The sequence below is a fragment of the Sphingosinicella microcystinivorans genome (assembly GCF_027941835.1).
Lineage (GTDB): Bacteria > Pseudomonadota > Alphaproteobacteria > Sphingomonadales > Sphingomonadaceae > Sphingosinicella.
Map to the genome: position 1 here is coordinate 2,467,065 of NZ_CP116005.1, position 906,247 is coordinate 3,373,311.

Here is a 906,247-nt window from a genome sequence, read left to right on the forward strand (position 1 = left end):
CGATGCCTCCGCCGCCGTTTCGCTGCGCGCGACGACACGCGTGAAGCCCGCGTCCTCGGCGACCTCGGCGGTGAGCGCCGCGGCATCCCCGGCAGGCACGTAGCGCGTCCACAGCAGCACGCCGGTCTGCGACGGCTCGCCGCTCGCGACATTGTGCGTGAAGCCCCGCCCGAGCGCCGCCGCCCAGGCGCGGCCCGGCAGCGCGGCGCCGAGACCTGCAAGGCCCGCGAAAAGGTCGCGGCGGCGGAGACGGATGCTCATGGTGGCCCTTCCCGATGGCGTTCGGCAAGCCTGTTAGGCCGGGAATGTGACAGTGAGATCACGCGCCCCGTACCCCGAAACCTGCCAGCTTTGCATCGCGCCGCCGCTGCGGCACACTGGGCGAGAGGCTGAACGATGCCGGGGAGAGAATCATGGCCACCGCGATCCAGATGCCGTCGGTGCAGAGCAAGGTCTCGGATGAGGAATGGAACGTCCGCGTCGATCTCGCGGCGGCGTACCGCCTCGTCGCGCTCTACGGGTGGGACGACCTCATCTTCACGCACCTCTCGGTGCGCGTTCCCGGCCCGGAGCATCATTTCCTGATCAACCCGTACAACCTGATGTTCGAGGAGATCACCGCGTCGAGCCTCGTGAAGATCGACGTGCACGGCAATGCCGTCGGCGAGACGCCCTACCTCACCAATCCGGCGGGTTTCACGATCCATTCCGCGATCCACATGGCGCGCGAGGACGCGAAGGCGGTGATCCACCTGCACACGCCCTACGGGCAGGCGGTCTCGGCGATGGATTTCGGCCTGCTGCCGCACACGCAGACCGCGATGATCGCGCAGCACGACGTCGCCTATCACGACTATGAAGGCATCGCGACCGACCTCGACGAGCGCGAGCGGCTGGTCGCGGACATGGGCACGAAGAACGCCATGATCCTGCGCAACCACGGCACGCTTACCGTGGGCGAGACCGTGGCGGACGCCTTCCTGCGCATCTATTTCCTCGAGCGCGCCTGCGAGGCGCAGGTGCACATGCTCGCCGCCGGGCGCGAGAACCTGAACACGCCGCCGCAGGGCACGCCCGAGAAGGTGAAGGACCAGTCGAGCGGGCAGGGCATGTCGCTCGTCAGCCGGATGCTGGCGTGGCCCGCCTTGCTCAGGAAGCTGGACCGGATCGACCCGTCGTTCCGGAACTGATGCGGTGTCGGCATTCCGCCCGGTCGAGGACCTCGGCACGCACGAGGTCCTGAACCAGCCGCCGCCCTTCGAGGACTACGACGCCTTCGCCTCCGACCGCGCGCTGACGGATGCCGTGGCGCGGGCGGGCGGCGCAGCGCATCGGGAGCGGCTGTCGCGTTTCGGACGTGAGGTCGGCTCGGCGGCGATGATCGAGGCGGGCGTGCTCGCCAACCGCCACGCGCCGGTGCTGGAGACGCACGACCGCTTCGGGCGGCGCATCGACGAGGTGCAGTTCCACCCGGCCTATCACCGGCTCATGGCGCTCGGCCTCGACAACGGCGTGGCGGGCGCGGCGTGGGACGGGACGGCGGCGGGCCATGTGCTGCACGCCGCGCTGGCGTTCACGCTCGGGCAGGTCGACGCCGGAACCGGTTGCCCGATGACGATGACCTACGCGGCCGTTCCGGCGCTGATGGCGGAGCCGGAGATCGCGGCGGCGTGGGTGCCGCGCATCACCGCGTCGCGTTACGACGCCTCCGTCCGTCCGGCGGCGGAGAAGGTGGGCGTCACCATCGGCATGGCGATGACCGAGAAGCAGGGCGGCTCGGACGTCCGCGCCAACACGACGCGCGCCGAGGCCGTGGACGCCGCACGCGACTGGTTCCGCCTCACCGGGCACAAGTGGTTCTGCTCGGCGCCGATGTGCGATGCGTTCCTGACGCTCGCCTACACCGAGCGGGGCCTCACCTGCTTCCTGCTGCCGCGCTGGCTGCCGGACGGGACGCGCAATGCGGGTTTCCGCGTGATGCGCCTCAAGGACAAGCTCGGCGACCGCTCCAACGCCTCCTCGGAGGTGGAATACGACGGCGCGCTCGCCGAGCGGCTGGGGCCGGAAGGACGCGGCGTCGCGACGATCATCCGCATGGTGCAGCACACGCGGCTCGACTGCGTGGTGGGGTCGGCGGCGAACATGCGCGCGGCGCTCGCGCAGGCGCTTTGGCACGCGGCGCACCGCTCGGCCTTCCAGAAGCGCCTCGTCGATCAGCCCGCGATGGCCACGGTGCTCGCCGACCTCGCCGTGGAGAGCGAGGCCGCGACCGCGCTCGCCTTCCGTCTCGCGCAGGCCTTCGACGCCGACGACCCGCTCACCCGCCTGCTGACGCCCATCGCGAAATACTGGGTCTGCAAGCGCGCGCCGGGCTTCGTCTACGAGGCGATGGAGGCGCACGGCGGCGCGGGATACGTGGAAACCGGCCCGATGCCGCGCCTGTTCCGCCAGTCGCCGCTGAACGCCATCTGGGAAGGCTCCGGCAACGTCATCGCGCTCGACGTGCTGCGCGCCATGAGCCGCGAGCCGGAAGGCGTGAACGCGCTGCGCGCCTTCCTCGAGGACGCGCGCGGCCGCCATGCCGCCTATGACGCCGCGCTCGACGGCATCGACTTCACCGCGCAGCCCGAGCACCGCGCCCGGCATTTCGTGGAGCGCGCCGCGATGCTGGCCGAGGCCGCGACGCTCATCGCGGGCGAGGCGCCCGCCGCCGAGGCCTTCGTTCGCCTGCGCTTCGAGGAGCCCGCGCAGGCCTACGGCGCGAGCAGCGCCGCCATCGACACGGCGGCGATCATTGAAAGGGCGATGCCGGCCCAATAAGGTGCGGCGAACATGGACAATCTCACGCACTCGCTCGCCGCATGGGCGCTCGGCGAAGCGGGCCTCAAGCGCAGGACGGGCCTTGCCGTGGCGACGCTCGTCATCGCCGCGAACCTGCCGGATGTCGATGCGATCGGCCTCGCGTTCGGGGAGAACCTCGCGTTCCGGCGCGGCATCACGCACGGGCCGCTGGCATGGGTCATCTTCATCCCCGGCCTCGCCATCGCCATGCGGGCGTTCGACCGCTGGCAGGCACGGCACGGAACGCGACCGGAAAGCCGCCCGCCCGTCCGTTTCGGCTGGCTGCTCGCGCTCTCCGCCATCGGTGTGCTGTCGCACCCGGCGCTCGATTTCCTGAACGTCTACGGCATCCGCTTCCTGATGCCGTTCACGGAGCGATGGTTCTACGGCGACACGCTGTTCATCATCGACGTGTGGGTGTGGATCGCGCTCGGCCTCGGCGTGTTCCTCTCGCGGCGCCGGAAACGCGAGGCTCCGGCACGGGCGGCGGTGGCCGCCGTCGCGCTCTACATCGGCCTGATGGGATACGGCAGCCATGTCGCTGAAGAGCGCGCGGCGGTGGCGGTGCGTGAGGCCGGGTACGGCCCGGCCCGGCAGGTGGTGGCAAGCCCGCCGCCGATCAATCCGTTCCGCCGGGAAATCATCTACGATGTCGGCGGACGCTACGGCTACGGCGATGCGAACCTGCTGCTGCCCAGACTTTCGATAGAGGCCCCCTTCGAGACGAACATGGACGATCCGGCGGTTGCCGCGGCGGCGCGCACCAGCAAGCAGGCCGCCGATTTCCTCTACTGGTCGCGCCTGCCGTTCGCCGAAGTGACGCGCGCGAACGGCGCGGCGCATGTCGCGCTCGGCGACGCGCGCTTCGTCGATCGTCCGGGAACGAACATGTTCCGTATCGCGGTGGACGTGCCGGAGGACGCGCGATGACCGAACTGCCGCCCGTCGTGCTCGGTCCGGTCGTGCTGTGGGCCGATCTTGCCGGCATCTTCGTCTCGGCGCTCGGCGGCGCGCTGCTCGCCGTGCGCCACAGGCTCGACGTGTTCGGCGTGTTCGTGCTCGCCATCGTCACGGGGCTCGCGGGCGGCATGGCGCGCGACGTGCTGATCGGCGCGACCCCGGTCGCGGCCCTTGCCAATCCCTTCTATCTGCCGTCGGCGCTGGCGGCGGCGGCGGTGGTTTTCTTCGGGCACCGCTTCTTCGAGCGGGCGAGCCGCCCGGTGATGCTGCTCGATGCGATGGCGCTCGCGTTCTTCGCCGTGGCGGGCGCGCGCAAGGCGCTGGCCTATGACATCGACCCGCTTCCCGCCGTGCTGCTCGGCGTGCTGACGGCGGTCGGCGGCGGCGCGATCCGCGACGTGCTGCTCGCGGAGGTGCCCCGCGTTCTCAAGGTCGGTGAGCTTTATGCGCTCGCGGCGATGCTCGGCGCGGTGATCGTCGTCGCGGGCGATGCGCTCGGCCTGCCGTCGGCGCTCGTCGGCATCGCGGGCGCGCTGGCAACGTTCGGGCTGCGCATGGTGAGCGTGCGCTTCGGGCTCAAGGCGCCTGTCGCGCCGGGGAGCAAATGACGATAGGGTCTGCGCTGTGGAGCGGATGCGGAGGCGCCTGTGCGCAACATTGATTTCAGCTCGTGGGAAAGCCTGCTCATCACCCTGTTTGGTCTCGCGCTGGTCACGCTGATCGGCGTCGGCATCCGGCTGCTGATGATGGTCACGATCCAGCAGCGCCGCGAGCGCATGAACCGCCAGATCAATGAGCGCCTGCGCACGCTGATCGCCGCCTACAAGGTCCTCGGCGGATCGTTCACCGGTACCCTGACCGTCAATCCCGCGCACCTGCGCGACCTCCGCCGCGAGGGCGCCGAAGCGGAAGCCGAGGCTTCGAAATCCTCTGCCGACGATGCTGCCGGGTCCGATCGCGCGCGGCGCATCCGCGATGCCGTGGAGGCGGCGCTGTCGGACATCATCCTGCTCGGCACCGAAGAGCAGGTCCGCCTTGCACGGCACGCCGCGGGCGAACTGCTCGCGGGCCGCACCGTCCACACGCACGACCTCGTCGTCTCGCTTCGGGACTTCATCCGCGAGGCGCTCGACCTCGATCCGGTTCCGGCGGACCTCGCGGTCCTGAGGCAGGGCCCTGCGCGGCCTTCGGGGTCCGGCGGGCGCGGTGGCAGGGAAGGCGGCGGGCAGGGCGGCGGACGCGGCGGTGGCGGCGGAGGGATGGGAATGGGCGGCGGCGGAGCCGGTCTCGGCGTCGGCGGATACGCCGACGACACGCCCGCATCGGGCGGTCACTCCCACATCTGAGCCGATGGAGCTAGGCCCGCGCGACGAACCCGTAGCGGCGGTTGGAGGGTGTCGCGCCCCTGCCGAGATAGTCCCGTTTGATCGCCGCGAACCGGTCGGCGTCGAGCGCGGCTTCGGTTGCCGCCTGGTTGATGCCGTAGAGCCGCGCGTTGTTGCCGCCGAAGATCGCGCTTTTCACCGGGCCGTCTGCCGCGCCCAGCGGCGCGAAGCCGTGCGCCTTCCGCATGTCTTCGGGGATTTCGAGACGGCGCAGCCCTTCGATCTGCCATTGCGGCGATCCGGTCCACACCGCATCCGTGCCCCAGCAGACGTGATCGGCGCCGAGCCCTTTCACGAGCTGCCCCATGATCGCCGCGCACAGGCGGGGCGCAGCGATCAGCGTCTGCGCGAAGATCTGGCCGAGGTCGGCATAGACGTTGGTGACGCCGTGCTTCTCCGGAATGTCCGCGAGGTCCGTCACCCAGTCGATGCGGCCCGTCTTCTCGAACGCGGCGAGCGCCCATTCCGGATCGTCGAGCCGGTAGGCGGCGTGGTAGATGACGAAGTTGAGCTGCGGCCAGTCCTTCGCCGCCTTCGCGACGTCGCGCACGTCCGCATGGGGCGCAAGGCGCGGGAAACGCGCATCGAGCTGCCGCCCCCATAGCCCCTTGTGCACGCAGATGTTGCGGATGCCCGCGGCGGAGGCCTTCTCGTAGCCGCGATAGGTTTCGTCGCTGTCCATGCGCCACGGATGGCGGGCGGTTTCCTTGTGCGTGTTGTCGCCGACCGTGTAGCCCTTCACCGAGTCCGGCTTCAGCGCGAGCGCGGCGTCGAGATCGTCGAGCCAGCCGGGCGCGCCGGGCGTGATGATCGCGTGCGTCATCATGCGCTTGCCGCCCGCCTTGCCGTTCACGCGCTCGCGCGCCTCGGCCATCTGCCGGTTGGTGAGGAACCAGTCCTCCGGAATGTCGGAGGGGGCGGAGGAGATGAGCGCGATCTTGGTGTCGCTGTCGAGGTAGACCTCCTTGAAGTAATTCTCGAATTTCAGGTCCTCGATGGTCTGCTCGCCCGCCTCGGAAAGCTGCGGGTTCCAGCCCTGCGCCGCGACCGACTGGCGCATCCGCACGAAGTTCGTGAGCCGCGTGTCGTCGCGCAGGAAATGCGTGTGCATGTCCATGATGAACTGGCCCGAAAGCGCGCGGGCGCGTTCCTCGGCAAGCTCCGGCGTCGCGGCCTCGGCGGCGCCGACCTCGAACAGGCGGCCGAAGGTGCCGTTCAGCGCCGCGAACGCCGCTGCCATGCCGGCCGAGGTCTGGAAGAAGCGGCGGCGGCTGAGGCCGAGCCGGGGCGCGATGCTGTCGGCCGCGGCATAGAGGCGGGCTTCCGCTTCGCGCTGCTTCCCGGTCTGCGGGACGGGCAGATACTCTTCGCTGGCGACCATGCGGACAGGCAGCGGCGTGCGCGGCTCGCACCGCTCCGCAGGGGTGAGAGCCCTCAGGTCATCGTCGGACAGCCAGCGCATCGCTCCCTCCACGGATCGGCGGGTGCCCCCTTGGAGGAGAATGGCCGTGCTCGCGGGCGGGCGCAACCCCTGCGGCGTCAGTCCGCGACCTTCACCACGGCCTTGCCGAAGTTCCTGCCCTCCAGAAGGCCGATGAACGCCTTGGGCGCGTTCTCCAGCCCTTCGGTCACGTCCTCGCGGTAGACGAAGGGCGCTTCGCCCTGCCAGCGCGCCATGTCGGCGGCGAACTTCGGCATGGTCTCGGCCCAGTAGTCGCTGACGATGAAGCCTTCGAGGTGGAGGCGCTTCACGAGCACGGCGCGCATCAGCTCGGCCATCAGGATGCTGCCGGAAAGCTCGTCGCGGCTCGCGGCGTTGTAGCCGGCGATGAGGCCGCAGACGGGGACGCGCGCGAAGTCGTTGAGGCGGGGCAGCACGGCTTCCCAGACCTTGCCGCCGACGTTCTCGAAATAGATGTCGATGCCCTTGGGGGCGGCCTCCTTGAGCGCGGTGCCGAGGCCGGCGTCATGGTGATCGAGGCAGGCGTCGAAGCCGAGTTCGTTCACGACGAAATCGCACTTCGCCTTGCCGCCCGCGATGCCGACGACGCGGCAGCCGACGCGCTTCGCGATCTGGCCGACCACCGCGCCCACCGCGCCCGAGGCGGCGGCGACGCACACCGTCTCGCCCGCTTTCGGCTGGCCGATACGCATCAGGCCCGTGTAGGCGGTGAGCCCCGGCATACCGAGGATGCCGAGATGGTAGGAGAGCGGGAACGGGCCTTTCGGCAGCGGGCGCAGCTCGGCGGCGGAGAGCACCCAGTGCGATTGCCAGCCCGAGCGGCCCGCGACGATGTCGCCGGGCTTGAAACGGCTGTCACGAGAGTCGATGACCTCGCCGACCGTCTCGCCCTCCATCACGCCGCCGACCGGCACGGGCGCGGCGTAGGACGCACCCTCCGACATGCGGCCGCGCATGTAGGGGTCCAGCGACATCCACAGCGTGCGGGCGAGTACCTGACCGTCGGCGGGCGCGGGAAGCTCCGTCTCCACCCACTTGAAGTTGTCCGCCGTGGGCGCGCCCTGCGGGCGGCTGGCAAGAGTCCACTGCTGCGAGATGGTCATGGCGCGTCTCCCCTCGATTCGAACGGAATGGAGGCTAGCGTGTTTCGGTGCGCGCTGCCGCTAGCGATTTTGACGCCTCAGGCGCGCAGCGCGTGCCAGATGAGGAGCGCCCAGCCGACGATCATCAGCACGCCGCCCATCGGCGTCACTGCACCCAGCCAGCGCGGCAGGCCGAGCGCCATCAGGTAGAGCGTGCCCGAAAAGACAAGCGCGCCGAGCGTCAGGCTCCACGCGGCGGCCGGCGCGCGCGTCATCACGGCGAGCGCCGCCGCGGCATGGGCGAGGCCGTAGAGCGAGCCCGTGGCGACCCACGCCTTCGCCTGCGGGTCCGTTATCGCGTGCGCGCCGAACGCGCCGACCGCAACGGCGAGGAGGCCGTTGAGGGCAGCGAGCGCGGCGAGCGGCGCCATCAGTTGGCGGCCCGCATCAGCTCGCGTGCGATGACGACGCGCATGATCTCGTTCGTGCCTTCGAGGATCTGGTGAACGCGGAGGTCACGATACAGCTTCTCGACCGGATAGTCCTGCAAATAGCCGTAGCCGCCGAACATCTGGAGCGCGCGGTCGACGACCGACATGCCGGTGTCGGTCGCAAGGCGCTTCGCCATCGCCGAGAACTTGGTCTTGTCGGGCGACTGCGCCGTCACCTTCGCGGCGGCGGCGTAGAGCAGGATGCGCGCGGCCTGAAGCTCCGTCTCCATGTCGGCGAGGCGGAACTGGGTGTTCTGGAAGTCGATGATCGCCTTGCCGAACTGGCTGCGCTGGCGCGTGTAGGCGAGCGCCTCGTCGATGGCGCGCTGCGCGCCGCCGAGGCTGCACGCGCCGATGTTGAGGCGGCCGCCGTCGAGCCCCGCCATCGCGATCTTGAAGCCGTCGCCCTCGGCGCCGACGAGGTTTTCCACCGGAACGCGCACGCCGTCGAAATTGACCTGCGCGGTCGGCTGCGCGCGCCAGCCCATCTTGCGCTCGTTGGCGCCGAAGCTGACGCCCGGCATGTCCTTCTCGATGACGAGGCAGGAGATGCCCTTCGGCCCCTCGCCGCCGGTACGGACCATGGTGACGTAGACCTCGTTCTCGCCGCCGCCGGAGATGAACGCCTTGGAGCCCGTGACGACATAGTGGTCGCCGTCAAGCACGGCCTTGGTCTTGAGCGCCGCGGCGTCCGATCCCGAGCCCGGCTCGGTGAGGCAGTAGCTCGCGATCCGGTCCATGGTGACGAGGCTCGGCAGGTACTTCGTCTTCACCGTCTCGGAGCCGAAGCTGTCGATCATCCACGAGGCCATGTTGTGGATCGAGATGAACGCGGAGACGGCAGGGCAGCCGTAGGCCATCGCCTCCATGATCAGCGCCGATTCGAGCCGCCCGAGCCCGATGCCGCCCGAGGCCTCCGACACGTAGATCGCCGCGAAGCCGAGCTCGGCGGCGGACTTGATCGTGTCGCGCGGGAAGACGTGCTTCTCGTCCCACTCCGCCGCGAAGGGCGTGATGGCGTCGGCGGTGAAGCGCTGCGCCATTTCCTGGATCGCGCGCTGGTCGTCGGTGAGGTCGAACTGGGTCATGGGTTGGTCCCTATAATGGCCTCGGCCTCGATTTCCACCTTCCATTCCGGGCGCAGCAGCGCGGCGATGACGACCATCGTGGCGGCGGGGCGGACATCGCGGAAGACGGCGCCGTGGGCGCGGCCGACAGCCCCGGCGTCGGCCGGGTCGGTGATGAACATGCGCGTGCGCACCACGTCCGCCGCGCTGCCGCCGAGCTGTTCGATGGCGGCGAGGATGATCGCGAAGCAGCGCCGGGCCTGCGTCTCGGCATCGCCCGGCGTCGAGCTTCCGTCTGGCTCGACCGGCGCGGTGCCGGAAACGATGATGCGGTCTCCCACGCGCATCGCGCGGGAGAAGCCGATTTCGGCCTCGTAGGGAGAGGCGGACCCGGTGCGCTGCCGCGTCACCGGCTTATCCCATCGTGGGGATGACGAAGGCGTTGCCGCCGTCGGCGGAGCCGTCCGGCCAGCGCTGGGTGATGGTCTTCACCTTGGTCCAGAACTTCACGCCCTCCATGCCGTGCTGGTTGGTGTCGCCGAACGCCGAGCGCTTCCAGCCGCCGAACGTGTGGTAGGCGACCGGCACCGGGATCGGCACGTTGATGCCGACCATGCCGACGTTGACGCGCGCGGCGAACTCGCGGGCGGCGTGGCCGTTGCGCGTGAAGATGGCGACGCCGTTGCCGTACTGGTGCTGCGTCGGAAGCTGGAGCGCCTCCTCGAAGCTGTCGGCGCGGACCATCTGGAGCACGGGGCCGAAGATCTCTTCCTGATAGGTGCGCATGTTCGTCTTCACGCGGTCGAACAGGCTCGGGCCGACGAAGAAGCCGTCCTCGTGGCCCTGCAGCGTGAAGCCGCGGCCGTCGACGACAAGCTCGGCGCCCTCGTCCACGCCCATCTGGATGTAGTTCTCGATCTTCGCCTTGTGCGCGGCGGTGACGACCGGGCCGTAATGCGCCTCGGCATCGGTGGAGACGCCGACGCGCAGCGCCGCGATCGCGGGCAGCAGCTTTTCGCGCAGGTTCGCGGCGGTCTTGTCGCCGACCGGCACCACCACGGGAAGCGCCATGCAGCGCTCGCCCGCCGAGCCGAAGGCCGCGCCCGCGAGGTCGTTCACGACCTGGTCGAGATCGGCGTCGGGCATGACGATGCCGTGGTTCTTGGCGCCGCCCATCGCCTGCACGCGCTTACCGGCCGCCGCGCCGCGCTGGTAGACGTAGTGCGCGATGTCGGACGAGCCGACGAAGCTCACGGCATGGATGTCGGGATGATCGAGGATCGCGTCCACCGCGCTCTTGTCGCCGTGGACGACGTTGAGCACGCCCGCCGGAAGGCCCGCCTCCATCATCAGCTTCGCAAGTTCGACCGGCACCGAAGGATCGCGCTCCGACGGCTTCAGGATGAAGGCATTGCCCACCGCGATGGCGACGCCGAACATCCACATCGGGATCATGGCCGGAAAGTTGAATGGCGTGATGCCCGCGACGACGCCGAGCGGCTGGCGCATCGAGTAGACGTCGATGCCGGGGCCCGCCCCTTGCGTGTACTCGCCCTTCTGCGCGTGCGGTATGCCGCAGGCGAACTCGACGACCTCGAGCCCGCGCTGGATGTCGCCCTTGGCGTCGGCGATCACCTTGCCGTGCTCGGACGAGAGCAGCTCGGCGAGCTTGTTCATGTCGCGTTCGATCAGGCGCTTGTATTCGAACATCACGCGCGCACGGCGCTGCGGGTTCGTGGCGGCCCAGCCGATCTGCGCGGCCTTCGCCACCTCGACCGCGCGGGCGATCTCGGCATCCGTCGCGAACTGGACGCGCGCCTGCACCTTGCCGGTGTTGGGGTTGAACACGTCGCCGAAGCGGCCGCTGGTGCCCTTGACGGTCTCGCCGCCGATGAAAAGGTCGATTTCGCGCAAGGTGCCGGTCATGCTCATTCCCCAAGGATAGGCCAAAGTGGCGTTGGCGCGCTTATCGGCCTTCGCACGTGCACGGGCAATTCCTCAGATTCGCATTACGCTGCTGCGATTTTGCAGTATGGAAGTACAGTGAACTGGGATGACCTGCGCATTTTCCTGTGCGTCGCGCGCACGCAGCGGCTGAACGCGGCGGCACGCGAACTCGGCGTCGATGCGACCACGATCGGCCGGCGATTGGCGCGGCTGGAGCGCGACGTCGATGCGACGCTCTTCGAGCAGGGGCCCGCGGGCTACGTGCTGACCGAGCGCGGGCGCGCGCTTGTCGAGCACGCCGAATCCGCCGAGCAGGCGGCGCTGCGCTTCGGCGGCGAGGTCTCCGGCGAGGCGGGGCCGGGCGGCACGGTGCGGGTCAGCGTCGTCGAGGGCTTCGGCACGTGGATCGTCGCGCGCGCGCTTCCCGATTTCCACCGCCGCCACCCGCGCATCGTCATCGACCTCGTCGCGGGCAGCGGCGTGCTCAGCCCGTCGCGGCGCGAGGCGGACATCGCCATCATGCTCGCGCGTCCGCAGCACGGCCCGCTCGTCGCGCGCAGGCTCACCGACTACCGCCTCGGCCTCTATGCGAGCCCGGCCTATCTGGAGAGCGCGGGGGAGCCGAAGGCGCGCGCCGATCTGCTGGACCACAGCATCGTCGGCTACGTGCCCGATCACATCTTCACGCCGGAACTCGACTATCTCGGCGAGGTGCTGCCCGGCCTCGAACCGGCGATCCGCAGCACCAGCATCAACGCGCAGTGGGAGATGGTCGCGGGCGGCGGCGGCATCGGCGTCCTGCCGCGCTTCATGGCGGCGCAAGATGCGCGCGTCGTGCCGGTGCTCGCGGGCGACGTCTCGCTCAGGCGCAGTTTCTGGCTGGTGATGCACCGCGACATGCGCCGCTTCGCGCGCATCGCCGCCTTCTCGCAATGGATCGACGAGGTGGTGGCCCGGCGTCGGGACGTGCTGCTGTAGCGCGGTCGGCGCAAGCTACGGATCGAGCCGCGTTACGAACTCCGCTCCGGCACGACCTCATCTTCGTCGACGGCCTGCGGAATTTCGGCGAGGCCTTCGTTCGCGGGCAGGGGATAGGTGCCGTAGGCGAGGTCGAGGCCCGCGCGCAGGTCGCCGCTCGCGATTTGGAGGGCGAGGCGCTCGCTGTCGCGTTCGCGATATTCGGCCTCGATCGCGTCGACGGTCGCCTCGTCGACGCCCGCCGCCTTCAGCGCGGCGCAGCCCATCGCCACCGCGCTCTCGTGCACCTCGCGCACCACCGCGTCGCAGTCTGCGTTGGCGAGCTGGATGACGTGGCGGCGGTCGAAGGCGCGGATCAGCACCTTGAGGCTCGGAAAGGCGCGGCGCACGGCGCCCAGCATCTCGTTCGTCACCTGCTGGCCGTCGTTGCAGTAGATGAGAAGCTGCGCCTCCTCCGCGCCCGCCATGCGCAGCACGTCGAGCCGGGTGCCGTCGCCGTAATAGACCTTCTGGCCGAACCGCCCCGAAAGCTCGATCTGGCCCGGCTTGCGGTCGATGAGCGTGACCGGGATGCCGCGCGCGGCGAGAAGCTGGTTCACGGTCTGGCCGAAGCGGCCGTAGCCGACGAGGATCGCGGGCGCGTTCTCGGCTTCTTCCGGCCCTTCGACATCGTGGTCCTCGCCCCCGTGCTCCACCAGCCGGTCGATCCCGGCGATGAGGAGCGGGGTGAGCGCCATCGAGACGGTGACGGCGGCGGCGAACAGGCTGGAGGCTTGGGAGGCGAGCAGGAGCCCGCTTTCGGCCGCCGTCAACACGACGAACGCGAACTCGCCGCCCTGCGCGAGGTGCACGCCGGTGAGCGCCGAATCGCGCCAGTTCGAGCCGAACAGGCGGGCGAGCACCGCGATGGTCACGAACTTCACGCCCAGCAGGATGGTGACGTAGAGCAGGATACGCGCCGGCTGTTGAAGAATGATCGAGAGGTCGAGCAACATGCCGACCGCCATGAAGAACAGGCCGAGCAGCAGCCCCCGGAACGGGTCGATGTCCGCCTCCACCTCGTGCCGGTAGGGGCTGTCCGCGAGCATCACGCCCGCGATGAACGCGCCGAGCGCCATCGAAAGCCCGAAGCTCGCCATCAGGAAGGCGGAGCCGACGACCATCAGCAGCGCGCCGATCACGAACACCTCGCGCGTGCCCGTCTGCGCGATCAGGCGGAACAGCGGGTTCACGAGGAAGCGCCCGGCAAGCACCAGCGCGCCGATCGCGACGAGGGACTTCCACACGAGCTCCCAGCCTTCGGGTGCCAGCGCGTCCGTCGTGCGCGACAGCGCCGTCGTCACGATCAGCAGCGGGACGATGGCGAGGTCCTGCATCAGGTGGATCGAGATGATGCGCTGGCCGAGCGGCGTGTTGATCTTGCCCTGATCGCGCAGGATCTGCACGTCGAGCGCGGTGGAGGAGAGCGCCAGCGCAAGCCCGATGACGAGCGCCGCCTGCCACGTGAAGCTCGTGGTGAGAAGCAGCGCGCCGGTGATGGCGAGGCCGCAGAGCACCACCTGCGCGCTGCCCAGCCCGAAGATGTCGTAGCGCAGGTCCCACAATCGCCGGGGGCGGAGTTCGAGGCCGATCACGAACAGCAGCAGCACGACGCCGAACTCGGCGAACGCCAGCGTCGCTTCGGGATCGGTGACGAGGCCGAGCAGATGCGGCCCGATGATCATGCCCGCGACGAGGTAGCCGAGCACTGCGCCGAGCTTCAGGCGGTGGAACAGCGGCACGATCGCGACCGCTGCCGCAAGATAGACGACTCCGTCGCGAAGCAGGGTCGAATCGCCGCCGACCGCCATCAGCCGCGTGTCTCCGTCCGCCGGTTTGCGGTGCGCGGATCGGGCTTGTAGAAACGGCGGGGAAACAGCGGAGGCATGGCTACCGGCAATGAAGATCGACGAGGACAGCCCACAGGTACGCTTCCCGCCTCCGTTCGTCTACGCTGGGATGCTGCTGCTGGGGCTCGGCATCGGGCGGCTTCTCGACGATCCGCCGATCGGCCTCGACATCAGGGCGGCGAGCATCGCGGGCATGGTCCTGGCCGTCGGGGGCCTCGGCCTCATCTTCGCAGCGCTGCTCCGTTTCCGGCAGGCGGGTACGAATCCCGAGCCGTGGCGGCAGACGACGGCGTTCGTCGCGAGCGGCGTCTACCGCTGGACGCGCAACCCCATGTACCTCGGCATGGCGCTGATCTTCGCGGGGCTCGCCCTCATCTTCGACAGCCTCGCGACGCTCCTGCTGCTGCCTTTCGTGGTGATCCTGATTGACCGGCAGGTGATCGCACGCGAGGAGCGCTATCTCGAAGCGAAGTTCGGGGACGACTACCGCGCCTACAAGGACAGGGTCAGGCGCTGGCTATGACGGCGGCGTCCTCGGCCGCGCTCGCCGCCGCGTCGAAGGCGAGCAGGATGGAAGGGTGGCGCGCCTTGTAGGCCTGCGCCGGGCGGAAGATTTCGAGGTCCGGCCAGCCGTCCGGCACGTCGCCGTCGCCCTTCAGGAACGCCGTAAGCGCGGCGTGCGCGGCGCGCAGTTCGGCGGCCGATCTGCCGATGACGCCGCCGCCGAGGATCGAGGCCGAGGCCTGCCCGAGTGCGCAGGCGCGCACCTCCTGCCCGAACAGCGCGACGCGGCCTTCACCGTCGAGACCGACGTCGGCGGTGACGCGGCTGCCGCAGATCGGCGAGACCTTGCGGCTCGTCGCCTGCGGCGCGGCAAGGCGCGTCTGGTGCGGGATCGCCGCGGCGAGGCGCAGGATCGCGGTGTTGTAGAGCGGTTCGGACATCGCGGCCGATATAGGGCGGCGGCGGGCGTCTAGCCAGCCTCGCCGTCGTCGGCGCGGCCGTGGACGAAGCGGTCGACGTAGTCGTTGCCGCTGTTCTCGAGGTCGGCGACCTTGCCTTCCCAGTGGATGCGCCCGTCCTTCAGCATGGCGACGCGGTCCGCGATGCGGCGCACGCTCGCCATGTCGTGCGTGATGGTGACGGCGGTGACGCCGAGGTCGGTGACGAGGCCGCGGATCAGCCGGTTGATCTGGTCGGCGCGGATCGGGTCGAGGCCCGTGGTGGGCTCGTCGAAGAAGATGATCTCGGGCTCCGCCGCGATGGCGCGGGCGAGCGCGACGCGCTTCTGCATCCCGCCCGAAAGCTCGGAGGGCTTCAGGTCCGCCACGGTTGCGTCGAGGCCGACCTTCGCAAGCAGTTCCACCGCCTTCGCGTGCATCGCCTTCGCGTTCGTGGCGCGGCCCCGCGTCAGCCCGAACGTGATGTTGCGCCACACGGGCAGCGAATCGAACAGCGCACCGCCCTGGAACAACATGCCGATGCGGTTCCGGAGTCCGGTGCGCTCGGTGCGCGAGGTGGCGGCGAGGTCGACGCCGTCGAGGCGGATCGTGCCGCCGTCGATGGGCATGATACCGAGCACGCACTTCAGCATCACGGATTTTCCGGTGCCCGATCCGCCGATCACGACCAGCGATTCGCCCGGCGCGACGCTGAGGTCGATGTGGTCGAGCACGACCTTCGGCCCGAACGTCTTGCGGACACCGACAAGCTCGATGCTGCCCCCGCGCGCGCCTGCCGTCATGTGCCGAACACCAGCACGGTGATGATGAGGTTGGCGAGCAGGATCAGCACGAAGGCGCTGACCACTGCGTTCGTCGTCGAGCGGCCGACGCCCGCCGCGCCGCCCATGCTGCGGAAGCCGTGGTAGCAGCCCATCATGGCGATGATGAAGCCGAACACCGCCGCCTTCACGAGGCTCGACGACACGTCGTCCCATTCGAGGTACTGCCGCGTCGTGGCGAGGTAGGAGGTGACGTTGAAGCCGAGCCGCTGCGTGCCGATCAGGAAGCCGCCCATCACGCCGAGCGCGTTCGAAACGAGCACGAGTAGCGGCAGCACGATCACCGCGGCGACGAGGCGCGGCGCGATCAGGTACTGGAAGGGATCGGTCCGGAGCGTCGTGAGCGCGTCGATCTGCTCGGTGACGCGCATCGTGCCGAGTTCGGCGGCCATCGCGGAGGAGACGCGGCCCGCCACCATCAGCCCGCCGAGCACGGGGCCGAGCTCGCGCACGATGGCGATGACGGTGACGGCGGGCACGGTGCTCTCGGCATTGAAGCGGCTGCCGCCCACGAAGATCTGCTGCGCGAGCGCCGCGCCGGTGAACACGGCGGTGAGGCCCACGACCGGCAGCGAGAACCAGCCGATGATCAGCATCTGCTCGACGAGGCGGCCGAAATAGTAAGGCGGGCGCACGGCGGCGGCGAGCGCGCGCAGCGTGAACAGCGCGACCCGGCCGATGCTGGCGAGCGCGGCGAGCGTGGCGCGGCCCGGGTGGGCGAAGAAGGCGACGAGTGCGTCTGTCATACGTAGACCCGCTCATAGCGGGCGCCGAGCCCGGTCAGCAACTCATACTCGGAAAGCCCGGACTGGGCCGCAGCTTCGGCAAGGTCGTAGGCGAGGTCCACCCGGTCGCCGGGCACGGGAACCGGCGTGTCGGTGACGTCGATGATGATCATGTCCATCGAAACGCGCCCGACGACGGGCGCGCGCCTGCCGTCCACCAGCGCCGCTCCCCGATTGGAGAAGGCGCGAAGGTATCCGTCCGCGTAGCCGACGTTGAGCACGGCGAGGCGGCTGTCGCGCCGCGCCGTCCATGTCGCGCCGTAGCCCGCGCAGTCGCCGGCGGGCACGTCGCGGCACTGGATGACGCGCGCCTGCGGGAACACCACCTGCCGCATTCCCATGCCGCCGTAGAGGCCGATGCCGGGACGGACGTGGCCGAACGCATAGTCGCACCCGAGCAGGATGCCCGCCGTGTTCGCGAGCGCACCGCGCGCGCCCAGTGCGGACGCTATGCCCGCGAACCGGTCGCGCTGCACGGCGTTCAGCGGATGCTCCGGCGTATCGGCGCAGGCGAGGTGGGAGTGAACGGTGTCCACATCGAGCCCCGCGAACATCTCGGTGCAGAAGCCGCGCCATTCGAAGCCGAGACGGTTCATGCCCGTGTCCACCATGACGTCGCAGCGCCGCCCGGCGCCGTGCGCGCGCCACAGCGCGACCTGCTCGGGGCTGACCAGCACGGGGTCCGCGTCGATGGAAAGCGCGGCGGGGAGGTCCGCGGCATCCACGCCGTGCAGCACCTTCACGCGGAGGTCCGGCGCGTGCCCGGCAAGCGCGGCGGCCTCCTGCCAGTTCGACACGTAGACCGTGCGGCAGCCTTCCGCGTGGAGCCGGTCCACGACGGCCTTCGCGCCGAGGCCGTAGCCGTTCGCCTTCACTGCCGCGCCCGCGTCCACGCCTGCCAGCGCGCGGAGCTGCCGCCAGTTCGCGGCAAGCGCGCCCATGTCGATGCGGAGGCGGAGAGGCGAGGGCGGGATCATGTGGAGGGACGGATAGCGGGGGAGGCCGCGATGCGCAAATCACGCTTTGCAAGGTCGCACCGCGCTCGCTATGTTCACACTCTGTTCTGGATCGTGGGTGGCGAATGGCGCGGCTGAAAACCCAGTATGTCTGTCAGGCGTGCGGCGCGGTGAGCCCGCGCTGGGCCGGGCAGTGCGGCGAATGCAAGGAGTGGAACAGCATCGTCGAGGACGCCGGCGCGGTCGTCACGCCCTTCTCGGCGAAGCAGTCGCTCTCGCGCGGCGGCACGGCGATCCGCCTGCAATCGCTGGACGAGGAAACGCCGCTCCCGGCGCGGCTTCCCACCGGCGTCGCCGAGCTTGACCGCACGCTCGGCGGCGGCGTGGTGCCGGGCAGTGCCATCCTGATCGGCGGCGATCCGGGCATCGGCAAGTCGACACTGCTGCTTCAGGTGGCGGGCAAGATGGCGATGGCGGGGAGGCGCATCGTCTACCTTTCGGGCGAGGAGGCGGCGGATCAGGTGCGCCTTCGCGCGCAGCGGCTCGGGCTCGGCAAGGCGGACGTGGCGCTCGCCAGCGTCACCTCCGTGCGCGACATATTGACGACGCTCGCCGAACGCACCGCGCCCGACCTCCTCGTCATCGATTCGATCCAGACCATGCACTCGGACATGCTTGAGGGCGCCCCCGGCACGGTGAGCCAGGTGCGCGCCGCCGCGCAGGAGCTCATCCGCTATGCGAAGTCCGAAGGCGCGGCGGTGGTGCTCGTCGGCCACGTCACCAAGGACGGGCAGATCGCCGGGCCGCGCGTGCTCGAGCACATGGTCGACACCGTGCTCTATTTCGAAGGCGAGCGCTCGCACCAGTACCGTATCCTGCGCGCCGTCAAGAACCGCTTCGGCGGCACCGACGAGATCGGCGTGTTCGCGATGGGCACGCTCGGCCTCGAGGAGGTCTCCAACCCCTCGTCGCTGTTCCTCACGCAGCGCGAGGCGCCGGTGCCGGGGTCGGTGGTGTTCCCCGCGATCGAGGGCACGCGCCCGGTGATGGTGGAGGTGCAGGCGCTCGTCGTGCGCCTGCCGTCCGGCGCGACGCCGCGCCGCGCGGTCGTCGGCTGGGATTCGGGGCGGCTCGCCATGATCCTCGCGGTGCTGGAGGCGCGCTGCGGGCTCAATTTCTCGACCTGCGAGGTCTACCTCAACATCGCGGGCGGCCTGCGCGTCTCGGACCCGGCGGCGGACCTCGCCGTCGCCGCCGCGCTCGCCTCGGCGATGGCGGAGCGGCCGATCCGGCTCGACACGGTGGTGCTCGGCGAGATCGCGCTTTCGGGCGAGATCCGCGCCGCGCCGCACCTCGGGCTCAGGCTCAAGGAAGCGCAGAAGCTGGGCTTCGAGCGCGCCTTCCTGCCGGGCGGCGCGACCGCGAAGGGAGACGGCGTGCCCAATGGCATGAAAGCCACAGGCTTCAAACATTTGTCGGGCCTTGTTGACCACCTCTGCGGCGCCGATTAGGGGCCGCAAAATATGGACATGACCGGGTTCGACATCGTCGTTCTGCTCATCGTTGGCGCGCTGGCCGTGCTCGGCGCCGTCCGCGGCTTCGTGACCGAGATCCTGACGCTGCTCGCGTGGGTCGCGGCAGTCGTCGCGCTGAAGCTGTTCTACCCGGCGGGCAAGCTGATCGCGGCCGGCATGGTCGGCAGCGAGGTGGCGGCGGCGGCCATCGCCTTCATCGTCATCTTCTTCGGCACCTTCTTCCTGTTCCGCCTCGTCGGGCGGCTGCTCGGCGATCGCACCAAGCGCTCGGTGATCGGGCCCGTCGACCGCGTGCTCGGGCTCGGCTTCGGCGCGGTGAAGGGCCTCATCGTCGTCAGCCTCGTCTTCCTCGTCGTCACGCGCGGCCATGCGCTCATCTGGGGCGGCAACGAGAAGCTGCCGGAGTGGCTGCTCGCCGCGAAGACCGAGCCGCTGCTCGACATCACCAGCCGCGCGATCATCGACTACGCTGAGGAGCGGCAGGGAGGCCTCGGCCTCGGCGACGACCGGCCGCGCGCGTCTCCCGAAGACCGGCACTACAGCGATACGAGCGGCGGCGAAGGCTACACGGACGAAGAGCGCGACGCGCTCGACGATCTGCTGGACGACGCCGGCTCCACCGAAATCTAGGACAGGTCCGGTTTCCTTCGCCGCGGATTCGCGGTAGGGGCGCGGCCATGACCGAAATCCGCCTCTACAACACGCTGACGCGCAAAAAAGACGTCTTCACGCCCGCCGATCCGGACCGGGTGACGATGTACGTGTGCGGCCCCACGGTCTACAACCGCGCGCACATCGGCAACGCCCGGCCCGCCGTGGTGTTCGACGTGCTGTTCCGCCTGCTGCGCCACACCTACGGCGAGAAGGCCGTCCACTATGCGCGGAACTTCACGGACATCGACGACAAGATCATGGCCGCTGCCGAAGCGGAAGGCGTGCCGATCGAGACGATCACGAAGCGCTACGAGGACTTCTACCGCGCCGACATGGGCGCGCTCGGCGTGCAGCGGCCCACGTATGAGCCGCGCGCGACAGAGCACGTCGCGCAGATGATCGCGATGATCGAGGCGCTCATCGAGAAGGGCGCGGCCTACGCCGCCGAGGGCCATGCGCTGTTCGACATTACGAAGGACGCCGACTACGGCACGCTCTCGCGCCGCGGACAAGATGAGATGATCACGGGCGCGCGCGTCGAGGTGGCTCCCTACAAGAAGAACCCCGGCGATTTCGTGCTCTGGAAGCCGAGCGCGGCGGACCAGCCGGGCTGGGACTCCCCGTGGGGCCGCGGCCGCCCCGGCTGGCACATCGAATGCTCGGCGATGATCGAGGCCCACCTCGGCACCACCATCGACATCCACGGCGGCGGCCTCGACCTCCAGTTCCCGCACCACGAGAACGAATGCGCGCAAAGCCGCTGCGCCCACGGCGGCGCGCCGCTCGCGCAGGTGTGGATGCACAACGGCTTCCTCTCGATGGACAAGGAGAAGATGTCGAAGTCGCTCGGCAACGTGGTGACGGTCGGCGAGCTTCTGGAGCAAGGCCACAAGGGCGAGACGCTGCGCCTCGCCCTGCTGATGGCGCACTACCGGCAACCGCTGGATTGGAACGATCGGTTGATCGGGCAGGCGAAGGCGATGCTCGACGGCTTCGCGAACGCGATCCGGTCGTCCGATGCGCCCTATGTGGAGGCGGAGGTTCCGGCGGCGGTGCTCGCTGCGCTGGCGGACGATCTCAACACGCCCGCCGTGCTCGCCGAGATGCAGAAGGTTCGCAAGGACCTGACCACGGCGGGCTCGGAGGCGGAGGCTTCGAAGGCGAAATCGGAGTTGCACGCGATTGGAAGGCTTCTCGGGTTGTCCTCGCTGCAAACTGTAGTTTTTGTGGAACCTGCTACTTTGCATCTTCCGGGCCAAAACATTGAGGTTGTGGTTTCGGATGAACGTATCACCCAGCATGTTGCCACTCGCGCTGCCGCCAAAGCTGCAAAGAACTGGGCCGAGGCCGACCGCATCCGTGATCAGCTGAAGGCGGAGGGCATCATCCTCGAGGACAAGCCCGATGGGACGACGGTCTGGCGGCGGGCGTAGTATGGTTCCCGGCCTGCGCCGGGGTGACGGGATAGCGCGCGCTTGAGGATGGCGCTCAGTAGAGCGCCGCGACCTCGCGGACGATCATGATGCCGAGCGCGACCCACGACAGGCCGAACAGCGCGAAGCGGACCATGACGCGGTTGAACGTCGCCTGCACCAGCGAATGCAGCGCGCGCAGGATCACGTAGGCCCATGCCGCGAGCACGTGCCACTGGTCGGCGTGGCCGAGCAGCACGATGGCGATGACCATCGCGTAGAAGATCGTCGGCGCCTCGAAGAGGTGGTTGTAGTTGTCGGCGACGCGGCGCGCCTCGCTCGGCAGCGTGTCGAGTGCGCCCGGATGCTGCGCCGACTGCGGGTCGATCTTGGCCTGGTTCATCGCGGGTATCCGCGTCGCGTACATCCACACGAACATCACCAGATTGAGCAGCCCCATCGCGACGATGGTCTGCAGCATCGAGATCACGTTGCTGTTCAAGGTCATGGGCGATCCTCCCCTGTTGTCTCCCGGCGCGGATGCTGCGCCTTCGCGCCGCCGGGCGCAACCCTCACGGTCGACAGGGCAAATCGAGGCCGATATGCTCCGCCCATGCGTGAGAAGGAGCTTCGGCTGGCGCTCGTCTGCTACGGCGGCATCAGCCTTGCCGTTTACATGCACGGCATCACGCAGGAGATCTGGAAGCTGCTGCGCGCGAGCCGCAGCTGGCACGACGCCGATCCGGACCCGCCCGGCGGCGATACCGAGCCCGTCTATCACGAGCTGCTCGACGCGATCGGCAAGCACGTCCGGCTGCGCGTGCTCGTCGATATCGTCGCGGGCGCGTCGGCGGGCGGCATCAACGGCATCTTCCTCGCGCAGGCGATCTCGTCCGGCCAGAGCCTCGCCCCGCTCGCCGACCTCTGGCTCGACAAGGCGGATGCCGACGAGCTCCTCGACCCCGCGGCGGTGCCGAAATCGCGCTGGAGCAAGTTCTACGCGCGGCCGCTGCTCTGGATGGCGCGCGGGCAGACCGATCCCCTGGACGAGATCGTCGAGAAGGGCGCGCGCGAGGAGCTGCGCATCAAGGTCTCGCGCTTCATCCGCTCGCGCTGGTTCGAGCCGCCGTTCTCGGGCGAGCATTTCACCGAGCTGCTGCTCGGCGCGTTCGAAGCGATGGCGGAGACGAAGGCGGCCTCGCCGCTGCTGCCGCCCGGCCAGCCGCTCGACCTGTTCGTCACCGTCACCGACTATCACGGCTACCCGGAGCGCCTGCGCCTGCACAGCCCCGAGGAGGTGATGGAGGTCGAGCACCGCAAGCTCATCACCTTCCGCGATTCGAGCGAGCGCGGCGCGGAGCGGAAGCTCGCCGACATCCCCTCCCTCACCTTCGCGGCGCGTGCCACCGCGTCCTTTCCGGGCGCCTTCCCGCCGTTCCAGCCGAGCGAGCTCGACCGCGTGCTGGCGAAGGGCGGCAAGCCGTGGCCGGAGCGGGCGTCGTTCCTGTCGCGCGTGTTCCCGCACCGCGCAACGGCGGGGCTCGATCCGGCGAACGCGGCGCTGCTCGACGGCAGCATCCTCAACAACGCGCCGTTCTCGCCCGCCATCGCCGCGCTCCGCCAGCGCCCGGCGCACCGCGAGATCGACCGCCGCTTCGTCTACATCGACCCCAAGCCCGGCATCCGCGCCATCGGCGCGCGCATCGACACCACGAAGCCGCCGGGCTTCTTCTCGACGATCCTGCGCTCGCTGTCCGACATCCCGCGCGAGCAGCCGATCCGCGACGATCTCGACCACCTCGCCGGGCTTTCGGCCCGCGTGCGGCGCCTCAGCCATGTCGTCGAGGGCGTGCGCGCCACGGTGGACGAGGCGATCGAGGACGCGATCGGCCGCCGCCAGCTTCGCGCGAAGGTGCTGCCCGCGAAGCTCCAGCAGTGGCGCGCGCAGGCGAACGCCGAGGCCGTGCTGCGCGCGGGCTTCACCTACCCGTCCTACGCGCACCTGAAGCTGAGCCAGATCGTCGAGGAGATGGCGCGGCTGTTCGCCGACCTCGGCGAGCATGAGCGCGACGCCGCGGAGCGCGTCCGCAAGGAGGTCTGGCGGCATATCCGCAAGAACGGCATCGACCGCGTGACCAAGACCACCCGCCCGAGAGACGCCGACACCGACGTCTTCGTGCAGTTCCTGCGCCGCTACGACCTCGGCTTCCGCATCCGGCGGCTGCGCTTCATCGTCCGGCGCGTCAACGAATGGGGCGATGCGGGCGGACCGGAGGAGCTTCAGAAGACCGAGGCGTTGAAGACCGCGCTCTACGACCTGCTCGCGCCCTATCTCGATCGCCGCCGGCTCGCCTTCTACGGCCCGTGGGTCCGCAATCCCGCCGAAACCGCGAACGCGGACCCCGTGCCGGTGATCGAGGCCTATGGCGAGGCGCTCGGGCTCACCGACTTCGACGCGCTCGGCGACGCGCGGCTCGCCGCCATCATCACGGACTGCACCACGCCGGACCTCCGCGCCCAGCTCCTGAAGGCCTATCTCGGCTTCCCCTTCTACGACATCGCCACCTTCCCGCTGTTGCAGGGCGAGGGTCTCGACGAGTTCGACGAGATCAAGGTCGACCGCATCTCGCCGGACGACGCGCGCGCGATCCGCGAGGGCGGCGCGCTCGCGACGCTGAAAGGCATAAAGTTCAACAGCTTCGGCGCGTTCTTCAGCCGCGCCTACCGCGAGAACGACTATCTCTGGGGCCGCCTCCACGGCGTCGACCGGGTGATCGACATCGTCGTCTCGGCGCTGCCCGAGGGCAAGCATCTGGAGCCGGGCTTCGTGGCCGCGATCAAGAAGCGCGCCTTCCATGCCATCCTCGACGCCGAGGCGCCGCGGCTCACGGCGGTGCCGGACCTCATCGAGGAGCTTCGCAAGGAGATCGGGTAAAAACGCTTATCCCCAGCATTTCCACAGAGCACGCCGTGGAAGACGATGTATAGTGCGCCCATGCTGACACCGCTTCGTGCCGTACCGGCGCCTGCCGACGACTCGCCGACTCTTCCGCACAACCTCGATGCGGAGGCGGCGCTGCTCGGCGCCATGATGATCGACAACCGGCTCGCCGAGGACGTGCAGCTGAAGCTGCGGCCCGAGCATTTCTTCGAACCCGTGCACGGCGAGATCTATGCCGCCATCCTGAAGCTCGTCGACCGCGCCATGCTGGCGACCCCGGTGACGCTGAGGCCGATGTTCGCCGAGCATCCGGCCCTCGCCGAGCTTGGCGGCCCCGCCTATCTCGCGCAGCTCACCGAGCAGTCCGCCGCGCTCATCGCCGCCAAGGACTTCGCCGCGCAGATCTACGACCTCGCCCTCCTGCGCGAGCTCGTGCGCGTCGGGCGCGAAATGGTGGTGAGCGCCTCGGACACGTCCGTGGACGTGAACCCGCACGAGCAGATCCAGCAGGCCGAGCTCGCGCTCTACAAGGTCGCCGAGGAAGGCGAGGTCTCGAACGCGGTGAAGAGCTTCGCCCAGTCCGCGACGCTCGCCGTGCAGATGGCGGAGCGCGCCAAGCAGTCGGGCGGGCACCTCTCGGGCATCACCACCGGCCTCAACGCGCTCAACACCAAGATCGGCGGGCTCCATCGCTCCGACCTCGTCATCCTCGCCGGGCGCCCGGCGATGGGCAAGACGGCGCTCGCCACCAACATCGCCTTCTCGGCCGCCGAACGCCTGATGAAGGACCGCGCCGACCAGATCGACAAGACGAGCGGCGCGGGCGTCGCCTTCTTCAGCCTCGAAATGTCGGCGGACCAGCTCGCGACGCGTATCCTTGCCGAGCAGGCGCGGATCAGCTCCGAGGACCTGCGCATGGGCAAGATCAACCAGGCGCAGTTCCGCGAGCTGGTGCGCGCGTCCGCCGCGCTTCAGGACCTGCCGCTCTACATCGACGATACGCCCGGCCTCACCATCGCCGCGCTGCGCTCGCGCGCGCGGCGCCTCAAGCGCCAGAAGGGCGTCGGCCTCATCGTCGTCGACTACCTCCAGCTTCTGCAAGGCAGCAGCCGGCAGGCGAACGACAACCGCGTCAACGAGATCTCGGAGATCACGCGCGGCCTGAAGACGCTCGCCAAGGAGCTGAACGTGCCGGTGATCGCGCTGTCGCAGCTCTCGCGCGCCGTCGAGCAGCGCGAGGACAAGCGGCCCCAGCTCGCCGACCTTCGCGAATCCGGCACCATCGAGCAGGACGCCGACATCGTGCTGTTCGTATACCGCGACGAATATTACCACGCCCAGAAGAAGCCCGAGGACGGCACCGAGAAGTTCGAGAAGTGGATCGAGCGCGGCAACGCGATCCGCGGCCGCGCCGAGGTGATCGTGGCGAAGCAGCGCCATGGCTCCACCGGCATCGTCGACCTGCATTTCGAAGCCGTGCACACGCGCTTCAGCGACCTCGCCGACGACGCGCACCTGCCCGAGCGGGCCTACGAATAGACGCTACTTCGCCTTCAGATACTGGGGCTTCACGAGCGCGCGGAGTGCGTCCGTCATCGGCACCTCGATCTCGAAATCGCCCTCCGCGTAGGGCCCCGCGACATAGGGCGCGAGCAGCACGCGGAAGCCGGAAATGTCCTGCCCCGGCCATGATGCCACCGCTACGGGCTGGTCGCTGAGCGGCGGGCAATCGTCGAACAGGCCGCTTTCGATCTTGCCGCGCCGCGACACGCGCTCGGCATCGAGCGCCGTGCAATAGGCTGGCGTCAGCAGTTTTTCGGCGGCGGCCCAGTCGGCGAACAGGTCGCTGAAGCCGATCTCCCGCCGCTCGGCCTTGTCCCAGTACTTGACCGCGAAGCCGTGGTTGGGGTGCGCGCCGCCCGTGTACATCGAGATGTCGGCGCGGACGTTGAACAGCGCGGGCGTATCGGCGGCGACCGTCCAGTCCTGCACGAAAAAGTGCGCCAGTTTCGGCGCGTCCGCGGGCCGCAGCTTCATGTCCTCCTCGGCCCCGGCCTGCATTTCCTCCGCGCTCGCCAGCGCCTGCACGCGGAGCGTCGAAAGCAGCGTCGGCGCCTCGGCGAGTTCCGGCGGCGCGCGCCACAGGAAATCGAGCTCGGGCGTCTCGCGCTTCACGAGCAGGTCGCTGGCCGGGATCGAGACATCGGTGCCGTCCGCCGTCTGCACCACCGTGCTTTCGCGGGCGGGCACAGCGTCGGTCCCGGTTTGCCCGGCCTCGCAGGCGGAGAGTGCGAACGCCGCCACCCCGATTGCAAGACAGTGCTTCATGTCAGCCTCTCCAGCGATGTCGCCGACAGCTTATCGGCTGCGGCCCCGGCCGACAATCGCGCCCCCGAGTGTCGCCGTTTTTTACAGGCGTATATCCGCGCAAGGTGAAAATGGCGAGGAACCGCCATTGGCACAGGCATTGCTTGCTTGTGGTCGACGAACATTCAAACGCACGGTTGGGGATCGCATGAAATCAGTTTCCGTTTTCGCCACGGCCTTCGTTCTGGCCGCGGGGAGCGCTGCGCAGGCCGCGCCCATTCTCGTAACGGCCGTCGGCCAGCTGGTGCAGGCGTCGCCGATTCCGGGCACGACGCTCCCGGATTTTGCCGCGCCCATCGCCGATTTTTCCGATTTCGCGGCGTATTGGGTCATTGATCCGGATGCCGGAACCAGGATAACGACGCCGCTGCCGGCGCCGTCGATCGGCGAGACCGTCTACTTCCGCGGTTCGGTCATCGAGTTCGGCGCGGTGATCTCCGGTTTCGGTTTCGATCCGCTGTTCCTCACCAACAGCCCGGCGAGCCTGCGGCAGGCCTTCCTGCTCGACAATGCCATCAGCGGCACCCGGATCACCGATCAGTTCAGCATCGCGGGCGGCGCGTTCCTGGACGGGTCGGGCCTCGTGCGCGAGATCGCTTTCGATCGCGACCTTGGCGAGGACGTCTTTATTTCACTGTTCCAGGTCAACCTGTCTGAAGGCACCTTCCTGCCGGAGGACCCGCCGAGCCTGCTCGACGGCGATTCCTTTCCCGATCTCGACCGCGTGATCGAGACCGCGCAGTTCCGGTCGCTCATTCTTCGCTTCAGCCACGGCACGCCGACCACGGCCGCCGAGATGCGGGCGTTGCCGCAGATGACCTTCAACGGCATCAACATGTTCATCGGCTACACCTATCTCGACGACGTGGAGACGCCGGAACCGGCCGCCATCGGCCTCTTCGGTTTCGGCCTCGCCGCACTTGCGCTGCGCCGCCGCCGCCGCGCGGGCTGATCACTCGGGCTGATCACTCGGCGGCTCTGGCCTCGTCCGGGGCCGCGTCGGCCTCCGCCTGCTGGCGGGCCCACATCTCGGCGTAGAGGCCGTCCTTCGCGAGCAGGTCGTCGTGGCGTCCGCGCTCGGCGATGCGGCCCTTGTCCATGACGAGGATTTCGTCGGCATCGACGATGGTGGAGAGACGGTGCGCGATGACGAGTGTCGTGCGCCGCGCCGAGACGTCGGAGAGCGCGTCCTGGATCGCCGCTTCGGTGCGGCTGTCGAGCGCGCTCGTCGCCTCGTCGAGGATCAGGATCGGCGGGTCCTTCAGGATCGTGCGCGCGATGGCGACGCGCTGCTTCTCGCCGCCGGAGAGCTTGAGGCCGCGCTCGCCGACCACCGTGTCGTAGCCCTGCGGCAGCGAGACGATGAAGTCGTGAATCTGCGCCTGCCGCGCGGCGGCCTCGATCTCCGCCTGCGCGGCGCCCGCGCGCCCGTAGCCGATGTTGTAGCCGATCGTGTCGTTGAACAGCACCGTGTCCTGCGGAACGATGCCGATGGCGGCGCGCACGCTCGCCTGCGTCACGGCGCGGATGTCCTGCCCATCGATGGTCACGCGGCCCGCCTGTATGTCGTAGAAGCGGTAGAGGATGCGGCTCAGCGTCGATTTGCCCGCGCCCGATCTGCCGACGACCGCGACGGTGTTCCCCGCCGGGATCGTGAAGCTGACGCCGTGCAGGATTTGGCGCTCGGGATCGTAGCCGAAATCGACATTCTCGAAGCGCACCGTGCCGGCGCTGACGGCGAGCGGCGGCGCGCCCGGGGCGTCGGCGATCTCGGGGACGGTGTCGAGCAGGCCGAACATCGCCTCCATGTCGATGAGGCCCTGCTTGATCTCGCGGTACACCCAGCCGAGCATGTCGAGCGGGCGGAACAGCTGCGCGAGCAGCGTGTTGACCAGCACCACGTCGCCGACCGTGAACCGGCCTTCGCTCCAGCCCCAGACCGTGTAGGCCATGGCGCCGCCCATCATGATGTTGGTGATGAACGACTGGCCGATGTTGAGCGCGGCGAGCGAGTTCTCGTTCCTGATCGCGGCGCCCGCGTAGGAGAGCAGCGACTGGCGGTAGCGGTCCCGCTCCAGCGTTTCCGCGCTGTAGTATTTCACCGTCTCGTAGTTGAGCAGCGAATCGACGGCGCGCTGCGTGGTGCGGTTGTCGGTGTCCACCATGCGGCGGCGAAGCTCGCTGCGCCATTCGGTGACGCGGCGCGTGAAGGCGATGTAGAGCGTCACCATGACGAGCGTCGCGGCGACGATCTCGAAGCCCATCTTGATCTGGAAGATCACGCAGACGGCGATCAGTTCGAGGATCGTCGGCGCGATGTTGAAGGCGAGGAAGTAGAGCATCGTGTCGACGCTCTTGGTGCCGCGCTCGATGATGCGGGTGAGCGCGCCGGTGCGGCGTTCGAGGTGGAAGCGCAGGCTGAGGTCGTGGATGCGCGCGAACACCTCGGTGGCGAGGTCGGCGGCGGCCGTCTGCCCGACGCGCTCGAAGATCACGTTGCGGACGTTGTCGAACAGCACGCCGCCGAAACGCGCCGCCGCATAGGCGAAGACGAGGCCGACGCCGAGCAGGACGCCCTCGCTCGCGGGCGTCGTCATCGAATCGATGGCGGCCTTGTACGCGAAAGGCATGATGAGCGTCGTCGCCTTGGCGACGAGCACGAGGACGAGCGCAGCCGCGACGCGCAGTTTCAGGCCCGGCTTGTCGGCGGGCCACAGATAGGGGAGGAAACGGCGCAGCGGATGCTGCTGCGGGACGGCGGTCATGCCCCCTAGATAGGCGCTCAGGCCGGCGCCTTCCAGCAGCCTTGCACGTGATCGTTCACGAGGCCGACGGCCTGCATGTAGGCATAGACGATCGTCGAGCCGACGAAGTTCATACCTGCCTTTTTCAGCGCCTTCGAAATGGCGTCGCTGAGCGGCGTCGCGGCGGGGACGTCGCCGAAGCCCTTCGGGCGGTTCACGATCGGCTGCCCGTCCACGAACGCCCAGAGCCATGCGTCGAAGCTGCCGTGCTGGCGCTGGAGTTCGAGGAAGACGGCGGCGTTTCGCCGCGCCGACCAGACCTTCAGACGGTTGCGGACGATGTTGCCGGTCGCCAGCACCTGCTCGAGTTCCGCGTCCGTCATCGCCGCGACGCGGGCGGGGTCGAAGCCATGGAACGCGGTGCGGTAGCCTTCGCGCTTTCTCAGCACGGTTTCCCAGCTGAGCCCCGCCTGCGCGCCTTCGAGGACCAGCATCTCGAACAGGTGGCGGTCGTCGTGGACGGGGATGCCCCACTCTTCGTCGTGGTACGCGGCGTAGAATTCTTTACCGGGACCGTTGCCGAAACAGCGGGTCTTGCCGTCCATCGGCCTAGTCGAACAGGCTGGAGACGGACGATCTGTCCGCGATGCGGCGGATCGCCTCGCCGAGCAGCGGCGCGATGGTGAGCTGGCGCAGCTTCTCGGCATCCGCGATCTCGGGGCGCGAGATGGAATCGGTGATGACAAGTTCCATCAGCTCCGAGCCCTCGACGCGCGCCACGGCGCCGCCCGAGAGCACGCCGTGCGTGCAGTAGGCGACCACGGCCTTGGCGCCCGCGGCCCGCAGCGCGGCGGCGGCGTTGCACAGCGTTCCGGCCGAATCGACGATGTCGTCGACGAGGATGCAGAACCGACTCTCGACGTCGCCGATAATATTCATAACTTCGGACTCGCCGGCGCGCTCGCGGCGCTTGTCGACGATGGCGAGCGGGGCGTTGTCGAGCCGCTTGGCGAGCGCACGGGCGCGCACCACGCCGCCGACGTCGGGTGAGACGACCATCATGTTCTCGGAGCCGTAGCGGGCAAGGATGTCCTCGCTCATCACCGGGGCGGCGTAGAGGTTGTCGGTGGGGATGTCGAAGAAGCCCTGGATCTGCCCGGCGTGGAGATCGACCGAGAGCACGCGGTTGGCGCCCGCGACGGTGATGAGGTTGGCGACGAGCTTCGCCGAAATCGGCGTGCGCGGCCCCGGCTTCCTGTCCTGCCGGGCGTAGCCGAAATAGGGCACGACAGCAGTGATGCGCTTGGCGCTCGCACGCTTCAGCGCGTCGATGCAGATCAGCAGCTCCATCAGGTTGTCGTTCGCCGGGAAGGCGGTCGACTGGATTACGAACACGTCCTCGCCGCGCACGTTCTCGTGAATCTCGACGAAGACCTCCTCGTCGGCGAAGCGGCGGACGCTTGCTTTCGTCAGCGGCATGTCGAGGTAACGGGCGATGTCGCCCGCGAGCTGAAGGTTGCTGTTGCCCGCAAGCAGCTTCATGGCGCGCGAATCCCTGTTTTGTGGCGGTGACGAGTCGGTCGGTTCACTAGCCGCCGGAGCCCTTGCGGGCAACGACTATGACACCCGTGTTGCAGCGCGGTTCAGGCCGTAAGGCCGATCAGCGCGATCTGCCGCCCGTAGTCGGCCTCACCGCGGTGCGTCGCGCGGCGGAAGCTGAAGTACGCCTCCGCGTTTGCGTAGGTGTCTTCCCCCAGAAGCTCGACGCGTCCGATGCCCGCCGCCGCAAGCCGCGCACCGACATAGGCTTCGAGGTCGAACTGGTGATGGCCGGCGCGGCCGTCGAGGAAGAAACGCTCGTTTTCGGGGTCCGCCTCGCAGAAACGGCGGAAGAAGGCTTCGTCCACCTCGTAGGAGACGCGGGCGATGCAGGGGCCGACGGCGGCGGCAATGCGGTCGCGCTGCGCGCCGAGCCTTTCCATCGCGGCGATGACGGAATCGGTGACGCCGCCGAGCGCACCCTTCCACCCGGCGTGCGTCGCGCCGACGACGCCCGCCTCGCGGTCGGCGAGCAGCACGGGCGCGCAGTCCGCCGTCAGGATGCCGAGCAGCAGGCCGGGCGTTGCCGTTGCGAGCGCATCGGCGTGCGGGCGCGCGTCGTCCGGGTAAGGTGCGGTCACGGCGATCGCATCCGGGCTGTGCACCTGATGCAGCGTGACGAGGCCCGCGCCGGGCAGCACGGCCTGCACGGCGCGGCGGCGGTTCTCGGCGATGGCGGCGCGGTCGTCCTGCGAGCCGAGGCCGACGTTGAGCCCAGCGACGATGCCTTCGGAAACGCCGCCCCGCCGCCCGAGGAAGCCGTGGGGGAGGCCGTCCAGCGCGGCCGTTTGGAGCACGGGGACGGTCATGGACGCAGCGCCTTGCGGTAGAGAAATTCGTGATCGGCATGATCGCCCACCATGAAATCGAACTCGCCGACCTTTTCGAAGCCGTACTTCGCATATACCGTCTGCGCCCGGTGGTTCTCCGACCAGACGCTGAGATACATGTCCTGCCAGCCGCCCGCGTGTGCCCATGCGAGCGCCCAGTCCATCATCGGCTGCGCGATGCCGCGCCCATGCCATGCCTTCAGGATGTAGAGCTGTCGAAGCTCGCATTTGCTGCGCCCGTCTTCCGGTGCGGGAAGGTAGGGCGGGCCGACCTTGCAGTAGGCGACCATCCGGCCGTCTGCCTCGGCGATGCGGAAGGCGTAGGCGGGATCGGCGAACTCCACCGGCAGTCCATCGGGGCCGAACACGGTTTCGAGGAAATGGTTGAGGTCCGCGGCGCTGTAGAGATGGCCGAAGGTTTCGATGAACGTGTCGCGGCCAAGCTGACAGAGCGCCGGAAGATCGGTGTCCCCCGGCGTGCGGAAAATGATATTGCTCATGCGCCGAACCCCGCGGGTTCGGGCCAATCCTTGTGCGTGAATACAAGCACCTTGAACAGGCTCCCCATCGCCTGCGGCAGGGTGAGCCGCCGCATGGCGCCCGCTATAGCATGGCGGGCTTCCGGGTCGAGGCCGTGCGACAGGCGTTCGGCACGCGCCGCGATGCCGAGCGCGAGCAGGAACGGGCCTTGCAGCGCGAGCGGTGAAACGCGCGTGCCCGCGCCCCGCGCGGCCTCGGCGAGCGCCGCGAAATCGACGTGCGCGGTGAGGTCGTGCTCTCCGGGCGCAGCGAGCGGGGCGGCAGCGGCATGAGCGGCGAGCGCCTGCAATGAGTCACCCTCGGCGGGGCCTTCGTAGCCGTAGTCGACGACCAGCGCCGCGCCGCCGTCCGCCGCGATCCGGGCGGCGAGGGTTGCGGCGTAATCCGCGCGCGCGGGCGAGGTTTCGCGGATGGCATCGCCTGCGGGCATAAAGGTGAGTGTGTCTCCCACGAGGCCGACTTGCCGCTCGCGCCATTCGCCGTCCACGCGGACCTCCTGCCGGACGGGGAGGGCATCGAAGAACTCGTTGGCGACGACGAACAGCGGTACTCCCCGTGGCACGGCTCCGAGATCGTCGTGCCAAGTGGCTCCGGGCACGCGTTCGGCCTGTGCCGCGCGCAGGGTAGGGCTCGTCTCCACGAAGTGGACGCGGATCGCCTCTGCGAAGGCGGGAAGCGCGCGTGCGGCGCGCAGCAGGTCCGCCATCAGCGTACCGCGACCCGGCCCAAGCTCGACGAGGTTGACGCGCTGCGGCCGGCCGGCACGGTCCCACAGGTCGGCTGTCCACAGGCCGATGATCTCACCGAACATCTGGCTGATTTCCGGCGCAGTGGTGAAGTCGCCGTCGCGCCCGAAGGGATCGCGCCCGGCGTAATAAGCCGCGACGCATTCCGCCATGTAGCGGTCCACGCTGATCGGGCCGTGTTCTGAAATCTCCGCGGCGAGCCTGCGCCCGAGCGGTGTCATTTCGCGATCGCGCGCCGCCCCGCCGTGGCGACGAAGTACGCCCCCGCAACGATCATCGCGCTCGACAGCGTCTGGCCCATCGTCAGGCCCCACGACAGCGTGCCGAGCTGCGCGTCGGGCTCGCGGAAATATTCGACGACGAAGCGGAACACGCCGTAGCCGAGCGTGAACGCGCCGACGAGGAGGCCGGGCTTGTAGCGCGCGTCCGTCTTCCAGAAGAGATACCAGAGGATGGCGAACAGCACGATGCCTTCAAGGCCGGCCTCGTAGAGCTGGCTCGGGTGGCGGAGTACATCGCCGCCGGTGGGGAACTTCATCGCCCACGGCACGTCGGTCTCGCGGCCCCACAGCTCGCCGTTGATGAAGTTGGCGATGCGGCCGAAGAACAGGCCGAAGGGGATCGTGCAGGCGATATAGTCGTGCACGCGCAGCCAGCTCAGCTTCTGCTTCCACGTGTAAAGGAACAGCGCGATCGAGACGCCCGCCGCGCCCCCGTGGAACGACATGCCGCCTTCCCAGAGCTTGAACACGTCGGAAATATGCCCTTCGGGGCCGAAGAATCGCTCGAAATCGTAGAACAGTACGTAGCCGATGCGCCCGCCGAGAATGATGCCGAGCGTCACCCACGTGACGAGGTCGTCGGCGTGGCGGCGCGCCATCGGCGCGCCGGGCTTCGCCAGCATTTTGAGCAGATACCACCACGCGACGACGATGCCGCTGATGTAGGCGAGGCTGTACCAGCGGATCGGCAGCTCGGCGTCCGTGAACGGCAAGGGAATCGAGAACCAGACCGGGTCGATATTCGGATAGGTGAGCGCGGCCTCGATTGCGAACATGCGACTGTCTGCCCTCAAAAACGACGGGATTGCCCCTGTGGACGCCGCGCACCATAGTGCCGAAGGAGCATAACGCAATCGGATGCGGGGAGGGTCTTGGCCGATGGCCGAGCCGTTGGAGGAGTTTCGCGACGAGACGCGCGCGTGGCTGGAGGCGAACTGCCCGGCGGAGATGCGCGAGCGGGTTCTGGAGGAGGCGGACGTCTGCTGGGGCGGGCGCAATGTCCGCTTCAAGAACGCGGCGCAGAAGCTGTGGCTGGAGCGTATGGCCGCGCGCGGCTGGACGGTGCCGACATGGCCGAAAGCGTATGGCGGCGGCGGACTCTCGGCCGATGAGGCGAAGGTGCTGGCGGAGGAGATGCGCCGCATCCACGCGCGGCCGCCGCTCAGCTCGTTCGGCATCTGGATGCTCGGGCCCGCACTGTTGAAATACGGCAATGAGGCGCAGAAGGCCGAGCATCTGCCGAAAATCGCGCGCGGCGAGATTCGCTGGTGCCAGGGCTATTCGGAGCCGGGCGCGGGCTCGGACCTCGCCTCGCTGAAGACGAAGGCGGAGGACAAGGGCGACCACTGGCTTGTGAACGGCTCGAAGATCTGGACGAGCTACGCCGATCAGGCCGACTGGATCTTCTGCCTCGTCCGCACCGAGCCCGACGCCTCGAAGCATGAAGGCATCAGCTTCCTGCTGTTCGACATGGCGTCCGAGGGTGTTTCGACCTCGCCGATCAAGCTCATCAGCGGCTATTCGCCGTTCTGCCAGACCTTCTTCGACAACGTGAAGGTGCCGAAGGAAAACCTTGTCGGCGAACGCGGCAAGGGCTGGACGATCGCCAAATACCTGCTGACGCACGAGCGCAGCTCGATCGGCGCCGACTTCGGCACCGGCGGGCGCGACACGGCGGCGCAGATCGCGAAAAAGCGCGTCGGCACGCGGGCGGACGGCGCGCTCGCGGACGAGGGGCTGCGCGTCGATCTCGCCCGGCACGACATCGACACGCTGTGCTTCGCGCTCACCATGGAGCGTGTGAAGGACGAGGCGAAGGCCGGGCAGGACATCGGCCACCTCTCCTCGATGCTGAAGCATGTCGGCTCGGAACTGAACAAGTCGCGGCAGGAACTGCTGATGAGCGTGTTCGGCAGCGACGGGCTGCTGTGGGAAGGCGATGGCGCGCACGACGGCGACATGGCGCGGGCATGGCTGCGCTCGCGCGCGAATTCCATCGAGGGCGGCACGGCGGAGGTGCAACTCGGCATCATCGCCAAGCGCGTGCTGGCGCTGCCCGATGCGTAGGGAGTGACGATGGCGCTGGTTCTTACCGACGAACAGGCGATGATCCGCGAGGCGGCGGACGGCTTCTTCGCGTCCGAAGCGCCGGTTTCGGAACTTCGCCGCCTGCGCGATGCGAAGGATGCGACCGGCTTTTCACGCGATCTCTGGAAGAAGATGGCGGAGATGGGCTTCGCGGGCGTGCTGGTGCCGGAAACGCATGGCGGCAGCGGGCTCGGGCTCGTCGCGGCGAACCTCATTCAGGAGGCGGCGGGGCGGAACCTGTCGCTGTCGCCGTTCCTCTCGACCGCCGTACTCGGGGCGACGGTGCTGGCGGGTGCGAACGACGAGCAGCAGGCGGCGCTGCTGCCGAAGCTCGCGGCGGGCGACCTGCTGCTCGCGCTCGCGAGCGACGAGGTTTCGCGCCACGCGCCGCACCTGATCCGCACCCGCGCCGAGGCGGCGGGCAACGGCTTTCGCATCACCGGCGCCAAGACCTTCGTGCTCGACGGGCACGTCGCCGACCGGCTGATCGTCGCGGCGCGGACCTCGGGTGAGGATGGCGACCGTGACGGCATCACCCTGTTCCTTGTCGATCCGAAGGCGGCGGGCGTGGACATCAAGCGCACGAGCATAGTCGACAGCCGCAATGCTGCCGACATCCGCTTCGACGGCGTGCAGGTGGACGGCGCGGACGTGATCGGCGCGGTGGGCGAGGGCGCTGCGATCCTCGACCGCGTGCTCGATGCCGGACGCACCTGCCTTGCCGCCGAGATGGTGGGCGTGTCGGCGCAGAGCTTCTCGATGACGGTGAGCTACCTCAAGGAACGCGAGCAGTTCGGCCGCAAGATCGGCAGTTTCCAGGCGCTCCAGCACCGGGCCGCGCAGCTTTTCTGCGAGATCGAGCTTGCGAAATCGGCGACGCTGAAGGCCGCGCAGGCGCTCGACGCGGGCGACACGGACGCGCCGCTCTACGCCAGCCTCGCCAAGGCAAAGGCGGGTGCGGTGGCGCGGCTCGTCACCAACGAGGGCGTGCAGATGCACGGCGGCATCGGCATGACCGACGAGTTCGACATCGGCTTCTACATGAAACGCGCCCGCGCGGCGGAAACTAGCTTCGGCGACCTGTCGTTTCATGGCGATCGCCTCGCGCGTATGCTAGGGTATTGAAATGCTGACCGAACTGGACAAGGCGCAGGACGCGGCCGTCGCGGCGATCACGGCGCCGGGCGGCCAGCTGGAGGTGGCCGAGGCGAAGATTCGCGGCGTCACGCTCAAGGTCTTCAAGGGCGCGCCGCCGACGATGCGCGAGTTCTTCCAGTATTTCTTCGCGCACAATGCCGCGCGCGAGTTCCTCGTTTACGGTGAGGAGCGCCTGACCTTCGCCGAGGTCTATGCGAAGGCGCTGCGCATCGCCGCGGCGATGCAGCACCGCTACGGTATCGCCAAGGGCGACCGCGTCGCCATCGCCATGCGCAACTACCCCGAATGGATCATGGCCTATGTCGGCCTCGTCCACCTCGGCGCGGTGGTCGTGCCGATGAATGCGTGGTGGCAGCCCGAGGAGCTTGCCTACGGCCTCTCCGACAGCGGCACGCGGCTGGTGATCGCGGACGAGGAGCGGCTGCGCAGGCTGGGAGCGATCGAAGAACTGTCTGTGCCGATCGTTGCCGTTCGCACCAGCCACGGCGTCGCGGCCGAGCACGGCGCGGACCTTCTCGACGATCTGCTCGAAAGCGGCCCGACGGATACGTGGTATCTGCCGCCGCTCGCTCCGGACGACGATATCAGCATTCTCTATACGTCGGGCTCGACCGGTTTTCCCAAGGGCGCGGTCTCGACACATCGCGGCGTCGTGCACGGCACGTTCTCGTATCTGGTGCAGGGGCTCGCGCTGCTCAAGCTCTCCGAGGCCGCGGGCGCGCATGTGCCGCCGCAGCAGATCATGCTGCTCACCGTGCCGTTGTTCCACGTCACCGGCCTTGTGCCGCTGATGCTGGTTTCGGTCGCTATCGGCCGCAAGTTCATCATGATGCACCGCTGGGACGCGGGCGAGGCGCTGCGGCTGATCGACAAGGAGAAGTGCACCTATTTCGTCGGCGTGCCGACGATGACGCACGAGATCATGTCGCACCCGGATCGCGACAAATACGACCTCTCCACCGTCACCGACTGGGCGGCGGGCGGCGCGCCGCGTCCGCCGGAGCATGTCGAGCGGCTGGCGAAAGCGATCCCGACGGGTAAGCCCGCCATCGGCTACGGCCTTACCGAGACGAACGGCGTCGGCGCCGGCATCCTCCGCGAATCCTACCTCGCGCGGCCGACCTCGACGGGCCGCGCTTCGAAACCCGTCGTCGAGATCGCGATCCTGGACGACGACGGCAACGAACTGCCGCCGACCGCGGTGGGCGAGATCTGCATCCGTTCGGCCGCCAACGTGCGCGGCTACTGGCGGCGGCCCAAGGAGACGGCGGAAGCCTTCGACAAGGCGGGGTGGTTCCACACCGGCGACGTCGGCTATCTCGACGAGGACGGGTTCCTGTTCATCGTCGATCGTAAGAAGGATATCATCATCCGCGGCGGCGAGAACGTCAGCTGCCACGAGGTGGAGGCCGCGATCTACGCGCATCCCGCCGTGATGGCCGCGAGCGTTTTCGGGCTTCCCGATGACAGGCTCGGCGAGATCGTGGGCGCGGTCGTCTATCTGAAGCCGGGCGAGAAGGCGGAGCCGGAAGCGATCATCGACTTCACGCGTCAGCATCTCGCAGGCTTCAAGGTTCCGGCACGACTGTGGATTTCGGCGGAGCCGCTGCCGCGGCTCGGTTCCGAGAAGATCGACAAGGTCGCGCTGCGCAAGACCTACCACGACATCCACCGCGCGGAGGCGGCGTAGACGGGCGGGAGAGGAGAATGGTCATGGCGACGAACCTTGAAACGCACGGGCAGGCCCGGTTCCGGCGGATGCAGGACGGCACGCTCGACGACTGGATGATCATCGCGCGCGAGCACATGGCGCACCAGAAGGCCGCCGCGCCGATGCAGATCATGGATACGCTCCGCAGGCTCGGCGACATGGTGCTGGGCTTCGCCGCCGACCAGCTCACCCATGCGCTGATGACCGGTACGCTCGCCCGCCGCGCGGGCGCGAACAACGAGGAGGTCGTCGCGGCGCTGTGTCATGATATCGGCAAGGTGATGTCGGTACCGAACCACGGCCCGATCGCAGCCGAGGTACTGAAGCCTTACGTGTCCGAAAGCGTCTATCACGCCGTCTACTGGCACCAGCATTTCCAGGGGCAATATTATTACAACCATCTCGGCAAGCCGACCGATCTTCGGATGCAGTTCAAGGACGCGCCGTGGTACGGCTTTGCCTGCCGTCTGGTCGACGAATGGGATGCGCCGGCGTTCGATCCGGATTTCGATGCCGACAGCCTCGAAAGCTTCGAGCCCGAGGTCGTGAAGGTCTTCGCGAACCCGCACACGGTGATCTGAGACGCCGCATCGACAGGCCATCCGGACCGCGATAAACCGCTCGGATGGACGACAAGACGCCGCCAGCCGCACAGCCGCTACCGACCCGCCGGAAACGGGAGCTTCCGAAGCTGCCGCAGATTTCGCGGCGGAAGCTGCTGATCGGCATCGGCGCGGGCGCGGGGCTTGCCATCGGCTATGCGGTGTGGCCGCGGCGCGTGCCGTTGAACCTCGCCGTGCGCGAGGACGAGACGCTGATCAACGCGTGGCTCAAGATCGGCACGGACGGGCGGGTCGTCGTCGCCGTGCCGCAGGCGGAGATGGGGCAGGGTGTCTATACGTCGCTGCCGCAGCTTCTGGCGCACGAACTCGGCGCCGACTGGACGATGGTGTCGGTGGAGCCTGCCCCGCTCCATCCCGTCTATGCCAATCGCGCGATCGCCGAAGGCATGGCGGCGGAGGCACCCGGTTTCCTGCAAGGGTTCGTGCGCTGGGCGGCGACCACGGTCATCGAGCGCTATTCGCTGCAGTTGACCGGTGGCTCGACCTCGGTCGCGGCGTACTGGGAGCCGCTGCGGACAGCGGGTGCCGCCGCCCGTGCGTTGCTGTGCGCGGCGGGCGCGAAGCGGCTCGGCGTCGATGCCGACGCCTGCGACACGGCAAACGGCTTCGTCGTCGCGCCGGGGGGCAAGAAAATCGCGTTCAAGGACCTGCTCGCCGACATCGACCCCGATGATGCTCCCGACGGGCCCGAATGGCGCGCCGACGGCAAGGGGCCTTTCCTCGGCCGGCCGATGCCGCGTCTCGATACGCCCGCGAAGGTGGACGGCAGCGCGCAGTTCGGCGCCGACATCCGTCTGCCCGGTATGATCTACGCAGCGGTGCGGGGCGCGCCCCACGGTGCGGCGGAACTGACCTCGGCGCAGCTTCCCAAGGATGCGCGAACGGGCGGCGTGATCGGGGTCGTCACGGGACCGCGCTGGTACGCGGTGACGGCGGACACGTGGTGGGCGGCGCGGCAGGCACTCGATCTCGTCGATGCCGATTTCGAACCGGGCGAGACGATGGCGGACAGCCTCGCCATCGAGGAGGCGCTCGATGCGGCGCTCCACGGCGACGACGGCACGATCTTCGCGTCGAAGGGCGACATCGACGACGGGCTCGGCACCGGCAAGCGGATCGAGGCGGACTATTCGGTGCCGTTTCTCGCCCACGCCTGCATGGAGCCGATGACGGCGACGGCGCGCTTCGAAGACGGCAAGGCCGAGCTGTGGGTGCCCACGCAGTCGGCGACGCTCGTCGTGTGGCGCGTCGCCGATGCGCTCGGCATCGCCGAACGCGACGTCACCGTGTTCCCGACGCTGCTCGGCGGCGGCTTCGGCCGCAAGGCGGAGGTGGATTCGGCCGTGCAGGCGGCGCTCATCGCGCGTGACGCTGGGCGCCCCGTGCAGCTCATCTGGCACCGCGAGGAGGACATGGCGCGCGACATGTACCGCCCGCCCGCCAAGGCGCGGCTGCGCGGCACGGTGAACGCCGACAAGAAGATCGGCGCGTTCGACATCAAGATCGCTGCGCCGAACCTCGGCGAGAGTTTCATGTCGCGCAACATCCCCGCGCTCGCGAGCGGCGGCGACAGCGCGGCGATGCTGGAGGGGGCGACGAAGCTGCCCTACGCCGTTCCCGCGTTCCGGGCCGCGCATGTCGATGTGCCGACGCCGGTTCCGCTCGGCTACTGGCGCTCGGTGGGGCACAGCTACACGGCGTTCTTCTGTGAGAGCTTCGTCGATGAGCTGGCGCATGCCGCCGGCATCGACCCCTTCGAGTTCCGCCTGCGCATGATGCAGGACGGGTCGCGCGAGGCCGAGGTGCTGAAGACCGCCGCGTCGCGTGCCGGCTTCTCGGCGGTGAGCGAGGATCACGTTGGGCGCGGCATTGCCGTCCACAAGAGCTTCGGTTCGATCGTCGCCGAGGTCGTCGAGGTCGAGGCGCCGAGCATCGAGCAGGTGACGGTGAAGCGCGTGACCTGCGTGATCGACTGCGGGCGCATCGTGAACCCGGACATCATCAAGGCGCAGATGGAAAGCGCGATCATCTTCGGCCTCACCGCCGCGCTGCACGGGCAGGTCCGTTTCGCCGACGGCGAGGCGGAGCAGCTCAACTTCGATTCCTACCCGCTGCTGCGGCTCGACGAGGCGCCGGAGATCGACGTGCATATCATGGCATCGGACGCGGCGCCCGGCGGCGTCGGCGAACCCGGCGTGCCGCCGCTCGCCCCCGCGCTCGTGAACGCGATCTTCGCGGCGACCGGCGAGCGCCTGCGCGACCTTCCGCTCTATCGCTACTGATGCAGCCGGAGGGGCATCCGCTGATCGTCGACGCGAAGGTCGGCGTGCTCATCGTCAACCTCGGGTCGCCGGATGCGCCGGAACCGGCGGCCGTGAAGCGCTACCTGAAGGAGTTCCTGTCGGACCCGCGCGTCGTCGAGATCCCGGCGCTCGTCTGGCAGCCGATCCTGCGCGGTATCATCCTCAACACGCGCCCGGCGAAGAGCGCCGCGCTCTACGCCTCGATCTGGGACCGCGCGCGGGGGGATTCGCCACTTCGCGTCATCACCGCCGATCAGGCGGCAGGGCTTCAGGCGGTGCTCCGTGACGTGACGGTCGATTTCGCGATGCGCTACGGCAATCCGTCAATCCCGGTCCGGCTCGACGCGCTCAGAGCCGCAGGCTGCACGCGCATCCTTGTGATGCCGCTCTATCCGCAATATTCGGCGGCGACGACCGCGACGGTCGTCGACAAGGTCGGCGCGAGCCTGAAGGCGATGCGTTGGCAGCCCGCCGTGCGTTTCCTGCCGCCCTACCACGACGATCCGCTCTACATTTCCGCGCTTGCCGAAGACGCGCGCACGGCGCTCGCCGCGCTCGATTTCGAGCCGGACGTGCTCGTCGCGTCGTTCCACGGTATGCCCGAGCGGACGCTCCGGCTCGGCGATCCCTATCATTGTCAGGCGCAGAAGACGGCGCGGCTGCTGCGCGAGGCGCTGGGGCGCGACGAGGCAGGATTCCGCACGGCGTTCCAGTCGCGTTTCGGCAAGGCGGAATGGCTGAAGCCCTATCTCGACAGGACCCTCGAAGCGCTGCCGGGCGAGGGCGTCCGCAAGGTGGCGGTGATCGCGCCGGGCTTCAGCGCCGACTGCATCGAAACGCTGGAAGAGATTGCGATCCGGGCGCGCGAGACGTTCCTTCACGCGGGTGGCACGCATTTCGCCTGTTTGCGCTGCCTCAATGCCGGGCCGGAGGGAATGCGGATGCTGACGGGACTTGCCCAGCGCGAACTTGCCGGTTGGCGCGAATCGGGTCATTGATTGCAACAGAGTTGAAAAAAGCGAGCAGTACCGGCCAATTGCACTTGGGAGGAGAGTCATCATGGATCGCGTAGCTATCGTCACCGGCGGTTCGCGGGGCATCGGCGAGGCGATCAGCCTCGAACTCCAGAAAATGGGCATGAAGGTCGCCGCAAACTACGCCGGCAACGACGAGAAGGCGCGTGAATTCACGGAGCGCACGGGCATCCCCACCTACAAGTGGGACGTCGGGGATTTCGACGCCTGTCAGGAGGGCGTGCGCAAGGTCGAGGCCGATCTCGGCCCGGTCGACGTTCTCGTCAACAACGCGGGCATCACGCGCGACGGCACGCTCACGAAGATGGACCGGAAGAGCTGGGACGAGGTGATCGACGTCAACCTCGGCGGCTGCTTCAACATGGCGAAGGCCGTGTTCGACGGCATGAAGTCGCGCGGCTACGGGCGCATCGTCAACATCGGCTCGATCAACGGGCAGGGCGGCCAGTACGGGCAGGTCAACTACGCCGCCGCCAAGTCCGGCATCCACGGTTTCACCAAGGCGCTGGCGCAGGAGGGCGCGCGCTTCGGCATCACCGTGAACGCGCTCGCGCCGGGCTATATCGACACGGACATGGTCGCGGCGGTGCCGGAGCCGGTGCTCGAGAAGATCGTCGCCAAGATCCCTGTCGGCCGGCTCGGCAAGGCGAGCGAGATCGCACGGGGCGTCGGCTTCCTCTGCGCCGAGGATGCGGGTTTCGTCACCGGCTCGACGCTGTCGATCAACGGCGGCCAGCACATGTATTGAGACAGCGTGTCGGGGCTCATCAAGCGCTCGGTGACGATCGCCGGGCATCGCACCTCGGTGAGCCTCGAACCCGTGTTCTGGGATGCGCTCGTCGCGGCGGCTGAGGCGGAGGGACGTTCGGTGAACGCGCTCGTCGCCGAGATCGACGAGGCGCGGACCACCAATCTTTCAAGCGCGATCCGCGTGTGGCTGTTCGAAAGGCTCAGTCCTCAAGCCAGGTGACGTGGCCCATCTTGCGGCCGGGCTTCACCTCGCTCTTGCCGTAGAGGTGCAGATGCGCGTGCGGGTCGGCGAGGATCGCGGCCCAGTCGTCCGCCTGCGCGCCGATCAGGTTCTGCATCCGCACCGCCGGCGCGCAGAGCCCGGTTTCGCCGAGGGGGAGCCCGCAGATGGCGCGGATGTGGTTCTCGAACTGGCTGGTGCGCGCGCCCTCGATCGTCCAGTGCCCGCTGTTGTGGACGCGCGGCGCCATCTCGTTGAACACCGGCCCGTCCGCGCAGGCGAAGAACTCGAGCGTCAGCAGGCCGACATAATCGAGGGCGTCCGCGACCTTGCGCGCCATCGCGGCGGCGTCCTCGATATGCCCGGCGAGCGCGACGGGGGCGGGGACTTCGGAGAGGGCGAGGATGCCGCTTTCGTGGGTGTTGCGCGGTGCGGGGTAGACGACGCTGCTGCCGTCTTCGGCGCGGGCGAGGAGGATGGAGAACTCGGCGTCGAAGTTGACGAAATATTCGTAGACGGACGGATTCTCGCCGATGTCGGCCCAGGCTTCGGCGAGGGACGTGCCGGCATCTATGCGAACTTGACCCTTGCCGTCGTAGCCGAAGCGGCGCGTCTTGAGGATGCCGGGGGTGCCGACCTCGTGCACCGCCGCTTCCAGATCGGCAAGCGAGGACACGGCGCGGTACGGCGCGGCGCGGCCGCCGAGGCCGGTGAAGAAATCCTTCTCGGCGAGCCGGTCCTGCGCGATCCGCAGCGCCCGCGCGCCGGGGCGCGTCGGCACGCGGGATTCGAGGAACTCGAGGCTCGCGGCGTCGACGTTCTCGAACTCGACGGTCGCGACATCGACCGCGGCGGCGAAGGCCGCGAGCGCGGCATGATCGGTGTAGGCGGCGCGGGTGACGGCGGCGGAGACGTCGCCGGCCGGAAGCTCGGCCTCGGGCGCGAAGATGTGGACGCGGTAGCCCATGCTCGCCGCCGCCATCGCGAGCATACGGCCGAGCTGGCCGCCGCCGAGGATGCCTATGGTGGAACCGGGCGGAATCATTCGGGTTTTTCGGCGACCGCCTCGGTCTGCTTCGCGCGCCACCGGACCAGCCGCTCGTGGACTTCGGCATCGTGCGTGCCGAGGATGGCGGCGGCGAGCAGCGCGGCGTTGATGGCGCCGGGCTTGCCGATGGCGAGCGTGCCGACCGGAATGCCGCCCGGCATCTGGACGATGGAGAGCAGGCTGTCCATGCCCTTGAGGGCCTTCGATTCGACGGGAACGCCGAGCACGGGCAGCGCGGTCATGGCGGCGGCCATACCCGGCAGGTGCGCCGCGCCGCCGGCACCCGCGATGATCACCCTGAGGCCGCGCGCCGCCGCGCCGTGCGCGTAGCCGTACAGCCGGTCCGGCGTCCTGTGCGCTGAAACGATGCGGGTTTCATGTGGGATTTCAAGCGCTTCCAGCGTCTCTGCGGCATGGCGCATGGTTTCCCAGTCGGACTGGCTGCCCATGATGATGCCGACCAGCGGCTGTGTCTCCGACATGCTTTCCCGCGCGTCCTTCCCCGAAAGCGGCGCAACCTACTTTCGGCTCGCCTCGCTGTCTATGTTCACCTTACGCACATTCTTTTATGGGCAGAATGCCGATTGGAACCGGAAACGAGCCGGGAGAACAGGATGACGCGGATCGATGAAGGCGGACGCGCCGCGCGTGCCTATGGGCGCGTGCAGACACGTGCCGCGCTTGCATCGGTGCCTGCGGCGGACGGGCCGACCGGACTTCCCGAAGCCGAACCCGCCGCCGCCATCGCGCAGGTCGCGGCCGCCGCGCTCCCCGAGCACCTGCGGGACGCTTTCATGGCGCTCCTCGCCGAAACGGAGGAGCTGCGCCGGACGCTCGCGGTCGCGCGCCGCCGCATCGAGGAGCTGGAAAGGCTGGTCGAATCCGACGAGCTGATGCCGGTCGCCAACCGGCGCGGGCTGATCCGCGACCTCGCCCGCACGCTGGCGGAGGTCGGGCGGCACGGCGTCCGCGCGGCGCTGATCTTCGTCGACGTCGACAGGCTGAAGACGATCAACGACGTCCACGGCCACCTCGCGGGCGACGCGGCGCTCGTCCACATCGGCGAGACGCTGCGCGCGAAGCTGCGCGAATCCGACACGGTGGCGCGTCTCGGCGGCGACGAGTTCGCCATCGTGCTCCGGCATGTCGACGGCGAGCAGGCGCAGGCGAAGATGGAGCAGATCGTCGCGGCCGTGGCGGCGGCGCCGGTGCGGCTGCGCGGCGAGAGCTTCACCGTCACGATCTCGGCGGGCCTCCACGTGCTGTCGCCCGGAGAAGCCGTGGAAGGCGCGCTGCGGTTCGCCGACAGCGCGATGTACGCGCACAAGGCGGACAAGCGCTGAGGACCGTTCGCCGTTCGGCCCAGGCCGGGCTGCAAACGGCGGCTTTCTGCGCTTGCCCGGACGTTCGATCAGACTGATCGGAAGTTTCCACTTTCATTATTGAGAATCAATTGCAATATAGAGCTCGTGAAAAGGAGCCTCGTGATGTCCCGCGATCTTGCCAAGACCGGCACCTATCTGGCGCTGCACCTGACGATCGGGTTTACGGTCGCCTACCTGCTGACCGGCTCGATCGCCATCGCCGGGGGCATCGCGCTCATCGAGCCGATGGTGAACGCCGTCGCCTTCTTTTTCCACGAGAAGGCGTGGGCCGCGGCACCCGCACGCGGCGGGCGATTCCGCGCCGCGATGACGGCCTGACGAACCCGCTGATGAAAAAGCGTCCGCATCGCCACGCGGACGGCGCCTTACGATGGAAATGTAACCCCCGCGCGCTATAAGCGGCGGCATGTCCGACGAGGTCGACGATAAGGATCATGGCCCGGCGCCCCGCGAGGCGCTGGAAGACAACCGGCTGACGGGCGCATTCGTCGACGAGGTGACGGAGGCGCTCGCGGCGGGCGATTCCGCGCGCGTGCAGGAACTCGCCGAGCCGCTGCACCCCGCCGACATCGCCGACCTCATCGAGCAGGTGGAGCCGGGCGAGCGCCAGCCGCTCGCCGCGGCGCTCGGCGACGTGCTCGACGCCGACGTGATCTCGGAAATGAACGACGTCGTGCGCGAGCAGCTCATCGACGTGCTCGATCCGGGGCAGGTCGCCGACGTCGTCACGCAGATGGAGACCGACGACGCGGTCGCCATCATCGAGGACATGGACGAGGAGGACCAGGCCGAGGTCCTCCGGTCGCTGCCCGCGAACGAGCGCGCCGCCATCGAGGAGGCGCTGGGCTATCCGGAGGAGTCCGCCGGACGCCTGATGCAGCGCGACCTGATCGCGGTGCCGGAATACTGGACGGTCGGGCAGGTCATCGACTTCCTGCGGCAGGCCGGCGACGACGTGACCAGCGACTTCTGGGAGATCTTCGTCGTCGATCCGTCGCACAAGCCCGTCGGCACGATGCGGCTGTCGCTGGTGCTGCGCTCGCCGCGCAACCTGCTCGTCAGCGACGTGATGCAGCGCGAGCAGACGCTGATCCCGGTCGACATGGACCAGGAAGAGGTGGCGCTGCGCTTCCAGAAATACGCGCTGATCTCGGCGGCGGTCGTCGATGCCTCCGGGCGCCTCGTCGGCGTCATCACCGTCGACGACGTCGTCCACATCATCCAGGAAGAGGCGGACGAGGACATCCTCCGCCTGTCGGGCGCCGGCGACGGCGACATCAACGACAGCGTGCGCGAGATCGTGTCCACGCGGCTGCGCTGGCTCGTCGTCAACCTCGGCACCGCGATCATCGCCTCCGTCGTCATCGGCTTCTTCGCGGGCACCATCGAGAAGATGGTCGCGCTCGCCATCCTGATGCCGATCGTCTCGGCGCTCGGCGGCAACGCCGCGACGCAGACGATGGCGGTGACGGTGCGCGCGCTCGCCACCGACCAGCTCACCGAGGCGAACACGCGGCGCACGATCCTGAAGGAGATTCGCGTCGCGCTGATCAACGGCGCGGCGATCGCGTTCCTCGTCGGGGTGGCGGCAGGGCTCTATTTCACCAACGTCCACCTCGGCCTCGTGATCGCCGCGGCGATGATCGGGAATATCCTCGTCGCGGGCCTTGCCGGCGTCATGGTGCCGCTGACGCTCGACCGGATGGAGGTCGATCCGGCGGTCTCCTCGCCCGTGTTCGTCACCATGACCACGGACGTGATGGGCTTCCTGTTCTTCCTCGGCCTCGCCGCGGCGACCGGCCTTACGGGCTAGGCCGGTGACGGCGGAGGTCATCCTCGTCGACGACGAACGGCTTGTCGCCAAACTCTACGGACGCGCGGTGGAAGCGTCGGGCTATCGAGCGACGCTGTTCGGCGACGCCGAATCCGCGTTCAAGCGCGTCGCCCAGCAGGAGCCGTCGCTGCTCGTCACCGATCTCAACATGCCCGGCCTTTCGGGCTACGCGCTCGCCGAGCGCATCATGGAGCGGGGCCTCAAGAGCTTTCCCATCATCCTGATGAGCGCCGACGACACCGCCGAACTGATCAAGGCGGGGGTCGCCTCGGGCGTGGACGATTTCCTCGTGAAGGGCGTGGGCTTCGACCGCTTCCGCGCGCGGCTCGATCACTGGATGAAGGGGCCGTTCGCCGGACTGCCGCCGCACGTGCGGGTCGCGGCGCGCGAAAGCCTTGCCCGGAGCGGCGCGCCGGAAACCCCGATCGCTTTCCTGCACGGCTCGCTCGACCGCATCACCGCGCGCGCGGCGGTGACGGTGGAGGACCTGCTCGACGCGGTGGGCGGCGAATACGGCCGCTCGGCGGCGGAGGCGCTGCGGCTGCTCGGCGTCATCGACGGGGTGCTCGCGCTCCTCGCCCGCTCGAACGGGTTGGCGCAGCTGCGGCGGCTGGAAGCGATGGTCGGCGTCGTCGACCGGCTCGGCGACCCGTGGCAGGCGCGCCTGCGCCCGCATATCGACCGCTTCGAAACCGTGGCGCGCGACGCCACGTTCCGGCACGCCGCGCAGTCGCTGAGGCTTCGTTAGGCCGCGATCGGTCCTGAGCCGTTCAGGCCCCGCAGCTGACCTTGCCGCTGCCGAGCGTCTTCACCTCGCACTGCGGCTTGCCGAGGATCCTGATGTCGCCGGAACCGGCGATGCTGAGCTTCGCGTTCTTGACGACCTCGGCGGTGATGTCGCCCGATCCGGCGATCTTGCCGGTCAGCGACTGGCACTTGAGGCCGGGCGCGTCGATGTCTCCCGATCCCGCGATGGAGATGGTCGCCGCGCCGCACGTGCCGGTCATCGCCATGTCGCCCGAGCCCGCGAGCGAGACGTCGAGGTTGTCCGCCGTCACCACCCCGACATTGAGATCGCCGGAACCCGCGAGCGAGAGCTTGACCTCCTGACCCTTCATGCGGTCGACGGCGACGTCGCCCGATCCGGCGAGGCGCGCGCTGCTGAGCGTATGCGTGGTGACGTAGATGGTCAGCATCTCGCCGTCCTTCCACGAGAACCACGTGTCCGTCTTCTTCTGGCGGATGCGCAGCGTGCCGCCCGCAACCTCGACCTCGAGGCGGTCGATCGACCTCTGGTCGCCGACGGCGCGCACGCCGGGCGGCTTGCCGGTGGCGACGATCACCTTGTGCGGGACGGCGACGGAGAGGCCTTCGAAGCCCGTGACCGTGAACTTCTGCTCGGCGGCAAGGGCGGGCGCGGCGAGCGCAAGCAGGGGAGCGGCGACGAGAAGGGCGCGTTTCATCGGGTACGATCTCCAAACTGTATTGTCTCAGCAATACAGCAGGTCCATGCGCGTGTCGACCCTCAATAGAGGAACATCGGCATCCCCTCGACGCTCTTCAGCTGCGCGCGGTACTGGTCGCGGTCGTAGAGCCGGCCCACGTCGACGTGCTTCGCGGCTTCGAGCACGCTGTTCGCCGGAACGTGGCAGTAGTTGCCGCTGGTGAGCGTCACCATGCGGCCGGTCTGCCGTCGCTCGATGAGCTGCACGGCGAGCGCGCCGAAGGCGAGGCCGACCATGCGGTCGAGCGCGTCCGGCTCGCCCGCGCGCATCAGGTAGGCAAGCTCCTGGAGCACGGTGCCGCCGCCGCCCGCCGCCTCGATGGCGCGGGCGATGCGGTGCCCGATGCCGATATCGTCGCGCGCCGTCGCCGAGCCGGACAGGTCGGCGGCGGCCCCGCCGACGAGAGTCGCACCTTCCGAGACCACGAGGACCGCGTAGTTCGCCGGGTTGGTCGCCTTGTCGCGCGCGAGCAGCGGCAGCAGCGCATCGAGATCGGCGGGAACCTCGGCGATCACCGTGCGGTCGACCTGCGCGAGGAAGCCGGAGAGGAGGGCGGTCTCGCCGGAGCGGCGGCCGAACAGCTCCACGACGGCGATGCGCTCATGGCTCTCGGTCGTGGTGCGCAGCGCGTTGATGGCGGCGACGGAGCGGGTTACGGCGGTCGAGAAGCCGATGCAGTAGTCGGTGCCGTTCACGTCGTTGTCCATCGTCTTGGGGATGGAGACGACCGGAACGCCGAGGCTGTCGAGGTGCGCGGAGAAGCGCAGCGTGCCGTCGCCGCCGAGCGTGATCATCACGTCGATGCCGAGGCGCTCCAGCACGCGCATCACGTGCGGCGTGCGGTCGCCGCCCTTCGCGGTGCGCGGATCGCAGCGGGAGGTGTGGAGGATGGTGCCGCCGAGCCGGTCGAGCCCGCGCACGCGCTCGCGGCCGAGCGCGATCGTGTTCGCGGCGACGGAGGCGGGGTCGTCGGGGTCGATGTCGAGCAGCCCCTGCCACCCCCGCCGGAAGCCGAGGACGTCCCAGCCGCGGTCGTCCGCGGAGAGCGCGACGGCGCGGATGCAGGGGTTGAGGCCGGGCACGTCGCCGCCGCCCGTCAGAATGCCGAGGCGCATGGTCGTCTCCTGTTGAGGTTCGTTCCTTAGAGAGAGAGAGGCCGTGCGTCACCCCCGGGGTGTCGGAATTTCTTACGTTTTCATGACGACATCGAAACCATTAACTTTTTACAAGATTGAAAATACATGACTTTCGGATTCTGGCATGGTTTCTGCCTTACAGGTCGGCAACGGTTTCATTGCGACAACCGGAATGTTGTGTAAGGGAGTGTAAGGGTATGAAAAAGCTTCTTGGAATAACGGCTGCGGTTGTCGCTTCTGTTGCGGCCACCAGCGCAGCGCAGGCTGCGGTCGTCACGATCGACGACTTCCTCGAGGGGACCCAGGAGGTCAGCGAGAGCGTTGGATACAACAGCTCGTATGACGATCTGGCCGACAGCGTGGACAACTACAAGTGGACGTACCGCAAGCTGGCGCTTGTGGATCTGACAGGGGAAGATGACGAGGACGCCAATCGTCCGCGTGCGCGGGTGAAGATCTCCGCGCCGAATTTCTTCGCTATCGACAACGATTCGTCGAACAACTCCGAGATCACGCTCAAGTACGAGGATCTCGGCATCGACTTCGTGACCTCGATCAGCCTCGCGTTCCGTCTGAACGACAACGGCGATGCGGCGGCGACCAGCGTTACGGCGATCATCAGCGACGGCGTCGATATCTTCGACCTCGGGACCATCAGCCTGAGCAATTCGCCTCTGGACGCGGACTACACGGAGACCTTCGGAGTCAATGCGGCCGCACGCGCGGCGTTGGCGGGCGGAGCGACGTTGTCCTTCGTTTTCAAGGGCTCGACCGGCTACGATCTCCAGCTGACGGGGATCACCGCGAACATTCCGGAGCCGGCGGCTCTGGCGCTGTTCGGCCTCGGCCTCGTCGGCCTCGGCATGGCGCGTCGTCGCCGCGTCGCCTGAACGACGGCAAGGTGAAAGACAGGCGCCGGCGGGCAACCGCCGGCGCTTTTCTTTTCTCATGCGCCAAGCGCCGGCAGGGGCGCGACCGTTGGTAAATTTTACACTTCTTCGATGAGCGGTTTCGGCAAGATTGGAAATGGTTAACGAAAGTAAATGGTTTTCAACCTCTTGATGGAAGAGCGGAGAATCTGGCACGTTGCTTGCATAGAGTTCGGCCGAAGGGTTCTTATCAGGAGGTCAATACAATGAAACCAGCGTTTCTCAGCAAAGCCCTGCCGGCTGCCGCGCTCGCCGCCGCCACGGTTTTCTCGACCTCGGCCCATGCCGCTGTCGTCAACGAATGGGGCTACGATGTCGCGGCCGAGTTCACCGCGGCGACACCGGATAGCGGAACCCCCGGCGGTTTCATCTCGGGTCCGCTCCAGATATCGTGGGGCCGCCCGTCCGGCACGGTCTCGGCCGGCGGCGGCCGCAGCGCGCTGACGATCGGCGACACGCCGGCGCTCGGCAACGTGTTCACGAACGGCGCCGATGCCGCCGCGAACAGCCTGACGCACTCGAACAACGTCATCAACAATCTGGCGGGTGAGAACTGGCAGCGTCTCGACACGGCTTCGCTGAAGATCGACATCGCGCTCACGTCGGTCGATCCGGCGCTCGGCGCCGCCGATCCGTTCGTGCTGTCGTTCGTCATCGACTTCCTCGAGACGCCGAACGCTCCTGTCGGCGGGATCTGCGCCGATGGCGTGGCCGCGGGCTCGCAGGGCACCGGCTGCCGCGACATCTTCGTCATCTCGGCGGGCAGCCTGACGCAGTACTTCACGTTCGAGGGCGAAACCTACAAGTTCTCGTTCTTCGACCTCGGCGGCGCGATCGGCACGCTCTCCGACAACGCTTGTGCGGCTGTCGATCAGGGCTCGGGCTGCGTCGGCTTCCTGACCTTCGAGGAGCAGCAGAACGTCGTGAACTTCGCGTTCAACATCACCCACGTGCCGGAGCCGGCTGCGCTCGCGCTCTTCGGCCTCGGCCTTGCCGGTCTCGGTCTGGCGCGTCGCCGCCGCACCGCCTGAACGGCGAAACCGAACAGGAAGGCGCTGATGGGAAACCATCGGCGCCTTTTCCTTTTGGGGAAAACGTGCCCCCGTCAGATCAGCGCGGCGATGTTCGGTTCCCCGGCCGACACGCGCAGCCGGTGCCCGATCACAGGCGTTTCCATCAGCGGCTCCAGCCCGGCGTGCATCCGGGCGAGGAAGCGCTCTCCGCTGTCGAGGCGTCCGATGACGATCGCGAACGCCGGGGTCCCCTTGTGATGCACGACCGTGAACGTCTCCAGCCGTCCTTCCCCGGCGGGGGTTTCCGTGAAGGGCGGTGAGGGCATGGCGTCGATCGCCGCCTGATACGATGCGGGATCGCTGCGCGCACCGTAGCCCGGCCGCGCCGAATAGACGCCGAAGCTGTGCTTCGTGAGGAAGCCGCCGTTGGCGAACACGAAGCCCCACGCGCCCGCGTCGTCGCGGCAATGCTCCACGACCTCCGCGACGGCGTGCACCGAATAGGCGTTGCCGGGTCCGCCGAAGTAGGGAAGGCCGCCGGTGCGCGTCAGCCGGGCCGGGTCCTCGGTCGGCAGGCCGATCATGGCGGCGGCGATCTCCACCGCCACCGGGAAGCAGCTGTAAAGGTCGATGCAGCCGAGGTCGTCGGGGACGATGCCCGCCTGCGCCAGCGCGTGCGCCGCACCGATGCGGATGGCGGGCGACGTGGCGTAGTCGATGCGCTCGCTCACCAGAATCTTCTCGTGCGTGTCCGCCGAGCCGTGCAGGTAGACGCGGCGGTCGACGGGAACGCCGAGCCGGTCGGCGGCCTCGGTCGACATCATCAGCACCGCCGCCGCCTGATCGACGAACATGTTCGCGCACAGGTGCTTGGTGTACGGATAGGCGATGATGCGGTTGTCGTCCGTGGGCTGCACCAGCGCCTCGGCCGTGTACGCCGTGCGAACCTGCGCGAACGGATTGTCGGCGGCGACCGCGCTGAACGGCGCCATCAGGTGCCCGATCTCGGCGCGGTGCTGGAGCGGCGACCAGCCCATCGCCGCGCCGAACGCATTTTCGAACAGCGGGTAAACGCTCGTCGGCAAGGCGATGCCGTGACCGATCTCGTGCGCGCTCGCATAGCGGGTTTCCTCGCCGCAGCACGCGGGGTCGGACGGCGCGTCCTCGCTCCAGTCGAGCTTCAAACCCGCCTTTTCCGCGCGCGCCTGCGTCCGCAGCGCCTCGCCGCCGACGATGAGCGCGACATCGCTTTCGCCGTTCGCGATGCGCTCGGCGAGCACGTTCACGAACATCTGCGGCGTGTTGCCGCCGACCGGCCCGTAGATGAGGTCGCGGGGATGCGCGCCAATCCGCCGGGCAACGGCATAAGGCAGGTTGCGATACGTGCCGAAGGGGGAGGGGAAGGCGCCCCCGGAATCGGCGAACAGCCGGATGGCGACGAGCGTGTCGATCGCCCCCGCCGCATCCGCGCCGCTGTCCGCAATCGCCCCGCGCGCCGCCTCGGCGAGCAGGTCCGCCGGCGACAGCCCCCGGGCCGGATCATCCTCCCGGCCCACATGCTGGGCGACGCCGACGAGGACGGGCGTGCGCGGACCCGCGGGCATCACCGCATACCCGGCACTTCGGTGCTCGGCGCCTCGCGGCCGGCGCTGTTGCCCGCGTACTTCTTGTATTCGAGCAGGGCGATGGTGCGGTTGTGCACCTCGTCGGGGCCGTCGGCGAGACGCAGCGTGCGGATGCCCGCGTAGGCGCTGGCGAGGCCGAAGTCCTGGCTGACGCCGCCGCCGCCGTGCGCCTGGATGGCGTCGTCGATGATCCTGAGGGCCATGCGCGGCGCCGCGACCTTGATCATGGCGATCTCGAGCCGCGCCGCCTTGTTGCCGACGCGGTCCATCATGTCCGCGGCCTTGAGGCAGAGCAGCCGGGTCATCTCGATGTCGGTCCGCGCCTCGGCGACGCGCTGCTCCCAGACGCTGTGCTCCGAGATGCGCTTGCCGAACGCCTCGCGCGTCAGCAGGCGCCGCGCCATGCGCTCCAGCGCGCGCTCGGCGGCGCCGATCGTGCGCATACAATGATGGATACGGCCCGGCCCGAGGCGGCCCTGCGCGATCTCGAAGCCCCGGCCTTCGCCGAGCAGGATGCTGTCCGCGGGCACGCGCACGTCGTCGAGCACGACCTCGGCATGGCCGTGCGGGGCATCGTCGTAGCCGAACACGTTCAGCATCCGCTCGACCTTGATGCCGGGCGCATTCATCGGCACGAGGATCTGCGACTGCTGGAGGTGCTTGGGCGCGGAGGTGTCGGTCTTGCCCATCACGATCGCGACCTTGCAGCGCGGATCGCCGACGCCCGAGGACCACCATTTGCGGCCGCTGACGACATAATGGTCGCCGTCGCGGCGGATGCGCGTCTCGATGTTGGTCGCGTCCGACGAGGCGACGGCCGGTTCGGTCATCAGGAAGGCGGAGCGGATTTCGCCGTTCATCAGCGGCCGCAGCCATTTTTCCTGCTGCGCGTGCGTGCCGTAGCGCATCAGCACTTCCATGTTGCCGGTATCGGGCGCGGAGCAGTTGAACACTTCCGACGACCAGCTCACGCGGCCCATCTCCTCGGCGAGCGGCGCGTATTCGAGGTTGGTGAGCGTCGTGCCCTCGAAAGCGAATTCGCTGACCGGCTTGCCGCCGTGGCTCGGCGGCATGAACATGTTCCAGAGGCCCGCGGCGCGCGCCTTTGGCTTCAGCTCCTCGATCACGGGAAGCACCTTCCAGCGCTCGCCGGATGCCAGCTCGTCGGCGTAGCGCGCTTCGTTCGGATAGACGTGCTCGTCCATGAATGCCCGGACGCGGCCGATCATCTCGCGGGTTTTCGCGGAATATTCGAAGTTCATCACCCTGTTCCTTCGCCTGTCGTTTTCGCCTGTCGTTTTCCGGTCTATCCATAAGCCCGGGGCGTCCGCTGTCACTTCCGAAGGATGATAGGCGGACCGTGCGTAAATGGGGATCACTCGACATGCACGGCTGCCTGCACTACCTATAGCGGCGTGGTCGCGCGTGGAGGGGTCGCCCGACGAACTGAAGACAAGGATACAATGAATCGAGTGCGCCTGGGCCTCACCGGCCTTGCTCTGGTGTTTTTGCTGGTCATGGCGGCCGCGATCCTGCTGCGCCCGCCCGCCGAGCCGGAGCCGAAAGCGAGGGAAGACACGCTCGCCACGCTGGGCGTGGCGCCGGGCGCGGACAAGAGCGCCGGGCCGGAGCCGGGACGGCCCCCGTCCGTGCTGGACACGCCGCCGCTCGACACGCCGGAAGCGCTCACCGACCCGCTCGTCATCGACGAAAGCAGGGATCTGACCGAGATCTGACGGCACCCTCCGCCGACCGACTCGCCGCCGAATTTCACACACCGACTTATCCACAGGCCTGTGCGCACGCGCGCATGGGCTTGCCGCGCATTGTTTCACCTGCGTAAACCCACGCGATTCAGCGAAAATCCACGTGGAAAATATCAAATCCCATAAATTCCCATTGAAACCCATGAAATACCCATGATACTCCGTTTTCCACAGGGGAGCGGGGATTCAGCCCTCGGTACTGGCCTAGCGCGTTAGCCTTCCCGGCTTTCGCGGCCGGGGATTGCATTGCCCGCCGATTGAGAGCCGCGCGTGAAACGGGAACTGTTCAAGGGGTTTGCGATCAACGCAGTCGACGCCAAGGGTCGGCTGTCGATCCCTGCCGGCTACCGTTCCACCATCGAAGCGCGCTCCGCCGTGAAGGAAGTGACCCTGTCCCTGCGGTTCGAGCCGAACCACATCCGCGCCTACGACGAGTTCTACAACGACTTCGTCTACCAGCAGATCGAGCGCCGGTTCGCGCCGGAGCAGGAGGCGGAACGCGCTGCCGCGCTGCAACGCGAGTTCAGCTTCGTCGAGCCGCTTCCCTACGACGCCAACGGGCGGATCATGCTCCCCGCCGCCACCCGCGAGGCCGCCGGAATCGACCGGCTCGCCTGCTTCATCGCGTTCGCCGACTATTTCGAGATCTGGGACCCGAAGGCGCTGCTCGCCTCCGACCGCGCCGACCCCGCCACGGTCTTCCATGTCCGCAATCTCCTGAAAGAGCGCGGGGAGGCCGCATGACGGCCGCGCCCCACATCCCCGTGCTTCTGGACGCCGTGCTTGCCGGGATTTCCCCGATCCCCGGCGCGCGCGTCGTCGACGGCACGTTCGGCGCCGGCGGCTACACGAAGGCGGTGCTCGCGGCGGGCGCGGCGCATGTCTATGCGTTCGACCGCGATCCGGCCGCTGTCGCGGGCGGCGCGGCGCTCGCGGTCGCCAATGCGGACCGGCTGACGCTGATCGGCGAACGCTTCTCGCTGATGGACCGCGCGCTCGCGGCGCGCGGCGTTTCGACCGTGGACGCCATCATGCTCGACATCGGCGTCTCGTCGATGCAGATCGACCAGGCGGCGCGGGGCTTCTCGTTCCAGGCCGACGGCCCGCTCGACATGCGCATGTCGGGCGAGGGGCCGAGTGCCGCGGACCTCGTGAACACGATGGACGAGGCGGCGCTTGCCGACATCCTCTACCGCTACGGCGAGGAGCCGCGCTCCCGCCGCGTCGCGGGCCACATCGTGGCGGCGCGGCCGATCGCGCGGACGGGCGAACTCGCCGCCGTCGTCCGCAAGGCGCTCGGGCACCGGCCGGGCGCGCCCAAGGACCCGGCGACGCGCACGTTCCAGGCGCTGCGCATCGCGGTGAACGACGAACTCGGCGAGCTCGACGCGGGCCTGCGCGCCGCCGAACGCCTGCTGCGGCCGGGCGGACGGCTCGCCGTAGTGAGTTTCCACAGTCTCGAGGACAGGGCGGTGAAGCGCTTCCTGCGCACGCGCAGCGGGGGAGACCCGCAGGGCTCGCGCCACCTGCCCGAGGCGCGGATCGGGGGGTCCGCGCCGACTTTCCGGGCGGCGAAGGCCGTCCGTCCCGACGCGGCGGAGATCGCCGCGAACCCGCGCGCCCGCTCGGCGACACTTCGCATCGGCACGCGCACCGATGCCCCCGCATGGAAGGATGACGCATGATCCGCTCGCTTGGCTCCGCCGGTCTCGCACTCGTGACGCTGGGCGCGGGCCTCGGCCTCTATCTCGTCAGCTACAGCGTGGGCGCCGAGCGCAGCGGCATCGCGAAGCTTGAACGGCGGATCGCCACCGACCGCCGCGACATCCGCGCGCTGGAGGCGGAGCTTCGCGTCCGCTCCAACCTGCCGCAGCTCGAGCGCTGGAACGCCTCGGCGCTGGCGCTCGGCGCGCCGAAGGCGGGGCAGATTCTCGAAAGCGAGGTGCAGCTCGCCAGCCTCGTGCGGCCGCACCAGCCGGACGCGATGCCGAAGGCGGACGTGCGGCTCGCCAGGGTCGAGCTGCCGGCGCCGGTGCCCGCCGCGGAGCGCGTGCAGGTCGCATCGGCGGACTCCGCGCCCCGGCCGAAGCTGCCGGTGCTGCGCGAGCGCGCGGAGCCGGGCCTGTTCTCGGCGGGCTTCGTGGCCGAGATCGACGCCGCAGCGGACGAAGAGCGCGCGTCGCTGACCCGCGTGGCGCTGCGGTGAGCCCAGCCGCGCAGCGCCAGCTTCGAATCCAGCTTGCCGGAAAGCGGCAGGCTCAGCTTGCGCGGTCGCGGCAACGGCTGATGATCGGCATCATGCTGTTCACCGCGCTGGTGGGCATCATCGGGCTCCGGCTCGCCGACCTTTCGCTCACGGGTTCGGGAAGCGCGGTCGCGGCGACGCGGCCGGTCGCGTTCGCGCCGCCGCGCGCCGACATCGTGGACCGCAACGGGGCCGACCTCGCCACCACCTTCGACGCCTTCGCGCTCGCGGTGCGGCCGCACGCGGTGGTGGGCGATCCCGAGGTGCTGGCGCGCCGGATCGCGAAGATTCTCGGCCGCCCGAGCGCGCTGCCGATCTACAAGGAAGTCACCCACCACGGCAAATACCGCTACATCCAGCGGCGCATCCTTCCCGCCGAGGCGAAGGCGATCAACGCCATCGGCGAGCCGGGGCTGGTGCTGGAGCGCGAGCAGGAGCGCATCTACCCCAACCAGTTCCTCGCCGCGCACGTCATCGGCTACACCAACGTCGACGGGATCGGGCAGGCGGGCATGGAGCGCGCCTATCAGGACCGGCTGACCGACCCCGGGATGCGCGACAAGCCGCTCGAACTCGCCATCGACGCGCGCGTGCAGCACGCGGTGGAAAGCGAGCTTCAGGCCGCGATGGCGAGGCACAGCGCCATCGGCGCGTCGGGCGTGGTGATGGACGTGCACACGGGCGAGGTGCTGGCGCTCGCCTCGCTTCCCGAGCTCAATCCGAACAAGGCGGGCGCCGTCACCCCCGAGGCGCTCTTCAACCGCGCGACGATGGGCGTCTACGAACTCGGATCGACGTTCAAGGCGATCACGATGGGCATGGCGCTCGATACCGGCGTCGTCACCTCGATGGCGCAGAAGTACGACGCGACGCACCCCTTGCAGATGGGGCGCTTCCGCATCCGCGACGACCATCCCAAGGCGCGCTGGATGACGATTCCCGAGATCTTCATGTACTCCTCGAACATCGGCACCGCGCAGATCGCGCAGCAGATCGGCTCCGCGCGGCAGCAGGAATTCCTGAAGGAACTGGGGTTCCTGGAACCCGCCGAGATCGAACTCAAGGAGCGTGGACGCACGCTCTATCCGGTACACTGGGGCGAACTTGCGACGATGACCGTCAGCTACGGCCACGGCATCGCGGTCACGCCCCTCCATCTTGCCAGTGCCTATGCGGCACTCGTCAACGGCGGCGTCTGGAGGCCCGCCACGCTTCTGAAGGTTCAAGGCGGAGGGGTCGGGAAGGGCCGCCGTGTCTTCAGCGAGGAAGCGTCGCGGACAATGCGGGCAATGCTGCGTCTCGTGGTGACGCATGGCACTGGCAAGCAGGCCGAAGCACCCGGTTATCGGGTGGGCGGCAAGACCGGCACGGCGGAGAAGCCGGACGGCGGCCGCTACAACCGCAACGCGATGGTGACGACCTTCGCCGGGGTGTTCCCGATGGACGACCCGAAGTATGTCGTCGTCGCCATGCTCGACGAGCCGAAGGGCACCAAGGAGACCTACGGTTTCCGCGGCGCGGGCTGGAACGCCGCGCCGGTCGTCTCGAAGGTCGTCAGCCGCATCGCGCCCGTGCTCGGCGTCGCGCCGAGCGACGTGCGCGACGTCGATCTCAACCCCCTCCTGGCGCATGTCCAGGGCAAGCAGCCGACCGGATAGGGAATGCGCCTCAAGGATTTCGCGGACAGCGGCAGCGATGCGATCGTCACGGGCTTCGCGATCGACCACAGGAAGGTCGCGCCCGGCACGATCTTCGGCGCGTTCCGCGGCACGCGCTTCAACGGCGAGGATTTCATCGCTGAGGCGGTGAAGTTCGGCGCGGTGGCGGTGGTCGCCCGGCCGGACGCGAAGGTCGAGGGCGCGCTCCACATCGCGGACGCCGAGCCGCGCCGCCGCTTCGCGGCGCTGGCGGCGAAGTTCTTCGCGCCGTTCCCGGCGACGACGGTCGCGGTGACGGGCACCAACGGCAAGACCTCGACGGCGGAGCTGACGCGCCAGCTCTGGCGCATGGCGGGGCATGTGTCGGCGTCGATCGGCACGCTCGGCGTCACCACGGCCGACGACCAGGTCTCCACCGGCCTCACCACGCCCGACGTGGTGACGTTCCTGTCGAACATGGCGGGGCTGGCGCGCGAGGGGGTGACGCACGCGAGCTTCGAGGCGTCGAGCCACGGCCTCGCGCAGTACCGCACGGAGGGCCTGCCGGTCCGCGCCGGGGCGTTCACGAACCTCAGCCGCGATCATCTCGACTACCACGAGACGATGGAGGCCTATCTCGAGGCGAAACTGCGGCTGTTCACCGAGGTCACGGACGGCGACGGGACTGCGGTGATCTGGGCCGACGACCCGGTTTCGGAGCGCGTGATCGGCGTGGCCCGGTCGCGCGGGCTCAAGGTGCTGACGGTCGGCACGAAGGGCGAGACGCTGCGCCTCGTCTCGCGCACGCCGAACCAGCTCGGCCAGACGCTGATGATCGAAGTGGACGGTACGACGCGGAAGGTCGAGCTGCCGCTGATCGGCGCCTATCAGGCGGCGAACGCGCTGGTCGCGGCGGGGCTGGTGATCGCGACCGGCGGCGACGCGGCAACGACGCTCGGGCATCTGTCGCGGCTGGTGCCCGTGAGAGGCCGGCTGGAGCGCGCGGCGCTGACGCGCGCGGGCGCGCCGATCTACGTCGACTACGCGCACACGCCGGACGCGATCCGCGCCGCGATCGAGGCGCTGCGCCCGCACGCGAAGGAGCGCCTGCATATCGTGTTCGGCGCGGGCGGCGACCGCGACAAGGGCAAGCGGCCGGAGATGGGCAGGGTCGCTACCGACCTCGCCGACGCCGTTTACGTGACCGACGACAATCCGCGCTCCGAGGACCCGGCGACGATCCGCGCCGAGATCATGGCGGCGGCGCCGGGCGCGACCGAGATCGGGGACAGGCGCAGCGCCATCGCGGCGGCGATCGCGGCGGCGGGCGCGGGCGACATCGTGCTCATCGCGGGCAAGGGGCATGAGCAGGGACAGATCGTCGGAGACCGCATCCTGCCGTTCGACGATGTCGCGGTCGCGCGCGAGTGCGCGGCATGAGCTTGTGGACGGCGGCCGAGATCGCGGACGCCACCGGCGGCACCACGCACGGCGACTTCTCCACCGAGGGGGTGACGTTCGATTCGCGCGAGGTCATCGGCGGCGAGCTGTTCGTCGCGATGAAGGGCGAGACGACGGACGGCCACCGCTTCGTTGAAAGCGCGCACGAGAAGGGCGCGGCCGGATTCCTCGTCAGCGAGGATTGCGCGTATCCGCATGTGCGCGTGGCCGACGGGTTCGCGGCGTTGCAGGCGCTCGGACGCGCGGGGCGCGAACGGGTGGGCGCCATGATCGTGGGCGTCACCGGCAGCGTCGGCAAGACGAGCGTGAAGGAAGCGCTGCGCCATGCGTTCCAGGAGATCGAGCCCGAGCACACGCACTGGTCGGTGAAGAGCTACAACAACCACACCGGCGTCCCGCTCAGCCTCGCGCGGATGCCGGGGGACACGCGGCTCGCCGTGTTCGAGATGGGCATGAACCACGCGGGCGAACTCGCGGCGCTCACGCGGCTGGTGCGGCCGCACGTCGCCGTGGTGACGTGGGTCACGTCCGCGCACCTCGCTTTCTTCGACAGCGAGGAGGCCATCGCCGACGCCAAGGGCGAGATCTTCGAAGGGCTGGAGCCGGGCGGGGTCGCCGTGCTGCCGTTCGACAGCGCCCACTACGCCCGTTTGCGCGCGAAGGCGGAGCGGCACGCGGCGCGCATCCTCAGCTTCGGCAGCGGCGCGGGCGCCGACGTGCGTGCGCTCCAGTCGGCGAGCGATGCGGATGGTTCGACGGTGATCGCCGATGTCGCGGGAAACCGGGTCGCGTACCGGGTGCCGCTTCCCGGCGCGCACTGGATCGCGAACAGCCTCGCCGTGCTCGCGGCGGCGCACGCGGCGGGCGTCGATCTCGCCGCCGCGGCGCTCGGCCTGTCGCAGATGCAGGGTTTGGAAGGGCGCGGCGCGCAGTACCGGATCGCCGCGAAGGGCGGCGAGGCGCTGCTGATCGACGAGAGCTACAACGCCAACCCGGCCTCGATGGCGGCCTCGCTCGCCGTGCTCGGCGCCGCGAAGGCTTCGCGCCGCATCGTCGTGCTCGGGCCGATGCGCGAACTCGGCGATGCGAGCGAACGGCTGCACGCGGGCCTCGCGCCGCACGTCAGCGCGGCGAAAGTCGACGTGGCGGTGCTGGTGGGCGACGAAACGATTCCTCTCGCCGATGCGCTCCCTCGCGAAATCGCGGTGGTTCGCGTAAGCGACGCCGCCGGTGCCCGCGCGGCGCTTTCGGACATCATCGCCGCCGGCGACGCCATCCTGCTCAAGGCTTCGAACAGCGTCGGGCTCGGGCGGGTCGCCGGTGCGCTGCGGGGGATCAACTGACATGCTCTATATTCTTGCAGAAGCGCTCGACTTCCCCGGCATCCTGAACCTGTTCCGCTACATCACGTTCCGGTCGGGCGCGGCGGTGATCACCGCGCTCGCGATCGGCCTCGTCATCGGGCCGCGCATGATCGACTGGCTGCGCGTGAAGCAGGGCAAGGGCCAGCCGATCCGCGAGGACGGGCCTGCGAGCCATCTCCTGACCAAGCGCGGCACGCCGACGATGGGCGGGCTGATGATCCTCATCTCGCTCACCGTCTCGACATTGCTGTGGATGAACCTCGAGAACCCGTTCGTGTGGGCCTGCCTGTTCGTGACGCTGGGTTTCGGCGTGATCGGGTTTTCGGACGATTATTCCAAGGTCTCCAAGGGCAGCCACAAGGGCGTTTCCGGGCGCACGCGGCTGCTGCTCGAATTCATCATCACGGGCATCGCCTGCTGGGCGATCACCGACGTGACGGACACGCGGCTGTTCTTCCCGTTCACGAACTTCGGCCTCAACCTCGGGCCGTTCTACATCCTGTTCGCGGCCTTCATCGTCACCGGCTTCGGCAACGCCGTGAACCTGACGGACGGCCTCGACGGCCTCGCGACCATGCCGGTCATCATCGCCGCGCTCACCTTCGCGCTCATCGCCTATCTCGTCGGCAACATCCGGTTTTCCGATTATCTCGGCATCGTTTTCGTGAACGGCGCGGGCGATCTCACCGTGTTCCTCGGCGCGCTGATCGGCGCCTGCCTCGCCTTCCTCTGGTACAACGCGCCGCCCGCCGCCGTGTTCATGGGCGACACCGGCAGCCTCGCGCTCGGCGGGGCGCTCGGGTCGGTCGCGGTCGTCACCAACCATGAAATCGTGCTGATCCTCGTCGGCGGGCTTTTCGTGCTGGAAACCGTCTCGGTGATCGTGCAGGTGGCGAGCTTCAAGCTCACCGGCAAACGCGTCTTCAAGATGGCTCCCATCCACCACCATTTCGAACAGCTCGGCTGGCCCGAATCGACCGTGGTCATCCGCTTCTGGATCGTCTCCATCGTGCTGGCGCTCGCCGGCCTTGCCACGCTGAAGCTCAGATGATCAGCGCGCGCGCCTTCGCCGACAAGCATTATGCCGTCTTCGGCCTCGCCCGCACCGGGCTCAGCGTCGTCGCGGCCTTGCGGGCGGCGGGCGCGGCGGTGACGGTGTGGGACGACGACGCGAGAAAGCGCGCCGCCATCGAGGACACGCAGGTGCACGTCGCCGATCTCAATACGGCGGACCTTTCCGCCTTCGACGGCATCGTCGTGTCGCCGGGCGTGCCGCTCAACACGCATCCGCTCGCCGCGCGCGCAGCGGCGGCGGGCGTGGCGGTGCTGGGCGACATCGAGCTGTTCGCGCACGCGCGCGCCGAGCTTCCGCCGCACAAGGTTGTCGGCATCACCGGCACCAACGGCAAGTCGACGACGACGGCGCTCATCCACCACATCCTTGCGCACGCGGGCGTGCCGACGACGATGGGCGGCAACATCGGCCTGCCGATCCTGTCGCAGGAGCCATTGCCGGAGGGCGGAGTCTACGTGCTGGAACTGTCCTCGTTCCAGATCGACCTGACGCAGAGCCTCGCCTGCGACGTGGCGATCCTCACCAACATCACGCCGGATCATCTCGACCGCTACGACGGCATGGCGGGCTATGCCGCGTCGAAGGAACGCCTGTTCGACATGCAGGCCGAGGGCGCGGCGGCGATCTTCCTCTCCGGCGACGACTACACGGCGGCGATCGCGAAGGGGCGCGGCGGCATTCCGGTGTCCTTCGATACGGTTCCGGCCGAGGGCGTCTCGCTGGTGGACGGTGCCGCGTACATCGACGGCAAGGCGCTCGGCAGCCAGGCGGACTGGCCCGCGCTCGCCGGGCCGCACAACGCTGAGAACGCGGTCGCGGCCATCGCGGCGGCACGTGTGCTCGGCCTCGATGCCGATGCGATCCGGGCGGGCCTCGAAACCTATCCGGGCCTGCCGCACCGCATGGAGCGCGTCGCGGAGATGGGCGGCGTGCTCTACGTGAACGACAGCAAGGCGACGAACCCGACCTCGACCGCGCCCGCGCTCGCCGCCTATCCCGCGATCCACTGGATCGTCGGCGGGCGGCGCAAGACCGACGAGCTCGACGCCTGCATGCCGTATCTCGGCCACGTGCGCGCCGCCTACGTGATCGGCGAGGCGGAGACGGTCTACGCGCACCTGCTCGGCGCGCACATTCCCGTGGTGCGGGCGGGCACGGTCGCGCGCGCGACGCAGCTTGCCGCGGGCGCCGCGAAGCCGGGCGAGGTGGTGCTGCTGTCTCCCGCCTGCGCGTCCTACGACCAGTTCCGGGATTTCGAACAGCGCGGCGACGCCTTCAAGGGCGCAGTGCAGGAGCTCGGCAAGGCATGAGCACGCCCCTCGGACGCGCGGACAAGACGCTTCTCGGTCGCTGGTTCTGGACCATCGACCGTCCGCTGCTCGCGCTCGTGCTCGTGCTGATCGGCATCGGGCTGATCGCCGTGGCGGCCGCGTCGCCCGCGGCGGCGCACCGCTATTCGGGCGGCAGCGTCCGGCTCGACGACATGTTCTATTTCAAGCGGCAGCTCTTCTGGGTGCTGCTCGGCGTGCCGGTGATGCTCGGCGTCTCGATGCTGACGGTGCCGTGGGCGAAACGCCTGTCGCTGATCGGCACGCTGGCATTCATCGCCGCGCTCGCCGCCGTGCCGTTCTTCGGCGTGGAGGCGAACGGCGCGGTGCGCTGGCTCAATCTCGGCGGCTTCCAGTTGCAGCCGTCCGAATTCCTGAAGCCGCTGTTCGCCGTGACGACGGCGTGGGTGCTCGCCTCGCGCTTCGACGACGGCGACGTGCCCGCGCTCAGCGTCTCGTGCGGGCTGCTCGTGCTCGTCGTCGCCTTCCTCGTCATGCAGCCCGACATCGGCCAGTCGGCGCTGTTCATCGGCGTCTGGCTGGTGCAGGCCGTGCTGGCGGGCATGAGCTTCGCGATCCTCGGCATCGTGATCGTGGCGGGCGTCGCGGCGCTCGTCGTCGCGTACCTGTTCGTGCCGCACGTCACCAGCCGCATCGACCGCTTCCTCACCGGCGACGGCGACACCTACCAGATCGACAAGGCGCTCGACGGCTTCCGCGCGGGCGGGCTGTTCGGCGCCGGGCCGGGCGAGGGACAGAACAAGTTCTCGCTGCCCGAGCCGCACACCGACTACATCTTCTCCGTGATCGGCGAGGAGTTCGGCGCCATCGCCTGCGCCGCCATCGCCGTGCTGTTCCTCGCCATGATCGTGCGCGTGCTGCTCCAGCTTCTGGAGGAGGACGACCCGTTCGTGTTCCTCGGCGCGGCGGGGCTCATCACGCAGATCGGCGGGCAGGCGATGATCAACATCGGCGTGAACCTGAACCTGCTGCCGTCCAAGGGCATGACGCTGCCGTTCATCAGCCACGGCGGCTCGTCGTTCCTCGCGCTGTCGATGGGCATGGGGCTGCTGCTGGCGCTCACGCGGCGCAACCGCTTCCTCAAGTCCTCGCCCTACGTGCCGCGGGGCCGCACGGCATGAGCGGGCGGCACTTCTACGTCGCGGCGGGCGGCACCGGCGGGCACATGATGCCCGCGCACGCGCTTGCCGAGGAACTGATCGCGCGCGGCCACACGGTGTCGCTGATCACCGACGCGCGCGGCGCGCGGTTGGAGGGGATTCTCACGAAGGGGCCGCGGCACGTCATCGAGGCGTCGACGCTGGGCAAGAATCCGCTGAAATGGCCGGGTGCGTGGATGAAGATCCGCGCCGGGCGGCGGGCGGTGGCGCGGCTCATCGAGGAGGATTCTCCCGCCGTGGTGATCGGCTTCGGCGGCTATCCCGTGCTCCCCGCGATGCTGGCCGCGCAGAAGGCGGGCGTGCCGACGATCATCCACGAGCAGAACGCCGTGCTCGGGCGCGTGAACCGGCTCGTCGCGGGCAAGGCGGACGTGATCGCGACCTCGTTCCCGGATACCGGGCGGGTGAAGCCGGACCATGCCGAGAAGGTCGCGCTCGTCGGCAACCCGGTGCGCGAGGCGATCGCGGAGATCGGCAGGCAGGCGTATCCCGCGCTGGAGACGGACGGCATCTTCCACGTGCTGGTGACGGGCGGCAGCCTCGGCGCGAGCGTCTTCGGCGAGGTGGTGCCCTCGGCGCTCGGCCAGCTCGACGCGAGCCTCCGCCACCGCCTGCAGGTGATGCAGCAGTGCCGCGCCGAGGACATCGAGCAGGTGCGCGCCGAATACCGCCGGCTCGAAATCCCCGCCGACCTTTCGACCTTCATCGACGACATGCCGTCCGCGATGGCGTGGGCGCATCTCGTCATCGCGCGCGCCGGGGCCTCGACGGTGAGCGAGCTTTGCGCGGCGGGGCGCCCGGCGATCCTCGTGCCGCTGCCCATCGCGACCGACGACCACCAGGCCGCGAACACGCGCGAGGTGGTCGCGGCGGGCGGCGCGCGCATGATGCGGCAAAGCGGCTTCAAGCCGGCGGAACTCGCCCGGCAGATCGAGGCGATGGCGCTGCAACCGGGCGCGCTCGCCAACGCGGCGCGGCGCGCCCTCTCCGTGGGCCGGCCGAACGCATCGCGGGCGCTCGCCGACCTTGCCCTGCGGCTCGCCGGTGTGCCATTGGCCCTCGAAACCCCTGAGACCGGAGCCAGCGCATGACGGGCATCGCCCGCGACATCGGAACGATTCACTTCGTCGGCATCGGCGGCATCGGCATGTCCGGCATCGCCGAGCTGATGCACAACCTCGGCTACAAGGTGCAGGGCAGCGACATCGCCGAATCCTATGTCGTGGAGGGGCTGCGGAAGAAGGGTATCGAGGTCCACATCGGGCACACGGCGGAGAACCTCGGCGATTCCGCCGTGGTGGTGACGTCGACGGCGATCCGGCGCGGCAACCCGGAGGTCGACCTCGCGCTCGAGAAGCGGATTCCGGTGGTGCGCCGCGCGGAGATGCTCGCGGAACTGATGCGGCTCAAGTCCACGGTCGCGGTCGCGGGCACGCACGGCAAGACGACGACGACCTCGATGGTCGCGGCGCTGCTCGACGCGGGCGGGCTCGACCCCACGGTGGTGAACGGCGGCATCATCAACAGTTACGGCTCCAACGCGCGCCTCGGCACCAGCGACTGGATGGTGGTGGAGGCCGACGAGAGCGACGGCAGCTTCCTGCGCCTGCCGCCGACGTTCGCGATCGTCACCAACATCGACCCCGAGCACCTCGACCACTACGGCAGCTTCGACCAGATCAAGCAGGCGTTCGTCGATTTCGTCGAGCACGTGCCGTTCTACGGCGCGGCGATCCTGTGCATCGACCACCCCGAGGTGCAGGCGATCCTGCCGCGCGTGCGCGACCGGCGCGTCGTCTCCTACGGCTTCTCGGCGCAGGCCGACGTGCGCGGCGAGAACGTGACGCCGGTGCCGGGCGGCAACCGCTTCGACGTGCTCATCACCGACCGCGACGGCAACCAGCGCCGCATCGAGGGGCTCGAACTGCCGATGCCGGGGCGGCACAACGTGCAGAACGCGCTCTCCGCCGTGGCGGTCGCGCTGGAACTGCGCATCGGCGACGCCGAGATCAAGGCGGGCTTCGCGGCGTTCGGCGGCGTCAAGCGGCGCTTCACCAAGGTCGGCGAGGTGGACGGCGCGGCCGTCATCGACGACTACGGGCACCATCCCGTGGAGATCAAGGCGGTGCTCGCCGCCGCGCGCGAGGGCGTGAAGGGACGGGTGATCGCGGTCGTGCAGCCGCACCGCTTCACGCGCCTGCGCGACCTGATGGCGGAATTCCAGACCGCGTTCAACGATGCCGACACGGTGTATGTCGCGCCCGTCTACGCGGCGGGCGAGGCGCCGATCGAGGGCGTGGACGCGGCGCACCTGCTCGCCGGATTGAAGCGCTCCGGCCACCGCGATGCCTACACCGTGGATGGCGCCGACGACCTTGCGGCGAAGCTGGCGGCGACGGTTCGCGACGGCGACATGGTCGTCTGCCTCGGCGCGGGCGACATCACCAAGTGGGCGGCGGGCCTCGCGGACGCGATCCGCCGCGAACGGGGAGCGGCGTGACGGCCGCTGCGGCCGCGCGCACGATCCCTGCCGCCGCGGGGCGGCTGACTCCGGACGCGCCGCTGGCGCCGCTCGTGTGGTTCAAGTCCGGCGGCAATGCCGAATGGCTGTTCGAACCGAAGGACGCGGACGACCTTTCGAACTTCCTTGCGACGCTTGAGCCGGAGGTGCCGGTGATGGCGCTCGGGCTCGGCTCCAACCTCATCGTGCGCGACGGCGGCGTGCCCGGCGTCGTCGTGCGTCTCGGCAAGGCGTTTGCGGTGGTGGAGCGCCTCGACGAGGTGACGCTGCGCTGCGGCGGCGGTGCGTCGGGCATCCTCGTGTCTTCGACGGCGCGCGATGCGGGAATCGGCGGGCTGGAATTCCTGCGGTCGATTCCCGGCACGGTCGGCGGATTCGTGCGCATGAACGGCGGCGCCTATGGCCGCGAGACGGCGGACATCCTCGTGGAGTGCGAAGTGGTGCTGCGTTCGGGCCAGCGCAAGATCCTGAGCCGCGACGATCTCGGCTACACCTATCGCCACAGCGCGCTCCCCGAAGGCGCGGTGGTGATCGCCGCCACGTTTCGCGGCACCCTGAGCGACCCTGCCGCCATCAGCGCCGAGATGGACCGCATCGCCGCCGCGCGCGAGGCCTCGCAGCCGCTGCGCACGCGGACCGGCGGCTCGACCTTCAAGAACCCGCCCGGCGACAAGGCGTGGCGGCTCGTCGACGCGGCGGGGTGCCGGGGCCTGACGCGCGGCGGCGCGCAGGTGAGCGAGAAGCACTGCAATTTCCTGATCAACACCGGCAGCGCCACCAGCGGCGACATCGAAGCGCTCGGCGAGGACGTGCGCCGCCGCGTGCGCGAGACGCAAGGTGTCGAGCTCGAGTGGGAAATCCAGCGCGTAGGAGTAGCGAAATGAAGGTTGCGGTGCTGATGGGCGGCTGGTCGAACGAGCGCGAGGTCTCGCTCACCAGCGGCAAGGGAATCGCCGACGCGCTGAAGCGTTTGGGTCACGATGTTTACGCTGTTGACATGGGGCGCGACGTTGCCGCAAAGCTGAGCGAAATCAAGCCTGACGTCGTGTTCAATGCCCTGCATGGAACGCCCGGGGAAGACGGCACGGTTCAAGGAATGCTCGACGTGTTGGGGGTGAAATATACGCATTCGGGTCTGGCGACGTCGGTCATCGCGATCGACAAGGAACTGACCAAGCGTATCCTCGTGCCCGCCGGAATCCGGATGCCCGAAGGCGTCATCGTCGAATCCGCGAGCGTCCACGAACGTGACCCGCTGCCGCGCCCCTACGTGCTGAAGCCGGTGAACGAGGGCTCTTCGGTCGGCGTCGCGATCGTCACCGACGAGAGCAACTACGGCACGCCCATCGCCGCCGACGCGCCCGGCCCGTGGACGCAGTTCGAGCGCCTGCTCGCCGAGCCGTTCATCCCTGGCCGCGAGCTTACCGTCGCCGTGCTCGACGACGAGCCGCTCGCCGTCACCGAACTGATCCCGACGCGCGGTTTCTACGATTACGACGCCAAGTACACGGACGGCCTCACCGTGCACCAGTGCCCGGCGGACATTCCCGAGGACGTCGCCGCCGAGGCGATGGCGCTGGCGTTGAAGGCGCACCGCGTGCTCGGCTGCAAGGGCGTCAGCCGCTCCGACTTCCGCTACGACGAGAGCCGCGGCCTTGCCGGTCTCTATCTTCTGGAGGTCAACACCCAGCCCGGCATGACGCCGCTCAGCCTCGTTCCCGAGCAGGCGAAGTATCGCGGCATCGACTACGACACGCTCGTCGCGCGCATCCTGAAGGACGCGGCATGAGGGCGCGCGGGGGCATCGTGGCGCGTCCCTCGACTTCGCTCGGGATGAAGCGCGCTTTTACTCCGTCCGTCATCCCGAGCGAAGTCGAGGGACGCACAAGGTCGTCCTGCGATGAGTGAGCGCATCACCCTGAAGCGCGGCAAGCGCCCGCCGCCGCAGAGGGTGAAACCGCCCGCGCCGCGCGCGCGGGCGAAGGGTCCGAAATCGGGTCGGCTGATGGCGCCGGCGGTGTCCCTGGGCGCTGCCGGCATCGCGCTGTTTGCGGCCTGGCTCTACCAGCTTCCCGACAAGCTGTGGATGGCCGCTGCCGTGGGCGTCGCCGACGCGGGCTTCGAGGTGCGCAACGTCGAGGTGACGGGCCTCAAGACGATGAACCGCCTGCCGGTCTACACCGCGGCGCTCGACGGGGCCTCGGATTCGATGCTGCTCGTCGATCTCGACGACGTGCGCGCGCGGCTGCTGATGCTGCCGTGGGTGAAGGACGCGAGCGTCGGCCGCAGGCTTCCCGACACGCTCGCGATCGAGATCGCCGAGCGGAGGCCCTACGCGATCTGGCAATATCGCGGCGAGCACCGGCTCGTCGATGCGGAAGGCGCGGTGCTGCCCACCGACGACATCGCCCGCTATGCGAAGCTGCCGATCGTGGTGGGCAAGGGCGCGAACACCGAGGCGGCGAACCTGATCGCGCTGCTCCATGACTACCCGGCGGCGGCGAAGCATGTCGCGGGCGCGGTCTGGATCGGCGAGCGGCGCTGGGACCTGAAGCTGAAGTCGGGCGAGACGCTGGCGCTGCCCGACGACTACGCCGAAGCGCGCAATGCGCTTGGGAATTTCGTGCGGATCGACCGCGATTCGGGGCTTGTCGACAAGGGGTTCACCCGTTTCGACATGCGCCTCGCCGACCGGCTGACCGTGCGCATCTCGCAAAACGACAAGAAACCCCCGGTCGCACGGAAAAACACCCAACCAGCTACAGGCGGGACGGAAATATGAGAGTGGGGCCGCTATGAGAGTCCGGGGCACCGGCAGCCGGGGCGAACGCACCATCGCGGCGCTCGACATCGGCTCGTCGAAGGTGGCGGCGCTGATCGCGGTGAGCGACGGCGAAGGCGCGCCGCGCGTGATCGGCACGGGGCAGCGCGCCTGCACGGGGCTGCGGCAGGGCCTTGTCGCCGACCTGGAGCGCACCGAAAGCGCGATCCGCGCCGCGATGGAGCAGGCCGAGCGCAACGCGGGCGTCACGGTGGAGAACGTCGTCGTCAGCGTCTCGGCGGGCGGGCTCGACAGCGAGATCGTTTCGGTCGAGGTCGACATCGGCGGCCAGCGCATCGAGCGCGGCGACATCGACCACGTGCTCTCCGAAGGCCGCGCGCAGCTCGACGCGGGCGGGCGCACGATCCTGCACGCGCAGCCGGCGCTCTACACGCTCGACGAGACGACGCGGGTGATGAACCCGCTCGGCCTCCACGCCGACCGGCTCGGCGTCGACATCCACATCATCACCGCCGACACGCCGCCGGTCAGGAACCTCGACCAGTGCGTGCGCACCGCCGACCTCGGCGTGCAGACGATCGTCGCCTCGCCGATCGCGGCGGGCCTCGCCTGCCTCGCGCCCGAGGAGCGCGACCTCGGCGCCGCGCTCGTCGAGATCGGCGCGGGCGTCACCAACGTCGCGGTGCACGTGCGCGGGATGCTGGTCGGTCTGTCGGTGATCCCGATGGGCTCGGAGGACATCACCGCCGACATCGCCTCCACCTTCTCGACCCGGCGCATCCACGCCGAGCGGCTGAAGACGCTGTACGGCTCGGCGACGACGAGCCCGCGCGACAACCACGACATGATCGAGATCCTCCCCATCTCGGAGGACGACGACATCGAGCCGACGCGCGTGCCGCGCGCGCAGATCGTCGGCGTGATTCGCGAGCGGCTCGACATGCTGTTCTCCGACGTGGGGGAACGGCTGAACGAAATGGGCTTCAAGGGGCCGCGCGGACGTCAGATGGTGCTGACGGGCGGCGGCGCGGAGCTCAAGTGCATCGCCGACTTCGCGCAGGGGCTGCTCGGGCGGCACTGCCGCGTCGGCCGCCCGCGCGGCCTCACGGGGCTTCCCGAGGCGCAGACGGGCAGCGCCTTCTCGACGCTCGCGGGCCTTGCGCTCTACGGCGCGGAGGAGCGCGAGGACCTGTGGGCGGGCAGCGTCCGCGACGGCGGGCAGATGCGCATGTCGCGCTCGCCGTGGGGGCGGATGATCGAAGTGCTGAGGTCCAGCCTGTGACGACCTACCAGATGTTGATTTTTTTTCGTCCGAGGGATTCACGCGGAATCCATCCTGTCGTAAAGTTTAACCAATGCGCTCTTGTGGGGGGCGCCGGCGCCGAAGGAGAGCACCATGAGTCTTGAGCTGCAACGTCCCGAACTCACCGAACTGAAGCCGCGGATCACCGTGATCGGCGTCGGCGGCGCGGGCGGCAACGCGGTCGCGAACATGATCTCGTCGGGCCTCGAAGGCGTCGATTTCGTGGTGGCGAACACCGACGCGCAGGCGCTTTCGGCGGCGACGGCGGAAACCCGGCTCCAGCTCGGTCTCAAGATCACGCAGGGTCTCGGCGCGGGGTCGCGTCCCGAGATCGGTCGCGCCGCCGCCGAGGAAACGCTCTCCGAGATCGAAGGCGCGCTCGACGGCTCCCACATGTGCTTCATCACCGCCGGCATGGGCGGCGGCACCGGCACCGGCGCGGCGCCCGTCGTCGCCAAGGCGGCGCGAGAGCGCGGCATCCTCACGGTCGGCGTCGTCACCAAGCCGTTCGCCTTCGAAGGCGCGCGCCGGATGCGCTCGGCGGAGGAAGGCATCGCCGAACTCCAGAAGCACGTCGACACGCTGATCATCATCCCGAACCAGAACCTGTTCCTGATCGCCAACGCCAACACGACGTTCAAGGACGCGTTCGCGATGGCCGACCAGGTGCTGCACCAGGGCGTGCGCGGCATCACCGACCTGATGATCATGCCCGGCCTCATCAACCTCGACTTCGCCGACATCCGCACCGTGATGAGCGAGATGGGCAAGGCGATGATGGGCACCGGCGAGGCCGAGGGCGAGAACCGCGCCATCGAGGCGGCGGAGAAGGCGATCGCCAATCCGCTGCTCGACGAGGTCTCGATGCGCGGCGCCAAGGGCGTCATCATCAACATCACCGGCGGCGAGGACCTGCGCCTGATGGAAGTGGACGAGGCCGCGAACCACATCCGCGAGATGGTCGACCCGGACGCCAACATCATCGTCGGCTCGGCGTTCAACTCGAACCTCGACGGCAAGATGCGCGTGTCGGTCGTCGCGACCGGCATCGACGCCAGCGCCAAGCCCGCCGAGCAGCCCGTGCGGTCTTCGGCGACCCTGAGCGGCTTCGGTTCGGTCGCGGGCAGCTTCGCCCCGGCGGCGCCGGTCGTCCGCCCGGTCGCGGCCGCCGCGCCAGCGTCGCAGCCCGCCGAGGAGAGGCAGATCGTGCTCGAACCGCCGGTCATGGCCGAGGAAGCGGCCCCCGCCGCCGAGACGGCGGCGACCGCCGAGGACGCGCAGCCGGGCTTTTCGGACAACGTGATGCCGCTGCGGATGCCGGAGCCGCTGCGCGAGGCCGCGCCGGAGCCGGTCGCCGAGGCCGCGCCCGCGCCGATCAACGAACCGGTGGAGCGTCCCTACGCGGCGCCGCGCGGCGCCCGCGAGGAACCGCGGCCGGGGCCGACGCTGTTCGAGCGCATGATGAATCTCAGCCGCGGCGCCGACAAGGCGCGGGCCGAGGAGCCCGAGCCGGCCGCCGAGGAGCCCGCGAGCCAGGACCCGCTGGAAATCCCGCGGTTCTTCCGCCGCCAGGTCAACGACTGATCCCGGGATCAGGCAGGGAAGGAGGGCCGGGCGGCAGACCCGGCCCTCACTGTTTCGTGACCTTGCGGACGCGAGCCGCTTGACCGCATCGACGGTGCGTCGCAAATCGACGGGAAGAAAGGGAGAGGCATGGCGGGACCGCTTTCGGGCGTTCGTATCATCGAAATGGCGGGACTCGGGCCGGGGCCGTTCGCGGGCATGATGCTCGCCGACCACGGTGCGGAGGTGATCCGCGTCGACAGGCCGGGCGGGGCGCCGGAGACGGTGCTCGGCCGCTCGCGCCGCTCGATCGTCGTCGACCTGAAATCGCCGGAGGGAAACGCGGTCATCCGCAAGCTGGCGAAGACCGCCGACGGCCTCATCGAAGGGCTGCGGCCGGGCGTGATGGAACGGCTGGGGCTCGGCCCGGACGTGCTGCTCGGCGACAATCCGCGCCTCGTCTACGGCCGCATGACGGGATGGGGGCAGACCGGCCCGCTCGCCCACGCCGCCGGACACGACATCAACTACATCGCGCTGGCAGGCGCGCTCCACGCCTACGGCCGCGCGGGCGATAAGCCGACGCCGCCGATCAACATGGTCGGCGACTTCGGCGGCGGCGGCATGATGCTCGCCTTCGGCATGGCCGCGGCGCTGCTCTCGGCGCAGAAGACCGGCAAGGGACAGGTGATCGACGCCGCCATGACCGACGGCGCGGCGGTGCTGATGAGCATGATCTGGGGCTTCTACGGCGAAGGCGCGTGGAAGGACGAGCGCGGCGTCAACATGCTCGATACCGGCACCCATTTCTACGACACCTACGCGTGCATGGGCGGCGGCTACATCTCGATCGGTTCGATCGAGCCGCAGTTCTACGCCGAGTTGCGCCGCCGCGCGGGGCTGGAGCACGACCCGGATTTCGACGCGCAGATGGACCCGTCGCGCTGGGGGCGCCTGAAGGACAAGCTGACCGTGCTGTTCCGCACGAAGACGCGCGAGGAATGGTGCGCGCTGATGGAAGGGACGGACGTGTGCTTCGCGCCGGTGCTGTCGCTCGCCGAGGCGCCGTCGCACCCGCACAACGCGGCGCGCGGCACGTTCATCGAGCTCGGCGGCATGACGCAGCCCGCGCCCGCGCCGCGCTATTCGGAAACCCGCAACGACACGCCGACCCCCACGCCGCGCGCCGGGGCGGACACGGCGGCGATCCTCGGCGAACTCGGCTATTCGGATGCGGAGATCGCCGCGCTTGCGGATGCAAGGGCCGTCGCCACATGATGCGCGCCGCCGCGGCCCTTCTGCTGCTTGCCGCGACGGCGGACCCGTCGCTCGCGCAGGCGCGCAAGGAGAAGGACGACGCGGCGGTCGCGGCGCTGAACAATCCGGCGCGGCTCGTCACCATCGGCGACCACGCCCGTGCCTCCAGCGACTTCATGCTGGCGCTGAGCTTCTACGAACGCGCGCTCGGGATCGATCCCGGCTTCGTGCCCGCGCTCAGGGCATCGACCGAAGTGGCGCTGGCGATGCGGATACCGCAGGCGCTGTCCTACGCCGAGCGCTGGGTGCGGACGACGCCGAAGGACGGGCTCGCCCACCTCGCGGTCGGGGCGGCGCTCGTGCAGCAGAACCGGCCCACGGAGGCGCAGAAGTCGTTCGCCCTCTCCGAAGCCGCCGGGGGGCCGCCCGCGGCGATCGCCATGCAGCGCGGGCTCGCCTTCGATCTGCTCGGGCAGAGCCGCAACGCGCAGATCGCCTATGCGGACGCGATGCAGCGCGTGCCGGGCGACCGTTCGGTCGTCGAGCACCTGGCGCTCAGCCTCGCGATCGGCGGCGACAACGAGGCGGCGATGCAGCTTTTGCAGCCCGAGGCCGATAAAGCCTCGGGCCAGCCGAGCTTCGAGCGGACGCTGGTGCTGGTCCATGCGCTCGGCGGGCGGCTCGATCTCGCGCGGCGCATCGCGAGCGCCAACCTCAGCCCGCAGGCGTCGGCGGCGGCGGGCGATGTGCTGGAACGGATCACCAGCCTGCCGACCCCGGCCGCGAAGGCCGCCGCCGTCCACCTCGGCATCCTGCCGGACGTGGGGCGGCCCGCCGCGCAGGCCCCGGCGACGGTGCAGGCGCCTGCTCCTGCGCCTGCGCCGCAGCAAACGGCCCCGCCGCCGCCTGAACCCGAGCCCGAACCCGAGACGGTGGCGCAGGCGCCCGTGATCGAAACCCCGCTGCCGCGCGCGCCTGAACCTGTACCCGCGAAGCCTGCGGCCGAGAAACCCGCTACCGGACCTGTTGCCGCGAGGCCGGCACCAAAGCCGGAACCGCTGCCCGCCGGTCTGCCGAAGCTCTCGGCGGCGCAGCTCAAGGCGGCGCATGTCTGGCTGCAACTGTCGAGCAGCCCGGACCGCGCGCTCGTCGCAAGCGACCTCGCGCGCTTCAAGCGCAAGGCGAGCGCGATCGGCAACTACAACGCCTATGTGCAGGACGCGGGTGGTACGCACCGCCTGCTGATCGGCCCGTTCCGCTCCGCCGACGACGCGCAGACGGTATCCCGGCGGCTGAAGGCGGCGGGCGTCGACTCCTACATCAACCGCGCTCCGGCCGGGTCCGCCATCGCGCCGCTGTGATGCTGGCGCCCTACGCCTCGAACCCCGCGGCTTCGCGGGGGCGGCTTCATCCCGAAAGCCCGAGCGCGCACCGTGACGCCTTTCAGCGCGACCGCGACCGCATCATCCATTCCACGGCCTTCCGCCGCCTCAAGCACAAGACGCAGGTGTTCGTGTCGCCCGACGGCGACCATTTCCGCACGCGCCTGACGCACAGCCTCGAAGTGGCGCAGATCGGCCGTGCCGTCGCGCGCACGCTGACGCTGAACGAGGACCTGACCGAAGCGCTCTGCCTCGCGCACGATCTCGGGCACCCGCCGTTCGGCCATGTCGGCGAGGACGTGCTCGCCGAGCGCATGGCGCCATGGGGCGGGTTCGACCACAACGGCCACACGATCCGGATGCTGACGACGATCGAGGCCCGCTACGCCGACTTCGACGGCCTCAACCTCTCGTGGGAGACGCTGGAGGGCCTCGCCAAGCACAACGGGCCGGTGACATCGCCGGGCTGGGCGCTCGCGGGCTATAACGCCGTCCACGATCTCGACCTCGCGACGCACGCGGGGCCCGAGGCGCAGCTCGCCGCGCTTGCCGACGACATCGCCTACGACAACCACGATCTCGACGACGGGCTGCGCGCGGGGCTGTTCTCGCTCGGCGAGGTCGCCGCGGCGGTGCCGCTCGTTGCCGAGTGTCTGGACGCCGTGCAGGCGCAGCATCCGGGCGCGCCCGACGACAGGCTCGCCGCCGAACTCGTGCGGTTCCAGATCGGCCGCATGGCCGACGACCTGATCGAGGAGACCTCCCGACGACTGGCCGCGCTCGCGCCGGGGGACGTGGACGCCGTCCGCGGCGCCGGTGCGCCCGTCGTGGGCTTTTCCGAAGCGATGCAGGCGGCGGAGCGCGATCTGAAGCGCTTCCTTTATGCGAACATGTATTTCCACGCGCGCAACCTCGCGATGCGGGACCCCGCCGCGGCGGTCACGGGCGCGCTGTTCGACATGCTGCACGGCGATCCGGCGCTGCTGCCCCCGGATTGGCGCGCGCGTCTTCCGGGAACCGAGCCGCAGCGCGCGCGTCACATCGCGGATTTCATCGCGGGCATGACGGACCGCTACGCGCTGAAGACCTTCGAGGCGCTGGGCGGGAGGATCGACTTCCCGCCCGGCGCGATCATCTGAGACGGTGCCGCCGCCTGCCCGCCTATCGGCAAGGCGGCGACGTCAGTCCCTTGGCGCGCGCGGGGAAAGCGGTGTAAGGCCCCGGGCAAACCTCAATCCTTGCAGATAGCGGGCCTGTTCGTGAGCACTGTCTTTGAAACCTATACGGCGGCGGTCCATGCCGCGCTCGATGCGCTGGAGGCGGCGGGAACGATCCCGGCCGGGCTCGACCGCAAGGCCGTGGCGCTGGAGCCGCCGCGCGACCCGTCGCACGGCGACCTCGCCACCAACGCCGCGATGGTGCTGGCGAAGCCCGCGGGCAAGGCGCCGCGCGCGATCGCCGGGCCGCTTGCCGCAGAGCTTGCCAAGGCGGCGGGCGTGGCGTCGGTGGACGTCGCGGGGCCGGGCTTCATCAACATCCGCCTCGACCCCGCCGTGTGGACCGGCGAGCTGAACGCCATCCTCGCCGCGGGCGGCGACTACGGCCGCACGGGCATGGGGAAGGGTGTGCACGTCAACGTCGAGTACGTCTCGGCGAATCCCACGGGGCCGATGCACATGGGCCATTGCCGGGGCGCCGTGGTCGGCGACGCGCTTGCCGCGCTGCTCGAATTCGCGGGCCACAAGGTGACGCGCGAATATTACGTGAACGACGCGGGCGGGCAGGTGGACGTGCTCGCGCGCTCGGCGCACCTGCGCTACCGCGAGGCGCTGGGCGAGGCGATCGGCGAGATCCCGGAAGGGCTCTACCCGGGCGACTATCTGAAGCCGGTGGGCGTGGCGCTCGCGGCGGAATTCGGCGATACCTACGTGGACAAGCCGGAGAGCGACTGGCTGGCGCTGTTCCGCACGCGCGCGGTGGACGCGATGCTCGCGCTCATCAAGGCGGACCTCGCGCTGCTCGGCATCCACCACGACCTGTTCTCGTCCGAAGCCGCCGTGCAGGCGGCGGGCGAGGCGGACCGCGCCGAGGCGGAGCTGCGCGCCAAGGGCTATGTCTACGAGGGCGTGCTCGAACCGCCGAAGGGCGAGCTTCCCGACGACTGGGAGCCTGTCGAGCTGACGCTGTTCCGCTCCACCGCGTTCGGGGACGACGTGGACCGGCCGCTCAAGAAATCCGACGGCTCGTGGACCTATTTCGGCGCGGACATGGCCTATCACCGGCTGAAGGCGGAGCGCAGCGACCAGCTGATCGACATCTGGGGCGCGGACCACGCGGGCACGGTGAAGCGCATACAGGCGGCGGTCGCGGCGCTCACCGGCGGCAAGCCGTTCGACGTGAAGCTGGTGCAGATGGTGCGTCTGTTCCGTGCGGGCGAGCCGGTGAAGATGTCGAAGCGCTCGGGCTCGTTCGTGACGCTGGCGGACGTGGTGCGCGAGGTCGGCAAGGACGTCGTGCGCTTCATGATGCTGACGCGCCGCGCCGACGCGCCGCTCGATTTCGACTTCGCGAAGGTCGTCGAGCAGTCGAAGGACAACCCGGTCTTCTACGTGCAGTACGCGCACGCCCGCATCCATTCGCTGGCGCGGCGCGCGGCGGAGGCGGGCATTGCCGTCGGCACGCCGACCGCGGACGATCTCGCCCGGCTCGATAGCACCGAACTCGATCTGGTCCGGCTCGCCGCGCAGTGGCCGCGGATCGTCGAGGCGGCGGCGAACGCGCACGAGCCGCACCGCATCGCCTTCTATCTCGGCGATCTCGCCGCCGCGTTCCACGCCAACTGGAACCGGGGCAACGACGACCCGTCGAAGCGCTACCTGATCGAGGGCGATGCCGGCATCACCAACGCGAGGCTGGCGCTGGCGCGCGGGCTGGGGCAGGTTATCGCCAACGGCCTCCATGTGATGGGCGTGATCCCGGTCGAGGAGATGCACTGAGATGGCGCGCGGCTATCGGGACGACGAGGACGACGAGGCGCTGCCGTGGCTGGAGCCCGCGGAGCCCGAGGACGAAGAGGAAGCGTCGTCGTTTCCCTATCGCGGCCTCATCATCGCGGGCGCCGCCATCGTCGCGATCGTCGCCGTGCTCTGGTTCGTCGCCGAATGGATCGGCGGCGGGCGCGGCCCCGATACCGTCGCCGCCATCGACGAGGTGCCGCTCATCCAGGCGCCGGAGGGTCCCTACAAGGTCCGCCCCGAGAATCCCGGCGGGCTCGACGTGGACGCCGACAGCCTGACGCACTCGGTTGCCGAGGGGCGGGACCCCGGCGGCGAACTGGCGCTCGACGTGATCCCCGAGGAACCGGTGCCGGTGATCACCACGCCGCCGGTGCGCAGCGCGCCGGTGCCGGAACCCGGCACGGCGGTGACGGCGCAGAAGGCGCCCGCCGAAAAGGCGCAGCCGAAACCGGCCGAGACGCCTCCCGCGAAGGAAACGCCGAAACCGGAGGCGCAGAAGCCTGTACCCAAGCCGGAACCGAAACAGGAAACGCCGAAGCCCGAGCCCGCGAAGCCGGCCCCTGCGCAGGCCGCGGGCAATGTCACCGTCCAGCTCGGCGCGTTCAACAGCGCGGCGAGCGCCGATCAGGTGTGGTCGAAGCTGTCGGGGCGTGTCGGCGCGCTCGGCGGCCTTCGGAGGTCGGTGCAGCCGGTCGAGACCGGCGGCAGGACGCTCTACCGGCTGCGCGCGGGCGGCATCGCCTCCGAAGCGCAGGCGGCGAGCGTCTGCGCGGCCGTGCAGGCGGCGGGCGAGCAGTGCGTGATCGTGCGCTGAGCCGCGCGTGACGCCGCTGCTGCTCGGCCTTTCGGGCCTGACGCTCACCGAAGACGAACGCGCGCTGTTCAAGGCGGCGGACCCGGCGGGCTATATCCTTTTCGGGCGCAACATCGGCGCGCCGGAGCAGGTGCGGGCGCTCACCGCCGAGCTGCGCGCGCTGGCGGGGCGGGACGACCTGCCGATCCTCATCGACCAGGAAGGCGGGCGCGTCGCGCGGCTCGGGCCGCCGCACTGGCCGCTGTTCCCGCCCGCGCGGCGTTTCGGCGAGGTGTTCGCCGTCGCGCCCGTCACCGCCATCGAGGCGGCGCGGATCAACGCCAGGGCGATCGCCGTCGTGCTCGCCGATCTCGGCATCAGCGTCGATTGCCTGCCGGTGCTCGACGTGCCGGTGCCGGGGGCGCACGACATCATCGGCGACCGCGCCTATGCGCTGGAGCCCGGCGTTGTCGCCTCGCTCGGCGACGCGACGCTGCGGGGGCTGCGCGAGGGCGGTGTCGTCGGCGTCGTCAAGCACATCCCGGGGCATGGGCGCGCGGCAACGGACAGTCACCTCGAACTGCCGGTGGTCACGGCGGACCGCGCTGTGCTCGAAGCCGATTTCGCACCGTTCCGCGCGCTTGCCGCCGCGCCGATGGCGATGACGGCGCACGTGCTCTACGAAGCGCTCGATCCTGATGCCTGCGCCTCGCAGTCGAGGGTGGTCGTCGAGCAGACGATTCGGGGCACGATCGGCTTCGACGGGCTGCTGATGGCCGACGACCTCGGCATGAGCGCGCTGGGCGGCACGCTCCCCGAGCGGCTGGCGGGCGTGCTCGCGGCGGACTGCGACCTTGCGCTCCATTGCAGCGGCGATTTCGCGGAGAACGCCGCGCTCTGCGAGGCCGCGCCGCCGATGACGGCGCAGGCGCTCGCGCGGCTGGCGCGCGCGATGGCGTGGGCGGTGGACGGGGCGAGCGCCGACGGCGAAACGGACGTCGCGGCGCTTGTCGCGAGGCGTGACGCGCTGTTAGTCTCCGCCGCATGACCGGGATCGTCTCGCTCGACTTCAACGGCAGCGAAAGCGAACGCCTGAACCTTGACATCGAGGGCTGGGAAGGGCCGCTCGACGTGCTCTTGCACCTCGCGCGGGCGCAGAAGGTCGATCTGGCGCGAATCTCGATCCTCGAACTCGTCGAGCAGTACCTCGCCTTCATCGCCGACGCGAAGACGCTGCGGCTGGAACTGGCCGCCGACTATCTGGTGATGGCGGCGTGGCTCGCCTACCTCAAGTCCTGCCTCCTGCTGCCGAAGGAGGAGCAGGAGGAGCCGAGCGCCGAGGAGCTGGCGCTGCGCCTGCAACTCCGCCTCCAGCGGCTCGACGCGATGCGCGAGGCGGGCGCGCGGCTGATGGCGCGCGACCAGATCGGGCGCGACGCCTTCATGCGCGGCGCGCCGGAGGGCGTGCGCGTGGTGAAGAACGCCGCGTGGGATTGCGAACTCTACGACCTTCTGAAGGCCTACGGCGCGATCAAAAGCCGGCAGGGACCGCGCGAGTACGCGGTGCGGCGGCGGCCGGTGTTCTCGCTCGAAGAGGCGCTGGAGCGGCTCGAATCGATGCTCGGCACCGCGCTCGACTGGACCGTGCTGTCGAGCTTCCTGCCCTCCGGCATCACCGACGACGACTTCCGCCGGTCGAGCGTCGCGAGCAGCTTCGTCGCCGCGCTCGAACTCACGCGGCTCGGCAAGACCGAGCTGTCGCAGGCGGACAGCTTCGCCCCCCTCTATCTCAGAAAGCGCCAATGAGCGACACGATTGACGACGATCTCCGGTTCCAGCGCATCATCGAGGCGACGCTGTTCGCCGCCGACAAGCCGCTGACGCGCGAGCAGATCGCCGAGTTCCTGCCCGAAGGCACGCCGGTGCAGCCGCTGCTCGACGCGCTCGCCGAAAGCTACGCGCCGCGCGGCGTCAACCTCGTGCAGCGCGGCGGCAAGTGGCATTTCCAGACGGCGGCGGACCTCGGCGACATATTGCGCCGCGAGGAGGAGCAGTCTCGCAAGCTCTCGCGCGCGGCGCTGGAGACGCTGGCGATCATCGCCTACCACGAGCCGGTGACACGCGCGCAGATCGAGGAAATCCGCGGCGTTTCCATCTCCAAGGGCACGCTCGACGTGCTGATGGAGGCGGGGTGGGTGCGCCCCGCGGGCCGCCGCGAGGTGCCGGGGCGGCCGCTGCTCTATGCGACGACGCAGGGCTTCCTCGTCCACTTCGGGCTGACCAGCCGCCGCGACCTGCCGGGCCTCGCCGAGCTGAAGGCGGCGGGGCTGCTCGAACCGATCGACGCGGCGCTCAACCAGCTCCAGTTCGAAAAGCCGCCCGAAAGCCCGGAAGCCGACGAGTCCGATGCCGAGGAGGAAATGGACGACGAGGCCCTCTAGGATTCGCATTTTTGCTTGCGGGGGACTAGACAGGGGCTGAGACGCTGCCGATATCGCGGGCGGCGGAAACGGAGTACGGACCATGGGTGGTTTCAGCATCTGGCATTGGCTGATCGTCGGCATCGTCGTCATCCTGCTGTTCGGCAAGGGCCGGATTTCGGACGTGATGGGCGACCTCGCCAAGGGCATCAAGAGCTTCAAGAAGGGCCTCGCCGAGGAGGAAACGCCCACCCCGCCCCGCCAGATCGGCCAGACCTCCGATCAGACGATCCGCAGCGAAACGCCGCAGGAAACGCCGCGTAGCTGATAGTCCTCCAGCCGGACGGTTAGATGTTCGACGTCGGCGCGCCCGAACTCCTGCTGATCGCGATCGTCGCGCTTCTCGTCGTGGGGCCGAAGGATTTGCCGCGCCTGCTGCGCACGGTCGGCAACTGGATGGGCAAGGCGCGTGCGACCGCGCGGCACTTCCGCACCGGTGTCGACGCCATGATCCGCGAGGCGGAGATGGAGGACATGCAGAAGCAGTGGGAAGCACAGAACGCCGCGATCATGAAGGCGCACCCCGCGGAGCCGGACACGCCTGTGTCGGCCGACGATAGCTCCGAGGCCGCCACGCCGCCCGCCGAAACGCCGCCCGATACCGGCAAGACGCAGCCATGAAAGACATCGACGACAGCAAGGCCCCGCTGCTCGATCACCTGATCGAGCTGCGCCAGCGCCTGCTCTACTGCGTCATTGCGCTCGTGGTCGCCTTCGCCGCCTGCTTCACCTTCGCCGACGAGATTTTCGCCTTCCTCGTCCAGCCGCTCGTGAAGGCGCAGGCCTCGCAGCTCATCTACACCAAGCTCTACGAAGCCTTTTTCGTGGAGATCAAGGTGGCGCTGTTCGCGGCCTTCCTGATCGCCTTCCCGATCATCGCGAACCAGCTCTGGCTGTTCATCGCGCCGGGACTGTATCGCTCGGAGAAGCGGGCATTCCTGCCGTTCCTGATCGCGACGCCGGTCCTGTTCGCGCTCGGCGCGGCGCTTGCCTACTACGTGGTGATGCCGACCGTCTTCAAGTTCCTGCTCAGCTTCCAGACGACGGAGGCCGGCATACCGCAGCAGGCGCTGCCCGCGATGGACGATTACCTGTCGTTCGTGATGGGGCTGATCTTCGCGTTCGGCTTCTGCTTCCTGCTGCCGGTGCTGCTGATGCTGCTGGCGCGTGCCGGGATCGTCAATGTCGCGCAACTCCGCGCGTTCCGCCGCTACGCGATCGTCGGGGCGTTCGTCGTGGCGGCGGTGCTGACGCCGCCGGACGTGATCTCCCAGCTGTTGCTGGCGATCCCGCTGATGTTTCTCTACGAGGCGGGCATCATCGGCATCGTGCTGACCGATCGGCGCGCCGCGAAGCTTTCGACCGCGGAGGAAGCCGGGGACGCAGCCGAGTAGCCGCGCCCCGTTTTTCCAAGTCCTTACGCTTACTTCGCTGCGTCCTCGACCGTTTCACCGGCCGACTGCACGTCCTTGCCGACGCCTTCGACCGTGTTGCAGGCCGCCGCGGCCAGCAAGGCCACGATCACGGCGAGTTTCGCACCCGTTTTCTTGCGCATGTTCTTTCTCCCAACAAATCGCTCATCGAAAACGGTCGGCACCTCAATAGGTTTCATTGGCCGTTCCGCCTGCGACACAAAAAAGAAAAGAGCCCGATGCCGGCGGGGGAGCAGGCAAACGGGCTCTGTTAGGACAGCGAGAGCGGGGGGCAGATTTCGCTGTCCGTCACGCATCAACGGCGAATCGCCGGCAGGGTTCCATCGCCTGAAAGAAATTTATCCCGCCCCGATCCGAACATTGATCAGGCTCTCGGCTTCAAGGGGAATTCGACGATGTAGCAGGGCACCCCGGCATCGAAGGTCATGCGGCCGCGAAGCTGGCGGACCATGCCGCTGACGATGCGCGCGGCGGCGCGGGTTTCCGTCGGTGCCAGCGGATCGTCCTTTCCGAACGCGTCGGAACAGATGCGAAGCTCGCCGCCGTTTTCCGTGCGGGTGACGTGGATGTCGATCACCAGCCTGTCCCGGCCCCCGGCGGCCGCGAGGCGGGAGGCGAAGGCGATGACCTCGGTGATGAGGAAGGCGAGCGGCACCGCGGCGTCCTGGCTGATGTGCAGGCGCTCGAGGTGCGTGTTGATGCGCGGCTCGACGAGCTTGGCGGTGGGGATGATCTGCTGGAGGCTGGCGCAGAGATCGTGGGCCAGCGCCGTGAAATCGACCCCGTGCGCGTCGCTTTCCTCGTAGAGCCAGCGATGCACGATCGAGAGCGCGCCGACGCGCATCTGGATGCTCGCGTAGGCGCGCGCGACATCGGCGCCGTCCGCCTCGCGGGCCTGGATGCTGATCAGGCTGGCGATGATCTGCAGGTTGTTCTTGACGCGGTGGTGGACCTCGCGCGTCAGGCGGCGCTGTTCGGTGAGCGCGGTGTCCACCTCCTGCCGCGCCTCGGCCATGTCCTTCGCCATCGCGTCGAACGTCTCGGCGAAGGCCTGCATCTCGTCGGTCTGCCCGGCGCGCCCGGACAGGCGCACGCGGTCGTCTCCGGCGCCGTAGGCGCGCACGCCGGTCGCCATGTGCTGCAACGGGTGCACGACGAACCGCCGCACGACCATCCAGCCGATGAGCAGCGCGGCGATCCACATCAGCGACGGGGCCGCGATCGCGAGAATGTCGGCGAGCGCAAGACGCGCGGCGGGGACGACGGTGGTGAGCGCGAACGGCGCGATCGACAGCGGCCCTGCCGCGACCACCTGGTCGCGCCCGCCGGCTTCGCGGACACGCCGCACCGTGAGCAGGCCGCCCGGCGCCGTGATGCCGCGCGGCGGATTGCCGACGATCGGCGTGTCGCCCAGCCAGACCGTGGCGGCGCCCTCCATCGCCGCGATCTCGCCGAGGCGGGCCTTCAGGCGCGAAACGGACGCGGTTGCAACGACGAGGCCGGGTTCTCCTGCCGTCGATTCTTCGCGGACCGCGAAGAACACGTGGTCGCCGCCCGGCCAGATCAGGTTCTCGCGCCCGCCTTCCGCCGCCAGCCGCGTGAGTTCCGCGGTGGAGGGCTTGGCATTGCCCCGGCTTTCGCAGATCGGGCGGCCGAGCGCGTCGGCCCAGATGATCGCGTCGAACGTCTCGGCGTCGTCGAGCGCATTTGCCGCCTCCGTGTTGCACGTCCGCCCGTCGTGAAGGCCGCTTTCGTTGCGGAGCAGGGCGCGCAGGACCAGGAAATCGACGCTGAGCAGGTCGTCGACGACGCGCGCCGTTGCGCGGAACTGGTTCTCGGCGCGCACCAGCTCGGCCTCGCGCGTGCTGCGGATGCCGTCGGCGGCGAGCACGGCGGCGAGAATGCCGATCGGCAGCAGGGCCAGCGTCAGCGCGACCGCGAGCTGAAACGACAGTGAACGTCTCGGCCCCGAACCTCGGGTTTCTGGTTTTTCCGGCATCGTCCCAAACGAACTTAAGTATGGGGCGAAACAAAAGAAAGCCTCGACCGTTCCACTGCTGGACGTCACTTTCGAGGGGCCGGGCACCGTTCGGGCGTGACCCGGGTTTTAGGAGGCAGAAGACAACATGACATTGGCTGCGAAGCTCGCGCCGCATCTCCCGCTGCTCCGCCGCTACGCGCGGGCGCTCACGGGAACGCAGCGCGACGGGGACACCTACGTGCGCGCGGCGCTGGAAGCGATCGTCGGGGCGCCGCAGGATTTCCCGCGCGACGTGGACGAGCGGCTGGCGCTCTACCGCACCTTCCACGTCATCTGGTCGTCGTCGAACATCGACGTGGACTCCGAGGAGCCGGCGGCGTCCGATTTCGAACGCGTCGCCCACGAGCGCCTCGCAGCGATCACGCCGCTGTCGCGGCAGGCGCTGCTGCTGACGGCGATGGAAGGCTTCTCGCACGAGGACGTCGGCTATCTGATCGACCTCGACCCGGACAGCGTCTCGGGCCTCGTCAAGGAAGCGATGGACGAGATCGGCCGCCAGACGCGGACGCGCGTGCTCATCATCGAGGACGAGCCGATCATCGGCATGGACCTCGACAGCATCGTCCGCGATCTCGGCCACGACGTCACCGGCATTGCCGTGACGCGCGACGAGGCGCTGGCGCTGGCGATCGAAACCGAGCCGGGGCTCGTGCTCGCCGACATCCAGCTCGCCGACGACAGCTCGGGCATCGACGCGGTGAAGGACATCCTCGGCCGCTTCTCGGTGCCCGTGATCTTCATCACCGCCTTTCCGGAACGCCTGCTCACCGGCGAGCGCCCGGAGCCGACCTTCCTCATCACCAAGCCGTTCCAGCGTTCCACCGTATCGGCGGCCATCGCGCAGGCGCTTTTCTTCAACAGCACGGCGGCGATGCGATGACGGTTCGCTCCCGCCGCCTTGTGAACGGGCGGCCGGGGGCATAGCGTTCACGACACAGGAGCCAATGGCCATGGAACAGGACCACGAAACACTGAGGACGAACCAGGCGAGGGCGGGGGAAACCCCGCATGTCGTCCGCTACGTCCTGATGTTCTCGGTCGCGATGGTGGTCGCGATCTTCGCGGCGATGCTGTTCTTCTGGTCGCGATGACGATGAGAGCGAGGGGGAGGGAATGATCGAGCAGAAGGTGGGCCGCCAGGGCGGCGCCAGTCCCGTGAGCGCCGACGTGATCGGCGGGTTTCTGCGTTCCGCCTACGCGGAAGCGGCGACGCAGCCGCTGCCGCAGGTGTTTCTGGACCTGCTCGCGCGGCTCGAGACGAGCCGCGAGGAAACAGGCAAGGATCGGCTTTCCGACAAGGCGTTCAAGGACGAGCTCTCCTCGGTCATCCCGCAGCTCCGCGCCTTCGGGCGGTCGCTTTCGGGGAACCGCGACATGGCGGACGATCTCGTGCAGGAAACGCTGCTGAAGGCGTGGGCCGCGCGCGACCGCTTCCAGGCCGGGACGAACATCCGCGCGTGGACCTTCATCATCCTCAGGAACCTGTTCCTCAGCCAGATGCGCCGCGCGCGCTTCAAGGGCGAGTGGGACGAGCTGGTCGCCGACCGTCTGCTCTCCGCGCCCGCCGGGCAGGACAAGCAGATCGAGCTTGCCGACCTGCAGCGCGGCCTCCTCGAACTGCCGCAGGCGCAGCGCGAGGCGCTGATCCTCGTCGGCGCGGGCGGCTTCGCCTACGAGGAGGCGGCGACGATCTGCAACTGCGCGGTCGGAACCATCAAGAGTCGCGTCGCCCGCGGCCGCGCGGCGCTCGAGTCGCTGATCGCGGAAGGCAGGCTGCCGTCGCGGCGCGGTTCCGACGCCTCCGGCACGACGGCGCTTGACGACATCATGGGACAGGTGGATCAGCTGGCGCGCGACTAACGAAAGGGTTCTCCTTGGCGGAGAAGACGCCAGCGCTGCCGGCCGAACTTGCACGTATCCTCGACGCGGGCATTGCCGCCGCGCCCGGGGATGTGGACGCCTGCGCGCGCGCATGGGCGCATTCGCCGTACCTGCGGGCGCTGATGCGCCGCGAGGAGGAGGTTCTTCTGCGCTACCTCGCGGAAGGCCCCGAACCGCTGATGGACACGGCGCTGGCGCTGCTCGATGCGCCGGACGCGGACGGCGGCACGATGCGCGAGGCGAAGCGGATCGCCGCCATCGCCATCGCGCTTGCCGACATTTCCGGCCGCTGGCCGCTCGAAACGGTGACGGCGGCACTGTCCGACCTCGCCGACCGCGCCATCGACCGCGCCATCCGCATCGCCGCCAGCGAACGCACGCCCGGCGCCGGGCCGGACGGCTTCACCGCCATCGCGCTCGGCAAGCTCGGCAGCCGCGAACTCAACTACTCGAGCGATGTCGACCTGATCCTGCTCTACGACCGCGACCGGCTCGCCGTGCGCGAGGGCGACGACCCGGACAACACCGCCGTCCGCCTCGCCCGCCGCATGGTCGAGTTGATGCAGACCCGCGATTCGGGCGGCTACGTGTTCCGCGTCGACCTTCGGCTGCGCCCGGCGTCCGAGGTGACGCCGATCGCCATGCCGATCCGGGGCGCGGAAACCTACTACCAGTCCGAGGCGCTGGCGTGGGAGCGGGCGGCGTTCATCCGCGCCCGCGCCGTGGGCGGGGACGTGAAGATGGGCGAGGACTTCCTCGCCGCGATCGAGCCGTTCGTCTGGCGCCGCTCGCTCGACTACACGGCGGTGCGCGACATCCAGGACATGTCGCTGATGATCCGCGACCACTACGACGAGCGGCAGGCGGTCGGTCCCGGCTACGACCTGAAGCGCGGGCGCGGCGGTATCCGCGAGGTCGAGTTCTTCGCGCAGATCCACCAGCTGATCTTCGGCGGGCGCGACTGGACGCTGCGCCAGCCCGCGACGCTCGATGCGCTCGCGGCGCTGGTCGCGGCGGAGCGCATCAAGCCGGCGGAAGCGGAAACGCTCGCCGCGGCCTACCGCGTGCTGCGCACCGCCGAGCACCGGCTCCAGATGCTGGAGGACGCGCAGACGCACCAGATCCCGACGCGCGCGCCGGAACGCAAGGACCTCGCCCTGCTCGCTGGCTATCGCGACTGGGCGGCGATGGAGCGGGAGATCAAGCGCCATGCGGCCGCCGTCGGCCGCATCTACGACGCGCTGATCGCCGAGGCGGAGGTGGACCGGTTGCCGCGCCAGCCCGCCCAGCTCAAGGCGGCGCTGAAGAAAGCCGGGATCGGCCCGCACGCCGATCTCGCCGACCTCATCGGCCGCTGGCGCGACCGCAGCTACCGCGCGCTTCGCAGCGACGCGGCGCAGCGCCAGCTCGAAACCGCGCTGCCCGGTCTGGTGAAGGCGTTCTCGGAAGCAGGGACGGGCCGGGAGGCGCTGCTGCGCTTCGACGATTTCCTCGGCGCGCTGCCGTCCTCGATCCAGTTCTTCGCGCTCATCGAGGCGAATCCGCGCGTCGCGCTGCTGCTCGCGCGCGTGCTGGAACTGGCGCCGGTGCTGGCAGGAAAGCTCGCGCGGCGGCCGGAGATCGTCGACATCATGCTGTCGAACGAGGCGTTCGCGCCGCTGCCGTGCGCCGAAGACCTCACCGACATGCTGCGCGCGCGCCTGCGCCGCCACGGCGCGCTCGAACTGAAACTCGACGAGGTGCGGCGCTTCGTTGCGGAGCGGCGCTTCCAGCTCGGCGTGCAGATCATCGAGGGCGGCGCGGACCCGATCCGCGTGGGGCGCGATCATGCCAAGCTCGCCGACGCCGCCATCACCGTGCTGGCGGACGCGGTGCAGGCCGAGTTCGCCGAAACGCACGGGCGCGTGCCCGGCGGGCGGCTGCTCGTGCTCGGCTTCGGGCGCTACGGCGGGTCGGTCCTCACGGAAAAATCCGATCTCGACCTCGTCTTCCTGTTCAGCGGCCATCACGAGGCCATGTCGGACGGCGCGAAGCCGCTCCCTGCGACGACATGGTTCAACCGGCTCGGCCAGCGGCTCACGGGCGCGCTCACGGTCAGCACGGCGGCGGGGCCGCTGTTCGAGGTGGACACGCGCCTGCGCCCTTCCGGCCAGCAGGGGCTGCTCGCGGTCAATATCGACACGTTCGCGCGCTACCAGCTTGAGGAGGCGTGGAGCTGGGAGCACATGGCGCTCACCCGCGCCCGCGTCGTCTACGGCGCGGACGAGGACCGTGCGGCGGTTTCGGCGGGCATCGCCGCGGCGCTCATGAAGCCGCGCGACACCGAGCGCTTCAAGGCCGAGGTGCTGGAGATGCGGGGCGACATGGTGAAGGCGCATCGCGACGGCGGCCTCTGGGACGTGAAGCACGCGGCGGGCGGGCTCATCGACCTCGAGTTCATCGTGCATTTCCTCCAGCTTTCCCGCCACGAGGGCTTCGATCCCGATCTCGGTGCGGCGACGGCGCACTTCGCGGCGGCGGGCGCGCTGCCGGAGGACGTGCCGGGCGCCCACGACCTGATGACGCGCCTGCTCGTCGTGCTGCGGCTGATCGAGGGCGACGAGCCGCCGAAGCAGCCCGCGGCAGCGAAGGCGATGATGGCCGCCGCGACCGGTTTTGCCGATTTCGACGCATTGAAAGCGGCGCTCGATGACGCCAAAAGGGCCGTGCTTGCCGCTTGGGAGGCGGTGTTCGAGGTCAAACGAAAGGCACGATGATGGCAAAGCCCGGTTCGAAAGCACCCGCCTTCACGCTCGACAGCGAGGACGGACCGCTGTCCCTGAAGGACTTCGCGGGGAAGAAGCTCGTCCTCTATTTCTATCCAAAGGACGACACCTCCGGCTGCACGCGCGAGGCGATCGACTTCACCGGCCTGCTCCCGGAATTCGAGAAGGCCGATACCGCCGTGCTCGGCGTTTCCAAGGACACGGTCGCGAAACACGGGAAGTTCCGCGCGAAGCACGGCCTCGGCGTGAAGCTCGGCTCCGATCCCGATGCGAAGACGATCGAGGCCTACGGCGTGTGGGTCGAAAAGACGCTGTACGGCCGCAAGTACATGGGCATCGAGCGCGCCACCTTCCTGATCGGCCGCGACGGCAAGATCGCCGAGGTGTGGCACAACGTGAAGGTGCCGGGCCATGCGGAAGCGGTTCTGAAGGCGGCGCAGGCGCTTGGCTGACACGATCGGCGCGGCGGCTGCCGCCGTCCTGCTGACGGCTGATTCGGCGGAGAAGGCCCGGCTTTCGCGGCACCACGCGGCGCGTTGGCGCGCAGGCGAGCTCGCCGCCGTCTACGACGTGCCGATGCCCGACCGCCCGTCCCGTCCGGCGCGGCCCGAACTGCTGCCGCCGTCGCGGATGCCGAAGCGCGGCCGGGCGGGGTCCGAGCGCAGCCGCATCGCGCTGCTGCACGCGCTCGCGCACATCGAGTTCAACGCCATCGACCTCGCGTGGGACGCGGCGGGCCGGTTCGGCGGGGCCATGCCGCGCGCCTTCACCGACGACTGGGTGGCGGTGGCGGACGACGAGGCGCGGCACTTCATGCTGCTCGCCGACCGGCTTGCGGACCTCGGCGCAGCCTACGGCGATCTCCCCGTGCACGACGGCCTGTGGGAGGCTGCGATGGCCACCGCCGACGACCTGCTCGCACGGCTCGCCGTGGTGCCGCAGGTGCTCGAAGCGCGCGGGCTCGACGTGACCCCCGCGACCGAATCCCGCCTGCGCGCGGCGGGCGACGACCTCAGTGCCGACATTCTGAACACGATATACCACGATGAAATCGTTCATGTTTCGGTAGGGAATCGCTGGTTCCGGCACCTCTGCGCAGAGCGGCGAATCGAACCCGTCCAAACGTTCCAGCACCTCGTCGGTTCCCGATTCAGGGGAACGTTGAAACGCCCCTTCAACGACTCGGCGCGAATCGAGGCCGGTCTGACGCCGGCGTTTTATGATTCACTTGCAAGCGGTTAGGCGGCTTGTCACCACACACTCCGGGCTCGGAGGGCATGGGGTCCAAACACGAGTTAGACGAGTCAATTGCGCGGAAAATCGCTTTCGCGCAGTGCGGGGGTCTTAATTTGGTGCTGGATATAAGCAAGGTCGCATCCGGGCTCCGGGACAAGGTCGCAAAGCGGCTGCCCGAGCGCGAATTCCTTCACTACAAGCGCGATGTCGGGATGCAGGTGTACCGCCTGACGACGCGCGCGCAGGTCCTGGGCCTCACCGGCCTTGCCGCGCTGCTCACCTACACGGCGGTGGCGACGAGCGCGATGATCGGCAGCAGCACGATCGAGGCAACGGCGGAGAACGAGGTTTCCGCCATGCGCGCCGAGCTTGCCGCGCTGCGCCAGGGCGTCGCGACGACGACGGCGCGCGTCGAGCAGCGCCAGCAGTTCCTCGCCCAGCTCGTTTCCGGCAAGGCGAACCCGTCGCAGCTCGCCGCACTGATGCCCGCGCTTGCGGCCCCTGCCGCCCTCGGCGGTTCGACGGTCCTGAAGCCGCTCGCCGAGCTCGACCGCGCCCAGCTTGCGCTTGCCGATCATGCCCGCACGGCTGCCGAGGCCCGCTTCGAGAAATCGAGCGCGCTCATTCGCCGTCTCGGTCTTCAGCCGGCGCGTTTCCTCAGGCAGTCGACCTTCGGCATGGGCGGGCCCGAGGAGAAGGCGGAGTCGCCGCTCGCGGGCGCCGAGCCGCAGTTCAAGGCGCTGTTCGTGAGCTGGCAGAAGCTCGACCTGCTCGAAAAGGGCATGAGCGCGATCCCTTCGCTGAAGCCGGTGAAGGCCTACACCTACACCTCGGGCTACGGCGTCCGCTATGATCCGTTCACGGGCGACACGGCGATGCACAAGGGCGTCGACCTCGCCGGGCCGGTCGGCGAGCCGATCCATGCGGCGGCGGACGGCGTTGTCGTCGACGCGCGCTATCATCCGGGCGGCTACGGCAAGTACGTCGAGATCGACCACGGCGCCGGAATCGTCACGCGCTACGGCCACATGTCGCGTATCGCCGTGAAGAAGGGCGACCGCATCGCCCGCGGCGAACAGATCGGCGGCATGGGCTCGACGGGCCGTTCCACGGGCAGCCACCTGCACTACGAGGTGCTGATCGACGGCCGTCAGGTGAACCCGATGCCGTTCCTCGAGGCCGGCGACAGGGTGCTCGCGGCGCAGCAGAGCGCCGGTGCCATCGCGGTCGGCGGACCGGTGGAGCCGGCAGGTCAGTAGTTGAACACCGCCCGCGCGCGCCCTATCTCTGGCGCATGAGCGGACTCCATCTCACTGAAGCTGCAGCGGCGCGTGTCGCTGCCATCGCCACCCGGCAGGGGGGCGTGCCTGCAATCCTGCGGCTTTCCGTCGAGGGCGGCGGCTGCGCGGGCTTCCAGTACCGCTTCGGCCTTGAAACCGAGATCGCGTCCGACGACCTCACGACCGAAACGGCAGGCGTGAAGCTCGTCGTCGATCCCGTGAGCCTCGATCTGCTCGAGGGCTCCGAGGTGGATTTCGTGGAAAGCCTTGGCGGCGCGTCGTTTCAGGTGCGCAATCCGAACGCCGCCTCCGGCTGCGGTTGCGGCACGTCCTTCTCGGTTTGACCGGGCGTGCGCGGGGCGCTAGCCCTGCGCCATGCGTATCGCCACCTTCAACGTCAACGGAATCGCCGCGCGCCTGCCGCGCCTTCTCGAATGGCTGGAAAGCCGGAAGCCCGATGTCGTCTGCCTGCAGGAGGTGAAGTGCATCGACGAGCGCTTCCCGGCGTCGGACATCGAGGCGCTCGGCTATCACGTGCTCGTCCACGGCCAGAAGAGCTTCAACGGCGTCGCCATCCTCAGCCGTGAGCCCGCGACCGAGGTGCAGCGCGGGCTTCCCGGCGATGATGCCGACGAGCAGGCACGCTATCTCGAAGCCGATGTGAACGGCGTTCGCATCGCCTCCATCTACCTGCCGAACGGCAATCCGCAGCCGGGCCCGAAGTTCGACTACAAGCTCGCGTGGATGAAACGGCTGGAGGCGCGCGCGGCAGTGCTGCTCGCCTCCGAAACGCCGACGGTGCTTGCAGGCGACTACAACGTGGCGCCCGAGGACCGCGACGTGTTCAGCATGCAGGCGATGGCGGACGACGCGCTCGTGCAGCCCGAATCCCGCGCCGCGCTGCGCCGGATCATCCACCAGGGCTGGACGGAGGCGCTGCGCGCCGTGCATCCGGCGGACGATCACCTCTATACGTTCTGGGACTATCAGGCGGGCTGCTGGCCCCGGAACGCGGGCCTCAGGATCGACCATTTCCTGCTCTGCCCGCGCGTCGCCGACCGGCTGACGAATGCCACCGTGGACCGCGAGGCGCGCGGGGCCGAGAAGGCCTCCGACCACGCGCCGGTGTGGATCGACATCGTCTAGAGGGCTTTTTCGTAGACGCGGTAGGTCTTGGTGATCTTCGATTCGATCACGTCGGCGATTGACTTCATCGGGCCGTTGTCGTCGAGGATCCAGCCGATCTCGCCCTGCGTCGCGCCGTAGCGCGCCACCGCCGCGCGGCGGATGTGCTCGATCATCAGGAACGCCATGAAACTCGCGAGGCGGCTGCCTTGCAGCGTCTTCCTCACGCCCATCAGCGGCACGCGCATCCGGCGCACCTTCGGCTTGCGGAGGCGCCAGAGCAGCTTCGCCCAGCCGAAGGGCAGAAGCTTGCCGTCGAGGTCGGCGGTCAGCTCGTTGACGTCGGGCAGGGTGATCATGAAGGCGACCGGCTCGCCGTCCACCTCGCAGATGCGGATCAGGTCCTCGAACACGATCGGCTTCAGCTTCTTGCCGACGTAGGCGACCTCGCTCGGCGTCAGCGGAACGAAACCCCAGTTGTCGGACCATGCGTCGTTGAGGATGTCGAGGATCAGCGCGGCTTCCGCGTCGAAGCGCGACTTGTTGACGTTCCGCATCCGGATGCGGCTCGATTTCTCGGCGGCCGCGACGATGCGGCCGACGGCGGGCGGGAAACCCGCCTCGATGGGAAGCTCGTAGGTGTGGAGGTCCTTCACGCCCGCATAGCCGCGCGCCTCGATCAGCGGCGCGCAGTAAGGGAGGTGGTGCCCCATCATCACGGTCGGCGGCAGGTCGAAGCCGTCGACGAGAAGCCCCGGCTCGTCCCAGATCGACAGGCTCAGCGGCCCGAGCGACCGGGTCATGCCCTTCGCCTTCAGCCAGGTTTCGGCCGTGTCGAGCAGCGCCTTCGCGACATCGGCGTCGTCGATGCACTCGAACATGCCGAACTGGCCGGTGCCCGCGCCCATGTGCTTCAGCACGAGCTGGTCGACCTGCGCGGAGATGCGCCCCACGGGCTTTCCATCCCTGCAGGCGAGCCAGAAGGCCGCCTCGGCGTGCTCGAACCACGGATTGCTCTTCACACCGCCGATGAGGCCGTGCACCTCGGATTTCAGAGGCGGCACCCAGTTCGGGTCATGCGCGTAGAGCGTCCACGGCAGGTCGACGAAGACCTTGCGGTCGGCGGGCGTCGCGACCGGCCGGATTTCGATGCTGCCCCCCATATGCGGGTTCAGGCGGCCTTTTTCATGCGCTGGCGCGGGTGCCCTTCGGCGACGCCGCCGGACAGCTTCGCCACCCACGGCCACTGCTCGGCGGCCTCGGGCGTGTAGCCGAGGTTGAACACCGTCTCGCTCTTCTCCGGCCGCTCGCCGCGCTGGTAGTAGGTGCCGAACAGCTTGTCCCACATGAAGTTGGTGATGCCGAAGTTGCCGTCCTCGTCGTGGAAATGATGCTCCATGTGGCGCGCCTTCATTTCCACCAGCCACGGCGACTTCGGCTTGTAGGCGAGGTGCTGGATGCAGTGGCAGAACTCGTAGAAGCAGGTGGTGAGCAGGCCCGCCGCGAAGCCCCACGCCGCGCCGCCGATGCCGCCGATGAGGTAGCCGACGGGAATCGTGACGATCGCGATCGTCGGCAGCGTCGTGTAGAGCGCGCCGAACAGCACCTCGAGGTGGTTCGGGTCCTGGTGGTGATCGTAGTGGATGCGCTTCCACGTCCGCGCCGTCAGCGGCGACTTGAACATCCAGCGGCTGTGCAGCACGTAGCGGTGCAGCAGGAACCACGCGAGCGGATAGGCGGCAACGGCGATGGCAACGGCCGCAGCGCCGCGCAGCAGCGTCGTCGGGTAGGCCCACGCCACGTAGAGAGAGACGGCCGTCAGCAGCAGATACGTCTGAATCGCATAGTACTGGAAATAGGCGACGACGAGCTCGCGGAATGTCATCTTCGACAGGTTGTGGCTCTTGCTCCACATGCCGAGCCGATAGCCCTTGAGCAGCTGCATGGTACGGGACCTTCTGAAAATCAGGCGGCATGGCCGCAAACTACGGGATGCTTAATCCCGCCCCAATGCGGCAACTTTACGACGACCGCGTGGCGGGAGCCAGACCGATGTGCGCGCCGAGGCTGCCGAGGGCGCTGCGATCCGAGCGGGCGAGCCCGAAACGCAGGCCGAGCCAGATCACGCCCAGCATCAGCGCGAACATCGCGGGCAGCTCGATATAGAAGCGGGCGTGCGCCAGCCCGAGGTCGGCGACCACGAGACTCGCCGCGCCCACGAGCCCGAGGCCGACGCAGAGCGCGAAGCGCCAGCCGAACGGCCGGAAGCCGTGCGCGATGGTCAGCTCGGCAAGCGGCAGGAGCGCGTTGGCGACGCTCGCCGCGGCCACCGCCCACGCCATGCCGACGGCGCCGTCCGCCGGCACCCGCCACCACGTGACCGCGGCCCAGACGCCGACGGTGAGCACGCCGTTGACCGTGGGCAGCAGGCGGTGGCCGATCATCTCGATCACCGGCCGGGCCGGGCCGATCGCGGTTTCGATGCCGCGGCCGATGACGAGCACGACGAGCACGGGCAGCGCCGCCACGGCATCCGGCGTGAACAGCCACAGGATGCGGTCGCCGATCAGGCACAGGAACGCGGCCATCGGCAGCACGACCACGGTCGAAAGCCGCGTCGCGAACGCATAGAGCGGCTCGATGGCGAGGCGGTTGACGGCGGCCTGCGCGGCGGTGAGCGGGGCCAGAACGTACTGGAACACCTGCTGTAAAAGCTGCGGGATGGTCGCCACCTTGCGGGCGATGCCGTAAAGGCCCGAGGCGACGGCGCCCGCGTTGCCGGGAATAAGCGCGTTGATGACGAGCGGCGGCAGGTCGATCAGCACGCGGTACACCACGTTGATCGGCAGCAGGCTGATGCCGGTGACGAAGACATGCCACGAAATGCGCCCGTCGAACGGCGTGTGCCACATAGCGCGGACGTCGTAGTAGCGGGCGAGCAGGCGGACGGCGAGGATCGCGGTGACGAACAGCGAGGCCGTGTGCGCCGTGACGAGCGCGAGCGTGTCCCACCCCGCGAGGAACAGCCCGAAGGCGAGCACGAGGCGCACGCACTGCTCCCAGAACAGCCGCAGTCGCACTTCGGGGCCGAACGCGCGGCGCGCGCGGGCCGCCGCCGTCACCAGTTCGATGAACGACCACAGCGGCAGGCCGGGCGCGAAGATGATGATGGCGAGCCGCATGTCCGCGGCCTCGCGCGGGCCCGCGTTGACGAGACCGGCAAGATCGCCCGCGAACATGATGGCGAGCGCGGCGACGGCGATGCTGGGCACCACGCCGAGGAGCAGCGCCGCCTTCAGCGCGGCGAGTACCTCGCGCTCGCTCCGCGACTGCGGGATCACCCGCTGGAGCGCGCGCGTGATCGCGAGGTCGGCGACGTTGGAAACGGTGTTCACCGCCGCCCACAGCACCGTGTAGACGCCGTAGACGGCGATGCCGAACATCCACACGTAGGCGGGCTGCGACACCACCTCGACGAGCGCGCCGAGGCGAGACAGCGCAACGACACCCGCGCCCTTGGCGACGTCCGACTTGGCAACGGGTGTGTTCATTCCTCGGTCCGGAACAGCACCGCTTCACCGACGAGGAAGAACAGCAGGAACGGCGCCCAGCCCGCCGCCCACGGCGGCACGGTGCCGAACTCACCCATCGCGACCATGAAATTGTCGGCGACGAAATAGGCGAAGCCGAGCACCATGCCGACGACGGCGCGCGCGAAGAGCCTGCCCGACCGTGCGAGGCCGAAGGCGGTCACGGCGCCGAGCAGCGGCATCAGTACGGCCGAAAGCGGCAGCGAGACCTTGTGGTAGAGCGCGACGCGCAAGGAATCCGTGCCGCGCCCCACCGCTTCGAGAAGGCGCGTCTGCCGCCAGAGGTCCACGATGTTGGTCCGATCGGGGTCGGGCACGCGCATGGTGAAGCGGTCGGACTCGACGCCCGTGCCGAGCCGGACCTGCGGCGCGTGCGAGAGGGCGCCGGTGCGCACGGTGAAGATGCGGACGTTCTCCAGCAGCCAAGCGTCGCCGTCCGGACGCCCGCTTTCGGCGTTGATAATCTGGCGCAGGCGGCTGCCGTCGCGGCGATCGACGCGCACGCCGTGAAGCCGCGTTTCCGCGCCATTTCCGGTCACGCTGTCGGCATGGATGATCTCGCGCCCCTCGCGCACCCACACGTCGGTGAGCGGGTTCGTGTCGATCTCCGTATCGCGCCGGTATTCGGCCTTCTCCCACGCGATAAGCTCGGCGTTCGTCCGCACCAGCACCAGCTCGTTGAACGCGAAGTGGACCAGCGAGACGCCGAGCGCCGCCGCCATCATCGGGTAGAGGATCTGGTGCGCGGAAAGCCCGGCGGCGCGGAAGATCGTCACCTCGCTGTTCTGGCTCAGCGTCGCCATCGTCACGAGCGCGCCGAGCAGCACGGAGAAGGGCAGGAACTGCGAGACGAGCTGCGGAATGCGAAGCTGCACGTAGCGCAGCAGCTCGGCGTTGCCGTTGCCGTCGATGGCAAGGATCTTGTTCGACTCGTTCAGCAGGTCGAGCGTCTGCAGGATCGCGACGAGGCCGATCGCGAAGGCGAGCGTCCGGATCATGAACATCCGCGCCGTGTAGGTCGCGATGGTCGGCGAGGGCCAAAGCGAAAGCGCGCTGCTCATGCCGCCTGCGTCCTCGCGAAGCGGCGGCGGATCAGGCGCCACAGGCTGACGACCCACTTGGTGGCAATGCCCGCGCCGCGCTCGATCATCGCGATCGGCTGGCCGCCCGGGACATTCGCGAGCACGTGGAAGAACCATGCGCAGAGCAGGCTGAACGCGACGAAGCTGCCCCACTGGCTGAGCGCGATGTCGGCCTTGCCCGCCGCGCCCGATCGCTCGGCGGCCTCCGAAATCTCGTTGTAGACGATGAGGATGGTGAGCGCCGCGAACACGCCGACCGCCGAGGTCGATCGCTTGGGCGGCACCGCGAGCGCCACGGCGAGCAGCGGGATCACCAGCACGGCGAACACCTGCACGAGCCGCCGGTGCAGGTTCGCGCGCACGGCTTCCCGATTCTTCTCGGTCGCGGTGCCCTGGCCGAGATAGCCGACGCGGTAGAGCTCAGGCAGCGTCAGCTCGTTGTCGTCGGCTTCGGCGCCGCGGATGCGGAACAGCTCGATCTGTGGCAGGTCGATCGGCAGGTCGTGCATCCGGAAGGTCAGCACGCGCGGCTGCCTGTAGCCCGGCGCGTCGTGGACGAGCGTGCCGTCGGTGAGCCTCAGCAGGATCACGTCGGGGTCGTCGGTGGCGAGGAAGGTGCCGCGCGCCGCCGTGACGGAGACGGTCTTGCCGTCGGCGCTCTGGCCGCTGACGAAGATGCCGCGCAGGTCGCGGCCGTGGTCGCGGCTCTCCTCGACGCGGAGCGTGGTGTTGCGCGCCACCTGCACGAACTCGCCGACGTCGATGGTCGCGCCGAGCGCGCCCGAGCGCAGCTCGAACTCAAGGCCTTCATAGGCATAGCGGCTGATCGGCTGGATGAAGCCGACGATGAGCAGCGTGAGGAGCCCGAGCAGCAGCGCGTACATGTAGGGCACGCGCAGCATCCGCATGTAGCTGATGCCGACCGCGCGCATGGCGTCGAGTTCGCTCGACAGCGCAAGATTGCGGAAGGCGAGCAGCACGCCGAGCAGCAGTCCCACGGGGATGCCGAGGCCGAGATATTGCGGGATGAGGTTGCCGAGCATCCTCCAGACGACCGACGCCGGCCCGCCTTCGTTGACCACGAAGTCGAACAGTTTCAGCATCTTCTCCAGCAATAGCAGCATGGCCGCGATCATCAGCGTCGCGAACAGCGGCACTGCGATCAGCCGCGCCATGTACCTGTCGAACCGGGCCAGCATCTCTTGGTTTTGTCGATCCTTGGTCAAATTTTGGCCGCAAGCGGACCCGATACCACGGTGAGACAGGGATGCATCAACAAATTGGTGATCTGAAAAGGGGGAAGATCGAGGAGGCTCATGGTGCTGAAGCGTTCAAATGCGTCTTTCCGGGGGCTGGTCCGTCCGCTCGTCGCGGCAACGGCGGTTCTCGGCGCATTCCCGGCGCCCGCGGCCGCCCAGGAGATCATCGGTCCCGAAGCCGCCGCCTGCGCGCCCGGCGCGCGCGGCCCGGCCGCACTGGTGCGCGTCTACGGCTTCAAGGACCGCGCCGGCAACCTCCGCGTCCAGCTCTACAGCGACAATCCCGACGAGTTCCTCGCCTCCGGCAAGAAGCTGAAGCGCATCGAGCTGCCGACGACGGCCTCCGGCGACATGAACGTGTGCATGGCGCTGCCGCGTTTCGGCGAGTTCTCGATGGCGGTGCTCCACGACCGCGACATGAACGGCAAGCTTTCCGTCTCGAAGGACGGCGTCGGCTTTTCGGGCAACCCGAAGCTCGGTCTGTCGAAGCCCGACTATGAGGACGCGATGTTCGTTGCGCGCGGCGGCGTGACGGTCGTGGACGTGATCCTCAACTACCGGCAGGGGCTGCTGTCCGTGAAGCCCCTTGTGGCACGGCGCGACTGACATGGCCTGCGTCGCGCTCCTTTCCAATCCGCGCTCGACCGGCAACAAGGCCGTTCTGCCGCGCATCCGGGAGTTCGTGGCGCAGCATCCGAACATCTTCCACTACGAGGTGGGAGACATTTCCGAAGTGCCCGACGCGCTCGCCATGATCGCGCGCGTGAAGCCCGCCGTGCTCGTCATCAACGGCGGCGACGGCACCGTGCAGGCGGCGCTGACCGAGATTTACAACGGCCATCATTTCAAGGATGCGGTGCCGCCGCTCGCGGTGCTGCCGAACGGCAAGACCAACCTCATCGCGCTCGATCTCGGCGCGGGCGCCAATCCGGTCGAGGCGCTGTCGAACATCCTCAAGATCGTCGAGACGGGCGTCGACCCGCACGTGGTCGCGCGCCAGCTCATCGCGCTCAGCGACGGCATCGCGGCGCGCCCCGTGTTCGGCATGTTCCTCGGCGGCGCGGGGCTCGCCGAGGCGATCCTGTTCTGCCGCAACAAGATCTATCCGCTCGGCCTGCCGAACTGGGTGAGCCACCTGATCGCCACCTTCGTGGTCATCGCGAGCGTGCTCGTCGGCGCGGGCGCGCGCTGGAACCCGGTGCGGCCGAGCCCGATGCGGGTGTCGCTGCAACGCGACGGCGTGCCGGTCGAAGGCAGCTTCCTCGTGCTGATGGTGACGACGCTCGAACGGCTGCTGCTCAATTTCGCCACGCCGTTCAGCGACCGCAGCGGCCCCCTGAAGCTGATGGCCATCGAGCAGCGGCGTACCACAGTGCTGAAGGCGCTGGTGTCCGCGCTCGCCGGCCGGCTCGGCAGCGCGCGCTTCAGCGGGCTGCACCTGCGCCGCGGCGACGAGATCCGCATCGAGGGCAAGCGCGCCAGCGTCATCCTCGACGGCGAGCTTTACGAGGCGGGCGAGGGCCATTCGATCGTCCTGACGCCGACCGCGCCGGTTTCCTTCCTCAGCCTCGCGGCATGACGGCGCTCGTGCCGCTCGTTGCGGCCGAGCTGGAAACGCCCGTCGCCGCCGAAGTCGCCGATTTCGCGAAGGCGATCGCCGAGCGCTGCGGCGGCGCGGCGCAGGCGGTACTGTTCTACGGATCGTGCCTCAGGAGCGAAGACCTCTCGGACTCGCTCCTCGATTTCTACCTGCTCGTCGATTCCTACGACCGCGCCTACACGCGCCGGTGGATGGCGACGGCAAACCGGCTGATTCCGCCCAACGTCTTTTACGCCGAACACGAAGGGCTGCGCGCCAAGTTCGCGGTGATGACGGTCGAAGACTTCGCGCACGCCTGCTCGCCGGGTTGCGACAACGTCTCGGTGTGGGCGCGGTTCGCGCAGCCCTCGCGGCTGGTGTGGGTGCGGGGGGATGCGGCGCGGGCGCGGGTGATCCGCGCGGTGGCCGCGGCGGCGCCGACGCTGCTCGGGACGGCGCGGCCGATGCTCGACGACGAGCTGAGTGTCGAGGCGCTCTGGACCGGCGCCTTCGCGCTCACCTACGCCGCCGAACTCCGGTCGGAGCGGACAGGGCGCGGCCAGTCGATCTTCGAGACCGATCCGGCGCGCTATGCGGCCTTCACCGCGCCCGCCATCGCCGACAGTGATCTCGCGGCGGAGGTGCGCGGCGGCATCGTCCACTTCCGCGCCGATGCCGATCGCGCGGCGGGCGAACGGGTGTGGGCGAAGCTCCGCCGCCGGGGCAAATGGCTCTCCGTGCTGCGGCTCGCGAAGGCCAGCTTCACGTTCAAGGGCGGCGTCGACTACATCGCGTGGAAGGTGAACCGACACTCCGGCGCGGGCATCGTCGTGAAGCCGTGGCACCGACGCTTTCCCATACTCGCGGGGCTCGTCCTGCTGCCCCGGCTCATCCGCAAGGGCGCGGTGCGCTAGATCAGGCTTCGAGCGGAATCCCGGCGATCTCCGCCGCCTTCACGAAGCGGTCGATGATGATGTCCACCTGCTCCGCACGGTGCTCGGCGCAGAGCGAGCAGCGCAGCAGGAACATGCCGGCGGGCGTCGCGGGCGGGCGCGCCATGTTGACGTAGACGCCGAGCTCGATGAGCGCGCTCCACATGCGCGCGCAGGCTTCCTGACCCGGCATCAGCACCGCGATGATGGCGCTTTCCGCCGTCTCGGTGGCGATCTTGAAACCCTTCGCCTTGAGGCCGGAATGCAGCTTGCGGCTGTTTTCCCACAGGTGCTGGCGCTTGTTGTGGGCGTGCTTCAGCTTGCGGATCGAGGTCGCCGCCGTGGCGACCACGCTCGGCGGCAGCGAGGCGGTGAACACGTAGGGGCGGCAGACGAGGCGCAGCACCTCGAACTTCGGGTGGTTGGAGACGACGAAGCCGCCGACCGTGCCGACCGATTTCGAGAAGGTGCCGACGACGAAATCCACGTCCGCCTCGACGCCCGCCGCCTCGTAGACGCCGCGCCCGTTCGGGCCGAAGAAGCCCATGCCGTGCGCTTCGTCGACGACGATCATGGCGCCGTGCTTCCTCGCGACCGCGACCATCTCCTTCAAGGGCGCGATGTCGCCGAGCATCGAATAGACGCCTTCGAGGACGACGAGCTTGCCCGCCTCCGCCGGAAGCCGCCCGAGGCGCTTGTCGAGGTCCTCGACGCTGTTGTGGCGGAAGCGCACGATGTCGGCGTTGCCCATCGCGCAGCCGTCGTAGATCGAGGCGTGGCTGTCCGCGTCGAGGATGATGTACTCGCCGCGTGCCGCCATCGTCGCCATCAGGCCGAGGTTCGCCTGATAGCCGGTGGAGAACACCATCGCATGGCTGGTGCCGTAGAAGTCCTTCAGCGCCTCCTCGACCTCGCGGTGGCCCTGATAGGTGCCGTTCAGCACGCGGCTGCCGGTCGTGCCCGCGCCGTACTCGTCGAGCGCCTGCTTGCCCGCCGCGATCACGTCCGGGTCGAAGGTCATGCCCATGTAGTTGTATGTGCCGACGAGGATGGTCTCGCGCCCGTTCACCGTGGCTTCGGTGGGGGAGTGGACCTTCTCCATGACGAGGTTGAACGGGTCGTTGACCCCCGTCGCCAGCAGCGCCGCCTTTTCGGCGATGATGGGATCGAACTTGTCGAAGAGGTCGCCCATCGTCCGCCTCAGCCGTTCACGATCTTGACGACGGCGTCGGCGAGCTGGCCGATCGTTTCCAGCTCGGGGAGCAGGTTCATCGGCAGGATGATGTCGTACTCGTCCTCGATGTTGGCGACGAGGTCCATCACGGTGAGCGAATCCAGCTCGAGGTCGCTTGCGAAGCTGGTGTTCTCGGCAAGCGCGATCCCCTTGCGGTTCACGGGCTCGATCAGCTCCATCAGCTTCGGAAGAACGGTGTCGCGTGTGTGCGCCATGCGTGTGTCCTGAAATGTCGTTGCGGCTCGATGCCAACAGATTGTGGCAGGGGATAGGCGGGGAAGCGGCCTAAATCCAGCCCGCATTCCTGTACCATTCCGCCGTGCGCGCGATGCCCTCGGCGGCGGGGACCTCGGGTGCCCAGATGCCGAGCCCCCTCAGCGCCGCGCTGTCCGCCACCCAGTCCGGATGCGCGAGGTAGCGGGCACGGTCGAAGCTGAGCGCGGGCAGGCGTCCGGCGAGCTTGGCGCCGAGCGTGTCGATGGCGGCGCCGAGCGTCAGGGCGGCGGGCGGCAGCGGCACGTAGGTCGGCGTCTTGCCGAGCGCGGCGGCGATGTACGCGGCCATCTCGCGGTGGCTGAGGCCGCCGGGGGTCGCGTCGTCGATCTCGAAAATGCCGCGCGGCGCCGGGTTCTCGGCGAGCGCGAGGAGGGCGCGGGCGAGGTCGGAGACCTCGACGATGGAGAAGCGGCCGCTGCCCGGCAGCAGCGCCCAGCCGCGCGCGACGAGCTTGTAGACGCTCGCCGTCTCGCGGTCGCCGGGGCCGTAGACGGCGGGCGGACGCACGATCGCGGCGTCGGGGCGCGCGGTTTCCACGAGCGCGTCGGCGGCGGCCTTGGTGTTGCCGTAGATGGAGAGCGCCGGTTCGCGCGCGGCGAGCGAGGAGACATGCACGAAGCGCGGCACATTGCGGCTCGCGTCCAGCATCGCCCGGGTGCCCTCGATGTTGCCCGCGGCGAACTCCAGCGGCGTGCGGGCGTTGATGACGCCCGCGACATGGATCACCGCATCGGTGCCTTCGACGAGGCGGGCGAGCGCATCGGTGTTCGCAAGGTCGCCCGCGACCCATTCGAGGCCGTCTCGCGCAGGCTGCGCGCAGCGGGCGAGGGCGCGGACCCTGTGGCCCTTCTCAAGCGCAAGGTCGATCAGCTTCGTGCCCACGAAGCCGGTTCCGCCGGTGATGGCGAGCGTCGTCACGGTTGCAGCGGCGTCAGGCCGCGATGTCGAACGGCTGGATCTGGCCGGAAACGTAGAGCGCGCGCGCCTTGGAGCGGCTGAGCTTGCCGGAGCTGGTGCGCGGCAGCGTGCGCGGCGGCACGAGCTCGACGATGCAGTTCATGCCGGTGATGGCGCGCACCTTGGCCTTGATCGTCTCGCGGAGGTCGGCGCGCTCGGCGGCGTCGGTGGTGCGGCACTGCACGAGCACGGCGGGCGCTTCCTCGCCGCTTGTCGTGGTGATCGAGAAGGCGGCGATGTCGCCCGCCTTGAAGCCCGGAAGCTGCTCGATCGCCCACTCGATGTCCTGCGGCCAGTGGTTCTTGCCGTTGATGATGATCATGTCCTTGGCGCGGCCGACGATGTAGAGCGCGCCGTCGAGCATGTAGCCCATGTCGCCGGTGTCGAGCCAGCGGCCCTGAAGCGCGGCGCGTGTCGAAATCTCGTCGCGGAAATAGCCGGTCATGATGCTGGGGCCGGCCACGAACACCTTGCCGATCTGGCGGTCGCCGAGACGGCGGCTGGCGTCGTCGCGGATTTCGATTTCCATACCCGGCAGCGCGACGCCGCAGTTGACGATCGCGCGCATCCGGCCCGAGGCTTGGCCCGCATCGTCGCGGTCGCCCGAAAGCAGCCGCTCGTCGACGAGATCGGTGACGATGCCGGTGCCGACGGGGGACATGGTGACGGCGAGCGTGGCTTCGGCAAGCCCGTAGCTCGGCAAAAAGGCGCCGCCCGAAAAGCCCGCGGGCGCGAACGCCTCGACGAAGGCGCCCATCACGTCCGGGCGGATCATGTCGGCGCCGTTGCCTGCCACGCGCCAGCGCGACAGGTCGAAGCGCTCGGCGACGTCGCTCTGGCTGGAGACGCGGCGCGCGCAGATATCGTAGCCGAAGGTCGGCGAGTAGGAGAGGCTGTGCCCCTCGTTGCGCGTGATGAGCGCGAGCCACGACAGCGGACGGCGCGCGAAATCCTCTGTGGCGAGGTAGTCGGCGGAGACCTGGTTGGCGATCGGCGCCATCAGGCAGCCGACGAGGCCCATGTCGTGGTAATAGGGCAGCCACGAGATGACGCGGTCGTCGCGGCGCAGGTTCACGCCCACGGCATGGCCGTTGAGGTTCGCGAGCAGCGCCTCGTGGGTGATCTCCACGCCGTGCGGGAAACGCGTCGAGCCGCTGGAATACTGGAGGTAGGCGATGTCGCCCTTGCGTGCCGACGGCAGCGCGGCGGGCCTTGCCTCGCGCGCCATGAAATCGAGCCAGTCGTGCGCGGTGCGGCAGCGCAGGCCGTGCGCGGCTTCCGCCACGATCGCGGCGAGGCCGGACGGCGCGAGCGCGATCTCGGGATCGCACGACATGAGTTGGCTGCGAATCTGCTCCACATAGCCCTCGCGCCCGCCGAACGAGGTCGGCAGCGGCAGCGGCACGGGCAGCGCGCCGGCGTATATGGCGCCGAAGAACAGGCTGACGAAATCGGCGCCCGTCTCGGCGATCAGCGCCACGCGGTCGCCGGGCTTGATGCCCGCCGCGATCAGGCGCCATGCGTTCGCGGTCGCATCGGTCTTGAGGTCGGCGAAGGTCAGGACGCGCGCGAGCCGCGCCCGCGCATCGAAGAAATTGAGACCGCGCCTCCCCTGCGCCGCATAGTCCAACGCCTCGCCGAGCGTGTTGAAATCCGCAAGGCGGCGCGGCAGATCGTCGAGCGTCGGCGTTGGCGCCAGCGCCGTCTCATCGGCGCCGGACAGCGCAAGCGCGCTCGAATCCGAAGTGCGATTCAGCAAGTCCCCGAACCTCCTCAGCTCTTCCCGGCGCGGCGGCGGTTTTCCTCACCGCTCATAAACCTCGCCAGATACACGACTCCTTGGCCACATGCAAAATAGGCCATCGTCAGCCTTTGCCGGAATGTGACGTTCAAAATTGGGTCCGACTATGGCAGGAACATGGCGTGCGCGGCGAAAAAACCCGAAAAACACCCCGGCCGCTCAGCGAGGAGACGCTCCGCGCGCTCGCGCTGCGCTATGTCGAACGCTATGCGACCTCGGAAGGCAAGCTTGCCGCCTATCTCGCGCGCAAGCTGCGTGAGCGCGGCTGGGCGGGGGAGCGCCCCGCCGATGTCGAGGGCATCGTCGCTGGCTTCGCGGCGCTTCGCTACGTCGACGACCGCGCGTTCGGGGAAGCGCGGGCGCGGGGCCTCGAGCGGCGCGGCTACGGCGCGCGGCGCATCGGGCAGGACCTGCGCGCGGCGGGCCTTGCCGAGGACCTCAGCGGTGAGATCACCGGCGCGGTCGATGCGCGGGGCGCTGCGATGGCCTATGCGCGGCGCAAGCGCTTCGGCCCGTTCGCGCGGGAAGCGCCGGACCGGGCGGCGCGGCAGAAGCAGTTCGCGGCGATGCTGCGCGCGGGTCACGATGCCCGCATCGCCGCCGAAATCCTCGATATGCGGGATGTCGAACCGGACTACTCGTAGCGCGCCCGCGCCGCCGCCAGCGCTTCCGGCGTATCGACATCCATGAAGATCGCGTCGCTTGCCACCGGGACCTCCACGATGTCGTCCGCGAACTCGGCGAGCAGCGCCTTGCCGCCCACGTCGCCTTCCAGCCCGCGCAGCCGCGCGAAATAGCGCCGGCCCCACGCCACGGGGTTGCCGCGCTTGCCGTCGTGCACCGGCACGGCGATGCGGCGCGCGCCCGCGGCGGCGGCGATGCTGCCGATATGGTCCGCGGTCACGCCCGGCATGTCGCCCAGCAGCACCAGCGCCGCCGACCAATCGTCGGGCACGGCGGCGATTCCCGCCGCGAGCGACCGGCTCAGCCCCTCCGCGTAGCGCGGGGCGTGGGCGGCCTGAAAGCCGAAGCGGTCGGCGATCTCGGCGATTTCGGCTTCCGCGTTGCCGGTGACGACGATCGCGGGCAGCCCCGCCGATTGCAGCGCACCGAGCACATGCGCGAGCACGGGCTTGCCGCCGAGGTCCGCGAGCAGCTTGTTCGCGCCCATGCGCACCGAGCGCCCGGCTGCAAGCACGACGGCGCCGACCGTCCCTCCGGCTTCGGGCTTGGGGCGCGGTTCGGGGCGGGGCACGTCGGCGAGCAGGCCGCCCGCGCCCATGCGGGCGATGTCGGTTCCGGTCACGTCGAGGCCGGCCCACAACCGTTCCAGCACCCAGTCGAAGCCGTTGCGGCGGGGGCTGCGCGCGCAGCCCGGAAGGCCGATCACCGGCCGCGCGCCGATGCGGGCGAGGCACAGGAGATTGCCGGGATCGACGGGCATTCCGAGCCTCAGTACGTCGCCGCCCGCCTGTTCGATCGCGGCCGGGATCACGTCGCGCCGGTCGCTGATCGCGGACGCGCCGCTGATGAGGACGATGTCGGCATCCGCCGTTTCCGCCAGTGCGCCCGCGAGCCCGTCCGCCGTGTGCGCGCAGCGCATCTCGCGCCACGCCGCAAGGCCGAGCGCGGCGCAGCGCGCCTCCGTCACCTCGGCGGTCTTCGCGAGCAGCTTGGCGGGCGTTCCGGGAAGCGTCGTCTGGATGAAGGCGGCGCGCAGCGTGCCGAAGCGCGCCAGACGCAGCACGCCCTTCGCGCTGTCGGCGGCGCTCCGGACGAGGGCTTCGGGAACCGCGAAGGGAATGATCTTCACCGTGGCGACGATCTCGCCCTTCGCGGCGGGCGCGAACGGTGCGAGCGTTCCCAGCGTCACGGCCTCGTCGTGTGTGTTCACGGCGTCGACGGCGGCGATGTCCGCCAACAGCAGCCCGGCGGCGTCCGCGACGATGTCGGCGCGGCCGTGCGCGGGCGGCCGGGCGGCGAGGCCGGGGCCCGCAGCGGCGGACGCGATCATGGCCGCCGCCGCGTCCTCGTGCAGATCGCCGCTTTCGAGCGCCGCCACGACGAGTTCGTTCAGGCCCGCCGCGCGGGCGTCGGCGATGTCCGCCGCGTCGAGGCGCTTGCCCTTGGCGATCCGCCGCGCGCCGACATGCACGGCATGGGCGAGATATGCGCCTTCCGCGCCATCGAGGGGAACCGGGCCGAACTTCACGCGCCGCGCCGGACTGCGATCATCTGGGCGGCGATCGAAAGCGCGATTTCGGCGGGGTTCGCCGCGCCGATGGCAAGGCCGGCGGGGCCGTGGATGCGCGCGAGCGCCGCTTTGTCGAACCCGGCGGCGGCGAGACGTTCGCGCCGGATCGCCTGGTTCTTCCGCGAACCAAGCGCGGCGATGTAGAAGGCGGGGGAGTTCAGCGCCGCGATCAGCGCAGGGTCGTCGAGCTTGGGATCGTGGGTCAGCGCCACGATCGCGGTCGCGCTGTCCGGCTTCCAGTCGGCGAGCGCCTCGTCGGGCCAGCGCGGATCGACGGCGATGTGGGCGAAACGCTCGGCGGCGGCGAAGCTGCCGCGCGGATCGACGACGAGCGGCGCGTAGCCGAGCAGTTCCGCCATCGGCACCAGCGCCTGCGCGATATGGACCGCGCCCATGATCATCAGGCGCCCCGCTGGTTCGTACAGGCGCGTGAAGCCTTCGCCTTCGCCCTCGCGGGAAACGCCGTCGGCGTCGGTGGTGACGCGGACGCTTTCGCCTCTGCCGAGTGCAGCATCGAGGCGTTCGACGAGGGCGGGGGAGAAGCCGGCTTCGGAAACCGGCTGCACCAGCACCGCGATCCGGCCGCCGCAGGCAAGGCCGACCTCCCATGCGCGGGCATCGGCGACGCCGTATTCGAGGCGCTGCGGCTTGGCCCCGGCGATCACGTCCGCCGCGGCGGCGATCACGTCGCCTTCCACGCAGCCGCCGCTCACCGAGCCTTCGAACAGGCCGTCATCCCGAATCACGAGGTGCGCGCCCGCGCGGCGCGGGGCTGAACCCCATGTCTCGATCACGGTGGCGATGGCGGCCTTGTGCCCGGCGGCGGTCCAGCCGCGAAGCGCGGCGATCAGCGCGGCGGTGTCGTCTCCGCTCACAGCACCAGCCAGAGCACCAGCGCGGCGACGAGCACGATGACGATGCCGCCCCACACGGCAGGGGACAGGCCCGGCGCCTCGTCCGTCCCCTCGGCGAGGTCGGTTTCAGGAAGGACGATGGGGGCGGGCTCCGCAGGCGGCTCATCACTTTCCACCCGAGTCTTGAAGGTGGCGAAGAAGGACTCGGCGTAAGCCTTTGCCGTGCCTTCGATCAGCCGCGCGCCGAGCTGGGCGAGCTTGCCGCCCACGGTCGAGCTTGCCTGCCACGTGAGTCGCGTGCCCGCGCCGCCCTCCACGGGCGCGTCTTCAAGCCTCACGGAGGCCTTGCCCTTCGCGAAACCGGCGACGCCGCCCTTGCCCTCGCCGGAGATCACATAGGCGTTCGGCGCGTCGATTTCCGAGAGTTCGACCGCGCCGGTGAACTTCGCGCGCACCGGCCCGACCTTCGCGTTCATCGTGCCCTCGAAGCGGTTTTCCCCTGCACGCTCAAGCCGTTCCACGCCCTCGATGCAGGCGGCGAGCACCTCCGGGTCGTTGAGCGCCGCCCAGACCCGTTCGCGCGGGGCCGCGATCAGGGTCTCACCGCTGAGGTCCATGGGCGTGCATCCTTCTTGTCTTGTCGCTTTGAAAATTAACTATATAGTTCGTCGTTACGGGGTTTTGTGGTAGCGTTCTTTCTCGGAAAATTAAATGTGCGTCGGAGGGGGTAATGGCCGAGCACGCGTTGCTGCCAGAGGGTGGGCACGTGTCCGACCTTGCCGAAGTCGCCGAGGAATTCCGGGTCGATGGCACTGTAAAGTGGTTCGATGCGGTACGGGGATATGGCTTCATCGTTCCCAGTGATGGGAGCGGCGATGTGTTGGTACACTTTTCCACGTTGCGCGAGGTTGGCCGCCGCACGCTGCCGGAAGGCGCGACGGTCGTCTGCATGGCGGTCGCGCGGGAGCGCGGGCGGCAGGCGCGGCGCATCATCGAACTCGACCTCACCACCGCTATCGGGCCGGACCCCGAACTCATTGTGCAGCGCGCCGCGACGCGGGTCGATCCGATGCAGCTGATCGACGATGCCGGCGATTACGAGCGCGTCGAAGTCAAATGGTTCAACCGTTTGAAAGGCTATGGTTTTCTCACCCGCGGCGAAGGTTCGCACGACATCTTCGTGCACATGGAAACCGTGCGCCGCGCCGGGCTCATCGAACTGATGCCGGGGCAGCATGTGATGGCGCGCATCGCGGAGGGCGACAAGGGCCCGCTCGCCGTTGCCATCACGGTCGGAGAGGCCTAGAGCGCCTTTTCATGAATTCCGTTCGTCATCGGCCGTTTCTCGCGGCCCTCATGCTCGTCGCCGTCGTCTCGGGCTGCGGCACCACGCCGTCCGCCGCGACGCGGGAGCCCGCAGCCGAATCCACGGTCCAGCGGCTCCCGGCCATTCCGCTCACCATTGTCACGAACGACGGCAGGCGGCACAGCTACACGGTGGAGGTCGCGCGCACGTCCGACGAGCAGGCGCAGGGACTCATGGACCGCCGGTCGATGCCGAGGGATGCAGGCATGATCTTCCCGTTCCCGGCGCCGCGCCCGGCGGCGTTCTGGATGCACAACACCTACATCCCGCTCGACATGCTGTTCCTGCTCGCCGACCGGCGCATCGAGAGCATCCTCGCCGACGTTCCGCCGCTCAACGAAGAGCAGCGCCGCTCGCTCGGCCCCGTCGCCGCCGTGCTCGAACTCAACGCCGGAGAGGCCGCGCGGATCGGTGCGACGCCCGGCGATCTCGTCGAATACGACCTTCGGGACTTGCAAGGCGGCGCGGAATAAGGCTCTAAGGCGCCAATTGAAGTCAGCGGAGCCGGCAATGGGTCTGTTCAAGTCGATTTTCGCCTGGTGGGACGGTCCGACGTGGGGCACGCGCTACATGACGCGCTTCCACGGCGAGGAGGTCGGCCAGGACGCGGAAGGCAACCGCTATTTCCGCAAGCCCGGCAAGCGCGGCGAGCGGCGCTGGGTGATCTACAACGGCCTCAACGAGGCGAGCCGGGTGCCGCCCGAGTGGCACGGCTGGCTGCACAAGTCGACCGATGTGCTGCCGGGCGAATCGAAGCTGCCGCGCAAGACATGGGAAAAGCCGCACCACGCGAATCCCACCGGCACCGCCGCGGCATGGCACCGGCCGGGCACGCTCGCCAGCGCCGCGCCGCGCGCCCGCGCGACCGGCGACTACGAGGCGTGGAGCCCCGAAGAGGCATGACGGCGCTGTTCCGGCAGAACCTGATCGAGGCGTTCGTCGGCGCCGTGGTCGTCGCGATCGCGGTCGCGTTCGTGCTGTTCTCGTATCAGCGCACGTCGGGGAGCGTAGGCGCGGACCGCTACCGTATCTCGGCGCTGTTCCCCAATGCCACGGGCGTCGCGGTCGGCACCGATGTCCGCGTCTCGGGCATCAAGGTCGGTTCGGTCGTTTCCCAGTCCCTCGACCCGGAGACGTTCCAGGCGCGGCTCGGCTTCTCGATCGACCAGCGTGTCAAGCTGCCGTTGGACAGCAGCGCTTCGATCACGTCCGAAGGCATCCTCGGCGGCAGCTACATCTCGCTGACGCCGGGCGGCGACAGCGAGACGATGCGCGAGGGCGACGAGATCATCGACACGCAGGGCTCGGTCGACCTGATGACGCTGATCGGCGGCTTCATCAACCAGACCGGCAAGTCGGACGACAAGGCGGGCGATTCCGCGCCTGCGGAGCCTGCCGTACCGTGATCCGCACGGCGGCCCGCGCCGCGCTCGGCATGGTGCTGCTTGCCGCGCCGGCGGCCGCGCAGCCTGCGCCTGAGCCGGCGGCACCTGCGCCCAAGGCGGCGCCCGCGAAGCTTCCGACCCCGAACGCGGAGCGCGTGCTCGTGATCGGCGTGCTCGACAAGGTGAGCAGCGAAACCCGCGACCTGACGCTGAAACCCGGCGAAACCGTGAATTTCGGCAAGATCCGCATCGCGGCGCGCACCTGCGAGGCGTCGCCGCCGTGGCAGCGCCCGCATACCGGCGCATTCCTCCAGATCGACGGGCCGGGCCGCGACAACAAGGTCCGGCGCCTGTTCTCGGGCTGGCTTTTCGCCGAAAGCCCGTCGCTCAACAGCTTCGACAACGCCCGCTACGACGTCTGGGTCAGAAGCTGCGCGATGCGTTTCCCGGAAACCGGCCCGCGCACGGTCGTGGTCGGCAAATCCGCCCCGCCTCCCTCGGCAGCAGCTACGCCCGCGCCGTCCGAAGCCACAGCAAACTGATCGTCACGTTTCCGAACCGATCCATAGAGGGTTGCTGGATCGGCAGAATTTCGCGCATATGCCTCGTGCGGACAGGAGGGGCTTATGAGCATCGAGATCGAGGATCGGGACCGGGTCAACGAGATTCCGAACCCTTATGTGATCGAGAACTGGGCGCTGCTCATCGTCGCGGCGGCGGCGTTCGCGGCCGGGCTCATGATCCTTCTCGACGGCCGCGCCCAGTGGCTTGCGGCCGGGGCGGGCGCATCGCTCGCGCCGATCCTGATCGGCGTCGCGCTGTGGGGCACCGCGTTCCGGCTCGCCGCCTCGGCGCTCTCGCAGCTTCGCTTCATCCTGCCGGTCGATTATCCGAAATCGCTGTGCCCGGTCGTTGCCGACAACGTGTCCGGCAGCAGCAATGCCGCGGAAAACCTGAAAGACCAGATCCGCAAGAACGCGCTTCTGTTCGTGCCGCCGCAGGATGCCGTCAGCAACCTGCTCTACACGCTGATCAAGGGCATCACGCGCGCGCCGATCCAGCTCCAGTATTTCGCACGGCATAATTTCGCCAATCTCTGCGCCGTCGCGCTTGCGCTCGCGAGCTATGTGTTCAGCCTGTTCCTGATGGGCACGACGCCGTTCGAAAACTGGCTCGGCGTCGCCTACGGCGTGGTCATGGTGTTCTGGCTGCTGCGGACGATCAATGCGAATGCGACCGCGGAGGTCTCGATGCGGCCGCTGATCGTCCTCACGGTTTTCGCGATCTTCTTTCCCGTCGCCTTCCTGCTGGTCGGGCAAAGCCTGCCGACGCTCGGCGAGATCGCAGTGAACTGGCATGTCGGCTTCATGCTGGTGGCGCTGCTCGTCGTTTACGGGCTTTTCCTCGCGGCGCTGAAAAGCCAGCTCGGATCGGGCGTCAACACACCGCCCGCGATGAAGCAGGCGGTGCTGTCGGTGAACTTCAATCCGTCGGAGCTCATCGGCGAGCTGGAACGGGTGGTGGCGCGATCGAATCCGACGCGGCTGCCGAACCGCCGCTACATCCGCATTCCGTTCCAGCTCGATGCGTCCCGCGAGGCGGGAGAGTTCCGCGCCGAGTTCCTGGAAGAGACGCAGCCGGTGAGCGCGGGGCGGCGGGAGACGGCGCAGGAAATGCTCGGGTCGCCGCGGCGGCTCTGGCTCGTCGTCCTCACGGTGCTGATGACGCTGGCGGGGGCGGCGTGCGTTTTCCTCGTCTATCGTTTCGCCGGCATGGCGTGGGAGGAAACCGGCACGCTGGAGACCGGGGCATGGGCGATCGTCGCCTATACGATCGCGCTGGCGGCCCGCCGCGCGGCGCACGTGCTCTGGGGCCGCTTCGATTTCCAGTCGCGGCTGGTCTGGATGGAGCTTACCGGCGTCTACAACACGGCTTCGGCGGCGGTGGGCAACCAGTTCACGGGGAACTACAGCACGCAGAAACGCGTCGTGAATGTCGAGAATCTCACGCTCACGCTCTGGGTGACGGACCTCGAAACGGTGACGTTCGGGAAGGACGGGGACCGGTCGATCTACGGCATGTCCGGCCCGCAGGAGGCGGCCGACGCGACAATCGGCGCGCTGGTCCGGTTCTCGGAAGGCCAGTCGATGATCGTCGCGCCGGGGACGGCGGCGGACCTCGAGCGCATGAGCGCGCTCAGCGCCTTCAATCAGGGCGCGGGCAACGCAGGCACGCCGACGCTTCCGGGAACGGAAAAGCGCACCGATCCCGAAGGCTGACGCGGTCAGTCGCCCTCGCGCAGGACCGCGGCGATGCGTGCCCCTGAAATCGCTGAGCTGCCGCCCGGATCGAGCGCGCCGAAATCAGCATCCGAGACGCCGGTCGCGGCGCCCAGCAACTGGAGATAGCGTTCGCGGCTGATCTCCACCGCGCCGAAGCGCGCGAGGTGCCCGGTCATGAACTGGCAGTCGAGCAGCCGGAAGCCGCCGACGCGCAGCCGCGCCACCAGATGCGCGAGCGCCGCCTTCGAGGCGTCGGTGCGGCGGCTGAACATGCTTTCGCCGAAGAACGCGCCGCCGATCCTGACGCCGTATAGGCCGCCGACGAGCGTCCCCGCCTCCCAGCACTCGACGCTGTGCGCGTGGCCGATGCGGTGGAGGAACGTGTAGGCTTCGCGGATCTGCCGGTTGATCCACGTGTCGGCGCGGTCCGGCGCGGGCTCGGCGCAGGCGTCGATCACCGCGTCGAAGGCGCGGTCGACGCTGTGGATGAAACGCTCCTGCTTCAGCGTTTTGGCAAGGCTCCGCGACAGGTGGAAGTCTTCGAGCGGCAGGATGGCGCGCTCACGCGGCTCCACCCAGAACACGTCCTCGGCGTCGCGGCTTTCCGCCATCGGGAAGATGCCGATCGAATAGGCCCGGAGCAGCAGCTCCGGGTCGAGCGCCGCGCCGCGCTTCTGCCGCGAGCTCACGCGAGCGCCACGCGCGCGCCGGCGTAGCGGACGAGCCGTCCGGCGAGTTCGAGTTCGAGAAGCACGGTCTGCACCACGGCGGGCGGCTCGCCCGACAGGCGCACGAGTTCGTCGATAGCGACCGGCGTCAGGCTGAGCAGGGCGGTCACGGCATCGCGCGCGCTGTCGTCGGCATCCGTGGGAGGAGGGGCCGTAAAGCGGCTGCCGCTTGTGCCCAGCCGTGCGGCACCGAACGGCGCGATCGTCTCGGCGATGTCGGCGGCGGATTGGACGAGCGTCGCACCATCGCGGATCAACTGGTTGCAGCCCTGCGCGCGCGGATCGAGCGGGAAGCCGGGTACGGCCATCACCTCGCGGCCCTGTTCGCCCGCGAAACGCGCGGTGATGAGCGAGCCGGAGCGCGGCGCCGCCTCGACGACGACGATGCCTGCCGAAAGCCCGGAGATCAGCCGGTTGCGGCGGGGGAAGTGGCGCGCCTGCGGCTCGGTGCCGAAAGGCTGTTCGGCGACCACGAGGCCGCGTTCGTAGAGCGCGGCGTAAAGCTCTCCGTTCTCGGGCGGGTACACGTTGTCGATGCCGCCCGCGATCACGCCGATCGTGCCGCCTGAAAGCGCGCCCGCGTGCGCCGCGGCGTCGATGCCGCGCGCGAGGCCCGAGACGACGACGATGTCCGCTGTGGCAAGATCGGCGGCAAGACCGCGCGCGAACCGGATCGCCGCCGCAGACGCATTGCGCGCGCCGACGATGCCCACGGTGCGGCGGTGCGCGAGCGCGATGTCGCCGCGCACGGTGAGCGCGGGCGGTGCGTCCTCGATCTCGGCGAGGCGCGGCGGATAATTGGCGTCGCCGAGGAACACGAGGCGCGCGCCTACCGCCTCGACGGCCTCCATCTCGCGCCGGACGGCGCCCGCTTCGGCGATCCGGACGTCACGGCGGCCGCCACGCCGCGCGAGGTCCGGCAGCACATCGAGCGCCGCCGACGCGCTGCCGTAGCGGGCGGTGAGCTGCCGATAGCTGATCGGCCCGACGTTCTCGCTGCGAATCAGCCGCAGCTTCGCGATGCGTTCGGTGTCGCTGCCCGGCCGGTCAGCCATTCGGATCGGGCGTGCTCGTGCGCCCGCCGATCTTGCCCTCGGTGCCTGCGCGCAGCCGCGCGATGTTCTCGTCGTGCTTCGCGATCACCAGCACCGCCATGCCCGCGAACAGCAGCGTGGCATCCCAGCGCCCGGCGAGCGCGGGCGCAAGCGGGGTGAGCGTTACCGCCATCAGCCCGGCGAGCGAGGAATAACGTGTCACGGCCGCCACCAGCAGCCAGACGGCGGCGAAGACAAGGCCCGCGGGCGGATGGATGGCGAGCGCGATGCCGAGCATCGTGGCGACGCCCTTGCCGCCGCGGAACAGCAGCCACACCGGGAACAGGTGGCCGATGAATGCGCCCATGCCGCCGAGGATGTCGCCGCCGTGCGCGAAGGTCTGCCCGAGCCAGACGGCGAGCGCGCCCTTGCCTGCATCGAGCAGCAGCGTCAGCGCCGCGAGGCTCTTGCCGCCGGTGCGCAGCACGTTGGTGGTGCCGATATTGCCCGATCCCAGACGGCGGATGTCGCCCATCCCGGCGAGCCGGGTGACGATGAGGCCGAAGGGAATCGCGCCCAGCAGATAGCCGACGGCGAACCAAGTCCACGGGTTTGCCAGAAGGGGCGTGTCGTCGAACATCGGCGCGGAACCTAGACCGAAGCCGCAGCGTTCGAAAGCCCCCTTCGTGAGGCCGCGCGAAGGCATCGCCAAAGCCGCTGCGACAGCCTAGAAGACCCCGCATGACCGACCGTCTCCAGATCGCTTTCGCGCAGCTCAACCAGACGATGGGCGACCTTCGCGGCAACGCCGACGCCATGCTCGCCGCGCGCGCGAAGCAGCCGGCGGACCTTGTCGTCACCTGCGAACTCTCGCTGATCGGCTATCCGCCCGAAGACCTCGTGCTGAAGCCCTCGCTGGTGCGCGCGGCGGAGGCGGAGCTTCAGCGCATGGCGGAAGCGACCGGAGACGGCGGCCCCGCCATGCTCGTCGGCAGCGTGCTTGCCGAGGACGGCAAGCTCCACAACGCGATGGCGCTGCTCGACGGCGGCAAGATCGCCGCATGGACGCGCAAGCACGAGCTTCCGAATTACGGCGTGTTCGACGAGAAGCGTGTGTTCGCGCCCGGCCCCTTGCCGGGGCCGCTGGCGTTTCGCGGCGTGCGGCTCGGCGTGCCGATCTGCGAGGACATCTGGTTCCCGGACGTGTGCGAGTGTCTCGCCGAAACGGGTGCCGAGATTCTGCTCGTTCCGAACGGCAGCCCTTATGAGCTGGACAAGGACGACAAGCGGCTGTCGCTCGCCGCGATGCGCGTCGCTGAAACCGGCCTGCCGCTCGCCTACCTCAACCGCGTCGGCGGGCAGGACGAGATCGTCTTCGACGGCGCCAGCTTCGTGATGAACGCCGACCGCCGCATCGCCGTGCAGCTCCCGGACTGGGAGGAGCGCGTCACGCTGACCACGTGGGTCCGCACCGCGCAGGGCTGGGTGTGCGAGGAAGGACACAAGCACCGCCTCGACCCGTACCCGGAGGACATCTACCACGCGATGCAGATCGGCCTTGCCGATTACGTGAACCGCAACCGCTTCCCCGGCGTCGTGCTCGGGCTTTCAGGTGGCATCGATTCGGCGCTGTCGGCGGCGGTGGCGGTGGATGCGCTGGGGGCCGACCGCGTGTGGTGCGTGATGATGTCATCGCGCTTCACGTCCGAGGACAGTCTCGACGATGCCGCCGAGTGCGCGCGGATGCTCGGCTGCCGCCTCGACACGATTCCCATCGAGCCTGCCGTCGAGGCCTTCGACGCGATGCTCGCGCCGGTGTTCGAAGGCAAGGCGCGCGACATCACCGAGGAGAACATCCAGTCGCGCATCCGCGGCCTCACGCTGATGGCGCTTTCCAACAAGTTCGGCCACATGCTGCTCACCACCGGCAACAAGTCGGAGATGTCGGTGGGCTACGCCACCATCTACGGTGACATGGCGGGCGGCTATTCGGTGCTGAAGGACGCCTACAAGACGACCGTGTTCGCGCTCTCGCGCTGGCGGAACGCGAATCGTCCCAAGCTCGCGCTCGGACCCGACGGCCCCGTGATGCCCGAGCGCGTCATCACCAAGCCGCCGACCGCCGAGCTTCGCGAGAACCAGAAGGACCAGGATCTGCTGCCGCCCTACGAGGTGCTCGATCCCATCCTCACCGGGCTCGTCGAGGAGGAGCTTTCGGTGGCGGAGATCGTCGCGCGCGGTTTCGACCGCGAGACTGTCGCCCGCATCGAGCGCCTGCTCTACGTCGCCGAATACAAGCGCCGCCAGTCGCCGCCGGGCGTCAAGATCGGCGTGCGCAACTTCGGGCGCGACCGCCGCTATCCGATCACCAACGCGTTCCGGACCTCATGACCGTCACGACCCGTTTCGCCCCGTCGCCGACAGGCTATCTCCATGTCGGCAATGTCCGCACCGCGCTCCACAACTGGCTGTTCGCGCGGAAGCACGGCGGGCGTTTCCTGCTGCGCCTCGACGACACGGACACAGAGCGCTCGCGCGCGGAATATGCCGACGCGATCCGCGCCGATCTCGCATGGCTCGGGCTCGTGCCCGATGCCGAATACCGCCAGTCCGACCGGCTTGCCCGCTACGATGAGCAGTTCGGAAAGCTGGTCGCGGACGGGCGCATCTACCCGTGCTTCGAGACCGCCGAGGAGCTTGAGGTGCGCCGTAAGATCCAGCTCTCGCGCGGCCTGCCGCCCGTCTACGACCGCGCGGCGCTGAAGCTGACGGCAGACGAGATCGCCGCGCGGCAGGCGGCGGGCGAGCGGCCGCACTGGCGATTCCGGCTGGAGACGGGCGCGCCCGTCCGGTGGCACGACCTGATCCGCGGCGAATCGCATATTGATCCGGCCTCGCTCAGCGATCCCGTCGTGCGCCGCGCCGACGGCTCCTACCTCTATATGCTGCCTTCGGTGATCGACGACATCGACATGGGCGTGACGCATGTCATCCGCGGCGAGGACCACGTCACCAATTCGGGCGTGCAGATCCAGATGTTCGAGGCGCTGGGCGCGAAGCCGCCGGCGTTCGCGCACGAGGCGCTGATCACCGGCACGGAAGGCGCGCTGTCGAAGCGGCTCGGCTCGGCGGGCATGGCGCATTTCCGCGAGGCGGGCATCGAGCCGGTCGCCATCGCCGCACTGCTCGCGCGTCTCGGCACGTCGGATTCGGTCGAGCTGGTGACAAGCCTCGACCCGCTCGTCGAACATTTCGATTTCGGGCACTTCGGCCGCTCCGCCGCGCGTTTCGACGAGGCGGACCTGCGCCAGCTGAACGCCCGCATCCTGCATCATCTCGCCTATCCCGCCGTGGCGGACCGCCTGCCGCCCGGCATGGACGCCGCAGCGTGGGAGGTGCTGCGCCCGAACCTCGAAACCGTCGCGGACGCCGCCGACTGGTGGCGTGTCGTCGAAGGCCCGGTGGCCGCCTCGTCCGAAGATGCCGACTATCTCGCGCTTGCGGCGGACACGCTCGAATCGCTGCCGTGGGAGCCGGGTGTCTGGTCGGCGCTCACCGCCGCGCTCAAGGCCGCGACCGGCCGCAAGGGCAAGGAGCTGTTCCTGCCGCTGCGCCGCGCGCTGACGGCCCGCGACCACGGCCCGGAAATGGCGGGACTGCTGCTGCTCATCGGTCGCGAGCGGGCGCTCGCACGCCTGCGGGCGCGCTGATGCACTGGCGCTTTTCCCCGTGCGTCCCTATCTGCTCTCCGGCATGAGCATCACCGGCATTTTCGGACGCATCCGCGCGCGGATCGCCGCCATCGAGCGGCGGCAGTGGGTCATCGGCGGCCTGTCCGTGCTGATGACCTTCATCGTCATGTTCACGTTCCTGATCGAGAACCGCTACGGCTATCTGAAGCCGGACCCGATCATCGCCTATTTCAAGAACTGGGAGGACGGCCGCTCGCGCGCCGATGCACTCGCCGAGCAGGAGGAAGAGGAGCGGCTGATGCAGGAGCAGGCGGACGCTGTCGCCGCGCAGCTCGACATCAACGCGGGCGAGGCTGCGCCTGTTGCCACGGAGCCGGGACCGGCAAGCGAATGAGCGAGGCGGCGCGGTTGATGGATGCCGCCATCCGCCTGTCGCGCCGCGGCCTCGGCCGCACTGCGCCCAATCCCAATGTCGGCTGCCTTGTCGTGCGCGACGGTATCGTCGTCGCGCGCGGCTGGACGCAGCCGGGCGGCCGCCCCCATGCCGAAGCGGCCGCGCTGGAGGCTGCGGGCGAGGGCGCGCGCGGCGCCGCGCTTTACGTCAGCCTCGAGCCCTGCGCGCATGTCAGCGCGCGCGGCCCGGCCTGCGCCGATCTCATTGCCGCTTCGGGCGTCGCGGCCGTTCATATCGCCGTGCCCGATCCCGATCCGCGCACGGCGGGGCAGGGCGCCGCGCGCCTGCGCGACGCGGGCATCGCCGTCACGGTCGGCACCGGCGAAGCGGCGGCGCGCGACGCGATGGCGGGGTTCTTCTCGCGCATGGAACGCGGCCGCCCGCGCATCACGCTGAAGCTCGCCATGTCGATCGACGGGCGCGTGTCGATGCCGGGCGGCGAGAGCCGGTGGATCACCGGGCCGGAGGCGCGCGCACACGTGCATCTCCAGCGCGCGCTTGCGGACGTGATCGTCGTCGGGCGCGGCACGCTGGAAGCGGACGATCCCTCGCTCGACGTGCGCCTGCCGGGGCTCGCGGATCGCAGCCCGCGCCCCGCCGTGCTCAGCGCGACGCTCGACGCGATTCCGTCATCCGCGAAATTCGCGGAGCGCGATCCGCTGCTGCTCGCATCGACCGACGAACTTTGCGAAGTTATCGTGAACGACGTGTTTGTCGAGGGCGGCCCGGCGACGGCAAGTACACTCCTTGCCGCCGATCTCGTCGACAGGATTCTCGTCTACCGCGCGCCGATCGTCATCGGCGACGGCGCGCCGGGCGCCGGGCGCATCGGGCTCGAACGGCTGGCGGACGCGCACGGCCGCTGGCGGATCACCGGTTCGCGCACGCTTGGCAACGACCGACTCGAAGTCTACGAGCGGACGCGTTAGAGGGAGCGCCATGTTCACGGGCATCATCACCGACATCGGCACCGTCACCAAAGTGGAAACGCGCGGCGACACGCGCCTCACCATCGCCTGCGGCTACGACATGGCGGGCGTCGACATGGGCGCCTCCATCGCCTGTTCGGGCGTCTGCCTCACCGTGGTGGACAAGGGCGCGGACTGGTTCGCCGTCGACGTTTCCGCCGAAACGCTCTCGAAGACCGCGGCGGCGCGCTGGCGGGACGGCGCGCGGCTCAACCTCGAACGTGCGCTCAAGGTGGGGGACGAACTCGGCGGGCACATCGTCACCGGCCATGTCGATGCCGTCGGCCGCATCGAATCGGTGGAGGCGGTCGGCGACAGCCACGTGTTCCGCATCCATGCGCCGAAGAGTGTCGCCGCGTATCTCGCGCCCAAGGGGTCCGTCGCGCTCGACGGCGTCTCGCTCACCGTCAACACGGTCGAGGACACGGCGGACGGCGTCGTCCTCGCGTTCAACCTCATCCCGCACAGCGCCGCGCACACCACGTTCGGCGGCGCGAAGGCGGGCGACGGCGTGAACATCGAGATCGACGTGCTGGCGCGCTACATCGGGCGGATGCGGGACCTCGCGGCCTGAACATCGCCCTGTGAAAATTCGCAATTGCGATCACATTAGGGTGTGATACGACATACGACATGAGCCAGCTTCTGATTGAAACGATTCGCGGCCTCGTCGGCAAGGGCGAACTCTCCCGCTCCGGGCTTGCGCGCGCCGCCGGCCTTCACGCCAACACGCTCCGCGACATCGATCTGCCGGACTGGAACCCGACCGCCGAGACGCTCCGCAAGCTGGAGCTGTACATGGCGTCGAACAGCGACCGCCCCGCGCTCGTCCCGATCGAGGAGATCATCGAGGAGGCGCGCAACGGCCGCATGTTCATCCTCGTCGACGACGAGGACCGCGAGAACGAAGGCGACCTCATCATCCCCGCGCAGATGGCGACGCCGGACGCGATCAACTTCATGGCGACGCACGGCCGCGGCCTCATCTGCCTTGCAATGACGAAGGCGCGCGTCGACCAGCTCGGCCTCGGCCTGATGAGCCGCCAGAACGGCACGCGGCACGAGACGGCGTTCACCGTCTCGATCGAGGCGAAGCAGGGCGTCACCACCGGCATCTCGGCCGCGGACCGTGCGCGCACGGTCGCCGTCGCCATCGATTCCGCGCGCGGCCCCGACGACATCGTGACGCCGGGCCACGTCTTCCCGCTCGTCGCGCGCGACGGCGGCGTGCTCGTGCGCACCGGCCATACCGAGGCGGCGGTCGACGTCGCGCGTCTCGCCGGGCTCAACCCCGCGGGCGTGATCTGCGAGATCATGAAGGACGACGGCACGATGGCGCGCATGGACGACCTCGTCCCCTTCGCGCGGCTGCACGGCCTCAAGATGGGCACGATCCGCGATCTCATCGCCTATCGCCGCCGCCACGATCATCTCGTCGAATGCGTCGCGCAGGCGCCGTTCACATCGGACTACGGCGGCGACTGGCGCGTGCTTTCCTACCGGAACAGGATCGACGGGTCGGTCAACGTCGTGCTCCAGAAGGGCAAGGTGGACCCGGACGAGCCGACGCTGGTGCGTATGCACGGGCTTTCGATCTTCTCCGACGTGCTCGGCCAGCCCGGCCCGCGCAAGCGCATCCTGCAGCGCTCGATGGAGGAGATCGGCCGCGCCGGCGCGGGCGTGATCGTTCTGCTGATCGCACCGGAAGCGAGCAGCCTGACGCGCGAGATCGCCGGGGAAAGCCACGAGATGGATCTTCGCGCCTACGGTATCGGCGCGCAGATTCTTGCCGATCTCGGCATCCACGACATGGTCCTGCTCACCAATTCGCACCGCAACATCGTCGCCATCGAAGGCTACGGCATCAACGTCGTCGGCGAACGGCCCATTCCCACCAACTGACATCACGGAAAGGCCGGCCATGGCACGCGTCCTCATCGTCGAAGCCCGTTTCTACGCGCACCTCAACGACATGCTGCTCGCGGGCACGCGCGCCGCGATCGAGGCGGCGGGGCACAGTCACGAGACGATCACCGTTCCCGGCGCGCTCGAGATTCCGGGCGCTATCGCGCTCGCGGCGGAATCGGGGCGCTATGACGCGTTCGTCGGCATCGGTGTCGTCATTCGCGGCGAGACCTACCATTTCGAGATCGTGGCGGGCGAAAGCGCGCGCGGCCTGATGGCGCTGACGATGGACGGGCTCGCCGTGGGCAACGGCATCCTCACCGTCGAGAACGAGGCGCAGGCGCTCGTCCGCGCCGATCCGAAGCAGAAGGACAAGGGCGGCGAGGCGGCCAAGGCCGCGCTCGCGCTCCTCGACCTCAAGAGCCGTTTCGGCTGACGCCTCTTTGGCGCTTGGGTTTCACGCGGCGCGGCTCTACATAGCGCGCCATGTCCTCCCCCAAGACGCCCTCCGCCAAGACGAAAACCGGGCGACCATCCCGCGCGACAGCGCGTCTCGCCGCCGTTCAGGCATTGTATCAGCGCGAAATGTCGGGCGATACGCTGCCCAAGCTGCTGCGCGAATTCCATGAACACCGCCTCGGCCGCACGATCGAAGGCGCAGACTTCGCGCCCGCCGACGCCGACTTCTTCGACGATCTCGTGTCGGGGGTCGCCATGCGCGAGGCGGAGATCGACGAACGCATCGCCGGCGCGCTCGCCGAAGGCTGGACGCTCGACCGCCTCGACCGGCCGATGCGCCAGATCCTGCGCTGCGGCGTCTACGAGCTCATCGCCCGCCTCGACGTGCCGCGCGCCGCCGCGATCAGCGAATATGTCGATGTCGCGAAGGCGTTCTACGAGGCGCGCGAGGCCGGTTTCGTGAACGGCCTGCTCGACCGCATCGCGAAGGACGTGCGCGAGTAGAGATGCCGTGCGTCCCTCGACTTCGAGGGACGCACCCGAAGCTGGAGCACCAATGCGCGAAGGCGAGATCATCGAGCGGCTGCTGCGTCCGATCGCGACGCACCCGGCCGCGCGCGGGCTTGCCGACGATGCCGCCGTCTGGTCGCCGCCGATGGGGCGGGAACTGGTGCTCACCCACGACGTGATCGCCGAAGGCGTCCACTATCTCGGCACGGACGATCCCTCCGACATCGCGTGGAAGCTTGTCGCGGTGAATCTCTCCGATCTTGCCGCCAAGGGCGCGGAACCCGCGGGCGTGCTGATCGGCCTCGGCCTCGCGCGCGCCGACGACGCCTGGCTCGAACGCTTCGCGGCGGGCCTCGCCCGCGTGCTTTCGGAGCATCGGACTGCGCTGTTCGGCGGCGACACCACGACCGGCGCGGCGTCCGCGGTTCTCGGTTGCACGGCGATCGGGCACGTGCCGCGCGGCCAGTCGCTTTCGCGCACGGGGGCGAGGCCGGGGGACGACCTGTACGTCACCGGCACCGTCGGCGATGCAGGGCTCGGCCTCGCCATCGCGCGCGGCAAAGCCCCTGCCGATGCCGCGCTGCTGCGCCGTTACCGCTTGCCCGTGCCGCGGCTTGCGGTGGGGCGCGGTCTCGCGGATGCGGGCGCGCACGCGGCGATGGACGTGTCGGACGGCCTACTCATCGACGCGGCGCGCATGGCGAAGGCGTCGGGCGTCCGCATCGAGGTCTCGCTTGCCGACGTGCCGCTTTCCGATGCCGCCGCCGCGCGCCTTGCGCCGGGCGATGCGGGCCGCCTCGCCGCCGCGACATCGGGCGACGACTACGAACTGCTGATCGCTGCGCCGCCGGAGCGCCGCGACGCGCTCTTAACGCTTTCAGAAGGCGCGCGGCTTAGGCTCACGCGCGTCGGCCGCGTGCAGGCGGGCGAGGGGTTTTCGGTGATCGGCGGGGACGGTGCGCCCGTGCCGGTGCCGCGTCTGGGGTATGAGCATGGGGCGTGAAGCGTGGCAGGTGAGGTGGGCGCTGCTTGCAGGTCTCGCCGGCGCGCTGCTCGGCGTGCTCGCCACCGCGACCGTGCTCGGCGGCGAGCGCTTTCGGCGGCAGACGGCGGAGGCGTCGGATGTCGCCTATGTTCCCGTCCAGCGCATGACGCTGCCGGTCATGGGTGCGGGCGGGCCGCAGGGCTATGTCGTCGTCGAGTTCGCGCTCGAGGTGCCGCGCGCCCGCCGCGCGTGGGTCCGCGAGCGGGTGCCGGAGGTCCGTCACGCGGTGAATGCGGCGGCGTGGCGATCGGGTCTTGCGGCGGCAAGCGACGACCGCTTCGACATCGACGGGATGCGCGCGGTGCTCCTCGTGGCGGCGCAGTCCGCGCTCGGCCCCGGAAACATCCGGCAGGTCCGCATCCTCACGGCGGTTCCCGTTTGATCCTCGGCGCTTGCCTGTTTGATTTCCATTTGCAATGCTCGCCCCCGACATAGAGTCAAACTTGGGGAAACACGCCTTCCTGCCCGGCAAGGGTGGGCAAGGCGAGCAGCAGGGGTTCGTTCATGGACGTTGTTGTCGTCGCCATTTTGTGCGGCCTCGCGGCCGTGCTTTACGGCATTGTCACCACGAAGAGCGTAACAAGCGCCTCGCCGGGCAATGCGAAAATGCAGGAGATCGCGGGCGCCATCCAGGAGGGTGCGGGCGCCTATCTCGGCCGCCAGTATCGCACCATCGCCGTCGTCGGCGTCGTCGTTGCGGCGCTCGTCGCCTATTTTCTCGGAATCACTTCGGCCATCGGCTTCGTGCTGGGTGCCGTGCTCTCGGGCCTCACCGGCTTCATCGGCATGAACATCTCGGTGCGCGCCAACGTGCGCACGGCGGAGGCTGCGCGCGCCGGGCTCCAGCAGGGCCTCACGATGGCGTTCCGCGCGGGCGCGGTGACGGGCCTTCTCGTCGCAGGCCTCGCGCTTCTCGCGATCGCGGGCTTCTTCTACTACCTCGTCACCATCGCCGGTAACGCGGCGGACAGCCGCCTCGTCATCGACGCGCTCGTGGCGCTCGCCTTCGGCGCCTCGCTGATCTCGATCTTCGCGCGTCTCGGCGGCGGCATCTTCACCAAGGCCGCGGACGTCGGCGCCGACCTCGTCGGCAAGGTCGAGGCGGGCATCCCCGAGGACGATCCCCGCAACCCGGCGGTGATCGCGGACAACGTCGGCGACAACGTCGGCGACTGCGCGGGCATGGCGGCCGACCTGTTCGAAACCTATGTCGTCACCGTCGGCGCCACGATGGTGCTGACGGCGCTGCTCGTCACCGGCATCACCGCGCCGCAGCTCTACGGCCTCATGGGCCTGCCGCTCATCATCGGCGGCGTGTGCATCATCACCTCGATCATCGGCACGTTCTTCGTCCGCCTCGGCAGCTCGCAGAACATCATGGGCGCGATGTACAAGGGCTTCGCGGTCTCCGCGATTCTTGCCATCCCGGCGCTCTGGTACGTCACCGGGCTTGCGCTCGGCGGCATGGAAACGGAGATCGGCGGCCTCACCGGGCGCGCGCTCTTCTACTGCATGCTGATCGGCCTTGCCGTCACCGGCCTCATCGTCTGGATCACCGAGTATTACACCGGCACCAACTACCGCCCGGTGCGCTCGATCGCGAAGGCGTCGGAAACCGGCCACGGCACCAACGTCATCCAGGGGCTTGCCATCAGCCTCGAGGCGACCGCGCTGCCCACGCTCGTCATCTGCGCGGGTATGCTCGGCAGCTTCGCGCTCGCCGGCTACATCGGCATCGCCTTTGCGGCGACGGCGATGCTGGCGCTCGCGGGCATGGTCGTGGCGCTCGACGCCTACGGTCCGGTCACCGACAACGCGGGCGGCATCGCCGAAATGGCCGGCCTCGAAAGCGACGTGCGCCACCGCACCGATGCGCTCGATGCGGTGGGCAACACCACCAAGGCGGTCACGAAGGGCTATGCCATCGGCTCGGCCGGCCTTGCCGCGCTGGTGCTGTTCGGCGCCTACACGGCCGATCTCGCCACCTTCTTCGGAGACGTGCAGGTCGATTTCGCCCTGTCCAACCCCTACGTGGTGGTCGGGCTTCTGCTCGGCGCGCTGCTGCCGTACCTGTTCGGCGCGATGGGCATGACCGCCGTCGGCCGCGCGGCGGGCGACGTGGTCAAGGACGTGCGCGACCAGTTCGCCACCAACAAGGGCATCATGGAGGGCACCAGCCGTCCGGACTATGCCCGCACGGTGGACCTCGTCACCAAGGCGGCGATCAAGGAGATGATCATCCCCTCGCTGCTGCCGGTGCTGGCGCCGATCGTCGTCTACTTCGTCATCACCGCCATCGCGGGTCAGGCGCAGGGCTTCGCGGCGCTCGGCGCGCTGCTCCTCGGCGTGATCGTGTCGGGCCTGTTCGTGGCGCTCTCGATGACCTCGGGCGGCGGCGCGTGGGACAACGCCAAGAAGTACATCGAGGACGGCCACCACGGCGGCAAGGGCTCCGAAGCCCACAAGGCCGCCGTGACCGGCGACACCGTGGGCGATCCGTACAAGGATACGGCGGGCCCGGCGGTGAACCCGATGATCAAGATCACCAACATCGTGGCGCTGCTCCTCCTCGCGAGTCTCGCCGCGCACTGATCCCGCGTCAGCGCGGAACGGAAAAACCCCGCCGGAGCGATCCGGCGGGGTTCTTTTTTGTGCCCTTGGACGGGAAGGAAGCCTTACTGGTCCCGGCTCGGTCCTGGGCTCACGGCGCCGACCGCGCCGATATTGCCGAAGATGTCCGAGAAGAATCCCGAGTCGCGGCCGTAGACCGGCGTCTTGTCGCCGGACGGCATCACCTGAACGATCTGGTCGAGCGTCTGGTCGCGATTGACGGCGGTGACGTTGCCGGCGCTGTCGAAGGTGATCTTCAGCATGTCCTGCGCGGTCGGCTTCGACGGCAGGAAGGCGAGCTGGCTCGTCGTGCGGGCGAGGTAGTACCAGCTGTTCTCGTCCCACTTGGAAACGAAGGTCGGGCGGCCGAGCGTCCTTTCGACGGAAGCGCGGTTGTCGACGCCCGGCGAGATCGCGGCGATCAGCTCCTGATCGGCGAGGAAACCCTGCCGGTCGGTGATCCGCGTGCACGCGCCCAGCGCGACGACGATCGCAAGCGTTCCGACAACCCGTTTCACCGACATGGACACTCCTGACCCTGGCCTGAACCTGATGCGCGGCGCGCATTGACCTCGCGGCCCCGCCACTCAATATGCGTGTTGCCGCGGCCCCGCAAGCTGGAGCCGCGCCTCTTTCGCTAGCGCGCACGGGATGAAACGGGACTGAACCATGCTGAAATGGCTGCAAAGGCGGAGCAGCGCGACGGATGGGGACGCGCGCGCGGCGGAACTCTACGACGAGGTCGTCAGGGTTGCGCGCCGCCCGGACTGGTACGTGGAAGGCGGCGTGCCGGACAGCATCGACGGCCGCTTCGACATGGTCGTGCTGGCGCTCTCGCTGCTGCTCGTCCGGCTCGAACGCGACGACGCCGATCCGCGCGCCCGCGCGCTCTTCAGCCTGCTCGTCGAGCGCTTCGCGGCCGACATGGACGGCAGCTTCCGCGAGATCGGCATCGGCGACATGGTGATCGGCAAGCACATGGGCCGCGCCATGCAGGCGCTCGGCGGACGGCTCGGCAGCTATCGCGACGCCCTTGCCGCGGATGCCGACCCGGCGTTGCTGCGCGCGGCGCTCGCCCGCAACGTGCTGCGCGGCGAGGACGTCGCCGGGGACCGGCTCGACCGGCTGGAACGGAGCGTGCGCGACGAATGGGCGCGCGCCGCCGCCCGGCCGCTCGCGGAGATCACGGGATGAGCGAGTTCGTGCGGATGCTGGCGCTCGACGAGATCGGCGCGGGTGTCGAACGCCGCATCGCGGCGAACGCGGAGGAGCGTGCGGCGCTCGCCGCACGCTTCGACCTCAGGGCGCTGGGTCGGCTGGAGGCGGTGCTGACGGCGACGCCGGCGCCCGGCGGCGTGCGCGTGGCGGGGCGGGTCGAGGCGGAGGCGGTGCAGGCCTGCGTCATCTCGGGCGAGGACGTTCCGGCGCGAATCGACGAGCCGGTCGACCTCCTGTTCCTGCACGACGTCGGACAGGGCGGCGAGGAGGTTGAACTTCACGAAGTTGACTGCGACGTGCTGCCCATCGAGGGGCGAAGTATAGACCTTGGCGAGGCTGCGGCGCAGAGCCTCGGCCTCGCGCTCGACCCGTATCCGCGCGCGGGCGCCGAGGCGCTCGCCGCGGCGCGCAGGCGGCTGCTCAGCGAAGAGGCGGCGGCCGAGCGCGAAGCCGCCGAAAAGGCGCGTGCGAACCCGTTCGCGGTGCTGAAGCGCAACGGCTGAAAAGGAGTGCAAGACCGGGAAGCTTCGGCTCCCCGGTCTTGCGTGAGATCAGAGACTGGGACTCTGGTGCGGGCGAGAGCCGTTGCCCGCATGGCCCGCATTGCAAGCCGCGTGCCAGCGGGGACCCCGCGCTCCTTCAGCGAACGCCGCCAACCCCTTGAATGGTTAATGAAAAAGGGCGCCCGAACGGACGCCCTTCAAACTGTAAGCCGTGCCGACACCCGCGCCGGATCAGAACGGCACGTCGTCGTCGAGATCGTCGTCGAAGCTCGGCCGGCTGCCCTGACGCGAGCCGCCGCTGCTGCCGCCACCGCCGCTGCCGCCGCCCGATCCGCCACCGCCGAAGTTGCCGCCGCCGCCACCGCCGCCGCCTTCACCGCGGCTGTCGAGCAGCGTCAGCTCGCCGCGGAAGCGCTGGAGCACGACCTCGGTCGTGTAGCGGTCCTGCCCGGACTGGTCCTGCCACTTGCGGGTCTGGAGCTGGCCCTCGACGTAGACCTTGCTGCCCTTCTTCAGATACTGCTCGGCGACGCGCGCGAGGTTCTCGTTGAAGATCACGACGTTGTGCCACTCGGTCTTCTCGCGGCGCTCGCCGCTCGCCTTGTCCGTCCAGTTCTCGGAGGTGGCGATGCGCATGTTCACGACCTTGCCGCCGCTGCCCATCGTGCGCACTTCCGGGTCGGCGCCGAGGTTGCCGATCAATATGACCTTGTTGACGCTGCCCGCCATGCTTTTCCCTTGTCGTGGGGATCAGCCGATGAGTGCCCGGCTGATCCAGTAAGTGATCCCAGCCATGACATAGGCAAGTGCGAACAGGTACGCAAACATGAACAGCGGCCACTTCCATCCGTTCGTTTCGCGCTTCACCACGGCGAGCGTGGAGATGCACTGCGGGGCGAACACCACCCACGCGAGGAAGGCGAGCGCGGTCGGCAGCGGCCATGCCGTGCGCAGCCGCTCGACGAGGCTTTCCTGCAAGGCATCCTCGTCGTCGGCCTGAAGGCTGTAGATGGTGCCGAGCGCCGCCACGGAAACCTCGCGCGCGGCGAGCGTCGGCAGCATGGTCATGCTGATCTCGTGGTTGAAGCCGATCGGCGAGAACACGACCTCGAGCGCGCTGCCGATGCGCCCGGCGATCGAATATTCGATCGGCGATTCGTCCGAGCCTTCGGGGGGCACCGGGTAGCTCGCGAACGCCCAGAGCAGGATCGTGGAGGCGAGGATGATGCCGCCCGCGCGCTTCATGAACACGAGGCCGCGCTGCCACAGGCCGATCAGAAGGTCGCGCAGGATCGGCCACTGGTACTTGGGCATCTCCATCATGAAGCCGCTGCCCGCGCCGCGCGTCACCGTGCGCCGCAGCACCAGCGCCGCCACCATCGCGCCGACGATGCCGAAGACGTAGAGGCCGAAGAGCACGAGGCCCTGAAGGTTCGCGAAGCCGACCTGCCGGTCCGGGATGAAGGCGGCGATCATCACGGCATAGACCGGGAGCCGCGCCGAGCACGTCATCAGCGGGGCGATGAGGATGGTCGTCAGCCGGTCCTTCGGATCGTCGATGCTGCGCGTCGCCATGATGCCGGGAATCGCGCAGGCGAAGGAGGAGAGCAGGGGGATGAAGGCGCGGCCGTTGAGGCCGACATAGGCCATCAGCCGGTCCATCAGGAACGCCGCGCGCGTCATGTAGCCCGATTGTTCGAGGGTGAGGATGAACGCGAACAGGATGAGGATCTGCGGCAGGAACACCACCACGCCGCCGACGCCCGCGAGCACGCCGTCCACGATCATCGAGCGGAACCAGCCTTCGGGAAGGGCCCCGCCCGCGATTTCCTGAAGCGCGGCGATGCCGTCCTCGATCCATGTCATCGGCGCTTCGGCCCACGCGAACACGGCCTGGAACATGATGAACAGCAGCGCCGCGAGGATCACGGGTCCGAAGACGGGATGGAGGGCGATGTTGTCGATGCGGCGCGTTGCGGCCCCGGCGCCGCCGGAGTGCGTCGTCACGCTGTCCGCGATGCGCTGCGCTTCGTGCTGGAGCGCGCGGATGTCTGCCCCCGGCCCGGCAGGCACCGCCTCGCGCATCAGCATCGAAAGCGTTTCCTGCCCCAGCTCGACAAGCCCGCGCCGCCGCACCGCGACCGTGGGCACGACCGGCACGCCGAGGAGCTGCGAAAGCCTCGCCACGTCGATCTTCGTGCCGTCGCGGTCGGCAAGGTCGATCATGTTGAGCGCGACGACCATCGGACGCCCGAGCCGCGCCAGCTCCAGCACGAAGCGCAGGTGGTTGCGCAGGTTCGTGGCGTCGACGACGCAGATGATCGCATCGGGCCCCCGCTCGATGCCGTGCTCGCCCATCAGCACGTCGCGCGTGACCTGCTCGTCGGGAGAGTGGGGGCTGAGGCTGTAGGTGCCGGGCAGATCGACGATCTCGATATGCGAGCCGTCGGGAAGCTGCATGGCGCCGACCTTGCGCTCCACGGTGACGCCCGGATAGTTGCCGACCTTCTGCCGGGCGCCGGTCAGCGCGTTGAACAGCGATGTCTTGCCGGCGTTCGGGTTGCCGACCAGCGCCACCCTCGGCGCAGCGGTCACTGCGTTCATTCGGCGGCCTCGGCCCGCACCCCGGTTGCCGGTATGGGAAAGACCTCGAGAAGCCGCGTCGCGGCCTTGCGCAGGGCGATGACATTGCTGCCGACGCGCAGCGCGATGGGGCAGCCGCCGATCAGGCCGCGGTGCAGCACCTCGATCTCGACGCCCTCGTCGAAGCCCATCTCGCGCAGACGCAGCGCCTCAGCCGCGTTTGTGCCGGTTTCCCTGATCTTCACGACGCTGGCGGTCTGCCCGGTCTTGAGGTCCTCGATCCGCATGAACACTCTGATCTGCCCGTACTTTTGCGAGCGATTATCATGTTCAAGGCGGCTTGACTAGGGAAAGCCGGCTTACGCGGCAGGATAACGCAGGCGGCCGAGGAAGCGGGACAGGCGCGGACGGTTGTTCGCGCGTTCCCGAAACCGCGCCTTGGTCTTTTCCACCTGCATGATCGTCTCGATGCGGCGGTCGAGGAACGCGAAGGTCTCCGCGTCGTCCCCGCTCTCGTCCTGAAGCCAGTAGAGCAGCGTCGCCGCATAGACGCCGCCGAGCGACAGGCGCTTCGTGTAATGGTTGAAATCGGTCGCCGTGTCGCCCGCGGCGCGCCACATCGCATCGGCGCTGCGCCACAATGTGCGCGCGGAAAGCACGGCATTCTGCGGCAGCGCGAGCACGGCGAGCGCGCGGCGCACGGCTTCCTTGTGCGGCCGCGCCTGTTCGATGCGGATGCGGACCGCGGTGGCGATGCGGTCGCGGATCTTCATGGCGGCGGCGCCGCGCCGCGCCATTTCGGCGGCCATGTCGCGGTCGGCCTTCAGTATCCACGCGTCGATCATGTCGGCCGCGCCGCCCGGGAACACCAGCCGCGCCCGGTCCGCGGGAATGCCCACGGCAGCGGCGGCGGCATCCAACGCCGCCTCGCCCCAGCCGTCGAAGGCGACGCTCGGCAGCAGGGCCTCCACCAGCACGGGGCGAAGCTCGTCGAGCGTCATGTCTGCGGGCGCGATGGTCTCGGTCATGGCCGCGTGATACACCAGCAGGCGCCGCGCGTCAGCCCTTGCCGCTGGCACGCGAATCTGCTAGATCGCGCGCTCTTTCCGCCGAGGCTTGCCTCCGGCGGCTCGTTTTATTGTGCCGGGCAGACGGCAAAACTGGATTGGAGTAGACGGCCGCATGCAAATCATCGTTCGCGACAACAATGTCGATCAGGCCCTTCGTGCGCTCAAGAAGAAGCTGCAGCGTGAAGGCGTCTACCGCGAGATGAAGCTGCGTCGCCACTACGAGAAGCCCTCCGAGAAGCGCGCCCGCGAGAAGGCGGCCGCCGTCCGCCGCGCCCGCAAGCTGGAGCGCAAGCGCGCCGAGCGCGACGGCGTCCGTTAAGCTGCTCTCCGGCCCCGTCCAAGGGGCCGTGGTCCGTTTCAAGTTTCAGGTCTGGAGTGTGCGCTGATGGCGACTGTTGCGACGCGCGGTAGCGGCCTTGGCCGTTGGGTTCTGCTCCTCGCGGTCCTGTTCGTCGGCATGGGCGCGCTCGCGTGGGCCGGAACGCAGAAATTCGCGGTGCCCGCCAACATGCAGACGACAGCCTCCGGCCTGATGTACGAGGTGATCCGCGAGGGCGACGGCGAGAAGCCGACCGCCGCCGACGTGGTGCTCGTCCACTACGAGGGCCGCCTGCTCGACGGCACCGTGTTCGATTCGAGCTACCAGCGCGGCCAGCCCGCCGCGTTCCCGCTGCAAGGGCTGATCCCCGGCTGGGAAGAGGGCATCCAACTGATGCCGAAGGGCTCCAAGTACCGCTTCCGCGTGCCGCCGCAGCTCGCCTACGGCGCGGAAGGCGCCGGCGGCGTCATCCCGCCGAACGCAACGTTGGAGTTCGACGTCGAGCTGCTCGAGATCGCGCCGCGCGAGGCCCTCGAGCAGGGTATGCCGCCGCAGGACCCGCAGCAGTAAGCCACGCCGTCCTCCTCTCCCTCGATGGGAGAGGCTAGGAAGACTTGCCGGCAGAGCCGGCTAGTCGCAGTCGGTGAGGGTGGTGGGCGCGACGATCGTGTCGATCATCCCGTCGAGCTTCTCGACCACCTCTGCATTCCGGAACCGCAGCACCCGATAGCCTTCGGCTTCCAGAAAGCGCGTTCGTGCAGCATCCGCTTCGATCCTGAACGCGTGGCCTTCGCCGTCGAGTTCGATGATGAGCCTTGCCCGATGGCTGGCGAAATCGGCGATGTAGGGCCCGAACGGCACTTGTCTGCGGAACTTCAATCCCGGCAGCCGCTCCCGAAGTGCAGACCATAGCTTGCGTTCGAACACCGTCGCCTCACGACGAAGCCGTCGTGCGCGTTGAACCGCTCCTGCCGTCGGATACCGTTTCACCCGGCCACCCTCACCCTCCCACCGCACGCGGCGGGCCCCTCCCTCTCCCATCGAGGGAGAGGGGTATGCGAACCTATGGCCTGCGCCGAAACCTCGCCGCTATTCCTCCCCGTCCCGCAGCGACAGCCATGCCCGTTCGCCGCGCAGCGCGGTGAACCAGCTCACCGGGTTCCAGAAGCGCTGGCTGCCGTCGAGCGAGAAGGTGGTGAACTCGGCGCGGCCGATGACGTTCTCGATCGGCAGCACGCCGAGCCCTTCCTCCTCGGGCGAGAAGCGGCTGTCGGCGGAGCGGTCGCGGTTGTCGCCCATCAGGAACACGTGGCCCTCGGGCACCGTCACCGGCGGCGTGTCGTCGGAATAGCTGAACGTCAGGTCGAGCACGGCGTAGCTGCGCCCGGGTCCCTGCTTTCCGGGCAGCGTCTCGATGAAGCGCGGATAGCGGCAGAAGCGTGTCCCGTCGGCCTCGACGACGCGGAACTCCGGCCGCGCGCAGGGCATGTTCTCGCTTTCCGGGATCATCGTGGGCGCGGCGGGGCGCTTCGGCACGGCGCTGTTGTTGAGGTAGAGCACGCCGCCCTGCATCTGCACCGTGTCGCCGGGAAGGCCGATCACGCGCTTGATCCAGTCCTTGTGGTCGCTCGGCGATTTCACCACCACGATGTCGCCGCGCGCGGGCAGCTTGCCCCAGACGCGGCCCTCCATCTTCGGCAGCACCGGCAGGAACGGCGACAGGTACGAATAGCCGTAGGGGTATTTGGTGACGACGAGCCGGTCCCCCACGAGCAACGTCGGCACCATGGATTCGGAAGGGATGTAGAAGGGCTTGGCGACGAACGACCAGATGCCCATCACGGCGACGCCGAGGAGGGCCGCGTAGCGCAGCTCCTTCTTCCAGTCGATGCGGGGTTTCTTCGCGTTCACAGCAGGCGCGCCGTGATGAGGACCATCGCCTGCGCCCACGGATGGTCGTCGGTGAGCGTCAGGTGGATGTCGAGCGCGTGGCCCGCGGGCGTGATCTCGGCGAGCCGCAGCGCCGCGCCGCCGGTCAGCGCCAGCGTCGGCTGGCCGGAGGGGAGGTTGACGACGCCCATGTCGCGCATGAACACGCCGCGCCGGAAACCGGTTCCGAGCGCCTTCGCGCAGGCCTCCTTGGCGGCGAAGCGCTTGGCGTAGGAGGCGGCGCGCGTCAGCACGCGCTTTTCGGAGCGCGCGATCTCGATTTCCGTGAAGACGCGGTTGATGAAGCGCGCGCCGAACCGGTCGAGGCTCGACTGGATCTGCTCGATGTTGCAGAGGTCAGAACCGAGGCCGACGACGTGTGGCAGGATCAGGCTCCCGCGGCAGCGGTCGCGGGCCGCGCCGCGTCCATCAGCCGCCGCATCTCGCGGATCGCGGCGTCGAGGCCGATGAACACCGCCTCGCCGACAAGGAAATGCCCGATGTTGAGCTCGGCGATCTCGGGGATCGCGGCGATGGCGGCAACATTGTCGAAGCGCAGGCCGTGCCCGGCGTGGACCTCAAGCCCGCGCTTCGCGGCGAGCGCCGCGCCTGCCTTCAGGCGTTCCAGCTCTTCCTCGAGCGAGATGCCTTCGGTCAGCGCGTAGCGGCCGGTGTGGAGCTCGACGACGGCGGCGCCGATCGCGGCGGAGGCCTCGATGTGCTCGGGGTCCGGCTCGATGAACAGGCTGACGCGGCAGCCGCGCGCCGAGAGGCGCTCGACGAACGTGCGCAGGTTCGGCTGGTTGCCGACGACGTCGAGCCCGCCCTCGGTCGTGCGCTCCTCGCGCCGCTCGGGCACGATGCAGACGGCGTGCGGCGCGTGGCGGAGCGCGATGTCGAGCATCTCCTCGGTCGCCGCCATCTCGAGGTTCAGCGGCAGGTCGATCTCGTTCGAGAGCCGCGCGATGTCGTCGTCGCTGATGTGACGCCGGTCCTCGCGCAGGTGCGCGGTGATGCCGTCCGCGCCCGCCGCGGCGGCGATGAGCGCGGCCTTCACGGGATCGGGATGCACGCCGCCGCGCGCGTTGCGGATGGTGGCGACGTGGTCGATGTTGACGCCGAGGCGCAGCGCGCTCACGCGGCGGCCCTCGATCCCGGCTTCACGGCGGGCAGCGCGGCGAGGTCCTGCGGCAACTTGTCGGCGCTGTAGGTGGGGACGTCGAGGCGGATCAGCGGATAGAGCGGCACGCCGATGTCGGCGTTGCCGTTCGAGCGGTCGACGAGGCAGCCGCCCGCGATCACCTTGCCACCCGCCGCCTCGATGGCCGCGATCGCCTCGCGCGAGGAGAGGCCGGTCGTCACCACGTCTTCCATCATCAGCACCTTCGTGCCCGGTTCCAGCCGGAAACCGCGCCTGAGCTCGAAGGTTCCCGCGGGGCGCTCGACGAACATCGATTCGACCCCGAGCGCGCGCGCGACCTCGTAGCCGATGATGAGGCCGCCCATCGCCGGCGCGACCACGGCCTCGATCCCGCCGCGCAGGTCGGCGGGGATCTTCGCGGCCAGCGCCTTCGCGAGCCGCTCGGCGCGCGCCGGGTCCATGAGCACGCGCGCGCATTGCAGGTATTTCGGCGAGCGGAGGCCCGAGGACAGGATGAAATGCCCTTCAAGCAGCGCCCCGGCGGCGCGGAATTCCCCGAGAACCTCTTCGTCTGTCATGCCTTCATGCGCTCCACGGATGTCACGGCGTCGGTCGCCCTTAACGCACCGATGATATTCGTGAGATGCGCCAGATTGTCCACCTCGACGTCGACGACGAAGGTGTGGAAGTCGCGGTCGCGGTGGTGCGTGCGCATGTTCACGATGTTTGCGCCCTGCTTCGCGAGCACGCCGGTCATGGTGGCGAGGCTGCCGGGCTCGTTGCGGAGCACCGCGGAAAGCCGCACGACGGCGCCTTCGGTGTCGTCGCCCCAGCCGAGATCGAGCCATTCGCGCGCGTCCGCGTCGGCGAGCGTCGAGCAGTCGATGGTGTGCACGTCGATGGCCCCGCTCTGGCGGCGGATGCCGACGATGCGATCTCCGGGAATCGGGCTGCAGCACTGCGCGAGGTGGACGGAGACGCCCGGCGTCAGCCCCTTGATCGAGAGCTTCGCCTTGGGGTTGCGCTTCGCGCGCCGCTTGGCGCGGGCGTTGAGGATGCGGCCGGGCAGCAGCGCGTCGATGACGGCATCGTCCTCGATCCGGTGCGCGGCGAGCGCCATCACGAGGTCATTGCGGTTCTGAAGGCCGAGGCGGCCAAGCGCGTCCTTGATCGCCGAATCGTTCAGCTTCACGTCGAGCCGCTTGATGATGTCGGCGAGCAGGCGTTCGCCGAGCGCGGCCTGCTCCTCGTGCTCCTTGTGGCGGATGAAGCGGCGGATCGCGGCGCGCGCCTTCGCGGTGACGACGAAGCTCTCCCACGTCGCGTCCGGCTGCTGCCGCGCCGAGCGCAGGATTTCGACCTGATCGCCGTTCGCAAGCGTGGTGCGCAGCGGCACGACGCGGCCGTTCACCTTGGCGCCCACGGTCGTCTCGCCGATCTTGGAATGGACGGCATAGGCGAAGTCCACCGGCGTCGCGCCGCGGGGAAGCTGTATGAGTTCGCCCTTCGGCGTGAAGCAGAACACCTGGTCCTGATAGAGGCCGAGCTTGGCGTTCTCCATCAGCTCCTCGGGGCTGCCCGCCTGATCGAGGATTTCGAGGAGGTCGGAGAGCCACGGATAACGCTCGGAGGCGCGGGCGTTCTCGTCCTGCTTGTAGGCCCAGTGCGCGGCGAGGCCCATCTCGGCCTGCTCGTGCATCGCGCGCGTGCGGATCTGGATCTCGACGCGCATGTGGTCGCCGTGGATGATCGTGGTGTGCAGCGAGCGGTAGCCGTTGCGCTTGGGCGTGGAGATGAAGTCCTTGAAGCGCCCCGGCACCATCGGCCAGCGCTGGTGGATGACGCCGAGCGCGCGGTAGCAGTCGTCGGGCCGCGCCACGATCACGCGGAACGCGATCACGTCCGAAAGCTGCTCGAACGGGATGTGCCGCTCCTGCATCTTGCGCCAGATCGAGAAGGGCCGCTTCTCGCGGCCCGCCACCTCGGCGTCGACGCCGTGGCTGCCGAGCACGTCCTTGATCTCCGCGCTGATCCGGGTGAGCTGGTCGCCGCCCGCCGCGCGCAGGCGTTCGAGCCGCGTCGTGATCGACTGGTACGCCTCCGGCTCCAGCTCGCGGAACGCGATCTGCTTCATCTCGTCCATGAACTCGTACATGCCGATCCGCTCGGCGAGCGGCGCGTAGATGTCCATCGTCTCGCGGGCGATGCGCTTGCGCTTCTCCGGGTCCTTGATGAAGTGCAGCGTGCGCATGTTGTGGAGCCGGTCGGCGAGCTTCACCAGCAGCACGCGGATGTCGTCCGACATCGCGAGCAGGAACTTGCGGAAATTCTCCGCCGCCCGCTCGCTCTCCGTCTGCGCCTCGATGCGCGACAGCTTGGTGACGCCGTCCACGAGCCGCGCGACGTTCTTGCCGAACAGCGCCTCGACCTGCTCCGTCGTCGCCACCGTGTCCTCGATCGTGTCGTGCAGGATCGCGGTCGCGATCGTCTCGTCGTCGAGCTTCAGGTCGGTGAGGATGCCCGCCACCTCGATGGGGTGCGAGAAATAGGGATCACCGCTGGCGCGAAGCTGGCTGCCGTGCGCCTTCACCGAAAACACATAGGCGCGGTTCAGCAGGTCCTCGTCCGCTCCCGGATCATAGGATTTCACCTTCTCGACGAGTTCGAACTGCCTGAGCACGTGTGCCTTTCCCGCAACCTTCTGTGGCTATTTGGGGTCATGGGGCGGTGCGGGGCAAGGGGAGAGTTGATCGTTTTATGCCGCCGCTGCTTCCGTCGGCGGGCACGTGTTACTTTGCGGCCTCAAGTCGTCGCACCGATTTTTCGCCCTTGAATTTGCGCTGTCCCGGTTCTTTTCTGTGCAGGCCGGTTCGCGATTGGGGGAGAGAGCAGCGTGCGGTTTCATTTCTCAAGAATAACGCCGGCGCTTTTCCTGTTCCTGCTCGCCGCACGACCCGTCGTCGCTGCCCCTCCCATCGACGTGTACGGACAGCTTCCGGGCTTCGAGATGGCGGCGATCTCGCCGTCCGGCGAACGCGTCGCGATCGTCGGCGTTGCCGCGGAAGCGCGCAGGCTGATCGTCGTCGACAAGAGCGACAAGGCCATCCTTGCGCTACCGGTCGGCGACCACAAGCTGCGGGACGTGAACTGGATCGGGGAAGACCGGCTCTTGCTCGAAACCCGCCATACCGTCGACCTCGGAGCGGAGTTCACGTCGTCGCAGGCCGAGCTTTCATCGGCAACCGTCGTGCCGCTGGACGGCGGCAACGTATGGAACGTCTTCCAGAAGACCCGTGAGATCACCGGCGGCGTTCGCGGCTATTACGGCGCGATCGAACGGCAGGGCCGCTGGTACGGCTATTTCGGCGGCATGACGTTGGACGGCAGCGCGATGGACGGGTATCGCATCGGAAACACGGCTCCCGAACTCTACGAAGTCGATCTCGAGACCGGCAAGCACAAGCGGATCGCGCGCCGTCTCGAAAGCGTGGAAACCTATCGGCGCTGGCTGCTCGACGAAAACGGCGCGGTGGCGGCGACGCTGGATTTCGGCAGCCGGGAGGGGAACTGGCAGATCAAGGGGGCCGACAACCGCCTCATCGCTTCGGGACGGGCGCCTTTCGGCAATGTCGGCTTCATCGGTCTCGGCAGGACACCCGGCACGCTCGTCTACTGGGTCGCGGACGAGGAAACGGGCGATCCGCGCTGGATCGAACAGCCGCTCGCGGGCGGGGCGGGCAAGGACCTCGCGATCGGCGGGCAGGCAGGGTGGCGGCTGATGGACCGCCGGACGCGCAGGATCATCGGCCATGTCGTCGAGGGCGACGTGCCCGAGGTGCGTTTCTACGACGCGCAGCGCGAAAAGGTGATGGCGGCGACGCGAAAGGCGTTTCCGGGCAAGCGCGTGGATCTCGTCGACTGGAACGACGCCTTCGATCGGCTGATCGTGCTGACCGACGGGACCGGCGAACCGCCGACGTGGTGGCTGGTCGACATCAGGAACCGTTCCGCGAAGGTGCTCGGCGTGTCCTACGCGCTGAGGCCCGAAGACGTCGGGCCGGTGCGGATGGTGCCCTACACGGCCGGCGACGGGCTCGCGATGGCGGGCGTGCTCACCCTGCCACCGGGGCGCGCGCCCAAGGCCCTGCCGGTCGTCGTGCTTCCGCACGGCGGACCCGCCTCGCGCGACTATCCGGTGTTCGACTGGTGGGCGCAGGCGTTCGCATCGCGCGGCTATGCGGTGTTCCAGCCGAACTTTCGCGGCTCGAGCGGTCTCGGCCCGGATTTCGAGCGGGCCGGGCATGGCGAATGGGGCCGCAAGATGCAGACCGACATTTCGGACGGTCTTGCCGAACTCGTGCGGCAGGGCATCGTGGACCCGAAACGCGCCTGCATCATGGGCGCAAGCTATGGCGGCTATGCGGCGCTGGCGGGCGTCACGCTTCAGCAGGGGCTGTATCGCTGCGCGGTATCGGTCGCCGGTGTCAGCGACGTGAAGCGGATGTATGCGACCGACGTGCGGGAAAGCGCCAATGACAAGACGCTGATCCGCTCGCTGAAGGCCGAGATCGGCTCGGGGCGCGACCTCGACGCCATCTCGCCCGCGCGTTTCGCGGAGCGGGCCGACGCCCCGGTCCTGCTGATCCACGGCAAGGACGACACGGTGGTGCTCCACGAGCAGAGCGCCGTGATGCACCGCGCGCTGCAGAAGGCGGGCAAGCCGGTGGACCTCGTCACGCTGAAGGGCGAGGACCACTGGCTGTCGAAAAGCGCGACGCGGCTCGCGATGCTGAGCGCCGCGGTCGCCTTCGTCGAGAAGCACAATCCCGCGGCGCCCTGATTTCTGCCCGGCGGCGGGGCCGGAGGTCAGGAGAACCGGAAGCCGGAGATCGCCGTTTCGAGCACGTGCTCGCGGTAGTCGCTTCGGCCCGGCGCATCCGATGCGCCGGCCGCGACCATCAACGGAATGAGGTGCTCCTCGCGCGGGTGGCTGGCGCGCGCGGCGGGCGCCTCCGCCCAGCGCACGAGGCGCGCGGCGCGCGTTTCGGCATCCGCTTCGACGGCGCGCGTCAGCCAGTCGTCGAACGCGTCCGAAGGCGCGGTGAAGCGCGGGTCGCCGTAGCCGCGCATGTTGTGGAAGCTCATGCCCGAGCCGAGGATGAGCACGCCTTCGTCGCGCAGCGGCGCGAGCGCGCGGCCGGCGGCGAGGTGCAGCGCGGGGTCGAGGCCGCGCTCCACCGACATTTCGACGACCGGGATGGCGGCATCGGGAAACGCGACCTTCAGGGGGATGAAGACGCCGTGGTCGAGTCCGCGCGCCGCGTCGACGGCGGCGGGCAGGCCGGCATCCCGCAGCAGGCCCGCCGCGCGTGCCGCCAGCGCCGGGTCGCCGGGGGCGTCGTAGCGCAGCTCGTAGGTGTGGGACGGGAAGTTGTAATAGTCGTAGACGAGAGGCGGCCGTTCCGCCCCCGTGAAGGCGAAGCCGTCCGTCTCCCAGTGGCCTGAAACGACGAGGATGGCGCGGGGGCGGGCAGGCAGGCTCGCCGCAATGCCGCCGAGGTAGGACGCCATGCCGCGCCAGATGCCGCGCGGGTCGTCCATGAAGAAGCACGGTCCGCCGCCGTGGGGGATGAAGAGCGCGGGCTGGGTGGCGTTTGTCATGGCCGTTATGTGGAAGCGATGCGCCGCGCTGAAAAGGGGCATGGCGGCGATCCCGCGGTTGCGGAAAATGCAACACCCGCACCGCGGCGTGTTCGTGCGTTAATTTCGAAACTATTTCGAAGATGTTTGAGCCTTCTTCGAAATCGTGCGAAAATTTCGAAATAACATTGACATGTGTCAGAGTCGGTAGGTCGGGGAGTATGAGCAGGAGCGCAGTATTGATCGGCGGTGCCGCGATGCTCTGGGCGGGCGCCGCATCCGCGCATGTCGTCACCATGCCCCGGTCGGCGGAAGCCGGGCGCCCGGTGGCGCTGGCGTTCTGGGTGCCCGAAGGCTGCGCGGGGGCGGCGACCACGGCGCTCAGCGTCGAGATTCCCGAGAGCATCGTTTTCGCAAAGCCGCAGCCGAAGGCGGGCTGGGACATCCGGCTCGAGCACGCGCCGCTTGCCGATCCGATCATCAACGAAGGCGTCGTGCAGCGCGAGCGCGTGACGCGGATCACGTGGTCGGGCGGGCCTGCTGTGCCGGATTCGCATTTCGAGCAGTTCACGGTGCTGCTGCGCCTGCCGGGCGCCCCCGGTCCGCTGCGTTTTCCGGCGGTCCAGACCTGCGTGGCGGGCGAGAAGCGGTGGACCGAGGTGCCGGACGCTTCCAACGCGCAGACCGGGCTGCGCTATCCCGCGCCGACGCTGACCGTCACCGGGTCCCGATGATCCCGCACGTGTTGAGGAGAATGACCATGCGTATGCCCCTGTTTCGCCTTGCCGCGGCGCTTGCCGCCGCCCTGCCCGCGGGCGCCGCGCTCGCGCACCCGTCCGTGCTGAAGGCCGCGCCCGCGCCCGATGCCGTGGTGGCCTCGCCGAAGGAGGTGCGGCTGGTGTTCAGCGAGGCGGTGATGCTGCCGCTGTCGGGCATCAAGGTGGTCGACGCCGCGGGCAAGGCCGTGCCGACGGGCAAGGCGAAGGCGGGGCAGGACGGCAAGGAACTGGTCGTGCCGCTCGCGGGGGCGCTTCCGGCGGGCAGCTATCATGTCCAGTGGCACGTGGTTTCCTCGGATACGCACCGCGTGGAGGGGCACTACGGGTTCGGCGTGCGCTGATGGAATGGGCGCTCTACGGCGCGCGCCTTGTCCATTACGTCGCGCTCGTCCCGCTGGCCGGGCTTCTCGCCTGGCGGCTCTACGGGACGGCGGGCGCGCCGACCGCGCAGGTGGTCGAGCTGCGGTTGCGGCCGGCGGCCGTGTGGCTCTCCGTCGCCGCGCTTGCGGGCGCGGTCGGCTGGGCGGCGGCGACCGTGCTCGCGATGGCCGGGTCGATCGAGGCGGCCGAGCCCGCGGTCGTTTCGTACATCATGACGGAAACCGGCTTCGGCAGGCTCTGGCTCGCCCGGCTGATGCTCCTGGCGATCCTTGCGGGCGCGCTGGCGGCGGGGCTGCGCACGCCGCGCTTCCGGGCCGTCCTCGCGCTCGCGCTCGTCGCCGCGCTGGCGGGCACGGGGCACACGCAGGTGAACGATCCGCCGCTCCGCTACTGGCACATGGCGGGCGATGCGCTGCACCTCGTCGCGGCCGCCTTCTGGATCGGCGGGCTGGCGCCGCTGTGGCTGTTCCTGCGGACGGAGACGGATTCCCGCCAGCTTGCCGCGGCGCTGCACCGCTTCTCCGCGATGGGCTACATCGCGGTCGCCGTGCTGGGCGTGACGGGGCTGTCGAACATGCTGCTGTCCGTCACGGATCTTTCCGCGACGCTCTCCACGGCATGGGGCCGGCTGCTGGCCGCGAAGCTCGCGGCGTTCGGGGCGATGCTGCTGCTTGCCGCGGCGAACCGCTTTCGCCTGCTCGCAGCGCTGGAGCGGCGGGGCAGCGACACGGCATCCCTGCGTCGCCGCCTGCAAGGCCATGTCGCGGCGGAATACGCGCTCGGGCTCCTCGTCCTCGCGCTGGTCGCGGCGCTCGGGATGAGCGCGCTGCCCTGAAGCGTACTGGCCTGAAGCGTACTGGCCTGAAATGAAAACGGCGGGGAAGGCCCCGCCGTTTTTCGTTCGCTGGTCCGCCCGGTCAGTCGTAGTCGGGGACGATCGGCGTCGGCTTCGGCGGCGCGGCGGCGGTGAGGCGCAGCGCCTCGGCGCTCTCGGCGAGGCTGCCGATCTCGTCCACCGTGTCCTCGTCGTCGACGATCACGCGCTGCATCCCCGAGACCAGCGCCTCGTTCAGCTGCACGGGCTTCACGGTCTCCTCGGCGATCTCGCGCAGCGCGACGACCGGATTCTTGTCGCGGTCGCGGTCGATGGTCAGCTCGGCACCGCTCGAAATCTGGCGGGCGCGCTGGCCCGCGAGCAGCACGAGTTCGAAACGGTTGGGAACCTTGTCCACACAATCTTCGACGGTGACGCGCGCCATCGGGCAAACTCCAGCAAAAAATCGGGAAATTCGTAAGGGCCGCGATGTAGGCGCGCGCGCAACAGGAGTCAAGGAAAAGCCCCGATCCCGACGTTTCGGCGCATTGCACGGGGCGCCCCGGATGCTATGCGGAAGACGGATGTCCGCCCTCGAAATCATCGCTGCACTGCTCGGCCTTGCCAACGTCGCGCTGCTCGTTCGCCGCAGCGTGTGGAACTACCCGTTCGGCATCGCGATGGTCAGCCTGTACGCCGTGGTGTTCTACGGAACGCAGCTCTACAGCGACGCGCTCTTGCAGATTTTCTTCCTTGTTCTCAATATCTACGGCTGGATCAGCTGGCGGCGCGTGCAGCAGCACCATACCGTGCCGGTGCGCTGGATGGGCCTGCGCGGCAACGCCGTCGTGCTCGCCGTCACGGCGGTGCTCTGGTTCCTGTGGTCGAGCGCGATGCACCGCTTCACGGACGCCGCGGCGCCGTATGTGGACGGCGCCGTCGCGTGCCTCAGCGTCACCGGCCAGCTCCTGATGGTGCGGCGTTTCGTCGAGAACTGGCTCTACTGGATCGTCGTCAACGTGCTCGCCGTCGGTCTGTTCTGGTGGCGCGATCTCCCGGTGACGTCGGCGCTCTATACCGTGTTCCTCGGCCTTGCGATCGCCGGGCTCATCCAGTGGCGCCGCGCCGCCGGGGCAGCGGCATGAAACGGCCCGCGAACGTCGTTCTCCACGGGCCCGAGAGCACGGGGAAGTCGACGCTCGGCGCCCGGCTCGCGGCGCACTACGGCACCGGGCTGGTCCCCGAATACGGACGCCTCTACTGCGAGGTGCACGGCAGCGAGACCGATGCGGACGATCTCGTCGCCATCATGCACGGCCACGTCGCGCTCACCGAGGCGGCGCGCGAGCAGGCGGCGGCGCGCGGCGCACCCCTCATCATCTCGGACACCGACCCGCTGATGACGGCGGCGTGGGCGGTGATGGGCCTCGGGCATCGCCTGCCCGCGCTCGACGCCTTCACCGACGTCGGCGATCTCTACCTGCTGACGGCGGACGACGTGCCGTGGACGGACGACGGCGTCCGCCTGCACCGCACGGCGGAGGAGAGGGCGCGCTTCATGGCGTTGTCGCGTGCCGAGCTGGAGCGGCGGGGCGTGCCGTGGGTGCCGATCTCGGGCGATGCCGAGCAGCGCTTCGCCGCGGCGGTCGCGGCGATCGCCTCCGCCGGGATCGCATGACGGCGCTGCCCGTCCTTCATATCGACGCGCACATGCTGGTGATCGACAAGCCGGCGGGGCTCGCCGTCCATGCCGGGCCGAAGACGCCCCGCAGCCTCGACGACCGGCTCGGCGAACTCGCCTTCGGGTTCCGCCGCTTGCCGCAGCCCGCGCACCGGCTCGACCGCGACACGTCGGGCTGCCTCGTGCTCGCGCGGCATCCGAAGGCCGCGAAACGGCTGGGCCAGCTGTTCGCGGCGGGCGCGGTGGCCAAGACGTATCTCGCCGTGCTGGACGGGATTCCGGCCGAGCCGGAAGGCCGCATCGCTGCGCCGCTCGCCAAGGTGTCGAGCGCGGAGGCGGGCTGGCGCATGGTCGTGGGCGAAGGCGGCAAACCCGCCGCCACGCGCTGGCGCCTGCTCGCCGCGCACGGAGGGCAGGCGCTCGTCGCCTTTTTCCCCGAAACCGGGCGCACGCACCAGATCCGCGTCCACGCCGCGCACGCGCTCGCGCCGATCGCGGGCGATCCGGTCTATGGGGGCGGCAAGGGCCCGATGCGGCTGCATTCGGCCGGCCTCGTCATTCCGTACCGGGAGGATGCGCCCGTATCCGTGAGCGCGGCGCTGCCGGCGGACTGGCCGCTTTGGGCGCGCGAGGCCGCCGCAAATGAGAAGGGGCCGCCCTTTCGGGCGACCCCTTCCGCGTGACGAGACTGTAAGGTTTCAGGCCTTGCGGCGGCGGCGGGCTGCCCCCAACCCGATGACGCCGAGCCCGAACAGCGCGAGCGCCGCCGGTTCCGGCACTTCGCCGATCGGCGTTCCGCCGACGCCCTTGAAGGCGAAGATGAACGTCGAGCCGTTGCCGCCAGTTTTGTCGAGCCAGCTCTGACCGAAGCTGTAGACCTCCGCGCCGACCGCGGCGAGCGCGGAGAACGCAGCGGCCTCGGTGAACGCCGCACCGTAGAAGATATCGAACTCGAAAGTTTCACCGATGGCGAGACTGCCGAACGCGAAATCGAAATTGGCGCCGATATCTCCGTAGCCGGCATCAACGAAATCGCCCGAAGCGAAGATCGGGGCGCAGCCGGCGTAAGGATTGCTGTCACAGAAGCCGTTGTCGTTGGAACCGATGACCGCACTCGCGCCCGCCGTGCCGCCGATCGTGCTGAATTCGGAGAACGCTGTCGGGTCGATGTCCCAGTCGAACGTGCGGCGATAGCGCAGGTCGTTGACGTCGCTGGCGCCGATGTTCTCGATGGTCACGTGCACCTGATAGAGATTGTCGGAGGCCGACGGTGTGAACGTGTGCGTCACGCGCAGGATATCCTGCATGTTGACGACCGAGGTCGCCGTGCTGCCGACGGACTCGGCGTCCGTGTGCGCCGTGCCGCCGGACGTGAAGCTTTGCACAGTCAGGTTGGCGGTTCCGACGGCATTGTTCGCATAGCCGGAGATGCCGTCCGCGCCGACGCCCCAGCCTTCGCAGAGGCAGCCGTTGGCGGTCGATTCCAGTTCACCCGCCGACGTCAGATGGCGCAGGCCAACCCACGTAATTCTTTCGCCGAGTGAAACGCTGCCGCCGTTGACATTGAGCTGTCCGCGATCGTCGACACCGAGCTGAATGCCGGTGCCATTGTCGATGATGGCTGAGGCCTGTGCGCCGGTCGCAATCGCGAGCGTGGCGCAGGCGGCCAGAATTGAGGTCGTGTAACGCATTGTCCTATCCCCTCTGTGTTTCTACGCACGTCTGGCGCAACGCTGCCGGGCGGACTGATCGTCGAAGGGGGTCAAGCATAAGCCGTGCCAAATCGGTGTGCCGGCTCGTAAGTTTTGGATTTCGACCATGTTTTTTCATTTCGAAAGCGGCACGTTCGTTTTGCGTAGTAGAGCTGTGTAAAAAACGGCGACACTGCCGCAGGCCCGCGCTTGCCCAAACCTGCGCGCGCCCCTAATTGGCCTCTCCCATGACCGATCTCGCGCACATCCGGAATTTCTCGATCATCGCCCACATCGACCACGGCAAGTCGACGCTGGCCGACCGCCTCATCCAGCGGACGGGCGGCCTCACCGACCGCGAGATGTCGGAGCAGGTGCTCGACAACATGGACATCGAGCGCGAGCGCGGCATCACCATCAAGGCGCAGACCGTGCGCCTCGACTACACGGCGAGGAACGGCGAGACATACACGCTGAACCTGATGGACACGCCGGGCCACGTCGACTTCGCCTACGAAGTCTCGCGCAGCCTCGCCGCGTGCGAGGGCGCGCTGCTCGTCGTCGACGCCGCGCAGGGCGTCGAGGCGCAGACGCTGGCGAACGTCTACCAGTCGATCGAGCACGACCACGAGATCGTGCCCGTCATCAACAAGATCGACCTGCCCGCCGCCGACCCCGACAAGGTGAAGGCCGAGATCGAGGACATCATCGGCCTCGACGCCTCCGAGGCGGTGCTCGCCAGTGCCAAGTCCGGCATCGGCATCGACGACGTGCTCGAGGCCGTGGTGCACAAGATCCCGCCGCCCAAGGGCGACCGCAATGCGCCGCTGGAGGCCATGCTGGTCGACAGCTGGTACGATCCGTACCTCGGCGTCGTCATCCTCGTGCGCGTCGTGAACGGCGTCATCCGCAAGGGGCTGAACATCAAGTTCATGGCGGGCGGCACCGAGCACCTGATCGACCGCGTCGGCTGTATGCGCCCCAAGATCGAGACGCTCGACGAGATCGCGGCGGGCGAGATCGGCTTCATCACCGCGCAGATCAAGGACATTTCCGAGACCCGCGTCGGCGACACCATCACCACGGTGAAGAACCCCGCGAAGGCGCCGCTGCCCGGCTTCAAGGAGGTGCAGCCGGTGGTGTTCTGCGGGCTGTTCCCGGTCGATGCGGCGGATTTCGAGAAGCTGCGCGACAGCATCTCCAAGCTGCGGCTGAACGATGCCTCGTTCAGCTTCGAGATGGAGACCTCCGCCGCACTCGGCTTCGGCTTCCGCTGCGGTTTCCTCGGCCTCCTGCACCTCGAGATCATCCAGGAACGGCTGACGCGCGAGTACGACCTCGACCTCATCACCACGGCGCCCTCGGTCGTCTACCGGATGCACATGACGGACGGGACGATGCAGGAGCTGCATAACCCGGCCGATTATCCGGACGTGGTGAAGATCGACTTCGTCGAGGAGCCGTGGATCGAGGCGGTGATCTACGTGCCCGACGAATATCTCGGCTCGATCCTGAAGCTCTGCCAGGACCGGCGCGGCATCCAGAAGAACCTCACCTACGTGGGCGGCCGCGCGCAGGTGACGTATGAGCTGCCCTTGAACGAGGTGGTGTTCGACTTCTACGACCGGCTGAAGTCGATCAGCCGCGGCTACGCGAGCTTCGACTATCACCAGATCGGCTACCGCGAGGGCGACCTCGTGAAGATGTCGATCCTCGTCAACAACGAGCCCGTCGACGCGCTCTCCATGATCGTGCACCGCGGCGCGGCCGAAGCGCGCGGCCGCCACATGTGCGAGCGGCTGAAGGACCTGATCCCCCGCCACCTGTTCAAGATTCCCATTCAGGCGGCGATCGGCGGCAAGGTGATCGCGCGCGAGACGATCGCGGCGCTGAGGAAGGACGTCACCGCCAAGTGCTACGGCGGCGACATCAGCCGCAAGCGCAAGCTCCTCGACAAGCAGAAGGAAGGCAAGAAGCGCATGCGCGAGTACGGCTCGGTCAGCATCCCGCAGGAGGCCTTCATCGCCGCCTTGAGAATGGGCGACGAGGGGTAGCGGTCCAATTTAGGACGGTTGACAAGTTTTTGTCCGGGACGGAGTATCCTGCCGTCTCTGGAGGGTGCGTCATGCGGAGAGTCCGCCCGTTTCTGCCTGCGCTCGGATTGATTGCGGCGTTTTCGTCCGCCGCCGTCGCGATGCCGAATCAGGCAGCGAACCAGACGCTGACGCCGCAGATCTATCGGCAGCGCTGCCTGTTCTGCCACAAGAGCGCCGCGCCGGAAGGGGTCGCGCCGGAAATCCTCGTCGGCCTGCACCCGCCGCCGGGCGTGAAGCCCGCCGACGTGATGCCCGACATCAAGTGCTGGCGGCGCTGCGAGAAGTGCTGGCCGGAGACGTCCGCCACACGGCGATGAGCGCTCAGCCCAGCAGCAAGGCCCAGAGCACCAGCACCAGCCCGGCGAGCGACACCAGCCACACCAGCGTCCGCACCTTGGGGATGCCCGCCGCATAGAGGGGCAGGTAGATGAGGCGCGCCCAGAGGTAGAGGTGCGCGCCGAGTTCGGTCTTCCAGCCGAGACGGTCGGCCGCGAGCGCGCCGAGCAGCACGGCGGCGAACAGCGGGAAGGTTTCGAAGAAATTCGCCTGCGCCCGCGCCAGCCGCCCGGCGAGCGGCTTCAGGGGCGGCATCTCCGCATCGCGCGCGCCCATGTTCCACTGGGTGCCGTACTGCGCGGTCTTCACGTTCACCGCCCACAGGATATGGACGAGGCCGAGCACCGCGGCGGTGCCCAGCAGATAGAGTTCGATCGGCATGGTCATCCCTCCCCCGTTGGAAGGGACCGACGATCCCTCATTCGGCCCCGCTTCGCAAGCGGGCGGAAAGGCGAGGGGTCAGGCGGCGGCCTGGCTGCGCGCGGCGAGGTCGACCTCGGCCTTGATGCTCTCGGCGAGCAGGAAGGCGAGCTCGAGGCTCTGCCCGGCGTTGAGGCGCGGGTCGCAGTGCGTGTGATAGCGGTCGGCGAGCGCCTCGTCGGTGATCGCCATCGCGCCGCCGGTGCACTCGGTGACGTTCTGGCCGGTCATCTCGGCGTGGATGCCGCCCGCGTGCGTGCCCTCGGCGCGGTGCACCGCGAAGAAGCCGCGCACCTCGGCGAGGATGCGGTCGAACGGGCGCGTCTTGTAGCCGCTGCCCGACTTGATCGTGTTGCCGTGCATCGGGTCGCACGACCAGATGACATGGCGCCCCTCGCGCTTCACGGCGCGGACGAGCGGCGGCAGGCCCGCCTCCACCTTGTCGTGCCCGAAGCGGCTGATGAGCGTGATGCGGCCCGGCACGTTCTCCGGATTGAGCGCGTCGATCAGGCGGATGAGCGTGTCCGGCTGGAGGCTCGGGCCGGCCTTCAGGCCGAGCGGGTTGCCGACGCCGCGCAGGAACTCGATGTGCGCCGAGCCTTCGAAGCGCGTGCGGTCGCCCACCCAGAGCATGTGCGCGCTGGTGTCGTACCAGCGGCCGGTGAGCGAATCCTGCCGCGTCATCGCCTGCTCGTAGCCGAGCAGCAGCGCCTCGTGGCTGGTGTAGAAGTCCGTGCCCTTCAGCTGCGGAACGGTTTCCGGGCTGATGCCGCACGCTTCCATGAAGGCGAGCGCCTCGCCGATGCGGTCGGCGACGTCCTTGTACTTCTCGGCCCACGGCGAGCGGCCGACGAAATCGAGGTTCCACTTGTGGACCTGATGCAGGTTCGCGAAGCCGCCCTGCGCGAACGCGCGCAGCAGGTTGAGCGTCGCGGCGGACTGCATGTAGGCGCGCAGCATACGCTGCGGGTTCGGCGCGCGCGCCGCGCTCTCGAAGTTGATGTCGTTGACGATGTCGCCGCGGTAGCTCGGCAGCGAGACGCCGTTCAGCTCTTCCATGTCCGCCGAGCGGGGCTTGGCGAACTGGCCGGCGAGGCGGCCCACCTTCACCACCGGCATCCGGCTCGCGAAGGTCAGCACCACCGCCATCTGGAGGAGCACGCGGAACGTGTCGCGGATGTGGTTCGGGTGGAACTCGGCGAAGCTCTCCGCGCAGTCGCCGCCCTGGAGCAGGAAAGCCTTGCCCGCCGCGACGTCGGCAAGCTGCGCTTCGAGCGCGCGCGCCTCGCCCGCGAAGACGAGCGGCGGATAGCTCGAAAGCTCGCCTTCCACGGCCGCAAGCGCTGCCGTGTCCGCATAGGCGGGTAGCTGCCGCGCTTCGAAATTGCGCCAGCTGGCCGGGGTCCAGGATCGCTCGGACGTCTTCATCGCGCGCCTTTTGGCGTGTCGCTTCAAGGAGCGCAAGCAATGCTTTCTTGGGGATCGGGAGCCCCCGGCGCGCCATTTGCCGCAGGCTTTTTGCGGGACTGGTTAACGCTCTTGTAACAATTCGTCGCAAAAGATCAGGCTAAGACAATGAATGCACTTGATATTAATCATTGATGCGTACATTGTTCACATGTTCCGGGGGACGGGGGTACTCGTGTCATGCTGAAACAGTCGCCGGTTTATGAGCGCAAGGCGCCCAACAGTTACCATCACGGCAATCTCCAGACGGCGCTGCTGAACGCCGGCCTGGAGCTTCTCGAGCGCCGCGGCTGCGCGGATCTCGCCCTGCGCGAGGTCGCCCGCGAGGTGGGGGTGAGCCCCGCTGCGGTGTATCGCCACTACGCCTCGAAGGAGGCGCTGCTGACCGCGATGGCCATCGAGGGCTTCCAGCGGCTGACCGCCGTGCAGGTCGAGCCGATCACGAACAGCGTGGTGACGCCGGTGCGCTTTGCCGACATGGGCCGCGCCTATGTCCGCTTCGCGGTCCGTAACCCGGCGCTGTTCCGCCTGATGTTCAGCGACCAGATCGATTCCAGCCGCGATGCCGCGCTGATGTTCGCGATCGAACCGCTCACCGGCAATATCGAGGACGCCGTCGCCCGCCTCGCGGGTCCGCGCTTCTCGTCCGCAATGCGGCGCAAGGCGGCGCTGCGCGCATGGTCGCTGGTGCACGGCCTGTCGATGCTGCTCATCGACGGCCAGCTCCGCATCGCGCACAGCGAGGTGGACCGCATGATCGAGGCGGTCGTCGACCCCAACCACGCGCTCGCGATCTAACGCATCAATACGAGTTCTTCCGCCATCGTCGGGTGGATGGCGACGGTCTCGTCGAGCTGGGCCTTGGTGAGTCCGGCTTTCACCGCGATGGCGAGCGGCTGCATGATCTCGGCGGCTTCCGGCCCGATGATGTGCGCCCCGAGGATGCGCCCCGACGCTTCGTCGACGACGAGCTTGTAGAGCGACCGCTCGCTCCGGTTCGCCAGCACGTTCTTCATCGGCCGGAAGTCGGACGCATAGACGCGCACCGAGCCGTAGGTGTTGCGCGCCTGCGCCTCGGTGAGGCCGACGGCGGCGATCGGCGGATGGCTGAACACGGCGGACGGGATGCAGCCGTGATCGACGCGCCACGGCTTGCCGCCGAACACGGTGTCGGCGAAGGCGTGGCCTTCGCGGATCGCGACCGGGGTCAACTGCACGCGGTCGGTCACGTCGCCGACGGCGTAGATGTTCCCGATATTGGTGCGGCTGTCGGCATCGACCTTGATCGCGCCGTTTTCCGCGAGGTCGACGCCGATCGCCTCGAGGCCCAGCCCCGCGCTGTTGGGCGGGCGGCCGATCGCGTAGACGAGCAGGTCCACCTCGATCGGGTCGTCCTTCCCGGCATGGATGAGGAGGCTGCCGTCCGCCTGCTTCTCCACCTTGCGGAACGGCGCGTTGAAGCGGAAGTCGATGCCCTTCGCGGTGCTGATCGCCTGCAGGCGCTCGGCGAGCTGCTGGTCGTATTCGCGCAGCAGGCGGTCGCCGCGCAGCAGGAGCGTCACCTTCACGCCGAACGCATTGAAGATGCCCGCGAATTCGTTGGCGATGTAGCCGCCGCCGGCGATCGCCACGCGCTTCGGCAGCGTTTCCAGATGGAACACCTCGTTCGAGGTGATGCCGTGTTCGGCGCCTTCGCAGTCCGGGATGCCGGGGTGCGCGCCGGTCGCGATCAGGACCTTGTCGGCGGTGACGGTCCTGTCGCCGATCCGCATCGTGTGCGCGTCCTCCAGCACGGCGCGGCCGTGGAGGATCGTCACCTTCTGGCTTTCGAGCGTCGAGATATAGGCCTTGTTGAGCCGGTCCACCTCCGAGAGCACGTTGTCCCGCAGCGTCGCCCAGTCGAAGCGCTTGCCCTCCACCGCCCAGCCGAAGTGGCGTGCGTCTTCAAGGTCTTCGGCGAAGTGCGCGCCGTAGACGAGCAGCTTCTTCGGCACGCAGCCGCGAATCACGCACGTTCCGCCGACGCGGTACTCCTCGGCAATGGCGACGCGCGCGCCGTAGCCTGCGGAAATCCGCGCCGCGCGCACGCCGCCGGAACCGGCGCCGATGACGAAGAGGTCATAGTCGTATGCGTTCATATTTGCGGTCGGGCCCTTTGTGGCGGTAGATTACGGCTGTGTAGCGGTTGCCGGACACATCCGGCAACGCGGGGAAGGTAGGGTGAGATGACAACGGTCGCAACGGCGCCCCAGGACATACCTGCCCGGCGCAAGGTCCTGCTGGTGGAAGACTCTCCGCTCGTCGCCATGTCGCTCGAAACGCTGTTCGAGGACATGGAGTGGGAGATGGAGGGACCGGCGGTCCGGCTCGACGAGGCGCTTGCGCTTGCCGAGGCCACGGACGCCGACATCGCGCTCCTCGATGTGAACCTCGACGGCGAGATGAGCTGGGCGGTCGCCGACCGGCTGAAGGCGCGCGGCATCCCGTTCGTGTTCGCGACGGGCTACGACGGCGACTCCGTGCTGCCGGAGGCGCACGGCGGTGCGCCGTTCGTGAGCAAGCCGTTCCAGATCGCCGAGCTGGAGCAGTTGCTCCGCGTCATGGTGGGCGACGAGGCCTAGAACAGCCGTCCGCCGTCCGGCACCTTTTGCGCCGGGGCGAGCAGGACGACCTCGCCGGTCTCGTCCGGGAACCCGAGCGTCAGCACTTCGGAGACGAACTTGCCGATCTGGCGCGGCGGGAAGTTGACGACCGCCGCGACCTGCCGCCCGACGAGGCTTTCCGGCGTGTAGTGCGCGGTGATCTGCGCCGACGATCTCTTGCGGCCGATCACCGGGCCGAAGTCGATCACCAGCTTGATCGAGGGCTTGCGCGCCTCGGGATAGGGCGCGGCTTCCGTTATGGTGCCGACGCGGATGTCGACGGCGAGGAACTGGTCGAAGCCGATGGTCTCGGCGATCGGTGCGGCGGGATCGTGGTTCAGGTGCATGACGGAAACTCAGAGAAAGCGGTGCATGACGAGCGCGTCGACCTCGCCTTCCGACGGGTGATCGAAGGCGCGGGGCAGGCGCCCGACGATGGAAAAGCCCATGCGCTGCCAAAGTGCAACCGCGCGCGTGTTGGTGCCGACCACGAAGTTGAACTGCATGGCGCGGAAACCGGCCTGACGCGCGGCCTCCAGCGAGTGTTCGCACATGCGCGCGGCGATGCCCCGGCCGGTGGCGCCGGCGGCGGTCATGTAGCCGCAGTTCGCGACATGCGCGCCGCCGCCCTGCTGGTTCGCGCGGAGGTAACAGGTGCCGAGCACCGTGCCCTCATCCTCGCAGACGAAGACGCTGTGCGCGGGCGAGAACCAGTAGGCGAGCGCCTGATCACGGCTCCAGTCCCGCGGTACGACATAGGTTTCCCCGGCGGCGAACACGGGGCCGATGATGGACCAGACGGCATCGTGGTCGTCGCTCCGCGCCGGGCGGATGACGAGGTCGGTCATCTCACTCGACCGTCACGGACTTCGCGAGGTTGCGGGGCTGGTCGACGTCCGTGCCCTTCGCCACGGCGACGTGGTAGGCGAGGAGCTGCACCGGCACGGCGTAGACGAGCGGCTGGATGAGCGGGTGGCAATCCGGCATCTCGATCGTGGCGATCGCGCCGTCTCCGGCCTTGGCGATGCCCGCCGCGTCGGAAATGAGCACGATGCGGCCGCCGCGCGCGGCGACTTCCTGCATGTTGCTGACGGTCTTTTCGAAGAGCGGCCCCGAGGGCGCGATGACGATGACGGGAACGCTGTCGTCGATGAGCGCGATGGGGCCGTGCTTCATCTCGCCTGCCGCATAGCCTTCGGCGTGAATGTAGCTGATCTCCTTCAGCTTGAGCGCGCCTTCGAGGGCCATCGGATAGTCCGGGCCGCGCCCGAGATAGAGCACGTCGCGCGCCGCCGCCACGAGCGGGGCCATCTTCTCGATCTCCTCGTCGTGCGCGAGCGCGGCGTTCAGCGCTGCCGGAGCCTCGGCGAGATGCTGGACGATGCCGCGTTCCTCCTCGGCGGTCATCTTGCCCTTGGCGCGCGCGAGGTTCGCCGCGAAGGCGGCGAGCACGGCGAGCTGGCAGGTGAACGCCTTCGTCGAGGCGACGCCGATCTCGGGGCCTGCGTTCGTCGGCAGCAGCAGGTCCGCCTCGCGCGCCATCGAGCTGGTCGGCACGTTGACGACGACGGCAATCTTCTGCCCCTCGGCGCGGCAGTGGCGGAGCGCGGCGAGCGTGTCCGCCGTCTCGCCCGACTGGCTGATGAAGAGCGCGAGCCCGCCCGGTTCCAGCACCGGCTCGCGGTATCGGAACTCGGAGGCGACGTCGATGTCCACGGGGACGCGCGCGAACTTCTCGAACCAGTACTTGGCGACGAGGCCCGCGTAGTAGCTGGTGCCGCAGGCGACGATGGTGACGCGGCGAACCTCGGCGAGATCGAACTCGGGGATGGGCAGCGCCACCTTGCCGTCGAGCGGCTTCAGGTAGGCTTGCAGCGTCTGCGCCACGACCACCGGCTGCTCGAAAATCTCCTTCTGCATGAAGTGGCGGTGGTTGCCCTTGTCGATCATCGCGCCGGAGACGCCGGACAGCGTGACCTCGCGCGTCACCGGCCGGTTGTCGCGGTCGAAGATCTCGATCCTCTCGCGGCTGAGCACGGCCCAGTCGCCCTCTTCGAGATAGGCGATCTTCTGCGTCATCGGCGCGAGCGCAAGCGCATCCGACCCGAGGTAGTTCTCGCCCTCGCCGAGCCCGACGACGAGCGGCGCGCCGAGACGGGCACCGACGAGCAAATTGTCATGGCCCTTGAACATCATGGCGAGCGCGAAGGCGCCGTGGAGGCGCGGCAGCACGGCCTTCACCGCCTCGATCGGGGCCTTGCCCTGTTCAAGCTCGCGCGCGACGAGGTGGGCGACGACCTCCGTGTCGGTCTGGCTGGCGAAGCTGCGGCCCTCGGCGGAAAGCTCGTCGCGCAGCTCCTTGAAGTTCTCGATGATGCCGTTGTGGACGAGCGTCACGTCGCCGACGATGTGCGGGTGGGCGTTGTCCTCGGTGGGCGCGCCGTGCGTCGCCCAGCGCGTGTGCGCGATGCCGGTGTGGCCGGGCAGGGGATCGAGCGCGAGTTTCTTCGCGAGGTTGTCGAGCTTGCCCTCGGCGCGGCGGCGCTGGAAGTGGCCGTCGACGATCGTGCAGACGCCCGCGGAGTCATAGCCGCGATACTCGAGCCGCCGGAGGCCCGCGACGAGTTGGTCGGTGACGTCGCTTTTGCCGAGAATGCCGATGATGCCGCACATTTACTTCGCCGCTTTCTTCTTGGCCGTCATCGCCTCGCGGAACCGCGCGGCCCAGCCGGGTTTGCTGTCCTGAACGCCGCGCGCCACTGCGAGCGCGTCGGCTTCCACGTCCTTCGTCATCACCGAGCCCGCGCCGACGATGGCGCCGTCGCCGATCTTCACCGGGGCGACGAGCGCGCTGTTGGAGCCGATGAAGGCCCCCGCGCCGATCTCCGTCCTGTACTTGAAGAAGCCGTCGTAGTTGCAGGTGATCGTGCCTGCGCCGATGTTGGCCTTCGCGCCGACGCTGGCGTCGCCGATGTAAGAGAGGTGATTGGCCTTCGCGCCTTCGGCGAACACGGCCTTCTTGGTTTCGACGAAGTTTCCGATCTTGACGTGGGCGGCGAGAGTCGTGCCGGGGCGGAGGCGGGCGTAGGGGCCGATTTCCGCCTTTTCGCCGATGTTTGCACCTTCGATGTGGGAGAAGGCGTGGATGCGCGTGCCCGCGCCCACGGAAACGCCGGGGCCGAACACGACATTGGGCGCGATGCTCACGTCCGCCGCGATTCTCGTGTCGAAGGCGAAGAACACGCTGCCGGGATCGGTGAGCGTGACGCCTTCCTTCATGAAGTGGCTGCGGCGCTCGTTCTGGAAACGGGCCTCGGCGACGGCGAGCTCGGCGCGGCTGTTGATGCCCATCACCTCGGCCTCGGCGGTCTCGACGACGCGCGAGGCGCGCCCGTCCGCCTTCGCCAGCATGACGATGTCGGGGAGGTAGTACTCGCCCGCCGCATTGTCGTTGCCGACGCGCTCGAGCAGCGGCCAGAGATCGGCGGAGCGGACCGCGAGCAGGCCGGAGTTGCAGAGGTCGATGGCGCGCTCGGCGGGCGAGGCGTCCTTGAACTCGACCATCTTGCGGATGAGGCCGTCGTCGGCGTCGATGCGGCCGTAGGCGCCGGGATCGGCGGCGCGGAAACCGAGCACGACGGCGGCGGGCGCATCCGCGCCGTTCAGCTTCGAAAGCATCAGCCGCATGGTGGCGCTCTCGATGAACGGCACGTCGCCGTAAAGGACGAGGATGTCGCCCTCGAAATCGGCGAGCGCGGCCTTCGCCTGAAGCACGGCGTGCGCGGTGCCGAGCTGCGGCTCCTGCGCCGCGACGACGGCTCCGGTGCCCGCGACGGCGGTTTCCACCTGCTCGCGGCGCGCGCCCACGACGACGACGGTGCGCGCGGGCGCGATCGCGTCCACGCTCGCCATCAGGTGCAGCAGCATCGGCCGCCCGCCGATCGGGTGCAGCACCTTGTGCGTTTCGGACTTCATCCGCGTGCCCATTCCGGCGGCGAGGATGATGGCGGCGACGGGCCGGGGGCTCATGAAACTCTCACAGACTCAATCAATTCCTTGGGCAATTCCTGCGGCCGCTGTGCCATATCGGGATTGCCATTTCCATAACGCCGGGCAAAAGGCTTGCATGAATCCGACAGCCCCCTCCATCGTTTTCGACCTCGACGGCACGCTCGTCGATACCGCGCCGGACCTCGCGGCGGCGATGAACCACGTCCTGGCGCATTTCGGACGCCCGGCGGTGGACCCCGAGGCCGTGCGCCACATGGTCGGCCACGGCGCGCGCCGCACCATCGAGCGCGGCCTCGCGCTCACCGGCGGCGGCGACGAGGCAATGCTCGACGCGGGTGTGCCGGTGTTCCTCGAATTCTACGGCGCCAACGTCTGCGTCGGGTCGCGCCCGTGGGAGGGGGTCGAGGCCTCGCTGTCCGCCCTCGCGGACGCGGGCGGCCGCCTCGCCATCTGCACCAACAAGCCCGAACGCCTCGCCGTCGACCTCATCGACGCGCTCGGCTGGGGCGATCTGTTCGGCGCCATCCTCGGCGGCGACAGCCTGCCGGTCAGGAAGCCGGACCCCGCGCACGTGCTCGAAACGCTGGCGCGGATGGGCGGCGATCCGGCGCGCGCCGCGTTCGTGGGGGATTCGCGGCCCGACGTGGAGGCGGCGCGCGCGGCGGGCCTGCCCGTGGTGCTCACCAGCTTCGGCTACAGCGACGTGCCGGCCGATACGCTCGGCGCCGACGCGATGATCGACCATTTCGACGCGCTGGTGCCGACGCTCAGACGGGTTGCACCCGCTCTTTTCGCCTGAGCGCCTTGCGCGCGAGGTGCCGCGCCAGCATCAGCGGCGGCATCCGCAGCCAGTGCCCGCGGATGTAGAGCAGCCGGTCGCTCAGCTTCGCGCCCTGATGCCCGAAACGATCGCGGCCGTGGAGCTTGCGGAGCGCGAGCCGGTCGACGAGGTCCATGCGGCCGACGAGCGCCTCCGGCACCGCCGTCCCGTAAAGCCGCTGCGCGAGCCGCAGCGCGCGCGACAGCGGCACGCGGAGCTGGTGCCGGTCGGCGGCCGCGGCGAGCCGGTCCCAGAACCCCTGTGTCCGCGCGAAATCCGTCGCGAGGCCGTGAATGTCCCACAGGTTGCGCGCGCCGCCCTCGAACTCGCCGTCGTAGGCGACGTGCGCGGCGCTGTGCAGCAGCATCGTCTCGGGGCCAAGCACGAACAGGCCGTTTCCGGCGGGCACGCGGCTTTCGATGAGCGCGTCCGCGTCCGGCTTCAGCCGCGCCGTGAGCGGCAGGATGGTGTGATGCACGTCGATGACGCCGCCGCGCTCCTTGTGCACCATCGGCGGCAGCTCGTGCATCCACGCGCGGTAATAATGATCGTCGTAGGCATTTTCCTTCGCCGGCACCCAGCCGTGCGCGAGCAGCGCGGCCTCGACGGCGGGGAGCGCGGGGCGCGGCACGAGGATGTCGAGATCGCCGATGCGGCGGCCCTCGGCGACGGCAAGCCCGGCGTGCAGGTAGGCGGACCCCTTCATCAGGATGACCGGGCAGCCGACGTTTTCGAGCGCCAGCGCGGCGCGGTCGATTTCCCAGCGGGCGGCGAGATGGTCGGCGCGGATCAGTTCGCGCTCCTCGGCAAGGCACGCCCGCGCGCCCTCGGGCAGCGCGTCCCACAGCGGCGCTGCGCGCGCGGCGACCGTGCCCAGCAGGCGCTCGGCGCGGCCGACGCGGATGAGGGCGTTCCATTCGTCCGCCGACAGCGCCCGCATCGAAGCGGGGTCCGCGAGCGCGCGGTGGAGGATCGCCGCGGGGGTCACGTCGTCACCTTGCGCCACAGCGTCTCGAACAGGTCCAGCGCGTCGTCGCTCGACCCGTAGACGATGTCGAAGGCGGGCGCGTGCGCGAGGCAGCGCCAGACCGCCTCGAATCCCGCCTCGCCCAGCAGCGCCTGATTGGTCGAGGAGGCGGCGAGGCGCACATAGGTCTCGGTGCGCGTCATCGGCCGCCACGCGGGGGCGGCGCCCTCTTCGAAGTGCGGGGCGACGACGAGCGCGATCTCGGCGGGCGTCCGCATCGCGTCGATCGCGGCGGCGGGCGGCAGCAGGTGCCGGATCGTGCCCTTCACCGTGCCTTCGAGCACCGGCCCGAAGCGGTCGGCGGGCGCACGCGCCTCCATCGCCGCGATCGAGGCGTTCTTGAGCGAGATCGGGCGGGGGAAGGGGTGCAGCAACGGCGCGTGGAGATCGAGCAGGGCGAACTCGTCGCCGAGATGCCGCCAGCCCTCGCGCCAGGCGAGCAGCGCCGACAGCGTGCTCTTGCCCGCGCCCGAATCGCCGATCAGCAGCGCGGCCTTGCCGCCGTTCGCGGACGAGGCGGCGTGCACCACGACATGACGGCGATAGCCGACCGCCATCTGGAGGTTCATGCCCATCTCGATGCCGAGCATCCCGAGCCGCCTCGGCAGGGGCAGCGTGTCGAACAGCTCGAAATCGCATTGCAGGCGCAGGTTCGGCTGTATCCAGCGCCTGAGCGGGCTCGTCGGCACGGCGCTGACGGCGTAGTCGTAGATGCCGTCCGGCGTTTCGCGCGGGTAGTCGCGGTAGAGGTCGTTCACCGCCTCCATGACGCTCGCGAACGGTGTGCGGAGATGGAAGGAGGCCGGGCCGATGCAAAGGGTGCGCGCCGGCCAGCGGTCAGCTTTCATGGAATCCTGTCGATCGCAATCCTGTCGACGAGGTCCATCGCGGCCATTTCCTCCAGCCGCGCTTCGACGACGGCGGCCACGTCGTCGCCGCTCCCGTCCAGATCATGTGCCGCCGCAAGATGTTCGCAGACCTCCCCGATGCCGAGCGTCCGCTCGTGTAGCAGGTCGAGGATGGCGACGACAGCCGGGGAGACGACATGGGTCGTTCCCGACGGGCGATGGTAGACGAGCGTCAGGTCATCGACCGGCCGCACGACGTAGGCGTCGCGGGGCGCGGCCCGGTAGGCGGTGATCCGTGCTCTCCGTCAGCCGATTCGCATCTTGATCGAGGCAAGGCAGGTGAAGCCCGGCTGGCCGCTCTTCAGATCGCGGATGTAGCTCATGTGCGCGTCGAATGCTTCATACGAGTCGGCATTGTCGAACGACATCGGGCTGCGCCCGGACGAATCGAGCGTAAGCTCGCTGCTGTCGTAATAGCCCTTGTGCGGCGGCCGGTAGCATTTCTTGCCGTCGTCGTGGCCTCCGCCGCCGTAGCCGTCGCCTTTCTTGCCGCCGCCCTTGCCGCCGCGCGACATGAGGCTCGCGTCGTCCGCTTCCGCGGAGGCCATCGCGAACATGTCGTCGTCCGACGCCAGCTCGTATTCGCTGCCGCCCATGAACGAGCGGCCGTCCTTCTTGCAGATCGGCCGCTCGATCGGGATCTGGCACGTCCCGGACGTGACCGCTCCGCCGCCGCCACCGCCGCCGTGATGACCGCCACCCGCCCACGCGGGACGCAGCGTGACGACCGCGGGCGCCGCCACCGCGCCGAGCCGCAGGAGCGCGCGGCGCGAGGCCTTGCCGCCGGCCAGCTCCATCTCGTCGGTTTTGCGTTCGTCTGTCATAAGTTTGTCCCGAAATCCGTCAAATACACGCTGGATACGCACTATACGCCGTCTTGCCCTCATGGGAAGCAAGGACCATACCATCGCTGCGTTTCTAATGGGTTGCAAAGTAAACGGCGGAAAAAAAGGCGAAAGTTGTAAAGCGTGCCGACACCTGCGGGCGATGCCCTCGACGCTGAAGGCGCCGGACGGAACCGGTGGATCGCGGTCGCCTCGGCGGTCGTGCTCGCGGCGGCGTCGGGCTATGCCTTCGCGTGGCACGAGATGCTCGGCGCGGCGGTGCTCGGGCTGCTCGCAGCGGCGGCGGCCGTGCTCGCCGCGCGCGCGCCGCGAAGGCTTTCCCGCCCCGCCGACGAGGGGATTGCGCGCCCCGCCGACACGCAGCCCTCGGTCACGCTCGACTCGCTCGAGAATGCGGCCGTGCTCGTCGACCGCAACTTCGGCATCCTCGCCATGAACGCCGAGGCGGTGGACGCCTTCGGCGCCCACGCGCTCGGCGAGGACATCCGCATCGCCATCCGGCATCCCGCGGTGATCGAGACGGTGACGACCGCGATGCGCCAGAACCGCGATTCGGTGCGCGAGATCGAGGGGATCGGGCGGCATTCCACGGTGTTCCGGCTGCGCGCCGGGCCTGCCGGGGACGCGCGGCTGCTGCTGTCGTTCGCGGACGTCTCGCCCGCGCGGCTCGCCGAGCGGATGCGGGCGGACTTCGTGGCGAACGCCAGCCACGAGCTGAGGACGCCGCTCGCGACGCTCGTCGGCTTCATCGAGACCTTGCAGGGGCCAGCCGCGAACGACCCGGCGGCGCGGGCGCGATTCCTCGACGTGATGGCGAACGAGGCCGCGCGCATGACGCGCCTCGTCGACGACCTGATGTCGCTGTCGCGCATCGAGCTCGACAAGAACATCCGCCCGCGCGAGATCATCGACCTCGCGCCGCTGTTCGAGAACGTCGCGACCACGACCGCGGTGGCGCTGGAGGCGGACAAGCGCCAGCTCGTGCTCGACATCGCGCCCGACCTGCCGCCGGTGATCGCCGACAAGGATCAGGTGCTCCAGGTGCTCCACAACCTGATGACCAACGCCATCAAGTACGGCCGCCCGGGCACGCCGATCACGGTTTCCGCCGAGCGGGCGAAGGCCTTGCAGGGGGAGGTGGTGCAGATCTCCATCGCCGACGTCGGCGACGGCATCGCCGCCGAGCACATCCCGCGCCTCACCGAGCGATTCTACCGCATCGACACGGGCCGCTCGCGCCGCCTCGGCGGCACCGGCCTCGGCCTCGCCATCGTCAAGCACATCGTCGAGCGGCATCGCGGAACGCTGGAAATCAGCAGCGAGCAGGGGGTCGGCACCACCGTCGGCTTCACTTTGCCCGCATCGGTGTCACAAATCTGAAAACATGACACCACACAAGCGCCCGGAACGTGGAACCGGGCAGATCAATCCGCCGCAAGGATGCGGCAGTGGGCGTATCAACGGGAAAGGATGAAGGCGTGCGTGCCGAAGCGTCGGCAGGATGCGCCGTTCGATCATGTCAGCAGCTGCCCTGATCCTTGCCCTGCTCGGCCTCGCCGTCGCGGCGTTTCTCGCCGCCCGCGCGCGCGCCGCCGCCTTCGCGGGCGGTCGGTCGTTCGCGAACGCCGCGGACCGCATCGCCTCCGTGCATTCGCGCCCCGCCCATCACGGCTGGTACGTCGCGCTCTGGGCGCTGGTGCCCGCGCTGATCCTCGTGCTGGCGTGGTCGGTCGTCGGGGAGAACATCGTCGCGGACCGGACGATCGCGTCGCTGCCGGTCGAAAGCCGGCCGGAGACGACGCTCGACCGGCAGGCGTTCCTCGCCGAGGTGCGCGGCGTCGTCTCGGGCCAGCTTGCCGGGGCGTTCAACCCGGCCGCCGACGCGGCGGTGCCGGTCTACCGCGCGATCAAGACGCAGTGGTCGCTGGTGATCGCGGGGATCGCGGCGCTGCTCGCGCTTTCCGGCGGCGGCTTCGCGTGGCTGCGCGTGCGCCCGAAGTTCCGGGCGCGGCCGCGCGTCGAGCGCTTCGTGATGGTGCTGCTGATCCTGTCGTCGCTGGTGGCGATCCTCACCACGTTCGGCATCGTGCTCTCGCTCATCTACGAAAGCGTCGAGTTCTTCCGGCGCGTGTCGCCGATCGAGTTCCTGTTCGGCACCAACTGGAGCCCGCAGACGGCGATCCGCGCCGATCAGGTCGGCTCGTCGGGCGCGTTCGGCGCGGTGCCGCTGTTCTGGGGCACGATCTTCATCGGCGCGATCATCGCCATGATTGTGGCGATCCCGCTCGGGCTCATGTCGGCGATCTACCTGACGCAGTACGCGAAGCCGCAGGCGCGCAAGGTCATGAAGCCGATGCTGGAGGTGCTCGCGGGCGTGCCGACGGTCGTCTACGGCTATTTCGCGGCGCTCACCGTGGCGCCCGCGGTGCGCGACTTCGCGCTCTCCATCGGCATCTCGAACGCCAGCTCGGAAAGCGCGCTCGCGGCGGGCGTGGTGATGGGCATCATGATCATCCCGTTCGTCTCCTCGATGGCGGACGATTCGATCACCGCCGTCCCCGCCGCGATGCGCGACGGCAGCCTCGCGATGGGCGCGACGACCTCCGAGACGATCAAGCGCGTGCTGATTCCGGCGGCGCTTCCCGGCATCGTCGGCGGCGTGCTGCTCGCCGTCAGCCGCGCGATCGGCGAGACGATGATCGTGGTGATGGCGGCGGGCCTCGCCGCCAACCTCACGGCCAACCCGTTCCAGTCGGTGACGACCGTCACCGCGCAGATCGTGCAGCTGCTCACCGGCGACCAGGAATTCGATTCGGCGAAGACGCTCTCCGCCTTCGCGCTCGGCCTCGTGCTGTTCGCGGTGACGCTGTGCCTCAACATCTACGCGCTCGCGGTCGTGAAGCGCTACCGGGAAGCGTATGAATAGCCCGCGCATACAGACCGACTGGGCGTCCCCCGTGATGCAGGCGCGCGTGCGCCGCCGCTACGTGAAGGAACGCCGCTTCCGCTTCATGGGCTTCGCCGCGCTGGCGCTGGCAGGGGCGTTCCTGCTGTTCCTGCTGGGGACGATCTTCCTGAACGGCTACACCGGCTTCCTGCGGACCGAGGTGAAGCTCGCGGTCGACTACGATCCGTTCACGCTCGGCATCGACCGCAGCGCCCTCGACGGACCGGGCGGCGAGAACGCGCTCAACACCGCGAATTTCCAGGGCGCGATGAACGCGGCCGCCTCGGCGCGCGCGCAGCCCCTCGGCATCGCCGCCAGGGACATCGTGAGCGACGGCGCGTGGCTCGCGCTGCGCGAGGCGGTGCGCGGCGACCCCGACCTCATCGGCAAGCGTGTCGACGTGTGGGTGCCCACGTCCGGCGATTTCGATCTGCTCGGCAAGGGCCTCATCGACCGCGACGCGGCCGAGGCGAACCGGCCGGTGTCGGACGCGGAGATCGCGGCGTTCGACCGGCTGAAATCCGAAGGCGCGGTGCGCACCACGCTCAACACCACCTTCCTCAGCATGGCGGATTCGACGAGCCCCGAGCTCGCGGGCATCTGGGGCGCGGCGAAGGGCTCGCTGCTGACGCTCCTCGTCACGCTGCTGCTCTGCTTCCCGATCGGCGTGATGACGGCGATCTACCTCGAGGAATACGCGCCGAAGAACCGCTTCACCGACATCATCGAGGTCAGCATCAACAACCTCGCGGCGGTGCCGTCGATCATCTTCGGCCTGCTCGGCCTCGCGGTGTTCCTCAACGTCTTCGGGATGCCGCGCTCGGCGCCCGTCGTCGGCGGGCTCACGCTCGCGCTGATGACGCTGCCGGTGATCGTGATCGCCGGGCGCATCGCCATCAAGTCGGTGCCGCCGTCGATCCGCGACGCCGCGCTCGGCGTCGGCGCCTCGCCCATCCAGGTGGTGTTCCACCACGTGCTGCCGCTGGCGCTGCCCGGCATCCTCACCGGCACGATCATCGGCATGGCGCGCGCGCTCGGCGAGACGGCGCCGCTGCTGATGATCGGTATGCGCGCCTTCGTCACCGACGTGCCGGGCGGCTTCACGACCCCTGCGACCGTGCTCCCCGTGCAGATCTTCCTCTGGTCCGACGAGGTCGCGCGCGGCTTCGTCGAGAAGACCTCCGCCGCGATCATCGTGCTTCTGGTTTTCCTGATGCTGATGAACGGCCTCGCGATCTACCTCCGCAACAAGTTCGAGAAACGCTGGTGAACGATATGATGGCGACCATGACGGCGAGTGCGGAGACGGCGGTGTCCGCGCCCAAGATGACGGCGCGCGACGTCAAGGTCTTCTACGGCGGGAAGCAGGCGCTGAACGGCGTGTCGATCGACGTGCACACCGATCTCGTCACCGCGTTCATCGGCCCGTCGGGCTGCGGCAAGTCCACCTTCCTGCGCTGCCTCAACCGCATGAACGACACCATCGAGGCCGCCCGCATCGAGGGGCGCATCGAGCTTGAAGGGCACGACATCTACGCGCCCGACATGGACGTGGTGCAGCTTCGCGCCCGCGTCGGCATGGTGTTCCAGAAGCCGAACCCGTTCCCGAAATCGATCTACGAGAATGTCGCCTACGGGCCGCGCATCCACGGCCTTGCCGCGGGCAAGGCGGAACTCGACGCCATCGTCGAGCGGAGCCTCGGGCGCGCCGGGCTCTGGGCGGAGGTGAAGGATCGCCTGCAGGAGAGCGGCACGGCGCTGTCCGGCGGCCAGCAGCAGCGCCTGTGCATCGCGCGCGCCATCGCCGTCGATCCCGAGGTGATCCTGATGGACGAGCCGTGCTCGGCGCTCGACCCCATCGCCACCGCGAAGATCGAGGAGCTGATCGACGAACTGCGCGGCCGCTACGCCATCGTCATCGTCACGCACAACATGCAGCAGGCGGCGCGCGTGAGCCAGCGCACCGCCTTCTTCCACCTTGGCACGCTCGTCGAATACGGCGACACCGCGGAAATCTTCACCAATCCGCGCGAGCAGCGTACCAAGGACTATATCACCGGCCGCTTCGGCTAGGAGGCAGGAACGCCATGAACACCACGCCCACCGCGCACACGGTCAAGTCCTTCGACGAGGACCTGCGGCAGCTGCGCCTGCTCATCGGCGAGATGGGCGGACTCGCCAAGGACCAGGTGGACCGTTCGGTCGCCGCCATCGTCGCGCGCGACGCCGACGCCGCGCAGGCGGTCGTGGAGGCCGACGCGCGCATCGACAGGATCGAGGCGGAGGTCGAGCAGCTCGCCATTTCCACGATCGCGCGCCGTGCGCCGCTCGCGGACGATCTTCGCGAGGTGATCGCCGCGCTCAAGATCTCCGCGGTGATCGAGCGCATCGGCGACTACGCCAAGAACAATGCCAAGCGCGTGAACTCGATCGCGCAGGATTCGCCGATCCGCCCGATGGTGATCGTGCCCGAGATGGCGCGCATCGTCTCGCAGATGGTGGACGACGCGCTCGACGCCTACGCGCGCCGCGACCCGGACCTCGCGCGCGACGTGTGGAAGCGCGACAACCATGTCGACGAATACTACAACAGCCTGTTCCGGGCGCTGCTGACGTTCATGATGGAAAACCCCCATCACATCACGCCCTCCACGCACATGCTGTTCATCGCCAAGAACCTCGAGCGCATCGGCGACCACGCCACCAACATCGCCGAGGTCGTCTATTATTCCGCCACGGGCGAGCATCTGACCGAACGGCAGAAGGCCGACGAGACCGTCTACACGGTGAGCGAGGACGTCGAAGGCGAACAGGAGCGGTAGCGACATGAAGCCGAAGATTCTGGTGGTCGAGGACGACGCGAACCTCGTCGAGCTGATCCGGTACAATCTGGAGCAGGAGGACTTCGCGGTCGTCAGCACCGAGGACGGCGAGGAGGCGCTGGTGCTCGCCGACGAGGAGAAGCCCGATCTCGTCCTCCTCGACTGGATGATCGTCAACCTCTCCGGCATCGAGGTCTGCCGCCGGATGCGCCGCGAGCCCGCGACGGCGAACCTGCCGATCATCATGCTGACGGCGCGCACCGAGGAGGCGGACCGAATCCGCGGCCTCGAGATCGGCGCCGACGACTACATCACCAAGCCGTTCTCCCCGCGCGAGCTCGTCGCGCGCATCCGCGCCGTGCTGCGCCGCCTGCGCCCGGCGCTCGCGGGCGGCAACCTCGAATACGCGGGCATCTTCATGGACACGACCGCGCACAAGGTGACGCGCGAAGGCCAGCCCGTGGCGCTCGGCCCCACGGAGTTCCGCCTGCTGAGGCACTTCCTCGAACATCCGGGCCGCGTCTTCTCGCGCGAGCAGCTTCTCGATTCGGTCTGGGGCCGCGACGTCTACGTGGAGCAGCGCACCGTGGACGTGCACATCCGCCGCCTCAGGAAGGCTATCAACCTCGACGGGCTGCCGGACGTGATCCGCACGGTGCGCTCGGCGGGCTATTCGCTCGATACGGACGGCCGCCGGGAAGCTGTCGCATAAGACGGGTTTTCGCGGGTCCGGCGCTTCGCTAGGCAATCCCCCGATTTCGTCTTCGGGGAGCAAGCCATGACCATTGATTTCAAGGACCGCGTCGCCATCGTCACCGGAGCGGGCGGCGGTCTCGGCCGCGAATACGCGCTGGAACTGGCGGCGCGCGGCGCGAAGGTCGTCGTCAACGATTTCGGCGGCGCGCGCGACGGCAGCGGCGGGTCGGCGACGGCAGCGGAGCAGGTTGTCGCGGAGATCGAGGGCAAGGGCGGCACGGCGGTTCCCAACCCGGCGAGCGTCACCGATTTTCCCGCTGTCGAGGCGATGGTGGCGGACACGCTCTCGCGCTGGGGACGGGTCGACGTCCTCATCAACAACGCGGGCGTGCTGCGCGACAAGAGCTTCGCGAAGATGACGCTCGACGACTTCCGTTTCGTGCTCGACGTGCACCTGATGGGCTCGGTGAACTGCACCAAGGCGGTGTGGGACGCGATGCGCGAGGCGGGCTACGGCCGCATCCTGATGACCTCGTCGTCGACCGGCCTCTACGGCAATTTCGGGCAGGCGAACTACGGCGCCGCCAAGCTCGGCCTCGTCGGCCTGATGAAGACGCTCGCCATCGAGGGCGCGAAGTCGAACATCCACGTCAATTCGATCTTTCCCGTGGCGGGCACGCGCATGACCGAGGACATCATGCCCGATGAGATGCTGAAGCTGCTGGCGCCGAAGAACGTGGTTCCGGCCGCGCTCTACCTCGTCAGCAACGCGGCGCCGACGAGCACGATCCTCGGCGCCGGGGCAGGCGGCTTCCACGCCGCGCACGTGACGCTGACGCACGGCATCATGGTGCCGGAGGCGGAGCGCACGGTGGAAACCGTGGCGGCAAGGATCGCCGAGATCACCGACCGGACGGGCGAGACGGTGCCGACGAACGGCGCCGAGCAGGGCGGGCTGGTGATGTCGCGGCTGGGCGAGCTGAAGGGGTAGGGCGCGGGACGCACGGCGTCCTTGTCCGGCTAAACCTCCACCAGCTTCAGCAGCTTGCGCTCCAGCGGCGCGAGCAGGGGCGGCAGCGCGTGGCTGCGGCGCAGCACCGCGCCCGCCTCGCCGAGCAGGATGTACTGGCCCTGCCGCGCGCGCAGCTCCGGGCGCTTCACCACGCGGATCTCGGGGCGTTCCGACGCGCGGCGGAAGGCGGAGAAGACGGCCTCGTCGCGGTTCATGTCCACCGCGTAGTCGCGCCACAGCCCGGCGGCGACCATGCGGCCGTAGAGGCCCATGATGTGGTTCAGCTCGTGGCGGTCGAAGGCAACCTGGGCGGGAGCGGGGGCACGCCCCCCGAAGAGAGGCGTGATGTTGTTCATGCCTTGCGGGCGGTCGCCCCCGGCTTGGCAGCGGGCTTGAGGTCGGCGGGGGTCAGCTCCGCCAGCCGCTTGCGCAGCGTCTCCACCTCGCAGCGCAGGATTTCGAGCTGCTGCGTCTGCGGATCGAACTTCTCGCTGCACGGCGTGCCGTAGGGCACGAAGTCCTGCGTTTCCTTCTTCACCTCGACGAGCGTCGAGCGCGCCGGGATGCCGACCATCGTCGCACCCTCCTGCACGTCCTTGGTGACGACGGCGTTCGCGCCGATGCGCGCGCCCGCGCCGACCGTGATCGGGCCGAGGATGGCGGCGCCGAGGCTGACGATGACGCCGTCGCCGATCGTCGGGTGCCGCTTGCCGCCGACGCCGTTCGTCGGGTTCGTGCCGCCCAGCGTCGAGCCCTGGTACATGGTCACGTCGTCGCCGATCTCCGCGGTCTCGCCGATCACGACGAAGCCGTGGTCGATGAACAGCCGCTTGCCGATCTTCGCGCCGGGGTGGATGTCGATCGCCGTCAGCGCGCGCGAAAGGTGGTTCACGAAGCGGGCAAGGAAGAACATCTCGCCGCGGTAAAGCCAGTGCGCCACGCGGTGCAGGCCGAGCGCGAGCACGCCCGGGTAAAGCAGCACTTCCCAGCGCGAACGCGGCGAGGGGTCGCGCGCCTTCACCGAATCGAGATAGGCGATGAGACTGTCGAACATGCTGGCGGACGCTTCCCCGGTTCCTTCCTGATCGCCGGAATCTAGGCGCTTCGGGCGCCGATTACCAGCCCCGGCGCAAGGGCGGGCTTGCCGGTGCGAAAGAAAAAGTCGTTTGCCGCAAGGCCTCCGTGTGCCATCTGCCGGGCACGGGCCGCCATACACGAGGATCACATCTTTCATGCCAACGGACGTTCTTGCGGACCTCTTGCCCTATATCGCGGTAGGTTTCGCGGCCCAGCTCGTCGACGGCGCGCTCGGCATGGCGTTCGGCGTGATTTCCTCCACCCTGCTCGTCAGCCTCGGCGTTCCGCCCGCGGCGGCCTCGGCGGGCGTGCACACCGTGGAGACGTTCACCACGGCGGTTTCGGGCATCAGCCACGCCATCCACCGCAACGTCGACTGGAAGCTGTTCGCGCGGCTCGTCATCCCCGGCGTGATCGGCGGCGTCATCGGCGCCTACCTGCTGACGCAGGTCTCGGCCGAGGCCGCACGCCCGATCGTGCTCGCCTATCTTTCGTGCATCGGCGTCCTGCTCATCTGGCGGAGCTGGCGCTATCCGCCCAAGATCAAGAACCCGCGCATCGTCGAGCCGCTGGGCCTCGCGGGCGGGTTTCTCGATGCGGCGGGCGGCGGCGGCTGGGGGCCGGTCGTCACCTCGAACCTGCTGATCCAGGGCGGATCGCCGCGCAAGACGATCGGCACGGTGAACACCGCCGAATTCTTTCTCACCCTGACGGTTTCGATCACCTTCCTGCTCAGCCTCGGTGTCGCGTTCTTCACGAAAGCGATGTTCGGGCTGCTTATCGGCGGGGTCATCGCCGCGCCGTTCGGCGCGTGGCTCGCGAAAAGGATTGCGCCGCGGCCCCTGCTGATGATCGTGGGCGTCGTGCTTACGCTCACCAGCGGCTTCGGTATCTGGCGCGCCTTCTTTTAGTTCCCTTCGATCCTTGAAACGAATGCGGCCCGCCGGGAGGGGGGAGAACCGGCGGGCCGCGGGGGGCTTCGATGGCTTGTCTATATCCGTTCGGCACATTATAGAGCCAATGGATAATTCTGGTCAGACTGATCGAAAACGCCGATGACTTTTTTGCCCACGCTCAAGCAGCTCCAGTATCTGGCGGCGCTTCACGAGCACCAGCACTTCGGCCGCGCCGCCGACGCCTGCTTCGTCACCCAGTCGACGCTGTCCTCGGGCATCCGCGAGCTCGAGACGCTGCTCGACGCCGCGCTCGTCGAGCGGACGCGCCGCGTCGTGCGCTTCACGCCGCTCGGCGAGAAGATCGCGCGCAAGGCGATCCTCGTGCTGCGCGAGGCCGAGGACCTCGCCGCGCTGGCGCAGGCCGAGGCGCGGCCGCTGACGGGCGAGATCCGCATGGGCGTGATCCCCACGATCGCGCCGTTCTTCCTGCCCAAGGCGCTGCCGCGCCTGCGCGCGTCCTACCCCGACCTCAAGCTCTACCTGCGCGAGGAGACGAGCGCCTCGGTGTGCGACGCGCTGGGGCGGGGACAAGTGGACTGCGTGCTGCTGGCGCTGCCGTTTCCCTGCGGCGACGTGGCGAGCGTGAAGCTGTTCCGCGACTATTTCCACATCGCCGCGCACAAGGAGGACATCCACGGCGCGGGCACGGTGATCCATCCCGAGGACATCGACACCGACCGGCTGCTGCTGCTGGAGGACGGGCACTGCCTGAAGGAGCACGCGCTCGCCGCCTGCGGCCGCCCGGAATACCGGGCCGAGACCTCGGTGGTCGGCACCTCGCTGCACACGCTCGTCCAGATGGTCGACAACCGCCTCGGCACCACGCTCGTGCCCGACATGGCGCTGAAGGCGGGCATCCTCAACGGCACGGATGTCGAGACGCGGCCGATCGACGGCGAGAAGCCGTTCCGCGAGGTCGCGCTCGTCTGGCGCAAGTCGAGCCCGCGTGAGGAGGAGTTCCGCCTGCTCGCTCAGGCCCTCATCGACGCCGCCAGCGTCTGACGCAGCGCGGGGCCGGGGATCGGCGGCGCGCCGGCTTCCGCGGCGCGCACCAGCTCGACCAGCTTCGCGTTGACCGGCGCCTTGCGGCCGTGCCGCGCGGCGAGCCGCACGACGGCGCCGTTCAGGTGATCGACCTCGGTGCGCCGTCCGCGCGCGAGGTCGTCCGCCATCGAGGAGCGGGCGTGCCGGTCCACCGTGGTCTTCTGCCGTGCGGCGATGCGCCGGTAGAGGAAATTCGGCAGCGACAGCAGGAACGGCATCCGCTCGACGGGCAGCGGCAGCACGCTCGCCGGGCGGATGCCCGCCGCCTTCACGAGGCCGAGCCCCTCCTGCATCGAAAGCGCCCACGCGCGCCGGTAGTCGCGATCGGCGAACTCCTGCGCCAGCGTCTTTCCCGAAAGCGCGTTGATCGCGTTGTTGAGGTTCACGAGCAGCTTGCCCCACAGCACGCCCGCCATGTCGGCGCTGCGCACGGGCGGAAGGCCGCCCGCCGCGAGCACCTCGGCGAGCCTGTCCAGCGCCGGGTCGGCGTCGATCTGCACGGGGCTCCCCATCGCCTGATGGAAATGCCCGGGACCGCGCCCGGCGACGCTGAACGGCACCATGCCCGCGAAGACGCGGGCCTCCGGCAGCGCGGCGGCGATGGCGGCCATGTTGTCCGCGCCGTTCTGGAACGAAAGCACGGGCGTTCCCGCGCCGAGGAACGGCGCGAGCGCCCGGGCCGCGTCCGCTGTCGCGTCGCTTTTCACCGTCACGAGCACGACGTCCGCCCCTGCCGCGGCTTCGGGAGTCTCCGCCAGCGCGAGGTCCGAAGCCGGGACGAACGCGTCGCGCCCGCCCGCGTCGGAGATACGGAGGCCATGCGCGCGGATGGCGTCCATGTAGGTCGGGCGGCCGATCAGCGCCACCCGCGCGCCGCCCGCGGCAAGCGCGCCGCCGATGTAGCAGCCGATGAGCCCGGCGCCCATCACCGCGACGGCGAGCCTATCTTTGTCGTGCATTGTCCCGATGCTTCATGCGGTTATTCTGACGGGCGAACGCCGAATGGCAACCTGCGGATTGTGAAAGGGACGAAGATTATGAAGGCGCTGCTTTGCGTGGAGCACGGGCCACCCGAAACGCTGGTCGTGCGCGATGTGCCGACGCCGGAGCCGGGCAAGGGCGAGGTCCGCATCAAGGTGGCGGCCGCGGGCGTCAACTTCCCGGACGTGCTCATCATCCAGAACCTCTACCAGTTCAAGCCGCCGCTGCCGTTCTCGCCGGGCGGCGAGGCGGCGGGCGTGGTCGATGCGGTGGGCGAGGGGGTGACGCACCTGAAGCCGGGCGACCGCGTGCTGGCGATGACGGGAACGGGCGGCTTTGCCGAGTATCTCGTCGCGGACGCCGCGAAGGCGGTACCGCTGCCGGAGTCGATGCCGCTCGACATCGCGGCGGGCTTCACCATGACCTACGGGACCTCGCACCACGCGCTGAAGCAGCGCGCGCGTATCCAGCCGGGCGAGACGCTGCTCGTGCTCGGCGCGGCGGGTGGCGTCGGGCTCGCGGCGGTGGAGCTCGGCAAGGTGATGGGCGCGAAGGTGGTGGCCGCCGCCTCGTCCGACGAGAAGCTGGCACTCTGCCGCGAATACGGCGCGGACGAGACGATCAACTATGCCTCCGAGGACCTGCGCGAGGGCATCAAGCGCACCTGCGGCGCGGGGCCGGACGTGATCTATGATCCCGTCGGCGACAGGTTCGCCGAGCCCGCGTTCCGCTCGATCGGCTGGAACGGGCGCTATCTCGTCGTGGGGTTCGCGGGCGGCGAGATCCCGAAGCTGCCGCTCAACCTCGCGCTCATCAAGGGCGCGTCGATCGTCGGCGTGTTCTGGGGGGCGTTCACGATGCGCGAGCCGAAGGTGCACGCCGCCAACATGGCGGAGCTGATCCAGTGGCTGGGCGAGGGCAAGCTGCACCCGCACATCTCCCGGCGTTTTTCGCTCGATGAAGGGGCTCAGGCGATCCGCTGGATGATGGACCGCAAGGCGATGGGGAAGGTGCTCGTCGAGATGTAATCAGGATGACCAAATCTTGGAGTTGTTCCGGTTTTGAAAGGATCGCCCTTCTTCTCCCCTCCCCTGAAGAGGAGGGGCTTCAGGGATTCAATCTAAACGGAATGATTCTAGCGCACGTAGCTCGCGCCGTTGATGTCGAGCGTCGCGCCGGTCATCGCGGCGGGGGCTTTCAGCGCGAGGTAGATGATCGCGTTCGCCACCTCGCCGGGGTCGGCGACGCGGCCGAGCGGGATGTCGGCGAGCAGTTGCCGGCCGCCGCGGCTCGCAAGATAATCCTCCGCCATGCCGGTCATCGTGAAGCCGGGGGCGACGGCGTAGGCGAGGATGCCTTCGTTCGCGTGGGCGCGCGCGATCGTCTTGGTCATGGCGATCATGCCCGCCTTCGCCGCCGCATAGTGCCAGTGCGCGGGCGAATCGCCGCGGTGCCCGGCGCGGCTCGCGACGTTGACGATGCGCCCGCCGCTGCCGCGCGCCTGCCAGTGCAGGATCGCGGCGCGCGACAGGTCCGCCGCCGCTTTCAGGTTGATGGCGAGGCCGCGCTCCCACTGCGCGTCCCAGTCGGCGTCGCTCGTGTCCAAGGGGTTCTCTTCGAACACGCCCGCGTTGTTGACGAGCACGTCGATGCGCCCGTCGAGGGCTTCCAGCGCCTTGTCCCAGAGTGCGCGGCCTGCGCCCGGCAGGCTGAGGTCGGCGCCGATCAGCCCGCCGCCGCTCGTCGTGGCGTGGCCGACGACGCGGGCGTCCTCCTCGCGGATGAGGGCCATGGTGGCCGCGCCGATGCCGCGCGAGGCGCCGGTGATGAAGATGTGGGGACGTGCCATGCGGGCGAGTCTAGCGAGTGGCGGAGCGGGCTGCCAGTTTCAAAGCCGACATCGGGGTGGGTGCGTCCCTCGACTGCGCTCGGGATGATGCACGTTTTTACAAGGTATAAGAGCCCTTCATTCCGAGCCCTTCGACGCCGCCTGCGGCGGCGCTCAGGATAAACTGCGTCGAGGGACGCGCGCCCGAACCTGCCGCGTCTATGCCGCGATGGCCGCCATGAACTCGCCGACGGCGCTCTGGAGCTGGGTGAGCTGCTCGTCCACCTCGGCGAAGACGACGCGCACCGTGTCCACCTCGCTCGCCACGCTTTCGGTGGTCTGGCGGATGCTGGCGATGGCGGCGGACATGGCGTCGGCGGAGAGCGCGGTTTCGTCGACCGAGCCGGTGATCATCGTCACGGTCGCGGCCTGATTGTCCATCGCGCCCTTGATGCGCTCGGCGGAGCGGCGGACGCCGTCCACCGTGTCGCGGATCGAGCCGTTCGCGGCGACGGTGCTCTGCGTCGCGGCCTGAATGGCGGCGATCTGCTTGGCGATGTCGTCGGTCGCGCGCGCGGTCTGCCCGGCGAGCGACTTCACCTCCTGCGCGACCACGGCGAAGCCGCGCCCGGCCTCGCCCGCGCGCGCCGCCTCGATCGTGGCGTTGAGCGCGAGGAGGTTGGTCTGCCCGGCGATGTCGCGGATCAGGCTGACGATCGACTCGATCGTCTCGCTGTGCCGGGCGAGCAGCGTGACCGAATCGACCGCATCGCCCGCCTGCGACGTGGCGCGGTCGGCGACGGTCGCGGCACCGTCCACCTCGGCGCGGGTTTCCTCGATGGTGCGGATCAGCCCGGCGGCCGTCTCCGCCGCCTGCCGCATCGCCATCGCCGACTGCTCGGCGGCGGCGGCGACCTCGGCGGATTTCGAAAGCATGTCGCGCGCCTTGATCGCGGCGGTCGCGGACTGGGCGCGCACGGCGGCGGAGCGCTGCGAGGTGCGCTCGACGGCGCTGGCGATCAGCGTGCGGAACTTCTCGCCGTAGGCGTGGATCTCGTCGGTGCGCTGCCTGTCGCGCAGCACCAGCACGCGCGTCAGCACGAGGTCGACCTCCAGCTCGCAAATCTTGGAGAGCACGCGCAGCATCTTGGCGAGCTTCGTGCGGTCCTCGATGACGTGCGGCAGGTGCTCGTAGGCGACGTCGTAGGCGCAGCTGAACGCGCCGACCGCCTCGTGGCTCTTGGCGCCTGCCGCGAACACGCCGTTGCCGTGCAGCGCCACGCGCTCCATCCACGCGGCGTCGAGCGGATCGGTGAGGTTCTGCCGCGTGTAGGCGACGCTGTTCTCGATCATGATGCGCTTGTGCTCGGGCGTCAGGTCGTCGCCCGCGCCCGCGGACGGCCCGAAGACTTCCCAGAACGCCTCGGCCATCTGCGGCGCGACCGGCTCCAGCGCCTGCCAGAGCTCGGGCATCAGGCGCTGGTCCTCGTCCGTGATGCGATAGGAGCGCAGCCGCTCCCGCCAGGAGACCGTCTCGTTGTCGATCATGCGTTTGGTTCTGTCGCCTGCTTTTCGCGCAAGTTGGGTGCCGAGTGCGGAACACCCTAGCCGATCGGGGTTAACGTCCCGTTAGATCACGCAGTTGCGGTGCCGCGAGGATGCGCTACCGTGTCCGGAATGGAACAGGACAGGACCGATACGGGGGCGGCGCGCGAACGCCTCGCCCGCGTGCTGGAGCGCGCGGTGCCCGGCCATGTGGATGTCGAGGCCGTGATCCCGCTGTCGGGCGGGGCGAATTCGCTCACCTATGCGGTGGACGCCGTGCGCGACGGCGAACGATGGCGGCTGATCCTGCAGGTCGCGCCGCCCGGCAAGGCGGAGGACGGCATGTCGCGGGCCGTGCAGGCGGCGCTGCAGACGCGCGCCGGCAACGCGGGCGTCCGCGTCGCGCCGGTGATCGCGGTGCTGACGCCGCAGGACGGGCTCGGCGAGGGCTTCGTCATGGCGTTCGTGGAGGGCGAGACGCTGGCGCCGCGCTGGCTGCGCGACGCGGGCCATGCGGACGCGCGTGCGGCCATGCTCGCGGACTGCGCGGAGGCGCTCGCCCGCATCCACGCGATCGGCGCGGAGGCGGTCGCCGACCTCCGGCTTCCGGTGCTGACGCCGCAGGCGCAGCTCCGCGAGATCCGCGACACCTACGACCGCTGCGAAGGGGCGGTTCCGGTGTTCGAATTGGCCTTCGCCGAGCTTGCCCGGAGGCTGCCCGAGGACGGCGACCTCGCGCTCGTGCACGGCGATTTCCGCTCTGGCAACTTCATCGTCGGGGATGCGGGCCTCGCGGCGGTCGTCGACTGGGAGCTCGCGCACATCGGCCATCCGCTGCTCGACATCGGCTGGCTTTCCACCAACACGTGGCGCTTCGGCCAGACGCAGATGCCCGTGGGCGGCTTCGCGGAGCGCGAGGCGTTCTACGCGGCCTACGAGGCGGCCGGCGGCAGGCGCGTGGACCGCGACCTCGCGCTCGCCTTCGAGATGCTCGGCTCGCTGCGCTGGGGCGTGATGTGCATGCAGATGGGCGCCGCGCACCTTTCGGGCGAGGTCGCCTCCGTCGAGCGCGCCGCCATCGCCCGCCGCGTCTCGGAAACCGAGGCCGATCTTCTCTACATGCTGAAGCACGGAGCGCTTTGAACGATGCGGTCGAACATCGAAGTCGCCGATCTCATCGAGGCCGTCGCCGCCTTCCTCAGGGACGCGGAAGGCGCGCTCGAGGGGCGCATGGCGTTCCACGCCAAGGTCGCCGCGAACGCGCTCGCCATTGCGCTGCGCGAACTGCGCGAGCGCCCGGCCGAGGCGGAGGCCGAAGCGCTCGGCGCATTGCTGCCCGATGTGCCCGCAGATGAACGCGTCGCGGCGGCGTGCGCGCGCATCCGCGCGGGCGAATGGACGGCGGAGACGCCGGGCCTGCTCGATGCGCTGGAGGCGGGCGTCATGGCGCGGCTCGGCGTCGACAACCCGCGCTTTCCGACGCTCGAACGGCTGCGCGGCGCCTGAATCGGCGTAGTTGCGAATCGTTTGCAAGCATAAGAGTTGCACGACTCGCCGCGCGGCCTAAAAGCACCCGTGAAAAAGGGCACTCAACTGGGGATAAAAGCGTGGCATCCGTGAACCGGCCGCTTTCACCGCACCTCGGCATCTGGCGCTGGCGCGTCCACATGCTGGTTTCGATCCTGCACCGCGTCACGGGCGACGGCCTCGCCATCGGCGGCACGCTGCTGTTCCTCTGGTGGCTGGTCGCCGCCGCCACGGGGCCCGAGGCCTACGAGACCTTCCTGTCGGTCGCCTCGGGCTGGTTCGGGATCACCATCCTCGTCGCGCTGACGTGGGCCGTCTACCAGCACATGATGTCGGGGCTGCGCCACCTCGCGATGGACACCGGCTGGGGCTACGACATCCCCACCTCGAAGCGCACCGCCCAGCTCACCATCCTCGCCTCGCTGACGCTCACCGCGATCACCTGGGCGATCATCCTGTACGTCTGAGGAGCTTGTCCGATGGGACGTGGAACCGAAATCGGCCGCGTGCGCGGCCTCGGCGCGGCGAAGAGCGGCGTGCATCACTGGTGGCTGCAGCGCGTCACCGCCGTCTCGAACCTGCTGCTCGTCGTCTGGTTCATCGTGTCGCTCGTGCGCCTGCCGGACCTCGGCCACCAGACGGTGACGGGCTGGATGGGCCAGCCGCTCGTCGCGGTGCCGCTGATCCTGTTCGTTGTCAGCGTTTTCTGGCACTTGCGGCTCGGTCTTCAGGTCCTGATCGAAGATTATCTGCATAGCGAGGGCAACAAGGTAGCGGCGCTGCTCGCGCTCAACGCCTTCGCGGTCGCCGGCGGCCTCGTCGGCGTCTTCTCCATTCTCAAGATCGCGCTCGGCGCCTGACGGACCCAAAACGCAATGACCAGCAGCTACCAGATCATCGACCACACCTATGACGCCGTCGTCGTCGGCGCGGGCGGCTCGGGGCTTCGCGCCACGATGGGCATCGCCGAGGCGGGCCTCAAGACCGCCTGCATCACCAAGGTGTTCCCCACGCGCTCGCACACCGTCGCGGCGCAGGGCGGCATCGCCGCCAGCCTCGGCAACATGGGGCCGGACCACTGGACATGGCACATGTACGACACCGTGAAGGGGTCGGACTGGCTCGGCGACCAGGACGCGATCGAGTATCTGTGCCGCGAGGCGCCCGCCGCCGTCTACGAGCTGGAGCACGCGGGCGTGCCGTTCAGCCGCACCGGCGAGGGCAAGATCTACCAGCGCCCGTTCGGCGGCATGATGCAGAACATGGGCGCCGGGCCGCCCGCGCAGCGCACCTGCGCCGCCGCCGACCGCACCGGCCACGCCATGCTGCACGCGCTCTACCAGCAGTCGCTGCGCTACAGCGCGGACTTCTTCATCGAATATTTCGCGCTCGACCTCATCATGGAGAACGGCGAGTGCCGGGGCGTCGTCGCGCTCTGCATGGAGGACGGCACCATCCACCGCTTCCGCTCGCACAGCGTCGTGCTGGCGACGGGCGGCTACGGCCGCGCCTATTTCTCCGCGACCTCGGCGCACACCTGCACGGGCGACGGCGGCGGCATGGTGCTGCGCGCCGGGCTCCCCTTGCAGGACATGGAGTTCGTGCAGTTCCACCCGACCGGCATCTACGGCGCGGGCGTGCTCATCACCGAGGGCGCGCGCGGCGAGGGCGGCTACCTCACCAACGCCGAGGGCGAGCGCTTCATGGAGCGCTACGCGCCGAGCGCGAAGGACCTCGCCAGCCGCGACGTCGTCTCGCGGTCGATGGCGATGGAAATCCGCGAGGGCCGGGGCGTCGGCAAGGAGAAGGACCACATCTACCTTCACCTCAACCACATCGACGCCAAGATCCTGCACGAGCGCCTGCCCGGCATCACCGAGACGGGCAAGATCTTCGCGGGCGTCGACCTGACGCGCCAGCCGCTCCCGGTGGTGCCGACCGTCCATTACAACATGGGCGGCATCCCCACGAACTATCACGGCGAGGTCGTGACGCTGAAGGACGGCAACCCGGACACGGTCGTCCCCGGCCTGTTCGCGGTGGGCGAGGCGGCGTGCGTCTCGGTGCACGGCGCGAACCGCCTCGGCTCCAACAGCCTCATCGACCTCGTGGTGTTCGGCCGCGCGACCGGCAAGCGCATCGCCGAGATCATCAAGCCCGGCACCGCGCACAAGCCGCTGCCGGCGGACGGGGCCGATCTGGCGCTCGGCCGCCTCGACCACTTCCGCAACGCGCAGGGCGGCTCGCCCACGGCGGACGTGCGGCTGGAGATGCAGAAGACCATGCAGGCGCACTGCGCGGTGTTCCGCACCGACGAGCTTCTGCAGGAAGGCATCGGCAAGCTCGCCAAGACCTACGAGCGCGTGCAGGACATCCGCGTCACCGACAAGGGCCTCGTCTGGAACACCGACCTCGTCGAGACGCTGGAACTCGACAATCTCATCGGGCAGGCGATGGTGACGATCCACGGCGCCGCGAACCGCAAGGAAAGCCGCGGCGCGCACATGCACGAGGACTATCCGAACCGCGACGACGAGAACTGGATGAAGCACACCGTCTCGTGGTTCGACGGCTGGGGCGGCAAGGGCGGCGGCGTCAAGCTCGATTCCCGCCCGGTGCACACCTACACACTCACCGACGAGATCGAGTATATCAAGCCGAAGGCGCGCGTTTACTGACGCTTTGGGAGCGGCGTATCCTACATCTCGTCATACCGGCGCAGGCCGGGGTGACGCTCTGGTCCTATCCCGCCGCCGTCAAACGGTTTAGCTGATCCGGCCGCAATTCCAGCGTCGCGGCCTTGATGAGGTCGGCGACCTGATCGGGCTTGCTGGCGCTGGCGATGGGCGCGGTGATGCCGGGTTGCTCGCGGAGCCATGCGAGCGCGATACTGGCGAGGCTGGCGCCGGTCTCGGCGGCGATGCTGTCCATCGCGGCGAGGACGGCGGGGCCTTTGCCTTCCATCCATTTTTTGACCGCACCGGCGCGCGTGCCGGTCAGGTCGGCGGGCGTCCGGTACTTGCCGGAGAGATAGCCGCTCGCGAGGCCGTAGTAGGGCACCACGCCGATCTTCTCGTCGATGGCGAGCCGTTGCAGCGCGCCTTCGTATTCGTCGCGCTTCAGCAGGTTGTATTCGGGTTGCAGCACGGTGAAGCGCGCCCAGCCGTTGCGGTCGCTGACCGCGAGCGCCTCGGCGAGCCGGGCCGGGCTGTAGTTGGAGGCGCCGATGGCGCGCACGCGGCCCGCCTTCACCAGCGCGTCCAAAGCGCCCAGCGTTTCCTCGAGCGGCGTGTCGGGATCGTCCCTGTGCGCGAAGTAAACGTCGATCACATCGGTTTGCAGGCGGTTGAGGGAGGCCTCGCACGCCGCCGCGATGCGGCCGGCCTTGAGGCCCTTGCCGCCTTCGCCATCCAGCAGCCCGACCTTGGTCGCGATCACCGTACTGTCGCGCCGCCCGCTCGCCTTCAGCCACTTGCCGATGATCGTCTCGGACTCGCCGCCGCTGTTGCCGGGTACCCATGCCGAATAGACGTCCGCCGTGTCGATGAAATTGCCGCCGCTCTCGGCGAAGGCGTCGAGCACGGCGAAGCTCGTCCTCTCGTCGGCGGTCCAGCCGAAGACGTTGCCGCCGAGCATGATGGGGGCGACCGAAAAGCCGCTGGCGCCGAGCGTGCGCTGTTTCATCCGAGTCTCCTGTCGTCAGGCGGCAAGCATCCTGCGTTGCGGGGCGCGCTGCAACCCTTCGCACCTGTCCCGATTCGGTACAGGCCATATGTCGTGTTATAGAAAAGCCGTGCCGGCGACTCGTTTCCGGTCCGTCCGGACCCCATGGTTCTTGTCGCGGCAGCAGGAGGATCATCATGTCGGCCAGGGAAACGCGCGAATACTTCCTGCGGCGTGAGAGCGAGTGCCGCGAAATGGCGGCGCGCGCCGATGCCCCGTCCGTGCGCAGGATCCATGAGTCGCTTGCCGCCCGGTTCGCCGCGCGGGCCGAGGCCGCGAAGGAGGAGGCCGCCTGAGCGCGGCCTAGACGATCCGGTAGACCTGCCCGCTGCCCGCATCGCGGACCATGTCGATGCGCGCGCCGTCCCAATGATAGTCGAGATGCCGCCCCTGCACGGGCGATGACGTGCGGTCCGGGTAGAACAGCCCCGCACAGGTGCCCCCTGCGCGCCGCACGCTCGGATAGACGACGCCCTCCGATCCCGCCGCCCGCAGCCGCGCGCCCAGCGCCTGACCGGGGGCGTAGTCGTCGGGGGAGAGCACGGCCCCGGCGCCCGCGCGAAGGTCGTGGAGCGACGCCGAGACGTCGAGCACGATCTCCCGGAACTGCGAGGTCCAGCCCGGCGGCTCGGCGGTCGCGGCCATGAAGCGAGCGTGGTGGTGCGCGGTCTCGAACAGCGCCGTCTCGAAGCCGTCGCCGATGTAGAGCACGCCGTAGCGCCCGTCGCTGAACCGGCTCGGCCGGTCTGTGCTGATATGCGTGAACGGGGCCATCAGCCAGCTTGCGCCCGGCCCGGCGACGCGGCGCTTCGGCGGCACGAGGTCGAGCGTGCCGATGCTGGCCATCAGCCGTGGGTTGGTCTTCTGCTCGGCCGCGATCAGCAGCGGCCAGTCGGCCGGGTCGGCGATGTCCTCGAACAGGTCGATGGGCGGCCACGCGCTGCGGATGATCCGCACCGCGCCCTTCCAGTCCACCTCGGCGACCGGGATCGCGTCATCGCTCACCAGCCGCCCCGCTCGGCGTCGAGGTAGCGGCGCACGCGCATGAGGTCGGTGAGCTCGCCGCCGAGCATCACGGCGAGCGCGCTCTGTCCTTCGAAGGCGGCGCTCGGCGCCTTCACCCACGCATAGCCGCGGTGCGGCTCTCGGAAGATGATGCGCAGCGCCTTGTGGATGCCCATCAGGTTGGAAAGCCGCGCCTTGCCGTCGCGGCCCATGCGGCCGGGGCCCTCCGCCTTCCAGCGCCGGTAGGTGCGCAGCGGCAGGTCGAGCAGCGTCGCGGCAGCCTCGTCGGTGATCTCCCACGCGTGGAACAGGTTCAGCGCCGCGCGGAACATCGCGGCGCCTTCCGCGTCGGTGATCGGCGCCGGGCGGAACGCGGGCGCCGATGTGTCGACAAGCTGGAGCGTAGGGGTCACGGTATCTCCTTTTGGCAACATATAATATATATGATGCCATTTGGCAACCGTAACGGCTCAGGGGTTGCGGCCCGTCACCACCCATGCCGCGCCGTCGATGACGACTCCGGTATCGGTCAGCCGCGCGGCAAGGGCCTCGCGCACCGCCGCAAGTCCCTTCGCGCGCACATCTTCGGGCTTGTCGGCGAGCAGGCGCGGGACGGGGCCGATCTGCTGCATGTAATCGAGCGCATCGTCGAGGGCGGCCTCGCGGCTGCTGCCGATGCCGTAGATGAGCGGCGCGTCGAAGGGCCGGACGGCGATGTCGGTGAAGCCCGCGTCCGCGAGGATGCCCTCCAGCCGCGCGCGGTCGCCGAAGGCGTAGGGGCCGGGCGCGGCGGAGTCGGCCTCCGGGATCGGCACGATGCCGCGCAACGCCGCGATCGGCAGCCGCGCCCAATCGTTTTCCGCCGCCGTGCGCCAGCAGATGAAGGCGAGGCGCCCGCCGGGCTTCAGCGCCGCGCGCATGTGCCGGAACGCGGCCGCGGGCGCATCGAAGAACATCACGCCGAAGCGCGAGAAGAGGAGGTCGAAGCTTGCGGCAGGCAAAGCCGCGCGGCTCGCGTCCTCCAGCCGGAACGCGATCGGCAGCGCCGCGGCCGCCGCGCGCTCGCGGGCGCGCGCGATCAGCGGCTCCGAGATGTCGACGCCCACGACACGGCCGCCGGGCTGCACGCTTGCGGCAAGCGCCAGCGTCGTGCCGCCGGTGCCGCAGCCGATGTCGAGCGCCGCCTCGCCCGGCCTCGCCGCGGCGGCTTCGAGCGCAGCTTCGCCGTAGGGGGCGAGGATGCGGTCGAGCCGTTCCTGATTGTCCGCCCAGCGCGCGCCCGTCGCGCCGTTCCAGTCGTCGATCTGCAATGCGTTCGTCATGACCCGGTATCTAATCTATTTGAGAATCGTTCTCAACAAGAAAGCGGGCAGCGGCGCCAATCGGCCTCCGAGTATTGATAGTGCTCGGAAAATCGGGTTCTGCGATGATGCGCGGACCCCAAACATGGGTCGCCGACTGGGCCGGGCGGTTCGCTCGGCCCGATTATTTAGCGGCGCTTGCCGGATCGGGGAGGGGATCATGCGAAAGAGCTTGGTCGCGCTTGTCCTGATTGCCGGAGCGTTCCTGCTGTTCCGCCATTTCCAGCCCGCAATCGGCGAACGGCTGTTCGCCCGCGCGGTTGCCGCGAATATCGGCCGCGACGCACGGGACGGCCTGCCCGACGGCCTCCACGTCGCGCTCTGCGGGGCGGGATCGCCGCTTGCCGATCCGCGTCGCGCCGGGCCCTGCACGGCGGTGATCGCGGGCAGGCGGCTGTTCATCGTCGACACGGGCGGCGGATCGGCGCGCAGGCTCGCCGCGATGGGCCTGCCGATCGGCGAGATCGAGGCGCTGCTGCTCACGCACTTCCATTCGGATCATATCGACGGACTCGGCGAGCTGATGACGCTGCGCTGGGCGAACGGCGGCAGCGTGGCGCCGCTGCCCGTGTTCGGGCCGCCGGGCGTCGATACGGTTGTTCAGGGCTTCAACGCGGCCTATGCGCTCGATCGCGGCTACCGCGTCGCGCACCACGGGGCGGATGTCGTGCCGCCCGCCGGGCACGGCGCCGCGCCGCGCGCCTTTGCCGCCGATCGCGCCGTGGCCGTGCTCGAAGGGGGCGGGCTCCGCGTCACGGCGTTCCCCGTGGGCCACGATCCCGTGCGGCCCGCGGTCGGCTACCGCTTCGACTATGCGGGGCGCTCGGTGGTGATCAGCGGCGACACGGCGCCCGGCGGCGGCGTCGCGGCGCAGGCGAGGGGCGCCGACCTCCTCGTGCACGAGGCGCTGAGCCCGGCGATGGTCGGCGTGATCGAAAAGGCGCTGCGGGGCGCCGGCAACGCGCGCGCGGCGAAGATCATGTCCGACATCCCGGACTATCACACCGCGCCGGAGGACGCGGCCCGGACCGCCGCGGCCGCGAAGGTGCGGATGCTGGTGCTGAACCACGTCGTGCCGCCGGTGCCGCTCCGGATTCTGGAGCCGTATTTCCTCGGCGGGGCGGGCGAACGCTATACAGGACCGATCGTCGTCGGCGCCGACGGCATGGTGTTCAGCCTGCCGCGCGGCACCGACGCGATCGAACGGAACGACCTGCTCTAGCTGGTCGCGGTTTCCGTCACCGGTACGAGCTTGATCTCGACGCGGCGGTTCTGGGCGCGTCCCGCCTCGCTGTCGTTGCCGGCGATCGGCTGGCTCTCGCCCATGCCCTGCGTCGCGATGCGTGCGCGCAGCACGCCGTTCGACGACAGATAGGTGGCGACGCTGTCCGCGCGGCGCTGCGACAGCGTCATGTTGTAGGCGTCGGAGCCCGTCGAATCGGTGTGGCCGATCACGTCGACGAAGGTCTTCTCGTACTGCGAGAGCACGCGCGCGACCTCGTTCAGTGTCGGCTGGAACTGCGGGCTGACGATCGCCGAATCGACGTCGAACGTCACCTTCGACGGCATGTTGAGCAGGATCTCGTCGCCCTGGCGGACGACGTCGATGCCGGTGCCCGCGGTCTTCTCGCGCAGCTCCTTCTCCTGCTTGTCCATGTAGGCGCCGACCGCCGCGCCCGCGAGCGCGCCTATGCCGGTGCCGACCAGCACCTCGGTGCGGTTGCGCTTGCCGCCGATGATGGCGCCGAGGCCCGCACCGCCGGCCGCGCCGACGGCCGCGCCGATCGCGGTCTTGGACAGCTTCTTCTCGCCCGTTTCCGGGTTGGTGACGCACGCCGTCGTCAGCAGCAGGGCCGTGGCCCCGGTCGCTGCAACCAGTTTCGCTCGGATAGACATAAGCCCCTGATCTCCATTTCTGTTCGCGGCGCTAGTACGCAGCGCGCCGCCCACTGGTTCCAACAGCAGTTCAGCTTAACGCGCGCTGAGCAGATCGTTCAGATGGAAAAAACGGCGCATCATCGCCGCCACCTGATCCATCACCTCGAACTGGAGCATGTGGCCCGATCCCGTGACCTGCGCGGTGGCGATGCGGCGGTTGAGCTTCGAGAGGTCGGAAAGGCGGTTCATCGTGCGCTCGACCGTGATGACGAGGGTCGGCACGGAAAGCGCCGCGAACGCGGCCGGGCCGTCCCAGCTCCAGATCGCGTCCCAGCCCGCGCGCGCCACCTCGGGATCGGCGGCGGCCTGCGTGTCGGCGAGTGCGCGCACGGCCTCCGCATCGGTCGGCGCGATCATCATGCCGCCTGAGAAGCGGCGCATCAGCGCGGGGAAATCGTCCGTCGTCGCAAGGTCGGCCTTCATGCGGTCGCGCCCGGCGAAGGCCGCTTCCATCGGCTGGATCGCGGCCGGATCGAGCAGCACGGCGGCCATCACGCGCTCCGGCGCGCGCGCCGCGGCTTCCACCACGATCTGCGCGCCCATCGAATGGCCCACCCAGATGGCGCGCTCGGGCATCGCGGCGAGCACGGCGCCCGTCTGCGCCGGGATCGCATAGTCGCCGGTTTCGGGGCTCGCGCCGTGGCCGGGGAGGTCGGGCATCACCGCCTTCTGCGCCGGGAACGCCTCCGCCACCGGCTGCATGGCCCGGTGGTCGCAGGTCCAGCCGTGGACGAGGGCGAGCGCCGGTTCCTTGCCGGCGCGGGTGACGACATTCAGCATTGCGGGTCCCTTCCTGACGTGCGGACTTCAAATGCCCCGTCCCGCCGTATAAGGAAAGCCGGTCATGCAGCCGTTTCCCTGGTCCGACCTCGGCATCATCCTGCTTCTCATCGCGTTGAACGGCGTGTTCGCCATGTCCGAAATGTCGGTGGTGTCGTCGCGCAGGGCGCGGCTACAGGCGATGGCGAACGCCGGCAAGCCCGGCGCGCGCATCGCGATGGCGCTGCACGAGGAGCCGTCGCGCTTCCTCTCCACGGTCCAGATCGGCATCACGCTCATCGGCATCGTCGCCGGTGCCTACTCCGGCGCCACGCTCGGCACGCCGGTGGCGGACCGGCTGGCCGCGCTCGGTGTGCCGGAACGGGCATCGGGCGAGATCGGCATCGTGCTCGTCGTTTCGGTCATCACCTATCTCTCGCTCACGGCGGGCGAACTCGTGCCGAAGCAGCTTGCGCTGAGGAACCCGGAACGCATCGCGTCGTTCATCGCGCCGCCCATGTCGGTGCTTTCGCGGATCACGGCGCCGCTGGTCTGGGTGCTCGATCGTTCGACGAAGGCCCTGCTTCGCCTGTTCGGGGCGGCAAAGGAGAACGCCGATCACGTCACCGCCGAGGAACTCCACCTCATCGTCTCCGAGGCGACCAGCGCCGGGGTCATCGAGGAGAGCGAGCGCCAGATGATCAGCGGCGTGATGCGTCTCGCCAACCGCTCGGTGCGCGCAGTGATGACGCCGCGCACCGAGATCGACTGGCTCGACATCGAGGCGGACGAGGCCGAGATCCGCGCCGAGCTGGTGGCGACGCCGCACACGCGCCTGCCGGTGGCGGAAGGCTCCATCGACCGCATCGTCGGCGTCGTGCAGGCGCGCGATGTCGTCGCCGCGATCCTCGATGGCCGCCCGCTCGATCTCAAGGCCCTGATCCGGCCGGCCCCCGTCGTTCCCGATGCGATGGATGCGGCGGACGCGCTGGAAATCCTGCGGCAGGCGGACGTGCCGATCGCGCTCGTCCACGACGAGTACGGCCACTTCGAGGGCATCCTGACCCCGGCCGACCTGCTCGCGGCGATCGCGGGCGCGTTCAAGTCCGATCTCGACGAGGGCAGCGAGCCCGACGCCGTGGAGCGCGGCGACGGCAGCTGGCTGCTGGCGGGCTCCATGCCCGCCGACGAGATGGCCGAAACGCTCGGCACAAGGCTTCCGGCCGACCGCGACTACCAGACCGTGGCAGGCTTCGCGCTCAGCGTGCTCACGCACCTTCCCGAGATTGGCGAGACCTTCGCCTACGACGGCTGGCGCTTCGAGGTCGTCGACATGGACGGCCGCAAGATCGACCGGCTGCTCGCGGCGCCCGCCGCGAATCCGGAACCCTAGGACCGATCGCCATTCAGGTGATGCCGGGCTGCAAACGGTGGCTTTCTGCGCTTCCGGTGCTCACGTACTATAAGTACGCTGCGCGCCGGTTCTCGAAATCCACCATTTTCGCCTCGGCCTGACCTGAATGGCGAACGGTCCTAACTGCGCGCCTTGAGCGCCGCCACCTCTGCCTCCAGCCGGTGCAGCGACTCGATCACCGCCATGTCGAGCTTTTCATGCAGGCGCAGGATTTCGAGCTCGGCGCGCAGGTTCACCTCATAGTCGAGCCGCGCGGCGAGCCTGTCCTTGTCGGCCTGCCGGTTCTGGCTCATCATGATGATCGGCGCCTGCACCGCGGCGAGCGTCGACAGCATCAGGTTCAGGAAGATGTAGGGGTAGGGGTCGAAGGTCAGCCCCAGCCGCGGCAGGATTCCGCCGTTCAGCAGCATCCAGCCGAGCAGCACCAGCGCGAAGGCGATGATGAAGCCCCACGACCCGCCCACCTCGGCCACCCGGTCCGAGAGCCGGTCCCCCAACGTGGCGTGCGCCTCGGCAAGAAGCCCCGCGTCGCGGCTGATCGGCGTCCTTTTCGAAACATGTTCGAGGACGCGCTTTTCGTGATGCCCGAGATCCTCCGGCGCGCTGCCGAGCAGGCGTTTCGAAACTTCCGCGATGTCGATGATCGGACGCATGGGACGGCCTCTTGCTGGTTCGGGCCGACATTAGGAAACGCCGCGGCGGCGATCCATCCCCAGTCGTATTCCGCGGCTCAGGCGGCGATCGTTGCCCAGCGGCCTTCCCAGCCCTCGAGGCCCCAGTCCTCGGGATTCTCGGACGAGACGATCGCGTCGCCGTCCGCTTCCACCAGAAGGTTCACGTCCTGCGGGGCGATCGCCGCGCGTTTCGGGATCGAGAAGAACATGCGGACGACCGGGCGGGTGAGATCGGCCGGGTTGATGTCGGTGACGACCGCGAGATGGTCCGAGCGCAGGCGCACCACGGTTCCTACGGGATAGATGCCGACGCTGCGGATGAACGCGGTGAGGATGTCGGAATCGAAATGGCCGCGCGAGCCGAACATCGTCTTCAGCGCCATGTTCGGCACCCACGCCTCCTTGTAGGGGCGGTTGGAGGTGAGCGCGTCATAGACGTCGCAGGCGGCCCCCATGCGCGCGAAAAGCGTGATCTGCCCGCCCTTCAGCCGCTTGGGATAGCCCGTGCCGTTGACCTTTTCATGGTGGTGCAGGCACACGTCGAGCGCCATCTCGGGCACGTCGCGGCTCCGCGTGAGCAGGCTGTGCCCGCGCTCCGGGTGCAGCTTCATGATCGTGTATTCGGCATGGGTGAGGTCGCCGGGCTTGCCCAGCACCTCGGGCGGCATCGCCATCTTGCCGATGTCGTGCAGCAGCCCGGCGACGCCGGCGTCGCGCAGCGTGTCCCGGTCGAAGCCGCCGATCTCGCGGCCGAGATTGATCATCAGCGCCGCGACCGCGACCGAGTGGACGTAAGTGTACTCGTCCTTGGATTTCAGCCTGAGGATGCTGGTGAGCGCCGACTGGTTGCGCGCGATGGACGCGGCGATCTCGTCGACGAGGGGCACGAGCGTGTCCGCCTCCACGATCCGGCCGAGCCGCGCCTGATCGTAAAGCTCGGTCATGACCAGCTTGGCGTTCTCGGCGATGCGGCTCGCCCTCCCGAACTCCTCGGCGAGGCTGCACGGTCCCTCGGCGGTTTCCGCCGCGGGTGGCGTCGGGCCGGGGGCATGGATCGGCACGGCTACGGCTTCGGGCGTCTCCGCGGCGTCTGCCACGGCCCGTTCCGGCTCCGGCGGGGCGGATTCGGGTGCGGCGGCATCCGTTTCGGCGGTCTCGCGGGCGGCTTGCGGCGGCGGCTCGACGTCGAGGCCGCGCGCCGTGTCGATCACCACCGCATCGGCGCGGCTCGTGCGCAGCGCGTCCACGTCATCGGCCTCGGTTAGCAGGAATCCGGCCTTCATGAAGGGATGGGAGAACCACGACCCTTCGATGGCATGGATGAACATGCCGGACCTGATCTGGTTGCGCCGAATTCGTTTGAACACCCGAAGTTCCTGTTTTTCTTGGGCGCATCCGCGCCTCGCCCCGCAAAGGCTTATGACACGCCAGCCTTGAACGAGACGCTGGCGGTTAGGGTTAATAACGGTGTAAACCATGTCATTTCTTCGTTCCGATCATGGACTTGCGCCTTCGAGGCGTCGGCTGGCATTGTCGGCGCAATTCAGGAAGGAGAATTCAGGAATGCGTGATGTTGGCTTTGCGGTGCTGCTGGCGGGTCTCCTCGGGACGGCGGCAGCGGAGGCGCGCCCCGTCGCCTTTGCCGATCGCGTGCCGGACGGCAGCGCGGCGATCGTCCTGCCGCTCGCCGCGAAGGATGATCTGGCGGTGCGCGCCGCATCGCTCGACACCGCGGCCCGCGATGCCGTGGGCCGGGCGCTCGATGCCGCCGCGTTCGACTACAAGGCGAATTCGACGCTCGTCCTGCGCGGCGTCGGCGCATGGCAGCAGATCGTCGTCATCGGCGCGAAGGGCGGGCTGACGCCCGCCGGGCTCCAGGACATCGGCGGCCTCGCCGCGCGGGAGACGGTGTCGGCGGACGGGCCGGTCGCGCTCCTTGCCTCGGGGCTTGCGCCGGGCGTCGCCGATGCCGCCGCCGATCTCGCCGTCGGCGCCGACCTCGGCGGCTACAGCTTCGATCGCTACAAGACGCCCCCGCAGACGCCGCGCGCGGTGGGCCGCGACGCGCCGCTCACCGTGGTCGGGGCCGCGGGCGCCCAGCGCTATGCCGCGCAGGGCAGGGCGCTCGTCGAGGGCGTCACGCTGGTGCGCGACCTCATCAGCGAACCCTCGAACGTGAAATACCCGGAGGTCATCGTCGAGCGCGTGCGCGAGGCGTTCAAGGGCGTCGCCAAGGTGCGGATCGAGGCGCTGGGCGTGCCGGAGATGGAAAAGCTCGGCATGGGCGCGATCCTCAGCGTCGGCAAGGGATCGACGCGGCCGCCGCGCATGTTGATCGTCGAGTACCGCGGCGGCGGCAGCGAGGCGCCGCTGGTGCTGGCGGGCAAGGGCATCACCTTCGATTCGGGCGGCATCTCGCTGAAGCCGGGCGCGGGCATGTGGCGGATGCGCACCGACATGGCGGGCGCGGCGACGGTGGTCGGCACCGTGCTGTCGCTTGCGAAAAGCGGCGCGCCCGTCAACGTGGTCGCCGTCGCCGCGCTGGCCGAGAACATGCCCGACGGCGGCGCGACACGCCCCGGCGACGTCGTGAAGGCGTACAACGGCAAGACGATCGAGGTGACGAACACCGATGCCGAGGGGCGGCTGGTGCTCGCCGATGCGGTCTCCTATGCGGAGGCGCGCTTCAACCCGGCGGCGATCGTCGACATCGCGACGCTGACCGGCGCCGTCGGCGGTGCGCTCGGCGACGACTACGCGGGGCTTTTCAGCCGCCACGATGCGCTCGCCGCGCAGCTGACGGCCGCGGGCAAGACCGCCGGCGAGCCGCTCTGGCAGCTGCCGCTCCATCCCGCCTATGCCGAGACGATGAGCTCGGGCGTCGCCGACATCCTGAACTCCGCCGAAAACGGCAGGCCCGGCGCGGGCCTCGGCGCGCACTTCATCGGCGCGTTCGTGAAGCCCGAAACGCCGTGGGCACATCTCGACGTCGCCTACACGGTCTGGACCGACAAGGCCCTGCCCACCGCCCCGAAGGGTGCGGTCGGCTATGGCGTGCGCCTGCTCGATGCCTTCGCGCGCAACTGGAAGCCCGTGCCGCGCGCGGCGGGCGAGGGCGGCCGCTAGCCGGCCTTCATCGCCTTTTCCGCCTGCGCCCACGCGAGTCTGGCGAGCGGGACCAGCCGCTCGCTCATCGCGGCGGCGTGGGCGTTGGCGGCGGTGCCCCTTATGTACCGGCCCTTGATGCCGTGGATGATGGCGGCGAGGCGGAACATGTTGAAGGCGATGTAGAAATCGAGGTTGGGGATGCCGCTGCGCCCGGTGCGGCGGCAATAGGCCTCGACGTATTCGGCCTCGCCCGGGATGCCGAGCGCCGTGAGGTCCTTGCCTGCGAGCCCCGCCGTTTCCTCGGGCGGCATCCGGTACATCATCAGGTGGTAGGTGAAGTCGGCGAGCGGATGGCCGAGCGTCGAGAGCTCCCAGTCCAGCACCGCGAGCACCCTCGGCTCGGTGGGGTGGAAGATCATGTTGTCGGCGCGGTAGTCGCCGTGCACGACGCTGGTCTCGTCGCCGGGCGGGATGTTGGCGGGCAGCCACTCGCACAGCCGGTCCATCTCCTCGAAATGGCCGGCCTGCTCGTCGTCCTTGTACTGGCCCGCCCAGCGGCCGATCTGGCGCGCGAAATAGTTGCCGGGCTTGCCGAAGTCGCCGAGGCCAATCGCCTCGGGGTCGAAGTTGTGGAGGTCGGCGATGGTCCTGTTCATCGCGTCGAAGTGCGCGGCGCGGCTTTCGGGGGATTCGCCGGGGAAGGACGTGTCCCACACCACGCGCCCGTCGACGCAGTCCATCACGTAGAACCACGTGCCGATCACGTCCTCGTCGGTGCAGAGGCCGTAGGCGCGCGCCACGGGGAAGCCCTGCGCGTGAAGCGCGCTGATCACGCGGTATTCGCGGTCGACGGCGTGCGCGGATTTCAGGAGCTGCCCCGGCGGCTTGCGGCGCATCACGTAGTTTTTCGCGGGCGTCAGCAGCTTGTAGGTCGGGTTCGACTGGCCGCCCTTGAACTGCTCGACCGTCAGCGGACCCGTGTAGCCCTCCACGTTGGCCTGCATCCAGTCCGCGAGGCGCGCCTCGTCGAAACGGTGCTGCTCGCGAACCGCCTGCGTTCCGGAGAACTGCTCCTGCTTGGTGGTCACGCCGTCTATCCCTCCCGTGCGATCGCCCTCCAGCCGATATCTGACCTGTAAAAGCCCTCCGGCCACCTGATCTTTTCGGCAGCGGCATAGGCGCGGTCCCGTGCTTCGCGGACGGTGCGTCCGGTGGCGGTGACATTGAGCACGCGGCCGCCGTTCGCGATCAGGCGTCCCTCGGCATCGCGCGCGGTGCCCGCATGAAAGATGACCACGCCTTCGCCCGCCGCCGTCTCGACGCCCTCGATCACCGTGCCCTTCCTTGGCGTGCCCGGATAGCCCTCCGCCGCCATCACCAGCGTGAGCGCGGGCGCGTCGTGCCACTGGATGCTGACGTATTCGAGCGCGCCGTCCACCGCCGCGAGCAGCAGGGGCACGATGTCGGACTTCATGCGCAGCATCAGCACCTGGCATTCGGGATCGCCGAAGCGCGCGTTGTACTCAATGAGCTGCGGGCCGGTTTCGGTCAGCATCAGCCCCGCGTAGAGCACGCCCACATAGGGGATACCGTCCGCCGCCATCGCGTCCACCGTGGGCTGCACGATCTCGCGCATCACCTGCGCCTCGAGCTCCGGCGTGAGGACCGGCGCGGGGGAATAAGCGCCCATGCCGCCGGTGTTGGGGCCGGTGTCGCCGTCGCCGACGCGCTTGTGGTCCTGCGCGGAGGCGAGGGGGAGGGCGGTCCTGCCGTCGACGAGCGCGAAGAAGCTGGCCTCCTCGCCGGTGAGGAAGTCCTCGATCACCACCTCGGCGCCCGCTGCGCCGAAGCTGCCGCTGAACATGTCGTCGATGGCAGCATTCGCGTCCGCGCGGGTCTCGGCGATGATGACGCCCTTGCCCGCCGCGAGCCCGTCCGCCTTGATGACGATGGGGAGGCCGCGCGTCGCCGCATAGGTTTTCGCCGCGCCCGCATCCGTGAAGCGCTCGTAGGCGGCGGTGGGAATGCCTGCGCGCTTGCACAGGTCCTTGGTGAAGCCCTTCGAGCCTTCGAGCTGCGCGGCCTTCGCGCTCGGCCCGAACGCCTTGATGCCCGCCGCCGTCAGCGCGTCCACCAGCCCCTCGACGAGCGGCTGCTCCGGCCCGACGACGACGAGGCCCACGGCCTTCTCGCGGCAGAAGGCGATGACCGCCGCATGGTCGGCGCTGTTCAGCGAGACGCGTTCGCAAACGTCCGCGATCCCCGCATTGCCGGGAGAGCACCAGAGCGTGTCGCACAGCGGTGACTGGACGATTTTCCAGGCGAGCGCATGTTCGCGGCCGCCGCTTCCGATCAGGAGGATGTTCATGGCCGGGCCTTGTAGAGCGTGCGCCGAGCGCTTAGCAACGCCTGATGGACGCCCCCGGCAACGCCCATGAATTCACCGTCTCCGAACTGTCCTCGGCGCTGAAGCGCAGTATCGAGGAGCAGTTCGGGAGCGTCCGCCTGCGCGGCGAGGTTTCGGGCTGGAAGGTGCCCGCCTCCGGCCACGCCTATTTCGCACTGAAGGACGATGCGGCGCTGATCGACGCGGTGATGTGGAAGGGGCAGCGCGCGCGCCTGAATTTCCGCCCCGAGGACGGCATGGAGGTGGTCGCCACCGGCCGCCTCACCACCTATCCGGGGCGCTCCAAGTACCAGATCGTCGTCGAATCGCTGGAGCTTGCAGGCGAGGGCGCGCTCCTCGCCATGATCGAGCGGCGCAAGGCGATGCTCGCCGCCGAGGGCCTGTTCGCGCCCGAGCGCAAGCGGCCGATCCCGTGGCTCCCCGAACTGATCGGCGTCGTCACCTCGCCCACGGGCGCGGTGATCCGCGACATATTGCACCGTCTCGGCGACCGCTTCCCGCGCGACGTGCTGGTCTGGCCGGTGAAGGTGCAGGGCGACGGCGCGGCGGAGGAGGTCGCGGCGGCGATCCGCGGCTTCAACGCGATGGCGCGGCGGCCGGACGTGCTCATCGTCGCGCGCGGCGGCGGCTCGATCGAGGACCTGATGGCGTTCAACGAGGAGATCGTCGTGCGCGCGGCGGCGGCGTCCGAAATCCCGCTCATCAGCGCGGTCGGCCACGAGACCGACACCACGCTCATCGACTTCGCCTCGGACCACCGCGCCCCGACGCCCACCGCCGCCGCCGAGCTTGCCGTGCCCGTCCGCACCGAACTGGTCGCGGGCGTCTCGTCGTTCGCGGCGCGGCTCGACCGCTGCATCGCGAAGGCGGCGGAGGGTCGCGCCGAACGCCTCCACCTCTGGGCCGCGCGCCTGCCGACGCCTGCGGCGATCCTCGGCATGAAGACGCAGCGTCTCGACGACGTGGGCGAGCGCCTGCCGCGCGCGCTGCGCGCCGCGCTCCAGCAGTGGCAGGGCCGCTATGCCCAGGCCGCCGAGCCGCTGCGCGCCGCGATGCGCGGCCGCATCGCCGATGCGCGGCACGACCTCGCGCAACCCGCGGCACGCCTGCGCCCGACGCTCCTCTCCGGCCTTGCCCGCCGCGCGTCGGAACGCGCTGCCGCCGCGGCACGCCTTCTCGAATCGCTCAGTCCGCTCGCCATCCTGTCGCGCGGCTATGCCGTGGTGACGCGGCCCGACGGCAGCCTCGTGAAGAGCGCGGGCGAGGCGCGGCGCGAGGTTCGCCTCGGGCTTCGTTTCGGCGACAGTCCGGAGCCCGTGGACGTCGCGGTCGGCGGGAAGCCCCGCAAATCCGCTCGCGAGAGCGATGCGCCCTTGCAGGCGAAGCTGCTGTAGGCGATCATTATGCCCGCTATGCTCAAACTCGGTGAAGGCCGCCCGGCGCGGCTCCAGTATCTTTCCGGCTCCTACCGCGTGCTCCAGCACGGTGATCACGTGACCTGCGCGGTCACCGGCACGCGCGTTCCGCTTCAGAACCTGCGCTACTGGAGCCACGAGCTTCAGGAGGCCTATGTCTCGGGTGAAGCCGCGGCGGCCCGCTATGCCGAAATGCGTGCGCTGGGCCGCCTCTAGCGCTGTCCTGCTGCTGGCGGCCTGTGCGTCGCGAACGGCCGAAAACCTGCCCGTGGAGCCTGTTGCCGCGTTCGCTCCGACTCCGGCCCCGGCCTTTGCGTTCGGCGCCATCGAAGGCGTGCCGGAGCAGGCCGGCTTTGCGCGCGGGCTGGCGCCGCCCGGAACGCTGCGCCTGACGCTGGACGGCAAGGACGTGCCGGTTGCGGCGGACGGGGCGTTCTTCGTCGCCTTCCCGCGCGAGGCGTCGTCGTCGGTGCTGCTGCGCGCGGAAGGCGGCGATGGTGTGGCCGCCGAACACCGCCTCGATCTCCGCCCGCGCGTGTTCCCCGAAGACCGGCTGCCCGCACGTCTTCAGCGCCATACCGCCGATCCCGGTTTCGCCGCCCGCCGCGCGGAAGAGCTTGCGCGCATCGGCGCGGCACGGGGCGCGCCGAGCGGCGAATCCGGCTGGCGCGGCGGGTTCGTCCTGCCGGCCTCGGGACGCGTCAGCGGCGTGTTCGGATCGCAGCGTTTCTACGGCGACGAGCCGCAAAGCCCCCATTCCGGCCTCGACATCGCGGCCCCGGTCGGCACGCCCGTGGTTGCGCCGGCGCCGGGCCGCGTCGTGCTCGCATCGCCGCCGCTCTTCAGCCTCGAAGGCAATCTCGTCATCCTCGACCACGGGCAGGGACTCACCTCGTCGTTCCTGCACCTCGACCGGGTCGACGTGGCCGCCGGACAGGCGCTGCAAACCGGTGAAATCATTGGCGCTGTCGGCGCCACCGGACGCGCGACGGGCGCGCATCTGCACTGGGGCGTCATGTGGCAGGGCGTACGTTTCGATCCTGCCACATTGTTGTCACAGGTCTTGCCGGCCTGTTGTTGAACAGTAATAAAATTACAATTTCTATGTCGATTTGGTTACCTCGCTGCACACACTGTTGCGGGATCATCACACCGCCAGTTTGAAGCGATCAGGTCCATTCTGACCAGCTTTACACTTCAGGAACATTTGAGGACAAACACGCTAGGTCCGCAATGGACTGCGCCAATACGTGTTTCGGCATCAGAAAGGGGCAGTGGTCGAAACAAGGCCAATCCTCACCGATGTAAAAATGCAACAGGTATCGGCGACAAAACTGGGATAAATTTTTAAAGGACTGGGACGTGAACAACGCGAAAATTTCGCTTTATCGTCGCGCGCTGTGTTCAAGCAGCGTGTTCGTCGCAGCGGCAATGATTGCCGCTCCGGCTCTTGCACAGGACGCGGCGTCTGCCGACGAAGCGGCAAGCGAAGAACTTATCATCGTCACCGGCTCGCGCATCGCATCGGCGAACGTGGGCACGGTCGCGCCTGTGCAGGTGGTGACCGAGGCGGCCATCGAGGCGACCGGTGCCGTGAACATCCAAGATGTGCTGCTCGACAATCCGGTTTTCGGTGCGCCGACGGTGTCGCGCACGAACTCGGCCTTCAACACCAGTTCGAGCGGTATGGCCACGGTTGACCTGCGCAATCTCGGCGTTGATCGTACGCTCATTCTCGTGAACGGCCGCCGCATGGTCTCCGGTATTCCGGGCAGCGCCGCCGTCGATCTGAATGCCATCCCGACGCCGATGATCGAGCGGGTCGAGGTTCTCACCAGCGGCAGTGCTTCGGCCATTTACGGCTCCGATGCTGTTGCGGGCGTGGTGAACTTCATCACGAAGCAGAACTTCGAGGGTCTGGAACTTTCCGCCCAGAGCGGAATCACCGAGGAAGGCGACAGTTTCACGCTCGATACCTCGGCGACACTCGGCAGCAACTTCGGCGATGGCCGGGGTAATTTCATGCTCCACTTCGGTTATTCGAAGCAGGGCGCGGCATGGAAGAAGAATCACCGCACCGAATGGGGTCCTTCGGACGTCGACAATATTTCGGCCGTGTTCTTCGGCGGTGATGCGTTCGACGCGGTTACGCCGTTTTTGTCGAGCTATTCGCCAACCGGCACCTACTTCACCGACAACTTCGCCTGGACATACGATGCAAGCGGTGCTTTGCGTCCGTGTACCTCGACGAATGGCGGCGTTGCGCCGCAGTCTTGCGGTGCGTTTGCCGGTCAGCCGATCGGGCCCGATGGCTTCAATCGTACCGGCTATCGCTATCTCGCGGTTCCGACCGAGCGTTACGTGATCGCGGCGAATGCGCACTACGAAATCAACGACAACATGACGGCCTTCTTCGAAGGCACGTTCACCAGCACCAATGCGAAGTCGATCATCGAGCCGTTCCCCTGGGATACGGACACGTCCGGCAAGCAGTATGCGAACGGCCAGATGCCGATCGAGACGCTGTACAACGGCACGATCTATCGCAACCCGTTCGTGCCCGACGCGATTTACAACGATGCCTCGGACACCGATGAGGACGGGCTTCGCGATATCTTCGTATCGAAGCGGCTTTTCGACTTCGGTAACCGCACTGCGGATGCGACGCGCCAGACGTTCCGTCTCGTCGGCGGCTTGCGCGGCGATATCAGCGACAGGTGGTCGTATGAGGCGTTCGCCAATTACGGGCAGACCGACATCAGGCAGTCCGGCAACGGCCAGATCAATGTCGTGAACTTCCGTCTGTCGCAGCAGATCATTCCGGACGGCAACGGCGGATACGTGTGCGCTGATCCCAATGCCGTGGCGAACGGGTGCGTGCCCGCGAACGTCTTCGGGCTCGGTTCGCTCGCGGATGCGGTGGACTATCTCGAAGCGCCGTCGCATTACATGGCCGTGCTGAAGCAGACGCAGGTCGGCGCCAACATTTCGGGACGTCTGTTCTCGATCTCCGGCGTGGACGACGTTGCCGTCACGGTCGGCGCCGAGTATCGCCGCGAAGCTTCGGCAAGCGAATGGGATGCGCTGCAAACGGCGGGTCTTAACGGCGGTAACGCGCTTCCGCCGACACGCGGCAAGTTCGACCTTTACGAGTTCTACGGCGAGACCCTGATACCGCTGGTCCAGCAGTCGTTCGTCCATGACCTCTCGGTTCGCGGTGCGGTTCGTTATTCGGACTACAGCTCCGTCGGCAAGACTTTCAGCTGGAATGCCGGTGCGGAATTCGCTCCGATTCAGGACATCCGTTTCCGCGTGATGTATGCGCAGACCGTGCGTGCGCCGAATATCGTGGAATTGTTCGAAGGTCTCAGCCAGGACTTTCCGGCGCTCAACGATCCCTGCGAAGGTATCGGGGCGACCGGCGGCGGCACCCTCGGCGACAACTGCCGCGCAGCGCCGGGCGTGCTCACGAACATTACGGCCAACGGCACGTTCACGGTATCGCAGGCCGACCGTCAGGGCGTCACCAGCTATGCCGGCGGCAACCCGAACCTTCAGGAAGAAAAGGGCAAGACGCTGACGGCAGGCGTGGTGATCAACCCGCGTTCGATCGATGCGCTGCGTAACCTGACGATCACCGCGGACTATTTCCGTGTCCGCGTCAAGGACGCCATCGTCGATACGCCGCTGCAATTCATCCTCGACCAGTGCTACCGTGAAAGCGTGTCGGACTATTGCGACTTCGTCGTTCGTCGTCCGGCCGCGCAGGGCCAGAACCTTGCCGGTTCGCTCGACGAGGTGAACACGGGACGTTCGAACAGCGGCGGTTACTACACGTCCGGTCTCGACTTCACGTTGAACTATCGCCAGAATCTGCGTGTCGGAGGCGCCGACCTGAACTGGATGTTCAATGCCGCCTATACGCACCTGCTGAAGGGTTATGTCATTCCGCTGCCGGGCAGCGCGAAGGACTCCTTCGCCGGCGAGGTTGGTGCGTCGCGTGACCGCTTCGTCATCAACACGAGCCTTGGCACGGAATCGACGAAGTTCAGCCTTACCGGTACGTATATCGGGGCGGCTTATTTCGACGACCAGTTCACCGGCGAAAAGGCCGGGAGCGCTGGCGCCAAGCCGTATCGCCTGCATCCGGAATTCTATCTGGACGCGCAGGCGCGCTTCAGCGTCACGGAGCGCGCCGAGTTTTACATCGGTGTCGACAACGTGCTGAACAACAACCCGATCTTCTTCGGCGGCACGCCCGATGCAACGGTGGGTCAGGACTCCGAGACCGGTGTCTACAATCCGCTCGGCCGCAGCTATTACGCGGGGATCAAGGTTAAACTCTAGGCTTCGGTCCTCGGGTAAAAACGTGGGGCGGTTCTTCGGAACCGCCCCTTTTTGCTACCCAACCCGAAACGCCAGCGCCCCGTCGCCTTCGTCCACTTCCACGGTCGCGCCGTCGCCGATCTCGCCGGAGAGGATCTTGTCGGCGAGCGGGTCTTGCAGGTACTTCTGCACGGCGCGTTTTAGCGGCCTTGCGCCGTAGACGGGATCGTAGCCGACGCGGCCGAGCCAGTCGCGGGCGGCGGGGGTGAGGTCGATGGCGATCTTGCGGTCGGCGAGCAGCTTCTGCACGCGCGCCACCTGAAGGTCGACGATCGGTCCCATGTGCGCCTGCGCGAGGCGGTGGAACAGGATGATCTCGTCGAGCCGGTTCAGGAACTCGGGGCGGAAGTGCCCGCGCACCACGGCCATCACCTCGTCCTCGACATCCTTCACCGTCTGGTCGTCGCGCAGCGACGACAGGTACTGCGAACCGAGGTTCGAGGTCAGGATGATGATGGTGTTGGTGAAGTCCACCGTGCGGCCCTGGCTGTCGGTCAGCCGCCCGTCGTCGAGCACTTGCAGCAGCACGTTGAACACGTCCGCGTGCGCCTTCTCCACCTCGTCGAACAGCACGACCTGATAGGGCCGCCGCCGCACCGCCTCGGTCAGCACGCCGCCCTCGTCGTAGCCGACGTAGCCCGGAGGCGCGCCGATCAGGCGCGAGACGCTGTGCTTCTCCATGAACTCGCTCATGTCGATGCGCACCATTGCGGATGCATCGTCGAACAGGAACTCGGCGAGCGCCTTCGTGAGCTCGGTCTTGCCGACGCCGGTGGGGCCGAGGAACAGGAAGCTGCCGAGCGGCCGGTTCGGATCCTGAAGCCCCGCGCGCGCGCGCCGAACGGCGGCGGAGACGGCCTTCACGGCGTCGTCCTGCCCGATCACGCGCTTGCCGATCAGAGCCTCCATGTGGAGCAGCTTCTCGCGCTCGCCCTCCAGCATCCGGTCGACCGGAATGCCTGTCCAGCGCGAGACGACGCCGGCGATGTCGTCGGCGGTCACTGTCTCGCGCAACATTGCGCCCTTCGGCGCCTGCGCCGCTTCGGCGAGCTGTTTTTCAAGGCCGGGGATAACACCATAGGAAAGCTCGCCGGCACGGGCGAGATTGCCAGAGCGTTGAGCTTGGTCCAACTCGCTGCGTGCGGCTTCTAGCCGGGCCTTGAGGTCAGTTTCGGACTGCATTTTTTCGCGCTCGGCCTGATACCGGGCCGTGAGCTCCTGCGCCTGCTCCTCCAGATTCATGAGTTCGCGCTCAAGGTTGGCCAACCTGTCCTTGGAGGCTTCATCCTTCTCCTTCTTCAGCGCCTCGCGTTCGATTTTGAGCTGGATGATGCGGCGGTCGAGGTTCTCGATCTCCTCGGGTTTCGATTCCACTTCCATGCGCAGGCGCGAGGCGGCCTCATCCATCAGGTCGATGGCCTTGTCCGGCAGGAAGCGGTCGGTGATGTAGCGGTGGGAAAGCGTCGCAGCTGCAACGAGTGCGCCATCGGCGATGCTTACACGGTGGTGAAGCTCGTACTTCTCCTTGAGGCCGCGCAGGATCGAGATCGTGTCCTCGACGGTCGGCTCGCCGACGAACACGGGCTGGAAGCGCCGCTGGAGGGCGGGATCCTTCTCCACGTGCTTGCGATACTCGTCGAGCGTGGTCGCGCCGATGCAGTGCAGCTCGCCGCGCGCCAGCGCGGGCTTCAGCAGGTTGGAGGCGTCCATCGCGCCCTCGGACTTGCCCGCGCCGATCAGCGTGTGCATCTCGTCGATGAACAGGATGATGTTGCCCTCGGCCGCCTTCACCTCGTCGAGCACGCCCTTCAGGCGTTCCTCGAACTCGCCGCGGTATTTCGCGCCCGCGATCAGCGCGCCCATGTCGAGCGCCATCACGGCGCGGTCCTTGATGCCGTCGGGCACGTCGCCGTTGGCGATGCGCAGCGCAAGGCCCTCCGCGATCGCGGTCTTGCCGACGCCCGGCTCGCCGATCAGCACGGGGTTGTTCTTGGTGCGCCGCGCCAGCACCTGAATCGTGCGGCGGATTTCCTCGTCGCGGCCGATCACCGGGTCGAGCTTGCCCTCGCGGGCGGCTTCGGTCAGGTCGCGCGCGAACTTCTTCAGCGCGTCATAACGGTCCTCGGCGCCCGCCGTGTCGGCGGTGCGGCCCTGACGCAGGGCTTCGATCGCGCTGTTCAGCCCCTGCGGCGTCACGCCCGCGGCGGCGAGCGCCTTGCCCGCGGCGGTGTCCTTGGCGAGCGTCAGCGCCAGCAGCAGCCGCTCGACGGTGACGAAGCTGTCGCCCGCCTTCTTCGCGACCTCCTCGGCCTGCGTCAGGACGCGAACGGTGTCGTTGTCCCACTGTACGCTCTGTGCACCGCCGCCGGAGACTTGCGCGTGCTTGGCGAGCGCCTGATCGACCTCGCGCACGGCCGCGCGCGCATCGCCGCTCGCCTTCTGGATAAGGCCGGCCGCCATGCCCTGATCGTCTTCCAGCAGCGCCTTCAGCAGATGCTCGGGCGCCACACGCTGGTGGTTCATGCGGATCGCGACGGTCTGCGCTGACTGCAGGAAACCCTTGGCGCGGTCGCTGAATTTCTCGATATTCATAGCGTTTACATCCCCCTGTGCGGGCAATCATGGAGTGAGCGCGATATGGTGTTGCAGTTTTGCAACGCAAGCGCCCGGCACAAGTTTTTTGCACCGGGCCTCGCACGCTTACCATGACTCCGATCAAACGGAGCGGATGCTCGTGTTCGTTGTCGCATCGCTTTTACGGAAAACCGGTTCCCACTTTTCCGAGCGATGCTTTAACGGCGCTTGCGGCCCTCCAGTTCCTCGAAGGTCTTGTTGCCGATGGGGTAGTCCCGCCAGTTGCCGTAGTCGAAGTGCCACCATTCTTCCGCGTACACGTCGAAGCCTTCGGCTTCCATCGCGCCGCGCAGCAGTTCGCGATACCAGCGCTGGCGGTCGGTGCCGCCGACGAAGTTGGAGTAGGAGCGGGGCGAGGTCTCGTCGTAGCGACCAGTCGTCTCGATCGGCTCGCCGGTGGCAAGGTCGAACATGGTGAGGTCGACGGCCGCGCCGCGGTTGTGGCGCGATCCCTCGGCGGGATTGGCGACGAACATGCGGTTCTCCGGCGCGGTCGCGTCCCAGAACATCCTGGTGACGAACCACGGGCGATAGCCGTCGTGGATCAGCAGGCCGTAGCCGCGCTTCCGCAGCGCCTGGTTGGCGCGCGCCACCGCCTCGGCGGCGGGCCGCTGCAGATAGGCGCGGGCGCTTTCATAGAGCGGAATGCCCATGAAGTTGTTGGTGCCCGCATAGCGGACGTCGAGGCGGATCGTCGGGTCGGCCTTCGCGATCGGGTAAAGGTCGCTCGGCTTCGCCGACGGCGCCTCCGCGGGGGGCGTGGCCGCAAGCGCGTCGGCGCGGAGTTTGGCTGCATTGGCGCTGACGCCCGCGCGCGTCTTCGCTTCCGCCTCCGCGCCGAAATCGCGGCGGGGGAAGCGGATGCCGCCGAGGCTCGCGGCCGTCACCTCGCCTGCCGCATCGCGCTCGAAGCTGAGCGATTCAAGCGGATAGAGGCCGCGATCCGTAGGGAAGGCGTAGCGGTCGGCAGCAATGCGCGTCAGCGGCGAATGTTCGGTCCATTCAACCCACGCGAACGGCTGTCCGTCCCGCTCGTAGATGCGGAGCACATTATGCTCCCAGCCGTAGTCGCCGATGAGCGCGGCGAGCTCGGCTTCGGGAAACGGCGGCTTGGGCATCTCGCCGCGCGTGTAGCGGACACCGCCGACCTCGATCCACGATGCGTCGTCGGCGATGGCGAGCCTGTCGAACCGGGTCTGCGCGTCCTCGACGATGAAGCCCGCGGCGGTGCGGCGGATGTCGCCGACCAGCTCCGGGGCGTCGATCACGAGGCGGCCGTTGTAGATGCGCGTGCTGACGCTCTGCCCGCCGTTCGTGAACCAGCCCGAAAGCCGCTTCGCCTCCGCGCCCGTGACGGGTTCAGCTTTTGCAAATACGGGGGGCTCTGCGCCTGCTTTCAGCGCCACCACCGTGCGCAGCGCGTAATCGGCAAGCTTGTTGGTGATCGGGTTCGAGGCATCGACCGTTGTGAATGCGACGACGCCGAGGCCCTCTTCCGGCATGACGAGCAACTGGGTGGAATGACCGTAGATCGCGCCGCCGTGCCCGACGACGCGCTTGCCGTCCATGTCGGCCACGACGAAGCCGAGGCCGAAGATGTGTGCGCTCGAATCCGGGTACTGGCGCTTCCACATCGTGTCGAGCGAGCCGGCTTTCAGCAGGCGGCCGTTCGGGATCGCGCCCTTGTTCAGCAGCGCCTGCGCGAAGCGCCCGAGGTCGCCGGCGGTCGTGAACAGGCTCCCGGCGGCGGGCATACCGAGTTCGATCGGCGGCGCGGCGACGCGCGGCCCGTCGAAGGCCGCCATCTCGCTGTAGGCGATACGCCCGGTGAACGGCGCGGCGGTGAGGCCGCTCGACGTCATGCCGAGCGGGTCCAGCACGAGGCTGTGCAGGGCTTTCTCGAAGGGAAGGCCGGTGACGCGCGCGACGACCTCGCCGACGACCGCGATCCCGGCGTTCGAATATTTGGTGACGGTGCCGGGCGCGGCGACGAGCGTCGTTCTGTTGAGGCTCAGGACGGTGTCGGCCTGTCCCTTGGGCGCGATGTCGAAATAGTTGCCGCGCGGGGATTCACGCACCAGCCCGCTGCGGTGCGTCATCAGCTGGCGCAGCGTGATCTCGCCGCCGAACGGGTTCCGGGGCCGGAAGTCCGGCAGGTAGGTACGGACCGGCGCATCGAGATCGAGCTTGCCCTGCTCGACGAGCTTCATCACCGCGACGTCGGTGAAAAGCTTGCTGACCGAACCCGCGCGATAGACCGTATCGGGTGTCGCGGCCACCTTGCCGTCCGCATCCGCCTTGCCCCATGCGCCCGACCAGCGCACGCCTTCCGGGCCGATGATCGCAACGGCGATCGAGGGGATCCGCTTCTCGCGGATTTCCCACTGCGCGGCGTCGGCGATCAGCGCGGCCGCGCGGTCGAGGGCAGGGTCCTGCGCCAGCGCGGCGCCGGGCGCCAGAAGCACGATCACCCATGCCAGCAGTCTCTTCATTGCAATCCCTCCATCCCCGCGAGCCTGTTCCGGCGGCTCAGAAATATGTCCTGACCGATCCCGTCACGACCAGCGCATCGTCGACGATATAGAGCAGCTTCCATTTGTCGAACGTCGTGCACGGATGCGAAATGCCGAGGCCGATCAGGTCGCCCGGCTGCAAGGGCGACTCCGCCGGAACGTCGAGGTAGGCGTGCTGGTCGTCGAGCCGCACGACGCGGTGCGTGTCGCCGAGCGGCAGCGTCGCCGCACCCGGTCCGGGCCGCGCCCACGCGAGCGGCGTGGGGCGGGCGACGTCCTCGCCGATGTCGCGCTTGCCGAGACCCGCGATCACCCGCGTCGGCTCGGGCCGCGAATGGACATAGGCCCACACCTCCAGCGCCGGGCGCAGGCCCTCGCCGAGGCTCGCCGCGATCGGCGAGCGGGCTTCGAGCTGGTCGACGAGCTGCCTGTAGAAATGGCTGTCGTGGACGAGGTAGCAGCCGCTGCGCAGCAGCACGAGAAACGGCCGCTCCTTCCGCGCCGCCCCGAACGTCCCGGCGACGCGGTCGAACAGCGCGGAGCCGCCCGCGGACAGCATCGGCTCGCCCGCGAAGAGGCCGGCGTCGTGGCAATGTTCGGCGAGGCGGACGATGCGTTCCAGCAGGGCATCGACCTTCGCGTCGCGTTCGGCGGCTTCGAGGCCCTGAACGATGCCCTCGAACGCCTCGATGCCGCGCAGGCACACATGCGGCGAGGCGGCGATCCGCTCGGCCGCCGCCAGCGCCTCGGCATCGTCGCGGAAGCCCGTGCGGCCGCCGGGGAGGCCGAGCTCGATCAGCACCTGAAGCCGCCTGCCGGGCAGCGTCGCCGCCAGCCCCGTTTCGAGCAGGTCGATCGCGCGCATCGAGTCGACGAGGCAGTAGAAATCGAAATCGGGATCGGCGCGCAGTTCGCCCGCGACGTAGGCGATGTTCTCGCGTCCGACGAGCTGGTTCGCCATGAAGATCCGGCCGATGCCGAAGGCGCGGTAGGCGCGCACGTGACCGGCGGTCGCGGCGGTGATCCCCCACGCGCCGTCCGCCATCTGCATGGCGAAGAGTTCGGGGCTCATGGTCGTCTTGCCGTGCGGCGCGATGTGCGTGCCGGTGCGTTCGGTGAAGCGCTGCATCCAGCGGCTGTTGTGCTGAAGCGCCGAGCGGCGCAGCACCGCCGCCGGCAGCATCAGGTCCTCGTTCAGCACCGAAAGCCCGGCCCCGGCGAGCGCCGCCGCATCGCCGCGCCACGCGGCGGGCAGGCCCTTGATCCGCCAATCGAGCTGTTCGGGCGGCAGGTTTATCGTCATTCTACGGCTCTTTCCCCCAAGGATTCTGCTGGTCAGTTGACGGTGAGGAAGTGGTCGTAGGCGACGCGGGCGATGTCCGCGATCACCTTGTCCTGCGTGGCGGTGCCCTTGGTGTCGCCCTTCACGAACACGGCGATGGCGAACTGGCGGCCGCCTGGAAGCGTGACGATGCCGACGTCGTTCGCGACCGACGACAGCGTGCCGGTCTTGTGCGCGACGACCGTGTCGGACGGCAGCAGCCCCTTCAGCCGCTTCTCGCCGGTGCGGCAGCGCTCCATGATCCCGATCAGCGTCCCGGTGCTCTTCGCGCTCATCGCCTTGCCGGAATGAATGCGGAGCAGCAGCTGCACCATGGCTTCCGGCGTGGAGGCGTCACGCGGATCGGCATTGAACGGCACGTTCGGGCCGCGGTCGCGCAGCGCCGGATCGGCCTTGTAGGCGGCCTCGACATTCTCCTTGAACGTGGGGAGGCTGGGGTTCTCGATACCCATGGCGCGGTAGATGAGGTGGGCGGTGTCGCTGTCGACCCGCTGTCCGCTGATGCCCTGCGCGCGCAGCCATGCGGTGACGGCGGCAGGGCCGCCCGCGAGCTGGACGAGCACGTCGGTCGAGGTGTTGTCGCTCTGGGTGAGCATGAACTCGAGGAGGTTGTAGACGGAAAGCGCGATGCCGGGGTGCGGGGTCTGGATCGCCATGCCGTAGGAGCCGACCAGCAGCTTGGGATCGACCGTCACCATCTGCTCGAGCGTCAGTTCGCCCTTGTCGATCCGCTCGAAGATCTTGCCGGCGACGGCGATCTTGAACGTGCTCGCCATCGGGAAGGTGGTGCCGGCGTTCAGCGTCGCCATCGCCTTGCCGTCCCCCGCCTGCACGGCGACGCCGACCGTGCCGTCGGTCTGCTCGGCGAAGAGCTTGAAGGCGTCCGAAAGGCGGCTTTCGGCGGTCGCCGCGGCGGGCGCGGCCAGAACCGGCGCTGCCACCGGGGCGGACGCCAGCAGGACGGCGGAGAAGAAGGCCACGAGGGAAGCGCGTCGCATGGGCAGTCCTTTCAGCGTTTACCGGTGGAGCCGAGATCGGCCGCGCCGCTATGACGTCGGTGATTTTCCAGTTTGTCAATTTTTGAAAAACCTGATGTAGCTGATCTCGTTTCGCCGCCATGACAGCCGGGCGCCGCTCTGCTAATTTGCGCCCTCAGGAGAGGAACAGAATGTCTACTGCACACCGCAGCGTCGCGCGCCCGACACCGGCGGCTTCGCCGGCGGACATTGATCCGGGCGAGGTCCTGCGCGGCATCCGCACCGAGCGCGGCCTGACGCTGGCGGAGGTCAGCAAGCGGACGGGTATGCCGATTTCGACATTGTCCAAGGTGGAAACGGGCAAGATCTCGCTCAGCTATGAAAAGCTGATACGCCTCAGCCGCGGACTCGACATCGACATCACGCGCCTGTTCGCGGCGCCGAAGGCGGCGTCCGGCCCCGGCCGGTCTCTTGCCACGGGGCGCCGGACGATCACCCGCGCCGGCGAAGGCCCCCGGATACGCACCGCAACTTACGATTATGTCTATCCCTCCGCGGACCTTCTCAACAAATCGCTCAATCCGATGATCATCGACGTCCGCGCGCGCTCGCTTGCCGAGTTCGGCGACATGATGCGGCATCCGGGCGAGGAGTATGCGCTGGTTCTGGAAGGCCAGTGCGAATTTCATTGCGATCTCTACGCTCCCACTCTGATGTCCACGGGGGACTCGGTCTATTTCGACGGCAGCATGGGCCATGCCTATGTCGCGGTCGGCGAAGCCCCCTGCCGCATCCTCTCCATCTGTTCGGCCACCGATGCCGATCTGAAATCGGCGCTCCATCCCCTCCCCAAAGACCCGGCCTGACGATATTGCGGGCGGCCCAGCTGGGACTCCGGACCGCCCGCGGCGTTCAGAACCGGGAACGAACGCCAAGATCGTGGACGCGGCCGACCTGCCGTAGCGGCTGCGCGCCGCTGCGCATCCGCCTGTCGCTGGAAAAGGGGCGTGAATTTATCCCTCGGAGCTAAAATTGCACTTTCTGAAATGATTCGCAATTTATGAAATTTTCTGGATGGCGCGCATGTTTGAATTGACAAATTTCTGTTTGGGACCATTTTGTCCTTATCAGGAGATTTGATGGTGTGCCCATCATCCCCGCGCGTCGATGTTCGCGGGGATGGGCAATGACAAGGGCTCGCATGGTGCAAAGGATGGGGGAGACCATGAGAGTCCGGAAACGTAGCGGGGCTCCCGATCATTTCGTTGAGGCCGTTTCTTCATTCCTTGCCGCGCCGGGCGCGCGGCGGAGCCGTTCATGAACGCGATTTCCAATGTTTCTCCGGATGCGGCCGCGCGTCTGCCGTATCCCTATCTCCTGTTCCTCGGCGACACCACCGAGCCGGGCTTCGCGAAGACGGCCTTCGGCGTCCGCGACTGGGCGGGTGACAAGTGCGTCGGAGAGTTCGCTGTCGGGGCCACCGTCACGACCGGGCTTCCCGTCATGACCCCGGCGGAGGCCCGGGCCGCGGGGGCGCGCGCCGTGCTGATCGGGGTGGCGAACCGCGGCGGCATCATCGGGCCTACGTGGATCGCGCCGCTGCTTGAGGCGCTGGAGGCGGGTCTCGACATCGTCAGCGGGATGCACGTGCGGCTCGGCGAGGTTCCGGAGCTTGCCGCGGCGGCGCAGAAGCATGGCCGCTGCCTGATCGACGTCCGCGTGCCGCCTGCGGGTCTTCCGGTGGGGACGGGGCGCAAGCGGACGGGCAAGCGCCTGCTGACGGTGGGGACGGACTGCGCGCTCGGCAAGAAGTACACGGCGCTGTCGCTGGCGGCGGCGTTCGCGGAGCGGGGCCTCGACGTCGATTTCCGTGCGACGGGCCAGACCGGGATCATGATCGCGGGCGGGGGCATTCCGATGGACGCGGTGGTGTCGGACTTCGAGGCGGGTGCGGCCGAGGTGCTGAGCCCGGACGCGGCGGCGGACCACTGGGACGTGATCGAGGGACAGGGCTCGCTGTTCCACCCGGCCTATGCGGCGGTGTCGCTGGGTCTTCTGCACGGCAGCCAGCCGGACGTGATCGTGGTGTGCCACCAGCCGGGGCGGGCGGAGGTCCTCGGCGCGCCGGGCTATGCGGTGCCGTCGATCGAAGAGACGATCGCGCTGAACCTGCGGCTCGGTGGCCGCACCAACCCGGCGATCCGGTGCGCGGGCGTGTCGCTCAACACGGCGGGTCTCGACGCGGACGCCGCCGAGCGGCTGTTCGCCGAGGAAAGCGCGCGCCTCGGTCTTCCCGTCGCCGACCCCATCCGCCGGGGCGCTGCGTTCGCGGCGCTGGTCGACAACTGCCTGAAATAAGCGCCCGGAAACAAGCACACGGGCGCGCAACAGAATGAACGAGGGAGAAAAGGGATGAGCTTCACAGCGTTCGGAACCCGCGCCGCGCTTCTTGCCGGGGCGGTCCTGCTGACGTCCGGCGCGGCATCGGCGCAGGCGGCGGCGGACTACGACATCGTGATCCGGGGCGGCCGCGTTCTCGACGGTGCGGGCAACCCGTGGGTGAACGCCGACGTCGCCATCAAGGACGGCCGGGTCGCGGCGGTCGGCACGGTCAAGGCGCGCGGCAAGCGCGAGATCGACGCACGCGGCCGCTACGTCGCGCCCGGCTTCATCGACATGATGGACCAGTCGGGGCGCGTGCTCCCGGTGAACGGCGCGGCGGAAAACAAGTTGCGGCAGGGCGTCACCACGGTGATCTCGGGCGAGGGCGGCACGCCCGTCGATGCGGCGGAGATCCCGGCGTATTTCTCGAAACTCGAAACACAGGGCATCGGGGTCAACTTCGGCACCTATTATTCCAGCTCGCAGGCGCGGGTGAAGGTGATGGGCGATGCGGCGGGCGCACCGACGAAGGCCCAGATGGACGCCATGAAGACGGAGGTCGCCGCCGCGATGAAAGCGGGCGTGTTCGGCGTGACCAGCGCGCTCATCTATCCGCCGAGCAGCTTCCAGACCACCGCCGACCTCATCGAGCTCGCCAAGGTCGCGGGCCAGTGCAACGGCTTCTACGCCACCCACATGCGCGACGAGAGCGCGAAGCTCGTTCCAGCCATCGAGGAAGCCATCGAGATCGGCGAGAAGGGCGGCGTGAAGGTGGAGATCTACCACCTGAAGAACGCTTACGCGCCGGCGTGGGGCACGGGCATGGCCAAGGCGGTCGCGGCCGTCGAGGCGGCGCGGGCGCGCGGCGTCGATGTCGCGGCGGACCTCTATCCCTATCCGGCGGGCGGCACCGGCGTCGAGATCACCGTGCCCAACTGGGTGTGGGCGGACGGGGTCGAGAAGGGCCTCGAACGGCTGAAGGACCCGGAAATCCGCAAGAAACTCAAGGAACAGGTCAAGGCGGGTTCGATGGAGGACTGGTCGAACCTCGTGGAAGCCTCGGGCGGCTGGGAGCGCGTCGTCCTCGCCAATGCGCACAGCGACAGGTACGCGCAGTTCCACGGCAAGAACTTCGTCGAGATCGGCAAGGCGCTCGGGCTCGATCCGGCCGACGCGGCGTGGGACATCGTGCTGAACGCGTACCCGAAGCGCTCGATGGCGCTCTATTTCATGATCGACGAGAAGGACATCGAGACGGCGCTCCGCCAGCCGTGGACGAGCATCGGCAGCGACGCGGGCGCGGCACTGAAGCCGGGCGAGATCGACGACCTCGGCCTGCCGCACCCGCGCTCCTACGGCACGTTTCCGCGCGTGATCGCGGAGTACGTGAAGCGCCGCCCGGTGCTGACGCTGGAGGACGCGGTCCGCAAGATGACCGGCTGGCCGGCGCAGCGCATGGGGCTCAGCGACCGCGGCCTCGTGCGGCAGGGGATGCGCGCGGACGTCGTCATCTTCGACTACGAGACGCTCGACGACGTGGCAAGCTGGACCAACCCGGTCGACTATCCGAAGGGCATCGAGACCGTCATCGTCAACGGCCGCGTCGCGCTCGACAAGGGCAAGCTGGAGGACGTGCGCGCGGGTGCCGTGCTCCGGCACAGCTGCAGCTAGTCGCATCTTGCGGCGCGGGCGTCGGCGCGCGAGAGTGGGCGCATGACCACGACCACGATCGACCCCGCGCAGGCCCGGCTTTTCGACAGCATCGCCCATGAATGGTGGGATGCAAGCGGGTCGTCCGCGCCGCTCCACAAGGTGAACCCGGTGCGCCTCGCGTTCATCCGCGAGCAGGCGCTGGCGCACTTCGGGCGGGATTCGCGGGACCGCGCGTGGCTCGCCGGGCTCGACGTCCTCGACATCGGCTGCGGCGGCGGCATCCTCGCCGAGCCGCTCGCCCGGCTCGGCGGACGCGTGACGGCGATCGACGCGGCGGCGGAGGCGATCGCGGTCGCCAAGGCGCACGCTGCGGAGGCGGGGCTCGAGATCGACTATCGCCAGTTTCCGGTCGAGACCCTCGTGGAAGAGGGGCGGCGCTTCGATCTCGTCACCTGCATGGAGGTGGTCGAGCACGTCGCGGACGTGCCGGTTTTCCTGCGGGGAATCGCGCGCTTGCTGAAGCCGGGCGGCCTGCTCGTCTTCTCGACGCCGAACCGCACGGCGCTGTCCTACGGCACGCTCATCGTCGGCGCCGAATGGGTGCTGCGCTTCATCCCGCGCGGCACGCACGACTGGAACAGGTTCCTGACGCCCGAGGAACTCACCGCGGCGCTGGCCTCGGCGGGGCTCCGCGTCACCGAAACGCGCGGCATCGGCTTCCGGCCGTCGCGCGGCTTCGAACTCTCGGACGACCGCCGCATCAACTACATCGGCGCCGCCGTTCACGCCTGACCGGCGTGCCGGAAGGTCACGAAGCTCGTGTAAACGGCCGAAAAATTTCCATGTGACTTTTCGATGGAAAGGCCGCGCAGAGGGGCTGCCGGTCGGGGCCGGGCGGCCTTGCCGAATAGGGATATGTGTGCGGTAACGCGCGGAGTCCCGGCCGTTCCGTGCCCGGATGCCAGCCGAAGTTGATGAAGTTGAGACATGCTCGCGCATGCTGGCGCACATGCGTGCGGCCGTATGCGTGCGCGATCACCGATGCGATCGGTCTTGCGCTTCGGGGCTGCTCCCGATTCTCGCATGGGCGGAATCCACGAGGCGAACATGTGTCGCGGTTCGCGGCAAGCCTTTCATGCGAAACCCTATTTGGGAAGGGCCGGGATGACGGACGTTCTTACGCGGAACAACGGTCCTTCATCCCAAGCCGCCGCGTGTTACAGGAACCGCGCCACCACGTCGCGGTAGCTGCGGCTGACCTTGACCTCGGCGCCGGAGCCGAGCTTCAGGAAGCACTCGCCGTTGGTGTGCGGCTTCACCTGCTTCACCTGATCGAGGTTGACGATGGTGGAGCGGTGCACGCGCTTGAAGATGCGCGGGTCGAGGCGCTTTTCGAGGTCCTTCATCGTCTCGCGCAGGATCAGCGTGTTGTCGCCGGTGTAGATGCACATGTAGTCGCCGGCGGCGTCGATGCGCTCGATGCTCTCCACGTCGACGCGGAAGATCTGGCCGCGGTCCTTGATGTTGATCATCCGCTCGAAGCGCGAGGATGCGGGCGCTTCCGCCGAAGGCTTGATGTCGGCGGCGGCGTTCGGGGCGACCTCCTCCAGAAGCTCGCGCAGCCGGTCCTTCTCGGCGCCCGCGTTCTTTTCGGCGAGCCGCTGCCGCACGCGCTCCATCGTCGCGGCGAGGCGCACCTCGTCCACGGGCTTCATCAGGTAGTCGACCGCGTGGGCGTCGAAGGCCTTGAGCGCGAACTCGTTGTAGGCGGTGACGAACACCACCAGCGGCGGCTCGATGTCGGCGAGCCCGCTGACGACGGAAAACCCGTCGAAACCGGGCATCTGGATGTCGAGGAACACGACATCGGGCTTGTGCGTCTTGATCGCGCGGATCGCCTCGCGTCCGTTGGCGCAGCGTTCGATGATCTCGACGTCATCGAAGGCTTCCAGCCGCATCTCAAGACCCTTGATGGCCAAAGGCTCATCATCGACCAATATGGTCCGGATCGTCATCAGGCGTTCTCCTTGAGCCGAACATTGGCCGGCTCGAACGGGATTTCAATGTTGGCGACGACCCCCTGCGGAACGTTGCTTATCATTTCGAACCGCTGGTCGTCGCCATAAGTCTGAAACAGTCTATCGCGAATATTGTTCAATCCGACCCCCGCGGACGGGACGAGCGCCGATCTTTCGGCGGTGAGGCCGGGGCCGTCGTCGCTGATCGAGATCAGCAGCCGGTCCCCCGAGACATGCGCGGCGACGACGATTTCGGCGCCTTCCTCCTGCGGCGTGACCGCGTACTTGATGGCGTTCTCGACGAGCGGCTGGAGAAGGAGCGAGGGCAGGCGGCCCTGCAGCGCGGCCTCCTCGATGTCGAAGCGCGTGCGCAGCCGGTCCTCGAAGCGCATCCTTTCGATCTCGAAATAGAGCTTCAGCGCCTCGATCTCCTGCGCGAGGCTCACGGTTTCCGTGGGGTCGCTGACGAGGCTGTAGCGCAGGAACGAGGACAGGCGGGAGAGCATGGTGTTGGCGCGCTCGGTCTCCTTCAGCAGCACGAGCGTCGAGATGCTGTTCAGCGTGTTGAACAGGAAGTGCGGATTGAGCTGGTAGCGCAGCATGGCGAGCTGCGCCGCGCTCGCCTGGCCCGAGAGGATCAGCACCCGCTCGGACTGCTCATCGAGCAGCAGGTAGTAGTTGATGCCGTAGTAGAGCCCCGTCCACGCCGCGAGCACCGAGAGATCGAGCAGGATCGCGCCGAAGAACTGTATGCCCTCGGGCTGGAAGTTGGGGTTGTAGAAGCGCGCGTGCGCCCACACCTCGATCACCGAGAAGACCGCGGCGGCGAGCGCGACGATGATGAGTGTGAGGCTCCATACGAACACCGCGCGCATCCGGATGATGCGCCGGTAGGCGGCGGACATGAGGAGCGTGAGCGAAAAGCCCGTCGCCGTCGCGATCAGGGTCGGCACCACGAAGGCGATGCCCATGGAATTGGCGAGGCCGCCGAGCGCGCGGAGCACGAGATAGGCCGACCAGCCGCCGATCTGGAGGATCCAGAAGGCGTGATTCTTGTCGGCGAAAAAGCCCTGTTTCGGAAGCGGACCGAGTTTCATCGCGCGAAGACTGCAACAATCGCCCGCAAAACGCGAGCGCGGAACTCAGGCCCCAAACCTCAATCCTCGGGCGCGATCGTGACCTTGAGGCCGTCGAGCGCGTCGCTCATCTCGATCTGGCAGGACAGCCGCGAACTGACCTGCTTGTGATCGGACGAATCGAGAAGGTCGTTCTCGTCCTCGCCGGGGCCGCCCACGCTGTCCGTCCACGCCTCGTCGACGAACACGTGGCAGGTCGCGCAGGAGCAGCAGCCGCCGCACAGCGCCAGAAGCTCGTCGAAGCCGTTGTCGCGAATGGCTTCCATCACGGAAAGGCCGTTTTCGGCTTCCACGGTCTTTTCCGACCCGTCACGCGACACGACAATCAGTTTCGGCATCTCTTCCCCGTTCCCTCGACCTTTGATTTCGGGGAGCCTAATAACGGCAAGACGGGCGTTGTCAAAAGGCATGAGCAGCGGATGGGTTTGAGTGCGGAGCGCCTTCGCGAAGGCATGGATGCGATCGCGGCGCTGGACGAGCATGTCGCGGCGGCGCTCGGACGGGCCGGCTATCCGGAGCCGCGCATCCGCGCGCAGGGCTATGAAACGCTGCTGCGGACGATCGTCGGCCAGCAGGTGAGCGTCGGCGCCGCGAACAGCATCTGGGGCAAGCTCGAAGCCGCGATCGGCGACATCGCCGATCCGCGGGCGCTGCTGGCGCGGTCCTTCGAGGACCTGCGCGGGGCGGGCCTCTCCCGGCAGAAAATCGGCTATGCGCAAAGCCTTGCGGAGCTTTCCGCCTCCGGCGCGATCGACTTCGCGAACCTGCCCGCCGACGACGAGGAGGCGATCGCGCTGCTGAGTGCGGTGAAGGGCATCGGGCGCTGGTCGGCGGAAATCTACCTGCTGTTCGCCGAGGAGCGGCCCGACATCTGGCCGGCGGGCGACCTCGCGGTGCAGGCCGAACTGGGCCGCATCAAGGGGCTGCCGAAACGGCCGACCGAGCGGGAGGCCCGGGAGATCGCCGAGCTGTGGCGGCCCCATAGGGGGGCGGCGGCGATCTTCATGTGGCATCACTACAAGACGTCGGTGCTGTAGCGGTGCCGGGCGTCACCGTCGCGGCCTATGCGGGCGCCGCGCTCGCCGAAATCGCGGGGTGCTTCGCGTTCTGGGCATGGCTGCGCCTCGGCAAGTCGCCGCTCTGGCTGGTGCCGGGCATCGTGTCGCTGTGCCTGTTCGCGTGGCTGCTGACGCTCGCGGAGACCGATCAGGCGGGGCGGGCCTACGCGGCCTACGGCGGCATCTACATCCTCTCGGCGCTCGGCTGGCTGTGGGCCGCCGAGGGCGTGCGGCCGGACCGGTGGGACGTGATCGGCGTAGGCGTCTGTCTCGTGGGAGCGGCGATCATCCTGTGGGGGCCGCGCACGGCCTGAGGTTCAGGCGGCGAGGGGGAAGCGGAGCAGGCGGTCCTTCGTGGGCACCAGCGCTGTCGCGGGGCGTCCGGCGGCATCGAGGATCGCGGGGTGGTCGGCGGCAAGGCCGCCGGTGAGCGCGCCGAACGCGGGCAGGATCAGCTTGCGTTCGGACAGCACGAAGCAGCGGCGGCTCACCATGCGGCCGCGCCCCTGAACGCGGATTTTCGGGTGGAAATGCCCGCTGATCTCGGGGCGTGCCGAACCCGGCTCGGCCTCGTGGCGCAGCACGATGCCGTCCACCTCGACCTCCGTGCGGACATGGCCGAGGCCGTCCGCCTTCAGGTCGTGGTTGCCGGTGATCCACACCCATGCGACGCGGCTTTGCAGCGTGTGCAGCAGGTCCAGCGCCTCGCCACTAAGCCGTCCGGGGCCGTCCGCGTCGTGGAAGCTGTCGCCGAGGCACCAGAGCGTCCGCGCGCCCGTCGCGGCGATCAGCGCGTCGAGGTCGGACAGCGTTTGCAGGCTGTCGTAGGGCGGCAGCATCTGGCCGAAGCGCGCGAACCAGCTCGCCTTCTCGAAGTGCAGGTCGGCGACGAGCAGCGCGTGGCGCGCGGGCCACCAGAGCGCGCCCGCGGCGAGCGGCACCATCTCGTGGCCTGCGAACGAAAGGGGAACCATGCCCCCGGCTATGCCCCGGCGCGCAGGTGCGATCAAGGCCTTGCGATCAAGGACTCGCGCTGGCGAGGCGCGCGGCGTCTTCGCGGCTGCTGTCGCCGGGCACCACGAAGCGCACCGTCTTCGTCGCGAAGTCCACCGCCACCTGATCGAAGGCGCGCAGCGTGTTCATGCCGAGCAGCATTGCGGGCCGCTTGTCGAGGCCGAGCTGGCGGAACACCGGGAGGTCGGCGAAGGCGATCGGCATACCGGTCAGCGTCACGCTGCCGAGCCGCATGTCGTTCACCACCGCGATCTCGGCGGGGACGGAGCCGCCCGCGACGTCGTGCAGCGTCGTCGGGATCAGCAGCGCCGCCTTGCCGCGCTTCACCGCGATGTTGCGCATGGCGAAATTGCCGACGCTGTGCTCGGCGCCGGTGTCGATCACCACCGCGATCCTGCGCTGGCCGATCGCGGCGTCGGCAAGGATCAGGCGGCCGAGGCGGCTGCGCGCGCGGATGACGATGGTGTCGTCGTCGCCGGCCTTGAGTGCGGGCGCGTCGCGTGCGGGCGTCACCACGATCTTCTGCTGCGCGAAGTCGATGAGGATCGCCTTCGATTGCAGGCTGTCGATGCCGAGCAGGCCTTCCGCGCCGAGATTGCCGCGCTTGAGGAGCGGCGCCTGCACGTTGCGCACCTGCGTGCTCGTCACCGACAGCGACGGCACCGTCACCGTCGCGAAGCGCTGGGCGCCGCTGATGCTGTGCACCTCGGCGCTGCCCGTGCGCCCGAGGCCCAGCGTGTTCGCCAGCTCCTCGGAAAGCACCGTGCGCTCCGCGCCCGTATCCACCACGAAATCGAACGGCCCGCGCTCGCCGATGTTGACCGGCACGGTCATGCGCAGCGACCTGTCGGCAACAGAATCGACGGCCTCGCCGACGGCGGGCGGCGGCGGTGCCGGTTCGGCGGTGCCAGCGGCAAGCAGAACGGCGATTGCCAAGGCGTTCATGTCGCGATCCTTCCCCGCTGCCGATTTTACGCCATATCGGGCCGTTCAACAACGACGCCCGTCGATGTGCATGGCCTCCTGGGCGAGCGCTTCCGCCTCGATGAGCAGCGCCTCGTCGGCAAGGCCCTGCGCGACGCTTTCGCGGCCGATCATCACCAGCACCGGCACGGCGAGCGGCGACACCCTGTCGAGATGCTTGTGGACGATGCTGCTGGCCGCCCGGTCGAGCAGGTTCGCGAGCCGCGCGACGTCCGTCAGCCGCAGCCGCGCGTCCTCCCACGCGGCGCGCAGCAGCATGTGGTCGGGCTCGTATTTCCGGAGCACGTCGTAGATGAGGTCGGTGGAGAACGTGACTTGCCTGCCGGTCTTGCGCTTGCCCGGATGCTGGCGCTCGATCAGCCCGCCGATCACGGCGACCTCGCGGAAGGCGCGCTTCAACAGGTGGGAGGTCTGGACCCACTCGACGAGTTCGTCTTCGAGGATGTCGGGCGAGAAAAGGGGCGCGGGGTCTTTCACCCGCTTGAGGCCATAGACGCCGAGCGCGTAATCGTTGGCGACGAAGCCGGTGGGCTCAAGCCCCAGCGTCTCCATGCGGCGGGTGAGCAGCATCCCGAGCGACTGGTGCGCGTTCCAGCCTTCGAAGCTGTAGACGATCATGTGGTGGAGGCCGTCGTGCGGGAAGGTCTCGACCAGAAGCTCGCCCGGTTTCGGCAGCACCGAGCGGATCTGCTGCACCTCCAGCCACTCCGCCACGTCCGCCGGGAAGCGTTTCCATTCCTCCGGGTCGGCAAGGAAGCCGCGCACGCGGTCGGCAAGGTGCGTGGAGAGCGGCAGGCGCGCGCCCATGTAGCTCGGGATCATCGCCGCGCGGCGCGTCGCGCTGACGACGAGGTCGGTGTCGACGATGCGCTCGACCTCCAGCGCCAGCCCGGCGAAGCGGAACGTGTCGCCGGGAGAGAGGGTGGAGGCGAAATACTCCTCGACGCGGCCGAGCATCCGCCCGTTGCCGAAACGCACGTCGAGCATCGGCGCCTCGACGATGATGCCCGCGTTCAGCCGGTGCTGCTTGGCGAGGTTCGGGTGGCTGACGCGCCAGCGCCCGTCCGGGTTCTGCGTCAGCCGCTTGTAGCGGTCGTAGGCGCGCAGGGCGTAGCCGCCGTCCGCCACGAAATGCAGGACGCGGTCGAACGCCTCGCGTGTGAGCGCCGCATAGGGCGCGGCGCGGCGTACCTCGTCGAACATCGTGTCGGCCGCGAAGGGTTCGGCGCAGGCGCACGCCATCAGGTGCTGGGCGAGCACGTCGAGCGCGCCCGGCCGCCACGGCTCGGTGTCCAGCTCGCCCGCGTCGATGGCGTCGAGCGCGGCGCGCGCTTCCAGATATTCGAAGCGGTTGCCGGGCACGACGATGGCCTCGCTCGCCTCGTCGAGCCGGTGGTTGGCGCGGCCGATGCGCTGGATGAGGCGCGACGAGCCCTTGGGCGCGCCCATCTGGACAACGAGATCGACGTCGCCCCAGTCGACGCCGAGGTCGAGGCTCGCGGTGCAGACGAGCGCACGCAGCCGCCCGTCCGCCATCGCGCCCTCCACCTTCTGCCGCGCCTCCTTCGACAGCGAGCCGTGGTGGAGGCCGATGGGCAGCGTCGCCTCGTTCACCGCCCAGAGGTCGTTGAACACCAGCTCGGCGAGGCTGCGCGTGTTGCAGAACACCAGCGTCAGCCTGTGCCGCTCGATCTCGCGGTAGACCTGTTCCGCCGCATAGCGCCCGGAATGACCGGACCACGGCACGCGGCCCTCGGGCGTCAGGATCGCGATATGCGCATTCGCGCCCGGCTCGCCTGCGACGAGCGCGACGCTTGCCGGGTCGTGGTCCGGCGCGAGCCAGCGGCGGTAATCCTCCGGGTCGCCGATGGTGGCGGAGAGCGCGACGCGGCGCATGTCCGGCACGATGGCTTGCAGGCGCGCCATCGCCAGCGCCAGCAGGTCGCCGCGCTTGCCGCTCGCGAAGGCGTGCACCTCGTCGATGACGATGGTCCTGAGCCCCGCGAACGTGCGGTCGCTGTCCGGGTAGGAGAGCAGCAGCGACAGCGATTCGGGCGTCGTCAGCAGGATGTGCGGCGGCGCGGCGCGCTGGCGGGCCTTGCGGTCGGACGGTGTGTCGCCGGTACGCGTCTCGACGCGGATGGAGAGGCCCATCTCCGCGATGGGCGTGAGCAGGTTGCGCTCGACGTCCGCCGCCAGCGCCTTCAGCGGCGAGACATAGAGCGTGTGCAGCCCTTCGGAAGGGTTTCGCACGAGGTCGGCGAGCGTCGGCAGGAATCCGGCGAGCGTCTTGCCCGCGCCCGTCGCGGCCACCAGCAGCGCGTGTTGGCGTTCGTTCGCCGCCGCGACCATCTCCGCCTGATGCCGCCGCACGCGCCAGCCGCGCGCGTCGAACCAGCGGGTGATGATGTCGGGGAGGAGCGGGGGCATCGGCGCGAATGATGCAGCGCCGGAGGCAGCGGTGCAATCGCGTGCCGCCTTCCCGCAGGGCACGGGAAAGCGGCACGCGCGCGATCAGCGGGCCTGTTCGAGCAGCACTTCCGCGACCTGCACGGCGTTGAGCGCCGCGCCCTTGCGGAGGTTGTCGCCGACGACGAACAGCGCGAGGCCGTGCGGGACGGTCGGGTCATTGCGGACGCGGCCGACGAACACCGGGTCCTTGCCCGTCGCTTCGAGCGGGTTCGGCACGTCCGTCACCACCACGCCGGGCGCGGCTTCGAGCAGCTTCAGTGCGTCGGCGACGGCGATCGGGCGCTCGAACGCGGCGTTGATCGAGAGGGCGTGGCCGGTGAACACGGGAACGCGCACGCAGGTGCCGGAGACGGTGAGGTCGGGGAGGTCGAGGATCTTGCGGCTCTCGTCGCGGAGCTTGGTTTCCTCCTCGGTGTAGCCGTCCTCGCCGAGCACGTAGTTGAGCGGCACCACGTTGAAGCCGATCGGCACCGCCCACTTGCGCGGCCGGCCGAGGTTCACGCCGCCGCCGTCGCGCGCCAGCGCATCGCTGCCTTCCGCACCGGCGACGACCTGCTCGTGCAGTTCCTCGACGCCCGCCATGCCGCCGCCGGAGACGGCCTGATAGGTGCTGGCGATCAGGCGCGTGAGCCCCGCCGCCGCGTGCAGCGGCTTCAGCACCGGCATGGCGGCCATCGTGGTGCAATTGGGGTTGGCGACGATGCCCTTGGGGATGTCGCGCAGCGCCTCCGGGTTCACCTCGGCGACGACGAGCGGCACCTCGGGATCGCTGCGCCATGCCGAGCTGTTGTCGATGACGACCGCGCCCGCCGCGGCGGCCTTCGGCGCCAGCGCGCGCGAGGTCGATCCGCCCGCCGAGAAGAACACGATGTCGAGGCCCGCGAAATCGGCGGTCTCCGCGTCCTCGACGACGACCTCCGCCCCGCGGAACGGCACGGTCTTGCCGCTCGACCGGGCGGAGGCGAACAGGCGGAGCGTGCCGAGCGGGAAATCGCGCTCGGCGAGGATTTCGAGCATCATGCCGCCGACGAGGCCGGTGGCGCCGATGATGCCGACATTGGGCCGGGCGGGGAGGGATCTGGTCATGTGAACTGCGTCTCCTGTTATGCTGCGGAGGCGCGGGGTGCGTGGCTTCGGAAGTTCCTTGCCGCCCCGCGCTTCGGCGGGGCTCTGTCCTGCTTGGCTTGCCGGTTAAACCGTCAGCACACACAGGACCGCCCCGCGAGCGCGGGTCGGCTTGGTGCTAATCGTTTTAATCGACTGCGTGGACATCGCGGCGGCGGATAGCAGCCTCGAATGGCCCCGTCTAGCTCTGTTCGAGACCGATCCATTTCTCGACCACGGGCAATTCCCACGCCTCCAGCGCGTCGATCAGCGCGTCCGGGGTTTCAGCCACCGCCAGCATTCCCCGGTGCTGCGGGCGGACGAACTTCTCGGCGGCCATGTGATCGAGGAAACCGGCGAGCTGGTCGTAGTAGCCCGTGACGTTGAGCAGGCCGCAGGGCTTCTCGAAGATGCCGAGTTGGCTCCATGTCCACACCTCGAACAGTTCCTCGAGCGTGCCGACGCCGCCCGGCAGCGCCGCGAAGGCGTCGGCGCGGCGAGCCATCTCGGCCTTCCGTTCGTGCATCGAGCCGGTGATGACGAGATCGGTGAGGCCGTGGTGCGCGACCTCGTGATCGACGAGCGCCTGCGGGATGACGCCCACGGCCTCGCCGCCCGCCGCGAGCACGGCATCGGCGAGCACGCCCATCAGGCCGATCGAGGCGCCGCCGTAGACGAGGCGGATGCCGCGCGCGGCCATCGCCGTGCCGAGCGCGTGCGCGGCGTCCGCATAGTCGGCGCGCGCGCCCCGGCTGGAGCCGAGGAACACGCACAGGCTGGAAATCCACCTCAGGCGAAGATCTCCTCGAGGAACAGCAGCGCCGCCTGCCACGAGCGGCGGTCGGCGATCTCGTTGTACTGCGCGCCCTCGGCCCGGTTGTTCATGCCCCTGGCGGTGAAGGCATGAACGGTGTCGCCGTAGGCGTTGAGCTGCCACGTCGCGCCCGCGTCGGTGAGTTCCTTCGCCAGCGCCAGCACGTCCTGCGGCGGGGCGAGCGGGTCCTCCCAGCCGTGGTGGAGCTGCACCTGCGCGTGGATCGGCGCCTGCGGGCCGAGGTTCGGCGGCGGGTAGACTCCGTGGAACGACACCACGCCCGCCACGTCCTTCGTGCCGCTGCGCGCCACGTCGAGCGCGCAGAGGCCGCCGAAGCAGAAGCCGATGACGGCGATGCGCGACGGGTCGACGAGCGGATGCGCCTTGGCGAAGTCGACTGCGGCCAGCAGGCGGTCGCGCAGCAGCGCGCGGTCGGCGAGCAGCGGATTCATGAGCGCGCTGTTGTCCTGCCCCATCGTGCCGCGCACGCCCTTGCCGTAGGTGTCGATGGCGATGCCGACGTAGCCCGCCTCGGCCAGCAGGTCGGCGCGGCCGCACTCGTGCGGGCACTGCCCGGCCCACTGGTGCGCGACGAGGACGGCCGGGCGCTTCTCCGTGCCGCCCGTGTGGGCGACGTAGGCCTCGAACGTCGTGCCCGCGTGCGAATAGTCGGCGTAACCGGTTTCAACCTTGCTCATCATTTCACCTCGATCGGCAGCCCAAGGGGTTTCAGTTGCGGTTCCACCTGCCGCCGGTCGCCGACGACGACCCACAGCAGCCGGTTCACGTCGATATTGGCCTTCGCAGCGGCGATCATCTGGTCGCGGGTAAGGGCGTTCAGCTTCGCCGCATACGTCACCTGATAGTCGTCCGGCCGCTTGAGGCGCGCGTTCGTCTCCAGCGCGTCGAGCACGGCGGCGGAGGACTCGTAGGCGCCCGGCAGGCGGCCGGTGAGGAACGCGAGCGTCGACGTCACCTCCTCGGGCGTGATCGGCCTGTCGGTGACGAAGGCGGTGATGTCCTTGCGAAGCTCGGCGAGCGCGGCGCCGGTCTTGTCGGTCTGCACGGGCGCGAACACGTAGAAGGGCATCTGCTCGCTGGTCTGCGAGATCGCGGTCGAGACGCCGTAGGACCAGCCCTTGTCCTCGCGCAGGTTCATGTTGAGCCGCGAGGTGAACACGCCGCCGAGCGGGGTGTTCACGGTGGTGAGCGCGAGGTTGTCGTCCGTGCCCCTGCGCGCCAGCGGATAGCCCGCGAGGATGAAGGACTGCGGCGAGCCGGGGCGGTCGATGAGGATGACCTTGCTCGCGGCGGGGGCGCTCGCGGTCGTGAAGGTCTTGGCGCCCTTCGGCGTGGACGGCGCCGGCCATGTGCCGACCGTCTTTTCGAGCAGCGGCACGAGTTCGCCGATGCTCGTCGCCCCGGAGGCGAAGATGGTGGCGTTGTCGGGCCGGAGCCATGTCTGGTGGAAGCTGACGAGATCGTCGCGCGTCACCGCCTTCACGCCCTCCACGGTGCCGGAGCCGGTGAGCGGCACGCCGTAAGGATGCGCCGTGCCGTAGATGAGCGGCGGCAGCAGGCGCAGCGCCAGCGTCTGCGGCTGGCTCTCCTCCTGCGCGATCCCGGCGATCTGGATGCCGCGCACGCGCTCGAGCTCTGCGGGGTCGAACTTCGGGTTGCGGATGATGTCCGCCCACAGGTCGAGCGAGGGGGCGAGGTTGGTGGAGAGCGCCGAGAGCGAGACCTCGGTGGTGTCGTTGCCCGCGCCCGCGCCGATGTTCGCGCCGAGGCGCTCCTCCTCCTCGGCGATCTGGATGGCGGTGCGCTTCGCCGTACCCTCGTCGAGCAGCGACAGCATCAGCGACTGCGTGCCGAGCTTCTCGCGCAGATCCGCGGCGTTGCCTGCGTCGAACACCATCGAGAGGTTCACGACAGGCACCGTGTCGCGTTTCGCGAACACCACCTCGATGCCGTTCGAGAGCTTCGCGCGCTCGACGGCCGGGAATTCGAGCGCGGGCGCGCCGTCCACCGGCGGCAGCTTCGAGCGGTCGACGCCCTTGCCCGCGACCTGCTGGAGCGTGCCGTAGGGATAGACGGTGAGCTGGTAGTCGCCCTTCGAAAGCCAGCGCTGCGCGGCGGCCTGCACGCTCGCAGGCGTCGCGTTCACATAGGCGGAAAGGTCCTTCTTGAACTGGTGCGGATCGCCCGAATAGAGCTCGCCCTCGGCCAGCGTCACCGCCTTGCCGCCGAAGCCGCCGACGGCTTCGAGGCCGCGGATGGTGCCGGAGACGGCGCGCATGGCGACACGGCCCACCTCGTCCTTCGTCGGCCCCTTGGCGAGGAAGTCGGCGAGAAGCTGGTCGAGCCGGGCGTTCACCGTCTCCGGGTTCACGCCCGGCTTCACGTCCACCTCGATCTGGAGCAGGCTCACCGCCTCGAACGCTTGCAGGTAGCCGGACACGCCGATGGCGAGCTGGCGATCGCGGACGAGGTCCTTGTAGAGCCGCGAGCTGTTGCCGCCGCCGAGCGTCGCGGCGGCGATGGAAAGGTTCTGCGCGTCCTTGTCGTTGAGGCCCGGCACGGCCCACACGCGGTAGAGGCGCGTGTTGGAGACCTGATCCTCCATCGTCTCGCGCACCGTCTCGCTGCGCTCCGGCACCCACGCCTTCAGGCGGCGCTCGACAGCGGGTCCGGCGGGAAGATCGCCGAAATACTTCTCGACGAGCGGCTTCGCGGTCGCCGCGTCGATGTCGCCTGCAAGCACCAGCACGGCGTTGTTGGGGCCGTACCACGTGCGGAACCACGTCTTCACGTCGTCGAGCGAGGCGTTGTCGAGGTCCTCCATCGAGCCGATCGTCGAGTGGCGATAGGGGTGGCCTTCGGGGAACAGGCCCTCGAGGATGCGGTACTCGGTCTTGCCGTAGGGCTGGTTGTCGCCCTGCCGCTTCTCGTTCTGCACGACGCCGATCTGGTTCGTCAGCTTGGTCTGGTCGATCGCGCCCAGAAGATGCCCCATGCGGTCGGATTCGAGGAACAGGATGCGTTCGAGGCCGGGCGTCGGCACGTTCTGGAAGTAGTTGGTTCGGTCGAACCACGTGGTGCCGTTGTAGCTCGTCGCGCCCATCTCCTGAAGCGCCACGAACCAGTCGTGGTTGTAGTTCTCGGTGCCGTTGAACATCAGGTGCTCGAACAGGTGCGCAAAGCCGGTCTTGCCCGCCGGCTCGTCCTTGGAGCCGACGTGGTACCAGATGCTGGTGGCGATGATCGGCGCCTTGCGGTCGGTGTGGACGATGACGCGAAGGCCGTTCGGCAGCGTGAAGCGCTCGTAGGGGATGTCGACGGCGGCAACGAGCGCGGGGTCGGGTCCCGCGCTCTTCGGGGCGGCGAGGGTCGGTGAGGCGGCCACCAGCGCGAGGGCGATGGCGGTGCCGAGGAAGCGTGGTTTCATGGTGCGGCAAAGCTCCGGATGCGGCCGAACGGCGGTCATGCCCGAACGCATAAGCCGTCGGCGGCGGTGCGGCAAGCCGAGGCGCTTGCGCTCCGGCAAGGCGGCTTCTATCAAGGCGCCGCTTTCGTACCGGCCGGTCCCGGCCGGGTGTTTTCGTGGACGTTGAAGAAGGAACAGGCGCCAGACCATGGCCCGGATCGTGATGAAGTTCGGCGGCACGTCGATGGCGGGCATCGAGCGTATCCGCAACGTCGCCCAGCGCGTGAAGCGCGAGGTCGATGCAGGCAACGAGGTCGCCGTGGTCGTCTCGGCGATGGCCGGGGAGACGGATCGGCTCGTCGGCTTCTGCCGCGAGGCGGCGGCGCTGCACGACACGGCGGAATACGACGTCGTCGTCGCCTCGGGCGAGCAGGTGACGTCCGGCCTTCTCGCGATCACGCTACAGGCGATCGGCGTGCCCGCGCGGAGCTGGCTCGGCTGGCAGCTTCCCATCCGCACGTCGGACGCGCATTCCACCGCCCGCATCGGCGACATCGACACCACCGCCGTCCTCGCCGACATGGCGACGGGCCGCGTCGCGGTCGTCCCCGGCTTTCAGGGCGTCACCGACGATGGCCGCGTCACCACGCTCGGCCGCGGCGGCTCGGACACCAGCGCGGTCGCGGTGGCGGCGGCGCTGAAGGCCGACCGCTGCGACATCTATACGGATGTGGATGGCGTTTACACCACCGATCCGCGTATCGTGCCGAAAGCGAGGAAGCTTCAGTCGGTCACGTTCGAGGAGATGCTGGAACTCGCAAGCGTCGGCGCGAAGGTGCTGCAGACCCGTTCGGTCGAGCTTGCGATGAAGGAAAAGGTTAGGGTGCAGGTGCTGTCGTCGTTCACCGACGCGCCCGGCACGTTCGTAGTCGACGAGGAAGAAGGCGTGGAACAGGAACTCATCACCGGCATCGCGTACAACCGCAACGAGGCGCAGGTCACGGTGACGCGCGTGCCCGACACGCCGGGCGTCGTCTCGCGCATCTTCGAGCCCCTGTCCGCCGCCAACATCAACGTCGACATGATCGTGCAGAACGTGGCGCGCGAAAGCGGCCACACCGACGTCACCTTCACCGTGCCGCGCACCGAGCTTGCCCGCGCGATGGACGAGCTGACGAAGGCGAAGGACGCGATCGGCTACGGTGCGCTCGAAGCCGTCGACAACGTCTGCAAGGTGTCGGTCGTCGGCGTCGGCATGAAGAGCCATGCGGGCGTCGCGCTCACCATGTTCAAGGCGCTCGGCGACCGCGGCATCAACATCAAGGCGATCACCACGTCCGAGATCAAGATCTCGGTGCTGATCGCCGAGGAATACACCGAGCTTGCGGTGCGCGTCCTCCACACCGCTTACGGCCTCGACGACGTGTCGGAGCCTGCCGGAGAACCTGCCGGGGCCACTGCGTGAGCGGCGGCCGTGATCGCCTCGATGCGCTGATGGCGCGCGGCTGTGCCTTCCTCGGCACGCGCTATGCGATCATGGCCGGTGCGATGACCTGGGTTTCGGAGCGCAGCCTCGTCTCCGCCATCTCGAACGCGGGCGGTTTCGGCATGATCGCGTGCGGCGCGATGGACCCGGCGCGGCTGCGCGAGGAGATCGTCGCGACGCGCGCGCTTACGGAAAAGCCGTTCGGCGTCAACCTCATCACCATGCACCCGGCGCTTCTGGACCTCATCCGGGTCTGCGCCGAGGAGAAGGTCGGCCACATCGCGCTCGCGGGCGGAATTCCGTCCGGCCCCGCGATCGAGGCGGTGAAGGCGGCGGGCGCGAAGCTCATCTGCTTCGCCCCGGCGCTGGCGTTCGCGAAGAAGCTGGTGCGCTCGGGCGTCGATGCGCTCGTCATCGAGGGCACGGAGGCGGGCGGCCACATCGGGCCGGTCTCGACCACGGTGCTGGCGCAGGAAATCCTGCCGCACATCACCGACGTGCCGGTGTTCATCGCGGGCGGCATCGGCCACGGCGAGGCGATCGCGGCATTCCTGGAGATGGGCGCGGCGGGCGTGCAGCTCGGCACGCGCTTCGTCTGCGCGACCGAAAGCGTCGCGCATCCGAAGTTCAAGCAGGCGTTCATCCGCGCCGCGGCGCGCGACGCGGTGGCGAGCGTGCAGATCGACCCGCGCCTGCCGGTGATTCCGGTGCGGGCGCTCAAGAACGCCGGGACCGAGGCGTTCACCGCCAAGCAGCGCGAGGTCGCCGGGCTTCTCGATACGGGCACGGTCGACATGGATGCCGCGCAGCTCCAGATCGAGCATTACTGGGCGGGCGCGCTGCGCCGCGCCGTGGTAGAGGGCGACATCGAGAACGGCTCGCTGATGGCGGGCCAGTCGGTGGGCATGGTGAAGCGCGAGGAGCCGGTGCAGGCGATCATCGACGAACTGGTCAGCGAGGCGGCGGCGGCCCTTGCGCGCCGCGGCGTTCAGGCTGCATGAACGCCGAGAGGAACGTCTCGGCAACCAGCGCCGCGCGCGAGATCCTGCGGCGGCTTCACGATGTCATGGCAACCAAGGCGGGCGCGCAGGCGAAGCTGAACCGCGTCGTCGACATCATCGCGGGCACGCTCTCCTCCGAAGTCTGCTCGATCTACCTGCTGCGCGACGGCGTGCTCGAGCTCTTCGCGACGCGCGGCCTCGCGCAGTCCGCCGTGCACGTCACGCGCCTCGCCGTGGGCGAGGGCCTCGTCGGCACCATCGCGAAGACGCGCGAGCCGCTGAACCTCGCCGAAGCCAAGGCGCACCCGGATTTCGCCTACAAGCCCGAAACCGGCGAGGAAAGCTTCCACAGCTTCGCGGGCGTGCCGATCATCCGGCAGGAGACCGCGATCGGCGTGCTCGCGGTGCAGCATGTCGATCCCCGCGAGTACGCGGACATCGAGATCGAGGCCTTGCAGACGACGGCGATGGTGCTCGCCGAGCTGATCGCGTCGGCGGGCCTCGTCGACGACCTGACCGTGCAGCAGGCGCGCGAACGGGAAAGCCGCCCGGCGCGCATGACCGGGCTCAAGCTCGTCGAGGGCGTGGGCCGGGGGCAGGCGGTGTTCCACCAGCCGCGCGTCATCGTCGAGCACACGGTCGCCGACGACATCGAGGCGGAGCGCGCGCGCGTCTACGCCGCCTTCCAGATGATGCGCGAGCAGATCGACAACATGATGGGCCAGGCCGAGTTCGCGGCGCCCGGCGATCATGACGAGATCCTCGAGACCTACAAGATGTTCGCCTACGACGAGGGCTGGTCGCGGCGGATCAACGAGGCGATCGACAGCGGCCTCACCGCCGAGGCGGCGATCGAGCGCGTGCAGATGAAGACGCGCACCCGGATGCGCGCCACGAAGGACCCGTTCTTCCAGGAACGCCTGCACGATCTCGACGACCTGTCGAACCGCCTGCTGCGGATCGTGTCCGGGCAGATGGACACGGCGGCGAAACGGGGCCTCCAGCAGGACATGATCCTGATCGCCCGCAACCTCGGGCCCGCCGAGCTTCTGGAATACGACAAGCGCTTCCTGCGCGGCGTGGTGCTGGAGGAAGGCTCGCTCACCGCGCACGTCACCATCATCGCCCGCGCGATGGGGATTCCGGTGCTCGGCCGCGTCAAGGACCTGCGCACGACGATCTTCGAAGGCGATCCGCTGCTGCTCGATGCGCAGCGCGGCGCGCTGTTCGTGCGGCCGAGCGAGCCCGTCGTCCACCAGTTCGAGGAGCAGGTGGCGCTGAAGGCGCGGCGTCAGGCCGAATATGCGAAGCTCCGCGATCTTCCCGCCGAAACCGTGGACGGCGCGCGCATCACGCTGATGATGAACGCGGGCCTGCGTTCAGACCTCGAAGCGCTCGACATCACGAACGCGGACGGCATCGGCCTGTTCCGCACCGAGTTCCAGTTCCTCGTCTCGGCGACGCTGCCGCGCCGCGAGCGGCAGACGCAGCTCTACAGGGCGGTGCTCGACGCGGCGGGCGACCGCCCGGTGACGTTCCGCACCGTCGACATCGGTGGCGACAAGGCGGTGCCCTACATGTCGGGCGACACGGTGGAGGAGAACCCGGCGCTCGGCTGGCGCGCGCTCCGCCTCGCGCTCGAACGCGACGGGCTCATGAAGGTGCAGGCGCGCGCGCTCATCGACGCGGCGGCCGGGCGCACGCTCCGCCTGATGTTCCCGATGGTCTCCGAGCCGTGGGAGTTCGACGAGGCGCGCGCGCTCGTCGAGGCGCAGCTGTCGCGCATGGTCGCGCGCGGCCACGCGGTGCCGAAGAAGATCGAGTTCGGCTGTATGCTGGAGGTGCCCGCGCTCGCGGAATCGCTCGATCTGCTGCTGCCGCGCATCGACTTCCTGTCGATCGGCACCAACGACCTCACGCAGTTCCTGTTCGCGGCGGACCGCGCCAACCCCAAGCTCGCCGACCGCTACGACTGGCTGTCGGTCTCGCTGCTGCGTTTCGTGAAGCGCGTGTCGGATCAGGCGCGGGCGGCGCGGCGTCCGGTCACGGTCTGCGGCGAGATGGGCGGGCGTCCGCTCGATGCGCTGGCGCTGCTCGGCATCGGCATCGAGCGGCTGTCGATCACGCCCGCCGGCATCGGCCCGATGAAGGCGATGATCCGGTCGCTCGCGCTCGCGCCGCTCCAGCACGAGATGGAGGGCTGGCTGCGGCGCGGTGTCGATGTGCGCGCGGCGCTCACGGAATACGCGTCGAGCCGCGGCATCGCCGTTGGCTGAGGCCCTGCCGCGATGAAGCGCGTTGACACCGGGGGAGCCGCGCGCGAACGTGGCGGCAGGGCAAGTTGGCGTCTGTTCGGAGGGTCTTGGTGAGCGACGAGCTGGAATCGCAGGAAGGCATTGAACTCGGCGGCTCGCGCCACATCGGCGAGGTGCTGAAGGCGCGGCGGCTGGAGCTGGGCCGGGAGCTGGCCGACATCGCGCACCAGACCCGCGTGCCGCAGCGGCACCTGACCGCCATCGAGGCGGGGCAGCACGACACGCTGCCCGCGCTGCCCTACACGATCGGCTTCGTGAAGTCCTACGCGCGCATCCTCGGCCTTGATGCGGATGCCAGTGCCGAGCAGTTCCGCCGCGAAACCACGAAGCCCGACCGCGTCGTTCCCACCATCGACCACGAGCCGATCGAGGATGTGCGCGTGCCGACGCGCGCCGCGGCGCTGCTCGGCATCGTGCTGCTCGGCGTCGTTGCGCTTGCCGTCGCCGCGTGGAGCCTCGGCTGGTTCGGCGGCGACGAGGAGCCGCCGCCTGCCGTGGCCGCCGCACCGGCGGGATCGGACGACGGCGCCACCGTCGCGATGGATACGCCGCCCGCGCCGCTGCCGGAACCCGTGACGGAAACGCCTCCCGCCGCCGGAACCGCCGATGCGGCGATCCCCGCGTCCGCCGCTGCACCGCCCGCTAGCGGCGCGATCGTGGTCACGGCGCGCGAGGACGCGTGGGTGAAGATCTACGAGGCCGGGTCCGGCCGTTCGGTGTTTCAGGGCGTGATGGCGGCGGGCGACCGCTACGACGTGCCGGGCGACCGGCAGGATTTGCTGCTGTGGACGGGCCGCGCCGGCGCGCTCGACGTCATGGTGGGCGGCACGGCGATCCCGCCGCTCGGCGCCGCGACGCAAACGGTCCGCGATGTACCGCTGACGGCGGCGGGTCTCGCTGCGCGCGCGCAGCCGCGCCCAGAGTGATGCGCTTCGAGGTGAGGCGCTTCAGTTTCAGGCAAGGGACGGGCCGCTAAGGTCCCGGCCTCACGTCTTCAATCGTCGGGAAAGTCATGATGAAACCCAGATTTCTGCTCCTTTTGACCCTGCCGCTGCTGCTCCCCGCGCTGCCGGCCGCCGCGCAGCAGACCGTGCAGCAGGTGGAAGGCCGGGTGAAGAAGCTCGAAAGCGAAATGCGCGCCGTGCAGCGCAAGGTGTTTCCGGGAGGCTCCAAGGAGTATTTCGAGGCCGAGATCCAGGCCCCGGCCGCGCCGGTGACGGCGCCGGGCGTGCCCGCGTCCAATCCGCTCAGCGACCTGTCGCGCCGCGTGGATTCGCTGGAAAACCAGCTCACCACGCTCACCGGGCAGATCGAGGAGAACAGCTTCAAGGTGCGCCAGCTCGAAGCCGCGCTCGAAAAGTTCAAGACCGACGCCGAGTTCCGCCTGACGACTCTCGAAGGCGGCGCGCCGCCAGCCCCGGCGAACCCGGAATTCCCGTTCGTGAATCCCGCCGGGCCGGGCGCTGCCACGCCCGCGGCTCCGCAGGCCGCGGCACCCGCAGCGGCCTTGACGCCGGAACAGGAGTATAACGCGGCCTACGGCCTCGTCACCGCCAAGAACTACCCGGCCGCCGAAAAGGCGCTCTCCGCCTTCATCACGAAATACCCGAAGCACGCCCGCGCCAGCAACGCGCAGTACTGGCTCGGGCGCACCTATTTCGCGCAGAACCAGCCGGTGCAGGCGGCGCGCACGCTGCTCGAAAACTACCAGAAGCGCCCCGAGGGCGAGCGCGCGCCGGAAAGCCTGCTCTGGCTCGGCAAGTCGCTGATGGCCTTCTCGCCGCCGAGCCCCGCAAAGGCGTGCGAGGCCTATGACCAGCTCGAGGAAAGCTACGGCAAGAAGCTCTCGCAATCGCTCCGCACGCAGCTCGTGGATGCCCGCTCGGCAGCGCGCTGCGGCTGATCCCCGCATTACGCCGGAGCGCTTCCGCGCGGCGGTCGCGGCGCTTGCGCCCGATCTCGGCGGCCGGGTCGCGCTCGCGGTCTCCGGCGGGCCGGACAGTCTCGCGCTGCTGCTCCTCGCGCACCGCGCCGGGTTCGACGTCGCCGCGCTCACCGTCGATCACGGGCTGAGGCCCGAGGCGGCGGCGGAGGCGCGCCATGTCGCCGCGATCTGCGCCGGGCTCGGCGTGCCGCACGTCACGCTCGCCGTCGATGTCCCGCGCACCGCGAGCGTGCAGGCAGCCGCCCGCGCCGCGCGCTATGCGGCGATGGCGGACTGGTGCGATTTTCACGGCGCCGCGTGGCTGATGACCGCACATCACGCCGACGATCAGGCCGAAACGCTGCTGATGCGCCTGTCGCGCGGCAGCGGCCTCGGCGGCATGGCGGGAATCCGTGCCCAGCGCGCCGTCGAGGGCCACGCCGTCACGCTGCTCCGCCCGCTGCTCGGCGCGCGCAAGGGCGATCTCGCCGCGCTGGTGGCGGAGGCGGGGCTCTCCGCCGTCGACGACCCGAGCAACCGCAGCGACGCCTACGACCGCACCGCCGTGCGCGCGCTGCTCGCGGGCGGCGGCATCGACGCGGCGGCCGCGGCCGCCACCGCCGCGCATCTCGCGGAGGCGGAGGCCGCGCTCGCGTGGGTGGCGGACGAGGCATGGGCGGGGCGCGCGAGCGTTTCCGGCGAAGCGGTCACGCTCGACGCGCGCGGGCTGCCCGCCGAGCTTGCCCGCCGCCTCGCGCTGCGTGCTTTCCGGCAGGTTTCGGGCGTAGAACCCGAAGGCCCGGCGCTCCGGCGCCTGCTCGCGGACCTCGCCGCCGGGCGCGGCGGCACGCTCGGCGGCGTGCTCGCGGAGGGCGGGGCGGTCTGGCGCTTCCGGCCTGAGCCGCCTCGCCGCGCGGCAAAACAGCCTGCGCCTGCCGAATAGCGGTTGTCGTTAACGCCTGCGCGCCTATCTTAGAGTGAACACTTTTCAGGATTGCTGACCCGATGGACGAGAACAAGAGACGACCGACCGGACCCTGGGGCAAGAGCCTCGCCATGTGGGCGGTCATCCTGCTCGCGGTCGTCGTGCTCGTTTCGGTCTACAACGCGCCGCAGTCGCAGGGCGCCGTCCAGCAGATCGCCTATTCGGAGTTCATCACCAAGGTGAACGAGGGCGCCGTCCGCGACGTCGAGATCCGCGGCCAGGACATCGCCGGGCATCTTTCGAACGGCGAGGTGTTCACCACCTATTCGCCGGGCGACCCCGGCCTCGTCGAGCGGCTCGAAGCCTCGGGCGTCAAGTTCAAGGCGCAGCCGGAGGAGAGCCGCTCGCTGCTCGCCGCCATCCTTATCAACATCCTGCCGTTCCTGCTGATCCTCGGCATCTGGATCTTCGTGATGCAGCGGATGCAGAACGGCGCGGGCAAGGGCGCGATGGGCTTCGGCAAGAGCCGCGCCAAGCTGCTCACCGAAAAGCAGGGCCGCGTCACCTTCGATGATGTCGCCGGCATCGACGAGGCGCGCGAGGAACTCGAGGAGATCGTCGACTTCCTGAAGGACCCGGGTCGCTTCTCGCGTCTCGGCGGCAAGATTCCGAAGGGCGCGCTGCTCGTGGGCAGCCCCGGCACCGGCAAGACGCTGCTCGCGCGCGCCATTGCGGGCGAGGCGAACGTGCCGTTCTTCACGATTTCCGGCTCCGATTTCGTCGAGATGTTCGTCGGCGTCGGCGCGTCGCGCGTGCGCGACATGTTCGAGCAGGCGAAGAAGTCCGCGCCCTGCATCATCTTCATCGACGAGATCGACGCGGTCGGCCGTCATCGCGGCGCCGGCCTCGGCGGCGGCAACGACGAGCGCGAGCAGACGCTGAACCAGCTTCTCGTCGAGATGGACGGCTTCGACGCCAACGAGGGCATCATCATCATCGCCGCGACGAACCGCCCGGACGTGCTCGATCCTGCTCTGCTCAGGCCGGGCCGCTTCGACCGGCAGGTCGTCGTGCCGCGCCCGGACATCGAGGGCCGCGAGAAGATCCTGCGCGTCCACATGCGGAAAGTTCCGCTGGCGCCGGACGTCGACGCCCGCACCATCGCGCGCGGCACGCCGGGCTTCTCGGGCGCCGACCTCGCCAACCTCGTCAACGAGGCGGCGCTGATGGCGGCGCGCAAGTCGAAGCGCCTCGTCGGCATGGCCGAATTCGAGGAGGCCAAGGACAAGGTCATGATGGGCAGCGAGCGCCGCTCGATGATCATGACCGAGGACGAGAAGAAGATGACCGCCTATCACGAGGCCGGTCACGCCATCGTCGCGCTGCACGAGGCGGCGTCGGACCCGATCCACAAGGCGACGATCATCCCGCGCGGCCGCGCGCTCGGCATGGTCATGCGCCTGCCGGAGCGGGACCAGTATTCCTACCACCGCGACAAGATGCACGCGAACCTTGCGGTCTCGATGGGCGGGCGCGTGGCGGAAGAAATCATCTTCGGCTACGACAAGGTCTCCTCGGGCGCGTCGTCGGACATCCAGTACGCGACCGACCTTGCGCGCAGCATGGTCACGCAGTGGGGCCTCTCAGACAAGCTCGGCCCGATGAAGCTCGCCGAGAACCAGGAAGAGGTCTTCCTCGGCCACAGCGTCACACGCACGCAGAACGTCTCGGAGCAGACGGCGCGGCTCATCGACGACGAGATCAAGGGCATCGTCATGCGCGGCTACGAGCGCGCGAAGACCCTGCTCAGCGACAATATCGAGGAACTGCACACGCTCGCCAGGGCGCTGCTCGAATACGAGACGCTCTCGGGCGATGAGATCAAGGCGCTGCTCGCCGGCGAAAGCGTGGACCGCGACCGCGGCGCCAAGGCGCGGCCGTCCGCGACCTCGACCGGCGTCAGCGCGATCCCGAAGACCGGCAAACGCGGCTTCGGCGGAGAGCCGAGCCCGCAGGGGGCGTAACCTTCCGGCGCGGTCCGGCCAACACACCGGCTCAGCTTGCGTTCATCCCGTTCGTCACATAGTCGAAACGATAGGATGGGATGAACCGGGAAGGGGGCCTATCATGCTGAAGCGCGCGCTGTTTTTCGCTCTGGTTCTGGCGGCGGGGCCTGCCGCCGCGCAGCTCGATGCGCCGCCCGAGGAGATCTACGGCCGCTACGCGCCGGGCGGCGACTGTTCGCGGCAGCCGCGCATCGAAGCGGGCAAGGGCGGCGTCTTCATCGACACCGCCGCCGGGCGACAGGGGCCTCTGCCGGTCAGCGTCTGCTATTCCTGCGCGGGCGGCGCGCAGTACGAGGGCATCCAGCGCTGGGTGTACGTGAAATACGGCAAGGACAAGTGGGGCGGGGACAACATGCCCGTCATCCTGATGTTCAATGCCGAGGAAAAGCGCGGTCTCGTCTCGGTCGAGCATGACGACACGCTGAAGACGCCGATCGGCGCGCCGATGACGCAGGTGGTGCGTGCGAAAACATTTCGCCAGTGCGGCGCGGCGGCGCCCGCGCCCGCCGCCGCGAAGGCTGCGCCCGCCGCCGTGCCGCCGAAGCCGGCCGCGCCTGCGAAGACGCCCGCGGACGGTTTCGCCGCCGTGCTCGGCGGGCTGCTGAAGCCGGGCGACTATCCGGAGAACAGCTTCTACGACTGGCGCCACATCGAAGCCGCGCCGCACGTCACATGGGCCGCGCTGCCGCCGGAGATGCTCGACAAGCCGATGTCGAACGGCGAGTATTTCCGCCGCGCAGGCATCGCCAGCGTCGCCGGGCAGCAGGTGCAGGTGCTCGCGGGCGGTGCGCGCGGCATGGTGTTCAACCTCTATTTCCGCAATCAGGGCAAGCCCATCGGCACGGGGCCGCTGCTCGCGGCGTTCAAGAGCGCCGGCTACACGGCCACGCTCGCGCGCTGCCTGAAGGTGAAGGGCGTGGCCGCGCCGGTGTGGTATCGCCTGTCCGCGCACGGCAAGCGCACGGCCTTCCTGTGGGTCGCGCCCGCGCGCCCGCCGCAGCAGACGTGGGAAGGCTTCCAGCTTTCGCTCGACGACACGCTGAAGCCGCTCACGCCGCGCGAGGCGACGGTCTACACGGACCGCTGCGCCTGAGAACCGGCGCTCGACCTGACGATTCCGCGCGGCTGGCCATGAAGGTTGCGCGGGGTTAAAGTCCCGCTCAAATCCATGCGGTTTGAGGGAGACGCGTTATGGCGACTGCGGCCGTTCTGCCGGGCGAGGCGAAATCCATTGAAGAGATGAAGGCGCTGCTGGCGCGGCAGCGCGCGGCGTTCATGGCGGAGCTTCCCGTCACGGCGGCCACGCGCAGGGACCGCCTGCGCCGCGCCGTCGACCTCGTGCTCACGCACAAGGGCCGGTTCGTGCAGGCGCTCTCGGAGGACTTCGGCCACCGGAGCGCCGAGCAGACGCTGATGACGGACATCATGGCCTCCGTGAAGCCGCTGAAGCACGCCATCAAGCATCTGGACGCGTGGATGCGCCCCGAGCGCCGCAAGCTCGATTTCCCGCTCGGCCTGCTCGGCGCGCGTGCGCGCATCGAGTATCAGCCGAAGGGCGTCGTCGGCATCATAAGCCCGTGGAACTTCCCGGTGAACCTCACCTTCGGGCCGCTCGCGGGCGTGTTCGCGGCCGGGAATCGCGCGATGGTGAAGCCGTCGGAGTTCACGCCCGTCACCTCCGCGCTGATGGCGACGCTCGCGGGCGAGTATTTCGACGAGACCGAACTCGGCTTCGTCATCGGAGGCCCGGAAGTGGGCAAGGCGTTCTCCGGCCTTGCCTTCGATCACCTGATCTTCACCGGCGCCACGGGGATCGCGAAGCACATCCTGCACGCGGCGGCGGAGAATCTCGTGCCCGTGACGCTGGAACTCGGCGGCAAGTCCCCCGTCATCGTCTCGCGCAGCGCCGACATCGCGCAGGCCACGGAGCGCGTCGCGCTCGGCAAGATGATGAACGCCGGGCAGATCTGCCTCGCGCCCGATTACCTGCTCGTGCCGGACGAGAAGGAAGGCGAGGTCGTCGAGGGGCTGAAGACGGCGGCCGCGAAGATGTATCCAACGCTGCTTGCCAACGACGACTATACGTCCGTGGTGAACGCCCGCCACCGCGATCGTTTGCAGGGGCTGCTGGACGATGCCGCCGCCAAGGGTGCCGAGATCGTCACCGTGAACCCGGCAGGCGAGGATTTCGCGAACACCAACTCGAACAAGATGCCGCTCAGCATCGTGCGGAACGTCTCGGACGACATGCGCGTGATGCAGGAGGAGATCTTCGGCCCCGTCCTTCCCGTGAAGACCTACCGCGAGACGGACGAGGCGGTGGCCTTCGTGAACGGCCGCGACCGGCCGCTCGGCCTCTATTACTTCGGGGCCGACGCGGCGGAGGAACGGCGCGTGCTCGACCGCACCGTCTCGGGCGGCGTCACCGTGAACGACGTGATCTTCCACGTGACGGCGGAGGACCTGCCGTTCGGCGGCATCGGCCCCTCCGGCATGGGCAGCTATCATGGGCTCGACGGCTTCCGCACGTTCAGCCACGCGAAGAGCGTCTACCGCCAGCCGAAGCTCGACCTCGCCGGCCTTGCGGGCTTGAAACCGCCATACGGGAAGAAGACCCATGCCACGCTCGCGAGGGAGCTGAAGCCATGATCCGCCGCCGCATCGAAGGCCGCCGCCGCGATCTGGGCGGGGGGTTCGTCGTGCGGCGCGTGCTTCCGGTGGCGGGGCAGCGCATGGTGGGGCCCTTCATCTTCTGGGATCACTTCGGCCCGGCCGACTACGCGCCTGGCGAGCGCTTCGACGTGCGCCCGCACCCGCACATCAACCTCGCCACCGTCACCTACTTGTTCGAAGGCGAGATTTTCCACCGCGACAGCCTCGGCAGCGCGCAGGCGATCCATCCCGGCGCGGTGAACTGGATGACGGCGGGGCGCGGCATCACTCATTCGGAGCGGACCTCGCCCGAAACGCAGGCGGCGGGCCAGCGCATGGAGGGCATTCAGGCGTGGGTCGCGCTCCCGAAAACGCACGAGGAGGCGGAGCCGAGCTTCGTCCACCACCCGGCGGACACGCTTCCCGCGATCAGCTTCGACAATGCCCGCCGCACGCTCATCGCCGGGAACGCCTTCGGCGCGGTCTCGCCCGTGGAGGTGTTCTGGCCGACCTTCTACGTCGACGTCGAGGCGAAGGCCGGCGCCAGCGTCTACCTGCCCGACGAGCATGAGGAGCGCGCCGTCTACGTGGCGAGCGGCCGCATCCGCATGGAGGACGGCGAGGTGGCGGAGGAGGGGACGATGCTCGTCCTCGAACCCGGCGGCCGGCCGCACTGGACGACCGACGGCGACGCCCGCGTGCTGATGCTCGGCGGCAAGGCGATGGACGGACCCCGCGAGATCTGGTGGAACTTCGTCTCCTCGCGCCCGGAGCGCATCAACCAGGCCATCGACGACTGGGACGCCGACCGCTTCGCGCACATCCCCGGGGACGACGAGGAGCGCATCCCGCTGCCGAACGACCCGCGGCCGAAGGGCTGACCGGCCCGCAAGCGGCTTGTCTTGAACGCAGGACCGACTTATCGCTCGGCCTCGCCGGAGTGAGAGCCGCCCGGTATCAGCCGGGATCGCTCGTGTGTTCCAGTCGGTCCGTCCTTTCGTCCGATCCCTGCCCGCGCGGCTTCGCGCGGGGTTCGGGCGGCGCGCGGTGGGCATCGTGTTCGCGCTGCTCGTGGAAGGGCTGCTCGCGCTCATCCTGCTCACGCTCGCGCCGTCGATCTCCGAGACGGTGGTGCCTATGGCCGTGTTCCGGCTCGACATGATCCGGGACGAGGAACCGGCAGAGGAGGAGCCCGCTCCGGAAACCCGGCAGGCGGACGCGGCGGCAAGGCCGGAGCGGACGCCGCCGCAGCCCGCCGAGCCGCCGCCCGTTCCGATCGAGCTCCCGGTGATCCAGCTTTCGCGCGAGGAGATGGCGACGACGGATGTGGAGGCCCTGCCGCCGCCGCCGTCCGCTGCGACGCCGCCCCGGCCGGTGATGGGGCCGCCCGTTCCGTCCTTTGCCGGCGATACGCCGCGCGTCGACGGCACGGGGCCGAACGGGGAGCCGCTCTATGCGGCGGCATGGTATCGGGAGCCGTATGACGATGAGCTACGCGGCTATCTTTCCACGGCGCGCGGGCCGGGATGGGGCCTCATCGCGTGCCGCACGGTGGCGGATTTCCGCGTCGAGGATTGCGTTGCGCTCGGCGAATATCCGCAAGGGTCGAACATCGCCCGCTCGGTGCTGGCGGCGGCGTGGCAGTTCCGGGTGCGCCCGCCGCAGGTGGGCGGCAGGGTGCTCGTCGGCGAATGGGTGCGCATCCGCATCGACTACGACCTGCGCCGCGGCCCGGAGCGGCGCTGACCGGAAGAAAGGCCCAAAGGAAAACGGCGGCCCTTTCGGGACCGCCGTCTCCTTTGCCGTTGAAGGCCGCGTTACTTCGCTTTGCGGCGGCGCGCGGCGCCGAGACCGGCGAGGCCGAGGCCGAACAGGGCCAGCGCGGCCGGTTCAGGCGTGTCGACGGGCGGCGGCGGCGGGATCAGGTCGCCGGTGATGAGGACGTTGTCGATCTTCACCCAGTCTTTCTCGTCCGTGAACTTCCGCTTCTCCTCCTTCGTGCAGTTGCCCCTCTTGTCCCACTTCACGCACTCCTTGTAGGAGTAGGAGTCGTCGCGCGAGGTGAGCTTGAAGATCAGGTCGAGGTCGGAGGCGTTGTCGGCGCCGGTCAGCGCGAACGACACGCTGTGCCAATCCTGAGCGCCGCCGAGCGAGACCGAGAACACGAGGCCGCCGAGGTTCGTGTACACTTCGAGTGTATCCAAGCTTTCGGCATAAAAGGGCTTGTACTCGAACGAGAGCACGATGTTCTCGTAGCCGGTGAGGTCGATGTTGTTCTGCGTCGCCGTCACCGTGTCATACGGGTTGCCGACGAGACGCATGACCTGGTCGCCGCTGCCGCGGGCGTAGAGATCGACCTCGCTGGTGCTGTTCTCGTCCCAGTTGTTGCCGACAGTCGATTTGACACCGCGGTTGAAGTTGTCCTGGAAAAGCGTGGCCGCATTCGCCGCGGTCGCACCGGCCAGCAGGCCGACGGTCAGTGCGGAACCGAGCAGGGTCCGGGTCATCGTTTTACGCATTGAAAATCCCCTATAACGCAAAAGTAACGAATTGCGATCTTGCAATGAATACCAAGCAGGAACCGTGCCACATGAGCATTTGCAATCGTTTTTGTGGTTAACACCGTTTCGATGTCGTAACTTTGTAATATTTCTCGACAGTCGGCGCGTCCGCCGGAGCGCATTGCGGATTCCGGTCTCGTGGCGCATTCGAAGGACGTTCCGGCCTCTTCGCGCGAGCGTGTGCGGAAGGGCGGCCCTATGACTTTGCTATCAATGGAGGACCGAACCGCATGGCGCTGAAGGCAACCCTGATCCGCTGGCACCGCCGTGCCGGGCTTGCGGCGGCGGCGTTCTGGCTGGTGCAGGCGCTGACCGGCGTACTCATCGTCTTTCACTGGGAGGCGAGGGATGCGCTCATCCCGGGCGCACACCGGGCGACCGACCTCGCGGCGATCGAGCGCACCGTCGAACGGCTGGCCCCGGAAGGGGCGGGCGTGCGGCTCGATTCGATCTGGACGGGCGCGGGCGCGGCCGACCGCTATGACGTGAGCATCGCGGGCGATACGCCGGAGGGGGATCGCAGCGTCCGCATCGACGGCGCCGGGCGGATTCTCGTCGACGGCGATTTCAGGGGACCGGCGGCATGGGCGACGCCCCTCGTGCTGATCCACCACAACCTGCTCGCCGGAGACGCGGGAAGCTGGATCGTCGGCATCAGCGGCGTCCTGCTCGTCACGAATATCTTCTCAGGCCTGTACATCGCGTGGCCGAGGCGCGGGCAGTGGACGCGCGCCCTGCGGCCGCAGCGCACGGGTCCGGCGGCGGCGCGGCGCTACGGCTGGCACCGGGCGCTCGGCCTCATCGTCGGCATCCCGGCGCTGGCGAGCGTGACGGCGGGCGTGCTGCTGACCTTCGCGGGCGGCGTGGAAAGCATCGTGCAGCCGGCGCCGATCGCAGCCCCGGCGGATGCACCGGCGGGGACGGCGAACGTCGGGCTTGCCGCCGCGGCGGGAGCCGCGCTCGCGGCCTATCCGGGATCGACGCTCGCGGCCGTCTATCCGCCGGACGGCGAACGGCCGGTGTGGCAGATCCGGGTGACGCAGCCCGACGAGGCGCGCCGCGCCTACGGCGCCACGCGGGTGTTCGTGAGCGCTGTCGACGGCAGCATCGTCGCCCGCTTCGATGCGCTGGACGCGCCGCCGGGCCGCGCGTTCGTCGACGGACTGTTCCCGTTCCACACGGGCGAGATGGGCGGGCTCGCCGGGCGCATCGCGGTCGCCGCGATCGGCGTGTGGCTGATCACGATGATCGTCCTCGGCGTGCTGCTCTGGTCGGTGCGGCGGCGGCCGAAGGCGCGATGAGCCGCGCGGCCCGGAAGGGATGACGCCCGGCCCGATCGCGTGAGCGGGCGGGCAGGCGCGGGGGTAAGCTGGCGCATCCTTGGGGGATTGAAGCCATGGCGCGTGCGCCGACCCGATACCTGATCCGCAAGCCGCTCGCCGACGTGCGCAGCGACATCGACCGCCACGGCCTCCACCGCGCGCTCGGCCCCGTGCATCTCGTCCTCATCGGCATCGGCTGCATCATCGGCGCGGGCGTCTACGTGATGACCGGCACGGCGGCGGCGAACTACGCGGGCCCGGCGGTGATGCTGTCGTTCGTGTTCGCCGGGCTCGCCTGCGCCTTCACCGGGCTTTGCTATGCCGAGCTCGCCTCGACGCTGCCGGTTTCGGGCGCGTCCTACAGCTATGCCTATGCCGCGCTCGGCGAGGCCTTCGCGTGGGGGCTCGGCTGGATGCTGATGCTCGAGCTCGGGCTTGCCGGGTCCGCGCTCGCGGTGGGCGTCTCCGGCTACCTCGTCAGCCTGCTCGGCGACTTCGGCATTCATATCCCCGCCGTTCTGGCGACGCCCTTCATCCGGCCCGCCGCTGGCGAGGCGGGAACCGCGTTCGTGACCGGCGGCGGCATCAACCTCGTCGCGACGGCGGCGGTGCTGCTGTTCGCCTTCATCCTCGTGCGCGGCGTCTCGCAGTCGGCGACGATCAACGCGGTCATGGTGGCGGTGAAGGTGGGCGTGCTGATTGCCTTCATCATCTTCGGCCTGCCGCACGTCGACCCGGCGAACTGGAAGCCGTTCATCCCCGAGAACGAGGGCGGCTTCACCTACGGCTGGGCGGGCGTGCTGCGCGGCGCCTCGATCCTGTTCTTCGCCTATCTGGGGTTCGAGGCGGTCGCGACCGCCGCGCTCGAGGCGAAGAAGCCGCAGCGCGACATCCCGATCGGCATCCTCGGTGCGCTCGCCATCGCCACGATCGTCTACATGGCGGTGGCGGCGGTGCTGACCGGCCTCGTCTCCTACAGGATGCTGAACGTGCCCGATCCGGTCGCCGTCGCCGTCTCGGCGATCGGGATGCCGGTGCTCAGCATCGTGATCAAGGTGGGCGCGCTCACCGGGCTCTGCTCGGTGCTGATGGTGAACACCTACGCGCATTCCCGCGTCTGCTACGCGATGTCGACGGACGGGCTGCTGCCGCCGCTGTTCAGCCGCGTGCACGCGCGCTTCCGCACGCCGCACCAGGGCACGTGGTTCGTCGCGCTGGCGGCGGGCATCGCCGCCGCGTTCCTGCCGATCTCGATGCTCGGCGATCTTGTCAGCCTCGGCACGGGCTGCGTGTTCATCACCGTGGCGATCAGCGTCATCTGGCTGCGCAGCACGCAGCCGGAGTTGCCGCGCCCGTTCCGCGTGCCGCTCGGCGGTATCCGTGTCGGCGGTCTCTGGCTCGGCGCCGTGCCGGTGCTGGCGCTCGTCTTCTGCGTGCTGATGATGGCGCCGGTGGTGCTCGACATCATCCGCAAGGCGATGGTCGGCGAATGGCTGCCCGCGACCATCCTCGGGCTCTACATCGCCTTCGGCATCGCCTTCTACCTCTTCTACGGCGTCGGCCATTCGCGCCTGCGCCGCTCACTCCCGGAAGCCTGACCTCATGAACCAGACGACAGCCGGGGTCGCCGACGACCTCGATCCCGACATTCGCCGTTTCCAGCGCGAGGTGGCCGCCGCCTACGGCCGCTACCCGGAATTCGACCGCCTGCCGCTCGCCGAGCGGCGGCGCATCGCGGAGGAGGTGCGCGCGCCGTGGGCGGCGGGCGGACCCGTGATGCACGGCACGGAAACGCTGAACGTCGGCCCGTCCGGCGTCCGTATCCGCATCCATCGGCCGGACGGGCGGAGGATGCTGCCCGTGCTGATCTATATCCACGGCGGCGGCTGGACGATGTTCAGCCTCGACACGCACGACCGGCTGATGCGCGAATATGCGGCGCGGGCCGGCATTGCCGTCGTCGGCGTCGATTACAGCCTGTCGCCCGAAGCGAAATTCCCGCGCGCGCTGGACGAGATCGTCTCGGTGATCCGCTGGCTGCGCGCCGAAGGCGAGGCGCACGGGCTCGATCCGCGGCGGATCGCGATCGGCGGCGACTCGGCGGGCGGCAACCTCGCGGTCGCCGCCAATCTGGCGCTGCTTCAGGCCGGGGATGCGCCGCTTTCCGCGATCCTCGTGAACTACGGCGCGTTCGACCGGAAATCGGCCTATCCGAGCTACGCGCGCTACGACGGCCCCGAATACAACCTCACGACCGCCGAGATGGCGGCGTTCTGGGCGAACTACCTGCGCGGGGCGCAGGATTTCGACGATCCGCTGGCCTGCCCGATGGGCGCGGACGTCGCGGGGCTTGCCCCGACGTTCTTCGCCGTCGCGGCGTGCGACGTGCTCGCGGACGAGAACAGGGTTATGGCGGCGCGGCTGGTCGAGGCCGGCGTGCCGGTCGTGTACCGCGAATATCCCGGCGCAGCGCACAGCTTTCTCGAAGCCGTGTCGATCTCCGCGCTCGCCGACCGCGCGCTTGCCGAGGCGTCGGCGTGGCTCGCGGCTCGGATTGGCCCAAATAATGATAATGACTCGCAATAATGGCCTGATCTCGATACAGTTAGACCCTGCGCCGAAACGCCGTTCGGCCCGATGCGCGGTAATCTGGGCGCCATAATCACCAAGAGGTTCGAAACTTCATGTCGTCAAAGGGGGAATGCAATGACCGTTCATGACAGGACGCTGAGAACGCTGCTGCTTGCCGGCGCCGCACTCACAGGATTCACCGCGCTTCCCGCCGCCGCGCAGGATGCGGCGCAGGGCGGGCCGTCGATCGAGACCACGCGCACCACGGTGGACGGGGAAGAGGCGATCATCGTCACCGCGCGCAACTACGTGCCCGAAGGCAGCGCGACGGCGAGCAAGACCGACATCCCGCTCATCGAGACGCCGCAGTCGATCTCTGTGGTGACGCGCGACCAGATCGACCTTCTGAACTTCATAGATGCACAGCAGGCGGTGCGGTACACGGCGGGCGTGTTCGGCGAGAACTACGGCCCCGACCTCCGCTTCGACTTCTTCACGGTGCGCGGCTTCACGCCGAAGCAGTACATCGACGGGCTCGCCGCGCCGATCTCGACCTCGATCTATTCGGTCGGCGTCGATCTCTACGCCTTCGACTCCTTCGACCTGCTGAAGGGCCCGGCCTCGGTGCTCTACGGCAACGCCCCTCCCGGCGGCATCTACAACCAGGTCAGCCGGCGCGCGCTCGGCACGCCGGGCGGCGAGATCAGCGCCAAGTACGGCGAGGACGACTACAAGCAGATCGCGGGGACCGTGACGGGCCCGATCGCCGAGTCGCTCGATGCGCGCCTGACCGCGCTGTACCGCGACCGCGATGCGGAACGCGACCACGTGTCCGCGCGCCGCTTCACCGTCGCGCCGACCTTCACGTGGCGTCTCGGCGAGCGCACGACGATCACCGGCCTCGGCTACTACCAGTACGACAAGGTGAAGGGCGACACGAACGGCTTCCTGCCCGTTTACGGCACGCTGCTCGACAACCCGGTCGGCAAGGTCAAGCGCAGCACCAACCTCGGCGATCCCAACAACGTGTACGAGCGCAAGCAGTTCGCGCTCGGCTGGGACGCCACGCACGAATTCTCCGACAGCCTGAAGTTCCGCTCGAACGTGAAGTGGAGCGACTACAAGGAGGATACGCCGGTCGGGATCTACGGCGGCGGCGGTCTCATCAACACCTCCGATTCCTCGGACCCGAGCTATTACCGAACGGTCCAGCAGTATAATTTCAGCTACAAGGAAAAGGTGACGAGCTTCGCGACCGACAACCGGATCGACGCGAAATTCGGAACCGGCGCCGCGGAGCACAAGCTGCTCGTCGGGCTCGATTACCGCAACGTCTACAACAAGGCGGATTTCGGCTTCATCTTCGCCAACACGATCGACCTGTTCGATCCGGTGTACGCGCCGCAGGCGACGTATGAGCCGGGCTATCCGTCGGCGTTCAACAACCAGCGCCTGAAGCAGACCGGCGTGTACGCGCAGGACCAGATCGGCTTCGGCAACTTCTACCTGACGCTCGGCGGACGCTACGACTGGGTGAAGGTGGCGAGCGCGCTGACGGCGGCGACCACGAAGCAGGACAAGTTCACGTGGCGCGTCGGCGCGAACTACGTGACCGACAGCGGCTTTGCGCCCTATGTCAGCTACGCGACCTCGTTCGAGCCCGTGCTCGGCGTCGACAGCGTCACCGGCGATGACTTCAAGCCTTCGACCGGCAAGCAGATCGAGGCGGGCATCAAATACGATGCGCGCGGTCTGCCGGACGACGTGAAGCTGTTCGTGACGGCGGCCGTGTTCGACATCAAGCAGAAGAACGTGGTGAGCACCTCGCCCTCGGTGACGCCGGTGTTCGGCACGCAGAGCGGCGAGGTCGAGGTGTGGGGCGGCGAGATCGAGCTCGTGGCGCGCATCCGCGAGCAGATCTCGATCAACGGCTCCTACAGCTACAACAACAGCGAGGTGAAGGAATCGAGCTTCGCGGGCGAGATCGGCGCACCGCTGCCGACGACGCCCAAGCACAAGCTGTCGCTGTTCGTCGACTACACGATCCAGCAGGGCTCGCTCGGCGGTCTCGGCTTCGGCCTCGGCGGGCGCTACAACAGCAAGAGCGCGGGCAGCCTGCCGGGTGCGTTCAACCCGGTGGTCTACTACGGTGAAAGCACGACGCTGTTCGACGCGATCATCCACTACGACACGCCGGAATGGCGTTTCGCGATCAACGGCTCGAACATCTTCGACAAGACCTATGTCGCGCGCTGTTCGGGTCCGGCCGGGTGCAATTTCGGCGCCGGCCGCCAGGTGATCGGAACGGTGACGCGCAAGTTCTGATCGCGTAAGTAACGAGGGGCGGAGCGGCGAATGGGGGGTGACATGAACAGGTGCGGAAAGCTCCGCCGTGTCGCCCTCGCGCTTGCCGCCGCCGCCCTCTTCGCGTCCCCGGTCGCTGCGAAGAAAAAGGAGGAGGAACGACAATCCTCCTCCGCGTCTCCGTCCGTGCCGGACCCGTGGCCGAGCACGTACCGGCCGCTGCCGCGCGCGGACATGCTGATCACCGGCGCCACGATCCTCGACGGCGCCGGCGGACGGCACGACGCGGCCGACGTGCTGGTGCGGGACGGGCGCGTGGTCGCCGTGGGCCGCAATCTCGATGCGGGCGGCGCGGCGGTCGTCGACGGCCGCGGCAAGTGGGTGACGCCCGGCATCATCGACGTGCACAGCCACAACGGCACCTTCGTCGTGCCGCTGACCTCGGTCGACGAGAACGGCTCCGACGTCACCGAGATCAGCGATCCCAACGCCGCCGAGACGTGGATCGAGCACGGGGTGAACGCACAAGACGTCGCCTTCGGCCGCGCGCTCGCGGGCGGCGTCACGACGATGCAGATCCTGCCCGGGTCGACGACGATCATCGGCGGGCGTTCGGTGGTCCTGAAGAACATTCCCGCCGTCACCATGCAGGGCATGAAGTTTCCGGGCGCGCCGCAGGGACTGAAGATCGCCTGCGGCGAGAATCCGAAACTCCATTACGGCGGCCGCGGCGGCGCGCCGAACAGCCGTCAGGGCGAGCTTGCGATGTTCCGCGCCGCGTTCTCCGCCGCCGAAGATCATCTCGAACGGTCGCGCGGCGAGCGGCCGGGCCGAGGAGGCGGTCCGCGGGGACAACGCAATCTCGAACTCGAAACGCTCGGCGGTGTGCTCGCCGGAGACATACGCGTGCACGCGCATTGCTACCGCGCCGACGACATGGCGATGATGCTGGGCCTCGCGCGCGAATTCGGTTTCCGCATCGCGGCGTTCCACCACGCGACGGAAGCCTACAAGATCCCGGCGATGCTGCGCGAGGCGGGAACGTGCGCGGCGGTCTGGTCCGACTGGTGGGGATTCAAGATGGAAGCGCAGGACGCCATCCGCGAGAACGCGGCGTTCGTCGAGGCGGCGGGCGGCTGCGCGATGATGCACTCGGATTCGCCGCAGGTCGGGCAGCGGCTCACCATCGAGGCCGCCAAGGCGGCAGGCGCCGGGCGCCGCGCGGGCCTCGCCCTGCCGCCCGAGGTTGTCATCCGCTGGGTGACGAGCAATCCCGCGCAGGCGATGGGCCTCGGCGACCGCGTCGGCACGCTGGCGCCCGGCTACAATGCCGACCTCGTGCTGTGGTCGGGCGACCCGTTCAGCATCTACAGCCACGCCGATCGCGTCTACATCGACGGCGCGCTCATCTACGACCGCGCGGACCCGGCCTATCGGCCGCGCAGCGATTTCGAGATCGGCCGCGCGGAGACCGCGCGATGAAGCGCGTGCTTGCCGTCCTTGCCATGCTCGCGGCCTTGCCGGCGCAGGCCGAAACCGTGGCGATCGTCAATGCGCGGGCGTGGACGATGACGGCGGCGACGCCGATCGAGAACGCGACGATCGTGGCGCTGGACGGGAAGATCGTCTCGGTCGCGGCGGCGGGCGCGGTTCCCGCCGGTGCGCGCGTCATCGACGCGGCGGGCCGGATCGTGACGCCGGGCCTCGTCAACGCCGCGACGCAGCTCGGGCTTTCCGAGGTGTCGGGCGCGCGCGAGACCAACGACCAGTCGGTCGCGAGCGGCGCGCTCGGTGCGGCATTCGACATCCAATACGCGCTCAACGCCAATTCGACGCTCGTCGCGCAGGCGCGGGCGGACGGCGTGACGGAGGCGATGGTGTTCCCCGGCGGCTCCGCCTCGGCGCCGTTTCAGGGGCGCGGCGCGCTCGTGCACCTGAAGCCGGACGGCGATATTCTGGACCGCGCGCAGGCGGCGCTGTTCGTGCGCGTCGGCAGCGGCACCTCCGACAAGGCGGGCGGATCGCGCGCGGCGCAGTGGCAGCTCATCCGCAACGCGCTCGACGAGGCGCGGGCGCCGCAGGGCATCGACCCGCGCGAGCGCCTGCTCGGCCGTCTCGACCGCGCCAGCCTCGCGCCCGTGCTCGACCGGCGCATCCCGCTCGTGATCGCCGCCGAGCGGGAATCGGATATCCGGCAGGCGATCGCGCTCGCGGGCGACTATGGAATCCGCGTCGTCATCCTCGGCGGCGCGGAGGCGTGGCGCGCGAGGGCGGACCTCGCCGCGAAGCGGATTCCGGTCGTCCTCGATCCGATGCTCAACCTGCCGTACAGCTTCGACCAGATCGGCGCGCGTCTCGACAACGCCGCGCTGCTTTCGGATGCGGGGGTGAAGATCGCGTTCACGGTGCCCGGCGCCGGCATCCACCTCAGCTACAACGCCGGATCGGCGCTGCGCGAAGGCGCAGGCATCGCCGCCGCGAACGGGCTCCCCTACGCCGCCGCCCTGCGCGCGATCACGCGCAGCGGCGCCGAGATCTGGGGCGCGGACGACCGTCAGGGCAGCATCGCGCCCGACAAGGCGGCCGATCTGGTGATCTGGGACGGCGATCCGCTCGAACCGTCGTCCGGCCCCGCCGTGGTGCTGATCGGCGGGCGCGAGGCGACGGATACCTCGCGGCAGTCGGCACTGCGCGACCGCTACCGGCCGGGTACCGAGAGCCCGCTGCCGCCCGCCTACCGATGAAACGCGGCATCCTCCTCGCCGCGCTGCTGGCATGGCCCGCGGCGGCGCACGATCCCGGCGAGCTCGGGCTGCCGATGCTGTCTCCGGCCGCGCAGACCGGAACGCCCGCCGCCGTGCCGCCGCCAACCCAGCCGCCGGGGCAGACGCTGCCGATGACGCCGTCGCGCCGCATCAGCTTCGAGACGAACGAGGCGAGCTGGGCGTCGCTGTCGCTTTCGCCCGACGGCAGGACGATCGCCTTCGATCTGCTCGGCGATCTCTACGTGATGCCGGTGTCGGGCGGGCGGGCGAAGCCGGTCGCGCAGGGCATGGCGTTCGAGACGCAGCCGGTGTTCTCGCCCGACGGCAAGTGGCTCGCCTTCGTCAGCGACCGTTCGGGATCGGAGAACCTGTGGGTGATGCGGCCGGACGGATCGGGCGCGCGGCAGATCAGTTTCCGCGACGACGATACGCCGCTGACGTCGCCCGCGTGGAGCGCGGACGGCGGCGCGATCTACGCGACGCGCTTCCTGCCTGACCGCAATGCCTACGAATTGTGGCGGCACACGCTCTCCGGCACCGCGGAACTGATCGTGCCGGTGCCGTCGGGCCCGGATCAGGGCGGCGGGGCAACCCGGCACGCGATCGGCGCGAACGCCTCGCGCGACGGCCGCTCTCTCTACTTCGCCGCGCTCGCCGGCAGCATCAATTTCGACGGCGTCCCCGAATGGACGCTCCGCCGCCGCGATCTCGCGACGGGCGAGGAAACCGTGATCCTGCCGGAGCCCGCGAACAGGCGCGGCGGCCCGGCTGGCGCGTTCTTCCGGCCCGTGGTCTCGCCGGACGGCAAGACCCTCGCCTACGCCGCGCGCCGCGACGGCGGCACCGCGCTTCACGTGCGCGACCTTGAAACCGGTTCGGATCGGAGGCTGGCGTTTCCCGTGCAGCGCGATCTCGCGGAAGCCTCGGCCTGGCAGGACCTGTTTCCCGGCTATGCCTTCACGCCGGACGGCAAGGCGCTGATCGTCGGCGGCCACGGCCGGATCGAACGGATCGACGTCGCATCGGGCACGCGGACGAACATCGCCTTTGCCGCGAAGGTCGACGCGGACCTCGGTGCCTTGCAGGCGCCCGATATCCGGCAGGAAACGGGGCCGGTTCGCGCGCGGCTGATCCAGACGCCGGAGCTGTCGCCGGACGGCAAATCCCTCGCTTTCTCCGCGCTCGGCCGGGTCTATGTGATGCCCGCCGACGGCAGCGCGAAACCGCACCGCCTGACCGGCGGCGGCGATCCGGAATTCCATCCGTCGTGGTCGCCCGACGGCAAGACCCTTGCCTTCATCACGTGGACCGCGAAGGGCGCAGGGCACGTGTGGGCGGCGCCGCTTGACGGCGCCGCGCCGCCGCGCCGCCTGACTGCTGCCGCCGACTATTACACGAGCCCCGCGTTCACGCCGGACGGCGCCGCCGTGCTCGCGCTGCGTTCGCCGCAGGCGGCGCGCCTGCTCACCTACATGGAGTTCGGCAACCAGCGACAGGCGACGCTCGTCTCGCTGCCGGTCGCGGGCGGCGCGGCACGCGACATCCTCACCGATACGATGGGCGGCAAGCCGCACTTCGCCGCAAGCCCCGGCGAGGTTTACCTGCAATTCGCGGACGGCCTCAACGCCGTCGATCTGGCGACCGGGAAACGGCGCCGCGTGGCTTCCATCGTCGGGCCGGGCTATTATTTCATCGAAGGCGCGGTGCCGGTCGATGACGTGCGCATCAGCCCGGACGGGACGCACGCCATCGCGATCATCGCGCAGCAATTGCATCTCGTCGATCTGCGCGGGACTCCGGACGGGTGCGTCGATCTGCTGAAACCCGGCTCCGCGCATCGCCAATTGTCCGATGCCGGCGCGGACTTCCTGGAATGGGCGGAGGGCGGGCGCACGATCACGTGGGCGGTCGGCTCGACGTTCTACCGTATGCCGCTGGAGGGCGCCGAACCGACGACGACGGAAATGGTCGTCGAGGTGCCGCGCGACACGCCGTCCGGCCGCCTGCTGCTGAGCGGCGCGCGCGCCATCACGATGAACGGCGACACGGTGATCGAGGACGCGGACATTCTCGTCGACGGCGACAGGATCGCCGCCGTGGGCGCGCGCGGGTCGTTTCCCGTGCCGCCGGACGCGACCGTCCGCGACGTGCGCGGCAAGACGATCGTGCCCGGCTTCATCGACACGCACGACCACGTCGCCGACGTGCGCCGCGACGTGCTCGACATGGCGCCGTGGGGTCCCGCCGAACGGCTCGCCTACGGGATAACGACGGCGTTCGATCCCTCGACGCTGACCATCGACGGGCTCGCCTACGAGGACCTGATCGACGCGGGGCTGGCGGTCGGAGCGCGTATGCCGTCCACGGGGCCGGCATTGTTCTCGTTCAACCGCTTCGAGTCGCTGGACGCGGTGCGCGCGGTGCTGCGCCGTTACCGCGACCACTACCGCACCTTCAACATCAAGCAGTATCGCGCGGGCAGCCGCCGTGTCCGCCAGTGGATCGCGATGGCGGCGCAGGAGCTCGGGATGCTCGCCACCACGGAAGGCGCGCTGTCGCTGAAGCTGGAGCTCAGCCAGATCATCGACGGCTACGGCGGCAGCGAGCACGCCTTTCCCGTGACGCCGCTCGGCCGCGACGTGGTGGAATTCGCGGCGCGAAGCGGCAGCGCCTACACGACGACGCTGATGATCACGCACGGCGGGCCGCCGGGGCAGGATTATTTCATCGCCCGCGACAATCAGCACGACGATCCGAAATACCGCCGCTTCACGCCGCATTTCGCCGCCGACGCGAAGATGCGCGCGCGGCCGTGGCGGATAGATTCGGACTACAGCTTTCCGGCCGTGGCTGCCGGCGCAGCGGCGATCCAGCGGGCGGGCGGCACGGTCGGCATCGGCGCGCACGGCGAACTGCCGGGCATCGGCTACCACTGGGAGATGGAAGCGCACGTGATGGGCGGCATGACGCCCGTCGAGGTGCTGCGCGCCGCCACGATCGGCGGCGCGAGGACGATCGGCCACGCGCGCGAGTTCGGCAGCATCGAGGCGGGCAAATACGCCGATCTCGTCATTCTCGATGCCGATCCGCGCACGGACATCCGGAACGCGCGGCGCGTCGCGCAGGTCATGAAGAACGGCCGCCTTCATGAGGGCGCGACTCTGGATGAACTCTGGCCGAGGGCGCGGCCGCACGCGGCGCCGTGGTTCGCCGAGGGGCGATAGATCGGCGCTTCAGCTGATGACGTACTGGCTCGGCGGCACGCCGAACGAGCGATGGAACATCGCCGTGAACGCGCTCGGGCTCTCGTATCCGACATCGTAGGCGACGTTGGTGACGGAGACGCCGGAGGCGAGAAGCGACAGCGCCTCCATCAGCCGCACCTGCTGCCGCCATGTCGCGAGGCCCATGCCCGTCTGCTGCTTGAACAGCCGCGTGAACGTGCGGCGGCCCATGCTCGCGAGGCGTGCCCAGTCGTCGATGTCGCGCGGGTCCGCTGGATCGTCGAGGATCGCCTGGCAGACCCGCAGCAGCCGGCTGTCCTCCGGCATGCGCGCCATCACCGGGATGTTCGGCATCCGCTGGATTTCCTCGAGCAGCAGCCGCACGATCCGCCCCTCGCGGCCTTCCTCGTCATAGGCGGGCTTGAAGCCGAACACCTCCTGGATGAGCGCGCGCACCAGCGGCGAGACTTCGAAGACGCGGCAGGCGTGCGGCAGGTATTCGATCTCGGGGTCGATGAAGACCGTGTGGATGTTCACGGGGCCGCGGCAGATCGCCTTGTGCCTGACGCCCGCGGGAAGCCAGATGGCGCGGCGGGGCGGCAGCACGAAGCTCGAATTGTCCGTGATGAACAGCATGACCCCGGAATTCGCATAGGAAAGCTGCGCGCGCTCGTGCGAATGGAAGGGGTCGACGAAACCGGCCGGATAATCGTCCTCGAAGCCCATCACGGGCCTGAGTTCCAAGGGATAGTCCGCGCTCCGCTTCATTGGCCTGTTTCCGATAAACGCGGAGATAGTATTGCGTTCCGGCCGCGCTCGCAAGGGCGCCGCGCCGATTGCGAAAGACGTGCGCCTATTCGGGGAAACCGGAAAGGAAGCGGGCGACATTGCCGCCGAGATCGCCGACGGCGTAACCGCCTTCCATGATGATCGCGGTCGGCAGGCCCATCGCGGCGATGCGCGCGCCGATCGCCGCGAAATCCTCCGTTTCGATCGCGAAGTGCGAGATCGGATCGCCGGAGAACGTGTCCGCCCCGAACGAGACGACGAGGAAGCGCGCGCCCCACGCCGTGATCCGCGCGGCGGCGGTGTCGAGCGCGGCGAGATAGGCGTCGATCCGCGTGCCGCGCGGCATCGGGATGTTCAGCGTCGCGCCCTTGCCCTCGCCGGTGCCGGTCTCGTCGGCATGGCCCCAGTAATACGGATAGTCGGTTGCCGGGTCGGCATGGAGCGAGGCGAAGAAAATGTCGCCGCGCGCCTCGAAGATGTCCTGCGTGCCGTTGCCGTGATGGTAATCGACATCGAGGATGGCGACCGGCCCCGCGCGCGCGTCGTGCGCGCGCTGCGCGGTGATCGCGGCATTGTTCAGATAGCAATAGCCGCCGAGATAGTCGGCCCCGGCATGGTGCCCCGGCGGGCGGCAGAGCGCGAAGGCCGTGGGCGCGCCCGCGAGCACGGTGTCGAGCGCGGTGAGCGCCGTTTGCGCCGACCAGTAGGCGCCTTCCCAGCTTCCCTCCGCGATCGGCGTCGAGGCGTCGAAGCTGTACCGGCCGAGCCGGGCGTCGATACGATCGAGCCGTAGTTTACGGCGATGGACGACGGGCCACGTGTAGCCGATCGCGTCGCCCTCGCGCCCGGCGGCGAGCCATGCCGCGTGCGCGCCCTTCAGGAAGGCGAGATAGTCCGCGTCGTGAACCGCCTCGATCGGGGCCATGCCGAAATCCCGCGCGGGCGCCGGAATGCCCAGCGCCTCGCGGATGCCCAGCGCCCGGTCGGCGCATTCGGCGTAAGGCGTCCATGCGCCGTTGTGCAGTTCGCGCAGCGGCGTGTGCCGGAGCTGTCGCTCGTCGAAGAAGAAGATCATGCCCCGGCGATAGCATTTTCACCCGCCTGCCGAAAAGCGGCGATCGCGAACGAACGGTGTGCGGGGCGGTCAGGAGTCGATCTCGTGATAGTCCCGGTGGATGAGGTCGATGATGCCGGCGCCCTGCGGCGACTTGATCGTCGAGGAGACCGGATAGCTCACATAGTCCATCTCGAAGCCGTCGCGCGACACCAGGTCCTCCATGATGCTCCGGTAATGGTCGATCGACCGGGCGGCCACCATCATCAGGTAGTCGACGCGGCCGAGCACGAAATGGCACTGGATGATGTCCGGAATGCTCTGGATGGTTCTCTGGAATATGTGGTGTTTGTTGAGCGAATATTCTTTCTTTATGTAAACCTCGACGATGTAGATCTCGTATCGGGCCAGTTTCTGATAATCTATATCGACATGGTAGCCGCGGATTATCTTTGATTTTTCGAGCTTTTTTATGCGCTCGTGGCACGGCGTCGCAGACAGGCCGACCTCCTCGCTCATGCGCGCCTTCGTCATTCGCGCATTGCGCGACAGGGCGCGCAGGATCTTGATGTCGAGGAAATCCAGCTTGGGAAGAAAACCCATCATGACCTCTGCTGTGCCCGTTTCCGGTCAAGCTTAAATGGCCGACGGCCTTGTCAGGCAAGCAAAAAGCGCGCGTCCGTCGGCTGGCCCGGGCGCGGCCCGATCGCGGGAAGCGCTGTGCGGGCCGGTTCGAAAATCAACGCCGCGGCCGGGCGCCCCATTCCGCACGGGGTTCGCCGGGCCTGTCCGCGGCCCGAAGGCCGGTCTGGTGTAAACGACCACCGCGCCCGGGCCGGAAAGAGGAAATCACCAGAAAGGCCGGTCGATACGCCGAAACTCGCAAGGGCCGCTGTGCGACGCTTCCCTTCGACAATACGCGGGAATCCGCGAAGGTCGCAACAAAGGAGGGGGTAATGGGAACGTTGATCGGATTGACAAGGCCGGTATGGACTGTGCTTGCCGCAAGCTTGCTCGGCAGCGCGGCCGGTTCGGCGCTTGCGCAGGAGGCGGGCACGAACGACAGGCCCGAGGAAGACATCATCGTGCTCGCCAAGCGGGGGATGATGGAGCTTTCGGTGGAGGGCGCCAAGCTGCCCATTCCCTTGAAGGAGGTGCCCCAGTCGATCGCCATCATCGACCGGGCGCTTCTCGACTCGCAGAACGTCGTCGAGCTGGAGGATGCGCTGCGCAACGCCGCCGGCGTGACGCCGGGAGGCTATTTCGAAGGGTTCGACTATTACCGCATCCGGGGGTTCGAGGCGCAGGGCAATACCTACATCGACGGGCTGCGCGCGGACCAGACCTTCTGGGTTCAGGAGGAGCTGTTCGGCATGGAAAGCGTCGAGGTGCTGAAGGGACCGCCCTCCGCGCTCTTCGGCCAGGCCCCCGCCGGCGGCCTCGTCAACCTCGTCTCGAAGCGCCCCGTGCAGGACGATTTCGTCTTCGCGCAATCGTCGATCGGGAGCTACGACTATTTCGACGCGGGGCTCGATGCCAACGTGCAGGTCGGCAGCCGCGTCGCCGTCCGCGTCAACGCGCTCTATCGCGAGCGCGGCAGCTTCGTGGACGACGTGGACGTTTCGCACCGCTATTTCATCGCGCCGACGGTTACGTTCTTTCTCGGCGACAGAACGCAGCTGACCTTGCTGTCCCAGTTCATCGACGAGAAGAACGGCGTCGCCCAGCCGCTGATCGCGGAAGGCACGGTCCTGCCGAATCCGAACGGGCGGCTTCGCCGCTCGCTTTCGATCGGCGAGCCCGATTTCGGAAGCGTGTCGAAGATCGACCGCCAGCAGGTCGGGTACGAGCTCAAGCACGAGTTTTCGGATGCGCTCTCGTTCCGCTCGATCGGGCGCGCCGGCTGGATCGACGTCGATTTCCATTCGATCTATGCGCTCGGCATAGACCGGAGCGGCGAGGGGGATTACCGCACGCTCGATCGCTTCGCCCGCAAGCAGAGCGTGGACGCGAAGTCGATCGCGGTCGACAACAACCTCATTGCCAAGTTCTCGACCGGCGGCATCAGGCACACGCTGATCCTCGGGCAGGAATACTACAGCTTCGATCAGCTTCAGGCGTTTGGGCCGTTCCGGGTCATCGCGCCGCTCGACCTGTTCGATCCCGTCTACGGGTCGCCGATCGCCGATTTCGATCTGCGCCCGCCGAGCAAGACCGAGGACAACCGCTTCGGTCTCTATGTTCAGGACCATCTGAAGATCACGGACCGGCTTTCCGTGCTGGTGGGCGGCCGCTACGACTGGGCGAAGGCGGACGGGGACAAGGAGACGCGCTTCACGCCCCGCGTCGGTCTCACCTATGAACTGACCGACGACCTGTCGGCCTTCCTCAGCTACGCGGAGTCGTTCACGCCCCAGCTGTCCTATCTCGACGCGCAGGACAATCCGCTGCCGCCCGAGCTCGGCGTCTCCTACGAGGCCGGCCTCAAGGCCGCGCTGTTCGGCGACCGGATCACCGGGACGGTCGCGATCTATGAACTGACGCGCCAGAACGTCGCGACCTCGGACGACGACTTCGGCCCCTTCTCGGGCATCTACCGCGCGACGGGCGAACAGCGCAGCCGCGGCTTCGAGATCGACGGCGTGTTCCGCATCACGCCGACATGGGAAGTGGTCGGCAGCTATTCCTATATCGACGCCGAGGTGACGAAGGACATCGACTATGTCATCGGGCAGCGCACCGCAAACGTGCCGAAGCACATGATCAACCTGTGGACCAAGTATATCGTGCCGTCCGGTCCGCTCGAAGGCTTCGGCGCCAATGCCGGCATCCGCTATCAGGGCAAGCAGTCGGGCGGACTCGTCGACGTGTTCGATCCCGATCTGGCCTTCGATCTGCCGTCCTTCACGATCGTGGATGCCGGCCTTTCCTACGAACGGGCCGGCTTCCGGCTCCACGCCAACGTGGCCAACCTGTTCGACAAGCGCTATTTCCCGGCATCGACGGGGCGGGACTATGTCATGCCGGGTATGCCGCGGACCTACCGCCTGACGGCAGGCTATCGCTTCTAGTCCGGGATCAGGCGCGGCGGGAGACGATCTCCCGCCGCGTCTTGCGCCGCGCAGACGTCAGGCCGTGTCCTGCGCGTGCCAGAGGCTGTGGGGCGGATGCCGCCCGATCCACGGACGCTCCGCCTCGAGTGCGCTCGCCATGCGGATCAGCGTCGCCTCGTCGCCGTACCTCGCGGTGAACATGACGCCGATCGGCAGCCCGTCCGCATTCCAGTGCAGCGGCACCGACATGGCGGGTACGCCGGTGACGTTGGCGAGCGGCGCGAAGGGCGAGAACCGCCAGAAGCGGCCCAGATAGTCGTCGAGATCGCCGCTGTCGGCGTCGAGCCAGCCGTGCGGGGGCGGGGGCAGGGCCAGCGTCGGCGTGAGCAGGAGGTCGCAGCCCGCGAAGAAGCGACCGAGCTCCCTGCCGAGCCTGCCGAAGCCGTAGAGGATGCGTTGCAGCTCGGTCGCCGGCAGCCGCGCGCCGCGCTCCGCCCACGCAAGGTTGCAGCGCTCCACGGTTTCCGGGCCGACGGCGCGCGCCGTGGCTTTCGAAAACGCCGGCAGATCGCTTGCAAGGCTGACGCCGATCAACGCCGTGACGTCGTCGAGGTGCTTGCCGTCCCACGTCGGCTGCGCCTCGCTGACGATGCAGCCGAGATCGTCGAGCAGCTCTGCCGCGGAGAGAACGGCGGCGCGGCAATCCTCCGAAACCGGAACGCCGTTCGGGGCGTCGAGGCAATAGTGCACGCGCAGGCCGTGCACCGGTTTGCCGAGCTCCGCCGCGAGCGGGCGCTGGAGCGGCGGCGCCGTGTAGGGCGCGCCGACATCGAGCCCGGCCGTCGCGTCCATCACGGCGGCGCAGTCGCGCACGGTCCGGGTCAGCACGTTGTGGCAGACGAGGCCGTGCCAGTAGTCGTTCTTGTCGGGGCCGGTCGGGATGCGCCCCCGGCTCGGCTTCAGGCCGAAGACGCCGCAGCAGGACGCCGGCACGCGGATCGAACCGGCGCCGTCGTTCGCGTAGGCGACGGGGACGAGGCCGGCGGCGACCGCGGCCGCCGCGCCGCCGCTCGATCCGCCGGTGGAATGGCCGAGCGCCCAGGGGTTGTGCGCCGGGCCGTGGAGAACGGGCTCGGTCGTCACGGACGACGACAGCTCGGGAACGTTGGTAAGGCCGAGAAGCTGGAAGCCGCTTTTCCGCAGGCGCGTGACGATCTCTCCCTCGCAGGCGGCGACGGTTCCGCTGGCAAGGCGGCTCCCGAAGGAGAATTCGGCGCCCTTCATGTCGGCGATGCAGTCCTTGAGCGCGATCGGCACGCCCCTGAAGGGGCCGTCGGGCAGCGTCTTGCCCGTGAAAATCTCTGTCGACACGAAGGCGTTGATGCGCGGGTTCAGAAGCGCGATCGCCCGCAGCGCGGTGTCCGCGATCTCTTCGCAGCCCAGTCTTCCCCGGCGGACCTCCCCGGCGAGAGCGGTTGCGTCCAGATCGGCATACGCGGTGAAATCGACCATCACTCTACATTCATGCTGGGGGCCAAGACCGTTCGCGCCTCGGCTCCGGCTGCCCGGACGATTTGCGTGGCGACGCTAGCGGGAGTGTGCAGGTCAAAAGCGAAGAACGGCACGGCGTCGCGGCAGAATCCTCCAAATGTGGATGGGATTTTGGTGATCGGGACCGCGGCAACGCGGGATGATGCGGATTTTACGGTACCCGGCTTCGTCTAGACATTCGGGGCAGGTGCCGGGCGACAGGGAGGGTGATGAGCGGGCGGCCGAAGGATATTCCGGGCATTGATACCCGCATTGCCCGGCGCGATTTCGTCGGCGGCGTGCTCGCCGCGTCCGGCATGGTCGGCGCGGCGCCCGTCCGCGCCGCGCCGGGCGCGGGCATCGACGGGCGCTGGTCCGGGCCGGGCGGCGTCGGCGACTATGCCGCCGCCAACGGCAACACGGCCGAGGTCGCCGCTGCCGCCCATCGCGTTCGGGACGGCGAGTTCGACGATGCGCTCCGGCACATCGCCGGGCGCGACGACGTCTACGATCTCGTCGTGGTGGGCGGTGGCGTCGCCGGGATGGCCGCCGCCTATGCGCTGCACACGCGTCGCGGCGCGGGCGGGCGCTGCCTGGTGCTGGAAAATCATCGCATGTTCGGCGGGGAATCGCGCGGCAACCAGATCGAGGTCGACGGCCGGATCGTCTCCGGCCCGCAGGGCGCGAACCAGACGGGTCCCTACACGACAGGGCTTCTCGGCGACATTCACCGCGCGCTCGGGCTTCCGATGGACTTCGCGTTCGCCGATGCCGCGCACGGGTCGCGGCCGCTGAAGATCGCCAACGATCACTTCGACTGGGTCTTCAAGCGGCGAAAGGTCGCCTCGGTCGGCTACTACTGCGGCAGCGGGCACGGCTGGATCGGCGACCCGTGGGACGACGGGCTCGCCGCGCTGCCGTGGCCTGCCGACGACAAGCGTAATCTCCTTGCATGGATGCAAAGCCCCGGCGGCCATTCGGCGCCGGGCATCGCGGGCACGACGAGCGATCCGCGCAATCTTTCGGAGGCCGACGACCCCGGCGCCGAGGATACGCCGCTTGCCCGCTGGCTCGACGGCATGAGCTATCACGCGTTCGTTCGCGATGTGATGAAGTGCGATCCCTCGGCCATCGCGAGGCTGGTCGATCCCTATCTTTCGAACACGCTGGGCGCGGGCATCGACTGCGTGTCGGCCTACGGCGCGCGCATCATGGCGATGCCGGGCGTGAGCGCGGCGGACTGGCGCAAGAGCCCCGACCGCGATTTCCTGTTCTCGTTTCCGATGGGCAACGCGATCTATCCGCGCGCGATGGTCCGCGCCATGATCCCGGCCGCCTACGCGGACGGCGGGCCGCGGACCCTCGTCTTCGGGAAAACCCGGCGGGAGGCGCTCGACCGGGCGGAGAATGCCACCCGCGTCCGGCTAGGGTCGACCGTGGTTCGTGTTGTTCACGACGGGCATCCGGACACGGCGGAGACCGTTTCGGTGATATACCTTCAGGACGGCCGACTTTACCGCGTGCGCGCGAAGGGAGTCGTGATGGCGTGCGGCGGCTGGATCGCCCGGCGGATCGTCGCCGACATGCCGGAGGACTACCGCGAGGCGTGGCAGGGGCTGCACTACGCGCCGATACTGGTTGCGAACGTCGCTGTCCGGCATTGGCGCTTCCTCGACAGGCTCGGCATATCGGCGGCGCGCTGGTTCGACGGCTTCGGCTACGCGACCAACATTCGCCGCCCGATGATGATCGACGGGCAGTCCGAACCGCTGTCTCCCGACGCGCCGACGATGCTCACCTTCTACGTGCCGTTCCTGAAGCCGGGCGATCCGGTGGCGGCGCAGACGGTCGATGCGCGTATGCGCCTGTTCGCGACGCCCTTTCACGACTTCGAGATGCAGATCCGGAGACAGATGCAGGAGATGTTCGGGGCGCACGGCTTCGATGCCCGCCGCGACATCGCGGGGATCGTGCTGAACCGGTGGGGGCACGCGTTCGTCGTGCCCGAGCCGGGCTTCTTCTTCGGTTCGCCCGGTCGCCCGCCGGCGCGCGCGTATGCGCGCAGGGGCTTCGGGCGGATCGCGTTCGGTGCAGCGGAATTGCAGGGGTATCAGACGTGGCTTGCAGCCTATCAGGAAGGGACGCGCGCGGCGCTTCAGCTGATCTGAGCGGGCGGGCGCCGGGGGGTTCAGCCCCAGAGCGCCGGTTCCGCCGGATGGACGAGGCCCTTTTCATAGCGCAGGCCGTGCGGCCGGTCGGCGGCGAGCAGCATCGGCCCGTCGAGATCGACGAACGCGGCGCGCTGCGCGACGAGCAGCGCCGGGGCCATCGCGAGCGACGTGCCGGTCATGCAGCCGACCATGATGCCGAGCCCCGCCGCCTCGGCGGCGTCCGCGAGCGCCAGCGCCTCGGTGAGGCCGCCGGTCTTGTCGAGCTTGATGTTGATATGGCTGTACCGGCCGATCACGCGCGGCAGCGAGGCGCGGTCGAGGCAGGCTTCGTCGGCGCAGAGCGGCACGGGGCTCCGGTAGCCGATGAGCGCTTCGTCGGCCTCCGGCGCGAGCGGCTGCTCGATGAGGCGGACGCCGAGCGACGCGAGCGCGGGCGCCATCCGCTCCAGAAGCTCCATCGACCAGCCGCCGTTCGCATCGACGATGAGGTCCGCGTCCGTGCGCGCGCGCCGCACCGCCTCGACGCGCGCGAGATCGCGCGCGGCTTCCACGCCGCCCAGCTTGATCTTGAAGCGGGTCCAGTCGGTCTTTTCGGCGGCCTTGCGCGCCATCGTCTCCGGGCTGTCGATGCCGAGCGTGTAGACGGTGGGGCAGGGCCTGAGCGGCGGCAGCCCGGCAAGCGCGGCCGCGCCGATGCCCGCCCGCTTCGCATCGAGGTCCCAGAGCGCGCAGTCCACGGCGTTGCGGACGGGGCCGCGCGGCAGGGCGGCGGGAAGTTCGTCGCGGGTGATGCCCTCGGCGAGGATCGGCGCGAGCGCCGTCGCCTCGGCGACGGCTTCGTCCAGCATCGCCTCGTCGGTTTCATGCGGCTCGCACTCGCCGCGCCCGGTGAAACCGCCGGCATGGAGTTCGACGACCATCATCAGGCTGTGGGTCGTCGTGCAGCGCGCGATGCGGAACGGTTCGCGCAGGGCGTGGCGCTCGGCGCGCGCGGTGATCGTGATCGGGGTCTTTTCCGGTTTCATGACGGAGCATCTTTCGTGAATAATGTTAGATATATAACAAACAGGAAAATCCGGCAACTTCGCGCATTCAGGACAATTTCGTCTCCCACGGGAAATATTGTTTCCAATCCCGGAGGCGACCTAATGCAATGATGCTATTGACATGGCAATAAAAACTTGTTGTCAGTTTTATTACATAATAGACTTGATGTCGAACGATGCGAGTCCGGCCGGAGCGGCCCGGCCATGCCAGAGGGGGAAGATATGGTGAATGCGCAGCGAAGGACCCGGAGGTTCGCGGTGCTGATGGCGTCCGCGGCGACGCTGCTGTCGGCTGCTGTCGTCGCGCCCGCGACCGCAGCGGCGGCGGAAATCGTGGAAAGCGGCGGCGAGGACGTCATCGTCGTCACGGCGACGCGCCGGAACGAGCGGCTGGAGGACGTGCCCTACAACATCCAGGCCGTGGTCGGCGAGGACCTCGCCCGCATCGGCGCCACCGCGATGGCGGACTACGTGCGCAACGTGCCGGGGCTCAGCTTCATAGATACCGGCCCCACCGACGGCGTCGACATCGTGCTGCGCGGTCTCCGCACCGGCGGCAACTCCGCCTACCGCACCACCGCGATCTACGTGGATGAGGTGGAAATCCCGACCAGCCTCGACCCCAGCATCCTCGACATCGAGCGCATCGAGGTGCTGCGCGGCCCGCAGGGCACGCTCTACGGCAGCGGCGCGATCGGCGGCGCCATCCGCTACATTTCCGCGAAGCCGGATTTCAGCCGCGTGGAAGGCGCGGCGGGCGGCGAGGTTTCCGCGACGCGCCACGGCGGCGTCAACTGGCTGGCGACGGGGATGCTGAACCTGCCGCTCGTCGCCGACAAGCTCGCGCTGCGCGTGAACGCAGGCTATTTCCGCAACGACGGCTATATCGACAACATCCTGCTCGGCCGCGACGACGTGAACACCGAGCGCACGTTCTCGACCCGCGTCGTGCTGGCGGCGAAGCCGAGCGAGACGCTCGATCTCGCGCTCACCTATTATGGCCAGCTCGCGAAATTCGGAGCCTCGTCGTCCGCCGACGAGGACCTCGGACCCTATGCGAATGCCGAGTATTTCCTCGGCTACACCAGGCGCGACCAGCACCTGTTCAGCCTCACCGCCTCCGTCGATCTGGGCGGCGCGCGGCTCACCTCCTCGACATCGTACCGCTACGCCAAGGGGCGCTCGCTCAACGACAACACCACCTATATCCGCGACGTGATCTTCGGCAGCTTCCTCCTGCCCGAGGAGCTGCCGCCGCTGAACGTCGCGACCGGCACGCGCGATAGCGGCAGGTACTGGACGCAGGAGGTGCGCCTCGTCTCCGACAGCGACGGCCCGCTCTCCTACATCCTCGGCGCCTTCTACGAGCGCTACCGCGAGCGCGACCGGCTCCAGGAAACCGTGCCGCTCGGCTTCGAAGGGCAGGAGGACTTCGAGGAGAACATCATCGGCGCCGAGCTGAACGACAACGACGAGTTCCTCTCCGTCTCGCGCCAGAAGTTCCGCCAGTGGGCCGTGTTCGGTGAAATCGGCTACGCGATCACCGAACGCTGGAAGGCGTCCATCGGCGGGCGCTATTTCGACTACCGGTCGAGCGAGACGCAGTACAACATCGACCAGTTCTTCGGGCTCGACGCGCGCAATCCGGACGGCACGGCGCGCACCGAGCCGTTCGAGGACGAGATCAGCGAAGGCCGCGCGAAGGACAGCGGCACGGTGTTCCGCTTCAACACCTCCTACGATCTCGGCGAAGGCGCGCTCGCCTACGTCACCATCGCGGAAGGCTATCGCCCCGGCGGATACAACACGGTGGGCGTCAACACCGGCGTCTCGCCCGACCAGTTCCAGTACAAGCCCGACAGCATCGTCAGCTACGAGCTGGGCGCCAAGGCGGCGCTTCTCGATCGCAAGCTCTATGTCAGCGGGTCGCTCTATTACATCGACTGGAAGGACATCCAGACGACGGTCTACACCGATCTCGGCTTCGTCGTGACCGGCAACGCCGGCAAGGCGCGCTCGAAGGGTTTCGAGCTCGAACTCAGCACGCGCAACCTGCTTGCCGATGGACTGTCCTTGGGCGCCACCTATTCGCTGACCGACGCCGAACTCAGGGAGACGATCGAAGGGCTCGGCTTCAAGGGCGAACGTATGCCCTACGTGCCGCGCCACGCCGCGTCGTTCACGGTCGATTACGAGGCCGATCTCGCCGCCGGGCTGGTCGCGGGCTTCAACGCCAACCTCACCTACACGGGCACGTCGTGGTCCGATTTCGGCACCGTGCGCCCCGGCGAGGAAGACCCCAATCCCGACTTCACGAAGCAGGACGATTATTGGCTGGCGGGCGCCTCGTTCCGCATCGGCCGCGATCCGTGGTCGGTGCGGCTCGGCATCGACAACATCTTCGATGTCCGCGCCGATCTCAGCCGCAGGCTGTTCAACACGACGTCGCCCTATCGCGATCCCTTCTACACGGGATCGGTGAACCGGCCGCGCACGATTTCGCTCGGCTTCGACGTGAAGTTCTGACCCAGGGGACGCGGTCGGATCCCTTCGGCCGGGCAGCGATGCCCGGCCGTTTTTTCAGTCGAGGAGCAGGTCCTCGTAGAAGGCGCCGAAGCGCCGCTCGGGATGCCGGATGTGCATCTCCAGCACCCAGAGCTGCGGCGCCGGGCTGAACGCGGCGTCCTTGAGCTCGCCGCGATGCACGAGCGCGTGCGGGAAATCGGCGAGGCGGTGCCCGCCGAGATCAAGGTTCAGCCGCCATCCCATCCGCTCGGCTTCCGCCGACGCATAGTCGTAGAGCGCCGTGCCGGCCGGGCGCTCCGCGCGCCACTTCGCGGCGACGCGATCGAACAGCACGCGCACGTCGCGCTTCGCGCGGTGCATCTCGGGGTCGCCGCCGGTGACGAACGTGTCGCCCGCGTCGCCTTCCCATTTCTTCCACACCGGGCCGATGTCGACGATGAAGATGTCGTCCTCGCCGAGCACGGCGCCCGGCTCCGAAGGCTCGCCGTAGAACTTCACCGTGTTCGGCCCGAAGCGCACGAAGATGCCGTGCCAGCCGCGCAGCAGCCCCGCGTCCTTGAGGACGCGCCGCGCGATCTTCCCGGCCTCCTCCTCGGCCATGCCGACGCGCATCTCGGCGGCGATCGCCCCGACGGCGGCGCGGGTGCGCGCGCGCGCCTCCATCATGCCGTCCCAGTCGTAGTTGGGGCCGAGCTGTTCTTCGGGCCGCATCATGCCTCGTTCCCCCGCGTGCGCGTCGGCCGCACGAAGCCGACGAAATCGTCGTAGAGCGCGCTGATCCGTTCCAGCCGCTCCTCGACGTCGCGGCCGCCGCCGTGGCCGACGACATCGTTCACGAGCAGGTTGATCAGCCCGACCATGGGCACCGAGCTCTGCCAGAACAGCGCGCCGTCGCTGTCCGCCGCGAGCACGTTGGTGGTGAGGCGCGGCGCCCAGTCGCAAAGCGTGTCGGTGATGATGACGAGCGGTATGCCCGTATCCGCCGCCTTTTCCGCGAGATGGCGGGACTTGCGCGAATAGCGGCGGACGTCGACGATGACGAGGCAGCGGTCGTTGCGGTCCTCGAGCAGCACGTCGGCGAAATGCCCGGAGGCGCTGTCGATGAGTTCGACGCCGGGGCGCACGTATTGCAGGTTGTGCGCGAGCAGCGCCGCGATGCCGCGCTCGGTCTGGAAGCCGACGATCTGCACGCGCCTGCTGCGCGCGATCAGCGCCACCGAATCCGCCCAGACCCTGTGCTGGCTGCGCTCGTAGACGGCGACGAGCAGCTCGATCTCGCGCTCCAGCGTCCGCCGCCTCTTGTCGCTGTCGGTGAAGTCGGAGAGGAAGTCCTGGAACGCCTGCCCGGCGAGCCACGGCAGATGCGCGGACATGCGCAGGTGCTCCTTCAGCTCGCGGAAATGCTTGAAGCCAAGCATACGGCAGAAACGGCCGACTGTTACCGCGCTGACATCGAGCCGCTGCGCGATCGACGCCGCCGTCTCGAACGGGATCATCTCGCGGTTGTTGAGCAGGAACAGCGCGATCTGGCGTTCTGCGGCCGTATAACTCGCATTCTCCGCCTCGAGCCGCGCGAACAGGTCGGTCATCTCATTCTCACTCTGCACATTGCGTCATCAATGTTACCAATATAACATTCATGACGGATTCGTCATCGTATTGATAGGCAAGGAGGGGAAAAGGTGAAAGCTCCAACACAGGCGGGCGTTTCGCGGCGCGGTGCGATCGGGCTCATGGGCATGTCGGCCACCGCCGTGCTGGCCCGCCCGGCCGCGGCCGCCGTTCCCGAAAGCGCGGTCGATGCGGCGGCGGAAGCCTACATGCGCGAACGCAATATCCCCGGCCTGCTCCTCGGCATCGTGCAGGACGGCCGCGCCGCGGTGCGCAAGGCCTACGGCTTTTCCGATCTCGAGCTTGGCGTGCCCGCGCGGCCCGAGCACATCTACCAGTCGGGCTCCACCGGCAAGATGTTCACGACGACCGCGATCATGCAGCTCGTCGCCGACGGGCGCGTGGCGCTCGATGCGCCGGTGGGGCGCTATCTGAAGACGGCGCCCGCGCTGTGGAATGCCATCACCGTCGAGCAATTGATGCGGCACCGCTCCGGCGTGCCGGACTACGACGGCGAGGAATTCAACGTCGCGCTGGAATGGACGCCGGAAGCCTTCATCGCGAAGGTCGGATCGTGGCCGCTCGATTTCGCGCCGGGCACGCGCTTCTCCTACAGCAATTCGGGGTACGTGCTGCTCGGCTTCATCATCGAGGCCGTCACCGGCAAGCCCTATGGCGCGCACCTCGCCGAGCGCGTGTTCGGACCGGCGGGGATGAAGACCGCGCGCGTCAACGACATCGACGCGATCATTCCCGGCCGCGCGCGCGGCTACCGCCCGGACAAGGACGGAGCGCTGATCCGCCCCGAGAACGTCTCGCGCACCGCCAACGCGTTCGCCGACGGCAGCCTGCTTTACAGCCTCGACGACCTCATCGCGTGGGAACATGCCGTCGCCGCGAACACCGTGCTGCCGCCGTCGGCGCAGGCGTTCATCGAAAGCGCGCCGCTGTTTCCGGACGGCACGAAACCCGTGGAGGGCTATGGCGCGGGCTGGACGACGCGGCGCGTGCGCGGGCACCGGGTGGTGTCGCACGGCGGGGTCTGGCAAGGTTTCTCGGCATGGGTCGGGCGCTGGCCGGAGAAGGGACTTGCCATGCTGATGCTGGCCAATCACGAGCGCGGCCATCCGGGCGGCCTCGCGCCGCGCCTTGCCGCGCTGTTCGATCCCGCGCTCGGCCCCTACCTGCCGGTGAAGGACGGCGATCCGCGGCGGACGGCGCGCGACCGCGCACGGCTGGCGGATTATCTCGCCGGAGCCGACACGCCCGGTGCATCGGCGCAGCAGCGGCGCGATGCGCTGATCGGTCCGCTGAAGGCCGCCGATACGTTCGCGCTCGTCGACGTGACCCGGGATGCGCGCGTCTACCGGTTCGGGGAAGCGCAGGGGCGTATGCTTGCTGTCTTCGACCGGCGGGGCGGCCTCGGCTTCGAGGTCGCCGAATGACATCGCCGCTGCTTCTCGCCGCCCTGCTGGCGGGAGGGGCCGCAGACCCGGCCGCCGTGCCGCCCGCGCTTCTCGCCGCGATCGATACGCCCGCGGAAGCGGACGCCTTCTGGCGGGACGCGCGGGGCCGGACGCCGTTCATCGAGCGGCTTCCCGGCAAGCCGGACCGGATGCGCGTGACGTTCGTGCTCCGCTCGCAGACGGATGCGGGGCTCTCCGCCGGTTTCCTGCTCTTGGAGAACAGGCGCGAGGTGCCGCTCCAACGCCTTGCCGGCACCGACATCCTCTGGCGCAGCGCCGAGCTGCCCGCCGATGCGCGCTTCGCCTATTATTTCACGAGGCCGGGCGGTGACACGCCGCACCCCGATGCGGTCTACCACGAGAGCGAGCGCGGAAAGACGCGCGACTATTTCGCCGATCCGCTGTCGGCGATGGCGTTCATGGAGCGCGGCGACGACGGCAAGGTCCGCCGCCTGTCCGCCGCGGCAGGACCGGACGCGCCGGACGATCCGGCGCTCGTCGCGGCCAAGGCGAAGGGGCGGCTTTTCGATTACACGGTGCCGAGCCGCGCGCTCGGCGAGGACCGGCCGGTGTCGGTCTACGTGCCCCCGGCGGCGGGGAAGGCGCCGGGCGTGCTGCTGATCTTCGACCGCGAGACCTATCTCGTCGCGGGCGAGCTCCCGGCCATGCTCGACGCCCTGATCGCCGGGGGCGCATCCCCCCGACGATCGCGGTGCTCGTCAGCCCGGTCGACGGTGAGCGCCGGAGCCGGGACCTGCCGCCGAACCCGGCCTTCCAGCGCTTCATCGCCGACGAGCTGATGCCGTTCGTGCGGGCGCGGCACGCGGTCGCGCGCGCGCCGGAACGCAATGTCGTCGCCGGATCGAGCTTCGGCGGGCTCGCGGCGATGTTCACCGGCCTGTCGCATCCCGAACTCTTCGGAAACGTCGTCTCGCAGTCGGGCTCGTTCTGGTGGCATCCGGCGTGCTGCGGCAAGGAAGAGGACGAGACCGACGAAGACCGCCCGCTGAACGCCGGTCCCGACGCGGACATGGGTTGGCTGATCGAGCAATATGCGCTCCGCCCGAAGGCGCCGCTCAACATCTTCATGAACGTCGGCCGCTGGGAGGGATCGCTGATGCTGATCCCGAACCGCATGATGCACCACGTGCTTCGCGCGAAGGGCTATGACGTCGCGTACCGCGAATACACCGGCGGCCACGACATCGTGCAATGGCGCGCGACGCTGCCCGGCGCGCTCGAGGCGACGATCGGCCAGTCTCGGGAATAGGCGCCTCAGGCGGCGGCGCGGGCCCTGCGCGGACGCGCGTCGAACAGGTAGATCGCCATGCCCGCGGCCATCCAGATGCCGAGGCGCAGCCACGTGTCGCCGGGAAGGCTGAGCATCAGGTAGGTGCTGCTCGCCATGCCGAGTACGGGCACGAACGGCGACCACGGCACGCGGAAGGCGCGGTGCGCGTCCGGCATCCGGCGGCGCAGCACGAGCACGCTCCAGCAGACGATGGCGAAGGCGAGCAGCGAGCCGATCGAGACGAGCTCGCCGAGCACGTCGATCGGGAACAGCCCCGCCGCGAGCGCGCAGGCGGCGCCGACGATGATCGTGCCCCACACCGGCGTGCGGAAGCGCGGGTGGATCCTTGCGAAGCGCGGCGGCACCATGCGGTCCTGCGCCATCACGTAGAGGATGCGCGTCTGCCCGTAGAGGCCCATCAGGATCGCCGAGGCGAGCCCGACGACGACGCCGACGTTGACGAGCGGAATGAGCCAGTCGAGCGCGCCGCCGGTGCCGCCGAGCGCGACCGTCACCGGGTTGGCGACGTTGAGCGTGCGGTAGTCGGCCATGCCGGTCATCACCGTCGCCATCGCGATGTAGAGCACGGTGCAGACCGCGAGCGCGCCCACGATGCCGAGGCCGATGTCGCGCTGCGGATTGCGGCTTTCCTGCGCCGAGGTGGAGACGCCGTCGAAGCCGATGAACGCGTAGAAGATGACGGCGGAGCCGCGGAACACGCCGCTCCACCCGAACTCGCCGTAGCTGCCCTGGTTTTCGGGAATGTACGGCGTCAGGTGATCGGCCTGCACGTAGAAGACGCCGCAGGCGACGACGAGCAGGATGATGCCGACCTTGATCACCACCATGGCGATGTTGGCGCGGTTGGTCTCCTTGATGCCGAGCACGAGGAGCACGGTGACGAGCCCGACGACGAGCGCGGCGGGCACGTTGAACAGCGCGCCCGTCGTCAGCATCTCGCCCGTTGGCGTGAAGCTGAGCGGTGCGTCCGCGAGGTGCGCGGGAATCCGGATGCCGATGCTTGCCATCAGGTCGGTGAAATAGCTCGACCAGCCGACCGCGACGGTCGAGCAGGCGACGAGATATTCGAGCACGAGGCACCAGCCGACGATCCAGCCGACCGTCGGCCCCGAGCTTGCGAGCGCATAGCTGTAGGCGCCGCCCGACTTCGGCAGCAGCCCGGCAAGCTCGCCGTAGCAGAGCGCCGTGCACAGGCAGACGACCGCGGCGATGATGAACGACACCGTGATCGCCGGCCCCGCGAACTGCGCGGCGGCCGTGCCGGTGATGACGAAGATGCCCGAGCCGATCGTCGCGCCGACGCCCGCCATGACGAGGTGCGTAAGCGTGAGGTGCGGGCGGAGCGTCGGGTCCGCGTCCGGCGCCTGCGTCACGCGAACACGTCCAGCAGGTGGTCGACGATCGGCGACGGCCCGAAGCGGATCGGATCGCACGCCGGAAGGCCGAGTTCCGCCTCGGCGGCGCGGATCGCGGCGCGCGCCTCTTCCTCGCCGAGGAGCGAGGTGTTGAGGCTGACGCCGATGCCACGCGCCTCGGGGTTGGTGAGCCGCGCCGCGGCGACGTGCACGGCGAGCGCGTCGGTGAGCGAAGGGCAGGGGTAGTCGCCCTCATAGCCTTGCAGCTCGCGCCGTCCCGCCTCGTGGCAGATGACGAGCGCGTCGGGCTGGCTGCCGTGGACGAGGCCGAGCGTCACGCCCGCATAGGCCGGGTGCAGCAGCGCGCCCTGTCCCTCGATCACGTGCCAGTGATCCGGCGCCGCTGCGGGCGACAGCCACTCCGCCGCGCCCGCGATGAAGTCGGCGACGACCGAATCGATGGCGATGCCGCGCCCGGTGATCATGATGCCGGTCTGCCCCGTGGGGCAGAAGGTCGAGGGCACGCCGCGCCGCCGAAGCTCGCGGTCGATGGCGAGCGCCGAGTATTTCTTGCCCACCGCGCAGTCGGTGCCGACCATCAGCAGGCGGCGGCCGCTGCGCTTCTTGCCCGTGCCGGTCCTGAACGTCTGCTGCGGGCGGCGGAGGTCGTGAAGCGTGCGCCCGTGCGCGCGGGCGGCTTCGGAAATCCCGGGATGATCGGCGAGCCGCTGGTGCAGCCCGGCCGCGACGTCCAGCCCCGCGCCGAGCGCCGCCGTGATGTGCGGTACCCATTCGGGCGCGATGAAGCCGCCGTCGTTGGCGATGCCGATCACCAGCGTCCGCACGCCCTTCGCCGCGGCCTCCGCGAAATCCATGTCCGGCAGGCCGAGATCGACCGCGCAGCCTTCCATGCGATACTGGCCGGCGCAGTCCTCCGCGCGCCATTCGGCGAGGCCCGACGCGGTCTTGGCCCAGCCGATGTCGGGGGCGGTGCCCAGAAAGAGCAGAAATGGCGGTTGCATGTGTTTCGGTTTCCGGTTGGAGGTTCAGTTGGCCCGGCGGATCACCCGGCCGGGCGTGGCGCCGGTCGGCTTGCCCGCCTCGACGACGGCGACGCCGTTCACCCAGACCGTGCGGATTCCCACGGGCAAGGCCGCGGGGTTTTCGATCGTCGCGCGGTCGGCGACGGTCGCGGGATCGAACAGCACGAGGTCGGCGGCCTGCCCCGCGGCGATGCGGCCGCGGTCGCGGATGCCCATGTGATCGGCGGCAAGCCCGCTCATCTTGTGCACGGCCTCCTCGAGCGTCAGCCGCCCGGTCTCGCGCACCATCCACGCGAGCACGCGCGGGAAGGCGCCCGCGCCGCGCGGGTGCGCGTCCTCGATGCCGCCGTCCGAGCTGATGTTGCTGTGCGGCCACGCGATGAGCGCGGCAACATCGTCCTCGGCCATCGAACGGCCGATCACGGTGTTGGAGAGGCCCTTCGCCTCGCTCTCGACGATGAGGTCGAGATAGGCGCGCGCCGGGGGCACGCCACGCAGCGCCGCGACCTCCGCGACGGTCTTGCCGACATAGGCCGGGTTCGCGGGATATTCGGTGAGGCGCAGGTCTTCCGGCCGCGCCATGTGCGCGAGCGCATACTCGGCGGCGGCGAGATCGGTGAAATCGCGGCCGGGCATCAGCACCTGAAGGTTCGACTGCCAGTAGGTGTAGGGATAGACGTCCGCCGTCACGTCGATGCCCTCGCGCCGCGCCGCGTCGAGCTTGGCGAGGATCGGCGCCGTGCCGCCCCAGCGGTCGACGATGGCGATCTTGAAGTGCGAGATCTGTACCGGAAGGCGCACGGTGCGGCCGATCTCCAGGATTTCGTCGATCGCGGCGTCGAGGCCGGTGTCCTCGCTCCTCATGTGGCTGATGTAGCGCCCGCCGTGGCGCGCCGCCGCGCGGGCGAGCGCCACGATCTCGGACGGCTCGGAATAGATGCCGGGATCGTACTCCAGCCCAGTCGACAGGCCGAGCGCGCCCGCGCGCATGTTCTCCTCGACGACCGCCGCCATCCGCTCCACCTCGGCGGGCGTCGCCGCGCGCTTGTAGTCCGCGCCCATCACGGCGCCGCGCACGCTGTTGTGGCCGATGTACGTCGCGACGTTCACGGCCGCCGGATGCGCCTCGCGCTTCGCGAACAGCTCGGCGACCGGCAGGGGGCCGCCGCCGTCCTGCCCGGCGACGATGGTGGTGATGCCCTGCGCCGCCGCCGCGAGCGCGTCCGGATGCGCGTCGAGGCCGCCGTCGTGGTGGCTGTGCGTGTCGATGAAGCCGGGCGCGAGGACGAGGCCGCTGCCGTCGACGATGCGGGTCGCCTTGCCGCGCGCGCCGGGGCCGACCGCGGCGATGCGGCCGTCCTCCACGCGGACGTCGGCCGTGCGCGCCGCAGCGCCGGTCCCGTCGACGACGGCCGCGCCGACGATGACGAAGCTCTCCGCGGCGGACGGCGCCCCCCAGAGCGCGACCGCCGACACGAGCGCCGCGCGCAGCACCGATCGAATCATGAATGCTCTCCCCTGCAAGCGATGTTCGGTTCATCGCCTGAATCCGGCTATTGTTATCTTTCTGACATAGCCGTCGGGATTGTGCAAGCCGCGATCGCGTCCATCTCGATGCAGGAGCCGAGCCGCAGTCCGCCGCCGCACGGCGCCACGATGCGCGCGGGCCGATGATCGCCGAACATCTCCGCGCAGATCGCGTCCACCTGCGGCCAGTCCGCGAGGTCGGCGACATGCACGCCGAGCTTCGCGACATGCTGGAGCGACGACCCGGCGGCGGCGAGGATGATGGCGATCTGCTCGAGGCAATAGCGCGCCTGCGCGGCGACGGGCGGCGGCGCTTCGCCGGGGCGGCCGGCGCCGTTGCCGAGGATGCCCGACACGTAGACCGTGCCCTGATGCACGACCGCGTGCGAATAATGGCCGTGCGGCGGCGTCGCGCCGGGCGCGATGATCGTGCGCGGGGTCATCTCACCAGCCCGAGAAGCGGGGCCAGCGCGCGGCGATCCTGCCGCTGCGGTCGGTGAGCAGATAGGCGGGGTGCTGCGCTGCCGTCGCGCAGGCGTGGTTGGGAAGCACGCGCAGCCGGGTGCCGATCGGATAGGCGGCGAGGTCGAGCGGCGTGCCGTCCCGGTGCCCGACGAGTCCGTGCTCCTGGTTGGCGCCGGTGACGACGAGATCGCCGATGATCGTGCCGTCCACGTCGCAGACGAGCCCGTAGCCCTGATCGACGCGCTGCCCCACCGTGCCGCGATCGCGCGACATCGCCATCCACCCGGCGTCGATGACGAGGCGGCCCTGCGCCTTCTGGTGGCCGATGACGGTCGCCAGCACCGAAAGCGCGATCTCGTCCGGGCGGCAGACGCCGATCCCGGCCATCACGAGGTCCTGGAAGATATAGACGCCCGCGCGCACCTCGGTGATCCCGTCCAGCGCCCGCGCGAACAGCGCCGTCGGCGTCGATCCCATGCTGATCACGGGGCACGGCAGCCCCGCCGCCCGCAGCCTCCCTGCCGCGCGCACCAGCCCGGAGCGTTCGAGTTCGGCATGGGCGGCGATCGCGTCCGCGCCCTCGCAGCCGTAGCTGTCGCCCGCGTGGGTCAGCACGCCGCCGAAGAGGCCCGCGTCCGCGAGCGTGCGCCCGATGACGAGCAGGTCGTCCGCGTCCGGCGCGACGCCGGAGCGGTGGCCGTCGCAGTCCACCTCGATCAGCACCGCGATGCCGCTCTGCCCGGCAAGCGCGTCGGCGACCTCGCGCGCGACGCCCGCGTCGTCGAGGATGATCTGCATACGGACGCCCGCATCCGCCAGCGCGCGGACGGCGTCCAGCTTCGCGGGAACGATGCCGACCGCGTAGAGGATGTCGTCGAAACCCGCCTCCGCGAACATGCGCGCTTCCAGCAGCGTCGACACGGTGATCGGCCCCGTGCCGTGCAGGACCGCGCGGAGGACATCCGGCGACTTGGCGGTCTTGACGTGCGGGCGGAAAGCGACGCCGAACGGCGCGAGATGCGCCTCCATCCGGCGGATGTTCGCGGCGAGGCGGGCCTCGTCGAGCACCAGCGCGGGCGTGGGCGCCTGAAGCAATGTTTCGGAAGCGGACGTCATATCGGCCTTGAATGTCATTTTTCTATCATAGATAGTCTGTTGTCACGCTGCAATCGCAAAGGAACGCCGTGATGATACGCCTTGCCCTGGCCTTTATGTTCCTCGCGGCGGTCCCTGTACATGCCGGAGCACGGGCCGAATCCACGCCGCTCACGGCGGCCGAGCTGCTGGAGGTGCCCGATGTCACCGACGTGCTCGTGGAGTCGGGGAAGCCCGTGGCGTGGGTCGAACGCACGGGCGGCGCGTACAACATCCTGCTGCGCGGGGACGCGGGCCCGACCGTCCGGCTCACGAGCAACAGTGCCGACGACGGCCAGCCGATTCGGCTGATCGCGTTCCTCACCGGGCCCGACCGCCTGCTCTTCGCATCGGGCGACGCGCAGAACCCCGCGAACCTCCCCGATCCGACGACCGCCCGCCTGCTGGCGGTTCCGCTCGCGGGCGGCGCGGCGCGCGATGCGGCCGCGCTGTTCGGCGGCAGCGTCGGCGATCCCGCCGTCAGCCCCGACGGCAGGCGCATCGCCTTCGTGCGGGGCAAGGACCTGTTGGTCGCGGACCGCGGCGGCGGCGTCCGGCGGCTGCTCACCGCGCGCAGCCGTCTCGCGGCGCCGGTGTGGTCGCCGGACGGGTCGCGCATCGCCTATGTCGTCGATCGCTCGGACGCCGACCGCGGCGTCTACAGCATGGTCGGCGTCGTCGATGTGGAAAGCCGGGAAACACGGTTCCTCAGCCCCGGCATCGGCGCCGACCACAACCCGGTGTGGTCGGCGGACGGCGCGCGGGTCGCCTTCATCCGCCTCGGTTATCAGCCGCGCACGTGGCGCTTCTCCGATCTCGGCGATCACGCCCCGTTCTCGGTTCTCGTGGCGGATGCGGCGACCGGCGAGGTGCGGTCCGAATGGCGCGCGCCGCACGCGCGCGGCAGCCACTTTTCCGGCTTCGCGGCGGGCGAGGACTACGACATCGGCGCGCGCGGCAACCTGTTCTGGTCCGCGAACGGCCGTCTGGTCTTCCCTTACGAGAAAACCGGCTTCCGGGCGCTCTACGCGCTGGTGCCCGGCGGCGAGCCCGTGATCCTGACGCCGCCGGACATCGAGGTGGACGGCGCCGTGCAGTCGCCCGACCGGCGGCGCATCCTCTACTGGTCGCCCGCGGCCGGGGACGGCGCCCGCCTCGATCTCTATCTCATCGACGGCAAGGCGGCGCCGCGGCGCCTTTCCGGCGGAGACCGGGCCGCGATCCGGTACGGCGCGCGGTTCGTGGACGACACGCGCATCGTCTGGCGCGAGGCGGGCGTGCGCATCCCCGAACGGCTCCGGACCGGCAGTCTGGACGACAGTCGGGGCGGCAAGGCCGAAACGCTCTCGACGCCCGCGCCCGCGCAGGCGCGTTTCGCCATGCTGCCCGGTGAGGCGGAGACGCTTACGCTCGCCGCGCCGGACGGCGGCGCCGTTCATGCCATCCTCTACCGGTCGCGGCAGGCGCCGGCGAACGGCCGCGCGCCGATCATCGTCCACGCGCACGGCGGCTCGCGCGACAAGGCCTATCCGGTGTGGCAGAGCTTCTTCGGTTCTCCGCCGGTGCTGCGCTATTTCCTTTCGCGCGGCTATCACGTCATGCAGGTCAACTACCGTTCCGGCACCGGCTACGGCCTCGAATTCCGGGAACCGGCGAGCTACGGCGCCAAGGGCAACGCCGACGTCGACGATTTCATCGCCGCCGCGCGCCACGCGGCCGCGCTGCCGTTCGTCGATCCCGCGCGCATGATCGCCTACGGCCACAGTTACGGCGGGCACATCGTCGCGGCGGCGCTGGCGCGTTCCGACGTCTTCGCGGCGGGCGTCGATTCCGCGGGCGTCGGCGACTGGGTCTACGAGATGGAAAGCGACAGCGGCGGGCCGCTGCCTTTACGGATTCCCGAGCGGCTGGAGATCGAACGCACGGCCTACGCGTCGTCCGCCGTCGCGCAGCTCGACAACTGGGGTGATGAACCCCTGCTGCTGTTGCACGGCGATGCGGACCGCTCGGCGGCGATGCAGCAGACGATCGAGCTCTACCAGCAGCTGGGTCGCCGCGGAAAGGCGGTCGACGCCGTGATCTTCCCCGGCGAGGCGCACGCGCTGCGCCTCCTCCGCAACCAGCGCCGCTACATCGGCGCCGTGGAGGCGTTCTTCCGCAAGCACGGGCTGACGCCGTGAGGCGTTCGGGGGTCAGACCTGGCTTGCCGGAAGGTTCACGACGAGGCCCTCGAGAGCCCCGGTCATCCTGATCTGGCACGACAGGCGGCTGCTCTCCCGGACGTCGATCGCGAATTCCAGCATGTCGGTTTCCGTCTCGTCGCGCTCGGGCAGGGCGGCGCGCCATTCGTCGCCGACGTAGACGTGGCAGGTCGCGCAGGTGCAGGCGCCGCCGCAATCGGCGAGGATGCCCGAAATGCCGTTCTTGACGGCGCCTTCCATCAGGCTCCAGCCTTCCGGGATGTCGACGACGGACTCGTCGCCCCGATGACTGACGAAACGGACCGAGGGCATCAGTCCTCCGCGACTTCGAGGGCGCGTTCCGGGCACGAGCGCGCGCCACGCTGCGCCAGCGTCTCCTGTCCCGCCGGAACGGCGATGTCGCCCGGCAGGATGTAGCCGGAATCGTCGAGCTGGAAGATGTCGGGCGCGAGCGAATAGCAGCGCGCGTGGCCCTGGCACATCCCGTGATGGACCTTGATCTTCATGGTGCGTCCCTCCTCAGTCCCACGCGAGATCGAGGTTCTCGATCCCGAACACGTAGCCGCCGTAGGTGATCGGCGAAGACCCTGCCTTCAGCCGGAAGGTAGGGATGCGCGCCAGGAACTCCTCGAGCCCGACGATCAGCTCGCGCCGCGCGAGGTGCGAGCCGAGGCAGCGGTGCGGCCCGTAGGCGAACGCGGTGTGGCGGTTGTTGTCGCGCGCGAGGTCGATCCTGTCCGGGTCCGGGAATTCGGCCGGATCGCGATTGGCGATCATGGTGGGGCAGGAGATGAGGTCGCCCGCCCTGATCGGAATGCCCTTGTACTCGAAATCGCAAACGGCCGTCCGCAGCATCTGGATCGTCGAGTAGGCGCGGAAAAGCTCCTCCACCGCGGGCTTGATCAGGTCCTTGTCGCCGCGCAGGCGTTGCTGGTCCTCGGGGTGCGTCGCGAGGTGATAGAGGTCGAAGCCGACCGCCGCCGCGACGGTGTCGAGGCCCGCCTCGAACAGCAGCACCGCGACGCCGAGGATCTCCTTGTCCGTCAGCGGGCGCCCCTCCACCTCGGCGGCGAGCAGGAAGCTCACGAAATCGTCGGCGGGTTCGCGCCTGCGAAGCGCGATCAGCGACTTCATGAAATCGACGACGGTGCGCATCGCATTCAGCCGCTGCTCAAGCGTGCCGTGGAACTGTTCGTTGGCCCAGCCGAGGAACTCGTCGCGCCGGTCGTCGGAAACGCCGAGGAACTGGAGGAAGACGCCGACTGCGAACGGAAAGGCGAAATCGTTCATCACCTCGCACGTGCCCTTGGCCTTGAAGCCCTCGATGAGGCGCACCGCCCGCTCGCGCGCGCCCGCCTCCATCGCATCGACGCGCCTGGGGGAGAGCAGGGGGTTGAGCAGCGCGCGGAACTTCATGTGGTCGGGCGGATCGACCTCGAGCGGGACCATTGGCAGGTCCTCGCCCAGCGCCGCCTTGAAGATGCCGCGGTTGCTGGAGAACACCTCGGTGTTGTTGAGGACGGCGCGCTGGTCCTCCGCCTTGGTGAACACCCACGTGCCGCGGCCGTCGTAGGTGTTGTTCGGCGCATAGAAGATCGCCGGGCCTTCGCGGTGCACGAAGCTGAGCGCCGCCTGCGGGTGGCCGCAGGGCGTCGGCTCCATCTCCGGCCCCCGGAAATAGCTGAAGTCCCGAACGAGCGACGGCGGCACGTGATCGGGAACGACTGCGCCTGCTGCCCTGGTTGCCATGATGCTGAACTCCCCTCCGTGCCGATGGCTGACTGCGTCTTGCGGCAGCCGGACATATCATAAAACGATTGTTGTACAACAGATGTTTTATGCCCTTCGGTGCAGATTTATACACAGGTCGGCGCAATCCTGAAAACCGCCCGGTGGTCCTACAGGCGCTTGCCGAGCTGGTAGCCCTGCTGCGTGGCGAAGACGATGCGGCGCGGTGCGTAGGCGTCGCCGAGGACATGAACCTCGAACGATTCGCCTTCGAGCGCGTCCTGAAGCGCCGTGTCCGGCACGCCGCCGCACGCGAGCACGACGCTGTCGAAGCCGCCGTGCACGCGCGCGCGCTGCGAATAGACGTGGCGCGTGCGGATGTCCGGCAGGGCGATCTGCGTCACCGCCTCCATGCAGACGATGGCGACCCCGGCCTCCGAGAGGCGGCCGAGCCACGTGCCGAGCGCGTAGCGGCTGACGATGGGGGCGGGGCTGTTCGTCTGAACGAACATCGTCACCGCATGGCCGCGGCGGGCGAGCGAATCGGCCATCGCCAGCGGCGCGACGTGATCGTCCTGCACGACGACCGCGACGGTCTTGCCGAGCGCGGCGTCGTCCCGCGCGACCGCCTCCATATCGTGGACGTTCGCGCCGTCCGCCCCCTCGATGCGCGGGCGGCGAGGCCGCGCGCCGACCGCGAGCGCCGCGACATCGGGCGCGAACGCGCGGATCGTCCCGGGCGTCGCCCGCGTGTTCAGGCAGACCGTGACGCCCGCGTCCGCGAGGCGGCGCTCCTGGTAGCGGACGTAGTCGAGGAAGCCCTGCTGGGTCGGCATCTTGGCGGCGAGCAGGATCTTGCCGCCGAGCGCGCCGCCGGCCTCGTGGAGCGTCACCCGATGCCCGCGCCCGGCGGCCGTGACGGCGAGTTCCATGCCTGCGGGTCCGCCGCCCACCACGAGCACGCGGCGGGGCGCGTCGGCGCGCGGCAAGGGCGCGCGGTCGTTCGCCGCCAGCGCCGGGTTCACCGTGCAGGCGAACGGCAGCCCCTCGGCGAGCGGGCGGCTGATGCAGTCGTTGCAGGCGAGGCAGGGCGCGATCGACCATGTCTTGCCCGACGCCGCCTTGTTCACGAAGGCGGGATCGGCAAGGTGCGCGCGCCCGACGCCCACCATGTCCGCGTATCCCGCCGCGAGGATCGCTTCCGCCGCTTCCGGGCTGTTCACCCGCCCCGCGTAGACGATCGGCAGGCCGAGCGCGCGGCGGAACTCCCCGGCCATGTCGGCCCACGCGCCGGGCGCGAAATGGTGCGTCTGGATATAGCTCGGGAAGCCCCAGCCCGTGCCCGTCACGAGATGCAGGTAATCGACCTTGGCCGTAGCCTCGATCCACTGCGCGATCTCGAGGCCCCCGGCCTTGCCGTATCCGCCGGGCTCCGCCTCTTCCATGTTGAGACGGACGCCGACGACGAGCGACTCGCCGACCGCCTGCCGGATTTCGTCGAGGATTTCCCCGAGGAAGCGCACGCGCCCTTCGAAGCCGCCGCCGTAATCGTCGCCGCGTTCGTTGGTCAGCGGCGAGAGGAACCATTCGATGAGGTCGTCGTGGTTGGCGTGAAGCTCGATCGAATCGAGACCGGCGCGCGCCGCCTGCACGGCGGAGAACGCGTATTCCTTGACGAACGTCCCGATCTCCCGCCGCGTCAGCGCGTGCGGCACGCTGTTGATGACGGGTCCGCTCAGCGTGGCGGAGGGGCCGTGCGGCATTCCGCCCTGCATGATGATCTGCGTGCCCGCCCGCGCGCCCGCCGCATGGACCTCCGCCGCGAGCCGCCCCATGCGGTCCACGAAGCGCGGGTCGCGGAACACGCCCTGCCTGCGCGCGCCGACGCCGGTGGGATCGAAGCCGGGCGGAAGCTGGTTTTCGAGGAAGCCGTTCAGCGCGATCAGCCAGCCGGTGCCGCCTTCGGCGAGGCTGCGCCAATAGTCGATGTAGCGGTCGGCTTCCGCCTCGGTGCCGAGCAGGTTGCCGAGCAGCGCGGCATGGGGCGGCGCCATGATGCGGTTGCGCACCTGCATCCCGCCGATGCGAATCGGCTTGAATATGCGCGAAAGTGCCGTCGTTTCCATGGCTTCCCACCCTTGATGCGATTGTTTCGCGGCCCTAGGGTCGGGCCGTCTTGCTATTTACAACATGTGTTGTAATACAAGTGTTGTAAATAGCCTCTGGGAACGGAACGGCGGAAATGCCCGTGGCGGTGGACAGTGACGAGCGGCGTGCGGCGGTGGTTTCCGCGGCGGCCGAGCTCATCGTCGAAGGCGGTCTGAACGCCGTGACGTTCCGCAATATCGCGGCGCGCCTCGGGTACAGCACCACCGTCATCAGCCACTACTTCCGCGACAAGACCGATGTGCTGCGCGCGACCTATCGGCATGTCGTGGCCGAGGCCGTGGCGCACCGCGAGCAGGTGCTGGCGGGGCAGGACGCCTCGCCCGCCCGCGTGCTGGAGGAGGTGCTGCCGGTCGCGGACACGCAGCGGCGCATCTGGACCGTATGGCTCTGCTTCTGGACGGCCGCGCTGTTCGACGAGGCGCTTCTGGAGGAGCACCGGCGCGGCCTTGCCGGCACGCGCGAGCGTCTGCGCCAGCACTTCCTCGCGGAAGGCGAGCCGGAGGCGCGGGCCGAGCAGGCCGCCGAGGATCTGGCGCAGGCGATCTTCGGCATCGCCATGCAGGCGCTGTTCGATCCCGCCTACTGGTCTCCGGAGCGCCAGCGCGCGGCCTATCGGCGTGCGGCCGCCCGGATCGCGGGCTGATCCTGCCGCGCGCGGCGCAAGGCCCCGCGGGCAGACTGCAACGCGCGGCTTGCGACGAACCCTAAAAATATACTACAGTGCAAAAAGTGCTTGCGAACGGATCGCCGTTTCGGGCAACCGGAGATGAAGCTGCGGACGATAATCAAAGCGGGACGCGTTGGGGATGGTCGAGACCGGATACGAGGGTGATGAGGCATTCCGGCAGGAAGTGCGCTCCTGGCTGCGGGACAATTTCCCGCAGTCGCTCGCATACTGCAACGCGCTCGTCTACCTGAACGACGCCCGGGTTGCCGCCGAGGATGAGGCGTTTCAGCTCTGGCGCCGGCGCGTCGCCGAAAAGGGCTGGGGCGTTCCGACATGGCCGAGGATTTACGGCGGCGCCGGGCTGACCGCGGCCGAGGCGCGCGTCATCACGCAGGAAATGGCCCGCATCGGCGCCTTCAATCCGATGCGCAGCAACGGCACGATGATGCTGGGTCCGACGCTTCTCGAATATGGCACCGAGGAGCAGAAACGACGTCACCTGCCGGGCATCGCCGATCACAGCGAGCGCTGGTGTCAGGGCTTTTCGGAGCCGGGTGCGGGCTCCGATCTCGCCTCGCTGCAAACCCGGTGCGTCGACATGGGCGATCACTTCCTCGTGAACGGCCAGAAGATCTGGACGTCCGGCGCCGATCACGCGGACTGGTGCTTCTGCCTCGTGCGCACCGACACGTCGAGCAAGCATCGCGGTATCAGCTTCCTGCTCATCGACATGAAGACGCCCGGCGTCGAGGTGCGCCCGATCGTGCTGATCAGCGGCGCGACGCACTTCTGCGAGGTGTTCCTGAACGACGTGAAGGTGCCGAAGGAGAATCTGGTCGGCGCGCTCAACGAAGGCTGGTCGGTCGCCAAGCGGCTGCTCCAGTTCGAACGCGACAGCCTGTCCGAAGGGCGCGGCGAGGCGCCCGGCCTGCTGCCGCTGGCGCAGGAGCATGTCGGCGTCGATGCGGAAGGGCGGATCGCCGATCCCGATCTTCGCGTCCGCCTGATCGCGAACGCGATGCGCTCGGATGCCTACACGCGCACGGTCCAGCGGATCGCCGCCGAGGCGAAGGCGGGCAACAGCGTTCAGGACGGTGTTTCCGCGCTCAAGAATCTCGGCTCGGGCGTCGCGCAGGTCCGCGCCGAGCTGCTGGTCGAGATTCTGGGCCACGGCGGCCTCGGCTGGTCCGGGGACGCCTACGCGCCGGATGCCTTGGAAGCGACGCGGGCGTGGCTGCACAGCAAGGCCTTCTCGATCTACGGCGGCAGCTATGAAGTGCAGAACAACATCACCGCCAAGCGGACGCTGGGCCTCCCCGGCTGAGCGATGATGACGGAAAGGATCGGGGGAGGAGCGTCATGGCGGTTTTGAGCGAAGACCAGGTCATGCTGAAGGACATGGCGGCGGCATGGGTCCGCGACCGCCTGCCCGTCTCCGCGCGCCGCGCCGTCTTCGAAGGTGATTTCGATCGCGGATACGATCCCGCCGTCTATGCCGAAATGGCGGAGATGGGGTGGACGGGCATCGTCGTGCCCGAGGCGTGGGGCGGTCTCGATTTCGGCTATCTCAGTCTCGGCCTCGTGATCGAGGAACTGGGGCGGAATCTCGTCGCCTCGCCGTTCGTCAGCGCGGCGCTCGCCGCCGCGAGCGCGCTCCGCCTCGGCGGCACGGACGCGCAGCGCGATCGCTGGCTCCGGGGCATCGCGGACGGATCGGTGATCGGCACGCTCGCCGTCGACGAGGGCGTGCGCCATGCGCCCGCCGCGCTCGGCGTCACGGCGGAAGCCGTTCCGGGCGGTTGGCGCATCCGGGGCGTGAAGCGCCCGGTGCCGGACGGAATGGCCGCCGATTTCGCGATCGTCGCCGCGTCCGCTTCCGGAGGGACGATGCTGTTCATCGTCGATCTCGCGGCGGACGGCGTGACGCGCAGCGCGCTCGACCAGATCGACGCGCGCCGTCCGGCGATGATCGCGTTCGACATCGTCGTCGGCGAGGACGCGGTGCTGGGCACGGCGGGCGAGGGGGAGGCGTTGCTCGACGCCGTCCTCGACCGCGTGCGCGCCGGGGTCGCCGCCGAGATGCTCGGCATGGCGACGCAGGCGTTCGAGACGACGCTCGAATACCTGAAGATGCGCGTGCAGTTCGGGCAGATCATCGGCTCGTTCCAGGCGCTCCAGCACCGGGCCGCCGAGATGTTCGCCGAATTGCAGCTCACGCGCTCCGCTGTCGAGGCCGCGCTCATCGCGATTGACGCGGACGATCCCGAGCTGCCGAAGCTCGCCTCGCTCGCGAAGGCGGTCGCAGGCGATACGCTGCACCGCATCTCGAACGAGATGGTGCAGATGCACGGCGGCATCGGCATGACGCACGAGCACGACGCGGGCCTGTACCTGAAGTCGGCGCGGGTCGCCGACCAGTCCTACGGCAACGCCGCGTATCACCGGGAACGCTGGGGACGGCTGAACGGCTACTAGGCGGAGGGTCGCATGGACGCGCGAGAGATACATCTGAAACGGCGGCCGGTCGGTATGCCGGTCGCGGACGATTTCGCCATGGTCGTCAACAGCTTGCCGGAACTCGCGGAGGGCGAGGTTCAGGTCCGCAACCTCTGGATGGCGGTCGATCCGGCGATGCGCGGGCGGATGAGCGACGCCAAGAGCTACGTGCCGCCGTTCGCGCTCGACGCGCCGATGGAGGGGCCCGCCGTCGGCACCGTCGTCGCCTCGCGTGACCCCGGCTTCGCGCCCGGCGACATCGTCTCCTCGCGGCTCGGCTGGCGCGAGGCGTTCAACGCGCCCGCGAGCGCGCTCAGGCTGCGGCCGGACACCGGGCTGCCGCCGCAGGCCTATCTCGGCTTCGCGGGCGTGACCGGCCTCACCGCCTACGCGGGCCTGCTGAAGATCGCGGCCTTGAGGCCCGGCGACGTGGTGTTCGTGTCCGGTGCGGCGGGCGGCGTCGGCTCGATCGTCTGCCAGATCGCCAGGCTCAAGGGCCACAAGGTGATCGCCGCGGCGGGCGGCGCGCAGAAGACCGCGTACCTCAGGGACACGCTCGGCGTCGATGCCGTCATCGACTACAAGGCCGAGCCGAACCTCACCAGGGCGCTCGCCCGCGAAGTGAAGGCGATCGGCGCGACCGGCATCGACGTCTATTTCGAGAACGTCGGCGGCGAGCACCTTCAGGCCGCGCTCGCGCTCGCCAATCCGTTCGCGCGTTTCGCCATCTGCGGGATGATCTCGCAGTACAACGTGACGGACGCGCCCACCGTGCCGCGCAACCTCACGCTCGTCATGGTGAAGAGCATCCGCATGGAGGGCTTCATCGCGCTCAACCACATGGACATCGAGCCGCATTTCCTCGCCGATGTGACCGCCTGGCACAAGGCGGGTTTGCTCACCGCCACCGAAACCGTGCATGAGGGCATCGACCATGCGCTGGACGCCTTCTTCGGGCTGTTCAGCGGTGCAGATCTCGGCCGTATGCTGGTGAAGCTCGGCTAGGCGGGAGGCAGGCAGTGTATGAACTTCTGAAGGGCGTGCGCGTCGTCGAGGGCGCGGCGTTCATCGCCGGGCCGTCGTGCGGCCTGCACATGGCGCAGATGGGCGCCGAGGTGATCCGTTTCGACCAGATCGGCGGCGGCCCGGACTTCCGCCGCTGGCCGCTCGCGCCGGACGGCTCCAGCCTCTACTGGGAGGGGCTCAACAAGGGCAAGAAGTCGGTCGCCATCGACCTCTCCCGCCCCGAGGGCCGCGAGCTCGCCGTCTCGCTCGCCACCGCGCCGGGCGAGAACGCGGGGCTCTTCCTCACCAACTACCCCGTGCGCGGCTTCCTCTCGCACGAGGCGCTGAAGGCGCGCCGCGCGGACATCGTCACCGGCCGCGTGATGGGCTGGGCGGACGGCTCGCCCGCGGTCGACTACACGGTGAACGCCGCTGTCGGCGTGCCGATGATGACGGGGCCTGCCGACGACGACCGCCCGGTCAACCACGTGCTCCCCGCGTGGGACCTGCTCGGCGGCGCCTACGCCGCGTTCGTGCTGGTCTCGGCGCTGCTCCGCCGCCGCGCGACCGGCGAGGGCGCCGAGATCCGCGTGCCGCTGTCCGACCTCGCCGCCACCAGCCTCGGCCATCTCGGGCAGGTCGCCGAGGTGCTGACCGGCGGCGACCGCCCTCGCATGGGCAACGACCTGTTCGGCGCTTTCGGCCGCGATTTCCTCTGCGCGGACGGCAAGCGCATCATCGTCGTGGCGATCACGCCGCGCCAGTGGAAGGGGCTGGTCGAGGTGCTCGGCCTCGCCGAGCCCGTCGCGGCGATCGAGGCCGAGCTCGGCGTGCGCTTCGCAGCGGACGAGGGCGCCCGCTTTCGCCACCGTGCCCGCCTGTTCCCGCTGTTCGAGGCGGCGATCGCGGCGCGCACGGTCGCGGACCTGCAACCGGCGTTCGACGCGGGCGGCGTCACGTGGGGCGGCTACCAGAGCCTCGCCGAGGCCGTGGCGAACGACGCGCGCCTGTTCGTCGGCAACCCGCAGTTCCAGACGCTCGATCACCCGAGCGGCCTCACCTACCCGGCGGCCGGTCCCGCCGCGACGCTGGCCGGGGAAGCGCGCGAGGCCCTGCGCCGCGCGCCCCGGCTCGGCGAGCACACCGACGAGGTGCTGACGGCGGTGCTCGGCCTCGACAGCGGCGCCATCGGCGCGCTGCACGACAAGGGGATCGTCGCATGAGCATAGACGTCTGGAAGGGCTGGATCGGCAGGACCGAGAGCCGCACCGAGGTGCTTGACCCCGGCAGCCTCCGCCGCTTCGCCGCCGCCGTCGGCGAGGACCTTGACGTCGAGCGCACGCAGCCCTCGCTCGCGCACTGGGCGTTCTTCCTGCCGGTCGCCCCCGCGGACGGCCTCGGCGAGGACGGCCACCCGAAGCGCGGCGGGTTCCTGCCGCCGGTGACGCTGCCGCGCCGCATGTTCGCCGCTGCCGACATGCGCTTCGACGGAACGCTCACGCTCGGCGCGCCCGCGACCCGCGTCTCGACCGTCACCGACGTCGCGCTGAAGTCCGGCAAGAGCGGCGACCTCGTGTTGGTGTCGGTCGAGCACCGCATCACGCAGGACGGTGCGGAGCGGGTCGCCGAGCGGCAGACCATCGTCTACCGCGACGCCGGGGCGCCGACGCCGCCCGTGGCCGCGTCCGATCCGCCGCCGCAGGGCGACGTGGTCTGGGTGCCGAACACCGTCGACCTGTTCCGTTTCTCGGCCGCCACGTCGAACAGCCACCGCATCCACTACGACCTGCCCTATGCCACGGCGGAAGAAGGCTACCCCGGCCTCGTCGTGCACGGCCCGTTCACGGCGGCGCGACTCTTCGGCCATGCCCGCCGCAAGGGCGCGCTTTCGGCGTTTTCCTTCCGCGCGATGGCGCCGATGTTCTGCGGCCGGCCGATCGTGCTGCGGGACACGGCGGAGGGCGTCGAGGCGGTGCGCTGCGACGGCGCAGTGGCGATGCAGGCAAAATATAGCCTATAGTGCAATATTCGAATTGACTCGGCGCGCGAACAGGGCAAGGACGCCGGGTCTGGAGGAGAGATCGCAATGGATGCAGAGACGTTCGGACTGTTCCGTTCGACCATTCGCCGTTTCGTCGACGAGCGCCTGATCCCGGCCGAGGACGCGGTCGAGGAGGCCGACACCGTTCCCGAGTCCATCGTGGACGAGATGCGGCAGATGGGCCTGTTCGGCATCTCCGTGCCGGAAGACTACGGCGGTCTCGGCTGCACCATGTCCGAGGAGGCGGCGATCATCCGCGAGTTGACGCGCGCCTCCGTGGTGTTCCGCTCGGTGATCGGCACCACCGTGGGCATCGGCAGCCAGGGCATCGTGATGGACGGCACCGAGGAGCAGAAGCAGGAATGGCTGCCGAAGTTCGCGACCGGCGAGGCCATCGCCAGCTTCGGCCTCACCGAGCCGGAAGCCGGCTCCGACGCCGCCTCGCTGCGCACCGTCGCCGTGCGCGACGGCGACACTTACCGCATCACCGGCACCAAGCGCTTCATCACCAACGCGCCGCGCGCCAGCGTCTTCACGCTGATGGCGCGCACGGAGGCGGACGTGAAGGGCGCGGGCGGCATCTCCGCGTTCATCCTGCCCGCGGATACGCCCGGCATCTCGTTCGGCAAGCCCGACAAGAAAATGGGCCAGAAGGGCTCGGTGACGACGGACGTGATCCTCGATGACGTGGTCGTGCCCGCCGCGAACATCATCGGCGGCGTGCCGGGGCGCGGCTTCAAGACCGCGATGAAGGTGCTGGACCGGGGCCGCATCCATATCGCCGCCGTCGCGCTCGGCATGTGCGAGCGGCTGATCGGCATGGCGCTGCAATATGCGATGGAGCGGAGGCAGTTCGGCGGGCGCATCGCGGACTTCCAGCTCGTGCAGGCGATGCTCGCCGACATGAAGGTGGACATGCTGACGACCGAGGCGCTGATGCAGTCGGTCGCCGCGAAGTTCGACGCTGGCGAGCCCGTCAGCCTCGAATGCTCGGCGCTCAAGCTCCATGCCTCCGAAGCGGTCGGCCGCATCGCCGACCGCGCGGTGCAGATCTACGGCGGCGCGGGCTACATGTCCGAATACAAGGTCGAGCGCTTCTACCGCGACGTGCGCCTGCTCCGCATCTACGAGGGCACCTCGCAGATTCAGCAGACCATCATCGCCAGGCAGATGATCCGGCAGGCCGAGGCCGCCGCCTGACCGCCTTTCTTTTTCGCGAAGGACCCGCCCATGCGCAGAGCCGCCATCGTCGCCCCCATCCGCACCGCCGTCGGCAAGTACGGCGGATCGCTGAAGTCCATGAGCGCCGGAGACCTCGGCGCGATCATCATAAGGGCGCTCGTAGAGCGCACGAAGATCGACCCGGAACGCATTGACGACGTTGTATTTTCGCAAGGGTACGGTAACGGCGAGGCGCCCTGCATCGGCCGCTGGTCGGCGCTGGCGGCGGGGCTGCCGGAATCGATCCCCGGCGTGCAGCTCGACCGGCGCTGCGGCTCCGGCCTGCAAGCCGTGATCGACGCGGCGATGCGGATCCAGACCGGCGCGGCGGACGTGGTGATCGCGGGCGGTGTCGAGAGCATGTCGAACGTCGAATATTATTCGATGGACCACCGCTGGGGCGCGCGCTCCGGCTCCACGACCTTCCACGACCGGCTGACGCGCGGCCGCGTCATGTCGCAGCCGATCGCGCGCTACGGCATCATCACCGGCATGATCGAGACGGCGAACAACCTCGCCAAGGACTACAACATTTCCCGCGAGGCGTGCGACGAGTACGCAGCCATGAGCCACCGGCGCGCCGCCGCGGCGTGGGCGGCGGGCAGGTTCGACGACGAGCTGGTGCCGGTGCCGGTGCCGCAGCGCAAGGGCGACCCGGTGATCTTCGCGATGGACGAGGGCATCCGCGCCGACGCGACGCCGGAATCGCTGGCGCAGCTCAAGCCCATCGAGAAGGACGGCGTGGTGACGGCGGGCAACGCCAGCCAGCAGAACGACGCGGCGGCCGCCTGCCTCGTCGTCGCGGAGGACAAGCTCGCCGAACTGGGCCTCGAGCCGATGGGCTACCTGCACAGCTGGGCGGCGGCGGGCTGCGACCCGTCGCGCATGGGCATCGGCCCGGTTCCCGCCGTCGAGCGCCTGTTCGCCCGCACCGGCCTCGGCTGGAACGACATCGACCTCGTCGAGCTGAACGAGGCGTTCGCGCCGCAGGTGCTCGCCTGCCTCAAGGGCTGGGGCTGGGACGACCGCGACCGGCTCAACGTCAACGGTTCGGGCATCTCGCTCGGGCACCCGATCGGCGCCACCGGCGGCCGCATTCTCGCGAACCTGCTGCGCGAGCTGGCGCGGCGCGACGGGCGCTACGGCCTTGAAACCATGTGCATCGGCGGCGGGCAGGGGCTCGCCGCGATCTTCGAGCGGGCGTGACGCCCTTGGAGGACACCATGTCGGCGGCTGACGCCTCAACACCGGCGGCGCTTGCCGGCATCAAGGTTCTCGATCTCTCGCGCGTGCTCGCCGGGCCGTGGTGCACGCAGATCCTCGCCGATTTCGGCGCGGACGTGCTGAAGGTGGAGGCGCCCGGCCGGGGCGACGACACCCGCCAGTGGGGACCGCCCTATCTCAAGGGGCCGGACGAGGAGGGGCGCGGCGAGAGCGCCTACTATCTCTCGTGCAATCGCAACAAGCGCTCGGTAGCCATTGATATTGCTTCCCCCGAAGGCGCGGCGCTCGTGCGGCGGCTCGCGGCCGACGCCGACATTCTCGTCGAGAATTTCAAGGTCGGCGGGCTCAGGAAATACGGCCTCGACTACGAGAGCCTGAAGGCGATCAATCCCCGCCTCGTCTATTGCTCGATCACCGGCTTCGGCCAGACCGGGCCGTATGCCTCGCGCGGCGGCTACGATTTCGTGGCGCAGGGCATGGGCGGGCTGATGACCATCACCGGCGAGAACGGCGGCGAGCCGCTGAAGGTCGGCGTCGCCATCACCGACGTCTCCACGGGCATGTACGCGACCGTCAGCATCCTGATGGCGCTGCGCCACGCCGAGCGCACGGGCGAGGGCCAGCACATCGACGTCTCGCTGCTCGACACGCAGATGGCGATGCTGGCGAACCAGGCGCTTAGCTGGCTCGTCGGGCGGCAGGAGCCGGGGCGTCTCGGCAACCGGCACCCGACCGTGGTGCCCTACAAGACGTTTCAGGCGAAGGACGGCAGCATCATCATCGCCGTGGGCAACGACGGCCAGTACCGCCAGATGTGCAAGGTGCTCGGCGTGCCGGAACTCGCCGCCGATCCGCGCTACGTGACCAACGCCGACCGCGTGGTCAACCGCGACGGGCTGGAGGCGCGCATCCAGGAGCTGGTCGCGGACGAGGAGGTGACGCCGCTCGTCGAGCGGCTGGTGGAGGCGGGCGTGCCCGCCGGGCCGGTGAACACGCTGGAGAAGGTCTTTTCCGATCCGTTCGTCGAAGCGCGCGGCGCCGTCCACGAATTCGAGCGCGAGGACGGCATGAAGGTGCCGAGCGTCGCCTATCCCGGCAAGCTCAGCGGAACCCCCGCCACCTTCCGCCGCCGCCCGCCGTTCGTCGGCGAGCACAGCCGCGAGGCGCTCGCCGACTGGCTGGGGCTTCCCGATGCGGAACTCGATGCGCTCGCCGGGGCTGCCGTGATCGCGCAGCGCGGCGAAGGCTGAACGGAAAGGACAAGGTCATGGAACTGAACGATACGGTCGCCGCGGTCGTCACCGGCGGCGCCTCCGGGCTCGGCGAGGCGACGGCGCGGGCGCTCGCGGCGAAGGGCGTGCGCGTGGCGCTGTTCGATCTCGACGAGGCGAAGGGCGCGGCGCTCGCCGCCGGGATCGGCGGGCTGTTCGTGAAGGTGGACGTCACCTCCGAGGCTTCCGTCGACGAAGGCTTCGCGGCGGCGCGCGCCGCGCACGGGCAGGAGCGTGTCCTCGTCAACTGCGCGGGCACCGGCAATGTCGTGAAGACCGCGAGCCGCGACAAGGCGACCGGGGAGACGAGGCATTTCCCGACCGACGCCTTCGAGCGCATCATCCAGATCAACCTGATCGGCACGTTCCGCTGCGCGGCGAAGGCCGCGAAGGGGATGCTCGACCTCGCCCCGCTGGAGGACGGCGCGCGCGGCGTCATCATCAACACGGCGAGCGTCGCCGCCGAGGACGGGCAGATCGGGCAGGCCGCCTACGCGGCCTCGAAGGGCGGCGTCGTCAGCCTCACGCTGCCGATGGCGCGCGACCTGATGAACGACGGCATCCGCGTCAACACCATCCTGCCCGGCATCTTCGACACGCCGCTGATGGCGCGCGCCGCCGACGCCGTGAAGCAGTCGCTCGCCGCCAGCGTGCCGTTCCCCAAGCGCTTCGGGCGTCCGGCGGAGTACGCGGCGCTCGCGCTCGCGATGATCGAAAACGACTATTTCAACGGCGAGGACGTCCGCCTCGACGGCGCGATCCGCATGGCGCCGCGTTGACCCCTTGTGATCGGATCAATTTTGTACCATAGTGCAGAAATCAATTCGACAAAGGGGAGCGCCCGGCCATGACGGCAGCGGACGAGATTGTGCCGGAATTCGTCACCTACGCGGTGAATGAAGGCGTCGCATGGGTGATGCTGAACCGCCCGCAATACAGCAACGCGCAGAACTACCGCCTGCTGAACCAGCTCGACGCGGCGTTCCGCCGCGCGGTGGAGGACGACGCCGTCAAGGTCATCGTGCTCGGCGGCGAGGGCAAGCACTTCTCCGCGGGCCACGACATCGGCACGCCCGAGAAGGATTCGAACCTGCCGCGCGAGCGCGTGCATCTGTGGTGGGACCACACCAACAAGGGCGGCGCCGAGCGGCAGTACGTGCTGGAGCAGGACGCCTACCTCGGCCTCTGCCGCCGCTGGCAGGACATCCCCAAGCCGATGATCGCGATGGTGCAGGGCGCCTGCGTCGCGGGCGGGCTGATGCTCGCGTGGGTGTGCGACCTCATCATTGCGAGCGAGGACGCCTTCTTCCAGGACCCGGTGGTGCGCATGGCGCAGCCCGGCGTCGAGTATTTCGCGCACGCCTTCGAGCTGCCGCCCCGCGTCGCGCGCGAGCTGCTCCTCCTCGGCGAGCGTATGCCCGCCGAGCGCGCCTACCAGTTCGGCATGGTGAACCGCATCTACCCGCGCGAGAGCCTGCGCGCCGAGGTGGCGCGGATCGCCGCCGAGATCGCGCAGCGCGACCGCTTCGGCCTCGCGCTCACCAAGCAGGCGATCAACTTCGTCGAGGACCTGCGCGGCAAGCGGCAGGCGATGGACGGCGTGTTCCACATGCACCACCTCGCCCACGCGCATAACCAGCTCATGACCGGCAACCTCGTCGGCGGTCTCGACGCCAAGGCGATGGCGCAGGCGAACAAGAAGCAGGCGGGCGAAGGCTGACATGGCGGCGGCGTTCGAGCAGGATCGGGCGCGCCTGATCCCCGATGCGTTGCCCGCCCTGCTGCGGCAGGCGGCGGACGCGGCGCAGGCGTTCGTGGCGGCGGCGCAGCCGCATGTCCGCGCGCGGCTTGCCGGCGCGGACGGCCGCATCGACCGGCGGCGCGCGGACGCCGAGCAGCACGTCGTCCACGGCTTCGGCTGGTACGCCGCCTACGCGGAGATGATGAGCGAGGTCGCCGCGTGGGCGATCCGGCTGGAGGGCGAAGGCCGTTTCGGCGAGATCGAGGCGCTGCTCGCGCTGCTGCTCTTCGCCGAATACGGCGCGCAGATGCGCGGCGGCATCCCGATGAACCAGGGCGAGACGATCCGCCCGTCCGACCTCGCGGACGACGCGGCGGCGCTCGCCGCCCTCGACGCCCCGGCGCTCGGCGCGCTGATCCGCGCCGGTGCGCGTCAGGACGTGAAGACCGCCATCGTCGGCCACCTCGCCGATACGCACGGCCGCGCCATCCTCGAGGACGCGGGCCTCGATTCCACCACGGACATGGTGCGCGACCAGTTCTTCGCCTTCGCGCAGGAGAAGGTGCAGCCCTTCGCGCACGAATGGCACCTCGCCGACGCGCTCATCCCGCTGCCGCTCGTCGAGGAGCTCGGCGCGCTCGGCGTGTTCGGCATGACGATCCCGGAAGGCTACGGCGGCCTCGGCATGGGCAAGACGGCGATGTGCGTCGTCTCCGAGGAGCTTTCGCGCGGCTGGATCGGCGTCGGCTCGCTCGCCACGCGCTCGGAGATCGCGGCGGAGCTCATCCTCTGCGGCGGCACCGAGGCGCAGAAGGCCGAGTGGCTGCCGAGGATCGCCAGCGCCGAAACCCTGCCGACGGCGGTATTCACCGAGCCGGACACCGGCTCCGACCTCGGCGCGCTGCGCACGCGCGCGGCGCTTTCGGGAGACGCATACGCCGTCCACGGCAACAAGACGTGGATCACCCACGCCGCCCGCGCCGACGTGATGACGCTCCTCGTCCGCACCGATCCGGCGACGAACAACTACAGCGGCCTCTCCATGCTGCTCGCGCCCAAGCCGCGCGGCACGGTGGAGGACCCGTTCCCGGCCGAGGGCATGAGCGGCGGCGAGATCGAGGTGATCGGCTATCGCGGCATGAAGGAATACGAGATCGGCTTCGACGGTTTCCGCGTTCCCGCCGCGAACCTGCTCGGCGGCGTCGAGGGGCAGGGCTTCAAGCAATTGATGGCGACCTTCGAAAGCGCCCGCATCCAGACGGCGGCGCGCGCCGTCGGCGTCGCGCAGGCGGCGCTCGACACGGGCCTCGCCTATGCGCTCGAACGGAGGCAGTTCGGCCGCGCCATCATCGAGTTCCCGCGCGTCGCCAACAAGCTCGCGATGATGGCGGCGGAGATCATGGGCGCGCGCCAGCTCACCTATTTCGCCGCGCGCCGCAAGGACGAGGGCAAGCGCTGCGATCTCGAGGCCGGCATGGCGAAGCTGATCGGCGCGCGCGTCGCGTGGGCGGCGGCGGACAATGCGCTCCAGATCCACGGCGGCAACGGCTTCGCGACCGAATATGTGGCAAGCCGCCTGCTCGCCGACGCGCGCATCCTCAACATCTTCGAAGGCGCGGGCGAGATTCAGGCGCAGGTGATCGCGCGGCGTCTCCTCGACGAAACCAACTAGGGAGAACCCGCGATGGCGGAAGGACCGCTTTCCGGCATCAGGATCGTGGAGTTCGCGGGCATCGGTCCGGGGCCGTTCTGCGGGATGCTGCTCGCCGATCTCGGCGCGGACATCGTCCGCATAGACCGCAAGGGCGCGACCACGGGCGGCGAGCCGACCAACACGACCTTCCGCGGCCGCCGCTCGATCGCGCTCGATCTCAAGAACCCGGAGGCCGTGGCGCTCTGCCTGTCGCTCATCGAGAAGGCCGACGCGCTGTTCGAGGGCTTCCGCCCCGGCGTCATGGAGCGGCTCGGCCTCGGCCCGGACGCCGCGCTCGCGCGCAATCCGCGCATCGTCTACGGCCGCATGACCGGCTGGGGCCAGACCGGCCCGCTCGCGCAGGCGGCGGGCCACGATCTCAACTACCTGTCGTTGAGCGGCGCGGCGCACGCCATCGGCCCGGCGGAAAAGCCGGTGCCGCCGCTCAACATCGTCGGCGATTTCGGCGGCGGCTCGCTCTATCTCGCGATGGGCCTGCTCGCCGGGATCATCAGCGCGCGCGCCACCGGGTGCGGGCAGGTGGTGGACGCCGCCATCGTCGAAGGCGCGGCCTCGCTGATGACGATGTTCTACGGCCTCCGCCCGACCGGGCGCTGGAAGGACGAACGCGCCGTGAACGTGCTCGACGGCGGCGCGCACTTCTACAACACCTATCGCTGCGCCGACGGCAAATGGATTTCGCTCGGGCCGATCGAGCCGCAATTCTACGCGCTGCTGCGCGAGAAGGCGGGCCTCGACGATCCCGCCTTCGACGCGCAGATGAAGCGCGAGGCGTGGCCGGACCTCACCGCGAAGCTCGCGGACGTGATCGCGGGAAAGACGCGCGAGGAATGGTGCGCGCTCCTTGAAGGCACGGACGTCTGCTTCGCGCCCGTGCTCGGCCTCGACGACGCGCCCCGGCACCCGCACAACATGGCGCGCGGCACGTTCGTCGAGGTGGCGGGCGTCGTGCAGCCTGCGCCTGCGCCGCGCTTCTCCGAGACGCCGGGCGCCATTCAGGGGCCGCCGCCGCAGATCGGCGCGCACAACCGGAGCGCGCCGCTCGACTGGGGCATCGACGCGGAGTGCGTTTCCGCGCTGGAAGCCGCGGGCGTGCTTTGAACGAAACCACGAGGGAGGGTCATCCGATGGAATCCAACGAACGCCGCAGCGCCCTTGCCATGCTGCTCGCCTTGCCCGTGGGCGCCGCCGCGCTTTCCGGCAGCGCCGCCGCCGCGCCGCGCAAGGCGAGCGCCGCCGACCGGCTCGACCGGCTGGTCTCGCATCAGGAGATCACCGACATCCTGAACCAGTACGCGCGCGGCTGGGACCGGCTCGACGAGGAGGCCCTGCGCGGCTGCTTCTGGCCGGAGGCGCAGCACCGGCACGGCGGCTTCAAGGGGCTGTCGCAGGACTTCATCACCCGGGCGTTCCCCGTGGTCGCGAAGGTGAAGGGTACGCGGCACAGCATCTCGAACATCTTCATCGAGATCGACGGCGACCGCGCCTTTGCCGAATGCTATTTCGCGGCGACGCACCGGCGCATGAACGCGGCCGGGACGGACGAGGAGGACTATTTTTCCTCGGGCCGCTATCTCGACCGTTTCGAACGGCGCGGCGGCGTCTGGAAGATCGCGCAGCGCCGCGGCCTCAACGAGTTCGAGCGCATCGAGCCGCGCGCCGACGCGACGCTCGCCAAGGCGGACCCGGAACAGCTCGGCCGCCGCAAGCCCGAAGACCCCTACTACACGATGCTCGCGGATTTCCGCGCCGGGAAGTGAACTTTCTCCCCTCCCCTTGAGGGGAGGGGCCGGGGGTGGGGCGCATCCGCAAGCCCGGCGCCGGGCAACGGAACCGCCCTCCTCAAACCCCTTCCGCTTGTTCAGCCCTACAACCGCTCGACGATCGTCACGTTCGCCATGCCGCCCGCCTCGCACATGGTCTGGAGGCCGTATCGGCCGCCGCGGTCGTGGAGTGCGCTCACCAGCGTCGTCATCAGCTTCGTGCCGGAGCCGCCGAGCGGGTGGCCGAGCGCGATGGCGCCGCCGTTGACGTTGAGCCTTCCCATGTCTGCGCCGAGCGCCTGCGCCCACGCGAGCGGCACGGGCGCGAAGGCCTCGTTCACTTCGTAGAGGTCGATGTCGGAAATCCCGAGGCCGCTGCGGGCGAGCGCCTTCTCCGTCGCCGGGATCGGCGCTTCGAGCATGATGACGGGATCGTGGCCGATCACCGTCATCTGGTGGACGCGGGCGAGCGGCGTCGCGCCGAGCGCTTTCAGGCCCGCGTCATTGACGACGAGCACGGCCGCCGCGCCGTCGCAGATCTGGCTGGCGTTCGCCGCCGAGATCACGCCGTCCTCCTGAAGCAGCTTCACGCTCGCGATCTTCTCGAGGCTCGCGTCGGCGCGGATGCCCTCGTCCGTGTCGTGGACGAGGGTTTCGCCTTCGGGCGTCGTCACGTCGATCGGCACGATCTCGCCCCTGAACTTGCCCGCCGCGGTGGCCGCCGCCGCGCGCCGGTGGCTTTCGAGCGCGTAGGCGTCGAGCGCGGCGCGGTCGAGGCCGTATTTGCGGGCGAGAAGCTCCGCGCCCTTGAACTGGCTGAACGGCGTGTTCGGGTAGCGCGCCTCGACGCCGGGGCTGCGGTGCGTGCCGTAGCCGTGCTGCGCGGGCAGCGTCCACGGCAGGCCCATCGGCACGCGCGTCATGCTCTCCACGCCCGCCGCGATCACCACGTCCATCGCGCCCGCCATCACCGTGGCGGCGGCGAAGTGCAGCGCCTGCTGCGAGGAGCCGCACTGCCGGTCGACGTGCGTGCCGGGGATCGATTCGGGGAGGCCCGCCGCCAGCACGGCGTTGCGGCCGATGTTCGCGCCCTGCTCGCCCGCCGGGCAGGCGCAGCCCATGATCACGTCCTCGACGAGCGCGGGGTCGGCGTCGGCGCGCGACATGAGATCGGCGAGCACGCGGCCCGCGAGGTCCGCCGGGTGCAGCCCGGCGAGGCGGCCGCCGCGTTTTCCGCCTGCGCTTCGCGCCACTGCAACGATATAGGCTTCGGCCATGATCCGGTCTCTTCCAAAATTTCACTTGCGAGCAAAATTCCATTGCGCACGCGTCTCGTCAAGTGCATTATCCAAATGAATTAGATAAGCTCCGCACGCTCACTTGGGAGGATGGCATGATCGCCGACATGCGCTTTGGCACCAACCTGTACCGGTTCCCCAGCTTCGGGCCGGAACTCCAGCCGCTTATCGAGTTCGTGAAGCTCTCCGAGGATTTCGGCTTCGAGCGGATTCGCCTGCCCGACCATGTCGTCGGCATCATCGCGGAGCGGCACGGCGGCATCGCCGAGACGCCCTACACCGACAAGAGCGTGATCCGCGAGGTGTTCACGCTGATGGCCTATCTCTCGGCGATCACCAGCAGGATCACCTTCGTGCCCGCCGTGATCGGCCTGCCGCAGCGGCAGACGGTGCTTGCCGCGAAGCAGGCGGCGGAGGTGGACATCCTCTCTGGCGGCCGCCTCGTTCTCGGCGTCGCCATCGGCTACAACGCGCTCGAATTCCGGGCGATGGGCTTCGAGTTCTCCGACCGCGCCAAGCGTTTCGAGGAACAGATCGACGTGATGCGTAGGCTCTGGACGAGCGCGGACGTCAGCTACGAGGGCGTCTATCACAATTTCGTCGACGTCAGCCTGTCGCCGCTGCCGATCCAGCGGCCGATCCCGCTCTATTTCGGGCTCGGCCGCCGCATCGCGCCGATCCCGCCCGACGCCGTTCTGAAGCGCATCGGCCGCCTCGCGGACGGCTGGTTCCCGATCTTCAAGCCGGATGCCGAGGGCCGGAAGGCGTTCGACACGATGCGCGCCGCCGCCGTCGAGGCCGGGCGCGACCCGGACAGGATCGTGATGGAGATGACGCTCGACACGACCGGCATGGATGCGGACCGGATTCGCGACGAGATCCTGAAGCGCCGCGATTTCGGCGTCGACGTGATCAATTTCAGCCTGCCGGGCGCGACGGCGGCCGAGCATATCGACGCGCTGAAGCGGCTCAAGGAAACGCTGGACTCGGCCGCGAACTGATCGGCGGGGGCGTGCGCGGCGGACGCGCACGCCCCCGCCGGCATCACTTGAAATACTGGTAGGATTCGTCGCTGCGGTCGTGCTTGCCCGCGACTTTCGCGAACGCCGGCCAGTCCTTCCAGTCGTAGCGGATTTGTCCGTAGATTTCGCCGACATAGCGGCGGTGCTGGATCGCCCAGCGGCCGTTCTTCAGCGTCCAGCGGTCGATGTAGCGGCCGCGATAGATGCTCTCCACGACCGTCCCGTCCTCGAGCGGATGATCGCGGATCACCGAATCGCCGTAGCCTTCCGAGACCGCGCGGTCGCCGTTCACCTCGATGTAGACGTTCACGATGCGGTGGTGCGTGTGCGCCTTCGAATCGACGAACGTCTGGCCGCTGTCGAGCGGCGCCGAATAGGGTCCGAGCGGGTTGTTCATGTACTGGGCGGTGGCGTCCGTGTGCCAGATCGTGTCCTGGAGTGCACGGTCGCTGCGGTCCATGGCGCGGCAGTAGCGTGCGAGGCCGTCGAGGATGGCGAGGCGGGCGGCCGCTTCATGCTGCATCTGCTTCGCGTCGATCCCGCGCGCCGCCGCGGGCGCGGCCTGCGCCTTCGCGGTGCCGGAAAGCGCCGCAAGGCCGAAGACGCCCGCCGCCAGCGCAAGGAAGCCCCGTCGCTCGGGCTGCGCGTCGGCAAGCCACGCGCGGTCGGTTTCGTCGATCATGCTCATCTCTTCTTTCTCCCCTCGGGTTTCAGCGGAACGCGGGCAGAACGTCGCGCGCGAAGGCCTCGATCTGCTCGATGTAGACGTCAACATTGGGCATCAGCAGCCCGAGCGCGACATGGTCCGCGCCGATAACTTCGTAAGCTTTGAGCTCCGCGATCGCCTCCGCCGCGCTCATCAGCGGCTTGCTCCCCGCCCGCGCGCTCGGCGTCGCCAGCCGGATGCGATTGGGCAGCGAAACCGCGACGCGCGGCAGTTCCGTCCGCCCCATCTCCTTCGCCGTCGCTTCCAGAAGCTCGATGCCTTTCGCAAGTCCCTCGGCATCGGCGGCATTGGGTAGCCAGCCGTCGCCGAGTTCGATGGCGCGGCGGATGGCGCGCGGTCCGTTCCCGCCCGTGTAGAACGGCGGGGCAGGCGACTGGACGGGGCGGATCAGCGTCCTCAGCGGCCCGAACGAGACGAACTCGCCCTCGAACGCCGCTTCCTCGGACGACAGGATCGTGCGGATGACGCGCAGGTACTCGTCGTGCATCCGCCCCCGTTTCGAGAAGTCGATGCCGAGCGCCTTCGATTCCGCCTCGACGTGCCCGGTGCCGGTGCCGATCATCAGGCGGCCGCCTGAAAGCTGGTCGATGGTACCGATCATCTTCGCCTGCACAATCGGGTTGCGGTAGGGCAGGGTGATGATGTCACTGGCAAGCGTGACGCGGCTGGTGACACCCGCGAGAAACGCCCAGACCGCGTAAGGGTCGAGCCACCAGTCGTCGCCCGCATAATACTGGAACAGCGACACCGGCTGCGCGGGTGCGGCGGCACTTTCTCCCGCTTTCAGGAAGTTACTGGTGCCGCCCACGGAGATTTCCTCCGGCGGACCAAGCGGCGCGACGAGATGGTCCTGCACCCAGAGCGAATCGAAGCCGAGGTCTTCCACGCATTCCGCGATGCGGCGCACCTCCGGCCCGCGGCACCACTTGCGATAGCAGGGAATACGGATGCCGATCTTCACTTGGCGGCGCCTTTCCGGGCTTCGAACACGAGAAGGACGTTGCCGGGCGCCTGCACGGCATAGCCGTAGCCCGAGGAGACGAAGAGCATACCGTCCTTCATCACCGGGCCGGAGCCGCCGCCGAATGCGCCGCCTTTCGCAGTTTCGCCGTTTACGGTGACGACGGGCTCGGTGGTGTCATACTGCCACAGTACCTTGCCGGTCTCGCCGTCGTGGATGCGCAGCAACCCGTCCATCGCGCCGTTCAGCACATAGCCCGGCCCCGCCGTGATCGAGCCGGACGTACCGGGATGGCAGAGCGGCTTGCCGCCGCAATTGTCGGGGACGGGATGCTCCCAGATGTAATTGCCGGTCGCCGCATCGAGCGCATAGATTCCGGGGCGCGGATCGCCTTCGTATTTCACCCCGACATTGGTGTCCGCGACCGGCACGTAGATGCGTCCGCCTTCCGCCGCCATGCTGAAATGGATGCCGCCGAGCAGGCCGCCGCGGGCGATCTTCTTCTTCCAGACGAGCTTGCCGTCGTCGGGGTTGATGCCGAACACCCAGCCGGATTTCTGGCCCGCAACGAGAATCTGCTTGCCGTCCTTCATCGTCGCGAGAATCGGCGGCGCGGCGAAATCGAAATCGGGGCCGGGTTTCTTCGGGCAGTTGGCGTCGTCGGCTGTGCCGCACGACATGTTCCAGGCATCGCCTTCAAGGCCCTGGAAATGCCACTTCTGCTTGCCGGTCTTGAGGTCGATGGCGATGATGGCATCGCTCGTCGTCGTGGCCGGATCGGAATAGTTCTCGCCGGTGCCGAAGTAGAGCAACCCGCGCTTTGCATCGACCGTGGGCGTGTTCCACACGGGTGCGCCGGAGGGACCGAAAATCTCCGTGCCCGCGCGGTTCGTCCCTTGCGAAACCGGCGTGTCCACCGTGTAGCTCTGCCAGAGCTTGCGGCCTGTGCGCGCCTCGTAGGCGGCGATCTGTCCCCGGAACGTGCAGCAGCCGTATGCGGAATTGCCTGCCGCCGCGATCTCGCCGCTCGAAACAGGGACATAGAAGATGCCGTTGTGATAGGTGGCCGCCGCGGTGATCTTCGCCGAGCTGTGCTCCTCGGGCCGGTCGCTCCACACGAGGCTGCCGTCGCGCGCGTCGACCGCATAGACCTTGCCGATACCGTCGCCGAAGATGGCGATCGGCTTCGCATTACGGTCGCCTTTCTTCCACGGCTGGACGACGATGCCGGTCTGCACCTCGCCCGCCGCGTCGAAGGTCCAGCGCACGCAGCCCGTTTCACGGTCGAGCGCATAGACGCGCCCGCTGTGACTGCCCATGATCGCTGCGCCGCCGACAAGTGCCGGCTGCGAGCGCACGCGGCTCGCATTCGGGAAGCCGAACGCCCACTTGAGCTTCAGATTGCCGACATCGGCCTTGGTGATGCCGCCACGCGAGGTAGGGACGAAACGGCTGTTGTCGGCTTCCTGTCCCCAGATCCAGCCGTCGCTGCCGTCATTGAAGTCGAACGTCTTGCGCGGTGCTTCGCACATCTTGAGTGAGGCGGCCTTCGCATCGCCGTACTTGCGCGGCGAGGTGAGATATTCGGCGACCTGAATGCGCTGTTCTTCCGTGATGGTCTCACCGATGTCGCGCATCACCCCGCTCGTCAGCGTCTGCACGATCGCCTCCGGCATCATCGCGCCCATCATGCGCGTGAGCGGCGCCTTCGGCACCGAGCCGTCGTGGCAGACGAGGCAGGTTTCGCGGAAGATCGCTGCGCCGGGCATCGATTCGCGTGCGCGCTCGGCAGCGAGGAAGGCTTCGTTAAGGGCCTTGCCGCCTTTTTCCTCAGGCTTCTGTTCCGGCGCGGCGGCGATTACGATTGCCGACAGGCCTACGAGTGCGGTGAGGGCGAGGGGGGACGTTTTCATGGTCGTGTCTCGTTCGTGTTCGTGGCCGCTCAGGCGGTGCGGAAGCGGATGGTTTTGGCGTAGCTGTATTCGTGCAGGCCCTCGATGCCGTACTCGCGCCCGAAGCCGGACCGCTTGATGCCGCCGAAGGGAGCGTGCACGCTGAAATTGCCCGGGCCGCCGTTGATGCTGACGCCGCCCGTCCGCACGGCGCGCGCGATCTCGAACGCGCGGCCCATGTTTCTCGACCACACGGTGCCGGCGAGGCCGAAATCCGAATCATTGGCGATGGCCACGGCCTCTTCGTCGCTGTCGACCCCGATGACGACGGCGATGGGGCCGAAGATTTCCTCACGCACCACGGCGCTCTCGTTGGAGAGGCCGTCGAACAGCGTCGGTTCATAGAAGAAGCCGTGGTCGAACCCTGCCGGCCGCCGGCCGCCGAAAACGAGGCGCCCTCCATCAGCGTGGGCCTTCGCGACATAGGATTCCACCTTGTCGCGCTGGCTCGCGCGGATCAGCGGACCCATCGTGACGCCGGGAGCGAGGCCATACCCGATCTTCACGCCGCGCACCATTTCGGTGAGGCGTTCGAGATAGTCGGCCTTGATGCTGTTGTGGACGATGTGGCGCGTGGTGAGGCCGCAGGCCTGCCCGGCGTGCATGGTCATGCTGCGGAGGCCTGCTGCGACGGCGAGGTCGAGATCGGCGTCCGGGCAGACGATCATTGCAGACTTGCCGCCGAGTTCGAGAACGAGCCGCTTCAGCGTCGGCGCTGCCTGCGCCTGGATCAGCGAACCCACGGCGTCGGACCCGGTGAAGCTCACCATGTCGACGCGCGGGTCCGAGGTGAGCAGAGAGCCGACATCGACACCGCCGGTAACGACATTGAAGACGCCCTGAGGAAGGCGTGCGGCTTCTGCTGCCTCTGCGAGGAGCAGCGATTCGAACGGCGTGAACGGGGAGGGCTTCAGGACCACGCTGTTGCCCATCACGAGCGCCTGCATGGATTTGACGACGCCCATCAGCAGCGGGAAATTATAGGGCGTGATGACGGAAACGACGCCGATCGGTTCGCGTACCACGACGCCCGCGCCGACATTGGCGGTGCCGTCCGGCAGCGGCACGGTTTCGAGCGGCAGGTTACGGTCGAGATCGGTGCGGGCGAGCGACAGGATCGCACGTCCGACCGCGACGGACGTGTCATAGCCGACCGCGCGCGCAATGCCCTGCGCCACACCGGTTTCGGTGACGATCAGCCGGACGATCGCATCGCCGCGTTCGGCGAGCCATGCGACGAACGGCTCCAGGCGCGCGGCGCGCTCGGCGGTTGAAAGACGCGGCCACGGTCCGTGATCGAAGGCATGGCGCGCTGCGGCGATCGCGGCGTCCACCTCGCGCACGCCGCCGACCGGCGCCCGCCCGAAAACCGACTCCGTTGCGGGATCAGGGATTTCGTCGAATGCGCCCGTGGACGGCGCCAGCCATTCGCCACCCACATACAGGCGATGATAGCTGCTGAACGGAATCTCGGCTGAAGCCACCGGCGTTCACCTCCCACGACCACAAACACGGCGATCTTCCGTCACCATTTTTGCATGGTGGTGCATATTCTTGAGAGGGTCAAGCGAAAGCGCGAAAATCCTCTTCGGTGTCGACGTCGCGTTGAAGGCCGGGGCGGCGCACGAAGGCGACCCAGAGGTGGGCTTCCTCGGCCGCTTGCCGGTGCGCGGAGGCGCTGTTTTCCCCGTAGAGATAAGGGATTGCCGCAGGCGGCGAGACGAGGAGGGCGTTGGTGCCGAGGTCTGCGTGATCGGGTGCGATCACGCAGACAGACGCGCCCTTTGCCGCATCGAGCATGGCCAGAACGTCGTCCGTTTCGAGCAGCGGCAAATCCGTGCTGAGCGACAACACTGCCGCTGCACCGCGTTCCCGCGCGTAAGCCGCAGCCTGCGCAAGCGCGGCGTTCAGCGTGTGGCCGTACTCCTCCAGGAATATCGCGCCCGCCGCCTTTGCCAGATCGCGGACCTCTGCCGCACGGCTGACGACGAGGATGCGCGCTGGGGGGACGACAGCGGTGGCGATGCCCAGAACATGGGCAAACATCCGTCGATTGAAGGCTTCGCGCTCCGCCGGGGGCAGCACGTCTGCGAGGCGGCTCTTGCCTTCGCCGAACGGGCGCACGGGGATGATGATCCACACCGACATGTCGCTATCGTGCGCTGAGGGTACGGGCGAAATCCAGCGTGATCTGTGCGAGGCGCTTGCGGTCTGCGGCGTCGCGCATCAGCGTGTCGTCGGCATGGATCGCGGGGCCGTTGCAGGGCAGGGCGGCGTCGGCGCGGTCGATGACGAGGCCGTCCAAAAAGTTGACATAGTAGTCGGCGAGGGCGGATGGCGTGGCTTCGAAGCCGCGCTCGTTCATGATCTTTGCAGCTGGCCCCTTCACCGCCTTGCCGCCGATGAAGGGCGATACGGCGACCACGGGCACGCGCCGGGCCTCCAGCGCCCGGCGGATGCCGGGGATGGCGAGGATCGGCCCGATGCTGAGGATCGGGTTCGACGGACAGATAATTATCGCCTGAAGTGCAGGATTGGAAAACGCGTCCGCGAGCGCCGGGGACGGGGCCGCCGCATCGGCGCCGCCGTAGCGGATCGACAGGAAGCGGGGTTCGCAGCGGCGGCGGACGAAATAGTCCTGAAACGCGAGCTCGCCCTCGTCCGTTTCGACGACGGAGCGGACGGGATCGTCGCTGACCGGCACGATGCGGTGACGGATGCCGAGCCGCTGCGCGAAGCGCGCGGTGATTTCGGACAGCGTGTGCGTTTTCAGGAGCTGCGTGCGGAGCACGTGCAGCGCCATGTCGCGGTCGCCGAGGTTGAACCAGTCCTCGCCGCCGAGGGTCCGGAGCATCGCCATGAAGTTCCACGTCTCGCCCTCGATGCCCCAGCCCTGCGCGCGGTTGGCGAGGCCCGCAAGCGTGTAGGTGACGGTGTCGAGGTCCGGGCAGACGGTGAGGCCGAGATGCTCGAAATCGTCGCCGACGTTGACGGCGATCAGAAGCTCTTCGGGCGGAAGCACGGCGGCGAGACCGGCGGCGAGCTTCGCGCCGCCGACGCCGCCCGCGAGCGCGACGATCATGGAAACAGGTCCAGCGCGCGCGGGCGCACCAGCTCCGCCGCATTGCCCTCGCGCCGCGCGTAGGAAACGCCGCGCACGATCGCGAGCGGGCGGCCCTCGCCCGCCTGACCCATCGCAAGCGAGGCGGCGGCGGCGATCTCGTCGGCAAGGCCGAGTTCGCTGGTTTCGAGGCGGCGGCCATAGATGTCGGGCGTGCCGCGCAGGTCGAGCAGCGCGGGGAGGCCCGCCGCGCCGATGGCGGTGCCGGTCGTGCCGTTCCGCCACGCGCGGCCGAGGCTGTCGATGATGAGCACGGCGACGTCGGCGCCGCTCGCGGCGCGGAGCGCATCGCGCAGCACCGCCGCGCTCGCGTCGGGGTCGCGCGGCAGCAGAAGCGCGGCGGGACGGCTATGGTCGATGTTCGACTGGTCGATCCCGGCGTTCGCCAGCACGATGCCGAGGCGGTGACGGACGATGAGCACGCCTTTCCGCACGCGCATCACCGTGTCGGTTTCCGAAAGTACGAGTTCGACGAGGCGCGGGTCCTTGTCGCACTGCGCGGCAAGCTCCACGGCGCGCGGGGAGGGCGTGACCGTGTCGAGGGGGACGAGACGGCCTTCGGCCTTCGAGACGATCTTCTGCGCGAGCACGACGATGTCGCCGTCTTCCGGCGTATGCGCCGCAAGGACGAGCGTCGCGAGGTCGTCGCCCGCGGCGACCTGCGGCACGCCATCCGGTGCGAACACCGTTATCGTTGCGCCGGAGCCTGTCATGAAATGCCGTTCGTCAGATGCCTGTGATGCGGATACCCGATCCCGGCACCTTGTACTTGCGGTTGAGCGCGATCAACACCGAAGTCAGCCCTTCGGCCACCACGGAATTCGCGAGCGGCCCCGCGTTCCACGCCTTGAGGCCGATCGCCTCGGCGAGCGCGACCACGGTGTCCGCCGTTTCGGGATCGTCGGCGCAGACGAGGACATCGCATTCGATTTCCTCGTCGAGCTTGGTCAGGTGGTGTGCGGAGATGTTCTGGAACGCCGAGACGACCTTCACGCCTTCGCCGAGCAGCTTCTGCACGGCTTCCACCGCCGAGCCGCCCTCGGGAAGCTGCACGCGGCTCACCTTCGGCGGCACCAGCGGCACGGTGACGTCGATGAGGATCTTGCCTTCAAGCTGCGTGCGAACCTCCTGCACGGTCGATTGCTGGGCGGCGTAGGGCACGGCGAGCACGACGATGTCGGCCTTCGCGGCGGCGTCAGCATTGGCGGCCCCGGTCACGGCCGCGCCGCCCAGCGTTTCGTTCATCGCGGCGGCGGCTTCGGCGGCGCGTTCCGCCGTGCGGCTGCCGACGATGACGGGATAGCCGCGATGCGCCCAGCGCAGCGCGAGGCCGCCGCCTTCCTTGCCCGTGCCGCCGAGGACCGCGATGGTCGGCTTCGCTTCACCCTGCATACTCGAACTCCTTGCCCAAGGTCTTGTCGCCGTCCTTGCGCGGCGGCGTGAGAATGATCGGCGCGAGGTCCGCGGCCTCGCGGCCCTTGCGGCGCGCGGCTTCGCTCACGTCGCCGTACAGCGTCGTGCGCTGACGCGGCGCGCGCCCGATCGAACGGATCAGCGCGTCCATCGCGGCGGGCGGCATCTCCTGCCCGTGCTGCGTGCCCGCCGCGCGCGAAATGCTCTCGTTCATCAGCGTGCCGCCGAGGTCGTTCGCGCCCGATGCGAGGCAGGCGGCGACGCCCGCCGGGCCGAGCTTGACCCAGCTCGTCTGGATGTTCGCAATCAGCGGATTGAGCGCGAGGCGGGCGACGGCGTGCATCAGCCGCACCTCGCGGAAGGTCGGCCCGCGCCGCGTCTCTCCGCGCACGCCCATCGGCGCTTCCATGTGCACGAACGGCAGCGGCACGAATTCGGTGAAGCCGCCGGTTTCGGCCTGGAGATCGCGGATAAGCAGCAGGTGGCGCGCCCAGTGCGCGTAGGTTTCGACATGGCCGAACATGATCGTCGCGGTGGTGCGGAAGCCGACCTTGTGGGCGGTGCCGACGACGTGCAGCCATTCCGCCGTGTTCAGCTTGTCCGGGCAGATGATGCGGCGCACCTCGTCGTCGAGGATTTCGGCGGCGGTGCCGGGGAGCGTGCCTAGGCCCGCGTCCTTCAGGCGGCAGAGGAAATCCTCGACCGACAGGCCGAGCGTTTCCGCGCCGTGGGACACTTCGAGCGGCGAGAAGGCGTGGAGGTGAATGTCCGGCACGGCGGTGCGGACGGTGCGCGCGAGCGTGAGATAGGTCTCGCCCGTGTAGCTCGGATGGATGCCGCCTTGCAGGCAGACCTCCGTGCCGCCGCGCGCCCACGCTTCTTCCGTGCGCCGCGCTACCTCGGCGAGATCGAGGTCGTAGGGCCGGCCGCGCAGCGCGTCCGACGTCTTGCCCTTGGAGAAGGCGCAGAAGCCGCACTTGTAGGCGCAGATGTTGGTGTAGTTGATGTTGCGGTTGACGACATAGGTGACAGTGTCGCCGTTCACCGCGCGCCGGAGCGCGTCCGCGCTTTCGCAGATGTGTTCGAGATCGACGTCGCGCGCCTCGAACAGCGCGGCGAGGGCGGCTTCGTCCGGACGCTCTCCGGCAAGCGCGCGGTTCACCGTCGCTGCGATGCCGCGATCGAGCGCGGCGAGGTACGGCGCTTCGGGCGGACGGTCGGGGAGGGCGAGACCGGGAGACCAGCCGTCGGCGCGCGCGAAGCCGGAGGTGTCGGCGGCGGCGCGCACGTGGCGCTGCATCGCCGCATCCTGCCAGCGCGCGTTTTCGGCGACGTAGGCGGGATAGACCGGGAGGCGGGGGACGAGGATGCGGTTCGCGCCAGCGGTGGCTGCGCGCAGTTGCTGCACGGCGGGCCACGGCGCTTCGGGGTTCACGTGATCGGGGGTGACGGGCGACACGCCGCCCCAGTCGTTGATGCCCGCGTCGATGAGGCGCGGGAAATCGTCCGCCGAGAGGTTCGGCGGCACCTGGATGTTCATGGCCGGGCCGAGCAGGATGCGCGCGGCGGCGGCGGTCCAGAGCAGGTCGTCCATGTCCGGCTCCGGCGCGTCCGCCATCACGGTGCGCGGCTTCGCCCGGAAGTTCTGGACGATGACCTCCTGGATATGGCCGTGGCGGGCATGGAGATCACGGATCGCGGCGAGCGCATCCAGCCGTTCGGCGCGCGTTTCGCCGATGCCGATGAGGATGCCGGTGGTGAAGGGGATCGCAAGCTCGCCCGCGATGCGGATGGTCTCGAGGCGGACCTCGGGATGCTTGTCCGGCGAGCGGTAATGCGCGCCGCCCTTTTCGCAGAGGCGGTCCGAAACCGATTCGAGCATCAGCCCCTGCGAGGCGGAGACGGGGCGCAGCATCGCCATCTCCTCGCGGGTCATCACGCCCGCGTTGATGTGCGGCAGCAGACCCGTCTCGTCGCGGACGGCGGCGGCGACCTCGGCGAGGTAGGAGAGGGTGGTCTCGTGCCCGAGCGCGGCGAGTTCGTCGCGCGCCGCCTTGAAGCGCAGTTCCGGCTTGTCGCCGAGCGTGAACAGCGCCTCGGTGCATCCGGCCGCCTTTCCGGCGCGCGCGATGTCCAGCACCTGTTCGCGGGTGAGGTAGCACGCCTCGCCCCGGCGCGGCGGCTGGGAGAAGGTGCAGTAGTGGCAGAGGTTGCGGCAAAGCTGCGTCAGCGGAATGAAGACCTTCGGCGACCAGCTCTGGATGCGGCCGTGGCCCGCCTCGCGCAGCGCCGAGGCGCGCGCCAGCATCTCGGGAAGCGGCATCGCCAGCAGCGATTCGGGCCTGATCTCCGCCATCTCAGCCGGCCCGGCCGTATTCGGCATCGTATTCGGGCGCGGCTTCGGCGGCGTGTGTTTCGGTGTCCGCAGGCGGCATTTCGATGATCGCGACGACGCTGCGCGCGAAATGGTCCAGCGTCTCTTCCGCGTCCCATGTCGGGTGGCGGCGGCTTTCGTCGGCAAGCGCGCGCTGGCGGGCCGAAAGCACGGCATTCAGATAGTTGCCGATGAAGATGAAGCGCTGGTTCTTGAGCGCGGGGGGCATGTCCGGCATCAGCCGCCGCAGGTGATCGAGGCAGCGCCGGTAGCCGATGTTGAGCCGGTCGGCGAGCGCATCCATCATCAGGTCGCGGTGGGTCATCGCCAGCATGGTGATGAAGCAGGTGTAGTCGCCTTCGCCGGGGTCCGCCGCCACCGCCGGGAAGATCAGCACGTCCACGACCTCGCGCACCGTGCGCGGGCCGCCGTCCTGCTCCAGCCGGTCGAGCGCGGCGTTGCGGCGGGCGTCGATCGCGGCGGCACCGTCCACGATGATCTCGCGAACGAGCGCCTCCTTCGATCCGAAATAGTAGCCGACCGCGCCGTGGTTCTTCTGCCCGGCCGCCGCCGCGATCTCGCGCACGGTGACGCCGTCCACGCCGCGCTCCGCGAACAGACGCTGCGCCACGGCCTTGATGTGCGCCGCGGAGACGTTGCGCGGCTGTTCGTCGCTGGAAATCTGGAGCCTGACCATGCCCGGCAGATTCTCATTGCAATGGCCTTCCGTCAAGTGCATTATCCAAATGAATTAAACAGCGGGATCAATTTTGCATCGGAGTACCCGTGGGAGGATTGCCGGACATCGAGGCGCTCTCGAAATGGATGGAAACCCAAGGGCTTGGGTCCGATTCCATCGAGGACGTGACGCCGCTCGCAGGGGGCACGCAGAACATCCTGCTGCGATTCCGCCGGGGCGGGCGCGACTATGTGCTGCGCCATCCGCCGGAGCATCCGCGCCCAAATTCGAGCGAGACCATGCGGCGCGAGGCGCAGCTCCTGGCGGCGATCGCGGATACGGACGTGCCGCATCCCCGCCTGATCGCCGCCTGCGGCGACGAATCGGTATTGGGCGCGGCCTTCTACCTGATGGAGCCGGTCGAGGGCTTCAATCCGGTCGCGGGTATGCCGGCGCTCCATGCGGGGTCCGCGGAGATCCAGCACGGCATGGGGCTTTCGCTGGTGGAGGGCATCGCCAAGCTCGGCGCGCTCGATTACCGCGCGCTCGGGCTTTCGGGCTTCGGCAAGCCGGACAATTATCTCGAACGGCAGGTCTTGCGCTGGCGCGCGCAGCTTGAAGGCTACGGCGAGTTCGCGGGCTGGGAAGGCCCGGCCGCGCTCGGCGACGTCGAGCGGATCGGCCGCTGGCTCGACGCCAACCGGCCCGCGACGTTCGAGCCGGGCATCCTCCACGGCGACTATCACATGGCGAACGTCATGTTCCGGAACGACGGGCCGGAACTCGCGGCCATCGTCGACTGGGAACTGGCGACGATCGGCGATCCGCTGCTCGACCTCGGCTGGGTGCTGGCGACATGGCCGGAGCCGGGCAAGGAAGGCGCGGTGAGCGTGAAGCCGTGGATCGGCTTCCCGACCGCCGAGGAGCTCGTCGCGCACTACGCGGCGCGTTCGTCCCGCGACCTTTCCGCGATCGGCTGGTACCGCGTGCTCGCCTGCTACAAGCTCGGCATCCTGCTGGAAGGCACGCACGCCCGCGCCTGCGCGGGCAAGGCGCCGCGCGACGTCGGCGACCGGCTCCATGCCCGCAGCGTCTGGCTGTTCGAGCGCGCCGCCGGGTGGACGCGATGACGGGCAGGACTTCAGGGACGATGACGACAGGGAGCGATATGAGTGTGAACGACACGGATTTCACCGGCCACAACGTGCTGGTGGTGGGCGGCTCCAGCGGGATCGGCAACGGCATCGCGCAGGCCTTCCGCGCGCGCGGCGCGAACGTCCACGTCTGGGGCACGCGCGCCAGCGCCGCCGACTACGCGGGCGACGAAGGCTCCGACCTGACGGGGATCGGCTACACGCAGGTCGATTGCGGCAGCGTCGAGTCGATCCTGTCCGCGCCCGCGCCGTTCGAGACGATCGACGTGCTCGTCCATTCGCAGGGCGCCGTCCTCTACAAGCGGCAGGAGTTCCAGCCCGAAGGCTGGGACAAGGTGATGGCGGTGAACGTGGGCAGCGTCATGCACATCTCGCAGCGTTTCCACGACGCGCTCGCCGCCGCGAAGGGCAACGTCATCGTCATCAGCTCGATCGGCGCGTTCCGCGCCACGATGGGGAATCCCGCCTACGCCGCATCGAAGGCGGCCGCCGTGAACCTCGTCCGCGCGCTCGCGCAGGCGTGGGCGGCGGACGGCATCCGCGTGAACGGCATCGCGCCGAGCCTCGTCGACACCAAGATGACCAAGGTGACGATGGACCACGAACACCGCCGCGAGCGCGCGCTCGCAAAGATTCCGCTGGGGCGCTTCGGCAGCGTCGAGGACATGGCGGGCGTCGCCGTGTTCCTCGCCTCGCCGCTCGCCGCCTACGTCTGCGGCCAGACGCTGGTCGTCGACGGCGGCATGACGCTCTGAACACCATAACGCGAGGAGACAGGACATGGACTTCGAATACTCGGACAAGGTGAAGACACTGCGCGAGAAGCTGACGGCGTTCATGGATGCCCACGTCTACCCGACGGAGCAGGACCGCATCGACTTCCAGCACGACCACGCCAACCTGTGGAAGCCGTGGCCGGGGATCGAGGACATCAAGGCGAAGGCGAAGGCGGAAGGACTCTGGAACCTGTTCATGCCGCACGAATACGGCGAATGGAGCCCCGGCCTCACCAACCTCGAATACGCGCCGCTCGCCGAGCTGATGGGCCGCGTGGTGGGGGCGTCGGAGTTCTTCAACTGCGCGGCGCCCGACACGGGCAACATGGAGGTGCTGGCGAAGTACGGCACGCCCGAGCAGCAGGAGAAGTGGCTGAAGCCGCTGCTCGCGGGCGAGATCCGCTCGGCCTACGTGATGACGGAGCCGGAGGTGGCGTCGTCCGACGCGACCAACATCGCCACCACGATCATCGCCGACGGCGACGACTATGTCATCAACGGCCGCAAGTGGTGGATCTCGGGCGTGATGGACCCGCGCTGCAAGGTCTATATCCTGTTCGGCCGCACGCCCAGCGACGGCCCGCGCCACCGCCAGCATTCGCAGATCATCATCCCGGCGGACACGCCCGGCATCGAGATCGTGCGCCCGCTCCCCGTGTTCGAATCGCTGCATTCGCCGGGTGGCCACTGCGAGATGCTGTTCAAGGACGTGCGCGTGCCGAAGGAGAATCTGATCCTCGGCGAAGGCCGCGGTTTCGAGATCGCGCAGGGACGTCTTGGGCCGGGCCGCATCCATCACTGCATGCGCCTCATCGGGCAGGCGCAGCGCGCGGTGGAATACATGGCGCGCCGCGTCGAGAACCGCGTCGCGTTCGGGCGCAAGCTCTCCGAGCAGTCAAGCATCCGGCAGGACATCGCGCGCTCGTTCTGCGAGATCGAGCAGGCGCGCCTGCTGACGCTGAAGGCCGCCGACGCGATGGACCGCCACGGTAACAAGGTCGCGAAGGACCTGATCGCCGCGATCAAGATCGTCGCGCCGCAGATGGCGCAGACGGTCGCCGACCGCGCGATCCAGGCGCACGGCGCGATGGGCCTCACGGGCGATACGCCGGTGGCGCAGATCTTCGTCTCGGGCCGCTTCCTGCGCATGGCGGACGGGCCGGACGAGGTGCATCTCTCGCAGCTCGGCAAGCTGAAGATCGCGGAATACAACGCGGCTCCCTTGCGCTGATAAAGGTCTGTTCGGGGAGGGTCGGAACATGGCGGCGCTGACGGAAACATCCGCACGAAAGCCGGGCGAGGCCGCCGCATGGTGGATGGTCGCCGTGCTGTTCCTGATCTACGTGCTCGCGTGGCTCGACCGGCTGGTGATCTCGATGCTGGTCGAGCCGATCAAGGCCGACATGGCGCTCAGCGATTTCCAGATGAGCATCATCCTCGGCCCGGCCTTCGCGATCTCCTATGCGGTGTTCGGACTTCCGCTCGGCTGGGCTGCGGACCGGTTCCCGCGCCGCACCGTGATCTTCTTCGGCGTGCTGACATGGGCGCTCGCAACCGTCGCCTGCGGCTTCGCGCGCACGTTCGAGACGCTGCTGCTCGCGCGCATCGTCGTGGGCGTGGGCGAGGCGGCGTTGCTGCCGTCCGCCTACTCGCTGATCTCCGACGGTTTCCCGCGCGAGAAGCTGACGCTCGCGACCTCGACGTTCCAGATGGCGGGCAAGGTCGGCTCGGCGACCGCGTTCGGCCTCGGCGGCATCGCGATCGCCTTCGCCGTCGGGCTGAAGGGCGTGGACCTGCCGATCCACGGCCCGGCCGAGCCGTGGCAGATCGTCATGATGCTCGTCGGCCTGCCGGGATTCCTGTTCGCGCTCCTGCTGTTCAGTTTCCGCGAACCGGCGCGCCGCGATCTCGGCGCCGCCGATCCGAAGGCGGGCTCGGTCGCCGCGACCGTCGCCTTCGTGCGCGCCAACTGGCAGCTCATCGGCCTGATGCTGATCGCCTTCTCGGCGCTCGCTGTCTGCGGCTACTCGATGACGGCGTGGGTGCCGACCTTCATCGGCCGCGAATACGGATGGGAGCCGGTCGCCTACGGACCGGCGCTCAGCCTGATGAACCTGCTCGCCGCCGCCTCGCTCGTCGTGAACGGCAAGATCGTCGACACGTTGTTCTCGCGCGGCATGAAGGACGCGCACCTGCGCTTCTACGGCTGGCTGATCCTCGCGCTCGCGCCTGCGATCCTCTACATGTTCTTCACGCCGAACCCGTGGGTGTTCCTCGCGCTCTACGGTGTCGTGCAGTTCGTCACCGTGCCGTTCATGGTCTACCTCTCGTCGGTGATCGCGCTGCTCGCACCGAACGCCGTGCGCGGCCAGATGATCGCCTTCTTCATGTTCGTGTTCACGATGCTCGGCATGGGCGCCGGGCCGGCCGTGGTCGGTGCGCTCACCGATTTCGTATTCGCGAGCGAGGACCGGCTGGGCGATTCGCTGGCGATCGTCGTTATCGCCGGGGCCGGCATCGCGCTTGTCGCGCTCAGGCTCTCACTCCGATACCTCGGCCCGGCGATTGCCCGGCGCGAGGCGCTCGCCGCGGACAGCGTTCATGGCTGAGCCTTCACCCGGTTTTGAAAGGGATGCACGATGTCTGTGACGGTAGAGGCGATTGATCCGGCGAACCGCGGCGCGCTGGCGCTGGCCGACGAGCGCGTCGAATACAGCTGGAACGATCTCGATCCGATCCTGAACCGTGCCGCGAATGCGCTCCACGCCGCCGTGGACGCGCGCCGCCGCGCGGCGGTGTTCGCGCCGAACAGCGCGGAGACGGCGCTCGCCTATGTCGCGTGCCTCGAGGCGGGCGTGTCGAGCGTGCCGGTGAACTTCCACCTGACCGTTCAGGAACTCGTCTACATCCTTCAGGACTCGAACGCCTCCGTGCTGTTCGTGGGGCCAGAAACGGCCGAGGTCGGCCTGGCGGCGGCGCGCGAGGCGGGCGTCACGCAGGTCGTCGGGTGGCGCTGCGAGGCCCGCGAAGGGCTCACGCTCTGGGAGGACTGGCTCGCCGCAGCCTCCGCCGGGGCGCTGCCCGCTGATCTGAAGCCGTTGCCGCACCTGCACTACACCTCCGGCACCACCGGCAAGCCGAAGGCGACCGAAACGCCGCCGAGCTATTTCCCGGCCGCGGACACCGTGCGGGCGTTCGCGGAAATCCTGCGACCAAAGGTCACGCCTTCTCCGGGTATCGCCGTGGGGCCGCTCTATCACACGGGCCCGCTCGGCATGGTGCGCAACCTGTTCGCGGGCATGTCGCTGGTGACGGTGCAGGCGTTCGATCCCGAAAAGGTGCTGGCGCTGATCGAGCGTTATCGCGTGGCGGGTTCGGTGATGGTGCCGACGCATTTCCAGCGGCTGCTTTCGCTGCCCGAGGAGGTGCGCGCACGCTATGACGTGTCCAGCATGAAGCGCCTCGCGCACACGGGCGCGGCCTGTCCGCGCGACGTGAAGAAGGCGATGATCGACTGGTTCGGGCCCGTGCTCGTCGAAGCCTACGGCGGCACCGAAGCGGGATCGACGACGTTCATCACGTCGCCCGAGTGGCTGGAGCGGCCGGGTTCGGTCGGGTGCGCGCTGCCGCCGTTCGAACTCGTCATCATCGGCGAGGACGGCAAGGAATGCCCCGCGGGTGAAGTCGGGCAGGTGTATTTCCGCGACACGACCGGGCGCGGCATCGTCTATCACGGCGACCCGGTGAAGACGGCGGAGGCGCACATCGCGCCCGGCGTCTTCACGCTCGGCGAGATGGGCTATGTCGACGCCGAGGGCTACCTGTTCATCACCGACCGCGTTTCCGACATGATCGTGAGCGGCGGCGTCAACATCTACCCGGCCGAAGCGGAGCATGTGCTGCTCTGCCATCCGGACGTCGCGGACGTAGCGGTGATCGGCGTGCCGAACGCGGAGATGGGGGAAGAGGTGAAGGCGCTGGTGATCCCGGCGGACCCCGCGAACCCGCCGTCGCCGGAAGCGCTGAACAGTTTCTGCCGGGAGACTCTTGCCGGCTACAAATGCCCGCGGTCCTACGATTTCGTCGACGACATCGGCCGCAATGCGATGGGCAAGGTCAACAAGCGCGCGCTGCGGCAGAACTATTGGCCTTCCGATCGCACGATCGGCGGATGAGGCCTTCCGCGTGCCCGGTGTGTCGCGAATGTCGCGCCGGGCATGATTTGAAACCTGCACAGCGGATTAATAATTGACATGGCCATAAAACTGCATTTAAGTGCAGAAATTGCAAGGAATCGTGTATTCCTTGCAATGTTGAGCGCCTGAAGGGCGTGCGACGGGCCGTCGGTAAGAACGGCAAGAGGGAAGATCGTCATGGGTGTCAGCAGCACTCCAGTCATGCCTCTTGGGTTCGATCCGCAGCCCGGCGCCCGGCGTCGGGAACGCTGTACGCAATGGAATTCTTCGTCAGCCGCAAGGTTTCGGCAGCCAACGTATTTTTCGGGGGAGGATATATGAAGACGATTCGAATGAAGCACCTGGGTCTTTCGACGGCGCTTTGCAGTGCGGGCGCCCTGCTCGTGGCGGCGCCTGCCGCGGCGCAGGAAGCGGCGCAGGCACCTGCCCAGGACAGCGTCACGGTCGGCGGTCTCGATGAAATCGTCGTGACGGCGCAGCGCCGCGCGCAGAACCTGCAGGACGTGCCGCTGTCGATCGTCGCGGTCGGCGCCGACACGCTGTCGCGCACGGGCGTGGCAACCATCGAGGCGCTGAACACGCTGATCCCCAACGCGGTCATCGAGCACGTCGGCCTGTTCCCCGGCGTCGCATCGCTGTCCATCCGCGGCGTCGGCGTCAGCGGCATCGAGAGCTTCGCCGACCCGCAGGTCGCGGTCTACATCAACGGCATCTTTCAGGCGCGCAACGTCAACGCGCTCTCCAGCACGGTCGACGTGTCGTCGATCGAGGTTCTGCGCGGGCCGCAGGGCACGCTTTACGGCCGCAACGCCTTCTCGGGCGCCATCTCGCTGCGCACCAACCGGCCGGACCTGAACGAGACCAGCGGTTCGGCGATGGCGACGATCGGCAACTACGGCAAGATCGACGTCGATGTCGTCGGCAACGTGCCGATCGTGGAAGGCAAGGTCGCGGCGCGTCTCGCCGTGCGGTCGCACAACTTCGACGGGTTCTGGAAGAACCACGGCATCGTTGCGCCAAGCGTTGTCGATTCGACGCTCGAGGGCAAGTCGATCGGCAAGGAGCAGAGCCTCTACGTGCGTCCGACCCTGCGCCTCACGCCCAATGACGCGTGGGACATCAACATCATCGGCGAAATCATGCGCGAGCGCAGCGAGGCGTATTCCGCCGGGCAGATCGTCCTGCCGGGCAGCACGCTTTCCAGCCTCGGCTTCCCCGGTTTCAATCCGTTCGGCGACAAGCGTTTCGGCATTTCGTCCGACGGCACCAACCCGCTGCGCGCGGGCACGAACTTCAGCGGCAAGCCGACCGACAACGACCAGTGGAACATCACCACGGATGCCGCCTACACGACCGATCTCGGCACGTTCCGCGCGCTTGTGAACTACAACCGCGCCACGTCCGAGATCTGGACCGACACGGACGGCACCAACATCAACTCCTATTCCACCGTCCGCTGGGAAACCTATCGCGCATTTTCCGGCGAGCTTCAGTTCGCTTCCGATTTCTCGGATTCGATCAACGTGGTCGCCGGCCTGTTCTATCTCTGGGATCACTACAATACGTCGCAGCTCAGCTTCACGGACTTCACGGCACCGTTCGTGTCGGAATTCTCGATTGCCGACACGACGCAGAACCCAGGCTATGTGAACAACACCGGCAAGCGCAAGACATGGTCGGCCTACGCGCAGGTGGAGTACAACTTCACGCCGGAACTCGCGCTCGTCCTCGGCGGCCGCTACAGCTACGAGAAGAAGTACGGCTATCGCGGCACGAACTCCACGTTCAACACCACCGGGCTCGCGCGCGACATTGACTTCAGCGATCACATCTGGCCGACCAACACGGCGATCATCTTCGGCCCGGCGAAGAAGGCCTGGGAAAGCTTCTCGCCGCGCGTCGGCGTGAACTACAAGGCGAACGACGACGTGATGCTGTTCGGCTTCTGGCAGCGCGCGTTCAAGTCGGGCGGCTTCAACGCCAACTCCTCCGACCAGACGGCGTTCATGACGCCTTATGGACAGGAGCGGGTCGACAACTACGAAGTCGGTATCAAGAGCGACTGGTTCGATCGCCGTCTGCGTCTCAACGTCAACGCCTTCTACAGCAAGTTTGACGGCCTGCAGCGCAGCCTCGTGACGCCGACCCCGTCCTCGCCGAACGGCGTGACCACGGTCAACCAGAACCTTGCGGACATGAAGAGCTACGGCATCGAGGCGGAAATCTCGGCGCGTCCGGTCGACCAGCTGACGCTCTATGCGAACATCGGCTGGAACAAGGCGTCGTACACCTCGTACTGCGCGGACCTCGATGGTGCGGAGACGACGACGACGCCCGCGAACGGCCGCGCGGTTTGCGGCCCGATCACCACGGTGACGTCGGGCGGCGTGGACCGCTACCTCGTGCCGACCGACTTCTCCGATCTGAAGCCGATGCGTGCGCCGCGCTGGGACCTCACGGCGGGCTTCACCAAGGACTTCACCGCGGGCTCGGGCACGATCTCGGTGAACGGCAGCGTCAACTATCGCAGCTCGGTGTTCGTGCAGCTGCTGAACGTGCCGTATTCGTACCGCCCGGCGATGACGCTGGTGGATGCCAGCATCAGGTGGACGCCGGATAGCGACGCCTACGAAGTCACGCTCTGGGGCAAGAACCTCACCAACCAGATCGAGATCCTGAACTACCTGCCGGTCGGCAACTTCTTCGCGGACTATCATGTTACCAATCCGCGGACGTATGGTGTTACGGTCGGCGTGAAGTTCTAGTCGGGAAGAGTGGAGGCGCGGGACATGCGGCTTGCCGTGTGTCCCGCGCCGGTTTCCGGTGCGATGGAGAGGTGGATGCGCGGCGTCGTGAAAGTCGTGAAAACGGACAGGTTGCCTGCCCTGCTGGTCTCGGCCGCGATGCTGATGACGCTCGGCTTTTCCGATAATGCCGCGGACGCGACGGGCGCCAAGCGTTCTCCTGCCTACGACGAGGCCGACGGCAGCAACTGGCAGGCCTTCGGCCGCACCTACAGCGAGACGCATTTCAGTCCGCTCAAAGAGATCAACGAAGCCAGCATCGGGCGGCTCGGACTCGTCTGGGCGCACGATCTGGAGCCGACGTTCAACAGCTTCTCGGCGCCGCTCGCGGTTGACGGCGTGCTCTATTTCGCGACCGGCTACAGCGTCATCCACGCGATGGACGCGCGCACCGGCGAGCTGCTCTGGAAATATGATCCCGAAGTCCACAAGCACGCCGGGCACAAGATGCGCGCCGGCTGGGGCATCCGCGGCATCGCCTTCGACAACGGCAAGGTGTTCACCGGCACGCTGGACGGGCGCCTGATCGCGCTCGACGCCAAGACCGGCACGCTGCTGTGGAGCGAACTCACGCTCGATCCGAAAGACGAAAGCTACATCACCGGGCCTCCCTGGGTCTTCAACGGCAAGGTGGTGATCGGCAGCGGCGGCTCGGACTACGGCCCCGTGCGCGGCTATGTGACCGCCTACGATCAGGCGACCGGCAAGCAGGCGTGGCGTTTCCACACCGTACCCGGAAACCCGGCGGACGGCTTCGAGAACAAGGCCATGGAAATGGCCGCGAAGACGTGGACGGGCGAGTGGTGGAAACACGGCGGCGGCGGCTCCGTCTGGCACGCCATGGCGTTCGATCCGAAATTCAACCGCATCTATCTCGGCGTCGGCAACGGTGCGCCGTGGAACCAGAAGATCCGCAGCCCGCAGGGCGGCGACAATTTGTTCCTCGCCTCCATCGTCGCGCTCGACGCCGACACGGGCGAGTACGTCTGGCACTATCAGGCGAATCCCGGCGAGACGTGGGACTACAACAACACGATGGACATCCAGCTCGCCGACCTGAAGATCGGCGGCAAGGTGCGCCCGGTGATCATCCACGCGCCGAAGAACGGTTTCTTCTACGTGATCGACCGCAAGACCGGGAAACTGGTCTCGGCGGAGAAATTCTCCAAGGTGACATGGGCCGAGCGGATCGACCTGAAGACCGGGCGGCCCGTGGAAACGCCGGACGCCCGCTATCCGGACGGCAAGGCGGTGATCATCTATCCGTTCCCGAACGGCGCGCACGGCGTTCAGGCGATGGCGTTCAGCCCGCAGACGGGCCTTGCCTACATACCGGCGAACGAGGGCGGACGCGTCTATGTGGACGCGCCGGGCGATTTCTCGAAATGGCAGCACCGGCCGGGCATGTACATCAACACGGGCCTCGGCGCCGCGCCGCCCGGAATGACCGTGCCGCCGCCGATCAGCTTCCTGCAGGCATGGGACCCCGTGAAGCAGAAGGAAGCGTGGCGCGTGCCCATGAAGGGCGCGTTCAGCGGCGGCGTGTTGACGACGGCGGGCAACCTCGTCGTGCAGGGCAACGCCGAGGGCAAGCTCGTCGCCTATGAGGCGAACAGCGGCAAGCCGCTGTGGTCCTTCGACGCGCAGAACGGCATCCTCTCGAACCCGATCACCTACACGGTGGACGGGCGCCAGTACCTGACGGTCATCACCGGCTGGCGGTCGAGCTACGGCACGGCGCCGACATGGGACTATTACGGCCAGAAGCGGCGCGTGCTGACGTTCGCGCTGGACGGCAAGGCCGCGCTTCCGGACGACGAGCCGGTGGAGATGCCCATTGCGGACGACGAGAGCTTCGTGGTCGATGCCGAAAAGGCGAAGCTGGGCAGCGCCATCTACAACACGGCCTGCATCGTCTGCCACGGCGTCGGCATGATGGCGGGCGGCGCGGCGCCGGACCTGCGCAAGGCGGGGGCGCCGATGGCGTTCGAATCGCTGGCCGCCGTGGTGCGGGACGGCGAACTGATGCAGAACGGTATGCCCCGCTTCGAGCAGCTGACCGATGCCGAGATCGAGGGGCTTCAGCATTTCATCCGGCAGCGCGCGCGCGAAGCGCTCGCGTCCGTGGAGGCAGCGCCGCAGGCGTCTCCCAAATGAGCGGCGTATCCTGCTGATGCGGAAAAGGGCAGGGCCGGTCTTCGCGGCGATTCTCGCGGGCGTGCTCCTCAGCGGATGCCTCGGCGATCCGCCCGCCGCCAGCGGGGCGGACTGGCCGGGCTACGGCGGGCCGGTCGATGAAGCGCACTACAGCCCGCTGAGGGAAATCAACGCGGGCAATGCCGCGAAGCTGGGGCTTGCCTGGTATCACGACATCGACGTCGGGCCGAGCAGCCTGTCCGCACCGGTGGCGGTTGACGGCGTGCTCTATTTCGCGGCCGGTTACAGCGTCGTCCACGCGATGGACGCCGCGACCGGCAAGGAATTGTGGCGGTACGATCCCGAAGCCCCGAAGGCGGCGGGGCGCAAGCTGCGCGCCGCATGGGGAAGCCGCGGCATCGCCCATGCGAACGGGCTGATCTTCACCGGCACCATCGACGGGCGGCTGATCGCCATCGACGCGAAGACCGGCAAGCCGCGCTGGAGCGCGATGACGATCGAACCCGACGACAGCCGCTACATCACCGGCGCGCCGTGGGTGTTCGGCGACAAGGTGGTGATCGGCCACGGCGGCGCGGATTTCGGCCCCGTGCGCGGCTACGTGACCGCCTATGACCAGAAGACCGGCAAGCAAGCGTGGCGTTTCCACACCGTGCCCGGCAACCCGGCGGAGGGCTTCGAGAACAAGGCCATGGAAATGGCCGCGAAGACGTGGACGGGCGAATGGTGGAAGTACGGCGGCGGCGGCACCGTGTGGAACGCCATGGCCTACGATCCGAAGCATAACCGCATCTATATCGGCGTTGGCAACGGCGCACCGTGGAACCAGAAGATCCGCAGCCCCGAAGGCGGCGACAACCTGTTCCTCTGTTCGATCGTGGCGCTCGACGCCGACACGGGCGAATATGTCTGGCACTACCAGACGAACCCCGGCGAGACGTGGGACTTCAATTCGGCGATGGACATCGAACTCGCCGAGCTGGAGATCGACGGCAGGAAACGCGAGGTGCTGCTGCACGCGCCGAAGAACGGTTTCTTCTACGTGCTCGACCGCGAGACGGGGAAGCTGATTTCCGCCGAGGCGATCGTGCCGGTGAACTGGGCCGAGCGCATCGACGTCGAGACCGGACGCCCGGTCGAGCGCCCGGAGGCGCGCTATCCGGCGGGCAAGACGGCGATCGTCTACCCGTCGCCCTACGGTGCGCACAACGTGGAGGCGATGTCGTTCAATCCGGGCACGGGCCTCATCTACATCCCGGTTCTCGATCAGGGGCGGGCGTATACCGACCCGAGCGGCCCCCTCGCAGAATGGAAGCATCTCGATGGCCAGCGGCTCAGCGTCGGCACGGGGACGCCGCCCGCCGATCTGAAGCTCCGGCCGGCGTCGAGCGCCCTGCTGGCGTGGGACCCGGCCCGTCAGCGCGAAGTCTGGCGGCAGTCCTATCCCGGGATGCGCGGCGGCGGCGGCACCGCGACGACGGCGGGCAACCTGCTGATGCAGGGCCGCGCGACGGGCGCGTTCGTCGTCATGGCGGCGGATACGGGCAAGACGCTCTGGTCGTTCGACGCGCAGACGGCGGTGATGGCGCAGCCGATCACCTATCTGGCGGGCGGGAAGCAGTACGTCACGGTGATCGCGGGATCGCGCTTTCAGGGCGCGGCGGGCCTCGAGCGCGAGTGGAACTATCACACGCAGCAATGGCGCGTGCTGACGTTCGCGCTGGGCGGCACCGCGAAGCTGCCGCCCGCCGAACCGGTGGACGTCCCGATCGCCGACGATCCGGCGTTCAAGGTGGTTCCGGCGCGCGCGTCGCTCGGCGAGACGGTCTACGGCCAGCGTTGCTCGATCTGTCACGGTCCGACGGCGCTTTCCGGCGGCGCGGCGCCTGACCTGCTGCGCTCGGCCATGCCTCTGGATTTCGACGCCATGAACACGGTATTGCGCGAGGGCGTGCTCCTCGAGCGCGGGATGCCGCGCTTCGAGGAACTGTCCGACGACGAGATCGCCGGGCTCCAGCACTTCATCCGTAAACGTGCGCGCGAGGTGCAGGCCGCCGATCCGCGCGCTTCGGTCAGCAGAGGTCACAATGAAGGTCAATGACGTCACCACCTACGAAGAGGACGGCCGGGTTGCGGTCGTCACCGTCGATTCGCCGCCGGTAAACGCGCTCTCGAACGCCGTGCGGCAGGGGATCGCCGCCGCGGTCGAAAAGGCGATGGCGGACGACGCGGTGGGCGCGGTCGTCCTGATCTGCGAGGGGCGCACTTTCTTCGCGGGCGCGGACATCACGGAGTTCGGCAAGCCGCAGGTGGAGCCGTCGCTTCGGAACCTCCAGAAGATCGTGGAGAACGCCACCAAGCCGATCGTGGCCGCGATCCACGGCACGGCGCTCGGCGGCGGGCTGGAGCTTGCGCTCGTCGCGCACTACCGCGTCGCGGTTCCCTCGGCGAAGTGCGGCCTTCCCGAAGTGAAGCTCGGCCTGCTGCCCGGCGCGGGCGGCACGCAGCGCCTGCCGCGCGTGGTGGGCGTGCAGAAGGCGCTCGAAATGGTGACGAGCGGCAACCCGATTTCAGCGAGGGAGGCGCTTTCGATGGGCCTTCTCGACGCGCTGGCGGAGGAGGGCGGGCTGCGTGCCGCCGCCGTCGCTTTCGCGAACAAGGTTCTCGACGAGGGGCTGCCGCTGCTGAAGGTGCGCGACCGCACCGAGAAACTGGAGGAGGCGCGTGCCAATCCCGGCATCTTCGACGAATTCCGCAAGGCGAACGCGCGCCAGTTCCGCGGCTTCCTCGCACCCGAGTACAATATCCGCTGCATCGAGACGGCGGTGAGCGACCTGCCGTTCGAGGACGCGCTGGTCCGCGAGCGCGCACTGTTCGACGAACTGATGAAGGACAGCCAGTCGGCGGCGCAGCGGCACGTGTTCTTCGCAGAGCGTCAGGCCGCGAAGGTGGACGACATTTCCGCCGACACGCCGACGCTGCCGATCGCGAAGGTCGGCGTGATCGGCGCGGGCACGATGGGCGGCGGCATCGCCATGAATTTCCTGAACGTCGGCATCCCCGTCACCATCGTGGAGACGGCGCAGGCGGGCCTCGACCGCGGCCTCGGCATCATCCGCAGCAATTACGAGACGACCGCGAAGAAGGGGCGCCTGAAGCCCGAGGACGTCGAGACGCGCATGGGCCTGCTCACCGGATCGCTCGATCTCGGCGACCTTGCCGACTGCGACCTCGTCATCGAGGCGGTGTTCGAGCAGATCGACGTGAAGACGGACGTGTTCGCGCGGCTGGATGCCGTTGCGAAGCCGGGCGCCATCCTTGCGACGAACACCAGCTATCTCGATGTCGATGAAATCGCCGCCGCAACGAAGCGTCCGGAAAGCGTGCTCGGGCTGCACTTCTTCTCGCCTGCCAACGTCATGAAGCTGCTGGAGATCGTCCGCACCAAGGACACGGCGCCGGAGGTGGTGGCGACGGCGGTGAAGCTCTCGAAGACCATCGGCAAGATCGGCGTGACGGTCGGCAACGGCTTCGGTTTCGTCGGCAACCGTATCCTCGCCGCGCGCAACACGCAGGCGGACGCGTTGATCCTTGAAGGCGCGACGCCACAGGACGTCGACCGCGTCCTCTACGATTTCGGCTTCCCGATGGGGCACTTCCAGATGCGCGATCTCGTCGGCCTCGACGTGGGCTGGGACCGCAATAAAACGAGTTCCTCCACCGTGCGCGAGATCCTGAACGAGATGGGGCGGCACGGCCAGAAGTCGAAGGCCGGTTATTACGACTACGACGAGAACCGCAAGCAGACGCCCTCGCCGGTGGCGGCGAAGGTGATCGAGGATTTCGCGGTGCGTCAGGGAATCGCGCGCCGCGCCGTCAGCGACGACGAGATCCGCGACCGCATCCTCTACGCGATGGTGAACGAAGGCGCGCGAATCCTCGACGAAGGCATCGCCGCGCGGTCCTCCGACGTCGATATCGTCTGGATCACCGGCTACGGCTGGCCGCGCTACCGCGGCGGCCCGATGTTCTGGGCCGACCTCGAAGGCCCGGCCAAGGTGCTGGAAACGCTGAACGCGCTTCGCGCCGCGCACGGCGACGATTTCACGCCGTCGCCGCTCATCGAACGGCTGGCGGCGGAGGGCAAGGCGTTCAAGGACGCGTGACGCGTCTCTTTTGCACTGGATCGGCGCGCCGGAAAAATATATACCTCGGTGCAGAATTTGGGTGAGGGTCCGATATGACAAGCGCCACCGCCGCGATCGCGGGCATAGGAGAAACGGCATTCGTGCGGGCGACGCCGCGCACGACGCTGGACATGACCGCGGAAGCGGCGCGCAGGGCGGTTGCGGACGCGGGGCTCGGCATCGCCGACATCGACGGCTTCGTGTCGTGCGGAAGCGCCGATCACGTCGACGAGCTGGTTTTCGCGCTGGGTGTCGCCGATCGGGGCTTCAGCGCCGCCACCTCCGTCGTTGCCGGAACGGCGACGGTGGGGAGCGGGCTTCAGCTCGCGCAGCTCGCGGTGCAGGCGGGCCTCGCGAGGCATGTGCTCGTCTACTACGCGATCAAGTGCTCGAAGCCCGGTGGCCCGCGCACCACGCACCTCGCCGAGCCGCTGAAGGTCGACCTCGAAATGCCGGTCGGCTATTTCGGCCAGCCCGCCTATTTCGCGGTACTCGCCAACCGCTATGCCCACGAATTCGGGCTTTCCGAGGAAGAGCTGGCCTCGGTGGCGCTCACCTACCGCAAATGGGCCGTGCTGAACCCGGACGCGCAGAAGCGCGAGCCGATGGACATGGAGGGCTACCGCAAGAGCCCGATGGTGGCGCGGCCGATGCGCGTCGCCGACTGCTGCCTGATGACGGACGGCGCGGGCGCCTATCTGGTGACGACGCTGGAGCGCGCGCGCGATCTCGCGAAGCCCCCGGCGGTGGTCGCGGGCATCGGCATCGCGTCGAACCCGGAGCCGATGTCGACCGTGCTGACGCAGCGCCGCGACCTGCTCGACCTGCCGGGGCGGCGGTCTGCTGCCGCGGCTTATGCGGCGGCGGGCATCACGGCGGCGGACGTGGACGTCGCGCAGGTGTACGACTGCTTCAGCATCTCCGCGATCCTGCAAACCGAAATGCTCGGCTTCTGCGAAAAGGGCGAGGGCGGGCGCTTCTATCACGCGGGCCATGCCGCGCCGGGCGGCAAGATGCCGGTCAACACGAGCGGCGGCCACATGTCGGGCGGCTATGTGCCGGGCATCAACCTCCTCATCGAAGGCGTGCGGCAGCTTCGCGGCGAGCGCGGCGCGGCGCAGGTCGAGGGCGCGGCCGTCTGCGCGGTCGCCGGGCTCGGCGGCAACACGCACGCGACCACCATACTCACCCGGGATCAGTGACCATGGGCGTTCCGAATTTTCCGCCGCGTTTCGATACCGACCTCTGCAAGCCCTTCTACGAGGGGCTCGCGGTGGGCGAGCTCAGGATCACGGCCTGCCCGGAATGCGGAACCTTCTACTGGTATCCGCCCGAGGTGCTGCCCTGCCACCCGGAAAGCCACGCGGTCTGGAAGCCGCTTTCGGGTGAGGGCACGATCTATTCGTTCACGAAAGTCGAGCGCAGCCTGCTGCCCGGCGCCGATCCGGCGAGCGTGCCGCACACCATCCTGCTCGTCGAGCCGGTGGAAGCGCCGCAGGCGCGGATCATTTCGCTGCTGGTCGGCGATGCGGAGCCCGCGTGCGGGATGCGCGTGAAATTGTCGCCCGTGCCGGCGGGAGAGCATGTGCTGCCGGGCTTCGCGCCGGCCTGAAGAAGACTCGGGAGATCAAGGAATGTCCGGACCGCTTGTTGGATTGAGGATTGTCGACGCCTCGCGCGTGATGGCGGGGTCGATCGCCGGCGTCCTGCTGGCCGACCACGGCGCGGAGGTCATCCGCATCGAGCCGAAGGGCGGCCTCGCCTTCTCGCACCTGCCGCTGCGCAAGGGCTGGGAACGCGGCAAGACGAGCGTGGAACTCGACATCGCGGCCGACAAGGACGCGTTGCTCGGCCTGCTGGCGACCGCGGACGTGTTCATCCACTCGCTGGAAGACGCCGAGGCGAAAAGGCTCGGTCTCGATGCCGAAACGCTCGGCGCGCAGTTCCCGGCGCTCATCGTCTGCGCGCTCACCGCCTACGGCGCAAACACGCCGTTCGCGGACCGTCCCTACGGCGAGTCGCTCGCCGCCGCGCGGCTCGGCGCGATGGTGGAGAAGGGCAATCCGCACCGGCCGGACACGCCCTTCTACCTCGGCCATCCGGGGCTGCACTACGGGCAGGCGTTCCTTGCCGCGATCGACATCCTCTCGGCGCTGCGCGCACGGCATGAAACCGGGCTGGGGCAGGGCGTCGAGGCGTCGCTGCTCGACAGTTTCCTCGCCCAGTCCTCGATGAACTGGTGGTATCACCCGGAGGGCAAGTCCTACATCGCGCGCGGCGGCAAGGCCTCCACGAAGGGCACGCCGTTCGGCTACACGCGCCTCATCACCGGCCTGTTCCAGTGCGGCGACGGCGAGTTCCTGCAAGTGCACAGCGGCGGCCCCGGCGCGTTCAAGGTGCTGACCGACCTGCTCGGTTTCGGCGACCGCGTGAAGGCCGTGAACGGCCCGGAAATGGCGATCCCGCTCGACGAGGAGGAATACAAGGCGGTGCGCGTCGACATCTACGACGCGTTCAGACAGAAGCCGCGCGCCGAATGGCTGGAGCTGTTCTACGCGAACGACATCGCGACGCTGCCGGTGCTGCGCCCAGCCGAGGCGCTGCTCGATCCGCAGGTGGAGCACATGGGCCAGCGCATCGAGATCGCCGATCCCGATCTCGGCACGGTGCATCAGGCGGGCCCGGCGATCCGCTATCGCAGCGCGGGCGCCGCGCGCATCGCCGCCGCGCCGAAGGTCGGCGCCGACAACGGCAGGCTCCCGGCGCTGCTCGCCGCGCCGAAGCGCACCGCCGCGCCCACCGGCAAGCGGCTTTCGCACGCGCTCGAAGGCGTCAGGGTGCTGGATTTCAGCTCGTTCTTCGCCTGCGGCTACGCGGGCAAGCTGATGGCGGACATGGGCGCGGACGTCATCAAGGTGGAAACCCCGACGGGCGACCAGATGCGGCCGCTTCCCGACCCGTTCGAGGCGTGCCAGCGCGGCAAGCGCGGCATCGCGCTCAACATCAAGTCGGCGGAAGGGCTGGAGATCGTCCGCAAGCTCGTGGAGACCGCCGACGTCGTCATGCACAACTGGCGGCCCGGAAAGGCCGAGAAAGCGGGCATCGGCTACGACGACCTCGTCAGGATCAAGCCGGACCTGATCTATGCCTACCTGCCGGGTTACGGCTCTTCGGGTCCGAAATCGAAGCTGAAGAGCTTCGCGCCGCTCATCTCCGGTTTCTGCGGCCTGCTCTACGAAGGCGGCGGCGAGGGCAACGACCCGGTGCCGAGCGTGTTCGGCAACGAGGACTACAACAACGGCTTCCTCGGCGCGGTCGGCGTTCTGATGGCGCTCGAGCGCCGCTACAGGACCGGCAAGGGCGATCAACTCGAATGTCCGCAGGTCCATTCCAGCCTGTTCACGACCTCCGAGCATTTCCTCGACAGCAAGCGCGACATCGTCTGGGGCCTGCGGCTCGACCAGCAGCAGATGGGCTTCAGCGCGCTCGACCGGCTGTTCCGCACGAAGGACGGCTGGCTGGCGATCGCCTGCGAGGACAATGAGCGCTTCGCGGCGCTGGCGGGCGCCATCGGCAAGCCGGAGCTCGTGGACGATGCGCGCTTCGCGAGCCCGCAGGCGCGCACCGAAAACCGCAAGGCGCTGGAAGCCGAGCTGGAGCCGGTCTTCGCCGGGCTGACGAGCGCGGAGGCGTTCGCGAAGCTGGACGCGGCGGGCGCGCCCTGCGAGATCGCGGTCGAGGACCCGTGGCTGCCGGGCTTCTTCCACGAAGGCTGGGCGGAGACGAGCGGACGCGTGTTCGATCAGGCGGATTCGATCCACGGACCGATCCGCGAGATCGGCCTCGTCACGCACCTCAAGGGCACGCCGGGGCTGAAACGACCGACCGCGCCGCGGCTCGGCGAGCACAGTCGGTCGCTGCTGGTGGAACTCGGCTATGCGTCCGACGCCATTGAAAAGCTGGTCGGTGAGAGGGTCGTGATCGCCGCCTGAGCCGCCGCGCGGTTGACGCAAGCGGCAAGAGCGGTCATGAATTTTCGTCTGACGCGCAGTTTATGCGCCTCATGGGGGATGTTTGAGGGATCGTGCGTTTGCTGAACGAAGTCACCGAGAGACCGCAGACCTATTCGAGCCCGGCCATTCGCGCGCGGCGAAGCCGTATTCTTGACGAAACCCGCAAGATGATCTCCGAGCAGGGCGTTTCGGCGCTCAGCATGAACGAGATCGGCAAGCGGGCCGGCGTTGCGAAGCGGACGCTCTACAACGCCTTCCAGACGCGCGAGCGGATGATCGCGGCCGCCATCCAGGAATATTTCGACGAGTATCTGGCGCGCATCCCCTACAACAGCGACCCCGGCACGCTGATGCACAACCTGGAGCGCATCGTCGCGGTGGTGCAGCGCAACCGCAAGATCCGTAACTACATCCGCGCCATCATGGGGCTGTATTTCAGCCCGGACACCGATCCCGACATCTGGACGGCGATGCAGTCCATGGGAACGCGGCCGAACCTCGGCTGGATCCGCAACCTGCAGACGCGCAAGCATCTCCAGCCGTGGGTGGACGTGGAGAAGCTGGCTGACGACATCGTCCGTTACGAATATGCGACGATCAACGACTGGGCGCGCGGCCGCATTGGCGACGACGAGATCGTGCCGCGACTGGTGCGCAGCTATCTGACCTTCATGAGCGGCGCGACACGCGGCGCGGCGCGCAAGGAGATCGAGGAACTGCTGGGGCGCATCGACGTGGAAGGGTTGTCGGCGATCCCGGTTTTCGCGACGCCGCGCAAGGCGTCGGCCGCTTAATTCTATCCCGCGATGCAAAATTTCTTGCACTTTCCCTGAGACGAGGGCTTTGTGCGGGAAAGGCTTGGGGAAGGATTGATCATGGCCGAATCGGACGCCGCAACTGAGCGGGAGCTGATTTTCGAGCGCAGGGACGACGATGTCGCCGTGCTGACGCTCAACCGCCCGAAAGCGCGCAACACGGTGTCGTTCGCGATGTGGGATCAGTTCTCGCAGGCGCTCGACACGCTGGAGGTCGATCTGCCGCGCGCGGTCGTGCTGTGCGGGGCCGGCGGCTATTTCAGCAGCGGCGGCGACGTGAAGACGCCGCCGTCACGCGGCGACGGGGCGCAGCGTCTCGCGGCGCGGCTCGAAATGGGGCAGCGCATCATCGCACGCGTGCGGGCGCTGCCGGTGCCGGTGATCGCCGCGGTGGAAGGCGGCGCGTTCGGCGTGTCGTGGAGCCTCGCCATGGCCTGCGACATGATCTTCGCGTCGAAGACCGCGCGCTTCGGCGCACCGTTCCTGTCCTTCGGGCTTGTGCCCGACGGCGGCGCGGCATGGTTCCTTTCGCGGCAGCTCGGGCGGCATCGCGCGGCCGAGATCATCTTTTCGGGCCGTTATCTCGATGCCGAGGAGGCGCTTGCGGCGGGCCTCGTCAGCCGGCTGGAGCCGGAAGGCACGGTGGTCGAGGCCGCGCTCGCCTTCGCGTCCGACATCGGCAGCGGCAACCGCCATGCGGTCGAGCTGACGAAACGCCTGCTCCAGACCTCGGACACGTCCGACCTCGCGGTGAGCCACGCGCTCGAGCTCTCCTATTGCCACACCTGTCAGGCGGGCGACGAAGTGGTGCGGGCGCGCGAGGCCTTCATCGCCCGGGCTGCCGCCGCGAAGGCGGGCAAACCCGCCGGCTGAAAGGGCGATCATGCAGTTCGACATGCGCAACCTGCCGATGCCGGTGAACTACAAGATCGTGAATTCCACGATCACGCCGCGCCCGATCGCGTGGACGACGACGCTGTCCGCCGACGGTGTGCTCAACGTCGCGCCCTACAGCTTCTTCAATTGCGTGGGCGTCGAACCGCCGCTGGTGGCGCTGGGGCTGCTGAAGGACGAGGCCTGCGCCCTCAAGGACACGGCGACGAACATCATCGCGACGGGCGAGTTCGTCGTGAACCTCGTGTCGGAAGACGACGCGGCGCGGATGAACGAGACCAGCGTGTCCGCACCGCCCGAGGTGAACGAAGCCATTTACGCGGGTGTCGAAACGCTGCCCTCGGTGTTCGTGAAGCCGCCGCGCATCGCGACCAGCCCCGTGAGCTTCGAATGCCGCAAGGTTGCCGCACTCGACATCGGCGTGCGGCAGACCATCGTGATCGGCGAGATCCTGATGGCGCATATCGGGGATGAATTCATCACGGACCCGGAGAAGCTCTACCTCGATACGCCTGCCATGAAGTTGATCGGCAGGACGCACGGTGCGGGCTGGTATGTGCGGAACTCGGACCAGTTCCAGATGAACCGCACCCCCTACGATTCCGAAAAGGCGAAGACGCTGGGCGCGATCTGACGCCCGGCCGGCTTGTCACCGCCGAAGATAGACATTGCATGTCCGGCGGCTCTCCGGCATAAATTGACCTGCGGTGCAATAATGAGTTTGGCGTCGAACGGCCTTCGCAGGCGCGCGCGGGACAGGCTCGACAGCGAAGGTTCGGGGAGGTCACCATGCCAGAGGACGCGTCACGGGGGGCGAATGTGCCGCAGGAGGCGGATTATCCGAAGCCCGCGACCGGCTGGCTGACGGTTTCCGTCCTGTTCCTGCTCTACATCCTGTCGCTGACCGACCGCTACATCATCGCGCTCCTCGTCGAGCCGATCAAGGCGGACCTCGGGCTTTCGGATTTCCAGATCAGCCTGCTGCAAGGCCCGGCCTTCGCGCTGCTGTTCTGCCTGTGCGCGATCCCCGTGGGTGTCGCGCTCGATCGCTACAGCCGCCGCTGGGTGCTGTTCGTCTCGATCACGGTGTGGAGCATCGCCGCAGCCGCCTGCGGCCTCGCGCGCAACTTCGGCGCGCTGTTCGTGGCGCGCGCGGCGGTGGGCGCGGGTGAATCCGGCTTCGGCACCGGCAGCTATTCGATCATCGGCGACAGCTTTCCGCCGCACAAGGTGTCGCTCGCCATGTCCGTGTTCGTGATGGGCGGCGTGATGGGGGCGGGCATCGTGTTCCTGCTCGGCGGGCCGATCGTTGCCGCCGTGATGAAGGCCGGGCCGGTCGAATGGCCCGTGCTCGGGATGCTGGAGCCGTGGCAGCAGGTGTTCATCATCACCGGCGCGCCGGGCATCGCGATGGCGTTCCTCGTCTTCCTGTTCCGCGAGCCGAAGCGCCGCGCCGCGCGCTCCGCACAGTCCGGCGCGGGATACGGCGAGGCGATTCAGTTCCTGAAGCAGCGCGCGCGCCTGTTCACGGCGATCTTCCTCGGCTTCGGCCTCACCTATTCGGTGACGATCGGGCTGCAACTCTGGACGCCGACCTATCTGGTGCGCGCGCACGGCTGGGAACCGGCGCGCATCGGCGTCGTGCTCGGCATCGCGCAGATTCTCTCCGCCGCGACGCTGCCGGTCCACGGCTGGATCGTCGACCGGCTGTTCAAGGGCGGACGCAGGGACGCGCACCTCTTCTGGTGCATGGCGACCGCATTCCTCGCGATTCCCTGCGGCGTCGCGGCGTTCCTGATGACGAACGCGTGGGCGACGGTCGTGCTCTACGGTCTCTACATGACCTTCATCCTCTCCACGGCGAGCATGGGACCGGCGGTGGTGCAGGTGGTGACGCCGCAGCGTCTGCGCGGGCGCGTGTCGGCGCTCTATGTGCTGAGCACGGGGCTCGTCGCGATGGCGGGCGGCCCGGCGGTCGTCGGGCTCATCACCGACATGATCCTCCGCGACGAGCAGAAGGTCGGCATCTCGCTGATCGCGACCGTGCTGTGCGTGCTGGTGCCCGCCACGCTGCTGTTCGCCTTCGGGCGGCGCGGAATGCGCGATGTGATGGAACCCGCCAATGCCGCATGAGACGATCCTCTGCGAGGTTTCGAACGGCGTCCAGCGGATCGTGCTGAACCGGCCCGACACGCTCAATGCCTTCAATGTGCGGATGCACGAGGACCTCGCCGATGCGATCGCGCGGGGCGCGGACGATCCCGATGTGCGCGTGCTGCTGCTGACCGGTGCAGGGCGGGCGTTTTGCGCGGGGCAGGACCTCGGCGACCGCAAGCCGGCGGCGGACGGCTCGCCGCCCGATCTCGGCCATTCGCTCGAAACGTACTACAATCCGCTGATCCGGCGGCTGACAGGCCTTCCGAAGCCGATCGTGTGCGCGGTGAACGGCGTCGCGGCGGGCGCGGGCGCGAACATCGCCTTCGCCTGCGACATCGTGGTCGCCGCGCGCAGCGCCCGCTTCATCCAGTCGTTCGCGAAGATCGGGCTCATTTCGGACAGCGGCGGCACGTGGATATTGCCGCGCCTCGTCGGGCAGGCGCGCGCGCTCGGCCTTGCGCTCACCGCCGAGCCGCTCTCGGCCGAACAGGCCGCCGACTGGGGGCTGATCTGGAAAACGGTCGACGATGACCGTCTCGCCGAGGTTGCCGGAGAGATCGCGGCGGGTCTCGCAGCGTCCGCGCCGCTCGGGCTCGCCGCAATGAAGCAGGTGATCCGGGGAGCGTGGTCGCGGACGCTGGGCGAGCAGCTCGATCATGAGCGTGATACCATGCGTGCGCTCGGCTGCACCGGGGATTACCGCGAAGGGGTCGCCGCGTTCAGGGAAAAGCGGCCGGCGCAATTTCACGGAAGGTAGGGATGATGACTGGAACGCCAACGATGCCGGCCTCTCTTTCCGGCGGCCCGAAGAAATTGCTGATCGGCGGCGAATGGGTCGACGCGCTTTCCGGCGAGACGTTTCCGACGCTGAACCCGTCGACGGGCGCGGTGCTCGCGCAGATCGCGATGGCGGACGAGGCCGACGTCGACCGCGCCGTCGCGGCGGCGCGCGCCGCCTTCGAGGGTCCGTGGAGCCGCTTCAAGCCCGCCGAGCGCCAGCGCATCCTGCTGCGCCTTGCCGATCTCGTCGAGCGCGACGGCGATGAACTCGCGATGCTCGACACGCTGGAGATGGGGCGGCCGATCACCGATTCCGTGCGCGTGGCGGGCATCGTCGCGCGCGGCCTCCGGCATTTCGCGGGCATGGCGACGGCGATCCACGGCGAGACGCTGGCGAATTCCCATCCGCTCGACGTGCTCTCCTACACGCTGAAGGAGCCGGTGGGCGTCGTCGGTGCGATCATCCCGTGGAACGGGCCGCTGTTCAGCGCGGCGTGGAAGATCGCGCCCGCGCTTGCGACGGGCTGCACCGTGGTGCTGAAAGCTGCGGAGGACGGATCGCTGACGCCGCTGCGCTTCGGCGCGCTCTGTCTCGAAGCGGGCGTTCCGCCCGGCGTCGTCAACGTGCTGACCGGCTTCGGCGCGGTCGGCGCGGCGCTCTCCCGCCACCCCGATGTCGACAAGATCACCTTCACGGGATCGGGCGAAACCGGGCGCAAGATCATCGAGGCCTCCGCCGCCACCGCCAAGCGCGTGACGATGGAACTCGGCGGCAAGTCGCCGAACATCGTGTTCGCAGATGCCGATCTCGACCTCGCGGTGCAGGGCGCGGCGATGGCGGTGTTCTCGAATTGCGGACAGGTGTGCGCTGCGGGCACGCGCCTGTTCGTCGAGCGTTCCATCCACGACGAATTCGTCGCCCGCGTCGCCGAGTTCGGGAAGACGCTGAAGATCGGCATCAGCAACGATCCCGAAACGCGGCTGGGGCCGATCGTTTCGTCGCGCCAGTTCGACCGGGTGACGTCCTATATGGCGCTCGGCCCGGAAGAAGGCGCGCGGGTGGTCTCGGGCGGCACGCGCGTCACCGAAGGCGAACTCGCGAACGGCTGGTTCGTCACGCCGACCGTGTTCTCCGAGGTGAAGGACGACATGCGTATCGCGCAGGAAGAGATTTTCGGTCCGGTGATCTGCGCGTTCCCGTTCGATGATTTCGACGAGGTGATCACGCGCGCCAACGCCACGCGCTTCGGTCTCGCGGGCGGCGTGTGGACGCGCGACATTACCAAGGCGCACGCGGCGATCCGGCGCATTCGGGCCGGGTCGATCTGGGTGAACCACTATATGGCGATGGACCCGGCGGTGCCCTTCGGCGGCTACAAGCTGAGCGGCTACGGCCGCGAAGGCGGCACCGAGCATATCGAGGCGTACCTCAACACCAAGGGCGTCTGGATCCGCACGGGTTGAGGATTATGCCGCGGCGTCCCGCGCCTTCGCCTCGGCGATCATGCCGCGCATCGGCGCCAGCGCGCGCGAAAGCACGAGAGCTGTGAGCGGCAACCCGGTGGCGAGGCAGATCAGGATGGCGCTGCCGACCCGCTTTGGATCACCGAAGCCGTAGTCCGTGATCAGCGCGACGACGAGCGGACCGAGGATGGTGCCGCCCATGCCGATGATAAGCAGCATGATCGACGATGCCTTGCCGCGCAGGTCGCTCGGCACGATCGCCTGAACCGCGACGATCGACAGGCCGCCGTAGGTCGAGATCACGAAGAACAGCAGGCCGATCAGCAGCACCGCGAGATAGGGATCGCCGACCATGAACGCGGTGACGCCGATCGGCCAGCCGATGACGGCCGAGATCGCTGTGTAGCGCAAATGGATGTCCGTGACGCCGCGCTGGAAGAAACGGTCGGCAAGGTAGCCGTGGAGCGGCATACCCGTGCATGTGCCGACGAGGAGCGCCGTGCCGAGCCAGAGGCCGATCCGGCTCTCCTCCCAATCGTGGGCGCGGCCGAGATAGGCGGGTGCCCATGTGATCACCGACAGCGCCGTCATGCCGTAGACGAGGATACCGAGATGGTGGCTGATGTAGAAGCGCAGATGCTGCCGCACGAATTCCAGATAGACGGCGAAGCCCGCGGGCTTGTCGTCGGTCTGGACGCTTTGCCGAGAGCGGCGCTTCGGTTCGGGAATCAGGAAGATCAGGAACGCCATCAGCATACCCGGCGCGCCGACGACGATGAAGATCAGGTGCCAGCCGCGCAGGTCCCCGATGAGCGGCAGCGTGTAGAGCTTGTCCGGCACGAACAGCGTGGTGAGCGCGCCGCCGATCAGCAGTGCGAGGCCTTGCCCGACCTTGATGCCGAGCGCCGAGACGGACATCGGCATCGCCATCTTCTCGCGCGGGAACAGATCGCCGATGATCGAGTGCGATCCGGGCACCAGAACCGCCTCGCCGGCGCCCACGACCGCGCGCGCCGCAAAGAGCGCGGCGTAGCTGCGCGCGAACCCGGTCATGAGCGTGGCGAAGCTCCACACGATCACGCCCCAGAAGATCACGACGCGGCGCTGGAACCTGTCGATCATCCAGCCCGAGGGCAGGCCCATCACCGCATAGAAGATCGCGAAGGCGAGGCCGTAGAGCAGGCTGAGCTGAACATCGGAAAGTCCGAGATCAGCCTTGATCGGTCCCACCAGAAGCGTGAGCAGGTTGCGATCGAGAACGGACAACACCGTGAACAGGAACAGCACCGCGACGGCGGTCCATCCGACGCGCACGGGAGGATAGTCGTGCCGCGGGGCGGCGGGCCGATTCTGCTCCATGATTGATCTTGCGGCCCTTGTTCACGAGCGTATAAATTCCATGAGTAGCCTTGTTCCGGCGCCTGTCAAATCGGCACTGACATGCGCGTAGAAATCTAGTCCTTCACCGGGTCCGGACGAGAGAATTCCTCGAGCGCTGTGCGATCGGCGATCCGGATGCGCGCGCCGTCGACGATGACGCCGTGCCGGGCGAGCGTGCCGAATGCGCGCGAGAGATTCTCGGGGGTCATTCCGAGCAGGGACGCCAGCAGGCGTTTCTCGGCGCGGAGCTGCACCTCGCCCGTCCGGCCCTGCCGGCGGTCCTGTTGCAGGATCAGATTCCCCAGCCGCTCCGCCGACTGGCGCAGCTTCATGTCGATGAGCGCGCGCACGAGGTCGCGGTAGCCCAGCGCCAGTTCGTGCATCGTCGCCTGCATCAGCGCGGTGTCCCGCTTGATCACTTCGCGCACCAGCGCCGCAGGCACCAGCAGGATGCGCGACGGTGCAAGGGTACGGGCCGACATCAGGTACGGCATGTCGGTCACGACCGCGGCAAGAATGAAGCTGCTGACCGGCTCGACGATCCGCATCGTCGTGTCGCGGCCCGCGCTGGTGGCGTAAAGCTCGGCGAGGCCATCCACGAGGACGTGGAGGAAGTCCGCGTGCTGGCCGGATTCGAACAGGACGAGCTGCGGCGGGAATGTTTGCAGGAAGGACCCGGAGAAGATCCGGTCCCGTTCCGCCTCGTTCATCTTCGAGAACAGCGGCAGACGCGCAATTTCAGGTCTTTCACCGGAACGCACCGAACCCGGACTCCTCCCACCCGCCAAGCCATTTGGCAGTGTGGTTGATATATGTCAATTGTAGGCTTGATCTGCAACTGGCTCGGAATGGGTTTGGATCAGGCCGTTTTTGTTTTCCCGAATAAGGCGGCGCCAGTTTGATCCCAATCAAGCTTGCGTGTATCAGACAAGGCATGTCGGTCTCCACCACGCCCGTAAGGCAGAGAGCACGTCATGCCGTTGCAGAAAGCCGTAAGTGAAGGTGAGCAGAACCGGGCCCTCGGGCTCAGCACGTTTGCCTTCACCATATGTTTCGCCGTCTGGACGATCTTCGCGATCATCGGGATCGAGATCAAGACGGAGCTGGGGCTGAACGAAACGCAGTTCGGCCTGCTGGTCGGAACGCCGATCCTGACCGGATCGCTGGTCCGCCTGTTCCTCGGCGTCTGGACCGATCAGTACGGCGGCCGGATCGTCTTTCCGCTGACCATGCTCGCATCGGCGGCCGCGACCTGGCTTCTCTCCTATGCCGACAGCTACGGGCTGCTGCTGCTTGCCGCGCTCGGGCTCGGGCTGGCGGGCGGCGGGTTCGCCGTGGGCGTCGCCTATGTCTCCAAGTGGTATCCGCAGCAGAAGCAGGGGGCCGCGCTCGGCTTTTTCGGCATGGGCAATGTCGGCGCCGCGGTTACCAAGTTCGTCGCGCCGTGGGTCATGGTCGCGTTCGGCTGGACGGCGGTCGCGCAGATCTGGGCGGCCGTGCTCGCCGTGGTCGCGGTGCTGTTCTTCCTGTTCGCCAAGGACGATCCCGAGCTTGCCGCGCGCAAGCTCAGCGGTGAAAAGCCCATGGGACTGATGGCGCAGCTGGAGCCGCTCAAGAGCGAGCAGGTCTGGCGCTTCTCGCTTTATTACTTCTTCGTGTTCGGCGCGTTCGTTGCGCTGGCGCTGTGGCTGCCGCAGTACCTGATCGGTGTTTACGGCGTGGACGTGAAGGTCGCCGGTATGCTGGCGGCAACCTTCTCGCTCTCGGCCAGCGTCTTCCGCGCTTACGGCGGCGTCCTTTCGGACAAGTACGGTGCGCGCAAGATCATGTACGCGACCTTCGGCGTTTCGATGATCTGCCTGTTCATGCTGTCGTATCCGGCAACCGACTACACGATCCACGGGATCGAGGGCGAGATCCGCTTCTCCACCTCGATGAGCCTCGTGCCCTTCGTGTTCACCGTGTTCGTCCTCGGGTTCTTCATGTCGCTGGGCAAGGCGGCGGTGTTCAAGCACATCCCCGTCTATTACCCCGACCACGTCGGTTCGGTCGGCGGCCTTGTCGGCCTGGTCGGCGGGCTCGGCGGTTTCGTGCTGCCGATCGTGTTCGGCGCGGTGAGCGATCTGACCGGCATCTGGACCAGCTGCTTCATGGTGCTGTTCGGCCTCGTGGCCGTCGCGCTCGGCTGGATGCACATCGCCATCCGCCAGATGGAGCAGAAGGCGAGCGGAATCGATCCGCGCGCGCTGCCGCAGTTCCCGGAAATGGCGGACCTGCACGACGAGGTCCGGCACGGGCACGTCCCGCCGGCCAAGGTCCTCACCGAGTGGCGGCCGGAGGACCCGGCGTTCTGGGAGGCGACGGGCCGGCGCGTCGCCCGGCGCAACCTGATGATCTCGATTCCGGCGCTGCTGCTCGCCTTCGCGGTCTGGATGGTCTGGTCCGTGGTGGTGGCGAAGCTTCCGCTCATCGGGTTCAACTACACGACGGACCAGCTGTTCTGGCTGGCGGCGCTGCCGGGCCTCTCCGGGGCGACGTTCCGGATCTTCTACAGTTTCATGGTGCCGATCTTCGGCGGGCGGCTCTGGACCACGCTCTCCACCTTCTCGTTGCTGATCCCGGCCTTCGGCATCGGCTATGCGGTGCAGACTCCGGGCACGCCCTACGTCATCTTCCTGGTGCTCGCGCTGCTTTGCGGCTTCGGCGGCGGCAACTTCGCCTCGTCGATGGCGAACATCGGCTTCTTCTTCCCCAAGGCGCAGAAGGGCAACGCGCTCGCGCTCAACGGCGGCCTCGGCAACCTCGGCGTTTCCGTCATGCAGTTCATCGTTCCGCTGGTGATCACCGCGGGCGTGTTCGGCGCGCTGGGCGGCGGTGCGCAGGTGGCGCAGGACGGCAGCGAGCTGTGGTTGCAGAATGCCGGGTTCATCTGGGTGCCGTTCATCCTCGCGTCGAGCCTGCTGGCGTGGTTCGGAATGAACGACATCGCCGATGCCAAGGCGAGCTTCGCGGAACAGGCGATCATCTTCCAGCGCAGGCACAACTGGCTGATGTGCTGGCTCTACACCGGCACCTTCGGCTCCTTCATCGGCTTTTCCGCCGGTCTGCCGCTGCTCGCCAAGTACGAGTTCCCCGAAGTCGACGTGCTCAAGTACGTCTTTCTTGCCCCGCTGGTCGGCGCGATCAGCCGGGCGGCCACCGGCTGGGTGTCCGACCGGTTTGGCGGCGCGCGCGTCACCTTCTGGGTGTTCGTGGGGATGATGATCGGCACGCTCGGCGTCGTCCACTTCATCGAGGCCGGCAACTTCGCGGGCTTCCTCGCGACGTTCGTCTTCATGTTCTTCGTCACGGGTGTCGGGAACGCCTCCACCTTCCAGATGATCCCGGTGATCATGCGCAGCGAGGTGCCGAGGCTGATGCCGGAACTCTCCGCGGCGGACGCGAACCGGCAGGCCGAGAAGGAATCGGCGGCCATCATCGGCTTCACCTCGGCGATCGCCGCCTACGGCGCGTTCTTCATCCCCAAGGCGTTCGGCAGCTCGATCACGCTGACCGGCGCGCCGATGGTGGCGCTGTGGGGCTTCTTCGTCTTCTACGCCAGCTGCGCGGCGCTCACATGGTTCGTCTACACGCGCAGGGGCGGGCTGCTGCACGACATCGAACGCGGCCGCGGCGCCCCGCCTTCCACTCCAGTCCCCGTTCCAGGAGCAACCGCATGAGCTATCTGCTCGACCGCCTGACGTTCTTTCGCCAGAAGACGGAAACCTTCTCCGACGGGCACGGCGTGACCACCGCCGAAGCCCGCAGCTGGGAAGACGGCTATCGCAAGCGCTGGCAGCACGACAAGATCGTGCGCTCCACCCACGGCGTGAACTGCACAGGGTCCTGCTCGTGGAAGATCTACGTCAAGGGCGGGATCATCACGTGGGAAACGCAGCAGACCGATTATCCGCGGACCCGGCCCGATCTCCCCAACCATGAACCGCGCGGCTGCCCGCGCGGGGCGAGCTACAGCTGGTACATCTATTCGGCGCAGCGCCTGAAGTACCCGCTCGTCCGCAAGCGGCTCATCAGGTTGTGGCGGGAGGCGCGGAAGGCGCTGCCGCCGGTCGCCGCCTGGGCCTCGATCCAGAACGACCCGGAAAAGCGCAGGAGCTACACGGCGATCCGCGGCCACGGCGGCTTCGTTCGTTCGACGTGGGACGAGGTGAACGAGATCATCGCTGCCGCCAACGCCTACACCGCCAAGACCTGGGGGCCGGACCGCGTGATCGGCTTCTCGCCGATCCCGGCGATGTCGATGGTCAGCTACGCCGCGGGGTCGCGCTATCTCTCGCTGCTCGGCGGCACGTGCATGTCGTTCTACGACTGGTATTGCGACCTGCCGCCCGCGAGCCCGATGACATGGGGCGAGCAAACCGACGTTCCCGAAAGCGCCGACTGGTACAACGCCGGTTTCCTGATGATGTGGGGATCGAACGTGCCGCAGACGCGCACGCCCGACGCCCACTTCATGACCGAGGCGCGCTATCGCGGGGCGAAGGTCGCGGTGGTCTCGCCCGATTATGCCGAGGCGACCAAGTTCGGCGACATCTGGCTCAACCCCAAGCAGGGCACTGACGCCGCCCTCGCGCTGGCGATGGGCCACGTGATCCTGCGCGAATTCCATCTCGACCGGCAGGTGCCCTATTTCGAAGACTATTGCCGCCGCTATTCGGACATGCCGATGCTGGTGCGGCTCGTCGAGAAGGACGGCGCCTTCGTGCCCGACCGCCTGCTGCGCGCTTCCGATTTCCCCGGCAACCTCGGCGAGACCAACAATCCCGAATGGAAGACCGTCGCCATCGACGACGCCGGCGGCGCGATCGTCGCCCCCGCCGGTTCGGTGGGCTTCCGCTGGGGAGAGCAGGGCAAGTGGAACCTCGAGGAGAAGGACGGCAGCGGCGCGGAGGTCAAGCTGCGCATGACTGCGATCCTCGACGGGGACCACGACGAGGTGGTGGACGTCGCCTTCCCCTATTTCGGCAATCGCGAGCATGATCATTTCGAGGGCACCGATCATCCCGACGTGCTGCTGAAGCGCGTGCCCGTGCGCGCCCTCGACCTTGCCGAGGGGCGCAGCTACGCCGCTTCCGTCTTCGATCTACTTTGCGCCAACTACGGCCTTGATCGCGGCCTCGGCGGCGAGCACGTCGCGCGCGATTATGCCGAGGCGAGCCCATACACCCCCGCCTGGGCCGAACGGATCACCGGCGTTCCGGCGGAACAGATCATCACCGTGGCGCGCGAGTTCGCCGACAACGCCGAGCAGACCGGCGGCAAGTCGATGGTCATCCTGGGGGCCGGACTCAACCACTGGTACCACATGGACATGAACTATCGCGGTATCATCAACCTGCTGGTGATGTGCGGTTGCATCGGCCAGTCGGGCGGCGGCTGGTCGCACTATGTCGGGCAGGAAAAGCTGCGTCCGCAGACGGGCTGGCTGCCGCTGGCGTTCGCGCTCGACTGGTCGCGTCCGCCGCGCCAGATGAACTCGACCAGTTTCTTCTACGCGCACACCGACCAGTGGCGTTACGAAACGGTGGGGGTGGACGAGATCCTGTCGCCCACGGCGCCGGACGGGGACTGGGATGCCTCGCTGATCGACTACAACGTGCGCGCCGAGCGCATGGGCTGGCTGCCTTCGGCGCCCCAGCTCAAGACGAATCCGCTGGAGGTGGGCAAGGCGGCGAAGGCCTCGGGCGTCGAAGCGAAGGACTATGTCGCCGGCGCGCTCAAGTCGGGCGAACTGGAGCTGTCGTGCCTCGATCCCGACGATCCGGCCAACTGGCCGCGCAACATGTTCGTCTGGCGGTCGAACCTGCTCGGTTCCTCGGGCAAGGGCCACGAATATTTCCTGAAGCACCTGCTCGGCACCGCGCACGGCGTGCAAGGGAAGGACCTCGGCGAGATGGGCCGCCAGAAGCCGCGGGAGGTGAAATGGCACGACGACGCGCCGAAGGGGAAGCTCGACCTGCTGGTCACGCTCGACTTCCGCATGTCGACGACCTGCGTCTATTCCGACATCGTCCTGCCCACCGCGAGCTGGTACGAAAAGGACGACCTCAACACGTCCGACATGCACCCGTTCATTCACCCGCTTTCGGCCGCGGTCGACCCCGTGTGGGAATCGAAGAGCGACTGGGAAATCTACAAGGGAATCGCGAAGGCGTTCTCTGAAGTCGCGCCGGAGGTGCTGGGCGTGGAGACCGATGTCGTCCTCACGCCGATCCTGCACGACACCGCGAACGAGATCGCGCAGCCGTTCGACGTCGCGGACTGGGGCAAGGGCGAAACCGCGCCGATCCCGGGCAGGACGATGGCGAGTGTCGCGCTCGTCGAGCGCGACTATCCCAACCTCTACAAGCGCTACACCGCGCTCGGCCCGCTGATGGACAAGCTCGGCAACGGCGGCAAGGGTATCACCTGGAAGACCGAGCACGAGGTGGAGAACCTGCGCAAGCTGAACGGCGTCGTGACCGGCGAGGGGCCGACGAAGGGCATGGCGCGCATTGAGACCGCGATTGATGCGGCCGAAGTGCTGCTGATGCTTGCGCCGGAAACCAACGGCGAGGTCGCGATCAAGGCGTGGGAGGCGCTGTCGAAGTTCACGGGACGCGACCACACTCATCTCGCGCTGCCCAAGGAAGACGAGAAGATCCGTTTCCGCGACATCCAGGCCCAGCCGCGCAAGATCATCTCCTCGCCCACGTGGTCGGGGCTGGAGAGCGAGCACGTCTGCTACAACGCGGGCTATACCAACGTGCACGAACTGATCCCGTGGCGCACGCTGACGGGGCGGCAGCAGCTCTATCAGGATCACAAGTGGATGCTTGCGTTCGGCGAAGGGCTCTGCGTGTACCGCCCGCCGATCGACACCAAGGCGGTGAAGCCCATGCTCGATCAGGCGGTGGGGGAGAAGCACGTGGTGCTGAACTTCATCACGCCGCACCAGAAATGGGGCATCCATTCCACCTACACCGACAATCAGCTGATGCTGACGCTGTCGCGCGGCGGGCCCATCGTCTGGATGTCCGAGGTGGACGCGGCAAAGGCCGGGCTCGTCGACAACGACTGGGTGGAAACCTTCAACACCAATGGCGCGCTGGTGGCCCGCGTGGTCGTTTCCCAGCGCATGAAGGAGGGGACGCTCTTCATGTATCACGCGCAGGAGAAGATCGTGAACGTGCCCGGTTCGCCGCTGACCGGACAGAGAGGCGGCATCCACAATTCCGTGACGCGCGCCATTCTGAAGCCGACCCACATGATCGGCGGCTACGTCCAGCAGAGCTACGGTTTCAACTACTACGGCACCGTCGGTTCCAACCGCGACGAATTCGTCATCGTCCGCAAGCTTGCAAAGGTCGACTGGCTCGAAGGAGCCCTCGCAGAAGGGGAGACGGCAGCATGAAGATCCGCGCGCAGATCGGCAAGGTCCTGAACCTCGACAAGTGCATCGGCTGCCACACCTGTTCGGTCACCTGCAAGAACGTGTGGACCAGCCGCGAAGGCGTGGAATACGCCTGGTTCAACAACGTCGAGACCAAACCCGGCATCGGCTATCCGAAGGACTGGGAAAACCAGCGCCGCTGGAACGGCGGCTGGGACCTGCGCCACGGGCGCCTGCAGCCGCGCATGGGCGGCAAGTGGCGGCTACTGGCGAAGATCTTCGCCAATCCCGACCTGCCCGAGATCGACGATTACTACGAGCCTTTCACGTTCGATTACGGTCACCTGCAATCGGCGGCGGAATCGAAGGCGTTTCCCACTGCGCGCCCGCGCAGCCTCGTTTCGGGCGAGCGCATGGAAAAGATCGAGTGGGGTCCGAACTGGGAGGAAATCCTGGGCGGCGAATTCTCGAAGCGGTCCGAGGATTACAATTTCGAAGGCGTGCAGAAAGACATCTACGGGCAGTTCGAAAACACGTTCATGATGTACCTGCCGCGGCTGTGCGAGCACTGCCTCAACCCGACCTGCGTCGCGGCGTGCCCGTCCGGCTCGATCTACAAGCGCGAGGAGGACGGGATCGTCCTCATCGACCAGGAAAAGTGCCGCGGCTGGCGCATGTGCGTCTCCGGCTGCCCTTACAAGAAAATCTACTACAACTGGAAAACCGGAAAGTCCGAGAAGTGCATCTTCTGCTATCCGCGCATCGAGGCGGGCGAGCCGACGGTGTGTTCGGAAACCTGCGTCGGGCGCATCCGCTACCTCGGCGTCATGCTCTACGACGCGGACCGCATCGAGGAAGCGGCTTCGACGGAGAAGGTGGAGGATCTCTATCAGGCGCAGCTCGACATCTTCCTTGACCCCAACGATCCGGCGGTCATCGCGCAGGCGCGCGCCGACGGTATTCCCGAGGCATGGCTGGAGGCCGCGAAGCGGTCGCCGGTATGGAAGATGGCGATGGAATGGAAGATCGCGTTCCCGCTGCATCCCGAATATCGCACGCTGCCGATGGTCTGGTACGTGCCGCCGCTCTCGCCGATCAGCGCGGCGGCGAACGCCGGGCGGATTTCCGCCAACAACGGTATGCCGGATGTCCGCTCGTTGCGCATTCCGCTCAAGTATCTCGCGAACCTGCTGACCGCGGGCGACGAGGAGCCGATCGCGGCCTGCCTCGAACGGATGCTCGCGATGCGCGGCTACATGCGCGCGAAGACCGTGCAGGGCGTGATCGCTGCGGACATCGCCGAGGCCGTGGGACTGACGCCCGCACAGGTCGAGGAGATGTACAGGGTGATGGCCATCGCCAACTACGAGGACCGCTTCGTCATACCCACCGGCCACCGCGAGGATGCCGAGGACATGTACGACGAGAAGGGCTCGTGCGGCTTCTCGTTCGGGAACGGCTGCTCGGGCGGTTCGACCGACACCAACCTTTTCGGCGCCCCCGCGCGCAAGAAGCTCCAGACCCCGACGGAGGTGTTCTGATGCGCCTGACCTTTCGCATATTGTCCGCCTTGCTGCGCTACCCGGACGAAGCCGTGCAGCGGGCCGCGCCCGAATTCGCCGCAGCGCTCGCCGAAGACGGATTGCTCTCCGCCGGCCAGCGTGCCGCGCTCCAGCCGCTGATCGGTGCGTTGGCATCCGAGGATTTGCTCGATCTTCAGGAACGCTATGTCGCGCTGTTCGACCGGGGGCGGGCGCTGTCGCTGCACCTGTTCGAGCACGTTCACGGCGAGAGCCGGGACCGGGGGCAGGCGATGGTGGACCTGCGCGACCGCTACGAGCGTGAGGGGCTTGAGATCACCGCGAAGGAATTGCCGGATTATCTGCCGCTGTTCCTTGAATATCTCTCGATCCTGCCGTCCGCGCAAGCGCGCGAGGAACTGGCGCAGCCGGGCGTGATCGTCGCGGCGCTGGCCCGGCGGCTGGACGAAAGGGCCAGCCCCTACGCGCCGGCGATGCAGGTTCTCGCGGAGCTTGCAGGGGTGGATGGCGAAGCGTTCGACATCGCGCCGCCCGACAACCCCGACGACCTCGCCGCGCTCGATGCCGCGTGGGAGGAGGAGCAGGTCCGCTTCGAGGCGCCCGCCGCGCCGACCGCGCCCGGCGCGGCCGCCTGTCCGCAGGCCGCCGCGCTCGTCGCCCGTTTCCAGTCCCCCGAACCCGTCAGGAACCCTGCTCATGGCTGACCTCGTCCACACCCTGGTTTTCGGGATTTATCCGTATATCGCGCTGGCCGTGCTCGCGGTGGGGTCCGTGATCCGCTACGACCGCGAACCCTACAGCTGGCGCGCCGGATCGAGCCAGCTTCTGCGCCGCAAGCAGCTGATGATCGGCTCGGTGCTGTTCCATGTCGGTGTGCTGGTGATCTTCTTCGGCCACCTCGGCGGCCTGCTTACGCCGATCTGGGTGTTCGATGCGCTGGGGATCAGCCACGGGGCGAAGCAGTTGTTGGCGATCATCGCGGGCGGCATCGCCGGCGTCATGGCGATCATCGGCGCGACGCTGCTCATTCACCGCCGTTTCTTCGATCCGCGCGTGCGGGCCGCGTCGACCTTCAGCGACAACATGATCATCGTGCTGCTCTGGGTGCAGCTCGCACTCGGGCTGGCGACGATTCCGCTTTCCGCCGCGCACCTCGACGGCGGCGAAATGGTCAAGTTCATGACCTGGGCGCAGGGCATCTTCACCTTCCGCGGCGATGCCGCCGGCCACATCACCGACGTGCACTGGATCTTCAAGCTGCACCTCGCGCTCGGCCTCACGATCCTGCTGTTGTTCCCCTTCACCCGGCTGGTGCACATGCTCTCGGCGCCGGTGCGCTACATCTGGCGGCCCGGATACCAGGTCGTCCGCTCGCGCAAGCTGGCGGCCCGCCGTGGCTGACCTGCCCGACAGCCCCCGCGTTGCGGTGAACGGGCGGGAAATCCCCGCATTGGACATCGCGGCGGAAACGCAGCACCATCCGGCGCCGGATGCCGCCTCCGCGTGGACGGCAGCGGCCGAGGCGCTGGTGATCCGCCAACTCCTGCTCGACGAGGCCGGTCGGCTGGGGGTGGACGGCGCGGGGTTTGCCGACAGCGAAGGGCGCCCGCTTTCGGATGACGAGGCGCGGATCGAGGCGCTGATCGCGGCGCAGGTGCGGACGCCCCGGGCCGACGAGCAAACCGCGCGTCGCTATTACGAGACCCACCTTGAGCGCTTCACCTCCCCCGTGCTCGTCGAGGCCGAGCATATCCTGTTCGCGGCCTCCCCCGACGACAGGTTCGCCTATGGCCTCGCCACCGGCGACGCGCGTCTCGTGATCGGCCGCCTGCAGGCCGATCCGACGGCCTTCGCCGATCTTGCCCGCAAGCATTCCGCCTGCCCGTCGAAGGCTGAGGGCGGCAATCTCGGCCAGATCGGGCCGGGCCAGACGGTGCGGGAGTTCGAGGAGGTGCTCTTTTCGCTGGGCGAGGGAGAGCTGCATCCCGAGCCGGTGAAGACCCGCTTCGGCGTTCACGTGATCCGCGCCGGACGGCGGGAGGAGGCGCGCCGGCTACCGTTCAAGCTGGTCCGCGAAAAGGTCGCGGATTATCTCGAGGAGGCGAGCTGGCGCCGCGCGATGGCGCAGTATGTCGCGATCCTCGCCGCGCAATCCACCGTCGAAGGGGTAGAGATCATGGCCGCCGAAGGGCCGCTGGTGCAATGACGGTGCCCGTGTTCCCCGCAGCGAGTCTTGCCGACGCGCACGGCCGCAGGTTCGAATACCTGCGCCTGTCGCTTACCGATGTCTGCAATTTCCGCTGCACCTATTGCCTGCCCGAAGGCTATCGCAAGATCGCCGGGATGCCGTCCGATCTCTCCGTGGCGGAGATCCGCAGACTGGTGGCCGGATTCGCGAGGCTCGGCCTCTGGAAGGTGCGGCTGACCGGCGGCGAGCCGAGCCTGCGACGCGAGCTGCTGGAAATCGCCGAAGCCGTCGCCGCCGTGCCCGGCATCCGGAGGCTGGCGATGACCACCAACGGGTATCGCCTTGCCGAGCGCGCGGGGGACTATGCCTCGGCCGGAATCGCCGCGCTCAATGTCAGCGTGGACTCGCTCGATCCGGCACGGTTCCGGACGATCACGGGACATGACCGGCTGGACGAGGTGCTCGACGGCGTCGGGGCCGCCCGTGCGGCCGGGATCGGCACGGTCAAGCTCAACAGCGTCCTGATGCGCGGCATCAACGACGATGAACTGGGCGGCTTCATGGCGTTCGTCAACCGTCATGACCTGACGCTGCGTTTCATCGAGGTGATGCGCACGAACGACAATGCTGCGTTCTTCGACAGGCACCACATGCCGGGTTCGGAAATCGCCTCCCGGCTCGAAACGCTGGGCTGGCGGCGCCTGCAGCGTGCCGCCGGGGCAGGGCCGGCCATCGAATACGAGCACCCGGCCGGGCGCGGCCGGATCGGCATCATCGCACCCTATGCCAAGGACTTCTGCACCACCTGCAACCGTCTGCGCGTATCCTCCAGAGGCAAGCTTCACCTGTGCCTGTTCGGAGATCACGGCATCGACCTGCGCGACCTGCTGCAATCCGATGACCAGATCGACGCGCTGATCGCCAGGATCACGGCGCTGACGGCGACCAAGGCGCCCGCGCACCGCCTGCACAGCGGCAACAGCGGTGCGACGCCGCATCTGGCGTCGATTGGCGGCTGAGATGTCGGCCGTAACCGGCGTGTTTTCCCTTATCCGCTGCGGCCTGAAATACTCTCAATCGGCCATCTGGCACGTGTAGTTCGCCGCGCGATCGCGGCCGCCCGTGCCGACATAGCGGGCGACCTTCGGATACGGGCAATAGGGGCGCGTTCTGAGCGTGTCGCTGTCGCTGCCGAAACCGATCACCGTTGCGCGCGGCGAATCCGCATCGGGGGCGATGCCGTGCTCCACCCAGTTCTCGACCGCCGTCAGCCAGGCCAGATCGTGGGTGTCGCGCATGCCGCCGACCGGACCGTCCCCGCAGTGCGCCATGCCCGGAATCATGAACAGGCGCGCGAAGCTGCGAAGCGAATCCCCGCCCATTTGCCTTTCGAGCGCGTGCCACTTGTTCGTCGAGAGATAGGGGGAAATCAGCGGGTCCGACCAGCCGTGGTACAGGATCAGCTTGCCGCCGCGGCGCGCGAAGGCGGAGAGGTCCGCGCTGTTCGCATCCATGATTGCGCCGAGCTTTCGCCGGCCGGCCTCGATGTCCTTTTCCGGGTCGAACTGTCCGAACGCCCAGTTCGGGTCGTTCTTGAGAAGCAGGCGATAGAAATCGTGATAGCTTCCGGAAATCGGGTCGAGCGAGTCGGTCCACGGCCAATATTGCTCGCTGCCGGGGACGAAGCCCGGCGCGTCGCCGCCGGATTGCGAGCCCGGAGACCCGCCATAGATCGCCCGCGTCGCTTCGACCTGCGCGGAGGTAAGGCACGCCGCCGGGTCGGCGCCCTCCCGTCCGCACTGCATCACCGCCGGATCGAAGCGGCAGGCGCGGGGGTCTTCGATCAGTCCGTCGGTCAGTCCGTCAAGCGCGTCGCACTCCGAGATGGCCCGGCGCGACACCGCCTGCGCAAGCGCCCTTGAAAGCGCACCCGCGCGGTTCTGGCGGGTCACGAGATAGGCCGCCCAAGCCTGCCCGCCGACCATGCCGGTCCAGTCGCCGCCGTGGGCGCCCGCGACGATGCCGTCATAATCGTCCGGATAGCGCTCCGCCTCCATCAGGCCGTGATGCCCGCCCTGGGAACAGGCGACATAATAGGCCCTTTGCGGCGCCTTGCGGTAATAGGCGTGGGCGACGGCCTTGGCGACGACCGTCGACACGTGCTGGGCGCGCGATGCGAAATCGACGAGAAGCTCTTGCTTCAGAGCGCCCTTTTTAGCGTCGAACGCCCAGTTCTGCTCATAGATGTTGGTGCTTTGGTGCCCGTTGTCGTGGGCCATCGCGGCAAAGCCGCCTTCGACCGGCGCCGAAAGCGCCGCATACTGGATCGCGCCCATGGACCCGCCCGACGCCGTGCCGAAGAACTTTCCGTTCCATGCGCCCGGCGCGGGCAGCCAGACCTCGAACCGGATCGACGATTGCGGAGTCGGGGTCGCGATCCCCTGAACGCGGCAGAAGGGCGACTTCACGACGGCCGGGCCGCGAAAGCCTCCCGGGCTCGACCACGGCCGGACCCCGGTGGCTGCAATCCAGGTCGCGCCTTCGATGCGGACGTTCCGGCCGAACGAATGCGTCTTCAGCGCTTCGCAGGTGCCCGGATCGGTCTTGCCGGTGCGATCGTCGCGCGGGCTGCCGGACGCGCCGACCAGCAAGGAGAGGCTTGCAGCGGCGATCACCAGAGGCTGGGTCATTCTCATGGTCCGAACTCCCTTCCATTGTTGCCGAATGCCGCGGTTCGCGCCTGAACCGCGGGCGCCCTCCATATGCGAGACTTACGTCAGGTGGCCGTGCGCGCGGGGTTCGCGCATACGCAGCGCGACGATGAAGGCGACGGCGCATACGCCCGATACGTACCAGGCAAAGACCTGCTCGTGTCCTATCTGCTTCATCAAAAGCGCGGCGTATTCCGCCGTTCCGCCGAAGATCGCCGAGGCGATCGCATGCCCCAGACCGACGCCGAGCGCCCGCACGCGCGCGGGGAAGAGCTCCGCCTTGAAGAGGCCGGAAACCGAGGTGTAGAAGCTCATGATCACAAGCGCGGCGAACACCAGCAGCCCCGCCGTCCACATCGTCTGCGCCTTGCCGATTGCGCCGAACAGAGGCACGGCGAACAGCGTCATGCCGCCGCTGAAGATGAGGAGATTGGTGCGCCGCCCGATCCGGTCGGAGAGCATTCCCAGCACGGGTTGCAGAAGCAGGAAGGCGAAGGTGACGACGAGCATCGTCCGGCTCGCCGCCGTCACGTCCATTCCGGCGGTATTAACGAGATATTTCTGCATATAGGTGGTGAAGGTATAAAGCGTGACCGCGCCCGCGGCGCTCAGCGTCATGACGATCAGCATTGCGCGCGGGTGCTTGACGAGTGTCTTCAGCGATCCCGCGTCCTCGGTCGTTCCGGCCGGTTCCGCGGTTTCGTGCATGAGGTTGCGGAACAGCAGGAAGAGGCCAGCGAGCACGGCGCCCAGGATGAAGGGAAGGCGCCAGCCCCATTCGCGGATCGCCTCATCGCTCATGACCGCCTGAAGCAGAAAGATCACCAGCAGCGCGAAGAGTTGTCCGCCGATCAGCGTGACGAACTGGAAGGACGCGAAGAAACCGCGTTTCCCGGGCTCGGCGATCTCGCTGAGATAAGTGGCGGCGGCACCGTATTGACCGCCAGTCGAAAAGCCCTGCATGAGGCGCGCGACGAGCAGCAGCGCGGGCGCGGCCGCACCGATCGTCGCATAGGTGGGCAGGATGCCGACGAGCAGCGAGCCCGCGCCCATCAACAGCACCGAAGCGATCATCGCCGCGCGGCGCCCGTGCCGGTCAGCATAGCGCCCGAAGAACCAGCCGCCCAGCGGGCGGATCAGGAAGCCCGCCGCATAGATGGCGGCGACGTTGAGCAGTTGTGCGGTGCGATCGCCCGCCGGAAAGAAAGCCGCGGCGAAATAGAGCGCGGTATAGGCGTAGGCGTAGAAATCGTACCATTCGATGAGGTTGCCCGCCGAACCGGCGATCGCCGCGCGGGCACGCATCCTGCGGTCGAGTTCGATCGGCACGGCGGGGCGCGTGTCGAGAGGTGCATCTCCTTCGGCGGGGACGCCGATCATGCTCGGAATCCGGGTCATGTCGTCACCTCCTGCGCCGACATCAGGCGCGGCGATGTCGTGATGCTGGACAACCCGCCGGCACATAAGGTCACGGGCGCCCGCGAGGCAATCGTCGAGCGCCGTGCCCAGATCTTCATGAATATTCTAATTGCGGACGGGCGACCTCCACATCTTTGTTTCGGTCGCCGCGTGCGCATGGAAATTCGGAAAGACCGACCGGCACTAGAAACGGTAGGTCAACGTGCCCTGGACCGTGCGCGGTTCGCCGTTCGCGCAAGAGCCGAAATGGGAGCAGGACGGGTAGTAGAGATCATCGAGGAGATTGATCGCGTTGAACTGCAACGTCCAGTTCTTGTACTCGAAGGCCGCCATAGCGTCGACAAGCGTATAGCTTGGCGTTACGACCCGAAAGACGGCGGGATTCCCGGACGTCATCCGACCCTGATAGCGCACGCCCGCACCAAGGCGCAGCGTTACATCGTCGCTGAGCGCCACGGTCTTGGTGCCGAACATGCTCGCGAGATATTTCGGAACGGCGTCCCGCTGGTAGTCCTGATCCGACAGCCTCGACGTGGCGTAGGAGAAGGCGGCAGTGATCGAAAGGTCATCCCTGACATTGTGATTGGCCTGGAATTCGACGCCTTCCGATTTTGTGCTGCCGATTTGAATCGATCTCAGCGGATTGCTCGGATCGACCCGGAGAGACTTGTCCTCCTTGAGGTCATAATAGGATACGCGAAGCAGCGTCGTCTGGAACGGCTGCCACTTGAGGCCGATTTCCTTCTGCTTGCCGAACAGCGGCTGATAGGTGTCGCCGAACTGGTTGAGCCCGGAGATCGGCAGGAAGGATTCTGAGTAGCTGACAAAGGGCGCCAGCGTCGGCGTGACATTGACGGTCAGGCCGGCGCGCTTGGTCGTTTTCTTGGTGACTTCCTTTGGCAAGCCCGCGTCTTGCTTCGTGTAGCGGTCGCGCCTGATGCCGACCACGAGCGAGGCCGTGTCGCCGAAATCGATCTGGTCTTGCGCGTAGAAGCCGGTCTGCTTCAATATCTGAGTGTTGAAGAAGGTATACACCGGCGGCGCCACCGTGCCGTAGACCGGGTTGTAGATGTCGATCGGGGCGACCCCACTAATAAACGCCTGTCCGGAAACCTGACGGAAGTGGGAATAGTCCACGCCGGCAAGGAACTGGTGGGAAATCGGCCCGGTATCGAACTTGACGCCGAGATTATTGTCGGTGTTGAAGATCTTGTATTTTATGCCAATGGCGAAAAGGTTGCGGGGAACCATCGTTTCACCCGGCTCGAAAATCCCGTTTCCATTCGTGTCGATAAAGGGATTGAGCGGATTCCCGGTCGCGGACGGATTGAGGTAAACCTCCGCCTGGTCCGTATCCGCTTTCGTGTAGCGGGTCGCGCTGCGGAAGCTGAACATGTCCGAGAACTCATGGCTCGCGAGCAAGGTGATCGACTTGTTTTCCTTGGTGCCCTTCATGATCGACGGTTCGCCGAGCATCCGCGAGTCGGGCACCCGCATCCCCGGAAGCGCATAAAGCGATGCGACGAGTGGCAGGACGTTATAGTTCGGGGGGTTCTTGTCGCGCTGGTAAAGGCCGATCGCGGTGATGTCGGTGCGATCGCTGGGCTTCCAGGTGATCGCCGGCTGCACCAGTATGCGATCGTTGGGAATATAGTCCATCCGGGAGTCGGAATCGCGCACGAGGCCGACCAGACGCACGGCGAGCGTGTCGCTGAGCGGGCCCGTGAGGTCGACCACGGCTTCCTTGCGGTCATGGGTTCCGTAACTCACGCTCGCAGTGCCGCCGAACTCGAACCGAGGACGCTTGCTCTGCATGTTGGTGAGGCCGCTCGCGCTGCCGGAACCGTAGAGCACCGATGCCGGCCCGACCAGGACCTCGATACGCTCCATCGAGTTGACGTCGACGCGGGGCAGGTAGACGAAGCCGTAGTTGCGCTTCAGCCCATCGACATACAGGACGGACTGAAAGCCGCGGATATTGTTGAAATCACCGCGCAGATCGTCCGAGGCGTTATAAACGCCCGCCGTGTATTTCAGCGCTTCGCGAATGCTGAGGGCGCCGAGATCCTGCACCTGCTCGAGGGTGACGACCTCGATCGACTGGGGGATGCGCAGTATCGGCGTGTCCGTTTTCGTGGCCGTCGTGGCACGCGCCGTGACAATGATGTCCGCGTCATCCGATTCGGTCGTTTGAGCCTGGGCCGACGATGCGAACGCCAACGCCAGCAGCGACGCTCCGAGCGATACACGCCCCATCGCCGCACGATTTTGATATGCGCTTTTCATGAAGTCCCCCTTTTGCATTTATTGAGCCGAAGCAAGCGAACTCTTGGTCATCATCTTGACTCTGTTTCGGGGAGGAATAATAGCTCGGCTGCTACGGCGAGGTAGGTCGGATTTGGGTAACAAGCCGGTTCCGTTGGGTAAGTCCGCGGTCGAGGCTGAGTTACTCGTGAAGTTGCTCCTTCTCGCCGCAAGGACGCGCATACGGGCAACGCTCCGGTCCGGATTCTACCGGAAACGCAAAAGAAGCACCCGGTTAGCCAAGCCGTCAGCCGCGATCATCGTTGCGGACGGTGGCTCCGGCATCGACGATGCGTGCGCGGCGAGGAACTGATGTGCGGCGGGCCGCCTCGACGGGGCGGGACCCGGCAACGGCGCTTCCGATCAGCAGCAGGATACAGGCATCCGGATCGACGGATTTTACCGCCAGCGGCAGCAGGTCGAGTCTCGTTCTCAGCAGAAGCGCGTCGGGGCGGCTGACGTTCGCCGCCACCAGCACGGGCGTGTCGGAGGCGAGGCCGTTCTCCGTCAGCCGCGCGGCGATCTCCGCCGCCGCGCCGCGTCCCATGTAGACGGCGAGCGTTGCGGCAGGATCGGCGAGGGTTTTCCAGTCGAGCGAAAGGGTTTCGCCTGCGCGCGCGTGCGCGGTCACGAACTGGAGGCGCCGCGCAACGCCGCGGAGCGTGAGTGAAATCCCGGCGCCTGCCGCGGCGGCGCTCGCGGCCGTGATGCCGGGGCAGATGCGCGCGGGGATGCCCGCAGCCGCCAGCGCGGCGAGTTCCTCGGCGGAGCGCCCGAACACGGAAGGGTCGCCGCCCTTCAATCGCACCACCCGCTCGCCGGCCAAAGCCGCCGAAACGAGAAGGCGATTGATCTCCTCCTGCGTCTTCGAATGCCTGCCCGATCGCTTTCCGACCGGGATGCAACGGGCATCCGCGGGCGCAAGCGCGAGGACCGCCGGGCTGACGAGTGCATCGTGGAAGATCACGCTCGCCGCGCCGATCAGCGCTTCCGCCTTGCGCGTCAGCAGTTCCGGGTCGCCCGGCCCGGCGCCGACGAGCCACACCTCGCCGGGGGTGATGCGCGTGTCAGCCATGCGCGCGCGCCTGAGCTTCGCCGATCAGCCTCCGGATCGCCGGGCGGCACGAACCGCAGTTCGTCCCGGCGGCGAGCGCGGCGCCGACAGCCTCCACGGAGGTCAGCGCCTGATCGGCGATGGCGGCGGCGATCGTCTTCAGGCCGACATCGAAACAGGCGCAAACGATCGCGCCGCGATCGGGCGGCGGCGTGGCAGGCCTTCCGGCGAGCAGCTCGACCGATGATGGTGCCTCGCCCGTACCCAACTGCGCGATCAGCCACGCGCGATCGGGAAGACCGCCGTCGCGCGCGGCGAAGAACGCGGCCATGAGCCTGCCGCCGTTCAGGATCGCGATCCTCGCGCTGCCGCGGGCGGCGTCGGTCACCTCGATGCGCTCGCCTCGCGGCAGCAGGCTCTTCGCGAATGCCATCACATCGCCCTCGCCGGCGAATTCCACGAGCCAGCCCTGCGGCAGGCGCACACGCGTCGCATAGAGAACATTGATGCCTTCGGGGACGGAGCGGGCGACAAGGAAGCCGCGCCACGCAGCGACGAGCCTTTCGACGCGCGCGGGGGTGGACTTGAACCCCGGCTGGCCGGAATGCGGATCGACGAGCGGGCGCGGCAGCAGGCCCGCGCGGCCGCCTGTCGATTGGCGGTCCGTCCAGTGTATGGGGACGAACGCCTCGCCGCGGCGCTGCGTGTCGACGCTCCGGACGCGGAAGACGCTTTCGCCCTGCGCCGTGGCGACGCGGGCGAGATCGCCGTCCGCGAGGCCGAGCGCGGCACAATCCGCCGGGTGGAGCTCCACGAGCGGTTCCTGCCGATGCTGCGCGAGCCGCGGCGACAGTCCCGTCCGCGTCATCGTGTGCCACTGGTCGCGGTAGCGGCCTGTGTTGAGCGTCATCGGCCACTTCGGCAGCGGCGGCTGAAGCTCTATCTGCGAGACCGCAATCATGCGCGCGCGGCCGTTCGGGGTCGGGAAGCGGCCGTCGGTGAATGGCGTTCCGCCCCAGCACCACGGCTCCATCTCGTCATAGGCATGGTTGCCGATCGCGGCGTGGCGGCCGATGTCGAAAAGGCGCGTGCCGCCGTTCTGGTACGTGGAGAGGCGCGCGTGCTCGCGGTAGATGTCCGCCGGGCGGGCATAACGGAATGTGCTCTTCCAGCCCATGCGCGCCGCCACCTCGGCAACGATCCACCAGTCCGGGCGCGCCTCGCCGGGGCAGGCGAAGAGGGCGCGCTGGCGGCTGATCCTCCGCTCCGAATTGGTGACGGTGCCGTCCTTCTCGCCCCAGCCGGCCGCCGGCAGGCGCACATGGGCGAAGGCACTCGTGTCGGTCTCGGCGATACAGTCCGAAACCACGACGAAAGGGCATGTTCCGAGCGCTTCGCGGACCGTACCCGCATCCGGCATACTCACCGCCGGGTTTGTCGCCATGATCCACAGCGCCTTGATGCGCCCGTCACGTACCGCCCGGAACAGGTCGACCGCTTTCAAACCCGGTTTCGCGGCGACCGTCTGCGTGCCCCAGAAGCGTGCGACGCGGGCGACATTCTCCGGCGAAAAATCCATGTGCGCCGCCAGCGTCGAGGCAAGCCCGCCGACCTCGCGGCCGCCCATCGCGTTCGGCTGGCCGGTGATCGAGAACGGCGCCGCGCCCGGCTTCCCGATGCGCCCCGTGGCGAGATGCACGTTCAGGATGGCGCTCACCTGATCGGTGCCGCGGATCGACTGGTTCACGCCCTGGCTGAACAGCGTCACCGTGCGGGGATGCGCGGCGAACAGCTCGAAGAAGCGCTTGAGATCGGCGGGCGCGACATCGCAGACCCTCGCTGTCGACCAGAGATCGCCGCCCTGCTCAAGCGCTTCCCAGAACCCCTCGGGCACGTCGACGCTCGCGGCGAGGAAGGCTTCGTCGACGAGTCCGGCGCGGCGGCAATGCGCCAGCAGCCCGTTCATCAGCGCCACGTCGCTGCCCGGCCGCAGCGCGAGATGAAGGTCGGCGTCCTCGCACGTCTCCGTGCGGCGCGGGTCGATCACCACCAGCTTCGTGCCGCGCGTGGCGCGCGCCGCCTGAATCCGCTGGTAGAGCACGGGATGACACCACGCGGCGTTGGAACCGACGAGGACGACGAGATCGGCCTGTTCGAGGTCCTCGTACTGCGCGGGCACCACGTCCTCGCCGAAGGCGCGGATATACCCGGCGACCGCGCTCGACATGCAGAGCCGGGAATTGGTGTCGATGTTCGCCGAGCCGATGAAGCCCTTCATCAGCTTGTTGGCGACATAATAGTCTTCTGTCAGCAACTGGCCCGACACGTAGAAGGCGACGCTGTCCGGACCATGCCGTGCGATTGCCTCCGAAAACCGCCGCGCGACGAGGCCGAGCGCCTTGTCCCAGCCGGCGCGCGCATTGCCGATCATCGGGTGCAGGAGCCGACCTTCGAGGCTGACCGTCTCGCCGAGATGCGTGCCTTTCGAGCACAGCCGCCCCCGGTTCGCGGGATGCGCGGCATCGCCCTTGATCTCGACGCTCCGGTCGCCGTTCGGCACGCCCGAAATTCCGCAGCCGACACCGCAATAGGCGCAGGTCGTGCGGATCGCCATCTCAGGCGGCCCTTTCCAGCACGGACGCCCGGCAGATAAGCACGCGTCCGCTGATCACCCGCACCGGGATCGTCGGCGTGCAGCCGACATCGGCGCCGATCGCCTCGCCGGTGGACAGCGAGATGATCCAGTTGTGCAGGGGGCAGGCGACGCTGTCGCCGTGAACGATGCCCTGACTGAGTGGGCCTTTCTTGTGCGGGCAGCGGTTGACAAGCGCATAGATGCGGTTCGATCCGGTGCGGAACACGGCGATCTCCTCGCCGTCCGCCACGGGGACCGTCCGCGCGCCGCGCAGCGGGATGTCGCTCGCCGCGCCGATATCGAGCCATTCGGGTGTCATGCGTCTACGCCTTCCATCGTCCTGATCGGCCGCACCTCGGCCAGCGGGCGGTGCAGCAGATCGCGCGCGCCGCCCGCCGCGCGTTCGGCCCAAGGGTCGTCCTGCATGAATTGCTGGCTGTGCCAAAAGCGTGCGGCGAGCGCGTCGCGGCCTTCGGCGTCCTCGACGACCCGCGCCTTCAGCCAGTCGAGCCCGACGCGCTCGATCCACGGCGCGGTGCGTTCCAGATAGCGCGCCTCCTCGCGGTAGAGCTGGACGAAGGCAGCGGCGTAGTGGATCGCCTCCGCCTCGGTCCCGACCTTCACCAGCAGGTCAGTCGCGCGCACCTTGATACCGCCGTTGCCGCCGACGTGCAGCTCGTAGCCGCTGTCGACACAGACCACGCCGAAATCCTTGATCGTCGCCTCGGCGCAGTTGCGCGGGCAGCCGCTCACCGCCATCTTGAACTTGTGCGGCATCCAGCTTCCCCAGAAGCCGCGTTCCAGCTTCACGCCGAGCCCCGTCGAATCCTGCGTGCCGAACCGGCACCATTCGGAGCCCACGCAGGTCTTCACCGTGCGCAGCGCCTTGCCGTAGGCGTGGCCGGACACCATGCCCGCCGCGCCCAGATCGGCCCACACGGCGGGGAGGTCCTCCTTGCGGATGCCGAAGATATCGAGCCGCTGGCCGCCGGTGACCTTCACCATCGGCGCATTGTATTTCTCCACGACATCGGCGATCGCGCGCAGTTCCTGCGGCGTGGTGAGGCCTCCCCACATGCGCGGCACGACGGAGTAAGTGCCATCCTTCTGGATGTTGGCGTGCATCCGCTCGTTGACGAAGCGGCTCTGCTGATCGTCCGCATACTCGCCCGGCCACGCGCAAAGCAGGTAATAGTTGAGCGCCGGGCGGCACGACGCGCAGCCGTCCGGCGTCGACCAGTGCAGTCTCTGCATCACTTCGGGAATGGACTTCATCGCCTGCAGGACGATCTCGCGGCGCACGTCGTCGTGGCCGAAGCTGGTGCATGTGCACATCGTCTTCGTCGTGCGCTCGCCCGCGTAGTCGTCGCCGAGCGCGAGCGCGAGCAGCATCTCGACGAGGCCCGTGCAGGAGCCGCACGAGGCCGATGCCTTGCACGTCGCCCGCACCGCGTCGAGCGTCTTCGCGCCGCCTTCGATGCAGGCGGCGACCTTGCTTTTGGAGACGCCGTTGCAGCCGCAGATTTCCGCATCGTCCGGAAGCGCCGCAACGGCCGCCTTAGGGTCCGCGCGTTCTCCCTGCGCGAAGGCCTGGCCGAAGATCAGCGCCTCGCGGATGGGCGTGATGCTTTCGGCTTTCCGCAGCAGGTCGAAGTACCAGTTGCCGTCTGTCCGCCGTCAGCACCAATGGCACAGATTTGAGGTTGTGAAGTAAGGAGGATTTGGGCTTCGTCGTAGTGACGAAGGAACGAAGATGAAGCCCAAATCCTCCTTGAAAAAATCGGCCAAGCCCCCTGCGGAACGGGTGGTGAAGGATATCCGGCGCGCGACACGCCGGCACTTCTCAGCAGAGGACAAGATCCGGATCGTACTGGAAGGGCTGCGCGGCGAGGACAGCATCGCCGAGCTGTGCCGCAAGGAAGGCATAGCGCAGAGCCTGTACTATACCTGGTCGAAGGAGTTCATGGAAGCGGGCAAGCGGCGCTTGGCGGGCGACACCGCCCGTGCCGCGACCACCGGCGAGGTGCATGACCTGCGCCGCGAAGCCCGTGCGCTGAAGGAATGCGTCGCCGATCTGACGCTGGAGAACCGTCTGCTCAAAAAAAGCATGATCGCGGATGGGGAAGGCGGCGAATGAGGTATCCCGCATCCGAGAAGCTGGAGATCCTCAGGATCGTCGAGCAATCGCACCTGCCGGCTAAACGCACGCTGGACCAGCTCGGTATCCCGCGCAGAACCTTCTACCGCTGGTACGACCGTTACCTCGAGGGCGGCCCGGAGGCACTGGAGGATCGGCCATCGGCTCCAAGCCGAGTGTGGAACCGCATCGGCGATGATATCCAGCAGCAAATCATCGACATGGCGTTGGATACAACCGATCTGTCACCCCGCGAGCTCGCGGTGCGCTTCACCGACGAGAAGCGCTACTTCGTGTCGGAAGCCACGGTCTACCGTCTGTTGAAGGCCCATGACCTGATCACCAGCCCGGCCTTCATCGTGATCAAGGCGGCCGATGCGTTCCACACGAAGACGACACGGCCGAACGAGATGTGGCAGACCGACTTCACCTACTTCAAGATCATCGGGTGGGGCTGGGTGTATCTGTCGACCGTGCTCGACGACTTCTCCCGTTACGTCATCGCTTGGAAGCTGTGCACCACCATGCGTGCCGAGGACGTCACCGACACGCTGGAGCTGGCGCTCGAAGCCTCGGGTTGTTCTTCGGCCAGGGTCGTGCAAAAACCGAAGCTGCTCAGCGATAATGGTCCCAGTTATATCGCTGAAGAGCTGGCCGAATGGATCGGCGCCAACGGCATGAGCCATGTCCGCGGTGCCCCGATGCATCCTCAGACCCAGGGCAAGATCGAACGCTGGCACCAGACCCTCAAGAACCGCATCCTGTTGGAAAATTACTTCCTGCCCGGCGATCTGGAGGCCCAGATCGAGGCCTTCATCGACCACTATAATCACCGCCGATACCATGAAAGCCTCGGCAACGTGACGCCAGCCGACGCCTACTTCGGCAGGGCACCTGCCATCATCAAACAGCGCGAAAGGATCAAACGACAGACCATCGAACATCGGCGCTTGCTGCACCGCAAGCTCGCCGCCTAATATCAGCCCCCAGACGAGGCCCGCGCTCCGCTAATTTACGCCGCGAGTTGCGCCAAATGTTCTGACGACGGACACAGACTCGTATCAAGCTATTGAAATTTCTGCATGTATCCGGTCCGCCTCTGTAGATCGGCGTCGCAGGACCGTGCCGGTATGGGGATGAGCGCAATAAGCAGCCAGTGCGGGCGTTCTCATGTCATCACCCCCCAAAGTCGATGATTTGGAGAATGCAACAGAACGATGTCAACTACGCTTGGGAGTGATCCGCGCTACCAGGATAAGGCATAAGTCCGCCCATAGACTGCGCTAGTCGCTCACTGAGCTCACGGTTTTCAATACGCTCCTGACCTGAATTCAAAAATTGGACCACTTTTGGGGAAAAGGCCAGATCTATGTCATTGATTTCCTTTTGTTCTGTAGCAAAATTACAGGATCAACGATCACGGTAACCTTCAGGCTCACCATCTGATACTACTCAATTTAATTTCGAACCAGATTCTTAAAGATGGTTTCAAACCTGCCCCTTGCCAAGCCGGGATGGCGAACTTCCCTTGCGGCTTCCAGATTGACGGGCTTGCCGACCACGACCAGCATGACCATTCCCATGGTGTAGTGAGGGGTACATTTGATGCCGTAGACACCCTCTTTGGTCAGCGTGACAGTAAAGTTCTCACTGGTCTTGCTCCTGAAGGCTCCTGCCCCCGCGGGAAGCATTCCCTTTATGGTCTCGGCATTGTGCGTCTTGTCCGTGGCAACGAAGTGGATCGTGTCGCCAGGAGCGGCCCGGACAAAGTCGGGTTCAAACACCATTGCACCTTTCTTTCCCTTATTGAGCATACGGACCTCGTGTTCGGCAGCCGTGGCCCCATAAGAGCCCACCATCAGCAGCGCGATGGCAGATGCAGCAAGGATCGACTTCATGCTTTTGTCCTTCTCTTTCTGACTTTGCTTTTTGTACGGTTGACATGCGCCCGTGCTGACGGCTTGAGGGCTAAGTTCGCCCAGCGCCAACATTGAGCCGCCGCGATTTGTACTTGGCCAAAACATGGTGCGCAGTCGTCTTCATCTCGCGCCACCTGGGGATGTGCTGCGCGCTATCTCTTGCACGGCCGAGATGCACTCGAGCATCTGCGCAGCGTAGACTTGGGCGCGTGCGCGCGCCGCTTCGGAAGATGCGTGATCACCCAGGTCGAGATAGCAATCGAGCAGCAATTCACATATCGGGCGCAGTCGGGCGGTCATCAGCCCTTGCACGTGGTTGAGCAGGGGCGTGTTACCGAGTGGCGTTTCACGGAGTTGACCGGCACGCGTGCGCGCCTCTGCAGCGCAACCGATGAGACTTTCCCTCATCTCGGAGCTCTCAAGTTCGGATACGACACCATCGACGAGGTTCGCGAACTGTTGCTCAAGCGAAGCAAGCGTCCAGTTGGTCGTTGCAAGAAGCGATGCACGCTGCCTGTGAAAAGCACGTCGCCGCTCCCGCCGCAGCGTTGCGACATGTTGAAGTTCCTCGCGTGCCATCTGTTCCGCCGCATCGCACAGCTCTCGCGAGGTGCTGCCGGCGGCGACATAAGTCCAGAACGCGAAAGCACGTTCTTCGTTATGTACGGCGGTTGATAAGGCTCGATAAGACGTAACAAGCTCGGGCGCCACAGTGGCAGCGTCATCGTCATCTTCGTCGTTACGCGCAGCGGCCGAGAAAGCCCGATAGAACGCAAAAAGCTCGGGCGCCACAGCGGCGGCACCTTTGTCGTCGAATGCCGGCGTCTTCCCGGTTATCTGTAGCGCCAGGTGCGAAACGTCGTTGAGGTGCCGGGTTTCCTCGGCGACGAGGTGCTCAAACGTCGCAGCCAGCTCCGGCTGGTTCTCGTCCCGCATATGCTGAGCAAGCTGCGAATAGCCGGCGATCGCCTCCCGCTCCATCGCCGCTGCGACCGCGAAAAGCTCCTCCATCGTTTCCACGGATCCGAAAGATCCGCCTTTGAGCTTTGGCACGCAACGATTTCCCATGGCCGACGTCGGTAGTCTTCCATCTGAAATCGCCGTTTGGTTTGCGGTAGATCAAATATGCATTTAAAATATTACTTATCGTCAGCGGTATTGAGCAACCCGCTTGCGAAAGACCGCTTCGTGATTGGCCGTCATTGCTCCCGACACCATCATCCAGGCGGAGGCAAGGCCGGGAGCATCCCGTTCGTCGGTGGACTTGCACGCCTTCCGGTCGCAATCCGCTGGTTCCTGCTCACTTCGCTCCTGGTGTTCCTGATCACACCACCGCTGGCCGGGCAAACTCTCAGCACGACCTCACGACTTGCAGAGTATCTTCCAAAGGTTCAGCCCAACGAGCTGTTCACCGGCGCAGACCGCTTTGGTAACCCGGTCGGAGAGCCAGCGATTGTCCCGGTTTGGCGCGGCAAGGAACTTGAGGGCTACGCCTATCTCAATTCCGATTTCACCAGCGCTATAGGCTACTCGGGCAAGCCGATACGGATCGTGGTTGGGATAGATACGCGGGGTGTGCTGCGCGGGCTCAAGATGGTCGAGCATCATGAGCCGATTGTTCTGATCGGTATTCCCGAGCAGCGCGTGATTGCGTCACTCAATACTCTCATCGACTGCGACATCGGCCGTGTCGCGGCTGGCGGCGAGCGACCGCCGCAGGTGGATATTGTAAGCGGCGCGACGGTGACCGTGCTCGTCATAGGTGACAGCGTGGTGCGTTCAGCAGTACGGTTGATCCGTAGCGGAAGACTTGGCGGCGTAACATCGGCAGAAGCTGCGCCTGCGCTCGCCGAGCGCCCCAAGCTCGACCTCTCAAAGAGAGAGCTTCGTAGCTGGGAAGAACTCATCGGCGACGGATCGATACGCAGTTTACAGATGACCGTCGGTGAGGTGACGAACGCCTTCCAGCGTGCCGGTAAAGCACTGGCGGCAGGGCGGTCTGAGAGCCAGAATCCCGACGATCGCTTCATCGAACTCTTCGTAGCGCCGGTCAGTGTGCCTGAAATCGGCATGAGCCTGCTCGGCAAGGAGGGGTTTGAACGTTTGCAGGCACGGCTCGGGCCTGACAGGCACGCGATCGTGGTTGCCGGCAGGGGAGCCTATTCCTTCAAGGGCTCCGGCTACGTCCGCGGCGGTATTTTTGACCGCATCGAGCTCATCCAGGACGGCCAGGGCGTGCGCTTTCGCGATCGGGAGCACACCCGTCTTGCGAGCTTCGTGGCGACGGGCGTGCCACAATTGAACGAGATTGCACTGTTCACCATACCGCAAGACTTCTCCTTTGATGTTACGGCACCGTGGGAGCTGCAGCTTCTTGTATTGCGTGGCTGGAGTGCGCGCGAGCGGGCGACGCTCGCCTTTGATCTCGGCTATTCGCTGCCGGCCCGTTACCTGACAGGCCAGCTTGCTTCCTCTGCCGCAACGCCAGCAGAGACGGCCGAACCTTCAGATGAGGCTGCGGAAGCCGAGCCGCTCTGGATGACGGTCTGGCGGATGAATGCAGTATCCATCGGCATTACGATCGTCGCACTGCTGGCGCTTACCGCGATCTTCTTCTTCCAGAATTCGCTGGTCCGGCGGCCGGTTCTCTTCACATGGACGCGCCGGGCCTATCTCTGCTTCGTCCTGATTTGGCTTGGCTGGTACGCAAATGCTCAGCTTTCGGTTGTCAACGTCCTGACCTTCACCAATGCCTTCATCACCGGCTTCCATTGGGAGTTCTTTCTCGCTGCACCTCTCATCTTCATCCTCTGGGCGGCGATCGCTGCAGGGCTCCTCTTCTGGGGAAGAGGTCCATTCTGCGGATGGCTGTGTCCGTTCGGGGCATTGCAGGAACTGACAAACAGCCTCGCCAGGTGGTTCAAAGTACCGCAGATCAAGGTACCCTTCGCGTTACACGAGCGGCTGTGGCCGATCAAATACATGATCTTTCTCGGTCTCTTCAGTCTTTCTCTGTACTCACTTGCGCTTGCCGAGGTGTTTGCCGAGGTTGAGCCCTTCAAAACCGCCATCATCCTCAACTTCGTTCGGGAATGGCCATTCGTCCTCTTCGCCGTAGGGCTGCTCGTCGTCGGCTTGTTTATCGAGCGCTTCTACTGCCGATATCTCTGTCCGCTGGGCGCTGCGCTCGCCATTCCCGGCCGCATCCGCATGTTCGAGTGGCTCAAGCGTTGGCCCGAGTGCGGATCACCCTGCCAACGCTGCGCCGTTGAGTGTCCGGTCCAGTCGATTCATCCGGAGGGGCAGATCAATGTCAACGAATGCATCTACTGCATGCACTGCCAGGAACTCTACAACGATGATTACCGCTGTCCGCACATGATCCAGGTGCGGCTCAAACGAGAGAAGTATGCGCGGTTGTCCTCGCCCTCGATGCGGAGCGACGGTCCGAAGTCTTCAGTCATCATGCATAAGAGCGTGCCCATCGCCAGATCGGACGCTGGCGGTAACCCCGCACCATTGCAAACAGAAGGAGAGAACGGTCATGTCTCAGAATGAAGACAACAAGGGTATCAATCGACGGAACGTACTCGGTACGACGGCAGTCGTCGCGGCCGCAGCAGGAGCCGCGGGGGCCGGTGCACTCACATTTGGTTATAGTGCGCTGAGACCAACGGCGTCGCAAACTGCACGCGGAGCCTTCGAGGTGAAGCCGGGGGAATTGGATGAGTATTACACTTTCTTCTCCAGCGGCCAGACGGGCGAGGTTCGCGTAGTCGGCCTGCCCTCAATGCGTGAACTGATGCGCATTCCGGTTTTCAACCGATGCAGCGCCACTGGCTGGGGGCAGACCAATGAAAGCCTCAAGATTCTGCGTGAAGGAATGCTGCCTGAGTACAGGGAATTGATGGCAGCGACGGGTGGCCTCTATCTGAATGGCGACCTGCACCACCCCCATCCCTCCTTCACGGACGGCACTTATGATGGCCGCTATCTGTTCGCGAACGACAAGGCAAATACGCGTGTGTGCAGAATTCGTCTTGATGTGATGAAATGCGACAAGATCATCCAGTTACCGAACCAGCATACTGTCCACGGTTTGCGCATTCAAAAGTATCCCAAGACCGGATACGTATTCTGTAACGGCGAGGACCGCGTGCCCGTTCCCAACGATGGCTCGGTACTCGACGATAAGGAGAAATACCACAGTATTTTCACCGCGGTGAACGGCGAGACGATGGAGATTGCCTGGCAAGTGATTGTCGATGGCAATTTGGATAACGTCGATGCGGACTACCAAGGCAAATATGCCTTCTCTACCTGCTACAATTCTGAGGAAGGGGTCACGCTTGCCGAAATGTCCATGAATGAGCAGGATTGGGTCGTCATCTTCAATCTCAAGCGTATCGAGGATGCCGTCGCCAAGGGGGATTATCGGGCCATCAATGGCGTCAAGGTCGTCGATGGGCGCAAAGGCTCGCCCTGCACGCGTTACGTTCCGGTCGCCAATAGCCCGCACGGCATGAACACCGCGCCCGATGGTATCTACATCGTGGCCAACGGCAAACTGTCGCCGACGGTTACCGTGATGGATGTCCGCAAGTTCGATGATCTGTTCGATGACAAAATCCAGCCGCGCGACGTTGTCGTCGCGGAGCCTGAGCTCGGTCTTGGGCCACTCCATACTGCGTTCGATGGCAAAGGCAATGCCTACACAACCTTGTTCATCGATAGTCAGATCTGCAAATGGAGCATTCAGGACGCCATTCGATCCTATCGTGGCGAGTCTGTTGATCCCATCCGCCAGAAGCTCGACGTTCACTATCAGCCTGGCCACAATCACACCTCCATGGGCCAGACCAAGGAGGCGGACGGAAAATGGCTATTGTCGCTTAACAAGTTCTCAAAGGATCGCTATCTCAATGTTGGGCCACTAAAGCCGGAGAACGATCAGCTCATTGATATTTCGGGCGACGAGATGGTCCTCGTACACGACAATCCGACCTTTGCTGAGCCGCATGATGCAACCATCGTGCACCATAGCAAGGTCAACCCGGTGCACATATGGAATCGTTCCGATCCCTTCTTCGCCGATGCCGTAAAGCAGGCGGCAGCCGACGGCGTGGACCTGATGGCCGACAGCAAGGTCATCCGCAATGGCAACAAGGTTCGAGTCTACATGACCTCGACCGCACCAGCCTTCGGTCTCGAGAGCTTCTCGGTCAAGCAGGGTGACGAGGTTACGGTATATATCACGAACATAGACGAGGTTGAGGACCTGACGCACGGCTTCAGCATCATCAACTACGGCCTCAACTTCGAGGTCGCCCCCCAAGCGACTGCCTCGGCTACGTTCATCGCCAACAAGCCGGGCGTCTACTGGTACTACTGCTCCTGGTTCTGCCATGCCATGCACATGGAGATGAAGGGCCGCATGTTTGTGGAGCCGAGGCCAGCTTGAGCGATGGCTTTTCCAGTCAGAACGGTGATTGTTATGGCAGCGGCTATTCTGGCCGCTGCCACAGGTCTTGCGGCCCGCGCAGAGACGAGAATCATCTCCGTGCGGGCCACCGTGAATCTGCAGGCTGTCATAGATGCAGCCTCCGCGGGCGACACCCTCCGGCTTGGTCGCGGAGAGTACAGCGGACCGATCGTCATTGCCAAGCCCCTGACGCTCGAAGGCGAACCCGGCACGATAATCGTCGGCTCGCGTGTCGGTAGCGTCATTACGCTCGAGGCCGTTGGCACGATTGTGCGCGGCCTTGAGGTCAGGGGCTCGGGGACAGACATCGGCGCCTTTGACTCCGGCATATACGTATCGAGGTCCGCGAAAGGTGCACTGATCGAGAACAACGCGATCCTGGACAATCTATACGGTGTCTATCTCCAGGGCGCCGACAACTCGATGGTACGCGCCAATCGTATCGTCGGCATTCGCGAAGGCCGGACAGCAGCGGCCGGTAACGGCGTCCATCTTTGGAATGCACCCGGCGCACAAATAGTCGGCAACGATATCAGCCACGGGCGTGACGGCATCTACACTAACATCAGCCGCAACAATGTCTTTTCAAGGAATCGCTTCTCGCACCTGCGTTTCGCGATCCACTACATGTACACCAACGATAGCGTTCTGAGCAGCAATATCTCCACCGGAAACTCGGCCGGCTATGCGATCATGTACTCAGACAGGCTGGTTATCACCGACAACATCTCGGATGGCGACCGCGACTACGGCCTTCTCCTCAACAGCGCGAACGGGTCGATGATCACCGGCAATGTGGTGCGCGGCCGCTTCCAGCCCGTGTCCCGCTGGATCAACGCCGGCCGCCGCGGCGGTCTGCACGGCACCTTCACGGAAGCTGCCACAAACCTGCCGATCACTGGGGCGCAGCGGCTCGGCCCGGAAAAGTGCGTCTTCATCTACAGCGCAAACCACAATCAGTTCTCGAACAACCGATTTGAGAATTGTGCGATCGGTATCCATTTTACGGCCGGCTCGGAGCGCAACCGCATGACAGGCAACGCCTTCGTTCGGAATCGTAACCAGGTGAAGTATGTCGGTACACGCCATCTCGATTGGTCAGCCGGAGGACGTGGAAACTACTGGAGCGACAACTCCGCCTTCGACCTCAATGGTGACGGCATAGCCGATATTCCGTACCGCCCCAATGGAATCGTCGATCACGTGCTGTGGATCGCTCCGCAAGCCAAGATTCTGATCAACAGCCCCGCAGTGCAAGTCATCCGCTGGGCGCAACGGCAGTTCCCGGCGCTCCTACCCGGCGGCATCGTAGATAGCCGGCCGCTGATGGCGCCACCACCGATTGGAGAACAGCCGCTATGAATGCCACCGTCGCACTTGATGGCGTCTCAAAATCCTTCGGCATCATCGAGGCTGTCAAATCCGTGACCCTGATGCTTGGTGAGGGCGAAACAGTGGCCATGGTCGGCCACAACGGTGCGGGGAAAACGACCCTTATCAAACTGATGCTTGGACTGATCCGGCCGACAGAAGGGACCGTGCGCGTGCTTGGCGAGAATCCCTTGACCGGCGACCCTGCCGTACGGGCGCGCCTTGGCTATTTGCCGGAGAACCTCGCCTTCAACCCCTCACTGACGGGGCGTGAAACCCTCGGTTTTTATGCCGCGCTCAAGCGAACGCCGCGCATGCAGATCGACCCGCTGCTGGAGCGTGTCGGAATTTCAGCGGCAGCGGACCGGGCTTTGCGCACCTACTCAAAAGGGATGCGCCAACGTCTTGGTCTGGCGCAGGCGCTACTCGGGGACCCTAAAGTCCTCTTGCTCGACGAGCCGACAACCGGCCTCGACCCGGCGCTGCGCTACGACTTCTATGCGTTCCTCGATGAATTACGTGCAAGCGGCGCGACAATTCTTCTGTGCTCACATGCGCTAAGCGAGCTTGAAGGTCGCGCCGACCGCGTCGTCATCATGGGGCGAGGCGCCATGATCGCCAATGGCACGCTTGATGAGCTGCGCCGCATAGCGCAATTGCCGACACGCATCCGCGTTAAACTCGGCGATGTATCACTGCGAAAGCCGAGCGGTACGGAAGGCTGGAGAGCCATCGACGACCGGACGTTTGAGACCTATGCCTTGCCGGAGCACAAGATACCCCTGCTACGCTCGGCTGTCAGTGCCGAGATTGCGGATATCGACGTCACGCCGCCGCCTCTCGACGAGCTCTATGCACATTTTCAGGGCCATGAGGAGCACTGTCGATGAGGATCGTACTGATCATCGCGCTCAAGGAGATCCGCGAAGGGCTTCGCAATCGCTGGGTGCTCGCCACAACCCTGCTGCTGGCCATTCTTGCTCTCACGCTCGCCTTCCTCGGCAGCGCACCTACAGGGAGTATTGGCGCCAGCCCCCTCCGCGTCGTCGTCGTCAGCCTGTCCAGCCTATCCGTGTTTCTTGTACCGCTTATCGCTCTCCTTCTCTCGCATGATGCAATCATCGGGGAAGCCGAGCGCGGAGCGATGCTCTTGCTGCTTAGCTATCCACTTGCCCGATGGCAGGTCATTGCAGGCAAGTTCGCCGGACATCTGGCGATTCTTGCATTCGCCACACTCATCGGATACGGCGCTGCTGCCGGTATGCTGACTGTTGTCGGTGAGGCCGTGGACCCGGCGAGCTGGGCGGCTTTCAGCGCACTTATCGGATCTTCGGTTATCCTGGGCGCGGGGTTCCTCGCAATAGGCTATCTCGTCAGTGCGCTTGTCCGGGAACGTGGTACAGCCGCCGGTATCTCCATCGGTATCTGGCTTGTATTCGTTCTCATATACGACATGGCGCTCCTCGGCCTGCTTATCGTCGACCAGGGTCACGCAATCACGCCGAGCATACTCAATGCGCTTCTCCTCCTCAATCCCACAGATGTGTACCGGCTACTGAATCTGGACGGCGGCGCTGTCGGCGCACTGTCCGGAATGGGCAATGTTGCCAATCACCCGTCACTCGGCCCCACTGCACTGATCGCGGCACTCATCATGTGGACTGCCGTGCCGCTCGTCGCTGCTATGCTGGTCTTTTCAAAAAGGGAGCTATGATGCGCATCCTTATAGGCCTTTCCTTCGCTGTCGCTATGGCGGCTTTCAGCGGATGTTCGTCGGAAGATGGTACTAAAATGCCAGCCCCCTTCTCACTTACCGAGGAGGCGGTGGGCCACTATTGCGGTATGGATATTCTGGAGCATGATGGCCCGAAGGGGCAGATCATCCTTACCGGCGCCATCGTGCCGATCTGGTTCTCATCGGTGCGCGACGCGGTTGCTTTCACCATGCTACCTGATGAGCCGAAGGACATCGCAGCCATTTATGTATCGGATATGGCTGCATCGCCAAGCTGGGAGCAACCGGGTGCCGATAATTGGATCGACGCCAAAAAGGCTTTCTTCGTCATTGGCAGTCAGAGGCGTGGTGGAATGGGTACGGCTGAAACAGTGCCATTCTCGACCGAGGCCGCCGCGCGCGATTTTGCCGGTACGCACGGCGGCAAGGTGGTCCGCTTTTCGGATATCCCCGCCGACTATGCACTCAGTGGTGAGAACGCGCCTGTTGATCCCGCCACATTGCCGCAAGATCATACGGGGCACTAAGCCATGGTTTCTACCTCCACGCGCCGCCGGTTTATCGGCATTTCTGCCGCCGCCGCAGGATTGGCGCTACTCCCTTTCGGACGGGTCGCCCAGCCTCATTCACAGACTGTCCGCTGGCATGGTCGTGCCTTCGGCGCTCCGACAGAGCTGATTCTGCATCATCGCGACCGCGCAGAGGCCGAGCGACTTGTCATGCAGGTCGCGGCAGAGATCGCGCGCCTGGAAAGCATATTCAGCCTCTATCAGCAGCACTCGGCTCTGAGCACACTCAATCGGCTCGGCGTGCTGATCACCCCGCCCCCGGAGCTCGTGACGTTACTTGAGAAAAGCCGCACGGTCTGGGATTTGACCGGCGGCCTGTTCGATCCGACAGTACAACCGCTTTGGCAGGCCTATGCCCAGTATTTCTCCATTGCCGCTTCGGACCCCGCTGGCCCTTCGCGCCAGAAAATCGAGTCTGCACTCGACCTGATCGGTTTCGACCGTGTCATCTTCAACCACGATCGCATTGCTTTCGCGCAGCGCGGCATGGCGCTCACGCTCAACGGCATCGCTCAGGGATACATAACTGACCGGATCGTCGATCTGCTGCGCGAGAATGGCATCACCAGCACCATTGTGAACATGGGCGAAGTTCGCGCCGTGGGTATGCGTAGCGATGGTACGCCATGGCGGGTCGGCATCAATGACCTGGATACCGGGCCCGTAGAAGGGTACCCGCTGGTGGACCGGGCCATTGCGACATCGAGCCCGAATGGCTTTCGCTTCGGGGGTCCCGGGTCACCCTCCCACCTGCTGCATCCGCGAAGTGGCGCATCCGAGAGCTTATATGGCAGCGTGAGTATAGTGGCTCCCGAAGCGGCGACTGCCGATGCACTTTCGACTGCCTTTGGCTTCCTCACGGTCGAACGTATTTCTGGGCTTCTCACTACCCTGCCGGATACAGAGGTGCATCTTGTTAGGCATGATGGCCGACACCTGCATCTTGCCTAGATGTTTGGCGCTGGGATTGGCCCGCAGCTTGTCTCGTAGCTGAAGGCTGGGTGAGCTTGACGCCGACGCGCGCAAGCTTGGCGTCAAGCTCGAAACTTTCCTTGGGGGGGCGTCTTGAGCGAAGGGAACCAAGTTGTTGTTCCTTCCAAAGTAGGCGGTGCACCCATATCACGCTAATCTGACAGATGGCGATCGGCCAAGCTGGTCGATCGCCAGCCGATGTGGCTTCGTCTGGATTCACCGAGGTGTCGATCAGGCCGGTTCGTGGCGCCAGACGGTACAGCAGCCTGTTGATGCGGGCCGTACTCTGGAGCTGATCGTCTATCCCGACGAATGCCACGTGAAATAGCAGCCCACACACCGTTTGGCCGTGTACGGACGCAACCTCGACTGGTTCGCCTTCTGGCTGCAAGGCTTGGAGGACGCCGATCCTCGGAAAAGCTCCCAATACGAGCGCTTGCGGGACATGGGGCAACGCGCGGGCTGAATGTCATTTCAGGTCGATTACACCAGCGGGACCGTTGGGGCCGCGCCCACCGCGTATGCGCGCCATGAACGCAGCCACGCTTCCACGTTTACCCAACAGTGCGCCGAAAAGAATGGCGCCGTGACGCCGAACACCCAGTCAGCCGCCGCGTCGGCCTTTCCGAGGTAGAACAGCAATGCCAGCGAATCGGACATGCACCGATCGACGCCCGACACCAGCGGCCGTGCGGCCGCAAAGCGTGCCGCCTTTTTCAGCAATCCGGCCTCGTCTCCTGCACGCCGGCTCCATCGCAATCGCTGTGCTCGCCGCCTCGCCATGATGGCTTTTAGCGGGTGGCGGGCGAGAGCTTGCTTTGCGAGAGCCTTGCAGGCGAGCACGCGCGGCAGATCCCAGAGCGGGCCGCGCAAGGCGGTCTGATCAATCGCAGTCGTCGCAGTCTGACACGTCGTCAGATGCGCCGCTGCCGACGAAAGCGGATCATCGGCAAGCAGCCCGGCGCGCCAAAGCTGAGCAGATGCCTTGCTGGTTCGGTACGACTCGTCCCGTTGCGGCGAAAACAGGAAATCCGCCTTGTCCCGCTTCATTGAGGATCAGCGTGCAATAGGCACCCCCTTCGTGGGGTGATCGGCGTGCAAAAAGGACCCCTTCATCCCGGGGATTTAGTCGGCCGACTGGTTTTGATCAGTTGGCGAGAACGGGATGTTGATCGTGGAGACAGTGGTTCGGATTCGGCGTGAGCATGCAGCGGGTAAGGCGATCAAGGCGATCGCTCGTGACCTTCGTTTGTCGCGGAAGGTCGTCCGCAAAGCGATCCGGTCGCCGGAGGCGGCGTTCAACTATCAGCGCAAAGTCCAGCCGCTGCCGCGGATCGGTCCTTATCAGGATCGTCTCGATGCGCTGCTTGAGGAGAACGAAGGTCGCGGCCGCCGCGATCGGCTACGGATGACGCGTATCCATGACCTGCTGGTGCGCGAGGGGTTCGATGGATCCTATGATGCGGTGCGCCGCTATGCGGCGCGCTGGCGTGCTGCGCGGCGGAAGGATGCTGGCGAAGGCGCACCGGCGTTCATCCCGATGACCTTCCAGCCGGGTGAGGCCTACCAGTTCGACTGGAGCCACGAGGATGTGGAGATCGCCGGCAAGCCGATGCGGGTGAAGGTGGCGCATATGCGTCTCTGCGACTCGCGCGCACCCTATGTCCGGGCCTATCCGCGCGAGGGCCAGGAGATGCTGTTCGATGCCCATGCCCGGGCGTTCGCGTTCTTCGGCGGTGTGCCGCGACGCGGTATCTACGATAATATGAAGACGGCGGTGACGGCCGTGTTCACCGGCAAGGAGCGTGTGTTCAACCGCCGCTTCCTGATCATGACCGATCATTACATGGTCGAGCCGACCGCCTGCTCGCCGGCGGCGGGATGGGAGAAGGGCCAGGTCGAGCAGCAGGTCCAGACGATCCGAGGCCGCTTCTTCCAGCCGCGACTCCGGTTCGCCAGCCTGGCCGAGCTCAACGGGTGGCTGGAGGCCGAGTGCCGGCGCTGGGCCGAGCATCATGCCCATCCCGAACGCGGGGATATTACCGTCGCCGAGGCGCTGGATATGGAGCGACCGGCCCTGCAGCCGATCCTGGCACCGTTCGACGGCTTCCATGAGAGCGAGCATGCCGTCACCGGCACTGATCTTCCCCCGGTTGCGCGGACACCGATGAAGGGCTCATTGGAGCCAGGAGGTGTAAGATGGCAAAGGTTGGGAAGCGATATTTCACGGACGAGTTCAAGCGCGAGGCGGTGACGCTATGGGAGACGAGCGGTCGGATGCAGGCCGACGTTGCGCGTGAGTTGGGTATCATGCCGACGATGTTGAGGCGCTGGCAACGGGCACTGGAGATCAAGGGGACAGTGCCTGCGGCGAAGCCGCTATCATCGTCGATGGCGTCGCCGGCGGATCAGGCGTCGGAGATTGCCAGGCTACGCCGCGAGCTCGATCGCACGCGCATGGAGCGCGACATTCTAAAAAAGCGGTCGGCATTTGCGCGGAGATGCCACGGTGAAGTTCCAGTTCATCCGCGCCCATGCTGGCCCCTGGCCGGTCAGCGTCATGTGCCGCATGCTCGGTGTGTCGCGCAGCGGCTATTACGATTGGCGCGATCGACCGCCGAGTATGCGCATGACGGAGAACGCCGTGTTGCTCGCCGATATCCGCCGGATCCAGGCGCGGCATTCCGGGCGATACGGCAGTCCCCGGATGCATGCCGCGCTGCGCGCGGAAGGGCGCGGCTGCAGCCGCGGTCGTGTCGAGCGGCTGATGCGCCGTCACGGCATTCGTGCGCTTGCCGGTCGCCGCTTTCGGCCCTCGACGACCGACAGCCGCCATTACCTGCCGATCGCGCCGAACCTGCTAGCGCAGCGCTTCGAAGCAACGGCGCCGAACCGCGTGTGGCTGGCCGATATCAGCTATATCCCGACCGGCGAAGGCTGGCTGTATCTGGCGGCCGTGCTCGATCTGGCGACGCGCAAGATCGTGGGCTGGGCGATGCGGGATCACATGCGCACCGAACTGACGCTCGCTGCGTTGATGATGGCCGCCCAACGGCAGCGACCAGCACGCGGACTCGTGCATCACTCCGATCGCGGATCGCAATATGCCGCCGGGGCTTATGTCGATCAACTCACCGCGATCGGCGCGACCGCGTCGATGAGCCGCACCGGAAACTGTTACGACAACGCGCCGATGGAGAGCTTCTTTCATACGCTGAAGGTCGAACTGGTCCATCAATGCCGCTGGGCAACGCACGTCGAAGCCCGGCAGGCTCTGTTCGGATATATCGAAGGCTATTATAATCGGCATCGCATGCACTCGGCGCTCGGGTATCTCACCCCCGAACAGGCCGAGCAACGCATGACGGGCTAACCCTAGTGTCCGCACAACCGGAGGAAGATCAGCACCTGCCTCATCAGCTTCGATCGCAACCGCTACTCGGTCATGTCGACGGCCGCACGCCGGACCGTTCAGGTGCGCTCCTATGCCGATCGCATCGTCATACGCTGCGGCGATGCGATCGTCGGGGAGCATGAGCGCCACTTCGGTCGGAACCGCACGATATACGATCCCTGGCATTATCTGCCGGTCCTCGCGCACAAGCCCGGCGCGCTGCGTAACGGCGCACCGTTCCAGGACTGGGATCTGCCGCCCGCCCTGCACCGATTACGGCGAAGGCTCGGCACCGGGGACGAGGCCGATCGCAGGTTCGTGCGGGTCCTCTCGGCGGTGCTCACCGATGGCCTGGAGCCGGTAGAGGCTGCCGTGCGCGAAGCGTTGGCGAACGGAACGGCCAGCGACGAGCTGATCCTCAACATCCTCTCCCGGCGCCGCGAGCCGGCGACACCCCACAGCATCGTCACTTCGGAAGACCGGATGCTGCAGCATCCTCCGCTCGCCGACTGTGCCCGCTATGATCTGCTGCGAGGCTATGATGCAGCGGCATGATATGATCGACACGATGCGCGGCCTCGGACTCAAGGGCATGGCGGCGGCGTTCGACGAGGCGGTCACCACCGGCCTCCAGCGCAAGCGCACCACCATGGAGATACTGACCGACCTGCTCCGTGCTGAGGCGACCCACCGGGATGCAGCCTCCATCCGCTATCGGATGACGGCTGCGAGGCTGCCCGTGGTGAAGGACCTGGAGCGGTTCAGCTTCGAGGGCACACCGATCAATGAGGAGATGATCCGCTCCCTTCACGATGGCTCCTTCCTCCCGCCTCGCCGCAATATCGTGCTGGTCGGCGGCACGGGGACAGGCAAGACCCACCTCGCCATCGCGATCACCGCCAATGTCGTGCGAAGGGGCGCTCGCGCCCGCTACTTCAACACCGTCGATCTGGTGACACGCCTCGAAGAGGAGACCCGGATCGGCAAAGGCGGGACCCTGGCGGCGCAGCTGTCGCGGCTCGACCTGATCGTGCTCGACGAGCTCGGTTATCTGCCGTTCGCCCGCTCGGGAGGGCAGTTGCTGTTCCACCTCATCAGCAAGCTTTATGAGCGGACCAGCGTCATCATCACCACGAACCTCGCCTTCGGCGAATGGCCGACCGTGTTCGGCGATCCCAAGATGACCACGGCGCTGCTCGACCGCGTCACCCACCACTGCGATATCGTCGAGACGGGCAACGACAGCTGGCGCTTCAAAAACCGCAGCTGACAGCCACCTTCGGCGCCTTCAAAAATCTATCTTGCGCTGCGCGCGCCTCCGGTCGGGCTACGCCCGCCCTCCGCCGCACGCAGCGCAAGGCCATCTTCAACAAACCAGCATCATATTATCCGAAAAGGGGGTCCCTCTTCGACGCCGATCGGGGGTCCCTTTTGAACGCCGTTTGACAGGCCTGTCTGCGGCAAGCACGCGGGGAAGCGTGCGCAGCTCGCCGATCAGCGCAAGCGCCAGTTTTCGTGCATGGTGCCTGCCGCTGACAAGTGTCAGCAAATGGGTCAGCAGGTCTCGATCCGCGGCCGCCCGGTCTATGCCGGGCCCGGCTCCGTCATGTGATTGCATCGTGTCCGCACCGGTCGGGTGTTGATCGGGCGGCCCCTCTTCGATTGACCGCTCAGGTCAGCCCCTCGATCCCTTCCGGTGTCGGCTTCGACGGTCCTTTTCACTATCCAGCATGCTTCTCTCCCGTTTTCTTGCGCGACCTTTTTTATGTGGGCGGTTCTATAATCAGAATCAAAAGCAAAAACGTTGATATGTATGGTAAAAAACCTGGGAGAATTTCGTGGCTGATCATGGCGAATGGCAGTGACGGAACCGCCTCGACCCTGGCTCAGAGGAACCCGAAACCGGGGAGAACCATTCAGGAACGACAGGGGCAACTGGAGAAAACATATGGCGAGCAAGATCATCAACTGCCTGTGGTTCGACCACGGCGAGGCGCGCAAGGCCGCGGAATTCTACGCGAACGTCTTTCCCGACAGCCATGTCGACAGGGTGGTAACCGCTCCCGCCGACTTCCCGTCGGGTAAGGAAGGCGACGAACTGACGGTGGAGTTCACGCTTCTCGGGAGGCCGTTCGTCGGTCTCAATGGTGGTCCCGCGTTCAAGCCCGATGAGGCCGTGTCGTTCATGATCGAGACGGAGGACCAGGCGGAGACCGACCGTTACTGGAACGCGATCGTCGATAACGGCGGTGCAGAAAGCGCTTGCGGCTGGTGCAAGGACCGCTGGGGGTTCTCCTGGCAGATCACGCCGCGCGTGCTCAGCGAAGGGTTCGCCGACCCGGACAGGAAGGTCGCAAGGCGTGTATTCGAGGCCATGATGACGATGCGGAAGATCGACGTCGCGAAGATTGAGGCAGCGAGGCGAGGTGAAGGCTGACGCGCAGACGATCAGCCGATCGAGGGCGTGCATGGCAACGGCGGCCTTCCGACGACTGCGAAGAATCTGTCGAGCGGGGCCGGCCTCCGGCCCATGCGGCAAAGCGCGGCCGGTCACGCCTTGACGGGAAAGCGCCACATGAGGCTTTGGGCGAACGGTGTCCAGATGCCGACGCGCACGCCTGCGTGTCTCAGCGTGGTGCCGGTCCATTCGTTCGATGTCCGGAAAAGGCTGTACCGGCCGCGAGCTTCGTAGAAACTGTCGGTGTCCTCGTAGCCCGGGAGCGGGACGAGCGCCCCTTCCGTCAGGCGGAAGCTCGTGAGAATGAAGCCGGCGATCCGCCGGTATTGGTCCTCGGTCACGAGCAGGGGCCGTTGGTCGGGCGCGGGGCGAGGTGCCCGAAGGTGATAGACGTGCATCAGCGTACCGCCTCGCCCGGCAAGGGCCCGCAGCGCCACACCGGCGCGCAGGTCCGACCATTCGGGCGTCGTCAGGTAGAACTCGCGCTGGCCCCAGGCGACGGCAAGATGATCGCCGGCAAGATCGGGGCGCTGCAGATGTGATGGATGAATCAGCTGCCCCCAATCGATACCCGCGGCGCGCACCGGCATCACGATGGCGGTGTGGACGCCGTTGCTGAGGATGTACAGTTGGACGCCGCGGGTCGGGGGCGACCAGCCGAGGTTGGCGGGGATCAGTGCCCCGGCAAGGGCGGCAAGCAGATAGATGAGCGGAAGCGTCGCAAGACAGAGCAGACCCCTTCGTATCCAACGCAACAACCGCAGTCTCCTCATTGGGTTCGCGAGTAATCGCGCCATTTATTTGCGGATGACGAACTTCTGCACCCTCCTGGTCACCAACTGATCGCTTGAAGCGGTGCTTCAGACGTCCTCAGGGTCGTCGCTATTCTCGCCGATATGGCGTTGAAGTTCCATTGCATCGTGGAGGATCCGGATCACGCCTACGGTTGCGTCATCGATGATGGAATAGAGAATCAGGTGCCGGGGCCTGCGGACCGGGCCGCCCGGTCCGCGTGCACGTTCACGGCTCTGTCGCAGGTGCCACGACCGGATGCCGCTACCGATTTCCGGCCGGGCCGCGCTCCCTGGCCGTTCGGGTCTTTCGGCGATGTCGCGCAGCGCCGTGGCCAGCAGCCGCTCGTAGCGCTGCCGCGCCGCAAGGCCGAAATCAGCTTCCGACTGCTCCAGTATATCGATGATGTCGGCTTCGGCCGCCGCAGCGAGCCGGATCGCCCGGCTCAAGCGCGGGCGCCCGCGCGTTTGCCCGCTTCGGCACCGAACTCTACAATGAGGGTGTCGATCCCGTCAGGTGCGACGTCACGGAATCGGCCCGCGGCGATGTCGGCAAGGCCGGTGCGTGCGGCTTCGCGCAGCGCCTCGAGCCTGAGCGCATCTTCGCGCTCACGCTGTTCTACAAGCCGGAGGCCCTCACGCAGCACTTCGCTGGCGTTCTGATAGCGGCCGGACTGCACCAGCGTTTCGATCACATCCTTCTGATGATCAGTCAGAACGACATTTCGGGTTGGCATCTGCAGTCTCTACTCGCTCGCTTCCGGGGCGTATATAGCATCATTAGCATATTATGCCAATGCCGACTTGGACGCCCCAATATGGCAGCGGACGGACACTGCGGCACGCGTAGACCCCTTTGATCGCTGAAATGTCGGCAGAAAGGCGGTCCGTGACGGCAGAGAGGCTCTAACGCTCGCGAGCCACCTGGTGCGAGTCTTGCCGGGTCAGAGCACCCCGTTCTTCCCGGAGCATTTTCGTGACCCCGACCAAGCTGCTTGTCGGCCAGATCCTTGTCGTGTTTGCCATCGTCATTCTCGGCGTATGGGCTGCGACGCAGTGGTGCGCCGCGCAGCTCGGCTATCAGCCGCAGCTGGGAGCCCCGTGGTTCACCTTCGCGGGCACGCCGGTTTACCGCCCCTGGGAGATTTTCCGGTGGTGGTATTCGTTCGAGGCCTATGCGCCGGACGTCTTCAACAAGGCGGGTGCGCTCGCCGGAGCGAGCGGCTTTCTCGGTTGCGCGGCGGCCATCACCGGTTCGCTGTGGCGCGCGCGACAGGCGCGGCATGTCACCACCTATGGCTCGGCGCGCTGGGCGACGAAGCGCGAGGTCGAACGCGCCGGGCTGCACCGTGACGCCGGTGTGTTCCTCGGTAAGCTGCGCGGCCGCTATCTGCGCCATGACGGCCCGGAGCATGTCATGGCCTTTGCCCCGACGCGGAGCGGCAAGGGTGTCGGCCTTGTCATCCCGACCTTGTTGAGCTGGACCGGTTCTGCCGTCATCCACGACATCAAGGGCGAGAACTGGAATCTCACCGCCGGCTGGCGGTCGCGATTCAGCCACGCATTGCTATTTAACCCGACCGATCCCGCATCCGCCAAGTACAACCCGCTGCTTGAAGTGCGCCGCGGCGAGAACGAGGTCCGCGACGTCCAGAACATTGCCGATATCCTCGTCGACCCCGAGGGCGCGCTCGAGCGCCGCAACCACTGGGAAAAGACCAGCCACAGCCTGCTTGTCGGCGTCATCCTCCACGTCCTTTACGCCGAGGAAGAAAAGACTTTAGCGCGGGTTGCGACCTTCCTTTCCGACCCGCAACGCTCGTTCACGACGACACTGCGCCGGATGATGACCACCAATCATCTCGGCACGGCGGACGTGCCGCAGGTCCATCCCGTCGTCGCGTCGGCGGCGCGCGAGGTGCTGAACAAGTCGGAGAACGAACGCTCGGGCGTCCTGTCCACGGCGATGTCGTTCCTGGGATTGTACCGCGACCCCACCGTCGCGGCGGTCACGTCACGCTGCGACTGGCGCATCGCCGACCTGGTCGAGGCCGATCACCCCGTCTCGCTCTACCTCGTCATCCCGCCATCCGACATCAGCCGCACCAAGCCGCTCGTGCGCCTGGTGCTCAACCAGATTGGCCGCCGGCTGACGGAGACGCTCGATGCCGCGTGAAGGTCACAAGCGTCAGCTTCTCATGATGCTGGACGAGTTCCCGGCATTGGGGCGGCTCGACTTCTTCGAGACGAGCCTTGCCTTCATGGCGGGGTACGGGGTGCGCGTCTACTTGGTGGCGCAGAGCCTCAACCAGATTGAAAAGGCCTACGGCGAGAACAACTCGCTTCTCGACAACTGCCATGTCCGGGTGAGCTTCGCGACCAACGACGAGCGCACGGCACGGCGGATTTCGGACGCGCTCGGCATCGCCACCGAACAGCGCGCGATGCGCAACTATGCCGGGCACCGCCTCGCGCCGTGGCTCGCGCACGTCATGGTCAGCCGACAGGAGACGGCGCGGCCGCTGCTGACCACCGGCGAGGTGATGCAGCTCCCACCCGCCGACGAGCTTGTCCTTGTATCGGGCATGGCGCCGATCAAGGCTAAAAAGCTGCGCTATTACGAAGACCCCAACTTCACCGGGCGCGTGTTGCTGCCGCCCGACCTCGCGCGAGGCGCCTATCGCGATCGTCCGCGGCCACGCCCCAACGACTGGAGCGGCCTTGTCCGCGCGCCCGACATGCGGCTCGTCAAGGCGGAGGACGAGGCGAAGCCCGAGGACGAGGGCGGCCTTCAGCAGCAGCGCCATCCGGGCCTTGAAGAAAAGGCCGCCAAGCCCGAACCGCCCAAGCAGCTGGAACTTCTCGATACAGACAAGGACGACGGCGACGCTGCTGCCGACAAGCGCGCCATGGACCGCGTGCGCGCCGTGCTCATGCGCGGTCATGCGATGAACCAGGGTCCGACCCAGGACCTCCTGCCGGGTCTGTAAGCGATGAAGGTCCGGCAGAACCTCTATATCGACCGCGAGCTCAGCGATGCGCTGGGCGCGCTGGTCATCCGGCGCGGCAGCAACAAGTCGCGCATCGTCAACGAAGCGCTCAAAAGCTGGCTTGCCCGCCGCGCGAGCAAGGAGGTCGACGACCTCCTGAAGGTCCGGCTCGACCGCATCTCGCGCGAGATCGGCGCGTGCCGCCGCGACATCGAGGTGGTGCTCGAAGCGCTGTCGCTGTTCGTGCGCTACCAGCTCACCGTCACCGCGCCGCTCCCCGAAGCCGACGCCGCCGCGCTCGCCACCGGCAACGCGCGGTTCGAGCGCTTTATTGCCCAGCTTGGTCGCCAGATCGCGACCGGCAAGCGCACGCTCGATACCGCCGACGCGGCGTAGGTGCGGAGATGAGCGATATCGTCTCCTTCGAGCGTCGCCGCGCGATGCTGAAAAGCGCGATGGGACCGACAATCGCCACTGCGCTCGCCGACCCGGCCGTGATCGAGATCATGGTGAATCCGGATGGTGCCTTGCGTCTCGACAGGCTTGGTGAAGGCCGCATTGACACCGGCACCCGTTATGATCCCGCGCAGGTCGAACGCATCATCCGGCTGGTAGCATCCCATGCCCGCACCGAAGTCCATGCGAACGCGCCGATCGTGTCGGCGGAGCTGCCGCCGCACGGGGACGGGGCAGGGGAGCGCTTCGAGGGCGTCCTGCCGCCGGTCAGTCTCGCGCCGTGCTTCTCGATCCGAAAGCCCGCCGCGAAGATCTACACGCTGCTCGACTACGTGACCGACGGTATCATGTCCGCCGAGACGGCGCGGGTGCTGTCGATGGCGGTCGTCGAGCGCAAGAATATCCTTGTCGCGGGCGGCACATCGTCAGGCAAGACGACGCTCGCCAACGCGCTTCTCGCCGAGATGGCGCATTTGGACGAGCGCGTCATCATCATCGAGGACACGCGCGAGCTGCAATGCGCCGCGAGCGATGTCGTCGCGCTCCGCACCCGTTCGATTGGCGCTGGCAGCATCGGCAGCATCACCATGGCCGATCTCGTGCGCTCGACGCTGCGCCTCCGTCCGGACCGCATCGTCGTCGGCGAGGTGCGCGGCCGCGAGGCGCTGGACCTGCTGAAGAGCTGGAACACGGGTCATCCGGGCGGCATCGCCACGGTCCACGCGAATAGCGCCATCTCCGCGCTCTACCGGCTCGAAAGCCTCGTGCAGGAGAGTGTCGTCACCGTGCCGAGGCGGCTGATCGCCGACGCTATCGACATGATCGTGTTCATCTCCGGGCGCGGCTTCGCGCGCCGGGTGGAGACGATCGCACGCGTCGCCGGCCTCGACCCCGACGGCGGTTACGCCGTGATCGACCTTACCCCTGACCGAACCCCCGAACCTCAAGGAGAATGACCAATGCGCCTGTCTTGCATTCCTGATCGCCAATCCATCGTCCTTGCCAGCATCGCCGTGATTGCGGGGCTCGCGCTTGCCGCCACCGCGCAGGCCGCGGGCTCGGGAATGCCGTGGGAAGAGCCGCTCCAGCAGGTGCTGGAATCGGTGCAAGGTCCGGTTGCCAAGATCGTCGCGGTGATCATCATCATCGTGACCGGCCTGACGCTGGCGTTCGGCGAGACGGCGGGAGGATTCCGGCGCCTGATCCAGATCGTGTTCGGCCTGTCGATCGCCTTTGCGGCATCGAGCTTCTTCCTGTCCTTCTTCAGCTTCGGCGGCGGGGCGCTGATCGCATGACGGCCAGTGCCCACATCGAGGGGTTCGAGGCGCCGATACACCGCGCGCTCGCCGAACCGATCCTGCTCGGCGGCGCGCCGCGCGCCATCGCGATCGTCAACGGTACGGTCGCTACGGCGCTCGGGCTCGGCCTCCAGCAATGGATTGCGGGCTTCGTGATGTGGGCGCTCGGGCACACGCTCGCCGTGTTCGCGGCGAAGCGCGATCCCGACTTCGCACCGGTGCTTGCCCGTCACCTCCGGCAACGTGGATACCTGTCATGCTAGCCTTGCGCGAATACCGGCAGAAGGCCGACCGGCTGCCGGACCATCTGCCGTGGGCGGCGCTGGTCGCCCCCGGCGTGGTGCTGAACAAGGACGGCAGTTTTCAGCGGACCTTGCGGTTTCGCGGGCCGGACCTTGAATCCGCCACCGAGGCCGAGCTGGTTTCGGCCTGCGCGCGGGCGAACAACGTGCTCAAGCGGTTCGGCTCGGGCTGGGCGCTACATGTCGAGGCCGAGCGGCGGGAGGCGCCGGGCTATCCGGTGAGCGATTTTCCCAATGCCGTGTCGTGGCTTGTCGACGAGGAACGTGCCGCCGCGTTCGAAAGCGCCGGGATGCACTTCGAGAGCCGCTACTATCTTACGCTCACTTTCCTACCGCCGCCCGACCAGGTTGACACGGCGGGCCGCGCATTGGTCGAGCGCAGCGACGACGTAAAGGGTCGCGACTGGCGGCAGGCGCTCGCCGGCTTCATTGCTGAAACGGATAGGGCGCTGGATCTGTTCTCTGGTTTCATGCCGGAGGTCCGGGCGCTCGACGACAGCGAGACGCTGACCTTCCTGCATGGCACCATATCGACCCGGCGCCATGCCGTCAGTGTTCCCGAGACGCCGATGTATCTGGACGCGATGCTCGTCGACACGCCGTTGACTGGCGGCCTTGAGCCGATGCTTGGGAATCAGCACCTTCGGACGTTGACGATCCTGGGATTCCCGGGCGCCAGCCGGCCCGGCATCCTCGACGCGCTCAACCACGAGGATTTCGGCTATCGCTGGGTGACACGCTTCCTTGCGCTCGACAAGACCGACGCGACCAAGGTGCTGACTAAGCTGCGCCGGCAATGGTTCAACAAGCGCAAGTCGATCACCGCGCTTCTGCGCGAGGTCATCTACAACCAGCCGGTCCAATTGCTCGACAGCGACGCCGACAACAAGGTGGTCGATGCCGATCTCGCGCTCCAGGCGCTTGGGCAGGATCACGTCGCGTTCGGCTATCTGACCACGACGATCACCGTTGCAGATGAGGATCGTGCGCGCGTCGAGGACAAGGTCCGCGCCGTCGAGCGGATCGTGAACGGTCTCGGCTTCACCTGCATTCGCGAGACCGTTAACGCCGTCGAGGCATGGCTGTCGAGCCTGCCGGGCCATGTCTATGCCAACGTCCGGCAGCCCATCATCCACACGCTCAATCTCGCACACTTGATGCCGCTGTCGTCGGTATGGGCAGGACCGGCAGCCAACACGCATCTGAACGGCCCGCCACTGCTCTACGCCGAAACCAGCGGCTCCACGCCGTTCCGCCTGTCGACCCACGTCGGCGATGTCGGGCATATGCTGATCGTCGGGCCGACAGGCGCGGGCAAGTCCGTCCTGCTCGCATTGCTGGCCTTGCAGTTTCGGCGCTATCCGGGCTCACAGGTCTATATCTTCGACATGGGTCGCTCGGCGCGCGCGGCGACGCTGGCGATGGGCGGCGCTCATCATGGCCTTGGTCTTGGCGGTGACGCCGGCGAGACGATCGCGTTCCAGCCCCTGCGCCACATCGACCAGCCCGACGAGCGGGCATGGGCCGCCGAGTGGATCGGGGCCTTGCTCGCCCACGAAAAGGTGCTGGTGACGCCGGAGGTCAAGGAATCGGTCTGGTCGGCGCTCACCAATCTCGCCACGGCCCCGGTCGAAGAGCGCACGCTGACCGGCCTGTCGCTGCTGCTGCAATCGGCGCAGTTACGTGTCGCATTGTCCCCGTACACCTTGGAAGGTCCGTTCGGCCGGCTATTCGATGCTGCCGAAGATGACCTCGCCATTGCCGACGTGCAGTGCTTCGAGACCGAAGCCTTGATGGGACATGCCGGGATCGTCGCTCCGGTGCTGACCTATCTGTTCCATCGGCTCGAGGAGCGCTTCACGGGCAAGCCGACGTTGCTGGTCCTCGACGAGGCCTGGGTGTTCCTCGACCACCCGCTGTTCGCCGCGCGCATCCGCGAATGGCTGAAAACGCTCCGCAAGAAGAACGTCGCGGTCGTGTTTGCAACGCAGTCGCTCGCCGACATTGCAGATTCCACCATTGCACCGGCGATCATCGAGAGCTGCCCGCAGCACATCCTGCTGCCCAACGACCGGGCGATCGAGCCGCAGTCCCGTGCCGCCTATGAACGGTTCGGACTCAATGCGCGTCAGATCGAACTGATCAGCCGCGCCGTCCCGAAGCGCCAGTATTACCTGCAGTCGGCGCGCGGCAACCGGCTGTTCGAGCTGAAGCTCGGTCCGATCGCGCGCACGCTGTGCGGTGCATCCGATCCTGAAACCCAAAAGCGCATCGACAGGATTCTCGCCGAACACGGCGCAGAGGGCTTCGCGGGCCGGTTCCTGAGCGGCGCCGGCCTCGAATGGGCGGCCGACGCAGCCGCCGGTTTTCCCGCTCCCCCGGTGCAACCATGAGGAGAAAAGACATGAAGACGTTCATCGTTGCCGGCCTGCTCGGCATTGGAGCCGTGGGCTCTGCAGCCCTCGTCGTTCCCGCGGCACAGGCGATGCCGGTGTTTGACAGCAACAACTATGCGCAGAACCTTCTCATCGCGGCGCGGACACTGAGCCAGATCAACAACCAGATCCGGTCGCTTCAGAACGAGGCGGAGGTGCTCGTCAATATGGCGAAGAACCTGTCGCGCATCGACTTCCCCCAGCTTTCCGAACTGCAGCGCAAGCTTCGCCAGATCGACCTGCTGATGAACCAGGCCCGGCTCATCGACTTCCGGCTCGACGAACTGGACGCGAAGTTCCGCGCGCTGTTCCCCGAGGAGTACGACCGGGCGCTCAGCACCGACCGGCGCGTCATCGAGGCCCGCAGGCGGCTCGATGCCGGCATGGAGGGGTTCCGTCACGCGATGGAGGTGCAGGCGCAGGTCGTCGGGAATGTCCGCGACGATGCTGAAGCGCTGTCCGCCATCGTTGCGTGTCAAACGGCGTTCAAAAGGGACCCCCGATCGGCGTCGAAGAGGGACCCCCTTTTCGGATAATATGATGCTGGTTTGTTGAAGATGGCCTTGCGCTGCGTGCGGCGGAGGGCGGGCGTAGCCCGACCGGAGGCGCGCGCAGCGCAAGATAGATTTTTGAAGGCGCCGAAGGTGGCTGTCAGCTGCGGTTTTTGAAGCGCCAGCTGTCGTTGCCCGTCTCGACGATATCGCAGTGGTGGGTGACGCGGTCGAGCAGCGCCGTGGTCATCTTGGGATCGCCGAACACGGTCGGCCATTCGCCGAAGGCGAGGTTCGTGGTGATGATGACGCTGGTCCGCTCATAAAGCTTGCTGATGAGGTGGAACAGCAACTGCCCTCCCGAGCGGGCGAACGGCAGATAACCGAGCTCGTCGAGCACGATCAGGTCGAGCCGCGACAGCTGCGCCGCCAGGGTCCCGCCTTTGCCGATCCGGGTCTCCTCTTCGAGGCGTGTCACCAGATCGACGGTGTTGAAGTAGCGGGCGCGAGCGCCCCTTCGCACGACATTGGCGGTGATCGCGATGGCGAGGTGGGTCTTGCCTGTCCCCGTGCCGCCGACCAGCACGATATTGCGGCGAGGCGGGAGGAAGGAGCCATCGTGAAGGGAGCGGATCATCTCCTCATTGATCGGTGTGCCCTCGAAGCTGAACCGCTCCAGGTCCTTCACCACGGGCAGCCTCGCAGCCGTCATCCGATAGCGGATGGAGGCTGCATCCCGGTGGGTCGCCTCAGCACGGAGCAGGTCGGTCAGTATCTCCATGGTGGTGCGCTTGCGCTGGAGGCCGGTGGTGACCGCCTCGTCGAACGCCGCCGCCATGCCCTTGAGTCCGAGGCCGCGCATCGTGTCGATCATATCATGCCGCTGCATCATAGCCTCGCAGCAGATCATAGCGGGCACAGTCGGCGAGCGGAGGATGCTGCAGCATCCGGTCTTCCGAAGTGACGATGCTGTGGGGTGTCGCCGGCTCGCGGCGCCGGGAGAGGATGTTGAGGATCAGCTCGTCGCTGGCCGTTCCGTTCGCCAACGCTTCGCGCACGGCAGCCTCTACCGGCTCCAGGCCATCGGTGAGCACCGCCGAGAGGACCCGCACGAACCTGCGATCGGCCTCGTCCCCGGTGCCGAGCCTTCGCCGTAATCGGTGCAGGGCGGGCGGCAGATCCCAGTCCTGGAACGGTGCGCCGTTACGCAGCGCGCCGGGCTTGTGCGCGAGGACCGGCAGATAATGCCAGGGATCGTATATCGTGCGGTTCCGACCGAAGTGGCGCTCATGCTCCCCGACGATCGCATCGCCGCAGCGTATGACGATGCGATCGGCATAGGAGCGCACCTGAACGGTCCGGCGTGCGGCCGTCGACATGACCGAGTAGCGGTTGCGATCGAAGCTGATGAGGCAGGTGCCGGTGACGGCATGCTCGCTCTCATGGAAGCCGTCGAACGGTGCCAGGATCGGCTGCAGGGCCGGTCGCTCCATATCCAGCGCCTCGGCGACGGTAATATCCCCGCGTTCGGGATGGGCATGATGCTCGGCCCAGCGCCGGCACTCGGCCTCCAGCCACCCGTTGAGCTCGGCCAGGCTGGCGAACCGGAGTCGCGGCTGGAAGAAGCGGCCTCGGATCGTCTGGACCTGCTGCTCGACCTGGCCCTTCTCCCATCCCGCCGCCGGCGAGCAGGCGGTCGGCTCGACCATGTAATGATCGGTCATGATCAGGAAGCGGCGGTTGAACACACGCTCCTTGCCGGTGAACACGGCCGTCACCGCCGTCTTCATATTATCGTAGATACCGCGTCGCGGCACACCGCCGAAGAACGCGAACGCCCGGGCATGGGCATCGAACAGCATCTCCTGGCCCTCGCGCGGATAGGCCCGGACATAGGGTGCGCGCGAGTCGCAGAGACGCATATGCGCCACCTTCACCCGCATCGGCTTGCCGGCGATCTCCACATCCTCGTGGCTCCAGTCGAACTGGTAGGCCTCACCCGGCTGGAAGGTCATCGGGATGAACGCCGGTGCGCCTTCGCCAGCATCCTTCCGCCGCGCAGCACGCCAGCGCGCCGCATAGCGGCGCACCGCATCATAGGATCCATCGAACCCCTCGCGCACCAGCAGGTCATGGATACGCGTCATCCGTAGCCGATCGCGGCGGCCGCGACCTTCGTTCTCCTCAAGCAGCGCATCGAGACGATCCTGATAAGGACCGATCCGCGGCAGCGGCTGGACTTTGCGCTGATAGTTGAACGCCGCCTCCGGCGACCGGATCGCTTTGCGGACGACCTTCCGCGACAAACGAAGGTCACGAGCGATCGCCTTGATCGCCTTACCCGCTGCATGCTCACGCCGAATCCGAACCACTGTCTCCACGATCAACATCCCGTTCTCGCCAACTGATCAAAACCAGTCGGCCGACTAAATCCCCGGGATGAAGGGGTCCTTTTTGCACGCCGATCACCCCACGAAGGGGGTGCCTATTGCACGCTGATCCTCAGGCTGGATGATGGACTTTCCGTCTGGGTGGCTCGCACGCGCGTTGCGCTCGGCGATGGCAGGCGGTCGTCTGCTGCCAGCCTGATTGTCGAGGCGTTCGGTGACGCCGTCCTGCCGCAGATTCCCGAAGCCATCGGCCGCGCCATCCTGCGCACCGAGGCGGCCCTCGATGCTGTGATTGGATGTGGCTTTCGGCGCAGCCAGAGGCGAGGGGAGGGAGAACGGTCATGAGAGCCCGCGTTCGATCCAGGTGTGAGGAAAATCCCAATAATATTCCCCAGACTCCGGTTCCGTCCTTGTCAAGGGATGCTTTCGATCCCCGGCTTCGCCCGTTGACTGTGCGGGTGCGCGTTGCGGCTTCGATGCTCGGCATCGGGCGGTCAAAACTCTATGAGTTGATCGCAGCCGGCGAGATCGAGACGATCAAGATCGGTAACGCAACACTTATTCCGGTGGAGTGCCTGGAATCCCTCATCAACAGCAGGCGAGCCCGGATCCGGCAATCCTGATTCCCTGATGTTGGTGAAGCTTGCGGCGGCACTCAACCCGCGCGGCCGAAGCTCCTGACAATGACCGTCCCGCCTGCGCGCAGTTCATCGAGGTGATCGGACCACCACTGCGCCATGCGCACACGTTCCGCCCAGTATGTGCTGCGGTGATACGCTGCGCGAACGGCATTGCGGTCGCGGTGCGCAAGCGCGCGCTCGATCGCGTCCGGGTTCCAAAGGCCTGATTCGTTGAGAAAGGTGCTGGCGATTGCCCGAAAACCGTGCGCCGTCATTTCGTCATTCGCGTAGCCGAGCCGTCGCAAGGCTTGGTTGAGTGTATTCTCACACATGTAGCGCTTGCTCGTGTGAAACGCCGGGAAAAGAAAGACGCCGTGATTGGCAATGGACCGCAGTTGCCTGACCAGTTCGAGTGATTGCTGTGACAGGGGCACCATGTGTGGCTGTGCCATCTTCATTTTCTCGCCGGGGATGCGCCAGACCGCCTGGTCGAGATCAAACTCGGACCATTCGGCCTTACGGAGTTCGCCAGGCCGAACGAACAGGTGAGGCGCGAGCTGCAGGGCAATGCGTGTTTCGGGCCGACCCTCATATCCGTCGATCGCACGCAGGAGCTCGCCGACCTTTCTCGGTTCGAGCACGGCGGCACGATGCGTGACTTTTGGGGCAGTAAGTGCGCCGCGGAGGATGTCGGCAGGACTTGCCGTCGCCCGCAACGTAACGATGGCATAGCGGAACACGCGATCGGCGAACGCGCGGAGCCGGTGCGCCGTCTCGCGATGGCCGCGGCGTTCGACGCGGCGGAGCGCATCGAGCAGTTCGTGCGGGGTGATCTCCGCGATCGGCCTGTGGCCGATGTCGGGCTCAAGCAGGTCGCGGAACCAGCGCATCTTGACCAGCGTGGAGTCGGCCTTGCCCTCACACGCCATCTTCTCGATGTATTCGTCGGCCACCACGCGGAACGTTGTTGCCTGACTCATCGCAGCTTCGAGCGCGGCCTGCTTTCGGGCAACAGCAGGATCGATACCGGAGGCAAGCAGGCGGCGGGCTTCATCCCGCCGTTCCCGCGCCTCCGCGAGTCCGATTTCCGGGTATTTTCCGAGGTTTAGCTTCTTTTCATAACCCCGAAAGCGATACTTCAGGCGCCAAAGACGGGCTCCGGAGGGCTGAATCAGGAGAAAAAGACCCCTTTCGTCAGCCATTTTATACGCATTTTTGCGTGGCTGTGAGGCGCGGATTTCTGCGGCTTTCAGAGACATTTGGGGGCCACCGATTTGGTTTCCGTTTCGTGGCCCCCACCGTGGCCCCCAAAATGCCCGGAAACGGGTGGATCGGGGTGGACACCGGCGGATGACCGATGGCATATTTTACTCTATTTTATAATGACTTGCGAGCAAATATGGACCGCTGCGGAAGGGCTCCTGGTGCCCCAAGCAGGACGAAAGCGATGAATATGAGTCGCCGCTTCTCCTACGCTAGGACCGCTTTTCTTCGCATCCTGCCGCCGAATGTTGCCGTCAGACACCTCGGAACACTACGATGTAGCGCCCGGTGGTGCTGGCGCAGCGATACGGACTCTGGTTCCCGTTTCCGCGTCAAGCTCGTCGACGATAGTTCCTGCGGCGGCCTTCGCAGCGTGGATAGCGATGATATTCCTCAGAACTCCATCAACAATGAATAGAATATTTCATCTCGTCTTAATATTAAAATATGATATTTTCGTAATAATTAATTTCATCAAAAATGAATTTTTATAACCCTAAATAATGTGGTTAATCGCGATGCAAGTGGCCATGCCAACGGCTAGATTCATCGGCACACCGAACTTCAGGAAATCCGAAAACCGGTAGTCGGCTGCTGCATAGACCATCGTATTCGTCTGATAGCCGATCGGGGTGGCAAAACTGGCCGACGCGGCGAACATGACAGTGACGATCATGGCTCGCGGGTCTTGGTTGGTCACCTGCGCCAGGGAAATGGCGATCGGGGTCATGATGACCGCTACCGCATTGTTGGTGACGGTCTCGGTAAGCAGCGACGTGAGAAAATAGAGCATCACGATCAACGCGAGAGGAGAAAGCCCCGTCAGCCATGGTGACACGGCGGCGACAACCAGGTTTATGGTCCCGATGGCTTCCAGCCCGCTGCCAATGGCGAGCATCGCGAAGATCAGCACCAGAACGCTGCCATCGATCGATTCCCAGGCCTCGGCGGGATCGATGCAGCCGGTGACGAGAACGATGCCCACACCGATAAGGGCAAGCGAGAGGATCGGTGCGACGGACGCCGCGGCGAGCACGATAACGCCCGCAAGCGTAAGGACCGCGATCGGCGCCCGATCGCGGCGGAAGCGCCGGACATGGCTCGTATCCTCGGCGATGAGATGCGTGTTGCCGTGCAGACCGGCGATAGCAGGCGCCTCTGCGGCCACGAGGAGGTTGTCGGCCGCACGCAAGCGCACGCTACCAAGATCCGGACCGGGCATGTGCCGCGCTCGCCCGATTCCGAGTATACGCGCCGGCAAGTTCGATAGAAAGGGAATATGGTCCAGCCGGCCACCGATCGCAGGGTGCGACGGCGCGATGGTGAGGCCGACCAGCCGAACGTCATCTGATCGTTCATCTTCGGCGAGCCGGATCGGTTGGCCGACATTCTGCAAGCCGACAACGACGGAATTGCTACGCGCCAGACTGTCCAATTCGTCCGCAGAGGCCGCAACGACAAACCGGTCGCCGCGCTCGATCAGCATATCAGGCGGCAACTCACGCAGCAACGCGCCACCGCGCCGAACCGCAATCAGCCGGACGGCATCTCGCTTCAGAAAGGACAGGTCAGCAATTGTCCGCATTTTGCCGGGCGATCGTTCGGACAGGCTCAGCTCGGTAAGATATTCCAGGCGGTGCCGGTCGGCGATATCGTTATCGGGACGAGCGGGCAGCAGGGGCGGACCAAGGACCAGCATCATGATAACACCCGCCGCCATGGCGACCGCCCCGACGGCGGTGATGTCGAAGATGCCGAAGCCGGGCTGGCCGTTCGCACGCGCGACGCCATCGACCAGCAGATTGGTCGACGTGCCGATCAGCGTCAGTGTGCCTCCCAGGATCGACAAATAGGATAAGGGGATCAGCAAACGGGTCGCCGGGATACCGACCGTGCGCGCCAGTCGGCGGACGATCGGGATAAGGACCATGACCACGGGTGTATTGTTGACGAAGGCGGGAACGATCCCGGCGCCAGCAAGCACGCCGGTGATGGTCCGGCGCGGCGCCTTCTGCGCTCGCCTCACAATGGCGCTCGCCAAGGCTTCGACAGCGCCAGTTCGGACCAGCGCACCCGACAGGATGAAGAATGCAGCGATCGTGATCGGCGCCGGATTGGCAAAAGCCGCGGTGACGAGAGCCGGGGTCAGCCAGCCGAACGCGATCATGGCGGTGGCGGCGACGACCGCGACGGTTACGGGCGGAAGCCTCTCGCTTGCGAAGACGGCAAACAGCACGACGACGAAGAGGAGACCCTGGAGGGCATGATCGTTCATAAGCGTCGTGACTATGTTTTCCATATGCTCCTTCGCGGGTCTTTGTGGTGGAAAAGGCCTGAGCCGGAATGATTGCTGGTCCCCGACGTGGGGGCAAGGACGGATCGGGATTTCCTATCGTCGGATCACGGCCGGCGATTATTGCGTCGTGCTTGCAATTATCCACGCCAGAAGCGCGGCAAGAAAAGGATGAGCACGGTGAACAGTTCAAGGCGCCCGAGCAGCATGCCGACCGACAACAACCATTTTGCGGCGTCGGGAAGCGAACCGAAATTGCCCGCCGGCCCGATAACATCACCGAGACCTGGTCCGACATTGGAAAGAGCTGTCGCGGCGCCGCTTGCTCCGGTCAGAAAATCGAGACCCACCCCCATCAGCGCGATCGTAAGGACCGCATAGCAGAGGAAGTAGACTGCAAAGAACGCCACGACCGAGCCGATGACTTCCTCCCCGATCGGCCTTTCGCCATAGGATCGCGGAAAGACGCCGCGTGGAAAGAGCAGCCGGCGAAAATGTGCTTTGAGCATGATCGCCATCACCTCGAAGCGGAAAATCTTGATCCCGCCTGAAGTCGAGCCGGTGCATCCTCCGACAAACATCAGGCCGAAGAACAATCCCACCAGCGCATTGCCCCACAAAGAATAATCGGCGCTTGCATAGCCCGTGGTCGTCACCACCGAAACGACATTGAAGGCCGCGTGCCGGAAAGCCGGCTCGAGCGCATATTGGCCAGAGACGGCAAGCCACGAGCCGACCAGCAGGATGACAATGGCCACGAAGGTCAGCATCGTTTTCACCTGCCGGTCCCAGATCGCCTTATGATCGCCCGCCAGAATGCGGACGTAGAGCACGAACGGAACGCTGCCCGAGAGCATGAACAGCGTGGCAAACCACTGAATGCCGTTCGCCTCCCACTTTCCGAACGAAGCGTCCGAGGTGGAGTAGCCGCCGGTCGCGATCGACGTCAGAGCATGGGCTAGCGCATCGAACGCGCGCATGCCGGTGAGCCAATAAGTGACCGTCGCAATCGCTGTCAGGCCGAGATAAACAGCACCGATGGCGCCCGCCATCTGCCGCACGCGCGGCATGACCTTTTCCGAGCGATCCGAGGATTCGGTGCGGAAGAGCTGCATGCCGCCGATGCCGAGCGCGGGAAGAATGGCGATCGCGGTGGCGATGATCCCGATGCCGCCCATCCATTGCAGGAGCGCGCGCCACAGCAGCATTCCCGGCGGCGCATTCTCAAGTCCCGTAATGACCGTGCCGCCGGTGGTCGTAATGCCCGACACGGCCTCGAAGAAGGCATCGGCCATGCTGCGGCTGACGATGCCGTACTCCGCAAAGTAGAATGGCATGGCACTGACAATGCTGACGCTGAGCCAGCAGAGCGGCGTCAGCAGGAAGGCCTGCCGAAGCGTCAGTCCCGACTGGAGCGACGCCCGTCCTATTCGCATAAAGGTCAGACCGATGGCAGCCGCCAATGCGGCGGCGCTGGCGAAAGATTGCCAGTCACAATTGTTGAGATAGATATCCGCCGCCATCGGGATCAGCATCATCCCGGCCGTCGACAGCAGAACCAGTCCGATCAGATAGAGAACCGGTTTCATGCCGTTTGCGAGCAGCGGCCCGCGCGCGAGTTTGCCGGCGGACCGGCCATTCATCCGAACGGTCTCCGCCGCGTGCCAAGCAGGGCTTCGGCAAAGCGCAGGTGGCTGTAGGTCACCAGGGCGACAACGTGATCGCCGACCTCAAGCTGTGTGGTATCGTCAGGCATGATGGCAACACCGTCCCGAACAACCGCACCGATCTTCATGCCCGCGGGCAAGCCGAGCTGACCCAGCGGACGACGCAAGAGCCGGGAGCCTTCGCTGATCTCGGCTTCGACCACTTCGCCAAAATCCTCACGCAAGGTGTAGAGCGCGAAAATCGTACCATGCCGGACATGCCGCAATACGGTCGAGATTGTGACCGCGCTCGGGCTCACCACCGCGTCGATCCCCAGCGTCGGGATCAGACTTTCGTAATTGGACTTGTTGACGAGCGTGATGGCGCGTTTGCAGCCGGCTTGTTTGGCGAGGACCGAAACGAAGATATTGGCTTCATCGTCATTGGTCACCGCCACGATCGTATCGGCGGAGCCGGCCTGCGCTTCGGCGAGCAATTCCCGGTCGAGCGCATCGCCGTTGAGAACGATTGCACTATCGCCGAACTCCCGCGCGGCTTCGCTTGCTCTCACCTGATCGCGTTCGATAAGCTTGACGTCGATCCCTGAAAATTCGCGCAGGATTTTCCGGGCGAGGTGGAGGCCAACATTGCCCCCGCCGACGATCACGACCTTGCGGGCTGCCTGCTTCTTATGGCCGAATGCGCGGACGACGGCATCGACCTGTTGGCTTAGCGCCAGCACATAAACATCGTCGCCAGCCGCCAACCGATCATCCGCATCGGGGACGAAGCAGCGCCCGTCGCGCATCACGGCCAGGACGGCCATCCGCGCATCCTCATCCTCTTCGGCAATCTCGAAAAACGGGCGTCCGATGACAGCGCAGTCCGTCCCGCTATGGATACCGAGAAGCTCGACAAGACCACCCGCCATCGGCACCCGGTCGAACGCACCAGGTGTTCGCAGCCGGCGGGCGATGCTGTCCGCGATCTCGATCTCAGGCGAGATAATGATGTCGATTGGAAGATGTTCGGCGGCATAGAGGCCGCTCTTGTCCTGCGCGAGATATCCCGCGTGGCGCAGCCGGGCTATCCGCCGTTTCACATTGAAGAGCGAATAGGCAACCTGGCAGGCTACCATGTTGACTTCATCCGAATGCGTAACCGCGATCAGCATATCGGCTTCGCGCGCGCCGGCTTCCTGAAGCGTGGCGGGATGCGAGGCATGTCCGACAAGGCCGCGCACATCATAGCTTTCATCGACCCGGCGAACCTGTTCGTGGTCGATGTCGATCACAGTGACGTTGATACCTTCCGTCGCGAGGTGCCGGGCAATCGTCGTTCCGACCTGACCGGCGCCACACACCACGACTCTCATAACCAGACTCCCATCACGGCTGTGTGGGGCCGGCTCTTAGCGTGATGGCCGGGCAAGGCCCAGCCGCCTTGGTGAAAGCAGACGGGTTGCGGCTTGCCCGCGAGCGTGGAACAATGACCATGTGCCCGTTCATCCATGATCTTGCGGAGACCTCGTCATGATCGAAGCGCTTCTGTTGGTCGAACGCGGCTCGATCCGGGATAAGTCGCAAGACTGGGGCGCTCATGCCTTTGTCGCGCTTCCCTCCCCTGGCGACAGGATCGTCGTGCCGCGCGACGGGGAAGCCCATTATCTCACGGTACTTTGCGCCCATCATCGGCCGGTGCCGATGGATGCGGTGGCGAACGGCACGGCAGAACCCGCGGCCGAGGTCGTCGCGAAATGGACGGGGTCGGAATAGCGAAGCCCCTGCCATCGTTCGAATCGAACATTCCGGGTACGTACAGACGCCGTTGATTGGTGCTCGCGTCGCCATTTTATTTGCATTCGCGGACCATCAGGACATCGACGTTGACGGCAGGCAAGAGTCCCTCGGCCTGGCTGCCGATAGTGGCATGGGCAAATCCGCTGCGGCCATGCGTGCCCAGCACCAGCAGGTCGGCGTCGGTCCTGCCAAGCTCCTGCACAACCACCGTTCCGGTCTCGCCTTCGACGAGCCGAACTTCGAGTTTCGCCCGGAAAGCCGGATCGAGGCCGGCGAGAAAAGCATCCAGCTCTTCCTGCGCCTCCGCCCGAATATCGGCTTTGACGTCATCGGATTTGATCCAGCCTTCGTATGGAACATGAAAGGCATGGATGAGCGTGATAGCGACTTCCGGGAACAAGTCGGCGGCGGCCAGCAGGGCGGCGCGTGAGCAGTCCGAAAGGTCGGTCGCGACAACGAGCCGCCGATAGGGGGCGACCGCTCGGCGACGCACGATGAGAACCGGCCTCTCGGCATTGCGGATGATGTGGTCGACGGCCGTGCCGAGAAAATAGTCGCCGATGCTGTTGTAGCGCGCGACACCGGTGACGATCAGGTCGCTGCCCCGTTCCGCCACAATGGCAGCCAATGTCTTTGGGGCCGAACCCGCGCGCACGACCAGTTCGGCGTTTGCCGCCCTTTCCGGCAGGTCGGCGCGCAACCGGGAGATGACATCCTCTTCATCGACCCTGGCGCCTTTTTCAAGGATATGGGCGATAATCAGAGTTCCATGTTTCTCGTCCACCAGCTGCATGGCGCGGTCCAGGGCGCGATCCGAGCGTGCGGTAAAGTCGCTCGCCAGCAGGACTTCGAATGGAGGCATGATTATTCCTTTCCGATCGGACCTTGCCTAGCGGGGCTCGGTTCTTCTGGGTTCGACATCGCCATCCCGCGCAATTTCCTTCGCCTGTGCGACTTCTTCGTCGGCATGTTCGGAATGAAGGGGGGCAAAGCGCAACAGCGCATATCCGACGAACGCGGCCAGCAACGACCCGCCGAGCGTGCCCAGCTTGGCCTCTTCGACAAGCAGCGGGTCGTTGAAAGCCAGCCCGCCGATGAACAGGCTCATCGTGAAACCGATGCCGCAGATGATGGCGACGGCATAGATTTGCAGCCAGGTGGCGCCGCGCGGCTTCGCGGCAAAACCCGCTTTCACCGCCAGCCAGACCGCCGCGAAGATGCCGAACTGCTTGCCCAGGAACAAGCCCGCCGCGATGCCGATCGGCATCGGCGACAAGATGTCGTCGAGCGTCAGACCACCAAACGCGACGCCGGCATTGGCAAAGCCGAACAGCGGGACGATGAAGAAAGCGACCGGCACGTCGAGTGCTTGTTCAAGCTTGTGGAGTGGTGAATAGGGAGAGTCCGGAGCGCCGGGTGTCCTGACGATCGGGATAGTGAACGCGGCCAGTACGCCGGCTATTGTCGCATGAACTCCGGAGAGCAGCACCGCGAACCAGAGCAACCCGAAGCCGATCAGATAGAGCGGCAGCGACCTGACGCCGAAGCGGTTGAGCGCGAACATCGCGGCGAGGATAACTACCGACGCGAGAAGTGCCGGAATGACGATGCCCGAGGTATAGAAGAGCGCGATGATCGCGACCGCGCCCATATCGTCAACGATCGCGACCGTCACGAGAAACAGCTTGAGAGACGTCGGCGCCCGTCGACCGAGAAGCGCGAGCACGCCGATCGCAAAGGCGATGTCCGTCGCGGCCGGAATGGCCCAGCCATTGACGAATGCCGGATCGCTGCCAGCTATCATGAGATAGACGGCCGCAGGAGCAGCCATACCGGCGAGCGCCGCCAGAACCGGTAAGCGTCGCTGGTCCCAGGTGGAGAGCCGTCCATCGACCAGCTCGCGCTTGATCTCGAGGCCCACGAACAGGAAGAAGATCGCCATCAGGCCATCGTTGATCCAGTGCAGGATCGAGAGACCGCCCACATAGTTGTGGAGCGTGTCGAAATAGGCTGCCGAGAAAGGAGAGTTCGCGATCATCATCGCCAGCAGCGCGGCGACCATCAGAACGATGCCGCCGGCGGACGCGCTTTCGATGAAGCGGCGAAGGACCGGTCCGAGCCCGGACCTGGAAGAAGAACGTGACGACGCCACGGAGAAAATACTCCCGGAAAAAGGTTTCAACCATTCTCCGTATTCGGGCATCGCACCCGGGCGCACGCAGCACACGCCAAGCCCGTCTGCCATAAGCATGTTGGTGCCGAACTTCAACGCCGCCGACACAACTACGTCGGGTTCTCGCTGCTATTCAGTCTGGATGTCGAGCCTCGGTTGACCACATTGATCGACAGGCATGCGCCATACCTGAGATTGAAAGGGGCGCGGATCCTGCAACCCGCGCCCTTCCATCGATGCTCTCCAACCTCAATCGGTGGATTGGCTGCGTCCTGTCTTGTTGGACTTGCTGGCCTCGTCCAGCTTTTCCAACTGGCGCGAAGCCCAATTGCGTCCGCCGAGACCGAAGGCCAAAGCGCCGGCGACCGCTCCCCCGATCACCAGTGCGCCGAAGGCGAGCCGGACGATGTCCTCGCCCACGCCCATGAACTGAAGGCCCATGAAGGTGAACAGGATGATCGCGGCCCATTTGACGATCGTGGCGGCCAGCGAAGATTCACCAGCGCCGCCGATCAGCCGCTCCAGCAGACGCGCGATCAGGAAGCCGACGATGATGACGACGGCGCCGAAGACGACTCGCCCGCCAAGTTCCAGCACACGGTCGAGGATTGCGGTGAGTTCGGGAAAGCCGAGCAATCGCGTCGCGGCGATCGCGAAAAAGAGAATGATCGCTACCTGCGCGATCCGAGCGACTATACCCGACACGGTTGCGCCTTCGGGCAGGATTCCGGCCGCGCCGACGGCGCGGTCAGCGCCGAGGCCCGGCAGGATTTCCGTCAGGATCTGCACGACGAACCGTGAGACCAGATAGCCTACGCCAAGCAGCAGCGCCGCGCCGACGATCCGTGGAATTGCCGCCAGGATCAGGCGAAGCATGTCGCTCGCCGGGGCCGATACGCTTGCCAAATCGAGGGCATCGAGTGCGAGGATGGCAACCGGGATAATGATCAGGACATAGACGATCACCCCGATCGTCTTGCTGATCTGGGAATTGCCCGTCAGCGCCTCGGCGCCGCCCCGATTGACCCATTTGTCAAAGGAAACGGTTTGAAGGGCGGTCACTACGATATCGCGAACGATCCTTGCCACCATCGCGCCGATGAAGAAGATCAGGCCTGCGCCGATCAGCTTGGGGACGAACGCCATGATGCTGTTGAGCAGGGTCTGGACCGGCGCCATGACGCCGCCCAGATCGAAGACTTGCAGGATCGCGAGCAGGCCGAACAGCCAGATCAGCAGCGAGACGATCTTGCCAAGGGAACTGCCGAAAGATTCGCCGGTGGAGGTGCTTCGTCGGAAAAGTTCGACCGTGTCTATGAGCTTTGCAAAAGCCCATTTGGCGGCCTTCGCGAGTATCCAGGTGATCACCAGGATAAGCAGCGCGATGGCAGCTTTCTCCAGGATAGCTAAGGCCAGATTCTGGTCGAACACGTAGTTTCCGACATGCAACAGTCTTCTCCCCTTGTTGAAACCAGGCGAAGCCTAACACAGGCACCATGGATTGTGAATTTCAGCAACCGGCAGCACCTCCTAGAGAGGTGCAGCTTCCACCGGCGCCGTCAGGAGGCTGAAGCTTTGCCCCGCTGCTGGAGCGGACATGGGGCGCACGCCTTGCTGCCTCAGCAATTCAGCAATGGTGAGCGCGCGTCGAGCCGAGAGCGGTGGATTGTTACTGGCGCTACCTTCAACAGGTAATCCGGGAACGCCAAGCGCCGGAATATTCCATCGCTTTGCAGCCCAGGCCGACAGGAGTACGGCTCGACGGGCCGCGTCATCGAGGTTGTCAGCGCCATTGGCGAAACCAATCTCAGGCAACGGCAAAAGCGGAGGCAAAATAGCGATTTGCCATCCTTCCGCATCGCCGGAGATACGCTGCTCCAGCGCATGGTAGGTCGCCAGATTGGCGCCAGGTAGCACTGCGGCCGTGGCGGTCGCACGCTGATGCTCCCGATCGAGCGTGACCTGTTCTGGAGAAACCCCTGCCGCGAGAGCTACCATACGGCCGATTGTGTTTTCCATTCTTATGGCAGCAGAAGCCGCTTCATTGGCCTGACGCAATTCGGCACGCTGCACATCAAGCGCGCCTGCTCCCGGATCGAGCAGGACCTGATCGACCTGAAGCTGGACCGGCCGTTGCAACCGCTCGGCCAGAGCTGTCTCCAGGGCGCCATTGTTCTTGGCCATGGACCTGGGGGCGATAACGACGGATCGGACCGTGATCGGTCTCCGGTCGAAATCGATATCGAGCTGCGTGACCCGCGCATTGGCGCCGAAGCGATCGGATAGGAAGGAGCGGATCTGGTTGGTCGTCACGGCTTCCCGGGCGATATGGCTAAGCGACAGACCGAGCGGCACCGCCATCACGATGAAGGCGAGCAGCAATAGCCAGGTCTGTGTCCAGCTTTGCTGGCTCGAGAGAAAATGACCGAAGCCATACAGGCGGGCCATGATCGTTGCGGCAAGAGCGATCGTGACGAAGTTGGTAACGAAGAGGGCCAGCGCGCCGCCGAGTACGGCCATATTCCAGGTTGCCAGTCCATAACCGACGACGGCGAGCGGCGGCATCAACGCTGTAGCGATCGCCACGCCCACGATCGTTTCGCCACGCCCACGGATGATCGCAAAGGTGCCCGCCAAGGCGGAGAACAAGGCTACCAGCAGATCGAACAGATTCGGCCGCGTTCTCGCGAGGATCTCTGCGGTCGGTGCTTTCAGCGGCGAGGCGAGCACGATCAACGCCGTAAACAGGATCGCCACACCCGCGCCTATGGCAAGCGCGATAAGAGAACGTCGCATCTCCGCGAAATCGAACAGGGCCAGACTGAATCCCAGCCCCAGGATCGGACTCATTAGCGGCGAGATCAACATGGCGCCGATGACGACAGCCGGCGAGGACAGCAGCAGCCCAAGCACCGCGATGCCGGCCGACATCATGGTCATGAAGGCGTAGCGTGGAGACCAGCCACTGTCCTCAGCGACCTGCGCGACAACCTTTTCGTGATCGATCGTTCCAACCACGGCTAATCGCCACCAGCGATAGAGCGGCATCCGATCCCAGCGATTGTCCGAAAAGGGATGATCAGACGCAGGGGTGAAATGTGGATTCACAGAGGGCTTGCTTCTTCTGATCGCTTGAGGAGCATGCTTTCTAGGCTGCGGCGTTCCAGACTAAAAGCGTCAAAAGCATGATGAATGGAGTAACAGCTGTTTGACCGCGCCCTATTCAAACCTGCCGTGTAGTGGACTGATTCCCTAACGAAGTTGGTTTCGGCGGCGTCTCGGGATAGGAAGTCTCGGATGAACAGCACCATGAACCCTCGCGTCTTTTGGGGTGCGACGCTTATTGTCCTGCTCTTGCTTGGTGGCGCATTTATCGCACCGGGCGCTTCCGACCTGATCTTCCGCCATGCCCAGGCCTGGGTGATCGACCGCTTCGGCTGGTTCTATGTCGCATCGGTCGCCGGCTTCCTAGCCATGATGGTCATCCTGGCGATTGGACCCGCCGGGCAGCTTAAGCTCGGTCCCGATGATGCCGAGCCCGATTTCCCATATGTTTCCTGGCTGGCGATGCTCTTTGCGGCGGGCATGGGCATTGGCCTGATGTATTTCGCCGTCGCCGAGCCGATCCAGCACTATAGTGCGCCACCAGAGGCTCAAGCGGGAACCATCGACGCGGCGCGCGAAGCGATGGTGATCACCTTCACCCATTGGGGCGTCCATGCCTGGGCCATCTACGCGACTGTCGGTCTCAGCCTCGCCTATTTCACCTATCGCAAGGGGTTGCCCCTGACCTTGCGGTCGGGCCTGCATCCGCTGCTGGGCAAGCGCATCAATGGATGGGCTGGCGACATGGTGGACATTTTCGCGATCTGCGGCACGCTGTTCGGTATCGCGACGTCGCTCGGTCTCGGCGTCTCGCAAATCGGCGCAGGCCTTGCCTATGTCTATGATTTTCCCAACGGCACGACCGCCCGAGCCATTTTGATTGTCGTCGTGATGGGCCTGGCGATGCTGTCGGTCCTGAGCGGCCTCGATCGTGGTGTGCGCCGGCTGTCGGAACTCAACCTCGTCCTTGCTGTGTTGCTGATGCTGTTCGTGCTCGCCACCGGACCGACTTTGTTCCTGCTGCGCGCTTTCGTTCAGAATTTCGGCCTCTACCTCGATCACTTTTTCGTTCGAACCTTCACGCTCTATGCCTACGAACCTCGCGGCTGGATGGCCGACTGGACGCTGTTCTACTGGGCATGGTGGATTGCCTGGTCGCCGTTCGTAGGAATGTTCATCGCACGCATCTCGCGCGGACGAACCGTTCGGGAATTCGTGGTCGGTGTGCTGTTGGTGCCGACCGCATTCACCTTCCTGTGGATGACCGTGTTTGGGAACACGGCCATCTCACTTGATCTAGGCACCGCCGCCGGAGCTATCGCGAATGCCGTGGATGCCGACCTTTCGACCGCGCTATTTCAATTCTTTCACTATCTGCCTGGCTTTACGATCACCTCAACGCTCACGATCCTGCTGGTCGGCGTGTTCTTCGTGACTTCGGCGGACTCGGGCTCACTGGTGATCGACACGCTGGCGTCTGGTGGCGCCGACGAAACGCCGCGCTGGCAGCGCATCTATTGGTGTATCATGCTGGGAGCTGCGGCGATGCTGCTGCTTCTTGTCGGCGGTCTTGGGGCGCTTCAGGCAGCGACTCTCGTCGCGGCGCTGCCGTTCTGCTTTATCATGATCCTGCTGGCCTTCGCCCTGGCGCGGCAAACCAGTGCGGACCTGGAAGGAACGACGATCCATACCGACGTGGCACCGATCCGCGGACGTCTCAAGCGCCTCTTCACATCGGCCAGCCGCAAGGAGATTGTCGAGCAGATGGTTCGCAACGGTTTACCTGCGCTGCAAACGGTTCGCGATGCGATGATCGCCGAAGGATGGTCGGAGTGCAGGATCGACCAGGAAGAAGGCACGATTACCTTGTCGATCGGCGCCCCGCCGGAGCGCCGCTTCATCTATCACCTCGTGGCGCGTTCGCGGCCGTTACGTAAGCGGTGGCGTCATCCCACGGCAGTCCAGGGCATGAGCTCGCCGACGCCATTTGCGGGGTGACCGTTGGCGAGCTTGCTCAGCGTCTCCGCCAGCCAAGCGTGCGGGTCGATGGCGCTGAGCTTGCAGTTCTCGATGAGCGTGGCGATCACGGCCCAGTTGTCGCCGCCTTCATCGGAACCGGCGAAGAGGGCATTCTTCCGGTTCAACGCGAGCGGCCGGATCGATCGCTCGACGGCGTTGTTATCGAGGTCGATGCGGCCATTGTCGAGGAAGCGCGTGAGGCCGTCCCAGCGGGTGAGCGTGTAGCGGATCGCCTCGCCGAGCTTGCTCTTGGCGCTGACCTGGCGGTTCCGAGCCTCAAGATACTGGCGAAGGTCATCGACGATGACGCGGCTGCGGTCATCACGGATGGCTCGGCGCTGCTCAGCCGGTGATCCTCGCACTTCGTCCTCGATGGCATAGAGTAAGGCGATGCGGCGCAGCACCTCGGTCGCGACCGGCGAGCTATCGGCGAGCTCGTAAAACTTACGTCGCGCGTGCGCCCAGCAGAAGGCGAGGCTCAAGCTCCGCTTACGCCGTTACCGGCCTTCACCGCGCTCGACGCGCCGGAGGCGCACCGCAGCCTGGTGTGGTGGCTTGCAGCGCAGGTCGAAGGCGGAGAGAAACCGCGTGATCTGACTGGCTTCACACAAGGCCAGATCACCGGCGATCTGCTGGAGCAACTCGAACGCTGGCGGCTCAGCTAACCCAGTTTGGTCACGCTCACACGGCGGGGCGCAATGGCAGGTCTGCAAGCGCCGCGATATCCACGCCTGACGGACGCTGGAACAAGCGCAGGCCGAACTCGGGCATGATGGCAATAAGATGGTCGAAGATATCGGCCTGTATGCCCTCGTAGTCGCCCCATGCCGTCGTGCTGGCAAACGCATAGATCTCCAGCGGCAGACCATGCTCGCTGGGCGCGAGCTGGCGCACAAGCAGCGTTTTGTCATCAGCAATATCGGGCCGTGACTTCAGATAGGCATGTACATAGGCACGGAAGGTGCCGATGTTGGTCAACCGCCGGCTGTCGAGCACCTGTTGTCCGGCATGGCCCGCGTTCCAGCGTTCCACTTCCTCCTGCTTGGCCTGGAGATAGTCGCGCAACAGGCCGAAGCGCGAAAGATCGGCGAGACTGCCATCATCGAGAAAATGGACACTGTTCTGGTCGATCATCAGCGAGCGCATGATCCGTCGACCGCCCGATTCCGACATGCCGCGCCAGTTGCGGAAACTTTCATTGATCAGCCGGTGAGTGGGGATGGTAGTGATGGTCTTATCGAAATTCTGCACTTTCACAGTATGCAGCGCAATGTCGATCACATCCCCGTCGGCGTTGAGCTGCGGCATTTCGATCCAGTCACCCAGCCGGATCATGTCATTGGAGCCGATCTGCACCGAGGCGACCAGCGAAAGGATGGTGTCCTTGAATACCAGCATGAGCACTGCGGCCATCGCTCCCAGACCGGAGAGCAGCAGCAAGGGCGAGCGGTTCATCAGCACGGCGATGATGAGGATGGTCGCAGCACCGTAAATGAGCATCTTGCCGACCTGGACATAACCCTTGATCGGGCGATCGGCGGCGTCAGGACGACGTTGATAGATGTCGTTCGCCAGTTCCAGCCCGCCGCACAGCGCAATCGCGATCGTCAGGATGATGAAGCCCGCGCACAGGCTCTGGACAAGACCGATCACACCCACCGGTATATGAGGCACCGCGACGATGCCGTTCTGGATCACGAGTGCCGGCACGATATTGGACAGACGCGCCACGATGGCGCCGATATGCCGGGCTTCGACCTGGAACGGGAAGCGGTCGAGCACACGCATGACGATCCTGTGCACGATCAGCTTCGCGACCCAATTGGTCAGCCAGGCGAACAGCAGGAGAAGAAGCAGGGATAAAGTTGCCTGCATCCAGGGCTCGGGCATCCAATCCTGTATCAGATGATCGACTTGGAATCGGGCGTTGAAAGGATCGGTCATCAATCTTGCTTCTTCTCGGAAAACGGATCGTGGTGGAGCGACCGGCCCGCCGTCTCCGGCATGAACCGCAGAGCGACAAGGCCAACGAGACAGGCAGCCATCATGTAGAAGGCAGGCATCAGTTCGTTGCCGGTCACGGTGATGAGCGCACTGCCCATGGCAGGCGCGGTGCCACCGAAGATGGAGGTGGAGATATTATAGGCGATGGCAAAACCGGCGAAACGCACCGAAGTGGGGAACAGTGCCGGGAATGTCGCGGAAATGGTCGCGAGCTGCGGCACGTAGAGCAGACCCAGCAGGATAAAGCCGACGATCGCTCCGGCAAAACCCGTCGCCATCAGCATATAGAGCGGTACTACGGCCACCAGCAGTCCGATCAGCGACACTCTCCACATGACGCGCCGCCCGACCCGGTCGGAGAGGCCGCCGGCGAGCGGCACGAACATCATCATGAACAGCATACCGATGATCGGCACGATCAGTGCCTCGTCGGGCGAAAGGCCGATGCGCCGCTGGAGATAAGTCGGCATGTAGCTAAGCAGCGTGTAGTTCACCACATTGAGGGCGACGACCAGGCCGCCCACGACGAGCATCGGCTGCCAGTGCCGCCGCATGAGCAGAGCCAGAGGCGGTGTCTCCGCTCGCTTGCCGGCATGGCCTGCCTCGCGGAAGATCGGCGTGTCCTCCATCCGCGAGCGCAGATACATGCCGATGAGGCCCATAGGCGCCGCAATGAGAAACGGGATGCGCCAGCCCCATTCGTGCATCGCCGCATCGCCCAGCAGCAGCGAGAAGGCCAGCATCAGGAAAGCACCCAGGGAAAAGCCCGCCAGCGTCCCGAATTCCAGGAAACTGCCGTAAAAGCCGCGCCGGTCGTCCGGCGCGTATTCGGCCATGAAAGTCGCCGCCCCGCCATATTCGCCGCCGGTCGAGAAACCCTGCACCATGCGCAGCAGGATCAGCAGCGTGGGCGCCCAGAAACCGATGTCGGCATAATCAGGGATCAGCCCGACGCAGAAGGTCGCACCGGCCATCAGCAATATTGTGAAGGCCAGCACTGACTTACGCCCCAGCCGGTCGCCCAATGGCCCCCAGAAGAGACCACCCAGCGGCCGGACGAGGAAGGAAATGGCGAACGTCGCCAGTGCGAACAGGACGGCCTCGTCCACATCGCCGGGAAACAGCGCCGCAGAGATATAAGTCACGCCATAGGCATAGATGCCATAGTCAAACCACTCGGTCGCGTTGCCCAACGCCGAGGCGGCAATGGCGCGTCGAAGCGTCGCCCGATCCGTCACTGGTTGCGGCGGGAGAGCATCGGGAAGATCAGAGGAAGCGCTCATAGCGATTGTCCTGTGGCCGGGGGTTCATCGTCGGCGGTATTGGGATCGAGGAGCGAAGCCACCGGCGTCGTGCGGGGCACGATCTGAAATTCCTGCTGCTCGGATACGGGCACCGCTTCCGTTGCGGCCTGCCGCCATATGCCGAAGAGCAGCGTTATCACCGCGCAGAGCGCGACGAAGAGGAACAGTCCGGTTGTCCCGGCCAACGTCATGACAATTGCAGCACCGACAGGGCCGAGCGCTGCGCCGATGGAATAGAGCAGCACCAGCCGGCTACTCGCCGCCACCCTTTCGGTGGCGAAGAGCCGATCGTTGCAATGCGCGACGCACAGCGGATAGAGCGCGAAGCTGAGACCACCGAACAGCCCACCGAGCGCCATCAGCAGCAATCCACCTGATGTTAGCAGCGCCAGCGCCACGCTAACAGCCAGAGTGGCGGCAAAACAGCCGATGATGACGCCCCGCCGGTCATAACGGTCGGACAGCCGCCCCAGCGGCCATTGGAGCGCAACACCACCCAGGATCACGATCATCATGAAATTGGCAGTCTGCGTCAGATCCAGTCCGAGCCTTCGGACATGGACCGCTCCCAGGCCATAGAAGGCGCCCAGCATCAGTCCTGTCGAGACCGCTCCCATCGCTCCCAATGGTGAAGCGGACCAGAGCGATCGGATCGAGAAGCCGCTCGGCTCGTCGGGCACAGGCGCAGTACTTCGCGTCAGACACAACGGGATAATTGCCAGCGAAATAAGGATCGAGGCGATCTGGAAAGGAATTGCGGGCAAGGCACCGCTCGCTCCCAGCAGCAATTGGCCGATGGCCTGTCCGGAATAGAGCGCCACCATATAGGCCGCGAGCACACTCCCTCGGGTCTGCTCATCCGCCCGATCGTTGAGCCAGCTTTCGAGGCAGATGAATACACCCGCCACGCACAGGCCGTCGATCAAGCGCAAGCACGCCCACATCAGCGGATCACCGAGCAGCACATAAGACAGAGTGCTCGCCGACAGCAGCGCGACGAAGGCGGCGAAAGCACGGATATGGCCTACGCGCCGAACGATTGCGCCCGCCCGGACCGCACCGATCACCAGGCCAACAAAATAGGCGGTCGCGACCACGCCGATCGCGATCGTGCCCGCGCCTGCGCGCTCTATCCTCAGGCTGATGAGCGTGGTGAGAAAACCGCTTCCCGCCATCAGCATGAAAATGGAGAGCAGCAGACTGCGAACGGGTTGGATGACGGCAAGCACGCGTACGAAGTCTAGGCCGCGCGCTGGGTTTCGACTTTGCCCCCGTCCGTCTCGACGAGCGCGCGATGCAGCGCCCTGATCGCACTCTCGAACTTGTCGACGTCGACGATGAACTGAACGTCGACATTGCGGATCTGATGCTGCATCGCGACGATATCGATTCCGGCTTGTGCCAAGGCGGCAAGTGCGTCGGACACCAATGCCAGGCGCGATATGTCGCTGCCGATCACCGACACCATGGCCACCGGATGCGCGGAGATCGACGCATCGGGATAGCGCTTCTGCAAATCGTCGATCACCTGGGAAATCGTCGCCGCGTCGGTCGACAGATAATGGGTGATCGTATTGGCGTTCGACGATTTGCTGACGATCCACGCTCCGTGCCGGGTAAGCGCCTCCAATATGGCGGCGTCGTAGCCCTTCACGCCGACCATATCCTGCTCGAAGAACTGGAGGGCCTGGGCATGGCGAATGCCCGTCACGATCTCGACGCGAGGCGTGTCGGAAACATAGTCGCCGCAGATCAGCGTGCCTTCATCCTCCCGGTCGAACGTGTTGCGCACGCGCAGCGGAATATCCGTTTGGCGCAGTCCGCGCCCGGCGCCGGGATGGATCGCCTCCATGCCGAGATTCGCGAGCTGATCGGCCACGTCGTAATTGGTTCTGCCGATCTTGCGGGCCTTGTCGGCGCCGACCAATTTGGGGTCTGCGCTCGACAGATGAAATTCCTTGTGAATGATGGCTTCCCGAGCGCCCGTCAGCACGGCGATGCGCGAAAAGGTCATTTCCGAATAACCTCGTGCATAGCGGCGCACCATGCCTTCGGCGCATTCGGCATAGCCCGTAATGATGGGCAACGTGGTGGCAAGATCGATGGGCTTCAGCGCCTCAACGATGCATTCGTCCAGATCGTGCATGTCCTGCTGATCCCAAAGCGTCAGGTCGACGAACCGCCCATTGACGCCGCGATCGCGAAGCAGCAGCGCGGTGCTGTGTGCGCTATGGGCTTCGCCCAATCCGGCAAGCAGTTCGCGCACCGTCACTAGTTGCTCCTTGAGGCAGAAGCGGCCGTGACTGCGCAGCCGCGCCAGATCGTCAAGGCAAGCGGAGACGGCATCGATCCGCATGTTGACAAAGGTATCGGCGTTTTTGAGGCTCTCGCCCCGAGCGAACATCTCCGCATTGCGTACATGCATGGCCCGGCGCACATCCGACATGGCGTCGCGCCAACCGTTGGCGCCGTCATCGGCGACAAAGCGCGCATAGACGCCCGGCTTGCCGCTCTTCTTGTGCTCAAGCAGCAGATCCGTCATCCCGGCATAGGCCGATACGACGAAAATGCGATTGTAGAGATCAGCCCCTTTGCGGCCGGCAATCAGCACATTGTCGAACAGTGTGGCCGTAGCCGCCATGGACGTGCCGCCGATCTTCTCGACGCTGTGCGCTCCCTTCATGCCGGCGCCTCCTCCACCAGCGAGCCGGAGACCGGCTGGACCATCTGCGGCACGCCGCGCGCGGCAATGAAATCGGGGCGCGGCTTTTCGACGCCAAAGGGCGCGGCCAACGCATTACTGACGGCGTTGTAGACCAGGAAGGCGTTCGCGCGCGGGAACGGAGTGATGTTGCCGTTGGACCCGTGCATGACATTGCAGTCGAAGATGACCACCGTGCCCGGCTTGCCCGTCGGTGCGACGATCCCATTCTTGTGCGCCAGTTCGGCAAGACTGTTCTCATCTGGAACGCCATATTCCTGACGTTTCAGCGACATCCGGTAGTGGTCCTCCGGTGTCTCTCCCACGCACGTCAGGAACGTGCGATGCGATTCCGGAATCAGCATCAGCGGGCCGTTATGCGGCGTATTTTCCGCCAGCAGGATCGACATCGAAAGCGCGCGCATGCGCGGCATTCCGTCCTCGACATGCCAGGTCTCGAAATCGCTGTGCCAGTAGAACTCCTTGCCCTGGAAGCCCGGCTTGTAGTTGAGCCGCGACTGATGGATGTAGACTTCGTCGCCCAACAGGAAGCGGGCGACACCGGCAAGGCGCTCGTCGGCGGCCAGGCGCGCGAGAACGCGGCTCTGGGCATGGATCTTGAAGATAGAGCGGATTTCCCGCCCACCCGGTTCGGTGATGACCGTTTCCTCTTCCAGCGCGTCGGGATCGGCCAGCAGCGTGCCCGCTTCCCTTTGCAGGAAAGCGATTTCGTCGTCCGAGAAAATGTTCTCCAGAACCAGAAAGCCATCACGATCGAACCAGGTGACCTGCTCGTGGCTCAGCGGTGCGCCCTCGAACCAGTCATTGTGGACCACGGGATCGAGGCGCGGCAAAAATTCCGCCACTTCGGCGTGACGGGACGGGTAGATGTCTTTCATGGGACTTCCCCCTTTCTATTTCATAGTCAGATTCAGTCGGTAAGTGCGGCTTCGGCGGGATAGGCGCCGTTCTCGTCATGCACCTCGCGGCCCGTGACCGGTGGATTGAACACGCAGGCGCACAAGATGTCGGTTTCCGGGCGCACGATATGCTTGTCATGTGCATTGAGCGCATACATCACGCCCGGCGCGAGCTCATGCGTTACGCCCGCACCCAGATCCTCGATCGTGCCGTTTCCCTTGAGCACCAGAACCGCCTCCAGGTGATTCTGGTAATGCATGTGCAGTTCCTCGCCCGCGAACATCGTGGTGACGTGGAACGAGAAGCCCATGCCGTCATCCTTCAGCAGCAGGCGCGCGCTTTCCCAGCCATTCGACTTCACGTTGCGGTCGGATTTACGAATGTCCTGGAGTTTGCGGACGATCATAGGTCATTCCTTTCCTTATTCCGCGGCCACGCCATAAGGGGCCGCCAGCACCGCGCGGATGCTTTCCTCAAGAATGTCGAGGCCAGCAGAGAGAGTTGCGTCGTCGATGACGAGCGGGGCAAGCACCTTGACGATTTCGTCATGGGCGCCGCTGGTCTCGATGATAAGGCCCCGCGCGAAGCAGGCGGTGGTGATGGCGGCGGCGACTTCGCCCGTCCCCACGTTGATCCCGCGCATCATGCCCCGGCCACAGACCGACAGGCCATGCTCCGCCGCCATGGCTTCCAGACGCCGTTCGAGCAGCGCGCCGCGCCGGGCGATATCCTGCTGGAAGGCGTCGTCGCTCCAGAAATGGCGCAGCGCGGCGGTCGCGGTCACGAAGGCATGGTTGTTACCCCGAAACGTACCGTTGTGTTCGCCGGGCGACCATTGGTCGAGTTCCGGGCGGAACAGCGTCAGCGCGAAGGGCAGGCCCATCCCGGACAGCGATTTCGCCAAAGTGACGATATCGGGTGTGAAGCCCATTCCCTCGAAGCTGAAGAAACCACCGGTACGGCCGCAGCCCGCCTGGATGTCGTCCACGATCATCAGGGCGCCGTGACGCCTCGCGATCTCCGCGATCTTGCGCAACCATTCGGACGACGCGGTGTTGAGGCCGCCTTCGCCCTGCACCGTTTCGACCAGGATGGCAGCAGGTGCATCGAGACCGCTTGACGGGTCCGACAAGCGGCGTTCCAGCAGATCGGCTGTATCGACCTCCGGCCCATGATAGCCGTCGTAGGGCTCGTGAGCGACATGGCTGAGTGGCACGCCCGCACCAGCCCGCTTGGACGCATTCCCGGTGCAGGCCAGAGCTCCCAGCGTCATTCCGTGGAACCCGTTGGTGAAAGCAATCACCAGTTCCCGCCCCATCACCTTGCGGGCCAGCTTGATTGCCGCTTCCACCGCATTGGTCCCGGTTGGCCCTGTGAACATCGCGCGGTAGTCCAGCCCGCGCGGCTTCAGGATGAGCATTTCCAGCGCGTCGAGAAAATCGGCCTTGGCGTCGGTGTGCAGGTCAAGGCCGTGCGCGATGCCGTCCGCGGCGATATAGTCCAGCAGCGCGGTCTTCAGCACGGGATGGTTGTGGCCGTAGTTCAGCGTCGAGCAGCCCGACAGGAAGTCCAGATAGCGGCCGCCCTGATTATCGTGCATCCACACGCCTTCGGCCGTCGTGAACTGGCGCGGCATGGCCCGCGCATAGCTGCGCACGGCGGATTCCCGTCGCTCATAGATCCGCGTGTCAGGAATGGCCGATGTCGGCTTGGGAAGGGTGATGGTCATGTCATCCATTCTCCTCGGAGGATGTGCCGCCCGTGGGCAACGGGCCGATGCGCGCCTGCCACTCGGTGGCGTGGGCGCCGGCAAAGTGCGCATCGCGTTCGAAGCGCGCGCTTTTGTGCAGGGAAACCCGCCATTTGCGCGCGAGGCCCTCGAACAGCGCCCAGGATGCCCGGTTATCGTCAGTGACGGTGGTGATGAGGTGCGCGACGCCCGCGTTCTCTGCCCGGGCCAGCAGCGCTTCGATCATGCGGCCGGCAAGGCCCTGACCACGCGCCGCCTCCGCGACCGCGACTTGCCAGACGAAGAAATCGTCGGGCGCGGATGGTGGACGGTAGCCCGATACCCAGCCCATCAATTGGCCGTCCCGTTCCGCGACAATGCAGAAGTCGGCGAAGTCGGTGCATTGCAGGAGGTTGCAATAGGCCGAATTCGCATCGAGCGGCGGGCAAGCCGCGATCAGTGCGGTGACAGCCGGCCCATCAGTTGCGGCCGGCTTGCGAAGTCTAAAGTCCTGCCCCTTGCTCCGACTGGAGCGTGCAGAAGCTCGTGGCGGCGTGGCAGCCGCCATAGCTTGGGATTTGAAGATTGTTCATCTCCCGAAGTTATTCTCAGATATGGAGAAGCGTGCCCGTCCCCGTTTCGCCGCGAAACATACTCATCTATGATATATTTTCAACCCCCGGCGCAGAAATTATATTTCGTAGAATGAAGGATATGATGGAGGAGTGGAGCCTAAAGCTCTCTTCCTGTTGGCGTCCTCTGTGCGTTCCGGCTATGTACCCGCGCATGGATTTCGAGATCGCCTCCCGGACCCTGCGCGCGCTGCGCCGCGCATTACGGGCGATCGAAATCGGTCGCCGCCAACTGGCGACCGCGACCGGGCTGACGCCCTCGCAACTGCTGGTCTTACGCGAGATCGATATGCGCGGGTCAGCAACTCCCGGCGCGATCGCCCAGGCATTGCAATTTAGTCAGGCGACAATCACCGCTATCGTTGATCGTCTCGAATCGCTGGACTTCCTCCAACGACAGCGCAGCGAGAGAGATAAGCGCCAGTACCATCTGAGCATCCTGCCAGCCGGTAAAACAGCACTGGCCGATGCGCCGGATCCGCTGCAGATGATTTTCACGGACCGTTTCGTCGCGCTGCCGCCATGGGAGCAGGCCATGATCCTGGCGGCGGTCGAGCGCCTCGCCACGCTGTTAGATGCACAGAACATCGACGCCGCGCCTTTGCTCGATAGCGGACTAATCGATCGCTCTACTCCCGTCTGATTGGGTGTGCTCACCGCACATCGCTTCACTCCGGATGCAGTGAAAATTACGGAAATCGGCGCGCGAACTACCGCATATTCAAAGCTGAAGACCAAGATGCGCGATCGGCAGGTCTCTCCAACATCCCCGTCGTTCGAAGTTACAGGCATGTCATCGATAGATGCTGCGAATTATCTCCCCACTTCCCGCCTTCCGAGCGGGCAGCCCCGGTCAAGAATTATGGCAGCTCCAATAATCAGCGACTGGCATTCTGAATAACGGTATCGAGGCGCTAAGGCATGGCAGGAGAGAGGCCCTGGCCCTACCCCAAAACAACGGCATACCGCCGGGAGGACTACGCTAATTCCGCACCATGCCGCCCACTGCCGCCGTACCTACGATTTTTGAGAATGGTGCCCCAAGGCGGACGAAAGCGATGAGTATGAATCGCCGCTTTTGCTACGCTAGGGCCGCATTTCTCCGCCTCGCACCGCCTATTGCCGCCGTCAAATACCTCAGGGTAATATGACGTAAGTGTAAGCCACACATCCACTGTCAGATTTGAAATCTAACGTTAATATACCTGCCATTCAGGGCTGCGTTCCTGATGGACAGATTACACCAACATCACCATCATTCGAGAGTTCAGTTGCGTTCCCCGAAAGCTGTCGTCCATTCCGTCGCCTAAAGTCCGACCCGACATGTCTCTACGGCGGCGTCCTGTGGTCGTCGTAGATCATGCGTCGTGTTAGGTAGATTTGATCCGCATGTATCGCAGGACCTCTGCGCAAACGGCGTGATCGCCGAGATCCGCGATCATTTCGTCGTCGACCTTATCCAACGTCCCGCCAAGTGCCCACTCCACAGCTTTGTGACCTGCAGGCAGCATCGCCGCGATCTCTTCGGCAATCCCGCGCTCGCGATCCGCAAGGGTCCAGACGGTAAGGAGCAACAACACGCGGCGCTTCGGATGGGACGCTATCGCTTCGGCCACCGAACGAATGGCATCGACTTCGCCTCGCCACCCCAGCAGCATGGCGAGTGCGGCCGCGACCGGCTCGTAGCGCGTTGCGATGAGTTGCGACGTGATGGCGTCGATAAGCCCTTGGTCCAGCTCAGAGCCTGCAGCAAGCAAGGCATAGGCCGCCGACTTGCGCACTCGGGCTCTGCCGGGCTCAACTGCCAGATCGAAAATCTGCGTTTGGATGGCAACGTTGGCGGTCTTCGCAAGCAGGTCCAGAATCGCGCCGCGAACATCGGGGTCCGAAGTATCGATGGCGATCGTATAGAGCGCCGCATCGTCGGCCGCTCCCAGCGGCGCGATTTCCGCGAGCGCCGCTATCGCCGTCTGCGCGATGGGGTAGTCGTCGCTGTCGCTGCCGTAAGTTTGCGAATGCCTCGACCACTGATCGCCGGCGAGTTTGACCAGAGTGGACTGGTGCACCGCAGACGGCTTTGACCTGAGGAGGTCGACCAAGGCGCGGCGCACCGGGCTGGCCCGGTGCGCGGCAAGGTCCAGCACGCGTTGGGGAAACGGCGTCTCCAATGGAGAGGCAAAAACAGTCAATGCGGCCGCCGCCACATGCGCGAAGCGGTGGCCGATCGCCGCTTCGATCTCGGAGCTCATGCCGTGCCGAATGGCGGCGTGGAGGCCGTCGATAGCCGTCGCGGGATCACTGGAGGAATTTAGTGCCCAGCGGACATCATCCTCGACGGGAAGCACGATGTAAGCATCGAGAGCAAGCCGGAATGCCCGGACATGGTCGGTGGGCTCCGAAAGACCCGTGAGAAAATCTTGCGCGGCAGCGGACAGAACCGGGTCTTCCTTGGTTCGCAAGGCGAGTGCGGCATCGCATATATCGCGGTATGGAGCGGGCAATTGCGCTGCCGCCGCTTCGGCAGCCTCGACATGCTTGTCGCCGTCGAGTGACTTGCCGCTGCGCAGATAGGCAAGGCTGCGTGCGATCTCGATCAGCCGGTTGTATGCCTGCTTCTGGGCGAGATCGGCAATGATCGCCGGCCACGATTCTGCCAGGTTCTCCACGGCGCACGCTAACGCGGCTTGTTCGGTAAGCTCCTGCGGCGAGCCTTCGACGACACGCGTGCCGAGCTGCGCCGCGTAGCGATCATCCCACCTCTTGGCGAGAATATACCAGATGTCGTCTTCGTCATCCGTGCCGAAGCCTGCCTGAAACGCCCCCGTTAGTTCCTCCGGATCGATCGCCGCATCGCGTGCCTGTTTGGCAAGTTCGCGCAGCCAAAAGGAACGAAGCCGCTCAGCGTGGCGATGCTGAGCGAGCCGCTGCCAGCCCTTCTCCTGTCGCACGCGCGAGACATAGGCTTCGAGAAACTCACCGGCCGTATGCCCGTCATCGTTTTCCGAAAGATGCTGGGCGTAGTCGTCGCTATAGACGTCGTTAGCGATGTCGAGGCGTAATTCCGCCGCGTCAGCCAGTTCCTTGGCCGAGGGCGTGAGTACCTTGATCGCGGTATCGACCACCGCCTCGAAGCCTTCAAGATCGTCGAGCGCGCCCGCAGCAATGGCATCGTCCGAGGAGATATAGCCATAATGGACGGCCTGTCCCGCCGCCGCGAGAAACGCAGGTGTCAATTCGCCAGAAAACCGCCTGAGGTCTGCCACGAAGCTCGCCGGATACATCGTGCGATCGCGAGGCAGAACGGTGCGGATGAAAGTCTCAAGAAGCGGCTTGGTCGAGAGATCGTCGGCGCGGGCCTGATACCATGCGCCGGGGTGATCTGGGCGTCCCCAACGGTCTAGGCCGGCAAAGCTGCGATCGGGACGGTGCAGTAGGAATCGGGCGAGTTCGGCCTGGTTGCTGGCGGGCGACCCCGCGCGCGCAGCAAGGTCAAGGTTGGCCTCGAAGTCCTTCCCACCTTCAGTAAGCCGCGCCTCGAGCCAAGCGTCGATGTGTGGCCATGCTGCCTCCCCCGGCCTCACGCCGAACTTGTCGCGCAGTCGTCCCAATATGCGCGCGGCGGCGCCCGCCCTCAGGCTGCGCCTGGACCTTCATCGGAGACCAGCAACTCAACCAAGTGACGAAGAATGCCGCGAACGTCCTGCCGATGCCCGCTCTTTTCGAGAGTGCGAAGGATTCCGGCTTCGACACGCGGATGATAGTAAGTGATGATGCCGCCATCACCTTGCCGAAGGTTTCGGGCGGCGACGAAGAAATCGACCAGCGGCGAGAGGCCGCGTTCGAGCGCAACGTTGCGATCGGCAAGGCCGTCCTCGATCTCGCGAAGCACCCCGCGCGTGACCTTGTCGCTGGCGATCAGAAGAGCATAGAGGATCGCGGCAGCACGGACGTCGCGCCGCTCCTCGATCTGGTCGATGACGGTCTGCTCAATCGAGTTCACGTGCGCAGCGTCGATCGCCCCTGCGACGAAGCCCGGAGGGTTCTTCAACCCCTCACGGTCTTGGGTCCGCATCGCGTCGAAGAACTTCTGGATCTCGTAGGGCGTCGCCAGCTTGTCGAGCACCTTGCGCTCGGCTCCCCGGGCCAGCGGCTGAAGCTCGCGCGACAGGCTGTCGATACGGGTGCGATAAAGCCGCTGCCGCTCGGCCTTGCCATAGTTTTCAGCTTCGAGGTTCACGATCCAGGGCTTGACGGTGTTGAGCGCCTTGGACTCCGACGCCACATCGAGCCTCGAGGTGGCGACGATCATCGCGTCAGGTCGCGCGTCTGCAAGGAAATCCGCAAGCTTGGTGTTCCACGGGCGGCTTCTGGGGTCAAAGTCGAAACGGCCCCACGGGTCTTCGATGTCGAACAACACCGGACGGGGAGTCATATCGTTGGCTAGCTGCGAGGGACCGAGGCTGATCGGCACGCGGGTCAGCCCCGGGTTCGCCGCATGCAGCTCTTCATAGAGTTTCTTCGTCGCCAGCGTCTTTCCGGTCCCCGACTGGCCGATGATGATGGCCGCCGACTGGTTCACCATTGCCGCACGCAGATCGTTCCAGTTGTTGGGATGGACGTAGTGCTCGAGTTCCGGTGCGCTCGCGAGATAGCCTTCGTGCTCGCGGACAACCGTCTCGATCTCCGCCCGCCGCCAGCGTCCTGCCCCGGCGCCCGCGATACGAGCGCGGGCATCTTCGCGCAGCCTGGTGCGGCAAGTCTCAAGCCGGGAATTGGGAACCCGGCACCCTTCGGTCAGGAGCCGGTCGATGTCGCCGCGCAACCGCTCATCGTCCTGATTGGCGATGACCGCGACACGCCCGGAAATGTCATGGGCGATACCATTGGCGATGACCTGCGGCATCGCTGCCGGTTTCGGCCATGAGCCCGGCTGCCGGCGTCTCAGTTTCCTAGCGTCCCCATTGAGGCCAGCGCTCGTAACCAGGAGGTAGCGCGCCGAAGCCATCTTCAGGCGTTCGGCGGCCGAGATCCGCGTATCGCTGCCATGTTTGAGGAGCGCCTTGAGCCTGGTCGGCGTCCACGCGTCACCCCCATACCGTTTCGCCTGCACGATCAATGTGTAGTCATCGATCGAGGCTCGGCTGACGACGCGGCCCGGTTCGATGTCGGCTACCGTCGCCTCGAGATCCTCCTGGCTGGCCGGCTCGAGGATCAGCGTGTCAGTCGTTCCCGTCACGAGAACGAGGTCAAGCGCCAACCAGACAGAGACGTCGATCTGGTATTCATATCCGGCTAAAGAGGCAGAACCTGCCCCCGATGCTTCGTCGCTTTCGTCAATGCCCTGCGACATTAATCATCTCTGTAACCTTGCTGACATTGTATGGTCTATCCTCACCATTCATAGCCGCACTTCAACAAGAGGGTAGCAAGAACTGCTCGAATAGCCCCCGGGGGCTATGCGGCAAGGACTGAGCGCGAGAAGTAAAAGATTATTCTTTTTAATTAGCAGCGCGTGCAGTCGTCGTCTCCGCAATCGAGGTAATATGCCTAAGTTTTGGAATGGCGAACTGAAGCAAAAAAGAGGCTCTCAGACGAGAAGAACGCGAAGATCCGGAACCGCCGGCGCAATCACTTGAATGAAATCCCGGTCGGACGTGACGACGACATAGTTTCGTTCAAGCGCCTGTGCCGCAATCCAGAGATCATTCTCATCGATCTGCAGAAGCTGGCCGCTCACACGATCGGTCCAGGCCTCGACCCAGCGTGGAATACGGCGCCTGATGTCAAGCCGCGCCAGCGCGACGCTCGACTTGACGATCGCGAAGGCATCTGCCGTGTGCCTTGTGACTTCGGCCAGCGGATGCGCCTCGGTGCTGAGGAGGCACGCTTCGATATGCGTGAGTGGCTGGCTTGCGGCGCGCGCGAGCGCCAACCCGAACCTGAGCTCGCCGACCGTCACTACCGATACAAGCTGCGCGGCTTGCGCCGGTAAGGCGGCGACTGCCTGGCGGACGGCGATATGATTGGGTCTCCGCGCGTCATAGAGCACGGACACAAGGTTCGTATCGAGCAGATAGGTGTCCATCCGCTACTGGACGTAAAGCCTGAGCCGCTCAATCTCGTGCTCAGGCGCCGGCGTGAAGACGTCGAGCGCCCAGGCGCCGGTGTTTTCGCGTAGCAGTGGGCCGATATATTCGTGCAGCGGGAGGTAGGCGGTAAAGTTTTCGGGGAACCAGCCCTTGAAGGGATGTGCGACACGTCGCTCAGCTTCGTGCCCGCGAAACGCCTCGAGCAATCGCCGTTCCAGACGAGGAGGCAGATCGAAGGCCTTCAAGAGCTGCGCATCGATATCGATCAGTAAGGCTTCCAGCCGCTCGTCGATCTCAGGCGTGCGCAGCGCATAGGCTGCGGCCGCACCAAGCGCCTCGCGGTAGCGCCACACCGCGGCGACCACATCGCCAAGCGCGCCTCGCTTTGGCAACGGCAACTGCTTCATGACTACGTTGGTGAGATGCTGGTTCGAGGCCCGCTCGAGGACGAAGGCGCTCGCCAGCGGGCTGTTGATCAGCGCTTCGATCGCTTCCACGGGCAAGTCCGACGTGGTTGGCCAGATGCCAAAAAACGCCTGCGACGGCACAAGCCCGCTCGTGTCGAGCGCCCCGTCCAGCCGCCAGGGGCCGCGCGACCGGCGCGCCACATTAACCAGTATTTTGGGTTTGTCCCAGGCGCGCGTGAGTGGACCGAGCCGATACGCGGATTCTTCGCGCATATCGACGAAACCGGTCGTGGTGATACCAAATTGAAGAAGCGAGTCCGCGGGCTTGAAAACACCTCTGGCAAAGCCCTCCCGAGGGACTGCGCTCCAGCCGGCGGATTGGCTGATCCACTGAAGGCCGCGATGAACTTCGGCCTGGCCACCAAGCACGGGATAGTCCGCTAGATATTCCCAGACCTCATCGAGCGCACCAATCCAAAGGTCACCCGAAGATACCAGCTTGGTGCGGCGGCGCTCGGTGGTGACCTTACCCGTCATGAGAAAATCCGGACGGCCTCGGTCGGTGACTTCGAGGGAGCGCAGCTGGCTCGGAAGACTCTTCCCATCAGCGTCGCGCTGGCCGGTCGCGATAATCACGGCCGCCTCCAGCCCGGCACGCTGAAAGATGCGGTCAGGAAGCGATGTCAGCTCGATCCGGTCATATGTGTCAGCGAGCAGTTGGCGCAGTTCACCATATTGCTTCTGGCGGAGAAAGCCTTGCGGCAAAACGAAACCCAGCGCTTGGGGCTTGGCTTCGATGAGCGTCCGTAGCACCGCCATCGGCTTCGAGAAGGACTTTGCCGCCATCTCGGGATAGCGCTGCCGCTCGTCGCTGTCGAAGTCCTCCCAGGGTGGGTTGCACAGGACGATGCGCTTGCCAGTGGCATCTGTCGCGAGCGTATCTTTCTCGAACAGGTCCTTGGGTGCGATCTTCCAGCCATTCGCGTTGGGATAATCAGCCAGGATCAGCGATAGCGTCGCGACTTCGCAGGCGAAGCTGTCGAGTTCCGCACCGCTGATCCGCTTGACGAGAAAAGCGTGCCGTTCCTCGCCGGTCAGCGTATCGGGAAGCTGATCGCGCAGATGCCGCAGCGCCGCGACGAGGAACATGCCCGCGCCGGCGAAGGGCTCGTAGATCGTGATGCCCTCAAGATCGAAGCGGCCCAGATCGAGTTGGCCAACGACATATTCGGCGACTTGCCTGGGGGTAGCGTGCGTGCCGAAGCGCTTACGCGTGTCTGCCGTCACCAACGTGTTTTCATAAACGAACGCCAAGCTGTCCGACGAAATGTTGCGGAAGGTGATGGCGCCACGAAGCGTCGTCCATGCAGTCTCCACGGCCGCCAACGGAAGGGTATCGACCGCAGGCCGCAGCATGTGATCGAGATGATAATAGGTCTCGATACCGGCGAGCACATCGCGCACAGGCGCGTCGATCCATGATGTCGCGTCAGGATGCTGGCGATCAATCAAAATCTTGGCAGCAAGGAGCCGGAAGGTCGTGCGGAAAACCGCTTCTTCGCGTTGCGGATCGTCAATCCCGGTCAGCAGTTGGGTAATGACCTCGCCGAGAAGCCGATCGAGCTTCACTTCGATCTCATGCTCAATCGCTGGCATCAGTCCCAGATCGACGAAGTCCAGCTGATAGGCTGCCTGGGTCTGGCCGAGCGACTTGGCGCGGTGGACGGCGTGCGGGTTCCAATTATTGGCATTACGCTGGAACAGCGCTTCGAGCTGGTCGAGCGGGACCCGTTCGCTCAGACGTGGCTTGCCTTCCGCGCCAACCCGCCAGACCCCAACATCTTCAGGGCCGATCGAGAACAGGATCGGCGCACCAAGCGCCCGGCGGCGCAGCACGGCGTCCGCGTCGTGCGCGCCGGTGATCACGCCGAAGGCGGCCGAGCGATAGGATTCGGGAACTTGCGTGAACGCTGCAAGCGCGACACATTGTTCCTCTCCCGCCTCCGACAGCACGTCAGCGAAGCTATAGTCGTGGATCAGCGATTCCGACCGATAGCCGATCGCACGTAGGCCAGCTTCGATTCTGGCGAGCGCGGTCACGCCGCGTCACCTTCGGCAGTGCGTAGCACGGTGCCGCCCTCTGCGTCAGCTGGCGCTTCGCTTCGGCGCAATCCCACCGCTGGGAAGAGCGGGAGCTGCGCGATCGGCTCGGAAACGCCGAAGCCCTGCGACAGCGCCTCAAGATGGGCGTTCAGCCGAAGCAGGATTGCATCCTGGTCGGTTGGCAACGGATCACTGCCACTGAGCAGCGCACAGCTCTCGAGCCCTAAGATGGCGAGCCGGTGGTTCCACAGGCCCGGGAAGGACCGGCCGTTCAACAGCTCGCGTGCGCGAAGCAGCAGGTCGCGATGAACTTGGAGCTCGATATGGAACCGGCTGCGCATAACGACGGCGAGACGGAGCAGCAGCACGGTCTGCCAGCCAAACTGAGCCTGCTGACCTTGGCGCGATGCCGGGATGTCAGGGTAAATGAGCCCGCGCCGCACGGTCCATTCGCGCAGCTGATCAGCCGAAAGGCCGGTCAGTTTCAAGACATCCCGGGATCCGATCAGGCGCACCATCTACCTCCGGTTCGGGTATGGCACCCGAACTCGGATCGGGTATCATACCCATTCTTATCGGTAAAGCACCTTGTTCTCGGTCCGTCCGCTCCACACGGCCTGTCCCATCGGCCCGCCCAATCGATCAACGTGCTGTCCGGCAGCTATCAAGATCAAGCAGGGCCGGGTTGTAACGATCAATAGGCGCACCGCTGCCTCCGCAGACAGCCGCAGCGGGAATGACAGCTATCACCGCCCTGCCGCCAAAATTGACCTGTCGGGATCGTCCGCGCCCCTGATCATTCAAGGGAGCGCAACCAGCCATTTCGCCCGAACGAGAATCGAACTGCCTGTCGTAACGCGCCGCCTAGCCTACGCTATTGAGCGATCTCACCAACGTAGGCCCGGCGATCAACGGCGGTGCACGGCGGCCTTAGCGTAGTGTGGCGTAGTAGCCACGGCGGTTTTGGTGCCCCAAGGCGGACGAAAGCGATGAATATGAATCGCGGCTTCTACTATGCTAGGGCCGCATTTTTCCGCATAGCCCGCAGAGTGTCGCCGTTGATGCCCTCAAAACGCTATGATGTAATTTGAGGCTGTATGCACACTGCCAGATTTGAAGTCGGCGGCTGCGAGATCTGTCGTTCAAAGCGACACTCAGGATAGGCGGGTCCTGCGAACAACGCTGACGTTCAGATATATCTCTACGCTATGGTTTCAGTGGCCACTGAGCATGCACGTATTTCGAGGGCTCGCTCCTCGTCCGGGTGGCGATCCGAGCGGTGCGTAATGCCGACCACTTTTCAGCGTCCTTTATGAAGGTGGAGAGGAATCAGTTTGTCTTACGGAGACAATTTCTTAGGCTTCATTCCATCCTTCCCCCTTACTATGTCGGTCAGGAACGGGCGCTCACCAGCCAGGCCTTCGCGCCCATACATACACCATCATCATCGCGATTGCGGTCGAACAGCTGGACAAGGCTCAAATATATAGCCTCATGCACTTCTGACCCGCTGGCTCGAACGAGATCGCCGATCTGCATTCCGTCGAGCACGAAGCTCGCAGCGCTCTCGGAATTGCTGCCGGGGCCGCCCACGCGCTGATCGCCGGTCCAGGCATCGAACTTGATGTCCGAGAAGCCCGCGCTTTGCAGAAGGTCGATCACATAGTCTTGCTCGCCCAGCGCAAACGGACCCGGTGCACGGGGTAGAGGCGCTGGCAAGTCGATGTGCCGCTTGATCACCGCCATAACTTCGCGCTGCCAGGGGTTTTCGGCGATGGGCGCCCAGACCGAGATGTCGAGCCGCCCGCCGTCGCGCAGCATCCGGCGCAGATTGGCAAAAGCGGGATAAGGCTCAGGGAAAAACATCGAGCCAAAGCGCGAGAACAGACGATCGAACGGGGCTTCCTTCGGCATCGCGGTGGCGGCATCGCCTCGCTCGAAGCGGATATTGGCAAGACCCGCGCGTCGTGCCCGTTCCTGAGCAGTCCCCACCAGATCGGGCGAGATGTCCAGGCCAAGCACAAATCCGGTATTCCCGACCGCCCCAGCGATCTGACGTGTCGTCCAGCCGCCGCCGCACCCGACATCGACTACCGTTTCGCTGGCGCTGTAGGCGGCCTGGTCCAGCAAGGCCTTGCCGATCGGCTCGATCATGCTCTCGAAACGGTCGAGCTGGGCAAGCCAGCGCTTGCCCGCTTCGCTCGCCCAATCATGCGCGGCCAGCCCTTCCATTCTATCGCCAGCGTCAGCCATCAAAATCCTCCCATTGCAGTTGTATAAGAAATCAATTCCAGATGGCGGCTGCGCTTTGCCACAGCATATAGGCGGCGACCGCGAAGATCAGCAGGGCGAAGATCGTATTGAGCGCGCCTTTGTGCGCAGACAGCCGGTGCGAGAGCGCGGCGCCGGCAATGCCTCCAATGATGCCACCGCCAATGAACACTGCGGCAAGCGCCCAGTCGACCAGCCCGGAAAAGGCGTAGTTGAGCGCCGCCGTCAGACCAAAAGCCGTCACCGCGACCAGCGATGATCCGACGGCGTTGCGCATGGGCATCCCTGTCGAAGCCATAAGCCCCGGCACGATCAGAAAGCCGCCGCCGATGCCGAAGAATCCAGAGAACAGGCCGGTCGCGCTGCCGTAGCCGATGACCTTGGGCGCGTTCTCGCGGCGGCACTGGACATCGGGATTGCCGGGATCGCCGCGGCTTTTGAGCATCAGCGCGCCGACGAGCACCATCAGCAGCGCGAACAGGAACAGCAGCTTCTGCCCGTCGAACGCCTTGCCGAGCGTCGATCCGGCATAGGCCCCCGCAACCCCGGCGGCGGCGAACATGCCCGCGCAGCGCCATTTGATCGTGCGCTGCCGGGCATGGGGAACGAGATTGGCGCCGGCATTGGCGGCCACGGCAAGCGCGCTGGTGCCGATCGCCACATGGGGCGATGCGACGCCCACCAGATAGACCATGAGCGGGACGGCGAGGATCGACCCGCCGCCCCCCACGAGGCCGAGCGTGAAGCCGACGAGCGAACCCGATCCGGCTCCGAGCAGATATTGGACAGGTTCGAGTGTCATGGCCTTACAGCGTGTTGACCGGGAGCTTGAGATAACTGGTGCCGTTGTCCTCCGGCTCCGGCATATGGCCGCCTCGCATGTTGACCTGAATGGACGGCAGAATCAGCCGGGGCATGTCGAGCGTCGCATCACGCGCCTCGCGCATGGCGACGAACTGGTCCTCGCTCACGCCATCGCGGACATGGACATTATGCTCACGCTCCTCGCCCACCGACGTCTCCCAAGCATAAGTGTCGCGCCCAGGGGCCTTGTAGTCGTGGCAAAGATGGAGGCCAGTATGATCCGGCAGCGAAAGCAGGCGCCGGATGGAGCGATAGAGCGTCCGCGCATCGCCACCGGGGAAATCGGCGCGTGCGGTGCCATAGTCGGGCATGAACAGCGTGTCGCCGATGAACGCCGCGTCGCCAATCACATAGGTCATGTCTGCGGGGGTGTGGCCGGGGACATGCAGCGCGATCGCCTCGATCGACCCGACCTTGAACCGGTCGCCATCATCGAACAGCCGGTCGAACTGCGAGCCGTCGCGGGCGAAGCGCGTGCCCTCGTTGAAGATCTTGCCGAAAACCTCCTGCACCGTGAGGATATGGCGGCCGATCGCCAGCGTGCCGCCCAGCTTTTCCTGAAGATAGGGCGCGGCCGACAGATGGTCGGCATGGGCGTGCGTCTCGAGCAGCCATTCGACCTCTAGGCCTTCGCTCTGGACATAGTCGATCACCTTGTCGGCCGACGCGAAGGACGTGCGCCCCGATGCCGGGTCGAAGTCGAGCACGCTGTCGATGATCGCGGCCTTGGCGGTCGCGGGATCGGAGATGACGTGGGTCACGGTGAAGGTGTCCTCGTCGAAGAAACTGCGGATGACCGCAGGCCGCGCATTGCTCGCGGCCTCGACGATGCGGGTGGCTTCACGGATCTGCGGGTCGGTCATGGTCTTGTCCTTTCATTCGATAACCGGGTGTGCCGGCTCCGCGCTGAGGGGAGAGGTGCGCGGAGCCGGCCCGACCGGCTCAGAGTGTCTTCTTGCTGAAATACCAGTCGGTGTAGTCGTAGCCTTCGTCCTTGCGGGCCTTGGCAGCCTCGGCGGTGGCGGGCGGCGGCACGATCACGGGTTCACCGGGCTGCCAGTTTTCCGGCGTCGCGATCTTGTTGGCGTCGGACGTCTGAAGCGCGGTGAGCAAGCGGACGAACTCGTCGACCGAGCGGCCGTTCGACATCGGGTAGTAGACCATCGCGCGGATGATCCCCTGCGGGTCGATGATGAAGGTAGCGCGAACCGCCGAAGTGTCCGAGGCGCCGGGATGGATCATGCCGAAGGCCTTCGCGACGTTCATCGACAGGTCGTCGATGATCGGGAACGGGATCTCGACGCCGAACTTCTCCTCGATGCTGCGCATCCAGGCGATGTGCGAATGCACGGAGTCGATGGAGAGACCCAGCAGCTCGCAGTTGAGCGCCTTGAAGCGGTCGGCCGCCTTGGCGAAGCCCATGAACTCGGTCGTGCAGACGGGCGTGAAGTCGGCGGGGTGGGAGAAGAGGACGAGCCACTTGCCCTTGTAATCGTCGAGCGAGCGTTCGCCGTGGGTGGTTTTGGCCTTAAAGGCGGGCGCCGGTTCGTTGATCCGAGGCATGGTGGGGGCGGCCAGGTCTGTCATTTGTCGTCTCCTGTCGTTGAGTGGCTGACAGACATTGAATACATAATTCATTTAATCGTGAAAACACGATAAACCTAATTCCTCTGATCGGATTTTTCAATCTTTTCCGTAAGCGGCGGCAAAGGCCGGATTTGCGGCGCGCGGAGGCGAGCGCGCAAACGCTTCAAAGCATCATTTAATCTAATTTATAGGGTGATCGTGGCCCGAATCAGGCAGCGGCGAGCGCCTGTCTTGCCCATGCGACGAGTCGCGCGCGGTCCATCGCGCCGGCCTGCCGGGCGATCTCGCGGCCGTCCTTGAAGAGTATCAGCGTCGGGATCGACTGGATGCGGTAGCGTCCCGATATGCCTTGCTCGGCCTCGGTATCGACCTTCAGCAGACGGACATGCGGTTCCAGTTCGGCGGCGGCCGCCTTGAACGCCGGGGCCATCGCGCGGCACGGCCCGCACCAGATCGTCCAGAAATCCACAAGAACAGGCAGACTTCCGCGCCCCACATGGCGGTCGAAGGCGGCGGCATCGACGTCGACAGGCTGGCCCTGGAACAGCGGCATCGAACATCGCCCGCAATTGGGCGCGGCGCCGATCTTCGCAGCCGGAACCCGATTGATGCTCGCACAGACCGGGCAAACCACAAGCTGGGACTCGGACATGCGGACATCTCCTATGGAACGCTATCGCTGCTTAATCGTTTACCCGCATGATGTAACCGTGTAAGAAAGGGGGTTCAAGACTTGCCTCCCTTCAGGAGTAGGAAATTTGAATCCCAGCGCAAATGAGAGTGGCGTGTGTTCGCCGGTCCAGATCGGCGACGCCGCGCCCAATTTTCAGGCGCGCACGACCATGGGCGAAATGAGCCTGTCCGACTATCGCGGCCGCTGGGTGTTGCTGTTCTCGCACCCTGCGGACTTCACGCCCGTCTGCACCAGTGAATTCGTCGCGCTCTCGCGCGCCGGGGAGCGGTTCAAAGCGCTCAACTGCGCGCTGGTCGCGATCTCGGTCGACAGCCTCTATTCGCACCTCGGATGGATACGGGCGATCCATGAGCATTTCGGTGTCACGGTTGGTTTTCCGATCGTCGAAGATCCCTCGATGGTCATCGGCCGCGCTTACGGAATGATCGCAGACGATGCGCCCGACGCAGCGACGCTCCGTGCGACCTTCTTCATCGACCCTGACGGCATTGTTCGCGCCAAGCTCTGCTATCCCGCCACCATCGGCCGCTCGGTGGAGGAACTGCTGCGGGTCGTCGCCGCCCTGCAGCGGGTCGACAGCGACAATGTGGTCACGCCCGAAGGCTGGCACCCCGGCGATGACGTGTTGCTGCCGCCCTATCAGGATCAGACCACGGCGCTCGATGCGGCGGGCGATGCCTGCTGGTTCCATCGAACGCGCCCCGATGCACATAGCGAGGCAGGCAAGTGACCACCTTCAGCGATACCGAACTCGATACGATTACCGATGTCCTCAAGGCGCTCGGCCATGAGGTGCGGCTGAAACTGATGCGGACACTGCTCGAAAGCGGGGAGAAGTCGGTCGGTGAACTCGAAACCATGACCGGCATCGGCCAACCGGGTCTGTCGCAACAGCTTGGCATTCTCCGCAAGGCCGAACTGGTGCAGACGCGCCGGGAAGCCAAGCTCGTCTTCTACAGCCTGGCGCCGGAGGCCCTCGAAAGCACTGCAACGCTGCTTTGCGCTTTGTCGGGCATTTCGTCTCAAGCAACGCCACCTGAAACCAGGAACGCGCATGCGCGCGCACGGGGATCGGCCGCGACCTTCGCCAGGATCTTGTGATCGCACCTTTGACGACGCTTCGGTGATGATCGCGCCCGCGTCGTTACGCGCGAAATTCGACGATGCGACCCTCGCCTCCTAGCGCCAGCAATGCCCGCCTGTGGCTCACGACCACGAGCCCGGTTCCCGTCTCGCGAAGCCAGGTGTCGAGTCGGCGTGCAAGCCGCGCTTCCGTCACCATATCGAGCCCTTCGCTCGGCTCGTCGAGCAGCAGCCAGGACTTCCCGGCCAGAACGGCACGCGCGATCGACAGCCGCTTGCGTTGCCCGCCCGACAAACGCGCGCCGCCATCGCCGACCCAGTGGTCCAGCCCATGTGGCATCGCACGGACGTCGATCGCGAGGCAGGCCACTTCCAATGCCGCCCAAAGCTGATCGTCGCTAAGGCCGGGGCGGGCGACGCGCAGGTTGTCGCGGACGGTTCCCGACAGGAGTTGGGCATCCTGGGGTGATAGCGCGAAAGCAGTTCGCACCGTCTCAGGCGGAAGCGCGCAAAGGGGCTGGCCATCGAAGCGAATGCCGCAATCGGAATCGGCAGGACGAATCCCGGCCAGCGTTTCGAGAAGGCTGGTCTTGCCGCTGCCGGACTGCCCCGCAATCCCCAAGCGCTCGCCCGCCTCGAGCCGGACATGCACGCCATTGCGATCCAGAGCGACGGTCCGCCCGACCGGCCCGGACGCGATTTCTACCGGGTCAAGCATCCGATGTCGGCCTGCCATGTCGTCCAAACGCGCGAGGGCGGCTGTGACGAGCGCGCCCCGTGATACGCCGCGCACATAGCCGGACAGGGCCTCGATCGCGCCCGCCGCCGACAGCACAGCGAGCACGGTCATGGGCAATGGGGCCCTGGAGATCGCGAGGACCGCGCCCATGCCGATGCCCCCACCCAGGGTCAGCCCCGCGTCGATGATCGCTTCACCTCGCGCGAAACAGCGCCGCGCCCTGTCCAGCTCGGCCGTCTCGATCGTAAGGCTCCGCTCGATCGCGGGAGCCAGGTCATAAGCCAGGATTTCAGGCGAGGCCGACGCATAGTCGATCATGCTCGCTTTTAGCCGCGCCAGTGCCACAGCGATGTCGGTGGCGGCGGTCGCAAGCATTCGGGGAGTCGCCAGATGCGCCCACGCGGCGAGGCCAACGAGCAGCGCCAGCAAGACGAGGCTGGCCCAGGGGCTTGCGAGCCCTACGAGGACAAGGCCGATGCCCGCGCCGGCAAGGGCAGCGGGGAGCGCGGGCTTGCGGACCAGGCTGTCCTCCAGCGCGCCGATGTCCTGAACGAGCCGGGTCACGGTATCGCCCGCCGATACGGCCCGCACGTCGCGAACCGACATGATGCGGTCGAACATTCGCGTGCGAACGGTGGCGAGCGCCATCAAGGCAGCGCGATGGCCATAGAGCCGCTCTCCATAGCGCGCCATCGTCCTGACGATCGCGAGCAGCCGGATCATCGCGCTCGGCACGAGATAATTGAAGCCCTGCGCGGCCAGCACGCCGCCAAGGCCAGCAAGTGCAGCGCCGGTGATGAACCATCCCGAGAGGCCCAGCAGCAGAACAGCGGCGATCGTCGCGGCGGCGGCAAGCAGTCCCGCGATACGGAAGGCAGGGCGCTCGGGGCCGATGGCCTCAGCCAACAGCCGGTTCATATCCGCGCTGCTCATGCCAGCACCATTTCGTTGTCGGCTATCGCGGCCAGTTCGGCGCTGTGCGTCACTATGAGGACTGTGCGCCCCTTCGCGGCCGACGCCAATATCCGGGCGATGTCGGCTGCTGACCCTGCATCGAGATCCGCCGTCGGCTCATCGAGCAGCCAGAGCGGTGCGTCTTTCAGGAGCACGCGCGCGATGCCGACGCGGCGCCGTTCGCCTCCCGACAGGCCCGATCCGCGATGGTCGAGCGGTAGCTCCAAGCCTTCCCCGCGCGCCGCGATCATCGGTCCAAGGCCGGCGGAACGTGCGGCGGCTTCAACCTCGGCGTCATCGGCTTCCGGGCGCGCAAGGCGGATGTTGTCGGCGAGCGTTCCGAGGATGAACGCGACCGATTGTCCTGCCCAGCCTATTTGGCCGGGAAGAGCGACCTCGGCCGCGTCTCGGCCGTCGACCATTATCCGTCCCCTGCCGATCGGCGCCAGTCCCAGCAGCGCGTGGAGCAGGCTGGACTTGCCGATGCCGGTGGCCCCGCGCAGCGCGAAAGTGGAACCCGCCGCGACGTCCAGAGTAAACGGGCCGATGGCCGTCTCCCCATAGTCGATGACCACGGCGTCGAAGCGCAGCGTGGGCGGAGCGGCGATCGCGCGACTGGAGGAAGACGAGGACGGGGGAGCAATGGCTTCCAGACGTTCGACCGCGGCCTCTCCGACCTGCTTGTCATGATAGGCCGCGGCGAGCCGACGCATGGGAAGGTAGAATTCCGGTGCGAGAATGAGCACGAACAGGGCTTGGCCTAGGGTCAGCTTCTCGGGCGCCGGGAATGGCAGGATACCGAGCAGGTTGAAACCGCAATAAAGTGCGACCAGGGCCACGGACAGCGCCGCAAAGAACTCGATGATAGCGCTCGACACGAAGGCGACCTTCAGCACGTCGATCGTGCGCGCCGCGACCTCTCGCGTGGCGTCGGCCAGATGCCGGCCGATGCGGTCCTGTGCGCCGAAACCGACGATGACTGGCAAGGCCCGCACGCGGTCGACGAACAGACCAGACAGGCGGCTCAATGCGTCGAGCTGGCGCGCGGCGGCACGAGCGGCTGCATTACCTGCAAGCGCCATGCCCAGGCCGAAGGGCAAGAGCGTCGCCAGCATGATCGCACCGGCGACCCAGCTCCCGAAGATGGCGGCAACCGCGATGACGAGGGGAGAGAAGACCGCCGCGCGGCGCAGAGGCTGGAAACGAGCGTGGAAGCCGCCCAGATCCTCGATGCGATCAACGGCATCGGCGACCGCTTCGCCCAGCATCAGGCGATCCCCTGGCGCCGCGACGAGGATGCGGGGATAGATGCGCTTTCGCCAGCTCGTCTTAGCGGCCACGGCCGCGGCCTCGCCGGCGTCGGTCGCACCGATCTGTATCCCGCCGCGAAGCAAGGTGGCGGCAATCAATCCGCCCACGGCAAGCAGCAGATTACCCTGATCACCCCGCGCGGCTGCCGCGACGCCAGCAGCAAGCGCGGCGGCCATGAGGATGGCCGCGCCGCTATCGGCGATCCAGAAAATCGCCCCGCCCTGTCTATCAAATCGGTTGCTCATATACTCGCTTACGAGTAATGAATAACCATAATCTTTTCAACCGACTCATGGCGACCACGCAAAGCCGGGCCGGAATGCAAGGAGTCTTGCCATGGACATGGCCGTGATCGAACTCTCCCGGCTGCAATTCGCGCTGACGGCACTCTACCACTTCCTCTTCGTTCCGTTGACCCTCGGCCTCTCCTTCATGCTGGTCATCATGGAGAGCATCTATGTGATGACGGGCCGCGAGATCTGGCGGACCGTCACGCGCTTCTGGGGCAAGCTGTTCGGCATCAATTTCGTGCTCGGCGTCGCCACCGGCATTACCATGGAATTCCAGTTCGGCACCAATTGGTCCTACTACTCCCATTATGTCGGCGACATCTTCGGCGCGCCGCTCGCCATCGAAGGGCTGATGGCATTCTTCCTTGAAGCAACCTTTGTTGGCCTCATGTTCTTCGGGTGGGACAAATTGTCCAGGGTCGGGCATTTGCTGACCACTTTCATGGTCGCGCTCGGCTCCAACCTCTCGGCGCTGTGGATTCTGGTCGCCAATGGCTGGATGCAGAATCCGGTCGGATCGCGCTTCAATCCCGCGACGATGCGGATGGAAGTCTCCGACTTCATGGCGGTGCTATTCAACCCCATCGCGCAAGCGAAGTTCGTCCATACGGTGAGCGCGGGCTATGTCTGCGCCTCGGTCTTCGTACTCGGCGTCTCGGCCTGGTATCTGCTCAAGGGCAAGTGGACGGCCGTGGCGAAGCGCAGCTTCACCGTGGCGGCTGCTTTCGGCCTTGCTTCCTCGCTGTCGGTCGTCGTGCTGGGCGACGAGAGCGGCTATGCACTGACCGATAACCAGAAGATGAAGCTCGCCTCACTCGAAGCCATGTGGCACACCGAGCCGGCCCCTGCAGGCATCGCCGTCATTGGCTTTCCGAGCGTCAAAGACCGCGAAACCTATTTCGAAGTCAAGATTCCCTATGTGCTCGGCCTGATCTCGACCCGCAGCCTGACGGGCGAAGTCTCCGGCATCTTCGAACTTGTCGCCAAGGCGCAGGACCGTATCGAACATGGCATTCAGGCCTATGACGCGGTGGAGCGGCTGAAGCTCAACCAGAACGACATGGCCGCGCGCGAGCAATTCGAACGAAGCAAGGCCGATCTCGGCTATGCCCTGCTGCTGAAGCGTTTTGTCGCCGACCCGCGACAGGCGACGCCCGAGCAGATCGAGAAGGCCGCATGGTCGACCGTGCCCAACGTGCCCGTCATGTTCTGGGTCTTCCGGGTGATGGCGGGCCTTGGCTTCTTCTTCATCGCCTTTTTCGGCGCGGCGTTCTGGATGGCATCGGTGCGGCGCTTCGGCTGCGACAACCGCTTTTGCCGCACCTTCCTGCGCGCTGCGGTCTGGATCATTCCCTTGCCGTGGATCGCGATCGAATTTGGCTGGATTCTCGCCGAAGTCGGCCGCCAGCCCTGGGCGATCGAAGGGGTCCTGCCGACCTTCCTTGCCGCATCGAGCCTGACCGTCGGGCAACTCTGGACGACGATCATCGGTTTCACATTACTCTACGGCGCGCTTGCGGTCATCGAAGTGCGCCTGATGCTGGCGGCGATCCGCAAGGGGCCTGACGAGCATCGCGCGACCGCGCCGACGCCGGCGAGCCCCAACGGCTACGCGCCCATTCCCGCCGAATAAGGAGATAAGGTCATGGCACCTCCCATCGACTATGAAATGCTCCGGCTGATCTGGTGGCTCCTGATGGGCGTCCTCCTGATCGGCTTCACCCTGACGGACGGCTTCGATCTCGGCACGGCCGCCCTCCTGCCTTTCGTCGCAAAGACCGATGCCGAACGCCGGATGGTCATCAACTCGATCGGGGCGACGTGGGAGGGGAACCAGGTCTGGTTCATCCTCGGCGGCGGCGCGATCTTCGCGGCCTGGCCGTTCGTCTATGCGGTCAGCTTCTCGGGTTTCTACCTCGCGATGTTCCTCGTCCTTGCCGCGCTCATCCTGCGGCCCGTGGGGTTCAAGTATCGCTCCAAGAAGCCCGATGCGGCATGGCGCTCACGCTGGGATTGGGCGCTGTTCGTTGGCGGCTTCGTGCCCGCGCTGGTGTTCGGCGTCGCCGTCGGCAACGTCCTCACCGGCATCCCCTTCCGTCTCGATAGCGATCTGCGCTCCTTCTATGAGGGCAGCCTGCTCGGCCTGTTCCATCCCTTCTCGCTGGTTGCCGGTCTGCTCTCGGTCGCGATGATCGTCCTGCACGGCGCGAGCTGGCTCGCGATCAAGATCGAACGCGGCGTGGTCCACGATCGCGCGCGCATGTTCGGCCAGGTCGCGGCGGGTGCCTCGATCCTGCTGTTCGCGCTCGGCGGCGTGATGATCGCCACCATGGGCTTTGGCTTCCGCCTGACCCACGGCGCCGATCCGCTCGGCCCCTCCAATCCGCTGCTGTCGGGAACGGTCGCAGCGCCGGGGGCCTGGCTCGACAATTATGGGCGATATCCCTGGATGCTGATCGCGCCGATCCTCGGCTTCGCGGGTCCGCTGCTGGCATGGATCGGCATCCGCAAGGGCCGCGAAGTGCTGGCGTTCGGCGGCTCGTCGATCGGGGCGGTGGGCATCATCGCCACCGTGGGCCTCTCGATGTTCCCGTTCATCCTGCCCAGCTCGATCGACCCGGCCTCCAGCCTGACCGTGTGGAACGCCTCGTCCAGCCATGTGACGCTGTTCATCATGCTGGCGGTGACGCTTATCTTCCTGCCGATCGTGCTCATCTACACGGCCTGGGTCTACAAGGTTCTGTTCGGCCGCATCACGCTGCGGGACGTCGATACCAACCCCGACTATTACTGAAAGGAACGACTGCGATGTGGTATTTCAGTTGGGTTCTGGGGGTCGGCCTCGCCGTGGGCTTCGGCATCCTCAACGGCATGTGGCACGAGTTCCACTCCGACCCCGATGACGACGCGGCTGCCTGAAGCCGATCTGATGATTAGCATCGGCCCCCTCGCGCTGGCGTTGGAGCGGCTGTTCGCGGTTCTCGGCATCATCGCATTCATGGCCGCGGCGAGCTGGATCGGCCGCCGTCACGGGAAGGACGTAGACAAAGCCGCATGGCGCGCTCTGCTCGTCGGCCTCGTCGCGGCGCGCCTGAGCTTCGTGGCACAGAACTGGCCCGCCTTCGCGGTCGAACCCCTGACCGTCCTCTACGTCTGGCAGGGAGGTTTCTCGCCGCTGATCGGCCTCGTGTCCGCCGCGGTCGCGCTGGCCGTATCGTTGCGGCGATCGCGGGCGCTACCGCCTCTGGGACTTGCGTTCATGGGTTGCGCCGGGGGTGCCCTCGCCGCCACCGCGTTGTTCCTTGCCGCTGCGCAGCGACCGCTGCCGCAGGGGATCGTTCTCCAATCGCTGAACGGCGGAACAAGCTCCCTCGACGATCGCATGGGCAAGCCGTTCGCCATCAATCTCTGGGCGACCTGGTGCCCGCCGTGCCAGCGTGAAATGCCGATGATGGTTACAGAAGCGGCGCGCTCGACCGTGCCGATCCTGCTCGTCAACCAGGGCGAGGACGCGGCCAGGGTGCGCGCATGGCTGGAGGGCAAACGGCTTGGGTCGGCAGACGTCCATCTAGACCCAAACCAGAACGCGGCGGCGATCGGGTCTGCAGGTCTCCCCGCGACGCTGTTCGTCGATAGCAAGGGCGTCATCCGGGAGCTGCATGTCGGCGAGATCTCGCGTGCAGCCCTGCTCGCGGGATTACGGAACCTGGAATAGAATTTCAATCAAGGAGAATACCATGACCAGACAAGTGAATATCGGGGTCGGCGAGGAGGATCGGATCGCGATCTGCGAAGGTCTGAGCCGCCTGCTGGCAGACACCTACACCCTCTATCTGACCTCGCACAATTTCCACTGGAACGTGACCGGGCCAATGTTCAACAGCTTGCACGCCATGTTCATGACGCAATATACCGAGCTGTGGAACGCGATCGACCCGATTGCCGAACGTATCCGCTCGCTCGGACAGCCCGCGCCCGGTTCCTATGCGCAGCTCGCCAGGCTCAGTTCATTGCCGGACGCGCCGGAAGTTCCGCCCAAGGCGCTTGAGATGGTGGACATCCTCGCAAAGGGCCATGAAGCGGCGGCCCGCACCGCACGCGCTCTCTTCCCGGTTGTCGAGAAGGCGAGCGACGAGCCGACCGCGGACCTGCTCACCCAGCGGATCGGCGTGCATGAGCAAACCGCCTGGATGCTGCGGGCCCTGCTCGAGGAATGAAGCAGAACGGGAGTGAGGGCCTCGCCGCGCAAATCATAGCGGCCACGGCCCGCTCTCCCGCAACGGGAAGGAGAAAAGCGGTATGACTCGGAATGAAGGCACCATCGATCGACTGCTAAGGATGGTCGTCGGTCTAATCCTGATCGCATTGGTATTCGTCGGGCCGCGCACTGCGTGGGGCTGGATCGGCGTTGTTCCCTTGCTGACCGGGCTGGTGGGCATGTGCCCGATATATTCGTTGCTCGGCATCAACACTTGTCCGCGGCGCTGACGAAAACAGCCGCCATGCGTTGACGATCCGCTCAGCGCGGGTCGTAGCCGTCGCCGCCGGTATCTTTTTGTCGTGCGCCGAATTGAAAACCCTGGCCGCCGCAATGCGAACGGCCAGGGTCGGTGGCAGCTTCAGGAAACCGGGGCGGCGTGTTGCTCGGAGCCTTCGCCCATTCCCTGCGCGGGCGCGGGAGCCGCACCAGCACGCACGCATTCCTCGATGCGGCGGCCCACATCGGGGTCGACGCTTTTCCAATAGTCGATGGCGCGTTCGAGCACGGGCGAGCGGACGCCGCCCAGCAAGCTGCCAGCGACCGTCTCCACGAGCCGATCGCGCTGCGCGTCATTGAAGACTTCGCGCACCAGGATGCCGGACTGCGTGAAATCGTCATCATCGGGCCGTAGCGTGTAGGCTTGCCGAACCATGTCGCCATCGGTTTCCCAGCCATCGGCGACGGGGCCGGTTTCATCGGCCCAGCTACGTCCGCCGCTATTGGGCGCATAGACCGGCGCATTGCCGCTATGCTGATAAGCCATCTGTCCATCGAACATATAGGTGTTCACCGGCACCTTGGGCTGATTGACGGGGAGTTGGTGGAAGTTCGTCCCGATGCGGTTGCGTTGCGCGTCATTGTAGGCGAACGCGCGGCCCAGCAGCATCTTGTCGGGCGAGAGGCCGATGCCCGGCACCGTGTTCCCCGGCGAAAAGGCCGCCTGCTCGATCTGAGCGAAGAAGTTTTCCGGATTTCGGTTCAGGGTCATCGTGCCGACCTTGATGAGCGGATAATCCTTGTGCGACCAGGTTTTCGTGAGATCGAACGGGTTGATCCGGTAGGTCTTCGCTTCGGCATAGGGCATGGCCTGCACGAACAGCGTCCAGCTCGGATGATCGCCGCGCGCGATTGCCTCGAACAGATCGCGGCGATGATAGTCGGCATCGGCGCCTGCCATCGTTGCCGCCTCGGCATTGGTGAACTCGGCCGGGCCCTGGTTGCTGATGAAGTGATATTTGACCCAGAATTTCTCGCCCTGGGCGTTGATCCACATATAGGTATGCGAGCCGTATCCATTCATGTTGCGCCAGGTGCGCGGCAGGCCGCGGTCGCCCATGAGATAGGTGACCTGGTGGGCCGATTCCGGGTTCAGCGTCCAGAAGTCCCATTGCATGTGATTGTCGCGCAGCCCGCAATCGGGAAGCCGCTTCTGGCTGCGGATGAAGTGCGGAAATTTCATCGTGTCGCGGATGAAGAAGACCGGCGTGTTGTTACCGACGAGATCGTAGTTGCCCTCGCTGGTATAGAATTTGAGGCTGAAGCCGCGCACGTCGCGCCAGGTGTCTGGGCTTCCCGCCTCGCCAGCGACGGTCGAGAAGCGCGCGAGCATTTCGGTCGAAGCGCCCTTCTGGAAGAGGGCCGCGCGCGTATAGGCGGAAACGTCTTCGGTCGTCTCGAACACCCCGAATGCGCCTGACCCCTTGGCGTGGGGCTGACGCTCGGGAACCTTCTCGCGGTTGAAGTGCGCCATCTGCTCGAGGAAATGGACGTCGTGCAGGAGGATCGGGCCATCGGCCCCGATGGTCAGCGAATTGCGGTCGCTTGGCGCCGGCGCGCCGCTACTCATCGTCAATCCGGAGGTATTCTTGGTATCTGTCATGGCTGCTCTCCCTTTCCAGCAGGGCCGCCGCCCGCCGACTCCCTGCGAACAGCCAACCATACGCTGAATCGGCAAAGCCTCAATACAAAGATATAATAAGTTTGTAATCATGTTAGACTGCCGGCCGAGTCACCAACCGCGAAAGGACAACGCGATGGCTTCGATAGAGCTGGCGAAGATCCTGCTCGATGCGCTCGACGACGAGTGGAAGGCGGAGGCGACCTATGCGGCCGTGATCGACAAGTTCGGCCCGGTCCGACCCTTCTCCAATATCATCGAAGCCGAACAGCGCCATGCCGCGGCGCTCGAACGCCAGCTACGGCGCCTGGGGCTGACCGTGCCGCCCAATCCCTGGGCCGGAAAGGTATCAGTTCCAGCGACGTTGGAAGAGGCGTGCGAAAGCGCAGTCGAGGGCGAGATTGAGAACATCGCGCTCTACGATCGGCTAATACCGATGATCGACGATCCTGCGGCACGACAGGTCATGGAAAATCTGCAAGCGGCCTCGCGCGAGCGTCACCTACCCGCCTTCAGGCGATGTCTCGAACGCGAACGAGGTAGCACTCACCGGTGAATAGGTAACACCAAGGCTCGTTGATCAGCACCTTTGAGCCCAGTTGCGAAGCCCAAGGGCATGACACGGCATGGCTGATCGACGAGACGGGTCACCCTCCTGCATTGAAGCGCCACTGCGACTTCATAACATCCGGGAGGGTGGCTAATCAATTACGCGGTGCCTCACTTCCCCGAGGACATCTGCTATTGAGCGAGTCTGTGGCTGAAGCCAGTATCCAATTGAGGTCGGAGGGGTTCCTCCCCATGTATGACACTAAAGGTTCACCGCAAATATGGGCGGACAACGATAGCACGAGAGCCCTCGTCAAGCGGTGGCAACAACGAGAATATCGCGGCTAGCGCTGTGCAATGCGCGCCTGGTCACGCTCCCGAGCAAGGCCCGCGAGGCAACATTGCGGCCGTGAGACCCCAATGCCAGCAAATCTCCCGTTTCCTCACGAGACAGTTCCGCCACTATGTCAGCCGGCGTGCCATCAACAAGGCGGACCCCGCCAGTAAGCCGTTCAAGTCCCATATCGGCGAGCAAGTCGTTCAATTTGCTCCCTGCGGCTTTCGCTTTGCTTCTGCGATATGCGTCGATTTCGTTCGCCGGCGTGCCTGCTTTCAGCATCGCTTGCTCAAAGGGAAGGGGCAGTTCAACGACATGGACGATCTCGAACATGGAGACCGGTGTCAATGCAACGGCCTTTTTCAGCGCCAGTTGTGAGGATGGTGAAAAATCCATCGCAATCGTAACGCGCCGGTATGGCTCATCGGATTGCGTTCTGACGACGAGTACCGGGACACGACCGTTGCGGGTCAATCTGTCGGCGGTCGAACCAAACAGTCTTTCGCGCAGCGTATTGGGATTACCGGGACCGATGACCAGTAGATCGGCCTGTTCAGCGCGTGCAGTCGCTTCGATGCTTTCATGCGCTCGTCCATGGTCGACGATGACATCGACATTTTGATAATCCCTATCCGCAAGCAGACGGCCGATATGCGCGCGGGCATTATCTTCGAGCGTTTGACGCAATGTGCCAAGCGTCGACCACGTTCCGATATCATCTTCCACCAGGATGAGGTTTTCCAGCACATGCACGAGCACCAGGCGTGCCTCATGCATTTGAGCCAATTGCAGAGCCCGCTCAAGGACGGGGTCCGTGTCGGTCTCCAATGCTACCCCGGCAACGATCGTCTTTATGGACATACAGAATATTTTCCAAGGCGATGAAAATGTTGGGTGGCTTTCTTTCCATCCCAGATTGTCGGTCGATATCTCGTTCGGCGTCGAACGCTGGCGTCAAATCGGTTGGCGCAGGATGGCAGCAAGCGTTGCACCCGATTGCAGATCTTCCTTCCGCACCGCGAGCACATGGGCTCCCGTTGCAAAGGCGCGGGTAACAATCTCGTCGACGATCCCATAGGCCCGGGCATCGTCTACCTCGACAAATTCCACGGTGCCGTTCTCGTCATCGACGAAGCCTGGGACGACAGCATCGAAATCGAACAGGATGGTGTCGATGCCGCCGAATGTCGCCGCACGCGCTGCATCCGCGATATCCGTGGTGCTGCGGCCTTCGTTTGATCGCTTCTCAAACAGCACGCGCGCCTGCGCGATTTGCCCTGCATAGGCCCGATCGAGGATTGGCCGCGCGAGATCGGCCAGTTCGGTCTCGGTAAGTCTATCGGGACTGTCTGCGATCGTCTCCGAAAGAAGGTGGGGGTAGGAGTTGACCTGCCGGAAAACCGACGCGAGCCGTCCGGTGGCAGCCAGAATGAGCGGTATTTCCCGGCCGGCAAGAACGCCTCGCAACGCTGCATCAACGTAGCGCGCATATTGTTGGAAGCGGACGTTCTGCCCTTCCGAGCCATGGATACGGCGACTGAACGAGCGATCGTTCAACGTTGATTTGCCGAGCGCGGACGCGGCGCTCTTGGGAAGATCGGGCACCTTGACAATCGTGGGCGGAAGATCGGGGTGAATCTCGACAAGGCGCACGGCGTTTTCGGAAAAAGCGAGGATAAGGGCGGAGTGCGGAAAGGTGATGGCCCGGAACAGTGGTTTGAGATGGGGGCGATCCGAAACCTGCACCATCGAAGTCAGATTGTTGGCGAGCCGATAGGTCCGCAGCGTGTCCGCGGTTGCAAATATCGCAAGGCTGTTGGCCTGATAGCGCCAGAAATCGTCATCGTCGATGAGATCGTGCAGCGGGTCCAGAAGTAACGCCAACTGCTTCTTGCTATGTCCATTTTCCTCCAATTGGCGCCCTGCCTCACGAAGCAGGTTGCCCAATTCGATGCGCGAAGCATCAGTATCCGGTGTCACGGGTGTCGTCTTGAGATAGATGGAAATACAAGCATCGGTCCGTAGCCCTGCCAGCAAGGAAAATTCTGCACGTGTGGGAAGGTCGATATACAGCATTCATCAAAATCCTTTTACGAACGAATTTATTAGCAGTCTGCATCCGTTTCGATCGTGCCCGACTATTTCATTTATCTCAAGCCATTGGGACGTGGGCTATGTACGGTTTGAAATGTTCGGCGTCGGTATCGTGGAACTTCCAAAGATGGCATGATGCTCACGCCGGGCAGCAAGCGATTTTCCCGCCGCGTCTTTTGGATTTACGCCGAGACAAGATCGAATGAAGCTGCCCGAGCGCGCTGCCAGTCTTCCCGATAGACTGCAGGTACGACGCCCCCCAGCAGTCCGCCTTGCGCAAGTTGGAGCGCGCGCGCTTCACCGCGCACGATCTGTCCGTCATCACCGCGAACGTGGATATGGTGTGGGCGCACGTCACCAGGGTGCTTAAGTCCTGCTGCCCCGAGTAACTCCGCCAGAGCGTGCATTGTGCTATGGTGAAAGGCCGCGACCCGCTCGGACTTCTCGACGACATCGATCGCCTTCTGCCGCAACGGGTCCTGCGTGGTGATGCCGGTGGGGCACCGATTGGTGTGGCAAAGCCGCGCCTGGATGCACCCGATCGAGAACATGAAAGCACGCGCGGCCATGACATAATCGGCGCCCAGCGCATGGAACCGGCACAAATCGAAGGCGCTGATGGCCTTGCCGCTTGCTCCCAGTTTCACCCGATCGCGCAGGTCCGCGCCGGTGAGGATCGCATGAACGAAGCTCAGGCCATCGGCCACGGGCATCCCGACATGATTGGTCAGTTCCACCGGCGCTGCCCCGGTCCCTCCCTCGCTGCCGTCGATTACGATAAAATCAGGCGTCACGCCGGTTTCGAGCATCTCCTTGACCATGGCCATGAATTCATGACGATAGCCGATGGCAAGCTTGAGGCCGACCGGCTTACCCCCCGACAATTCGCGTAGGCGCGACACAAAGGCCATCAACTCCAGTGGCGACGCGAAGGCTGAATGCCACGCGGGCGATATGCAGTCCTGCCCCAATGGCACACCACGCGTTTCGGCAATTTCGTGTGTGAGTTTGGCTTGGGGCAACACCCCGCCATGGCCCGGCTTGGCCCCCTGACTGAGCTTGATCTCGATCATGCGCACCTGAGGATCGGCAGCTTGCAGGCGAAAGCGCTCCGGGTCGAAAGCCCCCTCAGCCGTGCGGCACCCGAAATAGCCAGAAGCGACTTGCCAGATCAGATCGCCCCCATGGACGCGGTGATAGGGGCTGATCGACCCTTCGCCGGTATTATGGGCAAACCCTCCCAGCTTCGCTCCACGATTGAAAGCCATGATGGCCCGTGCGCCGAAGGATCCGAAGCTCGTCCCCGAAATATTCAGGACCGACGCCCGATAGGGCTGCCGGCAATCCGGACCGCCGATCGTGATCCGGAAATCCGGATCGGTGACTGTCGCTGGCTGCACCGCATGCGGCATCCACATATAGCCGGGCATGCCCACGTTATGAATGGTCCCGAAGGGCTGGGCATCGTTCACCTGCTTGGCGCGCCGATAGACAAGGGAGCGCTGTTCCAGACTGAAAGGGAGTTGGTCCTTTTCCCCTTCAATGAAATATTGCCTGATCTCGGCGCGAAAGGTTTCGAGCAGAAAGCGCATATGTCCGATGATCGGATAATTCCGCCAAATTGCATGCTGTCGCTGGATGAGATCATGCACCCCCAGCAGAACAAGAGGCAACAAGAGGACCAGTGGCCATCCCAATGCCGGATGGACGGCATAGGCGAGGATCGCGCTAACCAGCGAAAGCAGAACGACCAGAACCAGCACGAAATAGCGCGACAATTATACCTCCCCCGTCAATCCGTCTGCCAGATATCAAACCTCATCATATGCATGAGGCGCCGGGCTCGATGCGGGATAGACGACTTTCCCTTGTGTGGTTTTCTCCGCGCCCGGCGTGGGTGTGGCGTGCTCGCTATGACCCGGTCCCATCAAATGATCGACGGCATAGCCGTCCAGCAGGAGATGGTCGGCGATTATGCGACGGTGGCACCGCCACCAGACCGCTTCCGAGCACATCAAGGCCAGGCGGCGATTCCGGCCAAGGCGCTCCAGTCGGTCGAGTGCTGTGGCGAATTCATCGCTCAAGGCATAGTCGGCATAGTTGTGAAAGCTTTGCACCCGCCAGAGCGCATTGATCTGCTTGTCGACGCCTGACTGCCTTGGCCGCCGACCGCCCAAAGCGGTCCAGTGACGATAGCCGATCTGCATGCGCATAAGGGCTTCGGGCAACTGATCGATATTGTAAGCGGGATTGGTCCGCGATCGCGGGAACCGTCTGACGTCGATCACCTCGCCGACCTGGGCGGCGCGCAGCATATCAAGGAATTCGTCGAGACTTCGGTTGGAGTGGCCAATCGTGACGAATTGGGCCGTCATCATCCGATCCGGGTCAATGCGGCTTCCTTGTGGGCCGCGATGTGAGCCGTCTTATCGCTCTTGATCTCATACTGTGGGTCGCCCTTCGAAGCCCGGTGCCGATGCCCTTTATAATCGAAATCCGCATGATGAACTCGTATGATCCTGCCGGTCACATGGCCGGCTTCGGAATTCCAGCGCACATGATCGCCGACCGCATATTTTGCCAAGATGCTTGTCCTGTTTCGTGACGAGCAGATCAGCCGCGCCAGTAATCATTGGCGGCGGCCACCGTCTGGAAATGGATGGCAATGACCTGCGATGAAGCGATCAATTGCGCTGCATCCTGTTCATAGGCGGCACGGAGCTTGTCGCGCACATCCGCCGATGGTTGGGTCAGCTTCACGCCGACGCGGGCCAGTTTCGTGGCGAGTTCAAATCCCTCTTGCGGTGTTGTCGTCTTGAGGGATGGAAGCCAGGTTTCAGCCACTTCATCTTCCTTTTGTTCGTGATTCCAGTATTTCCCAATCTATCGCCCCGGAAACGCCTTGCAACCTTCGCAGGGGAAGCCGCTCCAGCATCATCAGGCGGGTTCCGCCAGAAGCCGCGAATGACAAGATCGGTCGGCTCGGTCGCAGTTGCCACCGGAAGGCCAATAGACGGGCAAGAACACCTGATCTCAGTGGACCGTTTCTCCGTTCCGGATCGACCGTGCCAGGGCCGCCTCATCCCAGCGGATCGAAAGGGCCCCGCGAAGCTGGCCGGGTGCGAAGCCCGTCGCTTGATCCTCGGGATAATTTGGACGGACCGCCGCCGTCACTTCGGGCGCGATGTTCGCGCCATGACAGGCAAGGCACATCGGCATGGTGAGGATGGCGCGCATATAGCGATATTGATCGCCTTCATGCACCGTCCAGCGCCGAGGTTTGCCGTCCTCGCCCAGCGGCGCGCTCGACCAGCCCCCCATGACTTGCTGCTCGGTTGCGTCAGCCTTTGCGGCCGGATTGCGGGTGCGCAGCGCCGTGCGCCTGACGCTCGCACCGCTTTCCTCCGAGAGTTGCGCCGCGAGCGCCGGGGCATGCTCAAACAGACGCCGATTGCCCCTTGCGGCCCTTCGGCCGTCATCGCGGCGTTAAGAGCGCTCAGCAACTCCTTCTGGAAACGATCGACCAGGATCTCGGAACGGGCCTGCGCTTCCTTGGCCATCATGGCCTGATCCGGGGCGGCCTTGTCCGACGCGCAGGCTCCGAGCGACAACGCGGCCAGAAGCGGAAAGGAAACGCGAGCGATCATAGGTTCAGGAGCCTCCACCGGCAGGCCCGAAACGATCGCACAACATGTCGATCAACTGGCGAACGCCATCGTCGGCCAGGCTGTAGTAGATTGTCGTGGCCTCGCGCCGGGTCTTGACCAGACCTCCTTCGCGCAGCTTACCGAGATGCTGGGACACGCTCGACTGCGACTGACCGCACAGTTCCACCATCGCGTTCACGGAGAACTCGCCCTGGGTCAGCCGACAAAGGATCAGCAGGCGCTGTTCATTGGCAAGCAGCTTCAACACGCTCGCGGCATGGGCGGCATGCTTGGCGAGTTCGGCAAGGGGGGCAGCGAGAGGGGTCATCTGGTCACGGGCTTCCCATCGTCTCGGAGCACAATGTAAATGGCAGGAATAACCAGCACGGTCAGCAGCGTCGAGGACGCAAGGCCGAACAGCAACGAGATCGCCAGACCCTGGAAGATCGGATCGGTCAAAATCACCGCCGCGCCGATCATCGCCGCGGCGGCCGTGAGGACGATCGGCTTGAATCGGATCGTGCCGGCCTCCAGCAGCACGTCGCGCAGCGATTTGTCCGGCGAGGCTGCGTGGCGGATGAAATCGACCAGCAGGATCGAGTTGCGCACGATGATGCCGGCGAGCGCGATGAAGCCGATCATCGAGGTCGCGGTGAACGGCGCGCGAAACAGCATGTGGCCGATGACGATGCCGACGAGCGTGAGCGGCACCGGGGTCAGGATCACCAGCGGCAGGCGGAAGCTGCGGAACTGCGCGACGACGAGGATGTAGATGCCCAGCAGGGCAACCATGAAGGCCCCGCCCATGTCGCGGAACGTGACCCAGGTGATCTCCCATTCGCCGTCCCAGAGCAGCGACGGCACGCTCTCATCCTCGGGCTGGCCATTGAGGCGGATCTCCGGCTTCTGGAGGCCCTTCGCCGCCCAATCATAATCGTCCACCGCGCGATTGACCGCCAGCATGCCGTAGATCGGCGCTTCATAGGCGCCGGCAAGCTCGGCCGTCACCATGTCGGCATAGCGGCCGTCGCGGCGGAAGATCGCCGGACTGCCTGCCTCGGTGCGCGCGTCGATCACGGCGCCCAGGTCGATAAGCTGCCCGCCCGGCGTGCGCGCGACGGGGGTGCTGGAGAGCGCCTGCGTCCAGCTTCGGTCCTTCTGCTCGAGCGCGATGGTGATCGGAAGCGGCGTGCGCCCATCGCCGCGCGGCGCATAGCCAACGGTCTGGCTGCCCATCAGCATCCCGATGCTATCCGCCACCTCGCGCTGCGAAAGGCCGTAATAGTCGATCCGGTCGCGCTGGAGGTCGAGCCGCAGCCTGGGCCGCGCCTCGCCGAAGCTGTTATCGACATCGACGATGAACGGGACGGACCGGAAGATCTTTTCCAGCTCCATGGCCGTTTTCTGGCGCGTGGCGGCGTCCGGCCCATAGACTTCGGCGAGCAGCGTCGCCAGCACCGGCGGCCCCGGCGGCGTCTCGACCACCTTGATCGACGCGCCATTGGGCAGCTTGAGCGCCTTCAGCCGCTCGCGCAGGTCGAGCGCGACGGCGTGGCTGGACCGGCTGCGCTCGCCCTTGGACAGCAGCGTCACCATCACGTCGCCCTGCTCGGGCTGCGCGCGCAGGAAATAATGGCGGACGAGGCCGTTGAAGTTGAACGGCGCCGATGTGCCGACATAGGCCTCCATCGCCCTCGCCTCCGGCAAGCCGCGCACGATGCCGGCAACATCCTCCAGCACGCGGCCCGTGCCTTCGAGCGCGGTGCCTTCCGGCATGTCGACCACCACCTGCACCTCCGACTTGTTGTCGAACGGGAGCAGCTTCACGGTCACGGCCTTGAAGTAGAACATCGAGCAGGCGACCAGCGTCGCCACGCCGACCCCGATCAGGAAGTTTCGGGCCGACTTGCGCGTGTCGATCACGCGATGCGCGACGCGCGCATAGAGCTGGCCGAGCTTGCCGCCGCTTTCGTCATGGCCATGTCCCTTTTCGAGCGTCTTGCGGGCAAAGCGGATCATCAGCCACGGAGCGATCACGACCGCGACGAAGAAGGAGAAGATCATCGCCGCCGAGGCATTGACCGGGATCGGCGCCATATACGGCCCCATCAATCCCGAGACGAACAGCATCGGCAGCAGCGCGGCGACCACGGTGAGCGTGGCGACGACGGTCGGGTTGCCGACTTCGGCCACGGCCTCGATCGCAGCCTGCGTGCGCGTCCGTTCGTCATCCATCGCCCAATGGCGGGCGATATTCTCGATCATGACGATCGCGTCGTCCACCAGGATGCCGATCGAGAAGATCAGCGCGAACAGACTGACCCGGTTGATCGTGTAGCCCATGAGGTTCGATGCGAACATGGTCAGCAGGATCGTCGTCGGGATGACCACCGCCGTCACGCCGGCCTCGCGCCACCCGATCGCAAAGCCGATCAAAACCACGATCGAAACGGTCGCCAGCGCGAGGTGGAACAGCAGCTCGTTCGCCTTTTCGTTCGCCGTCTCGCCATAGTTGCGCGTGACTGCGACCGTGACGTCATCGAGGATCAGCTTGCCTTTGAGGCTCTCGACGCGCTCGAGAATGGCGTCGGAGACGACCACCGCATTCGCTCCGGCGCGCTTGGCGAAGGCGATGCTGACGGCGGGGGCGCTATCCCACTTGCCGTTCTCCGCCCCATTGTCCGACTTTGCCCAGCGCCATGCGCGGGCCTGATCCTCGCGTGGCCCCTGCGTGACGCTCGCAACGTCGCGAAGATAGACGGGCGACCCGGTGGCCGACCGGACCGTCAATAGTCCGACTTCTTGCGCCGAAGACAGCGTGCGGCCCGCCGTCACACCGACTGTCTTGCCGTCCTCGCGGATATTGCCCAGCGGGAAGCTGCGGTTGGCCTGGCTCGCCGCCTCGATCACGCTGCCCAGCGGAACGCCATATTGGCGCAGCTTCGCCGGGTCCGGCGCGATGCGGATTTCCTCGGGGCGCCCGCCCACGAGGAAGCTGATGCCGACGTTATCGACCTTGGCGATCTCGGTACGCAATTTCGCGGCCAGCTCGTAGAGACTGGCGTCGTTCCACTGGCCCGCCGCTCCGGGGTTGGGGGTCAGGGTAAGGACCACAGCCGGCACATCGTTGATCCCGCGCACCGTCACCTTGGGATCGGGGATGCCGACCGGCTTCCTGTCCCAGTTGGCGCGCAACTTCTCCTCGATACGGATGGCAGCGTCCTCGGGGTTCGACCCGACGAGGAAGCGCGCTGTCACCATCACGCCGTCGTCCTGCGCCTGCGTATAGACGTGTTCCACGCCGTCGACGCTCTTGACGATGGTTTCGAGGGGGATGCCGACCAGCTCGGTCGCATCGGCGGCGGAAAGGCCCGGCGCCATGACCTGAATATCCACCATCGGCACGCTGATCTGCGGCTCCTCCTCGCGGGGAATCGCGAAAAGGGCCAGCAGGCCGACGGCGATCGCAGCGAGCAGGAACAGCGGCGTCAGGGGCGAGGCAATGGTGGCCTTGGTGAGGCGACCGGAAATGCCGAGGTTCATTGGCCCGTGGCCTTGGCGGGCGTGCGGGTCGCGAACAGCGTGTCGCCGGCGGACACGCCGCTCAGGATCTCGACCTTCGCGGGATCGGCTGTCGGTGCGATCTGGACCGGCACCGTGCTGAGCCGCTTGCTGTCGCTTACGATCTGAACCTGATCCATGCCGTAGCGCGTGATGACGAACGAGCGCGGGACGACCAGCGCATTGCGCATGCCGATCTCGACCGATGCGCTCACGCGGCGACCGATGAATTGGGTGGTGAGCCCAGGCAGCGTCGCATCGACGCGAACCTGGCCTCCGGTGATCGCGGGATAGACCTGCATCACCTGCCCGACGCGCGACCCGTCGGAAATATCATCGCTTGTGATCGTCACCCGCGCGCCGGGGCGGACCTGACCCGCGACCGATTCCGGCAGCATCAGGCGCAGGACCGGGGGACCGGCCGTGACGGTGGCGATCGACATGCCCGGCGCAACCGGAGCGCCTGCCGGGATGTCGGCCCGCAACACGCGCCCGCTCGCCGGTGCGATCACCGCGCCTTGCCCCGCGACGCTGGCGCTCGCCCCCTGCTGGGCACGGGCGGCGGCAACCTGCGCGTCGGCCGCGCGCGCACCGGCCACGGCCTGATCGAGCCGTGCCTTCGCATAGACGCCGTTGTTGTAGAGATCGCGGATGCGAGCGAGGTCCGCATTGGCGCGGGCGGCTTCGGCCTGGGCGGCGGCGACCTGCGCGCCATAGGCGCTGGTCTCATAGCCAATCCGCGAGTCGACGATCGTGCCGATCCGCTGACCCTTCTGCACCATGTCGCCCTCGGTAACCGACAGCGAGGTCAGGATGCCGGGAATGCGCGCCAGCACCTCGGCCTGGTCACGCGTGGCGATTTCCGCGCCGACCGCCTTCATGTCGGGGATTTCGGTCAGGGCGAGCCGCAGGGTATCCCCGGCGGGCAGCGTTGCGGCCGCAGAATCGCGCTCCGGCTGACTTCCGCATCCCGACAGCGCCAGCGCAGCGCCCGCCAACCAGAGCCACTTGCCCATCCTGCTCACCCCTTCTTGACCTGCTCTCAGCCGCCGACAACCGGCATGCCGGCATCCTTCCATGCGCCGATGCCGCCGGCGAGGTGGGTGTCGATCGCGCTCTGCGCCGCCGCGCATTGGTCGAGCGCCTTGCCCGAACGCTTGCCGCCCGCGCATTGCAGCACGACGGTCCGGCCCTCGGGATCAGGGATGTTACGAGGCGAAAAGCCCGACAGCGGCAGGTTTATTGCGCCGGGAATATGCCCCGACCTGAACTCATCGACTTCGCGCACATCGATCAGGAGCGCCTTGCCGTTCTTCAGCATGGCGTCGAGTTCGGCGGGGTCGATCTCGCGGTGCGCATCGCGTTTCTTGAATCCGAACATGGGAACCTCTTTCAGTTTGTAGGTTGCATATAACGTGTAATGATTATATTCGTCAACGGCATCGAGACAGGAAGGATCGCAGATGGGCAAGCCGTTGATCGTGGTGTTGGGTGCGGGACTGGGAGGCACCATCGCCTCCTATGAGATCAAGGACGCCGTAAAGGGCCGCGCCGAGGTGATGACCGTTTCCGACACGGACACCTACAGCTTCATCCCGTCAAATCCGTGGGTCGCCGTGCGTTGGCGCGAGCCGGAGGCGATCCAGGTCCATCTCCCCCCGGTGTTCGGGAAAAAGAAGATCGGTTTCACCTCGGTCGGCGCGAAGCGCCTCCATGCGAGCGAGAAGCGACTCGAACTCAATGACGGCACATCAATCACTTACGATTATCTCGTAATCGCCACTGGCCCCGATCTGGCGTTCGACGAGATCGAGGGTCTGGGTCCGCAAGGCCATACCGTCTCGGTCTGCCAGACGTCTCATGCCGCTGCAGCGGCCGATGCCTTCGACGCTTTCGTGCAAAACCCCGGCCCGATCGTCGTCGGTGCGGTCCAGGGTGCGTCCTGCTACGGCCCGGCCTACGAATTTGCCCTGATCCTCGATACTGAACTGCGCCGCCGCAAGATCCGCGACAGGGTGCCGATGACCTTCGTTACCGCCGAGCCCTATATCGGCCATCTCGGTCTCGACGGAGTCGGCGACACCAAATCGCTGCTCGAAAGCGAGCTGCGCGACCGGCATATCAAATGGATCACCAACGCCCGCGTCGCCAAGGTCGACGCCGGCCTCATGCACGTCGAGGAAGTGGGTGAGGACGGCGCGGTTAGGAAAACGCATGACCTGCCGTTCGGCTACTCGATGATGCTCCCGGCCTTTCGCGGCGTTCCGGCGGTCAGCAATATCGAAGGCCTCACCAATCCGCGCGGCTTCATCATCATCGACAAGCACCAGCGCAATTCGGCCTTTCCGGAGATTTTCGCGCTGGGCGTGTGCGTCGCCATTCCGCCGACGGGTCCGACCCCGGTGCCGGTGGGCGTGCCCAAGACCGGCTTCATGATCGAATCGATGGTGACGGCGATCGCCGCCAACCTCGCCTCGATCCTCGACGGCAAGGAGCCGAGCGCCGAAGCGACCTGGAACGCGGTCTGCCTCGCCGACTTCGGCGACGGCGGCGTGGCCTTCGTCGCCCAGCCCCAGATTCCGCCGCGCAACGTCAACTGGTCGTCCAGCGGAAAGTGGGTCCACCTGGCCAAGATCGGCTTCGAGAAATACTTCCTGCGCAAGGTCCGCAAGGGCGAAAGTGAGCCCTTCTACGAGAAGCTGGCGATGCACGTCATGGGCATCCGCAAGCTGCGTTTCTGACTGTCCTCAAGCGAAGGAGTGTAAAGATGACTCTCGATCGTGCTGTGATGACGTTCGCCGGATGTGTCGTGCTGCTGGGCGTCGTCCTGTCGCTCACCGTGCATCCCTGGTGGCTGGCACTGACCGCCTTTGCCGGTCTCAACATGATCCAGGCGAGCTTCACTGGCTTCTGCCCCGCTGCGATAGTGTTCAAGGCGCTGGGCGTCCGTCCGGGGACCGCCTTCAAATGAGGCGATCGGCGCCGATCGCCTTGCCCCTGATGGCCTGCCTCCTCGCGAGCGCCGCCGTGCCGGCGCACGCGACGACGCTGGACGAAGCGATCGCGGCTGCCATGATCCATGCGCCCGAAATCGAAGCCGCGCGCGCCGATGCCGACGCCGCCGATGCCCGGATCAAGGAAGCCAGGGGCCAGGGCCTCCCCAGCGCGACGCTGAGCGGGACGATCGGCTATGGCCGCCTCGATCCGCAGGACTTCTTCGGCCTTCCGGCGGCGAACGTCACCCCCCGCGCCGCGCAGCTCACCATCGAGCAACCGCTGTTCATGGGCGGCAGGGTCAGCGCTGGCATCGCGCAGGCACGCGCCGGGAGTGAAGCGGCGCACGCGGGCGAGAGCATGACCCGCAGCCAGATCCTGGTCGCGACGGTCCAGGCCTATGGCGATGTGCTGACCACGCACCGCATGGTGGCGCTCTACGAACAGATGGTCGACCAGATGGAGGAGATCCAGCGTCAGGCCCGGCTCCGCTTCAAAGCGGGGGAAAGTCCCAGTACCGACGTCGCGCAGGCGGCCGCCCGCCTCGCCGAAGCGCAGGCCGCTCTTGAAGGCGCTCGCGGCCTCGCTGTCTCGGCCGATGCACGGTTCACCAACCTGACCGGCCTTGCTCCGCAGGACCTCCAGCCTATTCCGGCAAGCCCGGCCGTGCCCGGTTCGCTGGACGAAGCACTCGACAGCGCGCGGGCCAACAATCCTGCGCTCGCCCAGGCGGAGGCTGCGCTGGATGCCGCGCGCGCCGGCGCCAGGGGAGCGCGGGCGGAGCGCTTGCCCACGGTCGGCGCGTTCGCCGAAGGGGCGACCGTGCGCGATCAGTTCTTTCCCGACTATCGTTCCGATGGCGCGACGGTCGGTTTGCGCGCCCGCTGGCAGATATTCGCTGGCGGGCGGGTCTCAGCGAAGATCACCGAGTCGGACAGCGCGGTAAGAGCCGCCAATGCCCGTGTGCGCGCGGCGCGCTCCGCCGTCGACGAACAGACTATCAGCGCCTTTTCAAGTGTTCGCTCGGCCGCGCTGGTCGAGGCGGCTGCCGCAAGCCAGGCCCTTGCCGCCGCGCAAGCACGCGACAGCGTGCGCCATGAGGTCCGCGTCGGCATGAAGCCCCAGCTCGATTTGCTCGACGCGGAGCGGGAGGCAACCGCCGCCGCCGTCAGTGAGGCCAGGGCACAGAGTAATCGCATCGTAGCCGCGTACCGGCTGCTCGCCCTCATCGGGCGCTGAGATTCAACAGGAGAGGGACACATGCACAAGGACTGGCCGAAAATGGCCGACGAATTGAACGTCGCCATCAAGGAAGTGCGGCTCGGGACGCCCGAGGTGATGAAGGCCTTTTCCGCGATGGCGGCCGCTGCGACCCAGGCGGGAACGCTCGACGCCAAGACCAAGGAACTGATCGCGCTCGCCATCTCGGTCGCGATCCGCTGCGACGGCTGCGTGGCCTTCCATGCCAAGGCGGCGGTCAAGCAGGGCGCGACGCGCGACGAGGTCATGGAGACGATGGGCATGGCCCTCTACATGGGCGCCGGTCCCAGCCTCATGTATGCCGCGCAGGCTGTCGAAGCCTTCGATCAATTCTCCGGTTAAGCGAAGCGATAAAACGCCCCGGCGCCACGGTTGCGAGAACCTCAACATAAATAACGTGGGATTCGACAAGGCCCGGTGGCTGATCAAACAGAAATACGGCCACAAGCTCTTCTGGGGATTTATGTCCTTCGACATCCGTCAACTTCGCTATGCCATCGCCGCGGCAGATCACGGCAGCTTCTACCGCGCCGCGCGGGCGCTGGACGTGGAGCAATCAACATTAAGCCGCGCCATCCTCAAGCTGGAACGCGCGATCGGGGACAGCATCTTCAACCGCTCGCGGGCCGGCGTCACCCTTACTATCGCCGGCGCTCAGTTCATTCGTAGTGCCCGGCCGATGGTCGCAAACGCGGACAAGATGGTCGGGACGATGCGGGCTGCGGGACAAGGCCGCGCCGGTGGCTTGATGATCGGGCACTATAATTCGGTGTCGGCTGGGAACCTGCGCGCGACCATGCTGGGGTGGCGCGATGCCCAACCCGATGTTGATCTGGATGGCGTGGAGGCCGCCCGGGGCGCGCTGTTCGCCGGACTCGATACCGGCGAGATCGATATCGCGATCCTACTAGGTGATGCCAGCCACGACGGATTCAGGCATGAGCCCTTCTGGAGCGAACGCATGATAATCGCATTGCCAGCCAGTCATCCTCTCGCTGATCGCGACCTGCTGCACTGGACCGATCTGCGACGCGAGCGGTTTCTGCTTACTGTCGCCGACCCCGGTCCAGAAATCCGCGATATGCTGCTCGGCCGACTGTCGGTGTCAGGGATACAGCCGGATATCAGGCTGCATCAGACCAGCCGGGAAAGCATTTTGAGCGTGCTGGGCAGCGGGCTCGGCCTCACGGTCATCTGCGAGGGCGGGACCGGCGCGCGCTATCCCGATGTCGTCTATCGACCTGTTCACGGAGAACAGGGACCGGCGCTCATCGAGTATTCGGGCTATTGGCGAAAGGACAATGGCAATCCGGCGTTGCGTCGTTTCCTCGCCTTCGTGCGCGACCGCTACTCGCTCGCCTTCGATATTCCCTGAACGAGTGCTGACATGCGACGTTAAGAAGCCGGATCGCAACGGCAAGGGCCGGCCTGAGTTGCCAACTGGAGAAAGGAGCCATCATGACGCAAGGCAAGACACCCATCATCGTGCTGGTCGCGCTCATCATCGGGTTCAGCGCAGGCTTCGTCTTGCGTCCGGTGATCGCGCCAGCCGAGCGAGCCGCCATCGTGGCGAGTCCGGCCCCCGTTACCCCTGCACCGGCCGAACCGCGCGGCAAGCCCTATTTCGCGGCGCATCTCGATGAAGCGCGCCAGATTCTCACGGGATGCGCGGAAGGCTCGGTTCGCGGCGAAGAATGCTTCAACGCCGAGATGGCCGTGACCGAGGCGGAAGGCAGCGCGCGGCACAAGAAATTCTTTGGCAATTGACCGCACGAGGGCGCTTTCATTCCCCTTGCGCGCGATGCCGCCGAAAGGCCCGATCGGTCGCCATGAACCGGGCGACCATGGGCGCAATCAGCTTCTCGGGCGGGGCTGGCGCGTCGCCAGTTTCGGCGGCAAGCGCGGCGGCATAGGCTTGCAAGTCGCGGTGGACGGCCGCCGGTAACTCAACGGCAAGTTTCACCGGCCGATCGTCGGCGAGCGGCCCCAGCTTCAGTTTGGTCATCGTGCGGCTCCGATGGGTTCGAGGATCAGATCGCGAGTAATGACCACACGCAAGGGATGCCCTGGCCGGATGGTGAGCGTCGGCTGCACATTCAATTGCCGCCGCACGATCTGCTGGCCGGTCTGGTTGATGGTGTCTTGCGAGCCGCGCCGCAGCGCGCGATTGAGGTCGTCCTCGCTGTCCGCGCCCAACTCGGCCCCGACGCCGAGCAGCGTCGAGACGGCGGCGGCTTTGAGCAGATTGCCCCAATGCTGATTCACGCGATCCTGTAGGCCAGCATATCCAGCCGCATCGGCGCCGGGCTGGCGTTCCAGCACGATCGAGCGGCCGTCCGGCAATATGAGACGATCCCATGCCAGCAGAACGCGGGTCTGCCCCGCCGCGACCTCGCTGTCATATTCGCCGATCAGCCGGGCGCCCTGCGGAATGAGCAGGATGCGCCCGGTAGGGCTGTCATAGACGTTCTGAGTCACCTGGGCGGTGATTTGGCCGGGAAGATCGGAACGGACGCCGGTAATGAGCGCGGCGGGGATGATGCTCCCGGCCTGCACGATGTTGGGCGAGGCCGGCGCGGTCAGCCGTTCCACGCTCACCGTGCGCTGGTTCGACGCCTGCGCCATGAAGGCCCGCTTCCCGGCCTGATCGCCCTGCGGTGTCTCGGCGGGCTGCGATGCGGCGGTGGGTTCCAGCGCGGCGCCGATCATCGGCAATGCAGCCGTGCTGCCTGTGCCGCCGCCACCAAGGAACAGACTGGCCGTGCGGGCAGCGTCACGTTCCTGTTGGGCGCGCTGGCGCGCGGCTTCTTCGGCCTGGACGCGGGGATCGGGCTGTCCGCCTCCCATCGGCGGGACAGGCACGTTCTCCCCGCGCTGCTGCGCCGAGAGGATCGGCCGCCCGAGATCGCCGGGGAGCGGCCCGCCGAGTTTCGGCACCTGACCATAGTCCTTTGGCCCCGAGGTGATGGTCTCGGCGGCCGTTCGACTCTCGGTGCCGTAGAGTTCCTTTCCCGACCTCTCCCCTTTGGGCGCGAGCGCGAACCAGAGCGAGCCGCCGATGCCGAGGCCCGCGACGACGCCGAGCGTTGCGAGCGCCTTCCTCGAGAGGCGCATTACGCGCGGTGTCGGCCCGCGAAGCTGAAAGGCAGCGGGATTGGCGGGCGCGGGTTGCGGGGTAGCCTGCGGCGCGGGCTGCTGCGGCGCCTGTGGAGCGGGCGTGCCGGCGGGATCGCTCACGGCCGCCGCTCCCGGCGCGTCTCCGCGCCGTCACGCAGGATACGGACGCGCTTCTCGCTGCGCTTGTCACCAAGGCGCAGTTCCGCGCTGGCGAACAGCCGGTCCACCACCATGTATCGGCCCTGGACGCGGTAATTGACCAGTTCGGCATCGCCGCGCGCGCCGGTCACGAACAGCGGCGGCATCTCGCCCTGCGAGATCTCGGCCGCGAACTCGATATAAACCTGCCGCCCATCGTCGAACGCGCGGGCCGGTCGCCAGGCCACGCGGTCGCCCTCGATACGGTAGCGGAAATTGAGAGCGGCGATGTCGAGGCCGGTGGCGATCGGCGCGGCGGCAGCCGCCGCCGCATTGCGTCCTTGCAACGCGATCAGCTCATCCTGCGGATAGGTCCACGATACCGACGCCATATAAGTCGAAGGCGTGGCGCGCAGTTCCAGATGATAGGTGCGCCGATCGGTGTTGATTACCAGATTGGTGCCGATGTCGGGGCGGGTTGGCTTGACCAGGATATGGACGCGCGACGTGGCGCCGTTGCCGCTCACCGTGTCGCCGATGATCCAGCGCACGGTATCGCCCGCCGCGACCGGCCCCGCGCCGACAAGCTGCTCGCCTTCCTGAAGCGCGATGTCGGTGACCTGTCCGGGCGCGGCATAGACCTGATAGAGCGCGCCTTCGGTCCACGGATATTGCTGGATGGCGTTCACATAGCCATCGCGCGTGGGCTGGACGCGGGCGGCGGCATTGGCCGCGCCGACGCGGCTGCGCGGATCGGCGGGTTCGGACGACCGTGCGCGCGCCGCGACCGGCTTTAACTGGCCGGGAAGCGGCAGGGGTTCGGGGATCGTCACAACTTCGATTTGGCGCGGCGGTTCGGGCGCTGGCGTTGCGGCGATCTCCACTGGTGCGGCGCGGATAGGCACTTTGGCCGATGTCGTCGTGCAACCCGCGAGCGCGGCGGCGGAAAGCAGCATGGCCGCGCTGGCGGCATGGCGGGCGGACGTGCGTGTCATTGCGACAGCTCCTTGCTCCAGTTGATGGCGTTGACGAACAGGCCGAGCGGGTTCTTGCGCAATGCGTCGGGCGTGCGCGGGGTCTGGACGACGATGGTGAGGATGGCCGACCAGCGGGTCGTCTCGGCGAGGCTGCCGTCCTGATAACGCCGCTCGGTCCAGGCGACGCGGAAGCTGTCGCCGGAGGCACGGATTACGCTCGACACGTCCACCGCGACTTGCACCTTGCCGACATGGGCGAACGGATCGTTCGACCTCGCATAATCATTGAGCGCCATGGCCCCCTTGTCGGTGGTGAAGTCGTAGGCGCGCAGCCAGTTCTGGCGCACAATGATCGGATCGGCGGGGATGCTCCTGACCTGCTCGATGAAGCGCGCCAGATGAAACGCGATCTGCGGATCGGTCGGCCGATAGCCCGCTTCGGCCGGGGCGACCGCCTGCGCCTCACCCAGCTTGTCCACCTGAACGACCCAGGGGACGATATGGCCGCGCGCCGATTGCCACACGAGGCCGGCGGCAAGCCCGCCCGAGAGCGCCAGCGCGCCGAAGAAGGCGAGCCGCCAGTTCTTCGCCTGCACGCGGGCCGAGCCGATCCGGTCATCCCAGGCTTGCGCCGCGCGCTGGTAAGGGGTGACAGGCTCGGGCGTCTGCCCGTAACGAATGGATGGGCGTCGGAACATTGCGGGATCAATCCTTTTCCTTGATGTCGGGACCGTTGCCGCCGCCGTGGCTGTCCCCGGCCTTCACCGTGTGGGCGAGGACGGTCGCGCCGTGGGCGGCCGACTGGCGGTTCTTCATGCCGGCGGTTCCCGTGGGTTGGGCAGCGACGGGCTGCGCGGCAGCAGGCGCGGCGCTCGCGGCCTGCGGCGGAGCGCCCAGCCCGGCGCGGGCGCCGGTGCGGAAATTGTCCTTCATGGACGCGCCGGCGTTTCCGGCTATCTTCCGCAGCGGTGAGAGCGCGGCGTTCGCGGCGCCACTGGCGGCCTTCTGTCCGACAACGGCCATGCCCCCCGCGACGGCGCCCGCGCCGCTCCTGCCGAACGAACCGACGCTGTAGGCGCCCGCCGCGCCGCCAGCCATGCGCGCGCCGCCGCGTGCGGCTGCCGCGCCCATCCGGCCGGTCGCGCCGATGGTCGAGGCGGCCGCCCCCATGCCGAGCTTCGCGGCGGCGGCGCCACCCACCAGCGCGCCGCCTGCCGCCAGCGCGGTTCCGGCTACGGCGCCCAGGCCAAGCTGCGGGCCGCCCGAGACGATGCCGTTGGCGATGCCGGGGCCGAAGATCGCAAGGCCGAGCAGCGACAGCGCGCCGAGCGCGATCGACAGCACTTCCCGCGCCGTGGGATCGGGGCCGACCGTCGCCGTGAACGTGCTGAACAGCGTGACGCCGATCCCGGTGATGACCGCGAGAACCAGCACTTTGATCCCGCTGGAGATGATATGGCCGAGCACCTTTTCGGCCATGAACGTGGTGCGGTTCCAGAAGGCGAATGGGAGCAGGACGAACCCGGCCAGCGTCACCAGCTTGAATTCCACCAATGTGATAAAGACCTGCCCGGCCATGAAGAAGAAGGCGAGGATGACGATCAGATAGGACAGCAGCAGCACGACGATGATCGCGAGATTGGCGAACACCGCCCAGAGGCTGTTGTAAACCTCGGCCGCATCGATCAGCGGTTGCGCCGCATCCAGCCCCTTGGCCGCGATGCTGCTCGGCTTCATGAACTCCGCGAGGCTGAGCGCGTCACCACTCGCCTTGAGGCCCAGCCCCGCGAAGCTTTCGAACAGGATTGTCGCCAGCGTCTGGAAATTGCCGATGATGAACGCGAAGGCGCCGATGTAGAGCGTCTTTTTGATCAGTCGCTGGATGACGTCCTCGTCGGCGCCCCAGGCCCAGAACAGCCCGGCGATGGTCACGTCGATCGCGATCAGCGTCGAGGAGAGGAAGCCGATCTCGCCGCCGAGCAGGCCGAAGCCGGAATCGATGTAGGTGCTGAAGGTGTCGAGAAAGGTATCGACAATGCCGGTGTCGCTCATGGCGCGGTGCTCGCGGCCTGATCGGCGGGAACGAACTCGCCCGGCAACTCCGGCCGGAGAGCCGCGTTCGCCCGGCCGCCGTCACTGCCCGCGCTATTATAGGGAGCGGGGAGCAAAGCATTCTCGCCGGGCGCGGGCGCATCGGCATCCTTGCCGAAGAAGCGGCGGCGGTTCGCGGCCCATGCCTGTTCGCACCCGGAGTCCGGCATGGTGAGCGTGGCGCAGCGTTCCAGTTCGCGGGTCAGCCGCTTCTGCTGCTCTCCCTGTTCAAGAGCGGGCAGGATGGAATCGAGCGGCGGCTCGTTCGGCTCGCGCAAGCCCGCGAGCGCGACGGCCAGCATGATCCCGGCGAGCGCCGCGACACCGGCGATCTTCGCGTTGCGCGACATGGGCGTCTCTCCCGTCAGTCGCGGCCGAAGAAGCGACGGAAGCGTTCGCGTCCCTCCGCCTCGATCGCGGCTTGCCGCGCCGCGTCGAGCGCCTGCGCCCGGCCCTGCGCGGCGACCGCGGCGGTGAGGTCGGCGAGTTGCTGCGATTGCAGGGCGAGAAGCTGGTTGCCTGCCTGCGCGGCCTGGAGCGCGCCGGTCGCCGACTGACTGGCCGAGACCAGGCTGTCCATCGTGGCGCGGGCGCCGTCGATATTACCGACCACACCGGCCTGGACCTTCAGCGCATCCTCGAACGCACCGACGCTGTCCTCCCAGCGCGCATTGGCGTTGGCTACCATCTGCGCGTTGGTGCCTGTAAGGTTCGCGCCCTTGTAGCGGCCATTGAACGCCTGCTGGATGTCCTGGACATTATAGGCGATGCGCTGGGCCTCCCCGAGAAGCTGCTGCGTCTGCCGGACTTGCTGCTGGAGCGTGTCTACCGTCGAGAGCGGCAGCGAGGCGAGATTGCGCGCCTCGTTGATCAGGCTCGTTGCCTGATTCTGAATCTGGGTGATCTGGTTGTTGATCTGCTGGAGCGCGCGGGCCGCCTGCAGGACGTTGGAGGCGTAGTTGGTAGGATCATAGACGATCCCGCCGAACTGCGCGTAGGCTGGCACGGCCAAGACCATCGGGACGATGGCCGCGCTGGTGAGGACGCCGGCCAGGATGGCGCGGCGAAGGGGAGGCAATTTCATAAGTCGATCTCCATGTCTGTCGTGAGGGGAAGCTGATGCTGGCGATCCGATGGCGGCTCCGGCAGCAACTCGACGGCCCAGGCGCAGCCGCGATGCCGCAGCCATTCGGCGGCGAAGGCGGCAGCCCCGTGGGTTTCGATGATGCCGGCGATGGCGAGCTGGTCGGTTTTCGACGACGCGGCGGCGAAGGTCAGCGCGACCTCGCCCAGCCCCAACTCGAACAGGCGATTGCCGCGTCGGCTCTGGCAGTAGTAGTCACGCTTCGGCGTCGCCCGGCTGAGGATTTCGATCTGGCGGGCGTTGAGTCCGAACCGCTCGTAGATCGCTGCGATCTGTGGTTCCGCCGCCCGCTCATTGGGTAGGAAGATGCGGGTCGGGCAGGACTCGATGATGGCCGGCGCGATGCTCGACGTTTCGATATCGGCAAGGCTCTGCGTGGCGAACACCACGCTGGCGTTCTTCTTACGCAAGGTTTTCAGCCACTCGCGAAGCTGTGCGGCGAAGTCCGGACTGTCGAGCACCAGCCAACCTTCGTCGATGATGATCAGCGTGGGACTTCCGTCGAGCCGATCCTCGATACGGTGAAACAGGTAGGACAGGACGGCGGCGGCCGATCCCGCGCCGACCAGCCCTTCGGTCTCGAACGCCTGAACCGATGCTTCGCCGAGCCGCTCGGCTTCGGCGTCGAGCAGCCGCCCCCATCGCCCGCCGATGCAATATGGGGCGAGCGCCTGCTTGAGAGTCTGCGATTGCAGCAGCACGGCGAGGCCGGTCAGCGTGCGTTCGGCGACCGGCGCGCTGGCGAGCGACCCCAGCGCCGACCAGATATGCTCTTTCGCCTGCGGATCGACCGCGACGCCTTCGCTGGCGAGGATCGCGGCGAGCCATTCGGCGGCCCATGCCCGCTCGGCCGGATCGTCGATGCGGGAGAGCGGCTGCAACTGGACGCCGCTCTCGTCGTCGGACAGCCCGCCACCCAAATCCTGCCAATCGCCGCCCATGCCGAGCGCGGCGGCGCGGATCGAGCCGCCGAAGTCGAAGGCGAACACTTGCGCGCCCTCGTAACGGCGGAACTGCATCGCCATCAGCGCGAGCAGAACCGACTTGCCCGCGCCGGTCGGGCCGACGATCAGCGTATGCCCGACATCGCCGACATGAAGGGAAAACCGGAACGGGGTGCTTCCCTCGGTCTTGCCATAGAGCAAGGGGGGCGAGCGCAAGTGCTCGTCCCGTTCCGGCCCCGCCCATACCGCTGACAGGGGGATCAGGTGGGCGAGATTGATGGTGGAGATCGGCGGTTGCCGGACATTGGCGTAGGTGTGGCCGGGGAGCGAGCCGAGCCATGCTTCTATGGCGTTCATCCCTTCGGGGATCACGGTGAAGTCGCTGCCCTGGATGATCTTCTCGGCCAGCCGCAGCTTTTCCGCCGCTATGGCCGGATCGCGGTCCCATACCGTGACGGTCGCCGTCACATAGGTCATGCCCGCATAGTCGGCGCCGAGTTCCTGCAAGGCCGCATCGGCGTCCGCAGCTTTATTGGAGGCGTCGCTGTCGAGCAGCGTGCTCGCCTCGTTGGTCATCACTTCCTTGAGGATCGCTGCGACCGACTTTCGCTTGGCGAACCATTGGCGCCGGATTTTGGTGAGCAGCCTGGTGGCGTCCGTCTTGTCCAGCATGATCGCACGCGTGGACCAGCGATAAGCGAACGCGAGGCGGTTCAACTCGTCGAGCAGGCCGGGAAAGGTGACGCTGGGGAAGCCGACAATGGTGAGCGTGCGGAGGTGATGGTCGCCGAGTTTCGGCTCCAGCCCGCCCGTCAGCGGCTCGTCGGCCAGCAGCGCGTCGAGGTGCATCGGCGTCTCGGGGACACGCACATGCTGGCGACGGGTCGAGATCGTCGAATGGAGGTAGGTCAGCGTCTCGCCGTCATCGAGCCAGCGGACCTCGGGGACGAAACCTTCGACCAGATTGAGAACCCGGTCGCTGCGATCCCTGAACCCGGCCAGCAATTCCCACGGATCGACGCCCGCGCCGGAACGGCCTTCATAGAGCCAGGTTTCGGCGCGGGCGGCGTCCTCGGCCGGGGGCATCCAGAGCAGCGTCAGATAATAGCCGCTCTCAAAATGCGCGCCCTCCTCGCGGAACTGTTCGCGGCGCTCCAGATCGACCAGCGCCGAGACGGGATCGGGAAACGCGGATTCCGGGTAGTCGAGCGCGGGCGTGCGCTGCGCCTCGACGAAGATCGCCCAGCCCGACCCCAAACGGCGCAGCGCGTTGTTCAGCCGCGCCGTGGTGGCGACCAGTTCGGCGGGCGTGGCGCTGTCGAGATCGGGACCGCGAAAGCGCGCCGTGCGCTGGAACGAGCCGTCCTTGTTGAGCACGACCCCTGCGCCGACCAGCGCGGCCCAGGGGAGGAAGTCGGCCAGATGCGCGGCCTTGCCGCGATATTCGCGCAAGGACATCATGGCCGCATCCACGTCGGAAAGCGCATGTGCCGCCGGGATACGTCGACGAACTGCGGATCGCGGCGCGCGGCCCATACCGACAGGGCGTGACCGATGGCCCAGATGGCGAGACCGGCGAGCCAGAGACGCAGGCCGAGACCGATCGCGCCCGCGAGCGTCCCGTTGACGATCGCAAGCGAGCGCGGGGCGCCGCCGAGCAATATCGGCTCGGTCAGCGCCCGATGGACCGGGGCATAGAAGCCGGGGATGGCGTCATGGTCGGCCATCAAACCAGCGCTCCGCCGCCAAACGAAAAGAACGACAGGAAGAAGCTGGAGGCCGCGAACGCGATCGACAGACCGAACACGATCTGGATCATGCGCCGCGCGCCGCCCGACGTGTCGCCGAACGCCAGCGTCAGGCCCGTCACGATGATGATCATCACCGCGATGATCTTGGCGACCGGCCCCTCGATGCTTTCGAGGATGGACTGAAGCGGGGCTTCCCAGGGCATCGACGATCCGCCCGCATGGGCGGGAGCCGAGATGCTGAGCGCGATCAGGCTGGCGGTGGCGGCAAGCATGGCGCGGTGAGCGCCATGCCGGATGGCATGGATCATGTGATGTCTCCCGATTGGGCGGTGGAATGCGGAGTGAGACGGTAGTCGCCGCTGGCAGGATCGAGTCCGTCGACGCGGGCCAGTTCGGCGAGACGTCGGCCGTGTCCGTCGCGGACCAGCACGACCACGAGGTCGATGGTCTCGGCCAGCAGCGCGCGCGGGACCGTGACGACGGCTTCCTGTATAAGCTGCTCCATGCGTCGCAGTGCCCCGAGCGCGGTCCCGGCATGGATGGTGCCGATGCCGCCGGGGTGACCGGTGCCCCAGGCTTTGAGGAGGTCGAGCGCCTCGGCGCCACGCACTTCACCGATGGGGATGCGGTCGGGACGCAAGCGCAAGGACGAGCGCACCAGGTCGGACAGCGAGACGACGCCATCCTTCGTCCGCATCGCGACCAGATTGGGCGCGGCGCACTGAAGTTCGCGCGTATCTTCGATCAGGACGATGCGGTCGGTGGTCTTGGCGACCTCGGCCAGCAGCGCATTGACCAGCGTGGTCTTGCCGCTGCCGGTCCCGCCCGCGACGAGGATGTTGGCGCGCGTCGCGACGCCCTGGCGGAGCATGTCCGCTTCGGCGGCCGACATGATTCCGGCTGCCACATAATCGCCCAGCGTGAACACCGCGACGGCGGGCTTGCGGATTGCGAAAGCCGGGGCCGCGACCACGGGTGGTAGCAGCCCCTCGAACCGCTCGCCGCCCTCGGGCAGTTCGGCCGAGACGCGCGGGGACCGGGCGTGAACCTCGACGCCGACATGGTGCGCGACCAGGCGGACGATGCGCTCGCCGTCTGCGGCGGCCAGCGTCATGCCGGTGTCGCTGATACCTTCGCGGAGCCGATCGACCCAGAGCCGGCCGTCCGGGTTCAGCATCACCTCGATCACGGCGGTATCGTCGAGCCAGGCCGTGATCGATGGCCCCAGCGCCGTGCGGAGCATGCGCGCGCCGCGCGTGAAACCTTCGGATCGGATCGGCTGGATGGACAAGAAACGGCCCCTGAATTGGGCCGGGCGAACCGCCGCCCGGCGTCAGGGACACATCAAGAGAGACAGGAAATCACGCGAGGCAACAACTATGTCAGGGCGTAGTAGTGACGGCGGCAGATAAGTGCGCGTTGCGGTCGGACACTTTCATCGCCGCTCTCCGTCCGCGCTATTCTCGCGAATATAGCTGGTCGAGTCGCGCATGGCCGCCCCCGGTTGGTTCGCTACACTGTCATGCGTCGGCGGAGCCGCCGTCACGACCTGCAATATCCTCCGATATTTCGTCGAGCAGGCTCTTGCCGCTGGCGTAGCGCCGGCCGAGCGTCTCGACAAAACCCTCATAGCGCTTGCGACCCTTGACCTGGGCCGCCGCCTGATCCTCGTCGGGCAGCGGCGGCGTGACCGCCAGCCAGAAGCGGACGAACAGCGCCAGCGCCTCGGTGGTAAGGCCGGTGTTGCGTTCGAGCCGCTGGACCTGGCGCGAGAGCCGGTCGAGCCGCCGCACGAAGGCCCCCTCCATCCGGTCGGCGCCGTCCGGCGACATCCAGGAGGTCACCGCGGCTTCCACGATCGCCGAGCGCGAGATGCGGCGGCGGATCGCCAGTTCGCTGACCTGGCGGGCCAGCTCGGGCGGAAAATAGACGTTGAGACGCACGCGCATGGGAACCTCCTACATTTCGATGCCGTCGTCGGGATCGAGCGACGCCTGCCGCGCAATGCCCTGCATCCGCCGCCGTGCTGCCGCCTGGCGCGCAGCATCCTCGGGTTCGTCCTCGACGATGGAAAATTCCTGCGCGGGCGGCGGGGGCGCCGTCTCCTTCACGATGGCGACATGATCGGGAAGCTCGGGCTCGCGGCGCAGCCCGCTGTTGGCGGCATCCTCCTGGCGCCGGATGATCGCCGCGATCTCGGCGGGATCGGCCGAAGCGGCGAGCCCCGTCCAGTCGTCGGGACGGACTTCCCGAGGTGGCGATGCGGCCGGATCGGGCGGCGGCATGATCCGCGCGGCGAGACGGGGATCGGCGTAGTAGGCTGCCTTCTTCGCGCGGATCGGCTGGACACCCGACACCATGACGATTTCCTCGTCGGGCGGCAGCTGCATGACCTCGCCCTGCGTCAGCAGCTGCCGGGCGGTCTCGGAACGCGACACCATCAGATGCCCCAGCCAGGGCGCGAGGCGGTGCCCGGCGTAGTTCTTCATCGCCTTCATTTCGGTCTTGGTGCCGAGCGCCTTCGACACGCGCTCCCCCGTCTTCTCGTTATTGGTCGCGAAGCTCACCCGGACATGGCAGTTGTCGAGTATCGCATTGTCCTGCCCATAGGCTTTTTCAATCTGATTGAGGCTCTGCGCGATGAGGAAACTCTTGATCCCATAGCCGGCCATGAACGCCAGCGCGGATTCGAAGAAATCGAGCCGGCCCAGCGCCGGAAACTCGTCGAGCATCAGCAGCAGGCGATGGCGCTGGCCGGCTGGGTTCAGTTCCTCGGTCAGCCGCCGCCCGATCTGGTTGAGCATCAGGCGAATGAGCGGCTTGGTCCGGCTGATATCGCTGGGCGGGATGACGAGGTAGAGCGTCGTCGGCCCCGCGACTAGGTCCATGATACGCCAGTGGCAGGCGCGCGTAACGGCGGCCACCACCGGATCGCGGTAAAGCCCAAGGAAGGACATGGCAGTGGACAGCACGCCCGAGCGCTCGTTGTCCGACTTGTTCAACAACTCCCGCGCGGCGCTGGCGACGACCGGATGTACGCCGGCCTCTCCCAAGTGCGGCGTCGCCATCATCGCGGCCAGCGTCTGTTCGATCGTCCGCGCCGGATCGGAGAGGAACGCGGCGACCCCGGCCAGCGTCTTGTCGGATTCGGCGTAGAGGACGTGCAGGATCGCGCCGACCAGCAGCGCATGGCTGGTCTTTTCCCAATGGTTGCGCTTTTCGAGGCTGCCTTCGGGATCGACCAGCACGTCGGCCACATTCTGCACGTCGCGGACCTCCCACTGGCCGCGGCGAACCTCCAGCAGCGGGTTGTAGGCGGCCGACGCCGCGTTGGTTGGGTCGAACAGCAGGACGCGGCCATGTTGCGCGCGAAAGCCCGCGGTCAGCGTCCAGTTCTCGCCCTTGATGTCGTGGACGATTGCCGATGCCGGCCAGGTCAGGAGCGAGGGCACAACGAGACCGACACCCTTGCCGCTGCGGGTCGGCGCATAGCAGAGCACATGCTCGGGGCCGTCGTGGCGCAGATAGGCGCGACCCAGCTTGCCGAGCACCACGCCATTGTCGCCGAGCAGTCCGGCCGCGCGCACCTCGTCTCCGGTCGCCCAGCGCGCCGAGCCATATGTCTCTGCGTTTTTCGCCTCGCGCGCGCGCCAGACCGACATCGCGATGGCGACGACAATCGACACGAACCCGCCCGACACGGCGATATATGCGCCGGTCTGGAAGATATCGGGCGCATAGGCGTCGAACGAAAACCACCACCAGAAAAAGGCGTAGGGCGGATAGACCGGCCAGCCGAGCGCCGTGAACCAGGGTTCGCCAAGCTCGGGCTGATACGCCAGCGCCGATGCCGTCCATTGCGTCGCGCTCCAGATCGCGGCGAGCACGATCAGGAAAACGACGCCAATCTGGCCCCACAGGATTTTAGTCGCAGGCATGGATCAGTCTCCTTCTTCAAATGCCGAGGCCGCGCTTGCGGCCCAATGACCAGCCGATGCCGCCGCCGTCGCGGGCGATGCCCGCGATCTGCCGGCCGAGCTGGCGTTCGAGGTCGTTCGACCAGGGGACGAGCCGGAACCCGAGGCCGTCGTCGATCATGGCGAAGCGGCCCGAGGAGAGCGCGAGGCGCTGGCGGCAGGTGCCGGCGATCCTGTCGCCGGGGTTGGTGGGCCGGTAGGCAAGCCCCGTCCGGCCCGCGATGTCGGCGCCCGTCTCGTCGAGTTCGCGGCGGCGCAGGGTATCGAGGAGACCCCGCTGGAAGACGACGCGCTCGCCGTAGCGCCGCGCCAGCCCCTCGCGCACGAGATGATCGGTGCGCTCGTCCATCGCCCGCTTCACCTCTGCGCCGAAGCCTCCGTCCGCGACGCCGGTCCCGCGCTCGATCAGCCGATGGTCGAGCCAGGTGGCGCCCGGAGCCTTCACCTGTGCGGCGAGGTCGAGATCGGAGCGTGTGACGAGGAACAGGGTGGGCTTGCACTCACCCGCCCGGCCGATCGCGCGCAGCTCGACGATGCCGCCGATGTCGGGGCTGCGCTCCAGCGCCTCGATCCCCGGCAGCCGGACATGATGGGTGCGCCCGTCCGTCCCGTCGATCACCGCATAGGCCGAGCCGTGGAGTTCGTCGTGCAGCCCCTTGTCGATCAACCGGCCGACGATGGGCTTTTCGGGCAGCTCGCTCACGATCGCATAGCTGTCCAGCGGGCGGTCCTGGCCGTGATCCTTCAACGCCTGACCGATGGTGCGGATGATGTCGCCGCGCGTTCCCAGCTCACGCAGCTTCGCCTGCGTCCCCTCGGCCATCACCCACTGGCCGGGTTCGGCCTGGGCGGCGAGCCCCATCGTCTCCAGATGCTGCAACCGGCCGATCATCAGGCGGCGCACGCGCGGATCGTCCGGGCCGCGCTGCTCGGGCCGCAGGTCGATGACGCCCAACTCGTCGGCCGAGCGGCTGATCTCAGCGTCCAGCTTCGTCCAGCGTTCGGCCATCACCTCGCGATCGAGTGCGCGCTGGATTTCATGTTCGGGCTTCGGCCCAAGCTCGGCGTAAGCCAGTTCCTCGGCGCGCGAGCGCAGGCCGTGGCTGATATAATCGCGATTGATGACAAGGTCGGCGCCCTGGTCGTCAACGCCGCGCACCAGCAGATGGACATGCGGGTTGTCCGTGTTCCAGTGATCGACCGCGATCCATTCAAGGCGCGTGTCGAGATCGGCTTCCATCTGGCGGACGAGATCGCGCGTATAGTCGCGCAGGTCCGTGAGGTCCGCCGCATCCTCGGGCGAGACGATGATCCTGAAATGATGCCGGTCGTCCTTGCACAGATCGGCAAAGGCCCGGTCGTCGGCGCCATCGCCGGTCGCATCGAACATCTGCGCGGACGAACCGTCGCGGGTGACGCCATCGCGTTTGAGATAGGCCATGTGCGCGGAGAGCGGCGCCCTCGACTGCCCGCCCCGGGTGAGCCGGGTGACGGGCACCATCTTGACCAGCACGCGCCGCCCCGATCCGAACAGGCGGCTGCGCGCGAAGGATGTGCGGCCCCGGCCGAAGTTCGATTGCCCGCGCCCGCGTGATCCGCTCCAGCCGCCCGGTCGCCGCCCGCCGCCGCCGCTGCGCGCGGCAACACGCAGAACCTGGGCGACGAGTCCTTGCGCCTTGCGCCCCTGGCCGGCGCCCCTGTTCCTGACCTTGCCCGGCCGGACGCGAAAATCCTCGTCCTCGCTCACGGCCGGGCCGCTTTCCGCCGAAAATGGCCTGTGGTGCCATTGCACGCTTTGAATTTGCTTGCTTTTTTCTTCCGAGCGGCACGCTTGCCGACCGACGCACCCGCGCCAAATTGTTGAAAGACATAGGCTTTCGGCGAATTTGGGGTGCGCTTTCTATCTTGCCGTCCCTTCCTTCGGCTTTTTCCTGCCCTCCCAGGCACTTGTTTCCTGACTCCAGGCAATCTGAAAACACGGCCGGTCATGGTGCGCGCCCCTCCCGCCGACCGGAGGACGACAGCGCGACGAACAGGCTGTTCGCGGCCGGTTCTACTGCGGCGCGCATGTCGACCGCGCGCTCGCCGGGTGGCGTTTCCGATGCGGCCGGATCGTCATTCGGTCGCGCCGCGAACAATGCGGCCCGGCGCCATGCGAAGGGATCGGATGGCGGCGCGGTGGCAAGCTGGCTGTCGCCCGCGCTGCCGGTGATCGACGCCATCTTCGCCAGATAGGCGCGCGTTTCGGCAGGCAGCGGGCGGCCGCGCGACAGATACTCGTCGGTGCGGCCCGGTCCCGCATTATAGGCGGCCAGCATCGCCGCCGTGTTGCCATAGCGATCGTGCATCGCGCGCAGATAGGCCGCGCCCGCCATGATGTTGTCGCGCACGTCATAGGGATCGCTTCCCAGCCCATGACGCGCGCGCAGGCTCGCCCAGGTCGCGGGCATGATCTGCATCAGGCCCATCGCCCCGGCGGGCGACATGGCGCGCGAGTTGCCCCGGCTCTCAACGTGCATGACCGCCCATATCCAGCGTTCAGGAATGCCGAAGTGACGCGCGGCGTCGGCGACATGACCGGCATAGGGATGGCTTGTGGCCGCCTGTTCGGCCGGCGCGGCCTGCGCCAATACGCCGACCGGCGCGAACGCCATCAGGATCGCGACCATGGCGGCCAACCCGCCCCCGCTCCGCCGCCAGCCTGCCAGCGTGCTTGCTGCGGTAAAGGGTGCGCGCGATGCGCCGGCCTTCGGCCGCCCTTGACCTTCGCTGCGCGCGCCGGCCGGCCTGCGACCGAGCGGGACGGATGGGGTGAGCGGTGACGGCGGCGAAGCTGCCGGCAAAATGCTCCGGGGGAGCATTTTGAACCGCGAACGCTTTTCCGCGAACAGAGGGATGATGATCGGGACAGGCACCGATCAGTTCCGATCGTCGCGCGGCTTGGGGCGTTTCCACGTCAGGCGGAACGTCCGCCCATCGTCGTCGGCACGGAACAGCACCGGCCGGAACGGCGCCGCAAAGAGCGGGCTGTCGATCTCCAATGCGATGTAGTTGCCCGCGCGTTCGCCGACCCGTTTCCACGCCCCGCCGACCTCCGGGCCGTCCTCGTCGTCGAGATGGACGCGGTAGTCCGGCGCATTCTCGGCGTCGCCCGGATCGATCGCGACCAGCACGATCTGCTCGTCGATACCGAAATAGCGAGCGCGGCCCGCATAGCCGTTGGCGGTGGATTCAAAGATATTGGTCGGCATGGCCGATCTCCTTGGCTTCGGGGGTTGAAGAGGGTGAGGACGTCGCGCGCAGATGCAGCGGCGTTGCGCGGCCGATCACGGCGGAGGCCGGAAGCGGGCCGAAATAGCGCCCGTCCAGACTGTCGGAATGGGCGGGATTGAGTAGCAGCAGTTCGCCCGCTCGCAGCGTGCGGCAACCCTGCCAGTCCGGCAGCGGACGGCCTTGGCCGTCACGCGCGCGGGCGCTGGCGACGGGCCGCGCATCGACGCTCACCACGGCGCCGATGCGGCACACACGCTGCCCGGCCTTGGCCGCGACCTGCTTCAGCAGCGGCACACTTTCGGGCAGATAGCCGCGCCCGGCCATCCAGCGCGACCACCGCGCGGGCGGTGCAACGGCGACCAGGGCGCCGTTGGCCGGATCGCGGTCGGGATGGATGCGATAAAGCCCGATCGGCGCGCTGGCGCTGGCGTTCCAGATGACGCGCGGGAGCGGATCGACGATGGCGACGGCGACGAACGAGGTCGCGAAGGCGGACGCGGCAATCGCCGTTGCGAGGACATAACGGCGGCGCGTCATCCCTCGATCTCCCGGCGCTTGAGCCAGGCGCGATGCCGCTCCATCGTGTAGGGGCGCGGCGAGTGTCCCGCGGCGATGCGGTTGTGAACGTGACGCCAATGGTCGGCCGCCGCGTCGCAGGGATCGACGCCCGCCGCCTCCACCGCGTCGATCGCGGCGAGCACTTGCTGGACTTTGGGCCAGCTTTCGGCGTGCAGGAGGATGTCGCCGCCCGGCCGCACGAACGGCAGCGTCGTATAGGGTTCGCCCGGCGCGACCGCGCGCACGATGTCGATGCGCGATGTGATCGTGCCATAGTCGTTGGCCGCCCATCGGACGAAGGCGAAGATCGCGGCGGGCCGAAAGCCGACCACGCGCGTCTTGCGCGTGAGGATGCGGTCCTGTGCGATCCGGCCGAAACGTATCCAGTGCTCCAGCCGCTGCTCGATCCAGGTCAGTTCCACCTCGGTCAACCGGGATCGGGAGGCGACGGCGGTCGGGACAGGCGGATCACGGCGGACCGCTTCCCGTTCCGCCGCCTGGCGGCGTAGCGCGGCTTCAAACCCGCTGAAGTCGATGCGCGCCGGGCGCGCGGGGTCGTTCATCGTTCGTCTCCTGGGATGTCGATGGGGGTTCGCCCGAGCGCGAGGTCGAGCGCGGCTTCGACGCGCAGGATCGCGCGGCCGATGGCTTCGGGGATTTGCGGAAGAACGGCGTCGCCGAACGCCTCGACGATCAGGCTGGCCGCAGCCGTCCCTTTGCGAGTGCCGAGCGCAATGCGCGTGTCAGCCACCCAGGCGGATAGCCCATCATCCAGCCGTAGGTGATGGGCAAGGCCGCCGTTCCAGTCAGCCCATGGCTCCGCAGCATCGCCGCCAGCGCGCGGGCCCCCGCCCATTTGTCCGGCGCCCGGTCGGTCATCGCCCCATCCAGAACCGCGTCCATCGTCGGCGATTTCCGGCGATCGTAGGCCGGACTCCATCCGTCCATGCGGCTGTCCCGTTTGGTCGGGGTGGGGAGGATTTCCGTCGTGGTCACGCGGATCATGTGCCGCGTCGAATGCGTCCGAAGCCCCGATCCGCTCTTGTTGCTGCCGTAGTCGCACGCCACCGGGGTCGGCAGCATCGTCTCCGCGTGACGGAGCAGGTTCGGCGTGTCGATCTGCGCCTTTGCGCCGTTTGCTCGCTTGCCCGTCTCGATCTCCTGTCGGCTCAATCTGCGGCCGCCGTTCGGTTTGACCGGCGTCGGCATCATCCCGGCATGACGGCTGGCATGGCCCTGCAACTGGCTGAGAACATCGCCCCGGCCGCCGCGATCCGCGTCCGACTTGCGCGGTGTCGCGAGGATCATGCGAAGCGGATATGTCGATCCCGCCCCGCCGCCCGCGCCATCCATCATCCCGTCCGATGCCATCGGCGTCGGCAGCGGGCGATTGCGGAACAGGTTGTAGAGGCCCGATTCCTTCATCGCCCGGCGCCCCCCCGAACCACCCTCCAGACGGATGCCGCCCTGCTGGGATTGCGATACCGGCGTAGGCAAGCTGGCGGGGGTCGTAGCCGATAAGCCAGGATCGCTTGCGAACATGGTTGGCGCCGACATTGTCAGCACCCACCACGCACGGTTCGCAGGCGTAGCCGATCGCTTCCAGTTCGCCGAGCAGCCGGTCAGCGCCGCGAGTTCGGAGATTAGCGCTGTTCTCAAAAGCGAACCAGCGAGGGCGGCAATCTGCGACCAGGCGGACGGCTTCGAGGTAGAGGCCCGACCGCTCGCCTTCGATGCCCCGGCCTTTGGTGTTGGCGCTGGAGATGTCCTGGCACGGCGGCGATCCGACGATGATGTCGGGGAGCATCCCAAGGTCTGAAAGAAGTCGAGCTGCCGTGAGGTCGCGCACGTCGGCGTAGAGGCGGACATGGGGATTATTCTCCGCATAGAGGATGCGCCGCCATTCGATGATCTCGCAGGCCGCGATGGTGACGAAACCGGCACGGTGGAGGCCGAGCGACCAGCCGCCCGCCGCCGCGCTGAACAGGTCGAGCGCGCGCATCATTCGCACAGCCCATATTCGCTGTCGCAGCGCAGGCCGTGCTCGTCGGCCTCGCGCTGCTCCAGATCGAGGAACAGGTCGTAATTGTGGCCGCCCCGGCCGGTGCGCGACCATGCGATCGCGCGGTCGATGGTCGCCCGGCCGTGGTCGGCGGGATCGCCGGGGACGGTCGGCGCGGGCAGCAGCGATGCCGGGGTGCCGGTGACGGCGGTGCGTCGGGACACGAGTCCGACCAGCCGCTCCCATTCGCGGACCCGGTCCACCTCGGCGGGGAAGCGCATGGCCCAGGCGCGCAGTTCGCGCTTCCTGACCATGATGCAGGTTGAGCAGCCGACGCGGCTCATCCCCATCGTGTAGAGCGGGTTATGGCGGAGGCCGTGGCGCTCGGAGATGGCGAAGGCGTCGGCGGCCGACCAGCGGAAGATGGGGCGATAGAGCACCTCGCGCGCTCCGGTCGGATGCCGTTTCGACTGGATGGGCGGCTTTTTCGCCCGCGCCGGACTTTCGTCGGCGCGCTCGCCGATCCAGTCGATGATCGACAGCCCCGCGTCGAGCAGCGGGCGCTTGCGGTGCATCATCGGGATCAGCTTCGTCTCGTCGGTGCAGAAGCGCGTTTTGGTCCCCGGAAACCGGCCGTGGAGCATGACCATGTCGAGGAACGGGATCCCGGTAGGATGCAGCAGCCCCAGCGCCTGCTCGATCAGAGGATCGGGGACCGGGGGCGAGACCAGCACCGAGCAATTGCATCCGGCGATCCACTCGACCCTGGTGATCGTGCCTGCCTGCCAGGCCGCGCGGCGCTGGTTGCAGGCGCCCTTGTGACGGGTCCGGCGCTTTTCCTTCGACCATTCCTCCCGCAGCATCGCGCGCTTGCGGGCGAAGGCCGACGCATCGGTGAGACCAGGCACGTCGTTCGCCGAGACGATTTCGATGCGGAGGCCGATGCGGCGGCAGAGCCAGTCGTCGAGATAGGCGATGTGATCGAGCGTGATCGGGTTTTCGTGGCCGTTGTCGGCCGAGAGGAAGCGCGGCGCGCGGTTGCCGAACGCGGCCAGCCCCTTGCGCTCGATCCGCTCGACCATCTTGCAGAGGACGGCCTGGCTGTCCTTGCCGCCCGAGATGCTGCCGAAGTGCTGGACGGCGATCATGGCCGCCCGTCCACAACGCGAATCCGCGTTAGCAAGAATCCGAAGGATTCTATTCTATTAGCATAGTTAGAGGGGAGCCGATTCCGCGAGGATTTCTGCGGGTTTGCGGGCCTGTCGGGTTTTTTATAGGCCGAGTCAGCGGTTTTTAATCGGCCGAGTCCGGCGGTTTTCAATAGGCCGAGTCTCATGGCTGGTTATCCACAACCTTGAGACCGACGCGGCGCATGGCGGCATCGAGAGGATCGACGGGCATCGGCACGAAGTTCAGCCGCTCGCGACCGAAGGCGTGCTCGATCGTGAGCGTGTATCCCGGCAGCGGCTGGCGGCGGACGATACCGCGCAGCTCGAACGCGAATTGCTTGAGCGGCGACAGCACGCCGGACTTGAGATGGAGATGGGCGAAGTCGAACGACCAGCCGCCCTTCTGGCGGCCGCCATGCTTGCGCACGATCCGGTAGAGCCAGCGTTCCAGCCCCCCGGTCAAACCGAAATAGGCGCGGTCGATCGTGAGGACGAACGTGCGATCGACCACCCCCGCATAGAACCAGTCGGGCAGAATCAACTCGATCCCGAGCGGCCGTCCCGCGCCGTCGAGCCGCTCCTGCCATTCGTTGATCCACGAAAAGCGATGACGGCGGCGCTGGTGCTGCTGGCGGATCGAAGTCGCGACCGTAGTCGATTGCAGGCGGTCGAGCGCCGCTTTCAGACGATCATAATGATCCTTGCCGGTGCCGCGCCCGGTGAAGGCCAGGATTTCGTGGGGTGTCGCGGCCATCAGGCGCGAGGTCGGCAGCCCGGCATCGCGCGCGGCGACGATCTGGCTTGCCGCCCATATCAGCACGTCGGCGTCCCATATGGTCGCCATCCCATGTTCGGGGATGGCCTCGACCGAGATCCATGTCTGCCCCATGCGGAAGTCGATCGGGGTCACGCGCCTGCGCTTGGCGAGGCTGAAGAACGGCCAGGCCATGAGGTCCTGGGCATCGCGCGGCGCGATATCGCCGCCGAGCGAGGGAAACAGCGCAAGCTGGGCGCGTTCGCCGGAACGGGATGCTGCGCGCGGTTTCATCGGCGGCTATGCGCCAGCGCCGAATCCCGCCGCGGCATGAGATCGTCCTGGCCCGGATCGGACGTCGAGTATTTGGTGCCGAGATCGGCCCAGGTGCGCAGGTCGTCCACCGAATAGACTACCCGCCCGCCAATGCGCCGATAGGCCGGGCCAGTGCCGAAATAGCGGTGCTTCTCCAGCGTGCGGCCGGAAAGGCCCAGGAAGCGCGCCGCCTCCGGCGTCCGCAAAAAACGCGGCGGCAGATTGACGGGCGAATTGGACAAGGTGTGTCTCCTGCGGATCGTGGCGGCAGGAGGCGAAACTGGCGAAGTATGCGCGGCCCGGTGGAGAACGAAGATCTGCAACCGCACCGATGTGCCACCCCCTTCGGGCGGACGGCCGGGCCGTCGAAATCAGCGGATTCGCAGCAGCTTGCGATAGTCGCCGTTCATCATCGCGGTGGCATCGCGCACCAGGCGATAGACGAAGGACCGGGCGGCCGAGCTTTTCCATTCGGTCGCCGACAGACGCGCGGCCTCGTCCCTGCCGAACGCAACAGCGATCTCGCGATAGGTAGCGCCAGCGAGGCGCATGTCGAGCGCGCGCAGCATCGCATCGAGGCGCGCGCGTCGGTAGGCGGTCAGCGGCCAGCCACGCGGCAACGGTCCGGTTCGTTTGCCGAACATCAGGCGATGGAAGCGGAGCAGGCTGGCGACGCGAGTGCCGAAGTCCCTGTCGAGGGGAACGATCGCCGCGAGCGGCCGACCGGGTGTCGGATCGCGCAGCCAAAGCCGATGCTCGCCTGCCGGGTCCGCGACGACGACATGGCGACCGTCGATTCCCGTCCGGTCGGCGAGCAGCGCGCCGAGCGCCAGCGGGTCGATCGCCTTCGCGCCAGCATATCCCTCCGGCGCGGCGTCGAGGATGACGGTGACGGCGGTCAGTTCCGGCCGCCAGATCACCGGCTCCGACAGCTCATCCGGCATATAGGCGAAAAGACAACCCCCATCGGCGGGCAAGCGCCATTCGTTCGTTCGCCGCAGTGTCACGGTTCTGCCGCACCTGGTCGGCGCGATACTGTCGATTGCGTTGCAGGAACGCGGCGGCGAACTCGGGGCGGCCCGGCGTGTCCGGCGCATCACCGGCACGCTGCGGGCGCCGTCGTGACGGTGTCGGCATGTGCATCCTCCCCAGCCGCTCATTGCGGGTTCTGGACCGCCAAGGATCGGGAAACGCATTCTGTCCTGACAGCGCGAAGGCCGCGCCCGGACATGCGGACGGCGCATCGAACCGAAGGACCGGAAAAATCCATTCCGGTCCTGAAGTTAATCTATTCCGTCGCGCGCGGGCCGAGCAGCCATGCGTAGCCGATCTCGGTCATCCAGCGGGCGCGGGCGAGATGGCTTTCGTGCATTGTCCGGGCGCGCTCCGGTTCGGCGGCCGGATCGATTCCGAAGATATGCGCGGCGATCTCGGGCCAGTCGACGCCCTCGTCGTCCGCATCGAGCAGCCGAATATAGTCGGCGAGATGATCTTCGTCATAGGCGGTGAGCCGCGGCGTGTCGGGCGCGCGATCCGCAAAATGCCTGGCGGTCATAACACCCCCGTTCTTCCAGCCCCCGTTAACCTTACTAGACTGAAACGGAGACGATTATACGCGCACGGCGGGCATGGTTCCGCGCACCCTCCGCAAGGCCGGTTTCAAGGCAGGAAGCGGTTTGTCTGCGGTGCGCCCCCGCAAACAGCTCCTGAACCCATGATCGGGGAGTGGTAAACCGCGTTTAGTCGGCCCTACGACCTTTAGCACCGGAGCGCCTGGACATACGTCGCAGGCTCCCCGACCGCATGGTCAAGGATTCGCGGTGCCGTCTCGGCCGACACCAAACCGCTAAACGTGGGGCTACCAACCCCAGACCGCCGCGTAGCGACCCGCGCCCTTCTTAGGGAGCGGCGATGGTTTTGGCTACCGTCTCATCCCGCGAGCCGGGCTGCGCCCGGCGAGCGCGATTTTACGGCCGCGCGGCCCTGTGGGACGCGCGGGCGTTAACGGGCATCGGTAAGCCCGGCCGCCCTCGCGAGCCGGGCTTTGCCCCTCGACAGCTTCATTCAAGCCAGAATTGCGTAGGACTGATTGCGTAAAGACGCCTGCTATCGTCGCTCGGACGAATCCAGTATTCGTAAGTCGTCCATCCAGGCTCGATCCCATGTTGCTGCGCCCCTTCGGTCGTCTCGCCGATATATCTGGTGCGGTAGTAGGTCACCCCTTCCGGTGTCGTGATGGTCTTGGGCATACGCTCGAGGCGGAAGGTTCTGATAATATCCGTCATGATTTTGCCTCCTGCTTGCAGGGGAAAGGGGCGGCCTATGCGGCCGCCCGGTGATGCTGCTATGCGGCAAGCCGCTTGCTGGCGGTGTGATAGTGGCCGTTATCCAGTTCGATGCCGGTCCAGTCGCGCCCGAGCTGCTGGGCTGCCGCCAATGTCGAACCGCTGCCGCTGAACGGGTCCAGCACCAGGTCGCCCGGCTGCGTGAAAGCCTCGATCAACGGCGCCAGTGCCTCAACCGGCTTTTGCGTGGGGTGCAAACGGTTGCCCGAATAGGGGAAGTCCAGCACATCGGGGATAGGCCGCGCGGGACGGGCCGGATTGCCCTTTGCAAGCAAATAAGCCTGTTCGTGCTGATACTGGAGAAAGCGGGCCGACGACGCATAGCGCTTGTGGAAAACGAGATGGCCGACGACGCGGAAGCCCGCCGCTTTCCATGCGTCCATGAAAAGGTCGATCTTGTTCCAACCATAGAAGGAAACGGCAAAGCCATCATCCTTCAAGACGCGGTGCATCTCGCGGAACGCCGGACGCAGCCAGCGGCCGTTATCGTCATTCGCCACCTTGCGCCCCTGGCGGTCCCGATAGCGGGTCACATAGGGCGGGTCTGTCAGGATAAAATCCACCGTGCCGGTATCGAAAGCCTGCATCACGTCGATGCAATCCCCGTTGAAGATCACATTGCGGGGAGCCTGTGCATTGCTGGTCATGTCTTAAATCCTTTGGGTCTGAAGTTCAGCGAAGCGGAACGCCGCGCCTGAACTTCTGCCCGTCGGCGAGACTGGGGTAGCAAGGCGCCAGACAAGTCTCGGGCACCGTGGAATAAATGGAGGGGACCCGTTTACGGGGAGCGGGCCGTTTATGCCGCGAAAGGGCCGAGAGTTTTCTTGCGGCGCGCGAGGGCTGGTCCTTAGCAACGATCGGCCCGCTTGCGGGGCGGAAAGAAAGGCAGCGAGCCCGCTCGCTTCGTCGCTATCCGGGTTGCTTCAAAACGCATTTTCGATTAATTTCTAATCATTCTGATTTGAGGTGATCTTCATGGCGACTGATACGAAAGTGCTGACCGCGCATGTGCCGCTCGGCCTTGCGGAAAAGGTGGATTCGATGGCCGCACGGCTCGAACGCTCGCGTGGCTGGGTGATGAAACAGGCGCTCGCCGCCTGGGTCGATCTGGAGGAAGAGCGCCACCGGATGACGCTTGAAGCCCTGGCCGATGTGGACGCCGGGCGCGTGATCGACCATCAGGCCATCCAGGCGTGGGCCGACAGCCTTGGAACGGACAAGCCGCTCCCGCCGCCCGTCAAATGAGAATCCAGTGGACCACCAAGGCGTCCTCGGACCTTGTGCGCCTGCACGATCATCTGAGTCCCGTCGCGCCCGACGCGGCGGCGCGCGTGGTCCAGCAGCTCGCCCATGCGCCCGACCGGCTGCTCGACTATCCCCGGATCGGTGAGAAGCTGGAAGCCTATGAGCCGCGCGAGGTTCGGCGGATCATCGTGGGCGACTACGAGCTGCGTTATGAGATCGCGTCCGCGACCATCTTCATCTTGCGCCTCTGGCATTGCCGCGAAAACCGCAGATTCGATTCGGAGGATTGAGGGGCGATGGCGCAGGCGGGCATGGTCGGCAATGATAGGCTGCACGGCACCGCCGTGAGCACTTATCTCTGCTACGCCACAATACGCTATTTGCGCCTCGCGCCGCCGCGAGCCACCGTTGGCGCATGGCTCTACCTCGCAAACGTCGCCGCCGTGCGCCCCGCCGATGGTCGGAAGGTCTCGAAGATCTGCACGACTATATGCAGCCCCAGCCGCAACGGCGCGCGGCGGCCCGATCCCGGACGTCCGACGATGGCCCGATCGTCGTCACCGATGACTGGCCCGAGCAGGTTCCCATCGGCGATGCCGAGCTTCGCGTCATCGAAGGCCATTTACGCAAGGAATTGGACGCGCTGTTCGGTCCCTTGCCATGAAGTAAGGAGCAAAACGTCATGACCAGCGCCGTCCGGCAACGACAAGAGGATGCAGCGCCCGTCGTGGCGACGGCCCGCGCCGCGCTCTACCTGCGCGTTTCCACGCCGCGCCAAGCGGACCATGATCTGTCGATCCCCGATCAACGCCGCCAGCTCGAGAGCTATTGCCTCTCGAATGGCTGGGAGGTCGCGGCCGAGTTCGTCGAACCGGGCGTCTCGGGAACGGACGATCGTCGGCCCGCTTTCCAGGACATGATCGATGCCGCGATGGAGAAGCCGCCTGCTTTCGACGTGGTGGTCGTCCATAGCTTCTCGCGCTTCTTCCGTGACCAGTTCCAGTTCGAGTTCTACGTCCGCAAGCTGGCGAAGAATGGCGTGCAGCTCGTCTCCATCACGCAGGTTCTCGGCGACGATCCGGCGAGCGAGATGATGCGGAGGATCATGACGCTGTTCGACGAATATCAGTCGAAGGAAACCGCCAAGCATACGCTTCGGGCGATGAACGAGAATGCGCGCCAGGGCTTCTGGAACGGCGCCCGCCCGCCGATCGGCTATCGCGTGGTCGACGCCGAGCAGCGCGGCACGAAGGTCAAGAAGAAGCTGGAGATCGACCCGATCCATGCAGAGACGGTGCGCCGGATGTTCCGTCTGGCACTGGAGGGTGCCGGTGGTTCCGGGCCGATGGGCGTCATGGCGATCACATGCTGGCTCAACGACAATAATATCCGCACGCGCTACGGCGGGCGCTGGGGCAAGGGCACGGTGCATCAGGTGCTCACGCGGACGACCTATATCGGTCAACATCGCTTCAACACCTATGACGTGAAGAAGAAGCGCCGGAAGCCCGAGGCCGAACACGCCATCATGGACGTGCCGCCCATCGTCTCGGTGGCGGAGTTCGAGGCCGTGCAGCGATCCCTGAAAGCACGCAGCCCGAAGATGATGCCGCCGCGTGCGGTCGGCGGATCGACACTGCTGACCGGCATCTGCTTCTGCGCCTGCTGCGGCGGGGCGATGACGCTGCGCACCGGCACCAGCCGGAGCGGCCGGGAATATCGCTATTACACCTGCGCGACCAAGGCCACGAAGGGGAAAACAGGCTGTTCCGGCATCTCGCTCCCGATGGATCGGCTGAACGAGGCGGTGATCGACCATCTGGAGAAGCGGCTGCTCGATCCCGCGCGGCTGGAGGTACTGATGGACCAGCTTATCGCGCGGCGGGAGGATTGGGTGACGGAACGCCGCCAGCACGTCGCCGAAATGGAACGACGGGCGACGGAGGCGGATACCAAACTCTCCCGGCTCTATGAGGCGATCGAGAACGGACTGGTCGATATGGGCGATTCATCGCTCAAGGCACGGATCGCGGAGCTGACCGCTCTCCGCGACCAGGCCAGAGGCGATGCCGAGCGCGCGGTCGCGCATATCGAGAAGATCAGCCCGGAAATCACGGTCGAGAGCCTCCACGCCTTTGCGTTGGCCGCCCAGCGCAAGCTCCGCCAGAACGACGGCTCCTATGCGCGCAACCATATTCGGGCCGTGGCGCAGCGAGTCGAGGTGTTCAGCAAGACCGATGTGCAGATCCGCGGCACCCGCACCGAACTGCTGCGAACCCTCACCGCCGCTTCCGGCGTAGAGGCGGCGGTGCTAGGGACTCGGGGTTTTGGACCGAAATGGTGCCGGGTGTCGGACTCGAACCGACGACCTACCGCTTACAAGGCGGTTGCTCTACCAGCTGAGCTAACCCGGCATGCTGCGTCCTATTGCGGCGGGTGGCGGTGCAAATCAAGGGTTTCAGCGTTCGGGGAGGGGTTCGCCGGGGGCGGCGGCGGCGATGGCGAGCGCGTGGATGCGGTCCATGAGGTCACCGAGCGCGGCGTAGACGGCGCGTTGCCGCTGCACGCGGTTCTTGCCTGCAAACGCTTCGGAGACGATGCGGACCGTGAAGTGGCTTTCGCCCGTGCCGTCGTGCCCGGCGTGACCGCGGTGGCGGTCGCTGTCATTGCGGACTTCGAGGTGGACGGGCTGAAGTGCCGCGAGGCGGCGTTCGATTTCGGCGCTGACGGTGGACATGCGGCCTCTATACAGCAAAGCGCCCGCGTGTCAGCGGCGTTTCGGGGGCCTTTTCAGGCGACTTCGGCGCGGCGTTTCCAGAACCAGACCGCGAAGATCAGGATCGCGAGGGGGACCGTGATGCCGAACTCCTCGATCACGTAAGGCGTCACCTCGCCGCGCGGTCCGGTGAGTGGGGTGAACACGCGCTGGATGAAGAGGTTGTGGCTGGCGTGCAGGATCGCGGCCGGCCACAGGCTGCCCGACTTCAGCCGCAGCCATGCCGCGATCAACGAGACGCCGAGCACGAGCACCATGAAGCAGGGGATGGCGACCCACCATTCGGTCTCGGCGTTGTAGCTGCCGAGCAGGATGAGCGGCATGTGCCATGCGCCCCAGATGAGGCCCACGATGAACACGCTCGGCATGAACCCGGCGAGCTGCGCCATCCGGGGCGCGAGGAAGCCGCGCCAGCCGATCTCCTCGCCGAGCGCGGTGGCGAGCGAGATCGCCATGCCCGCGGTCGCCATCAGGAGGGCGTAGCCGACGACGACGAGCGCCGGGCTCGCGTCCGTCCAGCCGAGGAACGTGCGCAGCCTGGCGACGTTCTCCGCGTCCGCGAAACCGCCGAGGCCGAAGAGCCACACCGCGAGATAGGCGAGCCCCGCGTAGCCGAGCGGCACGAGATAGGCGGTGAGGTTCCAGCGGTGTCCGCCCCAGCCCCAGCCGAGCGAGGCGAGATCGAGCCGCCGGATTCGCACGGTCAGGAGCGCGGCGATCGCGGGCGCCCACATCAGTCCGGTCACATAGGGCATGAACGCAGGGGAAGGCTTCAGTGTCACCAGTGGCACGTAGAAGATACAGCTGAGACCCAGTGTCAGCGCCAGGAACAGCGCGACGTCGCCGAAAAGCCTTCGTTTGTCCATTGGCTGCTCCCCAAGCCGATGTTCAAGCTTATGACGATCAAGTATTTTCTCAAGAGAAAATTTTCTCTGATTCAACACGTGCGTTCGGGGACTGCCAATACCGCCGCGCATTCTTATATAGGCGCAAAACCCATGTTCAGGACCGTTCCGATCACGACTGCCCGTAACCCCCGCGAACGCTTCCACGGCCGCGTTGCCGCGTCGGAGCCGCGCCTGTGCGCGGAGCCCGGTTGCGACCAGCCGGGAGAGTTCCGCGCGCCCGTTTCCAACCGCGCGAGGGCGGGTTGGAAGTACCTGTGCCTCGATCACGTGCGCGCGTTCAACGCCGCCTATTCCTATGAGGACGATGGCGTGCAGAATGCCGCGCCGGGCTGGGAGCGGCGCACGCAGGCCTTCGCCTCCAATGCCTATGCCGACGGCTTCGACGACCCGATCGGTGTGATGAAGGCGCGCATGGGTGGTTTCGCGCCGCCGAAGGTGCGCGACGGGCGCGTGCTGGACAAGGCCGACGTCGCGGCGCTCCGCACACTCGGCCTTGACGAAAAGGCGAGCTTCACGGACATCCGCGCCCGCTACAAGGAGAAGGTGCGGATGCTGCACCCGGACGCGAACGGCGGGGACCGTACCCATGAAGCCGAGTTGCGCCGCGTGATTGATGCCTATACGCACCTCAAGGCAAGCCCGGCCTTCGGGGCCGAACGGAAAAGCAGGAAGAGTTAAGTGGCGACGCAGCTGAAGGACAACGAGCACCACGGCACGCTGATGGACGCGCCCGATCTGGAGGTCGACGCGCGGCAGGTGTTCGGCATCGACGTGGACATGAAAATCCCGGCCTTTTCAAAGGCCGACGAGCGCGTGCCCGATCTCGACCCCGACTATGTGTTCGATCCGGACACCACGCTCGCGATCCTCGCGGGCTTCGCCTTCAACCGCCGCGTGATGATCCAGGGCTATCACGGCACCGGCAAGTCGACGCACATCGAGCAGGTGGCGGCGCGGCTCAACTGGCCGTGCATCCGCATCAACCTCGATTCGCACATCAGCCGCATCGACCTCATCGGCAAGGACGCCATCGTGCTGCGCGACGGCAAGCAGGTGACGGAGTTCCGCGAAGGCCTGCTGCCGTGGGCGCTGCAGACGCCGACCGCGCTCGTCTTCGACGAGTATGACGCGGGCCGCCCGGACGTGATGTTCGTGATCCAGCGCGTACTGGAGGTGGAGGGCAAGCTGACGCTGCTCGACCAGAACCGCGTGATCCGCCCGAACAAGTATTTCCGCCTGTTCGCCACCGCGAACACCGTGGGCCTCGGCGACACGACCGGTCTCTATCACGGCACGCAGCAGATCAATCAGGGCCAGATGGACCGCTGGAGCATCGTCACGACGCTCAACTACCTGCCGCCGGAGACGGAAAGCGCCATCGTCGCCGCGAAGGTGAAGGGCTTCGACCAGAAGACCATCGCCAACATGGTGAAGGTGGCCGACATGACCCGGCAGGGCTTCATCGGCGGCGATATCTCCACCGTGATGAGCCCGCGCACGGTGCTCACATGGGCGCAGAACGCGCAGATCTTCAACAACATCGGCTTCGGCTTCCGGGTGAGCTTCCTCAACAAGTGCGACGAGGCCGAGCGCGGCATCGTCGCCGAATACTACCAGCGCGTCTTCGGCGAGGAGCTGCCGGAGAGCATCGCGAAGAAGGCGTGAGCAAGCCCGAGAACAGGATCGAGGATTTCCGGCACGCGCTGGCGGCGACGCTGCGCGCGATGGCGCACACGCCGGAGTTCGACCTCACCTACACGGCGGACCGGCCGGGCGCCTCGGGCAATCAGGCGCGCGTGCCGCAGCCGGCGCGCGGACTTCCGGCCGACCAGGTCGCCGAGTGCCGCGGCTGGGCGGACAGCTTCGCGCTGCGCCGCCGTCACCACGATGCGAAACGCCACGCGGCGCTCCAGCCGCCGGCGGGCCTGCCGCGCGATGTGTTCAACGCCGTCGAGCAGGCGCGCGTCGAGGCGATCGGGGGACGCGACATGGCGGGCGTCGCGGTCAATCTTTCGCAGATGAACCTCGCCCGCGTGAAGGCGGACCCGCTGATCCGCGCGCGCAATCCGGATGAGGTGCCGCTGGCGAGCGCCGTCGGCATGATCGCGCGCGAACGGCTGACGGGCGAGCCGTCGCCCGCCATCGCGGATGCGGGCCTGTCGCATGTGCGCGACTGGATCGAGGAAAAGGCGGGGCGCCACCTCGACGACCTTGCCGCCAATCTCGACGACCAGAACGCCTTCGCGGCGCTCACGCGCCGGATTCTCGCTGATCTCGGCCTCGGCGATGACAAGGGCGACGAGCCCGAGCAGGACGATCAGGAAAGCGGCGAGGACGAGCAGCAGAACGAGGGCGACAGCGACGAGGGCGATGATGAAGGCGCCGCCGGGCAGGATTCGAGCATGGACACCCGTGCCGAGGAAAGCGAGAGCGGCGATCAGGAGACGAGCCAGACGGCGGAGATGGACAGCGATGCCATGTCCGACGCCGACATGGCGGAGGACGGCGACGAAGGCGTCGTGCCGTGGCGTCCCAACACGCCGACGACGGACCTGACGCCCGATTTCGACTATCACGCCTACACCGCGAAGTTCGACGAGGTGCTGACCGCCGAGGAGCTTTGCGACGCCGAGGAACTGACGCGGCTGCGTGGCTATCTCGACCAGCAGCTCGTGCACCTGCAAGGCGCGGTGACGAAACTCGCCAATCGCCTCCAGCGCCGCCTGATGGCGCAGCAGAACCGTGCGTGGGACTTCGATCAGGACGAAGGCCTGCTCGACCCGGCGCGGCTCACCCGCGTCGTCGTGAACCCCGAGCACGCGCTCAGCTACAAGGTGGAGCGCGACACCGATTTCCGCGACACGGTGGTGACGCTGCTCATCGACAATTCCGGCTCGATGCGTGGCCGCCCCATCTCGATCGCGGCGATTTGCGCGGACATCCTCGCGCGCACGCTCGAACGCTGTGCGGTAAAGGTCGAGATTCTCGGCTTCACGACGCGCGCGTGGAAGGGCGGGCAGAGCCGCGAGCAATGGCTCGCCGACGGGCGCCCGCCGAAGCCCGGCCGCCTCAACGACCTGCGCCACATCATCTACAAGACCGCCGATGCGCCGTGGCGCCGCGCGCGGAGGAACCTCGGCCTGATGATGCGCGAGGGGCTCCTCAAGGAGAACATCGACGGCGAAGCGCTGCTCTGGGCGCACAACCGCCTGATCGGGCGTCCCGAGGAGCGGCGCATCCTGATGATGATCTCGGACGGCGCGCCGGTGGACGATTCCACCCTGTCAGTGAATAGCGGCAACTATCTCGAGCGCCACCTGCGGCAGGTCATCAAGTGGATCGAGGCGCGCTCGCCCGTGGAGCTGATCGCCATCGGCATCGGCCACGACGTCACGCGCTACTACAACCGCGCCGTCACCATCCTGGACGCCGAGCAGCTCGGCGGCACGATCATCGAGCAGCTCGCGCAGCTTTTCGAGGAGGAAGGCGCAGGGAAGGGGCGGGGGCGCCGGGCGGCATAGCCCCACCGTCGAAATCAATCCCGTGCCTGTCGCCGGGCAACCCGTGTGAGTTCGGCGGCGAGGAAATCCATCACCACGCGCACGCGCGGCACGTGCCGGAGCCGTTCGTGCGTGACGAGCCACACGCCGCGCTCCACGTTGGGCGGCACCGGCATACAGCGCACGAGTTCAGGGTCGGCGTCCGCCACGAAGCAGGGCAGCACGGCGATGCCCGCGCCCGAACGGACCGCCGCGAAAACGCCCGTGAGCGAACCGTGCTGGATCATCACCGATGATTCCAGTCCGTGCTGGGCCAGCCAGTTCCTGTAGATGCGCCAGATGCCTTCGCCGCCGCCGCCGATCAGCGTATGCCGGCGGAACGCCTCCACGTTTTCCGGGATACCGTTCGCCGCCGCATAGCTTCGGCTGCAATAGGCGGTCCACGGCTCGTCGGCGACGCGGCGGCAGACGAGACCGCCGCCCGACGGCCTGCGGACCGAACGGAGCGCGATGTCCGCTTCGCCCGCGGCGAGGTCGCGCATCGCTTCCGATGTGTCGAGTTCGATGCGGATGGCCGGATGCGCCTGATGCAGATCGCGCAGGATCGGGGCAAGCACGGTGATCGCGTGGATCTCCTGCGCGGAAAGCCGAACCGTACCGCTCGCTTCCCGGTCCTGCTTCGCGGCCGCGTCGGCAAAGCCGCTCGCAGCGGCCTCGACCGCTTCCGCGTGCGCGCGCAAGGCCTCGCCGGCTGGTGTCAGCGCATAGCCGCTCTGCCGCCGCTCGAAGAGCGCGACGCCGAGCGCCTGTTCCAGCGCCGCGATGCGTCGCGCCGCCGTCGTCTGGCTGACCCGCAGCGCGTGTCCCGCTGCGAGCGTGCTGCCGGTGCGCGCGACAGCGAGGAAATGCCGGAGGTCGTTCCAGTCGAACATGGCGTATTCTGCACATTTGCAGAACGGGCTGGCAATATCGTTGTTCGGCGAGGGCGCCGAAAAGGCGTATTCAAGGGCCTGCGGCGCCGTGACCCCTCCCACACCGCATGGAGCTGAAACGATGAAAACCCTGCTTGCGCTCTCCGCGCTTGCCGGCGGCCTGTGGGCGCTGCCCGCAACCGCCGAGCCCGTCTCTCCCGAAGCAACGCGCGTCGTGTCCTACGGCGATCTCGACCTCGCCACCGCGGACGGGCGGCGCGCGCTCGACAGCCGCATCCGCATTGCCGTCCGCAGCGCGTGCGGCACGGCATCGGCCGCGGACCTCGTCGGCAAGCGCGAGGTGCGCCGCTGTCGGGAAACGGCGCGGGCCGACATCGCGCCGGTCAGCGAACGCATCCTGACCGCTGCCCTCGAAGGTGGCCCGACGCGTCCTCCCACGCGCTGAGCCGCTGCGGCCCGCCGCGGCATCACCTGCGGCGGGCCGTTCGTCGCACCTGTCCGAACCCTGACAGGAACATTCAGAAGCCGTTCAAGGGCCGAGTCGCAGTCTCTCCCACGTGGTCATCGGCGGCTTTCGTTCCCCTCCCGCCGATGACCGCGAACGACGAGTGGAGAGACGGATATGTTCAGGAAGATTCTGATGGCCGCTGCGGCGATGACCATGCTGACCGCCGCGCCGGCGATGGCCGACAACGACCGTTGGGATCGTGGCGGCAAGCATTGGCAGAAGGATCGCCATGATAACCGCAACGCCTATCGCAAGGGCTACCAGGACGGCCGCAAGTACGACCGCCGGGACGATCGCCGCGACAACCGCTACGCCTATCGTCAGGGCTATCGCGACGGACGCTTCTACGACGGCCGCCGCTATTACGACAATTACCGGCCGGTCTATTACCGGGGCGCCAGCGACTATCGCGGCGGCTGGTACGGCCGGGGCGGGCGCTACTATTCGAGCTATGACAGCTGCCGCAAGGACAGCAACATCGAAGGCACGCTGATCGGCGGCGTTCTCGGCGGCGTCATCGGCAACGAAGTGGCGCGCTACGGCGACAAGACGATCGGCACCGTGATCGGCGCGGGTCTCGGCGCCCTCATCGGCCACGAGATCGACGACAAGGGCGGCAAGCGCCGCTACTGCTACTAGAAGCCGCGCCGCCGGTTCGTATCGAACCCCATCGCGGCCGGCGGAACGGGCCGCCCAAACACGTGCCGGGCGGCTCTTTTCTTTCGCGGGAAAGCCGCTAACAAGCGGGCGAAAGAAACCGCAGGACACGAGCATGACCGAGACCGACAGCCCGCCCGACCGCCTGTGCGCGGACCCGGACAGCCCCTTCTTCAGCGAAGCCGTGATGGAACGCGGCGTCGGCATCCGCTTCAAGGGCCGCGAGCGGAACGACGTTGAGGAATACTGCATCAGCGAGGGCTGGATCCGCGCGGCGCTCGGCAAGAAGGTGGACCGGCGCGGCAAGCCCCTCACCATCACGCTGAAGGGCGATGTCGAGGCCTACTGGCGGAGCTGAGCCTGTGCTCGAAGGCGCGCAGAAGGTCCCGAGCCCGAAGCTCGACCTTTACATCCGCAAGCAATTTCTCTCGCCGGAGGAATGTGCGGAGATCGTGACGCGCATCGACGCGAGGCGACGACCCTCGGAGATCGCCGACGATCTCGGCTACGCCGCTTACCGCACCAGCGAGACCTGCGATCTCGACGGCAGCGATCCGGTGGTCGCTGCGCTCAACGACCGAATTTGCGCATACATGGGGATCGAACCGGCGTTCGGTGAGCCGATACAGGGCCAGCGCTATGCGGTGGGGCAGGAGTTCAAGCAGCACACCGACTATTTCGAGCCGGACGGGCCCGACTACGCGCGCTACTGCACCGTCTCGGGCCAGCGCACGTGGACGGCGATGATCTACCTGAACACGCCCGCCGCAGGCGGCGCGACGCGCTTCAAGGTGATCGACAAGATCGTGCAGCCGGAAAGCGGAAAGCTCGTCGCGTGGAACAACCGCCGCGCCGACGGCACGCCCAATCCCGCGACGCTGCACGCGGCAATGAAGGTGCGGGGCGGCGTCAAGTACGTCATTACCAAGTGGTTCCGTGAGCGGCCGTGGGGATGACGTGAAACGGAAAAGGGCCCCGCACGCGGCGAGGCCCTTTCCGTTTGACCCGGGTTTTCAGAACTTCGCGCTGAGGCCCAGCGAGAACGAGCGGCCGATGTCGTAGGTGTTCCGGTCGACGCGCGTGCCGTTGTAGGCTTGGTATTCTTCATAGTTCTCGCCCGTCAGGTTGCGCGCCTCGAACTTCACCTCGAGTTCGCGTCCGGCGACCGTGAAGCCCTGCCGCGCGACGAAATCCAGCCGCAGGCCGGGCTCCTCGATGAAGTCGATCGGCGTGCCCTGATAGGAGAAGCGGTTCGAGATGCGCTTGCTGGCGTAGGTCAGCATCAGCGTCTGCTGCGAGAGGCGTTCGCTGTCCTCGAAGCCGATCTGCAGGTTCACGATGTGGTCCGACTGGCCGGTGAGCTTCGCGCCGTCGTTGAAGACGAGCGACGCCGCGATCGGCACGCCTGCCGTGTCGGTGGGGATCGTCGTGTCCCCGGCGCCGACCTTGATCTTCGATTTCGTGTAGGTGTAGTTCGTTGCGATCAGCAGGTCCCGTGTCTCGAAGAATTTTCCGGGCAGCCAGTCCGACAGCGCGAAATACTTCTGCACTTCGAGTTCCGCGCCGTAAAGCTGCGCTTCCGGTGCGTTCGCGAAGGTCGTGAAGAAGGTCTGGCCCTGCTGCGTGGCGATCGCCTCGATGGGCTTGTCGATCTTCTTGTAGAAGCCCGCGAGCGAGAACCGCTCGTTGCGGCCCAGATACCATTCGTAGCGCGCCTCGAAGTTCAGAAGCTTGCTGTCGGTGAGGTAGTTGTTGCCGATGAACGTGCGGTCCGATTCCGTGTCGAAATACTGCTGCGGCGCCAGCTCGCGGAACTGCGGGCGGGCGATGGTCTTGGACGCGGCGAGCCGGAGCTGCATGTCCTCCGCGAAGTTCCACGTGATCGTCGCGGCGGGCAGGAAATAATCGTTGGCGAGGTGCGTCGAGAGCGCTGCGCTTCCGCCCGTACCGAACAGGTCGACGGCGTTCACGAACTGCTTAGCGTCCTCGTAGCGCACGCCGATCGTGGCGCGCAGGTAGTCCATCAGCTCGACCTCGGCCTGGAGATAGCCCGCGTGGACCTCGAGGCCCGCGTCGTACTTGGCGACGCCCGCCGCGCCGGAGCGGTCGGTAAGCACGATGTCGTATGTGTAGATGTTGTAGTCGGAGAGCAGGTAGTCGGGGCGCTCCTGCGCGACGGCGAGGCCGAGGCTCGCTTCCGGAAGGAAGGCGAAATCGCGCCGCGTCGAGGTCCGCGTCGTGTCCGTGTAGGCATAGCCCGCGGTGAGCGTGATGCTGCGCGCGGTCGGTAGCTTCCAGCTGACGTTCGCGGAGCCTGCCCACACGTCCTCCGAAAGGTCGGAGAACGAGATCGTCGCGCTCTGACCGCCCGTCCTGAGGTCGTTGAGGAAATCGCCCACGGTCTCGTCGTAGCGGTAGCTGAACGCCCGCTCGTAGGGCGCCTCGCGCTGCGTGTTCGCATAGGTGCCGCGCACGTCGAGCGCCACGTCGTCGAACTTGAACTCGCCGACGAACTGTGTGTCGATGAGCTGGCGCTCGAACCAGTTGGTGTAGCTCTTGTTCAGGCGGTCGGAGCCGACGTTGATCTCGTCGACGCCGTCCTGGATGCGCGCCTCCTTGGAGGTGTCGCGGATGTAGAGGTTGGTCCAGCGCAGCTTGTGCTCGCCGAACTCGTAGCCGAAGCCGAGCAGGCCGTGCACGACGACGCGGTTCTCGGTCGACAGGAAGCGGAAGTTGCTGTCCGGCCGGATGATGTCCTCGCCCGCGCTGTTCGCCGAAAGGCCGAGCGTCTGCTGCTGGAGCCCGCCGCGCGTTTCCCAGCTGTTGTCCCAGCCGAACGCGGCGATGATGCCGAAGCGGTCGCTACCGATGTCGAAGCTGAGCCCGCCGGTGATGTCGACGGAGCCGTTCAGCGGAATGTCGTCGTTGCGCTGGATCAGCGTCGTCGGCGCGTTGAGCAGGCTCGCGGTCAGGCCCTTCATCGTGTCGAGGCTGAAGTTCGGGCCGACGACCAGAAGATGCCCGCTGTTCATGGCGGCCTTGAGGTTCGCGGGGATATCGCGCGAGCCGTCGTCGAATCCGGTCCAGTCGCTGTCGCTGCCGAAATAGGTGTAGCCGCGCTGGAAGGTGGTCTCGCTGTCGCCGCTGAGGCTGCCGCCCACCTTGAGGAAGCTCTCCTCCGGGATTGCCGCTGTCGTCAGGTTGATGACGCCGCCGCCGAATTCGCCGGGGTAGTTCACCGAATAGCTCTTCTGCACCACCGAGCTTGCGATCACGTCGGTCGGGAAGATGTCGAGCGGCACGACGCGGCGCAGCGGCTCGGGCGAGGGGAGAGGCAGGCCGTTCAGCAGCGCCAGCGAATAGCGCTCGCCGAGGCCGCGCACATAGACGAAACGCCCGCCGACGAGGCTGAGGCCGGTGACGCGCTGGAGCGCGCCGGCGATGTCGCCTTCGCCGGTTCGCGCGATCTCCGCGGCGGAAAGGACGCTGATGACCTCCGGCGTCGCGCGGATCGCCTCGGGGATGTAGCGGCCCTGCACGACGACGACCTCGTCGCTGATGCTGACGCCCGGCGCGGAGATGTCGATCGACTCCTCGGGCTCGACGGGGCGCTCCTGCGCCCATGCGGACGGGGCCGCGAGCGCGCTTGAAAGCAGAAGCAGGGTTCCAAATGACGAGGTCCTGATCATGGCAGGCTTTCCGATCTTCCTGAACTGAAAGGGGACGGCGGCCGCCGACGCGTGCCGCCGCCCCGGACGTTTCATGGCCGGACTAGTTCGCCGGGTTGACGGTGCACGCCGGTCCGCTGCCGAGGCCGCAGGTCCAGCCCTGCCACCACGTGTCGGCGTCGTTCTTCACGGCGCCGATGTAGTCGACGTTGTGGAAGTAGCTGTTGAGCGTGGCGAGGTTGGTGACGGCCGGGACGGCATTTTCGTTGGGGCCGTTCACGAACACGCTGGTCAGCGTCGATGTGCCGGCGGGGGTGTTGTTGTTGCCGGCCACCTCGAACAGCGCCTGGATCTGCGCCGCCGTGACGTTGGTGTCGTCAACGTAGGGCGCGCCGCAGGCGAAGAACACCGACTTGAACACGGGCGGGCCGTTCTCGTCCGTGCCCGCGCCTGCCGCCTGGATGGTGGCGGCGCCGTCGATGTCGAGGCACTGCGAGGAGGCCGGGCCGGACACGACCCAGTTGGAGAGCTGGTAGTCGCCGCCGCCGCGCAGCAGGATCGCCGGTCCGGCGTTGGCGACGACCGTGACGTTGGCGAAGTGTGTGTCCTGGCGCACAGTTTCGTTGACGGAGCCGTCACCCGTGCCGGCTTCCCACACGTAGTCGCCGCCCGCCGCGCCTACGGCGGTGCGCTGCGTGACGATCACGAACTGGTTGACGCCGGTGTAGCCGTTGTCGGTGTCGATCGAGTCGTCGTCGTTGCCGGTGAGCACGAGGTAGCGGCCGTTCACGGTGCCGCCGAACCACTCGATGCCGTCGTCCGAGCTGTTGTTGACCTGCACGTACTCGATGGTGGTGCCGTTGCCGACGCCGGCGAGCGTGATGCCGTTCAGCTCGTTGCCGGGCGAGAGCGCGAAGCCGGAGTAGCGGATCTGGAAGTATTTGAGGCTGCCGCTGCTGTCGTTCGCGACGCCGCCGCCGTAATAGGCGTTGGTGACGCCTTCCACGGCCGCCTGGCAGCCCGGCGTGCCGGGCGTCGTGCCGCCTGCTGAGCAGGTGCCGATCGGCGCGCGGCCGAGGATGACGAGACCGCCCCACTGGCCGATGCTCTCGGAGGTCGCCGTGCCGACGATGTTGGCGCGGCTGGTGAAGATCACCGGATTGGTCGGCGTGCCTTCCGCGACGATGCGCGAGCCGCGATTGACGACGAGCGCGTCGGCGCCCGAGGAGCCGAACACGACGACGCCCGGATCGACCGTCAGGGTCGCGCTCGTGCCGCCCGGCGCGGTGCCGTCGGAGCCGACGTCGACGCCGACCTGAACGACGCCGGAGAGCGAATAGACGAGGCCGGCGATCTTCGGCAGCGCGAGGTTGCTCGTGATCGTGCCGGAGATCTGACAGTTCCGAAGATCGGCAACGGTGCCGACGTTGGTCGTGCCCGTGGGGCAATCGTCCGGGGTCGGCGTCGGCGTGGGTGTCGGCGTTGGGGTCGGTGTGGGAGTCGGCGTCGGTGTGGGGGTCGGAGTCGGCGTCACGATGACGCCCTCGCCCGGGGAGGCAACGTCGTCGGCGCCGCAGGCGACGAGCGCGAGCGCGGAACCGAGCATCAGGAAACTGCGAAGATGTGACATTGAGACACCCCTTTGTGGTCGTTGGCGGCGAGGGCAGACGCTGCGAATCTCGTTTCGCGTCTGCGTGTTCCGAGGGGGACGCCTAGGGGTGATTCATGATGGAAATATTACAGATTTCGCAATGTTTTACGAATGGTTATTATGACAAGTTGAAGTAATACTTTAACATAAATGACGCCGTTTCGTCATCGCTCTGTCACACTCCCGGTCAGTCTGTGAAATCGACTTCGGCTTCATGGGGCGCGTCCCCCCGCAGGTAGCTGATCGTCACGCGCTTGGATTGTGCAAGCTCGTCCGCCAGCTCGATGATCTTCTCTTCGCTGTGCAGTCCCGCGCCGTTGATGGCGGTGACGATGTCGCCGTCGCGCAGGCCCGCGCGCCGGAAGAATGCCATGTCGGCGATCTTGCGGACACGGAAGCCGCGCGTCACCTCGCCCACTGTCTCGCGGACGAGCCCAAGCTGGAAGGCCAGCGTCTGGCGGCGCGCGTTGTCGCCGCCGTAGGCCGCGCGCGAAAGCGTCGGGATTTCGGCGGTCGCCTTCGTCGGTGCCGGTGCCTCGCCGTCCGCCGCCACGGCGGTCGCGGGGGGCGGAGCGCCGTCGAAGGACAGCAGCGGGATGCGAAGCCGCGTCCCGCCGCGTGCGACGATGATGTGGTCGGGCGCCGCGCGTTCGAGCGTGATGCCGGGCAGAATCTGGCGGCCGGCTATGATGCGCTGCTGCGCCGCGCTGCCGATGGAAACGATAGCTGCGCTCCCGAGCGTGCCGTGGACGCGCACCTCCGCGACGTCTGCCGGGGTCAGCGATAGCGCCGCGGGGAGGGTGGACGGCGGTGCGGCCACGGGCTGCGGCGGAGGCATGGGCACGGAAACGGGCGTGGGCGCGCTCTCGCCGCCCGGCCACAGGGCAAGCGCGGCCGCGCCGCCCGCCAGAAGCAGCGCCAGCGAAACCGCCCTGGGGTTGAGCCTCGGGTCAATTGTGATAGCCACGAGGGAGCCGGTTAGGCCGGCTGCGTGACAGATTTGCGACACGGGACGTCGCGGAAAGGGCAGGAGCGGTGCTGTATTGCCGGTGAGCGGAACGGCCGGGGGGCTCATGCCGGGGCTGATGCTTGCGTGCGGGTTTCTGGCGGGAACCATCGCCGGCAGCTTCCTCGCGCTCGTCGCCGCGCGTCTGCCGCTCGGGCGGCCGGTCGTCGGCGGGCGCTCGCAGTGCGACGCGTGCGGGCGTGTGCTCGGACCACTGGAACTTGTGCCGCTGTTCTCGTTCATCGTGCTGCGCGGCCGCTGCAAGGGCTGCGGCGCGGTGATTCCGGGGTCCACGTGGATCATGGAACTGCTCGCGGGGCTTGTCGGGCTGCTCGCCGTCATGCTGGCACGGACACCGGCCGACCTTGTCTGGGCGGTGTTCGGGTGGCTGCTGTTGCTGCTCGCCGCGCTTGATCTCAGGCACCACTGGCTGCCGCTGCAGCTCACAGCATTGCTCGCGCTTTCGGGTGTCGCGGCATTGTTCGTCACGCGCGGCGACATGCTGGCATCGCTGGCGGGCGGAGCCGCCGGGTTCCTCGGCCTTGAAGCCGTGCGCGTCGGCTACCGCGTCCTGCGCGGGCGCGAGGGGATCGGCGGCGGCGACCCGTTGCTGCTCGGCGGAATCGGGCTCTGGATGGGCTGGCAGGCGCTGCCGTTCGTGGTGATCGTCGCCTCGCTGGTCGGATTCGGGCTGATCGCGCTCTGGAAGCTGCGCGGCGCCGAGGTCGGCCCCGCCACGCGGGTCCCGCTCGGCGCCTGCCTTGCAATTGCGGCCATCGGTGTCTGGATGGCGGCGGCGCGTGCTCCCATCGTTCCGCTTGCGTTGCTATAGGCTTGCCCAATGTCCCGATATGACACGTGATGACGCTCGCCGTCATCAAACTGACATGCTAACTCCCTAGCGGGGCGATTTCGTGAAGGCGGGCCGGACGGAATGGGGTTCACTGACAGGCAATGGCTGCAGCGCGTGAATGCGCGCAGCCTCGCGGCGGCGGCGCAGGTCTTGCTGGCGCTGCTGCTCGCGTTTGCCGCCGCGCGCCTCGTGTGGGCGCTGCTGGCGCCGGTCGGGCCGGTCGGCACGCCGCCGACGCTGACTCTTGCCGCAAGGTCCGACACCGCCGTGTTCGGCCGATTCGACCCGTTCTTCCAGATGCCCGGCGACGGCGGACCTGCCGTCGTCTCCGACCTCGCCATCGACCTCTACGGCACGCGCGTCGACAACGTCAGCGGCAGGGGCTCCGCGATCATCGGCGTCGACGGTACGCAGCGCAGCTTCCTCGTCGGCGAGGAGATCATGCCCGGCGTCACGCTGCACGGCGTGGCGTTCGACAGCGTGACGGTGAGCCGGGGCGGTTCGCTCGAGCAGCTGTTCCTCGATCAGTCCGTGCCGGCGCGCGCCGTGTCGCCCATGCCTGCTGCTGCCGCCGCCGACGCGACGACGGTGCAGGTCCCGCTGGAGCGCGTCGAACGCGAGATCACGGGCGAGCTGGTGCGCCGCGGCGGCGAGGTCGAGGGACTTGCGCTGAAGCCCGTGGGAAGTGGCGGATTGTTTAACGAAATCGGCTTAAAGGCAGGCGACGTGCTGCTTTCGGCGAACGGCGTCCGAATCGATTCAGAGACGCTGCCCGGAAGCATCGCGAACCTCATCGGCGACAACGATGTCGCGGTGCTGGAGATCAGGCGTGGGGCCGAGGTGCAGACTGTGACGTTCGAGATCGTTCGGTGAGGGCAGGCCGCTTCCTGATCGGCGCGGCGCTGGCGCTCGCCTTCGCGATGCCCGCGCCTGCGCAGCAAGTCATCAACCTGCGCGACGCCGATATTCGCGCCTATATAGAGGATGTCGCCCGCACCACGGGCCGCACCTTCATCATCGACCCCGCCGTGCAGGGCAAGGTGTCGGTCGTCGCCGACCGGCCGCTGTCGCGCACGCAGTATTTCGAGGTGTTCCTCTCGACGCTCCGCGCGAACGGCTTCATCGCGATCCCCACGGACGGCGGCGCCTTCCGCATCGCGCCCGCCGCGAATGCCGCGCAGCAGCCCTCGCGCGGCGGCAGCAGCAGCTTCGTCACGCAGGTCATCGACCTCAAGTCGATCGACACGCAATCCGCGATCGAGGCGGTGCGCCCGCTCGTCAGCGCGCAGGGCCAGATCACAGCGAGCAAGACCGGCAGCGCCGTCGTCATCGCCGACTATGCCGACAACCTCGCCCGCGTGCGCTCGGTGCTGAAGGATATCGACCGCGACCGCACCACCATGCGCCTCATCACGCTCGACAACGCCGGCGCGCGCGAAATCGCCGCGGCGATCGAATCGGTGTCGCGTGCGGCAGGCGCGGGCGGCGCCGGCGCGATCTCGGTGATCGCCGTCGACAGCTCCAACAGCGTTATCCTGCGCGGCGATCCCGATGCGGTGGCGCGCATGGCGGCGATCGTCTCCGATCTCGACAAGCGCGCCTCGGCAGGCACGGACATACAGGTCGTGTTCCTCCAGAACGCCGATGCGGGTGCGCTGCTTCCGGTGCTCCAGCAGCTCGCCGGGCAGCAGGTGCAGGTCACGGTGGTGAACAGCGCCCCGCAATCCGGCGAGGGCGGGCAGGCATCGGGTGCGGGCGCGACGGTGTCCACAACGCCCGCGGGCAGCGCGCCGCCGGGTCCGGGCCGCGCCGTCATTGCACGTTACGAAGGCGCGAACGCGCTCGTCATCTCGGCGCCGCCCGACGTGCAGCGCTCGCTCAGCGAGGTGATTCGCAAGCTCGACGTGCGGCAGGAGCAGGTGCTCGTCGAGGCGATCATCGTCGAGATTTCTGACAATGCGGCGAAGCAGCTCGGCGTCCAGTTCCTGCTTGCGGGCACGGGAAGCAACAGCGTGCCGTTCGCTGTCACGAATTATTCAAACAGCGCGCCCAATCTGCTCGCGATTGCAGGGGCCATCGGTGCGCGCGAACTCGACAGGACAACGACGACCACGAACGACGGCGGCACCACGACGGGCCGCACGGCCTCGGCGGCAGCGGACGCGCTCGAACAGGCGGCGGTCCAGTCGCTGCTCGGCGTGTCCGGCTCGCTGTTCGGCTTCGGCGGCGAGATCGGCAACGATGCGCTGTTCGGCGCCGTGATCAACGCCGTGAAGTCCGATACCGCCTCCAACGTGCTGTCGACGCCGTCGATCATGACGCTCGACAACCAGGAGGCGAAGATCCTCGTCGGCCAGGAAGTGCCGATCACCACGGGCGAGGCGCTGTCGCCCAATTTCGACAACGCCTTCCGCACCGTGCAGCGCCAGAACGTCGGCGTGCAGCTTGAGGTGAAACCGCAGATCAACGCGGGCGGCGCGATCAAGCTGTTCCTGCGGCAGGAGGTGTCGTCGATCGCTGGGCCGGTGGCGACGGGCTCGGCCGATCTTATCATCAACAAGCGCGAGATCGAGACGACGGTGACGGTGGACGACGGCGACATCATCGCGCTCGGCGGCCTCATCGACGAGAACGAGCGCCGCACCATCGAGAAGGTGCCGCTGCTCGGCGACATCCCGCTCGTCGGCGAGATCTTCAAGAGCCGGTCGCGCAGCCGCTCGAAGACCAACCTCATGATCTTCATCCGCCCCACCATCGTGCGCAGCCGGCAGGACGCGCAGGCGATCAGCGCGCGGCGCTACAATTACGCGCGCGAGATGCAGCGGGAGCGCTATCCGAAGCAGGAACCCTCGCTCGACGCGCTGGTGCGCGACTATATGGGCGCCGCACCGCCGGTTGCGCCTCCAGCCGCGCCGCCGCCCGCGCCGCCCCCCTCGGAGTAGGACCCATGACGGCCGGCGACGCCGCACCGCTGCCTTCCGAACGCTCGATCCAGATTCCCTATGCCTTCGCCAAGCGCTTCGGCGTCATCGTGCTTGACGACGAGGGCGCGGAGATCGGGGTCGGCCTTCGCGAAGGCGACGATCCGCGCGCGCTCACCGAGGTGCGGCGCATCCTCGGACGGCCCATCGTCGTGCGCTTCGTGCCGCGCCGCGAGTTCGAGCGGCTGCTTCAGGAGCGCTACGCGACAGACGGCCTCAGCGCCGAGCAGGTGTCGGACCGGCTCGGCGAGGTCGGCGATCTCGGCGCGCTTGCCGAGGACATTCCGGCGGCCGAAGACCTTCTCGACACGCAGGACGATGCCCCCGTCATCCGCCTCATCAACGGCGTCATCGCCGAAGCGGTGCGGCAGGGCGCGTCCGACATCCATGTCGAGCCCTACGAGAGTTCGCTGATCGTCCGCCTGCGCGTCGACGGCGTGCTGCGCGAGGCGCTGCGCCTGCCCGCGAAGGTGGCGCCGCTCGTCGTCAGCCGCATCAAGGTGATGGCGCGTCTCGACATCGCCGAGCGCCGCCTGCCGCAGGACGGCCGCATCGGGCTTTCTCTGGGCGGCCGCGCACTCGACGTGCGCGTCTCGACGCTGCCCTCGCGCCACGGCGAGCGAGTCGTGCTGCGTATCCTCGACAAGGAGCAGGCCGAACTGGGTCTCGAAGACCTCGGAATGCCCGCCGACCTGCTCCGCATCGTCACCGATGCGCTGAAGGAGCCGCACGGCATCATCCTCGTCACCGGCCCCACCGGTTCGGGCAAGACGACGACGCTCTATTCGGGCCTCCGCCTTTTGAACGACGGCACGCGCAACATCCTCACCGTCGAGGACCCGATCGAGTACGCCATCGAGGGCGTCGGGCAGACGCAGGTGAACACCAAGGTCGGCATGACCTTCGCGGGCGGCCTCCGCGCCATCCTGCGGCAGGACCCGGACGTGGTGATGGTCGGCGAAATCCGCGATTCCGAGACGGCGGACATCGCCGTGCAGGCCTCGCTCACCGGCCACCTCGTGCTCTCCACGGTCCACACCAACGATGCCGTCGGCGCGATCACGCGCCTCAAGGACCTCGGCGTCGAGACGTTCCTGCTCGCCTCGTCGCTGCGTCTCGTCGTCGCGCAGCGACTGGTGCGGCGGCTCTGCAACGTGTGCTCGCAGCCGGTGCAGGCGAGCGCCGCCGACGCCGCGCCATTGGGCCTCGATGCGGGCGTCGTCATCCGCCACGCGGCGGGCTGTCCGTCCTGCGCCAACACCGGCTTCCGGGGCCGCATCGGCGTCTACGAGGCGGTCCGCATCGACGAGGATATCCGCCAGCTTATCCTGTCCGGTGCGGACGAGGCCGTGATCGCGCGGCAGGCGTTCGGGCGCGCACCGAACCTCGCGGCGGCGGTGCGGCGTCTCGTCGTCGACGGCAAGACCACGGTTGAAGAGGCGGTGCGGATCATGCGCCGGGATTCGGCGGTCGATGCCGACCTTTGATTATCTCGCGCTCGACACGGCGGGCCGCGAGCGCACGGGAACGCTGACCGCCGCGAGCGAAAGCGACGCACGCGCGTTGCTCGAACGCCGCAAGCTGCTTCCGGTGCGACTCGGTGCGGCGGCGGAAACCCGCACGGCACCGGCTCCAGCGCTCAGCGCCGGTTTCGGCCGCCGCAAGCTGTCGTCCAAGGCGCTCACCCTGTTCACGCGCCAGCTCGCGACTCTGATTTCCGTCTCGCCGCTGGAAGAATCGCTGCGCTCGATCGCCATGCAGGCGGAGCAGAAGAAGGTCGCCGATGTCGTCTGGCGCGTGCATGGCGGCGTCGTCGAAGGCCGCCGCCTTGCCGACGCGATGGCGCTCGAAGCCGCGAGCTTTCCGCCGCTCTACCGCGCGATGGTCGCTGCCGGAGAAGGCTCGGGCGGCATGACCGAAATCCTCGAACGCCTCGCCGATCTCCACGAGCGGCAGGCGGAGGTGCGCGGCAAGATCCTCACCACGCTCGCTTACCCCGCGATGCTGGCGCTCGTCGCACTGCTCATCGTCATCGGTATGATGACCTACGTGATTCCGAAGGTCGTCGAGCAGTTCAACGACATGGGGCAGGAGCTGCCGCTGCTCACCCGCATCGTCATCGGCATCTCGGATTTCATGACGAGCTACGGCCTCATCGTGCTCGCACTCATCGGCGTCGGCGTGCTCGTCTTCACGCGCATGATGCAGCGCGAGGATTTCCACCTGAGGGTGGACCGCGCCTTGCTCCGCATCCCGCTCACCGGGCGGCTGCTGCGCGATCTCCACGCCGCGCGCCTCGCGCGCACGCTTTCCACGATGGTCGAGAACGGGATGCCGCTTCTCGACGGCCTCGCCGCCACCTCGCGCACCATCCGCAACCGCGTGCTGCGCGGCGCGACCGAGGATATGGTGGAATCGATCCGCGAGGGCGGCAGCCTGTCGGGCTCGATGCGCCGCACCGGCATCTTCCCGCCGCTTCTCGTCCACATGACGGCGTCGGGCGAATCGAGCGGCAAGCTCGCGCCGATGCTTGGCCGCGCCGCCGACTACATGGAGCGCGAATTCGACGCTTTCACGAAAAGCGCGCTCAGCCTGCTCGAACCGCTCATCATCGTCATCATGGGCGGTGTCATTGCGACAATCGTGCTATCCATCCTGCTGCCGATCCTGCAGCTCGACACCATTGCCATCCAGTGAGGTTCCAAGTGCCGAAGCCCGTGGAAAAGAAGAAACGCGAAGACGGATTCACGCTGGTGGAGCTGATGGTCGTGCTCGCCATCATCGGTCTGCTCACCACGTTCGTCGTCATCAACGTGCTGCCGAGCCAGGACCGCGCGATGGTGGAAAAGGCGCGCGCCGACGTCGCGCTCATCGGGCAGGCGATGGAGATGTACCGCATCGACAACATGACCTATCCGCGCACCGAGGACGGCCTCCAGGCGCTCGTTTCCCCGCCCGCGACGCTGGCCCGGCCGGACCGCTATCGCAGCGGCGGCTACCTGCAACGCCTGCCCGCCGATCCGTGGGGCAACCCCTATCAGTATGCGTTCCCCGGCACCCACGGCCGCTACGACATCTTTTCGTTCGGCGCCGACGGAAAGCCGGGCGGGGAGGGGGACGATGCCGATATCGGCAACTGGCAGAACTAGGGCCGAAAGCGGCTTCACCCTCGTCGAGACGATGGTCGTGCTGGCAATCGTCGGCCTGATGGCGGCGGTCGTCGCTGTGAGCCTGCCCTCGTCGGAAGCCACGCTGGTGCGCGAAAGTGAACGGCTTGCGGCGCGCTTGCTCGCGGCGCGCGACCACGCCATCCTTGCGAACCGCGAGACATCCGCCATTCTCGACACGCGCGGCTACCGCTTCGTGATGCGCGACGGCAAAGCGTGGAAGCCGATGGACGATGCGCCGCTTGCCGACGCCGCGTGGCGCGGCGGCACGGTGCCGGTGCTTCCTGAAAACGGAGAGATCCGCGTCAGCTTCGACAGCGTCGGCATGAGCGAGGCGCAGACGCTGACGCTCATCAACGACGAGCGCCGCGCCGTCGTGCGCGTGCTCGGCTCGGGCGAGGTGAGGGTCGATGCGGGGGCGTGAGCAAGGCTTCACGCTGATCGAGGTGATGGTCGCGATGGCCGTGCTCGGCCTCGCCGTGCTCGCGCTGATCCGGCTCGGCGCCGCCAACGCCGCGACGGCGGGCCGCGTCGAGGACGTGCTGCTCGCCGACATCGTTGCCGAGAACGCCGTCGTCGACGCGCTCACCCAGCCCGCGCCGCCGGCGCTCGGCGAAACCACGGGCACGGTGGTGAATGCCGGCGTGAACTGGACGGTGACGCGGCAGGTCGCGCGCACGGAGAACCCGCGCCTTGTCCGCATCTCGGTCGCCGTGCGCGGTCCCGGCGGCGCGGCGGGCGATCTCACCGCCTTCCGGGGCGTCGCTGCGCCGTGAGGAACGGCTTCACCCTCGTCGAGACGCTGGTCGCGCTGTTCGTCTTCTCGCTGCTCGCGGCGGCGGCGGTCGTCGTGCTCGGCAACTCCGCCGACGCGCAGCTTCGCCTGTCCAACGTGTCTGCCTCGGTGCAGGATTTCCAGCGCCTGCGCGCCGCGCTCCGTGCCGATCTCGCTCAGGCCGCTGAGCGCCTGCCGCGCGGCGAGGCCGGGGAGGTGCGCCCGGCCTTCGAGAGCAGCGACGGCAGTGGGCGGCTGTTCGCCTTCGTCCGCCGCGGCTGGGAGAACCCCGGCGCCGCGCCGCGCGCCTCGGTGCAATATGTCGAGTACCGGCTTGAGAACGGTGCCATCGTGCGCCGCGCCCGCCCAATGGTGGACGGTGCGGCGTTCGGCGAGCCTGCCGTGCTGGCGAAGGGTGTCGCGTCCGTCGAGGTCGCATACCGCGCCGCGCCGGACCCGGCGTCAGATGCTGTTTCCACTGCCGACTGGCGCCCGGCGTGGGACCCCTTGCAGCCAACGATCCTCCCCGCCGCCGTCCGCATCGACGCCACGACCGCGCGCTTCGGCATCGTCCGCCAGCTCTTCCTCACGCAGGTGCCGCTGTGAAGCGCGCTCTGAAGCACCGGGGGCGCGAACGCGGCATGGCGCTGCTCACCGTGCTGATGCTCGTCGCGGTGATGGGGGCGCTGACGGCGACGGCGCTCGAAACCATCAACCGCTCGGTGCGCATGGCGGGCAACAGCCGCGTCGCCGCGCAGGCGCGCTACTACGTGCTCGGTGCCGAGGTGATGGCGCTCGAACGCATCGCGACACTCGTCGGCAGGGCCGGCGACACGCTGACATCGGCGGGCGGCTGGAACGGCCGCGAGTTCGTGTTCCCCACGCCGGACAACGCGGGAACCATCCGCGCCCGCGTGTCCGACGGCGGCAACTGCTTCAATCTCAACAGCGTCACGGACGGCGGCAGCCCCACCACGCTGCGCGCCCGCCCGCGCGGTATCGCGCAGTTCACCGCGCTGATGACGACACTCGGCATTTCCGATGCCGAGGCGCGCCGCGCCGCCTTCACCCTCGCGGACTGGATCGACGCGGATTCGTTGCCGCTCCCCCTCGGCGGGGAGGACGAGGCCTACACGCGGCTGTCGCCCGCCTATCGCACGGGAAACACGCTGCTGGCGGAGGTGAGCGAACTGCGCGCGGTTGCGGGGATCACGCCGGAAATCTATGACGTTGTCAGACCTTGGGTATGCGCCTTGCCGACAACTGAACTTTCGCCGATCAACGTCAACACGCTCGAAGCCGCGCAGGCGCCGCTGCTGACGATGATCATGCCGGGGCGGCTCACGCCCGAGGCGGCCCGCCAGGTGATGGCGAGCCGCCCTGCGGGCGGCTGGACCAATGCCCTCGACTTCTGGGAGGCGCCCGCGATCGCAGCGCTGACGCCGTCGAGCGAGGAACTCGATCAGGTGAAGCTCACGTCGCGCTGGTTCGCGCTCGAGATCGACGTGGACGTCTCGGGCTACACGCTCACCGAGACCGCGCTGCTCGATGTGTCGCGCGACCGCGCGCGCGTCGTGGAACGCCGCTGGACGGTCGAGGAATGAGCCGCCGCCTTTTCGTCCTGCTGCCTGCGTCGGGGACCGCGCTGCGCTGGCGCACACAGGGCGAGGACGGGCGCACGCTGGCGTCCGGGCTTCTCGTCGACGACGCCGAGGCACAGATCGACGAGGACACGCGCGTCACCGCCATCGTGCCGGGAAGTGCCGTGTCGCTGCACTGGGTGGAGCTTGCCGCAGCCTCCGCCGCGCAGGCCGCCGCCGCGGCGCGCCACCTCGCCGCCGATTTCGTCGCCGCGCCGATCGCCGATCAGCACGTCGCGGCGGCAGCGGTGGCAGACGCCGATGGGCGTCGCCTTATCGGCATCGTCGACAAGGGCGTGATGGCGGGCTGGCTCGCCACACTCGTGCATCACGGCCTCGATCCGGACGAGATGGTGCCCGCGCCGCTCATGCTGCCTGTGGCCGAGGACGCCGTCAGCACGCTCCGTTCCGGCGACACACTGCTCGTGCGTGCGTCGGACCTCGCGCTGGAAACCGAACCGGCGCTTGCCGAGATGCTGATCGGCGGCCGCGCGTTGCGCCCGATCCTGCGCGACATCCTCGATCTCCCGGCCTATCCCGACGCGCCGCTCAACCTCCGGCAGGGCGAATTCCGCAAGGCGCGGCCGCGCGCTGTCGGCCGCGCCGACATCCGGCGCATGGCCCTGCTCGCGGCGGGCGTCGTCGCAGCGTGGCTCGGCGCCGATCTTGCGCTCGCGCTGCGTCACCACTTCGCGGCGAACGCGATGGAGGCGGAGATGCAGGCACTCGCGGCGAAGGCGCTGCCGGGCGTGGTGATCACCGATCCGGCGCTTCAACTCCAGCAGCGCTACGCCGCCTCGGCATCGAGCGGCGGCTTCACCGGCATGGCGGCGTCGCTGTTCGGCGCGCTTCAGGCGAGCGGCACCATCCGGCTCGAATCGCTGCGCTACGAGCCCACGGGCGCGATGCGCGCCACGCTGATCGCCCCCGTGGGCGCGTCCGCCGAGCCCGTGAAGCAGCGCATGGTGGCGGATGGACTGAACCTCGTCGAGGGCGCCTCGCGCAGCGGCGACAACGGCCAGCGGATCGACATCGAGGTGACGCGCCTGTGATACAAACAGCGTTAACATGGTGGCAGGGGCGTGATGCGCGCGAGCAGCGGCTGCTTGCCGTACTCGGCGTGCTGCTCGCGGCGATGCTTGTCTGGCTGGCGATCCTGCGCCCGCTCGCGGCGTTTCGGGAAAGCGCCGCCGAACGGCACGCGCGCGTCGCCGCGCTGATGCCGTCCGTGCGCGACGCCGCTATCGGGATCGCGGCGGAAGAGGGTACGCCCGCGCGCGGCGACGGCCGCGCGGTGCGCGACATCGTCGCTGCTTCGGCAAATGCGGCGGGTCTCGAATTCACCTCTTCGCAGCCGGAGGACGGCGGCGTCCTCGTCAGTATCGCGGCGGTGAAGCCGACCTTCCTGTTCGGCTGGATCGCCGGGCTCGAACGGAACGGAGGCATCGTCGCGGACCGCGTGCTCGTGCAGCGTAACGACGATTCCACGGTCTCCGCGCAGATCGGCTTTTCGGACGGTCCGGCATGACGGCGCTGCCGACGCGTCGGCTGGCGCTGGTGTTCGCCGCGGCTTTCGCGCTGTGCCTGTTGCTGCTGTTCCCGCTGGCGCTCGCGCTGTCGCTGTCGCCGCTTCCCGCGCAGGGGTTTCACGCGCGCGCCGTTTCGGGGTCGATCTGGGCCGGGCGCGCCGAGGGCGCGGGCTTTGGCGGGGTACCGCTCGGCGATCTCCGTGTGTCGCTCTCGCCGTTCGCGCTCGCCACCGGCAAGGCGCGCTTCCGCTTCGCGCCGGAAACCGGCACGGCGGGGCCTGCGGGCGCTTTGATAGCCGCAAGGGGCGCCTTCGCTGCGGAAGGTGTCACGGCCGTCGTTCCGATGCCGCCGTTCGTGCCGGGTCTCGGCGCGACGCTTTCGCTTCAGGATTTCGGCGTTTCGTTCGCGGGCAACGCTTGTCGCGCGGCCTCCGGCGCGGTCACGGCCGACGTGCGCATGGAAACCGCAAATCTGTCGCTTGCCGGCACCGCGACCTGCGCGGACGGGCTTCTGCTGCTGCCGCTCACCGGGCGCACGCCCGCGGGCGACGCCAGCCTGTTCGTCCACATCGCGGGCAATGCCGGCTACACCTATGAGATCAGGGTCGCGAGTGCGCCCGAGACCGATGCCGGCTTCCTCGCCGCGGGTTTTGTCCGCGAAGGCGGCAATCTCGTGCTGCGCGGGGAGGGACGGCTGTAATGAGGCGTTTTGCGATCCTGCTCGGCGCGCTCGCCGCTTCGGCGTGCGGCGGCACGCGCGGCCCGGCGCCGCGCCCGCTGGCGACCAGCATTTCCGCCGAACGCCCGCTCGCCGAGCTGCCGCAGCAGGAGCTTCAACAGGGCCAGTGCGGCATGGCGCTCTGGCAGCGTACCGAGCCCGCGCGCCGCATCGCCTATATTCTGGATGAGCCGCCGAGCGCCCGCATCGTCGACGGCGGCAAGGTCATCGTGCTCGCGCGCACCGCGTCGGAGGGCGACCCCGTCGTCCGCCACGCACCCGTGCAGCGCTTCGCGGGCGCCGGGCACAGCATCGCCATCGACGTCCGCATCGAGCAGCGCGAGGGCCTGCTTGCGGGCGCGGTCATCCCTGAAGGCACGCTGACCTGGCAGTCGGCGCGCGGCTCGGTGGTGCTTCCGGTGTTCGGCCTGATCGGCTGCCGTTAGTTGCGCGCGGCGGTTGCCGTTGTTTGCAATGCCGACTTCGCAACATCGTGCGCGGAAACGACGCGTCCGTCCGAAAGCACGAGCTGCATGTCGTCTTCCTCCAGCACCTTCGCGTAGAGGTCCCGCGCCGCGAGGTCGCGGTCGGTTACGCGGTAGATCTGCGCGAGATTGAGCAGGCGCGCGGGATCGTCGGCATCCGTGCGCATCAGCTGCGATTCCGCCTTCTCCCAATTGCCCTTCATCATCGCGGCATAGCCGAGCGAACCAGGCGCGTAGCCGATCTCGGCCTGCTGGGTGGGCGACGTGGTGCAGCCCGCGAGGAACGCGGCGGCGGCAACGGCAGCGAACGCAAGTTTCATGGCAGACACTCCCTCGACTCAGGAACCTCATTTGCTCGAACATTACAATTTTATGACAGTCCCGTAAATGAAATATTACAGTTTTGTGACAGTGCCATGTATGTGCGGAAAACCGGGCTATGCAGCGCCCAAGACTTTGTACTTTGTTCGGCAAGCGCCGTTCGCGCATAGAGCGCAGCCATGAAGCGCCTCACCCATCTCGACCGCCTTGAATCCGAAAGCCTTCACATCTTCCGCGAGGTCGTCGCGGAGTGCGAGAAGCCGGTGATGCTGTATTCGATCGGCAAGGATTCCGCCGTGATGCTGCATCTGGCGAAGAAGGCCTTCTATCCGGCGCCGCCGCCGTTCCCGCTGCTGCACGTCGATACCACGTGGAAGTTCCGCGCCATGTACGACCTGCGCGAGAAGTCCGCGGCGGACGCGGGCATGGAGCTTCTCGTCTGGCACAATCCGGAGGCGAAGGAGCGGGGCATCAACCCGTTCGAGCACGGCTCGGCGCTCCACACCGACCTCTGGAAGACTGAGGGGCTGAAGCAGGCGCTCGACCACTACGGCTTCGACGCGGCCTTCGGCGGCGCGCGCCGCGACGAGGAGGCGAGCCGCGCCAAGGAGCGGATCATGAGCTTCCGCACCGCCACGCACCGCTGGGACCCGAAGAACCAGCGCCCGGAGCTGTGGAACCTCTACAACGTCCGCAAGAACAAGGGCGAGAGCATCCGCGTGTTCCCGCTGTCGAACTGGACCGAACTCGACATCTGGCAATACATCCACCGCGAGAGCATCCCGATCGTGCCGCTCTACTTCTCGGAGGAACGACCCACGGTGCGCCGCGGCGACCTGCTGCTGATGGTGGACGATGACCGCTTCCCGCTCGCCGAGGGCGAGACGCCGGAGATGCGCTCGATCCGCTTCCGCACGCTCGGCTGCTATCCGCTGACGGGCGCGGTCGAAAGCCGCGCGGCGACGCTGCCCGAGATCATCCAGGAGATGCTGCTCACCACGACGTCGGAACGGCAGGGCAGGGCCATCGACCACGATCAGGCCGCCTCGATGGAGAAGAAGAAGCAGGAGGGGTATTTCTGATGGCCCTCGAAGTCTACGGCTCCTCCGCGCTCATCGAGAGCGACATCGAGGCGTACCTCGAAAGCCACGAGAACAAGTCGCTGCTGCGTTTCATCACCTGCGGCAGCGTCGACGACGGCAAGTCGACGCTGATCGGCCGGCTTCTCTACGATTCCAAGATGATCTTCGAGGATCAGCTCGCGAAGCTCGCGGCGGATTCGAAGACAGTCGGCACGCAGGGCGGCGCCCTCGATTTCGCGCTGCTCGTCGACGGCCTCGCCGCCGAGCGCGAGCAGGGCATCACCATCGACGTCGCCTACCGCTTTTTCGCGACCGACAAGCGCAAGTTCATCGTCGCCGACACCCCCGGCCACGAGCAGTATACGCGCAACATGGTGACGGGCGCCTCCACGGCGGACCTCGCCGTCATCCTCATCGACGCGCGCAAGGGCGTGCTCACGCAGACGCGCCGCCACACCTACCTCGCGCACCTGCTCGGCATCCGCAACCTCGTGCTCGCGGTCAACAAGATGGACCTCGTCGGCTACGACCGCGCCGTCTTCGACCGCATCGTGATGAACTACCGGGCGTTCGCCTCGGAAATCGGGATCGCGCGGTTCACCGCCATCCCGATCTCGGGCCTTGCCGGGGACAACATCGGCAGCCGCAGCGCGAACACGCCGTGGTACGAAGGCCCGAGCCTCGTCGAGCACTTGGAGACCGTCGAGGTGGACGGCACCGCCCGGCAGGCGGGCCCCTTGCGGATGCCCGTGCAGTGGGTGAACCGCCCGGACCTCGATTTCCGCGGTTTCGCGGGGCAGATCGCGGCCGGTAGCGTGAAGCCGGGCGACGCGGTGCGCGTCGTGCCCTCGGGCAAGACCTCGAACGTCGCGCGCATCGTCACGGCGGGCGGCGACCTCGACGAGGCGGTGGCGGGCCAGTCGATCACGCTGACGCTCGCCGACGAGATCGACTGCTCGCGCGGCGACGTGATCGTCTCGGCGGATTCGCCCTTGGAAGTCGCCGACCAGTTCGAGGCGACCGTCGTCTGGATGGCGGACGCAAAGATGCTGCCCGGCCGCCCCTATTGGCTGAAGCTCGGCACCACCACCGTCTCGGCGACAATCACCGAGCCGAAGTACGAGGTGAACGTCAACACGCTCGAGAAGCTCGCGGCGAAGACGCTTGACCTCAACGCCATCGGCGTCGTCAACATCGCGCTCGGCAAGCCGATCCCGTTCGCGCCCTATGCGGAAAGCCGTGAGCTCGGCGGCTTCATCCTCATCGACCGGATGACGAACGCTACCGTTGGCGCGGGCCTCATCCACTTCGCGCTGCGCCGTTCGCAGAACATCCACTGGCAGGCGGCGGACGTTACGCGCGAGGCGCACGCTGCGCAGAAGGGCCAGCAGCCGAAGCTGCTGTGGTTCACCGGCCTCTCCGGCGCTGGCAAGTCCACGATCGCCAACCTCGTCGAGAAGAAGCTGCACGCCCTCGGCAAGCACACCTTCCTGCTCGACGGCGACAACGTCCGCCACGGGCTCAACAAGGACCTCGGCTTCACCGAGGCCGACCGCGTGGAGAACATCCGCCGCGTCGGCGAGGTCGCCAAGCTGATGACGGACGCGGGCCTCATCGTGCTCACCGCCTTCATCTCGCCGTTCCGTGCCGAGCGGCAGATGGTGCGCGCGATGCTGCCCGAGGGCGACTTCATCGAGGTGTTCGTCGACACGCCGCTCGCCGAGGCCGAGAAGCGTGACGTCAAGGGCCTCTACAAGAAGGCCCGCGCCGGCCAGCTCCGCAACTTCACCGGCATCGACAGCCCCTACGAAGCGCCCGAAGCACCGGAAATCCGCATCGACACCACGCGAATGTCGCCGGAGGACGCCGCGGACGCCATCGTGGAACGGCTGCTGAAGGCCTGATCTTCAGGGCCACCCTCCCGGAATGAAGGGCGGACCCGGCGGCTTCGACCTGCCATGTCTCGCCGGGTTTCACAGTCGAGGGACGACACACGCATGAAGGACGATCCGCGCCGCCGCCACGTCGCCGCTTATCCGTTTCGGATCGAACTGGTGCCGCGCTTCGGCGACATGGACCTCAACCGCCATCTCAACAACGTTGCGGTCGCGCGCTTCTACGAGGAGGCGCGCGTCCGCTTCCATTTCAGCCTGCATGAGCGGCCGGGTCTTGAACGCTTCCGCGTGTTCATCGCGCATATCGCCATCGACTATCTCGCCGAGGGCAACTGGCCCGATCCGTTGGAGGTCGGCGTCGGCGTCGTCCATGTCGGCGGGTCCTCCTACCGGCTCGGCCTCGGCATGTTCCAGCGCGGCGGCTGCATCGGGCTTTGCGATTCGGTGCTCGTGCACCTCGGCGAGGGCGGCAGCGCGTCTTTGCCGCCGCTGCTACGCTCAGCCCTTGAAGGTTTGCGCCTCCGCGCGGAGTGAGCGGCGCGACAGCCACCAGAAGCGGGTGAGCAGGAAGCCCGCCGAGACCACGCTGGCGATCACCACGGCCCAGACGAGGCCGATCAGGCCCATGCCGAGCGGCAATGCCAGCGCGTAGCCGAGTGGCAGCATCACGGCCGCGTAGCTGATCGTGTGCGTGAGTGTCGGCAGCCACACGTCGTCGCGGGCCCGGAGCGCGTTCGCGGCGACGACCTGCAATCCGTCCACGACGAAGAACAGTGTCGAAAGCGTCATGGCGGGCACGGCCAGCACGGCGAGCGCCGGATCGGCCGTGTAGGCGCTCACGATCGTCTCCGGCAGCAGCGCCACGATCGCCGCGATCACGACGAGCACGGACCCGGTCGCCGCGAGCCCCGTCATGCCCGACCGGCGCACGGCGCGGGCCGAGCGTTCGCCGTAGCCGCGCCCGACGAGCACCGCCGTTGCCGAGGCGAAGCCGAGCGGCACCATGAAGACGACCGCGGCGACGTTGAACACCACGGCCCATGCCGCCGCCTCGAGCCCGCCGATCAGGCCCGCGACGGCGTTCATGCCCGCAAAGGCGCTGGTTTCGACGAACAGCGACGCGGCCGAGGCGCCGCCGATCCAGATCAGCGGCTTCCAGCCCGGCGCACCGGGCGCCGCGGCGGAAAGACCGTATTCGCGCCGTACCGCGGGCCACATGGCGATGTAGGCGGCAAACGCCGCGACGAGCGCGGCGCGCGCGATCAAGGTGGCGGCTGCCGAAGCCACCGCGCCTTCCACCGGGAACGGCGAGGTGCCGGGCACCAGCCAGAGGTTCGCGGCGAGGTTGACGATGTTCGCGGCCCACATCAGCGCCGCCGCCGGGCCGGGTTTTCCGAGCGCCTCCAGCCAGAACGTGACGGCGATGGCAATGAGGTAGAACGGCATGGAAAGCGCGAAGGTCCGCGCGACCGCCGCCGCGCCGTCCGCGAGCGCGGGTTCGAGGCCGATGGCGTGCATCACGGGCGCGGCCCCGAGCCACAGCACCACACCGAAGACCACGCCGACGGCCGCGGCAAAGACAAGGCCGCGCCGCAGCACCGCGCCCGCATCCTCGGGGCGGCCCTCGCCGATGCGCTGCGCCGTCAGCACCTGCACGCCGGTGAGCAGGCCGACGCCCGTCGTCAGCGCGACCATCGTCGGCGCCCAGCCGAGCGCATGGTAGCCGAGCTCGGCCGAGCTGTGGTGCCCGACGACGATGGCGTCCGTCAGCCCCATCATCATGATGCCGAGGCGCGACAGGATCACCGGCGAGGCGAGCGCCAGCAGTTCGGAGAGGCTTCCGCGCGCGGCGGCGGGGGATGTCGTGTGCATTCTCTGGAACCGGAACCAAAACAGCCGGCCCGGATACGCGAAACCGATGACATTGGCGAGTGCATCCGTGTACGATGCCGTCGTACAAGGCGCTGAGGCGTGAAGGAGGCCCCGTTGGTGCTGAAGGTGGGTCAGGGACATGGCATGTCGCCCGCGCGTCTCGCGCGGATCGACGACTTCCTGGAGCAGAAGTACGTGGCTTCGGGCAAGCTGCCGGGCACGCTCACGCTCGTCGCGCGCCGGGGCGAGATCGCCCACGTCGGCGTGCGCGGCCTTGCCGATCGCGAACGCGGCGTGCCGGTCGCCGAAGATACCATCTTCCGCATCTATTCGATGACGAAGCCGATCACGTCGGTGGCGTTCATGATGCTGGTGGAGGAGGGGCGCGTCGCGCTCGACGATCCCGTCCACCTTTATATCCCCGGATGGAAGGGCCTGCGCGTCTACGCGGGCGGCATCGACAAGCTGGGGTTCCAGATGACGGCACCCGCCCGACCGATGCTGGTGATCGACCTGCTGCGCCACACCGCGGGCCTCACCTACGGTTTCCAGAACCGCACCAATGTCGACGCCGCCTACCGCGCGCGCGGCATCGGCGAGATCGAGAAGGGCACGATCACGCTGGATCAGATGATCGCGGGCCTTGCCGAGCTGCCGCTCGAGTTCTCGCCCGGCGAGAAGTGGAACTATTCGGTGGCGACCGACGTGCTCGGCTATCTGATCGAGCGCATCACCGGGCAGCGTTTCGAGGACTTCCTGCGCGAACGCCTGCTGACGCCGCTCGGGATGGTCGACACCGACTTTCAGGTCCGTGCGGGTGAGGAGGCGCGTCTTGCAGCCTGCTACGCGCTCACTCCGAACGGCCGTACCATCCTTCAGGACGATCCCGCGCTTTCCGGCTTCCGGGGGCCGCCCGCGTTCGTCTCGGGCGGCGGCGGCCTCGTCGGCACCGCGCACGATTACCTGAGGTTCGCGCAGATGCTACTGAACGGCGGCGAGGCGGACGGCCATCGCCACATCAGCCGCAAGACGCTGGAACTGATGACCGCGAACCACCTGCCGGGCGGCGTCGACCTGCCGGCGCTGTCGGTCTCGCTGTTCTCGGAGGCGAACTACAACGGCATCGGCTTCGGCCTCGGCTTCGCGACGACGATGGACCCGGCGAAGACAATGATCGCAGGCTCGGCGGGCGACTATTTCTGGGGCGGCGCCGCCTCCACCGCCTTCTGGATCGACCCGGCCGAAGACCTGATCTGCATCTTCATGACGCAGCTCATCCCCTCGTCGTCCTACCCGGTCCGCCGCGAACTCAAGACGATGGTTTACGCCGCGATCGAGGATTGAGCCGCAAAAAGCCCCTCCTCTTCAGGGGAGAAGCGGTCAGAGTTCGCGCGCGGCGAACGTGTCGCACTGGTTCGGATCGCCGGTTTCGTAGCCACGCTTGAACCAGTTCATGCGCTGCGCGGACGTGCCGTGCGTGAAGCTGTCGGGCACTACGTAGCCCTGCGACTGGCGTTGCAGCCGGTCGTCGCCGATGGCGTTGGCGGCGGTGAGCGCTTCCTCGATGTCGCCGGCTTCGAGGTGCTGCTGGTTGGAGCGCGCCCAGAGGCCCGCGTAGCAATCGGCCTGAAGCTCCATGCGGACCTGGAGCGCGTTCGCCTGTGTCTTGCCGACGCGTGCCTGCTCGCGGCGGAGCTGCTCGGAAAGGCCGGTGACGGTCTGCACGTGGTGGCCGACCTCGTGCGCGATGACGTAGGCCTGCGCGAAGTCGCCGCCCGCGCCGAGCTGCTGTTCGAGCTGGTCGAAGAAGCTGGTGTCGATGTAGATTTTCCGGTCCGCCGGGCAATAGAAGGGGCCGGTCGCGGACTGCGCCGCGCCGCAGCCGGACTGGCCGAGGCCCGCGTAGAAGACGAGCGTGGGCTCCGGGTAATTTTGTCCGGACTGCTGGAAGATGGTGTTCCACGTGTCCTCGGTATCGGCGAGGACGGTGCAGGAGAAACGATGGAGGTCGCTGCGCTCGCAGCCCGCGCCTTCGCCGGGTACGGCGGAGGGCGCCTGCTGCTGCGGCACGGCGACGCCGCCCTGCTGCGACAGGCCGCCGAGAAGCTGCATCGGATCGACGCCGAACACCAGCGCCAGCACGACGACGATAACGAGACCGCCCACCCCAAGCCGCCCTTGCCGCCGACGGGTAGCCGGCCGCCGCCCATCGGGAAGCCCATGCCGCCGCGCCCGGTCTGGTCCTCGACGTTGTCGCTCATTCTGCGGCCGCGCCAGCGCATGGATGGTCTCCCCTGATTGTCCGCAGGCAAGGTTACCGGCTTGGCCGGCGGGCGTAAACTACTCCGCGATCGCCTCTTCGATGACGTCGTAGATGCGGGAGAGGTCGGCGTCGTCGGTGCAGTAGGGCGGCATCAGGTAGACGGTGTTGCCGAGCGGGCGGAGCAGCACGTCGCGTTCGCGGAACGCGGCGAGCAGGCGCGGGCCGAGCGCGGAGAGGTAGTTGCCGGTCGTGTCCTCGACCTCCACGGCGGTGATAGTGCCGATCCGGCGGGCGTTGCGGATGCGGGGGTTCGTCGCAAGCTTCCCAAGCTTCTGCTCCTGCCGCCGCGCAAGGTCGGCGATGCGGTCCAGCACCGGCTCCTCGCGCCAGATCGCGACGTTGGCGACGGCGGCGGCGCAGGAGAGCGGGTTCGCCGTGAAGCTGGACGAATGATAGAACAGCTTTGCGCGGTCCTTCGACAGGTGCGCCTCGAAGATCGGCGGCGTCGCGAGCGTGACGGCGAGCGGTACAGCGCCGCCGGTGAGGCCCTTGGCGAGGCAGAGGATGTCCGGCACGATCCCGGCCTGCCCGCAGGCGAGCAGCGTGCCGGTGCGGCCCCAGCCGGTCATCACCTCGTCGGCGATGAAGAGCACGCCGTGGCGGCGGCAGATCGCGTGCATCTCGCGGAGCGTGTCCACGCCGTACATCATCATGCCGCCCGCGCCGAGGACCAGCGGCTCGACGATGAAGGCGGCGGGGCTTTCGGTGCGGCAGAGATGTTCGAGGGCGTCCAGCGTCTCCTGCTCGCGCCAGGCGGCGGGGAAGGGGACGGTGCCGACATCGAACAACAGTGGTTCGTAGGCGGCATTGTAGACGCCGCGTTCGCCCACCGACATCGTGCCGATGGTGTCGCCGTGATAGCTGTGCTCCATCACGAGGATGCGGTGGCGTGCGCCGCGATCCCGCCAGTAGCCGAGCGCCATCTTGAGCGCGACCTCGACGGCGGTCGAACCGCTGTCCGAAAAGAAGACGTGCGCGAGCGGGGCGGGCAGCATCTCCACGAGCGCGGCGGCGAGCGTTTCGGCGGGCTCGTGCGTCCAGCCCGCGAAGATCATCTGGTCGAGGCGCGTCGCCTGATCGGCGATGGCGGCCATGATGCGCGGGTGGCAGTGACCGTGCGTCGTCACCCACCACGAGGAGATGGCGTCGATGACGCGGCGGCCGTCGTCCGTGTAGAGCGCGCAGCCTTCGGCGCGGACGACGCGCGGGATCGGCTCGCCGAGGCCGTGCTGCGTGAACGGGTGCCAGACGGGCGAGATCATCGGAAATCCTCCAGCCGGAAGGCGGATGCGAAGGCGGACGACAGAGACGGCGCGGCGAGCGGGACGCGGGGGAGGCGACCGAGACGCCTTACTTTGCCGATCGCCGCGATTGTGGCTTCGCTGTCTTCGTTGGTGTCGCCGGAGAAGGCGATGCCGAGCACGGGGACGCCGCGCGCGCGCAGCGCCTCGATGGTGAGCAGGCTGTGGTTGATCGTGCCGAGCCCGGTGCGGGCGACGACGACGACGGGAAGGCCCCAGCGGGCGAACAGGTCGGCATGGAGCAGCTCCCGCGTCACGGGGACGAGCGCGCCGCCCGCGCCCTCGACGACGAGCGGGTCGTGCGCGGGAAGCGCGAGGCGGGCGGGGTCGATCTCGATGCCGTCGAGTTCGGCGGCGCGGTGCGGCGAGCAGGGCGTCGTCAGCCGGTAGGCCTCGGGGAGGATGCGATCCGCGGGGAGGCCGGAGAGTGCGGCAACGCTTTCGGCGTCGCTGCCGTCCTCGAGGCCCGCCTGCACCGGCTTCCAGTAGTGCGCGCGGAGCGCGCCGGCGAGCGCGGCGGCGAAGACGGTCTTGCCGACGCCGGTATCAGTGCCGGTGACGACGATGCGGCTCATGAAAGCGCGTCTTCGAGGACGGCGGCGAGCGCCGACACGTCGTCTTGGGTGGCGTTCAGCGTCAGCGAGATGCGCAGGCGCGAGGTGCCCGCGGGGACCGTCGGCGGGCGGATGCCGCGCACGTCGAACCCGGCGGCCTGGACGGTGGCGGCGGCGCGCATGGTGCGCGCGTCGTCGCCGAGGATCACGGGCATGACCTGCGAGCCGGAACAGAGCGCGCCGTGCGGTCCCAATACGCGCTCCGCATGGGCGATGAGCGCGGCGAGCCTCGCGCGGCGGTCGTCGGCGCCCTCGATGATGCGAAGCGCCGCGCGCACCGCCGCCGCCATCAGCGGTGAGGGCGCGGTCGAGAAGATGAAGCCGCGGCCGCGGTTGACGAGGAAATCGGTGACGACGGCGGGCCCGCAGACGAGCGCGCCCTCGCAGCCGAGCGCCTTGCCGCAGGTGTGCAGCGTGATGATGTTCTCGCGGCCTTCGAGCGCCGCTGCGAGGCCACGTCCGCCCGCACCGAACACGCCGGTCGCGTGCGCCTCGTCGATGACGAGCACGGCGTCGTTCGCCTCGGCGAGCGCCGCGAGGTCGGCGAGCGGGGCGTGGTCGCCGTCCATGCTGTAGAGGCTTTCGACCGCGATCCAGACGCGGCCCGCGCCGCCGCGCCCGCGCCATGCGGCGATCGCGTCCGCGAAGGCGTCCACGTCGTTATGGGGCGCGGCGGCGGTTTCGGTGCGCGTGAGGCGTAGCCCCTCGTGGACGCTCGCATGGATGAGGTCGTCGTAGACGACGAGGTCGCCGCGCTGCGGCAGCGTCGAGACGATCGCTGAATTCGCGGCATAGCCCGTGCTGAACCAGAGCGCGCTTTCGGCGCCGAAGAAGCGTGCGGCCTCCGCTTCCAGCGCTTCGTGCTCGGGATGGTTGCCGCGCAGCAGGCGCGAGCCGCCCGATCCGGCGGGGACGCCGCGCGCGATCGCCTCCGCGACCGCCGCCGCGAGCGCGGGATCGCCCGCCAGCGCCAGATAGTCGTTCGACGAGAAGTCCGTGCCCGCGCGCGGCATCAGCCGCCTGCGGCGCGACGCGGCGTCGAGCCGCTGGAGATCGCTGGCGAGGGCCTCGAAAACCGGCATGGCCCGCTGCCTAGACCAAGACGCCGCCAAGGAACATGTCTTTTTGATGCTTGCAGGATTGCGATTTTGACCCCATCTTTCTGCCTGAGTTCAATGAGCGAGAAAGGAGGTGACCGATGTCTCATGGTTCAGCGATGGGGTCGGTTCAGCTCGTTCGGGGGTATCGCGCCTGAGGCTTCGGCCTGAGGAATAGACGGGTTCCCGGGCCGGACTGCCGGCCGCTGACCCATGTTGAAAGGCCGCTGCCGGAGCCATCCGGGGCGGCCTTTCTCCTTGTATGGCGCTGCAATGCAGCATTTTCGGACGAATCGAGCTTGCGCCGGGACGGGGCGTGCTCCGCGGCCGTTTCCTGCGGAACCTTCGGGCTATGCTGCGGTTGCCAAACCGTGGGGCGTACCCGCGTCAGGTGTTTCGAGAGGGAGAAGGATGAACAACCCGAAGATGTTTCTGAAGATTGCAGCCGTTGCCGTGATGTTCGCAGCGCCCGTGAGCGCGCAGGTCGCCGAGCCCGCCCCGTCGGATTCCGCCGCCGTAGCCCCGGCGGACGCTGCGCCGCCGGCGGAAACGGCCGTCGCCGTCGATCCGAATTCCGTGGTGGGCAACGTGCTCGCCACGCCGGAACTCAGCACGCTCGCTGAGGCGGTGAAGGCGGCCGAGCTCGTCGACGATCTTTCGCAGCCGGGGCCGTTCACGGTCTTCGCGCCCAACAACGATGCCTTCGCGCGGCTCGGCGCGGGCACGATGGAGCAGCTGCTGCAACCGGCCGCGAAAGAGCAACTTTCGGGACTGATCAGCTATTTCGTGGTGCCCGGCAAGCTGACGCAGGCCGACGTCGTTGCCGCCATCGAGGCGGGCGGCGGCAAGGCCGAGGTGAAGACCGTGCAGGGCGACACGCTGACGGCGACGCTGGACGAAGGCCTCGTGAAGCTGACCGACGGCCAGGGCAATGCGTCGTACATCACCAAGTCCGACGTTCAGGCCTCGAACGGCGTCGTGCACGTCGTCAACGGCATCATGGTTCCGGCGCAGGGCTGAGCATACCGCGCCCGACAATCGCGTTGCGTTCAAGGCTTTACAGGAACGCCCCGCGCCCCTATGCGGCGTGGGACGTTTCCATTCTGGGTGAATCCGCCCCTTTTATCCCCGATATCCCCGTTATCCACAGACGGCCGAGGCTATTTTTCGCTTTGGCGACTCACTGATTCGTGAGACCTTCGGATCGTGGTCGGAAGGCGGTTGAAGCCCGGAAACGGACGGAAATCCCTGGAAAACCACCAGGGTCACGGTTCCATTCTGTATGCGGCGCGAGAGCGAAGCCCACAGGAAACGCCGATGGTCCTCGATACCGGAAACCCCGGCCCGCAACGCCCGCAGGTGCGAAGCACAGGCGACGCAAGCGGACCCCGGCGAACGGCATCGAAATGCGAAACCGGTCGATCCCCCCGGGACCGCCGGAGACGCAAGCCCCGACGCCTGAACGTCAGCCGCATGGCTGAACGGCACAGGACCAACGGAGCGAGTGGGGGCTGGCCGAAAGGTCAGCCCCCGTTTGCTTTGAACCGGGTCGAAAATCCGCCCATGCCGGGCTGCAAAGCGCGGCTTTCTGCGCGCGCCTTGGCTCACGTACCTTTAGTACGCTCCGCTCCGGTTCCATAAAGCACCATCATTATAATTTGCGAATCGAACTTTAGATTGGCGCTTGGTCGAGTGGGCAAATCGACACGTTGATCGGAATTCCCTCTCAAGGGACGGTTCAGTTCCCTATCCGGCAGGCGCTCTAAAGCAGCCGTCCGGAGGAAAAGTCCTCTTCAATCAAGCGGTTTGTTTCGAGTGGCAGCTTCGTCCTTCCTTGTCAAACGGCGTTCAAAAGGGACCCCCGATCGGCGTCGAAGAGGGACCCCCTTTTCGGATAATATGATGCTGGTTTGTTGAAGATGGCCTTGCGCTGCGTGCGGCGGAGGGCGGGCGTAGCCCGACCGGAGGCGCGCGCAGCGCAAGATAGATTTTTGAAGGCGCCGAAGGTGGCTGTCAGCTGCGGTTTTTGAAGCGCCAGCTGTCGTTGCCCGTCTCGACGATATCGCAGTGGTGGGTGACGCGGTCGAGCAGCGCCGTGGTCATCTTGGGATCGCCGAACACGGTCGGCCATTCGCCGAAGGCGAGGTTCGTGGTGATGATGACGCTGGTCCGCTCATAAAGCTTGCTGATGAGGTGGAACAGCAACTGCCCTCCCGAGCGGGCGAACGGCAGATAACCGAGCTCGTCGAGCACGATCAGGTCGAGCCGCGACAGCTGCGCCGCCAGGGTCCCGCCTTTGCCGATCCGGGTCTCCTCTTCGAGGCGTGTCACCAGATCGACGGTGTTGAAGTAGCGGGCGCGAGCGCCCCTTCGCACGACATTGGCGGTGATCGCGATGGCGAGGTGGGTCTTGCCTGTCCCCGTGCCGCCGACCAGCACGATATTGCGGCGAGGCGGGAGGAAGGAGCCATCGTGAAGGGAGCGGATCATCTCCTCATTGATCGGTGTGCCCTCGAAGCTGAACCGCTCCAGGTCCTTCACCACGGGCAGCCTCGCAGCCGTCATCCGATAGCGGATGGAGGCTGCATCCCGGTGGGTCGCCTCAGCACGGAGCAGGTCGGTCAGTATCTCCATGGTGGTGCGCTTGCGCTGGAGGCCGGTGGTGACCGCCTCGTCGAACGCCGCCGCCATGCCCTTGAGTCCGAGGCCGCGCATCGTGTCGATCATATCATGCCGCTGCATCATAGCCTCGCAGCAGATCATAGCGGGCACAGTCGGCGAGCGGAGGATGCTGCAGCATCCGGTCTTCCGAAGTGACGATGCTGTGGGGTGTCGCCGGCTCGCGGCGCCGGGAGAGGATGTTGAGGATCAGCTCGTCGCTGGCCGTTCCGTTCGCCAACGCTTCGCGCACGGCAGCCTCTACCGGCTCCAGGCCATCGGTGAGCACCGCCGAGAGGACCCGCACGAACCTGCGATCGGCCTCGTCCCCGGTGCCGAGCCTTCGCCGTAATCGGTGCAGGGCGGGCGGCAGATCCCAGTCCTGGAACGGTGCGCCGTTACGCAGCGCGCCGGGCTTGTGCGCGAGGACCGGCAGATAATGCCAGGGATCGTATATCGTGCGGTTCCGACCGAAGTGGCGCTCATGCTCCCCGACGATCGCATCGCCGCAGCGTATGACGATGCGATCGGCATAGGAGCGCACCTGAACGGTCCGGCGTGCGGCCGTCGACATGACCGAGTAGCGGTTGCGATCGAAGCTGATGAGGCAGGTGCCGGTGACGGCATGCTCGCTCTCATGGAAGCCGTCGAACGGTGCCAGGATCGGCTGCAGGGCCGGTCGCTCCATATCCAGCGCCTCGGCGACGGTAATATCCCCGCGTTCGGGATGGGCATGATGCTCGGCCCAGCGCCGGCACTCGGCCTCCAGCCACCCGTTGAGCTCGGCCAGGCTGGCGAACCGGAGTCGCGGCTGGAAGAAGCGGCCTCGGATCGTCTGGACCTGCTGCTCGACCTGGCCCTTCTCCCATCCCGCCGCCGGCGAGCAGGCGGTCGGCTCGACCATGTAATGATCGGTCATGATCAGGAAGCGGCGGTTGAACACACGCTCCTTGCCGGTGAACACGGCCGTCACCGCCGTCTTCATATTATCGTAGATACCGCGTCGCGGCACACCGCCGAAGAACGCGAACGCCCGGGCATGGGCATCGAACAGCATCTCCTGGCCCTCGCGCGGATAGGCTCGGACATAGGGTGCGCGCGAGTCGCAGAGACGCATATGCGCCACCTTCACCCGCATCGGCTTGCCGGCGATCTCCACATCCTCGTGGCTCCAGTCGAACTGGTAGGCCTCACCCGGCTGGAAGGTCATCGGGATGAACGCCGGTGCGCCTTCGCCAGCATCCTTCCGCCGCGCAGCACGCCAGCGCGCCGCATAGCGGCGCACCGCATCATAGGATCCATCGAACCCCTCGCGCACCAGCAGGTCATGGATACGCGTCATCCGTAGCCGATCGCGGCGGCCGCGACCTTCGTTCTCCTCAAGCAGCGCATCGAGACGATCCTGATAAGGACCGATCCGCGGCAGCGGCTGGACTTTGCGCTGATAGTTGAACGCCGCCTCCGGCGACCGGATCGCTTTGCGGACGACCTTCCGCGACAAACGAAGGTCACGAGCGATCGCCTTGATCGCCTTACCCGCTGCATGCTCACGCCGAATCCGAACCACTGTCTCCACGATCAACATCCCGTTCTCGCCAACTGATCAAAACCAGTCGGCCGACTAAATCCCCGGGATGAAGGGGTCCTTTTTGCACGCCGATCACCCCACGAAGGGGGTGCCTATTGCACGCTGATCCTCATCATTGGCACACATTCCGGCGCCAGAGCTCATCGGTAAGCGAACATTGCAGTGGGCCGACTTCCCGCAGTCTCTTCAGGACGAAATCGTTGTCTACGGCAAGCGCGCTTTGGAACAGGGGCAGTTCAATGACGATCATCGCCCGATCAAACCCGTCACACTGGGCAATTATTTGACCCGGCTGCGGGTGCTGCTTTCAGCATTGGTAGAGGACGGGGTGTCCGCCAGCCATTTCACGTCGCTTCAGAAGGTCATCGACCCCGATATGCTCAGGCGCGGGCTCGAAGCGCGGCTGGGAAAAAGAATGCTCGATGACCGGGCGCGCAAGGACATGCACGGCATGGTGGTCGCCGCGCTCAGCATTGCCCGCTACCTGAAGGCCGACGATGACCAGCGCAACCGCCTCCGCAAGCTGGAAAAGAAGGTCCGGTTCACAGCCGCCGGCATGTGCGAGAAGAACAAGAAACGGCTGGTGCCATTGCTCGATCCGAGGATCCGGAGACGGCTGCTCAATCTGCCCTATGTGGTGGCCGGCGAGTTGGGTGGAATCCGGGAGCCCACTGTCAGGCAAGCGCAGCGGATGCAGATGGCGGCCGGGCTGGGAGTTCTCCTTCAGGTTCCGATGCGCGTCCGCAATCTCGCGGAGCTCGATTTCGGCAAGGACATCCAGCCACCCATCGCCGGAAAGATCGGCAAATGGCGCATCGCGGTCGCCGCCGATGACGTGAAGAACAACGTCGCCATCGATGCCGAGCTTGATGACGGTCTTGGCAGGCTGCTCGATCGCTATGTAAATGTCTTCCGTCCGGTGCTCCTGAACGGCAATGCCACCACCAGACTATTCGTTGGCCAGTCGGGCACGCCCAAGGGGTCATCCGCCCTGTCGAAGCAACTGGCAAGATTTGTCCGGCGCGAGGTCGGCGTCACCATCCATGCGCACCTGCTTCGGCATCTCGCCGCGCATCTCTGGCTCATGGCGCATCCGGGCGACTACGAGACCGCGCGCCGCCTGCTGGGCCACAAGAATATCCAGACGACCATCAACTTCTACCACGGCCTCGAGAACGACAACGCGTTCGCCCGCTATGATGCTCTCCTCGATCGCATGCGGAAGGACGATGGTGTCGAGCCCCCCCATCGGGAGGACAGGCTGTGACCAGGCAGGCATTTCCTTCGCTCAAGGTCGAACAATGGCCCGAGTGCGACCGCAGGCTTTGGCAGAAAGCTCATCAGGCGAGTGGTCCGTTCGATGACGATGGACTGGCCGCAGGCTGGCGCCCGACCACGCTCAGGGGCTGTGAGCGGGCCTATGGCGTCTGGCTTCGCTGGCTTGAGGACGACGGGAAGCTCGACCTACCGCTGCACCCTTGCGACCGTATCTCCCGGGAGCGGATCAAGGCATTCCTTGACGCGTACGAGGTTGGCCGGGCCGAACTGACGGTTGCCGGAACGCTGCGCGATATCGCCTATGTGCTGCGGGCCTGCGCGCCGCCGGATGGTGTCGCCTGGCTCACGAAACTCGCCCACAGGATGGTGAACAGGGCAAGGCCGAGCCGCCCCAAGCTGCCCCGCATAGCCAGGGCGAGAGACATTATCGCCCTTTCCGGCAGTCTGATGGAGGAAGGGCTGGAGAAACTCCGCAAGGGACAACGCGGCGGCGCACAGCTTTACCGCGACGGCCTGATCATCGGCCTGCTGATCAGCCGTCCCTTGCGACGGTGCAATCTCGCCGGTCTCCGGCTCGGCCGCAACATGTTCATCGACGATCTCGGGGTGCGAGTCGCCATCCCCAAGGAGGAGACGAAGAAAGGCATTCCGGTCGACGGCTATATGCCGAAATGGCTTGAACCGGCGCTGTTCACCTACCTGGATCGGGTTCGTCCCGTCCTCCTGAAAGGCGCCGCAGACGATGACGGCTGGCTGTGGATCAGCCGTAGAGGCGGGCGTCTGTCGGCCGACGATATCTCTGTCCGCGTAACCCGTACCACGCGCAAGCACCTCGGCCGGGATCTCTCGCTGCACCTGTTCCGCGACTGCGCTGCCACCGAAGTCGCGCTTGAAGACCCGGCGCATATCGGCATCAACAAGGCCATACTCGGACATGCGACGCTCGCCTCCAGCCAGAGATACTACAATCAGGCGACCAGCTTCACTGCCTTCTCCCGTTACCAGGACGTCGTTCGGAGGCTTAGGGATGAGGATGCATGATTTGCAATTAATTGCACAAGATAGGGCTCGCAGCCCGATAGGTCCGTTCCGGCCCGGTCTATCGGACGTACCGGGTCCACACGACCCCGCTGGTTGCGGATTTCCAGCGCGCATAGACACTTGGGGATGGACGCCAGGCGCACATCCCGCACCAGCCCCCACGGCAGCATGGCGCTGCGGCGGGATGGTGTGTGTCGCATTCATGAGGCGTGCCCTACGAATGATGACGCCCAGCTTGTCATCGAAGCCCATGAGGGCGACGCTGCTCTTCTCCGTATCGCCGAGGTGGTCGGACGCCAGATCGCCCGCGAGCATATCCGTGCACGACGCGCGCAGGAATAGCACAAACGCCGGTCATCGTCGCGTCCGTGTCGCCTGGACAGGTTCTGCGCCCACAGCATTGCCGGCCGGTGCCCGGGACGGCGTGGGGAGATCGTTATCGTGATTCGTGTCGCCCTCTATGCCCGCTACTCGTCGGACCAGCAGAGCGCCGCTTCCATCGAGGACCAGCTTCGCATCTGCCGAGAGCGCGCAGAGCGCGAAGGCTGGGCCTCGGTGCAGACCTATGAGGATGCCGCGATCTCGGGCTCCAGCATCACGCTGCGCCCGGGCATCCGTGCGCTGCTGCGGGATGCCGAGCGTGGGGCGTTCGATGTCGTGCTCGCAGAAGCGCTCGACCGCGTGTCGCGCGACCAGGCCGATGTCGCAACGCTCTACAAGCACCTCCAGTTCGCAGGCGTGACGCTGGTTACCCTCTCTGAGGGCGAGATCAGCGAGCTTCATGTCGGGCTCAAGGGCACGATGAACGCGCTGTTCCTGAAAGACCTCGCGAAGAAGACGCATCGCGGCCTGCGCGGGCGCATTGAGAAGGGGCTAGCGGCAAGCCGCGCCGCCTACGGCTACAAGATCTTACGGCGTCTGACGGCGGACGGCGAGCTCGTGCGCGGCGAGCGTGCCGTCGATCCGGTCGAGGCCGAGGTCGTACGCCGCATCTTCCGGGCATTTGCCTGCGGCACCAGCCCACGCGCGATTGCCCGCGACCTCAATGCGGAGGGCATCCCCGGTCCGGGTGGCCGAACATGGCGGGACACGACGATCCGCGGCCATGCCGCGTGCGGGACCGGCATCCTTAACAACGCGCTGTATGCGGGCGTGCTCTCGTGGAACCACAAGCGCTACCTCAAGGACCCGGTCACGGGTCGGAAGGTCTCACGGCCCAATCCCGAATCGGAGTGGGTGCAGGTCGAGGTGCCGCACCTTCGCATCGTCGACGATGCGCTCTGGCAGGCGGTGCAGGCGCAGAAAGCGGTTCTGACCAAGCGGTTCGAGGCGGCCACCGCGGGCATGCGTGCGGCGCGAGCCTACAAGCTGGGTGAACTGCGCCGTCCGGTTTATCTGCTCTCGGGGCTGCTGGAATGTGGGGTGTGCGGCGGCGTCTACGGGATCGTGGTCAAGGACCGCTACGGCTGCATCAACCGTCACCGCCACGGCACCTGCGGCAATCCCCGCACGATCCGCCGGGCAGCTCTGGAGGCGCGGGCGCTGGCCGGTATCCGGGACAGGCTCGTCTCGCCTGAGAAGGTCGAGGCGGCGGTCCGCGCCTATGCCGCGCAGATCAACGACGCGAATCGCGAACGCCGTGCGCAGGTCGAGGCCGACCGGCAGGCGCTCGGCAAGGTCGAGCGGGCCATCGCCGGGATCATGGCGGCGATCGAGGACGGCATGTACCAGCCCGCCATGAAGGCGCGCATGGTGGAGCTTGAAAGGCAGAAGGCCGAGATCACGGCGCGGCTGTCAGAAGCCCCGGCGAGCATCCCCGATATCCACCCCGGCATCGCCGATGCCTATCGGCGCAAGGTCGCAGGCCTGGTCGAAACGCTCGAAGATCCAGAGACGCGCGCCGAAGCCGCTGCCGACATCCGTGCGCTCGTTGGCAAAATCGTCCTCATGCCGGGCGACAAGCGCGGAGAGGTTCATGCCACTCTCCACGGCGAACTCATGGGCATCCTCGACTTCGTCGGAAACGATGGCCCCAATGGGACGCCCGCACGCAAAGTTATAACGAAAGCGCCATACAGTTCTCGAAATCCACACTTTTCGCTCCGGCCTGAACGAAATCCCTTCGTCCAAAGTGTGTCTTCAGGTCATTCCGCTTCGCGCTTCAGCACTTCCTGCCGCACGCGCACCGAGCGGGTGGCGATTCCGGTCTCGACGAGGAAGATGATGAGGCCGGCGACGATGAGCGCCATCGCCCCGACGAACAGCACCGCGACGATGGTGCCCACGGCCGCGTCGGCAAGATCGCCGACGAACAGCACGCCGATGACGAGACAGATCGCGAGCGCGCTCGCCACGCAGGCGTAGATCGCCCAGTGCACCAGCACCATGCGGCGGTCGAGGATGGCGAGCTCGGCGAGTGCGCGCTCGCGCGCGGCCTCGTCGTAGCCGATGATGTCCCGCTCGATCACGCGCGCCCGGTCGATGACCCGCCCCAGCCGGTTCGCCATCACGTTCAGCAGCGCACCGATCCCTGCGATGAGGAACACGGGCGCGATCGCGAGCTGAACGGCATGGCCGATGTCGGCGATCTGCACGCCGGTGAAGGGCGAGGGGTCCATGCGCCGTACCCTTGCCATGCCGCGCGGGCCAGTCAATCCATGCGCTTTCACGCCGTACCAGAAAAGGCTATTTCGAGCTTTCAACAGGGTTTGCGAGAGGTTCGGGGGGTGATGGCGAGAGAGAACAGGTTCTTGACCGCACGGTCGATTTTGGCCGCCGGCGGATTGTTGCTGGCACAGCCGGTCCATGCCGCTTCGCAATATTATACGGTGATCTGGACGGTCGATCCCATCGCGGCTTCTCTGGAGGAAAAGACAGTCAAACCGGGCGATGTGATTACGGAAGCGCGCCTGCTGCCCTTGAGTCTCCTGACGATCGCTCATGACGCTGTCGGTATCGAGAACAAGATCATTGCGCCGGGCGGTATGCAGATGATGGAGCTGCAGGCGAATTTGCGATCCGCCTGCAGCTTCACGTTTCCGCGCGCTGACCTTTTGGAACGCTTATGGAGCGGCAATCAGAAATTCACCTGCCTCGTCGACGAGGATGATGATGGCCGCTTCGAATCTGCGTTCACCGTGATGAGCTCGCACATTGGCATTCCATCATCTTCGGGCAAGATTCCGAATAGGCGAACCGCGATAAACCCGGTCTCCTATCGGCGGATACCCTTGTCCGAGGGGGAGAATTTCCCGCGACTGCTTTTCAAATACTCGCATCAGGACAAAATTACGGGTCATGCCTATTTCGGCATATGCATAGCGAATTCGACAACACGGAAGGAACCCTGTTTTGACGGCTATTCCGGCGTCCGCAGTGACAAGCTTCCGAAAGAGATCGGCGCAGCAGGAAACTTGGCGATTGCGACCGCCAAGCAGGGCGCTCTGGTCACGCTCACCGTGAAAAACGGCTTTGTGCCTATGCCGTTCAAGGCCGCTGAATATGTCCGTTGGGTCTTTTATTGATAGCGTTTCCGTCGTTTCTTTCTCCAGAAACACGATCTATCCGCAAAAGATCACACGGATAACCGAGGGCGCGCTCAAGGAAGGACGAAACCGGCATCTTGAGCCTCACAGGTGTCGATCGTTGTCCGCCATCGCACACCCTGCCGGAAAGCAGCTCAGATCAGCCCGTGGCTGCCCGCCGTGGCGCTGAGAACGGTGACGACCGCGATCGCCAGCAGCAGCCGGTGCATACGGATCATCCGGTCGAACAGGGCCTCCGGATCGGGCGCGGCCCTGAAGTGGCGGTGCAGGAACAGGGGCTCGATGACGAACAGCATCGCCATGAACACCGCCCACAGCCCCACCATCGCGTGCATCCACCAGAAGCCGGGATCGACGAAACGGTCCCAGAGCCCCGCGCGGTGCGTCATCCAGAAACCGCTCACCCCGGCGAGCAGCACCCACAGCCGCGCCTGCGGGGCGAAGCCCCTTTCGATGCGATGAAACGCGGCCAGCCGTTCGCCGGGCGGATGCTCGCGAAGGATCGCCGGCATCACCACCAGCGTGACGAAGGCGACGCCGCCGATCCAGAACAGGACGGCGAGGACATGGACGGCGCGCGCGGCGGCAATGTCGTCCATGCTACACCGGCGGCGCGTCGTAGAAATCGACGCGCATCCTTATCGGCCCGAGCGGCTCGACGAAATGATCCTGCTGCGGCCGCAGCAGGCCGGACCCGCCCTGTTCCACCACGATTTCCGACGGCGGATCGAGATAGGTGAGCCTCAGGCGGCCCTCGAACACCCGGATGATGCCCCAGACGCCCGCCTTCGTGTTGTGCCGGCTCCGCAGCGCCGCGGGCAGGGTGTGCTCGTCGAACACCGGCGTGGAACGGTAGGGGGCGGACATGTCAGGCGACCTGCGGCACGCCGCTGCCCGGCCGGTGGAACATCGCGTACTGGAGGCTTTCGCTGATGCGGTGCGCCTTCGCCTGCAACGCAGCCGCCGCGGCGGGGCTCATCACCTCGCCCGCCGTGCGTGCCCAGAGCGCGAGCCAGCGATCGAACAGCGCTGGGGTGATGCGGCGGACATGCTTCAGGTGCGCAATCATCGGATTGCCCTTGTAGCGCCCGCTCGTCAGCATCACCGACGACCAGAAGGCGGCGAGCTTTTCGAGGTGCTCCGGCCAGTCCGCGATGGCGTCGTTGAAGACGGGTCCAAGCTCCGGGTCCGCGCGCACGCGCGCATAGAACAGGTCCACCAGCGCCTTCAGCTGTTCCTCGTCGATGTCCTGCACGTCCATCAGGGGGCTCCGACTCGTTTTCCGCACATCGGCAATCATGGGCTTTGAAAGATGTATTTCAAATACATATAATGGGCGTGCGACGAAATGGCAGGGGATGAAGGCGTGCGGCTGACGCGGTATACGGACTACGCGGTGCGGGTGCTGATGCACCTCGCCGTGCACCCGGAGCGGCTGTGCTCGATCGGCGAGATCGCGGACGCCTACGCCGTTTCGCGCAATCACCTGATGAAGATCGTGAACGACCTCGTGAACGCCGGCTATGTCGCCAGCGAACGCGGGCGTCTGGGCGGCATACGGCTTTCGCGGCCCGCCGCCGAGATCCGCATCGGCGAGCTCGTGCGCCATACGGAGGGCGAGGCCGGGCTTGCCGAGTGCGGCGCCTGCATCGCCGCCCCGGCCTGCGGCCTCGCGGGCGCTCTCGGCGAGGCGCTAGGCGCCTTCATGGCCGTGCTCGACGGCTACACGCTTGCCGACATCACGCGGCGGCGCGCGGCGCTCGGCGCGCTGCTCGGCACGGCGGCCTGACCGCTATTCGGCGGCCTCGCCTTCGAGCGCGAGTTCTGAGGCTTTCGGCTTCCGCTTGCCCTTCGGCTTCGGCAGACTCATCGGGGCGGCGGCGGGCCTCTTTTCGAGCAGCGGCTTCAGGTAGCGCGCGGTGTAGCTCGCTGCGACGTTCGCGACGGTTTCCGGCGTGCCTTCCGCGACGACCTTGCCGCCCGCATTGCCGCCTTCGGGGCCGAGGTCGATGATCCAGTCAGCGGTCTTGATGACCTCGAGGTTGTGCTCGATGACGACGATGCTGTTGCCCTGCTCGACGAGCGCGTGGAGCACTTCGAGGAGCTTGCGGACGTCCTCGAAGTGGAGCCCGGTGGTGGGCTCGTCGAGGATGTAGAGCGTCTTGCCCGTCGAGCGGCGCGAGAGCTCCTTGGCGAGCTTGACGCGCTGCGCCTCGCCGCCCGACAGCGTCGTCGCCTGCTGGCCGACGTGGATGTAGCCGAGGCCGACCTCGACGAGCATGTTCATCTTGTCGCGGATGGCGGGGACGGCCTTGAAGAACGCGGCGGCGTCCTCGACCGTCATGTCGAGCACATCGGCGATCGACTTGCCCTTGAACTTCACCTCCAGCGTCTCGCGGTTGTAGCGCTTGCCCTTGCAGACGTCGCAGGTGACGTAGACGTCGGGCAGGAAGTGCATCTCGATCTTCAGCATCCCGTCGCCCTTGCACGCCTCGCAGCGGCCGCCCTTGACGTTGAAGCTGAAGCGGCCGGGCTTGTAGCCGCGCGCCTTCGACTCGGGCAGCTCGGCAAACCAGTCGCGGATGTTGGTGAAGGCGCCCGTGTACGTCGCGGGGTTGGAGCGCGGGGTGCGCCCGATCGGTGACTGGTCGATGTCGATCACCTTGTCGAGATGTTCGAGACCCTTGATGTCGTCGACCTGCGCGGAGACGACGCGCGCGCCGTTCAGCGCCCGAGCGGCGGCGGCGTAAAGCGTGTCGATGGTGAAGGTCGATTTGCCCGAGCCCGAGACGCCGGTGATGCAGGTGAAGGTGCCGAGCGGGATCGAGACGTCAATGTCCTTGAGGTTGTTGGCGCGCGCACCCTTCACGGTGAGCTTCTTGCCGTTGCCCTTGCGGCGCGCCTCCGGCACCGGCACGGCGCGGCGGCCGGAGAGATAGTCGCCGGTGAGGCTGTTGGGGCTCGCGAGGATGTCGGCGAGCGTGCCTTCCGCGACGACCTGACCGCCGTGCGCGCCCGCGCCGGGGCCCATGTCGATGACGTAATCGGCGGTGCGGATCGCGTCCTCGTCGTGCTCGACGACGAGCACGGTGTTGCCGAGATCGCGCAGGCGCTTCAGCGTTTCGAGCAGGCGGTCGTTGTCGCGCTGGTGGAGGCCGATCGAGGGCTCGTCGAGGACGTAGAGCACGCCCGAGAGGCCGCTGCCGATCTGGCTGGCAAGCCGGATGCGCTGCGATTCGCCGCCGGAGAGCGTGCCGGACTTGCGGTCGAGGTTCAGATATTCGAGGCCGACGTTGTCGAGGAAGCCGAGGCGCTCGACGATCTCTTTCAGGATGCGTTCGGCGATCTGCTTCTGCTGGGTGTTGAGCTGGGCGGGGAGAGCCTTCGCCCAGCGGAAGGCGTCGCCGACCGGGCGGCGCACGGCGTCGGCGATGGTCTCGCCGGCGATCTTCACGGCGAGCGCCTCTGGCTTCAGGCGCGCGCCGTTGCAGGTCTCGCACGGCGCGGCGGACTGGAAGCGCGAAAGCTCGTCGCGCACCCACTGGCTGTCCGTCTCGCGCCAGCGGCGGTCGAGATTGTTGACGACGCCCTCAAACGGCTTCTTCACCTCGTAGGTCTTGCGGCCGTCCTCGAAGCGCAGCGTGATCGGCACGCCGCCGGTGCCGTTCAGCACGACGTCGCGGACCTCCTCCGGAAGCTCGTTCCACGGCGTGCGCAGCGAGAAATCGTAGGCCCGCGCGACCGAGCGCAGCACCTGCATATAATAAGGCGAGGGCGGGTACGATTTCGCCCACGGCACCACCGCGCCCTGCTCGATGCTGAGGGTCTGGTTCGGCACGACGAGCTCGGGATCGAAATAGAGCTTCTCGCCGAGACCGTCGCAGGCCGGGCAGGCGCCGTGCGGCGAGTTGAACGAGAACAGGCGCGGCTCGATCTCGGGAATCGTGAAGCCGGAGACGGGGCAGGCGAACTTCTGCGAGAACAGGATGCGCTCGCCCCCAGAATCACCGCTCCCCACGAGTTCCACCACGGCCAGCCCTTCGGCGAGGCCGAGCGCGGTTTCGAAGCTGTCGGCGAGGCGGGTTTCGAGGCCTTCCTTCACGACGAGGCGATCCACGACCACGTCGATGTCGTGCTTGTACTTCTTGTCGAGCGCGGGGGCTTCCTCGATGGGATAGACCGTGCCGTCGATCTTCACGCGCTGGAAGCCGGTGCGCTGCCACTCGGCGATCTCCTTGCGGTATTCGCCCTTGCGGCCGCGCACGACAGGGGCGAGCAGCATCAGGCGCGTGCCCTCGGGCATCGCCATCACGCGGTCCACCATCTGGCTCACCTGCTGCGCGGCGATCGGCTCGCCGGTGACGGGCGAGTAGGGGATGCCGACGCGCGCCCACAGGAGCCGCATGTAGTCGTAGATCTCGGTGACGGTCGCCACGGTCGAGCGCGGGTTCTTCGAGGTGGTCTTCTGCTCGATGGAGATGGCCGGGGATAGTCCCTCGATATGGTCGATGTCGGGCTTCTGCATCAGCTCGAGGAACTGCCGCGCGTAGGCGGAAAGCGACTCGACGTAGCGGCGCTGGCCCTCCGCGTAGATGGTGTCGAAGGCGAGGCTCGACTTGCCGGAGCCGGACAGGCCCGTGACGACCGTCAGCGTTTCGCGCGGTATATCGAGGCTGATGTTCTTGAGGTTATGCTCGCGCGCGCCGCGGATCGAGATGTGGGTCAGCATGGGGAGGGCTGTCGTTTCCTGTTTGTTCCGGTCGGACACTAGCCGCAAAACGGCGCCGGGGGAAGACAGGAGATGGGGACAGCGGACGCGCTTGGCAAGAACGGGAAGCGGCGGACCGGGCACATGCGGCAGTCCGCCGCTCCCTCGCGGGAAGATCAGGCGGTCCCGCGGCGGCGGAGGCCGACGGCGGCCGCGCCGAGCCCGAACAGCGCCAGCATGGCGGGCTCGGGAACGTCGGTGCCGTAGGGCTCGACGGTCAGGCTGTCGAAGTTGAAGTTGAAGCTGACGGCGCCCGCGGGAGGCGCGCCGGTGCCGCGGTTCACGAACAGCGAGAAATTCTTCTGGCCGGTGAAGATCGCGGGGTCGAACACGCCGGGCAGGTCCGAGGTCGACAGCGCGGAGAAGGGGCCGGAAAGCCCGATCGTCACCTCGAAGCGGACGGTGCCCGCAGGCTCGCCCGTAATCGCATCCGGCGTGAGGTAGATGTTGTTGAACGACAGGCGGTCCTGCCCAACCGTGAACTGGTCGGAGACCTGCATCGACCCGAGGTCGCCGCTCGCGGTGCCGCCGATGCCGCTGCCGAGATCGAAGCCGATCTCCTTGATGGCGCCCGCGTAGTTGTAGGCCGAGCGCGTGGCGTTGACGACGAAGGGCGTGCCGGTGGCGGCATCGTCGTAGATCACGTAGCCGCTGATCGTGGGCACCGGCGTGCCGAACACGTTGGGCGCGGCGGGACTGGAATTGACGCCGGTGAAGCTGACCTTGACGAGACCGGCCTCGGCCCCGGTGGAAACGAGCATCGCCAGCGCGGCGACGGAAAGGAAGTGACGCATCGCAAATGTCCCTGTTGCGGCCGACATGCCGGATGGCGGTCGACGGTTGCCGATGGTTCTTCGTTAACCATCGTGCGCGTCCGGGGGATGACGGGGTGATAATGGTTGGGTGACGGTCGGGCGGCAGGATCGTGATGGGCTGCGATGGGGTGGAAAGCAGACATTGACGCTATCGGCGCGGTGGTGAACAAGCCTGCACAAATGAGGCGCATTTATCCATTACTTCTCATCGTTGCCTGCGTAGTGCTGCTCGTTCTGGGACTATTCTGGAAAATCATCAGTGCTGACAATTGCATGGACCATGACGGCATGGTTGTCGCGCCTATGACCCGCAGCCAGCATTGTTTAGGTCGATAGCGTTGATTCGCCGAATGTCCGGCTTTGGGTCGTAACCAGACAGAACGTCATACCGGCGAAGGCCGGTATCCATGACCACGGTCGTATGGATACCGGCCTTCGCCGGTATGACGAGCGTGTAGGGTGGGATTGTCGGTGCGATATCGTGAGCGTCCGCCCTAAACCGCACCATAGCTCGCGTAGTGCGACCAGAAGTCGTTGTCCCGCGCGAAGTTCGTGAAGCTCATGCCGATCGTCACGTCCAGCCCTTCGACATGGTGCCACCAGCCGACGGGGAGGAACAGCGCTTCGCCGGGGCCGATGTCGGCGATCATCGCGGGCGGGCGGATGCCGTCGCCGGGGCCGGGTTCGAGCGGTTCGGCGCCCCAGTCGCTGAAGCAGTGGCGGCTGTTCCGCATCAGCGGGGTGTGATGGCTGGAGACGAGGCGCACGCGCTTGCGGCCCGCGATCTGGAGCAGAAGATTGTTGGTGAGATCGTGGTGCCATGGCGTGACCGTGCCCCTGGGGCCGATCCAGAGGAAACCGCCGGGACCGCCGGGCTCGGCGAGGTAGCCGGGGATGGAGCCGGTGTCCGCATAGAGCGGTGCAAGCGCATCGCGGTTGTGCGTGTGGTTGTTCGCGGTGACATAGAAATCGTTTGTCGGTGCGGCCTCGCTGGCGCGCAGGCGGGCGATGATCTCGCGGAACGGGCGGACGGCGCCGTGCGCATCCGAATTGCGTTCGTAGTCCTTGTCGGCCTCGCGATCCCATTGCACGCGGACCTCGGCATTGCCGACGCGCGCTTCGAAATCGTCCAGCGACCAGCGCTTCAGCGCAGGCCAATGATCGACGAGACCGGTGACGACGACGGGACGATGCGCGGCATAGAAATCGGAGAAGAAGGTTTCGGCGGAGAGCGCATGGACGCGCGGCACATCGCCCGATGCAGGCGCGGCGAGCTTCGCGTAGTTGGCGAGGAACCAGTCGCGCTTCGCGAGCCGCTGACGCAATCGCTCCCCGGCGGCAAGATAGGGGCTCTTCCGGGCACGCTCGATTTCCGACACGGCGAGCGCATGGCCGATGCCACGGCTCGCAATCCGCTGCGCGAGGCGCGCGGGGTCATCGCCGCCGAGCAGCGCTTCGGCGATCTCGCGGCGCAGGTCGTCGTTCACTGCGGCGACAGCGCCGCCGGCCTTCCTCGTCTTGCTCATGCCTGCCCGATCTTCATGTTCACGGGGCCGTCTATGGGCGGCCGATGTTTCACCGATTTGACACATAGCGACTTTCGTCAGCAGCCGTCAGCCGTTCGTCGGCGGCAATGATCGTTCGTCGAGCGGCCTTCGCGGGCAATCGAAGCCGTGCGGCGGAGACGAACGGCGCGCGGTAACTACAGGATGCGGATCGGGAGCGACGGACCCCACAGTCCCAGCAGTCCGGACGTTCCCGGTTCGCAGCCTGAAATTCCCCGCCTCCCACAGGCGACACTGGAAGGACCGTTGTGATGACCCTCGTGAAGATCAGCGCGATTGCGTTCGCCGCCGCAATGACCACCGCTGCTTTCGCTCCTGCGGCGCACGCCATGGAAGAAACCGTCATCGAAGCGAACACGGCGCGCCCGGTCGCCTACGTGAAATACGGCGATCTGAACCTTGCCACCGATGCGGGCGTGAAGACGCTGCACGATCGCGTGCGCCGCGCCGCCACCGCGATGTGCGTCGAGCGCGGTATCCGTGACCTGCGCCGGGAGATGGCGGGCATCGCCTGCCGCAACGCCGCGATCAGCAGCGCCGCGCCCCAGATCACTGCCGCGATCAACAATGCCGGAACGCAGGTGGCGTCTAACGCGCCCGCGATCACGATCGCGATGCCGTAACGCGCGGCGATCCCATACGCCGCCAAAGGGCGGGCACCGTGTCCCAGTGTGCCCGCCCTTCTTTTTGGCGATTGTATCGCTTGCAAACAGCAGGTCTGAAAGCCTGCGATGGACGGGGAAACGGACATAGTCCCATCGTCATACCGGCGCAGGCCGGTATCCATACCACGGTCGCATGGATACCGGCCTGCGCCGGTATGACGGGTGTGTGGGTCGGCGGGAGCCGTCAACCATGCAGCGTGTTTGCAAGCGGCATTATCGCCTTCTTTTTTGGGGGAGTGCCGATCGCGCTCCCCTTTTCTATTTGCCGGTGATGCGCTTCACGTCGGAGAGATAGGTGCGGCCGATGCGGTGATCGCCGCCGTCGCCGAGATCGACCGACCACACGCCGTAGCCGAGATGGACGAGACCCCTGATGCGGTCGCGCCGGATGATCTTGGAACGGTGGATGCGGATGAAGCGATCCGGGTCCAGCCGCCGTTCGAGTTCCTTGATCGTCTGGTGAAGCAGGAACGAGCGGTCCGCGGTGTGCAGGCGCATGTAGTCGCGCTCGGCCTCGATCATCTCGATGGCCTCGACATCGACGCGGACGATCTCCGAGCGGTGTGGAACCCAGAACTCCCTGACGTAGCCGTCGTCCTCCGCAGGGCTCGCCGGTGCGTTCGCGCGCAGCTCCCGCACGCGCGCCAGCGCCTTGCCGAGGCGGTCGGGATCCACCGGCTTCAGCAGATAGTCGGCGGCGGCGACATCGAACGCAGTGACGGCGTATTGATCGAAGGCGGTGACGAACACCACGGCGGGGCGCTGCGGCAGGCGCTGGACCGCCTGCGCGACGCCGATGCCGTCGAGCCCCGGCATCGAGATGTCGAGCAGCAGGAGATCGGGCGCGAGCGCCTCGATCAGGCGCAGCGCCTGCCCGCCGGTGCTCGCCGTGCCGACGAGGTTGACGCCCTCGAACCGCGACAGCAGCACCTGCATACGTTCGATCGCCATCGCTTCGTCATCGACGACGAGCGTGCGGAGCGGGCTGTCAGGCATGGGAGATCACCGGGCTTGGCATGGGGCGCTTCACGGGAATTGCGATGTCGACGCGGAAGCCGCCGCCCGGCCACGGACCCGCCTTGAACGCGGCGGCATCGCCGAAGCGCGCGCGCAGCCGGTTGCGAACGTTGTTGAGGCCGGTGCCGGTGCCGTCCACCTGCGCCTGCGGCGCCGCGAACGCGCCGTCGTCCTCCACGACGATATGCAGCATTGCGTCGTGCAGACTCGCCTTCACGCGGATGCACACCGGCGCGTTCGAAGGCGACACCGCATATTTTACGGCGTTCTCGACCAGCGGCTGGAGGATCAGGCTCGGCACCCGTTGCCGTGCGGCTTCAGGGTCGATGTCGAAGGCGAATTCGAGACGGTCGCCGAAGCGGGCGCGCTCCACTTCGAGATAGAGGCGCTGCTGTTCGAGTTCGTCGGCGAGCGGAATGTCCTCGGTCGGATCGCTGGTGAGGCTCGCACGGAAGAACGTCGAGAGGTTCAGGATCATCTTCTCCGCTTCCTCGTTGCGGTTGCGCAGCACGAGCGACGACAGCGAGTTGAGCGTGTTGAACAGGAAATGCGGGTTGATCTGATAGCGCAGCGCGCGCAGCTGCGCGGCCTGTGCCTCCTCGCGGAAGGCGGCGGCGCGGCGCTCGGCGTTCGCGGCATCGGCGGCATAGCCGAGCGCAAGGTGGAACGCCGCCCACGCCGCGAAGAAGAAGAACCACGTCACCGTGCCTTCGAAGATGATCGCCAGCAGCATGGCGAGCGAACGCTCCTTGTGCGCGAAATCCTCGGCGACGGAGGGCAGCGGCTCGTAGACGTAGAAGGCATAGAAGTTGAACGTGGTGAACAGCGCCGCGGCGGGCACGCAGAGCAGGAACATCATCAGCGCGCGCCTGCGCAGGGGCGCCTTCTCGAGCGGGGCCAGCGCCAGGTAGAGCGCCCAGCTGATCGCCATGCCGATGATCGTGACCACGGCGCGGCGCCCTGCCATCGGGAGCAGTTCTTCGAAGCCGAGCGCGAACGCGCGCAGGGTGACGATGAGGAAATAGAAAAGCCAGAAGCCGAAGATCGACTGGATGGCTGTGCGTGCCGAATCGTTGGCGAGCACGCCCTGGAGCAACGACCTGTTCATTGACCCCCATGATAGCGCATCCCCGCGAGGATTGCGCGGGGGCGGGAGCGCCCTTCGTCGAAGCGCATGGCCGCTTCGCAGGAAATAGGCCGGTAAAAGTCCCCGGGGCAAAAGAAAAGCCCGGCGCGTCGTGGATACGAAACGCGCCGGGCCATTCTCTTTTTAACGCTTACTTCTTCGGCGCGGGCCGCGACGACGGACGCGGTCCGCGGCGGCGCGGCGTCAGCCCCGCAGGGGCCGCCGGCTTCGCGGGCGCCGCCTTCGGCTTCGGACCCGGTTTCGCCTTCGCCGCGGCCGGAGCAGCGGCGCCGTTCACCGCAGGCTTCGGTGCGGCGGCAGCGGCTTTCGGCTTCGGACCCGGCTTGCCCTTGGGCTTGGCGGGCGCCTTCACGGCCGGCTTCGGTGCAGCGGCCTTCGGCTTGGGACCGGGCTTGCCCTTCGGCTTCGCGGGGGCCGACACCGACGGCGCGGCAGGCGCGGCCGCCGGCTTCGCGGGCGCAGCGGCCTTCGGAGCCGGCTTCGCTTTCGGCTTCGCCGCAGCCTTTGCCGGGGCCTTTACCGCGGCCTTCGCGGCAGGCTTGGCGGCCGCCTTGGCAACAGGCTTCGCCTTCGGCTTGGGACCGGGCTTGCCCTTCGCCTTTGCAGGCGCAGCCGCCGGTTTCGCAGCAGCGGCTTTCGGCTTCGGACCCGGTTTGCCCTTCGGCTTGGCGGGCACCTTCACGGCCGTCTTCGCGGCGGCGGCCTTCGGCTTCGGGCCGGGCTTGCCCTTGGGCTTCGCAGGCGCGGCGACCACGGGCTTGGCGGCGGCGGGCTTTGCGGCAGCGGCCTTCGGCTTGGGACCGGGTTTGCCCTTCGGCTTCGGACCCGGCTTCGCCTTCGGGGCGACCCTTGCACCGATTGCCGTCGAAGCCGCGAACTTCGTGATCTCGTTCGCGACCGTGCTTGCGAGTTCCTTGGCGACCTTTTCGAAACCGGCGCGCGAGTCCGCCTTCTGAAGTTTCTTGCCGGCCGTCTTGATGTCGTCGACCAGAGTCTGCACGCCGCTCTTGCGGAGCGTCAGCGACGCCTGATCGAGCCACTGCGCGAACACGGCCTCGGCCCGCGCCTGCAACTGGGCACCGGCCGCGGCGAGGTGTTCGCCGAAATCCGTATTGGAACCGGTCGAGGGCTTTTTCGCTGCCGGTTTGGCAGGGCTCGCCTTCTTCGGTTTCTTTGCCTTCGCTGCGGTATCTTTCTTCTTCGCCATCATGATCTCCCATTGACGGATGGAGGACGCTAACATGTCCGTAAATTTTGGAAACTACCAAAGCGCCGATAATGCGTAATAATTGCCATATTCTTGATGGAATTAGTCATGGCAAAACGCAAGACAGGATTTCTGAAGGTGTATCCAACGATCCCGAGGACCCTGACGTGAAGCTTGATATAGAACTCGACGAAAGTTTTCCGGCAAGCGATCCGCCCTCGTGGACGCAACCGGAACATGACTGACGGAAGGCGCTGAAAACGATGACGGTCACCATGCTGATAACACGCCGCATCGCGAAACCCTGGGGCAGGCGACATCTCTCACCGTTCTTTGAAGACGTGCCCGAGGACGATGAAAAGATTGGCGAGATCTGGTTCGAGACTCCCGACGGACGCGATCCGGAATTGCTGATCAAGTACCTGTTCACGAGCGAGCGCCTGTCCGTTCAGGTGCACCCCGACGACGATGCTGCACGCGCCGCGGGCTATTCGCGCGGCAAGGACGAAGCGTGGCTGGTGCTTGCCGCCGAACCGCACGGCACGGTCGGGCTCGGCACGGTCCGCCCGCTGTCGCCGGAGGAATTGCGCGACGCCGCGATCGACGGTTCGATCGAGCAATTGATCGACTGGAAGCCGGTGAAGGCGGGTGACTTCATCTATTCGCCGGCCGGCACGGTCCACGCGATCGGCGCCGGAGTCACCATCATCGAGATCCAGCAGAACGTCGATCTCACCTACCGGCTCTACGACTACGGGCGTCCGCGCGAGCTGCATCTGGAGGAGGGTGTCGCGGCCTCGAACGCGCATCCGTTCTTTGTTTCGGACGAGCGGCACGATCTGAGCCGCGGCCGCACGCTGCTGTCGGCGGGCGGCAAATTCGTCGTCGAGCGCTGGCGCACCGGCGCGCGTCTGCATTTGCGGCCGCCGCGCGGCCGTCCCGTGTGGATCACCGTGATCGACGGGCGTGCAGGCACCGCGAAGTCGGGCGAGACGCTGCTCGTGGAAGGCGATGCCGATCTGGAAGCCGTGCCCGGCAGCGATCTCCTCGTCGCCTATCCCGGCAGCGAGGTCGCGACGATCCTGGAATTCTGAATCGGGGTCACGCGCGGCGCGCGGTCTCCAGCGGTTCGCGCGTCACCGGGTAGCCGATGCCTTCCGGGATGCAGAGATGGGGGCCGTCGTCGCACATGCGGACCTCGGGCTGCACTGTGACCACCGGCGTTTCGGCCGCGTGGCCGATGAGCGCCTCGATGCTGCCGAACTGCGCGAGGCGTTCGAGGTTCCGGCGCGTCGGGAACATCACCTCCGCCTCCTTGCGATCGGCGCGCGCGATGGCTTCGGCGGGCGTGATCCACCACGACGTGGTCGCCTCGTTGCCGTCGTGTCCCGCGCTCGCGCCCTCAGGCAGGCGCGCGAGATAGAAGCGGGTGTCGTAGCGCTTGCCGTGAAGACCGGGCGGCGGCACCCAGCGCGCGAACGGGACTAGCACGTCGAGATCGATCTGCTGATCGTGGCGTGTGAGAAAGTCGGAGAAGGCGAGCGCGCGCGCGGCGATCGCGGGCTGCGCTTCGATGAAATCGCGCTCGGCGATCCCCGGCCCGCGCGTAAGCAGAACGCCCGCTTCCTCGAAGCTCTCCCGAACGGCGGCGACGCGCGCGGCGACCTCCGCGAGATCGAGATCGTGGCGGCTTGCAACCAGCCGCGAGGCGGCGAGGTCCATGTCGCGCGCGTCCACCTTGCCGCCCGGGAAGGCGATCATCCCCGCCGCGAAGCCCATCGTCTGCGCGCGGGTCTGCATGAAGATTTCGGGCGCACTGTATCCTTCGCGCAGAAGGATCAGCGTCGCGGCGGGCATGACATCGGCGTTCGGTGTAGACATGCCGCGTATGTGGACCCGCAATGCGCGCTTGCCAAGCGGGGCGATGCCTATCATTTTCTCGCGCCATGGGCCCGATCGAACTGCTCGGTGTCGCCGCCAGCCTCAGTCTGCTCGCGGGATGGAGGCTCTATGCGACGGTGTTCGCGGCGGGGCTCGCGATGCGTTCCGGCCTCCTTGACCTGCCGCAGCATCTTCAAAGCCTCGATGTCTTCGCCAGCCCGTGGGTGATCGGCATCGCCGCGATCGGTCTCGTCGCCGAGTTCTTCGCCGACAAGATCGCGTGGCTCGACAGCATCTGGGATGCGATCCACACGGCGATCCGGCCGCTCGGCGGCGCGCTCATCGCGCTCGCCGTCGTCGATGCCGGCGATCCGGCATGGCAGGTGGCGGCGTTCCTGCTCGGCGGCGGCGCGGCGTTCGTCAGCCACAGCGCGAAGGCGAGCGGCCGCGCGGTCGTGAACGCAAGCCCGGAGCCGTTCTCGAACGTGATCGTTTCGGGCGTGGAGGACGTGCTCGCCATCGGGGGATTGACGCTCACGCTCGTCGATCCGGTGCTCGCCGGGATCGTCGCCGTGTCGCTTCTCGCGGTGACCTTACTCCTTCTTTACGTGAGCTGGCGTATCCTGAAACGCATCGACGTGGTGCTGCGGAAACTCTGAAATGATGCTCATCGAGGATTATGCGCGGGACGGTTACGCGATCGTCCGGCGGTTCTTTCCGCCTGCCGAGATCGCGCGGATCGGCGCGGCGATCGACAAAGTGCACGCCGAAGCCGTCGCGCACGGGCGCAGCTTCCGGCACGGCAATCTCTTCTACAAGGTCGCGGACGGCGAGGTGCGCATGGCGCAGTGGCCGTCGTGGCGCAGCGACGTGCTGAGCGACGTGCGCACCGACCCGCGTTTCGCATCGCTGCTTCGGGACATGATCGGCGACGACATCAAGCAGATCATCAACCAGATCCACTGGAAGCGGCCGGGCGGGAAGGGCGATTTCGCCTTTCATCAGGACTCGCGCTTCCGGCGGCCGCCGGACGCCTACCGCAATCTCGGCGCCAGCTATGTGCAGACGGGGCTTGCGGTCGATCCGCACAATGCCCGCTCGGGCGGGATGCGGATCCTGCCGGGCAGCCACCGGCTCGGCGCGCTCGACATGGAAGTGGCGGGCGCCGTGATGGACAATGCCGCCGCCGAAGAGGCGCTCGTCGCGCTCGGCCTCGATCCGGAAGGGCTCATCGACCTCGACCTCGAACCCGGCGACCTTGCGATCTGGAGTCCCTATCTGGTGCACGGCTCGGGCACGAACCGGGCCGGTCACTACCGGCGCTTCTATATCAACGGCTACGTGCGCGCGGCGGATTGTGACCGGGGCGAGTGGGCGTTCCGGGGCGGCGAGCCGGTCCCGCTCGGTCCCGAACCGGCGCTCGTCCACTACGAACAGCTTCACAAGCGGTCTGAGCCGCACTATCTAGACTGATGGGAATAAAGGAAAATCCGGATTGGTGGAGCTGAGGGGAATCGAACCCCTGACCTCTGCAGTGCGATTGCAGCGCTCTCCCATCTGAGCTACAGCCCCGCTCCGGACGGCGCTCTATAGCGATGCCTCCCCGCCGATGCAACGGGGTTTGCGCGGCCCGCGAAAAACCGCTTCAGGCCTGTTGCTTCTTGATGCGCTCGTGGTGGCGGATCACCTCGTCGATGATGAAGCGCAGGAACTTTTCGGCGAGTTCCTCGTCGAGCCTTGCATCGGCGGCGAGCTTGCGGAGACGCGCGATCTGGCGGGCTTCGCGTTCGGGGTCGGCGGGCGGGAGCCCGGCGGCGGCCTTGTATTCGCCCACCGCCTGCGTGATCTTGAAGCGCTCGGCGAGCATGTGGATCAGCGCCGCGTCGATGTTGTCGATGCTGCTGCGGTAGGCGGCGAGGCGATCGGCGCGGTCATCGGTGCGGTCGTCGGTCATCAGGCTCCCCAAATGGTCGGCGCGTCGAAGTGGCGCGGTGACAAGACGCCGTGGATGTAGCATGGACGCATGAACGCGGGGTAGCCCGCAAACGCGAGGAAACAGGTCAGAGTCGTGAGCGCTACCATCCACAGGTTGAACCCGGCGGAGCCCGCGCCGTCCATCGACGGGCTGATGCAGCTCGTGGCGCCCGAAATGAACGCGGTCAACCAGATCATCCTCGACCGGATGCAGAGCCCGGTGGCGGTGATCCCGGCGCTTGCGGGGCACCTGATCTCCGGCGGCGGCAAGCGGCTGCGCCCGATGCTGACGCTCGCGAGCGCGCGGCTGCTCGGCTACTCCGGCGAGCGGCACCACAAGCTCGCGGCGAGCGTCGAGTTCATCCACACCGCGACGCTGCTCCATGACGACGTGGTGGACGGCTCGGACCTCCGGCGCGGCAAGAAGGCCGCGAACCTCATCTGGGGCAATCAGGCGACCGTGCTGGTCGGCGACTTCCTGTTCAGCCGGGCCTTCGAGCTGATGGTCGAGGACGGCTCCCTGCGCGTGCTCAAGATCCTGTCGAACGCCTCGGCGGTGATCGCGCAGGGCGAGGTCGACCAGTTGATGGTCGCGCGGCAGATCGAGACGAGCGAGGAAAAATATCTTCAGGTCATCACCGCGAAGACGGCGGTGCTGTTCGCCGCCGCCTGCCAGATCGCGGCCGTGGTGGCGGAGCGCGACGAGGCTTGCGAGGCGGCGCTCGAAAGCTATGGCCGCAATCTCGGCATCGCCTTCCAGCTCGTCGACGACGCCATCGACTACATGTCCGACGCCGAAACCATGGGCAAGGGGCAGGGCGACGACTTCCGCGAAGGCAAATTGACGCTGCCGGTGATCCTCGCCTACCGGCGCGGCGGCGACGAGGAACGGCAGTTCTGGCGCGACGCGATGGAAGGGCGGCGCAAGTCCGACGCCGATCTCGCCGAGGCGATCGAGCGGCTGAAGACCTCCGGCTCGATCGCCGATACGCTGGCGCGTGCGCGGCACTACGGCGAACTCGCCATCGACGCGATCGCCGACATGCCCGCGAGCAGCGCGAAGACGGCGCTCACCGAAACCGTCCGCTTCGCGATCGCCCGCGCATTCTGACGGCTTGACGCACGGCACGCGGCTGCGCCATTGGCGGCGCAAGCCAAGGTTTCGGAAGGACGAGGACGGATGGCAGCCCGGATCTACCAGCGCCCCAAGAACGCGATGCAGAGCGGCAAGGCGCACACCGAGGAGTGGGTGCTGGAGTTCGAGCGCGCGGACCCGCAGCGCCCCGATCCGCTCACCGGCTGGGCGGGCTCGGCCGACACGCGCCGCCAGCTGAGGCTGCGTTTCGACAGCGCGGACGCGGCCAGGGCCTATGCGGAGCGGGAAGGCCTCGCCTACACCGTGCTGCCGCCGCGCACGCACCGCCTGAAAATCCAGGCCTACGCCGACAATTTCAAATAGCGCGCATTTGCGCTAAGGCGCGTGCGTGCGCCCGTAGCTCAGCCGGATAGAGCACGAGCCTTCTAAGCTTGGGGTCGCAGGTTCGAATCCTGCCGGGCGCGCCATATTTTCAGACACTTAGCAGTTTCCTAAATTGACCATGTGGCTTTCAGGTAACGCATAGGTAACAAAACGCCCGGCACTGAGGCCAGGCGCTGTGTTCGGGTGGTGGGTTAGGTATTCAGGCGTCATTCTTGATGACAGCCTCGACTTCGCGGCGCAGGTCTCCAGATATGGCATACCGGGCATCGATGCCGTTGGCGGCAAGAAGCAGGCCGTCAATAAGTGCCCGCAATTCCTCCCGTGAATCCTCCATGCGCGGGTCTTCATGAACGCAGTCCAGTAGATCATTCTCCAAGGCAAGGCCGAGAACACCCACAGCGCACCGGTGGAAGCGTCCGAGCGCTTCAGCGGTCGCGATGTGGTCCAGGATTGTTGGGCGGGTCATTGTCCGGCCTCCCGCACTTCATCGTGGAAACGCAGCAGGCAGAGAAGTATCTGCACCCCGTCGATCACGTCGGCGGCATCGTCGACATCGGGCTTTCCACCATCGGCAAGGTAGCTCGTCAGAACACTAAGAATCCCGCTGGCGGGGCAGACAATCCTCTCGACGAAGCCAGCACCTCCAAAGCTTGCGAAAGGCCGATAGTTGTTGATGCCTATGGAGCGGATACGCCCTTCGGTGAGACGGGCCACGAGTTCGTCGCGGGTCAGGCGCCCCTCCTGATAGGCTTCTAGCAGCTTGTATTCGCTGGAGATGTCGTCATTGGTATTGGTTCGGGCGCACGCCGCCCGTATGCTGGAATCAGCCATTATCGCATCCTTTCATGCGGTTTCGGTCAGAGCCGGGTGGAAGGTGGTGCTTTCGCTCGGCTCGATTTTCTAGTACGTGATATTTATGCCTGACGCAATATCTCGTACCGGAAAAAGGGGGCGCCCATCGACTGGCGCGATTTCTGTTCATCTGCGCGCCGAGCCTTCATTGATCGAGGCCGTAGACGCATGGCGCGAGGATCAGCCGGACAAGCCTACGCGGCCGGAAGCTATCCGCAGGCTGGTGGAGAAGGGGCTATCGGGCAAATAGCCTGTAAGCACTGCCATCAGCCGAGATACTTCCGGTTGCGGCGGAGGCCGTTGCGGACGGTGGCGACAGAACCTTGAACGATTGCCGGAGCGGCCCGTGCGACAGTCTGCCCCGAAATCTGCTGCACGCGGGCATCGAAGTATTGCGACGGCACGATCTCAACGCGGGTCAGGCCGCCGCCCACGTCATTGGCGGGCGTGACCATGCCGCCGACGTTCGGCGTGAAGTATTCCGGTCCACGCTCGCCGACGAGATAGGTTGTCCCTGCGTCGACTGAACCGCCGAAGGCGCGACCGCCGCCGAAGATTGAGCCGATTGAGGAGACGATTGTATTGAACAGACCCCCAAGGCCCGTGCCGCCACTGCCCGAAGCGCTCAACGCCTCCATCTTGGCACGCATCCTGTCGAGGATAGGTTCGATCACCAGCATCCGCACGGCAAGACGGGCAAACCATTTCCCGATGTCGTCGAGGTTCTTACCGGCACTGAACGTCAGGTCTTCAAGCGCATCGCCGAGCGCGCCGACTGCCTGCTCCCGCATGTACTCCATGCGTTCGCCCGCGCGTTGCAGGGAGTCGATGAGGGGCTGAAAGTTCGCGGCATTCGCGGCGTCGATCTCTGCCACGATGTCGGACAGCGGGCGCCCCATTCGCTCCAGCGTGGCGGTGGCGCGCTTTGCGCTTGCGTCCAGATCGGCCAGATAGCCGTCAATGTCTCCAACCGCGAAGTCGTCGAAGATGCCTTTGGCGGCCCTCACGCCTGTTGAGCGCGTGGGATTCGGGTCTTTGGGGTCGAGCCTGACCCGGGTGCGACCGCTGATCCAGTCGAGGCCGGTAAGGTTCACGGATGCAAGCCTCGCCGCCGTCCGCTTCTGGTCGGCTTCGATCTGGTCAAGCATCTTTCGGTGTTGCCGAATCAGCTCGTCCTGCGCGCCTTGCAGGGTTTTGTCGTCATAGAGCCAGGAATTGTTCAGAACGAAATTCGCCTGCGCAGCCCAGTATTTGTCCCAGAGCTTTCCGGCAGCGTTCCCGATCGCCTCGAAAGCCGTGATCGCATCGGCGGCGAGGATGACGGACTTGGTCTGGATGGCCTCGACGAGCAGATCCCACTTTTCATTGGCATCGGCGAGCTTCGCGACCATCTCGGTGTCGATGACCTTGCCCGCGCTTCGAAAGTCCGTTTCGGCCTGCTTCAACGCCTTGCCGCCATCGCCGAGCGCCGCCGCGAGCTGGGTGCCGAACTTCGCGGAAACGAGGTCAGCCGCGATTGATGCTCGCTTGGCCGGGCTATCAATATCGCCGAGAGACTGCGCCAAGGCGTCGATCGTCTGGTCTGTCGTCACGATCTCGCCCGACAGAATTTTCGCGCTGATTCCGAGCTTGTCTAGCGCCTTGGTCGCGGCGTTCTCCGCGCCGGACGCCACGTCGCCTTGGGCCGTGATCAACTTTTGGAGGATCTTCTCGTAGGTCGTCGCATCGACTTCGAGACTGCGGAACGCACCCTTGAGTGTCTGGAACCGCTCGACCGAAATGTTCGCCTGATCCGCTGCCGTTGCGAGGTCATCGGCGAAGTCCAGAATCGCCTTGGCGCCGCCCTGTAGAAGCCCAACGCCGATGCCTGCTGCGAAACCCGCGAGGGTGTTCGTCATCACGGTTGCGGCACTGCCGATCTTTTTGAACGCGCCCTCGACACGCCCACCGATCGTGCGCGCATCCTTGTCGAAACGCGAAAGCGTCCGGTTCGCCTTCGCGAGGTCGGCTTCCAGCTTTGTGACCTTCGCCTCAATGTCGATGACAACAGAGCCAATTTTTGTTGCCATCAGTGGCCCCTTCCTTGACCGAGGTCGATGCCATCCGCCATCTGGCGCAGGAATGCAGCTACGTCCGTTGCCCGGTACTGGCGAAGTGCGATGGTCGCTCCAGACGCCACGGCGACAAGCGAGATTGTCGGGCCTGCCTCAGACAGCAGATTCCGCACGGCGAGCGCCATAGCGACGCTGCTCAGTTCGTATCGCGGGTCCGCGACCATCTGCTCGTGCAGGTTCATGCGACGCGCTCCGTCGTGTGCGTGGCCGCTTCCAGATCGTTCGCCATCTGGCGCAGCGTCTCGATGACTTCGATGCGCTCGTAATGCGGCAAGGCCCGCATGGCACTCGCACAGATGGCGAACAGCGCAGCCTTCCGGCCGTGCTGACGAACCGCCGCGTCGATCGTGTCGATCATGGTCCGCATCAGCGGCTCGTCGCCTTTGAACATGCTTATCGCGTGCATCGCGCTTCCTCAGAAAGTTGGGCGGCGACAGAGGAGCAAGCCGCCACCGCCCGGATGAGCAGTCCGCCCATCATTTCTTCGCCTGTTTCGATTCGATCCCGGAGAGTCGTTTCTCGATATCGGCAAGGCGGGCCATGCGCTCGATTTCCTTCTCCAGCGCGTCGATCCGCGCAGTGAGCGGGGCAATCGCCTCACGAATAACGGTGGCCGTCGACTCCGCGATAGCAGTCAGGTCAAGCATGTCGGCCTCCCTTCGCTTCCACGGCGCTCACCAGCTCGCCCCCGTCACATGCGCGACGGCGCCAGCACGACGCGGGGCGAACGCGACGTCGACGAGAAGCCGGAGCGCAACCGCGTCGGTCTGCCAGAGCGAGCGTACCGGGTCGGCGGTTGCCGGGCCGGTAGAGCTGACGATTTCCAGCGGGGTTTCGTCCTCCATGTGAAGGACCGCCTCGAGGCTCGCGTCGAGGTCGAAGTCGTCGCCGAACGCGTGCAGGATCGAAGACGGATCGGCCGCGATGATCGTGGTGTCAGCAACCGCCAGCGACGGAAGGACGGTCAGGGACCGGGCAAGATCGGGTGCGACAATGTAAAGCCGGGCCGCGCGCTTGGGGGACGTGATGAACATGACCTGGCCTGAGCCGCCATCCGCAACGGCATCGGAGAGCGCCGCGAAGTCGGACTCGATGGCGAAGCGGTCGCCGCCGGGATAGCCGTCAATCGGCGCAACGCCGTTCAGCAGGCCGGCGTGCACGGTGTCCGTGCCGGCGTCGGTGCTGAAATAGGCCGCATCGAGGCTGGCCGCCGCATCCTCGCGGATGAGACGACGAACGACACGCTCGCCGGATGCGCGCCTTGCGGCCTCGCGTGAGAGCGCGGCGATAAACCCGAACTTGCGGGGGCTGATCTCGCAATCGTCGTTCAGCGCGTAGCTGCGGACGGGAATGGGCTGGCCCTCGCCGATCCAGTGAACGTCGGTCGACGGCGCTCCGGTGCGCTGCGGAAACTTCTGCTCCTTCGCAGCGCCGAGCGGCACGGAAAGGCCAGCCGCGATCAGTGCTGCCGCGGCCGAATGCGGGGCAAGCGATTCGAGGAAATCACCGACGAGGCTTTGCGAAATCTCGGCGGCGAAACCGCTGTCGGCGGTCGTGCCGAGCGGTGCGGTAGCGCGTGTGACGACGGCCGCGACCGCCTTGTCTTTCTGGAAAACGTCGAGCGCGCGTTCGGCAAGCGAACGGCCGTCGTTTTTCGACGCACCGACGACGAGCGCGACGAGCGCGGATTCGAGGGTGCGGCTGCGGGTACGTGAGGGGATTGCTGCGAGCATGAGAGATCCTTTCGGCAGCGATTCTACCGCGCCGCCCGGGCAGGAGAGAGTAACGGCGTTACGGTTTTTTCATCCACGATCTGAAGATCGCCAATCATGCGCTCCAGCCCTGCGGTGAGGGCATCGGGATCGTCGGTCTCGGAAAGATACCCGGCGGCGATGAGCAGCGCGAACGTCCGGTGCTCGTCGACTTCGACGCGTATAGAGCGCAGGCCGTAACGCTGGCGCTTGCGGAACCGGCGCTGGCGATCTGCGGCAGATGCGCGGGCGCCACTCATGAAATCCTACGCCCGCACCGGGGAAACCGGCGGGGAACCTTTCTTGCCCTAATCGCCCTGAGAAAAGTTTTCTCATACACGCACGCGCGCGCGCGCGATGCCAAAATTCCTGTGTTAGCGATGAAAGGATGGGTCCTCGCCGGTTTCCCGCATCGAGGCCGCAGATTTTGAGGCCGCGCCCCCCGCGGGCCAATCTTGCATATTGGACATCTCAGAACGTCAATTTGCAAACGCGCACTGCGAAACCACATTGAGCATTTCAGGATTTTAATTTGGCTTTGCGAAAGATTCTGGCCCGCGTCGGTTTCCCCGGTGCGCGGCTGATATTTCCCGGCCGTGCCCCCAGCGCTGATGTCACGGCCGATGCTGCCAATGTTACGATTTATGCCTCGCGCAGGTCCGCGTCGGTTTCCCGATCGGTGCAGCCGGGTTTCCCCGATACCCCCGAGGGGGGCGCTTCCGGAAATCCCGGCGACGCGTTCGCGTAAACCGGGTGGGAAGGTCTTTTTTTGCGCAGGCGAATTAAATTTGCAAACCGAATGGATTTTCAACTTGCGGTTGTGCGGCCGGTTATTTGCCCCACCTTGCGGCCGTGAAGTGAGGCGGCGCCTCACCACTTTGCCCCGCCCACCTATAGAGGTGGGGCGAGGCACGTTCTTTAGTGGGATTTGCCCCACTTTGCCCCGCCTCACGTTTGAAAGTGGGGCACCCATCACGCGGCTCTCTGAACGGCGCTGTCGATCATGGTGCCGACGCGCACAAACTTACGCACGTTCCGCTTCTCGTCCTTGCCTTCCACCTCGCGCAGCACGTCCGACTTGATCCAGCCTTTGATGAGTTCCTTGACGCGCGTCTTATCGTTCGGGATTTCGAGGTCAGCGCCGATCACGTCGGCGACGGCGATGCCTACCCACTCGTCCGACTGCACGCTCGCCCGCCACTGGCCATCTGCAACCTTCGCCTGAACAGCGCGTAGTGTGTGGTGGTCGATGCCCTCGAAAGCATCGGGCGGCGTCCACGGCACGGCCACGGCCACGCTGTCTCCGCCTTCGAGGCCGCCGTTGCCCAGATGCACGCCTACGGCCCTGATCCAGTCCGCCTTGGCGGGCGGTGCCCGGTTCAGTTTGTCATTGAGGACATTGACGTACAGGCGGCGCTCGGCATCGTCGGTGATACCGAAACGCTCACCTTCCTCTTTCGTCATTCGGTTGAACACCAGCACCGTGCGCGCGGTATTGATGAGCGCGACGGCACCGCGTCCAGCCTCTGCGGTCACTGTCTGGCCGGCCAGCTTGCGGGTGTGGTGGACGAGGACGATCGCGCATCCGCATTCCGTCGCCAGCTTCGCCCAGCGCTTCGAAACCGCGTCGATCTTGTTGTTGTCGTTCTCCGACACCTGATGCGAGGATACGAACGGATCGACGATCAGCACGTCTATGCTGCGCCGCTTCAGCTCGGCGGCGAGGGCTTCATATACCGGCTCGATGATACGGAAGCCGGTCGCATCCTCGACCGCGGTGCAAAGCCCTTGGCCGGTCAGGCCGCTATCCACGAACAGGCGGTCGCCGCAGTTGTCCCGGCTGATGCCGTAATGGATTGCGCCGGCCACGAACATGCGGTCGAGTTCGTCCATCGGATCTTCGAGGTTCCAGAACCACACGCGCTGGGGGCCGCCCCAAACGGTTTTCCCGAGCAGAGCGCGGCCCGTGACCAGCGAAAGCGCCGTCGTCACCATGTACGTGCTCTTGAGGCTCCCGCCGCCTGCGATGACGCCTGTGATCGTCCCGCGCAGAAGTTCTCTGCCCAGAATCCATGGACGCAGGGGAATGCCCGCCGGGTCGGGCCAGCCGAAGGGCGTGGCGGTGATTTCAATCGCGGCAGATTGCCGTGATTGAAGGCTTGCCGTCGAGGCGAGCTGCCTCAGTTCCTCGGCAGTGCCGCCTGCCGCCTTCCAATCCACAACATCGCCCTTGGGCGGTAGGCCGGGAAGCTCCACAAAGAACGCCTTGCCGCCGTGGCTTTCAATCGAGGCCCGGACCTTCTCCGCGAAGCCTCGGCCGGGATCGTCATTGTCGGGGAGGATCGCGACCGGGCGACCGTTGAAATAGGCGCCGAAAGCATCCTTCCATCCGCCGTTGGCGCCGAACGCGACGGCCGTCGCCGTGAAGCCCCACGCCGCCAGCGTATCCGCCTTGCGCTCGCCCTCGACGACATAGACGACGGTATCGAGCGGCGTGGCGAGAAGCTCGGGCAGGCGGTACGGGATGCGCTCGATGCCTTTGATGCCCGCGGTCCATCCGCCTTTGCCGTCCGGTCGCTGGGCTATGAAGTCCTTGCCGCCGGGTTTGTCCACGCGCACGGTGCGATAGAGAACGGTCCCGTCACTGTCGACGTACTCATAGTGCCCGGATTCCCGGCTACGGGGCGCGTCACGGTTCAGGGGCGGCAAGATGCCCCGATCGCGCAGATCGTCCTTCACGGCCTGCCAGTCGGCCCCATTGAAGCTGTTTATGAGGATGTCCTGCCCGTCGTCCGTGTTCCGGATCGAAAGCCCGCGATCATCCTTGCCGTGGCCGGGTGACGGCGCCGTGCCATAATCGCCGTGCCAGTCGCCGCCGAGGGCTATCGTGGCTTTGCGCGCGAGGCTCATAGATACCCCACGATCGGCAATCCGCCGTAGTGGGCACTCGCGATGTCGGCTGAAACCTGAGCTTGCTCGAATGTCTCCACGCGCGCCCACGCCCCATAAGAACCGCCGCCCGGCCCCTCATGTTCAATGAAATATTGCCCGTCATCTTCCTTGCGGATGAGGATCTGACCACGATCACGGGCAGGGAACAGGACGAGTTCACCCATGCCGCACCCCGATTCCCCGCTCGCTCGCCTCGACGGCGGCGCGCTCGTTCGCCTCGTCGGTGTCCAGTCCGGCGGCGATCGTGATAATGTGCCCAAGCGCTTCCCCGAACAGGGCAACGGCGTGGCCGTCCTCGCGCTTCAGGACGCGGATATGGAGGCGGGGACCTTGCGGGTTCTGGTGAAATGGGGTATCAGGGTGTTCGCGAGAGCATCCCTGAGCGCCTGCCACCCCCCCGGCAGGCGTTCGTCGTTTCGGGGGCCTTCTCATGCCGCCTCCGACGCCGCGATCTTGCTGGCAATCCACTGGCGCACGTCGCTTTCGCGGTAAGCCTTGCGGTGCGGCATGATCTGGATCGCACGCGGGAAGTCGCCTTCGCTTTCCAGCCTCCAGATGGTGGTGCGGCTCAGGCTCGTAAGGTCACAAGCGCGAGCAACCGTAATCAGTCTGTCGTCCACTTTGACGCCTCCAATGTTTCAGGGCGTCATGGACATTAGCGTTCAACTCACGGTTGAAAACAAGCTAGATGGGGGACGATTTTCGCGAACGGGAATCCGTCCCCCGCTATCCGCCGAGTAGATACTCCCATGCCTGCCAGCGGTTCAGGCCAGCGGGTTCGACGAACTTCAGGGCGTCCCGCACTGTGGTGCGATCAGGATCAGCCCTCCCAATGGATTCTGCCAAGGTTCCGACGATGCGGACGACTTGGCCGGTTGACCGCGCATCGACTACGCCCCCCGCGCCCATGACGGCATAGCCCACATCCACAATCAATGTGGACAGCGTCGAAAGGTCTTTTCGATGGTCGCGATCTTGACGTTCGGCAAGCGACGCGGCGAGTGCGGCCAATTTGTCCAGATGATCGGGAAGGCGACCATATGCACCGCGCCCGAGCGTGCGCCGCAGCAGCTCCGATTCGAGGGTGTAGCCATCAATCTTTGCCATTGCCGCCCGCAGCTTCACCGCCGCGTCGAGAGCATCGATCATCGCTTTGTTACGTTCGCGTAGCGGGGGCCCCTTCGGATGGTTAGGCTCCTTCCGCCATGTCCAGAGACTGGTGTTCACGGATCGCAGACGGATGTCGGGACATATCTTTTCGATTTTGGCCACGGTCGCGTCGTCGATGCTCGAATACTGGCTATACCTCCGCATTCGCCAGCCTCCCGACTTCCACCGCCCACGCATCCAGCGCCGCGCGCTTTTCCGGCTCATAGCTGTGCAGGGCATAGACCCGCGCCGTCACGCCGACGCTGGCATGATTCAGCACGCGGCCGACGACCGTTTCGAGCACGCCCAGCCGGACCATATGGGTTGCGACCGATCGGCGGATATCGTGGAAGCGCCAAGGGGGCAGGGGAGGCCCACCAGCCGCGAGGAAGGCGTCGAGACGGGTCTTGGCCTTGGCGTATCCAGATATGTGGCTGGAGCCGTCCGACGTCCAAACATGGTCGCCCATTCGCGGCGTGGCTTCGAGCAGCGCGACAGCGGCGGCTGACAGCGGCACAAGATGCGAGCGCGCGGACTTCGTGGCAGGCGCGGGCAAGACCCACGTTCCCGCTTTCAAGTCGATGTCATCCCATCGCATCGAGGCGACTTCCGTCCGCCGTTGGCCCGTCAACACCATCAACTTGACGAAACCCGCGAGCGGATAGCCGAGAAGGTCGGCGGCGGCGTATACGCGCCTGATCTCGTCCATATCGAGCACGCGGTCGCGGGGGGCCTCGTCCTTCGGCTTTGTGATCGCTTCGGCCGGGCTGGCCTCCAGCCAGTCGCGCGACATGGCGTAACGAAACAGGGTCCGCACCAGCGTCAACACGCGGTTCGGGTTTACGTCGCCCTCGATGCCCTCAACCAGTTCGCGCACGTCGGCGCGGCGGATGCCGTCTAGCTGGCGATCCCGCCATGAAGGCAGCACATGGATTTCGAGGCGGCGTTTCTGGAGCGTCCAAGACTTGTTCTTGTCCTTCGCCACGTTGTCGATCCAGTGATCCACGAGTTCGCCAAAGGTACGCCGAGCGCGGGGCTGGCCCTCCTTGGCGAGCGTGATCAGGAAATTGCGGGCGCTGTCGCGGGCACTGGCGAGCGATAGCGTCGGATAAGGCCCAAGTCCCTTGTTCACGACCTTGCCGCCTGCACGGGCACGCACGATCCATGCTTTGCGGCCACCTGCGCCGACGCGAAGGCGAAGGCCCTGTACCAGATCGTCAGCGTGTTCCTCTTGCCCGGTGGCGGGCGGCTTGATCGCGGCCACCCTCGCGTCGGTCAGTCTTGCCACGTCCTGTTACCTATTCTGCCTTAGGTAACGGATTAGGTAACAGGACGTGCAACTACATGCAACAGAGTGAACAACATGAACGGCTGAATTGCTTGCCTTCAAACGATATGCAACACCATGCAACGCCGTCTGACACGCCTTCTAAGCTTGGGGTCGCAGGTTCGAATCCTGCCGGGCGCGCCAATTCCACCGAGGTCTATTCCGGTCCGCTGAGGTTCCGTCCGGCGCACGTTCTATGTATGTTGGCAGTGCCCAGCCGACCGGCGGAGGCTCGGAATGCACCTGCTTCAGAGTCTGAGACGGACCAGCCCGTCAAGGAGAAAAGCCATGAGATTCGGAACACTGCACGGCGTCGCGATTGCCCTTCTGGCTCTGACCGACGCCAATCCACTACACGCGCAGGCGCAGCAGACACCACCCGCCCCGCGGATTACGCTCGAGGAGGCCCGCGTCGCGATGGACGCCGCCGAGGCCGAGGCTCGCAGCAACAGATGGAATCTCGCTTTCGTGATCACGGATGCCGAGGCCACTCCGATCTATGTACGGCGTATGGACGAGGTGCCTACGCGGAACTACGAGATCGCGATGAACAAGGTCCAGACGGCGATCACGTCCGGAATGCACACGGCCGAGTATGCCGCTGCGGTTAAGGCGCAGCGGATACAGCCCATCGAGGGGGCGCTCACGTTCGATGGGGGGCTGCTGCTGCGAAGAGGCGGCCAGGTCGTGGGGGCGTTCAGTGCGAGCGGCGCCCGCGGTGCGGAAGATGCTCAGGCCGTGCGTGCCGGGATGGCGGCCATCGGCATCGAGCCGTAGTCCGGAGTCGTTAGCCGCGGCTGGTGGTACGGAGTGGCTGCTTGGCTTAGGCTTGGCGCATCAGCTGCCGCTCACCGGGATCCGCTGGTGCGAATCCGAGCAAGCCGTTTAAGTGCTATCCCATTCGGTCAGGGTTGCGAATAACGCGTTTGCCGAAGGGCAAACGCGACGTGAAAAGTTCGCCGCGGCAGTGTCGTCCGTGATCGAGAATATTGACATGATTCCCGGCCGGTGCTCTAGATGTAGTGGTCGTGGTCCTTTGAATCGCAAGATCAAGGGTTAAAAGGGAAGCCGGTGCGCCTTCGGGCAAGGCCGGTGCTGTCCCCGCAACTGTAAGCGGCGAGCCGCTGTCGATCGTGTCACTGACGCAGGTTCAAGCGTCGGGAAGGCCAGACAGCCGCTGTGACCCGCGAGCCAGGAGACCTGCCGCGACACCATGAACGTCCTCGGGCGGGGTGTCCCGGTGGTCGCTTGCTGGTGGCCGGCTGCTTGAGCCGACCCGTTTTCCCGCAGGCGTCTGCCCCGGCCTTGCCCCAACCCAGTGGGGTGCCGATGTCTGAACTGTCCGATCTGTCTCAAGGCAATTCCCTGCGCGCCGCATTGCCGCGGGCGATCGTCAAGCGCGGCGGCGAGACGACCGTCTTCGATGCCGGCAGGATCTGCTCCGCGATCGCGCGTGCCGGTCAGGCCAGCGGCGGGTTCGGCGGCGAGGAAGCCGATCGACTCACGCATGAGGCGGTCAAGGTGATCGCGCACCGCTTCGCCGGCTCGACGCCGCACATCGAGGACGTGCAGGACATCGTCGAGCAGGTGTTGATCGCGGCCGACCATGTCGCGACCGCGCGCGCCTATGTCGTCTATCGCGAGAAGCGCGGACAGGCGCGGCAGGACCGGAAGACGGTGGTCGACGTCGCCGTCTCCATCAATGAATATCTCGACCGCACCGACTGGCGCGTCAACGCCAACGCCAACCAGGGCTATTCGCTGGGCGGGCTCATCCTCAACCTTTCCGGCAAGGTCGTCGCCAACTACTGGCTGTCGCACATCTATCCGCCGGAAGTCGGCCGCGCCCATCGCGAGGGCGACATCCACATTCACGACCTCGACATGCTGGCCGGCTACTGCGCCGGCTGGTCGCTGCGCATGTTGTTGACCGAAGGGCTGAACGGCGTGCCCGGCAAGATCGAGGCGGGTCCGCCGAAGCACCTGTCGAGCGCGGTCGGGCAGATCGTCAATTTCCTCGGTACGCTGCAAAACGAATGGGCGGGCGCGCAGGCGTTCAGCTCGTTCGATACCTACATGGCGCCGTTCATCCGCAAGGACCGGCTCGGCTACGGCGAGGTGCTGCAATCAATTCAGGAACTGATCTACAACCTCAACGTCCCCTCGCGCTGGGGCACGCAGACGCCTTTCACAAATCTCACCTTCGACTGGATCTGTCCGGAGGACCTGCGCGACCAGGTGCCGATCGTCGGCGGCGAGGAGATGGATTTCACCTATGGCGACCTTCAGTCCGAAATGGACATGATCAACCGCGCCTACATGGAGGTGATGACCAAAGGCGACGCCAAGGGGCGCGTCTTCACGTTCCCGATCCCGACCTACAACATCACGCCGGATTTCCCGTGGGACAGCGAGAACGCCGACCACCTGTTCGAGATGACGGCGAAGTACGGCCTGCCCTATTTCCAGAACTTCATCAATTCCGAGCTGAAGCCGAACATGATCCGCTCGATGTGCTGCCGGCTCCAACTCGACCTCACCGAGTTGCTGAAGCGCGGCAACGGCCTGTTCGGCAGCGCCGAGCAGACCGGCTCGATCGGCGTGGTCACCGTCAATTGCGCGCGGCTCGGCCATCTCTGTCGCGGCAACGAGGCGGGCCTGTTCCAGCGCCTCGACACGCTGCTTGAGACCGGCCGCAACAGCCTCGAGATCAAGCGCAAGGTGGTGCAGCACTATATGGACAGCGGGCTGTTCCCTTACAGCAAGCGCTATCTCGGCACGCTTCGCAACCACTTCGCGACGCTCGGCGTCAACGGCATCAACGAGATGATCCGCAACTTCACTGCCGACTGCGAGACCATCGCCACGCCCTGGGGCCATGCCTTCGCCGTGCGCCTGCTCGACCACGTGCGGTCGCGCATCCGGGAATTCCAGGAGGAAACCGGCAGCCTGTTCAATCTGGAGGCGACGCCGGCGGAAGGCACCACCTACCGCTTCGCCAAGGAAGACCGCAAGCGCTACCCCGGCATCCTGCAGGCCGGCACCGACGAGAACCCCTATTACACCAATTCGAGCCAGCTTCCGGTCGGCTTCACCGACGATCCGTTCGAGGCGCTCGAGCGTCAGGACGAATTGCAGCGTAAATATACCGGCGGCACCGTGCTGCATCTCTATATGGGCGCGCGCCTGTCGTCCGGCGCGGCGTGCAAGAAGCTGGTGCGTCGTGCCCTCACCAACTTCCACCTGCCGTACATCACGGTGACGCCGACATTCTCGATCTGTCCGACCCACGGCTATCTCGAAGGCGAGCACGCCTTCTGTCCGAAATGCGATGCCGAACGACTCGCAGCCAAGCGGCAGGCCGCCGCACGTTGAAGGAAGGAGACCCGATATGACCGAATGCAACGACCCCGGCGAAACCGGAATCACGCTGCGCGACGACGAGCGTCAGCCCTGCGAGGTCTGGACCCGCGTGATGGGCTATCACCGCCCGGTGTCCTCGTTCAACCGGGGCAAGAAAGGCGAGCACAATGAGCGCCGGTTCTTCAGCGAAGCGCGCACCGCGCTCCGCTGAACTGCGTGTCGGCGGACTTGCCCGGCTGTCCACATGCGACTGGCCGGGCGAGCTCGTCGCCACGATCTTCTGCCAGGGCTGCCCGTGGGCCTGCGGCTATTGCCATAACCCGCACCTCATTCCGCCAGATGCCGAGACGGACATGGCGTGGACCGACGTGCTGTCGTTCCTCGAGTCTCGTCGCGGCCTGCTCGACGGCGTGGTGTTCTCGGGCGGCGAGCCGACCTTGCAGGCCGCGCTGCCGGAAGCGATGCGCGCGGCGCGCGCGCTCGGCTTCCGCATCGGCCTGCACACCGCCGGGCCCTATCCGGCACGGCTTGCCGAGGTGCTGCCGCTGACCGACTGGATCGGTTTCGACGTCAAGGCCGCCTTCGACGATTACGGGCGGATCACCGCTGTCGCCGGCAGCGGTATCAAGGCGAAAGCGAGCCTCGCCCGGGTGCTCGCCAGCGGTGTCGCCTGCGATATCCGCACGCCGGTGCACGATGCGTTGCTGGATCGCGCCGCCTTGACGCGTCTCGCGTCAGACCTCGCCGCGCTGGGCGTCCGCAACCACCGCCTTCAGCCGTTCCGCGCGACCGGGTGTACGAACGCGGCATTGCTTGAGAGAAAATGATGGAGTCGTTCTTGCTTTCGGGTATGCCGCGGTTCCAACGGGTTAGCATGTGTGGAGGTCTTTCGAATGAACCACAAGCGCGGAAGGCCGAGGAACAGGCGCGCCGGGTGCAAGATGTGCAAACCGTGGAAGGTCAACGGCTTTCGCACCGCGCGCCGGGACGGCGAGAAGTTCAGCGACCACAGGCGCCGCATCGCGGCCGGAGACGACCTGCGGCGGCGTCTATTTTGCGGCCCAGCGGCGTAGTCCGGCGCCGGCCTGCGCGAGCGCCATGGCCGGAAGCGCGAGGAACGCCAGAACGATGAGGCCGAGCGGCAGCATCGAAAGGTCGGACGCCGAAGCGGCGAGCACGACGATCTGGCTGACGATCATCAAGGCGCCCCAGCGCCACGGGCGGTCGGGGAAGGCGAAACCGAGCAGCCCCGAGAGCGCCAGCGCCAGCGGATAGGCGGCGGACCAGTAGAGCTCGGAATCCCAAGGTTCCTGCCGCCCGCCCAAACAGGCGGTCGCAGACCAGAGAAATATGCCGCCGATCGCGGCAAGACCGGCGGCCTTGAGGCCATGCGTATCCGTCATGTCGGTCACGCGGGTTTTCTACCGGAACGGGCTTAACGGCGCGTTGCCCCGCCCGCTCCCGGCGGCTGAATCAGGCTCTAGCGCCGCCTTTCCCGTGCGCGGTCATCGGAATCGTGCCGTCTGCGATCGTTCCGATCGCGGTCCGGCCGCGCATAGTTCGGGCGGCGATCCCGGTCGTTGTTCCAGCGCGGGCCGTCCCTGTCCCGATCCCGCCAGCGATTGCGGTCCCGGTCCCGGCGGTCCCGGTCGTATGAGGGCTTCCGGTCGTGGCCCCGGTTCGCCCAGTAGTCGCGCTGGCGGGCCGTCCAGCGGTGGCGCTTTCCGTGGCGGTCGAAGACGTAATAGCCCGAACCGGGGTAATAATATCCATCGTACCAGCCGTATCCGTAGCCGGAATAATAGGGGTAATCGTATCCGTAACGATCATAGTGGCCGTGGCCGACCGAAACGCCGGCCCTGCCGTATCCGTCGGACATGCAGCCGCCGAGCGCGAGCGCGGACAGCAGAAGAGCGATGCCGGCGGTTGCCTTTCGAATGGGTTTCATAGCCTTCTCCTGCCTTCGAGGAGACCATAAGACGCCTGAACCGCGGGTGAAGCCGCGCATCACCCGCGGTTCAGGCGCCGGAGCGCCGGTTTCGCGCCTACCCTAAAAAAGACGCCGGGCCCACTTCGGGAGACCGGCGTCCAGGTGATGCATTGGGGTCAATGCACTGAACCTGAACGCTTATCGGACGAAATGTTTCCCTCGCCTCAGACGGTGAGGCAGAGGTACTTCATCTCGACATACTCCTCGATGCCATAGCGCGAGCCTTCGCGCCCCAAGCCGGACTGCTTAACGCCGCCGAAGGGCGCGACCTCGGTGGAGAGGATGCCGGAGTTGATGCACACCATGCCCGCCTCGATCGCCTCTGCGACGCGCCAGACGCGCGAGAGGTTGTTCGAATAGAAATAGGCCGCGAGGCCGAACTCGGTGTCGTTGGCCATGGCGACGGCCTTTTCCTCGGTGCCGAAGCGGATGACGGGCGCGAGCGGCCCGAACGTCTCCTCGTGCGCGACGAGCATGTCCTGCGTGACGTTCGCGAGCACGGTCGGCTCGAAGAAGGTGCCGCCTAGCGCATGGCGCTTGCCGCCGGTGACGATACGCGCGCCCTTGGCGGTTGCATCGGCGATGTGCTCCTCCACCTTTTCAACGGCCGCGGCATTGATCAGCGGGCCCTGCTCGGTGCCCGCGTCGAGGCCGCTGCCGACCTTGAGGTTCGCGGCGGCCTTGGCGAGCTTTTCGACGAATTCGTCATAGACGCCGTCCTGCACGTAGAGCCGGTTCGAGCAGACGCAGGTCTGGCCGGAGTTGCGGTACTTGGAGGCAAGCGCACCGGCGACGGCGGCGTCCACGTCCGCGTCGTCGAAGACGATGAAGGGCGCATTGCCGCCGAGTTCGAGGCTGAGCTTCTTGATGGTGTCCGCCGACTGGCGCATCAGCAGGCGGCCGATCTCCGTGGAGCCGGTAAACGACAGCTTGCGGACGATGGGGTTCGAGGTGAGTTCGCCGCCGATCGCCGAGGCCTTGCCGGTCAGCACGTTGAAGATGCCCTTGGGGATACCGGCTTCCTCGGCGAGCACGGCGAGCGCGAAGGCCGAGAAAGGCGTCTCGGCGGCGGGCTTCAGCACCATCGGGCACCCGGCCGCGAGCGCGGGCGCGGCCTTGCGCGTGATCATGGCGTTCGGGAAGTTCCACGGCGTGATCGCGGCGGCGACGCCGATCGGCTGCCTGAGCACGACGATGCGCTTGTCCGCCATGTGGCCGGGGATGACGTCGCCGTAGAGGCGCTTGCCTTCCTCGGCGTACCATTCGATGAACGAGGCACCGTAGGCGATCTCGCCGCGCGCCTCGGCGAGGCTCTTGCCCTGCTCCAGCGTCAGCAGGCGGGCGAGGTCCTCCTGATTGGCCATGACGAGGTCGTACCAGCGGCGCAAGGTTGCGGCGCGCTCCTTCGCGGTCTTCGCGCGCCATGCGGGCCACGCGCGATTCGCGGCCTCGACGGCACGCTTCGTTTCGGCCGCGCCGCAGTTCGGCACGGTGCCGAGCACTTCGCCGGTGGCCGGATTCGTGACCGGAATCGTCTCGCCGCTGTCGGCCTTCACCCATTCGCCGTCGATGTAGCAGGCTTCGCGAAGCAGCGGCGAACGGGTCATGGGGCTCTCCTCTAAAGGGCTTTCAGTTTCGGCATGGCCGAATCCAGCGAACGGCGGATGATGTCAACCAGATCGTCGATCTCTCCGCGCGAAATGACGAGCGGCGGCGACATGACGATGGTGTCGCGGATGCCGCGCACCATCAGGCCGTTCTCGATGCAGAAGTCGCGCACGACCGGTCCGGCGTTGCCTTCCTTGCCGCCGAAACGCGCGGCGGTCGCCTTGTCGGCGACGATCTCGACCGCGCCGAGCAGGCCGATGGAGCGCGTCTCGCCGACGAGCGGGTGGTCGTCGAGACGCTTCAGGGCGTCCCGAAGGTAAGGCCCCACATCCTCGCGGACGCGGCCGACGAGGTTCTCGCGCTCGATGATCTCGATGTTGCGCAGCGCGACCGCGGCGCAGACCGGGTGGCCGGAATAGGTGAAGCCGTGCACGAAGTCGCCGCCGGTCTTGAGCACGTCCACGATGCCCGAAGATACGGCGACTGCCGAGATGGGCAGGTAGCCGGACGACAGCCCCTTCGCCATCGGCACGAGGTCGGGCGTGAAGCCGTAGGTCTGGTGGCCGAACCATTCGCCCGTGCGTCCGAAGCCGCAGATCACCTCGTCGGCGACGAGGAGGATGCCGTACTTGCGGCAGATGCGCTCCACCTCCTGCCAATAGCCGTCCGGCGGGATGATGACGCCGCCCGCGCCCTGCACGGGCTCGCCGATGAAGGCGGCGACGTTCTCGGGGCCGACTTCGAGGATGCGGTCCTCGATGGCCTGCGCGCAGAGCTTGCCGAACGCGCGCGGCTCCATGTCGCGGCCCTCGCCGAACCAGTAGGGCTGGCGGACGTGCTCGATGCCGGGGATGGGGAGGTCGCCCTGTTCGTGCATCGCCTTCATGCCGCCGAGGCTGACGCCCGCGACCGTGGAGCCGTGATAGGCGTTCCAGCGGCTGATGAAGACCTTGCGCTTCGGCTCGCCCTTCAGCTTCCAGTAGTGGCGCACCATGCGGAACACCGTGTCGTTCGCCTCGGAACCCGACGTGTTGAAGAACACGTGGCTCAGCTTGCCGCCGGTGAGGCCCGCGATCTTCGCGGCGAGTTCCACCGCGGGCGGCGTCGCCGTCTTGAAGAAGGTGTTGTAGAAGGGAAGCTCGCGCATCTGCGCGGCGGCGACCTCGGCAAGCTCGTCGCGGCCGTAGCCGATGTTGACGCACCAGAGGCCCGCCATGCCGTCGAGGAGGCGGTTGCCGTCGCCGTCGGTGATGTAGCAGCCCTCCGCGTGCGTCACGATCCGGCTGCCGCCCATGTCCTCGATCAGCTTGTAGTCCTGCTGCGCGGGGAGGTGGTGCGCGACGTCGAGACGGCGCAGCGCCGGAATGTCGTAGTTCTTGCGGACGGCGGTCATGCTGTTCCCCTGAGTGTCTGGCCAAGCAGTTTGAAGAAGGTCCGGCTGTCCGGGTTCGATTCCGGATGCCATTCGGGATGCCACTGGACGGCGACGACGGGCGCGGCGCCGATCTTCGCCGAATAGGCCTCGACGAGCCCGTCCGGCGCGGTCGCCTCGACGGTCAGGCCGTCGGCGAGGCGGTCGATGCCCTGATAGTGCACCGAGTTCACCTCGAGCGCGGGCTTGTCGTAGGTGCGCGCGAGCACGCCGCCGGGCACCAGATCGACGCGGTGCCGGTGATCGAACATGGCGTCGAAAGAGACATCCGGCGGCGCGTGGTGGCGGATGAGATCGTCGTTCGCCGAGGTGTCGCGGCGCAGGCTGCCGCCCAGCGCGACGTTGATCTCCTGGAAGCCGCGGCAGATGCCGAATACGGGCCGCCCGCGCCCGATCATCGCGTCCACCATCGACAGCGCGATCTCGTCGCGGCCGGGATCGAACGGGCCTTCGCCGCCGTCGTCGGCATAGCGGCTGCCCTCGATGTTGGAGGGGCTGCCGGTGAGCAGCACGCCGTCGAGACGCGGGGCGACCTCGGCGGCGGTCATCAGGTCGGGGAGCGACGGGATGAGCAGCGCCGCGACATCGGCATAGCGCATCGCCGCGCGCACGTAGCGCTCGATGACGGTTTGCGCGGGCTCGGTGCCCACGGTGCGCTGACAGCAGATGATACCGAGAACGGGACGGGCAGGGCTCATGCTCAGTGCTTTATCATGACATGCCGCGTCGCGAGATAGTGTTCGAGGCTGTAGACGGAAAGGTCGGAGCCGTAGCCCGAGGCCTTGACGCCGCCGTGCGGCATTTCCGTGGCGTTCACCGAGTGCGTGTTGATCCACGTGACGCCGTATTGCAGGCGCGCGGCGAACGCGGCGGCCTTGCCGACGTCGCGCGTCCACACCGACGAGGCGAGGCCGTATTCGCTGTCGTTCGCCCAGTCGAGCGCCTGGGCGTCCTCGTCGAAGCGCGTGACCGAGACAACGGGGCCGAACACTTCCTTCTGGACGATCTCGTCGCTGTTCCGCGCGCCCGCGATCAGCGTCGGCTCGTAGAAGAAGCCGGGGCCGTCCGGTGCTTTGCCGCCGGTGACGACCTCCGCGTCCGTATCGGCGGCGGCGCGGGCGACGAAGCCGTCCACGCGGTCGCGCTGGCGGGCCGTGATGAGCGGGCCGAGCGCGGTGCCGGGCGCGGCGGGATCGCCCATCGGGATCGCCTCGACGGCGCCTTGAAGCGCGGCGACCAGCCGGTCGTAGACGTCGGCGTGGGCATAGACGCGGCAGGCCGCGGTGCAGTCCTGCCCGGCATTGTAGTAGCCGCCCTCGGCGATCGCCTCGACGGCGGCGGCGATGTCGGCGTCCGCCAGCACGATGACCGGGGCCTTGCCGCCAAGCTCGAAATGTGTGCGCTTGATGGTGGGGGCGACCGCTTCCATGATCTTGCGCCCCGTCGCCACGTCGCCGGTCAGCGACACCATGCGCACGCGCGGATGCGCGACGAGACGCGCGCCGACGTTCGGCCCGTTGCCGGTGACGACGTTGACGACGCCCGCAGGCAGGAACTCGGCGCACACCTCGGCCAGCCGCAGCGCGGTGAGCGGCGTGTGCTCGGAAGGCTTCAGGACCACCGTGTTGCCCGCGGCGATGGCGGGCGCGATCTTCCACGACGCCATCATCAGCGGGTAGTTCCACGGCGCGATGCCGACGACGACGCCGATCGGATCGCGCCGGATCATCGAGGTGTAGCCCGCGCCGCGGTACTCGCCCGCCGCCTGCCCCGGGATCGTGCGCGCAGCGCCCGCGTAGAAGCGGAACACGTCGATGGTGTTGCCCACGTCCACGCTGCGCGCCGTGCCGAGCGGCTTGCCGCAGTTGTGCATCTCGATCCCGGCGAATTCGTCCGCCAGCGTCTCGATACGGTCGGCGATGCGGAGCATCCGGAGCGAGCGCTCTTTCGGCGACATTGCCGACCAGACCGCAAAACCACGCTCGGCGGCGGCGATTGCGGCGTCTACCTGCGCACGGGTGGCGGAGGCGAGCGTCGCGATGGTCTCGCCGGTCGCCGGGTTGAACACGGGTTCCGGCGCGTCCTCGCCGCGGATCGCGTTTCCGTCGATGAACTGGCCAGTGTGGTCGGTCCCAGAGCGGTCGGTCATGGTCTTTTCGGATTCCCATGTTGGAAGAATGGGCGCGAGGATAGGGACGCGGCTTCGGCATCGGAAATACGAAATGGGGAGCGAGAGCTATCGCTTTTGCCGATGGGTGCGACGTGTTGCGCATCCGGCTGAGATGAACTATATTCAGACTTAATTTAGTCCGATAAGGTGTCTATGAAGTATTCCGCGCAAGTCAAACCCATCAGTTTCCTGAAAGCGAAGGCAGCGGAGGTTCTGCTCGATCTCGCCGAACGCCGCGAGCCGATGGTCATCACGCAGAACGGGGAAGCGAAGGCGGTTCTACAGGATATCGCCTCCTATGAGCAGACGCAGGACACGCTCGCACTTCTGAAGCTGCTTACGCTCGGCAATCGGGATATCGAGGCCGGACGCACCCGGCCGGTACGGGCGGTGATTGCGCGGCTGAAGGCGAAAGCTTCCCGCGACTGATGTCGGCGCCCAAATACGATGTTGCGCTGACAGAAGGCGCCGAAGCGGACCTCGAGGCACTTTACGACTACATGGCGGAGAATCGTTCGCCGGAGCAGGCCGATGCGCTGCTTGATGATATTCTCGCCGCGGTCGAATCGCTGGAGGCGTGGCCTGAACGCGGCGCGTTGCCGAAAGAACTCGATGCGCTGGGCATCCGCGAGTTCCGGCAGATTCTGGTTTCGCCGTATCGGTTGATCTATCACACGATCGGAACGACGGTCTTTGTTTCCGTGATCGCGGACGGACGGCGCGACATGCAGGCATTGCTGGAACAGCGCCTGCTCGGGCGGTGAGTTGACGGCGTCAGGACTGCAACACCACCGGGCTCGATCCGTGCCAGGTGAGCCAGACCTTGTCCTCCCACGTGAAATCCTCCTGGTCGTAGCGCGACAGGTTGGGGCGGGAGACGCGGATGACGCGGCCGGAATCGAGCTTCACCTCGTAGATGGTGATGTCGCCGAGGTAGGACATGCCGCGGATCTGGCCGTGGGCGATGTTGTCGCCTTCGGGGCATTCGGGCGCGTTCGGCTTGCCCTTCGCTTCCGGGATCATGGCGATCTTCTCGGGGCGGAGCGCGACGTGGACGTTCGCGTCGTGCGGCCCCGTGACGCCGTGGTTCAGGTAGATGCGGCCGATCTCCGGGCAGTCGACGACCGCCTTGTCGGGCTCGTCCGTCACCAGCCTGCCGTCGAACAGGTTCACCGATCCGATGAAGTCCGCGACGAAGCGGTTGGCCGGGAATTCGTAGAGGTCGGAGGGCGAGGCAAGCTGCGCGACGAGACCCTTGTTGATGACGGCGATGCGGCCCGCCATCGACAGCGCCTCGTCCTGATCGTGCGTCACCGTCACGAAGGTGATGCCGACCTGCTCCTGAAGGTCGGCAAGCTCGAACTGCATGGCGGCGCGGAGCTTGGCGTCGAGCGCGGAGAGCGGCTCGTCGAGCAGCAGCACCTTGGGGCGCATCACGAGCGAGCGGGCGAGCGCGACGCGCTGGCGCTGGCCGCCCGAGAGCTGGTCGGGGCGGCGGTCGCCGAGGCCGTCGAGCTTGACGAGGGCGAGTGCTTCCGCGACGCGCGACCTGATCTCCGACGCGGCGACGCGCGCGATGCGCAGGCCATAGCCGACGTTCTCCGTCACCGTCATGTGCGGGAATACCGCGTAGGACTGGAACACCATGTTCACGGGGCGCCGGTTCGGCGGCACGTGCGCCATGTCCTGCCCGTCGATGATGATCTGGCCTTCGGTCGGCACCTCGAAGCCCGCGATCATGCGGAGCAGCGTGGTCTTGCCGCAGCCCGAGGGGCCGAGGAGGACGAAGAACTCGCCCGGCATGATGTCGAGCGAGATGTTGTCCACCGCGGCCATCGCGCCGAAGCGCTTGGTGACGTTCCGGATGCTGATGATCGGCTGTTTCGCTGCTGTCGCCATGAGATCAGTGGCCTTGCGGGGTTCCGCCCATGCGGCTTTGCACCTTCAGGGCTATGGTCGTGAGGATGACGGTGATGAGGATCAGCAGCGCCGAGGCCGCGTTCACCTCCGGCGTCACCGAGAAGCGGACCATCGAATAGACCTTCACCGGGAAGGTGATGGTGTTGGGGCCGCTGGTGAAGAAGGTGATGACGAAATCGTCGAGGCTGAGCGTGAAGGCGAGGAGGGCGCCCGCGATGAGGCCGGGCTTCATGTGCGGCAGCAGCACGTCGCGGAACGCCTGCCACTCGCTGGCGCCGAGGTCCTTGGCGGCTTCTTCTTCCTCGCGGTTGAAGCTGGTGAGGCGCGAGCGCACCACCATCGTCACGAACGGGAAGCAGAAGGTGATGTGCGCGATGATGATCGCGCCGAGGCTGAACGGCCACGGCAGGTCGGTCGGGAAGCCGATCTTCGCGAAGAACACCAGCATGGCGACGCCCATGCAGATTTCCGGCACCACGATGGGCAGCGCCATCGCGCCCTCGGTCGCGGTCTTGCCGGGGAAACGGAAGCGCCAGAGCATGACGGCGGCGAGCGCGCCGATGACGACGCTGACGATCGTGCTGATGAAGGCGATGGTGAGCGAGTTGCCCATCGCGATCATCAGCGAGTCGTTGTCGAGCGCCTTCTCGTAATATTTGAGCGTGAAGCCGCGCCAGACGATGTTGCGGCGGCTGTCGTTGAAGCTGAACGCGATGAGCGTGATGAGCGGCGCGTAGAGGAAGAACAGCACGAGGCCGACCCACGCGCGCATCCACAGGCGCTTCGTGTATTCGAGCGGGGCGAGCGGGATGCGACTTTTGAAGAAGCTCATTGGCGGCGCTCCGCCTGCCGCGATTTCATGGCCTGGAAGGCGATGGCGATGAAGGTCGCGTACATGAGAAGGAACGAGAGCGCGGCGCCGAACGGCCAGTCGTTGGCGCGCTTGAACTGCCGCTCGATGACGTTGGCGATCATCTGGCTGTCGGTGCCGCCGAGCAGGTCGGGCGTGAGGTAGGCGCCGAGCGCGGGCACGAAGGTGATGATGATGCCGGAGATGATACCCGGCGCTGCGAGCGGCGCGACGATGCTGAGCAGCGTGCGGAGATGCCCGGCGCCGAGATCGAGGCTCGCCTCGATGAGTGATTTGTCGAGCCGGTCGAGCGCGGCGTAGAGCGGCAGCACCATGAACGGCAGGTGCACGTAGACGAGGCCGAGCACGACCGCGAAGTTGTTGTAAAGGAGCGGCAGCGGCTCGAAGGTCCCGAGCGGCTGGAGACCGGCGAAGGTCATGAGGCCGCTCCACCTGTCCCACATCCAGCCGATGGTCTGGTTCGCGTAGCCTTCGGTGCGCAGCACCGCCATCAGCGCGTAGGTGCGGATGAGGAGGTTCGTCCAGAACGGCAGCATGATCGCGAGCAGCAGCCACGGCCGCCATTTCGGCGTCGCGAAGACGATGGCGAGCGCGACCGGAAAGCCGACGACGAGGCAGATCGCCGTGGTGAGCGCGGCGACGCCGACCGACTTCACGAAGATGCCGAGATAGAGCGGCTCAAGCGCCCGCGCATAGTTCGCGAACGTGCCGCTGATGTCGATTTCGGTGAGGCCGACGTTGCGGCCGAAGCTGTAGAGCCAGACGAGGGCGAGGGGGACGATGAAGAACAGGACCAGCCAGAGGATGGGCGCGCCCGCGATTGCCGCGAACAGCGCCCGGTTCAGCTTCCAGTCCTGCATCTCGCGCGCCCCTCGCGTGCCTCTGGGCCGCTACGCCGCGCGGACGCGGGTGAAGGCTTCCTCGAACACCGGCTGCATCTTGCCGTCGTAGGCCGCGTACTCGCACTTGGCGAGTTCCTCGGCGGTCGGGAAGATCACCGTGTTGTCGCGGTAGTCCGCGGGCATCAGCGCCTTGGCCGCTTCGTTCGGCGTCGGGAACAGGATGTATTCGGCGATCTTCTTGCCGGCTTCCGCGTCGAGCAGGTAATTGATGAAGGCGTGCGCGTTCAGCGGGTGCGGCGCGCCCTTGGGGATCGCCAGCGTATCGGAGTTGAGCTGGCTGCCTTCCTTCGGCAGCACGAAGCCGATGTCGTCGTCCTCCGCCATGATCTGCGCAATGTCGCCGTTGTATTCGAGCACGAGGTCGACCTCGCCCGAAAGCAGCAGGTCCTGGCCGTTGTCCTCGTGGAAGGCCTTGATGAAGGGCTTCTGCTTGATGAGCATCGCCTCGATCTGCTTCACGAGATCGGGCGTGATGCCGTTCACCGAATGGCCGAGATACTTGGCGCTGATGCGGAACATGTCGCCCGCTTCCGACAGTACCGAGATGCGGCCCTTGTACTTGTCCGAATCGAGCAGCCACTTCCAGCTGTCCGGCACGCCGTCCACCTTCGATTTGCGGTAGCCGATGCCGAGCGTCAGCCACGTGTAGGGCATCGAGAACTTGCGGCCGGGATCGTAGGCGACGTCCTTGAACGCGTCGCCGACGTTGGCGAAGTTCGGGATCTTGGAATGGTCGAGCGGCTCCAGCATGTCCGCCTGCACCATGCGCTCGACGAAGTCGTTGGAGGGGACGATCACGTCGAAGCCGGGGTTACCCGCACGCAGCTTCGCGAACAGCTCGTCGTTGGTGGCGAAGAGGCTCATGTTGACTTCGATGCCCGACGCGTCCTTGAAATCGTCGAGCGTGGTTTCGCCGATGTAGGTGTCCCAGTTGTAGAAGTTGAGCTTGCCTTCCTCGCCGGTAGAGGCCTTGCCGGCTTCCTTCTTCTCGCACCCGGCGAGCGCGCCCGTGAAGGTGATGCCGATGGCGGCGGCGCCCAATCCCTGAAGAAGCGAGCGTCGGCCGATGCGTTTGCGGATGCTGTCAAAGCTGTTCATGGTCCCTGTCTCCCAATCGTCGCCCGCCAGCGATCATCCCCGGACTTCAACGCTCTGACGGCGCTCAGCGGATGCTAACGCAGCCGTGGATGGCCGCAAGCCCCTCAGTCTCCCGGGCGGTATCAAATCGCGCTACCGCTGCACGCGCAAATCCATTATGCAATCCGTGAGGTATCGAATAATCCGATGGCTGAGATGAACATCACGTTCCGGCAAATCCGCTATTTCATTGCCGTGGCCGAGGCGCGCTCCGTCTCCGGCGGGTCGAGCGCGGTCGGCATCTCGCAGTCGGCGGTAACGGACGCGATCCGCACGCTGGAGGCGGAAACGGGCGTGATGCTGTTCCACCGCCACGCCAAGGGCGTGACGCTGACGCGCGAGGGGCACCAGTTCCTGCGCCATGCCCGCTCGATCATCGACGCCATCGCCGACATGCAGGGCGGGGTGGGGCGCGAGCAGGACCTGACCGCCGGCAGCGTCCGCGTCGGCGTGACGCCGGTCGTCACCGGCTATTTCCTGTCGGATCTGCTCTCCCGTTTCAGGCGTATGTTTCCGCGCATCGAGGTGCAGCTCGTCGAGGAACGCCGCGACTACATTGAACACTTGATCATCAACGGCGAGCTCGACCTCGCCGTGCTGATGGTGAGCAACCTCGAGGAGCGCAGCGCCATCGACCACGAGGTGCTGCTCCGCTCCGAATGCCGCGCGTGGGTGGCGCCCTCGCACCCGCTCTCCGACGTCGACGGCCTCAGCCTTTCCGACCTCGAGAACGAGCCGGTGATCGCGCTCTCGCTCGACGAGCTCGAAGGACTCATCGACGGCATCTGGTCCAAGTTCGACCACCCGCCGCGCGTCGCCTACCGCACCTCGTCGATGGAGGGGGTGCGCAGCCTCGTCGGCACCGGCGCGGGGATCACACTGCTCCCCGATCTCGTCTACCGGCCGTGGAGCCTCGAAGGCGACCGCATCATCGCCAAGCGCACGCGCGAAAGCCTGCCCACCGTAGACATCGGCATCGCGTGGCGGCGCCTCACCCGGCACAGCGAGGCGGCGACGCTGTTCATGGAGACGGTGCACGAGCACCGGCGGTAGGTTCAGGCGTTCCGCAAGTACCAGTCGTAGTCGAGCTGCGTCACCTCGCCGTAGAAGCGGGCCATCTCGGTGCGCTTGACGATGGTGTAGTTCTTCACGAAGCGCGCGCCCAGATAGTCGTTCATCAGCGGCGAGGCTTCGAAGGCGTCGTTCGCGGCGAACCAGTTGTTGGGGAGCTTCACGCCCGCGCTCGCCTCGTCCTCGTAGCCGTTGCCGACGACGGCGGGGCCGGGGTCGATGCGGTTTGCGATGCCGTGGTGCATCGCGGCGAGCACGGCGGCGACAGCGAGGTAGGGGTTCGCGTCCGCGCCGCAGACGCGGTGCTCGACATGGCGCGAGGCCGGGGAGCCCGCCGGGATGCGCAAGGACACCGTGCGGTTGTTGACGCCCCATGTCGGCGCGACGGGCGCGTAGCTGTTCGCCTTGAAGCGGCGGTAGCTGTTCGCGTTGGGCGCGAAGATCGCCATCGATTCGCCGAGCGCGGCCTTCATGCCGCCGATGGCGTGGCGCAGCATCGGTGCGCCTTCGGGGTCTTCGCTGGCGAAGGCATTGTTGCCGCTTTCGTCCGCCATCGAGATATGGAGGTGCATACCGTTCCCGGCCTCGTGCACGAACGGCTTCGCCATGAAGGTGGCTTCGAGGCCGTGCTTCACGGCGACGCCCTTCACCAGCCGCTTGTACATGACGGCATCGTCGGCGGCGCGGAGCGCATCGGGCTTGTGGCGCAGCGTCAGCTCGAACTGGCCGGGGGCGTATTCCGAAATCGCCGATTCGAGAGGAACGCCTTGCGCATCGCACCCGGCATAAAGGTCGTCGAAGAACGGCTTGAAATCCTCGAGCTCGCGCAGGCCGTAGACCTGGTTGTCGCCGGAGCGGTGCGGCGTCAGCAGGCCCTTCGCGGGGGCAGGCTTGCCGCCGGAGAGATCGACGAGGAAGAATTCCAGCTCGACCGCCACAACGGGCGTCAGGCCGTCCGCCGCCAGCCGGTCGATGACGCCGCCGAGGACGTGGCGCGGATCGAGGTCGCTCGGCGTGCCGTCGAGCTCGTAGAAGCTGGTGAGGAACTGGCCGGCGTTCGGCCCGAGCCACGGCGCGCGGACGAGCGTGCCCGGCACCGGCTTCACATAGCGGTCGGCGTCGCCGTCCTCCCAGACGAGGCCGGTCTCCTCGGTGTCGCGCCCCGTGATGTCCACGACGACGACGGAGCCGGGCAGGAAGCGGCCGGATTCGTAGACGGCGATCACCTCGTGGCGGCGCAGGCGCTTGCCGCGCGGCACGCCGCACATGTTGGTGAAGATGATGTCGACCGCGTCGATGTCGGGGTTGGCCGCGAAGAAGGCGTGGGCTTCCGAAACGTCGGCGATGCGGTTGGAGGCGTGGGGCGGCTTGGTCATGCGTTCATTCCATAAGGCGTGAAAGGCGTTCGCCCAAGACATTGCCGGCGGATCACAGGCGATCTCTCAGCGCGTACCAGAGCATCCCGGCGACATAGAGCGGGTGGCGGAGCAGGCGCCCGCCGGGGAAGGGCTTCACCGGAAGCGAGGCGAACAGGTCGAAGCGCTCCGCCGTGCCGCGCATCGCCTCGGTGATGAGTTCGCCCACGAGCGTCGAGAGCAGCACGCCGTGGCCCGAGTAGCCATGCGCGTAGAAGATATTGCCCTTGCGGCCGAAGTGCGGCAGCCGGTTCATGGTGACGCCGACGAGGCCGCCCCACGCATAGTCGATGTTGATGCCGGAAAGCTGCGGGAAAGCAGCCTCCATGTAAGGGCGCACGAACCCGGCGACGTCGCGCGGCGGGCGCGGCGTGTACTTCTCGCCGCCGCCGAAGATCAGGCGGTGGTCGGCGGAAAGGCGATAGTAGTTGAGGACGAAGCGGCTCTCGGAGACCGCCGCGCCGGACGGGATGAGCGCGCGGGCGCGGTCCTCGCCGAGCGGCGCCGTCGCGATGTTGTAGTTCGCGACCGGCATCGTGTAGCGGCCGAGATCGGCGTCGATCTCGGCCATGAAGGCGTCGCAGGCGAGCACGACGTAGCGTGCGGATACGCTGCCCTGCGCGGTGGTGACGCCGGGACGGTCGCCGCCCGCGATGCGGACCACGGGCAGATCTTCGTAGAGCCGGACACCCGCCGCGCGCGCCGCTTCGGCAAGGCCGAGCGCATAGTTGAGCGGATGCAGGTGGCCGCCCGCGGAGTCGTAGATGCCGCCGTGATAGCCCTTCGCCGAGACGATCCCGGCGGTCTCTTCCGGCAGCACGATCCGGGCTGCGTCATAGCCCATCACGTGGCCGAGGCATTCGAGCTCGCGCTTCATGGCGTCGAGGTCGGCGGGCTTGCAGGCGGCGGTGAAATGGCCGTGGCGGAGATCGCAGGCGATGCCGTGCCGCGCGATGCGGTCGTGGACGCGCGCCCGCGCCGTGTCGGCCACGCTGAACAGGCGCCGTGCCGTCTCCCGCCCGAAGCGCTGCACCAGATCGCCCGCCGACCAGCGCATACCGGGGATCATCTGGCCGCCGTTTCGCCCTGACGCGCCCCAGCCGATGCGGTGCGCCTCGACGAGCGCCACCGCATAGCCCGCCTCGGCCGCCGAGAGTGCCGCGGACAGGCCCGTATAGCCCCCGCCCACGACGCAGACATCGACGGCGATGCTGCCTTCGAGCGGCGGCTGGGCCGGGAAGGGGTTTGCGGTCGCCGCGTAAAGGGACGGCGCGTGCGGCTCGGCCAAGATCAGACCCTCAGCAGGAGGTGTTCGCGCTCCCAGGAACTGATCACCGACTGGTACGCGAACAGTTCCGATTCCTTGATCGCGTAGAACACGTCGAAGAAGTCCTCGCCGAGGTGATTGCGGACCGCCTTGCAGTGGCTGAACCGATCGAGCGCGCTTTCGAGCGTGCGCGGCAAGGTGCGCGCGCGGTTGTAGGCGCTGCCTTGCAGGCTCTTGGGCGGCTGCATCCGCTCCGTCATGCCGACATAGCCGCAGATGAGCGAGGCGGCGATCGCGAGATACGGGTTCGAATCCGCGCCGGGGAGGCGGTTTTCGATGCGGCGGTTCTTCGCGTCCGACACCGGGATGCGAAGCCCGCAGGAGCGGTTGTCGCTGCCCCACTGCACGTTGATCGGCGCGTCGCTGTCCGGCCGCATCCGGCGGAACGAGTTGACGTTGGGTGCGAACATCGGCGTGATCTGCGGCAGCAGGCGGACGAGGCCCGCGATATAGCTGCGGAACAGTGCGCTGTCGCGGCCGTTGGGCGTCGTGAACAGGTTGCGGGCCGTATCCGCGTCCAGCAGCGACTGGTGGATGTGCATCGAGCTGCCGGGCTGGTCCGACATCGGCTTGGCAAGGAAGGTCGCGTAGACGCCGTGCTCCAGCGCGACCTGCCGGACGATGCGCTTGAACAGCAGCACCTGATCGGCGAGCGCGAGCGGATCGCCGTGCACGAAGTTGATCTCGAGCTGCGCGGCGCCGGACTCGTGGATCATCGTGTCGATGTTGAGCTCGGCCTTCTCGCAGAAGTCGTAGATGTGCTCGATGATGTCCTCGAACTCGCCGAGCGCTTCGAGGCCGTAGGGCTGGCTCGCGGTTTCGGAGCGGCCGGAACGGCCCACGGGGGGCGTCAGCGGGAAGTCGGAATCGAGGTTCTTGGAGACGAGGTAGAATTCGAGTTCCGGCGCGATCACCGGCTTCCAGCCGCGGCGCTCGAAAAGGTGCAGCACCTTCTTCAGGATCATGCGCGGCGCGATGGCGAGCGGCTTGCCGTCTCGCGTGAAGGCATCGGCGATCACGTAGGCCGTCGGCGTCCTGAAACCCGGCGCCTCGCGGATCGTCGCCGGATCGGGCACCAGCACCATGTCCGGGTCGTAATCCGGAATGATGTTATTGATATCGTCCGGATACTCGCCCGTGACGGTGACGGTGAAGACGCTGCCCGGAATGCGGAGCGTCTGGTCGGTGAGCGACTTCAGGAACTTGCCGGCGGGCAACACCTTGCCGCGCTGGATGCCGTTCATGTCGGGGACGATGCACTCGACCTCGCTGATCCCGCGCTCACTGATCCAATTGGCAATCTCGGCTGACATGATCGGAAAAACCCCCATACCGCGCTCATACTGCGCGTGGGGCGGGCACTTGACCAGTGAGATTTGCTGGAGCGGGGGGTATCGGTTTTTCCGATGGGTCGGCGCGGCCTGTATCCGTCTGGCGTTCGCATGGGGCGCCCGCTATCGTTCCGGCAATTCATTCATCGTGGAGCCGACATGCGCGAACCCAATGATCTGTCTGCGTTCTGGATGCCGTTCACCAACAATCGCGCCTTCAAGCAGACGCCGCGCCTGCTCGCGGCAGCGGAGGGTATGCACTACACATCGTCGGACGGCCGCAGCATCCTCGATGCGACGGCGGGCCTCTGGTGCGTGAACGCCGGGCATTGCCGCACCGAGATCGTCGAGGCGATTCGGGACACGGCGGCGCGCTTCGATTTCGGGCCGACCTTCCAGCTCGGCCACCCGCTGGCGTTCGAGCTCGCCTCGAAGCTCGGGATGATCATGCCGGAGGGGCTCGACCGCATCTTCTTCACGAACTCGGGCTCGGAGTCGGTGGACACGGCGCTCAAGATCGCCCTCGCCTACCAGCGGGCGCGCGGGCAGGGCAGCCGCACGCGCTTCATTGGGCGGGAGCGCGCCTATCACGGCGTCGGCTTCGGCGGCATTTCGGTGGGCGGCATCGTCGGCAACCGCAGGCAGTACGGCACGATGCTGGGCGGGGTCGATCACCTGCGCCACACGCACGACCTTGCCCGCAACGCGTTCAGCCGGGGACAGCCGGCGCACGGTGTGGAGCTTGCCGACGACATCGAGCGGCTCGTCGCGCTGCACGGCGCGGACACGATCGCTGCGGTGATCGTCGAGCCGGTGGCGGGCTCCACCGGCGTGCTGGTGCCGCCGGTCGGCTACCTCGAACGCGTGCGCGAACTTTGCACCAAACACGACATCCTGCTGATCTTCGACGAGGTGATCACCGCGTTCGGGCGCGTCGGCAAGGCGACGGCGTCCGAGCGCTTCGGCGTGACGCCGGACATCATCACGATGGCGAAGGGCCTCACCAACGCCGCCGTACCGATGGGCGCCGTGGCGGCGGGCCGCCACGTCTACGACACGGTGGTGGAGAACGCGCCGGAAGGCATCGAGCTGTTCCACGGCTATACCTATTCGGGCCATCCGCTCGCCGCCGCCGCGGGCCTCGCCACGCTTGCCATCTATGAAGAGGAGCGGCTGTTCGAGAAGGCGATCGCGCTCGAGGCGTATTGGGGCGATGCCGTCCACGCGATGAAGGGCCTGCCGCACGTCATCGACTGCCGGAACATCGGTCTCGTCGCCGGAATCGAGCTGGAGGCCCGCCCGGGCGCGCCGACGAAGCGCGCGATGGAGGCGTTCCACCGTGCCTTCGACAGCGGTCTCCTCATTCGCGTGACGGGCGACATCATCGCGCTGTCGCCGCCGCTGATCCTCGAGAAGGCGGACATCGACGAGATATTCGGCCGTCTCGCGGACATATTGAAGACCATCGACTGACGGCTTGACCGGAAACGCCGGGCTCAGCAGGTTCGCGCGCATGTCGACGGCACCGAACCCGGCCGAGCGCGCCGAACGCGCCCGCACCTTCCTGAAGACGCACCCCGGCAATGCCGATGCGCTGCGCGCGCTCGGCGCCGCGCTGCGCGGCATGGGCGAGGACGCGGCGGCCGAGGAAGCCGAACTGGACGCGATCCGGGCCTCGACGCGCGACCCGGTGCTGATCGAGGCGGCCGCCGCGCTCCTCGACAACGACATCCCGGTCGCCGAGCGCATCCTCCGCGCGCGGTTGAAGGAAAAGCCGACCGATGTTGCAGCGATCCGCATGATGGCGGAGATCGCTGGGCGGCTCGGGCGCTATGGAGACGCCGAGACGCTGCTGCGGCGCGCGCTTGCGCTTGCGCCCGCGTTCGTGGCGGCGCGCGCCAACCTCGCGACCGTGCTCCACCGCCAGAACCGTTCCGCGGAGGCCATCGCGGAACTCGACCGGCTGCTGGAAGGCGATCCCGAAAACGCCGCGCACCGCAACCTGAAGGCCGCCGCGCTCGGACGCATCGGCGGCTATGAGGAGGCGATCGCGCTCTACGAGTCGGTGCTGGCCAGCCATCCTGCGCAGCCGCGTGTGTGGATGAGCTACGGCCACGTGCTGAAAACCGTGGGCCGGCAGGCGGACTCCATCGCGGCGTATCGCAAGGCGCTCGAACACGCGCCGGGTCTCGGCGAGGTCTGGTGGAGCCTCGCCAACCTCAAGACCGTACGCTTCGCGGATGCCGACATCGCGGCGATGCAGGCCGCGCTGGACGGCGGCGGCATCAGCGACGACGACCGCTTCCACCTGCACTTCGCGCTCGGCAAGGCGCTGGAGGACGCGAAGGAGGACGCGAAGGACGCCGAGCGGTCGTTCGGCCACTATCTGAAGGGCAATGCGCTGCGCAAGGCGATGCTCGACTATGACGCCGGCGAGGTCAGCCGCCTCGTCCGCAGCGCGGCGGCGCTGATGAGCGAGGTGTTCTTCGCTGAGCGGCAGGGCGCAGGCTGCCCGGCGCCTGATCCGATTTTCATCCTCGGTATGCCGCGCGCGGGCTCGACGCTGATCGAGCAGATCCTCTCCTCGCATCCGATGATCGAGGGGACGCAGGAACTGCCCGACATCGCGGCGATGGCGCGGCAGCTCGGCGGCCGCAAGACGCGCGATGCGGACTCCGCCTATCCCGCCTGCCTCGTGGACCTGTCGGCGCACGCGCTTGCCGAACTCGGCGCCGAGTATCTCGAACGCACGCGCATCCACCGCAAGACCGGCCGGCCGGTGTTCATAGACAAGATGCCGAACAACTGGGCGCATACCGGGTTCATTCACCTGATCCTGCCGAATGCGAAGATCATCGACGCGCGCAGGCATCCGCTCGGCTGCTGCTTTTCCAATTTCAAGCAGCATTTCGCGCGCGGGCAGGCCTTCAGCTACGATCTCGGCGATGTCGGCCGCTACTACCGCGACTACGTGACGATGATGGCGGTGATCGACGGCGCGCTGCCCGGCCGGGTGCACCGCGTGTTCTACGAGGACATGGTCAGATCGACCGAAACCGAGGTGCGGCGCCTGCTCGACTATGTCGGCGTGCCCTTCGATCCCGCCTGCCTGCGTTTCTTCGAGAACGACCGCGCGGTGCGCACTGCAAGCTCGGAGCAGGTGCGGCAGCCGATCAACCGCGAGGGCATGGCGCAATGGCAGGCGTTCGAGCCGTGGCTGGAGCCGTTGAAGACAGAACTCGGCCCCGTGCTCGCGGCGTATCCGGAAGTGCCGCCGCCCGCTTCGCTGTTGCAATAATGTGACGCCGGGCTGGTAATATGACAGCTGTATAATAAAGCCCGCCAGACCCGAATTGACCGCCGTTCTCCGTGGGTTCACTCTTCCGCCCGGGACAGCATAACGCTGAGAGGGGGATAAGGGTGTATCTGCGAAATCATGTGACATTCACGGCTGCGGCCGCCGCCGGCGCGCTGCTCGGTTCCACCATGCTGACGGCGCCGGCGCTTGCGCAGGAGGCGCAGGAAAATCTCGGCGACGTCATCATCGTCACCGCGCAGAAGCGCGAGGAGAACCTCCAGGACGTGCCGATCGCGGTCGTCGCGCTCGGCACGCAGAAGCTCCAGCAACTCCAGGTGCAGGACTTCGACGACTACGCGCGCTTCCTGCCGAGCCTTTCCTACCAGTCGTTCGGCCCCGGCACCTCGACCATCTATTTCCGCGGTGTCGCATCGGGCGAGAACGCCAACCATTCGGCCTCGCTGCCGTCGGTCGGCGTCTATCTCGACGAACAGCCCGTCACGACGATTCAGGGCAATCTCGACATCCACGTCTACGACATCGCGCGCGTGGAGGCGCTCGCGGGTCCGCAGGGCACGCTCTACGGCGCGTCGAGCCAGGCGGGAACCGTCAAGATCGTCACCAACCGTCCGGACACGAGCGGCTTCTACGGCGCGGTCGATGCCGAGGTGAACACCGTCGCGCACGGCGATCCCGGCTATGTGCTGGAAGGGTTTATCAACGCGCCGCTTTCCGGCAATGCCGCGATCCGCGTCGTCGGCTGGTACGACAAGGACGGCGGCTATATCGACAATGTTCCGGGCACGATCACCTTCCCGATCAACCAGTATGACGAGGAAGGCGACATCGTAGATCTGCCCGGCGACGACATCAGCTTCTCCAACGCCGCGTTCGTCGAGGACAACTACAACGAGGTCGAGACCTACGGCGCCCGCGTGGCGCTCCAGATTGATCTCGACGAGAACTGGACGGTCCTGCCGTCGATCATGGGCCAGAAGCAGAAGTCCCGCGGCTCGTTCTGGCAGGAATCGGGCCTTGGCGATCTCCAGGTCCAGCAATACAATCCGGAACGGATGAACGACCGCTGGTTCCAGGCGGCGCTGACCATCGAAGGCAAGATCGGCAACTGGGACCTGACCTATGCGGGCGCCTACATGAAGCGCAAGGTCAACACCGAGTCCGATTACGTCGATTACGCCTATTTCTACGATGCGCTGGCCGGCTACGCCCAGTATTTTACCGACAACGACGGCAATCAGGTCAATCCGAACCAGTATATTCAGGGCATCGACCGCTTCACGAAGCAGAGCCACGAACTGCGCATCGCCTCGCCGAGCAACCTGCCGCTGCGGTTCATCGGCGGCGTGTTCTACCAGCGGCAGTCGCACAACATCGAGCAGAACTACATCATCGACAACATCGCCGATGCGATCACCGTTCCGGGCACCGACAGCGACATCTGGCTGACGAAGCAGCTCCGCATCGACCGCGACTATGCGGCGTTCGGCGAACTTTCCTACGATGTGACCGAGAAGCTGACCCTGACCGGCGGTATCCGTGTCTACAAGTACAAGAACTCGCTCGAGGGTTTCTTCGGGTACAGCGACGGGTTCAGCAGCCGCACCGGCGTGGCGGCGTGTTTCAGGGACGAAGACGACAACCTGCTGCCGCCGACGGTCAAGGGCAGCCCCTGCACCAACCTCGACAAGACGACGTCTGACACGGACTTCATCCACAAGCTGAACGCGACCTACAAGCTGACGGACGACGCGCTCGTCTACGCCACGTGGTCGCGCGGGTTCCGGCCCGGCGGCATCAACCGGCGCGGCACGCTGCCGCCCTATGGCGCCGATACGCTCGACAACTATGAGCTCGGCTGGAAGACGACATGGGCGGGCGGGCTGTTCCGCTGGAACGGCGCCGTCTATTACGAGACGTGGAAGGACATCCAGCTCTCGTTCCTCGGCGCCAACGGCCTCACCGAAATCCGCAACGCGGGCGATGCCCGCATCTGGGGTATCGAGAGCGATATCTTCATCCGGGCCTCGGACGGCCTGACCTTCAACGCGGGTTTCAGCTACAACGACGCGCAGAGCACGAAGGATTTCTGCAAGTTCGCCAACACGTCGTTCGATTGCACGATTCCCGGACCGGACGGGGACGACAACGAGCTGCTGGCGCCTTCGGGCACGCGTCTGCCGGTGTCGGCGAAGTTCAAGGGCAATGCGTTCGCGCGCTACGAGTTCCCTGTCGGTTCGCTGAACGCGCATCTTCAGGGCGGCCTCGTCTACGAAGGCAAGCGCACCAGCGACCTTCGCCTCCTGGAACGCGCCATCGTCGGCTCGCTTCCCTCCTACACGACGGTGGACGTGAGCGCCGGCGTGGCGTTCGAGAGATGGTCGATCGAGCTTTACGCCCGCAACCTGTTCGATTCGCGCGGGCAGGTGACGCGGACGGTGCAGTGCGGCGAAACCATCTGCGGCGATCCGGACGGCGTCACCGCGATGGGCGGCAAGTTCTACACGGTGGTGACGACGCCGCGGACGATCGGTCTCAAGGTCGGCACCAAGTTCTGATCCGGCGCGGCGGGGACCGCTGATGCAAGACAGGGGTTCCGTCGCCCGTCCGCTGGGTTTCTGGATGGCGCTCGCGCTGGTCATGGGCAACATGATCGGCTCGGGCGTCTTCATGCTGCCCGCGAGCCTCGCGCCCTTCGGCTGGAATGCCGTCTACGGATGGGTGCTGACCATCGCGGGATCGCTTTGCCTCGCCTACGTGTTCGCATCGCTGGCGCGGGAGATGCCGCACGCGGGCGGTCCGCACGGTTTCGTCGAGGCCGCGTTCGGACATCTGCCCGCGTTCATGATCAGCTGGTCCTACATCGTTTCCATTCTGGTCGCGGTGGCGGCGCTGGCGACGGCGGGCGTCAGCTACCTCAGCGCCTTCGCGCCCGGCATCGCCGCGACCTCCGGCGCTCCCGCGGCGCTCGCCGTGTCGCTGCTGTGGGCGATCATCCTGCTGAACCTGCGCGGTGCGGGCGCGGCAGGGCGCTTCCAGCTCCTGACGCTCGGCCTCAAGCTGCTGCCGCTCGTCGCCATCGTGGTGATCGCGGCGATGGTGTTCGCGGAAGGGACGCCGCCCGCGACGCCCTATGCGGCGGAGACGATCTCGATGGGCGCGATCAATGCCACCGCGACGCTGACGCTGTGGGCGATGCTCGGTTTCGAATCCGCCTGCGTGCCGCAGGACAAGGTGGACCGCCCGCACATCACGATCCCGCGCGCGACGATGGCGGGCACGCTCATCGTGGGCGTCATCTATCTGGTGGTCTGCACCGCGGTGATCATGCTGATGCCGGCCGCGACCGTGGCGCAATCGAACGCGCCGTTCGCAGACGTGATCGCCGGCTACTGGGGCGAGGGCGCCGCGCTCACCGTGGCGCTGTTCGCGGTGGTGAGCGCGATCGGCGCGCTCAACGGCTGGATTCTTCTCGCCGGGGAATACCCGCTCACCATGGCGCGCAAGGGCGACTTCCCGCGCCCGTTCGGGGTGGCGAACGCGCGAGGCACGCCCGTGTTGGGCATCCTGATCAGCGGCGTGTTCATCACGGCGCTGGTGCTTTCGAACTACACGCGCACCATGTCCGGCCTGTTCACGTTCATGGCGCTGCTGTCCACCTCGGCGACGCTGGTGCTCTATTTCGCGTGCGCTGCGGCGGCGATCCGGCTGATGCTCCTGCGGCGGCTGACGACGACGCCCACGCTCGCGGTGCTGACGCCGCTCGGGCTCATCTACGCGGTGTGGACGTTCCACGGTGCGGGCGCCGAAGCGAACGGCTGGGCGCTCGTTCTGCTCGTCGCCGGACTTCCGGTTTATCTGCTCGTGCGCCGTCAAAAAGCAATGCGCGGAACATAACGGGGCGCGACAGATCGTTGACGCGCCGATATAGAATCCTCGCAGCTTTGGGAGGATGAGCTTGGCGCGCGCGCAGTTTCAACGTCTCGATCCGGACCTTCGGAGACAGAGCCTGATCAATGCGACCGCGCGCTGTCTTGCCCGCTATGGTGTCGGCGGTTCCTCGGTCCGCGTGATCTGCGCCGAGGCGGGTGTTTCGGCAGGGCTGCTGCGCCATTATTTCGCCGGTATCGACGAGCTGATCGCCGAGACCTACGCCGATGTGGGCGAGCGCCTCGTCGCCACGATGGCGGCGGCGGCGGACAATGCGGGCCCAGATCCGCGCGACCAGCTTCGTGCGTTCGTGATGGCAAGCTTCAAGCCGCCGATCGCCGATCCGGACATGCTGGCGACGTGGCTCGCCTTCTGGAGCCTGATCAAGACGGATGCGCGCATCCGCGAACTGCATACCAGGAACTATGCAAGCCACCGGATTCCCGTGGAGAAGATGGTCGCAAAAATCCTGGGACCGGAGGCGAGCCGTGTCGACGTGCGCCTGACCGCGGTGGGCGTGACGGCGCTGGTCGACGGGCTCTGGCTCGAGCTTTGCCTCGATTCGTCGAGCTTTACGCCGGAAGAGGCGGTGCGCATCGCCGACAAATGGCTGAACGCGCTGGTCGGCGACCCGCTGAAAGTGCTTGCGGACTGAGGGACGGATTTCTTACACCCGTATAACAGGTGGGAGAATGCCGATGTTCAGATCCGTGAAGCCGCTGTTCGCAGCGACGTTGCTCGTTTCCATGCCGGCTGCTGCCGCAACCCCGGCGCAGGTCGATGGCGCGAAGGCCATGCTCGGCCGGTCCATCGCCTTTCCGACCGTCGCAGGGCGCGGACAAGTGCCGGAATATGCGGCGTATCTCGCCGGTGAATTGAAGACCGCGGGCTTCACCGACAGCGAGATCAGCATCGAGCCGCTCGGCGAGACCGCGTCGCTGATCCTGACGTGGAAGGGCGCAGGCAAGAAGAAGCCGATCGTGCTCAACGCGCACATGGACGTGGTCGAGGCGAAGCGCGAGGACTGGGAGCGCGACCCGTTCGTGATGGCGGAAGAGGGCGGCTACCTCTTCGGGCGCGGTATCAGCGACAACAAGTTCGACGTGGTGATGCTCGTGCAGACGCTGATGAGCCTGAAGCGCGAGGGCTTCAAACCCTCCCGCGACATCGTGCTGTTCCTGACCGGCGACGAGGAAACCGCGCAGAAGACCGTGGCGGCGATCGCTCCCCGCTACAAGGACGCGGCGATGGTGCTGAACGGCGACGGCGGCGGCGGAACGCTCGGCGCGGACGGGAGGCCGCTCTATTACACGATGCAGACGGCGGAGAAGACCTACGCCGACTACAAGCTGACCGTGACCGATCCCGGCGGCCATTCGAGCGCGCCGCGCGCCGAGAATGCGATCCTGGAGCTGGGCGCGGCGCTGAAGCGGATCGCCGATGCGCCGTTCCCGCCCGAAACCAGCGAGACGACGCGCGCCTATTTCGCCGAATCGGCGAAGCGGACGCCGGGCGAGGCCGGCGAGGCGATGGCGCGCTTCGCCGCCGATCCGAACGATACGGCCGCCGCTGACGTCCTCGCGAAATATCCCGAGCATATCGGGACGACGCGTACGACCTGCGTGCCGACCATGATCGAGGGCGGCCACGCCGAAAATGCGCTGCCGCAGCGCGCGGTCGCCAACATCAACTGCCGTATCTTCCCCGGCACCGCGCCGGAGGCGGTGCGCCAGCGGCTCCAGCAGCTCGCGGGCAGCAAGGTGGCGGTGACGCTGCCGGAACCGTTCCCGCAAAGCTCGACCTCACCGCTGCTTCCCGAGCTGAATGCCGCGCTCCGCAAGGCGGTGGACGGGCGCGCGAAGGGGCTTTCGATCATCCCCAGCATGTCGGCGGGCACGACGGACAGCCTGTTCTTCCGCGCGTCCGGTATCCCGAGCTACGGCGTGTCCGGCCTGTTCATGAAGCCGGACGACGAGTTCGCCCACGGCCTCAACGAACGTGTGCCGGCGGATGCCATCGGTCCGGCGCTCGACCACTATCGAACACTGCTGACCACGCTCGCGCGGTAGGCTATGGAAGCACGGATGGTTCCCGTGCTTTCCATTTCCGGTCTTTCGAAAACCTACGCAGGCGGCTTTACTGCGCTGAAGTCCGTCGATCTCGAAATCCGCAAGGGCGAGATTTTCGCGCTGCTCGGGCCGAATGGTGCGGGCAAGACGACGCTGATCTCCATCGTCTGCGGAATCGTGACGCCGACGACCGGTACGGTGATCGCCGACGGGCACCACATCCAGCGCGACTACCGCGCCGCGCGGATGAAGATCGGGCTGGTGCCGCAGGAGCTTCATACCGACGCCTTCGAGACCGTGTGGGCGACGGTGAGCCTCAGCCGGGGCATGTTCGGCCGCGCGCCCAACCCGGCGCTCATCGAGCAGATCCTGAGGGACCTGTCGCTGTGGGAAAAGCGCAATTCGAAGATCATGGAGCTGTCGGGCGGCATGAAGCGGCGCGTGATGATCGCGAAGGCGCTGAGCCACGAGCCGGAAATCCTGTTCCTCGACGAGCCGACCGCGGGCGTCGACGTCGAGCTGCGCCGCGACATGTGGACCCTCGTGCGCGGCCTTCGCGAACGCGGCGTCACCATCATCCTCACCACGCACTACATCGAGGAGGCCGAGGAGATGGCCGACCGCGTTGGCGTGATCAACAAGGGCGAGCTGATCCTTGTCGATGAAAAGGCCGCGCTGATGAAGAAGCTCGGCCGCAAGACGCTGACGCTGAACCTCGCCGAGCCGCTCGCCGCGCTTCCCCCCGAACTCGGCGAATGGAACCTGAAGCTGAAGGCGGACGGCAACGAGATCGAGTACGAGTTCGACGCGAACGCCGAGCGTACCGGTGTGCCTTCGCTGCTCCGGCGCATGAGCGACATCGGCCTCGGCTTCAGGGACCTCAACACGGAGCAAAGCTCTCTCGAAGACATTTTCGTCGGCCTTGTCAGTGAGCGGCAGGAGGCACGGCCGTGATCTTCAACCGCCATGCCGTCTGGGCGATCTACAGGTTCGAGCTGGCGCGCTTCCGGCGGACGGTCTGGACGAGCCTCATCACGCCCGTCATCACGACGACGCTCTACTTCATCGTGTTCGGCTCGGCGATCGGTTCCCGGATGCAGGAGGTCGGCAGCGTGCCCTACGGCGCGTTCATCGTGCCGGGACTGATGCTGCTGACGATGATGACCGAAAGCATCTCCAACGCCTCGTTCGGCATCTACATGCCGAAATGGGTCGGGACGATCTACGAGTTGCTCTCCGCGCCGATCTCGGCGTTCGAGATCGTGCTCGCCTACGTGGGCGCGGCGGCGACGAAATCGGTGATCCTGGGTCTCGTGATTCTGGCCACGGCGAACCTGTTCGTCGACATCGACATCGTGCACCCGCTCTGGATGATCCTGTTCATGGTGCTGATGGCGGTGACGTTCTGCCTGTTCGGCTTCATCATCGGCATCTGGGCGAAGAACTTCGAGCAGCTCCAGATCATTCCGCTGCTCGTGGTGATGCCGCTCACCTTCCTTGGCGGCGCCTTCTATTCGATCGACATGCTGCCCGCCGCGTGGCGCACGGCAACGCTGTTCAACCCGATCGTCTACCTGATGAGCGGCTTCCGCTGGAGCTTCTTCGGCAAGGGCGACGTCAGCATCGAACTCAGCCTCGCGGCGATGTTCGGCTTCCTCACCCTCTGCCTCGCCATCGTCTGGTGGATATTCAGGACGGGATACCGGCTGAAGAGCTGACCGCAGGCGCGTCTTCGTCCTCGCGCTTCCGCACGATCAGCAGGTACATGACCGGCGTCACGATGCGGCTGAGCAGCGTCGAGGAGATGAGCCCGCCGATGATCACCCATGCGAGCGGCGAGTAGAGCGCCGAGCCGCCGAGCGCGAGCGGCATCAGGCCGCCGATCGCCGTCACCGAGGTGAGGAGCACGGGGAGGAAGCGGATTTCGCCGGCCTGCTCGATGGCTTCGCGCAGACCGAGCCCGCGCTCGCGTAGCTGCGTGGTGAAATCGACGAGCAGGATCGAGTTCTTGATCTCGATGCCGATCAGCGCGACGAAGCCGATGATGCCCATGTAGCTCATCGGATAGCCGGTGAGCAGCAAGGCGATGATGCCGCCGAACATGCCGAGCGGGATGACGCCCGCGACCACCGCGACCTCGCGGAAGCGGCCGAACTCCGCGACGAGCACCGCCATGATGCTGAACAGCGCGAGCAGCAGGATGCTGCCGATGCCGTCGAAGCTCTGCGCGCTCGCCTCGGCCTCGCCGCCGACGCCGAGCTTGTATCCGGCCGGAAGCTGCAATTTCTGCAGGCGCGCGACGACGTCCGTGTTGACGCGGGACGTGAGGTAGCCGGCCTGTGTCCACGCCGTGACGGTGGCGGTGCGCTCGAGCTGGAAGCGGTCGATGCGCGGCGGCACGCTCTTCAGCCGCGGCTCGGCGATCTCGGCGATCGGAATGGCGCCGCCGCCGGACGAGGCGACATAGACCGACTGGAGCGCGGACACGGGCTGGCGGTCCGCCATCGGCAGGCGGACGACGACGGGGTAGGTGTCGCCTTCGTCGTCGCGGAAGTTCGCTGCGCGTTCCCCGGCGATGGCGAGGCGGAGCGCGCGGCGCGGTTCGCCCGGCGCAACGCCGAGCAGCGCGGCCTTGTCCGCATCGAGCCCGAGATCGAGATCGACCCGGTCCACGGCGAGCGGGTTGTCGATGTCGCGGGTGCCGGGGGTCGCGCGGATGACCGCAGCGACCTCGCGCGCGATGTCGCGCAGCTTCGTGTTGTCCGGGCCGCTGATGCGGATGGCGATGGGCGCGTCGATGGGCGGGCCGTTCTCGAACTTGCGCACGGTGATCCGCGCATCGGGATCGCCTGTGAATTTCGCGCGCAGCCGGTCGAGCATGGCGTCGCTTTCGCCCGCGATCCATTCGCCGAGTACGACGAAGATCGCACCCTTGCGCGACTCCTCGGTCAGCGAGCGGACGTTGTAATAAACCTGCGGATTGCCGGCGCCGGAATTCTCCATGTAGGCGGTGACGCTGCCTTCCTTCGCCACCTCGGCCGCGACGCGCCGGATGATGCGGTCGGTGGCCGCGACGCTGGTGCCTTCCGGCGCTTCGACCTCGACCATGAAATAGGGCGCGTCCGACGCCGGGAACAGCTGCCAGCCCGCGACCGGGATGAGGCCGAGCGCGCCGATGCACAGCGCCATCGAAACGGCGAGCGTGCGGCGCGGCTTTTCGAGCGCGTAATGCAGCACCGGCGCGTAGAGGCGGTGGATGCCCCGCGTCAGCGCCTTGAGGATCGGGTTGCCCTCCGGGTCGTCGTCGCGGCGCAGGACACGGCTGGCGAGGAAGGGGATGATCGTCAGCGAGACGACGAGCGAGGCGCCGACGGTGTAGATGACGGCAAGCGGCAACGAGCGCGTGAACTCGCCCGCGCCGCCGGGAAGGAACACGAGCGGCAGGAACGCGAACAGCAGCACGCCGGTCGATCCGAACACGGCGGCGGCGATCTCTTTCGTGCCGGAAAGCGCAGCGGCGGCGCGGTCCGCGCCCATGCGGAGGTGACGTGAGATGTTCTCGGTGACGACGATCGAATCGTCGACGATGAGGCCGAGCGCGAGGATGAAGCCCGAAACCGAGAGCTGGTTCAGCGAAAAGTCGAACACGTAGAGCAGCAGCACGCCGGTCGCGAGGCTGAGCGGGATCGAGATCATCACGATCATCGAGGCGCGCGGGCCGAGCGGCAGCAGCGTGATGAGCACGAGGCCGAGCGCGATCGCGAAGTCGCGCGCGAGCGTGTCGAGCCGGTTCCGGATGTCGCGCGACTGGTCGAAGCCGAGCTCGAGCGTCACGTCGGGCGGAAGCTGGCTGCGCGCCTCGGCGAGCGAGGTCTCGATCAGCTTGCGGAGCGCGAGGACGTTGCCGTTCTCCTTCTGCATCGCGGTGACGAAGACGGCGCGCTTGCCGTTGAAGCGCGTGATGTGCGTGTGCTCTTCGGTCGCCCAGTCGACCGCCGCCACGTCGCCGACGCGGACGAGCGTGCCGTTCTCGGCGCGGATCGGGATCGCGCGGATCTCGGCGAGGTCGCGGTAGGCGCCGCCCGCGTCGAGATTGAGCCGCTGCTCGCCCGAATGGACGGTTCCGGCGGGAAGATCGACGCCGCCGCGCTGGAGCGCATCGATGAGCGCCGAGGGCGGGATGTGGAGCTGCGCGAGGCGGCCGCTGTCGATGGCGATGCGGACCTCGGGGGCTGGCAGGCCGTAGATGTCGGTGGAGCGCACGCCGTCGATGCGGCTCAGCCGCTCGGCAAGGTCGGTGGCGTATTTCTCCATGCGCCGCCATGACGCCGTTTCGCTGACGAGCGCGAGCTGGACCACGGCGGCGTCGCTGGTGCGCACCTTCAGATATTCGAGGCTGGTGAGCCCGGCGGGCAGGCGATCGCGGATGGCGCTGATGTCGCGCACGACCTCGTCGAAATGCTGTTCGGGGTCGCCGCCCCATTCGAACTCGGCGCTGATGACCACCGAGCCGTCCTTCGATGTCGATTCGACATCGACGATGCCGTCGAGCCCCTGGATGATCTCCTCGATCGGCTTGGCGACGGTTTCCTCCATGTCCTGCGCGTCCGCGCCCGGCTGCGCGGCGACGACGAGCACGACCGGAATCGGCAGGTGCGGATCGACCGCGCGCGGGATGGCGAGGAAGGCGTTGATCCCGAGCGCGGCGAGCAGCGTGAAGAGGACGAGCGTCAGCTGCCAGCGGCCGACGGCGAAAGCGGCGAGGTTCATGCGCCGGGCACGGTTGCCGTCACGCGGCTGCCGTCGGCGAGCTGGCTGATGCCGGTGACGGCGACGCGTTCCCCGGCCCTGAGCCCGGCGAGGACCACGACGCCCCGGTCACTCGTGGCCCCGGTGACGATGCGGCGCGGGTTCACCCGCTCTCCCTCGGTGTCGAGCACATAGACGAATGCCTCGCCGGCGCGGGCCGCGAACACGGCGCTGCTCGGCACGATCATGGTCCCGCCGCCGCCGCTGCCGCGCACGGCAAGCGTCGCATGGCCGATCTGGCCGGACCGCAGCGCCGGGTTCGGCGGCAGCGCCAGCTCGACGGCGAAGGTGCCGGTGCGGTCGTCGGCGCGCCCGGCGACCTCGATGATGCGTGCGGCGATCGGCGCGGGGCCGAGCGCGGCGATGTCGACGGGAACGCTCCCCGTACGGACGATGCCGGCGGCCTGCACGTCGGTGACGGGTACGCGCAGCACGAAGCCGTCGCGGTCGTCGCCGAAGCTGATCACCGGCGTTCCGGCGTTCACGACCTGGTTCACCTCCGCCGAGCGGCGCAGGATATGGCCGTCCGCAGGTGCGGCGATACGGGCGGTGCTGGCGGCGAAATGCGCGGAGGTGGTTGCGGCTGCCGCCGCGCGATAGGCGGCTTCGGCGCTGTCAAGCCGTGCCCGCGTCAGCCAGCCTTTCGCGAACAGGTCGCGCGCGCGTGCGAGGTCCGCCTCGGCGCGCGTGCGTTCCGCAGCGGCGGCGGCGAGGTCGGCGCCAACGGTGGTGGTGTCGAGCGCGGCGAGGAGCTGGCCCTTCCGCACGCGGTCGCCTTCCTCGACGGCGATGGCGGCGATGCGCCCCGGCGTCGTGAAGCCGAGGTCGATCTCGCGTCGTAGCCGCACGGTTCCCGCTGCCCTGAACGTGTCGGCGGCTTCGGCAGGAACCACCTCCGCGACCCGAATCGCAACGGGTGCGGCCTCGCGCGGCTGTGCGGCCTCGTCGTTCGCCGAACACGCGGCCAGTGCAACACAGAAGGCCGCAACGAGGGGCCGAACGGACTTCATACCGGCTTGATCCACTTCCGAGTCGTACTCAGGACCAATACTGGACCGGTGAGTTCAAAAAAGATAGCCTTCAACGATGGAAGGCGACACTTCATCGCGGAGCACGGAAAGCGGCGGCCGCGGTCGCCCGGTCAGCCTGAAGAAGCGGCGGGCGGTGATCGCGGCGGCGCAGCGGCAGTTCCTGAGGAACGGTTATGCGGCGACGAGCATGGATGCCGTCGCGGATGCGGCCGGCGTCTCCAAGCTGACCGTCTACAACCACTTCGGCAGCAAGGCCGAGCTTTTCGCCGCCGTGATCGAGGCGAAGTGCGAGGAGATGTTCGGCGCGGTCGACATCGCGGTCAGCGGGGCCGATGTGCGCGCCGGGCTGATCGCGGTGGGGCACAGCTTCCTCTGGCTCGTCCTCGATCCCGACGCCGTGGCGGCGCACAATCTCATCGTGCAGGAGCGCGAGCGCGCGCCCGAACTCGGCAGGCTGTTCTACGAAAGGGCTGTGCTGGCGACCTCGCGCCGGGTCATGCGGATTCTCGAAACCTATGCGGCACGCGGCGACATCCGCCTCGCCGATCCGCAGAAGGCCGCGTTCGACCTCTTGTCGCTGCTGCGCGCGCATCCGACGCTCGTGATCGAACTCGGCGTCGATCCGTTTACCGCAGCCGAACTCGATGCCCATATCGCGCACGTCGTGGACCTCATGCTGAAGGCCTGGCGCTAGCACGGAAGGCTCAGCTGAGCCGGATGCCTGCGGCCCCGGCGACCTCCTGCACATACTGCCATGCGACGCGGCCAGAACGCCCGCCGCGTCCGGTCGCCCACGCGACCGCGGCCTGCGGGTCGATGTCGAGGCCGTAGGCGCGGCCGTAGGTCTCGACCATCGCCACATAGGTGGTCTGGTCGCAGGCGTGGAAGCCGAGCGACAGGCCGAAGCGATCGGCAAGCGCGAGGCGATCATCGAGCACGTCGCGCGCGTTGATGCTGTTCGCAAGCTCGTTCTCGCGCATCTCGCGCGGCACGATGTGGCGGCGGTTCGAGGTGACGTAGAAACGGCAATTGTCGGGCCGCGCCTCGATGCCGCCTTCGAGCACCGAGCGCAGGCGCCGGTACTGGCGCTCGTCGGTATCGAAGCTGAGATCGTCGCAGAACAGCACGAAGGCGCGGTCCAGATTCGCGAGGCGGCGCAGCAGCAGCGAGACGTCGGCGATGTCGTCGCGCTCGATCTCGACGAGCGCGATCCTCTCGCCCGCTGCCTGAAGGTGCGCGACCGCCGATTTCACGAGGCTCGACTTGCCCATGCCGCGCGAGCCCCAGAGCAGGATGTCGTGCGCGGGCAGCCGCTTCGCCAGCCGCTCGGTGTTGCGGAGCACGGCGTCGCGCTGCGCGTCGATGCCGACGTAGCGGTCGAGCGGCTGGGCATGGAGGGCCGTGACGGGACGCAGCACACCGTGATCCCACGCATAGGCGGGGGCGTCCGGGGTCTCCTCGACGGTCGTCCGGGGCGGCGCGAGCCGCTCCAGCGCATCGGCGATACGTCCGAGAAGGCTGATTTCAGGGGATTCAGGCGTTTTCATTGCGTCTCGCTCTTGCATTTGTATAGTCGCGCGCCAAATCGCAGCCACACGCTTTCGAAAGCAAGGGTCTCAATGCTCATTTCTCCAGCCTATGCGCAAGCCGCGGGGGCGGCGCCGGGAGGCGGCGCGACTTTCCTCAATGCCATCATGCCGTTTCTCCTCATCATCCCGATCTTCTACTTCCTGCTGATCCGCCCGCAACAGCGGCGGTTGAAGCAGCACCGCGAGATGGTCGCGGGCGTGAAGAAGGGCGACACGGTGGTGACGGCGGGCGGCCTGATCGGCAAGGTCGCGAAAGTGACCGACGACGAGGTCGAGGTCGAGCTTGCCCCGTCCACGAAGGTCCGCGTCGTCAAGGGAACGCTTTCCGAGGTTCGCACCGCCGGGACCGGCAAGCCCGCCAACGACACGGCCGCCTGAAGGTTGAACGCCCGCCATGCTTGAATTCTCCAAGGCGAAGATCTGGTCGATCATCGCCGTGCTCGTCGCGGGCGTGATCTTCGCGCTCCCCAACGCTTTCCCCGAAGAGCAGGTCCAGGCCTGGCCGAGCTGGGCGCCGAAGAAGCAGATGAACCTCGGCCTCGACCTCCGGGGCGGCAGCCACATTCTGCTCGAGGCGAACGCCGAGGGGCTTGCCCGCGCCAACCTCGACAAGATGGAGGAGGACGCGCTTTCCGAGCTGCGCCGCGCCGAGGGCGGGGCGATCGCGGTGGGCGACGTCAGCAACCGCGGCGGGCGGGTGAGCTTCCTCGTGCGCAATGTTGACGATGTTGACCGCGCGGTGGACTTGTTGCGCAACCTCTCGATGCCGATCGGCGTCACCGGGCAGCGCAGCTTCAACGTCGAGGTGACGGACGGCAACCGCATCGTGCTGACGCAAACTTCGGCGGGGCGCACGCAGGCGATGGAAAGCGCGATGACGCAGGCCGTCGAAGTCATCCGCCGCCGCATCGACGAGCTCGGCACGCGCGAGCCGACGATCATCCGGCAGGGCAGCCAGCGCATCGTCGTGCAGGTGCCGGGCCTCCAGGACCCCTCGGCGCTCAAGCAGCTTCTCGGCAAGACCGCGCAGCTCGAATTCAAGCTCGTCGACCTCGACGCCGATCCGGCGGACGTCGCCGCGGGCCGCGCGCCGGCGGGCAGCCAGATCCTGCCGATGGCGGACAGCGGCCAGCCCATCGCCGTGAAGCGCCGCGCGATCATCACCGGCGACCAGTTGATGGACGCGCAGCAGACGCTCCAGCAGGGCCAGTGGGTGGTCAATTTCCGCTTCGACAGCACCGGCGGCCGCCGCTTCGCGCGCGTCACGCAGGAGAATGTCGGCAAGCCGTTCGCCATCATCCTCGACAACCGCGTCATCAGCGCGCCCAACATCAACGAGCCGATCCTCGGCGGATCGGGCGTCATTTCCGGCAGCTTCAACGCGGAAAGCTCGAACGAGCTGGCGATCCTGCTGCGCTCGGGCAAGCTGCCCGTCGAGCTGAAGGTAGTGGAGGAGCGCACGGTCGGCCCCGATCTCGGCGCCGACTCGATCCGCGCGGGCACCATCGCGTCCATCGTCGCGGTGATCGCGGTGGGCATCTTCATGCTCGCCACCTACGGGCGGTTCGGCGTCTACGCGAACATCGCGCTGGTGCTGAACGTCATCCTGATCCTCGCGGTCATGTCGCTGACCGGCGCGACCATGACGCTGCCCGGCGTCGCGGGCATGGTGCTCACCATCGGCGCGGCGGTCGACGCCAACGTGCTCATCAACGAACGCATACGGGAAGAGCAGCGAAAGGGCAGGAATTCCCGCGCGGCGGTCGAGAACGGCTTCAAGGAAGCCAGCCGCACGATCTGGGACGCGAACACCATGAACCTGATCGTCGCCGCCGTGATGTTCGCCTTCGGCTCCGGCCCGATCAAGGGCTTCGCCGTGGTTCTCACCATCGGCATCGTCACCTCCGTGTTCACGGCCGTGACCGTCGGACGCCTGTTCATCGTCAACTGGCTGAACCGCACGCGGCCTGCCACCATCGTGATCTGATCGGACCCAGTCTATGCGGCTCCTGAAAATCGTTCCGGACAACACCAACATCCGCTTCGTGCGGCTGCGCTGGATCGCGTTCGCCGTCACCGCCATCCTGACGCTCAGCTCGATCGCGCTTCTGGTGACGCGCGGGCTCAATTTCGGTGTCGACTTCGTCGGCGGCCTGATGATGGAGGTGAAGTTCGAAGAGGCCGTGAAGCTCGACGAGCTTCGCAGCACGGTGGACAACCTCGGCGTCGGATCGTCGGCGCTCCAGAACTTCGGCGGCCCCGACACCGTTCTCGTGCGCCTGCCGCTTCCGCCGGGCGACGACGCGGCGGTGCAGAAGGTCGTGCAGAATGTGCAGACCGCGATCAGCACCAATCATCAGGACGCCTCGTTCCGGCGCGTCGAGACGGTGAGCGGCAAGGTTTCCGAGGAGCTGATCCGCAACGGCATCATCGCCATCGTGCTTTCGATGGGGGCGATCGCGGTGTTCTCGTGGTTCCGCTTCGAATGGCATTTCGGCGTCTCGACCATCGTCGCGCTGGTGCACGACGTGACGGTCACGCTCGGCTTCTTCGCGCTGACGCAGCTCGAGTTCGATCTCAACATCGTGGCCGCGGTGCTGACGATCATCGGCTATTCGCTGAACGACAAGGTCGTCATCGACGACCGCATCCGCGAGAACCTGCGCAAGTACCGGCAGATGGACATCGGCCCGCTGATCGACCTCTCGGTGAACGAGACGCTGTCGCGCACCTACGCGACGACGATGGCGCTGACGCTGGCGCTCGGCTCGCTGCTCATCCTCGGCGGCGACGTGCTGTTCGGCTTCACCGCCGCGATGCTGCTCGGCATCGTCGTCGGCACCTACTCGTCGGTGTTCGTCTCGTCCTCGCTGCTGATCTCGCTCGGCGTCGGGCCGCAGACGTTCGCACCGGTCGAGACCGGCGCGGCGGAGAAGGTCGGCAGCCGCTAGGCGTGCCGCTCGAACTCCAGACCGGCCCGCGCGGCGTCCATCGCATCGACGCGATCCGGGGCGGGAAGTTCGTCGTGGCCGGGGAGGCCCGCGCGGGAAGCATCCTGATCTGGCCGGGCGGTATTCAGGACGCGGGCGACGCGCTGACCGTGGAGGCCTTCGCACCGCTGCTCGCGCTCGATCCGGCGCGGGAGGTCCTGATCGTCGGCACGGGCGCCGCGCTGCGCTGGCCCGATCAGGCGCTGCTCGATGCGCTCGCCGCGCGCGGGGCGGGGGTTGACGTCATGACGTCGCAGCTTGCCGCGCGCACCTACAACGTGCTGGCGGGCGAAGGCCGTCTCGTCGGCGCCCTACTGCTCGCGCTCGGAGCCTGAAGCCAGCCCTCGCAGGTGCTCGTGCAGCGTGTCCGTATTGGTCTTCCAGTCGAAGCGGAGCGCCGAGGCGCGCACGGCCTCGGGCGCCGGCGGTGCGGCGAGCACGGCGCGGATCGCCTCGGCGAAGGCCGCGGGGCGCGCATCGTCGATCAGCGTCCCGGCCTCGGGGCGGTCGACGACCTCGGCGGCGGCGCCGACGTTCGCCGTGACGACGGGCGTGCCGCTGGCGAGCGCCTCGACCCAGACGTTGGCGAGGCCCTCGCTCGACGACGCATGGACGAAGACGTCCGCGGCGGCCATCAGCGCGGGCATTTCGCCGTGATGCACCGCGCCGAGCAGCCGGACGCGCCCCGAAAGGCCGCGCTCGGCGATCATCGCTTCCAGTTTCCGCCGCTCGCGGCCTTCGCCGGCGATGAGCAGCGCGGCGTCCGGCAGCAGCTCCGCCGCGCCGATCACGATCTCGAACCGTTTCAGCGCCACGAGATTGCCGACCGCCAGCAGCAGCGGCCCGGACACGCCGAGCGCGGCCCTGGCGGCCGAACGGTCGGCAGGGCGGAAGCGGTCGAGTTCGATGCCCGTGCGGTGCACGCAGATCTTTTCGGGCGGCATCCCCATCGCGGCCATGTCGGCCTTCAGCGATTCGGAGACCGCGAGCAGGCCGTCGGCGGCGTTCGCGGCCTCCACCATCATCCGCCGCGCGGCGGGCCGCTCGCCCCACAGGCGGATGTCCGATCCCCGCGCCTTGATCGAGACGGGAATGCCGAACGTGCGGCCGAGCCGGACGGCGGCGGGACCGTCCGGCCAGAAGAACTCGCAGTCGATCACGTCCGGGCAGAAACCCTCGGCGATGAGATCGAGGAGCACGCGCCGGCCCGCCCGGCAGGCGAGCGCGGGATTGAAGCGCCAGCCGACGGCGGGGAGCAGCGGAAAGCGCGGCCAGAAGACCTCGATGCCATTATGTTCGCCGCGCCCCGGCAGGCGGGTGAGCGCGGCGTAGGGGCCGACCGGCAGGAACGTGCCGATGGGCGCGAGGACCTTGAGGTCGACATCGCCGCGCGCGGCGAGCCTTGCCGTCTGGCGCTCGACGAAACCGCCGAAATTCGGCTGCACGGCGTTGGGGTAAAGCGAGGAGAAGGTGAGGACGTTCAGCACGGCGACATGCTGATAGCGTCAGTATCCCGCGCCTGCCAACCCATCAGCGCTTGGCGCACCGTTCGCGACCCGTTAAGGAGTGCCGCATGACAGCTTCGCCCCGTACCGGCCGCACGACCGGCCGTGCCCTTCTGCTTCTCGCCGCCGCCGGCCTCGCGCTCGCCGCCTGCGCGGGCAAGAAGGGGCCGAACGTCGCCGACCGCAGCTACATCGCGCGCGACGTCGAGACGCTCTACAACTTCGGCAAGGATACGCTCGACAAGGGACGCTACAAGCAGGCGGCGCTGATCTTCGACGAGGTGGAGCGCCAGCATCCCTATTCGACATGGGCGCGGCGCGCCCAGCTGATGAGCGCCTTTTCCTATTATCTGGCGCGCGATTACCAGCAGTCGATCCTGTCCTCCCAGCGCTTCCTGTCGCTGCACCCCGGCAACAAGGACGCCGCCTACGCCTATTACCTGATCGCGGTCAGCTACTACGAGCAGATCGCGAACGTGCAGCGCGACCAGAAGATCACCGACCAGGCGCTTTCCGCGCTGACCGAGGTGACGCGCCGCTTCCCCGATTCGCCCTATGCCGCCGACGCGCGGATGAAGATCGACCTCGCGCGCGACCACCTCGCGGGCAAGGAGATGGAGATCGGCCGCTTCTACCAGCAGCGGCGCCAGTTCATCGCCGCCGCGTCGCGCTTCCGGAACGTCGTCGACAAGTACGACGTGACGAGCCACACGCCGGAGGCGCTGCACCGCCTCGTCGAGGTGTACCTCGCGCTCGGCCTGCGCGAGGAAGCCCGCAAGACGGCGGCGGCGCTCGGGTACAACTACCCCGGATCGAAGTGGTACGAGCGCAGCTATGCGCTCGTCGAACGCCACACCAGCGGCTGAGGCGGCTGGCGTGCTGGCCGCGCTGGAAATCCGCAACGTCGTCCTCATCGAACAGCTTGCGCTCGATTTCGGCGAAGGCCTCGGCGTGCTGACCGGCGAGACCGGCGCAGGCAAGTCCATCCTGCTCGACAGCCTCGGCCTCGCGCTCGGCGCGCGCGGCGACACCGGGCTGGTGCGCGCGGGCGCGGCGCAGGCGCAAGTGACGGCGGTGTTCAGCGTGGGCGAGGGGCACGAGGCGTTCGCGCTGCTCGGCGAGCAGGGCATCGAGGCGGAGGGGCGCGAGATCGTGCTGCGCCGCATCGTGCGCAGCGACGGCGGCAGCCGGGCCTTCGTCAACGACCAGTCGGTGAGCGCGCAGCTGCTGCGCGACATCGGCGGCACGCTCGTCGAGATCCATGGCCAGCACGACGAGCGGGGGCTCCTGAACCCGAAGGGACACCGGGCGCTGCTCGACGCTTTCGGCGGTCTCGATGCGGGGGCTTGCGGCGAGGCCTGGCGGGCATGGCGGGTGGCGGAAGCGGCGCTCGCCGCCGCCCGCGAGACCGTGGAACGCGACGAGCGCGACCGCGATTTTCTGGAGCACGCCGTCGCGGAGCTGCGCGCTCTGAAGCCCGAGCCCGGCGAGGAGGAAACGCTCGCCGCGCGGCGCAGCGACATGCTGAAGGGCCAGAAGCTCGCCGAAGACCTCGACGCGATCAGCGGCGATCTCGACGGCGGTGACGGCGGCCTCGCGCGCCTGCGGACGGCGGCGCGGCGGCTGGACCGGGTGGCGGGCGAGCACCCGCTGCTCGGGCAGATGCTCGCGGCGCTCGACCGCGCGCTCGCCGAGGCGGGGGAGGCGGAGGATCACCTGCGCGCCGCGCGCGAGGCGCTGTGGTTCGATCCGGCGGAGCTGGATGACGTGGAAAGCCGCCTGTTCGAGTTGCGCGGCATCGCCCGCAAGCACCGCGTGGAGCCGGACCGGCTCGCCGACCTCGCCGCCGAGTTCGAGGCGCGCGCCGCGGCGATCGCAGCGGGCGAGGCGGGGCTGACGGGCCTCGAACGCGCGGTCGCGTCCGCGCGGGCGGTGTTCCTGACGGCGGCGGAGCGGCTCGGCGCGGCGCGGCGGGCGGCGGCGGAGCGCCTCGACCGCGCGATGGCGGCGGAGCTGCCGCCGCTGAAGCTCGAAGCGGCGAAGTTCCGCACGGTGGTGGAGACGCTGCCGGAGACGCAGTGGTCGGAGGCGGGCACCGACCGCGCGGAGTTCGAGATCGCGACCAATCCCGGCGCGCCGTTCGGGCCGCTCTCGAAGATCGCCAGCGGCGGCGAGCTTTCGCGCTTCATGCTGGCGCTGAAGGTGGCGCTGTCGGAGACGCGCGGGCAAGGCACGCTGATCTTCGACGAGATCGACCGCGGCGTCGGCGGCGCGACCGCGAGCGCCATCGGCGAGCGGCTGGCGCGGCTCGCGGAGGGCGCGCAGGTGCTGGTGGTGACGCACAGCCCGCAGGTCGCGGCGCGCGCGGCGCAGCAGTTCCGCATCGAGAAGGCCTCGGACGGCAAGGCGGCGCGCACGGCGGTGGTGCGTCTCGACGCGGCGGCGCGGCGCGAGGAGATCGCGCGGATGCTCTCGGGCGCGGAAATCACCGACGAGGCGCGGGCGCAGGCGGAAAGGTTGCTCGCATGAAGCCGGTGGAAGATCTGACCGAGGCGGAAGCCGCGGCCGAACTCGAGCATCTGGCGAGGGAGATCGCCCGGCACCGGCGCGCCTACTACGAGAACGATGCGCCGGAGATCAGCGACGCCGCGTTCGATGCGCTGGAGGCGCGCAATGCGGCGATCGAGGCCGCGTTTCCGCAGCTCGTGCGCGCGGACAGCCCCTCGCGCAGCGTCGGCGCGGCGCCGGCGGGCGCGTTCGCCAAGGTTCCGCACGCGAGGCCGATGCTCAGCCTCGACAACGCGTTCAGCGACGAGGAGGTGGAGGATTTCGTCGGGCGCATCCGCCGCTACCTGCGGCTCGGCGCGGACGAGCCGGTGGCGCTGACGGCCGAGCCCAAGATCGACGGGCTGTCCTGCTCGCTGCGCTACGAGCGCGGCGTCTTCGTGCAGGCGGCGACGCGCGGCGACGGCAGCGTCGGCGAGGACGTGACCGCGAACGTCCGCACCATCGGCGACATCCCGGAGCGCCTGCCGACCGACCTCGTCGTGTTCGAGGTGCGCGGCGAGGTCTACATGTCGAAGGCCGATTTCCTCGCGCTCAATACCGAGCAGGAGCGGGCGGGCGGCAAGATCTTCGCGAACCCGCGCAACGCGGCGGCTGGCTCGCTGCGCCAGAAGGACGCGTCGATCACCGCGGCAAGGCCGCTCAGGTTCCTCGCGCACGGCTGGGGCGAGGTGACGGGGCTTCCGGCCGATACGCAGATGGCGGTGATGCAGGCGATCGCGGGCTGGGGAATCCCGGTCGATCCGCTGCTCGCGCTGGTGGACGGCGCGGAGGGCGCGCTCGCGCACTACCGCGCCGTCGAGCACGCCCGCGCCGATCTCGGCTACGACATCGACGGCGTCGTCTACAAGGTGAACCGGCTCGACTGGCAGGAGCGGCTCGGCTTCGTCGCGCGCGCCCCGCGCTGGGCGCTGGCGCACAAGTTCCCGGCGGAGAAGGCAGAGACCACGCTGGAGGCGATCGACATCCAGGTGGGGCGCACGGGCAAGCTGACGCCGGTCGGACGGCTGAAGCCGGTGGGGGTGGGGGGCGTCATCGTCTCCAACGTCACGCTGCACAATGCGGACGAGATCGAGCGGCTGGGCGCGCGGCCCGGCGACCGCGTGCGCATCCAGCGCGCGGGCGACGTGATCCCGCAGATCGTCGAGAACATCACGCGGGACGAAGTGCGCCCGCCGTTCGTGTTTCCTCACGTGTGTCCCGAGTGCGGCTCGGCGGCGGAGCGCGCGCCGGGCGAGGTGGATTACCGCTGCACGGGCGGGCTGATCTGCCCGGCGCAGCGCGTCGAGCGGCTCAGGCACTTCGTGTCGCGGCGCGCGCTCGACATCGAGGGGCTGGGCGAGAAGAGCATCGTCGAGCTGTTCGCCGACGGGCTGCTCCAGTCCCCGGCCGACATCTTCCGGCTGCACGCGCACGCCGACGCGCTGAAGGCGCGCGACGGGTGGGGCGAGCAGTCGGTCGCGAACCTCGTCGCCGCCATCGACGCGCGCCGTTCGCCGCCGCTCGACCGGTTCCTGAACGCCCTCGGCATCCGGCACGTCGGCGAGGTGACGGCGCGCGATCTTGCCCGGCGCCATGCAAGCTGGGCCGCGTTCCGCGAGACGATCGACCGCGCACTCGCCCGCCGCGCCGAGCTTTCGCCCGCGGTCGGCGAGACCGGGGACAAGTTCCTCGCGCGCGAGGCGAAGGAGCTGGCGGCGATCATCGAAACGCCCGGCGTCGGGCCGGAGGTCGCGCTCGCGCTCGTCGATTTCTTCGCCGAGCCGCACAATATCGAGGCGGTTTCCGAACTGCTCCGGCAAGTCGCGCCCGCCGATGTCGTCCACGAAACGCGGGCGTCGCGCGTCAGCGGCAAGACGGTGGTGTTCACCGGCACGCTCGAGGCGCTGTCGCGCGACGAGGCGAAGGCGCAGGCGCTGTCGCTCGGCGCCAAGGTCGCGGGGTCGGTGTCGGCGAAGACCGACCTCGTCGTCGCAGGACCGGGCGCGGGCTCCAAGCTCAAGAAGGCGGCGGAGCTGGGCATCGAGGTGATCGACGAGGCGGCGTGGCTGGAGATCGTGCGGCAGAGCTGACGCGTTGCGGCAAGTGCGCGCAGGTCCGGCACAGTCACATAGGTGACGTTTTTTTGTGGACATGGTAAAAACAGTTCGTAACCTGCTGGCGTTTCGGCAGAACCGGGGGTCTGTTGGACATGAGAGGCTTGGCTGCCGCCGCGACGCGCCCTGATCCAGACGCGGTCGACGTCACGGCGAACGATCTGTACGGCGAGGGCCGCTGGCCCGAGGTGTTCGCGCGCCTGCGGCGCGAGGACCCCGTGCATTTCTGCCCCGACAGTTTCTACGGGCCGTACTGGTCGGTGACGCGCCATGCCGACATCGCGCATGTCGAGGCGCTGCCGCAGCTTTTCTCCTCGTCATGGACGCACGGCGGCATCACCATCCTGCACAACGACCCCGACATCCAACTGCCGATGTTCATCGCGATGGACCGGCCCGAGCACACGGCGATGCGGCGCACCGTCTCGCCCGCGTTCAGCCCCAGCGCGCTTTCCGACCATTCCGCCGCGATCCGCGCGCGCACGTCCGCGCTGCTCGACGGCCTGCCGGTCGGCGAGCCGTTCGACTGGGTGGACCGCGTTTCCACCGAACTCACCACGCAGATGCTGGCGACGCTGTTCGACTTCCCGTGGGAGGATCGCCGCCTGCTCGCGACATGGGCGAACTGGGCGGGCGATTTCCGCGCCGCGGTGAGTCCGGCGCTGCGCCGCAAGCGCCAGCGCGTCCTCCAGCAGATGGTCGACTATTTCGGGCGGCTGTGGGCGGAGCGGCGCAATCGCGGGCTGGCGCCGGACCTGCTGTCGCGGATGATCCATTCGGACGCCATGTCCAACCTCCGGCCGCAGGAGTTCTGCGGCAACCTGATGCTGCTGGTGATCGGCGGCAACGACACGACGCGCAACTCGATGACCGGGCTCGTCGTCGCGCTCGACCAGTTTCCCGAGAACCGGGCGCTGCTGGACGCGGACCGCGGGCTCGTCGTCAATGCCGTATCGGAACTGATCCGCTGGCAGACGCCGCTGTCGCACATGCGGCGCACGGCGACGGAGGACACCGAGATCGGCGGCAAGGCGATCCGCAAGGGCGACAAGGTGGTGCTGTGGTACAACAGCGCAAACCGCGACGAGGCCGTGTTCGCCGGTGCCGACCGCTTCGACGTGACCCGCCCGAACGCGCGCCGCCACCTCGCCTTCGGCTTCGGCATCCACCGCTGCGTCGGTGCGCGGCTTGCGGAGCTGCAACTCTACATCCTCCTCGAGGAAATGCTGAACCGCGGGATGACGGTGACGCCGCTCCACGCGCCGATGCGGATTCCCTCGCCGTTCGCGAACGGCTACCGCAAGCAGATGGTGACAGTCAGCCGCCCCTAGCGTTTTGGAGCGCGTTACGCCCGGCGCCTTTTCCGTCATTCTCTGCTCGGCGGGTGAGGAAGGGAGGCTTCACTATGGCGACCAAGGCAGCGGCGGAAACCAGCGATCTCGCCGGACTCGACCCGGCGGATTACCGCTACTTCACCGAGCAGACATGGCCCGCGCTGTTCGCGCGCCTGCGCGCCGAGGACCCGGTGCATTACTGCACCGAAGGGATGTTCGCGCCCTATTGGTCGGTGACGCGCTACAAGGACATCGTGCATGTCGAGGCGCTGCCCGACATCTACTCGTCGTCGTGGGAGTACGGCGGCATCACCGTGCTCGACGCGCTCGACCAGGAACTCAAGTTCCCCATGTTCATCGCGATGGACCGGCCGCAGCACACCGCCGAGCGCCGCGTGGTGGCGCCCGCCTTCACGCCGAGCGAGATGCAGCGGCTCGCCGGGCCGATCCGCGCGCGGACCGGCGCGCTGCTCGATGCGCTGCCGGCGGGCGAGACCTTCGACTGGGTGGACCGCGTGTCGATCGAACTCACCACGCAGATGCTCGCCATCCTGTTCGACTTCCCGTGGGAGGACCGGCGGCTGCTCACCAAGTGGTCGGACTGGGCGGGCGACGTGCAGGCGGCGGCCGATCCGGCGATGCGCGAGGAGCGCACGCGCATCCTCTACGAGATGGGCGCCTATTTCCACGGGCTCTGGCAGGAACGCCTGAACGCGCCGCCCGCGCCCGACCTGCTCTCGATGATGATCCATTCGGACGCGATGTCGCGGATGGACGAGCAGGAGTTCATCGGCAACCTCGTGCTGCTGATCGTCGGCGGCAACGACACGACGCGCAACTCGATGACTGGGCTCGTGCGGGTGATGAACGAGTTTCCTGCCGAATGGGCGAAGCTGAAGGCGGACCGGAGCCTCGTTCCCAACGCCGTCTCCGAACTGATCCGCTGGCAGACGCCGCTCGCGCACATGCGGCGCACGGCGCGGCAGGACACCGAGCTTGGCGGCAAGATCATCCGCAAGGGCGACAAGGTGGTGATGTGGTACATCTCCGCCAACCGCGACACCGAGGTCTTCGCCGACCCCGACCGCGTCGATTTCAGCTGCGAGAACGCGCGGCGGCACCTGTCGTTCGGCTACGGCATCCACCGCTGCGTCGGGGCGCGGCTGGCCGAGCTGCAACTCTCGATCCTGATCGAGGAAATGCTCGCGCGCGGCATGGACGTGGAAGCCGTCGCGCCGCCGGTGCGGGTGCCGTCGCCGTTCATCAACGGCTACAAGGAGCAGAGGGTCCGCATCACAAGGACCTGACGCGAGCTATGCGCTCAGTGCATGGATGTTAGAATATTTCACCGGCTACTCACTGATGCTGCGCTGCACCATATGTCTCCCTGTCGCCACAGACGGCGGCAAACCATGGAGGCAGACATGATCTACGCTTATGCGAAGGCCGCGACGATGGCTTTCCCGCAGGATGGGCAGACCGTGCAGCCGACCAAGCTTCGTGAAGCGCGCGGCCTCGCTGACCTGTTCAGCGAGCGCAGCCGCGACATGCAGTTGTTCCACGCCTGGCGCCCGTAACCACGGGCCTCAGGCTTTCAGGAGCCGCAAGGTCGGCCACGCGCCGATGACGGTTCGGGAAACGGGCGTAACGCCGCACACGCGGTACGCCGCTTCCACCGCCTCGGCCTGACCCGCGAGCAACCCGGCGAGGACCAGCGTCCCGCCGGGGGCAAGCGCCGCCGAGACGGACGGCGCCATTTCAATGAGCGGCCCGGCGAGGATGTTCGCCACGACGAGATCGAACGGCCCGCGCGCGGCAAGCGCCGCATCTTCCAGACCATCGGCGACGTAGAGCGCGATTTCGCCCGCTGCCTCCCCGATGTTAACCATGTTCACTTCTGTATTCTCGCGCGAAACCTTGATCGCGATGGGGTCGATGTCGCTCGCCGTGACACGCGCCGTGGGCCACGCCTTCACGACGGCAAGCGCGAGGATCGCCGTGCCCGTGCCGAGATCGAGCGCGTTCTCCGGCGTGAAATCGAGCGCGTCGAGCGTCAGCAGGCAGCCCGTCGTCGTCGCGTGCTGGCCGGTGCCGAAGGCGAGGCCCGCCTCGATCTGAAGCCCGATGCGGCCCGGCGGGAGCGCATCGGCATCCGCCGCGGTGTGGACGAAGAAGCGCCCGGCCTCGACGGGATCGAGCCCGGCCTGGCTCAGCGTCACCCAGTCCTCGTCTTCGAGCGCGACGAGCGTGTGCGCGCCCTTCGCGCTCGGCAGCAGGGCGGAGACCACCTCGATCAGCGCCTGCGGCGGATGCTCCTCGGTGTAGACGTCGAGCTGCCAGTCGTCCGGGCGCGATTCATCGGGCTCGCTCGTCATGAGCACGGGCGGCGGATCGAAATCGGCGAGGGCGGGGACGTCGCCGGTGAAAAGGTCGGCCTCGGCGCGCTTGCAGGCGAAGGTGAGTTTCCATGTCGTCATGCGAAGCGGAAATAGGGGGCGCCGCGGGTGGTTGCAACGTTTCGACGAACGGCTCTTGGCAGCGCCGGGGCCTGCCGTCATGCTGCGGGCAGACCGTTCCTGACGAGGCCGAAATCATGAAACTTCGCGTTCTTCTGCCGATTCTGCTCGTTGGCGTCGCGGCCTGCGACTCCGCCCCGAAAGCGCCGCCGAAGGCCGACTGGAAGGCGTTTTCCGACGCCTATATCGAGGCGACGTTCAAGGCCGATCCCTATTTCGCCGTCTATCAGGGGCGGCACGAGTACGACGGCATCCTGCCCGACTGGTCGAAGGCGGGGATCGACGCGGAGATCGCGCGGCTGAAGACGGCGCTTGCCGACGCGCAGGCGCTCGACACATCGGGCTTCACCGATGCCGAGCGCTTCGAGCGCGACTATCTGGTCGCGGTGACGCGCGGGAACCTTTTCTGGCTGGAAACGGCGCGCTGGCCCTACCGCAATCCCGCATTCTACACCGACAACGGGCTGGACCCGAACGTCTATGTGACGCGGCCCTATGCCGCGGCGGACGTGCGCCTGAAGGCGTTCGTGAAGTACGCGAACGCGCTGCCGAAGGCGGCGGAGCAGATCAAGGCAGATCTCGCCGGGCCGATGCCGCGCAGCTACATCGACTACGGTCTCGCCGCGTTCAACGGCTATGCCGACTATTTCGAGAAGGAGGTCATGATCGCCTTCGACGTGAAGGACGAAGCGCTCCAGAAGGAGCTGGCCGCGGCGAGCGGCGTCGGTGCGAAGGCGATGCGCGACCTTGCCGCCTTCCTCGAAGGCAAGCGCTCCGGCCAGACAGAGGATTTCGTGCTGGGGCCGGAGGCGTTCGCGGCGATGGTGCGCGAGACCGAGGGCGTCGACATCGGCCTCGACGAACTCGAGCGCATCGGCGAGGCGGACCTGAAGCGCAACCAGGCGGCGCTGAAATCCGCCTGCGACAAGCTCGCGCCAGGCAAGCCGATCCCCGACTGCATGGCGGTGGTTGCCAACGACAAGCCGGCGGACGGCCCGGTCGCGGAGGCGCGGCGCCAGCTTCCGGACCTGAAGGCGTTCCTGGTGAAGGCCGACCTCGTGTCGATTCCGGGCACGGAGGAGGCGCTCGTCGAGGAATCGCCGCCGTTCAACCGGCAGAACAGCGCCTACATCGACATCCCGGGGCCGTATGAGACGGGGCTTCCTTCCGTCTACTACATCTCGCCGCCCGATCCTTCGTGGCCGAAAGAGGTGCAGGACGGGTTCGTGCCCGGCAAGCTCGACCTGCTGTTTACCTCGGTGCACGAGGTCTGGCCGGGGCATTTCCTGAACTTCCTGCACGCCAACCGCGCGAAATCGCAGTTCGGCAAGGTGTTCGTCGGCTATGCCTTCGCGGAAGGCTGGGCGCATTACACCGAGGAGATGATGTGGGAAGCGGGCCTCGGCAGCGGCGATCCCGCCACGCACGTCGGCCAGCTTTCGAACGCGCTGCTGCGCGACTGCCGCTACCTCTCCGCCATCGGGATGCACGCGCGCGGCATGACGGTCGAGCAGTCCCGCCGGATGTTCCGCGACGAATGCTATCAGGACGAAGGCAACGCCCGCCAGCAATCGGCGCGCGGCACATACGATCCCGCCTATCTCAACTACACGATGGGCAAGCTGCTGATCCGCAAGCTCCGCGAGGACTGGACCGCCTCACGCGGCGGCCGCACGGCGTGGAAGGCCTTCCACGACGAATTCCTCGGCTACGGCGGCCCGCCGATCCCGCTGGTCCGTAAGGCGATGATGAAGGAGGCCGAGGCGAAGGCGGTGTTTTGAGGGGCGGCCGTTCTTCCACAGCCCTCGTCATACCGGCGCAGGCCGGTATCCATGACCACGGTCGTATGGGCCCCGGCCTTCGCCGGGGTGACGGGAGGGGGGGATCAGGCCTGTGCCTCCACAAAGCTGTCCAGAACCCGCTTCTCGCCCGCGTGATCGAACGCCACTTCCAGCTTGTTGCCCTCGATCGCCTTGATCGTGCCGCCGCCGAACTTCTGGTGGAAGACGCGCATCCCGACGGAGAGGTCGCGGCGGGGAGCGGCGCCGACCGTTACCGAGACGGGCTTCGCCTCGATCTGCGTCGCGGCGTGGGTGGGGCGGCCGTAGGTCTGGGCGCGTTGCCAGCCGGGGCCGTGGCCGCGCCGGGTGGCGCGGTGGACGTCGGCGAAGGGGTCGCGCTCGTCGAGCGCGGCGCGCCAGAGCGAGGCACCGCCGGAGAGCGAGGTTTCCGCCTCGATGTGCTCGCGCGGAAGCTCGGCGACGAAGCGTGAGGGGATGGACGAGGTCCACTGGCCGTAGACGCGGCGGTTCGCGGCGTGGAGGATCGTCGCCTCCTGCTTCGCGCGCGTGATGCCGACGTAGGCGAGGCGGCGTTCCTCCTCGAGGCTCTTGAGCCCGCCCTCGTCGAGCGAGCGCTGCGAGGGGAACACGCCCTCCTCCCAGCCGACGAGGAAGACGTGGTCGAATTCGAGTCCCTTGGCGGCGTGGAGCGTCATGATCGTGACCTTGGGCTCGTCGCGGGCCTCCTCGTTGTCCATCACGAGGCTGACGTGTTCGAGGAACGCCTCCATCGACTCGAACTCCTCCATCGCGCGGGTGAGCTCGAGCAAGTTCTCGACGCGGCCCTGCGCCTCGGTGGAGCGGTCGGCCTGCCACATGGCGAGGTAGCCCGATTCCTCGATGATGATGCGGGCAAGCTCCGGGTGGGGCATCTTGTCCGCGAGGTGCCCGCGCCAGCGGCGGAAGTCCTCGGAAAGCTGCGCGAGCGCCTTGCGCGCGGCGGGCGGGAGTTCGCTGGTGCCGGCGATGTCGGAGGCGGCGACCGACAGCGGTATCCCGGCGGCGGCGGCGAACTGGTGCAGGCGTTGCAGGCTCTTGTCGCCGAGGCCGCGCTTGGGGGTGTTGACGATGCGTTCGAAGGCGAGGTCGTCGGCGGGCTGGCTGACGACGCGGAAGTAGGCGAGGGCGTCGCGGATCTCCATCCGGGCGAAGAAACGCGGGCCGCCGATGATGCGGAACGGGATGCCGACGCGCACGAAGCGCTCCTCGAATTCCAGCATCTGGTACTGCGCGCGCACGAGGATGGCGACGCGGTCGGCGGAAACGCCGCGGCGCTGGAGGCTCTCGATCTCGTCGCCGACGCGGCGGGCTTCCTCCGGCCCGTCCCACACGCCGAGCACGCGCACCTTCTCGCCGCTGTCCGCCTCGGTCCAGAGGGTCTTGCCGAGCCGGTCGGCATTCTGCGCGATGAGGCCGCCTGCCGCGCCGAGGATATGGCCCGTGGAGCGGTAGTTCTGTTCGAGCCGGATCACCTTCGCGCCGGGAAAGTCCTGCTCGAAGCGCAGGATGTTGGCGACCTCCGCGCCGCGCCACGAATAGATCGATTGGTCGTCATCGCCCACGCAGCAGATGTTCCGGTGCTTCTGCGCGAGCAGGCGCAGCCAGAGGTACTGCGAGACGTTGGTGTCCTGATACTCGTCGACGAGGATGTAGCGGAAACGCGCCTGGTACTGCTCCAGAACGTCGCGGTGCTTGGCGAAGATGGTGAGCATGTGCAGCAGGAGGTCGCCGAAATCGGTGGCGTTCAATTCGACGAGCCGCGCCTGATAGGCGGCGTAGAGCGCGCCCGCCCTGCCGTCCGCGAACGCCCACGTCTCGTCCTTCGGGAGCGATTCGGGCGTCCAGCCGCGGTTCTTCCACTTGTCGACGAGGCCGGCGAGCTGGCGCGCGGGCCAGCGCTTCTCGTCGAGATCGGCGGCGGTGATGACCTGCTTCAGGAGGCGGATCTGGTCGTCGGTGTCGAGGATCGAGAAGTTCGACTTGAGCCCGACAAGCTCGGCGTGGCGGCGGAGCATCTTCGCGGCGACGGCATGGAAGGTGCCGAGCCAGCCCAGCCCCTCCGCCATGTCGCCGATCACCGCGTGCATCCGCTCGCGCATCTCGCGCGCCGCCTTGTTGGTGAAGGTGACGGCGAGGATTTCGGACGGCCACGCGCGCTGCGTGTAGATGATGTGCGCGAGCCGCGCGGTCAGCGCGCGAGTCTTGCCCGTGCCGGCGCCCGCGAGCATCAGCACGGGGCCCTCGGTCGTCAGCACCGCGTCGCGCTGCGGCGCGTTCAGGCCGCTGAGATAGGGCGGTTCATCGCTCATCGAGGTGGGAACAGATACACTCATCATGCGCTGTGATAATCTCTATGGTGCTGTCTTGGCCAGCGTGAAGAACATTTTGTGAACGGAAGCGCAATGCGGAAGACGTGGATCGGGTTCGGTGCGGTTGCGGGAACGGCGGCGATGGTGGCCGTCGTGCCCTATTTCATCGACTGGAACTGGTTCAAGCCGCAGCTCGTCACGGCCGTGGAGGAAGCGACCGGCTACGACGTGGAGGTGGCCGGGGACATCGGCTTCTCGCTGCTGCCGAGCCCGCGCCTTTCCGCCGAGAACCTCACCGTCACCGGTTTCGGGGAAAGCCGCGAGCCGCTGGTGAAGGCGCAGAAGCTTTCCGCCGCCGTCGCCTTCCTGCCGCTGCTCTCGAAGCGTGCGGAGGTGAAGTACATCGCGCTCGAAACGCCCACGGTGCGCCTCATCAGCTATGCCGACGGCACGACCAACTGGTCCGATCCCGCGAAAGCGGAGACGGACTCATCGGGCGGCGAACTTTCGATCGAGGATTTCCGCGTCGAGAACGGCACGTTCATCATGCAGGGCGCCGAAGGCGAGCCGATGCGGATCGACGACATCGACATGAACGTGTCGATTGCGAGCGCGGAAGGCCCTTACAAGGCGGAAGGCTCGCTGCTGTACGGCAAGCTGCCGGTCACGCTCACCGCCGAGTATGAAAAGGGCGGCGTCCGGCTGGATGCGGCGGTCAAGAACGCAGGGACGCTGGCGTTCGCCGGTCGTCTCGGCGAGGCCGAAGAGGGCGCCGCGACGCCCGTTTCGGGCAAACTCACCGTTTCCGGCGAGGAACTCGGCGTGCTGATGGCGGCGTTCACGGGCGACGAGGCATCGAAGGCGATCGCCTATCAGAAGCCGGTGCAGGTGAAGGCGACCATCGACGGCACCACCGAGCACCTGCGCATCGCCGATGTCGACGGCACGGTCGGCGGATCGAAGCTGGGCGGCGCGTTCGACATTGATCGCGGCGAGCGGACCGTCATCAGCGGCCGTGTCGTGATGGATGCGATCAACGCGGCCGACTGGATGTCCGCCGACAAGACGGACGACAAGGAGCCGTTCGAGCTTCCCGAAACGATCGACGCGGACGTGCTCGTGCGCGTGAACGACGCGCGCTACGGCGACATGCGGCTCGGCGCGGTGAACGCGCCGGTGAAGCTCGCGAACCGCGTCGTGACGCTCGGCGACACCCGGCTCGCGCTCGCGGGCGGCGGCAGCGCCGTCGTGCGCGGGCTCCTCGACGCGGCGGACGGCGAGCCGCGCTTCCGGGGGCGCTTCGGCGCCAGCCTGCCGCGCCCCGCGCAGACGCTCGCGGCGTTCGGCACGGACGGCTACACGTCGCTGCCGCCCGCGACGCTCGGCGGCACCATCGAATACCTGGGCGACGCGGTGACGCTCGGCGACCTTCGCGGCACGCTCGACGGCAAGACCGTGGGCGGCAAGGTCCGCTACCCGCTGGAAGAGGGGCTGCCGATCGACGTGACGCTCGGCCTGCAAGGGCTGAACTGGGACCGCGTGGTCTCGAAGCCGTCGACGGGCAAATCCGGCGATGCGTTCGCCCGCACGGTGAACTTCGACGTGCGCCTCGGCGAACTGCTGATGGGCGGCAGCCGCTACGGCGGCATCACCGCGAAAGGCAGTTACGCGGCCGACAAGGTGACGCTGGCGCAGGCGGTGGTAGAGGAAGCACTCGGCTTCGGGATCACGGCCAAGGGCAGCATAGACAAGCTCTCCGCCGACCGCCGCGCCGACCTCGCGCTCGGCCTTGCGGGCGAGGGCGTGAAGGGCGCGATCACCGTGAAGGGGCCGATGTCGAAGCTCGATGTCGGCGGTGCGGTCACTTACGCGGGCGCGGAGATCGGCCTCAATGGCTGGGTGCGGACGGAGCCGGATGTCGCCTACCAACTCGCGGCGTCGGCGAAGGCGCCGGAAGCGGGCGTCGTGCTCGCGCGGCTTCAGGACGAGCCGCGTGCGGCGAAGCTCGGCCCGCTCGACCTCGGCATGCAGATCGCGGGCGCGGGCGACGTCGCGAAGATCACCGGCATCGCGGGCAAGATCGGCGGCATGACGCTCTCCGGGGACGCCTCCGTCAACACGGGCGGATCGGTGCCGGTGGTGAACGCCGTGCTGAAGGCGGGCGTCGTGCCCGTGCTCGCGCTGATGGGCGACGACGGCACCGGCGCTGCCGAGGCGGCGAGCGGGAAGGGCGCGCGCTGGTCCTCCGAGCCGCTGTCGTTCGACTGGATCCGCAATTTCGACGGGCGCATCGCGCTGTCGGCGGAGCGGGCGAACTACGATGCCTATGTTCTGGAAAAGCCTTCGCTCGCGCTTGTGAGCAAGGGCGGCACGCTCAATATCGAAGGGCTGAAAGGCGGGCTCTACGGCGGCGTCTTCACCGCCTCCGGTACGCTCACCTCGGGCGAGGCGCAGGGCATGGCGCTGAAGGTCGCGCTGAGCAGCGTGCCGGTCGAGCCGTTCCTGAAGGCGGCGATGGCGAGCGCGCCCGCCACCGGCACGTTCGACATGACCGCGAACGTCACCGCGCGCGGCCGCTCGCAAAAGGCGCTGATGTCCTCGCTTGCCGGGCCGGTGCGCCTTGCCGCGACGAACGGCGTCATCCGCAAGGTGAACCTGAAGGCGCTCGACGAGGAACTGGGCGACCTGCGCTCCATCGACAGCTTCGCCCGCTTCGCGGGGACGGCGCTGAAGGGCGGCGAGACGCAGTACCGCACGCTCGCCATCGACGCGACCGGCAAGGGCGGCCGCTTCAACATCGACAAGGTGACGAGCGACATGGACGGCGGCAGCGTGACCGCGAAAGGCTATGTCGACATGGGCGCGTGGTATGCGGACAGCGTCGCCGCCATCCGCCTCGGCAGCCATGCGGACGCGCCGGCGATCCCCGCGACGATCAAGGGGCCGCTGCCGGTGCCGGAGGTCAATTATTCGCTGGGGCCGCTGCAAACGTGGTTCGGCAAGCGCATCGCGCTCGTCGGCATCAAGGCGGCGGTGGGCGGCGAGAAGCTCGATCTCGGCGGTCTCATCGGCGGCAGGACGCAGGACAAGGCCGCTGTCGCCGAAGGCGAGACGCCCGCCGCCGCGCAGCCGCAGAAGAGCGTGGAGCAGGAACTCGGCACCGCGCTCGGCAAGGGCCTCGGCAAGCTGCTCGGCAAGAAGAAAACGACGGAAGAGCAGCAGTAGGCGTGGGAGGCGCTCATACCACCCGCAGCAGGTGCAGCCGCGCCTTGCCGACGTCGCGGACCGTGTCGACGACGTAGCCCTCCGGGCCAAGCGTCTCGTCACGGCTCGTCTCAACGCTGATCCATGCGCCCGGCGCCGGCCAGCCGCCTTGCCGCAAGGCCGCGAGCGCCCGTTCCGCAAGGCCCTTGCCGTAGGGCGGATCGAGGAACAGGAGGTCAAAGGCAGCGGCCGCCGTGCCCGGCGCGTCCGCGCTTCGGGCCAGTACGGTGGCCCGCTCGGCGGCGCCGAGCTTCGCGATATTGGCCTTGAGTGCGGTGAGCGCGCTGCGGTCTGTTTCCACGAACGTGGCGTGCGCGGCCCCGCGCGACAGGGCCTCGAGCCCGAGCGCGCCCGTGCCTGCGAACAGGTCGGCGACAGTCAGCCCCTCGAACGTGCCGAGGCGGCTCGTCAGCATCGAGAACAGGGTCTCGCGCGCGCGGTCGGCGGTGGGCCGGGTCGCGGCACCGGCGGGCGCGGCGAGGGGCCGTCCGCGCCATGCCCCCGCGATGATCCTCATTTCTGCGGCAGGCGGCTCCGCAGCCGCGACACGGCGTCGTCCGGGACCTGCTCCACGCCGCGCACCGGAAGCTCGCCCAGGTCGAAGGGGCCGTAGCCGACGCGGATCAGCCGCGCGACCTTGAGGCCGAGATGCTCCAGCACCTTGCGGACCTCGCGGTTCTTGCCCTCGGTGATGCTGACGACGAGCCACGCATAGGCGCCGGACCTGTGCTCGATGTCGGCGTTGATGGGGCCGTAGCGCACGCCTTCGATGGTGACGCCCTCGGCGAGCGCTTCGAGCGCGCGGGCGTTGACGCTGCCGAACACGCGCACGCGGTAGCGCCGCACCAGCGCGTTCGCGGGAAGCTCCATCGCGCGCTTGAGCTCGCCGTCGTTGGTGAGGAGCAGCAGGCCCTCGGTGTTCATGTCGAGACGGCCGATGGTGACGAGCCGGGGCAGGTCCTTCGGCAGCAGGTCGTAGATCGTGGCGCGGCCCTTGGGATCGCGCGCGGTGGTCAGGCAGCCGGCGGGCTTGTGGAAGCGGTAGAGGCGCGTCGCGCTCGCGGCGGCGACGGGGTTGCCGTCCACGGTCACGCCGGCGAGCGAGGCGAGGTTGAGCGCGGGCGAGGTCAGCACGGCGCCCTCCACCGCGATCCGCCCCTCGGCGATCATCCGCTCGATGTCGCGCCGCGAGCCGACGCCCGCGCGGGCGAGCAGCTTGGCGATGCGCTGCGGCTCGCCGGGCTTGTGCGCCGGGGGGGTGGGGCGGTCCGGGCGACGCGCGGGCCGGTCGGGCCGGGCGGGGCGCTCGGACCTTCCGGCCGGGCGCGGCCGCTCGCCGCCGGGTTCGTCACGGCGATCGGCGGGCGGGCGCGGGCGCCGCGGCTTGCCGTCCGCGGGCGGACGCGCAGGACCGCCGGCTTTCGAAGGGCGGCGCGGGGGACCGGAACGGCGAGGGGGTTTCGACATGGCGCCCAACTGGACCGGAAGCGGGGAATTGGCAAGCCCGGCGCGTCTCTCCCGGCGATGGGACGGCTCAGTCGAAGTCGCGGGGAACCGCCTCGTCGCCTTCCGTGCGGTTCCGGTAGAGCGCCGCGCGCGCCAGCAGCATCAGCGTGACCGGCGTGGTCAGCGTCACGAACAGCGCGATCAGCACCTCGTGGATCACGGGCCGGCTCTGGAGCGCGGAGAAGCAGATCATCGACGCGATGAGGACGCCGCCCGCGCCCAGCGTCGTGCCCAGCGTGGGGGCGTGGACGCGCTCGTAGAAGGACTTGAGCCGGAGGAGGCCGAAAGAGCCGATGGCGGTGATGACGGCGCCGGACAGCAGGAACAGCGCCGTCAGGATCGTCGCCCACAGCGGCAGGTCGGGTGCGTGGATCATTCGATCACCTCGCCGCGCATCAGGAACTTCGAGAGCGCCACCGTGCCCGTGAAGCCGAGGATGCCGATGGCAAGCGCGGATTCGAAGTAGAGCGTGCGTCCGGTCTGGATGCCGAAGGTGACGAGCAGCAGCATGGCGTTCACGTACAGCGTATCGAGCCCCAGCACGCGGTCCTGCGCGCGCGGTCCCACGGCGACGCGCCACGCGGCGCAGCCCATAGCGAAGCCGAGGATGATCTGCGACGTGGTGATCGCCCACGCCAGGAACAGCGTGCTCATTCGAATATCTCCATCAGCAGGCGTTCGTAGCGGTTCTTGATGAGCGCGATCCATTGCGCGTCGTCGACGAGGTCGAGGACGTGAATGAGCAGGAGGTTGCGCGAACGGTCGTATTGCAGCCAGAGCGTGCCCGGCGTCGCCGTGATGATGCAGGCCAGAACGGCGAGGCCGTATTGATTGCGAAGATCGAGCGGCATTTGCAGGAAGCCGGAGCGGTGGTCCTGCCGCTTCCCGAAGAGGATGATGCGCCCCACCGCGATGTTCGAGCGGATGATGTCCTGCAGCACGATGATCGCCAGCCGGGGGATGGCGAGGGAAAACCTGATCTTCGCGGGCTCCGGCTGAAGCGCCGCCATCGCCTTCGTCGCAAGCACGGCGATCAGGCTTCCGAGCAGGACATGGCCGGGGGACACCGATTCGGTCAGCAGCAGCCACATCGCGAGCAACGCGGCCGCGAACGCGGGGTAGGGGACGATCCGCCTCATGGCTGCACCTGGCTGCCGTTCGCCGGGGAAAGCACCGCGTCGGAGTAGACTGCCCGATCGGAAAGGTTGTCCGCGATGTCCTCCATGTAGGTCATCACCGCTCCCGCATAGACCATCAGGGCAAGGCATGCCGCGAGCAGGATGCCGACCGGCAGCGCCTCGACGATGCTGAGCGCCGGGGTCTGCGTTTCATCCGGCGTCCAGATCAGGTCTATGCCCGCGCGCACCGTGGCGATCAGCGCCGCGAGCCCGGACCCGAGCACCAGCGCGATGAACAGCCACGACATCGCAGGCACGGTTTCCTGCTCGAACAGCAGGCCGTCGATCATGGCGAACTTCGCGATGAAACCCGACAGCGGCGGCAGGCCCGACAGCAGCACGGCGCAGAAGGCGAAGCCGCCGCCGATGAGCGCGAGCGTCGCCGGGATCACGACGCCGATCTCGTCGTCCTCCTCCTCGGCGAGCGTGCCGATATACTCGTCCTCGAAAACCGGCTCGGAGGTCGATGCCTCGTCCTCGTCCAGGCTGCCGCGTTCGACGAGCTCGGTGATGAGGTAGAAGGCGCTGATCGCCAGCGTCGAGCTGACGAGGTAGAAAAGCGCCCCGGAGAGCACGTTGCTGCTGCCCGTTCCGATCGCCGCGAGCAGCGTGCCCGAGGAGACGAGGACGTAGTGGCCGCCGATCCCGGTCAGCGTCGATGCCGAGAGGATGCCGACCGTGCCGAAGGCGATCGTCGCCATGCCGCCGATCAGCAGCCATTCGTTGGCGAAACTCGCAGCGAGGCCCGCCTCGTCGCCGAACAGCAGCATGGAGAGGCGCAGGACGATGTAGACGCCCACCTTGCTCATGATCGCGAACACGGCCGCGACCGGCGGCGCGGCGGCGGCATAGGTGCGCGGCAGCCACAGCCCCAGCGGCCACATGCCGGCCTTCACGAGGAAGGCGATGCCGAGGATCGCGGCGCCGGCTTCGAGCAGCATCACGTCGTTCTCGGGCACGTTCGGGATGCGGACGGCAAGATCGGCCATGTTGAGCGTGCCGGTGACGCCGTAGAGCATACTGACGCCGATGAGGAAGAGCAGCGAGGTCGCCACGTTGATCGTGATGTAGTGCAGCCCGGCGCTGACCCGCGCCCGGCCCGATCCGTGCAGAACGAGGCCGTAGGACGCCGCGAGCAGCACTTCGAAGAACACGAACAGGTTGAAGAGGTCGCCGGTGAGGAACGCGCCGTTCAGCCCCATCAGCAGCAGCAGGAACAGCGCGTGGAAGCGCGGTCCCGCCCGGTCCCACCGCGCGAGCGCGTAGAACAGCGAGGTGAAGCCGAGCACGGCGGTGAGCATCAGCATCAGGGCGGAAAGCCTGTCCACCACCAGCACGATGCCGAACGGCGCCGCCCAGTCGCCCAGCCGGTAGGTGCCGACCCAGGGACGGCCGGACGCGTCGGCCGAGAGGGTCTGGTGGAGCAGGACGGCGGCGATCACGACGAGAAGCGCGGCGGCGGCGAGCGCGAGGCCGCTGCGCAGACGGCGGTGACGATCGCTGAACAGCAGCATCAGCGCGCTGACGACCAGCGGCAGGACGATCGGCAGGACGATCAGGTGCTGGAGCCAGCCGCTCACGAGTCCTGCTCCTCGCCGTCGACATGGTCGGTGTCGGTAAGGCCGCGCGAGGCCAGCAGCACGACCAGCATCAGCGCCGTCGTCGCGAACGAGATGACGATCGCCGTCAGCACCAGCGCCTGCGGCACGGGATCGGTGTAGGCGGCCGGGTCGATGGCCACGCCCTTTTCGATGATGGGCGGCGCGTCGATGCGCAGCCGTCCCATGGCGAGAATGAACAGGTTCACGGCGTAGGAGAGCAGGGCGAGACCGATCACCACCTGAAAGGTGCGCGGCCGCAGCAGCAGCCAGACGCCCGAGGCGGTGAGGACGCCGATGGCAAGCGCAAGCACGATTTCCATCAGCGCGCCTCCCCGGCCGCCGGAGCCTGCGTTTCCGGCTTGCGGACCACGCGCGGCGTGCGGATCGACTGGTGCGCGAGCGCGATCAGCACGAGCACCGTGGCGCCGACCACCAGCGCGAAGACGCCGATGTCGAACAGCAGCGCGCTTGCGACCGGCACGGCGCCGACAAGGGGCAGGTCGACATAGCGGAAGTGCGACGTGAGCAGCGGATAGCCGAACAGCCACGCGCCCGCGCCGGTGAGCACGGCCAGCAGCAGGCCGATGCCGATCCAGCGCAGCGGCATGACGAGCAGCCGGTCCTCGACGTGGCGCGTGCCGTTCGCCATGTACTGGAGGGTGATGCCGATCGACATGGTGATCCCGGCGGCGAATCCGCCCCCCGGCAGGTCATGGCCGCGCAGCAGCAGGTAGATCGCGAACACGATGATCACGGGGAACATCCATTCCATCACCAGGCGCGGGATCATCAGATAGTCGGCGACGGTGTCGCCGACAGCCCGGTCCGCGTGCGCGCGGTCGAAATCGGCCTGCACGCGCTGCTGCACCGGCGTTTCGATGCTTTCGATGGCGGGGCGGAACCGTCGCAGCAGCGAGAACACGGTGATCGCGACGATGCCGAGGACGGTGATCTCGCCGAGCGTGTCGAACGCCCGGAAATCCACGAGGATGACGTTCACCACGTTGGTGCCGCCGCCTTCGGCGTAGGCGTTCTGCATGAAGTAGCTGGCGATCGTGTCGGCGAACGGCCGGCTCATCACGGCATAGGCGATGAGCGACACGCCGATGCCGGCGGAAACCGCGATCAGCAGGTCGCTGCCCCGGCGCATCAGCACGCGCACGGGCGTGCGCTTTTCCGGCCAGATGTCCGGAAGCCGTTTCGGCAGCCAGCGCAGACCGAGCAGGAGGAGAACGGTTGTCACGATCTCGACGAGGAGCTGCGTGACGGCAAGGTCGGGCGCCGACAGCCACACGAAGCTGATGCACGTCACGAGCCCCGCCACACCGACGAGAATGAGCGCGGCGAGCCGGTGGAATTTCGCCTGCCACGCGGCGGCGATCGCGCAGCCGCCGCCGATGGCCCACATGATGGCGAACGCGGGATCGACGATGATCCAGTTCTCGCTGCCGACCGAGTAGCCGAAATGCAGGAAGGGCAGGATTCCGGCACCGAGCGCCAGAATCAGCAGCACGCGGAGCTGCGGTTGCAGGCGGACGGTGCCCGCCCGCGCGCGCAGCCACCCCGCGCCGGCGATGATGCGTTCCAGCACCATTTCGAACGTCCGTCGGGCCTTCAGCCGTCCGAGCACGGGCGAGGACTTCGCGGCGTTGAGCCGCTTGCCGAAGGCGACATAGAGGGCGAGCCCGCTCGCGAGCGCGAGGAGGCTGAGGAACAGCGGCCGACTGAATCCGTGCCAGACCGCGAGGCTGTAGGCCGGGGTACGGTCGCCGAGCGTGTCGCGCACGGCGGTTTCGAGGAACGGCCCGATGGTGACCGCCGGGAAGATGCCGATGACGAGGCAGGCCAGCACCAGCACCTCGATCGGCAGGCGCATCCACGGCGGCGCCTCGTGCGGCTCGCGCGGCAGCGGCTCCGGCGCATCGGCGAAGAACACCTGATGGATGAAGCGCACGGAATAGAGCACCGCGAACGCGCTCGCCAGCGTGGCGAGCCACGGCAGGATCTGGTCGATGACCGTGCCGCTGTGCGTTTCCAGCACTTCGGCAAGGAACATCTCCTTCGAAAGGAAGCCGTTCAGCAGCGGCACGCCCGCCATCGCGGCGGCGGCCACCATCGCGAGCGTCGCGGTGATCGGCATGAAGCGGTAGAGGCCGCCGAGCTTGCGGATGTCGCGGGTCCCCGTCTCGTGGTCGATGATGCCCGCCGCCATGAACAGCGAGGCCTTGAACGTCGCGTGGTTCACCGTGTGGAAAATCGCCGCGACCGCCGCGAGCGGGCTGCCGAGCCCGAGCAGCAGCACGATGAGCCCGAGATGGCTGATCGTCGAGTAGGCGAGCAGGCCCTTGAGATCCTGCTGGAAGATCGCCACCCACGCGCCGACGAGCAGGGTCGCGAGGCCGACGGAGCTGACGGTGAGGTACCACGCGTCCGTTCCCGAAAGCACCGGCCACAGCAGGATCAGCACGAACACGCCCGCCTTCACCATCGTCGCCGAGTGGAGGTAGGCCGACACCGGGGTCGGCGCCGCCATTGCGTGCGGAAGCCAGAAATGGAACGGGAACTGCGCGCTTTTCGTGAACGCGCCGATCAGGATGAGGAAAAGCGCTGCCGGATAGAGCTGACTTGCGCGGATCGCCTCGCCCGACGCGAGCACCGTGTCGAGCGCGTAGCCCCCGGCGATATGCCCGAGCAGCAGGAAGCCGAGCAGCAGGCAGATGCCCCCGGCGCCGGTGACGATCAGCGACATGCGCGCGCCGTCCCGCGCGCTCTGGTTGTGGTGCCAGTAGCCGATGAGCAGGAACGAGAACAGGCTCGTGAGTTCCCAGAAGAAGGCGATCTGCACGAGATTGCCCGAGAGGACCACACCCAGCATCGAGCCCATGAACGCCATCAGGAACGAGAAGAAACGCGGAACCGGGTCCTCGGACGACATGTAGTAGCGGGCGTAGAGGATGACGAGCGCGCCCATCACCAGCACCAGCAGCGCGAACAGCCACGAAACGCCGCTGAGGCGGAACGTCAGGTCGAGGTCGAGCGAGGGCAGCCACGGGATGACGCTGAGCACGACGCCGCCATCGGCGACGGCAGGGTAGAGACCGGCGATCGCTCCCGCCCCCGCGAGCGCGATCAATCCCGCGAGCACGGTCGCATGGGTCCGCGCGCGCGTCGGGAAAAACGCGGCGGCGAAGCTGCCGAGGAACGGAAGCGCCACGATGATGAGCAGGATATGCTCTGATGTCATTGGGGTCGTCAGCTCCTTGCGCCAGCGGCCTCAAGCCTTTGCTCTCAGACCCTTAATCGTAGAGCAGGGGAACGGGACGCAAGCACAAGTTGACGTCCGGGGCGAGAATTCCTCGGTGGAGCCCGAATGGACACGGGATCGGGGTCGTCCGGGCAGGCGGAAACGCCGCCCGCGCAAAGCCACTAGACGGGAGGCCGCGACTTTGCCATTTGGGCCGGGCGGATGCTCCCGGCCCCCCGAAAGGTGCGCTGGCACCACTGGACACATGTGCGGGCGTGGCGAAATTGGTAGACGCACGGCACTCAAAATGCCGCGACTTTGTCATGTCGGTTCGAGTCCGACCGCCCGCACCAACAGAAGCCGCCGTCCGCTGCGACACAATGGCCGCACAATGACCGCAAGGGGTTGATCGCGCGGTGAACAGCGGGCACCCCTTCGCGCGGGGCCTGTATGCCTCTCCGTTCGGCGAACAGGAAGGTTCTTCCAAACATGGATGCAGCGCAAGCACGTGACTGGCACGCCCATCATCCCCCCGAAGTCCTGGATATTCTGGAAACCTCGGAACACGGCCTCACGTCGCCGGAGGCGGGGGAGCGCCTGTCCGTTCACGGGCCGAACACGCTGCCGGCCACGGCGGCGAGGCATCCGCTGTTCCGCTTTCTCGAGCAGTTCAACAACGCGCTGATCTATTTCCTGCTCGCGGCCGCAACGGCGGCTTTCGTGCTCGGCCACGCCGTCGATGCGGTGGTCATCATCGTCGTCGTGCTGGTGAACGCCATCGTCGGGTTCATCCAGGAGGGCAAGGCGGAGCAGGCGCTCAGCGCCATGCAGGACATGATCGCCCCGCACACGCGCGTGCTGCGCGACGGCCGGCGGCAGGAAGTGCCCGTGGGCGAGGTGGTGCCGGGCGACATCGTGCATCTGGAGGCGGGCGACCGGATTCCGGCGGACGTGCGCCTGCTGGAGACGCACGGCCTGCTCGTGGACGAGGCGGCGCTGACCGGCGAATCGGTCGCGGCCGAGAAGCACCATGCCGCGGTCGACATGACCGCCGCGCTCGGCGACCGGCGCAGCATGGCGTTTTCGGGCACGCTGGTCGCGGCCGGGCAGGGCGTCGGCGTGGTGGTGGAAACCGGCAGCCGCACGCAGATCGGGCGGATCAGCCGGATGCTGCAATCGGTGGAGCGCCTGACCACGCCGCTGCTGCGCCAGATCGACGGGTTCGCGCGGCGCTGCACGGCGGTGGTGTTCACGGGGGCCGTGCTGCTGTTCCTGTTCGCGGTCTTCGTCCGCGGCTTCGAATGGACGGACGCGCTCATCGCCGTCGTCGCCGTCGCGGTCGGCGTGGTGCCGGAGGGGCTGCCCGCCGTCATCACCATCACGCTCGCCATCGGCGTGCGCCGCATGGCGGCGCGGAACGCCGTGATCCGCAAGCTCCCGGCGGTCGAGACGCTGGGCGCCACCTCCGTGATCTGCACGGACAAGACCGGAACGCTGACGCGCAACGAGATGACCGTGCGCCACGTCGCGACGGCGGACCATGTGTTCACGGTTTCGGGAACCGGCTATGCGCCGGACGGCGCGTTCACGCTGGAGGGCGAGGGGGATGCCGCGGAGACGGCGGCGCGCGATCCGATCGTGCTGTGCGGCCTGCTTTGCAACGACGCCAATCTCCGCCCCGACTGGTCGGCGGACGGCGACCCGATGGAAGCCGCGCTCGTCAGCCTTGCGCTGAAGGCCGGTCTCGACCCTGCCGGGGTTCGCGGCGCGTGGAAGCCGGTCGCCAAGATCCCGTTCGACGCCGCCTACCGCTTCATGGCGACGCTGCGGGAAGGGCCGGCGGGCGAAATCGCGGCCTTCGTGAAAGGCGCGCCGGAGGCCCTGTTCGCGATGGCGGGCGCGGACTTCGACAGCGCCGCGTGGAACGCGCGCGTGGCGGAGGCGGGCGCGCGCGGCGAGCGCGTGCTGGCCTTCGGCATGAAACGCATGGCTCCGGGGTGTGGCAGGATCGGCTTCGAGGACCTCGCGGACGGCGTGACGCTGCTCGGCATCATGGGGTTCATCGACCCGCCGCGTCCCGAGGCGATCTCGGCGATCGCCGAATGCCGGTCGGCCGGGATCGCCGTGAAGATGATCACCGGCGACCACGCGGCGACCGCGCTCGCCATCGCCCGCCAGATCGACCTCGCGGACGATCCCGAAGTGATGACCGGCGCCGAACTCGACGCGCTGCCCGAGGACCGGCTCGCCGAGGCCGTGCAGCGCGTCAGTGTGTTCGCGCGGACCAATCCCGAGCACAAGCTGCGTATCGTCCGCGCGCTTCAGGCGGGCGGCGCCATCGTCGCCATGACCGGCGACGGCGTGAACGACGCGCCGTCGCTGAAACAGGCCGATGTCGGCACCGCGATGGGCCGGAAGGGCACCGATGTCGCCAAGGAAGCGGCGGAAATGGTGCTGCTCGACGACAATTTCGCCTCGATCGTGAACGCCGTGTACGAAGGCCGCACCGTCTACGACAACATCCGCAAGGTCATCTCGTGGACGATCCCGACGAACGGCGGCGAGGCGGTCGCGGTCATCATCGCCATTCTCGCGGGCTTCGCGATGCCGATGTCGGCGACGCAGATCCTCTGGATCAACCTCGTGCTGTCGGCGACGCTCGGCCTCGTGCTGGCGTTCGAGCCGTCGGAACCCGGCATCATGCGCCGTCCCCCACGCCCGGCGAACGCGCCGCTGCTGTCGCCGTTCCTGCTGTGGCGGGTGATCGTGGTCTCGCTGCTGCTCACCGGCGCGGCACTCGGCATCTTCTTCTACGGCCTCGCCGCAGGCCGCGACCTCGAGACGGCGCGCACGCTGGTCGTCAACATGCTGGTCGTCGCGGAAATCTTCTACCTGTTCAACGTCCGCTACCTGCACATGACCTCGATCACGTGGCGCGGCGCGCTCGGCACGCCGTCCGTGCTCGCGGCGATCGCCGTGGTCGTCGCGGCGCAGCTTTTGTTCACCTATGCGCCGTTCATGAACGCGCTGTTCGAGAGCCGGCCGCTCGGCGTGATCGACGGCGCGCTCATCATCGCCGTCGGCGTCGCGCTCATGCTGCTTCTGGAAGCCGAGAAGACGGTGTTGCGCCGGCTCGGATGGTTCGAGGAACTGAAGGCCTGAACGATGACCGAAACACCCGAGATCGTCTTCCACGGCGCCGCGCGCACGGTGACGGGGTCCTGCATGGAGCTTCGGGTCGGCAAGCGCCGCCTGCTCGTCGATTGCGGCCTGTTCCAGGGATCGCGCACGCTGGAGGCGCTGAATGCGGAAGGCTTCGCGTTCGATGCCGCGCGCCTCGACGCCGTCATCCTCACGCACGCCCATATCGACCACAGCGGCCTGCTGCCCCGGCTGGTGCGCGAGGGATCTGCAGGGCCCATATGGTGCACGGGTCCGACGCGCGACCTGCTCGACCACATGCTGCCCGACGCGGGCCGCATTCAGGAAAGCGACGTGGAGCGGCGCAACCGCCGCGCGGACCGCGCCGACGAACCCGAGGTCGAGCCGATCTATACCGAGGCGGATGCGAAGCAGGCCGCGGCGCTTGCAAGGCCCGTCGCGCTCGAACGCTGGTTCGAGCCCGTGCCCGGCGTCCGCGCCCGGTTGTGGAACGCCGGCCATATCCTCGGCTCGGCGTCCGTCGAGATCGAGGCCGGCGGCAGCCGCCTGCTGTTCTCGGGCGACATCGGGCCAGAGCACAAGGCCTTCCATCCGGACCCGGAAGCGCCGCAAGGCTTCGACCACGTCGTCTGCGAAAGCACCTACGGCGACCGCACCCGCGAGCACACGACGATCCCGGAGCGGCGCACGCTGCTCGAAGCCGAGATCAAGGCGGCGCTGACGCGCGGCGGCAACCTCGTCATCCCCGTGTTCGCGCTGGAGCGGACGCAGGAACTGCTGCTCGACGTCGCCATGCTGATCAACACCGGGCGGCTGCCCTACACGCAAGTCTTCATCGATTCGCCGCTCGCCAGCCGCACCACCGGCGTCTTCGCGCGGCACGCCGCCGATCTCGAGGACATGGGGTCGGGCGAGGTCTTCCGGCACCCGGCCTTCCACTATGTCGGCAGCGCGTCGCAATCCATGAAGCTGAACAGCGTGTCGGGCGCCATCATCATGGCCGCTTCGGGCATGTGCGAAAGCGGCCGCATCCGCCATCACCTCCGGCACAATCTGGGGCGGCGGGAATCGACGGTGCTGTTCGTCGGCTTCCAGGCGGCCGGAACGCTGGGCCGCACCATCATGGACGGTGCGCCGCGCGTGCGTATTTCCGGCCACGACGTGGCCGTGCGCGCGCAGGTGCGCCGCATCGACAGCTATTCCGCCCATGCCGACCAGGCCGACATCTTGCGATGGATCAATGAGCGCCGCCCGATCGCTGGCAGCATCTTCCTCACACACGGGGAGGCGGATGCGATGGAGAGCCTGCGACGCCTGTTGCAGCGCGACGATGCGGCGGCGTCGATCGTCACGCCCGAACTGGGCGAGCGCTACGCGTTGCCCCCGCGCGCGAAGGCCCGGCGCCTTTCGGCGGGGCGGACGGACATGGAGGCCGCCGTGGGCCGCGACTGGCAGAACGCCTACGCGGACTTCGCCGTCAATCTGAAGCGCGAGCTTTCGGATATTGAAAACGCCGCGGCGCGGCGCGAGGCGATCGAAAGGATGCGCGCCGTGCTACAGTCGTACAAGGCGAGCCGGATGAACAGGAAGATCGAAGCACAATCCGCGAGAGGAGACCGGAAATGACGACAGGCGACACGAACAGAACACCGCGGCACCTGCTGCTGGCCACCGATCTCGGCGCGCGCAGCGACCGGGCGCTCGACAGGGCCGTGCTGCTGGCGCGGGAATGGAACGCGAAGCTCACCGTGGTCCATGCCGTCGATCCCGACCACAACACCCGCGACCTTCGCAAGGAATGGGACACGCCTTCGTGGCGTCGCCCGCCCGACCCGATGAAGGTGGCCATGAGCCGAATCCATGCCGACCTTCCCGATCTCGATATCCGTCCGGAGGTCGTCGTCGAGGCCGGAGACCCCGCCGAAGTGATCGCCGGCACGGCAAAACGGATCGGCGCCGACCTCATCGTCATCGGCGTCGCGCGCGATGAAGCGCTCGGGCGCAGGCTCCTCGGCGATACGGTCCAGAGGCTCGTGCAGAAAGCGCCGGTTTCGCTGCTGGTCGTCCGGAGCCGGCCGAAGCGGATGTACGGGAAGGTCGTGGTGGCGACCGACTTCTCTCCCTCGTCGGCCGTCGCGCTGAGCGCGGCCGCCCGCCTTTTCCCGAACGCCGATTTCACACTGTTCAACGGCTACTCGATTCCATACTCGGGAATCCTCGACACGTGGAACGTGCGCGACGAATTCGACGACTGGGGCCGGAAGGCCTGCGACAAGTTCCTTTCGGAAACCGACCTGCCCGAAGGGTTCGCCGCGCGCGTCACCCGCCTCGTCGAGCCGGGCGAGCCGGAACGGCTGCTCGGCGAACTCGTCTCGGGCGGGCGCGTGGACCTCACGGTCGTCGGCAGCCACGGCGGCGGCGCGCTTTACGAGATATTCGTGGGCAGCACGGCGAAGCGGATCATCGACGAGGTGCCGGGAGACGTGCTCCTCGTGCGTGCGCCCAAAGCGAAATAGGCGCATGTCGGCCGCACCGTGCTGAGCGCGCTCCTCTGGTGCATCGCCGGCATCGTGGTGCTCGTCGCCGGGGCGGAGGTCGTGGTGCGCGCCGGTGCGAAGGTCGCGGCGGACCTCGGCATCCCGCCGCTCATCGTCGGGCTGACCATCGTCGCGATCGGCACCAGCGCGCCGGAGCTTGCCGTGGGGATCGAGGCCGCCCTCCAGGGCAGCGGCGCGCTTGCGGTCGGCAACATCGCCGGGACGAACACGCTCAACCTGCTGCTCATCCTCGGCCTCAGTGCGCTCATCGACCCGCTGGCGCTCAGGTTGCAGACGCTGCGCCTCGACCTGCCGGTGATGGTCGCCTCCGCGTTCGCGCTGCTCGCCATGGCGTGGGACGGCGTGCTGACCCGCACGGAAGGCGCGGCGATGGTCGCGGGCGCGATCGTCTATACGGCGGTGATCGTCCGGCTTTCGCAGCAGGAAAGCCTGCGCGTCAAGGCGGAGTATATCGCGGAGTTCGGGGTTTCGCCCCGCGAGCGCAGCCGGGTCGAAACGATCGTGAACCTTGCGGGCCTCATGGTGGGGATCACGATCATCATCATCGGCGCCGACTGGCTGGTGGACGGCGGCGTCACGCTCGCGCGCGGCCTGCAAATCTCCGAGGCGCTGATCGGGCTCACCGTCGTCGCCATCGGCACGTCGATGCCGGAGCTGGTCACTACCATCGTCGGCACCATCCGCAAGGAGCGCGACATTGCCGTCGGCAACCTCCTCGGCAGCAGCATCTACAATATCCTCGCGATCCTCGGCATCACCTGCCTCGTGCCCGCGGGAGGCGTCCGCTTCGGGCCGGAACTCGTGTCGGTGGATATTCCGGTGATGGCCCTCGTCGCGTGCATCTGCGGCCCGGTTTTCTTCACCGGGCGCAGGATAAGCCGGCTCGAAGGCCTGCTCTTCGTGACCGGCTACGCGGCCTATCTCGTCTATCTCGTGACGAACCGGACGTAGGCGCCATGAACGCCGCCGCCATCGACAGGCGCCCCGGACAAAGGGTATCCGGTGCTGTGCCCTGCACCGGCCACCACGTTCTGGAGCACTGGACTTGACCGACACGGCGATGATCGAGAACCGGACCTTCGACGAGATCAGGGTGGGCGACACCGCAAGCGTCGTCCGGACGCTCGGCGAGGCGGACATCCAGCTTTTCGCGCTGGTCTCGGGCGACGTGAACCCGGCGCATCTCGATGCGGCGTTCGCGGCGACCGACACGTTCCGCCGGGTGATCGCGCATGGCATGTGGGGCGGCGGGCTGATCTCCGCCGTTCTCGGCACCGAGCTTCCGGGGGCGGGCACGATCTACCTCGGCCAGTCGCTGCGCTTCGCGCGGCCGGTGGGGCTCGGCGACACCATCACCGCGTCCGTGACGGTGAAGGAGAAGCGGCCGGAGAAGGCCGTCGTCATCCTCGATTGCCGCTGCACCAACCAGAACGGCGAGGACGTCGTCACGGGCGAGGCCGAGGTCATCGCGCCGACGGAAAAGGTGCGGCTTCCGCGCATGGAGCTGCCCGAGGTGCGGATCAGCGACCATGACGGCTACAGGAAGCTGATCGAGATGACGCGGGTCGGCGACCCCGTGCCGACCGCCGTCGCGCACCCGTGCAGCGCCGCGGCCATCGCCGCCGCCGCCGATGCGGCGGAGGCGGGGCTGATCGTGCCGATCCTCGTGGGGCCGGAAGCGAAGATCCGTGCCGCCGCCGAGGCCGCGGGCAAGGACATATCGGCATTCCGTCTCGTTCCCGCACCGCACAGCCACGCGGCGGCGGCCGAGGCCGTCGCGCTGGTCCGCTCCGGCGAGGCGAAGCTGCTGATGAAGGGATCGCTGCACACCGACGAGATGATGGGCGCGATCGTGCCCTCGGCGACGGGCCTGCGCACCGAGCGCCGCATCAGCCACGCCTATCTGATGGACGTGCCCGAGCACCCGACGCCGCTCATCATCACCGACGCCGCCATCAACATCGAGCCGACGCTGGCCGAGAAGGCCGACATCATCCGCAACGCCATCGACCTTGCCCACGTGATCGGCATCGCGGCGCCGAAGGTGGCGATCCTCTCGGCGACGGAAAGCGTAAACCCCGCGATCCGCTCGACGCTCGACGCCGCGGCGCTCTGCAAGATGGCGGACCGGGGCCAGATCACCGGCGGCGTGCTCGACGGGCCTCTCGCGCTCGACAATGCGATCAGCGAGGCGGCGGCGAAGGAGAAGGGCATCGTCTCCCCGGTCGCGGGCAAGGCCGAGATCCTCGTCGTGCCCAATCTGGAGGCGGGGAACATGCTGGCGAAGCAGCTCACCTTCCTCGGCGGCGCCGACGCGGCGGGCGTGGTGCTCGGCACGCGGGTGCCGATCATCCTGACGAGCCGCGCGGATCTGCTGCGCACCCGGCTTGCTTCCTGCGCGGTCGCCGTGCTGCTGGCGCGCGCGGCGACGAAAGCAGCGCCGGGGCTGGCAGTATCGGGCGCGTCCGGCGCATGAAGGCCGTCGTCAGCCTCAATTCGGGCTCGTCCAGCATCAAGTTTGCATTGTTCACATTGGACGATGAGGGCGCGCCCGTCCTTTCCGCGGGCGGCAAGATCGAGGGGATCGGCATCGCGCCGCGCCTCGTCGCGCGCAGCGTGGACGGCAGCGTCGTGCTCGACCGCGACTGGGCGGGCGGCGTGGGCCTCGGCCACGCTGCACTGCTCGAAGACCTGTTCGGCTGGGCGGGGGGACATCTCGAAGGCTACGAGGTGCTCGCCATCGGCCACCGCGTCGTCCACGGCGGCACCGACTTCGCCGCGCCCCGGCGGGTGGACGACGCCTTGCTCGCCGCGCTGGAGACGCTCTGCCCGCTCGCGCCGCTGCACCAGCCGCACAACCTCGCCGCGATCCGCGCCATCGCCGCGCTGCGCCCCGACCTGCCGCAGATCGCGTGCTTCGATACCGCTTTCCACCACGACCGGCCCGAGCTTGCCACCCGGCTCGCCATCCCGCGCGAACTGCACGCGCAGGGTATCCGGCGCTACGGCTTCCACGGCCTCTCCTACGAATATATCGCGCGGCGGCTCGCGGAGATCGACCCGGAGACGGCGAAGGGCAGGGTGATCGCGGCGCACCTCGGCAACGGCGCGAGCCTCTGCGCGATGCGCGGCGGCCGCAGCGTCGACACGACGATGGGCTTCACCGCGCTCGACGGGCTGATGATGGGCACGCGCTGCGGCAGCATCGACCCCGGCGTCGTGCTGCATCTCCAGACGCAGATGGGCATGAGCGCGGCGGAGGTGGAGCAGATGCTCTACAGGAAGTCGGGGCTGCTCGGCGTGTCCGGCGTCTCCAGCGACATGCGGGCGCTTTCGGAAAGCGCGTCACCTGACGCCGAGGAAGCGATCGCGCTGTTCGTATGGCGCGCGGCGCGCGAGGCGGGCGCGCTGATCGCCTGCATCGAAGGGCTCGACGGCCTCGTCTTCACGGCCGGGATCGGCGAGAACCACGCTGCCGTGCGCGCGCGGATCTGCGCGCGTCTGGCGTGGGCCGGAATCGAGATCGACGCTGACGCGAACGCCCGCAACGCGGAGCGCATCAGCACGCCGGGGAGCCGCATCGCCGTGTATGTGATTCCGACCGACGAGGAACGCATGATCGCGCTCCACACGCTGAACGTGGTGAAGGCGGCGGCCTGAGGGCCGAACGCGGCGGCGCGAAACTGGCGGAGACGGAGGGATTCGAACCCTCGATACGGGTTAACCCCGTATGGCGGTTTAGCAAACCGCTGGTTTCAGCCACTCACCCACGTCTCCAGCCGAAGGCGCGGCTATAGCGAAGCCGCTCGCCGCGTTCAACTCATGTTGTGACGGCCATTTGCCTTCAGCGTGTCGACGATCCGCTTGACGTCCTGCGCACGCTCGTTGGCGACGACGAGGACGGCGTCGCCGGTGGCGATGATGGTGACATTGGAGACGCCGACGGCGGCTATAAGTGGGCCTTCGCTGCGGATCAGGCAGTTCGCGGTATCGAGCGCGAGCACGTCGCCGCCCACGGCGTTGCCGCCGTCGTCGCGCGGCAGCTGTTCGAGGAGCGCGCCGAATGCGCCGATGTCCGACCAGCCCATCTCGACGGGGACGACGGCGACGCGATCGGCCTTTTCCATCACGGCATAGTCGATGCTGTCCGACGGGGAGGCGAGGAAGCTCGCGCTGTCCGGGCGGATGATGTGGCCTTCGGCCGCGGCCGCCGCGATGGCGCGGCGCGCGGCGGCCTCGATTTCCGGCGCGTGGCGGCGCAGTTCCGCGAGGAAGCTGCCGGCGCGCAGCAGGAAGATGCCCGCGTTCCAGCAGAAGCGGCCGGTTTCGAGATACGCTTTCGCGGTCTCGAGGGGCGGCTTCTCGACGAAACGGGCGACGCGCTGCACGCCCTCCGCGAGGGGTTCGGCGCTTTCGATATAGCCGTATCCCGTCTCCGGGCGGTCGGGCGTGATACCGAACGTGACCAGCCAGCCGTCCGCCGCGAGCGGCTGCGCCCGGGCGATCGCGGCCCGGAAGGCCTCGACATCGTTGATGATGTGGTCGGACGGCATGACGAGCATGAGTTCGTCCTCGGCGAGCAGGAGCGCGGCGAGCGCGACCGCGGGCGCGGTGTTCCGGCCCGCGGGCTCCAGCACGATCGCGCGCGGCGAGACGCCGATTTCGGCGAGCTGCGCCTCGATCCCGGAGAGGTGGGCCTCCCCGGCGACGATGAGCGGCGCGGCGAAGCCGTTTTCCGGGGGCGCACGCCGCGCCGCCGACTGGATCAGCGTCTCGGGCCCCAGAAGGCGCAGCAGCTGCTTGGGGCTCGCATTGCGGGACAGCGGCCAGAGGCGGGTTCCGGCGCCGCCGGAAAGGATAACGGGCGTGGTTTGCACTTTGTTCACCGCCTTGTTCTACCTCCACAGCCTATAGGTCCGTGTCGCGGCGGCCCACAAGCGGCGCCGAAACACGGTCCGGCGCATCGCCGCCATAAATCCGTCGCTGGCGCGTTCCTGGCAAGCTATTGTAAAGTGTTGGCAAAGCAGGGGGACAGTCGAAGCCGATGAGCAGGGGTGGCCGCGTTTGATCCGACTCTTCAACCATTATCTCCCGCGTCCGTTGCTTATCCTCGGCCTCGTCGAGATCGTGCTGATCTATCTTTCGGTGCAGGCCGCGTGGCTTTTCCGCGCCCAGCAGATCGACATGGACCCGGGCAACGTCCTGGCGCGCGCGCCGCAGTTCGGGCTCTATGCGGCGACGGTCTACCTCGTGATGCTCGGCATCGGCGCCTACCAGATGGACTGTTTCCGGTCGCTGCGCATGGCGATGAGCCGCATCGCCGTGGCGATGCTGGTCAGCATCACCGCGATCTCGGTGATCCTGTTCTTCTTCCCGGACGTCGATCTTTGGCGGTCGGTCGTTCTCTATGCCATCGCGCTCACCTTCGTGGTGATCTTCGCGTGGCGGGTCCTCATGTCGCAGATCATGAAGTGGAAGAGCTTCCGCTTCCGCGTGCTGATCATCGGCGCCGGGCAGCGCGGCGGGCGCCTCGCGCGCGCGTCGGAGGCCCCGGACTCGAACTTCACCGCCGCCGCCGTGGTGCGGCTCACCGATACCGGTAACGTGATCGACAATGCGCTCGCGATCGATTCGGTGCCTTCGCTCGTCGACCTGTGCGAACGCCTGCGCATCGACGAGGTCGTGCTGGCACTCGACGAGCGGCGCGGCGCGGCGCCCAGCGAAAAGCTCCTCGAGGTGAAGCTGGCGGGCTTTCCGGTCTCGGAGATCAGCAGTTTCCTCGAACGGCAGACCGGGCGCGTCGACCTGCGCTCGATCTCGCCCTCCTGGCTGATCTATTCCGACGGCTTTCTGGGCGCTGAGCCGCTCGCGATCATGCTGAAGCGGCTGTTCGACATTACCGCGAGCCTCATCCTGCTCGTGCTTGCGTCGCCCATCCTCGTCGTGGCCGCGCTCGCCGTGAAGCTCACCAGCAGGGGCGACATCTTCTACCGGCAGGAGCGTGTCGGCCAGTTCGGGAAGACCTTCAACGTCGTGAAGTTCCGCTCCATGGTGGCGGATGCCGAAAAGGACGGGAAAGCGCAGTGGGCAAAGTCCGGCGATCCGCGCGTGACGCCGGTCGGCCGCATCCTCCGCACCACGCGAATCGACGAGATTCCGCAGATCTACAATGTGCTCACGGGCGACATGAGCTTCGTGGGCCCCCGCCCGGAACGGCCGGTGTTCGTGGAGGAGCTGGCGGCCGAAATCCCGTACTACCGTGAACGGCACATCGTGAAGCCGGGCATCACCGGATGGGCGCAGCTCAACTATCCCTACGGCGCGAGCGTGATGGACGCGCGCCACAAGCTCGAATACGACCTCTACTACATCAAGAACTACAGCCTGTTCCTCGACCTTCTCATCCTGATCCAGACGGTCCGCGTCGTCGTCTGGCAGGACGGGGTGCGCTAGCGCCGTGCCCGCGGAAAGCGACGTCAGCGCTTTCAGCCACAGCGTGGCGGCGATCGGCTATCTGCTGCTCGCCGGCCTGCTGATCTTTCGCCGGCCGCAATCGCCCGCGGACTGGTGGCTGGTGGGCGCCTCGCTGGCGACGGCGCTGTGGGCGGTTCTCGTCGTCCTTGTTCCCGCCGTTCGCCCCGAACTCACGGTGCTGGTCTCGATCGCGGAAACGCTGCGCTCGGCGACGTGGGCCATTTTCGCGGCGGTTCTCGTCATCAGCAACTGGCAGGACACGGCCCACAATCCCTCGCGCAGCGTCCTCATCGCGCTCGCCGTCGTCGTGGCGCTGCAAATGGCGGGCGACGTGTGGAGTCTGGCGCGAGGCGCCGCCGTTCCGGAGTGGCTGCAGTATTTCTTCACGATGGGGCGCCTTGCCGTCGCCATCGGCGGGCTGGTGCTGACGCACAACGTCTATGTGAACTCGGCGCCCTCCAACCGCTGGAGCATCCGCCTGCTCTGCATCGCGCTCGCCGGGATCTTCGCCTACGACCTCAATCTCTACACGCTGTTCCTGCTCGACCGGACGATGGGGCCGGACCTCGTCGAGGTGCGCGGGCTCGTGAACGCGCTGGTCCTGCCGCTCATCTACCTGTCCGCCGCGCGCAACCGGGGGCTCCGGCTCCAGGTGTCGCGGCAGGCGGCGTTCCATACGTTGTCGCTCGGCGCCATCGGGCTCTACCTCGTGCTCATGTCGCTGGCGGGCTACGGCTTGCGACTGGTCGGCGGAGACTGGGGGCGGCTGCTCCAGATCAGCTTCATCTTCGCAGCGGCGGTGCTCGCGGCGGTCATCCTGTTCTCGGGCCGCGCGCGGGCGTGGCTGCGTGTCCAGATCAACAAGCATTTCTTCGCCTACAAATACGATTACCGGCAGGAATGGCTGCGTTTCGTGAACACGGTCTCGAGTTCGGGGCCGGGCCTCGGCGCGCTTCACGTGCGCGTCGTGCAGGCCGCGTGCGAACCCGTGGATTCGCCCGGCGGCGCGCTGTTCATCGCCGGGGAGGACGACAGCTTCGCACATCTCGCGCGCTGGAACTACCGGACTCTGCTGCCAGGGCATATCGAGGGCGCCGCGCGCCTCAAGGCGCACTTCGAGGCGAGCGGCCGTATCCTCGACATCGAGGAGCACCGCGCCGGCACCGGGGCGGTGCGGCTGCCCCAATGGCTGATCGAGGACCCGCAGGCGTGGCTGCTTGTGCCGCTGATCCACATCGACGAGGCGATCGGTTTCATCCTCATCGAGCGGCCGCTGACGCAGCGCGAGCTGAACTGGGAGGATTTCGACATCCTCCGCACCGTGGGCCGGCAGGCGGCGAGCTATGTCGCCGAGGCGGCGGCGCTTGCGAAGATCGCGGAATCGCGCAAGTTCGACGAGTTCAACCGGCGCTTCGCCTTCATCATGCACGATCTCAAGAACCTGGTGAGCCAGCTGAGCCTCGTTGCGCGCAACGCCGAGCGCCACGCCGACAATCCGGAGTTCCGGGCGGACATGATCGCGACGCTGCAAAGCTCGGTCGCCAAGATGAACGATCTGCTGGCGCGCCTCTCGCAGCAGAGCGTGCAGGGCGGGGCGTCTGCCGACACGTTCGATGTCGGCCATGCAGTTGCGTCGGTGGCGACGGCTGCGCGCCGTTCGTGGCCGGAAATAGCCGTCGAGGGCGATGCGGAGACCGTCACGGCGAAGGGAGCGGCTGACCGTTTCGAGCAGGTGCTGACCCATCTCGTTCAGAATGCGGTCGATGCGAGCGCGCCGGGCAGCCCCGTGACCATCGCGGTGGAGCCGGGCGACATCGTGCGCGTGCATGTTCGCGACCGCGGCCGCGGCATGAGCGCCGACTTCATCCGCGACGAACTCTTCGCACCCTTCAAGTCGACCAAATCGGGGGGCTTTGGTATAGGCGCATTCGAGGCGCGGGAAATGACACGGGAAATGGGCGGTAAACTCCTGGTTGAAAGCGAACCGGGCGTGGGGAGCTGCTTTACGATCGAGCTTCCCGCCGCGGCCGCGCGGCAGGAAGCGAACAGGCGGGAAGGCTGAATGGCGAACAAATCGGCACCGAAACTGCTGGTCGTCGAGGACGACGAGGGGCTGCAGCGCCAGCTCAAGTGGTCATACGAGGACTATGAGGTGCTCTGTGCGGGGGATCGCCGCGCCGCCATCGAGCTGCTGCGCGCTCACGAGCCGGTGGTGGTGACGCTCGATCTCGGCCTGCCGCCGGACCCGGACGGCACGACCGAGGGCTTCGCCACGCTCGAGGAAATCCTGTCGCTGAAGCCCGACACCAAGGTCATCGTCGCCTCCGGCCACGGTGCGCGCGAGAGCGCGCTCCGGGCGATCGCGCTCGGCGCATACGATTTCTACCAGAAGCCGGTGGACATCGACCAGCTCGGCCTCATCGTGCAGCGGGCGTTCCATCTTCATGCGATCGAGACGGAAAACCGCCTTCTCGGCGAACGCGACGGTCACGAGGCGCTCGGAGGGCTCATCACCAGTTCAGACAGTATGCTCCGGGTCTGCCGGATGATCGAGCGTGTCGCCAACACCGACGTTTCCGTCATGCTGCTCGGCGCGAGCGGTACCGGCAAGGAAGTGCTGGCGCGCGGGCTCCACGACAGCTCCGGGCGCAAGGGCGCGCCGTTCGTCGCGATCAACTGCGCGGCGATCCCCGAAAACCTCCTTGAGGCCGAGCTGTTCGGCTATGAAAAAGGCGCGTTTACCGGCGCGGTGAAGACCACCGAGGGCAAGATCGAGCTTGCCGAGGGCGGCACGCTGTTCCTCGACGAGGTCGGCGACATTCCGCTGCCGTTGCAGGTGAAGCTGCTGCGCTTCCTTCAGGAGCGCGTGATCGAGCGAATCGGCGGCCGCAGGACGATCGCGGTCGACGTGCGCATCGTCTGCGCGACGCACCAGAACCTCGAGGCGATGATCGCGGAAGGCGCCTTCCGCGAAGACCTCTGGTACCGGCTCGCCGAGGTCGTCATCAAGATTCCGCCGCTTGCCGAGCGGCAGGGCGACGCCGTGCTGCTCTCCCACCATTTCCTCCGCAAGTACGCCCGCGACATGAAGCGTCCGGTGAAGGGCTTCAACGCCGATGCGCTGGCGGCGATCGAGGCGTGGAAGTGGCCGGGAAACGTGCGCGAGCTTGAAAACCGCATGAAACGCGCGGTGATCATGGCGGACAGCAGCCGGCTTTCCGCCGCGGACCTCGACCTTGCCGAAGTCGAGGACGACGATTTCCTGAACCTCCGCGCCGCGCGTGAGCGGGCGGACCGAAATGCCATCCGCATGGCGCTGGCGCGTACCGAGTCCAACGTATCGAACGCGGCCAAGCTGCTCGGTGTCAGCAGGCCGACGCTTTATGATCTTCTGAAGCAATATAATATTGAGACCTGACGGTCATAATGCCGTGGCCCACACAAAAAGGTCGCACGCGGCCACGGCAAGTCGAACCGTCCTATCGAGGATAAAAAGATGTTGAACAAGACCTTCTTCAAGCTTGCAGCGGCGACCCTAGCGCTTGCGGCTCCCATCGGCGTCGCGGCCTTTCCGGCGCACGCCGACGCGCGCAGCGAATCGAACGATGCCTATGTGCAGGGCTTCCGCCTCTTTCAGGCCGGCGACTATCGCGGCGCCCGCATCCAGCTCCTGAAGGCGCTGAAGGCCAATCCGAACAACGGTCTTGCCCGGCTGCTTCAGGCGCGCGTCGCGCTGGAGTTCGGCTCCGGCGTGCAGGCGCAGACGGAACTGGAACGCGCCATGCAGGCGGGCATCCCGTCGTCGAAGGTTCGCCATCTGCGCGCGCACGCCCTGTTGATGCAGCGCAAGTACAGCGAGGCGATGGACCTGCTCGACGCACGGTCGATCGAGCCGCAGTTCGCCGCCTATGCGGCGCGGCTGCGCGGGCAGATCCTGACGCAGCAGCGCAATCTGCCGGAAGCGCGCGCCGAGTTCGAACGCGCCCGCCGCATTGCGCCGAACGACCCGGAGACGATGGTCGACGTCGCGCGCTTCTATGCGTCCGACGGCAAGATGAACGAAGCCTCGGCGCTTGCCGATCAGGTGCTTGCCGCCAAGCCGACGAACGTGAAGGGCCTGATGCTGAAGGGCGACCTCGTGCGCCGCTCGCAGGGGCTCGAAGCGTCGCTCACCTATTTCAACCGGGCGATCGAGGCCGATCCCAACAACATCGAGGCGCTGCTGGAGCGCGCCGCCACGCTCGGCGACCTCAAGCGCGAGGATCAGGCGCGCGCCGATCTCAAGCGAATCAACGGGCTGGTGCCGGATCACCCCCTCGCGCTCTATCTGGAAGCCGTGCTCGAAACCCGCAGCGGCCAGTATGAGAAGGCGCGCCAGTTGATGACGCGCACGAAGGGCCTGCTTGCGAACTACGTGCCGGCGCTGATGCTGCAGGGTATGCTGGCCTATCAGGCGAACGACGTGGCGCAGGCCACCGACTTCTTCGGCAAGGTCGTCGCCGCGGCGCCGCAGAGCGTGCTTGCGCGCAAGCTCTACGCAGCCTCGCAGCTCAAGGGCAACGACACGCGCGGCGCGATCGCCTCGCTGAAGCCGATCATCGATTCCGGGGCTGCCGACGGGCGCACCTTCGCGCTCTACGGCGCCGCCTATGCGCGCGAGGGCAACATGGCCGAAGCGCAGCAGTATCTCGAAAAGGCCGTCACCGAAGCGCCGAAGGCGGGCGAGCTGAAAACCCAGCTCGCCATGACGCAGCTCCTGCAGGGTAACGCCGAGGCTGCCGAAGAGGAGTTGATGGCGGTGCTGAAGGACGACAGCAAGTCGCTGCAGGCGCTGATGGTGCTGACGCTGATCCAGATCCGTGACCGCGAGTTCGACAAGGCGCTCGCGACCAGCAACCGGATCATCACCCTCTATCCGGACCTGCCGGTCGGCTACAACATCCGCGGCGGCGCCGAGCTCGGCCTCGGGCAAACGAAGAAGGCCGAGGCCAGCTTCCGCACCGCGCTCCAGAAGAAGGCGGACTATACCGAGGCGCGGCGCAACCTCGCGCAGGTGCTCATCTCCACGGGCCGCATAGCGGAGGGCGAACGCGAGCTGAAGCTGCTGCTCGAACAGAACAAGCGCGACGGCCGCGCGTTGACCCTGCTCGCCGCGACGGCGGCGCGGCGCGGCGACGCCACCGCCCGCGTCGAATGGCTGCGGCAGGCGGCGGCGGTCGACGCGAAGCAGCTCGGCCCGCGCGTGCAGCTCGCCGACGCCTACCTCGACACCAACCAGAGCAAGCGCGCGCTCGACGAGGTCGCCTCGATCCTTCGCGACTTCCCCGATCAGCCGCAGGCCCTGCTGGCGGCGGCCCGCGTGTATGAAGCGGCGGGGCAAGGCAATCAGGTCGAATCGGTTCTGAACCGGCTCGTCAATGCGCAGCCGGACAGCCCGCAGCCGCGCGTCATGCTGGCCCGCGCGCAGGAGACGAACAGGAAGATCGCGGCGGCGCGCTCCACCTACCAGCGCATTCTGGCGATGCCGCGCGTCAATCCGGCCCCGGTCTATTCGGAACTGGTGTTCTTCGAGGCGCGGCAGGGCGACTGGACCGCGGCGAAGGAGTGGGCGGACCGCCTGCGCAAACATGCGCCGAAGGAGAATTTCGGCGACCTCGCGCTCGGCCGCGCCTATCTCGCCCAGAATCAGCCGGCGGCGGCGCTGCCGTATCTGGAGGCGGCGCAGAAGACGAAGTTCAACCTCGCGGCGGCGCGCGCGCTGTCACAGGTCTACACGCAGACGGGCAAGACCGGGCAGGCCATCACGGTGATGCAGGCCTATCAGAAGGCCAACCCGCGCGACCCGATCGCGCTCGCGGCCATCGCCGAATTGCAGATGCAGCAGCGGCAGTACAAGGCGGCCATCGCCAACTACGAGGCGCTGCGCAAGCTGCCCAACGCCGAAAAGAGCGTGACGGTGCTCAACAACCTCGCCTGGGCCTATTCGCTCGTCGGCGACAAGCGCGCGCTGGCGACGGCGAAGGAGGCCTATGCGGTCGGGCCGAACGTGCCCGCGGTGCAGGACACCTACGGCTGGCTGCTCATCCGCAACAAGCAGGACAAGACGCTGGCGCTCACGCTGCTGCAGAAGGCGGCGGCGGGCTCGCCGACCGACCCGGACGTGCGTTTCCACCTCGCCGTCGCCTATGCGATGAACGGGCAGCGCGGCAAGGCGGTGGAGGCGCTGCAAACCGCGCTCAAGACCCCGCAGTTCGACAGCCGCGGCGCGGCGCAGAAGCTGCTGACGAGCCTGCAGGGCAGCTAGGCTCCATCCCGTCCGCGAAACCGGCGGGCAAGGCTTGCCTTTGCCCGCCGGGACGCTTAATGGCGGGCGCACGGTCGGAGCGTAGCGCAGCCTGGTAGCGCATCACACTGGGGGTGTGGGGGTCGCAGGTTCGAATCCTGTCGCTCCGACCAGCGTCTTCCCGAAGTTTACGAAATAGTCCGCCACGTGCCGGATTCGCGATAGGATTTGACAAATAGGAACCGGATGGGTTCGTTCTGCCTCCCACGGCAGGAGAGCCCGCTCATGGCGTCCATCGACGATCTCATCGAAATGCTGCTGCACCGCGAGGGCGGCTTCGTCGACCACCCCGACGACCGCGGCGGACCCACCAACTTCGGCATCACCGAGGCCACCGCGCGCGCCGCGGGCTACGCGGGCGCCATGCGGGACCTGCCGCGCAGCCTCGCGGCGGACATCTACCGGAAGCGCTACTGGCGGGACACCGGCTTCGACCGCGTGAATGCGCTGATGCCGCGCATCGCGGCGGAGCTGTTCGACACGGGCGTCAACATGGGCCCCGCGGTCGCCACCGGCTTCCTGCAACGCGCGCTGAACGCGCTCAACCGGCGCGAGCGCGACTGGCCGGACATCCCGCAGAGCCGCGTGATCGACACGGCGACGCTCGCCGCGCTGAAGGGGCTGGCCGCCGCGCGCGGCAAGGCCGGGGAGACCGTGCTGCTGCGCGCGCTCGAAGCGCTGCAAGGCGCCCGCTACATCGAACTCGCCGAGGCGCGGCCCGCCAACGAGAGCTTCGTGTTCGGCTGGCTCGCCGGGCGCATCGGCGATTTCCACGCCTGAACCGGCGGCAGGAAAGGAACGAGGGAAGGAGAGGCCCATGTCGCTCGTGGACGGCATCATCGCACCGGTCGCCAAGCTGCTCGACCGCATCATCCCGGACAAGGAGGCGCGCGAACGCGCCAAGCTGGAGCTGATCCAGCTCGAAGACAGCCACGAGCTGAAGCTCATCGAGGCGCGCATGGCCGCGATTCTGGCCGAGGCGAACGCGGCGGACCCGTGGACGAGCCGCGCGCGCCCGAGCTTCCTCTACGTGATGTACGTGCTGCTGCTCTGGTCGATCCCCATGGGCCTCATCGCCGCCGCCGACCCCGCGACGGCGAAGGCGATCGGGCAGGGGATGGGCGCCTATCTGGAGGCGATCCCCGAGCCGCTCTACATGCTCTTCGGCACCGGCTACCTCGGCTACACGGCGGCGCGCAGCTGGGGGAAGGTGAAGGGGGCGGATCGGTAGGGACAGCGCCCGCACACATCACGGGCCTGATGTCGGCCTGCTTTACATCTGCTGCGCGCCGCGGTCGACAGCGCGCTGATAACCCACAGGAAACCTTCTATCTTTTCGTTATGGCCTGATTTTTGCATTTTGACAAAGCGGTTCGGACGGATGGCGACATCCCCCGGCGCGTTGACGACGGCAAGAACAGGAGGAGCATCAATGACGATGAGAATGCTGGGCCTCGCGGCAAGTATCGCTCTGGCCGGACAGGCGCAGGCGGCCAATCTGGTCCTGAACGGCGATTTCGAGGCGGGGAACACGGGGTTCGCGACGAGCTACACGTATAACGCTGCGAACGGCACCGCACAGGGAGTCTATACGGTCGGCAGCAATCCGCGGGCATGGCACAGCGCCTTCGTGGTCGCAGGCGATCATACCACCGGCTCGGGGCTGATGTTCATCGCCAACGGCTCGGCGAACGAAGGCGATATCGTCTGGCAGTCCTCGCCGATCGACATCGCGGCGGGCATCGACTATTTCTTCGAGGCGTTCGTCATGAACGCCTATCCCGCCAGCCCGCCCGTCCTCACGTTCACGGTTTCGCTGGACGGCGGCGAAGAATTCGAGCTGAACACGCTGACCGTGCCCGTCACGCCGACCGGCATCTGGCACGGCCTCTCCACCACGTTCAACAGCGGCGGCGCGACAACGGCCAGCCTTTTCCTGCGCAACGCGCAGACCGCCTTCGGCGGCAACGACTTCGCCATCGACGACATCTGGCTGGGCACGACATCCATCGTCAATCCGACCGAGCCGACGGACCCCGGCGGACCGACCAACCCGGTTCCCGAACCCGCGGCGCTTGCCCTGTTCGGGCTCGGCCTTGCAGGGCTCGGCATACTGCGCAGGCGCAAAACGGCCTGATTCCAACACTCGGGGTTTCAGGGGGGCGGGGCTTCGGCGCCGCCCTCTTTTTTTGGCACGGACACCAGACAGGGCAAAAGGCGGTTGGTACAGGGATGACCTTGCGGGCCGTTCGCGTCAGTATGCACGCAAGGGAGAAACATATGCGGCATATTCTGACCATCGCCCTGCTGCTCGCGGCGGCACCCGCTTCGGCCGAGACGCTCATCGTCGGCAACAAGGGCGAGAACACGGTGAGTTTCATCGACCTCGCGAGCGGCAAGGAACTGGCACGCTCGGCGAGCGGGGCGAATCCGCATGAGGTGGCGCTTTCGCCGGACGGGACGCGGGCGGCGGTGGTGAATTATGGCGGCAGCGCGATCGACGTCTATGCGGTGCCGGGCGGCGAGCGGCTTGCGACGTGGGACATCAGCCCGAACGCGCGGCCGCATGGGCTGCTCTGGCTTGGCGACGGGCGGCTGGTGGCGACCGCCGAGGGTTCCAAGACGCTGGTGGTGATTGACGGTGCGGACGGGCGCGTGGTGCGGTCGATCCCGACCGGGGCGGAAGGCTCGCACATGGTGGCGGTGCACCCGTCGCGGCCGCGCGCCTACACGGCGAACATGAAAAGCGGCAGCGCGAGCGTCGTCGACCTCGAAAGCGGGCGGACCATCGGCCATCTGGCGGCCGGGCGCGAGGCGGAAGGCATCGCGCTGACGCCGGACGGCAAGCAGCTCTGGATCTCGAGCCGGGGATCGAACGAGGTCCACGTCTACGACACGGAGACGGAAAAGCTCGTGCGGCGCATCGAGGCCGGGCCGTTTCCGCTGCGCATCGCGATCAGCCCGGACGGGAAGGAGGCCGTCACCTCGAATCTCGAGGCAGGCACGCTCGGCGTTTACAGCGTGGCGACAGGCAGGCTGGAACGCACGGTTCCGGTGAGCGGCACCGCCGACGCCATGCAGGTGACGATCCTGTTCCGGCCGGACGGCAAGCGGCTCTATGTCGCCGAGACGGGGCGGAACATGGTGGCGGAACTCGAATGGCCGGGCGGCAAGGTGCTGCGGCGGATTCCGGTGGGCGTGAACGGGGACGGGCTCGGGTGGTCCCCGGTGGGGGCGGAGTAGGGGGACCCGTCGGAATTCCGCCCATGCCGGGCTGCAAACGGCGGCTTTCTGCGCTTCCGGTGCTCACGTACCTTTAGTACGCTCCGCTCCGGTTCTCGAAATCCACCATTTTCGCTCCGGCCTGAACGGAATTCCGATGGGTCCCGGGCGTTAGGGGCGGATTGTGCGGAGGGGTTTTTGCCCTCGCCGCCGCTACCCTCACCGACTTCGCCTGCGGCCTTCGGCCAAGGCTTCGTATCCTCTCCCGCGGGCGGGAGAGGAGGGGCTATGCGTCCTGGGGGCGGAGGGGGCGGTGCAGCTTTGCGAGCCTTGCGTAGTGCTTCGGCCCTTCGCGGTTTCCGGCGATCTCTTCCGGGCTGAGATCGCGCACGTATTTCGCCGGGCGCCCGGCCCACATCTGGCCCGAGGGGATGCGCTTGCCGGGTGTGAGCATCGCGCCCGCCGCCAGCATGGCGTCGCTTTCGATGACGCAGCCGTCCATGACGATGGCGCCGAGGCCGACGAAGGCGTGGTCGTGGAGCGTGCAGCCGTGGACGATCGCGGTGTGGCCGATGAGGCAGTGGCTGCCGATCACGGTGTCGAACGTGCCGCCCGAGACGTGGACGATGGTGCCGTCCTGGATGTTGGTGCCTTCGCCCACGGTGATCGAACCGACGTCGCCGCGCAGCACGCAATTGTACCAGACGCTCGATCCCGCGCCGATCTTCACCTTGCCGATGACGTGCGCGCCGGGGGCGATGAAGACATCGTCGGCGATCTCGGGCGCGGCGCCTTCGAACGTATAGACGGGCATGGATTTTCCTTCGTGCGTCGGAGATCAGTCCCAGCCGCGCGCGCGGGCATAGACGATGATGCGCGCGTCCGCGTGGCCGGTGGTGGCGGAGGTCTCGTGGAAATCGAGCTCGGGATGCCGCCGCATCCGCAAGCGGTCCATCAGCCCCCAGCTGCGCGTGTTCTCCGAGACGGTGAGCGCGACGATGCGCTCGCAGTCGAGGTTGGCGAAGCCCCAGTCGAAGCTGGCGTAGGCGGCTTCCTTGGCGAAGCCCTGACCCCAGCAATCGTGGCGGAAGCGCCAGCCGATCTCGATCTCGTTCTCGACCGGGGTTCCCGCCTTGTCGCAGACGAGGAGGCCGCAGAAGCCGATGAACGAGAAGTCCGCCTTGCGCTCGACCGCCCAGAAGCAGTGGCCGTGCTCGCGCTGGCTGGCGATCATGCGCTCCATCGCGGCGTCGGCATCCGCCGGACTGCGCGGGCCGCCGAGGTGCTCCATCACGCGCGCGTCGGCGCACAGCATCCGGAACGGGAGCCGGTCGGACTCGCGCCACGGGCGGAGCTTGAGGCGGTCGGTGACGATCACGGGAACAGCGGCGCGGCTTCGAGGCCGGTCGTCTCGGGAAGGCCGAACATCAGGTTCATGTTCTGGACCGCCTGACCCGACGAGCCCTTCACGAGGTTGTCGATGGCGGCGATGACGATGGCGCGGCCGGGCACGCGGTCCTCGAAGACATTGAGGACGCAGTGGTTGGAGCCGCGCACCATGCGCGTCGCCGGGGCCTTGCCCTCGGGCAGCAGGTGCACGAACGGCGCGGCGGCGTAGCGGTGGCCGAGCGCGGCGCGGAGGTCCGCGGCGGTCTTGCCGGGCACCAGCTCGACCGTGATGGTCTCGAGCTCGCCGCGGTTCATCGGCACGAGGTGCGGCGTGAAGCTGATCGTGACGGGGCCGTTCGCGCGCTTCGAAAGCTCCTGCTCGATCTCCGGCATGTGGCGGTGGCGGCCGATGCCGTAGGGGTGCACGGCCTCCGCGACCTCGGTGAACAGGTTCGCCTCCTTGAGGCTGCGGCCCGCGCCGGAGACGCCGGAGAGCGCGTTGATGGTGATGCGCTCGTGGCCGATCAGCCCGGCCTCCAGCAGCGGCAGCAGCGCGAGCAGCGCCGCGGTCGGGTAGCAGCCGGGGCAGGCGACGATGCGCGCGGCAGGGAGCATGTCTGCCGCATATTCGGTGAGGCCGTAGACGGCATCGGGCAGCAGCTCCGGCGCCGGGTGCGCGTTGCCGTACCACTCGGCATAGGTCTTCGCGTCGTTCAGCCGGAAATCCGCCGACAGGTCGACGATGCGCACGCCGCCGAGCGTCGAGAGCAGCGCGGCGGAGGCGGCGTGCGGCAGGCAGCCGAACACGGCGTCGATGCCCGCCCAGTCGATCTCCTCGGCGCGGACGAGGCCGGGCAGCGGCACGTGGGCGAAATGCGGCCACACGTCCGCCATCGCCTGCCCCGCCTTGGCGTTGGCGCTGAGCGCGGCGATCTCGATATTCGGATGCGTGAGCGCGAGACGCACGAGATCGGCGCCGGTGTATCCCGACGCTCCCAGCACGGCGATGCGGACTTTCTGCGACATGGAGGGCGCTTAGCGGATATGGGGCGGGGATTCCAGCGCTAGACGAGATCGCGCGGCAGGGCGTCGAGGGCGGCCTCCATCTCGGCGAAGCTGGGGGCGTGGTTGGAGGGCGTGGTGCGGCGGCCGAGCTCGACGGCGACCTGCGGGGCCTGGCCTTGCAGGTGGGCGACGATGACGGTCTTCACGAGGCTGAGGTACTTCGCCTCGGCGTCGATGACCTGCGCGAGGCGCGAGGCGATGGGGCCGACGACCGTGTAGCTGAGGAGGACGCCGAGGAAGGTGCCGACGAGCGCGCCGCCGATCATGGCGCCCAAGACCTCGGTCGGCTGGTCGACCGAGCCCATCGTCTTGATGACGCCGAGCACGGCGGCGACGATGCCGAGCGCGGGGAGGCTGTCGGCGAGCGTCTGGAGCGCGCCCTGCGCCTGATATTCCTCGGCGACGTGGCGGTCGAGATCGGCCTCCATCGCGTCGGCCATCTGGTTCGGGTCCTCGAAGTTCATCGCCATCATGCGCACGTAATCGCAGATGAAGGCGACGAGCGCCGGGTCCGCCGCGATGCGCGGGAAGGCGGCGAACAGGCGCGATTCCTCGGGGTATTCGATATGGCTCTCGATGGCGACGACGCCCCGCGTGCGCAGCGTCTTGATGAGCAGGAACAGGAGGCAGAGGAGGTCGCGGTAGTCGTCCTTGCCCCAGCGCTCGCCCGCGAACGCGCGGCGCACGCCGTCTGCGGCGCGGCGCAGCGTCGCGCTGCTGTTGGCGATGATGAAGGCGCCGGCGGCGGCGCCCGCGATGATCAGCAACTCCTGCGGCAGCGCCCCGGCGATGATGCCGGGCTCGCCGCCCGCGATCAGGAAGCTGCCGAACACGCAGACGAGCACGACGGCCAGCCCGAAAAAGATAATCACGACCCACAGACCCCGCGAGACAGGTACACGTTCTCAGGCGGGCATGGTGGGGCCGGGGTGGTTAAGGGCGCTTTAAGCGAAGTTTCAAGCGTCCGGGTACTTCACCGTGCAGCCGTAGGCGCGCGTGACGGGGCTGGCGACGGCGCGGCCCGCGGAAATATCGCCGAGCGCGGCGGTGACGTAGTTCTTCGCGCCCTTGATGTCGGCGGGGTTCGCGGTCGGCTTGTCGTCGATGGCGCCCGCGTAGCGGAGCACGCCCTTGCCGTCGATCACGTACATGTGCGGCGTCGCGCGCGCGTCGTAGGCCTTGCCGACCTTGCCGTCGTGGTCGAGCAGGTAGGCGGTGGGCTGGAACGTCCAGTCCTTCATCTCCTTCGCGGCGAGCGCGGAATCGACGTGGCCCTGCTTGCCCGGCGCGCTGCTGTTGACGGTGAGCCAGACGACGCCGTTCGCCTTCGCATCGGCCTGCAATTTCTGCATGTTGCCGGACTCGTAGTGCTTCTTGACGAACGGGCAGCCGCTGTTGGTCCATTCGAGGACGACGGTCTTGCCGGCGAAATCCTTGAGGCTGACGGTCTTGCCCGCAGCGGTCTGCGCGGTGAAGGCGGGGGCGGTCTTGCCGACTTCCGGCGCGGCGAGAGCGGCGGTGCCCGCGAAGGCGATGGCAGCGAAGGCGGCGATGGCTGTTCTCATGTCTCGTCTCCTTTTCCGGTGAACGGCGAGGATGCCACAATCAGGCGCGGCGGGCGAGGTCCAGCATCAGGGACTCGCTCAGAAGCTGCGGCAGCACCTCGGCGTCCTTGCCGCGCGCGTAGAAGAGATAGAGCGGAACGCCCGCGCGGCCCCGGCTTTCGAGGAAGCGGGTGATGGCCGGATCGGCGTTCGTCCAGTCGCCGACGAGGGTGCGGATTCCGGCGTCCGCGAAGGCGGCGGTGACGGCGGGCGCGGAAAGCGCGCCGTTCTCGTTCACCTTGCAGGTGATGCACCAGTCGGCGGTGAAATAAACGAACACCGGGCCTTCGGCGCGAAGCGCGGCGAGGCGCGCCTCGGTGAAGGGCTCGATGTCCGGCAGCGCAGCGTTGGCGACGGGCGCCTCCGCGCGCGGCGTGATGAGGAGGACGGCGGCGACGGAGAGCGCCGCGACGGCGAGCGGCACGGCGGCGGGGCGTCCGCCGTGCTGGCGGATGCCGACCCACCAGAGCCCGGCGGCGAGGAACACGGCGGCGGCAAGGCCGAGGCTCATGCCGGAAACGCCCGCCTGACGTCCGAGCACCCACGCCAGCGCGACGGCGGTCGCGAACATCGGCAGCGCCATGATGCGGCGGAACGTCACCATCCACGGCCCCGGCCTCGGCAGGCGGTTGCGGAGCGCGGGGATGAAGCCGATCAGGATGAAGGGCAAGGCGAGGCCGAGCCCGAGTCCCGCGAAGATGAGGAGGCCGAGGGCGGGCGGCAGCAGGATGGCGGCGCCGAGCGCGAGGCCCATGAACGGGCCGGTGCAGGGCGTGGCGACGACGGCGGCGAGCGCGCCGGTCCAGAATGCGCCCTGCGTGCCGCCGCGCGCCGCGAGCGCATCGCCGCCGATCCGGGGCGCGCTGATCTCGAACAGCCCAGCGAGATTGAGCGCGATCGCGGTGACGAGCAGCAGCAGCAGGAAGATGACGCGCGGGTCCTGAAGCTGGAACGCCCAGCCGACCTGCGCGCCCGCGGCGCGGAGCGCGAGGATCGCCGCGCCGAGCGCAACGCAGGTGCCGACGACGCCCGCCGTGTAGGCGAGCGCCTCGCGCCGCGCCGCGGCTTCGGAATGGCCGCCGTTCGCGAGGCTGAGCGCCTTGAGGCCGAGGATGGGGAACACGCAGGGCATGACGTTGAGGATGAAGCCGCCGAGCACGGCGAGCGCGAGCGCGGTGAGCGCGGACGGCAGGCCCGCCTGATGCCGATCGTGCCCGCCGGGCGCGAGCGGGGCGCCCGCCGCCGCGACCTCGCCCGCGTCCGCCTTGAGGCTTGCGCCGAAATGGCTGCCGTCGGCGCGGTCCAGCCGCAGCACGCCCGTGACTTCGCCGGGGTCGGCGTTCGCGCCCGCCGCCGTTTCGATGACGAGCGTGTCGCCGTCCCGGCTCACCGCCTGCGGCGCGTCGTAGTCGAGCACGCCGTCCGCCTCGGGGAAGAAGTAGGCGCGGCTGATGTCGCCCGCGCCCGTGGTGTCGACCGAGAGGCGGAACCTGCCGTCCGCGCGGGCATGACGCGCGGGCCAGTCGACGGGGCGGGGCAGGGCGGCGCGGGCCTTCTCGAAGCGCGGCGCGGCGGCGGGGTCGGCCGCGCCGTCGCCCGCCCGGAGGTCGAGCGCGAGGTCGGCGCTTTCGGGGACGCAAAGCTCGTCGTCGCAGACCAGATAGTCGACGCGGACCTTCACGGGGAGCGGCGTGCCGGGGGCGAGGCCCGGCACGGCGAGGTCGACGAGCAGCGCCGATTCCCCTTCGAACACGTAGTTCATGATGCCCGAGACGGTGAAGGTGGAGGGCACCGGATAGCGGATGGCGGAAGCGGCGACGCCCTCCGGCAGCGTCCACGCCGCCTGCGTTTCCATGCCCGCGCTGCCGGGGTTCTTCCAGTAGGTGTGCCAGCCTTTTTCGGGGGTCATCACGATGGCGAGCGCGGCGGTCTTTCCCGGCGCCGGGGCGGCGCTCTCCGCGATCAGCTCGACGCGGGTGTGCGGGTTCTGGACGGCGTTCGTCGCAAGCGCGGGCGACGCGAAAGCGATCAGCAGCAGGAGAACGGCGCGGAACATGGCGCCAAGGCTTAACGGCCGCGGCGCGAAACGGAAAGGGCCGGCGTTGCCGCCGGCCCGTCCTTGCGCCCTGTGACGAAGCGTCAGATGCGGCGGCGGCGTGCCGCGCCGATGCCGAGCAGGCCGATGCCGAGCAGGCCGACCATCGCCGGTTCCGGAACGTCGCGGTCCGGTATGAACGTCACCTTGATGATGAAGTCGTCGTGGTTGTCGTCGTCGTCCACCTTCTGGTCGTCGAGCGCGATCCACAGCGTGTTCGTGTTGAGGCCGGACGGATCGTTCGCGCCGAGCAGGATGCCGAACTCCTCGACGCCGGGGTAGAACTTCTTGTCGCCGCGGCCGCTCGACGTGAAGTAGCCTTCCCACGCACCCGCGGAGACCGACACCTCGAACATGAATTCGAGGCCGGTGTCGAGGTCGTTGTCCTCGGCGAAGCTGTTCGCGCCGTAGTGGAAGAGGTTGTCGAAGCCGCTTTCGGCGCCGAGGTATTCGAACCTCAGCGTGCCGGAGCGATCGAAGGTGATCGAGGCGCCGGTCGAGGCGTAGACGTCGAGGCCGATCCCGTTCAGGTACGACTGGAAGTTGTTGTTGTCCGGAATCTCGAGCGTCGACGAGAAGTTGACGACCATTCCGGCCTGCGCGCTCGCCGCGAGAGCTACCGAGGCCGCACCCGCGATGAAAAGGGTCTTGAGCATGGCAACATCCTTGCACAACATTTGCGATTGATTGCGGCTACGCAATGATCGTGCCAGTCCGGGAACTGTTACAGAATCGAGACAGTTAGCGATTCGGCGTCCCGCCGGCCGTGCGAGGATCGTAAAATCTGCCGACACTTCACTAAAGAACGGGGCCTAAAGAACGGGCCGCGGCACGGCGTCGTCCGCGTCGCCGTCCTCCTCGTCATCGGGCTCCGGCGTCGGGTCGGGCGCCGTGTACTCGATCGCCGAGGCTTGCGGCAGCATGTCGAAGTCGTCGTCCCCCGCCTGGTCGCTGACGAGGAGCAGGCCGAAGAAGCTGGCGGCGACCAGCTCGGCGGGGATCGACCAGCGACGCCCGCCGGACGCGCGCAGCCGCGGGGCCGCCGCGGGCGGTTCCGCCCATGTCGACGGCGGCCGGGCGGCGGCCTCGATCCGGCGGGCGATCGTGTCGCCGGTGCGCATGGCGAGCGCGATGATGGTGAGCGTCGGGTTCGCCCAGCCCGAGGTGGGGAACAGCGAGCTGCCCGCGACATAGAGATTGGCGAGGCCGTGGACGCGCCCCTCGGCATCGCACACGCCCTCCGCCGGGCTGTCCGCCATGCGCGTGGTGCCGATGTGGTGATAGCCGCCGATCGGATGCGAGCTGATGAGCGGGTCGGTCGTCCAGCGGCGCCCGCTGCCGAGCAGCCACTCCGCCGTCTCGACGCGGCCCATGCCGAGGCGTTCGAGCTCTTGCCCGAAATCGGCGACCAGCACGGCGACGCTTTCGATGTCCAGCTCGGTGAGCCGCCAATCGAGCTTGATGCGCGGGATGCCGAGGGCGTCGGATTCGGTGTCGAGCAGCACGCGGCTATCCGGGTTCGGCGCCTGCTCGGCGCGCACGAGCAGCGCGAGATCGAGCCGCCCGGCCTTGTGGAGCAGCCACGGGCGCAGCGGATCGGCGCGTTCCTGCACGAACGATGCCGCGCGCTTGGTGAGCATCCAGAGGCCGCGCCCGGCGCGCGTCGGCGCCGTCTTGTGCTTGAGGCCGGAATAGGCGCGCATCCCGATGAACTGGCGCGCGTCCGCGGGCTGCCGCCCAGCCACGATCATCGAGCTGTTGAGCACGCGGCGCTCCGCCTGCCGCGCCGCGCTCGGCGTGACGAGGGCGGCGACCTTGCGGCCGCCAACGCGGTGCGGCCGCGCGAAGGCCCCCAGCAGCGCCCACGCGTCGCCCTCCACGACGCGGCCGCCGCGCGCGTGCGGGTGCTCCATGAAGAAGCGGCCGACGAGATCGCGGTCGTTGCCGAGGCGGTTCGCGAGCAGCAGGCGCGGGTTTTCGAGGCCGCCCGCGGCGAGCACGAAATAGCGGGCGTGGATGCGCAGCGTGCGCCCGGTGAGGCTTCGGGCCTCGACGTGCGTGACTGCGCCGGCGTCGCTTGCCGCGATGCCGGTGACGGTGGCGTGGGTGACGATCGTGCAGCGCGGATGCGCGCGGAGGTCCGCGCAGGCATCGAAGGTGAAGCGGTTGAAGCGCTCGTCGAACTGCCACGTGCCGAGCGCGAGCCGGGCCGGGTCGAGGTCCGGCAGCGGCACGCCCGCGGCCTTCATCGCCCCGGCCGTGTCGGGACCCTGCGGGAAGCCGAGCTCGCGCCATGCCTCCCGGTAGTAGGGCTCCAGCGTCTCGCGGGAGACCGGCCAGCCGGAATGGGGCACCCAGTCGCGGCGCTCGAAATCGACGCGGTCGAGCTCGGCGCAGCGGCCGCCCCAGATCGCGGTGGTGCCGCCGAAGAAGCGCAGGCGCGAATCCTCGAGGTCGTAATAGGGCTCGCCGACGTTGCGGCCCGCGCCGAGATCGGCGGTCTTCGCCTCGTAGTCGAGGCCGCCGCTTTCGAGGAGCGTGACGCTGTGCCCGTGCGCCAGCAGGCGGCGCGCGACGCCGATGCCGGCGGCGCCGGCGCCGATGACGCAGACCTCCGTCAACCGGATGGCCGGGATGTCGTCGTGTTCAAGATCGAGGTGCATGGCTGCTCTGCTGTGGCAGGCCATACATGAACCTGCGCTCAATGAGGAGAGGAAGGCGACGGGACGTAAAATAAAAAAGGGCGCCCGAAAGCGCCCTTTTCCACGAAACGCAGGAAAACGCCGATCAGCGCTTCGAGAACTGGAAGCTGCGGCGTGCCTTGGCGCGGCCGTACTTCTTGCGCTCGACGGTGCGGCTGTCGCGGGTGAGGAAACCCGCCTGCTTGACGACGCCGCGCAGCTCCGGCTCGTACTTCGTCAGCGCCTGGCTGATGCCGTGCTTCACCGCGCCGGCCTGGCCCGAGAGGCCGCCGCCCGAAACGGTGGCGATCACGTCGAACTGGCCGCCCCGGCCCGAGACGTCGAAGGGCTGGTTGATGACGAGGCGCAGCGTCGGACGCGCGAAATACACGGTCTGGTCGCGGCCGTTGACGGTGATCTTGCCGGTGCCCGGCTTGATCCAGACGCGCGCGACGGCATCCTTGCGGCGGCCGGTCGCATAGGCGCGGCCCTGCGCGTCGATTTCCTTCTCGCGCAGCGGCGCGGCGGAGACGGCCACGGGCGCGGCGCCCGCGGCGGTTTCGACGGCGAGGTCCTTCAGATCCTCGAGACCCAATTTCTCATCAGCCATGATCAGGCACCCACCTTGTTCTTGCGGTTCATCGACGCGACGTCGACGACCTGCGGATTCTGTGCGACATGCGGATGCTCGGCGCCCGCATAGATGCGAAGGTTGCGCATCTGCGCGCGGCCGAGCGGACCGCGCGGGACCATGCGCTCGACGGCCTTCTCGAGCACGCGCTCCGGGAAGCGGCCCTCGAGGACCTTGCCCGCCGTGATGCCCTTGATGCCGCCCGGATAGCCGGTGTGGCGGTAGTAGGTCTTGTCCTTGAGCTTGTTGCCCGTGAAGCGGACCTTGCCCGCGTTGATGACGATGACGTTGTCGCCGCAATCGACGTGCGGCGTGTAGATCGCCTTGTGCTTGCCGCGCAGGCGGTTGGCGATGATCGAGGCGAGACGGCCCACGACGAGGCCGTCGGCATCAATCAGCAGCCACTTCTTTTCGACTTCGGCGGGCTTCGCCGAGACCGTGGACTTGGTGTGCATGGTTCGATCCCAAAACAAAGGCGGGCCGCATGAAGCCGCCCGCGTGAACGGCGCGGCATATGATGGAGATGCCCGAAAGCGTCAAGCGAAATAGGCGCTTAGGCGTGGGGTATCATGGTGTTCAGCGGAATTCGCCCGTGTTTTCATGGGCTTTTCAGCGCATCCGGTATCCCGGCCGGCCGAGGCCGTGCGCGCAGGCGACCGCCGCCCACACCAGGAGCGCGGCGACGGCCTGATGCGCGACGGCGACGTGGAGGGCGACGCCGGTGAGCAGCGTGGCGATGCCGAGGATGATCTGCGCGGTGAGCAGCAGCAGCACGAAGCGCGGCGCGCCGCCGCCGCTCTCGCGCGACGTGCGGACGGACAGGATGACGAGCATCGCGGCGGCGATCCACGCCCACCAGCGATGCACCCACTGCACGACGACCGGGTTGTCGACGGCGTTGCGCCACATCGGCTCCAGCCACTGGGCGCCCTCGGGGAAGAAGCGCCCGCCCATCAGCGGCCATTCGGCGAAGGCGTGCCCCGCGTTGAGGCCCGCGACGAAGGCGCCGAGCACGATCTGGACCGCCAGCGCCAGCAGCGCGAGCGCGCTGAAGACCGTGAGCCGGGAGCGGCCCTCGCGCCGGTGGTGCGCCATCAGGTCGCGCGCCGTCCAGACGAGGCCGCCGAGGATGACGAGCGCCGTGCCGAGGTGCACGGCGAGCCGGTCGTGCGCGACGTCGGGCCGGTCGACGAGGCCGGAGGCGACCATCCACCAGCCGATCGCGCCTTGCAGCCCGCCGAGCGCGAGGAGGGCGAGCAGGCGCGGCTTGTAGCCCTCCGGGATCATCCGGCGCGCCCAGAACCACGCGAGCGGCAGCGCGAAGGCGAGGCCGATGAAGCGGCCGAGCACGCGGTGCAGATACTCCCAGAAGAAGATGGCCTTGAATTCGTCGAGCGACATGCCCCGGTTCACCTTCCGGTATTCCGGATAGGCCTTGTAGGCTTCGAACTCGGCGTGCCATTCCGCGTCGTTCAAGGGCGGGACGACGCCCGAGATCGGCTCCCACCGCACCATCGACAGGCCGGATTCGGTGAGCCGCGTGATGCCGCCGACGACGACCATCGCGAAGACGAGCGCGGCGACGACATAGAGCCAGAGCGCGACGGCACGGGGGCGGGCAGCGGAAACCATGCGCTGCCGATTAGGCCAAGGTGAGGCGCAGGCCAAGCGGCCATTCGGTCGCGGCGTGTCTACGCCGCCGCTTCCCGCACCACCCAGTCGCGGAAGCGGGCGAGGGCTTCGCTGCCGCCGGTTTCGGGATAGACGAGATAATAGGCGTCGTCCCGCGAGAGCGGCAGGTCGAAGGGCGAGACGAGCGTTCCGGCTGCAAGCTCGGGCTCGATGAGGAAGCTGGGGATGAGCGCGATGCCGACGCCCGCGGCGGCGGCTTGCGCCAGCATCAGGAAATGCTCGAAGGTCGGGCCGCGGGTGATCGGCCCCGCCGCGACGCCCGCGAGCCGGAACCAGCGCGCCCACGCGTCCTTGCGCGAGGTCTGGAACAGCAGCGGCTTGCCGATGAGGTCGGCGGGCGCGGCGAGCGGGTTCGCGGCGAGCCACGCCGGCGCGCAGACGGGTATCGCCGCCTCGCGGAACAGGAAATCGTGCACGACGCCCGGCCAGTCCGGCAGGCCGAAATGGATCGCGGCGTCGAAATCCTCCTCGGCGAAATCGAACGTGTCCGAGCGCGCGGCGAAGTTGACGACGAGATCGGGATGCTCGGCGGTGAAGCGCGGCAGGCGCGGCGCGAGCCAGCGCATCCCGAAGCTCGGCAGCGTGGCGATGCTGAGGGCGTTCTCGGGCCGCTTCGCGGCGAGGCGGGCGGTGGCGCGGCGGATGCGGTCGAGCGCGGGCGCGATCTCGTCGGCGTAGGCGCGGCCGTCGGCGTTGAGCGCCACGCGGCGGCCCGCGCGGTCGAACAGCGGCGTTTGCAGCCAGTCCTCCAGCAGCGCGATCTGGCGGCTGACGGCGCTTTGCGTGAGGCCGACCTCGTCGCCGGCGCGCGAGAAGCTGCCGTGCCGCGCGGCGGCGGCAAAGCTGGCAAGCGCCCCGATCGGCGGCAGGTGGCGGCGTTCACTCATTCCATACCATCATTTACAGATGATGGGTCGTCGTTTGCCATATTCCGAATTTCCTGACAATCGGTGCCGGAACGCGAGGAGTCTTTTCATGTCGAATACGAATGTAGGCACGATCGGGCATCTGGTCATCGACACGCTGGGGCCGCAGGCGGGCGCGAAGGCGCTCGGTGCGCTCGCCATCGACGCGGCGCTGCTCGCCGAAACCGGCGAGACGGTCTCGCGCGCGGCGTTCGCGATGGCGCTCAATGTGCTGCTGTTCGACGACCTGCTGAAGCGCGTGCCGAGCGGCGCGGCCTACGTGGCCGACACGGTGGCGCGCGGCGAGCGCATCACCTTCGACCACGGCGCGCTGCGCACCATCCGTTTCCGCGAAGGCCCGACCGGCGCGCTCCCCGCCGGGCAGGACGCGTTCCAGCGCATCCTCGAGCCGCTCGGCTACCGCGCGGCGGACACCTACCCGCTGCCCGCGCTGCGCATGACGGGACGCGCCTATTGCCACCGCGACGCGCCGGGGGCGATCCCGCAGTTCTTCGTGAGCGAGCTTCACGTCGAGCGCTTCGACGAGGGTTTCGTGCGCGTCGCCGAGCGCGTGTTCGGCACGACGCGCGACCCGCTGAACGCCGACGCGCAGGACGTGCTCGCGGCGTTCGCGGCGGACGGTAGCGTGCCGTACCCGGACGCCGTGGTGGCGCTGCCCGCGATCGTCGCGGCGTTCGGCTGCCACCACGATCCCGTGTCGCTCGGCGACTACGAGGCGCTGCTCGCCCGCTCCGGTGAGGCGGCGTGGATCGCGACCGAGGGCAACGCCTTCAACCACGCCACCGACCGCGTCGCCGATGTCGATGCGCTGGCCGCGCGGCTGAAGGCGGAAGGGCGGCCGATGAAGGACACGGTGGAGGTCTCGGGCAGCGGCCGCGTGCGGCAGACGGCGTTCCGCGCCGATACGTTCGAGCGCAAGTTCGTGGGCGGCGTGCGCCGCACCGTACCGGGCTCGTTCTACGAGTTCATCACGCGCGACATCGACCCCGCCACCGACCGCCTCGACCTCCGCTTCGACAGCGGCAACGCCACCGGCATCTTCGCGATGACGCGCGCCGCGTAACGCGGTAAGCAGCGCCGAACGGTTCGCCGAACGCATTTTCCAAGGAGAAGACCATGTCCGACAATTTGCTTGGGGTTTACAGCCGGGCGCCGCTCGTCGTCGATCGCGGCGAGGGGACGTGGCTCTATGATACGGACGGCAACCGCTGGCTCGACTGCGTGATGGGCATCGCCACCGACGCGCTCGGCCACGCGCACCCGAAGCTGGTCGCGGCGCTGGACACGCAGGCGAAGAAGCTGTGGCACGTCTCCAACATCTTCCGCATTCCGGGGCAGGAGGCGCTGGCGAAGCGCCTGATCGACGCGACCTTCGCGGACGTGGTGTTCTTCGGCAATTCCGGCTCCGAGGCGATCGAGGGCGCGCTGAAGACGGCGCGGCGCTATCACCATGTGAACGGGTCGCCGGAGCGCGTGGACGTGATCGGCTTCGCGGGCTCGTTCCACGGCCGCACCTATGCGGCGGTGAACGCATCGGGCAACGCCGCGTACCTCGACGGCTTCGGTCCGCGGCTTCCGGGCTATGTGCAGCTGACGATCGACGACGAGGCGGGCATCGCCGAGGCGATCGCGCGCCCGACCACGGCGGCGGTGATCGTCGAGCCGGTGCAGGGCGAGGGCGGCGCGCGGGCGCTCTCCGGCGAATGGCTGAAGCGCGTGCGCGACCTCTGTACGCAGCACGGCGTGCTCCTCATCTACGACGAGGTGCAGAGCGGCATGGGGCGCACCGGCAAGCTGTTCGCGCACCAGTGGTTCGAGGGCGTCGAGCCGGATATCATGGCGATCGCCAAGGCGCTCGGCGGCGGGTTCCCGATCGGCGCGTTCCTCGCCACGACCGAAGCGGCGAAGGGCATGGTCGTCGGCACGCACGGCTCCACCTTCGGCGGCAACCCGCTGGCGATGGCGGTGGGCATCGCGGCGTTCGACGAGATCGCGAAGGAAGAGACGCTGGCGCACGCCCGGGCGATCGCGGCGGATTTCGTCGAGCGGCTGACGGCGCTCAAGGACAAGCACGGCGACCTCATCGTCGACGTGCGCGGCAAGGGGCTGCTGATCGGTTTGAAGCTCGTGCCCAACAACCGCGAGTTCATGGCGCTGGCGCGCGACCACGGCATCCTCGTGGCGGGCGGCGGCGAGAACTGCGTGCGCCTGCTGCCGCCGCTGATCCTCAGCCACGACGAGGTGGCAGAGGCCGTGAAACGCCTCGATTCCGCGTTCGCCGACGCGCGGACGCGCCTCGCCAAGGCGGCCTGATGCTGGTGATCCGGCCGGCGCGGCCGGCCGATCTCGACGTGTTGATGGAACTCGCGGTGCTTTCGGGCCGCGGGTTCACCAGCCTGCCCGAGGACGAGGCGACGCTGTCCGCGCGCCTCGAACTCGCCGAGGCGAGCTTCACCGGCGCAGTGGCGCCCGCCGAGGCGTGGTACACGATCATGCTGGAGGACACGGAGACGGGCCGTGTCGAGGGGCTGGCAGGCGTGCGCGCGGCCGTGGGGCTGAAACGCCCGCACTTCTCGTTCCGCGTGATGACGCTCGCGCAATACTCGTCGGCCATCGGCACGCGCTTCGACCACCAGGCGCTGGTGCTGGTGAACGAATGCGGCGGCTGGACCGAGGTGGGATCGCTGTTCCTGCGGCCCGAGCGGCGCAGCGGCGGCGCGGGCAGCCTGCTCGCGCGCTCGCGCTACATGCTGATCGGCGCCGAGCCGACGCGCTTCTCGCACACGATCATGGCGGAGCTGCGCGGCTGGTTCGACGAGAACGGCAAGTCGCCGTTCTGGGAGGGGGTCGCCTCCAAGTTCTTCCGCCTGCCGTTCGAGGAGGCGGACCGCATGGTGATGTCCACCGACGGGCAGTTCATCCTCGACCTCGCGCCAAGGCACCCGATCTACGTCGACCTCATCGACAAGGACGCGCGCGAGGCGATCGGCCGCGTGCACCGCGACGGCGAACCGGCGCTGACGCTGCTCGAGAAGGAAGGTTTCGAGCGCTCCGGCCTCATCGACATCTTCGACGGCGGGCCGACGATGACCTGCCCGGCGGGCGAGGTGGCGACGATCCGCGCGACGCGCACGCTCAGGCTGGAGATCGGCGATCCGGGCGAGGCGCAGGCGCTGCTCTCGACGGTCCAGATCGAGAGCTTCCGCTCGGTGCGCGCGTCGGCGCGCGTCGGCGAGACCAATGTGACCATCGGCAAGGAGGCCGCCGACGCGCTGAAGCTGCAAAGCGGCGAGCCCGTGAGGGTATCGGCATGACGACGTTCCGCTCGATCGACCCGGCCACGGGCGACACCGTCTGGGAAGGCGCCGCCGCGGGCGCGGATGATTGCAATGCCGCCATCGCGAAGGCGCGGGCGGCGCTCGGGGCGTGGCGGTCGCGCCCGGCGGACGAACGCATCGCGCTCGCGCGGCGCTATGCCGAGGTGCTGGGTAGCCGCAAGGCGGAGCTTTCGCGGCTGATCTCCCGCGAGACAGGCAAGCTGCTCTGGGAGACCGAGGCCGAGATCGGCTCGATGATCGGCAAGGTCGAGGTGTCGATCCGCGCCTTTACCGAGCGCACCGGCGAGCGGGCGGCGGACATGCCGTTCGGCCGCGCCGTGCTGCGGCATCGCGGCCACGGCGTGATGGCCGTGCTGGGGCCGTACAACTTCCCCGGCCACCTGCCGAACGGGCACATCGTCCCGGCGCTGATCGCGGGCAACACGGTTGTCTTCAAACCCTCCGAGATCGCGCCCGCCATCGGTGAGGCGATGGCGGCGGCGTGGGCGGAAGCGGGGCTGCCGGAGGGCGTGCTCAATCTCGTGCAGGGCGCGCGGGCGACCGGCGAGGCGCTGGTCGCGGGCGACATCGACGGGCTGCTGTTCACCGGCTCGGCGGGTGCGGGCGCGGCGCTGAGGCGGGCGCTCGTCGACCGGCCGCACGTGATCCTCGCGCTGGAGCTCGGCGGCAACAATCCGCTCGTGGCATGGGATTCGCCGGAGGCCGCGGCGTCGATCATCGTGCAGTCATCGTTCGTCACCACCGGCCAGCGCTGTTCGTGCGCGCGGCGGCTGATCGTGCCCGAGGGCAGGGTCGGCGACGCGATCGTGGAGGCGGTGGACGCGATGGCCGGGCGGCTCCGCGTCGCGGCGTGGGACGAGCCGGGCAGCGCGTTCATGGGGCCGCTGGTCTCCGACGCGGCCGCGCTGGGCGCGCGCACGGCGGCGGACGGTATCGTCTCGCGCGGGGCGAAGGTGATTCGGCCGTTCGAAGGCATCGCGGGGCGGCCGGCGGCGTTCGTGACGCCCGCGATCCTCGACGTGACCGGGATCGATGTGCCCGATGCCGAGATCTTCGCGCCGGTGGTGCAGGTGATCCGCGTGCCGGACTTCGACGCGGCGATGCGCGCGGCGAACGCCACGGTGTTCGGGCTTTCGGCGGGGCTCATCAGCGAGGACCCGGCGCTCTGGGCGCGCTTCGTCGAGGAAAGCCGCGCGGGCGTCGTCAACCGCAACCGGCCGACGACGGGCGCGGCGGCCAATATGCCGTTCGGCGGGCTCGGCGCCTCTGGAAATCATCGCCCAAGCGCGTATTACGCAGCGGACTATTGCGCGTACCCGATCGCCAGTTTCGAGGCGGAAGGGGTTGGCGCGGTGGAGGTTCCCGGATTAGCCCCCTGATGGGGGCTAAGCTTTTGAATAGAGACTGATTCACGTTTCGGATGAAAGCGTGGACGCTTCCATCCGAAACGATCAGGCTCTAGACGGGTGACCAATTTCGCTGACGGAGGGGTGATTCATGAAGACGCGCGCGGCTGTTGCATTCGAGGCGAAGAAACCGCTGGAGATCATTGAACTCGACCTCGAAGGCCCGAAGGCGGGCGAGGTGCTGGTCGAGATCATGGCGACGGGTATCTGCCACACGGACGCCTACACGCTCGACGGCTTCGACAGCGAGGGGCTGTTCCCGAGCGTTCTCGGCCACGAGGGCGCGGGCATCGTGCGCGAGGTGGGGCAGGGCGTCACGTCCGTGAAGCCGGGCGACCACGTGATCCCGCTCTACACGCCGGAATGCCGCCAGTGCAAAAGCTGCCTTTCGGGCAAGACCAACCTCTGCACGGCGATCCGCGCCACGCAGGGCAAGGGGCTGATGCCGGACGGCACGACGCGCTTCTCCTACAAGGGCCGGCCGATCTATCACTACATGGGCTGCTCGACCTTCTCGAACTTCACGGTGCTGCCGGAGATCGCGGTGGCGAAGATCCGCGAGGACGCGCCGTTCCAGACGAGCTGCTATGTCGGCTGCGGCGTGACGACGGGCGTCGGCGCGGTGGTGAACACGGCGAAGGTGCAGGCGGGCGAGAACGTCGTCATCTTCGGCCTCGGCGGGATCGGGCTCAATGTCATTCAAGGTGCGAAGATGGTGGGCGCGGACAAGATCGTCGGCGTCGACATCAACCCGGACCGGGAAGAGTGGGGCCGCAAGTTCGGCATGACGCACTTCGTCAACTCGAAGGGCCTGTCGCGCGACGAGACGATCGCGAAGATCCTCGAGATCACCGACGGCGGCGCGGACTACAGCTTCGACGCGACGGGCAACACCGAAGTGATGCGGACCGCGCTCGAATGCTGCCATCGCGGCTGGGGCGAGAGCATCATCATCGGCGTCGCCGAGGCGGGCAAGGAAATCTCGACGCGCCCGTTCCAGCTCGTCACGGGCCGGGTGTGGAAGGGCACGGCGTTCGGCGGCGCCAAGGGCCGCACCGACGTGCCGAAGATCATCGACTGGTACATGAACGGCAAGATCGCCATCGACCCGATGATCACCCACGTGCTGACGCTCGAGGAGATCAACAAGGGCTTCGACCTCATGCACGAAGGCAAGTCCATCCGGTCAGTGGTAGTATACTGAGCTTCTCACCCCTCCCTCTTCAGGGGAGGGGCCGGGGGGTGGGACGCATCCTCATACGCGACGTCGGACAACCGGAACTGCCCCTCCCCCTGAAGAGGAGGGGCTTTACTGTTAGAGCAGCCACTCGATCGGGAGGCGCGACAGGACGCGGATGGCGAGGCGTTGCAGCAGCGTCGTGCCGGGCTCGACGTCGTGGATCTCGATCTCGTCCCCGTCGTCCTCGCGCTCGATCCAGCGCAGGCGGCCCCTGTCGCTGAGCGTCACCTCGTAGGCGCTCATCGGGATCACGCTTTCGAACGCCTCCTGCACGTCGGCGGCAAGCTCCGGGCTTTCGATGACGAAACCGAGCTCGGTGTTGAGCGCGACCGAGCGCGGATCGAAGTTGAACGAGCCGATGAACAGGCGCTGCCGGTCCACCGTGAAGGTCTTGGCGTGCAGCATCGAGCCGCTGGACCGGAGGATCGAGCCGGTGACGGACCTGGCGCCCGAGCCGCCGACGCCGAGGGGCAAGCGGCGTTTGCGGCCCGTGTCCACGCGCGGGCGGCGCATCTCGAACAGGCGGACCCCGGCGCGGATCAGCGCCTTCCTGCGCTTGGCGTAGCCCGCGTGGACGATGGCGACATCGGTGGATTCGAGCGCGTTCGTCAGCACGTTCACCTTGATGTCCTCGCGCGCGAGCGCCGCGAAGGCGTCGACGCCGGCGGCGGTGGGCACGAAATAGGCGGAAACGAGCCCTATTTCGCGCGAGGGGCGGCCGATCGCCTCCTGAAGCTGCTCGCTGAGCGACGTGCCGGGCCTCGCCTTGTCGAGCACCTTCGCCGGATCGTCGCTTACCATCCGCACCGGCGCCCAGATGAACGGCAGCGAGCCGTCCAGCATGTCCGAAATGAAGGGCATGGAGCGCACGGTTTCCACGTAGGTGTGCGCCCGCGGATCGGCGCGCACGGCGCCCGAGCGCCGCGCCAGCGCCTCGAGCTGCTCGATGCCGACCACCGGCAGCACGCGCGTCGCGGGCCATGCCGAGGCGCAGTTCCAGTAGCGGTCGAAATCGTGCGAGACGTCGCTCACCACCGCGCCGATGGCGAGCACGTCGAGGTCGGCGAACAGGTCGCCGTCGCGCGCGGCGAAATACTCGTCGCCGATGTTGCGGCCGCCGATGATCGTCGCCTGGTTGTCGGCGGTGAAGCTCTTGTTGTGCATCCGCCGGTTGAGGCGCCGGAAATCGGTGAGGTAACCGAGCGCCTTGGGATGGCGGACGAAGAACGGGTTGAACAGCCGCACCTCGATCATCGGATGGATGTCGAGCGCGGCGAGCAGGTCGTCGAGCCCGGCGATGCCGTTGTCGTCGAGCAGCAGCCGCACGCGCACGCCCCGGTCCGCCGCCTCGCGCAACGCCTCCAGCACCAGCATCCCCGAGAGGTCGCCGCGCCAGATGTAGTATTGCACGTCGAGGCTGCGCTCCGCGGCGCGGGCGAGGAGGATGCGCGAGGCGAAGGCCTGATGCGCGTCGGCGAGGAGGTGGATGCCCGAAAGGCCCGGCCGCGCGGCGGCCTCCTGCTCGATGCTGCGCCCGAGCCGCGTGCCCCCGGTGCCGGACAGCGCCGCGCTCGGCGTTCGCGGCTCGAGGGGCGGCAAGTGTCTGAACCGGCGCACGATCTCTCCCAGCGTCTCGAACGCGAGAGCGTGGCCCAAAGTATGGAGGGATGCAAACAGGCTGTGAGTTTGAAGCGGTATCCCTGCGCCCGCGCTTTCCTCTAGAGCGTCGCGGAAAGACAAAAGGAGACGGACATGCCGGAAGCGCTGATCATTGATGCAGTCAGGACCCCGCGCGGGATCGGAAAGGTCGGCAAGGGATCGCTGGCCGACATCCACCCGCAGCAGGTGGGCGCGACGGTGCTGAAGGCGATCGCCGAGCGGAACGACCTCGACACCGCCGAGGTCGACGACATCATCTGGGGCACCAGCTCGCAGACCGGCCCGGCGGCGGGCGACCTCGGCCGCATGTCCGCGCTCGACGCGGGCTACGATGTCCGCTCGTCGGCCGTCACGCTCGACCGCTTCTGCGGCTCCGGCATCACCACGGTGAGCATGGCGGCGGCCTCGATCATGTCAGGCATGGAGGACTGCGTGATCGCGGGCGGCACCGAGATGATGTCGCAGACGGGGCAGGGCATCTCCGCCGACGCGCCGCGCACGATGGACAGGGGCAACCGGCGCCTGCGCGACCGGCACCCGCAGCCGCATCAGGGCGTGTGCGCGGACGTGATCGCGACGCTGGAGGGCATCAGCCGCCGCGACCTCGATACGCTTGCTGTCGTCAGCCAGGAGCGCGCTGCCGCCGCCATCGCGGGTGGGCACTTCGACAGGAGCCTCGTGCCGGTGTACCGCGAGGACGGCAGCCTCGCGCTCGACCGGGAAGAGTTCCCGCGCCCCGGCACGACGCTCGAAAGCCTGTCGCAGCTCCAGCCCGCGTTCACGCGGCTGATCGACATGCCGCTCGACGACGCGGGGCTGACCTATCGCAGCCTCGTGAAACAGGCCTACCCGGACCTCGAGATCGAGCATGTCCACCACGCGGGCAACTCCTCGGGCGTCGTCGACGGCTCGGCGGCGCTGCTGCTCGCCTCGCCGTCCTACGCGGCGAAGCGGGGGCTGAAGCCGCGCGCGAAGGTGGTGGCGATGGCGAACATGGGCGATTCCCCGACGCTGATGCTGAACGCCCCGGTTCCGGCCGCGCGGAAGGTGCTGGACAAGGCGGGGCTCGGCGTCGACGACATCGACCTTTTCGAGATCAACGAGGCGTTCGCCGTGGTCGCCGAGAAGTTCATCCGCGACCTGAAGCTCGACCGCGACAAGGTGAACGTCAACGGCGGCGCGATGGCGCTCGGCCACCCGATCGGCGCGACGGGCTCGATCCTGATCGGCACGCTGCTCGACGAGCTGGAGCGGCGCGACCTCCGGCGCGGCCTCGTCACCATGTGCGCGGCGGGCGGCATGGCGCCCGCGATCATCATCGAGCGCGTCTGAGGGAGAGGCATCATGGGCATACCCGAACTCTTTGACCTGACCGGCAAGGTCGCCGTCATCACCGGCTCCTCGCGCGGCATCGGCAAGGCGATCGCGCACCGCATGGCGGAGCACGGCGCGAACGTCGTCGTCTCCAGCCGCAAGCAGGAGGCGTGCGATGCGGCGGTGGCGGAGATCAACGCCGCCGTGGGCCGCGAGGCGGCGATCGCGATCCCCGCGAACATCTCCGCGAAGGAAGAGCTTCAGGCGCTGATCGACGGCGCCACGGCGAAGCTCGGCAAGATCGACATCCTCGTCTGCAATGCCGCCTCCAACCCTTATTTCGGGCCGATGGCGGACATCCCGGACGAGCAGTTCACCAAGATCCTGCACAACAACATCGTCTCGAACCACTGGCTGATCCGGATGGCGGCGCCGCAGATGGCCGCGCGCAAGGACGGGGCGATCATCGTCATCTCGTCGATCGGCGGCCTCAAGGCCTCGACGGTGATCGGCGCCTACAACATCTCGAAGGCGGCCGACATCCAGCTCGTGCGCAACTACGCCGCCGAGTACGGACCCGACAACGTGCGCGTGAACGCGATCTGCCCCGGCCTCATCAGGACTGATTTCGCCAAGGCGCTGTGGGACAACCCGGAGATCCTGAAGCAGTCCACCGCCCATTCGACATTGAAGCGCATCGGCGAGCCGGACGAGATCGCGGGCATGGCGGTGTTCCTCGCCGCGAAGGCGGGCGGCTTCGCCAGCGGGCAGGGCTTCGTGATCGACGGCGGCGTCACCGCCGTTTGAGGCGTTTTGGGGACGCACATCGTTTCGCGGCGGCCCTAGCGCCGGTCGTAATAGAGCTTCGCCATCCGTTCGAAGAGGGCGAGCGCGTTCGGCGCGTCGTGCGTGCCTGAAAACTCGCGGTAGAGCGTGTCGACGTTCACCGCGAGCCGCTCGGCGTCGCGCCAGCCCGCGAAGCGGCCGAGGCCGATGTCGAACGCGGCCTCCTCGGCGCCGAGGCCCGCGTCGAAGCGCAGGCGCGCCTCGCGGGCGATGCAGCCGAGATAGTCCTTCACCGCCGCGACGGCGGCGCGTTCGGCGAGCGGGCCGTGGCCGGGCACGATGGCCTCGGCGTCGAGGCCGAGGATGAGGTCGCACGCGGCGAGCCAGTTCGAGACCGGCCCTTCCCACATGATCGGCGTGCCCTCGATGAACAGGATGTCGCCGGTGAAGACGGTGCGGTCGGCGGGCGACCAGACGATGACGTCGCCGCGCGTGTGCGCCGGGCCGACCTCGATGAGGTCGAGCGTCTTGCCGCCGACGCGGGCGGTGCCGCGGCCCGTGAAGGTCCGCGTCGGGGCGCGCGTGTTCACGCCCGCAAAGTCGAACGGGGCGAAGATCTCGGCGAAATACTGCCCCGCGAGGCCGAGCTGGCCCGCCGCGCCGCCCGCCTTGAGCTGCGCGAGCAGGGCGGGCGGGAACGCCTCCATTTCGGCGGCGGAGGCCTCCGAGGCGACGATCTCGGCATGGGGCAGCAGTCCGTTACCGTGCGTGTGGTCGCCGTTGGCGTGGGTGTTGACGACGGTGCCGATGCGGTCGGAAGCGAGGCCGCTCGCGTCCGCCATCGCCGTCAGCATCCGGGCGGTAAGCGCCTCGTCGAACAGCGTGTCGACGAGCAGCGCCTCGCCGGCATCGGTGACGAGCCCGGCGTTCGACCAGCCCCAGCCGCCGTCCTTCTGGAAATACGCGAAGCTGCCGCTGCCGAGATCGAGAAGGCGGGTGTCCGGTGCGTGGCCCATGCACCGGACACTACCAGAACGCGGGCGGCTGACGAGCCTCTACTGGAGCTCGAAGACCACCGTGACGGTGACGTTGGTGCCGACCTCGCCGGCTTCCACCGGTGGGGCGGCGGCCGCGTCCGCCGCTTCGGCGCGCATCATGGCGACCTTGGGCATCGGGTAGGGGGGCTGCCAGCCGCCGCCCTCGGTGATGGAAACGATGCGCTTCACGCGCAGGCCCGCGGCGCCCGCATAAAGGTCGGCGCGCGCGCGGGCCTTCTTCACGGCGTCGAGCCGGGCCTCGTTCGTCGCGTCCTCGGGCTTGTCGAGGCCGAAGCTCGGCCCGTTCACCTGATTGGCGCCCTCGTTGACCAGCGCGTCGATCACGTCGCCTGCGCCCGCGAGCTTGCGGAGCTTCACGGTGACGGTGTTGTTCGCCTGATAGCCGATCAGCTGCGGCGCCTTGCGCTCCTCGTAGCTGTATTGCGGATTGAGGTTGATGTTCGAGGTCTGGATGTCGCGCTCGGCGATGCCGGCCTTCTTGAGGGCGGCGACCACGCGCGTCATCTGGCTGTTGTTGGCGGTGAGCGCGGCGCGCGCCTCGGCCGCCTGCGTGACGACGCCCGCCGAGATGACGGCGATATCGGGAACGCGGGTGCTCTCGCCGGTCGCGGTCAGCGACAGCAGGGTCTCGGCGGGGACGCTCGGCGCCGTCTGTGCGGCGACCGGGGTCGCGGCGGTGGCGGCGAGCGCGCCGAGGGCGAGAAGCGTTTGAGTGCGCATGGGTTTCATTCCTTTCCTTTTCCGCCCCAACGGATCAGCGGCGGACAGGTTGCCCTATCCGCCGCACCATATGAACCGGAGTTGAAACCTCGTCGCGGATCAGGCCTGACGGGTCTTGATGATCCGGTAGATCCACAGCAGCAGGATCGCGCCCGCCGTGGCGATGAGGATGTTGACGAGATGGCCGTTGCTGCCGCCGAGGCCGATCAGGCTGCCGATATAGCCGCCGATGAGGCCGCCGGCGATGCCGATGAGGATGGTGACGATGATGCCGCCGGGGTCCTTGCCCGGCATGATCCACTTGGCAAGCGCGCCGGCGATGAGGCCGACGACGATCCAACCGAGAAAACTGTAGTCCATCTGCTCACTCCTCCTGTTTTCAGAAAAACCGTAGATGTCCTCGACGTTTCCTGCGGGTGGGCCCGGGCGGCCGGATACCGGCCGGGTTCTCCGCGAACACACCCTCCTGTCGTGCGTTCGTCGATGATAAAATCCGTTTATCGAATAGCTGTCGAGCCGAAACTTGCTGTGGAGTCTAGGCAACGTGTCTTGAAATATTCGGTCTCCGGCTCGTTTGACTGCCCGAAACGTGCTAATTGCCGACCGATTTACATCCTTCCGAGCAGGACTCGAATTTCCCCGTCGCGTTATGCGGACCTTGCGCCGACTGACTTATTCGGGTAACACACTCTGCGATACAAACAGGCACAGTCACTGGCGATGAACATGCATCAACCCGTCGATAGCTCTTTCAGGAGCAGCGTTTCCCGGTCATGGGCATCGGCCGGGAGCGACGGCGGCCGTCGCCGCGTCCTGATCGTCGCCGCGATCCTCGTCGCCGCGGCGGTCGCGGCCTGGCTCGTCTTCGGCGGCGGCGCGGAGACGCCCGCCGAGAACCCGGAGGCCGGGCGCCCGTCGATCACCGTCATCGTGCCGGGCACCACGCAGGTCGCGGACAGCGTCAGGGCGGTGGGCAGCATCGCCGCGCGCCGCGACATGCCGGTCGGCGTGCAGGGCGAGGGCGGGGCCGTGACCGCGGTGCTCGTCGACGCCGGCGACTACGCGCAGAAAGGCCAGGTGCTGGCGCGCATCGACCGTTCGGTGCTCGAACAGCAGGTGAGCCAGTTGCAGGCGTCCGTAATCCGCGCCCGCGCCGACGCGGCGCTCGCGCAGTCGGAGCTCGACCGCGCGCAGTCGCTGGTGGCGCGCGGCTTCATTTCCAAGGCCGACATCGAGCGCCGCACCGCGACGCGCGACGGCGCCAACGCCGCCGTGAACGTGGCCGCCGCGCAGCTTCGCGAGGCGCAGGCGCGGCTCGGACGGCTCGACATCCGGGCGCCGGAGGCCGGCCTCATCCTCGAACGCAACGTCGAGCCGGGGCAGGTCGTCAGCTCGGGCAGCCCCGCCGTGTTCCGCATGGCGCAGAACGGCGCGATGGAGATGCGCGCCCTCGTCGCCGAGCAGGACCTCGCCGGTATCGAGGTCGGGCAGTCGGCGACGGTGCAGCTGATCGGTTCCGCCACCGAGTACGCCGGGCGCGTCTGGATGGTGGAGCCGGTGATCAACCCGCAGACCCGGCAGGGGCTGGTGCGCATCGCGCTTTCCGGCGACCGTTCGCTGCGCCCCGGCGGCTTCGCCTCGGGCCGGATCGAGGTCGGCACGGCCGACCGGCCGCTGCTGCCCGAATCCGCCGTGATGGGCGATGCGGAAAGCAGCTATGTGTATGTCGTGGCAGAGGACGGCACGGTCGAGCGCCGCGACGTCAAGGTCGGCACGGTCTCGTCGGCGGGCGTCGCCATTTCCGGCGGCCTCTCCGGCAAGGAGCAGGTCGTGATGTCGGCGGGCGCGTTCCTCAATCCGGGCGAGAAGGTCAGCCCGGTTCTGCACAAGCCGCAGAAATAGGCGACGGCGGGCAGGAAGCGAAACGATGCGGAATATCTCGTCCTGGTCGATCCGGAACCCGGTCGCGCCGATCGTGCTGTTCGTGGCGCTGACGCTGGCGGGCATCGTCAGCTTCATCCGCATGGACATCAACAACAACCCGGACGTCAGCTTCCCGGTGGCGCAGGTGATCATCACCCAGCCGGGCGCCGCGCCTTCGGAAATGAAGACGCAGATCACGCAGATCGTGGAAGCCTCCGTGCGGAACGTCAGCGGCGTCGACGAGATCACCTCGTGGGTGACCGAGGGCGTTTCGACGACGATGGTGCAGTTCGACATCGGCACGCCGATCGACCGCGCCGTCAACGACGTGCGCGACGCGGTGCAGAAGGTGCGCGGAGACCTGCCGCAGGGCATCCTCGAACCGCAGGTGGTGCGCGAGGACATCGACGGCGTGCTCGCCTACTGGACGGTGCAGTCCGTGGACATGACGCTCGAGGAGCTGTCGTGGTTCGTCGACAACGTCGCCTCGAAGCGGATGCTCTCCGTGCCCGGCATGGCGGTCGCGAGCCGCGGCGGCGGCGTCTCCCGCGAGATCCGCGTCGAGCTCGATCCGATGAAATTGCAGGCGCAGGGCATCACCGCCGCGCAGGTCAACCAGCAGCTCCGCCAGCTCAACCTCAACGCCACCGGCGGGCGCGCCGAGATCGCGGGCGCCGAGCAGTCGGTGCGCGTGCTCGGCAACGCCGCCGACGCGGCGGCGCTCGGCGCGACGCAGCTCAGCGTCGGCGGCCGCACGCTCAGGCTTTCCGATGTCGCGAACGTGCGCGATTCCTACGGCGAGCAGCGCGGCCTCGGCCTCATCGACGGACGGCAGGTCGTCAGCATTCGCCTTGCGAAGGCGAAGGGCTCGTCGGACGTCGCCGTCTACGACGATGCGCTCAAGGTCCTCGACCAGCTCGCGGCGGAATATCCCAAGGTGAAGATCACGCCGATGTTCACCACGGTGAAGTACACCGAGCAACAGTACGAGGCCTCGATGGCGGCGCTCATCGAAGGCGCCGTGCTCGCCGTGATCGTGGTGTTCATCTTCCTGCGCGACTGGCGGGCGATGCTGATCTCGGCCACGGCCATTCCGCTGTCGGCGATCCCGGCGTTCTGGTTCATGGACATGATGGGCTTCACGCTGAACGGCCTGTCGCTGCTCGCGCTCAGCCTCGTCGCGGGCGTGCTCGTCGACGATGCGATCGTGGAGATCGAGAACATCGTGCGCCACATGCGCATGGGCAAGACCGCCTACCAGGCCTCGATGGACGCGGCGGACGAGATCGGGCTGGCGGTGGTGGCGACCACCTCGGCGATCGCCGCCGTGTTCCTGCCGGTCGGCCTGATGGGCGGCGTCACCGGACAGTTCTTCAAGCAGTTCGGGCTGACCGTCGTGGTCGCCGTGCTGATGAGCCTTGCCGTCGCGCGCATGATTACACCCCTGATCGCCGCCTATTTCCTGAAGGCCGAGGGCGAGCAGAACCACGGCGACGGCCCGATGATGGACCGCTACCTCGCGATGCTGCGCTGGTCGCTCGACACCGGGCGGGCCCGCGAGGTGCGCGCGCGGCAGGACTGGAAGCGCCATTTCTGGCGCCTCGCCGACCACCGCGTCTGGGTGATGGGCATCGGCGTGCTGGCGCTGCTGCTGACGGCCGTGTCGTTCGCGACGCTGCCGTTCACCTTCCAGCCGGAATCCGACCAGGACTCGACCCAGCTCAAGATCGAGATGGTGCCGGGTACGACGCTCGAACAGACGCGGGCGCTGGCCGAAAGGGCCAATGCGCTGCTGCTCAGGCAGCCGGAAACGCAGCTCAGCTACATCGACATCGAGCAGCCGGGCAGCGCGATGATCTACACGCAGCTTCGCGACAAGCGGAAGCGCACGAGCATCGAGTACCAGAAGCAGCTGGCGCCGGAACTCCAGAAGATTCCCGACGCGCGCATCACCTTCCAGTCGATGGACGGCTGGAGCGGCGGGCGCGACGTGACGGTGATGATCGCCGGCGACGACAGCGAACTCCTGCACGACGCCGCGCTCAGGATCGTGGGCGAGATGCGCGCGCAGAAGATGTTCGTCGCGCCGCGCGTGGAGGGTGATCTGCAGCGCCCCGAGATCGTCATCTCGCCGCATTTCGACCTCGCGGCTGAACTCGGCATCACCACGGCGGCGCTCAGCGAGACGATCCGCATCGCCACGATCGGCGACATCGACCAGAACGTCGCCAAGTTCTCGCTGACGGACAGGCAGATTCCGATCCGCGTCATGCTGCCCGTGGAATCGCGCAAGAACATCACCATGATCGAGAACCTGCCGGTGCCGACGTCGAGCGGCGGATCGGTGCCGCTGAAGGTCGTCGCCGACATCGGCTTCGGCGCGGGCCCGTCGATCCTGAGGCGCTACAACCAGCGGGACCGCATCGTCGTCGGCGCCGACCTCGCCGAAGGCTATGTGAAGGGCGAGGGCCTGAAGACGGCGCTGTCGCTGCCGGCGGTGCGCAATCTTCCGGCGGGCGTCGAGCGCATCGAGTTCGGCGAATCGAAGATGCAGAACGAGTTGGTCACGCAGTTCACGGTCGCCGTCGTTTCGGGAATCCTGCTCGTGTTCGCGGTGCTGGTGCTGCTCTACAAGCGCGTCATGCCGCCGTTCGTGAACATGGGCTCGCTGCTGCTCGCGCCGCTCGGCGGTGCGCTCGCGCTGCACCTCACCGGGCAGGTGATCTCGATGCCCGTGCTGATCGGCCTCTTGATGTTGCTCGGCATTGTTGCGAAAAACTCGATCCTGCTCGTCGATTTCGCGATCGAGGAGATGAACAAGGGCGTGGACAAGGTGACGGCGATCATCGACGCAGGCCACAAGCGCGCGCAGCCGATCGTGATGACCACGGTGGCGATGGCCGCCGGTATGCTGCCGACAGCGCTTTCGCTGACCGGCGACGGCGCGTGGCGCGCGCCGATGGGCATCACGGTGATCGGCGGCCTTCTCCTCTCGACGCTGCTGACGCTCGTGATCGTTCCGGCCGCCTTCAGCCTCGCCGACGGCGTCGAGCGCTGGCTCGGCTCGAAGTTCAGCAAGCTGCTCACCCACGACCATCCCGGCAAGCCGGCCGCGGCGCCCGCTGCCCCCGCCGAGTAGGACGGGGCGATCGGTCCAGCACGCACATGGGTGACGGCCGACCCGGCACGGCACATGAAGATCGTCGCCACGGGGATGCTGCTGCTGATGGCGGCGGTGTTCCTCGCCGCGCGCGCGCTCGGCGAGGCCTATGTCTGGGCGCCCTATGTCGAGGCCTTCGCCGAGGCGGCGATGGTGGGCGGGCTTGCCGACTGGTTCGCGGTGACGGCGCTGTTCCGCCACCCGCTCGGCCTGCCGATCCCGCACACGGCGATCATCCCGAAGAACAAGGACCGGCTCGGCGACAACCTCGCGGCCTTCCTCAAGACCAACTTCCTGAAGCCCGCGATCGTGGCGCGCCGGATGCGGAGCGTCGACATGGCGGGCGCGGTCGGGCGCTGGCTCGCCGCGCCGCCCGCCGAGACGCGGCTCAGCGGCAGCATCGGCAAGCTCGGCATCCAGCTTCTCGACGCGCTGGACAACGAGGCCGTGTCGGGGTGGATACGCGGCGCGATCGGCGGCAACCTGCGCCGTTTCGAGCTTGCGCCGCTGATGGGCCGCGTGCTCGACCGCGCGATCGACGAGGGGCGGCTGCAACCGCTCGTCGATTCCGGCATCACGTGGCTCGCGCGCGTACTCGACCAGAACGAGGGGCTGATCCGCGATCTCGTCGAGGCGCGGACGATGTGGCTGCTGCGCCTCGCCTCGCTCGACGAGCGGCTGGCGAATTCGATCATCGAGGCGCTGCGGCGGCTGCTGAACGAGATGTCGGCCGATCCCGAGCACCCGCTGCGCCTGAAGGTGATGGTGGCGATGAAGGACTTCGCGTTCGACCTCCAGTTCGAATCGGAAACGCAGGCGCGCGTCGAGAAGCTGAAGCTGGAGGTGATCAAGAACCCCGAGCTGGGCGGCTTCCTCGACGGCATCTGGACGAACGCCAAGACCTCGCTCCGCGCGTCGCTCGCCGACCCCGGGCAGGCGCTCGCGGGCCGTGTCGGCGAGGCCGCGCGCCATATCGGGCAGACCATCGAGAACGACCCCGCGCTGCGGCGCGCGCTCAACAAGTACACGCGCCGCGCCATCGTCGGCGTCGTCGCGGACTACGGCGACGAGCTTGTCCGCATCGTGTCGGATACCGTGCGGAGCTGGGACGCGGACACCGTCACCGAGCGCGTCGAGCGCGCGGTGGGCCGCGACCTCCAGTTCATCCGCATCAACGGCACGCTGGTGGGCGGCCTCGTCGGGCTCACCATCCACGCGGTGACGGAACTGCTCTAGACTCGGGAATCCCGCTTCCGCGCGCGGAAGGCGCGGACCTTGGTGAGATTGCCGCACGCCGCGGACGAGCACCACGTCTTCGAGCGATTGCGGCTGCCGTCGAAGAACGCCCAGCGGCAGTCGTCGTTGGCGCAGAGCTTCACGCGGCGCATCTCGCCGCTTGCGAGGACGTCGGCGAAGGAGAGCGCGGCGAACGCGGCGTGCGAGCCCACGAGGCCGGATTCGAGGCCGAGTTCGCCCGAACCCGAGTCGCGGACGTGCAGCGTCCGTTTCGCCCCGGCGAGGCAGGCGTTGATGCGGGCGAGGGCGGCGGGGTCCGCTCCCTCGCCCGCCATCGCGCTCGCGATCACGCTGCGGAGCGCCGACCGGAGCCGCTTGAGGTCTTCGATGTCCCGATCCCGAAGCATCGCGGGCCTTCCCCAACGGGCGAGCAGCCTTTCGGTCCAGGCGCGGTCGTCGAGATGATCGGTGACGCGGCCCGGCCCCTCGATATGCTCGCTGTTGATCAGCTCGAGGAAAGGAAGTCTGGAGTTTGTAACCATCATTTTCAGTTTGACTCGTTACACCGGATCGCGGCACAGCGCCAGCCCTGACAACAGGGAGACCGCGAATGGATGGACGATCGAAAGCGCCGGGGAAAGTGATCATCGTGGGGGCGGGCATAACCGGCTGCGCGATCGCCTGGCACCTCGCCCGGCTCGGGCACACGGACGTGACGGTCCTCGACCGCGGCACGCTCGGGGCGCCGCTCGGCTCGACGGGCCATGCGCCGGGGCTGCTCGGGCGCAACGCGGCGTCTCCGGTCATGGCGGCGCTCGCCGACTATACGGCGGAGTTTCTGATGCGGCTTCCGGGCGCGGTGTTCAACAAGGTCGGCAGCGTCGAGGTCGCCCGCAAGGCGGAAACGGCGGACCTGCTGGAACGCAAGGCGGCGACGGCGCGGGGATACGGGTTCGAGGCTCATGTGGTCGGCCCCGGAGAGCTTGCCGGGCTGGTGCCCTACATGGACGTCTCCGGCCTGAAACGGGGCCTGTACCTCCCGGGCGACGGCACGCTCGATGCCCGTGCGGCGCTGCGCGGTCTCCACGAGGGCGCGCGGGACGCGGGGGTGACGTTTCGGGAGAATGTCGCGGTCAGGGACGTGCTGGTTCGCGAGGGGCGGGTCGTCGGCGTCGTCACCGATGACGGGGAGATCGTCGGGGACAAGGTCGTCATCGCGGTCGGCATCTGGGGGGCGGAGCTTCTGAAACGGCACGGCATCGCCCTGCCGCTGTTCCCGGTCCAGCATCCCTATTTCACGACCGCGCCGCTGGCGGTTCTGGACGGGGCGCCCGCGCCTTCGCGGCATCCGATGGTGCGGGACCTGGAGAACGTCTTCTACCTGCGCGAGCACGGCGACCGGCTCGGCTTCGGCTGGTACAGCCACGCGCCCGCGCCGGCGGAGGTGGCAGCACTCATCGAGGCCGAAATGGCGTTTCCGGCGCACGGCTTCCACGAGGGTCTTTCGCACGACCTCTTCCCGGTTCTCGCGGGCGCGCCGATCGAGAGAAAGTTGAACGGCATATTCTCGATGACGCCGGACGGCGGGCCGCTGCTTGGGCCGGTGCCGGGAGAGCCGCACCTGTGGGTCGCCGAGGCGGTGTGGGTCACGCACTCGGGCGGCGTCGGGCGCGCGGTCGCCGAGGCGCTGCTCGGCCTTGAGCCCACCATCGACGTCGGCGCCTTCGCGCCGGACCGCTTCGCGGCGATGCCGGAGGACGTCTGCCGCGCGCGGTCCCTGTCGCTCTACAACGACATTTACGCGTGGCCCGCGCCTTGAGGCGTCAGGCCCTGAGCGCCCCGCAGGCACGCTGGATGCGGGTGCAGGCGTCTTCGAGGAGGTCGGTGGAGGTCGCGTAGGAGATGCGGAACGCGGGCGAGACGCCGAACGCGCCGCCGTGCACCACCGCGACGCCTTCCGATTCCAGCAGGTAGCCCGCCACGTCCTCGTCGTTCGCGAGCGTCGCGCCCGACGGCGTCTTGCGGCCGATGAGGCCGGCGCAGTCCGGATAGACGTAGAAGGCGCCCTCGGGCGTCGCGCAGCGGAGGCCGTCCGTCTGGTTCAGCATCGAGACGACGAGGTCGCGGCGGCCGCGGAAGGTCTCGACGCGCGCCTTCAGGAAGTCCTGCGGGCCGTTCAGCGCCGCTGTCGCCGCCGCCTGCGCGATGGCGCAGGGGTTGGTCGTCGACTGCGACTGGATCTTGGCGATCGCCTTGATGAGCTGCGCCGGGCCGCCCGCGAAGCCGATGCGCCAGCCTGTCATCGAATAGGCCTTGGAGGCGCCGTTCACGGTGAGTGTGCGGTCGTAGAGGTCCGGGCAGACATCGGCGATGGTCGCGAACTTCGTGTCGTAGATGATGTGCTCGTACATATCGTCCGACAGCACCCAGACGTGCGGATTGCGGCGCAGCACCTCGCCGAGCGCGGCGATCTCCTCGCGCGTGTAGACGGCGCCGGTGGGGTTCGACGGCGAATTGAGGATCAGCCAGCGCGTCTTCGGCGTGATCGCGGCTTCGAGCTCGGCAGGCGTGATCTTGAAGCCCGCGTCGATCCCGGCGGCGATGAACACCGGCTTCGCGCCGCAGAACTGCACGATGTCCGGGTACGACACCCAGTAGGGCGCGGGGATGATGACCTCGTCGCCCGCGTTCAGCGTGACGAGCAGCGCGTTGAAGATCGTGTGCTTGCCGCCAACGTTCACGGTGATCTGGTCGAGGCCGTACTCGAGGTTGTTGTCGCGCCTGAACTTGCCGCGCACGGCCTCCTTGAGCGCGTTGGTGCCGTCGACGTTGGTGTACTTGTTCTGCCCGCCGCGAATGGCGGCGATGGCGGCCTCCGCCACGAAATCCGGCACCGGCATGTCCGGCTCGCCCGCGCCGAGCCCGATGACGTTCCGCCCTGCCTCCTTGAGCGCCGCCGCCTTCTGCGTGACGGCGAGCGTGGGGGACGGCTGGATGCGCTGGATGGCGTCGGAGAGGAAGGTCATCGAAAGGCTCCGCGTGAGGGGTGCGCGGGCCTCTTAGAGTCAGTCGCTTCCGGGGGCAACCAGCCGTGCGCGAAAAAGTCCGCGCAAGGCATTTCCGAGCAGGAATCCGCCGTCGAGATCGGCGCGGGCGAGGGAAGCCTCGCGGGCGCGGCCGGTCTCGAGAAGATGGCGGCGCAGCACGCCGGGGAGCAGGCCGTCGCTCGCCGGGGGGGTCAGCAGCACGCCGTCCCGCTCGACGAACAGGTTGGTGAAGCTGCCCTCGGTGAGCCGGCCGTCGCCGCGCTCGAAGATCACCTCGTCCATGCCCGAGGCGCGGCGGGCGGCGTCGTAGAAGGCGCGGTCGCTGGTCTTGTGCGCGAGGCGGGGGTCGCCGGGCTTCACCGGCAGCGGCACGATCGCGGCGCGCGCCGGGGCGGGGACCGGCGGCATTCCGGTGCAACTGACCGCCGCCGCGCCGCCCGGCGCCAGCACCAGCTTGATGCGCGCGGGCGTCCTCAGCGCGCCGACGGCGGCTTGCAGGAGGTTGCGGACCTCGTGCCGGTCGAAACGGAAATCGTGCCACGCGGCCGACTGCTCCAGCCGTTCGAGGTGGAGCGGCAGGTGGGCGATGCCTTCCGCGGGCGTGAAGCCCATCGTCTCGATGAGGTGGAACGGCCGCCCCGACGCGCTGACAAACGCCATCTTCTCTCCGCACTCACGCCATTCCGACGCGGCATCGCTGTCGGCGACAATGCCCGATCCAATGCCCATTGTCGCGCTTTGGTTCCGCATCTCGATGGTGCGGATCGCGACGTTGAACTGCGCGGCGCCGGGGCCGACGGCGCCGATCGAGCCGGTGTAGACGCCGCGCGGACGGGCCTCGACCGCGTCGATCACCTCCATCGCGCGGATTTTCGGCGCGCCGGTGACGGAACCGCAGGGGAACAGCGCGTCCAGAACGTCGAAGGCGTCGAGGCCCTCCCGGAGCCGTGCCTCGACCGTCGTCGTCATCTGGTGAACGGTGGGATAGCGCTCCACCGCGAACGCATCGCGCACGGCGACCGACCCCGCCTCGGCGACGCGCGCGAGGTCGTTGCGGATGAGATCGGTGATCATCAGGTTCTCGGCGCGGTTCTTGGGATCGGCGGCGAGCGCGGCGGCGGTGGCGGCGTCGTCCTCGGCGAGCGGGCGGCGCGGGGCGGTGCCCTTCATCGGGCGCGTTTGCAGCACGCCGCCCGACAGCGTGAAGAACAGCTCGGGCGAGAAGGACAATATCCATTCGCGCCCCGTGAACACGACCGCGCCGTGGCCCATGCGCTGCGCGCGCCGGAGCCGGGCGTAGAGCGCCAGCGGATGGCCTTCGATGGCGAGGCCGGTGGGGAAGGTGAGGTTGGCCTGATAGATGTCGCCGGCCTCGATCAGCGCCTTCACCTCCGCGAGCGCGGCGGCGTAGCGCGGGGCGTCGAGGTCGGGTTCGGGCGCGGATACGCGGACTTCACGTCCGGCGACCGCGCCCAGCAGCGTTTCCGGCGGCACGAATTGCGGCGCGTCGAAGACTCCGAACCAGACGAGCGGGGTCTCGGCGCCGCGCTCCGGAATGGCGGAGAGGCGCGGCTCCAGCGCGTGCCCGGCCTCGTAGGCGAGGAAGCCCGCGACGTGGCGGCCTTCGGCGACATGCCGCCGCAGCGCCGTGAGCGCGGGGCGGACTTCATCCCGGCGCGAGGCGGTGACGATCTCGCGCGCGCCGCTGTAGAGCGTGAGCGGGTGCGTGCCGTCGCCGCGCGCGTCGTCGAGCGCCACGAACGGCGCGGTCAGCATGACGACACCCGTTGCCGGGCACCCGGCGGCATCGGTAGAGTGGGGGCAGTGAAAGAACGAAGCGTCATGGTCCGGGGGTGGTTCTTAGCAGGTCTTGCAGCGCTTGCCGCAAGCCTTCTCCCGCACGGTGCCCACGCAGCGGCGGTGGAGGCGCCCGCGGCGCTGACGGTGAGCGGCGTGCCTGCCGTGCCCGCCACGCTGATGGAGCAGGCGAAGCCCTATCTCGAATACCGCTCGGCGCGGCTGCTCGGCTGGCACCCGGTGCGCCGCTCGGTGCTGATCGGCGCGCGCCTCGACGACAGCCGCCAGCTCTACGAGGTTGCCGCGCCGGGCGCCGCGCCGCGCCGGCTCACCTTCGGCGAGGAGCCGGTACTGGCCGGGGAATTCGCGCCGGTCTCCGGCGACGTGACGCTGGCGCTCGCGGACCGGCAGGGCGACGAGCAGTACCAGATCTTCCGCGTCGACGGGGGCCGCATGGTCAGCCTGACCGGCGAGGACGGGCGCAACCTCGGCATCCGCTGGACGGCGGACGGCAAGCGCATCGGCTATTCGACGACGCGGCGCACCGGCCTCGACACCGATCTCCACATCATGGACCCGCGCGACCCTGCGACCGACAAGCTGGTGATGGAGGGGCGCGGCGGCGGCTGGAGCTTCGCGGACTTTTCGGCGGACGGAAAACGCGCGCTCCTCTACAACTACATCTCGGTCGCGATCAGCCGCCTGTTCGAGATCGACCTCGAAACGCGCCAGCTCCGGGCGCTGGTGCCGCCCACCGCCGAGCCGTTCGCGTTCGGATCGGCGCGCTACGGCCCGGGAGGACGCATCCTCGCCGTCACCGATTTCGGCGCGGAGCACCGCTATCTCGCCGAGATCGACCGGGCGACGGGCCTGCCGCGCAGGCTCAATCCCGAGACCGGTTGGTCGGTGGAGGACTTCCGCGTCGATCCCGAGGGCCGCTTCCTCGTCTACGTGGTGAACGAGAACGGCCTGTCGCGTCTGCGCCTCCTCGACCTCGCGACCGGACGGCCGCGCCCGGCGCCCGCGCTGCCCGGCGGCGTCATCAGCGGGTTGTCGGTCGCGCCGTGGGGCGAGGTCGGGGTTTCGCTGTCCACCGCGTCCTCGCCCGGCGACGTGTGGTCGTTCGATCCCGACCGGCTCGACCTCACGCGCTGGACGGAAAGCGGCGCGGGCCTGCCGCCGGGCGTCGAGCCCGAGATCGTCACGGTGGAGAGCTTCGACGGGCTTGCCGTTTCCGGGCTGCTCTACCGGCCCGATCCGGCCTGCTTTCCGGGGCCGCGCCCGCTGGCGATGATCTTCCACGGCGGGCCGGAGGGGCAGTCGCGCCCCGGCTTCCTCGGGCGCAGCAACCACATGGTGAACGAACTCGGCATCGCGCTGTTCTTCCCGAACGTGCGCGGCTCGACGGGCTACGGCAAGCGCTTCGTCGCGCTCGACGACGGGCCGTTCCGCCGCGAGGACGCGGTGCGCGACGTCGGCGCGTTCCTGAAACGCCTGCGTCGCGATCCCGGCATCGACCCGGCGCGCATGGCGGTGAGCGGCGCGTCCTACGGCGGCTACATGACGCTCGCCTCGCTGATCCGCTACCCGAAGGACTTCCGCGCGGGCGTCAGCATCGTCGGCATCTCCGACTTCGTGACCTTCCTCGAAGGCACCGGCGAATACCGCCGCGACCTCCGCCGCCTCGAATACGGCGACGAGCGCGATCCCGCCGAGCGGCGCAAGCTGAAGGCGATCTCGCCGCTGACGCGCGCGCACCGCATCCGCGCGCCGCTGCTCGTCGTCAGCGGCGCCAACGACCCGCGCGTGCCGCCCTCGGAAGCCGACCAGATCGTCGCCGCGCTCCGCGCGCGCGGCGGCACGGCGTGGCACGTGGCCGCGGCGGACGAGGGACACGGCTTCGAGAAGAAACCCAATGCCGACTACCAGTTTCTCGCCACTGTGCTGTTCTGGCAACGCTACCTGCTGGGGACTGCACCCGATACCCTTGCAAGCCGTTGACATTCCGCCCTTGCGCGCCCCAATGCTGTGGGCATGACCTCCGATCCCCGCCCCTTGGCAGCCGCGATCGTTCCGGTGACGCCGCTGGAGCAGAATTGCACGTTGCTGTGGTGCACGCGCACGATGCGGGGCGCGTTCGTCGACCCGGGCGGCGACCTCGACAAGCTGAAGGCGGCGGCGGCACAGTACGGCATCACCATCGAGAAGCTGCTGGTGACGCACGGCCATATCGACCACTGCGGGCTCACCGGCGTGCTCGCCGCCGAGCTCGGCGTGCCCATCGAGGGGCCGCATCCCGAAGACAAGTTCTGGATCGACATGGCGGGCAGCGTCGGCCAGCAGTACGGCATCGCGGGCGCCGCGCCGTTCACGCCCGACCGCTGGCTCCACGGCGGCGACAAGGTGACGGTGGGCGACCTCACGCTCGATGTCTATCACTGCCCGGGCCACACGCCCGGCCACGTCATCTTCCATCACCCGGAGAGCCGCCTCGCCATCGTCGGCGACGTGCTGTTCCAGGGCTCGATCGGCCGCACCGACTTCCCGAAGGGCAATCACCAGGCGCTGATCGACTCCATCCGCACGCAGCTCTGGCCGCTCGGCGACGACACGGCGTTCGTGCCGGGGCACGGTCCGATGTCCACGTTCGGGCACGAGCGACGATCGAATCCGTTCGTCGCGGATGCGGTTCTGGCACGCGCCTGATATAGTCGAACCGTGCAACAGAAAGCCCACTTGCATCGCCGCGATGAATCGCTATGTTCGCGCGCTCAACCGAATCCGGCGGGTTTCCGGGGCAATTCGCATTGTCCTGAAAGGCTGGCCGGTGCACGAAAATCCACGTTGAAGGTAACAGGTGCCGCATGGCTGTCCCCAAGAGAAAAACCACGCCGTCGCGGCGGAATATGCGTCGTAGCCATCATGCGCTCAGCGCCGCGACGTTCCAGGAATGCTCCAACTGCGGCGAGCTCAAGCTGCCGCACAACGTTTGCGGAGCCTGCGGCTTCTACAACGGCCGAGAGGTTGTCGAAGCCGGCGCGTAAACCGGTGGACGACACATCGCGGGGCATCCGCGCATGACGGCCGCGCCTGTCATCGCACTTGACGTCATGGGGGGCGACGGCGGTCCGGCAGTGACCATCGCCGCCGCCGAGATCGCGCGGACGCGCCATCCCGACATCCGCTTCCGGCTCTACGGCCGCGAGGATGCCATCCACGCCGAGCTGGCGAAGGCGCCGCTCGTCGCCCGGGACGCGGTCGTCGTGCATACGGACGGCGAAATCCTCGGCACCGACAAGCCGAGCCAGGTGCTGCGCCGCGCGCGCCATTCCTCGATGGGCCTCGCCGTCGACGCCGTGAAGGCCGGGGAGGCGCAGGCCGCCGTTTCGGCGGGCAACACCGGCGCGCTGATGGCGATCGCCAAGCTCGGCCTCAAGACCATGCCGGGTATCGACCGGCCCGCGCTCGCCGCGCTGCTGCCGACCGCGAAAACCGATTCCGTGATGCTCGACCTCGGCGCCAATACCGAGTGCGATTCCGAGAACCTCGTGCAGTTCGCCGTGATGGGCGCCGCCTTCGCGCGCACCGTGCTCGGCCTCGCCTCGCCGCGCGTCGCGCTGCTCAACATCGGCGAGGAGGACCTGAAGGGCACGGACGAGCTGAAGCACGCCGCCGCGCTGCTGCGCTCCGCCGACCTTCCCATGCAGTTCGCGGGTTTCGTGGAGGGCGACAAGATCGGCAAGGGCGACGTCGACGTCATCGTCAGCGACGGCTTTTCCGGCAACATCGCGCTCAAGACGGCGGAGGGCACCGCGCGCCTCGTCGTCGAGCTTCTGACCCGCGCGTTCAGGAGCAGCATTTTCTCGATGGCCGGTTTCTTCATGTCGCGCGGCGCGCTCCGTTCGCTGCGCAGCCACCTCGATCCCAACGCGCACAACGGCGCGGTCTTCCTCGGCCTCAACGGCCTCGTCGTGAAGAGCCACGGCGGCGCGACCGCGCAGGGTTTCGCCAACGCCATCCGCGTCGCGCACGACCTCGTCGTGGACGACATCGCCCACCGCATCCGCGAGGACCTCGACAACTTCCAGGCGCACCGCGGCGCGCCGAGCGCGATACAGGCCGCGCAATGACGGGAGCGACACCGCGCACCATCGTCACCGGCACCGGCAGCTACCTGCCGGCGCGGATCGTCTCCAACGCCGAACTGTCGGAGACCGTCGACACCAGCGACGAGTGGATCGTCGAGCGCTCGGGCATCCGCCAGCGTCACATCGCGGCGGACGGCGAGCTGACCTCCGACCTCGCGGTCGCGGCTGCGCGCGAGGCGCTGAAGGCGGCGTGGCGCGAGCCCTCGGAGATCGACCTCATCATCGTCGCGACGGCGACGCCCGACCAGACGTTCCCGGCGACGGCGACGACCGTTCAGGAAAAGCTCGGCATCCCCGACTGCGTGGCGTTCGACGTCGCCGCCGTCTGCTCCGGCTTCCTCTATGCGCTGACCGTCGCCGACGCGATGCTGCGCGCCGGGCCGATGCGCCATGCGCTCGTCATCGGCGCGGAGACGTTCAGCCGCCTGCTCGACTGGGAGGACCGCACCACCTGCGTGCTGTTCGGCGACGGCGCGGGCGCGGTGGTGCTCGAACGCTCCGAGGGCAACGGCGACGCCGACGACCGCGGCATCCTCGCGGCGCGGCTCCACGCCGACGGGCGGCACAACCAGCTTCTCTACGTCGACGGCGGCCCGTCCTCGACCGGCACGGTCGGCAAGGTCCGCATGAAGGGCAAGGAGGTGTTCCGCCACGCCGTCACCAACCTCGCCTCGGTGATGACCGAGACGCTGGAGGCGGCGGGCTGCAAGGCGGAGGACGTGGCGTGGGTGATCCCGCACCAGGCGAACCTGCGCATCCTCGAAGGCACGGCGCGGAAGCTCGGGCTCGACATCGACCAGGTGATCGTCACGGTGGACCGGCACGCCAACACGTCGGCGGCGTCGGTGCCGCTCGCGCTCGATGCCGCCGTGCGCGACGGGCGCATCAAGTCCGGCGACCTGCTGCTGCTCGAGGCGATGGGCGGCGGCTTCACGTGGGGCGCCGCCGCGCTGCGCTGGTAGACTCTTTAACGGTCTGCGCTATTATACCGGCGTCATTGAGATTTTCGCGCGGGAGCCTGCTCATGGACAAGTCTTCGACATTGACGCGCGCCGAGCTCGGCGAGGCTGTCCACAATACCATCGGTCTGTCGCGTGCGGAGTCCTCGCAGCTCGTCGAAACCGTGCTCGACAAGGTGTCGGACGCGCTGATCGCGGGCGAGAACGTGAAGATCTCCTCGTTCGGCAGCTTCATCCTGCGCGACAAGAACCGCCGCATCGGGCGCAACCCCAAGACGGGCGAGGAAGTGCCGATCGAGCCGCGCCGCGTGCTCACCTTCCGTCCGAGCCAGATCCTGCGCGAACGCATCAACGAAGGCGCATGATGGCGGACAAGAGCGCCGACGCCTTCCGCACCATCAGCGAGGTCGCCGAGACGATCGGCGTGCCGCAGCACGTGCTCCGCTTCTGGGAGACGCGCTTCCCGGCGGTGAAGCCCTTGAAGCGCGGCGGCAACCGCCGCTACTATCGCCCTGAAGACGTTGAACTTCTGCGCGTCATCAACCGCCTGCTCTACACCGACGGCTACACGATCAAGGGCGTGCAGAAGCTGCTGAAGGACAAGGGGCCGAAGGGGCTGCTCGCGGAAGATGCGCCGGTGCCGGCCGTCCCGGCAACGCCGACGGCCAAGCTCCCCGACGCAAGGGGCCTTGCCGCGTTTCTGGCGTCCCCGGCGCCGTCGGCGGCGATCGACGCGGCGTTCGTCACCTCGCTACGCGCGATCCGCGACCGTCTGGCCGGTGCGCTCGCGCAGGGCTGAGGCTTCAGCGCTTCACGCCGTCGCCGCCACCCACGTCTCCAGCAGCGTGCGCGCGATCGCCATCGGGGGCGGCACGGTGAAGGGGCCGTTTCCGGCGAGCGCCGCGACGCAGTCGTCGCGCGTCACCCAGCGCACCTCCTCCATTTCCTCCTCGTCGATGCTGATCTCGGTCGAGAGCGCCTCGGCGAAGCAGCCGATCATCAGGCTGGAGGGGAAGGGCCACGGCTGGCTGGAGACATAGCTGACGCGCCCCGTAAGGATGCCCGCCTCCTCGCGGATCTCGCGGCGCACGGCGTCCTCGAAGCACTCGCCCGCCTCGACGAACCCGGCGAGCGCGGAGAGGAAGCCCTGTGGAAAGCGCGACTGGCGGCCGAGCAGCACGCGGTCGCCGTCCACCGCGAGCATGATGACGACCGGGTCGGTGCGCGGGAAATGCTCGTGGCCGCAGCCCGCGCAATTGCGGCCGTAGCCGGCTTTCACCATCTCCGTCGGCGCGCCGCAATTGGCGCAGAAGCCGTGGCGCTGGTGCCAGTCTATGAGCGAGCGCGCCTGCGCGATGATCGCCGCGCGTCCGTCGTCCATCAGCATCGCGGCGCGGCGCGCATCGACCGGCGTCCCCGGCAGCCCCGCCGCACTGGCGGCCACCGCAAAGCGCGGGCTGCCGTCCTCAAGGCCGAGATACACCTCGACCGCAGCCTCCGGCACTTCGGAACGGCGCAGCCACGCAATATCCGGTCCGTCCTCGGCGAGCAGCGGATTGAGCCCGTCCAGCACCATCCACCGCGCCCCCGGATGCATCCGTGCCGCCCAAAGCGTCTCCGGGCTGCGCTGGATGCGGTCATCGCGTTCGATGGGGGAACCGATGAGGCCGGTGTGGGCGAGGGGGAAGCGGGGATCGAAGAGGCTGGTCATCGCCCGACCCAAAGCACGCCGTGCGCCGCAAGGCAACTCGGCAGCGGCGGGCGAGGCGGCGGCAGGCTAGGCGGCGACCCTGAGGAAGGGGGAGGGCTTGCCGGTCTTGCGCCGGCGGTAATAGTCGGCGAACGCATCGGCGGGCAGCGCCTTCGAATACAGCCAGCCTTGCGCGAACTGTACGCCGGCGGCGCGGATGTACGCTTCCTGCGCGGGGGTTTCGATCCCCTCGGCGACGATGGCGAACCCGAGGCCGTGGGCCATCTCGATGATGTGCGGCGTCACGACGCTCGTCGCGGCGTCGCGGCCGATGGCGTCGATGAAGGACTTGTCGATCTTGAGCGCGTCGAGCGGCAGGGTCTCCAGCATCGACAGGCTGGAATAGCCGGTGCCGAAATCGTCGATGGCGACCATGTGTCCCGCCGCCCGCGCGCGCTCGATCGTTCGCCGGGCCGCGTCCGCGTTCATGAAGCCCCGTTCCGTCGCCTCCAGCCAGACCTGCGACGGGTCCACGCCCCGGCGCGCGAGGGCGGCTTCGAGGACGGGAAGGAAACGCCCGGTCTCCATGTCGCCGGCCGGAATGTTGATCGCGATGTGGATGGAGTCTTCCCGCGGGAGACGCGCGAGATCGTCGGCCACGCAGGCGATCATCCGGTCGGTCAGTTCGCTGATGAGGCCGTTTTCCTCGGCGAATGCGATGAACGTCTCCGTGGGGACGGAGACGCCGTCGGGCCGCTCCCATCGCATCAGGGCTTCCGCGCCCACGCACAGCCCGCTCGAAAGCTCGATGATCGGCTGGTAGTGGGCGACGAACTGGCCCGAGCGGATGGCGTTCACCATCTCCGTGCGCGGCGAGAGGCTCTGGCGCGACACCCAGAAGATCACCGCCACGAGAATGCCGGAGACGGCAAGCCCGATCGGCACGAGGAAGCGCTGCTCGGCATCGAGACGGGCCTGCACCAGCCTGCGGTCGGCGATGGCGAAGGCGATCAGCCCCGCGCCGCGCTTCGATGCGAAGATGTGCCGGTCGTCCAGTCCGTTCATTTCGCGGCTGCTCAATCGCCGCACCAGATCCGGATCGGCCTCCGCCGAAAGCGCGATCAGCTTTCCGCTTTCGGTCGCCACGCCCAGCGACATCTCGGTGTCGCTGAGGACATCGACGAGGCGCTCCGGCTTGATGAGCACATTATGGTCGCCGAGCCGGACGACCAGCATCGTGCCGCTCCCGGTGACGGCCGGTTTCACGTTCAGATAGAGTGCGTAGCCGCCGGGGAGATAGGCGTTCGGCACGTCTTCGGGGATGTCCTGCCGATCGACCGCCCCCCAGCTCGTGCAGACCAGCCGGCCGTTTTCGTAGTACCCCATTTCCTCGACGTTCGCTGTATCGAGCGTGAGCTGCCGCATCCGCCCGATGTGCCCGGCCGAACATCCCCCGAGACCTTCGGCCTCGGCTTTCTTCAGGGCGTCCTGTGTCCCCGACAAGGCCCGCGTGGCCCTTTGCAGGGTCCAGTCGGCGTACTCCGCGAGGTGCGCGCGCTCGGCCTCGATCGCACGCTGCCGGGACAGGTGCGTCATGGCGACCATCGGTGCCACCCCCGCGGCGACGGCGAGGCCGATGGCGAGCAGCAACACGACGGGACGGCGCATTCCGGTTCTCTCTTTCGTGGAGAACAGTCTCAAAGTCGGGCAGTTAAAGCGGAAAAGCGTGGAAGAGTCCTTAAACGGCCTGATCGCGGCAGCGCGGAAAGCAGGTGCGCGCCCTTGCTTTCCACTCGCCTGCGCGCCATATGCGCGCCGGGAGTCGGGCGGACGGACGCGTCGCCAACCCGGTCAGGTCCGGAAGGAAGCAGCCGTAACGATTTTCGTTCGGGTCGTTCCGGCTCCCACCCTCCATCACCATCGCGACCTTCGGCCTTGCGCCTCTGCCGTCCAGCGGCCACGTTGCGCGCGATGTCTGAACTGATTCCCGAACCCTACCGCGTTCTCGCCCGCAAGTACCGCCCGCAGGGCTTCGACACGCTCATCGGGCAGGACGCGATGGTGAAGACGCTGGCGAATGCCATCGCCAGCGACCGGCTCGCCCACGCCTTCCTGCTCACCGGTGTGCGCGGGGTCGGCAAGACCTCGACCGCGCGGCTGCTCGCGAAGTCGCTGAACTGCATCGGGCCGGATGGCGCGGGCGGGCCGACGATCAGCCCGTGCGGCGTCTGCGAGCCGTGCGTCGCGATTTCCGAATCGCGGCATATCGACGTCATCGAGATGGACGCCGCCTCGCGCACCGGCGTCGACGACGTGCGCGAGATCATCGAGGCGGCGCGCTACGCCGCGGTTTCGGCGCGCTACAAGATCTACATCATCGACGAAGTGCACATGCTCTCGCGCAACGCCTTCAACGCGCTGCTGAAGACGCTGGAGGAGCCGCCGGGGCACGTGAAGTTCATCTTCGCGACCACGGAAATCCAGAAGGTGCCGGTGACGGTGCTGTCGCGCTGCCAGCGCTTCGACCTGAAACGCATCCCGACCGAGCTTCTCGCCGCGCACTTCGGCGGAATCACCGCCAAGGAAGGCGCGGAGATCGAGGACGAGGCGCTGCAATTGATCGCCCGCGCCGCCGAAGGCTCGGTGCGCGACGGGCTTTCGATCCTCGACCAGGCGCTGGCGCACGGCCACGGCAAGGTGGTGGCGCAGGACGTGCGCGACATGCTCGGCCTCTCCGACCGCAGCCGCACGCGTGCGCTTCTCGCGACGCTGATCGGCGGCGACGGCAAGGGCGCGCTCGACAATCTCGCCGCGCAATATGCGCTCGGCACCAGCCCCGACGCCTTGTTCGAGGCGCTGCTGGAACTCGTCCACGGCGTCACCCGCGCGCAGGTGACGGGCGCGCCCGACGCGGCGATGTCGGAGGAGGAGCGCGCTGCCGTTTCGGAATGGGCGGGCAGCCTCGGCGCGCCGGTGCTGCACCGCCTCTGGCAGCTCCTGCTCAAGGGTCTTTCCGAAATCCGCAGCGCGCCGATGCCGATGCAGGCGGCCGAGATGGCGCTGCTGCGCATCATCCATTCATCCACCTTGCCCGATCCGGGCGACCTCGTGCGCCGCCTGCTCGCCGAGCCGCGCGGGGAGGGAAGCGCGCCGACCGAGCTGCGTCCGCCGCCGCCCTCCGCGCCCTCGGCGCACAGGGAGGCGCCGCGCGACTTCAGGGCGTTCGTGAAGATGTTCGAGGATGGGCACGAGTCGGTGCTCGAGACCATCCTGCACGATCGCTGCCAGCTCCTCCGCTATGCCCCGCCGACGATCGAGCTGAATGCCGGGGATGCCCCCGCCGACTTCGCATCGCGGCTCGGCGCGTGCCTCAAGGAATGGACCGGCGAGCGCTGGACGGTGACGCTCACCACCTCGCCCGGGGCGCCGAGCCTGAAGGCGCAGGCCGAGGCCGAGGCGGCGGCGAAGCGGGCGCGCGTGATGGCCGATCCGGCGGTCCGCGCGGTGTTCGAGGTCTTCCCGGACGCCGAACTCGTCGACTATGAGATCGCCGACACAACCGAAACCGAATCATCGAGGAGCGCGCAGTGAAGAACCTTCAGGACATCATGAAGGCCGCGCAGAACGTGCAGGAAGAGCTGCAGAAGGCGCAGGCCAAGCTCGACACCATCGAGGTGCAGGGCGTCGCGGGCGGCGGCATGGTGAAGGTGCGCGCCAGCGCCAAGGGCCGCATCATCAAGATCGACATCGACCCGTCGCTGCTCGTTCCCGACGACAAGGAGATGCTGGAGGACCTGCTCGCCGCCGCGTTCAACGACGCGCGCGCCAAGGCAGACGCGGCCTCCAACGAGGAAATGCAGAAGATGCAGTCGGCGCTGCCGCTGCCGCCGGGCTTCAAGCTGCCGTTCTGACGGGATGGCCGTGCGTCCCTCGACTTCGCTCGGGATGACAGGTCTCTATACCTTGTAAAAACGTGCATCATCCCGAGCGAAGTCGAGGGACGCACCAAAGATCCGTCTGCGATCTACTCTGCTTTTGATCGTTTCGCCGCCATCGACGCGCGCAGCTGCCCGGCGGCGATTTCGCGCGCGGTTTCGCGGGGCAGGCCGAGCGCGGCCGCCATCGGGCCGCCGAGAAGGGCGTCGCCGAGCGCGGTGAGCACCAGCGACAGCGTCTGCTGCTGGATCGGCACGTCGCCGTCGTGGCCTTCGCCGAGCTTGTCGACGAGGCGGTGGATCGCCTCGAGGATCGGGTTCAGCGCGTCCTCGTTGCCGGAGAGCAGCATCCAGCTTGCAAGCGCGCCGCCGCCCCGGTCGAAGGCGTCGAAGGTGAGGTCGACGACCTCGCGCGGATCGCTGTCCTCGGCGCGGGCGCGCAGGACCGCCTCGCCGATCTCCGCCGTCACCGATTCCGCGAGCGATTCGATCAGCGCCTTCTGAAGCCCCGCCGCCGAACCGAAATGATGCAGCAGGTTCGCGTGCGTGCGCCCGATACGGCCCGCCACGGCCTTCAGCGTCACGGCCTGCGGCCCGGCCTCGATCAGCAGGTCGCGCGCGGCACGGATCGCGGCGGCGCGGCTGTCCTCGGGGCTCAGTCTCTTCCGTTGTATTGACATTCGTGTAAGTAAAGTCCATCCTGAGCGTTGAGGAGCACAGCCATGACCCGTGAAAAGACGCCCGCGGACCTGACCATAACCCCGCGCGACCGCCGCTTCGGACGCGGCATGAAGCAGGACCGGTGGTGGATGCGCGGCGATCCGATTGCAACGGCTTTCTACAATGCGCTCTCCGTCACCTTCCCGCGCGGCGAGGCGTTCTTCGTGGAAAGCGTGCGCGCCTTCCGCGACGGCGTGCCGCCGAAGCTGGAGCGCGAGATCAATGCCTTCATCAAGCAGGAGGTGATGCACAGCCGCGAGCACGTCTCCTTCAACAAGCGCGTCGCGGAGGCCGGCTACGAGATCGGGCACCTCGAGGACGTCGTCGTCGAATCGCTGGAGATGACGAGGGACCGCCCGCAGATCCTGAACCTCGCCGTCACCATGGCGCTCGAGCACTACACGGCGATCATGGCGCAGCGGATGCTCGGCGACATCGGCTACTGGAAGGATGCCGACCCCGAACTCGTCGCCATGTGGAAATGGCACGCGATCGAGGAGATCGAGCACAAGGGCGTCGCCTACGACACCTGGCTGAACGCCACGCGCGACTGGTCGCGCTGGAAGCGCTGGAAGGTGAAGACGATCATGATGCTGCTCGTCAGCAAGGAGTTCTGGAAGAAGCGCTTCCAGGGGATGCTCTACCTCTTGAGGCAGGACGGCATCGAAGGCCCGTCCGCATGGGCGCGCATCCTGTGGTTCTGGTTCGGCAGGCCCGGCGTGGTGCGCAGGCTGATCCCGGCGTGGAGCGCGTTCTTCCTGCCCGGCTTCCATCCGTGGAACCACGACGACCGCAAGCTCATCGCGCTCGCCGACAGCGACTATGCCGATGCGGTGATGCCGGGCGCTGTCGCCGCTTAACGCACCTGCGCGCGCACCCACTGCACATAGGGCATGGGCGCGTGCTCGACCGGCCAGACCGTGACGGCCGGGTTCTCGTAGCCGTGCACCTCGGCGAGGCGTTTCGTCAGCAGCTCGGCGCATCCCGACGTGGTCTTGAACAGCGCCGCGACCTCGCTCGCTTCCTCCACCTTGCCCTGCCAGCGGTAGACGGAGAGCGTGGGGCCAAGCACGTTGACGCACGCGGCGAGCCTTTCCTCGACCATCTGCCGCCCGATGCGCGCCGCATTCTCGGCGGTGGCGAAGGTGACGTAAACGCTGACGATCCCGCTGCTCATGCCGGTTTCCACCCGAATCCTCGAAGATGCCACTGTGCTCGCGCACACGGGCAAATAGAACGGCGCTGGTTGATGTTCGGTTGCGCGGAATGGTCAACGCTTTAAGGGCTTGCGCATGTGATAATGTTACATTATATCCTCGCGCCATGCAGGACCGCAACTTCTGGATCGACAAGTCGGCGATCGGCCTTTCGGGGCTGTGCCTGCTGCATTGCCTCGCCACGACGCTGGTCATCGCGCTGCTCTCGGTCGGCACGACCGGCTTCTTCCAGCACGACATCCACAAGATCGGCCTTGCGCTCGCGATCCCGCTCGCCGTCGTCGGCCTCGGGCGCGGCGTCTTCCGGCACCGGCGCTGGGTGGTGATCGCGCTCGGCGCGCTCGGCATCGGGTTCATGGCCATCGCGCTCACGATGCAGCACGGCAGCGCCGAACTCGGCTTCACCGTGGTCGGCGCCGTATTCGTCGCGTGGGCGCACTGGCTCAATATCCGCTGCCTGCATGGCGGAACTTGCCGCGAAGGCTGCGGATGCCCATAATCGGGGCATGGCGACGAAGCACAAACACCACGAACCGCACGGCGAGAGTCTGACGTCCGCCGCTGCTGCCGCGCTCACGGCGGCGGGCGAGCAGTGGACGGACATGCGCGCCAGCGTTTTCGAGGCGCTCGCGGACTTCGACCGGCCGGTTTCGGCCTACGACGTCGCGGAGGCGGTTTCGAAGGTCCGCGGCAAGCGCGTGGCGGCGAACAGCGTCTACCGCATCCTCGACCTGTTCGTGACGACCAACCTCGCCAAGCGGGTCGAATCGAAGAACGCCTATATCGTCAACGCCCACCCGGAATGCGTCCACGACTGCATCTTCCTCGTTTGCGACAGCTGCGGCGGCACCACGCACCTTGACGACGACTCGCTGAGCGAGAGCGTGCGCGAGCGTGCGCGTCAGGCGGGCTTCCGGCCCGTGCAGCCGGTGCTCGAGGTGCGCGGCGCGTGCGCCAGGTGCGCCTGACCCCAGCGCCGCAATCGACAAGATTGCCCCGCGAGGCTAAGAAACAAAGACATTCCACTTGGGGGATTTCTTGACCAACCCGCCGAACACGCCGCTGCTCGACACGGTCAAAGACCCGGCAGACCTGAGGAAACTGGCGCCTTCGCAGCTCCGGCAGCTCGCGGGAGAAGTGCGCGCCGAGATGATCGACGCGGTGAGCCAGACGGGCGGCCACCTCGGCGCCGGGCTCGGCGTCGTCGAGCTGACCGTCGCGCTTCACTACGTGTTCGACACGCCCCGCGACCGGCTGATCTGGGACGTCGGGCACCAGGCCTATCCGCACAAGATCCTCACCGGGCGGCGCGACCGGATGCGCACGATCCGGCAGGGCGGCGGGCTTTCGGGCTTCACCAAGCGCAGCGAGAGCGAGTACGACCCGTTCGGCGCGGCGCACAGCTCCACCTCGATCTCGGCGGCGCTCGGCTTCGCGGTGGCGAACAAGCTCTCGGGCGCGCCGGGCAAGGCGATCGCGGTGATCGGCGACGGCGCCATGTCGGCGGGCATGGCCTACGAGGCGATGAACAACGCCGAGGCCGCGGGGAACCGGCTCATCGTCGTCCTCAACGACAACGACATGTCGATCGCGCCGCCGGTGGGCGGGCTTTCCGCCTATCTCGCACGGCTCATCTCCAGCCGCGAGTTCCTCGGCCTGCGCGACCTCGCGAGGCGGCTCGCCAAGAGGATGCCGCGCCCGCTGCAATCGGGCCTCCGCAAGGCGGACGAGTATGCGCGCGGCATGGCGACGGGCGGGACGCTCTTCGAGGAACTCGGCTTCTACTACGTGGGGCCGGTCGACGGGCACAACCTCGACCACCTGCTGCCGGTGCTCGAAAACGTGCGCGACGCGGCGGAAGGCCCGTGCCTGATCCACGTCGTCACCAAGAAGGGCAAGGGCTACGCGCCCGCCGAGGCCTCGGCGGACAAGTATCACGGCGTCACCAAGTTCGACGTCATCACCGGCGCGATGGCGCCCGCGAAGGCGGGGCCGCCGAGCTACACGGGCGTGTTCGCCAAGGCGCTGATCGCGGAAGGCCGGCGGGACGAGAAGATCGTCGCGATCACGGCGGCGATGCCGTCCGGCACCGGCCTCGACAGGTTCGCGCAAGAGTTCCCGAGCCGCAGCTTCGACGTGGGCATCGCCGAGCAGCACGCCGTCACCTTCGCGGCGGGGCTCGCCGCGCAGGGTTTCCGGCCGTTCTGCGCGATCTACTCGACCTTCCTGCAACGCGCCTACGATCAGGTCGTGCACGACGTCGCCATCCAGAACCTGCCGGTGCGCTTCGCCATAGACCGCGCCGGGCTCGTCGGCGCTGACGGCAGCACGCACGCCGGTTCGTTCGACGTCACCTACCTTGCGACGCTGCCCAACATGGTGGTGATGGCGGCGGCGGACGAGGCCGAACTGGTGCACATGGTGCATACGGCGGCGCTTCATGACGACGGCCCGATCGCGTTCCGCTATCCGCGCGGGAGCGGCCTCGGCGTGGCGCTTCCCGAAGCGCCCGAGCGGCTGGAGATCGGCAAGGGCCGCGTGGTCCGCGAAGGCCGCAAGGTCGCCATCCTGTCGCTCGGCACGCGCCTCGGCGAAGCGCTCAAGGCCGCGGACGAGCTCGACGCCAAGGGCCTGTCGACGACGGTCGCCGACCTCCGCTTCGCGAAGCCGCTCGACGCGGCGCTCATCCGCAAGCTCGCCGCCACGCACGAGGTGGTGGTGACGGTGGAGGAGGGCGCCATCGGCGGCCTCGGCGCGCATGTCCTCACGATGGCGTCGGACACCGGCCTGCTCGACGCCGGCCTCAAGATCCGCACCATGCGCCTGCCGGACGCGTTCCAGGAGCAGGACAGCCCCGAGAAGCAGTACGCCGAGGCGGGCCTCGACGCGGCCGGTATCGTCAAGACGGCGCTCTCGGCGCTCCGCCACAACAGCGCGGGCGTGACCGAGAGCGCGCGGGCCTGATTTTTCTGTACCTTGACGACGGCGATGTCCCATCCTAACTAGTCTGAAAACTAGTCAGGATGGGACATGAAGGTCTGGCCGGTTCAGGATGCGAAAGCGCGGTTTAGCGAGATGCTGGAGACGTGCGTGGCCGAGGGGCCTCAGCTTGTGACCAAGCGGGGCGAGGAAGCCGCAGTGCTGGTCCCTGCGGCGCAGTGGCGGCGGATGACTGCGGCGCAGCCATCGTTGAAAGCGCTTCTGATGTCCGATGCGGGACGCGGGGATCTTGCCATTCCGCCGCGCGGCCGTGCCCGGCGTCGGGCCGTGCCGCGCCTTTAGGCCGTGTATCTTCTCGATACCAACGTCGTTTCCGAGTTGCGGAGAACGAGACCGCCCGGTGCGGTCATTGCATGGCTTGCATCGGTCGCCGAACGGGAGCTTGCCGTTTCGGCGGTTACGCTTGGCGAGATACAGGCGGGCATCGAGATCACGCGCACGAACGACGCGGCAAGAGCCGAGGAACTGGAAGCGTGGGCCGATGCGGTTGAAGCCACGCAGGCGGTGATCCCGATGGATGCCCGCGTGTTCCGCAGGTGGGCGCGGCTCATGGCCGGCAGGCCGGACGACCTCTACGAAGACGCCATGATCGCGGCGACGGCTCTGGAACATGGCCTGACGGTGGTTACGCGCAATGTTCGGGATTTCGAAGGTTTCGGCGTTCCGACGCTGAACCCCTTCGAACCGGTTCGCTAGATGCCCAAGACCCGCATCGACCAGCTTCTCGTCGCGCGCGGGCTCGTGGAGAGCCGGGCGAAGGCGCAGGCGCTCATCATGGCGGGGCTGGTGTTCGCGGGCGAGCGGAAGGTCGCCAAGGCGGGGGAGATGGTCGCCGAGGATGCGGCGCTCGACGTGCGCGGCAAGGATCATCCGTGGGTTTCGCGGGGCGGGCTCAAGCTCGAAAAGGGGCTCGATCATTTCGGGGTCGATCCTGCCGGGCTCGTCGCGATGGACGTGGGGTCTTCGACCGGGGGCTTCACCGATGTGCTGCTCGCGCGCGGTACGGCGAAGGTCTATGCGGTCGATGTCGGCACCAACCAGCTTGCGTGGAAGCTGCGGCAGGACCCGCGCGTCGTCGTTCTCGAAAAGACCAACGCGCGGCACCTGACGGCGGAGCAGATACCGGAAGCCGTCGACATCATCGTTTGCGACGCCAGCTTCATCGGCCTCGCCAAGGTGCTGGAAACGCCGCTGAAATTCGCCGCTTCGGGCGCGCGGCTCGTCGCGCTCATCAAGCCGCAGTTCGAGGCGGGCCCCGCGGAGGTGGGGAAGGGCGGCGTCGTGCGCGATCCCGCCGTCCATGCCCGCGTTTGCGCCGAGGTGGAGGCATGGCTCGCCGCGCAGCCCGGCTGGCGCGTGCTCGGCCTCACCGAAAGCCCGATCAAGGGGCCGGAAGGCAACATCGAGTTCCTGATCGGCGCGGTGCGGGAAGCGCCCGCCTCCTAAGCCTTGCCACCTTACGCGCCCGTGCGTATAGACCGCCGCCAAAGCCGCCGGGGACACCCCTTGGTGGACCTGCGGGCGTGGCGAAACTGGTAGACGCGCCAGATTTAGGTTCTGGTGTCGAAAGACGTGGGGGTTCGAGTCCCTTCGCCCGCACCAGACTTTGGCCAGATACTTGGGTTCTTGAACGAAAGCCGACTGACGAAATGCAGATTGCCGAGAAGACGAACGAAGGCCTGAAGCGCCAGTACGAAGTGACGATTCCCGCCAAGGACCTCGAATCGCGCATCGACGCCCAGCTCACGCAGGTCTCCGGCCAGATCCGTATGCCCGGCTTCCGTCCCGGCAAGGTTCCGAAGAACCTCGTGAAGAAGATGCACGGCGAGGCGCTGCACGGCGACGCGCTGAACACCGCCGTTCAGGAAGGCGTGCAGAAGCTCGTCGCCGACAGGAAGCTGCGCCCGGCGATGCAGCCGTCCGTCGCGCTCGCCGACGACTACGCGCAGGGCAAGGACGTCGTGTTCACGGTGGAGCTGGAAGTGCTTCCCGAGATCACCTCCGTCAACATCGAGGGCATCACGCTCGAGAAGCTCGTCGTCGAGCCGGGCGATGCCGAGATCGAGGACGCGCTGAAGCGCTTCGCCGACCAGCAGAAGCGTTTCGAAGCCGCGCCCAAGAGCCACAAGGCCGGGACGGGCGACGTCGTCGTCATGGATTTCGTCGGCACCGTCGAGGGCGAGGAGTTCGAAGGCGGCAAGGGCGAGGGGATGCAGATCGAGATCGGCTCCGGCCGCCTCATCCCCGGCTTCGAGGACCAGCTCGTCGGCGTGAAGGCGAACGACAAGGTGAAGGTCGAGGTCAATTTCCCTGAGGACTACAACGTCGCCTACCTCAAGGGTAAGCCCGCGGTGTTCGACGTGCTCGTCACCGAGGTGCGCCAGCCGCAGGAAGCCGCGATCGACGACACGCTCGCGACGAATCTGGGCCTCGAGAACCTCGACAAGCTGAAGGAAATCCTGAAGGACCAGATTTCCGCCGAGCTTCAGGGCATGACCCGCACGCACCTGAAGCGCAAGCTGCTCGATCACCTCGCCGCGAGCCACGATTTCGACGTGCCGCCGACGATGGTCGAGGCCGAGTTCGGCCAGATCTGGGCGCAGCTCGAGCACGAGGCGAGCCACGAGGAAGACCCGACCGCCGCCGTCGCCGAGCTGGAGAAGGACCGCGACGAGTACCGCCGCATCGCCGAGCGCCGCGTGCGCCTTGGCCTGCTGCTCTCCGAGATCGGCCAGAAGGAAGGCGTGAACGTCACGCAGGCCGAGATGAACCGCCTGATCGGCCAGGAAGCCGCGCGCTATCCCGGCCAGCAGCAGCAGGTGGTGAAGTACTTCCAGGAAAACGCCATGGCCGCCGCACAGCTCCGCGCGCCGCTCTATGAGGACAAGGTCGTCGACCTCCTCATCGGCAAGGCCGAGCTGACCGAGCGCAGCGTGAGCCGCGATGAGTTGCAGCAGGCGATCGAGGACGACGACGAGACGCCGACCGGCCACGTCCACGGCCCGGGTTGCGGTCACGACCATCATGACCACGACCATGACCATGGTCACACGCATGGGGAGGGCAAGCCTAAGAAGGCTGCCAAGAAGACGGCGAAGGCGGAAACCGCCGAGCCGAAGGAAGACGCGGTGAAGGCCGAAAAGAAGCCCGCCGCCAAGAAGACGGCCGCTAAGGCGGAAGCCACTGAAGCCTCTGCGGAACCTGAAAAGAAACCAGCGAAAAAGGCCCCGGCCAAGAAAGCCGCGAAGGCCTGAACCGAGCGAACTGACGCCGGGGGGCGGCCACGCCGGCCCCCGGGCTTCCTTCGCCTCCACTTCGCCCACTTGACAGCGGGCGCGCCTGTGCCGACCTATCCCGCTATCGGAACAGACAAACGCCCGCGAAGGACTCCCATGATCGACCCCGTCAGCAGCCTCACGAACGCTCTCGTCCCCATCGTCATCGAGCAGTCGAACCGGGGCGAGCGCAGCTTCGACATCTATTCGCGGCTGCTGCGGGAGCGCATCATCTTCGTGACCGGGCAGGTCGAGGACCACATGGCGTCGCTGATCACGGCGCAGCTGCTGTTCCTCGAATCGGAGAACCCGAAGAAGGACATCTTCATGTACATCAACTCGCCGGGCGGGGTCGTCACGGCGGGCATGGCGATCCACGACACGATGCGGTACATCCGACCGCGCGTCGGCACGGTGTGCATCGGTCAGGCCGCCTCGATGGGCGCCTTCCTGCTCGCCGCGGGCGAGCCGGGGATGCGCATGGCGCTCACCAACGCGCGCATCATGGTCCACCAGCCCTCGGGCGGCGCGCAGGGGCAGGCGACCGACATCGAGATCCAGGCGCGCGAAATCCTGCGAATCCGCTCGCGCATGAACGAGCTGATGGCCAAGTACACCAAGCAGCCGATCGAGAAGATCGAGTCCGCGGTGGAGCGCGACAAGTTCATGTCGGCGGACGAGGCCAAGGAGTTCGGCCTCATCGACGAGGTGTACGAGACACGCCCGTCGCCGGCCGACGAGGAAGCCAAGGCGGCGTGAGCCGGGTGGCTGCCCGTTCACGTTCCGTTGAACAAGGCGGCGCTATATATTTCGGGAATGTGACCGTATTGTCCATTGAAGCGGCGTGCGTGCGCGCTAGGATGGCAGGCGGCAAGGAAACCGGCGCGGAGGCCGGAAGAGGCATTTTATGACCAAGCTCAGCGGCGGCGGCGACTCCAAGAACACGCTCTACTGCTCGTTCTGCGGAAAGAGCCAGCACGAGGTCAGGAAGCTGATCGCCGGGCCGACGGTGTTCATCTGCGATGAATGCGTCGAGCTGTGCAACGACATCATCCGCGAGGAAACGAAGGGCGCGCTCGCCAAGAAGAGCGACGGCAGCGTGCCGAGCCCGCGCGAGATCTGCGATGTCCTCAACGACTACGTGATCGGGCAGGCGCAGGCGAAACGCGTGCTCTCGGTCGCCGTGCACAACCACTACAAGCGGCTCAACAACGGCGCCAAGGGTTCCGAGATCGAGCTGGCGAAGTCGAACATCCTGCTTGTCGGCCCCACCGGCTGCGGCAAGACGCTGCTCGCGCAGACGCTCGCCAAGACCTTCGACGTGCCGTTCACGATGGCCGACGCGACGACGCTCACCGAGGCGGGCTACGTCGGCGAGGATGTCGAGAACATCATCCTGAAGCTCCTGCAGGCGAGCGACTACAATGTCGAACGCGCGCAGCGGGGCATCGTCTACATCGACGAGATCGACAAGATCAGCCGCAAGGCCGACAACCCCTCGATCACGCGCGACGTGTCGGGCGAGGGCGTGCAGCAGGCACTCCTGAAGATCATGGAAGGCACGACCGCGAGCGTTCCGCCGCAGGGCGGCCGCAAGCATCCGCAGCAGGAGTTCCTGCAGGTCGACACGACCAACATCCTGTTCATCTGCGGCGGCGCCTTCGCCGGCCTCGAACGCATCATCGCGGACCGCCTGCAGGGCAAGTCGATCGGCTTCGGCGCCTATGTCGCCGCGCCGGACGAGCGCCGCACGGGCGAGGTGCTGAAGCACTGCGAGCCCGAGGACCTGCTGAAATTCGGCCTGATCCCCGAGTTCGTCGGCCGTCTGCCGGTGATCGCGACGCTCGAGGACCTCGACGAGAAGGCGCTCATCCAGATCCTCACCGAGCCGAAGAACGCGCTCGTCAAGCAGTACCAGAAGCTGTTCGAGATGGAGAACGTGAAGCTCTCGTTCACCGACGACGCGCTGCTGGCGATCGCGAAGAGGGCCATCGAGCGCAAGACCGGCGCGCGCGGCCTGCGCTCGATCATGGAGGCGATCCTGCTCGACACGATGTTCGACCTGCCGGGCTTCGACGACGTCGACGAGGTCCGCATCGACAAGGATGTCGTCGCGGGCACCAAGGAGCCGATCAAGGTCTTCGCCAAGAAGGCGAAAGAGAAGGTCTCCGGCGACGCCGCCTGAGCGGGAAACACAGAGCTGGAAGGCTCCGCCAGTCCCGATTTTCGCGTGATGATGTGGCTTTTGGGTAACAGAGATTAACCTGTTGATTCCCAAAAGCTATCTTGTAGCCGAGTAACCCTCCTGTCGGGCAGTTGTTCAATATCCCTCTTCAAAGCGGTGGCAGGTTGCTGCAATGCACAAACCTGTCATGGGGCTGTAAAGCTTGCTGGCCATCTAGCGCGCAGCCGGTAGTTGACGCTGTCGGTTCAGCCGTTGATGTCAGCAATAGTTTCAAGGGGATATCCAGATGAGGTCCATGCTTCTCCGCAGCGTTGGGGCAGCCGCGTTCATACTGCCGGTGACGGCGTTCGCCCAGTCCACCGGGTCCATAGACTTCGAGGGAGACGTCATCGTCGTGACCGGTGCGATGAGCCGTGATGTCGCGGGCGTCCAGATTCCCGATTCTCCCAAGGCGAAGGGTGTGCTGACGCAGGAGTTCATCGAGCGCCAGACCTCGGGCCAGACCGTCCTCGATACGATCAACAATTTGCCCGGCGTCAATTTCCAGAACAACGACGCCTACGGCTCTTCGGGCGGCACGCTCAACATCCGCGGCTTCAACAGCCAGCGCGTCAGCCTGACGATGGACGGCGTGCCGCTGAACGATTCGGGCGGCTATGACATCTATTCGAACCAGATGCTCGACCCCGAACTGATCGATCAGGTCAACGTCAACCTCGGCACGACCGACGTGGACAGCCCCACAGCCTCTGCCACCGGCGGCACCGTAAACCTCCGTACGCGCCTGCCGAAGGAGGATTTCGGCATTCACGTTTCCGGCTCGGGGGGCGAGTTCAACTTTTTCCGGGTCTTCGCCGCGATCGATACGGGCGCCTTCACGTCGTTCGGAACGCGCGCGTTCGTTGCCGCCAGCCGCGCCACCAACGACAACCCTTTCAACAACTACGGCAAGATCGACAAAAAGCAGATCAACGGCCGCATTTATCAGCCGATCAGCGAAAACGGCGACTTCATCTCGGTTTCCGGTCACTACAACGAGAACCGCAACAACTTTTTCGGTTCGCTCCCACTGCGGTGGGATGAGGATCGCACGGTTGGCAGCGGCTCGGGCAACCGTTTCCCGAAGAACAACGACGAACGCGAATACGACATCAACTTCCCGTGCCAGACGAATGTGCCGCAGGCGGGGGTCAAAGACCTCGCCAACAGCTGCGGAACCGAATTCGACCGGCGCTACAATCCGTCCAACACCGGCAATATCCGCGGTTCCTCGCGCTTCACGCTGTCTGACGGGCTGGTGCTGACGGTCGATCCGAGCTTCCAGTACGTGAAGGCCAACGGCGGCGGCACGACGACCGGCTATGAGTACGCGCACTCGAGCGGGCTGTTCGGCTACATCGGTGGCCGTCCCTATACCGGTATCGATCTCAACGGCGACGGCGACCTGCTGGACGAGGTGACCGTGCTCCAGCCGAGCCATACGCGCACGAACCGTTATGGCGTGATCGCGTCGCTTCGTTACGATATCAGCGATTTCCATACCATTCGTGTCGCCTACACGCTGGACCACGCGCGCCACCGCCAAACCGGCCCGATCAACGTGCTGCAATCCAACGGTGAACCCTACGACGTCTTTCCGGCCAACGACCCTCTTGTCGATGTGAACGGAACGGTCCTGCAAAAGCGCGACCGCAAGTCCTTTGCCATCCTGAACCAGATTTCCGCGGAGTATCGCGGCCAGTTCGATGCGCTGACGGTGAACCTCGGGCTGCGCGCGCCATTCTTCAAGCGCAAGCTCAACCAGTATTGCTTTACGACCTCTGCGAACGGCTTCGTCGACTGCTTCGGCAAGGATTCGCCAGTGAACGACGATTACGCGGCCCTGAATCCCACGATCTCGCCGCCGCAGTCGCGGACCTACAACTATGATAAGCTGCTGCCGAACGTCGGCCTGATCTACGATTTCACGCCGAACATCAGCGCGTTCGCGAGCTACGCGAAGGGCCTTTCGGTGCCCAGCACCGATCAGCTGTATAACTCGCTGTTCTTCACCGAGGATGCGCCGGGCATCAAGCCGGTGCCGGAGACCACGGACAGCTTCGACCTCGGCCTGCGCTACACGTCCGGTCAGGTGCAGGCGCAGGTCGCCGGCTGGCTCACGAAGTATAAGGATCGCGTCGCCGAAGCCTACGATCCCGAACTCGAACGTTCCATTTACCGGAACCTCGGCAAGGTCGACAAAATGGGAATCGACGCCAGCGTTGCATGGCAAGCGCTGCCCGAGCTTCAGTTCTACGCCTTCGGCTCGCTCAACGATTCTGAGATCAAGAGCGACGTGCAGACCGGCCCGACGAGCTTCATCGCCACCAAAGGCAACCGCGAATCCGGTTCTTCGTCCTACAGCTACGGCGGGACGGTGCGCGGCACGCTGGGGCCGGTGGACGTGGGCCTGACCGCCAAGCGCACGGGCCCACGCTACCTGTTCGATTCCAACCTGCCGCTGGTTCTCGGCGGCGTCGAGGTGTTCCCGGCCAAGGCGCCCGCCTATACGCTAGTCAATCTCGATGCCCGCCTGAATCTCGAGTTCATTGGGCTCAACGACAAGACCCACTTCCAGCTGAACGTCTACAACCTGTTCGACGAGTTCTATGTCGGCGGCTTCGGCGGCGGCCTACAACAGAGCAGCAGCGCTCCGTTCGTTCAGATCGGCGCGCCGCGCACGATCAGCGGCACGATCACCGTGGCCTTCTGATTGTTGCCGAACTGCCGGAAAGGAAAGGGCGGGCCCTCGGGGTCCGCTCTTTTCGTTTGCGAAACGAGGAATTCACGCACTCTTCAGTCTAAGCTGCTAGTGTCGCCATTGTGCAGCGCCGCGACCGTGCCCATATTGGCACAAAAGGGGCGTGCACCGCCGTTGGTGCCGCGCCCGGCTTTGGAGTAGTTGAGAGAATGACCGAGACCTATCCCGTCCTGCCGCTGCGCGACATCGTGGTCTTCCCGCAGATGATCGTGCCGCTGTTCGTCGGGCGCGAAAAGTCCGTCGCGGCGCTCGAAGCGGTGATGACGGCGAACAAGAACGTCCTGCTGCTCTCGCAGCGCGACCCGGCCGAGGAAGACCCGGAAGGCAAGGACCTCTACGAGGTCGGCACCGTCGCGACGGTGCTCCAGCTGCTGAAGCTGCCGGACGGCACCGTGAAGGTGCTCGTCGAGGGCCAGCACCGCGCCGAAGTGACGGCGGTCCGCGTCGAGGACACGTATCTGGAGGCTGATGTCGCCGCGATCGAGGACGAGGGCGCCGACGAGGCCGACCTCGAAGCGCTCGTGCGCTCGGCGGTGAAGCACTTCGAACAGTACGTGCGCCTCAACAAGAAGGTTGCGCCGGAAGTCGTCGTGCAGGTCGGCCAGATCGAGGATCCCTCGCGGCTTGCGGACACGATCGCATCCAACCTCAGCCTGAAGATCGCCGACAAGCAGGCGCTGCTGTCCGAGCGCTCGCCCACGAAGCGGCTGGAGATGGTCTTCGGCTTCATGGAAGGCGAGATGGGCGTGCTGCAGGTCGAGAAGAAGATCCGCAACCGCGTCAAGCGCCAGATGGAGAAGACGCAGCGCGAATACTACCTCAACGAGCAGCTGAAGGCGATCCAGCGCGAGCTCGGCGACGGCGACGACGAGGGCCGCAGCGAAGTTGACGAACTTGCCGAGAAGATCAAGAAGGCGAAGTTCTCGAAGGAAGCCCGCGACAAGGCGGAAGGCGAGCTGAAGAAGCTGAAGGCGATGTCGCCGATGTCGGCGGAGGCGACGGTGGTGCGCAACTACCTCGACACGCTGCTGGCGCTGCCGTGGGGCAAGAAGACCAAGGTTCGCAAGGACATCCGCGCGGCAGAGAAGATTCTGGATGAAGATCACTACGGCCTCGACAAGGTCAAGGAGCGCATCCTCGAATATCTCGCCGTGCAGAGCCGCGCCAACAAGCTGAAGGGGCCGATCCTGTGCCTCGTCGGCCCGCCCGGCGTCGGCAAGACCTCGCTCGGCCGCTCGATCGCCAAGGCGACGGGGCGCGAGTTCATCCGCCAGTCGCTCGGCGGCGTGCGCGACGAGGCCGAGATCCGCGGCCACCGGCGCACGTACATCGGCTCGATGCCCGGCAAGATCATCCAGAACCTGAAGAAGGCCGGCACCTCGAACCCGCTGTTCCTGCTCGACGAGATCGACAAGCTCGGTCAGGACTTCCGCGGCGATCCGTCGTCGGCGCTGCTCGAGGTGCTCGATCCGGAGCAGAACGCGAAGTTCAACGACCACTACCTCGAGGTCGACTACGACCTTTCGGACGTGATGTTCGTGACGACGGCGAACAGCCTCAACATGCCGCAGCCGCTGCTCGACCGCATGGAGATCATCCGCCTCTCGGGTTACACCGAGGACGAGAAGCTGGAGATCGCCAAGGCGCACCTGTTGCCCAAGCAGATCGAGTCGCACGGGCTGAAAGAGGGCGAGTTCGCGATTCTGGACGAAGGCCTGCGCGACCTTATCCGCTATTACACGCGCGAGGCGGGCGTCCGCACGCTGGAGCGCGAGCTGGCGCGGCTGGCAAGGAAGGCGCTGCGCCAGATCCTCGAAGGCAAGGCCGAGACGGTCGTCATCACGCCCGAGAACCTCGGCGACTATGCGGGCGTCCGCAAGTTCCGCTTCGGCATCGGCGAGGAAGAGGACCAGGTCGGCGCGACCACGGGCCTCGCGTGGACCGAGGTCGGCGGCGAGCTTCTGACCATCGAGGCGGTGACGGTGCCCGGCAAGGGCGCTATCCGCACGACCGGCAAGCTCGGCGAGGTGATGAAGGAATCCATCGAGGCCGCGCACTCGTTCATCAAGTCGCGCGCGCCGCAGTACGGCATCAAGCCGACCGTGTTCCAGGTGAAGGACATCCACGTGCACGTGCCGGAAGGCGCGACGCCCAAGGACGGCCCGTCTGCGGGCGTGGCGATGGTGACGTCGATCATCTCGACGCTGACCGGCATCCCGGTCCGCAAGGACGTGGCGATGACGGGCGAGGTGACGCTACGCGGCCGCGTGCTGCCGATCGGCGGCCTCAAGGAGAAGCTGCTGGCGGCGCTGCGCGGGGGCATCACCACGGTGCTGATCCCGGCGGAGAACGAGAAGGACCTCGCCGACATTCCGGCGAACGTGAAGGAAGGCCTGACGATTCGCCCGGTGAGTCACGTCGATCAGGTGCTCGCGGTGGCGCTGGCGCGTCCGGTCGAGCCGATCGAGTGGGTGGAGCCGGTGCTTCCGGCGCCGGCGGTGGCTCCGGCCACCGAGTCTGGAGACCTCTCTGTCCGCCATTGAGGCGAAAAAGCGATAAAAAGTTCAGGAAAGCCCCAAATTCTGGGGTTTTCCCTTTGACTCTCGGGAAGCCGGGCACTTACATGGCGCCCGGCTTTTATTCGCCGATCCAACCACTCTTCCGTCTTGGGGGTACAGGGAATGAACAAGCAGGAACTTATCGGCTCGGTTGCGGATGCAGCAGGTCTTTCGCGCGCTGATGCGGGCAAGGCCGTCGAGGCCGTGTTCGAAAGCATCACGAAGGCCCTGAAGAAGGGCGACGAGGTTCGTCTCGTCGGCTTCGGCACCTTCGCGACGGCGAAGCGCAAGGCTTCGACGGGCCGTAACCCGCGCACGGGCGAAACGATGAAGATCGCCGCCAGCGTGCAGCCCAAGTTCAAGGCCGGCAAGGGCCTGAAGGACGCGGTCAACTAAGTCCGCGCCCGCAAGGGTTTAAACGAAGGGCGTCGCATCTGCGGCGCCCTTCGCATTTCGGGGCAGGTTTCGGCAGAAACGGGCTGGACAGGCAGCGGTCAGGACCGTATCTGCACCGCCGGTCCGGTACACCCGGCGGGCGCGTAGCTCAGCGGTAGAGCACTCCCTTCACACGGGAGGGGTCACAGGTTCAATCCCTGTCGCGCCCACCATCTTCTTCACGCAGGTCAGTTGACGACGGGCAGCCCATAAAATGCGGCCTGTCCTGCCTGCATCTGATCCGGACACGTTCGATTATTTTCTTTCACGTGGAAAGAAAATTCCGATAAACCTGTTAGTGATCGAAGCTTATATTCGAAAACTCTACGCAAGTGCAGGGTTAAACTTGCGTTCGTTACTTCATGCCTCCTTAACCTGTGGAAGTCATATCGACCCCGAAAGGTCTCCGGAAACGGGAATCGCCCGCGTTCAAAGAACATTATGTGCGGGATTCTTTGCCTTTCAGGTCAATAATCAATCTACAGGAGTCTGATTCATGAAAAAGCTTCTTCTGGCCGGGATTCTTGCGTCCGTTTCGGCCGCTCCGGCATTTGCAGCAGGCGGAAACTTCCGGGTCGAGGCCCGCGCCGGATACGATTCCATCAAGCTCACGCTGGATTATGACGACGGCGAGGATCAGGTGACGGAGAGCGGCAGCGAAGGCGGCATCGTCTACGGCGCCGAGATCGGCTACGACTTCGACTTCGGCGGCCAGTTCGTCGGCCCCTATGCCAGCTTCGACCTCAGCAACACCAAGGACTGCTACGAGGAAGCCGGGCTGTGGAAGGAATGCCTGAAAGCCAGGCGCAATATCGCCGTCGGCATCCGGGCGGGCATCGGCAACGCCGACAGCCTGCGCGGCTATGTGAAGGTCGGGTACGTCAACGGGCGGATTCGCTACGTCTACGAGGACCTTGAAGACTCGACCGAGAACTGGTCGGACTCCGCGGGGCGGGGCGGGCTCCAGCTCGGTGCCGGGATCGAATATCCGTTCGGCAACACGGCCTACGGCAAGATCGAGTACCTCTATAACGACTACAAGAAGTTCGACATCGTCGACCCGATCCTGACCGGGGACGTTTCACGTCATCAGGTCGTGGCGGGTGTCGGCGTCCGCTTCTGACGGCACGTCTGTTTCAGGAATGCCGAGCGCCCCGTGTCCGAAGGCACGGGGCGTATTTTTCTCGACGACCGGCTCAGTCGAGCAGGTCGGCGGGCACCTTGCCGCCGTTCTTCGCCAGCTCGCGCAGCACGGCCTTGTGCAGCCAGATGTTCATCTCGGCGCTGCCGTTGAGCTCGCCCGTGTAGCCCAGTTCCTGCGCCAGTTCCTTGCGTTCGGCGAGGCTCGATTCCAGGCCGAGCAGCTTCATCAGGTCGACGATGGACGTGCGCCAGTTGAGCTTCTGGGGCGTCTTGTCGGCGAGGTTCGTGAGGATCGCCTCGACGTCCACCTCGCTGATCTCCACGGGCGGAGGCGGCGCGGCCGGTGCCGCAGGTGCCGCCGGGGCGGCGGGCGCCGCCTTGGGCGCGGATGCCGCTTCGGCCTTCTTCCCGAAAATCGCGTCCTTGATCCGACCGAAAATGCTCATGGGGTGCCTCCTGTTCGTGCCGGGACCGGCAGCTTGCGGTTTCCGTCGATGATGCGCTGCGATCATGACAGACGCATATCAACGGCCCGGCGCCTTGCCGGTTCCTGAACGAAACGCCGCGGGGAGGACGGTGGTGGGCGGTGACAGGCTCGAACTGCCGACCCTCTCGGTGTAAACGAGATGCTCTACCAACTGAGCTAACCGCCCTTATTCGCTTGCGCGTGCTTTTGCCCAACGGCTAGGGACGCGGCAAGCCCTATATCAGCAAAAGGACAGGCCGTGACCGCAGACACCCTCGTGATGACGCTCGAAACGGGCGACGTGAAAATCCGCCTTCGCCGGGACGTCGCCCCGAACCATGTCGAGCGCATCCAGACGCTCGCGGACGAAGGCTTCTACGACGGCGTGCCCTTCCACCGCGTGATCCCCGGCTTCATGGCGCAGGGCGGCGACCCGACCGGCACCGGCACCAGCGGTTCCGACAAGCCGGACCTCAAGGCCGAGTTCAACGACGTGCCGCACGTGCGCGGCGTCTGCTCGATGGCGCGGACGGCGAATCCGCACTCGGCGAACAGCCAGTTCTTCATCTGCTTCGACGACGCGCGCTTCCTCGACCGCCAGTACACGGTGTGGGGCGAGGTGATCGAGGGCATGGAGCACATCGACGCGCTGCCCAAGGGCGAGCCGCCGCGCGAGCCGGGCAAGATCCTGAAGTTCCGCTCGGAAGCGTGAACATAAAGGGAAGGCGATTGTACCGATTGCAAAACCCGCAGGGTTGACGCCGCCACCGTTCCACATACCCGTCATACCGGCGTAGGCCGGTATCCATGGAACCGTGGTTATGGGCCCCGGCCTTCGCCGGGGTGACGAAAAGGGGAGGATGCCTGCTGCTACCTCCGCTAGGCTCATTCTACCGGTATATGATCGCCAAATAAAAAGGGCGTCCCAACAGGACGCCCTTTTCGTTTCCGGCTGACCCGGCGCTAGCGGACGGCGCCGCGGCGGATCAGGTTGACGATCGCCAGCAGCACGACCGCACCGAGCAGCGACCAGAGAATCGTCATCAGGTTGAGCGGCGCGTTCAGGATCGAGGCGCCGCCGCCGAGCAGGAAGCCGGCGATCAGCGCGCCGACGACGCCGACCACGATATTGAGGAAAAGGCCCTGCTGGGCATCGGTACGCATGATCATGCTGGCCACCCAGCCGATCAGGCCGCCAACGATAAGCACGAGAATGAGATTCATGGCGAACTCCCTCCATTGGCTCAGGCGAGAACCTGAGCCAATAAAGCGAAGCAGTCGCCGGATTGTTCCGCGTATGCCTCAGTTGAGGTCGCGGAAAGACTTCCCTTCGGCCGCGAGCTTCGTGAGAAGCGCTGCGGGTTTGAAGGCCGCGCCGTGCACCTTCTCGTACTTTTCGAGGCCTTCGAGCAGGGTCTTGAGACCGACCGTGTCGCCGTAGAACATTGGGCCGCCGCGATAGACGGGGAAGCCGTAGCCGTAGATCCACGCCACGTCGATGTCGGACGGGCGCTGCGCGATGCCTTCCTCCAGAATCCTCGCGCCCTCGTTGATCATCGGATAGAGGCAGCGTTCGAGGATTTCCTGATCCGAAACCTGCCGCCGCGCGATGCCGAGCTCGGCGGACTTCGCGAGGATGATCTCCTCGGCCACCTTCGAGGGCGTGCGGTTGCGCTTCTCGTCGTAGTCGTAGAAGCCGCTGCCGGTCTTCTGCCCGCGCTTGCCCGCCTCGCAGAGCCGGTCGCGCACGGTTTCGCCCTTCGAGGTCGCGGCGTTCCAGCCGATGTCGAGCCCGGCGAGGTCGGCCATCTGGAACGGCCCCATCGGGAAGCCGAAGTCGTAGAGCACGCGGTCCACGTCCCACGGCATCGCGCCTTCGAGGATCAGCGCCTGCGCCTGGTCCTGACGCGCGCGGAGCATACGGTTGCCGATGAAGCCGAAGCAGACGCCTGCGACCACCGCGACCTTGCCGATGGTTTTCGCGAGCCCCATCGCGGTGGCGAGCACGTCGGGCGCGGTCTTCGCGCCGCGCACGACCTCCAGCAGCTTCATCACGTTCGCGGGCGAGAAGAAGTGGAGGCCGACGACATCCTGCGGTCGTGACGTGGCCGAGGCGATCTCGTCGACGTCGAGGTACGAGGTGTTGGTGGCGAGGATCGCGCCGGGCTTCGCGATGCGGTCGAGCTTTCCGAAGATCTCCTTCTTCACGGCCATGTCCTCGAACACGGCCTCGATGATGAGGTCGCAGTCCTTCAGCGCTTCGAGATCGAGCGTGGGCGAGAGGCGGCCCATGTTGGCCTCGACGGCTTCGGGCTTCAGCGCGCCCTTGGCGGCGCTCGCCGCGTAGTTCTTGCGCATGATGCCGACGCCGCGGTCGAGCGCTTCCGGATTCGTTTCCACGATGGTCACGGGGATGCCCGCCGACAGGAAGTTCATGGAGATGCCGCCGCCCATCGTGCCCGCGCCGATCACGCCGACCGATTTCACGGGGCGCGGCGCGGTGCCTTCCGGCAGGTCCTTGATGCGCGCGGCCTGCCGCTCGGCGAAGAAGATGTGGCGCTGGGCGGCGGACTGGGTGCCCGTCATCAGGCCCATGAACAGCTCGCGCTCGCGCTTCAGGCCGTCCTCGAAGGGGAGGGCGACGGCGGCCTCGATGCACTTGATGTTGGCCTCGGGCGCGTCGAAGCCGCGGAACTTGCGGGCGTTCTCGGCGCGGAAGCGTTCGAACAGCGCGGGATCGGCGGTGACGCTGCGCTCGCGGATCTTCTTCAGCGGACGGCTTTCGGCGACGACCTTGCGCGCGAAGGCGACGGCGCCGCCGCGGAGATCGGCTTCATCGACGAGTTCGTCGACGAGGCCGGAGTCGAGCGCGGCCTTGGCGCCGATGGGGTTTCCGGACGTGACCATTTTGAGCGCCGCCTCGGCGCCGACGACGCGGGGCAGGCGCTGCGTGCCGCCCGCGCCGGGGAGCAGGCCGAGCTTCACTTCGGGAAGGCCGAGCTTCGCGGACGGGACGGCGACGCGGTAGTGCGCGCCGAGCGCGGTTTCGAGGCCGCCGCCGAGCGCGGTGCCGTGGATCGCGGCGATCACCGGCTTCGTCGCGCTTTCGATGCGGTCGATCATGTCGTGCAGGCTGACGCCGCGCGGCGGCTTGCCGAACTCGGTGATGTCGGCTCCCGCGATGAAGGTACGGCCGGCGCAGACGAGCACGATCGCCTTCACGTCCGGGTCGGCGACCGCCGACGTCACGCCCTCCGCGATGCCGTCGCGCACCGGCGCGGAGAGCGCGTTCACGGGCGGCGAATTCACCGTGATCACGGCGATTTCCCCGTCGCGGGAAAGGTCGACAACGTCGTTGATGGCAGTCATAGCGGCAGTCTCCATCCGATGGCCCGAATCGGCGATCACGCATAGTGACACCCGCGTGGAGAGTCACCCGCTTGGAAGAATGAGGACGCGTGCTTAGGACTTCATCCGGACGCCCGGAGAAAAAATCCACGCTGGGCATGGTGACGCTGCTCGGCGGGCTGACCGCGTTCGGCGCGCTCTCCATCGACATGTACCTGCCCGCGCTTCCGGCGATCGCCAACGACTTCGGCGCTTCGGACGGTGTCGTCGAACGCTCGCTGGCGACCTTCCTCGCGGGCCTCGCGCTCGGGCAACTGTTCTACGGGCCGCTTTCCGACCGCATCGGGCGGCGGCCGCCGCTGATCGCGGGCGTCGCGATCTACGTGCTGGCGTCCGTGCTGTGCGCCTTCGCGACGTCTCCCAATGTGCTTGCCGCGCTCCGTTTCGGGCAGGGCGTGGGGGCCTGCGCCGGGATGGTGATCTCCCGCGCCATCGTCCGCGACGTGTTCGACCATCAGGAATCGGCGCGCGTGTTCTCGCTGATGATGCTCGTGTTCGGGCTGGCGCCGGTGCTGGCGCCGCTGCTCGGCAGCTACCTGATGCTGGTGACGAGCTGGCGGGCGATTTTCGCCTTCATGACGCTGTTCGGGATGGTGATGCTGTACGCCGTCGTGTTCCGCCTCGGCGAGACGCGCTCCGACGCGACCGAGGCGACGGCGCGCGGCGAGCACCCGATCGCGGCGCTGAGGCTGCTTGCGACCAACCGCAAGCTGCTCGGCTACATGCTGGCGAGCGCCTGCAACAGCGCGTGCCTGTTCACCTACATCTCGGCCTCGCCGGCGCTGCTCATGGGCGCCTACGGCGTTTCGCCCACCGGCTTCGGCTGGCTGTTCGGGCTGAACGCGCTCGGCCTCATCATCGCCAGCCAGATCAATCGCGCGGCGCTCGCGCGCTTTCACGCCGACAGCATCCTCGCCGTCGCGAGCGTCGCCGCGGCGCTGTTCGGGCTGGCGCTGCTGGCGATCGCGCTTCTCGATGTCGGCGGGCTTCCGGCGATCATGGCGATGCTGTTCGGCATCCTCTCCAGCTTCGGGTTCATAATGGGCAATGCGAGCGCGGGCGCGCTCAGCGTCGATCCGGTACGCGCGGGCTCGATCAGCGCGCTGATGGGCGCCGCCGGTTTCACGGTCGGGGGGCTGACGATGACGATCGCCACCCTGTTCGCGGACGGAACCGCCATTCCGATGGCGGCGGTGATGTGCGTGTCGCTGATGATCGCGGCAATGGCCTTTTTCGGGCTGACGCGCCGCGCGGCACCGCGCGCGGATGACCGATTTCATAGCTGACGCCGCGCCGATCCGGCGTCACAAGTGACCCTTCCGAACCGGAGGGAGGCGCGACATGGGCAAGCTTGCAGGCAAGACGGCGATCATCACGGGCGCGGCGAGCGGCATCGGCCGCGCCAGCGCCGAGCTGTTCGCCGAGGAGGGCGCGCGCGTCTTCCTCGCCGACCGCAGCGAGGCTGTGCGCGACGTCGCCGCCGGGATCGGCGACGCCGCTGCGGCGTTCACCGGGGACGTGGGCGACAAGGGCTTCGTCGACAGCCTCGTCGCGGCGGCGACGGCGGACGGCCCGCTCGATATCGCCTTTGCCAACGCGGGCATCTCCGGCGGCATGAACCGGCTGCTCGACCTCGAGGTCGGCGAATGGGAAGAGGTGCTGCGCGTCAACCTGATCGGCGCGTTCCTGCTGGTGCAGGCCGCGGCGCGCGAGATGGTGAAGGCGGGGAAGGGGGCGATCCTCTGCACGGCGTCGGTCGCGGGACTCCGCTCGGGCGCGGGCGGCTCGCCCTACAGCGCCTCGAAGGCCGGGGTCATCAATTTCGTGCAGACGAGCGCCTACCAGCTTTCCGGCACGGGCATAAGGATCAACGCGATCTGCCCCGGCGTCATCGAGACCGGCATGACCAAGCCGATGTTCGACATGGCGCGCGAACGCGGCACCGAAGGCAAGATCGGCCAGCTCAACCCGCTGAAACGCGCGGCGCAGCCGGTCGAGGTCGCGCGGCTGGCGGCGTTCCTCGTCTCGGACGACGCGTCCTACGTGAACGGGCAGGCTGTCGCGGTTGACGGCGGACTCTCCGCATCGCACCCGGTCGTGCCGGGCAAGATCTGGTAGGTTCGGCCTTCAGGCGTCGTCGACGGGGATACCGGGCAGGTTTTTCGAGGTGCGGATGGTGAGCGACGTCTTCACGTGCTCGACGTTCGGCGCCGAGGTGAGGTGGGCGGTGAGGAAGCGCTGGAATTCCTGGAGGTCGTGGGCGACGATCTTCAGGATGAAGTCGATCTCGCCGTTCAGCATGTGGCACTCGCGGATCGGCGGCAGGCCGGCGACGTGCTCCTCGAAGGCGCGCAGGTCGTTTTCGGCCTGACTCTTGAGGCTGACCATCGCGAAGACCATGATGCCGTAGCCGAGCGCCTCCGGGTTGAGGTCGGCGTGGTAGCCGCGGATGATGCCGGCGGTTTCGAGCGCGCGGACGCGGCGCAGCGTCGGCGGCGCGGTCAGCCCGGCGCGCGCGGCGAGCTCGACGTTGGTGAGGCGGCCCTCGTCCTGAAGACTTTTCAGGACGATCCGGTCCGTTTCGTCGATAATATGTCGATTCGACGGCATTCGCCGCAACCTTTCAATGATTTCTTGCGAACTGTTATAATATAGTTGCGAAGAAGCGCAATTCGAACACGTCGTAAAGGCGGATTTAACCCAAAGACTTCAAAATTCCGGGCGAACGGGACACATTACGTTCCCGAAAGGATTGCGCGATTCCGCGATGCGCCACGACGACACCATAAGAACGGCCGTTGCGCTGGCGGAGCGGGATTCTCCCGACGCCCGCGCGGCCGCCTTTCGTCAGCTCATCGACCTGTCGCTGCAAGGCAAGGATTGCGCGGATGCGCGTCTGCGGCGGCGGGCGCTGAGGGCGCTGTCGCGGCTGAGCCGGGACGTGCCCGAATCGCTCCGCAACGCGATGATCGACAAGGCCGCGCGCGCCGGGGCGCGCAGCCTGCACCTGCGCCTGTTCCGGGGCAGCGTGTCGCACCACTACGACCGGATGTTGCAGGTCGCGCGCCTCGACGAGCCCGAATGGTGGCGGTTGGCAAGGCGGGCGCCGAGGCATCTCTACGCCGGGATGCTCTCGCGCCGTGATCTGCCGGGTCCGGTGCGCGAACTGCTTTCGGGTGGCGGCGCAGGGCCTGCCGCGGGGGGAGGGGCCGACCGGCTGTTCGTGCCCGACGCCGCCCTTGCCGCGAAGCCCGCCGAAGTGGTGGACAAGGCGCGTTTCGCGCCCGCGATGCCGTCGGCGGCGCTGGACGCGCCGGCGGCGCCCGCGCTCGAATCAGGCCGCAGCCAGATTCGGGAACTGCTCGACCGGATCTCGGCGTTTCGTTCGCGCGGGCATGAACCCGAACATGGCGAGGCCGCGGGGGAAGCCGCGCCCGAACCGCGCGAAAGCCCGACTGTCGAGGAACTGGAACGCCGGTGGACGTGGCGCTGCGACGAACAGGGCGTGCTCATCGAAAGCCCGGCGACGCCGCCGCAGCTCGTCGGGCACTGGCTCGTCGAGTTCGACAGCCCGGACGGCAGCGGGCAGGTGCGCCGCGCGGCGGAGCGCCGCGTGCCGTTCCGCGACGTGATCGTCACCTGCCAGCCGGAGCTCGAGCTTCCCGGCCGCTGGCGCATGTCCGGCCTGCCGCAGTTCGACCGCAAGACGGGCCGGTTTACGGGCTATTGGGGGAGCGCGATCGCGCTCGATCCGCCGGAGCGCATCGCCGCGGCCGCATCGCAGGCGGCGGGGCTGTTCGGCACGGGCGCCTCCAGCGAGGCGTTCGCGACGATGGCGCACGAGGTGCGCACGCCGCTCAACGCCATCATCGGCTTCGCGCAGCTGATCGAGGGCGAAATCCTCGGCGAGGCCGGAGCCGCGTACAAGGCGCAGGCGGGCGACATATTGAAGCAGGCCGAGAAGCTGCTGAGCGCGTTCGACGACCTGTCCGACGCCGCGCGCATCGAGCAGGGCCGTTACCGCCCCGGCCTCGGCACGTTCGACGCGGCGGCGAAGGCGCGCGAGGTGATCGCGCGCTACGAGGGCCTCGCCGGGGATCGCGGCGTGGCGCTGGTGCCGTTCGTCGCCGATGCCATTCCGCCCGTCGCCTCCGATTCCTCGGTCTTCGAGCGCGCGCTGGCGCGGCTGCTGACCGCCGCCGTGGCCTGCGCCGCCGCCGACGAGGCGGTGCTGGTGATCGTGCAGGGCGAAGGCGGCGCGCTGCGCGTCGCGGTGAGCCGCCCGCGCGCGACGCTCGGCAAGAGCGAGGACGAGCTGTTCGATCCCGCGGGCATTCCCGGCGGCGAGGACGCGGCGCCGATCCTCGGCGTCGGCTTCGGGCTGAAGCTCGTCGGCAGCCTCGCCGCGACGGTCGGCGGCACGTTCCGGCTCGCGCCCCACGTCTTCGAGCTCTCCATCCCCCTCGGGCACCCGCCCCAGCGGCAGGACGACCCGCAGGAAGACGCAAGCGAGGCCTCGTAATTCGCGTATCCAGCGACTACATCTCGTGTCCGAATTCTCGGCAGCAGGGATCAGGTGCGATGGGTGAGACGAAGCATGTTCGCGTGGCGGTGATCGGTTCGGGACCCGCCGGATATACGGCAGGCGTCTATGCGGCCCGCGCGGCGCTCAGTCCGGTGATCATTCGCGGCCTGCAACCGGGCGGACAGCTCACCATCACCACGGACGTCGAGAACTGGCCCGGCGAATCGATGATCATGGGCCCCGACCTCATGGAGAAGATGGCCGCGCAGGCGAAGCACGTGGGCGCGGAGATCGTCGACGACCTCGTGACCGACGTCGATTTCGGGCAGCGCCCGTTCCGGCTCACGCTCGATTCGGGAAGCGTCTATCTCGCCGATACCGTGGTGATCGCGACCGGCGCGCAGGCGCGCTGGCTCGGCCTCGAGAGCGAGGGTCGCTTCCGCGGCTTCGGCGTTTCGGCGTGCGCGACCTGCGACGGCTTCTTCTATCGCGGCAAGACGGTCGCGGTGGTCGGCGGCGGCAATACGGCGGTGGAGGAGGCGCTGTTCCTCACCAACTTCGCGCAGAAGGTGTACCTGATCCATCGCCGCGACGAACTGCGCGCGGACAAGACGAACCAGGCGCGCCTGCTCGCCAATCCGAAGGTGGAGCCGGTGTGGAACGCAGAGGTCGCCGAGGTGATCGGCAGCACGGAGCCGCCCGGCGTCACCGGCCTCAGGCTGCGCGGGACGAGCGGCGCGCCCGACCGCGCGCTCGACGTCGACGGGCTGTTCATCGCGATCGGCCATGATCCGGCGACCGCGCTGTTCAAGGGCAAGCTGAACATGGACGAGGAGGGCTATATCCTCACCGCGCCCGACAGCACGGCGACGTCCGTGCCCGGCGTGTTCGCGGCGGGCGACGTGAAGGACAAGGTGTTCCGGCAGGCGGTGACGGCGGCCGGCATGGGCTGCATGGCGGCGCTGGAGGCCGAGCGTTTCCTCGCGCACCGCGAAGCCGGGCTCGCGGAAGCGGCCGAGTAGCCGTGCTCGACTGGGAAAAGCTCAGGCTTTTTCACACGGTATCGGAAGCGGGCAGCTTCACCGAGGCGTCGCGCCGGCTGGGCATGAGCCAGCCCGCGCTGTCGCGCCAGATCGCCGCGCTCGAGGACACGCTCGGCGCCAAGCTGTTCCACCGCCACGCGCGCGGGCTCGCCATGACGCACGAGGGCGAGCAGCTTGCCGCGACGACGACCGAGATGTTCGAGAGCGTCGAGCGCACGCGGCAGGCGATCGACCTTTCGAAGGACCGGCCGAGCGGGGAAATCCGGCTGACGACCACCATGTCGTTCGGCTCGACATGGCTTCCGCACATGCTGCCGGAGTTCCTCGAGCGCTATCCCGACATCAACATCAACATGGTGCTGGCGGACGACGACCTCGACCTTCAGAAGCGCGAGGCGGACGTCGCCATCCGCTTCCACCCGTCGACGCAGAACGATCTGGTGCAGCGGCAGCTCGCCGCGATCCGCTACCGCCTGTGCGGCTCGCCCGACTATTTCGCGCGCCACGGCGTGCCGAAGACCGTCGCCGACCTCGATAACCACCGCATCATCGCCTTCGGCGAAACCGCGCCGACGACGATTCGCGGCGTCAACTGGATCCAGGACGTCGGCCATCAGGGGCCGCCCCGGCGCGCCGTGCTGGTCGTGAACAGCGTGTTCGGCATCCTGCAGGCGGTGGAGGCCGGTGTGGGCATTGCAGCATTGCCGAGCTATCTGATCCGCGCATCCGGCCGGGTGAAGGTCATCCTGCCGGATGTGCAGGGGCCCGTGTTCCGCACCTATTTCGTTTACGTGCCGGAACTGAGGAATGCCATTCGAATCAAGGTATTGCGGGATTTCCTCATCGAGAAGATGACGCCCGCCTCGCTCGACATCGACGAGAGTTATGCTTTGGGCGCATAGCTGCACTGTGTTTTGCGGCAGTGCACAATGAAGGCCGATTCACCTACATCACTCTCATCGCAGCAATACACCGCTGCAACGGAAATCGAAGGCCCGCTCCCCTCCCTCCCCGCGGGCCTCGGTAGACGGGTCCCCGGCTTCACCTCCCTCCCTCCCAAGAAGCCGGGGACCTAACCCGTTTTCGGGGCTTCCCTTTTCTTCAGCTTTACTTGCCGGAAACGTCCGAACGCTTATTGTCGGGACATGCTGGCGCCTTCGGAAAAACAGTACATCTCATTCGGCCCCGAATTCGGCCAGCGCGTGCTCGTTTTCGTCGATACCGAAGAGGAATTCGACTGGACGCAGCCCAAGAGCCGCGATTCGACCTCGGTGAAATCGGTGAAGTCGCTGCCGAAGGTGCACAGCCTGATGCGCGGCTTCGGCATCAAGCCCGCCTACATGGTCGATTACCCGGTGGCGACGACGGCGGAGAGCGTCGAGGTGCTGCGGGGACTGTCGGAGGGCGAGGGCGCCACGATCGGTGCGCAGCTCCACCCGTGGGTGAACCCGCCGTTCATCGAGCGGGTCGGCAGCCTCAACAGCTTCCCCGGAAACCTGCCGCGCGAGGTCGAACGCGCCAAGATCAAGGCGCTGACCGACGCCATCGCCGAGAATTTCGGCGCGGCGCCGATCGTCTACAGGGCCGGGCGCTACGGCGTCGGGCCGAACACCGAGGCGCTGCTCGACGAGCTCGGCTACCGCATGGACGTGTCGGTGCGCCCCTATTTCGACTACCGCGACGAGGGCGGCCCCAGCTTCCGGGGCATCCGCCCGCAGCTCTACTGGACGGGGCCGGAACGCCGGCTCCTCGAACTGCCGCTGACCTCCACCTTCACCGGCGGACTGCGCGTGTTCGGCGAGCGCGCCTTCGCGTTGGCGACGCGCGTGCCGCGCCTCAACGGCCTGCTGTCGCGCACCTCGCTGCTCGGCCGGGTGGCGCTGACGCCCGAGGGCATCCCGCTCGACGAGGCGATCCAGGCGATCGAACTGCTCGTCGAGGCCGGGACGCAGATCTTCTCCATCTCCTTCCATTCGCCCTCGGTGGAGCCGGGCCATACGCCCTACGTGCGCGACGCGCGCGACCTCGCCGACTTCTACGCCTGGTGGGACGGCGTGCTGACGACGCTGACGCGCGCAGGCGTGAAGCCCGCCGGCGTCGAGGAGATCGTCGCCGCGGCCCACGCCCAGCGCGACGGGAACGCCCCCGCCGCTCTTGCGGAGCAGGCCGCGAGCGTCTAAGCGCTGCGGTCGTCCGGCGCGGGGAAAAGGCGGGGCGACGGGCCTGTAGCTCAATGGTCAGAGCTGGCCGCTCATAACGGCTAGGTTGGGGGTTCGAGTCCCTCCGGGCCCACCACGCATCCGCCCATCGGCCGCCCACGACGATTGAACGGCGCACTGTTTTGCGTAAGTATGACAGTATCATGATGGCGACCCCGCAATGATCTTCCGCCGCCCGCGCGTCGAGTCGCTCGATCCGGACGAATACCGCGCATGGTCCGCCGAATTCGGCGGGCAGGAGCCTCCGCCGCCGGGCGAGGCGCCGAAACCGCGCCGCCGCTGGCTGCGCTGGCTCCCGAAGATCGCGGCGGGCGTGCTTCTGGTCTTCTTCGGCATCGTCGCGTGGCTGGCCATCACCGCGCCGCTCGGCAAGGCGCTCGAACCGCTGGAGACGCCCGCGCTCGTGCTCACCGCCGCCGACGGCACGCCGATCGCACGGCGGGGCAGCTTCAAGGCGGAACCGGTGGACGTGACGAAGCTGCCCGATCATGTCGGCGAGGCGTTCGTCGCGATCGAGGACCGGCGTTTCTACGACCACATCGGTATCGACATCCGCGGCATCCTGCGCGCCGCGCAGGCGAACGCCGCCGCGGGGCGCGTCGTGCAGGGCGGCTCCACGATCACGCAGCAGCTCGCCAAGACGAGCTTCCTCAGCCTCGACCGCAGCCTGACGCGCAAGGCGCAGGAGGTGATCATCGCCTTCTGGCTGGAAGCGTGGCTGACCAAGGACGAGATCCTGTCGCGCTACCTCTCCAGCGTCTATTTCGGCGACGGGGCCTATGGCCTGCGCGCGGCGTCTGAGCAGTATTTCAGCAAGGAACCCGAGCAATTGACGCTGGGCGAGGCGGCGATGCTGGCGGGGCTCGTGAAGGCGCCGTCGCGGCTGGCGCCGACCAACGACTACGACGCGGCGCGCGAGCGCGGCAGGCTCGTGATCGCCGCGATGAAGGAGCAGGGGCTCATCACCGACGCCGAATGGCGCGGCGCCCGGCGCGCCGTGCTGCGCCCGGGCCGGAAGGGCCTGCCGACGGGGAGCTACTTCGCGGACTGGGCATGGGCCGAGGCCGCGAACAGCACGCCCGACACGTTCGGCGAGGTGAAGATCGCGACGACGCTCGACAGCCGCCTCCAGAAGCTCGCCGAGCGCGTGGTGAAGCGCAACCTCGACCGCGCGGGCTGGCACGATGTCGGCGAGGCGGCGCTTGTCGCCATGCACCCGGACGGCCGCGTCGTCGCCATGGTCGGCGGCAGGGACTATGCGAAGAGCGAGTTCAACCGCGCGGTGCAGGCGAAGCGGCAGCCGGGCTCCGCGTTCAAGCTGTTCGTCTACCTCGCGGCGCTGCGCAGCGGCATGGACGTCGATACCGAGATCGAGGACGAGCCCGTCACCATCGGCGACTGGAGCCCCAAGAACAACGACGGCAAGTACCGCGGCCCGATCACCTTGAAGCGCGCCTTCGCGCTTTCATCGAACGTTGCGGCGGCAAGGCTGGCGAACGCGGTCGGGGCAGGGGCGATCCGCAAGGCGGCGCGCGACCTCGGCATCCGGGACGGGATCGGCGACGACCTCACCATCGCGCTCGGCACCTCGACGATGTCGCTGCTCGACCTCACCGCCGCCTACGCTGCGGTCGCGGGCGGCACGCCGCCGGTCGTGCCCTACGCAGTCTCGGCACCGCCGCAGGGCGAAGGCATGATGTCGCGCCTGCGCGCGCTCGGCGGCGACAGTCTGCCCGAGCGGGCGGCGCTGCGCGAGATGATGCGCGCGACGATCGACTACGGCACGGGCACGCGCGCCAAGCTGCCGGTCCCCGCATTCGGCAAGACCGGGACGACGCAGGACTCGCGCGATGCGATCTTCGTGGGCTTCGCGGGCGACCTCGTCGTCGGCGTCTGGGTCGGCAACGACGACAATTCGCCGATGAAGGGCGTGCTCGGCTCGACGATGCCCGCCGTGATGTGGCGCGAGTTCATGATGGAGGCGCTGCCGGAAATCCGCCAGATCGCCGAGCGTCAGGCCGAGGAGCGCCGCGCGCGCGAGGAGGAGGCGGCCGCCGCGCAGGTGGACCTTTCCGTGCTGCTCGGGCCGGACGCGGAGGCGGTGCTGCGCGGCGAGCGGATCGACGTCGCGCGCGCCGCCGTTCTGCTCGGGCAGCTCGGCAACGTGATCGCCAACACGCCGGAGGATGCCGAAGGCATCCGTGCCGCGGCCCGCGCGCTTTCGGATCGGATCAACAAGGTGATCGCGGAAGCCGCGCCGCAACCGGAGGAGCAGGCGGCGAGACCCTAGCGCCGCCAGCGGTCGCGCGCGGTTTCGTCTCCCTGTTTGGCCTCGACCCACCGGCTTTCGCCGCCGGTTTCTTCCTTTTTCCAGAACGGCGCGTTCGTCTTCAGATAGTCCATCACGAATTCGCAGGCGGCAAAGGCGTCGCCGCGGTGCGCGGCGGCGACGGCGACGAGCACGATCGCATCGCCCGGAAGCAGCCTGCCGTGGCGGTGGATGACCGTTCCGCCGAGCAGCGGCCAGCGGCTCGCGGCCTCGGCGGCGATCGCTTCGAGCGCTTTGGCGGTCATCGCCGGATAATGTTCCAGCGTCAGCGCCTCGACCTCGCCGCCGCGCACGAAGCCGACGAAACTGGCGACGGCGCCGATGTCGGTGCGGTCTTCCGAAAGCGCGCGGACTTCCGCCGCCAGGTCGAACGCCTCGGTCTGGACGCGGACGGTGATCATCCGCCGGTCACGGGCGGGAAGATGGCGAGTTCGGCGCCTTCGCGCAGCGCCGCGTCCGTATCGACGAAATCCTGATCGAGCGCGAAGCGCAGGCGGTGCGGCTCGGCGAACGCGAACGCGTAGCCATCGCCGAGCGCGGAAAGCGCGGCGAGCGCTTCGCCGACCGTGGCCGCGGCGAGGTCGCGCGTCTCGCCGTCGAGGCCGATGCGTTCGCGCACCCACGCGAAATAGAGGAGGTTGAGCTTCACGGTTTCAGGCCATGTGCTTGAGGCCGACCCTGAGATAGTCGTAGCCGGTGACGAGCGTGAGGATCGCGGCGGCCCAGAGCGAGACGACGCCGACCTCGTAAGCCGGGAGCCATGTCATCTTGATGTTGGCCGCGCCCGCGAGGATGAGCGCGCCGAGCGCGATCATCTGGAACGCCGTCTTCCACTTGGCGAGCTGGCTGACCGGCACGGAGACCTGGATTCCGGCGAGATATTCGCGCAGCCCCGAAACCGTGATCTCGCGGATGAGGATGATGATCGCGGCAATCACGGTCCAGCCGCTGACAATATCGTTCTCGACGAGCATGATGATCACGCCCGCGATCATGATCTTGTCCGCGATCGGATCGAGGAAAACGCCGAGCTTCGAGACGGTGCCCTGCGCGCGGGCGAGATACCCGTCGAGATAATCGGTGGCACCGGCGATACAGAAGAGAATGAATGCAATAAGATAGCCGATCCAGTTCGCGTTCCACATCAGGATGACCAGAAGCGGCACCGCGAGGATGCGCGAAAGTGTGAGCAGATTGGGAAGGCTGGACAGCATGGGCGGACGTTAGGCTATCGTATGCGCGTGCTCAACATGGCTTTGGGGGATGAAGTGGACGTCAGTGAAGCGATTGCAACCCGCCGCTCGGTGCGCGGCTTCCTCGACCGTCCCGTCGATCCGGCGCTGCTGCGCGAGATCATCGGGAAGGCGGCGCGCGCGCCTTCGGGGGGGAATTTGCAGCCGTGGCACATCTATGTCGTCGGCGGCGACGAACTGACGCGGCTGAAGGAGATCATGGCGAAGCGGATCGTCGAGGCGCCGCGCGGCGAGGAGATGGAGTACGACATCTACCCGAAGGCCCTCGGCGAACCCTATGCCTCAAGGCGCTTTCAGGTCGGCGAGGAGATGTACGGCCATATCGGCATTCCGCGCGAGGACAGGGACGCGCGCCGGCGCTGGTTCGCCCGCAATTTCATGTTCTTCGGCGCGCCGGTTGCCTTGTTCTGCTACGTCAGCCGCACGATGGGGCCGCCGCAGTGGTCCGACCTCGGCATGTATCTCGAGAACGTGATGCTGCTGCTGCGCGAGGCGGGGCTCGATTCCTGCCCGCAGGAGTGCTGGGCGATGTATCCCAAGACGATCGGGGCGTTCCTCGACGCGCCGGAGGCGTGGATGCTGTTCACCGGCATGGCGATCGGCTGGAAGGACCCCGACGATCCCGCCAACAAGCTCCATGCGAAGCGCGTGCCGCTTGCCGAGTTCGCGGAGTTCCGCGGCCTATGAAACGCGTGGCCGCGCTTGCGATGCTGCTGCTCGTCGCGGCCTGCGCGACGCGGCCGCCGACCTACAATCGCGGCTGGGCGATCTTCGACGCCGAACCGTCCGAAGGCAATGCCGTGAAGCTCGTGTACGGCGTGCCGAACAGCGACGACATCGACCTGTTCGCGGTGTGCGACCGGGATGCGAAGGTGTTCGAACTCGCCTTCTTCACCGCGGATTCGAGCCTGTCGGTCGCCGAGGGCACGCGCACCCAGCTTCTCGTCGGGCCGCCGAACCGGATCATGTCGCTGATGGCGTGGGTCCAGCATCACCCGTCGGGCGAAATGATCGTCGTCGCCCGTGTCGGCCTGCCCCCGGCGTTCGTGCGCGACTGGGCGGGCAAGGCCGTGACGCTGGCCGGGCAGGGCACGGCGATGACGCTCCACGCCCGCCCCGGCAAGGCGATGATCGAGGATTTCCTGAAGCGCTGCGGCGGCTGAGCCTATCTCACCGCGTTGTGGCGCCCGGCGTGCCGCCCGGCGCGATAGCCGAACACCATCGCCGGCCCAAGCGTGCCGCCCGCGCCGCCATAGGTCATGCCCATCGGCGATGCCATGACGTTGCCCGCCGCGTAGAGGCCCTCGATGACGTTGCCGTCGAGGTCGACGACGCGTGCGTCGGCGTCGGTTTGCGGGCCGCCCTTGGTGCCGAGGGCGCCGCACTTGAGCTCGACCGCATAGTAGGGCCCGTCCTTGATCGGCCCCAGCGTGCCGCGCTTCTGCCCCTTGAACGCGGGGTCGCCCCACCAGCGGTCGTGCGCGCTCTCGCCGCGGCGGAAATCCGCGTCGTAGCCCGCGCGGACCATCGTGTTGAACCGCTCGACGGTTGCCGCGAGCGCGTCTCCGGGGATGCCGAGGCGTTCGGCGAGCGCGTGCAGCGTCTCGCCGTAGGCGATCCAGTCGGGCGCGCGCTCTCCGGCGGCATATTCGGTGCGCAGCCCGCCGCCGAAGCCGTACTTGTCGTAGAAGCGCTGGTTGAAAATGACCCACGCGGGCAGGTTCCTGTAGGAGGACGTCGCCGTGTCCTGCTCGTGGAACGCGGCGCCCGCGGCGTTGTAGTTCGCGGCCTCGTTGAGGAAGCGCTTGCCGTCTGCGTTCACGATGATCGTGCCGGGCAGCGTGCGGCCCGCGCTGATCAACTGCCGCTTCATCGACACCAATGTTTCGGGAACCTCGATCACCGGCGCCCACCACGCCTCGCGCATGTTGCCGAGCATCGCGCCCGCGCGCATCGCCATCTTGAGGCCGTCGCCGGTGTTGGTGGGGACGGACACGGGATGCGTCATCGGCCCGCGCAGGAACGCACGCACGAGGTCCGCATCCCATTCGAAACCGCCGGTGGCGAGGATGACGTTGGGCGCGCGGACCTCCGTTCGGCCGGATGCGGTTTCCAGAACGACGCCGGCGACACGGCCGCCTTCCATGACGAGCTCGACGGCGCGGTGCCCGGTCGCGGGCGCGATGCCGCGATCGAGGCAGCCGCGCAGCAGCCGCCCGATCACCGAATGGCCGAGGCCGCGTTCGTCGTTGTCGATGCGGCGCTGCCTTTCTTCAGGAGGCATCGGCACCGGGACAGGCTGACCCAATGTCGTTTCGCCCACAGCGATGTGATAGTCTGGGAAATAGGGCGATACCTCGACGCGGTCCTTCCATGCGCCGAGGTCGCCGAACGGGTAGGGCGGGCATTCGAGCGTGCGGCCGCCCTCCGGTTTTCCGCCCGGCAGCTCCGGGTGGTAATCGGGGAATTCGCTGACGCTGTAGAAGCGAACGGGCGTGCGCTCTTCCAGAAAGCGCACCATCTCGGCGCCCGAATCGACGAACGCGGCGGCGATGTCGTCCGGGATCAGGCCGTGCGACAGCGCGCCGAGATAGGTCAGCGCCTCCTCGCGGCTGTCGGTCTTGCCCGCCGCGATCTGGTGCGGGTTGTTGGGGATCCAGATCTGGCCGCCCGACCATGCCGTGGTGCCGCCGACGCGCTCCGACTTCTCGAATATGCCGACGCGCGCGCCTTGCTCGTGCGCCGTGATCGCGGCGGTCAGCCCGGCCGCGCCCGTACCCAGCACGACGACATCGAATTCCTGCATCCGCACCTCCCCGATCGCGCCGCAACCGTCATCGGCGGCAAGCGTGTTTGAGGGATTATTATACCGTAGTGCAGGTTTTGGAACCGGAAAATCGTAACCGTGCCTAGCGTATGAGGTCGATCACCACCGCCACGACGGCGCCGACGAGCGCCGCGAGGCTGGCAAGGCTGGAAATGAGGAAGCCCACGTTCCGCTTTTCGGCGTCCTTGATGTAGCCGATCACATAGGCGATGCGGCCCACCACCCACGCCAGCGCATAGAGGCCGCCCCAGAGGTCGCCGAACAGCGTCGCCACGATCCAGACCAGCGGCAGGAACAGCACGAGCTGCTCCATCGTGTTCTGGTGGGCGCGGAAGGCGCGCTCGAACTCCGGGTGGCCGGTGGTGGCGGGCGCCTTGACGCCGAACTTGCCGCGCGCCTGCCCGACCGGGATCGACGCCCACACGTAGACGGCAAGCGCCGCCAGCGTGCCGATCAGCGTCAGCGGGTACATCTGCATGAGTTTCCTCCCCCTTTGAAGGCGATCAGGCGGGCTTGCCCGTCACCACGATCTTGCGTGCCTGCTCGGCGAAGGCCTTCGCCGAATCCTCGTCGTCGTCGCGAATCCGCGCGCGCATGTCCTCGGGCACGGTGATGCCCTTCTGCACGCCGGGGCGGGCCATGATGGCCTCCAGCCAGCGCTGGAGGTTCGGCAGGCCGTCGATGGAGATGCCGGACCACTTGTGCGTGCGCACCCAGCACCAGTTCGCCATGTCGGCGATCGAATAGTCGCCCGCGAGATATTCGGTGCGCGAAAGCTGGCGTTCCAGCACCTCGAACAGGCGGCGGCCCTCGTTCTGGTAGCGGTCGATGGCGGGCTGAATCTTTTCCGGGAAGTAGCGGTAGAAGACGTTCGCCTGCCCCATCATCGGGCCGATGCCGCTCATCTGGAACATCAGCCACTGCTCGACGCGGCTCTGCGACTTCGCGTCGGTGCCGTAGAACTTGCCGGAGAGCCGGGCGAGGTAGAGCATGATCGCGCCCGATTCGAAGATCGGGAAACCGTCGTGGACGAGCGCGGGGATGCGGCCGTTCGGGTTGATCTCCAGGAACCAGTCCTGCTTCTGCACCCCGGTGGTGAGGTCGATCTTCTCGAATTCGTAGTCGAAGCCCATTTCCTCGAGCGCGACCGAGGCCTTGTAGCCGTTCGGCGTCGCGGCGGTGTAGAGCTTCATCATGCGGCGGTCCCTCCCCGAAAGGCCCGATTCGAGTCGCGCTCGACGTTAGTCCTTATCCGCGCGGATGGAAGTGGTCGTAGATCGTCTCGGCCATCGTCTTCGAGATGCCCGGCGCCGCCATCAGCGATTCGAGCGCGGCGGAGCGGACGGCCTTCGCCGTGCCGAAGTGCATGAGGAGCGCGCGCTTGCGGGCCGGGCCGATGCCGGGCACGTCATCGAGCGGATTGGCGGTGATCGCCTTGCTGCGCTTGGCGCGGTGCGCGCCGATGGCGAAGCGGTGCGCCTCGTCGCGCAGGCGCTGGAGGTAGAACAGCACCGGGCTGTTCGTGGGCAGGGTGAGCTCGCGGCCGTCCATCAGGTGAAAGACCTCGCGGCCGGCGTTGCGGTCCGGCCCCTTGGCGACGCCGACGAGCGTCACGTCGTCGATGCCCTGCTCGGCGAGGATGTCCATCGCGGCGGAAAGCTGGCCCTTGCCGCCGTCGATGAGCACGAGGTCGGGCCAGTCGGAGCCCTTGCGGTCGGGGTCTTCCTTGCCGAGCCGCGCGAAACGGCGGCCGAGCACGTGGCGCATCATGCCGAAGTCGTCGCCGGGCGTGATCGCGTCATCCCTGATGTTGAACTTGCGGTAGCTGTTCTTGAGGAAACCCTCCGGCCCCGCCACGATCATGGCGCCGCCGGCGTTGGAACCCTGAATGTGGCTGTTGTCGTAGACCTCGATGCGGCGCGGCGGTTCCGGCAGCTCGAAGAGATCGGCGAGCTCGCCGAGCAGCTTCGTCTGCGTGGCGCCCTCGGCGAGGTTGCGGTCGAGCGCCTCGACGGCGTTGCGCGCCGCCTGATCGACGAGGCGCTTGAGCGCGCCGCGCTGCGGCCGTCGGATCGCCACCTTGCGCGGACCGCGGCTGGAGAGCGCCTCGGCGATCAGCTCGCATTCGGCGGGCAGGCGGTCGACGAGGATTTCCGGCGGCAGCGGCATGTCCTCGTAGAACTGGACGATGAAGCTTCCCAGCACCTCCTCGGGTGTGCTTCCCGCCGTGTTCTTCGGGAAGAAGGCGCGGTGCCCCCAGTTCTGGCCGCCGCGGATGAAGAACGCCTGTATCGAGAACTGCCCGGCCTTCTCGGCGAGCGCGATGACGTCGACGTCCTTCACGCCCTCGGCGGTGCCGGTCTGGCCCTGAATGAAGGTGAGCGCGCGCAAGCGGTCGCGATAGACGGCGGCAAGCTCGTAGTCCTGCTTTTCGGCCGCCGCCTGCATGGCCTCGCCGAGCTTGCGCTGCACCGACTGGCTCTTGCCGTCGAGGAAGTCCTTCGCATCGGCGACGAGCTCGGCGTAGCCCGCCGCGTCGATGCGGTCGACGCACGGCGCCGAGCAGCGGCGGATCTGGAACAGGAGGCAGGGGCGGGCCCGATTCGCCATGAAGCTGTCCGAGCAGCTTCTGAGCAGGAACACCTTCTGGAGCGCGTTCAGCGTGCGGTTGACCGCGCCGGCACTCGCGAACGGGCCGAAGTAGACGCCTTTGCCCTTGCGCGCGCCGCGATGCTTGGAGATGCGCGGAAAGGCATGATCCTCGTTGAGGAAGATGAAGGGGAAGCTCTTGTCGTCGCGCAGCAGGACGTTGAACGCGGGCCGGAAACGCTTGATGAGCTGTGCCTCGAGCAGCAGCGCCTCGGCCTCGCTCGCCGTGGTGACGATGGTCATGGCGCGCGTCAGCGACACCATGCGCTGCAACCGCTTCGGCAGGCGCGCGACCTGCGTGTAGTTGGTGACGCGGTTCTTCAGGCTGCGCGCCTTGCCGACGTAGAGCACGTCGCCGCCCGCATCGAGCATCCGGTAGACGCCCGGACGCGCCGGAAGCGTCTTCAGCACGTTGCGGATCGCCGCCACGCCCGCATCGAGATCGGGCGTGTCGCGCCCGCGCACGGCATAGGTCGCCTGCTCCTCGGAAAAGCGGTCAATCTGCGGGGGTTCAGCCATCGCCTTCAGATGTAGGCGAGGGAGGCGGACCTCTCAACTGTCACGGAAATGACTTGTCCCCGGCGTCTGTGGATAAGTCTCTGGACATATGGCGCGGTGCCGCGCTGGCACTGACGCGCCCCGGCTGCCGAAAAAACGGGCAGCGGCTTGCCCGTTGAAACGCCGGCGGGTAAGCGCTCGCCGATGACACCCGAGTTCGGCAGTCCCGCAAGCGCGCTGGTCACCGGCGGCGCGAAGCGCATCGGCGCCGCGCTGACGCGCGCGCTCGCGGCGGACGGCTGGCACGTCCACATCCACTGCAACGAATCGGTGGCCGAGGCGGAGGCGCTCGCCGCCGAAATCGGGGCGGGCGGCGGCAGCGCCTCGATCGTGCGCGCGGACCTTGCCGACGCGGACTCGTGCCGCACGCTGTTCGACCGGCTGGAGCCCGGAAATCCGCCGGTTTCCCTGCTCATCAACAACGCGTCCGTGTTCCGCTACGACACGCAGGCGGACTTCGCGGCAACGCAGTGGGACGTGCAGATCGACGTCAACCTGCGCGCGCCGGCGCTGCTGACGCAGCAGTTCGCGGCGCGCTGCGCGGGGCGGGGCGGCCTCGTGCTCAACCTGCTCGACGCCAAGGTCGCCGCACCGAATCCCGATTTCTACAGCTACACGGTGAGCAAGCTCGGCCTCGCCGGGCTCACCGAACTTCAGGCGCGGGCGCTGGCCCCCAACATCCGCGTGAACGGCATCGCGCCCTCGGTGACGCTGGTCAGCGGCCCGCAGACGCGGGAGAACTTCGAGCGCGCGCATGTGTATAACCTGCTGCGGCGCGGCGTGCTGGTGGAGCATGTTGTCATGACGATGCAATATTTGATCGCGCTTCCGACGATCACCGGCCAGGTGATCGTGCTCGATGCGGGGCAGCACATGCTCGGTATGCCGCGCGACGTCGCCTTCATGGTGGGAGAGGGCTCATGAGCCCCGCGCCGCGCGGCCTCGTCCCCGAGGCGCTGGCGCCGAAGGCGCGGCGGATTCGGCTTCACGGTTACGAACTGCTCGTCGACATCGGCTTCCACAGCTTCGAGGTCGGCGCGCCGCAGCGGCTGCGCGTCGATGTCGACATCTGGGTGGACGAAGCGTCTTTCCCCACCGACGATCAGGTGAAGAGCGCGTGGAACTACGATTTCCTGCGCGAGACCGTGAAGACGCTGGCGGCGGCGCGGCGCTTCAACCTGCAGGAAACCTTCTGCCGCGCGGTCTACGACATCATCGCGGCGCGCAAGGGCGTGCTGGCGCTGCGCGTCGCGACCGCAAAGCCCGACATCTATCCCGACTGCGATTTCGTGGGCGTCGAGCTGTCGTCGCTGCCGCCCGGCTACTCCGAATAGGCGCGGTCGCAGGGGCCGAGCAGATCGAGCACGAAACGATAGTCCGCCTTCGCGGCGGCGGCGTCCGCCAGATCGAGCGTCGAGGTGCTGGAGGCGGGAAGGCTGCGGGGCAGACCGCAGGCGAGCCGATACCAGAGCAGGCTGCCGTCCTTCACGCCGGCCGCGGCGTCGTCGATGATGTCGCCGGTGGCCACGCTGAACGCCCTGGGCTGGCCGGGGCGCGACAGCACCACGAGCGACACCGGGTTCCCGGCCTTCGTCTGGATGAATATCTGGCTTTCGGATTCGCCCGGCAGGCTGCCGGGGACATGGAACGCCTGCCCGAGCCCGGAAATCCGCATGTCGCGCACATCCGGGGCGGTGACGGCTTCGGCCGCGACGGCGCGCACGTAGGCGTCGCGCTCGGCCGTCCAGTCCACCTGCGCCCACGGGCGGACGAGCTGGAACTGCGCTTCGCGGCTCCCCGGCGCAAGGAACAGCAGCACGGGGAGCCCCTTCAATTTGGGCGTGCGTCCGCGCGGATCGGCCCCGATGTCGACCAGATACTCGATTTCCTTCGGAACAGATCCGGGCGCGATCAGCACGTTGCTGATTTCGGCGGTGATCAGGAAGCGGCGGAAGCCGGGGGCGAGGCCGGGAGACAGTTTTTCGCTGAGCCGCGCGGCTTTCGTGATCTCCGCGCGGACGATGATCCGCGCCTCGGTGGTCAGCGCCACGAGGTCGGCGCGCCCCGGGCTTGCCGACACGCCGCCAAGCGGAAGCAGCGTTCCCGAGAGAAGAATCGCAAAAAAAGCCCAGAGGCGCATCAGGCTGTCCCTTTTGTTATAAAGTCGCACAAAATCCATATCTGTTCGCAGTTTAACGCATTTGGGCCATGTTTGACATGACCGTGGCATGAATTGGGCGAACGGGCGCACGCGCCACAACCCTGCCACAAAGCAGTTGCGGGTGTAGAGCGCCCAAGCTAGTAGGTCGCGTCAGGGACGGTTTGAGGCGGTTTTCAACCGCTTCATGAACGTTGAAAAAAAGGATAAGATTGCGGTCAAAGCCGCAACCGGTTTCTGATCGGCTCCAATGGGGTCGATGGTTAAGGGTCAGCTAAGAGGGAGTAACCCGCGTCCATGGCATATGCAGATCAAGGCGTAAGCTCGAAGCGCATGGTCTCCTTGGCGCTCGTTGCGCTTCTCCACGCCGTTCTCGGCTACGCCTTCGTGAGCGGCCTCGCGCTGCGCGTGGTCAAGGTCGTGACGGGTCCGCTGGAGACGTTCGAGGTCCAAGACACCAAGGTTGAAGAAGAGCCGCCGCCGCCTCCTCCGGAACTCGAGGAGATTCCACCTTACGTGCCGCCGCCCGAAGTGGTCGTCGAGACGATCGCGCCGCCGCAGCCCACGATCACCATCCAGACCGAAACGCCGCGCCCCGAGCCCGTGCGCGTCACACCGCCGCAACCCGAGCCGCCGGCTCCCGCCGGGCCGACGAAGCGCGCGGAACCGAAGCGGAAATTCAGCAACCAGATCGGGGAAAGGGACTACCCCTCCGACGCCCTTCGTGCAGGACAGGAAGGCGTGACCGTCGCTCGCTTCACAATCGGCGTCGACGGCAAGGTTGCGCCGGGCAGTTGCAGCATCCAGACTTCGAGTGGCTCCAAGTCCCTGGATGAGAGGACCTGCTCTCTGATCGAGCGGCGCTTTGAATACAAGCCGGCGCTCGCCAACGGTCAGCCGGTTCAGGAAACGCGTAGTCAGGCGTTTCGCTGGGAGATTCCGAAATAGCGGATCATCCGCGGGCGACCGTTGCCGGTCGTGCGTGGAGATTTCGTATCTACACGTCTACACATCCATATTCAGTCTAGGGGACTACATATGAAGAATCTGGTTTCGCGCGCCGCGCTGACGGCGAGTGTCGCGCTCGGCACGCTGATGGTCTCGGTTCCGGCGTTCGCCGCTGAAGAGGTCTCCACGGAGAACCCTTACGGCCTCCGCGCCGCGCTCGAGCAGGGCGGCCCGATCGCGCAGGGCACGTTCGCCATCCTCGTCCTGATGTCGCTCTTTTCGTGGTACATCATCTTCACGAAGTGGTGGGACCAGCGGAAGCTGCTCATCGAAGCCAAGGACCTCGACAAGAAGTTCTGGTCGGCTCCGAGCCTCAAGGACGGCGCCGCCAAGCTCGACAAGAACTCGGCGTTCCGCCAGATCGTCGATGACGGCCTGCGCGCTGCCGACCACCACGAGGGCCGCCTGACCGACACCATCGACAAGAACGAGTGGGTCACGATGTCGCTGGCGCGCTCGACGCACGCGATCAACGCCAAGCTGCAGGGCGGCCTCGCGTTCCTTGCCTCGGTCGGCTCGACCTCGCCGTTCGTCGGCCTGTTCGGCACCGTCGTCGGCATCTACCGCGCGCTCATCAACATCGGCGTCGCCGGTCAGGCCTCGATCGACAAGGTCGCGGGTCCGGTCGGTGAGGCGCTGATCATGACCGCGCTCGGCCTCGCCGTGGCCGTTCCGGCCGTGCTCGGCTACAACTGGCTGATCCGCCGCAACAAGGACGTTCAGGACCGCCTGAACAACTTCTCGGCCGACGTGCACGGCTACCTGATCTCGGGTTCCCGCGTCGGGCGCACGACTGTGGCGGCCCCCGCTGCGGCTCCGAAGGCCTGATCGCACGAAGGGGGCGTCGGCGGCCTTGCCGCCGCCCCCTCCCGATTTGTTTGATATCAGGAAGGATCGCTAGACATGGCGATGCAAGTAGGACCCTCGGACGACGATGACGCGCCGATGGCGGACATCAACACGACGCCCCTCGTGGACGTCATGCTCGTGATGCTGATCATCTTCCTCATCACCGTTCCCGTGGTCATTCAGACCGTGCCGCTCGAACTTCCCAAAGTGAGCAGCATGCCGACAACGACGAAGCCGGAAAACGTGCTGATCGCGGTCAACAACTCCGGCGACCTCTTCTGGGGCGTCCAGCGCCTCGACAGCAAGCGGGAGCTTTTCGACAAGGCGGTCGCGCACCTGAGGAAGGAGATCGAACGCCAGGAGAAAGCCGGCACGCCGATCGAGCTTCCGGAAGTCCACATCCGCGGCGACGCGGGCACGGAGTTCAGCAACATCGGCGGCGTGATCTACACGATGCAGCGTGCCGGGTTCGTGAAGGTCGGCTTCATTTCAGAGCCGCCCGTCGGCTCCGTCAGCCGCTAGCCGCAAGGAGACCATAACAATGGCAATGAACGTAGGCGGCGGCTCCGAAGGCGGCGAAATGGTGGACATCAACACCACGCCGCTGATCGACGTGATGCTGGTGCTCCTGATCATGTTCATCATCACCATTCCGATCCAGACGCACGCGGTGAAGCTCGACCTCCCGTCGAACCAGACCCAGCCGCAGAACTCCCAGGTCGATCCGGTGATCAACCGCGTGAGCATCGACTTCCTGAACACGATCTATTGGAACGATCAGGAAGTGGACATGTCGACGCTGCGCTCGTACTTCAACGACGCGGCCCGCATGGAGCCTCAGCCCGAAATCCATCTGAAGCCCGACGCGCTGACGCGCTACGACGTCGTGAACAACGTCATGGCGCAGGCGCAGATGGCCGGTGTCACGAAGATCGGTTTCGTCGGCAACGAGGCCTACGCCAACTAGGGCAGGGCCTCCGATCAAAAGGAAAGGGGCGGACCTTCCGGTTCGCCCCTTTTTTGTCCGTTCGCGGAAGATGCCGGATCAGCCGGATCAATCGTGCTTCGCGATGAAGTCCTCGACGACGGGCGCGATCTTCTCGCGCCAGCGGCGGCCGTTGAAGATGCCGTAGTGGCCGACCTCCTTCGCGAGCAGGTATTTCTTCTTCGCGGCCGGGAGCCCGGCGGCGAGCGTGAGCGCCGCCTTGGTCTGGCCGATGCCGGAGATGTCGTCGCGCTCGCCTTCCACCGCCAGCAGTGCCACGTCGGCGATGGCGCCGGGGTCGATCCGCGTGCCGCGGTGCATGAACTCGCCCTTCGGCAGCAGGTGGCGCTGAAACACCGCGTCCACGGTCTGCAGGTAGAACTCGGCGGTCATGTCGCAGACGGCGCGGTACTCGTCGTAGAACGCCTTGGTCGAATCGGCGCTTTCGCCGTCGCCGACGACGAGATGCTTGAACATCTCCCAGTGGCTCATCATGTGGTTGCCGAGGTTCATCGACATGAAGCCGGCGAGCTGCAGGAACCCCGGATAGACGCGGCGGCCGGCCCCTGCGTAGATCGGCGGCACGGTGGTGATGGCGTTGTGCTCGAACCAGCTGTGCCGACGCCCGGTGGCGAGCGTGTTGACCTCGGTCGGCGCCTCGCGCGTGTCGATCGGCCCGCCCATCATGGTGAGCGAGCGCGGCCGCGCCTTGTGCTTCTTCGCGGACATCAGCGCCGCCGCGGCATAGGCCGGCACCGAGGGCTGGCAGACGGCGATCACGTGCGTGCCCGGCCCGATGTGCTCGAGGAAGGCGACGATGTAGTCGATGTAGTCGTCGAGATCGAAACGGCCCTCGTCGAGGGGGACGAGCTTCGCGTCGCGCCAGTCGGTGATGTAAACATCGTGGCCGGGGATCAGCCGCTCCACCGTGCCGCGCAGCAGCGTCGCAAAGTGGCCGGACATCGGCGCGACGACGAGCACCTTTGGACCCGCCTTGCCGCTTTCCTTCACGAACCGCTTGATCTGGCCGAACGGCAGGCGGAACGCGATCTTTTCGTGCACGGCGACATCGGTATCGCCGACCCTGACGCTGCCGATGCCGAACTCCGGCTTGCCGCGCGGCGCGGAGGCGTGCGCGAACACGTCGAGCGCCGACGCGATGACCGGGCTCATGCCGATATAGGCCAGCGGATTCGACGGATGCGCGAGCCAGTTGGCGCCGAGACTGGCGAAGGCGCTGGCCCCGGCCATCATGGAACGATGCAGCTCGTAGCTGTGATAAATCATTGCAGTACCCCGCTCGGAACGCCGGCGTTTTCATCGAACGCCGGTCGTTTCCCGCGCAGCTTACCCCGTGCAAACCGCGAGTCCATCGTTTATTGCATTGCACAATGAGCGGGCCGTTAACGACGGCGCCGCGGGCCATTCGCAAATGCTGCAAAGGAGAACGCCATGACCGCGAAAACGCTTGAGGGCCGCGTCGCCCTCGTCACCGGATCGACGAGCGGGATCGGGCTTTCGGTCGCGCGGGGCATGGCCGCCGCAGGCGCTGACGTCGGCATCAACGGCTTCGGCGACGCCGGGGCGATCGAACGCGAACGCGCCGCGATCGAGGCGGACTTCGGCGTGCGCTGCGCGTTCCTGCCCGCCGACCTCTCGAAGGGCGCGGAAGCGACGAAGCTCGTCGCCGACTGCGCGGCGGCGCTCGGCGAGGTGGACATCCTCGTCAACAACGCCGGCATCCAGTACGTCGCGCCGGTCGACGAGTTCCCGGCGGCGAAATGGGAGGCGATCATCGCGATCAACCTTTCCGCCGCCTTCTACACGACGCAGGCGGCGATCCCGGCGATGAAGGCGAAGAACCGGGGCCGCATCATCAACATCGCCTCGGCGCACGGCCTCGTCGCCTCGCCGTTCAAGGCGGCCTACGTGTCGGCCAAGCACGGCATCGTCGGCCTCACCAAGACGGCGGCGCTGGAACTCGCCGAGACCGGCATCACCGTGAACGCGATCTGCCCCGGCTACGTGCGGACGCCGCTCGTCGCCGGGCAGGTGGCCGACCAGGCGAAGGTGCACAACATGTCGGAGGAGGAGGTCGTGCGGAACGTCATCCTCGCCGCGCAGCCCAACAAGCGTTTCATCGAGCCCGAGGAGGTCGCCGATTTCGCCGTGTTCCTCGCGGGCGAGACCGGGCGCTCGTTCACCGGCGACATCCTCTCGATTGACGGCGGCTGGACGGCGCGGTGAGTTTCCCGAAAGACGCCGCCGCCCTCATCACCGGCGCCGCGTCGGGCATCGGCAAGGCGACGGCCGAACGGCTCCATGCCGAGGGCGTCCGGCGCTTCGCGCTGGTGGACATCGACGGCGCGGCGCTGGATGCGCTGACGCTCGGTGATGCGGACGTGCTGAAGCTGACGGGCAGCGTCGCCGACCCCGCGCTGTGGGACGATGCCGAGCGAGCAATTTCGGCTCGTTTCGGTGGCCTCGGCCTCGCCGTCGTCAACGCCGGGGTGTCCGGCGCGGGCGAGATCGCGGGGCTGGCGTTCGACGAATGGCGGCGCGTGCTTTCGGTGAACCTCGACGGCGCGTTCCTGACGCTGCGCGCGGCGATGCGGCTGATCACGGGGGCGGGGGCGATCGTGGTCGTGTCCTCGGTCGCCGGGATCAAGGCCGAGCCGGGCGTGGCGGCTTACGGCGCATCCAAGGCGGCCGCCGCGCATCTGGCAAAGGTCGCGGCAAAGGAAGGCGCGCCGCGCGGGCTGCGCGTGAACGCCATCCTGCCCGGCGGGGTCGACACGCCGATCTGGAACGGCATGGACTTCTTCGAGGACATGGTCCGCGACCTCGGCAGCCGCGAGGCGGCGCTGAAGGCTATGGCCTCCGCCGCGACGCCGCTCGGCCGCTTCGCGAGCGCGGAGGAAATCGCGCAGCAGATCGCGTTCCTGCTTTCGGACGGTGCGGCGACGATCACGGGCGCGCTGCTGACGAGCGACGGCGGGTATTCGCTGTAGGGTAGTGGCGGGCGCGTTCGACGGTCTATTGGTGCACAACGCATCGCTAGAAAGGCGACCGACCAGCCAACAGGTCATTCACCGGCTTCCGGCAGACGACAGTCCCACCGCGCTTCATTGCGACGGCATTGTGCCGGGGCGCAAGTAGGCGAACATGTGGGCGACGTAGTCTGCCTTGCCCAAGTCCACGCCTTCGCTCCGCAAGATCGCGTAAGCGGCCATCACGTGAAAATAAAACTGGGGGATCGCCCAATCGCGAGCATATTGCTCCGCCGTAAGATCAAAAATCATGCCCATGGGAAGCGCATGTGCGATCGGCCTTTCCGGGGACTCATCGAACTCTTCGGAAGCGAGGGATTCCACCAGTGCGATGGTTTCGTTGATCCTTGCCTGAGCGTCAGCGAGTGATCCCGGGCGCTCGGCGGCATTTCGCCCCTCATCTAGGAGAACGTCTATTGACGCAGGGAACGCCTCTCCCTTGAGCCGAAACATGCCTTCCTGCGCCTGCACGCACGCAAACCGTACCTGGGTGGATAACGGGAACATGTCGGGCGCGAGACGCGCGGAGAGCAGCGCTTGCGCCTGATCGTCCGGCATTTGCGCCTGAGCCTTGTTCAGCCAGCCTGACAGAGCTTTCAGCATCTGCACATAGGTCGGGACGAGCAAGTTCGTAAGTGCCACGACGGTCCCCTTTTTCTGGTCGGGAAGCATGGAGGATCTTCCTGCTCGCATGGCTCTATAGGTTTTGCCGGATTTCGACGCCAGAGAGACGCCAGAGATACGAAAGCGGTCCGGCCGATTTTGCGCTGATCTCACGGCCAGCCGCTCGCCGGGAATCCTTCCTTCCGTTCCGCCGCTGTCACGAAAAATTCACGGGCGGTTTTCCGAAACCGGAAACCATTCGGCGGCAATGCGGGCGTGTGATCCATCTCGCGGGAGCGGTGTGCGTGCGTGTGTTCATGGTGTTTCTGGTTCTGGCGGGCGCCGCGCCGGCGGCGGCTGCGGCGACGTGGCTCGAGGCGGCGTCCGGTGTGCTTCGCGCGGCGCAGTCGATGCCGCGCTCGGCGGTGGTGCGGCGGGCGACCTGCGTGGCGCGGGTGCGCGTGGCGGTGGACGGGAACGGCCTTATCACCCGTTACGACATCGTGAAACCGTGCGCGGAGCCGATCCTGACGCGCTCCACCGACGACCTTTTCTTCAAGGTCGGCCAGTTGCCGCCGCCGCCCGCGCGGCGCCCGGCGAGCCTCGAGATCGAGGTGCGCTGGCCGCCGAAGGGCTGAGCGGCATTGAGCGCGGGCGCGGGCGCTGCTAATCCGCCGCAATGAGCACCAGCGAGTCCGGCAAGCCGCCGCAGGAAAAGCGTTCTCTCGGCAACCTGCGGTTGCTCTGGACATTTTCGCGCCGCTATCCCTTTCAGGTGGCGGCATTCCTCGTGTCGCTGTTCATCGCGGCGCTGGCGACGCTCGCCATTCCGCGCAGTTTCCAGCGCATCGTCGACAACGGCTTCGGCGCGGAATCGAGCGCGACGATCGCGCCCTATTTCATCGGGATGCTCGGCGTCGTCGCCGTGCTCGGCATCGCGACGGCGGTGCGATTCTATTACGTGTCGTGGCTCGGGGAGCGCGTGATCGCCGACCTCCGGCAGAGCGTGCACGCGAACCTGCTGACGCTCGACCCCTCGTTCTTCGAGGAAAACCGCCCCTCCGAGATCGCCTCGCGGCTGACCGCCGACACCGCGATCATCGAGCAGGTCGTCGGCAGCAGCCTGTCGATGGCGCTCAGGAACTGCATCCTCGGCATCGGCGGCGTCGTCTACCTGTTCACGATCAGCCCGAAGCTGACCGGTATGCTGCTGCTCGGCATCCCGCTCGCGGTGCTGCCGATGGCGATCATGGGACGGCGCGTGCAGGCGCTCTCGCGCAGCTCGCAGGACAGCGTGGCGAGCGTCGGCACGATCGTCAGCGAGGCGCTCGGCGCGATCCGCATCGTGCAGGCGTTCACGCAGGAGCGGAACGAGGCGGCGCGCTTCACCCGCGCGGTGGAATCGACCTTCGTGGCGGCGCGGCGGCGCATCCGTATGCGCGCGGCGCTCACCGCCATCGTCATCACCATCATCTTCGGCGGCATCACGCTGGTGCTGTGGGAGGGCGCGACGGACGTGATCGACAAGGTGATGACGGGCGGCGAGATCACCGCGTTCGTGCTCACCGCCGCGATCGTGGCGGGCGCGTTCGGCGCGCTGACCGAGGTCTACGGCGACGTGATGCGTGCGACGGGCGCGGCGGGCCGCATGAAGGAGCTGCTGAACGCGCTGCCGCAGATCACCGCGCCCGCGAACCCCGTGCCGCTGCCGCAGCCGCCGGTGGGGCGCGTGACCTTCGACGACGTCACTTTCTGCTATCCGACGCGCAAGGAGACGCAGGCGCTCAGCGACTTCTCGCTCGACATCGCGCCGGGCGAGACCGTCGCCGTCGTCGGGCCTTCGGGGGCGGGCAAATCGACGCTGTTCCAGCTCATCCAGCGATTCTACGATCCCGAGGGCGGCACCGTGCGCGTGGACGGCGTGGCGCTGCGCGACGCCGACCCCGCCGAGGTGCGCGCGCGGATCGCGATGGTGCCGCAGGAAAGCGTGGTCTTCGCCGAGAGCGCCTACAACAACATCCTCTACGGCCGCCCGGACGCGACCGAGGCCGAGGTGTGGGCGGCGGCGGACGCGGCGAACGCCTCCGAGTTCCTGCGCGCGCTGCCGGAGGGCATCCACACCTTCCTCGGCGAGGCGGGGACGCGGCTTTCGGGCGGGCAGCGCCAGCGGCTCTCGATCGCGCGCGCCGTGCTGCGCAACGCGCCGATCCTGCTGCTCGACGAGGCGACCTCGGCGCTCGACGCCGAAAGCGAGCGGCTGGTGCAGGAAGCGCTCGACCGGCTGATGCAGGGGCGCACGACGCTGGTGATCGCGCATCGCCTCGCCACCGTGCGCGGGGCGGACCGGATCGTCGTGATGGACGAGGGGCGGATCGTGGGGCAGGGCCGCCACGATGAGCTGATGGCCGGGGGCGGCCTCTACGCAAGGCTCGCGCGCCTGCAGTTCGAGGACGCGGCCTGAGACGTCCCGACAGGTGATTCCGGCGCGGAAACGCGTATCATCCGGGCGCCTGCCGGGCCGCATTGTCGCGGCGATGCAGGAATTTATATTGTAACTGAGAATCGTTCGCGTTAACACCGCTGCCGATCAGGAACGGGATTGATTCAGCGCCGATGCACAGTGTGACGCCCAACCGGGCTGGGGCCAGGAAAAGCCGCAAGGCCTTCTGGCTGAAACAGCTTCATACGTGGCACTGGATGAGCTCCGCCGTCAGCCTCGTCGGGCTCTTGCTGTTCACGATCACCGGCATCACACTCAACCACGCCGCCGAGATCGAGGCGAAGCCCGTGATCGAGGAGCGCACGGCGCAGCTTCCGGCGGCCTTGCTCGGGCGTATCGCGCCGAAGGACGGCGAGGCGGAGCGCGCGCCGCTGCCCGCGCCGGTGGCGGCGTGGGTCGCCGAGACGTTCTCCGTGAAGGCGGGCGGGGAGGCGGAATGGTCGCCCGACGAGGTCTACCTCGCCTTGCCGCGCCCCGGCGGCGACGGCTGGGTGGCGATCGACCGCGCCACCGGCGAGGCCACCGCCGAAAGCACGGACCGCGGCTGGATCTCCTACCTCAACGACCTCCACAAGGGCCGCAACGCGGGCACGGCGTGGAAGTGGTTCATCGACATCTTCGCGGGCGCGTGCCTCGTGTTCGCGATCACCGGGCTGTTCCTGCTCCAGCTTCACGCCGCGAAGCGCCCGAGCACGTGGCCCATCGTGGGGGCGGGGCTGCTCATTCCCGTGCTCGTCGCCTTGATTTTCATCCACTGAAGGGTTTCGTAAATGCAGCTTTCCACGCGTATCGTGATGACCGGGGCCGCCTTCGCGGGGCTGGCGACGCCTGCCGCCGCGCAGAGCATCGACCTCACCGTCACCATCCCGCGCCTCAGCGTCGCGGAGTATCACCGGCCCTACGTGGCGATCTGGCTCGAGAAGACCGGCGCGCCCGCGAAGACGCTCGCCGTCTGGTACGACCACGACATGAAGGACAACGAGGGCACCAAGTGGCTGCGCGACGTGCGCCAGTGGTGGCGCGCCTCGGGTCGCGGGCTGACGTTCCCGGCGGACGGCATCACCGGCGCGACCAAGGCGCCGGGCACCCACAAGGTCAGCTTCGGCGCGGATGCGCTCGGCACGCTCGAACCCGGCGACTATTCGCTGCTCGTGGAGGCCGCACGCGAGGTGGGCGGCCGCGAGCTGGTGAAGCTGCCGTTCACGTGGCCACCGAAGCCGGGGCAGACCGCAAGCGCGACCGGCAGTACCGAACTCGGCGCGGTCAGCGCCGCCTTCAAACGCTGAACCCGAAAGGACAACACCCATGAAAACCGCAGCCGCCCGCACGCTCGCCGCGCTCGCCGTCTCCACCGCGCTGTTCGGCGCGACCGCCGCCGAGGCGCACCGGCAATGGATGCTGCCGTCCTCCACCGTGCTGTCGGGCCAGTCGAGCTGGGTGACGGTCGACGCCGCCGTCTCCAACGACCTGTTCTACTTCGAGCACCAGCCGGTCAGGCTCGGCAACGTGAAGGCGTGGGCGCCGGACGGCAGCGAAGTGGCGCTGCAGAACGCGTCGACCGGCCGCTACCGCAGCACCTTCGACGTCGAACTGACCAAGCAGGGCACGTACAAGATCACCAACGCCGGCGGCGGCATCTTCGGCAGCTACAAGGAGAACGGCGAGGAGAAGCGCCTGCCACGCGGTGCCTCGGCCGCCGACATCGACAAGCTGATCCCCGCCGGGGCGACCGACGTGAAGCTCTCCGAGAGCTGGAGCCGCAACGAGGTGTTCGTGACGCTCGGCGCGCCGACGGAGACGGTGCTGAAGCCGAGCGGCAAGGGACTCGAGCTGGTGCCGGTGACGCACCCGAACGACCTCGTTTCGGGCGAGGCGGCGACCTTCCAGTTCGTGATCGACGGCAAGCCCGCGGCGGAGATCGAGGTCGAGGTCGTGCCGGGCGGCATCCGTTACCGCGACCAGCTCGGCCAGATGGACCTCAAGACCGACGCCGAGGGCAAGGTGACGATCACGTGGCCGAACCCGGGCCTCTACTGGGTGAGCGCCGAGGCCAGCGACAGGAACGTCAGCGTGAAGGGCGCCGATCAGCGCCGCCTCGGCTACGTCTCGACGCTCGAGGTGCTGGCGCCCTGACCGGCGGCGGCGCGCGCATCCTCGTCCCGAAGGCGCTCTCCGCCGCGGCTTTCGCGCTGAGGGAGCCCTCGGGACACGTCGCGGCGCTTTCCGGCGAGACGATGGGCACGCGCTGGTCGGCGCGTGTCGTCGTTCCCGCGCCGGGACGATACGCGGACATCGGCGCGGGCGTGCAGGGCGCGTTCGACGGCGTCGTCGCGGAAATGAGCACGTGGGAGGCGGTGTCCGACATCAGCCGCTTCAACCGCGCGACGATCGGCACGTGGCAATCGCTGCCGCCGGATTTCCTGATCGTGCTCTCCGCCGCGCTGCGGATCGCGGAGGAGAGCGGCGGGGCCTATGATCCCACGATCGGCGGTCTCGTCGACGCGTGGGGGTTCGGGCCGCCGGGGCCGTGCGCGGCGCCGCCCGACGTCGAAACCGTGGCCGCGCTGCTGCGCGCGGCCGGGTGGCGGCATGTCGAATGCGACACGCTTCTGCAGCGCGCGCGCCGGATCACGCCGCTCGCGCTCGACTTCTCCGGGATCGCCAAGGGCTTCGGCGCCGACCGCGCGGCGGCGTGGCTGCGAACGCGGGGCTTCAGGCACTTCCTCGTCGAGGTGGGCGGCGAACTCGTCGGGGCGGGCGTGAAGCCGGACGGGCAGCCGTGGTGGGTGGACGTCGAGATGCCGCCCGGCGCGGCGCTCCCGCCGCTGCGCCTCGCGCTGCACGGCCTGTCGGCGGCGACCTCGGGCGACTATCGCCGCTGGTTCGAGGCGGAGGGCGGGCGCTTCGCCCACACGATCGACCCGCGCAGCGGCCGGCCGGCCGCGAACGGCGTCGCCTCGGTCACGGTCCTCCACGCCGACTGTATGCACGCCGACGCCTATGCGACGGCGATCACGGTGCTGGGCGCGGAGGAAGGGCTGCGCTTCGCCGACAGCCTCGGCCTCGCCGCGCATATCGTCTCGCGCAGCGGAGACGGCTGGAGCGAGGCGATGAGCCTCGCCTTCACCGCGATGCTCGACTAGGGTGTGTGGGGATTCAGCCCATGCCGGGCTGCAAACGGCGGCTTTCTGTGCTTCCGGTGCTCACGTACCTTGAGTACGCTCCGCTCCGGTTCTCGAAATCCACCATTTTCGCCTCGGCCTGAACTGAATCCCCACACATCCTAGAGACCGGTCAACTCCGCAGGACGAAGGGAATCTCGACGGTTCCCCGCACGGCGACGGCGACACCGTCGCGGATCGTCGGCGACCAGCGCCAGTTGCGGACGGCGCCGAGCGCGGCGCGGTCGAGCCGCTCGTGGCCGCTGCTCTTCGCCACCCGTATGTCGGCGACGCGGCCGTCCGTGCCGAGCGTCAGCATCAGCACGACGGTGCCCTGCTCGTGCTTGCGGCGCGATTCCAGCGGATAGGCGGGCGGCTTCGCGGAAATCATGGTGGCGCCGAGATCGTCGGCGGCCAGTGTCGTCGGCGCCGCAGGGCGCGGCGCGGCCGGGGCCTTGATGGCAACGGGCGCCGGGGGCGCGGGCTGCGGCTGCTCGGCGGTGGCGACGATGGGCGGCGGCGCCGGACGCGCGATCTCGACGGCGGGCGGCGGCACATAGATCTCGGGCTCGGCAAGGTCGGGCGGCGGCGGCGCTTCGGGCGCGGGCGGCGGCGCCGACAGGTCGAGCAGGTCCATCGCCGATTGCACGGTATGCGGCGGGATCACCTGCGTCCGGATGAGGACCACGCCGAGCGCAACATGAAGCGCTGCAACGGCCAACAGGGCGCGCCAGTCGAGGCGGCCCGGCCGGTATTCCGCGGAGGGCGGGGCTGCCGACAGGCGCCCGCCACGCTCGAACGCGAGCGGCGCGGCCGTGGACGCGCGCTCGGAAAGAAGTGTCTCGTCGAGCGTGTCGTCTGTGCTGCGGGCATGAAGTGTGTGCATGGGAACGCCCTGTTCCGTGGCCCTGAGCCACCTTCGGTTTATAAAAGTTCAACTAATGCAAATCAATCGCATATCTGGCGCGGAAGGATGCGTCAGGTCGTCGCCCAGCGCCGCAGGAGATTGTGATAGACGCCGGTGAGCTGGATGATCGCGGCGTCGTCGTGGCCTCGGTCCTGCGCGATGGTCTGGATCGCCGTGTCGAGCTCGAACAGCGCGCGCCGCGCCTCGCCGTCGCGCACCATCGACTGGATCCAGAAGAAGCTTGCCGTGCGCTTCCCGCGCGTGACCGGCTCGACGCGGTGCAGGCTCGACGCCGGATAGAGCACCATGTGCCCGGCGGGCAGCTTCACCTGCTGGACGCCGAACTGGTCCTCGACGGTGAGCTCGCCGCCGTCGTAGGCGTCGGGGTCCTCTAGGAACAGCGTCGCCGACAGGTCGCTACGGATGCGGAAATCGCTGCCGCGCTGGATGCGGACGGCGTTGTCGATGTGGATGCCGAAGGTCTGCCCGCCCTCGTAGCTGTTGAACAGCGGCGGATAGACCTTGAGCGGCAGCGCGGCGGCGATGAAGAGCGGCGTCTTGCCGAGCGCGTCGAGGATGATCCCGCCCGCCTCGCGCGCGGCGGCGCTCTCCTCGGGAAGCTGCATGTTGTGCTTGGCGAGCGCCGACTGGTAGCCGGAGGTGACGTTGCCGTCGACCCATTCGGCGGCATCGACGATCGCCCGCACGCGCGCCAGCGCCTCCGCATCGAGCAGTTCGGGAATGGCGATCATCATGCGCTGGAGCCGATCTTCAAAACCGTTTGACCCGCCGGAATATCAGCACCGGGGATGCTGGTGGGCAAGAGCGATCCCCCTGAACCACTCTTGCCCATAGCGCAGGCTCAGAAGCTGTAGAACAGGCTGAGCACCGCCGACCGGTCCTCACCCGGAAGCGCCCATCCGTTGTTGCGGATGCTGGTGAAATAGCGCTCGTTGGTGAAGTTCTGCACGTTGAGCTGGGCCGTGAGGCCGTTGCCGAACGCGTAGGAGGCGAAGGCGCGGTGGATGAGATAATCGTCCGCCTTATAGAACACGGCGTTGCCGGCCGCGTTCTGCGCGTTGTTCAGCCAGACGCTGCCCTGATAGGTGAGGCCGTAGCCGATCTGCAGTCCGAACGGCAGCGTGTAGGTGGTGAACAGGCTGCCCGAATGCTTCGGCGTGTTCGTGAGCGGGTTTCCGGCCTGCGCGTCGAACGTCGGGCAGGTGGCGGTGGCGCCGCCGGGGAGCGACGTCACCTCGCCCGGATTCTCCCGGCAGAAGTCGGAAATGCTCTGCTTCACCTTGCTGTCGAGGTAGGTGTAGTTGGCGAAGATCGCCCATTCCGGCGTGATGTTGCCCGTGGCACCCAGCGCGATGCCGTCCACGCGGCTGCGGCCGTCCGGAACCTGCGCCGTTCCGACGAGCGGATCGTTCGCGGTGACGCGGAAGTTGGTCCGCTCGTTGCGGAACAGCGCGGCGGTGAGCTGAAGCCGCGCGTCGAACAGATCGGCCTTGACGCCCACCTCGTAGTTGACGGTCTTCTCCGGCTTGCCGCTGCACGGATCGACGCCGAACGTGGCGTCGCCGGTGACGCCGCAGCCCGCGCGGGTCGACGTGGAGGTCGGATTGCGCGCGTTTCCGTAGGCCGCGTAGAGGCTGACCGTCGGGACCGGCTTGTAGACGAGGCCGGCGCGATACGAGAACAGATCGTCGTCCGAAGACTGGGGCAGGCCCGCGGTGTAGGCGCCTCCGGTGGCCGGAGTCGCGATGCTGTCCTGACGGAACGTCTGGCGCGCGTTCTCGTAGCGGACGCCGGCGTTCAGCTCGAGCTGTTCGAACAGCTTGAAGGCGCCGAAGGCATAAACCGCCTTGTTGGTCGCGTCGCCGTCGTCGTGACGATTGCGGACGAAGTTGACGGGACCGGTGTAGACCGGATCGGGATCGTAGAGGTCGATCTCGTCCAGCGCCGGATTGGGCGTCGCTCCGCCCGGGTTCCGCAGCACGTTGCCGCCGTCGAGCGTGTAGTCCTCCTTCAGGTAGGAGGCCCCGACGTTCAGCACGTGCTCGCTTTCGGGCCCGAACCTGAACGTCACGTCGAGCTGGTTGAACAGGCTCTGGTTTTCCGTGAAGCGCGCGTTGCCGCGGGGGCCGCCCGGGCGGTAGGTGCCCGGCGCCTGGCCGGCGGCGCAGGCCGTGCCCGTGGGCGTCGTTCCGTCCGCAAGGCAGATGTTCGGGCCCTGCGGCGGGTCGACGACAAGGTTCTGTTCGACGCGCTGCCAGCGGGCGAGGTTTCGGAGCGAAACGCGCTCGTTGAACGCGTGGGCGAGGATGACGGTCGCCTGATCGACCGTCTGCTTCTGGTAGTCGACGTTCTTGAAGCCGTAGTAGCCGGAGTCGGATATGCCCGGTAGCGGGCCGTCGTAGAAGGCGTTGTCGTAGTAGAAGACGCCGTACTGCGGCGTGTTGTCGTCCTTCTGGTGCGTGTAGAGCAGCGTCAGCGACGTCGGGCCGTCGATGCCGATGGTGATCGCGGGCGCGACGCCCCAGCGCTCGTTGCTGTCGAAGTCGCGGCCGGGGATGTCGTTCTCGTGGTACACGGCGTTGAGGCGCACCGCGATGAGGTCGGAGAGCCTGAGGTTGCTGTCGATCGTGGCGCGGTAGTAGTTGTCCGTGCCGATGCCGGCCTGCGCGACCGTGAGGTTGTCGCCCTTCGGTCGCTTGGTGACGAGGTTGATCGTGCCGCTCGTCGAGCCCGAGCCGCCGTAGACCGAGTTGGCGCCGTTCACGACCTCGATCTGCTCGATGTTGAACGTGTCGGTGCGGCTGTATTGCGCCGCGTCGCGGACGCCGTCGATCTGGATGTCGCCGGTGCTGGTCAGGCTCTGGCCGCGCAGGTTGATGCTGTCGCCGTAGCCGCCGCCGCCTTCGCCGGCGCCGAAGGTGATGCCCGGAATGGTGCTGAGCGCGTCGCGCAGGCTGAGCAGGTTCTGCTGCTTCAGCGTGGTGTTGCTGATGACCGTGATGGTCTGCGGCGTGTCGAGGAGCGGGCGGACGTACTTGGGAGACTCGGCCTTCTCGACCTTGATCTCGTCGTCGACGGCCGTGTCGGTGACGGTGACGCCGCCGAGCGTCTTCGGCTCTTCCTGTGCATGCGCGGGAAGCGCGCTGGCGACGAAACCCACGCAAGACAGGGCCAGGAAGGCCGAGTGCGTGCGAAGGGGAGCGGACATACGATCTGACATTTGGAAAACCCCCGCAGTTTGTGTGTGCGGGGTCAGTTATTGAGAATAATTCTCAGAGTCAATATCAATGAAACAAGGCAGCAATGATCCGGAAATGATCGGCCCCGGCACGGTCGCGGCAAAAAAACAGCGCGGAGGGACTCTCCGCGCTGTTTCCTGACCGACAGGTGTCTTGCGGGCGTGCGCTAGAAATCGACCTTGGCGGAAAGCCAGAGGCGGCGCGGCTCCTGGTTGTTGATGTAGCGGTTGACGAAGGTGGGCGCGCCGGTGCTGCTCGTCGCCGGCTGGTAGTCCACGAAATCGGTGTTGAGCAGGTTGTAGACCGTGGCGCTGAGCGTGAACGCGTCGATCCGGAACGAGCCGCCGAGGTGGAAGACGGCATAGGACCTGTAGTCACCGTAGAGCGCCTTGGCATTGCCCGTTCCGGTGTCGGGCGAGCGGTAGCGGCGGCTGCGGTATTCGCCGCGCAGCCACAGGTTCAGGATGTCGGTCGCCTGCCAGCGGACCTGCCCGTTCAGCATGTGCCTGGGCGTGTTCGTCAGCGGCTCGCCCTTCGAGGGGCCGCTGCGCTGCTCGCTGTCCGTGTACGTGTAGTTGCCCGACAGCGTCAGCGACGGCACGGGCTCCCAGCGCACCGTGGCCTCGAAGCCCTCGGTGCGCGCCTTGTCGATGTTCACGGACTGGCCGAAGGTCGCGGTGGTCGGATAGAAGCCGACATCGACGCAGTCGGTCTTGCTGTAGTTGCCGGCTTCATAGTCCGCCGCGCTGACGCCGAAGGTGCAGTTGTCGACCGGATCGTCGCTGGACGAGATCTTGTCGTCGTAGTCGTTGCGGAAGACGGTGAGGCTGGCGCGGAAGTTCTCGCGGTTGTCGTAGAAGACGGCGAGTTCGGTGGCGATGCTGGTTTCGGGCTTGAGGCCCGGCGTGCCGATCAGCGGCAGGCGCCCCTGGCTGCCGAAGCCGTTGATGCCGGGCGCGAGCTGCTCGAGGCGTGGGGCCTTGTAGCCGGCGCTGACGCCGCCCTTCACGGTCCAGTTGTCGGTGGCGTTCCACACCGCGTAGCCGCGCGGGCTGAAATGGCTGCCGAAGGTGGAATGGTCGTCGTAGCGGCCGCCGACGGTGAGGGCGAAGTTCTCGACGATGCGCCATTCGTCCTCGGCGAATAGCGACCACTGCTCGAAGGTGAACGGCGCGGACGCCACGCCGTCGATCATCTCGGCGTCCCAGTACTGGCCGCCGAGCGTGAAGGTGTGGTTGGCGACCTGCGAGGAGAACTTGGTGTCGAAGATGGTGCTGGTGCTTTCCAGCGTGCGCGGCCCGCCGCCCTTCACCGGCACCAGCGCCGGAATGAGACGGCCGAACGTCTCCGTGACGTTGTGCGACAGCGTGCTTTCCAGCGTGCCGAACGGCAGCCGCCAGTTGTGGGCGAGGACGTACTGCTGGCGCTTGAACTCCAGCGCGTCCTCGTAGCCGCCGGCGACGGTGTTCGTGCCCATCTGGGCCTTGGAGTTGTCGTACCACTGGTCGGCGAAATCGACGTCCACCCAGAGGTCGTGATCGGCGTGCGGCGTCAGGCTGATGCGTCCGCCCGCCGACCAGATGCGGTTCCGCGTCGGGTTCGGCCCGAAGCCGGTGACGGGAGTCGGCACGCCGGCGAGGTTGAGGTATGCGATCTCCGACCGCGCGCGCTCGGAATAGCTGCCGCGCAGGGCCACGCCGATCAGCGAGGGCACCAGCGGGCCGTTCAGGTAGACGTTGCCGCCCCTGATGTCGCCGAAGTCGCGGTCGCCCTGAATGGTGGTGTGCCCGGTGATAGAGCCGCCCCAGCGGTCGCCGACCTTGCGGGTGATGATGTTGACGACGCCGCCCATCGCGTCGGAGCCGTAGAGCGTCGACATCGGGCCGCGCACCACCTCGACGCGCTCGATCGCGGAGACCGGCGGCAGGAAGCTCGTGGAGGTCTCGTTGAAGCCGTTCGGCGTGACGCTGCCCGCCGTGTTCTGGCGGCGGCCGTCGATCAGGATCAGCGTGTTGTCCGCGCCCATGCCGCGGATGCTGATCTGCGCGCCGCCGCTCTTGCCCACGGAGTCGCCGACGTCGACGCCCTCGATGTTCTGGAGGATTTCCGTGATCGAGACGGCGCGGATGGTCTCGATCTCCTCGCGGTCGATCACGCTGATGGAGGCGGGGGCCTGCTCGATCTTCTGCTCGAAGCCCGACGCCGTGACGACGATGGTGTCCGCGGCAATGCTGTCGGCGCTGTCGGCGGCTTCATCGGCGAGGGCCGGGCAGGCGAGGGCGGCGAGCGCGAGAAGCGAGACATTCGATACGAGGCGGGAACGCGAGAACGACATGAGAATTACCCCCGGTTGATAAGTCCGGGCGGCTGTTATTGAGAGTGATTTGCAATGTCAATGTTCTTGCGAAACAATATTAACAAAGAGTCGTAAACCGGTGTGATTTTTACATATACTTACATTTCAGAAACACTTCGGAAACATTTCCGGGGCCTCAACCGAGCATCTCGGCGCGCTCGGCGAGTTCGAGCCAGCGGTCCTCGCACTCGGTCAGACGGGCGCGCGCGCAGTCGAGGGCACCCGAGACCTTCATGAAGCCCTCGGGGTCGCGTGTGTAGAAGTCCGACCGGGCAAGCGCCTCCTCGTGCCGGGCGATCTCGGCGTTCAGCGCCTCGATCTCGCCGGGGAGCAGGTCGAGCTCGCGCTGGTCCTTGTAGCTGAGCTTGGTGCGCGCGGTGCGGGGCACCTCGGCAGCGGGCGCGGCGTTCGGCTTCGCAGCGGTCCGCTGCGCGCGCTTCTTCTCCCAGTCCGCGAAACCGCCCGCGACGACGTCGGCGCGGCCGCTGCCGTCGAGGCCGACCACCATCGTGACGGTGCGGTCGAGGAAATCGCGGTCGTGGCTGACGATGAGCACGGTGCCCTCGTAGTCGGCGATCACCTCCTGAAGCAGGTCGAGCGTTTCGAGGTCGAGGTCGTTGGTCGGCTCGTCGAGCACAAGCAGGTTGGAAGCGCGGGCGAACTCGCGCGCCAGCAGCAGCCGGGAGCGTTCGCCGCCCGACAGCGCATCGACGGGCGCGTCGGCGACGGACGGGTCGAACAGGAACTCCTTGAGATAGCCGATGACGTGCTTCTTCTCGCCGCGCACGTCGATCCAGTCGCCGCCGTCGGCGAGGATGTCGCGGACGCGCTTGCCGGGTTCGAGGAGTTTGCGCTGCTGGTCGATGGTGATGCCCGCGAGCGTCTTCGCCTGCCTCACCGTGCCCGTGTCGGGCGCGATCTCGCCGGTGAGCAGCTTGAGGAGCGTGGTCTTGCCCGCGCCGTTGGGACCGACGATGCCGATGCGGTCGCCGCGCTGGATGCGGATGGTCAGGTCCCTGATGATCGTGCGGCCGTCGTAGGCCTTGCCGACGCCCTCGGCGTCGATCACGATCTTCGCCTTGGCGTCGTCGCTTTGCAGGCCGAGCTTCGCCTTGCCTGCCTGTCCGATCATGCTCGCCCGCTGCGCGCGCATCTCCTGGAGTTTGGCGAGGCGACCCTGATTGCGGCGGCGGCGCGCGGTGACGCCGCGCTGGAGCCAGTGCAGCTCGTCCTTGAGCTTCGAATCGAGCTTCTCGGCGGCGCGCGCCTCCTCGGCGTAGATCTGCTCGGTCCACGCCTCGAAGCCGCCGAAGCCGATCTCGGCGCGGCGCAACCGGCCGCGGTCGAGCCAGAGCGACGAGCGGGTGAGGCGGGTGAGGAAGGTACGGTCGTGGCTGATCGCGACGAACGCGCCGGTGTAGCGGCCGAGCCAGCCTTCCAGCCACTCGATGGCGGCGAGGTCGAGGTGGTTGGTCGGCTCGTCGAGCAGGATGAGGTCCGGGTTTTCGGCAAGCGCGCGGGCGAGCGCGGCGCGGCGCCGCTCGCCGCCGCTCGCGGTTTCGGCGGCGCGGGAGAGATCGAGGCCGATCTGGTCGGCGATCGCCTCCACCTCGTGCACGGCCGGGGCGCCGGGTCCGCGCATCGCGAAATCGCGCAAGGTGGCGTAGCCCGTCACCTTCGGGTCCTGCTCCAGCAGCACGACGTGCGTGCCGGGCCGCGCCTTGCGCGCGCCCTCGTCGAAATCGGTGAGACCGGCGATGAGGCGGAACAGCGTCGTCTTGCCCGCGCCGTTGCGACCGATGAGCGCCAGCCGGTCGCGCTCGCCGATGAAGAGATCGAGGCCGCGGAACAGCCAGCCCGTGCCCTGCACGAGGCCGATGGATTCAAGCGAGACAATGGGGGCGGACACGCGCTAGACTTCCGGACGAGAGGATCGAACGGGGGAGTTAGGGTGATTGCGGCGTGTGCGCAATATTCATGGGCTATTCACCGCACGGGGGGTAAGCGTGGCGGGCGTTTCTACAGAATGAGTCCGCGTGTGAAGTTCCGTCTCGCCTTTGTCTGGCTCGCCCTTTGCGTCTCCGCAGCCACTGCGGCGCCCGCGCAGGCGCTCGATCCCAAGGTGAAGGACCACGACGCGGCGCGGGCGGCGACGAAGAGCGGCGAGATCTGCTCGCTCGGCGAGATCAAGAGCCGGGTGGGCAGCCGCGTGAAGGGCGAGCTCGTCGGCAGCAAGCTCGACATGGACCAGAAGCGCTACCGGCTGCGTTACCTGCGCGAGGGCTCCATCGTCGAGGTGGACGTCGATGCCAAGACCGGCCATATCATCGACATAGACGGCAACTGAAGGGTTCCCCCATGCGCCTGCTGATCGTCGAGGACGAACCCACGCTTGCACGCCAGCTCCGCGAGACGCTGGAAGGCGCGGGCTATGCGGTGGACGTCGCGAACGACGGCGAGGAGGGGCACTTCCTCGGCTCCTCCGAAAGCTATGACGCCATCGTGCTCGATCTCGGCCTTCCCGAGATGGACGGGCTCACCGTGCTCGACAAGTGGCGCAAGGCCGACATCGCCATCCCCGTGCTGGTGCTGACGGCGCGCGACAGCTGGTCCGACAAGGTGGCGGGGCTCGACGCGGGCGCCGACGACTATCTCGCCAAGCCCTTCCAGATGGAGGAGCTGATCGCGCGGCTGCGCGCGCTCATCCGCCGCTCGACGGGCAACGCCTCATCGGAGCTGGAAGCGGGCGACGTGCGGCTCGACACGCGCTCCGGGCGCGTCACGCTGAACGGCACGCCGGTGAGGCTCACCGCGCAGGAATACAAGCTGCTCGCGTACCTGATGCACCACAAAGGCAAGGTCGTCTCGCGCACCGAGCTCATCGAGCACATCTACGATCAGGACTTCGACCGCGATTCGAACACCATCGAGGTGTTCATCACGCGCATCCGCAAGAAACTGGGCGCCGACCTCATCCAGACCATCCGCGGTCTCGGCTACAGCCTGGACGATCCGCAAGCTGCCTGACGTGGCCGCCTGAGATGGCCGGCGCCGTACCTCGCGAATCCCGTTTCGGGCAGTTGTTCCGGCGCGGCTCGCTCAGCCGCCGGATGCTGGCGGTGTCGGCGCTGTGGATCATCACGCTGCTGCTCATCGGCGGATACGCGCTGGAGCGCACGGTCGGGCGCATCATCGTCGACGGCTTCGACGAGCGCCTGCGCAGCGTGCTCACCGCGCTCATCGCGACCGTGGAACTCGGCCCCGAGGGCGAGATCCGCCTCAACCGCTCGCTCGGCGACCAGCGCTTCCAGGAGCCCTATTCGGGCCTCTACTGGCAGATCAGCATGGCGGGGCAGGAGCCGCTGCGCTCGCGCTCGCTCTGGGACCGGGCGCTGACGCCGAGCACCTTCGACGCCAGCAAGGAGCCCGTCGCCTACGACAGCGACGCCTTCGAAGGGGAGCGGCTGCGCATCGTGGAGCGCGACATCGTGCTGCCGGACAGCCCGCTCGTGCTCCACGTTCAGGCCGCGCAGAACCGGGCGGAGCTCGACCGCCAGCTCGCCCGCGTGCGCGCGACCGTGCTGTGGTCGCTCGGCGTGCTCGGCATCGGGCTCATCGGCATGGCGGGGCTCCAGACCGGCTACGGCCTCTGGCCGCTGCGCCGCATCAGCGACCAGATCGCGGCGGTGCGCAGCGGCGCGGTGCAGCGCGTGTCCTCGGATTTCCCGTCCGAGGTGTCGCCGATGGTCGCGGAGCTCAACGAGCTTCTCGACCATACCGAGGCGCAGGCGGAGGCGGCGCGGATGCACGCGGGCAATCTCGCCCACGCGCTGAAGACTCCGCTCGCCATCGTCATGAACGAGGCGGAAGGGCAGGCGACGCCGCTGGCGGACACGGTGCGCGGCCAGCTCGCCATCATGCGGCGCCACATCGACCATCACCTCGCCCGCGCCCGCGCGCTCGGCCGCCGCTCGGCGGTGAACGCGCGCGCCGAGGTGTGGCCCGCGCTCGAAGGCCTGCGCCGCGCGATCAGCCGCATCTACCCCGACGTCACGATCGACCTCGACGGCGACCGCGCCGCGGTGTTCCACGGCGAGCGGCAGGACCTCGAGGAGATGGCGGGCAACCTCATCGAGAACGCCGCCAAGTACGGCGCGGGGCGCGTGTTCGTCTCGGTGTCGCGGACGGACGGGGCGGAGCGTTTCATCGAGATCGTCGTCGAGGACGACGGCCCCGGCATCGCGGAAGCCGAGCGCGGCCGCATCTTCGGGCGCGGCGCGCGGCTCGACACCGAAAAGCCCGGCACCGGTCTCGGCCTCGCCATCGTGAAGGACGTCGCAGAGATCTACGGCGGCAGCATCACGCTCGGCGGCAGCGAGGATCTGGGCGGGCTGGAAGCGACGCTGCGGCTGCCCGCAGCGGTGTGACGCTTACTTCTTGATGCCTTTCAGGAGCTTCTTTCCCGCACCGAGCGGATCGGCGCGCAGTTTCGCCTCCTCCGCGCCGATGTACTTGAAGATGCCCTTCAGCGCCTGATCCGTGACGCTGTCCGTCAGCCCGTCGCGGCTGAGGCCCGCGCCGGACAGGAGCGCGGATTTGCCGCCGAGCTTGTCGAGCTGATCGAAGGCGCCGACATTGCCGAGCGCGTCGGCGACGAGGGGGCGCACCTTGGCGTGCAGGTCGTCGCCGGCGCTTTCCTGAAGGTAGCGGGTCGCGCCGTCGGTCTTCGAGACCACGCCGATGCCGTCCTGCAGCGTCATGTCGTTGATCGCCGTCCGAAAGATCGGCTTGGCCTCCTTCGCGGCAAGCCCGGCGGCATCGTTCAGGCTCTTCGTGAGATTGCCGGTGAGGCCCGCCTGATCCGTGTATTTCATCAGGCCGGACGCCTTCTTGAGCGGCCCCGGAAGCAGGATGCGGATCGCCTTGTCGGCATAGAAGGCGCCGGGCTCGGCGAGCTTGTCGAGCGCGCTGTCCGAGGCGTCGCCGAGGATGTTCTTCACGGGGGCGCCCAGACCTTGCGCCGCTGCCGGTGGGGCCGCCGTCGCGACCGTTCCGACAAGAAGCGTTGCGGCCAGAAAACCACGAACAAGGACGTTGCCGGTCATAAGCCTCATCTCCACCAGGTGCGGGCGAGCCTATCACACCGTCGCCGTGCTGTAAGGCCAGCTTTACACATTATGCCAACTTTGAGGGTAAGTGATTGTTTTATCTGTATGGCATGGTTTTTGCGTAATGAAAATCAGGGGAATGGAAAGACATACAGGAGAACGAGGTGGGCGTATCAAATTCATGGAGGCTGGTAGCCACAGCCCTGTTTCTCGGTGCTGCATCGCAAGCCCATGCAGCCCCGGTATTCGATGTGACCGTATCGGCGCCGACGGTGAAAACGTCCAACGCCGACTTCGACTATTTCCACGTGGAGACGTTCGATAACAAGGCGCCTGTCACCAACAGCATATATGTCTCGTCGGGCACTTACGACAACGGCACGTCCGGCGATACGAGCGACGATGTCAGCTTCTCGCTGACCTACACCGGGGTCAACATCATCCCCACCGACGTGTACGGCGGCGCGGACCTGACCGATTACGCGGTGGCCGGCATCAATCTGGGCGACAGCTACGAGGTCAAGATCTCGACGAGCGCCGGGGCGGGCGTCAATTATTTCGGCTACTGGCTGTCCGCGCTCGATGCGGGGAATACCGTGACCTTCTATCTGGACGACGATTTCCTGCAGTCGTTCTCGGCCGGAGACGTCGCGAGCATCATCGGCAGCAATCCGGCTTACGCCGGTCACCCGGACTATCCGGCCGGCGCGAACAATAGCCGGGAGCCCTACGCCTTCCTGAATTTCTATGCGAAGGACGGGCAGACCTTCAACCGGATCGTCTTTTCTCAGGCTCCGGCGACCGGCGGCGGTCAGGCCGGGTACGAGTCCGATAACCACACGATCGGCTTCTACACGCGGAAAGGCGACGACGAGACACCCGTGACGACGGTCCCCGAGCCCGCAGCCCTCGCGCTGTTCGGCCTCGGCCTGGTCGGCCTCGGCCTGAGCCGCCGCCGCAAGCGCGCGTAACGCAAACGGACAACAGGGGGCGGTTCGACAGGACCGTCCGGCCCGGTTCGGCCTCCCCCCGCCGAGCCGGGCCTATTCCTGTCCGCAGAACACGCGGCGACGGAGCGCGCGGTACGCTACATCCGGTAATTTTTCCGAGGATTCCGTATGTTGCCGGAATTTTGGATGCCCCGCGTGGATTCGAACCACGATTGACGGAGTCAGAGTCCGTAGTCTTACCATTAGACGACAGGGCACCAACGGGCGGCGGGCGCTGCCCGATTGCGCTGGGCGTAATATGGGGGCGGCCGCGCAATGTCAAACGGTCAGATGTGCGGGCCGTGGGCACGAGCGGAGGTTGCGAATTTTTACAAAAGGATGCTAGCCTCGCTTTCAAGTGAACGGCGGGTGCCCTCCGGGGCCTCCGGCGTCTTGTTTACAGGGCGACCATCATGCCTTTCGATGTGACCACCGCGCCCGACACGGGCGTCCCGGATTCCCCGCCGCCGCCGTCGCGGGTCGAGACGGGTCAGGTACAGCGGCGCGCCTATGCCGCGCTCGACCTCGGCACCAACAATTGCCGCCTGCTGATCGCCCGGCCCGCGCGGGGCGGCTTCTACGTGGTGGACGCCTTCTCGCGGATCGTGCGGCTGGGCGAAGGGTTGCTCGAAACCGGGCAGCTCTCGGACGCCGCGCAGGACCGCGCCGTCGCCGCGCTCAAGGCCTGCGCCGACAAGGTGCGCCGCCGGGGCGTCTGGGTGAGCCGCAACGTCGCCACCGAGGCCTGCCGCCGGGCCAGCAACCGCGACGCCTTCGTGGACCGCGTGTTCGCCGAGACCGGCATCGCGCTCGACGTCATCTCGCCGGAAGAAGAGGCGCGGCTCGCCGTGCTCGGCTGCCAGACGCTGCTCGACCGGCGCGGCGGTCATGCGCTCGTCTTCGATATCGGCGGCGGCAGCACCGAGATCATCCTCGTCGAGATCGGGCCGGGCGGGCGCGAACGGATCGTGAGCTGGGCGAGCGTGCCGTGGGGCGTCGTCTCGCTGACCGAGACGGAGCCGACGCACTTCGACAGCATCGACGAACGCGACGCCGCCTACGGCCGGATGCGCGCGCGCGTTGCCGAACACCTCGTCGGCGCGCGGGACCACCTGCATCCGCCGGGGCGCCCGGAAGCGCTGCAACTGCTCGGCACCTCGGGCACGATCACCACGCTCGCCAGCCTGCACCTCGGCCTCGCGCACTACGACAGGCGCAAGGTGGACGGCTGCAACGTGCCGTCCGCGGCGCTTCGCGACGTGGGCACCGCGCTGGCGCGCATGGCGCACGGCGAACGCGCCGTGCTTCCCTGCATCGGCAACGAGCGGGCCGACCTGATCGTCGCGGGCTGCGCCATTCTGGACGCCATCCTCGAGATGTTCCCCTCCGGCGAGGTCTGCGTCGCCGACCGCGGCATCCGCGAGGGTATTCTCCGCACGCTGATGCGGCGCGACGGCTACAGGCTCTAGCATGGCGAAGGGTGTGGGCGGCCGCTCCGTGGGCGGCAAGGTGCGGGTGAAGACGGCGCGGCGTCGTTCGGCCGCCTCGACGCGCTGGATCGAGCGGCAGCTGAACGACCCCTATGTGAAGGCGGCGAAGTCGCACGGCTATCGCTCGCGCGCCGCCTTCAAGCTGCTCGAACTCGACGAGAAGTACCATTTCCTGCGCGGCGTGCGCCGGGTGGTCGACCTCGGCGCGGCGCCCGGCGGCTGGTGCCAGGTGCTGCGCGAGAAGCACCCGAAGGCGGTGATCGTAGGCATCGACCTCCTCGAGATGGAGCCGCTGGAGGGCGTGAGCTTCCTCCAGATGGACTTCCTTGCCGAAGAGGCGCCGGACGCGCTGAAGGAAGCGCTCGGCGGGGCGGCCGACCTCGTGCTGTCGGACATGGCGGCGAACACCATCGGCCACAAGCAGACCGACCACCTGCGCACGATGGCGCTGGTGGAGGCGGGGCTCCATTTCGCGTGCGAGGTGCTGGCGCCCGGCGGTACGTTCGTCGCCAAGGTGCTGGCGGGCGGTGCGGACCACGCGCTTGTCGCGGAGCTGAAACGCAATTTCCGCACGGTGAAGCACTCGAAGCCGCCCGCGAGCCGCAAGGATTCGTCCGAGTGGTACGTGGTGGCGCAAGGGTTCAAGGGAACAGCGTTGCCCGGGGACGGTTCCAATGGCAGAGCCGCCGATGAAACCGGTTCCGGGCGAGAGGAGAATACATGAAACGACAGCCCGCCGAGTGGGCGCCGCACGCCGCGATCTGGACGGCGTGGCCCTCCGACGCATCGCTGTGGCAGGAGGACCTCGAGCCCGCGCAGGCCGAGGTCGCCGGGATGGTGGCGGCGATCGTCGCGGACGGCGGCGAGGGCGTGGAGCTTCTGGTCGACGGCCCCGAGGCGGAGGCGACGGCGCGGCTTGCGCTTGCCGATCATCCCTCGGTACGCATCCACCAGCGCACGTTCGGCGACATCTGGCTGCGCGACACCGGGCCGCTGTTCCTCTCGGACGGCAGCGCGGCGGGCTTCCGCTTCAACGGCTGGGGCGGCAAGTACGAACTGGAAGGCGACGACACGGTCGCCGACTTCGTCGCCGAGACGCAAGGTGCGGCGCTCGCCCGCCACGACTGGGTTCTCGAAGGCGGCGCCATCGAGCCGGACGGCACGGGCCGCGTCGTTACCACGCGCCAGTGCCTGCTCAACCCCAACCGGAATCCAGACCTGTCGCAAGCCGACATCGAGGCGCGGCTTGCCGCCGACCTCGGGCTGACGGAGGTGATCTGGCTCTGCGACGGGCTTCTCAATGACCACACGGACGGGCACGTCGACAACCTCGCGCGCTTCGTCGCGGAGGGCGTCGTCGTCGTGCCGGAGGCGGCGGGCGCGGACGATCCGAACGCCGACGTCTACGCCGAGGCACGGCAGACGCTGGAGGCTGCCGGGCTCGACGTGCGGACCATCCCGTCGCCCGGCCTGCTGGAGGTTGAGGGCGAGGCGATCCCGGCGAGCTACATGAACTTCCTGATCACCAACCGGAAGGTGATCGTGCCGGTCTACGGCCAGCCGAACGACGAGGCCGCGGTCGCCGCCGTTCAGGCGCTGTTCCCCGGCCGCAAGGCCGTGGGCCTTCCCGCCAATCACATCCTGACCGGTGGCGGCTCCTTCCATTGCATCACCCAGCAGGTTCCCGCGCTATGAGCACCATGAACGTCGCCGCGCTCCAGCTTCCGCTCGGGGGCGACATCAACAGCAACATCGCGCGGGTCAGCGATCTCGTGCGCGAGGCGGCGGGGAAGGGCGCGAAGGTCATCCTGCCGCCCGAGCTGTTCGAAGGGCCGTATTTCTGCCAGGTGCAGCACGAGCGTTTCTTTGCCGCGGCAAGGCCCGTGAGCGAGCACAAGGCGGTGCAGGCGATGCAGGCGCTCGCCGCCGAGCTGAGGGTCTACATCCCGACCAGCTTCTTCGAGGCGGACGGGCCGCATTACTACAACACGCTCGCGATGATCGACGACAGCGGCAAGGTGATGGGCACCTACCGCAAGAGCCATATCCCGGACGGCCCCGGCTATACGGAGAAGTTCTATTTCCGGCCCGGCAACACCGGCTTCAAGGTGTGGCCGACGAAGTACGGCACGGTCGGCGTCGGCATCTGCTGGGACCAGTGGTACCCGGAAACCGCGCGCGCCATGATGCTGATGGGCGCGGACGTGCTGTTCTTCCCCACCGCGATCGGCGACGAGCCGGCATCGGAGGAACTCGACACCTCGCGCCTGTGGCGGCGCGCTATGATCGGCCACGCGGTTTCGAACGTGGTGCCGGTGGTGGCTGCGAACCGCATCGGCAGCGAGGACGCGATGAGCTTCTACGGCCACAGCTTCATCACCGACGAGCGCGGCGACTTCCTTGCCGAATTCGGCGCGGCGGAAACGGGTGTGCTGACGGCGGAGATCGACCTCGACCGCGTGCGGAAGCACCGTGCCGCGTTCGGCTTCTTCCGCGACAGGAGGCCGGAGCTTTACGGGCGGCTGACGCAGGACATCTGAGAGGTTCGGTACGTCCCTCGACTTCGCTCGGGATGATGATCGTGGCGCAAAAACCTCTTTCATCCCGAGCGAAGTCGGGGGACGCACGGCCCGTCTACCCCGCCAGCACCTCGTCCCAGAACGCGGCTTCGGTATCGAGCATCCGGTCGATATAGGCCGCGTCGCGCGCGACCTCGATATGCTGCGCCTCGCGCCCCGGCACCCAGCACCAGAAGTCGATGCGCGCGTAGCCGGTGACGGCGAGGATGTGCTGGAGCTGGCCGTAGTAATAGCGCGGCACCGCGCGTTTCTCGGCGCTGTGCGCGTAGGCCTTGTCGCCGCACTTGATCTCGACGACCGCGCCCGAGGCGAAGCAGATGCCGTCGACGCTGGCGCGCAGCCACTCGAAGCGGTTGCTTTGCAGGCACGCGGGCGCGACGTCGTGCCCGGTCTGGCCCGCGTAGAGCCGCCGGGCTTCCGGCTCCAGCGCATTGCCGCGCGACATGGCGGCGTTGCCGCGCCAGTGCGAGACGACGCCCGCCAGCGCATCGACCTTTTCCCTGAGCAGCCGCTTGCGGCTCTTCCACGGGTTCTCGCCCATCACGGCGGGCGCATCCGACGCGCCGAGGCCGCCGCTTCGCCACTGGAGCCAGCGGGCATTGCCCTGATCGAGATCGACGACAGAGAAGGGCATGGCGCTACGCCGCCTCGTCCATCGCCATGCGGAACACGTCCTCGAACATCGGCGCGGTGAGCCGCCCGGTGTTCGTGTTGTAGCGCGAGCAGTGGTAGCTGTTGAACAGGATGCGTCCGCCGGGAAGCGCATGGCGTGCGCCGTGCCCGAAGGCGTGGCGCGAGGGTTTCAGCCCGAAGCTGCGCAGCGTCGACTGGTGCGCGATGAAGCCGAGCGCGATGAACGCGCGCACGCGGGGCAGGGCGGCGATCTGGGTTTCAAGAAAAGGCCGGCAGGTGTTCATTTCCTGCGGCGTCGGCTTGTTCTCGGGCGGCAGGCAGCGGACGGCGTTGAGGATGATGGCGCCTTCGAGGCGAAGGCCGTCATCGGGATCGGCGGCATAGGTGCCGCGCGAAAGCCCGAACTTGTCCAGCGTCGCATAGAGGAGATCGCCCGCGTAATCGCCCGTGAACGGCCGCCCCGTGCGGTTCGCGCCGTGCTTGCCGGGGGCGAGGCCGATGATGCCGAGCCACGCCTCCGGATCGCCGAAGGCGGGGACGGGCGCGTTCCACCAGTCCGGGAACTCGGCGCGGCATTCGTGGCGGAACTCGACGAGGCGGGGACAGCGCGGGCAGTCGCGCGGCGGTTCGGTTGCGGCAAGCGGGCTTTCCATCGGCATGGCTTTCCGCTTAAGCGGCGGGCATGGCCTTAGCAACCGCCGCAACGTCTATCGTGATCGCGATAGGCTCGAACCGTCCGCACGGGCGCCACGGACGCCCGGCGGGAGTCGTGCGCGCCGCGGTGGAGGCGCTCGGCGCGGCGGGGTTTCCGGCGGGCGCGGTGTCGCCGATCCTGTTCACGCGCGCGGTGGGGCCGGGCGGACGCGACTATGCGAATGCCGTCATGACGTCATCGACGAGCCTCACGCCGCCGCAGATCGTCGCGGCGCTGAAGGCGGTGGAACGCGGCTTCGGCCGCCGCCGGGGACGGCGCTGGGGCGCGCGCGTGCTCGATCTCGACCTCATCGCGTGGGGTACGGGCGTGTGGCCGGGGCGGCTGCTCTGGCGGCAGTCGCGCGGCGTCGCCGCGCCGCACCGATCCATGCACCTCCGGGACTTCGTGCTGACCCCGATGCTCGCTGTCGCGCCGGACTGGCGGCACCCGGTCACCGGCCTCACCGTCCGCCAGATGCACGCCCGCCTCGGAAACGGTTGACCGAAGCCCCCGCGCTCCATAGATCAGCCCCGCAAACGCCGCGCGGCGCAAGGGCCCTTAGCTCAGTCGGTAGAGCAACTGACTTTTAATCAGTAGGTCGCTGGTTCGAATCCAGCAGGGCTCACCATCTTTTCAAGGACTTAGGCGGGGTGTCGTTAGACGGCGAGGCGACTAGTCTAACATCCCGTCTAACAAAAACGCCCGGCGGTGAGGCCGGGCGCTTTGTCGCGGGTGGTGAGGATCAGGCGGGTTTGGGGCGATACCACTTCGCGACTTCGATGTCGCTCATGTCCGCCACGATCGCAGCATCGACGTTTTCCGCCGCGATAAGGACGTCCTTGTATGTTGGGAGGTCAGTCGCTGGCACCCCGAGTTCGACCATGCGCTCGCGAAATATATCCTGGAGTCGAATAAGCAGAAGGCGCTCCAGCACGGACCTTGCGTGCCAGTTCTTCATGCAAAGCTGCGCGCTGACATTGTCATAGCGGGTACGCCGGTGCTTGATGCGCTGCTTGAGAACAGCCTTGGCGCTTTGCTGCCTGCCCTCACGCTTCGCGGCGCGCGCCTCCTTCTCCGAGAGCGCTTGCGCGGAGGCCAGACTCTTGATCACATTCTTGGAGTGGGGCGTCGCGGCCCCTATGCTGGAATCAGCCATTATCGCATCCCTTCATGCGGTTTCGGTTAGAGCCGGGGCGAGGGGCCTAATCCTTGTCTCGGCTCGTCTTTATTGGTATGCCTAAAATATGAAGGCGTCAATATCGGCACACCAAAAATCTAGAGGGCGTCCCGCCACAGGCCGCGACCCTTCAATCAGCGTTCGGCTGCCAGCGGAATTGCTGGCGAAGCTGGACGTTCAGCGGGGAGACGCGACCCGCTCGGAAGCGATCAGGCGGCTGGTGGAGAAGGGGCTGGCCTAAGCCGCCACTCGCTCCCCCTCAACGTCGGCATAGGTATGCAGCGCCGCGTACTCGATCCCGGCCGCTGAAACCGTCGTCAGCGTGATCTCGCCCGCCACGGCGCTCACACCGTCTGGCATGAAGCCCCAGCCTTCACGTACCGCCCGCTGCGCCTCCACGAGCGGCAGAGCATCGCGCCACGGCACGAACGACGGGTCGCGCAGCCGCACATCGCGCCCATAGACCGCCTGCAGATCGACGCCCGGAGTGAGCGCCTGCAGGCAGGGCTTCAGCGCCCACGGCTCCACGTCCTGCAGCAACGTCGGAAATCCCGTGATGAACGACAGGCCCATAGGGCGCCCCATCCGCCGCGAATACAGGGCGATAAACACCTCACTCGGCAGTTGGTCGGGGTCGAGGCCCTCGCCAGCGTAGAAGCTCCGCACGACGCCCGGCAGGGCGCGCACGAATACCTCCTGATCGCACGTCTCCCAATCGGGGATTGAATGCAGTAGCGGCGCGAGTACGCCGACGTGGAGGCTGCCGGTCGTCGCGATGGCGAGTGACTGCGACCGAACTGCCAGCACCTTTGGTGCGAGCGCCAAAAGCATTCCACTCGGCGTGAACAGGCCCGAATCCGTCATCAGGTACGCGGCGTCCTTCTGGACGATGAGACTCGCCATCGACATCGCTAGCGCCCCCGGCTGGCCATGTGCATGGCCCCCATGGCCCCGGCATTCACCAACGTCGCAATCGCCGTTTCAGCAGCACGCGCCGGGCGCTCCCTCAGATACTCCCCGACCGACTTCGCGGGGTTGATCGCGTGCCAAGTGTTCATGTCTTGCAGTACCGTCGCGACCTGCTCGCCAGCCATTTCCTTTGCGACGAACTCGCCAAGGAACTTTGTCATCTTCACCTTGCCGAGCGACTTGGTGAGGAACTCAAGCGGTAGCTTTTCGGTCGCGCCTTCGATCGTACCTTGCGAGACACCGTAGGCCAGTGCGCGGGACATAGGCAGGCCAGCGTCACGCGCCTCGCCATAGGACGAGCTGCCCGTCGACGTGCTCATGATCGCAAGGCCAGTTGCCGGACTTCCCGTGGCAACACTCGCGCCGATCGCGCTGACAGTCGCCGGAAGGCTCCGCACGCCCGACAAGACCGCCCCCTCAATGAAGCTGTCGGATTGCGGCATGGCGGCATCAGCCTGTCGCCGGAAGCCCTCGCGTTCGGCAGCTGCGGCCTTCTTGCTCTCCCGGTCGTATCGGTAGAGCTTTTGGGCAAGGGCAGGGGACGCCGCTTCGACATAGGCGTCTATGAGCGCCGTGACGGGCGAGAACGCCACTTCGGAAACGTCGCCGATGACCCGGCGCATTTCGGCGCCCGTGTTCGCGGCATCGTAGTATCCCGCCTTGAGAGCGCCCTTCAGCTTGTTCAGGCCCCGCTCGATCGCGCTCAGGTTCTCGACGTCATCGTGCGCGATCCTGGCCTTGTCCACGTCACCCAGCAAGGAGGTGACCGCGGGCGATTCCTCCGCCATCCGGTCGAAGTCATAAGCCTCCGCACGCGCCCGCGCCGTCACGACGTCCGGATAAGACCGTGCCGACGGTATCGGGACGCCGGTCGCACGCGCTGCACGCTGCAGGTCTGCCTCATAGTCCGGCTTGCTGGAAACGGCGAAGTGCATCGACTCCCGCGCACGTTGAGCCGGAGTAGGGGCTGGCATGAGGTCGCCACGCATGACTGCATCGAGCGCCCCGTCCAGATCAGCGTCGAGGCTGTCGGCCCTCATGCCGCCAGTTTCCGATAGATCGCAATCGCAGCGGGCGCGGAAAGGTTCTCCAGCCAGCCGAGAAAGCGGCCGTCGTGCGATTCATCGAACCTATCCATGATGCGGTAAAGACGGGCGCGGACGACGCCCATGTTATGCCGGAAGTCCTGCCCCCACTCGCGGGCGAGGATCGCGCCCTCGGGCGTCCGGGCGAAGCTCCGCGCCGATGCCTCGGGGACGTGCTCGGCCAGCGGCTTCGTGGTCAGCAGCTCAGCAAGCGCCGCGTTCGTGATCTCGTCGGGCAGGGCCTCGAAGCTGGATTCGAACGCTGCATAGTCCGCCGCTGGCATCGCGACCGCGACGTCCGCCGCCTCGCGCGTCAGCTTCGTGTAGACCCCATAGCCATCGGGCGTGCCATGCTCCGCGAGATAGTCCGTCATCGAGTGGATATTGATGCGCGGCCCTGCTTCCTCGCCCCCAGCGACAGGCCCGGCGGCGGCCTCCCGCTGCGTCACAAGCTCGCGGTATCGCGCTTGCTTGCCCTCATCCCGCCAGTAGTCGCGGGTGGTCATCTCGCCCTCAATCGCGCTGATCTCGGACAGGATGGTCGGAAGGTTGCTCATCATGCGACCTTTCGCGGCTGGGTTTTCTGCCATTCCAGAACGGCAGCGGCTTCCGACTGCAGGCCCTTGATGACCGGATAGCCGTCGGAGGTGCGCACGACGCACCAACCCATGCCAGCGCGCCACTCGCTGCGGTGATTGTCGCCAAGCGGGGTCGAGGCACTGGAAATCGGCTTGCGGCTGTAGCTCTTGCGGACGCTGATCTCGCAGCCGGCGGTGCGCACGGCCTCGATGCAGACTTCAAGCTCCCAGCTTTCGTCATCCGCAAGCACATGCACGATGTCATGCCGCTGGAGGTATTTCTGAACGCCGGTCCAGAACTCCATATAGCTCACGTCCTCGCGGGTCGCTTCCGGGGGTGCTTTCATCCAGAACGTGCGGCGGTAGTGCTGCGCTTCGATCGGCGCGTGCGGCGCGATACGGGGGCGCTTCACGCCAGCTGCGGGGGCGGGGGCCTCGTCGGCCTTCATTTCAGCAACTGCACCCATCAGTTCGGTTCCTTTTCAAGAATGGCCGCAAAGGCCGGCTTCACGTACTTTTCAAATGATGTGCCCCACGGACGGGCCTCGCGCGGCGCGCTGATCCAGTCGAGAATCCCGTACCGGCTGAACTCGATTGCGTTCAGTTCCGACGCCAGCAGCCGCGAATAGGTGTCGCGAATGTCGCTTACGTCGAGGGCGTGCGGGCGCGTGTTGAATACCAGTGCCTGGCTTCGAAGCGCGTCCGCCGCCGTCTCGATATCTGCCAGCGCTTTGACGAGTGCCCGGGCGGACTTCTCCGCGCGTTTCACCGCGTCGGCGTATTGCGGCAGGGTCTCCCGGATTTCGGCCCGCGTGGCGTCCTGATGGGCTGCAAGCGCCTCGGCCTGCGCAATCCGCTCCCGGCGTGCCGTCTCGGCCTCCGCGGCATCTATGGCGGCGATCTCGGCACGCTTGGCGGCGATCTCGGCGGCATCGAAGGGCTGGCCGTCGAGCAACGCGGCCCCCTGCGCGGCTTCAAGGTCGGCAAGGGCAAGGCTGGCCTGCATACGGCGTTCGGAAAGGTTCATCGGGGCCTCTGGGTAATGACTTTGGGGTGAGAGGTGGCGCCGCCGATCGCGCGGTTGCTGGCGCGGTTGATATGCGCGTCGAACTCGCGGCGGGCGACTTCCTCGGCCGTCGGCTCGTAGACGTAGCTTTGCGGCTCGGGCGGTATGACCTGCGCGGGCTTGGGGTCCGGCGGGGTGGTGGCGTTGTACCAAGTCGTCGGCTGGGGCTCGGGGTTATCCATCGCCTGTTGGGCGAGTGCCGTGAGGCCGAAAGACATGCGGCGGCGGGCGTCGATATCGTCCGGGTCGGTCACTATCGGCGGTGGACCTGCCGACGCCTCTTTGGCTTCCTCGATCATGTTCAGGATGCGGCGGGCCACCTCGATCTTGGAAATGTCCTTCGTCTCGATCGGAGCGCCGTCCTTGCCGCTGATCTCCGTCGGAGAAATGGGCTTGCCATATGCGCGGTTCAGGTACTCCGTGACGGCGGCAAGCTGCGTGCGCTCGTCCTTGGCCTTCTCCGCCAGCGATTCCAGCAGGCGCAGCATCTTCGGTCCCTTGCGCAGGGCAATCTCCTTCACCTCGCGCGAAACGCGGTTCCGGGAACCCTTGGGCCGACCGGCTTTTCCCGCTTTGGGTGGCGAGTTGTTAGATTGATGTTGGATTGTTTGATCCATGCTCGCTGAATACCACGGAAATACGTGCATTTGCAATGTAGAAGCGCTGATTACAAATCAGTAGGCAACACCGGGAAGCGTCGAGAACGGCCGCGAAACGCAGGCCAATATCCGAATATATTTTATCGGGCCCGACCGGAGACGGGTGCGATTTTCCGGCGAAAGATTCTGCTTGGCGTAAGGTCGGGCGACACATCTCGGGAGAGCGATTTGCTCCACCTTGAAGACCCCAAGTGGAGCGCTGCTCCACCACCACCGCACCACTACCCCATGGGGGTGTAGTGGAGCAGTGTTTTGCGCGTGGTTTGCGACACCTTGCTCCGCTCCACCTTTGAAAGTGGAGCAGGATCATTCTGACCTCTGCGACGTGCTATCGATCAGCGTACCAACGCGAACGAATTTCCGAACCCTGCGGTTGTCGTCCTTGTCCTCGACCTCCCGCAGCACGTCCGACTTGATCCAGCCTTTGACGAGTTCCTTCACCCGCTGCTTGTCGGCAGGGCTTTCGAGGTCGGCACCGATCGCATCTGCCACGGCAATGCCGACCCATTCCGCTGATTGGACATTGGCCCGCCATTGCCCGTCCGCGACCCGTGACTGCACGGTGCGCAGCGTGTAGTGATCGATGCCCTCGAAGGCATCGGGCGGCGTCCACGGCACGGCTACGGCCACGCTGTCACCGCCTTCAAGGCCACCATTGCCAAGATGCACGCCGACGGCGCGAATCCAGTCCGCCTTGGCGGGCGGGGCGCGGTTCAGCTTGTCGTTCAGCACGTTGACGTAAAGGCGGCGGTCGGCGTCGTCGGTGATCCCGAAACGCTCGCCTTCCTCTTTCGACATTCGGTTGAATACCAGCACCGTGCGCGCGGTATTGATGAGGGCTACGGCGCCGCGTCCGGCTTCGGCGGTCACAGCTTGGCCTGCGAGTTTCCGCGTGTGGTGGACAAGAACGATCGCGCAGCCGCATTCGGTCGCCAGCTTGGCCCAGCGCTTCGAAACCGCATCAATCTTGTTGTTGTCGTTTTCGCTGACCTGATGCGATGAGACGAACGGATCGACGATCAGGACGTCTATGTCCCGCCGCTCCAGTTCGGCCGCGAGTGCCTCGTAAACCGGCTCTATGATGCGGAAGCCCGTTGCATCCTCGGTCGCCGTGCACAGCCCTGCGCCGGTCAGTCCGCTATCGACGAAAAGGCGGTCGCCGCAGTTGTCGCGGCCGATGCCGTAATGGATCGCGCCGGCCATGAACATGCGGTCCAGTTCGTCTTGCGGATCTTCAAGATTCCAGAACCAAACCCGTTGCGGCCCGTCCCAGACGGTCTTGCCGAGCAGGGCGCGGCCGGTGACAAGCGATAGCGCGGTCGTCACCATGTACGTGCTCTTGAGGCTGCCACCGCCCGCGATGACGCCCGTAATCGTCCCGCGCAGCAGATCGCGGCCCATAATCCACGGACGCAGGGGAATGCCCGCCGGTTCAGGCCAGCCGAAGGGTGTGGCGGTGATTTCAATCGCAGCACTTTGCGTTGATTGAGGGCTCGCCGCCTCAGTCAGCCCCCGCAGCTCCTCGGCAGTGCCCCCAGCCGCCTTCCAGTCCACCACGTCGCCCTTGGGGGGCAGGTCCGGAAGCTCGACAAAGAACGCCTTGCCGCCGTGGCTTTCAATCGAGGCCCGGACCTTCTCCGCGAAGCCTCGGCCGGGATCGTCATTGTCGGGGAGGATCGCGACCGTGCGACCGTTGAAATAGGCGCCGAATGCATCCTTCCACCCGCCGTTAGCGCCGAACGCCACCGCGGTTGCCGTGAAGCCCCACGCGGCCAGCGTGTCGGCCTTGCGCTCACCTTCCACGATGTAGACGACGCTATCGAGCGGCGCGGCGAGTAGTTCGGGGAGCCGGTACGGGATGCGCCGGACGTCCTTGATGCCGGCAGTCCATCCGCCTTTGCCGTCGGGGCGTTGGGCGATGAATTCCTTGCCGCCGGGCTTCTCAATGCGGACAGTGCGATACAGCACGACGCCGTTTTCGTCGACGTACTCATAGCGCCCGGATTCCCGGCTACGGGGCGCATCCCAAGACAGCGGCGGCAATATGCCACGATCGCGCAGCTCGTCCTTCACGGCCTGCCAATCGGCCCCGTTGAAGCTGTTTATGAGGATGTCCGCGCCGTCGTCCGTATCCCGGATCGAAAGACCGCGGTCGTCCTTGCCATGGCCGGGAGACGGCGCTGTGCCGTAGTCCCCATGCCAGTCGCCCCCGAGTGCGAGCGTTGCTTTGTGCGCGAGGCTCATCAGTACCCCAAATATTCTGGGCTGGATTGATATAGGCGGCGCCGCTCATCGGTTTCCCGCCATATGATTCCGCGCACTTCATCAAGAAGCAGCAGCGTTGCCGCACGATCGAAGTTGGTGGCGATAAGCAGGTAGTGCACGGCCATATCGAGACCGTATCGGCGGGCTTCGCGCTCTTGATCAGCGCGGACTGCAGCCCGGCGCTGCCTTGCCAGTGCATCGTCATATGTCACGTGCGCACCTCGATCCCGCGCTCGCTCGCTTCGGTCGCGGCGCGCTCTTGGGCTTCACCCTCGCTCAACCCGCGCGCCAGCGTCACAAGGCGGCCGCCGACGACACCGTGAAGCGAAACGGCGTGACCATCGGATTCACGGGAAATCTTAAGGTGGAGGCGAGGCCGATTTATAGACAGCGGCGCGGTACTATGGTACGCAAGTTTAGCCCTGCAGCCTCCAATTGTGGGATCGACGGCGCCCCCTCCCACGGGGCGCCGTTTTCGTTTCTGGGTCATGCCGCCTCCCGCGCTGCCATGCGGTCGGCGAGCCACTGGTCGACCTCGGATTCGATCCAGCCGACTGCGCGGCCCTTGCCGTTGGGGTTGATGGTGACGCGGCGGGGGAACAGATTATCGCGTTCAAGTTCTCGGAAGCGTCGTTCACAAAGACCGACCTTCGCTTCGACTTCAGGCTTTCGAAGTAGTCTCATGGTGTCGTCCTCTCGTTAGGGCGACACTCATCTAGTCCCATTATTTCCTTAGAGGAATCAAAGCCGCTGCCACTTATTTCGGGAAATTTTCATCCAGTATGGTGGAGCCGGACGGGCGGCGACGCTGTAGGCGATTGAGCCGCGCTCGCTCGATAGCGTCAGCACCACGCCGGCGCGCGAGCTTACGGAAATAGGTTCGTGGTGAATCGTCCGCGCTGTAATCGTGACATGTCGCCTTAGGCCGGCCGCGCCGGCCCCGAAGCGCTCTAAAAGCTGAAAGCCATACTCGTGCCGCACAGCCCTCAATTGTAGTGTTAATCAGGCCGTCCGACGTTCTTGGCAAATGGTGAACAAACCAGCGAGCCTCTGCGCGCGATAGCGTGACCGATACGCGCGCAGGGCGCCCCGTCCGATACGCGCTTTTGAACATGCGTTGGCCTAGTTTTCCGGAAATCTCCCATTCTGGTGAGCCCTCAGCAAAGCCGCTGAACCCCATGAGCCAAGCCGCAGTCATGCGCGCATCCCATCGGGCAACGTCCAGAATTACGGCGTCCTTTGGCGTCACGCCGCACCCCTCTCCATCGTGACGACGTTGCCCTTCGGCGGGGTGAGGATCAGCGACACCAGCCCGGCGAGCTTCTGCAGGGCCTCGGCTTTCTCGGCCTCGTACGGGTGGCGGTCGTAAACGCCCTCAACGCCGGGGATGACGTGGCCAAGCACGCGCTCGGAGATGTCGGGGCGGACGCCTGCGCGGCTCATCAGGGACTTGGCGGTCCTGCGCAGATCGTGGATGACCCACGGCTCCAGCGCCTTGCCGCCGTTGGCCTTCGCTATCGCCGCATCGAGCGCCACCTTTTCCTTGGAGAAGCCGTTGAACGCCTTGTCCTTGGAGACGGCGAACACGTAGGGGTTGCCCTTCACTTCCTTGCAAGACTTGAGCACGGCCACGGCGAGCGGGGGCAGGGTGATCTCGCCTGCGTTCGCCTTCTCGCGGGCTTCGGACGGGATGGTCCACCGGCCTGTCTCCGTATCGACGTCTTCCCAGCGCATCGTGCGGACCTTTTCGCGACGCTGTGCTGAAAGCAGGCATGTCTTGATGATCGCGCCGAACACTCCGGCGTCGTCCGCCGCGCTCCACACAAGGCGAAGCTCGTCATCAGACAATATCCGCTTGCCAGCGCGTTCCGATGGCTTCGTGCGGCGCATTCCGCGAACAATGGGGGAGTTGTAGTTGCTCACCCTAAGCGCATACCACGCCATCATTTTTGAGAGCGTCGCCAGCAGATGGTCGGCCATCGACGCGCCGCTGTCCCGCTCCACCTCGTCGAGCATATCAGCGATATCTTCGCGCCCAATGCTGACAAACACCCGCCTTTCCCATCGCGGCCATAGGTGCGTCTTAAACTGCCGCTCAATCTCGTAAGCTGAACGCAGCGGGCGCTCCTTGTTTTTCACGTGCAGGGCAAGGAAATCATCGGATACTTGGCGGAACGTTTTGGGCGGTACGATGGGCGTTTCTTCGGGCAAGGGGTGACTTCCCCCGCCTTGATGCGCGGCACTGCTATGCGGGCACGCTCGCGGGCCTGATCGATCGATATCTCGCCGGGCTTGCCGATCTCCTTCCACACCTGCTTGCCGGACGGCGCCCGCGCGACAACGGTGTAGGTCTTGGCGCCCCGCGGCGTGACGAGAACGGCAAGCCCAGTCGTCGCCGGATCGAACACGACAAGGCGCTTTTTCGGGTTCGGAATATCCGTTGTCGCGGTTTTCTCGAACGGCTTGAGCAGGCTTCTCGGTGCGGGCATGGGCTAGCCTTCCGTCTAACATTCGTCTAAACAGCGGGCTTCCCGTAGTGTTAGATTGCTTCCCGTTGTTTCCACACAAATGCGCGTAAAACAGCCATTCGTCAACCCGATATTTCCTGATATATTCCGCTATATCCCGCTATCGGTTGAGACTTTTAATCAGTAGGTCGCTGGTTCGAATCCAGCAGGGCTCACCATCGCAGAAACCGGCCATTTTCAGCACTTTTCATGCTTTCGGTTCCGGCAAATAGGCTCGGTGCCTCGACGGTGCGAAAGCCGACCCTAGAGATAAAATTAACCAGACTGCTTCACTTAGCGATCATCCGGGTTGCATCGGACCGGGCATGGCAGGGGGTGGAGACGGGTATCATGAAGCTGGAAACGATCGAGCCATGCTACAGCCTCGTCATTCCCATCTACAATGAAGCCGATGTCTTGCCGCTGCTGTTCGAACGGCTGGCCTCGCTTCTGGAGAAACTGGACCAGAGCGCGGAGATCGTTCTGGTCAACGACGGCAGCCGCGATTCCTCGCTTGCCCTGATGCGGCTGAAGGCGCGGCAGGACCCGCGCTACCGGATTGTCAATCTTTCACGCAATTTCGGCCATCAGATCGCGATAACGGCCGGCATGGACAATGCCGGCGGGTGCGCCGTGATCATAATGGATGCGGATCTTCAGGACCCGCCCGAGCTCGTTCTCGAGATGATCGGCAAATGGAAAGAGGGTTTTTCGGTCGTATCGGCACGGCGCATCGCACGCGAAGGCGAGGGACGCTTCAAACGCTGGTCGGCCCATATATTCTACAGGGTTCTTCGCACGATGACCTCGGTCGACATCGACGCGGACGTCGGGGATTTCCGGTTGCTCGACAGAAAGGTCGTGAACGCGTTGATGGGGATGCGCGAGCAGGACCGCTTTGTTCGCGGCATGATCAGCTGGCTCGGTTTCAACCAGACCTGCGTCGATTTCGTGCGCGCGGAACGTGCCGCCGGCAGCACCAAGTATCCGTTTCTGAAAATGCTGAAGCTGGCCGTCAACGGTATCCTCGGTTTTTCGGATATTCCGCTGCGCATGGCCCTTTGGGGCGGCGCGCTGGTATCCCTGCTCGCCATTTCCTATGGCCTGTTCGTGGTGGGCGGCTGGTTCTTCAACGATACGCTGGTTGCGGGATGGACATCGACGATCGTCGTGCTGTCTTTCCTCGGCGGCATCAATCTGGTGATGACGGGCGTGGTCGGCCTTTATGTCGGCCGCATTCACAACGAGGTGAAGAGGCGGCCGCTCTATCTCGTCGATGCGGCACGCGAAGATGGCACCCGTGTGGGCGGCGTGCTTCGGAAGCCTGTCGAACGTCGGCGGAGAGTCCTCGGCGCGGAATCAGAAGTCATTGAATAAGGGCGATTCCGGAGCCCGTGCAGACGGCCGGTAGAGCTTCTCTCCCCACCTCAGCGTAAACAGGCCGGTTGCGCCGGCCTGCTGAAGCCGATGCCATCCCTGGCCAAGCTCCACGATGCTGCCGGGGCGCACGGTCCGGCCGTCGATCAGGACCGGTCCGGGGCCTTCCACCGTATAGGTGCCGGCGATCAGGATCTCGAAGGACTGGTCGGGCTGGGAAGCGGAGAGGCCGAGCCGTTTGCCCGCCACGTAGATCGCGCCCCAGTGCCGAATGTAGTTCGATTTCAGGACGTCGACGTCCTCCTTGAAGAGACCGAAATGGGAAGGGCCCTCCTCGCCCGGTTTCAGGCGATCGAGGTCGAGCATCTCCCGGTTGGCGACAAGAAAGCGCGGCTGATCGTTTTCCAGTATGGGACGCATGACGGCCTTTCCGGCACGATAATAGTCACGCATCCCCCACATGCTCATGAACAGTCCGCGTTTGGGATAGGAGGACACCATCGAACAGCGGTCGATATAGGGCACGGGATGCGGAAACATCCTGTGGATGGCCGCGAGCGTCTGCCTCTGGCCCGCGTTGCTCTTTCCGGCCGCGCGGAAACTGTGTCCGGCGGCACCGATCGCGAGCGCCGCACACACCGCTATCGGGACAAGCCAGCCCGTCCGCTGTACGAGAAGCGGGAAGGCGAAGCCGCACAGAACCGCCACCGGGGCGAGCATGAAGACATAGTAGTAGGCATGGCTTTCCGTATAGGTGAACAGGGTTCCGAGGATGATGGCGAAGGATGCCAGCATGACTCGGCGGCCCCTGTCTTCGCCGGTCCGCCACGGGCCGCTCAGAGAGGCTATCAAACCCAGACCGGCCATGAGCCAGAAGACCGGGTTTTCAACCAACGCCTTTACGAATGTGCCCTTTGCCGGGCCGAAATCACGTTCCACCAGCGTTTTCCCGGTGGTGCGATCGAGAAAGGCAAGACTCGATGCAGGGTCCTGAAGCGTCGACTGGTGCAGGAGATAGAGAAGCCCGAACCCGCACAACGATGCGGCGACGAACATCACGGCGTAGCCCCAGCCCCGCCGCCGGTTCTCCGCCGACCATATCCTGACGAGGAGGATGATCGCCAGCGTCGGAACATAGAAAATGGACTTGATCGTGATCATTCCCGCCGCCCCGACGAGCAGGCCACCGGAAAGGGCGCGAAGCGGGGTGGGCGGGCGGCAGGTGGCGATCCACAGCGCCGCCATCATCAGGAATGTCGCGATCGTATCGGTGCGCAGGCTGTTGCCCTGACGGATGACGAACGAAAAGGACGCATAGCAGAAGACAGCGAACAATGCCGCGTGCGCAGGCATGAAATGCCGGCTGATCAGATAGATGAACGCGGCCGTGCCGAGCCCGAGGATGTAGATCATCACCCTTGCGGCGACGACCTGATCCACCTCGTTGGCTGAAACTGCGCTGACCCAGCCGAAACCATGCACGAACATGGTTTGCAGGGCTTCGGTCATGTCTCCCCGCTTGTAGTCATAGACCATGGAGAGATTGAGGAATTCATCCCAGTTCACTTCATAGGTGAAAACGAGCCAGAGCCTCACGGCAAGGCAGACGGCAATGAACGCCAGCAGCGCCCTGTTCCACATCCCGGCCCGATCCATTCCTGTCAGCATGACGGCCGGTTTAAACGCGAGGCATTGAAAGCCAATGAAGAATTTTGTCTCATAGCGAGACAAATGAAGTCTCTATTAACCATTCGAGACTATCCCCGTCGTGTCGGGAACAGGGCTAGGCACCGGGGGTTCGAATGCAGGTTGTACTGTTGTGCGGCGGGATGGGAACCCGGCTTCGCGAGGAGACCGAGTATCGCCCCAAGCCCATGGTGCAGATCGGCGCTCGACCGATCCTCTGGCATATCATGCGCCACTACAGCACCTACGGATGCAACCGCTTCCTTCTTTGCACGGGTTACAAGGGAGGCATGATAAAGGACTATTTCCTCAACTATCGCCAGAACGCGTGCGACGTGGAAATCGACCTCGGGAGCGGGGATGCAAAGCTGCTTGATGCCAAGGATGAAGAACTGCCGTGGACCGTGCGCATTCAGGATACCGGCATCGAGACGCTGACGGGAACACGTCTGAAACGGGCGCTGCGCTATATCGACGATGATGTTTTCCTCGCCACTTACGGCGATGGTGTCGCGAATGTCGAGATCGACGCGCTTGTCGAGCACCATAAACGATCGGGGAAGCTGGCGACGGTTACCGCGGTCCGGCCGTCCTCGCGCTTCGGCGAGCTCGATATTGTCGGCGACACGGTGAGTTCGTTCATCGAAAAGCCGCAAACCACGGAGGGCTGGATCAACGGCGGCTTTTTCGTGCTGAACAAAAAAGTCTTCGATGACGTCGGCGACGAGGAAAACATCACGCTGGAACAAGGCGTTCTCGAAAGCCTCGCGGCCCGCCGGGAACTCAACGTCTACCGGCATACCGGCTTCTGGCAGTGCATGGATACGTACCGCGAACTGTGCCTGCTCGAGGAATACTGGCAAAAGGGCAACGCTCCTTGGAAGACGTGGTGAACCGGATGGTCAACGCCGCGTTCTGGCAGGGCCGCCAGGCATTCATCACGGGCCATACGGGCTTCATGGGGGGATGGCTTGCGAGCCTGCTGCTCGGTCTCGGCGCGAAAGTCAGCGGCTATGCGCTCGCCCCTCAGGACGGACCCGGCTTTTTCGAGGCGACCGACCTCGGATCACGGTTGCAGGAATCGGTGATCGGGGATGTACGCGACGCGAGCGTGCTCGAAGCCGCGCTCATCGCGGCATCGCCAAGCGTCGTCTTCCATCTCGCCGCTCAGCCGCTGGTACGGCGCGCCTATTCCGAGCCCGAGTTCACCTTCGCCACGAATGTCATGGGAACGGTGAACCTGCTTGAAGCCGTGCGGCGCTGCCCTTCCGTGAAGGCTGTTCTCGTCGTGACCACCGACAAGGTCTACACGAACATGAACACGACGCGCCCTTACTGCGAAACCGACCGTCTCGGGGGAAGGGAACCCTATAGCGCCAGCAAGGCTGCGGCCGAGATGGTCGTCGACGCGTATCGCCACAGCTACCTTGTTCCGCCCGGAGTCGGTGAAGGGCGCGTGGGCCTTGCGGCGATCCGCGCGGGGAATATCTTCGGCGGCGGCGACTGGGCGGCGGACAGGATCGTGCCCGACGCGGTGCGCAGCTTTCAGGCGGGCCGGCCTCTGGTGCTCAGGAACCCGGCTTCAACGCGGCCGTGGCAGCACGTTCTCGATCCCCTGCCGGGCTATCTGCACCTTGCGGAGAATCTCTGTGCGGACCCCGGGGCTTTCTCGGAAGGATGGAATTTCGGGCCTGTCGTGCACGACTGCCGACCGGTCGGCACGCTCGCCCAGTTGCTTGGCGACGCGTGGGGAGAGGGCGCTGAGGTGCGGGTGGAGCCCAACAACCGGATCTTCGAGGAACGGCTGCTCGCACTGGACAGCGCCAAGGCGGGACGCAGGCTCGGCTGGATTCCGCGCTGGAATCTGGAAGCCGCCGTTGCGCGCACGGTCGAATGGTACAAGACATATTACAGCCGCGGCGACGTCTGGGCGCTGACCCAATCCCAGTGTGCAACGCTCATGAAAGCTGCCTAGATGCTTTCCGCCTGTCGCTTTTGCGGATCACCGCTCACTCATACGGTCGTTGATCTCGGCCTTTCTCCGATCTCCAACGCCTTTCGGCCGTTCGACACCGTCGACCGCGAGCCCCAGACCTTTTATCCGTTGAAGGTGATGGTTTGCGACACGTGCTGGCTCGCCCAGATCGTCGATGTCGAAACGCCTGCGCACTTCAACCCGAACTACGTGTATTTCTCATCCTATTCGCAATCATGGCTGGAGCACGCCGAGGCCTATGCCGGAGAGATGACCCGCGATCTTGTGCTGGGTGCGCACTCAAAGGTTGTCGAGGTCGCCAGCAACGACGGTTATCTGCTGCAGTATTTCAAGGCGCGCGGTATCCCGGTGCTGGGGATCGAGCCTTCGGGCAATGTCGCCGAACACGCGCGGACGGTGCACGGCATCGAGACGATCGACGCGTTCTTCGGGAAAGACTGTGCGGTTGCGCTTGTCGAAAAGGGCGTACAGGCCGATCTCATCGCTGCGAACAATGTTCTGGCGCACGTTCCCGACATCAACGACTTCGTCAGTGGGTTCACGCTGCTGCTGAAGCCCGGCGGAATCCTGACCATCGAGTTTCCGCATCTGCTGAACATGCTGCGCGAGTGCCAGTTCGATACGATCTATCACGAGCACTATTCCTACCTTTCGCTTGGGGCCGTCGAACGGATACTGACGGCGCATGGCCTTGTCGTTCATGGCGCACGCCGATTGCCAACTCATGGAGGATCCCTGCGGCTCTATGCCGGACATGCAGGTCAGGGCCGCACCGATCCGGCGCTTGCAAAGACGCTGGAGGAGATTCGGCAGGACGAGCTGGATGACGGGCTGGAAACGCTGGCGCCCTACACGGCGTTTTCCGCTGCCGTGGAGCGCCGCAAGATCGACTTCGTTTCGTTCCTGATCGCCGCAAAGACGGAAGGAAAGACAGTCGTAGGTTATGGAGCGCCGGCCAAGGGCAACACGATGCTGAACTACTGCGGCGTCGGGCCCGAGCTTCTCGCGTATACGGTTGACCGGAGTCCGCACAAGCAGAGGCATTTCCTGCCGGGATTGAATATTCCCGTGCACGCGCCCGAGCGGATATTCGAGGATCGCCCCGACTATATCGTCATTCTGCCGTGGAATCTGAAAGAAGAAATCTCGCAGCAACTTCAGGATGCGCGGGCATGGGGCGCGCGCTTCGTGGTGGTCAACCCGGAACTGTCGATATTCTGATGCGCCTTGAGCCCCTCTCCATCCCCGGAGCCTTCCGGATCGTCCCGGCACCCGTCCGGGACGAAAGGGGCAGCTTTACCCGTTGGTACGACGTGGAGGTTTTTCGGGCGCACAGGCTGGAACTGCCGAATGTGCAGGGCGGCGTCTCCTACAATGCCCTTCGCGGGACGCTGCGGGGCCTTCATTTCATTCCGGAAGCCGAAGGCGAGGCCAAGCTGGTCCGGTGTACGCGCGGGCGCATCTTCGATGTCGTCGTCGATCTGCGACCCGCTTCATCCGCTTTCGGCCGTTGGATCGGTGCCGAGCTTTCACCGCAAACCGCCGAAGCGCTCTATATCCCGCGAGGTTGCGCGCATGGTTTCGTTTCGCTCGAAGACGAGTCCGATGTGGTTTACCAGTTTTCGATGCCGTTCCGGCAGGGCGTGGAGCGCGGCATCCGGTGGGATGATCCCGATATCGGAATTGAATGGCCGCTGGAGCCGGTAGTGATTTCCGAACGCGACAGGACTCTCCCTCTCCTGAGAATGGAGCGTGCACTGTGATCCGTGGGCGCGCGCATCGTCTGTTGCTGACCGGGGCAAACGGCTTCATCGGCCGGCAGGTCGCGGCCAGCCTGCCGAAAGGGATCGAACTGCACTGCGTATCCCGGTCTCGCCCCCATGGGGATGAGCAGGGCGTCTGGCATGAAGTCGATCTGAGGGACCGTCACGGCTGTGTCCGACTGATCGAGGACATACGGCCAACGCATCTGGTCCATCTTGCGTGGAACACCGAACACGGCCGCTTCTGGGATGCGCCCGACAATGCCGATTGGCGGGATGCGGGTATTTCCCTTGTGGAGGCGTTTGCCCGCATGGGCGGGCAGCGGCTGGTGATCAGCGGAACCTGCGCCGAGTATTCGGTGACGGCACCTTCACCGCTCCACGAGATTGAAGCCCTTGTCGATCCCGCGACCCCATACGGGCAAGCGAAACGTGCGCTTCATCTGGAAGCTGGCAGGATTGCGGACGCATACGGCGTGGCATTCGCCTGGGCACGATTGTTCAACGCCTATGGGATTGGCGAAAAGCCCGGCCGCCTCGTGCCGAGCATCATTGAAGCGATCTCCCGCGGTCTGCCCGCGCGTTGCTCGAGTGGGCGCCAGCTCAGGGATTTCATCGACGTTCGCGACCTTGGCGAGGCGCTGGCGCGGCTGGCGATGTCGACGATCGAAGGACCCATCAACCTCGGCAGCGGCGTCTCGGCGACGATCGCTGAAATCGCGCAGACGATCGGCACATTGATGGGACGCCCCGATCTTGTCGTACTCGGTGCGTTGCAGGATCGCGCCGGGGAGCCGCTCGTGCAGGTGCCCAGTGTGGATCGCATGAAGACGGAACTCGGGTTCGTTCCTTGTATCCTCCTCGCGGATGGCTTGAGAGAGGCCATACACTGGTGGGATCAGGCGGAGCACGCTGGTTATCAACGGATTTCGAACGAAGGCCCCTTGCATTCGCAGGCGGGCGATAGGGAACAGGCAGGATCTCAATGACAATCGACACGGCATTTGAGGAAGAGCGGCGCGAGGGCATTCGCGCCATTGCAGAGGACGGTGCGTTCGCGGCGATTTCCGGGGCATGGCTCTCGCGCGCCCAGGAGCAGCGTTACTCCTACCATTTCGATTGGCTCGGATTGCCGATCATACAATATCCGCAGGATATTGTCGCAATGCAGGAGATCATCTGGTCCGTGAAGCCGGACCTGATCATCGAGACCGGCATCGCGCGGGGTGGCTCCGTGATCTTCTATGCGTCCATGCTGGAGTTGCTTGCAAGCTGCGGGCACGGCGAAGGATCCGTGGTTGCGGTCGATATCGACATTCGCACCGCAAACCGGCAGGCGATTGCCGGGCATCCGATGTCCCGCAGGATCGAGATGATCGAGGGATCGAGCATAGCGCCGGAGGTGATTACCCAGATACAGGCGAAGGCCCAGAGTCGGAGGCGCGTTCTCGTCTGCCTCGATTCCAACCACACGCATGATCACGTGCTCGCGGAACTGCACGCCTATGCCGGACTGGCCAGCGTGGGGAGCTATGTGGTGGTCTTCGACACGCTGGTGGAAGATATCAGCGAGACGGCGATCGGTGATCGCCCGTGGGGGAAAGGCAACAATCCCAAGACCGCGGTTCACGCTTTCCTGGCGCAGGACGACCGCTTCGAGATCGACCAGTCCATACACCAGAAGCTTCAGGTGACCGTCGCGCCCGATGGCTTCCTGAAGAGAGTCCGCTAAAAGGAATCTCGCGTGCCGCGTGTTTCGATCTGTCTGCCGGTTTACAACGGCGCCGCCTTCGTGGAGGAAGCGCTCGTGTCGATCGCGGCACAGACCTTTTCCGACTATGTCGTACTTGCAAGTGACAACGCGTCCACGGATCAAACGGCTGACATCCTGAGGCGCTGGGCCGATCGCATTCCGATGGAGATCGTGACGCAGGCGCAGACAATCCCAATGCAGGCGCATTTCGATTGTCTCCTGGACCGGGTTCGCACCGAAAGTTACATGTTGCTGTGCCACGACGACTTCCTTGCATCGCCGCAAGCGCTTGAGCGGGCGCAGACCGTTCTGGACTCGCAGGCGCATGTCTCGGCCGTCTACTGTGATCTGGCCTATGTCAGCGAACGCGGCAGGGCGCTCGCCCATCGGCGTTTCGGACGTAGCGGGGAAATGAACGCCGACGACATAGGGCGGCAGTGTCTTGCAACGGCGCGCAACATGTTCGGCATTCCGCTGCTGGTTCGTACAGATGCGCTCGGGGAGAACCGATACGATCCGCAGTTCCGCTATGTGGTGGATGTCGACCTGTCTTGGACGCTGTCAAAAGCACGCCCCTGTTGGCATATTCCCGAGGTTCTGATCGCCAACCGCTACAGCGGCGGCAACAGCACATGGTCGCTGCTTGCCTCGGCGGCAGACGAGTTTTCACGGCTTGCCGAGAAGCACGGCGTACAGCTTTCCGGCAGCGAACGCATTCGTCTGAAACTGACGACATGGTCGGTCGGTCGGCAACGGCAGCTTTTCGGCCTTTACGAGCGGATGGTCACGCGGTTTGGCGAGGACCATGCAAAGGGGCCCGACCGGTGTTCGGTTTGAGCGCTTTTTCTCCTGCATTGCTTGGCCGCTACCTTGTCGTCGGTCTGTTCAATACGGCGGCCAGCTATGCCTTTTATTGTGCGCTCCTGTACGCTGGCGTCGCTTATCCGCTGGCCAGCCTCGGGTCTCTTCTCGGCGGCATTTTTCTGAGTTTCGTGACACTTGGACGGTATGTTTTCGTGTCGCGGTTGCGGGGGCGCTTTTCCCGCTTCCTGATGGTTTGGGGCGGGCTCTATTTCCTGAATATCGGCCTGTTGAACGTCCTGATCGGCGTGGGTTTCAACCCCTATATCGCCGGCATTGTCGCCGCACCGCCGACGATCGGCCTTGCATTCCTGCTGCAACGCTTTGTGGTTTTTCCTCCTGCGGCGGAAACGCCCGGAGCGGAAAGCGCTTCGCTCAACTCGGACAATGCAGCCTAGCGCTACTTTGGTAGAATGTTGATTTTTGGGATTCCCTTGTCGGGGTTTCGGTGGTTCATAGGGAGCCAGCTTTTGGGAGGCTGGCGATGGACGCGGATTGGATGGGCGACCTCGAGCGCTGGCTTGAGCCGTTTCTCAACGGGCTGGGGCACAAGGCGCGGCGTCGGATGTGCCCCGCTTATATCGCCGGATTGATCGGTCCGGGCGATCGCAAGAGCATCCAGCCGATGGCGGCGCGCGACGATGCGATCAGCTACGACCGGCTGCATCATTTCATTGGTGCCGGACTGTGGGACAGCAAGCCGCTTGAGGCAGCGCTGTGGCAGCATGCCGAGGGACTGGTCGGCGGTGAGGATGCTTGGCTGATCATCGACGATACAGCCTTGCCGAAGAAGGGCATGAGTTCGGTCGGCGTTGCTCCCCAATATGCATCGGCGCTGGGCAAGAGAGCCAACTGTCAGACACTGGTTTCCACGACTCTCGCGAACGGTGAAGTGCCTGTCATGCTGAGCTTGCGCCTCTTTCTACCCGAGAGCTGGATGGGTGACGACGCGCGGATGGCGAAGGCCGGCGTACCGCAAGGGTATCGCCAGCCCAGGACCAAACCGGAAATCGCGATCGAGGAGATCGACCGGATCATCGCGGCCGGTGTGCGATTTGGCTGCGTGCTTGCCGATGCCGGCTATGGGCTTTCAGCGTCATTCCGACAGGCCTTGAGTACGCGGGAACTGTGCTGGGCGGTGGGCATTCCCAAGCACCAGAAAGTTTATCCTGCCGATGTGGAACTGGTCTTCCCTGTCGCTGGCCGCGGGCGGCCGCGTCAACGCCACGTTCCCGACTGCAAGTCGATCGCTGCCCATCTAATATTGGAAGGTGCCAGATGGCGGCAGGTCAGTTGGCGGCGTGGCACGAAGCGACGTCTCTCCGCCCGCTTTGCGGCGATGCGGGTGCGAATCGCTGACGGGGCGCCGCAACGTATCGGCAGTATGGGATCGCAGCATATGCCCGGCGAAGAGGCTTGGCTGGTGGGCGAGCATCGCTCGAATGAAGAACGCAAATATTATCTCTCGAACCTTCCTGCCGATACGCCGATCAAGAAGTTGGCCGGTGCCATCAAGGCCCGCTGGATCTGCGAACAGGCCCATCAGCAACTCAAGGAAGAGCTGGGGCTCGACCACTTCGAAGGTCGATCATGGACTGGCTTGCACCGACACGCGCTCATGACAATGATCGCCTATGCCTTCCTCCAATCCCGCCGCCTCGCAGCAGCGGGGCGGGAAAAAAAGAATCGGCGGCCCGCCGCCACAGCCCAGCTTGCCAGCAGTCAGGCAAGCCATCCTTGATCACCTCTCACGACCTCCGCCGAGCCATTGCCCCAACTGCGGATACAACCTTCGACCCCCTACAAGACAGAATCTGCCAAAGTAGTGCTAGGACGGGCGGACTGCTAGCTCTGCTGCCCAACCCCGTCGCAATCCAGACCGAACGCCGCAAGGCCGGTCTCCAGCAGGGACGCCAGCATGGGGGTGCGCATCAGGGCCTCGGGGATGTCTGAAATCTCCTCGGTGACGGTGGCGAGGGCTTCATCCCATTCCGCGGCGTCATAATCGCCCGCGCCCACCAGCATCAGCGTGTAGAGCTCGGTCTGCTCGTCGTCGTTCAGGTCCTCGATCATGCTGCGAAGCTCTTCCTCGACGGAGGTGTTCGAGGAATCCTCGAGGACGTCCACGGCATTGTCGTCGGCCATGTTGGAGCTGTCGTCGGGGTCGACGGCGGGGACCTGCGCGTCGTACTCGCGCGCCCTCAGCACGATGCGGCACACCTCTTCGAGCGAAATCGTCAGTTCCATCGCGCGTTTCCGATCCTTTGTCTCGAGTCGCCATGCCTTGCCCGCGACCATGCCACAGATGCGGGGCCGTTTCTTGAGCCTCGTCAAAAAAGAACGGCTCAGGCGGCGCAGAGTTTCGCCCTGGCGGCGTCGTATTCGCGTTTCAGGCGCGCGACGAGCTCGGCGGCGGGCACCACGGTCTGCACTGCGCCGATGCCCTGGCCGCAGCCCCAGATGTCCTTCCACGCCTTGGCCCCGGTGTTGCCGCCGCTGCCGAAGTCCATCTTCGAAGGGTCGCTGGTCGGCAGGTTCGCGGGATCGAGGCCCGCCTTCACGATGGACGGGGCGAGGTAGTTGCCGTGCACGCCGGTGAAGAGGTTGGTGTAGACGATGTCTGACGCGTGGCTTTCCACGATCATCTGCTTGTAGCGCTCGTCGGCGCGCGCTTCCGTGGTGGCGATGAAGGCGGAGCCGATATAGCCGAAATCCGCGCCCATCGCCTGCGCGGCGAGGACGGCATTGCCCGTGGCGATGGCACCGGAGAGGGCGATCGGCCCGTCGAACCATTCGCGGATTTCCTGAACGAGCGCGAAGGGGGAGAGCGTGCCGGCATGGCCGCCGGCGCCCGCGGCGACGGGAATCAGGCCGTCAGCGCCCTTTTCGACGGCTTTGCGCGCGAAGGCGTTGGTGATGACGTCGTGGAAGACGAGGCCGCCGTAGCTGTGGATCGCGGCGTTCACGTCCTCCCGCGCGCCGAGCGAGGTGATGACGAGCGGCACCTTGTATTTCACGCAGAGCGCGAGATCGTCCATCAGCCGGTCGTTCGACTTGTGGACGATGAGGTTGACCGCGTAGGGCGCGTCCTTGTCCGTCAGCTCGGTTGTCAGGCGTTGCAGCCATTCCTCGAACTGCGGCAGCGGCCGGGCGTTCAGCGACGGGAAGCTGCCGACGACGCCTGCGCGGCACTGCGCGATGACGAGATCGGGGTTCGAGATGATGAACAGCGGCGATCCGATCACCGGGATCGAGAGCCGCCCGTGGAAAAGCGCCGGCATGGTCAAGGCGAGACTCCCCCTTACGACGTGGCCCTCAAGACGAGGCGAGGAGTTCCTTCAGCGGCGTGCCGGCGTCGGCCAGCCGGGCAGGGTCGATGACGGCCGCTTTCTCGACGAGCGCGCGGCCCTGAATGAAATCCTTCGCCGCATTGATGCAATCGAGCGCGATGACCCGGCCACCCTTCAAATAGATAAGGCTGAAGCTGCGCGCGCCCGGATCGCCGCGCAGCGCGGTCGCGTCGTGGCCCGTGGAGAGGCCCACGGTCTGGAGGCGGAGATCGTACTGGTTGGACCAGAACCACGGCGTCGCCGTGTAGGGCTGCGGATCGCCGAGAATGGAGGCGACGGCGGTCTTCGCCTGATCCACGGCGTTCTGCACCGATTCGAGGCGGATTTTCGCGCCGCCCGCGAAGCGGTTCTCGTGGCAGGCGCAGTCGCCGATGGCGTAGATGTGGGGCAGGGTGGTGCGGCAGAAGGCGTCAACATCGACGCCGTTGCCGCCGCTCGCACCCGCCGCGATCAGCGGCTCGACGGAAGGCACGAGGCCGATGCCGACGATCACCGCGGCGGCGGGCAGGCGCTCGCCGCCGGCGAGGCGTACCGCCGTGACGCGTCCGCCCTCGGTTTCCAGCGCCTCGACGGCGGCGGAGAGGCGCAGGTCGACGCCGTGCGCGCGGTGCTCCTCCTCATAGAAGCGCGACACGGCTTCCCCGGCGACGCGCGCGAGCACGCGCGGCAGCGCTTCGAGCAGCGTGACCTTGTGGCCGAGCTTGATGAGCACGGCCGCCGCCTCAAGGCCGATGTAGCCGCCACCGACGATGACGACCGGGCCTCTGCCTTCGAGATCGGCGCGCAGCGCGTCGACATCGGCGATGGTGCGGATCATGTGGACGTTGTGGCTGTCGGCGCCGGGCAAGGGCAGGGGGCGCGGGCTGCCGCCCGCCGCCCAGATGAGGTCGCCGTAGCCGAGATGCTCGCCCGCGTCGGTGGTCGCCGTGCGGGCCTCGGGGTTCACCGCGACGACGCGCGTGCCGAGATGCAGCGTCACATTCTTGTCGGCCCAAAAGGTCTCAGGCCGGAGCAGCAGCCGGGCGGCTTCCTTCTCCCCGGCAAGATAGTCCTTGGAGAGCGGCGGCCGCTCATAGGGGGGGAGCGCCTCGGCGCCGACCATCGTGATGCTGCCCGCAAAATTCGCCATCCGCAGGCTGATGGCGGCCTGGGCGGCGGCCTGGCCCGCGCCCACGATCAGAACGTCGCTTGTGCTCACTCTTCATCCCCATAGATTTGAACGGCGAATTCGCCGCCCGACGTGGCCCGCCCGCGATACATGCCGGGCGTGTTGAAGGAAAAGGCCGACGTGCCGTCCGGTGCGACGGCGATGACGCCGCCCGCGCCGCCGAGCGCCTTCACCTCGGCCTGCACCGCGTCGGCGGCGGTCTGCACGTCTTCCTTGCCGAAGCGCATCCGCGCGCAGATCTCGTGCGCCACACCAACACGGATGTAATATTCGCCGGAGCCCGTCGCCGAGACGGCGCAGCCGCGGTTGTCCGCATAGGTGCCCGCGCCGAGCACCGGCGAATCGCCGACGCGCCCCCAGCGCTTGCCGGTGAGACCGCCCGTGGAGGTGGCGGCGGCGAGGTTGCCGTGAACGTCCTTCGCGACCGCGCCCACGGTGCCGTATTTCACCTCAGCATCGAACGCCGCGCCGGTCTTCGTGTTCTCCTTCATCTGCCGGAGTTGCTGCCAGCGCTCCTCGGTGCGGAAATACGACGGGTCGACCTGATCGAGGCCGCGTTCGCGCGCGAAGCGGTCCGCGCCGGGGCCTTGCAGCATGACGTGCGGGCTCTTTTCCATCACGGCGCGCGCGGCGGTGATCGGGTTGCGCGTGCGGGTGAGGCCCGCGACCGCGCCCGCTGCACGGTTCCGCCCGTCCATGACGGCGGCGTCAAGCTCGTTGACGCCTTCATAGGTGAAAACGGCGCCGCGGCCCGCGTTGAAGCCGGGGTCGTCTTCCAGAACCTTCACGGCGGCTTCCACGGCATCGAGCGCGCTGCCGCCCGCGGCGAGCACGGCCTTGCCCGCGCCCAGCGCCGCGGAAAGCCCGGCCCGCTGCGCGGCATCCCGCCCGGGTGTCATCCTGCAGCGCTCCATCACGCCGGCGCCGCCGTGGATGAGAAGCGTCCAGTCCTGCATCGCATGAGCCTCGTTTGAAAGGAAACCGGCCGTGAGCGTGGCAGCGAGCACGAACGAACGCCATGTCATCGGCCGATCTCTCCCCTCAGTCCGCCGCCACGATGGCGCACGGCTTAGCCAGCCCGTGAAGCGAGCGCAACCATGCTGCGCGGACGATTGACCGGGGCGGCACCCACGCCTATATGACCCCCGCTTTCGGGCCGTACAGGTCTACGGGGCGGAGTAGCTCAGCTGGTTAGAGCAGCGGAATCATAATCCGCGTGTCGGGGGTTCAAGTCCCTCCTCCGCTACCAATCCAAAAAGAATTCTCGTTCAGATTGTCCGCCAGCCGAAGCGTGTCCGACGTATCGGGGCATCGCAAGATGTTGCGGATCGATATTCGTGCTGCCAAGTTGCGCTGACGGAAAAATTTGTCTTGGAAAGAAAATTCATGGCATCCGAAGCTGTCGCGCCTGTCGGCTCGAAAGTCTGGTTGTGGGTTCGCCGTGTCGCCGTCGGCCTCGCCGGCGTGCTCCTGCTGCTGGTGCTCGCTGGCGCCGTGTACGAGTTTTTCGCGCGTCGCAGCGCCGCCTCGGCCTATCCGCCGCCCGGCAGGCTTGTCGATATCGGGGGGCGCAGGATCCATCTCGATTGCCGGGGGAGCGGCGCCCCGGTGGTGATCCTGGAATCGGGGCTCGACGTGAACGGATCGCTGGCGTGGTACAAGGTCCACGATGCGCTCGCGAAAAAGACGCGGACATGCGCGTATGATCGCGCCGGGATCATGTGGAGCGACCCGTCGAACGGCGTGCGGGACGGCGATCATGTCGCCCGCGATCTTCACGCGGCCCTGACGGCTGCGGACATCGACGGCCCGCTCGTTCTCGTCGGCCATTCGCTGGGCGGGCCCTACATCATGAACTACACGCGCCAGTTCGGCGGGGCGGTGAAGGGGCTGGTCTTCGTGGATGCTTCCCATCCCGATCAGCTCGAGAAGCTGGTCCCGCCCGGCAAGGAGAAGATGAAGGTCGAACTGCCCGTCGCCGTCCGCGCGCTGAGCGCGCTTGCCTGGGCGGGGCTGCCGCGCGTCCTGTCGGGCGCGTTGTCGCCGGAGGAGGACAGCGCGGTCACGCCCGCGCGCAATGCCTACACGCCGACCAGCCTGCCCCGCATGATCGACGAGCTGGAATCGCTGGAAATCACGCTTCGTCAGGCGGGCACGTTCAGAACCCTCAGCGATCGGCCGCTGGTCGTCCTGTCCGGCGCGAAACCGTATCCGAAGGCGGTGCTGGCGGCGCAGGGCCTCAGCGAGGCGGAGGGCCGCGCCCAACTGGCACGATGGCTCGATCTCCACCGCGACGAGGCGCGCTGGTCGACGCAGTCGAGGCACGAAATCCTTCCGGACGCCGGGCACTATGTCCAGATGGATCGCCCGGATTCCGTCATCAACGCCGTGAACGGGGTCGTGGATCAGGTCCGTGCCGGGGTGGAGGACTGAACGGCGAGCATTCGTCCAGCCAAAGCTGGTTCAGTCTTTCAGGAAATCGCCGATCGCGGCGAGCAGCGCCTCCTGCGCCTCCGGCCGCGTGAAGGTATGGTCGGCGTTTTCGATCCATCGCGTGCGGACATGCGCGCCGAGGTGCGGCAGCAGTTCGCCGAAGGCCCGGGCGGTGGCGTCGCTTCGGGAGAGGACGACGAAGACCGGACCCTGAAACGCGTTGAGCGCGGCGACGAGGCGCGCGGCGAGCTTCTGTTCGGTCGCCGGTTCGGGCCGGGCGAAGACCGAACGCAGCGCGCCCACGATGTCGACCTGCCCGGTGAGGACGCGCAGCCACGCGCCGGGGCTTCTGAGACGCCGCGCCGTGCGTTCGCGCTGCGCGGCGGCGGGCATTTCGGCGACGGCGCCGTCGAAGCTCCACGGATTGATGAGGACGAGACGGTCGATCCCGGCCCCGGCGCCGAACAGGGCGAGCGCCGCGGCGCCGTCGCAGAGTCCGATACCAGTCGTGCCGTCGGCGCCGCCTTCCCGGCGAAGCGCGGCGGCGGCTGCCGCGATGTCGGCTTCGCTGCCGAGGAAGCCTGCATCCCCCCCTTCGCTGTCGCCGACGCCGCGCCGGTCGAAGCGGAGCGTCGGCATACCACGCGCGGCGAGTGCCTCGGCAAGCCGCGTGAACAGCCGGTGCGGCCCGGCGCGCGTCTGCACGCCGCCCGAGACGATGAGCGTGCCATGCGCGCCGCGCGCGGGATGCAGCGCGGCGGCGAGTGCGGTGCTCTCGCAGCGGATGACGAGCGGCCGCATCATTGCATCCATCCGGCGATGTCGGCCGCGAGCGCGGCTGCATACTCCGGCGCGGGCGCGGGTTCGGCCTGCCGCCAGACGGGCGGTCCCTCGATCGCGGCGGTGCGGGCCGGCACGGCGGCGACGGGAAGCGCCAGCGCGCCGAGCGCCGAGGCGAGCGGCGGGGTGACGGCGTACCCCGTCAGCGTGACGGATTCGCCGTGCGCCAGCCGGGCTTCATAGGCGGCAGGGCCGGAGCGTGCGCCGGTGCGCTCCTGATCCGTGACCGCCTGCGCGCGCATCATCTCGCGCAGAAGCGCGGCCCCGGACGAGACGGGGGCGATGCGATAGAGACAGCGGCTGCCTTCGCCGTCCGTCAGCAGCGCACCGCCGCGCACGGCGACGATCCGGAGCGGCCGCGCCGACAGCGCCGCGATTGCGGCGGTGACGGCAGAACGCCAGAGGTCGACGTCGGGTTCGCCGGGTGCGTCGCCCGTGCCGGGGAGGTCCGGAAGCGCGCTGCCGATGCCGCGCTCCGCAAGCGCGCGGCCGATGTCCGCGAGAAGCCGCCGGGTGCGGTTCATCTCCTCGAACAGCGGCGGGACGATAAGGACGCACGGCCCGGTTTCGGGGCCGCGCAGCACGGTCGGCAGGTCGAACGGCCCGGCGCCCAGCAGCGAGAACCGGAACGGCTCCACCTAGGCGGCGGCCTTCCGCTCGACGAAGCCGACGAGATTGCCGAAGGTCGCGAAGAGTTCCGCGTCGATCTCGTCGTCGTCGATCACGATGCCGAAGCGGTCCTCGATCTCGGTGAGAAGGCCGGCGACCGCCATCGAATCGATCTCGGGCAGCGCGCCGAACAGCGGCGAGGCGGCGTCGAGCGCGGTGGCCGTCGCAGCGGGCACGCCCAGCACCTCGACGAGAATGCGCCGCATCTGGTCGGCGTGGGAAGCGGTGTCGGCGTTCATGTGCCCCCTGTTCGTATCGTTGTTTCCGGCCGGCGATATACTGGTCGTGCGCCGGGACGTAAATGTACGGAAGGATCGCCTCTAGTGCTCCCCGCCCAGCTTGCCGGTCCGGTAGTCTTCCGCGACGAATTTCAGGAGCTGTGACAGGTGCTGCACGTTCGAAACGCGCGGCTCCGGGTTCGGGACCGCGTCGAGCGGAACCCCGTTTATATAGATGTCGAAGCCGTTCGCGTTCGGCTCGGTCGGGTGTTGGGGCGCCCGGCTCACGCCGAAGATCGGCAGGTTGTGCGGCGGCTTCGTATAGGAAACGGCAAGATCGTAGATGGCGCGCGTCGTTTGCGGGTCGGCATAGGATATGAGCACGATCCTGTGATCGCGCGAGCCGATGATCGCCAAATTCTGGGAGAGTATCCAGCCGTCGTTCCGCGCCGTGACGTCGAGATAGCGGAGCGAGGTCTGCTGCGTATCCGCTGCGTCTTGCGCCTGTGCGGGGCGAGGCCTGTCGCGACCGACAGGCAGAGGATCAGGGCGGGGATGCGCCAGCGGGATTTCATTTCTCGTCTCCGTTTTTCGGGGCGAACAGCGGGCAGACGATCTGCGGCGGAATGCGCAGCCCGCCTTCGGCGCCCGGTTCGTGGGCGACGGCGATGATCATGCGCCTGTCGTCCGTGTTCGTCGGTTACCTGGCGAGAATGGCATTGCGTTCCTGCGCGCCGTAGATCCGGAAGGCATTGAACGCGCGTTCGGCAAGCGCGGCGTCGACGTGGTGAACGCCGTATCCGTAAACGTGGTCCCCGTTCAGGCTGGGCTCCACCATCGTGAAGGACCCGCACTGCTTCCACGCCGCGAGGTGCGGCTGCGGTTTCGGTTGCAGGGCGCCCGCCATCGCGACGACGCGAATCACGTAGTCCTGCACGGCGAAGCCGCACGCGGAGCGGTTGCCGGTGCGCGCGGTGTGCAGGGGGCGGCCGATGCGGTTGCCGCCGTCTGCGAGGAACTGCGCCTCGCTCATCACGCCCTTCTGGCCGGCCGGTCCGACGAACTGCACCCGTGTGGCGACGTCGTAGACGATCAGATTGTCGGGATCGTAGTGGCCGCCGAGCGGTTCGACCGGGAACACCGAGACTACGGTGATGCCCGGCAGCGCGCGCCCGTTCGATCCATCGGGATTGAGGGTGCGGGTGTGGCCTCGATAGCCGGCTCCGGCCTCGGCATTGTAGGTGAAGGCGCGGCCGATGTCCTGCGCGTTGTATGGATTTTCCGGCGCGGGCCTTGCCGTGGCGGCGAGGTTGGAGTGGTCCGCGGCCCGCAGCGCCGCGCCCCGCTTCACGGCTTCCGCCTGCGCCTGCCGGAGCGTCATGCCGGGGCGGATGCCGAGCGCGTCCAGCGCCAGCAGGTAATCGGCGGTCGTCGCAGCACTCCGGGGCGCGGAGGCAGATGCCTGCTGCTGCTGGACATACTCGCGCTTCGAGCGCGGTCCTTGCGCAGCGGACGATTTCTCGCCCGGGGCAGTCGTGCCGCAGGCCTTCGCGATGGCCTTGCGCTCCTCGGTGGACTTGCCGACCATGCGGCAATCCTGCTGCGCCTGCGCGGATTCGGCTTGAAGGCCGAGGGCCGAAGCAACAACGACGAAGCTTGCAAGCGACCGGCGCATGATGCTGTTCCCCCTGGCAGTTTCGTCGTGCCCGACGCATGAGTCGATATACTGCGCCGACTTGCCGCGGTAAATGCGGCCGGAATCGGGGGCGAGATGGCGTTTTCGGATACGCTCAGAACATTGGGGCCGCTGACGAGCCTGTCCTACGCGCTCGGGCGTGCGGCGGCGCGGGTTCCGGGCGTTTCGTGGCATCGCTATGTCCTTATCGCCGTGCCGCTCTCCGGTATGCCGAAGATGCCGCGCGGCCATGTCGTGCGCGAACTTTCGGCGGACGCGCTCAAGACTTTGGTCATTGATGCGCCCCTAGACGTGCAGGCGGACCGGTTCGCACGCGGGCTCACCTGCCTCGGCGCGTTCGACGGCGAGGTGCTGGTCGGCGTCAACTGGCTGGCGCGGGATCAATACGACGAGGACGAGGTGGACGTGCGGTTTCTGCTCCCCGACGACGCGGCATGGGACACGGGCCTGTGGATTCGCGAGGACCGGCGTCTCGGCCGCGCGTTCGCGGCGCTGTGGGCAGGGACGGGCGTGTGGCTGGCGGAGCGGGGGCTGAAGCGCTCGCTGAGCCGCATCGCCGACTACAATACGGGCTCGCTGCGGCCGCACGAGCGGATGGGCGGCAAGACGCTCGGCACGCTCGCGGCCATGCGCCTCGGCGCGTGGCAGATCGCGGCGCGCGCGAGCCCCGCGGCGGTGCGCGTGGGGGCTGGGGCGCCTGCGGTCTGCGACCTGAGGGGCTGCTGAACGATGCGGGTGGATGCGCTTCATCTCGGGCACGACGGCGCGCGCGCAGCGCTCATCGAGGGCGCACACACCACGACCTATGCCGAGCTCGAGGCGCTCGTCGGCCAGATGGCGAGCGGCCTCGCCGCGCTCGGCGTCCGGCCCGGCGACCGGGTCGCGGTGTGGCTCAGCAAGACCACGGGCAACATCGCGGCGCTGCTCGGCGCGATGCGCGCGGGCGCGGTTGCGATTCCGGTGAACCCGGTGCTGAAGGCGCCGCAGGTCGAGCACATCGTCGCCGACAGCGGCGCGACGGTGCTGCTGACCAACAATGCGCGCTCCGAAACGCTCCGCAACACGCCGCGCACCTGCCGCGTCCTGCGCGCGGAAAAGGACTGGGGCGTGCTGATGAAGGGCACGCCCGTGGCCGTGGACCGCGCGCCCGACGACCTCGCGGCGATTCTCTACACGTCCGGCAGCACCGGGCGTCCCAAGGGCGTGATGCTCTCCCACGCCAACCTTGTGCTCGGCGCGGAAAGCGTTTCCGAATATCTCGGCATCAGCGGCGAGGATCGCATCCTCTGCGTGCTGCCGCTCGCGTTCGACTACGGCCTCAACCAGGTGCTGACGGCGCTGAAGCAGGGTGGCACGGCGATCCTGCTCGATTACCTGCTGCCGCGCGACGTCGTGAAGGCCGTGGCACGCCACAAGGCGACCGGGCTCGCGGGTGTGCCGCCGCTGTGGATGCAGCTTGCCGAGGTGGACTGGCCCCCCGAGGCACGCGGCCTGCGCTACATCACCAACTCCGGGGGACGGATGCCAGCAGCGCTGACGAAGCGCCTGCGCGAGTTGCTGCCCGGCACGAAGATCTACCTGATGTACGGCCTCACCGAGGCGTTCCGGTCGACCTATCTCGACCCCGCGCTTGTCGACACGCACCCCGACTCGATCGGGCGGGCGATCCCGCGCGCGGAGCTTCACGTGCTGCGCGCCGACGGGACGCCGGCGGCGGCGGGGGAGCCGGGCGAGCTTGTTCACGCCGGGCCGCTCGTCGCCAAGGGCTACTGGAACGATGCCGAGCGTACCGCCATGCGGTTTCGTCCGGCGCCCGCGTTCTTCCGGCATTCGGGCATGGCCGTGTGGTCGGGCGACACGGTGATGCAGGACGATGAGGGCCTGCTCTATTTCGTGGGCCGCGACGACGAGATGATGAAGGTCTCGGGCAACCGCGTGAGCCCCACCGAGGTCGAGGAGGCGATCTTCGCGACCGGCGCCGTCAGCGTGGTGGCGGTGTTCGGCGTGGCGGACGAGCGGCTGGGGCAGGCGATCATCGCGGTCGGCGTGCCGGCCGCCGGTCTTTCAGGGGACGACGCGGAGGCGCTTGCGCGGCGGGAGCTTGCCGGACTAGTGCCTGCCTACATGGTGCCGCGCCATTTCATCTGGGAAACCGAGCTGCCGCGCAATCCGAACGGCAAGATCGACCGCGCCGTGCTGCGCGCGAGGCATGTCCAGTGAGCCGCGATCACCGCATCCACCCGCTGTTCCTAGAAATGGACGGAGAGCTCGCCATCGCGGGCCGCACGGCGGCCGAATGGATCGCGGCGGCGGGCGGGCAGACGCCGCTGTTCGTCTATGATCGTGCCATCATTGCGGCGAAAATCGCCGACCTGCGCGCGGCGCTGCCGGCGGAGGTCGGCATCCACTACGCCATGAAGGCGAACCCGATGCCCCCGCTCGTCGCGTGGATGGCGGGGCAGGTGGACGGGCTCGACGTCGCCTCGGCGGGCGAGCTGCGGGTCGCGCTCGCGGCAGGCGCCGATCCGGCGCACATCAGCTTCGCGGGGCCGGGCAAGCGCGATTTCGAGCTGGAGCTGGCGATCGGCGCGGGGGTGACGCTCAACATCGAATCCGCGCGGGAGTTCGCGCGCGCCGCCGCGATCGGCGACCGGCTCGGGAAACCGGTGCGCGCCGCCGTGCGCGTCAATCCGCCGTTCGACCTCAAGGCCTCGGGGATGCGGATGGGCGGCGGCGCCAAGCCGTTCGGCGTCGATGCCGACAAGGTGCCCGCGCTGCTCGCGGAGATCGAGACGGCAGGCGCGGATTTCCGAGGGTTTCATGTCTTCGCCGGTTCGCAGAACCTCTCGGCGGAAGCGATCATCGACGCGCAGAAGAAGACGCTCGACCTGGTGGCGGACCTCGCCGAGCACGCCGCCGTCCCGCCGCCGCTCGTCAATCTCGGCGGCGGCTTCGGCCTGCCGTATTTCCCGGGCGACAAGCCGCTCGACCTCGCCGCGGTGGGCCATGCGCTCGGCAAGGCACTCGCAGGGCGCGATCCCATCCTCGCCGACACGCGGTTCGTCCTCGAGCTCGGGCGCTATCTCGTCGGCGAAAGCGGCGTCTATCTGACCCGCGCGGTCGACCGGAAGATGAGCGAGGACGAAGTTTTCATAATTACCGACGGCGGCCTGCATCATCAGCTGGCGGCAAGCGGCAACTTCGGCACGGTCGTCCGGCGCAACTATCCCCTTGCAAACGCTAGCCGTTTCGGCGCGCCGGACGCGGAGAGCCTGAACGTGGTCGGCTGCCTCTGCACGCCGCTCGACAAGCTCGGCGACAAGGTGATGCTGCCGGCCACCGAAGTCGGTGACATCATTGCGGTTTTCATGGCGGGCGCCTATGGCCTCACAGCCAGCCCGACAGCCTTCCTGAGCCACGAACCGCCCGCCGAAATGCTTGCGTAAATTGCAAAATTTGCTATTGGATGAGACGGGATACGAACGATGCCGTAACTTTTGGGCGGTATCGGGTTCAGGGGCGGAAAGGCGGCCAGCCGGCATACATAGTGTGTGTCGGCCTGATTTTGTCTCCCGCGAACGCGGGAGCGTTTGAAGAGGGGACTCAACTCAGATGGCGAAATCTTTGAATGCGGTCGTTCCGGCTCTCGCGGCGGCCCTGGCGCTTTCGGCCTGCGCCTCGAACAGCGGGCTGCCGACGCTGCCGCCCGCGCAATTCCAGGCTTCGGATGACGGCCCCGGTGCAGAATACGTGGTCGGCCCGCTCGATTCCCTCAGCATCTTCGTGTGGCGCAACCCGGAGCTGTCGACCTCGGTGACGGTGCGCCCGGACGGCCGCTTCACGACGCCGCTGATCGAGGACATGGTGGCGACGGGCAAGACGCCCTCCGCGCTCGCCCGCGAGATCGAGCAGAAGCTCGGGACCTACATCCAGGAACCGATCGTCTCGGTGATCGTGAACAACTTCAACGGACCGCTTTCGCAGCAGGTTCGCGTCGTCGGCGAGGCGGCGCGCCCGCAGGCGATCCCGTTCCGCTCCAACATGACGCTGCTCGACGTCATGATCGCGGTCGGCGGCCTCACCGAATATGCCGCCGGCGACAGCGCCCGCCTCATCCGCTACGACAAGGCGAGCGGCACGCAGAAGGAATATGCGATCAAGATCGAAAGCCTGCTGAAAGGCGGCAAGACCAACGCCAACGTCGCCGTGCAGCCCGGCGACGTCATCATCATCCCGGAAAGCTTTTTCTAAGCTTTCCGGGCTAGGTACGGCGATCGGCCGTTGGCCGTTCATCCTTGTCACGCAGGCGGTCCGCGAAAGCCATGAATTCGATCCAGGAAGAAGTGATGACGACCCTGTACGGGGTCTGGCGCAAACGCTGGTACGGGCTTGCGCTGATGTGGGCCGTGTGCCTCCTCGGCTGGGTGTTCGTGGCGACGATCCCGAACACCTATGAATCGCGCGCCCGCGTCTACGTCGACTGGGCGTCGCTGATTCCGGAGAAGCTCGGATACCAGGGCGCGAACCTGCTCCGGCAGGTGGACGTCGTCCGTCGCACGCTGACGTCGCGCGTGAACATGGAGAAAGTCGTTCGCCGCACCGAGCTCGATGTCGGCCTCGACAGCGACCGGGAACTGGACGAGCTCATCGCGCGGATGACGAACAACATCTCCGTGCAGAGCCAGCAGGCCGACCTGTTCACCATCATCTACAAGTCGAACGATCCGTCGCGCAGCAACGCCCAGAACGCCAACCTCGCGCGGCGCGTCGTCGACAACCTCATCCAGATCTTCATGGAAGAGAACGTCGCGTCCGACCGCGACGACATCAACGAGGCGATCCGCTTCTTCGAGGACCAGCTCGCCGAGCGCGAGCGCCAGCTCGAGCAAGCCGAGCGGCGCAAGGCGGAGTTCGAGGAGAAATACCTCGGCATGCTGCCGGGGCAGGGCAACATCACGACGCGCCTGACCTCGGCGCGGACCGACCTCGACCGTGTCGAGATCGAGCTCGCGCAGGCCCGCAACTCGCTTCTGGCGCTGCAACGGCAGATCGGCGGAACGCCGTCGACCATCAATGCCCCCTCGTTCGTCATCGAGGGCGCGATGACATCGAGCCCGACGCAGCAGCAGATCGCCGCGCTGGGCCGCAGCCTCAGCGACATGTACGCGCGCGGCTGGACCGACCAGCACCCCGACGTCGTGGCCACCAAGGCGCAGGTCCGCCGGCTGGAGCAGCAGGCCGCCCGCGAGGCGAAGGACCCCGAGCTTCGCCAGCAGGCCGCGCAGGCGAACCCGGTCTATGTCAACTTGAGGAGCATGGTGTTCGAGCGCCAGTCCGCCGTCGCGGCGCTCGAGGCGCGCAGGGCGCAGTTGCAGAACGCCATTTCCGAGATGGCGTCGCGGCAGGTCCAGCAGCCGGGCATCGTCGCCGAGCAGGCCAAGCTGAACCGCGACTACGAGGTGTTGCAGTCGCAGTACAACCAGCTGCTGAAGTCGCGTGAGGAAATCCGCCTCAGGAGCGATGTCGAGACCAAGACGCAGCAGGTGAAGTTCCGCGTCGTCGATCCGCCCTCGCAGCCGCGCGAGCCGATCGCGCCGAACCGCCCGCTCTACCTCAGCCTCGTGCTGCTGGTCGGCCTCGGCGCGGGCGGCGCGCTCTCCTTCCTGCTGAGCCAGCTGCACACGACCTACATCACGGCGGCGCAGCTCGAGAAACGCTTCGACTATCCGGTGCTGGGTTCGGTCACGGAGATCGTCTCGGACAACCAGCGCGCCCAGAACAGGGTGTGGCTCTGGGGGTTCGGCGTGCTGAGCCTTGGGCTCATCGTGATCTATCTTGCCCTGCTGCTGTATGAACTCGTTTAACGCACCGGCTTTTGCCGCGTGCGCGGAAGGTAAAGAAGATGAGTGAAGAGAAACCGTCCGGAACGCCGCGCGCCTCGCTGCTTGAGCGGGCCGCCGGACGGCTTGACCAGGGCGTGGCCGCGAAGCCCGAGGCGTCGCGTCCGGCCGTGGTGCCGGCGGTCGCTCCGGCCCCGCGCGCTCCGGCCCCCCGCGCACCTGCGCCCGAGCCAGCAGCCGCGCCGCCGGTGTCCGTGTCGCCGCAGCCGCAGTTCGCGCCGCAATTCGCCACGCCGGAAACGCCCGTGGTGCATCTGCCCGCGGACGACGGCAACCGCACCAGCCGCCGCGGCGTCATCGACCTCTCCGAACTCCGCGATCTCGGCTACGTGGTGCCGGACGCGCCCGCGACGGCCACCGCCGAGGAGTTCCGCATCGTCAAGCGGCAGCTCCTGATCAACGCGATGGCGCGCGGCGAGAACGGGATCCGCAACGGCAATCTCATCCTGGTGTGCTCGGCGCAGCCCAACGAGGGCAAGACGTTCTGCGCCACCAACCTCGCGCTTTCGATCGCTTCCGAGCGCGACCTCACGGTCCTGCTCGTCGACGCGGACTTCGCCAAGCCCGAGATCCTCTCGACGCTCGGCCTCGAAGGCGGCAAGGGCCTGATCGACGTGATCGCCGATCCGTCGCTCGACCTGTCCGACTGCCTGATCCGCACCAACATCGAGAACCTCTCCGTGCTGCCCGCCGGGCGCCAGCACAACCTGACGACAGAGCTGCTCGCGTCGGAGCGCATGGGCGACATGGTCGAGGAGATCGCCAAGCGCTACAGCGACCGCATCGTCATATTCGATTCCCCGCCCGCGCTGGCGTCGTCGGCCGCCTCGGTGCTCGCCATGCACGTGGGCCAGGTGATGTTCGTGGTCGAGGCCGAGAACACGCGCGAGACGGAGCTTCGCGACGGCCTGTCGCTGATGAGCGGCTGCGAGCACGTGCAACTGCTCCTCAACAAGGTACGCTATGCCGGTGTCGGCAGGCGCTTCGGGACGTATTACGGTTATGGAAGCTGACGTGACGGGCACTTTGACGACGGGCGGCGGGAGCCGCGGATACAGGCGCCGCCGGACGCTCGCGGCGACCGGGATGGCGGTGTCGGTGCTGACGGCGATGATGCCCGCGTCGGCATCCGCCGATGTCGAGATCAACCCGTTCGTATCGCTCCGGCAGGTCGTGTCGGACGGGAAAAACCGTGACGGGCGGGGATGGCTGGAAGCCGGCGCCGGCTTCGCCGCCCTGCTCGATACGAACCGGGTCGAGGGCAAGCTCGGCTATCGCTACGCGCGCCGGATCGAGGAATTCGGCAACATCAACCGGAAGAACCGTCACTATGCGAACGCCGACGTGCGGGCGGAGGTGATCGACGATTTCCTGATGATCAATGCCGGGGGCACGGCGTCGCAGTACACGACGGACATGCGCGGCTTCAATGCCGTCAACCCCGACGACGAGAGCGGCAACCAGACGCAGATATTTTCAGGCTACGTGGAGCCGAGCATCCACCAGCGCCTCGGCGATTTCGCGACGTTTCAGGGCCGCTACCGGCTCGGCGCCGTGTCCGCCGACTCGCCGCGCGAGGGGTTCACCAATCCCGGCAGCATCGGGCTCGACCCCAGCGACGGTATCGGCTCGCGGCTCAGCGATTCCATCACGCAGAGCGCAGGCGTGACGCTCGCCTCGACGCGCGCGACCAACACGATCAACTGGTCGCTCGACGCGCAGGCCACGCACGAGGACGTCGATCAGCTCGATCAGAAGTACCGCGGCTACAGCGCCGGCGGCGAACTTGGCTTCCGCGTGTCGCGCAAGCTGGAGCTTCTTGGCAGCGCCGGCTACGAAGACATTGAAAACACGCAGGACAGCATTCTCTTTGACCCGGACACCGGCCTGCCGGACCTCGACGATAACGGGCGTTTCCAGGTCGACCCGACGATGCCGCGACGGACGGCCTACGATTTCAGCGGCATGTACTGGAATGCGGGCTTCCGCTATACGCCGTCGCGCCGCACGTCGCTCGAATTCCGGGCGGGCGAGCGCTACGGTTCGGCGAACTTCTTCTTCAACTTCAACCATCGTTCGCGCAACGGCATGTCCGTGCGCGCCAACTTCCAGCAGACGCTGAACAGCTTCAGCCGCCTGCTCACCCAGTCGATCAACGGCGTTCCGGTCAATGTCGCCCGCGTCGCGGGGCTGGAGCAACTCGGCATTCCGTTCTGCGTCATCGGCATCGACCCGGAATCGGATGACGGCGATTGCCTGGGCGGGTTCACGCAATCGCTGACGCCGGCGACGTTCAAGTCCGATCGCGGACTGTTCATGGTCTCCCGCAGGCTCGAGGCGCTGACATGGTCCGCCACGGCCTACTACGACAGGCGCCGCTACGTGGACGCGCAGCAGCTGCAGGCGCCCACGCAGGCCGAACTGCCGACGGGCCTTTTCGGGCACGACGAATCCTTCGGCGTGCGCGGGCGCGTCGTGCTTCGGCTCGGCGATCTCCAGTCGCTCGGCTTCGATGCGCTGGCGGCGCGCAACAGCTATGCGCTGTCGGCCCGGCGCAAGGACACGCAGGTCACGGTCGGCACGCAGTATTCGCGGCGGCTGAGCAGGAATCTGCGCGGCAATGCCTCGCTCTATGGAACCCAGCGCTTCAGCGAAGGCTATCAGGATACGTCATCCTTCACGGCTTCCGTGGGTGTGAGATACAATTTCTGATGGCGGATTGATGGAAACGTCACGACGACGAGGTAAGCCGGGGGGCGTTTTCGAGGAACACAGGCACGAGCATGTACACCGAGTTCTACAACCTGAACGGACGCCCGTTCCAGCTGACGCCTGATCCGCGCTTCTACGTCGACACGCAGACGCACCGGAAAGCGATGGCCTACCTCACCTACGGCCTCGGCCAGGGCGAGGGCTTCATCATCATCACCGGCGACGTCGGCGCGGGCAAGACCACGCTGGTCGGCCGCCTGCTGCAAACGATCGACCGCTCGAAGCTCGTCGTCGCCAACATCGTCACCTCGCTGGTCGATGCCGACAACCTCCTGAAGATGATCGCCACCGGGCTCGGCATCAACGCCGAGAACCTCGATGTCGCGACGCTGCTGACGCGCATCGAGAACTTCCTGCGCGTGCAGCACCAGCAGGGCCGCCGCGTGCTGCTGATCGTCGACGAGGCGCAGAACCTGCCGATCGGCTCGCTCGAACAGCTTCGGATGCTCTCGAACTTCAGCGCCGGCGCGCAGCCGCTCAGCCAGACGATCCTGCTCGGCCAGCCGGAGTTCCGCGAGAAGCTGGCGAATTCGTCGGAGCTCGAGCAGCTCCGCCAGCGCGTCATCGCCTCGCACCACCTGGAGCCGATGCGCCGCGACGAGATTCCAGCCTATGTCGAGAACCGGCTGGCGCTGTGCGGCTGGTCGGGCGACCCGACCTTCACCGACGACGCCTACGACGCGCTTTTCGACTATTCGGGCGGCGTGCCGCGCAAGCTGAACAACCTCTGCGCGCGCGTGCTGCTGTTCGGCGCGCTCGAGGAGAAGCACGAGATCGACGAGACGATCGTGCGCGAGGTGACCGACGACCTGCAGCGCGACAACGCGCCGCGCGACCGCGAGAAGATCATCCCGCCGAACAGCGCCTCGCTGGCGGCCGTTCCCGCTGCCGCGCCGCAGGTGCAGCCGGTGGCCGGGATCGGCGGCGGGGCGGCCGCGACGATCGACGACCGGCTGATCGCGCGTATCGACCGTCTTGAACATTATGCTTCAGAAAACGACCGTAACCTGCGGCAAGTCCTGAGAATTCTTTCCGATCTCGTCGAGCAGAACGAGGTCGAGCGCGGCCCCTACGGCGTCAGCCGAAGCGCATGAGCGGCGCCGTGGCGAACCGCGGCGTCTGCAATGCGATGTCGGTCGACGTGGAAGAGCACTTCCAGGTCGGCGCGTTCGAGGCGACCATCCGCCGCGAGGACTGGCCGCGCTGGGACAGCCGTGTCGTCCGCAACACCGAGCGCGCGCTTCAGCTCTTCGCCGACAAGGGCGTGTCGGCGACCTTCTTCACGCTCGGCTGGGTCGCCGAGCGCGAACCGGCGCTGATGCGCCGCATCGTCGAGAACGGCCATGAGATCGCCAACCACGGCTACGCGCACGACCGCGTGCACACGTTCGCGCCGGAGAGCTTCCGGGCGGACATCCGCAAGGCGCGCGCGCTGATCGAGGATGCGGCGGGCGCCGAGGTCAAGGGCTACCGCGCGCCGAGCTTCTCGATCGGCAGCGGCAACCGCTGGGCGCTCGAGGTGCTGGCCGAGGAAGGCTACGCCTACAGCTCGTCGGTCGCGCCGATCCGGCACGACCACTACGGCTGGCCGGAAGCGCCGCGCTTCCCGCACAGGCCGGTCGCGGGGTCGGACATGGTCGAGGTGCCGGTGACGACGGTGGAGTACGCGGGCCGCCGCATGGCGTGCGGCGGCGGCGGCTTCTTCCGGCTGCTGCCCTACGGCCTCTCCGAATGGGCCATCGACCGCGTGAACCGCGTCGAGGGGCAGGCGACGGTGTTCTACTTCCACCCGTGGGAGATCGACCCCGAGCAGCCCGTGGTGCCGGGCGCGCCGCTCAGGTCGCGCATACGCCACTATACGAACCTCGATGTCATGGAGGCCAAGCTCACGCGCCTGCTGGACCGGTTCCGCTGGGACCGCATGGACCGCGTGTTCCTCGGCCGCGAGGCGCTGAAGGCGGCGGCATGAACGCGGAAAGCCCGATCGCGCCTCCGGTGACGGAAATCGACCTCGACGACGCCGGGGCGTCGGCGGCGTTCGACGCCGCTGTCCTCAAGCATCCGGGCGCGACGCCGTTCCACCGGACGGCATGGGGCAGGGCGATCCGCGACGCGCTCGGCCACACGCCGCATTACCTGATGGCGGGAGAGGCGGTGCTGCCGCTGATCGCGCTGCGCTCCGGCCTGTTCGGCTCCGCGCTCATCTCGAACGCCTTCGCCGTGCGCGGCGGGCCGCTCGCCGCCGATCCGCGCGCGCTTGCCGCGCTCGACAAGGCGGCGTGGGCGATCGCCGAGGCGGCGAACATCGGCGTGCTCGAATATCGCGGCACCGAGGCGCTGCACCCGGACTGGGCGGTGAAGGCCGAGACATACGCCAACTTCGCACGCCCGCTCGCGGCCGACAGCGAGGCGAACCTGAAGGCGATCCCGAGGAAGCAGCGCGCCGAAGTGCGCCGCTCGCTGACGATGGACCTCAGCGTGCGCGTCGCCTCCGACGCGAAGGCGCTCCGCGACCATTTCGCCGTCTATTCCGAAAGCGTCCGCAACCTCGGCACGCCGGTGTTTCCGGCGCGCCTGTTCGCGGAGATCGTCCGCCACTTCGGCGACGATGCGGACGTCCTGACCGTGTACCATCAGGAAAAGCCCGTGGCCTCGGTGCTGTCGCTCTACGACGCGGACACCGTGTACCCCTATTACGGCGGCGGCACGGCAGCGGCGCGGGCGCTGCGCGCCAACGACCACATGTACTGGATGCTGATGGAGCACGCCGTGGCGCGCGGGCGGCGGGCCTTCGATTTCGGGCGCTCGAAGTACGACACCGGCGCGTTCGCGTTCAAGAAGAACTGGGGCTTCGAGCCGCAGCCGCTCGTCTACGAATACCGGCTGGCGGAGGGCCGCACGATGCCCGACGTCAACCCCAACAACCCGAAGTACCGGCTGATGACCGAGGTGTGGAGCCGCCTGCCGCTGTGGCTCGCGAACCGCGTGGGGCCGCTGGTCGCGCGGTCGCTGGGGTAGGGCGATGGGCGACCTCCTGTTCCTTGCGCACCGCATCCCCTATCCGCCCGACAAGGGCGACAAGATCCGGTCGTGGAACATCCTGAAATACGTCGCGGCGCGCGCGCCCGTGCATCTCGGGGCGTTCGTGGACGATCCGGAGGACATGAAGCACGCCGAGTTCCTGGCGAGCGTCTGCAAGTCGGTGAAGCTGATCCCGATGGACCCGAAGGAGAAGCTGAAACGCGCGTGGACCGGCTGGTGCAAGGGCGAGGCGCTCAGCATCGCGCTGTTCGACGACCGCGCCATGAAGCGCTGGGTGTGGGACCGCGTGAAGCACGACGACATCGACCGCGTGTTCGTCTTTTCCAGCCAGATGGCGCCCTATGCGCTCGGCCACACGTCGCAGGAGCGGCGGGTGGTGATGGATTTCGTCGACATCGATCTGGACAAGTTCGCGCAGTACGCGAAGGAGAGCCGCTGGCCGAAATCGCGGCTCTACGCGCGCGAGGCGAAGCTCTTGCAGGCGTTCGAGAAGCAGGTGGCGCGGCATGTCGACGTCAGCCTGTTCGTCTCCGACGCCGAAACGGCGATGTTCAGGCGCATCGCCGGGTCCTACGCGCATACGGTCGATACGCTGCACAACGGCGTCGACCTTGCCTATTTCTCGCCCGGTGCGGACTTCGCGCCGCTCGGCGACGAGGCCGGACCGAGGCTCGTGTTCACGGGCGCGATGGACTACCGGCCCAATGTCGATGCCGTCTGCTGGTTCGCGGACGCCATCCTGCCGCTCGTCCGCAAGCGCTATCCCGCGGCCCGCTTCTTCGTGGTCGGCGGCAAGCCGGCGCCCGAGGTGCAGGCGCTCGCCAGCCGGGAGGGCATCGTCGTGACCGGGCGCGTGCCCGATGTAAGGCCCTATGTCGCGGCGGCCGACGTGGCGGTTGCACCGGTCCGCATCGCGCGGGGCGTGCAGAACAAGGTGCTGGAAGCGATGGCGCTGGCGCGGCCCGTGGTGGCGACGGAGGCGGCGTGGTCCGGCATCGACGCGGAGCCGGAACGCGATCTTCTCGTGCGCAGCGATGCGGAGAGCTTCGCGGTGGCGGTTTGCGCCGTGCTGGATGACCCGGCGCTCGGCGCGCGCCTCGCCGGAAACGCCCGTCAGCAGATGGAAAACCGCTACGCGTGGCCTGCCCAGCTCGCGAAGCTCGACGCGTGGCTCGGCCTCGGCGCGGCAGACTCGAAAGTGGAAGCGGCATGAACGATATGACCGAGTTCGAAACCCGGACGGTTGCGGCCGGAAAGGGGTGGCGTGCCGCCATCGTCGCATGGGCGGTCGTGGCCGCGGCCATCCTCGCGCTGCTGCACAAGGATGTCGCCCACATTGTCGACCTGTGGTGGAACACCGACACGTTCGGGCACTGCCTGCTGATCCCGCCGATCCTTGCCTATCTGGTGTGGCAGCGGCGCGGCGAGCTTTCCGCGCTGACGCCGAAACCGTGGTATCCCGCGGCGATCCTGATGGTGATCGGCGGCGCGGGCTGGCTGGTGGGCGAGGCCTCCGGCGTCGCCCTGCTGCGCCATGCGGCGGTCGTCGGCCTCCTTGTCGTCTCCGTGCCGCTGGTGTTCGGCCTCACGGTCTCGCGGGGCCTCGCCTTCGTGCTGTTCTTCGCGCTGTTCATGATCCCGGCGGGCGAGCAGCTCGTGCCGATCCTGCAGACGCTGACCGCGGCGATCTGCATCAAGCTCCTCGAATGGTCGGGCATCCCGGCCTTCATCGACGGCGTGTTCATCGCCATCCCGAACGGCAATTTCGAGGTCGCCGAGGCATGCTCGGGCGTGCGCTTCCTGATCGCGATGATCGCGTTCAGCGTGCTCGTCGCCAACCTCTGCTACAAGAGCTGGACGCGGCGCATCCTGTTCGTGCTCTCGGCCATCGTGCTGTCGATCCTCGCGAACGGCATCCGCGCCTTCGGCACGATCTACATCTCGCACCTGACGACGCCGGGCTTCGCGGCGGGCGTCGATCACATCATCTACGGCTGGGTCTTCTTCGCGGTCGTCATGTTCCTGCTGGTCGCCGCGGGCTGGCGCTTCTTCGACCGCCCGGTCGACGATCCGGCGTTCGACCCGGCGCGCTTGCAGCCGGTGCCGCCGGCGCCATCCGCGCCGCGTGCGGTCGCCGCGGCCGCCGCGCTCGGCATCGCGGCGATGGTCGCGGGTCCCGTCTACGGCCTCGTCGTCGCGAACCGCGCGCCCGACACGGTCACTGCCGCGATCGCGCTTCCCGAGGTGGCGGGCTGGCAGCGGATCGAAGGCCGCCCGGAATGGCAGCCGCACTACAAGGGCGCGTCGGCCGCGGCGATCGCGCGGTACGCGGACGGCGAGGGCCAGCCGATAGATCTCTACATCGCGGTTTTCGACCGGCAGAGCGAGGACGGCGAGCTGATCGGCTACAAGCAGGGACTGCTGCCGCCGGGCAGCGACTGGTCGTGGACGCGCAACGAGAAGGGGCCGCCGAACGGCCGCGCGCAACTGATCAAGAACAGCGGCGCGGTCCGCGACAACTGGCAGTTCTTCCTCGTGAACGGCAAGCTCACCGGCAGCGACTACGTGGCCAAGATCGAGGGATTGAAGTCGCGGCTGCTCGGCGGCGAGACGCTGGCGGGCACGCTCGTCATCTCGGCCGACCGCCGGGACGACCTGGTGAGCGCCATGCCGACGATCGAACGGTTCGCGGCGGCGCTCGGCCCCGTCGATGCCGCGATCGAAAACGCGACGGTGGAGCGCTAGGGCCATGTGCGGCATCGCCGGGTATTTCGATCAGCGCGAGCACCGGACCGTCCCGGAGCCGGTGCTGCGCGCCATGACCGACGTCATCGCGCACCGCGGCCCGGACGGCAGCGGCATCTTCCGCGCGCCGGGCGTCGGGCTCGGCCACCGGCGGCTGTCGATCATCGACATCGCGGGCGGCGTGCAGCCGATGCCGAGCGAGGACGGCAAGGTGCAGATCGTCTTCAACGGCGAGATCTACAACTTCCGCGAGGTGCGCCGCGACCTTCAGGCGCTCGGCCACGTTTTCAGGCGCGACAGCGACACCGAGGTGATCATCGCGGCGTGGCGCGCATGGGGCGAGGCGTGCGTCGACCGGCTGCGCGGCATGTTCGCCTTCGCGATCTGGGACGAGACCGCGCGCACGCTGTTCCTCGCCCGCGACCGGCTGGGCGTGAAGCCGCTCCACTACGCCGATCTCGGCGACGGGCGCTTCATCTTCGGATCGGAGCTGAAGGCGCTGCTGATGTGGCCGGGGCTGCCGCGCGCCATCGACCCGCGCGCCATCGAGGACTATTTCGCCTACGGCTACGTGCCCGACGACAAGTGCCTGCTGAGCGCGGTGAAGAAGCTTCCCGCCGGGCACACGCTGACGCTGCGCTGGGGCGAGACGGGCGCGCGTCCGCGCCGCTACTGGGACGTCGCGTTCGACGGCCGCGTGAAGGGCACGCCCGAGGCGCTGGCGGAGGAACTCACGGCGCGGATGCGCGAGGCGGTGGCGCTGCGGCTGGTCGCGGACGTGCCGGTGGGCGCGTTCCTTTCGGGCGGCGTCGATTCGAGCGCAGTCGTCGCGCTGATGGCGGGGCTGATCGACACGCCGGTCAACAGCTGCTCGATCGGCTTCGACGACCCGGCCTATGACGAGACCGGCCACGCCGAGGCGATCGCCAAGCGCTACGCCACGCACCACCGCGCGCGGACGGTGACGACCGACGACTACGGCCTCATCGACACGCTGGTGCGCGCGTTCGACGAGCCGTTCGCGGATGCCTCCGCGCTGCCGACCTACCGCGTCAGCGAGCTGGCGCGCGAGACCGTGACGGTGGCGCTGTCCGGCGACGGCGCCGACGAGGCGATGGCGGGCTATCGCCGCTACAGGCTCTACATGAACGAGGAGCGGGTGCGCGGGGCGTTTTCGCCGGGCCTGCGCGAGAGCGTCTTCGGGCGGCTGGGCCGGGCATGGCCGAAGCTCGACTGGGCGCCGCGCATGTTCCGGGCGAAATCGACGTTCGAGGCGATCGCGATGGACAGCGCGGAGGCCTATTTCCACGCCGTCAGCGCGACTCCGGACCGCATCCGGTCGCGCCTGTTCTCGGATGCGCTGAAGCGCGCGATCGGCGGTTACTGGGCGGGCGCGCTCTATGCCGACACGATGCGCGCCGCGCCCGCCGACGACATGCTCGGCCGCGCGCAATACGCTGACCTGATGATCTGGCTGCCCGGCGACATCCTGACCAAGGTGGACCGGACCAGCATGGCGGTGAGCCTTGAGGCGCGCGAGCCGCTGCTCGACCATGAACTCGTCGGCTGGATGGCGGGGCTGCCGAGCGATCTCCGCCTGCGCGGCGGCGAGGGCAAGTGGCTGATGAAGAAGGCGATGGAGCCGTACCTGCCGAAGGACATCCTCTACCGGCGCAAGATGGGCTTCTCCGTGCCGATCGACCGCTGGTTCCGCGGCGCGCTCGCGGACCGCGTCGCCGCGCTCGCGAACGGCTCCAACGTCGCCGGCAGCGGCTGGTTCGACATGAATTATTTCGCGGCCTGCGCGGCGGCGCATCGCAGCGGCCGCGCGGATCACAGCCGGCTGCTGTGGCAGATGCTGATGCTGGAAGGGTCGCTTGCGGCGTTGGCCGCGACTCCGGCGGCGGCGCTCGCCGCCTGAGCCCTATTGCGCCGCGGGCGGCGGCGGTGCGGTTTCGGGAGCCGGCGTTTCGGCGGCGGGGCTTGCGGGCGCATCCGGTGCCGGCGCGGCGTCGCTCTTCGCCGAGGCGACCGCGCTCGAATGGGCGCGCGCGATGTCCGCGGCGGCGTCGGTCTGCGGGCGGACCCGCACCGCTTTCAGCGTGGACGCCGGGCGCGTCTGGTCCCGCTCCGACATCAGCGGCGTCATCGTGTTCGCGTAGAGCGAGCTGTCGCGCAGCGCATGATAGGTGAGCAGAATCCCGATTCCGGCAAACAGGATGACTCCGGCAAGCCAGAACAGAATCGTGTTTCTCGCAGCAGTGTGCCGTTCCGTGCGGACGTGTGACGCCATCTCGAACCCTTCATCCGGCGGCTGCCATGGCCTCGTGCTCCAAAGCTGCGACAGGCGCCACCGGCCTCTTTCGTAAGACCCGGGACTTGAGAGTTTGTTACTCTTCGAATTCCAGCGCAACGAATGCATGGACTGTGCCAAAATGGGAATTCTACATGTTTCAAGGAGGTTACGTCACCGGTTGTGACAGAACCGGAATGAAGGCCACGAAAACGTAAAGGATTTCGACACTTAACCGTAACGCGCGGAGACGAAGAAAAGCCCGTCGGGCGGGGCGTTCAGGCCGAGCGCGGCGCGGTCCCGAGCGGCGAGCGCGCGGCGGAGATCGTCGGCGCTCCAGCTGCCGTCGCCGACCAGCTTCAGGCAGCCGACCATCGAGCGGACCTGATGGTGGAGGAACGACCGCGCGGCGGCGTGAACCCTGATCCGGTCGCCGTCGCGCACGACATCGAGCGTGTCGAGCGTCTTCAGCGGGCTGGCCGACTGGCAGTGCACCGAGCGGAACGTGGTGAAGTCGTGCCGCCCGACGAGGATCTGCGCCGCCGCGTGCATCGCATCGGCATCGAGCGGGCGCGCGACATGCCACGCGAGGCCGGACTGCCACGTGAGCGGCGCGCGCCGGTTGACGATGTCGTAGCGGTAGCGGCGCCCCGTGCAGTCGAAACGGGCATGGAAATCGGGCGCGGCGGCCTCGCAGGCGACGACCGCGACCGGGGCGGGGCGCAGGTGGGCGTTGAGCGCCTCCTGAAGCCGGAACGGCGCCAGCGGCCTGGCGATGTCGACATGCGCGACCTGCCCCTCGGCGTGGACTCCCGCGTCCGTGCGCCCGCAGCCGTACACGCGCGCTTCCGCCTGCGTGACGGCGAAGACGGCGTCCTCCAGCGCCTGCTGCACGCTCGGGCCGTTGTCCTGCCGCTGCCAGCCGACGAACGGGCGGCCGTCGTACTCGATCGTCAGCTTGAAGCGCTGCATCAGCCGAGCCGCGTTCCCGCCGGGACCGGGAAGCCGCGCAGCATCCCGGCGACGTCCATCGCACGCTTGCCGGGGCGCTGCACGAGCGTCGGGCGGATCGCGTCCACGCCGCAGGCGATGGTGAGGCGGTCGTCGATCGTGACGCCGGGCTCGCCCGTCCCCTCCACGACCGCGCAGGCGAGGATGCGCAGGCGCTCCCCGCCCAGCGGCGCGAAGGCGCCGGGCGCGGGGTTGAAGGCGCGGACGGTGCGCTCGACCTCTTCGGCGCTCCGCGTGAAGTCGAGCGCGGCCTCGGCCTTGTCGATCTTGTGCGCGTAGGTGACGCCCTCGGCGGGCTGCGCCTCCGGCACCAGCGTGTCGAGACGGGCGAGGGCGCCCACGATCAGGGCCGCGCCCATCGCGGCGAGCTCATCGGTGAACTCGCCCGCGGTCTTGCCATCCACCAGTGTTTCGGCGGCGAGCAGCATCGGGCCGGTGTCGAGGCCGCGCTCCATCTGCATGATGGTGACGCCGGTCGCCGCGTCTCCGGCGAGGATCGCGCGCTGGATGGGCGCGGCGCCGCGCCAGCGGGGAAGCAGCGAGGCGTGGATGTTGAGGCAGCCGCGGCGCGGGGCGTCGAGGATCGCCTGCGGCAGGATGAGGCCGTAGGCGGCGACCACCGCGACATCGGCATGGAGCGCGGCGAAGGCATGCCGGTCGGCATCGTCGCGGAAGTTCACCGGGCAGCGCACGGGAAGGCCGAGACGTTCCGCGGCGACCTGGACGGGTGAAGGCTGGGGCTGCTTGCCGCGCTGCGCCGGACGGGGCGGCTGCGTGTAGACGGCGGCAACCTCGTGCCCCGCCGCCACGAGAGCCTCGAGCGCCGGCACCGCGAAGGCCGGGGTTCCCATGAAGACGATCCGCATGTGGGACCCGCTAGCCCCCGCGCGGGGCACTTGCAAGACGCCCGCGCGCGCCGATACATGGGCATCCTATGTCGTCCCCCGAAATCGACGCGCTGACGCAGGCGCTCTCGCGGCTCCCCGGCCTCGGCCCGCGCTCGGCCCGCCGCGCCGTGCTGCACCTGCTGAAACGCCGCGAGATCGCGCTGAAACCGCTGATCGCCGCGCTCGAAGCCGTGGAGGCGAACCTCGCCACGTGCGATGTCTGCGGCAACGTCGACACGGCGAACCCCTGCGGCGTCTGCACCGACCCGCGCCGCGACACGAAGCTGCTCTGCGTGGTGGAGGAGGTGGCGGACCTGTGGGCGATGGACCGCGCGCGCCTGTTCCCGGGCCGCTTCCACGTGCTCGGCGGGCGGCTTTCGGCGCTGGAAGGCGTGGGGCCGGACGACCTCGGCATCACGCAGCTGATGGCGCGCGTGACGGCGGGCGGCATCGAGGAGGTCGTGCTCGCCATGAACGCCACGATGGAAGGTGCGACGACGATGCACTACCTCGCCGAGCGGCTGGCGGGCACCGGCGTTTCGGTGACGCAGCTCGCGCACGGCGTGCCCGTGGGCGGCGAGCTCGACTATCTCGACGAAGGCACGATCGCACAGGCGCTCCGCGCACGGCGGCCCGTGGGCTGACGGCTTTGCGGCGCATTTCTGTCGGGCTGCTTTACACGCGCCGCGACGCCTTCCCCGCAAGTGCCTGAAACCATTCGGGGCCCGTGAAGGCACGAATCTTGCGTAAGGAATGCCAATGGCGAGGGGCCGGTTCCTTTGACGAGGAGGGAGCGCCATGTACAGATTTCTGCTTGCCGCAACCGTTTTCACGTTCGGCACGGTGGCGCCCGCCGCTGCGGCCATCATCGTTTACGAAACCAGCCTGAGCGGCGGGGCGGAGGAACCGTCCACCCCCTCCGCGGGAACGGGCACCGCCACGCTGACGTTCGATAGCGATCTCAATACCATGACGCTGGAGGTGGCGTTTTCCGGCCTGACCGGCACGGTGACCGCCGCGCATATCCACTGCTGCACGGCGGCCCCGGTTGCGGGCAACGTCGGCGTCGCGACGGCCGTGCCGACGTTTCCGGGCTTTCCCGCGGGCGTGACCTCGGGAAGCTATGCGATGACGTTCGACCTTACGCTGCCGTCGTCTTTCAACCCCGCGTTCGTCACGGCGAACGGCGGCACGCCTGCGGGCGCCGAGGCGGCGCTGCTCGCCGGCGTGGCGGAGGGACGCGCCTATCTCAACATCCACACGGCGGCATTTCCCGCCGGCGAGATCCGGGGCTTCCTCGTGCCCGCGCGCGCCATACCGGAACCCGCGGCGATCGGGCTGTTCGCGCTCGGCATCGGGGCGCTGGCGCTCGCACGTCGCGGCAGGAAACGGCGGGGTCATGGCCCGCGCGCCTGAGACATTCGCGCACCTTGACCGAAGGCGCCCGCATACCTAGCTATCCGGCATGGCCATTCTACCCATTCTCGAGGCGCCGGACCCCCGGCTGCGGCAGGTTTCCGAACCCGTGGCGCGCGTGGACGACGACCTGCGCCGCTTCATGGACGACATGCTGGAGACGATGTACGACGCGCCCGGCATCGGCCTTGCCGCCATCCAGGTGGGCGTGCCGAAGCGCGTGCTGGTGATCGATCTCCAGGAGGTGCCGGAAGGCGCGGAGGACAAGCCCGAAAACCGGGTGAAGACGCCGCTCTACTTCGTGAACCCCGAGATCCTGTGGCATTCGGAGGAAACCTCCACCTACAACGAGGGCTGCCTTTCGGTGCCCGAGCAGTACGCGGACGTGGACCGCCCCGCGCGCATCCGCGCGAAGTGGCTGGATTACGACGGCAAGGCGCACGAGGAAGAACTGGACGGCCTGCTCGCCACCTGCCTGCAGCACGAGATGGACCACCTCGAAGGCATCCTCTTCGTGGACCATCTTTCGAAGCTGAAGCGCGACATGCTGCTGAAGAAGCTCGCGAAGCTCCGCAAGGGCGCGAAGGCCGCCTGATGCCCGTGGAAAACGCCGCTGCGGCGGACGAGGCGAACCGCTCGTTCCGCAGCTTCCTCCCGCGCGCGCTGGCGGGCAAGTGTCCGGCCTGCGGCGAGGCGAAACTGTTCCGCCGCTTCCTGAAGCCCGTGGACCACTGCCCGAAGTGCGGCGAGGCGTGGCACCACCACCAGGCCGACGACTTCCCGCCCTATATCGTCATCCTGCTGCTCGGCCACATCCTCGTGCCGACGATGTACGAGGTGAACGCGGCGTTCGACATCCCCTACGAATACCAGATCCCGATCTGGCTTACCCTCACCGCCGCCCTCGCGCTCGCCCTGCTGCAACCCGTGAAGGGCGCGGTGATCGGGTATCAATGGGCGAAGCGGCTGCACGGATTCGGGGACCGGGCGGAGTAGGCGCGCAGGTCCTGCGCGTATCTTACCCGATTTGCCGACGGATGACCCGAATCGTCCGATTGTGACGCCATGCCGACAATTCCATCATGGTCTTCCGCGGGTTGGGAGGCCCGGATGCTTTTCGGGTGCTTGCCTGCGTCGGCGTTGTTTGCTGCCCCGACGCAGAGGAACAGCGCAAAAACAAGAGCCGGGTCGTTCAAGGGAAGGGGTAAGCGATGGCGGATTCGATCGGACTGGACCAGCAGGCACCGACGGGGCGCATTGCCGCCACGGTTTTCCGGTGGCTGGGCGCGGCGGTGGCGCTCATCTGGCTGCTGCTGGCCGTGACCGGAATATTGCTGACCTACCATTTCGAGATAAACGACAGGCTCCTTTCATCGGCCGAAACGCCGAAGGACTTCGCGGCCATCGAGCAGCGCATGAACGCTCTTGAAGCGGACGGCGGCGCGGCGAAGGTCAACTGGATCTGGACGACCGCGGGGCTGAAGGACCGCTTCTTCATCAACTACACGGCCGCGGACGGAAGCAGCCGCAACGTGCGCATCGCCGGCGACGGCAGCGTGCTTCTGGATACCGGCGGAAATCAGCGCACCGCACTCGAATGGGTGCGGGAAATTCACCTGTCGCTTGCGTCGGGCGCGGTCGGGGAATGGATTCTCGCGATCAGCGGCATCGTGCTTCTGGGCGCCCTGATCCGGGGACTCTACAGGATGTGGCCGCGCGGGGAGAGATGGGGCGACGTGTTCAGCCCCCGCCGCGGCGCGCCCGGAGAGCGGCTGGAACGCTGGTATCGCGCCATCGGGCTCGTGGGCGCCGTGCCCGCCTTCGTCGTCGTCGGCGCGGCCGTGGTGATCTTCTTCGAGCACAGCATCGAAGGGCCGATAGGCGCGCCTCCGATCAACCTTCCCGCGGTTGCGCCCGAAGGCGAGGGGGCAGGCTTCGCCGCAGCCGCCAGAGCGGCGGAAGCAGCGATACCGGGCAGCCGGTTCGTGGGCACGACCATGCCGACCCGGGAAGACGCCACCTACCGCGCGTGGGTGAACGAGCCCGGCGAGTATTTTCGCGAGAACGGATACGGCGGCAGCCTCGTGATGATAAACGCGAACGACGCCAGCGTGCGCGGCGTCTGGCCTCTGAAGACGGCCAGCGCCGCCTACAAGTTCATGGCGCTTCCATACCCCGTGCACACGGGGGAGATCATCGGGCCGGTGGGCCGCGTGCTGGTGATGCTGACCGGTTTCTGGCTGCTGACCATGACCGTCATCGGGCTGATCCTGTGGAACCGCCGCCGCAAGGCGGCAGCGGTTTAGGGCTGAATGTCGATCCGCCCTAGCGCCGGCGGCTTCTACTCCACCACCGGCAGCTCGATCCGGCTCGGGTACTGCGACGACGTGTATATCCGCTGCGTCGCCTTCCTGTAGTCCTCCTTCTTCGCGAAGAAGATGTTGGGGACGAAGGTCTGCGGGTTGCGGTCGTAGAGGGGGAACCAGCTCGACTGGATCTGCACCATGATGCGGTGGCCCTTCAGGAAGCGGTGGCTCACGTCCGGCAGCCTGATCTCGTAGGGGACGACCTTGTTCGCCGGGATCGCGGTGGGCTTCGACGGGTCGTCGCGGTAGCGGCCGCGCAATATGTCCATCGAGATCGCCAGTTCGTAGCCGCCCATTTCCGGCGCCGCCGGGTATTCCGCCGGGTAGACGTCGATCAGCTTCACCACCCAGTCGCTGTCCGTACCGCTCGTGGAGGCGAAGACCTTCGCAATCGGCTGGCCGGCGAGGCGCACGTCCTCGGTCAGCACCTCGCTGACGAAGGTGACGACGTCGGGCCGCGCCTCGGCGAAGCGCTGGTCGTCCACCAGCCACCGGCCCCATGTCGTGTTGGGGTTGTAGGTCGAAAGGATCGGACGCTCGCGGTACGTCACCGGGCGCGCCGGATCGGAGACATATTCGGCGAACGCGGCGCGTGCCGCGGGGGCGCTCCAGCCGAGCCCGCCGTCCGGTTGCAGATAGATCGGCTTCGACTGCGAGGGGCAGTCGCTCGCGCAGGAGATCGGCCAGCGGTCGTAGCGGTGCCAGACGTTGGCGCCGGTCTCGAACGCCGTTACCGGCGCGAGGTCCGCCTTCGGGGCGCCATCCTTGAGGTGCGCGTCGAAGAAGGGGATCAGCACCTCGCTGCGATACCAGGCCGAGGTGTTGCTGCCGAAATCAATGGCGCCGAGCTTCGCGCCGTTCTGCACGTTGCTCTGGCCGTGCTGCCACGGGCCGATGATCATGTAGTTGCGGCTGTTGCCCGCGTCCTTCGGCTCCATCGCCTTGTAGACGGCGGGGGCGCCGTAGATGTCTTCCTGGTCCCAGAGGCTGTGGACGTGGAGCGTCGGCACCTTCAGCGGCTCCTTCGCCAGAATCCGGTCGAGCGCCTGCTGCTGCCAGTATTCGTCGTAGGCCGGATGCGCGGCGGCCTTCCTGAAGACCGGGAAGTCCGCGATGCCGAGCACTTTCGCCATGTCGCTCGCCGACCCCGCGCCCAGCCAGCTTTCATAGGTGTCGTAGTGATCGAACTGGAGCGCGTGCTTCGAGGACTTGTCGGCGGTCATCCGGTAGACCCAGTCGAGGAAGCTCTGCCGGTAGGCGCCGTTGTGGAACCAGTCGTCGCCGACCCAACCGTCGACGAGCGGGTTGATCGGAACCGCGGCGCCGAGCGCGGGGTGCGGGTTCACGAGGCTCATCAGCGTCGTGAAGCCGCCGTAGCTGACGCCGATGGTGCCGACCTTGCCGTTCGTCTCCGGCACGTTCTTCACCAGCCAGTCGATGCTGTCCCACGTGTCGGTCGAATGGTCGACGTCGGTGGGGTTGAGCGGACCGGCGAGGGGCCGGGTGACGATGTAGTCGCCTTCCGACCGGTAGCGGCCGCGCACGTCCTGCACGGCGATGATGTAGCCCGCGGCGGCAAGCTCCGCATAGGTGACGGGAAGCGCCAGCGCATAGCGGTTGGACGCGAGGCCGGTGATCGCCTTGTCCGCCGAATAGGGCGTGCGCGAGAAGATGATCGGCGCGTTTCTCGCGCCCTTGGGGATGACGAGGTTGACGTGCAGCTTCACGCCGTCGCGCATCGGGATCTGCACCTCGCGGATCGTGAAGTCCTTGAGGGCGTCGGACGGCTTGAAGTCGGCGGGGATGTCGCTGGCGGGGAGGGGCTCGGCGGCGGACGGCAGTGCCGCGACAGCGAGCGCGGACGCGAGGAGAGCGGCGAGGCAGCGGCGAACGGGCATGTGGTTTCCCCCGGCTATGGTCTTGCCGCAACCATAAAGCCGATTCCCGAACGGGCAAGTTATTCTCTGTTTGGAAAATATGAGCCTGTCGGGTCAGGCCCTGATCAGCCCGGCAATCTCCGCGGCGGCGGCCTCCGGGGTCTTCAGCGCGGCGGGGTCCTCGCCCGGGTAGGCCTTGGCGCGCATCGCGGTGGCGGTGGCGCCGGGGTTGTAGACGTGCGTCCTCACCTTGCTGATCGCGGCGACCTCGAGGCCGTAGGTTTCGACGAGGTTGGCGAGCGCGGCCTTGCTGGCGGCGTAGGCGCCCCAGTAGGCGCGCGGCGCGGTCGCGACGCTGGAGGTGACGGCGACGACGCGCGCATCGGGGCTGGCCCTCAGCAGCAGGTCGAAGGCGCGGATCAGGCGGTAGTTCGCGGTGACGTTCGTTCTGAACAGCTTTTCGAAGTCCTTCGGCTCGACGTGGCTGACCGGCATGAGATCGCCGAGGATCGCGGCGTTCAGCACCAGCGCGTCGAGCTTGCCCCAGCGACCGCCGACCGCCTGCGCGAGCCTGTCCAAGGCATCGCCGTCGGTGATGTCGAAGGGCGCGATGGTGGCGCTGCCGCCCGCGTCGTGGATGGCGGATTCGGTGGCTTCGAGCCCGCCTTCGGTGCGCGCCGTCAGCAGCACGTGATAACCGGCGGCGGCAAGCGCCTTCGCCGTTGCGGCGCCGATGCCGCGGCTGGCGCCCGTGACGAGCGCGACCGGCTTTTCGATGTCGCTCATGTCAGCCTGCGCGCTCCGCCAGCAGGACGAGTTGATCGGAGGCGGCGCTCTCTTCGTAGTCGGTGAGGCGCGTCGGGTACTCGCCAGTGAAGCAGGCGTCGCAATATTGCGGCGTCTCGTCCACGCGCATGTCCTCGCCGAGCGCCTTGTAGAGGCCGTCGATGGAGAGGAAGGCGAGGCTGTCCACCTTGATGAAGTCGCGCATCCGCTGCACGTCCATCTGCGCGGCGAGCAGCTTCGCGCGCTCCGGCGTGTCGACGCCGTAGAAGCAGCTGTGCCGCGTCGGCGGCGAGGCGATGCGCATGTGGACCTCGGTGGCGCCCGCCTCGCGCATCATCTGCACGATCTTCACCGACGTGGTGCCGCGCACGATGGAATCGTCGATGAGCACGATGCGCTTGCCCTGGATGACCGGGCGGTTGGCGTTGTGCTTCAGCTTCACGCCGAGATTGCGGATGGCGTCGCCCGGCTGGATGAAGGTGCGGCCCACGTAGTGCGAGCGGATGATGCCGAGCTCGAACGGCAGGCCGGACTGCTGCGCGTAGCCGATGGCGGCGGGGTTGCCGCTGTCCGGCACCGGGATCACCACGTCGGCGTCGACCGGGCTTTCGATGGCGAGCTGCGCGCCGATGTTCTTGCGGACCTGATAGACCGAAAGGCCGTCGAGCAGCGAATCGGGGCGCGAGAAGTAGACGTGCTCGAAGATGCAGGGGCGGGGGCGCATCGTCTGGAAGGGGCGCAGCGAGCGCAGGCCCTTCTCGTTGATGACGACCATCTCGCCGGGCTCGATCTGGCGCAGGTAGGTGGCGCCGACGACATCGAGCGCGACAGTTTCGGAGGCGAGGATGTAGGCGTCGTCGCGGCGGCCGAGCACGAGCGGGCGGATGCCGAGCGGATCGCGGCAGGCGATGAGGCCCTCGTCCGTCAGCATGACGAGGCTGTAGGCGCCCTCCACTTGCTTCAGCGCGTCGATGACGCGGTCGAGCAGGGGCCGGTAGGCGGAGGTGGCGACGAGGTGGATGATGACCTCGGTGTCGCTCGTCGACTGGAAGATCGAGCCGCGGCGGTTCAGCTCGCGGCGGACGTGCGCGGCGTTCGAGATGTTGCCGTTGTGCGCGACCGCGAAGCCGCCGGAGGACAGCTCGGCGAACAGCGGCTGCACGTTCCTGAGCGCCGAGGCGCCGGTGGTGGAGTAGCGGACGTGGCCGATGGCGGCCTCTCCGGGCAGCTCGCGGATCACCTCGTCGCGGTCGAAATTGCCGGCGACGTGGCCCATCGCGCGGTGGCTGTGGAAGGTCTTGCCGTCGTAGCTGGTGATGCCCGCCGCCTCCTGACCGCGGTGCTGGAGCGCGTGCAGGCCGAGCGCGGTGAGCGCGGCGGAACCCTCGGCGCCCCAGACGCCGAAAATACCGCATTCCTCCTTCAGCTTGTCGTCGTCGAAGGGGTGCGAAATCATATCAAACATCAGGCGCTCCGTGGCGGCGGGCGATTCGTCGGCTCATATAGGATGCCTTGCCCGGTTTGTCGCGGGGTTGTCACAAACGCATGGCTGCCCTGCCGTCCGCTGCATGTCAGGTTTCGCGCGCGAGCGCCCTCGCGAAGTCGTGCCCGGCAGGCTCCTGGAACAGGCGGAGGCCGAACTCCGGCAGGATCGCGAGCAGGTGATCGAAGACGTCGGCCTGAATCGACTCGTACTCGGTCCACGCGGTCGTGTTCGTGAAGCAGTAGACCTCGAGGGGCAGGCCCGTCGGCGTGGGGGCGAGCTGGCGCACCATCGTGGTCTGGGTGTCCGCGATGCGCGGATGCGCGCGGAGATACGCGTCCACGTAGTGACGGAAGGTGCCGAGGTTGGTGAGGCGGCGGGCGTTCACGGCTTCGGACGCGCCCTGTTCCCGGTTCCAGCTTTCGATTTCGGCCTGCTTGTCGGCCAGATAGGGCGCGATCAGCGCGAAGCGCTTCAGCCGCGCGGTTTGTTCCGCGTCCAGAAAGCCGACGCTGGTCTGGTCGATGAGCAACGCGCGCTTGATCCGGCGGGCGCCCGTTTCGAACATGCCGCGCCAGTTCTTGAAGGATTCCTTGATGAGCTTGCTCGTCGGGATGGTGGTGATGGTCTTGTCCCAGTTGCGGACCTTCACCGTGTGGAGCGCGATGTCGATGACGTCGCCGTCCGCGTTCTGGCCGGGCATCTCGATCCAGTCGCCGACGCGCAGCATGTCGTTGGAGGTGATCTGGATGGAGGCGACCAGCGACAGGATCGTGTCCTGGAACACCAGCATCAGCACGGCGGCGAGCGCGCCGAGGCCCGAAAGGAGGATGATGGGCGAACGGTCCATCAGTGCCGAGATCACGAGCACCGCGGCGGCGCAGTAGACGACGATCTTGCCGACCTGCACATAGCCCTTGATGGGATGCTGCGCGGCGTCCTCGCGGCGCTGGTAGACGTCGTTCAGAAGGCTGAGGCCGCTGCTGATCGCCATCGCGACGGTGACGATGGAGAAGGCGGCCGCGACGTTCCGCACGAGCGTGATCGCCGTATCGGAAAGGTGCGGGACGCCCGCGATGCCCATCTGCACGATGATTGCGGGAACGAGGTAGGACAGCCGCCACGCCATGCGCGAAAGCGTCCGTTTCTCCTCGCCGAAGCTGGTGAGCGCGAGCGCGCGGCTGAGACCCTTGAGAGCGATGACCTTGGAGAGCCAGTTGGCGGCCGCGGCGACCGTCGCGAGGATCGCGAGCGCGGTGAGGGTCTGGAGCCACGGCTGGTCGGCGAATGCGAAATCGAACCCGAAAATCATGTCCTCCTGTCGGCCGGGCCGTCCCTATTCCACAGCGCGGCGGCTATGGCCACCCGCGGCGTCCCGCGCTAAGCGGAGCGCATGGACCTGAAATTCGACGACAAGGGCCTCGTGACGGCCATCGTGACCGACAGCGGCACGGGCGAGCTGCTGATGGTCGCGCACATGAACGCCGAGGCCTACGCGAAGACGCTGGAGACGCGCGAGGCGCACTTCTGGTCGCGCTCGCGGCGGGAACTCTGGCACAAGGGCGCGACCAGCGGGAACACGATGAAGGTCGTGGAGGTCCACGTCGATTGCGACAAGGACGCCGTGTGGCTGAAGGTGGAGCCCGCCGGGCCTGCCTGCCACACCGGGGCGCGGAGCTGTTTCTTCACGCAGGTAGGTTGACGTTTACGTAAACGTCAACTAGAAAGGGCGTATGCCGCAGCGCCCGATGGAAGCCGTCCGCGAGGACGAAACCTTCACCATCACCGATCTCGCCGCCGAGTTCGGCGTGACGCCGCGCGCGATCCGTTTCTACGAGGACCAGGGGCTGATCGAGCCCGCGCGGCAGGGACAGAACCGCATCTATTCGCGCCGCGACCGCGCCCGGCTGGCGTGGATCCTGCGCGGCAAGAACGTCGGCTTCAGCCTCGCCGAGATCAAGGAAATCCTCGACCTCTACGACGCGGACGACGGCCGCGTCCGGCAGCGCGAGCGCACGCTGGAGCTTTGCCGCCGGCAGATCGGCCTGCTGACCAGCCAGCGTAACGATATCGATGCGACGATCGCCGAGCTTCAGGAGTTCGTGGCCGTCGTGGAGGGCCTGTTGCCGCCCTCGAACGCAGATAGCACCAGATAACGCCAGATCCGGGGAGTCCTGACATGCCCACCTACCGCGCGCCCGTTCGCGACACCAAGTTCATCCTCGACGAGGTCATCGGCCTCGACCGCTACTCGAACCTGCCGACCTTTTCCGAAGCGACCCCCGAGATGGTTTCGGCCATTCTGGAAGAAGGCGCGAAGTTCGTGGAAGGCGTCGTGCAGCCGATCAACTTCCCCGGCGACCGCGAGGGCTGCAAGCGGAACGACGACGGCTCGGTGACGACGCCGAAAGGCTACAGGGAAGCCTATCAGGCGTTCTGCGAGGGCGGCTGGGGCACGCTGCACATGAGCCCGGAATACGGCGGGCAGGGGCTGCCCTACACGATCAGCATAGCCTTCGAGGAGTATATGAGCTCGGCGGGCATGGCCTTCGCCATGTATCCGGGGCTCACCGCCGGCGCGATCGCCTCCATCGAGGTGAAGGGCTCCGAGGAGCAGAAGCGGAAATACCTGCCCAACATGGTCTCCGGCAAATGGACCGGCACCATGAACCTCACCGAACCGCACTGCGGCACCGACCTCGGCCTCATCCGCACCAAGGCAGTGGACGCGGGCGACGGCAGCTACCGGATCACCGGCACGAAGATCTTCATCTCGGCGGGCGAGCACGACCTTTCGGAGAACATCATCCACCTCGTGCTGGCGAAGCGGGAGGGCGCGCCGGACAACGTGAAGGGCATCTCGCTGTTCATCGTGCCGAAGTTCCTCGTGAACGACGACGGCGGCCTCGGCGTGCGCAACGGCGTTTCCTGCGGCGCCATCGAGCACAAGATGGGCATCCACGGCAACGCGACCTGCGTGCTCAACTACGACGAGGCGACGGGCTATCTGGTCGGCGAGCCGGAGCGCGGCCTTGAGGCCATGTTCATCATGATGAACGTCGCGCGCCTCGGTGTCGGCGTGCAGGGGTTGGCGCAGGGCGAGGTCGCCTACCAGAACGCCGTCAATTACGCGATCGAGCGGCGGCAGGGCCGGGCGCTGACCGGCGCGGCCGAGCCGGACGAGAAGGCGGACCCGATCATCGTCCACCCCGACGTGCGTCGGCTGCTGATGGACGGCAAGGCCTTCACCGAGGGCGCCCGCGCGCTGATGCTGTGGGGCGCGTTGCAGGTCGATCTCGCGAAGAAGGCGCAGACCGAGGAGGAGCGCACCAACGCCGACGAGCTCATCAGTCTCCTCACCCCCGTCATCAAGGGCTACATGACCGACAAGGGCTTCGAGACGGCGGTGAACGCGCAGCAGGTCTACGGCGGGCACGGCTATGTCGGCGAGTGGGGCATGGAGCAGTTCGTCCGCGACGCCCGCATCGCGCAGATCTACGAGGGCACCAACGGCGTGCAGGCGATGGACCTCGTCGGCCGCAAGCTCGGGCGTCATGGCGGCAAGGGGCTGATGCTGCTCGCTTCGGCGGTCGCCGAGGACGTGAACGCCGCGAAGGCCGACGAGACGCTGAAGCCGATGGCCGAGGCGCTGGAGAAGGCGGGCGGCGAGCTTCAGGCAGCGACCATGTGGCTGATGCAGAACGGCACGGCGAACCCCAACAACGCGGGCGCCGCGGCGACGCCCTTCCTGCACCTGATGGGCATTGTCGTCACCGGCTGGATGTGGCTGAAGATGGCGCGCGCGGCGCAGGCCGCGCTCGCGGCGGGCGCGGCAGACTCATCATTCTACGAGGCGAAGCTGGCGACGGCGCGCTACTATACTGCCCGCTACCTGCCGGACGCGGGCGCGCTGCGCCGCAAGCTGGAAACCGGCGCCGAGACACTGATGGCACTTCCGGCGGACGCATTCGCGCGCGCCTGACACGCAAGGAGCAAGACCCAATGGCTGAAGCCTATATCTACGATGCCGTCAGGACGCCGCGTGGGCGCGGCAAGGCGAACGGCAGCCTGCACGAGATCACGCCGATCCAGCTTGCGACGCAGGTGCTGGAGGCGGTGCGCGACCGCAATCCCATCGACACCGCCGACGTCGACGACGTGGTGCTCGGCTGCGTGGCGCCCGTGGGTGAGCAGGGGTCGGACATCGCGCGCGTCGCCGTGCTGAACGCCGACTATGCCGAGACGACGGCGGGCGTGCAGATCAACCGCTTCTGCGCCTCCGGCCTCGAGGCGACCAACATGGCCGCCGCCAAGGTGATGGCGGGCGAGGCCGAGTTCGCCATCGGCGGCGGTGTCGAATCCATGTCGCGCATCCCGATGGGCGCGGACGGCGGCGCGTGGGCGATGGACCCGGCCGTCGCGCGCAAGCTCTACTTCGCGCCGCAGGGCATCGGCGCCGACCTCATCGCCACCAAGTACGGCTTCTCGCGCGACGACGTGGACGCCTACGCGGTGGAAAGCCAGAAGCGCGCGGCGAAGGCATGGACGGAAGGGCGTTTCGCGAAGTCGATCGTGCCGGTGAAGGACGTGATCGGCGAGGTCGTGCTCGACCACGACGAGCACATGCGCCCCGACGCCGACATGCAATCGCTCGGCAGCCTGAAGCCGAGCTTCGCCGACATGGGCGAAACCATGCCCGGCTTCGATGCCGTCGCGCTGCTGAAGTACCCGGAGGTGGAGCGCATCAACCACGTCCACCACGCCGGCAACAGCTCGGGCATCGTGGACGGCGCTGCCGCCGTGCTGCTCGGCAACAGGGAGATCGGCGACAAGTACGGCATGAAGCCGCGGGCGCGCATCCGCGCGATGGCCTCCATCGGGTCCGAGCCGACGATCATGCTGACCGGGCCCGAGTTCGTGACGCGCAAGGTGCTGAAACGCGCAGGCATGGAGGTGTCGGACATCGACCTCTTCGAGCTGAACGAGGCCTTCGCCAGCGTCGTGCTGCGCTACATGCAGGCGCTCGGCGTTCCGCACGACAAGCTCAACGTCAACGGCGGCGCCATCGCCATGGGGCATCCGCTCGGCGCGACCGGCGCCATGATCGTCGGCATCGTGCTCGACGAACTGGAGCGCACGGGCAAGGGCACCGCGCTCGTCAACCTGTGCGTCGGCGCCGGCATGGGCACTGCGGCGATCATCGAGCGCGTCTGAGCGGGCGGAGGGAAAGACATGACCATGGAAACCATCAAGTACGACCTCGACGCCGACGGCATCGCGCTGTTCACCATCGACGTGCCCGGCCAGTCGATGAACGTCATCACCGCCGAGCTGACGCGCGACTTCGATACGATGATCGCGATGATCGAGAAGGACGACGCCATCAAGGGCGCCGTCATCACCAGCGGCAAGCCGAGCGGCTTCATGGCCGGGGCCGATCTCAAGGGCATGGGCGACATCTTCTCGTCGGGCAGTGTCGCCGCGGCCGAGGGGAAATCGAGGATGGCGCGGCTGTTCGACAGCGTGTTCACGCTGAACGGGCTGTTCCGGCGGCTGGAGACGAGCGACAAGCCGGTGGCGGCTGCGGTGAACGGCCTCGCTCTCGGCGGCGGGCTCGAAATCTGCCTTGCCTGCCACTACCGCGTCGTCGCGGACGATCCGAAGCTCCAGCTCGGCCTGCCGGAAGTGCTCGTCGGCCTGTTCCCCGGCGCGGGCGGCACGCAGCGCCTGCCGCGCCTGATGGGGATCCAGGCGGCCTCGATGTACCTGCTGCAAGGCAAGTCCATGTCGCCGCAGGAGGCGCTCGGCTTCGGCGTGGCGAACGAGATCGCGCCCGCGGGCGAGGTGGTTGGACGCGCGAAGGCGTGGGTGAAGGCGAACCCGACCAAGGGCGTGCAGCCGTGGGACCAGAAGGGCTTCAGGTTCCCCGGCGGCGTCGGCCAGTTCAACCCGGCGTTCGTGCAGACGTTCGTCGGCGGCAACGGCATGGTGCTGAAGATGACGAACGGCAACATGAACGCGCCGCGCGCGATCCTCTCGGCGGTCTATGAAGGGTCGCAGGTGCCGATGGACCTCGCGATCCGCATCGAGAGCAAGTATTTCGCCAAGGTCGCAGCTGATCCGCAGGCGGGCAACATGGTCCGCAGCCTGTTCGTCAACAAGCAGGCGGCGGAGAAGGGCGCGCGGCGCCCGAAGGACGTCGTGAAGATGCCGACGAAGAAACTCGGGATGCTCGGCGCGGGCATGATGGGGGCGGGCATCGCGCTCGTCTCTGCGCGCGCGGGTATCGAGGTGGTGCTGCTCGACCGCACCATCGAGGCGGCGGAGAAGGGCAAGAGCTACACGGCCGACAAGCTGAAACGGCTGCCCAAGGAGAAGCTGGACGAGGTCCTCGCGCGCATCCACCCGACGACCGATTTCGCCGACCTCAAGGGCTGCGACTTCATCATCGAGGCGGTGTTCGAGGACCGCGCCATCAAGGCGGAAACGACGCAGAAGACCGAAGCGGTGGTCGGAGCCGACACGATCTTCGGCTCCAACACCTCGACGCTGCCGATCACCGGCCTTGCGAAGGCGTGGTCGAAGCCGGAGAACTTCATCGGCGTGCACTTCTTCTCGCCCGTGGACAAGATGCCGCTCGTCGAGATCATCGTCGGTGAGAAGACCGGGCCGGAAGCCATTGCGAAGGCTCTGGATTACGTCGCGCAGATCCGGAAGACGCCGATCGTCGTCAACGACAGCCGCGGCTTCTACACGTCGCGGTGCTTCGGCACCTACACCGCCGAGGGGTCGGTGATGGTGGGCGAGGGCGTGAACCCCGCGCTCGTCGAGAATATCGGCAGGCAGATGGGTATGCCTGTGGGGCCGCTCGCGGTGTTCGACGAGGTCTCGATCGAGCTTGGCCACAAGGTCATGCTGCAGACGAAGAAGGACCTCGGCGACGCCTACAAGGCGACGGCAGCCGACGACGTCATCGAGAAGATGGTGGCGCTCGGCCGCCTCGGCCGCAAGGCGGGCAAGGGCTATTACGATTATCCCGAAGACGGCAAGAAGGCGCTGTGGGCCGATCTCGGCAAGACGTTCGGCCAGAAGCCGGATGCCGAGCAGCCCGCTCCGCAAGAGGTCAAGACGCGGCTTGCCTATCGCCAGCTCGTCGAATGCGCGCGCTGCTTTGCCGAAGGCGTGCTGGAGACGCCCGAGGACGGCGATCTCGGCGCGATCTTCGGCTGGGGCTTCATGCCGCACACCGGCGGCCCGTTCAGCATGATGGACACGATCGGCCTCGACGAGGTCGTCTGCACGCTCGACCGCCTGACGCAGCAATACGGCGAACGCTTCGCGCCGCCGCAACTGCTGCGCGACATGGCGGCGAAGGGCGAGACCTTCTACGGCAACGCGGCGAAGCTGAAGAAAGCGGCCTGAGCGGAACGACCTGTTTCCTCTTCCCGTCATCCCGGCCTGTGCCGGGATGACGATGGGGGCGGGCGTCGCCATCGGTCTTCCTTCCACCGCAGCGTTCAGCGCTTCTTAAGTTTGAATCCGCACTCTGACGTCAGAGGCGCACGGGATTCGGAACGGCGCGGAATCGACTCAGGTCGTCGCATGTTTCGGTTCCGTTCGCCTTAAAGGCTTTTCAGAATGGCGTACTTGCGCCATTCTGGGACGGTAGTGGAGTTGAGTGGCCTGCGCGGGGGCGCGGGCGGCGGGTGGGAGACTGGCGATCATGCGGCTGCATTTGATCGTTGCGTTGGTTGTTTCCGTTCTTGTCGGGGTGCCGCTCGCGCCCCAGCCGGCCACGGCCGCGAGCCTTGCTTCGGTTTCCAAATATGCGGCGATCCTTGTCGATGCGGAAAGCGGCGAGGTGCTCTACGCGCGCAATCCCGACGAAGCCCGCCACCCGGCCTCGATCACCAAGGTGATGACGCTCTACCTGACGTTCGACGCGCTCGAGCGCAAGGAGCTGAAGCTGACCGACAAGGTCTACTTCTCGGCCAACGCCGCGGCGCAGCCGCCCTCAAAGCTCGGCGTGCCGCGCGGCGGCTGGATCACGGTGGAGCAGGCGATCCGCGCGCTCACCACGAAATCCGCGAATGACGTCGCGGTGGCGCTCGCCGAGCGGCTCGACGGGTCGGAAGTCGTCTTCGCGCGCGCCATGACCGAGAAGGCGAAGGCGCTCGGCATGAACAGTACGGCCTTTTTCAACGCCTCCGGCCTGCCGAACGCCGCGCACCATACGACCGCGCGCGACCTCGCCACGCTTTCGAAAGCGCTGATCCGCGATTTCCCGCAATATTACCCGTTCTTCTCGGAACAGCAGTTCAACTTCCAGGGCACGGTCATGCCCAACCACAACAAGCTGCTCGGCAAGTTCGTCGGCCTCGACGGCATCAAGACCGGCTACACCAACGCCTCCGGCTTCACGCTCGCCGCCTCGGCCGTGCGCGACGGCAGGCGGCTGATCGCGGTGGTGCTCGGCGCGCCGACGTCGGCGGCGCGCAACACCAATATCGAGGCGCTGCTCGCCTCCGGCTTCGACGTGATGAAGAAGCGTCGGCAGGGCGAGTTCCTGACGGTCGCCATGTCGATGAACGAGGTGCCGCAGATGCTGGACTTCCAGCAGGCGGTGACGGAACAGGGCTCATCCGACGACGTCAGCATCTGGCGCAGCGCGATCCGCAGCGACCAGACGCCGACACCCCCGGCGTCACCCCCCGGGGCGGCTCACTCCGGCAAGAAATCCGGCACCGACAAGTAGCGCTCGCCGGTGTCGTAGTTGAAGCCGAGCACGCGGTGCGTCGGGTTCTTCTCAAGGTGCTGGCGGATCGCGGCGAGCGTCGCGCCCGACGAGATGCCGACGAGCGTGCCTTCCTCGCGCGCGGAGCGGCGGGCCATTTCCTTCGCATCGTCCGGCGCGACCTGGATGACGCCGTCGATCACGGCCGTATCCATCACGCCCGGCACGAAGCCCGCGCCGATGCCCTGAATCGGGTGCGGACCCGGCTGGCCGCCCGAGAGCACGGGGGAGAGCGTCGGCTCCACGGCGTAGACCTTGAGGCCCGGCATCTTCGGCTTCAGCACCTTGGCGCAGGCGGTGATATGCCCGCCGGTGCCGACGCCGGTGATGATCGCGTCGAGCCCGTCCGGGAAATCGGCGAGGATTTCCTGCGCCGTCGTCTTCACGTGCACGGCGACGTTGGCCGGGTTCTCGAACTGCTGCGGCATCCACGCGCCGGGGGTGGAGCCGACGATCTCGACGGCGCGCTCGATGGCGCCCTTCATGCCCTTCTCGCGCGGCGTCAGGTCGAAGGTCGCGCCGTAGGCGAGCATCAGCCGGCGGCGCTCCAGCGACATCGATTCCGGCATCACGAGGACGAGGCGGTAGCCCTTCACCGCGGCGACCATCGCAAGGCCGATGCCGGTGTTGCCCGAGGTCGGCTCGACGATGGTGCCGCCCGGCTTCAGCGCGCCGGAGGCTTCCGCGTCCTCGATCATCGCGAGCGCGATGCGGTCCTTGATCGAGCCGCCGGGGTTCGCGCGCTCCGACTTCACCCACACCAATGCATCCGGCCCGAACAGGCGGTTCACCCGGATATGCGGCGTGCCGCCGATCGTTTCCAATATGCTTGATGCCTTCATGTCGGTCTCTCCTTGAGTGCGCCCGGGATGTCAAAAGTATCGGCTCGGCGAAGCTCTGGAAAGCGCCAAGCCCAGAGTGCGGTGACGACGATGGTGCCGATGCCGCCGATCACCACGGCCTCCACCGGCCCGAACCACGCGGCGGTGAGGCCGGAGCGCGCCTCGCCGAGCTCGTTCGAGGCCGAGATGAACAGCATCGACACCGAGGACACGCGGCCGCGCATCGCGTCCGGCGTGTAGATCTGGATCAGCGAGGAGCGCACGTAGACGCTCACCATGTCCGCCGCGCCGAGCACGCCGAGCGCGCCCAGCGACAGCCACAGGTCGCGCGACAGGCCGAACACGACGATGGCGATGCCGAAGACGGCGACGCAGACGAACATCTTGATGCCGACGTGGCGTGCGAGCGGCCGCCGCGACAGCCACAGCGCCACCAACGCGGCGCCCACGGCGGGCGCGGCGCGCAGGTGGCCGAGGCCTTCGGGGCCGACGGCGAGGATGTCGCGCGCATAGACGGGCAGCAGCGCCGTGACGCCGCCGAGCAGCACGGCGAAGAGGTCGAGCGAGATCGCGCCCAGCACCACCTTGTTGTCGCGCACGTAGCGCAGGCCGTTCATCACCGACTCGAACGGGCTCGCCGAGGCTTCCGTTTCCGGGAGCGGCACGCGCGAGATCAGGAACATGGCGACGAGGCTGATCGTCAGCATCGCCGCGGAGACCACGAGCGGCGCGGCGGGGTGCGCCGCGTAGAGATAGCCGCCGAGCGCCGGGCCGCCGATGGCGCCGACCTGCCAGCCGATCGAGTTCCACGCGATCGCGGTCGGCAGCATCCGCACCGGCACGAGGTTGGGCGCGAGCGCCGAGAGGGCGGGCGAGGCGAAGGCGCGCCCGACGCCGAGCAGTGCCGCCACCACGAACAGCGCCGGAATCGTGATGCCGCCTGTAAGTTCCAGCGCGCCGAGCCCCGCCGCGCACAGCATTTCGAGCGCCAGCGCGCCGCGCACGATGTAGCGGCGGTCGATCCGGTCCGCGATGTAGCCGACGACGAGCGACAGCACGAACAGCGGCAGGAACTGGGCGAGGCCGACCATGCCGAGCAGGAACGCCGCCTCGCGCTCTGGCATCGTCTGCCGCGCGATGTCGTAGACCATCCAGCCGATCACGATGACGAGGATCATCTGCGACGTCGTCGAGGCGAGCTTGGTGATCCAGAAATAGCGATAGTCGGGGATCGCGAAGACGGATGTCCGGTCCTCCTCCTCCGTCCGGTCCTCGGCGGCGATGCTGCTCATGCCGGCCCGCTTAGCCCTGCGCGCGCGATCCTGCAAAGCAGAGAAACTTATACCTGCGATTGAAACGCTTGACCGCCGCGCCGCGGCGTCCGTTCCGCGCGAGCGGGCTTGACCGGGCGGCGGCTTGCGCGGATGACCACGGACACGATGTTGACGAGCCCCGACTCCCGGTTCCCGGTCCGCACTGAGGACCTTCCCGACCCCATCGAGTGGCCGCGTCTGCCCGGCGCGCAGCACCACATGGCGATGGTGATCACGGGCGCGGTGCTGCTGGGCCTCGTCTCGACGGTGCTCGTCGGCTGGGCGATGGATTCGTGGGAGATCGCGTCGCTCTACGGCGCGATGATCCTGGCGGCGACGGTGGTCGCCTATTTCTCGGCGCTCGGCAGGGCGCGGCGCGGCGCCGGCGGCATCGACTGGACGATGATGCGGACCGCGCTCGATTCGCGCAGCGACGCGCTCGCCGTCACCGACGCGGAAGGCAAGCTCGTCTGCGCGAACGCCGCCTACGGCACGCGCTGCGACGGCTATCCCTCGCCCTTCGACCTCGCGGGCGAGGACGAGGCCAGCCGCGGCCGCCTTGCCAACATCGCCGAGCAGGCACGGCGCGATGGCAACGGCTTTGCCGAGATCGAGCAGGCCGTCGGCGGCGCGCGGCGCAGGCTGCGGGTTTCGGTGCGGCCCGCCGACACGGCGCGGAGCTACCTCTTGTGGACGCTGAGGCGCGGCACCGCCGAGAAGGCGATGGACGACACGGTCGCGCTGCTGGAAGGCCCGGCGGGCATCTGGCTCGGCGGCGCCGGGCTGATGATCGTGATGGCCGATCCCTCCGGCAGGATCATTGCCGCGAACGGCGCCTTCAAGAACGCGATCACCGGCGGGCCGGGGCGCGTGCCGACGAGCCTCGTCGACATCCTCGAGGCGGACGAGGACGGCGCGCGGCGCATGAAGACCGGCGGCGGCGCGAGCATTCCCGTCCGCCTCATCGAACTGCCGCTCGGCAGCCAGAAGGAACCGGGGACGAACGCCTACGTGTTCCTGATCCTGCGCGAAGGCGGCGCGGCGGAGGCGGCGAAGCCGGTGCCCGACAGCCTGCCGGCGCTGCTTTCGGTGCTGCCGATCGGGCTCGCGCTCGCCGACCGCGACGGCCGCTTCACCTTCATGAACGAGAGCTTCGCGGCGATCGCCGGCGTCGAGGAGGGGAGCGAGGTCCGCTATCCGAGCGACCTCGTCGTCGACGAGGACAAGACGATGGTATCGGACGCCGTGCGCCGCGCCGCCGCCTCCATCGAGCGGGCGCGCGACCTTCGCGTCCACCTGAAGCACAAGCCGGAGGAGCCGGTCGCGCTCACCGTGGGCAAGGCGCCGGGCGCGGGCGGCCCCGCCGTGGTGCTGTCGCTGAAGGACAACCAGGAGCAGCTGAAGCTCGAAAAGCAGATCGCGCAGGCGACGAAGATGCAGGCCGTGGGCCAGCTCGCGGGCGGCGTCGCGCACGACTTCAACAACATCCTCACCGCCGTGATCGGCTACTGCGACCTCATGCTGCTCCGCCACACGCCGGGCGACAGCGACTTCGACGACATCAACCAGATCCGCCAGAACGCGAACCGCGCCGCGAACCTTGTGCGCCAGCTGCTCGCCTTCTCGCGCCAGCAGACGCTGCGGCCGCAGCTGGTCCACGTGTCGGACATCGTCGGCGAACTCAGCCACCTGCTGAAACGCCTGCTTGGCGAGACGGTGACGCTGACCGTGAAGCACGGCCGCAACCTCGCGCCCGTGCGCGCCGACCCCGGCCAGATGGAGCAGGTGATCGTCAACCTCGCGGTGAACGCGCGCGACGCGATGCCCGAAGGCGGCGAGCTCACCATCTCGACCTTCGCGGTTTCGGCGCGCGAGGCGAAGAAGCTCGACCGCGAGGGCATGCCTTCGGCGGAATATGTCGCGATCGCCGTGAAGGACACGGGCACCGGCATCCCGCCCGAAATCCTCGGCAAGATCTTCGAGCCGTTCTTCACCACCAAGGAGGTCGGGCGCGGCACCGGCCTCGGGCTTTCCACCGTGTACGGCATCGTCAAGCAGTCGGGGGGCTACATCTTCGCCGACAGCGTTCGGGGCGGCGGCACCACCTTCACGATCTACCTGCCCGCGCAGGAAGCGCTGCCCGAGGCGGATGCGGCGGCGTCCGGCGAGGACGGCGGCGATCCGTGGGGGCAGGGCAAGATCCTGCTCGTGGAGGACGAGGCGATGGTCCGCGCCGTCGCCGAGCGCGCGCTGACGCGCAAGGGCTACGAGGTGCTGACGGCGGGCCACGGCGAGGAGGCGCTGGAGCTCCTGGAGCAGATGCCCGAGGGCGTCGACCTCCTCATCTCCGACGTGGTGATGCCGACGATGGACGGGCCGACGCTCGTCCAGCACGCCCGCAAGACCTTCCCCGACCTCAAGATCATCTTCATGTCGGGCTATGCCGAGGAGCAGCTGAGGAAGTCGATCGACGTGCCCGACGTGGCGTTCCTCGCCAAGCCGTTCTCGGTGCAGGAGCTTTCCGACAAGGTGCGGCAGGAGATCGCGCGCGGCAAGGCGCGCACGAAGCCGGAACCCGCCGCTGCGGGATAAAGAACGAAAATAGAACAAAAGCGCTTGTGTGCGTGGAACAAACCACGTACACGATCCCGCATTGAAACGGCTTCGTCAGCCCACTAGGAGGAACCGGACAATGGCATCAGCGCTTCGGGTGGTAGAATCAGGCATGGACAAGCAAAAGGCTCTCGACGCGGCTCTGGCGCAGATCGACCGGGCGTTCGGCAAGGGCTCGGCGATGAAGCTCGGCCAGCGCGAGGCGCTGGAGATCGATTCGATCTCGACCGGCTCGCTCGGGCTCGACCTCGCGCTCGGCGTCGGCGGTTTTCCGCGCGGCCGCGTCATCGAGATCTACGGCCCGGAAAGCTCGGGCAAGACCACGCTCGCGCTCCATGCCATCGCCGAGGCGCAGAAGGGCGGCGGCACGGCGGCGTTCATCGACGCCGAGCACGCGCTCGATCCGGTCTACGCCAAGAAGCTCGGCGTCGACGTCGACAACCTCATCGTCTCGCAGCCCGACACGGGCGAGCAGGCGCTGGAGATCACCGACACGCTGGTGCGCTCGAACGCCATCGACATCCTCGTCGTCGACTCGGTCGCCGCGCTGGTGCCGCGGGCGGAGATCGAAGGCGAGATGGGCGACAGCCACGTCGGCCTGCAGGCGCGCCTGATGAGCCAGGCGCTGAGGAAGCTCACCGGCTCGATCAGCCGCTCGCGCTGCATCGTCATCTTCATCAACCAGGTGCGCATGAAGATCGGCGTCATGTACGGCAACCCGGAGACGACGACCGGCGGCAACGCGCTCAAGTTCTACGCGAGCGTCCGTCTCGACATCCGCCGCACCGGCCAGATCAAGGACCGCGACGAGATCGTCGGCAACGCGACGCGCGTGAAGGTGGTGAAGAACAAGGTGGCGCCGCCGTTCAAGCAGGTCGAGTTCGACATCATGTACGGCGAGGGCGTCTCCAAGGTCGGCGAGATTCTCGACCTCGGCGTCAAGATCGGCCTCGTCGAGAAGTCGGGCGCGTGGTTCAGCCACGATTCGACGCGCATCGGGCAGGGCCGCGAGAACGCCAAGCAATTCCTGCGCGACAATCCCGAGATGCGCGACAAGATCGAAAAGGCGATCCGCGACAACGCGGCCGGTATTTCCGAAGCGCTGCTCACCGCGGGTCCCGACACCGACAGCGACGAATAGGCGGCCCTTCCCGGCAGTCCCCGCCGAGGCAGCCTCCCCCGGGGCTGCCTCATTCGTTTCCGGGCGGTACGTGCGGCTGCGGATACGAAGGCTGTGAAAGGCTCATGCGGTCGAAAAAAGAGGACCGGAGCATGAGCGATCATGCCCCGGCCAGGGACGATCCGACGGCCGAGGGAGGGTGGGAGGCCGAAACGGACGAAACCGGGGAGGGAAGTCACCGGTCTTGTCGTTCTTTATTGAGTTTAATTCTCAATATCAATTCATATCTTTCCAAGTCTCGCAACAAAATGGACCTGTCCGTCGCGCCGCCTGCCCGACCGTCGCCCGTTCAGGCCGCGATCGCCTGCTTGACGACGGCGTCCGCAAGCGTGCCGTTGAGTTCGGCGAGGTGATCGAAGCCTGCCGTGAACGTGGCGAGGCCCTGGCTCATCGCGCGGAGTTCCGCGCCGAAGCCGTGCAGTTCGGCCTCCGGCATCAGGGCCTCGACCACGTCCCAGCGCGACCAGCCCTCGCGGGGCGTGATGCCGAGCATCTGGCCCCGGTGGCTGGCGATGCTCGACGTGATGCGCGAGGTGGCGCTGCCCGGCGCCTCGATGGTCACGCGCGCCACGGGTTCGAGCAGGTGCGGGCTGCACGCTGCAAGCGCCTCGCTCATCGCGATCTGCCCCGCCGTGCGGAACGCCAGCTCGGAACTGTCGACCGTGTGGTAGGAACCGTCAGTGAGCGTCACGGCGACGTCGACGACCGGAAAGCCGAGCGGGCCGCGTTCCATCGCATCGCGGATTCCGGCTTCCACCGCGGGTATCCACTGCTTCGGGATGGCGCCGCCGGTGATGCGGTCGTTGAACGCGAAGCCTTCGCCGCGCCCGCGTGGGGCTATCTCGATCACGACGTCGCCGAACTGGCCGTGCCCGCCCGACTGCTTCTTGTGACGCCCGCGCTGCGTCGCGCCGCGCCGGATCGATTCACGATAGGGGATGCGCGGCGGATGCGCGTCCACGGCCACCGAATAGCGCCGTTTCAGACGCGCCAGCACCATGTTCAGATGCTCGTCGCTGAGCCCGCGCAGCAGCATCTCGTGCGTCGCGGCGTCCTGATCCCAGCCGAGGCCCACGTCCTCCTCGACGAGCTTGTGGAGCGCGGTCGAAAGCCGCACGTCGTCCTTGCGGTCCCGCGTCGCGATGGCGAGCGCATGGCCGGGCACGGGCCGCGCGATGTCCGCGCTGCGGGCGCGGCCCGCGGCGGGGACGATGTCGCCCGCTGCGATCGTGTCGACCTTGGCGATCGCCGTCACCGCGCCCGGTGGCACGCTCGCCGTCTTGCCGAGCTTGTCGCCGAGCACGCTGAACAGCGCGCCAGCGCGCACCGGGTTGCCCTCTCGGTCGCGGAGTTCCGCGCCTTCGGCGAGCCCGCCGAACGCGCGCGCATAGACGAGCCGTCCCGCCGCGTTGCCGTGCGCGACCTTGAAGGCGAAGGTGCCGCCGTCCGCGCCGAGCCGCGCCGCCGCGGCGGCGGGCGCGGGCGTTTCGTGCCGCAGCATCTTCAGGAGCCGCCGCACGCCGTGATCGTTCAGCGCCGAGCCGAACAGCAGCGGCACGACGAGGTTCTCGCCGGTTTCGCGCGAAAGGTCGCCGAACACCATCGCCGCGTCCGGCTGCTCGTCCATCAGCAGCTTTTCGAGGAGCGCGTCGTCGTGATCGGCAAGCTGCTCCAGCATGTGGAAGCGCTCCGCGGACTCGCGCTCGGCAAGCTCCGGCGGCAGTTCGATGCGTTCGGACGCCTTGCCGGGCCGGTAGTGGAAGGCGCGTTCGAGCGCGAGATCGACGAAGCCGGTGACGGCCTCGCCCTCGCGTATGGGGATCTGCCGGGCGAGGATCGGCCGCGCGCTCATCGGCTGGAGCGCTTCGAGGAGGTCGCGGATGCGGCCGCGCGCCTGATCGATCTTGTTGACGAAGATCGCGTGCGGGAGCCCGAGCGCCTCGAGCTGGCGCAGCGCCGGTTCGGCGAGCGCGGCGCGCGCGGGGTCGGGGTCGATCACCACCACGGCGAGGTCGGCGCCCGCGACGGCGTAGGCCGCGTCGGGCGCGAACCCTGGCGCGCCGGGGGCGTCCACCAGCCCGAACGCATCGCCGAGATAGTCGAAACGGGCGAGATTGAGCTCGGTCGAGCCGCGCCGCGCCCGCGCCTCGGGCGAGGCGTCGCCGACGCTGGTGCCCGCGTCCACGCTGCCCTGACGCTGGATCGTGCCCGCCGTGAACAACAACGCTTCCGCAAGGCTCGTCTTGCCCGCGCCCGCCGGGCCGACGAGCGCAACCACCCTGACAGGTTTGCCGGTCTCCGTATTCAAAGCCGCCATGTCGCGATCTCCCCATGCTGGTTGATCGCCGCCCGGCGTTCGGCCTCGTGCATTGGGCCGGCACGCGGGCGGCACAACAGTGCAAACGTCTGCCTGTTGCGCGGCGAGCGCAAGGGGAAAGGCACGCGCCGCCTCCGCATTCTGTCGCCTTGAGTAGCGCGCGGTCCTCGACTACATGCTCGCCATGACTTCCACGAACGACATACGCCGCTCATTTCTCGACTTTTTCGGGGGCGAGGGGCATACGCGCGTGCCCTCCGCGCCGCTGGTGCCGCAGAACGACCCGACGCTGATGTTCGTGAACGCGGGCATGGTGCCCTTCAAGAACGTGTTCACCGGCCTCGAGACACGCCCCTACAGCACCGCGGTCTCCAGCCAGAAGTGCGTGCGCGCGGGCGGCAAGCACAACGATCTCGACAATGTCGGCTATACGGCACGGCACCATACGTTCTTCGAAATGCTGGGGAATTTCTCCTTCGGCGATTATTTCAAGGAACGCGCGATCAGCCTCGCGTGGAATCTGATCACCAAGGAATGGGGCATCTCGCCGGACCGGCTGACGGCGACGGTCTATCATACCGACGACGACGCCTATGCGCTCTGGAAGAAGATCGCGGGCCTGCCCGACAGCCGCATCATCCGCATCGCCACCAAGGACAATTTCTGGGCGATGGGCGACAACGGCCCGTGCGGCCCGTGCTCCGAGATCTTCTACGACCACGGCGACCACATCCCCGGCGGGCCTCCGGGCAGCCCGGACGAGGACGGCGACCGCTTCGTCGAGATCTGGAACCTCGTGTTCATGCAGTACGAGCAGGAGGCGGGCGAGATCGTCCGCGACCTGCCGCGCCCGTCGATCGACACCGGCATGGGGCTGGAACGCGTCGCGGCCGTGCTTCAGGGCAAGCACGACAATTTCGAGATCGACCTGTTCCAGGCGCTGATCGGCGAGACCGCCGAGCTGACGAAGACCGATGCGAACGGGCCGATGGCGGCTTCGCAGCGCGTGATCGCGGACCATCTGCGCGCAAGCGGCTTCCTCGTCGCGGACGGCGTGCTGCCGTCGAACGAGGGCAGGGGCTATGTGCTGCGCCGCATCATGCGCCGCGCCATGCGCCACGCCCACCTGCTCGGCGCGAAGGAGCCGCTGATGCACCGGCTGGTGCCGTCGCTCGTCAGCCAGATGGGCGGCGCCTTCCCGGAGCTCCAGCGCGCGCAGCCGCTGATCGAGGAGACGCTGAAACTGGAGGAAACCCGCTTCCGGCAGACGCTGGAAACCGGCCTCCGCCTGCTCGACGAGGCGACGGCGGGCATGGGCAGCGGCGACGTGCTGCCGGGCGAGACGGCGTTCAAGCTCTACGACACCTACGGCTTCCCGCTCGACCTCACCGAGGATGCGCTGAGGCGGCAGGGGCTTTCGGTGGACAAGGCCGGTTTCGACACGGCGATGGCCGCGCAGAAGGCGGCGGCGCGCGCGGCATGGGCGGGCTCCGGCGCGCAGGCCGACGAGGGCGTGTGGTTCGACATTGCCGAACAGTTCGGGGCAACCGAGTTCACCGGCTACACGGGCGACACCGCGCAGGGCGAGGTGATCGCGATTCTGAAGGACGGCGCGCGCGTGGAGAGCGCCGGGGCGGGCGACAGCGTCGTCGTCCTCACCAACCAGACGCCGTTCTACGGCGAATCCGGCGGCCAGACCGGAGACGCCGGAACGATCACTGCACCCAACAGCTTGAAGGCCGTCGTTGAGACGACGTCGAAGCCGCTCGGCAAGCTCCATGCCCACCACGCGCGCATCGCCGAGGGCCGCGTCAGCGTCGGCGACGTCGTGCAGCTCGACGTCGATGCCGCGCGCCGCGACCGCATCCGCGCCAACCATTCGGCGACGCACCTGCTGCACGCGGCGCTTCGCAGGCGCCTCGGCGCACACGTCACGCAGAAAGGCTCGCTCGTCGCCGAAGACCGCTTCCGTTTCGACTTCAGCCACCCGAAGGCGCTCACGCCGGAGGAGATCGCACGCGTCGAGGCCGACGTGAACGCGCAGGTGCGCGGCAACGCGGCGGTGAACACGCGCCTGATGAGCCATGCCGATGCGATCGAGGCGGGCGCGATGGCGCTGTTCGGCGAGAAGTACGGCGACGAGGTGCGCGTGCTCTCGATGGGCCGCGACGCGGAAGCCGACTACTCGGTGGAGCTGTGCGGCGGCACACACGTCCGCGCGCTCGGCGACATCGGCCTGTTCAAGATCATCGGCGAAAGCGCCGTGTCCTCGGGCGTGCGCCGCATCGAGGCGCTGACCGGCGAGGCGGCGCGCCTCTACCTGCAAGGACAGGAGGACCGGCTGCGCGATGCCGCCGCGACGCTGAAAGTGGCGCCCGCCGAGCTTCCGGCGCGCGTGCAGGCGCTCGTCGAGGAACGCCGCCGCCTGGAACGCGAGCTTGCCGACGCGAAGAAGGCGCTGGCGCTCGGTGGCGGTGCGGGCGCGGCTCCGGCGGCGGAAGCCGAGGAGGTGGCGGGCACGAAATTCGTGGCGCGCGTCGCCGACGGGCTCGACCCCAGGGACCTGCGCGGCGCGGTCGACGAGGCGAAGAAGCAGGTCGGCTCGGGCGTCGCCGCGATCGTGGCGGTGAACGAGGGCCGCGCCAGCATCGCCGTCGGCGTCACCGACGACCTGACGGCACGCTTCAACGCGGTCTCGCTCGTGCAGGCGGGCGTCGCGGCGCTCGGCGGCAAGGGCGGCGGCGGGCGCCCCGACATGGCGCAGGGCGGCGGACCCGAGGGCGCGAAGGCGGCGGACGCCATCGCCGCCGTGAAGGGCGCGCTCGCGGCGTAGAGCCGATAGGACGCACAAGATCCTACTCCGCCACTTCCTCGCCCCGGCGCAGCCGTGACGCGGCCTTCAGCGGCTCGCGCAGCAGGTCCGGCACCATCGCCTTGATCTTGTTGCGCTTGATCTCGCGCATCTCGTGGATCGAGGCGATCACGAGGCCCATCGGGCGGCCGATGTCGACCAGCACCGCCTCGGCGAGCTGGAGCGAGGACTCGAGCGTTTCCGGAACCGCATCGGTCGCGCCCGCCTTGTAGAGCTGGGCGGCGTGCTCGGCATCCCGCGCGCGGGCGATGATGCAGAGGTCGGGGTAGGCGGTGCGCACGGCGCGGGTGGTCGCGATGATCTGCACCGGATCGTCCATCGTGAGCACGATGGAGCGCGCGCTGGCGAGCCCGAGGTGGTCGAGGAGGCCCGGCTTCGCCACGTCGCCGTAGACGATCTCGTGGCCGCGCTCGCGCCCGTATTCGACCATGTCGATGTCGGCATCGACGACCACGAACGGCTGCTCGTGACGCGCGAGCATGTCGGCGACCAGCTGGCCGACCCGGCCGTAGCCCGCGATGATCGTGCGGCCCGCGCCTCCCGCGGTGTCGCGAACGATCTCGGGCGGCACGGGCTCGACGCGCCGCGCCGTGTCGCTGCCGATACGCGCGAGCAGCGGCGTCGCGGTGAGGCCGACGGCGGTGACGATCTGCCAGAAGGCGGCGGTGTCGGCGTCGATCACGCGCGCCTGAAGCGCCGCGGCGAGGACGATCAGCGTCGTTTCCGAAGGCGAGGCCATCAGCAGGCCGATATTCGCGGCGAGCCCGCGCGGGGCGCCCCAGAGGCGGAGCAGGCCGCCCGTGACAAGCGCCTTCACCAGCACGACGCCGACGATGGCGATGGCGAGCAGCATCCAGTGGCGCGCGATGATCTCGAAGTCGATGCTCATGCCGATGGTCATGAGGAAGATGCCGAGCGCGAGGTTCTTGAACGGCTCGATGGTGACGTCCACCTGCATCCGGTATTCGGTCTCGGCGATGGCGAGGCCCGCGACGAGCGCGCCGACGATGGGCGACAGGCCCGCCGCGCTGGTGGCGAGGCTCGCCGCCATCACGACGACGAGCGCGACGGCGAGGAACAGCTCGGGGCTCTTGGTGCGCGCCGCCTGCCGCAGCAGGCGGGGCAGCAGGAACTTGCCGAGGACGAGGATGACGGCGACCACGAACCCGCCGAGCACCACGGTTTTCAGGAGGTTGCCGGGATCGTCGCTGCCGGGAAGCGGGCTGATGACGCCGAGCACGAAGATGATCGGCACGATCGCCAGATCCTCGAACAGCAGCATCGAGAAAGCGGGCTTGCCGATCGCGCTCTTCGTGCCCGTCATCGGCAGCACCAGCGCGGTCGACGACAGTGCGAGCGCGAAGCCGAGCGTCAGCGCCACGGTCATGCCCATCGGCGTGAACTCGTAGAGCAGCAGGCCGATCACCGTGCCGGAGATGGCAAGCTCGGCGGGGCCGAGCAGGAACACGAGCCGGCGCAGGTCCCACAGCCTTCGGAACGACAGCTCGAGCCCGATCGAGAACAGCAGCAGGATGATGCCGAACTCGGCGAACGGCTCGATGATGTCGCGGCTGCTGATCGAAACGTAGTTCACCCACGGCGCGATGCCGGTGAACCGCCCGAGCCCGGACGGCCCGAGCAGCAGCCCCACGATGATGAAGCCGATGACCGGGCTGACGCGCAGCCGGTGGAACGCGGGTATGACGAGGCCGGTCGCGCCGAGGATGACGAGCGCGTCGCGAAAGGCTGGCGAAAAGAGCGGATCTGCGGCCACGGCGGCACCCTAGCGAGGCGGCCGCCGCGGCGTCATCAGAAAAGCGCGTAAGGCGTTAAAGCATCGTGCGAAAAAGTGGGAACCGGTTTTTCGGAGGACCGATGCGACAACAGGAAATCTAGAATTCCTTGCTCATCGCGGCTTCGAGGTTGACGACGATCGCCTCGAAGAACTGCTCGGTCGTCATCCATGCCTGATCGGGACCGATGAGGAGCGCGAGGTCCTTGGTCATCTGGCCCGTCTCGACCGTCTCGACGCAGACGCGCTCGAGAAGCTCGCCGAAACGCGTCACCTGCGGCGTGTTGTCGAGCTTGCCGCGGTGCTTGAGGCCGCCCGTCCACGCGAAGATCGAGGCGATCGGGTTCGTCGAGGTCGCCTTGCCCTGCTGGTGCATCCGGTAGTGGCGGGTAACGGTGCCGTGCGCGGCCTCGGCCTCCACGGTCTTGCCGTCCGGCGTCATCAGCACCGAGGTCATCAGGCCGAGCGAGCCGAAGCCCTGCGCGACGGTATCCGACTGCACGTCGCCGTCGTAGTTCTTGCAGGCCCAGACGAACTTGCCGCTCCACTTCAGCGCCGAGGCGACCATGTCGTCGATCAGGCGGTGCTCGTAGACGATGCCGAGCTTGTCGAACTGCGCCTTGAACTCCGCGTCGAACACTTCCTGGAAGATGTCCTTGAAGCGGCCGTCATAGGCCTTGAGGATGGTGTTCTTGGTGGAAAGATACACGGGCCACTGGCGCGCGAGGCCGTAGTTGAGCGAGGCGCGCGCGAAATCGCGGATCGAATCGTCGAGGTTGTACATGCCCATCGCGACGCCCGCCGTGGGGAAGTCGAACACCTCGTGCTCGATGACGTCGCCGTTCTCGCCCGTCCACTTGATGGTGAGCTTGCCCGCACCCGGCACGCGGAAGTCGGTGGCCTTGTACTGGTCGCCGAAGGCGTGGCGGCCGATGACGATGGGATCGGTCCAGCCCGGCACGAGGCGCGGCACGGACTTGATGACGATCGGCTCGCGGAACACGACGCCGCCCAGGATGTTGCGGATCGTGCCGTTCGGCGACTTCCACATCTTCTTGAGGCCGAATTCCTCGACGCGCGCCTCATCCGGCGTGATCGTCGCGCACTTCACGCCGACGCCGTATTCCTTGATGGCGTTCGCGGACTGCACCGTCACCTTGTCGTCGGTGGCGTCGCGGTTCTCGATGCCGAGGTCGTAGTACTTGAGGTCGACGTCGAGGTAGGGAAGGATCAGGCGCTCGCGGATCCATTGCCAGATGATCCGCGTCATCTCATCGCCGTCGATCTCGACGATGGGGTTCTCCACCTTGATCTTCGCCATCTATACCTCTTGGTCGTGTATGGATTTTTACTCGCGCACGCTCTTGGCGGAAACGACGGCCAAGATCAACAGGCGCGGGGGCGGCAAAGGCGCGCTCTGCCCTCTTTCTCGCAAGCTGCGCGTTGTCATCGCCCGCACGCAGGGGCTAAAGATACGCGCATGAACGACACAACACCCCCCGAGCCGCCAGTGACGCCGCCCGAGACGCCGCCCGAAGCGACCACTGTCCCGACGCCCGCGCCGGCTGCGCCCGTGCCTGCCGAAGCGGCGGCGACCTACAAGTTTCCGCCATCGATTCACCCGGACGGCAACAAGTTCGTGGTTCTTGCGGCGATCCTGACCGGGTTCTTCTGGTTCGTCATCGACTGGGACATCCTCGGCTGGATCTCGGCGGGGCTCACCATCTGGACGTTCGCCTTCTTCCGCGATCCGGCGCGCGTCACGCCCGAGGGGGCGGGGCTCGTCGTCTCGCCCGCCGACGGGCTCGTGTCGCAGATCATGGAGGTTCCTGCGCCGCGCGAGATCGCCGGCAGCGAACGCGGCATCGGCGAGGGAACCTTCACGCGCGTCTCGATTTTCATGAGCGTGTTCGATGTCCATGTGAACCGCTCCCCGATCGCGGGCACGATCCGCGACATCGTCTATGTGCCCGGCAAGTTCCTGAACGCCGAGCTGGACAAGGCGAGCGAGGACAACGAGCGGCAGTATTTCGTCGTTGAAGGCGCGGACGGGCGCCGCATCGGCTTCACGCAGATCGCCGGCCTCGTCGCGCGGCGGATCATCAAGTTCGTGAACCCCGGCGAGAGCGTGTCGGCGGGCCAGCGCGTCGGTCTCATCCGCTTCGGCAGCCGCGTCGACGTATACCTGCCCGCGGGCACCGTTCCCGCCGTCGCGGTCGGCCAGCGCGCCGTCGCCGGTGAAACCGTGATCGGCCGCCCCGGCGCCTTCGGCGAACGGCTGCGCGGCATTCGGCAGTGAAGGTCGACCACGAGCCGCCGCGCAGGCTGAAACGGGTCATCCCGATTCGGGTGCTGATCCCGAACGCGATCACCGTCGCCGCGCTCTGCGCCGGGCTCACCTCTGTACGCCTCGCCATCGCCGGAGACTTCGACCGCGCGATCCTCGCGATCGTCGTGGCGGGCGTCCTCGACGGCATCGACGGCCGTGTCGCGCGGCTGCTGAAGGGTGCGAGCCGCTTCGGCGCCGAACTCGATTCGCTGTCCGACGTCACCGCCTTCGGCGTCGCGCCCGCGCTCGTCATCTACCTGTGGACGCTGGAGCAGCTTCCCGGCGCGGGCTGGATCGTCGCGCTCGCCCATGCCGTGTGCTGCGCGCTCCGTCTGGCGCGCTTCAACGCCAACCTCGACGTCACCGACCAGCCGCACAAGCAGCACGGCTTCCTCACGGGCATTCCCGCGCCGGTGGGGGCGGGGCTGACGCTGAGCCCGATGTTCCTCTACTACTGGCTGGAGCCGACCCGCTTCGCGCACTACTCGGAGGTCGGCACCGCGGCGACCGCCGTCGTCGTCGGCACGGTCGCGTTCCTGATGGTCTCGAACCTGCCGACCTACTCGTGGAAATCGGTGCGCATCCGCCCCGAATACCGGATCATGGCGCTCGTCGGCGTGGCGCTGTTCGCGGGCGCGCTGCTTTCCGCGCCGTACATGACGCTCTCGCTGATCTCGGTAGTCTACGCCGCCACGATCCCGATGGCGATCCTCTCGTACCGCAAGGTCAGGCGGCAAGCGGCAGCGGCTGCCATTCCCGATGCCGCAGCGGAGCCGGACACGGACGCGGCAGCGGCTCGACAGCCGTCACCAGACGCTCGGTAATCACGGCCTCGATCTCGCCGCGAAGCGCCCGCGCAATGGCGGCGCGCGCGTCCGCGAACATCCAGGCGACGATGGCAAGGCTCACGAAAAACAACAGGCTTGAAAGCGCGGCAGAGAGCATGAAGGCCATGTTTGAACCCCTTTTGTTCTTCTCATGTTCGCTTGTTCCATATTTGTTCCAGCCTTGTCAAGAGCCCGCGAGGCCCGCACCGGATTGATCGGCAGCGGGGGTGCGGCTAGCCTCCGGGCGCTCTTTGGGAGGAGTCATCATGTTAGGCGGAATGCAGGACTGGCCGCTGCTGGTCTGGAAACTCATCGACCATGCGGCGCTCAATCACGGCTCGCGCGAGATCGTCACGGCGCTGGTGGAAGGCGGCGAAGCGCGCTCGAACTGGCGGGAGGTGCGCGGACGCTCGCTGAAGATCGCGCAGGCGCTGAGCCGCCTCGGCATCCGGATCGGCGACCGCGCGGCGACGCTCGCGTGGAACACGCAGCGCCACGTCGAATGCTGGTACGGCATCTCGGGCATGGGCGCGGTCGCGCACACGGTGAACCCGCGCCTGTTCGAGGAACAGATCGTCTACATCATCAACCACGCCGCCGACCGCGTGCTGTTCTTCGACCTCAGCTTCGTGCCGCTCGTCGAGCGCATCGCGCCGAAGCTCAACTCGGTCGAGCACTACGTGCTGATGACCGGGCGCGAGCATCTGCCCGAGACGAGCATCCCGGGCCTCCTCGCCTACGAGGACCTGATCGCGGCAAGCGACGGCGACTTCGAATGGGCGAACGTGGACGAACTCACGCCCGCCGGGCTCTGCTACACCTCGGGGACGACCGGCAATCCCAAGGGCGTGCTCTACACGCACCGTTCCAACGTGCTGCACACGCTCGGCGCAAGCTCGGCGGATGCGCTCGGCCTCACCTCGGCGACGTCGATCCTGCCGGTGGTGCCGATGTACCATGCGAACGCGTGGGGCGTGCCCTACGCCGCCGCCGCGGCGGGCGCGAAGCTGGTGTTGGGCGGTGCGCATTTCGATGCGCCGACGCTGCACGGCCTCATCCTGCGCGAGAAGGTGACGCTCACCGCCGCCGTGCCCACCGTGTGGCTGGCGATGCTCCAGCACCTCGAAAAGACCGGCGAGGGGCTCGGCGAGCTGAAGCGCGTCGTCATCGGCGGCTCGGCCGTGCCGCGCTCGATGATCGTCGACTTCAAGCAGAAGTACGACGTCACCGTCTGTCACGCGTGGGGCATGACCGAGATGTCGCCGCTCGGCACGCTCGGCTCGCTGTCCGCCGAGGCGCTCGAAAAGCCGCAGGAAGAGCAGTTCGACATCCAGACCAAGCAGGGCCGCTCGATCTTCGGCGTCGAGATGAAGATCGTCGACGACGACGGCAACGAGATGCCGCGCGACGGCAAGGCGTTCGGCCACCTGATGGTGCGGGGCCCGTGGATCGTGCGCGAATATTATGCAGGCGATGGCGGCCATGTGCTCGACGCCGACGGCTGGTTCGACACGGGCGACGTCGCCACGATCGACCCCTCCGGATACATGCAGATCACCGACCGCGCCAAGGACGTCATCAAGTCCGGCGGCGAATGGATCAGCTCGATCGAACTGGAGAACGAGGCCGTCGGCCACGCCGCCGTCGCCGAGGCGGCGGTGATCGGCCTGCCGCACCCGAAATGGGACGAGCGGCCGCTGCTGATCATCGTGCCCAAGGCGGGCGCGAAGCCGACCAAGCAGGACCTGCTCGACCATCTCGAAGGCCGCGTCGCCAAGTGGTGGATGCCGAACGACGTCGTCTTCGTGGACGAAATCCCCCACACGGCGACGGGCAAGATCCAGAAGCTGACGCTGCGCCAGCAGTTCAAGGACTATCGGTTCCCGGACGCGGAGGCGGCCGCCTAGAACAAGGAAAGCTGCTGCCCGCGCGGGCTGAACAGGTCGGTGCGGAGCGGAACGTCGCGGCGGGTGAGGCCGAAGCGGCGGCACCCGGCCTGAAAGCGGGCGCGGATCGTTGCGGCATAGGCGCCCTGCGGCCTGAAGCGCATGTGGAAGCTGCCCTCGTTGTCCTTGCCGCCGCGCATCTCGCGGATATGCGCCATCACGCGCGCGGCGCGGTCCGGCATGTTCGCGTCCAGCCATGCGCGGAAGATCGGCGAGACCTCGTGCGGCAGGCGGATGAGGATCATCGAGGCCATGTCCGCGCCCGCCTTCGCAGCAGCTTGGAGGATCGCCTCGATCTCGTGATCGTTGATCGCCGGGATGAGCGGCGCCAGCGACACGGAGACGGGCACGCGTGCCTCGGCGAGCGCCTTCACCGCCGCGATGCGCCGGTGCGGGGCCGTCGCGCGGGGCTCCAGCGTCTTCGCGGTCTCGGGGTCGAGCGTGGTGACGGACACCATCACCGCGGCGAGCCCGCGCGCCGCCATCGGGGCGAGGATGTCGATGTCGCGCACCACGCGCGCGGACTTGGTGGTGATCATCACCGGGTGGTTGGTCTCGGACAGGATTTCGAGGATTTTCCGCGTGGTACGGTATTTCCCTTCCACGGGCTGGTAGGGGTCCGTGTTGGTGCCGAGCGCCATCGGGCGGCATTGGTAGCGCGGCTTTTCCAGTTCTTTCCGAAGGAGTTCAGGGATGTTCCTCTTCACCGTCAGCCTGCGCTCGAAGTCGAGGCCCGGCGACAGGCCGAGATAGGCGTGCGTCGGCCGAGCGAAGCAATAGACGCAGCCGTGCTCGCAGCCGCGATAGGCGTTGATCGAGCGGTCGAAGGGCAGGTCGGGCGAGGTGTTGCGCGTGATCGCGGTGCGCGGGTTTTCGTAGCTGATCTCGGTGCGGAGCGGCGGCAGGTCGTCTTCGGCAAGCGAATCCAGCCAGTCGCCGTCCGCTTCGCGCGCGAGGTCGTCGAAGCGGGTGCTGATGGCGTTGATGGTGGCGCCGCGCGCGGCGTTGACGCGTCTCGACATTGACAAATCATGCGCCGCCGTTAAGAACAAATCAAGAACAATGAGAGGGACGGTCATGGCGCGCTTCAACTATGTGGAACTGCCGACCCGCGACATCGCGAAAGCCAAGCGCTTCTACGCGGACGCCTTCGGCTTCCGGATCACCGATTTCGGCCCGGACTACGCCGCGACGGTGACGGGCGACACGGACATCGGCTTCAACGCCACGGGCGAGCACGTGACCGCGCACGTGCTGCCTGTGATCGAGGTCGAGGACCTGGAGGCGGCGCGGGCGGCCGTGGTCGCCGCAGGTGGCACGATCAGCCTCGACATCTTCCCGTTTCCGGGCGGCCGCCGCTTCCACTTCGTGGACCTCGAAGGCCATGAGCTTGCGGCGGTGAAGAGCGACTAGCGCTCCCGTAGCCTCGGCATGAGGTCGACGAAGTTGCAGGGGCGGTGGCGGTTGTCGAGCTGGGTGGCGAGGATGCCGTCCCAGCCGTCTTTCACGGCGCTGGTGGAGCCCGGAAGGGCAAAGATGTAGGTGCCGCGCGCGACGCCTGCGGTGGCGCGCGACTGCACGGTGGACGTGCCGATCGACTGGAAGCTGAGCCAGCGGAACAGCTCGCCGAAGCCGGGGAGTTCCTTCTCGCACACCTCGGCGAGCGCTTCGGGTGTGACGTCGCGGCCCGTGACGCCGGTGCCGCCGGTGGTGATGATGCAGTCGACCGTCGGGTCGTCGATCCACGCCGCGAGCTGTTCGACAATGGTGCCGACGTCGTCCTTCACGATTGCGCGCGCCGCGAGGATATGCCCCGCGCCCTCCAGACGCTCGACGAGCGTACTGCCGGAGCGGTCGTCGGCGAGGCTGCGCGTATCGGAGACGGTGAGCACGGCGATGCGGACAGGGAGGAAGGGCAGGCTTTCGTCAATCGGCATCGAGCTTGGCTTTCACGGCGAGGAGATCGGCCCACGCGAGGCGCTTCGCGTCCGGCTGGCGCAGCAGGAACGCGGGGTGCAGCGTCGGCAGGATGGGGAAATCCGTGCCTTCCACGGAAATCGTGCGCCACTGGCCGCGCAGCCGCATGATACCGGTGACGTCGCCCGTCAGCGCGCGCGCCGCGCAGGCGCCGAGCGCGACGATCACCTTGGGGCGCACGAGCGCGATGTGGCGGCGCACGAACGGCATGGTCGTCTCCACCTCCGCCGGGGTCGGCGTGCGGTTGCCGGGCGGGCGCCAGAAGGTGACGTTGGTGATATAGGCGTTCGTCCGGTTGCGGCCGATCGCCGCAAGCATCCGGTCGAGCAGCTTGCCCGCGGGTCCCACGAAGGGAAGGCCCATGCGGTCCTCCTGCGCGCCGGGCGCCTCGCCGATCAGCATCAGCCTGGCTTCCGGGTTGCCGTCCGCGAACACGGTGCTGACGCCCGAGGTGCGCAAGGGGCAGCCCTCGAAAACCTCGACCGCGTGGCGAAGCTCGGGGATCGTCGCCGCCGTGACGGTCGAAGGCGGGCCCGCCGTGGCCGTGCGCAGCACCAGTTCCGGTTCCGGCGCGGATGCGGGGATGGCGCGCACGGCGGCACGCGGCGGCGGGGCGCGCCAGTCGCGCGGCGCGGCCTCGACGAGCGTGTCCACGCCCGCCTCGACCCACCAGCCGAGCGTGGCAATGAGTTCGTCGCGTTCGTCGCCGTCCAGCACGATGGTTCCTCAACCGTTCGATCCGCTCTGGCCAAGGCGGGCCTTGCAACCTATCAAACCCGCCAAAACCATTATTGTGTCGTCTGCAATAAGGCGCACGGCTAGAGTTGCAAACGGGGGAAAGGGAAGGAACCCATGAGCGAACGCGAATCGATGGCCTATGACGTCGTCATCGTCGGCGGCGGACCGGCGGGCCTCGCGTCGGCGATCCGGCTGAAGCAGCGCGCGCAGGCGGCGGGGCAGGAGATTTCGGTCTGCCTGCTCGAGAAGGGCTCGGAGATCGGTGCGCACATCCTTTCGGGCGCGGTGATCGACCCGCGCGGCCTCGACGAGCTTCTACCGGACTGGCGCGAGATGGACGGGCACCCGCTGACGGTCGAGGTGACGTCGAACCACCACTGGATTCTCGGCAAGAGCCGCAAGTTCGATTTCCCGCACATCCTGCTGCCGCCGTTCATGGACAACGACGGCTGCTACACGGGCAGCCTCGGCAACCTGTGCCGCTGGCTGGGGGCGCAGGCCGAGGCGCTGGGCGTCGAGATCTTCCCCGGCTTCCCGGCGGCGGAGATCCTCTACGACGAGAACGGCGCGGTGAAGGGCGTCGCGACCGGCGACTTCGGCGTGGCGCGGGACGGCAGCCACAAGCCGTCGTACCAGCCGGGGCTGGAGCTTCATGCGAAGTATACGATGTTTGCGGAGGGGGTGCGTGGTCATCTGACCAAGCAGCTCAAGAAAAAGTTCGCGCTCGATGCGAACAGCGAGCCGCAAGTCTATGGAATCGGGATCAAGGAACTGTGGGACGTGAGACCCGAGAACCACGACGAGGGCGCCGTCATCCACACGCAGGGCTGGCCGCTCGACGATGCCAACGGCGGCGGCTTCATCTACCACCAGGCGAACGGGCAGGTCGCGCTCGGCTTCGTGACGTGGCTCAACTACAAGAACCCGCACCTCTCGCCGTTCGAGGAGATGCAGCGCTGGAAGACTCACCCGGCGATCGCGAAGATGCTGGAGGGCGGCCGCCGCGTCTCCTACGGTGCGCGCGCGATCAACGACGGCGGCTATCAGGCGGTGCCGAAGCTGGTGTTCCCCGGCGGCGCGCTCGTCGGCTGCGCGGCGGGCTTCGTCAACGTGCCGCGCATCAAGGGCTCGCACACGGCGATCAAGACCGGGATCATGGCGGCGGACGCCGCGTTCGAGGCCGTCACCGCCGGACGCGCGCAGGACGAGCTTTCCGCCTACGCCGCCGCTTACGACGAAAGCTGGGTGAAGAAGGAACTCTTCACCGTCCGCAACACGCTGCCGCTCGTCGAGAAATTCGGCAACCTCGTCGGAACGGTGCTTGCAGGCGCGAGCATGTGGCTCGAACACTTCGGCATCCGCCTGCCGTTCACGATGAAGCACCACCCGGACAACGAGCAGCTCTGGCGCAAGGAGCACTGCAAGAAGCCGGACTATCCGAAGCCGGACGGCGTGCTGACCTTCGACCGCCTGTCGTCGGTGTTCCTGTCGAACACCAACCACGAGGAGGACCAGCCGGTCCACCTGCAACTGAAAGACCCGTCGATCCCGATCTCGTACAACCTACCGCTCTACGACGAGCCCGCGCAGCGCTACTGCCCGGCGGGCGTCTATGAAGTGGTGGGGCTGGAGGAAGGCAATCCGCGCTTCCAGATCAACGCGCAGAACTGCGTCCACTGCAAGACGTGCGACATCAAGGACCCGACGCAGAACATCAACTGGGTGACGCCGGAAGGCGGCGGCGGCCCCAACTATCCGAACATGTAGCGAGGTTTTCCATGCGTCTGGCCGCCGCCGTTCTTCTCGCCTCGTCGCTGTTCGCGCCTGTTGCGCCCGCCGCGCAGGCGACCGTGATGCCGGTGAAGGAGGCGGACTACGGCAGCTACGTGCAGGGCCACCTCGCGCAGGCGAACGGCGAGCTTGGGCGCGCGGCCGATTATTTCGCGGGTGCGCTCACCTATGCGCCCGACGATCCCGAACTGCTGCGCCAGACCTTCGACCTCGCCATCGCGGCGGGTGACGAGCGGCTCGCCGTCGGCGTCGGCCATCGCCTCGCCCGGCAGGACCGTTTCGACAGCGGCGTCACGCTGCTGCTCGTGGCGGATGCGATCAAGAGCAAGCGGTGGAAGGACGCGCGGGAGGCGACCGCCCGGCTCACCGACGCGGGCTTCGGCAGCTTCATCGTGCCGATCATCGACGCATGGATCGCCGAAGCGCGCGGCAAGACCGCCGACGGCATCCGCGCGCTCGACCCCGAGCCGCTGGACGGGTTCGCCCGCACCTACGTGCTGGAACACCGCGCCCACCTGCTGTTCCGCGCCAAGCGCTACGCGGAAGCCGCTGAAATCTATGACGAGCTTTCGAAGGACGATGGGGGGCGCAACATCCGTATGCGGATCGCCGCGGCGCGCGCGCTCCAGGCCGAAAAGCAGCCCGAAGAGGCGCTGAAGCGGCTGGCCGCGTCGGCGGGGCATGTCGATGTCGAGACGGCGAAGGCGGCGCTTGCCGCCGGAACGCCGATCGTGGGCATACCGGCGAGCGCCAGCGAGGGCGTCGCGCTGCTCGCGCTGCGCATGGCGGCGGACCTCTCGCGCGAGCGGCCGATCCCGGTCGCGCTCACGCTGGCGCGCATCGCGACGATGCTCGCGCCGGAGCAGGCGTCGGGCTGGCTGCTGACCACCGAGCTTCTCGCCGCTTCGGAGCGTTACGAGGCGGCGCTCGATGCCGTCCGCAAGGTGCGCGGCAGCGACGACGAGAAGGCGCTGGCACTAGGGCAGGAGGCCGCGATCCTCGCGCGCCTCGACCGCGAGCCCGAGGCGATGCAGCTTCTGGAGACCGCCGCGAACGCGCCGGGCGCGCGCGCCGAGGACCTCGCGCGCTACGGCGACGCGCTGCAATCGGCGAAGCGGTTCCTCGACGCCGCCGCGGCCTACGACAAGGCGCTGGCACTCGGCCCGGCGGACCCGTCCATCGTCTGGCGGCTGCATTTCCTGAAAGGCTCGGCGCTGGAACAGGGCGGCAAGTGGCCCGAGGCGGAGGCGTCGCTGCGCGAGGCGATCCGGCTGCAACCCGCCGACGCGACGCTGCTCAACTACCTCGGCTATGCGCTGCTCGACCGCGGGCTTTCGAAGTCGGAGGCGCGCATCCTCATCGAGAAGGCGCACGCGCTCGCGCCGGAGGACGGCTACATCACCGACTCGCTCGGCTGGGCGCAGTATCAGGCGGGCGAATACGCCGCCGCCGTCGATACGCTGGAGCAGGCGGTTGCGGCGGTCGCCGACGATCCCGTCATCACCGAGCACCTCGGCGACGCCTACTGGATGGTCGGCCGCCGCATCGAGGCCCGCCACCGCTGGAAGGCCGCGCTCGACGCCGGGCCGACGCCCGAGCGCGCCCAGACGCTGGAGGCGAAGTACGACTACGGCCTCGACCTCGCGTTGAGGGAGCTCGCGCCGAAGGATACGGCGAAGAAGTGACCGGCGACGCGGCCGCCGAGACCGGCTGGGCGAAGATCAACCTCGCGCTCCACGTGCGCCGACGCCGCGCGGACGGCTACCACGACATCGAGACGATCTTCGCGTTCGCGGATTTCGGCGACATGCTCACCGTGCGGGCGGCGGATGACGTCACGCTCACGATCTGCGGCCCGTTCGGCGCGGGCCTGTCGGCGGACGAGGGCAACCTCGTGATGCGGGCGGCGCGGGCGCTCGCGGGCGCCTGTGGCATCGCGGCGGGCGCGGCGCTCGCGCTCGACAAGCGCCTGCCGGTCGCCTCGGGAATCGGCGGCGGCTCGGCGGACGCGGCGGCGGCGCTGCGGCTGCTGAACCGTTTCTGGGGCATCGGCGCCGACGAGGCGGCGCTGCGCGCAATCGCCGCACCGCTCGGCGCGGACGTGCCCGCCTGCGTCGGCAGCCGCACGCAGCGCGGCGACGGGGCAGGGGAGCAGCTTCGCGGCCTCGCCGACGACGACCTGAGGGGCAAGGCCGTGTTGCTCGTCAATCCGGGCGTGCCGCTCGCGACCGGACCCGTGTTCGCCGCGTGGGACGGCATCGACCGGGGCACGCTTGCAGGCGGCCCGCCGCTCGCCGCCGCAAAGGGCGCCCGCAACGACCTCCAAGCGCCCGCCGTTTCGTTGTGCCCCGCCATCGGTGCGGTGCTCGAAGCGCTGGCCGCCCGGCCGGGCGCGGCGCTCACGCGCATGTCCGGGTCGGGCGCGACCTGCTTCGCGCTGTTCGAAGCCGATGCGGACGCGGAGGCGGCGCGCGCCGCCATCGCGTCCGCGCATCCGGGCTGGTGGGCGGCGGCGGGCAGACTGCGCTGACTGTCCCGGAACGGGGCAGGCGGCACAGGTCCGCAAAAGTGACGTCACTCGCAACCGATTGATTCGAAACGATTGATGTTCTGGCATTGGCCTTGCTGCGGCAGGACCGGCAGCGCGAGGATGTCTGTACGGACAGGCCCCGCAGCTTTCGGTCTGGGTCGATTGCCTGAGCTGACCCACACCGAGAAACTGACGGCGGAACGCATCGAGTTTGCGTCCGCCGTTTTTTTTGTGCGCCAAGCACTTAGACCGCAATCGGCTCCAGTTGAATCAACCTGAACCGATTGCGGCCTAAGCTGTTGATGAGAGACCGATTCACGTTTGGGATGGAAGCGTCGCGCTTCCATCCCAAACGATCAGGCTCTATAGCGGCTTGCTGAAACAGGGCGGAGCGATATCGACTTATGGCCTATCGTTTCACGTCGGGCGACGCGGATGTCGAGGCGGCGCTCAGGCGGATCGCGGCCGAGCAGCTTGACGGCGCGCTCGCCGCGCTGGCGACGGCGGACGACGATCTCGAACGCAGCGTCCACGGCGTCCGCACCGCCACCAAGCGGCTGCGCGCGCTGCTGCGGCTGCTGCGCGCGGCCTTTCCGGGCCATGCCGACGCGAACGCCGCGCTGCGCGCGCTCGCCGGACGGCTCGCGGACGTGCGCGAGGCGCAGGTGCTGCTCGCGACGTTCGACAGCGTTGCGGGCGAAGCGGGCAGGAGCGGCAGGGGCGGCGGCAAGACGATCGCCGCATTCCGGGCGGAGCTGGAGGCCGACGCGCAGGCGGCCGCGGAGCGCGTGCGCGGCGCGGTGCTGGACGAGACGGAGGCGCGGCTGCTCGCCCTGAGAAGCGCCGTGGGAGACTGGACGCTCGAACGCGACGGCTTCGGCGCGCTCCGCAAGGGGCTGCGGCGGACCTGCCGCAAGGCGTCGGCGCTGATGGCCGAGGCGGCGGGCGGCGACATCGAGGCCTTCCACGAGTGGCGCAAGCACGTCAAGGACCACGGCTTCCAGGTGCGGCTGCTCCACGACATCGACCCCGGCCTCGGCGCGCGCGGCGAGATGCTGGGCCGGCTCGGCAACCTCCTCGGCGAGCAGCACGACCTCTGCGCGCTGGAGGCGCGGCTTCACGAGCGCCCGGAAAAGACGCTGCGGCGTCTGGAAAAGGCCGCGGCCGAACGGCGGCACGGGCTCGAGAAGGAGGCGCTGAAGCTCGGCGCCGTGCTGTTCGAGGAGTCCTGCAAGGCACGCCTCCGCCGCTGGGAGCGCGCGTGGAGCGGCTGGCGCGCCGCCGCGTGACGGGCAAGCGCATGATGGCCAGGATCTGATGGCACGCGAGATCGAGCGCAAGTTCCTGGTGGCGGGAGACGGCTGGCGCGCCAATGTCGTGCGCAGCCGGGCGATGGCGCAGGCCTATATCGCGCGCGGCGCGCACGCCTCGGTCCGCGTCCGCATCATCGACGAGGCGCTGGGCAGGCTCACCATCAAGGGCCGCGCCTCCGGCCTCGCCCGCGACGAGTTCGAATACGACATACCGCCGGAGGACGCGCGGGCGCTGATCGCGCTGCGCAGCGGGCGTTTGCTCGCCAAGCGGCGATATGACGTCGTCGAGGACGGGCGGCTCTGGGAGGTCGATGTTTTCGAAGGCGCGTTTTCCGGCCTCGTGATCGCGGAGTGCGAGCTGGAGCGCGAGGACGAAGCCGTGATCCGGCCCGGCTGGCTGGGGCGGGAAGTGACCGCCGATCCGCGCTACTACAACGCGGCGCTCGCCGCGCATGGCCTGCCGCCATCGGATCAGTAGGCGGCGAACACCGGCTTGCCGCGTCTGGCGGCCGGGGCCTTCGGCGTCTCGAACGGGCAGACCGTGCCGCGCGCGTGGATATTGATCTGGAGCGTGGGGGCGCCGCCGCTGAACAGCACGAACACGCCGCCGGGCGCGGCCCTGCCGTCGCCGGGGGCCGCCGAACCCGCGGCCGCCACGGCCGCACCGAGAATGAGCGCAGACTTGAGCATGTCGTCCTCCCGAGACGATCTTGCGCCTGATACGCGATACACGGCTTCCGTCCCCCGGACAATCGCCGTGCGGCGCACAGCCCTTGCATTTCGCGGCGCACGGCGTTAAGGGGCGCGCCATTCCACAGATGCGGGAACATATCCGGTGGGTGGCCAGCCGCCTTCCTCCTGCATCGAGGTAGAACCGGAAGGAGAAACGAACATGGCGGCACCCGTCGTCACGATGGCGCAGCTTTTGGAAGCCGGCGCCCACTTTGGTCATCAGACGCACCGTTGGAACCCGAAGATGAAGCCTTACATCTTCGGCGACCGCAACGGCGTGCACATCATCGACCTGTCGCAGTCCGTGCCGCAGTTCGCGCGCGCGCTGGAGTTCGTCCGCGCCACCGTCGCGGCCGGCGGCAAGGTGCTGTTCGTCGGCACCAAGCGGCAGGCGCAGGAGCCGATCGCGGAAGCCGCGCGCCGCTCGCGCCAGCACTTCGTCAACCACCGCTGGCTGGGCGGCATGCTCACCAACTGGAAGACGATCTCGCAGTCGATCCGCAAGTTCAAGCAGCTCGAGGAGCAGCTTGCCGGCGACACGCACGGCCTCACCAAGAAGGAAGTGCTGAAGATGACGCGCGAGCGCGACAAGTTCGAAGCCTCGCTCGGCGGCATCCGCGACATGGGCGGCCTGCCGGACGTGATGTTCGTCATCGACACCAACAAGGAAGACCTCGCCGTCAAGGAAGCCAACGTGCTCGGCATCCCGGTGATCGCCATCCTCGACACGAACAGCGACCCGAGCGGCATCGCCTTCCCGATCCCGGGCAACGACGACGCCTCGCGCGCCATCCGCCTCTACTGCGACGCCATCGCGGACGCGGTGCTCGGCGGCAGCCAGAACCGTCAGCGCGACCTCGGCGCCGACATCGGCGCGTCGGCGGAGCCGCCGGCCGAAGTGGCCGCCTGACGCCCCACGCGCCGCTTTTCGGGCGGCGTGTCACAAAACGGCAAGGGGCGGCGCCGTAACGGGCAGCCGCCCCGCCTCATTCAAAGACAGAAGGGAATTGCACATGGCCGCGATCACGGCACAGCTGGTCAAGGACCTGCGCGAGCAGACCGGCGCCGGCATGATGGACGCCAAGAAGGCGCTCACCGAAACGGACGGCGATTTCGAGGCCGCGGTCGACTGGCTGCGCGCCAAGGGCCTCGCCACCGCCGCCAAGAAGGCGGGCCGCACCGCCGCCGAGGGCCTCGTCGGCGTCGCCACCAGCGGCACCAAGGGCGCGGCGGTCGAGGTGAACTCGGAAACCGACTTCGTCGCCAAGAACGACATCTTTCAGGGCTTCGTGCGCGAAGTGACCGGCCTCGCGCTCGCGAGCGGCACCACGGACGTCGCCGCGCTCGGCGCGCAGGCGACCGCCGCCGGCAAGCCGGTCTCGGAAGCGCTGACCGACAATATCGCGAAAATCGGCGAGAACCAGTCGCTGCGCCGCATCGCGCAGGTCTCGGTGCCCGCGGGCGTCGTGTCGTCCTACGTGCACAACGCCGCCGCGCCGGGCCTCGGCAAGATCGGCGTGCTCGTCGCGCTCGAGTCGACGGCGGACACGGCCAAGCTCGAGGAGCTGGGCAAGCAGCTCGCCATGCACATCGCCGCGGCGAACCCGCTGGCGCTCGACGAGACCGGCGTCGACCCGGCGGTCGTGGAACGCGAGCGTTCGATCGCGCGCGAGAAGGCGGCGCAGTCGGGCAAGCCCGCCGACATCGTCGAGAAGATGGTGGAAGGCGGCGTCCGCAAGTTCCTCGGCGAGTCGACGCTGCTCGGCCAGATCTTCGTGATCGACGGCAAGAGCAAGGTCTCCGAGGTGGTCGCCAAGGCCGGCAAGGACCTCGGCGCGCCGGTGAAGATCGCCCAGTTCGTGCGCTTCCAGCTCGGCGAGGGCATCGAGAAGGAAGAGACCGATTTCGCGGCCGAGGTCGCCGCGGCCGTCGGTCGCTGATATTTCAGCCGGGAGCGGGGCGGCGGCGCTTGTCCGCCCCCCGCCGGCCAACTAAGGTGCGCCCCGCGTATCGGGAGGCGCGACGAAAAGCATGTCATCGAAGCCGTTCAAGCGCATTCTTCTGAAATTGTCGGGCGAGGCGCTGATGGGCGACCAGTCGTTCGGCATCGACACCGCCACGGTCACGCGCGTCGCCGACGAGGTCCGCATCGCCAAGGAAGCGGGCTTCGAGCTTTGCCTCGTCGTCGGCGGCGGCAACATCTTCCGCGGGCTCGCGGCGGCCGACCAGGGCTTCGACCGGGCGAGCGCCGACTACATGGGTATGCTCGCGACCGTGATGAACGCGCTCGCCGTGCAGAACAGCCTCGAGCGCATGGGCGTCGACACGCGCGTCCAGTCCGCGATCCCGATGTCGAGCGTCTGCGAGCCCTACATCCGCCGCCGCGCCGTGCGGCACATGGAGAAGGGCCGCATCGTCATCTTCGCGGCGGGCACCGGCAACCCGTTCTTCACGACCGACACCGCCGCCGCGCTCCGCGCCGCCGAGATGCAGTGCGACGCGCTGTTCAAGGGCACCAGCGTCGACGGCGTGTACAACGCCGATCCGAAGAAGGACAAGAACGCGACACGTTACGACTCATTGAGTTACGACAAGGTGCTCGCGGACAATCTCAAGGTGATGGACGCCTCCGCCGTGGCGCTGTGCCGCGAGAACGCCATTCCGATCGTCGTCTTCAACATCCGGGAACACGGCAATCTCGCGCGGGTTCTTGCGGGCGAAGGCGTATCCACGATCGTGCGCAACCGATAGAACCCGAGGGGACCGAGCATGAGCTACAACAAGGCTGACATCGAACGGCGCATGGCCGGCGCGCTGGACGCGCTGAAGCACGATCTCGGCGGCCTGCGCACGGGCCGCGCCTCCACGTCGCTGCTGGACCCGGTCAATGTCGAGGTCTACGGCGCGCACATGCCGCTCAACCAGGTGGCGACGGTGACGGCGCCCGAGCCCCGGATGCTGTCCGTGCAGGTCTGGGACCGCAGCAACGTGCAGCCGGTCGAAAAGGCGATCCGCGCCGCCGGGCTCGGCCTCAACCCGATCGTCGACGGCCAGACGCTGCGCCTGCCGATCCCCGATCTCACCGAGGAACGCCGCAAGGAACTCGCCAAGCTCGCCTCGCAGTACGGCGAGAAGGCGAAGATCGCGGTCCGCAACGTCCGCCGCGACGGCATGGACGCGCTGAAGGTATCCGAGAAGAAGGGCGAGATCGGCAAGGACGAGGAAAAGCGCCTCGAAACCGAAGTGCAGAAGCTGACCGACAAGGCGATTGCCGATGTCGACGCCATCTGCGCCGCCAAGGAAAAGGAAATCCTCGGCCAGTGACATCGTCCGCCGTTCCGCCAGTCGCACGCGCGGGCAGCGGGCAGGAGTCCGCTGGGCCCCGCCATGTCGGCATCATCATGGACGGCAACGGCCGCTGGGCGAAGGCGCGCCGCCTGCCGCGCATCGCGGGCCACAAGTCGGGCGTCGAGGCGGTCCGCAAGATCGTCGAGGCCGCGCCCGATCTCGGCATCGAGGTGCTGACGCTCTACGCCTTTTCCTCGGAGAACTGGAAACGCCCGGAGGACGAGGTCGGCTACCTGATGGGCCTGCTCAAGCAGTATCTGCTGAGCGAGATCGCGGAACTGGACCGGAACGGCGTGCGCCTCAGCTTCATCGGCGATTACAGCCGCTTGTCGCCGGATATTCTCGCGCTGCTCGAAGGCGCGAAGGCGCGCACGGCGGGCAACACGCGCCTCAGGCTGGTGATCGCGCTCAACTACGGGTCGCAGGACGAGATCGCGCGCGCGGTGCGCAGCCTCTGCCGCGACGTCGCCGACGGGCGCATGGCCCCGGACGACGTGACGCCGGACGCCATCGCCGCGCGCCTCGACACCGCCGACCTGCCGCCGCTCGACCTCGTCATCCGCACCTCGGGCGAGCAGCGCCTGTCGAACTTCCTGATGTGGCAGGCGGCTTACGCGGAGCTGGTGTTCACCGAGCAGTACTGGCCCGACTTCGACGGCGAGTCGCTGCGCCGCGCCGTCGAGGCGTTCGGCGCGCGCGAACGGCGCTATGGCGGGCTCTGAGCCTGCAGTGAAAGCGGGGTCGCGCTACGGCGACCTGTTGCCGCGCATCCTCGTCGGCATCGCGCTGATCGCGCTTGCATTGGGCGCCGTCTGGCTCGGCGGCATCGCCTTCGCGCTGCTCGCCGCCGTGGTCGTCCTGCTCATCTACGGCGAATGGTGCGCGATGCACCGGATCGGGCGCGCGGTCCGCCTCGCGGGCATGTTCGCGCTCGCCGGGGCGGTGCTGTTCACGCACCTCGGCTATCTCGCCTACGCGCTGCTGCTTGTCGGCGTGACGGCGGCGAGCCTGTTCTTCCTTGCCCGCACGGCGGCGTGGGGCGTGCTCTACGCGGCGCTTCCGGGCATCGCGCTCGTCTGGCTGCGCGCCGAGCCGCTCGGGGCGCAGCTCGTGATCTGGACGCTCGCCATCGTCTGGGCGACCGACATCGCCGCCTATTTCTCGGGCCGCGCCATCGGCGGGCCGAAGATCGCGCCGCGCATCAGCCCGTCCAAGACATGGGCCGGGCTCGGCGGCGCGATGATCGCGGCGGCGCTGACGGCGTGGCTGCTGTCGCGCCAGTTCGGCCTCGCGATCGAGCCCGCGTTCGCGGCGGCGCTCGGCGCGGTGCTCGCGGTCGCGGCGCAGGTCGGGGATTTCTTCGAAAGCCACCTGAAGCGCCGTGCGGGCGTCAAGGATTCCGGGAGCATCCTTCCGGGGCATGGCGGCGTGATGGACCGGCTCGACGGCGTCGTGCCGGTGAGCGTGCTCGTTGCCGTCGCGATCGGTCTTGCCCGATGACGCCGCGCTCGATCAGCATTTTCGGCGCAACCGGCTCGGTCGGCCGCTCGACGATCGACCTCGTGGCGCGCGCGCCGGAGCGCTGGTCCGTCGACGTGCTGACGGCGAACCGCGACGTCCGCAGCCTCGCCGCGGAGGCGCGGCGTCTCGGCGCCCGCATGGCGGTCGTCGCGGACGAAGGCGCCTACGGCGACCTCAAGGCGGCGCTCGCGGGCTCGGGCGTGGAGGCGGCGGCGGGCGTGCAGGCGCTCAGCGATGCGGCGGACGTGCCGAGCGACATCGTGATGGCGGCGATCGTCGGCGCGGCGGGGCTGCGCCCGACGCTGCGCGCCGTCGAGCGCGGCGCGTGCGTCGCCTTCGCCAACAAGGAGACGCTGGTCTGCGCGGGCGAGCTGGTGAACGCGCGGGCGAAGCGGAGCGGGGCGCACCTGCTGCCGGTCGATTCCGAGCACAACGCCATCCACCAGGTCTTCGACTTCGAGAACCCCGAGCGCGTCGCGCGCATCATCCTGACGGCGAGCGGCGGCCCGTTCCGCACGCGCAGCCTTGCCCAGATGGCCGCCGTGACGCCGTCCGAGGCGGTGGCGCACCCGGTCTGGTCGATGGGCGCCAAGATTTCCGTCGATTCCGCCACGCTGATGAACAAGGGATTGGAGCTGATAGAGGCGTATCACCTGTTCCCGGTGGAGGAGAGGCAGCTGGACGTCATTGTGCACCCGCAATCGGTGGTTCACAGCTTCGTCGAGTATGTCGACGGCTCGATGCTGGCGCAGCTCGGCGCGCCCGACATGCGGATTCCCATCGCCTACGCGCTGTCGTGGCCGGACCGGATGGCGACGCCCTGCGCGCGGCTCGACCTCGCGGAGGTCGCCCGGCTCGATTTCGAGGCGCCCGATCCCGCCCGCTTCCCGGCGCTCCGGCTGGCGCGCGAGGCGCTCGTCAGCGGCGGTTCATCTCCCACGGTGTTAAACGCCGCCAATGAAGTGGCGGTCGCTGCATTTCTGGAAAGCCAGATCGGCTTCCTCGATATTGCCGCGATTGTGGAGCAAACGATGGAAGCCGTCGGCGGCCACGCCGTCGAATCGCTCGATGACGTGCTGGCCTGCGACAGCGAGGCGCGGCGCGTCGGCGAGACGCACATAAGAGGTCGCGCGCACTGATGGAAATCCTGCCGTCCCCCGGGCTGCTCTTCACGATCCTGATGTTCGTGGCGATGATCAGCCCGCTCGTGTTCATCCACGAGATGGGCCATTACCTCGCCGGGCGCATGTTCAACACGGCGGTGGACAGCTTCTCGATCGGCTTCGGACGCGAGATCTTCGGCTGGACGAACCGGCGCGGCGAACGCTGGAAGGTCGGCTGGCTGCCGCTCGGCGGCTATGTGAAGTTCACCGGCGACGCCAACGCCGCGAGCCTTCCGGCAGAGGCGGCGCGCGTCAACCCGGCGGAAAAGCCGTTCCTGTTCGCGTTCAAGCCGCTGTGGCAGCGCGCGATCATCGTCGCGGCGGGGCCGGTCGTGAACTTCGCGGCGGCGATCCTGATCTTCGCGACGTTCATCGCGGTCTACGGCCAGAGCTATACGTCGCCGGTGGTGTCCAACATCGTCGCGCAGTCCGCGGCCGACCGTGCCGGGCTCGCCCCCGGCGACCGCATCCTCAAGGTGGACGGCAAGGCGATCAAGCGCTTCGAGGACATCATCGGCGTCGTGATGATCAACCCCGGCACGCCCGTCTCGGTCGATTTCGAGCGCAAGGGCGCGGTGCGCAGCGTCGTGCTGACGCCGGACCTCATCGAGGAGAAGGACCGCTTCGGCAAGAGCTTCACGATCCCGCGCATCGGCCTTGTCGGCGACGAGCGGGGCGTCATCCGGCGCGGACCCGTGGAATCGCTGTGGTACGGCACGGAGGCCGTGGTCGAGACGACCGGCATGATGGTGGAAGGGCTGGTGCAGATCGTCACCGGGCGGCGCTCGGTGAAGGAACTCGGCGGGCCGCTCAAGATCGCCGAGGTCTCGGGGCAGGCGGGCACGATGGGCATCGAGGCCTTCGTCAACCTGATGGCGCTCGTCTCGATCAACCTCGGCTTCATCAACCTGCTCCCCATCCCCATGCTGGACGGGGGGCATCTCGCGATCTACGCGGCGGAAGCCGTGCGGCGGAAGCCGATTCCGCCGCGCGTGCAGGAGTGGGCGTTCATGACCGGCTTTGCACTTCTCATCTCCTTCATGCTGATCGTAACCTGGAACGACCTTGCATCTTTCGGCGTGTTCAAGCATGTCGCCGGGCTGATCGGCTGAGATACGGCCATAAGATTTGAACGAGAGTGGGGAACTTGTGGGCCAACAGACGCTGACGCCGGCTGCCATGCACCGTAACTGGGTTTCCGCGCTGCTTGTCGGCAGTGCGCTCGGCCTGTCGCAGCCCGTGCTGGCGCAGGACGCGCAGCCCGCGGAAGCCGCACCCGAGGCCGCCCCGGCCGCCGCCGTTGCCGAGCAGTCCGGCGTGGTGCGCTCGATCACCATTCGCGGCGCCGAGCGCCTGGAGCCGGAGACGGTGCGCTCCTACGTGGGCCTGTCGGTCGGCGACAGCTACGACCGCAACCGACTCGACCGGGCGCTGAAGGACCTCTACGCGACCGAGCTGTTCGCCGACGTCACCATCCGCGACCGGCAGGGCGAGCTGATCGTCGACGTGCGCGAGAACCCGGTCGTCAACCGCATCGTGCTTGAAGGCAACAAGCGCGTGAAGGACGAGAAGTTCAAGGACGAGATCAAGCTGGCGCCGCGCCAGATCTTCACGCGCTCCAAGGCGCGCGCGGACGTGGCGCGCATCCTCGAGCTCTACCGCCGGCAAGGGCGCTTCGCCGCCGCCGTCGAGCCGAAGATCGTGCAGCTCGACCAGAACCGCGTCGACGTGGTGTTCGAGATCGACGAGGGGCCGAAGTCCAAGGTCCGCGCGATCAACATCGTCGGCAACACGAAGTTCTCGGACGGCAAGCTGCGCGGCGAGATGGCGACCAAGCAGGCGCGCTGGTACAAGTTCTTCACCTCGAACGACACCTACGATCCCGACCGCTCGGCCTACGACCAGCAGAAGCTGCGCCAGTTCTACCTGACCGAAGGCTATGCCGATTTCCGCGTGGTGTCGTCGGTCGCCGAGCTGACGCCGGACCGCAAGGACTTCATCATCACCTACGTGGTCGACGAGGGCGAGCGCTATACGTTCGGCGAGGTCGACCTCGAAAGCCAGATCCGCGACATCAAGGAAGAGAACTTCAAGCGGATGCTTCCGATGAAGCAGGGCGACTGGTACAACGCCAAGCAGATCGAGGACACGGTGACGAGCCTGTCGGAATCGGTCGGCCTGCTCGGCTACGCGTTCGCCGACATCAACCCCCGCTTCGACCGCGACAAGGAAAAGCGCGAGATGGGGGTGACGTTCGTCATCAACGAAACCCCGCGCGTTTACGTGGAGCGCGTCGAGATCAACGGCAACACGATCACCAAGGACCACGTGATCCGCCGCGAGTTCCGCCTCGCCGAGGGCGACGCCTTCAACAGCTTCCGCGTCAAGCGCTCGCGCGACCGCATCCAGAGCCTCGGCTACTTCCAGGAAAACCTCGAAATCCAGCAGAAGCAGGGCTCGGGGCCGGACAAGGTGATCCTCGAGGCCAATCTCGAGGAGCAGGCCACCGGCGAGCTCCAGGTCTCGGCGGGCTATTCGAGCCTCGAGAACTTCCTCGTCAACCTGTCGATCCGGCAGCGCAACTTCCGCGGCATGGGGCAGGAGCTGCGCGCCTCGGTCAACTGGTCCAAGTACTCGCAGTCCGCCGAGATCGGCTTCACCGAGCCTTACCTGTTCGGGCGCAACCTCGCGCTCGGCGGCGACATCTTCCGGCGCGACTACAACAGCTTCCGCTTCCTCGGGAACGGCGACCGCGACACCACCTACGAGCAGTCGACCACCGGCTTCCAGATCCGCACGGGCTTCCCGATCACCGAGTTCTGGTCGGCGTCGTTCCGCTACGGCCTCAGCTACGACGACGTCTCGCTCGACGAGAGCACATTTTACACGAACGGCGTCTGCGATCCGCTGCGCGCGGGCCGCTTCCTCTGCGACGCGGTCGGCAAGCGCACCACCTCGTCGCTCGGCTACTCGATCGCCTACGACACGCGAAACAACGCCATCCGCCCGAGCGCGGGCCACCGCTTCATGATCAGCCAGGACATCGCGGGCGTCGGCGGCAGCGTGCAGTACGTGCGCTCGCGCCTCAACGCCGACAAGTACTGGCGCCTGTTCGGCAGCGGTTTCATCCTGAACCTCGGGCTTGAGGCAGGCTACATCTTCGGCTGGGGCGGCGACAACATCCGCCTCACCGATCGCTTCTTCCTCGGCGAACCGCGGATGCGCGGCTTCGACATCCGCGGCGTCGGCCCGCGCGTGATCCGCAGGTACTACGAGGACCTGACGGGTTCCGGCGATCCCGCCGCCTACACGCTGAGGACCGACAGCCGGGGTATGCAGGACGATTCGATCGGCGGCGAAACCTATTATCAGGCCCGCGCCGAGGTCCAGATTCCGCTGAGCGCGGGCGCCGCCGAAATGGGCCTGAGGCCGTCGGTCTTCGTCGATGTCGGCGCGCTGTGGAACACCAACTTCAACCCGTCGACCGATCTTCAGGACATCCGGCAGATCCAGTCGGGCGTCGACGAATTCGGCGAGCCGGTGTATCAGCCCGGCTTCAAGGAGTTCTACCTCGGCGACACGTGGAAGCCGCGCGTCGCGGTCGGTTTCGGCATCAACTGGAACTCTCCGTTCGGCCCGTTCCGCATTGACATCGCCAAGGCGCTCGTCAAGCAGAGAGGCGATGACACCAAACTGTTCCAATTCAACGTAGGGACCCAATTCTGATGAAGATGATCACCCGCGCCGTCATTGCCGGCGCCCTCGCGTTCACGGCGCTTCCGACCGTTGCCCTGGCGCAGGCCGCACCGCCCATCGTCGTCGTCGACATGGGCCGCATCGCTGCCGAGTCCGCCGCTTCGAAGAGCGCCGAGCCGCAGCTGAAGGCGAAGTTCGAAAGCGTGCAGGCGCGCGCCAAGACGCTCGGCGACCAGTTCCGCGGCGAGTACGAGAGCCTGCAGAAGGCGCAGCCGTCGATGGCCAAGGAAGCCTTCCAGGCGAAGGCCAAGGAGCTTCAGGAGCGCCAGGTCGCGGCCGAGAACGAGGTGCGCGGCAAGGAGCAGGACTATGGCCGCTCCGTGCAGTACGTGCGCCAGCAGATCCTCGAGGCCGTGAACCCGATCATCACCGCCGTGATGCGCGAGAAGGGCGCCAGCATCGCGCTCGACCGCGACGTGACGCTCGCCACGGCCGCGTCGCTCGACGTGACGAACGAGGTGATGACGCGCCTCAACGCGGCGCTGCCGCGCGTCAACGTGAACCCGCCGGCGGCTCCGGCGACGCCCGCGCCGAAGAAGTAGGCGGACGGCATCTTGTCAGGGGGCGAGGGCTTCGACGCGATCGAGGTGGGAGCAGTCATGGCGCTGCTCCCGCACCGTTTTCCCATGCTGCTCGTCGACCGCGTGGTCGATTTCGTGCCGAACGAACGCGCACGCGGCATCAAGGCGGTGACGATCAACGAGCCGTTCTTCCAGGGCCACTTCCCGGCGCGCCCGATCATGCCGGGCGTGCTGATCGTCGAGGCGCTCGCGCAGACCGCGGGCGTGCTCGCGATCAAGTCGCTGGGCGAGGCGGGCGCGAACAAGCTCGTCTATTTCATGGCGATCGAGAACGCGAAGTTCCGCCAGCCGGTGGAGCCCGGCGTGCTGCTGAACCTCGACGTCGAGTTCGTGCAGCGCCGCGCGACGGTGTGCAAGTTCAACGGCAAGGCCAGCATCGACGGCAAGCTCGCCGCCGAAGCCAGCTTCACCGCCATGATCGCGGACCCGCCCGGGGCCTGAGGGTTTTCAGGGGCGAGCGCAACTTTCCCGTTCGTCACCCCGGGGAAGGCCGGGGCCCATGCGACTGATCCGCTTGCGTCGTCTTCCGGCGCGTTTCTGCGCCTTTCACCGGCTTATGGGCCCCGGCCTTCGCCGGGGTGACGGGTCGTGGGGAGGGGCAGGTCCTCGGGCCGGTTGATGTTCCGGATCGGGTCCGGCCACGGCACCAGCGTCGCGCCTGCCGCCTCGCGCCATATCCGCATGGCGCGCGGCGCACCGCTTTCCAGATAGGCGGCAAGTCTCTCGGCAAGCGTCGTCGGCCACACGCCGACGACCGGCAGGTCCGCGACGACGGCCGGCGCTGCCGCGACGAGCGTTGACAGCAACGCCTCGGGCAGGTCCGGCACGTCGCAGGCCGTTGTCAGCACCGCATCGAAGCCATTTTCAGCGCCATAGGCGAGCGCGCCGCACAGGCCGCCGAGCGGGCCGAGGCCGGGGCCGGGACGATCCGGCACGCCGCCTTCGCGGCCCACGATCACCACGGTTTCGCAGAAGGGCGCGATGCTGGCGGCGGCATGGTCGATCAGGCGTTTGCCGTCCAGCAGGGCTTCAGCCTTGTCGCTGCCGAAACGGCGGCTTTCACCGCCTGCAAGCACCGCGCCGAGGATACGCACGGCGCGTCAGCGCGCGATTTCGATGGTGGCTTCGATCTCGACCGCATAGCCCGCGGGGAGCGACGCGACGCCCACCGCCGAGCGCGCGGCAAGGCCGCTGTCGCCGAACGCGGTCTTCATCAGCTCCGAGAAGCCGTTGATGACCTGCGGATGCTGCACGAAGTCCGGCGCGCTGTTCACCATGCCGAGGATGCGCACGAAGCGCTTCACGCGCGCGAGATCGCCGCCGAGCGCGTCCTTGATCGTGGCGAGCATACAGAGGCCGACGCGCTCCGCCTCGGCGCGGCCTTCCTCCAGCGTCACGTCAGCGCCGACCTTGCCGCGCTTGCCGCCGCCGATGCAGTCGATATGGCCGGAGAGGAACAGCAGGTTCCCGGTTTCGACCGAAGTCACGTAAGCCGCCGCGGGCTTCGGCGCGGCGGGAAGGCTGTGCCCCGCCGCCGCGAGCCGCTCCTCCGGCGTCGCCGCCAGCGCCGGTGCCGCGATCACGGTGAGGAGAAACGGCAGCAGTCGGCGCATGGGCGGTCCTTTCGGGTCAGGCGGTTTCCTCGAACAGCTCGCGGCCGATGAGGTAACGGCGGATTTCGCTCGTACCCGCGCCGATCTCGTAGAGCTTGGCGTCGCGCAGCAGGCGTCCGGTCGGATACTCGTTGATATAGCCGTTGCCGCCAAGCGTCTGAATCGCCTCGAGCGCCATCCATGTCGCCTTCTCGGCGGAATAGAGGATGCAGCCCGCCGCGTCCTTGCGCGTCGTCTCGCCCCGGTCGCACGCCTGCGCGACCGCATAGACGTAGGACCGCGCCGTGGAGAACGTGACGTACATGTCGGCGATCTTGCCCTGCATGAGCTGGAAGGTGCCGATCGGCTGCCCGAACTGCTTGCGTTCGTGCACGTAGGGAACGGTCACGTCCATGCACGCGGCCATGATGCCGAGCGGCCCGCCCGAAAGCACGACGCGCTCGTAGTCGAGGCCGGACATGAGCACGTTCACGCCCTTGCCCTCTTCGCCGACGATGTTCTCGTAGGGCACCTCGCAGTCCTCGAACACCAGCTCGCACGTGTCCGAGCCGCGCATACCGAGCTTGTCGAGCTTCTGCGCCGTCGAGAAGCCCTTGAAGCCGCGCTCGATGAGGAAAGCGGTGATGCCGCGCGGCCCGGCCTCGGGATCGGTCTTGGCGTAGACGATCAGCGTGTCCGCCTCCGGCCCGTTGGTGATCCACATCTTGTTGCCGTTGAGGACGTAGCAGTCGTTCCTGCGCTCGGCCTTGAGGCGCATCGAGACGACGTCCGACCCGGAGCCGGGCTCGGACATGGCGAGGCTGCCGACATGCTCGCCGGAGATGAGCTTGGGCAGGTACTTCGCCTTCTGCTCGGCCGTGCCCCAGCGGTTCAGCTGGTTGATGCAGAGGTTGGAGTGCGCGCCGTAGCTGAGGCCGACCGACGCCGAGGCGCGGCTGATCTCCTCCATCGCCACCACGTGCGCGAGGTAGCCGAGTCCAGCGCCGCCGTTTTCCTCCGGCACGGTGATGCCGTGGAGGCCGAGCGCGCCGAGTTCGGGCCAGAGGTCGCGCGGGAACTTGTTCTCAGCGTCGATCTCGGCGGCGCGCGGGGCGATCTTGTCCTCGGCGAACGCGCGCACGCTCTCGCGCAGCATGTCGATGGTCTCGCCGTGGGCGAAGTTGAGAAGGGACAGGCTCATTGGTCCTCGCTTTCGATTTCAACCAGCAGCGTGCCTTCGGCGACCTGGTCGCCCTCCGCCACCCCGACCTTCGCGACCGTGCCGGAAACCGGCGCGGTCATGCGGTTTTCCATTTTCATCGCTTCCAGCACGAGCAGGCGGGCGCCGGCCTCGACCCTGTCGCCGGGCTTCACGAACACGGCGAGCACGCGGCCCGGCATCGGCGCGGCGATGCGCCCGCTGCCGCCTTCGGCCGCATCGGCATCCGCCGCCGCCGTGCCGAGAACGAACACGCGGCCGCCGATCCGCAGCTCGAAGCTGCTGTCGCGCTCCACGATGGTCGCGCGGACGAGCTCATCGCCGAGGTCGGCCTCCACGCTCTGCGGTCCTGTCCACGCCAGCGCGCCGGTCACGGCGTCGTCGAGGCCCTCGATGCGGTATCCGGCGCCTTCGGGCGTCAGGCTGAGCGTGCGCTTCTCGCCGCCTTCGGGGAACAGGTCGACATGGCGGCGGCTCGGCAGGTTCATGCGCCACGCGCCCGCGCGCTCGAACATCGTCTGCGCCGCGGGCGGCGCGTAGCCGCCGACGCGGCTGAGCGCCGCGAGCGCCAGCACGCGGTCCGGGATGTCCGTGGGCGGCTTCAGGCTCTCGGCGTGGCGGGCGATGAAGCCGGTGTCCACGTCGCCGTCGCGGAACGACGGGTGATCGACGAGCCGCGCGAGGAACGCCCGGTTCGTGCGCACGCCCTCGACGATGGTAGCGTCGAGCGCGCCGACGAGGCGGTCGATGGCGCTCTGCCGGTCGGCGCCGTGCGCGATCACCTTGGCGATCATCGGGTCGTAGTGGATGCCGATCTCGCCGCCCTCCACGACGCCGCTGTCGATGCGGACGCCGGGACGGCCTTCCGGGAAGACGAGCTGGCGCAGCCGCCCGGTGGAGGGCAGGAAGCCGCTCTCGGGGTCCTCGGCGTAAAGCCGCGCCTCGACCGCGTGGCCCTCGATGCGGAGCTGCTCCTGCGTGAGCGGCAGCTTCTCGCCGCGCGCGACGCGGATCTGCCATTCGACGAGATCGGTGCCGGTGATGAGCTCCGTCACCGGGTGCTCGACCTGAAGCCGCGTGTTCATCTCCATGAAGTAGAACTTCGGGTCGCCGGTGGTGTCGACGTCGTCGCAGTCGAGGATGAACTCGATGGTGCCCGCGCCCTCGTAGCCGATGGCAGTCGCTGCCTTCACGGCCGCCGCGCCGAGCGCCTTCCTGAGCGAGGCGGAGAGGCCGGGGGCGGGGGCCTCCTCGATGACCTTCTGGTGGCGGCGCTGGAGCGAGCAGTCGCGCTCGAACAGGTGGACGGCGTTGCCGTGCCGGTCCGCGAACACCTGCACCTCGACGTGACGCGGGCGGAGGATCAGCTTCTCGATCATCACGCCGTCGTTGCCGAAGGACTTCTCGCCCTCGCGCTTCGCCGCGATGAGCGCGTCCGCGAACTCGGACGGGTCGTCGACCCGGCGCATCCCCTTGCCGCCGCCGCCCGCGACCGCCTTGATGAGCAGCGGGTAGCCGACCGCCTTCGAGGCGGCTTCGAGGCGCGCGAGGCTCTGGTCGTCGCCCTGATAGCCGGGGGTGACGGGGACGCCCGCCGTCTTCATCAGCTTCTTGGCGGTGTCCTTGAGGCCCATCGCGTCGATGGCCTTCACCGGCGGGCCGACGAACGTCAGCCCCGCGTCGCGCACCGCGAGCGCGAACCCGGCGTTCTCGGAGAGGAAGCCGTAGCCCGGATGCACGGCGTCCGCATTGGTGCGCGCGGCGGCGTCGAGCAGGCGGTCGGCGAGCAGGTAGGATTCGGACGCCGGGGCCGGGCCGATCAGCACGGCCTGTCCGGCCTCGTGCACGTGCGGCGCGTCCGCATCGGCCTCCGAGTAGACGGCGACGGTCTCGATGCCCATCCGGTGCGCGGTGCGGATGATGCGGCGGGCGATCTCGCCCCGGTTTGCGATCAGCAGCTTACGCATCGGTCTTCATCCAGTATGGCCGGCGTTTCTCGAGAAAGGCGGTGAGGCCCTCGGCGGCTTCCTCCGTGGCGCGCCGCGCGGCGATGCGGCGGGCGCTGTCGGTGCGGAGCGCGGGGGTGATCTCGCGGCCGGCGAAGTCGGTGACGAGCGCCTTGGCGTCGATCACCGCGCCCGGCGCGGCTTCGAGGAGGGCGTCCACCCACGCGTCCACCTGCGCGTCGGCGGCGTGGAGATCGGGCACGCCGACATGGACGAGGCCCATCTCGCGCGCTTCGGCGAGGCCGAACAGCTCGGCGGTGGTGAACCAGCGCTTCGCCTGCCGCGCGCCGATGGCGGCGATCACGAACGGCGAGATCGTCGCGGGGGTGAGGCCGAGGCGGACTTCGGAGAGGCGGAACTTCACGCCCTCGATGCCGACCACCATGTCCGCGCAGGCGACGAGCCCGACGCCGCCGCCGAAGATGTTGCCCTTGGCGACGGCGATCACCGGCACCGGACAGGCCGCGATGCTGGCGAGCATGTCCGACAGGCGCTGCCCGTCGGCGACGTTCTCGGCCTCGCTCCAGCCGCCGGCGGCGCGCATATATTCGAGGTCCGCGCCCGCCGAGAAGCTCTTGCCTTCGCCCGACAGCACAACGGCGCGCACGCCCGCCATCTGGGCGACGGCGTCGAACATGCCCTTGAGGGCGGCGATCAGCTCGGCGTTGAAGGCGTTGTGGCGTTCCGGGCGGTTGAGCGTGACGCGCGCGACGTTGTTCTCGTCGAGCGTGAAGCTGAGCGTGTCCGACGCGGGGACTTCGATTTCGGTGTTGTCGTTCATCGCGCCCTCACATCCGGAACGTGCCGAAGCGCGTCTCGGGGACCGGCGCGTTCAGCGAGGCGGCGAGGCCGAGCGCCACCACCGTGCGCGTGTCGGCGGGGTCGATGATGCCGTCGTCCCACAGGCGGGCGCTCGCGTAATAGGGGTGGCCCTGCTTCTCGTACTGCGCGCGTATGGGGGCCTTGAACGCCTCTTCCTCGGCCTTCGTTTTGAAGCCGCCGCGCTTGACGGTGGCGAGCACCGAGGCGGCCTGTTCGCCGCCCATCACGGAAATGCGCGCGTTCGGCCACATCCAGAGGAAGCGCGGGCTATAGGCGCGGCCGCACATGCCGTAGTTGCCCGCGCCGAAGCTGCCGCCGATCACCACGGTGAACTTCGGCACGGCGGCGCAGGCGACGGCCGTCACCATTTTCGCGCCGTGGCGGGCGATGCCCTCGTTCTCGTAGCGCTTGCCGACCATGAAGCCGGAGATGTTCTGGAGGAACAAGAGCGGCACGCGGCGCTGGCAGCACAGCTCGATGAAATGCGCCCCCTTCTGCGCGCTTTCGGAAAAGAGGATGCCGTTGTTGGCGACGATGCCGACCGGATAGCCCTCGATATGCGCGAAGCCGGTGACGAGCGTTTCGCCGTAGAGCGCCTTGAACTCGTCGAGCGCGCTGTCGTCGACGATGCGCGCGATGATCTCGCGCACGTCCACCGGGTGCCGCGTGTCGGCGGGGACGAGGCCGTAAATCTCGGACGGGTCGTGGCGCGGCGGCTTCGGCGCCTGCACGGCAACCTCCGGCGCGCGGGGCGCGGGGAGGGTGGCGACGATGTGGCGCGCGATGGAAAGCGCGTGCGCGTCGTCGTTGGCGAGATGGTCGGCGACGCCGGAGATACGCGCGTGCACGTCGCCGCCGCCGAGCTCCTCCGCCGTCACCTCCTCGCCGGTCGCGGCCTTCACCAAGGGAGGCCCGCCGAGGAAGATCGTGCCCTGGTTGCGGACGATGATGCTCTCGTCGGACATGGCGGGCACGTAGGCGCCGCCCGCGGTGCAGCTTCCCATGACGACGGCGATCTGCGCGATGCCTTCGGCGGACATCGTCGCCTGATTGTAGAAGATGCGGCCGAAGTGGTCGCGGTCCGGGAACACCTCGTCCTGATTGGGGAGGTTGGCGCCGCCGGAATCGACGAGATAGACGCAGGGCAGGCGGTTCTGGCGCGCGACTTCCTGCGCGCGCAGGTGCTTCTTCACGGTGAGCGGATAGTAGGTGCCGCCCTTCACGGTGGCGTCGTTGCACACGATCACGCAGGTGCGCCCGGCGATCTGGCCGACGCCGGCGATCACGCCCGCGGCGGGCACCTCGTCCTCGTAGACGTCGTATCCGGCGAACAGCGACAGCTCGAGGAAGGCGGTGCCGGGATCGAGCAGCCGCTCGACGCGTTCGCGGGGCAGCAGCTTGCCGCGCGCCGTGTGCCGCTCGCGCGAGTCCGCATTGCCGCCGAGCGCGATCTGGGCCGAGCGTTCGCGCAGGTCCGCGACGAGCGCCTGCATCGCCTCCGCATTCGCCTTGAATTCCGGGTCGATACTCTTCGCCTGCGTGCCGATTACGGCCATCGGTCGATCATCCCCTCAGCTTCATTCAGGGCGGGAATAGCACGCCCGGGGGATTCGGTCTTAATTGAATGCATTGCCGGTTTCGCATAGATGGCATCTATGTTTGACGGCTATCTCCTGCGCTACTTCCTCGCCGTCGTCGAGACGGGCAGTTTCACGGCGGCGGCGGCGCGGGTGAACGTCACGCAGCCGACGCTTTCCGCGGGCGTCGCCAAGCTGGAGCGCGAGCTCGGCGTGCCGCTGTTCATCCGCTCCGCGCGCCGCGTGGAGTTGACCGAGGCGGGCGCGCGCTTCCTTCAGCGGGCGCGCAACATCATGCAGGAATACAACGCCGCGCTCGGCGAGATCGGCGAGCCCGCGCGGCGGCGGGCCTTGCGGCTCGGCCTGCTGCACACGGTTCCGGCCAGCATCGGCGAGCGGCTCGTGCGCGACTGGCAATCCATTGATGGCGCCAATGGACTTGAGATCGTCGAGGGCAGCGACGCCGAGCTTGTCACGCGCCTCGATCAGGGCCGCGTCGACATGGCGCTAACGCTGATGCGTGCGGGCGCGGACAAATATGCGCCGGTCGCGGTCTGCGAGGAACCCTATCTGCTGATGATGCCGGAGGACCACGCGCTCGCGGGGCACGACCCGGTGCCGTCCGACGCGCTGCACAGCACGCCGATGGTCGTGCGCCGCCGCTGCGAGGTGCTGAGCGAGGTCAGCCGGCACTTCACGGGCCACGGCGTCCGCCCGCCGCTCGCTTACCGCACGGTGCAGGAGGAGCGCGCGCTGGCGATGGTCGCCGCCGGGCTCGGCGTCACGGTGATGCCCGCATCGTACAGCGCGCCGAGGATCGTTCAGCGCCGCCTGTCCGGCTTCGACCGCACGCGCACGCTCGCCGTGCTGCAAAGCCCCGTGGCGATGGCGCTGAGGAGCGATGTCGCGCGCATGACGTCGCTCATTCAGGAGGCGCTGCGCCGCCAGCCCGCGCCGTCGCGGGCGATGCCGTAGACGGCGGCGAGGTTCGCGTCGGTCAGCACGGCGGCGGGCGCGCCTTCCGCCACGATCCGCCCGCCCGCCATCAGCACGCAGCGGTCGCAATGGCCTTCCGCAAGCGCGAGATTGTGGAATGAGGCGAGCACGCCCGCGCCGCGCGCGGTCTCCGCGCGAAGCAGCGCCAGCACGTCGAGTTCGTGGCCGGGATCGAGGTTGGCGGTCGGCTCGTCGAGCAGCAGCCAGTCGGCGCGCCCGGCAAGCACGCGGGCGAGCAGCACCCGCGCCCGCTCGCCCGTGGAGAGCGTGTCCACGCGCCGCGAAGCGAATGCGGTTATGCCGACGCACGCCAGCGCTTCCGCCACGGCGTCCGCATCCGCACCCGACAGCGCGACGATGTCGTCCGCGCGCATCGGCCAGTCGACGCGGCGCCCGGCGGGCATGTAGGCGATGCGCCGCGCCCGCGCCGATGACGTCATGGCGGCGAGCGGTGTGCCGTCCGCCTCCACGGCGCCGTCCCCGGCGGTGAGCCCGGCAAGCGCGCGCAGCAGCGTCGTCTTGCCCGAGCCGTTCGGCCCGATGAGGCCGACGATCTCGCCGCGCGCGACCGCGATGTCGAGCGGGCCTTCGAGGTGCGGCCGCATGATGCCGGTTGCGACGAGGCCGTTCATGACTGCACCCCGCGCCGCGAGAGGATCAGCCACAGGAAGAACGGCGCGCCGAGCATCGCGGTGACGACGCCGATCGGCAGTGTCTTGCCGTTCAGGGGAAAGCGCGTCGCGATGTCCGCCGCGACCAGCAGCACGGCGCCCGCGACGGCGCTCGGCAGCAGCGCGGGGCCGGGGCGGTTCCTGACCAGCGGCCGCACCAGATGCGGGACGATGAGGCCGACGAAGCCGATGATCCCCGCCACGGCGACCGCGCCGCCGACGGCAATGGCGCTGCCGCCGACGATCCGCCAGCGCATCGGGCGCACGTCATGGCCGAGCGTCGCGGCGACGTCCTCGCCGAGCGCCAGCGCGTCGAGGCCGCGCGAAGCGGAGAACACAAGCGCGCTTCCGATCAGCATGGCGGGCAGGCCGACACCGACATGCGCGACGCTGCGGTCCGCGAAGGAGCCGAGCAGCCAGAACATCATGTCGTAGAAGGCGAACGGCGACGCGGCGAGCGCCAGCGCGAGGTTCATCATCGCGCCGCCCAGCGCCGAGATGGCGACGCCCGCGAGGATCAGTGTCGTCGAGGATGCGCCGCGCCCGGCGAGCAGCAGGAGCAGGACGAGCGCGATCAGCGCGCCCGCGATGCCGCCGCCCGCCATCGCGATCGTTCCCGAGAAGCCGAGGAAATAGCCCGTCACCACCGCGCCGAGCGCCGCGCCGGCGGAGGTGCCGAGGATGTCGGGCGAGGCGAGGGGGTTTCGGAGGAGACCCTGCAAGGCCGCGCCGCTGATGCCGAGCGCGGCACCGGCGGCAGCGGCGAGGACGAGCCGAGGCAGCCGAAGCTCCGTGAACAGCATCCGGGCGAGATCGGGGTCGCGAAGCAGCGCCGAGACCGGCACCTCGCCGACCAGCAGCGACAGCAGCGCGACCGGCACGAGCAGCGCCAGAAGCAGGACGGACAGCCGCGCCGCCGTCACCGGATCGTCTCCCGCAGGCGCGCGACATCGGCCGCGGCGAGCGGGCCGGGGCAGAGCCACGCGCGGCCGTCCACCTCGACATTGCGTGTTCCGGCGACGCGGACGGCACTGTCGATCCATTCCTGCGGCAGCGAATATTGCCCGCTGCGGTAGCGGCTGTGGATGAGGAGCGGCGGCGGCGCGGCGATCAGTCCCTCCAGCGACACGCGGCCCGTGGGCGTGCTGGTCTGCCGGATACCCGCATAGGTGAGCAGTTCGGAGCTGATCGAATCCGGGGCGGCGGTGAGCCCGCCCGCCGTGATCATCAGGCCCGTATGGCGCGGCGGCAACGGCGATCCCAGCCGTGCGTCCATCCAGCCGATCAGCGCCTCGCCGCGCGCCGGATGGCCGAGCGCGGCCGCCACGGTGCGGATGTTGGCCCGGAGGCCCGCGAGCGTCATCGGCGGCGGCACGTCGACGACGCGCGTGCCCGTCCGCTCGGCGAGCGCGCGGGCGAAGCGGTTCACCGCGCCGCCGGTGACGACCAGATCGGGCTTCAGCGCCGCGACGGCGCTGAACCTGCCGTCGTTGCCGTGCAGGCCGCGCGCTTTGGGGGCGAGCGGCGTCTCGTGCCGGTCGTGGCCGAGATAGGAGACGGAAACGAGCTGCCCCGGCTCGGCGAGCAGCAGCACCAGTTCGTCCGTGCAAAGCCCGAGCGAGGCGACGCGTGCCGGTGCGGCCTCCGCCGCCGTCGCGGCGAAGGCCAGCAGGCCGAGAAGGGCGATCAGCCGCCCCATTTCACCCGGATGCCGCCGAACGCGGAGATGCCCTGCGTCCGATATCCGTAGGCGTCCTCATAGGTCGCATCGAACAGGTTCTCGATGCGGCCGGTGAGTTCGAAGTCGCCGCCGAGCCTCACGCGGCCCGAAAGCGTGGCGAGCACATAGTCCTTCAGCGTCACGACGCGCGCCGGGAAGCTGTCGAAGTCCGTGTCCTTGCGATTGCCCACGTAGTTCGCCGCGAACGTCACCGAGGCGGCGTCGAAATCGGCGGTCGCGAGCAGGCTGCCGCTGTGGCGAGGCCGCCGGGCCTCGCGGAGCCGCGCGACACCCGCGAGCTGCGCCTCCCTGGCGTCGAGCCACGTGTAGCTGCCGCCGAGCGTCAGCCACGCGAGCGGCTTCGCGTCGAACGACGCTTCGATACCCCTCCGCTTGCTCTTGCCCGCCGCGTTGGCGACGCCCGACAGGAAGGTCGCGGAATCGAAGGTGGAGACGATCTCGTTCTCGAGATCGGCCTGGAACCACGTCACGTCCGCCGAGACCGCAGCCGTGCGATAGCCGACGCCCGCATCCCAGCCGACCGAGCGTTCCGGCCTCAGGTCCGGGTTGCCGACGAAGCTGCCGGGGAAGAAGCCGAACATCTCCGTGAAGGTCGGATCGGTGACGCCCTTGCCCGCGCTCGCGTGGACGGTGAAGCCGTTCTCCAGCGTGTAGCGGCCGCTCGCGCGCCACGTCGTCGCGTCCTTGAAGGCGTCGTTCTCGTCGCGGCGGACGCTCGCGCCGAGGGCGAGGCCGCCTGCGCTCAGCCCGTAGTCGAGCACGAAGCTGGTGCGGTCGCGCGAGACGCGCTGGTTGGTGCCGCCGAAATACTCGGCGTCGTCGGCAATGAAGCGCTGCGTGCGATGCTCGATCGCGCCGGTGACGCGGTGGCGGAAGGCCTCGCTGCCGAAGTCGATGCCGGTCTGGTAGCCGGTCTCGAACACCTCGGCGTCGGTGCGGTTCAGGAACGTGCCGCCGTCGCGGTTGATGTTGTCGGTGGTGACGAAGCTGCCGAAGATCTCGTGCCGCCAGCGGCCGTCCAGCGTGTCCACGCGCCCGAAGCCGCGCAGCGCGGTCGCGCGGATGCGCGTCGCGTCGCGCGTGTCGTCGCGCACGAAGACATCGTTGTAGCCGTCGAATTCGCTGAGCGAACTGGTGTGGCGCACGACGAGGCCGAGCTCGCCGTTCTCGATCGGACGCACCGAGGCCTTGGCGGAGAGCATCAGCGATTCATAGCCGTCGCGCTCCCTGATGCCGCCGCCGAAGCTGTCGATGCCCTTTGTATCGTACCAGCTCGATTGCACGACGATGCCGCCGCGCTCGCTGCCGATGCCGGCGCCGCCCGCCGCGTGGACGGTGCCGAACGAGCCCGCCTCGGCGCTGCCGAAGATGCGCGTGCCGTCCGCGGGCTCCGCCGTTGTGACGGATACGACGCCGCCGATCGCCTCGGAGCCCCACAGCGCCGACTGCGGCCCGCGCAGCACCTCGGCGCGCGCGATGCCGTCCGAGGGCAGGGTTTCCCAGCGGAACTCGCCGGAGGTGGCGGGGTCGTTGGCGGCGATGCCGTCGACGAAGACGAGCGTGTGGTTCGCCTCCGCGCCGCGGATGCGCACCTGCGTCTGCGCGCCCGTCGGGCCGGACCGCGCCACGGAGACGCCCGGCGACAGGCGCAGCACGTCGACGAGCTGCGGCAGCGCGACCGCCTCGATGGCGGCGCCGTCGATCACGGTCAGCGCGCTGCCGGTCTCGCCGTAGGCGACCGGCTCGCGGGCCGCCGAGACGATCAGCTCGGCATCGCTCGCGATGGCGGCGGATGAAAGAAGAAGTGCAACAATCATAATGTCCTCCATGACCATGTTCTCACATCGTCACAGCGGGCATGACTGCTCGCACGCGATCGGCTGGACCCGGCCGGGCGTGGACGACAGACATGGCAGGTTTCCTGGCTTGCGGATCGCCGTCTTGATGCCGCCTTCCCGGTCGGGCCCGCGAAGGGCCGTTCCAGTGGCATCGTGGCATCGAGACTAGCCGCCTACAGTTGCGGGCACAGCGCCGGTTTCGGACCGGCTTCCCTATTCTCCCCGTTGCCGGGGCACCATGTCATCCGCGGGCCATAATCGCTTGCCGCGCGGCTTGCAAGTGGCGCGCGTGTCGGCTATTGGCGCCGCTTTCCCGGCGGCTGGTCGGAAACCAGCGGCAGAAGACGGAGCAGTCCAGTGAAGCAGAACATCCACCCCGACTATCACACCATCACGGTGCAGATGACGGACGGGACCACCTACCAGACGCGTTCGACGTGGGGGAAGGAGGGCGACACGCTGCTCCTCGAAATCGACCCGACGACGCACCCGGCATGGACCGGCGGCGCGCAGAAGGTGCTCGACACCGGCGGCCGCGTCGCGCGCTTCAACAGGCGCTTCGGCGGTCTCAGCCTCGGCAAGAAGTAAGCCCCGTGCGGCGGCGTCTCGCCTGAGCGCGCCGCCGTGAACGGACTTGTCCATCACATCGACCTCAACGCCGGCGATCTCGCGGCGTCGAAGCGCGTCTACGGCCTGCTGCTGGACGCGCTCGGCTACACGTGCGTGCGTGACGACGGCGAGTGCGAGTGGGACATACGCTCGCCCGCCGGCTTCGCCTCGATCGGGCTGAAGCAGGCGCGGCTCCCGGACCACGCGCATCAGCGCTACGCCCCCGGCATCCATCACCTCGCCTGGTCGGTGGACAGCCGCGCCGAGGTGGACCGCATCCACGCCCTGCTCCGGGACGCCGGAATCCGTATCCTCGATGCGCCCGCGCTCTATCCCGAATATTCGGCGGACTATTACGCCGTGTTCTTCGAGGACCCGGACGGCATCAAGCTCGAGGTGCTGAATGCGCCGGGCTTCGCGGCCCCGGGCCGCAATCCGTGAAGGCATGGGTCTGCCACCACCTGAGCGAGGACCGCTCCGGGCTGCGCTTCGAGGCCGCGTGGCCTGACGCGCCGTCGCCCGCGCCGGGCGAGGTGCGCGTCGCGCTGAGCGCGGCGGCGCTCAACTTCCCGGACCTGCTGATGCTGTGGGGGGGATACCAGTTCAGGCCGGCGCTGCCGTTCGTGCCGGGCGTCGAGGGCGTCGGCGTCGTCACCGATACGGGCGCGGGCGTCGATCCGGCGCTGGCGGGGCGCCGCGTCGTCGTCGTCGCGCGCTCGGGGTGCCTTGCCGGGGCGATCACGCTCGGCGCCGAAAGCGTTCGCCCCGCGCCGGAAACCTGCTCCGACGCGGAAGCGGCGGCCTACGTGGTCGGCGCGCTCACCGCGTGGGTCGGGCTCGCCGAGCGCGGCCGCCTCGGCAGGGGCGAGACGCTGCTGGTGACGGGCGCGGGCGGCGGCATGGGGCTCGCCGCGGTCGCGATGGGAAAGGCGCTCGGCGCGCACGTCATCGCCGCCGCGTCCGATGCACGGAAGCTCGTCGCCGCGCGCGCGGCCGGGGCCGATGAAACCCTTCTCGTCGAACGCGCCGCGCCCGATCTCCCGGCGTTGAAGGACCGTATCGACGTGGTGTTCGATCCGGTCGGCGGCGCGCTGTTCGCGCCCGCCGTGCGGACGCTGCGCTGGAACGGGCGCTACCTGCTGATCGGCTTCGCGGGCGGCATCCCGGAGCCGTTCGCGTCAAACCATGCGCTCATCAAGGGCATCGAGATCGTCGGCGTGCGCGCCGGGGAATTCGGCCGCCGCGACCCGGCGGGCGGCGCCCGCGCCCGCACAGCGATCGACGCGCTCGCCGCGTCAGGGCGCTACCGGCCCGTCATCGGCCTCGAGGTGCCGCTGGCGCGTGCCGACGAGGCGTTCGCCGCGATGGCGGCGGGCACGCTCGTCGGAAAGGCCGTGGTCAGGATTCGCTGAGCGTCGTTTCGACCGGCACGCCGTTTTTGATCGCGAGCGTCACCGGCGTGCGCTCGGCGATGTCCGCCAGCCGCGCGCGCTGTTCATCGGAGAGGTCGCCGGTCAGCGTCAGCACGCGCTCGATCCGCGCAGTGTCGCCGTCCTTCAGGTGCCGCATCGCCACCCCGGCGCTTTCCAGCGGCCAGCCCTTGCGCTTCGCGTACATCCTGAGCGTGATCGCCGTGCACGAGCCGAGCGCGGCGAGCAGAAGCTGGAACGGGGCGGGCCCGGTGTCCTTGCCGCCGAGCGTCTCGGGCTCGTCGGACACGAACGCGTGATGCCCGGCGCGGACGTCGACCTTGTAGTCGTCCGTGCCGATGTTCGCGGTCACGCGCGCGATGGTGATTTCGGCCATGTCGGCTCCTTCGCGAAAGAAACGGGAGGCAGACGGCGCGCGCCTACCTCCCGATCCACTATGCCGCAGCCATCCGGCCGAAGCGACCGCTGTTGAAGTCGTCGATGGCGGCGCGGATCTCCGCCTCGCTGTTCATCACGAACGGGCCGTAGCCGACGATCGGCTCCTCGATCGGTTCCCCGGTCAGCACCAGCAGGGTGCTGTCGCCGGACGCCGCGATCCGCGTGGACGTGCCCGTGCGGCTAAGCTCCAGCACCTCGGCGGCGCCCGCATCGGTGCCGTTCACCGTCACGTGGCCCGACAGCACGACGACGAGCGTCGTGTGGCCTTCGGGCAGGTCGAGCGTCACGTCGGCGTCGCGGTCCAGCCGCACGTCCCAGACGTTGACCGGCGTGAACGTCCGCGCCGGGCCGGTCTTGCCGCCGAGCGTGCCCGCGATGAGCCGTGCCCGCCCGCCGCCGAGATCGACGACGGGGATGTCCGCGTCCACGATCGACTGGTAGCCGGGCGCTGCCATCTTGTCCTTCGCGGGCAGGTTCACCCAGAGCTGGACCATGCGGAACGGGCCGCCCGTGCGGGTGAAGCCCGCCGAGTGGAACTCCTCGTGGAGGATGCCGCCCGCCGCCGTCATCCACTGCACGTCGCCGGGGCCGATGACGCCGCCGTTCCCGGCGGAATCCCTGTGCTCCACCTCGCCGTCATAGACGATGGTGACGGTCTCGAAGCCGCGGTGCGGGTGCGTGCCGACGCCGCGCGGCGTCTCGGCGGGCTCGAACACGTGCGGGCCGGCATAGTCGAGCAGCAGGAACGGGCTGATCGCGCCGCCCTGCGCGTGGTAGGAGATCAGCGAGCGCACCGGAAAGCCGTCGCCCACCCAGTGGCGCTGTTCGTTGGTGTGGCGTCTTGTGATCGTCTTCATGTCCATGTCTCCTGCGTGCGGACAGCGCACGACACGGCGCGCTGCCCGCCTTCGCAAGCCCATATGGTGACGCTGCGCGGGGCGGGGAGGGTGCCCGGCCGCAACACGGGGTTTCCGCGTGCGGAACGCTCTTGGAGAATCGCACGGGCATTTGATAGGCGAGGCGCCATGTCCTCCAATCCCTCCGGCATCCCGCCGCAGCTTCGCCCGCTTCCGCTCCTCATCTTCAGCTCGCGCTGGCTGCAGCTGCCGCTCTACCTCGGCCTCATCGTCGCGCAGGGCGTCTACGTGTTCCTGTTCCTGAAGGAGCTCTACCACCTCGTCATGCACAGCTGGGAGTTCACCGAGCAGCAGATCATGCTCGTGGTGCTCGGCCTCATCGACGTGGTGATGATCTCGAACCTGCTCGTGATGGTCATCGTCGGCGGCTACGAGACGTTCGTGTCGCGGCTCGGACTACAGGGGCACCCGGACCAGCCGGAGTGGCTCAGCCACGTGAATGCCGGCATTCTCAAGGTGAAGCTGGCGATGGCGATCATCGGCATCTCGTCGATTCACCTGCTCAGAACCTTCATCGAGGCAAGCCACATCGGCACGCCGACCGCCCGCATCACCGCCGAGGGCGTGCTGTGGCAGACGATCATCCACGCCGTCTTCATCCTCTCGGCGATCGGCATCGCCTATGTGGACCGGATGACGCAGCAGAAGCACTGAGGCGGGCTGCGCTGGCGGACAGGGTGGGATTCGAACCCACGGTATCGTTACCCGCACGGCGCTATCTTCTGGGATGTCAAACGGCGTTCAAAAGGGACCCCGATCGGCGTCGAAGAGGGACCCCCTTTTCGGATAATATGATGCTGGTTTGTTGAAGATGGCCTTGCGCTGCGTGCGGCGGAGGGCGGGCGTAGCCCGACCGGAGGCGCGCGCAGCGCAAGATAGATTTTTGAAGGCGCCGAAGGTGGCTGTCAGCTGCGGTTTTTGAAGCGCCAGCTGTCGTTGCCCGTCTCGACGATATCGCAGTGGTGGGTGACGCGGTCGAGCAGCGCCGTGGTCATCTTGGGATCGCCGAACACGGTCGGCCATTCGCCGAAGGCGAGGTTCGTGGTGATGATGACGCTGGTCCGCTCATAAAGCTTGCTGATGAGGTGGAACAGCAACTGCCCTCCCGAGCGGGCGAACGGCAGATAACCGAGCTCGTCGAGCACGATCAGGTCGAGCCGCGACAGCTGCGCCGCCAGGGTCCCGCCTTTGCCGATCCGGGTCTCCTCTTCGAGGCGTGTCACCAGATCGACGGTGTTGAAGTAGCGGGCGCGAGCGCCCCTTCGCACGACATTGGCGGTGATCGCGATGGCGAGGTGGGTCTTGCCTGTCCCCGTGCCGCCGACCAGCACGATATTGCGGCGAGGCGGGAGGAAGGAGCCATCGTGAAGGGAGCGGATCATCTCCTCATTGATCGGTGTGCCCTCGAAGCTGAACCGCTCCAGGTCCTTCACCACGGGCAGCCTCGCAGCCGTCATCCGATAGCGGATGGAGGCTGCATCCCGGTGGGTCGCCTCAGCACGGAGCAGGTCGGTCAGTATCTCCATGGTGGTGCGCTTGCGCTGGAGGCCGGTGGTGACCGCCTCGTCGAACGCCGCCGCCATGCCCTTGAGTCCGAGGCCGCGCATCGTGTCGATCATATCATGCCGCTGCATCATAGCCTCGCAGCAGATCATAGCGGGCACAGTCGGCGAGCGGAGGATGCTGCAGCATCCGGTCTTCCGAAGTGACGATGCTGTGGGGTGTCGCCGGCTCGCGGCGCCGGGAGTGATCTTCCTCCGGTTGTGCGGACACTAGGGTTAGCCCGTCATGCGTTGCTCGGCCTGTTCGGGGGTGAGATACCCGAGCGCCGAGTGCATGCGATGCCGATTATAATAGCCTTCGATATATCCGAACAGAGCCTGCCGGGCTTCGACGTGCGTTGCCCAGCGGCATTGATGGACCAGTTCGACCTTCAGCGTATGAAAGAAGCTCTCCATCGGCGCGTTGTCGTAACAGTTTCCGGTGCGGCTCATCGACGCGGTCGCGCCGATCGCGGTGAGTTGATCGACATAAGCCCCGGCGGCATATTGCGATCCGCGATCGGAGTGATGCACGAGTCCGCGTGCTGGTCGCTGCCGTTGGGCGGCCATCATCAACGCAGCGAGCGTCAGTTCGGTGCGCATGTGATCCCGCATCGCCCAGCCCACGATCTTGCGCGTCGCCAGATCGAGCACGGCCGCCAGATACAGCCAGCCTTCGCCGGTCGGGATATAGCTGATATCGGCCAGCCACACGCGGTTCGGCGCCGTTGCTTCGAAGCGCTGCGCTAGCAGGTTCGGCGCGATCGGCAGGTAATGGCGGCTGTCGGTCGTCGAGGGCCGAAAGCGGCGACCGGCAAGCGCACGAATGCCGTGACGGCGCATCAGCCGCTCGACACGACCGCGGCTGCAGCCGCGCCCTTCCGCGCGCAGCGCGGCATGCATCCGGGGACTGCCGTATCGCCCGGAATGCCGCGCCTGGATCCGGCGGATATCGGCGAGCAACACGGCGTTCTCCGTCATGCGCATACTCGGCGGTCGATCGCGCCAATCGTAATAGCCGCTGCGCGACACACCGAGCATGCGGCACATGACGCTGACCGGCCAGGGGCCAGCATGGGCGCGGATGAACTGGAACTTCACCGTGGCATCTCCGCGCAAATGCCGACCGCTTTTTTAGAATGTCGCGCTCCATGCGCGTGCGATCGAGCTCGCGGCGTAGCCTGGCAATCTCCGACGCCTGATCCGCCGGCGACGCCATCGACGATGATAGCGGCTTCGCCGCAGGCACTGTCCCCTTGATCTCCAGTGCCCGTTGCCAGCGCCTCAACATCGTCGGCATGATACCCAACTCACGCGCAACGTCGGCCTGCATCCGACCGCTCGTCTCCCATAGCGTCACCGCCTCGCGCTTGAACTCGTCCGTGAAATATCGCTTCCCAACCTTTGCCATCTTACACCTCCTGGCTCCAATGAGCCCTTCATCGGTGTCCGCGCAACCGGGGGAAGATCACAGCTCGTCGCTGGCCGTTCCGTTCGCCAACGCTTCGCGCACGGCAGCCTCTACCGGCTCCAGGCCATCGGTGAGCACCGCCGAGAGGACCCGCACGAACCTGCGATCGGCCTCGTCCCCGGTGCCGAGCCTTCGCCGTAATCGGTGCAGGGCGGGCGGCAGATCCCAGTCCTGGAACGGTGCGCCGTTACGCAGCGCGCCGGGCTTGTGCGCGAGGACCGGCAGATAATGCCAGGGATCGTATATCGTGCGGTTCCGACCGAAGTGGCGCTCATGCTCCCCGACGATCGCATCGCCGCAGCGTATGACGATGCGATCGGCATAGGAGCGCACCTGAACGGTCCGGCGTGCGGCCGTCGACATGACCGAGTAGCGGTTGCGATCGAAGCTGATGAGGCAGGTGCCGGTGACGGCATGCTCGCTCTCATGGAAGCCGTCGAACGGTGCCAGGATCGGCTGCAGGGCCGGTCGCTCCATATCCAGCGCCTCGGCGACGGTAATATCCCCGCGTTCGGGATGGGCATGATGCTCGGCCCAGCGCCGGCACTCGGCCTCCAGCCACCCGTTGAGCTCGGCCAGGCTGGCGAACCGGAGTCGCGGCTGGAAGAAGCGGCCTCGGATCGTCTGGACCTGCTGCTCGACCTGGCCCTTCTCCCATCCCGCCGCCGGCGAGCAGGCGGTCGGCTCGACCATGTAATGATCGGTCATGATCAGGAAGCGGCGGTTGAACACACGCTCCTTGCCGGTGAACACGGCCGTCACCGCCGTCTTCATATTATCGTAGATACCGCGTCGCGGCACACCGCCGAAGAACGCGAACGCCCGGGCATGGGCATCGAACAGCATCTCCTGGCCCTCGCGCGGATAGGCCCGGACATAGGGTGCGCGCGAGTCGCAGAGACGCATATGCGCCACCTTCACCCGCATCGGCTTGCCGGCGATCTCCACATCCTCGTGGCTCCAGTCGAACTGGTAGGCCTCACCCGGCTGGAAGGTCATCGGGATGAACGCCGGTGCGCCTTCGCCAGCATCCTTCCGCCGCGCAGCACGCCAGCGCGCCGCATAGCGGCGCACCGCATCATAGGATCCATCGAACCCCTCGCGCACCAGCAGGTCATGGATACGCGTCATCCGTAGCCGATCGCGGCGGCCGCGACCTTCGTTCTCCTCAAGCAGCGCATCGAGACGATCCTGATAAGGACCGATCCGCGGCAGCGGCTGGACTTTGCGCTGATAGTTGAACGCCGCCTCCGGCGACCGGATCGCTTTGCGGACGACCTTCCGCGACAAACGAAGGTCACGAGCGATCGCCTTGATCGCCTTACCCGCTGCATGCTCACGCCGAATCCGAACCACTGTCTCCACGATCAACATCCCGTTCTCGCCAACTGATCAAAACCAGTCGGCCGACTAAATCCCCGGGATGAAGGGGTCCTTTTTGCACGCCGATCACCCCACGAAGGGGGTGCCTATTGCACGCTGATCCTCACTTCTGGGACTGCGATAACCACAATGGCAGGCATCCGCGCCCTTCAACACCGCATCAAGCGGATTGAGGAAGCGGAGAAGCCGCGATGGTCCCCGTTCACGCTTCTGTTCGGCTCGTTTGACGTATGGGTCGAGCGGGAAGTGTTGCCCGGTATCGAAAGCGGGGCGCTGGACCAACGGGATATGATTGCCGTTGTCGCTGCCCTGCGCCGCTGGGAGGGTGACGGAACATGGCAGAATTAGGATAGCGCGGGGGTTCTCCATCGCCCGCCGCGCCGAGGGTCAAGGCCACACCGCCCCCTCACCTTCACAACATCGGGGCCAGCAGCGGGACGGAGCGCTCCTTCTCGCCTGCCGCTGCCAGCACCCTACACCTTCGGCGCTGGGCGCTGTCGTGAACGACAAACCCCGAATTTGCCGGACCTAGCGTCTAGGTCCCGCGAAATGCGTGCTTAGTCTGTATCATGCCTGCGGGAAGCAAGCCTATCTTAAGCTCGTCGTTAGGGCCGAGGCGTCGGCGTCGGAAGGTAGGATTTAAGCGCGTCGCACAGTGCGGGGCTTTCGTCGGATCGCAACTCCCTTCCGATATACTCCTCAAGGGCCTTTTGCTGATAACCCAGTTGCCGACCGGCCTCAGCGAGCAAACCTTTGTTGTCGTAGTACAGAAGGACTTTCTCGAATTCCTGCGCAGCGATTGCAGCTGACAGAACCGACTTGACGTCTGCAAAGATCGTCTGGACGTTCACGCTTGCGGTGGCGGCAACAAAGGCGGCCTCTAGGGACGCGGCGTCAGTCCCTGTCAAACCGATCTTCTTCATCTCAGCGTCAACACGGCGCTTTGTATAGCGAAAGCATACAGCGTCGATATCGCGATTGGCTGCCGTCAATACGAAAGTGCGCAGGTTCGCAAGCTTCTGTTGAGCGTCCTGATCCGTGAACTTCAAGGCCTTCGCTATGGCGAGGAACACCTCGGGCAAAACCAGAAGGTTCTCCACCTCCGAAACCGGCAATCTATACACTCCTTTGGCTTCGAGATGGACCGCTTCGGCGTCCGTGCGGCCGTCGGCATCAACCAGCCCTGCACAGCCGACACGGTGCAACTCTGGCCAAGCGGCGAAGCTAGCGACGGTGTGGATGACCTGATCACACGAACCAACAGGAATAACCGTGAAGGTACTGTAGACTCGCCGATAAAGAGCTGAATCAAGGCTACCGCCATCGCCTTCAACGAACAGCACCGGTCGGCGGCTACCGATGATGGTCGCAACTACGTCATCGGGCATGTCAGCATTTTCTGGGACGAGCTCGATATCCCAAGCTTCGCTTGGTTCCTTGCGATAGGCTCGAAGGGCGTACTTGGTTGCTGCGTGACGAGACCCAGCGAAATCCACATCATGCGTGATGTACAAAAACGCACAGTCCGGACGCGCCGCCTCAATCTGATCCCACAATTTGGCGAGGATCGACTTGTTGATATGTAGTTCAGGCTCATCGAAGATCAGCAAGGTATCCGGCTTCGCCAAAAGCGCCTGTGCGATCAGATAAAATATGACTCGCTCACCATCACTCATTTCTGAGGCGGAGTACTCATGCCCGTCGCTAGTCTTAGTTTTGACGTTACCACCGAGGACAACAAGTTCCCGATGAGGAAGCACCGTCTCCCAAATTGCCTTCAGCCTGTCGATCTTGGCCGCAGGCGGATCATGGCGGCTTTCGCGGTCCTCCAGTGCCTTTCGGCGGAAGGCGACGGATACGTCATTATTTTCGGCATATAGAGCCGAAAGGACATGATCGAAATCTTTCAGAAGGATAGTCTCGGGCTTCTGACCCCAGCGGCCTATCTCCTTGTGCCAGGGTTGGTCGTCATCTCTGCCAAACCGAAGCCTGTTCTCAGCGATCTCTAGGTTCGGGGGTACCACGTTTGGGTTGAGCACCAGCGACCTGTGTGCCGCGATCCTATGAGTCTCCACTGTGCCTTTGGTGAAGTGCCTGTCGAGGTAGACGCCCAGACGAGTCTTGCCTGCGCCGTTTGCGCCAATGAAAACGACACTTGCCCCGCTCCTGATCGAAATCGGAATAGGTCCAGTCGGCGTCGGGACGTCTACAGTCGCGTCTATTGCCATGCCATATCCATGGATAACTCGCTTGTTTTGGCGGAAGAGGTGGGATTCGAACCCACGGACGGGTTGCCCCGTCGCTGGTTTTCAAGACCAGTCCCTTAAACCACTCGGGCACTCTTCCATACCGAATTCAGGGCGCGGCTAGAAATCTGCTGGACGGCGGCACTACCGCAATCTTTAGCCATTCCTCGACCTACCGCTAAGCGATTCTAACTACGCTCCTTTTTAGCCGGTCCGTGCCACCGAGCGCCGAAACCCCCGCTAGCTTTCAAGACCGCTGCCTTAAACCACTCGGCCACCTGTCCGCTGGGCGCGTCTCATCGCCTATTGGGATTGCGGTTTCAAGCATGTAGGCTGGGCTGCCCGGCTGAAGGAGAGGAATCTTGATCCTGCGCTTTGCGGCAATCGCCGTGGCCTTGCTCGCCGCCGCGCCGTCCCCGGCGCAGATGCCCGCCGCTGCGCCCACGCCTGCACCTGCCGCCGAAGCGCCGCCGCCCGCGCCCACGACCGAGATGCGTTTCCAGAAATGGCTCGCGGATTTCCGCGCGCGTGCCGCGGGCGAAGGGATCAGCGCCGCGACGCTCGCCGCCGCGCTCGACCGCCTCACCTACAATCCGCGCGTCGTCGAGCTCGATCGCGGCCAGCCCGACGACAGCCGCCCGACCACGGTGCCGCTGTTCAGCGACTACCTCGCCGCGCGCCTTGTGCCTGCGCGCATCAACCCCGGCAAGCGCCTCGCCGCCGAGCTCGGCCCGACGCTGCGCGCGGTGGAGGGCCGCTACGGCGTGCCGCCCGAGATCATGCTCGGCATCTGGGGCATGGAGACGAGCTACGGCGGCTACACGGGCAATTTCGATCTCGTCCGCTCGCTCGCCAGCCTCGCGTTCGACGGCCGCCGCGAGGCGCTGTTCACGCGCGAGCTGATCGCGGCGCTGCGCATGATCGACAGCGGCGTGCCGCGCGGCCGGCTCGTCGGCTCGTGGGCGGGTGCCACCGGCAACCCGCAGTTCCTGCCCTCGTCGTATCTGACCCACGCGGTCGACTTCGACGGCGACGGCACCGCCGACATCTGGCAGAGCCGCGCCGACACCGCGGCCTCCATCGCCAATTATCTCAAGAACAACGGCTGGGTGACGGGCGGCGACTGGGCGATGCGCGTCTCCGTGCCCGCGGCGCTGGACCGTATGCGCGTCGTCAACACGGTCGAGCCGAAAAGCTGCGCGCGCGTGCTCGCCCGGCACAGCCGCTGGATCCCGGTGAAGGAATGGCGCGCGCTCGGGCTCGAGGCGCTCGACGGCCGCAGCTGGCCCGCCGACGACACGCTGGCGACGCTCGTCGAGCCCGACGGCCCCGGCAAGGGCGCCTACCTCGCCTACGGCAACTTCCGCGCGCTCCTCGCCTACAACTGCTCGAACTTCTACGCGCTCTCGGTGGGGCTGCTCGCGGACCGGCTGCGCAGCGGAAGCTGACAAGCGAGCGGCTTGACTAAGCCGCCGTTCGGTGATTCCTGTTCCCGCATCGTTCCAGTGCTGAGCGGGGAAGGGGGCGCAATGGTCGGTATCGCGGGACATTTGAAGGCGGGCTTCGCGCCGTTCCTGCTCCTGCCGCTGCTCGCCGCGTGCGCGGGGAGCGTGCAGGCGCCGAAGAGCGCGGGCACGTACAAGGTCGGCAATCCCTACCAGATCGCGGGCAGGTGGTATTACCCGTCCGACGATCCGCACTATCAGGAAACCGGCACCGCCTCGTGGTACGGCCCGACCTTCCACGGCAAGTCCACCGCGAACGGCGAGCGGTTCGACGAGAACGACGTCACCGCCGCGCACCGCACGCTGCCGATGCCGAGCTGGGTGGAGGTGACGAACCTCGAGAACGGCCGCAAGCTCGTCGTGCGCGTCAACGATCGCGGGCCGTTCGCGAAGGACCGCATCATCGACCTGTCGCGCCGCTCCGCGCAGCTTCTCGGCGTCGAGCGGCAAGGCACCGCGCGCGTCCATGTGAAGCGCATCTATCCGAAGGGGCAGCAGCCGACCGTGGTTGCCGCCGCACCGCCTCCGCCGCCGCCCGCGCCCGTCGCGGCCCCGCAGGTGCCGCCGGGAGACATCTTCGTGCAGGTCGCGGCGCTGTCCGACCGCGGCCGTGCCGCCAGCCTCGCCGCCGAGATCAGCCGCTTCGGGGTCAGCAACATCAGCTCCACCGGCACCGGCTTCTACCGCGTCCGCGTCGGGCCGTTCGCCGACGAGGCGAGCGCCGCCTCGGTGCTGGCGCAGCTTCAGGCGGCAGGCTATGCGGAGGCGCGTCTGGTCGGGCTGGGGCCGAGGGCCTGACGCGCACCTGCTTTTCAAGCTTTCGTAATCCATTTCCCTCCGCGCTGGCGGAGCCTTCGGACGCGGGCTATAGCTGGGCGAGACTCGTGCGGGCATCATCCGGGGCCGGAAGACCCGCCGAAGCCGATCAGAAGGAGTGAACCCAAGCGATGCGTCTTGCCGCGCCGATCTCGGCCCTTGTGCTGGCTTTCGCCGTCCCCCCCGCCGCCGCCAACTACCAGAGCCTCGCGCCCTTCGCGTACCTGAAGGACGTCAGCACCGGCGCCGTGCTCTATTCGCAGGCCGCCGACCAGCACATGCCGCCGGCCTCGATGGCGAAGATGATGACGACGCATGTCGCCTTCGATCTCGTCAAGCAGGGCAAGCTGAGGCTCGACCAGAAATTCCGCGTGCGCGCGGAAACATGGCAGAAGTGGCACGGGCCGAAGGCGGGCTCCACCATGTTCCTGTCGGTCGATCAGGAGGTCTCGGTCGAGGACCTGCTGCACGGCATCGTCACGCTTTCGGGCAACGACGCCTGCGTGGTGCTGGCGGAGGGCATTTCCGGCACCGAGGAAGCCTTCGCCGAGCTGATGAACGCCGAAGCCAAGAAGCTCGGCCTCACGGGCTCGCACTTCACCAATTCGAACGGCTGGCCGGACGACCGGCAGGTGGTGACGCCGCACGACCTCGCGATCATCGCCGAGCGGACGATCAGGGACTACCCCGACCTCTACAAGAAGTTCTACGCGGTCGAGAGCTTCACGTGGGGCCAGACGATGGGCGGCAAGCCGATCACGCAGCCGAACCGCAACCCCATCCTCGGCAAGGTGCGCGGCGCGGACGGGCTCAAGACCGGCCACACCGAGGCGGCGGGCTACGGCTTCACCGGCTCCGCCGAGCAGGACGGGCGGCGGCTGGTGATGGTCGTCTCGGGGCTCACCTCGTGGGACGAGCGCGTCAAGGAATCCATCCGCATGATGGAATGGGGCTTCGGCGCGTGGGACGCGAAGCCGATCCTCGCGGACGGCAAGGTGGCGCTGCGCGCGCCCGTGTTCCTCGGCACGGCGAAGGATGTCGGCGTCACCGCCGCGCCGGGTACGAAGGTTTCGGTGCCGAAGGCGATCGTGTCCGGCCTCAATGCGAAGATCGTCTACGACGGCCCGATCGCCGCGCCGGTCGCCAAGGGGCAGAAGATCGCCGAGCTGGTGCTCACGGTCCCCGGCCTTGCCGATCAGCGCGTGCCGCTCGTCGCCGCCGAGACGGTGGAGAAAGCCGGTCCGTTCGGCCGCATGATGGCGGCGCTCAGGCACGTGTTCGGCGGCTGAGGCCGCGTGCCGGGCAGGTTCATCAGCTTCGAAGGCGGGGAGGGGAGCGGCAAGAGCACCCAGCTCCGCCGTCTTGCCGTGCGTCTCGACGCGCAGGGCGTCACGGTCGCGACGACGCGCGAGCCCGGCGGCACGCCCGGCGCCGAGGACATCCGCAGCCTGCTCGTCGAGGGCGAGCCGGGGCGCTGGGACGGGCGCGTCGAGGCGCTGCTCGTGAATGCGGCCCGCGCCGATCACGTGTCGCGGCTCATCCGCCCTGCGCTCGCCGGGGGCACGTGGGTGCTCTGCGACCGCTACGTCCACTCCACGCTCGCCTATCAAGGGGCAGCGCGCGGTCTCGATGAGGCCGAGTTGCGGCGACTTCACGCCTTCGCGACCGGCGACCTCTGGCCCGATCTCACCATCGTGCTCGACGTCGACCCCGCGCTCGGCCTTGCCCGCGCCGCCGGGCGGGCCGGGGCCGAGGCACGCTTCGAAGGCGAGCCGCCCGCGTTCCACAAGGCGGTGCGCGAACGGTTCCTGAGCTTCCCCGACGTGGCGGTGATCCCGAGCGACGCGTCCGTCGATGACGTCGGCGATGCGGTCTGGGCCGTGGTCTCGGCGCGTTTCGGCCTGTGAGCGCCGTCCTGTGAGTATCATTGGCCATCAGGTGCAGCAGGATGCGTTCCGCGCCGCGTGGGATCAGGGCAAGGTGCACCACGCCTGGCTGCTCACCGGTCCGCCCGGCATCGGCAAGGCGAGCGTGGCGCAGGCGCTCGCCCGCTTCGTGCTGACGGACGGGAAGGGGCCGCCGCACCCGGCGCTGGCGCTGATCGAGGCGGGCAGCCACCCCGACCTCCGCGTTCTCCAGCGCGGCCTCACCGATCGTGGCACGCTCCGCGCCGAGATCGTCGTCGACCAGATCCGCGACCTCCAGCCGTTGTTCCAGTCGAAGCCCGGCTATGGGGGCTGGCGTATCGTCATCGTCGATGCCGCGGACGAGATGAATCGCAGCGCCGCCAATGCCTTCCTCAAGAATCTTGAGGAACCGCCGGAAAAGACGCTGTTCCTGCTCGTCAGCCACAGCCCCGTGCGGCTGCTGCCGACGATCCGCTCGCGCTGCCGCACGCTGCGCTTCCAGCCGCTCGCCGACGCCGACGTGCGCGCGGTGCTCACGCGCGAACTGGAGAGCGGCAGCGAGGCCGAGATCAACGCGCTGGTGACGCTGGCGGAAGGCTCGCCGGGCCGCGCGCTGCGCTTCGCCGGGCTCGACGTCGAGAAGCTCACGCAGGCGCTCGCCGAGCTTTCGAAGGGGCAGGGCGATGCGCTGGCGCTTGCGCGCTCGCTCGCGGGCAAGACCGCGCAGGCGCGCTACGAGGCGTTCGTCGAGCTGGTCCCTGCCTTCATCGCCGGCGCGGCGCGCGCGCGCACCGGCGCATCGCTTGCACGCGCGCTCCAGCTGTGGGAGAAGGCCCACGCCCTCGCCGCCGAGGCCGTGCCGCTCGCCTACGATCCGCAGGCTGTCGCGTTCGAACTGGCGGGATACGTGGGCGAACTCGACAACCCCCGGTAGCAGAGCAAGCACGCCCGCATGAGTGCCAAGCGGAAATTCTATATCACGACCGCCATCTCGTACCCCAACGGCCGCCCGCACATGGGCCACGCCTACGAGGACATCGCGACCGACGTCATCGCGCGCTATCACAGGCTGGTCGGCGACGACGTGTTCTTCATGACCGGCACGGACGAGCACGGCCTCAAGATCGCGCAGGCCGCCCGCAGCAACGATACCGATCCGCGCAGCTTCGTCGATGGAATGGTCACGCATTTCAAGGACATGTGCGCGCGTCTCAACATCAGCCACGATCGCTTTATCCGCACCACGGAGCCCGCGCACTACGCCTGCGTTCAGGACCTCTGGAAGCGCATGGAAGCGAACGGCGACATCTACCTCGGCCGCTACGAAGGCTGGTACTCGGTCCGCGACGAGGCCTATTACGACGAGAGCGAGCTGGTGCCGGGCGAGGGCGGCGAGAAGCTGTCGCCGCAGGGCACGCCGGTCGAGTGGACCGTGGAGGAAAGCTATTTCTTCCGCCTCTCCAGATACCAGCAGCCGCTGCTCGACCTCTACGAGCGGAACCCGGGCTTCATCCAGCCCGCCACGCGCCGCAACGAGATGCTGCAATTCGTGCGCGGCGGCCTCAGCGACCTGTCGATCTCGCGCACCAGCTTCGACTGGGGCATCCCGGTGCCGGGCGCGCCCGGCCATGTCATGTACGTGTGGCTCGACGCGCTCAGCAACTACCTCACCGGCGTCGGCTATCCCGATGAATCCTATACGAAATGGTGGCCCGCGGACGTGCACGTGATCGGCAAGGACGTGGTGCGCTTCCACACCGTCTACTGGCCCGCGTTCCTGATGTCGGCGGGCATCGAACTGCCGCGCATGGTGTTCGGCCACGGCTTCGTGCTCAACAAGGGCGAGAAGATGTCGAAGTCGCTCGGCAACGTCGTCGAGCCGCTGGCGATGGCCGAGGAATACGGCGTCGACCAGCTCCGCTACTTCCTCATCCGCGACGTGCCGTTCGGGCAGGACGGCAGCTACAGCCACGACGCCATCGTCACGCGCACCAACGCCGATCTCGCGAACAGCTTCGGCAATCTCGCGCAGCGGACCTTGTCGCAGATTTTCAAGAATCTGGACGGCGTTCTTCCCGCATCGCTCGATCAGAACGCCGATGATGCGGCGCTGCTGAAAAGCGTGTCCGAGGGCTGCGAGGGCCTGCGCGCCGCGTTCGAGGCCTACGACCTGTCGCGCGGTGTCGAGACGTGGCTGCACGCGGTGTTCGCCTGCAACGCCTATATCGACGCGCAGGAGCCGTGGAAGCTGAAGAAGACGGACCCGGAGCGCATGAAAATCGTGCTCGGCACGCTGTTCGTCGCCATCCACGATCTCGCCGTCGCCATCTCGCCGGTGATCCCGGCGTCGGCGGCGAATCTGCTGGGTCAAATGGGCGTGCCCGACACCGACCGCGATTTCGCGAGCATCGGCGGAGACGGGGGCGGCGACTGGTACGCGCGCCTCGCCGCGTCCGGCTTCCGGCTCGAAGCGCCGCAGGGCGTCTTCCCGCGCTATGTCGAAGCGGAACCCGATGCCGGTTGATAGCCATTGCCACCTGAACTACCCCGGCCTCGTCGAGGATCAGGCGGGCATCATCGCGCGCGCGCGCGCGGCGGGTGTCTCGGCGATGCTCGCCATTTCGACGCGCAGCAGCGAATGGGATGACGTCATCCGCATCGCCGAGGGCACGTCCGACATCTGGGCGAGCGTCGGCGTCCACCCGCACGAGGCGGACAGCGAGGACATCGAGGAGACCCGGCTCGTCGCGGCGACCCGCCACCCGCGCGTCGTCGGCATCGGCGAGACCGGCCTCGACTATTACTACGACAAAAGCGACCGCGAACGTCAGCGCGCCAGCTTCCGCCGCCACATCGCCGCCGCGCGCGAAACCGGCCTGCCGGTGATCGTCCACACGCGCGACGCGGAAGGCGACACGCTGGAGATCATGGGCGATGAACTGGGGAAGGGGACCTACGGCGCCGTCATCCACTGCTTCACCGCGAGCGCGGACTTCGGCCGCAAGATGCTCGATCTCGGTTTCTACATCTCGCTTTCGGGCATCGTCACGTTCAGGAACGCCACCGATCTCGCTGATTTCGCAAGGGAAGTTCCGGACGATCGCTTGCTCGTCGAAACCGACGCGCCGTTCCTCGCGCCGGTGCCGAAGCGCGGCAAGACCTGCGAGCCGGCCTTCGTGACGCACACCGCCGCCTTCATCGCGGAGAAGCGCGGCGTCAGCTACGAAGACCTCGACCGCACGACGAGCGCGAACTTCTACCGCCTGTTCTCGAAAGCCGCGGCGTGAAGGTCACGATCCTCGGCTGCGGCACGTCGAGCGGCGTGCCGCGCATCGGCAACGACTGGGGCGCCTGCGACCCGGGCGAGCCGAAGAACCGCCGCCGCCGCGTCTCCGTGATGGTCGAGGCCGAGGGTCACACCATCATCATGGACACGAGCCCGGACCTTCGCGAGCAGCTGCTGAGCGCGGGCGTCACGCGCATCGACGCCGTGCTCTACACGCACGACCACGCCGATCATGCCCACGGAATCGACGACTTGCGGCAGGTCTTTCACATCATGCGCAAACCCGTCGACTGCTATGCGACGCCGGACACGTGGCGCGTCCTCAAGGCGCGCTTCGACTATGTGTTCGCGGGCGGGCTCGGCTATCCGCCGAGCTGCGTGGCGCACGACCTCCCGGCGAAGCTCACCGTGGGGCCGATGACGGTGACGCCGTTCGAGCAGGTGCACGGCCCCATCCGCTCCACCGGCTTTCGCATCGACCACGCCGGCCATTCGATGGCCTATTCCACCGACATCAGCGACCTCACGCTCTCCGCGGACAATGCGGTGAAGGGCGTCGATCTCTGGATCGTCGACGCGCTCCGCCGCAAGCCGCACCCGACGCACAGCCACCTCGACCGCACATTGTCGTGGATCGCCCGCCTGCGTCCGCGCCGCGCGATCCTCACGCACATGGACAACAGCATGGATTATGCCAGCCTTGCCAAGACGTTGCCGCAGGGTGTCGAGCCGGGGTACGATATGCTGACGGTGGAGCTTTAGGCGCATGTTCGAAGGGCTGAGCACGGGTGAGAAGGGCGCGCTCATCAGCTCGGTCGGCTTCGCCGTCCTCATCCTGATGAGCCTGATCCCGCGTCTCCGCGAGGTCGGCGCGACGAAAACGCTGAAGATGGCGCTGTCGTGGGTCCTCATCTTCGGCGGCCTCGTCTTCCTCGTCACGCAGTGGCCCCAGATCCGCGGCGCGCTCGATCCGGCGTCGCCGCGCACCGAAGGCGACGAAATGCTGCTCACCGCGCGCGAGGACGGGCATTTCTACGTGCGCGGCACGATCAACGGAGCAAGCGTGCTGTTCATGGTGGACACCGGCGCCACCGACATCGTGCTCACGATGGAAACCGCCGCGCGCGCCGGGTTCAGCCCCGATACGCTCCGCTTCGACGGCGTGGCCGACACCGCGAACGGCATGGTCCGCACAGCGGGCGTCCGGCTCGGCGAGCTGACGATCGGCGACGTCACGCTCCGCGACGTGCCCGCCAGCATCAACGAGGGCGCGCTCACCACCAACCTCCTCGGTATGCGTTTCCTGCGGACGCTGAAAAGCTGGCGCGTCGAGGGCGATACGCTGATCCTGCGGCCGTAATATGGAGGGACGCACCCGGCTCATTGTCACCTCCTGCGCGGGCGCCGCCGTATACGCCCCTTGAGCCGCGCCATGCCCTCCCGCCAGCGCATCCGCAGGCCCCGCTTGTGCAGCGGCTCGAAAAAGCCGTCGGGGTCTTCGGGATCGAGCAGTTCGTTGCCTGCAATGAACTGATCGAGCGGCCCCGGCTTCTCGAGGTCGAGCAGGTCCAGCGTCTTGCCCGGCCCGCGCAGTGCCTCGCCCTGTCCGCGCAGCGCCTCGATCGTGTCGACGAGCGAGCCCGTTTCCGCGAACCGCGCCGCGAAGTCCTCGGGCGAGACGTCCAGATGCTCGGCGAGCAGCCGGGTCCGCAGCGCCGCGATCGCGGGCGGCGTGTCGGCATTGGCGGGGAGGGCGGCGTCGATGATGACGTCGCATTCGCTGTCCAGCCCCATCGAGCGGTTGTTGAGGTTCGCCGAGCCGATCTTGAGCAGCCGGTCGTCGACGATCGCGACCTTGGCGTGCACATAGATGTCCGCGCCGCCCCCGGTCACGGGCACGTAGATACGGAAGCGGTTCAGCCGGTCCGCCTTGCCGATGGCGCGCGCAAGCAGCACGCGCGCGGCGTCCATCGCCTTCTGTTCGAGCCAGCCGTCCGCCGAGCGCGGCATCACCACCACGATCTCCGGCGGGTCGTCCTCCTCCATGCGCGCCGCGATGGCCGCGGCGATCCGGCCTGACGTCAGGTACTGGTTCTCGATGTAGATGAAGCGCCGCGCCGCCGCGATCATGTCCAGCCACAGCGCCTCGATCTCGCGCACCTCGGCGCAGTCGCGCCACGCCGCGCGGGTGCGCGCGACGGCGATGTCCACGTCGCGGAAATCGACCTCGGCATCGTCCGGCCAGTGGTCGTGGCCGTCTTCCGCCGGGGGCAGGTCGCGTCGCGTCGCGTGCTTCCACCGGTCGCGGCCGAGGTCGGCGAGCGCCTGCGCCGCGTCGCCGTCGAGCATCATGGTGACGTCATGCCACGGGCCGTAGGGCTTGCCGTCCGGCAGCGTGCGGCGCGGATCGTCGTCGGCGTGGGCCGTGGTGTCCCAGCGCGCGCACGAGATGTCGATGCCGCCGCACACCGCGAAGCGCTCGTCGATCACCACGATCTTCTGGTGGTGGCTGCACCCGGCGGGATGGAAGCTGTCGAAGCGGAAGTCGATCGCGCGCGTCATCTGCCAGCGCAGCAGCATCCATGCCGCGCGCGGGCGCAGGAACTGCTTCAGCGCGCCGAAGCTCCATTTCAGGATGTCGATCTGGCGCGCGGGGTTTTCGCGCGCGAGGCGCAGGAAGAAATGCCCCAGGCTTTCGCCGTGGCCGTTCCCGTCCGGCTCCAGCGCGATGCGCGTGTCGAAGTCCCAGCCGATGATGAGGATGCGCCGCCGCGCCGCCAGCATCGCCTCGCGCACGTAATGGTAGTAGTCGGCGGCATCGACCACGGCGGCGGCGCGCGCTGCCCTCTCGATGCGCCAGCAGTTGCGCCCCGCCTCGACGACGGGGGCGAGGGAAGGGTCGCCGCCCTGCTCTTCGTTTATCATTTGTTCTCCGGCTGTGTTCCGGTGGCCTAACGCCCTGAAGCAACGGTGGTGGTAACGCAAAACCCGCTGTTCGGCTCCCTCGTTCCGCGCAGGAAACGGATGGCGGCTGAACCCGATTTTGATCTGGATCAAGGAAATCTCGCCAAAGGCCCGGTTCATCGTCCCGATGAGCGATTCCGGCGTCAGCGCGACACCTTACGACAGCATCGGCGGCGAGGCCGCCGTCAGGCGCGTCGTGGACCGTTTCTACGATCTCATGGAAAGCGAGCCCGGCTATGCGGCGCTGCGCGCGATGCACGCGCCGGACCTTGCGCCGATGCGCGGTTCGCTCGCCGGTTTCCTCACGGGCTGGCTTGGCGGGCCGCGCCGCTGGTTCGAAGAGAACGTCGGCGTCTGCGTGATGTCGGCGCACGCCGTGCTGCCCATCGACGCCGAGACTGCGCGGCAGTGGACGGACGCGATGGCGCGCGCGCTTTCGGAGAGCGGCGTCGACGCCGATCTCGCGGCCCGCATGAACGACGCGTTCGAGAGAATGGCCGGGGGAATGGCCCGGATGGCCGCGAACCGCGACAATTGATTTAACATAATATATATTATCGTTGTAAAAGATAAGGCATGGCGGACGTGTCCTGCGTGCCCCCTTTCTTATTCGCACGCTCCCGGCTTCCCCGAATCCGCTGCTGCGGCTACGCGGGATGTCATGAGCAAGGAAACCGCGCCCGAAGCCTACGCCCGACTTGCCGACGTGATGCGCGCGCTGCGCGATCCCGCGCGCGGCTGCCCGTGGGATATCGAACAGGATTTCGCGTCCATCGCGCCGTACACGATCGAGGAAGCCCACGAGGTCGCCGACGCCATCGCGCGCGGCGACATGGCCGACCTTCAGGGCGAACTCGGCGACCTGCTGCTTCAGGTCGTCTACCATGCGCAGATGGCGGCCGAGGCCGGGCATTTCACGCTGGCTGACGTCACCTCCGGCATCACCGACAAGATGGTCCGCCGCCACCCGCACGTCTTCGGTGACGCCAGCGTCGCGGATGCGGACGCCCAGACGGCGGCGTGGGAGGACCAGAAGGCCCGCGAGCGCGGCAACCGGGGCGCGCTCGCGGGCGTGGCGCTCGGCCTCCCCGCGCTGATGCGCGCGCAGAAGCTGCAACGCCGCGCCGCACGCGTCGGCTTCGACTGGCCCGACGCGGCGGGTCCGCGCGCGAAGATCAACGAGGAACTGGCCGAGGTCGAGACCGCCGACGATGCCTCACGCGCCGGCGAGATCGGCGACCTGCTGTTCGCCGTCGTCAACTACGCCCGCCACCTCGGCATCGACGCCGAGGAGACGCTGCGCGCGGCGAACGCCAAGTTCGAACGCCGCTTCAACGCGGTGGAAGCCATCGCCGACAAACCCTTGCCGGACATGGACATCGAAGCGCTCGAAGCGCTGTGGCAGCGGGTGAAAGCAGCGGAGCGTTCTTGATTGGTGCCTTTTACGGCAGCGCCAGAAAACGCGCGCGGTCCTCGTCGCTGATCCGCACCTGCAACTCCACGGACTCGCCCTTCATGCGGCGTTTCAAGACGAGGCCATTGTTCTCCAGCCATGCGAGCCGCTTGCCGTCGCCCGCGCTGACGACGAACCTGTGCACGCGCGCGTCGCGCAGCAGCGTGTCGGAGATGAGCCTGCGGAGGTCGTCCACCCCTTCCCCGCTCACCGCCGATATGAGGATGCTGTTCGGCGCCGCCGCCTGTTCGAGCGCGGACTTGCGCGTCTCCGCGTCGAGCAGGTCGGCCTTGTTCAGCGCCTCGATGATCGGTCGCCCGCCGTCCGGATCGACGCCGAGGTCGGCGAGCACGTCGATGACGTCGCGCTTCTGCGCCTCGGCCTCCGGGTGCGCGATGTCGCGGACGTGGACGATGATGTCGGCATCGAGCACCTCCTCCAGCGTGGCGCGGAACGCGGCGACGAGCATGGTCGGCAGCTCGGAGACGAAACCGACGGTGTCCGAGAGGATCGCCTTGTCGATTCCGGGCAGCGCGATGGCGCGCATGGTGGGATCGAGCGTCGCGAACAGCAGGTCCTCCGCCATCACCGAAGCGCCGGTCAAGCGATTGAAAAGCGTGGACTTTCCGGCGTTCGTGTAGCCGACGAGGGCGATCACCGGATAGGGCGCCTTCTTGCGCTGACGGCGTTGCAGCCCGCGCGTGCGGCTGACCTCGCCGAGCTCCTTTCGCAGCCGCGCCATGCGCTCGCGAATGAGACGCCGGTCGGTCTCGATCTGCGTCTCGCCGGGGCCGCCGAGGAAGCCGAAGCCGCCGCGCTGGCGTTCGAGGTGTGTCCACGAGCGCACGAGGCGGCTCGCCTGATAGCCGAGGTGGGCGAGCTCGACCTGAAGCCGGCCCTCGCGGGTCGCCGCCCTCTCCCCGAAGATTTCGAGGATGAGTCCCGTGCGGTCGATGACCTTGGTGCCGGTGCCGGTCTCGAGGTTGCGCTGCTGGAGCGGCGACAGGGCGCCGTCGACGACGGTCAGCTCCGCGCCCGTCTCCTCGGCGAGCGCGGCGATCGCCTCCACCTGCCCCGCGCCGATCAGCGTCGCCGGGCGCGGGTCGCGGACACGGAAGATGCGCGTGCCGACCACGTCGAGCGTGATCGCCCCGGCAAGGCTCTTCGCTTCCTGGAGACGCGCCTCGGCGTCGCGGCGCGCGGCGGAGTCGCGGCGCACGACATCGGGCACGACGACGAGCGCCTTCGTGCCCACGCTGACGCCGCGGACGTCGTCGTGCGATCCGAAACTGTGGAACTGCTTACGCCGTCTGCCCCCGGCTTGCGGCGGCGTTCCGGCGTCGGGATCGGTCAATCGTCGTCGCCGTCTTTCTCGGGCTCAAACAATTGAACGGGGCTCGCCGGCATGATCGTGGAAATCGCGTGCTTGTAGACAAGCTGCGAATGACCGTCGCGGCGAAGCAGGACCGAAAAATTATCGAACCAGGTGATGACACCCTGTAGTTTTACGCCGTTCACGAGAAACATCGTCACCGGCGTCTTGCTCTTACGGACCGCGTTCAGGAACACGTCCTGCAAGTTATTGGCCTTGTCTGCCATGTCCCCCTAATCCTCTTACACTGCGCCCGATTGCCAGAGACGCGGGCACACTATTTGGGGGTCGGGGGCTTCCCGTCAAGTGTCGGAATTGACTTCATCGTCGCCTTTTCCGGGATCGGAGAGGCCGAGCGCCTTCAGTTTCCGGTGCAGCGCCGAGCGTTCCATGCCGATGAAAACCGCGGTTCGCGAGATATTCCCGGAGAAACGGCGGATCTGCACGCGCAGATACTCGCGCTCAAAGGATTCCCGCGCCTCGCGCAGCGGCGTGCCCATGATCGAGCGCACCGCCTCGTTCGGCATCAGCTTGGCGGGCTCTGCGATGATCTCGGAGGGCAGCATGTCGACCTCGATGCGCTGCGCGCGCTCGGGCGGCATCAGGATCAGCGTGCGCTCGATGATGTTCCTGAGCTGGCGGACGTTGCCCGGCCAGTCGTAGGTCTGGAGCGCGGCCATCGCGTCGTCGCTGATTCGCGGCGTCGGGATGCGGCGTTCCGCCGCCAGCTTCGCAAGGAAGTACTCGACGAGCTCGCCGATGTCCTCGCGCCGCTCGGAAAGCGGCGGCAGGTGCACGGGCACGACGCTCAGGCGATAGAACAGGTCCTCGCGGAAGCGCCCGGCGGCGATTTCCCCGGCGAGGTCGCGCGACGTGCTGCTGACGACGCGCACGTCCACCTTCACGCTGCGCGCGCCGCCGACGCGCTGGAACATCTGCTCGGTGAGCACGCGCAGGATGCGCGCCTGCGTCGCGAGCGGCATGTCGGCGACCTCGTCGAGGAACAGCGTGCCACCGTGCGCCTGCTCGAACAGGCCGATGCGGACGGGCTGGCCGTCCTCCTCCACGCCGAACAGCTCCTCCTCGAACCGGTCGGGGTGGAGCCGCGCCGCCGCCACGACCACGAACGGCCCGTTCGCGCGCGGCGACCACTGGTGGAGCAGGCGCGCGGCGACCTCCTTGCCCGAGCCCGGCGGGCCGTCGATCAGCACGCGGCTGCCCGTCGCCGCGACGCGCTTCAGCGTCGCGCGCACGCCGTTGATCATCGCGGACGAGCCGGTGAGCTCGCCCTCGATGCCGGCGCGCGAGCGAAGCTCCTCGTTCTCGCGGCGCAGGCGCTCCGCCTCGGTCGCGCGCTCGACGGTGTGGATCAGCTGGTCCGCCTGGAACGGCTTCTCGATGAAGTCGTAGGCGCCGCGCTTGATCGCCGCGACCGCCGTCTCGACGTTGCCGTGGCCCGAGATCATGATGACGGGAAGCCCCGGATTGCGCTGCTTCACGACCTCCAGCAGCTCGATGCCGTCGAGGCGCGAGCCCTGCAGCCAGATGTCGAGCACGAGCAGGCTCGGCAGGCGCTCGCTGAGCGCGGCGAGCGCGCTGTCGCTGTCGCCCGCCGTGCGCGTTTCATAGCCCTCGTCATCGAGGACACCTGCGATCAGTTCCCGGATATCGGCTTCATCGTCGACGATCAGAATATCAAGCGCCACACATCTACCTTTGCTGAACTGCGACTTTTTCCGGAATTCCCGGCTCTTGCGTGACATGGGCCTGCAAGGCGGCCAGATCGAAACTCATCACCGCGCAGGCGCCGCCGTCCGCCGCGTCCCTGAGGTCGAGCGTGCCGTCGTGCTCCTCCACGATCTTCTTGACGATGGCGAGGCCGAGGCCCGTGCCCTTCGTGCGCGTCGTCACATAGGGCTCGGTCAGCCGGTCGCGCTGGCTCGCGGGAAGGCCGATGCCGTTGTCGACGACCGTCACCACCAGCGTATCGGGCTCGGCGAGGCGTGCGGACAGGGCGATGCGGCCGTCCACATCGCCGTCCTTGCAGCGCGCGGCGACGGATTCGGCGGCGTTCTTCAAGAGGTTGGTGAGCGCCTGCGCGATCTGGCGGCGGTCGCAGACGAACGGCGGCAGGTTCGCCGGCACGTCCATGTCGTAGTCGAAGTCGCTGTGCGCGACCTCTTGCAGGAAGATCGCCTGCCGCGCGATGTCGAGGAACGATTCCGGCCTGAACACGGGCTTCGGCATCCGCGCGAACGACGAGAACTCGTCGACCATCTGGCGGAGGTCGCCGACCTGCCGGACGATGGTCTCGGTGAGGCTGCGGAACGTGTCCGCCCCCTCCTCGATCTTGTTGCCGTAGCGGCGCTGGAGCCGCTCGGCCGAAAGCTGGATGGGCGTCAGCGGGTTCTTGATCTCGTGCGCGATGCGCCGCGCCACGTCCGCCCATGCCGCGCGCCGCTGGTCGGCGAGCTGCTGGGTGATGTCGTCGAAGGTGATCACGTAGCCCCGGCTGCCGCCCGAGACGCCGCCCATGTGCACGAGCAGCGTCTGCACGTCGTTGCCGCGCGCGATCCGCACCTGCCCCGCCGCCTGCCCCGACGCGCGCGTCTCTTCGAGCAGCGCCGAAAACTCGGGCACGGCCTCCTCGATGGTCATGCCGCCGAGCGCTTCTTCCGTCATTTCGAGGAGAGCGGCGGCGGAGTGGCTGACGAGGCGGATATGGCCGTCCTCGTCGATCGAGATGACGCCCGCCGAAACGCTGGAGAGCACCGCCTCGGTGAACTGCCGCCGCGCGTCGAGCTGCTCGTTGGCGGCGACGAGCGCGCTCGTCTGCGCCTGTAATTGGCGCGTCATGCGGTTGAAGGTGCGCGCGAGCGTGCCGACCTCGTCGGGGCTGTTGCGGACCGGCACGCGCGCGGCGAGGTCGCCGCCCCCGACCCGCTCCGCCGCGCGGACGAGGCGCCCGATCGGCGCCACGAGCCGGTTCGCCAGCCACAGCGCCGAGAGGATTGCGGCGGCGAGGATGAGCAGCGCGATCACGAACAGCGCGAGGTTGAACTGCCATTGCAGGCTCTTCGAGCGCGCCAGCAGCGCGTCGTACTCGTTCATCGCGCCTTCCGCGCGCTGCGCCGACTGGAGCACGGCGGGATCGACGCTGCGGCTCACGTAGACGTAGCGTTCGAGCAGCGGGTCGATGCGGACGATCGCCTCGACCCGGTCCGAGGCCGTGGCGAGCACGCTGGCGCGGCCCGAGCGTGCCCGCGCGATGTCGGTGGGCAGGATGCGCTGCGTCAGCGGCGGCCCGCTCATGCCGACGGCGGCGTAGACGTGGTAGTTCTCGTCGCTCGGCGTGAAGACGCTCGCCTCGGTGAGGTTGCGGGCGGCGACCTGGAACGCGAGGCCCTCCGCGAACCCGGCGGAATCGATGCCGTAGCTGTTCGCGTATTCGTAGATGTCGGTTCCCATCGCCTCGATGTCCGCGACGATGCGCTGGCGGTTCTCCGCGACGTAGGAATGCGCGACCTGCTCGGCGTTCTGGAGCACGGTGCGGGCGTTGTCGGAGAACCAGAACTGCGTGCCGAACTGGAAAAGCAGCGAGGCGAACACCACGACGAGCAGCGTCGGGATCGCCGCGATCGCCGAGAACAGCGCCACCATGCGCACGTGCATCCGCGCGCCGGCGAGCCCGCGCCGCCGGTTGACGCGCAGGATCACGAAGCGGCGGCCGATCAGCACCAGCAGCGCCATCAGCGGCACGAGGTTGGCGACGAGCAGGATCGTGCGCCCGGAGGGCGTGTTGGCGGCGGTGAAGAACGTGTCGGTGAGCGCGAAATAGCTCGCGCAGCCCACGGCGACGGCGATCAGCCCCAGCGCGATCTCGAGCCGCGGGTACAGCTCGACGCGCGAGACCCAGCGGCTGATGCGACGGCGCAGCCGGCGGTGCGGCGATACTGGCTTGGGGGATGCAGTCGCGGACATGTTCAAACGCAGCTTAACCACTTTGCCTGTTGCCGCAAATACACAGTTGCGGCAGCCCGGTAACGATCCGATTCTGAAATCAGCCTGAACGGCCGACAGGCGGCCCCGCCGGGCGGAGCGCCACGGCGTCGATGCCGCGGTCGTTCAGCTTCTTGCGCAGCGTGTTGCGGTTGATGCCGAGCAGCCTGGCGGCGCGGATCTGGTTGCCGCGCGTCGCCGCGAGGCTCAGCAGCAGCAGCGGCTTCTCGACTTCCGCGAGCACCCGCTCGTAAAGCCCGTCCGGCGGCAGGTCGTCGCCGAACGTGTCGAAATAGCGCGCGAGATGCGCCTCCACGGACCCGGCGAGGCCGCGATTGTCGCTCTCCGCGCGCGCCGAGGGCACGCGCTCGCTGCGCAGCGCCTCCTCCACGCTGGCGGCGGAAATGACGTCGGAACGTTCGAGCGCCGCGAAGCGCCGCATCAGGTTCTCGAGCTCGCGGACGTTGCCCGGCCAGTCGTGGGCCTGAAGCCGGAGGATGGCTTCGGGCTCCAGCGTCTTCGCCGGAAGCCCCTCCGCCTCGGCGCGGCGCAGGAAGTGCGTCGCAAGCTCGGCGATGTCGTCGACGCGGCTCCTCAGCGGCGGCAGGTGCAGCGGCACGACGTTCAGGCGGTAGAACAGGTCCTCGCGGAACAGCCCCGCGTCGACGAGGCGGCGCAGGTCCTTGTTCGTCGCGGACACGATGCGGATGTCCGCCTTGATCGGGCGCATCCCGCCCACCGTGGTGAACTCGCCGGACTGGAGCACGCGCAGCAGCCGCGTCTGCGCCTCCATCGGCATGTCGCCGATCTCGTCGAGGAACAGCGTGCCGCCCTGAGCCTGCTCGAAGCGGCCGATGGCGCGGGCCTGCGCACCGGTGAAGGCGCCGCGCTCGTGGCCGAACAGCTCGGATTCGATGAGCTCGCGCGGGATCGCCGCCATGTTGACGGCGACGAACGGTCCCGTCCGCCGCGGGCCGAGGTCGTGCAGCGCTTTCGCCACGAGTTCCTTGCCGGTGCCGGATTCGCCGAGGATGAGCACGGTGAGGTCGGTGGGCACGACGCGCGCGATCGTGCGGTACACCTCCTGCATCGCGGGCGAGCGGCCGATCAGCGGCAGGCCGTCGCCCTCGTCCTTCGCCGCCGCCTTGCGCGCGGGCGCTTGCGACTGTTCGAGCGCGGCGGAAACGGCAGCCGCCAGCTTGTTGATATCGAACGGTTTCGGCAGGTATTCGAACGCGCCGTTCTCGGTCGCGCGTACCGCCGTCGCCAGCGTGTTCTGCGCGCTCATCACGATCACCGGCAGGCCCGGGCGGCGCGCGAGGATGCGCGGCACGGCGTCGAGCCCGTCCGCGTCCGGCAGCACGACGTCGGTGATCACCGCGTCCCCCACCCCCGCCTCGATCAGTTGCCAGAGCCCCGCGACGGTATCGGTCGTGCGGACCTCGTGGCCCGCGCGCACCAGCACCTGCCGCACGACGGTGCGGATCGCCGCGTCGTCGTCGGCGACGATGATCGTGCCGGTGCGGCTCACTGCCTGCCCGCCGTGGGCAGGAGCACGCGGAAGGTCGTCCGCGGCGGGTTTTCCTGCCGGTCGTACTCGATGAGCCCGCCGTGGTCGCCGACGAGCTTGGCGACGAGCGCGAGGCCGAGGCCGGTGCCGCCCGGCTTCGTGGAAATGAAAGGATCGAACAGATGCTCGGCGACGTCCGCGGGCGCGCCCGGCCCGTCGTCGATCACGCAGACCTCGATCGCCACGGACATGCGCCGCTTGGAGCCCTTCACCGCCACCTTGAGGCCGTGCCGATAGGCGCTTCGCAGGCGTATCTTGCCTTTGTTTCCTGTGGCTTCGCTGGCGTTCTTCACGAGGTTCACGAAAATCTGGATCAGCGCGTCGCGGTCCCCGTCCACGTCCGGCAGCGAGGGATCGTACTCCTCCTCGAACTCGACGTCGCGCGCGAAGCCGTGCTCGGCGAGGCGGCGGACGTGGCCGAGGATCAGGTGTATATTTTCCGGCTGCCGCTTCAGCGGCCGCGTGTCGGTGAACTCCTCCATCGAGTCGATCAGCGTGCTGATGCGATCGACCTCCGTGCAGATAAGATCGGTAAGTTCGGGGTCGCCGTCCTGCGCCAGGAGCTGCGCCGCGCCGCGAATCCCCGAAAGCGGGTTCTTGATCTCGTGCGCCAGCATCGCCGCGACGCCCACGGCCGTCTTCGCCGCCCCCACCTGCTCGCGCTGGCGGTTCACCATCGTCGCCGCCGCGCGCCGCTGGAACACCAGCGTTGACCAGCCCGGCGCATCCGGCACCGGCGAGACCAGCAGGTCGGCGGTGACGCGGCGCCCGCCGATGAACGCGATGTCGAGGTCGTAGGCCGCGAACTCGCCGCCGGTGACGACCGCCTCGAACAGCACCGCGCGCACCGCGCTGTCCTCCGGGAAGATCGCGCCCCAGCCACGGTCGACGAGCGTCGGCTCGCTGAGGTTGAACATGTCCTCGGCGGCGGTGTTCATCCGCGCGGGCGCGCCGTTCGCGTCGATGAGGACGATGGGGATCGGAAGACTTGCGAGCAGGTCGTCGGCGGACGGCGGCGGAACCAGCGGAACCGCGGGCACGGTGGCCATGTCAGGCGGCCGCCCGGGCAAGCCAGGGCGCGTAGAACTCCCGGAGCATCGCCTTCACCCGCGCCGGATCGCCGACCTGGTTGACGCTGTTCCGGAACTCGGCGGAGCCGTGCATTCCCTTGGTGTACCAGCCGATGTGCTTGCGCGCGAGGTTGACGCCCGTGTCCGTGCCGTAAAGCGCCAGCATCATCTCGTACTGCTCGAGGATCAGGTGATACTGCTCCTCGATCGTCGGCGCCTTGAAGCGGTGGCCGCAGAGGTCGGCCATCACCTCGCCGAGCAGCCACGGGCGGCCGTAAGCCCCCCGCCCCACCATCACCGCGTCCGCGCCAGACTGTTCGAGCGCGGTGCGCGCATCCTCCACCGAGCAGATGTCGCCGTTCACCACGACCGGCAGCGAAACGGCATTCTTGACATTGCGCACGAACGCCCAGTCGGCGCTGCCCGAATACATCTGGTTGCGCGTGCGGCCGTGCACGGTGATCATCCTGACGCCGAGGTCCTCGGCGATCCGCGCGAGCTCCGGCGCGTTCAGGCTGTTGTGGTCCCAGCCCATGCGCATCTTCAGCGTCACCGGCAGGTCGACCGCCTTCACCGTGGCCTCGATCAGCGAGGCGGCGAGCTTCAGGTCGCGCATCAGCGACGAGCCGGCGTGCCCGTTCACGATCTTCTTCACCGGGCAGCCCATGTTGATGTCGATGATCGCCGCGCCGCGATCGGCGTTCAGCTTCGCCGCTTCCGCCATGATACCGGGCTCGCAGCCCGCGAGCTGCATCGAGACCGGCTCCTCGGACGGGTCCCACGCCACCTTCTGAAGCGACTGCCGCGTTTCGCGCACCATCGCCTGGCTCGCGATCATCTCGGTGACGGTGAGCCCCGCGCCGAAGCGCTTGACGATCTTGCGGAACGGCAGGTCGGTGACGCCGGTCATCGGCGCCAGGATCACCGGCTGTTCGATCCGCACGGGTCCGATCGAGATTGGCTTCAGTTTCGGCACGGTCATTGGCTGCCCAAAAATAAGGCACGGCGCATAGCCCAAGCGGGGCTGTTCGGCAAGACGCAGCTAGGCTAAAGCCGCCCGCCATGAACGAAGCACCACGGGTCGCGGCCATCGTCGTTGCCGCCGGGAGAGGCTCCCGCGCGGGCGAAGGCGCGCCGAAGCAATATCGGATGCTCGCCGGCCAGCCGGCGATCCGCCATGCGTTCTCGGCGCTCGCCCGCCATCCGCGCGTCACCCACGTGCTCCCTGTCATTCACGCGGACGACGAGGGTGCCTTCGCGGACGCCGCCGCGGGCCTCGATGTGCTTGCGCCCGTTCACGGCGGCGCGACCCGGCAGGAGTCGGTCCTGAACGGGCTGCGGGCGCTGGAGTCGCTCGCGCCCGTGCTGGTGCTGATCCACGACGCGGCGCGGCCGCTGCTCCCCGCCGCGGTCGTCGACCGGCTTCTGGATGCGCTTGAAGACAGCGACGGCGCCGCGCCCGCGCTGCCCGTCGTCGACAGCCTGCGCACCGGCGACGCCCATGCCGACGGCGAGGTCGACCGCAGCCGCCTGAAGCGTGTGCAGACGCCGCAGGCGTTCCGCTACGGCGCGATCCTCGACGCGCACCGGGCCGCCGCGCCCGATGCGACAGACGATGTCGCGGTGGCGCTCGCCGCCGGGCTGCGCGTGGCGTTCGTCGAAGGCGACGAGCGGCTCGCGAAGCTCACCTACCCGGACGACTTCGCGCGCGCCGAGGCGATCCTCGCCGCCGGGCGGGTCGTGCGTGTCGGGCACGGCTTCGACGTGCACCGGTTCGGCCCCGGCGATCATGTCTGGCTCTGCGGCGTGAAGGTGCCGCACAGCCACGGCCTCGTCGGCCACAGCGACGCGGACGTGGGGCTCCACGCCCTCACCGACGCCCTGCTCGGCGCCGCCGCAGAGGGCGACATCGGCGACCATTTCCCGCCGGGCGACCCCGAGTGGCGGGGCGCGCCGTCGGACCGTTTCCTTGCCCATGCCCGCGACCTCGTGCTTTCGCGCGGCGGCATCATCGACCATGTCGATGTCACGATGATCTGCGAAAGGCCGAAGGTCGGCCCGTTCCGCACGGCGATGCGCACAAGTGTCGCCGCGTTGTTGCGGCTGCCGGAGGAGCGGGTTAGCATCAAGGCGACGACGACCGAGAAGCTTGGTTTCACCGGGCGCGGCGAAGGCATGGCGGCGCAGGCGACCGCAACCATAAGACTATAGGGTCAGCAAACATGAGTGGACTGTTCGACGACGAGATCATCGCGCTTGCGCGCCGCGTGGTGGAGCTGAACGCTGCCGCCGGGCGCAAGGTGGTGCTTGCCGAATCCTGCACCGGCGGCCTCGTCTGCGGCGCGATCACCGAGATCGCCGGCTCCTCGGCCGTGCTGGAACGCGGCTTCGTCACCTACTCGAACGAGGCCAAGACGGCGCAACTCGACGTGCACGGCGACGTGCTCGAAACCTTCGGCGCGGTTTCGGTCGCGACCGCGTGGGCGATGGCGCAGGGTGCGCTCGCGCACAGCGAGGCGGACGTCGCCGTGGCGATCACCGGCATCGCCGGCCCCGACGGCGGGTCGGAATCGAAGCCCGTGGGGACCGTGGTGTTCGCGCGCGCGATCCGCGATTCGGACCCCGAGGACGTGGTGGCGGACATGAAGCAGTTCGGCGACCTCGGCCGCACCGGAATCCGGCTTCAGGCCGTGCGCTGCGCGCTCGAACTGCTGCTCCCCGAAGACGCCGCGCCCGCCGCATAGACCTTCGCGGCGCGCGTTTCGAACGCCGTCACCATCTTGCGGAAGGCTTCGTGGAAGTACGCGCCCGCGAGCGTGTTCAGGATCGACTGGCGGAACGCGAAATCGACGTGGA

Annotated in this window: 841 protein-coding genes, 14 tRNA genes, 1 other RNA gene, 11 pseudogenes and 2 riboswitches (2 of these 869 only partly in view); of the genes and pseudogenes, 470 read left to right on the forward strand and 397 right to left on the reverse strand. The window is 67.4% G+C overall.

From position 1 onward, the window contains the following. Positions 1-261, reverse strand: the 5' end (the start) of a protein-coding gene (locus PE061_RS11865) for an alkaline phosphatase D family protein (protein WP_271255489.1). Its footprint begins 1,365 nt before the window's first position; 261 of the gene's 1,626 nt are visible here — the first part of the coding sequence; the start codon lies at positions 259-261; its stop codon lies off the left edge, out of view. Between the two features lie 152 nt (positions 262-413). Between PE061_RS11865 and PE061_RS11870 the strand changes: the two genes are divergently transcribed. From PE061_RS11870 to PE061_RS11890, 5 genes are read left to right on the forward strand one after another with little or no spacing between them, the layout of a single operon-like run. Then, the gene (locus tag PE061_RS11870; RefSeq protein ID WP_271255490.1) at positions 414-1,190 is read left to right on the forward strand and encodes a class II aldolase/adducin family protein; all 777 of its coding nucleotides are present in this window, start codon (positions 414-416) and stop codon (positions 1,188-1,190) included. Positions 1,191-1,194: 4 nt separating this feature from the next. Continuing rightward, positions 1,195-2,820: an acyl-CoA dehydrogenase family protein gene (locus PE061_RS11875; protein WP_271255491.1), complete on the forward strand. Its 1,626-nt coding sequence runs from the start codon at positions 1,195-1,197 to the stop codon at positions 2,818-2,820. 12 nt (positions 2,821-2,832) lie between these two features. Then, entirely contained in the window at positions 2,833-3,771 is a 939-nt protein-coding gene (locus tag PE061_RS11880; RefSeq protein WP_271255492.1) for a metal-dependent hydrolase, read from the forward strand. Then, positions 3,768-4,409, forward strand: a complete 642-nt coding sequence (locus PE061_RS11885; RefSeq protein ID WP_271255493.1) for a trimeric intracellular cation channel family protein — start codon at positions 3,768-3,770, stop codon at positions 4,407-4,409. Before PE061_RS11880 ends, PE061_RS11885 begins: the two co-directional genes overlap by 4 nt. Before the next feature lie 39 nt (positions 4,410-4,448). Further along, positions 4,449-5,147, forward strand: coding sequence for a hypothetical protein (locus PE061_RS11890; RefSeq protein ID WP_271255494.1), 699 nt, complete (start codon positions 4,449-4,451; stop codon positions 5,145-5,147). Positions 5,148-5,157: 10 nt separating this feature from the next. Here PE061_RS11890 and PE061_RS11895 read toward each other — a convergent pair whose 3' ends face one another. The 6 genes from PE061_RS11895 to PE061_RS11920 form a co-directional block, all read right to left on the reverse strand. Further along, positions 5,158-6,648, reverse strand: coding sequence for an amidohydrolase family protein (locus PE061_RS11895; RefSeq protein WP_271255495.1), 1,491 nt, complete (start codon positions 6,646-6,648; stop codon positions 5,158-5,160). Positions 6,649-6,725: 77 nt separating this feature from the next. Continuing rightward, positions 6,726-7,751 (reverse strand): NADP-dependent oxidoreductase, encoded by a 1,026-nt coding sequence (locus PE061_RS11900; RefSeq protein WP_271255496.1) that lies wholly within the window; start codon positions 7,749-7,751, stop codon positions 6,726-6,728. Positions 7,752-7,828: 77 nt separating this feature from the next. Further along, positions 7,829-8,161, reverse strand: coding sequence for a DUF423 domain-containing protein (locus tag PE061_RS11905; RefSeq protein WP_271255497.1), 333 nt, complete (start codon positions 8,159-8,161; stop codon positions 7,829-7,831). Next, entirely contained in the window at positions 8,161-9,309 is a 1,149-nt protein-coding gene (locus tag PE061_RS11910) for an acyl-CoA dehydrogenase family protein (protein ID WP_271255498.1), read from the reverse strand. The genes PE061_RS11905 and PE061_RS11910 overlap by 1 nt, the downstream gene beginning before the upstream one ends. Continuing rightward, entirely contained in the window at positions 9,306-9,698 is a 393-nt protein-coding gene (locus tag PE061_RS11915; RefSeq protein WP_271255499.1) for a RidA family protein, read from the reverse strand. The genes PE061_RS11910 and PE061_RS11915 overlap by 4 nt, the downstream gene beginning before the upstream one ends. 4 nt (positions 9,699-9,702) lie before the next feature. After that, complete coding sequence (locus PE061_RS11920) at positions 9,703-11,214, reverse strand: CoA-acylating methylmalonate-semialdehyde dehydrogenase (protein WP_271255500.1); 1,512 nt, start codon at positions 11,212-11,214, stop codon at positions 9,703-9,705. Positions 11,215-11,331: 117 nt separating this feature from the next. Between PE061_RS11920 and PE061_RS11925 the strand changes: the two genes are divergently transcribed. After that, complete coding sequence (locus PE061_RS11925; RefSeq protein ID WP_271255501.1) at positions 11,332-12,213, forward strand: LysR family transcriptional regulator; 882 nt, start codon at positions 11,332-11,334, stop codon at positions 12,211-12,213. 32 nt (positions 12,214-12,245) lie between these two features. Here PE061_RS11925 and PE061_RS11930 read toward each other — a convergent pair whose 3' ends face one another. Then, complete coding sequence (locus tag PE061_RS11930) at positions 12,246-14,063, reverse strand: monovalent cation:proton antiporter-2 (CPA2) family protein (RefSeq protein ID WP_271255502.1); 1,818 nt, start codon at positions 14,061-14,063, stop codon at positions 12,246-12,248. Positions 14,064-14,151: 88 nt separating this feature from the next. Between PE061_RS11930 and PE061_RS11935 the strand changes: the two genes are divergently transcribed. Beyond that, positions 14,152-14,625, forward strand: coding sequence for a methyltransferase family protein (locus PE061_RS11935; protein WP_271255503.1), 474 nt, complete (start codon positions 14,152-14,154; stop codon positions 14,623-14,625). Here PE061_RS11935 and PE061_RS11940 read toward each other — a convergent pair. The 4 genes from PE061_RS11940 to alr are packed head-to-tail and all read right to left on the reverse strand — an operon-like array spanning position 14,609 to position 17,647. Next, positions 14,609-15,046 carry an iron-sulfur cluster assembly scaffold protein gene (locus PE061_RS11940; RefSeq protein ID WP_271255504.1) on the reverse strand — a complete coding sequence of 146 codons (438 nt, stop codon included), beginning with the start codon at positions 15,044-15,046 and terminating at the stop codon, positions 14,609-14,611. The two genes, PE061_RS11935 and PE061_RS11940, sit on opposite strands and share 17 nt — an antisense overlap. Before the next feature lie 29 nt (positions 15,047-15,075). Next, positions 15,076-15,846 carry an ABC transporter ATP-binding protein gene (locus PE061_RS11945; RefSeq protein WP_271255505.1) on the reverse strand — a complete coding sequence of 257 codons (771 nt, stop codon included), beginning with the start codon at positions 15,844-15,846 and terminating at the stop codon, positions 15,076-15,078. Beyond that, the gene (locus PE061_RS11950; protein ID WP_271255506.1) at positions 15,843-16,631 is read right to left on the reverse strand and encodes an MlaE family ABC transporter permease; all 789 of its coding nucleotides are present in this window, start codon (positions 16,629-16,631) and stop codon (positions 15,843-15,845) included. Before PE061_RS11950 ends, PE061_RS11945 begins: the two co-directional genes overlap by 4 nt. Next, complete coding sequence (gene alr / locus PE061_RS11955; protein WP_271255507.1) at positions 16,628-17,647, reverse strand: alanine racemase; 1,020 nt, start codon at positions 17,645-17,647, stop codon at positions 16,628-16,630. Before alr ends, PE061_RS11950 begins: the two co-directional genes overlap by 4 nt. 104 nt (positions 17,648-17,751) lie before the next feature. Here alr and radA point away from each other — a divergent pair, with 104 nt between their 5' ends. From radA to cysS, 3 genes are read left to right on the forward strand one after another with little or no spacing between them, the layout of a single operon-like run. Then, positions 17,752-19,137 carry a DNA repair protein RadA gene (gene radA, locus PE061_RS11960; RefSeq protein ID WP_271255508.1) on the forward strand — a complete coding sequence of 462 codons (1,386 nt, stop codon included), beginning with the start codon at positions 17,752-17,754 and terminating at the stop codon, positions 19,135-19,137. Positions 19,138-19,155: 18 nt separating this feature from the next. After that, complete coding sequence (locus PE061_RS11965) at positions 19,156-19,791, forward strand: CvpA family protein (RefSeq protein ID WP_271255509.1); 636 nt, start codon at positions 19,156-19,158, stop codon at positions 19,789-19,791. A gap of 47 nt (positions 19,792-19,838) precedes the next feature. Beyond that, entirely contained in the window at positions 19,839-21,248 is a 1,410-nt protein-coding gene (cysS, locus tag PE061_RS11970; RefSeq protein ID WP_271255510.1) for a cysteine--tRNA ligase, read from the forward strand. Positions 21,249-21,303: 55 nt separating this feature from the next. On the opposite strand, the gene PE061_RS11975 is transcribed toward cysS, so the two are convergent. Continuing rightward, positions 21,304-21,735, reverse strand: a complete 432-nt coding sequence (locus PE061_RS11975; RefSeq protein WP_271255511.1) for an MAPEG family protein — start codon at positions 21,733-21,735, stop codon at positions 21,304-21,306. 105 nt (positions 21,736-21,840) lie between these two features. Between PE061_RS11975 and PE061_RS11980 the strand changes: the two genes are divergently transcribed. Both PE061_RS11980 and PE061_RS11985 read left to right on the forward strand, forming a co-directional pair. Beyond that, the gene (locus PE061_RS11980; protein WP_271255512.1) at positions 21,841-24,162 is read left to right on the forward strand and encodes a patatin-like protein; all 2,322 of its coding nucleotides are present in this window, start codon (positions 21,841-21,843) and stop codon (positions 24,160-24,162) included. Between the two features lie 60 nt (positions 24,163-24,222). After that, complete coding sequence (locus PE061_RS11985; RefSeq protein WP_271255513.1) at positions 24,223-25,707, forward strand: replicative DNA helicase; 1,485 nt, start codon at positions 24,223-24,225, stop codon at positions 25,705-25,707. Positions 25,708-25,710: 3 nt separating this feature from the next. Here PE061_RS11985 and PE061_RS11990 read toward each other — a convergent pair whose 3' ends face one another. Then, positions 25,711-26,496 carry a hypothetical protein gene (locus PE061_RS11990; protein WP_271255514.1) on the reverse strand — a complete coding sequence of 262 codons (786 nt, stop codon included), beginning with the start codon at positions 26,494-26,496 and terminating at the stop codon, positions 25,711-25,713. 187 nt (positions 26,497-26,683) lie between these two features. Here PE061_RS11990 and PE061_RS11995 point away from each other — a divergent pair, with 187 nt between their 5' ends. Then, complete coding sequence (locus tag PE061_RS11995) at positions 26,684-27,487, forward strand: PEP-CTERM sorting domain-containing protein (RefSeq protein ID WP_271255515.1); 804 nt, start codon at positions 26,684-26,686, stop codon at positions 27,485-27,487. Positions 27,488-27,500: 13 nt separating this feature from the next. Here the strand turns inward: PE061_RS11995 and PE061_RS12000 are convergent, their stop codons facing one another. The 7 genes from PE061_RS12000 to lgt form a co-directional block, all read right to left on the reverse strand. Next, positions 27,501-29,300: an ABCB family ABC transporter ATP-binding protein/permease gene (locus PE061_RS12000; protein ID WP_271255516.1), complete on the reverse strand. Its 1,800-nt coding sequence runs from the start codon at positions 29,298-29,300 to the stop codon at positions 27,501-27,503. A gap of 17 nt (positions 29,301-29,317) precedes the next feature. Further along, a complete protein-coding gene (locus PE061_RS12005) occupies positions 29,318-29,884 on the reverse strand; it encodes a DNA-3-methyladenine glycosylase I (protein ID WP_271255517.1) in 567 nt (188 codons plus the stop codon). 4 nt (positions 29,885-29,888) lie between these two features. Next, positions 29,889-30,821 (reverse strand): ribose-phosphate pyrophosphokinase, encoded by a 933-nt coding sequence (locus tag PE061_RS12010; protein WP_271255518.1) that lies wholly within the window; start codon positions 30,819-30,821, stop codon positions 29,889-29,891. Positions 30,822-30,922: 101 nt separating this feature from the next. Further along, the gene (gene pgeF / locus PE061_RS12015) at positions 30,923-31,687 is read right to left on the reverse strand and encodes a peptidoglycan editing factor PgeF (RefSeq protein ID WP_271255519.1); all 765 of its coding nucleotides are present in this window, start codon (positions 31,685-31,687) and stop codon (positions 30,923-30,925) included. Next, complete coding sequence (locus tag PE061_RS12020) at positions 31,684-32,208, reverse strand: GNAT family N-acetyltransferase (RefSeq protein ID WP_271255520.1); 525 nt, start codon at positions 32,206-32,208, stop codon at positions 31,684-31,686. Before PE061_RS12020 ends, pgeF begins: the two co-directional genes overlap by 4 nt. Continuing rightward, positions 32,205-33,215 (reverse strand): class I SAM-dependent methyltransferase, encoded by a 1,011-nt coding sequence (locus PE061_RS12025; RefSeq protein WP_271255521.1) that lies wholly within the window; start codon positions 33,213-33,215, stop codon positions 32,205-32,207. The genes PE061_RS12020 and PE061_RS12025 overlap by 4 nt, the downstream gene beginning before the upstream one ends. Further along, positions 33,212-34,051, reverse strand: a complete 840-nt coding sequence (lgt, locus tag PE061_RS12030; protein ID WP_271255522.1) for a prolipoprotein diacylglyceryl transferase — start codon at positions 34,049-34,051, stop codon at positions 33,212-33,214. The genes PE061_RS12025 and lgt overlap by 4 nt, the downstream gene beginning before the upstream one ends. A gap of 103 nt (positions 34,052-34,154) precedes the next feature. Between lgt and PE061_RS12035 the strand changes: the two genes are divergently transcribed. The 8 genes from PE061_RS12035 to PE061_RS12070 all read left to right on the forward strand — a co-directional run bounded on the left by PE061_RS12035 (position 34,155) and on the right by PE061_RS12070 (position 43,162). After that, the gene (locus PE061_RS12035; RefSeq protein WP_271255523.1) at positions 34,155-35,342 is read left to right on the forward strand and encodes an acyl-CoA dehydrogenase family protein; all 1,188 of its coding nucleotides are present in this window, start codon (positions 34,155-34,157) and stop codon (positions 35,340-35,342) included. Between the two features lie 9 nt (positions 35,343-35,351). Further along, the gene (locus tag PE061_RS12040) at positions 35,352-36,488 is read left to right on the forward strand and encodes an acyl-CoA dehydrogenase family protein (protein ID WP_271255524.1); all 1,137 of its coding nucleotides are present in this window, start codon (positions 35,352-35,354) and stop codon (positions 36,486-36,488) included. Between the two features lies 1 nt (position 36,489). Next, positions 36,490-38,211 (forward strand): class I adenylate-forming enzyme family protein, encoded by a 1,722-nt coding sequence (locus tag PE061_RS12045; protein ID WP_271255525.1) that lies wholly within the window; start codon positions 36,490-36,492, stop codon positions 38,209-38,211. Between the two features lie 23 nt (positions 38,212-38,234). Beyond that, on the forward strand, positions 38,235-38,813 hold the full coding sequence (locus PE061_RS12050) for an HD domain-containing protein (protein WP_271255526.1): 579 nt from the start codon (positions 38,235-38,237) through the stop codon (positions 38,811-38,813). Between the two features lie 44 nt (positions 38,814-38,857). Next, positions 38,858-41,137 carry a xanthine dehydrogenase family protein molybdopterin-binding subunit gene (locus tag PE061_RS12055; protein WP_271255527.1) on the forward strand — a complete coding sequence of 760 codons (2,280 nt, stop codon included), beginning with the start codon at positions 38,858-38,860 and terminating at the stop codon, positions 41,135-41,137. Beyond that, on the forward strand, positions 41,137-42,156 hold the full coding sequence (gene hemH / locus PE061_RS12060) for a ferrochelatase (protein ID WP_271255528.1): 1,020 nt from the start codon (positions 41,137-41,139) through the stop codon (positions 42,154-42,156). The genes PE061_RS12055 and hemH overlap by 1 nt, the downstream gene beginning before the upstream one ends. A 61-nt stretch (positions 42,157-42,217) precedes the next feature. Next, the gene (phbB, locus tag PE061_RS12065) at positions 42,218-42,940 is read left to right on the forward strand and encodes an acetoacetyl-CoA reductase (protein ID WP_271255529.1); all 723 of its coding nucleotides are present in this window, start codon (positions 42,218-42,220) and stop codon (positions 42,938-42,940) included. A 6-nt stretch (positions 42,941-42,946) separates the two neighbouring features. After that, the gene (locus PE061_RS12070) at positions 42,947-43,162 is read left to right on the forward strand and encodes a ribbon-helix-helix domain-containing protein (protein ID WP_271255530.1); all 216 of its coding nucleotides are present in this window, start codon (positions 42,947-42,949) and stop codon (positions 43,160-43,162) included. On the opposite strand, the gene PE061_RS12075 is transcribed toward PE061_RS12070, so the two are convergent. Both PE061_RS12075 and purE read right to left on the reverse strand, forming a co-directional pair. Then, positions 43,143-44,207, reverse strand: coding sequence for a 5-(carboxyamino)imidazole ribonucleotide synthase (locus tag PE061_RS12075; RefSeq protein ID WP_271255531.1), 1,065 nt, complete (start codon positions 44,205-44,207; stop codon positions 43,143-43,145). The genes PE061_RS12070 and PE061_RS12075 overlap by 20 nt on opposite strands. Next, the gene (purE, locus tag PE061_RS12080) at positions 44,204-44,692 is read right to left on the reverse strand and encodes a 5-(carboxyamino)imidazole ribonucleotide mutase (protein WP_271255532.1); all 489 of its coding nucleotides are present in this window, start codon (positions 44,690-44,692) and stop codon (positions 44,204-44,206) included. Before purE ends, PE061_RS12075 begins: the two co-directional genes overlap by 4 nt. Positions 44,693-44,824: 132 nt before the next feature. On the opposite strand from purE, the gene PE061_RS12085 reads away from it, so the two are divergent. From PE061_RS12085 to PE061_RS12100, 4 genes are all read left to right on the forward strand, one after another. Continuing rightward, positions 44,825-45,553 carry a GGDEF domain-containing protein gene (locus PE061_RS12085; protein ID WP_271255533.1) on the forward strand — a complete coding sequence of 243 codons (729 nt, stop codon included), beginning with the start codon at positions 44,825-44,827 and terminating at the stop codon, positions 45,551-45,553. Positions 45,554-45,697: 144 nt separating this feature from the next. After that, complete coding sequence (locus PE061_RS12090) at positions 45,698-45,913, forward strand: DUF2061 domain-containing protein (RefSeq protein ID WP_271255534.1); 216 nt, start codon at positions 45,698-45,700, stop codon at positions 45,911-45,913. A gap of 88 nt (positions 45,914-46,001) precedes the next feature. Beyond that, the gene (gene mgtE / locus PE061_RS12095; protein ID WP_271255535.1) at positions 46,002-47,408 is read left to right on the forward strand and encodes a magnesium transporter; all 1,407 of its coding nucleotides are present in this window, start codon (positions 46,002-46,004) and stop codon (positions 47,406-47,408) included. A gap of 4 nt (positions 47,409-47,412) precedes the next feature. Beyond that, a complete protein-coding gene (locus PE061_RS12100) occupies positions 47,413-48,177 on the forward strand; it encodes a response regulator (RefSeq protein ID WP_271255536.1) in 765 nt (254 codons plus the stop codon). A 22-nt stretch (positions 48,178-48,199) separates the two neighbouring features. On the opposite strand, the gene PE061_RS12105 is transcribed toward PE061_RS12100, so the two are convergent. Then, on the reverse strand, positions 48,200-48,892 hold the full coding sequence (locus PE061_RS12105; protein ID WP_271255537.1) for a head GIN domain-containing protein: 693 nt from the start codon (positions 48,890-48,892) through the stop codon (positions 48,200-48,202). A 62-nt stretch (positions 48,893-48,954) separates the two neighbouring features. Beyond that, on the reverse strand, positions 48,955-50,049 hold the full coding sequence (locus PE061_RS12110; RefSeq protein ID WP_271255538.1) for a 6-phosphofructokinase: 1,095 nt from the start codon (positions 50,047-50,049) through the stop codon (positions 48,955-48,957). A 218-nt stretch (positions 50,050-50,267) separates the two neighbouring features. On the opposite strand from PE061_RS12110, the gene PE061_RS12115 reads away from it, so the two are divergent. Together PE061_RS12115 and PE061_RS12120 are read left to right on the forward strand one after the other, a co-directional pair. Continuing rightward, positions 50,268-50,960: a PEP-CTERM sorting domain-containing protein gene (locus PE061_RS12115; protein ID WP_271255539.1), complete on the forward strand. Its 693-nt coding sequence runs from the start codon at positions 50,268-50,270 to the stop codon at positions 50,958-50,960. 245 nt (positions 50,961-51,205) lie between these two features. Next, entirely contained in the window at positions 51,206-52,030 is an 825-nt protein-coding gene (locus tag PE061_RS12120; protein ID WP_271255540.1) for a THxN family PEP-CTERM protein, read from the forward strand. Positions 52,031-52,104: 74 nt separating this feature from the next. On the opposite strand, the gene PE061_RS12125 is transcribed toward PE061_RS12120, so the two are convergent. Then, positions 52,105-53,616: an acetyl-CoA acetyltransferase gene (locus PE061_RS12125; protein ID WP_271255541.1), complete on the reverse strand. Its 1,512-nt coding sequence runs from the start codon at positions 53,614-53,616 to the stop codon at positions 52,105-52,107. Continuing rightward, the gene (locus PE061_RS12130) at positions 53,616-54,899 is read right to left on the reverse strand and encodes an acyl-CoA dehydrogenase family protein (protein ID WP_271255542.1); all 1,284 of its coding nucleotides are present in this window, start codon (positions 54,897-54,899) and stop codon (positions 53,616-53,618) included. The genes PE061_RS12125 and PE061_RS12130 overlap by 1 nt, the downstream gene beginning before the upstream one ends. Before the next feature lie 201 nt (positions 54,900-55,100). Between PE061_RS12130 and PE061_RS12135 the strand changes: the two genes are divergently transcribed. The 28 genes from PE061_RS12135 (at position 55,101) to tatC (ending at position 84,186) form a co-directional block, all read left to right on the forward strand. After that, on the forward strand, positions 55,101-55,373 hold the full coding sequence (locus PE061_RS12135) for a hypothetical protein (RefSeq protein ID WP_271255543.1): 273 nt from the start codon (positions 55,101-55,103) through the stop codon (positions 55,371-55,373). A gap of 300 nt (positions 55,374-55,673) precedes the next feature. After that, complete coding sequence (locus PE061_RS12140) at positions 55,674-56,147, forward strand: division/cell wall cluster transcriptional repressor MraZ (protein ID WP_271255544.1); 474 nt, start codon at positions 55,674-55,676, stop codon at positions 56,145-56,147. Further along, positions 56,144-57,088: a 16S rRNA (cytosine(1402)-N(4))-methyltransferase RsmH gene (gene rsmH, locus PE061_RS12145; protein WP_271255545.1), complete on the forward strand. Its 945-nt coding sequence runs from the start codon at positions 56,144-56,146 to the stop codon at positions 57,086-57,088. Before PE061_RS12140 ends, rsmH begins: the two co-directional genes overlap by 4 nt. Beyond that, a complete protein-coding gene (locus PE061_RS12150) occupies positions 57,085-57,609 on the forward strand; it encodes a hypothetical protein (protein ID WP_271255546.1) in 525 nt (174 codons plus the stop codon). Before rsmH ends, PE061_RS12150 begins: the two co-directional genes overlap by 4 nt. An 80-nt stretch (positions 57,610-57,689) precedes the next feature. Then, the gene (locus PE061_RS12155) at positions 57,690-59,306 is read left to right on the forward strand and encodes a peptidoglycan D,D-transpeptidase FtsI family protein (RefSeq protein WP_271259186.1); all 1,617 of its coding nucleotides are present in this window, start codon (positions 57,690-57,692) and stop codon (positions 59,304-59,306) included. Positions 59,307-59,309: 3 nt separating this feature from the next. Beyond that, positions 59,310-60,725 (forward strand): UDP-N-acetylmuramoyl-L-alanyl-D-glutamate--2,6-diaminopimelate ligase, encoded by a 1,416-nt coding sequence (locus PE061_RS12160; protein WP_271255547.1) that lies wholly within the window; start codon positions 59,310-59,312, stop codon positions 60,723-60,725. After that, positions 60,722-62,089: a UDP-N-acetylmuramoyl-tripeptide--D-alanyl-D-alanine ligase gene (locus PE061_RS12165; RefSeq protein ID WP_271255548.1), complete on the forward strand. Its 1,368-nt coding sequence runs from the start codon at positions 60,722-60,724 to the stop codon at positions 62,087-62,089. The genes PE061_RS12160 and PE061_RS12165 overlap by 4 nt, the downstream gene beginning before the upstream one ends. 1 nt (position 62,090) lies before the next feature. Further along, positions 62,091-63,161: a phospho-N-acetylmuramoyl-pentapeptide-transferase gene (mraY, locus tag PE061_RS12170; protein ID WP_271255549.1), complete on the forward strand. Its 1,071-nt coding sequence runs from the start codon at positions 62,091-62,093 to the stop codon at positions 63,159-63,161. Further along, a complete protein-coding gene (murD, locus tag PE061_RS12175; RefSeq protein ID WP_271255550.1) occupies positions 63,158-64,495 on the forward strand; it encodes a UDP-N-acetylmuramoyl-L-alanine--D-glutamate ligase in 1,338 nt (445 codons plus the stop codon). Before mraY ends, murD begins: the two co-directional genes overlap by 4 nt. After that, entirely contained in the window at positions 64,492-65,655 is a 1,164-nt protein-coding gene (locus PE061_RS12180) for an FtsW/RodA/SpoVE family cell cycle protein (RefSeq protein WP_271255551.1), read from the forward strand. Before murD ends, PE061_RS12180 begins: the two co-directional genes overlap by 4 nt. Then, a complete protein-coding gene (gene murG / locus PE061_RS12185; RefSeq protein WP_271255552.1) occupies positions 65,652-66,785 on the forward strand; it encodes an undecaprenyldiphospho-muramoylpentapeptide beta-N-acetylglucosaminyltransferase in 1,134 nt (377 codons plus the stop codon). The genes PE061_RS12180 and murG overlap by 4 nt, the downstream gene beginning before the upstream one ends. Beyond that, entirely contained in the window at positions 66,782-68,194 is a 1,413-nt protein-coding gene (gene murC / locus PE061_RS12190) for a UDP-N-acetylmuramate--L-alanine ligase (protein WP_271255553.1), read from the forward strand. Before murG ends, murC begins: the two co-directional genes overlap by 4 nt. Next, positions 68,191-69,099, forward strand: a complete 909-nt coding sequence (gene murB / locus PE061_RS12195; RefSeq protein ID WP_271255554.1) for a UDP-N-acetylmuramate dehydrogenase — start codon at positions 68,191-68,193, stop codon at positions 69,097-69,099. Before murC ends, murB begins: the two co-directional genes overlap by 4 nt. Then, on the forward strand, positions 69,096-70,004 hold the full coding sequence (locus PE061_RS12200) for a D-alanine--D-alanine ligase (RefSeq protein ID WP_271255555.1): 909 nt from the start codon (positions 69,096-69,098) through the stop codon (positions 70,002-70,004). Before murB ends, PE061_RS12200 begins: the two co-directional genes overlap by 4 nt. Before the next feature lie 111 nt (positions 70,005-70,115). After that, the gene (locus PE061_RS12205; protein WP_271255556.1) at positions 70,116-70,997 is read left to right on the forward strand and encodes a cell division protein FtsQ/DivIB; all 882 of its coding nucleotides are present in this window, start codon (positions 70,116-70,118) and stop codon (positions 70,995-70,997) included. A 13-nt stretch (positions 70,998-71,010) separates the two neighbouring features. After that, entirely contained in the window at positions 71,011-72,279 is a 1,269-nt protein-coding gene (gene ftsA / locus PE061_RS12210) for a cell division protein FtsA (protein ID WP_271255557.1), read from the forward strand. A 114-nt stretch (positions 72,280-72,393) separates the two neighbouring features. Beyond that, on the forward strand, positions 72,394-73,884 hold the full coding sequence (ftsZ, locus tag PE061_RS12215; RefSeq protein WP_271255558.1) for a cell division protein FtsZ: 1,491 nt from the start codon (positions 72,394-72,396) through the stop codon (positions 73,882-73,884). Positions 73,885-74,013: 129 nt separating this feature from the next. Then, positions 74,014-75,141: a CaiB/BaiF CoA transferase family protein gene (locus PE061_RS12220; RefSeq protein WP_271255559.1), complete on the forward strand. Its 1,128-nt coding sequence runs from the start codon at positions 74,014-74,016 to the stop codon at positions 75,139-75,141. Beyond that, positions 75,138-76,481: an SPOR domain-containing protein gene (locus PE061_RS12225; RefSeq protein WP_271255560.1), complete on the forward strand. Its 1,344-nt coding sequence runs from the start codon at positions 75,138-75,140 to the stop codon at positions 76,479-76,481. Before PE061_RS12220 ends, PE061_RS12225 begins: the two co-directional genes overlap by 4 nt. Next, complete coding sequence (locus PE061_RS12230; RefSeq protein WP_271255561.1) at positions 76,481-77,641, forward strand: deoxyguanosinetriphosphate triphosphohydrolase; 1,161 nt, start codon at positions 76,481-76,483, stop codon at positions 77,639-77,641. The genes PE061_RS12225 and PE061_RS12230 overlap by 1 nt, the downstream gene beginning before the upstream one ends. A 120-nt stretch (positions 77,642-77,761) precedes the next feature. Continuing rightward, a complete protein-coding gene (gene argS, locus PE061_RS12235; RefSeq protein WP_271255562.1) occupies positions 77,762-79,498 on the forward strand; it encodes an arginine--tRNA ligase in 1,737 nt (578 codons plus the stop codon). A gap of 1 nt (position 79,499) precedes the next feature. Continuing rightward, on the forward strand, positions 79,500-80,333 hold the full coding sequence (locus PE061_RS12240; protein ID WP_271255563.1) for an SPOR domain-containing protein: 834 nt from the start codon (positions 79,500-79,502) through the stop codon (positions 80,331-80,333). A gap of 7 nt (positions 80,334-80,340) precedes the next feature. Next, positions 80,341-81,360 carry a beta-N-acetylhexosaminidase gene (gene nagZ / locus PE061_RS12245; protein ID WP_271255564.1) on the forward strand — a complete coding sequence of 340 codons (1,020 nt, stop codon included), beginning with the start codon at positions 80,341-80,343 and terminating at the stop codon, positions 81,358-81,360. After that, positions 81,357-82,118 (forward strand): segregation and condensation protein A, encoded by a 762-nt coding sequence (locus tag PE061_RS12250; protein WP_271255565.1) that lies wholly within the window; start codon positions 81,357-81,359, stop codon positions 82,116-82,118. The genes nagZ and PE061_RS12250 overlap by 4 nt, the downstream gene beginning before the upstream one ends. Then, the gene (scpB, locus tag PE061_RS12255; protein WP_271255566.1) at positions 82,115-82,753 is read left to right on the forward strand and encodes an SMC-Scp complex subunit ScpB; all 639 of its coding nucleotides are present in this window, start codon (positions 82,115-82,117) and stop codon (positions 82,751-82,753) included. Before PE061_RS12250 ends, scpB begins: the two co-directional genes overlap by 4 nt. Before the next feature lie 82 nt (positions 82,754-82,835). Next, positions 82,836-83,060, forward strand: a complete 225-nt coding sequence (locus tag PE061_RS12260; protein WP_336296994.1) for a twin-arginine translocase TatA/TatE family subunit — start codon at positions 82,836-82,838, stop codon at positions 83,058-83,060. Positions 83,061-83,083: 23 nt separating this feature from the next. Beyond that, positions 83,084-83,413 (forward strand): Sec-independent protein translocase protein TatB, encoded by a 330-nt coding sequence (gene tatB, locus PE061_RS12265; protein WP_271255567.1) that lies wholly within the window; start codon positions 83,084-83,086, stop codon positions 83,411-83,413. Further along, on the forward strand, positions 83,410-84,186 hold the full coding sequence (gene tatC, locus PE061_RS12270) for a twin-arginine translocase subunit TatC (protein WP_271255568.1): 777 nt from the start codon (positions 83,410-83,412) through the stop codon (positions 84,184-84,186). Before tatB ends, tatC begins: the two co-directional genes overlap by 4 nt. Before the next feature lie 29 nt (positions 84,187-84,215). Here tatC and PE061_RS12275 read toward each other — a convergent pair whose 3' ends face one another. Both PE061_RS12275 and PE061_RS12280 read right to left on the reverse strand, forming a co-directional pair. After that, on the reverse strand, positions 84,216-84,347 hold the full coding sequence (locus tag PE061_RS12275; protein ID WP_271259187.1) for an entericidin A/B family lipoprotein: 132 nt from the start codon (positions 84,345-84,347) through the stop codon (positions 84,216-84,218). 242 nt (positions 84,348-84,589) lie between these two features. Then, positions 84,590-86,224, reverse strand: coding sequence for a sensor histidine kinase (locus PE061_RS12280; protein WP_271255569.1), 1,635 nt, complete (start codon positions 86,222-86,224; stop codon positions 84,590-84,592). A gap of 127 nt (positions 86,225-86,351) precedes the next feature. On the opposite strand from PE061_RS12280, the gene PE061_RS12285 reads away from it, so the two are divergent. The 9 genes from PE061_RS12285 to xth all read left to right on the forward strand — a co-directional run bounded on the left by PE061_RS12285 (position 86,352) and on the right by xth (position 94,574). Further along, positions 86,352-87,146, forward strand: a complete 795-nt coding sequence (locus PE061_RS12285) for a response regulator (protein ID WP_271255570.1) — start codon at positions 86,352-86,354, stop codon at positions 87,144-87,146. 70 nt (positions 87,147-87,216) lie between these two features. Next, positions 87,217-87,357 carry a hypothetical protein gene (locus PE061_RS12290; RefSeq protein ID WP_271255571.1) on the forward strand — a complete coding sequence of 47 codons (141 nt, stop codon included), beginning with the start codon at positions 87,217-87,219 and terminating at the stop codon, positions 87,355-87,357. A 22-nt stretch (positions 87,358-87,379) separates the two neighbouring features. Next, positions 87,380-88,126 (forward strand): NepR family anti-sigma factor, encoded by a 747-nt coding sequence (locus PE061_RS12295; protein WP_271255572.1) that lies wholly within the window; start codon positions 87,380-87,382, stop codon positions 88,124-88,126. Between the two features lie 14 nt (positions 88,127-88,140). After that, the gene (locus PE061_RS12300) at positions 88,141-90,903 is read left to right on the forward strand and encodes a bifunctional [glutamine synthetase] adenylyltransferase/[glutamine synthetase]-adenylyl-L-tyrosine phosphorylase (RefSeq protein ID WP_271255573.1); all 2,763 of its coding nucleotides are present in this window, start codon (positions 88,141-88,143) and stop codon (positions 90,901-90,903) included. Then, positions 90,903-91,364, forward strand: a complete 462-nt coding sequence (locus PE061_RS12305; protein ID WP_271259188.1) for a peroxiredoxin — start codon at positions 90,903-90,905, stop codon at positions 91,362-91,364. The genes PE061_RS12300 and PE061_RS12305 overlap by 1 nt, the downstream gene beginning before the upstream one ends. Continuing rightward, positions 91,357-92,154 (forward strand): ferritin-like domain-containing protein, encoded by a 798-nt coding sequence (locus PE061_RS12310; RefSeq protein WP_271255574.1) that lies wholly within the window; start codon positions 91,357-91,359, stop codon positions 92,152-92,154. The genes PE061_RS12305 and PE061_RS12310 overlap by 8 nt, the downstream gene beginning before the upstream one ends. 110 nt (positions 92,155-92,264) lie before the next feature. Next, entirely contained in the window at positions 92,265-93,407 is a 1,143-nt protein-coding gene (locus tag PE061_RS12315) for a M23 family metallopeptidase (RefSeq protein WP_271255575.1), read from the forward strand. A gap of 35 nt (positions 93,408-93,442) precedes the next feature. After that, positions 93,443-93,772: an iron-sulfur cluster insertion protein ErpA gene (gene erpA, locus PE061_RS12320; RefSeq protein WP_271255576.1), complete on the forward strand. Its 330-nt coding sequence runs from the start codon at positions 93,443-93,445 to the stop codon at positions 93,770-93,772. 31 nt (positions 93,773-93,803) lie between these two features. Next, positions 93,804-94,574 (forward strand): exodeoxyribonuclease III, encoded by a 771-nt coding sequence (gene xth / locus PE061_RS12325; RefSeq protein ID WP_271255577.1) that lies wholly within the window; start codon positions 93,804-93,806, stop codon positions 94,572-94,574. Here xth and PE061_RS12330 read toward each other — a convergent pair. From PE061_RS12330 to PE061_RS12350, 5 genes are all read right to left on the reverse strand, one after another. Further along, a complete protein-coding gene (locus PE061_RS12330) occupies positions 94,571-95,716 on the reverse strand; it encodes an N-acetyltransferase (RefSeq protein ID WP_271255578.1) in 1,146 nt (381 codons plus the stop codon). The two genes, xth and PE061_RS12330, sit on opposite strands and share 4 nt — an antisense overlap. A gap of 8 nt (positions 95,717-95,724) precedes the next feature. After that, positions 95,725-96,498: a sterol desaturase family protein gene (locus PE061_RS12335; protein ID WP_271255579.1), complete on the reverse strand. Its 774-nt coding sequence runs from the start codon at positions 96,496-96,498 to the stop codon at positions 95,725-95,727. Between the two features lie 76 nt (positions 96,499-96,574). Continuing rightward, a complete protein-coding gene (locus tag PE061_RS12340; protein ID WP_271255580.1) occupies positions 96,575-98,104 on the reverse strand; it encodes a lipopolysaccharide biosynthesis protein in 1,530 nt (509 codons plus the stop codon). After that, the gene (gene lptG / locus PE061_RS12345) at positions 98,101-99,204 is read right to left on the reverse strand and encodes an LPS export ABC transporter permease LptG (protein WP_271255581.1); all 1,104 of its coding nucleotides are present in this window, start codon (positions 99,202-99,204) and stop codon (positions 98,101-98,103) included. Before lptG ends, PE061_RS12340 begins: the two co-directional genes overlap by 4 nt. Further along, positions 99,201-100,424, reverse strand: coding sequence for an LptF/LptG family permease (locus tag PE061_RS12350; protein WP_271255582.1), 1,224 nt, complete (start codon positions 100,422-100,424; stop codon positions 99,201-99,203). The genes lptG and PE061_RS12350 overlap by 4 nt, the downstream gene beginning before the upstream one ends. 117 nt (positions 100,425-100,541) lie before the next feature. Between PE061_RS12350 and PE061_RS12355 the strand changes: the two genes are divergently transcribed. Genes PE061_RS12355 through PE061_RS12365 form a run of 3 tightly spaced genes read left to right on the forward strand, consistent with a single transcriptional unit; the run spans position 100,542 to position 102,977 of the window. Beyond that, positions 100,542-101,090, forward strand: coding sequence for a DUF2141 domain-containing protein (locus PE061_RS12355; protein ID WP_271255583.1), 549 nt, complete (start codon positions 100,542-100,544; stop codon positions 101,088-101,090). Between the two features lies 1 nt (position 101,091). Next, complete coding sequence (locus PE061_RS12360) at positions 101,092-102,063, forward strand: diacylglycerol/lipid kinase family protein (protein WP_271255584.1); 972 nt, start codon at positions 101,092-101,094, stop codon at positions 102,061-102,063. Then, the gene (locus PE061_RS12365; protein ID WP_271255585.1) at positions 102,060-102,977 is read left to right on the forward strand and encodes a hypothetical protein; all 918 of its coding nucleotides are present in this window, start codon (positions 102,060-102,062) and stop codon (positions 102,975-102,977) included. The genes PE061_RS12360 and PE061_RS12365 overlap by 4 nt, the downstream gene beginning before the upstream one ends. A gap of 1 nt (position 102,978) precedes the next feature. On the opposite strand, the gene spt is transcribed toward PE061_RS12365, so the two are convergent. From spt to PE061_RS12385, 4 genes are all read right to left on the reverse strand, one after another. Then, positions 102,979-104,187, reverse strand: a complete 1,209-nt coding sequence (gene spt / locus PE061_RS12370; RefSeq protein WP_271255586.1) for a serine palmitoyltransferase — start codon at positions 104,185-104,187, stop codon at positions 102,979-102,981. 8 nt (positions 104,188-104,195) lie between these two features. Beyond that, positions 104,196-104,444, reverse strand: coding sequence for an acyl carrier protein (locus PE061_RS12375; protein WP_271255587.1), 249 nt, complete (start codon positions 104,442-104,444; stop codon positions 104,196-104,198). 70 nt (positions 104,445-104,514) lie between these two features. Further along, complete coding sequence (locus tag PE061_RS12380) at positions 104,515-105,423, reverse strand: NAD-dependent epimerase/dehydratase family protein (protein ID WP_271255588.1); 909 nt, start codon at positions 105,421-105,423, stop codon at positions 104,515-104,517. Positions 105,424-105,436: 13 nt separating this feature from the next. Continuing rightward, positions 105,437-107,221: a fatty acyl-AMP ligase gene (locus PE061_RS12385; RefSeq protein ID WP_271255589.1), complete on the reverse strand. Its 1,785-nt coding sequence runs from the start codon at positions 107,219-107,221 to the stop codon at positions 105,437-105,439. Positions 107,222-107,385: 164 nt separating this feature from the next. Between PE061_RS12385 and PE061_RS12390 the strand changes: the two genes are divergently transcribed. Further along, on the forward strand, positions 107,386-107,907 hold the full coding sequence (locus PE061_RS12390; RefSeq protein ID WP_271255590.1) for a regulatory protein RecX: 522 nt from the start codon (positions 107,386-107,388) through the stop codon (positions 107,905-107,907). Here the strand turns inward: PE061_RS12390 and PE061_RS12395 are convergent. The 3 genes from PE061_RS12395 to PE061_RS12405 are packed head-to-tail and all read right to left on the reverse strand — an operon-like array spanning position 107,898 to position 110,988. Continuing rightward, positions 107,898-109,475, reverse strand: a complete 1,578-nt coding sequence (locus PE061_RS12395) for a molybdopterin-binding/glycosyltransferase family 2 protein (protein WP_271255591.1) — start codon at positions 109,473-109,475, stop codon at positions 107,898-107,900. The genes PE061_RS12390 and PE061_RS12395 overlap by 10 nt on opposite strands. Further along, positions 109,472-110,392, reverse strand: a complete 921-nt coding sequence (locus PE061_RS12400) for an XdhC family protein (protein ID WP_420794299.1) — start codon at positions 110,390-110,392, stop codon at positions 109,472-109,474. The genes PE061_RS12395 and PE061_RS12400 overlap by 4 nt, the downstream gene beginning before the upstream one ends. Beyond that, positions 110,389-110,988, reverse strand: a complete 600-nt coding sequence (locus tag PE061_RS12405) for a CoxG family protein (RefSeq protein WP_271255592.1) — start codon at positions 110,986-110,988, stop codon at positions 110,389-110,391. Before PE061_RS12405 ends, PE061_RS12400 begins: the two co-directional genes overlap by 4 nt. 113 nt (positions 110,989-111,101) lie before the next feature. Between PE061_RS12405 and PE061_RS12410 the strand changes: the two genes are divergently transcribed. The 6 genes from PE061_RS12410 (at position 111,102) to PE061_RS12435 (ending at position 115,401) form a co-directional block, all read left to right on the forward strand. Then, positions 111,102-111,677: a cold-shock protein gene (locus tag PE061_RS12410; RefSeq protein WP_271255593.1), complete on the forward strand. Its 576-nt coding sequence runs from the start codon at positions 111,102-111,104 to the stop codon at positions 111,675-111,677. A gap of 11 nt (positions 111,678-111,688) precedes the next feature. Further along, on the forward strand, positions 111,689-112,210 hold the full coding sequence (locus PE061_RS12415) for a DUF192 domain-containing protein (protein WP_271255594.1): 522 nt from the start codon (positions 111,689-111,691) through the stop codon (positions 112,208-112,210). 37 nt (positions 112,211-112,247) lie between these two features. Next, complete coding sequence (locus PE061_RS12420; protein ID WP_271255595.1) at positions 112,248-112,640, forward strand: NADH:ubiquinone oxidoreductase subunit NDUFA12; 393 nt, start codon at positions 112,248-112,250, stop codon at positions 112,638-112,640. Continuing rightward, entirely contained in the window at positions 112,637-113,143 is a 507-nt protein-coding gene (gene mlaD / locus PE061_RS12425; protein ID WP_271255596.1) for an outer membrane lipid asymmetry maintenance protein MlaD, read from the forward strand. The genes PE061_RS12420 and mlaD overlap by 4 nt, the downstream gene beginning before the upstream one ends. Further along, on the forward strand, positions 113,140-113,664 hold the full coding sequence (locus PE061_RS12430) for a DUF2155 domain-containing protein (RefSeq protein WP_271255597.1): 525 nt from the start codon (positions 113,140-113,142) through the stop codon (positions 113,662-113,664). Before mlaD ends, PE061_RS12430 begins: the two co-directional genes overlap by 4 nt. A gap of 84 nt (positions 113,665-113,748) precedes the next feature. After that, a complete protein-coding gene (locus PE061_RS12435; RefSeq protein ID WP_271255598.1) occupies positions 113,749-115,401 on the forward strand; it encodes a hypothetical protein in 1,653 nt (550 codons plus the stop codon). Positions 115,402-115,406: 5 nt separating this feature from the next. On the opposite strand, the gene aat is transcribed toward PE061_RS12435, so the two are convergent. The 3 genes from aat to plsY are packed head-to-tail and all read right to left on the reverse strand — an operon-like array spanning position 115,407 to position 117,806. Then, positions 115,407-116,093, reverse strand: a complete 687-nt coding sequence (gene aat / locus PE061_RS12440; RefSeq protein ID WP_271255599.1) for a leucyl/phenylalanyl-tRNA--protein transferase — start codon at positions 116,091-116,093, stop codon at positions 115,407-115,409. Continuing rightward, positions 116,090-117,187, reverse strand: coding sequence for a DNA-processing protein DprA (dprA, locus tag PE061_RS12445; RefSeq protein ID WP_271255600.1), 1,098 nt, complete (start codon positions 117,185-117,187; stop codon positions 116,090-116,092). The genes aat and dprA overlap by 4 nt, the downstream gene beginning before the upstream one ends. Then, the gene (gene plsY, locus PE061_RS12450) at positions 117,180-117,806 is read right to left on the reverse strand and encodes a glycerol-3-phosphate 1-O-acyltransferase PlsY (protein ID WP_271255601.1); all 627 of its coding nucleotides are present in this window, start codon (positions 117,804-117,806) and stop codon (positions 117,180-117,182) included. Before plsY ends, dprA begins: the two co-directional genes overlap by 8 nt. A gap of 101 nt (positions 117,807-117,907) precedes the next feature. Here plsY and PE061_RS12455 point away from each other — a divergent pair, with 101 nt between their 5' ends. From PE061_RS12455 to PE061_RS12505, 11 genes are all read left to right on the forward strand, one after another. After that, entirely contained in the window at positions 117,908-119,557 is a 1,650-nt protein-coding gene (locus PE061_RS12455; protein ID WP_271255602.1) for an NAD+ synthase, read from the forward strand. Continuing rightward, on the forward strand, positions 119,554-120,876 hold the full coding sequence (gene gltX / locus PE061_RS12460; RefSeq protein WP_271255603.1) for a glutamate--tRNA ligase: 1,323 nt from the start codon (positions 119,554-119,556) through the stop codon (positions 120,874-120,876). Before PE061_RS12455 ends, gltX begins: the two co-directional genes overlap by 4 nt. Before the next feature lie 19 nt (positions 120,877-120,895). After that, positions 120,896-121,252, forward strand: coding sequence for a hypothetical protein (locus PE061_RS12465; protein WP_271255604.1), 357 nt, complete (start codon positions 120,896-120,898; stop codon positions 121,250-121,252). Continuing rightward, complete coding sequence (gene ribD, locus PE061_RS12470; RefSeq protein ID WP_271255605.1) at positions 121,249-122,241, forward strand: bifunctional diaminohydroxyphosphoribosylaminopyrimidine deaminase/5-amino-6-(5-phosphoribosylamino)uracil reductase RibD; 993 nt, start codon at positions 121,249-121,251, stop codon at positions 122,239-122,241. The genes PE061_RS12465 and ribD overlap by 4 nt, the downstream gene beginning before the upstream one ends. Positions 122,242-122,251: 10 nt before the next feature. Next, positions 122,252-122,854 (forward strand): riboflavin synthase, encoded by a 603-nt coding sequence (locus tag PE061_RS12475; RefSeq protein ID WP_271255606.1) that lies wholly within the window; start codon positions 122,252-122,254, stop codon positions 122,852-122,854. A 59-nt stretch (positions 122,855-122,913) separates the two neighbouring features. Beyond that, positions 122,914-124,182, forward strand: a complete 1,269-nt coding sequence (ribB, locus tag PE061_RS12480; protein ID WP_271255607.1) for a 3,4-dihydroxy-2-butanone-4-phosphate synthase — start codon at positions 122,914-122,916, stop codon at positions 124,180-124,182. Between the two features lie 19 nt (positions 124,183-124,201). Next, the gene (gene ribH, locus PE061_RS12485) at positions 124,202-124,621 is read left to right on the forward strand and encodes a 6,7-dimethyl-8-ribityllumazine synthase (RefSeq protein WP_271255608.1); all 420 of its coding nucleotides are present in this window, start codon (positions 124,202-124,204) and stop codon (positions 124,619-124,621) included. 50 nt (positions 124,622-124,671) lie between these two features. After that, positions 124,672-125,148, forward strand: coding sequence for a transcription antitermination factor NusB (nusB, locus tag PE061_RS12490; RefSeq protein WP_271255609.1), 477 nt, complete (start codon positions 124,672-124,674; stop codon positions 125,146-125,148). Positions 125,149-125,200: 52 nt separating this feature from the next. After that, positions 125,201-126,157 carry a thiamine-phosphate kinase gene (gene thiL / locus PE061_RS12495; protein ID WP_271255610.1) on the forward strand — a complete coding sequence of 319 codons (957 nt, stop codon included), beginning with the start codon at positions 125,201-125,203 and terminating at the stop codon, positions 126,155-126,157. Then, positions 126,147-126,581: a hypothetical protein gene (locus PE061_RS12500; protein WP_271255611.1), complete on the forward strand. Its 435-nt coding sequence runs from the start codon at positions 126,147-126,149 to the stop codon at positions 126,579-126,581. Before thiL ends, PE061_RS12500 begins: the two co-directional genes overlap by 11 nt. 122 nt (positions 126,582-126,703) lie before the next feature. Then, on the forward strand, positions 126,704-128,791 hold the full coding sequence (locus PE061_RS12505) for a sodium-translocating pyrophosphatase (RefSeq protein WP_271255612.1): 2,088 nt from the start codon (positions 126,704-126,706) through the stop codon (positions 128,789-128,791). Positions 128,792-128,874: 83 nt separating this feature from the next. Here the strand turns inward: PE061_RS12505 and PE061_RS12510 are convergent, their stop codons facing one another. Then, complete coding sequence (locus PE061_RS12510) at positions 128,875-129,327, reverse strand: outer membrane protein assembly factor BamE (RefSeq protein WP_420794300.1); 453 nt, start codon at positions 129,325-129,327, stop codon at positions 128,875-128,877. Between the two features lie 151 nt (positions 129,328-129,478). On the opposite strand from PE061_RS12510, the gene PE061_RS12515 reads away from it, so the two are divergent. Then, positions 129,479-130,003 carry a ubiquinol-cytochrome C chaperone family protein gene (locus PE061_RS12515; protein ID WP_271255614.1) on the forward strand — a complete coding sequence of 175 codons (525 nt, stop codon included), beginning with the start codon at positions 129,479-129,481 and terminating at the stop codon, positions 130,001-130,003. Continuing rightward, a complete protein-coding gene (locus PE061_RS12520; protein WP_271255615.1) occupies positions 130,000-130,530 on the forward strand; it encodes a YceD family protein in 531 nt (176 codons plus the stop codon). The genes PE061_RS12515 and PE061_RS12520 overlap by 4 nt, the downstream gene beginning before the upstream one ends. Positions 130,531-130,761: 231 nt before the next feature. On the opposite strand, the gene ssb is transcribed toward PE061_RS12520, so the two are convergent. The 4 genes from ssb to PE061_RS12540 form a co-directional block, all read right to left on the reverse strand. Continuing rightward, complete coding sequence (gene ssb, locus PE061_RS12525; RefSeq protein ID WP_271255616.1) at positions 130,762-131,259, reverse strand: single-stranded DNA-binding protein; 498 nt, start codon at positions 131,257-131,259, stop codon at positions 130,762-130,764. 21 nt (positions 131,260-131,280) lie between these two features. Continuing rightward, positions 131,281-133,134, reverse strand: coding sequence for a ferrous iron transporter B (feoB, locus tag PE061_RS12530; protein ID WP_420794301.1), 1,854 nt, complete (start codon positions 133,132-133,134; stop codon positions 131,281-131,283). Further along, positions 133,131-133,400 carry a FeoA family protein gene (locus PE061_RS12535; RefSeq protein WP_271255617.1) on the reverse strand — a complete coding sequence of 90 codons (270 nt, stop codon included), beginning with the start codon at positions 133,398-133,400 and terminating at the stop codon, positions 133,131-133,133. The genes feoB and PE061_RS12535 overlap by 4 nt, the downstream gene beginning before the upstream one ends. Positions 133,401-133,472: 72 nt before the next feature. Beyond that, positions 133,473-134,141: a COQ9 family protein gene (locus tag PE061_RS12540; protein WP_271259191.1), complete on the reverse strand. Its 669-nt coding sequence runs from the start codon at positions 134,139-134,141 to the stop codon at positions 133,473-133,475. Positions 134,142-134,295: 154 nt separating this feature from the next. Here PE061_RS12540 and rpsU point away from each other — a divergent pair, with 154 nt between their 5' ends. Next, positions 134,296-134,502, forward strand: coding sequence for a 30S ribosomal protein S21 (gene rpsU, locus PE061_RS12545; protein ID WP_004208618.1), 207 nt, complete (start codon positions 134,296-134,298; stop codon positions 134,500-134,502). A gap of 66 nt (positions 134,503-134,568) precedes the next feature. Then, positions 134,569-135,072 carry an FKBP-type peptidyl-prolyl cis-trans isomerase gene (locus tag PE061_RS12550; RefSeq protein ID WP_271255618.1) on the forward strand — a complete coding sequence of 168 codons (504 nt, stop codon included), beginning with the start codon at positions 134,569-134,571 and terminating at the stop codon, positions 135,070-135,072. 60 nt (positions 135,073-135,132) lie between these two features. Here PE061_RS12550 and PE061_RS12555 read toward each other — a convergent pair whose 3' ends face one another. From PE061_RS12555 to PE061_RS12580, 6 genes are all read right to left on the reverse strand, one after another. Beyond that, positions 135,133-135,429: an endonuclease domain-containing protein gene (locus PE061_RS12555; protein ID WP_420794302.1), complete on the reverse strand. Its 297-nt coding sequence runs from the start codon at positions 135,427-135,429 to the stop codon at positions 135,133-135,135. Between the two features lie 162 nt (positions 135,430-135,591). Then, complete coding sequence (lepB, locus tag PE061_RS12560) at positions 135,592-136,413, reverse strand: signal peptidase I (RefSeq protein ID WP_271255620.1); 822 nt, start codon at positions 136,411-136,413, stop codon at positions 135,592-135,594. Beyond that, entirely contained in the window at positions 136,410-136,817 is a 408-nt protein-coding gene (acpS, locus tag PE061_RS12565; RefSeq protein ID WP_271259192.1) for a holo-ACP synthase, read from the reverse strand. The genes lepB and acpS overlap by 4 nt, the downstream gene beginning before the upstream one ends. 2 nt (positions 136,818-136,819) lie before the next feature. After that, complete coding sequence (locus tag PE061_RS12570) at positions 136,820-137,569, reverse strand: pyridoxine 5'-phosphate synthase (protein ID WP_271255621.1); 750 nt, start codon at positions 137,567-137,569, stop codon at positions 136,820-136,822. Beyond that, positions 137,566-138,150 carry an orotate phosphoribosyltransferase gene (pyrE, locus tag PE061_RS12575; protein WP_271255622.1) on the reverse strand — a complete coding sequence of 195 codons (585 nt, stop codon included), beginning with the start codon at positions 138,148-138,150 and terminating at the stop codon, positions 137,566-137,568. Before pyrE ends, PE061_RS12570 begins: the two co-directional genes overlap by 4 nt. Then, positions 138,147-140,252 carry a RelA/SpoT family protein gene (locus PE061_RS12580; protein WP_271255623.1) on the reverse strand — a complete coding sequence of 702 codons (2,106 nt, stop codon included), beginning with the start codon at positions 140,250-140,252 and terminating at the stop codon, positions 138,147-138,149. The genes pyrE and PE061_RS12580 overlap by 4 nt, the downstream gene beginning before the upstream one ends. A gap of 213 nt (positions 140,253-140,465) precedes the next feature. On the opposite strand from PE061_RS12580, the gene PE061_RS12585 reads away from it, so the two are divergent. Next, a complete protein-coding gene (locus PE061_RS12585) occupies positions 140,466-142,412 on the forward strand; it encodes an alpha/beta hydrolase family protein (protein ID WP_271255624.1) in 1,947 nt (648 codons plus the stop codon). Positions 142,413-142,438: 26 nt separating this feature from the next. Here the strand turns inward: PE061_RS12585 and PE061_RS12590 are convergent, their stop codons facing one another. Further along, positions 142,439-143,233, reverse strand: a complete 795-nt coding sequence (locus tag PE061_RS12590) for a DODA-type extradiol aromatic ring-opening family dioxygenase (protein WP_271255625.1) — start codon at positions 143,231-143,233, stop codon at positions 142,439-142,441. A gap of 218 nt (positions 143,234-143,451) precedes the next feature. On the opposite strand from PE061_RS12590, the gene PE061_RS12595 reads away from it, so the two are divergent. The 3 genes from PE061_RS12595 to copD are packed head-to-tail and all read left to right on the forward strand — an operon-like array spanning position 143,452 to position 145,207. Further along, the gene (locus PE061_RS12595; protein ID WP_271255626.1) at positions 143,452-143,946 is read left to right on the forward strand and encodes a YcnI family protein; all 495 of its coding nucleotides are present in this window, start codon (positions 143,452-143,454) and stop codon (positions 143,944-143,946) included. 26 nt (positions 143,947-143,972) lie between these two features. Further along, complete coding sequence (gene copC / locus PE061_RS12600) at positions 143,973-144,332, forward strand: copper homeostasis periplasmic binding protein CopC (RefSeq protein WP_271255627.1); 360 nt, start codon at positions 143,973-143,975, stop codon at positions 144,330-144,332. Then, a complete protein-coding gene (copD, locus tag PE061_RS12605; protein ID WP_271255628.1) occupies positions 144,332-145,207 on the forward strand; it encodes a copper homeostasis membrane protein CopD in 876 nt (291 codons plus the stop codon). The genes copC and copD overlap by 1 nt, the downstream gene beginning before the upstream one ends. 82 nt (positions 145,208-145,289) lie before the next feature. On the opposite strand, the gene rpoZ is transcribed toward copD, so the two are convergent. Continuing rightward, positions 145,290-145,631, reverse strand: a complete 342-nt coding sequence (gene rpoZ / locus PE061_RS12610; RefSeq protein WP_271255629.1) for a DNA-directed RNA polymerase subunit omega — start codon at positions 145,629-145,631, stop codon at positions 145,290-145,292. Positions 145,632-145,770: 139 nt separating this feature from the next. Between rpoZ and pnuC the strand changes: the two genes are divergently transcribed. The 3 genes from pnuC to PE061_RS12625 are packed head-to-tail and all read left to right on the forward strand — an operon-like array spanning position 145,771 to position 147,550. Further along, positions 145,771-146,331 carry a nicotinamide riboside transporter PnuC gene (gene pnuC, locus PE061_RS12615; protein ID WP_271255630.1) on the forward strand — a complete coding sequence of 187 codons (561 nt, stop codon included), beginning with the start codon at positions 145,771-145,773 and terminating at the stop codon, positions 146,329-146,331. After that, positions 146,328-146,864: an ATP-binding protein gene (locus tag PE061_RS12620; protein ID WP_271255631.1), complete on the forward strand. Its 537-nt coding sequence runs from the start codon at positions 146,328-146,330 to the stop codon at positions 146,862-146,864. The genes pnuC and PE061_RS12620 overlap by 4 nt, the downstream gene beginning before the upstream one ends. Continuing rightward, positions 146,861-147,550 (forward strand): RluA family pseudouridine synthase, encoded by a 690-nt coding sequence (locus tag PE061_RS12625; protein ID WP_271255632.1) that lies wholly within the window; start codon positions 146,861-146,863, stop codon positions 147,548-147,550. The genes PE061_RS12620 and PE061_RS12625 overlap by 4 nt, the downstream gene beginning before the upstream one ends. 15 nt (positions 147,551-147,565) lie before the next feature. Here the strand turns inward: PE061_RS12625 and PE061_RS12630 are convergent, their stop codons facing one another. Then, positions 147,566-148,558: a PEP-CTERM sorting domain-containing protein gene (locus PE061_RS12630; RefSeq protein WP_271255633.1), complete on the reverse strand. Its 993-nt coding sequence runs from the start codon at positions 148,556-148,558 to the stop codon at positions 147,566-147,568. Between the two features lie 248 nt (positions 148,559-148,806). Between PE061_RS12630 and lepA the strand changes: the two genes are divergently transcribed. Together lepA and PE061_RS12640 are read left to right on the forward strand one after the other, a co-directional pair. After that, the gene (lepA, locus tag PE061_RS12635; protein WP_271255634.1) at positions 148,807-150,612 is read left to right on the forward strand and encodes a translation elongation factor 4; all 1,806 of its coding nucleotides are present in this window, start codon (positions 148,807-148,809) and stop codon (positions 150,610-150,612) included. Positions 150,613-150,683: 71 nt separating this feature from the next. Further along, positions 150,684-150,971: a hypothetical protein gene (locus tag PE061_RS12640; protein ID WP_271255635.1), complete on the forward strand. Its 288-nt coding sequence runs from the start codon at positions 150,684-150,686 to the stop codon at positions 150,969-150,971. Positions 150,972-150,975: 4 nt separating this feature from the next. Here PE061_RS12640 and PE061_RS12645 read toward each other — a convergent pair whose 3' ends face one another. Together PE061_RS12645 and PE061_RS12650 are read right to left on the reverse strand one after the other, a co-directional pair. After that, on the reverse strand, positions 150,976-151,371 hold the full coding sequence (locus tag PE061_RS12645; protein WP_271255636.1) for an MAPEG family protein: 396 nt from the start codon (positions 151,369-151,371) through the stop codon (positions 150,976-150,978). Positions 151,372-151,449: 78 nt separating this feature from the next. Then, on the reverse strand, positions 151,450-152,838 hold the full coding sequence (locus PE061_RS12650; RefSeq protein ID WP_271255637.1) for a class II 3-deoxy-7-phosphoheptulonate synthase: 1,389 nt from the start codon (positions 152,836-152,838) through the stop codon (positions 151,450-151,452). Positions 152,839-153,057: 219 nt separating this feature from the next. Here PE061_RS12650 and PE061_RS12655 point away from each other — a divergent pair, with 219 nt between their 5' ends. Continuing rightward, entirely contained in the window at positions 153,058-153,675 is a 618-nt protein-coding gene (locus tag PE061_RS12655) for a TetR/AcrR family transcriptional regulator (RefSeq protein ID WP_271255638.1), read from the forward strand. Here the strand turns inward: PE061_RS12655 and gorA are convergent. Then, positions 153,672-155,015, reverse strand: a complete 1,344-nt coding sequence (gene gorA, locus PE061_RS12660; RefSeq protein WP_271255639.1) for a glutathione-disulfide reductase — start codon at positions 155,013-155,015, stop codon at positions 153,672-153,674. The two genes, PE061_RS12655 and gorA, sit on opposite strands and share 4 nt — an antisense overlap. Before the next feature lie 87 nt (positions 155,016-155,102). On the opposite strand from gorA, the gene PE061_RS12665 reads away from it, so the two are divergent. Next, positions 155,103-155,498 (forward strand): response regulator, encoded by a 396-nt coding sequence (locus tag PE061_RS12665; RefSeq protein ID WP_271255640.1) that lies wholly within the window; start codon positions 155,103-155,105, stop codon positions 155,496-155,498. Here the strand turns inward: PE061_RS12665 and PE061_RS12670 are convergent. The 4 genes from PE061_RS12670 to glmU are packed head-to-tail and all read right to left on the reverse strand — an operon-like array spanning position 155,495 to position 159,548. Further along, complete coding sequence (locus PE061_RS12670) at positions 155,495-155,866, reverse strand: tRNA-binding protein (RefSeq protein WP_271255641.1); 372 nt, start codon at positions 155,864-155,866, stop codon at positions 155,495-155,497. The two genes, PE061_RS12665 and PE061_RS12670, sit on opposite strands and share 4 nt — an antisense overlap. Before the next feature lie 9 nt (positions 155,867-155,875). Beyond that, positions 155,876-156,367, reverse strand: coding sequence for a GNAT family N-acetyltransferase (locus tag PE061_RS12675; RefSeq protein ID WP_271255642.1), 492 nt, complete (start codon positions 156,365-156,367; stop codon positions 155,876-155,878). Position 156,368: 1 nt separating this feature from the next. Next, positions 156,369-158,192: a glutamine--fructose-6-phosphate transaminase (isomerizing) gene (gene glmS, locus PE061_RS12680; protein WP_271255643.1), complete on the reverse strand. Its 1,824-nt coding sequence runs from the start codon at positions 158,190-158,192 to the stop codon at positions 156,369-156,371. Next, positions 158,193-159,548: a bifunctional UDP-N-acetylglucosamine diphosphorylase/glucosamine-1-phosphate N-acetyltransferase GlmU gene (gene glmU, locus PE061_RS12685; RefSeq protein WP_271255644.1), complete on the reverse strand. Its 1,356-nt coding sequence runs from the start codon at positions 159,546-159,548 to the stop codon at positions 158,193-158,195. Positions 159,549-159,645: 97 nt separating this feature from the next. On the opposite strand from glmU, the gene gph reads away from it, so the two are divergent. Further along, positions 159,646-160,329: a phosphoglycolate phosphatase gene (gene gph / locus PE061_RS12690; protein ID WP_271255645.1), complete on the forward strand. Its 684-nt coding sequence runs from the start codon at positions 159,646-159,648 to the stop codon at positions 160,327-160,329. Here gph and PE061_RS12695 read toward each other — a convergent pair. The 4 genes from PE061_RS12695 to PE061_RS12710 are packed head-to-tail and all read right to left on the reverse strand — an operon-like array spanning position 160,298 to position 163,109. Beyond that, positions 160,298-161,356: a nucleotidyltransferase family protein gene (locus PE061_RS12695; RefSeq protein ID WP_271255646.1), complete on the reverse strand. Its 1,059-nt coding sequence runs from the start codon at positions 161,354-161,356 to the stop codon at positions 160,298-160,300. The two genes, gph and PE061_RS12695, sit on opposite strands and share 32 nt — an antisense overlap. Beyond that, positions 161,335-162,225 carry an HprK-related kinase A gene (locus PE061_RS12700; protein ID WP_271255647.1) on the reverse strand — a complete coding sequence of 297 codons (891 nt, stop codon included), beginning with the start codon at positions 162,223-162,225 and terminating at the stop codon, positions 161,335-161,337. The genes PE061_RS12695 and PE061_RS12700 overlap by 22 nt, the downstream gene beginning before the upstream one ends. Further along, complete coding sequence (locus tag PE061_RS12705) at positions 162,222-162,479, reverse strand: HPr-rel-A system PqqD family peptide chaperone (RefSeq protein WP_271255648.1); 258 nt, start codon at positions 162,477-162,479, stop codon at positions 162,222-162,224. Before PE061_RS12705 ends, PE061_RS12700 begins: the two co-directional genes overlap by 4 nt. Positions 162,480-162,530: 51 nt before the next feature. After that, positions 162,531-163,109, reverse strand: coding sequence for a hypothetical protein (locus tag PE061_RS12710; protein ID WP_271255649.1), 579 nt, complete (start codon positions 163,107-163,109; stop codon positions 162,531-162,533). 144 nt (positions 163,110-163,253) lie between these two features. Here PE061_RS12710 and PE061_RS12715 point away from each other — a divergent pair, with 144 nt between their 5' ends. From PE061_RS12715 to PE061_RS12745, 7 genes are all read left to right on the forward strand, one after another. Further along, complete coding sequence (locus PE061_RS12715) at positions 163,254-164,510, forward strand: sensor histidine kinase (protein ID WP_271255650.1); 1,257 nt, start codon at positions 163,254-163,256, stop codon at positions 164,508-164,510. Positions 164,511-164,646: 136 nt separating this feature from the next. After that, entirely contained in the window at positions 164,647-166,056 is a 1,410-nt protein-coding gene (pstC, locus tag PE061_RS12720) for a phosphate ABC transporter permease subunit PstC (RefSeq protein ID WP_271255651.1), read from the forward strand. After that, a complete protein-coding gene (pstA, locus tag PE061_RS12725; RefSeq protein WP_271255652.1) occupies positions 166,049-167,347 on the forward strand; it encodes a phosphate ABC transporter permease PstA in 1,299 nt (432 codons plus the stop codon). The genes pstC and pstA overlap by 8 nt, the downstream gene beginning before the upstream one ends. 5 nt (positions 167,348-167,352) lie before the next feature. Then, positions 167,353-168,150: a phosphate ABC transporter ATP-binding protein PstB gene (gene pstB, locus PE061_RS12730; RefSeq protein WP_420794399.1), complete on the forward strand. Its 798-nt coding sequence runs from the start codon at positions 167,353-167,355 to the stop codon at positions 168,148-168,150. Positions 168,151-168,164: 14 nt separating this feature from the next. After that, positions 168,165-168,899 (forward strand): phosphate signaling complex protein PhoU, encoded by a 735-nt coding sequence (phoU, locus tag PE061_RS12735; RefSeq protein WP_271255653.1) that lies wholly within the window; start codon positions 168,165-168,167, stop codon positions 168,897-168,899. A gap of 4 nt (positions 168,900-168,903) precedes the next feature. After that, positions 168,904-169,611, forward strand: a complete 708-nt coding sequence (gene phoB / locus PE061_RS12740) for a phosphate regulon transcriptional regulator PhoB (protein ID WP_271255654.1) — start codon at positions 168,904-168,906, stop codon at positions 169,609-169,611. Between the two features lie 66 nt (positions 169,612-169,677). Further along, complete coding sequence (locus PE061_RS12745) at positions 169,678-170,586, forward strand: SDR family NAD(P)-dependent oxidoreductase (protein WP_271255655.1); 909 nt, start codon at positions 169,678-169,680, stop codon at positions 170,584-170,586. Positions 170,587-170,615: 29 nt separating this feature from the next. On the opposite strand, the gene PE061_RS12750 is transcribed toward PE061_RS12745, so the two are convergent. Both PE061_RS12750 and epsC read right to left on the reverse strand, forming a co-directional pair. After that, positions 170,616-170,963, reverse strand: a complete 348-nt coding sequence (locus PE061_RS12750) for a DUF2794 domain-containing protein (protein ID WP_271255656.1) — start codon at positions 170,961-170,963, stop codon at positions 170,616-170,618. Continuing rightward, the gene (epsC, locus tag PE061_RS12755) at positions 170,960-171,661 is read right to left on the reverse strand and encodes a serine O-acetyltransferase EpsC (protein ID WP_271255657.1); all 702 of its coding nucleotides are present in this window, start codon (positions 171,659-171,661) and stop codon (positions 170,960-170,962) included. The genes PE061_RS12750 and epsC overlap by 4 nt, the downstream gene beginning before the upstream one ends. Positions 171,662-171,839: 178 nt before the next feature. Between epsC and PE061_RS12760 the strand changes: the two genes are divergently transcribed. Together PE061_RS12760 and PE061_RS12765 are read left to right on the forward strand one after the other, a co-directional pair. Beyond that, the gene (locus PE061_RS12760) at positions 171,840-172,595 is read left to right on the forward strand and encodes a sulfite exporter TauE/SafE family protein (protein WP_271255658.1); all 756 of its coding nucleotides are present in this window, start codon (positions 171,840-171,842) and stop codon (positions 172,593-172,595) included. A 144-nt stretch (positions 172,596-172,739) separates the two neighbouring features. Beyond that, entirely contained in the window at positions 172,740-173,642 is a 903-nt protein-coding gene (locus tag PE061_RS12765; protein WP_271255659.1) for a hydrogen peroxide-inducible genes activator, read from the forward strand. Here PE061_RS12765 and PE061_RS12770 read toward each other — a convergent pair. Continuing rightward, entirely contained in the window at positions 173,612-174,643 is a 1,032-nt protein-coding gene (locus PE061_RS12770) for a 2-dehydropantoate 2-reductase (protein ID WP_271255660.1), read from the reverse strand. The genes PE061_RS12765 and PE061_RS12770 overlap by 31 nt on opposite strands. A 78-nt stretch (positions 174,644-174,721) precedes the next feature. On the opposite strand from PE061_RS12770, the gene PE061_RS12775 reads away from it, so the two are divergent. Continuing rightward, positions 174,722-175,693: an NADPH:quinone oxidoreductase family protein gene (locus tag PE061_RS12775; protein WP_271255661.1), complete on the forward strand. Its 972-nt coding sequence runs from the start codon at positions 174,722-174,724 to the stop codon at positions 175,691-175,693. Positions 175,694-175,800: 107 nt separating this feature from the next. Here PE061_RS12775 and PE061_RS12780 read toward each other — a convergent pair whose 3' ends face one another. Next, positions 175,801-176,514 (reverse strand): SDR family NAD(P)-dependent oxidoreductase, encoded by a 714-nt coding sequence (locus tag PE061_RS12780; protein WP_271255662.1) that lies wholly within the window; start codon positions 176,512-176,514, stop codon positions 175,801-175,803. Positions 176,515-176,712: 198 nt separating this feature from the next. Further along, positions 176,713-178,041 carry a methyl-accepting chemotaxis protein gene (locus PE061_RS12785; protein ID WP_271255663.1) on the reverse strand — a complete coding sequence of 443 codons (1,329 nt, stop codon included), beginning with the start codon at positions 178,039-178,041 and terminating at the stop codon, positions 176,713-176,715. 129 nt (positions 178,042-178,170) lie between these two features. Here PE061_RS12785 and PE061_RS12790 point away from each other — a divergent pair, with 129 nt between their 5' ends. The 5 genes from PE061_RS12790 (at position 178,171) to sdhA (ending at position 182,243) form a co-directional block, all read left to right on the forward strand. Next, positions 178,171-179,181, forward strand: coding sequence for a phosphotransferase family protein (locus PE061_RS12790; protein WP_271259194.1), 1,011 nt, complete (start codon positions 178,171-178,173; stop codon positions 179,179-179,181). 3 nt (positions 179,182-179,184) lie between these two features. After that, positions 179,185-179,544 (forward strand): DUF6285 domain-containing protein, encoded by a 360-nt coding sequence (locus PE061_RS12795; RefSeq protein WP_271255664.1) that lies wholly within the window; start codon positions 179,185-179,187, stop codon positions 179,542-179,544. A gap of 101 nt (positions 179,545-179,645) precedes the next feature. After that, on the forward strand, positions 179,646-180,032 hold the full coding sequence (gene sdhC / locus PE061_RS12800) for a succinate dehydrogenase, cytochrome b556 subunit (protein WP_271255665.1): 387 nt from the start codon (positions 179,646-179,648) through the stop codon (positions 180,030-180,032). A gap of 12 nt (positions 180,033-180,044) precedes the next feature. Further along, a complete protein-coding gene (gene sdhD / locus PE061_RS12805) occupies positions 180,045-180,425 on the forward strand; it encodes a succinate dehydrogenase, hydrophobic membrane anchor protein (RefSeq protein ID WP_271255666.1) in 381 nt (126 codons plus the stop codon). 15 nt (positions 180,426-180,440) lie between these two features. Continuing rightward, positions 180,441-182,243, forward strand: coding sequence for a succinate dehydrogenase flavoprotein subunit (gene sdhA / locus PE061_RS12810; protein ID WP_271255667.1), 1,803 nt, complete (start codon positions 180,441-180,443; stop codon positions 182,241-182,243). A 64-nt stretch (positions 182,244-182,307) separates the two neighbouring features. Here the strand turns inward: sdhA and PE061_RS12815 are convergent, their stop codons facing one another. Beyond that, positions 182,308-183,249, reverse strand: a complete 942-nt coding sequence (locus tag PE061_RS12815) for an aldo/keto reductase (protein WP_271255668.1) — start codon at positions 183,247-183,249, stop codon at positions 182,308-182,310. 176 nt (positions 183,250-183,425) lie between these two features. Between PE061_RS12815 and PE061_RS12820 the strand changes: the two genes are divergently transcribed. Continuing rightward, complete coding sequence (locus PE061_RS12820; RefSeq protein ID WP_271255669.1) at positions 183,426-183,584, forward strand: hypothetical protein; 159 nt, start codon at positions 183,426-183,428, stop codon at positions 183,582-183,584. A 7-nt stretch (positions 183,585-183,591) separates the two neighbouring features. On the opposite strand, the gene PE061_RS12825 is transcribed toward PE061_RS12820, so the two are convergent. From PE061_RS12825 to PE061_RS12835, 3 genes are all read right to left on the reverse strand, one after another. Continuing rightward, positions 183,592-184,293, reverse strand: coding sequence for an RES family NAD+ phosphorylase (locus PE061_RS12825; RefSeq protein ID WP_420794303.1), 702 nt, complete (start codon positions 184,291-184,293; stop codon positions 183,592-183,594). Then, the gene (locus PE061_RS12830; protein WP_336297030.1) at positions 184,290-184,649 is read right to left on the reverse strand and encodes an MbcA/ParS/Xre antitoxin family protein; all 360 of its coding nucleotides are present in this window, start codon (positions 184,647-184,649) and stop codon (positions 184,290-184,292) included. The genes PE061_RS12825 and PE061_RS12830 overlap by 4 nt, the downstream gene beginning before the upstream one ends. Before the next feature lie 114 nt (positions 184,650-184,763). Beyond that, entirely contained in the window at positions 184,764-185,615 is an 852-nt protein-coding gene (locus PE061_RS12835) for a class I SAM-dependent methyltransferase (protein WP_271255671.1), read from the reverse strand. Positions 185,616-185,814: 199 nt separating this feature from the next. On the opposite strand from PE061_RS12835, the gene PE061_RS12840 reads away from it, so the two are divergent. Then, positions 185,815-186,876, forward strand: a complete 1,062-nt coding sequence (locus PE061_RS12840; RefSeq protein ID WP_271255672.1) for an MBL fold metallo-hydrolase — start codon at positions 185,815-185,817, stop codon at positions 186,874-186,876. On the opposite strand, the gene PE061_RS12845 is transcribed toward PE061_RS12840, so the two are convergent. Continuing rightward, the gene (locus tag PE061_RS12845) at positions 186,873-187,550 is read right to left on the reverse strand and encodes an OmpA family protein (RefSeq protein ID WP_271255673.1); all 678 of its coding nucleotides are present in this window, start codon (positions 187,548-187,550) and stop codon (positions 186,873-186,875) included. The genes PE061_RS12840 and PE061_RS12845 overlap by 4 nt on opposite strands. Positions 187,551-187,625: 75 nt before the next feature. Then, on the reverse strand, positions 187,626-188,372 hold the full coding sequence (locus tag PE061_RS12850; protein WP_271255674.1) for an alpha/beta fold hydrolase: 747 nt from the start codon (positions 188,370-188,372) through the stop codon (positions 187,626-187,628). Positions 188,373-188,436: 64 nt separating this feature from the next. Here PE061_RS12850 and PE061_RS12855 point away from each other — a divergent pair, with 64 nt between their 5' ends. Then, positions 188,437-189,744, forward strand: a complete 1,308-nt coding sequence (locus PE061_RS12855; protein ID WP_271255675.1) for a hemolysin family protein — start codon at positions 188,437-188,439, stop codon at positions 189,742-189,744. A 140-nt stretch (positions 189,745-189,884) separates the two neighbouring features. Here PE061_RS12855 and PE061_RS12860 read toward each other — a convergent pair whose 3' ends face one another. Together PE061_RS12860 and PE061_RS12865 are read right to left on the reverse strand one after the other, a co-directional pair. Beyond that, positions 189,885-190,418, reverse strand: coding sequence for a DUF1003 domain-containing protein (locus tag PE061_RS12860; protein WP_271255676.1), 534 nt, complete (start codon positions 190,416-190,418; stop codon positions 189,885-189,887). A 77-nt stretch (positions 190,419-190,495) separates the two neighbouring features. Beyond that, positions 190,496-191,806, reverse strand: a complete 1,311-nt coding sequence (locus PE061_RS12865; RefSeq protein ID WP_271255677.1) for an HD-GYP domain-containing protein — start codon at positions 191,804-191,806, stop codon at positions 190,496-190,498. A gap of 196 nt (positions 191,807-192,002) precedes the next feature. Between PE061_RS12865 and PE061_RS12870 the strand changes: the two genes are divergently transcribed. After that, positions 192,003-193,565 carry a leucyl aminopeptidase gene (locus PE061_RS12870; RefSeq protein ID WP_271255678.1) on the forward strand — a complete coding sequence of 521 codons (1,563 nt, stop codon included), beginning with the start codon at positions 192,003-192,005 and terminating at the stop codon, positions 193,563-193,565. Here PE061_RS12870 and PE061_RS12875 read toward each other — a convergent pair. Both PE061_RS12875 and purD read right to left on the reverse strand, forming a co-directional pair. Next, positions 193,562-194,635: a phosphotransferase family protein gene (locus PE061_RS12875; RefSeq protein ID WP_271255679.1), complete on the reverse strand. Its 1,074-nt coding sequence runs from the start codon at positions 194,633-194,635 to the stop codon at positions 193,562-193,564. The two genes, PE061_RS12870 and PE061_RS12875, sit on opposite strands and share 4 nt — an antisense overlap. Positions 194,636-194,640: 5 nt before the next feature. Continuing rightward, positions 194,641-195,915 carry a phosphoribosylamine--glycine ligase gene (gene purD / locus PE061_RS12880; protein ID WP_271255680.1) on the reverse strand — a complete coding sequence of 425 codons (1,275 nt, stop codon included), beginning with the start codon at positions 195,913-195,915 and terminating at the stop codon, positions 194,641-194,643. Positions 195,916-195,959: 44 nt separating this feature from the next. On the opposite strand from purD, the gene xseA reads away from it, so the two are divergent. The 4 genes from xseA to PE061_RS12900 all read left to right on the forward strand — a co-directional run bounded on the left by xseA (position 195,960) and on the right by PE061_RS12900 (position 201,716). After that, positions 195,960-197,348 carry an exodeoxyribonuclease VII large subunit gene (xseA, locus tag PE061_RS12885; RefSeq protein ID WP_271255681.1) on the forward strand — a complete coding sequence of 463 codons (1,389 nt, stop codon included), beginning with the start codon at positions 195,960-195,962 and terminating at the stop codon, positions 197,346-197,348. A gap of 18 nt (positions 197,349-197,366) precedes the next feature. Then, entirely contained in the window at positions 197,367-197,585 is a 219-nt protein-coding gene (locus PE061_RS12890) for a DUF2093 domain-containing protein (protein WP_271259196.1), read from the forward strand. After that, entirely contained in the window at positions 197,554-198,450 is an 897-nt protein-coding gene (locus PE061_RS12895; RefSeq protein WP_271255682.1) for a M23 family metallopeptidase, read from the forward strand. The genes PE061_RS12890 and PE061_RS12895 overlap by 32 nt, the downstream gene beginning before the upstream one ends. A gap of 281 nt (positions 198,451-198,731) precedes the next feature. Further along, entirely contained in the window at positions 198,732-201,716 is a 2,985-nt protein-coding gene (locus PE061_RS12900) for a TonB-dependent receptor plug domain-containing protein (RefSeq protein WP_271255683.1), read from the forward strand. Positions 201,717-201,770: 54 nt separating this feature from the next. Here the strand turns inward: PE061_RS12900 and clpB are convergent, their stop codons facing one another. The 4 genes from clpB to bla form a co-directional block, all read right to left on the reverse strand. Continuing rightward, positions 201,771-204,347, reverse strand: a complete 2,577-nt coding sequence (clpB, locus tag PE061_RS12905; protein ID WP_271255684.1) for an ATP-dependent chaperone ClpB — start codon at positions 204,345-204,347, stop codon at positions 201,771-201,773. 200 nt (positions 204,348-204,547) lie between these two features. Further along, positions 204,548-206,881 (reverse strand): serine hydrolase, encoded by a 2,334-nt coding sequence (locus PE061_RS12910; protein WP_271255685.1) that lies wholly within the window; start codon positions 206,879-206,881, stop codon positions 204,548-204,550. Positions 206,882-206,918: 37 nt separating this feature from the next. Then, complete coding sequence (locus PE061_RS12915) at positions 206,919-208,205, reverse strand: amino acid deaminase (RefSeq protein ID WP_271255686.1); 1,287 nt, start codon at positions 208,203-208,205, stop codon at positions 206,919-206,921. A 32-nt stretch (positions 208,206-208,237) separates the two neighbouring features. After that, positions 208,238-209,242 (reverse strand): class A beta-lactamase, encoded by a 1,005-nt coding sequence (gene bla, locus PE061_RS12920; protein ID WP_271255687.1) that lies wholly within the window; start codon positions 209,240-209,242, stop codon positions 208,238-208,240. Positions 209,243-209,412: 170 nt separating this feature from the next. On the opposite strand from bla, the gene PE061_RS12925 reads away from it, so the two are divergent. From PE061_RS12925 to ubiG, 4 genes are all read left to right on the forward strand, one after another. After that, the gene (locus PE061_RS12925; protein ID WP_271255688.1) at positions 209,413-210,087 is read left to right on the forward strand and encodes a helix-turn-helix domain-containing protein; all 675 of its coding nucleotides are present in this window, start codon (positions 209,413-209,415) and stop codon (positions 210,085-210,087) included. Between the two features lie 451 nt (positions 210,088-210,538). Further along, complete coding sequence (locus PE061_RS12930; RefSeq protein WP_271255689.1) at positions 210,539-211,579, forward strand: DUF1611 domain-containing protein; 1,041 nt, start codon at positions 210,539-210,541, stop codon at positions 211,577-211,579. 54 nt (positions 211,580-211,633) lie between these two features. Beyond that, positions 211,634-213,274: an N-acyl-D-amino-acid deacylase family protein gene (locus PE061_RS12935; protein ID WP_271255690.1), complete on the forward strand. Its 1,641-nt coding sequence runs from the start codon at positions 211,634-211,636 to the stop codon at positions 213,272-213,274. A 42-nt stretch (positions 213,275-213,316) separates the two neighbouring features. Further along, positions 213,317-214,048, forward strand: coding sequence for a bifunctional 2-polyprenyl-6-hydroxyphenol methylase/3-demethylubiquinol 3-O-methyltransferase UbiG (gene ubiG, locus PE061_RS12940; RefSeq protein ID WP_271255691.1), 732 nt, complete (start codon positions 213,317-213,319; stop codon positions 214,046-214,048). Positions 214,049-214,473: 425 nt separating this feature from the next. Here ubiG and PE061_RS12945 read toward each other — a convergent pair whose 3' ends face one another. Genes PE061_RS12945 through PE061_RS12955 form a run of 3 tightly spaced genes read right to left on the reverse strand, consistent with a single transcriptional unit; the run spans position 214,474 to position 216,748 of the window. Beyond that, positions 214,474-215,271, reverse strand: coding sequence for a LytR/AlgR family response regulator transcription factor (locus PE061_RS12945; protein ID WP_271255692.1), 798 nt, complete (start codon positions 215,269-215,271; stop codon positions 214,474-214,476). Then, positions 215,271-216,371, reverse strand: coding sequence for a sensor histidine kinase (locus PE061_RS12950; protein ID WP_271255693.1), 1,101 nt, complete (start codon positions 216,369-216,371; stop codon positions 215,271-215,273). The genes PE061_RS12945 and PE061_RS12950 overlap by 1 nt, the downstream gene beginning before the upstream one ends. 59 nt (positions 216,372-216,430) lie before the next feature. After that, positions 216,431-216,748 carry a 2Fe-2S iron-sulfur cluster-binding protein gene (locus tag PE061_RS12955; protein WP_271255694.1) on the reverse strand — a complete coding sequence of 106 codons (318 nt, stop codon included), beginning with the start codon at positions 216,746-216,748 and terminating at the stop codon, positions 216,431-216,433. A gap of 81 nt (positions 216,749-216,829) precedes the next feature. Here PE061_RS12955 and PE061_RS12960 point away from each other — a divergent pair, with 81 nt between their 5' ends. Next, a complete protein-coding gene (locus tag PE061_RS12960; RefSeq protein ID WP_271255695.1) occupies positions 216,830-217,447 on the forward strand; it encodes a DNA-3-methyladenine glycosylase family protein in 618 nt (205 codons plus the stop codon). Between the two features lie 2 nt (positions 217,448-217,449). Beyond that, a complete protein-coding gene (locus PE061_RS12965; RefSeq protein ID WP_271259197.1) occupies positions 217,450-217,782 on the forward strand; it encodes a YnfA family protein in 333 nt (110 codons plus the stop codon). 3 nt (positions 217,783-217,785) lie between these two features. On the opposite strand, the gene pdeM is transcribed toward PE061_RS12965, so the two are convergent. From pdeM to PE061_RS13000, 7 genes are all read right to left on the reverse strand, one after another. Continuing rightward, a complete protein-coding gene (gene pdeM / locus PE061_RS12970; RefSeq protein ID WP_271255696.1) occupies positions 217,786-218,442 on the reverse strand; it encodes a ligase-associated DNA damage response endonuclease PdeM in 657 nt (218 codons plus the stop codon). A gap of 46 nt (positions 218,443-218,488) precedes the next feature. Next, positions 218,489-219,427 (reverse strand): aspartyl protease family protein, encoded by a 939-nt coding sequence (locus PE061_RS12975; protein ID WP_271255697.1) that lies wholly within the window; start codon positions 219,425-219,427, stop codon positions 218,489-218,491. Positions 219,428-219,472: 45 nt separating this feature from the next. After that, positions 219,473-221,896 (reverse strand): ligase-associated DNA damage response DEXH box helicase, encoded by a 2,424-nt coding sequence (locus PE061_RS12980; RefSeq protein WP_271255698.1) that lies wholly within the window; start codon positions 221,894-221,896, stop codon positions 219,473-219,475. Positions 221,897-221,980: 84 nt separating this feature from the next. Beyond that, on the reverse strand, positions 221,981-223,024 hold the full coding sequence (locus PE061_RS12985; RefSeq protein ID WP_271255699.1) for an aspartate-semialdehyde dehydrogenase: 1,044 nt from the start codon (positions 223,022-223,024) through the stop codon (positions 221,981-221,983). 220 nt (positions 223,025-223,244) lie between these two features. After that, positions 223,245-223,826, reverse strand: coding sequence for a TIGR00730 family Rossman fold protein (locus tag PE061_RS12990; RefSeq protein ID WP_420794400.1), 582 nt, complete (start codon positions 223,824-223,826; stop codon positions 223,245-223,247). A gap of 5 nt (positions 223,827-223,831) precedes the next feature. Next, positions 223,832-224,554 (reverse strand): dienelactone hydrolase family protein, encoded by a 723-nt coding sequence (locus PE061_RS12995; protein ID WP_271255701.1) that lies wholly within the window; start codon positions 224,552-224,554, stop codon positions 223,832-223,834. Further along, positions 224,554-227,304: a M16 family metallopeptidase gene (locus PE061_RS13000; RefSeq protein ID WP_271255702.1), complete on the reverse strand. Its 2,751-nt coding sequence runs from the start codon at positions 227,302-227,304 to the stop codon at positions 224,554-224,556. Before PE061_RS13000 ends, PE061_RS12995 begins: the two co-directional genes overlap by 1 nt. Positions 227,305-227,491: 187 nt before the next feature. On the opposite strand from PE061_RS13000, the gene PE061_RS13005 reads away from it, so the two are divergent. From PE061_RS13005 to PE061_RS13055, 11 genes are all read left to right on the forward strand, one after another. After that, the gene (locus PE061_RS13005) at positions 227,492-228,748 is read left to right on the forward strand and encodes an aspartate kinase (RefSeq protein ID WP_271255703.1); all 1,257 of its coding nucleotides are present in this window, start codon (positions 227,492-227,494) and stop codon (positions 228,746-228,748) included. A 29-nt stretch (positions 228,749-228,777) separates the two neighbouring features. After that, the gene (locus PE061_RS13010) at positions 228,778-229,770 is read left to right on the forward strand and encodes an NAD(P)H-dependent flavin oxidoreductase (protein WP_271259198.1); all 993 of its coding nucleotides are present in this window, start codon (positions 228,778-228,780) and stop codon (positions 229,768-229,770) included. Continuing rightward, positions 229,767-232,046: a phosphoenolpyruvate--protein phosphotransferase gene (gene ptsP, locus PE061_RS13015; protein ID WP_271255704.1), complete on the forward strand. Its 2,280-nt coding sequence runs from the start codon at positions 229,767-229,769 to the stop codon at positions 232,044-232,046. The genes PE061_RS13010 and ptsP overlap by 4 nt, the downstream gene beginning before the upstream one ends. Before the next feature lie 89 nt (positions 232,047-232,135). After that, positions 232,136-233,011 carry a helix-turn-helix domain-containing protein gene (locus PE061_RS13020; RefSeq protein WP_271255705.1) on the forward strand — a complete coding sequence of 292 codons (876 nt, stop codon included), beginning with the start codon at positions 232,136-232,138 and terminating at the stop codon, positions 233,009-233,011. Between the two features lie 89 nt (positions 233,012-233,100). After that, a complete protein-coding gene (locus tag PE061_RS13025) occupies positions 233,101-233,988 on the forward strand; it encodes a tetratricopeptide repeat protein (RefSeq protein WP_271255706.1) in 888 nt (295 codons plus the stop codon). Next, entirely contained in the window at positions 233,960-234,952 is a 993-nt protein-coding gene (tilS, locus tag PE061_RS13030; RefSeq protein ID WP_271255707.1) for a tRNA lysidine(34) synthetase TilS, read from the forward strand. Before PE061_RS13025 ends, tilS begins: the two co-directional genes overlap by 29 nt. Before the next feature lie 62 nt (positions 234,953-235,014). Beyond that, positions 235,015-236,958: an ATP-dependent zinc metalloprotease FtsH gene (ftsH, locus tag PE061_RS13035; RefSeq protein ID WP_271255708.1), complete on the forward strand. Its 1,944-nt coding sequence runs from the start codon at positions 235,015-235,017 to the stop codon at positions 236,956-236,958. A 103-nt stretch (positions 236,959-237,061) separates the two neighbouring features. Further along, positions 237,062-238,093, forward strand: a complete 1,032-nt coding sequence (locus PE061_RS13040; RefSeq protein ID WP_271255709.1) for a hypothetical protein — start codon at positions 237,062-237,064, stop codon at positions 238,091-238,093. Positions 238,094-238,191: 98 nt separating this feature from the next. Next, positions 238,192-239,649, forward strand: coding sequence for a coniferyl aldehyde dehydrogenase (locus PE061_RS13045; protein ID WP_420794304.1), 1,458 nt, complete (start codon positions 238,192-238,194; stop codon positions 239,647-239,649). Beyond that, positions 239,646-240,533, forward strand: coding sequence for a pirin family protein (locus PE061_RS13050; RefSeq protein ID WP_271255710.1), 888 nt, complete (start codon positions 239,646-239,648; stop codon positions 240,531-240,533). Before PE061_RS13045 ends, PE061_RS13050 begins: the two co-directional genes overlap by 4 nt. A 166-nt stretch (positions 240,534-240,699) precedes the next feature. After that, positions 240,700-241,398 (forward strand): hypothetical protein, encoded by a 699-nt coding sequence (locus PE061_RS13055; RefSeq protein WP_271255711.1) that lies wholly within the window; start codon positions 240,700-240,702, stop codon positions 241,396-241,398. Between the two features lie 71 nt (positions 241,399-241,469). On the opposite strand, the gene PE061_RS13060 is transcribed toward PE061_RS13055, so the two are convergent. Then, a complete protein-coding gene (locus PE061_RS13060; protein ID WP_271255712.1) occupies positions 241,470-242,171 on the reverse strand; it encodes a PEP-CTERM sorting domain-containing protein in 702 nt (233 codons plus the stop codon). Positions 242,172-242,443: 272 nt separating this feature from the next. Between PE061_RS13060 and PE061_RS13065 the strand changes: the two genes are divergently transcribed. From PE061_RS13065 to PE061_RS13095, 7 genes are all read left to right on the forward strand, one after another. Beyond that, positions 242,444-243,514, forward strand: a complete 1,071-nt coding sequence (locus PE061_RS13065) for a PepSY-associated TM helix domain-containing protein (RefSeq protein WP_271255713.1) — start codon at positions 242,444-242,446, stop codon at positions 243,512-243,514. Positions 243,515-243,609: 95 nt separating this feature from the next. After that, on the forward strand, positions 243,610-245,133 hold the full coding sequence (locus PE061_RS13070) for an APC family permease (RefSeq protein WP_271255714.1): 1,524 nt from the start codon (positions 243,610-243,612) through the stop codon (positions 245,131-245,133). A gap of 4 nt (positions 245,134-245,137) precedes the next feature. Next, positions 245,138-246,121: an alpha/beta hydrolase gene (locus PE061_RS13075; protein ID WP_271255715.1), complete on the forward strand. Its 984-nt coding sequence runs from the start codon at positions 245,138-245,140 to the stop codon at positions 246,119-246,121. 120 nt (positions 246,122-246,241) lie between these two features. Then, complete coding sequence (locus PE061_RS13080; protein WP_271255716.1) at positions 246,242-248,431, forward strand: TonB-dependent siderophore receptor; 2,190 nt, start codon at positions 246,242-246,244, stop codon at positions 248,429-248,431. Between the two features lie 42 nt (positions 248,432-248,473). Next, positions 248,474-249,892 (forward strand): amidohydrolase family protein, encoded by a 1,419-nt coding sequence (locus tag PE061_RS13085; RefSeq protein ID WP_271255717.1) that lies wholly within the window; start codon positions 248,474-248,476, stop codon positions 249,890-249,892. Continuing rightward, positions 249,889-251,154 carry an amidohydrolase family protein gene (locus PE061_RS13090; protein WP_271255718.1) on the forward strand — a complete coding sequence of 422 codons (1,266 nt, stop codon included), beginning with the start codon at positions 249,889-249,891 and terminating at the stop codon, positions 251,152-251,154. Before PE061_RS13085 ends, PE061_RS13090 begins: the two co-directional genes overlap by 4 nt. Further along, positions 251,151-254,399: an amidohydrolase family protein gene (locus PE061_RS13095; RefSeq protein ID WP_271255719.1), complete on the forward strand. Its 3,249-nt coding sequence runs from the start codon at positions 251,151-251,153 to the stop codon at positions 254,397-254,399. The genes PE061_RS13090 and PE061_RS13095 overlap by 4 nt, the downstream gene beginning before the upstream one ends. A 9-nt stretch (positions 254,400-254,408) precedes the next feature. Here PE061_RS13095 and PE061_RS13100 read toward each other — a convergent pair whose 3' ends face one another. The 3 genes from PE061_RS13100 to PE061_RS13110 form a co-directional block, all read right to left on the reverse strand. After that, the gene (locus PE061_RS13100; RefSeq protein ID WP_271255720.1) at positions 254,409-255,167 is read right to left on the reverse strand and encodes an AraC family transcriptional regulator; all 759 of its coding nucleotides are present in this window, start codon (positions 255,165-255,167) and stop codon (positions 254,409-254,411) included. Between the two features lie 85 nt (positions 255,168-255,252). Continuing rightward, positions 255,253-256,263 carry a histone deacetylase family protein gene (locus PE061_RS13105; RefSeq protein WP_271255721.1) on the reverse strand — a complete coding sequence of 337 codons (1,011 nt, stop codon included), beginning with the start codon at positions 256,261-256,263 and terminating at the stop codon, positions 255,253-255,255. A gap of 69 nt (positions 256,264-256,332) precedes the next feature. Continuing rightward, positions 256,333-256,848 carry an Lrp/AsnC family transcriptional regulator gene (locus PE061_RS13110; RefSeq protein ID WP_271255722.1) on the reverse strand — a complete coding sequence of 172 codons (516 nt, stop codon included), beginning with the start codon at positions 256,846-256,848 and terminating at the stop codon, positions 256,333-256,335. 350 nt (positions 256,849-257,198) lie between these two features. Between PE061_RS13110 and PE061_RS13115 the strand changes: the two genes are divergently transcribed. Continuing rightward, positions 257,199-259,313: a TonB-dependent siderophore receptor gene (locus PE061_RS13115; RefSeq protein WP_271255723.1), complete on the forward strand. Its 2,115-nt coding sequence runs from the start codon at positions 257,199-257,201 to the stop codon at positions 259,311-259,313. 57 nt (positions 259,314-259,370) lie between these two features. On the opposite strand, the gene PE061_RS13120 is transcribed toward PE061_RS13115, so the two are convergent. Continuing rightward, a complete protein-coding gene (locus PE061_RS13120; protein ID WP_271255724.1) occupies positions 259,371-260,807 on the reverse strand; it encodes an amidase in 1,437 nt (478 codons plus the stop codon). A gap of 248 nt (positions 260,808-261,055) precedes the next feature. Here PE061_RS13120 and PE061_RS13125 point away from each other — a divergent pair, with 248 nt between their 5' ends. Next, the gene (locus PE061_RS13125; protein ID WP_271255725.1) at positions 261,056-262,993 is read left to right on the forward strand and encodes an FAD-dependent oxidoreductase; all 1,938 of its coding nucleotides are present in this window, start codon (positions 261,056-261,058) and stop codon (positions 262,991-262,993) included. A gap of 20 nt (positions 262,994-263,013) precedes the next feature. Here PE061_RS13125 and dgcA read toward each other — a convergent pair whose 3' ends face one another. Beyond that, the gene (gene dgcA / locus PE061_RS13130; RefSeq protein WP_271255726.1) at positions 263,014-264,021 is read right to left on the reverse strand and encodes an N-acetyl-D-Glu racemase DgcA; all 1,008 of its coding nucleotides are present in this window, start codon (positions 264,019-264,021) and stop codon (positions 263,014-263,016) included. A gap of 243 nt (positions 264,022-264,264) precedes the next feature. On the opposite strand from dgcA, the gene PE061_RS13135 reads away from it, so the two are divergent. Then, complete coding sequence (locus tag PE061_RS13135; protein ID WP_271255727.1) at positions 264,265-266,568, forward strand: TonB-dependent receptor; 2,304 nt, start codon at positions 264,265-264,267, stop codon at positions 266,566-266,568. Positions 266,569-266,622: 54 nt separating this feature from the next. On the opposite strand, the gene PE061_RS13140 is transcribed toward PE061_RS13135, so the two are convergent. Together PE061_RS13140 and PE061_RS13145 are read right to left on the reverse strand one after the other, a co-directional pair. Beyond that, positions 266,623-267,282: a M24 family metallopeptidase gene (locus PE061_RS13140; protein WP_271255728.1), complete on the reverse strand. Its 660-nt coding sequence runs from the start codon at positions 267,280-267,282 to the stop codon at positions 266,623-266,625. Next, positions 267,279-268,157 carry a MurR/RpiR family transcriptional regulator gene (locus PE061_RS13145; RefSeq protein ID WP_271255729.1) on the reverse strand — a complete coding sequence of 293 codons (879 nt, stop codon included), beginning with the start codon at positions 268,155-268,157 and terminating at the stop codon, positions 267,279-267,281. The genes PE061_RS13140 and PE061_RS13145 overlap by 4 nt, the downstream gene beginning before the upstream one ends. A 93-nt stretch (positions 268,158-268,250) precedes the next feature. Here PE061_RS13145 and PE061_RS13150 point away from each other — a divergent pair, with 93 nt between their 5' ends. From PE061_RS13150 to PE061_RS13160, 3 genes are read left to right on the forward strand one after another with little or no spacing between them, the layout of a single operon-like run. Then, on the forward strand, positions 268,251-269,624 hold the full coding sequence (locus tag PE061_RS13150) for a serine hydrolase domain-containing protein (protein ID WP_271255730.1): 1,374 nt from the start codon (positions 268,251-268,253) through the stop codon (positions 269,622-269,624). Next, a complete protein-coding gene (locus tag PE061_RS13155; RefSeq protein ID WP_271255731.1) occupies positions 269,621-270,445 on the forward strand; it encodes an enterochelin esterase domain-containing protein in 825 nt (274 codons plus the stop codon). The genes PE061_RS13150 and PE061_RS13155 overlap by 4 nt, the downstream gene beginning before the upstream one ends. Continuing rightward, the gene (locus PE061_RS13160) at positions 270,358-270,915 is read left to right on the forward strand and encodes an alpha/beta hydrolase (protein ID WP_271255732.1); all 558 of its coding nucleotides are present in this window, start codon (positions 270,358-270,360) and stop codon (positions 270,913-270,915) included. The genes PE061_RS13155 and PE061_RS13160 overlap by 88 nt, the downstream gene beginning before the upstream one ends. A gap of 5 nt (positions 270,916-270,920) precedes the next feature. Here PE061_RS13160 and PE061_RS13165 read toward each other — a convergent pair whose 3' ends face one another. The 5 genes from PE061_RS13165 to PE061_RS13185 are packed head-to-tail and all read right to left on the reverse strand — an operon-like array spanning position 270,921 to position 276,481. After that, positions 270,921-272,330 carry an amino acid permease gene (locus PE061_RS13165; protein ID WP_271255733.1) on the reverse strand — a complete coding sequence of 470 codons (1,410 nt, stop codon included), beginning with the start codon at positions 272,328-272,330 and terminating at the stop codon, positions 270,921-270,923. Continuing rightward, complete coding sequence (locus tag PE061_RS13170) at positions 272,327-273,334, reverse strand: DUF1611 domain-containing protein (protein WP_271255734.1); 1,008 nt, start codon at positions 273,332-273,334, stop codon at positions 272,327-272,329. The genes PE061_RS13165 and PE061_RS13170 overlap by 4 nt, the downstream gene beginning before the upstream one ends. Positions 273,335-273,358: 24 nt before the next feature. Further along, positions 273,359-274,861, reverse strand: a complete 1,503-nt coding sequence (locus PE061_RS13175; RefSeq protein ID WP_271255735.1) for an N-acyl-D-amino-acid deacylase family protein — start codon at positions 274,859-274,861, stop codon at positions 273,359-273,361. Between the two features lie 53 nt (positions 274,862-274,914). Continuing rightward, positions 274,915-275,325 (reverse strand): RidA family protein, encoded by a 411-nt coding sequence (locus PE061_RS13180; protein ID WP_271255736.1) that lies wholly within the window; start codon positions 275,323-275,325, stop codon positions 274,915-274,917. Between the two features lies 1 nt (position 275,326). Further along, on the reverse strand, positions 275,327-276,481 hold the full coding sequence (locus PE061_RS13185) for an alanine racemase (RefSeq protein ID WP_271255737.1): 1,155 nt from the start codon (positions 276,479-276,481) through the stop codon (positions 275,327-275,329). Positions 276,482-276,534: 53 nt separating this feature from the next. On the opposite strand from PE061_RS13185, the gene PE061_RS13190 reads away from it, so the two are divergent. Further along, a complete protein-coding gene (locus PE061_RS13190; RefSeq protein ID WP_271255738.1) occupies positions 276,535-278,661 on the forward strand; it encodes an LpqB family beta-propeller domain-containing protein in 2,127 nt (708 codons plus the stop codon). Positions 278,662-278,673: 12 nt separating this feature from the next. On the opposite strand, the gene PE061_RS13195 is transcribed toward PE061_RS13190, so the two are convergent. The 4 genes from PE061_RS13195 to PE061_RS13210 all read right to left on the reverse strand — a co-directional run bounded on the left by PE061_RS13195 (position 278,674) and on the right by PE061_RS13210 (position 282,536). Next, complete coding sequence (locus PE061_RS13195; protein WP_271255739.1) at positions 278,674-278,994, reverse strand: 2Fe-2S iron-sulfur cluster-binding protein; 321 nt, start codon at positions 278,992-278,994, stop codon at positions 278,674-278,676. Then, positions 278,994-279,188 (reverse strand): ferredoxin, encoded by a 195-nt coding sequence (locus tag PE061_RS13200; RefSeq protein ID WP_271255740.1) that lies wholly within the window; start codon positions 279,186-279,188, stop codon positions 278,994-278,996. Before PE061_RS13200 ends, PE061_RS13195 begins: the two co-directional genes overlap by 1 nt. 13 nt (positions 279,189-279,201) lie before the next feature. Continuing rightward, positions 279,202-280,431, reverse strand: coding sequence for a cytochrome P450 (locus tag PE061_RS13205; protein ID WP_271255741.1), 1,230 nt, complete (start codon positions 280,429-280,431; stop codon positions 279,202-279,204). 149 nt (positions 280,432-280,580) lie between these two features. Next, the gene (locus tag PE061_RS13210) at positions 280,581-282,536 is read right to left on the reverse strand and encodes an FAD-dependent oxidoreductase (RefSeq protein WP_271255742.1); all 1,956 of its coding nucleotides are present in this window, start codon (positions 282,534-282,536) and stop codon (positions 280,581-280,583) included. A 122-nt stretch (positions 282,537-282,658) separates the two neighbouring features. Between PE061_RS13210 and PE061_RS13215 the strand changes: the two genes are divergently transcribed. The 14 genes from PE061_RS13215 (at position 282,659) to PE061_RS13280 (ending at position 297,719) form a co-directional block, all read left to right on the forward strand. Further along, positions 282,659-283,222 (forward strand): TetR/AcrR family transcriptional regulator, encoded by a 564-nt coding sequence (locus PE061_RS13215; protein WP_271255743.1) that lies wholly within the window; start codon positions 282,659-282,661, stop codon positions 283,220-283,222. Between the two features lie 163 nt (positions 283,223-283,385). Further along, positions 283,386-284,570, forward strand: coding sequence for an acyl-CoA dehydrogenase family protein (locus PE061_RS13220; RefSeq protein WP_271255744.1), 1,185 nt, complete (start codon positions 283,386-283,388; stop codon positions 284,568-284,570). 35 nt (positions 284,571-284,605) lie between these two features. Further along, positions 284,606-285,721 (forward strand): acyl-CoA dehydrogenase family protein, encoded by a 1,116-nt coding sequence (locus tag PE061_RS13225; RefSeq protein ID WP_271255745.1) that lies wholly within the window; start codon positions 284,606-284,608, stop codon positions 285,719-285,721. A 12-nt stretch (positions 285,722-285,733) separates the two neighbouring features. Beyond that, complete coding sequence (locus tag PE061_RS13230; RefSeq protein WP_271255746.1) at positions 285,734-286,747, forward strand: NADP-dependent oxidoreductase; 1,014 nt, start codon at positions 285,734-285,736, stop codon at positions 286,745-286,747. Between the two features lie 14 nt (positions 286,748-286,761). Beyond that, positions 286,762-287,970 (forward strand): CoA transferase, encoded by a 1,209-nt coding sequence (locus tag PE061_RS13235; protein WP_271255747.1) that lies wholly within the window; start codon positions 286,762-286,764, stop codon positions 287,968-287,970. Then, complete coding sequence (locus tag PE061_RS13240) at positions 287,967-288,767, forward strand: FAS1-like dehydratase domain-containing protein (RefSeq protein WP_271255748.1); 801 nt, start codon at positions 287,967-287,969, stop codon at positions 288,765-288,767. The genes PE061_RS13235 and PE061_RS13240 overlap by 4 nt, the downstream gene beginning before the upstream one ends. 66 nt (positions 288,768-288,833) lie before the next feature. Then, a complete protein-coding gene (locus PE061_RS13245; protein ID WP_271255749.1) occupies positions 288,834-289,988 on the forward strand; it encodes an acyl-CoA dehydrogenase family protein in 1,155 nt (384 codons plus the stop codon). A gap of 30 nt (positions 289,989-290,018) precedes the next feature. After that, positions 290,019-291,215 carry an acetyl-CoA C-acetyltransferase gene (locus tag PE061_RS13250; RefSeq protein ID WP_271255750.1) on the forward strand — a complete coding sequence of 399 codons (1,197 nt, stop codon included), beginning with the start codon at positions 290,019-290,021 and terminating at the stop codon, positions 291,213-291,215. Positions 291,216-291,232: 17 nt separating this feature from the next. After that, on the forward strand, positions 291,233-292,483 hold the full coding sequence (locus PE061_RS13255) for a CaiB/BaiF CoA transferase family protein (protein WP_271255751.1): 1,251 nt from the start codon (positions 291,233-291,235) through the stop codon (positions 292,481-292,483). Positions 292,484-292,500: 17 nt separating this feature from the next. Further along, positions 292,501-293,283: an SDR family NAD(P)-dependent oxidoreductase gene (locus tag PE061_RS13260; protein ID WP_271255752.1), complete on the forward strand. Its 783-nt coding sequence runs from the start codon at positions 292,501-292,503 to the stop codon at positions 293,281-293,283. 68 nt (positions 293,284-293,351) lie between these two features. Beyond that, positions 293,352-294,224, forward strand: coding sequence for an enoyl-CoA hydratase (locus tag PE061_RS13265; RefSeq protein WP_271255753.1), 873 nt, complete (start codon positions 293,352-293,354; stop codon positions 294,222-294,224). A gap of 1 nt (position 294,225) precedes the next feature. Then, the gene (locus PE061_RS13270) at positions 294,226-295,917 is read left to right on the forward strand and encodes an acyl-CoA dehydrogenase family protein (RefSeq protein ID WP_271255754.1); all 1,692 of its coding nucleotides are present in this window, start codon (positions 294,226-294,228) and stop codon (positions 295,915-295,917) included. 12 nt (positions 295,918-295,929) lie between these two features. After that, positions 295,930-297,060 carry a CaiB/BaiF CoA transferase family protein gene (locus tag PE061_RS13275; protein ID WP_271255755.1) on the forward strand — a complete coding sequence of 377 codons (1,131 nt, stop codon included), beginning with the start codon at positions 295,930-295,932 and terminating at the stop codon, positions 297,058-297,060. Positions 297,061-297,086: 26 nt separating this feature from the next. Further along, positions 297,087-297,719, forward strand: coding sequence for a nuclear transport factor 2 family protein (locus PE061_RS13280; RefSeq protein WP_271255756.1), 633 nt, complete (start codon positions 297,087-297,089; stop codon positions 297,717-297,719). 107 nt (positions 297,720-297,826) lie between these two features. Here PE061_RS13280 and PE061_RS13285 read toward each other — a convergent pair whose 3' ends face one another. Further along, positions 297,827-298,999 (reverse strand): acetyl-CoA C-acetyltransferase, encoded by a 1,173-nt coding sequence (locus PE061_RS13285; protein ID WP_271255757.1) that lies wholly within the window; start codon positions 298,997-298,999, stop codon positions 297,827-297,829. A gap of 116 nt (positions 299,000-299,115) precedes the next feature. On the opposite strand from PE061_RS13285, the gene PE061_RS13290 reads away from it, so the two are divergent. Then, positions 299,116-300,021, forward strand: a complete 906-nt coding sequence (locus tag PE061_RS13290) for an LLM class F420-dependent oxidoreductase (RefSeq protein WP_271255758.1) — start codon at positions 299,116-299,118, stop codon at positions 300,019-300,021. A gap of 43 nt (positions 300,022-300,064) precedes the next feature. Here the strand turns inward: PE061_RS13290 and PE061_RS13295 are convergent, their stop codons facing one another. The 10 genes from PE061_RS13295 to PE061_RS13340 form a co-directional block, all read right to left on the reverse strand. Beyond that, positions 300,065-300,724, reverse strand: coding sequence for a nuclear transport factor 2 family protein (locus PE061_RS13295; protein WP_271255759.1), 660 nt, complete (start codon positions 300,722-300,724; stop codon positions 300,065-300,067). Positions 300,725-300,752: 28 nt separating this feature from the next. Beyond that, positions 300,753-301,730: a TIGR03619 family F420-dependent LLM class oxidoreductase gene (locus PE061_RS13300; RefSeq protein WP_271255760.1), complete on the reverse strand. Its 978-nt coding sequence runs from the start codon at positions 301,728-301,730 to the stop codon at positions 300,753-300,755. Continuing rightward, positions 301,727-303,643, reverse strand: a complete 1,917-nt coding sequence (locus tag PE061_RS13305; protein ID WP_271255761.1) for a PQQ-binding-like beta-propeller repeat protein — start codon at positions 303,641-303,643, stop codon at positions 301,727-301,729. Before PE061_RS13305 ends, PE061_RS13300 begins: the two co-directional genes overlap by 4 nt. Positions 303,644-303,672: 29 nt before the next feature. After that, positions 303,673-305,166: an aldehyde dehydrogenase family protein gene (locus tag PE061_RS13310; protein ID WP_271255762.1), complete on the reverse strand. Its 1,494-nt coding sequence runs from the start codon at positions 305,164-305,166 to the stop codon at positions 303,673-303,675. Positions 305,167-305,245: 79 nt separating this feature from the next. After that, on the reverse strand, positions 305,246-305,830 hold the full coding sequence (cofC, locus tag PE061_RS13315; RefSeq protein WP_271255763.1) for a 2-phospho-L-lactate guanylyltransferase: 585 nt from the start codon (positions 305,828-305,830) through the stop codon (positions 305,246-305,248). 4 nt (positions 305,831-305,834) lie between these two features. Then, a complete protein-coding gene (cofD, locus tag PE061_RS13320) occupies positions 305,835-306,764 on the reverse strand; it encodes a 2-phospho-L-lactate transferase (protein ID WP_271255764.1) in 930 nt (309 codons plus the stop codon). Continuing rightward, complete coding sequence (cofE, locus tag PE061_RS13325; RefSeq protein ID WP_271255765.1) at positions 306,761-307,516, reverse strand: coenzyme F420-0:L-glutamate ligase; 756 nt, start codon at positions 307,514-307,516, stop codon at positions 306,761-306,763. The genes cofD and cofE overlap by 4 nt, the downstream gene beginning before the upstream one ends. A 13-nt stretch (positions 307,517-307,529) precedes the next feature. Continuing rightward, positions 307,530-308,195 (reverse strand): NADPH-dependent F420 reductase, encoded by a 666-nt coding sequence (npdG, locus tag PE061_RS13330; RefSeq protein ID WP_271255766.1) that lies wholly within the window; start codon positions 308,193-308,195, stop codon positions 307,530-307,532. Further along, on the reverse strand, positions 308,185-310,572 hold the full coding sequence (gene cofH / locus PE061_RS13335) for a 5-amino-6-(D-ribitylamino)uracil--L-tyrosine 4-hydroxyphenyl transferase CofH (RefSeq protein ID WP_271255767.1): 2,388 nt from the start codon (positions 310,570-310,572) through the stop codon (positions 308,185-308,187). Before cofH ends, npdG begins: the two co-directional genes overlap by 11 nt. Position 310,573: 1 nt before the next feature. Beyond that, entirely contained in the window at positions 310,574-311,329 is a 756-nt protein-coding gene (locus tag PE061_RS13340; protein WP_271255768.1) for a TetR/AcrR family transcriptional regulator, read from the reverse strand. A 47-nt stretch (positions 311,330-311,376) separates the two neighbouring features. On the opposite strand from PE061_RS13340, the gene PE061_RS13345 reads away from it, so the two are divergent. From PE061_RS13345 to PE061_RS13430, 18 genes are all read left to right on the forward strand, one after another. Then, entirely contained in the window at positions 311,377-312,399 is a 1,023-nt protein-coding gene (locus PE061_RS13345) for a phosphotransferase family protein (protein ID WP_271255769.1), read from the forward strand. 38 nt (positions 312,400-312,437) lie between these two features. Beyond that, on the forward strand, positions 312,438-313,178 hold the full coding sequence (locus PE061_RS13350; RefSeq protein WP_271255770.1) for an SDR family NAD(P)-dependent oxidoreductase: 741 nt from the start codon (positions 312,438-312,440) through the stop codon (positions 313,176-313,178). 25 nt (positions 313,179-313,203) lie between these two features. After that, the gene (locus PE061_RS13355; RefSeq protein WP_271255771.1) at positions 313,204-314,430 is read left to right on the forward strand and encodes an acyl-CoA dehydrogenase family protein; all 1,227 of its coding nucleotides are present in this window, start codon (positions 313,204-313,206) and stop codon (positions 314,428-314,430) included. A 28-nt stretch (positions 314,431-314,458) separates the two neighbouring features. Beyond that, positions 314,459-315,808 (forward strand): MFS transporter, encoded by a 1,350-nt coding sequence (locus PE061_RS13360; protein ID WP_271255772.1) that lies wholly within the window; start codon positions 314,459-314,461, stop codon positions 315,806-315,808. Between the two features lie 30 nt (positions 315,809-315,838). Then, complete coding sequence (locus PE061_RS13365; protein WP_271255773.1) at positions 315,839-317,374, forward strand: AMP-binding protein; 1,536 nt, start codon at positions 315,839-315,841, stop codon at positions 317,372-317,374. A gap of 338 nt (positions 317,375-317,712) precedes the next feature. Then, positions 317,713-320,160: a TonB-dependent receptor gene (locus tag PE061_RS13370; protein ID WP_271255774.1), complete on the forward strand. Its 2,448-nt coding sequence runs from the start codon at positions 317,713-317,715 to the stop codon at positions 320,158-320,160. A gap of 24 nt (positions 320,161-320,184) precedes the next feature. Then, positions 320,185-322,356 (forward strand): PQQ-dependent dehydrogenase, methanol/ethanol family, encoded by a 2,172-nt coding sequence (locus PE061_RS13375; RefSeq protein ID WP_271255775.1) that lies wholly within the window; start codon positions 320,185-320,187, stop codon positions 322,354-322,356. Positions 322,357-322,372: 16 nt separating this feature from the next. Next, positions 322,373-324,457, forward strand: a complete 2,085-nt coding sequence (locus PE061_RS13380; RefSeq protein WP_271255776.1) for a PQQ-dependent dehydrogenase, methanol/ethanol family — start codon at positions 322,373-322,375, stop codon at positions 324,455-324,457. Beyond that, the gene (locus PE061_RS13385; RefSeq protein WP_271255777.1) at positions 324,444-326,522 is read left to right on the forward strand and encodes a 3-hydroxyacyl-CoA dehydrogenase NAD-binding domain-containing protein; all 2,079 of its coding nucleotides are present in this window, start codon (positions 324,444-324,446) and stop codon (positions 326,520-326,522) included. The genes PE061_RS13380 and PE061_RS13385 overlap by 14 nt, the downstream gene beginning before the upstream one ends. 74 nt (positions 326,523-326,596) lie before the next feature. Further along, positions 326,597-327,745, forward strand: coding sequence for a thiolase family protein (locus tag PE061_RS13390; RefSeq protein WP_271255778.1), 1,149 nt, complete (start codon positions 326,597-326,599; stop codon positions 327,743-327,745). Between the two features lie 2 nt (positions 327,746-327,747). Beyond that, a complete protein-coding gene (locus PE061_RS13395; protein ID WP_271255779.1) occupies positions 327,748-328,155 on the forward strand; it encodes a Zn-ribbon domain-containing OB-fold protein in 408 nt (135 codons plus the stop codon). 22 nt (positions 328,156-328,177) lie between these two features. After that, complete coding sequence (locus PE061_RS13400; RefSeq protein ID WP_271255780.1) at positions 328,178-330,535, forward strand: CaiB/BaiF CoA-transferase family protein; 2,358 nt, start codon at positions 328,178-328,180, stop codon at positions 330,533-330,535. A gap of 92 nt (positions 330,536-330,627) precedes the next feature. Next, on the forward strand, positions 330,628-331,350 hold the full coding sequence (locus tag PE061_RS13405; protein WP_271255781.1) for a TetR/AcrR family transcriptional regulator: 723 nt from the start codon (positions 330,628-330,630) through the stop codon (positions 331,348-331,350). A gap of 81 nt (positions 331,351-331,431) precedes the next feature. Continuing rightward, a complete protein-coding gene (locus tag PE061_RS13410; RefSeq protein WP_271255782.1) occupies positions 331,432-332,244 on the forward strand; it encodes an enoyl-CoA hydratase/isomerase family protein in 813 nt (270 codons plus the stop codon). A gap of 10 nt (positions 332,245-332,254) precedes the next feature. Then, the gene (locus PE061_RS13415; RefSeq protein WP_271255783.1) at positions 332,255-332,899 is read left to right on the forward strand and encodes a flavin reductase family protein; all 645 of its coding nucleotides are present in this window, start codon (positions 332,255-332,257) and stop codon (positions 332,897-332,899) included. Between the two features lie 155 nt (positions 332,900-333,054). Next, positions 333,055-334,398 carry a spinster family MFS transporter gene (locus PE061_RS13420; protein WP_271255784.1) on the forward strand — a complete coding sequence of 448 codons (1,344 nt, stop codon included), beginning with the start codon at positions 333,055-333,057 and terminating at the stop codon, positions 334,396-334,398. Then, on the forward strand, positions 334,388-335,179 hold the full coding sequence (gene paaG, locus PE061_RS13425) for a 2-(1,2-epoxy-1,2-dihydrophenyl)acetyl-CoA isomerase PaaG (RefSeq protein ID WP_271255785.1): 792 nt from the start codon (positions 334,388-334,390) through the stop codon (positions 335,177-335,179). The genes PE061_RS13420 and paaG overlap by 11 nt, the downstream gene beginning before the upstream one ends. A gap of 23 nt (positions 335,180-335,202) precedes the next feature. Beyond that, on the forward strand, positions 335,203-336,666 hold the full coding sequence (locus PE061_RS13430; RefSeq protein ID WP_271255786.1) for an aldehyde dehydrogenase family protein: 1,464 nt from the start codon (positions 335,203-335,205) through the stop codon (positions 336,664-336,666). 3 nt (positions 336,667-336,669) lie between these two features. Here the strand turns inward: PE061_RS13430 and PE061_RS13435 are convergent, their stop codons facing one another. Further along, the gene (locus PE061_RS13435; RefSeq protein WP_271255787.1) at positions 336,670-338,025 is read right to left on the reverse strand and encodes an MFS transporter; all 1,356 of its coding nucleotides are present in this window, start codon (positions 338,023-338,025) and stop codon (positions 336,670-336,672) included. Positions 338,026-338,120: 95 nt separating this feature from the next. Then, the gene (locus PE061_RS13440) at positions 338,121-338,807 is read right to left on the reverse strand and encodes a helix-turn-helix domain-containing protein (protein WP_271255788.1); all 687 of its coding nucleotides are present in this window, start codon (positions 338,805-338,807) and stop codon (positions 338,121-338,123) included. Positions 338,808-339,020: 213 nt separating this feature from the next. On the opposite strand from PE061_RS13440, the gene PE061_RS13445 reads away from it, so the two are divergent. Genes PE061_RS13445 through moaA form a run of 7 tightly spaced genes read left to right on the forward strand, consistent with a single transcriptional unit; the run spans position 339,021 to position 350,226 of the window. Then, positions 339,021-341,765: a nitrate/nitrite transporter gene (locus PE061_RS13445; protein WP_271255789.1), complete on the forward strand. Its 2,745-nt coding sequence runs from the start codon at positions 339,021-339,023 to the stop codon at positions 341,763-341,765. Continuing rightward, entirely contained in the window at positions 341,762-345,499 is a 3,738-nt protein-coding gene (locus PE061_RS13450; RefSeq protein WP_271255790.1) for a nitrate reductase subunit alpha, read from the forward strand. Before PE061_RS13445 ends, PE061_RS13450 begins: the two co-directional genes overlap by 4 nt. After that, the gene (narH, locus tag PE061_RS13455) at positions 345,496-347,019 is read left to right on the forward strand and encodes a nitrate reductase subunit beta (protein ID WP_271255791.1); all 1,524 of its coding nucleotides are present in this window, start codon (positions 345,496-345,498) and stop codon (positions 347,017-347,019) included. Before PE061_RS13450 ends, narH begins: the two co-directional genes overlap by 4 nt. After that, complete coding sequence (gene narJ, locus PE061_RS13460; protein WP_271255792.1) at positions 347,019-347,723, forward strand: nitrate reductase molybdenum cofactor assembly chaperone; 705 nt, start codon at positions 347,019-347,021, stop codon at positions 347,721-347,723. The genes narH and narJ overlap by 1 nt, the downstream gene beginning before the upstream one ends. Continuing rightward, entirely contained in the window at positions 347,716-348,420 is a 705-nt protein-coding gene (gene narI, locus PE061_RS13465) for a respiratory nitrate reductase subunit gamma (RefSeq protein WP_271255793.1), read from the forward strand. The genes narJ and narI overlap by 8 nt, the downstream gene beginning before the upstream one ends. Further along, positions 348,413-349,225 carry a peptidylprolyl isomerase gene (locus PE061_RS13470; protein ID WP_271255794.1) on the forward strand — a complete coding sequence of 271 codons (813 nt, stop codon included), beginning with the start codon at positions 348,413-348,415 and terminating at the stop codon, positions 349,223-349,225. The genes narI and PE061_RS13470 overlap by 8 nt, the downstream gene beginning before the upstream one ends. Continuing rightward, on the forward strand, positions 349,222-350,226 hold the full coding sequence (moaA, locus tag PE061_RS13475) for a GTP 3',8-cyclase MoaA (protein ID WP_271255795.1): 1,005 nt from the start codon (positions 349,222-349,224) through the stop codon (positions 350,224-350,226). The genes PE061_RS13470 and moaA overlap by 4 nt, the downstream gene beginning before the upstream one ends. 54 nt (positions 350,227-350,280) lie before the next feature. Here moaA and PE061_RS13480 read toward each other — a convergent pair whose 3' ends face one another. The 7 genes and pseudogenes from PE061_RS13480 to PE061_RS13510 all read right to left on the reverse strand — a co-directional run. Next, positions 350,281-351,903 (reverse strand): tannase/feruloyl esterase family alpha/beta hydrolase, encoded by a 1,623-nt coding sequence (locus PE061_RS13480; RefSeq protein ID WP_271255796.1) that lies wholly within the window; start codon positions 351,901-351,903, stop codon positions 350,281-350,283. A 75-nt stretch (positions 351,904-351,978) separates the two neighbouring features. After that, positions 351,979-353,316: an MFS transporter gene (locus tag PE061_RS13485; RefSeq protein WP_420794305.1), complete on the reverse strand. Its 1,338-nt coding sequence runs from the start codon at positions 353,314-353,316 to the stop codon at positions 351,979-351,981. A gap of 204 nt (positions 353,317-353,520) precedes the next feature. Continuing rightward, positions 353,521-355,623 carry a TonB-dependent siderophore receptor gene (locus PE061_RS13490; protein ID WP_271255797.1) on the reverse strand — a complete coding sequence of 701 codons (2,103 nt, stop codon included), beginning with the start codon at positions 355,621-355,623 and terminating at the stop codon, positions 353,521-353,523. A gap of 265 nt (positions 355,624-355,888) precedes the next feature. Then, entirely contained in the window at positions 355,889-356,716 is an 828-nt protein-coding gene (gene cobA, locus PE061_RS13495) for a uroporphyrinogen-III C-methyltransferase (protein ID WP_271255798.1), read from the reverse strand. After that, the gene (locus tag PE061_RS13500) at positions 356,709-359,309 is read right to left on the reverse strand and encodes a nitrate reductase (protein WP_271255799.1); all 2,601 of its coding nucleotides are present in this window, start codon (positions 359,307-359,309) and stop codon (positions 356,709-356,711) included. Before PE061_RS13500 ends, cobA begins: the two co-directional genes overlap by 8 nt. A gap of 1 nt (position 359,310) precedes the next feature. Next, positions 359,311-359,649 (reverse strand): nitrite reductase small subunit NirD, encoded by a 339-nt coding sequence (nirD, locus tag PE061_RS13505; protein ID WP_271255800.1) that lies wholly within the window; start codon positions 359,647-359,649, stop codon positions 359,311-359,313. Next, positions 359,646-360,998: pseudogene (locus tag PE061_RS13510) on the reverse strand ((2Fe-2S)-binding protein); the annotation flags it as partial. The pseudogene PE061_RS13510 and the gene nirD, both read right to left, overlap by 4 nt. 85 nt (positions 360,999-361,083) lie before the next feature. Between PE061_RS13510 and PE061_RS13515 the strand changes: the two are divergent. Then, positions 361,084-362,444 (forward strand): IS3 family transposase gene (locus PE061_RS13515; protein ID WP_271255801.1). Its coding sequence is split into 2 segments (ribosomal slippage): positions 361,084-361,429 and positions 361,429-362,444, totalling 1,362 coding nucleotides; the frame shifts between segments, so codons are not numbered across the junction. A gap of 480 nt (positions 362,445-362,924) precedes the next feature. On the opposite strand, the gene PE061_RS13520 is transcribed toward PE061_RS13515, so the two are convergent. Together PE061_RS13520 and PE061_RS13525 are read right to left on the reverse strand one after the other, a co-directional pair. Then, on the reverse strand, positions 362,925-363,365 hold the full coding sequence (locus PE061_RS13520) for a pseudoazurin (RefSeq protein WP_271255802.1): 441 nt from the start codon (positions 363,363-363,365) through the stop codon (positions 362,925-362,927). 141 nt (positions 363,366-363,506) lie between these two features. Next, positions 363,507-364,439, reverse strand: coding sequence for a ferritin-like domain-containing protein (locus PE061_RS13525; protein WP_271255803.1), 933 nt, complete (start codon positions 364,437-364,439; stop codon positions 363,507-363,509). A gap of 72 nt (positions 364,440-364,511) precedes the next feature. Here PE061_RS13525 and PE061_RS13530 point away from each other — a divergent pair, with 72 nt between their 5' ends. From PE061_RS13530 to PE061_RS13560, 7 genes are read left to right on the forward strand one after another with little or no spacing between them, the layout of a single operon-like run. Further along, entirely contained in the window at positions 364,512-366,944 is a 2,433-nt protein-coding gene (locus tag PE061_RS13530; protein WP_271255804.1) for a NosR/NirI family protein, read from the forward strand. Further along, the gene (gene nosZ / locus PE061_RS13535) at positions 366,931-368,847 is read left to right on the forward strand and encodes a TAT-dependent nitrous-oxide reductase (protein WP_271255805.1); all 1,917 of its coding nucleotides are present in this window, start codon (positions 366,931-366,933) and stop codon (positions 368,845-368,847) included. The genes PE061_RS13530 and nosZ overlap by 14 nt, the downstream gene beginning before the upstream one ends. Before the next feature lie 3 nt (positions 368,848-368,850). Further along, on the forward strand, positions 368,851-370,230 hold the full coding sequence (locus PE061_RS13540) for a nitrous oxide reductase family maturation protein NosD (protein WP_271255806.1): 1,380 nt from the start codon (positions 368,851-368,853) through the stop codon (positions 370,228-370,230). Then, entirely contained in the window at positions 370,227-371,129 is a 903-nt protein-coding gene (locus tag PE061_RS13545) for an ABC transporter ATP-binding protein (protein WP_271255807.1), read from the forward strand. Before PE061_RS13540 ends, PE061_RS13545 begins: the two co-directional genes overlap by 4 nt. After that, complete coding sequence (locus PE061_RS13550) at positions 371,126-371,953, forward strand: ABC transporter permease (protein WP_271255808.1); 828 nt, start codon at positions 371,126-371,128, stop codon at positions 371,951-371,953. The genes PE061_RS13545 and PE061_RS13550 overlap by 4 nt, the downstream gene beginning before the upstream one ends. Continuing rightward, on the forward strand, positions 371,950-372,501 hold the full coding sequence (locus tag PE061_RS13555; protein WP_271255809.1) for a nitrous oxide reductase accessory protein NosL: 552 nt from the start codon (positions 371,950-371,952) through the stop codon (positions 372,499-372,501). The genes PE061_RS13550 and PE061_RS13555 overlap by 4 nt, the downstream gene beginning before the upstream one ends. Before the next feature lie 3 nt (positions 372,502-372,504). Further along, complete coding sequence (locus tag PE061_RS13560; protein ID WP_271255810.1) at positions 372,505-373,494, forward strand: FAD:protein FMN transferase; 990 nt, start codon at positions 372,505-372,507, stop codon at positions 373,492-373,494. A gap of 504 nt (positions 373,495-373,998) precedes the next feature. On the opposite strand, the gene PE061_RS13565 is transcribed toward PE061_RS13560, so the two are convergent. Further along, positions 373,999-374,565 (reverse strand): lasso peptide biosynthesis B2 protein, encoded by a 567-nt coding sequence (locus PE061_RS13565; RefSeq protein ID WP_271255811.1) that lies wholly within the window; start codon positions 374,563-374,565, stop codon positions 373,999-374,001. Between the two features lie 115 nt (positions 374,566-374,680). Here PE061_RS13565 and istA (PE061_RS13570) point away from each other — a divergent pair. The 5 genes and pseudogenes from istA (PE061_RS13570) to PE061_RS13590 form a co-directional block, all read left to right on the forward strand. Next, a pseudogene (istA, locus tag PE061_RS13570) lies at positions 374,681-375,661 on the forward strand (IS21 family transposase); the annotation flags it as partial. Positions 375,662-375,714: 53 nt separating this feature from the next. Continuing rightward, positions 375,715-376,888, forward strand: a protein-coding gene (locus PE061_RS13575; RefSeq protein WP_420794306.1) for an IS3 family transposase whose coding sequence is annotated in 2 segments (ribosomal slippage) — positions 375,715-375,998 and positions 375,997-376,888 — 1,176 coding nt in all. Because the reading frame shifts where the segments join, the coding sequence is not laid out codon by codon here. 30 nt (positions 376,889-376,918) lie between these two features. Continuing rightward, positions 376,919-377,464 (forward strand): annotated as a pseudogene (locus PE061_RS13580) (Mu transposase domain-containing protein); the annotation flags it as partial. After that, positions 377,451-378,179, forward strand: coding sequence for an IS21-like element helper ATPase IstB (istB, locus tag PE061_RS13585; protein ID WP_031304487.1), 729 nt, complete (start codon positions 377,451-377,453; stop codon positions 378,177-378,179). The pseudogene PE061_RS13580 and the gene istB (PE061_RS13585), both read left to right, overlap by 14 nt. A gap of 678 nt (positions 378,180-378,857) precedes the next feature. After that, the gene (locus PE061_RS13590) at positions 378,858-379,346 is read left to right on the forward strand and encodes a VOC family protein (protein WP_271255813.1); all 489 of its coding nucleotides are present in this window, start codon (positions 378,858-378,860) and stop codon (positions 379,344-379,346) included. 113 nt (positions 379,347-379,459) lie between these two features. Here the strand turns inward: PE061_RS13590 and PE061_RS13595 are convergent, their stop codons facing one another. From PE061_RS13595 to PE061_RS13605, 3 genes are all read right to left on the reverse strand, one after another. Further along, on the reverse strand, positions 379,460-380,125 hold the full coding sequence (locus PE061_RS13595) for a TIGR02117 family protein (protein WP_271255814.1): 666 nt from the start codon (positions 380,123-380,125) through the stop codon (positions 379,460-379,462). 102 nt (positions 380,126-380,227) lie between these two features. After that, positions 380,228-380,608, reverse strand: a complete 381-nt coding sequence (locus tag PE061_RS13600) for a type II toxin-antitoxin system RelE/ParE family toxin (protein WP_271255815.1) — start codon at positions 380,606-380,608, stop codon at positions 380,228-380,230. After that, positions 380,605-380,895 (reverse strand): type II toxin-antitoxin system ParD family antitoxin, encoded by a 291-nt coding sequence (locus tag PE061_RS13605; protein WP_271255816.1) that lies wholly within the window; start codon positions 380,893-380,895, stop codon positions 380,605-380,607. The genes PE061_RS13600 and PE061_RS13605 overlap by 4 nt, the downstream gene beginning before the upstream one ends. 239 nt (positions 380,896-381,134) lie before the next feature. On the opposite strand from PE061_RS13605, the pseudogene PE061_RS13610 reads away from it, so the two are divergent. The 7 genes and pseudogenes from PE061_RS13610 (at position 381,135) to PE061_RS13640 (ending at position 388,175) form a co-directional block, all read left to right on the forward strand. Continuing rightward, a pseudogene (locus tag PE061_RS13610) lies at positions 381,135-383,148 on the forward strand (conjugal transfer protein TraG). Positions 383,149-383,151: 3 nt separating this feature from the next. Next, a complete protein-coding gene (locus PE061_RS13615) occupies positions 383,152-383,544 on the forward strand; it encodes a CopG family transcriptional regulator (protein ID WP_271255817.1) in 393 nt (130 codons plus the stop codon). 8 nt (positions 383,545-383,552) lie between these two features. After that, the gene (gene trbB / locus PE061_RS13620; protein ID WP_271255818.1) at positions 383,553-384,560 is read left to right on the forward strand and encodes a P-type conjugative transfer ATPase TrbB; all 1,008 of its coding nucleotides are present in this window, start codon (positions 383,553-383,555) and stop codon (positions 384,558-384,560) included. A 3-nt stretch (positions 384,561-384,563) separates the two neighbouring features. Then, positions 384,564-384,899 (forward strand): TrbC/VirB2 family protein, encoded by a 336-nt coding sequence (locus PE061_RS13625; RefSeq protein ID WP_271255819.1) that lies wholly within the window; start codon positions 384,564-384,566, stop codon positions 384,897-384,899. Continuing rightward, positions 384,896-385,165: a VirB3 family type IV secretion system protein gene (locus PE061_RS13630; RefSeq protein ID WP_271255820.1), complete on the forward strand. Its 270-nt coding sequence runs from the start codon at positions 384,896-384,898 to the stop codon at positions 385,163-385,165. The genes PE061_RS13625 and PE061_RS13630 overlap by 4 nt, the downstream gene beginning before the upstream one ends. Then, on the forward strand, positions 385,159-387,597 hold the full coding sequence (trbE, locus tag PE061_RS13635; protein WP_271255821.1) for a conjugal transfer protein TrbE: 2,439 nt from the start codon (positions 385,159-385,161) through the stop codon (positions 387,595-387,597). The genes PE061_RS13630 and trbE (PE061_RS13635) overlap by 7 nt, the downstream gene beginning before the upstream one ends. 11 nt (positions 387,598-387,608) lie before the next feature. Further along, the gene (locus tag PE061_RS13640) at positions 387,609-388,175 is read left to right on the forward strand and encodes a conjugal transfer protein TrbJ (protein ID WP_271255822.1); all 567 of its coding nucleotides are present in this window, start codon (positions 387,609-387,611) and stop codon (positions 388,173-388,175) included. A 115-nt stretch (positions 388,176-388,290) separates the two neighbouring features. On the opposite strand, the gene istB (PE061_RS13645) is transcribed toward PE061_RS13640, so the two are convergent. Beyond that, complete coding sequence (istB, locus tag PE061_RS13645) at positions 388,291-389,019, reverse strand: IS21-like element helper ATPase IstB (RefSeq protein ID WP_031304487.1); 729 nt, start codon at positions 389,017-389,019, stop codon at positions 388,291-388,293. Continuing rightward, positions 389,006-390,520 (reverse strand): IS21 family transposase, encoded by a 1,515-nt coding sequence (gene istA, locus PE061_RS13650; protein ID WP_021238707.1) that lies wholly within the window; start codon positions 390,518-390,520, stop codon positions 389,006-389,008. The genes istB (PE061_RS13645) and istA (PE061_RS13650) overlap by 14 nt, the downstream gene beginning before the upstream one ends. Before the next feature lie 341 nt (positions 390,521-390,861). Here istA (PE061_RS13650) and PE061_RS13655 point away from each other — a divergent pair, with 341 nt between their 5' ends. Further along, positions 390,862-391,143 carry a helix-turn-helix domain-containing protein gene (locus PE061_RS13655; protein ID WP_336296996.1) on the forward strand — a complete coding sequence of 94 codons (282 nt, stop codon included), beginning with the start codon at positions 390,862-390,864 and terminating at the stop codon, positions 391,141-391,143. 32 nt (positions 391,144-391,175) lie between these two features. Here the strand turns inward: PE061_RS13655 and PE061_RS13660 are convergent, their stop codons facing one another. The 4 genes from PE061_RS13660 to trkA all read right to left on the reverse strand — a co-directional run bounded on the left by PE061_RS13660 (position 391,176) and on the right by trkA (position 397,718). Further along, on the reverse strand, positions 391,176-392,399 hold the full coding sequence (locus PE061_RS13660) for a tyrosine-type recombinase/integrase (protein WP_271255823.1): 1,224 nt from the start codon (positions 392,397-392,399) through the stop codon (positions 391,176-391,178). 500 nt (positions 392,400-392,899) lie between these two features. Further along, entirely contained in the window at positions 392,900-394,702 is a 1,803-nt protein-coding gene (locus PE061_RS13665; protein ID WP_092958860.1) for an SLC13 family permease, read from the reverse strand. 134 nt (positions 394,703-394,836) lie between these two features. Beyond that, complete coding sequence (locus tag PE061_RS13670) at positions 394,837-396,339, reverse strand: TrkH family potassium uptake protein (RefSeq protein ID WP_092958862.1); 1,503 nt, start codon at positions 396,337-396,339, stop codon at positions 394,837-394,839. Then, positions 396,336-397,718, reverse strand: coding sequence for a Trk system potassium transporter TrkA (gene trkA / locus PE061_RS13675; RefSeq protein ID WP_092958864.1), 1,383 nt, complete (start codon positions 397,716-397,718; stop codon positions 396,336-396,338). Before trkA ends, PE061_RS13670 begins: the two co-directional genes overlap by 4 nt. A 157-nt stretch (positions 397,719-397,875) precedes the next feature. On the opposite strand from trkA, the gene PE061_RS13680 reads away from it, so the two are divergent. Beyond that, positions 397,876-398,118, forward strand: a complete 243-nt coding sequence (locus tag PE061_RS13680) for a hypothetical protein (protein WP_092958866.1) — start codon at positions 397,876-397,878, stop codon at positions 398,116-398,118. A gap of 76 nt (positions 398,119-398,194) precedes the next feature. Here the strand turns inward: PE061_RS13680 and PE061_RS13685 are convergent, their stop codons facing one another. From PE061_RS13685 to PE061_RS13700, 4 genes are all read right to left on the reverse strand, one after another. Beyond that, a complete protein-coding gene (locus PE061_RS13685; RefSeq protein ID WP_271255824.1) occupies positions 398,195-399,004 on the reverse strand; it encodes a universal stress protein in 810 nt (269 codons plus the stop codon). A gap of 27 nt (positions 399,005-399,031) precedes the next feature. Next, positions 399,032-400,411 (reverse strand): Na+/H+ antiporter NhaA, encoded by a 1,380-nt coding sequence (nhaA, locus tag PE061_RS13690; RefSeq protein ID WP_271255825.1) that lies wholly within the window; start codon positions 400,409-400,411, stop codon positions 399,032-399,034. A 153-nt stretch (positions 400,412-400,564) separates the two neighbouring features. Beyond that, the gene (locus PE061_RS13695; protein WP_092958870.1) at positions 400,565-401,764 is read right to left on the reverse strand and encodes a mechanosensitive ion channel; all 1,200 of its coding nucleotides are present in this window, start codon (positions 401,762-401,764) and stop codon (positions 400,565-400,567) included. A gap of 81 nt (positions 401,765-401,845) precedes the next feature. Further along, positions 401,846-403,363: a DUF389 domain-containing protein gene (locus tag PE061_RS13700; protein WP_092958935.1), complete on the reverse strand. Its 1,518-nt coding sequence runs from the start codon at positions 403,361-403,363 to the stop codon at positions 401,846-401,848. Between the two features lie 249 nt (positions 403,364-403,612). Between PE061_RS13700 and PE061_RS13705 the strand changes: the two genes are divergently transcribed. Beyond that, positions 403,613-405,418 carry a BCCT family transporter gene (locus tag PE061_RS13705; protein WP_271255826.1) on the forward strand — a complete coding sequence of 602 codons (1,806 nt, stop codon included), beginning with the start codon at positions 403,613-403,615 and terminating at the stop codon, positions 405,416-405,418. Here the strand turns inward: PE061_RS13705 and tnpC are convergent. The 9 genes and pseudogenes from tnpC to ectA all read right to left on the reverse strand — a co-directional run. Beyond that, positions 405,367-405,936: pseudogene (gene tnpC / locus PE061_RS13710) on the reverse strand (IS66 family transposase); the annotation flags it as partial. The gene PE061_RS13705 and the pseudogene tnpC sit on opposite strands and share 52 nt — an antisense overlap. Positions 405,937-406,120: 184 nt before the next feature. Next, positions 406,121-407,329: a mechanosensitive ion channel family protein gene (locus PE061_RS13715; protein WP_271259202.1), complete on the reverse strand. Its 1,209-nt coding sequence runs from the start codon at positions 407,327-407,329 to the stop codon at positions 406,121-406,123. Positions 407,330-407,382: 53 nt separating this feature from the next. Further along, positions 407,383-408,726, reverse strand: coding sequence for an MFS transporter (locus PE061_RS13720; protein ID WP_092958876.1), 1,344 nt, complete (start codon positions 408,724-408,726; stop codon positions 407,383-407,385). Further along, positions 408,723-409,976: an MFS transporter gene (locus PE061_RS13725; RefSeq protein WP_092958878.1), complete on the reverse strand. Its 1,254-nt coding sequence runs from the start codon at positions 409,974-409,976 to the stop codon at positions 408,723-408,725. The genes PE061_RS13720 and PE061_RS13725 overlap by 4 nt, the downstream gene beginning before the upstream one ends. A gap of 11 nt (positions 409,977-409,987) precedes the next feature. Further along, entirely contained in the window at positions 409,988-411,430 is a 1,443-nt protein-coding gene (locus PE061_RS13730; RefSeq protein ID WP_092958880.1) for an aspartate kinase, read from the reverse strand. After that, positions 411,427-412,347, reverse strand: coding sequence for an ectoine hydroxylase (gene thpD / locus PE061_RS13735; protein WP_092958882.1), 921 nt, complete (start codon positions 412,345-412,347; stop codon positions 411,427-411,429). The genes PE061_RS13730 and thpD overlap by 4 nt, the downstream gene beginning before the upstream one ends. Before the next feature lie 32 nt (positions 412,348-412,379). Further along, on the reverse strand, positions 412,380-412,775 hold the full coding sequence (locus PE061_RS13740; RefSeq protein WP_092958884.1) for an ectoine synthase: 396 nt from the start codon (positions 412,773-412,775) through the stop codon (positions 412,380-412,382). 15 nt (positions 412,776-412,790) lie between these two features. Beyond that, on the reverse strand, positions 412,791-414,098 hold the full coding sequence (gene ectB / locus PE061_RS13745; RefSeq protein ID WP_092958937.1) for a diaminobutyrate--2-oxoglutarate transaminase: 1,308 nt from the start codon (positions 414,096-414,098) through the stop codon (positions 412,791-412,793). A 1-nt stretch (position 414,099) separates the two neighbouring features. Continuing rightward, the gene (gene ectA / locus PE061_RS13750) at positions 414,100-414,666 is read right to left on the reverse strand and encodes a diaminobutyrate acetyltransferase (RefSeq protein ID WP_092958886.1); all 567 of its coding nucleotides are present in this window, start codon (positions 414,664-414,666) and stop codon (positions 414,100-414,102) included. 218 nt (positions 414,667-414,884) lie between these two features. Here ectA and PE061_RS13755 point away from each other — a divergent pair, with 218 nt between their 5' ends. After that, the gene (locus PE061_RS13755; RefSeq protein WP_175485352.1) at positions 414,885-415,373 is read left to right on the forward strand and encodes a MarR family winged helix-turn-helix transcriptional regulator; all 489 of its coding nucleotides are present in this window, start codon (positions 414,885-414,887) and stop codon (positions 415,371-415,373) included. A gap of 727 nt (positions 415,374-416,100) precedes the next feature. Here the strand turns inward: PE061_RS13755 and PE061_RS13760 are convergent. The 10 genes from PE061_RS13760 to trxC form a co-directional block, all read right to left on the reverse strand. After that, positions 416,101-418,338: a hypothetical protein gene (locus tag PE061_RS13760; RefSeq protein WP_271255827.1), complete on the reverse strand. Its 2,238-nt coding sequence runs from the start codon at positions 418,336-418,338 to the stop codon at positions 416,101-416,103. A gap of 23 nt (positions 418,339-418,361) precedes the next feature. Next, the gene (locus PE061_RS13765; protein ID WP_271255828.1) at positions 418,362-420,080 is read right to left on the reverse strand and encodes a hypothetical protein; all 1,719 of its coding nucleotides are present in this window, start codon (positions 420,078-420,080) and stop codon (positions 418,362-418,364) included. A 237-nt stretch (positions 420,081-420,317) separates the two neighbouring features. Beyond that, on the reverse strand, positions 420,318-420,815 hold the full coding sequence (locus PE061_RS13770; RefSeq protein ID WP_271255829.1) for a PIN domain-containing protein: 498 nt from the start codon (positions 420,813-420,815) through the stop codon (positions 420,318-420,320). A 3-nt stretch (positions 420,816-420,818) separates the two neighbouring features. Then, positions 420,819-423,326, reverse strand: a complete 2,508-nt coding sequence (locus PE061_RS13775) for an HsdM family class I SAM-dependent methyltransferase (protein ID WP_271255830.1) — start codon at positions 423,324-423,326, stop codon at positions 420,819-420,821. Then, positions 423,323-423,847, reverse strand: a complete 525-nt coding sequence (locus PE061_RS13780) for a hypothetical protein (RefSeq protein ID WP_271255831.1) — start codon at positions 423,845-423,847, stop codon at positions 423,323-423,325. The genes PE061_RS13775 and PE061_RS13780 overlap by 4 nt, the downstream gene beginning before the upstream one ends. A gap of 874 nt (positions 423,848-424,721) precedes the next feature. Further along, positions 424,722-425,582: a class I SAM-dependent methyltransferase gene (locus PE061_RS13785; protein ID WP_271255832.1), complete on the reverse strand. Its 861-nt coding sequence runs from the start codon at positions 425,580-425,582 to the stop codon at positions 424,722-424,724. 31 nt (positions 425,583-425,613) lie between these two features. Further along, the gene (locus PE061_RS13790; RefSeq protein ID WP_271255833.1) at positions 425,614-426,402 is read right to left on the reverse strand and encodes a sulfite exporter TauE/SafE family protein; all 789 of its coding nucleotides are present in this window, start codon (positions 426,400-426,402) and stop codon (positions 425,614-425,616) included. A gap of 4 nt (positions 426,403-426,406) precedes the next feature. Continuing rightward, the gene (locus PE061_RS13795; protein ID WP_271255834.1) at positions 426,407-427,327 is read right to left on the reverse strand and encodes an MBL fold metallo-hydrolase; all 921 of its coding nucleotides are present in this window, start codon (positions 427,325-427,327) and stop codon (positions 426,407-426,409) included. Between the two features lie 79 nt (positions 427,328-427,406). After that, positions 427,407-428,051, reverse strand: a complete 645-nt coding sequence (locus PE061_RS13800) for a peroxiredoxin (protein ID WP_271255835.1) — start codon at positions 428,049-428,051, stop codon at positions 427,407-427,409. 208 nt (positions 428,052-428,259) lie between these two features. Then, positions 428,260-428,703 (reverse strand): thioredoxin TrxC, encoded by a 444-nt coding sequence (gene trxC, locus PE061_RS13805; RefSeq protein WP_271255836.1) that lies wholly within the window; start codon positions 428,701-428,703, stop codon positions 428,260-428,262. Between the two features lie 106 nt (positions 428,704-428,809). On the opposite strand from trxC, the gene PE061_RS13810 reads away from it, so the two are divergent. Together PE061_RS13810 and PE061_RS13815 are read left to right on the forward strand one after the other, a co-directional pair. Further along, positions 428,810-429,475 carry a peroxiredoxin gene (locus PE061_RS13810; protein ID WP_271255837.1) on the forward strand — a complete coding sequence of 222 codons (666 nt, stop codon included), beginning with the start codon at positions 428,810-428,812 and terminating at the stop codon, positions 429,473-429,475. Further along, positions 429,472-429,846, forward strand: coding sequence for an ArsR/SmtB family transcription factor (locus tag PE061_RS13815; protein ID WP_271255838.1), 375 nt, complete (start codon positions 429,472-429,474; stop codon positions 429,844-429,846). The genes PE061_RS13810 and PE061_RS13815 overlap by 4 nt, the downstream gene beginning before the upstream one ends. 43 nt (positions 429,847-429,889) lie before the next feature. Here the strand turns inward: PE061_RS13815 and PE061_RS13820 are convergent, their stop codons facing one another. Continuing rightward, on the reverse strand, positions 429,890-431,500 hold the full coding sequence (locus PE061_RS13820; RefSeq protein ID WP_271255839.1) for an amino acid ABC transporter ATP-binding/permease protein: 1,611 nt from the start codon (positions 431,498-431,500) through the stop codon (positions 429,890-429,892). Continuing rightward, positions 431,497-433,077 carry a thiol reductant ABC exporter subunit CydD gene (gene cydD / locus PE061_RS13825; RefSeq protein ID WP_271255840.1) on the reverse strand — a complete coding sequence of 527 codons (1,581 nt, stop codon included), beginning with the start codon at positions 433,075-433,077 and terminating at the stop codon, positions 431,497-431,499. Before cydD ends, PE061_RS13820 begins: the two co-directional genes overlap by 4 nt. A 91-nt stretch (positions 433,078-433,168) precedes the next feature. On the opposite strand from cydD, the gene PE061_RS13830 reads away from it, so the two are divergent. The 6 genes from PE061_RS13830 (at position 433,169) to PE061_RS13855 (ending at position 437,610) form a co-directional block, all read left to right on the forward strand. Further along, complete coding sequence (locus PE061_RS13830; protein ID WP_271255841.1) at positions 433,169-434,755, forward strand: cytochrome ubiquinol oxidase subunit I; 1,587 nt, start codon at positions 433,169-433,171, stop codon at positions 434,753-434,755. A 12-nt stretch (positions 434,756-434,767) separates the two neighbouring features. Further along, positions 434,768-435,916, forward strand: coding sequence for a cytochrome d ubiquinol oxidase subunit II (gene cydB / locus PE061_RS13835; protein WP_271255842.1), 1,149 nt, complete (start codon positions 434,768-434,770; stop codon positions 435,914-435,916). Between the two features lie 14 nt (positions 435,917-435,930). Then, the gene (gene cydX, locus PE061_RS13840; protein WP_012049918.1) at positions 435,931-436,041 is read left to right on the forward strand and encodes a cytochrome bd-I oxidase subunit CydX; all 111 of its coding nucleotides are present in this window, start codon (positions 435,931-435,933) and stop codon (positions 436,039-436,041) included. Continuing rightward, the gene (locus tag PE061_RS13845; protein WP_271255843.1) at positions 436,022-436,837 is read left to right on the forward strand and encodes a TlpA disulfide reductase family protein; all 816 of its coding nucleotides are present in this window, start codon (positions 436,022-436,024) and stop codon (positions 436,835-436,837) included. Before cydX ends, PE061_RS13845 begins: the two co-directional genes overlap by 20 nt. 22 nt (positions 436,838-436,859) lie before the next feature. Further along, positions 436,860-437,339, forward strand: coding sequence for a Dps family protein (locus tag PE061_RS13850; protein WP_271255844.1), 480 nt, complete (start codon positions 436,860-436,862; stop codon positions 437,337-437,339). A gap of 82 nt (positions 437,340-437,421) precedes the next feature. After that, a complete protein-coding gene (locus PE061_RS13855; protein ID WP_271255845.1) occupies positions 437,422-437,610 on the forward strand; it encodes a YgaP family membrane protein in 189 nt (62 codons plus the stop codon). A 131-nt stretch (positions 437,611-437,741) separates the two neighbouring features. Here the strand turns inward: PE061_RS13855 and PE061_RS13860 are convergent, their stop codons facing one another. Next, positions 437,742-439,262, reverse strand: a complete 1,521-nt coding sequence (locus PE061_RS13860) for a catalase (RefSeq protein ID WP_271259203.1) — start codon at positions 439,260-439,262, stop codon at positions 437,742-437,744. Between the two features lie 154 nt (positions 439,263-439,416). On the opposite strand from PE061_RS13860, the gene PE061_RS13865 reads away from it, so the two are divergent. Continuing rightward, entirely contained in the window at positions 439,417-439,836 is a 420-nt protein-coding gene (locus tag PE061_RS13865; protein WP_271255846.1) for a ferritin-like domain-containing protein, read from the forward strand. A gap of 306 nt (positions 439,837-440,142) precedes the next feature. Here PE061_RS13865 and PE061_RS13870 read toward each other — a convergent pair whose 3' ends face one another. From PE061_RS13870 to PE061_RS13920, 11 genes are all read right to left on the reverse strand, one after another. Continuing rightward, entirely contained in the window at positions 440,143-441,027 is an 885-nt protein-coding gene (locus PE061_RS13870) for a universal stress protein (protein WP_271255847.1), read from the reverse strand. Between the two features lie 93 nt (positions 441,028-441,120). Continuing rightward, positions 441,121-442,242, reverse strand: coding sequence for a hypothetical protein (locus tag PE061_RS13875; RefSeq protein WP_271255848.1), 1,122 nt, complete (start codon positions 442,240-442,242; stop codon positions 441,121-441,123). Positions 442,243-442,442: 200 nt separating this feature from the next. Further along, complete coding sequence (locus PE061_RS13880; protein ID WP_271255849.1) at positions 442,443-444,038, reverse strand: FMN-binding glutamate synthase family protein; 1,596 nt, start codon at positions 444,036-444,038, stop codon at positions 442,443-442,445. 33 nt (positions 444,039-444,071) lie between these two features. Beyond that, on the reverse strand, positions 444,072-444,635 hold the full coding sequence (locus PE061_RS13885; RefSeq protein WP_271255850.1) for a DUF488 family protein: 564 nt from the start codon (positions 444,633-444,635) through the stop codon (positions 444,072-444,074). After that, positions 444,635-444,844, reverse strand: coding sequence for a DUF2945 domain-containing protein (locus PE061_RS13890; RefSeq protein WP_271255851.1), 210 nt, complete (start codon positions 444,842-444,844; stop codon positions 444,635-444,637). Before PE061_RS13890 ends, PE061_RS13885 begins: the two co-directional genes overlap by 1 nt. Positions 444,845-444,873: 29 nt before the next feature. Further along, the gene (locus tag PE061_RS13895; RefSeq protein ID WP_271255852.1) at positions 444,874-445,104 is read right to left on the reverse strand and encodes a hexameric tyrosine-coordinated heme protein; all 231 of its coding nucleotides are present in this window, start codon (positions 445,102-445,104) and stop codon (positions 444,874-444,876) included. Positions 445,105-445,293: 189 nt separating this feature from the next. Then, entirely contained in the window at positions 445,294-445,704 is a 411-nt protein-coding gene (locus tag PE061_RS13900) for a DUF3365 domain-containing protein (RefSeq protein WP_336297031.1), read from the reverse strand. A gap of 207 nt (positions 445,705-445,911) precedes the next feature. Next, the gene (locus PE061_RS13905; RefSeq protein ID WP_271255853.1) at positions 445,912-446,235 is read right to left on the reverse strand and encodes an ArsR/SmtB family transcription factor; all 324 of its coding nucleotides are present in this window, start codon (positions 446,233-446,235) and stop codon (positions 445,912-445,914) included. Continuing rightward, positions 446,232-449,450 (reverse strand): efflux RND transporter permease subunit, encoded by a 3,219-nt coding sequence (locus tag PE061_RS13910; RefSeq protein WP_271255854.1) that lies wholly within the window; start codon positions 449,448-449,450, stop codon positions 446,232-446,234. Before PE061_RS13910 ends, PE061_RS13905 begins: the two co-directional genes overlap by 4 nt. Then, positions 449,447-450,484 (reverse strand): efflux RND transporter periplasmic adaptor subunit, encoded by a 1,038-nt coding sequence (locus PE061_RS13915; RefSeq protein WP_271255855.1) that lies wholly within the window; start codon positions 450,482-450,484, stop codon positions 449,447-449,449. The genes PE061_RS13910 and PE061_RS13915 overlap by 4 nt, the downstream gene beginning before the upstream one ends. Positions 450,485-450,510: 26 nt before the next feature. Continuing rightward, positions 450,511-450,849, reverse strand: a complete 339-nt coding sequence (locus tag PE061_RS13920) for a rhodanese-like domain-containing protein (RefSeq protein WP_271259205.1) — start codon at positions 450,847-450,849, stop codon at positions 450,511-450,513. 82 nt (positions 450,850-450,931) lie between these two features. On the opposite strand from PE061_RS13920, the gene PE061_RS13925 reads away from it, so the two are divergent. The 6 genes from PE061_RS13925 to PE061_RS13950 all read left to right on the forward strand — a co-directional run bounded on the left by PE061_RS13925 (position 450,932) and on the right by PE061_RS13950 (position 455,489). Beyond that, the gene (locus tag PE061_RS13925) at positions 450,932-452,209 is read left to right on the forward strand and encodes an NAD(P)/FAD-dependent oxidoreductase (protein ID WP_271255856.1); all 1,278 of its coding nucleotides are present in this window, start codon (positions 450,932-450,934) and stop codon (positions 452,207-452,209) included. Positions 452,210-452,235: 26 nt separating this feature from the next. Next, positions 452,236-452,439 carry a YgaP family membrane protein gene (locus PE061_RS13930; protein WP_271255857.1) on the forward strand — a complete coding sequence of 68 codons (204 nt, stop codon included), beginning with the start codon at positions 452,236-452,238 and terminating at the stop codon, positions 452,437-452,439. Then, complete coding sequence (locus tag PE061_RS13935) at positions 452,436-453,701, forward strand: TolC family outer membrane protein (protein ID WP_271255858.1); 1,266 nt, start codon at positions 452,436-452,438, stop codon at positions 453,699-453,701. Before PE061_RS13930 ends, PE061_RS13935 begins: the two co-directional genes overlap by 4 nt. 21 nt (positions 453,702-453,722) lie before the next feature. Then, a complete protein-coding gene (locus PE061_RS13940) occupies positions 453,723-454,064 on the forward strand; it encodes a carboxymuconolactone decarboxylase family protein (protein WP_271255859.1) in 342 nt (113 codons plus the stop codon). 55 nt (positions 454,065-454,119) lie between these two features. Then, positions 454,120-455,097, forward strand: coding sequence for a LysR family transcriptional regulator (locus tag PE061_RS13945; protein WP_271255860.1), 978 nt, complete (start codon positions 454,120-454,122; stop codon positions 455,095-455,097). A gap of 83 nt (positions 455,098-455,180) precedes the next feature. Beyond that, positions 455,181-455,489, forward strand: a complete 309-nt coding sequence (locus PE061_RS13950; protein WP_271255861.1) for a hypothetical protein — start codon at positions 455,181-455,183, stop codon at positions 455,487-455,489. Between the two features lie 16 nt (positions 455,490-455,505). Here PE061_RS13950 and PE061_RS13955 read toward each other — a convergent pair whose 3' ends face one another. From PE061_RS13955 to PE061_RS14095, 29 genes and pseudogenes are all read right to left on the reverse strand, one after another. Further along, on the reverse strand, positions 455,506-455,727 hold the full coding sequence (locus PE061_RS13955) for a DUF2274 domain-containing protein (RefSeq protein ID WP_271255862.1): 222 nt from the start codon (positions 455,725-455,727) through the stop codon (positions 455,506-455,508). Continuing rightward, on the reverse strand, positions 455,724-456,959 hold the full coding sequence (locus tag PE061_RS13960) for a TrbI/VirB10 family protein (RefSeq protein ID WP_271255863.1): 1,236 nt from the start codon (positions 456,957-456,959) through the stop codon (positions 455,724-455,726). Before PE061_RS13960 ends, PE061_RS13955 begins: the two co-directional genes overlap by 4 nt. Further along, complete coding sequence (trbG, locus tag PE061_RS13965; RefSeq protein ID WP_271255864.1) at positions 456,956-457,972, reverse strand: P-type conjugative transfer protein TrbG; 1,017 nt, start codon at positions 457,970-457,972, stop codon at positions 456,956-456,958. The genes PE061_RS13960 and trbG overlap by 4 nt, the downstream gene beginning before the upstream one ends. Continuing rightward, positions 457,969-458,652: a conjugal transfer protein TrbF gene (gene trbF, locus PE061_RS13970; protein ID WP_271255865.1), complete on the reverse strand. Its 684-nt coding sequence runs from the start codon at positions 458,650-458,652 to the stop codon at positions 457,969-457,971. Before trbF ends, trbG begins: the two co-directional genes overlap by 4 nt. A gap of 7 nt (positions 458,653-458,659) precedes the next feature. Beyond that, positions 458,660-460,006, reverse strand: a complete 1,347-nt coding sequence (trbL, locus tag PE061_RS13975) for a P-type conjugative transfer protein TrbL (protein WP_271255866.1) — start codon at positions 460,004-460,006, stop codon at positions 458,660-458,662. Further along, the gene (gene trbK-alt / locus PE061_RS13980; protein ID WP_271255867.1) at positions 460,003-460,395 is read right to left on the reverse strand and encodes a putative entry exclusion protein TrbK-alt; all 393 of its coding nucleotides are present in this window, start codon (positions 460,393-460,395) and stop codon (positions 460,003-460,005) included. The genes trbL and trbK-alt overlap by 4 nt, the downstream gene beginning before the upstream one ends. Before the next feature lie 14 nt (positions 460,396-460,409). Further along, positions 460,410-461,129 (reverse strand): P-type conjugative transfer protein TrbJ, encoded by a 720-nt coding sequence (gene trbJ / locus PE061_RS13985; RefSeq protein ID WP_271255868.1) that lies wholly within the window; start codon positions 461,127-461,129, stop codon positions 460,410-460,412. Then, positions 461,126-463,594 (reverse strand): conjugal transfer protein TrbE, encoded by a 2,469-nt coding sequence (gene trbE / locus PE061_RS13990; RefSeq protein ID WP_271255869.1) that lies wholly within the window; start codon positions 463,592-463,594, stop codon positions 461,126-461,128. The genes trbJ and trbE (PE061_RS13990) overlap by 4 nt, the downstream gene beginning before the upstream one ends. Next, positions 463,591-463,860 carry a VirB3 family type IV secretion system protein gene (locus tag PE061_RS13995; RefSeq protein WP_271255870.1) on the reverse strand — a complete coding sequence of 90 codons (270 nt, stop codon included), beginning with the start codon at positions 463,858-463,860 and terminating at the stop codon, positions 463,591-463,593. Before PE061_RS13995 ends, trbE (PE061_RS13990) begins: the two co-directional genes overlap by 4 nt. Next, complete coding sequence (locus tag PE061_RS14000; RefSeq protein ID WP_271255871.1) at positions 463,860-464,192, reverse strand: TrbC/VirB2 family protein; 333 nt, start codon at positions 464,190-464,192, stop codon at positions 463,860-463,862. Before PE061_RS14000 ends, PE061_RS13995 begins: the two co-directional genes overlap by 1 nt. Further along, a complete protein-coding gene (gene trbB, locus PE061_RS14005) occupies positions 464,189-465,175 on the reverse strand; it encodes a P-type conjugative transfer ATPase TrbB (RefSeq protein ID WP_271255872.1) in 987 nt (328 codons plus the stop codon). Before trbB (PE061_RS14005) ends, PE061_RS14000 begins: the two co-directional genes overlap by 4 nt. 229 nt (positions 465,176-465,404) lie before the next feature. Further along, complete coding sequence (locus PE061_RS14010; protein ID WP_271255873.1) at positions 465,405-465,833, reverse strand: CopG family transcriptional regulator; 429 nt, start codon at positions 465,831-465,833, stop codon at positions 465,405-465,407. A 9-nt stretch (positions 465,834-465,842) separates the two neighbouring features. Then, the gene (locus PE061_RS14015) at positions 465,843-467,822 is read right to left on the reverse strand and encodes a conjugal transfer protein TraG (RefSeq protein WP_271255874.1); all 1,980 of its coding nucleotides are present in this window, start codon (positions 467,820-467,822) and stop codon (positions 465,843-465,845) included. A 16-nt stretch (positions 467,823-467,838) separates the two neighbouring features. After that, positions 467,839-469,608 (reverse strand): relaxase/mobilization nuclease domain-containing protein, encoded by a 1,770-nt coding sequence (locus PE061_RS14020; protein WP_271255875.1) that lies wholly within the window; start codon positions 469,606-469,608, stop codon positions 467,839-467,841. Positions 469,609-469,846: 238 nt separating this feature from the next. Then, positions 469,847-470,530: a lytic transglycosylase domain-containing protein gene (locus PE061_RS14025; protein WP_271259206.1), complete on the reverse strand. Its 684-nt coding sequence runs from the start codon at positions 470,528-470,530 to the stop codon at positions 469,847-469,849. Between the two features lie 249 nt (positions 470,531-470,779). After that, on the reverse strand, positions 470,780-471,112 hold the full coding sequence (locus PE061_RS14030; RefSeq protein ID WP_271255876.1) for a DUF736 domain-containing protein: 333 nt from the start codon (positions 471,110-471,112) through the stop codon (positions 470,780-470,782). Further along, the gene (locus tag PE061_RS14035) at positions 471,093-471,671 is read right to left on the reverse strand and encodes a S26 family signal peptidase (RefSeq protein ID WP_271255877.1); all 579 of its coding nucleotides are present in this window, start codon (positions 471,669-471,671) and stop codon (positions 471,093-471,095) included. The genes PE061_RS14030 and PE061_RS14035 overlap by 20 nt, the downstream gene beginning before the upstream one ends. Further along, the gene (locus PE061_RS14040) at positions 471,668-472,255 is read right to left on the reverse strand and encodes a DUF2840 domain-containing protein (RefSeq protein WP_271255878.1); all 588 of its coding nucleotides are present in this window, start codon (positions 472,253-472,255) and stop codon (positions 471,668-471,670) included. Before PE061_RS14040 ends, PE061_RS14035 begins: the two co-directional genes overlap by 4 nt. Then, positions 472,252-472,443 carry a hypothetical protein gene (locus PE061_RS14045; RefSeq protein ID WP_271255879.1) on the reverse strand — a complete coding sequence of 64 codons (192 nt, stop codon included), beginning with the start codon at positions 472,441-472,443 and terminating at the stop codon, positions 472,252-472,254. Before PE061_RS14045 ends, PE061_RS14040 begins: the two co-directional genes overlap by 4 nt. Next, positions 472,386-473,117: a hypothetical protein gene (locus PE061_RS14050; RefSeq protein WP_271255880.1), complete on the reverse strand. Its 732-nt coding sequence runs from the start codon at positions 473,115-473,117 to the stop codon at positions 472,386-472,388. The genes PE061_RS14045 and PE061_RS14050 overlap by 58 nt, the downstream gene beginning before the upstream one ends. Before the next feature lie 139 nt (positions 473,118-473,256). Next, a pseudogene (locus tag PE061_RS21780) lies at positions 473,257-473,808 on the reverse strand (DNA cytosine methyltransferase); the annotation flags it as partial. Continuing rightward, the gene (locus tag PE061_RS14060) at positions 473,694-474,842 is read right to left on the reverse strand and encodes a phosphoadenosine phosphosulfate reductase family protein (RefSeq protein ID WP_271255882.1); all 1,149 of its coding nucleotides are present in this window, start codon (positions 474,840-474,842) and stop codon (positions 473,694-473,696) included. The pseudogene PE061_RS21780 and the gene PE061_RS14060, both read right to left, overlap by 115 nt. Positions 474,843-475,026: 184 nt before the next feature. Continuing rightward, on the reverse strand, positions 475,027-475,911 hold the full coding sequence (locus tag PE061_RS14065) for a replication initiator protein A (protein WP_271255883.1): 885 nt from the start codon (positions 475,909-475,911) through the stop codon (positions 475,027-475,029). Beyond that, positions 475,908-476,174 carry a helix-turn-helix transcriptional regulator gene (locus tag PE061_RS14070; RefSeq protein WP_271255884.1) on the reverse strand — a complete coding sequence of 89 codons (267 nt, stop codon included), beginning with the start codon at positions 476,172-476,174 and terminating at the stop codon, positions 475,908-475,910. The genes PE061_RS14065 and PE061_RS14070 overlap by 4 nt, the downstream gene beginning before the upstream one ends. A 129-nt stretch (positions 476,175-476,303) precedes the next feature. Further along, on the reverse strand, positions 476,304-476,939 hold the full coding sequence (locus tag PE061_RS14075; RefSeq protein WP_271255885.1) for a DUF2285 domain-containing protein: 636 nt from the start codon (positions 476,937-476,939) through the stop codon (positions 476,304-476,306). Continuing rightward, positions 476,866-477,075 (reverse strand): transcriptional regulator domain-containing protein, encoded by a 210-nt coding sequence (locus tag PE061_RS14080; RefSeq protein ID WP_336296997.1) that lies wholly within the window; start codon positions 477,073-477,075, stop codon positions 476,866-476,868. Before PE061_RS14080 ends, PE061_RS14075 begins: the two co-directional genes overlap by 74 nt. A gap of 145 nt (positions 477,076-477,220) precedes the next feature. Next, positions 477,221-477,487, reverse strand: a complete 267-nt coding sequence (locus tag PE061_RS14085) for a DNA -binding domain-containing protein (protein WP_271255887.1) — start codon at positions 477,485-477,487, stop codon at positions 477,221-477,223. A gap of 505 nt (positions 477,488-477,992) precedes the next feature. Continuing rightward, entirely contained in the window at positions 477,993-478,217 is a 225-nt protein-coding gene (locus PE061_RS14090) for a hypothetical protein (RefSeq protein ID WP_271255888.1), read from the reverse strand. A gap of 59 nt (positions 478,218-478,276) precedes the next feature. Next, a complete protein-coding gene (locus PE061_RS14095) occupies positions 478,277-478,924 on the reverse strand; it encodes a DNA methyltransferase (protein ID WP_271255889.1) in 648 nt (215 codons plus the stop codon). Positions 478,925-479,252: 328 nt separating this feature from the next. Between PE061_RS14095 and PE061_RS14100 the strand changes: the two genes are divergently transcribed. Both PE061_RS14100 and PE061_RS14105 read left to right on the forward strand, forming a co-directional pair. Next, positions 479,253-479,522 (forward strand): CopG family ribbon-helix-helix protein, encoded by a 270-nt coding sequence (locus PE061_RS14100; protein WP_271255890.1) that lies wholly within the window; start codon positions 479,253-479,255, stop codon positions 479,520-479,522. Continuing rightward, positions 479,519-479,812, forward strand: a complete 294-nt coding sequence (locus PE061_RS14105; RefSeq protein WP_271255891.1) for a type II toxin-antitoxin system RelE/ParE family toxin — start codon at positions 479,519-479,521, stop codon at positions 479,810-479,812. Before PE061_RS14100 ends, PE061_RS14105 begins: the two co-directional genes overlap by 4 nt. 131 nt (positions 479,813-479,943) lie before the next feature. Here the strand turns inward: PE061_RS14105 and PE061_RS14110 are convergent, their stop codons facing one another. Continuing rightward, the gene (locus PE061_RS14110) at positions 479,944-480,144 is read right to left on the reverse strand and encodes a hypothetical protein (RefSeq protein WP_271255892.1); all 201 of its coding nucleotides are present in this window, start codon (positions 480,142-480,144) and stop codon (positions 479,944-479,946) included. 60 nt (positions 480,145-480,204) lie between these two features. Here PE061_RS14110 and PE061_RS21785 point away from each other — a divergent pair. Further along, positions 480,205-481,284 (forward strand): annotated as a pseudogene (locus PE061_RS21785) (recombinase family protein); the annotation flags it as partial. 576 nt (positions 481,285-481,860) lie between these two features. Here the strand turns inward: PE061_RS21785 and PE061_RS14125 are convergent. The 3 genes from PE061_RS14125 to PE061_RS14135 form a co-directional block, all read right to left on the reverse strand. Continuing rightward, positions 481,861-481,936: transfer RNA gene (locus PE061_RS14125), tRNA-Thr, on the reverse strand. 44 nt (positions 481,937-481,980) lie between these two features. Beyond that, positions 481,981-482,259 carry a BolA family protein gene (locus PE061_RS14130; protein WP_271255895.1) on the reverse strand — a complete coding sequence of 93 codons (279 nt, stop codon included), beginning with the start codon at positions 482,257-482,259 and terminating at the stop codon, positions 481,981-481,983. Positions 482,260-482,312: 53 nt separating this feature from the next. Beyond that, positions 482,313-483,164 (reverse strand): CPBP family intramembrane glutamic endopeptidase, encoded by an 852-nt coding sequence (locus tag PE061_RS14135; RefSeq protein WP_271255896.1) that lies wholly within the window; start codon positions 483,162-483,164, stop codon positions 482,313-482,315. Positions 483,165-483,296: 132 nt separating this feature from the next. Between PE061_RS14135 and PE061_RS14140 the strand changes: the two genes are divergently transcribed. The 3 genes from PE061_RS14140 to cobT are packed head-to-tail and all read left to right on the forward strand — an operon-like array spanning position 483,297 to position 486,727. Next, positions 483,297-483,884, forward strand: coding sequence for a J domain-containing protein (locus PE061_RS14140; protein WP_271255897.1), 588 nt, complete (start codon positions 483,297-483,299; stop codon positions 483,882-483,884). A gap of 42 nt (positions 483,885-483,926) precedes the next feature. After that, on the forward strand, positions 483,927-484,871 hold the full coding sequence (gene cobS / locus PE061_RS14145; RefSeq protein ID WP_271259207.1) for a cobaltochelatase subunit CobS: 945 nt from the start codon (positions 483,927-483,929) through the stop codon (positions 484,869-484,871). Next, positions 484,868-486,727 (forward strand): cobaltochelatase subunit CobT, encoded by a 1,860-nt coding sequence (cobT, locus tag PE061_RS14150; RefSeq protein WP_271255898.1) that lies wholly within the window; start codon positions 484,868-484,870, stop codon positions 486,725-486,727. Before cobS ends, cobT begins: the two co-directional genes overlap by 4 nt. A 14-nt stretch (positions 486,728-486,741) precedes the next feature. Here the strand turns inward: cobT and PE061_RS14155 are convergent, their stop codons facing one another. After that, positions 486,742-487,638 carry a LysR family transcriptional regulator gene (locus tag PE061_RS14155; RefSeq protein WP_271255899.1) on the reverse strand — a complete coding sequence of 299 codons (897 nt, stop codon included), beginning with the start codon at positions 487,636-487,638 and terminating at the stop codon, positions 486,742-486,744. Positions 487,639-487,759: 121 nt separating this feature from the next. Between PE061_RS14155 and PE061_RS14160 the strand changes: the two genes are divergently transcribed. The 4 genes from PE061_RS14160 to PE061_RS14175 all read left to right on the forward strand — a co-directional run bounded on the left by PE061_RS14160 (position 487,760) and on the right by PE061_RS14175 (position 489,759). Then, positions 487,760-488,083, forward strand: coding sequence for a UrcA family protein (locus PE061_RS14160; RefSeq protein ID WP_271255900.1), 324 nt, complete (start codon positions 487,760-487,762; stop codon positions 488,081-488,083). Positions 488,084-488,260: 177 nt separating this feature from the next. Next, the gene (locus PE061_RS14165) at positions 488,261-488,785 is read left to right on the forward strand and encodes a glycine zipper 2TM domain-containing protein (RefSeq protein WP_271255901.1); all 525 of its coding nucleotides are present in this window, start codon (positions 488,261-488,263) and stop codon (positions 488,783-488,785) included. A gap of 133 nt (positions 488,786-488,918) precedes the next feature. Next, positions 488,919-489,161: a DUF3297 family protein gene (locus PE061_RS14170; RefSeq protein WP_271255902.1), complete on the forward strand. Its 243-nt coding sequence runs from the start codon at positions 488,919-488,921 to the stop codon at positions 489,159-489,161. After that, a complete protein-coding gene (locus PE061_RS14175; RefSeq protein ID WP_271255903.1) occupies positions 489,136-489,759 on the forward strand; it encodes a prolyl hydroxylase family protein in 624 nt (207 codons plus the stop codon). The genes PE061_RS14170 and PE061_RS14175 overlap by 26 nt, the downstream gene beginning before the upstream one ends. Positions 489,760-489,816: 57 nt before the next feature. On the opposite strand, the gene PE061_RS14180 is transcribed toward PE061_RS14175, so the two are convergent. The 3 genes from PE061_RS14180 to PE061_RS14190 form a co-directional block, all read right to left on the reverse strand. Beyond that, a complete protein-coding gene (locus PE061_RS14180; protein WP_271255904.1) occupies positions 489,817-492,492 on the reverse strand; it encodes a TonB-dependent receptor domain-containing protein in 2,676 nt (891 codons plus the stop codon). 82 nt (positions 492,493-492,574) lie between these two features. Beyond that, positions 492,575-494,101: a hypothetical protein gene (locus PE061_RS14185; RefSeq protein ID WP_271255905.1), complete on the reverse strand. Its 1,527-nt coding sequence runs from the start codon at positions 494,099-494,101 to the stop codon at positions 492,575-492,577. 208 nt (positions 494,102-494,309) lie between these two features. Further along, entirely contained in the window at positions 494,310-495,089 is a 780-nt protein-coding gene (locus PE061_RS14190) for a PDZ domain-containing protein (protein ID WP_271255906.1), read from the reverse strand. Between the two features lie 106 nt (positions 495,090-495,195). Between PE061_RS14190 and PE061_RS14195 the strand changes: the two genes are divergently transcribed. From PE061_RS14195 to PE061_RS14260, 14 genes are all read left to right on the forward strand, one after another. Next, positions 495,196-495,960: a prepilin peptidase gene (locus tag PE061_RS14195; RefSeq protein WP_271255907.1), complete on the forward strand. Its 765-nt coding sequence runs from the start codon at positions 495,196-495,198 to the stop codon at positions 495,958-495,960. 102 nt (positions 495,961-496,062) lie between these two features. Beyond that, positions 496,063-496,854, forward strand: a complete 792-nt coding sequence (locus tag PE061_RS14200; protein ID WP_271255908.1) for a type II secretion system protein N — start codon at positions 496,063-496,065, stop codon at positions 496,852-496,854. 47 nt (positions 496,855-496,901) lie between these two features. Beyond that, a complete protein-coding gene (gspD, locus tag PE061_RS14205; protein ID WP_271259208.1) occupies positions 496,902-498,923 on the forward strand; it encodes a type II secretion system secretin GspD in 2,022 nt (673 codons plus the stop codon). Between the two features lie 5 nt (positions 498,924-498,928). Continuing rightward, positions 498,929-500,449 (forward strand): type II secretion system ATPase GspE, encoded by a 1,521-nt coding sequence (gspE, locus tag PE061_RS14210; protein WP_271255909.1) that lies wholly within the window; start codon positions 498,929-498,931, stop codon positions 500,447-500,449. Beyond that, positions 500,436-501,659, forward strand: a complete 1,224-nt coding sequence (gene gspF / locus PE061_RS14215; protein WP_271255910.1) for a type II secretion system inner membrane protein GspF — start codon at positions 500,436-500,438, stop codon at positions 501,657-501,659. Before gspE ends, gspF begins: the two co-directional genes overlap by 14 nt. A gap of 8 nt (positions 501,660-501,667) precedes the next feature. Then, on the forward strand, positions 501,668-502,111 hold the full coding sequence (gene gspG / locus PE061_RS14220) for a type II secretion system major pseudopilin GspG (protein ID WP_336296998.1): 444 nt from the start codon (positions 501,668-501,670) through the stop codon (positions 502,109-502,111). Beyond that, positions 502,083-502,553, forward strand: a complete 471-nt coding sequence (locus PE061_RS14225) for a GspH/FimT family pseudopilin (protein WP_271255912.1) — start codon at positions 502,083-502,085, stop codon at positions 502,551-502,553. The genes gspG and PE061_RS14225 overlap by 29 nt, the downstream gene beginning before the upstream one ends. Continuing rightward, positions 502,540-502,905 carry a type II secretion system minor pseudopilin GspI gene (gene gspI / locus PE061_RS14230; protein WP_271255913.1) on the forward strand — a complete coding sequence of 122 codons (366 nt, stop codon included), beginning with the start codon at positions 502,540-502,542 and terminating at the stop codon, positions 502,903-502,905. Before PE061_RS14225 ends, gspI begins: the two co-directional genes overlap by 14 nt. Further along, positions 502,902-503,510, forward strand: a complete 609-nt coding sequence (gene gspJ / locus PE061_RS14235) for a type II secretion system minor pseudopilin GspJ (protein WP_271255914.1) — start codon at positions 502,902-502,904, stop codon at positions 503,508-503,510. The genes gspI and gspJ overlap by 4 nt, the downstream gene beginning before the upstream one ends. Then, positions 503,507-504,508: a type II secretion system minor pseudopilin GspK gene (gspK, locus tag PE061_RS14240; RefSeq protein ID WP_271255915.1), complete on the forward strand. Its 1,002-nt coding sequence runs from the start codon at positions 503,507-503,509 to the stop codon at positions 504,506-504,508. The genes gspJ and gspK overlap by 4 nt, the downstream gene beginning before the upstream one ends. Beyond that, positions 504,505-505,596, forward strand: coding sequence for a type II secretion system protein GspL (gene gspL / locus PE061_RS14245; protein ID WP_271255916.1), 1,092 nt, complete (start codon positions 504,505-504,507; stop codon positions 505,594-505,596). The genes gspK and gspL overlap by 4 nt, the downstream gene beginning before the upstream one ends. After that, positions 505,593-506,072, forward strand: coding sequence for a type II secretion system protein GspM (gene gspM, locus PE061_RS14250; RefSeq protein ID WP_271255917.1), 480 nt, complete (start codon positions 505,593-505,595; stop codon positions 506,070-506,072). The genes gspL and gspM overlap by 4 nt, the downstream gene beginning before the upstream one ends. Continuing rightward, a complete protein-coding gene (gene gspN / locus PE061_RS14255) occupies positions 506,069-506,773 on the forward strand; it encodes a type II secretion system protein N (protein ID WP_271255918.1) in 705 nt (234 codons plus the stop codon). Before gspM ends, gspN begins: the two co-directional genes overlap by 4 nt. After that, positions 506,773-507,237 (forward strand): hypothetical protein, encoded by a 465-nt coding sequence (locus PE061_RS14260; RefSeq protein ID WP_271255919.1) that lies wholly within the window; start codon positions 506,773-506,775, stop codon positions 507,235-507,237. Before gspN ends, PE061_RS14260 begins: the two co-directional genes overlap by 1 nt. Here PE061_RS14260 and PE061_RS14265 read toward each other — a convergent pair. Beyond that, a complete protein-coding gene (locus PE061_RS14265; protein ID WP_271255920.1) occupies positions 507,234-507,596 on the reverse strand; it encodes a tetratricopeptide repeat protein in 363 nt (120 codons plus the stop codon). The genes PE061_RS14260 and PE061_RS14265 overlap by 4 nt on opposite strands. A 180-nt stretch (positions 507,597-507,776) precedes the next feature. Here PE061_RS14265 and cysD point away from each other — a divergent pair, with 180 nt between their 5' ends. The 3 genes from cysD to PE061_RS14280 all read left to right on the forward strand — a co-directional run bounded on the left by cysD (position 507,777) and on the right by PE061_RS14280 (position 511,108). Further along, positions 507,777-508,679 carry a sulfate adenylyltransferase subunit CysD gene (cysD, locus tag PE061_RS14270; RefSeq protein ID WP_271255921.1) on the forward strand — a complete coding sequence of 301 codons (903 nt, stop codon included), beginning with the start codon at positions 507,777-507,779 and terminating at the stop codon, positions 508,677-508,679. Next, positions 508,679-510,583, forward strand: a complete 1,905-nt coding sequence (cysN, locus tag PE061_RS14275) for a sulfate adenylyltransferase subunit CysN (RefSeq protein ID WP_271255922.1) — start codon at positions 508,679-508,681, stop codon at positions 510,581-510,583. The genes cysD and cysN overlap by 1 nt, the downstream gene beginning before the upstream one ends. A gap of 93 nt (positions 510,584-510,676) precedes the next feature. Beyond that, on the forward strand, positions 510,677-511,108 hold the full coding sequence (locus PE061_RS14280) for an acyl-CoA thioesterase (protein ID WP_271255923.1): 432 nt from the start codon (positions 510,677-510,679) through the stop codon (positions 511,106-511,108). On the opposite strand, the gene PE061_RS14285 is transcribed toward PE061_RS14280, so the two are convergent. Further along, positions 511,073-512,446 (reverse strand): MATE family efflux transporter, encoded by a 1,374-nt coding sequence (locus tag PE061_RS14285; RefSeq protein ID WP_271255924.1) that lies wholly within the window; start codon positions 512,444-512,446, stop codon positions 511,073-511,075. The genes PE061_RS14280 and PE061_RS14285 overlap by 36 nt on opposite strands. Positions 512,447-512,590: 144 nt before the next feature. Between PE061_RS14285 and PE061_RS14290 the strand changes: the two genes are divergently transcribed. Beyond that, the gene (locus PE061_RS14290; RefSeq protein ID WP_271259209.1) at positions 512,591-513,790 is read left to right on the forward strand and encodes a serine hydrolase domain-containing protein; all 1,200 of its coding nucleotides are present in this window, start codon (positions 512,591-512,593) and stop codon (positions 513,788-513,790) included. A 36-nt stretch (positions 513,791-513,826) separates the two neighbouring features. Here the strand turns inward: PE061_RS14290 and PE061_RS14295 are convergent, their stop codons facing one another. The 5 genes and pseudogenes from PE061_RS14295 to PE061_RS14310 all read right to left on the reverse strand — a co-directional run bounded on the left by PE061_RS14295 (position 513,827) and on the right by PE061_RS14310 (position 517,766). Further along, the gene (locus PE061_RS14295; RefSeq protein ID WP_336296999.1) at positions 513,827-514,612 is read right to left on the reverse strand and encodes a neutral zinc metallopeptidase; all 786 of its coding nucleotides are present in this window, start codon (positions 514,610-514,612) and stop codon (positions 513,827-513,829) included. Positions 514,613-514,662: 50 nt separating this feature from the next. Further along, positions 514,663-514,728, reverse strand: a pseudogene (locus tag PE061_RS21690) (hypothetical protein); the annotation flags it as partial. Between the two features lie 58 nt (positions 514,729-514,786). After that, entirely contained in the window at positions 514,787-516,031 is a 1,245-nt protein-coding gene (locus PE061_RS14300) for an adenosylmethionine--8-amino-7-oxononanoate transaminase (RefSeq protein ID WP_271255925.1), read from the reverse strand. Further along, entirely contained in the window at positions 516,028-516,645 is a 618-nt protein-coding gene (gene bioD / locus PE061_RS14305) for a dethiobiotin synthase (RefSeq protein WP_271255926.1), read from the reverse strand. Before bioD ends, PE061_RS14300 begins: the two co-directional genes overlap by 4 nt. Further along, entirely contained in the window at positions 516,642-517,766 is a 1,125-nt protein-coding gene (locus PE061_RS14310) for an 8-amino-7-oxononanoate synthase (protein WP_271255927.1), read from the reverse strand. The genes bioD and PE061_RS14310 overlap by 4 nt, the downstream gene beginning before the upstream one ends. 426 nt (positions 517,767-518,192) lie before the next feature. On the opposite strand from PE061_RS14310, the gene PE061_RS14315 reads away from it, so the two are divergent. Beyond that, positions 518,193-518,801, forward strand: a complete 609-nt coding sequence (locus tag PE061_RS14315; RefSeq protein ID WP_271255928.1) for a fasciclin domain-containing protein — start codon at positions 518,193-518,195, stop codon at positions 518,799-518,801. A 993-nt stretch (positions 518,802-519,794) separates the two neighbouring features. Here the strand turns inward: PE061_RS14315 and istB (PE061_RS14320) are convergent. Next, entirely contained in the window at positions 519,795-520,523 is a 729-nt protein-coding gene (gene istB, locus PE061_RS14320) for an IS21-like element helper ATPase IstB (protein ID WP_031304487.1), read from the reverse strand. After that, a complete protein-coding gene (istA, locus tag PE061_RS14325; protein ID WP_021238707.1) occupies positions 520,510-522,024 on the reverse strand; it encodes an IS21 family transposase in 1,515 nt (504 codons plus the stop codon). Before istA (PE061_RS14325) ends, istB (PE061_RS14320) begins: the two co-directional genes overlap by 14 nt. 160 nt (positions 522,025-522,184) lie before the next feature. Here istA (PE061_RS14325) and PE061_RS14330 point away from each other — a divergent pair, with 160 nt between their 5' ends. The 3 genes and pseudogenes from PE061_RS14330 to PE061_RS14340 all read left to right on the forward strand — a co-directional run. Next, entirely contained in the window at positions 522,185-523,294 is a 1,110-nt protein-coding gene (locus PE061_RS14330; protein ID WP_271255929.1) for a tyrosine-type recombinase/integrase, read from the forward strand. Beyond that, positions 523,291-524,346 (forward strand): tyrosine-type recombinase/integrase, encoded by a 1,056-nt coding sequence (locus PE061_RS14335; protein ID WP_271255930.1) that lies wholly within the window; start codon positions 523,291-523,293, stop codon positions 524,344-524,346. The genes PE061_RS14330 and PE061_RS14335 overlap by 4 nt, the downstream gene beginning before the upstream one ends. Positions 524,347-524,787: 441 nt before the next feature. Then, positions 524,788-525,840: pseudogene (locus PE061_RS14340) on the forward strand (recombinase family protein); the annotation flags it as partial. Positions 525,841-526,490: 650 nt separating this feature from the next. Here PE061_RS14340 and PE061_RS14345 read toward each other — a convergent pair. Further along, a complete protein-coding gene (locus PE061_RS14345; protein ID WP_271255931.1) occupies positions 526,491-527,048 on the reverse strand; it encodes a DUF2721 domain-containing protein in 558 nt (185 codons plus the stop codon). Between the two features lie 48 nt (positions 527,049-527,096). Between PE061_RS14345 and PE061_RS14350 the strand changes: the two genes are divergently transcribed. Next, positions 527,097-527,870, forward strand: a complete 774-nt coding sequence (locus PE061_RS14350) for a hypothetical protein (protein WP_271255932.1) — start codon at positions 527,097-527,099, stop codon at positions 527,868-527,870. 155 nt (positions 527,871-528,025) lie between these two features. Here PE061_RS14350 and PE061_RS14355 read toward each other — a convergent pair whose 3' ends face one another. Genes PE061_RS14355 through PE061_RS14365 form a run of 3 tightly spaced genes read right to left on the reverse strand, consistent with a single transcriptional unit; the run spans position 528,026 to position 529,152 of the window. Beyond that, positions 528,026-528,490 carry a hypothetical protein gene (locus tag PE061_RS14355; protein WP_271255933.1) on the reverse strand — a complete coding sequence of 155 codons (465 nt, stop codon included), beginning with the start codon at positions 528,488-528,490 and terminating at the stop codon, positions 528,026-528,028. A gap of 1 nt (position 528,491) precedes the next feature. Beyond that, positions 528,492-528,758 carry a DUF1971 domain-containing protein gene (locus PE061_RS14360; protein WP_271255934.1) on the reverse strand — a complete coding sequence of 89 codons (267 nt, stop codon included), beginning with the start codon at positions 528,756-528,758 and terminating at the stop codon, positions 528,492-528,494. A gap of 1 nt (position 528,759) precedes the next feature. Further along, the gene (locus PE061_RS14365; RefSeq protein WP_271255935.1) at positions 528,760-529,152 is read right to left on the reverse strand and encodes a group III truncated hemoglobin; all 393 of its coding nucleotides are present in this window, start codon (positions 529,150-529,152) and stop codon (positions 528,760-528,762) included. A gap of 105 nt (positions 529,153-529,257) precedes the next feature. Here PE061_RS14365 and PE061_RS14370 point away from each other — a divergent pair, with 105 nt between their 5' ends. Then, positions 529,258-529,680 (forward strand): Rrf2 family transcriptional regulator, encoded by a 423-nt coding sequence (locus PE061_RS14370; protein WP_271259210.1) that lies wholly within the window; start codon positions 529,258-529,260, stop codon positions 529,678-529,680. A gap of 3 nt (positions 529,681-529,683) precedes the next feature. Here the strand turns inward: PE061_RS14370 and uvrA are convergent, their stop codons facing one another. From uvrA to PE061_RS14385, 3 genes are all read right to left on the reverse strand, one after another. Then, complete coding sequence (gene uvrA / locus PE061_RS14375) at positions 529,684-532,620, reverse strand: excinuclease ABC subunit UvrA (protein WP_271255936.1); 2,937 nt, start codon at positions 532,618-532,620, stop codon at positions 529,684-529,686. 155 nt (positions 532,621-532,775) lie between these two features. Further along, on the reverse strand, positions 532,776-533,453 hold the full coding sequence (locus PE061_RS14380; protein WP_271255937.1) for a PEP-CTERM sorting domain-containing protein: 678 nt from the start codon (positions 533,451-533,453) through the stop codon (positions 532,776-532,778). 515 nt (positions 533,454-533,968) lie between these two features. After that, positions 533,969-535,000, reverse strand: a complete 1,032-nt coding sequence (locus PE061_RS14385; RefSeq protein ID WP_271255938.1) for a cupin-like domain-containing protein — start codon at positions 534,998-535,000, stop codon at positions 533,969-533,971. A gap of 290 nt (positions 535,001-535,290) precedes the next feature. On the opposite strand from PE061_RS14385, the gene PE061_RS14390 reads away from it, so the two are divergent. Then, entirely contained in the window at positions 535,291-535,662 is a 372-nt protein-coding gene (locus PE061_RS14390) for a UrcA family protein (RefSeq protein WP_271255939.1), read from the forward strand. Positions 535,663-535,962: 300 nt separating this feature from the next. Here PE061_RS14390 and PE061_RS14395 read toward each other — a convergent pair whose 3' ends face one another. The 3 genes from PE061_RS14395 to PE061_RS14405 all read right to left on the reverse strand — a co-directional run bounded on the left by PE061_RS14395 (position 535,963) and on the right by PE061_RS14405 (position 539,075). Then, positions 535,963-536,700 (reverse strand): LytR/AlgR family response regulator transcription factor, encoded by a 738-nt coding sequence (locus tag PE061_RS14395; RefSeq protein WP_271255940.1) that lies wholly within the window; start codon positions 536,698-536,700, stop codon positions 535,963-535,965. After that, positions 536,693-537,829 (reverse strand): sensor histidine kinase, encoded by a 1,137-nt coding sequence (locus PE061_RS14400; RefSeq protein WP_271255941.1) that lies wholly within the window; start codon positions 537,827-537,829, stop codon positions 536,693-536,695. The genes PE061_RS14395 and PE061_RS14400 overlap by 8 nt, the downstream gene beginning before the upstream one ends. A gap of 169 nt (positions 537,830-537,998) precedes the next feature. Beyond that, a complete protein-coding gene (locus tag PE061_RS14405; RefSeq protein ID WP_271255942.1) occupies positions 537,999-539,075 on the reverse strand; it encodes a hypothetical protein in 1,077 nt (358 codons plus the stop codon). A gap of 263 nt (positions 539,076-539,338) precedes the next feature. On the opposite strand from PE061_RS14405, the gene PE061_RS14410 reads away from it, so the two are divergent. After that, entirely contained in the window at positions 539,339-540,169 is an 831-nt protein-coding gene (locus PE061_RS14410) for a class I mannose-6-phosphate isomerase (protein WP_271255943.1), read from the forward strand. A 7-nt stretch (positions 540,170-540,176) separates the two neighbouring features. Here the strand turns inward: PE061_RS14410 and PE061_RS14415 are convergent, their stop codons facing one another. Next, positions 540,177-540,956 carry an NUDIX hydrolase gene (locus PE061_RS14415; RefSeq protein WP_271255944.1) on the reverse strand — a complete coding sequence of 260 codons (780 nt, stop codon included), beginning with the start codon at positions 540,954-540,956 and terminating at the stop codon, positions 540,177-540,179. 65 nt (positions 540,957-541,021) lie between these two features. Between PE061_RS14415 and PE061_RS14420 the strand changes: the two genes are divergently transcribed. Next, positions 541,022-541,615, forward strand: coding sequence for a DUF4126 domain-containing protein (locus tag PE061_RS14420; protein ID WP_271255945.1), 594 nt, complete (start codon positions 541,022-541,024; stop codon positions 541,613-541,615). A gap of 1 nt (position 541,616) precedes the next feature. After that, positions 541,617-542,429 carry a phytanoyl-CoA dioxygenase family protein gene (locus tag PE061_RS14425; RefSeq protein WP_271255946.1) on the forward strand — a complete coding sequence of 271 codons (813 nt, stop codon included), beginning with the start codon at positions 541,617-541,619 and terminating at the stop codon, positions 542,427-542,429. Positions 542,430-542,452: 23 nt separating this feature from the next. Here PE061_RS14425 and PE061_RS14430 read toward each other — a convergent pair. Together PE061_RS14430 and PE061_RS14435 are read right to left on the reverse strand one after the other, a co-directional pair. After that, positions 542,453-542,528, reverse strand: a tRNA-Ala gene (locus PE061_RS14430). Positions 542,529-542,601: 73 nt separating this feature from the next. Continuing rightward, positions 542,602-542,910 (reverse strand): chorismate mutase, encoded by a 309-nt coding sequence (locus PE061_RS14435; protein WP_271255947.1) that lies wholly within the window; start codon positions 542,908-542,910, stop codon positions 542,602-542,604. A gap of 114 nt (positions 542,911-543,024) precedes the next feature. Here PE061_RS14435 and PE061_RS14440 point away from each other — a divergent pair, with 114 nt between their 5' ends. From PE061_RS14440 to PE061_RS14450, 3 genes are all read left to right on the forward strand, one after another. Then, positions 543,025-544,041: a polyprenyl synthetase family protein gene (locus tag PE061_RS14440; RefSeq protein ID WP_271255948.1), complete on the forward strand. Its 1,017-nt coding sequence runs from the start codon at positions 543,025-543,027 to the stop codon at positions 544,039-544,041. A gap of 69 nt (positions 544,042-544,110) precedes the next feature. Continuing rightward, positions 544,111-544,389, forward strand: a complete 279-nt coding sequence (locus tag PE061_RS14445; protein ID WP_271255949.1) for an ETC complex I subunit — start codon at positions 544,111-544,113, stop codon at positions 544,387-544,389. A 27-nt stretch (positions 544,390-544,416) separates the two neighbouring features. Next, positions 544,417-544,493 (forward strand) — tRNA-Arg (locus PE061_RS14450). Between the two features lie 116 nt (positions 544,494-544,609). Here the strand turns inward: PE061_RS14450 and PE061_RS14455 are convergent. The 13 genes from PE061_RS14455 to PE061_RS14515 all read right to left on the reverse strand — a co-directional run bounded on the left by PE061_RS14455 (position 544,610) and on the right by PE061_RS14515 (position 554,516). Next, positions 544,610-544,876, reverse strand: coding sequence for a hypothetical protein (locus tag PE061_RS14455; protein WP_271255950.1), 267 nt, complete (start codon positions 544,874-544,876; stop codon positions 544,610-544,612). After that, positions 544,873-545,241: a hypothetical protein gene (locus PE061_RS14460; RefSeq protein WP_271255951.1), complete on the reverse strand. Its 369-nt coding sequence runs from the start codon at positions 545,239-545,241 to the stop codon at positions 544,873-544,875. Before PE061_RS14460 ends, PE061_RS14455 begins: the two co-directional genes overlap by 4 nt. Positions 545,242-545,528: 287 nt before the next feature. Continuing rightward, the gene (locus PE061_RS14465; protein ID WP_271255952.1) at positions 545,529-547,331 is read right to left on the reverse strand and encodes a hypothetical protein; all 1,803 of its coding nucleotides are present in this window, start codon (positions 547,329-547,331) and stop codon (positions 545,529-545,531) included. Beyond that, positions 547,331-547,558: a hypothetical protein gene (locus tag PE061_RS14470; RefSeq protein WP_271255953.1), complete on the reverse strand. Its 228-nt coding sequence runs from the start codon at positions 547,556-547,558 to the stop codon at positions 547,331-547,333. The genes PE061_RS14465 and PE061_RS14470 overlap by 1 nt, the downstream gene beginning before the upstream one ends. Next, positions 547,555-547,767 carry a hypothetical protein gene (locus tag PE061_RS14475; RefSeq protein ID WP_271255954.1) on the reverse strand — a complete coding sequence of 71 codons (213 nt, stop codon included), beginning with the start codon at positions 547,765-547,767 and terminating at the stop codon, positions 547,555-547,557. Before PE061_RS14475 ends, PE061_RS14470 begins: the two co-directional genes overlap by 4 nt. Positions 547,768-547,852: 85 nt before the next feature. After that, the gene (locus PE061_RS14480; protein WP_271255955.1) at positions 547,853-548,023 is read right to left on the reverse strand and encodes a hypothetical protein; all 171 of its coding nucleotides are present in this window, start codon (positions 548,021-548,023) and stop codon (positions 547,853-547,855) included. A 27-nt stretch (positions 548,024-548,050) separates the two neighbouring features. Continuing rightward, entirely contained in the window at positions 548,051-549,109 is a 1,059-nt protein-coding gene (locus PE061_RS14485) for a hypothetical protein (protein WP_271255956.1), read from the reverse strand. Between the two features lie 23 nt (positions 549,110-549,132). Further along, positions 549,133-549,387: a hypothetical protein gene (locus tag PE061_RS14490; protein WP_271255957.1), complete on the reverse strand. Its 255-nt coding sequence runs from the start codon at positions 549,385-549,387 to the stop codon at positions 549,133-549,135. 712 nt (positions 549,388-550,099) lie between these two features. After that, positions 550,100-552,037, reverse strand: coding sequence for an AAA family ATPase (locus PE061_RS14495; protein WP_271255958.1), 1,938 nt, complete (start codon positions 552,035-552,037; stop codon positions 550,100-550,102). Further along, the gene (locus PE061_RS14500; RefSeq protein ID WP_271255959.1) at positions 552,034-552,243 is read right to left on the reverse strand and encodes a hypothetical protein; all 210 of its coding nucleotides are present in this window, start codon (positions 552,241-552,243) and stop codon (positions 552,034-552,036) included. Before PE061_RS14500 ends, PE061_RS14495 begins: the two co-directional genes overlap by 4 nt. 264 nt (positions 552,244-552,507) lie before the next feature. After that, positions 552,508-552,699 (reverse strand): helix-turn-helix transcriptional regulator, encoded by a 192-nt coding sequence (locus tag PE061_RS14505; RefSeq protein WP_271255960.1) that lies wholly within the window; start codon positions 552,697-552,699, stop codon positions 552,508-552,510. A gap of 106 nt (positions 552,700-552,805) precedes the next feature. Continuing rightward, positions 552,806-553,393, reverse strand: coding sequence for a hypothetical protein (locus tag PE061_RS14510; protein WP_271255961.1), 588 nt, complete (start codon positions 553,391-553,393; stop codon positions 552,806-552,808). Then, positions 553,380-554,516 carry a tyrosine-type recombinase/integrase gene (locus PE061_RS14515; RefSeq protein WP_271255962.1) on the reverse strand — a complete coding sequence of 379 codons (1,137 nt, stop codon included), beginning with the start codon at positions 554,514-554,516 and terminating at the stop codon, positions 553,380-553,382. Before PE061_RS14515 ends, PE061_RS14510 begins: the two co-directional genes overlap by 14 nt. 327 nt (positions 554,517-554,843) lie before the next feature. On the opposite strand from PE061_RS14515, the gene PE061_RS14520 reads away from it, so the two are divergent. The 4 genes from PE061_RS14520 to PE061_RS14535 all read left to right on the forward strand — a co-directional run bounded on the left by PE061_RS14520 (position 554,844) and on the right by PE061_RS14535 (position 558,745). Next, on the forward strand, positions 554,844-555,332 hold the full coding sequence (locus tag PE061_RS14520; protein WP_271255963.1) for a GlcG/HbpS family heme-binding protein: 489 nt from the start codon (positions 554,844-554,846) through the stop codon (positions 555,330-555,332). Between the two features lie 235 nt (positions 555,333-555,567). Continuing rightward, positions 555,568-555,778, forward strand: a riboswitch (cobalamin riboswitch). A gap of 106 nt (positions 555,779-555,884) precedes the next feature. Next, entirely contained in the window at positions 555,885-557,930 is a 2,046-nt protein-coding gene (locus PE061_RS14525; RefSeq protein ID WP_271255964.1) for a ribonucleoside triphosphate reductase, read from the forward strand. A 16-nt stretch (positions 557,931-557,946) separates the two neighbouring features. Next, entirely contained in the window at positions 557,947-558,129 is a 183-nt protein-coding gene (gene nrdD, locus PE061_RS14530) for an anaerobic ribonucleoside-triphosphate reductase (RefSeq protein WP_271255965.1), read from the forward strand. Beyond that, positions 558,086-558,745, forward strand: coding sequence for an anaerobic ribonucleoside-triphosphate reductase activating protein (locus PE061_RS14535; protein WP_271255966.1), 660 nt, complete (start codon positions 558,086-558,088; stop codon positions 558,743-558,745). The genes nrdD and PE061_RS14535 overlap by 44 nt, the downstream gene beginning before the upstream one ends. A 222-nt stretch (positions 558,746-558,967) precedes the next feature. On the opposite strand, the gene PE061_RS14540 is transcribed toward PE061_RS14535, so the two are convergent. The 6 genes from PE061_RS14540 to PE061_RS14565 form a co-directional block, all read right to left on the reverse strand. Continuing rightward, entirely contained in the window at positions 558,968-559,330 is a 363-nt protein-coding gene (locus PE061_RS14540) for a hypothetical protein (RefSeq protein ID WP_271255967.1), read from the reverse strand. Between the two features lie 68 nt (positions 559,331-559,398). After that, a complete protein-coding gene (locus tag PE061_RS14545; RefSeq protein ID WP_271255968.1) occupies positions 559,399-559,866 on the reverse strand; it encodes a hypothetical protein in 468 nt (155 codons plus the stop codon). Positions 559,867-560,072: 206 nt separating this feature from the next. Next, a complete protein-coding gene (gene gabD / locus PE061_RS14550; RefSeq protein ID WP_271255969.1) occupies positions 560,073-561,515 on the reverse strand; it encodes an NADP-dependent succinate-semialdehyde dehydrogenase in 1,443 nt (480 codons plus the stop codon). 11 nt (positions 561,516-561,526) lie between these two features. Further along, positions 561,527-562,909, reverse strand: coding sequence for an aspartate aminotransferase family protein (locus tag PE061_RS14555; RefSeq protein ID WP_271255970.1), 1,383 nt, complete (start codon positions 562,907-562,909; stop codon positions 561,527-561,529). Beyond that, on the reverse strand, positions 562,906-563,646 hold the full coding sequence (locus PE061_RS14560) for a gamma-glutamyl-gamma-aminobutyrate hydrolase family protein (protein WP_271255971.1): 741 nt from the start codon (positions 563,644-563,646) through the stop codon (positions 562,906-562,908). Before PE061_RS14560 ends, PE061_RS14555 begins: the two co-directional genes overlap by 4 nt. A gap of 2 nt (positions 563,647-563,648) precedes the next feature. Beyond that, entirely contained in the window at positions 563,649-565,097 is a 1,449-nt protein-coding gene (locus PE061_RS14565; protein WP_271255972.1) for a gamma-aminobutyraldehyde dehydrogenase, read from the reverse strand. 174 nt (positions 565,098-565,271) lie between these two features. Here PE061_RS14565 and PE061_RS14570 point away from each other — a divergent pair, with 174 nt between their 5' ends. Continuing rightward, on the forward strand, positions 565,272-565,547 hold the full coding sequence (locus PE061_RS14570; protein WP_271255973.1) for a type II toxin-antitoxin system Phd/YefM family antitoxin: 276 nt from the start codon (positions 565,272-565,274) through the stop codon (positions 565,545-565,547). Further along, the gene (locus tag PE061_RS14575; RefSeq protein ID WP_271255974.1) at positions 565,547-565,882 is read left to right on the forward strand and encodes a type II toxin-antitoxin system RelE/ParE family toxin; all 336 of its coding nucleotides are present in this window, start codon (positions 565,547-565,549) and stop codon (positions 565,880-565,882) included. Before PE061_RS14570 ends, PE061_RS14575 begins: the two co-directional genes overlap by 1 nt. 10 nt (positions 565,883-565,892) lie before the next feature. Here the strand turns inward: PE061_RS14575 and PE061_RS14580 are convergent, their stop codons facing one another. From PE061_RS14580 to PE061_RS14595, 4 genes are read right to left on the reverse strand one after another with little or no spacing between them, the layout of a single operon-like run. After that, the gene (locus PE061_RS14580) at positions 565,893-567,017 is read right to left on the reverse strand and encodes an ABC transporter ATP-binding protein (RefSeq protein WP_271255975.1); all 1,125 of its coding nucleotides are present in this window, start codon (positions 567,015-567,017) and stop codon (positions 565,893-565,895) included. A 4-nt stretch (positions 567,018-567,021) separates the two neighbouring features. Next, entirely contained in the window at positions 567,022-567,870 is an 849-nt protein-coding gene (locus PE061_RS14585; RefSeq protein ID WP_271255976.1) for an ABC transporter permease, read from the reverse strand. Continuing rightward, entirely contained in the window at positions 567,867-568,769 is a 903-nt protein-coding gene (locus PE061_RS14590; RefSeq protein ID WP_271255977.1) for an ABC transporter permease, read from the reverse strand. Before PE061_RS14590 ends, PE061_RS14585 begins: the two co-directional genes overlap by 4 nt. A 30-nt stretch (positions 568,770-568,799) precedes the next feature. After that, positions 568,800-569,909 carry an ABC transporter substrate-binding protein gene (locus PE061_RS14595; protein ID WP_271255978.1) on the reverse strand — a complete coding sequence of 370 codons (1,110 nt, stop codon included), beginning with the start codon at positions 569,907-569,909 and terminating at the stop codon, positions 568,800-568,802. 186 nt (positions 569,910-570,095) lie between these two features. On the opposite strand from PE061_RS14595, the gene PE061_RS14600 reads away from it, so the two are divergent. Continuing rightward, positions 570,096-571,001, forward strand: coding sequence for a LysR family transcriptional regulator (locus PE061_RS14600; protein WP_271255979.1), 906 nt, complete (start codon positions 570,096-570,098; stop codon positions 570,999-571,001). A 2-nt stretch (positions 571,002-571,003) separates the two neighbouring features. On the opposite strand, the gene PE061_RS14605 is transcribed toward PE061_RS14600, so the two are convergent. Genes PE061_RS14605 through PE061_RS14615 form a run of 3 tightly spaced genes read right to left on the reverse strand, consistent with a single transcriptional unit; the run spans position 571,004 to position 575,074 of the window. Continuing rightward, complete coding sequence (locus tag PE061_RS14605; RefSeq protein ID WP_271255980.1) at positions 571,004-572,395, reverse strand: glutamine synthetase family protein; 1,392 nt, start codon at positions 572,393-572,395, stop codon at positions 571,004-571,006. Positions 572,396-572,447: 52 nt separating this feature from the next. Next, the gene (locus PE061_RS14610; protein ID WP_271255981.1) at positions 572,448-573,722 is read right to left on the reverse strand and encodes an NAD(P)/FAD-dependent oxidoreductase; all 1,275 of its coding nucleotides are present in this window, start codon (positions 573,720-573,722) and stop codon (positions 572,448-572,450) included. A gap of 2 nt (positions 573,723-573,724) precedes the next feature. Beyond that, a complete protein-coding gene (locus tag PE061_RS14615) occupies positions 573,725-575,074 on the reverse strand; it encodes a glutamine synthetase family protein (protein ID WP_271255982.1) in 1,350 nt (449 codons plus the stop codon). Positions 575,075-575,251: 177 nt separating this feature from the next. Between PE061_RS14615 and PE061_RS14620 the strand changes: the two genes are divergently transcribed. From PE061_RS14620 to PE061_RS14655, 8 genes are all read left to right on the forward strand, one after another. Then, positions 575,252-576,565 (forward strand): aspartate aminotransferase family protein, encoded by a 1,314-nt coding sequence (locus PE061_RS14620; protein WP_271255983.1) that lies wholly within the window; start codon positions 575,252-575,254, stop codon positions 576,563-576,565. Between the two features lie 40 nt (positions 576,566-576,605). Next, complete coding sequence (locus PE061_RS14625) at positions 576,606-578,390, forward strand: tetratricopeptide repeat-containing sulfotransferase family protein (protein ID WP_271255984.1); 1,785 nt, start codon at positions 576,606-576,608, stop codon at positions 578,388-578,390. Positions 578,391-578,578: 188 nt separating this feature from the next. Continuing rightward, positions 578,579-580,966 carry a TonB-dependent receptor gene (locus PE061_RS14630; RefSeq protein WP_271259211.1) on the forward strand — a complete coding sequence of 796 codons (2,388 nt, stop codon included), beginning with the start codon at positions 578,579-578,581 and terminating at the stop codon, positions 580,964-580,966. 22 nt (positions 580,967-580,988) lie between these two features. After that, positions 580,989-582,305, forward strand: coding sequence for an amino acid permease (locus tag PE061_RS14635; RefSeq protein ID WP_271255985.1), 1,317 nt, complete (start codon positions 580,989-580,991; stop codon positions 582,303-582,305). A 55-nt stretch (positions 582,306-582,360) separates the two neighbouring features. Beyond that, positions 582,361-582,993 carry a TetR family transcriptional regulator C-terminal domain-containing protein gene (locus PE061_RS14640; protein WP_420794307.1) on the forward strand — a complete coding sequence of 211 codons (633 nt, stop codon included), beginning with the start codon at positions 582,361-582,363 and terminating at the stop codon, positions 582,991-582,993. Positions 582,994-583,036: 43 nt separating this feature from the next. Continuing rightward, the gene (locus PE061_RS14645; protein WP_271255987.1) at positions 583,037-584,407 is read left to right on the forward strand and encodes a M20/M25/M40 family metallo-hydrolase; all 1,371 of its coding nucleotides are present in this window, start codon (positions 583,037-583,039) and stop codon (positions 584,405-584,407) included. Between the two features lie 15 nt (positions 584,408-584,422). Further along, positions 584,423-585,361, forward strand: a complete 939-nt coding sequence (locus PE061_RS14650; protein ID WP_271255988.1) for an ABC transporter ATP-binding protein — start codon at positions 584,423-584,425, stop codon at positions 585,359-585,361. Continuing rightward, positions 585,358-586,125, forward strand: coding sequence for an ABC transporter permease (locus tag PE061_RS14655; protein ID WP_420794308.1), 768 nt, complete (start codon positions 585,358-585,360; stop codon positions 586,123-586,125). The genes PE061_RS14650 and PE061_RS14655 overlap by 4 nt, the downstream gene beginning before the upstream one ends. Here PE061_RS14655 and PE061_RS14660 read toward each other — a convergent pair. Beyond that, positions 586,097-589,177, reverse strand: a complete 3,081-nt coding sequence (locus PE061_RS14660) for an efflux RND transporter permease subunit (RefSeq protein ID WP_271255989.1) — start codon at positions 589,175-589,177, stop codon at positions 586,097-586,099. The genes PE061_RS14655 and PE061_RS14660 overlap by 29 nt on opposite strands. Further along, positions 589,174-590,226 carry an efflux RND transporter periplasmic adaptor subunit gene (locus tag PE061_RS14665; protein ID WP_271255990.1) on the reverse strand — a complete coding sequence of 351 codons (1,053 nt, stop codon included), beginning with the start codon at positions 590,224-590,226 and terminating at the stop codon, positions 589,174-589,176. Before PE061_RS14665 ends, PE061_RS14660 begins: the two co-directional genes overlap by 4 nt. A gap of 76 nt (positions 590,227-590,302) precedes the next feature. Between PE061_RS14665 and PE061_RS14670 the strand changes: the two genes are divergently transcribed. Then, complete coding sequence (locus tag PE061_RS14670; protein ID WP_271255991.1) at positions 590,303-590,941, forward strand: TetR/AcrR family transcriptional regulator; 639 nt, start codon at positions 590,303-590,305, stop codon at positions 590,939-590,941. A 10-nt stretch (positions 590,942-590,951) separates the two neighbouring features. Here PE061_RS14670 and PE061_RS14675 read toward each other — a convergent pair whose 3' ends face one another. After that, positions 590,952-591,794: an ATP-binding protein gene (locus PE061_RS14675; RefSeq protein ID WP_271255992.1), complete on the reverse strand. Its 843-nt coding sequence runs from the start codon at positions 591,792-591,794 to the stop codon at positions 590,952-590,954. A 72-nt stretch (positions 591,795-591,866) separates the two neighbouring features. On the opposite strand from PE061_RS14675, the gene yajC reads away from it, so the two are divergent. From yajC to PE061_RS14695, 4 genes are read left to right on the forward strand one after another with little or no spacing between them, the layout of a single operon-like run. After that, positions 591,867-592,214, forward strand: coding sequence for a preprotein translocase subunit YajC (gene yajC, locus PE061_RS14680; RefSeq protein WP_271255993.1), 348 nt, complete (start codon positions 591,867-591,869; stop codon positions 592,212-592,214). Between the two features lie 16 nt (positions 592,215-592,230). Next, entirely contained in the window at positions 592,231-593,823 is a 1,593-nt protein-coding gene (gene secD / locus PE061_RS14685) for a protein translocase subunit SecD (protein ID WP_271255994.1), read from the forward strand. A 13-nt stretch (positions 593,824-593,836) separates the two neighbouring features. After that, complete coding sequence (secF, locus tag PE061_RS14690) at positions 593,837-594,787, forward strand: protein translocase subunit SecF (RefSeq protein ID WP_271255995.1); 951 nt, start codon at positions 593,837-593,839, stop codon at positions 594,785-594,787. 2 nt (positions 594,788-594,789) lie between these two features. Beyond that, positions 594,790-595,161, forward strand: coding sequence for an Mth938-like domain-containing protein (locus PE061_RS14695; protein WP_271255996.1), 372 nt, complete (start codon positions 594,790-594,792; stop codon positions 595,159-595,161). Here PE061_RS14695 and PE061_RS14700 read toward each other — a convergent pair. Continuing rightward, positions 595,138-596,313: a glycosyltransferase gene (locus PE061_RS14700; protein ID WP_271255997.1), complete on the reverse strand. Its 1,176-nt coding sequence runs from the start codon at positions 596,311-596,313 to the stop codon at positions 595,138-595,140. The two genes, PE061_RS14695 and PE061_RS14700, sit on opposite strands and share 24 nt — an antisense overlap. An 86-nt stretch (positions 596,314-596,399) precedes the next feature. On the opposite strand from PE061_RS14700, the gene PE061_RS14705 reads away from it, so the two are divergent. From PE061_RS14705 to PE061_RS14730, 6 genes are all read left to right on the forward strand, one after another. Further along, a complete protein-coding gene (locus PE061_RS14705) occupies positions 596,400-597,197 on the forward strand; it encodes an outer membrane protein assembly factor BamD (RefSeq protein WP_271255998.1) in 798 nt (265 codons plus the stop codon). A 10-nt stretch (positions 597,198-597,207) separates the two neighbouring features. Further along, positions 597,208-598,860, forward strand: coding sequence for a DNA repair protein RecN (gene recN / locus PE061_RS14710; RefSeq protein WP_271259213.1), 1,653 nt, complete (start codon positions 597,208-597,210; stop codon positions 598,858-598,860). Next, positions 598,857-600,968 carry an NAD-dependent DNA ligase LigA gene (gene ligA / locus PE061_RS14715; RefSeq protein WP_271255999.1) on the forward strand — a complete coding sequence of 704 codons (2,112 nt, stop codon included), beginning with the start codon at positions 598,857-598,859 and terminating at the stop codon, positions 600,966-600,968. The genes recN and ligA overlap by 4 nt, the downstream gene beginning before the upstream one ends. A 119-nt stretch (positions 600,969-601,087) precedes the next feature. Beyond that, positions 601,088-602,323, forward strand: coding sequence for a cytochrome P450 (locus tag PE061_RS14720; RefSeq protein WP_271256000.1), 1,236 nt, complete (start codon positions 601,088-601,090; stop codon positions 602,321-602,323). 74 nt (positions 602,324-602,397) lie between these two features. Continuing rightward, positions 602,398-603,633 (forward strand): cytochrome P450, encoded by a 1,236-nt coding sequence (locus PE061_RS14725; RefSeq protein WP_271256001.1) that lies wholly within the window; start codon positions 602,398-602,400, stop codon positions 603,631-603,633. Between the two features lie 117 nt (positions 603,634-603,750). Further along, the gene (locus PE061_RS14730) at positions 603,751-603,903 is read left to right on the forward strand and encodes a hypothetical protein (RefSeq protein ID WP_271256002.1); all 153 of its coding nucleotides are present in this window, start codon (positions 603,751-603,753) and stop codon (positions 603,901-603,903) included. A 9-nt stretch (positions 603,904-603,912) separates the two neighbouring features. Here PE061_RS14730 and PE061_RS14735 read toward each other — a convergent pair whose 3' ends face one another. Beyond that, a complete protein-coding gene (locus PE061_RS14735) occupies positions 603,913-604,803 on the reverse strand; it encodes a 50S ribosomal protein L11 methyltransferase (protein ID WP_271256003.1) in 891 nt (296 codons plus the stop codon). 116 nt (positions 604,804-604,919) lie between these two features. Between PE061_RS14735 and PE061_RS14740 the strand changes: the two genes are divergently transcribed. Next, on the forward strand, positions 604,920-606,623 hold the full coding sequence (locus PE061_RS14740) for a DUF885 domain-containing protein (protein WP_271256004.1): 1,704 nt from the start codon (positions 604,920-604,922) through the stop codon (positions 606,621-606,623). A gap of 104 nt (positions 606,624-606,727) precedes the next feature. Here PE061_RS14740 and PE061_RS14745 read toward each other — a convergent pair whose 3' ends face one another. After that, a complete protein-coding gene (locus tag PE061_RS14745) occupies positions 606,728-609,019 on the reverse strand; it encodes an ATP-dependent helicase (protein ID WP_271256005.1) in 2,292 nt (763 codons plus the stop codon). A 51-nt stretch (positions 609,020-609,070) separates the two neighbouring features. Between PE061_RS14745 and PE061_RS14750 the strand changes: the two genes are divergently transcribed. After that, positions 609,071-612,217, forward strand: coding sequence for an AsmA family protein (locus tag PE061_RS14750; protein ID WP_271256006.1), 3,147 nt, complete (start codon positions 609,071-609,073; stop codon positions 612,215-612,217). Between the two features lie 13 nt (positions 612,218-612,230). On the opposite strand, the gene rsmD is transcribed toward PE061_RS14750, so the two are convergent. The 8 genes from rsmD to PE061_RS14790 form a co-directional block, all read right to left on the reverse strand. After that, positions 612,231-612,773, reverse strand: coding sequence for a 16S rRNA (guanine(966)-N(2))-methyltransferase RsmD (gene rsmD, locus PE061_RS14755; RefSeq protein WP_271256007.1), 543 nt, complete (start codon positions 612,771-612,773; stop codon positions 612,231-612,233). After that, entirely contained in the window at positions 612,770-613,723 is a 954-nt protein-coding gene (locus PE061_RS14760; RefSeq protein ID WP_271256008.1) for a pseudouridine synthase, read from the reverse strand. Before PE061_RS14760 ends, rsmD begins: the two co-directional genes overlap by 4 nt. Positions 613,724-613,790: 67 nt before the next feature. After that, entirely contained in the window at positions 613,791-614,138 is a 348-nt protein-coding gene (mnhG, locus tag PE061_RS14765; protein ID WP_271256009.1) for a monovalent cation/H(+) antiporter subunit G, read from the reverse strand. Then, positions 614,135-614,416 carry a K+/H+ antiporter subunit F gene (locus PE061_RS14770; RefSeq protein WP_271256010.1) on the reverse strand — a complete coding sequence of 94 codons (282 nt, stop codon included), beginning with the start codon at positions 614,414-614,416 and terminating at the stop codon, positions 614,135-614,137. Before PE061_RS14770 ends, mnhG begins: the two co-directional genes overlap by 4 nt. Continuing rightward, the gene (locus PE061_RS14775; protein ID WP_271256011.1) at positions 614,413-614,901 is read right to left on the reverse strand and encodes a Na+/H+ antiporter subunit E; all 489 of its coding nucleotides are present in this window, start codon (positions 614,899-614,901) and stop codon (positions 614,413-614,415) included. Before PE061_RS14775 ends, PE061_RS14770 begins: the two co-directional genes overlap by 4 nt. Further along, positions 614,898-616,520, reverse strand: coding sequence for a monovalent cation/H+ antiporter subunit D (locus PE061_RS14780; protein ID WP_271256012.1), 1,623 nt, complete (start codon positions 616,518-616,520; stop codon positions 614,898-614,900). The genes PE061_RS14775 and PE061_RS14780 overlap by 4 nt, the downstream gene beginning before the upstream one ends. Next, positions 616,517-616,861 carry a Na+/H+ antiporter subunit C gene (locus PE061_RS14785; protein WP_271256013.1) on the reverse strand — a complete coding sequence of 115 codons (345 nt, stop codon included), beginning with the start codon at positions 616,859-616,861 and terminating at the stop codon, positions 616,517-616,519. The genes PE061_RS14780 and PE061_RS14785 overlap by 4 nt, the downstream gene beginning before the upstream one ends. After that, the gene (locus PE061_RS14790) at positions 616,861-619,785 is read right to left on the reverse strand and encodes a monovalent cation/H+ antiporter subunit A (RefSeq protein ID WP_271256014.1); all 2,925 of its coding nucleotides are present in this window, start codon (positions 619,783-619,785) and stop codon (positions 616,861-616,863) included. Before PE061_RS14790 ends, PE061_RS14785 begins: the two co-directional genes overlap by 1 nt. A gap of 269 nt (positions 619,786-620,054) precedes the next feature. On the opposite strand from PE061_RS14790, the gene PE061_RS14795 reads away from it, so the two are divergent. From PE061_RS14795 to PE061_RS14825, 7 genes are all read left to right on the forward strand, one after another. Continuing rightward, positions 620,055-620,138 (forward strand) — tRNA-Leu (locus tag PE061_RS14795). A 136-nt stretch (positions 620,139-620,274) separates the two neighbouring features. Further along, positions 620,275-622,947: an HAD-IC family P-type ATPase gene (locus tag PE061_RS14800; protein ID WP_271256015.1), complete on the forward strand. Its 2,673-nt coding sequence runs from the start codon at positions 620,275-620,277 to the stop codon at positions 622,945-622,947. Positions 622,948-622,950: 3 nt separating this feature from the next. Beyond that, positions 622,951-624,573, forward strand: coding sequence for an MBL fold metallo-hydrolase (locus tag PE061_RS14805; protein ID WP_271256016.1), 1,623 nt, complete (start codon positions 622,951-622,953; stop codon positions 624,571-624,573). Further along, a complete protein-coding gene (locus PE061_RS14810) occupies positions 624,570-625,463 on the forward strand; it encodes a universal stress protein (protein WP_271256017.1) in 894 nt (297 codons plus the stop codon). Before PE061_RS14805 ends, PE061_RS14810 begins: the two co-directional genes overlap by 4 nt. Positions 625,464-625,481: 18 nt before the next feature. Next, positions 625,482-626,456 (forward strand): calcium/sodium antiporter, encoded by a 975-nt coding sequence (locus PE061_RS14815; RefSeq protein WP_271256018.1) that lies wholly within the window; start codon positions 625,482-625,484, stop codon positions 626,454-626,456. Between the two features lie 109 nt (positions 626,457-626,565). After that, complete coding sequence (locus PE061_RS14820; RefSeq protein ID WP_420794401.1) at positions 626,566-627,981, forward strand: bifunctional enoyl-CoA hydratase/phosphate acetyltransferase; 1,416 nt, start codon at positions 626,566-626,568, stop codon at positions 627,979-627,981. After that, positions 627,978-629,165 carry an acetate/propionate family kinase gene (locus tag PE061_RS14825; RefSeq protein WP_271256020.1) on the forward strand — a complete coding sequence of 396 codons (1,188 nt, stop codon included), beginning with the start codon at positions 627,978-627,980 and terminating at the stop codon, positions 629,163-629,165. The genes PE061_RS14820 and PE061_RS14825 overlap by 4 nt, the downstream gene beginning before the upstream one ends. A gap of 24 nt (positions 629,166-629,189) precedes the next feature. Here PE061_RS14825 and PE061_RS14830 read toward each other — a convergent pair. Together PE061_RS14830 and PE061_RS14835 are read right to left on the reverse strand one after the other, a co-directional pair. Continuing rightward, positions 629,190-629,282: transfer RNA gene (locus PE061_RS14830), tRNA-Ser, on the reverse strand. A gap of 38 nt (positions 629,283-629,320) precedes the next feature. After that, a complete protein-coding gene (locus tag PE061_RS14835; RefSeq protein WP_271256021.1) occupies positions 629,321-630,382 on the reverse strand; it encodes a mannose-1-phosphate guanylyltransferase/mannose-6-phosphate isomerase in 1,062 nt (353 codons plus the stop codon). A gap of 187 nt (positions 630,383-630,569) precedes the next feature. Here PE061_RS14835 and PE061_RS14840 point away from each other — a divergent pair, with 187 nt between their 5' ends. From PE061_RS14840 to PE061_RS14880, 9 genes are all read left to right on the forward strand, one after another. Next, positions 630,570-631,958: a TIGR03013 family XrtA/PEP-CTERM system glycosyltransferase gene (locus PE061_RS14840; protein ID WP_271256022.1), complete on the forward strand. Its 1,389-nt coding sequence runs from the start codon at positions 630,570-630,572 to the stop codon at positions 631,956-631,958. 4 nt (positions 631,959-631,962) lie between these two features. Further along, complete coding sequence (gene prsK, locus PE061_RS14845; protein WP_271256023.1) at positions 631,963-634,041, forward strand: XrtA/PEP-CTERM system histidine kinase PrsK; 2,079 nt, start codon at positions 631,963-631,965, stop codon at positions 634,039-634,041. Further along, the gene (prsR, locus tag PE061_RS14850) at positions 634,042-635,397 is read left to right on the forward strand and encodes a PEP-CTERM-box response regulator transcription factor (RefSeq protein WP_271256024.1); all 1,356 of its coding nucleotides are present in this window, start codon (positions 634,042-634,044) and stop codon (positions 635,395-635,397) included. A gap of 78 nt (positions 635,398-635,475) precedes the next feature. Beyond that, complete coding sequence (prsT, locus tag PE061_RS14855; protein ID WP_271256025.1) at positions 635,476-638,283, forward strand: XrtA/PEP-CTERM system TPR-repeat protein PrsT; 2,808 nt, start codon at positions 635,476-635,478, stop codon at positions 638,281-638,283. Between the two features lie 75 nt (positions 638,284-638,358). Then, positions 638,359-638,435, forward strand: a tRNA-Pro gene (locus PE061_RS14860). Positions 638,436-638,547: 112 nt separating this feature from the next. Continuing rightward, positions 638,548-639,102 (forward strand): glycoside hydrolase family 108 protein, encoded by a 555-nt coding sequence (locus PE061_RS14865; protein WP_271256026.1) that lies wholly within the window; start codon positions 638,548-638,550, stop codon positions 639,100-639,102. A gap of 37 nt (positions 639,103-639,139) precedes the next feature. Further along, entirely contained in the window at positions 639,140-639,553 is a 414-nt protein-coding gene (locus tag PE061_RS14870) for a 3TM-type holin (protein ID WP_271256027.1), read from the forward strand. Between the two features lie 201 nt (positions 639,554-639,754). Further along, entirely contained in the window at positions 639,755-640,459 is a 705-nt protein-coding gene (locus PE061_RS14875; protein WP_271256028.1) for a PEP-CTERM sorting domain-containing protein, read from the forward strand. Between the two features lie 143 nt (positions 640,460-640,602). Next, positions 640,603-641,565, forward strand: coding sequence for a YncE family protein (locus tag PE061_RS14880; protein WP_271256029.1), 963 nt, complete (start codon positions 640,603-640,605; stop codon positions 641,563-641,565). Between the two features lie 265 nt (positions 641,566-641,830). On the opposite strand, the gene PE061_RS14885 is transcribed toward PE061_RS14880, so the two are convergent. From PE061_RS14885 to gcvA, 12 genes are all read right to left on the reverse strand, one after another. Continuing rightward, positions 641,831-642,358 (reverse strand): gamma carbonic anhydrase family protein, encoded by a 528-nt coding sequence (locus tag PE061_RS14885; protein ID WP_271256030.1) that lies wholly within the window; start codon positions 642,356-642,358, stop codon positions 641,831-641,833. A gap of 24 nt (positions 642,359-642,382) precedes the next feature. Next, positions 642,383-642,922 carry a GNAT family N-acetyltransferase gene (locus tag PE061_RS14890; protein ID WP_271256031.1) on the reverse strand — a complete coding sequence of 180 codons (540 nt, stop codon included), beginning with the start codon at positions 642,920-642,922 and terminating at the stop codon, positions 642,383-642,385. Beyond that, a complete protein-coding gene (gene argC, locus PE061_RS14895) occupies positions 642,919-643,959 on the reverse strand; it encodes an N-acetyl-gamma-glutamyl-phosphate reductase (protein WP_271256032.1) in 1,041 nt (346 codons plus the stop codon). The genes PE061_RS14890 and argC overlap by 4 nt, the downstream gene beginning before the upstream one ends. Before the next feature lie 38 nt (positions 643,960-643,997). Further along, positions 643,998-644,870 carry a flagellar motor stator protein MotA gene (gene motA / locus PE061_RS14900; protein ID WP_271256033.1) on the reverse strand — a complete coding sequence of 291 codons (873 nt, stop codon included), beginning with the start codon at positions 644,868-644,870 and terminating at the stop codon, positions 643,998-644,000. Between the two features lie 84 nt (positions 644,871-644,954). Next, positions 644,955-645,563, reverse strand: a complete 609-nt coding sequence (locus tag PE061_RS14905) for a thioredoxin family protein (protein WP_271256034.1) — start codon at positions 645,561-645,563, stop codon at positions 644,955-644,957. A 40-nt stretch (positions 645,564-645,603) separates the two neighbouring features. Then, on the reverse strand, positions 645,604-647,658 hold the full coding sequence (locus PE061_RS14910) for a protein-disulfide reductase DsbD family protein (protein ID WP_271256035.1): 2,055 nt from the start codon (positions 647,656-647,658) through the stop codon (positions 645,604-645,606). Positions 647,659-647,741: 83 nt separating this feature from the next. Beyond that, entirely contained in the window at positions 647,742-648,353 is a 612-nt protein-coding gene (locus PE061_RS14915; RefSeq protein ID WP_271256036.1) for a PEP-CTERM sorting domain-containing protein, read from the reverse strand. Between the two features lie 156 nt (positions 648,354-648,509). Continuing rightward, complete coding sequence (locus tag PE061_RS14920) at positions 648,510-650,360, reverse strand: FAD-dependent oxidoreductase (protein ID WP_271256037.1); 1,851 nt, start codon at positions 650,358-650,360, stop codon at positions 648,510-648,512. A gap of 124 nt (positions 650,361-650,484) precedes the next feature. Continuing rightward, positions 650,485-650,988, reverse strand: a complete 504-nt coding sequence (gene rpsI / locus PE061_RS14925) for a 30S ribosomal protein S9 (RefSeq protein ID WP_271256038.1) — start codon at positions 650,986-650,988, stop codon at positions 650,485-650,487. Between the two features lie 2 nt (positions 650,989-650,990). Then, positions 650,991-651,464 (reverse strand): 50S ribosomal protein L13, encoded by a 474-nt coding sequence (gene rplM, locus PE061_RS14930; RefSeq protein ID WP_271256039.1) that lies wholly within the window; start codon positions 651,462-651,464, stop codon positions 650,991-650,993. A 154-nt stretch (positions 651,465-651,618) separates the two neighbouring features. Beyond that, positions 651,619-652,641 (reverse strand): COX15/CtaA family protein, encoded by a 1,023-nt coding sequence (locus tag PE061_RS14935; protein WP_271256040.1) that lies wholly within the window; start codon positions 652,639-652,641, stop codon positions 651,619-651,621. Positions 652,642-652,700: 59 nt separating this feature from the next. Then, positions 652,701-653,588, reverse strand: coding sequence for a transcriptional regulator GcvA (gene gcvA, locus PE061_RS14940; RefSeq protein WP_271256041.1), 888 nt, complete (start codon positions 653,586-653,588; stop codon positions 652,701-652,703). A gap of 88 nt (positions 653,589-653,676) precedes the next feature. On the opposite strand from gcvA, the gene PE061_RS14945 reads away from it, so the two are divergent. The 5 genes from PE061_RS14945 to PE061_RS14965 all read left to right on the forward strand — a co-directional run bounded on the left by PE061_RS14945 (position 653,677) and on the right by PE061_RS14965 (position 659,575). Beyond that, complete coding sequence (locus PE061_RS14945; protein ID WP_271256042.1) at positions 653,677-654,690, forward strand: 2-oxoadipate dioxygenase/decarboxylase family protein; 1,014 nt, start codon at positions 653,677-653,679, stop codon at positions 654,688-654,690. 53 nt (positions 654,691-654,743) lie between these two features. Then, the gene (locus PE061_RS14950; RefSeq protein WP_271256043.1) at positions 654,744-655,940 is read left to right on the forward strand and encodes an aspartate aminotransferase family protein; all 1,197 of its coding nucleotides are present in this window, start codon (positions 654,744-654,746) and stop codon (positions 655,938-655,940) included. Further along, a complete protein-coding gene (locus PE061_RS14955; protein WP_271256044.1) occupies positions 655,940-656,941 on the forward strand; it encodes an arginine N-succinyltransferase in 1,002 nt (333 codons plus the stop codon). Before PE061_RS14950 ends, PE061_RS14955 begins: the two co-directional genes overlap by 1 nt. Continuing rightward, positions 656,938-658,344: a succinylglutamate-semialdehyde dehydrogenase gene (gene astD, locus PE061_RS14960; RefSeq protein ID WP_271256045.1), complete on the forward strand. Its 1,407-nt coding sequence runs from the start codon at positions 656,938-656,940 to the stop codon at positions 658,342-658,344. Before PE061_RS14955 ends, astD begins: the two co-directional genes overlap by 4 nt. A gap of 118 nt (positions 658,345-658,462) precedes the next feature. Then, positions 658,463-659,575: an S-(hydroxymethyl)glutathione dehydrogenase/class III alcohol dehydrogenase gene (locus tag PE061_RS14965; protein ID WP_271256046.1), complete on the forward strand. Its 1,113-nt coding sequence runs from the start codon at positions 658,463-658,465 to the stop codon at positions 659,573-659,575. 111 nt (positions 659,576-659,686) lie between these two features. On the opposite strand, the gene PE061_RS14970 is transcribed toward PE061_RS14965, so the two are convergent. After that, positions 659,687-661,228 (reverse strand): phospholipase D family protein, encoded by a 1,542-nt coding sequence (locus tag PE061_RS14970; RefSeq protein WP_271256047.1) that lies wholly within the window; start codon positions 661,226-661,228, stop codon positions 659,687-659,689. 135 nt (positions 661,229-661,363) lie between these two features. On the opposite strand from PE061_RS14970, the gene PE061_RS14975 reads away from it, so the two are divergent. Then, the gene (locus PE061_RS14975; protein ID WP_271256048.1) at positions 661,364-662,602 is read left to right on the forward strand and encodes an acetyl-CoA C-acetyltransferase; all 1,239 of its coding nucleotides are present in this window, start codon (positions 661,364-661,366) and stop codon (positions 662,600-662,602) included. A gap of 12 nt (positions 662,603-662,614) precedes the next feature. Beyond that, positions 662,615-663,391, forward strand: coding sequence for an SDR family NAD(P)-dependent oxidoreductase (locus PE061_RS14980; protein ID WP_271256049.1), 777 nt, complete (start codon positions 662,615-662,617; stop codon positions 663,389-663,391). A 35-nt stretch (positions 663,392-663,426) separates the two neighbouring features. On the opposite strand, the gene PE061_RS14985 is transcribed toward PE061_RS14980, so the two are convergent. The 3 genes from PE061_RS14985 to PE061_RS14995 form a co-directional block, all read right to left on the reverse strand. After that, on the reverse strand, positions 663,427-664,386 hold the full coding sequence (locus PE061_RS14985; protein ID WP_271256050.1) for an MBL fold metallo-hydrolase: 960 nt from the start codon (positions 664,384-664,386) through the stop codon (positions 663,427-663,429). A 39-nt stretch (positions 664,387-664,425) separates the two neighbouring features. Next, the gene (locus PE061_RS14990) at positions 664,426-665,148 is read right to left on the reverse strand and encodes an SIMPL domain-containing protein (RefSeq protein WP_271256051.1); all 723 of its coding nucleotides are present in this window, start codon (positions 665,146-665,148) and stop codon (positions 664,426-664,428) included. 99 nt (positions 665,149-665,247) lie between these two features. After that, entirely contained in the window at positions 665,248-665,508 is a 261-nt protein-coding gene (locus tag PE061_RS14995) for a GlsB/YeaQ/YmgE family stress response membrane protein (protein WP_271256052.1), read from the reverse strand. Positions 665,509-665,874: 366 nt separating this feature from the next. Here PE061_RS14995 and PE061_RS15000 point away from each other — a divergent pair, with 366 nt between their 5' ends. From PE061_RS15000 to PE061_RS15010, 3 genes are read left to right on the forward strand one after another with little or no spacing between them, the layout of a single operon-like run. Beyond that, on the forward strand, positions 665,875-667,050 hold the full coding sequence (locus tag PE061_RS15000; RefSeq protein WP_271256053.1) for an efflux RND transporter periplasmic adaptor subunit: 1,176 nt from the start codon (positions 665,875-665,877) through the stop codon (positions 667,048-667,050). A gap of 25 nt (positions 667,051-667,075) precedes the next feature. Next, positions 667,076-670,210 (forward strand): efflux RND transporter permease subunit, encoded by a 3,135-nt coding sequence (locus PE061_RS15005; protein ID WP_271256054.1) that lies wholly within the window; start codon positions 667,076-667,078, stop codon positions 670,208-670,210. A 54-nt stretch (positions 670,211-670,264) separates the two neighbouring features. Beyond that, positions 670,265-671,467, forward strand: a complete 1,203-nt coding sequence (locus PE061_RS15010) for a DUF445 domain-containing protein (protein ID WP_271256055.1) — start codon at positions 670,265-670,267, stop codon at positions 671,465-671,467. On the opposite strand, the gene PE061_RS15015 is transcribed toward PE061_RS15010, so the two are convergent. Next, positions 671,464-672,012 carry a CGNR zinc finger domain-containing protein gene (locus PE061_RS15015; protein WP_271256056.1) on the reverse strand — a complete coding sequence of 183 codons (549 nt, stop codon included), beginning with the start codon at positions 672,010-672,012 and terminating at the stop codon, positions 671,464-671,466. The genes PE061_RS15010 and PE061_RS15015 overlap by 4 nt on opposite strands. Before the next feature lie 65 nt (positions 672,013-672,077). On the opposite strand from PE061_RS15015, the gene PE061_RS15020 reads away from it, so the two are divergent. Next, the gene (locus tag PE061_RS15020; RefSeq protein ID WP_271256057.1) at positions 672,078-673,286 is read left to right on the forward strand and encodes an NAD(P)/FAD-dependent oxidoreductase; all 1,209 of its coding nucleotides are present in this window, start codon (positions 672,078-672,080) and stop codon (positions 673,284-673,286) included. Positions 673,287-673,290: 4 nt separating this feature from the next. Here PE061_RS15020 and PE061_RS15025 read toward each other — a convergent pair whose 3' ends face one another. Both PE061_RS15025 and pabB read right to left on the reverse strand, forming a co-directional pair. After that, entirely contained in the window at positions 673,291-674,493 is a 1,203-nt protein-coding gene (locus tag PE061_RS15025) for a pyridoxal phosphate-dependent aminotransferase (protein WP_271256058.1), read from the reverse strand. Between the two features lie 39 nt (positions 674,494-674,532). Then, positions 674,533-676,290, reverse strand: coding sequence for an aminodeoxychorismate synthase component I (gene pabB, locus PE061_RS15030; RefSeq protein WP_271256059.1), 1,758 nt, complete (start codon positions 676,288-676,290; stop codon positions 674,533-674,535). A gap of 48 nt (positions 676,291-676,338) precedes the next feature. Between pabB and PE061_RS15035 the strand changes: the two genes are divergently transcribed. The 7 genes from PE061_RS15035 to PE061_RS15065 all read left to right on the forward strand — a co-directional run bounded on the left by PE061_RS15035 (position 676,339) and on the right by PE061_RS15065 (position 682,217). Next, entirely contained in the window at positions 676,339-678,312 is a 1,974-nt protein-coding gene (locus tag PE061_RS15035) for a S9 family peptidase (RefSeq protein WP_271256060.1), read from the forward strand. A 33-nt stretch (positions 678,313-678,345) separates the two neighbouring features. Then, on the forward strand, positions 678,346-679,017 hold the full coding sequence (locus tag PE061_RS15040; RefSeq protein ID WP_271256061.1) for an MBL fold metallo-hydrolase: 672 nt from the start codon (positions 678,346-678,348) through the stop codon (positions 679,015-679,017). A gap of 158 nt (positions 679,018-679,175) precedes the next feature. Then, a complete protein-coding gene (gene rpmF / locus PE061_RS15045) occupies positions 679,176-679,355 on the forward strand; it encodes a 50S ribosomal protein L32 (RefSeq protein WP_271256062.1) in 180 nt (59 codons plus the stop codon). Positions 679,356-679,388: 33 nt separating this feature from the next. Beyond that, on the forward strand, positions 679,389-680,441 hold the full coding sequence (gene plsX, locus PE061_RS15050; RefSeq protein WP_271256063.1) for a phosphate acyltransferase PlsX: 1,053 nt from the start codon (positions 679,389-679,391) through the stop codon (positions 680,439-680,441). Beyond that, entirely contained in the window at positions 680,438-681,421 is a 984-nt protein-coding gene (locus tag PE061_RS15055) for a beta-ketoacyl-ACP synthase III (RefSeq protein WP_271256064.1), read from the forward strand. The genes plsX and PE061_RS15055 overlap by 4 nt, the downstream gene beginning before the upstream one ends. 62 nt (positions 681,422-681,483) lie before the next feature. Beyond that, the gene (locus PE061_RS15060; RefSeq protein ID WP_184068526.1) at positions 681,484-681,783 is read left to right on the forward strand and encodes an integration host factor subunit alpha; all 300 of its coding nucleotides are present in this window, start codon (positions 681,484-681,486) and stop codon (positions 681,781-681,783) included. Continuing rightward, positions 681,783-682,217, forward strand: a complete 435-nt coding sequence (locus PE061_RS15065) for a MerR family transcriptional regulator (RefSeq protein ID WP_271256065.1) — start codon at positions 681,783-681,785, stop codon at positions 682,215-682,217. The genes PE061_RS15060 and PE061_RS15065 overlap by 1 nt, the downstream gene beginning before the upstream one ends. 12 nt (positions 682,218-682,229) lie before the next feature. Here the strand turns inward: PE061_RS15065 and nudC are convergent, their stop codons facing one another. Both nudC and PE061_RS15075 read right to left on the reverse strand, forming a co-directional pair. After that, complete coding sequence (gene nudC / locus PE061_RS15070) at positions 682,230-683,129, reverse strand: NAD(+) diphosphatase (RefSeq protein ID WP_271256066.1); 900 nt, start codon at positions 683,127-683,129, stop codon at positions 682,230-682,232. A gap of 66 nt (positions 683,130-683,195) precedes the next feature. Next, the gene (locus tag PE061_RS15075) at positions 683,196-684,776 is read right to left on the reverse strand and encodes an EAL domain-containing protein (RefSeq protein ID WP_271256067.1); all 1,581 of its coding nucleotides are present in this window, start codon (positions 684,774-684,776) and stop codon (positions 683,196-683,198) included. A 146-nt stretch (positions 684,777-684,922) separates the two neighbouring features. Between PE061_RS15075 and ffs the strand changes: the two genes are divergently transcribed. The 3 genes from ffs (at position 684,923) to PE061_RS15090 (ending at position 687,019) form a co-directional block, all read left to right on the forward strand. Continuing rightward, an RNA gene (gene ffs, locus PE061_RS15080) (signal recognition particle sRNA small type) lies at positions 684,923-685,020 on the forward strand. A 59-nt stretch (positions 685,021-685,079) separates the two neighbouring features. Beyond that, the gene (locus tag PE061_RS15085) at positions 685,080-686,699 is read left to right on the forward strand and encodes a DNA polymerase III subunit gamma/tau (RefSeq protein WP_271256068.1); all 1,620 of its coding nucleotides are present in this window, start codon (positions 685,080-685,082) and stop codon (positions 686,697-686,699) included. After that, positions 686,696-687,019, forward strand: a complete 324-nt coding sequence (locus PE061_RS15090; protein WP_271256069.1) for a YbaB/EbfC family nucleoid-associated protein — start codon at positions 686,696-686,698, stop codon at positions 687,017-687,019. The genes PE061_RS15085 and PE061_RS15090 overlap by 4 nt, the downstream gene beginning before the upstream one ends. Positions 687,020-687,132: 113 nt before the next feature. On the opposite strand, the gene PE061_RS15095 is transcribed toward PE061_RS15090, so the two are convergent. Further along, on the reverse strand, positions 687,133-687,723 hold the full coding sequence (locus PE061_RS15095) for a TetR/AcrR family transcriptional regulator (RefSeq protein ID WP_271256070.1): 591 nt from the start codon (positions 687,721-687,723) through the stop codon (positions 687,133-687,135). Positions 687,724-687,765: 42 nt separating this feature from the next. Here PE061_RS15095 and PE061_RS15100 point away from each other — a divergent pair, with 42 nt between their 5' ends. After that, the gene (locus tag PE061_RS15100) at positions 687,766-688,623 is read left to right on the forward strand and encodes a metal-dependent hydrolase (RefSeq protein WP_271256071.1); all 858 of its coding nucleotides are present in this window, start codon (positions 687,766-687,768) and stop codon (positions 688,621-688,623) included. Here PE061_RS15100 and cutA read toward each other — a convergent pair. Continuing rightward, on the reverse strand, positions 688,620-688,940 hold the full coding sequence (gene cutA, locus PE061_RS15105) for a divalent-cation tolerance protein CutA (protein ID WP_271256072.1): 321 nt from the start codon (positions 688,938-688,940) through the stop codon (positions 688,620-688,622). The two genes, PE061_RS15100 and cutA, sit on opposite strands and share 4 nt — an antisense overlap. Before the next feature lie 146 nt (positions 688,941-689,086). Here cutA and PE061_RS15110 point away from each other — a divergent pair, with 146 nt between their 5' ends. The 15 genes from PE061_RS15110 to PE061_RS15180 all read left to right on the forward strand — a co-directional run bounded on the left by PE061_RS15110 (position 689,087) and on the right by PE061_RS15180 (position 704,356). Beyond that, on the forward strand, positions 689,087-689,479 hold the full coding sequence (locus tag PE061_RS15110; protein WP_271256073.1) for a MerC domain-containing protein: 393 nt from the start codon (positions 689,087-689,089) through the stop codon (positions 689,477-689,479). Positions 689,480-689,486: 7 nt separating this feature from the next. After that, entirely contained in the window at positions 689,487-689,948 is a 462-nt protein-coding gene (locus PE061_RS15115; RefSeq protein ID WP_271256074.1) for a Fur family transcriptional regulator, read from the forward strand. 70 nt (positions 689,949-690,018) lie between these two features. Then, positions 690,019-691,944 carry a 1-deoxy-D-xylulose-5-phosphate synthase gene (dxs, locus tag PE061_RS15120; RefSeq protein ID WP_271256075.1) on the forward strand — a complete coding sequence of 642 codons (1,926 nt, stop codon included), beginning with the start codon at positions 690,019-690,021 and terminating at the stop codon, positions 691,942-691,944. A gap of 66 nt (positions 691,945-692,010) precedes the next feature. After that, positions 692,011-692,262: a type II toxin-antitoxin system Phd/YefM family antitoxin gene (locus PE061_RS15125; RefSeq protein WP_271256076.1), complete on the forward strand. Its 252-nt coding sequence runs from the start codon at positions 692,011-692,013 to the stop codon at positions 692,260-692,262. 3 nt (positions 692,263-692,265) lie between these two features. Continuing rightward, entirely contained in the window at positions 692,266-692,676 is a 411-nt protein-coding gene (locus tag PE061_RS15130) for a type II toxin-antitoxin system VapC family toxin (RefSeq protein ID WP_271256077.1), read from the forward strand. Further along, positions 692,677-693,426, forward strand: coding sequence for a TlyA family RNA methyltransferase (locus PE061_RS15135; RefSeq protein ID WP_271256078.1), 750 nt, complete (start codon positions 692,677-692,679; stop codon positions 693,424-693,426). 71 nt (positions 693,427-693,497) lie between these two features. Further along, a tRNA-Leu gene (locus PE061_RS15140) sits at positions 693,498-693,582 on the forward strand. Positions 693,583-693,629: 47 nt separating this feature from the next. Then, entirely contained in the window at positions 693,630-695,234 is a 1,605-nt protein-coding gene (gene tig, locus PE061_RS15145) for a trigger factor (protein ID WP_271256079.1), read from the forward strand. Positions 695,235-695,372: 138 nt separating this feature from the next. Further along, positions 695,373-696,014 (forward strand): ATP-dependent Clp endopeptidase proteolytic subunit ClpP, encoded by a 642-nt coding sequence (gene clpP / locus PE061_RS15150; protein ID WP_271256080.1) that lies wholly within the window; start codon positions 695,373-695,375, stop codon positions 696,012-696,014. Between the two features lie 148 nt (positions 696,015-696,162). After that, positions 696,163-697,440, forward strand: coding sequence for an ATP-dependent Clp protease ATP-binding subunit ClpX (clpX, locus tag PE061_RS15155; RefSeq protein ID WP_271256081.1), 1,278 nt, complete (start codon positions 696,163-696,165; stop codon positions 697,438-697,440). A 286-nt stretch (positions 697,441-697,726) separates the two neighbouring features. After that, positions 697,727-700,192: a TonB-dependent receptor gene (locus PE061_RS15160; protein ID WP_271256082.1), complete on the forward strand. Its 2,466-nt coding sequence runs from the start codon at positions 697,727-697,729 to the stop codon at positions 700,190-700,192. A gap of 197 nt (positions 700,193-700,389) precedes the next feature. Beyond that, positions 700,390-702,783 (forward strand): endopeptidase La, encoded by a 2,394-nt coding sequence (gene lon, locus PE061_RS15165; RefSeq protein ID WP_271256083.1) that lies wholly within the window; start codon positions 700,390-700,392, stop codon positions 702,781-702,783. A gap of 138 nt (positions 702,784-702,921) precedes the next feature. Further along, positions 702,922-703,194, forward strand: coding sequence for an HU family DNA-binding protein (locus PE061_RS15170; protein WP_271256084.1), 273 nt, complete (start codon positions 702,922-702,924; stop codon positions 703,192-703,194). Between the two features lie 137 nt (positions 703,195-703,331). Continuing rightward, positions 703,332-703,406, forward strand: a tRNA-Val gene (locus PE061_RS15175). A gap of 323 nt (positions 703,407-703,729) precedes the next feature. Next, positions 703,730-704,356: an outer membrane protein gene (locus tag PE061_RS15180; RefSeq protein WP_271256085.1), complete on the forward strand. Its 627-nt coding sequence runs from the start codon at positions 703,730-703,732 to the stop codon at positions 704,354-704,356. Between the two features lie 73 nt (positions 704,357-704,429). Here PE061_RS15180 and PE061_RS15185 read toward each other — a convergent pair whose 3' ends face one another. Further along, positions 704,430-704,822, reverse strand: a complete 393-nt coding sequence (locus PE061_RS15185; protein ID WP_271256086.1) for a DUF3597 domain-containing protein — start codon at positions 704,820-704,822, stop codon at positions 704,430-704,432. Positions 704,823-704,953: 131 nt separating this feature from the next. After that, positions 704,954-705,029, reverse strand: a tRNA-Val gene (locus PE061_RS15190). Between the two features lie 93 nt (positions 705,030-705,122). On the opposite strand from PE061_RS15190, the gene PE061_RS15195 reads away from it, so the two are divergent. Next, a complete protein-coding gene (locus PE061_RS15195) occupies positions 705,123-705,554 on the forward strand; it encodes a peptidylprolyl isomerase (protein ID WP_271259214.1) in 432 nt (143 codons plus the stop codon). Between the two features lie 251 nt (positions 705,555-705,805). Here PE061_RS15195 and PE061_RS15200 read toward each other — a convergent pair whose 3' ends face one another. Together PE061_RS15200 and PE061_RS15205 are read right to left on the reverse strand one after the other, a co-directional pair. Beyond that, entirely contained in the window at positions 705,806-706,066 is a 261-nt protein-coding gene (locus PE061_RS15200) for a GlsB/YeaQ/YmgE family stress response membrane protein (RefSeq protein ID WP_271256087.1), read from the reverse strand. 78 nt (positions 706,067-706,144) lie between these two features. Further along, positions 706,145-708,211 carry a 3-hydroxyacyl-CoA dehydrogenase NAD-binding domain-containing protein gene (locus PE061_RS15205; RefSeq protein ID WP_271256088.1) on the reverse strand — a complete coding sequence of 689 codons (2,067 nt, stop codon included), beginning with the start codon at positions 708,209-708,211 and terminating at the stop codon, positions 706,145-706,147. Between the two features lie 137 nt (positions 708,212-708,348). On the opposite strand from PE061_RS15205, the gene PE061_RS15210 reads away from it, so the two are divergent. Beyond that, positions 708,349-709,536 carry a multidrug effflux MFS transporter gene (locus PE061_RS15210; RefSeq protein ID WP_271256089.1) on the forward strand — a complete coding sequence of 396 codons (1,188 nt, stop codon included), beginning with the start codon at positions 708,349-708,351 and terminating at the stop codon, positions 709,534-709,536. A gap of 55 nt (positions 709,537-709,591) precedes the next feature. After that, complete coding sequence (locus tag PE061_RS15215; protein WP_271256090.1) at positions 709,592-710,368, forward strand: SDR family NAD(P)-dependent oxidoreductase; 777 nt, start codon at positions 709,592-709,594, stop codon at positions 710,366-710,368. A gap of 9 nt (positions 710,369-710,377) precedes the next feature. Here PE061_RS15215 and PE061_RS15220 read toward each other — a convergent pair whose 3' ends face one another. Further along, a complete protein-coding gene (locus PE061_RS15220) occupies positions 710,378-710,860 on the reverse strand; it encodes an Lrp/AsnC family transcriptional regulator (protein ID WP_271256091.1) in 483 nt (160 codons plus the stop codon). A gap of 157 nt (positions 710,861-711,017) precedes the next feature. Here PE061_RS15220 and PE061_RS15225 point away from each other — a divergent pair, with 157 nt between their 5' ends. The 6 genes from PE061_RS15225 to PE061_RS15250 all read left to right on the forward strand — a co-directional run bounded on the left by PE061_RS15225 (position 711,018) and on the right by PE061_RS15250 (position 718,327). Continuing rightward, complete coding sequence (locus PE061_RS15225; protein ID WP_271256092.1) at positions 711,018-712,772, forward strand: sensor histidine kinase; 1,755 nt, start codon at positions 711,018-711,020, stop codon at positions 712,770-712,772. A 59-nt stretch (positions 712,773-712,831) separates the two neighbouring features. Then, positions 712,832-713,797, forward strand: a complete 966-nt coding sequence (gene trxB / locus PE061_RS15230; RefSeq protein ID WP_271256093.1) for a thioredoxin-disulfide reductase — start codon at positions 712,832-712,834, stop codon at positions 713,795-713,797. 2 nt (positions 713,798-713,799) lie between these two features. Next, positions 713,800-714,720 carry a LysR family transcriptional regulator gene (locus PE061_RS15235; protein ID WP_271256094.1) on the forward strand — a complete coding sequence of 307 codons (921 nt, stop codon included), beginning with the start codon at positions 713,800-713,802 and terminating at the stop codon, positions 714,718-714,720. A gap of 243 nt (positions 714,721-714,963) precedes the next feature. After that, on the forward strand, positions 714,964-715,998 hold the full coding sequence (locus PE061_RS15240; RefSeq protein WP_271256095.1) for a polysaccharide deacetylase family protein: 1,035 nt from the start codon (positions 714,964-714,966) through the stop codon (positions 715,996-715,998). A 39-nt stretch (positions 715,999-716,037) separates the two neighbouring features. Further along, positions 716,038-716,113 (forward strand) — tRNA-Ile (locus PE061_RS15245). 84 nt (positions 716,114-716,197) lie between these two features. Then, positions 716,198-718,327: a transglycosylase domain-containing protein gene (locus PE061_RS15250; RefSeq protein WP_271256096.1), complete on the forward strand. Its 2,130-nt coding sequence runs from the start codon at positions 716,198-716,200 to the stop codon at positions 718,325-718,327. Here the strand turns inward: PE061_RS15250 and PE061_RS15255 are convergent. Genes PE061_RS15255 through pgsA form a run of 3 tightly spaced genes read right to left on the reverse strand, consistent with a single transcriptional unit; the run spans position 718,324 to position 719,577 of the window. Then, entirely contained in the window at positions 718,324-718,767 is a 444-nt protein-coding gene (locus PE061_RS15255; protein WP_271256097.1) for a molybdenum cofactor biosynthesis protein MoaE, read from the reverse strand. The two genes, PE061_RS15250 and PE061_RS15255, sit on opposite strands and share 4 nt — an antisense overlap. Next, positions 718,764-719,015, reverse strand: coding sequence for a molybdopterin converting factor subunit 1 (moaD, locus tag PE061_RS15260; protein ID WP_271256098.1), 252 nt, complete (start codon positions 719,013-719,015; stop codon positions 718,764-718,766). The genes PE061_RS15255 and moaD overlap by 4 nt, the downstream gene beginning before the upstream one ends. 4 nt (positions 719,016-719,019) lie before the next feature. Further along, positions 719,020-719,577, reverse strand: coding sequence for a CDP-diacylglycerol--glycerol-3-phosphate 3-phosphatidyltransferase (gene pgsA, locus PE061_RS15265; protein WP_271259215.1), 558 nt, complete (start codon positions 719,575-719,577; stop codon positions 719,020-719,022). Between the two features lie 57 nt (positions 719,578-719,634). Between pgsA and PE061_RS15270 the strand changes: the two genes are divergently transcribed. After that, the gene (locus tag PE061_RS15270; protein ID WP_271256099.1) at positions 719,635-720,306 is read left to right on the forward strand and encodes a nitroreductase; all 672 of its coding nucleotides are present in this window, start codon (positions 719,635-719,637) and stop codon (positions 720,304-720,306) included. Then, on the forward strand, positions 720,303-720,782 hold the full coding sequence (locus PE061_RS15275; protein ID WP_271256100.1) for a hypothetical protein: 480 nt from the start codon (positions 720,303-720,305) through the stop codon (positions 720,780-720,782). Before PE061_RS15270 ends, PE061_RS15275 begins: the two co-directional genes overlap by 4 nt. 2 nt (positions 720,783-720,784) lie before the next feature. Here PE061_RS15275 and PE061_RS15280 read toward each other — a convergent pair whose 3' ends face one another. From PE061_RS15280 to uvrC, 4 genes are all read right to left on the reverse strand, one after another. Further along, positions 720,785-722,425, reverse strand: a complete 1,641-nt coding sequence (locus PE061_RS15280) for an FAD-dependent oxidoreductase (protein ID WP_271256101.1) — start codon at positions 722,423-722,425, stop codon at positions 720,785-720,787. A 103-nt stretch (positions 722,426-722,528) separates the two neighbouring features. Further along, positions 722,529-722,924, reverse strand: a complete 396-nt coding sequence (locus tag PE061_RS15285) for an MAPEG family protein (protein ID WP_271256102.1) — start codon at positions 722,922-722,924, stop codon at positions 722,529-722,531. Between the two features lie 25 nt (positions 722,925-722,949). Continuing rightward, complete coding sequence (locus tag PE061_RS15290) at positions 722,950-723,642, reverse strand: glutathione S-transferase family protein (protein WP_271256103.1); 693 nt, start codon at positions 723,640-723,642, stop codon at positions 722,950-722,952. Between the two features lie 52 nt (positions 723,643-723,694). After that, positions 723,695-725,614, reverse strand: a complete 1,920-nt coding sequence (gene uvrC / locus PE061_RS15295) for an excinuclease ABC subunit UvrC (protein WP_271256104.1) — start codon at positions 725,612-725,614, stop codon at positions 723,695-723,697. A 183-nt stretch (positions 725,615-725,797) separates the two neighbouring features. Between uvrC and PE061_RS15300 the strand changes: the two genes are divergently transcribed. Together PE061_RS15300 and PE061_RS15305 are read left to right on the forward strand one after the other, a co-directional pair. Then, on the forward strand, positions 725,798-726,577 hold the full coding sequence (locus tag PE061_RS15300) for an SDR family NAD(P)-dependent oxidoreductase (RefSeq protein WP_271256105.1): 780 nt from the start codon (positions 725,798-725,800) through the stop codon (positions 726,575-726,577). Next, the gene (locus tag PE061_RS15305; RefSeq protein WP_271256106.1) at positions 726,574-726,987 is read left to right on the forward strand and encodes a dihydroneopterin aldolase; all 414 of its coding nucleotides are present in this window, start codon (positions 726,574-726,576) and stop codon (positions 726,985-726,987) included. Before PE061_RS15300 ends, PE061_RS15305 begins: the two co-directional genes overlap by 4 nt. Here PE061_RS15305 and PE061_RS15310 read toward each other — a convergent pair. Beyond that, the gene (locus tag PE061_RS15310; protein ID WP_271256107.1) at positions 726,975-727,793 is read right to left on the reverse strand and encodes a hypothetical protein; all 819 of its coding nucleotides are present in this window, start codon (positions 727,791-727,793) and stop codon (positions 726,975-726,977) included. The genes PE061_RS15305 and PE061_RS15310 overlap by 13 nt on opposite strands. Positions 727,794-728,153: 360 nt before the next feature. Between PE061_RS15310 and PE061_RS15315 the strand changes: the two genes are divergently transcribed. The 4 genes from PE061_RS15315 to PE061_RS15330 all read left to right on the forward strand — a co-directional run bounded on the left by PE061_RS15315 (position 728,154) and on the right by PE061_RS15330 (position 730,635). Next, complete coding sequence (locus PE061_RS15315; RefSeq protein WP_271256108.1) at positions 728,154-728,759, forward strand: energy transducer TonB; 606 nt, start codon at positions 728,154-728,156, stop codon at positions 728,757-728,759. A gap of 147 nt (positions 728,760-728,906) precedes the next feature. After that, the gene (locus tag PE061_RS15320) at positions 728,907-729,647 is read left to right on the forward strand and encodes a MotA/TolQ/ExbB proton channel family protein (protein WP_271259216.1); all 741 of its coding nucleotides are present in this window, start codon (positions 728,907-728,909) and stop codon (positions 729,645-729,647) included. A gap of 75 nt (positions 729,648-729,722) precedes the next feature. Continuing rightward, positions 729,723-730,190, forward strand: a complete 468-nt coding sequence (locus PE061_RS15325) for an ExbD/TolR family protein (RefSeq protein WP_271256109.1) — start codon at positions 729,723-729,725, stop codon at positions 730,188-730,190. 25 nt (positions 730,191-730,215) lie between these two features. Then, a complete protein-coding gene (locus PE061_RS15330) occupies positions 730,216-730,635 on the forward strand; it encodes an ExbD/TolR family protein (RefSeq protein ID WP_271259217.1) in 420 nt (139 codons plus the stop codon). An 87-nt stretch (positions 730,636-730,722) separates the two neighbouring features. Here PE061_RS15330 and PE061_RS15335 read toward each other — a convergent pair whose 3' ends face one another. Continuing rightward, positions 730,723-731,940: a polyhydroxyalkanoate depolymerase gene (locus PE061_RS15335; protein WP_271256110.1), complete on the reverse strand. Its 1,218-nt coding sequence runs from the start codon at positions 731,938-731,940 to the stop codon at positions 730,723-730,725. Between the two features lie 165 nt (positions 731,941-732,105). Between PE061_RS15335 and PE061_RS15340 the strand changes: the two genes are divergently transcribed. Together PE061_RS15340 and PE061_RS15345 are read left to right on the forward strand one after the other, a co-directional pair. Beyond that, a complete protein-coding gene (locus PE061_RS15340; RefSeq protein ID WP_271256111.1) occupies positions 732,106-732,900 on the forward strand; it encodes a 3-hydroxybutyrate dehydrogenase in 795 nt (264 codons plus the stop codon). Beyond that, complete coding sequence (locus tag PE061_RS15345) at positions 732,897-733,664, forward strand: SDR family NAD(P)-dependent oxidoreductase (protein WP_271256112.1); 768 nt, start codon at positions 732,897-732,899, stop codon at positions 733,662-733,664. Before PE061_RS15340 ends, PE061_RS15345 begins: the two co-directional genes overlap by 4 nt. 114 nt (positions 733,665-733,778) lie before the next feature. Here PE061_RS15345 and PE061_RS15350 read toward each other — a convergent pair whose 3' ends face one another. After that, positions 733,779-734,375 carry a DUF1993 domain-containing protein gene (locus PE061_RS15350; protein WP_420794309.1) on the reverse strand — a complete coding sequence of 199 codons (597 nt, stop codon included), beginning with the start codon at positions 734,373-734,375 and terminating at the stop codon, positions 733,779-733,781. A 236-nt stretch (positions 734,376-734,611) separates the two neighbouring features. Here PE061_RS15350 and PE061_RS15355 point away from each other — a divergent pair, with 236 nt between their 5' ends. From PE061_RS15355 to PE061_RS15380, 6 genes are all read left to right on the forward strand, one after another. Further along, complete coding sequence (locus PE061_RS15355; RefSeq protein ID WP_271256113.1) at positions 734,612-734,944, forward strand: hypothetical protein; 333 nt, start codon at positions 734,612-734,614, stop codon at positions 734,942-734,944. 41 nt (positions 734,945-734,985) lie between these two features. Further along, the gene (locus tag PE061_RS15360; RefSeq protein WP_271256114.1) at positions 734,986-736,767 is read left to right on the forward strand and encodes an ABC transporter transmembrane domain-containing protein; all 1,782 of its coding nucleotides are present in this window, start codon (positions 734,986-734,988) and stop codon (positions 736,765-736,767) included. A gap of 152 nt (positions 736,768-736,919) precedes the next feature. Next, the gene (locus PE061_RS15365; RefSeq protein WP_271256115.1) at positions 736,920-737,564 is read left to right on the forward strand and encodes a PepSY-associated TM helix domain-containing protein; all 645 of its coding nucleotides are present in this window, start codon (positions 736,920-736,922) and stop codon (positions 737,562-737,564) included. Between the two features lie 12 nt (positions 737,565-737,576). Continuing rightward, positions 737,577-738,092, forward strand: coding sequence for a DUF2271 domain-containing protein (locus PE061_RS15370; RefSeq protein WP_271256116.1), 516 nt, complete (start codon positions 737,577-737,579; stop codon positions 738,090-738,092). 19 nt (positions 738,093-738,111) lie between these two features. Beyond that, complete coding sequence (locus PE061_RS15375) at positions 738,112-738,939, forward strand: DUF4198 domain-containing protein (RefSeq protein ID WP_271256117.1); 828 nt, start codon at positions 738,112-738,114, stop codon at positions 738,937-738,939. A 101-nt stretch (positions 738,940-739,040) separates the two neighbouring features. Next, entirely contained in the window at positions 739,041-739,949 is a 909-nt protein-coding gene (locus PE061_RS15380; RefSeq protein ID WP_271256118.1) for an FAD:protein FMN transferase, read from the forward strand. A gap of 151 nt (positions 739,950-740,100) precedes the next feature. On the opposite strand, the gene PE061_RS15385 is transcribed toward PE061_RS15380, so the two are convergent. The 5 genes from PE061_RS15385 to PE061_RS15405 all read right to left on the reverse strand — a co-directional run bounded on the left by PE061_RS15385 (position 740,101) and on the right by PE061_RS15405 (position 748,399). Next, positions 740,101-740,853, reverse strand: a complete 753-nt coding sequence (locus tag PE061_RS15385) for an energy transducer TonB (RefSeq protein WP_271256119.1) — start codon at positions 740,851-740,853, stop codon at positions 740,101-740,103. A 92-nt stretch (positions 740,854-740,945) separates the two neighbouring features. Further along, a complete protein-coding gene (locus PE061_RS15390) occupies positions 740,946-741,629 on the reverse strand; it encodes a Fe2+-dependent dioxygenase (RefSeq protein WP_271256120.1) in 684 nt (227 codons plus the stop codon). Positions 741,630-741,736: 107 nt separating this feature from the next. Next, positions 741,737-744,103 carry a TonB-dependent receptor gene (locus PE061_RS15395; protein WP_271256121.1) on the reverse strand — a complete coding sequence of 789 codons (2,367 nt, stop codon included), beginning with the start codon at positions 744,101-744,103 and terminating at the stop codon, positions 741,737-741,739. 197 nt (positions 744,104-744,300) lie between these two features. Then, a complete protein-coding gene (locus PE061_RS15400) occupies positions 744,301-746,469 on the reverse strand; it encodes a TonB-dependent receptor domain-containing protein (RefSeq protein ID WP_271256122.1) in 2,169 nt (722 codons plus the stop codon). Positions 746,470-746,626: 157 nt separating this feature from the next. Next, positions 746,627-748,399, reverse strand: a complete 1,773-nt coding sequence (locus PE061_RS15405; protein WP_271256123.1) for an ABC-F family ATP-binding cassette domain-containing protein — start codon at positions 748,397-748,399, stop codon at positions 746,627-746,629. Between the two features lie 129 nt (positions 748,400-748,528). Here PE061_RS15405 and PE061_RS15410 point away from each other — a divergent pair, with 129 nt between their 5' ends. The 3 genes from PE061_RS15410 to PE061_RS15420 are packed head-to-tail and all read left to right on the forward strand — an operon-like array spanning position 748,529 to position 750,917. Next, positions 748,529-748,837, forward strand: coding sequence for a PepSY domain-containing protein (locus PE061_RS15410; protein ID WP_271256124.1), 309 nt, complete (start codon positions 748,529-748,531; stop codon positions 748,835-748,837). A gap of 11 nt (positions 748,838-748,848) precedes the next feature. Next, entirely contained in the window at positions 748,849-749,517 is a 669-nt protein-coding gene (locus PE061_RS15415; RefSeq protein WP_271256125.1) for a response regulator transcription factor, read from the forward strand. Between the two features lie 14 nt (positions 749,518-749,531). Beyond that, positions 749,532-750,917 carry a sensor histidine kinase gene (locus PE061_RS15420; RefSeq protein ID WP_271256126.1) on the forward strand — a complete coding sequence of 462 codons (1,386 nt, stop codon included), beginning with the start codon at positions 749,532-749,534 and terminating at the stop codon, positions 750,915-750,917. A 3-nt stretch (positions 750,918-750,920) separates the two neighbouring features. On the opposite strand, the gene PE061_RS15425 is transcribed toward PE061_RS15420, so the two are convergent. Then, complete coding sequence (locus PE061_RS15425) at positions 750,921-751,595, reverse strand: DUF4197 domain-containing protein (protein WP_271256127.1); 675 nt, start codon at positions 751,593-751,595, stop codon at positions 750,921-750,923. Between the two features lie 275 nt (positions 751,596-751,870). On the opposite strand from PE061_RS15425, the gene PE061_RS15430 reads away from it, so the two are divergent. Further along, a complete protein-coding gene (locus tag PE061_RS15430) occupies positions 751,871-752,569 on the forward strand; it encodes a PEP-CTERM sorting domain-containing protein (protein WP_271256128.1) in 699 nt (232 codons plus the stop codon). A gap of 162 nt (positions 752,570-752,731) precedes the next feature. On the opposite strand, the gene PE061_RS15435 is transcribed toward PE061_RS15430, so the two are convergent. After that, positions 752,732-752,805 (reverse strand) — tRNA-Gln (locus tag PE061_RS15435). A gap of 195 nt (positions 752,806-753,000) precedes the next feature. Between PE061_RS15435 and PE061_RS15440 the strand changes: the two genes are divergently transcribed. The 4 genes from PE061_RS15440 to aguB are packed head-to-tail and all read left to right on the forward strand — an operon-like array spanning position 753,001 to position 756,617. Then, positions 753,001-754,056, forward strand: coding sequence for a Ppx/GppA phosphatase family protein (locus PE061_RS15440; protein WP_271256129.1), 1,056 nt, complete (start codon positions 753,001-753,003; stop codon positions 754,054-754,056). A gap of 1 nt (position 754,057) precedes the next feature. Continuing rightward, a complete protein-coding gene (locus PE061_RS15445; RefSeq protein ID WP_271256130.1) occupies positions 754,058-754,801 on the forward strand; it encodes an RlmE family RNA methyltransferase in 744 nt (247 codons plus the stop codon). Continuing rightward, the gene (locus tag PE061_RS15450) at positions 754,798-755,772 is read left to right on the forward strand and encodes an agmatine deiminase family protein (protein WP_271256131.1); all 975 of its coding nucleotides are present in this window, start codon (positions 754,798-754,800) and stop codon (positions 755,770-755,772) included. The genes PE061_RS15445 and PE061_RS15450 overlap by 4 nt, the downstream gene beginning before the upstream one ends. After that, the gene (aguB, locus tag PE061_RS15455) at positions 755,769-756,617 is read left to right on the forward strand and encodes an N-carbamoylputrescine amidase (RefSeq protein ID WP_271256132.1); all 849 of its coding nucleotides are present in this window, start codon (positions 755,769-755,771) and stop codon (positions 756,615-756,617) included. Before PE061_RS15450 ends, aguB begins: the two co-directional genes overlap by 4 nt. Positions 756,618-756,711: 94 nt before the next feature. Here aguB and PE061_RS15460 read toward each other — a convergent pair whose 3' ends face one another. Together PE061_RS15460 and PE061_RS15465 are read right to left on the reverse strand one after the other, a co-directional pair. Further along, entirely contained in the window at positions 756,712-757,290 is a 579-nt protein-coding gene (locus PE061_RS15460) for a lambda-exonuclease family protein (protein ID WP_271256133.1), read from the reverse strand. A 4-nt stretch (positions 757,291-757,294) separates the two neighbouring features. Next, positions 757,295-757,948 (reverse strand): uracil-DNA glycosylase, encoded by a 654-nt coding sequence (locus PE061_RS15465; RefSeq protein ID WP_271256134.1) that lies wholly within the window; start codon positions 757,946-757,948, stop codon positions 757,295-757,297. A 23-nt stretch (positions 757,949-757,971) separates the two neighbouring features. Between PE061_RS15465 and folK the strand changes: the two genes are divergently transcribed. Next, positions 757,972-758,484, forward strand: coding sequence for a 2-amino-4-hydroxy-6-hydroxymethyldihydropteridine diphosphokinase (gene folK / locus PE061_RS15470; RefSeq protein WP_271256135.1), 513 nt, complete (start codon positions 757,972-757,974; stop codon positions 758,482-758,484). Between the two features lie 51 nt (positions 758,485-758,535). Beyond that, positions 758,536-758,611 (forward strand) — tRNA-Lys (locus tag PE061_RS15475). Positions 758,612-758,725: 114 nt separating this feature from the next. Here PE061_RS15475 and PE061_RS15480 read toward each other — a convergent pair. Further along, positions 758,726-759,139: a hypothetical protein gene (locus PE061_RS15480; RefSeq protein ID WP_271256136.1), complete on the reverse strand. Its 414-nt coding sequence runs from the start codon at positions 759,137-759,139 to the stop codon at positions 758,726-758,728. 88 nt (positions 759,140-759,227) lie between these two features. On the opposite strand from PE061_RS15480, the gene PE061_RS21790 reads away from it, so the two are divergent. Next, positions 759,228-759,401, forward strand: a complete 174-nt coding sequence (locus tag PE061_RS21790) for a CopG family ribbon-helix-helix protein (RefSeq protein WP_420794310.1) — start codon at positions 759,228-759,230, stop codon at positions 759,399-759,401. Here PE061_RS21790 and PE061_RS15485 read toward each other — a convergent pair. The 11 genes from PE061_RS15485 to PE061_RS15535 form a co-directional block, all read right to left on the reverse strand. Further along, positions 759,398-760,063 (reverse strand): hypothetical protein, encoded by a 666-nt coding sequence (locus PE061_RS15485; protein WP_271256137.1) that lies wholly within the window; start codon positions 760,061-760,063, stop codon positions 759,398-759,400. The two genes, PE061_RS21790 and PE061_RS15485, sit on opposite strands and share 4 nt — an antisense overlap. Before the next feature lie 8 nt (positions 760,064-760,071). Next, complete coding sequence (locus PE061_RS15490; protein ID WP_271256138.1) at positions 760,072-761,169, reverse strand: hypothetical protein; 1,098 nt, start codon at positions 761,167-761,169, stop codon at positions 760,072-760,074. Beyond that, on the reverse strand, positions 761,166-761,774 hold the full coding sequence (locus tag PE061_RS15495) for a hypothetical protein (RefSeq protein WP_271256139.1): 609 nt from the start codon (positions 761,772-761,774) through the stop codon (positions 761,166-761,168). The genes PE061_RS15490 and PE061_RS15495 overlap by 4 nt, the downstream gene beginning before the upstream one ends. Next, positions 761,771-762,241, reverse strand: coding sequence for a hypothetical protein (locus PE061_RS15500; protein WP_271256140.1), 471 nt, complete (start codon positions 762,239-762,241; stop codon positions 761,771-761,773). The genes PE061_RS15495 and PE061_RS15500 overlap by 4 nt, the downstream gene beginning before the upstream one ends. Positions 762,242-762,258: 17 nt before the next feature. Further along, the gene (locus PE061_RS15505; protein WP_271256141.1) at positions 762,259-762,798 is read right to left on the reverse strand and encodes a hypothetical protein; all 540 of its coding nucleotides are present in this window, start codon (positions 762,796-762,798) and stop codon (positions 762,259-762,261) included. Positions 762,799-762,815: 17 nt separating this feature from the next. Continuing rightward, the gene (locus PE061_RS15510; RefSeq protein WP_271256142.1) at positions 762,816-763,346 is read right to left on the reverse strand and encodes a hypothetical protein; all 531 of its coding nucleotides are present in this window, start codon (positions 763,344-763,346) and stop codon (positions 762,816-762,818) included. 477 nt (positions 763,347-763,823) lie between these two features. Next, positions 763,824-765,761 carry an AAA family ATPase gene (locus PE061_RS15515; protein ID WP_271256143.1) on the reverse strand — a complete coding sequence of 646 codons (1,938 nt, stop codon included), beginning with the start codon at positions 765,759-765,761 and terminating at the stop codon, positions 763,824-763,826. Next, on the reverse strand, positions 765,761-765,994 hold the full coding sequence (locus PE061_RS15520) for a hypothetical protein (protein ID WP_271256144.1): 234 nt from the start codon (positions 765,992-765,994) through the stop codon (positions 765,761-765,763). The genes PE061_RS15515 and PE061_RS15520 overlap by 1 nt, the downstream gene beginning before the upstream one ends. 274 nt (positions 765,995-766,268) lie before the next feature. Continuing rightward, positions 766,269-766,466 carry a helix-turn-helix transcriptional regulator gene (locus tag PE061_RS15525; RefSeq protein WP_271256145.1) on the reverse strand — a complete coding sequence of 66 codons (198 nt, stop codon included), beginning with the start codon at positions 766,464-766,466 and terminating at the stop codon, positions 766,269-766,271. Positions 766,467-767,027: 561 nt separating this feature from the next. After that, positions 767,028-767,993 (reverse strand): tyrosine-type recombinase/integrase, encoded by a 966-nt coding sequence (locus PE061_RS15530; protein ID WP_271256146.1) that lies wholly within the window; start codon positions 767,991-767,993, stop codon positions 767,028-767,030. Further along, positions 767,918-768,271 (reverse strand): Arm DNA-binding domain-containing protein, encoded by a 354-nt coding sequence (locus tag PE061_RS15535; protein ID WP_271256147.1) that lies wholly within the window; start codon positions 768,269-768,271, stop codon positions 767,918-767,920. The genes PE061_RS15530 and PE061_RS15535 overlap by 76 nt, the downstream gene beginning before the upstream one ends. Positions 768,272-768,640: 369 nt before the next feature. Here PE061_RS15535 and PE061_RS15540 point away from each other — a divergent pair, with 369 nt between their 5' ends. After that, positions 768,641-769,666 (forward strand): glycosyltransferase family 2 protein, encoded by a 1,026-nt coding sequence (locus PE061_RS15540; protein WP_271256148.1) that lies wholly within the window; start codon positions 768,641-768,643, stop codon positions 769,664-769,666. Here PE061_RS15540 and PE061_RS15545 read toward each other — a convergent pair. Then, positions 769,649-771,397 (reverse strand): ArnT family glycosyltransferase, encoded by a 1,749-nt coding sequence (locus PE061_RS15545; protein ID WP_271256149.1) that lies wholly within the window; start codon positions 771,395-771,397, stop codon positions 769,649-769,651. The genes PE061_RS15540 and PE061_RS15545 overlap by 18 nt on opposite strands. Positions 771,398-771,468: 71 nt before the next feature. Here PE061_RS15545 and rfbF point away from each other — a divergent pair, with 71 nt between their 5' ends. From rfbF to PE061_RS15590, 9 genes are all read left to right on the forward strand, one after another. After that, positions 771,469-772,245, forward strand: coding sequence for a glucose-1-phosphate cytidylyltransferase (gene rfbF / locus PE061_RS15550; RefSeq protein ID WP_271256150.1), 777 nt, complete (start codon positions 771,469-771,471; stop codon positions 772,243-772,245). A 5-nt stretch (positions 772,246-772,250) separates the two neighbouring features. Continuing rightward, the gene (rfbG, locus tag PE061_RS15555; RefSeq protein ID WP_271259219.1) at positions 772,251-773,327 is read left to right on the forward strand and encodes a CDP-glucose 4,6-dehydratase; all 1,077 of its coding nucleotides are present in this window, start codon (positions 772,251-772,253) and stop codon (positions 773,325-773,327) included. Beyond that, the gene (locus tag PE061_RS15560; RefSeq protein WP_271256151.1) at positions 773,328-774,569 is read left to right on the forward strand and encodes a class I SAM-dependent methyltransferase; all 1,242 of its coding nucleotides are present in this window, start codon (positions 773,328-773,330) and stop codon (positions 774,567-774,569) included. Further along, entirely contained in the window at positions 774,521-775,111 is a 591-nt protein-coding gene (rfbC, locus tag PE061_RS15565; protein ID WP_271256152.1) for a dTDP-4-dehydrorhamnose 3,5-epimerase, read from the forward strand. Before PE061_RS15560 ends, rfbC begins: the two co-directional genes overlap by 49 nt. Continuing rightward, positions 775,108-776,100 (forward strand): NAD-dependent epimerase/dehydratase family protein, encoded by a 993-nt coding sequence (locus tag PE061_RS15570; protein ID WP_271256153.1) that lies wholly within the window; start codon positions 775,108-775,110, stop codon positions 776,098-776,100. Before rfbC ends, PE061_RS15570 begins: the two co-directional genes overlap by 4 nt. Next, positions 776,097-776,843, forward strand: coding sequence for a cephalosporin hydroxylase family protein (locus PE061_RS15575; protein ID WP_271256154.1), 747 nt, complete (start codon positions 776,097-776,099; stop codon positions 776,841-776,843). Before PE061_RS15570 ends, PE061_RS15575 begins: the two co-directional genes overlap by 4 nt. A gap of 12 nt (positions 776,844-776,855) precedes the next feature. After that, positions 776,856-777,701: a glycosyltransferase family 2 protein gene (locus PE061_RS15580; protein ID WP_271256155.1), complete on the forward strand. Its 846-nt coding sequence runs from the start codon at positions 776,856-776,858 to the stop codon at positions 777,699-777,701. After that, positions 777,689-778,123 (forward strand): GtrA family protein, encoded by a 435-nt coding sequence (locus tag PE061_RS15585; RefSeq protein ID WP_271256156.1) that lies wholly within the window; start codon positions 777,689-777,691, stop codon positions 778,121-778,123. The genes PE061_RS15580 and PE061_RS15585 overlap by 13 nt, the downstream gene beginning before the upstream one ends. Before the next feature lie 86 nt (positions 778,124-778,209). After that, positions 778,210-779,466 (forward strand): IS701 family transposase, encoded by a 1,257-nt coding sequence (locus PE061_RS15590; RefSeq protein ID WP_271255375.1) that lies wholly within the window; start codon positions 778,210-778,212, stop codon positions 779,464-779,466. A 104-nt stretch (positions 779,467-779,570) separates the two neighbouring features. Here PE061_RS15590 and PE061_RS15595 read toward each other — a convergent pair whose 3' ends face one another. The 4 genes from PE061_RS15595 to PE061_RS15610 form a co-directional block, all read right to left on the reverse strand. Continuing rightward, positions 779,571-779,972 carry a DUF3775 domain-containing protein gene (locus PE061_RS15595; protein ID WP_271256157.1) on the reverse strand — a complete coding sequence of 134 codons (402 nt, stop codon included), beginning with the start codon at positions 779,970-779,972 and terminating at the stop codon, positions 779,571-779,573. A gap of 98 nt (positions 779,973-780,070) precedes the next feature. Next, complete coding sequence (locus PE061_RS15600) at positions 780,071-781,006, reverse strand: NAD(P)H-dependent flavin oxidoreductase (protein WP_420794402.1); 936 nt, start codon at positions 781,004-781,006, stop codon at positions 780,071-780,073. 34 nt (positions 781,007-781,040) lie between these two features. Beyond that, a complete protein-coding gene (locus PE061_RS15605) occupies positions 781,041-782,273 on the reverse strand; it encodes an NAD(P)/FAD-dependent oxidoreductase (RefSeq protein ID WP_271256159.1) in 1,233 nt (410 codons plus the stop codon). Further along, positions 782,270-783,199 carry an isoaspartyl peptidase/L-asparaginase family protein gene (locus PE061_RS15610; RefSeq protein WP_271259220.1) on the reverse strand — a complete coding sequence of 310 codons (930 nt, stop codon included), beginning with the start codon at positions 783,197-783,199 and terminating at the stop codon, positions 782,270-782,272. Before PE061_RS15610 ends, PE061_RS15605 begins: the two co-directional genes overlap by 4 nt. 216 nt (positions 783,200-783,415) lie before the next feature. Here PE061_RS15610 and PE061_RS15615 point away from each other — a divergent pair. Both PE061_RS15615 and PE061_RS15620 read left to right on the forward strand, forming a co-directional pair. Further along, a tRNA-Met gene (locus PE061_RS15615) sits at positions 783,416-783,492 on the forward strand. A 137-nt stretch (positions 783,493-783,629) separates the two neighbouring features. After that, entirely contained in the window at positions 783,630-784,676 is a 1,047-nt protein-coding gene (locus tag PE061_RS15620; RefSeq protein ID WP_271256160.1) for an alpha/beta fold hydrolase, read from the forward strand. Positions 784,677-784,706: 30 nt separating this feature from the next. Here PE061_RS15620 and PE061_RS15625 read toward each other — a convergent pair whose 3' ends face one another. The 5 genes from PE061_RS15625 to PE061_RS15645 all read right to left on the reverse strand — a co-directional run bounded on the left by PE061_RS15625 (position 784,707) and on the right by PE061_RS15645 (position 788,078). Next, positions 784,707-785,480, reverse strand: a complete 774-nt coding sequence (locus PE061_RS15625; protein ID WP_271256161.1) for a hydrolase 1, exosortase A system-associated — start codon at positions 785,478-785,480, stop codon at positions 784,707-784,709. After that, positions 785,477-786,154 carry a hypothetical protein gene (locus tag PE061_RS15630; RefSeq protein WP_271256162.1) on the reverse strand — a complete coding sequence of 226 codons (678 nt, stop codon included), beginning with the start codon at positions 786,152-786,154 and terminating at the stop codon, positions 785,477-785,479. Before PE061_RS15630 ends, PE061_RS15625 begins: the two co-directional genes overlap by 4 nt. After that, on the reverse strand, positions 786,155-786,424 hold the full coding sequence (locus PE061_RS15635; protein WP_420794311.1) for an acyl carrier protein: 270 nt from the start codon (positions 786,422-786,424) through the stop codon (positions 786,155-786,157). 81 nt (positions 786,425-786,505) lie between these two features. Further along, on the reverse strand, positions 786,506-786,820 hold the full coding sequence (locus PE061_RS15640) for a hypothetical protein (RefSeq protein ID WP_271256163.1): 315 nt from the start codon (positions 786,818-786,820) through the stop codon (positions 786,506-786,508). A 283-nt stretch (positions 786,821-787,103) separates the two neighbouring features. Beyond that, on the reverse strand, positions 787,104-788,078 hold the full coding sequence (locus PE061_RS15645; RefSeq protein WP_271256164.1) for a hypothetical protein: 975 nt from the start codon (positions 788,076-788,078) through the stop codon (positions 787,104-787,106). A 96-nt stretch (positions 788,079-788,174) separates the two neighbouring features. Between PE061_RS15645 and PE061_RS15650 the strand changes: the two genes are divergently transcribed. The 13 genes from PE061_RS15650 to PE061_RS15710 all read left to right on the forward strand — a co-directional run bounded on the left by PE061_RS15650 (position 788,175) and on the right by PE061_RS15710 (position 804,479). Beyond that, on the forward strand, positions 788,175-788,825 hold the full coding sequence (locus PE061_RS15650) for a hypothetical protein (RefSeq protein WP_271256165.1): 651 nt from the start codon (positions 788,175-788,177) through the stop codon (positions 788,823-788,825). A gap of 3 nt (positions 788,826-788,828) precedes the next feature. Further along, the gene (locus PE061_RS15655; RefSeq protein ID WP_271256166.1) at positions 788,829-790,319 is read left to right on the forward strand and encodes an acyl-CoA ligase (AMP-forming), exosortase A system-associated; all 1,491 of its coding nucleotides are present in this window, start codon (positions 788,829-788,831) and stop codon (positions 790,317-790,319) included. Between the two features lie 35 nt (positions 790,320-790,354). Next, entirely contained in the window at positions 790,355-791,545 is a 1,191-nt protein-coding gene (locus PE061_RS15660) for a pyridoxal-dependent decarboxylase, exosortase A system-associated (RefSeq protein WP_271259222.1), read from the forward strand. A 166-nt stretch (positions 791,546-791,711) separates the two neighbouring features. After that, positions 791,712-792,350, forward strand: coding sequence for an XrtA/PEP-CTERM system exopolysaccharide export protein (locus tag PE061_RS15665; protein ID WP_271256167.1), 639 nt, complete (start codon positions 791,712-791,714; stop codon positions 792,348-792,350). A 95-nt stretch (positions 792,351-792,445) separates the two neighbouring features. Further along, on the forward strand, positions 792,446-793,963 hold the full coding sequence (locus tag PE061_RS15670) for an XrtA system polysaccharide chain length determinant (protein WP_271256168.1): 1,518 nt from the start codon (positions 792,446-792,448) through the stop codon (positions 793,961-793,963). Positions 793,964-794,001: 38 nt separating this feature from the next. Continuing rightward, a complete protein-coding gene (locus tag PE061_RS15675; protein ID WP_271256169.1) occupies positions 794,002-795,012 on the forward strand; it encodes an XrtA-associated tyrosine autokinase in 1,011 nt (336 codons plus the stop codon). 1 nt (position 795,013) lies between these two features. Next, a complete protein-coding gene (locus PE061_RS15680) occupies positions 795,014-796,711 on the forward strand; it encodes a hypothetical protein (RefSeq protein ID WP_271256170.1) in 1,698 nt (565 codons plus the stop codon). Between the two features lie 71 nt (positions 796,712-796,782). After that, positions 796,783-797,865 carry an XrtA/PEP-CTERM system-associated ATPase gene (locus PE061_RS15685; protein WP_271256171.1) on the forward strand — a complete coding sequence of 361 codons (1,083 nt, stop codon included), beginning with the start codon at positions 796,783-796,785 and terminating at the stop codon, positions 797,863-797,865. Then, a complete protein-coding gene (locus tag PE061_RS15690; RefSeq protein WP_271256172.1) occupies positions 797,862-798,740 on the forward strand; it encodes an XrtA system polysaccharide deacetylase in 879 nt (292 codons plus the stop codon). Before PE061_RS15685 ends, PE061_RS15690 begins: the two co-directional genes overlap by 4 nt. After that, complete coding sequence (locus PE061_RS15695; RefSeq protein ID WP_271256173.1) at positions 798,737-799,789, forward strand: FemAB family XrtA/PEP-CTERM system-associated protein; 1,053 nt, start codon at positions 798,737-798,739, stop codon at positions 799,787-799,789. Before PE061_RS15690 ends, PE061_RS15695 begins: the two co-directional genes overlap by 4 nt. A 4-nt stretch (positions 799,790-799,793) precedes the next feature. Continuing rightward, positions 799,794-801,026: a TIGR03087 family PEP-CTERM/XrtA system glycosyltransferase gene (locus PE061_RS15700; protein WP_271256174.1), complete on the forward strand. Its 1,233-nt coding sequence runs from the start codon at positions 799,794-799,796 to the stop codon at positions 801,024-801,026. Then, positions 801,023-802,558, forward strand: a complete 1,536-nt coding sequence (gene xrtA / locus PE061_RS15705) for an exosortase A (protein ID WP_271256175.1) — start codon at positions 801,023-801,025, stop codon at positions 802,556-802,558. The genes PE061_RS15700 and xrtA overlap by 4 nt, the downstream gene beginning before the upstream one ends. 4 nt (positions 802,559-802,562) lie before the next feature. Further along, positions 802,563-804,479 (forward strand): XrtA/PEP-CTERM system amidotransferase, encoded by a 1,917-nt coding sequence (locus PE061_RS15710; RefSeq protein WP_271256176.1) that lies wholly within the window; start codon positions 802,563-802,565, stop codon positions 804,477-804,479. A 3-nt stretch (positions 804,480-804,482) separates the two neighbouring features. On the opposite strand, the gene PE061_RS15715 is transcribed toward PE061_RS15710, so the two are convergent. From PE061_RS15715 to fmt, 3 genes are all read right to left on the reverse strand, one after another. Continuing rightward, positions 804,483-804,851 carry a hypothetical protein gene (locus PE061_RS15715; protein ID WP_271256177.1) on the reverse strand — a complete coding sequence of 123 codons (369 nt, stop codon included), beginning with the start codon at positions 804,849-804,851 and terminating at the stop codon, positions 804,483-804,485. A 231-nt stretch (positions 804,852-805,082) separates the two neighbouring features. After that, entirely contained in the window at positions 805,083-805,823 is a 741-nt protein-coding gene (gene truA / locus PE061_RS15720) for a tRNA pseudouridine(38-40) synthase TruA (RefSeq protein WP_271256178.1), read from the reverse strand. Continuing rightward, entirely contained in the window at positions 805,823-806,728 is a 906-nt protein-coding gene (gene fmt / locus PE061_RS15725; RefSeq protein ID WP_271256179.1) for a methionyl-tRNA formyltransferase, read from the reverse strand. Before fmt ends, truA begins: the two co-directional genes overlap by 1 nt. Before the next feature lie 68 nt (positions 806,729-806,796). Here fmt and recR point away from each other — a divergent pair, with 68 nt between their 5' ends. The 5 genes from recR (at position 806,797) to PE061_RS15750 (ending at position 810,471) form a co-directional block, all read left to right on the forward strand. Continuing rightward, on the forward strand, positions 806,797-807,393 hold the full coding sequence (gene recR / locus PE061_RS15730; RefSeq protein ID WP_271256180.1) for a recombination mediator RecR: 597 nt from the start codon (positions 806,797-806,799) through the stop codon (positions 807,391-807,393). 154 nt (positions 807,394-807,547) lie between these two features. After that, on the forward strand, positions 807,548-808,165 hold the full coding sequence (locus PE061_RS15735; RefSeq protein WP_271256181.1) for a CHRD domain-containing protein: 618 nt from the start codon (positions 807,548-807,550) through the stop codon (positions 808,163-808,165). A 49-nt stretch (positions 808,166-808,214) separates the two neighbouring features. Beyond that, positions 808,215-808,760 carry a peptide deformylase gene (gene def / locus PE061_RS15740; protein WP_271256182.1) on the forward strand — a complete coding sequence of 182 codons (546 nt, stop codon included), beginning with the start codon at positions 808,215-808,217 and terminating at the stop codon, positions 808,758-808,760. Continuing rightward, positions 808,760-809,161, forward strand: a complete 402-nt coding sequence (locus tag PE061_RS15745; protein ID WP_271256183.1) for a DUF983 domain-containing protein — start codon at positions 808,760-808,762, stop codon at positions 809,159-809,161. Before def ends, PE061_RS15745 begins: the two co-directional genes overlap by 1 nt. A 215-nt stretch (positions 809,162-809,376) precedes the next feature. After that, the gene (locus tag PE061_RS15750; protein ID WP_271256184.1) at positions 809,377-810,471 is read left to right on the forward strand and encodes a PepSY-associated TM helix domain-containing protein; all 1,095 of its coding nucleotides are present in this window, start codon (positions 809,377-809,379) and stop codon (positions 810,469-810,471) included. Between the two features lie 35 nt (positions 810,472-810,506). Here PE061_RS15750 and PE061_RS15755 read toward each other — a convergent pair whose 3' ends face one another. The 4 genes from PE061_RS15755 to PE061_RS15770 all read right to left on the reverse strand — a co-directional run bounded on the left by PE061_RS15755 (position 810,507) and on the right by PE061_RS15770 (position 815,989). Then, entirely contained in the window at positions 810,507-812,429 is a 1,923-nt protein-coding gene (locus PE061_RS15755; protein ID WP_271256185.1) for a CocE/NonD family hydrolase, read from the reverse strand. 93 nt (positions 812,430-812,522) lie between these two features. Continuing rightward, on the reverse strand, positions 812,523-813,194 hold the full coding sequence (locus PE061_RS15760) for an SDR family NAD(P)-dependent oxidoreductase (RefSeq protein WP_271256186.1): 672 nt from the start codon (positions 813,192-813,194) through the stop codon (positions 812,523-812,525). A 1-nt stretch (position 813,195) separates the two neighbouring features. Then, positions 813,196-814,659, reverse strand: a complete 1,464-nt coding sequence (gene purF, locus PE061_RS15765) for an amidophosphoribosyltransferase (protein ID WP_420794312.1) — start codon at positions 814,657-814,659, stop codon at positions 813,196-813,198. A 106-nt stretch (positions 814,660-814,765) separates the two neighbouring features. Further along, complete coding sequence (locus tag PE061_RS15770) at positions 814,766-815,989, reverse strand: mechanosensitive ion channel family protein (protein WP_271256187.1); 1,224 nt, start codon at positions 815,987-815,989, stop codon at positions 814,766-814,768. Between the two features lie 81 nt (positions 815,990-816,070). Here PE061_RS15770 and hisI point away from each other — a divergent pair, with 81 nt between their 5' ends. The 6 genes from hisI (at position 816,071) to PE061_RS15800 (ending at position 823,432) form a co-directional block, all read left to right on the forward strand. Then, the gene (gene hisI, locus PE061_RS15775; RefSeq protein ID WP_271256188.1) at positions 816,071-816,379 is read left to right on the forward strand and encodes a phosphoribosyl-AMP cyclohydrolase; all 309 of its coding nucleotides are present in this window, start codon (positions 816,071-816,073) and stop codon (positions 816,377-816,379) included. Positions 816,380-816,410: 31 nt separating this feature from the next. After that, positions 816,411-816,833 (forward strand): MerR family transcriptional regulator, encoded by a 423-nt coding sequence (locus PE061_RS15780; RefSeq protein ID WP_271256189.1) that lies wholly within the window; start codon positions 816,411-816,413, stop codon positions 816,831-816,833. A 23-nt stretch (positions 816,834-816,856) separates the two neighbouring features. Continuing rightward, on the forward strand, positions 816,857-818,659 hold the full coding sequence (locus PE061_RS15785) for an acyl-CoA dehydrogenase C-terminal domain-containing protein (protein WP_271256190.1): 1,803 nt from the start codon (positions 816,857-816,859) through the stop codon (positions 818,657-818,659). A 20-nt stretch (positions 818,660-818,679) separates the two neighbouring features. Further along, positions 818,680-819,891, forward strand: coding sequence for an acetyl-CoA C-acetyltransferase (locus PE061_RS15790; protein WP_271256191.1), 1,212 nt, complete (start codon positions 818,680-818,682; stop codon positions 819,889-819,891). Positions 819,892-819,915: 24 nt separating this feature from the next. After that, positions 819,916-822,099, forward strand: a complete 2,184-nt coding sequence (locus PE061_RS15795; protein ID WP_271259224.1) for a 3-hydroxyacyl-CoA dehydrogenase NAD-binding domain-containing protein — start codon at positions 819,916-819,918, stop codon at positions 822,097-822,099. 301 nt (positions 822,100-822,400) lie between these two features. Continuing rightward, positions 822,401-823,432 (forward strand): D-alanyl-D-alanine carboxypeptidase family protein, encoded by a 1,032-nt coding sequence (locus PE061_RS15800; protein WP_271256192.1) that lies wholly within the window; start codon positions 822,401-822,403, stop codon positions 823,430-823,432. Here the strand turns inward: PE061_RS15800 and cysK are convergent. Next, entirely contained in the window at positions 823,399-824,313 is a 915-nt protein-coding gene (gene cysK, locus PE061_RS15805; protein ID WP_271256193.1) for a cysteine synthase A, read from the reverse strand. The genes PE061_RS15800 and cysK overlap by 34 nt on opposite strands. Beyond that, positions 824,310-825,605 (reverse strand): MFS transporter, encoded by a 1,296-nt coding sequence (locus PE061_RS15810; RefSeq protein WP_271256194.1) that lies wholly within the window; start codon positions 825,603-825,605, stop codon positions 824,310-824,312. The genes cysK and PE061_RS15810 overlap by 4 nt, the downstream gene beginning before the upstream one ends. A 132-nt stretch (positions 825,606-825,737) precedes the next feature. On the opposite strand from PE061_RS15810, the gene PE061_RS15815 reads away from it, so the two are divergent. Together PE061_RS15815 and recA are read left to right on the forward strand one after the other, a co-directional pair. Beyond that, on the forward strand, positions 825,738-828,218 hold the full coding sequence (locus PE061_RS15815) for an ATP-binding protein (RefSeq protein ID WP_271256195.1): 2,481 nt from the start codon (positions 825,738-825,740) through the stop codon (positions 828,216-828,218). A 133-nt stretch (positions 828,219-828,351) separates the two neighbouring features. Then, a complete protein-coding gene (recA, locus tag PE061_RS15820) occupies positions 828,352-829,380 on the forward strand; it encodes a recombinase RecA (RefSeq protein WP_420794313.1) in 1,029 nt (342 codons plus the stop codon). A gap of 328 nt (positions 829,381-829,708) precedes the next feature. Here recA and PE061_RS15825 read toward each other — a convergent pair whose 3' ends face one another. Then, complete coding sequence (locus PE061_RS15825; protein WP_271256197.1) at positions 829,709-831,736, reverse strand: elongation factor G; 2,028 nt, start codon at positions 831,734-831,736, stop codon at positions 829,709-829,711. Positions 831,737-831,920: 184 nt separating this feature from the next. Between PE061_RS15825 and alaS the strand changes: the two genes are divergently transcribed. Next, a complete protein-coding gene (gene alaS / locus PE061_RS15830; protein WP_271256198.1) occupies positions 831,921-834,569 on the forward strand; it encodes an alanine--tRNA ligase in 2,649 nt (882 codons plus the stop codon). Between the two features lie 22 nt (positions 834,570-834,591). Here the strand turns inward: alaS and PE061_RS15835 are convergent, their stop codons facing one another. Further along, the gene (locus PE061_RS15835; RefSeq protein ID WP_271256199.1) at positions 834,592-836,382 is read right to left on the reverse strand and encodes a cation:proton antiporter; all 1,791 of its coding nucleotides are present in this window, start codon (positions 836,380-836,382) and stop codon (positions 834,592-834,594) included. A gap of 118 nt (positions 836,383-836,500) precedes the next feature. Next, entirely contained in the window at positions 836,501-837,721 is a 1,221-nt protein-coding gene (locus tag PE061_RS15840) for an NADP-dependent isocitrate dehydrogenase (RefSeq protein ID WP_271256200.1), read from the reverse strand. A gap of 159 nt (positions 837,722-837,880) precedes the next feature. Here PE061_RS15840 and PE061_RS15845 point away from each other — a divergent pair, with 159 nt between their 5' ends. The 3 genes from PE061_RS15845 (at position 837,881) to PE061_RS15855 (ending at position 841,463) form a co-directional block, all read left to right on the forward strand. After that, positions 837,881-838,699: a phosphatidylserine decarboxylase gene (locus PE061_RS15845; protein ID WP_271256201.1), complete on the forward strand. Its 819-nt coding sequence runs from the start codon at positions 837,881-837,883 to the stop codon at positions 838,697-838,699. Beyond that, positions 838,696-839,553 carry a CDP-alcohol phosphatidyltransferase family protein gene (locus tag PE061_RS15850; RefSeq protein ID WP_271256202.1) on the forward strand — a complete coding sequence of 286 codons (858 nt, stop codon included), beginning with the start codon at positions 838,696-838,698 and terminating at the stop codon, positions 839,551-839,553. Before PE061_RS15845 ends, PE061_RS15850 begins: the two co-directional genes overlap by 4 nt. A gap of 269 nt (positions 839,554-839,822) precedes the next feature. Continuing rightward, positions 839,823-841,463 carry a long-chain-fatty-acid--CoA ligase gene (locus PE061_RS15855; RefSeq protein WP_271256203.1) on the forward strand — a complete coding sequence of 547 codons (1,641 nt, stop codon included), beginning with the start codon at positions 839,823-839,825 and terminating at the stop codon, positions 841,461-841,463. On the opposite strand, the gene PE061_RS15860 is transcribed toward PE061_RS15855, so the two are convergent. Further along, positions 841,460-842,524: a PA0069 family radical SAM protein gene (locus PE061_RS15860; protein ID WP_271256204.1), complete on the reverse strand. Its 1,065-nt coding sequence runs from the start codon at positions 842,522-842,524 to the stop codon at positions 841,460-841,462. The two genes, PE061_RS15855 and PE061_RS15860, sit on opposite strands and share 4 nt — an antisense overlap. Positions 842,525-842,579: 55 nt before the next feature. On the opposite strand from PE061_RS15860, the gene PE061_RS15865 reads away from it, so the two are divergent. Beyond that, positions 842,580-842,915: a VOC family protein gene (locus PE061_RS15865; RefSeq protein ID WP_271256205.1), complete on the forward strand. Its 336-nt coding sequence runs from the start codon at positions 842,580-842,582 to the stop codon at positions 842,913-842,915. Here PE061_RS15865 and moaB read toward each other — a convergent pair. Together moaB and PE061_RS15875 are read right to left on the reverse strand one after the other, a co-directional pair. Continuing rightward, a complete protein-coding gene (moaB, locus tag PE061_RS15870) occupies positions 842,912-843,439 on the reverse strand; it encodes a molybdenum cofactor biosynthesis protein B (protein ID WP_271256206.1) in 528 nt (175 codons plus the stop codon). The two genes, PE061_RS15865 and moaB, sit on opposite strands and share 4 nt — an antisense overlap. Continuing rightward, positions 843,429-844,196, reverse strand: coding sequence for a uracil-DNA glycosylase (locus PE061_RS15875; protein WP_271256207.1), 768 nt, complete (start codon positions 844,194-844,196; stop codon positions 843,429-843,431). Before PE061_RS15875 ends, moaB begins: the two co-directional genes overlap by 11 nt. A 135-nt stretch (positions 844,197-844,331) precedes the next feature. Between PE061_RS15875 and PE061_RS15880 the strand changes: the two genes are divergently transcribed. From PE061_RS15880 to PE061_RS15900, 5 genes are all read left to right on the forward strand, one after another. Beyond that, entirely contained in the window at positions 844,332-845,984 is a 1,653-nt protein-coding gene (locus PE061_RS15880) for an electron transfer flavoprotein-ubiquinone oxidoreductase (protein ID WP_271256208.1), read from the forward strand. An 11-nt stretch (positions 845,985-845,995) separates the two neighbouring features. Beyond that, positions 845,996-847,693, forward strand: coding sequence for a tetratricopeptide repeat protein (locus tag PE061_RS15885; protein WP_271256209.1), 1,698 nt, complete (start codon positions 845,996-845,998; stop codon positions 847,691-847,693). Beyond that, on the forward strand, positions 847,690-848,538 hold the full coding sequence (locus PE061_RS15890; protein ID WP_271256210.1) for a 4-(cytidine 5'-diphospho)-2-C-methyl-D-erythritol kinase: 849 nt from the start codon (positions 847,690-847,692) through the stop codon (positions 848,536-848,538). Before PE061_RS15885 ends, PE061_RS15890 begins: the two co-directional genes overlap by 4 nt. Before the next feature lie 404 nt (positions 848,539-848,942). Then, positions 848,943-849,827, forward strand: a complete 885-nt coding sequence (locus PE061_RS15895) for a CHAD domain-containing protein (RefSeq protein ID WP_271256211.1) — start codon at positions 848,943-848,945, stop codon at positions 849,825-849,827. Positions 849,828-849,855: 28 nt separating this feature from the next. After that, positions 849,856-850,329: a CYTH domain-containing protein gene (locus tag PE061_RS15900; protein WP_271256212.1), complete on the forward strand. Its 474-nt coding sequence runs from the start codon at positions 849,856-849,858 to the stop codon at positions 850,327-850,329. Here the strand turns inward: PE061_RS15900 and PE061_RS15905 are convergent. Then, the gene (locus tag PE061_RS15905) at positions 850,323-850,541 is read right to left on the reverse strand and encodes a hypothetical protein (protein WP_271256213.1); all 219 of its coding nucleotides are present in this window, start codon (positions 850,539-850,541) and stop codon (positions 850,323-850,325) included. The two genes, PE061_RS15900 and PE061_RS15905, sit on opposite strands and share 7 nt — an antisense overlap. Positions 850,542-850,743: 202 nt before the next feature. Here PE061_RS15905 and rpsB point away from each other — a divergent pair, with 202 nt between their 5' ends. The 11 genes from rpsB (at position 850,744) to fabZ (ending at position 861,393) form a co-directional block, all read left to right on the forward strand. Next, positions 850,744-851,493, forward strand: a complete 750-nt coding sequence (gene rpsB / locus PE061_RS15910; RefSeq protein WP_271256214.1) for a 30S ribosomal protein S2 — start codon at positions 850,744-850,746, stop codon at positions 851,491-851,493. Between the two features lie 103 nt (positions 851,494-851,596). Beyond that, positions 851,597-852,523 (forward strand): translation elongation factor Ts, encoded by a 927-nt coding sequence (gene tsf, locus PE061_RS15915; protein WP_271256215.1) that lies wholly within the window; start codon positions 851,597-851,599, stop codon positions 852,521-852,523. A 91-nt stretch (positions 852,524-852,614) separates the two neighbouring features. Continuing rightward, complete coding sequence (pyrH, locus tag PE061_RS15920) at positions 852,615-853,334, forward strand: UMP kinase (RefSeq protein WP_271256216.1); 720 nt, start codon at positions 852,615-852,617, stop codon at positions 853,332-853,334. A gap of 18 nt (positions 853,335-853,352) precedes the next feature. Beyond that, positions 853,353-853,907, forward strand: a complete 555-nt coding sequence (gene frr / locus PE061_RS15925) for a ribosome recycling factor (RefSeq protein WP_271256217.1) — start codon at positions 853,353-853,355, stop codon at positions 853,905-853,907. A gap of 77 nt (positions 853,908-853,984) precedes the next feature. Continuing rightward, on the forward strand, positions 853,985-854,653 hold the full coding sequence (locus tag PE061_RS15930; RefSeq protein ID WP_271259225.1) for an isoprenyl transferase: 669 nt from the start codon (positions 853,985-853,987) through the stop codon (positions 854,651-854,653). A gap of 7 nt (positions 854,654-854,660) precedes the next feature. Continuing rightward, the gene (locus PE061_RS15935; protein WP_336297001.1) at positions 854,661-855,431 is read left to right on the forward strand and encodes a phosphatidate cytidylyltransferase; all 771 of its coding nucleotides are present in this window, start codon (positions 854,661-854,663) and stop codon (positions 855,429-855,431) included. Beyond that, complete coding sequence (locus PE061_RS15940; RefSeq protein WP_271256219.1) at positions 855,428-856,591, forward strand: 1-deoxy-D-xylulose-5-phosphate reductoisomerase; 1,164 nt, start codon at positions 855,428-855,430, stop codon at positions 856,589-856,591. Before PE061_RS15935 ends, PE061_RS15940 begins: the two co-directional genes overlap by 4 nt. 5 nt (positions 856,592-856,596) lie before the next feature. Next, positions 856,597-857,727: an RIP metalloprotease RseP gene (gene rseP, locus PE061_RS15945; RefSeq protein ID WP_271259226.1), complete on the forward strand. Its 1,131-nt coding sequence runs from the start codon at positions 856,597-856,599 to the stop codon at positions 857,725-857,727. Between the two features lie 52 nt (positions 857,728-857,779). Continuing rightward, positions 857,780-860,341, forward strand: a complete 2,562-nt coding sequence (gene bamA, locus PE061_RS15950) for an outer membrane protein assembly factor BamA (RefSeq protein ID WP_420794403.1) — start codon at positions 857,780-857,782, stop codon at positions 860,339-860,341. Beyond that, positions 860,341-860,913: an OmpH family outer membrane protein gene (locus tag PE061_RS15955; protein ID WP_271256221.1), complete on the forward strand. Its 573-nt coding sequence runs from the start codon at positions 860,341-860,343 to the stop codon at positions 860,911-860,913. The genes bamA and PE061_RS15955 overlap by 1 nt, the downstream gene beginning before the upstream one ends. 12 nt (positions 860,914-860,925) lie before the next feature. Continuing rightward, complete coding sequence (fabZ, locus tag PE061_RS15960; protein ID WP_271256222.1) at positions 860,926-861,393, forward strand: 3-hydroxyacyl-ACP dehydratase FabZ; 468 nt, start codon at positions 860,926-860,928, stop codon at positions 861,391-861,393. 113 nt (positions 861,394-861,506) lie between these two features. Here the strand turns inward: fabZ and mobA are convergent, their stop codons facing one another. The 6 genes from mobA to PE061_RS15990 are packed head-to-tail and all read right to left on the reverse strand — an operon-like array spanning position 861,507 to position 868,147. Next, positions 861,507-862,046: a molybdenum cofactor guanylyltransferase gene (mobA, locus tag PE061_RS15965; protein ID WP_271256223.1), complete on the reverse strand. Its 540-nt coding sequence runs from the start codon at positions 862,044-862,046 to the stop codon at positions 861,507-861,509. 6 nt (positions 862,047-862,052) lie between these two features. Next, positions 862,053-862,565 carry a RidA family protein gene (locus PE061_RS15970; protein WP_271256224.1) on the reverse strand — a complete coding sequence of 171 codons (513 nt, stop codon included), beginning with the start codon at positions 862,563-862,565 and terminating at the stop codon, positions 862,053-862,055. Between the two features lie 16 nt (positions 862,566-862,581). Further along, positions 862,582-863,745 (reverse strand): isovaleryl-CoA dehydrogenase, encoded by a 1,164-nt coding sequence (locus PE061_RS15975; protein ID WP_420794314.1) that lies wholly within the window; start codon positions 863,743-863,745, stop codon positions 862,582-862,584. Continuing rightward, positions 863,742-865,730 (reverse strand): acetyl/propionyl/methylcrotonyl-CoA carboxylase subunit alpha, encoded by a 1,989-nt coding sequence (locus PE061_RS15980; RefSeq protein ID WP_271256225.1) that lies wholly within the window; start codon positions 865,728-865,730, stop codon positions 863,742-863,744. Before PE061_RS15980 ends, PE061_RS15975 begins: the two co-directional genes overlap by 4 nt. Further along, positions 865,723-866,550: an enoyl-CoA hydratase-related protein gene (locus tag PE061_RS15985; protein ID WP_271256226.1), complete on the reverse strand. Its 828-nt coding sequence runs from the start codon at positions 866,548-866,550 to the stop codon at positions 865,723-865,725. Before PE061_RS15985 ends, PE061_RS15980 begins: the two co-directional genes overlap by 8 nt. 7 nt (positions 866,551-866,557) lie before the next feature. Continuing rightward, on the reverse strand, positions 866,558-868,147 hold the full coding sequence (locus PE061_RS15990; protein ID WP_420794315.1) for a carboxyl transferase domain-containing protein: 1,590 nt from the start codon (positions 868,145-868,147) through the stop codon (positions 866,558-866,560). A 90-nt stretch (positions 868,148-868,237) separates the two neighbouring features. On the opposite strand from PE061_RS15990, the gene PE061_RS15995 reads away from it, so the two are divergent. Then, complete coding sequence (locus PE061_RS15995; RefSeq protein WP_271256227.1) at positions 868,238-869,143, forward strand: LysR family transcriptional regulator; 906 nt, start codon at positions 868,238-868,240, stop codon at positions 869,141-869,143. Here PE061_RS15995 and PE061_RS16000 read toward each other — a convergent pair. The 4 genes from PE061_RS16000 to PE061_RS16015 are packed head-to-tail and all read right to left on the reverse strand — an operon-like array spanning position 869,095 to position 873,393. Further along, positions 869,095-869,796: an ABC transporter ATP-binding protein gene (locus PE061_RS16000; protein WP_271256228.1), complete on the reverse strand. Its 702-nt coding sequence runs from the start codon at positions 869,794-869,796 to the stop codon at positions 869,095-869,097. The two genes, PE061_RS15995 and PE061_RS16000, sit on opposite strands and share 49 nt — an antisense overlap. Beyond that, entirely contained in the window at positions 869,793-870,758 is a 966-nt protein-coding gene (locus PE061_RS16005; protein ID WP_271256229.1) for a FecCD family ABC transporter permease, read from the reverse strand. Before PE061_RS16005 ends, PE061_RS16000 begins: the two co-directional genes overlap by 4 nt. Next, on the reverse strand, positions 870,755-871,534 hold the full coding sequence (locus tag PE061_RS16010) for an ABC transporter substrate-binding protein (RefSeq protein WP_271256230.1): 780 nt from the start codon (positions 871,532-871,534) through the stop codon (positions 870,755-870,757). Before PE061_RS16010 ends, PE061_RS16005 begins: the two co-directional genes overlap by 4 nt. Then, the gene (locus PE061_RS16015) at positions 871,522-873,393 is read right to left on the reverse strand and encodes a TonB-dependent receptor plug domain-containing protein (protein WP_271256231.1); all 1,872 of its coding nucleotides are present in this window, start codon (positions 873,391-873,393) and stop codon (positions 871,522-871,524) included. Before PE061_RS16015 ends, PE061_RS16010 begins: the two co-directional genes overlap by 13 nt. A gap of 76 nt (positions 873,394-873,469) precedes the next feature. Next, positions 873,470-873,670, reverse strand: a riboswitch (cobalamin riboswitch). A gap of 101 nt (positions 873,671-873,771) precedes the next feature. Here PE061_RS16015 and rpmE point away from each other — a divergent pair. The 3 genes from rpmE to PE061_RS16030 are packed head-to-tail and all read left to right on the forward strand — an operon-like array spanning position 873,772 to position 875,435. After that, complete coding sequence (gene rpmE, locus PE061_RS16020) at positions 873,772-874,002, forward strand: 50S ribosomal protein L31 (RefSeq protein WP_271256232.1); 231 nt, start codon at positions 873,772-873,774, stop codon at positions 874,000-874,002. A gap of 36 nt (positions 874,003-874,038) precedes the next feature. Beyond that, positions 874,039-874,464: a VOC family protein gene (locus tag PE061_RS16025; protein ID WP_271256233.1), complete on the forward strand. Its 426-nt coding sequence runs from the start codon at positions 874,039-874,041 to the stop codon at positions 874,462-874,464. After that, the gene (locus PE061_RS16030) at positions 874,461-875,435 is read left to right on the forward strand and encodes a zinc-binding dehydrogenase (RefSeq protein ID WP_271256234.1); all 975 of its coding nucleotides are present in this window, start codon (positions 874,461-874,463) and stop codon (positions 875,433-875,435) included. The genes PE061_RS16025 and PE061_RS16030 overlap by 4 nt, the downstream gene beginning before the upstream one ends. On the opposite strand, the gene PE061_RS16035 is transcribed toward PE061_RS16030, so the two are convergent. Together PE061_RS16035 and PE061_RS16040 are read right to left on the reverse strand one after the other, a co-directional pair. Further along, complete coding sequence (locus PE061_RS16035; RefSeq protein WP_271259229.1) at positions 875,422-875,814, reverse strand: OsmC family protein; 393 nt, start codon at positions 875,812-875,814, stop codon at positions 875,422-875,424. The genes PE061_RS16030 and PE061_RS16035 overlap by 14 nt on opposite strands. Before the next feature lie 73 nt (positions 875,815-875,887). Beyond that, positions 875,888-876,748, reverse strand: a complete 861-nt coding sequence (locus tag PE061_RS16040) for a pirin family protein (protein WP_271256235.1) — start codon at positions 876,746-876,748, stop codon at positions 875,888-875,890. 168 nt (positions 876,749-876,916) lie between these two features. Between PE061_RS16040 and PE061_RS16045 the strand changes: the two genes are divergently transcribed. Next, the gene (locus tag PE061_RS16045; protein ID WP_271256236.1) at positions 876,917-877,462 is read left to right on the forward strand and encodes a TIGR00645 family protein; all 546 of its coding nucleotides are present in this window, start codon (positions 876,917-876,919) and stop codon (positions 877,460-877,462) included. Between the two features lie 251 nt (positions 877,463-877,713). Here the strand turns inward: PE061_RS16045 and istB (PE061_RS16050) are convergent, their stop codons facing one another. From istB (PE061_RS16050) to istA (PE061_RS16065), 4 genes and pseudogenes are all read right to left on the reverse strand, one after another. Continuing rightward, positions 877,714-878,442 (reverse strand): IS21-like element helper ATPase IstB, encoded by a 729-nt coding sequence (gene istB, locus PE061_RS16050; RefSeq protein WP_031304487.1) that lies wholly within the window; start codon positions 878,440-878,442, stop codon positions 877,714-877,716. Continuing rightward, on the reverse strand, positions 878,429-878,581 hold the full coding sequence (locus tag PE061_RS16055; protein WP_271256237.1) for a hypothetical protein: 153 nt from the start codon (positions 878,579-878,581) through the stop codon (positions 878,429-878,431). The genes istB (PE061_RS16050) and PE061_RS16055 overlap by 14 nt, the downstream gene beginning before the upstream one ends. Before the next feature lie 5 nt (positions 878,582-878,586). Next, positions 878,587-879,760, reverse strand: a protein-coding gene (locus tag PE061_RS16060; protein WP_420794306.1) for an IS3 family transposase whose coding sequence is annotated in 2 segments (ribosomal slippage) — positions 878,587-879,478 and positions 879,477-879,760 — 1,176 coding nt in all. Because the reading frame shifts where the segments join, the coding sequence is not laid out codon by codon here. A gap of 60 nt (positions 879,761-879,820) precedes the next feature. Further along, positions 879,821-881,194 (reverse strand): annotated as a pseudogene (istA, locus tag PE061_RS16065) (IS21 family transposase); the annotation flags it as partial. A 138-nt stretch (positions 881,195-881,332) separates the two neighbouring features. Between istA (PE061_RS16065) and PE061_RS16070 the strand changes: the two are divergent. Beyond that, complete coding sequence (locus PE061_RS16070; protein WP_271256238.1) at positions 881,333-881,551, forward strand: hypothetical protein; 219 nt, start codon at positions 881,333-881,335, stop codon at positions 881,549-881,551. 257 nt (positions 881,552-881,808) lie between these two features. Here the strand turns inward: PE061_RS16070 and PE061_RS16075 are convergent, their stop codons facing one another. Continuing rightward, entirely contained in the window at positions 881,809-883,431 is a 1,623-nt protein-coding gene (locus PE061_RS16075) for a DUF4435 domain-containing protein (protein ID WP_271256239.1), read from the reverse strand. A gap of 28 nt (positions 883,432-883,459) precedes the next feature. Continuing rightward, positions 883,460-883,549: transfer RNA gene (locus PE061_RS16080), tRNA-Ser, on the reverse strand. A 262-nt stretch (positions 883,550-883,811) separates the two neighbouring features. Here PE061_RS16080 and PE061_RS16085 point away from each other — a divergent pair. The 9 genes from PE061_RS16085 (at position 883,812) to PE061_RS16125 (ending at position 892,323) form a co-directional block, all read left to right on the forward strand. Beyond that, positions 883,812-884,897: a lytic murein transglycosylase gene (locus tag PE061_RS16085; RefSeq protein ID WP_271256240.1), complete on the forward strand. Its 1,086-nt coding sequence runs from the start codon at positions 883,812-883,814 to the stop codon at positions 884,895-884,897. An 81-nt stretch (positions 884,898-884,978) separates the two neighbouring features. Beyond that, positions 884,979-885,752 (forward strand): septal ring lytic transglycosylase RlpA family protein, encoded by a 774-nt coding sequence (locus PE061_RS16090; protein WP_271256241.1) that lies wholly within the window; start codon positions 884,979-884,981, stop codon positions 885,750-885,752. A gap of 149 nt (positions 885,753-885,901) precedes the next feature. Continuing rightward, positions 885,902-887,059, forward strand: coding sequence for a D-alanyl-D-alanine carboxypeptidase family protein (locus PE061_RS16095; RefSeq protein ID WP_271256242.1), 1,158 nt, complete (start codon positions 885,902-885,904; stop codon positions 887,057-887,059). Positions 887,060-887,065: 6 nt separating this feature from the next. After that, a complete protein-coding gene (tmk, locus tag PE061_RS16100) occupies positions 887,066-887,677 on the forward strand; it encodes a dTMP kinase (protein ID WP_271256243.1) in 612 nt (203 codons plus the stop codon). A gap of 10 nt (positions 887,678-887,687) precedes the next feature. Next, entirely contained in the window at positions 887,688-888,611 is a 924-nt protein-coding gene (locus PE061_RS16105) for a DNA polymerase III subunit delta' (RefSeq protein WP_271256244.1), read from the forward strand. 18 nt (positions 888,612-888,629) lie between these two features. Continuing rightward, positions 888,630-890,201, forward strand: a complete 1,572-nt coding sequence (gene metG, locus PE061_RS16110; protein WP_271256245.1) for a methionine--tRNA ligase — start codon at positions 888,630-888,632, stop codon at positions 890,199-890,201. Continuing rightward, positions 890,191-890,964 (forward strand): TatD family hydrolase, encoded by a 774-nt coding sequence (locus PE061_RS16115; RefSeq protein ID WP_271256246.1) that lies wholly within the window; start codon positions 890,191-890,193, stop codon positions 890,962-890,964. Before metG ends, PE061_RS16115 begins: the two co-directional genes overlap by 11 nt. After that, a complete protein-coding gene (locus tag PE061_RS16120) occupies positions 890,961-891,725 on the forward strand; it encodes an MBL fold metallo-hydrolase (protein WP_271256247.1) in 765 nt (254 codons plus the stop codon). Before PE061_RS16115 ends, PE061_RS16120 begins: the two co-directional genes overlap by 4 nt. Positions 891,726-891,729: 4 nt before the next feature. Further along, positions 891,730-892,323: a retropepsin-like aspartic protease family protein gene (locus tag PE061_RS16125; RefSeq protein ID WP_271256248.1), complete on the forward strand. Its 594-nt coding sequence runs from the start codon at positions 891,730-891,732 to the stop codon at positions 892,321-892,323. 26 nt (positions 892,324-892,349) lie between these two features. Here PE061_RS16125 and PE061_RS16130 read toward each other — a convergent pair whose 3' ends face one another. Beyond that, positions 892,350-893,888, reverse strand: coding sequence for a phospholipase D-like domain-containing protein (locus PE061_RS16130; protein ID WP_271256249.1), 1,539 nt, complete (start codon positions 893,886-893,888; stop codon positions 892,350-892,352). A gap of 166 nt (positions 893,889-894,054) precedes the next feature. Between PE061_RS16130 and PE061_RS16135 the strand changes: the two genes are divergently transcribed. Together PE061_RS16135 and mazG are read left to right on the forward strand one after the other, a co-directional pair. Continuing rightward, positions 894,055-894,465 (forward strand): group II truncated hemoglobin, encoded by a 411-nt coding sequence (locus tag PE061_RS16135; protein WP_271256250.1) that lies wholly within the window; start codon positions 894,055-894,057, stop codon positions 894,463-894,465. A 123-nt stretch (positions 894,466-894,588) separates the two neighbouring features. Further along, on the forward strand, positions 894,589-895,359 hold the full coding sequence (gene mazG / locus PE061_RS16140; RefSeq protein ID WP_271256251.1) for a nucleoside triphosphate pyrophosphohydrolase: 771 nt from the start codon (positions 894,589-894,591) through the stop codon (positions 895,357-895,359). A 10-nt stretch (positions 895,360-895,369) separates the two neighbouring features. Here mazG and hflX read toward each other — a convergent pair whose 3' ends face one another. The 7 genes and pseudogenes from hflX to dusB all read right to left on the reverse strand — a co-directional run bounded on the left by hflX (position 895,370) and on the right by dusB (position 904,373). After that, positions 895,370-896,635 (reverse strand): GTPase HflX, encoded by a 1,266-nt coding sequence (gene hflX, locus PE061_RS16145; RefSeq protein WP_271259230.1) that lies wholly within the window; start codon positions 896,633-896,635, stop codon positions 895,370-895,372. A gap of 104 nt (positions 896,636-896,739) precedes the next feature. Continuing rightward, positions 896,740-896,979: pseudogene (hfq, locus tag PE061_RS16150) on the reverse strand (RNA chaperone Hfq); the annotation flags it as partial. 75 nt (positions 896,980-897,054) lie between these two features. Continuing rightward, positions 897,055-898,458, reverse strand: coding sequence for a sigma-54-dependent transcriptional regulator (locus PE061_RS16155; RefSeq protein ID WP_271256252.1), 1,404 nt, complete (start codon positions 898,456-898,458; stop codon positions 897,055-897,057). Between the two features lie 4 nt (positions 898,459-898,462). Beyond that, positions 898,463-900,733 (reverse strand): sensor histidine kinase NtrY-like, encoded by a 2,271-nt coding sequence (locus PE061_RS16160; protein WP_271256253.1) that lies wholly within the window; start codon positions 900,731-900,733, stop codon positions 898,463-898,465. A gap of 79 nt (positions 900,734-900,812) precedes the next feature. Further along, positions 900,813-902,282 carry a nitrogen regulation protein NR(I) gene (gene ntrC, locus PE061_RS16165; protein WP_271256254.1) on the reverse strand — a complete coding sequence of 490 codons (1,470 nt, stop codon included), beginning with the start codon at positions 902,280-902,282 and terminating at the stop codon, positions 900,813-900,815. Next, positions 902,279-903,370, reverse strand: coding sequence for a two-component system sensor histidine kinase NtrB (locus PE061_RS16170; protein ID WP_271256255.1), 1,092 nt, complete (start codon positions 903,368-903,370; stop codon positions 902,279-902,281). The genes ntrC and PE061_RS16170 overlap by 4 nt, the downstream gene beginning before the upstream one ends. Before the next feature lies 1 nt (position 903,371). Next, entirely contained in the window at positions 903,372-904,373 is a 1,002-nt protein-coding gene (gene dusB, locus PE061_RS16175; protein WP_271256256.1) for a tRNA dihydrouridine synthase DusB, read from the reverse strand. An 80-nt stretch (positions 904,374-904,453) separates the two neighbouring features. Here dusB and PE061_RS16180 point away from each other — a divergent pair, with 80 nt between their 5' ends. Together PE061_RS16180 and PE061_RS16185 are read left to right on the forward strand one after the other, a co-directional pair. Continuing rightward, positions 904,454-905,602: a bifunctional 2-C-methyl-D-erythritol 4-phosphate cytidylyltransferase/2-C-methyl-D-erythritol 2,4-cyclodiphosphate synthase gene (locus tag PE061_RS16180; RefSeq protein ID WP_271256257.1), complete on the forward strand. Its 1,149-nt coding sequence runs from the start codon at positions 904,454-904,456 to the stop codon at positions 905,600-905,602. 11 nt (positions 905,603-905,613) lie between these two features. Next, positions 905,614-906,135 carry a CinA family protein gene (locus tag PE061_RS16185; protein WP_271256258.1) on the forward strand — a complete coding sequence of 174 codons (522 nt, stop codon included), beginning with the start codon at positions 905,614-905,616 and terminating at the stop codon, positions 906,133-906,135. Here PE061_RS16185 and PE061_RS16190 read toward each other — a convergent pair. Beyond that, positions 906,075-906,247, reverse strand: the 3' end of a protein-coding gene (locus PE061_RS16190; protein WP_271256259.1) for a type II toxin-antitoxin system RatA family toxin. The gene runs 307 nt beyond the window's last position; only the last 173 of its 480 coding nucleotides appear in the window; its start codon lies off the right edge, out of view — the gene reads right to left on this strand; the stop codon is at positions 906,075-906,077. The genes PE061_RS16185 and PE061_RS16190 overlap by 61 nt on opposite strands.

Bases quoted from the DNA above. Each gene is read 5' to 3' on its own strand.
- PE061_RS11870 (WP_271255490.1), top strand. From the start codon at position 414: ATGGCCACCGCGATCCAGATGCCGTCGGTGCAGAGCAAGGTCTCGGAT.
- PE061_RS11880 (WP_271255492.1), top strand. From the start codon at position 2,833: ATGGACAATCTCACGCACTCGCTCGCCGCATGGGCGCTCGGCGAAGCG.
- PE061_RS11885 (WP_271255493.1), top strand. From the start codon at position 3,768: ATGACCGAACTGCCGCCCGTCGTGCTCGGTCCGGTCGTGCTGTGGGCC.
- PE061_RS11895 (WP_271255495.1), bottom strand. From the start codon at position 6,648: ATGCGCTGGCTGTCCGACGATGACCTGAGGGCTCTCACCCCTGCGGAG.
- PE061_RS11900 (WP_271255496.1), bottom strand. From the start codon at position 7,751: ATGACCATCTCGCAGCAGTGGACTCTTGCCAGCCGCCCGCAGGGCGCG.
- PE061_RS11905 (WP_271255497.1), bottom strand. From the start codon at position 8,161: ATGGCGCCGCTCGCCGCGCTCGCTGCCCTCAACGGCCTCCTCGCCGTT.
- PE061_RS11910 (WP_271255498.1), bottom strand. From the start codon at position 9,309: ATGACCCAGTTCGACCTCACCGACGACCAGCGCGCGATCCAGGAAATG.
- PE061_RS11920 (WP_271255500.1), bottom strand. From the start codon at position 11,214: ATGACCGGCACCTTGCGCGAAATCGACCTTTTCATCGGCGGCGAGACC.
- PE061_RS11930 (WP_271255502.1), bottom strand. From the start codon at position 14,063: ATGGCGGTCGGCGGCGATTCGACCCTGCTTCGCGACGGAGTCGTCTAT.
- PE061_RS11935 (WP_271255503.1), top strand. From the start codon at position 14,152: ATGAAGATCGACGAGGACAGCCCACAGGTACGCTTCCCGCCTCCGTTC.
- PE061_RS11940 (WP_271255504.1), bottom strand. From the start codon at position 15,046: ATGTCCGAACCGCTCTACAACACCGCGATCCTGCGCCTCGCCGCGGCG.
- PE061_RS11945 (WP_271255505.1), bottom strand. From the start codon at position 15,846: ATGACGGCAGGCGCGCGCGGGGGCAGCATCGAGCTTGTCGGTGTCCGC.
- PE061_RS11950 (WP_271255506.1), bottom strand. From the start codon at position 16,631: ATGACAGACGCACTCGTCGCCTTCTTCGCCCACCCGGGCCGCGCCACG.
- alr (WP_271255507.1), bottom strand. From the start codon at position 17,647: ATGATCCCGCCCTCGCCTCTCCGCCTCCGCATCGACATGGGCGCGCTT.
- radA (WP_271255508.1), top strand. From the start codon at position 17,752: ATGGCGCGGCTGAAAACCCAGTATGTCTGTCAGGCGTGCGGCGCGGTG.
- PE061_RS11965 (WP_271255509.1), top strand. From the start codon at position 19,156: ATGACCGGGTTCGACATCGTCGTTCTGCTCATCGTTGGCGCGCTGGCC.
- cysS (WP_271255510.1), top strand. From the start codon at position 19,839: ATGACCGAAATCCGCCTCTACAACACGCTGACGCGCAAAAAAGACGTC.
- PE061_RS11975 (WP_271255511.1), bottom strand. From the start codon at position 21,735: ATGACCTTGAACAGCAACGTGATCTCGATGCTGCAGACCATCGTCGCG.
- PE061_RS11980 (WP_271255512.1), top strand. From the start codon at position 21,841: ATGCGTGAGAAGGAGCTTCGGCTGGCGCTCGTCTGCTACGGCGGCATC.
- PE061_RS11985 (WP_271255513.1), top strand. From the start codon at position 24,223: ATGCTGACACCGCTTCGTGCCGTACCGGCGCCTGCCGACGACTCGCCG.
- PE061_RS11990 (WP_271255514.1), bottom strand. From the start codon at position 26,496: ATGAAGCACTGTCTTGCAATCGGGGTGGCGGCGTTCGCACTCTCCGCC.
- PE061_RS11995 (WP_271255515.1), top strand. From the start codon at position 26,684: ATGAAATCAGTTTCCGTTTTCGCCACGGCCTTCGTTCTGGCCGCGGGG.
- PE061_RS12000 (WP_271255516.1), bottom strand. From the start codon at position 29,300: ATGACCGCCGTCCCGCAGCAGCATCCGCTGCGCCGTTTCCTCCCCTAT.
- PE061_RS12005 (WP_271255517.1), bottom strand. From the start codon at position 29,884: ATGGACGGCAAGACCCGCTGTTTCGGCAACGGTCCCGGTAAAGAATTC.
- PE061_RS12010 (WP_271255518.1), bottom strand. From the start codon at position 30,821: ATGAAGCTGCTTGCGGGCAACAGCAACCTTCAGCTCGCGGGCGACATC.
- pgeF (WP_271255519.1), bottom strand. From the start codon at position 31,687: ATGACCGTCCCCGTGCTCCAAACGGCCGCGCTGGACGGCCTCCCCCAC.
- PE061_RS12020 (WP_271255520.1), bottom strand. From the start codon at position 32,208: ATGAGCAATATCATTTTCCGCACGCCGGGGGACACCGATCTTCCGGCG.
- PE061_RS12025 (WP_271255521.1), bottom strand. From the start codon at position 33,215: ATGACACCGCTCGGGCGCAGGCTCGCCGCGGAGATTTCAGAACACGGC.
- lgt (WP_271255522.1), bottom strand. From the start codon at position 34,051: ATGTTCGCAATCGAGGCCGCGCTCACCTATCCGAATATCGACCCGGTC.
- PE061_RS12035 (WP_271255523.1), top strand. From the start codon at position 34,155: ATGGCCGAGCCGTTGGAGGAGTTTCGCGACGAGACGCGCGCGTGGCTG.
- PE061_RS12040 (WP_271255524.1), top strand. From the start codon at position 35,352: ATGGCGCTGGTTCTTACCGACGAACAGGCGATGATCCGCGAGGCGGCG.
- PE061_RS12045 (WP_271255525.1), top strand. From the start codon at position 36,490: ATGCTGACCGAACTGGACAAGGCGCAGGACGCGGCCGTCGCGGCGATC.
- PE061_RS12050 (WP_271255526.1), top strand. From the start codon at position 38,235: ATGGCGACGAACCTTGAAACGCACGGGCAGGCCCGGTTCCGGCGGATG.
- PE061_RS12055 (WP_271255527.1), top strand. From the start codon at position 38,858: ATGGACGACAAGACGCCGCCAGCCGCACAGCCGCTACCGACCCGCCGG.
- hemH (WP_271255528.1), top strand. From the start codon at position 41,137: ATGCAGCCGGAGGGGCATCCGCTGATCGTCGACGCGAAGGTCGGCGTG.
- phbB (WP_271255529.1), top strand. From the start codon at position 42,218: ATGGATCGCGTAGCTATCGTCACCGGCGGTTCGCGGGGCATCGGCGAG.
- PE061_RS12075 (WP_271255531.1), bottom strand. From the start codon at position 44,207: ATGATTCCGCCCGGTTCCACCATAGGCATCCTCGGCGGCGGCCAGCTC.
- purE (WP_271255532.1), bottom strand. From the start codon at position 44,692: ATGTCGGAGACACAGCCGCTGGTCGGCATCATCATGGGCAGCCAGTCC.
- PE061_RS12085 (WP_271255533.1), top strand. From the start codon at position 44,825: ATGACGCGGATCGATGAAGGCGGACGCGCCGCGCGTGCCTATGGGCGC.
- PE061_RS12090 (WP_271255534.1), top strand. From the start codon at position 45,698: ATGTCCCGCGATCTTGCCAAGACCGGCACCTATCTGGCGCTGCACCTG.
- mgtE (WP_271255535.1), top strand. From the start codon at position 46,002: ATGTCCGACGAGGTCGACGATAAGGATCATGGCCCGGCGCCCCGCGAG.
- PE061_RS12105 (WP_271255537.1), bottom strand. From the start codon at position 48,892: ATGAAACGCGCCCTTCTCGTCGCCGCTCCCCTGCTTGCGCTCGCCGCG.
- PE061_RS12110 (WP_271255538.1), bottom strand. From the start codon at position 50,049: ATGCGCCTCGGCATTCTGACGGGCGGCGGCGACGTGCCCGGCCTCAAC.
- PE061_RS12115 (WP_271255539.1), top strand. From the start codon at position 50,268: ATGAAAAAGCTTCTTGGAATAACGGCTGCGGTTGTCGCTTCTGTTGCG.
- PE061_RS12120 (WP_271255540.1), top strand. From the start codon at position 51,206: ATGAAACCAGCGTTTCTCAGCAAAGCCCTGCCGGCTGCCGCGCTCGCC.
- PE061_RS12125 (WP_271255541.1), bottom strand. From the start codon at position 53,616: ATGCCCGCGGGTCCGCGCACGCCCGTCCTCGTCGGCGTCGCCCAGCAT.
- PE061_RS12130 (WP_271255542.1), bottom strand. From the start codon at position 54,899: ATGAACTTCGAATATTCCGCGAAAACCCGCGAGATGATCGGCCGCGTC.
- PE061_RS12135 (WP_271255543.1), top strand. From the start codon at position 55,101: ATGAATCGAGTGCGCCTGGGCCTCACCGGCCTTGCTCTGGTGTTTTTG.
- rsmH (WP_271255545.1), top strand. From the start codon at position 56,144: ATGACGGCCGCGCCCCACATCCCCGTGCTTCTGGACGCCGTGCTTGCC.
- PE061_RS12150 (WP_271255546.1), top strand. From the start codon at position 57,085: ATGATCCGCTCGCTTGGCTCCGCCGGTCTCGCACTCGTGACGCTGGGC.
- PE061_RS12155 (WP_271259186.1), top strand. From the start codon at position 57,690: ATGATCGGCATCATGCTGTTCACCGCGCTGGTGGGCATCATCGGGCTC.
- PE061_RS12160 (WP_271255547.1), top strand. From the start codon at position 59,310: ATGCGCCTCAAGGATTTCGCGGACAGCGGCAGCGATGCGATCGTCACG.
- PE061_RS12165 (WP_271255548.1), top strand. From the start codon at position 60,722: ATGAGCTTGTGGACGGCGGCCGAGATCGCGGACGCCACCGGCGGCACC.
- mraY (WP_271255549.1), top strand. From the start codon at position 62,091: ATGCTCTATATTCTTGCAGAAGCGCTCGACTTCCCCGGCATCCTGAAC.
- murD (WP_271255550.1), top strand. From the start codon at position 63,158: ATGATCAGCGCGCGCGCCTTCGCCGACAAGCATTATGCCGTCTTCGGC.
- PE061_RS12180 (WP_271255551.1), top strand. From the start codon at position 64,492: ATGAGCACGCCCCTCGGACGCGCGGACAAGACGCTTCTCGGTCGCTGG.
- murG (WP_271255552.1), top strand. From the start codon at position 65,652: ATGAGCGGGCGGCACTTCTACGTCGCGGCGGGCGGCACCGGCGGGCAC.
- murC (WP_271255553.1), top strand. From the start codon at position 66,782: ATGACGGGCATCGCCCGCGACATCGGAACGATTCACTTCGTCGGCATC.
- PE061_RS12200 (WP_271255555.1), top strand. From the start codon at position 69,096: ATGAAGGTTGCGGTGCTGATGGGCGGCTGGTCGAACGAGCGCGAGGTC.
- PE061_RS12205 (WP_271255556.1), top strand. From the start codon at position 70,116: ATGAGTGAGCGCATCACCCTGAAGCGCGGCAAGCGCCCGCCGCCGCAG.
- ftsA (WP_271255557.1), top strand. From the start codon at position 71,011: ATGAGAGTCCGGGGCACCGGCAGCCGGGGCGAACGCACCATCGCGGCG.
- ftsZ (WP_271255558.1), top strand. From the start codon at position 72,394: ATGAGTCTTGAGCTGCAACGTCCCGAACTCACCGAACTGAAGCCGCGG.
- PE061_RS12220 (WP_271255559.1), top strand. From the start codon at position 74,014: ATGGCGGGACCGCTTTCGGGCGTTCGTATCATCGAAATGGCGGGACTC.
- PE061_RS12225 (WP_271255560.1), top strand. From the start codon at position 75,138: ATGATGCGCGCCGCCGCGGCCCTTCTGCTGCTTGCCGCGACGGCGGAC.
- PE061_RS12230 (WP_271255561.1), top strand. From the start codon at position 76,481: ATGCTGGCGCCCTACGCCTCGAACCCCGCGGCTTCGCGGGGGCGGCTT.
- PE061_RS12240 (WP_271255563.1), top strand. From the start codon at position 79,500: ATGGCGCGCGGCTATCGGGACGACGAGGACGACGAGGCGCTGCCGTGG.
- PE061_RS12250 (WP_271255565.1), top strand. From the start codon at position 81,357: ATGACCGGGATCGTCTCGCTCGACTTCAACGGCAGCGAAAGCGAACGC.
- scpB (WP_271255566.1), top strand. From the start codon at position 82,115: ATGAGCGACACGATTGACGACGATCTCCGGTTCCAGCGCATCATCGAG.
- PE061_RS12260 (WP_336296994.1), top strand. From the start codon at position 82,836: ATGGGTGGTTTCAGCATCTGGCATTGGCTGATCGTCGGCATCGTCGTC.
- tatB (WP_271255567.1), top strand. From the start codon at position 83,084: ATGTTCGACGTCGGCGCGCCCGAACTCCTGCTGATCGCGATCGTCGCG.
- tatC (WP_271255568.1), top strand. From the start codon at position 83,410: ATGAAAGACATCGACGACAGCAAGGCCCCGCTGCTCGATCACCTGATC.
- PE061_RS12275 (WP_271259187.1), bottom strand. From the start codon at position 84,347: ATGCGCAAGAAAACGGGTGCGAAACTCGCCGTGATCGTGGCCTTGCTG.
- PE061_RS12280 (WP_271255569.1), bottom strand. From the start codon at position 86,224: ATGCCGGAAAAACCAGAAACCCGAGGTTCGGGGCCGAGACGTTCACTG.
- PE061_RS12285 (WP_271255570.1), top strand. From the start codon at position 86,352: ATGACATTGGCTGCGAAGCTCGCGCCGCATCTCCCGCTGCTCCGCCGC.
- PE061_RS12290 (WP_271255571.1), top strand. From the start codon at position 87,217: ATGGAACAGGACCACGAAACACTGAGGACGAACCAGGCGAGGGCGGGG.
- PE061_RS12295 (WP_271255572.1), top strand. From the start codon at position 87,380: ATGATCGAGCAGAAGGTGGGCCGCCAGGGCGGCGCCAGTCCCGTGAGC.
- PE061_RS12305 (WP_271259188.1), top strand. From the start codon at position 90,903: ATGGCAAAGCCCGGTTCGAAAGCACCCGCCTTCACGCTCGACAGCGAG.
- erpA (WP_271255576.1), top strand. From the start codon at position 93,443: ATGAGCGGACTCCATCTCACTGAAGCTGCAGCGGCGCGTGTCGCTGCC.
- xth (WP_271255577.1), top strand. From the start codon at position 93,804: ATGCGTATCGCCACCTTCAACGTCAACGGAATCGCCGCGCGCCTGCCG.
- PE061_RS12330 (WP_271255578.1), bottom strand. From the start codon at position 95,716: ATGGGGGGCAGCATCGAAATCCGGCCGGTCGCGACGCCCGCCGACCGC.
- PE061_RS12335 (WP_271255579.1), bottom strand. From the start codon at position 96,498: ATGCAGCTGCTCAAGGGCTATCGGCTCGGCATGTGGAGCAAGAGCCAC.
- PE061_RS12340 (WP_271255580.1), bottom strand. From the start codon at position 98,104: ATGAACACACCCGTTGCCAAGTCGGACGTCGCCAAGGGCGCGGGTGTC.
- lptG (WP_271255581.1), bottom strand. From the start codon at position 99,204: ATGAGCAGCGCGCTTTCGCTTTGGCCCTCGCCGACCATCGCGACCTAC.
- PE061_RS12350 (WP_271255582.1), bottom strand. From the start codon at position 100,424: ATGCTGGCCCGGTTCGACAGGTACATGGCGCGGCTGATCGCAGTGCCG.
- PE061_RS12355 (WP_271255583.1), top strand. From the start codon at position 100,542: ATGGTGCTGAAGCGTTCAAATGCGTCTTTCCGGGGGCTGGTCCGTCCG.
- PE061_RS12360 (WP_271255584.1), top strand. From the start codon at position 101,092: ATGGCCTGCGTCGCGCTCCTTTCCAATCCGCGCTCGACCGGCAACAAG.
- PE061_RS12365 (WP_271255585.1), top strand. From the start codon at position 102,060: ATGACGGCGCTCGTGCCGCTCGTTGCGGCCGAGCTGGAAACGCCCGTC.
- spt (WP_271255586.1), bottom strand. From the start codon at position 104,187: ATGGGCGACCTCTTCGACAAGTTCGATCCCATCATCGCCGAAAAGGCG.
- PE061_RS12375 (WP_271255587.1), bottom strand. From the start codon at position 104,444: ATGGCGCACACACGCGACACCGTTCTTCCGAAGCTGATGGAGCTGATC.
- PE061_RS12405 (WP_271255592.1), bottom strand. From the start codon at position 110,988: ATGGACCTCAGCGGTGAGACCCTGATCGCGGCCCCGCGCGAACGGGTC.
- PE061_RS12410 (WP_271255593.1), top strand. From the start codon at position 111,102: ATGGCCGAGCACGCGTTGCTGCCAGAGGGTGGGCACGTGTCCGACCTT.
- PE061_RS12415 (WP_271255594.1), top strand. From the start codon at position 111,689: ATGAATTCCGTTCGTCATCGGCCGTTTCTCGCGGCCCTCATGCTCGTC.
- PE061_RS12420 (WP_271255595.1), top strand. From the start codon at position 112,248: ATGGGTCTGTTCAAGTCGATTTTCGCCTGGTGGGACGGTCCGACGTGG.
- mlaD (WP_271255596.1), top strand. From the start codon at position 112,637: ATGACGGCGCTGTTCCGGCAGAACCTGATCGAGGCGTTCGTCGGCGCC.
- PE061_RS12435 (WP_271255598.1), top strand. From the start codon at position 113,749: ATGAGCATCGAGATCGAGGATCGGGACCGGGTCAACGAGATTCCGAAC.
- dprA (WP_271255600.1), bottom strand. From the start codon at position 117,187: ATGGCTGACCGGCCGGGCAGCGACACCGAACGCATCGCGAAGCTGCGG.
- plsY (WP_271255601.1), bottom strand. From the start codon at position 117,806: ATGTTCGACGACACGCCCCTTCTGGCAAACCCGTGGACTTGGTTCGCC.
- PE061_RS12455 (WP_271255602.1), top strand. From the start codon at position 117,908: ATGACCGACCGTCTCCAGATCGCTTTCGCGCAGCTCAACCAGACGATG.
- gltX (WP_271255603.1), top strand. From the start codon at position 119,554: ATGACCGTCACGACCCGTTTCGCCCCGTCGCCGACAGGCTATCTCCAT.
- ribD (WP_271255605.1), top strand. From the start codon at position 121,249: ATGAGCGAGGCGGCGCGGTTGATGGATGCCGCCATCCGCCTGTCGCGC.
- PE061_RS12475 (WP_271255606.1), top strand. From the start codon at position 122,252: ATGTTCACGGGCATCATCACCGACATCGGCACCGTCACCAAAGTGGAA.
- ribB (WP_271255607.1), top strand. From the start codon at position 122,914: ATGAGCCAGCTTCTGATTGAAACGATTCGCGGCCTCGTCGGCAAGGGC.
- ribH (WP_271255608.1), top strand. From the start codon at position 124,202: ATGGCACGCGTCCTCATCGTCGAAGCCCGTTTCTACGCGCACCTCAAC.
- nusB (WP_271255609.1), top strand. From the start codon at position 124,672: ATGTCCTCCCCCAAGACGCCCTCCGCCAAGACGAAAACCGGGCGACCA.
- thiL (WP_271255610.1), top strand. From the start codon at position 125,201: ATGCGCGAAGGCGAGATCATCGAGCGGCTGCTGCGTCCGATCGCGACG.
- PE061_RS12500 (WP_271255611.1), top strand. From the start codon at position 126,147: ATGGGGCGTGAAGCGTGGCAGGTGAGGTGGGCGCTGCTTGCAGGTCTC.
- PE061_RS12505 (WP_271255612.1), top strand. From the start codon at position 126,704: ATGGACGTTGTTGTCGTCGCCATTTTGTGCGGCCTCGCGGCCGTGCTT.
- PE061_RS12515 (WP_271255614.1), top strand. From the start codon at position 129,479: ATGCTGAAATGGCTGCAAAGGCGGAGCAGCGCGACGGATGGGGACGCG.
- PE061_RS12520 (WP_271255615.1), top strand. From the start codon at position 130,000: ATGAGCGAGTTCGTGCGGATGCTGGCGCTCGACGAGATCGGCGCGGGT.
- ssb (WP_271255616.1), bottom strand. From the start codon at position 131,259: ATGGCGGGCAGCGTCAACAAGGTCATATTGATCGGCAACCTCGGCGCC.
- feoB (WP_420794301.1), bottom strand. From the start codon at position 133,134: ATGAACGCAGTGACCGCTGCGCCGAGGGTGGCGCTGGTCGGCAACCCG.
- PE061_RS12535 (WP_271255617.1), bottom strand. From the start codon at position 133,400: ATGCGGATCGAGGACCTCAAGACCGGGCAGACCGCCAGCGTCGTGAAG.
- PE061_RS12540 (WP_271259191.1), bottom strand. From the start codon at position 134,141: ATGACCGAGACCATCGCGCCCGCAGACATGACGCTCGACGAGCTTCGC.
- rpsU (WP_004208618.1), top strand. From the start codon at position 134,296: ATGCAAATCATCGTTCGCGACAACAATGTCGATCAGGCCCTTCGTGCG.
- PE061_RS12550 (WP_271255618.1), top strand. From the start codon at position 134,569: ATGGCGACTGTTGCGACGCGCGGTAGCGGCCTTGGCCGTTGGGTTCTG.
- pyrE (WP_271255622.1), bottom strand. From the start codon at position 138,150: ATGACAGACGAAGAGGTTCTCGGGGAATTCCGCGCCGCCGGGGCGCTG.
- PE061_RS12590 (WP_271255625.1), bottom strand. From the start codon at position 143,233: ATGACAAACGCCACCCAGCCCGCGCTCTTCATCCCCCACGGCGGCGGA.
- copC (WP_271255627.1), top strand. From the start codon at position 143,973: ATGCGTATGCCCCTGTTTCGCCTTGCCGCGGCGCTTGCCGCCGCCCTG.
- copD (WP_271255628.1), top strand. From the start codon at position 144,332: ATGGAATGGGCGCTCTACGGCGCGCGCCTTGTCCATTACGTCGCGCTC.
- rpoZ (WP_271255629.1), bottom strand. From the start codon at position 145,631: ATGGCGCGCGTCACCGTCGAAGATTGTGTGGACAAGGTTCCCAACCGT.
- pnuC (WP_271255630.1), top strand. From the start codon at position 145,771: ATGTCCGCCCTCGAAATCATCGCTGCACTGCTCGGCCTTGCCAACGTC.
- PE061_RS12620 (WP_271255631.1), top strand. From the start codon at position 146,328: ATGAAACGGCCCGCGAACGTCGTTCTCCACGGGCCCGAGAGCACGGGG.
- PE061_RS12625 (WP_271255632.1), top strand. From the start codon at position 146,861: ATGACGGCGCTGCCCGTCCTTCATATCGACGCGCACATGCTGGTGATC.
- PE061_RS12630 (WP_271255633.1), bottom strand. From the start codon at position 148,558: ATGCGTTACACGACCTCAATTCTGGCCGCCTGCGCCACGCTCGCGATT.
- lepA (WP_271255634.1), top strand. From the start codon at position 148,807: ATGACCGATCTCGCGCACATCCGGAATTTCTCGATCATCGCCCACATC.
- PE061_RS12640 (WP_271255635.1), top strand. From the start codon at position 150,684: ATGCGGAGAGTCCGCCCGTTTCTGCCTGCGCTCGGATTGATTGCGGCG.
- PE061_RS12645 (WP_271255636.1), bottom strand. From the start codon at position 151,371: ATGCCGATCGAACTCTATCTGCTGGGCACCGCCGCGGTGCTCGGCCTC.
- PE061_RS12650 (WP_271255637.1), bottom strand. From the start codon at position 152,838: ATGAAGACGTCCGAGCGATCCTGGACCCCGGCCAGCTGGCGCAATTTC.
- PE061_RS12655 (WP_271255638.1), top strand. From the start codon at position 153,058: ATGCTGAAACAGTCGCCGGTTTATGAGCGCAAGGCGCCCAACAGTTAC.
- gorA (WP_271255639.1), bottom strand. From the start codon at position 155,015: ATGAACGCATACGACTATGACCTCTTCGTCATCGGCGCCGGTTCCGGC.
- PE061_RS12665 (WP_271255640.1), top strand. From the start codon at position 155,103: ATGACAACGGTCGCAACGGCGCCCCAGGACATACCTGCCCGGCGCAAG.
- PE061_RS12670 (WP_271255641.1), bottom strand. From the start codon at position 155,866: ATGCACCTGAACCACGATCCCGCCGCACCGATCGCCGAGACCATCGGC.
- PE061_RS12675 (WP_271255642.1), bottom strand. From the start codon at position 156,367: ATGACCGACCTCGTCATCCGCCCGGCGCGGAGCGACGACCACGATGCC.
- glmS (WP_271255643.1), bottom strand. From the start codon at position 158,192: ATGTGCGGCATCATCGGCATTCTCGGCAAAAGCGACGTCACCGACCAA.
- glmU (WP_271255644.1), bottom strand. From the start codon at position 159,548: ATGAGCCCCCGGCCCGTCGCCGCCATCATCCTCGCCGCCGGAATGGGC.
- gph (WP_271255645.1), top strand. From the start codon at position 159,646: ATGAATCCGACAGCCCCCTCCATCGTTTTCGACCTCGACGGCACGCTC.
- PE061_RS12700 (WP_271255647.1), bottom strand. From the start codon at position 162,225: ATGAAAGCTGACCGCTGGCCGGCGCGCACCCTTTGCATCGGCCCGGCC.
- PE061_RS12710 (WP_271255649.1), bottom strand. From the start codon at position 163,109: ATGACAGACGAACGCAAAACCGACGAGATGGAGCTGGCCGGCGGCAAG.
- pstC (WP_271255651.1), top strand. From the start codon at position 164,647: ATGTCAGCAGCTGCCCTGATCCTTGCCCTGCTCGGCCTCGCCGTCGCG.
- pstA (WP_271255652.1), top strand. From the start codon at position 166,049: ATGAATAGCCCGCGCATACAGACCGACTGGGCGTCCCCCGTGATGCAG.
- pstB (WP_420794399.1), top strand. From the start codon at position 167,353: ATGATGGCGACCATGACGGCGAGTGCGGAGACGGCGGTGTCCGCGCCC.
- phoU (WP_271255653.1), top strand. From the start codon at position 168,165: ATGAACACCACGCCCACCGCGCACACGGTCAAGTCCTTCGACGAGGAC.
- phoB (WP_271255654.1), top strand. From the start codon at position 168,904: ATGAAGCCGAAGATTCTGGTGGTCGAGGACGACGCGAACCTCGTCGAG.
- PE061_RS12745 (WP_271255655.1), top strand. From the start codon at position 169,678: ATGACCATTGATTTCAAGGACCGCGTCGCCATCGTCACCGGAGCGGGC.
- PE061_RS12750 (WP_271255656.1), bottom strand. From the start codon at position 170,963: ATGAACAACATCACGCCTCTCTTCGGGGGGCGTGCCCCCGCTCCCGCC.
- epsC (WP_271255657.1), bottom strand. From the start codon at position 171,661: ATGTTCGACAGTCTCATCGCCTATCTCGATTCGGTGAAGGCGCGCGAC.
- PE061_RS12760 (WP_271255658.1), top strand. From the start codon at position 171,840: ATGCCAACGGACGTTCTTGCGGACCTCTTGCCCTATATCGCGGTAGGT.
- PE061_RS12765 (WP_271255659.1), top strand. From the start codon at position 172,740: ATGACTTTTTTGCCCACGCTCAAGCAGCTCCAGTATCTGGCGGCGCTT.
- PE061_RS12770 (WP_271255660.1), bottom strand. From the start codon at position 174,643: ATGCACGACAAAGATAGGCTCGCCGTCGCGGTGATGGGCGCCGGGCTC.
- PE061_RS12775 (WP_271255661.1), top strand. From the start codon at position 174,722: ATGAAGGCGCTGCTTTGCGTGGAGCACGGGCCACCCGAAACGCTGGTC.
- PE061_RS12780 (WP_271255662.1), bottom strand. From the start codon at position 176,514: ATGGCACGTCCCCACATCTTCATCACCGGCGCCTCGCGCGGCATCGGC.
- PE061_RS12785 (WP_271255663.1), bottom strand. From the start codon at position 178,041: ATGATCGACAACGAGACGGTCTCCTGGCGGGAGCGGCTGCGCTCCTAT.
- PE061_RS12790 (WP_271259194.1), top strand. From the start codon at position 178,171: ATGGAACAGGACAGGACCGATACGGGGGCGGCGCGCGAACGCCTCGCC.
- PE061_RS12795 (WP_271255664.1), top strand. From the start codon at position 179,185: ATGCGGTCGAACATCGAAGTCGCCGATCTCATCGAGGCCGTCGCCGCC.
- sdhD (WP_271255666.1), top strand. From the start codon at position 180,045: ATGGGACGTGGAACCGAAATCGGCCGCGTGCGCGGCCTCGGCGCGGCG.
- sdhA (WP_271255667.1), top strand. From the start codon at position 180,441: ATGACCAGCAGCTACCAGATCATCGACCACACCTATGACGCCGTCGTC.
- PE061_RS12815 (WP_271255668.1), bottom strand. From the start codon at position 183,249: ATGAAACAGCGCACGCTCGGCGCCAGCGGCTTTTCGGTCGCCCCCATC.
- PE061_RS12820 (WP_271255669.1), top strand. From the start codon at position 183,426: ATGTCGGCCAGGGAAACGCGCGAATACTTCCTGCGGCGTGAGAGCGAG.
- PE061_RS12835 (WP_271255671.1), bottom strand. From the start codon at position 185,615: ATGACGAACGCATTGCAGATCGACGACTGGAACGGCGCGACGGGCGCG.
- PE061_RS12840 (WP_271255672.1), top strand. From the start codon at position 185,815: ATGCGAAAGAGCTTGGTCGCGCTTGTCCTGATTGCCGGAGCGTTCCTG.
- PE061_RS12845 (WP_271255673.1), bottom strand. From the start codon at position 187,550: ATGTCTATCCGAGCGAAACTGGTTGCAGCGACCGGGGCCACGGCCCTG.
- PE061_RS12850 (WP_271255674.1), bottom strand. From the start codon at position 188,372: ATGCTGAATGTCGTCACCCGCGCCGGCAAGGAACCGGCGCTCGCCCTC.
- PE061_RS12855 (WP_271255675.1), top strand. From the start codon at position 188,437: ATGCAGCCGTTTCCCTGGTCCGACCTCGGCATCATCCTGCTTCTCATC.
- PE061_RS12860 (WP_271255676.1), bottom strand. From the start codon at position 190,418: ATGCGTCCGATCATCGACATCGCGGAAGTTTCGAAACGCCTGCTCGGC.
- PE061_RS12870 (WP_271255678.1), top strand. From the start codon at position 192,003: ATGCGTGATGTTGGCTTTGCGGTGCTGCTGGCGGGTCTCCTCGGGACG.
- purD (WP_271255680.1), bottom strand. From the start codon at position 195,915: ATGAACATCCTCCTGATCGGAAGCGGCGGCCGCGAACATGCGCTCGCC.
- xseA (WP_271255681.1), top strand. From the start codon at position 195,960: ATGGACGCCCCCGGCAACGCCCATGAATTCACCGTCTCCGAACTGTCC.
- PE061_RS12890 (WP_271259196.1), top strand. From the start codon at position 197,367: ATGCTCAAACTCGGTGAAGGCCGCCCGGCGCGGCTCCAGTATCTTTCC.
- PE061_RS12895 (WP_271255682.1), top strand. From the start codon at position 197,554: ATGCCGAAATGCGTGCGCTGGGCCGCCTCTAGCGCTGTCCTGCTGCTG.
- clpB (WP_271255684.1), bottom strand. From the start codon at position 204,347: ATGAATATCGAGAAATTCAGCGACCGCGCCAAGGGTTTCCTGCAGTCA.
- PE061_RS12910 (WP_271255685.1), bottom strand. From the start codon at position 206,881: ATGAAGAGACTGCTGGCATGGGTGATCGTGCTTCTGGCGCCCGGCGCC.
- PE061_RS12915 (WP_271255686.1), bottom strand. From the start codon at position 208,205: ATGACGATAAACCTGCCGCCCGAACAGCTCGATTGGCGGATCAAGGGC.
- bla (WP_271255687.1), bottom strand. From the start codon at position 209,242: ATGCGACGCGCTTCCCTCGTGGCCTTCTTCTCCGCCGTCCTGCTGGCG.
- PE061_RS12925 (WP_271255688.1), top strand. From the start codon at position 209,413: ATGTCTACTGCACACCGCAGCGTCGCGCGCCCGACACCGGCGGCTTCG.
- PE061_RS12930 (WP_271255689.1), top strand. From the start codon at position 210,539: ATGAACGCGATTTCCAATGTTTCTCCGGATGCGGCCGCGCGTCTGCCG.
- PE061_RS12935 (WP_271255690.1), top strand. From the start codon at position 211,634: ATGAGCTTCACAGCGTTCGGAACCCGCGCCGCGCTTCTTGCCGGGGCG.
- ubiG (WP_271255691.1), top strand. From the start codon at position 213,317: ATGACCACGACCACGATCGACCCCGCGCAGGCCCGGCTTTTCGACAGC.
- PE061_RS12945 (WP_271255692.1), bottom strand. From the start codon at position 215,271: ATGACGATCCGGACCATATTGGTCGATGATGAGCCTTTGGCCATCAAG.
- PE061_RS12950 (WP_271255693.1), bottom strand. From the start codon at position 216,371: ATGAAACTCGGTCCGCTTCCGAAACAGGGCTTTTTCGCCGACAAGAAT.
- PE061_RS12955 (WP_271255694.1), bottom strand. From the start codon at position 216,748: ATGCCGAAACTGATTGTCGTGTCGCGTGACGGGTCGGAAAAGACCGTG.
- PE061_RS12960 (WP_271255695.1), top strand. From the start codon at position 216,830: ATGGGTTTGAGTGCGGAGCGCCTTCGCGAAGGCATGGATGCGATCGCG.
- pdeM (WP_271255696.1), bottom strand. From the start codon at position 218,442: ATGGTTCCCCTTTCGTTCGCAGGCCACGAGATGGTGCCGCTCGCCGCG.
- PE061_RS12975 (WP_271255697.1), bottom strand. From the start codon at position 219,427: ATGAACGCCTTGGCAATCGCCGTTCTGCTTGCCGCTGGCACCGCCGAA.
- PE061_RS12980 (WP_271255698.1), bottom strand. From the start codon at position 221,896: ATGCCCCCGCTCCTCCCCGACATCATCACCCGCTGGTTCGACGCGCGC.
- PE061_RS12985 (WP_271255699.1), bottom strand. From the start codon at position 223,024: ATGACCAGATCCCTCCCCGCCCGGCCCAATGTCGGCATCATCGGCGCC.
- PE061_RS12995 (WP_271255701.1), bottom strand. From the start codon at position 224,554: ATGAGCAAGGTTGAAACCGGTTACGCCGACTATTCGCACGCGGGCACG.
- PE061_RS13000 (WP_271255702.1), bottom strand. From the start codon at position 227,304: ATGAAACCACGCTTCCTCGGCACCGCCATCGCCCTCGCGCTGGTGGCC.
- PE061_RS13005 (WP_271255703.1), top strand. From the start codon at position 227,492: ATGGCCCGGATCGTGATGAAGTTCGGCGGCACGTCGATGGCGGGCATC.
- PE061_RS13010 (WP_271259198.1), top strand. From the start codon at position 228,778: ATGGCGCGCGGCTGTGCCTTCCTCGGCACGCGCTATGCGATCATGGCC.
- ptsP (WP_271255704.1), top strand. From the start codon at position 229,767: ATGAACGCCGAGAGGAACGTCTCGGCAACCAGCGCCGCGCGCGAGATC.
- PE061_RS13025 (WP_271255706.1), top strand. From the start codon at position 233,101: ATGAAACCCAGATTTCTGCTCCTTTTGACCCTGCCGCTGCTGCTCCCC.
- tilS (WP_271255707.1), top strand. From the start codon at position 233,960: ATGCCCGCTCGGCAGCGCGCTGCGGCTGATCCCCGCATTACGCCGGAG.
- ftsH (WP_271255708.1), top strand. From the start codon at position 235,015: ATGGACGAGAACAAGAGACGACCGACCGGACCCTGGGGCAAGAGCCTC.
- PE061_RS13040 (WP_271255709.1), top strand. From the start codon at position 237,062: ATGCTGAAGCGCGCGCTGTTTTTCGCTCTGGTTCTGGCGGCGGGGCCT.
- PE061_RS13045 (WP_420794304.1), top strand. From the start codon at position 238,192: ATGGCGACTGCGGCCGTTCTGCCGGGCGAGGCGAAATCCATTGAAGAG.
- PE061_RS13050 (WP_271255710.1), top strand. From the start codon at position 239,646: ATGATCCGCCGCCGCATCGAAGGCCGCCGCCGCGATCTGGGCGGGGGG.
- PE061_RS13060 (WP_271255712.1), bottom strand. From the start codon at position 242,171: ATGCGTAAAACGATGACCCGGACCCTGCTCGGTTCCGCACTGACCGTC.
- PE061_RS13065 (WP_271255713.1), top strand. From the start codon at position 242,444: ATGGCGCTGAAGGCAACCCTGATCCGCTGGCACCGCCGTGCCGGGCTT.
- PE061_RS13070 (WP_271255714.1), top strand. From the start codon at position 243,610: ATGGCGCGTGCGCCGACCCGATACCTGATCCGCAAGCCGCTCGCCGAC.
- PE061_RS13075 (WP_271255715.1), top strand. From the start codon at position 245,138: ATGAACCAGACGACAGCCGGGGTCGCCGACGACCTCGATCCCGACATT.
- PE061_RS13080 (WP_271255716.1), top strand. From the start codon at position 246,242: ATGACCGTTCATGACAGGACGCTGAGAACGCTGCTGCTTGCCGGCGCC.
- PE061_RS13085 (WP_271255717.1), top strand. From the start codon at position 248,474: ATGAACAGGTGCGGAAAGCTCCGCCGTGTCGCCCTCGCGCTTGCCGCC.
- PE061_RS13090 (WP_271255718.1), top strand. From the start codon at position 249,889: ATGAAGCGCGTGCTTGCCGTCCTTGCCATGCTCGCGGCCTTGCCGGCG.
- PE061_RS13095 (WP_271255719.1), top strand. From the start codon at position 251,151: ATGAAACGCGGCATCCTCCTCGCCGCGCTGCTGGCATGGCCCGCGGCG.
- PE061_RS13100 (WP_271255720.1), bottom strand. From the start codon at position 255,167: ATGAAGCGGAGCGCGGACTATCCCTTGGAACTCAGGCCCGTGATGGGC.
- PE061_RS13105 (WP_271255721.1), bottom strand. From the start codon at position 256,263: ATGATCTTCTTCTTCGACGAGCGACAGCTCCGGCACACGCCGCTGCGC.
- PE061_RS13110 (WP_271255722.1), bottom strand. From the start codon at position 256,848: ATGATGGGTTTTCTTCCCAAGCTGGATTTCCTCGACATCAAGATCCTG.
- PE061_RS13115 (WP_271255723.1), top strand. From the start codon at position 257,199: ATGGGAACGTTGATCGGATTGACAAGGCCGGTATGGACTGTGCTTGCC.
- PE061_RS13120 (WP_271255724.1), bottom strand. From the start codon at position 260,807: ATGGTCGATTTCACCGCGTATGCCGATCTGGACGCAACCGCTCTCGCC.
- PE061_RS13125 (WP_271255725.1), top strand. From the start codon at position 261,056: ATGAGCGGGCGGCCGAAGGATATTCCGGGCATTGATACCCGCATTGCC.
- dgcA (WP_271255726.1), bottom strand. From the start codon at position 264,021: ATGAAACCGGAAAAGACCCCGATCACGATCACCGCGCGCGCCGAGCGC.
- PE061_RS13135 (WP_271255727.1), top strand. From the start codon at position 264,265: ATGGTGAATGCGCAGCGAAGGACCCGGAGGTTCGCGGTGCTGATGGCG.
- PE061_RS13140 (WP_271255728.1), bottom strand. From the start codon at position 267,282: ATGATGCGGCCCGAAGAACAGCTCGGCCCCAACTACGACTGGGACGGC.
- PE061_RS13145 (WP_271255729.1), bottom strand. From the start codon at position 268,157: ATGACCGACCTGTTCGCGCGGCTCGAGGCGGAGAATGCGAGTTATACG.
- PE061_RS13155 (WP_271255731.1), top strand. From the start codon at position 269,621: ATGACATCGCCGCTGCTTCTCGCCGCCCTGCTGGCGGGAGGGGCCGCA.
- PE061_RS13170 (WP_271255734.1), bottom strand. From the start codon at position 273,334: ATGCAACCGCCATTTCTGCTCTTTCTGGGCACCGCCCCCGACATCGGC.
- PE061_RS13175 (WP_271255735.1), bottom strand. From the start codon at position 274,861: ATGATTCGATCGGTGCTGCGCGCGGCGCTCGTGTCGGCGGTCGCGCTC.
- PE061_RS13180 (WP_271255736.1), bottom strand. From the start codon at position 275,325: ATGACCCCGCGCACGATCATCGCGCCCGGCGCGACGCCGCCGCACGGC.
- PE061_RS13185 (WP_271255737.1), bottom strand. From the start codon at position 276,481: ATGACATTCAAGGCCGATATGACGTCCGCTTCCGAAACATTGCTTCAG.
- PE061_RS13190 (WP_271255738.1), top strand. From the start codon at position 276,535: ATGATACGCCTTGCCCTGGCCTTTATGTTCCTCGCGGCGGTCCCTGTA.
- PE061_RS13195 (WP_271255739.1), bottom strand. From the start codon at position 278,994: ATGCCCTCGGTCCGTTTCGTCAGTCATCGGGGCGACGAGTCCGTCGTC.
- PE061_RS13200 (WP_271255740.1), bottom strand. From the start codon at position 279,188: ATGAAGATCAAGGTCCATCACGGGATGTGCCAGGGCCACGCGCGCTGC.
- PE061_RS13205 (WP_271255741.1), bottom strand. From the start codon at position 280,431: ATGGCAACCAGGGCAGCAGGCGCAGTCGTTCCCGATCACGTGCCGCCG.
- PE061_RS13210 (WP_271255742.1), bottom strand. From the start codon at position 282,536: ATGGAAACGACGGCACTTTCGCGCATATTCAAGCCGATTCGCATCGGC.
- PE061_RS13220 (WP_271255744.1), top strand. From the start codon at position 283,386: ATGGTCGAGACCGGATACGAGGGTGATGAGGCATTCCGGCAGGAAGTG.
- PE061_RS13225 (WP_271255745.1), top strand. From the start codon at position 284,606: ATGGCGGTTTTGAGCGAAGACCAGGTCATGCTGAAGGACATGGCGGCG.
- PE061_RS13230 (WP_271255746.1), top strand. From the start codon at position 285,734: ATGGACGCGCGAGAGATACATCTGAAACGGCGGCCGGTCGGTATGCCG.
- PE061_RS13240 (WP_271255748.1), top strand. From the start codon at position 287,967: ATGAGCATAGACGTCTGGAAGGGCTGGATCGGCAGGACCGAGAGCCGC.
- PE061_RS13245 (WP_271255749.1), top strand. From the start codon at position 288,834: ATGGATGCAGAGACGTTCGGACTGTTCCGTTCGACCATTCGCCGTTTC.
- PE061_RS13250 (WP_271255750.1), top strand. From the start codon at position 290,019: ATGCGCAGAGCCGCCATCGTCGCCCCCATCCGCACCGCCGTCGGCAAG.
- PE061_RS13255 (WP_271255751.1), top strand. From the start codon at position 291,233: ATGTCGGCGGCTGACGCCTCAACACCGGCGGCGCTTGCCGGCATCAAG.
- PE061_RS13260 (WP_271255752.1), top strand. From the start codon at position 292,501: ATGGAACTGAACGATACGGTCGCCGCGGTCGTCACCGGCGGCGCCTCC.
- PE061_RS13265 (WP_271255753.1), top strand. From the start codon at position 293,352: ATGACGGCAGCGGACGAGATTGTGCCGGAATTCGTCACCTACGCGGTG.
- PE061_RS13270 (WP_271255754.1), top strand. From the start codon at position 294,226: ATGGCGGCGGCGTTCGAGCAGGATCGGGCGCGCCTGATCCCCGATGCG.
- PE061_RS13275 (WP_271255755.1), top strand. From the start codon at position 295,930: ATGGCGGAAGGACCGCTTTCCGGCATCAGGATCGTGGAGTTCGCGGGC.
- PE061_RS13280 (WP_271255756.1), top strand. From the start codon at position 297,087: ATGGAATCCAACGAACGCCGCAGCGCCCTTGCCATGCTGCTCGCCTTG.
- PE061_RS13285 (WP_271255757.1), bottom strand. From the start codon at position 298,999: ATGGCCGAAGCCTATATCGTTGCAGTGGCGCGAAGCGCAGGCGGAAAA.
- PE061_RS13290 (WP_271255758.1), top strand. From the start codon at position 299,116: ATGATCGCCGACATGCGCTTTGGCACCAACCTGTACCGGTTCCCCAGC.
- PE061_RS13295 (WP_271255759.1), bottom strand. From the start codon at position 300,724: ATGATCGACGAAACCGACCGCGCGTGGCTTGCCGACGCGCAGCCCGAG.
- PE061_RS13305 (WP_271255761.1), bottom strand. From the start codon at position 303,643: ATGAAAACGTCCCCCCTCGCCCTCACCGCACTCGTAGGCCTGTCGGCA.
- cofC (WP_271255763.1), bottom strand. From the start codon at position 305,830: ATGTCGGTGTGGATCATCATCCCCGTGCGCCCGTTCGGCGAAGGCAAG.
- cofD (WP_271255764.1), bottom strand. From the start codon at position 306,764: ATGATCGTCGCGCTCGCGGGCGGCGTCGGCGGCGCGAAGCTCGCCGCC.
- cofE (WP_271255765.1), bottom strand. From the start codon at position 307,516: ATGACAGGCTCCGGCGCAACGATAACGGTGTTCGCACCGGATGGCGTG.
- npdG (WP_271255766.1), bottom strand. From the start codon at position 308,195: ATGCAGGGTGAAGCGAAGCCGACCATCGCGGTCCTCGGCGGCACGGGC.
- cofH (WP_271255767.1), bottom strand. From the start codon at position 310,572: ATGGCGGAGATCAGGCCCGAATCGCTGCTGGCGATGCCGCTTCCCGAG.
- PE061_RS13340 (WP_271255768.1), bottom strand. From the start codon at position 311,329: ATGCACTTGACGGAAGGCCATTGCAATGAGAATCTGCCGGGCATGGTC.
- PE061_RS13350 (WP_271255770.1), top strand. From the start codon at position 312,438: ATGAGTGTGAACGACACGGATTTCACCGGCCACAACGTGCTGGTGGTG.
- PE061_RS13355 (WP_271255771.1), top strand. From the start codon at position 313,204: ATGGACTTCGAATACTCGGACAAGGTGAAGACACTGCGCGAGAAGCTG.
- PE061_RS13360 (WP_271255772.1), top strand. From the start codon at position 314,459: ATGGCGGCGCTGACGGAAACATCCGCACGAAAGCCGGGCGAGGCCGCC.
- PE061_RS13365 (WP_271255773.1), top strand. From the start codon at position 315,839: ATGTCTGTGACGGTAGAGGCGATTGATCCGGCGAACCGCGGCGCGCTG.
- PE061_RS13370 (WP_271255774.1), top strand. From the start codon at position 317,713: ATGAAGACGATTCGAATGAAGCACCTGGGTCTTTCGACGGCGCTTTGC.
- PE061_RS13375 (WP_271255775.1), top strand. From the start codon at position 320,185: ATGCGGCTTGCCGTGTGTCCCGCGCCGGTTTCCGGTGCGATGGAGAGG.
- PE061_RS13380 (WP_271255776.1), top strand. From the start codon at position 322,373: ATGCGGAAAAGGGCAGGGCCGGTCTTCGCGGCGATTCTCGCGGGCGTG.
- PE061_RS13385 (WP_271255777.1), top strand. From the start codon at position 324,444: ATGAAGGTCAATGACGTCACCACCTACGAAGAGGACGGCCGGGTTGCG.
- PE061_RS13390 (WP_271255778.1), top strand. From the start codon at position 326,597: ATGACAAGCGCCACCGCCGCGATCGCGGGCATAGGAGAAACGGCATTC.
- PE061_RS13395 (WP_271255779.1), top strand. From the start codon at position 327,748: ATGGGCGTTCCGAATTTTCCGCCGCGTTTCGATACCGACCTCTGCAAG.
- PE061_RS13400 (WP_271255780.1), top strand. From the start codon at position 328,178: ATGTCCGGACCGCTTGTTGGATTGAGGATTGTCGACGCCTCGCGCGTG.
- PE061_RS13410 (WP_271255782.1), top strand. From the start codon at position 331,432: ATGGCCGAATCGGACGCCGCAACTGAGCGGGAGCTGATTTTCGAGCGC.
- PE061_RS13415 (WP_271255783.1), top strand. From the start codon at position 332,255: ATGCAGTTCGACATGCGCAACCTGCCGATGCCGGTGAACTACAAGATC.
- PE061_RS13420 (WP_271255784.1), top strand. From the start codon at position 333,055: ATGCCAGAGGACGCGTCACGGGGGGCGAATGTGCCGCAGGAGGCGGAT.
- paaG (WP_271255785.1), top strand. From the start codon at position 334,388: ATGCCGCATGAGACGATCCTCTGCGAGGTTTCGAACGGCGTCCAGCGG.
- PE061_RS13430 (WP_271255786.1), top strand. From the start codon at position 335,203: ATGCCGGCCTCTCTTTCCGGCGGCCCGAAGAAATTGCTGATCGGCGGC.
- PE061_RS13435 (WP_271255787.1), bottom strand. From the start codon at position 338,025: ATGGAGCAGAATCGGCCCGCCGCCCCGCGGCACGACTATCCTCCCGTG.
- PE061_RS13445 (WP_271255789.1), top strand. From the start codon at position 339,021: ATGCCGTTGCAGAAAGCCGTAAGTGAAGGTGAGCAGAACCGGGCCCTC.
- PE061_RS13450 (WP_271255790.1), top strand. From the start codon at position 341,762: ATGAGCTATCTGCTCGACCGCCTGACGTTCTTTCGCCAGAAGACGGAA.
- narH (WP_271255791.1), top strand. From the start codon at position 345,496: ATGAAGATCCGCGCGCAGATCGGCAAGGTCCTGAACCTCGACAAGTGC.
- narJ (WP_271255792.1), top strand. From the start codon at position 347,019: ATGCGCCTGACCTTTCGCATATTGTCCGCCTTGCTGCGCTACCCGGAC.
- narI (WP_271255793.1), top strand. From the start codon at position 347,716: ATGGCTGACCTCGTCCACACCCTGGTTTTCGGGATTTATCCGTATATC.
- moaA (WP_271255795.1), top strand. From the start codon at position 349,222: ATGACGGTGCCCGTGTTCCCCGCAGCGAGTCTTGCCGACGCGCACGGC.
- PE061_RS13480 (WP_271255796.1), bottom strand. From the start codon at position 351,903: ATGAGAATGACCCAGCCTCTGGTGATCGCCGCTGCAAGCCTCTCCTTG.
- PE061_RS13485 (WP_420794305.1), bottom strand. From the start codon at position 353,316: ATGACCCGGATTCCGAGCATGATCGGCGTCCCCGCCGAAGGAGATGCA.
- PE061_RS13490 (WP_271255797.1), bottom strand. From the start codon at position 355,623: ATGAAAAGCGCATATCAAAATCGTGCGGCGATGGGGCGTGTATCGCTC.
- cobA (WP_271255798.1), bottom strand. From the start codon at position 356,716: ATGGCTGACACGCGCATCACCCCCGGCGAGGTGTGGCTCGTCGGCGCC.
- PE061_RS13500 (WP_271255799.1), bottom strand. From the start codon at position 359,309: ATGGCGATCCGCACGACCTGCGCCTATTGCGGTGTCGGCTGCGGAATT.
- nirD (WP_271255800.1), bottom strand. From the start codon at position 359,649: ATGACACCCGAATGGCTCGATATCGGCGCGGCGAGCGACATCCCGCTG.
- PE061_RS13520 (WP_271255802.1), bottom strand. From the start codon at position 363,365: ATGAAGTCGATCCTTGCTGCATCTGCCATCGCGCTGCTGATGGTGGGC.
- PE061_RS13530 (WP_271255804.1), top strand. From the start codon at position 364,512: ATGCATTTAAAATATTACTTATCGTCAGCGGTATTGAGCAACCCGCTT.
- nosZ (WP_271255805.1), top strand. From the start codon at position 366,931: ATGTCTCAGAATGAAGACAACAAGGGTATCAATCGACGGAACGTACTC.
- PE061_RS13540 (WP_271255806.1), top strand. From the start codon at position 368,851: ATGGCTTTTCCAGTCAGAACGGTGATTGTTATGGCAGCGGCTATTCTG.
- PE061_RS13545 (WP_271255807.1), top strand. From the start codon at position 370,227: ATGAATGCCACCGTCGCACTTGATGGCGTCTCAAAATCCTTCGGCATC.
- PE061_RS13550 (WP_271255808.1), top strand. From the start codon at position 371,126: ATGAGGATCGTACTGATCATCGCGCTCAAGGAGATCCGCGAAGGGCTT.
- PE061_RS13555 (WP_271255809.1), top strand. From the start codon at position 371,950: ATGATGCGCATCCTTATAGGCCTTTCCTTCGCTGTCGCTATGGCGGCT.
- PE061_RS13560 (WP_271255810.1), top strand. From the start codon at position 372,505: ATGGTTTCTACCTCCACGCGCCGCCGGTTTATCGGCATTTCTGCCGCC.
- PE061_RS13565 (WP_271255811.1), bottom strand. From the start codon at position 374,565: ATGAAGCGGGACAAGGCGGATTTCCTGTTTTCGCCGCAACGGGACGAG.
- istB (WP_031304487.1), top strand. From the start codon at position 377,451: ATGCAGCGGCATGATATGATCGACACGATGCGCGGCCTCGGACTCAAG.
- PE061_RS13590 (WP_271255813.1), top strand. From the start codon at position 378,858: ATGGCGAGCAAGATCATCAACTGCCTGTGGTTCGACCACGGCGAGGCG.
- PE061_RS13605 (WP_271255816.1), bottom strand. From the start codon at position 380,895: ATGCCAACCCGAAATGTCGTTCTGACTGATCATCAGAAGGATGTGATC.
- PE061_RS13615 (WP_271255817.1), top strand. From the start codon at position 383,152: ATGAAGGTCCGGCAGAACCTCTATATCGACCGCGAGCTCAGCGATGCG.
- trbB (WP_271255818.1), top strand. From the start codon at position 383,553: ATGAGCGATATCGTCTCCTTCGAGCGTCGCCGCGCGATGCTGAAAAGC.
- PE061_RS13625 (WP_271255819.1), top strand. From the start codon at position 384,564: ATGCGCCTGTCTTGCATTCCTGATCGCCAATCCATCGTCCTTGCCAGC.
- PE061_RS13630 (WP_271255820.1), top strand. From the start codon at position 384,896: ATGACGGCCAGTGCCCACATCGAGGGGTTCGAGGCGCCGATACACCGC.
- trbE (WP_271255821.1), top strand. From the start codon at position 385,159: ATGCTAGCCTTGCGCGAATACCGGCAGAAGGCCGACCGGCTGCCGGAC.
- PE061_RS13640 (WP_271255822.1), top strand. From the start codon at position 387,609: ATGAAGACGTTCATCGTTGCCGGCCTGCTCGGCATTGGAGCCGTGGGC.
- istB (WP_031304487.1), bottom strand. From the start codon at position 389,019: ATGCAGCGGCATGATATGATCGACACGATGCGCGGCCTCGGACTCAAG.
- istA (WP_021238707.1), bottom strand. From the start codon at position 390,520: ATGTTGATCGTGGAGACAGTGGTTCGGATTCGGCGTGAGCATGCAGCG.
- PE061_RS13655 (WP_336296996.1), top strand. From the start codon at position 390,862: ATGAGAGCCCGCGTTCGATCCAGGTGTGAGGAAAATCCCAATAATATT.
- PE061_RS13660 (WP_271255823.1), bottom strand. From the start codon at position 392,399: ATGTCTCTGAAAGCCGCAGAAATCCGCGCCTCACAGCCACGCAAAAAT.
- PE061_RS13665 (WP_092958860.1), bottom strand. From the start codon at position 394,702: ATGGAAAACATAGTCACGACGCTTATGAACGATCATGCCCTCCAGGGT.
- PE061_RS13670 (WP_092958862.1), bottom strand. From the start codon at position 396,339: ATGAATGGCCGGTCCGCCGGCAAACTCGCGCGCGGGCCGCTGCTCGCA.
- trkA (WP_092958864.1), bottom strand. From the start codon at position 397,718: ATGAGAGTCGTGGTGTGTGGCGCCGGTCAGGTCGGAACGACGATTGCC.
- PE061_RS13680 (WP_092958866.1), top strand. From the start codon at position 397,876: ATGATCGAAGCGCTTCTGTTGGTCGAACGCGGCTCGATCCGGGATAAG.
- PE061_RS13685 (WP_271255824.1), bottom strand. From the start codon at position 399,004: ATGCCTCCATTCGAAGTCCTGCTGGCGAGCGACTTTACCGCACGCTCG.
- PE061_RS13700 (WP_092958935.1), bottom strand. From the start codon at position 403,363: ATGCCGCTCTATCGCTGGTGGCGATTAGCCGTGGTTGGAACGATCGAT.
- PE061_RS13705 (WP_271255826.1), top strand. From the start codon at position 403,613: ATGAACAGCACCATGAACCCTCGCGTCTTTTGGGGTGCGACGCTTATT.
- PE061_RS13715 (WP_271259202.1), bottom strand. From the start codon at position 407,329: ATGCCCGAGCCCTGGATGCAGGCAACTTTATCCCTGCTTCTTCTCCTG.
- PE061_RS13720 (WP_092958876.1), bottom strand. From the start codon at position 408,726: ATGAGCGCTTCCTCTGATCTTCCCGATGCTCTCCCGCCGCAACCAGTG.
- PE061_RS13730 (WP_092958880.1), bottom strand. From the start codon at position 411,430: ATGAAGGGAGCGCACAGCGTCGAGAAGATCGGCGGCACGTCCATGGCG.
- thpD (WP_092958882.1), bottom strand. From the start codon at position 412,347: ATGAAAGACATCTACCCGTCCCGTCACGCCGAAGTGGCGGAATTTTTG.
- PE061_RS13740 (WP_092958884.1), bottom strand. From the start codon at position 412,775: ATGATCGTCCGCAAACTCCAGGACATTCGTAAATCCGACCGCAACGTG.
- ectB (WP_092958937.1), bottom strand. From the start codon at position 414,098: ATGACCATCACCCTTCCCAAGCCGACATCGGCCATTCCTGACACGCGG.
- ectA (WP_092958886.1), bottom strand. From the start codon at position 414,666: ATGGCGGCTGCCACGCCGCCACGAGCTTCTGCACGCTCCAGTCGGAGC.
- PE061_RS13755 (WP_175485352.1), top strand. From the start codon at position 414,885: ATGGATTTCGAGATCGCCTCCCGGACCCTGCGCGCGCTGCGCCGCGCA.
- PE061_RS13765 (WP_271255828.1), bottom strand. From the start codon at position 420,080: ATGTCGCAGGGCATTGACGAAAGCGACGAAGCATCGGGGGCAGGTTCT.
- PE061_RS13770 (WP_271255829.1), bottom strand. From the start codon at position 420,815: ATGGACACCTATCTGCTCGATACGAACCTTGTGTCCGTGCTCTATGAC.
- PE061_RS13780 (WP_271255831.1), bottom strand. From the start codon at position 423,847: ATGGTGCGCCTGATCGGATCCCGGGATGTCTTGAAACTGACCGGCCTT.
- PE061_RS13785 (WP_271255832.1), bottom strand. From the start codon at position 425,582: ATGGCTGACGCTGGCGATAGAATGGAAGGGCTGGCCGCGCATGATTGG.
- PE061_RS13790 (WP_271255833.1), bottom strand. From the start codon at position 426,402: ATGACACTCGAACCTGTCCAATATCTGCTCGGAGCCGGATCGGGTTCG.
- PE061_RS13795 (WP_271255834.1), bottom strand. From the start codon at position 427,327: ATGACCGACCCGCAGATCCGTGAAGCCACCCGCATCGTCGAGGCCGCG.
- PE061_RS13800 (WP_271255835.1), bottom strand. From the start codon at position 428,051: ATGACAGACCTGGCCGCCCCCACCATGCCTCGGATCAACGAACCGGCG.
- trxC (WP_271255836.1), bottom strand. From the start codon at position 428,703: ATGTCCGAGTCCCAGCTTGTGGTTTGCCCGGTCTGTGCGAGCATCAAT.
- PE061_RS13820 (WP_271255839.1), bottom strand. From the start codon at position 431,500: ATGAGCAGCGCGGATATGAACCGGCTGTTGGCTGAGGCCATCGGCCCC.
- cydD (WP_271255840.1), bottom strand. From the start codon at position 433,077: ATGAGCAACCGATTTGATAGACAGGGCGGGGCGATTTTCTGGATCGCC.
- PE061_RS13830 (WP_271255841.1), top strand. From the start codon at position 433,169: ATGGACATGGCCGTGATCGAACTCTCCCGGCTGCAATTCGCGCTGACG.
- cydB (WP_271255842.1), top strand. From the start codon at position 434,768: ATGGCACCTCCCATCGACTATGAAATGCTCCGGCTGATCTGGTGGCTC.
- cydX (WP_012049918.1), top strand. From the start codon at position 435,931: ATGTGGTATTTCAGTTGGGTTCTGGGGGTCGGCCTCGCCGTGGGCTTC.
- PE061_RS13845 (WP_271255843.1), top strand. From the start codon at position 436,022: ATGACGACGCGGCTGCCTGAAGCCGATCTGATGATTAGCATCGGCCCC.
- PE061_RS13850 (WP_271255844.1), top strand. From the start codon at position 436,860: ATGACCAGACAAGTGAATATCGGGGTCGGCGAGGAGGATCGGATCGCG.
- PE061_RS13855 (WP_271255845.1), top strand. From the start codon at position 437,422: ATGACTCGGAATGAAGGCACCATCGATCGACTGCTAAGGATGGTCGTC.
- PE061_RS13860 (WP_271259203.1), bottom strand. From the start codon at position 439,262: ATGACAGATACCAAGAATACCTCCGGATTGACGATGAGTAGCGGCGCG.
- PE061_RS13865 (WP_271255846.1), top strand. From the start codon at position 439,417: ATGGCTTCGATAGAGCTGGCGAAGATCCTGCTCGATGCGCTCGACGAC.
- PE061_RS13870 (WP_271255847.1), bottom strand. From the start codon at position 441,027: ATGTCCATAAAGACGATCGTTGCCGGGGTAGCATTGGAGACCGACACG.
- PE061_RS13875 (WP_271255848.1), bottom strand. From the start codon at position 442,242: ATGCTGTATATCGACCTTCCCACACGTGCAGAATTTTCCTTGCTGGCA.
- PE061_RS13885 (WP_271255850.1), bottom strand. From the start codon at position 444,635: ATGACGGCCCAATTCGTCACGATTGGCCACTCCAACCGAAGTCTCGAC.
- PE061_RS13905 (WP_271255853.1), bottom strand. From the start codon at position 446,235: ATGACCCCTCTCGCTGCCCCCCTTGCCGAACTCGCCAAGCATGCCGCC.
- PE061_RS13910 (WP_271255854.1), bottom strand. From the start codon at position 449,450: ATGAACCTCGGCATTTCCGGTCGCCTCACCAAGGCCACCATTGCCTCG.
- PE061_RS13915 (WP_271255855.1), bottom strand. From the start codon at position 450,484: ATGGGCAAGTGGCTCTGGTTGGCGGGCGCTGCGCTGGCGCTGTCGGGA.
- PE061_RS13920 (WP_271259205.1), bottom strand. From the start codon at position 450,849: ATGTTCGGATTCAAGAAACGCGATGCGCACCGCGAGATCGACCCCGCC.
- PE061_RS13925 (WP_271255856.1), top strand. From the start codon at position 450,932: ATGGGCAAGCCGTTGATCGTGGTGTTGGGTGCGGGACTGGGAGGCACC.
- PE061_RS13930 (WP_271255857.1), top strand. From the start codon at position 452,236: ATGACTCTCGATCGTGCTGTGATGACGTTCGCCGGATGTGTCGTGCTG.
- PE061_RS13935 (WP_271255858.1), top strand. From the start codon at position 452,436: ATGAGGCGATCGGCGCCGATCGCCTTGCCCCTGATGGCCTGCCTCCTC.
- PE061_RS13940 (WP_271255859.1), top strand. From the start codon at position 453,723: ATGCACAAGGACTGGCCGAAAATGGCCGACGAATTGAACGTCGCCATC.
- PE061_RS13950 (WP_271255861.1), top strand. From the start codon at position 455,181: ATGACGCAAGGCAAGACACCCATCATCGTGCTGGTCGCGCTCATCATC.
- PE061_RS13955 (WP_271255862.1), bottom strand. From the start codon at position 455,727: ATGACCAAACTGAAGCTGGGGCCGCTCGCCGACGATCGGCCGGTGAAA.
- trbG (WP_271255864.1), bottom strand. From the start codon at position 457,972: ATGACACGCACGTCCGCCCGCCATGCCGCCAGCGCGGCCATGCTGCTT.
- trbF (WP_271255865.1), bottom strand. From the start codon at position 458,652: ATGTTCCGACGCCCATCCATTCGTTACGGGCAGACGCCCGAGCCTGTC.
- trbL (WP_271255866.1), bottom strand. From the start codon at position 460,006: ATGAGCGACACCGGCATTGTCGATACCTTTCTCGACACCTTCAGCACC.
- trbK-alt (WP_271255867.1), bottom strand. From the start codon at position 460,395: ATGTCGCGCAACGCGAAGATCGCCGGTGTCGCGGCGCTCGCCGGGATC.
- trbJ (WP_271255868.1), bottom strand. From the start codon at position 461,129: ATGAAATTGCCTCCCCTTCGCCGCGCCATCCTGGCCGGCGTCCTCACC.
- trbE (WP_271255869.1), bottom strand. From the start codon at position 463,594: ATGATGTCCTTGCGCGAATATCGCGGCAAGGCCGCGCATCTGGCCGAC.
- PE061_RS13995 (WP_271255870.1), bottom strand. From the start codon at position 463,860: ATGGCCGACCATGACGCCATCCCCGGCTTCTATGCCCCGGTCCATCGG.
- PE061_RS14000 (WP_271255871.1), bottom strand. From the start codon at position 464,192: ATGATCCATGCCATCCGGCATGGCGCTCACCGCGCCATGCTTGCCGCC.
- PE061_RS14010 (WP_271255873.1), bottom strand. From the start codon at position 465,833: ATGCGCGTGCGTCTCAACGTCTATTTTCCGCCCGAGCTGGCCCGCCAG.
- PE061_RS14015 (WP_271255874.1), bottom strand. From the start codon at position 467,822: ATGCCTGCGACTAAAATCCTGTGGGGCCAGATTGGCGTCGTTTTCCTG.
- PE061_RS14025 (WP_271259206.1), bottom strand. From the start codon at position 470,530: ATGGTCGCGATCCTGATGGCGTTCGCGCCGGTCGGCGTATTGGCGCAG.
- PE061_RS14030 (WP_271255876.1), bottom strand. From the start codon at position 471,112: ATGCCGACCAATATCTTTGAATCCACCGCCAACGGCTATGCGGGCCGC.
- PE061_RS14035 (WP_271255877.1), bottom strand. From the start codon at position 471,671: ATGACGCGCCGCCGTTATGTCCTCGCAACGGCGATTGCCGCGTCCGCC.
- PE061_RS14040 (WP_271255878.1), bottom strand. From the start codon at position 472,255: ATGAACGACCCCGCGCGCCCGGCGCGCATCGACTTCAGCGGGTTTGAA.
- PE061_RS14050 (WP_271255880.1), bottom strand. From the start codon at position 473,117: ATGAAGGAATCGGGCCTCTACAACCTGTTCCGCAATCGCCCGCTGCCG.
- PE061_RS14060 (WP_271255882.1), bottom strand. From the start codon at position 474,842: ATGATCGCCGTCCAGCACTTCGGCAGCATCTCGGGCGGCAAGGACAGC.
- PE061_RS14065 (WP_271255883.1), bottom strand. From the start codon at position 475,911: ATGAAACCGCGCGCAGCATCCCGTTCCGGCGAACGCGCCCAGCTTGCG.
- PE061_RS14080 (WP_336296997.1), bottom strand. From the start codon at position 477,075: ATGCACATGCCGACACCGTCACGACGGCGCCCGCAGCGTGCCGGTGAT.
- PE061_RS14085 (WP_271255887.1), bottom strand. From the start codon at position 477,487: ATGACCGCCAGGCATTTTGCGGATCGCGCGCCCGACACGCCGCGGCTC.
- PE061_RS14090 (WP_271255888.1), bottom strand. From the start codon at position 478,217: ATGACGGATATTATCAGAACCTTCCGCCTCGAGCGTATGCCCAAGACC.
- PE061_RS14095 (WP_271255889.1), bottom strand. From the start codon at position 478,924: ATGACCAGCAATGCACAGGCTCCCCGCAATGTGATCTTCAACGGGGAT.
- PE061_RS14100 (WP_271255890.1), top strand. From the start codon at position 479,253: ATGGCGACTGATACGAAAGTGCTGACCGCGCATGTGCCGCTCGGCCTT.
- PE061_RS14105 (WP_271255891.1), top strand. From the start codon at position 479,519: ATGAGAATCCAGTGGACCACCAAGGCGTCCTCGGACCTTGTGCGCCTG.
- PE061_RS14110 (WP_271255892.1), bottom strand. From the start codon at position 480,144: ATGGCCTTCGATGACGCGAAGCTCGGCATCGCCGATGGGAACCTGCTC.
- PE061_RS14130 (WP_271255895.1), bottom strand. From the start codon at position 482,259: ATGTCCACCGTCAGCGCCGAAATCGAACGCCGCCTCGCGGCACTTCAG.
- PE061_RS14135 (WP_271255896.1), bottom strand. From the start codon at position 483,164: ATGGACAAACGAAGGCTTTTCGGCGACGTCGCGCTGTTCCTGGCGCTG.
- PE061_RS14140 (WP_271255897.1), top strand. From the start codon at position 483,297: ATGTTCAGGACCGTTCCGATCACGACTGCCCGTAACCCCCGCGAACGC.
- cobS (WP_271259207.1), top strand. From the start codon at position 483,927: ATGGACGCGCCCGATCTGGAGGTCGACGCGCGGCAGGTGTTCGGCATC.
- PE061_RS14155 (WP_271255899.1), bottom strand. From the start codon at position 487,638: ATGTTCGACTGGAACGACCTCCGGCATTTCCTCGCTGTCGCGCGCACC.
- PE061_RS14160 (WP_271255900.1), top strand. From the start codon at position 487,760: ATGAAAACCCTGCTTGCGCTCTCCGCGCTTGCCGGCGGCCTGTGGGCG.
- PE061_RS14165 (WP_271255901.1), top strand. From the start codon at position 488,261: ATGTTCAGGAAGATTCTGATGGCCGCTGCGGCGATGACCATGCTGACC.
- PE061_RS14170 (WP_271255902.1), top strand. From the start codon at position 488,919: ATGACCGAGACCGACAGCCCGCCCGACCGCCTGTGCGCGGACCCGGAC.
- PE061_RS14175 (WP_271255903.1), top strand. From the start codon at position 489,136: ATGTCGAGGCCTACTGGCGGAGCTGAGCCTGTGCTCGAAGGCGCGCAG.
- PE061_RS14180 (WP_271255904.1), bottom strand. From the start codon at position 492,492: ATGATCAGGACCTCGTCATTTGGAACCCTGCTTCTGCTTTCAAGCGCG.
- PE061_RS14185 (WP_271255905.1), bottom strand. From the start codon at position 494,101: ATGTCACATCTTCGCAGTTTCCTGATGCTCGGTTCCGCGCTCGCGCTC.
- PE061_RS14195 (WP_271255907.1), top strand. From the start codon at position 495,196: ATGCCGGGGCTGATGCTTGCGTGCGGGTTTCTGGCGGGAACCATCGCC.
- PE061_RS14200 (WP_271255908.1), top strand. From the start codon at position 496,063: ATGGGGTTCACTGACAGGCAATGGCTGCAGCGCGTGAATGCGCGCAGC.
- gspD (WP_271259208.1), top strand. From the start codon at position 496,902: ATGCCCGCGCCTGCGCAGCAAGTCATCAACCTGCGCGACGCCGATATT.
- gspE (WP_271255909.1), top strand. From the start codon at position 498,929: ATGACGGCCGGCGACGCCGCACCGCTGCCTTCCGAACGCTCGATCCAG.
- gspF (WP_271255910.1), top strand. From the start codon at position 500,436: ATGCCGACCTTTGATTATCTCGCGCTCGACACGGCGGGCCGCGAGCGC.
- PE061_RS14225 (WP_271255912.1), top strand. From the start codon at position 502,083: ATGCCGATATCGGCAACTGGCAGAACTAGGGCCGAAAGCGGCTTCACC.
- gspI (WP_271255913.1), top strand. From the start codon at position 502,540: ATGCGGGGGCGTGAGCAAGGCTTCACGCTGATCGAGGTGATGGTCGCG.
- gspL (WP_271255916.1), top strand. From the start codon at position 504,505: ATGAGCCGCCGCCTTTTCGTCCTGCTGCCTGCGTCGGGGACCGCGCTG.
- gspN (WP_271255918.1), top strand. From the start codon at position 506,069: ATGACGGCGCTGCCGACGCGTCGGCTGGCGCTGGTGTTCGCCGCGGCT.
- PE061_RS14260 (WP_271255919.1), top strand. From the start codon at position 506,773: ATGAGGCGTTTTGCGATCCTGCTCGGCGCGCTCGCCGCTTCGGCGTGC.
- PE061_RS14265 (WP_271255920.1), bottom strand. From the start codon at position 507,596: ATGAAACTTGCGTTCGCTGCCGTTGCCGCCGCCGCGTTCCTCGCGGGC.
- cysD (WP_271255921.1), top strand. From the start codon at position 507,777: ATGAAGCGCCTCACCCATCTCGACCGCCTTGAATCCGAAAGCCTTCAC.
- cysN (WP_271255922.1), top strand. From the start codon at position 508,679: ATGGCCCTCGAAGTCTACGGCTCCTCCGCGCTCATCGAGAGCGACATC.
- PE061_RS14280 (WP_271255923.1), top strand. From the start codon at position 510,677: ATGAAGGACGATCCGCGCCGCCGCCACGTCGCCGCTTATCCGTTTCGG.
- PE061_RS14285 (WP_271255924.1), bottom strand. From the start codon at position 512,446: ATGCACACGACATCCCCCGCCGCCGCGCGCGGAAGCCTCTCCGAACTG.
- PE061_RS14290 (WP_271259209.1), top strand. From the start codon at position 512,591: ATGTCGCCCGCGCGTCTCGCGCGGATCGACGACTTCCTGGAGCAGAAG.
- PE061_RS14300 (WP_271255925.1), bottom strand. From the start codon at position 516,031: ATGATCTCGCCCGTCTGGCACCCGTTCACGCAGCACGGCCTCGGCGAG.
- bioD (WP_271255926.1), bottom strand. From the start codon at position 516,645: ATGAGCCGCATCGTCGTCACCGGCACTGATACCGGCGTCGGCAAGACC.
- PE061_RS14310 (WP_271255927.1), bottom strand. From the start codon at position 517,766: ATGCCGGTTTTCGAGGCCCTCGCCAGCGATCTCCAGCGGCTCGACGCC.
- PE061_RS14315 (WP_271255928.1), top strand. From the start codon at position 518,193: ATGAACAACCCGAAGATGTTTCTGAAGATTGCAGCCGTTGCCGTGATG.
- istB (WP_031304487.1), bottom strand. From the start codon at position 520,523: ATGCAGCGGCATGATATGATCGACACGATGCGCGGCCTCGGACTCAAG.
- istA (WP_021238707.1), bottom strand. From the start codon at position 522,024: ATGTTGATCGTGGAGACAGTGGTTCGGATTCGGCGTGAGCATGCAGCG.
- PE061_RS14355 (WP_271255933.1), bottom strand. From the start codon at position 528,490: ATGGACGACATTGCCGCCGCGCGCGCCGTCCATGTCCTCGCCGTCCTG.
- PE061_RS14360 (WP_271255934.1), bottom strand. From the start codon at position 528,758: ATGTCCGCCCCCTACCGTTCCACGCCGGTGTTCGACGAGCACACCCTG.
- PE061_RS14365 (WP_271255935.1), bottom strand. From the start codon at position 529,152: ATGGACGTGCAGGACATCGACGAGGAACAGCTGAAGGCGCTGGTGGAC.
- uvrA (WP_271255936.1), bottom strand. From the start codon at position 532,620: ATGCTGACCCACATCTCGATCCGCGGCGCGCGCGAGCATAACCTCAAG.
- PE061_RS14380 (WP_271255937.1), bottom strand. From the start codon at position 533,453: ATGCGTCACTTCCTTTCCGTCGCCGCGCTGGCGATGCTCGTTTCCACC.
- PE061_RS14385 (WP_271255938.1), bottom strand. From the start codon at position 535,000: ATGAGCAAGACGAGGAAGGCCGGCGGCGCTGTCGCCGCAGTGAACGAC.
- PE061_RS14390 (WP_271255939.1), top strand. From the start codon at position 535,291: ATGACCCTCGTGAAGATCAGCGCGATTGCGTTCGCCGCCGCAATGACC.
- PE061_RS14395 (WP_271255940.1), bottom strand. From the start codon at position 536,700: ATGCCTGACAGCCCGCTCCGCACGCTCGTCGTCGATGACGAAGCGATG.
- PE061_RS14400 (WP_271255941.1), bottom strand. From the start codon at position 537,829: ATGAACAGGTCGTTGCTCCAGGGCGTGCTCGCCAACGATTCGGCACGC.
- PE061_RS14405 (WP_271255942.1), bottom strand. From the start codon at position 539,075: ATGGCGAAGAAGAAAGATACCGCAGCGAAGGCAAAGAAACCGAAGAAG.
- PE061_RS14410 (WP_271255943.1), top strand. From the start codon at position 539,339: ATGACGGTCACCATGCTGATAACACGCCGCATCGCGAAACCCTGGGGC.
- PE061_RS14415 (WP_271255944.1), bottom strand. From the start codon at position 540,956: ATGTCTACACCGAACGCCGATGTCATGCCCGCCGCGACGCTGATCCTT.
- PE061_RS14420 (WP_271255945.1), top strand. From the start codon at position 541,022: ATGGGCCCGATCGAACTGCTCGGTGTCGCCGCCAGCCTCAGTCTGCTC.
- PE061_RS14425 (WP_271255946.1), top strand. From the start codon at position 541,617: ATGATGCTCATCGAGGATTATGCGCGGGACGGTTACGCGATCGTCCGG.
- PE061_RS14435 (WP_271255947.1), bottom strand. From the start codon at position 542,910: ATGACCGACGACCGCACCGATGACCGCGCCGATCGCCTCGCCGCCTAC.
- PE061_RS14445 (WP_271255949.1), top strand. From the start codon at position 544,111: ATGGCAGCCCGGATCTACCAGCGCCCCAAGAACGCGATGCAGAGCGGC.
- PE061_RS14455 (WP_271255950.1), bottom strand. From the start codon at position 544,876: ATGACCCGCCCAACAATCCTGGACCACATCGCGACCGCTGAAGCGCTC.
- PE061_RS14460 (WP_271255951.1), bottom strand. From the start codon at position 545,241: ATGGCTGATTCCAGCATACGGGCGGCGTGCGCCCGAACCAATACCAAT.
- PE061_RS14465 (WP_271255952.1), bottom strand. From the start codon at position 547,331: ATGGCAACAAAAATTGGCTCTGTTGTCATCGACATTGAGGCGAAGGTC.
- PE061_RS14470 (WP_271255953.1), bottom strand. From the start codon at position 547,558: ATGAACCTGCACGAGCAGATGGTCGCGGACCCGCGATACGAACTGAGC.
- PE061_RS14475 (WP_271255954.1), bottom strand. From the start codon at position 547,767: ATGTTCAAAGGCGACGAGCCGCTGATGCGGACCATGATCGACACGATC.
- PE061_RS14480 (WP_271255955.1), bottom strand. From the start codon at position 548,023: ATGCTTGACCTGACTGCTATCGCGGAGTCGACGGCCACCGTTATTCGT.
- PE061_RS14485 (WP_271255956.1), bottom strand. From the start codon at position 549,109: ATGCTCGCAGCAATCCCCTCACGTACCCGCAGCCGCACCCTCGAATCC.
- PE061_RS14490 (WP_271255957.1), bottom strand. From the start codon at position 549,387: ATGAGTGGCGCCCGCGCATCTGCCGCAGATCGCCAGCGCCGGTTCCGC.
- PE061_RS14495 (WP_271255958.1), bottom strand. From the start codon at position 552,037: ATGAGCCTCGCGCGCAAAGCCACGATAGCCCTCGGCGGCGACTGGCAC.
- PE061_RS14500 (WP_271255959.1), bottom strand. From the start codon at position 552,243: ATGGGTGAACTCGTCCTGTTCCCTGCCCGTGATCGTGGTCAGATCCTC.
- PE061_RS14510 (WP_271255961.1), bottom strand. From the start codon at position 553,393: ATGCGGAGGTATAGCCAGTATTCGAGCATCGACGACGCGACCGTGGCC.
- PE061_RS14520 (WP_271255963.1), top strand. From the start codon at position 554,844: ATGAGATTCGGAACACTGCACGGCGTCGCGATTGCCCTTCTGGCTCTG.
- PE061_RS14525 (WP_271255964.1), top strand. From the start codon at position 555,885: ATGTCTGAACTGTCCGATCTGTCTCAAGGCAATTCCCTGCGCGCCGCA.
- nrdD (WP_271255965.1), top strand. From the start codon at position 557,947: ATGACCGAATGCAACGACCCCGGCGAAACCGGAATCACGCTGCGCGAC.
- PE061_RS14535 (WP_271255966.1), top strand. From the start codon at position 558,086: ATGAGCGCCGGTTCTTCAGCGAAGCGCGCACCGCGCTCCGCTGAACTG.
- PE061_RS14545 (WP_271255968.1), bottom strand. From the start codon at position 559,866: ATGAAACCCATTCGAAAGGCAACCGCCGGCATCGCTCTTCTGCTGTCC.
- gabD (WP_271255969.1), bottom strand. From the start codon at position 561,515: ATGACCCGTTCGCCGCTGCTTCGCGAAGCCTGCTACATCGACGGCGAA.
- PE061_RS14555 (WP_271255970.1), bottom strand. From the start codon at position 562,909: ATGACCGCCGTCCGCAAGAACTACGACATTCCGGCGCTGCGCCGTCTC.
- PE061_RS14560 (WP_271255971.1), bottom strand. From the start codon at position 563,646: ATGAGCCCTGCCCGTCCCGTTCTCGGTATCATCTGCTGTCAGCGCACC.
- PE061_RS14565 (WP_271255972.1), bottom strand. From the start codon at position 565,097: ATGACCGACCGCTCTGGGACCGACCACACTGGCCAGTTCATCGACGGA.
- PE061_RS14570 (WP_271255973.1), top strand. From the start codon at position 565,272: ATGAAGTATTCCGCGCAAGTCAAACCCATCAGTTTCCTGAAAGCGAAG.
- PE061_RS14575 (WP_271255974.1), top strand. From the start codon at position 565,547: ATGTCGGCGCCCAAATACGATGTTGCGCTGACAGAAGGCGCCGAAGCG.
- PE061_RS14580 (WP_271255975.1), bottom strand. From the start codon at position 567,017: ATGGCGACAGCAGCGAAACAGCCGATCATCAGCATCCGGAACGTCACC.
- PE061_RS14585 (WP_271255976.1), bottom strand. From the start codon at position 567,870: ATGAGCTTCTTCAAAAGTCGCATCCCGCTCGCCCCGCTCGAATACACG.
- PE061_RS14590 (WP_271255977.1), bottom strand. From the start codon at position 568,769: ATGCAGGACTGGAAGCTGAACCGGGCGCTGTTCGCGGCAATCGCGGGC.
- PE061_RS14595 (WP_271255978.1), bottom strand. From the start codon at position 569,909: ATGAACAGCTTTGACAGCATCCGCAAACGCATCGGCCGACGCTCGCTT.
- PE061_RS14600 (WP_271255979.1), top strand. From the start codon at position 570,096: ATGGCTGAGATGAACATCACGTTCCGGCAAATCCGCTATTTCATTGCC.
- PE061_RS14605 (WP_271255980.1), bottom strand. From the start codon at position 572,395: ATGACCAAGCCGCCCCACGCCTCCAACCGCATCGCCGACGTTTCGGAA.
- PE061_RS14615 (WP_271255982.1), bottom strand. From the start codon at position 575,074: ATGTCAGCCGAGATTGCCAATTGGATCAGTGAGCGCGGGATCAGCGAG.
- PE061_RS14620 (WP_271255983.1), top strand. From the start codon at position 575,252: ATGCGCGAACCCAATGATCTGTCTGCGTTCTGGATGCCGTTCACCAAC.
- PE061_RS14625 (WP_271255984.1), top strand. From the start codon at position 576,606: ATGTCGACGGCACCGAACCCGGCCGAGCGCGCCGAACGCGCCCGCACC.
- PE061_RS14630 (WP_271259211.1), top strand. From the start codon at position 578,579: ATGCTGACGGCGCCGGCGCTTGCGCAGGAGGCGCAGGAAAATCTCGGC.
- PE061_RS14635 (WP_271255985.1), top strand. From the start codon at position 580,989: ATGCAAGACAGGGGTTCCGTCGCCCGTCCGCTGGGTTTCTGGATGGCG.
- PE061_RS14640 (WP_420794307.1), top strand. From the start codon at position 582,361: ATGAGCTTGGCGCGCGCGCAGTTTCAACGTCTCGATCCGGACCTTCGG.
- PE061_RS14645 (WP_271255987.1), top strand. From the start codon at position 583,037: ATGTTCAGATCCGTGAAGCCGCTGTTCGCAGCGACGTTGCTCGTTTCC.
- PE061_RS14650 (WP_271255988.1), top strand. From the start codon at position 584,423: ATGGTTCCCGTGCTTTCCATTTCCGGTCTTTCGAAAACCTACGCAGGC.
- PE061_RS14660 (WP_271255989.1), bottom strand. From the start codon at position 589,177: ATGAACCTCGCCGCTTTCGCCGTCGGCCGCTGGCAGCTGACGCTCGTC.
- PE061_RS14665 (WP_271255990.1), bottom strand. From the start codon at position 590,226: ATGAAGTCCGTTCGGCCCCTCGTTGCGGCCTTCTGTGTTGCACTGGCC.
- PE061_RS14670 (WP_271255991.1), top strand. From the start codon at position 590,303: ATGGAAGGCGACACTTCATCGCGGAGCACGGAAAGCGGCGGCCGCGGT.
- PE061_RS14675 (WP_271255992.1), bottom strand. From the start codon at position 591,794: ATGAAAACGCCTGAATCCCCTGAAATCAGCCTTCTCGGACGTATCGCC.
- yajC (WP_271255993.1), top strand. From the start codon at position 591,867: ATGCTCATTTCTCCAGCCTATGCGCAAGCCGCGGGGGCGGCGCCGGGA.
- secD (WP_271255994.1), top strand. From the start codon at position 592,231: ATGCTTGAATTCTCCAAGGCGAAGATCTGGTCGATCATCGCCGTGCTC.
- secF (WP_271255995.1), top strand. From the start codon at position 593,837: ATGCGGCTCCTGAAAATCGTTCCGGACAACACCAACATCCGCTTCGTG.
- PE061_RS14705 (WP_271255998.1), top strand. From the start codon at position 596,400: ATGACAGCTTCGCCCCGTACCGGCCGCACGACCGGCCGTGCCCTTCTG.
- ligA (WP_271255999.1), top strand. From the start codon at position 598,857: ATGAAGCCGGTGGAAGATCTGACCGAGGCGGAAGCCGCGGCCGAACTC.
- PE061_RS14720 (WP_271256000.1), top strand. From the start codon at position 601,088: ATGAGAGGCTTGGCTGCCGCCGCGACGCGCCCTGATCCAGACGCGGTC.
- PE061_RS14725 (WP_271256001.1), top strand. From the start codon at position 602,398: ATGGCGACCAAGGCAGCGGCGGAAACCAGCGATCTCGCCGGACTCGAC.
- PE061_RS14730 (WP_271256002.1), top strand. From the start codon at position 603,751: ATGATCTACGCTTATGCGAAGGCCGCGACGATGGCTTTCCCGCAGGAT.
- PE061_RS14735 (WP_271256003.1), bottom strand. From the start codon at position 604,803: ATGACGACATGGAAACTCACCTTCGCCTGCAAGCGCGCCGAGGCCGAC.
- PE061_RS14740 (WP_271256004.1), top strand. From the start codon at position 604,920: ATGAAACTTCGCGTTCTTCTGCCGATTCTGCTCGTTGGCGTCGCGGCC.
- PE061_RS14745 (WP_271256005.1), bottom strand. From the start codon at position 609,019: ATGATGAGTGTATCTGTTCCCACCTCGATGAGCGATGAACCGCCCTAT.
- rsmD (WP_271256007.1), bottom strand. From the start codon at position 612,773: ATGAGGATCATCGCGGGGGCATGGCGCGGACGGCCCCTCGCCGCGCCC.
- PE061_RS14760 (WP_271256008.1), bottom strand. From the start codon at position 613,723: ATGTCGAAACCCCCTCGCCGTTCCGGTCCCCCGCGCCGCCCTTCGAAA.
- mnhG (WP_271256009.1), bottom strand. From the start codon at position 614,138: ATGATCCACGCACCCGACCTGCCGCTGTGGGCGACGATCCTGACGGCG.
- PE061_RS14770 (WP_271256010.1), bottom strand. From the start codon at position 614,416: ATGAGCACGCTGTTCCTGGCGTGGGCGATCACCACGTCGCAGATCATC.
- PE061_RS14775 (WP_271256011.1), bottom strand. From the start codon at position 614,901: ATGAGGCGGATCGTCCCCTACCCCGCGTTCGCGGCCGCGTTGCTCGCG.
- PE061_RS14785 (WP_271256013.1), bottom strand. From the start codon at position 616,861: ATGGAAATCGTGCTTGCGCTTGCCATCGGCGTCCTCACCGCCTCGGGC.
- PE061_RS14790 (WP_271256014.1), bottom strand. From the start codon at position 619,785: ATGACATCAGAGCATATCCTGCTCATCATCGTGGCGCTTCCGTTCCTC.
- PE061_RS14800 (WP_271256015.1), top strand. From the start codon at position 620,275: ATGGATGCAGCGCAAGCACGTGACTGGCACGCCCATCATCCCCCCGAA.
- PE061_RS14805 (WP_271256016.1), top strand. From the start codon at position 622,951: ATGACCGAAACACCCGAGATCGTCTTCCACGGCGCCGCGCGCACGGTG.
- PE061_RS14810 (WP_271256017.1), top strand. From the start codon at position 624,570: ATGACGACAGGCGACACGAACAGAACACCGCGGCACCTGCTGCTGGCC.
- PE061_RS14820 (WP_420794401.1), top strand. From the start codon at position 626,566: ATGATCGAGAACCGGACCTTCGACGAGATCAGGGTGGGCGACACCGCA.
- PE061_RS14825 (WP_271256020.1), top strand. From the start codon at position 627,978: ATGAAGGCCGTCGTCAGCCTCAATTCGGGCTCGTCCAGCATCAAGTTT.
- prsR (WP_271256024.1), top strand. From the start codon at position 634,042: ATGGCGAACAAATCGGCACCGAAACTGCTGGTCGTCGAGGACGACGAG.
- prsT (WP_271256025.1), top strand. From the start codon at position 635,476: ATGTTGAACAAGACCTTCTTCAAGCTTGCAGCGGCGACCCTAGCGCTT.
- PE061_RS14865 (WP_271256026.1), top strand. From the start codon at position 638,548: ATGGCGTCCATCGACGATCTCATCGAAATGCTGCTGCACCGCGAGGGC.
- PE061_RS14870 (WP_271256027.1), top strand. From the start codon at position 639,140: ATGTCGCTCGTGGACGGCATCATCGCACCGGTCGCCAAGCTGCTCGAC.
- PE061_RS14875 (WP_271256028.1), top strand. From the start codon at position 639,755: ATGACGATGAGAATGCTGGGCCTCGCGGCAAGTATCGCTCTGGCCGGA.
- PE061_RS14880 (WP_271256029.1), top strand. From the start codon at position 640,603: ATGCGGCATATTCTGACCATCGCCCTGCTGCTCGCGGCGGCACCCGCT.
- PE061_RS14885 (WP_271256030.1), bottom strand. From the start codon at position 642,358: ATGCCCGTCTATACGTTCGAAGGCGCCGCGCCCGAGATCGCCGACGAT.
- argC (WP_271256032.1), bottom strand. From the start codon at position 643,959: ATGTCGCAGAAAGTCCGCATCGCCGTGCTGGGAGCGTCGGGATACACC.
- PE061_RS14905 (WP_271256034.1), bottom strand. From the start codon at position 645,563: ATGAGAACAGCCATCGCCGCCTTCGCTGCCATCGCCTTCGCGGGCACC.
- PE061_RS14910 (WP_271256035.1), bottom strand. From the start codon at position 647,658: ATGTTCCGCGCCGTTCTCCTGCTGCTGATCGCTTTCGCGTCGCCCGCG.
- PE061_RS14915 (WP_271256036.1), bottom strand. From the start codon at position 648,353: ATGCTCAAGACCCTTTTCATCGCGGGTGCGGCCTCGGTAGCTCTCGCG.
- PE061_RS14920 (WP_271256037.1), bottom strand. From the start codon at position 650,360: ATGCACCTCGATCTTGAACACGACGACATCCCGGCCATCCGGTTGACG.
- rpsI (WP_271256038.1), bottom strand. From the start codon at position 650,988: ATGGCTGATGAGAAATTGGGTCTCGAGGATCTGAAGGACCTCGCCGTC.
- rplM (WP_271256039.1), bottom strand. From the start codon at position 651,464: ATGCACACCAAGTCCACGGTCTCGGCGAAGCCCGCCGAAGTCGAAAAG.
- PE061_RS14935 (WP_271256040.1), bottom strand. From the start codon at position 652,641: ATGGTTTCCGCTGCCCGCCCCCGTGCCGTCGCGCTCTGGCTCTATGTC.
- gcvA (WP_271256041.1), bottom strand. From the start codon at position 653,588: ATGAGTGAACGCCGCCACCTGCCGCCGATCGGGGCGCTTGCCAGCTTT.
- PE061_RS14945 (WP_271256042.1), top strand. From the start codon at position 653,677: ATGTCGAATACGAATGTAGGCACGATCGGGCATCTGGTCATCGACACG.
- PE061_RS14950 (WP_271256043.1), top strand. From the start codon at position 654,744: ATGTCCGACAATTTGCTTGGGGTTTACAGCCGGGCGCCGCTCGTCGTC.
- PE061_RS14955 (WP_271256044.1), top strand. From the start codon at position 655,940: ATGCTGGTGATCCGGCCGGCGCGGCCGGCCGATCTCGACGTGTTGATG.
- astD (WP_271256045.1), top strand. From the start codon at position 656,938: ATGACGACGTTCCGCTCGATCGACCCGGCCACGGGCGACACCGTCTGG.
- PE061_RS14965 (WP_271256046.1), top strand. From the start codon at position 658,463: ATGAAGACGCGCGCGGCTGTTGCATTCGAGGCGAAGAAACCGCTGGAG.
- PE061_RS14975 (WP_271256048.1), top strand. From the start codon at position 661,364: ATGCCGGAAGCGCTGATCATTGATGCAGTCAGGACCCCGCGCGGGATC.
- PE061_RS14980 (WP_271256049.1), top strand. From the start codon at position 662,615: ATGGGCATACCCGAACTCTTTGACCTGACCGGCAAGGTCGCCGTCATC.
- PE061_RS14985 (WP_271256050.1), bottom strand. From the start codon at position 664,386: ATGGGCCACGCACCGGACACCCGCCTTCTCGATCTCGGCAGCGGCAGC.
- PE061_RS14990 (WP_271256051.1), bottom strand. From the start codon at position 665,148: ATGCGCACTCAAACGCTTCTCGCCCTCGGCGCGCTCGCCGCCACCGCC.
- PE061_RS14995 (WP_271256052.1), bottom strand. From the start codon at position 665,508: ATGGACTACAGTTTTCTCGGTTGGATCGTCGTCGGCCTCATCGCCGGC.
- PE061_RS15000 (WP_271256053.1), top strand. From the start codon at position 665,875: ATGCATCAACCCGTCGATAGCTCTTTCAGGAGCAGCGTTTCCCGGTCA.
- PE061_RS15005 (WP_271256054.1), top strand. From the start codon at position 667,076: ATGCGGAATATCTCGTCCTGGTCGATCCGGAACCCGGTCGCGCCGATC.
- PE061_RS15010 (WP_271256055.1), top strand. From the start codon at position 670,265: ATGAAGATCGTCGCCACGGGGATGCTGCTGCTGATGGCGGCGGTGTTC.
- PE061_RS15015 (WP_271256056.1), bottom strand. From the start codon at position 672,012: ATGATGGTTACAAACTCCAGACTTCCTTTCCTCGAGCTGATCAACAGC.
- PE061_RS15020 (WP_271256057.1), top strand. From the start codon at position 672,078: ATGGATGGACGATCGAAAGCGCCGGGGAAAGTGATCATCGTGGGGGCG.
- PE061_RS15025 (WP_271256058.1), bottom strand. From the start codon at position 674,493: ATGACCTTCCTCTCCGACGCCATCCAGCGCATCCAGCCGTCCCCCACG.
- pabB (WP_271256059.1), bottom strand. From the start codon at position 676,290: ATGCTGACCGCGCCGTTCGTGGCGCTCGACGACGCGCGCGGCGACGGC.
- PE061_RS15040 (WP_271256061.1), top strand. From the start codon at position 678,346: ATGACCTCCGATCCCCGCCCCTTGGCAGCCGCGATCGTTCCGGTGACG.
- rpmF (WP_271256062.1), top strand. From the start codon at position 679,176: ATGGCTGTCCCCAAGAGAAAAACCACGCCGTCGCGGCGGAATATGCGT.
- plsX (WP_271256063.1), top strand. From the start codon at position 679,389: ATGACGGCCGCGCCTGTCATCGCACTTGACGTCATGGGGGGCGACGGC.
- PE061_RS15055 (WP_271256064.1), top strand. From the start codon at position 680,438: ATGACGGGAGCGACACCGCGCACCATCGTCACCGGCACCGGCAGCTAC.
- PE061_RS15060 (WP_184068526.1), top strand. From the start codon at position 681,484: ATGGACAAGTCTTCGACATTGACGCGCGCCGAGCTCGGCGAGGCTGTC.
- PE061_RS15065 (WP_271256065.1), top strand. From the start codon at position 681,783: ATGGCGGACAAGAGCGCCGACGCCTTCCGCACCATCAGCGAGGTCGCC.
- nudC (WP_271256066.1), bottom strand. From the start codon at position 683,129: ATGACCAGCCTCTTCGATCCCCGCTTCCCCCTCGCCCACACCGGCCTC.
- PE061_RS15075 (WP_271256067.1), bottom strand. From the start codon at position 684,776: ATGCGCCGTCCCGTCGTGTTGCTGCTCGCCATCGGCCTCGCCGTCGCC.
- PE061_RS15085 (WP_271256068.1), top strand. From the start codon at position 685,080: ATGTCTGAACTGATTCCCGAACCCTACCGCGTTCTCGCCCGCAAGTAC.
- PE061_RS15095 (WP_271256070.1), bottom strand. From the start codon at position 687,723: ATGTCAATACAACGGAAGAGACTGAGCCCCGAGGACAGCCGCGCCGCC.
- PE061_RS15100 (WP_271256071.1), top strand. From the start codon at position 687,766: ATGACCCGTGAAAAGACGCCCGCGGACCTGACCATAACCCCGCGCGAC.
- cutA (WP_271256072.1), bottom strand. From the start codon at position 688,940: ATGAGCAGCGGGATCGTCAGCGTTTACGTCACCTTCGCCACCGCCGAG.
- PE061_RS15110 (WP_271256073.1), top strand. From the start codon at position 689,087: ATGCAGGACCGCAACTTCTGGATCGACAAGTCGGCGATCGGCCTTTCG.
- PE061_RS15115 (WP_271256074.1), top strand. From the start codon at position 689,487: ATGGCGACGAAGCACAAACACCACGAACCGCACGGCGAGAGTCTGACG.
- PE061_RS15125 (WP_271256076.1), top strand. From the start codon at position 692,011: ATGAAGGTCTGGCCGGTTCAGGATGCGAAAGCGCGGTTTAGCGAGATG.
- PE061_RS15135 (WP_271256078.1), top strand. From the start codon at position 692,677: ATGCCCAAGACCCGCATCGACCAGCTTCTCGTCGCGCGCGGGCTCGTG.
- tig (WP_271256079.1), top strand. From the start codon at position 693,630: ATGCAGATTGCCGAGAAGACGAACGAAGGCCTGAAGCGCCAGTACGAA.
- clpP (WP_271256080.1), top strand. From the start codon at position 695,373: ATGATCGACCCCGTCAGCAGCCTCACGAACGCTCTCGTCCCCATCGTC.
- clpX (WP_271256081.1), top strand. From the start codon at position 696,163: ATGACCAAGCTCAGCGGCGGCGGCGACTCCAAGAACACGCTCTACTGC.
- PE061_RS15160 (WP_271256082.1), top strand. From the start codon at position 697,727: ATGAGGTCCATGCTTCTCCGCAGCGTTGGGGCAGCCGCGTTCATACTG.
- lon (WP_271256083.1), top strand. From the start codon at position 700,390: ATGACCGAGACCTATCCCGTCCTGCCGCTGCGCGACATCGTGGTCTTC.
- PE061_RS15170 (WP_271256084.1), top strand. From the start codon at position 702,922: ATGAACAAGCAGGAACTTATCGGCTCGGTTGCGGATGCAGCAGGTCTT.
- PE061_RS15180 (WP_271256085.1), top strand. From the start codon at position 703,730: ATGAAAAAGCTTCTTCTGGCCGGGATTCTTGCGTCCGTTTCGGCCGCT.
- PE061_RS15185 (WP_271256086.1), bottom strand. From the start codon at position 704,822: ATGAGCATTTTCGGTCGGATCAAGGACGCGATTTTCGGGAAGAAGGCC.
- PE061_RS15195 (WP_271259214.1), top strand. From the start codon at position 705,123: ATGACGCTCGAAACGGGCGACGTGAAAATCCGCCTTCGCCGGGACGTC.
- PE061_RS15200 (WP_271256087.1), bottom strand. From the start codon at position 706,066: ATGAATCTCATTCTCGTGCTTATCGTTGGCGGCCTGATCGGCTGGGTG.
- PE061_RS15205 (WP_271256088.1), bottom strand. From the start codon at position 708,211: ATGACTGCCATCAACGACGTTGTCGACCTTTCCCGCGACGGGGAAATC.
- PE061_RS15210 (WP_271256089.1), top strand. From the start codon at position 708,349: ATGGTGACGCTGCTCGGCGGGCTGACCGCGTTCGGCGCGCTCTCCATC.
- PE061_RS15215 (WP_271256090.1), top strand. From the start codon at position 709,592: ATGGGCAAGCTTGCAGGCAAGACGGCGATCATCACGGGCGCGGCGAGC.
- PE061_RS15220 (WP_271256091.1), bottom strand. From the start codon at position 710,860: ATGCCGTCGAATCGACATATTATCGACGAAACGGACCGGATCGTCCTG.
- PE061_RS15225 (WP_271256092.1), top strand. From the start codon at position 711,018: ATGCGCCACGACGACACCATAAGAACGGCCGTTGCGCTGGCGGAGCGG.
- trxB (WP_271256093.1), top strand. From the start codon at position 712,832: ATGGGTGAGACGAAGCATGTTCGCGTGGCGGTGATCGGTTCGGGACCC.
- PE061_RS15240 (WP_271256095.1), top strand. From the start codon at position 714,964: ATGCTGGCGCCTTCGGAAAAACAGTACATCTCATTCGGCCCCGAATTC.
- PE061_RS15250 (WP_271256096.1), top strand. From the start codon at position 716,198: ATGATCTTCCGCCGCCCGCGCGTCGAGTCGCTCGATCCGGACGAATAC.
- PE061_RS15255 (WP_271256097.1), bottom strand. From the start codon at position 718,767: ATGATCACCGTCCGCGTCCAGACCGAGGCGTTCGACCTGGCGGCGGAA.
- PE061_RS15275 (WP_271256100.1), top strand. From the start codon at position 720,303: ATGAAACGCGTGGCCGCGCTTGCGATGCTGCTGCTCGTCGCGGCCTGC.
- PE061_RS15280 (WP_271256101.1), bottom strand. From the start codon at position 722,425: ATGCAGGAATTCGATGTCGTCGTGCTGGGTACGGGCGCGGCCGGGCTG.
- PE061_RS15285 (WP_271256102.1), bottom strand. From the start codon at position 722,924: ATGCAGATGTACCCGCTGACGCTGATCGGCACGCTGGCGGCGCTTGCC.
- PE061_RS15290 (WP_271256103.1), bottom strand. From the start codon at position 723,642: ATGATGAAGCTCTACACCGCCGCGACGCCGAACGGCTACAAGGCCTCG.
- uvrC (WP_271256104.1), bottom strand. From the start codon at position 725,614: ATGGCTGAACCCCCGCAGATTGACCGCTTTTCCGAGGAGCAGGCGACC.
- PE061_RS15300 (WP_271256105.1), top strand. From the start codon at position 725,798: ATGACACCCGAGTTCGGCAGTCCCGCAAGCGCGCTGGTCACCGGCGGC.
- PE061_RS15305 (WP_271256106.1), top strand. From the start codon at position 726,574: ATGAGCCCCGCGCCGCGCGGCCTCGTCCCCGAGGCGCTGGCGCCGAAG.
- PE061_RS15310 (WP_271256107.1), bottom strand. From the start codon at position 727,793: ATGCGCCTCTGGGCTTTTTTTGCGATTCTTCTCTCGGGAACGCTGCTT.
- PE061_RS15320 (WP_271259216.1), top strand. From the start codon at position 728,907: ATGGTCTCGGTTCCGGCGTTCGCCGCTGAAGAGGTCTCCACGGAGAAC.
- PE061_RS15325 (WP_271256109.1), top strand. From the start codon at position 729,723: ATGGCGATGCAAGTAGGACCCTCGGACGACGATGACGCGCCGATGGCG.
- PE061_RS15330 (WP_271259217.1), top strand. From the start codon at position 730,216: ATGAACGTAGGCGGCGGCTCCGAAGGCGGCGAAATGGTGGACATCAAC.
- PE061_RS15335 (WP_271256110.1), bottom strand. From the start codon at position 731,940: ATGATTTATCACAGCTACGAGCTGCATCGTTCCATGATGGCCGGGGCC.
- PE061_RS15340 (WP_271256111.1), top strand. From the start codon at position 732,106: ATGACCGCGAAAACGCTTGAGGGCCGCGTCGCCCTCGTCACCGGATCG.
- PE061_RS15350 (WP_420794309.1), bottom strand. From the start codon at position 734,375: ATGCTTCCCGACCAGAAAAAGGGGACCGTCGTGGCACTTACGAACTTG.
- PE061_RS15360 (WP_271256114.1), top strand. From the start codon at position 734,986: ATGAGCACCAGCGAGTCCGGCAAGCCGCCGCAGGAAAAGCGTTCTCTC.
- PE061_RS15365 (WP_271256115.1), top strand. From the start codon at position 736,920: ATGCACAGTGTGACGCCCAACCGGGCTGGGGCCAGGAAAAGCCGCAAG.
- PE061_RS15370 (WP_271256116.1), top strand. From the start codon at position 737,577: ATGCAGCTTTCCACGCGTATCGTGATGACCGGGGCCGCCTTCGCGGGG.
- PE061_RS15375 (WP_271256117.1), top strand. From the start codon at position 738,112: ATGAAAACCGCAGCCGCCCGCACGCTCGCCGCGCTCGCCGTCTCCACC.
- PE061_RS15380 (WP_271256118.1), top strand. From the start codon at position 739,041: ATGGGCACGCGCTGGTCGGCGCGTGTCGTCGTTCCCGCGCCGGGACGA.
- PE061_RS15385 (WP_271256119.1), bottom strand. From the start codon at position 740,853: ATGCACACACTTCATGCCCGCAGCACAGACGACACGCTCGACGAGACA.
- PE061_RS15390 (WP_271256120.1), bottom strand. From the start codon at position 741,629: ATGATGATCGCCATTCCCGAACTGCTCGATGCGGAGGCGCTGGCGCGC.
- PE061_RS15395 (WP_271256121.1), bottom strand. From the start codon at position 744,103: ATGTCCGCTCCCCTTCGCACGCACTCGGCCTTCCTGGCCCTGTCTTGC.
- PE061_RS15400 (WP_271256122.1), bottom strand. From the start codon at position 746,469: ATGTCGTTCTCGCGTTCCCGCCTCGTATCGAATGTCTCGCTTCTCGCG.
- PE061_RS15415 (WP_271256125.1), top strand. From the start codon at position 748,849: ATGCGCCTGCTGATCGTCGAGGACGAACCCACGCTTGCACGCCAGCTC.
- PE061_RS15420 (WP_271256126.1), top strand. From the start codon at position 749,532: ATGGCCGGCGCCGTACCTCGCGAATCCCGTTTCGGGCAGTTGTTCCGG.
- PE061_RS15425 (WP_271256127.1), bottom strand. From the start codon at position 751,595: ATGACCGGCAACGTCCTTGTTCGTGGTTTTCTGGCCGCAACGCTTCTT.
- PE061_RS15440 (WP_271256129.1), top strand. From the start codon at position 753,001: ATGCCTTTCGATGTGACCACCGCGCCCGACACGGGCGTCCCGGATTCC.
- PE061_RS15445 (WP_271256130.1), top strand. From the start codon at position 754,058: ATGGCGAAGGGTGTGGGCGGCCGCTCCGTGGGCGGCAAGGTGCGGGTG.
- PE061_RS15450 (WP_271256131.1), top strand. From the start codon at position 754,798: ATGAAACGACAGCCCGCCGAGTGGGCGCCGCACGCCGCGATCTGGACG.
- aguB (WP_271256132.1), top strand. From the start codon at position 755,769: ATGAGCACCATGAACGTCGCCGCGCTCCAGCTTCCGCTCGGGGGCGAC.
- PE061_RS15460 (WP_271256133.1), bottom strand. From the start codon at position 757,290: ATGCCCTTCTCTGTCGTCGATCTCGATCAGGGCAATGCCCGCTGGCTC.
- PE061_RS15465 (WP_271256134.1), bottom strand. From the start codon at position 757,948: ATGCCGATGGAAAGCCCGCTTGCCGCAACCGAACCGCCGCGCGACTGC.
- folK (WP_271256135.1), top strand. From the start codon at position 757,972: ATGGCCTTAGCAACCGCCGCAACGTCTATCGTGATCGCGATAGGCTCG.
- PE061_RS15480 (WP_271256136.1), bottom strand. From the start codon at position 759,139: ATGGCTGATTCCAGCATAGGGGCCGCGACGCCCCACTCCAAGAATGTG.
- PE061_RS21790 (WP_420794310.1), top strand. From the start codon at position 759,228: ATGAAGGCGTCAATATCGGCACACCAAAAATCTAGAGGGCGTCCCGCC.
- PE061_RS15485 (WP_271256137.1), bottom strand. From the start codon at position 760,063: ATGGCGAGTCTCATCGTCCAGAAGGACGCCGCGTACCTGATGACGGAT.
- PE061_RS15490 (WP_271256138.1), bottom strand. From the start codon at position 761,169: ATGAGGGCCGACAGCCTCGACGCTGATCTGGACGGGGCGCTCGATGCA.
- PE061_RS15495 (WP_271256139.1), bottom strand. From the start codon at position 761,774: ATGATGAGCAACCTTCCGACCATCCTGTCCGAGATCAGCGCGATTGAG.
- PE061_RS15500 (WP_271256140.1), bottom strand. From the start codon at position 762,241: ATGAAGGCCGACGAGGCCCCCGCCCCCGCAGCTGGCGTGAAGCGCCCC.
- PE061_RS15505 (WP_271256141.1), bottom strand. From the start codon at position 762,798: ATGCAGGCCAGCCTTGCCCTTGCCGACCTTGAAGCCGCGCAGGGGGCC.
- PE061_RS15510 (WP_271256142.1), bottom strand. From the start codon at position 763,346: ATGCTGCGCCTGCTGGAATCGCTGGCGGAGAAGGCCAAGGACGAGCGC.
- PE061_RS15515 (WP_271256143.1), bottom strand. From the start codon at position 765,761: ATGAGCCTCGCGCACAAAGCAACGCTCGCACTCGGGGGCGACTGGCAT.
- PE061_RS15525 (WP_271256145.1), bottom strand. From the start codon at position 766,466: ATGAGACTACTTCGAAAGCCTGAAGTCGAAGCGAAGGTCGGTCTTTGT.
- PE061_RS15535 (WP_271256147.1), bottom strand. From the start codon at position 768,271: ATGCCCGCACCGAGAAGCCTGCTCAAGCCGTTCGAGAAAACCGCGACA.
- PE061_RS15540 (WP_271256148.1), top strand. From the start codon at position 768,641: ATGAAGCTGGAAACGATCGAGCCATGCTACAGCCTCGTCATTCCCATC.
- rfbF (WP_271256150.1), top strand. From the start codon at position 771,469: ATGCAGGTTGTACTGTTGTGCGGCGGGATGGGAACCCGGCTTCGCGAG.
- rfbG (WP_271259219.1), top strand. From the start codon at position 772,251: ATGGTCAACGCCGCGTTCTGGCAGGGCCGCCAGGCATTCATCACGGGC.
- PE061_RS15560 (WP_271256151.1), top strand. From the start codon at position 773,328: ATGCTTTCCGCCTGTCGCTTTTGCGGATCACCGCTCACTCATACGGTC.
- rfbC (WP_271256152.1), top strand. From the start codon at position 774,521: ATGGGGCGCGCGCTTCGTGGTGGTCAACCCGGAACTGTCGATATTCTG.
- PE061_RS15575 (WP_271256154.1), top strand. From the start codon at position 776,097: ATGACAATCGACACGGCATTTGAGGAAGAGCGGCGCGAGGGCATTCGC.
- PE061_RS15590 (WP_271255375.1), top strand. From the start codon at position 778,210: ATGGACGCGGATTGGATGGGCGACCTCGAGCGCTGGCTTGAGCCGTTT.
- PE061_RS15595 (WP_271256157.1), bottom strand. From the start codon at position 779,972: ATGGAACTGACGATTTCGCTCGAAGAGGTGTGCCGCATCGTGCTGAGG.
- PE061_RS15600 (WP_420794402.1), bottom strand. From the start codon at position 781,006: ATGCCGGCGCTTTTCCACGGGCGGCTCTCGATCCCGGTGATCGGATCG.
- PE061_RS15610 (WP_271259220.1), bottom strand. From the start codon at position 783,199: ATGCAGGACTGGACGCTTCTCATCCACGGCGGCGCCGGCGTGATGGAG.
- PE061_RS15620 (WP_271256160.1), top strand. From the start codon at position 783,630: ATGGCATCCGAAGCTGTCGCGCCTGTCGGCTCGAAAGTCTGGTTGTGG.
- PE061_RS15625 (WP_271256161.1), bottom strand. From the start codon at position 785,480: ATGATGCGGCCGCTCGTCATCCGCTGCGAGAGCACCGCACTCGCCGCC.
- PE061_RS15635 (WP_420794311.1), bottom strand. From the start codon at position 786,424: ATGAACGCCGACACCGCTTCCCACGCCGACCAGATGCGGCGCATTCTC.
- PE061_RS15645 (WP_271256164.1), bottom strand. From the start codon at position 788,078: ATGCGCCGGTCGCTTGCAAGCTTCGTCGTTGTTGCTTCGGCCCTCGGC.
- PE061_RS15650 (WP_271256165.1), top strand. From the start codon at position 788,175: ATGGCGTTTTCGGATACGCTCAGAACATTGGGGCCGCTGACGAGCCTG.
- PE061_RS15655 (WP_271256166.1), top strand. From the start codon at position 788,829: ATGCGGGTGGATGCGCTTCATCTCGGGCACGACGGCGCGCGCGCAGCG.
- PE061_RS15660 (WP_271259222.1), top strand. From the start codon at position 790,355: ATGGACGGAGAGCTCGCCATCGCGGGCCGCACGGCGGCCGAATGGATC.
- PE061_RS15665 (WP_271256167.1), top strand. From the start codon at position 791,712: ATGGCGAAATCTTTGAATGCGGTCGTTCCGGCTCTCGCGGCGGCCCTG.
- PE061_RS15670 (WP_271256168.1), top strand. From the start codon at position 792,446: ATGACGACCCTGTACGGGGTCTGGCGCAAACGCTGGTACGGGCTTGCG.
- PE061_RS15675 (WP_271256169.1), top strand. From the start codon at position 794,002: ATGAGTGAAGAGAAACCGTCCGGAACGCCGCGCGCCTCGCTGCTTGAG.
- PE061_RS15685 (WP_271256171.1), top strand. From the start codon at position 796,783: ATGTACACCGAGTTCTACAACCTGAACGGACGCCCGTTCCAGCTGACG.
- PE061_RS15690 (WP_271256172.1), top strand. From the start codon at position 797,862: ATGAGCGGCGCCGTGGCGAACCGCGGCGTCTGCAATGCGATGTCGGTC.
- PE061_RS15695 (WP_271256173.1), top strand. From the start codon at position 798,737: ATGAACGCGGAAAGCCCGATCGCGCCTCCGGTGACGGAAATCGACCTC.
- PE061_RS15700 (WP_271256174.1), top strand. From the start codon at position 799,794: ATGGGCGACCTCCTGTTCCTTGCGCACCGCATCCCCTATCCGCCCGAC.
- xrtA (WP_271256175.1), top strand. From the start codon at position 801,023: ATGAACGATATGACCGAGTTCGAAACCCGGACGGTTGCGGCCGGAAAG.
- PE061_RS15710 (WP_271256176.1), top strand. From the start codon at position 802,563: ATGTGCGGCATCGCCGGGTATTTCGATCAGCGCGAGCACCGGACCGTC.
- PE061_RS15715 (WP_271256177.1), bottom strand. From the start codon at position 804,851: ATGGCGTCACACGTCCGCACGGAACGGCACACTGCTGCGAGAAACACG.
- truA (WP_271256178.1), bottom strand. From the start codon at position 805,823: ATGCAGCGCTTCAAGCTGACGATCGAGTACGACGGCCGCCCGTTCGTC.
- fmt (WP_271256179.1), bottom strand. From the start codon at position 806,728: ATGCGGATCGTCTTCATGGGAACCCCGGCCTTCGCGGTGCCGGCGCTC.
- recR (WP_271256180.1), top strand. From the start codon at position 806,797: ATGTCGTCCCCCGAAATCGACGCGCTGACGCAGGCGCTCTCGCGGCTC.
- PE061_RS15735 (WP_271256181.1), top strand. From the start codon at position 807,548: ATGTACAGATTTCTGCTTGCCGCAACCGTTTTCACGTTCGGCACGGTG.
- def (WP_271256182.1), top strand. From the start codon at position 808,215: ATGGCCATTCTACCCATTCTCGAGGCGCCGGACCCCCGGCTGCGGCAG.
- PE061_RS15745 (WP_271256183.1), top strand. From the start codon at position 808,760: ATGCCCGTGGAAAACGCCGCTGCGGCGGACGAGGCGAACCGCTCGTTC.
- PE061_RS15750 (WP_271256184.1), top strand. From the start codon at position 809,377: ATGGCGGATTCGATCGGACTGGACCAGCAGGCACCGACGGGGCGCATT.
- PE061_RS15755 (WP_271256185.1), bottom strand. From the start codon at position 812,429: ATGCCCGTTCGCCGCTGCCTCGCCGCTCTCCTCGCGTCCGCGCTCGCT.
- PE061_RS15760 (WP_271256186.1), bottom strand. From the start codon at position 813,194: ATGAGCGACATCGAAAAGCCGGTCGCGCTCGTCACGGGCGCCAGCCGC.
- purF (WP_420794312.1), bottom strand. From the start codon at position 814,659: ATGTTTGATATGATTTCGCACCCCTTCGACGACGACAAGCTGAAGGAG.
- PE061_RS15770 (WP_271256187.1), bottom strand. From the start codon at position 815,989: ATGATTTTCGGGTTCGATTTCGCATTCGCCGACCAGCCGTGGCTCCAG.
- hisI (WP_271256188.1), top strand. From the start codon at position 816,071: ATGGACCTGAAATTCGACGACAAGGGCCTCGTGACGGCCATCGTGACC.
- PE061_RS15780 (WP_271256189.1), top strand. From the start codon at position 816,411: ATGCCGCAGCGCCCGATGGAAGCCGTCCGCGAGGACGAAACCTTCACC.
- PE061_RS15785 (WP_271256190.1), top strand. From the start codon at position 816,857: ATGCCCACCTACCGCGCGCCCGTTCGCGACACCAAGTTCATCCTCGAC.
- PE061_RS15790 (WP_271256191.1), top strand. From the start codon at position 818,680: ATGGCTGAAGCCTATATCTACGATGCCGTCAGGACGCCGCGTGGGCGC.
- PE061_RS15795 (WP_271259224.1), top strand. From the start codon at position 819,916: ATGGAAACCATCAAGTACGACCTCGACGCCGACGGCATCGCGCTGTTC.
- PE061_RS15800 (WP_271256192.1), top strand. From the start codon at position 822,401: ATGCGGCTGCATTTGATCGTTGCGTTGGTTGTTTCCGTTCTTGTCGGG.
- cysK (WP_271256193.1), bottom strand. From the start codon at position 824,313: ATGAAGGCATCAAGCATATTGGAAACGATCGGCGGCACGCCGCATATC.
- PE061_RS15810 (WP_271256194.1), bottom strand. From the start codon at position 825,605: ATGAGCAGCATCGCCGCCGAGGACCGGACGGAGGAGGAGGACCGGACA.
- PE061_RS15815 (WP_271256195.1), top strand. From the start codon at position 825,738: ATGACCACGGACACGATGTTGACGAGCCCCGACTCCCGGTTCCCGGTC.
- recA (WP_420794313.1), top strand. From the start codon at position 828,352: ATGGACAAGCAAAAGGCTCTCGACGCGGCTCTGGCGCAGATCGACCGG.
- PE061_RS15825 (WP_271256197.1), bottom strand. From the start codon at position 831,736: ATGGCGGCTTTGAATACGGAGACCGGCAAACCTGTCAGGGTGGTTGCG.
- alaS (WP_271256198.1), top strand. From the start codon at position 831,921: ATGACTTCCACGAACGACATACGCCGCTCATTTCTCGACTTTTTCGGG.
- PE061_RS15840 (WP_271256200.1), bottom strand. From the start codon at position 837,721: ATGGCGAAGATCAAGGTGGAGAACCCCATCGTCGAGATCGACGGCGAT.
- PE061_RS15845 (WP_271256201.1), top strand. From the start codon at position 837,881: ATGAACGACACAACACCCCCCGAGCCGCCAGTGACGCCGCCCGAGACG.
- PE061_RS15855 (WP_271256203.1), top strand. From the start codon at position 839,823: ATGTTAGGCGGAATGCAGGACTGGCCGCTGCTGGTCTGGAAACTCATC.
- PE061_RS15860 (WP_271256204.1), bottom strand. From the start codon at position 842,524: ATGTCGAGACGCGTCAACGCCGCGCGCGGCGCCACCATCAACGCCATC.
- PE061_RS15865 (WP_271256205.1), top strand. From the start codon at position 842,580: ATGGCGCGCTTCAACTATGTGGAACTGCCGACCCGCGACATCGCGAAA.
- moaB (WP_271256206.1), bottom strand. From the start codon at position 843,439: ATGCCGATTGACGAAAGCCTGCCCTTCCTCCCTGTCCGCATCGCCGTG.
- PE061_RS15880 (WP_271256208.1), top strand. From the start codon at position 844,332: ATGAGCGAACGCGAATCGATGGCCTATGACGTCGTCATCGTCGGCGGC.
- PE061_RS15885 (WP_271256209.1), top strand. From the start codon at position 845,996: ATGCGTCTGGCCGCCGCCGTTCTTCTCGCCTCGTCGCTGTTCGCGCCT.
- PE061_RS15895 (WP_271256211.1), top strand. From the start codon at position 848,943: ATGGCCTATCGTTTCACGTCGGGCGACGCGGATGTCGAGGCGGCGCTC.
- PE061_RS15900 (WP_271256212.1), top strand. From the start codon at position 849,856: ATGGCACGCGAGATCGAGCGCAAGTTCCTGGTGGCGGGAGACGGCTGG.
- PE061_RS15905 (WP_271256213.1), bottom strand. From the start codon at position 850,541: ATGCTCAAGTCTGCGCTCATTCTCGGTGCGGCCGTGGCGGCCGCGGGT.
- rpsB (WP_271256214.1), top strand. From the start codon at position 850,744: ATGGCGGCACCCGTCGTCACGATGGCGCAGCTTTTGGAAGCCGGCGCC.
- tsf (WP_271256215.1), top strand. From the start codon at position 851,597: ATGGCCGCGATCACGGCACAGCTGGTCAAGGACCTGCGCGAGCAGACC.
- pyrH (WP_271256216.1), top strand. From the start codon at position 852,615: ATGTCATCGAAGCCGTTCAAGCGCATTCTTCTGAAATTGTCGGGCGAG.
- frr (WP_271256217.1), top strand. From the start codon at position 853,353: ATGAGCTACAACAAGGCTGACATCGAACGGCGCATGGCCGGCGCGCTG.
- PE061_RS15930 (WP_271259225.1), top strand. From the start codon at position 853,985: ATGGACGGCAACGGCCGCTGGGCGAAGGCGCGCCGCCTGCCGCGCATC.
- PE061_RS15940 (WP_271256219.1), top strand. From the start codon at position 855,428: ATGACGCCGCGCTCGATCAGCATTTTCGGCGCAACCGGCTCGGTCGGC.
- PE061_RS15955 (WP_271256221.1), top strand. From the start codon at position 860,341: ATGAAGATGATCACCCGCGCCGTCATTGCCGGCGCCCTCGCGTTCACG.
- PE061_RS15970 (WP_271256224.1), bottom strand. From the start codon at position 862,565: ATGCGCCGACTGCTGCCGTTTCTCCTCACCGTGATCGCGGCACCGGCG.
- PE061_RS15975 (WP_420794314.1), bottom strand. From the start codon at position 863,745: ATGAGCCTGTCCCTTCTCAACTTCGCCCACGGCGAGACCATCGACATG.
- PE061_RS15980 (WP_271256225.1), bottom strand. From the start codon at position 865,730: ATGCGTAAGCTGCTGATCGCAAACCGGGGCGAGATCGCCCGCCGCATC.
- PE061_RS15985 (WP_271256226.1), bottom strand. From the start codon at position 866,550: ATGAACGACAACACCGAAATCGAAGTCCCCGCGTCGGACACGCTCAGC.
- PE061_RS15990 (WP_420794315.1), bottom strand. From the start codon at position 868,147: ATGGCCGTAATCGGCACGCAGGCGAAGAGTATCGACCCGGAATTCAAG.
- PE061_RS15995 (WP_271256227.1), top strand. From the start codon at position 868,238: ATGGCATCTATGTTTGACGGCTATCTCCTGCGCTACTTCCTCGCCGTC.
- PE061_RS16000 (WP_271256228.1), bottom strand. From the start codon at position 869,796: ATGAACGGCCTCGTCGCAACCGGCATCATGCGGCCGCACCTCGAAGGC.
- PE061_RS16010 (WP_271256230.1), bottom strand. From the start codon at position 871,534: ATGGGGCGGCTGATCGCCCTTCTCGGCCTGCTGGCCTTCGCCGCGACG.
- PE061_RS16015 (WP_271256231.1), bottom strand. From the start codon at position 873,393: ATGATTGTTGCACTTCTTCTTTCATCCGCCGCCATCGCGAGCGATGCC.
- PE061_RS16040 (WP_271256235.1), bottom strand. From the start codon at position 876,748: ATGAAGACGATCACAAGACGCCACACCAACGAACAGCGCCACTGGGTG.
- PE061_RS16045 (WP_271256236.1), top strand. From the start codon at position 876,917: ATGTCCTCCAATCCCTCCGGCATCCCGCCGCAGCTTCGCCCGCTTCCG.
- istB (WP_031304487.1), bottom strand. From the start codon at position 878,442: ATGCAGCGGCATGATATGATCGACACGATGCGCGGCCTCGGACTCAAG.
- PE061_RS16070 (WP_271256238.1), top strand. From the start codon at position 881,333: ATGGCAGGCATCCGCGCCCTTCAACACCGCATCAAGCGGATTGAGGAA.
- PE061_RS16075 (WP_271256239.1), bottom strand. From the start codon at position 883,431: ATGGCAATAGACGCGACTGTAGACGTCCCGACGCCGACTGGACCTATT.
- PE061_RS16090 (WP_271256241.1), top strand. From the start codon at position 884,979: ATGGTCGGTATCGCGGGACATTTGAAGGCGGGCTTCGCGCCGTTCCTG.
- PE061_RS16095 (WP_271256242.1), top strand. From the start codon at position 885,902: ATGCGTCTTGCCGCGCCGATCTCGGCCCTTGTGCTGGCTTTCGCCGTC.
- metG (WP_271256245.1), top strand. From the start codon at position 888,630: ATGAGTGCCAAGCGGAAATTCTATATCACGACCGCCATCTCGTACCCC.
- PE061_RS16115 (WP_271256246.1), top strand. From the start codon at position 890,191: ATGCCGGTTGATAGCCATTGCCACCTGAACTACCCCGGCCTCGTCGAG.
- PE061_RS16125 (WP_271256248.1), top strand. From the start codon at position 891,730: ATGTTCGAAGGGCTGAGCACGGGTGAGAAGGGCGCGCTCATCAGCTCG.
- PE061_RS16130 (WP_271256249.1), bottom strand. From the start codon at position 893,888: ATGATAAACGAAGAGCAGGGCGGCGACCCTTCCCTCGCCCCCGTCGTC.
- PE061_RS16135 (WP_271256250.1), top strand. From the start codon at position 894,055: ATGAGCGATTCCGGCGTCAGCGCGACACCTTACGACAGCATCGGCGGC.
- mazG (WP_271256251.1), top strand. From the start codon at position 894,589: ATGAGCAAGGAAACCGCGCCCGAAGCCTACGCCCGACTTGCCGACGTG.
- PE061_RS16160 (WP_271256253.1), bottom strand. From the start codon at position 900,733: ATGTCCGCGACTGCATCCCCCAAGCCAGTATCGCCGCACCGCCGGCTG.
- PE061_RS16170 (WP_271256255.1), bottom strand. From the start codon at position 903,370: ATGGCCACCGTGCCCGCGGTTCCGCTGGTTCCGCCGCCGTCCGCCGAC.
- dusB (WP_271256256.1), bottom strand. From the start codon at position 904,373: ATGACCGTGCCGAAACTGAAGCCAATCTCGATCGGACCCGTGCGGATC.
- PE061_RS16180 (WP_271256257.1), top strand. From the start codon at position 904,454: ATGAACGAAGCACCACGGGTCGCGGCCATCGTCGTTGCCGCCGGGAGA.
- PE061_RS16185 (WP_271256258.1), top strand. From the start codon at position 905,614: ATGAGTGGACTGTTCGACGACGAGATCATCGCGCTTGCGCGCCGCGTG.